General features: G+C 70.0%; 834 protein-coding genes, 4 tRNA genes and 7 pseudogenes (1 of these 845 only partly in view). 407 read left to right on the top strand and 438 right to left on the bottom strand.

Annotated elements, in window-relative coordinates:
- From LQ757_RS04195 to LQ757_RS04165, 7 genes are all read left to right on the top strand, one after another.
- Positions 1-1,586: the 3' portion of an ABC transporter ATP-binding protein gene (locus LQ757_RS04195; protein ID WP_231045940.1), read on the top strand. Its footprint begins 490 nt before the window's first position; 1,586 of the gene's 2,076 nt are visible here — the last part of the coding sequence; its start codon lies off the left edge, out of view; its stop codon occupies positions 1,584-1,586.
- Between the two features lie 107 nt (positions 1,587-1,693).
- Positions 1,694-2,401, top strand: coding sequence for a FadR/GntR family transcriptional regulator (locus LQ757_RS04190; protein ID WP_231045939.1), 708 nt, complete (start codon positions 1,694-1,696; stop codon positions 2,399-2,401).
- A gap of 267 nt (positions 2,402-2,668) precedes the next feature.
- The gene (locus LQ757_RS04185) at positions 2,669-3,547 is read left to right on the top strand and encodes an NAD(P)-dependent oxidoreductase (protein ID WP_231045938.1); all 879 of its coding nucleotides are present in this window, start codon (positions 2,669-2,671) and stop codon (positions 3,545-3,547) included.
- A 71-nt stretch (positions 3,548-3,618) separates the two neighbouring features.
- Positions 3,619-4,920 carry an MFS transporter gene (locus tag LQ757_RS04180; RefSeq protein ID WP_231045937.1) on the top strand — a complete coding sequence of 434 codons (1,302 nt, stop codon included), beginning with the start codon at positions 3,619-3,621 and terminating at the stop codon, positions 4,918-4,920.
- 44 nt (positions 4,921-4,964) lie between these two features.
- On the top strand, positions 4,965-5,840 hold the full coding sequence (locus LQ757_RS04175) for a transketolase (RefSeq protein WP_231045936.1): 876 nt from the start codon (positions 4,965-4,967) through the stop codon (positions 5,838-5,840).
- On the top strand, positions 5,837-6,844 hold the full coding sequence (locus LQ757_RS04170; RefSeq protein WP_231045935.1) for a transketolase family protein: 1,008 nt from the start codon (positions 5,837-5,839) through the stop codon (positions 6,842-6,844). Before LQ757_RS04175 ends, LQ757_RS04170 begins: the two co-directional genes overlap by 4 nt.
- Complete coding sequence (locus LQ757_RS04165) at positions 6,841-8,127, top strand: four-carbon acid sugar kinase family protein (protein WP_231045934.1); 1,287 nt, start codon at positions 6,841-6,843, stop codon at positions 8,125-8,127. Before LQ757_RS04170 ends, LQ757_RS04165 begins: the two co-directional genes overlap by 4 nt.
- 60 nt (positions 8,128-8,187) lie before the next feature.
- On the opposite strand, the gene LQ757_RS04160 is transcribed toward LQ757_RS04165, so the two are convergent.
- The gene (locus LQ757_RS04160; RefSeq protein ID WP_231045933.1) at positions 8,188-9,027 is read right to left on the bottom strand and encodes a class II glutamine amidotransferase; all 840 of its coding nucleotides are present in this window, start codon (positions 9,025-9,027) and stop codon (positions 8,188-8,190) included.
- A gap of 313 nt (positions 9,028-9,340) precedes the next feature.
- Here LQ757_RS04160 and LQ757_RS04155 point away from each other — a divergent pair, with 313 nt between their 5' ends.
- Together LQ757_RS04155 and LQ757_RS04150 are read left to right on the top strand one after the other, a co-directional pair.
- A complete protein-coding gene (locus LQ757_RS04155; protein ID WP_231046310.1) occupies positions 9,341-10,642 on the top strand; it encodes an MFS transporter in 1,302 nt (433 codons plus the stop codon).
- A gap of 127 nt (positions 10,643-10,769) precedes the next feature.
- Positions 10,770-13,928 carry a M14 family metallopeptidase gene (locus tag LQ757_RS04150; protein ID WP_231045932.1) on the top strand — a complete coding sequence of 1,053 codons (3,159 nt, stop codon included), beginning with the start codon at positions 10,770-10,772 and terminating at the stop codon, positions 13,926-13,928.
- A gap of 171 nt (positions 13,929-14,099) precedes the next feature.
- Here LQ757_RS04150 and LQ757_RS04145 read toward each other — a convergent pair whose 3' ends face one another.
- Positions 14,100-14,552: a methyltransferase family protein gene (locus LQ757_RS04145; RefSeq protein WP_231045931.1), complete on the bottom strand. Its 453-nt coding sequence runs from the start codon at positions 14,550-14,552 to the stop codon at positions 14,100-14,102.
- Positions 14,553-14,600: 48 nt separating this feature from the next.
- Complete coding sequence (locus LQ757_RS04140; RefSeq protein WP_231045930.1) at positions 14,601-15,299, bottom strand: hemerythrin domain-containing protein; 699 nt, start codon at positions 15,297-15,299, stop codon at positions 14,601-14,603.
- A 210-nt stretch (positions 15,300-15,509) separates the two neighbouring features.
- On the opposite strand from LQ757_RS04140, the gene LQ757_RS04135 reads away from it, so the two are divergent.
- Together LQ757_RS04135 and LQ757_RS19350 are read left to right on the top strand one after the other, a co-directional pair.
- Positions 15,510-15,797, top strand: a complete 288-nt coding sequence (locus tag LQ757_RS04135) for a DUF1905 domain-containing protein (protein ID WP_231045929.1) — start codon at positions 15,510-15,512, stop codon at positions 15,795-15,797.
- 26 nt (positions 15,798-15,823) lie between these two features.
- A complete protein-coding gene (locus LQ757_RS19350; RefSeq protein ID WP_231045928.1) occupies positions 15,824-16,630 on the top strand; it encodes an MOSC domain-containing protein in 807 nt (268 codons plus the stop codon).
- 120 nt (positions 16,631-16,750) lie between these two features.
- On the opposite strand, the gene LQ757_RS04125 is transcribed toward LQ757_RS19350, so the two are convergent.
- Complete coding sequence (locus LQ757_RS04125; RefSeq protein ID WP_231045927.1) at positions 16,751-18,163, bottom strand: HNH endonuclease signature motif containing protein; 1,413 nt, start codon at positions 18,161-18,163, stop codon at positions 16,751-16,753.
- 215 nt (positions 18,164-18,378) lie between these two features.
- The gene (locus tag LQ757_RS04120) at positions 18,379-18,891 is read right to left on the bottom strand and encodes a methylated-DNA--[protein]-cysteine S-methyltransferase (RefSeq protein ID WP_231045926.1); all 513 of its coding nucleotides are present in this window, start codon (positions 18,889-18,891) and stop codon (positions 18,379-18,381) included.
- Between the two features lie 139 nt (positions 18,892-19,030).
- Here LQ757_RS04120 and LQ757_RS04115 point away from each other — a divergent pair, with 139 nt between their 5' ends.
- Positions 19,031-19,705: an O-methyltransferase gene (locus LQ757_RS04115; RefSeq protein WP_231045925.1), complete on the top strand. Its 675-nt coding sequence runs from the start codon at positions 19,031-19,033 to the stop codon at positions 19,703-19,705.
- Between the two features lie 21 nt (positions 19,706-19,726).
- On the opposite strand, the gene LQ757_RS04110 is transcribed toward LQ757_RS04115, so the two are convergent.
- The 6 genes from LQ757_RS04110 to LQ757_RS04085 all read right to left on the bottom strand — a co-directional run bounded on the left by LQ757_RS04110 (position 19,727) and on the right by LQ757_RS04085 (position 22,280).
- Positions 19,727-20,119 (bottom strand): DUF1801 domain-containing protein, encoded by a 393-nt coding sequence (locus tag LQ757_RS04110; RefSeq protein ID WP_231045924.1) that lies wholly within the window; start codon positions 20,117-20,119, stop codon positions 19,727-19,729.
- 40 nt (positions 20,120-20,159) lie between these two features.
- Positions 20,160-20,525, bottom strand: coding sequence for a PIN domain-containing protein (locus LQ757_RS04105; protein WP_231045923.1), 366 nt, complete (start codon positions 20,523-20,525; stop codon positions 20,160-20,162).
- The gene (locus LQ757_RS04100; RefSeq protein WP_231045922.1) at positions 20,522-20,767 is read right to left on the bottom strand and encodes an AbrB/MazE/SpoVT family DNA-binding domain-containing protein; all 246 of its coding nucleotides are present in this window, start codon (positions 20,765-20,767) and stop codon (positions 20,522-20,524) included. The genes LQ757_RS04105 and LQ757_RS04100 overlap by 4 nt, the downstream gene beginning before the upstream one ends.
- A gap of 32 nt (positions 20,768-20,799) precedes the next feature.
- Positions 20,800-21,456 carry a hypothetical protein gene (locus tag LQ757_RS04095; RefSeq protein WP_231045921.1) on the bottom strand — a complete coding sequence of 219 codons (657 nt, stop codon included), beginning with the start codon at positions 21,454-21,456 and terminating at the stop codon, positions 20,800-20,802.
- A gap of 177 nt (positions 21,457-21,633) precedes the next feature.
- Positions 21,634-22,020, bottom strand: a complete 387-nt coding sequence (locus tag LQ757_RS04090) for a type II toxin-antitoxin system VapC family toxin (RefSeq protein ID WP_231045920.1) — start codon at positions 22,018-22,020, stop codon at positions 21,634-21,636.
- On the bottom strand, positions 22,017-22,280 hold the full coding sequence (locus tag LQ757_RS04085; protein ID WP_231045919.1) for a hypothetical protein: 264 nt from the start codon (positions 22,278-22,280) through the stop codon (positions 22,017-22,019). The genes LQ757_RS04090 and LQ757_RS04085 overlap by 4 nt, the downstream gene beginning before the upstream one ends.
- Positions 22,281-22,461: 181 nt before the next feature.
- Between LQ757_RS04085 and LQ757_RS04080 the strand changes: the two genes are divergently transcribed.
- Together LQ757_RS04080 and LQ757_RS04075 are read left to right on the top strand one after the other, a co-directional pair.
- On the top strand, positions 22,462-22,635 hold the full coding sequence (locus LQ757_RS04080) for a hypothetical protein (protein WP_231045918.1): 174 nt from the start codon (positions 22,462-22,464) through the stop codon (positions 22,633-22,635).
- 135 nt (positions 22,636-22,770) lie between these two features.
- Positions 22,771-23,040 carry a DUF1876 domain-containing protein gene (locus LQ757_RS04075; RefSeq protein ID WP_231045917.1) on the top strand — a complete coding sequence of 90 codons (270 nt, stop codon included), beginning with the start codon at positions 22,771-22,773 and terminating at the stop codon, positions 23,038-23,040.
- A 50-nt stretch (positions 23,041-23,090) separates the two neighbouring features.
- Here the strand turns inward: LQ757_RS04075 and LQ757_RS04070 are convergent, their stop codons facing one another.
- Positions 23,091-23,894, bottom strand: coding sequence for an SDR family oxidoreductase (locus tag LQ757_RS04070; protein ID WP_231045916.1), 804 nt, complete (start codon positions 23,892-23,894; stop codon positions 23,091-23,093).
- Positions 23,891-24,037, bottom strand: a complete 147-nt coding sequence (locus tag LQ757_RS04065; protein WP_231045915.1) for a hypothetical protein — start codon at positions 24,035-24,037, stop codon at positions 23,891-23,893. Before LQ757_RS04065 ends, LQ757_RS04070 begins: the two co-directional genes overlap by 4 nt.
- Positions 24,038-24,135: 98 nt before the next feature.
- Between LQ757_RS04065 and LQ757_RS19515 the strand changes: the two genes are divergently transcribed.
- Genes LQ757_RS19515 through qcrB form a run of 3 tightly spaced genes read left to right on the top strand, consistent with a single transcriptional unit; the run spans position 24,136 to position 26,935 of the window.
- Positions 24,136-24,546, top strand: coding sequence for a sigma factor (locus tag LQ757_RS19515; RefSeq protein WP_372459621.1), 411 nt, complete (start codon positions 24,136-24,138; stop codon positions 24,544-24,546).
- A 13-nt stretch (positions 24,547-24,559) separates the two neighbouring features.
- On the top strand, positions 24,560-25,204 hold the full coding sequence (locus LQ757_RS04060; RefSeq protein WP_372459620.1) for a sigma factor-like helix-turn-helix DNA-binding protein: 645 nt from the start codon (positions 24,560-24,562) through the stop codon (positions 25,202-25,204).
- Positions 25,205-25,225: 21 nt separating this feature from the next.
- A complete protein-coding gene (gene qcrB / locus LQ757_RS04055) occupies positions 25,226-26,935 on the top strand; it encodes a cytochrome bc1 complex cytochrome b subunit (protein WP_231045914.1) in 1,710 nt (569 codons plus the stop codon).
- A 24-nt stretch (positions 26,936-26,959) separates the two neighbouring features.
- On the opposite strand, the gene LQ757_RS04050 is transcribed toward qcrB, so the two are convergent.
- Both LQ757_RS04050 and LQ757_RS04045 read right to left on the bottom strand, forming a co-directional pair.
- Positions 26,960-28,624, bottom strand: a complete 1,665-nt coding sequence (locus tag LQ757_RS04050; RefSeq protein WP_231045913.1) for a S8 family peptidase — start codon at positions 28,622-28,624, stop codon at positions 26,960-26,962.
- Between the two features lie 166 nt (positions 28,625-28,790).
- Positions 28,791-29,270 (bottom strand): Hcp family type VI secretion system effector, encoded by a 480-nt coding sequence (locus tag LQ757_RS04045; protein WP_231045912.1) that lies wholly within the window; start codon positions 29,268-29,270, stop codon positions 28,791-28,793.
- A gap of 315 nt (positions 29,271-29,585) precedes the next feature.
- Here LQ757_RS04045 and LQ757_RS04040 point away from each other — a divergent pair, with 315 nt between their 5' ends.
- Genes LQ757_RS04040 through LQ757_RS04025 form a run of 4 tightly spaced genes read left to right on the top strand, consistent with a single transcriptional unit; the run spans position 29,586 to position 35,720 of the window.
- Positions 29,586-31,205 carry an ATP-binding protein gene (locus LQ757_RS04040; RefSeq protein WP_231045911.1) on the top strand — a complete coding sequence of 540 codons (1,620 nt, stop codon included), beginning with the start codon at positions 29,586-29,588 and terminating at the stop codon, positions 31,203-31,205.
- Positions 31,202-32,185 (top strand): PD-(D/E)XK motif protein, encoded by a 984-nt coding sequence (locus LQ757_RS04035; protein WP_231045910.1) that lies wholly within the window; start codon positions 31,202-31,204, stop codon positions 32,183-32,185. Before LQ757_RS04040 ends, LQ757_RS04035 begins: the two co-directional genes overlap by 4 nt.
- Positions 32,182-35,139, top strand: a complete 2,958-nt coding sequence (locus LQ757_RS04030; protein ID WP_231045909.1) for a Z1 domain-containing protein — start codon at positions 32,182-32,184, stop codon at positions 35,137-35,139. The genes LQ757_RS04035 and LQ757_RS04030 overlap by 4 nt, the downstream gene beginning before the upstream one ends.
- Positions 35,140-35,147: 8 nt before the next feature.
- Positions 35,148-35,720, top strand: a complete 573-nt coding sequence (locus LQ757_RS04025) for a very short patch repair endonuclease (RefSeq protein WP_308195557.1) — start codon at positions 35,148-35,150, stop codon at positions 35,718-35,720.
- Here the strand turns inward: LQ757_RS04025 and LQ757_RS04020 are convergent.
- From LQ757_RS04020 to LQ757_RS04010, 3 genes are all read right to left on the bottom strand, one after another.
- Positions 35,717-36,769: a NaeI family type II restriction endonuclease gene (locus LQ757_RS04020; RefSeq protein WP_231045908.1), complete on the bottom strand. Its 1,053-nt coding sequence runs from the start codon at positions 36,767-36,769 to the stop codon at positions 35,717-35,719. The genes LQ757_RS04025 and LQ757_RS04020 overlap by 4 nt on opposite strands.
- Positions 36,770-36,888: 119 nt before the next feature.
- Positions 36,889-38,049 (bottom strand): DNA cytosine methyltransferase, encoded by a 1,161-nt coding sequence (locus LQ757_RS04015; protein ID WP_231045907.1) that lies wholly within the window; start codon positions 38,047-38,049, stop codon positions 36,889-36,891.
- Positions 38,050-38,389: 340 nt separating this feature from the next.
- On the bottom strand, positions 38,390-39,178 hold the full coding sequence (locus tag LQ757_RS04010) for a DUF429 domain-containing protein (RefSeq protein ID WP_231045906.1): 789 nt from the start codon (positions 39,176-39,178) through the stop codon (positions 38,390-38,392).
- Positions 39,179-39,232: 54 nt separating this feature from the next.
- Here LQ757_RS04010 and LQ757_RS04005 point away from each other — a divergent pair, with 54 nt between their 5' ends.
- Positions 39,233-40,453, top strand: coding sequence for an amidohydrolase family protein (locus LQ757_RS04005; RefSeq protein WP_231045905.1), 1,221 nt, complete (start codon positions 39,233-39,235; stop codon positions 40,451-40,453).
- Between the two features lie 4 nt (positions 40,454-40,457).
- Here LQ757_RS04005 and LQ757_RS04000 read toward each other — a convergent pair whose 3' ends face one another.
- The 3 genes from LQ757_RS04000 to LQ757_RS03990 form a co-directional block, all read right to left on the bottom strand.
- Positions 40,458-41,828 carry a type I glutamate--ammonia ligase gene (locus LQ757_RS04000; protein WP_231045904.1) on the bottom strand — a complete coding sequence of 457 codons (1,371 nt, stop codon included), beginning with the start codon at positions 41,826-41,828 and terminating at the stop codon, positions 40,458-40,460.
- Positions 41,829-41,838: 10 nt separating this feature from the next.
- Positions 41,839-43,086, bottom strand: a complete 1,248-nt coding sequence (locus tag LQ757_RS03995; RefSeq protein WP_231045903.1) for a hypothetical protein — start codon at positions 43,084-43,086, stop codon at positions 41,839-41,841.
- An 83-nt stretch (positions 43,087-43,169) separates the two neighbouring features.
- Positions 43,170-43,601 (bottom strand): DUF1761 domain-containing protein, encoded by a 432-nt coding sequence (locus tag LQ757_RS03990; RefSeq protein WP_231046309.1) that lies wholly within the window; start codon positions 43,599-43,601, stop codon positions 43,170-43,172.
- 212 nt (positions 43,602-43,813) lie between these two features.
- On the opposite strand from LQ757_RS03990, the gene LQ757_RS03985 reads away from it, so the two are divergent.
- On the top strand, positions 43,814-45,238 hold the full coding sequence (locus LQ757_RS03985) for a 4a-hydroxytetrahydrobiopterin dehydratase family protein (protein WP_231045902.1): 1,425 nt from the start codon (positions 43,814-43,816) through the stop codon (positions 45,236-45,238).
- A 7-nt stretch (positions 45,239-45,245) separates the two neighbouring features.
- Here the strand turns inward: LQ757_RS03985 and LQ757_RS03980 are convergent, their stop codons facing one another.
- Positions 45,246-46,595: a hypothetical protein gene (locus tag LQ757_RS03980; RefSeq protein WP_231045901.1), complete on the bottom strand. Its 1,350-nt coding sequence runs from the start codon at positions 46,593-46,595 to the stop codon at positions 45,246-45,248.
- Between the two features lie 116 nt (positions 46,596-46,711).
- Here LQ757_RS03980 and LQ757_RS03975 point away from each other — a divergent pair, with 116 nt between their 5' ends.
- The 3 genes from LQ757_RS03975 to LQ757_RS03965 all read left to right on the top strand — a co-directional run bounded on the left by LQ757_RS03975 (position 46,712) and on the right by LQ757_RS03965 (position 49,686).
- Positions 46,712-47,830, top strand: a complete 1,119-nt coding sequence (locus LQ757_RS03975) for a DUF2510 domain-containing protein (protein ID WP_231045900.1) — start codon at positions 46,712-46,714, stop codon at positions 47,828-47,830.
- 76 nt (positions 47,831-47,906) lie between these two features.
- Positions 47,907-48,470, top strand: coding sequence for an RNA polymerase sigma factor (locus LQ757_RS03970; RefSeq protein WP_231045899.1), 564 nt, complete (start codon positions 47,907-47,909; stop codon positions 48,468-48,470).
- Entirely contained in the window at positions 48,460-49,686 is a 1,227-nt protein-coding gene (locus tag LQ757_RS03965) for a hypothetical protein (RefSeq protein ID WP_231045898.1), read from the top strand. The genes LQ757_RS03970 and LQ757_RS03965 overlap by 11 nt, the downstream gene beginning before the upstream one ends.
- 88 nt (positions 49,687-49,774) lie before the next feature.
- Here the strand turns inward: LQ757_RS03965 and LQ757_RS03960 are convergent, their stop codons facing one another.
- Entirely contained in the window at positions 49,775-51,163 is a 1,389-nt protein-coding gene (locus tag LQ757_RS03960) for a hypothetical protein (RefSeq protein WP_231045897.1), read from the bottom strand.
- Positions 51,164-51,585: 422 nt separating this feature from the next.
- On the opposite strand from LQ757_RS03960, the gene LQ757_RS03955 reads away from it, so the two are divergent.
- The 3 genes from LQ757_RS03955 to LQ757_RS03945 all read left to right on the top strand — a co-directional run bounded on the left by LQ757_RS03955 (position 51,586) and on the right by LQ757_RS03945 (position 55,628).
- A complete protein-coding gene (locus tag LQ757_RS03955) occupies positions 51,586-51,963 on the top strand; it encodes a YciI family protein (protein WP_231045896.1) in 378 nt (125 codons plus the stop codon).
- Between the two features lie 51 nt (positions 51,964-52,014).
- On the top strand, positions 52,015-53,043 hold the full coding sequence (locus LQ757_RS03950; protein ID WP_231045895.1) for an SDR family oxidoreductase: 1,029 nt from the start codon (positions 52,015-52,017) through the stop codon (positions 53,041-53,043).
- Positions 53,044-53,171: 128 nt separating this feature from the next.
- Positions 53,172-55,628, top strand: coding sequence for a hypothetical protein (locus tag LQ757_RS03945; RefSeq protein ID WP_231045894.1), 2,457 nt, complete (start codon positions 53,172-53,174; stop codon positions 55,626-55,628).
- A gap of 187 nt (positions 55,629-55,815) precedes the next feature.
- On the opposite strand, the gene LQ757_RS03940 is transcribed toward LQ757_RS03945, so the two are convergent.
- A complete protein-coding gene (locus tag LQ757_RS03940) occupies positions 55,816-56,982 on the bottom strand; it encodes an RtcB family protein (RefSeq protein WP_231045893.1) in 1,167 nt (388 codons plus the stop codon).
- Positions 56,983-57,114: 132 nt separating this feature from the next.
- The gene (locus LQ757_RS19080) at positions 57,115-57,240 is read right to left on the bottom strand and encodes a hypothetical protein (RefSeq protein ID WP_255681003.1); all 126 of its coding nucleotides are present in this window, start codon (positions 57,238-57,240) and stop codon (positions 57,115-57,117) included.
- A 121-nt stretch (positions 57,241-57,361) separates the two neighbouring features.
- Between LQ757_RS19080 and LQ757_RS03935 the strand changes: the two genes are divergently transcribed.
- The 3 genes from LQ757_RS03935 (at position 57,362) to LQ757_RS03925 (ending at position 58,993) form a co-directional block, all read left to right on the top strand.
- The gene (locus LQ757_RS03935; RefSeq protein ID WP_231045892.1) at positions 57,362-57,823 is read left to right on the top strand and encodes an XRE family transcriptional regulator; all 462 of its coding nucleotides are present in this window, start codon (positions 57,362-57,364) and stop codon (positions 57,821-57,823) included.
- Positions 57,820-58,188 (top strand): HepT-like ribonuclease domain-containing protein, encoded by a 369-nt coding sequence (locus LQ757_RS19345; RefSeq protein WP_231045891.1) that lies wholly within the window; start codon positions 57,820-57,822, stop codon positions 58,186-58,188. Before LQ757_RS03935 ends, LQ757_RS19345 begins: the two co-directional genes overlap by 4 nt.
- A gap of 151 nt (positions 58,189-58,339) precedes the next feature.
- The gene (locus LQ757_RS03925) at positions 58,340-58,993 is read left to right on the top strand and encodes a DUF305 domain-containing protein (protein WP_231045890.1); all 654 of its coding nucleotides are present in this window, start codon (positions 58,340-58,342) and stop codon (positions 58,991-58,993) included.
- 235 nt (positions 58,994-59,228) lie between these two features.
- Here LQ757_RS03925 and LQ757_RS03920 read toward each other — a convergent pair whose 3' ends face one another.
- The 5 genes from LQ757_RS03920 to LQ757_RS03900 all read right to left on the bottom strand — a co-directional run bounded on the left by LQ757_RS03920 (position 59,229) and on the right by LQ757_RS03900 (position 67,326).
- The gene (locus LQ757_RS03920; protein ID WP_231045889.1) at positions 59,229-61,034 is read right to left on the bottom strand and encodes an LVIVD repeat-containing protein; all 1,806 of its coding nucleotides are present in this window, start codon (positions 61,032-61,034) and stop codon (positions 59,229-59,231) included.
- A gap of 179 nt (positions 61,035-61,213) precedes the next feature.
- Entirely contained in the window at positions 61,214-62,950 is a 1,737-nt protein-coding gene (locus LQ757_RS03915; RefSeq protein ID WP_231045888.1) for an aminotransferase class V-fold PLP-dependent enzyme, read from the bottom strand.
- Between the two features lie 43 nt (positions 62,951-62,993).
- Positions 62,994-64,358 carry an MFS transporter gene (locus LQ757_RS03910; RefSeq protein WP_231045887.1) on the bottom strand — a complete coding sequence of 455 codons (1,365 nt, stop codon included), beginning with the start codon at positions 64,356-64,358 and terminating at the stop codon, positions 62,994-62,996.
- A gap of 222 nt (positions 64,359-64,580) precedes the next feature.
- Entirely contained in the window at positions 64,581-65,135 is a 555-nt protein-coding gene (locus LQ757_RS03905; RefSeq protein WP_231045886.1) for a dihydrofolate reductase family protein, read from the bottom strand.
- 154 nt (positions 65,136-65,289) lie between these two features.
- Entirely contained in the window at positions 65,290-67,326 is a 2,037-nt protein-coding gene (locus tag LQ757_RS03900; protein WP_231045885.1) for a M14 family metallopeptidase, read from the bottom strand.
- Positions 67,327-67,521: 195 nt separating this feature from the next.
- Here LQ757_RS03900 and LQ757_RS03895 point away from each other — a divergent pair, with 195 nt between their 5' ends.
- Positions 67,522-68,589 carry an NAD(P)H-dependent flavin oxidoreductase gene (locus tag LQ757_RS03895; RefSeq protein ID WP_231045884.1) on the top strand — a complete coding sequence of 356 codons (1,068 nt, stop codon included), beginning with the start codon at positions 67,522-67,524 and terminating at the stop codon, positions 68,587-68,589.
- A 20-nt stretch (positions 68,590-68,609) separates the two neighbouring features.
- On the opposite strand, the gene LQ757_RS03890 is transcribed toward LQ757_RS03895, so the two are convergent.
- Complete coding sequence (locus LQ757_RS03890) at positions 68,610-69,566, bottom strand: DMT family transporter (protein WP_231045883.1); 957 nt, start codon at positions 69,564-69,566, stop codon at positions 68,610-68,612.
- A gap of 161 nt (positions 69,567-69,727) precedes the next feature.
- Between LQ757_RS03890 and LQ757_RS03885 the strand changes: the two genes are divergently transcribed.
- Positions 69,728-70,114 carry a hypothetical protein gene (locus LQ757_RS03885; RefSeq protein ID WP_231045882.1) on the top strand — a complete coding sequence of 129 codons (387 nt, stop codon included), beginning with the start codon at positions 69,728-69,730 and terminating at the stop codon, positions 70,112-70,114.
- Between the two features lie 447 nt (positions 70,115-70,561).
- Here the strand turns inward: LQ757_RS03885 and LQ757_RS19565 are convergent, their stop codons facing one another.
- The gene (locus tag LQ757_RS19565) at positions 70,562-70,855 is read right to left on the bottom strand and encodes a DUF2510 domain-containing protein (RefSeq protein WP_504751181.1); all 294 of its coding nucleotides are present in this window, start codon (positions 70,853-70,855) and stop codon (positions 70,562-70,564) included.
- A gap of 172 nt (positions 70,856-71,027) precedes the next feature.
- Here LQ757_RS19565 and LQ757_RS03870 point away from each other — a divergent pair, with 172 nt between their 5' ends.
- On the top strand, positions 71,028-72,353 hold the full coding sequence (locus LQ757_RS03870; protein WP_231045881.1) for a hypothetical protein: 1,326 nt from the start codon (positions 71,028-71,030) through the stop codon (positions 72,351-72,353).
- 553 nt (positions 72,354-72,906) lie between these two features.
- On the opposite strand, the gene gap is transcribed toward LQ757_RS03870, so the two are convergent.
- Complete coding sequence (gene gap, locus LQ757_RS03865) at positions 72,907-73,905, bottom strand: type I glyceraldehyde-3-phosphate dehydrogenase (RefSeq protein ID WP_231045880.1); 999 nt, start codon at positions 73,903-73,905, stop codon at positions 72,907-72,909.
- A gap of 106 nt (positions 73,906-74,011) precedes the next feature.
- Complete coding sequence (locus tag LQ757_RS03860) at positions 74,012-74,968, bottom strand: GlxA family transcriptional regulator (RefSeq protein ID WP_231045879.1); 957 nt, start codon at positions 74,966-74,968, stop codon at positions 74,012-74,014.
- A gap of 127 nt (positions 74,969-75,095) precedes the next feature.
- On the opposite strand from LQ757_RS03860, the gene LQ757_RS03855 reads away from it, so the two are divergent.
- Positions 75,096-76,208, top strand: coding sequence for an epoxide hydrolase family protein (locus LQ757_RS03855; RefSeq protein WP_231045878.1), 1,113 nt, complete (start codon positions 75,096-75,098; stop codon positions 76,206-76,208).
- Positions 76,209-76,657: 449 nt separating this feature from the next.
- Here LQ757_RS03855 and LQ757_RS03850 read toward each other — a convergent pair whose 3' ends face one another.
- Positions 76,658-77,365, bottom strand: a complete 708-nt coding sequence (locus LQ757_RS03850) for a M23 family metallopeptidase (protein WP_231045877.1) — start codon at positions 77,363-77,365, stop codon at positions 76,658-76,660.
- Between the two features lie 460 nt (positions 77,366-77,825).
- Here LQ757_RS03850 and LQ757_RS03845 point away from each other — a divergent pair, with 460 nt between their 5' ends.
- Positions 77,826-78,281 carry an Lrp/AsnC family transcriptional regulator gene (locus tag LQ757_RS03845; RefSeq protein WP_231045876.1) on the top strand — a complete coding sequence of 152 codons (456 nt, stop codon included), beginning with the start codon at positions 77,826-77,828 and terminating at the stop codon, positions 78,279-78,281.
- A gap of 32 nt (positions 78,282-78,313) precedes the next feature.
- Here the strand turns inward: LQ757_RS03845 and LQ757_RS03840 are convergent, their stop codons facing one another.
- Complete coding sequence (locus LQ757_RS03840) at positions 78,314-78,676, bottom strand: winged helix-turn-helix transcriptional regulator (RefSeq protein ID WP_231045875.1); 363 nt, start codon at positions 78,674-78,676, stop codon at positions 78,314-78,316.
- Between the two features lie 99 nt (positions 78,677-78,775).
- Here LQ757_RS03840 and LQ757_RS03835 point away from each other — a divergent pair, with 99 nt between their 5' ends.
- The 5 genes from LQ757_RS03835 to LQ757_RS03815 all read left to right on the top strand — a co-directional run bounded on the left by LQ757_RS03835 (position 78,776) and on the right by LQ757_RS03815 (position 83,859).
- Positions 78,776-79,654 carry an SDR family oxidoreductase gene (locus LQ757_RS03835; protein ID WP_231045874.1) on the top strand — a complete coding sequence of 293 codons (879 nt, stop codon included), beginning with the start codon at positions 78,776-78,778 and terminating at the stop codon, positions 79,652-79,654.
- 130 nt (positions 79,655-79,784) lie between these two features.
- Entirely contained in the window at positions 79,785-80,813 is a 1,029-nt protein-coding gene (locus LQ757_RS03830; protein ID WP_231045873.1) for an SDR family oxidoreductase, read from the top strand.
- Between the two features lie 150 nt (positions 80,814-80,963).
- Entirely contained in the window at positions 80,964-82,760 is a 1,797-nt protein-coding gene (locus tag LQ757_RS03825) for an acyl-CoA dehydrogenase family protein (protein ID WP_231045872.1), read from the top strand.
- Positions 82,761-82,854: 94 nt separating this feature from the next.
- Positions 82,855-83,352, top strand: a complete 498-nt coding sequence (locus LQ757_RS03820) for a GNAT family N-acetyltransferase (RefSeq protein WP_231045871.1) — start codon at positions 82,855-82,857, stop codon at positions 83,350-83,352.
- A gap of 66 nt (positions 83,353-83,418) precedes the next feature.
- Positions 83,419-83,859, top strand: coding sequence for a hypothetical protein (locus LQ757_RS03815; protein WP_231045870.1), 441 nt, complete (start codon positions 83,419-83,421; stop codon positions 83,857-83,859).
- A gap of 21 nt (positions 83,860-83,880) precedes the next feature.
- On the opposite strand, the gene LQ757_RS03810 is transcribed toward LQ757_RS03815, so the two are convergent.
- A complete protein-coding gene (locus LQ757_RS03810; RefSeq protein WP_231045869.1) occupies positions 83,881-85,578 on the bottom strand; it encodes a DUF885 family protein in 1,698 nt (565 codons plus the stop codon).
- A 132-nt stretch (positions 85,579-85,710) separates the two neighbouring features.
- A complete protein-coding gene (locus tag LQ757_RS03805; RefSeq protein ID WP_231045868.1) occupies positions 85,711-86,649 on the bottom strand; it encodes a 5'-3' exonuclease in 939 nt (312 codons plus the stop codon).
- Positions 86,650-86,742: 93 nt separating this feature from the next.
- Between LQ757_RS03805 and LQ757_RS03800 the strand changes: the two genes are divergently transcribed.
- Together LQ757_RS03800 and LQ757_RS03795 are read left to right on the top strand one after the other, a co-directional pair.
- Complete coding sequence (locus LQ757_RS03800; RefSeq protein ID WP_231045867.1) at positions 86,743-87,783, top strand: FUSC family protein; 1,041 nt, start codon at positions 86,743-86,745, stop codon at positions 87,781-87,783.
- 17 nt (positions 87,784-87,800) lie between these two features.
- Complete coding sequence (locus LQ757_RS03795) at positions 87,801-90,821, top strand: aminotransferase class III-fold pyridoxal phosphate-dependent enzyme (protein WP_231045866.1); 3,021 nt, start codon at positions 87,801-87,803, stop codon at positions 90,819-90,821.
- A gap of 44 nt (positions 90,822-90,865) precedes the next feature.
- On the opposite strand, the gene LQ757_RS03790 is transcribed toward LQ757_RS03795, so the two are convergent.
- A complete protein-coding gene (locus LQ757_RS03790; protein ID WP_231045865.1) occupies positions 90,866-91,087 on the bottom strand; it encodes a hypothetical protein in 222 nt (73 codons plus the stop codon).
- Positions 91,088-91,197: 110 nt separating this feature from the next.
- Here LQ757_RS03790 and LQ757_RS03785 point away from each other — a divergent pair, with 110 nt between their 5' ends.
- Entirely contained in the window at positions 91,198-92,355 is a 1,158-nt protein-coding gene (locus LQ757_RS03785) for a DUF2207 domain-containing protein (protein ID WP_231045864.1), read from the top strand.
- Between the two features lie 83 nt (positions 92,356-92,438).
- Positions 92,439-93,131: an alpha/beta hydrolase family protein gene (locus tag LQ757_RS03780; RefSeq protein WP_231045863.1), complete on the top strand. Its 693-nt coding sequence runs from the start codon at positions 92,439-92,441 to the stop codon at positions 93,129-93,131.
- A gap of 154 nt (positions 93,132-93,285) precedes the next feature.
- Here LQ757_RS03780 and LQ757_RS03775 read toward each other — a convergent pair whose 3' ends face one another.
- Entirely contained in the window at positions 93,286-94,230 is a 945-nt protein-coding gene (locus tag LQ757_RS03775; protein ID WP_231045862.1) for a quinone oxidoreductase family protein, read from the bottom strand.
- A 94-nt stretch (positions 94,231-94,324) separates the two neighbouring features.
- Between LQ757_RS03775 and LQ757_RS03770 the strand changes: the two genes are divergently transcribed.
- Entirely contained in the window at positions 94,325-95,971 is a 1,647-nt protein-coding gene (locus LQ757_RS03770; protein WP_231045861.1) for a molybdopterin-dependent oxidoreductase, read from the top strand.
- A gap of 15 nt (positions 95,972-95,986) precedes the next feature.
- On the opposite strand, the gene LQ757_RS03765 is transcribed toward LQ757_RS03770, so the two are convergent.
- Positions 95,987-96,610, bottom strand: coding sequence for a hypothetical protein (locus LQ757_RS03765; protein WP_231045860.1), 624 nt, complete (start codon positions 96,608-96,610; stop codon positions 95,987-95,989).
- A 194-nt stretch (positions 96,611-96,804) separates the two neighbouring features.
- Between LQ757_RS03765 and LQ757_RS03760 the strand changes: the two genes are divergently transcribed.
- From LQ757_RS03760 to LQ757_RS03750, 3 genes are all read left to right on the top strand, one after another.
- Complete coding sequence (locus tag LQ757_RS03760) at positions 96,805-98,634, top strand: sensor histidine kinase (protein ID WP_231045859.1); 1,830 nt, start codon at positions 96,805-96,807, stop codon at positions 98,632-98,634.
- Positions 98,631-99,311 (top strand): response regulator, encoded by a 681-nt coding sequence (locus tag LQ757_RS03755; RefSeq protein WP_231045858.1) that lies wholly within the window; start codon positions 98,631-98,633, stop codon positions 99,309-99,311. The genes LQ757_RS03760 and LQ757_RS03755 overlap by 4 nt, the downstream gene beginning before the upstream one ends.
- A gap of 240 nt (positions 99,312-99,551) precedes the next feature.
- Positions 99,552-100,118: a hypothetical protein gene (locus LQ757_RS03750; protein WP_231045857.1), complete on the top strand. Its 567-nt coding sequence runs from the start codon at positions 99,552-99,554 to the stop codon at positions 100,116-100,118.
- A 59-nt stretch (positions 100,119-100,177) separates the two neighbouring features.
- Here LQ757_RS03750 and LQ757_RS03745 read toward each other — a convergent pair whose 3' ends face one another.
- Genes LQ757_RS03745 through LQ757_RS03730 form a run of 4 tightly spaced genes read right to left on the bottom strand, consistent with a single transcriptional unit; the run spans position 100,178 to position 105,001 of the window.
- Positions 100,178-100,549 (bottom strand): HNH endonuclease, encoded by a 372-nt coding sequence (locus LQ757_RS03745; RefSeq protein ID WP_231045856.1) that lies wholly within the window; start codon positions 100,547-100,549, stop codon positions 100,178-100,180.
- 38 nt (positions 100,550-100,587) lie between these two features.
- The gene (locus LQ757_RS03740; RefSeq protein WP_231045855.1) at positions 100,588-102,429 is read right to left on the bottom strand and encodes an amidase; all 1,842 of its coding nucleotides are present in this window, start codon (positions 102,427-102,429) and stop codon (positions 100,588-100,590) included.
- Positions 102,426-103,460 carry an agmatine deiminase family protein gene (locus LQ757_RS03735; protein WP_231045854.1) on the bottom strand — a complete coding sequence of 345 codons (1,035 nt, stop codon included), beginning with the start codon at positions 103,458-103,460 and terminating at the stop codon, positions 102,426-102,428. The genes LQ757_RS03740 and LQ757_RS03735 overlap by 4 nt, the downstream gene beginning before the upstream one ends.
- On the bottom strand, positions 103,457-105,001 hold the full coding sequence (locus tag LQ757_RS03730; protein ID WP_231045853.1) for a purine-cytosine permease family protein: 1,545 nt from the start codon (positions 104,999-105,001) through the stop codon (positions 103,457-103,459). Before LQ757_RS03730 ends, LQ757_RS03735 begins: the two co-directional genes overlap by 4 nt.
- Before the next feature lie 93 nt (positions 105,002-105,094).
- On the opposite strand from LQ757_RS03730, the gene LQ757_RS03725 reads away from it, so the two are divergent.
- The 4 genes from LQ757_RS03725 (at position 105,095) to LQ757_RS03710 (ending at position 110,554) form a co-directional block, all read left to right on the top strand.
- On the top strand, positions 105,095-105,730 hold the full coding sequence (locus LQ757_RS03725) for a TetR/AcrR family transcriptional regulator (protein ID WP_231045852.1): 636 nt from the start codon (positions 105,095-105,097) through the stop codon (positions 105,728-105,730).
- A gap of 162 nt (positions 105,731-105,892) precedes the next feature.
- A complete protein-coding gene (locus LQ757_RS03720) occupies positions 105,893-109,441 on the top strand; it encodes a TM0106 family RecB-like putative nuclease (protein WP_231045851.1) in 3,549 nt (1,182 codons plus the stop codon).
- An 89-nt stretch (positions 109,442-109,530) separates the two neighbouring features.
- Entirely contained in the window at positions 109,531-109,812 is a 282-nt protein-coding gene (locus LQ757_RS03715; protein ID WP_231045850.1) for a glutaredoxin family protein, read from the top strand.
- 175 nt (positions 109,813-109,987) lie between these two features.
- On the top strand, positions 109,988-110,554 hold the full coding sequence (locus LQ757_RS03710) for a hypothetical protein (protein WP_231045849.1): 567 nt from the start codon (positions 109,988-109,990) through the stop codon (positions 110,552-110,554).
- A 55-nt stretch (positions 110,555-110,609) separates the two neighbouring features.
- On the opposite strand, the gene LQ757_RS03705 is transcribed toward LQ757_RS03710, so the two are convergent.
- Positions 110,610-111,614, bottom strand: coding sequence for an LLM class F420-dependent oxidoreductase (locus LQ757_RS03705; protein WP_231045848.1), 1,005 nt, complete (start codon positions 111,612-111,614; stop codon positions 110,610-110,612).
- A gap of 110 nt (positions 111,615-111,724) precedes the next feature.
- Between LQ757_RS03705 and LQ757_RS03700 the strand changes: the two genes are divergently transcribed.
- Positions 111,725-112,063 (top strand): hypothetical protein, encoded by a 339-nt coding sequence (locus tag LQ757_RS03700; protein ID WP_231045847.1) that lies wholly within the window; start codon positions 111,725-111,727, stop codon positions 112,061-112,063.
- 124 nt (positions 112,064-112,187) lie between these two features.
- Here the strand turns inward: LQ757_RS03700 and LQ757_RS03695 are convergent, their stop codons facing one another.
- Both LQ757_RS03695 and LQ757_RS03690 read right to left on the bottom strand, forming a co-directional pair.
- Positions 112,188-113,375: a hypothetical protein gene (locus tag LQ757_RS03695; protein WP_231045846.1), complete on the bottom strand. Its 1,188-nt coding sequence runs from the start codon at positions 113,373-113,375 to the stop codon at positions 112,188-112,190.
- A 75-nt stretch (positions 113,376-113,450) separates the two neighbouring features.
- On the bottom strand, positions 113,451-114,962 hold the full coding sequence (locus LQ757_RS03690; protein ID WP_231045845.1) for an FAD-binding oxidoreductase: 1,512 nt from the start codon (positions 114,960-114,962) through the stop codon (positions 113,451-113,453).
- 268 nt (positions 114,963-115,230) lie between these two features.
- Between LQ757_RS03690 and LQ757_RS03685 the strand changes: the two genes are divergently transcribed.
- From LQ757_RS03685 to LQ757_RS03670, 4 genes are all read left to right on the top strand, one after another.
- Positions 115,231-116,286, top strand: a complete 1,056-nt coding sequence (locus LQ757_RS03685) for an LLM class flavin-dependent oxidoreductase (protein ID WP_231045844.1) — start codon at positions 115,231-115,233, stop codon at positions 116,284-116,286.
- A gap of 224 nt (positions 116,287-116,510) precedes the next feature.
- Positions 116,511-117,188 carry a response regulator transcription factor gene (locus LQ757_RS03680; protein WP_231045843.1) on the top strand — a complete coding sequence of 226 codons (678 nt, stop codon included), beginning with the start codon at positions 116,511-116,513 and terminating at the stop codon, positions 117,186-117,188.
- On the top strand, positions 117,181-118,554 hold the full coding sequence (locus LQ757_RS03675) for an ATP-binding protein (protein ID WP_231045842.1): 1,374 nt from the start codon (positions 117,181-117,183) through the stop codon (positions 118,552-118,554). The genes LQ757_RS03680 and LQ757_RS03675 overlap by 8 nt, the downstream gene beginning before the upstream one ends.
- 111 nt (positions 118,555-118,665) lie before the next feature.
- Complete coding sequence (locus LQ757_RS03670) at positions 118,666-119,040, top strand: PepSY domain-containing protein (RefSeq protein WP_231045841.1); 375 nt, start codon at positions 118,666-118,668, stop codon at positions 119,038-119,040.
- A gap of 94 nt (positions 119,041-119,134) precedes the next feature.
- Here LQ757_RS03670 and LQ757_RS03665 read toward each other — a convergent pair whose 3' ends face one another.
- On the bottom strand, positions 119,135-119,551 hold the full coding sequence (locus tag LQ757_RS03665; RefSeq protein ID WP_231045840.1) for a transferase: 417 nt from the start codon (positions 119,549-119,551) through the stop codon (positions 119,135-119,137).
- Positions 119,552-119,779: 228 nt separating this feature from the next.
- Here LQ757_RS03665 and LQ757_RS03660 point away from each other — a divergent pair, with 228 nt between their 5' ends.
- The 3 genes from LQ757_RS03660 to LQ757_RS03650 all read left to right on the top strand — a co-directional run bounded on the left by LQ757_RS03660 (position 119,780) and on the right by LQ757_RS03650 (position 123,830).
- Positions 119,780-121,093, top strand: coding sequence for a glycosyltransferase (locus tag LQ757_RS03660; RefSeq protein WP_231045839.1), 1,314 nt, complete (start codon positions 119,780-119,782; stop codon positions 121,091-121,093).
- 149 nt (positions 121,094-121,242) lie between these two features.
- On the top strand, positions 121,243-122,949 hold the full coding sequence (locus tag LQ757_RS03655) for an ABC transporter ATP-binding protein (RefSeq protein WP_231045838.1): 1,707 nt from the start codon (positions 121,243-121,245) through the stop codon (positions 122,947-122,949).
- A complete protein-coding gene (locus LQ757_RS03650) occupies positions 122,946-123,830 on the top strand; it encodes an energy-coupling factor transporter transmembrane component T family protein (protein ID WP_231045837.1) in 885 nt (294 codons plus the stop codon). The genes LQ757_RS03655 and LQ757_RS03650 overlap by 4 nt, the downstream gene beginning before the upstream one ends.
- A 189-nt stretch (positions 123,831-124,019) precedes the next feature.
- Here LQ757_RS03650 and LQ757_RS03645 read toward each other — a convergent pair whose 3' ends face one another.
- Complete coding sequence (locus tag LQ757_RS03645) at positions 124,020-124,982, bottom strand: FKBP-type peptidyl-prolyl cis-trans isomerase (RefSeq protein WP_231045836.1); 963 nt, start codon at positions 124,980-124,982, stop codon at positions 124,020-124,022.
- Positions 124,983-125,105: 123 nt separating this feature from the next.
- Between LQ757_RS03645 and LQ757_RS03640 the strand changes: the two genes are divergently transcribed.
- Complete coding sequence (locus LQ757_RS03640; RefSeq protein WP_231045835.1) at positions 125,106-125,933, top strand: class I SAM-dependent methyltransferase; 828 nt, start codon at positions 125,106-125,108, stop codon at positions 125,931-125,933.
- Here the strand turns inward: LQ757_RS03640 and LQ757_RS03635 are convergent.
- The 3 genes from LQ757_RS03635 to LQ757_RS03625 all read right to left on the bottom strand — a co-directional run bounded on the left by LQ757_RS03635 (position 125,930) and on the right by LQ757_RS03625 (position 128,544).
- Positions 125,930-126,769 carry a sulfurtransferase gene (locus LQ757_RS03635; RefSeq protein ID WP_231045834.1) on the bottom strand — a complete coding sequence of 280 codons (840 nt, stop codon included), beginning with the start codon at positions 126,767-126,769 and terminating at the stop codon, positions 125,930-125,932. The two genes, LQ757_RS03640 and LQ757_RS03635, sit on opposite strands and share 4 nt — an antisense overlap.
- Positions 126,770-126,823: 54 nt before the next feature.
- The gene (locus tag LQ757_RS03630; RefSeq protein ID WP_231045833.1) at positions 126,824-127,435 is read right to left on the bottom strand and encodes an ankyrin repeat domain-containing protein; all 612 of its coding nucleotides are present in this window, start codon (positions 127,433-127,435) and stop codon (positions 126,824-126,826) included.
- 128 nt (positions 127,436-127,563) lie between these two features.
- On the bottom strand, positions 127,564-128,544 hold the full coding sequence (locus tag LQ757_RS03625) for an SMP-30/gluconolactonase/LRE family protein (protein ID WP_231045832.1): 981 nt from the start codon (positions 128,542-128,544) through the stop codon (positions 127,564-127,566).
- A 149-nt stretch (positions 128,545-128,693) separates the two neighbouring features.
- Here LQ757_RS03625 and LQ757_RS03620 point away from each other — a divergent pair, with 149 nt between their 5' ends.
- Both LQ757_RS03620 and LQ757_RS03615 read left to right on the top strand, forming a co-directional pair.
- Positions 128,694-129,887 (top strand): sensor histidine kinase, encoded by a 1,194-nt coding sequence (locus LQ757_RS03620; RefSeq protein WP_231045831.1) that lies wholly within the window; start codon positions 128,694-128,696, stop codon positions 129,885-129,887.
- Positions 129,884-130,510 carry a response regulator gene (locus LQ757_RS03615; protein WP_231045830.1) on the top strand — a complete coding sequence of 209 codons (627 nt, stop codon included), beginning with the start codon at positions 129,884-129,886 and terminating at the stop codon, positions 130,508-130,510. The genes LQ757_RS03620 and LQ757_RS03615 overlap by 4 nt, the downstream gene beginning before the upstream one ends.
- Before the next feature lie 54 nt (positions 130,511-130,564).
- Here LQ757_RS03615 and LQ757_RS03610 read toward each other — a convergent pair whose 3' ends face one another.
- Positions 130,565-131,809, bottom strand: coding sequence for an ATP-binding protein (locus LQ757_RS03610; protein WP_231045829.1), 1,245 nt, complete (start codon positions 131,807-131,809; stop codon positions 130,565-130,567).
- 117 nt (positions 131,810-131,926) lie between these two features.
- Between LQ757_RS03610 and LQ757_RS03605 the strand changes: the two genes are divergently transcribed.
- The 6 genes from LQ757_RS03605 to mnhG all read left to right on the top strand — a co-directional run bounded on the left by LQ757_RS03605 (position 131,927) and on the right by mnhG (position 138,441).
- Entirely contained in the window at positions 131,927-134,950 is a 3,024-nt protein-coding gene (locus tag LQ757_RS03605; protein ID WP_231045828.1) for a Na+/H+ antiporter subunit A, read from the top strand.
- Positions 134,947-135,471 carry an NADH-quinone oxidoreductase subunit K gene (locus tag LQ757_RS03600; protein ID WP_231045827.1) on the top strand — a complete coding sequence of 175 codons (525 nt, stop codon included), beginning with the start codon at positions 134,947-134,949 and terminating at the stop codon, positions 135,469-135,471. The genes LQ757_RS03605 and LQ757_RS03600 overlap by 4 nt, the downstream gene beginning before the upstream one ends.
- Positions 135,468-137,054 (top strand): Na+/H+ antiporter subunit D, encoded by a 1,587-nt coding sequence (locus tag LQ757_RS03595; RefSeq protein ID WP_231045826.1) that lies wholly within the window; start codon positions 135,468-135,470, stop codon positions 137,052-137,054. The genes LQ757_RS03600 and LQ757_RS03595 overlap by 4 nt, the downstream gene beginning before the upstream one ends.
- On the top strand, positions 137,051-137,701 hold the full coding sequence (locus LQ757_RS03590; protein WP_231045825.1) for a Na+/H+ antiporter subunit E: 651 nt from the start codon (positions 137,051-137,053) through the stop codon (positions 137,699-137,701). The genes LQ757_RS03595 and LQ757_RS03590 overlap by 4 nt, the downstream gene beginning before the upstream one ends.
- The gene (locus tag LQ757_RS03585) at positions 137,698-137,970 is read left to right on the top strand and encodes a monovalent cation/H+ antiporter complex subunit F (RefSeq protein ID WP_231045824.1); all 273 of its coding nucleotides are present in this window, start codon (positions 137,698-137,700) and stop codon (positions 137,968-137,970) included. Before LQ757_RS03590 ends, LQ757_RS03585 begins: the two co-directional genes overlap by 4 nt.
- Before the next feature lie 108 nt (positions 137,971-138,078).
- Positions 138,079-138,441 carry a monovalent cation/H(+) antiporter subunit G gene (gene mnhG, locus LQ757_RS03580; protein ID WP_231045823.1) on the top strand — a complete coding sequence of 121 codons (363 nt, stop codon included), beginning with the start codon at positions 138,079-138,081 and terminating at the stop codon, positions 138,439-138,441.
- A 46-nt stretch (positions 138,442-138,487) separates the two neighbouring features.
- Here the strand turns inward: mnhG and LQ757_RS03575 are convergent, their stop codons facing one another.
- The 7 genes from LQ757_RS03575 to paaA all read right to left on the bottom strand — a co-directional run bounded on the left by LQ757_RS03575 (position 138,488) and on the right by paaA (position 146,240).
- Positions 138,488-141,094, bottom strand: coding sequence for a cell wall-binding repeat-containing protein (locus LQ757_RS03575; protein WP_231045822.1), 2,607 nt, complete (start codon positions 141,092-141,094; stop codon positions 138,488-138,490).
- Between the two features lie 156 nt (positions 141,095-141,250).
- A complete protein-coding gene (locus tag LQ757_RS03570) occupies positions 141,251-142,036 on the bottom strand; it encodes an enoyl-CoA hydratase/isomerase family protein (RefSeq protein ID WP_231045821.1) in 786 nt (261 codons plus the stop codon).
- Positions 142,037-142,207: 171 nt separating this feature from the next.
- A complete protein-coding gene (gene paaE / locus LQ757_RS03565) occupies positions 142,208-143,410 on the bottom strand; it encodes a 1,2-phenylacetyl-CoA epoxidase subunit PaaE (protein ID WP_231045820.1) in 1,203 nt (400 codons plus the stop codon).
- The gene (paaD, locus tag LQ757_RS03560) at positions 143,410-143,952 is read right to left on the bottom strand and encodes a 1,2-phenylacetyl-CoA epoxidase subunit PaaD (RefSeq protein WP_231045819.1); all 543 of its coding nucleotides are present in this window, start codon (positions 143,950-143,952) and stop codon (positions 143,410-143,412) included. The genes paaE and paaD overlap by 1 nt, the downstream gene beginning before the upstream one ends.
- A complete protein-coding gene (gene paaC, locus LQ757_RS03555) occupies positions 143,946-144,845 on the bottom strand; it encodes a 1,2-phenylacetyl-CoA epoxidase subunit PaaC (RefSeq protein WP_372459629.1) in 900 nt (299 codons plus the stop codon). The genes paaD and paaC overlap by 7 nt, the downstream gene beginning before the upstream one ends.
- Positions 144,846-144,889: 44 nt before the next feature.
- The gene (paaB, locus tag LQ757_RS03550; protein ID WP_231045818.1) at positions 144,890-145,195 is read right to left on the bottom strand and encodes a 1,2-phenylacetyl-CoA epoxidase subunit PaaB; all 306 of its coding nucleotides are present in this window, start codon (positions 145,193-145,195) and stop codon (positions 144,890-144,892) included.
- A 55-nt stretch (positions 145,196-145,250) separates the two neighbouring features.
- Positions 145,251-146,240 (bottom strand): 1,2-phenylacetyl-CoA epoxidase subunit PaaA, encoded by a 990-nt coding sequence (paaA, locus tag LQ757_RS03545; protein ID WP_231045817.1) that lies wholly within the window; start codon positions 146,238-146,240, stop codon positions 145,251-145,253.
- Between the two features lie 125 nt (positions 146,241-146,365).
- Here paaA and paaI point away from each other — a divergent pair, with 125 nt between their 5' ends.
- Together paaI and paaK are read left to right on the top strand one after the other, a co-directional pair.
- On the top strand, positions 146,366-146,818 hold the full coding sequence (gene paaI, locus LQ757_RS03540; RefSeq protein ID WP_231045816.1) for a hydroxyphenylacetyl-CoA thioesterase PaaI: 453 nt from the start codon (positions 146,366-146,368) through the stop codon (positions 146,816-146,818).
- A gap of 132 nt (positions 146,819-146,950) precedes the next feature.
- Complete coding sequence (gene paaK / locus LQ757_RS03535; protein WP_231046307.1) at positions 146,951-148,210, top strand: phenylacetate--CoA ligase PaaK; 1,260 nt, start codon at positions 146,951-146,953, stop codon at positions 148,208-148,210.
- A gap of 165 nt (positions 148,211-148,375) precedes the next feature.
- On the opposite strand, the gene LQ757_RS03530 is transcribed toward paaK, so the two are convergent.
- A complete protein-coding gene (locus LQ757_RS03530) occupies positions 148,376-149,527 on the bottom strand; it encodes a sugar phosphate isomerase/epimerase family protein (RefSeq protein WP_231045815.1) in 1,152 nt (383 codons plus the stop codon).
- A 259-nt stretch (positions 149,528-149,786) separates the two neighbouring features.
- On the opposite strand from LQ757_RS03530, the gene LQ757_RS03525 reads away from it, so the two are divergent.
- From LQ757_RS03525 to LQ757_RS03500, 6 genes are all read left to right on the top strand, one after another.
- Positions 149,787-150,890: a LacI family DNA-binding transcriptional regulator gene (locus tag LQ757_RS03525; protein ID WP_231045814.1), complete on the top strand. Its 1,104-nt coding sequence runs from the start codon at positions 149,787-149,789 to the stop codon at positions 150,888-150,890.
- A 196-nt stretch (positions 150,891-151,086) separates the two neighbouring features.
- On the top strand, positions 151,087-151,992 hold the full coding sequence (locus LQ757_RS03520) for an ABC transporter permease (protein WP_231045813.1): 906 nt from the start codon (positions 151,087-151,089) through the stop codon (positions 151,990-151,992).
- A gap of 67 nt (positions 151,993-152,059) precedes the next feature.
- Positions 152,060-153,076 (top strand): ABC transporter substrate-binding protein, encoded by a 1,017-nt coding sequence (locus LQ757_RS03515; protein WP_231045812.1) that lies wholly within the window; start codon positions 152,060-152,062, stop codon positions 153,074-153,076.
- A complete protein-coding gene (locus tag LQ757_RS03510; protein WP_231045811.1) occupies positions 153,076-153,897 on the top strand; it encodes an ABC transporter ATP-binding protein in 822 nt (273 codons plus the stop codon). The genes LQ757_RS03515 and LQ757_RS03510 overlap by 1 nt, the downstream gene beginning before the upstream one ends.
- A 121-nt stretch (positions 153,898-154,018) precedes the next feature.
- A complete protein-coding gene (locus tag LQ757_RS03505) occupies positions 154,019-154,846 on the top strand; it encodes a sugar phosphate isomerase/epimerase family protein (protein WP_231045810.1) in 828 nt (275 codons plus the stop codon).
- Positions 154,843-155,913 (top strand): Gfo/Idh/MocA family protein, encoded by a 1,071-nt coding sequence (locus LQ757_RS03500; RefSeq protein ID WP_231045809.1) that lies wholly within the window; start codon positions 154,843-154,845, stop codon positions 155,911-155,913. The genes LQ757_RS03505 and LQ757_RS03500 overlap by 4 nt, the downstream gene beginning before the upstream one ends.
- A gap of 22 nt (positions 155,914-155,935) precedes the next feature.
- Here LQ757_RS03500 and idi read toward each other — a convergent pair whose 3' ends face one another.
- The 10 genes from idi to LQ757_RS03450 form a co-directional block, all read right to left on the bottom strand.
- Positions 155,936-156,478, bottom strand: coding sequence for an isopentenyl-diphosphate Delta-isomerase (gene idi / locus LQ757_RS03495; RefSeq protein WP_231045808.1), 543 nt, complete (start codon positions 156,476-156,478; stop codon positions 155,936-155,938).
- Positions 156,475-157,893, bottom strand: a complete 1,419-nt coding sequence (locus tag LQ757_RS03490; protein WP_231045807.1) for an alkaline phosphatase family protein — start codon at positions 157,891-157,893, stop codon at positions 156,475-156,477. The genes idi and LQ757_RS03490 overlap by 4 nt, the downstream gene beginning before the upstream one ends.
- Positions 157,893-159,137, bottom strand: coding sequence for a metabolite traffic protein EboE (gene eboE, locus LQ757_RS03485; protein ID WP_231045806.1), 1,245 nt, complete (start codon positions 159,135-159,137; stop codon positions 157,893-157,895). Before eboE ends, LQ757_RS03490 begins: the two co-directional genes overlap by 1 nt.
- A complete protein-coding gene (locus LQ757_RS03480; RefSeq protein ID WP_231045805.1) occupies positions 159,137-160,015 on the bottom strand; it encodes a TatD family hydrolase in 879 nt (292 codons plus the stop codon). The genes eboE and LQ757_RS03480 overlap by 1 nt, the downstream gene beginning before the upstream one ends.
- Before the next feature lie 2 nt (positions 160,016-160,017).
- Positions 160,018-160,638, bottom strand: a complete 621-nt coding sequence (locus LQ757_RS03475) for an EboA domain-containing protein (RefSeq protein ID WP_231045804.1) — start codon at positions 160,636-160,638, stop codon at positions 160,018-160,020.
- Complete coding sequence (locus LQ757_RS03470) at positions 160,635-161,525, bottom strand: sugar phosphate isomerase/epimerase family protein (RefSeq protein WP_231045803.1); 891 nt, start codon at positions 161,523-161,525, stop codon at positions 160,635-160,637. The genes LQ757_RS03475 and LQ757_RS03470 overlap by 4 nt, the downstream gene beginning before the upstream one ends.
- Positions 161,522-162,427: an SCO3242 family prenyltransferase gene (locus tag LQ757_RS03465; protein WP_231045802.1), complete on the bottom strand. Its 906-nt coding sequence runs from the start codon at positions 162,425-162,427 to the stop codon at positions 161,522-161,524. Before LQ757_RS03465 ends, LQ757_RS03470 begins: the two co-directional genes overlap by 4 nt.
- The gene (locus LQ757_RS03460) at positions 162,424-163,707 is read right to left on the bottom strand and encodes an inositol-3-phosphate synthase (protein WP_231045801.1); all 1,284 of its coding nucleotides are present in this window, start codon (positions 163,705-163,707) and stop codon (positions 162,424-162,426) included. The genes LQ757_RS03465 and LQ757_RS03460 overlap by 4 nt, the downstream gene beginning before the upstream one ends.
- Positions 163,704-164,840, bottom strand: coding sequence for a polyprenyl synthetase family protein (locus LQ757_RS03455; RefSeq protein WP_231045800.1), 1,137 nt, complete (start codon positions 164,838-164,840; stop codon positions 163,704-163,706). The genes LQ757_RS03460 and LQ757_RS03455 overlap by 4 nt, the downstream gene beginning before the upstream one ends.
- A gap of 318 nt (positions 164,841-165,158) precedes the next feature.
- Positions 165,159-167,846 carry a PKD domain-containing protein gene (locus LQ757_RS03450; protein ID WP_231045799.1) on the bottom strand — a complete coding sequence of 896 codons (2,688 nt, stop codon included), beginning with the start codon at positions 167,844-167,846 and terminating at the stop codon, positions 165,159-165,161.
- Positions 167,847-168,101: 255 nt separating this feature from the next.
- On the opposite strand from LQ757_RS03450, the gene LQ757_RS03445 reads away from it, so the two are divergent.
- Both LQ757_RS03445 and LQ757_RS03440 read left to right on the top strand, forming a co-directional pair.
- Complete coding sequence (locus LQ757_RS03445; protein ID WP_231045798.1) at positions 168,102-168,731, top strand: TetR/AcrR family transcriptional regulator; 630 nt, start codon at positions 168,102-168,104, stop codon at positions 168,729-168,731.
- A gap of 62 nt (positions 168,732-168,793) precedes the next feature.
- On the top strand, positions 168,794-169,177 hold the full coding sequence (locus LQ757_RS03440; RefSeq protein WP_231045797.1) for a SpoIIAA family protein: 384 nt from the start codon (positions 168,794-168,796) through the stop codon (positions 169,175-169,177).
- A 65-nt stretch (positions 169,178-169,242) separates the two neighbouring features.
- On the opposite strand, the gene LQ757_RS03435 is transcribed toward LQ757_RS03440, so the two are convergent.
- The 4 genes from LQ757_RS03435 to LQ757_RS03420 all read right to left on the bottom strand — a co-directional run bounded on the left by LQ757_RS03435 (position 169,243) and on the right by LQ757_RS03420 (position 170,999).
- Positions 169,243-169,500 carry a hypothetical protein gene (locus LQ757_RS03435; RefSeq protein WP_231045796.1) on the bottom strand — a complete coding sequence of 86 codons (258 nt, stop codon included), beginning with the start codon at positions 169,498-169,500 and terminating at the stop codon, positions 169,243-169,245.
- A 24-nt stretch (positions 169,501-169,524) separates the two neighbouring features.
- On the bottom strand, positions 169,525-170,076 hold the full coding sequence (locus LQ757_RS03430; protein ID WP_231045795.1) for an SGNH/GDSL hydrolase family protein: 552 nt from the start codon (positions 170,074-170,076) through the stop codon (positions 169,525-169,527).
- Positions 170,077-170,251: 175 nt separating this feature from the next.
- The gene (locus LQ757_RS03425; RefSeq protein WP_231045794.1) at positions 170,252-170,449 is read right to left on the bottom strand and encodes a hypothetical protein; all 198 of its coding nucleotides are present in this window, start codon (positions 170,447-170,449) and stop codon (positions 170,252-170,254) included.
- Between the two features lie 97 nt (positions 170,450-170,546).
- The gene (locus LQ757_RS03420; RefSeq protein WP_231045793.1) at positions 170,547-170,999 is read right to left on the bottom strand and encodes a DUF2871 domain-containing protein; all 453 of its coding nucleotides are present in this window, start codon (positions 170,997-170,999) and stop codon (positions 170,547-170,549) included.
- A gap of 82 nt (positions 171,000-171,081) precedes the next feature.
- On the opposite strand from LQ757_RS03420, the gene LQ757_RS03415 reads away from it, so the two are divergent.
- The 3 genes from LQ757_RS03415 (at position 171,082) to LQ757_RS03405 (ending at position 175,013) form a co-directional block, all read left to right on the top strand.
- Positions 171,082-172,161, top strand: a complete 1,080-nt coding sequence (locus tag LQ757_RS03415; protein ID WP_231045792.1) for an LLM class flavin-dependent oxidoreductase — start codon at positions 171,082-171,084, stop codon at positions 172,159-172,161.
- A gap of 69 nt (positions 172,162-172,230) precedes the next feature.
- Positions 172,231-174,384, top strand: a complete 2,154-nt coding sequence (locus LQ757_RS03410; RefSeq protein ID WP_231045791.1) for a RecQ family ATP-dependent DNA helicase — start codon at positions 172,231-172,233, stop codon at positions 174,382-174,384.
- A gap of 212 nt (positions 174,385-174,596) precedes the next feature.
- Positions 174,597-175,013, top strand: coding sequence for a hypothetical protein (locus LQ757_RS03405; RefSeq protein WP_231045790.1), 417 nt, complete (start codon positions 174,597-174,599; stop codon positions 175,011-175,013).
- A gap of 37 nt (positions 175,014-175,050) precedes the next feature.
- Here LQ757_RS03405 and paaZ read toward each other — a convergent pair whose 3' ends face one another.
- From paaZ to LQ757_RS03375, 6 genes are all read right to left on the bottom strand, one after another.
- Positions 175,051-177,150, bottom strand: coding sequence for a phenylacetic acid degradation bifunctional protein PaaZ (gene paaZ / locus LQ757_RS03400; RefSeq protein WP_231045789.1), 2,100 nt, complete (start codon positions 177,148-177,150; stop codon positions 175,051-175,053).
- 11 nt (positions 177,151-177,161) lie between these two features.
- Entirely contained in the window at positions 177,162-177,974 is an 813-nt protein-coding gene (locus LQ757_RS03395) for a 3-hydroxyacyl-CoA dehydrogenase family protein (RefSeq protein WP_231046306.1), read from the bottom strand.
- A gap of 101 nt (positions 177,975-178,075) precedes the next feature.
- The gene (locus LQ757_RS03390; protein WP_231045788.1) at positions 178,076-178,816 is read right to left on the bottom strand and encodes an enoyl-CoA hydratase/isomerase family protein; all 741 of its coding nucleotides are present in this window, start codon (positions 178,814-178,816) and stop codon (positions 178,076-178,078) included.
- A 76-nt stretch (positions 178,817-178,892) separates the two neighbouring features.
- Positions 178,893-180,089, bottom strand: a complete 1,197-nt coding sequence (locus LQ757_RS03385) for an acetyl-CoA C-acyltransferase (RefSeq protein WP_231045787.1) — start codon at positions 180,087-180,089, stop codon at positions 178,893-178,895.
- A 150-nt stretch (positions 180,090-180,239) separates the two neighbouring features.
- The gene (locus LQ757_RS19340) at positions 180,240-181,919 is read right to left on the bottom strand and encodes a helix-turn-helix domain-containing protein (protein ID WP_231045786.1); all 1,680 of its coding nucleotides are present in this window, start codon (positions 181,917-181,919) and stop codon (positions 180,240-180,242) included.
- A 38-nt stretch (positions 181,920-181,957) separates the two neighbouring features.
- Positions 181,958-182,683, bottom strand: a complete 726-nt coding sequence (locus LQ757_RS03375; RefSeq protein WP_231045785.1) for a hypothetical protein — start codon at positions 182,681-182,683, stop codon at positions 181,958-181,960.
- 217 nt (positions 182,684-182,900) lie between these two features.
- Between LQ757_RS03375 and LQ757_RS03370 the strand changes: the two genes are divergently transcribed.
- Positions 182,901-185,132: a glycoside hydrolase domain-containing protein gene (locus tag LQ757_RS03370; protein ID WP_231045784.1), complete on the top strand. Its 2,232-nt coding sequence runs from the start codon at positions 182,901-182,903 to the stop codon at positions 185,130-185,132.
- Positions 185,133-185,188: 56 nt separating this feature from the next.
- Entirely contained in the window at positions 185,189-186,472 is a 1,284-nt protein-coding gene (locus LQ757_RS03365; RefSeq protein ID WP_231045783.1) for a glycosyltransferase, read from the top strand.
- A 198-nt stretch (positions 186,473-186,670) separates the two neighbouring features.
- Here the strand turns inward: LQ757_RS03365 and LQ757_RS03360 are convergent, their stop codons facing one another.
- Together LQ757_RS03360 and LQ757_RS03355 are read right to left on the bottom strand one after the other, a co-directional pair.
- Positions 186,671-188,164 (bottom strand): HNH endonuclease signature motif containing protein, encoded by a 1,494-nt coding sequence (locus tag LQ757_RS03360; protein WP_231045782.1) that lies wholly within the window; start codon positions 188,162-188,164, stop codon positions 186,671-186,673.
- 298 nt (positions 188,165-188,462) lie between these two features.
- Complete coding sequence (locus tag LQ757_RS03355; RefSeq protein WP_231045781.1) at positions 188,463-190,712, bottom strand: DEAD/DEAH box helicase; 2,250 nt, start codon at positions 190,710-190,712, stop codon at positions 188,463-188,465.
- Positions 190,713-190,984: 272 nt separating this feature from the next.
- Between LQ757_RS03355 and LQ757_RS03350 the strand changes: the two genes are divergently transcribed.
- Complete coding sequence (locus tag LQ757_RS03350; protein WP_231045780.1) at positions 190,985-191,491, top strand: GNAT family N-acetyltransferase; 507 nt, start codon at positions 190,985-190,987, stop codon at positions 191,489-191,491.
- Between the two features lie 47 nt (positions 191,492-191,538).
- Positions 191,539-192,678, top strand: a complete 1,140-nt coding sequence (locus LQ757_RS03345; RefSeq protein ID WP_231045779.1) for a hypothetical protein — start codon at positions 191,539-191,541, stop codon at positions 192,676-192,678.
- A gap of 9 nt (positions 192,679-192,687) precedes the next feature.
- On the opposite strand, the gene LQ757_RS03340 is transcribed toward LQ757_RS03345, so the two are convergent.
- Both LQ757_RS03340 and LQ757_RS03335 read right to left on the bottom strand, forming a co-directional pair.
- Entirely contained in the window at positions 192,688-193,050 is a 363-nt protein-coding gene (locus LQ757_RS03340; protein ID WP_231045778.1) for a type II toxin-antitoxin system PemK/MazF family toxin, read from the bottom strand.
- Positions 193,047-193,319 (bottom strand): DUF8778 family protein, encoded by a 273-nt coding sequence (locus tag LQ757_RS03335; RefSeq protein ID WP_231045777.1) that lies wholly within the window; start codon positions 193,317-193,319, stop codon positions 193,047-193,049. Before LQ757_RS03335 ends, LQ757_RS03340 begins: the two co-directional genes overlap by 4 nt.
- Positions 193,320-193,484: 165 nt before the next feature.
- On the opposite strand from LQ757_RS03335, the gene LQ757_RS03330 reads away from it, so the two are divergent.
- From LQ757_RS03330 to LQ757_RS03310, 5 genes are all read left to right on the top strand, one after another.
- Positions 193,485-194,465, top strand: coding sequence for an alpha/beta hydrolase (locus LQ757_RS03330; RefSeq protein ID WP_231045776.1), 981 nt, complete (start codon positions 193,485-193,487; stop codon positions 194,463-194,465).
- 109 nt (positions 194,466-194,574) lie between these two features.
- On the top strand, positions 194,575-195,609 hold the full coding sequence (locus LQ757_RS03325) for a YihY/virulence factor BrkB family protein (protein WP_231045775.1): 1,035 nt from the start codon (positions 194,575-194,577) through the stop codon (positions 195,607-195,609).
- Positions 195,610-195,759: 150 nt separating this feature from the next.
- Positions 195,760-197,040, top strand: coding sequence for a sensor histidine kinase (locus LQ757_RS03320; RefSeq protein WP_231045774.1), 1,281 nt, complete (start codon positions 195,760-195,762; stop codon positions 197,038-197,040).
- The gene (locus LQ757_RS03315) at positions 197,037-197,708 is read left to right on the top strand and encodes a response regulator (protein ID WP_231045773.1); all 672 of its coding nucleotides are present in this window, start codon (positions 197,037-197,039) and stop codon (positions 197,706-197,708) included. Before LQ757_RS03320 ends, LQ757_RS03315 begins: the two co-directional genes overlap by 4 nt.
- 190 nt (positions 197,709-197,898) lie before the next feature.
- Positions 197,899-199,254 carry an acyltransferase family protein gene (locus LQ757_RS03310; protein WP_231045772.1) on the top strand — a complete coding sequence of 452 codons (1,356 nt, stop codon included), beginning with the start codon at positions 197,899-197,901 and terminating at the stop codon, positions 199,252-199,254.
- A 44-nt stretch (positions 199,255-199,298) separates the two neighbouring features.
- Here LQ757_RS03310 and LQ757_RS03305 read toward each other — a convergent pair whose 3' ends face one another.
- The 3 genes from LQ757_RS03305 to LQ757_RS03295 are packed head-to-tail and all read right to left on the bottom strand — an operon-like array spanning position 199,299 to position 201,014.
- Positions 199,299-199,988, bottom strand: a complete 690-nt coding sequence (locus tag LQ757_RS03305; protein WP_231045771.1) for a DedA family protein — start codon at positions 199,986-199,988, stop codon at positions 199,299-199,301.
- A gap of 44 nt (positions 199,989-200,032) precedes the next feature.
- Positions 200,033-200,593 (bottom strand): hypothetical protein, encoded by a 561-nt coding sequence (locus LQ757_RS03300; protein WP_231045770.1) that lies wholly within the window; start codon positions 200,591-200,593, stop codon positions 200,033-200,035.
- A 10-nt stretch (positions 200,594-200,603) separates the two neighbouring features.
- Positions 200,604-201,014: a DUF4383 domain-containing protein gene (locus LQ757_RS03295; protein ID WP_231045769.1), complete on the bottom strand. Its 411-nt coding sequence runs from the start codon at positions 201,012-201,014 to the stop codon at positions 200,604-200,606.
- Between the two features lie 162 nt (positions 201,015-201,176).
- Between LQ757_RS03295 and LQ757_RS03290 the strand changes: the two genes are divergently transcribed.
- A complete protein-coding gene (locus LQ757_RS03290) occupies positions 201,177-201,425 on the top strand; it encodes a hypothetical protein (RefSeq protein ID WP_231045768.1) in 249 nt (82 codons plus the stop codon).
- Between the two features lie 62 nt (positions 201,426-201,487).
- Complete coding sequence (locus LQ757_RS03285) at positions 201,488-202,084, top strand: antibiotic biosynthesis monooxygenase (protein ID WP_231045767.1); 597 nt, start codon at positions 201,488-201,490, stop codon at positions 202,082-202,084.
- Positions 202,085-202,091: 7 nt separating this feature from the next.
- Here the strand turns inward: LQ757_RS03285 and LQ757_RS03280 are convergent, their stop codons facing one another.
- Positions 202,092-202,871: an IclR family transcriptional regulator gene (locus tag LQ757_RS03280; protein WP_231045766.1), complete on the bottom strand. Its 780-nt coding sequence runs from the start codon at positions 202,869-202,871 to the stop codon at positions 202,092-202,094.
- Between the two features lie 90 nt (positions 202,872-202,961).
- On the opposite strand from LQ757_RS03280, the gene hutH reads away from it, so the two are divergent.
- The 4 genes from hutH (at position 202,962) to hutI (ending at position 209,420) form a co-directional block, all read left to right on the top strand.
- The gene (gene hutH / locus LQ757_RS03275; RefSeq protein ID WP_231045765.1) at positions 202,962-204,611 is read left to right on the top strand and encodes a histidine ammonia-lyase; all 1,650 of its coding nucleotides are present in this window, start codon (positions 202,962-202,964) and stop codon (positions 204,609-204,611) included.
- Positions 204,612-204,870: 259 nt separating this feature from the next.
- Positions 204,871-206,367 carry a M23 family metallopeptidase gene (locus tag LQ757_RS19295; RefSeq protein WP_304504426.1) on the top strand — a complete coding sequence of 499 codons (1,497 nt, stop codon included), beginning with the start codon at positions 204,871-204,873 and terminating at the stop codon, positions 206,365-206,367.
- Between the two features lie 87 nt (positions 206,368-206,454).
- A complete protein-coding gene (gene hutU, locus LQ757_RS03265) occupies positions 206,455-208,125 on the top strand; it encodes a urocanate hydratase (RefSeq protein WP_231045764.1) in 1,671 nt (556 codons plus the stop codon).
- Complete coding sequence (gene hutI, locus LQ757_RS03260; RefSeq protein ID WP_231045763.1) at positions 208,122-209,420, top strand: imidazolonepropionase; 1,299 nt, start codon at positions 208,122-208,124, stop codon at positions 209,418-209,420. The genes hutU and hutI overlap by 4 nt, the downstream gene beginning before the upstream one ends.
- Positions 209,421-209,493: 73 nt before the next feature.
- Here hutI and LQ757_RS03255 read toward each other — a convergent pair whose 3' ends face one another.
- The 5 genes from LQ757_RS03255 to LQ757_RS03235 all read right to left on the bottom strand — a co-directional run bounded on the left by LQ757_RS03255 (position 209,494) and on the right by LQ757_RS03235 (position 211,929).
- Entirely contained in the window at positions 209,494-209,889 is a 396-nt protein-coding gene (locus LQ757_RS03255) for a hypothetical protein (RefSeq protein WP_231045762.1), read from the bottom strand.
- A 70-nt stretch (positions 209,890-209,959) separates the two neighbouring features.
- Positions 209,960-210,256 carry a DUF503 domain-containing protein gene (locus LQ757_RS03250; RefSeq protein WP_231045761.1) on the bottom strand — a complete coding sequence of 99 codons (297 nt, stop codon included), beginning with the start codon at positions 210,254-210,256 and terminating at the stop codon, positions 209,960-209,962.
- A gap of 46 nt (positions 210,257-210,302) precedes the next feature.
- Positions 210,303-210,572, bottom strand: coding sequence for a DUF6510 family protein (locus LQ757_RS03245; protein ID WP_231045760.1), 270 nt, complete (start codon positions 210,570-210,572; stop codon positions 210,303-210,305).
- Entirely contained in the window at positions 210,572-211,342 is a 771-nt protein-coding gene (locus LQ757_RS03240; RefSeq protein WP_231045759.1) for a ferredoxin reductase, read from the bottom strand. The genes LQ757_RS03245 and LQ757_RS03240 overlap by 1 nt, the downstream gene beginning before the upstream one ends.
- On the bottom strand, positions 211,339-211,929 hold the full coding sequence (locus LQ757_RS03235; RefSeq protein ID WP_231045758.1) for a molybdopterin-dependent oxidoreductase: 591 nt from the start codon (positions 211,927-211,929) through the stop codon (positions 211,339-211,341). The genes LQ757_RS03240 and LQ757_RS03235 overlap by 4 nt, the downstream gene beginning before the upstream one ends.
- A gap of 100 nt (positions 211,930-212,029) precedes the next feature.
- Between LQ757_RS03235 and LQ757_RS03230 the strand changes: the two genes are divergently transcribed.
- The gene (locus LQ757_RS03230) at positions 212,030-213,187 is read left to right on the top strand and encodes an epoxide hydrolase family protein (RefSeq protein ID WP_231045757.1); all 1,158 of its coding nucleotides are present in this window, start codon (positions 212,030-212,032) and stop codon (positions 213,185-213,187) included.
- On the opposite strand, the gene LQ757_RS03225 is transcribed toward LQ757_RS03230, so the two are convergent.
- The 3 genes from LQ757_RS03225 to LQ757_RS03215 all read right to left on the bottom strand — a co-directional run bounded on the left by LQ757_RS03225 (position 213,184) and on the right by LQ757_RS03215 (position 215,771).
- Positions 213,184-213,669 carry a SixA phosphatase family protein gene (locus tag LQ757_RS03225; protein ID WP_231045756.1) on the bottom strand — a complete coding sequence of 162 codons (486 nt, stop codon included), beginning with the start codon at positions 213,667-213,669 and terminating at the stop codon, positions 213,184-213,186. The two genes, LQ757_RS03230 and LQ757_RS03225, sit on opposite strands and share 4 nt — an antisense overlap.
- A 51-nt stretch (positions 213,670-213,720) precedes the next feature.
- Positions 213,721-214,677: an arginase family protein gene (locus LQ757_RS03220; RefSeq protein WP_231045755.1), complete on the bottom strand. Its 957-nt coding sequence runs from the start codon at positions 214,675-214,677 to the stop codon at positions 213,721-213,723.
- A 107-nt stretch (positions 214,678-214,784) separates the two neighbouring features.
- Positions 214,785-215,771 (bottom strand): NAD-dependent epimerase/dehydratase family protein, encoded by a 987-nt coding sequence (locus LQ757_RS03215; protein ID WP_231045754.1) that lies wholly within the window; start codon positions 215,769-215,771, stop codon positions 214,785-214,787.
- 119 nt (positions 215,772-215,890) lie between these two features.
- Between LQ757_RS03215 and LQ757_RS03210 the strand changes: the two genes are divergently transcribed.
- The 3 genes from LQ757_RS03210 to LQ757_RS03200 all read left to right on the top strand — a co-directional run bounded on the left by LQ757_RS03210 (position 215,891) and on the right by LQ757_RS03200 (position 220,340).
- Positions 215,891-218,182, top strand: coding sequence for a heavy metal translocating P-type ATPase (locus LQ757_RS03210; protein ID WP_231045753.1), 2,292 nt, complete (start codon positions 215,891-215,893; stop codon positions 218,180-218,182).
- Positions 218,183-218,530: 348 nt separating this feature from the next.
- Entirely contained in the window at positions 218,531-218,965 is a 435-nt protein-coding gene (locus tag LQ757_RS03205) for a YciI family protein (protein ID WP_231045752.1), read from the top strand.
- A gap of 136 nt (positions 218,966-219,101) precedes the next feature.
- Positions 219,102-220,340, top strand: a complete 1,239-nt coding sequence (locus LQ757_RS03200) for an RNA polymerase sigma factor (RefSeq protein WP_231046304.1) — start codon at positions 219,102-219,104, stop codon at positions 220,338-220,340.
- Positions 220,341-220,387: 47 nt separating this feature from the next.
- Here the strand turns inward: LQ757_RS03200 and LQ757_RS03195 are convergent, their stop codons facing one another.
- A complete protein-coding gene (locus LQ757_RS03195) occupies positions 220,388-223,843 on the bottom strand; it encodes an efflux RND transporter permease subunit (RefSeq protein WP_231045751.1) in 3,456 nt (1,151 codons plus the stop codon).
- 174 nt (positions 223,844-224,017) lie between these two features.
- Here LQ757_RS03195 and LQ757_RS03190 point away from each other — a divergent pair, with 174 nt between their 5' ends.
- The 3 genes from LQ757_RS03190 (at position 224,018) to LQ757_RS03180 (ending at position 227,800) form a co-directional block, all read left to right on the top strand.
- Positions 224,018-224,992 (top strand): hypothetical protein, encoded by a 975-nt coding sequence (locus tag LQ757_RS03190; RefSeq protein WP_231045750.1) that lies wholly within the window; start codon positions 224,018-224,020, stop codon positions 224,990-224,992.
- Positions 224,993-225,081: 89 nt separating this feature from the next.
- The gene (locus tag LQ757_RS03185; protein ID WP_231045749.1) at positions 225,082-226,134 is read left to right on the top strand and encodes a chaplin family protein; all 1,053 of its coding nucleotides are present in this window, start codon (positions 225,082-225,084) and stop codon (positions 226,132-226,134) included.
- Positions 226,135-226,378: 244 nt separating this feature from the next.
- Positions 226,379-227,800: an aldo/keto reductase gene (locus tag LQ757_RS03180; RefSeq protein ID WP_231045748.1), complete on the top strand. Its 1,422-nt coding sequence runs from the start codon at positions 226,379-226,381 to the stop codon at positions 227,798-227,800.
- Positions 227,801-227,842: 42 nt separating this feature from the next.
- Here LQ757_RS03180 and yczR read toward each other — a convergent pair whose 3' ends face one another.
- On the bottom strand, positions 227,843-229,354 hold the full coding sequence (gene yczR / locus LQ757_RS03175) for a MocR-like transcription factor YczR (RefSeq protein WP_231045747.1): 1,512 nt from the start codon (positions 229,352-229,354) through the stop codon (positions 227,843-227,845).
- Positions 229,355-229,416: 62 nt separating this feature from the next.
- Between yczR and yczE the strand changes: the two genes are divergently transcribed.
- The gene (gene yczE / locus LQ757_RS03170) at positions 229,417-230,118 is read left to right on the top strand and encodes a membrane protein YczE (RefSeq protein ID WP_231045746.1); all 702 of its coding nucleotides are present in this window, start codon (positions 229,417-229,419) and stop codon (positions 230,116-230,118) included.
- 108 nt (positions 230,119-230,226) lie between these two features.
- Here yczE and LQ757_RS03165 read toward each other — a convergent pair whose 3' ends face one another.
- Positions 230,227-230,985, bottom strand: a complete 759-nt coding sequence (locus LQ757_RS03165; protein WP_231045745.1) for a MerR family transcriptional regulator — start codon at positions 230,983-230,985, stop codon at positions 230,227-230,229.
- A 288-nt stretch (positions 230,986-231,273) separates the two neighbouring features.
- On the opposite strand from LQ757_RS03165, the gene LQ757_RS03160 reads away from it, so the two are divergent.
- From LQ757_RS03160 to crcB, 5 genes are all read left to right on the top strand, one after another.
- Positions 231,274-232,161 (top strand): DUF4097 family beta strand repeat-containing protein, encoded by an 888-nt coding sequence (locus LQ757_RS03160; protein ID WP_231045744.1) that lies wholly within the window; start codon positions 231,274-231,276, stop codon positions 232,159-232,161.
- Complete coding sequence (locus LQ757_RS03155) at positions 232,158-232,808, top strand: PadR family transcriptional regulator (RefSeq protein WP_231045743.1); 651 nt, start codon at positions 232,158-232,160, stop codon at positions 232,806-232,808. Before LQ757_RS03160 ends, LQ757_RS03155 begins: the two co-directional genes overlap by 4 nt.
- Positions 232,809-232,946: 138 nt before the next feature.
- A complete protein-coding gene (locus tag LQ757_RS03150) occupies positions 232,947-233,465 on the top strand; it encodes a GNAT family N-acetyltransferase (RefSeq protein WP_231045742.1) in 519 nt (172 codons plus the stop codon).
- A gap of 50 nt (positions 233,466-233,515) precedes the next feature.
- Complete coding sequence (locus LQ757_RS03145) at positions 233,516-233,935, top strand: fluoride efflux transporter FluC (RefSeq protein WP_231045741.1); 420 nt, start codon at positions 233,516-233,518, stop codon at positions 233,933-233,935.
- A gap of 5 nt (positions 233,936-233,940) precedes the next feature.
- Positions 233,941-234,312, top strand: coding sequence for a fluoride efflux transporter CrcB (gene crcB, locus LQ757_RS03140; RefSeq protein WP_231045740.1), 372 nt, complete (start codon positions 233,941-233,943; stop codon positions 234,310-234,312).
- Here crcB and LQ757_RS03135 read toward each other — a convergent pair.
- Positions 234,298-234,990 (bottom strand): copper resistance CopC family protein, encoded by a 693-nt coding sequence (locus tag LQ757_RS03135; RefSeq protein ID WP_231045739.1) that lies wholly within the window; start codon positions 234,988-234,990, stop codon positions 234,298-234,300. The genes crcB and LQ757_RS03135 overlap by 15 nt on opposite strands.
- 187 nt (positions 234,991-235,177) lie before the next feature.
- Between LQ757_RS03135 and LQ757_RS03130 the strand changes: the two genes are divergently transcribed.
- A complete protein-coding gene (locus tag LQ757_RS03130; RefSeq protein ID WP_231045738.1) occupies positions 235,178-237,304 on the top strand; it encodes an APC family permease in 2,127 nt (708 codons plus the stop codon).
- 211 nt (positions 237,305-237,515) lie between these two features.
- Here the strand turns inward: LQ757_RS03130 and LQ757_RS03125 are convergent, their stop codons facing one another.
- Positions 237,516-238,670 carry an FAD-dependent oxidoreductase gene (locus LQ757_RS03125; protein WP_231045737.1) on the bottom strand — a complete coding sequence of 385 codons (1,155 nt, stop codon included), beginning with the start codon at positions 238,668-238,670 and terminating at the stop codon, positions 237,516-237,518.
- A 207-nt stretch (positions 238,671-238,877) separates the two neighbouring features.
- Between LQ757_RS03125 and LQ757_RS03120 the strand changes: the two genes are divergently transcribed.
- Positions 238,878-239,090, top strand: a complete 213-nt coding sequence (locus tag LQ757_RS03120; protein ID WP_231045736.1) for a DUF3073 domain-containing protein — start codon at positions 238,878-238,880, stop codon at positions 239,088-239,090.
- Positions 239,091-239,255: 165 nt separating this feature from the next.
- On the opposite strand, the gene LQ757_RS03115 is transcribed toward LQ757_RS03120, so the two are convergent.
- On the bottom strand, positions 239,256-240,053 hold the full coding sequence (locus LQ757_RS03115; RefSeq protein WP_231045735.1) for an LLM class flavin-dependent oxidoreductase: 798 nt from the start codon (positions 240,051-240,053) through the stop codon (positions 239,256-239,258).
- A gap of 13 nt (positions 240,054-240,066) precedes the next feature.
- Positions 240,067-241,170 carry a phosphoribosylformylglycinamidine cyclo-ligase gene (purM, locus tag LQ757_RS03110; protein ID WP_231045734.1) on the bottom strand — a complete coding sequence of 368 codons (1,104 nt, stop codon included), beginning with the start codon at positions 241,168-241,170 and terminating at the stop codon, positions 240,067-240,069.
- 72 nt (positions 241,171-241,242) lie between these two features.
- On the opposite strand from purM, the gene LQ757_RS03105 reads away from it, so the two are divergent.
- The gene (locus LQ757_RS03105) at positions 241,243-241,851 is read left to right on the top strand and encodes a zinc-binding alcohol dehydrogenase (protein ID WP_231045733.1); all 609 of its coding nucleotides are present in this window, start codon (positions 241,243-241,245) and stop codon (positions 241,849-241,851) included.
- A gap of 11 nt (positions 241,852-241,862) precedes the next feature.
- Here the strand turns inward: LQ757_RS03105 and LQ757_RS03100 are convergent, their stop codons facing one another.
- Positions 241,863-243,170 (bottom strand): acyltransferase family protein, encoded by a 1,308-nt coding sequence (locus tag LQ757_RS03100; protein WP_231045732.1) that lies wholly within the window; start codon positions 243,168-243,170, stop codon positions 241,863-241,865.
- Positions 243,171-243,231: 61 nt separating this feature from the next.
- Between LQ757_RS03100 and LQ757_RS03095 the strand changes: the two genes are divergently transcribed.
- Both LQ757_RS03095 and purF read left to right on the top strand, forming a co-directional pair.
- Positions 243,232-243,666: a hotdog fold thioesterase gene (locus LQ757_RS03095; protein ID WP_231045731.1), complete on the top strand. Its 435-nt coding sequence runs from the start codon at positions 243,232-243,234 to the stop codon at positions 243,664-243,666.
- Positions 243,667-243,789: 123 nt separating this feature from the next.
- Complete coding sequence (gene purF, locus LQ757_RS03090; RefSeq protein ID WP_231045730.1) at positions 243,790-245,247, top strand: amidophosphoribosyltransferase; 1,458 nt, start codon at positions 243,790-243,792, stop codon at positions 245,245-245,247.
- A gap of 76 nt (positions 245,248-245,323) precedes the next feature.
- Here the strand turns inward: purF and LQ757_RS03085 are convergent, their stop codons facing one another.
- Both LQ757_RS03085 and LQ757_RS03080 read right to left on the bottom strand, forming a co-directional pair.
- A complete protein-coding gene (locus tag LQ757_RS03085) occupies positions 245,324-245,710 on the bottom strand; it encodes a potassium transporter Trk (protein ID WP_231045729.1) in 387 nt (128 codons plus the stop codon).
- 64 nt (positions 245,711-245,774) lie between these two features.
- The gene (locus LQ757_RS03080) at positions 245,775-246,155 is read right to left on the bottom strand and encodes a sterol carrier family protein (RefSeq protein ID WP_231045728.1); all 381 of its coding nucleotides are present in this window, start codon (positions 246,153-246,155) and stop codon (positions 245,775-245,777) included.
- Positions 246,156-246,197: 42 nt separating this feature from the next.
- Between LQ757_RS03080 and purD the strand changes: the two genes are divergently transcribed.
- From purD to LQ757_RS03065, 3 genes are all read left to right on the top strand, one after another.
- The gene (gene purD, locus LQ757_RS03075; RefSeq protein WP_231045727.1) at positions 246,198-247,532 is read left to right on the top strand and encodes a phosphoribosylamine--glycine ligase; all 1,335 of its coding nucleotides are present in this window, start codon (positions 246,198-246,200) and stop codon (positions 247,530-247,532) included.
- Between the two features lie 41 nt (positions 247,533-247,573).
- On the top strand, positions 247,574-248,521 hold the full coding sequence (locus LQ757_RS03070; protein WP_231045726.1) for a phosphoribosylaminoimidazolesuccinocarboxamide synthase: 948 nt from the start codon (positions 247,574-247,576) through the stop codon (positions 248,519-248,521).
- A 228-nt stretch (positions 248,522-248,749) separates the two neighbouring features.
- The gene (locus LQ757_RS03065; RefSeq protein WP_231046303.1) at positions 248,750-249,592 is read left to right on the top strand and encodes a VOC family protein; all 843 of its coding nucleotides are present in this window, start codon (positions 248,750-248,752) and stop codon (positions 249,590-249,592) included.
- 51 nt (positions 249,593-249,643) lie between these two features.
- Here LQ757_RS03065 and LQ757_RS03060 read toward each other — a convergent pair whose 3' ends face one another.
- The 8 genes from LQ757_RS03060 to LQ757_RS03025 all read right to left on the bottom strand — a co-directional run bounded on the left by LQ757_RS03060 (position 249,644) and on the right by LQ757_RS03025 (position 258,641).
- Positions 249,644-250,291, bottom strand: a complete 648-nt coding sequence (locus LQ757_RS03060; protein ID WP_231045725.1) for a TetR/AcrR family transcriptional regulator — start codon at positions 250,289-250,291, stop codon at positions 249,644-249,646.
- A gap of 151 nt (positions 250,292-250,442) precedes the next feature.
- Complete coding sequence (locus LQ757_RS03055; protein WP_231045724.1) at positions 250,443-251,156, bottom strand: N-acetylmannosamine-6-phosphate 2-epimerase; 714 nt, start codon at positions 251,154-251,156, stop codon at positions 250,443-250,445.
- A complete protein-coding gene (locus LQ757_RS03050) occupies positions 251,153-252,103 on the bottom strand; it encodes an ROK family protein (protein ID WP_231045723.1) in 951 nt (316 codons plus the stop codon). The genes LQ757_RS03055 and LQ757_RS03050 overlap by 4 nt, the downstream gene beginning before the upstream one ends.
- Positions 252,103-253,059, bottom strand: a complete 957-nt coding sequence (locus LQ757_RS03045) for a dihydrodipicolinate synthase family protein (protein WP_231045722.1) — start codon at positions 253,057-253,059, stop codon at positions 252,103-252,105. The genes LQ757_RS03050 and LQ757_RS03045 overlap by 1 nt, the downstream gene beginning before the upstream one ends.
- Positions 253,060-253,105: 46 nt before the next feature.
- A complete protein-coding gene (locus tag LQ757_RS03040; protein ID WP_231045721.1) occupies positions 253,106-253,912 on the bottom strand; it encodes an ABC transporter ATP-binding protein in 807 nt (268 codons plus the stop codon).
- Entirely contained in the window at positions 253,909-256,008 is a 2,100-nt protein-coding gene (locus LQ757_RS03035; RefSeq protein ID WP_231045720.1) for a dipeptide/oligopeptide/nickel ABC transporter permease/ATP-binding protein, read from the bottom strand. Before LQ757_RS03035 ends, LQ757_RS03040 begins: the two co-directional genes overlap by 4 nt.
- 1 nt (position 256,009) lies before the next feature.
- Positions 256,010-256,966, bottom strand: a complete 957-nt coding sequence (locus tag LQ757_RS03030; RefSeq protein ID WP_231045719.1) for an ABC transporter permease — start codon at positions 256,964-256,966, stop codon at positions 256,010-256,012.
- Between the two features lie 88 nt (positions 256,967-257,054).
- Positions 257,055-258,641 (bottom strand): ABC transporter substrate-binding protein, encoded by a 1,587-nt coding sequence (locus tag LQ757_RS03025; RefSeq protein ID WP_231045718.1) that lies wholly within the window; start codon positions 258,639-258,641, stop codon positions 257,055-257,057.
- A 467-nt stretch (positions 258,642-259,108) separates the two neighbouring features.
- Here LQ757_RS03025 and LQ757_RS03020 point away from each other — a divergent pair, with 467 nt between their 5' ends.
- A complete protein-coding gene (locus tag LQ757_RS03020; protein WP_231045717.1) occupies positions 259,109-259,783 on the top strand; it encodes a FadR/GntR family transcriptional regulator in 675 nt (224 codons plus the stop codon).
- A 22-nt stretch (positions 259,784-259,805) separates the two neighbouring features.
- Here the strand turns inward: LQ757_RS03020 and LQ757_RS03015 are convergent, their stop codons facing one another.
- Positions 259,806-260,771 (bottom strand): acetylxylan esterase, encoded by a 966-nt coding sequence (locus tag LQ757_RS03015; protein WP_231045716.1) that lies wholly within the window; start codon positions 260,769-260,771, stop codon positions 259,806-259,808.
- Positions 260,772-260,929: 158 nt separating this feature from the next.
- On the opposite strand from LQ757_RS03015, the gene kynA reads away from it, so the two are divergent.
- Genes kynA through LQ757_RS03000 form a run of 3 tightly spaced genes read left to right on the top strand, consistent with a single transcriptional unit; the run spans position 260,930 to position 264,058 of the window.
- Positions 260,930-261,808 carry a tryptophan 2,3-dioxygenase gene (kynA, locus tag LQ757_RS03010; protein ID WP_372459618.1) on the top strand — a complete coding sequence of 293 codons (879 nt, stop codon included), beginning with the start codon at positions 260,930-260,932 and terminating at the stop codon, positions 261,806-261,808.
- 4 nt (positions 261,809-261,812) lie between these two features.
- Positions 261,813-262,802, top strand: a complete 990-nt coding sequence (locus LQ757_RS03005) for an amidohydrolase family protein (protein ID WP_231045715.1) — start codon at positions 261,813-261,815, stop codon at positions 262,800-262,802.
- Positions 262,803-262,834: 32 nt separating this feature from the next.
- Entirely contained in the window at positions 262,835-264,058 is a 1,224-nt protein-coding gene (locus tag LQ757_RS03000) for a kynureninase (protein WP_231046301.1), read from the top strand.
- Positions 264,059-264,090: 32 nt separating this feature from the next.
- Here LQ757_RS03000 and LQ757_RS02995 read toward each other — a convergent pair whose 3' ends face one another.
- Both LQ757_RS02995 and LQ757_RS02990 read right to left on the bottom strand, forming a co-directional pair.
- Positions 264,091-264,939 (bottom strand): ABC transporter permease, encoded by an 849-nt coding sequence (locus LQ757_RS02995; RefSeq protein ID WP_231045714.1) that lies wholly within the window; start codon positions 264,937-264,939, stop codon positions 264,091-264,093.
- Complete coding sequence (locus LQ757_RS02990) at positions 264,936-265,940, bottom strand: ATP-binding cassette domain-containing protein (RefSeq protein ID WP_231045713.1); 1,005 nt, start codon at positions 265,938-265,940, stop codon at positions 264,936-264,938. The genes LQ757_RS02995 and LQ757_RS02990 overlap by 4 nt, the downstream gene beginning before the upstream one ends.
- Positions 265,941-266,099: 159 nt before the next feature.
- Between LQ757_RS02990 and LQ757_RS02985 the strand changes: the two genes are divergently transcribed.
- The 3 genes from LQ757_RS02985 (at position 266,100) to purQ (ending at position 267,599) form a co-directional block, all read left to right on the top strand.
- Positions 266,100-266,462: a hypothetical protein gene (locus LQ757_RS02985; RefSeq protein WP_231045712.1), complete on the top strand. Its 363-nt coding sequence runs from the start codon at positions 266,100-266,102 to the stop codon at positions 266,460-266,462.
- 88 nt (positions 266,463-266,550) lie between these two features.
- Complete coding sequence (gene purS / locus LQ757_RS02980) at positions 266,551-266,883, top strand: phosphoribosylformylglycinamidine synthase subunit PurS (protein WP_231045711.1); 333 nt, start codon at positions 266,551-266,553, stop codon at positions 266,881-266,883.
- 17 nt (positions 266,884-266,900) lie between these two features.
- Entirely contained in the window at positions 266,901-267,599 is a 699-nt protein-coding gene (gene purQ, locus LQ757_RS02975; RefSeq protein WP_231045710.1) for a phosphoribosylformylglycinamidine synthase subunit PurQ, read from the top strand.
- Positions 267,600-267,660: 61 nt separating this feature from the next.
- Here the strand turns inward: purQ and LQ757_RS02970 are convergent, their stop codons facing one another.
- From LQ757_RS02970 to LQ757_RS02960, 3 genes are read right to left on the bottom strand one after another with little or no spacing between them, the layout of a single operon-like run.
- The gene (locus LQ757_RS02970) at positions 267,661-269,307 is read right to left on the bottom strand and encodes a GMC oxidoreductase (protein WP_231045709.1); all 1,647 of its coding nucleotides are present in this window, start codon (positions 269,305-269,307) and stop codon (positions 267,661-267,663) included.
- Positions 269,304-270,254: a diacylglycerol kinase gene (locus LQ757_RS02965; protein ID WP_231045708.1), complete on the bottom strand. Its 951-nt coding sequence runs from the start codon at positions 270,252-270,254 to the stop codon at positions 269,304-269,306. The genes LQ757_RS02970 and LQ757_RS02965 overlap by 4 nt, the downstream gene beginning before the upstream one ends.
- Position 270,255: 1 nt before the next feature.
- Positions 270,256-271,923, bottom strand: coding sequence for an FAD-binding oxidoreductase (locus LQ757_RS02960; RefSeq protein WP_231045707.1), 1,668 nt, complete (start codon positions 271,921-271,923; stop codon positions 270,256-270,258).
- Between the two features lie 20 nt (positions 271,924-271,943).
- Here LQ757_RS02960 and LQ757_RS02955 point away from each other — a divergent pair, with 20 nt between their 5' ends.
- Together LQ757_RS02955 and LQ757_RS02950 are read left to right on the top strand one after the other, a co-directional pair.
- On the top strand, positions 271,944-272,540 hold the full coding sequence (locus tag LQ757_RS02955) for a TetR/AcrR family transcriptional regulator (protein WP_231045706.1): 597 nt from the start codon (positions 271,944-271,946) through the stop codon (positions 272,538-272,540).
- Positions 272,507-274,150 (top strand): glycerol-3-phosphate dehydrogenase/oxidase, encoded by a 1,644-nt coding sequence (locus LQ757_RS02950; RefSeq protein WP_231045705.1) that lies wholly within the window; start codon positions 272,507-272,509, stop codon positions 274,148-274,150. The genes LQ757_RS02955 and LQ757_RS02950 overlap by 34 nt, the downstream gene beginning before the upstream one ends.
- A 163-nt stretch (positions 274,151-274,313) precedes the next feature.
- Here LQ757_RS02950 and LQ757_RS02945 read toward each other — a convergent pair whose 3' ends face one another.
- The 5 genes from LQ757_RS02945 to LQ757_RS02925 all read right to left on the bottom strand — a co-directional run bounded on the left by LQ757_RS02945 (position 274,314) and on the right by LQ757_RS02925 (position 282,862).
- Positions 274,314-279,503: a family 78 glycoside hydrolase catalytic domain gene (locus LQ757_RS02945; RefSeq protein ID WP_231045704.1), complete on the bottom strand. Its 5,190-nt coding sequence runs from the start codon at positions 279,501-279,503 to the stop codon at positions 274,314-274,316.
- Positions 279,504-279,706: 203 nt separating this feature from the next.
- Positions 279,707-281,167 carry a catalase gene (locus LQ757_RS02940; protein WP_231045703.1) on the bottom strand — a complete coding sequence of 487 codons (1,461 nt, stop codon included), beginning with the start codon at positions 281,165-281,167 and terminating at the stop codon, positions 279,707-279,709.
- A 78-nt stretch (positions 281,168-281,245) separates the two neighbouring features.
- Complete coding sequence (locus LQ757_RS02935) at positions 281,246-281,686, bottom strand: Fur family transcriptional regulator (protein WP_231045702.1); 441 nt, start codon at positions 281,684-281,686, stop codon at positions 281,246-281,248.
- 61 nt (positions 281,687-281,747) lie between these two features.
- Positions 281,748-282,122: a DUF1801 domain-containing protein gene (locus LQ757_RS02930; RefSeq protein ID WP_231045701.1), complete on the bottom strand. Its 375-nt coding sequence runs from the start codon at positions 282,120-282,122 to the stop codon at positions 281,748-281,750.
- A 20-nt stretch (positions 282,123-282,142) separates the two neighbouring features.
- Positions 282,143-282,862, bottom strand: a complete 720-nt coding sequence (locus tag LQ757_RS02925; RefSeq protein WP_231045700.1) for a flavodoxin family protein — start codon at positions 282,860-282,862, stop codon at positions 282,143-282,145.
- Positions 282,863-282,999: 137 nt separating this feature from the next.
- On the opposite strand from LQ757_RS02925, the gene LQ757_RS02920 reads away from it, so the two are divergent.
- Positions 283,000-283,485, top strand: a complete 486-nt coding sequence (locus tag LQ757_RS02920) for a DUF3817 domain-containing protein (protein WP_231045699.1) — start codon at positions 283,000-283,002, stop codon at positions 283,483-283,485.
- 99 nt (positions 283,486-283,584) lie between these two features.
- Here the strand turns inward: LQ757_RS02920 and LQ757_RS02915 are convergent, their stop codons facing one another.
- A complete protein-coding gene (locus LQ757_RS02915; RefSeq protein ID WP_231045698.1) occupies positions 283,585-283,725 on the bottom strand; it encodes a cupin domain-containing protein in 141 nt (46 codons plus the stop codon).
- A gap of 430 nt (positions 283,726-284,155) precedes the next feature.
- Here LQ757_RS02915 and LQ757_RS02910 point away from each other — a divergent pair, with 430 nt between their 5' ends.
- The 3 genes from LQ757_RS02910 to LQ757_RS02900 are packed head-to-tail and all read left to right on the top strand — an operon-like array spanning position 284,156 to position 285,632.
- Complete coding sequence (locus LQ757_RS02910) at positions 284,156-285,040, top strand: NAD(P)-binding domain-containing protein (protein WP_231045697.1); 885 nt, start codon at positions 284,156-284,158, stop codon at positions 285,038-285,040.
- Between the two features lie 53 nt (positions 285,041-285,093).
- Positions 285,094-285,294 carry a hypothetical protein gene (locus LQ757_RS02905; protein ID WP_231045696.1) on the top strand — a complete coding sequence of 67 codons (201 nt, stop codon included), beginning with the start codon at positions 285,094-285,096 and terminating at the stop codon, positions 285,292-285,294.
- Positions 285,291-285,632 carry a type II toxin-antitoxin system PemK/MazF family toxin gene (locus LQ757_RS02900; protein ID WP_308195543.1) on the top strand — a complete coding sequence of 114 codons (342 nt, stop codon included), beginning with the start codon at positions 285,291-285,293 and terminating at the stop codon, positions 285,630-285,632. Before LQ757_RS02905 ends, LQ757_RS02900 begins: the two co-directional genes overlap by 4 nt.
- Positions 285,633-285,707: 75 nt before the next feature.
- On the opposite strand, the gene LQ757_RS02895 is transcribed toward LQ757_RS02900, so the two are convergent.
- Entirely contained in the window at positions 285,708-286,928 is a 1,221-nt protein-coding gene (locus LQ757_RS02895) for an MFS transporter (RefSeq protein ID WP_231045695.1), read from the bottom strand.
- 201 nt (positions 286,929-287,129) lie between these two features.
- Between LQ757_RS02895 and LQ757_RS02890 the strand changes: the two genes are divergently transcribed.
- The 4 genes from LQ757_RS02890 (at position 287,130) to LQ757_RS02875 (ending at position 291,358) form a co-directional block, all read left to right on the top strand.
- Positions 287,130-287,960 carry a shikimate 5-dehydrogenase gene (locus tag LQ757_RS02890; RefSeq protein WP_231045694.1) on the top strand — a complete coding sequence of 277 codons (831 nt, stop codon included), beginning with the start codon at positions 287,130-287,132 and terminating at the stop codon, positions 287,958-287,960.
- 119 nt (positions 287,961-288,079) lie between these two features.
- Positions 288,080-290,413, top strand: coding sequence for a phosphoribosylformylglycinamidine synthase subunit PurL (purL, locus tag LQ757_RS02885; protein ID WP_231045693.1), 2,334 nt, complete (start codon positions 288,080-288,082; stop codon positions 290,411-290,413).
- Positions 290,414-290,466: 53 nt separating this feature from the next.
- On the top strand, positions 290,467-290,976 hold the full coding sequence (locus LQ757_RS02880) for an NUDIX hydrolase (RefSeq protein WP_231045692.1): 510 nt from the start codon (positions 290,467-290,469) through the stop codon (positions 290,974-290,976).
- A gap of 1 nt (position 290,977) precedes the next feature.
- Positions 290,978-291,358: a hypothetical protein gene (locus LQ757_RS02875; protein ID WP_231045691.1), complete on the top strand. Its 381-nt coding sequence runs from the start codon at positions 290,978-290,980 to the stop codon at positions 291,356-291,358.
- An 8-nt stretch (positions 291,359-291,366) separates the two neighbouring features.
- On the opposite strand, the gene erm is transcribed toward LQ757_RS02875, so the two are convergent.
- The 11 genes from erm to LQ757_RS02820 all read right to left on the bottom strand — a co-directional run bounded on the left by erm (position 291,367) and on the right by LQ757_RS02820 (position 299,043).
- Positions 291,367-292,203, bottom strand: a complete 837-nt coding sequence (gene erm, locus LQ757_RS02870; protein ID WP_231045690.1) for a 23S ribosomal RNA methyltransferase Erm — start codon at positions 292,201-292,203, stop codon at positions 291,367-291,369.
- Between the two features lie 265 nt (positions 292,204-292,468).
- Positions 292,469-293,014: a hypothetical protein gene (locus tag LQ757_RS02865; protein ID WP_231045689.1), complete on the bottom strand. Its 546-nt coding sequence runs from the start codon at positions 293,012-293,014 to the stop codon at positions 292,469-292,471.
- Complete coding sequence (locus LQ757_RS02860) at positions 293,011-293,430, bottom strand: pilus assembly protein CpaE (protein WP_231045688.1); 420 nt, start codon at positions 293,428-293,430, stop codon at positions 293,011-293,013. The genes LQ757_RS02865 and LQ757_RS02860 overlap by 4 nt, the downstream gene beginning before the upstream one ends.
- Positions 293,431-293,483: 53 nt before the next feature.
- Positions 293,484-294,644, bottom strand: coding sequence for an alcohol dehydrogenase catalytic domain-containing protein (locus LQ757_RS02855; RefSeq protein ID WP_231045687.1), 1,161 nt, complete (start codon positions 294,642-294,644; stop codon positions 293,484-293,486).
- A gap of 9 nt (positions 294,645-294,653) precedes the next feature.
- Positions 294,654-295,319: an HAD family hydrolase gene (locus tag LQ757_RS02850; protein ID WP_231045686.1), complete on the bottom strand. Its 666-nt coding sequence runs from the start codon at positions 295,317-295,319 to the stop codon at positions 294,654-294,656.
- 176 nt (positions 295,320-295,495) lie between these two features.
- Positions 295,496-295,690, bottom strand: a complete 195-nt coding sequence (locus tag LQ757_RS02845) for a hypothetical protein (protein WP_231045685.1) — start codon at positions 295,688-295,690, stop codon at positions 295,496-295,498.
- Positions 295,687-296,586: an SDR family NAD(P)-dependent oxidoreductase gene (locus LQ757_RS02840; RefSeq protein WP_231045684.1), complete on the bottom strand. Its 900-nt coding sequence runs from the start codon at positions 296,584-296,586 to the stop codon at positions 295,687-295,689. The genes LQ757_RS02845 and LQ757_RS02840 overlap by 4 nt, the downstream gene beginning before the upstream one ends.
- Before the next feature lie 17 nt (positions 296,587-296,603).
- Positions 296,604-296,933 carry a chorismate mutase gene (locus LQ757_RS02835; RefSeq protein WP_231045683.1) on the bottom strand — a complete coding sequence of 110 codons (330 nt, stop codon included), beginning with the start codon at positions 296,931-296,933 and terminating at the stop codon, positions 296,604-296,606.
- Between the two features lie 81 nt (positions 296,934-297,014).
- Positions 297,015-297,782: a hypothetical protein gene (locus LQ757_RS02830; protein WP_231045682.1), complete on the bottom strand. Its 768-nt coding sequence runs from the start codon at positions 297,780-297,782 to the stop codon at positions 297,015-297,017.
- On the bottom strand, positions 297,779-298,687 hold the full coding sequence (locus tag LQ757_RS02825) for an ABC transporter ATP-binding protein (RefSeq protein WP_231045681.1): 909 nt from the start codon (positions 298,685-298,687) through the stop codon (positions 297,779-297,781). Before LQ757_RS02825 ends, LQ757_RS02830 begins: the two co-directional genes overlap by 4 nt.
- On the bottom strand, positions 298,684-299,043 hold the full coding sequence (locus LQ757_RS02820; RefSeq protein WP_231045680.1) for a GntR family transcriptional regulator: 360 nt from the start codon (positions 299,041-299,043) through the stop codon (positions 298,684-298,686). Before LQ757_RS02820 ends, LQ757_RS02825 begins: the two co-directional genes overlap by 4 nt.
- A gap of 238 nt (positions 299,044-299,281) precedes the next feature.
- Between LQ757_RS02820 and LQ757_RS02815 the strand changes: the two genes are divergently transcribed.
- Positions 299,282-303,865 carry a glycoside hydrolase domain-containing protein gene (locus LQ757_RS02815; RefSeq protein WP_231045679.1) on the top strand — a complete coding sequence of 1,528 codons (4,584 nt, stop codon included), beginning with the start codon at positions 299,282-299,284 and terminating at the stop codon, positions 303,863-303,865.
- Positions 303,866-303,934: 69 nt separating this feature from the next.
- On the opposite strand, the gene LQ757_RS02810 is transcribed toward LQ757_RS02815, so the two are convergent.
- A complete protein-coding gene (locus tag LQ757_RS02810) occupies positions 303,935-304,957 on the bottom strand; it encodes a DMT family transporter (RefSeq protein WP_308195541.1) in 1,023 nt (340 codons plus the stop codon).
- 144 nt (positions 304,958-305,101) lie between these two features.
- Here LQ757_RS02810 and lpdA point away from each other — a divergent pair, with 144 nt between their 5' ends.
- Positions 305,102-306,502, top strand: coding sequence for a dihydrolipoyl dehydrogenase (lpdA, locus tag LQ757_RS02805; protein ID WP_231045678.1), 1,401 nt, complete (start codon positions 305,102-305,104; stop codon positions 306,500-306,502).
- Between the two features lie 242 nt (positions 306,503-306,744).
- Here the strand turns inward: lpdA and LQ757_RS02800 are convergent, their stop codons facing one another.
- Both LQ757_RS02800 and LQ757_RS02795 read right to left on the bottom strand, forming a co-directional pair.
- Positions 306,745-308,358, bottom strand: coding sequence for a monocarboxylic acid transporter (locus LQ757_RS02800; RefSeq protein WP_231045677.1), 1,614 nt, complete (start codon positions 308,356-308,358; stop codon positions 306,745-306,747).
- Positions 308,358-308,732 carry a DUF485 domain-containing protein gene (locus LQ757_RS02795; RefSeq protein WP_231045676.1) on the bottom strand — a complete coding sequence of 125 codons (375 nt, stop codon included), beginning with the start codon at positions 308,730-308,732 and terminating at the stop codon, positions 308,358-308,360. The genes LQ757_RS02800 and LQ757_RS02795 overlap by 1 nt, the downstream gene beginning before the upstream one ends.
- 200 nt (positions 308,733-308,932) lie before the next feature.
- Here LQ757_RS02795 and LQ757_RS02790 point away from each other — a divergent pair, with 200 nt between their 5' ends.
- The 5 genes from LQ757_RS02790 (at position 308,933) to LQ757_RS02770 (ending at position 313,582) form a co-directional block, all read left to right on the top strand.
- Positions 308,933-310,123 carry a sensor histidine kinase gene (locus tag LQ757_RS02790; RefSeq protein WP_231045675.1) on the top strand — a complete coding sequence of 397 codons (1,191 nt, stop codon included), beginning with the start codon at positions 308,933-308,935 and terminating at the stop codon, positions 310,121-310,123.
- Entirely contained in the window at positions 310,120-310,863 is a 744-nt protein-coding gene (locus LQ757_RS02785) for a LytR/AlgR family response regulator transcription factor (RefSeq protein ID WP_231045674.1), read from the top strand. Before LQ757_RS02790 ends, LQ757_RS02785 begins: the two co-directional genes overlap by 4 nt.
- A 122-nt stretch (positions 310,864-310,985) precedes the next feature.
- Entirely contained in the window at positions 310,986-311,336 is a 351-nt protein-coding gene (locus tag LQ757_RS02780) for a DUF485 domain-containing protein (RefSeq protein WP_231045673.1), read from the top strand.
- On the top strand, positions 311,333-312,796 hold the full coding sequence (locus tag LQ757_RS02775; protein ID WP_231045672.1) for a sodium/solute symporter: 1,464 nt from the start codon (positions 311,333-311,335) through the stop codon (positions 312,794-312,796). Before LQ757_RS02780 ends, LQ757_RS02775 begins: the two co-directional genes overlap by 4 nt.
- A gap of 45 nt (positions 312,797-312,841) precedes the next feature.
- Positions 312,842-313,582 (top strand): sulfite exporter TauE/SafE family protein, encoded by a 741-nt coding sequence (locus tag LQ757_RS02770; protein WP_231045671.1) that lies wholly within the window; start codon positions 312,842-312,844, stop codon positions 313,580-313,582.
- 29 nt (positions 313,583-313,611) lie between these two features.
- Here LQ757_RS02770 and LQ757_RS02765 read toward each other — a convergent pair whose 3' ends face one another.
- Complete coding sequence (locus LQ757_RS02765; RefSeq protein WP_231045670.1) at positions 313,612-314,256, bottom strand: GNAT family N-acetyltransferase; 645 nt, start codon at positions 314,254-314,256, stop codon at positions 313,612-313,614.
- A gap of 116 nt (positions 314,257-314,372) precedes the next feature.
- Between LQ757_RS02765 and LQ757_RS02760 the strand changes: the two genes are divergently transcribed.
- Complete coding sequence (locus LQ757_RS02760) at positions 314,373-314,594, top strand: Rv0909 family putative TA system antitoxin (RefSeq protein ID WP_231045669.1); 222 nt, start codon at positions 314,373-314,375, stop codon at positions 314,592-314,594.
- Between the two features lie 101 nt (positions 314,595-314,695).
- Here LQ757_RS02760 and LQ757_RS02755 read toward each other — a convergent pair whose 3' ends face one another.
- Both LQ757_RS02755 and LQ757_RS02750 read right to left on the bottom strand, forming a co-directional pair.
- Positions 314,696-315,982 (bottom strand): adenylosuccinate synthase, encoded by a 1,287-nt coding sequence (locus LQ757_RS02755; RefSeq protein ID WP_231045668.1) that lies wholly within the window; start codon positions 315,980-315,982, stop codon positions 314,696-314,698.
- 1 nt (position 315,983) lies between these two features.
- The gene (locus LQ757_RS02750; RefSeq protein ID WP_231045667.1) at positions 315,984-316,529 is read right to left on the bottom strand and encodes a DUF3151 family protein; all 546 of its coding nucleotides are present in this window, start codon (positions 316,527-316,529) and stop codon (positions 315,984-315,986) included.
- A 73-nt stretch (positions 316,530-316,602) separates the two neighbouring features.
- Between LQ757_RS02750 and argG the strand changes: the two genes are divergently transcribed.
- From argG to LQ757_RS02715, 7 genes are all read left to right on the top strand, one after another.
- Positions 316,603-318,030 carry an argininosuccinate synthase gene (argG, locus tag LQ757_RS02745; protein ID WP_231045666.1) on the top strand — a complete coding sequence of 476 codons (1,428 nt, stop codon included), beginning with the start codon at positions 316,603-316,605 and terminating at the stop codon, positions 318,028-318,030.
- 126 nt (positions 318,031-318,156) lie between these two features.
- Positions 318,157-318,867 (top strand): ABC transporter ATP-binding protein, encoded by a 711-nt coding sequence (locus LQ757_RS02740; RefSeq protein WP_231045665.1) that lies wholly within the window; start codon positions 318,157-318,159, stop codon positions 318,865-318,867.
- A complete protein-coding gene (locus tag LQ757_RS02735; protein WP_231045664.1) occupies positions 318,864-320,159 on the top strand; it encodes an ABC transporter permease in 1,296 nt (431 codons plus the stop codon). The genes LQ757_RS02740 and LQ757_RS02735 overlap by 4 nt, the downstream gene beginning before the upstream one ends.
- A 43-nt stretch (positions 320,160-320,202) precedes the next feature.
- Positions 320,203-321,417 (top strand): sensor histidine kinase, encoded by a 1,215-nt coding sequence (locus LQ757_RS02730; RefSeq protein ID WP_231045663.1) that lies wholly within the window; start codon positions 320,203-320,205, stop codon positions 321,415-321,417.
- Complete coding sequence (locus LQ757_RS02725; protein WP_231045662.1) at positions 321,414-322,091, top strand: response regulator; 678 nt, start codon at positions 321,414-321,416, stop codon at positions 322,089-322,091. The genes LQ757_RS02730 and LQ757_RS02725 overlap by 4 nt, the downstream gene beginning before the upstream one ends.
- A 218-nt stretch (positions 322,092-322,309) precedes the next feature.
- On the top strand, positions 322,310-323,782 hold the full coding sequence (gene cls, locus LQ757_RS02720; RefSeq protein WP_231045661.1) for a cardiolipin synthase: 1,473 nt from the start codon (positions 322,310-322,312) through the stop codon (positions 323,780-323,782).
- Between the two features lie 15 nt (positions 323,783-323,797).
- Positions 323,798-324,466 carry a GAP family protein gene (locus LQ757_RS02715; protein WP_231045660.1) on the top strand — a complete coding sequence of 223 codons (669 nt, stop codon included), beginning with the start codon at positions 323,798-323,800 and terminating at the stop codon, positions 324,464-324,466.
- 95 nt (positions 324,467-324,561) lie between these two features.
- Here the strand turns inward: LQ757_RS02715 and LQ757_RS02710 are convergent, their stop codons facing one another.
- From LQ757_RS02710 to LQ757_RS02690, 5 genes are all read right to left on the bottom strand, one after another.
- Positions 324,562-325,956: an FAD-binding oxidoreductase gene (locus tag LQ757_RS02710; RefSeq protein WP_231045659.1), complete on the bottom strand. Its 1,395-nt coding sequence runs from the start codon at positions 325,954-325,956 to the stop codon at positions 324,562-324,564.
- A gap of 3 nt (positions 325,957-325,959) precedes the next feature.
- Positions 325,960-326,697 carry a Crp/Fnr family transcriptional regulator gene (locus LQ757_RS02705; protein ID WP_231045658.1) on the bottom strand — a complete coding sequence of 246 codons (738 nt, stop codon included), beginning with the start codon at positions 326,695-326,697 and terminating at the stop codon, positions 325,960-325,962.
- A 148-nt stretch (positions 326,698-326,845) separates the two neighbouring features.
- The gene (locus LQ757_RS02700) at positions 326,846-327,214 is read right to left on the bottom strand and encodes a nuclear transport factor 2 family protein (RefSeq protein WP_231045657.1); all 369 of its coding nucleotides are present in this window, start codon (positions 327,212-327,214) and stop codon (positions 326,846-326,848) included.
- 77 nt (positions 327,215-327,291) lie between these two features.
- On the bottom strand, positions 327,292-328,308 hold the full coding sequence (locus tag LQ757_RS02695; RefSeq protein WP_231045656.1) for a magnesium and cobalt transport protein CorA: 1,017 nt from the start codon (positions 328,306-328,308) through the stop codon (positions 327,292-327,294).
- Between the two features lie 80 nt (positions 328,309-328,388).
- Positions 328,389-329,042 (bottom strand): TetR/AcrR family transcriptional regulator, encoded by a 654-nt coding sequence (locus tag LQ757_RS02690; RefSeq protein WP_231045655.1) that lies wholly within the window; start codon positions 329,040-329,042, stop codon positions 328,389-328,391.
- A gap of 84 nt (positions 329,043-329,126) precedes the next feature.
- On the opposite strand from LQ757_RS02690, the gene LQ757_RS02685 reads away from it, so the two are divergent.
- Positions 329,127-330,464, top strand: coding sequence for an MFS transporter (locus LQ757_RS02685; protein WP_231045654.1), 1,338 nt, complete (start codon positions 329,127-329,129; stop codon positions 330,462-330,464).
- A gap of 9 nt (positions 330,465-330,473) precedes the next feature.
- Here the strand turns inward: LQ757_RS02685 and LQ757_RS02680 are convergent, their stop codons facing one another.
- From LQ757_RS02680 to LQ757_RS02670, 3 genes are read right to left on the bottom strand one after another with little or no spacing between them, the layout of a single operon-like run.
- The gene (locus LQ757_RS02680; RefSeq protein WP_231045653.1) at positions 330,474-331,109 is read right to left on the bottom strand and encodes an MSMEG_1061 family FMN-dependent PPOX-type flavoprotein; all 636 of its coding nucleotides are present in this window, start codon (positions 331,107-331,109) and stop codon (positions 330,474-330,476) included.
- Positions 331,110-331,169: 60 nt separating this feature from the next.
- Positions 331,170-331,793 carry a TrmH family RNA methyltransferase gene (locus LQ757_RS02675; RefSeq protein WP_231046298.1) on the bottom strand — a complete coding sequence of 208 codons (624 nt, stop codon included), beginning with the start codon at positions 331,791-331,793 and terminating at the stop codon, positions 331,170-331,172.
- Positions 331,794-331,848: 55 nt separating this feature from the next.
- The gene (locus LQ757_RS02670) at positions 331,849-332,184 is read right to left on the bottom strand and encodes a hypothetical protein (RefSeq protein WP_231045652.1); all 336 of its coding nucleotides are present in this window, start codon (positions 332,182-332,184) and stop codon (positions 331,849-331,851) included.
- A gap of 73 nt (positions 332,185-332,257) precedes the next feature.
- Between LQ757_RS02670 and LQ757_RS02665 the strand changes: the two genes are divergently transcribed.
- From LQ757_RS02665 to LQ757_RS02650, 4 genes are all read left to right on the top strand, one after another.
- Positions 332,258-333,706 carry an Nramp family divalent metal transporter gene (locus LQ757_RS02665; protein WP_231045651.1) on the top strand — a complete coding sequence of 483 codons (1,449 nt, stop codon included), beginning with the start codon at positions 332,258-332,260 and terminating at the stop codon, positions 333,704-333,706.
- Between the two features lie 37 nt (positions 333,707-333,743).
- Entirely contained in the window at positions 333,744-334,397 is a 654-nt protein-coding gene (locus LQ757_RS02660; protein WP_231045650.1) for a metal-dependent transcriptional regulator, read from the top strand.
- Between the two features lie 118 nt (positions 334,398-334,515).
- Positions 334,516-335,313: an HAD-IIA family hydrolase gene (locus LQ757_RS02655; RefSeq protein WP_231045649.1), complete on the top strand. Its 798-nt coding sequence runs from the start codon at positions 334,516-334,518 to the stop codon at positions 335,311-335,313.
- A gap of 381 nt (positions 335,314-335,694) precedes the next feature.
- On the top strand, positions 335,695-337,434 hold the full coding sequence (locus LQ757_RS02650; protein WP_231045648.1) for an LVIVD repeat-containing protein: 1,740 nt from the start codon (positions 335,695-335,697) through the stop codon (positions 337,432-337,434).
- A gap of 133 nt (positions 337,435-337,567) precedes the next feature.
- On the opposite strand, the gene LQ757_RS02645 is transcribed toward LQ757_RS02650, so the two are convergent.
- The 8 genes from LQ757_RS02645 to LQ757_RS19065 form a co-directional block, all read right to left on the bottom strand.
- Positions 337,568-338,500 carry a nucleoside hydrolase gene (locus LQ757_RS02645; RefSeq protein WP_231045647.1) on the bottom strand — a complete coding sequence of 311 codons (933 nt, stop codon included), beginning with the start codon at positions 338,498-338,500 and terminating at the stop codon, positions 337,568-337,570.
- A gap of 11 nt (positions 338,501-338,511) precedes the next feature.
- Positions 338,512-339,456, bottom strand: coding sequence for a ribokinase (locus LQ757_RS02640; RefSeq protein ID WP_231045646.1), 945 nt, complete (start codon positions 339,454-339,456; stop codon positions 338,512-338,514).
- A gap of 1 nt (position 339,457) precedes the next feature.
- Complete coding sequence (locus LQ757_RS02635) at positions 339,458-342,070, bottom strand: hypothetical protein (protein WP_231045645.1); 2,613 nt, start codon at positions 342,068-342,070, stop codon at positions 339,458-339,460.
- Positions 342,070-342,642 (bottom strand): orotate phosphoribosyltransferase, encoded by a 573-nt coding sequence (gene pyrE / locus LQ757_RS02630; protein ID WP_231045644.1) that lies wholly within the window; start codon positions 342,640-342,642, stop codon positions 342,070-342,072. The genes LQ757_RS02635 and pyrE overlap by 1 nt, the downstream gene beginning before the upstream one ends.
- A 9-nt stretch (positions 342,643-342,651) precedes the next feature.
- The gene (locus tag LQ757_RS02625) at positions 342,652-344,064 is read right to left on the bottom strand and encodes a threonine/serine exporter family protein (RefSeq protein WP_231045643.1); all 1,413 of its coding nucleotides are present in this window, start codon (positions 344,062-344,064) and stop codon (positions 342,652-342,654) included.
- 1 nt (position 344,065) lies between these two features.
- Positions 344,066-345,421 carry an anaerobic C4-dicarboxylate transporter family protein gene (locus tag LQ757_RS02620; protein WP_231045642.1) on the bottom strand — a complete coding sequence of 452 codons (1,356 nt, stop codon included), beginning with the start codon at positions 345,419-345,421 and terminating at the stop codon, positions 344,066-344,068.
- Positions 345,418-346,158, bottom strand: coding sequence for a Type 1 glutamine amidotransferase-like domain-containing protein (locus LQ757_RS02615; protein WP_231045641.1), 741 nt, complete (start codon positions 346,156-346,158; stop codon positions 345,418-345,420). The genes LQ757_RS02620 and LQ757_RS02615 overlap by 4 nt, the downstream gene beginning before the upstream one ends.
- Before the next feature lie 189 nt (positions 346,159-346,347).
- Complete coding sequence (locus tag LQ757_RS19065) at positions 346,348-346,470, bottom strand: hypothetical protein (protein ID WP_255680992.1); 123 nt, start codon at positions 346,468-346,470, stop codon at positions 346,348-346,350.
- A gap of 136 nt (positions 346,471-346,606) precedes the next feature.
- Between LQ757_RS19065 and LQ757_RS02610 the strand changes: the two genes are divergently transcribed.
- Positions 346,607-347,524 (top strand): LysR family transcriptional regulator, encoded by a 918-nt coding sequence (locus tag LQ757_RS02610; protein WP_231045640.1) that lies wholly within the window; start codon positions 346,607-346,609, stop codon positions 347,522-347,524.
- A gap of 111 nt (positions 347,525-347,635) precedes the next feature.
- Positions 347,636-348,409, top strand: a complete 774-nt coding sequence (locus LQ757_RS02605) for an enoyl-CoA hydratase/isomerase family protein (RefSeq protein WP_231045639.1) — start codon at positions 347,636-347,638, stop codon at positions 348,407-348,409.
- A gap of 92 nt (positions 348,410-348,501) precedes the next feature.
- On the opposite strand, the gene LQ757_RS02600 is transcribed toward LQ757_RS02605, so the two are convergent.
- The 9 genes from LQ757_RS02600 to LQ757_RS02560 all read right to left on the bottom strand — a co-directional run bounded on the left by LQ757_RS02600 (position 348,502) and on the right by LQ757_RS02560 (position 358,842).
- Positions 348,502-350,034: a CoA-acylating methylmalonate-semialdehyde dehydrogenase gene (locus LQ757_RS02600; protein ID WP_231045638.1), complete on the bottom strand. Its 1,533-nt coding sequence runs from the start codon at positions 350,032-350,034 to the stop codon at positions 348,502-348,504.
- Between the two features lie 3 nt (positions 350,035-350,037).
- Positions 350,038-351,366 (bottom strand): aspartate aminotransferase family protein, encoded by a 1,329-nt coding sequence (locus tag LQ757_RS02595; protein ID WP_231045637.1) that lies wholly within the window; start codon positions 351,364-351,366, stop codon positions 350,038-350,040.
- A 187-nt stretch (positions 351,367-351,553) separates the two neighbouring features.
- Positions 351,554-352,696, bottom strand: a complete 1,143-nt coding sequence (locus LQ757_RS02590) for an ABC transporter substrate-binding protein (RefSeq protein ID WP_231045636.1) — start codon at positions 352,694-352,696, stop codon at positions 351,554-351,556.
- Positions 352,697-352,797: 101 nt separating this feature from the next.
- Positions 352,798-353,640 (bottom strand): ABC transporter permease, encoded by an 843-nt coding sequence (locus tag LQ757_RS02585; protein WP_231045635.1) that lies wholly within the window; start codon positions 353,638-353,640, stop codon positions 352,798-352,800.
- Entirely contained in the window at positions 353,637-354,509 is an 873-nt protein-coding gene (locus LQ757_RS02580) for an ABC transporter ATP-binding protein (protein WP_231045634.1), read from the bottom strand. The genes LQ757_RS02585 and LQ757_RS02580 overlap by 4 nt, the downstream gene beginning before the upstream one ends.
- Entirely contained in the window at positions 354,506-355,429 is a 924-nt protein-coding gene (locus LQ757_RS02575) for an ABC transporter permease (protein WP_231045633.1), read from the bottom strand. Before LQ757_RS02575 ends, LQ757_RS02580 begins: the two co-directional genes overlap by 4 nt.
- Positions 355,426-356,442, bottom strand: a complete 1,017-nt coding sequence (locus LQ757_RS02570) for a TIGR03842 family LLM class F420-dependent oxidoreductase (protein WP_231045632.1) — start codon at positions 356,440-356,442, stop codon at positions 355,426-355,428. The genes LQ757_RS02575 and LQ757_RS02570 overlap by 4 nt, the downstream gene beginning before the upstream one ends.
- A 15-nt stretch (positions 356,443-356,457) precedes the next feature.
- Positions 356,458-357,894, bottom strand: coding sequence for a dihydropyrimidinase (gene hydA, locus LQ757_RS02565; protein ID WP_231045631.1), 1,437 nt, complete (start codon positions 357,892-357,894; stop codon positions 356,458-356,460).
- A gap of 99 nt (positions 357,895-357,993) precedes the next feature.
- Positions 357,994-358,842: a nitrilase-related carbon-nitrogen hydrolase gene (locus tag LQ757_RS02560; protein ID WP_231045630.1), complete on the bottom strand. Its 849-nt coding sequence runs from the start codon at positions 358,840-358,842 to the stop codon at positions 357,994-357,996.
- A gap of 236 nt (positions 358,843-359,078) precedes the next feature.
- On the opposite strand from LQ757_RS02560, the gene LQ757_RS02555 reads away from it, so the two are divergent.
- On the top strand, positions 359,079-360,476 hold the full coding sequence (locus LQ757_RS02555; RefSeq protein WP_231045629.1) for an aminotransferase-like domain-containing protein: 1,398 nt from the start codon (positions 359,079-359,081) through the stop codon (positions 360,474-360,476).
- A gap of 82 nt (positions 360,477-360,558) precedes the next feature.
- Here LQ757_RS02555 and LQ757_RS02550 read toward each other — a convergent pair whose 3' ends face one another.
- Both LQ757_RS02550 and LQ757_RS19060 read right to left on the bottom strand, forming a co-directional pair.
- Positions 360,559-360,822 (bottom strand): hypothetical protein, encoded by a 264-nt coding sequence (locus LQ757_RS02550; protein WP_231045628.1) that lies wholly within the window; start codon positions 360,820-360,822, stop codon positions 360,559-360,561.
- An 18-nt stretch (positions 360,823-360,840) separates the two neighbouring features.
- Positions 360,841-360,966 carry a hypothetical protein gene (locus LQ757_RS19060; protein ID WP_255680990.1) on the bottom strand — a complete coding sequence of 42 codons (126 nt, stop codon included), beginning with the start codon at positions 360,964-360,966 and terminating at the stop codon, positions 360,841-360,843.
- A 158-nt stretch (positions 360,967-361,124) separates the two neighbouring features.
- Between LQ757_RS19060 and LQ757_RS02545 the strand changes: the two genes are divergently transcribed.
- Entirely contained in the window at positions 361,125-361,841 is a 717-nt protein-coding gene (locus LQ757_RS02545) for an SOS response-associated peptidase (RefSeq protein ID WP_231045627.1), read from the top strand.
- Between the two features lie 110 nt (positions 361,842-361,951).
- On the opposite strand, the gene LQ757_RS02540 is transcribed toward LQ757_RS02545, so the two are convergent.
- Both LQ757_RS02540 and LQ757_RS02535 read right to left on the bottom strand, forming a co-directional pair.
- The gene (locus LQ757_RS02540) at positions 361,952-362,266 is read right to left on the bottom strand and encodes a DUF1905 domain-containing protein (RefSeq protein ID WP_231045626.1); all 315 of its coding nucleotides are present in this window, start codon (positions 362,264-362,266) and stop codon (positions 361,952-361,954) included.
- 130 nt (positions 362,267-362,396) lie between these two features.
- The gene (locus LQ757_RS02535; RefSeq protein ID WP_231045625.1) at positions 362,397-362,693 is read right to left on the bottom strand and encodes a hypothetical protein; all 297 of its coding nucleotides are present in this window, start codon (positions 362,691-362,693) and stop codon (positions 362,397-362,399) included.
- A gap of 496 nt (positions 362,694-363,189) precedes the next feature.
- Here LQ757_RS02535 and LQ757_RS02530 point away from each other — a divergent pair, with 496 nt between their 5' ends.
- Positions 363,190-364,275, top strand: a complete 1,086-nt coding sequence (locus tag LQ757_RS02530; RefSeq protein ID WP_443591070.1) for a DNA polymerase IV — start codon at positions 363,190-363,192, stop codon at positions 364,273-364,275.
- Between the two features lie 56 nt (positions 364,276-364,331).
- Here LQ757_RS02530 and LQ757_RS02525 read toward each other — a convergent pair whose 3' ends face one another.
- The 3 genes from LQ757_RS02525 to LQ757_RS02515 form a co-directional block, all read right to left on the bottom strand.
- The gene (locus tag LQ757_RS02525; protein WP_231045624.1) at positions 364,332-365,066 is read right to left on the bottom strand and encodes an ETX/MTX2 family pore-forming toxin; all 735 of its coding nucleotides are present in this window, start codon (positions 365,064-365,066) and stop codon (positions 364,332-364,334) included.
- A gap of 116 nt (positions 365,067-365,182) precedes the next feature.
- Complete coding sequence (locus LQ757_RS02520; protein WP_308195539.1) at positions 365,183-367,345, bottom strand: elongation factor G; 2,163 nt, start codon at positions 367,343-367,345, stop codon at positions 365,183-365,185.
- 83 nt (positions 367,346-367,428) lie between these two features.
- Positions 367,429-368,085, bottom strand: a complete 657-nt coding sequence (locus LQ757_RS02515; RefSeq protein WP_231045623.1) for a dienelactone hydrolase family protein — start codon at positions 368,083-368,085, stop codon at positions 367,429-367,431.
- A 303-nt stretch (positions 368,086-368,388) separates the two neighbouring features.
- Between LQ757_RS02515 and LQ757_RS02510 the strand changes: the two genes are divergently transcribed.
- From LQ757_RS02510 to LQ757_RS02485, 6 genes and pseudogenes are all read left to right on the top strand, one after another.
- Positions 368,389-369,831 carry an HNH endonuclease signature motif containing protein gene (locus LQ757_RS02510; RefSeq protein WP_231045622.1) on the top strand — a complete coding sequence of 481 codons (1,443 nt, stop codon included), beginning with the start codon at positions 368,389-368,391 and terminating at the stop codon, positions 369,829-369,831.
- A gap of 150 nt (positions 369,832-369,981) precedes the next feature.
- Positions 369,982-371,022, top strand: a complete 1,041-nt coding sequence (gene cofD / locus LQ757_RS02505) for a 2-phospho-L-lactate transferase (RefSeq protein WP_231045621.1) — start codon at positions 369,982-369,984, stop codon at positions 371,020-371,022.
- Between the two features lie 174 nt (positions 371,023-371,196).
- Complete coding sequence (locus LQ757_RS02500) at positions 371,197-372,300, top strand: putative F420-0 ABC transporter substrate-binding protein (RefSeq protein WP_231045620.1); 1,104 nt, start codon at positions 371,197-371,199, stop codon at positions 372,298-372,300.
- Positions 372,301-372,557: 257 nt separating this feature from the next.
- Positions 372,558-373,595: a putative F420-0 ABC transporter permease subunit gene (locus LQ757_RS02495; protein WP_231046295.1), complete on the top strand. Its 1,038-nt coding sequence runs from the start codon at positions 372,558-372,560 to the stop codon at positions 373,593-373,595.
- Positions 373,592-374,203 (top strand): annotated as a pseudogene (locus LQ757_RS02490) (ABC transporter ATP-binding protein); the annotation flags it as partial. The gene LQ757_RS02495 and the pseudogene LQ757_RS02490, both read left to right, overlap by 4 nt.
- Before the next feature lie 222 nt (positions 374,204-374,425).
- Positions 374,426-374,920: a nucleoside/nucleotide kinase family protein gene (locus tag LQ757_RS02485; RefSeq protein ID WP_231045618.1), complete on the top strand. Its 495-nt coding sequence runs from the start codon at positions 374,426-374,428 to the stop codon at positions 374,918-374,920.
- A 3-nt stretch (positions 374,921-374,923) separates the two neighbouring features.
- On the opposite strand, the gene LQ757_RS02480 is transcribed toward LQ757_RS02485, so the two are convergent.
- The 3 genes from LQ757_RS02480 to LQ757_RS02470 all read right to left on the bottom strand — a co-directional run bounded on the left by LQ757_RS02480 (position 374,924) and on the right by LQ757_RS02470 (position 378,136).
- Entirely contained in the window at positions 374,924-375,823 is a 900-nt protein-coding gene (locus LQ757_RS02480; RefSeq protein ID WP_255680987.1) for an ABC transporter permease, read from the bottom strand.
- Positions 375,813-376,739 (bottom strand): ABC transporter ATP-binding protein, encoded by a 927-nt coding sequence (locus LQ757_RS02475; protein ID WP_231046293.1) that lies wholly within the window; start codon positions 376,737-376,739, stop codon positions 375,813-375,815. Before LQ757_RS02475 ends, LQ757_RS02480 begins: the two co-directional genes overlap by 11 nt.
- A gap of 77 nt (positions 376,740-376,816) precedes the next feature.
- Positions 376,817-378,136 carry a LolA family protein gene (locus LQ757_RS02470; protein ID WP_231045617.1) on the bottom strand — a complete coding sequence of 440 codons (1,320 nt, stop codon included), beginning with the start codon at positions 378,134-378,136 and terminating at the stop codon, positions 376,817-376,819.
- 154 nt (positions 378,137-378,290) lie between these two features.
- Here LQ757_RS02470 and ggt point away from each other — a divergent pair, with 154 nt between their 5' ends.
- Positions 378,291-380,120 (top strand): gamma-glutamyltransferase, encoded by a 1,830-nt coding sequence (gene ggt / locus LQ757_RS02465; RefSeq protein WP_231045616.1) that lies wholly within the window; start codon positions 378,291-378,293, stop codon positions 380,118-380,120.
- Positions 380,121-380,391: 271 nt separating this feature from the next.
- Here ggt and LQ757_RS02460 read toward each other — a convergent pair whose 3' ends face one another.
- Both LQ757_RS02460 and LQ757_RS02455 read right to left on the bottom strand, forming a co-directional pair.
- Positions 380,392-380,760: a DUF2200 domain-containing protein gene (locus LQ757_RS02460; protein ID WP_231045615.1), complete on the bottom strand. Its 369-nt coding sequence runs from the start codon at positions 380,758-380,760 to the stop codon at positions 380,392-380,394.
- A 174-nt stretch (positions 380,761-380,934) separates the two neighbouring features.
- Complete coding sequence (locus tag LQ757_RS02455; protein ID WP_231045614.1) at positions 380,935-381,315, bottom strand: hypothetical protein; 381 nt, start codon at positions 381,313-381,315, stop codon at positions 380,935-380,937.
- Between the two features lie 279 nt (positions 381,316-381,594).
- Here LQ757_RS02455 and LQ757_RS02450 point away from each other — a divergent pair, with 279 nt between their 5' ends.
- Positions 381,595-382,152, top strand: coding sequence for a DUF805 domain-containing protein (locus tag LQ757_RS02450; RefSeq protein ID WP_231045613.1), 558 nt, complete (start codon positions 381,595-381,597; stop codon positions 382,150-382,152).
- A gap of 141 nt (positions 382,153-382,293) precedes the next feature.
- Positions 382,294-382,683 carry an MmcQ/YjbR family DNA-binding protein gene (locus tag LQ757_RS02445; RefSeq protein WP_231045612.1) on the top strand — a complete coding sequence of 130 codons (390 nt, stop codon included), beginning with the start codon at positions 382,294-382,296 and terminating at the stop codon, positions 382,681-382,683.
- Positions 382,684-382,700: 17 nt separating this feature from the next.
- On the opposite strand, the gene LQ757_RS02440 is transcribed toward LQ757_RS02445, so the two are convergent.
- The 5 genes from LQ757_RS02440 to cofE all read right to left on the bottom strand — a co-directional run bounded on the left by LQ757_RS02440 (position 382,701) and on the right by cofE (position 386,921).
- Entirely contained in the window at positions 382,701-383,162 is a 462-nt protein-coding gene (locus tag LQ757_RS02440; RefSeq protein WP_231045611.1) for an SRPBCC domain-containing protein, read from the bottom strand.
- Positions 383,163-383,238: 76 nt separating this feature from the next.
- Positions 383,239-384,261 (bottom strand): glucose-6-phosphate dehydrogenase (coenzyme-F420), encoded by a 1,023-nt coding sequence (gene fgd / locus LQ757_RS02435; RefSeq protein WP_231045610.1) that lies wholly within the window; start codon positions 384,259-384,261, stop codon positions 383,239-383,241.
- Positions 384,261-385,025: a CofC family guanylyltransferase gene (locus LQ757_RS02430; RefSeq protein ID WP_231045609.1), complete on the bottom strand. Its 765-nt coding sequence runs from the start codon at positions 385,023-385,025 to the stop codon at positions 384,261-384,263. The genes fgd and LQ757_RS02430 overlap by 1 nt, the downstream gene beginning before the upstream one ends.
- A complete protein-coding gene (locus LQ757_RS02425; RefSeq protein ID WP_308195538.1) occupies positions 385,022-386,020 on the bottom strand; it encodes a TIGR03557 family F420-dependent LLM class oxidoreductase in 999 nt (332 codons plus the stop codon). Before LQ757_RS02425 ends, LQ757_RS02430 begins: the two co-directional genes overlap by 4 nt.
- Positions 386,021-386,141: 121 nt before the next feature.
- Positions 386,142-386,921, bottom strand: coding sequence for a coenzyme F420-0:L-glutamate ligase (gene cofE, locus LQ757_RS02420; RefSeq protein ID WP_231045608.1), 780 nt, complete (start codon positions 386,919-386,921; stop codon positions 386,142-386,144).
- Between the two features lie 119 nt (positions 386,922-387,040).
- Here cofE and LQ757_RS02415 point away from each other — a divergent pair, with 119 nt between their 5' ends.
- The 6 genes from LQ757_RS02415 (at position 387,041) to LQ757_RS02390 (ending at position 392,506) form a co-directional block, all read left to right on the top strand.
- The gene (locus LQ757_RS02415; RefSeq protein ID WP_231045607.1) at positions 387,041-387,436 is read left to right on the top strand and encodes a DUF6264 family protein; all 396 of its coding nucleotides are present in this window, start codon (positions 387,041-387,043) and stop codon (positions 387,434-387,436) included.
- A 57-nt stretch (positions 387,437-387,493) separates the two neighbouring features.
- On the top strand, positions 387,494-388,099 hold the full coding sequence (locus LQ757_RS02410) for a DUF6328 family protein (protein ID WP_231045606.1): 606 nt from the start codon (positions 387,494-387,496) through the stop codon (positions 388,097-388,099).
- Positions 388,100-388,254: 155 nt separating this feature from the next.
- Positions 388,255-389,760, top strand: coding sequence for a cell wall-binding repeat-containing protein (locus LQ757_RS02405; RefSeq protein ID WP_231045605.1), 1,506 nt, complete (start codon positions 388,255-388,257; stop codon positions 389,758-389,760).
- A 93-nt stretch (positions 389,761-389,853) separates the two neighbouring features.
- Entirely contained in the window at positions 389,854-390,696 is an 843-nt protein-coding gene (locus tag LQ757_RS02400) for an exodeoxyribonuclease III (protein WP_231045604.1), read from the top strand.
- Between the two features lie 77 nt (positions 390,697-390,773).
- Positions 390,774-392,072 (top strand): serine/threonine-protein kinase, encoded by a 1,299-nt coding sequence (locus LQ757_RS02395; RefSeq protein WP_231045603.1) that lies wholly within the window; start codon positions 390,774-390,776, stop codon positions 392,070-392,072.
- Positions 392,069-392,506 (top strand): hypothetical protein, encoded by a 438-nt coding sequence (locus LQ757_RS02390; protein ID WP_231045602.1) that lies wholly within the window; start codon positions 392,069-392,071, stop codon positions 392,504-392,506. The genes LQ757_RS02395 and LQ757_RS02390 overlap by 4 nt, the downstream gene beginning before the upstream one ends.
- A gap of 94 nt (positions 392,507-392,600) precedes the next feature.
- Here LQ757_RS02390 and LQ757_RS02385 read toward each other — a convergent pair whose 3' ends face one another.
- Positions 392,601-393,440 carry an SDR family oxidoreductase gene (locus LQ757_RS02385; protein WP_231045601.1) on the bottom strand — a complete coding sequence of 280 codons (840 nt, stop codon included), beginning with the start codon at positions 393,438-393,440 and terminating at the stop codon, positions 392,601-392,603.
- Between the two features lie 49 nt (positions 393,441-393,489).
- Between LQ757_RS02385 and LQ757_RS02380 the strand changes: the two genes are divergently transcribed.
- From LQ757_RS02380 to LQ757_RS02365, 4 genes are all read left to right on the top strand, one after another.
- Positions 393,490-393,984, top strand: a complete 495-nt coding sequence (locus LQ757_RS02380) for a GNAT family N-acetyltransferase (protein WP_231045600.1) — start codon at positions 393,490-393,492, stop codon at positions 393,982-393,984.
- A 159-nt stretch (positions 393,985-394,143) separates the two neighbouring features.
- Positions 394,144-395,028 carry an ABC transporter ATP-binding protein gene (locus LQ757_RS02375; RefSeq protein ID WP_372459616.1) on the top strand — a complete coding sequence of 295 codons (885 nt, stop codon included), beginning with the start codon at positions 394,144-394,146 and terminating at the stop codon, positions 395,026-395,028.
- 109 nt (positions 395,029-395,137) lie between these two features.
- On the top strand, positions 395,138-396,172 hold the full coding sequence (locus LQ757_RS02370) for an aliphatic sulfonate ABC transporter substrate-binding protein (RefSeq protein WP_231045599.1): 1,035 nt from the start codon (positions 395,138-395,140) through the stop codon (positions 396,170-396,172).
- 102 nt (positions 396,173-396,274) lie between these two features.
- Positions 396,275-397,252: an ABC transporter permease gene (locus tag LQ757_RS02365; RefSeq protein WP_231045598.1), complete on the top strand. Its 978-nt coding sequence runs from the start codon at positions 396,275-396,277 to the stop codon at positions 397,250-397,252.
- A 96-nt stretch (positions 397,253-397,348) separates the two neighbouring features.
- Here LQ757_RS02365 and LQ757_RS02360 read toward each other — a convergent pair whose 3' ends face one another.
- Both LQ757_RS02360 and LQ757_RS02355 read right to left on the bottom strand, forming a co-directional pair.
- Positions 397,349-398,947, bottom strand: coding sequence for a polysaccharide deacetylase family protein (locus tag LQ757_RS02360; RefSeq protein ID WP_231045597.1), 1,599 nt, complete (start codon positions 398,945-398,947; stop codon positions 397,349-397,351).
- A gap of 95 nt (positions 398,948-399,042) precedes the next feature.
- Positions 399,043-399,654: a TetR/AcrR family transcriptional regulator gene (locus tag LQ757_RS02355; protein WP_231045596.1), complete on the bottom strand. Its 612-nt coding sequence runs from the start codon at positions 399,652-399,654 to the stop codon at positions 399,043-399,045.
- Between the two features lie 66 nt (positions 399,655-399,720).
- Here LQ757_RS02355 and LQ757_RS02350 point away from each other — a divergent pair, with 66 nt between their 5' ends.
- Positions 399,721-401,208 carry a DHA2 family efflux MFS transporter permease subunit gene (locus tag LQ757_RS02350; protein WP_231045595.1) on the top strand — a complete coding sequence of 496 codons (1,488 nt, stop codon included), beginning with the start codon at positions 399,721-399,723 and terminating at the stop codon, positions 401,206-401,208.
- A 3-nt stretch (positions 401,209-401,211) separates the two neighbouring features.
- Here LQ757_RS02350 and LQ757_RS02345 read toward each other — a convergent pair whose 3' ends face one another.
- Both LQ757_RS02345 and LQ757_RS02340 read right to left on the bottom strand, forming a co-directional pair.
- On the bottom strand, positions 401,212-401,976 hold the full coding sequence (locus tag LQ757_RS02345; RefSeq protein WP_231045594.1) for a DNA alkylation repair protein: 765 nt from the start codon (positions 401,974-401,976) through the stop codon (positions 401,212-401,214).
- 107 nt (positions 401,977-402,083) lie between these two features.
- Positions 402,084-402,635, bottom strand: coding sequence for a hypothetical protein (locus LQ757_RS02340; protein ID WP_231045593.1), 552 nt, complete (start codon positions 402,633-402,635; stop codon positions 402,084-402,086).
- 354 nt (positions 402,636-402,989) lie between these two features.
- Here LQ757_RS02340 and LQ757_RS02335 point away from each other — a divergent pair, with 354 nt between their 5' ends.
- Complete coding sequence (locus tag LQ757_RS02335; RefSeq protein WP_231045592.1) at positions 402,990-404,441, top strand: DUF6421 family protein; 1,452 nt, start codon at positions 402,990-402,992, stop codon at positions 404,439-404,441.
- Between the two features lie 127 nt (positions 404,442-404,568).
- On the top strand, positions 404,569-405,258 hold the full coding sequence (locus LQ757_RS02330) for an SDR family NAD(P)-dependent oxidoreductase (RefSeq protein ID WP_231045591.1): 690 nt from the start codon (positions 404,569-404,571) through the stop codon (positions 405,256-405,258).
- A gap of 39 nt (positions 405,259-405,297) precedes the next feature.
- Here LQ757_RS02330 and LQ757_RS02325 read toward each other — a convergent pair whose 3' ends face one another.
- Together LQ757_RS02325 and LQ757_RS02320 are read right to left on the bottom strand one after the other, a co-directional pair.
- On the bottom strand, positions 405,298-406,005 hold the full coding sequence (locus tag LQ757_RS02325; RefSeq protein ID WP_231045590.1) for a hypothetical protein: 708 nt from the start codon (positions 406,003-406,005) through the stop codon (positions 405,298-405,300).
- 50 nt (positions 406,006-406,055) lie between these two features.
- Entirely contained in the window at positions 406,056-407,354 is a 1,299-nt protein-coding gene (locus LQ757_RS02320) for an MFS transporter (protein ID WP_231046290.1), read from the bottom strand.
- Between the two features lie 291 nt (positions 407,355-407,645).
- Between LQ757_RS02320 and LQ757_RS02315 the strand changes: the two genes are divergently transcribed.
- From LQ757_RS02315 to LQ757_RS02305, 3 genes are all read left to right on the top strand, one after another.
- Complete coding sequence (locus LQ757_RS02315) at positions 407,646-409,097, top strand: Gfo/Idh/MocA family protein (protein WP_231045589.1); 1,452 nt, start codon at positions 407,646-407,648, stop codon at positions 409,095-409,097.
- Between the two features lie 20 nt (positions 409,098-409,117).
- The gene (locus LQ757_RS02310) at positions 409,118-410,323 is read left to right on the top strand and encodes a beta-sandwich domain-containing protein (RefSeq protein ID WP_231045588.1); all 1,206 of its coding nucleotides are present in this window, start codon (positions 409,118-409,120) and stop codon (positions 410,321-410,323) included.
- A gap of 170 nt (positions 410,324-410,493) precedes the next feature.
- On the top strand, positions 410,494-410,886 hold the full coding sequence (locus LQ757_RS02305) for a phage holin family protein (RefSeq protein ID WP_231045587.1): 393 nt from the start codon (positions 410,494-410,496) through the stop codon (positions 410,884-410,886).
- Positions 410,887-410,920: 34 nt separating this feature from the next.
- On the opposite strand, the gene LQ757_RS02300 is transcribed toward LQ757_RS02305, so the two are convergent.
- The 3 genes from LQ757_RS02300 to LQ757_RS02290 are packed head-to-tail and all read right to left on the bottom strand — an operon-like array spanning position 410,921 to position 412,904.
- Entirely contained in the window at positions 410,921-411,787 is an 867-nt protein-coding gene (locus LQ757_RS02300; protein WP_231045586.1) for a hypothetical protein, read from the bottom strand.
- The gene (locus tag LQ757_RS02295) at positions 411,784-412,551 is read right to left on the bottom strand and encodes a hypothetical protein (protein ID WP_231045585.1); all 768 of its coding nucleotides are present in this window, start codon (positions 412,549-412,551) and stop codon (positions 411,784-411,786) included. The genes LQ757_RS02300 and LQ757_RS02295 overlap by 4 nt, the downstream gene beginning before the upstream one ends.
- Positions 412,548-412,904 (bottom strand): PadR family transcriptional regulator, encoded by a 357-nt coding sequence (locus LQ757_RS02290; protein ID WP_231045584.1) that lies wholly within the window; start codon positions 412,902-412,904, stop codon positions 412,548-412,550. Before LQ757_RS02290 ends, LQ757_RS02295 begins: the two co-directional genes overlap by 4 nt.
- A 143-nt stretch (positions 412,905-413,047) precedes the next feature.
- On the opposite strand from LQ757_RS02290, the gene LQ757_RS02285 reads away from it, so the two are divergent.
- On the top strand, positions 413,048-413,893 hold the full coding sequence (locus LQ757_RS02285; RefSeq protein WP_231045583.1) for a PIG-L deacetylase family protein: 846 nt from the start codon (positions 413,048-413,050) through the stop codon (positions 413,891-413,893).
- Between the two features lie 48 nt (positions 413,894-413,941).
- Here the strand turns inward: LQ757_RS02285 and LQ757_RS02280 are convergent, their stop codons facing one another.
- Positions 413,942-415,678, bottom strand: a complete 1,737-nt coding sequence (locus LQ757_RS02280; RefSeq protein ID WP_231045582.1) for a SulP family inorganic anion transporter — start codon at positions 415,676-415,678, stop codon at positions 413,942-413,944.
- 141 nt (positions 415,679-415,819) lie between these two features.
- On the opposite strand from LQ757_RS02280, the gene LQ757_RS02275 reads away from it, so the two are divergent.
- The 5 genes from LQ757_RS02275 to LQ757_RS02255 all read left to right on the top strand — a co-directional run bounded on the left by LQ757_RS02275 (position 415,820) and on the right by LQ757_RS02255 (position 419,597).
- Positions 415,820-417,175, top strand: a complete 1,356-nt coding sequence (locus LQ757_RS02275) for a sensor histidine kinase (RefSeq protein WP_231045581.1) — start codon at positions 415,820-415,822, stop codon at positions 417,173-417,175.
- Positions 417,172-418,011 (top strand): response regulator transcription factor, encoded by an 840-nt coding sequence (locus tag LQ757_RS02270; RefSeq protein ID WP_231045580.1) that lies wholly within the window; start codon positions 417,172-417,174, stop codon positions 418,009-418,011. Before LQ757_RS02275 ends, LQ757_RS02270 begins: the two co-directional genes overlap by 4 nt.
- Positions 418,012-418,232: 221 nt before the next feature.
- Positions 418,233-418,574, top strand: a complete 342-nt coding sequence (locus tag LQ757_RS02265) for an ArsR/SmtB family transcription factor (protein ID WP_231045579.1) — start codon at positions 418,233-418,235, stop codon at positions 418,572-418,574.
- On the top strand, positions 418,567-419,037 hold the full coding sequence (locus LQ757_RS02260; protein WP_231045578.1) for an SRPBCC family protein: 471 nt from the start codon (positions 418,567-418,569) through the stop codon (positions 419,035-419,037). The genes LQ757_RS02265 and LQ757_RS02260 overlap by 8 nt, the downstream gene beginning before the upstream one ends.
- The gene (locus tag LQ757_RS02255) at positions 419,037-419,597 is read left to right on the top strand and encodes a dihydrofolate reductase family protein (RefSeq protein WP_231045577.1); all 561 of its coding nucleotides are present in this window, start codon (positions 419,037-419,039) and stop codon (positions 419,595-419,597) included. Before LQ757_RS02260 ends, LQ757_RS02255 begins: the two co-directional genes overlap by 1 nt.
- Before the next feature lie 27 nt (positions 419,598-419,624).
- Here the strand turns inward: LQ757_RS02255 and LQ757_RS02250 are convergent, their stop codons facing one another.
- Entirely contained in the window at positions 419,625-420,965 is a 1,341-nt protein-coding gene (locus LQ757_RS02250) for an MFS transporter (protein WP_231046289.1), read from the bottom strand.
- A 202-nt stretch (positions 420,966-421,167) separates the two neighbouring features.
- On the opposite strand from LQ757_RS02250, the gene LQ757_RS02245 reads away from it, so the two are divergent.
- The 4 genes from LQ757_RS02245 to LQ757_RS02230 all read left to right on the top strand — a co-directional run bounded on the left by LQ757_RS02245 (position 421,168) and on the right by LQ757_RS02230 (position 426,720).
- The gene (locus LQ757_RS02245; protein WP_231045576.1) at positions 421,168-422,052 is read left to right on the top strand and encodes an ABC transporter ATP-binding protein; all 885 of its coding nucleotides are present in this window, start codon (positions 421,168-421,170) and stop codon (positions 422,050-422,052) included.
- Positions 422,049-423,233, top strand: coding sequence for an ABC transporter permease (locus LQ757_RS02240; protein ID WP_255680982.1), 1,185 nt, complete (start codon positions 422,049-422,051; stop codon positions 423,231-423,233). Before LQ757_RS02245 ends, LQ757_RS02240 begins: the two co-directional genes overlap by 4 nt.
- A 371-nt stretch (positions 423,234-423,604) precedes the next feature.
- The gene (locus LQ757_RS02235) at positions 423,605-425,482 is read left to right on the top strand and encodes an alkaline phosphatase family protein (RefSeq protein WP_231045575.1); all 1,878 of its coding nucleotides are present in this window, start codon (positions 423,605-423,607) and stop codon (positions 425,480-425,482) included.
- A gap of 155 nt (positions 425,483-425,637) precedes the next feature.
- On the top strand, positions 425,638-426,720 hold the full coding sequence (locus LQ757_RS02230) for a threonine aldolase family protein (RefSeq protein ID WP_231045574.1): 1,083 nt from the start codon (positions 425,638-425,640) through the stop codon (positions 426,718-426,720).
- Positions 426,721-426,806: 86 nt separating this feature from the next.
- On the opposite strand, the gene LQ757_RS02225 is transcribed toward LQ757_RS02230, so the two are convergent.
- The 4 genes from LQ757_RS02225 to LQ757_RS02210 all read right to left on the bottom strand — a co-directional run bounded on the left by LQ757_RS02225 (position 426,807) and on the right by LQ757_RS02210 (position 432,106).
- Positions 426,807-428,732: a cell wall-binding repeat-containing protein gene (locus LQ757_RS02225; RefSeq protein ID WP_231045573.1), complete on the bottom strand. Its 1,926-nt coding sequence runs from the start codon at positions 428,730-428,732 to the stop codon at positions 426,807-426,809.
- 125 nt (positions 428,733-428,857) lie between these two features.
- Positions 428,858-429,907, bottom strand: a complete 1,050-nt coding sequence (locus LQ757_RS02220; protein WP_231045572.1) for a zinc-dependent alcohol dehydrogenase family protein — start codon at positions 429,905-429,907, stop codon at positions 428,858-428,860.
- Between the two features lie 110 nt (positions 429,908-430,017).
- A complete protein-coding gene (locus LQ757_RS02215) occupies positions 430,018-431,619 on the bottom strand; it encodes a carboxylesterase/lipase family protein (RefSeq protein WP_231045571.1) in 1,602 nt (533 codons plus the stop codon).
- 4 nt (positions 431,620-431,623) lie between these two features.
- Positions 431,624-432,106: an aromatic ring-opening dioxygenase LigA gene (locus LQ757_RS02210; RefSeq protein WP_308195537.1), complete on the bottom strand. Its 483-nt coding sequence runs from the start codon at positions 432,104-432,106 to the stop codon at positions 431,624-431,626.
- 186 nt (positions 432,107-432,292) lie between these two features.
- On the opposite strand from LQ757_RS02210, the gene LQ757_RS02205 reads away from it, so the two are divergent.
- Positions 432,293-433,555 (top strand): MFS transporter, encoded by a 1,263-nt coding sequence (locus tag LQ757_RS02205; protein WP_231046286.1) that lies wholly within the window; start codon positions 432,293-432,295, stop codon positions 433,553-433,555.
- Between the two features lie 15 nt (positions 433,556-433,570).
- Here the strand turns inward: LQ757_RS02205 and LQ757_RS02200 are convergent, their stop codons facing one another.
- On the bottom strand, positions 433,571-435,793 hold the full coding sequence (locus tag LQ757_RS02200; protein WP_231046285.1) for an ATP-dependent Clp protease ATP-binding subunit: 2,223 nt from the start codon (positions 435,791-435,793) through the stop codon (positions 433,571-433,573).
- A gap of 227 nt (positions 435,794-436,020) precedes the next feature.
- Between LQ757_RS02200 and LQ757_RS02195 the strand changes: the two genes are divergently transcribed.
- Positions 436,021-436,725, top strand: coding sequence for a YceI family protein (locus LQ757_RS02195; protein ID WP_231045570.1), 705 nt, complete (start codon positions 436,021-436,023; stop codon positions 436,723-436,725).
- A 27-nt stretch (positions 436,726-436,752) separates the two neighbouring features.
- On the opposite strand, the gene LQ757_RS02190 is transcribed toward LQ757_RS02195, so the two are convergent.
- The 4 genes from LQ757_RS02190 to LQ757_RS02175 form a co-directional block, all read right to left on the bottom strand.
- Positions 436,753-437,835: an AI-2E family transporter gene (locus LQ757_RS02190; RefSeq protein WP_231045569.1), complete on the bottom strand. Its 1,083-nt coding sequence runs from the start codon at positions 437,833-437,835 to the stop codon at positions 436,753-436,755.
- Between the two features lies 1 nt (position 437,836).
- The gene (locus tag LQ757_RS02185; protein ID WP_231045568.1) at positions 437,837-438,508 is read right to left on the bottom strand and encodes a GAP family protein; all 672 of its coding nucleotides are present in this window, start codon (positions 438,506-438,508) and stop codon (positions 437,837-437,839) included.
- A 111-nt stretch (positions 438,509-438,619) separates the two neighbouring features.
- A complete protein-coding gene (locus tag LQ757_RS02180) occupies positions 438,620-440,983 on the bottom strand; it encodes an arylsulfatase (RefSeq protein WP_231046284.1) in 2,364 nt (787 codons plus the stop codon).
- A gap of 99 nt (positions 440,984-441,082) precedes the next feature.
- A complete protein-coding gene (locus LQ757_RS02175) occupies positions 441,083-442,744 on the bottom strand; it encodes a SulP family inorganic anion transporter (protein ID WP_231045567.1) in 1,662 nt (553 codons plus the stop codon).
- A gap of 156 nt (positions 442,745-442,900) precedes the next feature.
- Here LQ757_RS02175 and LQ757_RS02170 point away from each other — a divergent pair, with 156 nt between their 5' ends.
- Both LQ757_RS02170 and LQ757_RS02165 read left to right on the top strand, forming a co-directional pair.
- Positions 442,901-444,775, top strand: coding sequence for an alkyl/aryl-sulfatase (locus tag LQ757_RS02170; protein WP_231045566.1), 1,875 nt, complete (start codon positions 442,901-442,903; stop codon positions 444,773-444,775).
- Positions 444,776-444,865: 90 nt separating this feature from the next.
- The gene (locus tag LQ757_RS02165) at positions 444,866-445,582 is read left to right on the top strand and encodes a GAP family protein (RefSeq protein WP_231045565.1); all 717 of its coding nucleotides are present in this window, start codon (positions 444,866-444,868) and stop codon (positions 445,580-445,582) included.
- 24 nt (positions 445,583-445,606) lie between these two features.
- On the opposite strand, the gene LQ757_RS02160 is transcribed toward LQ757_RS02165, so the two are convergent.
- The 5 genes from LQ757_RS02160 to LQ757_RS02140 form a co-directional block, all read right to left on the bottom strand.
- Positions 445,607-446,395 carry a mechanosensitive ion channel family protein gene (locus LQ757_RS02160; protein ID WP_231045564.1) on the bottom strand — a complete coding sequence of 263 codons (789 nt, stop codon included), beginning with the start codon at positions 446,393-446,395 and terminating at the stop codon, positions 445,607-445,609.
- Positions 446,396-446,445: 50 nt separating this feature from the next.
- The gene (locus LQ757_RS02155; protein ID WP_231045563.1) at positions 446,446-448,080 is read right to left on the bottom strand and encodes a SulP family inorganic anion transporter; all 1,635 of its coding nucleotides are present in this window, start codon (positions 448,078-448,080) and stop codon (positions 446,446-446,448) included.
- Positions 448,081-448,082: 2 nt separating this feature from the next.
- Positions 448,083-448,442: a hypothetical protein gene (locus tag LQ757_RS02150; protein WP_231045562.1), complete on the bottom strand. Its 360-nt coding sequence runs from the start codon at positions 448,440-448,442 to the stop codon at positions 448,083-448,085.
- Positions 448,435-450,777 carry an arylsulfatase gene (locus LQ757_RS02145; protein ID WP_231045561.1) on the bottom strand — a complete coding sequence of 781 codons (2,343 nt, stop codon included), beginning with the start codon at positions 450,775-450,777 and terminating at the stop codon, positions 448,435-448,437. The genes LQ757_RS02150 and LQ757_RS02145 overlap by 8 nt, the downstream gene beginning before the upstream one ends.
- 138 nt (positions 450,778-450,915) lie before the next feature.
- Complete coding sequence (locus LQ757_RS02140; protein ID WP_231045560.1) at positions 450,916-452,784, bottom strand: alkyl/aryl-sulfatase; 1,869 nt, start codon at positions 452,782-452,784, stop codon at positions 450,916-450,918.
- A 139-nt stretch (positions 452,785-452,923) separates the two neighbouring features.
- Between LQ757_RS02140 and LQ757_RS02135 the strand changes: the two genes are divergently transcribed.
- Positions 452,924-453,364, top strand: a complete 441-nt coding sequence (locus tag LQ757_RS02135) for a nitroreductase family deazaflavin-dependent oxidoreductase (protein WP_231045559.1) — start codon at positions 452,924-452,926, stop codon at positions 453,362-453,364.
- Positions 453,365-453,397: 33 nt separating this feature from the next.
- Here LQ757_RS02135 and LQ757_RS02130 read toward each other — a convergent pair whose 3' ends face one another.
- Genes LQ757_RS02130 through LQ757_RS02105 form a run of 6 tightly spaced genes read right to left on the bottom strand, consistent with a single transcriptional unit; the run spans position 453,398 to position 458,612 of the window.
- Positions 453,398-454,573: an FAD-dependent oxidoreductase gene (locus LQ757_RS02130; RefSeq protein WP_231045558.1), complete on the bottom strand. Its 1,176-nt coding sequence runs from the start codon at positions 454,571-454,573 to the stop codon at positions 453,398-453,400.
- Positions 454,566-455,291 (bottom strand): methyltransferase domain-containing protein, encoded by a 726-nt coding sequence (locus tag LQ757_RS02125; RefSeq protein WP_231045557.1) that lies wholly within the window; start codon positions 455,289-455,291, stop codon positions 454,566-454,568. The genes LQ757_RS02130 and LQ757_RS02125 overlap by 8 nt, the downstream gene beginning before the upstream one ends.
- Position 455,292: 1 nt before the next feature.
- Positions 455,293-456,435 (bottom strand): type III polyketide synthase, encoded by a 1,143-nt coding sequence (locus LQ757_RS02120; RefSeq protein ID WP_231045556.1) that lies wholly within the window; start codon positions 456,433-456,435, stop codon positions 455,293-455,295.
- A gap of 20 nt (positions 456,436-456,455) precedes the next feature.
- Entirely contained in the window at positions 456,456-456,806 is a 351-nt protein-coding gene (locus LQ757_RS02115) for an SHOCT domain-containing protein (RefSeq protein ID WP_231045555.1), read from the bottom strand.
- A gap of 4 nt (positions 456,807-456,810) precedes the next feature.
- A complete protein-coding gene (locus LQ757_RS02110) occupies positions 456,811-457,239 on the bottom strand; it encodes a DUF6325 family protein (protein ID WP_231045554.1) in 429 nt (142 codons plus the stop codon).
- 56 nt (positions 457,240-457,295) lie between these two features.
- Positions 457,296-458,612: an ion channel protein gene (locus LQ757_RS02105; RefSeq protein ID WP_231045553.1), complete on the bottom strand. Its 1,317-nt coding sequence runs from the start codon at positions 458,610-458,612 to the stop codon at positions 457,296-457,298.
- A gap of 197 nt (positions 458,613-458,809) precedes the next feature.
- Here LQ757_RS02105 and LQ757_RS02100 point away from each other — a divergent pair, with 197 nt between their 5' ends.
- Positions 458,810-459,211, top strand: a complete 402-nt coding sequence (locus tag LQ757_RS02100; RefSeq protein ID WP_231045552.1) for an SHOCT domain-containing protein — start codon at positions 458,810-458,812, stop codon at positions 459,209-459,211.
- Positions 459,212-459,279: 68 nt separating this feature from the next.
- Here the strand turns inward: LQ757_RS02100 and LQ757_RS02095 are convergent, their stop codons facing one another.
- From LQ757_RS02095 to LQ757_RS02080, 4 genes are all read right to left on the bottom strand, one after another.
- The gene (locus tag LQ757_RS02095; protein ID WP_231045551.1) at positions 459,280-460,419 is read right to left on the bottom strand and encodes a DUF998 domain-containing protein; all 1,140 of its coding nucleotides are present in this window, start codon (positions 460,417-460,419) and stop codon (positions 459,280-459,282) included.
- 128 nt (positions 460,420-460,547) lie between these two features.
- Positions 460,548-461,042, bottom strand: coding sequence for a DUF2017 family protein (locus LQ757_RS02090; protein ID WP_231045550.1), 495 nt, complete (start codon positions 461,040-461,042; stop codon positions 460,548-460,550).
- Positions 461,039-461,332, bottom strand: coding sequence for an ATP-dependent Clp protease adapter ClpS (gene clpS / locus LQ757_RS02085; protein ID WP_372459614.1), 294 nt, complete (start codon positions 461,330-461,332; stop codon positions 461,039-461,041). Before clpS ends, LQ757_RS02090 begins: the two co-directional genes overlap by 4 nt.
- 43 nt (positions 461,333-461,375) lie before the next feature.
- Positions 461,376-462,641 (bottom strand): class I SAM-dependent methyltransferase, encoded by a 1,266-nt coding sequence (locus tag LQ757_RS02080; protein ID WP_231045549.1) that lies wholly within the window; start codon positions 462,639-462,641, stop codon positions 461,376-461,378.
- A 77-nt stretch (positions 462,642-462,718) separates the two neighbouring features.
- Between LQ757_RS02080 and LQ757_RS02075 the strand changes: the two genes are divergently transcribed.
- Entirely contained in the window at positions 462,719-463,396 is a 678-nt protein-coding gene (locus tag LQ757_RS02075; protein ID WP_231045548.1) for a hypothetical protein, read from the top strand.
- A gap of 154 nt (positions 463,397-463,550) precedes the next feature.
- Here LQ757_RS02075 and LQ757_RS02070 read toward each other — a convergent pair whose 3' ends face one another.
- From LQ757_RS02070 to dnaK, 4 genes are all read right to left on the bottom strand, one after another.
- Positions 463,551-463,964, bottom strand: coding sequence for a heat shock protein transcriptional repressor HspR (locus LQ757_RS02070; RefSeq protein WP_231045547.1), 414 nt, complete (start codon positions 463,962-463,964; stop codon positions 463,551-463,553).
- Positions 463,965-463,973: 9 nt separating this feature from the next.
- Entirely contained in the window at positions 463,974-464,960 is a 987-nt protein-coding gene (locus LQ757_RS02065; protein WP_231045546.1) for a DnaJ C-terminal domain-containing protein, read from the bottom strand.
- A gap of 118 nt (positions 464,961-465,078) precedes the next feature.
- Entirely contained in the window at positions 465,079-465,747 is a 669-nt protein-coding gene (locus LQ757_RS02060) for a nucleotide exchange factor GrpE (RefSeq protein ID WP_231045545.1), read from the bottom strand.
- On the bottom strand, positions 465,744-467,624 hold the full coding sequence (gene dnaK, locus LQ757_RS02055; protein ID WP_231045544.1) for a molecular chaperone DnaK: 1,881 nt from the start codon (positions 467,622-467,624) through the stop codon (positions 465,744-465,746). The genes LQ757_RS02060 and dnaK overlap by 4 nt, the downstream gene beginning before the upstream one ends.
- A 348-nt stretch (positions 467,625-467,972) precedes the next feature.
- Between dnaK and LQ757_RS02050 the strand changes: the two genes are divergently transcribed.
- Positions 467,973-469,511, top strand: a complete 1,539-nt coding sequence (locus LQ757_RS02050; protein WP_231045543.1) for a M1 family metallopeptidase — start codon at positions 467,973-467,975, stop codon at positions 469,509-469,511.
- A 126-nt stretch (positions 469,512-469,637) separates the two neighbouring features.
- Here LQ757_RS02050 and LQ757_RS02045 read toward each other — a convergent pair whose 3' ends face one another.
- Together LQ757_RS02045 and LQ757_RS02040 are read right to left on the bottom strand one after the other, a co-directional pair.
- Positions 469,638-472,016 carry an arylsulfatase gene (locus LQ757_RS02045; protein WP_231045542.1) on the bottom strand — a complete coding sequence of 793 codons (2,379 nt, stop codon included), beginning with the start codon at positions 472,014-472,016 and terminating at the stop codon, positions 469,638-469,640.
- A gap of 98 nt (positions 472,017-472,114) precedes the next feature.
- Positions 472,115-473,521, bottom strand: coding sequence for an MFS transporter (locus tag LQ757_RS02040; protein WP_231045541.1), 1,407 nt, complete (start codon positions 473,519-473,521; stop codon positions 472,115-472,117).
- A 140-nt stretch (positions 473,522-473,661) separates the two neighbouring features.
- Between LQ757_RS02040 and LQ757_RS02035 the strand changes: the two genes are divergently transcribed.
- Positions 473,662-474,168, top strand: a complete 507-nt coding sequence (locus LQ757_RS02035; RefSeq protein WP_231045540.1) for a MarR family winged helix-turn-helix transcriptional regulator — start codon at positions 473,662-473,664, stop codon at positions 474,166-474,168.
- Positions 474,169-474,221: 53 nt separating this feature from the next.
- Here the strand turns inward: LQ757_RS02035 and pdxY are convergent, their stop codons facing one another.
- Complete coding sequence (pdxY, locus tag LQ757_RS02030) at positions 474,222-475,073, bottom strand: pyridoxal kinase PdxY (protein WP_231045539.1); 852 nt, start codon at positions 475,071-475,073, stop codon at positions 474,222-474,224.
- 72 nt (positions 475,074-475,145) lie between these two features.
- Here pdxY and LQ757_RS02025 point away from each other — a divergent pair, with 72 nt between their 5' ends.
- On the top strand, positions 475,146-475,673 hold the full coding sequence (locus tag LQ757_RS02025; protein ID WP_231045538.1) for a hypothetical protein: 528 nt from the start codon (positions 475,146-475,148) through the stop codon (positions 475,671-475,673).
- 67 nt (positions 475,674-475,740) lie between these two features.
- Here the strand turns inward: LQ757_RS02025 and LQ757_RS02020 are convergent, their stop codons facing one another.
- Positions 475,741-476,325, bottom strand: a complete 585-nt coding sequence (locus tag LQ757_RS02020; protein ID WP_231045537.1) for a TOPRIM nucleotidyl transferase/hydrolase domain-containing protein — start codon at positions 476,323-476,325, stop codon at positions 475,741-475,743.
- A 24-nt stretch (positions 476,326-476,349) separates the two neighbouring features.
- Entirely contained in the window at positions 476,350-477,933 is a 1,584-nt protein-coding gene (locus LQ757_RS02015) for an MFS transporter (protein WP_231045536.1), read from the bottom strand.
- A gap of 108 nt (positions 477,934-478,041) precedes the next feature.
- Here LQ757_RS02015 and LQ757_RS02010 point away from each other — a divergent pair, with 108 nt between their 5' ends.
- The 3 genes from LQ757_RS02010 (at position 478,042) to LQ757_RS02000 (ending at position 482,019) form a co-directional block, all read left to right on the top strand.
- On the top strand, positions 478,042-479,268 hold the full coding sequence (locus LQ757_RS02010) for a glycosyltransferase (RefSeq protein WP_231045535.1): 1,227 nt from the start codon (positions 478,042-478,044) through the stop codon (positions 479,266-479,268).
- A gap of 212 nt (positions 479,269-479,480) precedes the next feature.
- A complete protein-coding gene (locus LQ757_RS02005; protein WP_231045534.1) occupies positions 479,481-480,374 on the top strand; it encodes a serine protein kinase RIO in 894 nt (297 codons plus the stop codon).
- Positions 480,375-480,585: 211 nt separating this feature from the next.
- Entirely contained in the window at positions 480,586-482,019 is a 1,434-nt protein-coding gene (locus LQ757_RS02000; RefSeq protein WP_372459613.1) for an MFS transporter, read from the top strand.
- Positions 482,020-482,050: 31 nt separating this feature from the next.
- On the opposite strand, the gene LQ757_RS01995 is transcribed toward LQ757_RS02000, so the two are convergent.
- Complete coding sequence (locus LQ757_RS01995; RefSeq protein ID WP_231045533.1) at positions 482,051-482,704, bottom strand: MarR family winged helix-turn-helix transcriptional regulator; 654 nt, start codon at positions 482,702-482,704, stop codon at positions 482,051-482,053.
- A 97-nt stretch (positions 482,705-482,801) separates the two neighbouring features.
- Between LQ757_RS01995 and LQ757_RS01990 the strand changes: the two genes are divergently transcribed.
- A complete protein-coding gene (locus tag LQ757_RS01990; RefSeq protein WP_231045532.1) occupies positions 482,802-483,530 on the top strand; it encodes a MarR family winged helix-turn-helix transcriptional regulator in 729 nt (242 codons plus the stop codon).
- A 67-nt stretch (positions 483,531-483,597) separates the two neighbouring features.
- Here LQ757_RS01990 and ubiG read toward each other — a convergent pair whose 3' ends face one another.
- Both ubiG and LQ757_RS01980 read right to left on the bottom strand, forming a co-directional pair.
- Positions 483,598-484,368, bottom strand: coding sequence for a bifunctional 2-polyprenyl-6-hydroxyphenol methylase/3-demethylubiquinol 3-O-methyltransferase UbiG (gene ubiG, locus LQ757_RS01985; RefSeq protein ID WP_231045531.1), 771 nt, complete (start codon positions 484,366-484,368; stop codon positions 483,598-483,600).
- Positions 484,369-484,387: 19 nt separating this feature from the next.
- On the bottom strand, positions 484,388-484,993 hold the full coding sequence (locus tag LQ757_RS01980) for a tRNA-specific adenosine deaminase (RefSeq protein ID WP_231045530.1): 606 nt from the start codon (positions 484,991-484,993) through the stop codon (positions 484,388-484,390).
- Positions 484,994-485,101: 108 nt separating this feature from the next.
- Here LQ757_RS01980 and LQ757_RS01975 point away from each other — a divergent pair, with 108 nt between their 5' ends.
- Both LQ757_RS01975 and LQ757_RS01970 read left to right on the top strand, forming a co-directional pair.
- The gene (locus tag LQ757_RS01975) at positions 485,102-485,656 is read left to right on the top strand and encodes a hypothetical protein (protein WP_231045529.1); all 555 of its coding nucleotides are present in this window, start codon (positions 485,102-485,104) and stop codon (positions 485,654-485,656) included.
- Between the two features lie 229 nt (positions 485,657-485,885).
- Positions 485,886-487,799 carry a substrate-binding domain-containing protein gene (locus LQ757_RS01970; protein ID WP_231045528.1) on the top strand — a complete coding sequence of 638 codons (1,914 nt, stop codon included), beginning with the start codon at positions 485,886-485,888 and terminating at the stop codon, positions 487,797-487,799.
- Between the two features lie 131 nt (positions 487,800-487,930).
- Here the strand turns inward: LQ757_RS01970 and LQ757_RS01965 are convergent, their stop codons facing one another.
- A complete protein-coding gene (locus tag LQ757_RS01965; RefSeq protein WP_231045527.1) occupies positions 487,931-491,158 on the bottom strand; it encodes an ExeM/NucH family extracellular endonuclease in 3,228 nt (1,075 codons plus the stop codon).
- 184 nt (positions 491,159-491,342) lie between these two features.
- On the opposite strand from LQ757_RS01965, the gene LQ757_RS01960 reads away from it, so the two are divergent.
- Positions 491,343-492,122 carry a sirohydrochlorin chelatase gene (locus tag LQ757_RS01960; RefSeq protein WP_231045526.1) on the top strand — a complete coding sequence of 260 codons (780 nt, stop codon included), beginning with the start codon at positions 491,343-491,345 and terminating at the stop codon, positions 492,120-492,122.
- A 209-nt stretch (positions 492,123-492,331) separates the two neighbouring features.
- On the opposite strand, the gene LQ757_RS01955 is transcribed toward LQ757_RS01960, so the two are convergent.
- Complete coding sequence (locus LQ757_RS01955) at positions 492,332-493,000, bottom strand: TetR/AcrR family transcriptional regulator (RefSeq protein WP_231045525.1); 669 nt, start codon at positions 492,998-493,000, stop codon at positions 492,332-492,334.
- A gap of 98 nt (positions 493,001-493,098) precedes the next feature.
- Between LQ757_RS01955 and LQ757_RS01950 the strand changes: the two genes are divergently transcribed.
- Positions 493,099-494,022 (top strand): alpha/beta hydrolase family protein, encoded by a 924-nt coding sequence (locus LQ757_RS01950; RefSeq protein ID WP_231045524.1) that lies wholly within the window; start codon positions 493,099-493,101, stop codon positions 494,020-494,022.
- Between the two features lie 68 nt (positions 494,023-494,090).
- On the opposite strand, the pseudogene LQ757_RS19510 reads toward LQ757_RS01950, so the two are convergent.
- Both LQ757_RS19510 and LQ757_RS01940 read right to left on the bottom strand, forming a co-directional pair.
- Positions 494,091-494,534, bottom strand: a pseudogene (locus LQ757_RS19510) (glycosyltransferase); the annotation flags it as partial.
- Positions 494,535-495,229: 695 nt separating this feature from the next.
- The gene (locus LQ757_RS01940; protein WP_231045523.1) at positions 495,230-495,931 is read right to left on the bottom strand and encodes an arsenate reductase/protein-tyrosine-phosphatase family protein; all 702 of its coding nucleotides are present in this window, start codon (positions 495,929-495,931) and stop codon (positions 495,230-495,232) included.
- A gap of 88 nt (positions 495,932-496,019) precedes the next feature.
- Here LQ757_RS01940 and LQ757_RS19335 point away from each other — a divergent pair, with 88 nt between their 5' ends.
- The 6 genes from LQ757_RS19335 to LQ757_RS01910 are packed head-to-tail and all read left to right on the top strand — an operon-like array spanning position 496,020 to position 503,655.
- Positions 496,020-498,107, top strand: coding sequence for a glycosyltransferase (locus LQ757_RS19335; protein ID WP_231045522.1), 2,088 nt, complete (start codon positions 496,020-496,022; stop codon positions 498,105-498,107).
- Positions 498,104-499,312, top strand: coding sequence for a glycosyltransferase family 4 protein (locus LQ757_RS01930; protein ID WP_231045521.1), 1,209 nt, complete (start codon positions 498,104-498,106; stop codon positions 499,310-499,312). Before LQ757_RS19335 ends, LQ757_RS01930 begins: the two co-directional genes overlap by 4 nt.
- Positions 499,309-500,451 carry a glycosyltransferase family 4 protein gene (locus LQ757_RS01925; RefSeq protein WP_231045520.1) on the top strand — a complete coding sequence of 381 codons (1,143 nt, stop codon included), beginning with the start codon at positions 499,309-499,311 and terminating at the stop codon, positions 500,449-500,451. Before LQ757_RS01930 ends, LQ757_RS01925 begins: the two co-directional genes overlap by 4 nt.
- Positions 500,448-501,491: a glycosyltransferase family 4 protein gene (locus tag LQ757_RS01920; protein WP_231045519.1), complete on the top strand. Its 1,044-nt coding sequence runs from the start codon at positions 500,448-500,450 to the stop codon at positions 501,489-501,491. The genes LQ757_RS01925 and LQ757_RS01920 overlap by 4 nt, the downstream gene beginning before the upstream one ends.
- On the top strand, positions 501,488-502,612 hold the full coding sequence (locus LQ757_RS01915; RefSeq protein ID WP_231045518.1) for a glycosyltransferase: 1,125 nt from the start codon (positions 501,488-501,490) through the stop codon (positions 502,610-502,612). Before LQ757_RS01920 ends, LQ757_RS01915 begins: the two co-directional genes overlap by 4 nt.
- A gap of 17 nt (positions 502,613-502,629) precedes the next feature.
- Positions 502,630-503,655 (top strand): glycosyltransferase family 2 protein, encoded by a 1,026-nt coding sequence (locus LQ757_RS01910; RefSeq protein WP_231045517.1) that lies wholly within the window; start codon positions 502,630-502,632, stop codon positions 503,653-503,655.
- 115 nt (positions 503,656-503,770) lie between these two features.
- Here LQ757_RS01910 and LQ757_RS01905 read toward each other — a convergent pair whose 3' ends face one another.
- Positions 503,771-504,319 carry a hypothetical protein gene (locus LQ757_RS01905; RefSeq protein WP_231045516.1) on the bottom strand — a complete coding sequence of 183 codons (549 nt, stop codon included), beginning with the start codon at positions 504,317-504,319 and terminating at the stop codon, positions 503,771-503,773.
- Positions 504,320-504,530: 211 nt separating this feature from the next.
- The gene (locus tag LQ757_RS01900) at positions 504,531-505,679 is read right to left on the bottom strand and encodes a hypothetical protein (RefSeq protein ID WP_231045515.1); all 1,149 of its coding nucleotides are present in this window, start codon (positions 505,677-505,679) and stop codon (positions 504,531-504,533) included.
- Positions 505,680-505,797: 118 nt separating this feature from the next.
- On the opposite strand from LQ757_RS01900, the gene LQ757_RS01895 reads away from it, so the two are divergent.
- Entirely contained in the window at positions 505,798-506,877 is a 1,080-nt protein-coding gene (locus LQ757_RS01895) for a glycosyltransferase (protein ID WP_231045514.1), read from the top strand.
- 6 nt (positions 506,878-506,883) lie between these two features.
- Here LQ757_RS01895 and LQ757_RS01890 read toward each other — a convergent pair whose 3' ends face one another.
- From LQ757_RS01890 to LQ757_RS01880, 3 genes are all read right to left on the bottom strand, one after another.
- Positions 506,884-508,092, bottom strand: a complete 1,209-nt coding sequence (locus LQ757_RS01890; RefSeq protein WP_231045513.1) for a glycosyltransferase family 4 protein — start codon at positions 508,090-508,092, stop codon at positions 506,884-506,886.
- 3 nt (positions 508,093-508,095) lie between these two features.
- Positions 508,096-509,616, bottom strand: a complete 1,521-nt coding sequence (locus LQ757_RS01885; RefSeq protein WP_231045512.1) for a tyrosine-protein kinase domain-containing protein — start codon at positions 509,614-509,616, stop codon at positions 508,096-508,098.
- 99 nt (positions 509,617-509,715) lie between these two features.
- Positions 509,716-511,101 carry an O-antigen ligase family protein gene (locus tag LQ757_RS01880; RefSeq protein WP_231045511.1) on the bottom strand — a complete coding sequence of 462 codons (1,386 nt, stop codon included), beginning with the start codon at positions 511,099-511,101 and terminating at the stop codon, positions 509,716-509,718.
- A gap of 286 nt (positions 511,102-511,387) precedes the next feature.
- On the opposite strand from LQ757_RS01880, the gene LQ757_RS01875 reads away from it, so the two are divergent.
- Genes LQ757_RS01875 through LQ757_RS01865 form a run of 3 tightly spaced genes read left to right on the top strand, consistent with a single transcriptional unit; the run spans position 511,388 to position 514,048 of the window.
- Complete coding sequence (locus LQ757_RS01875) at positions 511,388-512,356, top strand: glycosyltransferase family 2 protein (RefSeq protein WP_231045510.1); 969 nt, start codon at positions 511,388-511,390, stop codon at positions 512,354-512,356.
- The gene (locus LQ757_RS01870) at positions 512,353-513,204 is read left to right on the top strand and encodes a hypothetical protein (RefSeq protein ID WP_231045509.1); all 852 of its coding nucleotides are present in this window, start codon (positions 512,353-512,355) and stop codon (positions 513,202-513,204) included. The genes LQ757_RS01875 and LQ757_RS01870 overlap by 4 nt, the downstream gene beginning before the upstream one ends.
- Before the next feature lie 10 nt (positions 513,205-513,214).
- On the top strand, positions 513,215-514,048 hold the full coding sequence (locus tag LQ757_RS01865; RefSeq protein ID WP_231045508.1) for an alpha-1,2-fucosyltransferase: 834 nt from the start codon (positions 513,215-513,217) through the stop codon (positions 514,046-514,048).
- 15 nt (positions 514,049-514,063) lie between these two features.
- On the opposite strand, the gene LQ757_RS01860 is transcribed toward LQ757_RS01865, so the two are convergent.
- The 3 genes from LQ757_RS01860 to LQ757_RS01850 form a co-directional block, all read right to left on the bottom strand.
- Positions 514,064-515,875 (bottom strand): ABC transporter ATP-binding protein, encoded by a 1,812-nt coding sequence (locus tag LQ757_RS01860; RefSeq protein ID WP_231045507.1) that lies wholly within the window; start codon positions 515,873-515,875, stop codon positions 514,064-514,066.
- 191 nt (positions 515,876-516,066) lie between these two features.
- The gene (locus tag LQ757_RS01855) at positions 516,067-516,321 is read right to left on the bottom strand and encodes a PqqD family protein (protein WP_231045506.1); all 255 of its coding nucleotides are present in this window, start codon (positions 516,319-516,321) and stop codon (positions 516,067-516,069) included.
- Complete coding sequence (locus LQ757_RS01850) at positions 516,318-517,187, bottom strand: nucleotidyltransferase family protein (protein WP_231045505.1); 870 nt, start codon at positions 517,185-517,187, stop codon at positions 516,318-516,320. The genes LQ757_RS01855 and LQ757_RS01850 overlap by 4 nt, the downstream gene beginning before the upstream one ends.
- 160 nt (positions 517,188-517,347) lie before the next feature.
- Here LQ757_RS01850 and LQ757_RS01845 point away from each other — a divergent pair, with 160 nt between their 5' ends.
- Positions 517,348-518,484 carry an acyltransferase family protein gene (locus LQ757_RS01845; protein WP_231045504.1) on the top strand — a complete coding sequence of 379 codons (1,137 nt, stop codon included), beginning with the start codon at positions 517,348-517,350 and terminating at the stop codon, positions 518,482-518,484.
- A 330-nt stretch (positions 518,485-518,814) separates the two neighbouring features.
- Here LQ757_RS01845 and LQ757_RS01840 read toward each other — a convergent pair whose 3' ends face one another.
- Both LQ757_RS01840 and LQ757_RS01835 read right to left on the bottom strand, forming a co-directional pair.
- Positions 518,815-519,627, bottom strand: coding sequence for a glycosyltransferase family 2 protein (locus tag LQ757_RS01840; protein ID WP_231045503.1), 813 nt, complete (start codon positions 519,625-519,627; stop codon positions 518,815-518,817).
- A gap of 56 nt (positions 519,628-519,683) precedes the next feature.
- On the bottom strand, positions 519,684-520,808 hold the full coding sequence (locus LQ757_RS01835) for a polysaccharide pyruvyl transferase family protein (protein WP_231045502.1): 1,125 nt from the start codon (positions 520,806-520,808) through the stop codon (positions 519,684-519,686).
- A gap of 181 nt (positions 520,809-520,989) precedes the next feature.
- Between LQ757_RS01835 and menD the strand changes: the two genes are divergently transcribed.
- Positions 520,990-522,699, top strand: a complete 1,710-nt coding sequence (gene menD / locus LQ757_RS01830) for a 2-succinyl-5-enolpyruvyl-6-hydroxy-3-cyclohexene-1-carboxylic-acid synthase (RefSeq protein ID WP_231045501.1) — start codon at positions 520,990-520,992, stop codon at positions 522,697-522,699.
- A gap of 40 nt (positions 522,700-522,739) precedes the next feature.
- Positions 522,740-523,591 (top strand): SDR family NAD(P)-dependent oxidoreductase, encoded by an 852-nt coding sequence (locus tag LQ757_RS01825; RefSeq protein ID WP_231045500.1) that lies wholly within the window; start codon positions 522,740-522,742, stop codon positions 523,589-523,591.
- 77 nt (positions 523,592-523,668) lie between these two features.
- Here LQ757_RS01825 and LQ757_RS01820 read toward each other — a convergent pair whose 3' ends face one another.
- Complete coding sequence (locus tag LQ757_RS01820; protein ID WP_231045499.1) at positions 523,669-524,736, bottom strand: glycosyltransferase; 1,068 nt, start codon at positions 524,734-524,736, stop codon at positions 523,669-523,671.
- A gap of 342 nt (positions 524,737-525,078) precedes the next feature.
- On the opposite strand from LQ757_RS01820, the gene LQ757_RS01815 reads away from it, so the two are divergent.
- Positions 525,079-525,714: a hypothetical protein gene (locus LQ757_RS01815; RefSeq protein ID WP_231045498.1), complete on the top strand. Its 636-nt coding sequence runs from the start codon at positions 525,079-525,081 to the stop codon at positions 525,712-525,714.
- Between the two features lie 42 nt (positions 525,715-525,756).
- Positions 525,757-529,290, top strand: coding sequence for a PKD domain-containing protein (locus LQ757_RS01810; protein WP_231045497.1), 3,534 nt, complete (start codon positions 525,757-525,759; stop codon positions 529,288-529,290).
- 34 nt (positions 529,291-529,324) lie between these two features.
- Here LQ757_RS01810 and LQ757_RS01805 read toward each other — a convergent pair whose 3' ends face one another.
- A complete protein-coding gene (locus tag LQ757_RS01805) occupies positions 529,325-530,434 on the bottom strand; it encodes a polysaccharide pyruvyl transferase family protein (RefSeq protein WP_231045496.1) in 1,110 nt (369 codons plus the stop codon).
- Positions 530,435-530,521: 87 nt separating this feature from the next.
- On the opposite strand from LQ757_RS01805, the gene LQ757_RS01800 reads away from it, so the two are divergent.
- Genes LQ757_RS01800 through LQ757_RS01790 form a run of 3 tightly spaced genes read left to right on the top strand, consistent with a single transcriptional unit; the run spans position 530,522 to position 534,134 of the window.
- The gene (locus LQ757_RS01800) at positions 530,522-531,838 is read left to right on the top strand and encodes a hypothetical protein (RefSeq protein WP_231045495.1); all 1,317 of its coding nucleotides are present in this window, start codon (positions 530,522-530,524) and stop codon (positions 531,836-531,838) included.
- A 17-nt stretch (positions 531,839-531,855) separates the two neighbouring features.
- Positions 531,856-533,259 carry a tyrosine-protein kinase domain-containing protein gene (locus LQ757_RS01795; protein WP_231045494.1) on the top strand — a complete coding sequence of 468 codons (1,404 nt, stop codon included), beginning with the start codon at positions 531,856-531,858 and terminating at the stop codon, positions 533,257-533,259.
- A gap of 8 nt (positions 533,260-533,267) precedes the next feature.
- Entirely contained in the window at positions 533,268-534,134 is an 867-nt protein-coding gene (locus LQ757_RS01790) for an O-fucosyltransferase family protein (RefSeq protein ID WP_231045493.1), read from the top strand.
- Between the two features lie 22 nt (positions 534,135-534,156).
- Here LQ757_RS01790 and LQ757_RS01785 read toward each other — a convergent pair whose 3' ends face one another.
- Complete coding sequence (locus LQ757_RS01785) at positions 534,157-535,758, bottom strand: right-handed parallel beta-helix repeat-containing protein (protein WP_231045492.1); 1,602 nt, start codon at positions 535,756-535,758, stop codon at positions 534,157-534,159.
- Between the two features lie 243 nt (positions 535,759-536,001).
- Here LQ757_RS01785 and LQ757_RS01780 point away from each other — a divergent pair, with 243 nt between their 5' ends.
- Positions 536,002-537,981, top strand: a complete 1,980-nt coding sequence (locus LQ757_RS01780) for a glycosyltransferase (RefSeq protein ID WP_231045491.1) — start codon at positions 536,002-536,004, stop codon at positions 537,979-537,981.
- 7 nt (positions 537,982-537,988) lie between these two features.
- Here the strand turns inward: LQ757_RS01780 and LQ757_RS01775 are convergent, their stop codons facing one another.
- Positions 537,989-538,930, bottom strand: a complete 942-nt coding sequence (locus tag LQ757_RS01775) for a glycosyltransferase (protein WP_231045490.1) — start codon at positions 538,928-538,930, stop codon at positions 537,989-537,991.
- A complete protein-coding gene (locus tag LQ757_RS01770) occupies positions 538,927-540,174 on the bottom strand; it encodes a Coenzyme F420 hydrogenase/dehydrogenase, beta subunit C-terminal domain (protein ID WP_231045489.1) in 1,248 nt (415 codons plus the stop codon). The genes LQ757_RS01775 and LQ757_RS01770 overlap by 4 nt, the downstream gene beginning before the upstream one ends.
- A 197-nt stretch (positions 540,175-540,371) precedes the next feature.
- Between LQ757_RS01770 and LQ757_RS01765 the strand changes: the two genes are divergently transcribed.
- The gene (locus LQ757_RS01765) at positions 540,372-541,862 is read left to right on the top strand and encodes a lipopolysaccharide biosynthesis protein (protein WP_231045488.1); all 1,491 of its coding nucleotides are present in this window, start codon (positions 540,372-540,374) and stop codon (positions 541,860-541,862) included.
- Positions 541,863-541,868: 6 nt separating this feature from the next.
- Here the strand turns inward: LQ757_RS01765 and LQ757_RS01760 are convergent, their stop codons facing one another.
- The 7 genes from LQ757_RS01760 to dcd form a co-directional block, all read right to left on the bottom strand.
- Complete coding sequence (locus LQ757_RS01760) at positions 541,869-542,597, bottom strand: hypothetical protein (RefSeq protein ID WP_231045487.1); 729 nt, start codon at positions 542,595-542,597, stop codon at positions 541,869-541,871.
- Positions 542,584-543,822 carry a glycosyltransferase family 4 protein gene (locus LQ757_RS01755; RefSeq protein WP_231045486.1) on the bottom strand — a complete coding sequence of 413 codons (1,239 nt, stop codon included), beginning with the start codon at positions 543,820-543,822 and terminating at the stop codon, positions 542,584-542,586. Before LQ757_RS01755 ends, LQ757_RS01760 begins: the two co-directional genes overlap by 14 nt.
- A gap of 4 nt (positions 543,823-543,826) precedes the next feature.
- Complete coding sequence (locus LQ757_RS01750) at positions 543,827-544,570, bottom strand: CDP-alcohol phosphatidyltransferase family protein (RefSeq protein ID WP_231045485.1); 744 nt, start codon at positions 544,568-544,570, stop codon at positions 543,827-543,829.
- A complete protein-coding gene (locus LQ757_RS01745; RefSeq protein WP_231045484.1) occupies positions 544,567-545,025 on the bottom strand; it encodes an FAD synthase family protein in 459 nt (152 codons plus the stop codon). Before LQ757_RS01745 ends, LQ757_RS01750 begins: the two co-directional genes overlap by 4 nt.
- The gene (locus LQ757_RS01740; RefSeq protein WP_231045483.1) at positions 545,022-546,275 is read right to left on the bottom strand and encodes a DUF1972 domain-containing protein; all 1,254 of its coding nucleotides are present in this window, start codon (positions 546,273-546,275) and stop codon (positions 545,022-545,024) included. The genes LQ757_RS01745 and LQ757_RS01740 overlap by 4 nt, the downstream gene beginning before the upstream one ends.
- Positions 546,275-547,804: a sugar transferase gene (locus tag LQ757_RS01735; protein WP_231045482.1), complete on the bottom strand. Its 1,530-nt coding sequence runs from the start codon at positions 547,802-547,804 to the stop codon at positions 546,275-546,277. The genes LQ757_RS01740 and LQ757_RS01735 overlap by 1 nt, the downstream gene beginning before the upstream one ends.
- A 388-nt stretch (positions 547,805-548,192) precedes the next feature.
- On the bottom strand, positions 548,193-548,798 hold the full coding sequence (gene dcd / locus LQ757_RS01730; protein ID WP_231045481.1) for a dCTP deaminase: 606 nt from the start codon (positions 548,796-548,798) through the stop codon (positions 548,193-548,195).
- Positions 548,799-548,934: 136 nt separating this feature from the next.
- Between dcd and LQ757_RS01725 the strand changes: the two genes are divergently transcribed.
- A tRNA-Gly gene (locus LQ757_RS01725) sits at positions 548,935-549,005 on the top strand.
- A gap of 93 nt (positions 549,006-549,098) precedes the next feature.
- On the opposite strand, the gene LQ757_RS01720 is transcribed toward LQ757_RS01725, so the two are convergent.
- Complete coding sequence (locus LQ757_RS01720; protein ID WP_231045480.1) at positions 549,099-549,515, bottom strand: SRPBCC family protein; 417 nt, start codon at positions 549,513-549,515, stop codon at positions 549,099-549,101.
- Positions 549,512-549,814 carry an ArsR/SmtB family transcription factor gene (locus LQ757_RS01715; protein WP_231045479.1) on the bottom strand — a complete coding sequence of 101 codons (303 nt, stop codon included), beginning with the start codon at positions 549,812-549,814 and terminating at the stop codon, positions 549,512-549,514. Before LQ757_RS01715 ends, LQ757_RS01720 begins: the two co-directional genes overlap by 4 nt.
- Before the next feature lie 89 nt (positions 549,815-549,903).
- Between LQ757_RS01715 and LQ757_RS01710 the strand changes: the two genes are divergently transcribed.
- From LQ757_RS01710 to LQ757_RS01700, 4 genes and pseudogenes are all read left to right on the top strand, one after another.
- Positions 549,904-550,263, top strand: a complete 360-nt coding sequence (locus tag LQ757_RS01710) for a nuclear transport factor 2 family protein (protein WP_231045478.1) — start codon at positions 549,904-549,906, stop codon at positions 550,261-550,263.
- Positions 550,264-550,434: 171 nt separating this feature from the next.
- Positions 550,435-550,761 (top strand): annotated as a pseudogene (locus LQ757_RS19505) (DUF6597 domain-containing transcriptional factor); the annotation flags it as partial.
- A gap of 111 nt (positions 550,762-550,872) precedes the next feature.
- The gene (locus tag LQ757_RS01705; RefSeq protein ID WP_231045477.1) at positions 550,873-551,304 is read left to right on the top strand and encodes a helix-turn-helix domain-containing protein; all 432 of its coding nucleotides are present in this window, start codon (positions 550,873-550,875) and stop codon (positions 551,302-551,304) included.
- 35 nt (positions 551,305-551,339) lie between these two features.
- Complete coding sequence (locus LQ757_RS01700; RefSeq protein WP_231045476.1) at positions 551,340-551,810, top strand: SRPBCC domain-containing protein; 471 nt, start codon at positions 551,340-551,342, stop codon at positions 551,808-551,810.
- Positions 551,811-551,843: 33 nt separating this feature from the next.
- Here the strand turns inward: LQ757_RS01700 and LQ757_RS01695 are convergent, their stop codons facing one another.
- The 10 genes from LQ757_RS01695 to LQ757_RS01650 all read right to left on the bottom strand — a co-directional run bounded on the left by LQ757_RS01695 (position 551,844) and on the right by LQ757_RS01650 (position 561,399).
- The gene (locus tag LQ757_RS01695; RefSeq protein ID WP_231045475.1) at positions 551,844-552,290 is read right to left on the bottom strand and encodes an SRPBCC family protein; all 447 of its coding nucleotides are present in this window, start codon (positions 552,288-552,290) and stop codon (positions 551,844-551,846) included.
- A gap of 36 nt (positions 552,291-552,326) precedes the next feature.
- On the bottom strand, positions 552,327-552,773 hold the full coding sequence (locus LQ757_RS01690) for an SRPBCC family protein (protein ID WP_231045474.1): 447 nt from the start codon (positions 552,771-552,773) through the stop codon (positions 552,327-552,329).
- Between the two features lie 3 nt (positions 552,774-552,776).
- The gene (locus LQ757_RS01685) at positions 552,777-553,202 is read right to left on the bottom strand and encodes an ArsR/SmtB family transcription factor (protein ID WP_231045473.1); all 426 of its coding nucleotides are present in this window, start codon (positions 553,200-553,202) and stop codon (positions 552,777-552,779) included.
- A 60-nt stretch (positions 553,203-553,262) separates the two neighbouring features.
- Positions 553,263-554,345, bottom strand: a complete 1,083-nt coding sequence (locus LQ757_RS01680; RefSeq protein ID WP_231045472.1) for a transaldolase family protein — start codon at positions 554,343-554,345, stop codon at positions 553,263-553,265.
- A 77-nt stretch (positions 554,346-554,422) separates the two neighbouring features.
- Positions 554,423-555,433, bottom strand: a complete 1,011-nt coding sequence (gene iolG / locus LQ757_RS01675) for an inositol 2-dehydrogenase (protein ID WP_231045471.1) — start codon at positions 555,431-555,433, stop codon at positions 554,423-554,425.
- A gap of 21 nt (positions 555,434-555,454) precedes the next feature.
- Positions 555,455-556,372, bottom strand: coding sequence for a sugar phosphate isomerase/epimerase family protein (locus LQ757_RS01670; RefSeq protein ID WP_231045470.1), 918 nt, complete (start codon positions 556,370-556,372; stop codon positions 555,455-555,457).
- A complete protein-coding gene (gene iolD / locus LQ757_RS01665; RefSeq protein ID WP_231045469.1) occupies positions 556,369-558,297 on the bottom strand; it encodes a 3D-(3,5/4)-trihydroxycyclohexane-1,2-dione acylhydrolase (decyclizing) in 1,929 nt (642 codons plus the stop codon). The genes LQ757_RS01670 and iolD overlap by 4 nt, the downstream gene beginning before the upstream one ends.
- The gene (iolB, locus tag LQ757_RS01660; protein WP_231045468.1) at positions 558,297-559,205 is read right to left on the bottom strand and encodes a 5-deoxy-glucuronate isomerase; all 909 of its coding nucleotides are present in this window, start codon (positions 559,203-559,205) and stop codon (positions 558,297-558,299) included. The genes iolD and iolB overlap by 1 nt, the downstream gene beginning before the upstream one ends.
- A gap of 119 nt (positions 559,206-559,324) precedes the next feature.
- Positions 559,325-560,653, bottom strand: coding sequence for a 6-phospho-beta-glucosidase (locus tag LQ757_RS01655; protein WP_231045467.1), 1,329 nt, complete (start codon positions 560,651-560,653; stop codon positions 559,325-559,327).
- Positions 560,650-561,399: a DeoR/GlpR family DNA-binding transcription regulator gene (locus LQ757_RS01650; RefSeq protein ID WP_231045466.1), complete on the bottom strand. Its 750-nt coding sequence runs from the start codon at positions 561,397-561,399 to the stop codon at positions 560,650-560,652. Before LQ757_RS01650 ends, LQ757_RS01655 begins: the two co-directional genes overlap by 4 nt.
- Before the next feature lie 117 nt (positions 561,400-561,516).
- Here LQ757_RS01650 and LQ757_RS01645 point away from each other — a divergent pair, with 117 nt between their 5' ends.
- From LQ757_RS01645 to LQ757_RS01615, 7 genes are all read left to right on the top strand, one after another.
- Positions 561,517-562,614, top strand: a complete 1,098-nt coding sequence (locus tag LQ757_RS01645) for a carbohydrate kinase family protein (protein WP_231045465.1) — start codon at positions 561,517-561,519, stop codon at positions 562,612-562,614.
- Positions 562,611-563,969 carry an ABC transporter substrate-binding protein gene (locus LQ757_RS01640; RefSeq protein ID WP_231045464.1) on the top strand — a complete coding sequence of 453 codons (1,359 nt, stop codon included), beginning with the start codon at positions 562,611-562,613 and terminating at the stop codon, positions 563,967-563,969. The genes LQ757_RS01645 and LQ757_RS01640 overlap by 4 nt, the downstream gene beginning before the upstream one ends.
- 10 nt (positions 563,970-563,979) lie before the next feature.
- Entirely contained in the window at positions 563,980-564,867 is an 888-nt protein-coding gene (locus LQ757_RS01635) for a carbohydrate ABC transporter permease (protein WP_231045463.1), read from the top strand.
- The gene (locus LQ757_RS01630; RefSeq protein ID WP_231045462.1) at positions 564,864-565,682 is read left to right on the top strand and encodes a carbohydrate ABC transporter permease; all 819 of its coding nucleotides are present in this window, start codon (positions 564,864-564,866) and stop codon (positions 565,680-565,682) included. The genes LQ757_RS01635 and LQ757_RS01630 overlap by 4 nt, the downstream gene beginning before the upstream one ends.
- Positions 565,679-566,467 carry a glucosamine-6-phosphate deaminase gene (locus LQ757_RS01625; RefSeq protein ID WP_231045461.1) on the top strand — a complete coding sequence of 263 codons (789 nt, stop codon included), beginning with the start codon at positions 565,679-565,681 and terminating at the stop codon, positions 566,465-566,467. Before LQ757_RS01630 ends, LQ757_RS01625 begins: the two co-directional genes overlap by 4 nt.
- A 153-nt stretch (positions 566,468-566,620) precedes the next feature.
- Positions 566,621-569,692: an NEW3 domain-containing protein gene (locus LQ757_RS01620; RefSeq protein WP_231045460.1), complete on the top strand. Its 3,072-nt coding sequence runs from the start codon at positions 566,621-566,623 to the stop codon at positions 569,690-569,692.
- A gap of 610 nt (positions 569,693-570,302) precedes the next feature.
- Positions 570,303-570,530 (top strand): hypothetical protein, encoded by a 228-nt coding sequence (locus LQ757_RS01615; protein WP_231045459.1) that lies wholly within the window; start codon positions 570,303-570,305, stop codon positions 570,528-570,530.
- A gap of 93 nt (positions 570,531-570,623) precedes the next feature.
- On the opposite strand, the gene LQ757_RS01610 is transcribed toward LQ757_RS01615, so the two are convergent.
- Entirely contained in the window at positions 570,624-571,172 is a 549-nt protein-coding gene (locus tag LQ757_RS01610) for a TetR/AcrR family transcriptional regulator (RefSeq protein ID WP_231045458.1), read from the bottom strand.
- A 62-nt stretch (positions 571,173-571,234) separates the two neighbouring features.
- Between LQ757_RS01610 and LQ757_RS01605 the strand changes: the two genes are divergently transcribed.
- The 6 genes from LQ757_RS01605 to LQ757_RS01580 all read left to right on the top strand — a co-directional run bounded on the left by LQ757_RS01605 (position 571,235) and on the right by LQ757_RS01580 (position 575,943).
- Complete coding sequence (locus LQ757_RS01605) at positions 571,235-572,161, top strand: alpha/beta fold hydrolase (RefSeq protein ID WP_231045457.1); 927 nt, start codon at positions 571,235-571,237, stop codon at positions 572,159-572,161.
- 126 nt (positions 572,162-572,287) lie between these two features.
- Complete coding sequence (locus LQ757_RS01600; RefSeq protein ID WP_231045456.1) at positions 572,288-572,710, top strand: DUF1801 domain-containing protein; 423 nt, start codon at positions 572,288-572,290, stop codon at positions 572,708-572,710.
- A gap of 65 nt (positions 572,711-572,775) precedes the next feature.
- The gene (locus tag LQ757_RS01595) at positions 572,776-573,402 is read left to right on the top strand and encodes a GNAT family N-acetyltransferase (RefSeq protein ID WP_231045455.1); all 627 of its coding nucleotides are present in this window, start codon (positions 572,776-572,778) and stop codon (positions 573,400-573,402) included.
- 233 nt (positions 573,403-573,635) lie between these two features.
- Positions 573,636-574,040 (top strand): group I truncated hemoglobin, encoded by a 405-nt coding sequence (locus LQ757_RS01590; RefSeq protein WP_231045454.1) that lies wholly within the window; start codon positions 573,636-573,638, stop codon positions 574,038-574,040.
- Positions 574,041-574,044: 4 nt separating this feature from the next.
- The gene (locus LQ757_RS01585; protein ID WP_231045453.1) at positions 574,045-575,229 is read left to right on the top strand and encodes a globin domain-containing protein; all 1,185 of its coding nucleotides are present in this window, start codon (positions 574,045-574,047) and stop codon (positions 575,227-575,229) included.
- An 18-nt stretch (positions 575,230-575,247) separates the two neighbouring features.
- On the top strand, positions 575,248-575,943 hold the full coding sequence (locus LQ757_RS01580; protein WP_231045452.1) for a DivIVA domain-containing protein: 696 nt from the start codon (positions 575,248-575,250) through the stop codon (positions 575,941-575,943).
- 65 nt (positions 575,944-576,008) lie between these two features.
- Here the strand turns inward: LQ757_RS01580 and LQ757_RS01575 are convergent, their stop codons facing one another.
- The 6 genes from LQ757_RS01575 to LQ757_RS01550 form a co-directional block, all read right to left on the bottom strand.
- Complete coding sequence (locus tag LQ757_RS01575; RefSeq protein ID WP_231045451.1) at positions 576,009-576,326, bottom strand: putative antibiotic biosynthesis monooxygenase; 318 nt, start codon at positions 576,324-576,326, stop codon at positions 576,009-576,011.
- A 187-nt stretch (positions 576,327-576,513) separates the two neighbouring features.
- On the bottom strand, positions 576,514-576,912 hold the full coding sequence (locus LQ757_RS01570; RefSeq protein WP_231045450.1) for a PPOX class F420-dependent oxidoreductase: 399 nt from the start codon (positions 576,910-576,912) through the stop codon (positions 576,514-576,516).
- Between the two features lie 68 nt (positions 576,913-576,980).
- Positions 576,981-577,145: a DUF8730 family Cys-rich protein gene (locus LQ757_RS01565; RefSeq protein WP_231045449.1), complete on the bottom strand. Its 165-nt coding sequence runs from the start codon at positions 577,143-577,145 to the stop codon at positions 576,981-576,983.
- A gap of 116 nt (positions 577,146-577,261) precedes the next feature.
- Positions 577,262-578,926: an FAD-dependent oxidoreductase gene (locus LQ757_RS01560; protein WP_231045448.1), complete on the bottom strand. Its 1,665-nt coding sequence runs from the start codon at positions 578,924-578,926 to the stop codon at positions 577,262-577,264.
- Between the two features lie 106 nt (positions 578,927-579,032).
- The gene (locus LQ757_RS01555; protein ID WP_231045447.1) at positions 579,033-579,320 is read right to left on the bottom strand and encodes a metal-sensitive transcriptional regulator; all 288 of its coding nucleotides are present in this window, start codon (positions 579,318-579,320) and stop codon (positions 579,033-579,035) included.
- Positions 579,321-579,350: 30 nt separating this feature from the next.
- A complete protein-coding gene (locus LQ757_RS01550; RefSeq protein ID WP_231045446.1) occupies positions 579,351-580,247 on the bottom strand; it encodes a LysR family transcriptional regulator in 897 nt (298 codons plus the stop codon).
- An 82-nt stretch (positions 580,248-580,329) separates the two neighbouring features.
- Here LQ757_RS01550 and LQ757_RS01545 point away from each other — a divergent pair, with 82 nt between their 5' ends.
- From LQ757_RS01545 to LQ757_RS01505, 9 genes are all read left to right on the top strand, one after another.
- A complete protein-coding gene (locus tag LQ757_RS01545; RefSeq protein ID WP_231045445.1) occupies positions 580,330-581,649 on the top strand; it encodes a M20 family metallo-hydrolase in 1,320 nt (439 codons plus the stop codon).
- Positions 581,646-582,761 carry a diaminopropionate ammonia-lyase gene (locus LQ757_RS01540; protein WP_231045444.1) on the top strand — a complete coding sequence of 372 codons (1,116 nt, stop codon included), beginning with the start codon at positions 581,646-581,648 and terminating at the stop codon, positions 582,759-582,761. The genes LQ757_RS01545 and LQ757_RS01540 overlap by 4 nt, the downstream gene beginning before the upstream one ends.
- Complete coding sequence (locus LQ757_RS01535; RefSeq protein ID WP_231045443.1) at positions 582,758-583,894, top strand: ArgE/DapE family deacylase; 1,137 nt, start codon at positions 582,758-582,760, stop codon at positions 583,892-583,894. Before LQ757_RS01540 ends, LQ757_RS01535 begins: the two co-directional genes overlap by 4 nt.
- Before the next feature lie 119 nt (positions 583,895-584,013).
- Positions 584,014-585,444 carry an MFS transporter gene (locus LQ757_RS01530; RefSeq protein WP_231045442.1) on the top strand — a complete coding sequence of 477 codons (1,431 nt, stop codon included), beginning with the start codon at positions 584,014-584,016 and terminating at the stop codon, positions 585,442-585,444.
- Positions 585,445-585,642: 198 nt separating this feature from the next.
- A complete protein-coding gene (locus tag LQ757_RS01525; RefSeq protein WP_231045441.1) occupies positions 585,643-585,858 on the top strand; it encodes a heavy-metal-associated domain-containing protein in 216 nt (71 codons plus the stop codon).
- Positions 585,858-586,847: a DUF8832 domain-containing protein gene (locus LQ757_RS01520; protein ID WP_231045440.1), complete on the top strand. Its 990-nt coding sequence runs from the start codon at positions 585,858-585,860 to the stop codon at positions 586,845-586,847. Before LQ757_RS01525 ends, LQ757_RS01520 begins: the two co-directional genes overlap by 1 nt.
- 44 nt (positions 586,848-586,891) lie before the next feature.
- The gene (locus LQ757_RS01515; RefSeq protein WP_231045439.1) at positions 586,892-589,159 is read left to right on the top strand and encodes a heavy metal translocating P-type ATPase; all 2,268 of its coding nucleotides are present in this window, start codon (positions 586,892-586,894) and stop codon (positions 589,157-589,159) included.
- A 103-nt stretch (positions 589,160-589,262) separates the two neighbouring features.
- Positions 589,263-590,387 carry a DUF998 domain-containing protein gene (locus LQ757_RS01510; protein WP_231045438.1) on the top strand — a complete coding sequence of 375 codons (1,125 nt, stop codon included), beginning with the start codon at positions 589,263-589,265 and terminating at the stop codon, positions 590,385-590,387.
- A 59-nt stretch (positions 590,388-590,446) separates the two neighbouring features.
- A complete protein-coding gene (locus tag LQ757_RS01505; protein WP_231045437.1) occupies positions 590,447-591,028 on the top strand; it encodes a YdeI/OmpD-associated family protein in 582 nt (193 codons plus the stop codon).
- 37 nt (positions 591,029-591,065) lie between these two features.
- Here the strand turns inward: LQ757_RS01505 and LQ757_RS01500 are convergent, their stop codons facing one another.
- The 4 genes from LQ757_RS01500 to LQ757_RS01485 all read right to left on the bottom strand — a co-directional run bounded on the left by LQ757_RS01500 (position 591,066) and on the right by LQ757_RS01485 (position 597,077).
- Complete coding sequence (locus tag LQ757_RS01500; protein ID WP_231045436.1) at positions 591,066-592,490, bottom strand: DUF2252 domain-containing protein; 1,425 nt, start codon at positions 592,488-592,490, stop codon at positions 591,066-591,068.
- Entirely contained in the window at positions 592,487-594,139 is a 1,653-nt protein-coding gene (locus tag LQ757_RS01495; RefSeq protein WP_231045435.1) for an MFS transporter, read from the bottom strand. Before LQ757_RS01495 ends, LQ757_RS01500 begins: the two co-directional genes overlap by 4 nt.
- 142 nt (positions 594,140-594,281) lie before the next feature.
- On the bottom strand, positions 594,282-595,613 hold the full coding sequence (locus LQ757_RS01490) for a serine hydrolase domain-containing protein (protein ID WP_231045434.1): 1,332 nt from the start codon (positions 595,611-595,613) through the stop codon (positions 594,282-594,284).
- Between the two features lie 156 nt (positions 595,614-595,769).
- On the bottom strand, positions 595,770-597,077 hold the full coding sequence (locus LQ757_RS01485) for an ATP-dependent DNA helicase (protein ID WP_231045433.1): 1,308 nt from the start codon (positions 597,075-597,077) through the stop codon (positions 595,770-595,772).
- A gap of 216 nt (positions 597,078-597,293) precedes the next feature.
- Here LQ757_RS01485 and LQ757_RS01480 point away from each other — a divergent pair, with 216 nt between their 5' ends.
- Complete coding sequence (locus tag LQ757_RS01480; RefSeq protein ID WP_231045432.1) at positions 597,294-598,340, top strand: hypothetical protein; 1,047 nt, start codon at positions 597,294-597,296, stop codon at positions 598,338-598,340.
- Positions 598,341-598,501: 161 nt separating this feature from the next.
- Here the strand turns inward: LQ757_RS01480 and LQ757_RS01475 are convergent, their stop codons facing one another.
- The 6 genes and pseudogenes from LQ757_RS01475 to LQ757_RS01450 form a co-directional block, all read right to left on the bottom strand.
- Positions 598,502-600,469 carry a bifunctional copper resistance protein CopD/cytochrome c oxidase assembly protein gene (locus LQ757_RS01475; protein WP_231045431.1) on the bottom strand — a complete coding sequence of 656 codons (1,968 nt, stop codon included), beginning with the start codon at positions 600,467-600,469 and terminating at the stop codon, positions 598,502-598,504.
- A 255-nt stretch (positions 600,470-600,724) separates the two neighbouring features.
- Complete coding sequence (locus tag LQ757_RS01470; protein WP_231045430.1) at positions 600,725-601,009, bottom strand: HU family DNA-binding protein; 285 nt, start codon at positions 601,007-601,009, stop codon at positions 600,725-600,727.
- A gap of 305 nt (positions 601,010-601,314) precedes the next feature.
- The gene (gene rpsN / locus LQ757_RS01465) at positions 601,315-601,620 is read right to left on the bottom strand and encodes a 30S ribosomal protein S14 (protein ID WP_231045429.1); all 306 of its coding nucleotides are present in this window, start codon (positions 601,618-601,620) and stop codon (positions 601,315-601,317) included.
- Between the two features lie 3 nt (positions 601,621-601,623).
- A complete protein-coding gene (gene rpmG, locus LQ757_RS01460) occupies positions 601,624-601,791 on the bottom strand; it encodes a 50S ribosomal protein L33 (RefSeq protein ID WP_022892462.1) in 168 nt (55 codons plus the stop codon).
- Positions 601,791-602,027 carry a 50S ribosomal protein L28 gene (gene rpmB / locus LQ757_RS01455; RefSeq protein WP_231045428.1) on the bottom strand — a complete coding sequence of 79 codons (237 nt, stop codon included), beginning with the start codon at positions 602,025-602,027 and terminating at the stop codon, positions 601,791-601,793. The genes rpmG and rpmB overlap by 1 nt, the downstream gene beginning before the upstream one ends.
- A gap of 252 nt (positions 602,028-602,279) precedes the next feature.
- A pseudogene (locus LQ757_RS01450) lies at positions 602,280-602,516 on the bottom strand (glutamate decarboxylase); the annotation flags it as partial.
- A gap of 382 nt (positions 602,517-602,898) precedes the next feature.
- On the opposite strand from LQ757_RS01450, the gene LQ757_RS01445 reads away from it, so the two are divergent.
- Positions 602,899-604,125: an ROK family transcriptional regulator gene (locus tag LQ757_RS01445; protein ID WP_231045426.1), complete on the top strand. Its 1,227-nt coding sequence runs from the start codon at positions 602,899-602,901 to the stop codon at positions 604,123-604,125.
- An 84-nt stretch (positions 604,126-604,209) separates the two neighbouring features.
- Here LQ757_RS01445 and LQ757_RS01440 read toward each other — a convergent pair whose 3' ends face one another.
- From LQ757_RS01440 to LQ757_RS01365, 16 genes are all read right to left on the bottom strand, one after another.
- Positions 604,210-605,211, bottom strand: a complete 1,002-nt coding sequence (locus LQ757_RS01440) for a sugar phosphate isomerase/epimerase family protein (RefSeq protein WP_231045425.1) — start codon at positions 605,209-605,211, stop codon at positions 604,210-604,212.
- A gap of 34 nt (positions 605,212-605,245) precedes the next feature.
- Positions 605,246-606,115: a sugar phosphate isomerase/epimerase family protein gene (locus tag LQ757_RS01435; protein WP_231045424.1), complete on the bottom strand. Its 870-nt coding sequence runs from the start codon at positions 606,113-606,115 to the stop codon at positions 605,246-605,248.
- 132 nt (positions 606,116-606,247) lie between these two features.
- Positions 606,248-607,453: a substrate-binding domain-containing protein gene (locus tag LQ757_RS01430; protein ID WP_231045423.1), complete on the bottom strand. Its 1,206-nt coding sequence runs from the start codon at positions 607,451-607,453 to the stop codon at positions 606,248-606,250.
- Positions 607,453-608,637: an ABC transporter permease gene (locus LQ757_RS01425; protein WP_231045422.1), complete on the bottom strand. Its 1,185-nt coding sequence runs from the start codon at positions 608,635-608,637 to the stop codon at positions 607,453-607,455. Before LQ757_RS01425 ends, LQ757_RS01430 begins: the two co-directional genes overlap by 1 nt.
- Positions 608,634-609,710, bottom strand: coding sequence for an ABC transporter permease (locus LQ757_RS01420; RefSeq protein ID WP_231045421.1), 1,077 nt, complete (start codon positions 609,708-609,710; stop codon positions 608,634-608,636). The genes LQ757_RS01425 and LQ757_RS01420 overlap by 4 nt, the downstream gene beginning before the upstream one ends.
- Positions 609,707-611,215: a sugar ABC transporter ATP-binding protein gene (locus LQ757_RS01415; RefSeq protein ID WP_231045420.1), complete on the bottom strand. Its 1,509-nt coding sequence runs from the start codon at positions 611,213-611,215 to the stop codon at positions 609,707-609,709. The genes LQ757_RS01420 and LQ757_RS01415 overlap by 4 nt, the downstream gene beginning before the upstream one ends.
- A complete protein-coding gene (locus LQ757_RS01410; protein ID WP_231045419.1) occupies positions 611,212-612,318 on the bottom strand; it encodes a Gfo/Idh/MocA family protein in 1,107 nt (368 codons plus the stop codon). Before LQ757_RS01410 ends, LQ757_RS01415 begins: the two co-directional genes overlap by 4 nt.
- Before the next feature lie 267 nt (positions 612,319-612,585).
- Positions 612,586-618,687, bottom strand: a complete 6,102-nt coding sequence (locus LQ757_RS01405; RefSeq protein ID WP_231045418.1) for a ThuA domain-containing protein — start codon at positions 618,685-618,687, stop codon at positions 612,586-612,588.
- Between the two features lie 542 nt (positions 618,688-619,229).
- Positions 619,230-621,998, bottom strand: coding sequence for a PQQ-dependent sugar dehydrogenase (locus tag LQ757_RS01400; protein ID WP_231045417.1), 2,769 nt, complete (start codon positions 621,996-621,998; stop codon positions 619,230-619,232).
- A gap of 82 nt (positions 621,999-622,080) precedes the next feature.
- Complete coding sequence (locus LQ757_RS01395) at positions 622,081-623,235, bottom strand: sugar phosphate isomerase/epimerase family protein (RefSeq protein ID WP_231045416.1); 1,155 nt, start codon at positions 623,233-623,235, stop codon at positions 622,081-622,083.
- 114 nt (positions 623,236-623,349) lie between these two features.
- Positions 623,350-623,589: a twin-arginine translocase TatA/TatE family subunit gene (locus LQ757_RS01390; RefSeq protein WP_231045415.1), complete on the bottom strand. Its 240-nt coding sequence runs from the start codon at positions 623,587-623,589 to the stop codon at positions 623,350-623,352.
- Positions 623,590-623,781: 192 nt separating this feature from the next.
- Positions 623,782-624,180 carry a Fur family transcriptional regulator gene (locus LQ757_RS01385; RefSeq protein ID WP_231045414.1) on the bottom strand — a complete coding sequence of 133 codons (399 nt, stop codon included), beginning with the start codon at positions 624,178-624,180 and terminating at the stop codon, positions 623,782-623,784.
- Positions 624,177-625,019 (bottom strand): metal ABC transporter permease, encoded by an 843-nt coding sequence (locus LQ757_RS01380; protein WP_231045413.1) that lies wholly within the window; start codon positions 625,017-625,019, stop codon positions 624,177-624,179. The genes LQ757_RS01385 and LQ757_RS01380 overlap by 4 nt, the downstream gene beginning before the upstream one ends.
- Positions 625,019-625,975, bottom strand: a complete 957-nt coding sequence (locus LQ757_RS01375) for a metal ABC transporter permease (RefSeq protein ID WP_231045412.1) — start codon at positions 625,973-625,975, stop codon at positions 625,019-625,021. The genes LQ757_RS01380 and LQ757_RS01375 overlap by 1 nt, the downstream gene beginning before the upstream one ends.
- 46 nt (positions 625,976-626,021) lie before the next feature.
- Positions 626,022-626,801, bottom strand: a complete 780-nt coding sequence (locus LQ757_RS01370) for a metal ABC transporter ATP-binding protein (RefSeq protein ID WP_231045411.1) — start codon at positions 626,799-626,801, stop codon at positions 626,022-626,024.
- 4 nt (positions 626,802-626,805) lie between these two features.
- The gene (locus LQ757_RS01365; protein WP_231045410.1) at positions 626,806-627,897 is read right to left on the bottom strand and encodes a metal ABC transporter substrate-binding protein; all 1,092 of its coding nucleotides are present in this window, start codon (positions 627,895-627,897) and stop codon (positions 626,806-626,808) included.
- Between the two features lie 187 nt (positions 627,898-628,084).
- Here LQ757_RS01365 and LQ757_RS01360 point away from each other — a divergent pair, with 187 nt between their 5' ends.
- The gene (locus LQ757_RS01360; RefSeq protein ID WP_231045409.1) at positions 628,085-628,570 is read left to right on the top strand and encodes a GNAT family N-acetyltransferase; all 486 of its coding nucleotides are present in this window, start codon (positions 628,085-628,087) and stop codon (positions 628,568-628,570) included.
- 158 nt (positions 628,571-628,728) lie between these two features.
- On the opposite strand, the gene LQ757_RS01355 is transcribed toward LQ757_RS01360, so the two are convergent.
- The 4 genes from LQ757_RS01355 to LQ757_RS01340 form a co-directional block, all read right to left on the bottom strand.
- Positions 628,729-630,147: a dihydrolipoamide acetyltransferase family protein gene (locus LQ757_RS01355; RefSeq protein WP_231045408.1), complete on the bottom strand. Its 1,419-nt coding sequence runs from the start codon at positions 630,145-630,147 to the stop codon at positions 628,729-628,731.
- A gap of 45 nt (positions 630,148-630,192) precedes the next feature.
- Positions 630,193-631,152, bottom strand: a complete 960-nt coding sequence (locus LQ757_RS01350; RefSeq protein WP_231046281.1) for an alpha-ketoacid dehydrogenase subunit beta — start codon at positions 631,150-631,152, stop codon at positions 630,193-630,195.
- A gap of 158 nt (positions 631,153-631,310) precedes the next feature.
- Positions 631,311-632,444, bottom strand: a complete 1,134-nt coding sequence (locus tag LQ757_RS01345) for a thiamine pyrophosphate-dependent dehydrogenase E1 component subunit alpha (RefSeq protein WP_231045407.1) — start codon at positions 632,442-632,444, stop codon at positions 631,311-631,313.
- A gap of 16 nt (positions 632,445-632,460) precedes the next feature.
- Positions 632,461-633,567 (bottom strand): histidinol-phosphate transaminase, encoded by a 1,107-nt coding sequence (locus tag LQ757_RS01340; protein ID WP_231046280.1) that lies wholly within the window; start codon positions 633,565-633,567, stop codon positions 632,461-632,463.
- Between the two features lie 50 nt (positions 633,568-633,617).
- Between LQ757_RS01340 and LQ757_RS01335 the strand changes: the two genes are divergently transcribed.
- Complete coding sequence (locus LQ757_RS01335) at positions 633,618-634,001, top strand: phage holin family protein (protein WP_231045406.1); 384 nt, start codon at positions 633,618-633,620, stop codon at positions 633,999-634,001.
- Here LQ757_RS01335 and LQ757_RS01330 read toward each other — a convergent pair.
- The 3 genes from LQ757_RS01330 to LQ757_RS01320 form a co-directional block, all read right to left on the bottom strand.
- Positions 633,976-635,439: an alpha/beta hydrolase family protein gene (locus LQ757_RS01330; protein ID WP_231045405.1), complete on the bottom strand. Its 1,464-nt coding sequence runs from the start codon at positions 635,437-635,439 to the stop codon at positions 633,976-633,978. The two genes, LQ757_RS01335 and LQ757_RS01330, sit on opposite strands and share 26 nt — an antisense overlap.
- Entirely contained in the window at positions 635,432-635,767 is a 336-nt protein-coding gene (locus tag LQ757_RS01325; RefSeq protein ID WP_231045404.1) for a hypothetical protein, read from the bottom strand. Before LQ757_RS01325 ends, LQ757_RS01330 begins: the two co-directional genes overlap by 8 nt.
- 106 nt (positions 635,768-635,873) lie before the next feature.
- Positions 635,874-636,764, bottom strand: a complete 891-nt coding sequence (locus tag LQ757_RS01320; RefSeq protein WP_231045403.1) for an aminoglycoside phosphotransferase family protein — start codon at positions 636,762-636,764, stop codon at positions 635,874-635,876.
- Positions 636,765-636,847: 83 nt separating this feature from the next.
- Here LQ757_RS01320 and LQ757_RS01315 point away from each other — a divergent pair, with 83 nt between their 5' ends.
- The 4 genes from LQ757_RS01315 to LQ757_RS01300 all read left to right on the top strand — a co-directional run bounded on the left by LQ757_RS01315 (position 636,848) and on the right by LQ757_RS01300 (position 641,019).
- A complete protein-coding gene (locus LQ757_RS01315; protein ID WP_255680972.1) occupies positions 636,848-637,375 on the top strand; it encodes a low molecular weight protein-tyrosine-phosphatase in 528 nt (175 codons plus the stop codon).
- Positions 637,372-638,751, top strand: a complete 1,380-nt coding sequence (gene purB, locus LQ757_RS01310) for an adenylosuccinate lyase (RefSeq protein WP_231045401.1) — start codon at positions 637,372-637,374, stop codon at positions 638,749-638,751. The genes LQ757_RS01315 and purB overlap by 4 nt, the downstream gene beginning before the upstream one ends.
- 468 nt (positions 638,752-639,219) lie before the next feature.
- Complete coding sequence (locus tag LQ757_RS01305; RefSeq protein ID WP_231045400.1) at positions 639,220-640,125, top strand: META domain-containing protein; 906 nt, start codon at positions 639,220-639,222, stop codon at positions 640,123-640,125.
- A 9-nt stretch (positions 640,126-640,134) separates the two neighbouring features.
- Positions 640,135-641,019, top strand: a complete 885-nt coding sequence (locus LQ757_RS01300) for an META domain-containing protein (protein WP_231045399.1) — start codon at positions 640,135-640,137, stop codon at positions 641,017-641,019.
- 119 nt (positions 641,020-641,138) lie between these two features.
- Here LQ757_RS01300 and LQ757_RS01295 read toward each other — a convergent pair whose 3' ends face one another.
- From LQ757_RS01295 to LQ757_RS01235, 13 genes are all read right to left on the bottom strand, one after another.
- Positions 641,139-641,438, bottom strand: a complete 300-nt coding sequence (locus tag LQ757_RS01295) for a hypothetical protein (RefSeq protein ID WP_231045398.1) — start codon at positions 641,436-641,438, stop codon at positions 641,139-641,141.
- Positions 641,435-642,028, bottom strand: coding sequence for a DUF308 domain-containing protein (locus LQ757_RS01290; RefSeq protein ID WP_231045397.1), 594 nt, complete (start codon positions 642,026-642,028; stop codon positions 641,435-641,437). The genes LQ757_RS01295 and LQ757_RS01290 overlap by 4 nt, the downstream gene beginning before the upstream one ends.
- A gap of 203 nt (positions 642,029-642,231) precedes the next feature.
- The gene (pntB, locus tag LQ757_RS01285; RefSeq protein ID WP_372459607.1) at positions 642,232-643,653 is read right to left on the bottom strand and encodes a Re/Si-specific NAD(P)(+) transhydrogenase subunit beta; all 1,422 of its coding nucleotides are present in this window, start codon (positions 643,651-643,653) and stop codon (positions 642,232-642,234) included.
- Positions 643,646-645,289 (bottom strand): Re/Si-specific NAD(P)(+) transhydrogenase subunit alpha, encoded by a 1,644-nt coding sequence (locus tag LQ757_RS01280; RefSeq protein WP_231045396.1) that lies wholly within the window; start codon positions 645,287-645,289, stop codon positions 643,646-643,648. Before LQ757_RS01280 ends, pntB begins: the two co-directional genes overlap by 8 nt.
- Positions 645,290-645,527: 238 nt before the next feature.
- Entirely contained in the window at positions 645,528-645,821 is a 294-nt protein-coding gene (locus LQ757_RS19500) for a hypothetical protein (protein WP_372459606.1), read from the bottom strand.
- Between the two features lie 28 nt (positions 645,822-645,849).
- On the bottom strand, positions 645,850-646,062 hold the full coding sequence (locus LQ757_RS01270; RefSeq protein ID WP_231045395.1) for a hypothetical protein: 213 nt from the start codon (positions 646,060-646,062) through the stop codon (positions 645,850-645,852).
- Positions 646,059-646,721 carry an ArsR/SmtB family transcription factor gene (locus LQ757_RS01265; protein WP_231045394.1) on the bottom strand — a complete coding sequence of 221 codons (663 nt, stop codon included), beginning with the start codon at positions 646,719-646,721 and terminating at the stop codon, positions 646,059-646,061. Before LQ757_RS01265 ends, LQ757_RS01270 begins: the two co-directional genes overlap by 4 nt.
- Before the next feature lie 120 nt (positions 646,722-646,841).
- Positions 646,842-648,020 carry a mannose-6-phosphate isomerase, class I gene (gene manA / locus LQ757_RS01260; protein WP_231045393.1) on the bottom strand — a complete coding sequence of 393 codons (1,179 nt, stop codon included), beginning with the start codon at positions 648,018-648,020 and terminating at the stop codon, positions 646,842-646,844.
- 152 nt (positions 648,021-648,172) lie between these two features.
- Positions 648,173-649,162, bottom strand: a complete 990-nt coding sequence (locus LQ757_RS01255) for an N-acetylglucosamine kinase (protein ID WP_231045392.1) — start codon at positions 649,160-649,162, stop codon at positions 648,173-648,175.
- A 100-nt stretch (positions 649,163-649,262) separates the two neighbouring features.
- Complete coding sequence (locus LQ757_RS01250; protein ID WP_231046278.1) at positions 649,263-651,749, bottom strand: glycoside hydrolase family 2 protein; 2,487 nt, start codon at positions 651,747-651,749, stop codon at positions 649,263-649,265.
- Between the two features lie 20 nt (positions 651,750-651,769).
- Positions 651,770-652,588 (bottom strand): carbohydrate ABC transporter permease, encoded by an 819-nt coding sequence (locus LQ757_RS01245; RefSeq protein WP_231045391.1) that lies wholly within the window; start codon positions 652,586-652,588, stop codon positions 651,770-651,772.
- Positions 652,585-653,589 carry a carbohydrate ABC transporter permease gene (locus tag LQ757_RS01240; RefSeq protein ID WP_231045390.1) on the bottom strand — a complete coding sequence of 335 codons (1,005 nt, stop codon included), beginning with the start codon at positions 653,587-653,589 and terminating at the stop codon, positions 652,585-652,587. The genes LQ757_RS01245 and LQ757_RS01240 overlap by 4 nt, the downstream gene beginning before the upstream one ends.
- Positions 653,590-653,691: 102 nt before the next feature.
- Positions 653,692-655,011, bottom strand: a complete 1,320-nt coding sequence (locus tag LQ757_RS01235) for an ABC transporter substrate-binding protein (RefSeq protein ID WP_231045389.1) — start codon at positions 655,009-655,011, stop codon at positions 653,692-653,694.
- A 269-nt stretch (positions 655,012-655,280) separates the two neighbouring features.
- On the opposite strand from LQ757_RS01235, the gene LQ757_RS01230 reads away from it, so the two are divergent.
- On the top strand, positions 655,281-656,300 hold the full coding sequence (locus LQ757_RS01230) for a LacI family DNA-binding transcriptional regulator (protein WP_231045388.1): 1,020 nt from the start codon (positions 655,281-655,283) through the stop codon (positions 656,298-656,300).
- Positions 656,301-656,353: 53 nt separating this feature from the next.
- On the opposite strand, the gene LQ757_RS01225 is transcribed toward LQ757_RS01230, so the two are convergent.
- The 6 genes from LQ757_RS01225 to LQ757_RS01200 all read right to left on the bottom strand — a co-directional run bounded on the left by LQ757_RS01225 (position 656,354) and on the right by LQ757_RS01200 (position 661,439).
- Positions 656,354-657,397, bottom strand: coding sequence for a LacI family DNA-binding transcriptional regulator (locus LQ757_RS01225; protein ID WP_231045387.1), 1,044 nt, complete (start codon positions 657,395-657,397; stop codon positions 656,354-656,356).
- An 85-nt stretch (positions 657,398-657,482) separates the two neighbouring features.
- On the bottom strand, positions 657,483-658,874 hold the full coding sequence (locus tag LQ757_RS01220) for an MFS transporter (RefSeq protein WP_231045386.1): 1,392 nt from the start codon (positions 658,872-658,874) through the stop codon (positions 657,483-657,485).
- Positions 658,875-659,133: 259 nt separating this feature from the next.
- Positions 659,134-659,898, bottom strand: coding sequence for an ABC transporter permease (locus LQ757_RS01215; RefSeq protein WP_231045385.1), 765 nt, complete (start codon positions 659,896-659,898; stop codon positions 659,134-659,136).
- Complete coding sequence (locus tag LQ757_RS01210) at positions 659,895-660,731, bottom strand: ABC transporter ATP-binding protein (protein ID WP_231045384.1); 837 nt, start codon at positions 660,729-660,731, stop codon at positions 659,895-659,897. Before LQ757_RS01210 ends, LQ757_RS01215 begins: the two co-directional genes overlap by 4 nt.
- Positions 660,728-661,096 carry a DUF1048 domain-containing protein gene (locus LQ757_RS01205; RefSeq protein ID WP_231045383.1) on the bottom strand — a complete coding sequence of 123 codons (369 nt, stop codon included), beginning with the start codon at positions 661,094-661,096 and terminating at the stop codon, positions 660,728-660,730. The genes LQ757_RS01210 and LQ757_RS01205 overlap by 4 nt, the downstream gene beginning before the upstream one ends.
- A gap of 1 nt (position 661,097) precedes the next feature.
- Positions 661,098-661,439, bottom strand: coding sequence for a PadR family transcriptional regulator (locus LQ757_RS01200; protein WP_231045382.1), 342 nt, complete (start codon positions 661,437-661,439; stop codon positions 661,098-661,100).
- Positions 661,440-661,727: 288 nt separating this feature from the next.
- Between LQ757_RS01200 and LQ757_RS01195 the strand changes: the two genes are divergently transcribed.
- Positions 661,728-662,642: a LysR family transcriptional regulator gene (locus LQ757_RS01195; protein WP_231045381.1), complete on the top strand. Its 915-nt coding sequence runs from the start codon at positions 661,728-661,730 to the stop codon at positions 662,640-662,642.
- Between the two features lie 93 nt (positions 662,643-662,735).
- Here the strand turns inward: LQ757_RS01195 and LQ757_RS01190 are convergent, their stop codons facing one another.
- From LQ757_RS01190 to LQ757_RS01155, 8 genes are all read right to left on the bottom strand, one after another.
- Entirely contained in the window at positions 662,736-663,386 is a 651-nt protein-coding gene (locus LQ757_RS01190; RefSeq protein ID WP_231045380.1) for an HAD family hydrolase, read from the bottom strand.
- 46 nt (positions 663,387-663,432) lie between these two features.
- Positions 663,433-664,806 (bottom strand): replicative DNA helicase, encoded by a 1,374-nt coding sequence (gene dnaB / locus LQ757_RS01185; RefSeq protein WP_231045379.1) that lies wholly within the window; start codon positions 664,804-664,806, stop codon positions 663,433-663,435.
- A gap of 524 nt (positions 664,807-665,330) precedes the next feature.
- Complete coding sequence (gene rplI, locus LQ757_RS01180) at positions 665,331-665,783, bottom strand: 50S ribosomal protein L9 (protein WP_231045378.1); 453 nt, start codon at positions 665,781-665,783, stop codon at positions 665,331-665,333.
- An 11-nt stretch (positions 665,784-665,794) separates the two neighbouring features.
- Positions 665,795-666,055 (bottom strand): 30S ribosomal protein S18, encoded by a 261-nt coding sequence (rpsR, locus tag LQ757_RS01175; protein ID WP_056727560.1) that lies wholly within the window; start codon positions 666,053-666,055, stop codon positions 665,795-665,797.
- 69 nt (positions 666,056-666,124) lie between these two features.
- Positions 666,125-666,643, bottom strand: a complete 519-nt coding sequence (locus LQ757_RS01170) for a single-stranded DNA-binding protein (RefSeq protein WP_231045377.1) — start codon at positions 666,641-666,643, stop codon at positions 666,125-666,127.
- Between the two features lie 5 nt (positions 666,644-666,648).
- On the bottom strand, positions 666,649-667,080 hold the full coding sequence (gene rpsF, locus LQ757_RS01165; protein ID WP_231045376.1) for a 30S ribosomal protein S6: 432 nt from the start codon (positions 667,078-667,080) through the stop codon (positions 666,649-666,651).
- Between the two features lie 397 nt (positions 667,081-667,477).
- A complete protein-coding gene (locus LQ757_RS01160) occupies positions 667,478-668,455 on the bottom strand; it encodes a hypothetical protein (protein WP_231045375.1) in 978 nt (325 codons plus the stop codon).
- A 306-nt stretch (positions 668,456-668,761) separates the two neighbouring features.
- Positions 668,762-670,207 carry a CCA tRNA nucleotidyltransferase gene (locus LQ757_RS01155; RefSeq protein WP_231045374.1) on the bottom strand — a complete coding sequence of 482 codons (1,446 nt, stop codon included), beginning with the start codon at positions 670,205-670,207 and terminating at the stop codon, positions 668,762-668,764.
- Positions 670,208-670,309: 102 nt separating this feature from the next.
- Here LQ757_RS01155 and LQ757_RS01150 point away from each other — a divergent pair, with 102 nt between their 5' ends.
- From LQ757_RS01150 to LQ757_RS01125, 6 genes are all read left to right on the top strand, one after another.
- Positions 670,310-672,814: a DUF6049 family protein gene (locus tag LQ757_RS01150; RefSeq protein WP_231045373.1), complete on the top strand. Its 2,505-nt coding sequence runs from the start codon at positions 670,310-670,312 to the stop codon at positions 672,812-672,814.
- Positions 672,774-674,429, top strand: a complete 1,656-nt coding sequence (murJ, locus tag LQ757_RS01145) for a murein biosynthesis integral membrane protein MurJ (protein ID WP_231045372.1) — start codon at positions 672,774-672,776, stop codon at positions 674,427-674,429. Before LQ757_RS01150 ends, murJ begins: the two co-directional genes overlap by 41 nt.
- A gap of 187 nt (positions 674,430-674,616) precedes the next feature.
- Positions 674,617-675,624: a thioredoxin-disulfide reductase gene (gene trxB, locus LQ757_RS01140; protein WP_231045371.1), complete on the top strand. Its 1,008-nt coding sequence runs from the start codon at positions 674,617-674,619 to the stop codon at positions 675,622-675,624.
- Between the two features lie 64 nt (positions 675,625-675,688).
- A complete protein-coding gene (trxA, locus tag LQ757_RS01135; RefSeq protein ID WP_231045370.1) occupies positions 675,689-676,012 on the top strand; it encodes a thioredoxin in 324 nt (107 codons plus the stop codon).
- A gap of 169 nt (positions 676,013-676,181) precedes the next feature.
- Positions 676,182-677,501, top strand: coding sequence for an aminotransferase-like domain-containing protein (locus LQ757_RS01130; protein WP_231045369.1), 1,320 nt, complete (start codon positions 676,182-676,184; stop codon positions 677,499-677,501).
- A 17-nt stretch (positions 677,502-677,518) separates the two neighbouring features.
- Positions 677,519-678,478: a D-alanine--D-alanine ligase family protein gene (locus LQ757_RS01125; protein WP_231045368.1), complete on the top strand. Its 960-nt coding sequence runs from the start codon at positions 677,519-677,521 to the stop codon at positions 678,476-678,478.
- A 124-nt stretch (positions 678,479-678,602) separates the two neighbouring features.
- Here the strand turns inward: LQ757_RS01125 and LQ757_RS01120 are convergent, their stop codons facing one another.
- From LQ757_RS01120 to rpmH, 9 genes and pseudogenes are all read right to left on the bottom strand, one after another.
- Positions 678,603-679,586 (bottom strand): ParB/RepB/Spo0J family partition protein, encoded by a 984-nt coding sequence (locus tag LQ757_RS01120; RefSeq protein ID WP_231045367.1) that lies wholly within the window; start codon positions 679,584-679,586, stop codon positions 678,603-678,605.
- Positions 679,586-680,482, bottom strand: coding sequence for a ParA family protein (locus LQ757_RS01115; RefSeq protein ID WP_304504425.1), 897 nt, complete (start codon positions 680,480-680,482; stop codon positions 679,586-679,588). Before LQ757_RS01115 ends, LQ757_RS01120 begins: the two co-directional genes overlap by 1 nt.
- Before the next feature lie 2,052 nt (positions 680,483-682,534).
- Positions 682,535-683,095, bottom strand: coding sequence for a hypothetical protein (locus tag LQ757_RS01110; RefSeq protein WP_231045366.1), 561 nt, complete (start codon positions 683,093-683,095; stop codon positions 682,535-682,537).
- A 1,057-nt stretch (positions 683,096-684,152) separates the two neighbouring features.
- Positions 684,153-684,788 (bottom strand): 16S rRNA (guanine(527)-N(7))-methyltransferase RsmG, encoded by a 636-nt coding sequence (rsmG, locus tag LQ757_RS01105; RefSeq protein WP_231045365.1) that lies wholly within the window; start codon positions 684,786-684,788, stop codon positions 684,153-684,155.
- A gap of 16 nt (positions 684,789-684,804) precedes the next feature.
- A complete protein-coding gene (locus LQ757_RS01100; protein WP_231045364.1) occupies positions 684,805-685,302 on the bottom strand; it encodes a Jag family protein in 498 nt (165 codons plus the stop codon).
- Between the two features lie 3 nt (positions 685,303-685,305).
- Positions 685,306-686,265 (bottom strand): membrane protein insertase YidC, encoded by a 960-nt coding sequence (gene yidC, locus LQ757_RS01095; protein WP_231045363.1) that lies wholly within the window; start codon positions 686,263-686,265, stop codon positions 685,306-685,308.
- 186 nt (positions 686,266-686,451) lie between these two features.
- Positions 686,452-686,739 (bottom strand): annotated as a pseudogene (gene yidD, locus LQ757_RS01090) (membrane protein insertion efficiency factor YidD); the annotation flags it as partial.
- Positions 686,740-686,741: 2 nt separating this feature from the next.
- On the bottom strand, positions 686,742-687,137 hold the full coding sequence (rnpA, locus tag LQ757_RS01085) for a ribonuclease P protein component (RefSeq protein WP_231045362.1): 396 nt from the start codon (positions 687,135-687,137) through the stop codon (positions 686,742-686,744).
- A 7-nt stretch (positions 687,138-687,144) separates the two neighbouring features.
- Entirely contained in the window at positions 687,145-687,282 is a 138-nt protein-coding gene (rpmH, locus tag LQ757_RS01080; protein WP_022889115.1) for a 50S ribosomal protein L34, read from the bottom strand.
- 438 nt (positions 687,283-687,720) lie between these two features.
- Here rpmH and dnaA point away from each other — a divergent pair, with 438 nt between their 5' ends.
- The 11 genes from dnaA to LQ757_RS01025 all read left to right on the top strand — a co-directional run bounded on the left by dnaA (position 687,721) and on the right by LQ757_RS01025 (position 699,187).
- Positions 687,721-689,148, top strand: coding sequence for a chromosomal replication initiator protein DnaA (gene dnaA, locus LQ757_RS01075; RefSeq protein ID WP_231045361.1), 1,428 nt, complete (start codon positions 687,721-687,723; stop codon positions 689,146-689,148).
- A gap of 569 nt (positions 689,149-689,717) precedes the next feature.
- Positions 689,718-690,869: a DNA polymerase III subunit beta gene (dnaN, locus tag LQ757_RS01070; protein WP_231045360.1), complete on the top strand. Its 1,152-nt coding sequence runs from the start codon at positions 689,718-689,720 to the stop codon at positions 690,867-690,869.
- Positions 690,870-691,141: 272 nt separating this feature from the next.
- Positions 691,142-692,323, top strand: coding sequence for a DNA replication/repair protein RecF (recF, locus tag LQ757_RS01065; RefSeq protein ID WP_231045359.1), 1,182 nt, complete (start codon positions 691,142-691,144; stop codon positions 692,321-692,323).
- Complete coding sequence (locus tag LQ757_RS01060; protein ID WP_231045358.1) at positions 692,316-692,813, top strand: DciA family protein; 498 nt, start codon at positions 692,316-692,318, stop codon at positions 692,811-692,813. Before recF ends, LQ757_RS01060 begins: the two co-directional genes overlap by 8 nt.
- Positions 692,814-692,936: 123 nt before the next feature.
- Positions 692,937-694,955 (top strand): DNA topoisomerase (ATP-hydrolyzing) subunit B, encoded by a 2,019-nt coding sequence (gene gyrB, locus LQ757_RS01055; RefSeq protein WP_231045357.1) that lies wholly within the window; start codon positions 692,937-692,939, stop codon positions 694,953-694,955.
- Between the two features lie 79 nt (positions 694,956-695,034).
- On the top strand, positions 695,035-697,575 hold the full coding sequence (gene gyrA / locus LQ757_RS01050; protein ID WP_372459628.1) for a DNA gyrase subunit A: 2,541 nt from the start codon (positions 695,035-695,037) through the stop codon (positions 697,573-697,575).
- Positions 697,568-697,972 carry a DUF3566 domain-containing protein gene (locus LQ757_RS01045; protein ID WP_231045355.1) on the top strand — a complete coding sequence of 135 codons (405 nt, stop codon included), beginning with the start codon at positions 697,568-697,570 and terminating at the stop codon, positions 697,970-697,972. The genes gyrA and LQ757_RS01045 overlap by 8 nt, the downstream gene beginning before the upstream one ends.
- 65 nt (positions 697,973-698,037) lie before the next feature.
- A tRNA-Ile gene (locus tag LQ757_RS01040) sits at positions 698,038-698,111 on the top strand.
- 44 nt (positions 698,112-698,155) lie between these two features.
- A tRNA-Ala gene (locus LQ757_RS01035) sits at positions 698,156-698,228 on the top strand.
- 101 nt (positions 698,229-698,329) lie between these two features.
- Positions 698,330-698,716: a PLDc N-terminal domain-containing protein gene (locus tag LQ757_RS01030; RefSeq protein WP_231045354.1), complete on the top strand. Its 387-nt coding sequence runs from the start codon at positions 698,330-698,332 to the stop codon at positions 698,714-698,716.
- A 27-nt stretch (positions 698,717-698,743) separates the two neighbouring features.
- Positions 698,744-699,187, top strand: a complete 444-nt coding sequence (locus LQ757_RS01025; protein ID WP_231045353.1) for an NUDIX hydrolase — start codon at positions 698,744-698,746, stop codon at positions 699,185-699,187.
- Between the two features lie 151 nt (positions 699,188-699,338).
- On the opposite strand, the gene LQ757_RS01020 is transcribed toward LQ757_RS01025, so the two are convergent.
- A complete protein-coding gene (locus LQ757_RS01020; RefSeq protein ID WP_231045352.1) occupies positions 699,339-699,590 on the bottom strand; it encodes a hypothetical protein in 252 nt (83 codons plus the stop codon).
- 620 nt (positions 699,591-700,210) lie between these two features.
- Positions 700,211-700,729 carry a hypothetical protein gene (locus LQ757_RS01015; RefSeq protein WP_231045351.1) on the bottom strand — a complete coding sequence of 173 codons (519 nt, stop codon included), beginning with the start codon at positions 700,727-700,729 and terminating at the stop codon, positions 700,211-700,213.
- Between the two features lie 129 nt (positions 700,730-700,858).
- On the opposite strand from LQ757_RS01015, the gene LQ757_RS01010 reads away from it, so the two are divergent.
- On the top strand, positions 700,859-701,398 hold the full coding sequence (locus LQ757_RS01010) for a peptidylprolyl isomerase (protein WP_231045350.1): 540 nt from the start codon (positions 700,859-700,861) through the stop codon (positions 701,396-701,398).
- Between the two features lie 7 nt (positions 701,399-701,405).
- Positions 701,406-702,263 carry a rhomboid family intramembrane serine protease gene (locus LQ757_RS01005; RefSeq protein ID WP_231045349.1) on the top strand — a complete coding sequence of 286 codons (858 nt, stop codon included), beginning with the start codon at positions 701,406-701,408 and terminating at the stop codon, positions 702,261-702,263.
- Between the two features lie 213 nt (positions 702,264-702,476).
- Here the strand turns inward: LQ757_RS01005 and LQ757_RS01000 are convergent, their stop codons facing one another.
- Positions 702,477-702,716 (bottom strand): cell division protein CrgA, encoded by a 240-nt coding sequence (locus LQ757_RS01000; RefSeq protein ID WP_231045348.1) that lies wholly within the window; start codon positions 702,714-702,716, stop codon positions 702,477-702,479.
- Between the two features lie 235 nt (positions 702,717-702,951).
- On the opposite strand from LQ757_RS01000, the gene LQ757_RS00995 reads away from it, so the two are divergent.
- The 4 genes from LQ757_RS00995 to LQ757_RS00980 are packed head-to-tail and all read left to right on the top strand — an operon-like array spanning position 702,952 to position 705,205.
- Positions 702,952-703,563, top strand: a complete 612-nt coding sequence (locus LQ757_RS00995) for a DUF1345 domain-containing protein (RefSeq protein WP_231045347.1) — start codon at positions 702,952-702,954, stop codon at positions 703,561-703,563.
- Between the two features lie 42 nt (positions 703,564-703,605).
- Positions 703,606-704,403: a class E sortase gene (locus LQ757_RS00990; protein WP_231045346.1), complete on the top strand. Its 798-nt coding sequence runs from the start codon at positions 703,606-703,608 to the stop codon at positions 704,401-704,403.
- Positions 704,400-704,567 (top strand): hypothetical protein, encoded by a 168-nt coding sequence (locus tag LQ757_RS00985; protein WP_231046333.1) that lies wholly within the window; start codon positions 704,400-704,402, stop codon positions 704,565-704,567. Before LQ757_RS00990 ends, LQ757_RS00985 begins: the two co-directional genes overlap by 4 nt.
- Entirely contained in the window at positions 704,564-705,205 is a 642-nt protein-coding gene (locus LQ757_RS00980) for an anthranilate synthase component II (protein ID WP_231045345.1), read from the top strand. Before LQ757_RS00985 ends, LQ757_RS00980 begins: the two co-directional genes overlap by 4 nt.
- Positions 705,206-705,363: 158 nt before the next feature.
- On the opposite strand, the gene pknB is transcribed toward LQ757_RS00980, so the two are convergent.
- The 9 genes from pknB to LQ757_RS00935 all read right to left on the bottom strand — a co-directional run bounded on the left by pknB (position 705,364) and on the right by LQ757_RS00935 (position 717,710).
- A complete protein-coding gene (gene pknB / locus LQ757_RS00975) occupies positions 705,364-707,058 on the bottom strand; it encodes a Stk1 family PASTA domain-containing Ser/Thr kinase (RefSeq protein ID WP_231045344.1) in 1,695 nt (564 codons plus the stop codon).
- Positions 707,059-707,139: 81 nt separating this feature from the next.
- A complete protein-coding gene (locus tag LQ757_RS00970) occupies positions 707,140-708,843 on the bottom strand; it encodes a protein kinase domain-containing protein (protein ID WP_231045343.1) in 1,704 nt (567 codons plus the stop codon).
- Entirely contained in the window at positions 708,840-710,294 is a 1,455-nt protein-coding gene (locus tag LQ757_RS00965; RefSeq protein WP_231045342.1) for a peptidoglycan D,D-transpeptidase FtsI family protein, read from the bottom strand. Before LQ757_RS00965 ends, LQ757_RS00970 begins: the two co-directional genes overlap by 4 nt.
- Complete coding sequence (locus LQ757_RS00960; RefSeq protein ID WP_231046276.1) at positions 710,291-711,625, bottom strand: FtsW/RodA/SpoVE family cell cycle protein; 1,335 nt, start codon at positions 711,623-711,625, stop codon at positions 710,291-710,293. The genes LQ757_RS00965 and LQ757_RS00960 overlap by 4 nt, the downstream gene beginning before the upstream one ends.
- A 58-nt stretch (positions 711,626-711,683) precedes the next feature.
- Positions 711,684-712,916, bottom strand: coding sequence for a PP2C family protein-serine/threonine phosphatase (locus tag LQ757_RS00955; RefSeq protein WP_231045341.1), 1,233 nt, complete (start codon positions 712,914-712,916; stop codon positions 711,684-711,686).
- 3 nt (positions 712,917-712,919) lie between these two features.
- Positions 712,920-713,477 (bottom strand): FHA domain-containing protein FhaB/FipA, encoded by a 558-nt coding sequence (locus tag LQ757_RS00950; protein WP_231045340.1) that lies wholly within the window; start codon positions 713,475-713,477, stop codon positions 712,920-712,922.
- Positions 713,474-714,220, bottom strand: a complete 747-nt coding sequence (locus LQ757_RS00945) for an FHA domain-containing protein (RefSeq protein WP_231045339.1) — start codon at positions 714,218-714,220, stop codon at positions 713,474-713,476. The genes LQ757_RS00950 and LQ757_RS00945 overlap by 4 nt, the downstream gene beginning before the upstream one ends.
- Positions 714,221-714,285: 65 nt before the next feature.
- On the bottom strand, positions 714,286-716,796 hold the full coding sequence (locus LQ757_RS00940) for a glycoside hydrolase family 65 protein (protein ID WP_231045338.1): 2,511 nt from the start codon (positions 716,794-716,796) through the stop codon (positions 714,286-714,288).
- Positions 716,793-717,710: an HAD family hydrolase gene (locus LQ757_RS00935; protein WP_308195532.1), complete on the bottom strand. Its 918-nt coding sequence runs from the start codon at positions 717,708-717,710 to the stop codon at positions 716,793-716,795. The genes LQ757_RS00940 and LQ757_RS00935 overlap by 4 nt, the downstream gene beginning before the upstream one ends.
- 193 nt (positions 717,711-717,903) lie before the next feature.
- On the opposite strand from LQ757_RS00935, the gene LQ757_RS00930 reads away from it, so the two are divergent.
- Positions 717,904-717,990: transfer RNA gene (locus tag LQ757_RS00930), tRNA-Leu, on the top strand.
- 50 nt (positions 717,991-718,040) lie between these two features.
- On the opposite strand, the gene LQ757_RS00925 is transcribed toward LQ757_RS00930, so the two are convergent.
- A complete protein-coding gene (locus LQ757_RS00925) occupies positions 718,041-718,958 on the bottom strand; it encodes a serine hydrolase (protein ID WP_231045337.1) in 918 nt (305 codons plus the stop codon).
- Entirely contained in the window at positions 718,948-719,886 is a 939-nt protein-coding gene (locus tag LQ757_RS00920; RefSeq protein WP_231045336.1) for a LysR family transcriptional regulator, read from the bottom strand. Before LQ757_RS00920 ends, LQ757_RS00925 begins: the two co-directional genes overlap by 11 nt.
- A 73-nt stretch (positions 719,887-719,959) precedes the next feature.
- Here LQ757_RS00920 and bla point away from each other — a divergent pair, with 73 nt between their 5' ends.
- Positions 719,960-720,874, top strand: a complete 915-nt coding sequence (gene bla / locus LQ757_RS00915) for a class A beta-lactamase (protein WP_231045335.1) — start codon at positions 719,960-719,962, stop codon at positions 720,872-720,874.
- A 28-nt stretch (positions 720,875-720,902) separates the two neighbouring features.
- Here the strand turns inward: bla and LQ757_RS00910 are convergent, their stop codons facing one another.
- Together LQ757_RS00910 and LQ757_RS00905 are read right to left on the bottom strand one after the other, a co-directional pair.
- On the bottom strand, positions 720,903-721,937 hold the full coding sequence (locus LQ757_RS00910; protein WP_231046275.1) for a sensor histidine kinase: 1,035 nt from the start codon (positions 721,935-721,937) through the stop codon (positions 720,903-720,905).
- 73 nt (positions 721,938-722,010) lie between these two features.
- On the bottom strand, positions 722,011-722,697 hold the full coding sequence (locus LQ757_RS00905) for a response regulator transcription factor (protein WP_231045334.1): 687 nt from the start codon (positions 722,695-722,697) through the stop codon (positions 722,011-722,013).
- Between the two features lie 149 nt (positions 722,698-722,846).
- Between LQ757_RS00905 and LQ757_RS00900 the strand changes: the two genes are divergently transcribed.
- The 4 genes from LQ757_RS00900 to LQ757_RS00885 all read left to right on the top strand — a co-directional run bounded on the left by LQ757_RS00900 (position 722,847) and on the right by LQ757_RS00885 (position 726,172).
- Complete coding sequence (locus tag LQ757_RS00900) at positions 722,847-723,422, top strand: M15 family metallopeptidase (RefSeq protein ID WP_231045333.1); 576 nt, start codon at positions 722,847-722,849, stop codon at positions 723,420-723,422.
- A gap of 82 nt (positions 723,423-723,504) precedes the next feature.
- Entirely contained in the window at positions 723,505-723,918 is a 414-nt protein-coding gene (gene panD, locus LQ757_RS00895; RefSeq protein WP_231045332.1) for an aspartate 1-decarboxylase, read from the top strand.
- A gap of 164 nt (positions 723,919-724,082) precedes the next feature.
- The gene (locus tag LQ757_RS00890; RefSeq protein ID WP_231045331.1) at positions 724,083-725,051 is read left to right on the top strand and encodes an alpha/beta hydrolase; all 969 of its coding nucleotides are present in this window, start codon (positions 724,083-724,085) and stop codon (positions 725,049-725,051) included.
- Positions 725,052-725,161: 110 nt separating this feature from the next.
- Positions 725,162-726,172 (top strand): helix-turn-helix domain-containing protein, encoded by a 1,011-nt coding sequence (locus LQ757_RS00885; protein WP_231045330.1) that lies wholly within the window; start codon positions 725,162-725,164, stop codon positions 726,170-726,172.
- 8 nt (positions 726,173-726,180) lie between these two features.
- Here LQ757_RS00885 and LQ757_RS00880 read toward each other — a convergent pair whose 3' ends face one another.
- From LQ757_RS00880 to LQ757_RS00870, 3 genes are all read right to left on the bottom strand, one after another.
- Positions 726,181-726,555, bottom strand: coding sequence for a nuclear transport factor 2 family protein (locus LQ757_RS00880; protein ID WP_231045329.1), 375 nt, complete (start codon positions 726,553-726,555; stop codon positions 726,181-726,183).
- Positions 726,556-726,628: 73 nt separating this feature from the next.
- Positions 726,629-727,018: a DUF2255 family protein gene (locus LQ757_RS00875; RefSeq protein WP_231045328.1), complete on the bottom strand. Its 390-nt coding sequence runs from the start codon at positions 727,016-727,018 to the stop codon at positions 726,629-726,631.
- A 105-nt stretch (positions 727,019-727,123) separates the two neighbouring features.
- Positions 727,124-728,161 (bottom strand): zinc-binding dehydrogenase, encoded by a 1,038-nt coding sequence (locus LQ757_RS00870; protein ID WP_231045327.1) that lies wholly within the window; start codon positions 728,159-728,161, stop codon positions 727,124-727,126.
- A 153-nt stretch (positions 728,162-728,314) separates the two neighbouring features.
- On the opposite strand from LQ757_RS00870, the gene LQ757_RS00865 reads away from it, so the two are divergent.
- The 6 genes from LQ757_RS00865 to LQ757_RS00840 all read left to right on the top strand — a co-directional run bounded on the left by LQ757_RS00865 (position 728,315) and on the right by LQ757_RS00840 (position 734,812).
- The gene (locus tag LQ757_RS00865; protein WP_231045326.1) at positions 728,315-729,196 is read left to right on the top strand and encodes a helix-turn-helix transcriptional regulator; all 882 of its coding nucleotides are present in this window, start codon (positions 728,315-728,317) and stop codon (positions 729,194-729,196) included.
- Between the two features lie 140 nt (positions 729,197-729,336).
- Positions 729,337-730,848, top strand: a complete 1,512-nt coding sequence (locus tag LQ757_RS00860) for a (Fe-S)-binding protein (protein ID WP_231045325.1) — start codon at positions 729,337-729,339, stop codon at positions 730,846-730,848.
- 14 nt (positions 730,849-730,862) lie between these two features.
- Positions 730,863-732,368 carry an FAD-binding oxidoreductase gene (locus LQ757_RS00855; RefSeq protein ID WP_231045324.1) on the top strand — a complete coding sequence of 502 codons (1,506 nt, stop codon included), beginning with the start codon at positions 730,863-730,865 and terminating at the stop codon, positions 732,366-732,368.
- A gap of 3 nt (positions 732,369-732,371) precedes the next feature.
- Entirely contained in the window at positions 732,372-732,659 is a 288-nt protein-coding gene (locus LQ757_RS00850) for a YciI family protein (protein ID WP_231045323.1), read from the top strand.
- A gap of 57 nt (positions 732,660-732,716) precedes the next feature.
- Positions 732,717-733,766, top strand: a complete 1,050-nt coding sequence (locus tag LQ757_RS00845; RefSeq protein WP_231045322.1) for an LLM class flavin-dependent oxidoreductase — start codon at positions 732,717-732,719, stop codon at positions 733,764-733,766.
- A 71-nt stretch (positions 733,767-733,837) separates the two neighbouring features.
- Positions 733,838-734,812 (top strand): bile acid:sodium symporter, encoded by a 975-nt coding sequence (locus tag LQ757_RS00840; protein WP_231045321.1) that lies wholly within the window; start codon positions 733,838-733,840, stop codon positions 734,810-734,812.
- Positions 734,813-734,836: 24 nt separating this feature from the next.
- Here the strand turns inward: LQ757_RS00840 and LQ757_RS00835 are convergent, their stop codons facing one another.
- Both LQ757_RS00835 and LQ757_RS00830 read right to left on the bottom strand, forming a co-directional pair.
- Positions 734,837-735,730, bottom strand: a complete 894-nt coding sequence (locus tag LQ757_RS00835) for a metalloregulator ArsR/SmtB family transcription factor (RefSeq protein ID WP_231045320.1) — start codon at positions 735,728-735,730, stop codon at positions 734,837-734,839.
- 91 nt (positions 735,731-735,821) lie between these two features.
- Positions 735,822-737,165 carry an NAD(P)-binding domain-containing protein gene (locus LQ757_RS00830; protein ID WP_231045319.1) on the bottom strand — a complete coding sequence of 448 codons (1,344 nt, stop codon included), beginning with the start codon at positions 737,163-737,165 and terminating at the stop codon, positions 735,822-735,824.
- 91 nt (positions 737,166-737,256) lie between these two features.
- Here LQ757_RS00830 and LQ757_RS00825 point away from each other — a divergent pair, with 91 nt between their 5' ends.
- From LQ757_RS00825 to LQ757_RS00805, 5 genes are all read left to right on the top strand, one after another.
- Entirely contained in the window at positions 737,257-737,631 is a 375-nt protein-coding gene (locus LQ757_RS00825) for an ArsR/SmtB family transcription factor (protein ID WP_231045318.1), read from the top strand.
- 60 nt (positions 737,632-737,691) lie between these two features.
- Positions 737,692-738,876 (top strand): low temperature requirement protein A, encoded by a 1,185-nt coding sequence (locus LQ757_RS00820; RefSeq protein ID WP_231045317.1) that lies wholly within the window; start codon positions 737,692-737,694, stop codon positions 738,874-738,876.
- A 65-nt stretch (positions 738,877-738,941) separates the two neighbouring features.
- Complete coding sequence (locus LQ757_RS00815) at positions 738,942-739,352, top strand: arsenate reductase ArsC (RefSeq protein WP_231045316.1); 411 nt, start codon at positions 738,942-738,944, stop codon at positions 739,350-739,352.
- A 12-nt stretch (positions 739,353-739,364) separates the two neighbouring features.
- Positions 739,365-740,399: a thioredoxin-disulfide reductase gene (gene trxB / locus LQ757_RS00810; protein WP_231045315.1), complete on the top strand. Its 1,035-nt coding sequence runs from the start codon at positions 739,365-739,367 to the stop codon at positions 740,397-740,399.
- Between the two features lie 37 nt (positions 740,400-740,436).
- Positions 740,437-740,784 carry a three-helix bundle dimerization domain-containing protein gene (locus LQ757_RS00805; RefSeq protein ID WP_231045314.1) on the top strand — a complete coding sequence of 116 codons (348 nt, stop codon included), beginning with the start codon at positions 740,437-740,439 and terminating at the stop codon, positions 740,782-740,784.
- A gap of 9 nt (positions 740,785-740,793) precedes the next feature.
- Here LQ757_RS00805 and LQ757_RS00800 read toward each other — a convergent pair whose 3' ends face one another.
- Positions 740,794-741,348 carry a YbaK/EbsC family protein gene (locus tag LQ757_RS00800; RefSeq protein ID WP_231045313.1) on the bottom strand — a complete coding sequence of 185 codons (555 nt, stop codon included), beginning with the start codon at positions 741,346-741,348 and terminating at the stop codon, positions 740,794-740,796.
- 70 nt (positions 741,349-741,418) lie between these two features.
- Positions 741,419-742,168 (bottom strand): GntR family transcriptional regulator, encoded by a 750-nt coding sequence (locus tag LQ757_RS00795; RefSeq protein WP_231045312.1) that lies wholly within the window; start codon positions 742,166-742,168, stop codon positions 741,419-741,421.
- Positions 742,169-742,330: 162 nt separating this feature from the next.
- Between LQ757_RS00795 and LQ757_RS00790 the strand changes: the two genes are divergently transcribed.
- The 7 genes from LQ757_RS00790 to LQ757_RS00760 are packed head-to-tail and all read left to right on the top strand — an operon-like array spanning position 742,331 to position 748,967.
- Positions 742,331-743,260, top strand: coding sequence for a phosphate/phosphite/phosphonate ABC transporter substrate-binding protein (locus LQ757_RS00790; RefSeq protein ID WP_231045311.1), 930 nt, complete (start codon positions 742,331-742,333; stop codon positions 743,258-743,260).
- A 40-nt stretch (positions 743,261-743,300) separates the two neighbouring features.
- A complete protein-coding gene (phnC, locus tag LQ757_RS00785; RefSeq protein WP_231045310.1) occupies positions 743,301-744,125 on the top strand; it encodes a phosphonate ABC transporter ATP-binding protein in 825 nt (274 codons plus the stop codon).
- Entirely contained in the window at positions 744,125-744,394 is a 270-nt protein-coding gene (locus LQ757_RS00780; protein WP_231045309.1) for a hypothetical protein, read from the top strand. The genes phnC and LQ757_RS00780 overlap by 1 nt, the downstream gene beginning before the upstream one ends.
- A gap of 11 nt (positions 744,395-744,405) precedes the next feature.
- Positions 744,406-745,902, top strand: coding sequence for a PhnE/PtxC family ABC transporter permease (locus tag LQ757_RS00775; RefSeq protein WP_231045308.1), 1,497 nt, complete (start codon positions 744,406-744,408; stop codon positions 745,900-745,902).
- Complete coding sequence (locus LQ757_RS00770) at positions 745,899-747,068, top strand: TIGR03364 family FAD-dependent oxidoreductase (protein ID WP_231045307.1); 1,170 nt, start codon at positions 745,899-745,901, stop codon at positions 747,066-747,068. The genes LQ757_RS00775 and LQ757_RS00770 overlap by 4 nt, the downstream gene beginning before the upstream one ends.
- 10 nt (positions 747,069-747,078) lie before the next feature.
- Positions 747,079-747,822, top strand: coding sequence for a phosphonatase-like hydrolase (locus tag LQ757_RS00765; protein WP_255680964.1), 744 nt, complete (start codon positions 747,079-747,081; stop codon positions 747,820-747,822).
- Positions 747,823-747,872: 50 nt separating this feature from the next.
- A complete protein-coding gene (locus LQ757_RS00760; RefSeq protein ID WP_231045306.1) occupies positions 747,873-748,967 on the top strand; it encodes an alcohol dehydrogenase catalytic domain-containing protein in 1,095 nt (364 codons plus the stop codon).
- 45 nt (positions 748,968-749,012) lie between these two features.
- Here the strand turns inward: LQ757_RS00760 and LQ757_RS00755 are convergent, their stop codons facing one another.
- Positions 749,013-750,095 (bottom strand): SDR family NAD(P)-dependent oxidoreductase, encoded by a 1,083-nt coding sequence (locus LQ757_RS00755; RefSeq protein ID WP_231045305.1) that lies wholly within the window; start codon positions 750,093-750,095, stop codon positions 749,013-749,015.
- Between the two features lie 59 nt (positions 750,096-750,154).
- Here LQ757_RS00755 and LQ757_RS00750 point away from each other — a divergent pair, with 59 nt between their 5' ends.
- A complete protein-coding gene (locus tag LQ757_RS00750) occupies positions 750,155-750,733 on the top strand; it encodes a TetR/AcrR family transcriptional regulator (protein WP_231045304.1) in 579 nt (192 codons plus the stop codon).
- A 46-nt stretch (positions 750,734-750,779) separates the two neighbouring features.
- On the opposite strand, the gene LQ757_RS00745 is transcribed toward LQ757_RS00750, so the two are convergent.
- Complete coding sequence (locus LQ757_RS00745; protein WP_231045303.1) at positions 750,780-751,946, bottom strand: ROK family transcriptional regulator; 1,167 nt, start codon at positions 751,944-751,946, stop codon at positions 750,780-750,782.
- A gap of 277 nt (positions 751,947-752,223) precedes the next feature.
- On the opposite strand from LQ757_RS00745, the gene xylA reads away from it, so the two are divergent.
- From xylA to LQ757_RS00720, 5 genes are all read left to right on the top strand, one after another.
- Positions 752,224-753,417 (top strand): xylose isomerase, encoded by a 1,194-nt coding sequence (xylA, locus tag LQ757_RS00740; protein ID WP_231045302.1) that lies wholly within the window; start codon positions 752,224-752,226, stop codon positions 753,415-753,417.
- A 184-nt stretch (positions 753,418-753,601) separates the two neighbouring features.
- Positions 753,602-755,005: a xylulokinase gene (gene xylB, locus LQ757_RS00735; protein WP_231045301.1), complete on the top strand. Its 1,404-nt coding sequence runs from the start codon at positions 753,602-753,604 to the stop codon at positions 755,003-755,005.
- A 54-nt stretch (positions 755,006-755,059) separates the two neighbouring features.
- The gene (locus LQ757_RS00730) at positions 755,060-755,473 is read left to right on the top strand and encodes a pyridoxamine 5'-phosphate oxidase family protein (protein WP_231045300.1); all 414 of its coding nucleotides are present in this window, start codon (positions 755,060-755,062) and stop codon (positions 755,471-755,473) included.
- Positions 755,474-755,522: 49 nt separating this feature from the next.
- A complete protein-coding gene (locus LQ757_RS00725; protein ID WP_231045299.1) occupies positions 755,523-756,440 on the top strand; it encodes a DNA-3-methyladenine glycosylase family protein in 918 nt (305 codons plus the stop codon).
- A gap of 378 nt (positions 756,441-756,818) precedes the next feature.
- The gene (locus tag LQ757_RS00720; RefSeq protein WP_231045298.1) at positions 756,819-757,355 is read left to right on the top strand and encodes a hypothetical protein; all 537 of its coding nucleotides are present in this window, start codon (positions 756,819-756,821) and stop codon (positions 757,353-757,355) included.
- A gap of 6 nt (positions 757,356-757,361) precedes the next feature.
- Here LQ757_RS00720 and LQ757_RS00715 read toward each other — a convergent pair whose 3' ends face one another.
- Together LQ757_RS00715 and LQ757_RS00710 are read right to left on the bottom strand one after the other, a co-directional pair.
- Positions 757,362-758,234, bottom strand: coding sequence for a carbohydrate kinase family protein (locus LQ757_RS00715; protein ID WP_231045297.1), 873 nt, complete (start codon positions 758,232-758,234; stop codon positions 757,362-757,364).
- 26 nt (positions 758,235-758,260) lie between these two features.
- Positions 758,261-758,533 (bottom strand): winged helix-turn-helix transcriptional regulator, encoded by a 273-nt coding sequence (locus LQ757_RS00710; protein WP_231045296.1) that lies wholly within the window; start codon positions 758,531-758,533, stop codon positions 758,261-758,263.
- 23 nt (positions 758,534-758,556) lie between these two features.
- On the opposite strand from LQ757_RS00710, the pseudogene LQ757_RS19330 reads away from it, so the two are divergent.
- The 3 genes and pseudogenes from LQ757_RS19330 to LQ757_RS19320 form a co-directional block, all read left to right on the top strand.
- Positions 758,557-759,000 (top strand): annotated as a pseudogene (locus LQ757_RS19330) (LLM class flavin-dependent oxidoreductase); the annotation flags it as partial.
- 94 nt (positions 759,001-759,094) lie between these two features.
- Positions 759,095-760,031: pseudogene (locus LQ757_RS19325) on the top strand (FAD-binding protein); the annotation flags it as partial.
- A gap of 27 nt (positions 760,032-760,058) precedes the next feature.
- Positions 760,059-760,895: an FAD-binding oxidoreductase gene (locus LQ757_RS19320; protein WP_372459627.1), complete on the top strand. Its 837-nt coding sequence runs from the start codon at positions 760,059-760,061 to the stop codon at positions 760,893-760,895.
- Positions 760,896-760,968: 73 nt separating this feature from the next.
- Here the strand turns inward: LQ757_RS19320 and LQ757_RS00700 are convergent, their stop codons facing one another.
- A complete protein-coding gene (locus LQ757_RS00700; RefSeq protein WP_231045295.1) occupies positions 760,969-761,541 on the bottom strand; it encodes a YceI family protein in 573 nt (190 codons plus the stop codon).
- A 158-nt stretch (positions 761,542-761,699) separates the two neighbouring features.
- On the opposite strand from LQ757_RS00700, the gene LQ757_RS00695 reads away from it, so the two are divergent.
- Entirely contained in the window at positions 761,700-762,806 is a 1,107-nt protein-coding gene (locus LQ757_RS00695) for a phospholipase D-like domain-containing protein (protein WP_231045294.1), read from the top strand.
- A gap of 60 nt (positions 762,807-762,866) precedes the next feature.
- Here LQ757_RS00695 and LQ757_RS00690 read toward each other — a convergent pair whose 3' ends face one another.
- The 6 genes from LQ757_RS00690 to LQ757_RS00665 all read right to left on the bottom strand — a co-directional run bounded on the left by LQ757_RS00690 (position 762,867) and on the right by LQ757_RS00665 (position 769,441).
- Positions 762,867-763,331 (bottom strand): SRPBCC family protein, encoded by a 465-nt coding sequence (locus LQ757_RS00690; protein ID WP_231045293.1) that lies wholly within the window; start codon positions 763,329-763,331, stop codon positions 762,867-762,869.
- Positions 763,328-763,714, bottom strand: coding sequence for an ArsR/SmtB family transcription factor (locus LQ757_RS00685; RefSeq protein WP_231045292.1), 387 nt, complete (start codon positions 763,712-763,714; stop codon positions 763,328-763,330). Before LQ757_RS00685 ends, LQ757_RS00690 begins: the two co-directional genes overlap by 4 nt.
- Before the next feature lie 200 nt (positions 763,715-763,914).
- Entirely contained in the window at positions 763,915-765,363 is a 1,449-nt protein-coding gene (locus tag LQ757_RS00680) for a pyridoxal phosphate-dependent decarboxylase family protein (protein ID WP_231045291.1), read from the bottom strand.
- 209 nt (positions 765,364-765,572) lie between these two features.
- Complete coding sequence (locus tag LQ757_RS00675) at positions 765,573-766,031, bottom strand: DUF805 domain-containing protein (protein ID WP_231045290.1); 459 nt, start codon at positions 766,029-766,031, stop codon at positions 765,573-765,575.
- 87 nt (positions 766,032-766,118) lie between these two features.
- Entirely contained in the window at positions 766,119-767,915 is a 1,797-nt protein-coding gene (locus LQ757_RS00670) for a cation:proton antiporter (protein ID WP_231045289.1), read from the bottom strand.
- Between the two features lie 11 nt (positions 767,916-767,926).
- Positions 767,927-769,441 (bottom strand): amino acid permease, encoded by a 1,515-nt coding sequence (locus tag LQ757_RS00665; RefSeq protein WP_231046273.1) that lies wholly within the window; start codon positions 769,439-769,441, stop codon positions 767,927-767,929.
- Between the two features lie 221 nt (positions 769,442-769,662).
- Here LQ757_RS00665 and LQ757_RS00660 point away from each other — a divergent pair, with 221 nt between their 5' ends.
- Positions 769,663-770,502, top strand: a complete 840-nt coding sequence (locus LQ757_RS00660; protein WP_372459605.1) for a DNA/RNA non-specific endonuclease — start codon at positions 769,663-769,665, stop codon at positions 770,500-770,502.
- A 40-nt stretch (positions 770,503-770,542) separates the two neighbouring features.
- Positions 770,543-770,869: an antibiotic biosynthesis monooxygenase family protein gene (locus tag LQ757_RS00655; RefSeq protein WP_231045288.1), complete on the top strand. Its 327-nt coding sequence runs from the start codon at positions 770,543-770,545 to the stop codon at positions 770,867-770,869.
- Between the two features lie 47 nt (positions 770,870-770,916).
- Here LQ757_RS00655 and LQ757_RS00650 read toward each other — a convergent pair whose 3' ends face one another.
- From LQ757_RS00650 to LQ757_RS00635, 4 genes are all read right to left on the bottom strand, one after another.
- Positions 770,917-771,306 (bottom strand): GntR family transcriptional regulator, encoded by a 390-nt coding sequence (locus LQ757_RS00650; RefSeq protein WP_231045287.1) that lies wholly within the window; start codon positions 771,304-771,306, stop codon positions 770,917-770,919.
- Positions 771,303-772,211, bottom strand: a complete 909-nt coding sequence (locus tag LQ757_RS00645; protein WP_231045286.1) for a hypothetical protein — start codon at positions 772,209-772,211, stop codon at positions 771,303-771,305. The genes LQ757_RS00650 and LQ757_RS00645 overlap by 4 nt, the downstream gene beginning before the upstream one ends.
- A gap of 75 nt (positions 772,212-772,286) precedes the next feature.
- Positions 772,287-772,508, bottom strand: a complete 222-nt coding sequence (locus LQ757_RS00640; protein WP_231045285.1) for a hypothetical protein — start codon at positions 772,506-772,508, stop codon at positions 772,287-772,289.
- A 38-nt stretch (positions 772,509-772,546) separates the two neighbouring features.
- A complete protein-coding gene (locus LQ757_RS00635; protein WP_231045284.1) occupies positions 772,547-773,065 on the bottom strand; it encodes a putative immunity protein in 519 nt (172 codons plus the stop codon).
- A gap of 219 nt (positions 773,066-773,284) precedes the next feature.
- Here LQ757_RS00635 and LQ757_RS00630 point away from each other — a divergent pair, with 219 nt between their 5' ends.
- Both LQ757_RS00630 and LQ757_RS00625 read left to right on the top strand, forming a co-directional pair.
- A complete protein-coding gene (locus LQ757_RS00630) occupies positions 773,285-773,866 on the top strand; it encodes a dihydrofolate reductase family protein (RefSeq protein WP_231045283.1) in 582 nt (193 codons plus the stop codon).
- Between the two features lie 78 nt (positions 773,867-773,944).
- Positions 773,945-774,214: a hypothetical protein gene (locus LQ757_RS00625; protein WP_231045282.1), complete on the top strand. Its 270-nt coding sequence runs from the start codon at positions 773,945-773,947 to the stop codon at positions 774,212-774,214.
- Between the two features lie 29 nt (positions 774,215-774,243).
- On the opposite strand, the gene LQ757_RS00620 is transcribed toward LQ757_RS00625, so the two are convergent.
- Both LQ757_RS00620 and LQ757_RS00615 read right to left on the bottom strand, forming a co-directional pair.
- Positions 774,244-775,032 (bottom strand): peptidase M56 family protein, encoded by a 789-nt coding sequence (locus tag LQ757_RS00620; protein WP_231045281.1) that lies wholly within the window; start codon positions 775,030-775,032, stop codon positions 774,244-774,246.
- 8 nt (positions 775,033-775,040) lie between these two features.
- Positions 775,041-775,628, bottom strand: coding sequence for an RNA polymerase sigma factor (locus tag LQ757_RS00615; RefSeq protein ID WP_231045280.1), 588 nt, complete (start codon positions 775,626-775,628; stop codon positions 775,041-775,043).
- A 135-nt stretch (positions 775,629-775,763) separates the two neighbouring features.
- Here LQ757_RS00615 and LQ757_RS00610 point away from each other — a divergent pair, with 135 nt between their 5' ends.
- The 3 genes from LQ757_RS00610 (at position 775,764) to LQ757_RS00600 (ending at position 777,795) form a co-directional block, all read left to right on the top strand.
- Positions 775,764-776,087, top strand: coding sequence for a YciI family protein (locus tag LQ757_RS00610; protein ID WP_231045279.1), 324 nt, complete (start codon positions 775,764-775,766; stop codon positions 776,085-776,087).
- Positions 776,084-777,316, top strand: coding sequence for an RNA polymerase sigma factor (locus tag LQ757_RS00605; protein ID WP_231045278.1), 1,233 nt, complete (start codon positions 776,084-776,086; stop codon positions 777,314-777,316). The genes LQ757_RS00610 and LQ757_RS00605 overlap by 4 nt, the downstream gene beginning before the upstream one ends.
- A gap of 83 nt (positions 777,317-777,399) precedes the next feature.
- A complete protein-coding gene (locus LQ757_RS00600; RefSeq protein ID WP_231045277.1) occupies positions 777,400-777,795 on the top strand; it encodes an SHOCT domain-containing protein in 396 nt (131 codons plus the stop codon).
- 24 nt (positions 777,796-777,819) lie between these two features.
- On the opposite strand, the gene LQ757_RS00595 is transcribed toward LQ757_RS00600, so the two are convergent.
- Positions 777,820-779,043: an AI-2E family transporter gene (locus LQ757_RS00595; RefSeq protein WP_231045276.1), complete on the bottom strand. Its 1,224-nt coding sequence runs from the start codon at positions 779,041-779,043 to the stop codon at positions 777,820-777,822.
- Positions 779,044-779,165: 122 nt separating this feature from the next.
- On the opposite strand from LQ757_RS00595, the gene LQ757_RS00590 reads away from it, so the two are divergent.
- From LQ757_RS00590 to LQ757_RS00570, 5 genes are all read left to right on the top strand, one after another.
- Positions 779,166-780,716 carry an FAD-dependent monooxygenase gene (locus tag LQ757_RS00590; RefSeq protein WP_231045275.1) on the top strand — a complete coding sequence of 517 codons (1,551 nt, stop codon included), beginning with the start codon at positions 779,166-779,168 and terminating at the stop codon, positions 780,714-780,716.
- A 92-nt stretch (positions 780,717-780,808) separates the two neighbouring features.
- Complete coding sequence (locus LQ757_RS00585) at positions 780,809-781,270, top strand: hypothetical protein (RefSeq protein ID WP_231045274.1); 462 nt, start codon at positions 780,809-780,811, stop codon at positions 781,268-781,270.
- Between the two features lie 77 nt (positions 781,271-781,347).
- Positions 781,348-782,280, top strand: a complete 933-nt coding sequence (locus LQ757_RS00580) for an EamA family transporter (RefSeq protein WP_231045273.1) — start codon at positions 781,348-781,350, stop codon at positions 782,278-782,280.
- Between the two features lie 163 nt (positions 782,281-782,443).
- Positions 782,444-783,823, top strand: coding sequence for an MFS transporter (locus tag LQ757_RS00575; RefSeq protein WP_231045272.1), 1,380 nt, complete (start codon positions 782,444-782,446; stop codon positions 783,821-783,823).
- 135 nt (positions 783,824-783,958) lie between these two features.
- The gene (locus tag LQ757_RS00570; RefSeq protein WP_231045271.1) at positions 783,959-785,341 is read left to right on the top strand and encodes a pyridine nucleotide-disulfide oxidoreductase; all 1,383 of its coding nucleotides are present in this window, start codon (positions 783,959-783,961) and stop codon (positions 785,339-785,341) included.
- 24 nt (positions 785,342-785,365) lie between these two features.
- Here the strand turns inward: LQ757_RS00570 and LQ757_RS00565 are convergent, their stop codons facing one another.
- On the bottom strand, positions 785,366-786,268 hold the full coding sequence (locus LQ757_RS00565) for a LysR family transcriptional regulator (RefSeq protein WP_308195524.1): 903 nt from the start codon (positions 786,266-786,268) through the stop codon (positions 785,366-785,368).
- A gap of 151 nt (positions 786,269-786,419) precedes the next feature.
- On the opposite strand from LQ757_RS00565, the gene mmsB reads away from it, so the two are divergent.
- From mmsB to LQ757_RS00545, 4 genes are all read left to right on the top strand, one after another.
- Positions 786,420-787,346, top strand: a complete 927-nt coding sequence (mmsB, locus tag LQ757_RS00560) for a 3-hydroxyisobutyrate dehydrogenase (RefSeq protein ID WP_231045270.1) — start codon at positions 786,420-786,422, stop codon at positions 787,344-787,346.
- Between the two features lie 100 nt (positions 787,347-787,446).
- Entirely contained in the window at positions 787,447-788,952 is a 1,506-nt protein-coding gene (locus LQ757_RS00555) for a CoA-acylating methylmalonate-semialdehyde dehydrogenase (protein ID WP_231045269.1), read from the top strand.
- A gap of 11 nt (positions 788,953-788,963) precedes the next feature.
- Positions 788,964-790,079: an alcohol dehydrogenase catalytic domain-containing protein gene (locus LQ757_RS00550; protein ID WP_231045268.1), complete on the top strand. Its 1,116-nt coding sequence runs from the start codon at positions 788,964-788,966 to the stop codon at positions 790,077-790,079.
- A 278-nt stretch (positions 790,080-790,357) separates the two neighbouring features.
- Positions 790,358-791,275, top strand: coding sequence for an NAD(P)-dependent oxidoreductase (locus LQ757_RS00545; RefSeq protein WP_231045267.1), 918 nt, complete (start codon positions 790,358-790,360; stop codon positions 791,273-791,275).
- Positions 791,276-791,300: 25 nt separating this feature from the next.
- On the opposite strand, the gene LQ757_RS00540 is transcribed toward LQ757_RS00545, so the two are convergent.
- On the bottom strand, positions 791,301-791,882 hold the full coding sequence (locus LQ757_RS00540) for a GIY-YIG nuclease family protein (RefSeq protein WP_231045266.1): 582 nt from the start codon (positions 791,880-791,882) through the stop codon (positions 791,301-791,303).
- A 68-nt stretch (positions 791,883-791,950) separates the two neighbouring features.
- Between LQ757_RS00540 and LQ757_RS00535 the strand changes: the two genes are divergently transcribed.
- Both LQ757_RS00535 and LQ757_RS00530 read left to right on the top strand, forming a co-directional pair.
- Positions 791,951-792,562, top strand: a complete 612-nt coding sequence (locus LQ757_RS00535) for a dihydrofolate reductase family protein (RefSeq protein ID WP_231045265.1) — start codon at positions 791,951-791,953, stop codon at positions 792,560-792,562.
- Positions 792,563-792,647: 85 nt separating this feature from the next.
- Positions 792,648-793,313, top strand: coding sequence for an asparagine synthase (locus LQ757_RS00530; RefSeq protein ID WP_231045264.1), 666 nt, complete (start codon positions 792,648-792,650; stop codon positions 793,311-793,313).
- Position 793,314: 1 nt separating this feature from the next.
- Here the strand turns inward: LQ757_RS00530 and LQ757_RS00525 are convergent, their stop codons facing one another.
- The 4 genes from LQ757_RS00525 to LQ757_RS00510 form a co-directional block, all read right to left on the bottom strand.
- The gene (locus tag LQ757_RS00525) at positions 793,315-794,292 is read right to left on the bottom strand and encodes an arsenate reductase/protein-tyrosine-phosphatase family protein (RefSeq protein WP_231045263.1); all 978 of its coding nucleotides are present in this window, start codon (positions 794,290-794,292) and stop codon (positions 793,315-793,317) included.
- Positions 794,293-794,317: 25 nt separating this feature from the next.
- On the bottom strand, positions 794,318-795,637 hold the full coding sequence (locus LQ757_RS00520) for an FAD-binding oxidoreductase (RefSeq protein WP_231045262.1): 1,320 nt from the start codon (positions 795,635-795,637) through the stop codon (positions 794,318-794,320).
- A 229-nt stretch (positions 795,638-795,866) separates the two neighbouring features.
- The gene (locus LQ757_RS00515) at positions 795,867-799,343 is read right to left on the bottom strand and encodes a hypothetical protein (RefSeq protein ID WP_231045261.1); all 3,477 of its coding nucleotides are present in this window, start codon (positions 799,341-799,343) and stop codon (positions 795,867-795,869) included.
- A 273-nt stretch (positions 799,344-799,616) separates the two neighbouring features.
- Entirely contained in the window at positions 799,617-801,752 is a 2,136-nt protein-coding gene (locus LQ757_RS00510; RefSeq protein WP_231045260.1) for a S9 family peptidase, read from the bottom strand.
- Between the two features lie 122 nt (positions 801,753-801,874).
- Between LQ757_RS00510 and LQ757_RS00505 the strand changes: the two genes are divergently transcribed.
- Positions 801,875-804,595: an AMP-binding protein gene (locus LQ757_RS00505; protein ID WP_231045259.1), complete on the top strand. Its 2,721-nt coding sequence runs from the start codon at positions 801,875-801,877 to the stop codon at positions 804,593-804,595.
- Here LQ757_RS00505 and LQ757_RS00500 read toward each other — a convergent pair.
- The 5 genes from LQ757_RS00500 to pdxR form a co-directional block, all read right to left on the bottom strand.
- A complete protein-coding gene (locus tag LQ757_RS00500) occupies positions 804,561-805,703 on the bottom strand; it encodes an ABC transporter ATP-binding protein (protein WP_231045258.1) in 1,143 nt (380 codons plus the stop codon). The two genes, LQ757_RS00505 and LQ757_RS00500, sit on opposite strands and share 35 nt — an antisense overlap.
- Positions 805,700-807,157: an ABC transporter permease gene (locus LQ757_RS00495; RefSeq protein WP_255681031.1), complete on the bottom strand. Its 1,458-nt coding sequence runs from the start codon at positions 807,155-807,157 to the stop codon at positions 805,700-805,702. Before LQ757_RS00495 ends, LQ757_RS00500 begins: the two co-directional genes overlap by 4 nt.
- A gap of 107 nt (positions 807,158-807,264) precedes the next feature.
- Complete coding sequence (locus LQ757_RS00490; RefSeq protein ID WP_231045256.1) at positions 807,265-808,299, bottom strand: iron ABC transporter substrate-binding protein; 1,035 nt, start codon at positions 808,297-808,299, stop codon at positions 807,265-807,267.
- A gap of 82 nt (positions 808,300-808,381) precedes the next feature.
- Complete coding sequence (locus LQ757_RS00485; protein WP_231045255.1) at positions 808,382-808,777, bottom strand: hypothetical protein; 396 nt, start codon at positions 808,775-808,777, stop codon at positions 808,382-808,384.
- A 54-nt stretch (positions 808,778-808,831) separates the two neighbouring features.
- The gene (pdxR, locus tag LQ757_RS00480) at positions 808,832-810,358 is read right to left on the bottom strand and encodes a MocR-like pyridoxine biosynthesis transcription factor PdxR (RefSeq protein ID WP_231045254.1); all 1,527 of its coding nucleotides are present in this window, start codon (positions 810,356-810,358) and stop codon (positions 808,832-808,834) included.
- A 127-nt stretch (positions 810,359-810,485) separates the two neighbouring features.
- Here pdxR and LQ757_RS00475 point away from each other — a divergent pair, with 127 nt between their 5' ends.
- From LQ757_RS00475 to LQ757_RS19290, 4 genes are all read left to right on the top strand, one after another.
- Positions 810,486-811,166, top strand: coding sequence for a pyridoxamine 5'-phosphate oxidase family protein (locus tag LQ757_RS00475; RefSeq protein ID WP_231045253.1), 681 nt, complete (start codon positions 810,486-810,488; stop codon positions 811,164-811,166).
- 16 nt (positions 811,167-811,182) lie between these two features.
- Positions 811,183-811,293, top strand: a complete 111-nt coding sequence (locus LQ757_RS19035; protein WP_255680963.1) for a Rax2 family protein — start codon at positions 811,183-811,185, stop codon at positions 811,291-811,293.
- A gap of 146 nt (positions 811,294-811,439) precedes the next feature.
- Positions 811,440-811,631 (top strand): hypothetical protein, encoded by a 192-nt coding sequence (locus tag LQ757_RS00470; RefSeq protein WP_231045252.1) that lies wholly within the window; start codon positions 811,440-811,442, stop codon positions 811,629-811,631.
- A gap of 127 nt (positions 811,632-811,758) precedes the next feature.
- Positions 811,759-814,752: a helix-turn-helix transcriptional regulator gene (locus tag LQ757_RS19290; RefSeq protein WP_308195523.1), complete on the top strand. Its 2,994-nt coding sequence runs from the start codon at positions 811,759-811,761 to the stop codon at positions 814,750-814,752.
- Positions 814,753-815,141: 389 nt separating this feature from the next.
- Here the strand turns inward: LQ757_RS19290 and LQ757_RS00455 are convergent, their stop codons facing one another.
- On the bottom strand, positions 815,142-816,671 hold the full coding sequence (locus tag LQ757_RS00455) for a leucyl aminopeptidase (protein ID WP_231045251.1): 1,530 nt from the start codon (positions 816,669-816,671) through the stop codon (positions 815,142-815,144).
- Between the two features lie 271 nt (positions 816,672-816,942).
- Between LQ757_RS00455 and LQ757_RS00450 the strand changes: the two genes are divergently transcribed.
- A complete protein-coding gene (locus LQ757_RS00450; protein WP_231045250.1) occupies positions 816,943-818,034 on the top strand; it encodes a LacI family DNA-binding transcriptional regulator in 1,092 nt (363 codons plus the stop codon).
- On the opposite strand, the gene LQ757_RS00445 is transcribed toward LQ757_RS00450, so the two are convergent.
- The 3 genes from LQ757_RS00445 to LQ757_RS00435 all read right to left on the bottom strand — a co-directional run bounded on the left by LQ757_RS00445 (position 818,021) and on the right by LQ757_RS00435 (position 822,093).
- Complete coding sequence (locus LQ757_RS00445; RefSeq protein WP_231045249.1) at positions 818,021-818,704, bottom strand: DUF2652 domain-containing protein; 684 nt, start codon at positions 818,702-818,704, stop codon at positions 818,021-818,023. The genes LQ757_RS00450 and LQ757_RS00445 overlap by 14 nt on opposite strands.
- 106 nt (positions 818,705-818,810) lie before the next feature.
- Positions 818,811-820,502: an MFS transporter gene (locus LQ757_RS00440; protein ID WP_231045248.1), complete on the bottom strand. Its 1,692-nt coding sequence runs from the start codon at positions 820,500-820,502 to the stop codon at positions 818,811-818,813.
- Positions 820,503-820,587: 85 nt separating this feature from the next.
- Positions 820,588-822,093, bottom strand: a complete 1,506-nt coding sequence (locus tag LQ757_RS00435; protein WP_231045247.1) for an FAD-dependent oxidoreductase — start codon at positions 822,091-822,093, stop codon at positions 820,588-820,590.
- A gap of 185 nt (positions 822,094-822,278) precedes the next feature.
- On the opposite strand from LQ757_RS00435, the gene LQ757_RS00430 reads away from it, so the two are divergent.
- A complete protein-coding gene (locus tag LQ757_RS00430; protein WP_231045246.1) occupies positions 822,279-823,286 on the top strand; it encodes a LacI family DNA-binding transcriptional regulator in 1,008 nt (335 codons plus the stop codon).
- Between the two features lie 138 nt (positions 823,287-823,424).
- On the opposite strand, the gene LQ757_RS00425 is transcribed toward LQ757_RS00430, so the two are convergent.
- Positions 823,425-825,134, bottom strand: coding sequence for a glycoside hydrolase family 32 protein (locus LQ757_RS00425; protein ID WP_231045245.1), 1,710 nt, complete (start codon positions 825,132-825,134; stop codon positions 823,425-823,427).
- A 675-nt stretch (positions 825,135-825,809) separates the two neighbouring features.
- Here LQ757_RS00425 and LQ757_RS00420 point away from each other — a divergent pair.
- The gene (locus tag LQ757_RS00420; RefSeq protein WP_231045244.1) at positions 825,810-827,399 is read left to right on the top strand and encodes a glycoside hydrolase family 68 protein; all 1,590 of its coding nucleotides are present in this window, start codon (positions 825,810-825,812) and stop codon (positions 827,397-827,399) included.
- 145 nt (positions 827,400-827,544) lie between these two features.
- Here the strand turns inward: LQ757_RS00420 and LQ757_RS00415 are convergent, their stop codons facing one another.
- The 3 genes from LQ757_RS00415 to LQ757_RS00405 form a co-directional block, all read right to left on the bottom strand.
- A complete protein-coding gene (locus LQ757_RS00415; RefSeq protein ID WP_231045243.1) occupies positions 827,545-830,415 on the bottom strand; it encodes a GH32 C-terminal domain-containing protein in 2,871 nt (956 codons plus the stop codon).
- A 603-nt stretch (positions 830,416-831,018) separates the two neighbouring features.
- Positions 831,019-831,948, bottom strand: a complete 930-nt coding sequence (locus LQ757_RS00410; RefSeq protein ID WP_231045242.1) for a carbohydrate kinase family protein — start codon at positions 831,946-831,948, stop codon at positions 831,019-831,021.
- Positions 831,949-831,952: 4 nt separating this feature from the next.
- The gene (locus LQ757_RS00405; RefSeq protein WP_231046270.1) at positions 831,953-832,957 is read right to left on the bottom strand and encodes a LacI family DNA-binding transcriptional regulator; all 1,005 of its coding nucleotides are present in this window, start codon (positions 832,955-832,957) and stop codon (positions 831,953-831,955) included.
- Positions 832,958-833,135: 178 nt separating this feature from the next.
- Here LQ757_RS00405 and LQ757_RS00400 point away from each other — a divergent pair, with 178 nt between their 5' ends.
- The 11 genes from LQ757_RS00400 (at position 833,136) to LQ757_RS00350 (ending at position 844,821) form a co-directional block, all read left to right on the top strand.
- Positions 833,136-834,236, top strand: coding sequence for a substrate-binding domain-containing protein (locus LQ757_RS00400; protein ID WP_372459604.1), 1,101 nt, complete (start codon positions 833,136-833,138; stop codon positions 834,234-834,236).
- Between the two features lie 127 nt (positions 834,237-834,363).
- Positions 834,364-835,404 carry an ABC transporter permease gene (locus tag LQ757_RS00395; protein ID WP_231045241.1) on the top strand — a complete coding sequence of 347 codons (1,041 nt, stop codon included), beginning with the start codon at positions 834,364-834,366 and terminating at the stop codon, positions 835,402-835,404.
- On the top strand, positions 835,401-836,213 hold the full coding sequence (locus LQ757_RS00390) for an ATP-binding cassette domain-containing protein (protein WP_231045240.1): 813 nt from the start codon (positions 835,401-835,403) through the stop codon (positions 836,211-836,213). The genes LQ757_RS00395 and LQ757_RS00390 overlap by 4 nt, the downstream gene beginning before the upstream one ends.
- A 49-nt stretch (positions 836,214-836,262) precedes the next feature.
- Entirely contained in the window at positions 836,263-836,616 is a 354-nt protein-coding gene (locus tag LQ757_RS00385) for a putative quinol monooxygenase (protein WP_231045239.1), read from the top strand.
- A 106-nt stretch (positions 836,617-836,722) separates the two neighbouring features.
- Positions 836,723-837,400, top strand: a complete 678-nt coding sequence (locus LQ757_RS00380; protein WP_231045238.1) for a TetR/AcrR family transcriptional regulator — start codon at positions 836,723-836,725, stop codon at positions 837,398-837,400.
- Positions 837,401-837,578: 178 nt separating this feature from the next.
- Complete coding sequence (locus LQ757_RS00375; protein WP_231045237.1) at positions 837,579-839,033, top strand: MFS transporter; 1,455 nt, start codon at positions 837,579-837,581, stop codon at positions 839,031-839,033.
- Between the two features lie 20 nt (positions 839,034-839,053).
- On the top strand, positions 839,054-840,574 hold the full coding sequence (locus LQ757_RS00370; RefSeq protein WP_231045236.1) for an FGGY family carbohydrate kinase: 1,521 nt from the start codon (positions 839,054-839,056) through the stop codon (positions 840,572-840,574).
- Between the two features lie 12 nt (positions 840,575-840,586).
- Positions 840,587-842,260 carry a glycerol-3-phosphate dehydrogenase/oxidase gene (locus tag LQ757_RS00365; protein WP_231045235.1) on the top strand — a complete coding sequence of 558 codons (1,674 nt, stop codon included), beginning with the start codon at positions 840,587-840,589 and terminating at the stop codon, positions 842,258-842,260.
- Positions 842,257-843,786 (top strand): FAD-binding oxidoreductase, encoded by a 1,530-nt coding sequence (locus LQ757_RS00360; RefSeq protein ID WP_231045234.1) that lies wholly within the window; start codon positions 842,257-842,259, stop codon positions 843,784-843,786. Before LQ757_RS00365 ends, LQ757_RS00360 begins: the two co-directional genes overlap by 4 nt.
- A gap of 7 nt (positions 843,787-843,793) precedes the next feature.
- Positions 843,794-844,414, top strand: a complete 621-nt coding sequence (locus tag LQ757_RS00355; RefSeq protein WP_231045233.1) for a glycerol-3-phosphate responsive antiterminator — start codon at positions 843,794-843,796, stop codon at positions 844,412-844,414.
- A gap of 101 nt (positions 844,415-844,515) precedes the next feature.
- Entirely contained in the window at positions 844,516-844,821 is a 306-nt protein-coding gene (locus LQ757_RS00350; RefSeq protein WP_231045232.1) for a putative quinol monooxygenase, read from the top strand.
- Positions 844,822-844,841: 20 nt separating this feature from the next.
- On the opposite strand, the gene LQ757_RS00345 is transcribed toward LQ757_RS00350, so the two are convergent.
- The 5 genes from LQ757_RS00345 to LQ757_RS00325 form a co-directional block, all read right to left on the bottom strand.
- Complete coding sequence (locus tag LQ757_RS00345; RefSeq protein WP_231045231.1) at positions 844,842-845,891, bottom strand: DUF2804 domain-containing protein; 1,050 nt, start codon at positions 845,889-845,891, stop codon at positions 844,842-844,844.
- 124 nt (positions 845,892-846,015) lie between these two features.
- Positions 846,016-848,832 (bottom strand): immune inhibitor A domain-containing protein, encoded by a 2,817-nt coding sequence (locus LQ757_RS00340; protein ID WP_231045230.1) that lies wholly within the window; start codon positions 848,830-848,832, stop codon positions 846,016-846,018.
- 398 nt (positions 848,833-849,230) lie between these two features.
- Positions 849,231-849,905, bottom strand: a complete 675-nt coding sequence (locus LQ757_RS00335) for an HAD hydrolase-like protein (protein ID WP_231045229.1) — start codon at positions 849,903-849,905, stop codon at positions 849,231-849,233.
- Positions 849,906-849,995: 90 nt separating this feature from the next.
- Positions 849,996-850,691 carry an endonuclease NucS gene (gene nucS, locus LQ757_RS00330; RefSeq protein WP_231045228.1) on the bottom strand — a complete coding sequence of 232 codons (696 nt, stop codon included), beginning with the start codon at positions 850,689-850,691 and terminating at the stop codon, positions 849,996-849,998.
- Between the two features lie 391 nt (positions 850,692-851,082).
- Entirely contained in the window at positions 851,083-852,342 is a 1,260-nt protein-coding gene (locus LQ757_RS00325; RefSeq protein ID WP_231045227.1) for an MFS transporter, read from the bottom strand.
- Between the two features lie 305 nt (positions 852,343-852,647).
- On the opposite strand from LQ757_RS00325, the gene LQ757_RS00320 reads away from it, so the two are divergent.
- From LQ757_RS00320 to LQ757_RS00280, 9 genes are all read left to right on the top strand, one after another.
- A complete protein-coding gene (locus LQ757_RS00320) occupies positions 852,648-853,922 on the top strand; it encodes an ABC transporter substrate-binding protein (protein ID WP_231045226.1) in 1,275 nt (424 codons plus the stop codon).
- A 4-nt stretch (positions 853,923-853,926) separates the two neighbouring features.
- Positions 853,927-854,901 (top strand): carbohydrate ABC transporter permease, encoded by a 975-nt coding sequence (locus LQ757_RS00315; protein WP_231045225.1) that lies wholly within the window; start codon positions 853,927-853,929, stop codon positions 854,899-854,901.
- Positions 854,894-855,796 (top strand): carbohydrate ABC transporter permease, encoded by a 903-nt coding sequence (locus LQ757_RS00310; protein WP_231045224.1) that lies wholly within the window; start codon positions 854,894-854,896, stop codon positions 855,794-855,796. Before LQ757_RS00315 ends, LQ757_RS00310 begins: the two co-directional genes overlap by 8 nt.
- A gap of 4 nt (positions 855,797-855,800) precedes the next feature.
- Positions 855,801-856,898, top strand: coding sequence for a LacI family DNA-binding transcriptional regulator (locus tag LQ757_RS00305; protein WP_231045223.1), 1,098 nt, complete (start codon positions 855,801-855,803; stop codon positions 856,896-856,898).
- Between the two features lie 58 nt (positions 856,899-856,956).
- On the top strand, positions 856,957-858,150 hold the full coding sequence (locus tag LQ757_RS00300; RefSeq protein WP_231045222.1) for a Gfo/Idh/MocA family protein: 1,194 nt from the start codon (positions 856,957-856,959) through the stop codon (positions 858,148-858,150).
- A gap of 135 nt (positions 858,151-858,285) precedes the next feature.
- Positions 858,286-859,329 (top strand): L-threonine 3-dehydrogenase, encoded by a 1,044-nt coding sequence (gene tdh / locus LQ757_RS00295; RefSeq protein WP_231045221.1) that lies wholly within the window; start codon positions 858,286-858,288, stop codon positions 859,327-859,329.
- Positions 859,329-860,519, top strand: coding sequence for a glycine C-acetyltransferase (locus LQ757_RS00290; RefSeq protein ID WP_231045220.1), 1,191 nt, complete (start codon positions 859,329-859,331; stop codon positions 860,517-860,519). Before tdh ends, LQ757_RS00290 begins: the two co-directional genes overlap by 1 nt.
- 234 nt (positions 860,520-860,753) lie before the next feature.
- Positions 860,754-861,845 carry a LacI family DNA-binding transcriptional regulator gene (locus LQ757_RS00285; RefSeq protein WP_231045219.1) on the top strand — a complete coding sequence of 364 codons (1,092 nt, stop codon included), beginning with the start codon at positions 860,754-860,756 and terminating at the stop codon, positions 861,843-861,845.
- Between the two features lie 85 nt (positions 861,846-861,930).
- Positions 861,931-862,710 carry a substrate-binding domain-containing protein gene (locus LQ757_RS00280; RefSeq protein WP_231045218.1) on the top strand — a complete coding sequence of 260 codons (780 nt, stop codon included), beginning with the start codon at positions 861,931-861,933 and terminating at the stop codon, positions 862,708-862,710.
- A 108-nt stretch (positions 862,711-862,818) separates the two neighbouring features.
- Here LQ757_RS00280 and LQ757_RS00275 read toward each other — a convergent pair whose 3' ends face one another.
- Genes LQ757_RS00275 through LQ757_RS00265 form a run of 3 tightly spaced genes read right to left on the bottom strand, consistent with a single transcriptional unit; the run spans position 862,819 to position 865,360 of the window.
- Positions 862,819-863,262: a DUF4345 family protein gene (locus LQ757_RS00275; protein ID WP_231045217.1), complete on the bottom strand. Its 444-nt coding sequence runs from the start codon at positions 863,260-863,262 to the stop codon at positions 862,819-862,821.
- Positions 863,259-864,008 (bottom strand): SDR family oxidoreductase, encoded by a 750-nt coding sequence (locus LQ757_RS00270; RefSeq protein ID WP_231045216.1) that lies wholly within the window; start codon positions 864,006-864,008, stop codon positions 863,259-863,261. The genes LQ757_RS00275 and LQ757_RS00270 overlap by 4 nt, the downstream gene beginning before the upstream one ends.
- A gap of 14 nt (positions 864,009-864,022) precedes the next feature.
- A complete protein-coding gene (locus LQ757_RS00265) occupies positions 864,023-865,360 on the bottom strand; it encodes an MATE family efflux transporter (protein ID WP_231045215.1) in 1,338 nt (445 codons plus the stop codon).
- 146 nt (positions 865,361-865,506) lie between these two features.
- On the opposite strand from LQ757_RS00265, the gene LQ757_RS00260 reads away from it, so the two are divergent.
- The 4 genes from LQ757_RS00260 (at position 865,507) to LQ757_RS00245 (ending at position 870,774) form a co-directional block, all read left to right on the top strand.
- Positions 865,507-866,847 (top strand): TrkH family potassium uptake protein, encoded by a 1,341-nt coding sequence (locus tag LQ757_RS00260; protein ID WP_231045214.1) that lies wholly within the window; start codon positions 865,507-865,509, stop codon positions 866,845-866,847.
- Positions 866,840-867,538 (top strand): potassium channel family protein, encoded by a 699-nt coding sequence (locus LQ757_RS00255; RefSeq protein ID WP_231045213.1) that lies wholly within the window; start codon positions 866,840-866,842, stop codon positions 867,536-867,538. The genes LQ757_RS00260 and LQ757_RS00255 overlap by 8 nt, the downstream gene beginning before the upstream one ends.
- 35 nt (positions 867,539-867,573) lie before the next feature.
- The gene (locus LQ757_RS00250; RefSeq protein WP_231045212.1) at positions 867,574-869,649 is read left to right on the top strand and encodes a M13 family metallopeptidase; all 2,076 of its coding nucleotides are present in this window, start codon (positions 867,574-867,576) and stop codon (positions 869,647-869,649) included.
- Positions 869,650-869,868: 219 nt separating this feature from the next.
- On the top strand, positions 869,869-870,774 hold the full coding sequence (locus tag LQ757_RS00245) for a serine hydrolase (protein WP_231045211.1): 906 nt from the start codon (positions 869,869-869,871) through the stop codon (positions 870,772-870,774).
- 8 nt (positions 870,775-870,782) lie between these two features.
- Here LQ757_RS00245 and LQ757_RS00240 read toward each other — a convergent pair whose 3' ends face one another.
- Positions 870,783-871,535, bottom strand: a complete 753-nt coding sequence (locus LQ757_RS00240; protein WP_231045210.1) for an esterase/lipase family protein — start codon at positions 871,533-871,535, stop codon at positions 870,783-870,785.
- Positions 871,536-871,652: 117 nt separating this feature from the next.
- Complete coding sequence (locus LQ757_RS00235) at positions 871,653-872,060, bottom strand: NUDIX domain-containing protein (protein WP_231045209.1); 408 nt, start codon at positions 872,058-872,060, stop codon at positions 871,653-871,655.
- A gap of 76 nt (positions 872,061-872,136) precedes the next feature.
- Between LQ757_RS00235 and LQ757_RS00230 the strand changes: the two genes are divergently transcribed.
- The 4 genes from LQ757_RS00230 (at position 872,137) to LQ757_RS00215 (ending at position 876,730) form a co-directional block, all read left to right on the top strand.
- The gene (locus LQ757_RS00230; protein WP_231045208.1) at positions 872,137-873,483 is read left to right on the top strand and encodes an alpha-hydroxy-acid oxidizing protein; all 1,347 of its coding nucleotides are present in this window, start codon (positions 872,137-872,139) and stop codon (positions 873,481-873,483) included.
- A gap of 134 nt (positions 873,484-873,617) precedes the next feature.
- Positions 873,618-874,298, top strand: a complete 681-nt coding sequence (locus LQ757_RS00225; RefSeq protein ID WP_231045207.1) for a hypothetical protein — start codon at positions 873,618-873,620, stop codon at positions 874,296-874,298.
- Positions 874,299-874,615: 317 nt separating this feature from the next.
- Positions 874,616-876,001 (top strand): glycine--tRNA ligase, encoded by a 1,386-nt coding sequence (locus tag LQ757_RS00220; protein ID WP_231045206.1) that lies wholly within the window; start codon positions 874,616-874,618, stop codon positions 875,999-876,001.
- An 81-nt stretch (positions 876,002-876,082) separates the two neighbouring features.
- Positions 876,083-876,730 (top strand): hypothetical protein, encoded by a 648-nt coding sequence (locus tag LQ757_RS00215; RefSeq protein ID WP_231045205.1) that lies wholly within the window; start codon positions 876,083-876,085, stop codon positions 876,728-876,730.
- Between the two features lie 129 nt (positions 876,731-876,859).
- On the opposite strand, the gene LQ757_RS00210 is transcribed toward LQ757_RS00215, so the two are convergent.
- The 5 genes from LQ757_RS00210 to LQ757_RS00190 all read right to left on the bottom strand — a co-directional run bounded on the left by LQ757_RS00210 (position 876,860) and on the right by LQ757_RS00190 (position 882,438).
- Positions 876,860-878,362: a DUF222 domain-containing protein gene (locus LQ757_RS00210; RefSeq protein WP_231045204.1), complete on the bottom strand. Its 1,503-nt coding sequence runs from the start codon at positions 878,360-878,362 to the stop codon at positions 876,860-876,862.
- A gap of 246 nt (positions 878,363-878,608) precedes the next feature.
- A complete protein-coding gene (locus LQ757_RS00205) occupies positions 878,609-879,373 on the bottom strand; it encodes a substrate-binding domain-containing protein (RefSeq protein WP_255681024.1) in 765 nt (254 codons plus the stop codon).
- 9 nt (positions 879,374-879,382) lie between these two features.
- Positions 879,383-880,078, bottom strand: coding sequence for a GNAT family N-acetyltransferase (locus tag LQ757_RS00200; RefSeq protein ID WP_231045202.1), 696 nt, complete (start codon positions 880,076-880,078; stop codon positions 879,383-879,385).
- Positions 880,079-880,160: 82 nt separating this feature from the next.
- Positions 880,161-881,615 (bottom strand): glutamyl-tRNA reductase, encoded by a 1,455-nt coding sequence (locus tag LQ757_RS00195; RefSeq protein WP_231045201.1) that lies wholly within the window; start codon positions 881,613-881,615, stop codon positions 880,161-880,163.
- 100 nt (positions 881,616-881,715) lie between these two features.
- Complete coding sequence (locus LQ757_RS00190; protein WP_231045200.1) at positions 881,716-882,438, bottom strand: hypothetical protein; 723 nt, start codon at positions 882,436-882,438, stop codon at positions 881,716-881,718.
- Between the two features lie 258 nt (positions 882,439-882,696).
- Between LQ757_RS00190 and LQ757_RS00185 the strand changes: the two genes are divergently transcribed.
- The 4 genes from LQ757_RS00185 (at position 882,697) to LQ757_RS00170 (ending at position 887,659) form a co-directional block, all read left to right on the top strand.
- A complete protein-coding gene (locus tag LQ757_RS00185) occupies positions 882,697-883,959 on the top strand; it encodes a uroporphyrinogen decarboxylase (RefSeq protein ID WP_231045199.1) in 1,263 nt (420 codons plus the stop codon).
- Positions 883,956-885,617 (top strand): protoporphyrinogen/coproporphyrinogen oxidase, encoded by a 1,662-nt coding sequence (locus LQ757_RS00180; RefSeq protein ID WP_231045198.1) that lies wholly within the window; start codon positions 883,956-883,958, stop codon positions 885,615-885,617. Before LQ757_RS00185 ends, LQ757_RS00180 begins: the two co-directional genes overlap by 4 nt.
- 126 nt (positions 885,618-885,743) lie before the next feature.
- The gene (locus LQ757_RS00175) at positions 885,744-886,583 is read left to right on the top strand and encodes a helix-turn-helix transcriptional regulator (RefSeq protein ID WP_231045197.1); all 840 of its coding nucleotides are present in this window, start codon (positions 885,744-885,746) and stop codon (positions 886,581-886,583) included.
- A 125-nt stretch (positions 886,584-886,708) separates the two neighbouring features.
- Positions 886,709-887,659: an SDR family oxidoreductase gene (locus tag LQ757_RS00170; protein WP_231045196.1), complete on the top strand. Its 951-nt coding sequence runs from the start codon at positions 886,709-886,711 to the stop codon at positions 887,657-887,659.
- Here LQ757_RS00170 and LQ757_RS00165 read toward each other — a convergent pair.
- Genes LQ757_RS00165 through LQ757_RS00155 form a run of 3 tightly spaced genes read right to left on the bottom strand, consistent with a single transcriptional unit; the run spans position 887,634 to position 889,791 of the window.
- Complete coding sequence (locus LQ757_RS00165; protein WP_231045195.1) at positions 887,634-888,197, bottom strand: dihydrofolate reductase family protein; 564 nt, start codon at positions 888,195-888,197, stop codon at positions 887,634-887,636. The genes LQ757_RS00170 and LQ757_RS00165 overlap by 26 nt on opposite strands.
- Before the next feature lie 2 nt (positions 888,198-888,199).
- Positions 888,200-889,015, bottom strand: coding sequence for an alpha/beta fold hydrolase (locus LQ757_RS00160; RefSeq protein WP_231045194.1), 816 nt, complete (start codon positions 889,013-889,015; stop codon positions 888,200-888,202).
- A gap of 53 nt (positions 889,016-889,068) precedes the next feature.
- Positions 889,069-889,791 (bottom strand): helix-turn-helix domain-containing protein, encoded by a 723-nt coding sequence (locus LQ757_RS00155; protein ID WP_231045193.1) that lies wholly within the window; start codon positions 889,789-889,791, stop codon positions 889,069-889,071.
- 216 nt (positions 889,792-890,007) lie between these two features.
- Here LQ757_RS00155 and LQ757_RS00150 point away from each other — a divergent pair, with 216 nt between their 5' ends.
- From LQ757_RS00150 to LQ757_RS00095, 12 genes are all read left to right on the top strand, one after another.
- Positions 890,008-890,469, top strand: a complete 462-nt coding sequence (locus tag LQ757_RS00150; protein WP_231045192.1) for a hypothetical protein — start codon at positions 890,008-890,010, stop codon at positions 890,467-890,469.
- Positions 890,470-890,488: 19 nt separating this feature from the next.
- Positions 890,489-890,896 (top strand): phage holin family protein, encoded by a 408-nt coding sequence (locus LQ757_RS00145; protein WP_231045191.1) that lies wholly within the window; start codon positions 890,489-890,491, stop codon positions 890,894-890,896.
- A complete protein-coding gene (locus LQ757_RS00140; protein WP_231045190.1) occupies positions 890,880-891,194 on the top strand; it encodes a hypothetical protein in 315 nt (104 codons plus the stop codon). The genes LQ757_RS00145 and LQ757_RS00140 overlap by 17 nt, the downstream gene beginning before the upstream one ends.
- A 28-nt stretch (positions 891,195-891,222) precedes the next feature.
- On the top strand, positions 891,223-891,897 hold the full coding sequence (locus LQ757_RS00135; protein ID WP_231045189.1) for a GntR family transcriptional regulator: 675 nt from the start codon (positions 891,223-891,225) through the stop codon (positions 891,895-891,897).
- Between the two features lie 35 nt (positions 891,898-891,932).
- Entirely contained in the window at positions 891,933-893,105 is a 1,173-nt protein-coding gene (locus tag LQ757_RS00130) for a class I SAM-dependent methyltransferase (RefSeq protein WP_231045188.1), read from the top strand.
- A gap of 89 nt (positions 893,106-893,194) precedes the next feature.
- Positions 893,195-893,932: a hydrogen peroxide-dependent heme synthase gene (gene hemQ / locus LQ757_RS00125; protein ID WP_231045187.1), complete on the top strand. Its 738-nt coding sequence runs from the start codon at positions 893,195-893,197 to the stop codon at positions 893,930-893,932.
- The gene (locus tag LQ757_RS00120; RefSeq protein ID WP_231045186.1) at positions 893,932-895,017 is read left to right on the top strand and encodes a ferrochelatase; all 1,086 of its coding nucleotides are present in this window, start codon (positions 893,932-893,934) and stop codon (positions 895,015-895,017) included. Before hemQ ends, LQ757_RS00120 begins: the two co-directional genes overlap by 1 nt.
- A complete protein-coding gene (gene hemC, locus LQ757_RS00115) occupies positions 895,014-895,970 on the top strand; it encodes a hydroxymethylbilane synthase (protein WP_231045185.1) in 957 nt (318 codons plus the stop codon). The genes LQ757_RS00120 and hemC overlap by 4 nt, the downstream gene beginning before the upstream one ends.
- Positions 895,971-895,984: 14 nt before the next feature.
- Positions 895,985-896,782 (top strand): uroporphyrinogen-III synthase, encoded by a 798-nt coding sequence (locus LQ757_RS00110; protein ID WP_231046268.1) that lies wholly within the window; start codon positions 895,985-895,987, stop codon positions 896,780-896,782.
- A gap of 149 nt (positions 896,783-896,931) precedes the next feature.
- Positions 896,932-897,930, top strand: a complete 999-nt coding sequence (hemB, locus tag LQ757_RS00105; RefSeq protein ID WP_231045184.1) for a porphobilinogen synthase — start codon at positions 896,932-896,934, stop codon at positions 897,928-897,930.
- Positions 897,927-899,357, top strand: a complete 1,431-nt coding sequence (hemL, locus tag LQ757_RS00100) for a glutamate-1-semialdehyde 2,1-aminomutase (RefSeq protein ID WP_231045183.1) — start codon at positions 897,927-897,929, stop codon at positions 899,355-899,357. Before hemB ends, hemL begins: the two co-directional genes overlap by 4 nt.
- Before the next feature lie 111 nt (positions 899,358-899,468).
- Positions 899,469-899,852: a hypothetical protein gene (locus LQ757_RS00095; RefSeq protein WP_231045182.1), complete on the top strand. Its 384-nt coding sequence runs from the start codon at positions 899,469-899,471 to the stop codon at positions 899,850-899,852.
- Positions 899,853-899,862: 10 nt separating this feature from the next.
- Here LQ757_RS00095 and LQ757_RS00090 read toward each other — a convergent pair whose 3' ends face one another.
- Both LQ757_RS00090 and LQ757_RS00085 read right to left on the bottom strand, forming a co-directional pair.
- The gene (locus LQ757_RS00090) at positions 899,863-900,246 is read right to left on the bottom strand and encodes a DUF1304 domain-containing protein (RefSeq protein WP_231045181.1); all 384 of its coding nucleotides are present in this window, start codon (positions 900,244-900,246) and stop codon (positions 899,863-899,865) included.
- 66 nt (positions 900,247-900,312) lie between these two features.
- Positions 900,313-902,259, bottom strand: a complete 1,947-nt coding sequence (locus tag LQ757_RS00085) for an FAD-binding monooxygenase (RefSeq protein ID WP_231046267.1) — start codon at positions 902,257-902,259, stop codon at positions 900,313-900,315.
- Between the two features lie 264 nt (positions 902,260-902,523).
- Between LQ757_RS00085 and LQ757_RS00080 the strand changes: the two genes are divergently transcribed.
- Entirely contained in the window at positions 902,524-903,195 is a 672-nt protein-coding gene (locus LQ757_RS00080; protein WP_231046266.1) for an IclR family transcriptional regulator, read from the top strand.
- A 67-nt stretch (positions 903,196-903,262) separates the two neighbouring features.
- Here the strand turns inward: LQ757_RS00080 and LQ757_RS00075 are convergent, their stop codons facing one another.
- From LQ757_RS00075 to LQ757_RS00055, 5 genes are all read right to left on the bottom strand, one after another.
- Positions 903,263-904,444: a winged helix DNA-binding domain-containing protein gene (locus LQ757_RS00075; protein WP_231045180.1), complete on the bottom strand. Its 1,182-nt coding sequence runs from the start codon at positions 904,442-904,444 to the stop codon at positions 903,263-903,265.
- Positions 904,445-904,446: 2 nt separating this feature from the next.
- A complete protein-coding gene (locus LQ757_RS00070) occupies positions 904,447-905,277 on the bottom strand; it encodes an ABC transporter permease (RefSeq protein ID WP_231045179.1) in 831 nt (276 codons plus the stop codon).
- Entirely contained in the window at positions 905,274-906,173 is a 900-nt protein-coding gene (locus LQ757_RS00065; protein WP_231045178.1) for an ATP-binding cassette domain-containing protein, read from the bottom strand. The genes LQ757_RS00070 and LQ757_RS00065 overlap by 4 nt, the downstream gene beginning before the upstream one ends.
- A gap of 173 nt (positions 906,174-906,346) precedes the next feature.
- Positions 906,347-907,120 (bottom strand): isocitrate lyase/PEP mutase family protein, encoded by a 774-nt coding sequence (locus LQ757_RS00060; protein WP_231045177.1) that lies wholly within the window; start codon positions 907,118-907,120, stop codon positions 906,347-906,349.
- 73 nt (positions 907,121-907,193) lie between these two features.
- Entirely contained in the window at positions 907,194-908,420 is a 1,227-nt protein-coding gene (locus LQ757_RS00055; RefSeq protein WP_231045176.1) for a cysteine desulfurase-like protein, read from the bottom strand.
- Positions 908,421-908,665: 245 nt separating this feature from the next.
- Here LQ757_RS00055 and LQ757_RS00050 point away from each other — a divergent pair, with 245 nt between their 5' ends.
- From LQ757_RS00050 to LQ757_RS00040, 3 genes are read left to right on the top strand one after another with little or no spacing between them, the layout of a single operon-like run.
- Positions 908,666-909,175 carry a TetR/AcrR family transcriptional regulator gene (locus LQ757_RS00050; protein WP_231045175.1) on the top strand — a complete coding sequence of 170 codons (510 nt, stop codon included), beginning with the start codon at positions 908,666-908,668 and terminating at the stop codon, positions 909,173-909,175.
- Positions 909,172-909,519: a DMT family transporter gene (locus LQ757_RS00045; RefSeq protein ID WP_231045174.1), complete on the top strand. Its 348-nt coding sequence runs from the start codon at positions 909,172-909,174 to the stop codon at positions 909,517-909,519. Before LQ757_RS00050 ends, LQ757_RS00045 begins: the two co-directional genes overlap by 4 nt.
- Positions 909,516-909,845: a DMT family transporter gene (locus LQ757_RS00040; protein ID WP_231045173.1), complete on the top strand. Its 330-nt coding sequence runs from the start codon at positions 909,516-909,518 to the stop codon at positions 909,843-909,845. The genes LQ757_RS00045 and LQ757_RS00040 overlap by 4 nt, the downstream gene beginning before the upstream one ends.
- Before the next feature lie 291 nt (positions 909,846-910,136).
- On the opposite strand, the gene LQ757_RS00035 is transcribed toward LQ757_RS00040, so the two are convergent.
- The 3 genes from LQ757_RS00035 to LQ757_RS00025 are packed head-to-tail and all read right to left on the bottom strand — an operon-like array spanning position 910,137 to position 911,572.
- Positions 910,137-910,388, bottom strand: a complete 252-nt coding sequence (locus LQ757_RS00035; RefSeq protein ID WP_231045172.1) for a hypothetical protein — start codon at positions 910,386-910,388, stop codon at positions 910,137-910,139.
- 27 nt (positions 910,389-910,415) lie between these two features.
- On the bottom strand, positions 910,416-910,901 hold the full coding sequence (locus tag LQ757_RS00030) for an RNA polymerase sigma factor (RefSeq protein WP_231045171.1): 486 nt from the start codon (positions 910,899-910,901) through the stop codon (positions 910,416-910,418).
- The gene (locus LQ757_RS00025) at positions 910,898-911,572 is read right to left on the bottom strand and encodes a hypothetical protein (protein WP_231045170.1); all 675 of its coding nucleotides are present in this window, start codon (positions 911,570-911,572) and stop codon (positions 910,898-910,900) included. The genes LQ757_RS00030 and LQ757_RS00025 overlap by 4 nt, the downstream gene beginning before the upstream one ends.
- Before the next feature lie 276 nt (positions 911,573-911,848).
- On the opposite strand from LQ757_RS00025, the gene LQ757_RS00020 reads away from it, so the two are divergent.
- From LQ757_RS00020 to lepB, 4 genes are all read left to right on the top strand, one after another.
- Positions 911,849-912,364: a DUF2975 domain-containing protein gene (locus LQ757_RS00020; protein ID WP_231045169.1), complete on the top strand. Its 516-nt coding sequence runs from the start codon at positions 911,849-911,851 to the stop codon at positions 912,362-912,364.
- Positions 912,365-912,531: 167 nt separating this feature from the next.
- Positions 912,532-913,113, top strand: a complete 582-nt coding sequence (locus LQ757_RS00015) for a hypothetical protein (protein ID WP_231045168.1) — start codon at positions 912,532-912,534, stop codon at positions 913,111-913,113.
- Complete coding sequence (locus tag LQ757_RS00010) at positions 913,110-913,685, top strand: RNA polymerase sigma factor (RefSeq protein ID WP_231045167.1); 576 nt, start codon at positions 913,110-913,112, stop codon at positions 913,683-913,685. The genes LQ757_RS00015 and LQ757_RS00010 overlap by 4 nt, the downstream gene beginning before the upstream one ends.
- Positions 913,686-913,733: 48 nt before the next feature.
- A complete protein-coding gene (gene lepB, locus LQ757_RS00005) occupies positions 913,734-914,486 on the top strand; it encodes a signal peptidase I (RefSeq protein ID WP_372459602.1) in 753 nt (250 codons plus the stop codon).
- Positions 914,487-914,658 lie beyond the last annotated feature (172 nt).

Below are 914,658 nucleotides of genomic sequence, written 5' to 3'. Positions count from 1 at the left end.
TCATGGTGAAGACCATGTGGCGCCTCCGCGAGTCGGTCGAGGCGAAGATCAACCGCATGCCGCTCAGCTACTTCGACAAGGTGCAGCGCGGCGAGCTGATCTCGCGGGTCACGAACGACATCGACAACATCACGCAGACGATGCAGCAATCGCTGTCGACGGTGATCACCTCGGTGCTCACCGTGCTCGGCGTGCTCATCATGATGTTCTCGATCTCGTGGCAGCTCGCGCTCGTGGCGCTCGTGTCGCTGCCGCTCATGGCCGTGATCTTCGGCATCATCGGACCGAAGTCGCAGAAGGCGTTCGGCATCCAGTGGCGCAAGGTCGGGCGCCTGAACGCCCGCGTCGAGGAGTCGTTCTCGGGCCACGCGCTCGTCAAGGTGTTCGGTCGCGAGCAGGACTCGCGGGCGAAGTTCCAGGCCGAGAACCAAGAGCTCTACGAGGCGAGCTTCAAGGCGCAGTTCCTGTCGGGCATCATCATGCCGGGCATGATGTTCATCGGAAACCTCACCTACGTGGGCATCGCCGTGCTCGGCGGCCTCATGGTCGCGACCGGCCAGCTGCGACTCGGCGACGTGCAGGCGTTCATCCAGTACTCGCAGCAGTTCACGCAGCCGCTGTCCGAGCTGGGCGGCATGGCCGCCGTCGTGCAGTCGGGCACCGCCTCGGCCGAGCGCGTCTTCGAGTTGCTCGACGCCGACGAGCAGCAGGCAGACGCGGCCGACGCCCCGGCACCGGTCGACGGTGACGGCACGATCGTATTCGACCACGTGTCGTTCTCGTACAACCCCGAGCACCCGCTCATCACCGACCTGTCGTTCCAGGTCGAGCCGGGGCAGACGGTCGCGATCGTCGGCCCGACGGGCGCAGGCAAGACGACGCTCGTGAACCTCATCATGCGGTTCTACGAGCTCGACGGCGGGCGCATCCTGCTCGACGGACAGAACATCGCCGACCTCACCCGCCACGACGTGCGGGCCCGCACCGGCATGGTCTTGCAGGACCCGTGGCTGTTCGCCGGGTCGATCCGCGAGAACATCCGCTACGGCCGCCAGACGGCGACCGACGACGAGGTGCTCGCGGCTGCGAAGGCGACCTACGTCGACCGGTTCGTGCACTCGCTGCCCGAGGGTTACGACACCGTGCTCGACGAAGACGCGTCGAACGTCTCGGCCGGTGAGAAGCAGCTCATCACGATCGCCCGTGCCTTCGTGGCGCAGCCGTCGGTGCTCATCCTCGACGAGGCCACCTCGTCGGTCGACACCCGCACCGAGCTGCTGCTGCAGCACGCCATGGCAGCACTGCGCCAGGGCCGCACGTCGTTCGTGATCGCGCACCGTCTCTCGACGATCCGCGACGCCGACCTCATCCTCGTGATGGAGCACGGCGACATCGTCGAGAAGGGCAACCACGACGAGCTCATCGCCGCGAAGGGTGCGTACTACCGCCTCTACAACTCGCAGTTCGAGCAGGCCGCGACCGACCTCGACGCCGAAGAGGCGCTCGAAGACGGCACCGTGGTCAGGTCCGACTCGCAGAGCCCGCTCGAGGCCGTTGCATCGGCGGCGGGCGAGTCCGAGCTGTAGGCGCACGCTGCTGCGTGTCGGAACGGCCGCCGGGAAAATCCCGGCGGCCGTTCCCGTACCATTGAAGCAAGAATGGTTCAACCAATGACCCGAGGTCTGGAGGCGGCATGGCAGCGGAACTGCTCGAATCCCTCGTGAGCGATCTCCTGCGCCTCGCGACGCCCGAGCCGGGCAAGACTGCGCGACGGCTGCCGCCCGAGCGCGAACTCGGCGAGGCACTCAACATGAGCCGCGGAGCGTTGCGCGAGCAACTCTCCGTACTCGAACGGCTGGGCTTCCTGCACCGCACCCAGGGCCGCGGCACCTACATCGACACCCCCGGTGACGACTTCGTGCGCAGCTACTTCACGATCTCCCGACAGCTCGGCTACCTCAACGACCAGCAGTTCGCCGACGCGCGCGTGCTCCTCGAGGAGTCGATCGCCGAGGCGGCCGCCCGAGTCGTGACCGATGAGCAGGTCGAGGCCCTGCGCGCCGACGTCGACGCCATGATCGCCGCCACCAAGGCAGGCGACCACGAGACCGCCTTCGAGGCCGACGTGCGCTTCCACTCGCGGCTCAACCGCATCGTCGACAACCCGATCTTCCGCCTCATGCACGAAGGGTTCAGCCACGTGCTCCGCGAGACCATCCGCTACCGCCGACTCCAGGCGGTACGGGTCGAGCCGCTCGATGAGAACGGCGTCCGGCGTACGGACTCCGTGCACTACGACGTGGTCGCCGCGCTCGAGGCGCGCGACCCCGACGCCGCACGCGCCGCCATGCGCGAGCACTTCGACAACTGGCTTCAGCTCCACATCGAACCCGTCCGCTGACGCGGTCGCGGCGGCGACCCGCCCGACCTGCGCGGCAGCGCCCTCCGGGGAGTGTGCAACTGGACCCGCAGGTCCGTCCACTCCGACCGGGGCCCCGGGCCCCCGCGCGCGCCGAACCTCGGCACGTTCGAGCCGGTCCCCCGAATTGGTTGAACCAATTGTTGACATCGGCTTCCGATGTGCCTATCATCGATTACGCGATTGGTAGAACCAATCTAACGGACCGCCCGTCGGCCCGCAGGGATGAACCAAAGGAGCTTCCACACCATGACCGAGCACATCGCCTTCGTCGGCATCGGAGCCATCGGCCTCCCGATGGCGGTCCGCCTCGCCGGCGCCGGCGCCGACGTCACTGGTGTCGACCCCTTCCCCGCCACCCACGAGCGCGCGGCCGCCGCCGGCATCCGCGTCGTCAGCGGCATCGCCGACCTCGACGGGGCCACGACGGTGATCGTCATGGTCGCGACCCCCGGCCAGCTCGCCGAGCTCGTCGACGCGGCGCTCGCGGCCGGCACGACCGCCGGCCAGACCTGGGTGATCATGAGCACGGTCGGCCCCGCATCGGCGATCGAGCAGGGTGAACGCCTGCGACGAGCGGACGCCCGCGTGGTCGACGCGCCCGTGACCGGCGGCGTCGCCCGCGCCCGCACGGGCGAGCTCACGATCTTCCTGTCGGGCGACCCTGCCGACGCCGATCGCGTCGTCCCGGTGCTCGCTCCTCTCGGCGACGTCAAGCTCGTGGGCTCGTCGCTCGGCGAGGGTCAGTCGATCAAGGTCGTCAACCAGCACCTCTGCGCTGTCCACATCGTGGCAGCGGCCGAGTCACTCGCACTCGCCGAGTCGCTCGGGCTCGACCCCGCACAGGTGCTACCGCTCGTCGAGGCGGGCGCTGCGGCATCGTGGATGCTCTCGGACCGCGGCCCCCGAATGCTCGGCGACACCGACGTCGAGGTCACCAGCCAGATCAACATCTTCGTCAAGGACTCCGGCCTCGTCGCCGACGCCGCACGAGGCGCCGACGCCGAGACGCCGCTGCTCGATGCCGCTCGTGCTCGCTACCTCGCCGCGGCCGACGCCGGTCTCGGCGCCCGCGACGACTCCCGTGTCATCGAGACCTACGCCCGGGCCACAGCGCACGCGCGATAGCCCGAACGCACCGCAAACCCCACCACCACCGCAACCCCAGATCTGCAACATCCGTTCAAGGAGGAACACCCATGATCAGCACGGCCGAGCGCCCCACCGACGTCACGGTGAAGAGCGACAATCCGGTGAAGGTCTCCGTCGCGTCGATGATCGGCACCGCGGTGGAGAGCTATGACTTCTTCATCTACGGCACCGCGGCGGCGGCGTACTTCGGCACCGCGTTCTTCGCCGCCGAGAACGCGTTCATCGGGGTGCTCGCCTCGTTCGCGACGCTCGCGATCGGCTTCCTGTTCCGACCGCTCGGCGGCTACCTCGCCGGCCACTACGGCGACCGCCTCGGCCGCAAGACGATCCTCATCGCGGCCCTGTCGATCATGGGCGTCGCCACGTTCCTCATCGGCGTGCTGCCCACGTATGCCGCGATCGGCGTGGCCGCCCCGATCATGCTCATCGTGCTGCGTGCCGTGCAGGGAATCGGCTACGGAGCCGAGTGGGGCGGCGCCGTGCTCATGGCAGTCGAGCACGCCCCGATCGCGCGTCGCGGCTTCTTCGGCAGCGTGCCGCAGATCGGCATTCCCGCGGGCCTTCTGCTCGCGAACGGGACGTTCCTGCTCTCCGCTGCGATCTTCGAGGGCGACTGGGTGTGGCGCGTGCCGTTCCTGCTCTCCGTCGTCATGGTGGCGATCGGCCTCTGGATCCGCCTCGGCATCAAGGAGTCGCCCGACTTCGAGAAGATGAAGGCCGCCGGCGAGATCCACAAGCGCCCCGCGATCGAGGTGCTGAAGCGCGACTGGCGCTCCGTGCTGCGCATCATCGCCCTGCGCCTCGCCGAGACGGGCGGTTACTACATCACGGTCAGCTTCACGCTCTCGTACGTCGTGCTCGCGAACATCACCGAGACCCAGTACGTGCTCTACGGCACGATCATCGGCTCGGCACTCGGCCTCGTGAGCCACCTGCTCTACGGTGCACTCAGCGACCGCATCGGGCGCAAGCGCGTCTTCCTCATCGGCTCGATCTTCACGATCGTGTTCGCCTTCCCGATGTTCATGCTCATCAACACCGGCGCCGTCGTGATGGTCATCGTCGCCGTGGCGATCAGCCTGCTGTTCAGCCACGACCCGATCTTCGCCGTCGAGGCGTCGTGGTTCTCGGAGCTGTTCGACCGCAACGTGCGTTCCTCGGGCATCTCGCTCGGCTACAACGGCGCGTCCATCGTGGCCGGCCTCCTGCCCTTCCTCGCCACCGCCCTGTACGGCTGGATCGGCTGGGTCGGCCCGGCGCTCATCTTCATGTCCCTGGGCGTGATCTCGACGGCCGCGGCGCTCATCACGCGAGAGACGGCGCCGATCAAGACCGGCCAGCTCGGCTGACCCGCGACATCGCCACCACCGTCACCACCAGATGGAGCAACACCATGACTGAGAACGCGACCTCCGTGCGCAGCGACCGGGTGAGCGCCGTCCGCGACGCCGCCCAGCGGATCCGCCACCACGTGCTCGACATGGGCGAAGTGCAGGGGCAGGGCTACGTCGGCCAGGCACTGGGCGTGGCCGACCTGCTCGCGGTGAGCTACGCCGACCAGCTCCGTTTCCGGGCGGACGACCCGCACTGGAACGAGCGGGACCGGTTCCTGCTCTCCACCGGTCACTACGCCATCGGGCTCTACGCGGCGCTCGCCGAGGCGGGCGTCATCCCGGTCGAGGAACTCGAGACCTACGGGTCCGACGACTCTCGCCTGCCGATGTCGGGCATGGCGAGCTACACGCCCGGCATGGAGATCTCGGGAGGCTCCCTCGGCCATGGCCTCACGGTGGCAGTCGGGATCGCGCTCGGCCTTCGGCTGCAGGCGAACCCGGCGCGCGTCTTCACCTTCATCTCCGACGGCGAGCTCGACGAGGGGTCGACCTGGGAGGCCGCGATGGGCGCCCACCACCACCGGCTGGGCAACCTCATCGTCATGGTCGACATGAATGCGCTGCAGGCGGACGGCAAGACCGAGTCGGTGCTCGGCATCGAGCCGGCGCATGAGAAGTGGGCATCGTTCGGATGGTTCACGCAGCGCGTCGACGGCAACGACGTTGCGGCGCTGCTCGACGCATTCGACCGTGCGGCTGCCCGGGCCGAGCCCGAGGGCACTCCAGCGGTGATCCTCTGCGACACGAGGATCGGCCGCGGCGTGCCCCTCCTCGAGCAGCGCGAGAAGGCGCACTTCATGCGCATCGACGAGGACGAGTGGCAGGTCTGCCGCGAGCAACTGACCGCCGGCTACGCAGGGAGCGTGAACGCATGACCACCGTGAAGGACGGCGCCGTCCGCGCCCCCCGCCTCAAGACCTCGGCGATGATCGCTTCATTCGCCGATCCTGGGCAGAAGACGGCTCCTGCCCCCTTCGGCCACGCGTTGGCGGCGCTCGCCGAGACCGACCCGCGCATCGTCGGCCTCTCGGCCGACCTGTCGAAGTACACCGACATGCACGTGTTCGCGAAAGCGCACCCTGACCGGTTCTTCCAGATGGGCATGGCCGAGCAGCTGCTGTTCGGCACGGCGGCAGGCATGGCCGAGACGGGCCTCGTGCCGTTCGCGTCGACGTACTCGGTGTTCGCCGCGCGTCGCGCATACGACTTCATCTGCCTCGACATCGCTGAGCCGAACCTCAACGTGAACATCGTCGGCGGGCTGCCGGGCTTGACCACCGGCTACGGCCCGAGCCACCAGGCGACCGAGGATGTGGCGATCTTCCGGGGCATGCCGAACCTCACGATCGTCGACCCCTGCGACTCGCTCGATCTCGAGCAGGCAGTGCCGCAGCTCGCCGCGCACGACGGTCCGACCTACCTGCGCCTGTTGCGCGGCAACGTGCCCACCGTGCTCGACGAGTACGACTACGAGTTCGAGCTCGGAAAGGCCAAGGTGGTGCGACCGGGCAACGACGCCGTGTTCGTCTCGAGCGGACTCATGACGATGCGCGCCCTGCAGGCCGCCGAGGCACTCGCCGCACACAAGGTCGACGTCGCCGTCGTGCACGCGCCGACCCTCAAGCCATTCGACGAGGAGACCGTGCTCGCCGAGCTCGACACCCCGCGACTCGGCGTGACGCTCGAGAACCACACCGTGGTGGGCGGGCTCTTCGAGACGGTCGCCTCCGCCCTGGTGCGCCGTGGCATCACGCGACGGGTCGTGCCGATCGGCCTGCCCGACGCGTTCCTCGACGCCGGCGCCCTGCCCACCCTTCACGACCGCTACGGGCTCTCGAAGGCCGCGATCGTCGACACCGTGCTCGGGGAGCTCCGATGAAACTCATCGTGCTCGACGACGACCCCACCGGCACGCAGTCGGCCACGGGCGTCGAGGTCCTCCTCGACTGGGACGCCGAAGGGCTGGCCCGCGCCCTGCGACGCGCCGACAGCGTCTACCTGCTCACGAATACTCGCGCGATGCATCAGCCCGACGCGGTGGCACTCCTCGAGCGGATCCGGGATGAGCGGGATGCCGCGGCCAGGGCGCTCGGCGAACCGGTGCACGTGGTGCTTCGAGGCGACTCGACGCTGCGCGGGCACGTCTTCCCCGAGACGTCGGTCTTCACCGGGCCCGATGACGTGATCCTGTTCGTGCCCGCCTTCCCCGACGGAGGACGCACGACGGTCGGGGGCACGCATTTCGTGCGAGTGGGCGACCGCGTGATCCCCGCCGACGAGAGCGAGTACGCCGACGACCCGGTGTTCCCCTTCGGCACGGCCGTGCTCACGGAGTACGTCGCCGAGAAGTCGGGCCGCGTGGGCGTACACGTGCCGCTCGGCGACCTCCGTTCGAGCCGCACGAACCTGCGCGCCGCGTTGGCTGACGCCGCACCGGGCGACGTGGTCGTGCCGGACGCCGAGACCGACGACGACATCCGCGCGATCGCGGCGGCGGTGCGCGCCGCGTGGGCGGCCGGGATCGGCGTCGTCGTGCGTTCGGCCTCCCCGCTCGCGGCGGAGCTCGCCGGCGTGGCGAGCACCGGCCTCCTGCCGAGTCCGCTCCGAGACGAGCCCGCGCCGACGCTGCTCGTCTGCGGTTCGCACACGATCGGCGCGACGCGTCAACTCGAGCCGGTCGAGCGCCTCTTCGGCGCGGCGTCCGTGGTCGATACCGAGCACGCACTCGATGACCCGGTCGATGAGGGGGCTCGGGTCGCACGTGCTGCCCAGGCGGCCGCAGCCGCGCACGGGCTCGGCGTCGTGGCATCCGACCGGCATCGCGACCGCCGGCACAACACGCTCGACCACGGCGAGCGCGTGATGACGGCGCTCACGACCGCGACTGAACGCCTGCGCGGCTCCGTCGACGTGGTCGTCTCGAAGGGCGGCATCACGTCGGCCGAGATCGCCCGCGTCGGCCTCGGTGCCTGCACCGCGACCGTGCTCGGCCAAGTGCTGCCGGGTGTCTCCGCCTGGCACGTGCAGACTCCCGAGGGCGAGCAGAAGCTCTACATCGTCGTGCCCGGAAACGTCGGCGACCCGTCCACCCTCGTCGACGTCCTCGAAGCAGTCGGAGTGCGGGCTCCGCACCATGTCTCGGCATCACCCCTGCCTGCCTGAGTCCGGCCGCGCGTGTGTCGCCACCGAACGCACCCCCGGCCGGGCGCCGGACGGCGGCGGCTATTCCCGGGCGAGGAACGGCTCGTGGTGGTATCCGGTCGCGTCGAGGATCGCCACGGTCGACTCGGGGACCTCGAGGAACGCCCCCGGCAGTTCGTTGAGGGGCTCCGAGACGACGACGTGCGCGTGCCGGCCGAAGAGCTTCAGCCGCTCCATCTCGGGGTACAGTTCGCGCAAGGTGTCGATGTCGGCGGAGTGGAAGAGCGTCCGCGACCGGCCCTGGGTCGAGTAGCGGAACGCCCAGATCGTCGCGCCGTCGGAGAGCGCCATCGTGCCCTGCATCGGGAAGCGGATGCCGTGCTCGCGCCCGACCGACTCGACCATCTGCACGGTCTTCATGATGGCGCCGATGGGGTCGTCGCGAAGTCCGAGGGTGAGCGCGAGGTGGAAGATCACCTCGGAGTCGGTGGTGCCGTGGATGTGCGGGTAGAGCGACGGGTCGACCGCGAACACGAGGTCGCGCTTCATCTTCACGAAGTCCCCGAGGAACCCGTTGTGCATGAACATCCAGTTCTCGTAGCGGAACGGATGGCAGTTCGTCTGCTGGATCGGCGGGCCGCCGGCAGCGCGCACGTGGCTGAAGAACAGCGGACTCTCGATGGCCTCGGCGAGCTCGCGCAGGTTCTGGTCGTTCCAGGCGGGCTCGATGCTGTGGAACAGGGCGGGCCTCGTTCCCGCCGCCGAGCCGTCCGGGTACCAGCCGAACCCGAAGCCGTCGCCGTTCACCGTCTCGGCCCCGAGCGGCGAGTTCAGCGACTGCTTCACGAGCGAATGCTCGGCGTCGAGGATCACCGTCGACGGTTGGAGCGGTTCACCCGAATATGCAAGCCAACGGCACATGTCCTCATCCCCCTGCGCATCGTCGCTGATGCAGGCTGCCGGGCGAGCGCCGTCGCAGCCCACGCTGCAGCCACATGGTAGCCGCGTGCGGGCGCGGCGTCACGCGGTTCGGTCCCCCGCGACTCCGACACTGATGCCACAGGGCATCAGTGTCGGAGTCACCCCATCGCGCCGACCGCCATCCGCTCACCCGGTCGCGACCACGCGCCGGGCTACGCTTGAAGGGACCCGGGCCGCCCTGCCCGCACCATCGCCCGCGACATCCGAAGGCCGGCCCGTGATCACGCTGCCCCCGCTCCCGCGCCCGTGGCGCATGTGGCTGCTCTGGGGCGTCGGCGTCACCGCCTACGTGCTGTCGGTCACGAACCGCACGTCGCTCGCGTCGGTCGGCGTCGACGCGGCGGTTCGATTCGATGCGGATGCCTCGACACTGTCGATGTTCGCGGTGATCCAGTTGGCCGTGTACGGGCTCATGCAGATCCCGGCGGGGCTGCTGCTCGACCGCTACGGTGCACGCCCGATCATCACGATCGGCATGGTGCTGATGGCGGCCGGCCAGCTCGTGATGGCGTTCGCGCCGAACGTGGGCGTCGCGATCCTGGCCCGCATGTTGCTCGGCGCGGGCGATGCCGCGGTCTTCCCGAGCGTGCTGCGCGTGATCGCGACGTGGTTCCCCGACCAGAAGGCGCCGGTCATGGTGCAGATGACGGGGGTCATCGGCCAGGCGGGTCAGCTGCTGGCCCTGTTGCCCCTCGCGGCGCTGCTGCACGCGACGACGTGGAGCGTCGCCTTCGGCAGCCTCGCCGGGCTCTGCGTGCTGTTCGCGGTGCTGACGTACGCCGTCATCCGCAATCGTCCGCCGGGCCGCGACGCCGACGTGTCGGTCGACACCTCGACGGGCGTGATCCGTGCCGTCACGTCGGCGGCCGACCTGCGCGAGGGCTTCCGCGAATCGTGGGCGCACCCGGCGACTCGACTCGCGTTCTGGTCGCACTTCACGACGCCGTTCGCGGGGACGGCGTTCGTGATGCTGTGGGGCTTCCCCTTCCTCACCGTCGGCGAGGGGTTGTCGCCCGCGCTCGCGTCGCTCGTGATCACGGTGTTCGTCGTGTTCGGCATGTTCGCAGGCCCCGTGATCGGCGCACTTTCGAGCCGGCACCCGATGCGCCGTTCGCGCATGCTCGTCCTCCCGACCGTGGCCGTGCAGGTCGTCGCGTGGCTCGTCGTCCTCGCCCTTTCCGAGCCGGCGCCGCTGTGGCTGCTGTTCGTTCTCGCGTGCGCGCTCGCGACCGGCGGCCCCGCGTCGATGATCGCGTTCGACCACGCCCGCACCTACAACCCGAGCCACCGGCTGTCGACCGCCACGGGCATCGTCAACGGCGGCGGCTTCCTCGCGGGCCTCATCGCGATCTTCCTCATCGGCCTCGCCATGGACCTGCAGGGCGCCGGCACCCCCGAGACCTACACCCTCGACGCGTTCCGCATCGCGTTCCTCACGCAGGTGCCGCTGTGGCTGCTCGGCTCGGCGTTCATCGTCATCGAGCGCAAGCGCACGCGGCTGCACATCGGCCTCGACGAGCCGCGCCCGCGCCGCCGCGACCGCGACCACGGCTGAAGAGTGGGTTGACGACCTCCTCCGTCGCGGCCAATATGAGGAAGGTTCGGGTGGGGACATCCGCCTCGCTCGAATGATCGTGGACCACCGTCACCGAACGTGCCGATCGGCACAAGGGGGTTATGCCATGCTCCGTCAGCTCGCCGTCGCATCAGCTGCAGCGCTCATCCTTACCGGCCTCGTGGCCGCGCCGAGCGCAGCGAGTCCCGCGCCACCACCGGGCGGCGACGATCCACTCGCCGTGTACACCGGCACCGTCGATCGCGAGGGCCTCGCCGCCATCGTCGACCTCGGCGTCGACCGGCACGAGCTCGTCGCGACACCGACCGCCGAGTCATCCGACCGCGTCGAGGTGCAGGTCATCCTGAGCGGCGACCAGGCCGCCCGACTCAACGCGCAGGGTGCCGAACTCGTCGTGAAGGATCCGGCCGCGCAGCGCCGGTCGCTGCAGGCGACCGACGGGGTGTACCGGCAGTACTACCCCGAGGGCGGGCTGCTCGACGAGCTCATGAGCCAGGCCGCGGCACATCCCGGAATCGCCGAGTTCCGCGTGATCGGGCAGACGGAAAACGGCAACGACATCGGTGCAGTGCGGGTCACCGGCGACGTCGCGAAGCAGAAGAAGGACGGCAAGCGGCCGACCACCCTGTACGTCGGTGCACAGCACGCGCGCGAATGGATCACGCCCGAGATGATCCGGCGCCTGCTCGACCTGTACGTGACGTCGTACGGCAGCGACCAGCGCATCACCGACATTATCGACTCGACCGAGCTGTGGTTCGTGCCGGTCGCGAACCCCGACGGCTACGACTTCTCGTTCGAGCCGGGTCAGCGTTTGTGGCGCAAGAACCTGCACGACAACAACGGCGACGGCGTGATCACCACGGGTGACGGCGTCGACCTGAACCGCAACTGGGCCACCCGTTGGGCCTACGACAACGAGGGCTCGTCGCCGAACCCCGCGAGCGAGACCTACCGCGGCACCGGGCCGAACTCCGAGGCCGAGACGCAGGCGATGGACTCGCTCTTCGCGTCGACGACGCCGCAGTTCCTCGTGAACTACCACTCGGCGGCCGAGCTGCTGCTGCACGGCATCGGCTGGCAGGTGTCGACCCCGTCGCCCGACGACGTGATCTACGAGGCGATGGTCGGCGACGACGCGAACCCCGCGGTCGAGGGCTACGACCCCGACATCTCGGCCGAGCTGTACACGACGAACGGCGACACCGACACGCACGCGCAGGAGGAGTACGGCACGCTCGGCTTCACCCCCGAGATGACCACCTGCGAGACGGTGTCGAACTCGATCCCCGACGACGAATGGCTCGCCGAGGACTGCCAGAGCGGATTCAACTTCCCCGACGACGAGGAACTGATCCAGGCCGAGTTCGAGAAGAACATCCCGTTCGCGCTCGCCGTGGCCGAGTCGGCGCTCGATCCGGATGACCCGGTGTCGGTCGTGGACCGCGAGGCCGAGGACTTCCGCGTCGACAGCTTCGAGGTGTCGTACGGCGACCCGCAGCCCGTCGCGGTGACCGCCAAGCGAAGCCTCAAGGCGAAGTCGATGTACTACTCGATCAACGGCGGCAAGACCACCAAGGCCAAGCTCAGCGAGTGGGCCGGCGGCGAACGCTACGGCTTCGAGAACACCGACTACTACGCCGAGTACCGGGGCGTCGTGACGGGTGCGAGCCCGGGCGACAGCGTCGAGGTGTGGTTCGACGCGCAGGAGACCGCGGCCGATGTCGGGCCGGGCGAGAAGCCGGGCAAGACCGAGAGCGAGCACTTCACGTACGAGCTCGCGCAGGACTCGGGGAGCCCCGTGCTCGTGCTCGCGAACGAGGACTACACGGGCTACAACCCTGAGGATCCGCCGCGCAACGATGGGCTGAAGTACCTCGACGAGCATGTCGCGGCGCTCGAAGCCAACGGCGTGACGCCGGCGACGTGGGATGTCGACGCGCAGGGCGTGCCGCACGACCTCGGGGTGCTCTCGCACTTCGACGGCGTGATCTGGTACCTGGGCGACAACCGGCTCACGATGGATGAGGAGGATGTGCTGACCGACACGTTCCTCTTCGGCGAGCTCCCCGACCTGGCCGTCGCCGAACGGCAGCAGTACCTGACGATGTCGGTGCGCGACTACCTCAACGAGGGTGGCAAGTTGGCGCACGCCGGTGAGACGACGGGGTACTTCGGACTGCTCGGCGACCAGATCGGCGGCATCTACTACGGCCTCGACGGTGCGCCCGAGTCGGAGTGCGTGGTGACCGGGGACTTCTTCTCGGACTGCCTGCTGCTCGCCGACGACTTCACGCAGTACTGGCTGGGCGGGTACGCGCGCGGAGCGGTTGCCGCCGAGGGCGTGAACGGCACGGCGGAGCCGTTCGACGGCTTCGACGGGCTCTTCGGAGGCCCGGCCACGGTCGACAACCCGATCGACGAGGTCGGCTCGTTCACCGTGACGAGCGAGCGGTTGCCCCTCGACCAGTTCCCGCAGTTCGAGAGCTGGCGCGCGGCCGACTACACGGCTGTGACGGGCAGGATCGTCGCGGTCGAGGGCGACTTCGCCGCCGCGGCGACGCATGTCGACGACGGGTACCAGCGCCTGGGTCGGACCTTCGACCTGAGCGGCGTGTCCGCTGGCGATGCGCCGACCTTCGAGGCGCAGATCGCGTTCGCGACGGAACCGGGCTACGACAACGTCATCGTCGAGGCGCGGCCCGTCGGCACGGATGACTGGACGACGCTCCCCGACCTCAACGGCGGCACGTCGACGGCCGTCCCGCCGGACTGCGACCAGGGCTTCTACATCGGAGGCCATCCGCAGCTCGAGCACTACCTGACGCTGGGCGACCCGTGCCTGCCGACCGGCTCGACCGGTGAGTGGAACTCGTTCACCGGTTCCTCGGGCGGCTGGATCCCGGTGGCCTTCGACCTCAGCGCCTACGCGGGCGGGCAGGTCGAGGTGGTCGTGAGCTATGTCACCGACCCGGCATTCGGTGACGACGGCCTCATCGTGGATGACACGCGGCTCGTCGTGGCTGGGTCCCCCTCGCAGGCGGAGGGCTTCGAGGCGGGCTTCGGCGCGTGGTCGGTGCTCGGTCCGCCCGAAGGAAACGCCCCGAACCTGAGCGATTTCGAGATCGCCGACGGCCTCGGCGATGTCGTCGCGGTCACCGCGACGCCCGACTCGCTGCTCTTCGGGTTCGGGCTCGAGCAGCTCGATTCCGATGCGGCACGTGAAGACGTCGTCGCGAGGATCCTGACGCACTTCGCCGGGTAGCGAAGCGCCGATGAACGGATGTCCCGCCGCGGGGTTGCCCGCGGCGGGACATCCGTTTTCGTCGGTCGAGTAGCGCCCCGACGAAGGAGGGACGCGTATCGAGACCCCAGCGGGACATCCCTCTCCGCGGGTTGAGGAGGCGCGAAGCGCGGTCTCGAAACCGTCGCCGCTTCAGCGGATCCCGCGCCGGAACAGCAGCAGCGGAGTGCGCTCGGCGTACTCGCGATACTCGTCGCCGAAGGCGTCGAGCAGCCGGTACTGCTCGACGTGCGCCTTGATCAGGAGCACGAGGGTGAGCAGCAGCCACACCACGCCGAGCTCGGGTCGTGCCCGCCACAGCACCCACCCGGCCGTCGCCAGGATCAGGCCGAGGTAGATCGGGTTGCGGGTGAACCGGAACACACCGGTGGTGCGCAGCGAAGCCCCTTCCTTCGGTGCGACCCACACCACGAGTTCACGGCCGAGGGCCACCGCGCCCGCGATCGCGATCGCGGCACCGAGCAACAGCAGCAGCACGGCGACCGCGGTGATCGGCGGGGAGCTCCACAGCGGCGGCCCGGGAAGCACGAGCAGGCCGAGCAGCACGAACTGCGCCCAGACCAGCCAGTTCGCCCGATCGGCCATCGCTGACCGCCTCCCTACCGGTTGCCCGCGTCAGGCGCTCAGCCCGCGCTACACCGGGCGATCGCCGACGAGTTCGGCGCGGTTCGCCTCGTACTTGGGCTTGCCCATCCATCGCCAGATGAGTCGCACGGGCGGAGGCAGGTGCTTGCGCTGCCACTCGGCGCCCCCGTCGGGCTGCGCGGCGAGGATCGCCCCGAGTTGGAAGAACATGCGTCCCTTCGGCGTGGCCTTGCGGCCGTGCTCGCCGAGCGCATCGACCTCGGTCTGTGTCAGCACCGTCTCCATGACGGGGACGATGTTGTGCTCTTCGTCGCCCAGGTGCTCGTTGAGGGCGGCATTGACGCCGTCGAGCGCGATGCCGAGCCTCGCCGCATCCACGGACCTCGCGTTCGCGCGCCAAGTCGGCATGGCGGAGTCGAGTGCCGTCAGGTGCACGAGCAGTTGCGCGTGCTGTGCCTTCATGCGCTCGACGTGCGGCTGGCACGAGGGCGCCCGCTGTTCGAGCGTGCCCCAGAGCATGCTGTCTTCGCCCTCGTGGTGTGCGTGCAACCCGGTGGAGAGCATCGCGAGGTGGTCGGCGACGATGCTCGCGTGCGCGGTGTCACCCTCACGCACCCCGTCGATGAGGGCCCGTGCTTCGCCGAAGCCCGCGCGGAACATGCGGTGGATCTCGGCCATGCCGCTCGCGTCGCAGATCTTGGGACCGGCGGGCAGGTCGCCGCTTGGAGGCAGGGCGGTCGCGGGCATGACGGCTCCGTTCGTGACGTTGAGTGCCTTCGCGCGAAGGATACGGCGAAGACGGATGTCGCGACAAGACCCCGTCCGGGCCACGGCGGTCGCAGTGCTCGGGGCAGGAGGCGCAGCGTGGCGGCGCGGACACGCGCAGCGTGCGGCCGCGGACACGTGCGGCGTGCTGGCGCGGAGCCGGTGTCGTGCGCGGCGAGTAGCATCGCGCTCATGCGCATCCGCTTCACGGCTTCGATCTACGAATGGACGGCGCGACGCAACTGGTTCTTCGTCGACGTGCCGCCCGAGCCGAGCGCCGACATCGCCGACCAGCCCCGAATGCCGCGCGGCTTCGACTCGGTGCGCGTCACCGCGACCGTAGGTACGACCACGTGGAACACATCGATCTTTCCCGGCGGCGACACGTACGCGCTGCCCCTCAAGGCCGCGGTCTTGAAGGCCGAGGGCATCGGCCGTGGCGACGAGATCACGGTCGACCTCGACGTGCACGACGGGTAGCCAGACGGGTCGGGTAGCGTACTCGAGTGCACGTCACACAGCTTCGGATCTACCCCGTCAAGTCCTTCGCCGGCCTCGATATCGTCTCGGCCGAGGTGCTGCCGTGGGGACTCGCTGGCGATCGTCGCTGGGGCGTCGTCGACCTGAACGGCGTTCCCGTCACCGCCCGCGAGCGCAACTCGATGCTCGGCCTCACCGCCGAACCGCTCGCCGACGGCGGACTGATGCTGGGCGGCGGCACGGGCGGCAGCGGCAGCCCGTTGCGGGTCGACGTGCCGACCGATGCCTCACCCATCGCCGTGGGCCACTCGCGCCAGGGAACTGCGCTCGCGGCGGGCGACGAGGCCGACGAGTGGCTGAGTGCTCGCCTCGGTGGGCCCGTGCGATTGGTGTGGCAACCCGATCCCCGCGCCCGCAGCGTGAACCCGAAGCACGGCGGACTTCCGGGCGAGGCGCTGACGCTCGCCGACGCCGGCCCGCTGCTGCTCACGAGCGAGGCCTCACTCGCACAACTCGATGCGTGGACCGACGATGCGACTCCCCCGCTCGACATGCGACGGTTCCGCCCGAACGTTGTCATCGACGGCGATGAGCCGTTCGCCGAGGAGCGATGGTCGCACGTCGACCTCGGCGGCGTGCGCTTCCGGGTGACGTCGCACTGCGACCGCTGCGTGATGACGACGATCGACCCCGACACGCTCTCCCGCGGCAAGGAGCCGATCCGCACGCTCGCGAAGCACCGCCGTCGCGACGGCAAGACCTGGTTCGGCGTGCGGCTCGTGCCGACGACGCAGGGCGCGATCCGCGTCGGCGACGCGGCGCAGGCCTGTTAGCGCGACCTCCGACCGCGCGGCACGACCTCACGACACGCGTCGCTTCCGCTCGTCACCCACCATGCGTCAGCAAAGGCGTCTCCACCGCCCCTCACCACCGCAGGTCACAACCACGCCAGGTCACGCAGCCGACCCCGATCTTCGCTCGAGCCGGTCTGCCACCCTCGTCGGCGACTTCGTCGAGTCGCGCCACCCGCCGCCCGGGTCGAGCCAGACGGGTGGGCGGATCTGCGGCACCCCGCGCTGCATGCGGATGCCCCACCCCGACGTGTCGATGGAGCGGTGGTGGAACCAGCACAGCAGCACGCCGTTGTCTGGGTGGGTCGGCCCACCGTCGACGTCGGGGATGACATGGTGGATCTCGCACCACGATGCGGGCACGGAGCAGCCGGGGATGAGACATCCGCCATCGCGAAGCGTGATCGCGCGCCGCTGCTGCGGCGTGAAGCAGCGCTCTTGCGAACCGAGCTCGATGATTCGACCGCGATCGTCGAAGACGACCCGCTGCGTGCCGCCGGTGCACATCAACTGACGCACGGCCCTGAGCGACACCGGGATCTCGACCCCGTCGGCGTGGCCCGCCCCGCGACCGGCGGCGAGGTCGGACGCGCGCACGCTCACGATCACGGTGGGAGCGGCACCGCCGATGCTCGGATGCTCGCCCGACCTCGCGGCGGTCTCGATGACCGCCGCCAGCACGTCGTGGCATTGCTGGTCGCTCGTGCGCTGCTCACCGGAGATGTCGAAGTGCGCGGCCTCTTCGTCGGTCACGAACCCGGTGCTCGACCTCGGCGAGAGGTGTGCGTCGAACAGCCGTGTGAGTCCGGCCGCGACTTCGGGCATCAGGTCACCCCGGATCGGGATGAGCCCGTCGCGCGCACGTCCGAGTCGTACGCCGCGGCGCAGCATGGCGCGATCGTCGTCGGGCTCGGGACCGTCTTGATCGAGGAACGCGGCCCACGCCTGCGCCTGTACCCGCACCTCGTCGGCGGCACACCGAACCGTGCTGGCACCCGCGACGCCGCCGTCGCCGGTCGCCGCAGCGACGAGTTCGTGTTCGGCCGCCGCGAACTTGACGGGGTCGGCGATGCGCCGGGGCCGATCGAGTTCGCGCACGATCGTGCTCGCGGGGTCGGCCCCGAGCACGCCGGCCGCGAGGGCGGCGGCGACGCCCGGGAACTCGGCGTCGAGCGGTTCGCCGGTGAAGCCCACACGGGCGCGGGTCGCCGCCCCCAAGGTGATGCGCCGCCGCGCCTCAGCACCCGAGACCTGGGTCACCCGCTCGAGGAGTTCGGATGCCGACCGGCAACCGCGCCGCGCTGAAAGCCGTTCACTGCCCAGCTCGGCGCGGGAGCGCTCGTCGATCTCGCCGGCACACGCGGCCCGGTGCGCGTCGATGACTCGCCCCACCGCCTCGATCGACGCCGTGGCGGCGAGCAGCTCGTCGTCGGACCACCCCGCCGGATCGTCGAACCGCAGCACCTCGAGGAGCATCGAGCGAACCTGCTCGAGTGCTTCGGCGACTGCGGTCATGGCTCCATCCTGCCGCGACCCACTGACATTCAATCGAGCCCGAAATCGCAGGTCAGCCTGTGAATAACTTCCCGTAGCGTGCCCCTGTGGAGGACAAGTCGCACGCCCGCTCACCCCCGCCACAACCGCACGTCACCAGCTGGAACGGCCGCACCTCGAACACCCCCGACCGGTCACCGTCGCCCTCGAGCACCACGCGCGACGCGACATCCCGATCAGAACAGGCGCGCCTGCGCGACGACGGCCGCCCCTTCGAGCTCGAGCAGCAGCCGCTTGCGCTCGAGACCGCCGGCGTACCCGGTGAGCGATCCGTCGGCGCCGACGACGCGGTGGCACGGCACGACGATGCTCAGCGGGTTGCGGCCGACCGCACCGCCGACGCGCCGGGCGAGGTTGCGATCGCCGAGCCGCGCGGCGAGCGTGCCGTACGTCGTCGTCTCACCGAATCGGATGTCCCGCAGCATCGCCCACACCGCCTGCTGGAACTCGTCGCCGGTGGGAGCCAGCGGCAGGTCGAACGTGGTGCGCGTGCCGTCGAGGTACTCGGCGAGCTGCTCGCCGAACCGGGTGATGAGCGCGTCGCCGCGAGCGTCGACCTCGACGCCGATGGTGTCGGCGGCCGGCGGGTGCCAGTGCGCCGGAAAGTAGATGCCCGACAGCGCGCCGCCGTCAGCGACGACGAGCAGCTCGCCGAGCGCCCTCGTGAGGGTCGCGTGGCGGCGGGTCATGACTCCATCATCGCCCGCCTGCCGCGCCGGCGCGTGGAGTTCGGTGGCGGGTATCGGACCTCCACACGGCACTGACGCACGGCCGTGGGGCACGTACGTAGGCATTGACGCACGGCCGCACCGCGATCAGGCTGGCGGCATGGCGGACTCCACCCCCGAGAACTGGCGGCGTGTCGACCGGTATCTCGCGACGACCCTGATCGACGACGACCCGACGCTGAGCGGCGCCGTGGCCGATTCCATCGCCGCGGGCCTTCCCGCGATCGAAGTCACGCCCCTGTCGGGCAAGCTGCTGCACCTGCTCGCACGCATGTCGGGCGCGCGGCGCGTGCTCGAGGTGGGCACGCTCGGCGGCTTCTCGACGATCTGGCTCGCCCGCGGCATCCCGCACGACGGACGTGTCGTGACCCTCGAACTCGAACCGCACCACGCCGCCATCGCCCGCGCCAACCTCGAGCGCGCGGGCGTCTCCGAGAAGGTCGAGATCGTCGTCGGGCGTGCGGCCGACAGCCTGCCGCTCCTCGCCGAGCGCGGCGACGAGCCGTTCGACCTGGTGTTCATCGACGCCGACAAGGAATCGAACACGATCTACATCGACTGGGCCATCCGTCTCGGCCGGCCGGGCACGGTGATCGTCGTCGACAACGTGGTTCGCATGGGCGAGGTCGCCGATGCGAGCACCGACGACGCGATGGTGATCGGAGCCCAGCGCGGGCTCGAGTTGCTGGGATCCGATCCGCGAGTGGATGCCACGGCGTTGCAGACCGTCGGATCGAAGGGGTGGGACGGGGTCGCGGTCGCGATCGTCGTGTAGACGTCGCAGGGCCGTTCGGCGCTACGCCTCGGCCAGCCAGGCTCGGATGACCGAGACGATCGCGTCGCGCTCGCCCGCGAGCTTCGCCGCGTCGGGCAGCGCGAGGCTCGCCCGGATGTTCGAGTGCCACGTGAGCAGGCCGTCGGGGTCACCTGCGAACGTCGGCGCAGCGCCCTTGTCTTCGGCGCGCTCGGTGCCGAAGTGCAGGATGAGCCGCACGGGGCCTGTTCCGGCCGCGTTGATCGTGAGCCGGTCGACGCCGTCGAGCGTGTAGTCGGGCGAGTTCCACTTGACGATCTCGGTCAGCGACGGCTCGGCCTCGTGCACGAGCGCGCGCAGCGACTCCACGTCGGCACGGCGCTGCGGCGGTTGCGCGGCGAGGAACTCATCGACGGTCGCGAAGCGTTCAGGCATGAGGCGATGCTAGGGCACGGGCGCTCGCGCGGCGAGGTTCTCAGCGGATCAGCTCGGCGCGGGGTTCGACCCGCCAGGCCGCGTCGGTGGTCAGCGCCGTGGTGTCACGGCGCTCGGCGAGTGCCAGGCAGAGACGGTCGGCGAGCGAGAGCCCGGTCGCGGCATCCCAGAGCTCGGCGGCACGCTCGGCGTCGTCGATCGTGACCGGTTCGACCGTGAGCGGGTAGCTCAACAGCAGTCCCCGGGCGAGTGCCCAGTCGGCGCCGGCCGCGAGCACCTTCTGGGCGACTTCCGACCAGTTCGCCGCGGCGCATGCCCCGCCCTGCAGCAGTCGTTCGCGAACCAGTGAGGCCCCCGGCTCGTCGCGAAGGTACGCGAGCAGGGCGGAGGCGTCGAAGACGGTCACGAGCCGAGTTCGTCGCGCGCGGCCGCGCGGCGTTCGTCGAGCAACTCGGTGACGACGTCGGTGCCGGCAAGCTGATCGCGAAGCAGCCGTTCGGCCTCGTCGCGCGAGGTCAGCACGATGCCCGTGGGGGTGTCGATCGCGATGAGCGTGGTGCCCTCTGCCCAATTGCGGCGGGCGCGAATGGCGGTGGGCAGGACGACCCGACCCTTGTTTCCCACCGTGACGGTGTAAGTGCCACGCATGCTCAGAGGGTACCACCGCGGCTCGAGGAAGGTCAGCAGAACGGCTCACCCATCCAATCCACGATCGCTTCGATCCGCAGGTGGCGCGGGTCGTCAGGTCGCGAGACCGCGGATGCCGCGAACTCGCGCCGCACGCTGCGGTCGGTGCCGTCGACCGCCGTGTCCTCACGGCAGTAGGCGAAGTGCACGCGCGCGCTGGCGGAGTCTTCGATGCGTCGCAGAACGAACGCCTCGTCCACATCGACTCGCACTTCGACCGGTGTGGGCCCGCGAAGTTCGGCGGCGAGGTGAGCGCGGACCTGGTCATCCATCGCCGGAGTGACGATGTCGCCCAGATCGCCGCCGTACGGATCCCCGGCACGGGTGATCGACTGGTACTCGTCGGTGTACGACTCGAGCGTCGCCACCGCTGCGGCGAGCGCGTCTTCGTCGTCGGCGAAGACGCCGCCGGTGAGTTCGGGGTACGGCCGCTCGTCACCGCGACCACCGCCGGTGACGGTCAAGCCGTCGTCGGGGTCGCCGTCGACCGCTTCACTGAGTGCTGCGGTGGGAGGGTTCGACGGCGCGGCCGGCGGGTTCAGCGGCGGGCCCGACGGCGGGACGCATCCCGTGAGGAACAGGCTGACGAGCAGTATCGCTGCGGCACCCGCACGTGTGCGTCGGATGGCGATCGAGGATTCACGGGGCATGACGCGAAGGTACGCGGCGCCGGCAGCCTCGCCGGAGGTGCTCAGGCGCCCTGTGGTGTACCCGCGATCGGCGCCCGCTGTGGAGGACGAGTTGGCCCCGCACAGGTCCGGCACTCCGGCACTTCGGCACTTCGGCACTCCGGCACTCCGGCACTCCGGCACTAGCACGCTCGCGGTTCAGCCGGCGACGACCGGAACACCCAGTGCGACTGCTGCCTCCGCGAGGCGTGCATCGAACGTCGCGAGCGGATGCCGCGACTCGACGGCGACATCGAGCACGCAGCAGTCGGGCAACTTCAACCCCGAGTCGACCCGCAGCTGCGCGAGCCGCGCAGCACTGCCGGCAGGGGGCGCCCACTCGCCGATGCCGAGCGACGCGAGGGCCCTCGTGGCATCTGCACCGCGCCCGACGCGCATCGGCCCGACGAGGATCTCGGTGAGCGTCAGGGTGTGCACGACGAACTCGTCGCCGGCATGCTCGCGGAAGAACTCGGTCGCTCGCGCATGATGGGCGTCGCCGGCAGCAAGGTGCGCGATCACGACGCTCGCATCGAGCACGATCACTCGCGCCACTCCTCACGCAGGCGCTCGAGATATCCGGGCTCGTACGCCTCATCGAGGAGTCCGGCCGTTTGCATGACCGCCGCGATGCGGCGCGCCCGCTGCTCGACGGCACTGTGCTCGAGTGCGTCGGCCCCGGCCGCCAGCAGGCGCACGACGCGCTCGGCGCGAGTCGCATCGGGCCAGGCCGCCTCGGCGACCTTCAGCGCGCGCTCGACCTCGGGCGTCTCGGTCACCTGGAACCGCGGTCGCGTGGTCGGCATGCGTCGAGTGTACCACCGCGCACAGAGGTGGTACACCTTCGCCAGCCCACGGGCGCGTCAGCGCTCCGGATCGGCCTCTCGGCGGGACATCCGATCGCCGGAGGTCGACGCCGACAACGCGACCGGCGAGAATGGAAGGAGCGAAGATTGCTCGTGTTCCACCCGGGGAGGGAGCGCCGCCATGACTCGACGCGACAAAGACGAGGCCGAGCTGGGCTACGAGGAGATGCAGCGGATCGAGGGCGAGGACGTGCTGCCCGGTCCCTCACGCGCCGACGAAGACGGTCGCAATGCGGCGCGTCGCGCGGCATCCGGCTGGGGCGGCCCCTGGGTCTCGAGCGACGACGAGCGCTGACGTCCCGAGCACCTCGGTGGTCCCACCGCGCTGACTCGCGCGCGGCGTCGGGTTGCGACATCCGACCCCTCGCCGCACTCGCAGCAGGTCGCTACCCTTGGACTAGGAACCAGACCGGGGAGGGTGGCGAGTTCCATGAACGCGACGAAGCAGTGGAGCATCACCGTCGAGATCGACGAACAAGACGACACCACGCTGGCGCACGTCAGCCTGCGCACGCCCGCGGGTCACGATGTGACCGGCGTCGGCCACGCACAGCGCAACCCGCTCGACCCGAGCGTGCCCGAGATCGGCGACGAGCTCGCGGTCTCACGCGCGCTGCGCAACCTCGCCGAGCGACTGCTGCACACGACCGAGAAGGACATCGCGGGCGCCACCGGCGAGCCGGCGCACCTGCACCGGTAGGAGAATCGGGCCGCGGTCGCCAGACTCACGGAGTCCGCGCGATCCACTCGTCACGCCGCGACATCCGCAACTGCCCGCGGCCGCACCGACGTGTGGTCGGCCGACCGCAGCCACTCGTCGAAGGTGATCGCCGCTCGCGTCGCGTCGTCGCCTCCGCGGAGCACGCCCGAAGCCGACGCGCGCCCGTACGCTCCTGGCAGCGGGAACTCGACGACCAGCCGTCCGAGACCGTCGTGCGCGAACATCTGCTGCACCAGGGCGGCGAGTCGCTCGTCGCGCGGACCCGTGAGGTCGCGCGCACGACCGGCCGGCCCGGCCTCGGCGAGCTCGACGAGCCGCGCACCCACGTCGCGCGCCGCGACCGGGCGCATCCGCACGACCGGGATCGCGGTGAGCAGCCGGCCGATCGACGTGCGCGCCGTCATCTGCTCTGCGAACTCGTGGAACTGCGTCGCGCGCAGGATCGTGTGCGGCACCGGGCCCGCCTCGACGAGGCGTTCCTGCACGAGCTTGCCCGCGAAGTACGACGCGTCCACGCCGTCGATGCCGACGATCGAGAGCGCGACATGGTGACCGACACCGGCGGCGCGCTCGGCGCACAGCAGGTGCTCGGTCACCGCGGTGAAGAACGCCCGCGAGCGGCCCGCTGACGTCGTGGTGACGCTCGTCACGTCGATCACCGCGTCGACCCCGTCGAGCGCGGCGGCGAGCGGGGTTCCCGCCGGTCCGGTGCCGCGCTCGAGGTCGTTCCCGGCCCGGCGGGTGAGCGGCAGGATGTCGTGCCCGCGCGCCTCCGCCGCGGCGACGACGTGTCGCCCGACGCGTCCGGTCGCGCCGGCGATGGCGATCCTCATCGGGTCGCCTCCTCGGTGGCGGGAGCGCCGAGCACGCCCGGGAAGGAGTCGTAGAACGAGCGGGGCGCGAACGCCGCCCAGCCGCCGACGAAGAACGCGATGGCCGCCGACAGTGCGAGTGCGGCCGAGTGGATTCTGCTCATGCCCGTCCTGACGACGCGGCGCGGCGATGTGTGAGGCCGCTCGCGAAACCTCACGATTCGGGCCGCGATGTCGTCATGCTTGGAGAAGGGGAGCTGCGATGACGGATGACACTGCTGGGGCCCCGACGGCCGCGGAGGCCGCGCACGAAAGACCCGAGAAGGCCGGCCCCGACGACCTCGCGGACGTGATCGACGAGCGCCGCCGGCTGCTCGCGCTGGCGTACCGCATGCTCGGCACGACCGGCGAGGCAGAGGACGCCGTGCAGGAGACCTACGCGCGCTGGTACCGGATGTCGGATGCCGAGCGCGCCGCGATCGCGAACCCCGCCGGCTGGCTGACCCGCGTCGCCGGCCGCGTGTGCCTCGACCTGCTCGGCACCGCGCGGGCGCGCCGCGAGCGGTACGTGGGCCCGTGGCTGCCCGAGCCGCTGCCGGCGGGCTACTTCGCGCGGCGGGCCGTCGGGGGGCGGGACATCCGGCGCTGCGGCAGCAACCGCCTCAGCCGGTGACGCCGGCGGCTCGGTGACCTCATCGACCGGTGTCGCGCCCGATCCCCTTGACCGGGTCACCCTCGACGAGGCCGTGAGCAGTGCGCTGCTCGTCGTGCTCGAGTCGATGACCCCGCCCGAGCGGGTGTCGTTCGTGCTGCACGACGTGTTCGCCGTGCCGTTCCCCGAGATCGCCGAAATCGTCGGCCGCTCCCCCGCCGCGATTCGTCAGCTCGCGACATCCGCGCGGCGCCGTGTCGCCGCCGAGCGCTCGCGGCGCGTCTCGCGGAGCGAGCACGACGCCGTCGTCGCCGCGTTCGCGGCCGCCGCTCAGGCGGGTGACCTCGCGGCCCTCACCCGCGTGCTCGACCCCGACGTCACCCTGCGGACGGATGGCGGCGGGCTCGTGTCGGCGGCCCGCAAGCCGGTGTTCGGCGCCGACGGCGTCGCACGGTTCATCCTCGGCTTGCTCGCGAAGTACCCGGGCGACCGGGTCGAGCCGCGGGCGACGACGGGTGGCGCGGGGTTCGTGCTCCTCCGCGAAGGCGTGGTGACCGGGGTCGTGAACCTGCATGTGGTCGCGGGCAGCGTCGCCGATGTGTGGGTCATGCGGAACCCCGAGAAGCTCGGGGCGTGGCGGGATGTCACAAACGGGCGTCCTGCGCCGTCGTATGGGTGAGACCACTCGTGAGGAGCCCCGATGCGCACGAACGTCAACCCCACCGCCGAGCACCCCCGCGCCCGCACCGGCACCGGCGCGGGGCCGGGTCGCGACCGTCGGCCGTCGGTCACCGACCGGCTCGCGGCATCCGTCGCCGATCTCACCATCTTCGGCCGGCGGGTTCGCGACATCCTCGGCGACCTGCGCCGGCGGCCGGTGCCCACGCACTGGACGAACCTGTTCGGCGTCGTGACGCTCGCCTGCCTGGTGGTGCTCACCGTCACCGGCCTGTGGCTCATGTTCTTCTACACGCCGTCGGGTGACCCGACGACGTACGACGGCGGGTACGCGCCCCTGCACGGCGCCGAGGTGTCGAAGGCGTTCGCCTCGACGATGCGGATCACGTTCGACATACCCGGCGGGCTGCTCATGCGGCAGGCGCACCACTGGGCGGCGCTGCTGCTGCCGGCGTCGATCATCATGCAGCTGCTCACCACGTTCTTCACGGGCGGGTTCCGGCGGCCGCGGCGCGGCACGTGGGTGCTGCTGTTCCTCATCTTCGTCGCGGCCCTGGCCGGCGGATGGAGCGGCTACGCGCTGCCCGACGACATGCTCTCCGGCACGGGCCTGCGCATCACGGAGGGCGTCGCGCTGGGCATCCCGGTCGTGGGCACGTGGGTCGCGTCGCTGCTCTTCGGTGGACCGTTCCCGGGCGAGATCATCGCGCGGCTGTACCCGCTGCACGTGCTCATCGCACCGGTGACGCTTTTCGGGCTCATCGCGTTGCGCGGGCTGGTGGCGTGGCGGGTCGGGCCGGCGCAGTTCCCCGGGCGCGGGCGCACGCCGTCGAACGTCGTCGGCGTACCGCTCCTGCCGACCGCCGCGGCGCGCGCCGGCGGGCTGCTGCTGATCGTGACGGGCGTGCTGCTCGTCGTTTCGGCGACCGTGACGATCAACCCGATCTGGCTGTACGGTCCCGCCTCGCCGGGCGACGCGGGAGCGGGCAGCCAGCCCGACTGGTACACCGGGTTCCTCGACGGGGCGCTGCGGCTCGTGCCGCCCGGTTGGGAGTTCGTGCTCTTCGACCGCACGTGGACGCTCGCGATCCTGGTGCCGCTCGCGGTCGTGACGGCATTCTTCGTGGTGGTCGCGGTGTACCCCTTCGTCGAGGAGTGGTCGACGGGCGACCACCGCGACCACCACCTGCTCGAGCGCCCGCGCGACGCCGCCACCCGCACCGGGATCGGCGTCGCCGGCATCGTCTTCTACGGCACCCTGTGGGCCGCCGGCAGCGCCGACCTGATCGCGACGCAGTTCAGCGTGACGATCGAGGGCGTCATCGCGACGCTGCAGGTGCTGCTCCTGGCGGGGCCGGTCATCGGCTTCGCGGTGGCGCGGCGCGTGTGCCTGGGGCTGCAACGGCGCGACCGCGACGTGCTCTCGCACGGCTTCGAGACCGGACGCATCGTGCGCCTGCCCGGCGGCGAGTACGTCGAGGTGCACCGGCAGGTCGGCGAGGACCAGCGGGCACGGATGACGCGCCCCGAGCCGCGCCTCGTGCTCGTGCTGCGACCCGACGACCGCGGCAGGCTCACGCTCGCGCGCAGGCTCAAAGTCCGGCTGTCGCGGTGGTATCTCGCCGACACCATCGACTCGGACACGGGCGAGCGCATCATGCCGGCGCCGATTCCGTCGGGCCGCAGCGCGCCGACTGGAGGGGCGTCGCTGCGGCCCACGATGCGGCCCTGACGCGCGTCGTGTCCGGCCCGACCCTCACCCGACGAACGCCTTGAACGCCTTGAACGCCACGCTCGCGATCCGATCCAGTTGCTTCGCCGTCAGCCGCCCGTCGGACTTGCGCGCCTCCCGCGCGATCGCCGCGACCAACTCGCGACGGCCGCGGATCGCGGCATCCCGCCATTCAGGATCGACCGGCACCGGCCCCTTCCCCGGCACCCACACGACACCAGGCGCATCGTCGATGACGCCGAACAGGATGTACACCCAGGCCACGTAGCGGTCGCCGATGCGCCCGAACCGGTCGTTGCGCCCGATCGCCTCGAAGATCGCCCGCAGGTTCGGCATCACCCCGATGCGATCGGTCGCGGGATCGGCGCTCGGCGTGTTGATGCCCGACCGCAGCCACGACCGCACTGCCTCGGGTCCGAGCGGGAACCCCTTGCGCGCCCGCCGCCAGCTCTGCAGCAGCACCGCGGCGCCCGTGACGATCGGGCTCGCACTCGACGTGCCGCCGAACACCCCGGTGTACTGAGTGGTCGATGTGCCGGTCCATCCGTCGCCCGTCGTGTCGACGTTCTGCCCCCACGCGAAGCAATCGATGCGGCTGCCATGATTCGAGAATCCCAAGCGCGAATGCGGGTGGGTGGACGTCGCGGCGCCGACCATGATCGCCCCGGAGTCGCGGTAGTCGGGGTCGCCGATGCGCAGGAGATGCCGGCCCTGGGCGTCGGTCCAGTCATCCAGGTCGTTGCCGCCGTTGCCCGCTGCCTCGACGACCACGATGCCGGCGTCGACGGCGTCGCGGATGGCGTCGAACACGGCCTGCTCGACTTCGACGGGCAGGTACGTCGTCGACGATCCGCCCGCCGTGGTCTGCGCCTCGAGCAGCATCACGTCACCCGGCGACATGGCATCGGCCGCCGAGATGATCGCTGCTGAGGTGCTGTAGGTGAACGTCGTGCGGTACTGCGACACCACCCGGGCGGATGCCCCGGGCGCGATGCCGACGCCGCCGCGCGTGTTGTCGGTCGCGACGACCTCGCCGAGCACCGCCGTGCCGTGCCCGTGGTAGGCCTGGCTCACACCCGAGATGATCGTGACCCCCGCCGCGGTGAGGTCTTCGTGGTTCAGGGTCCAACCCTGCTCGAGGTCGACGAATCCGATGCCCGCCCCATCGGCGGCGCCCCACGCCCACCGCGCGTCGATGCCCCCGGGCGCAGCGTCGAGGTACCCCTGGTTCGTATTGCGCGGGTCGTCGCCCGCGTTCACCGGCGGCGGGCCGGGCGGCGGCGTCGGCCCGCCCTCGACGTAGGCGGTCTCGACGTCGTCGCGCGCATTCAGCTCCTTGACGAGCTGTTCGGCGGATGCCGCATCCGGCACCGTGATCGCCGCGTATCCGTCGAACCGAGCCCGCCTGCCCCGCCCGAGGCTGCGTCGCTCATCGTCGCCGACGAGCGAGTCGAGGTGCGCCTCGCCAGCGACCCGCTTCTGGAAGTCGGCGATCACGTCGCCGAGATACGCGGTGGCCTCGATGAGGGCGACGCCGATGTCGTCTTCCTGCTCACCGGCGCGCTGATGCGGCGGGATGTCGCGCAGCCCGCGCTCACGTCGCGCCTCGTCGGTCACCTTCACCACGACGCGCGGCTGCACGTCGGGCGTTGCGATCGGCTTCGGTTCCTTGCCGTCGATGAGTCCCATGATCTCTGCTCGCTTCCGTTCCGCATGGCGGTCGTGCGTGCACGTGCAGGCGCCGCGCGCGGGCGGCCGGCCATTCCCGATGGTTACGCGTGCATTCTGCGCGGGCGTCGCGAGTGCCGCATCCGTGCGTGCCCCGAGCCCATGGTGAGAGAACTGCTTCGGCAGCTCAGATGTTCTTGTTCGCGCGCACGTCCCACTCGAACACCGACGCCGCCATCGCCGAGCCGTCGGCGTTCTGCCGACGGTACTCGATGCGGATCTTCGTGAAGCTCAGAGCCACGGTCTCGCCGAACCCGCTGCCGTCCTCCGATCCGCCTGTCGACACTGCCGTGACCATGACGTCCTGCAGCTTGATCACGAGGAAGTCCTGCTGATCGGACCCGGCCTTTCGCGCCGAGAAGACCGCCTCGGGAATGTGCGTGCCCGACGCGGAGGCCTTCATGAGATGGGGCGTTGCCGCATCGAGCAGGTGCGTGAACGAGAAGTCCTGCATCGTCACCTTGCCCGCCCCGCCGCCGCCACCTCCACCCGAGGCGGCCGACTGCGACTCGCCCCAAGCCCAACTCAGCACGTCGATCTCGTCGCGATGCCTCGCGTCCTTGCTCTCACCCTTGATCGCGCCGATCTTGATGAACATGTCGATCATGTCGCCCCCTCGCTTCGCCGGCAGGGTCGAGGATGCCGCCCCGCCCCTCTGGGAAGTCGACTCCCCGAAGCTGTGGGCCGCATCAGTGCGGCCACCGACGCGAGCGCCTTCCGCAGAGCGAATGCGCCCGGCTCGAGCGCATCCGTTCAGCTCGCTCAACGTCGTGACATCTCTCTCGATGTCGAGCGTCCTGAGAGGCTCGCGGACGTCGGGAACCGAGGGATCCGGTGTCAGAGGCGGATCGATAGACTCACGAGGGGCCGACCCGAGTCCCAGGCCCAACTGGCATCAGCGGCACTTATTCACTGGAGCACCATGACGGAAACGATCGCCCCGACCTCCGATGCGCTGTCGCGTCAGTATGAATCTCCCCCGGTTCTGGTCGCGGAAGGGGCACCGCTGGCAGAAGACAGCACTTCCGCTGAGGACATCGTCGACGTCATCCGTCTCGCTCCTGATGCTGGTCTGGTCAATAGCCTCGGCACAAATCACACGCTCGAATCAGCCATCGCCGATCTCGTCGATAACAGTATCGATGCCGGTGCACGGCGCGTTTCCGTCCGTCTCTTGACCAGTGATGACCGACTGACTGAAGTTGAGGTTCTCGACGACGGACGGGGCATGGACACCGCTCGAGTCGACGCTGCGATGACGATCGGGTACCAGCGGGACTACCAGCCCGGCGATCTCGGCCATTTCGGGATGGGACTCAAGGCAGCTTCGTTCGGCCACAGCGACATCCTCACTGTCTGGTCCGCACAGGAAGAGGGAGATCCTGTCGGACGTCGCATTCGACGCGCCGACTTCTCGAAGGATTTCTCTTGCGAGGTTCTAGCGAGCGCGCGAGCGCGCGAACGCGCGCAAGCCCGGCTCACCATCCTCGGTTCGGAGCGCGGGACGACTGTCGTCTGGAACGGGATCCGGAACGCCTACCGTGGGTCGAGCTCCTCCGAAGCCCGCAACTGGCTCAGTGCGCGATCCGATGCGCTTCGCGCGCATCTCGGCGTCACCTTTCACCGCCTTCTCGCCGATGGGCGCCTCGAGCTAGACGTACTGGTCGATGAACTCGATGTAGCTCTCGAGGCGCCAGGGATCCCTGTGCTGCCGATCGACCCGTTTAGCTATGCGAGTTCGGGCAACCCCCGCTATCCGAAGAAGCTCATGGCGAGCGGTGCCAACCACACCGTCGAGATGAGTTGTCATATCTGGCCTGCGAAAGCAGACGTCACAGGCTTCCGAATCGGCAGCAAGACCGGCGAGAAGTTCCAGGGCTTCTACATCTACCGTCATGATCGACTTCTGCAGGCCGGTGGATGGTCGGACGCCGCGCACGAAGCTCCTGCACGCCAGCTCGCGAGAGTCTTGATCGATGATGACGGGGCGCTCGGCACTTTCCTCACAATGAATCCGGAGAAGAGCGGCATGAAGTTCGAGCCGTCCTTCCACGACGCGATCTCTGGCGCAACCGCGATCGACGGCACGACCTTCATCGAATTCCTGCAGGATGCTGAATCGACCTACGCCGAGGCGACCAAGCGGAACCGGGGACGTAAGCCTGCCATCCGTCCTGATAAGGGCCTGCCGCCCGGCGTGCGCAAGCGGGTCGGAAGTGAGTTGCCGCTTATCGACGGCGATTCGGTCGACCTGAAATGGAAGACGATGCCTATCGGCGAGTTCTTCGATGTTGACTATCCGGCGAGAACAGTGTGGTTGAACTCACGATATCGCGCGCTGTTCGCCCCCCAGGGAGGAAGCCTCAACGATGCCCCAGTGGTTAAGACGCTCCTCTATTTGCTGAGTCACCACATTTTTGAGGGCAAGCAGCTCGGCAGCCGCGACAAGGACGATATCGCGCTCTGGAAAAGTCTGCTCGGAGCAGCCGTCGTCGCTGAAGACCGCATGCGCGGCGATAGCTCGGGTACTGCTGCACGATGATCGACGGTGAGGGCGAGGAACAGCTGGCACCGGAGACTCTGAGCGCCCTCTGGGCTGGCGCTGCTCCCATCGAAGTTCCTCTGCCGGGCTCCCCGGCTTGCTCACTTCAGATCGACCCGCATAATGGGACTCTTCACCTTCGCACCGCTTATCAAACGCCGGAGCCAAATCTCGCCGCACTCCGGAACGTTGACTTCCACGCATTCGCGATGGGTGGTGAGGACATTGCCGAGATCACTGTGCGGGTGGATGAGGGTGGGCTCCTGATCGGCTATGGTTTCCTCGCCGCAATCGCCGCACAGCTCCAGCAGGAGAGGCTTCCGCTAGGAGATGCCGTGGCGAGAGCGGTCGCGCACTACCGGGATTTGGCAGTATTTCGGTCACCTCTCCCAGTCGAGCGGGAAGTCGGTCTGCTGGGCGAGTTGTTGTTCCTCGAGTTCACGATCGGTGCGCTCGGCGCGTCGCCCGCCATCGATGCTTGGCACGGTCCTCTGGCAGAGGAGCACGACTTCGCGCTGGACGACGTGCACGTCGAGGTGAAGACCACAGCGAGCGAGCGCCGGGTGCATGTCATTCACGGCGTTGATCAGCTCGCACCGCAGCATGGCGTTCCGCTTGTTCTTCTCTCCGTCCAGCTGACACGGAGCTCTCCAGGCACCGGCCGGACACTTCCAGAGGTGATCGCAGGAGTAAGGGCTTCCGCTGGCACTGCCCGAAGTGTCCTTGATGCGAAACTGTCGAAGCTCGGCTGGGCCGACTTTGACGCAGATCTGCATGATTCACCGTGGAGCATCCGATCAGCACCGCTCGCATACATAGTCGACGATGACTTCCCTGCGATCACGAGCAGCCGCCTATCCGAGGTCATTCCGCACCTGGGGCAAGTCGTCGATGTGTCGTACCGAGTTGACCTCACAGACCGAATTCCCTGCCAGCTGCCGGATCCGTTCACAGGATTCACCATATGGAGCGAACAATGACAAGCGTCGATCCCGGACGGCCTGATTGGGCTGACACGATTCGAATCGCGTTCCACGCCCTCGGCAACCAGCAGCCGAAGCCGCTTAGCCGGCTGCTCTCGTCGCTCGGTGATGCCGAGATCACGGATGACGATTTCATCAGCTTCATCAGTAGCGCTGATGCGAACGACCCTGCACGCACGCAAGCGCGGATCTCATTCGGAAAGTGGGACGCCGAAGCAAATTCTCCGTTCGCCGCGGCTCCGCGTTCTGCCCTTCGGCGGGAGCAGATCTACGACGCATTGGAGTTCTCCCAGCCGCTGCGGGACGCATTCACCGAACAGTTCCCGGTGTTCACCGACTCCACCGTGGTCATCTCCAAACAGTTCCAGCCGTGGTACACCGAAGCTCGCAAGCACAGGTCAAACATGTATTGGGACCACTACGAGGCGTACTTGCGCGACATCAAGAAGTGGTCGCCGTCCGCGATCTCGTCACTCGACGTTGCGACAACGGATGTCGTTGAACGTCTGAGCGATCCCACGAGGGACGAGGCGAAGCAGACTAAGGGACTCGTCGTCGGCTACGTGCAGAGCGGAAAGACGGCCAATTTCACAGGGGTGGCCGCCAAAGCGATCGATGCCGGCTACCGTCTCGTGATCGTTCTCACAGGCACGATCGAGATCCTGCGCGCGCAGACACAGCGACGAATGGACATGGAGCTGATCGGGCGCGAGAACATCCTGCGCGGCCTCGACCCATCGGATCCGGTGGTTGCAAAGGAGCTCGACTATCAGTCGGACAGTGATTGGCAGGATGGTAAGTTCGTAAGGCACGGCGCGATGCTCGAGCAGCCCGGTGTCCCTCACATCGATCGCGTGACGACATACAGAAGCGACTACAAGCGTCTTCCTCAAGGTCTCACGAAGCTCCGTTTTTACCGCGCGGACAAACAGAAGCCGCTGAACGATCCCGCCAACCTGTTCAACTCAGACGCGTATGTGGCCGTCATCAAGAAGAACAAGGGATCGCTCGAAAAGCTCATCGCTGATCTCAAACCGCACAAGGGGGACCTGGCACAGCTGCCGGTTCTCATCATTGACGACGAGTCGGACCAGGCGTCGGTCGACACCACGAATCCGACGAAGTGGCGCAAGAACTCAGCGGAGAGCCGCGAGCGCACGACGATCAATCGACTCATCACAGAGATTCTCGGCCTCTGCCCTCGCGCTCAGTACGTCGGTTACACGGCGACTCCGTTTGCGAACGTGTTCGTCGACCCCGACGACGAGAGCGACCTCTTTCCCTCTGACTTCGTCGTTTCCTTGCAACGCCCGCCCGGGTACATGGGCGTGCGCGAGTTCCACGACATCGGCCGACAATGGGATGACGAACCCCAAGACTTCGCTAACTCGAACGAAAGAGCCCATGTCCGTGCGCTCGTCGGAGATGCGGACTCCGAAACGGGAAGGCGCGAAAGCGAGCTCCAAGAGGCGTTGGATGCGTGGGTTCTCTCCGGCGCCATTAAGAAGTTCCGCGAGGCCCGCGGAGCGAGGTCTTACCGGCACCACACAATGCTGGTGCACGAGTCGGTCAAGACTGCTGAGCACGAGGCGACCGCAGATCACGTCCGCGCGCTCTGGCACAGCTCCCGATTCAACTCGACCGAAGGTCTTGCCCGTCTGAAGCACCTGTACGAAGAGGACTTCCATCCGGTCATGCTTGCTCGCGCGAACGGTGCGGCTTTGCCAGCGGACTTCGACGAACTTCGGCCCCACATCGGGCAGGCACTCGCACAGATAACAATCGACGGCGACCCCATTCTGATCGTGAATTCCGATGCGCAGATCAAGGCCCAACAAAAGAAACTGGACTTCGAGGCCGATCAGGTCTGGCGCATCCTCATCGGTGGCACTCAGCTCAGCCGCGGCTTCACGGTCGAGGGGCTGACCGTATCGTATTTCCGTCGGAAGGCAGGTCAGGCGGACACCTTGATGCAGGCGGGACGCTGGTTCGGCTTTCGGCCTGGTTATCAGGATCTCGTCCGGCTCTACATCCGACGCGACGTGGACGTCGACCTCTATGAGGCTTTCGAAGCGCTCCTAATGGACGAAGAAGCATTCCGTAGCGAACTCGAACAGTATGAGGGATTCGACGAGCACGGCATGCCGTTCCTCGAACCTCGCCAGATCCCGCCTCTCGTAAGCCAGCATCTTCCCTGGCTGAAGCCCACCGCCAGGAACAAGATGTGGAACGCGGTCATCGTCGCGAAGGCGCCCGGGGCAGGGTTCCGCGACCTGTTCAGCCCGCCGTCTCGTTCGGATGCGGCGGCGGGTACGAACATGCTCGACGTCGGTATCCCGCTAAACCGCGTCGCCACTCACGAGCTGCTGCTTCCCTTCACCATGGACGACGGCGCCAGCGGGACTCAGCGGTTCCGAGCGGGGCTGATCCCTGGGAACGAGCTCATCGATATCCTCACCGAGTACAAATGGCATCCTGGGTATAGCGATGTCATCACTCCATTCCTCGCGTTCCTGCATGCTGCGACCAGCGACGGCCGGGTCCGGGAGTGGCTCGTGGCACGCCATCAGCCGTCCAAGACCGGTATCACCATCGATCATTTGGGCGAGGAGATCGGACCGATTGTTACCCGTCGTCGGCGGCCGGATCCTCGCATCGACTTCATGGGTTCCGACAGAAAGCACGCACGCGCGCTGGAGCCGATCGCTCGGGGACTCGACGTTGAAGGGCTCCCCGGAGCCACCGGACGCGGCGTCCTTCTCACCTACCTCGTGGATGACAGGCCCGATGACGCGAAGGCGTCCTCGCCTGTGCTCGAAAACCTGGTGCCGCTCCTCTCATTCGCTCCCCCGAAGTCCGCAACATCGACTGGGCGAGAGCTGATCAAGTGGTCCGTCCTCGCACCGGCAAGGCTTGACGAAGCGGCAATCGCGGTGACAGGCGGAGCATAGGCACCGACATGGCGACGACGCGACGTCCGGAAGCATCTTGGGCAAGTTCTGAGGGCGTGGCTCGTTCGATGCGGTCGAACCGCCGACGGGACACGAGTCCCGAGCTCGCCCTACGGCAGCTCCTTCATGCGGCCGGCTGCAGGTATCGGGTCGACTATGCCCCCGGCCTGGATAGACGGCGCCGTGCGGATATTGTCTTCACGAAGCTGCGGATCGCGGTCTTCGTCGACGGGTGCTTTTGGCATTCGTGCCCGGTGCACGGGACGATTCCCAAGACAAATGCCGACTACTGGGTGCCTAAGCTTGAGCGGAACCGAACCCGTGATGAGGAGACCACGCGGCTCCTCGAGTCGGATGGCTGGACGGTTCTAAGGATCTGGGAGCACGAGGCCGCGGACGCCGCGTGCGTTCGCGTGCTGGCGGTCGTGGACTTGAAACGGCGCACGATGGGCACGAATCAAGAGGCGGTGGCCTTTGGGGGCACAAGTACCGACGTCGCCCCGCTTAGACCAGACCGAGGCTCGACCGGCCACCGCCCTCGCATGCGAGGCGAGTGTGGCTGCGGGAACTCCGCCGGCTAGACCGAACCGACCATTGAAGCAAGCTTCACTCCATCTGCAGACCTAGGCAGAATCGGGGCAGACGACGGCGGTTCGGCCTCAAAAGCCGCCGCCCAGTGTTTGCCGTCCAAGACGAACCTGGCCCGTGGGCTGTCGGCCGCGACCGGGGTGACCCGGACTGCGATCCACTCACCCTTTGAAGGAGTCGGCATCCCTAGTGCAGCCGCCACCCGTGCGTGTGAGCGCTCGTGCCCCAGGATGAGGATGCCCTCGGAGCGGAGGTGAATTCGAGCATCGCGAGCTCTCTTTGGAGCATCGTCCTGTTGTGCCACCGTCAGCACCGTTTGCCGCCCAACGATCTGCTCCTGCACCTCACGGAATAGCTGGTTGACTCGATCCTGCCCGGTCGAGAACCCAAAGATGCGATCACGCGACTCCGGATTCAGATGCAACAGCAGATTCCGCGGAAGGTCCACCTGGAGCCCGCCCCACAGCCAGTAGATATCGACGGCGGTGCCGTTTTCGAAGCGACGCTTGTTGTCGCGGTTGTACGCCCGGACCGATTCACCAGTGTCTTTCTTGTGACGCCACCGAAGCCGCGAGTCTGTGACTGAGATCAGGCCAGCGGCCCACTGGCTCCTGTCGTCGTTCAGCCAAGTGAGGAGTGCGGGATGATCAGCCTTGCCCTGTTGTTCGCCATGCGCATCGCAGCGATACATCTCCATCGGAATCTCCCACCCACCGAGATCCTTCGAGAACTTGCAATCGATGTCGATTCCATCAATCTGCCAGTCCAGCCACACACCATTCGCGAACTCGAACTCCTTTGTCAGATTTACTTCGACCGCGGTGCCGAGATGGGTCTTTTCGGTCTTAGAGAGATGCTGGTAGGCCCAACGGCCGGTTCGCTGACCATCGAGCAACTCGTCGAGCGAGTCGCGAAGGGCCCAACGAATTCTCTCTCTGGCGGCATCCTTGCTGTAGAACCAGCGCACGAACGGAGCGAGCTCGTCCGGTACTTCCTGTCGCAGCTCACGTTCCAGTTCCCAACCTTTCGGCACCTTTCCCATTGGTTCTTTCGGCCGCGGGTGCTCTCGGAAAGTGTTCCGCTTCCGGCGGATCGCACGTGCACGTGAGTCCTGGTCCGCGCTCGCTGCAGAGTCGTCAAACGATAAGCCTTCCATTGGACTCACGCGATCAGCCTGTCGTCCGAATCAACCACGGGCACCGTCGAAAGTCGCGCTTCCGCCGCAGCCTCGATGGCCGGTCTGATGTGGCGGGCGATCGCACCGGCGAGTCCAGCGGGTACCGCGTTACCGATCTGCTTCGCGATCGCCACTTTTGTCCCGACCCATCGGTAGTCCTTCGGGAAGTCTTGGATGAGACTCGCCTCGTAGTGCGTGATGACGCGGTTCACCCTACGACTCTCGGTAGGTTCCCACTGCGGATGGAGGTACGCGCCCTTCTCGGGCTTGAAGAACTCGGTCCTGATAGTCAATGAGGGCGCATCCCACCGCATCCGCCCCATCACATCGGTCGTACCGGTCGGCTTCTCCCGCCAACACCGCGGCAGAAGTTCTTCCGGGATGTTGAACCGGCCGCCCCCGGGTGGGACAGCGTCGTACCGCGCGAGCGACAACGGGCGAGGATCGCGTCGGAAGTGAATGTCGAGACCGGTGAATGGACCCTGCATTCGCTCGCCGAAATACTCTGTGCTGACTTCGGGAAGCTCAGTCGAGCCGGGCCGTTCAGGCAGCCCATAGATTGCATCGCGCACAGTCCGCCACCGCAACAAGCCCGTCCCCGGCTGCGGGTTCTTGTCATGTGTAGGTTGCGGAAGCTTGATCAGTCCGATCCGAGAACCGATTACGATTGTGCGCCGTCGGCGCTGGCTCACCCCGTAATCAGCCGCGTTCAAGACTCCGTAGCTGATCTCATATTCCTGAAGCAAGCCGTGATTAACCTCAGCGAGCAGCATCTGAAACTCCGGCGACTTGCTGAATCGGTCGACATTCTCAATGACGAACACCTTGGGTCTTGCCTTAGTGATGAACCGCATGTACTCGCGCCACAACTGGTTCCTCGGGTCATCCAGGCGCTTCAGGCCGAGGTTGGAGAATCCCTGGCATGGGGGCCCGCCGATGATTACATCAGCGGACGGGATGTCGTCGTCGCTGACTTCGGCAATGTCGCCAGCATAAACATGACTCTCGCCAAAATTGGCGGCGTAAGTCGCAGCCGCGGACTTGTCCCACTCGACCGCCATGATCGGTTCAAATCCCTCGTGGGCAAAGCCCACGGTCATGCCGCCGCAGCCAGCAAACAGGTCGATCATCGTCGGTTTGGTCATGTATTGAAGCGTACGGACCACCCCCGACAGTTCTCGAATCATCGCCGGCGTGTGGCGGGCTCGGACCGTCCAACGATCTTGGGCATCCCGTCGCCGCGGCAGCTAGCCGCCATCGATTGCGGTTCGACGGGCTGTCTCCTGCGAACGAGAAGGGGGGACATGTGCTTACGATCATCGCAAGCACCACTCCGGGGCACGGGAAGGACCCGCTACGGCTGCGCCTCGACGTCGTCCTCGCGGGTCTGCAGCTCGAGCTAGGTCATCGGCACGATCACCCGTTCGAAGCCGAGCATGACTTTCACCAACGCGCCGCAGCGGCACACCGTGCCGACGATCGTGATCAGCGGTCAACAAGCGCTTCGAGCGCGACCGACGGAAGCGCGATCCATCCTTCGCGGTCAGCCTGCTCGCGAACTGCCGGCGGCACTGGAAACGTCCCCTCGATCGCGTGCGCGCGAGCGACCAACGCGGCGAAGACCGCATCGAACGCGTCATCCGACTGGATCATCGCAAGCCCGAACGACCCGATATCGAGCCACGGCACGAGGTCCTCGAAGTCTGCGACCAGGCGTGCCCGCACTTCCGCGTCGATCTTGTACCTCGGCCGGCTCAGCGCCCAGAGGCGCAACGCGGCACCCGGGTAGACCTCGACCACGCGACCAGAGCCACTCCGCGAGATCGGGCCGATCCGCCCGGCCAACGCGTCGAGCAATGCCGCGCAGTGCATGGCGGTGAGGCCCAACCGATCGGTTGCGACGCTCAACGGGCTGCGGCCCGTGCGACGCAGCACAAACCGGTCGGTCTCGCGGTATGCGAGGCGCCGGCGCCAGTCCATCCCGTTGTCGCGTGACAGGTCGACTCGGGCGCCCTGCGCGTGGCGGCTCACGAACTCCACGAAGTCGTCGGGCCACCCGAACGCGCAGTCGATGCCGATAACGTCGACGTTCGCTGCGACGTCCACGATGAGCGCGTCGGATGCCCCGAGCTCGACCCGCTCGACGGTGGCTCGCCCCAGCTCCCACCGAATGACGGCGACGGCCGTCTTCTTCGTGTCTGCGGCGAGATCAACTCCGGCGGTGCGCACGCTCGAATGGTAGCGGCCGACGCCGATGCGAGGGATCGCATCCACCGGACATCCAATCCGACCCTCGTCGATCGCGCCGACGCACGAGAGAATCGCCGCATGACCGCGCACGCCGAACCAGCGCACGCCGAGCTCGCCCATGCCATCGACGCGATGCCGCTCGTCGACCATCACGCGCACAGCCTGCTGCGCCCACCGCTCACCGAGGGCGACCTGCTCGACGCGCTCACGCAGGCCGAGCACGCTACCGACCGCGCCGCCGTGTTCGACAGCCAGCTCGGCTTCGCGCTCCGCCGTCACTGCGCCCCGGCGCTGGGCCTTGCGGCGTTCGCGGATGGCGCCGAATACCTGGCCGCCCGCGAGCGGCTCGGGTTCGACGAGGCCACCCGCAGGCTCCTTCAGGCCTCGGGCATCCGCACCTACCTCATCGACGACGGACACGCACCCGAGCGCCTGATGCCCGACGCCGAGTTCGAGCGGGTCGCCGGCGCGGGCGCCGGCGCGCGCACGCATCGCATCGTGCGGCTCGAGGCGCTCGCCGAGTCGGTCATGACGCATGCCGTATCGGGCATGGACTTCATCGAGCGCCTCTCGACCGCGCTCGAGCACGCCGCGGCGAGCGCGGTCGGGTTCAAGACCATCGCCGCCTACCGGGGCGGGCTCGCGCTGCCTGCCACGAAGCCCACGACCTCCGAGCTGACGGATGCGGCGACGGCCTGGTTCGCGGCGAGCGCCAGCCCAGGTACGGCGACGGCGGCGGGCCGGGGAGCCGGCGACCCCGGGGCATCCGCTCGCCTCACCGACCGCGTGATCATCGCCCATCTCGCGTGGTGGGCGATGGAGCGCGGAGCCGTGCTGCAGATGCACGTCGGCTTCGGCGACCCCGACCTGCGGCTCGATCGTGCCGACCCATTCCTGCTGCAGCCGTTCATCGCCGCCACGCAGCACACCGGCGGACGGCTCGCGCTGCTGCACTGCTACCCGTACGTGCGCGAGGCCGGCATGCTCGCGCACCTCTACCCGCACGTGTACCTCGACGCGGGGCTCGCGCTCGCCCAGGTCGGCGCGAACGCCGACACCCTCGTGCGCGAGACCCTCGACCTCGCACCGTTCTCGAAGGTGCTGTTCTCGACCGACGCGTGGGGGGTGCCCGAGCGTGTGCTGCTCGGCGCACGCACGTGGCGCGACGCCACGGCAGGTGTGCTGGCGGCCTACGTCGCCGATCGCGGCTGGCCGGTCGACGAGGCGATCCGTGTCGCCGAGCTCATCGCCTGGCGCAACGCCGAAGCGCTCTACGGTCACACGTTCATCGAGCGCTGAGCGCTCAGTACCGCCAGCGCACGATGTCGGCGACCGCCTCGGGCGGCATCTCGCCGTACGCCTCCCACTCGTGCCGCCGAGTCGCGAGGTAGGCATCGAGCAGCACGTCGCCGAACACGCCGCGGTAGAACCCGCTCGACTCGAGGCGGTGCAGCGCCGAGCCGAGGTCAGTAGGCAGGGAACGGATGCCGGCGGCCTCGCGTTGCTCGTCCGTCAGGGTGCTCGGGTCGACGTGCACGGGTTCCGGCGACGTCAGGTCGCGGGCGACCCCGTCGAGGGCCGCCGCGAGGATCGCGGCCACGGCGAGATACGGATTCGCCGCCCCATCCACCGGCTTGACCTCGATGTTGGCCTGCTCGGTACCGTGGCCGGCCTGGCCACCCACGAACCGGATGGCCGCCTCGCGGTTCGCCGGCCCCCAGCAGATATCGGAGCCCGCCCATGCGTGCGGGCGCAACCGGGTGAACGAGAGCACGCTGCCGCCCAGCAGCGCGACGCCCTCGTCGAGCCGGTTGAGGATGCCCGCGATCATGCGGTCGCCGTCGTGCGCCAGCCCGTGCTGACCCGATGGTTCCGCGCCCGATGGCTCCGCTTCGGCGAACACGTTGCGCCCGTCGCGCACCGCAGACACGTGCACGTGGCATCCGTTCGTCGACCCGCCCACGATCGGAACCGGAGCGAACGAGACCCGCACGCCGTGTGCCCGCGCAACCCTGATGAGCACGATGCGCGCGAGCGCGAAGTCGTCGACCGCTCGCACCGGGTCGCGCGGCGCGAAGGCGAACTCGAGCTGGCCGGCGCCGAACTCGGGGTGCATCTGCTCGACCGTCACGCCCGCCGACTCGAGCGCGTCAAGCGCGGCCATCGCGAACGCCTCGACTTCGAGCAGTGCGCGGGTCGAGTACGCGGGCCCGGATGTCGCGGGCTCGAGCGATGCCGGATCGCTCACGTGCGGCGCGTCGCGGAACACCGTGCACTCGAGCTCGATCCCGACCGTGAACTCGAGACGCTCGGCGAGCGCGTCGTCGACCACTCGACGCAACGCCGAACGGGTGCACGTGGGGTGCACCATGCCGTCGAGCGCGTACAGGTCGGCGGGCGCCCACGCGAGCCCCGACTCGGCGTCGAGCATCGCGGTCGACGAGAGGTCGGCGATGCCGCGCAGGTCGCCCACGACGGGGTCGAGGGCAGCCGTCGCGTTGAGGTGGTCGTCGACCGAGAACAGGAATCCGGCGCTGTTCGAGATCGTCACACCGTGCGTGCTCGCCGAGAGCAGCCGCCGGTGCGGCAGCACCTTCCCTCGCGAGATGCCGGCGTTGTCGATGTGCGAGACGAGCAGCGCGCGGATGTCGTCGAACCCCCCGGGACGATCCATCCGAACGTCCTCACCCCAACCTGGGCGCGAGACGCCCCTGTCGAGACGCGTCGATGTCGCGCCGCGCCAGAAACAGGGCTTCGCTCGCGAGGAATGCGGCACGCTGGGCCATGGCGACCACCTGCGCTTGGTGATCCAGGTCAGTCACCGCGACCGTCACCGCGGGGCTGCCGAGGTGGTGACCGAGGTCGATCCGGATGCGCTCGGACTCGGCCAGCAGCGTCATCGCCTCGGCGCCGATCCAGCCCGGATGGCTGGCGATGGTGTCGCGGGCGACCTCGAGCTTTCGGTCTGCGGCCTCGATCGCGTGGTGCACGTGGCCCACCGGCGGAGCCGGACGGATCGCCCGCTCGCGCCGCGCCGCCATGGCGGATTCCAGCGCCGCGTGCGCCTTGCGCATTCGGCTCAGGTGCGCGAACGGGTCGGTGTTGACACCGGCCGGCGGGAGGATCGCGAGGGCCGCCTGCATCTCGTCGATCGCGCTCGCGACGCCGCGGGAGCTGGGCGCCTCGAGCGCCACGGCGAGGTGCCGACGAGACTCCTCGACGATCGCCGCCAGCGTGGCCTCGGCACGCAACGCCTCGACCTCGAAGGTCTCCACCGCGTCGAGCATCGTCGCCGCTCGACGCACCGATGCAACGGATGCCTCGAGCGCGACACTCGCGTGATCGCGCTGTCCGGCCCCACGCCACCGTTCGGCCACGCCGAGGCTGTGCTCGGCGAACCCGAGCAGCTGCTCGGCCTCCGCCGGAATCGTCTCCACCTCGGCGAGGGCCTCCGGCGCATAGCGGGCGCCGAGCCGCTCGATGGTCTCGCCGGCATCCGGGATGCGCTCGCGCAGCCGCACGGTGGCGGCTTGCAGACCGGCGATGATCTCGGGGGCACGTCGCGCCCGCGTCATCCGCTCGGCGAGGGCCGCGGTCTGCTCATCGAGCACGTCCTCGATCGTCGCGCACAGCTGAACGATGCGCGCGGTGCGCGCCCGCACCTCGTCGGCGGAGCCCGAGGTCGCATCATGATTGAGCCGGTTCAACCGGAACGCGTCGCCCAGGTGCCTGCGCGCGGCGACGAGCGCCTCGCCGAGCTGCGTGGTCGCGTCGGTTCCCAGCTCCGCCTCGGCGTACCCGAGTTCGTCGGCAGTGACACGAATGCGCTCGTCGGCGGCGAACAGGGCCGCCCCGGCCCGCTTCGCCGAGTCGGCGTCGTGGACCTCGAGTTCGTGCGCGCCGCGTCGGCGCCTGACCCGGAACCCGGCCATGCCCCCGATCCTACGGTCGCCGCTCGGAGCCCGCTACGGCGCGATCGTGTTACCCACGCCACCGAGCCCAGCCGCGCTGGGTCTCAGACGGTGCCCGCCGGAGGCCAGACGCCGATGATGACGCCCATGACGAGAAGCGTCACGAGCTCGTGCGCGATGTTGAGCACGGTGAGCGACGACGGGCGGCCCTCGAAGGCGTCGTGGGTGATGAACCGCGCCGCGGTGAGCCCCGCCCAGAGGATCACCGCCGTGAATACCGCCGCCAGCAGGTAGCCGCCGCCGTAGAAGTGCCACGCGATCGTCGAAGCGCCCGCGAGCACCCACGCCGTGACGAAGCTCACGAGCACCGTCACGACGATGGGCATCACCGCGCTCGCACCCGGTCGATCGAGGTCGACGTTCGCGAGCTTCGCCCACCGGGTGCCGAACACGCCACGCGCGTACCAGACCGATCCGACCAGCATGCTCGACGCCGTCGCCAGCAGTACCGCCCAGTAGTTGATCTCGGGAACCATCTCCGCCTCCTCGCCGCGACCGAGGCCGCCGATCGCTGCGCCGCACTCGCCGTGCGGCATGTCGCTGCGCGTGAGCGTACTCCCGCGGCCGTGCCGACGCGTCGAAGCGCGCCGCACCTGCGTGCGGCCCGCGACCTGGCAATCAGTGCCGCCGCGGGCTTCCGCGCCGCGCGGCGCTTCGCTATCGTCGTCGCGTCGGGAAGGGAGCTCCCATGGGCGCGGAGCATCGGTTGGCATTCCATGCCGCGACCGGCGTCGACGACTGGCGGATGCTGTACTGCGGGCCGATCGCGCATTTCACCGTCGACTCGGTGCATTCCGGCGTTGCGTTCGCCGTCGCCGTCGCCGAGCTCGACGAGCTCGCGCAGCATCCACCGCTCATCGACGTGCGGCCCAGTGGCGTGACCGTGCGCCTGCATGACGACATCCTGGACTTCACCGACGACGGCGTCGCCGATCGAGCCCGAGCGGTCTCCGCCGTCGCCCGCGAGCACGGGCTCGCGCCGCGCCCCGACCTCACCCAAGACGTGCAGATCGCGATCGCGACGCAGCTGCCGATCGACGAGGTGCTGCCGTTCTGGCGGGCGGTGCTCGGCTACGTCGATCACGTGGGCGACGACCTCCTCGACCCGCGTGGGCGCGGGCCGTCGGTGTGGTTCCAAGAGCTCGATCCCGAGAAGCCGTTGCGGCATGCGATGCACCTCGACCTCGCGGTGCCTCGTGAGGTCGCGGGTCGACGACTCGACGCGGCGATCGCCGCCGGTGGGCGCGTCGCCTCCGACGCCGCCGCCGTGCGGTACTGGACGTGCGCGGATGCCGCGGGCAACAAGGTCGACCTCGTCGCCTGGCCCGACCTGCCGCTGCCCGAGGACGAGGCGCTGCGGCTCGGCTCCGAGGGCGTCGACGCCGGCGACCTCGCGTTCGGCCGGCCTGCGCCGCCGGCACATCCCGCGGGACCTCCTGCCGTCGTCGCCGGACATGCTGAGCTCGAGCGAGGCGAGGCCATGTTCATGGCGTTCCGCGAGGCATCCGATCTCGTCGACTGGCCGGTGCTCTTCTGGGGGCCGACGGCGTGGTTCCGCACCGCGTCGCTCGCGAGCGGCACCGCGCTCGCCGCTCATCTCGCCGAGCTCGGCGGGGCCGATCGACTGCATGTCGACCTCCGCGCCGACGGCCTCGCGGTGCGGCTCGCCCGTGACGTCACCGAGCTCGTCGATGCCGACCTCGACCTCGCGCGACGCATCTCGGCGACCGCGCACGAGTTCGGCGCCGAATCCGACCCGACGCAGGTGCAGACGGTGCAGATGGCGATCGCCTCGAAGCCCGACGACGACGTGCGCCCCTTCTGGCGCGAACTGTTCGGGTACGCCGAGCACGGCCCAGAGGACCTCGTCGACCTGCAGGCCCGCGGGATGAGCCTGTGGTTCCAGGAGCTCCCCGCCGAGAAGCCGCTGCGGCACGCGTTCCACATCGACGTCTCGGTGCCCCGCGCCGTCGGCCGGGCACGCGTCGAGGCCGCACTCGCGGCCGGCGGGCGCATCGCCGACTCGAACGTGCCGGAGTGGTGGACGCTCGCCGACCCCGCGGGCAACAAGGTCGACATCGCGATCTGGCCCGACCGCGAGCTCGCGGGATGACCGTTGCTCAGTCGAAGATGCCGTCGAGGATGCTGCCGATCACGAGGCCGCCGAGGATGCCGCCCATCATGTCGGAGCCGCCGCCGCGGCGCCCACCGCCGCCCCAGCCTGGGCCGCCCCACTGCCCGGGATCCTGCGGCCGCGACGAGTCGATGTCGCGCCGTGCGAGGTTCAGGGCTTCAGCCGCGAGGTAGGCGACACGCCGGGCCATCGCCATCGCCTGCTCTCGGTGGTCCTCGTCGATCGCGGTGACCGACGCCGCGGACCCGCCGAGGAAGTGATCGAGATCGATGCGGATGCGCTCGGATTCGGCCAGCCGCGTGCGGGCGTCGGCGCCGATCCATCCGCGGTGGCCGGCGATGACGTCGCGTGCGACGGCCAGCTGGCGGTCGGCATCGTCGATGGCATGGTGCACGTGCTCGAGCGGCGGAATCGGGCGCGCCGCGCGCTCACGGGCTGCCGCGATCGCGGCATCCAGCCCCGAGTTCGCCTCGCGCAACCGGTCCAGTTGCGCGAACGGGTCGGTGTTGACGCCGGCCGCAGGGAGCGAGGCGAGAGCAACCTGCAGCTCGGCGATCGCTTTCTCGACTCCCGGCGAGTGCGGCTCCTTGAGCGCGACGACGAGGTCGCCACGGGAGTCCTCGACGATCGCCGCCAGCGTGGACTCGGCGCGTAGCGACTCGACCTCGAAGGTCTCCACCGCGTCGAGGAGGGTCGCCGCCCGGCGCACCGATTCGGTGGATGCCTCGAGCGCGAGGTTGGCCTGCTCGCGCTGCCCGGCCTCACGACGCCGCTCGGCCACACCCGCGCTGTGCTCGGCGAATCCGAGCAGCTGCTCCGCCTCTGCGGGATTCCTCTCCACCTGCGCGAGCGCCTCGGGCGCGTAGCGCACCGCGAGCCGTTCGACGGTGTCGCGGGCGTGCGGGATGCGCTCGCGAAGGAGCTCGGTGTCTCCCCGCACGCCGGCGATGATCTGGGGAGCACGCCGCGCCCGGGCGATCCGGTCCGCGAGGGCGGAGGTGTGCTCGTCGAGCACGTCTTCGGCCCAATCGCACAGCTGCACGATGCGCGCGTTGCGCGCCCGCAGCTCCTCTGCCGTATCGGGGATGTGATCGTGATTGAGCTGGTTCAATCGGAACGCCTCGCCCAGGTGATTGCGCACCGCGGCGAGCGCCTCGCTCAACGCCCTGGTCGAGTCGGAGCCCAGCTCGGCCTCTGCGAAGGCGAGCTCGTCGGTCGTGACCCGGATGCGCTCGTCGGCGGCGACCAGGGCCGCTCCAGCCCGCTTCGCCAGGTCGGCGTCCTGGGCCTGAAGTTCCTGCTGATCGCGCTTGCGCTTGCCCCAGAACCCTGCCATGCCTTCGATCCTAGGGGCGGCGATGTGAGCCTGCTGTGGAGGGAGCGCCAGCCGAATCGCGACCGGCGATGCGATCAACCGGTGCGACGGCACGCCGGCTCTGTCACCATCGAGATATGAGCGACCCGCAGAGGGCGCCCGCCGGATGGTACGTCGACGAGTCCGGCGGACGGCGCTACTGGGACGGCGACGCCTGGACGCAATACCTGGCGCCCGGCGCCGAGACCGTGCCGTCAGCGCAGGTCGGGCCCGAGTCGGCGATCACCGAGGTCCTGCCGTCCGGCGATGACAGTCCGACGATCCCCTTCGTCTGGGGGTCGCAAGCGTCGGATGCCCCGGGGTACGGCTACGGCGACGCCGCGACTTCACCGACCGTGCCGTACGCGGCCGTCGGTGCGTACCGCGAGGCGCCCACCGAGAGCTACGCCGCACCCGTCGCGATGGCGCTGCCGGGACATCCGTTCACCGAACCGTCGAACCCCGGCCCGAGCGTCGTGAGCATCATCGCGCTCGTGGCCGCGGTCGTGGGGCTCGGGTTCGCGTTCATCCCCGCCCTGGCGGGGTCAGCATGGATCGTGGTGGCCGTCGCGTTCGTGCTCTCGCTCATCGGCCTGTTCCTGCGCGGTGCGAAGTGGGCGGCGGTCACGGGACTCATCGTGTCGATCGTCGCCGGGATCGTCGGCATCGTCATGTTCGTCTCCTTCGTGATCGGGTCGATCGGCGGTGCATTCGATGAGATCGTCGGTCCGCTTCCCGACGTGCCGGTGTTCCCGTTCCCGGGCGAGGGCGATCCCGGCACCGACCCCGCGCCCCAGCCCGAGGCGCCCGTCGCGGGCGACCTCAGGTTCGGCGACACGATGACGTGGGACGACGGCGTCTCGCTCACGGTGTCGGTGCCCGAGCCGTACACCCCGAGCGAGTTCGCGGTCGGCGCGACGCAGGCCGAGAACGTCGTCTTCACGCTCACGCTCACCAACAACTCTCCTGAGGAGCTGCAACCCCTGCCGCTTCCGACCCTCTCGTCGGGCGATCAGGAGGTGAGCCAGATCTTCGACATCGGCAGCGACGTCTTCGATCCCGGTGACGATGTCGGCATCCCGCCGACCGCGCCGGTCGCACCGGGCGCATCCATCAGCTGGCGAGCAGCCTGGTCGGTCGACGATCCGAGCTCGCTCACGCTGCAGGCGGCGCCGAGCTTCCGATACCCGAATGCGACCTTCACGAATCTGCCGTAGGCGGGCGAAGAAATCGGGGCCGACTTGTGACCTTTCCTCACACCGAGACATTCCTAGAGTGAAGGGGGGTGTGCACGTGGACGAGAGCGATGGCACCGACGCCGAGCTCCTTGAGCGCTTGGCGGGTGGCGACCAACGGGCGATGGCGGTCGTGTTCGATCGGCATGCCCCGGCGGTGACGCGGTACGCGTGGGCGATCGCGCCGAGCCGGATGGATGTCGAAGAGATCGTGCAGGACACGTTCCTCACGGTCTGGCGCAAGGCGGCGGAGATCATGATCGCGGAGGCATCGCTGCTTCCGTGGCTCCTCGTCACGTGCCGCAACTTCGGAATGAACGCCGTGAGGAAGACGGCCCGCACTCGGGCCGAGCAGTTCGACGACGCCGCCCCGCAGGGCGGGGCCGACGTCGTCCGCGAACATCATGATGCCGAGGCGGCGCGGGACGACCTGCGCTGGGTCCTCGACGAGATCGAACGACTCGAACCGATCGACCGGCAGGTGTGCGAGCTCTGCCTGATCGAAGGCCTGCCCTACGCCGAGGCGGCCGAGCGGCTCGACCTCAGCGTCGGCGCAGTCAAGCAACGCGTGTCCCGAAGCCGGGCCCGATTGAAGAAGGCGGTGACCCTCGATGAAGTCTGAACCTCCCACTGGAGACGAACTGACGCGCCTCCTCGGCTCGATGAAGCGCAACGTGCTCGAACGGGTCGCACAGGAACCGGCGCCCGCGAAGCGGAAGTCCGTGCGCCACATCTTCGGGCTCGGGTTCGGCGTGGCTGCGCTGCTCGGCGTCGGGGCCGGAGCCGCATTCGCGCTCGGCGTGATCACCGCACCCGAGGAGGATGCGGCGACCGTGGCGACGGATGCCCCGACCACCGCGTCGACGGAGCCTGCGACCACGCCGGCGCCGAGCGAGTACGCGGTCACGCCGGGCCAGCCCGCCTCACGCTACGGCCTCGACTGCGGCACCGTGGTGGATCCCGCGCTGGTGTCGGGCCTGTTCGCCACCGAGGTCGCTGCGATCGACCCGATCGTGTCCGAGTCGGGCGTCGGCATCGCCATCCCGAGGCGCGCGGCGATCCTCGCCGTCGGCGGCTTGGTCTGCGAATGGTCGAACGGCGTGCCGATGAACGAGCAGTACGGCGTCGAGCCCGACTACGTGGGGGTCACGATCTCGGTCGTCCCCCGAGCCGCCGCCGGCTGGAGCGAGTACGCAACCCAGCACGGGATGCCCGCCGACGAGAACCAGTGCGCCGACACGTGGTGCTGGGCGAGCGCAGCGGTCGGCGACGCCTGGGTCACGGTCTCGGCGTACGGCGGAGCAGAGCTCGCGACCGACGCGTCGGGCTGGCAGTCGCTCGTCGACGCGGTCATCGGCGCGGTGGGCTCGGCCGGGCCGGCTGCCGCGCCGACCGTCACAGAACGGATGACCCTGCCGGGGCCCGAGGACTGCGACGCGATCATCCCCGTCGACCAGGTGGCATCGATCACGTCGACCCCCGGCGCACAGGTGATGATCGGCTCCGGAGGCTGGAGCGAATGGGCCGAGGCCAGGCTCCACGCGGATGCCGTGGGCTGCGGCTGGGGCGTCGACGACCTCAGCCGGGCGGCGCGGGTCGACTGGCTGCACGAGGGGCGCTGGGCGTACCTGCGGATGCTCCACGCCGAAGCGTCGACGCCGATCGAGCTCGCCGGGCTCGCCTCGGGCGACGTGGCATCCGTTCGCTGCGACGAGCGGTTCGGCACGACGTGCGCCGTCGACCTCGCGGTCGGGCGTGACTGGTACAACGTGACCGCGAACGACGAGGCCACGGCGATCGCGCTCGCCGAGGCGGTGCTCGCCCGGCTCGGGGGGTGATGCAGGGTCGGCACCGACGCGAGATGCCGGTTCCCCTCTTCGAGGAGGGGAACCGGCATTTCGACATGTGTGCAGTGCCGCGACCGGATCAGTCGCCGCCGAGCGCCTCACGCGCGTGCCGGTACTTCGCGGCGAGGCGCTGCTGCGTCTCGTAGTCGAGCTTGCGCATGCGCCAGGCCGCGGAGTTGTCGTCGAGGTCGGCGAGCTTGACGCGCCGGGCGAGCGGGTGGCGGCGGATGCGCGCGAAGTACTCGTCGTCGGCGACATCCGTCGTGCGCGTCAGCAGCACCACGATCTCGACGATCTCGGGCAGCACGCCCGCCTCGAGCAACTCCCGCGCGGTCACCGTGCTGTCTTCGAGCACGTCGTGCAGCCACGCCGCGGCGGTCGGCACGGGTTCCGCGAGCGTGTCGAATCGCTCGGCCACACGCCCGGGGTGATCGATGTACGCCGCACCGACCTTGTCGACCTGGCCGCGGTGCGCCACGAAGGCGATGCCCTTCGCGAGGGCCACCTGCGCGGCCGCGTCGACGGCGGCGCTCGGAGTCGGCTGCGGTCGGGCGGGCGCCGCGATCGGTGGTGCGGATGCCGCTGCCACGGGCACTCCGACCGGGTTCGTCATCATCACCACTGTGCTGGTCTCCTCGTTCGCGTCGGGGTAAGGGGTCGGTGCAGGATCCGGCTCGGGATCCGTCTGGATCGTCTCGGCCCACTGCATGAGCACGGGCACGATCTTGAGCTCGCGCTCCAGCGGCGGTACGGGGTCGGGCTCTGGCTCTGGCTCTGGCTCTGGCTCTGGCTCGACCATCGCCGCGGGCTCGTCGGGCTCGACGGAATCGACGGGCTCCGGGACATCCGTCGCCGTCGTGTTCTCGGGCGTCCGCGCGATCTCGGGTGCCGGCTCGATCTCGGGTGCCGGCTCGATCTCGAGCACCGCCTCGATCTCGAGCACCGCCTCGATCTCGGGTGTCGCGGGCGCCGACGCCTCCTCCGCGAGCTCGGCGAGCGGATCGCGGCCGCGCAGCGACCGCACGAAGTTCAGCTCGGCCTCGAGCTCCGCCAGCTCGCGGGCGTCGAGCTCGAGCATCGAGCGGGCGTCGCCGAGGCTGCGGCGCACGAAGTAGTACTCGTCGACCTCGGTGAGGCGCTCTCCGTCGACCGTCGTGAAGTACCGCTGCCGCGGGCCGTCCGCGACGGCGACGATCACCTCGACGTACTCCCCGCTGGGCACCTCGCTGCAGAGGTAATAGCGCTCCGTGTCGGGCGTGCGGGTGGGCGAGGCCGCCGGCGCCGGCGCGGCTGCGGGGACCGCGGCTGCCGGCGGGACCGCGGCGGGCGGCGTCCAGGCGCTGTCGGGCATGCGGCGCGGCCGCAGGGTTCCGCCGTGCTCGGCGCTACGGCGGGCGGCTCGAGTCTCGAGCTCGGCGGCCGGCGAGACGAACCCGGGCGAGGACTGATCTTCAGCGGGGATCGTCATCGGGCTCCTGGGGGTGGGCGCATGGCGGGCGTTTCGACGGCGGCCGATTCGGGTTCGGCACGCCCTATCGATGGTAGGCGCTTCGCGCGCGATCCCTGCGCGGGCGTGCCGGATCCGGGTAGGGTGCTGGATCCGGCACGGGGGCCGGCGCCGGGCGCGTAAGCGGCTCGAAGGGGGATTGAGCCTGCCGCAGCCCGGGGCGCCGGCCTGGGGACATCCCACCCGGGGGAAAGTGGGTCAAGCGTCCCACTTTTGAAGCTAGTCGCCGTCGCTGGGAGCGAGCACGACGTCCGCTGAACGTCAGCCGAGAGACGTCAGCATATGGACCGAATTCATTCGATCGGATGTCGATCCCCGTGATTCCCGATCGACGCATGAGTGAGGGCGCCCCAACGGCGCCCCAGACGCGAGAGGATCGACCCATGACCCAGTACTTCCTGACCATGCCCCACGACTCCGAGACCGAGCCGACGATGGCGTCGATGCAGGAGTTCGACCCCGCCGAACTCGCGGCCGTGATGGCCGCGGTCGACGAGTTCAACACCGCGTTGAAGGAATCGGGATCGTTCCTCTTCGCGGGCGGCCTCAACCCGCCGTCGACCGCGAAGACCGTCGACGTCTCGACGGGCGAGACCCGGGTGCTCGACGAGCCGTTCACCGAAGCGCCGTCGTACGTCGGCGGCTTCTGGGTGATCGAAGCGACCGACGAGGCCGCCGCCATCGAATGGGCGACGTGGGCGTCGCGCGCCCTGCAGAGCCGCATCGAGGTGCGCGCGCTGCAGGAGCCGCCGACCGAGTAGCTTCGCGAGGCCCGAGCGCCCGCCGGAGTAGAGTCCGGTCGGGAGGCGCACATGGGCGACGAGCTGGTCCTGGTCACCGGGGGAACGGGATTCGTCGGCGTGAACTGCGTCATCCGGCTGCTCGCCGACGGCACGCGGGTGCGCGCGACCGTGCGCGACCTGAACCGCGCCGATGACCTGCGCAACCTCGTGCGCCTGGGCGGCGGCGATCCGGCCCGGCTCGAAATCGCGGCATCCGACCTGCTCGCCGACGACGGATGGCCCGAGGCCGTGCGCGACGTCACGCAGGTGCTGCACGTGGCGTCGCCCTTCCCGACTCGTCAGCCGCGGCGCGCGGACGACCTGATCTCACCCGCTCGAGACGGAACGCTCCGGGTGCTGCGGGCTGCGCGCGACGCGGGTGTGCGGCGTGTGGTGCAGACGTCGTCGTTCGCAGCGATCGGGTACGGCCCGCATCCGGGCCGGCGGTTCACCGAGGACGACTGGACCGATCCCGACGCAACGGGCGTCACCGCCTACGTTCGGTCGAAAACCCTCGCCGAGCGCGCCGCGTGGGAGTTCGTCGAGCGGGAGGGCGGCGACCTCGAACTCTCGGTCGTCAACCCCGTCGGCGTGTTCGGACCGGCGATCGGCACCGACCTGTCGAGCTCGCTCGCGCTGATGCTCGGCCTGCTGAACGGCACGTACCCCGCCGTGCCGCGCGGGTCCCTCAACGCCGTCGACGTGCGCGACGTCGCCGACCTGCACGTGCTCGCGATGCGACATCCGGATGCCGCCGGCGAACGGTTCCTCGCCGTCTCGGGCGATGCATTCACCTACCCCGAGTTCGCGCAACTGCTGCGCGACGGCCTCGGCGACCGTGCGCGACGTGTGACGACCCGTGTCGTGCCCGACTGGATCGTCCGTGCCGGTGCGCCGTTCAACGCAGACCTGCGCGGGATGGTCGCAGAGCTCGGCCACCGCCTCGACGCGTCGCACGAGAAGGCGACCCGCGTGCTCGGCTGGAACCCGCGCCCGCGCGACGAGGCCGTGCTCGCGTCAGCCCGGAGCCTCATCGAGCTCGGCCTCGTCGCGGCGTGAGCCCATGCCTCACCGCCTCGAGGCGGGCTGCATCGTTGTGGAGCGTCGCGCCGCCGGTGTTGGAGGGCGTCACTAGAGTCGTCACCGTCAGCCGCCTTCCATGTGGCGATGAGGAAAGGGCACAACGAATGACGGATGTCCCTGCGCAGGATGCGACGGATGAACCCACGGTGAAGGACTCGCGGCTGGACGAACACCAGCCGAACGTGGGCGAGGCGCAGGCGAGGCCCGCGTCGCTCTCCCCGTGGACCGCCCTCGGCACGGCGGGAGTACTGCGCGGAGCCGCGCTGAACGCCGGGCTGACTCTTGCCGCCGCGGTGGCCGCCGGCGTGCTGATGCTCATCGCTATCGCCGTGGCGTTCACCGCTGCGGCATCGAACGCAGCCCTGCCGCTCGGCTCGGCTCCGACCGTTTCGGTTCCGACCGACCTCGGTTCGATCCTCGGCGCGCTGCTGACGCTCGCGCTCTTCTCACTCGGCGGTGAGTTCGGGGCGACCGTCTCGGGCGGCCCAGCGATGGCGGGCACTGCATCGGCAGCGGCAATGCCGTTGCTGCTCGTCGGGGGCATCGCCGTCGTCGCGGCCTGGTCGGCGTTCCGCGCCGAGCGGCGTGCCCCGCTCACAAGCGCCTGGACCCGGATCGTCGCCTCGGCCGCGACCGCGCTCGCCGTCTCACTCGTGCTGCTCGCCCTTGCCGCCCTCGGCACGCTGCGCTCGTCGGCGTCCGGGGCGACGGTGTCGGTCACCGCGGCGACGCCGCGCAACGTGGTCATCGCCCTGATCGTGCTGACTGCGGCAATCCTTCTCGGCCGGGTCGTCGCCTCGCGAACGCCATCTGGCGCCGGTATCTCTCGCGCGGTGAGCGGAATTCTCGCGGGTGCGCCGCGCGTACTGCGAGAGTCGCTCGCGGTATTCATGTGGGCGGCTGCGGCATTCGTTCCGGCCGCGTTCGTGACATCGGTGATTGTCGCGATCGCGAACGACGGCGCCGCCCTGATTCCGCTCAGTGTGCTGCTCATCGGCAACGGGGCGCTGTTCCTGTTCGCGCTCGGCACGGGGGGTGCGCTCACCACGAGCGTCGCCGCCGGGGCGTTCGGCGGCGACGCTTCGCAGGCCGCCACTCTGTTCGCCCCGTCGCTGGGTGACGGTTGGGGTGCGCTGCTGTACCCGCTCGCCCTTCTTGTGGCGCTGGCGGCCGCACTTTGGATCGGCGTGCGCCGAGGGCGAGCCTCGCGTATCGACTGGCGCCGGGCGTGGCACCTGCCCACGATCGCACTCGGTGCGTGGATCGTCTCGGCGCTCGTGTTCCTCGCCATGTCGGTATCGGCTTCGGGGTCAGTGCTGTTCTTCTCGGGCGCCGTGCAGATGTCATTGCAGCTGGCCTGGTGGACGCCGGTCGTGATCGCCGTCGTCGTCGGCCTCATCGGCGTCGGTGCCGACGTACTGCCCAGATGGGCTGCGGCCGTCTCTCCCGAATTCTTGTCGCTCATCGCAGGGAAGCGAGTGACCCGCGCCTGGGCGTCCGCGACGACGGATGTCGCGAGCGATGGGTCTTCCGCGGATACGATCGCACCGGAACTCGTGCCCACCGAGTCCCCTACTACGGCAGCCACGCTGTCAGGCGCGTCGGCCGGCTCCGGGCTCACGCCCGACCCCAAGGTGCGCAAGCGCGTGCTCATCGGCCTCGCCATCGTCGGCGGCATCGCCGTGCTCGGCGGGGGCGCCGCCATCGCCCTGAACGTCATGAACTCAGGACGCACGGCCGAGGCCGCAGTCGCCCGCTACGTCGAGCTCATCGCCGCCGGTGAGGCCGCGCAGGCGAGCGAGCTCGTCGACCCGGGTATTTCCAATGGCGATCGTGTGCTGCTGACCGACGAGGTGCTCGGCTCGGCGACCGACCGCATCACGGTCGTGCGCGTCGTCACGTCGGGCGAAGAGGCCGGCGTCGCGTACGTCGATGTCGAGTACCGCCTCGATGGCGCAGACTACAACGCCCACCTGCGCGCCGAGCAGCTCCCGAGCGACTTCGGTGTGCTGGCGAACTGGCGCGTCATCGACCCGCTCGTCATCACCGTGCCGGCGTATGCCGAGCTCGTCGACGAAGTCATGATCGGCGGCGTCGGCGTTCGCGTCGAGGAATCGGCCGCCGAGCTCGCGCTCTACCCGGGCATCTACGAACTCGCCCTGCCCGATACGACCTACTTCAGCGCGGATCCGGTGAAGGTGGTCGCAGCGGGCGATCTCGTCGAGTCTCCCGAGCTCATTCCGAGTCCGACCGACGAACTCGCAGGCGAGCTGCAGAGGCGGCTGAACGCACTGATCGACGAGTGCGTCAAGAGTACCGACGCCGACCCCGAAGGCTGCCCGTTCGGCACGTACGCGCCGAGTGACACACCCGTCACCTGGTCGGTCGATGAGTATCCGACCGTCGAGCTCTCCGATAATGGGTACGAGATCACTGGCGAGGTCGCCTACTCGTACACAAGCGAGTTCTTCGGTACGAACACCTTCGACGGCACTGCGAGCGTATGGGAGATCGGTCGAGCGACGCTGGAAGACGGTGAACTCGTCATCGAGGAGTTCTGAGCACAACACGCGCCTCGGCACTTCGGCACTTCGGCACTTCGGCACCCGGCTTGTCGGGGTATCCGACCGATCCGACCGACCGCGGCGTGACGACCCTGAACGGCGGATGCCGCGGCCCGCGCACTCCCCGAGCGCGCGAGCCGCGGCATCCGCTCACTCGTTTCGAATCCGGGCGCGAGCCCGGCCCTCAGTTCCCCTTCACGTTCACGATCTGCCGCAGCGTGTGCCGCACCTTCACGAGCGACGCGGCGTCCTCCATCACCTGGTCGATCGGCTTGTAGGCCTGCGGGATCTCGTCGATGAAGGCGTCGGTGTCACGGAACTCGATGCCCGTCATCGCCTCGCGCAACTGCTCGTGCGTGAACGTGCGCCGAGCCGCCGACCGTGAGAACGAACGCCCCGCTCCGTGCGGCGACGAGTTCAGCGACATCGCGTTGCCGAGCCCCTCGACGACGTACGACGCCGTGCCCATCGACCCGGGGATGAGGCCGAGCCGGCTGACGTCGGCCTGGATGGCGCCCTTGCGCGACACCCACACCCGCTTGCCGAAGTGCACCTCGCTCTCGGTGAAGTTGTGGTGGCAGTTGATGCGCTCCCGCTCCTCGACCGGCGTTCCGACCCACTCGCTCACCTGCCGGATGACGCGGTCCATCATCTCCTCGCGGTTGAGCAGCGCGAAGTGCTGCGCCCACCGGAGCTCGGCGATGTACCGCGTGAACTCGGGCGTGCCCTCGACGAGGTAGGCGAGGTCGGGGTCGGGCAGGTCGATCCACCACTGCTTCGCGAGCCGCCGCGCGACCCCGATGTGGTGCTGTGCGATCTTGTTGCCCACACCCCGGCTTCCCGAGTGCAGGAACAGCCACACCCGGTCGTCCTCGTCGAGCGACACCTCGATGAAGTGGTTGCCGCTGCCGAGCGAGCCGAGCTGCTCGCGCCAGTTGCCGGCGTAGCTCGCCGGGTCGAACCCCTTCGCCTCGGCGAGCGCCTCGAGCTCCGCGATGCGCGGCTCGGCGGTGGCGACGACCTTGCGGTTGTGCCGGCCCGCCGAGAGCGGGATGGCGCGCTCGATCTGCTCGCGCACCTCCCGCCGGTGGGCGGGCAGGTCGGATGCCGCGAACTGCGTCTGCACTGCGATCATGCCGCACCCGATGTCGACGCCGACCGCCGCGGGGATGATCGCCCCGAGGGTCGGGATGACCGACCCCACGGTGGCGCCGAGCCCCAGGTGCGCATCGGGCATGAGCGCGAGGTGCGGGTAGATGAACGGCATCGTCGACGACGTGCGGGCCTGCTCGACGGTCTTCTCGTCGATCAGGCTCGCCCACGAGACGAGCCGGTCTGAGAGCTTCTCCATGTTCCTTTCCTGTCTGATTGCATTGTTGCGCTGATCCGAGGGCCCGAGGGGTCTCGTCGCGCGCAGACAGAGAAACACCCCGGGCCTCGAGCGGCACGGGGTGACGAGATCGCGAGCGGATGCCGCGTGGCGTCAGTGTGCCGGGTCGAGAGCCTGTTCGAGATTGCGATCGAGGTCGCGCAGCATGCGCTGCTCGAGCTGCTCGCTCGCGGGCTCGATGAAGGCGGGCTTGCTCGTGCGCTGCAGATACACGTTCATGGCCGACCTTCCTTCCAGGCTCCGGGGATGCCGCGCGGATTGCGCAGCCTTCGAACACTAGTGGGGCGGATGTCCCGGGGTCAATCGCGATCCCGTGATAGCGCCGCGCTATACTCGCTGAATGGAATCCACGACGTTCGGTGAGACCCTGCGCGCCCGTCGCGTCCGGGCAGGGCTGACGCAGCGCGAACTCTCAGTGCGCGCGCGCATTCCGCAACCGAACATCTCGGCCTACGAACTGGGGCGGCGCGAGCCGAACCCCGAGACGACGGCGCGGCTGAACCGTGCGCTCAGCGCACCATCGCTGTCTCAAGTACGCGGCGCCCGCGTGGCTCTGCTCGAGGCGGCTGCACGGCGCGGCCTCGGCGATATCCGAGTGTTCGGATCCGTCGCCCGCAATGAGGCCGATGCCGACTCCGACGTCGACCTCCTCGTGCATCCGAGCGCGAACACCTCGCTCTTCGACCTGGCAGGCTTCATGGTCGAGGCCGAAGCGGTGCTCGGGACATCCGTCGATGTCGTCTCGGACCGCGGTCAGAGCAAGGTGCTCGACCGCATTCTCGCCGAAGCCGTCCCGCTGTGACGCAACCCGGTCCATCGCGCGGCGACCCGGCGCGTGCCGACGCGATCCTCGCCGACATCCGACGCTTCGGGGCCACCGCAGCACGCGTGGTGGCGCGAGGTCGTACGCGATTCTTCGAACCCGACGATGACGATCAGCGGCGCATCGCGCGCTCGGTCGTCGTCGACCTCTCAACGGCGGCCGACCGACTGCCCGCGGCATTCCGTAATGCGCACCCCTTTATCGACTGGGCGGGCATACGCGCGACGCGAAACTTCATCGCACGCGACTACACCGGTACCGACGACGAGGTGCTGTGGCAGGCGATCGCCGTGCAATTCCCGGCGATTCTCGCTCGGCTGGGGATCGCCGCGCCGGGGCGGTGAGTTCCCGTCGGCTCGTCGGCACTTCAGCACCCCGGTTTCCATCCGCGACCGATTCGAGTTAGATGGAAGCCAACCTGCGGGTCCGACGACGAACAGCACGACGAGGCTCGCTGATGCCCTTCAACGAAGACGAGGTAAGTGGATGACGGCGATGCGGCGATCCTTCGGGGCCGGAACAGTGCTCGTGCTCTCGCTCGGCCTTGCCGCGTGCACGACGTCGGCCCCCGAGCCGCCCGCACCCACCAGTCCGGTCGTGCAACTCGGTGCGCCTGGCGAGCCGAACGAGACGCTGTCGCCCGAAGAGGCGGCTGAGCTCGGCTCGCCGAAGCACGTCGAGGCCGACTCGGAGTTCATGCTCGACATGATCCAGCACCACGACCAGGCCATCGAGATGACCGGCTTCGTCGACGAGAACACCGACGACCGCGACATCCGACTGCTCGCCGAACGCATGAGGGTCAGCCAGGAAGACGAGCTGAAGTCGATGACGCGATGGCTCCAGGATCGCTTCATCCCCGTGAACGAAGCCGGCGCGGGCCACGGGCACGACGGCGACGCGATGCCGGGGATGCTCACCGACGACGAGCTCGCCGCCCTCGAGGCGGCCACCGACGCGGAGTTCGACCGACTGTTCCTCGAGTCGATGATCCGGCACCACCAGGGTGCGCTGCAGATGGTCGGCGAACTCTACGCGGCCGGCGGCGGCAACGAATCCGAGATCGACCAGTTCGCGCGTCACGTCGAATCCGACCAGGGCGTCGAGATCGCCCGCATGCAGCAGATGCTCGCGGAGCGCACACGCTGATAACCCGAGTCCGCTGATCGCCCGAGTCCGCTGATCGAGGAGGCGCGAAGCGCCGTCTCGAGATCGCGTAGCGCGCCCTCTCGAGATCGCGTAGCGTCCTCTCGAGATCGCGAAGCGCCGTCTCGAGATCGCATCGCGCCGCACGAGCCCGCACGCGAAGGTGCCCGGTGGTCGATGACCACCGGGCACCTTCATGTGCGGGGAGGCCGGCAGCTGCCGACCTCCCCGCCTGTGATCAGCCGAACGTCGCGGCGAGCGCGTCGAGCGCCTGCACGAGGTTCGAATCGGCCGGCTTGCCCGACGTGCGAGCCGCGTTGTCGAGGTGCGCTTCGATCGACGCGGCGCTCGCGGGTCCGCCCGAGAGCTTCTCCGCCTGGTCGATCGACTTGTTCACCTGCTTCAGCGCGTTTCCGCTCAGGCTGCCGTCACGCTCGGCCTGGTCGACGAACGACCGCGCGACCGCGAAGCTCGGCGCATGCACGAGCATCGTCTGCAGCTGCGCGTTGAATTCGTCGAGCTGGATCTCGCCGGCTGCGGCGATCTCGTTCACCGACATCTGGTCGCTCGGTGTGAGCCCCAGCGTCTCGAACCCGCGCGCGATCTCACTGCCGTGCACGTTGCCGTTGTACCAGTAGGTCGACCAGTACCCGCCGAGGTTCAGGCCCGTCGGGTTCGGTGTGTTGATCGGACCACGGTCGAGGAACGCGATCTCGGTCGGGTCGGCCGTGTCGGTGAAGTCGATCACCGACAGTCCACCCTGATACCAGGCCTGCACCATGATGTCGCGACCCGGCACCGGCACGATCGAGCCGTTGTGCGCCACGCAGTTCTCCTGCGAGGTCTGCACCGCCGGGAGCTTGTAGTAGCTCGCGAACTCCATCTTGCCGTCGACGATGTCGAAGAGCGCGTTCGCACCCCACTCGGGCTGGTCGGTCACGCGGCATCGTGGCTGCGTGCCGCCGCCCCACTCGTCGGTGAAGATGACCTTGGTGCCGTCGTTGTTGAACGTCGCCGAGTGCCAGTACGAGAAGTTCGGGTCGGAGACCGCGTCGATCCGAACCGGGTTCACCGGATCGGAGATGTCGACGAGGAGGCCGTTGCCCTGGCACGCGCCAGCGAGGAGCCCGATCTCGGGGAACGCCGTGACGTCGTGGCACGTGTTCGTGTTGGGCGTCGGGCTGTACACCGTGCCGCTCGGGTGCAGCGCCGTCCCGGGGAGCGTGTTCTGCAGGCCGTTGAACGCGCCGGTGTCGGGGTTCGTGAAGATCCGCGGCTGGCTCACGACCGCCGCCGTCTGGGGCGCCGCGAGCGGCACCTTGATGACGTCGATGCGCCACTGCGTGGGGTTGCCCGTGGTCACCGGGTCGGTGGTCAGCGCAGCATTCTCACAGCCCGGGAGCTCCAGCGGCGAACGGACTCCCGCCGTACCCGAGTTGTAGATGTAGATGTTGTCGGGGTCCTCGGGGTCGGTCACGAGCGTGTGCGTGTGCGATCCGCGACAGGTCTGCACGCCCGGCAGCTGCACCGGGTTGTCGATGTCGCTGATGTCGAAGATGCGCACGCCGCGGAAGCGCTCGAGGTTGACCGCGCCGGGCGCACCCTGCGAGCCGCAGTCGATGCGTCCGCGCGTCTCTTCGACCGACATGAACAGCAGGTCGCCGAAGACCGACACGTCACCCTGGCCACCCGGACACACGAAGGACGACTGCAGCGTCGGCGCGGCCGGATCGGAGACGTCGTAGACCTGGAAACCGTTGAAGTTGCCGACGATGGCGTTGTCACCGCTGAACGCGAGGTCGGAGTTGACGAACCCGAAGTTGCCGGGAGGCGCGTCGAACGGCGCGACGCGAGGCAGGCTCGCCAGCAGGTCGATGTTGCTCGTGGCGGTCACCGCGCCGAGGTACCCCGGTGGGAGGTTCTCGCGAGGATCGTCTTGGGCGGAGGCCGCGGTGGCGGTCACCAGGGAGGCGCCGAGCACGAGTGCTCCGGCTGCGGCGAGTGCGCGTCGGCGCCATCGCACGGGACGTTGGATGGATCTCATCGGTAGTGCCCTCTCTTCTCGCTTCTTCCGCGATCGATGCCCTCCGACAGGCGAGCGGGCACGACGTCGTGACGCTCGCGGCCCCAGAAGGCCGACCAATGGACCCAACGTATCCACAACGGGGGGTATACCGCAGCAAAAAATTTGAGATGGACTCGACACCTGCGTTGCGGGCGACGTCACCGCGTGAGGCACTCCACGGGCAGGTCGAACCATCGCAGGTGCTCGAAGTCGTCGGAGAGGCCGGGGAGGTCGCCGTCGCCGGAGGGGTCGGCGGCAGGTGCGTCCGCAGCCGCTCGCGCGGCGAACCGCGCCTCGGCCTCAGCCAGGTAGCCTCGCAGCGCCGCCTCTGGCGCACGGTCGTCATGGTGCGGATACGTGAGCCGGCCATCCTCGTCGTACGCGACCTGGCTCAGCCGCAGTGGCGGTTCGGCGGGGCCCCGCCGGTGCCGCCACAGGCCGGTCTCGGGCTCGAAGACGTAGTCGGGAAGCATGCGCCAACCATCACGGGCGACGAGCCGCACCGCCTCGACGAGGTAGTCGAACACGACCGGCGAGATGAAGTAGTTGAAGTTGATGCGCACCCACCCGGGCTTGATGCCCTCGCAGCCGCGCGCGATCTCGCGCTCGAACTCGTGCGAGCGGTCGATGTCGATGCCGAGCAACAGGTGGCCGTACGGCCCCGCGCATGAGCATCCGCCGCGCGATTGGATGCCGAACAGGTCGTTCAGCAGGGCCACGACGAAGTTGTGGTGCAGGTAGCGGCCGCTCGGCGCCCGCACGACGAACGACACGATCGAGAGCCGCTCGGCGTCGAGGTTGCCGAGTACCTCGAGCGTGGGCTCGTCGTGCCAGGCCGAGATCGCGCGGCGAAGGAAGTCGTGCTCGAGGGCTCTGATGGTGTCGACGCCGACCGCGTCCTTCAGCCCGAATACGAGGCCGGAACGTATCGCCTCGACGATCGCGGGTGTGCCGCCCTCCTCGCGCTGCGCGATGTCGTCGAGATAGCGGTGCTCGGTGGGATTCACGTAGAGCACGGTGCCGCCGCCCGGCACGTCGGGCACCCGATTGTGTGCGAGCTCGCGCCGCACCACGAGCACGCCGGGAGTGCTCGGCCCGCCGATGAACTTGTGCGGGCTGAGGAAGATCGCGTCCTTGTACTCCCCCGACGCCAGCGCCGCCTCGACCGGCCCGTGATACATCTCGATGTCGACGTACGGCGCGGCCGCGGCGAAGTCCCAGAACGACAGTGCACCGTGCTCGTGCAGCAGCGCCGAGATTCGAGGGGTGTCGCTCACGATGCCCGTGACGTTGCTCGCCGCCGAGAACGAGCCGATCTTGAGCGGCCGCTCGTCGTGACGGACGAGCTCGGCCTCGAGGATGTCGCAGTCGATGTGCCCGTCGACGTCCTGCGGGATGACGACCACGTCGGCGATCGACTCGCGCCACGGGAGTTCGTTCGAGTGGTGCTCGAACGGCCCGATGAACACCACCGGTCGTTCGGCCGCGGGGATCCCGTCGCCGAGGTGATACCGGTCGGCGAGCTCCGCCGGAACCCGGAGTCCCAGCATCCCGACCAGCTTGTCGATCGCGCCCGTGCTGCCCGACCCGGTGAAGATGACGACCGTGTCGTCATCACCCCCGACCGCGTCCCGGATGATCGCCCTCGCGTCCTCGCGCAGTCGCGTCGTCTGCAACCCGGTGCCGCTCGATTCGGTGTGCGTGTTCGCGTAGCGCGGCAGCACCTCGTCGCGGATGAAATCCTCGATGAAGCTCAGTGCCCGGCCCGACGCCGTGTAGTCGGCATAGGTGACGCGGCGCGGGCCGTATGGGCCCGGCATGACCTGGTCGTCGCCGATCACCGATTCGCGGATGCGCCGGACGAGCGGCGACGTGCGTACGACTTCGATGTCCACACGCGGGAGGGTACTCCTGGTCGTTGCGAGCGGCCACATGGGATCAGGCGACGGCGAACGCCTCGTCGCGCGTGGCGTCGAGCGCTTCCTCGTCAGCGGCCTCGAGCGCTTCCTCGTCGTCCGAGGCGAGCGGGTGGGCGACCTCGTCGCGGGTCATCCGTGCCGCGATGATCGCGACGATCCCGATCACGAGCGGCGCGATGCCCGCGATGAGGAACACGACCGGCAGCCCGAGCGACTCGCCCGCGGGGCCGGCGAACGCCATCGACACGGGCATGAACGCGAGCGACACGAAGAAGTCGAGGCTCGAGACACGACCGAGCATGTGCGCGGGCACCCGGCGCTGCAGCAGCGTTCCCCAGATCACGACGCCCCCGTTGAACGCCGCGCCGACGGCGAAGGCGGCGATCGCCATCACCCAGATCCGGTCGGTCAGTCCGAAGACCGCGAGCGGGAGGCATCCGAACGCCCACAGCAGGTTCATCACGGTCAGGTAGCGACGCGGCAGCTTGAGCGATGCGACGACCATCGATCCGACCGCGCCGCCGATGCCGAACGCCGCGAGGATCAGCGCGTGCTCCTCGGGGCCGCCGCCGGCGGTGTCCTTGATCACGAACGGGACGAGCACCTCGAACGGTCCCATGATGAGCAGGATCAGCAGCGATGCGAACGTCAGGGTGCCGAGCAGCCACGGGGTGCGCACCATGTAGACGAAGCCCTCGCGCACGTCGAGGAGCAGTGCGATGGCCGGATGCCGCTGCCCGACGGTCGCCGACTCGGGGCTGCCCTGCTCGCCGCCTGCCTGCTCGACGCGCGCCGGCGTCTCGGGAACCTTGAGGATGCAGACCGCCGCGACGACACCGGTCAGGGCGGTCACGGCGAGCGCGGCGCCCGGCGACGAGATCGCGATGAGCCCGCTCGCGAGGGCCGGGCCGCCGGCCTGCATGAGCACCGGCCGGGCCATGCCCTCGAAGCCGTTGGCGGCGAGCAACTGGTCCTCGGGCACCACGCTGGGCAGCAGGGCCGAGTACGCCGGGTAGTAGAGCCCGGCCATCACGCCGCCGACGAACGCGACCGCCGTGAGCTGCCACACCGCCAGGCCACCGGTCAGCGACGTCAGTGCGACGAAACCCACGCTCGCCGCGCGGACGACCTCGACCACGAGCAGGATGCGCCGCTGCGAGATGCGGTCGGCCAGTGCACCACCGAGCAACGTGGTCAGCAGCATCCCGATCGCCGAAGCGCCGGCGACCAATGAGAGCTCGGCCGCACCGCCGCCGATCGCGACGATCTGCCAGACCAGCGCGACCATCCAGATGCCGGAACCGACCAGCGACGACACGAGCGCGGCGGCAAGCCACCGGTAGGCCGGGTTGCGTAGCGGCCGGAGTGCCCGGGGTGTTGACATGATTCTGTCTCCTTCGTGGGAGCTGATGCTTCAGAAGCGGGGTGCCTCTACTCATGCGTCGAACGAGATGGGGCGAATTCGACAGGTTGCGCGGAGCGATTTCGAAATACTTCGGCGCATCCGGGGCGCGCGACATCCGTCGCTTCAGACATGACAATTCCCCCTCATTCGATGAGGGGGAACTGTCGTTCGGATTCTGGAAGCGTCCTGCGGACGCGGTGCTCACCGCACGACGTCGTAGACCGTCTTGACGACCCCGTTCGAGTAGGCCTCGTGCTCGACGAGCGCCAGCCTGCCCGCCTCGCGACCGCTGAAGAGGCGCTTGCCCTCGCCGAGCGCGACGGGGAAGACGAGCAGGTGGTATCGGTCGACCAGCCCGGCTTCGCCCAGCGCCTGGGCGAGGGTCGCGCTGCCGTGCACGATGATCGGGCCGCCGTCGCCCTGCTTGAGCTGCGCGACCTCGTCGATCGAGCGGAGCACCGAGGTGTTGTTCCACTCGGGGTCGGAGAGGGTGGTCGACACGACGTACTTCGGCATGGCGTTGTACTCGGCGAACTCTTCCTCCATGGTCGGCCAGACGGGGGCGAACTCGTCGTAGCTGACCCGCCCGATGAGCATGGCCTCGGCCTCGAGCTGCTCGCGCCCCTTGATCGCGTAGGCCTCCTCGACGAAGTCGACCTCCTTGAACGTCCAGCCGGCCCGCGGGTGCGACCCACCGCCGGGCGAGTCGACGATGCCGTCGAGGGTGATGAATTCGGTGACGATGAGCGTGCGCATGACGATCTCCTGTGTTCTCCAGAGCCGGTCTCTCCGCCTCTCATTCTGGACGTCGAACGGGAGTCGGGTCGGATCGACATCGTCGATGAATCCGGCACGAACGACATCGCGCCGGCGGGGATCACCCACCGGCGCGATGCGCTCGTCGGCTCGCTCAGCGCGACGAGCCGCGACCGGCGGCGCCGCTGCCGGCGCTCGTCGCGTAGTAGCCGTCGCCGCTGTACCCTGCGGTCACGACGCCGTCGCCGAGGTGCGCCGGGATCGCCGTGCGCGCCACGCCGTGCTTGACGGGCACGGGAGCACCGACCGGCACGTCGTCGAGCGTGAACTGCACGGTGCCGGCCGTGGCCACCGGGCCGGTGCTGCTCGGCGTCACGGCCGCGGTGAAGGCCCGCCCCGTGTTCGTCACCGTCGTCGTCGTCTCGACGAGGGGTACGGTGGCGCTCTGCCACGGACCCCACTCGCCGCTGCCGTTCTTCGAGCGCACGAAGAGGCTGCGCGCCTCGGCGGTGTCGGCCGTCACCGGGATGCTGCCCGAGAAGCCGACCGTGCTGCCGCTTCCCGCGAGCGTCAGGGGAACCGTCTCGTCGATGCCGGCACGGTCGACGGCGAGGGCCGCCTCGACGGCGACGATGTCGGTGATCGCGGGGCGGCGGATCAGCGAGCTGGGGTTGGCACCGTAGCGGTCATCGCTCGCGACGCCCGTGACCTTCACCGAACCGCCCTCGCCCCGTTCGACGACGAGGTCCTCCACGATGCCGCCGAGTGCCGCGGTGTACGGCTCGTACGATGCCTCCGCCGCGAATCGGATGCCGGGACCGACGCTGTTCCAGAAGGCGTCGACCCGGCTGTACGCGGGGAAGAATCCGCCGGTGCGGGACGTGCCGATCTCGTAGGTGTAGGCGGGCACGCCGAGCTGCGAGTAGATCCAGTCGATGTCGTTGCCCGAGTTGTCGTAGAGGATCTCGCCGGCCTTGCCGGTGTTGAATCCGCTGGCATATGACTGGCGGAACGCGTTCGCCTTGATCGGTGCGAGGTTCGGGACGTTCGCCGCCGCCGAGTACGCGTACGGATAGATGACGTAGTCGGAGTACGAGTGCAGGTTCACGTACGTGCCGGTCCGGTCCGACGGAGCGGGCGACTCAGTCTCGGCCGGGTACTCGCCGAACAGGTCGGTGAGGAGGCCTGAGAGTGCGTCGATCTCGGGCTCGGAGTGCGGCGCCGTACCACGGTAGGTCGCCGAGGTCGGGTTAGCGCTCGACGACGCCTCGCCCCAGTGGAAGCCCCAGTTGCGGTTCAGGTCGACGCCCGGCTGCTGGCTGCTCCAGTTGCCGCTCGTCGGGTTGAACAGCGCATCATCGAGGTTCTTGCGCTGCCACGCCTTCGAGGTGCTCGGCGGCGTCGCGTCGCCGGCGGCGTTCACCGGCGCAGTGGCGAGGGCATCCTCGACGATCTCGATGCCGTCGGGGTTGTTCTGGAAGTTGATCCAGACCTCGGTGCTGTCGAGCAGCGAGGTGATCTGCGGGTCCGTTCCGTACCCGTCGAGCAGTTCGGTCGCATAGCGCCACGCGAGCTCGCTCGTGATCACCTCACGCGCGTGCGCCTGCGCGACGAGTACGAACCGCGGGCGGCCCTCCTGCCCGTCGGTCGGCGCCGGCTGCTCCTCGACGTCGGCCGTGAGTCGCAGGGCGAGCAGGTCGTGACCACCCCGGCCCTGCGTCTTCAACCAGGAGTCGCCGAAGTCGACGAGCTCGGCCACCTCGGGGTACGCACCGGCGAGGTCGTGCGCGAACTGCTCGTATGAGTCGACGGTGCGGTACCCGCCGAAGTACGTCTCGTAGTCCGTTCCGGCGAGCCGTTCGGGCACGGGATACGCGGTCGCCGCGAGTCGGGACGCACGCGACGCGTCGGCGGTGATCGAGTCGCCATAGAGCTCGACCGCGAGCGGCTCGATCCCGCGGTCCTCGAGCGCGTCACCGGTGCTCGCGTCGCCGAGCACGACGATGTCGCCGTCACCCGCTTCGACGACGTCGAGGTCTGAGACCGATGCCGCGTCAGCGGCATCGAGCGTGAAGAGGCGCACTGCATCGTCGTCAGCGGAGTACGCGATGGTCGGGGCTGCGGCGAGGCCGCCGAGGGCGAGTGCCGCGGCGACGGCGACTGCCGCGGTTCGATGGAGTTGACGTGGCATGGAGGCGAGTCCTTTCGTAGGGAAGTTGCGTGAAGCGTTTTCCCGAATGCTAGGAAGCCGTCGGTGGCTGTTGGAGGGCGCCCGAAACACGCCGTAAGTCGGCGTAGCACGGCTCAACATCACGGCTCCCAGACGCGCTCGGATCACCGACCGACGCCGGGCGTATCGTGGAATCTCCGAGCATGGAGGAGCGACATGACCGACCGCACCGACGACCTCACGGCGATGCTCGGCATCGATCGTCCGATCGTGCTCGGGCCGTTCGGCGGGCTCTCGTCGGTCGAACTGACCGCCGGGGTGAGCGAACTCGGCGGGCTCGGCTCGTTCGGACTCTACGGCTACGACGCCGGCCGCATCCTCGAGACGGCGGCCGCGATCCGCGCGGTCACGAGCCGACCGTTCAACCTCAACGTGTGGCTCCCGCTGACGGATGACCCGACCGATGCCCCGCTCGCGCCCGGCGGCTTCGAGGCCGCGCGTGAGGCCTTGCGGCCGTTCTTCGACGAGGTCGGTCTCCCGGTGCCGACCGAGCCGCCTGCGCAGTACCTCCCGTCATTCGCAGAGCAGTGGGATGCGGTGCTCGAGGCGCGGCCCGCGGTGGCGAGCTTCGTGTTCGGCGTGCCGCCGGCCGATGTGGTCGAGGGTGCGAGAGCCCGCGGCATCCGCCTGGTGGCCACGGCGACGTCGGTCGACGAGGCGGCGGCGCTCGACGCGAGTGGCGTGGATGCGATCGTCGCGACCGGGCTCGAGGCCGGCGGGCACCGAGTGTCGTTCCTGCGGCCGCCCGAGCAGTCGCTCGTGGGCTCGATCTCGCTGATCCCGCAGGTCGTCGACGCCGTCTCAGTGCCCGTGATCGCCGCTGGCGGCATCGCCGATCGGCGCGGTGTCGCGGCGGCGTTCGCGCTCGGTGCTGCCGGCGTGCAGGTGGGCACCGCGTTGCTGCGCACGCGGCAATCGGCGACGAACGACGCCCACCGTGAGGCGATCAGCACGACCGCGGCGCACGACACCGTGCTCACTCGCGCGATGAGCGGCCGCCTCGCGCGCGGCGCAGCCAACCGCGCCATCCACGAGATCGAAGACGCCGGCGTCATCGCGCCGTTCCCCGTGCAGAACTGGATGACCGGCAGGTTCCGTACCGAAGCGATCCGGCAGGGGCGCGCCGACCTGCAATCGCTGTGGATGGGGCAGTCGGCGCCGCTCGCGCTGCGCGACGACGTCGGCGACGTGTTCGCAGAGCTCGCGGCCGGCATCCCCGGCTGAACGGGGGATCGGCCGGGCGGCTACGGCGAGTCGACCTCGCTCGACCGAAGCCGCGCCGCCGAGAGCGACGCATCCTGCTCGGCGCACGCCTCTTCGGGACCCTCGGCTGCGACCGGCTCGCGCCGCTTCCGCGTCACCAGGTAGGAACCGGCGAGCACGAACACGAACCCGACGAGGGTCCACACGGTGATGCGCTCGCCGAGCACGGCGACGCCCGCGATGATGGCGACGGCGGGATTGACGTACGTGATCGCCGTCGCCTTGACGGGACCGATCTCAGCCACGAGCGCCACCATGAGCAGGAACGCGAGGGCGCTGCAGACCACGGCGAGCACGACGATCGACACCACGACCGCCTCCGACGGCCACACGGTCGGCCACGCGCCCGTGAAGAGCACGAACGGCACGTAGACGACGGCGGTCGCGGCGAGCGAGACGGCGACGACTCCGACGCCCGGGAGATCGGACATCCACCGGGCGAGGATCGCCGGGCCCAGGGCATAGCCGACGACGACGACCGCCATCTGGGCGACGGCGATCAGGTCGGAGCCCGCGATGTCGAGGCCGACGAGCGCCGCGACGCCCAGCATTCCGATCGCGATGCCGAGCCAGTTCGACCGGGAGAGCCGCTCGGGTCGGCCCATCGCGAACGCGATGCCGACACCGGCGAGCGGCACCGTGGCGAGCAGCAGGCCCGCGGTCGAACTCGGCAGGCGCTGCTCGGCCGCGCTCAGGAAGTACCACGGGAGGATGATCTCGACGATCGTGTAGGCCAGCATCGGCTTCCAGCGGCGCACCACCTGCACCACCTCGCGCCGGAAGAACGCGAGCGGCAGCAGCAGGAGTGCCGCGAGGCCCGACCGTGCGAGCACCACCATCGCCGGCTCAAGCTCGCTGACCGCGACCTTGATGAACAGGTACGGGATGCCCCAGGCGATGCCGAGCGCGACGAAGAGGATCAGCCCACGTCGAGTCACCTGCCCATTCTGCTTCCCGCCACCGACACCCGAGCGTCACGGTGCTGCCGTAACACCGCGAATTCCTGCCGACCGCTGAGGGATGGCTCGCGGCGGGACATCCGCTCGCCTCACGCTGCCGGAGGCAGAGCGAGACAGATCAAGGCCAGATAATCTACATTGTGACGACATCGAGCCCTCTGGCCAAGACCTTCCCAGTCGCTCTGGCGATCATCGCCCTAGCCTTGACCGGCTGCACCGCAGCGGCGGAGCACAAGCCGACGCCGACCGCGCAGCCGACCACCAGCGCCTTCGATACGGCCTGGGAGTGGTGCATTTGGGCGAATCCCGAGCCCTCGGAGGTTTCTGACGGCAACGGCGGGCAGATTCTGCAGACTGCCGAGGTGGCATGCGAACGATGGCTCGACAACGTCGGTGAGCGCACCTTCATCGACCAGTGGGACGAGGAGTACGCCTCCATTAGCCGCTGCGCCTTCTTCGTACTGAAGTACCCCGAGCGATACGCCGACGAAGTGAGCATTTGCTCGGAGGCGGTGAACGATGGCTAAGCACATCAGGGCGGCGATCTACCCGCGCATCTCGCGCGATCGCGAGGGCGCCGGGCTCGGCGCCGATCGTAAGGAGGCCGACTGCCGCGCTGAGATCGTCGGCAAGGCCCGAGGACGAGTGGCGCGCGCTCTACTCGCTGCTCACTGATCCGTCGCGCCGTAGGCAGAACGCGAACGCGCGTCGCGACTGCCTGCCGGTCACCCGTTCTTCACATTCCCGATGTCTCGGCCGGCTTGGAACTGCTGGGCGTTGTCGCCGGCGCGTTGGCGCTGCGATGCCTTGCGCATCGCGAGCTTCCAGCCAACAGCGCAGCCGCCCGCCGCGCCGATGACGAGACCAAAGAGCAGGTTCCAACCCCCTCAAACTGGCACTCCATATGCCCCTCCGTCCACTTGATCGACGGTGTATGCCGCGGCTGACACCCGCCGCTGGCGGACGTGAGGGGATCAGGTGTGCCAGTAGTGGTTTGGGCTCACCGAGATGTAGATGACATTGACCCAGAGGATGAACACGCCGAAGAGCAAGTGGAGGATGATGCTGTGCCCCTTCTGGTGGCGGTTGTAGACGACCTCACGCTTGACGTTGAGTTGGCTGGCCGTCATCGGGCCCGCCGTGTGCGTGGGCTGCGGCGCGGCGACAGGCGCGAAGTGCTCGGTCCACTGAGTTCCATCCCACCATCGCTGACGCCCATGGCCGTCGTTGTACCATCCAGCGGGTGGCGAAGCGGCAGGGTTTGTCATCGGGCGTTCCTCTCGTAGCAAAAGTGCTCCGCGAGAACGCGGAGCACCAATAGCCACGCTATGAGCCGCGAGCAACGGTGGAAATACCCTCGTTCGGGGGAGGACATCTGACGCGCAGTCGCGAGATCTGCCCGATGCACTCATCCGGTAGCGTTCGGCCCGGAGGCCACCCGTGCTGAACAATCGCGAGATCGCGACCCTCATACTCATCGGATTGGGGATCGCCCTGATCCTTGCCATTCCCTCGATGCGGCGAACCGTGCTGCCTGCCGCGGGCGGCGTAGTCCGCGCCGCCGCCTCATCGAAGGTTCTCGCCGTATTCGGCCTCTTTTTGGTGTGGTGTGTCGCGTCGATCTTCATGGCATGGCGCATCGATCTCTGGGACGTCGCACTTTTGAAGGACTCCAGTCTGATCGTACTGACGGTCGGATTCCCAGTCCTGCTTGCGGTCGTCAACGCGAAATCGGGTGGTGCGATCCTTCGCAAGATCGTTCTCGAGACGGTGGCGTTGTCATCACTGCTCGCGTTCTATCTCAACCTTGAGCCACTCGACCTCCTACCCGAACTGGTTCTCCAGTTCGCGCTCTTCGTGGTCGTCATCGTGATCGCTGCGGCCGGCCTCAGTCCGAATAGCAAGATCCTCGCTGGATGCCTCAGCGTGCCGCTAGTCATCGTCGTCGTTGGCCTCTTCATTTGGACTACGACGCGTCTCGTACTAACAGCGAATGAACGCGACTGGGGAGCGACGCAGATGGAGCTCGCGCTGTCTGTCTGGCTGCCTCTTTCGATGTTCGGCTTCTTCTACGGGCTCGCCTTCTTCGCGGCCGTTGAGACGGCAGCGACGCGAATGCGGCGCATATGGAAGCCGCCCGCGCAGAAGCGCGCTGTGCTCGCCGTTGTGGTCGGCCTTCACCTCCGCCTTCGATGGGCGGCTGCGTTCACTGGCCCGTACCAAAAGAAGGTGAGCCGCACGTCGACCGTGCGGGGGGCGCTGGCTGAGATGCGTGCCTTTCGGCATGATGTGCTGAATCGTGAGGCTCGCGAGCGGGAACGGCGGGCGCGGCTCAAGGTGATGGCAGGTGAGCCCGGCGCGGATGGCGACGGGGCGCAGCTCGACCGACGCGAATTCGATGGGACGAAGGGCGCGCTCCGAGGCATGATTTGGACGGCTCAGGAGAACCGCTTCAAGGGACTCGGCAACCGCTACTGGGATGACCTCACCGAGATGGTGATCCAGCCCGCCTCGCGGTGGGGGTTGCCAGACGCGCACGGCATCGTCGTCGAGGTAACCGATGACCACCAGAATTGGCGGGCCTGGCGTCGGCTGCCGAGCGGTTGGGTGCTGGGTGTCGGCGGTAGGGATGGCTCCCGCCGCGAGTATCTGTATTCGAGCGCAGACGCACCCGATGCTTGGCCGGGCGATGCCGACTGGTTCGATACGGCTATCGCTCTTCACTTGCCCGTGGACTGGGAGCGGGACGACGCACCTGTGACGTGAACAGCAGAGCCGAAGTCCCAGGCACCCGCGGCGCGAAAATCCGCGAGCTAAGAGACTTGTGGGGCATCCGGCTAAATCGCGCGCCAGGGCCAAACTCTAAACCCGCAGGATGCCCTCGCATGGCCCTAGGGCGTGGGACTTCACGCTTAGGCCCGTTCCCAAAATTCCCGACAGAATCTAGATAGCGAGGCAGGCACACTGTGCCGCCTCGTCACCACGCGATGCGAGCGCTGGCCCTCTCCCATGAGACGGGCCCGGAAGAGTACGACCGCCGAACTGGGTGCGGTCTCCCGAGGCCGAGCAGACCGTCAGCCGTCCAACAGCGGGCGTGTGGTCCCTTCTCGCGAATCTACCGCCATCATGGCTCGCTACCTGCCCAAGGACCGTGCCACCGAGTATTTCGGCTGCACCGATCACCATCGAGAACCGGATGAGCCGCGGGAGTCAGAGCCTCGATTTGGGCCGAGAATGGCAACATCCCTGATCAAGGCGTAAAATCGTAGACCTTGACACGGCGACGCCGCGCTCACGGTGCGCGCGGCGTCGCCGCCGATCAGCCCTTCGCGAGCAGCTCGAGCGTGTCGATCACGCGGTTCGAGAAGCCCCACTCGTTGTCGTACCAGGCCACGACCTTGACGTGCTTGCCGTCGACGCGGGTGAGCGCGGCGTCGAAGATCGACGAGTGCGGGTTGCCGACGATGTCGCTCGAGACGAGCGGCTCCTCGGAGTACTCGAGCACGCCCGCGAGCCCGTTCGACGCGGCGGTGCGGTACGCCGCGAGCACCTCGTCGCGCGTGACGTCCTTCGCGACGGTCGCGTTGAGCTCGACGATCGAGCCGACCGGAACGGGCACGCGCATCGCATCGCCGTTGAGCTTGCCTTCGAGGTTCGGGAGCACGAGGCCGATGGCCTTCGCGGCTCCGGTCGAGGCGGGCACGATGTTCTCGGCGGCGGCGCGCGCGCGGCGTGCGTCGGAGTGGGGGCCGTCCTGCAGGCTCTGGTCCTGCGTGTAGGCGTGCACGGTGGTCATGAAGCCGTGCTCGATGCCGGCGAGGTCGTCGAGCACCTTCGCGAGCGGCGCGAGGGCGTTCGTGGTGCAGGACGCGTTCGAGACGATCTCGTGCTCGTCGGCGTCGTATGCATCGGTGTTGACGCCGTAGGCGAGGGTCACATCGGCACCGGTCGCCGGGGCGCTCACGAGCACCTTCTTCGCGCCTGCGGCCACGTGGGCGCGCGCGGCCTCGGCGTCGGTGAACCGCCCGGTCGACTCGAGCACGAGGTCGACCCCGAGCTCGCCCCACGGCAGCTTCGCGGGGTCGCGCTCGGCGAGCACCTTGACGCGGCGGCCGTCGATGACGAGCGTGTCGCCGTCGACCGCGACCTCGCGGCCGAAGCGGCCGCCGACCGTGTCGTACTTCAGCAGGCGGGCGAGAGCTGCGGGGTCGGTGAGGTCGTTCACGGCGACGAGTTCGAGGTCGGCGTCGCGCTCGACGAGTGCGCGGACGACGTTGCGGCCAATGCGGCCGAATCCGTTGACGGCGATGCGGGTCATGAAGGTGGTTCCTTTCGTTCCCGTCCACGATCCCCGCTGGCGCACCGACTCGACAGTGGCTGGAACGACAGTGGGCGCAAGCATCACGCCAAGCCGCTGCCCTGGTTCATCCGGCCGGCCGCACGAAGGTATGTCGGTACTCGCTCGGCGACGTGCCGAGGATGCGCTGGAAGTGCAGCCGCAGGTTGGCACCCGTGCCCAGGCCGACGCGGTCCGCGACTTGCTCGACACCCAGGTCGGTGCGCTCGAGCAGCTCACGGCCGAGGTCGACGCGGGCGCGCAGGATCCACTGCATCGGCGTGTAGCCGGTGTCCTCGACGAAGCGACGCGAGAACGTGCGCGGCGAGACGCTCGCGTTCCGCGCGAGGTCGGTGAGCGTGAGCGGTTCCCCGAGCCGGGCGAGCGCCCACTCGCGGGTCGCGGCGAAGCGTTCGCCGAGCGGCTCGGGAACGCTTCGCGGCACGTACTGCGCCTGGCCGCCGCTGCGATAGGGCGCAGCCACGAGTCGGCGAGCGACGTGATTCGACAGGCCGACGCCGTGGTCGCGTCGAACGAGGTGCAGGCACAGGTCGATGCCGGATGCCGCGCCCGCCGACGTCAGCACGTCGCCCTCGTCGACGAAGAGCACGTTCTCGTCGACGCGAACGAGCGGATGCCTCGCCGCGAGCGCCTTCGTATAGTGCCAGTGCGTCGTGGCGCGAAGACCATCGAGCAGTCCGGTCGCGGCGAGCGCGAAGGCGCCTGTCGAGATGGCGGCGAGCCGCGCACCTCGACCGTGCGCGGCGCGGAGTGCGGCGACCACGGCCGACGGCGGGTCCTCCCGATCAGGGTGGCGGTAGCCGGGGATGAAGATCGTCTCAGCCCACTCGAGCGCCTCGAGGCCGTCGGCCACGTGGTACGACAGGCCGTCGCCACCGGTCACAGGACCTGGCGTGGCGCCGCACGCGCGAACCTCGTACGGCATGCTCTGCCGGGTGCTGAACACCTGCGCCGGGATGCCGACGTCGAGGGGCTTCGCACCTTCGAGCACGAGCACGGCGACGCGGTGATTCCTGCGGGTCATCGGGTCTCCTCGGTGCATGGCGCGATCAAGATGATGCGCAAGGTTACCGCCAACGATGTGGAGCGGCATCCGGCTTCGGGCACCGTGCAGCCGACCTCGTGTCGGCGGGCCGTCGTAGTGTCGCGGCATGACCGCGATCGAGCCCTTCGAACTGCACGTCTCCGACGAGGTCCTCGACGACCTGCGCACACGTCTCGCGCGCACGAGGCTGCTGCCCGACTCGCCGCGCAAGCCGGCCTCGGGCATGAGCAGCGGGTACCTGCGCGAGCTCGTCGACTCATGGGTCGATTGGGACTGGCGTGCGCGTGAGGCCTGGCTCAACGGGCATCCGCAGTTCGTCGCTCAGATCGGCGACGCCGCGGTGCACTTCGTGCACCAGCGATCCGAGCGAGCCGACGCACCGGCTCTGCTCGTGATGCACGGCTGGCCCCACACGTTCGCCCTGCAGCTCGACTTCGCCGACCGGCTGCCCGACTTCCACGTCGTCGTGGCGAGCCTGCCGGGGTTCGCGTTCTCGTCGCCGTATGCCGAGGGTGCGATGACCGAGACGCGGCTGGCAGCGACCATGCACGCGCTCATGACCGACGTGCTCGGGTATTCGCGTTACCTCACGTACGGCGAAGACGTCACGGCGAACGTCAGCGATCTCATCGCGGCGCGCTACCCCGACCACGTCGCGGGCATCATCGCGACGCATGCGCACTTCCCCACGGGCGACGAGCGCGACGCGCTGACCGATGTCGCGGAGCGGGCGTTCTTCGACGACCTCGCCGCCCGGGGCGGGCCCGACGGCGCCTACGGGCACGTACAAGGCACCCGGCCAGACACCCTCGCGGTCGGGCTCAACGACTCACCGGTGGGCCTGCTCGCGTGGATCACCGAGAAGCTCGTCGAGTGGAGCGACGTCCCAGCGGGAGACCCCCGCGCGGTCGAGCAGCGCATCTCGCGCGAACAGATCCTCACCGAGGCGATGATCTACTGGGCCACCCAGACGATCGGCTCGTCGTTCCGCCCGTACTACGAGGGTGCCGACCAGCCCGACCCGATCCCGCCCACGTCCGTGCCGGCGGCGGTGTTCATCCAGCGGCACGAGCGCGGGTATCCCGAGTCGCTCGCACGTCGGCATTACCTCGACCTGCGCGTGTTCGATCGTCTCGCCGAGGGCGGGCACTTCACCGTCGCCGAGGTGCCCGACGAGATGGCGGCCCGCGTCCGCGAGTTCGCGGCCTCGCTCGACTGACGTCCGCCCTTCCTGCGCCACGGGGCACCGGGATTCCGGCCTCGACACGCGGTCCTCGCCCCGCGTTCGCCGGCGCCCCGGCACGATGCGCCACGCCCGACCGGACACCGTGCCCACTTCTGGGGTGGGCGACCCTTCCGCCGCGTGATCGCGCGGGTCGCGCCCGGACGACCGTGGAATTACCCGTTCGGGGGCTGCCCGATCGCGTTCGCGTCGACTAGCGTCTGAATCGCGGGATACCGGACACGGGACCAACCGCCCAGGGTTGCAACCGACTGCCGCAGAGACCACCGGGTTGCGGGTGCCGATTGGGGGGCGGCATCCGTACCTCGGTCTCTGCGCCGGCTGAAGGTACCCACGCCGGCCGAAGGCACCCACCGCCGCCTGAAGGCACCCATCGCGGGCTGAGCACGCAGCGAACGCCGACTGAACGCGACGATCTGCTGAACTCAGCGAGCCGGCAGTTCGACCGACCGGATTCGCTCGCGGCGACCGGGCACCCCGTTCGCGACGCGCACCCACGCGCCATCGCGCCGCACCTCGTAGGCGCGGAACGCGCAGGGGATGCCCTTCGCCGTCAGCAGGTCGGGCGAGTCCATCAGTTGGAAGTGCAGGTGCGGTGCGGTGGAGTTGCCGGTGTGTCCGACGTTGCCGAGGAGGTCGCCCGTCGACACGCGCTCGCCCTCGGCCACCGCGACCGTGCCCGGCGCGAGGTGCGCGAAGCCGGCGTAGACGTCGGTCGATTCGAGCGAGCGCAGCACCACGTGGTTGCCGAGGATCGACGGCAGCTTCTCGGGCGTGAACGTCACGGCGTTCTTCACCGCGTGCGCGAGCTCGCGAGCCGGATGGATCCACTCCCGCTCGCCCATCCCATCGGACGCCTTCACGACCTCGGCGTCGAACGGCGCGTGGATCGGCGCGCCCCACGCGTACGACTCCCTCGTGCGCCCGCCGAAGAGCGCGCCGCGCAGGGTGCCGGCCGGGTGGTAGTGCACGCCCTTGCGGGCGTCGACCACGAGCAGGTCGTAGGCGTAGCGCTGGCCGAGCATATCGGTGCCGTGGCTCGGCACGCGGTGGGCGGGCGTCGTGACGGCCATCCATCCTTCGCCGCGCAGCGGGAACTCCACGACGAACGGGTTCTCGAGTGTGTGCTCCATCGTTCGCGAGCGTAGCGGCCGGGGCACGCGGGCGCATGCCCGGTCATCAGCGCCTCGGCGCAACTGAGGAGAATGGCCTCCATCCTCGCCGTGGGACACGGATGACGCCCATTCTCCTGAGCTGCGGTGGGTCGCAGCGGCGAGCGAGGCAAGACAGCAGGCAGGTCGGCAGGAAGAGAAGACGAGCGGATGCCGCAGCCTGGTGCCGCGGCATCCGCTCGAGTCCTGGGCGAACACCGGAGGATCGCCGGTGGGGCGGATCGCGATCCGCCGACGGGGTGCGCCGCCGGATCGGCCTCGGGGTTCGGCAGCTCGTGACCGCCTCACCTGATGTGTACAGTCATTGATAACAAGGCTCTGCAATCGGGACAACCTACGGTGATTCAACTAGTCAGATTGTAAGATTCCGGGGAGAGTTTCGAGCGAGCGGAGGTTCATATTGAGCAAGCTGGATGTCAGGTTGGATGCCACGGACCGGCGCATCCTCGTCGAACTCGACGACGACCCGCGCCTGCCCACGGTGGTCATCGCGCAGCGGCTGGGGCTCGCCCGGGCGACCGTGCAGAGCCGGCTCGACAAGCTCGCGGCATCGGGCCTCCTGCGCGCCAACAGCAGCCGCGTGCGGCCCGACTCGCTCGGCCGGGGCATCGCCGCGTCGGTGCGGGCCGAGCTCGACCAGCACCTCATCCACGACGCGATCGAGGCCCTCAAGCTCATTCCCGAGGTGCTCGAATGCTTCGCGCCGGCCGGCGACGACGACCTGCTGCTGCGCGTCGTGGCCCGCACTCCCGACGACCTGTACCGGGTGAGCGAAGAGATCCGGCTCTGTCCCGGCATCGTGCGCACCTCGACGAGCCTGTTCCTGCGCGAGGTCATTCCCTACCGCATGTCAGCCCTGCTCGCCGCACCCGACTGAACCTCGCACGCCAGGCGAGCTGCCGTGAACGGCTACCGCGCCACGATGCCGTCGGCTTCGCGCGCGACCCACTCGACGAGGGGCAGCATGTGCCGCATGAGATCGTCGCCGCGGTCGGTCAGCGCGTACTCGACCCGCGGCGGAACCTCGGGGTACGACGTGCGGGCGACCAGGCCGTCGGCCTCGAGCGTGCGCAGTGTCGATGCGAGCATCTTCTCGCTGATGCCCTCGACCTCGCGGCGCAGCTCGCCCCAGCGATGCGTGCCGTCGGTCAGCGCGAGGAGGACGAGCACGCCCCACTTGCTCATGATGTGATCGAGCACGACCCGTGTGGGGCAACCTTCGACGAAGACTTCGCCGGATCGCTCCCGTATCTGCGCAAGACTTACCACCATGTAGGTACCTTACCAAGAAGTGGGTACCTTCACGAGGGAAGGTTGGTGAGCGGCGTGGGGTTGGCCTCGGTGAAGGAACCCACCGAAAGGATCTCGCCCATGACCATTCTCGTCACCGCCGCCAGCGGCCAGCTCGGCTCCCTCGTCGTCGAGGCCCTGCTCGAGCGCGGCGCCGCGCCCGCAGACCTCGTCGCAACCGCCCGCGACACCGCCAAGATCGAGCCGCTCGCGGCACGAGGCATCCGCACCGCCGTACTCGACTACGACCGCCCCGAGACCATCGCGGCCGCGCTCGACGGGGTCGACACCGTGCTGCTCATCTCGGGATCCGAACCGGGCAAGCGCGCGGCCGGCCATCAGAACGTGATCGACGCCGCGAAGGCCGCGGGCGTCGCCAAGCTCGTCTACACGAGCGTCGCGAAGGCGAGCACCGCCGACCTCGCGCTCGCGCCCGATCACAAGGCCACCGAAGAGGGCATCGCCGCCTCGGGCGTGCCCGCGGTGATCCTGCGCAACAACTGGTACCTCGAGAACTACGCAGCGGATGTCTCGCGCGCCGCCTCGACCGGAATCATCGCCGCATCCGTGGGCGACGGTCGCGTGGCCGGCGCCACCCGGGCCGACTTCGCTGCGGCCGCCGCGACCGTGCTGCTCGAAGACGGGCACCTGGGGCGGGTCTACGAGCTCGGCGGCGACGCGGCGTTCGACTACGACGAGCTCGCCGCAGCGGCATCCGCGGTTCTCGGCCGTGACGTCGTCTACCAGCGCCTCACTCGCGACGAGCACGTCACCGCGCTCGAGGGTGCGGGCCTCGACGCGGGCATCGCCGGGTTCGTGGCAGCGCTCGACGACGGGATCCGCCGCGGCGTGCTCGCCGACACCGACGGCACCCTGTCGCGCCTCATCGGCCGCCCGACGACGCCGCTCGTCGACGGACTGCGCGCCGTCGTCGAGGTCGAGGAGCGGCCGGCGGCCTGACCCCGACACGGCACGAGCCTCGGGTTGCGCGGCACGAATCTCGCGCAGCCCGGGGCGGGACCCCTCGTCGGCGCCGGCTCCTCCCCCGGTCCCGACGCACTCGGAGTAGAGTCCGACCCCGGGAGGCTTCGTGAGCCGAGAACTCGTACTGGTCACCGGCGGCACGGGATTCATCGCCGCGCACTGCATCGTGCAGCTGCTCGAGGCGGGGCATCGCGTGCGCACCTCAGTGCGCTCGCTCGACCGTGCCGACGAGGTGCGCGAGATGGTGCGCACCGGCGGCGCCGAACCGTCGGCCATCGAGTTCGTCAGGGCCGATCTATTACAGGACGACGGATGGCCCGCGGCCGTCGACGGCGCCTCGTTCGTGCTGCACGTGGCCTCGCCGTTCCCGATGCGCCAGCCGAAGGATCACGACGACCTCGTCGCCCCGGCTCGCGACGGCGTGCTGCGGGTGCTCCGGGCCGCGCGCGATGCGGGAGTCGAGCGGGTCGTGCAGACCTCGTCGTTCGCCGCGATCGGGTACGGCGCCGATCCGGGGCGTCCGTTCACCGAGGACGACTGGACCGACCTGTCGAACCCGAACCTCACCGCCTACGTGAAGTCGAAGACGGTCGCCGAGCGCGCCGCCTGGGAGTTCGTCGGGCGCGACGGCGGCGGCCTCGAACTCGCGGTGGTCAACCCGGTGCCGGTCTTCGGCCCGGCGCTCGGATCCGCGTTGTCGACCTCGGTCGAGCTGCTGCGCTCCCTGCTCAACGGACGGTCACCGGTGGTGCCCCCGGGCACGACCACCGGAGTCGATGTGCGCGATGTCGCCGAACTGCACGTGCGCGCGATGACCCATCCAGATGCCGCAGGCCAGCGGTTCCTCGCGGTCGCGGGAGACCCCATCACCTTCCACGAGCTCGCGACGTTGCTGCATGAACGCCTCGGCGCCGACGCGAGGCGCGTGCCCACGCGGGTGCTCCCCCGCTGGCTCGTGCGTGCGGGTGCGCTCGTCAACGCCGACCTGCGTGCAGTCGTGCCGCAGATCGACCGCCGCCAGGGCGCATCGCACGAGAAGGCGAGGCGACTGCTGCACTGGGACCCGATCCCCACCGAAGACGCCATCATCGCCTCGGCCGAGAGCCTCATCGCGCTCGGCCTCGTCAAGGCGTGACGTCGGCGCGCGGATCGATCACCCGACGGAGCACTGACTCGCGGCGTCGAATTGTGGGATGACACAACGCGCGCCGCCACCGGGGCGCACGCATGAGTCGAACCCGAAGGATCCCACCTCGCGCAAGATTTCCCGGGTTAGGCTGCGAGAATGAGTGAATTCCGTCCTCCCGTCGCCGACCTCGCGTTCGCCCTCGAGCGCGTCGTCGGATACGACCAGATCGCACAGCTCCCGGGCTTCGAACACGCCGACCTCGACACCGTCGTCGAGGTCCTCTCCGAGGCCGGTGACTTCATGGCCGAAGTCGTCGCCCCGACCAACCGCGCAGGCGACCTCGAGGGGTCGCGGCTCAACGCCGACGGCACCGTCACCACGCCGACCGGCTTCAAAGAGGCCTACGCCGCGTTCGTCGACGCCGGCTGGGGCTCGGTTCCCCTGCCCGAGGAGTACGGCGGCGGCGGGTTCCCCCGCACCGTCGGGCTCGCCCTGCAGGAGCTCGAGATGGAGGCCAACATGGCGTTCTCCCTCGCTCCCCTGCTCACCCAGGGCGCGATCGAGGCGCTCCTGGGCTACGGCACCGACGAGCAGAAGCAGCAGTGGCTGCCCAAGATGGTCAGCGGCGAGTGGGCCGGCACCATGAACCTCACCGAGCCTCACGCCGGCTCCGACGTGGGCGCCCTCACCACGAAGGCCGTGAAGCGCGCCGACGGCACCTACGGCATCACCGGGCAGAAGATCTTCATCACGTTCGGCGACCACGACCTGAGCGAGCAGATCGTGCACCTCGTGCTCGCGCGCACCCCCGATGCGCCGGCCGGCACCAAGGGCATCTCGATCTTCATCGTGCCCAAGTTCCTCGTGAACGACGACGGCTCGCTCGGCGAGCGCAACGGTGTGCACACCGTGGGCGTCGAGCACAAGATGGGCATCCACGGCTCCCCGACGTGCGTGCTGTCGTACGAGGACGCCACGGGCTACCTCGTCGGCGACGAGAACATCGGCATGCGCATCATGTTCGTCATGATGAACAGCGCCCGACTCTCGGTCGGCACGCAGGGCCTCGCCGTCGCGGAGCGCGCCTACCAGCAGTCGCTCGAGTACGCGAAGGAGCGCAAGCAGGGTCGCGCGATCGGCGCCACCGAATCCTCGCCCATCATCGACTTCCCCGACGTGCGCCGCATGCTCATGACGCAGAAGGCCTACATCGCCGCCCTGCGTCGCATGATGCTGCTGAACGCCGTGAACGTCGACATCTCGACCCACCACCCCGATGCCGCGACTCGCACCCGCGCCGACGAGATCGTCGGGCTGCTCACGCCCATCTGCAAGTCGTTCGGCACCGACCTCGGCAACGAGCTCACGTCGCTCGCGCTGCAGATCCACGGCGGCATGGGCTTCATCGAGGAGACGGGCGCCGCCCAGCACTACCGTGACGTGCGCATCGCCGCGATCTACGAGGGCACGAACGGCATCCAGGCCGCCGACCTCGTCGGCCGCAAGCTTCCCGTGCGCGATGGCGCCTCGGCCCTCGAGTTCATCGCCTCCATGCGCGAGCTCGACGGCGAGCTGGCCGCCGCCGGCGAGGAGTTCGCGTCGATCCGCACCCAGCTGAACGCGCAGCTCGACACGCTCGAGCAGACGACGAAGTACATGCTGCGCACCGGCCCCACCGACCCCAACTCGGCACTCAGCGGCTCGACCCCCTACCTGCGCATCTGGGGGCTCGTGGTCGGCGGCTGGCTGATGGCGAAGTCGGCGCTCGGCGCGCGCGGACTCGACGCCGACGGCATCGCCGAGGCCCAGCTGCCGCTGGCCCGGTTCTACGCCGAGCAGCTGCTGCCCCAGGCCGCCGGCCTCGTCGGAGCCGTCACCGCCGGGTCGCACGACCTGTTCGCACTCGACGCCGACACCCTGGCCGACCGCGCACCGAGCCGGGCGCGCGTCTGACGAGCGCTCCTCACGAATGGCCGAGCGGATGCCGCGACGCGAGTCGCGGCATCCGCTCGCCGTTTCCACGCCCACCGCAACTGAAAGAGCCCCGATGCCGTACCAGCCGATGCCCTTCTCGTTGGAGACCGAACGACTGACGCTCGCGTTGTGGGACGACGTCGATGCCGCCGGCTACCGCGAACTCGTCGGCGAGCGCGGCGACGAGATGCCGACCCTCGATGGGGCTCGCGACGAGGTCCGCGAGGCACGCGAGAACGCTCCAGGGCGAGGCATCCACTGCATGACGCTCCGCAGGCGCGGCGAAGATGAGTTCCTGGGCTACTGCGGTCTCGTCATCGGCCGCGCCACCATCGAGGAGCCCGAGATCGCCTACGAGTTGCTTCGCAGGGCACACGGCAACGGGTACGCCACCGAGGCGGCCGCAGCCATCGTCGACGCGGCCCGGGCGACCGGCAGGAAGCGACTCTGGTCGACCGTGCGCACGTGGAACACCCCGTCGTTCCGGGTGCTCGAGAAGATCGGCTTCCGCCGCGACCACACGACGACCGATGACCGGGGCGACATCGTCTGGAACGTCCTCGACCTGTAGCCGCGCAGCCGCGACGGCTTTCGCTGCGGCGGGGACGCCCGACCGGAATGCGGCGAGAATGGGTGCATGACGACTCCCCCGCACGATGACGAGCCACCGCGCCTCGGCGAACCGCCGGTGTGGGGCGGCGACGCCATCGACGGGCCCGGCTGGTCGGGGCTGCTCGCGTTCACGGGCCTGGTGCTCGGCACCGGCGCCCTGCTGTTCGCCCTGTTCGCGCCGATCGGCAGCCGCGGGCCGGCCGCCGTCGCCTGGATCGCGATGTTCGGCGCGCTCGCCATCGGCGCCGGCGTGCCGGGTGCGGCACGACACCGTCGACTCGGCGGCGGAAGGCTCGGAGTGCAGGTCGGATGGCTCGGCGCGGTGCTCGGGGCACTCGCGATGCTGCTCATGATCTACGCGTACGTCGCCGTGCTGCTGATGGGCGGCGAGGGACTCCCCGTGCTCCCCGCCTGGGAAGCCCCCGCCGAGCCGCCGTCCGACGACGTGGTCACCGCACTCGCCTGATCAGCGAAACGCGGGCACGGGTCACGGCGCGGTGACGCCACCCCCGACCGGCGCCGATACCCACCACGGCCCTGCCGCGTCGATCAGGTCGACGTCGGATCGGTCTTCCAGCAGTTCCCAGCGCTGCAGTGACATCGGCACGTTGCCATTGCGCCACACGAAGTCGTGCACGTCGCGCAACGAGAACTCGGCCTCGTCGAGCGCGGCCGCGACGGCGGCATCGGCCACGAGCCGCATCACCTCGTGCTTGCCCACGAGATACGACATCGCGAGCCCGGGGGTCGCGACGTAGTACGACGTCTCCTCGGTCGCGGTCTCGACGTCCATCGGCACCATGCGCACGAAGAAGTCGACCGCCTCGGGCAGGCTGAACGCGCCGGTCGCGAGGTTCACGTCGACGACGACCCTGAGCGCGCGCAGCCGCATGAAATTGTGCACGATCGCCTGCGAGTGCGGGGCATCGGCGAAGAGCCCAGCCGTGAGCATGAGCTCCTCGTTGTAGTGCGCGATGCCCTCGTTGGCCACGGAGTCGATGAAGTGCCGGCGCAGCGGGTTCGGCTGTGTCCACGACAGCGCGAGCTGCTGGCTGTGCGCCCCCTCGTGGATGATGCCGAGCCGCGGGTCGCGGGCGTTCGCGGCGTCGAAGTACGGAAGGTCGGGTGCCGGGTCGGGCACGTACGAGGTCGCGTCGTCGGCGACGCGACGGATGCTTGTGAGGTCATCGTTCACGCCGAGGAACGCGATGGGCTCGAGGTACGCAGGCGTCGGCGCGAACCGGTAGCGGCGCAACGAGGCGGGCTGGCTCAGCAGGTCGGCCGATTCGTACAGCGCCCGCACCTCGGCCTCGGCGGTCGCTTCGGCTGCCGACTCGGCCTCGGCCGACGCCGCAAGCGGCACCTCGGGCACGTCGCGGTACCGTGTGCGCGTCGCCGCCTCGGCGACGACGCTGCGCCGGTAGTCCTGCATCGCGGCACGGACGAGCTCTTCGGGTTCGTGGGTGACGAGCGCCACGTGCCGCAGGTACCAAGTGAACGCCTCGCGCCCGACGATGACGTCGGCACCCAGCCCATCGGCGGATGTCGCGAGCCACGCCCGGTATCGCTCGAGCGCCTCGCTCGCCGCGGGCCGGGCGGCCCTGAGCGCGGCAGCCGTCGCGGCATCGGTCAGCGGCACGACGGCGTCGACCGAGCGCCCCAGCCGAGCGCCGATATCGACGAGGTCTGCCGCCGCGACCCGAGCGAGCGTCGCCACGCCGGCGCGCTCGAGGTTCGCGATCGCCTGCCCGACCGCGCCCGGAATCGCCTCGAGCACGCGCACGAGGTCGGACTGCCGCCGCGCGTCGAACGGCAGCGGCGGGAGCAGCAGGTCGAACCACGGCCCGAGCACCTGCGACGTGAGGAACACGGCGTCGCGCTCGCAGTTGCGCAGCACCGCGAGCTCCCAGTGCACGCGGGCCATCGCGGCGCCGAGCAGCCGGTGGTCGACCTGCACCGCAACGGGCAGCGCCTCGAGGCCTGCGGTGTCGATGGCCTTCCAGCGCTCGGTGAATCCGTCGAGGGCGAGGCGGAACTCCTCGACTGCTGCGGGATCGAAGCGCGGCAGCCAGCCGTCGGGCCGTTCGACGCGCGGAATGTCGTCGGAGGTGCGGAACGAGGTGGCGTCACGCCACTCCCAGAACTCTGCGCCGAGTCGATCGAGGTCGGTTGCGAGCGTAGGCATGTCGCCACGTTAGTCCTGACCGCCGACGCGGGCTTCGGGGCCCGGAGTGTCGGGGTCTCGATACGCGTCGCCTTCGGCGGCGCTACTCGACCGGCGACACGGCGGCGCTACTCGACCGGCGACACGGCGGCGCTACTCGGCTCGCGCGACGCCGTCGAGCGCCGCGAGCACTCGGGGCATCGAGCCGCCGAGGTTCCACTGCTCCGCGAACATCTCGGCGGCGGCCCGCCGCTCGCCGGTCACGGGTTCGAGCCGAGCGTCGAACTCGCCGAGCTCGAGGTCGCGGACGACCTCGACGACCGTCGGCGCCACCTCGAGGTACGGGCCCGCCGCCGCGAACTTCGCGCGCATGCCCGCAGCCATCGGCGACGAGACATCGCTCGCGGCCGCGATGATGCCCTCGAGGTCGACGTACTGCTTGAGCAGCGACGCCGCCGTCTTCTCGCCGACGCCCGCGACACCCGGCAACCCGTCGGACGCGTCGCCGCGCATGACCGCGAAGTCGGCATACTGCTGCGGCAGCACGCCGTACTTCGCAACCACCGTCTCGTCGGTGAGCACCTCGAGCCGGCTCATGCCGCGAGCGGTGTAGATGACGCGAACGGATGCCGCATCGTCGACCAGCTGGAACAGGTCGCGGTCGCCCGTCACCACGTCGACGGGCATGCTCGCACCCGTCGCGAGCGTGCCGATCACGTCGTCGGCCTCGTGTTCGGCGGCGCCGACCCGTGCGATGCCGAGCAGTGCCAGCGCCTCGCGGATGAGGGGGACCTGCACGTCGAGGGGGTCGGGCGTCTCTTCGACGTCGACCCCGCCCGGCACGGCCGCCTCGACGCGGTGCGCCTTGTAGCTCGGGATCAGGTCGACGCGCCATTGCGGCCGCCAGTCGTCGTCCCAGCACGCGACGAGATGCGTCGGCTCGAAGTCGGCGACGAGTCGCGCGATGATGTCGAGCAGCCCGCGGACCGCGTTCACGGGTGTGCCGTTCGGCGCCTTGAGCGAGTCGGGCACGCCGTAGAACGCGCGGAAGTAGAGCGAGGCGGTGTCGAGGAGCATCAGTCGGTCGGCCACACCCGATCTTGGCACGACCCGCCGACGACCTCGACCCGCGGCACGGCATCCGCGCGCGCACCGAGATGCGGGCCGACAGCTAGCGTTGAACGCATGGGCTTCATGGGCATGTTCCGCGCGTCCAGGCGCCTGCCGGTGCTGCAGGTGCTCAAAGCGTCGGTCGCAACCATCGCGGCATGGCTCATCACGAGCCTGCTGATGCCGGGCCCCCTGCCGATCTTCGCGGCGATCGCGGCCTTGCTCGTCGTGCAGCCGAGCGTGAACCAGTCGTTCGGCAAGGCCATCGAGCGCTCCATCGGGGTGATCCTCGGCGTGATCGTCGCGACGGGCCTCTCGCTCGCGTTCGGCGAGCACGCCTGGGTGGTGCTCATCGCCATCGTCGCCGCGATGCTCATCGCCTGGGGCCTGAAGATGACGCCCGGCACCTCGAACCAGGTCGCGATCAGCGCGATCCTCGTGCTCGCCTTGGGCGCCGCCTCGCCCGAGTACTCGCTGCAGCGCATCGTCGAGACGCTCATCGGCGCGGCGATCGGGGTCGTGGTGAACGTCCTGATCGTGCCGCCCGTCGCGGTCGCACCCGCGCGACGAGACCTCGCCCTGCTCGGCGGCGAGCTCGCGGCATCGCTCGACCGTCTGGCGAGCGCACTCGAGTCGCCGCAGTCACCGGCACAGGTACACCAACTGCTGCTCGAAGCCAGACTCATGCGTCCGATGCGCGACGCCGCCGACGCGTCGATCGCCGACGGTGAGGAGTCGCTGACCCTGAACCCGCGCCGGTCGGCGCATCGCACCGAGCTGGCCGAGATGCGCGCGCTGCTCGATCGGCTGGGCCCGATCGTCACCCAGGTCATCGGCATGACGCGGGCGTTCTTCGATCACTACGACGATTCGGTCGCCGACGAGCCGGCCGTGCAGGCCATCGCCGAGCAACTGCGCCGCGCGGGCCATGACGTGCGCCTCGCCGTGCACCTGGCCGACGTCGACCCCGAGCCGCCGACGTCGGCCATCCCGGCTCTGACGGCACCCCTCGTGGTGCGCCCGCCGGCGTCGGGCCACTGGATCCTCGTCGGCTCGCTCATGGAGGACCTGCGCCGGATCCGCGCCGAACTCGTGATCGACCAGTCACGGAACTGAGGGAAAGGCGAGTGACGATGACGCAGAGTGCCTCCGGATTCGACTTCTTCGCTGCCGGCGAATTGCCGGCGCCGTCGTTGCCCGCCGCAGAGGTCGCCGCGATCGCCGCAGCCGAGTGGGGACTCGACGTCGCGCTCGAACCGCTCGGCAGCCAGCAGGACCAGAACTTCCTCGCCCGAGCGGGCGACGACCCCGACAGGGTGCTCGGCGTCGTGAAGATCACGAACCCCGCGTTCACCGCCGCAGAACTCGCTGCCCAGGACGCCGCGGCCGCCCGCATCGCGGCGGCCTGGCCCGAGCTGCGCGTTGCGACGACGACGCTCGACGCCAGCGGAGCCCCGCGCCGGGCGACCGTCGAGACGAGCGAGGGCGCGCTCGCCGTGCGGCTGATCGAGTATCTCCCCGGCGGCACGCTCACCGGAAGCCGGTACCTCTCGCCCGCAGCGATCGCCCGCATGGGCGGGCTCGCCGCGCGCACGAGCCTCGCCCTCGCCCGCTTCACGCACGCCGGCCTCGACCGGGTGCTGCAGTGGGATCCGCGCCACGCCGACCGGGTGGTCGAACTGCTCGCTCGCCATCATCCCGATCCGGCGAGGCGCGCGCGGGTGACGGATGCCGCGACATCCGCCTGGGCGACGATCGCGTCGCTCGCACCCGACCTTCCGATGCAGGCCGTGCATCTCGATCTCACCGACGACAACGTCGTCTGCCGCGCTGATCGGGGCATCCGAACGCCCGACGGCGTGATCGACTTCGGCGACGTCACCGAAAGCTGGGCGGTGGCCGAGCTCGCCATCACGATCTCGTCGGTGCTGCACCATGCCGGCGCCGAGCCGGCGTCGGTGCTCCCCGCGGTGCGGGCGTTCCACGAACTGCGTCCGCTCTCTGCGGCCGAGGTCGCGGCCATCTGGCCGCTCGTCGTGTTGCGCGGCGCAGTGCTCGTGGTGAGCGGCGAGCACCAGGTGCAGCTCGACGGTGGGGCGAACGCCTACGCGGCGGCCGGAGTCGAGCGCGAGTGGCGCATGTTCGAGCAGGCCGTCTCGGTCCCGAGCGCGGTGATGATGGGCATCTTCGCCGATGCGCTCGGCGTGGCTCTTGCAGGTCGAGGAGCGCCGATGCGAAGCGGCGACGCGTCTCGAGACCCGGCGACCGAGTCCGAAGTCGTGCGCGCAGGGTTTCGAGACGGTCGCTCCGCTCCCTCCTCAACCCACTCAATCGACGGTCGCTCCGCTCCCTCCTCAACCCACTCAACCGACGGTCGCTCCGCTCCCTCCTCAACCCACTCAGATGCCGTTCGGCTCGACGTGTCGGTGTTCGCCGACGCCGTCGACGCGGGCGCGTGGCTCGACGGCGAGGCCCTCGAGGAGCGGCTCACGCTCGGGGAGCTCGACGCGGGCGCGCCCGCCGCATGGCTCGAACGAGCGACGCCGCGGCTGACCGCAAGCCGCACCCTCGCGCACGTGTCGCCGGCGACCGTGCCCACCGGCATCGACGTCTGGTACGCGCAGGCGCAGCGGCTCGCGGCGTCCGAGCAACTCGTCGTGGAGGGCGCCCCGCGAGACGCCGACGGCGCATGGGTGGCGCCGGCGCGCACCCGCATCCGGGTGCGGCTCGGCCACGCCGAAGCGCCGCACCTCGTGCGTCCCGAGTATGCGGCGGGATGGCTCGCGGCGACCGAGGATCCCACCGAGCTGCTGGGTCTGAGGGCCGGTCTCGAGACGCGTCCGGCTTCGCCGGGCGCTCCTCGACCAACTGACGCCGCCGACCTCATCGCGCGACGCGATGCGACGTTCGCCGAGGTGCAGGAGCACTACTACGACGCACCCCCGCGGATCGAACGCGGCTGGCGCGAGCACCTCGTCGACACGTCGGGCCGCGCATACCTCGACATGGTCAACAACGTCACCCCGCTCGGTCACGGCCACCCCGGTCTCGCCGAAGCGGTAGCAGGGCAGTTGCGACGCCTCAACACCAACTCCCGCTTCAACTACGGGTCGGTCGTCGAGTTCTCCGAGCGCCTTGCCGACCTGCTGCCCGACCCGCTCGACACCGTGTTCCTCGTGAACTCGGGTTCTGAGGCCGTCGACCTCGCCCTTCGCGTCGCCTTCGCCGCGACCGGCCGGCGCGACATCGTCTCGGTCGCCGAGGCCTACCACGGGTGGACCCTCGGCTCCGACGCCGTCTCGACGTCGATCGCCGACAACCCGAGCGCGCTCGAGACACGCCCAGACTGGGTGCACGTGGTCGAGGCGCCGAACTCGTTCCGTGGTCGTCACCGCGGGGCCGAGGCCCGTCGGTACGGGCCCGAGGCCGTGGATCGCATCCGGGAACTGGCTGCCGCCGGCTCACCTCCGGCCGCGTTCATCGCCGAGACGTTCTACGGCAACGCCGGCGGCATCCCACTGCCCGACGGTTACCTCGACGGAATCTACCGTGCGGTGCGCGAAACGGGCGGCCTGGCCATCGCCGACGAGGTGCAGGCCGGCTACGGCCGGCTCGGCGAGTGGTTCTGGGGCTTCGAGCAGCAGGGTGTCGTGCCCGACATCGTCGCCGTTGCGAAGGCGATGGGCAACGGGTATCCGCTCGGCGCGGTCATCACGACCCGTGAGATCGCGACGCGGTTCCGCACGCAGGGATACTTCTTCTCGTCGACCGGAGGAAGCCCGGCATCGAGCGTCGCGGGCCTCACAGTGCTCGATGCGTACCGCGAGCAGGGCCTGCAGCGTCATGCCGCCGAGGTCGGCTCAGCCCTGAAGTCACGGCTGCAGGCGCTCGCGGCGCGGCATTCGATCATCGGCGCCGTGCACGGTCTCGGCCTATACCTCGGCGTCGAGTTCGTGCGCGACCGCGACACCCTCGAGCCCGCCACCGAGGAGACCCGGGCGATCTGCGACCGCCTGCTCGAACTCGGCGTCATCATGCAACCGACCGGCGACCACCAGAACGTGCTCAAGACGAAACCGCCGCTCGTCATCGAGCGCGCCAGTGCCGACTTCTTCGTGGCGATGCTCGATCGGGTGCTCACCGAGGGCTGGTGAGGCGCAGGGTCTCGATACGCTTCGCTACTCGACCACCGGATGTTTCACGCGAGCAGGTCGCGCACGGCCAGGCCCCACTCGAACCCGCACTCGCGGCAGTCGAAGATGGGCCCCTCGTCGAGCGTGAGCGCCCCCGACAGGTCGGCGGCCTCGACCTCGAAGTCGAGCGGGCCGAAGACGATCGCACGGACGGACGAGGAATCGCACCGCGGGCACGGCTCGTCGAGCACCGGAACCGGGGTGTTCTGCTGCATCTGCTTCGTCATGGCACACACGGTACGCTCGGCCTCCGACATCCTCGGCAGCGCGCCCCGCGCGTCTCACGCATGCAAGACAGAGCAGGCGACGGTGGGCCGTCGATCCCTAGACTGGGCGCGTGCTCACCGCAGCAATCGTGTTCGGGCTCGCGCCCGCGGCCGTCATCCTCGTGCTCGGCATCGTCGCGCGCGGTGTCGCGACGCAGCACGTGACACCGCGGGTCGTGCAGTACGCACCCGAGCGCAACTCGACCGTGCTGCGTGACGCCCTGCTCGTCGATGCCGACCGGCGTGCGGCATCCGCTGCCCTCATCGATCTCGCCGTGAAGCGCAAGGTGCGCCTGCTCGCCGGCAGCGGCCGACGCGACCCCATCGGCGTCGAGGTCGAGCGGGGCGCCGTGTTCACCTCCGAAGAGCTGTCGCTGCTCGACGCGCTCTTCGGCCCCGACCACACGAGCACGCGGGTGCGGCGATTCTCGAGCGATCGACGCGCACTGGCGGGCCGACTGAAGATCCTGCTGCTCGGCATCGAGCATGCGCTGGCCCGCGACGGGCTCATCGGCGAACGCCGCGTCGGCTGGCCCGGTGGCGCGCTCAGGCTGCTCGCGTACCTCGGCATGCTCGTCGAGGCGCTCCTGATCGTGTTCGCACTCCTCAACAACTCGTTGCCGGCGCTCATCATCACCCTCATCGCGCTCACGGCCACGATCGCGACGATCTTCGTCACCCCGCCGTGGTGGCGCAAGTACCTGCCGCCCGCGCAGGCGAAGCGCGAGCATCTCGCGGGCCTGCGCCAATACCTCGCGCTCGCCGAGGCCGACCGGCTGCGTGCCCTGCAGTCGCCGAGCGGCGCCGAACTGCGAGCGGATGCCCCGGGCGCGACCGTTCCGGCCGGGCAGGGCTCGGGCGGGGCGGGGGCCGGGAAGCCAGCAGGCCCCGGCGCCGCCGCGGGCTCGGCCGTCCCGGCCCACCCCGCCGACGCGCCGACGCACACCGAGCCCGTCGCACGGTTCCACCTGCACGAGCGGCTGCTCCCCTATGCAGTGCTGTTCGGGCTCGAGCGCGAGTGGATCGCGAAGCTCCGGCTCGAGGCCGCCGCCGCCGACACGCGCGGCGCAGACGCCGGCGACCTCGCAGAGGTGACGGTCGGTATCGCCGACGCCCTCGACGCGGCCGGCGGCGTACTGCAGCTCACGGCCTCGGTCGGCGATCTCTTCGACGGCGCCGGCGAGATCATCGAGGGCGTCGGCGGCCCCTTCGAGGCATTCGGGTCGTAGGCGCCGGCTGAGGACGCCGGCATCTTGCGCCGGCCGGCCGGCCGCAGCGGACACCCGGCGCGCGATTGCGGCAGCATTGACCCATGGGCGCACGCGAGGAACCGATCACGATCGAGATCGACGGCTCACCGGTCTCGGGCGTGTACGCGCGTCCCGACGGCGCATCGGCGACGATCGTCGTCGCACACGGCGCAGGCGCGGGCATGGAGCATCCGTTCCTCTCCGGCTACACGCGTGCGCTGAACGACGACGGGTTCGCAACGCTGCGCTTCAACTTCGCCTACCGCGAGGCGGGACGCCGGTTCCCCGATCGTCCTCCGGCCGCGATCGCAGCCTGGCGAGCGGTGACGGATGTCGCGACCGCGCGTGCCGTCGACGCCGGCAGCACCGACGAGCCGATCTGGGCGACGGGCAAGTCGTTCGGCGGGCGCATGGCGTCGATGGCCGTGGCCGAGGGCATGTCGGCCGCTGGACTCGTGTTCCTCGGCTACCCGCTGCACGCTCCCGGCAAACCCGACAAGCCGCGCGACGAGCACCTGCCCCGGATCTCGGTGCCGATGCTGTTCCTGCAGGGCACCAACGACCCCTTCGCGACCCCCAACGAACAGCTCGACGAGGTCGCGCGGCGCGTCGGTCCGAACGCGGTGGTGCAGTGGTTCGAGGGCGGCGGCCACTCGTTCGAGGTCAAGGGCGTGAAGCGGTCGGCCGCGGAGATCGGCGCGTCGCTCGCCGCGCCGACGGCGGTGTTCGTGCGGGCGCACCCGCCGGCCGAGTAGCGCCGGCCGAGTCGGCGCGCCGGCGCCGTCACCCGTGGGTCGAGGAGGCGCGCCAGCGCCGTGCCCGTCGGTCGAGGAGGCGCGCCAGCGCCGTCTCGAGACCCCAGCACCGGGTCTCGAGACGGTCGCTGCGCGACCTCCTCGACCAACGAGGTCAGGGGATGAGGATGATCTTGCCGCGCAGGCCGCCGGCCTCGCTCTGCCGGTGCGCGTCGGCCGCTTCGGCGAGCGGATAACGGGCGGCGATCTCGACGTCGAACTCGCCGTTCGCGGCGAGCTCGGCGGCCAGCGGCACGGCGTCGATGCGCAACTGCTGCTCTTCAGGCGTGAGCGGGATCGGGTTGCCGCCGCTCCACGCGTGGATGCCGAGCTCGGCGGCACGCCCCCCGAGCACGATCGTGCCGATGCGATCGGGGTCGGCGACGAGTTGCTTCGACACCGCGATCGCCTCGTCGGTGCCGGCCCCGTCGAGCGCCACGTCGACCCCGTTCGGCGCGACCGCGCGCACGCGGTCGGCGAGGCCAGGACCGTAGGAGATCGGGATCGCGCCGAGCTCGCGGACCCGAGCGTGGTTCGACTCGTTCGCGGTCGCGATGATCGTCGCACCGAGCCTGCGCGCGAGTTGGATCGCCGCCTGGCCGACCGCACCCGAGCCGCCGTGGAGCAGGAAGGTGTCACCCTCCTTCACCCCGAGCGAGGTGAGCACCTGGTGCGCCGTGGCGACCGGGATCGGCAGTGCGGCGGCGGTCTCCCAGCCGAGCGCGGCGGGCTTGCGGGCGAGCTTCGCGGCGGGGGCGAGCACCTCGGTCGCATAGGCGCCCTTCGCGCCCGAAACGATCACCTCGTCGCCGACGGCCCAGTCGTCGACACCGTCGCCGACGGCGATGACGACCCCCGCGGCATCCGACCCGATGCGACGCGGACCGGTGATCGGCCCCGACGCGCGACGACCCGAGCGGATCTTCCAGTCGATCGGGTTGACGCCGACGGCACGCACCTCGACGAGCACCTGACCGGTGCCCGGCGTCTCGCGTTCGACCTCGCGGTACTCGAGGACCTCGGGGTCGCCGATGGCGTCGTACTCGATGGCGTAGGGCATGGAGAACCTCTCTCGTCGGGTCATGGCAGGTCATCCCAGCCTCGCACGGCGAAGTTCGAATCCGGTACGCAGGTGACGGTCGTACGCTGAGCGCATGCCCGACACGAGCGGCACGGTGCGCGGCTGGGTGCTGCCCGCGATCGCGGGTGCGGCATCGGTCGCGTTCGGGGCCGGGCTCGGCGAGCTCACGGCGGCCATCGTCGCGCCGGCATCGAGCCCGTTCGTGGTCGTCGGTTCGCTGCTGATCGATCTCGCGCCGTCGTGGGCGAAGGATGCCGCGATCGCACTGTTCGGCACGGCCGACAAGGCCGCGCTGCTCATCGGCATCGGCCTCGTGCTCGTGGCCGTCGCAGGCGCCGCCGGCGTGCTCGAGGCGCGAAGGCCGCCATGGGGTCGCGTGCTCGTCGGACTCATCGGCGTCGTCGGCGCCGTGGCCGCCGCGACCCGCGCGAACGCGACGATGCTCGCCGTCGTGCCGTCAGCGGTCGCCGCGATCGGCGCCGTGCTCGCGTTGCAGTTCCTCGTGCGGCGGCTCCCCGCTGGTCGAGGAGCGCCCGACGAAGGAGGCGTCACCCCCGCTGGTCGAGGAGCGCCCGGCGAAGGAGGACGCGTCTCGAGACCCGACGCTCCGTCAGCGGATCCCGAGGCGCTCGCTCCTCGACCAACGAATGGGATCGACCGACGGCGCTTCCTCGGCTGGGCGGGCGGCGCCGCGGTGCTCGGCGCACTCGCCGCATTCGGCGGCTACGCCCTGCAGGCTGGCACGCGGGCCGTCACGGCGATCCGCGACTCGATCACACTCCCGCGCGCGGCGACGAGCGCGACCGTGCCCGCATCGGCCGAGCTCGGCATCGACGGCCTCACCTCCGTGATCACGCCGAACACGGAGTTCTACCGCATCGACACCGCGCTCGCGGTACCGGCCGTCGACCCCGCGACCTGGAGCCTGCGCATCCACGGCCTCGTCGACCGCGAGGTGACGCTCACCTGGGACGAGCTGCTCGCGCTCCCCCTCGAGGAGAGCGTGACGACCCTCGCGTGCGTCTCGAACGAGGTCGGCGGCGACCTCATCGGCAACGCGGTGTGGCTGGGCTACCCGATCCGCGAACTGCTCGCGCGCGCCACCCCGAGCGCCGACGCCGACATGGTGCTCTCGCGCAGTGTCGACGGCTTCACCGCCTCGACCCCGCTCACCGTGCTGCAGGATGACCGCAACGCGATCCTCGCCGTCGGCATGAACGGCGAGCCGCTCCCCGCCGAGCACGGATTCCCGGTGCGCATGGTCGTGCCGGGACTCTACGGGTACGTCTCGGCCACGAAGTGGGTCGTCGATCTCGAGGTCACCCGTTTCGACGCGGCATCCGCCTACTGGACCGATCGCGGCTGGAGCGAACGCGGCCCGATCAAGCTGCAGTCCCGCATCGACGTGCCGCGGCAGGGCCAGCAGGTCACCGCGGGCGACGTCGTGATCGCGGGCGTCGCCTGGCACCAGCACGTCGGCATCGCCGGGGTCGAGGTGCAACTCGACGACAGCGATTGGCGTGCGGCGACCCTGGCGACGGCGATCTCCGACGACACGTGGGTGCAGTGGCACTACGAATGGGCGGATGCCCCATCCGGGACCCACACCGTGCGAGTGCGCGCCATCAGCGCCGACGGCGAGGTGCAGACCGCCGAGCGCGTCGGCGTCGTGCCCGACGGCGCGACGGGCCTGCACGATCGCACGTTCGACGTGAGCTAGCGGCGCGCCGCGCTCTCAGGCCGCCGCGGTCTCGATGGTCGGAACGGAGTCAGCACGGCCATCGTGGTTCGCGGACGTCGATGCGGCAATGCAGAGCAGCGCCACCCCGAAGTTGACCGCGGTCTCCATGTACCCTGGGTGCCCCCACGTGCCGACCATTCCCAGCACGATCGTCAAGGGCAGCAGGGCGACGGGAGCGATCAGGAGCATCACCGGGAGCCGGAGCTCACGTCGGCGGATCAGGGCGAAGCCCAAGACGACCGGCACGAGCAGGCTGGTGAGGAATGCCCCGTTGACTACCGAACCGAGCAGCCCGTCGGGGGTGTACCCGGGATCGATGATGCCCGTCCAGCCGTACAAGGCGGCGAAGATCGCGTACCCGGCGATGATGATCCAGCGCAGCACGCGCACGAGCACGCGTCCGCCGTCGATCGATCGTCCGGCTTGAATGAGCGCCGCCCCGAGCAGCACGTAGACGCCGCCGTGCGCGAGGCTCACGGCAGATTGCAGGTAGGGATGGGACCCTTCCAGCCATGGCCCGACCGCGTCGGAATTGTGGGCGTTCCAGACGATGTCCGCGGCCATGATCGTGGAGAGCACGGCCGCGGCGGCCAACGCCGCGAGTGGAAGCAGTTTCATGGTGGATCCCCTTCTGCCTCGGCGGTGCCGGCGGCGCCGCGTCGGCCTGATCCTCCGCTGAATGGCGATGGGCGACATCCGCCCGAATGTGCTCTCGGTTGCACCGCACGGATCGACGGCGCTCGCCTGACGTCGGATACGGGGTCCGACGTTCGTCTGATGCGGGCCGACGGGCGCGGCAGTACGCTCTCGCCATGAGGCTGCGCCGCCCCTCAATCGCCGAAACCGTCGTGGCCGCCGCGTGCGGGCTCTGGGTGGGGCTGTTCCTCGTACCGACGACGGCTTGGGCGATTCCGACCGCGGCGGCGGCCGCCGCATCGACCCTCCTGCTGCCCCAACGGCCGCTGACCGCCGGAGCGGGACTGGCGGCCCTGCAGTGGGCGCTCGCGTTCACGCACGTCACCGACGACAATCCGGCCTTCCTCGCGCCGGTCCTCATCGCCGTCTACGCGCTGGGCCGCCACGCCCCGCTCTGGCCGGGCGTCGCCGTGGCGCTGGCCATCCCGCTGAGCTCGATCGTCGAGTCACCGCCGCCCTCGGCCACCCTCGTGTTCGCACTTCTGCTGACCGCCTCGGTGTTCGCGTACGGGCTGATCGTGCAACGTCGTGCGCGCACGGCCGAGCATTCGCGAGCGACGGCCACCCGGCTGCAGTCGACGGATGCCGCATCCGTCGCCGCCAGCATCGTCGCCGACGAACGCGCCCGGCTCGGCGGACAGGCGCTCGCCCTGTTAAGGGACGCGGTGGAGGGAATGCGATCGGATGCCGCGTCGGCGAAGCGCGACCTCGATATCGACCTCATCGAGTCGATCGCCGCGCGCGGGAGGCAGGCCGTGACCGAGCTGCGGTGGCTGCTCGGCCTCCTGCGGGCCGCGCCGGCGCCGACCCCCGCGACGGCTCCGCGGCGGCGCACTCGGTGGGTCGTCGACATCGGCGTCGCAGCGGTGCTGCTCGCCCTCTGCGTCGTCGAGGTCGGGACCTCGGAGGTCGCCAGGTCGTCTCCACTCGCGTGGACCGTTGCCGTCGGTCTGCCGGTGTGCACCCTCGGGCGGAATCGCCTCACGGCACCGGCACTGGGCGGGGCCGCCGTCGTCGTCGGGTTCGCCGCGATCGGGTGGCTGCCGTTCATCGCGACCGCCCTACTGTGCATCGTCCTGCTGGCATGGTCTGCGGGCGTTGCGGGCCGCCCGATCCACTGGGCGTGCCTCTCCCTGCTCGCCGCGGCCACCATCGCGTGGGTCGCAGTCGACGATCCTCAGAACGTGCCGATCACGGTCGCCTTGATCGCGCTGCCGGCCTTCGCGGGACACGAGTGGTCGGCGCACGACCGCTCCGACCGAGCGGCCAGGGCCCGCGCCGACGAGCTCCGGGCGAACCTCGATGCCCGCATCGACGATGCCCGGCGCGAGGAGCGGCTGCGGATCGCCCGCGATCTGCACGACGTCGCAAGCCACGCCGTCGGGGTGATGGTGCTGCAAGCCTCGGCCGTGCGAGCGCTGCGCGATGGCGATCCCGCGGCCGCCCGCCAAGCGCTCAGCACCATCGACACGACGGCGGAGCAGGCGCTCACCGAACTCGCGATGATGTTCGACCTGCTCGACTCGGGTGCGATCGGCAGCCCCGGCCTCGCTGGGGCAGCCCGCGACCCCCTCCCGGCGATGGTCGACCGCCTGCGGAGCACCGGCCTGCAGATCGTGCTCGAAGCGGGTTCCATTCCCTCGGGACTGGAGGACACCGTGTACCGCATCGTCCAGGAGAGCCTCACGAACGTGGTTCGGCACTCCGACGCGATGCATGTACGCATCTCGGTCGAGGTCGAGGAGGGCGTGCTGTCGGTTCGGGTCGTCGACGACGGGCACGCGATAGATCGCCCCGTCGCCACGGACGGCATCGGGGGCGGCTTCGGATTGGCCGGGATGGCCGAGCGCGTCCACGAACTCGGCGGTGCGTTCCGCGCGGGCCGGGAGGCCCGCGGCTTCGCCGTCGAGGCGACGATGCCCGTCGAGCCCATGGTGCGATCATGACTGAGGCCTCAACCGCGCAGATCCGCGTCCTCGTCGCCGATGATCAGCACCTCATCCGTCGCGGCCTGTGCGCGATCATCGACGCAGAGGCCGACCTGCGAGTTGTGGCGGAGGCCACCGACGGGATGTCAGCCGCAAGCGAAGCCGCCTCCCACCGTGCCGACATCGTGCTCATGGACGTGCAGATGCCCGGTGTCGACGGCATCGAGGGGGTCCGGCTCGTACACGAGTCGCGCCCCGAGGCCCGCGTGGTCATGCTCACCATGTTCGACCTCGACGAATACGTCTTCGGCGCGCTGCGCGCGGGCGCGAGCGGGTTCCTGCTCAAGACGGCGACGCCGGCGGAGCTCGCCGCGGCCATCCGGGCGTCGCACAGTGGCGAGCTCCTGTTCGCTCCATCTGTGACGCGCCGACTGGTGGAGTCCTACGTGCGCGAGCCACCGCCGAGTGACGCGGTGCCGCGCCGACTCGCCGAGCTGACCGGCCGCGAACTCGAGGTCCTGCGGGCGCTCGCGCGCGGCCGGTCGAACGCCGAGATCGGCGCCGAGCTGTTCATGGGTGAGGCGACCGTCAAGACGCACGTCACGAGGATCCTTGCGAAGCTCGGCCTGCGCGACCGCGTGCAGGCCGTCGTGCTCGCCTACGAATGCGGGCTTGCGAGGCGATCGGGCTCCTGATGCGTGCGATCCGATCCGGGGACGCGGCGGACTCGTCCTCGACATAGCGAAGTTGCCTTCGTTCTCCCACACCGCCGCCGGAGCCCCATCTCCTCGGTCGCGCGGTGGGGAGCATCGATCCCGAAGCCCGGCACTTCGGCACTTCGGCACTTCGGCACCGGACTTGAAAGGGGAACCCCACCCGGGGGATGCGCGATGCATGAGAAGACGGTGAAAATCGATGAATCCACAAGTCGGCTCGTGGATGACTTGGCCTACTACCTCGACACGACGAAGAAGGCGATTCTCCGCGACGCCGTCGCGGATTTCGCCGATACACACCGACCACGAGGTCGATACGGCGGAGACGTCAACGAGACCGAGCGAAGGAGCGCAGGCGGTGACCCGGGCGAGAACGATGTCCGCGGCGGGAGCCCAGTCTTCAGCGGGGCCGCTCGCGGGCCGAAATTCGAGGATCTCCCGGTTCGCGAGCGGCTCGAGCTTCGTCGCAGCGAACTCATGCGCGCATTCGCACGCCGCGAGGCCGTCGACATCCGGGTGATGAATCCTCGGCCGCTCCTCGATTGGGACGGTGATCACATCGCCGACGAGTTCGCCGGTGGCGACCTAACAGGCGCGGCCTCCCACGGTGTGCTCGAACTGCTGGTGACGACCGAGGTGGCGGGCGGTGGTGCGGAAGCGATGAAACTCGAGGAGATCGCACGCGAGATCATCCGTGCTCCAGTGCATGTCGAGTCGGCGACGAAACTGCGACTCTTCAGCCCTGCTCGCCTCGAGCAGGCGATCGCCGATTCCCGGCCGCTGTAGCGCCTCGCCTCCGGAAGAACAGGGCGGGTCGGCGCCGCGCTCGTCACGGGGTCACGGGGTCACGGGGTCACGGGGTCAGGGTCGGCGAACCCCGCCGAGAGCGCGAGCGCGATCTCGCGGTGCCGAAGCAGGAACGCGCGCTCGTCGAGCTTCTTGCGCCGCATCCACGACGTGACCTCGTCGTTGCTCTTGCTGGCGTTGCACGATCCGCACGCGGGCACGACGTTCTCGAGCGTGTAGCGTCCGCCGTGCGAGATCGGCAGGACGCAGTCGCGCTGCAGCGGCCGGTCGGCGGCGCGGCAGTAGGCGCACCCGCTCCATGCTGCGGTGAGCGCCGACCACTGCCCGTCGGTGAGATCGTGCGCGACGCGCGCCATGCGACGCTTGCGCCGACGTGAGTACACGGCCGAGCGGGTTCGACTGACCGCCATGGCGCCCAGCGTAAACCCGTGCGAGCCTCAGGGTCGGATCACAACGCCGGGGTCCGCGGAGGCGAGGTGCGGCGGGAGCCCGTGGCCTCGAACGCGGCGGCGAGCACGAGCAGCGCGGTGTCGTCATACGCGCGGCCGGCGAAGGTGAGCCCGACCGGCATGCCGATGTCGGCCATCGTGCCCATCGGCACGGTGACCGTCGGGATGCCGAGGTGACGCGGCACGAGGTTGCCATTCGCGACCCACACGCCGTTGCGCCAGCCGAGATCGGCGGATGCCTCGTTCACGTCCATGTCGGAGGGACCGACATCGGCGACCGCGGGGAACACGACGGCGTCGAGGCCGAGGCCGTCCATCCACTGCTCGAGGTCGATCCGGCGGGTCTCCTCGAGCCCGCGCAGGCCCGCCTCGAGCTCGGGGAGGTCGACGAGGGCAGTGCCCGGGTGCTCGCGCACCCAGCCCGGGTACTCGGCGATGTCGTCGTCGAAGTTCAGATAGCGGTCGGGAAGGGCGCCCTCGGGGTGCGGGAAGATGCGCAAGCCGTCGACGCCGGCGAGCGTGTCGAGCGCCGGGTCGCCGTTCGCTCGGAGGAAGTCGTCCCACGACCACGCTGACAGGTCGATGATCTCGCGGTGCAGGTATTGGGGGGTCACCAGGCCGCGGGTCGAAATCGTCGGCGCTCCAGGCCGGTCGCCCTCGTAGTTCGACACCACGGGGAAGTCGACTTCGACCACTTCGGCGCCGGCCGCCTCGAGGTCGCGCCGCGCGGCCTCCCAGAGCTCGATCACCGAGGCGCGCGTCTCGATGCGCTCACCCGTGGGTCCGCCGATGCCGACCGTGCCGCCCGGCGCCGCAGTGCCTGCCTCGGGGTCGGCGTTGATGTACATGCGTGGCACCCCGATGCGCTTGCCCGCAAGCACGGTTTGTTCGTTCCGGGGGTGCATTCCTGCCACAGTCGCCGGTGAATCGGCCCCGATATGGCGCGAAAGCACCCCCGGAGTGAGAGGGGCGGGGGTCGGGGAGGCGGTTGGGGTGGCGGGGGTGGGGGTAGTGGGGAGGAGCGCGGGGTAGGAGGGCGGGCGCACCTCGGAGGCACGCGGGATCTCGACCCACGGCTGCACTCGCCAGAAGTCGCCGCGCGTGTCGGCGTCGTCGGCGACGATGACGTCGAGCACCTCGAGCAGGTCGGCCATGGTGCGGGTGTGCGGCACGACCACGTCCATGGTGGGTACGAGCGGCCAGTTGCCGCGCACCGAGATGACACCCCTCGAGGGGGTGTATGCGCAGAGCGCGTTGTTCGAGGCGGGCGCACGGCCCGACGACCACGTCTCCTCGCCGAGCCCGAACGCGGCGAACGACGCTGCGGTGGCGGTGCCCGAGCCGTTGGACGAGCCCGAGCCGAACGCGGCCGTGAGGTACTCGGCGTTGTACGGGCTCTCGGCGCGGCCGTAGACGCCGCGCTGCATGCCGCCGTTCGCCATCGGCGGCATGTTCGTGAGCCCGATGAGCACGGCCCCGGCGGCCCGCAGCCGCTCGATCGTGAAGGCGTCGCGCTGCGCGACCAGGTGCTCGAACGCGGGCGAACCCGCCGCCGCGGTCAACCCGCGCGCGAGGTAACTGTCCTTGGCGGTGTAGGGGATTCCGTCGAGCGGACCGAGTGTCTCGCCGCGGGCGCGGCGGGCATCGGATGCCTCGGCATCGGCCCGGGCCTCGGGGTTCATCACGACGAGCGCGGTGAGCGCGGTCGCGGTGTGCGGCCGGTCGTAGGCCTCGATCCGGGCGAGGTACGCGTCGAGCAGCTCGACGGCCGAGACCCGGCCCGACTCGAGTGCCGCGCGCAGGTCGGCGATCGAGGCCTCGACCACGTCGAACCCGCTCATCGCGCCACCACCGGCTGCTGCTGCGTGATGCAGTGGATGCCGCCGCCGCGGGCGAAGATCGGCCGCGAATCGACCGTCACCACACGACGCCCCGGGTACACAGAAGCGAGGATCTCGCGCGCCGAGGCATCCGCTCGCTCTTCACCGAACCCGCACGCGATCACGCCGTCGTTCACGACCAGGTGATTGACGTAGCTCCAGTCGACGAAGCCCTCGTGGTCGCGCAGCGTCTCGGGCGCGGGCAGGTCGATGATGTCCCAGGCGCGGCCGGCGGCGTCGGTCGTGTCGGCGAGCAGCTCGCGCAGCTCGCGCGTGACCTCGAAGTCGGGGTGCTCGGCGTTCGGCTGGTGGTGCAGCAGCAGGCGGCCGGGCGACGGGATCGTCGCGACGATGTCGACGTGCCCGTTGGTGCCGAAGTCGTCGTAGTCGCGCGTGAGTCCGCGCGGTAACCACACGGTGTGGTTCGTGCCGATCGTGCGGGCGAGTTCGGCCTCGACGCGGGCTCGGTCGGCGTAGGGGTTGCGGCGCGGGTCGAGCTGCACGGTGTCGGTGACGAGAACGGTGCCCTCGCCGTCGACGTGGATGCCGCCGCCCTCGTTCACGAGCACGCTCGAAACGAGCTCGGCGCCGACCTGCGCCGCGACGAAGCGGGCGATCTCGGCCGACTTGCGCCATTCGGCCCACTCGGGCGCGCCCCAGCCGTTGAAGACCCAGTCGACCGCGCCGAGCACGCCGGGGCGCTCGTCGTCGACCACGAACGTGGGTCCGAAGTCGCGCATCCAGAACTCGTCGAGCGGCGCCTCGAGGATCTCGATCTCACTCGACAGCATGCGCCGGGCGCGCGCCAGCTCGGTTGGGTCGACGACCATCGTGAGCGGTTCGAACTCGGCGACGGCGTGCGCCACCGCGGTCCACGTCGCGTATCCCTCCTCGCGCTCGGCCTCACCCTCGCCGAGGGTCAGCCCCTCGCGCGGGAACGCCATCCACGTGCGCTCGTGGGGGGTGGTCTCTGCGGGCATGCGCCAGCTCATGCGGTTACCTCCTGGGTGCGGGTATCGGATGTCGCGGCATCCGCCGTCGTCTCATCTTGGTCTGCGGATGCCGCGGCCGCGGCGTTCACCGTCGACGCAGGGCGCCTCGCGGGGTCGCGGTACGGCGAGGTCGTCAGCCAGAGCACGGCGTAGATCGCGCCGCCGAGGATAGGGCCGGCGAACGCCGAGAGGTCGGCACCGCCGAGCGCGGTCGCGATCGGCCCGACGTAGAGGGTCGTGTTGGCCATGAGCACGGCCACGGTCGTGGCCACGAGCATGGCGATCATGCCCGGCCAGAACCATCCGCCCGAGTACCAGAACGGGCTCGTGCGCCGCTCGTCGCTGAGCGCGACGCCGTCGTAGCGGTTGCGGCGCAGCACGATGTCGACCGCGTAGACCGCCACGAGCGGGCCGAGCACCGTGACGCTCAGCTCGAGCGAGGCGTTGAGCGTGTCGAGGAAGCTCGGCGCGATGTAGACGAACCAGCCTGCCAGCACCGTCGCGATGACGCCGGTGATCACGACGGTGGTCGCGCGCGAGACGCGGATGCCGAGCCCCTGCGCGTAGAGGCCGGTGGAGTAGGCGACGAGCACGTTGTTCGTGATGCTGCCGAGCACGACGATCGCGAGGAAGATCGGCGTGAACCAGGCGGGCACGATCTCGCCGATCGTGAGCTGCGGGTCAGTCATGTCGATCGCGGTGGCGGCGACCACGCCGAGGCCGCCGATGAGCACGGCGGGGATGAAGCCGCCGAGCGCGGTCCACCAGGCGACCGCTCGCTTCGACGTGTGCTGCGGCAGGTAGCGCGCGTAGTCGGCGCCGGTTCCCCACGAGAGCGGGCCCGAGGCGACGATCGCGTAGCCGAGCAGCACCATCGCCCAGTGGTCGCCGACCGGCATCGGCGCCGGCGTGTATGAGAAGTCGGCGGCACCGAGCACGAACACGGCGAGGACGACGAACGCGACCGCGAGCGCGGCCGAGAAGACCGGCGCGAGCTTCAGGATGGTCGCGTGGCCGTAGACGCTGAGCACGAAGCTGAGTGCCGCTACGACGACGAGCACGGCCCACTCGGCGCCGGCGGGGAGCGGCACGCCGAGCAGTCCCAGCAGCGCGTTCGCGGCGAGGGTCGCGACAGCGATGTTGATGATCTCGTAGAAGAGCCCGATCGCCACCCCGAGTCCGCCGCCGAAGACGCGGTTGCCCCGAACGCCGAACATGGCACGCATGATCGCCACGCTCGGCGTGCCCGATGCGGGACCGCTCACCGCGAGCCATCCGACCGCCGCCCACCAGAGGTTGCCGACGACCGTGATCGCGAGCGCCTCCCAGATCGAGAGGCCGAGCAGCACGAGCACGCCGCCGAGCACGAAGTAGAGGTAGACGACGTTGGCCGACATCCATACCCAGAACAGCTCGCGCGGGCGACCATGGCGGTCGGATGCCGGGATGACGTCGATGCCGTGGCGCTCGACGTGACCGGCGCGGCCGGCGCCTTCGGCGGGCGGCGGCGCGGTCTCGGGGGTGCGTGCGTAGTTGCTCATCGTTGAGGACTCTCTCGACACGATCGGGGACTCGATCTACTATTGATCATACGATCAATAAGATGCAGTGACGTTACCTACACTGAGGTCAACATGTCAAGCCCCACGCGCAAGAAGGCCGCTCGCAAGTCGCCCGCCGAACGTGCCGCCGAGATCTCCGACGCGGCCCACGAGCTCGCCCTCGAGCAAGGGCTCTCGGCCGTGACGCTGCGCGCCGTCGCCGCTCGCGTCGACGTCGCCCCCGCGCTCGTCGCGCACTACGAGCCCGACATGCAGGCGCTCATCGCGTCGACGTTCGCGTCGATCGTGGCGGCCGAGCTCGCCGAGGTCGACGCCCTCGTCGCCGGGCTGCCGACACCGCGCGAGCGCCTCGCCGCCATGCTCGCGACACTGCTCGACGGCAGCCGCGTCGACGTCACCGTCATCTGGGTCGAGGCCTGGGCGATGGGGCGGCGCAACGAGGCGCTCGCCGCGAGCGTCCGCGACGAGATGGACGCGTGGCAGGCGATGATCCGCGGCGTCGTCGAGGCGGGCGTCGCGTCGAATGAATTCGAGACTGATGACCCGGCCGCGGCCGCGTGGCAGCTGCTGGGCATGATCGACGGGCTGAACGCCCAGGCCCTCGTGCGCTGGGGCGACGCCGCCGACCGCGGCTCGCTCATCTCGCATGCCGTCGAGGGCATGCTCGGGCTCGAACGCGGCGCGCTCGCCCCGCCATCCGTGGGTTGAGGAGCGCCCGACGCAGGAGGTCGCGTCTCGAAACCCCTCGCACTCGAATGGGCTTCGAGACGGCGCTGGCGCGCCTCCTCAACCCACGATGCCGCGTCCCCGAAAGCCGGAGATGTCGGCGGCTCCGGTTACGGTGGGAATCCACGACGGAAGGGGTGATGCATGTACCTGCTCGACGGTTCCGTCGTGACCAGCGCGAGCGACCTCAAGAAGGCGTCCGAGTGCGAGTTCGCGTTCCTGCGAGAGCTCGATGTGAAGCTCGGCCGCGACACGCTCTTCGAGGCGGCCGGCGACGCCATGATGGCGCGCGCGGGGCAGCTCGGCAACGAGCACGAGCGCCGCGTGCTCGAGCGCTATCGCGGCGAGTTCGGCGCGGCGGTCGTCGAGATCGAGCAGCCGAGCGTGCGCGACGCCGACGCGGTCGCGGCGGCCGTCGCCGCCACGGTCGCAGCGCTCGAGTCCGGCGCCGCGGTCGTCTATCAGGCGACGTTCGCCGAGGACGGGTTCATCGGCTTCGCCGACTTCATCGTGCGGCAGCCCGACGGCCGCTACCGCGTGCAGGATTCCAAGCTCGCCCGACACGCACGCGTGACCGCGCTGCTGCAGCTCGCGGCCTATGCCGAGCAGCTCGACCGCCTCGGCATCCCGTGCGACCCCGAGGTCGACCTGCTGCTCGGCGACGGCACGACGAGCCGGCATCAGCGCGACGACATCACCCCCGTCTACCTCAACCGCGTCGCGCGCCTGCGCGAGATCATCGACGATCGCGTGGCCGACTCCGCTCCGGTCGCCTGGGGCGATCCGCGCTATCACCACGACGGTCGCTGCCCGACCTGCGAGCTCGAGGTGCAGGCGCACCGCGACGTGCTCATGGTCGGCGGGCTGCGCGTCACGCAGCGCGAACACCTCGCGTCCGCCGGCCTCACGACGATCGACGAGCTGGCGGCATCGGTCGGCCCCGTTCCGCACGTGCTCGACGCCACCCTCGACGGGCTGCGCGAGCAGGCGCGACTGCAGCTTCAGGCCGAGTCCGCGCAGCTCGCCGCAGAGGCCGCGGGCACGCGCACGGCCGACGATCCGCCCCTGCCGCCGCCGGTCTCGATTCGAGAGGCCAGAGCGCTCGCCGCGATCCCCGAGCCGAGCCCCGGCGATCTCTTCTTCGACTTCGAGGGCGACCCGCTCTACACCGAGGGCGACGGCACCCGGTGGAACCTCGACTACCTGTGGGGCATGGTCGACACCGACGAGCACTACACCGCATTCTGGGCGCACTCGTTCGCCGAAGAGCGCGAGGCCCTCCTCAGATTCCTCGAGTTCGTCAAGCTGCGCCGGGCCGTGCACCCCGACCTGCACATCTACCACTACGCGAGCTACGAGCGCACGCACCTCACCTCGATCGCCGCACGCCACGGCGTCGGCGAGGCCGACGTCGACCAACTGCTGGCCGACGGCGTGCTCGTCGATCTCTACCCCATCGTCAAGCGCGCGGTTCGAGTCGGCAGCCGGTCGTACTCGATCAAGAAGCTCGAGCCGCTCTACATGGGCGAGGCCGAACAGCGCGAGGCCGACGTGAAGTCGGGCGGCGACTCGATCACCGAATACGTTCGGGCGCGAGAACTCGCCGATTCAGGCCGCCCCGACGCTGCCGTCGAGGCGCAGGCGATCCTCGACGACCTTGCCGACTACAACGAGTACGACTGCCTCTCGACCCTGCGACTGCGCGACTGGCTCCTCGACCTCGCCCGCCGAGAAGGCGTGCCCTCGGTGCCGATGCAGGCGCTCATCGAACAGGCCGACGGCAAGGTCTACGAGCCATCGCCGCTCGCCGCGCACCTGCGCGAGCTCGCCGGCCCGACCGATCCCGCCCGCGATGCCGACCGCACCGCGCTCGCGCTCGCCGCGGCCGCCATCGACTACCACGCCCGCGAGGCGAAGAGCTTCTGGTGGAGCCACTTCCTGCGAACCGACCAGCCAGTCGAAGCCTGGCACGACCACCGCGACGTGCTCGTCGTCGATCCGCTCACCTCGCGCGAGACCCAGGCGTGGCACAGCGAGCCTCGGTGGAACAACGCCCGCCGCGAGGTGCTGCTCACGGGCGACATCGCACCCGGCTCGCGGTTCTCGCCGGGCAGCGATGTCTTCCTGCTCTACGAGTGGCCGGCGCCGTTCCCGGCGCGATCGCTGCGCCCGGGCCAGCGCGACTCGACCGACGCGGTCATCCTCGAAGTCACCGAGGCCGGCGTCCTGGTCGAAGAGCGGGGCGTCGCCGGTGAGACGTGGTCGGCCCTTCCCATGGCGATCACCCCAGGCCGCCCGCCGAACACCGACGCGCTGCGCGACGCGATCGCGTCGTGGGCCGACCCGATCCCCGGCGCCCAGCCGCGGCTTCCGCAGAACCCCGCCATGGACGTGCTGCGCCGGCTCGCGCCGCGCGCCACGGGCGGGCTCGTGCCGCACGAGCCGGGCGGCGAGTACGTCGACGCGGTCGTCGCCTCGGTGCGCCGGCTCGAGCACTCGTACCTCGCCGTGCAGGGCCCACCGGGCACCGGCAAGACCTACGTCGCCTCGCACGTCATCGCGCGCCTCGTCGCCGACCACGGGTGGCGCATCGGCGTCGTCGCCCAGTCGCACGCGGTCGTCGAGAACGTGCTCGACGCGGTCATCGGCGCGGGTCTCGGCAGAGAGCGGGTCGGCAAGGCCGTCAAAGACGCATCCGACATCGAGCGATTCACGTTCACGGCGCTGGCCAAGAAAGACCACCTGCGCCAGTTCGCCGACGACCACGCCGGCCACGGATACGTCATCGGCGGCACCGCCTGGGACTTCTGCAACACCAAGCGTGTGGCGCGCGGCGAACTCGACCTGCTCGTGATCGACGAGGCGGGCCAGTTCTCTCTCGCGTCGACGATCGCCGTCTCGGTGTCGGCCCGCAACCTGCTGTTGCTCGGCGACCCGCAGCAGTTGCCGCAGGTGAGCCAGGCACTGCACCCCGAGCCCGTCGACACCTCGGCGCTCGGCTGGGTGGCCGACGGGCACGAGGTGCTGCCGCCCGAGTTCGGTTACTTCCTCGCCGAGAGCCGCCGCATGCACCCAGACGTCGCCGCACCGGTGTCACGGCTCTCGTACGAGAACGCACTGCACTCGCATCCGATCGCCTCTGCGCGTCGGCTCGAGGGCGTCGCCGCGGGGCTCACGGCCGTGCCGATCGCGCACGTCGGCAACAGCACGGCGTCGCCCGAAGAGGCCGAGGTCGTCGTCGAGATCGTGCGCTCGCTGCTCGGGCGTCCGTGGTCCGAGGCGGTCGACACGGCCGCCGGGCCCATGCCCGCTTCCGCGCGGCCGCTCGCCCAGACCGACCTCATCGTCGTCACGCCCTACAACGCGCAACTCGCCACCGTGCGCACCGCGCTCGACGGCGCAGGGTTCATCGATGTGCCGGTCGGCACGGTCGACAAGTTCCAGGGCCAGGAGGCCGTCGTCTCGATCGTGTCGCTCGCCGCCTCGTCCGCCGACGACGTTCCGCGCGGGCTCGAGTTCCTGCTGTTGAAGAACCGGCTCAATGTGGCGATCTCGCGCGCCAAGTGGGCGGCCTACCTCGTCTACTCGCCGGCCCTGCTCGACGGGTTGCCGCGCCGGGCCGAGGGCGTCGCCCAGCTGAGCGCCTTCATCCGACTCGTCGGCGCCGAACTGCCCGCCCGCATCGGCGCCTGACACCTCACCAGCCCCGGGCGCCGCCCGCCTCTCCCGCCGTGAACCCGACGCTGGGAATACCGCACAGGGTACCCACGTAGGTTATAGACATGACTTCCTCCCCTGCGGTCTCCGACCTGAACCCTGCCCGCATCACCATGTACGGCGCCGCCTGGTGCAGCGACTGCCGTCGCTCGAAGGCGCTGCTCGACCGAGAGGGCGTCGACTACGACTACGTCGACCTCGAGGTCGTCGTCGACGGCGCCGACCGCGCGAAGGCGATCAGCGGCCGCACGCAGATTCCCGTCGTCGTGTTCCCCGACGGCACGCACTTCACCGAGCCGACCGACGCCGAGCTCTCCGCGAAGCTCCGCGAGGAGCTCGCGGCGTAAGGTCCGCATGAGCATTCGGGTCCGACCCGTTCGGATCTCGTAACAAACGCGTGACGAGGGCGTGGTCGGCGTACAACTGAACCATGCCGCCGATCACCGGGTCCGAAGGATCCCGCGCAACCTGCGCAGGCGTATCCCGCGCAACATGCGCAGGCGTATCCCGCACAGGTCGCGCATGACGCTCACCCGTATCCTGCCGACGCTCCGGCGCACGATCCCCGACCCCATCGCGGTCGATCGGTGGCCGAGGGCCACACGCGCGACCGTCGGCGACATCGAGGTCGGCGGTGTCTCGCTCCTTCGCCTCACGGACCTCTGCGGGACGCCGGCCGTGCACATCGCCCCCGCGTCGGTGCCCGGGTCGAACGGCACCGTCGCGTCGCCGACGATGCAGGTCGGGGTCGTCGTCGTACGCGTGGTCGAGGCATCCGAGCACCTCGACGGCCGCGCGCGCAGCCTCACCCTCGATGCGGACCTCGGCGCCCTCGACCCGGCGTGGTCCGAGGCGCGCCTTATCGGCCGGGCGTCAGTCGCACGCGCGATCCGCACAGAACTCGGCGCCGGCCCCGGCGACCCGACCGCCACCGCGAGCGCAGACCTTCCGGACGACATCGCGAGCGGCGACCTGATCGCGCTCCCCTATGCCGCCCTCGCCGACGACGCAGGCATCGCACGCCCGTCGAGCGGCTGGCGCGCGAACGCCCCGACGGCGTCACCGGTCGACGACATTGCCGGTCGATGAGCGGTCGCCGCACCGGCGGGCATCAGCGCAGCCCACGCATCAGCTGGGCGCGCATTCAGCGAAGCGCGGGCATGACCTCGGCCGCGAACAGCTCGAGGCCCGACCGGTCGTACGCCGCCTCCGGGGTGTAGATCACGGTGTAGCCGAGCCCGAGTTCGCGGCGCTCCTCGAGCAGCGCGACGATCTCGGCGGGTGTGCCGACGAGCGTGTGGGGGCTGTTGTGGCGGTACTCGCCCATGTAGCGCGCCGTCGCCTCGGGACCGAGGTACGGCGCGACCCGCGCCTCGATGCGATCGAGTCGAGCCGCGACATCCGCCGTATCGGTGCCGATCACGGCGCGGAACTCGGTCGATCGCGTGATCGACGAGAAGTCTCGGCCGAGGGTGTCGCAGTGTCCGCGCAGCACCTTGCTCTTGTGGGCGAACTCCTCGGGCGTGCCGCCGAAGTTCGTGTATGCGGCGTACTTCGCGGCGATCTTCAGCGTCACCTTCTCGCCCCCGCCGGCGACCCAGATCGGAATGCCGCCGGCCTGGAGGGGCCGCGGCTGCACGATCGCGCCGTCGACCTGGTAGTACGTGCCGTGGAGGGTGGCCTGCCCGGTCGTCCACGCCTGGTGCATGATCTCGACGCCCTCGCGCAGGCGCCCGAGCCGTTCGGGGATCGGCGGGAAGCCGTAGCCGTAGGCGCGCCACTCGTGCTCGTACCAGCCGCCGCCGATGCCCATGTCGAGCCGGCCGCCCGAGACGACGTCGACGGTCGCGGCGACCTTCGCGAGGTAGGCCGGGTTGCGATAGCTCATGCACGTGCACATCTGGCCGATGCGCACCCGACTGGTCGACGCGGCATAGGCCGCCATGAGCGACCACGCCTCATGCGTCGCCTCGGTGGACGACGGCGTCGGCACCGTGTGGAAGTGGTCGTACACCCAGATCGTGTCCCACCCCGATGCTGGAGCGTCGGCATAGGCGGCGAGCCCGTGCATCACGTTCCAGTGGTCGCCGGTTTCGATGCCGACGAGGTCGTGACGCCAGCCTTGGGGGACGAACATTCCGAAGCGCATGATCGCCAGCCTACGACGCACGGTGCGACTCGAGGGGCGAGCCCTCGGCATGCTGCGGCTCAGCGCTACCCCTGATGACAGCCTCGGCGCCGCCCCGTACCGTCCGGGGAATGACCGAGAACCATTGCGAAGTCAGTCGAGCCGATTTCGATGCCACGGTCGTCGAGACGTCCGATGCGCGCATCGTGCGCGTCATGGGCCGGGGCGTGTGCCCGACCCCGGGTTGGCGTGTCGAGCTCGTCGCCGCCGCAGGTGTCGAGCACCGCCCCGAGACCATCGTGCTCGAACTGCGCGAGACGCCGCCGAGCCCGTCGCGGCCGGCCGTGCGCTCGCGCGTCTCGTTCGAGGCGATGATCGAGGGGCCGCGCGCTCGTGAGGTCGTCGTTCGCTTCGGGTGGCGCGAGGGGATCACCCTCCCGCTGCGGGATCGATCACCCTCGTTCGCGTGAAACGCCGGCGATCCCAGCGGGATCGCCGGCTTCGTGACGCAAGCCCGGCGCACCGTGACGCTGCGCGGGCGCGGGCGCGGGCGCAGGCGCGGGCGCGGGCGCGGGCGCGGGCGCGGGCGCGACGCTACGCCAGCGCGAACCTGAGCTCGGCGATCGCCGGGCCGTCCCACACCTCGCCGTCGAAATCGTCGCTGCGAACCGTCACGACCTTGCCGCCCTTCGAGATGACCAGGAGCGCGAGCTGCGGAAGGAGGTCGCCGGCGTGCGTGCCGTCGGCGAGCGTCTCGCCGGAACCATGGCCGCTCGCGAACTCGATCGCGCCCGATTCGCGGTCGAGGGTGCCGTTGACGCTCGTGGTGAAGTCGAACCAGAATCGCTCGACCGCGCCGTCGGCGGCCTCTCGGGCGATGGCGGCGAGGTCGCGCTCGACCCGCCCGGCAGTTCCTTCGGTGAGGCCGCGCAGTTCGGTCTCGGCCTCGGCGACGTTGAGGGTCGCGAGCTGCTGGCGGATCGCCTCGTCGACCTCGGCGGCACCGAGCTCGTCGGGACTTCCCGGTACGGGGATCACATGGCGCCCGCTCTTGGCGCGCTCCATGAGCTGGCTGAGCAGCGGCTCGGTGGCGAACACGAAGATCGGCACCTTCAAGTCGGGATCGAGCTGCATGAGCTCAGCGCGAACCGTGTCGGCGACGCGCTTGGCGTAGATGTCGGAGAGGGTCTTCTTGCCCTCGTCGCCCGTGAGGCGGCTGCGGTCGCCGCGCAGGCGGCCGCCGCGCGGGCGCACTTCGCCGGGCTCGCGGTGGGTCGCCGCGTCGACGTTCGCGGTGCTCGACCTGTCGATGTCGAGCTTCACCGCGCGGTCGGTGGGGGTCGCGTGCCAGAGCGACCACTCGTTGGCCGAGACGGTGAGGGCGTACGCCTCCTGATCTTGACTCGGTGCGCGAAGCAACTGACCGAGCGTGAAGTGCGAACCCACGTGGACGGCGTCGTCGAGCCGATTGGGCAGGACGAACACCTCGCTGCAGTCGGGGCCGACGAAGATCGCGATCGAGCGCGAGAGCCCCGCCCACAGTCGCTGGTCGCCGACGATCGCGTCGCGTTCGGCGCGGAGCCGGTCGAGCTCGCCGTTCGATGCGCCCGAGGCCTTGACCTGCTCGATCGCGTCGTCGAACGCGCTCTTCACTGCCACGGCTGAGCGTTCACGTTCGCTCACGACGGGCGACGTCGACGCGTAAATGGTGATGGACGGGTGGTGCGTTCCGGCGAGCGTGGCGAAGTCGGCCGCGGTGGGCAATTGGTAGTGGACGGTCATACGTTCCTCCCCCGATCGCGCGACGTCGATGTCGCTGGCCTCCAGCCTACGAAGGCATGGAGGCCAGCGACACCCCTATCGTGCGACGGGGTGGTTCGACCGCATCACACCGGTCGGGTCGACGGCGTGCTTCACCGCGCGGAGCCGCTCGAGCCGGTCGCCGAACATGCGCTCGGCTGCGAGCTCGTGCTCGGCGAAGTTCAGGTAGTCGAGCGGTGCACGCCACGGTTCGATGCGCGAGAGCAGCCGGCCGAGGGATGCCGCGAGCCCGTCTTCGGCGCCCGGCATCGCGATCCCGACGCCGTAGACGAGGTACTCCGCGTCGAATCCGGCGGTCACGCCGGGCAGGGCGGAGCCCGTCGACTCGGCACGCGTCACGGCGGCTTCGGGGCGCAGGCCTGCCCCGATGTGGCGGATCTCGGCGGACAGGAGCGCGGTCGGGACATCCGGACCCACGGCGGCCAGGAAGGCGCGAACCGCAGCCGGCGGCAGCTCGGTGAGCAGCATGCCGTCGCCGTACCCGGGGGTCGGCCCGGGCGGGTCCATGTGCAGCTGCAGCAGCTCCGATGTCGGCTGCGGGTGCACGGTGTCGATCTCGGGGCCGAGGGCGCGCAGCGGCGCGAGCAGCTCGTCGACGCGCTCGGGCGACTCGAGCATCGCGGCTTCGACGACGACGAACGAGCGACCCGAGAGGAACGGGGGCAGGTCGGGCAGCGGAGGGAAGCGAAGCAGCCGGCCGACGGAGGTCACGGAGTCGGGCACGCCGGCGGTCCACGCGGCCCAGGCCCCCAGTACCTCTTCGGCACGCTCGATGGGCCAGAACATCGTGCCGGCGACGATCTCGGGGATGTCGAAGAGACGGAACTCGAGGGCCGTGACGACGCCGAAGTCGCCCCCGCCGCCGCGCAGCGCCCAGAACAGCTCGGGCTCGTGGACGTCGTCGACGCGGCGGCGCACGCCGTCGACCGTGACGAGCTCGATCGCGACGACGTGGTTCGCGGCGACTCCGTACGTGCGGGCGAGCCAGCTGACACCCCCGCCGAGCGTGTACCCGACGACGCCGACGTCGTGCGAGGATCCCGCGAGGGCGGTCAGCCCGTGCGGTGCGACCGCGGCGACCACGTCGCCCCACTGTGCGCCGGGCTCCACCCGGGCGATGCGCCGCTCGACGTCGACCTCGACGCCCCGCAGCTCGTGCGTGCGCAGCAGGATCGCATCGGCGAGGCCGTTGCCCGCAGCGAGCGGGCCCGCGTTGTGACCGGTGCCCTGCGCTGCCACGGCGAGGCCGAGGCGCTTCGCGACACGCACGGTGTGGGCGATGTCGGCGATGCTCGCGGCCACGACGACCGCGGCGGGCCGCTGGTCGACGGCGAGGTTCCAGGCGGCGCGGGCCTCGTCCCAGCCGGGGTCGGAGGGAGTCACCACACGACCGGCGACGGTCGCGCCGAGGTTGGCGAGCGTCTCGCGCAGCGAGAGGTCGGCGTCGCCGTCGTCGTGGTACCGCGGGGCTTCGAGGATGTCCGTGACGACGGCGTCGGAGGAGCGCTGCGCGGTGCGGTGCGCGGCAGCGGGCACAGGGGTGTTCACAGTCAGGTTCCTTTCGGGGATTCGATCGCGGGCCGGCCGGCCGAGGGCCGGTACTCGACGGCCGCGCGGAATCGCACGGCGCTCGCAACGAGATCCCATCCAATGCCCGGCACCGATCCGCCGAATCAGTGGGCCCCCTCCGATCCCGTCAGGGATAACCCGCATCGCTCGCACGGGGGCCTCGGCCGGGCGAGTCGGCCCGAGGCGGCCCGCGTGAGGCGCGAGGCGCGGAGGAATACCGCAACTCCCGCGGCGGTTGCCGACTGCGATGGACACTCAGCTGCGACTCTCGGTACTCGACCTCGTTCCCGTGCGCTCGGGCCAGACGAGCCGGCAGGCGGTCGCGGCATCCGTTCGCCTCGCGAAGCTCGCCGACCGTCTCGGCTACACGCGCTACTGGTTCGCCGAGCATCACAACATGCCGGCCGTCGCCTCGACGACACCGCCCGTGCTGATCGCCTCGATCGCGGCGCAGACCGAACGCATCCGCGTCGGCTCGGGCGGCGTGATGCTGCCCAACCACGCGCCCCTCGTCGTCGCCGAGCAGTTCGCGGCGCTCGAGGCGCTCGCGCCCGGCCGAATCGACCTCGGCATCGGTCGCGCGCCCGGCAGCGACCCGGTGATCACGCAGCTGCTGCGCATCTCCGGGCCGACCGCCGACGTCGACCGCTTCCCCGACCACATCACCGACATCCTGTCGCTGCTCTCGCCCGACGGCGCGACGCTGCGGCTCACGAGCGGGCGCGAGTACCCGATCATGGCGACGCCGGCGGCGACGGATGTCCCGACGCTGTGGCTGCTCGGATCGAGCGACTACTCGGCCCGCCTGGCCGCGTCGCTGGGCCTGCCGTACGTGTTCGCGAACCACTTCTCGGGCGACGGCCTCGAGCGCGCGCTCGAGCTGTACCGCACCGAGTACACGCCGAGCGAGGCGCATCCCGTGCCCGAGACGTTCCTCACCGTCAACGCATCGGTCGCACCGACCGTCGAGGAGGCGCGGGCGCGTGCCCTCCCGCAGCTCCGCTCGATGGCGCGGCTGCGCACCAACCGGCCGATGCGCCCGCTCGAGACCGTCGAGGAGGCGCAGTCCGCGCCGTCCGACTCGATCGGCGACGAGGTCATCGCCGCGATGGAGAAGCGGTGGATCATCGCGGATGCCGCGGAAGCCGTGACCGAGTTGCGGCGCCTCGCCGACCGGCACGGCATCGACGAGGTCATGGTGGCGCCGATCGGCGGGTCGTACGATGCCGAGCCCGGCGACGCAACCCCGGGTCGTGAGCAGACCCTCGAGCTGCTCGCCGGTGAGCTGCCGCCGGTCGAGTAGCGACGAAGTCGCGTATCGAGACCCGTCGCGAGGTCTCGATACGGCCCTGACGGGCCTACTCGACCGACGCGGTCGCGTATCGAGACCCGTTGACCGGCCAAAGGGGATTCGAGACGGGGCTGCGCGCCTCCTCAACCCGCTGAACCGCTTCAGGCTCGCTTCAGCGGAACCCCGCCAAGATGGGCGGCATCGGCCAAGATGGGTTCACCGGAAAGGAGTCCGCGGTGCGCCTGTTGGTCGTCGAAGACGAGGTTCGCCTCGCCGAGGGGCTCAAGCGCGGCCTCGAGGCCGAGGGGTTCGCCGTCGACGTCGCCGCCAACGGCACCGACGGGCTCTGGTTCGCGCGTGAGAACCAGTACGCCGTCGTGCTGCTCGACATCATGCTGCCGGGCATGAGCGGCTACACGGTGTGCCGCACGCTGCGCGACGAGGGAGACTGGACGCCCGTGCTCATGCTGACCGCGAAGAGCGGCGAGTGGGACCAGGTCGAGGCGCTCGACACCGGCGCCGACGACTACCTGACGAAGCCGTTCTCGTTCGCCGTGCTCGTGGCACGGGTTCGGGCGCTCATCCGGCGCGGATCCGCCCCCCGGCCCGCCGTGCTCGAGGCGGGCGACCTCACCCTCGATCCCGCCACCAAGGCGGTGCAACGCGCCGGGGAGCGCATCGACCTCACCACCCGCGAGTTCACGGTGCTCGAGTTCCTCATGCGTCGCGCGGGCGAGGTCGTCTCGAAGGCCGACATCCTCGGCGGGGTCTGGGACTTCGACTTCGACGGCGACCCGAACATCGTCGAGGTCTACATCCGGCACCTGCGGAACAAGGTCGACCGGCCCTTCGGACGTGCGAGCATCGAGACCCTTCGCGGAGCCGGCTACCGACTGGCGGTCGACGGTGGCTGACGCGACTGCCGGCGCCGCCGAATCCCCCCGCCGCCGCCGGTGGCGGCGAGGCGGCGTGCGCACGCGGATCACGCTCGTCGCGACATCCGTCGTGGCCGTCGCCCTCGTGCTCGGCGCCGTCGGGTTCTGGTTCACGCTGCGCACCTCGCTCCACGACGCGCTTCGCAGCGCCGCCGAGCAGGATGCCGCGGTGATCGCGGAGCGGATCGATGCCGACGGGCTCGGCTCGTTCTCGGAACCCGATGAACGTCTGGTGCAGGTCGTCGACGAGGCGGGCACCATCATCTTCGCCACCGACGACGCACCCGCCACACCGGTCGCCGACGACGACGGCGCCCCGCCGGTGCACGTCGACGGCGAGACGTTCATCACGGCGGTCGAGGGCTTCAGCACCGACGGTGTCGACGGCATCGTGATCGTCGGACGCGATACCGAATCGGCCGACGAGACGCTCGCGACCGTCGCGCGGTTGCTCTGGATCGCGGTGCCGCTCATCACCGTGCTCGTCGCGCTGACGGCGTGGGTCATCGTCGGGCGGGCGCTCTCGCCCGTCGAGCGCATGCGACGCCAGGTCGCCGGCGTGACCGCGGCAACGCTCGCCCAGCGCATCGACGAGCCGCCGGCCGACGACGAGATCGGCCGGCTGGCGCACACCCTGAACGGCATGCTCGATCGACTCGAGGCGGCGCAGGCGACCCAGCGGAGGTTCATCTCGGATGCCTCGCACGAGCTCAAGTCGCCGCTCGCCGCCCTTCGGCAGTATGCCGAGGTCGCACGTGCACACCCCGAGCGAATCACCCTCGACGAACTCGGCGACGCGGTGCTCGACGAGGGCGGGCGGCTCGAGCGGCTCGTGCAGGGCATGCTCGTGCTCGCGAACGCCGACGAGGGTGCCCTTCGCATCGAACACAGCGATGTCGACCTCGACGACCTGCTCCTCGACGAGGCCAAGCGCGTGCGCAGCGCCGCCCGGCTCGCGGTCGACACGAGCGGCATCGCAGCCGCGCGCGTGCAGGGCGACCCCGTCCTGCTGCGCCAGCTCGTGCGCAACCTCGTCGACAACGCCGCCCGGCACGCCGCGACCGGAATCACCCTCACCGTCGCACCGGTCGCCGACGCGACATCCGTCGTGCTCACCGTCAGCGACGACGGCGACGGCATCCCGGCCGACGAACGCGAGCGGGTCTTCGAACGGTTCGTCCGGCTCGACGACGCCCGCGCACGCGACACCGGGGGCAGCGGGCTCGGCCTCGCGATCGTGCGCGAGATCGTCGCGGCGCACGGGGGCGCGGTGCGCATCGATGCCGGAGCCGGCGAACCGGGCACGCGCATGGTCGTGACGCTCCCGGCGACCGCGGGTGACTGACGACTGGCCGCCGCGCCGGTTCACAGGATCTTTCTGCACCGCTTCAGGCTGGCTTCAGCGACCGCGGGGCATGCTCGCTTCAGAGACTTCGACCAGTCCGAGGAGGACCCCATGAAGAAGCGCACCGTCTGGATCGGCTCCGCAGCCGGCGCCGCGGCGATCGTGCTCGGTGGCGCGGCCATCGCGTTCGCCACGCCGACACCGTCGCCGTCAGGGAATGACGGCACCGATGCCGACGACCAGGTGCTGGTCGGATCCGACCTCGAGAAGGCGAGCGAGGCCGCACTGGCCGAGACCGGCGGCGGAACGGTCGTCGACTCCGAGGCCGACAGCGACGGCGGCAGCAACGCCTATGAGGTCGAAGTGCTCCTCGACGACGGCACCGTGAAGGAGGTCGTACTCGACGCCGACTTCAACTTCGTGAGCTTCGACGACGAGGGCAGCGGCGACGAGGCCGGCGACGACGACGGGCCCAACGACGACTGACGCGAAGCTGCGGCGGGCGTTCCCCTTTCGTCCCGCCGCACACTACGGATGCCCCGGGGCCGCGCCCGGGGCATCCGTTCGTCTGTGCTCGGCGTCAGGCGGCGAGGCCCAGGCGACGCAGATCCTGCGTCGACGCGTGGAACTCATCGCCCGCGGCGATCTTGGTCTCGCGCGGCACGCGAGCGCCGTTCTGCACGCGCGCACCCTCACCGACCGTCGCATAGGGGCCGATCACGGCGTTGCGGCCGATGACCGCGCGGCGGCCGACGTGCGCATTCACGCCGATGACGGCGCGTTCGGCGACGATGGCGTCGCCTTCGATCCAAGCGCCCGGGCCGATCTGCGCTGCGCGCTGAACCTCGGCACCCGGGTCGACGTAGGCTTTCGGGTCGACGAACGCGGTCGGGTCGACCTTTGCGGTCGTGGCCACGAGGCCGCGGCCGTTGACGTGCTTGCGGTAGCGACGCGTGATCCCGGCTTCGTCTTCGAACTCGACATAGCTGATGCCCACGTGCTCCTCCCTCCAGCGCGGTGACTCCACGCCCGAATACGTATACAACCTCTGGGCTGACCTGCGTATTCCCTTCCTCGCGGCCGGGCGAGCCGTCCGCCCGGCGGTGTGCTCGGGCGGTGTGCTCGGCGGCTTCTCGGTGCCAGCACTGAAACCGGCCGGGGCAGGCACCGAACGGGGCCGGAATCCCTTGTTCGCGGTCGTCGACGGAGGCTAGCTTCGCTTCTCATGTCCACGTACCTGCTCTGCGCGAACCCCATCCAGGGTCACGTCGCACCCCTCATCGCCATCGCCCACGACCTCGTCTCGCGCGGCCACGACGTCACCGTCCTCACCGGCTCGCGGTTCCGCCACGCGGTCCTGGAGGCGGGGGCCGACCACCGCGCCCTCGGCGGCATCGCCGATTACGACGACCGTGTCATGCAGGACCACCTGCCCGAGCGGGACCGCCACCGCGGCGTCGGCAAGCTGCAATACGACATCCAGACGATCTTCGTGAAGACGGTGCCCGACCAGTTCCGTGCCGTCGAGGCGGCCGTGTCCGAGCTCGCGCCCGACGCGATCCTCGTCGACTCGGCCTTCGCGGGCATCCTCCCGCTGCTGCTCGACGACGCGGCGACGCGGCCTGCCGTGCTCGCGGCCGGGGTCATACCGCTCAGCCAGTCGAGCACCGATGTCGCGCCGTACGGCCTCGGCCTTCCGCCGGTGCCGGGCGTCCTCGGCCGGCTGCGCAACCGCACGCTGAACCTCCTGGTGCAGCGGGTGCTGTTCCGCAAGACCCAGAAGCTCGCCGATCGCACGATGCGGTCGCTCGGGCGCCCGGCGCTCGATTCGTTCGTGCTCGACTTCTCGCGGAAGTTCGACCGGTTCCTGCAGCTCTCGCCCGCCGAGTTCGAGTACCCCCGCAGTGATCTCTCGGCGAACGTGCGATTCGTCGGCACCGTGCTGCCGCCGGCGCCGGTCGCCGGCCGGCTTCCCCGCTGGTGGCGCGAGCTCGACGGCCGTCGACCCGTCGTGCACGTCACGCAGGGCACGATCGACAACAAGGACTTCGACCGCCTCGTGCGCCCGACCCTCGAGGCGCTCGCCGACCTCGACGTGCTCGTGGTCGTCGCGACCGGCGGTCGCCCGGTCGAGGAGCTCGGCGAACTGCCGGCGAACGCCCGGGCTGCGCAGTTCCTGCCCTACGACCTGCTGCTGCCCAAGACCGACGTGTTCGTCACGAACGCCGGATTCGGCGGCACGCAGTACGCCCTCAGCCACGGTGTGCCGATCGTTGCCGCCGGCGACACCGAGGACAAGCCCGAGGTGTCGATGCGCGCGGAGTGGGCGGGCGTCGGCGTGAACCTCAGGACGGGGAGCCCGACACCCGACGCGATTCGCGCCGGCGTCGCCCGGGTACTCGCCGACCGCGGATATCGCGAGCGGGCGACGGCGTTCGCTGCGAGCATCCGCGAGTACGACACGTTCGACGTGATCGAGGCCGAGCTCGAGGCGGCGTCGATCGTCGCGGCGCTCCGGCTCGAGTCGCCGGTCGGCTGACGCCCGGCGTCGGCCGACGGGGCACGGGGGATCCGGCCGGCTGACGCCCGGGAACGGTCGACGGGGCGGGTTAGGCTGTCCTAAGAACGGATGCCGCGACGCGGGCCGTCCGCCACCCACGACCCAGGCCAGCCTTGCCCGATTCCCCGTTGCTCGACCTCGACCGCGTGCGCATCCGCCACGACGGCGCGAGCAGGGCGACGCCCGACGGAGTGACGCTGTCGATCGCGGCGGGTGAGGTCGTGCTGGTGCTCGGCCCGTCGGGGTGCGGAAAGTCGACGCTCGCGCTCGCGCTCGACGGACTCATCCCCCACGCCGTGCCGGCCGAGCTCCACGGCAGCGTTCGCATCGCCGGGCTCGACAGCCGCGACCACGGCGTCGGCGCGCTCAGCGAGCACGTCGCGATGGTGTTCCAGGATCCCGACGCGCAGGTGGTCACCGGCACCCTGCTCGACGAGGTCGCCTTCGGCCCTGAGAACCAGTTGGTGCCGGTGGCCGACGTGCTCGTTCGCGCCGAGCGCGCCCTCAAACTCGTCGGCCTGTGGGAGCGCCGCGACGAGAACCCCGACCGGCTGTCGGGCGGTGGGCGGCAGCGCCTCGCCATCGCCTGCGCCCTCGCGATGGCGGCCCCGGTGCTCGTGCTCGACGAGCCCACCGCGAACCTCGACCCGGCCGGCATCGACGAGGTGTACGCCGTGCTGCGCGAGCTCGCGAGCGAGCGCGACCACGCCATCGTGCTCATCGAGCACAATCTCGACGCGGCCGTCGACATCGTCGACCGCGTCGTGGTACTCGACGCCGACGGGCACCTCGTGATCGACGGACCCGCACGACACGTGCTGCGCGAACGCGCCGCCGACCTGCTCGAGCTCGGCGTCTGGCTGCCGGTCTCGACGCTCGCCGCGATGCGGCTGCGCGACGCGGGCATCGCGATCGACCCGCTGCCGCTCACCCCCGCCGAGCTCGCGACCGCGCTCGACGCCCACGCCGCGCTCCCCGCGCCGCGGTCGGCGATCCAGGTCGGCACGCCCGCCGGAGATCCGGCGATCCGGGTGCGCGGGCTCTCGGTGCGGCGGGGCGGCAGGCGCGGGCCCATCGTCGTGCACGATGTCGACCTCGACGTCGCCGCGGGCGAATTCGTCGCGATCATCGGCACGAACGGGGCGGGGAAGACCTCGCTGCTGCAGGCGATCGGCGGCGTCATCCCGCCGCCTGCCGGCGCCGTCGACGTGCTCGGCCTCGATCCGGCACGCGCCGACGCGCGCACGCTCTCGCGCCGCATCGGGTTCGTGTTCCAGAATCCCGAGCACCAGTTCGTCGCGCACAGCGTGTTCGGCGAGCTCGAGCTCGGCCTGCGCGTGCACGGCGTGCCCGAGGCCGATCGCACCGAGGCCGCGCTGCGCATGCTGCGCCGGTTCGGACTCGAACACCTGCGCGAGCAGCATCCGTTCCTGCTCTCGGGCGGTCAGAAGCGCCGCCTCTCGGTCGGCACCGCGCTCATCGCCGGCGCCCCCGTGCTCGCCCTCGACGAGCCCACGTTCGGCCAGGACCGCGAGCGTGCCGCCGAACTGCTCGACATGCTGCGCGAGCTCAACGACGAGGGCACGACGGTCCTGGTCATCACGCATGACCTGCAGCTCGTCGCCGACTATGCCACCCGCGTCGTCGTCATGCAGGACGGTCGCATCCTCGGCACCGGCCCCACGGCCGACGTGCTCGCAGGACCCCTGATCGACGAGGCCGGGCTACGCCACCCGCCGCTCGCGAGGGCGACGCGCGGCCTCCTGAACCACCCCGACTGGCATGGCGTGAGCCGGATGTCCCAGCTCCCGCCCGTCCCCGAGGCCTCAGCATGACCGCGCCGACGGCACGCAAGGTCGCACCGACCGGACCGGTACCGGCACCGCCGCCCACGCAGCCCGACCCGTTCGCCGAGCAGCACCCGGCACGAGGCATCCTTTTCCTGCACGCGCTCAATCCGCTCGCGAAGCTCGCCGGCCCGCTGCCGTTCATGATCGCGCTCGTGTTCACGCGGGGATTCGCGATCCCGATCGCATTCATCGTGCTCGTGATGGCGCTGCTGCTCATCGGAGCCCGACTGCCGGCGCGCGGCGCCCTCGCGCTCGTTGTCGGCACGCCGATCGCCGTGCTCGTGCTCGGAGTGACCTTCGGCGTCTGGGTCGACCCGTCGCGTATCGACGAAGCGAGTGCCGCGGCATCCGTCGTGCTCATGCAGATCGGCGAGTGGCAGTTCACCCTCGCCGCCTACCTCGTGGGGCTCGCCACCTCACTGCGACTCGCGGCGCTGCTCATGCTCTCGCTGGTCGCGGGCCTCACCTCGACGGGGCCCGAGTTCGTGCGCGCGATGGTGCAGAACCTGAGGGTGCCGTACCGCATCGGCTACACGGCGCTCGCGGCACTGCGATTCGTGCCGCGGTTCGGGCACGAGCTCGAGGTCATCCGGGCCGCTCACCGGGTTCGCGGGACCGACACCCGTCGCGGACCCGTCGCGGCGGTGCGCCGCGGCATCGGCTATGCGATTCCGCTGCTCGCGAGTGCGATCCGCCACGCTGAGCGGGTCGCGCTGGCCATGGACGCGCGCGCGTTCGGCGCGCACGCCACCCGCACCGAACGCACCCTGAGCCCGTGGCGTGTGCGCGACACCGTGTTCGTCGCGGCCTTCTGGGCGATCGGCGTCGGCGTGTACTGGTGGGCGCTGGGGTCGGGACTCGGCTGACCTGCCGCGATGGGCGCCCTCCCCCGGCGTTCGCCCGTCGCGGCGACCGCGCCGAGAGTGCGTATCTCGCCCTCCCCGGGGCGAGGAGTGCACGCTCGGCAGCGGCAATGCGAGCGGCGAAGCGCCGAGAGTGCACCTCCCGCCCTCCTGGGGGCGGTGAGTGCACTCTCGGCGGGGACGGGGACCGGGCTACTCGGCGGGCGGCTCGGTGCCCTCGATCTCGACGAGGAACACGAGCGTCTGCCCGCCGAGGTCGTGCGCCGCGGGGTCGGTGCCGTAGGCGTACTCCGGCGGAATCGTGACGATGAGCTTCGTGCCCACCTTCTGGCCGACGAGCGCGGCGCCGAAGCCCTGGATGACGCCGTCGGTCGGGAACGTCGCGGGCTCACCGCGCGCGTAGCTCTCGTCGAACACCTCGCCGCTGTCCCAGCTGATGCCCTTGTACTGCAGGGTGACGCTGTCGCCGGCCTGGACGGTATCGCCGTCGCCCTCTTCGATGACGTGCATCTGCAGCTCGGTCGAGGGCTCGGCGTCGGGGATCGTGACCGTGGGCGACTCGCCCTCGGCGCCGAACTCGACCTCGGGCACGTTCTCGGTCCACTCGGAGGGCTTCAGCGGCTCCTGCACCTCGACGACGTCCATGACGATGACGAGGGTCTCGCCGGGGGCGACCCCGATGGACTCGTTGCCCTGGTCGCCGTAGAGCAACTCGGGGGGAGCGACGGTGACGGTGCGCGAACCCAGCGGCACGCAGTCGACGCCGGCGCGGAACGCCTCGAAGATCTGGTCGTTGCCTGAGTCGATCGTCGTGGGCTGCGAGAAGACCTGCTCGCCCGACGTGCCCGAGTACGCGGTCACGACGACGTTGACGGCGTCGCCTGCGACGGTGTCGTCGCCGTCGCCCTCGATGGCGATCGTGCGCTCGAGGGCGGTGGCCTCAACGGGAGTGGTGAAGGTCGCGGTCGGCGACCCGGCGAACTCGCCCTCGACGGTGACGCCCTCGCTCAGCGCGCCCGAGGCGACGTCCATGCACTCGGCAGCCGGGGTCTCGGATGCCTCGGGAGGGGTGGAGCTGCCGGCGCAGCCGGCGAGGAGGAGGGCTGCGGCTGAGGCGAGCGCGATGGGCGCAGCACGGCGCAGTGCACGATTCATGAGGGTGTGTCTCGATTCGATCGGAAACAAGAATGCTGAAAGCAGGTCGTCCAAGTCTGCCCTGTTCGCCTTTCGATTGCCTGAATTCGGCCGAATCGTTGCCATCGGGGTCACAATGGGCGCATGGGGGATACGACGGGAGAGCCTGATTTCGTCGAGGGGTCCGCGCCTGACGCGACATCCTTCGCCGATCTCGACGAGCTGATCTGGAATCCGATCTCGACGGCCGCGGTGGCGCGAGCCCACCCGCGGTTCGACGAACTCGTGCTCGACGCGTGCGCCCGTGACGGGGCATCCGCCCTTCCGACGGCCGAGCTCGTCGGTGTCGGCGGCCTCGTCGACGCGGTCGACGCGTCTGCCGAGCTCATCGAGATCGCGCGCGAGCGCGCGGGCGAGCGGATGCCCCAGCTGCGATTGCACGTCGCCGACCCGACGACGTGGGAGACGACCGGCTACGACCTCGTGCAGTGCGTGCTCGGGGTGTCGTCGTTCCCCGACCTCGACGCGGGGGTGCAGCACCTGATCGAGCGGGCCCGGCCGGGCGGACGTGTGGCGATCACGGTGTGGGCGCATGGAGCCCTCGAGCCGCTGCCCGAGGTGCTCACCGCCGTTCTGCCCGACGCCGGAGCGGACGTCGAGTCCGATGCGGTGCACGCGCCTGAACTCGACGAACTGCACACTGCAGGCACGCTCGCCCACTGGCTGACCGGTCTGGGCCTCGTCGGAGTGCGTGCCGAGGCCGTGCAGCGGCACGTCGACCTCACCGACGAGATCGCCTGGACGCTCGTGCTCGGCACCGACCTGCGTGCCGGGCTCGGAGACCTCGAGGGCGACGAGGCCGTCGCGGAAATGCGCGAGCGGTACCTGCGAGAGCTCGCTCACCGCGAGGTGACGTCGGTCGACCTCACGACCCTCATCGCCGTCGGGCAGCGACCCGAGGAGTCGGCTTAGCGGGGATCGGGCCCGGTCGCCGCCGGACGCGACGGATCGTTCGACCACTGGCTCCATGACCCGGGGTAGAGCGCGGCGTCGACCCCGGCGATCGCGAGCGACGCGACCGCGTGCGCCGCGGTGACGCCCGAACCGCAATAGGCGGCGACGGGATCGCCGACCTGCACGCCGAGGGCGGCGAATCGTTCGCGGAGGGCATCGGGCGAGCGGAACCGGCCCGCTGCGTCGAGATTGTCGCCGCTCGGCGCCGAGACCGCCCCGGGAATGTGTCCGGCACGCGGGTCGATCGGCTCGGTCTCGCCGCGGTATCGCTCTGCGGCTCGAGCGTCGATCAGCACCCCGCGGCCGGCGACATCGGCGACCTCGTCGATGCCGATCACCGGCATCGCCCCGAACCTCGCCGTCGCGTCGCCACGCTCGGGCACGACATCGCCGGTCTCGAGCGCATGACCCGCCGCGCGCCAGCCGGCGAGGGCGCCGTCGAGCAGTCGCACATCACCGAACCCCGCGTGGCGCAACAGCCACCACGCCCGGGCCGCCGACTGGTTGCCGAGGTCGTCCATGACGACCACGGTGTCGCCGTCGCGCAGCCCCCACCGTCGCATCGCCTCGGTGAAGTCCGCCTCCGCGGGAAGCGGATGCCTCCCCTCGCCGACCGCGTCGTGGTCGGCGAGCTCACGATCGAGATCGACGTAGACGGCACCGGGGACGTGCCCAGCGCGATAGGCCTCGGTGCCGTCGGGCGCGGCGAGCGACCAGCGCACGTCGAGCACGACCGTGCGAACGCCTGCGGCGAGGCGTGCGGCGAGGTCATCGGGCTGGATGAGGATGGGCATGCCCCCATCCTCGCCCACTCCCGGCCTCGCGGTCTCTCGGCCCCGGGCGTGCGCTCAGCCCTCGAGGATCTCGGCGAGCGCGGTGAACCCGCGGGAGCGGGCATGATCGAGCGCGGTGACCCCGTCGTGGTCGGCGATCGACCGGTCGGCACCGGCCGCGAGCAGGATGCGCACGATCTCCTGGTGGCGGGATCCCCCGTCGCCGAGGATGACGGCCTCGAGCAGCGCGGTCCACCCGAGGTCGTTGACGTGGTCCACGTCGATGCCGGTCTGCACGACCCGGCGCACGTAGTCGACGTGCCCCCGCTCGCTCGCCGGGATCACCGAGACGCCGCCGAAGCGGTTGCGGATCGTGAGGTCGGGGTCGGCGGGCAGCAGTGCCTCGAGCATCGCGACGCTGCCCGTGACACCGGTGACGAGCCAGGGGGTGTCGTGGCGGTCGTCGAGCGCGTCGGGATCCGCGCCGGCCGCGACCAGCGCCTTCGCCACGTCGACGTGGTCGCCGGCGACCGCGAGGAGCAGCGCGGTGCGCTCGTGCGAGTCGCGCACCTCGACGTCGGCGCCGGCCCGGATGGCGAGCTCGACGGTCGTGGCGTCACCCGACGCGGCGGCCGTGAGCAGCGTTGCGTCGGGGTCGGGGAGGTGGGGTGCGGGAGTTTCGGTCATGACGGGATCCTCTCGTGTCGTCGCCTGCGTGGGGGCGTGCTCGCCGGGTGCGTCGGCGGCGGCGCAGCCGGAGCAGAGCATCGCCGTCGCGAGGACCGCGACGGCGACGCTCCAGCGTGCTCGAGGTGTCAGCCCCACGGCGACCCGACGACGTCGAACGGTCCGGTCGCGATCTGCTCGTCGAACTTGCTGTCGACCGCCAGCAGGCGCCCGCGCAGCATCTTCGCCGTCGTGTACACCCGGTCGGGGTCGCTCGCCAGCTGCGAGCGCAGCGTCGCCGCCGAGCCATCGGCCGAGAGTCGCAGCGATGCCACCGTCTTCGAGAAGTTGCGGATCACGGTCAGCTGGTTGCCCTGCAGCACGAGTCCGTCGGCGTTGACGAGGTCGGCGCCGCCGGTGGCGACCTCCGAGACCGCACCGTCAGCCGCGGCGAATCGCCAGAACCGGCCGACGTTGCCCTGGGCGACGACGAACGCGCTGCCGTCGGCGCTCAGCACGATGCCCCCGAGATTGAAGCCCGCGAGGCGGGCGATCGTGCCCGAGGCATCCGCCCACAACTCGGCCGTCCAGCCGTCGCCGCCGTCGGCCACCCGGAATACCTGCGGATCGTTCGAGTTCGTGAAGTACGCGGCGCCGTCGGGGCCGATCGCGACGTCGTTGAGGAACGCGTCGGCAGTGCCGGGCACGCGCAGGGCGGCGAGCAGCTCGCCCTCGGGCGAGTACACCCAGAGGTCGGGGCGAGCGGGGTTGCCGATGCCGTTCGGCCCTCCGGCGACGTACACGTTGCCGTCGCCGTCGACCGTGACGCCGCGCGCGGTGAAGCGGCCGTCGGCGCCGTCGCCCGCGAGCCACTGCTCGGCGACGGGATTCTGCACGCTCCCCCGGTGGATCTCGCCGCCGGTCACCTCGCTGACGTAGAACAGACCCCGGCGCTCGTCGGCGCCGATCCCCTCGAACTTCGAGCCGCCCTCGTCGGCGGCGACCGTGTACCGGTCGGGCCGTCCGGCATCGGCGGCGACGGCGGCCCCGGCCCCGCCGACGAGGGCGGTCGTCGTGACGCCCGCGGTCAGCGTCGCCGCGGCGAGCAGGGTGGCGATGGTGCGTTGCATGGAAGCTCCTCATCTCGGACACGGCGGGTGTCGGCCGTGCTGTTCCAGCCTCCCGGTGGATTCGGGCGGGCGCGTCGGGCGAACGGCCACGACTCGATAGCCGATCGGATGATGCCGACCCGAGCATCGATTGCCTAGGCTGGCCGATCATGTCCACCTCAGACCGAACCGGTGTCCGCGGCATCCTCGCACCGGTCGACCGTCTCGACCGCTGGCTGCTCGTCGTCCTGCTCGTGCTCATCGCGACGTGCGCGGTACGCTACCTCGAGCGTCACGGTCTCGGCACCGAGAGCACGCTCGTCCTCGCGGGAGCCGCACTGCTCGCGGTCGCGGCCGTCGTACGCCCGTTGCTGCCCGCCCGACGGTGGTGGCCGACCGCGTGGGTCGTGACCGTCACGGTGCTGTGGGCCCTCCTCACCCTCGCGGCGCCCTCGTTCGCGTGGTGCGCGGTGCCGCTCGGCTTCGCGGTGCTGCAGGTGCTGCCGTTCGGGGGCGCCGTCACCGTCGTCGTCGTGATGACCGGGGTCGTCAGCGTCGCGACGCTGCGGATCGCGGAGGGCATCGACCCGACGGTGATCGTCGGGCCCATCGGCATCGCCGTCGTCACGGTCCTCGTCTACCGGGCGCTCCAGCGCGAGTCGGTCGCACGACAGCAGCTCCTCGACGAGCTCACGGACGCGCAGGACGAGCTGCTGCAGGCGCAGCACCGTGCCGGCGCCCTCGCCGAGCGCGGCCGGATGTCGCGGGAACTGCACGACTCGGTCGGGCAGCGATTCGCGAGCATGACGCTGCTGCTCGCCGCGGCCGAACAGGACTGGGAACGTCAGCCCCGGCTCGCGAGGGACCACGTGCGGGTCGCGGCCGAGGCCGCGCGCGACGGACTCGACGACGTGCGCCGAGTGGTCCACGGCCTGCCGCCCGCCGAGGTGGCCGGCGATGAGACGTCCGAGGCGCTGCCGACGGCGCTGCGCCGGCTCGTCGACGAGACCCGCACGGGGATCGACGTGACGGTGCACGTGCACGGCGACCCGGCACCGCTTCCCGCAGAGGTGGCGGGCGCGGTGCTGCGCTCAGCCCGGGGGGCGCTCGCGAACGCGGTCGAGCACTCGCGTGCGACGCGCATCGCCGTGAGCCTCACGTACCTGGGCGACGAGGTGCGACTCGACGTGCGCGACGACGGCATCGGCTTCAGCACCGACCGGGTGCATCCCGTGAGCGGTCGTGGCCGCGGGCTGGCGGGCATCCGCGACCGTGCCGAGGCCCTCGGGGGCCGCGCGTCGGTCGAGAGCGCGCCCGGCGACGGCACCACGGTCTCGATCGAGCTCCCGTTGGGATCGTCATGACGATCCGCGTCGTACTCGTCGACGACCATCCCGTCGTCCGCGCCGGACTCGCGGCGCTCCTCGCCGGCACCGACGACCTCGAGGTCGTCGGTGAGGCGCACGACCTCGCGAGCGCGCGTTCGATCGTCGGCGCCCTGCGACCCGATGTCGTGCTGATGGACCTCGACCTCGGCGAGGGCGCCGGCGGGGCGGAGGTCACGGTCCGGCTGCGCGCCCTGGCCGACCCGCCGCACGTGCTCGTGCTCACGACGTACGCGACCGACGCCGACATCCTGCGTGCGCTCGACGCCGGCGCGAGCGGCTACCTGCTGAAGGATGCCCCGGCGTCCGAGCTCTTCGCGGGGATCCGGGCCACGGCTCGCGGCGAGACGGTGCTCGCGCCGTCGGTCGCCGCCACCCTCGTGCGCCGCGCCGCATCGCCGGGGCCGGTCATCACCGAACGCGAGGTGGCCGTGCTCGAGCTGCTCGCGCAAGGCCTCGGGAACCGCGAGATGGCGCGCGTCCTGCTCGTGTCGGAGGCGACCGTCAAGTCGCACCTCTCGCACATCTACGCGAAGCTCGGCGTCGACACCCGCGCGGGCGCGGTCGCCGCCGCGATCGAGCGCCGCGTCATCCGTCGCTGAGCCTCGGTGTCCGCTGCGGGCCCCACCCGCGCTCCCGCCCCCACCTCGACGAGGTCACGCGTCCCTGCCGTGCGGAGCGCCATCGGCGTGCCGCTCGCGCTTGCGCACCTCGGGCACCGTGAGCTCGGGCACGGCGCGCTTCATGAACTCGTCGAAGTCGGGCACCGTGAACGCGGCGTAGCCGTGCTCGGGCGTGTAGAGCAGCCCCATGTCGATGAGCTCGGCCCGCGTCGGCCCGACCTGCGTCGACTCGCGACCCAGCACGCGCGCGACGTCGGCGGCCTTCTGCGGCTCGGGGCCGAGCTCGGCCATGGCCCGCAGGTATGCGGTCTGCAGGGGGGTCGCGCGATCGAGACGCACCCTGAAGAACGAGCTGTCGAGCTTCGCCTCATAGGCCTCCCGGGCGATCTCGACGTCGCTGCGGTGCACGCGGCCGGCGGTGGCGACGGCCCAGACCTGGTGCCCGAGCTCTTGAATGAAGTACGGGTAGCCCTGCGTGATCTGCATGGCGAGGTCGACCGCGTCGTCGTCGAAGACGACCCCCTCGACGCGGGCGGGCTCGGTGAGCGCCGCGCGCGCGTCGTCGCCGGCCAGCGAGCCGATCACGGGGAACGTGAAGAGCCGCTCGGCATAGGACTTGGCGTCGCCCGCGAGCTCGGCGATCTGCGGCAGCCCCGACCCGACGAAGACGATCGGCAGCCGGCGCTGCACCGTCTTGTGCACGGCCTGGATGAGGGCCTCGAGCTGGGTTCTGCCGAGGAACTGCACCTCGTCGATGAGAAGTGCGACGCCGCGGTGCTGCTCGTCGGCCGCCTCGCCGAGCGCCACGAAGACGTCGGTGAGGTCCATCGAGAGGTCGCCGTGGTCGCCCTCGCCCTCGGCGGGCGGCACGTCCCACGAGACGCTGAAGGTGCCCTTCTGGTCGACCGAGACCGCGAAGGCGCTGAGCACCTCGGCGGCTCGGCGTCCGCGCTCGGTCCACCGCGCGCGGGGTGACAGGCGCAGCAGCGCCGCCTTCAGCTGCGAGAACATCGTCTGCCGGAACCGGGCGTCGTCGTGCTTGCTCGCCTCGATCTCGACGACCTCCCACCCGGCCGCGCGCGCGATCTCGCCGAACCGGCCGAGCAGCACGGTCTTGCCGACGCCGCGCAGGCCGGTGACGATCATGGACTGCTCGGTCCGGTGTCGTTCGAGGCGGCCGAGCAGCACGGTGAAGGCCTCGATCAGGTCGTCCCGGCCGACGACGACCTCGGGGGCGGCACCCGCGTTCGGCGTGTACGGGTTGCTGATGCTGTCCATGCTCGCGAGTTTAGGAGTATTGGGGGAATTTATCGAGATTTCATAAAGTTGACTAAAAGCGACAACACCCGCCGATAGAATGGCCGGACGGAACACATGCGAACGCTGGGAGGCTGAATGATCGCCAGCCTCGCTGCGTTCGCGGTTCTCGCGCTCGTCACCCCCTACGCCACGAGGTTGCTCGGTCGCCGGGTCTTCGCCGTCATCGCGCTGCTGCCCGCCGCGGTGTTCGTGCTGCTGCTCGCGTGGCTGCCGGGCGTGCTCGCGGGAACACCCGTCGTCGAGACCGTGACGTGGATCCCCGCCCTCGACATCGCCCTGAGCTTCCGGCTCGACGCGCTCGCACTGCTGCTCGCGCTCATCGTCACCGGTATCGGCGCCCTCGTGCTGCTCTACTGCATGCGCTACTTCAGCGACGACGAGCCGGCGCTCGGGCGCTTCGCAGCCCTGCTCCTCGCCTTCGCGGGCGTCATGTTCGGGCTCGTCACCGCCGACGACGTCTACGTCATGTTCACGTTCTGGGAAGCCACGAGCGTGCTCTCGTACCTGCTCATCGGTCACTACACCGGCCGCAAAGAGAGCCGCGGTGCCGCTCTGCAGGCCCTCACCGTGACGACGTTCGGCGGGCTCGCGATGCTCGTCGGCCTCGTCATCCTGTCGGTCGCGGGCGGCACGACGTCGCTCGCCGAGCTCATCGCGAACCCGGTGACCGGCCCGGCGGGCGAGTGGGCGATCGCGCTCATCCTCATCGGGGCGGTGTCGAAGAGCGCCCTCGTGCCGTTCCACTTCTGGCTTCCGGCCGCGATGGCCGCGCCGACCCCGGTGAGCGCCTACCTGCACGCCGCCGCCATGGTCAAGGCGGGCGTCTACCTCGTCGCGCGCCTCGCCCCCGGCTTCGCCGAACTCGAGGTGTGGCATCCGATCGTCATCGGCCTCGGCGCGTTCACCATGCTCGTCGGCGGGTGGCGCGCGCTGCGGCAGTACGACCTCAAGCTGCTGCTCGCCTACGGCACGGTCAGCCAGCTGGGCTTCCTGGTCATGGTCACGGGCTTCGGCACGCGCGACGCGGCGCTCGCGGGCGTCGCGCTGCTGCTCGCGCACGCGCTCTTCAAGGCGGCCCTGTTCCTCGTCGTGGGCGTCGTCGACCATGCCGCCGGCACGCGCGACTGGCGGAAGCTCTCGGGGCTCGGGCGGCGCATGCCCGTCGTCGCGACGATCTCGATCGTCGCCGCCGCATCGATGGCGGGTGTGCCTCCGCTGCTCGGATTCGTCGCGAAGGAGGCGGTGTTCACGGCCGAGCTCGAGGCGGCCGCAGCGGGAGACGCCTGGGGCTGGGTCGCGCTCGCGGGCGCGTTCGTCGGCTCGGTACTCACCGTCGCGTACAGCGCGCGATTCCTGTGGGGCGCGTTCTTCACGCGAGCGGATGTCCCGGCCACGCCCCTGCACCGCGAGGGCGCGCTCATCGCGACCGCGCCGGCGCTGCTCGCCGCGGCGAGCGTCGTGTTCGCGTTCACGGTGCCCCTCATCGAGCCGCTGCTCGCCGCCTACGCCGACACCCTGCCCGGCGCCGACGAGTACCACCTCGCGCTGTGGCACGGGCTCGAACCGGCGCTCGCCCTGTCGGCCGCCGTGTTCGCGATCGCGGCACTGCTGATCTGGGGGCGCCAGCGGGTCGCCCGCATGCAGGCCGCGATGCCGCCCACCATCGACGCGGCACGCGGCTATCTCAGCATCGTCTCGGTCGTCGACCGCATCGCGGCCTGGGTCACGACGGCATTCCAGGTGCGCGGACTCACCGGCTACCTCGCGATCATCATGGCGGTCTTCATCGGCGGCCTCGGCAGCGCGGCGCTCATCAACCAGACCTGGCCCGACGGGGTGCGACTCTGGGACTACCCGGCGCAGCCGTTCATCGCGCTCGTGATGATCATCGCGGCGGTCGTCGCGGCCATCGTTCGTGCGCGGGTCACCTCGGTGCTGCTCGTGAGCGTCACCGGCTACGGGCTCGTGCTGCTGTTCGGCATGTCGGGCGCCCCCGACCTCGCCCTCACCCAGGCCCTCGTCGAGACGATCACCCTCGTCGTGTTCGTGCTCGTGCTGCGCCGCCTGCCGAAGCAGAGCGCCGCGCACCCCACGGCGCTCGGCCGCGTGACCCGCGTCGTCATCGGCGTGCTGGCGGGCCTCGTCATGGGCGTGATCGGCCTCGTGGCGCTCGGTGCCCGCATCGAACCGACCATCGCCGAGGGCCTTCCCGCGCTCGCGATCGAGGCGCACGGCACGAACATCGTGAACGTCATGCTCGTCGACATCCGCGCCTGGGACACCCTCGGGGAGATCTCGGTGCTCGTCGCCGTCGCCACGGGCGTCGCGAGCCTCATCTTCGTGTCGGGCCGCACCGGCGGCGCACCCCGCCTCGACGCGGGTGACGAGGGCGTGAACCGCCGCGACCGCCTGCAGCCGGTGCCCGAGCCGGCGTCGAGCATCCGTGCCGCGAAGCCGCGCCTCGCCGACGTCGAGCACGAGACGGATGCCGCGGCCGAGGCCGCCGGCACGCGCCAGACCTGGCTCCTCGCCGGGCGCACGCTGTCGCCCCGCAACCGCTCGATCCTCATCGAGGTGCTCGTGCGGCTGCTCTTCCACCCGGCGATCATCGTGTCGGTGTACCTGCTCTTCGTGGGCCACAACGCGCCGGGCGGCGGGTTCGCCGGCGGACTCCTCGCGGGCCTCGCGCTCGTGGCCCGCTACCTCGCGGGCGGACGGTACGAGCTCGGCGAGGCCGCCCCGGTCGACGCCGGGCGCCTGCTCGGCACGGGGCTCCTGCTCGCCGCAGGCACGGCGGCGTCGTCGCTCGTGTTCGGCCTCACTGTGTTCGAGTCGACGTGGTTCGAGGCTGACGTGCCGCTCCTCGGCCACCTGTCGATCGGCACCTCGACGCTCTTCGACATCGGCGTGTACCTCGTGGTCGTCGGGCTCGTGCTCGACATCCTCCGCTCGCTCGGCGCCGAGGTCGATCGTCACCAAGAGGAGTCCGAAGAGCCCGTCGGTCGGGTAACGACGGAGGAGCGCATCGAGACCCCGTCACCAGGTCTCGATACGGCGCTGCGCGCCTACTCGACCGACGACGGCGAGGTGCGCGCATGACCGCCTCGCTGACCCTCGTCATCCTCATGGCGGTGCTCTTCGGCGCCGGCATCTCGGTCATGCTCGAACGCAGCCTCACGCGCGTGCTCATCGGGTTCCTGCTCGTCGGCAACGCCGTGAACATCCTCATCTACCTCATGAGCGGCGCCCCCGGCCTCGCGCCGATCCTCTCCCAAGGGGTCGACGAGTCCGAGATCTCCGACGCGCTGCCGCAGGCGTTCGTGCTCACCGCGATCGTCATCAACCTCGGCATCACCGCCTTCATGCTCGCCCTCATCTACCGCTCGTGGTGGCTTGCCCGCCTCGGGCCGAAGGGCGACCTCGTCGACGACGAGGCCGAGCTCGCCGAAGACGCCGAAGAGGCCGCCGACCTCATCCGCTCCTCCGCCGCCGACGACGCCGCGATCCAGTCGATCATCGATGCGAGCGACGAGGAGTTCGACGAGGAGCTCGACGAGATGCTCGAGCGCGAGGCATCCGCTCGCGATGACGAGCACGACGACGAGGGGGCCCCACGATGACCGCCGCCCTCGTTCCCCTCGTGGTGCTGCTGCCGCTGCTCGGCGCCGCCACCACGCTCATCCTCGGCCGGTACCGTCGTGCCCAGATCGCCGTCGCCGTCGGCGTGCTGACCGCGGTCACCGCCATCGCGGCGGTGCTGCTCGTCATGGTCGACACGACCGGGCCGGCCGTCGTCTACATCGGCGGGTGGGAGGCCCCATGGGGCATCACCCTCGTCGTCGACCGGCTCTCGGCGATCATGCTGCTGATCTCGGCGATCATGCTCGTCGTCGTGCTCGTGTACTCCGTGGGCCAGGGCATCGCCGACCAGCATCGCGAGACGCCGGTGTCGATCTTCCACCCGAGCTACCTCATCCTCTCGGCGGGCGTCTTCAACGCGTTCATCGCCGGCGACCTGTTCAACCTCTACGTGGGATTCGAGATCCTGCTCGCCGCGAGTTACGTGCTGCTCACGCTCGGCGGCACCGGCGAGCGCATCCGCGCGGGCGTCACCTACATCATCACGAGCCTCGTGTCGTCGCTGTTCTTCCTCTCGGCGATCGCGCTCATCTACGGGGCGACGGGCACGGCGAACATCGCCCAGCTGTCGGTGCGCCTCGCCGAGCTGCCCGACGACGTACAGCTCATCCTGCACCTGCTGCTGCTCATCGCCTTCGGCATCAAGGCGGCCATTTTCCCGCTGTCGTTCTGGCTGCCCGACTCGTACCCGACCGCTCCCGCACCGGTCACCGCCGTGTTCGCCGGGTTGCTCACGAAGGTCGGTGTGTACGCGATCATCCGCACCGAGACGTCGATCTTCAGCGACAGCGACCTCTCGGGCCTGCTGCTCGTGATCGGCGGGCTCACGATGCTGATCGGCATCCTCGGTGCGCTGACCCAGGCCGACATCAAGCGTCTGCTGTCGTTCACGCTCGTGAGCCACATCGGGTACATGATCTTCGGCATCGGGCTCGCGAGCGTGCTCGGGCTCACCGCGACCATCTACTACGTCGTGCACCACATCACCGTGCAGACGGCGCTGTTCCTCACGACCGGCCTGATCGAGCGGTTCGGTGGGGCGACCTCGATCAACCGGCTCGCCGGCCTGCTCAAGGCCTCCCCGATCCTCGCCGTGCTGTTCTTCATCCCCGCGCTGAACCTCGGCGGCATTCCGCCGTTCTCGGGCTTCCTCGGCAAGGTGGGGCTGTTCGTCGCCGGGGCGCAGGGCACGGCCGCCGACGCCCCGTCGGGACCCGATTGGCTCATCTGGGTCGTCATCGGGGCGGGCGCCGCGACCTCGCTCATCACCCTGTACGCGCTCACCCGGTTCTGGAACATGGCCTTCTGGCGGCGGCGCGACGAGCTCGAGGGCTACGAGTCGGTGCTGCTCGGATCGGTGCTCGAGGCACCCGAAGGCGCCACGGTCACGGCGACGCGCACCACGCCCGTGCTCATGATCGTCGCGACCGCCACGCTCGTGATCGTCACCGTGTGCCTCACCGTGTTCGCGGGCCCGCTGTTCGACCTCGCGGGCCGGGCGGCCGAGGGACTCAGCGACCCGTCGATCTACGTCTCGCTCGTCTTCCCCGGGGGTGTGCGATGAGCGAGGCGACGCGCGAGATCTCGCGCTGGCGGTCGGTATGGCGGCAACTGCCCCTGCTCGTCGGCCTGCTCGTGCTGTGGCTGCTGCTCTGGGACCACATCGACGTGCTCACCGTCGTCACCGGCGTCGTGCTCGCCATCGCCGTGACCCGGGCGCTCTACCTGCCGCCCGTGCTGCTCAGCGGCCGCTTCAACCCGTGGCGCGGCCTGCTGCTCGGGCTGCGCATGATGTTCGACGTCACGATCGCGTCGCTGCAGGTCGCGGCATTCTCGCTCTGGCCCTGGTGGAAGCCGACGAATTCGATCATCGCCGTGCAGCTGCATACGCGCTCCGACCTCGTGACCACCCTCACGGCCGAGGCGATCTCGGTCGTCCCGGGCACGGTCGTCGTCGACATCGATCGCGAGCGCGGCCTGCTCTACCTGCACGCGCTCGGCACCCGAACGCAGGCCGACATCGACCGCACCTACGGCCACGTACTCGGCACCGAGGAACGCATCGTGCTGGCCATCGGCACGCACGAGCAGGCCGAGGTCGTGCGCGCCGAGCGGCGGGCTCGGCGCCTGAGCGGCGAGAAGTACGTCTCGAGAACCCACGACCGCGGCGCCGGGTCATCCGACCGCTCATCGAACGGAGGCGCATCGTGACCTTCCTCACCGTCGTCGGCATCATCGCCGCCGTCATGTTCGGCATCGGCGCCATCGCCGCGGTCTATCGCATCATCCGCGGCCCGTCGATCCTCGACCGGGCGCTCGCCACCGACGTGCTGCTCGCGATCGCGATGTGCGCACTCGGCGCCGAGATGGCGATCAACAAGCACACCGACACGCTCGTCGTGCTGCTCGTGCTCGCGATGTTCGCGGTCGTCGGCTCGATCTCGATCGCGCGGTTCATGGCGAAGCAGGATGCCTCATGAGCGCCGCCGAGATCGCGGATGTGACGCTGCGTGCACTCATCAGGAGCCTGCGATGAGCGCCGCCGAGATCGCGGATGTGACGCCGCGTGCACTCATCAGGAGCCTGCGATGAGCGCCGCCGAGATTGCGGTGGGGTTGCTCATCCTGGTGAGCGCCTTCCTCTCGATGGCGGCCGGCATCGGCATCGTGCGGTTCCCCGACGTGCTCACCCGGCTGCACGCGGCGACGAAGCCGCAGGTGCTCGGTCTCGCGACCGTGCTGCTCGCGATCGTGCTGCAAGTGCCGACGTGGGGCGTGCTGTCGACGACGGTGCTGGTTCTGACGTTCCAGCTGCTCACCCAGCCGATGACCGCGCACATGCTCGGACGCTCCGCCTACCGCACCGACCACGTGCGCCGCGACCTGCTCATCGAGGACGACCTCGGCGACGACATCGCCGCGCACGACCAGCAGGCCGGCACAACGCGCTGAGGGCGGTGTCGCCGGCCGGCCGACGTGGCGAGCGCCACGCGCGTCGTCATCCGGTGACGGGATCGTGCTGCCATTCGGCCGACGGCAGCTCCAGCCACGGAAGCTCGGTGCCCGGTGGGTACGGCGGTACCTGCGTCTGCCACGTGCTGTCGGGGATGTCGGGGTCGTTCGGAGTGAGCGAGCGCCGCTCGAACGCAGGCGTGCCGGTCGACAGCGGCGCGAACAGGCCCCTGACCTGCGAGAGCACCCCATCGGGAATCGCGCCCGCGAGACCGGCGGCGAGCACGAGGCGGGGATCGGCGCGCACGAGCTCCTCGGCGAGCGCGGGCGTCACCGACGCGCCAACGGGCAGGAGCCAGCCGCCCGCGGCGGCGATGGCCGGCCCGGCCGCGAGTGCGTCGGGGAAATCGAGTGACGTGGCGAGTCCGACCGTGTCGGCGGTCGCCGGGGCGCCGAGATCCCTCGCCACCCGCATGGCGGTCTCATACCGATCCACACCGCCCAGCCGGACCGTCTGGGGGGCGAGACCGGCGAGTTGATCGCGGACCCCGGAGGAGACCACGCCGCTCCCCCCGACGACGACGATGCGCTGCGGCCTGAGCCGCGCCAGCTCGGCCCGCGTCGCGGCGGGGAGGACAGTCGAGGCGGTGAGCAGCACGGGACCGCCGAGCTGCGCCGCCGCGGCGCCGGCGGAGAGCGCGTCGGGGAAGTTCGCACCCGTCGCGACGTAGGCGATGGGCACGTTCGCGGCGAACGTCGCCCTCGACAGCGCAGCGGCCGTCGCGTAGCGGTCGGGCCCCGACATCCGCACCGCCGGCACTCCCGCCGCGGCCGAGGCCGAGGCCATGACGGCATCCGACACGATCGCGCTGCCGCCGACGACGACGAGCTTGCTCGGCCGGAGCCTCGCGAGCTCGTCGAGCACTGCCTGTGGACTCGTCGATCGCGGTACGAGCAGCACCGGTCCGGTACCGCCGGTCGCGGCCGCGGCGGCGAGCGCGTCGGGGAAGTTCGCTCCGGTCGCGAGATATGCCGCCGGCACCGCTGCGCCGGACGGGAAGGCGTGCTTCGACAACTCCACCGCGGTGAGGTACCGATTCTGGCCGCCGACTCGCGTCGTCCCGGCATCGAGCGGCATGCCCGTGAATCGTGCGAGCAGGTTCGTGGTCATCGTCCGCACGCTCTGCTGCGCCGCCGGTCCGTCGCCGAGGAGACCGCGCGGGTAGCGCAGGGTGCCGGCGCTGAACACATGCGCGTCCGACGGGGCCTGGTAGAGCGTGGATTCCTGCAGACCGATGTTGTCTCCGCGGCGCGTGACGAACGTCGACCCGGCGAGCACCGCCTGCGTGGTGCCCGCCTTGAGCACCGGCCCCGGGAACTCCGGGAGGCGCCGATCCACCTCGATGCCGACGAGCATCGGGATGCGGGACCCGTTGCGCAGGCCCGTGCCGCGATAGAACCAGTGATCCGCCTGTTCGACGACCCAGGCATCGTCACCGCGTGTCATCCCGGTGGAGTCGTTCGTCGGCCACATCTGCCCGATGAGCGGCTGCTCCGGCCGCGGGATGTCTCGGAACAGCACCGTCCGCGACCCGTCCTTGACGGGATCCAGGTGGGCCTCCCGGTAGGAGACCATGGTGCGGTTCGGAGTCCCCGCCGACGACGGTTCGAGGCGCACCTGCCAGTAGACGTTGTTGGCACCGAGGAAGGCGATGTCGATTCCGGCATCGCGCGCCTGCTCGGCCGCCGTGAACATCTCCCGGGTCCAGTACTCGTCGTGGCCGACCGAGATGAGGGCCTCCTGCCCGGTGAGGAGGCCGGGGTCCGCGTGCAGGTCCATGTCGGTCGCGTAGGTGACGTCGAAGCCGCGCGACTCGGTGTACCGGATCGTGGGGGCGTCGTCGGTCATGACGGCGCCGGCGCCCGAGTCCGCGAACGGCCGGTCGAAGCTCGCCTTGACGGCCGACGGGAATCCGTTGAGGGTGATCGGCCCGAATGAGTTGTACGCGTAGAGGCTCTTGCCCGTCCTCCCGTCGTTCGGGTAGTTGTTGTATGCCTGCATGGTGAGCGTCGACTGCATGTGCACGAGCGCCCCCTGCCGGGCATCATCGCGCACGACGAACGACGCGTACGATTGCACGGTTCCCCGGGTCAGGACCACGACGTAGACACCGCTCGTCCAGTTCTGCTGCGTCTGCACGGTGAAGGCATTGCTCCACGGGCAGGTGATGAGGCCCGTCGGCATCTGGGTCACGCAGTTCGGCTGGGGCGACGCCGTGAACGTGCCCCTGGCCATCTCGCGTGCCCCGGTGCCCTGGTACCAGCCGAGTCGGTAGAGACGATAGCTCGCAGGACCGGCGGATGCCGCGTGGACGCGGATCGCCACTGTCGCGCCGTTGTCCACACTCGCCGCGGATGCATAGCCCTTGATGGCCTTCGTGGTGTCGTTGGCGACACTGTGGCCGGCCCAGGGGATGCGCCACGCGGTCGTGCCCGGGTGCCGGTTCTCGAGGACGATGGGGTTGACCTGCGGCGGCTCCGCTGCCGCAACCGCGGCGTGCACGGCGTTCGACTCTGCGGGGGATGCCGATCCCGACGCCGCGGACATGACGACGAGGACCGCCGCGAGGCCGAAGGCGAGCGGCACGCGCATGATGCCCTCCGAGGTGTCTTCGGTCGACTCGGATGTGCTCGTGCAACGGACGCACGGACACGAGAATTCCTCAATATTGTACGCCCGGGGTTGCTGGATCGCCCGCCGAACTCGGTTCGCGCCGATGGCGGAACCGGGGCCTCGACTCGCGCGGGGTCAGCCGCGGCCGGTGAACTCCGGCTTGCGCTTCTGCTGGAACGCGGCGAAGCCCTCGCGGTAGTCGGCCGTGTCGCAGAGCGCTGCCTGGGCGCGGTTCTCCTCGGCCATCGACGCCCAGAGCCCGAGGCGGTCGTCGCGGAGCGCGGCGACCAGGCGCTTCGACGCCACGAATGCCTGGGTCGCGCCGGTCGCCGCCCCTCGGGCCGCGGCACGGGTGGCATCCAACACCTCGTCGGCGGGGAAGACCTGCGAGAAGAGTCCGGCGGTGACGGCGTCGGCGCCCGACATGAGCCGACCGGTCACGATGAGGTCCATGGTGCGATGCGCGCCGAGACGCTCGACGAACAGGGCGTGCCCGCCCGAGTCGAGTGTCGCGCCGAGGTTCGCGAACGGCGAGCCGATCTTGGCGTTGTCGGCGACGTAGACGATGTCGCTCGCGATGAGCAGCCCGAGTCCGACGCCGAGGCACGCGCCATGCGCGACCGCGAACGTCGGCGCCGGGAACTCGGCCATGCGGTGCAACAGCGGCTCGACGATCCCGCCGAGGTACCCGAGCACGTCGTCGTCACGCGGGTCGACGCCCGAGATGTCGCGGCCTGCGCAGAATGCGCGCCCCTCGCCGCGAAGCACGAGCGAACGGATGTCGCCGGCCTGGGCCATCCGCTCGGCATCGGCATACGCGTCGCCCAACTCGGCGAGCGCCGCCGGATCGAGCGCATTGAGCTTCTCGGGCGCGTTCAGCACGACCTCGGCGACGCCGTCGGACACACTCAGTTCGATCATCGTTGATCCTCTCGTTCGCGACTGTCCCTCGCGCGATTCATGATGCCGAAAGTTTCCGTTCGCGCCGACTGTTTCCGTTGAACTCGTCGCACTCGGTGGAAACGGAAACACTCGGCGGGACGGGCGCGGCGGCGCGGACGCCGGGGAGGCGGGCCGGCACGGGCGGGCGGGTCATACGTCGTAGTCGACCACGACCCGGTCGGACTTGGGGTGCGACTGGCAGGTGAGCACGTATCCGCGCTCGAGCTCGTCGGGCTCGAGCGCGTAGTTCTCGGTCATCGCGACACTGCCCTCGAGGAGCCGCGCCCGGCACGTGCCGCAGACGCCACCGGCGCACGCGAACGGCACGTCGGGCCGGATGCGCAGCGCCGCGTTCAGGATCGACTCGTTCGCCGACACCGGGCTCTCGACGGTCGACGACTGCCCGTCGAGCGTGAACTCGATCGCGACCGTCGGCTCGCCCCGCTCGACCACGATGTGTCGCCCGTGACGCGGTTCGACGCGGTCGGCATCGGTCGTGAACAGCTCGTAGCGCACGTGGACCGGGTCGACGCCCTTCGCCGCGAGGGTGTCGCGGGCGAGCTGCACGAGCTCGAACGGTCCGCACAGGAACCATTCGTCGACCGTCTCGGGACGGATGAGCAGATCGAGCATCGTCTCGAGCTTCGGCGCGTCGATGCGCCCCGACAGCAGCGGCGCCGTGCGCTGCTCCCGCGAGAGCACGTGGTGCACCGCGAGCCGCGACGGGTAGCGGTCCTTCAGGTCGGCGAGCTCCTCGAGGAACATCACGTCGAGCGTCGACCGGTTCGTGTAGACGAGTTCGAACTCGGATGTCGCGGACCGGGCCAGCACCGTGTGGGCGAGCGCCATGAGCGGGGTGATGCCCGAGCCCGCGGCGATCCCGACGACGTGCTTGCCGTCGAGCGCGTCGAGGGTCGAGGTGAACGTGCCCTGCGGGCTCATCACGTCGAGCGTGTCGCCGGCCTTCAACTCGGAGGTGGCCCAGGTGGAGAAGACCCCGCCGAGGTCGCGCTTGATCGCGACCGAGATACGGCCTCGCTCGGGAGGCCGACAGATCGAGTAGCTGCGGCGTCGTTCGTGGCCTTCGAGTTCTGCGCGCAGCGCGACGTACTGGCCGGCCAGGTAGGTGTAATCGTCGGCGAGGGCCTCGGGCACCGCGAAGGTGACCTCGACGGCGTCGGCCGTGAGCGGCCGCACCTCGGCGACCTCGAGGGGGTGGAAGCGGGCGCGGTGGCGTTTGGCGACGTGTTCGCCGCCGACGGTCGACGCGAGGAACGCCTCGGCGACGGACGTGTCCGCCAGCCGGGCCGTCGATGCCGGGGACGCCGTCGACCCCAGGTTGCGCGCCGCCATCAGAGCACCTTGAAGTAGTCGAACGGCTCGAGGCAGTCGCGGCACTCGTAGAGCGCCTTGCACGACGTCGAGCCGAAGCGGGCGAGCTCCCGGGTGTTCAGCGAGTCGCAGCGGGGGCACTTCACCGCGAGCTGCACACGCACCGGCCCCGTGCCGCGTGCCGCAGCGAGTCCCGTCGGCGCCTGGATGCCGTAGCGGCGGAGCTTCTCCTTGCCCGCGTCGCTCATCCAGTCGGTCGTCCACGCGGGCGCGAGCACGAGGTCGACGCGCACGTCGTCGTAGCCGGCGTGCGTGAGGGCGAGCACGACGTCGTCTCGCATCGCCTCGAGCGCGGGACATCCGCTGTACGTGGGCGTCAGCCGCACGCGAACGGCGCCGTCATCGCCGACCTCGACCGAGCGCAACACGCCGAGGTCTTCGATCGTGAGGACCGGGATCTCGGGGTCGGTCACGGTCGCGGCGACCTGCCAGGCACGCAGCGCGGCCGGGTCGTCGGGCAGCGGTCGGGCGACGGATGCCTCTGCCACGGCCGCGGTCACCATGATGCCCCCGGGTGCTGGCGGGCGAGCACCTGCATCTCGGCGAGCAGCGGACCGAGGTGCTCGGTGTGGCTGCCGCGGCGACCGCCGCCCGACGCGATGAACGCCGTGCGGCCGGTCGGCAGTTCGAGCTCGGCCTCGGCGAGCACCGCGTCGATGACCTCGTCGAACGGCTCCCGAAGACGCGACGGCAGCACGGCGACGCCCTCGCTGGCGAGCCGCTCGACGAGTTCGTCGTCGTGGAAGAGCTCGTCGACGTACGGCCACGTGTCGGCAACCGCGGCGATCATGCGGCGGCGCGACTCGTCGGTGCCGCCGGCCAGGCGCAGCACCCACTGCGTCGCGTGGTCGCGATGGTAGTCGACCTCCTTCACGGACTTCGCCGCGATCGCCGCGAGCGTCGGGTCGGTCGACGCGCTGAGCTCGCCGTAGAGCTCGAACAGGTAGGTCGCGATGAAGAGCTGGCGGGCGATGGTGTGCGCGAAGTCGCCGTTGGGCTGCTCGAAGATCCACGCGTTGCGCCACTCGGGCTCGTCGCGCCAGTAGGCGAGGTCGTCTTCGCTGCGGCCGGTCGCGGTGCCGGCGTAGTGCAGCAGCGAGCGCGCATGCCCGATGAGGTCGAGGGCGATGTTGCCGAGCGCGACATCCTCTTCGAGTTCGGGGGCGCGGGCGATCCACATTCCGAGCTGCTGGGCGAGCACGAGGGCGTCGTCGCCGAGGCGCAGCGCGTACTCCGCGACATCCGCCGACGCGACCGCGCCATCGCCGGCCGCGCCGGCGCCCGCGAACTCATCGGCGAGCGCGAGCCGGTCGACCGACACGTCGCCGTGCACGTCCTCCGTCGATCGAGCAGCCGACGAAGGAGGCGTATCGAGATCCTCGTGCGGGGTCTCGATACGCGGCGCCTCCGGCGGCGCTACTCGACCGGCGTGTTGATCGCTCACAGGTGCTTCACCCCTTCGCTCTTCGTGTAGTACACGGCGTGCCGGTAGTTCTTGCCCGCAGGGCTCTCGAAGAAGGCGCCCTTCGCGTCGGGGTCGCTCGTCGTGATCGCATCCGCGGGCACGACCCAGATCGAGACGCCCTCGTTGCGCCGCGTGTACAGGTCGCGGGCGTTGCGCACGGCCATGTCGGAGTCGGGCGCGTGCAGCGACCCGACGTGCACGTGGCTGAGCCCGCGGTTGGCGCGCACGAAGACCTCCCACAGGGGCCAGGACTCGGTTCCCATCTCGCCGGGGGTGCTCATCGGTTCTCCTTGCTCGCGGTTTCGAGACGCTCGCTGCGCTCGCTCCTCAACCCACTCATGCCGCGCTCTTCAGGGCCTGCTTCCGGGCGTATTCGGCGGCGGCCTCGCGCACCCAGGCGCCGTCCTCATGAGCTTCACGGCGACGACGCAGGCGCTCGGCGTTCGCGGGTCCGCGGCCCGCGAGCACCTCGTTGAACTCGGTCCAGTCGATCTCGCTCATGTCGTACTGCCCGGTCGCGTCGTTGAACCGCAGGTTCGGGTCGGGGAGCGTGACGCCGAGCACCTCGGCCTGCGGCACGAGCATGCCGACGAAGCGCTGGCGCAGGTCGTCGTTCGAGAAGCGCTTGATGTTCCACGCCATCGACTGCGCCGAGTTCGGCGACTGGTCGTCGGGCGGGCCGAACATCATGAGGCTCGGCCAGTACCAACGGTCCACGGCGCCCTGCGCCATCTCGCGCTGCGCCTCGGTGCCCTGCATGAGCTCGAGCAGGATCTCGAAGCCCTGCCGCTGGTGGAACGACTCCTCCTTGCAGATGCGCACCATCGCCCGGCCGTAGGGCCCGTACGAGGCACGGCACAGCGGCACCTGGTTGCAGATCGCGGCGCCGTCGACGAGCCAGCCGATGGCACCCATGTCGGCCCACGTGGGCGTCGTGTAGTTGAAGATCGAGGAGTAGCGGGCGCGGCCCTCGATGAGCTGGAGCATCATCTCCTCGCGCGTGATGCCGAGCGTCTGCGCCGCCGAGTAGAGGTAGAGCCCGTGGCCCGCCTCGTCTTGCACCTTGGCCATGAGGATGGCCTTGCGCTTGAGGCTCGGCGCGCGGGTGATCCAGTTCGACTCGGGCTGCATGCCGATGATCTCGGAGTGCGCGTGCTGGCTGATCTGGCGGATCAGCGTCTTGCGGTAGGCCTCGGGCATCCAGTCTCGAGGTTCGATGCGCGAGTCCTTGGCGATGAGGTCGTCGAACAGCGCCTGGGCCGCCTCGTCGCCGGACTGCTCGCCGCGGGCCGCACCGGCCACGCTGAGGTCTGCGGGTGAGGTCATCGTCGACTCCTGTGGTTCGCGGGATACGGCAGTCGGGACATCCGACATTACTAACCGATCGTTCAGTTAGTATATGCTCATTCCGAGTGCTGCAGCAACGGTGCTGTACTCGATGAGGAGCTTCGATGACTGATCCTGCGACCGACGCCGCGACGGCCGACCGCGAGTTGCCCTCGACGCGCCCCATGATGGATCGCGACCGCGCCTCGGCCGCGCTCGGCATGGTCGTCGAACGCGACGAGCCCGGCATCGCCGTCGTCTCGATGCGCGTGCGCGACGAGATGACGAACGGCTTCCACATCACGCACGGCGGGCTCGTGTTCGCCCTCGCCGACACGGCCTTCGCGATCGCCTGCAATGAAGACGACAACGTCACCGTCGCGGCAGGTGCCGACATCACCTTCCTCAAGTCCACGGTCGCCGGCCAGACCCTCACTGCGACTGCGGTTCGCCGCACACGAAGCGGCCGCACCGGACTCTACGACGTCACGGTGGTCGACGACGGCGGCGACGTGGTCGCCGAGTTCCGCGGCCGATCCCTCACCACCAACCGCACCACCTCCAGGCCGGTCGGCTGACGAGCTCATCGAGCGCATCGAGACCGTCCACCGCACACCACAGGAGCACCCGTGTCGACGAAGACCACCTCCCACGGCACCGCGTCGGGCCTCGCACCGGCCGCCTTCGACCAGCTCGACCCGGAAGAGCGGATGACCCGCGCCGAGGTCGAGGCGCTCCAGCTCGAGCGTCTCCAGCAGACCGTGCAGCACGCCTACGACAACGTGCCGCTCTACACCAGGAAGTTCGACGACGCGGGCGTGCACCCCCGCGACATCCGCTCGCTCGGCGACGTCGTGAGGCTCCCCTTCACGACGAAGAACGACCTGCGCGAGACCTACCCGTTCGGCATGTTCGCCGTGCCCATGGAGCAGGTCGCACGCATCCACGCCTCGAGCGGTACGACCGGGCGCCCGACCGTCGTCGGCTACACGAAGGGCGACTTGGAGCGGTGGGCGGCGCTCGTCGCCCGCTCGCTGCGGGCGAGCGGAATCCGCCGCGGGATGAAGGTGCACAACGCCTACGGCTACGGCCTGTTCACGGGTGGCCTTGGCGCGCACGCCGGCATCGAGGCGCTCGGCGCCACCGTCATCCCGATGTCGGGCGGGCAGACCGCGCGCCAGGTGCAGCTCATCCGCGACTTCGAGCCCGACGCCATCCTGTGCACGCCGAGCTACCTGCTCACGATCGCCGACGCCATGGTCGATCAGGGCATCGACCCGCGCTCGACCTCGCTGAAGGTGGCGGTGCTCGGCGCTGAGCCGTGGACGAACGAGATGCGGCACGAGCTCGAACAGCGCCTCGGCCTCGACGCGCTCGACATCTACGGCCTCAGCGAAGTCATGGGCCCCGGCGTCGGCAACGAATGCCTCGAGACGAAGGACGGCCCGCACATCTGGGAGGACCACTTCCTGCCCGAGATCATCGACGGCGACACCGGCGCGGTGCTCGCCGACGGCGAGATGGGCGAACTCGTGTTCACGTCGCTCACGAAAGAAGCGTTCCCGGTCATCCGATACCGCACGCGCGACCTCACGCGGCTGCTGCCGGGCACCGCGCGCCCCGGAATGCGTCGCATCGAGAAGATCACCGGCCGCAACGACGACATGATCATCCTGCGCGGCGTCAACCTCTTCCCGACCCAGATCGAAGAGCTCGTGCTCGGCATCGAGCAGCTCACGCCGTACTTCATCCTCGAGCTCTCGAAGGAGGGCCGGATGGACGCGCTGAAGGTGCGCATCGAGCGCCACCCCGACCTCTCGCGCGAGACCTGCGAGGCGGCCGCCGTCGTGCTCGCCGAGCGCATCAAGGTGCACGTCGGCTCGACGGTCGCCGTGCAGCTCGAAGAGCCCGGCACACTGCCTCGCAGCGAAGGCAAGTACAAGCGTGTCTACGACCTGCGCTCGCAGTGAGCGGATGCCACCGCCGCGGGTGTGCCGTGGCGACGGGCGTGCGCAGCGACCGGGGCGACGACGAAGCACGAGGCGCCGCCCGGGATCACTCCCGGACGGCGCCTCACCCTCTCAGGTGTCGGGGCTACCGGTCCGTCCCTCAGCGGGGCGGACCGGCAGCCTGGCTCAGTACCGCAGCTCGGCGAGGTTGCCGAGGCTGTTGCACGCCGAGGTGACCCCGTCCGGTCGGGGGCTGTCGTTCTCCACGTGCCCGTATTCGACGCCGCCGAGCGAGGCGTTCGCGAAGATCTCGGCGAAGTCGATCGTGCCCTCGCCCACGTCGCTGAAGGACCCGTCAGCGGCGCGGTCCTTCAGGTGCAGCAGCTCGAACCGGCCGGGGTAGGTCTGGAACAGCTCGACCGGGTCGGCCCCCCCGCTTACCGCCCAGTAGACGTCGAGCTCCATCGCGACCAGCTCGGGGTCCGTCTCGCGGACGAGGACTTCGTAGCCGGTGACCCCGTTCTCCTGGGCCCGGAACTCGGTCGCGTGGTTGTGGACGGCGACTTTGATGCCGTAGGGCGCCAGCTGCGCGCCGACCTCATTGAGGAACGCGGCCTCGCGGGAGAAGTCCGCAAGGGTCCAGTTGCCCCCGGGGGAGAAGCGGACGTACTCGGCGCCGTACGCCTGCGCGTCGGAAATGACGCCGGCCAGGTTGGTCTTGAGGTCGTTCAGGCTGATGCCGATGGACGGCACGTCGATCCCGACCGAGCTCGCCAGCTTCGCGAGCGTCTCTGCGGTGTTCCCGTGGTACCGCCCGACAGCCCCCGACATCTCGACGTTCTGGTAGCCGCAGCTCGCGAGGCCGGTGATGGTTCCCGCGGGGTCGGCCTGCATCTGGGTGCGGGTGGTGAAGGACGCGAGCCCGATCTTGCTCAGGTCGACCGAGCGCGTCCCGGTCACCGGGTGCGGCTTGCCCACCTCTGAGGCGGCCGCCGCACTGACGATGTCGGACTTCTCGGCGTTGGTGAGCACGCCCTCGCGGTTGAGCTCGTTGGTGACCCGGTTCACCGTGCTGAGGAACGTGCCGTGGTTCGCGAACGGGGCGCCCGCCATCACCTCGTCCATGATGGTGCAACCGTCGCCGGTGTCGTAGTTTGCGACACCGGAGGCTGCGCTGCCGGCGCCGAAGAAGACCGACGAGCTTGCCGAGTAGCCGTAGGCGCACGCGTCGGATTCCACCGCCACGGCCCCTGCAGGGACCAGCGGGATGGCGAGAGCGCCGATGGCGGCGGCTGCGAGAAGCCACCACCTCTTGCGCGTGGCGGTGCGTGCGGACATGTTGCGCTCCATGAGGTTGCCTCTCCGTCGAGGGGATTGGGATTGAACTGGCACAGACAGCGTGTGAGCGCCTCGATCAGGCGGTCAATGGGTTGCCGCGGGTTGCACGCAAGGGGTGGATGAAACGGTCGTAATGCGGTTAGCATGGCCACTCGATTGCGCAATCGGTTGCCTTCCGTTGCCGCGAACCGCCATGTCTCATGAGGCCGGGAGGTCGGATCAGTTGGAACCCCACAAGCACGACCGTACGATTCGCAGCATGCACTCCGACGATGAAGTCACCAGGGAGGATGCTCGGCGATCACCGACGATCTACGATGTCGCGGCTGCGGCCGGTGTGGCCTCGTCGACGGTCTCGCGTGCATTCTCCCGGCCCGGCCGGGTCCGAGCCGAGACGGCCGCACGAATCCATGAGGTCGCCCGCGAACTCGGCTATCGAACGAATCCGCTCGCGCGCGCGCTCCCGACCGGCCGAACCGCGCTGCTGGCACTGGTCGTCGCCGATCTGACGAATCCGTTCTTCTTCAAGATCATCCGCGGCGCGGAGAAGGCCGCATTGGAAGCGGGCTACACGCTCCTCGTCACCGACGTGCAGGAATCCGCGGAATCGGAGCGTCGTGCCCTCGATCGAGTCCTCCCCCTCGTCGAGGGGCTCGTCCTCGGGACGTCGCGGATGTCCGACACGGCCATCAGGATGGTGGCGAAGCAGCGCCCGACGGTCGTGCTCAACCGAGTCCTCTCCGACGTCCCGAGCATCGTGACCGACAACGCGCGGGGAATGCGCACGGTGGTCGAGCATCTCCATGGGCTCGACCACAAGATCCTCACCTACATCGCGGGGCCCGAAGCATCGTGGGCCGACGGCATGCGCTGGCGCGCGATGCGGGAGGTCGCGAGCGAGTACGGCCTGCGTGCACGCCGGATCGGCCCATTCGCCCCGACGGTCGCCGGCGGCCGCGCAGCGGCTCACGTGTTCGCGCAGCAGCGGACCACGGCCGCCGTCGCCTTCAACGACCTGATCGCGATCGGCATGATGCACGAGATCATGCGCATGGGCGGCCAGGTGCCCCGGGATGTGAGCATCGTGGGCTTCGACGACATCTTCGGCGCCGATTTCTGCGTCCCGCCGCTCACGACCGTCGCGTCGCCGCTGACCGACCTCGGTTGGCATGCCGTGCGCATGCTCACGGATCGGCTGAAGTCAGGGGCACCCGCCACGGCGGCAGCGGCGCGAACCCACCGGGTCAGGCCCGCGCTCCTTCCCGCCACCCTCGAGGTTCGCGACTCGACCCGGGAGCGTCGCGCGAGGCGTCCTGCGCTCTGGAGGTCCGACAAGGACCGGCTCGACACACTCGTCGGCTGACCCGACCCGTCTGGCGGCGGCTCCTCGGACACACAGTGGGCGCGCTGCGTGCACCGCCGTGCCCGCGTGCGCCGAGCCGACGCGCCGAGCCTTGCGGCAACCCGCGGCAACCGATTGCTCAGCGAAGTTCCATCGATCACACTCGGTGCAGCGATCCCCACCCGCATCGCAGGCAAGGCTCAGAGAGGAGCAGACCATGGCAGCGCCGCAGCAGACAGCACCAGGGCGAGCAGGTTCACCACAGGCGCAGGACGGCGCCTCCACCACCGCGATCGAGGCACTCGAGCGGCGCGGCAACCAGAGCAAGGCGCGCAAGTCCGCCCTCGCCCTGCTGTCGGCGAGCTGGCGGCCGGCGCTCGTGCTGGCGGGCCTGTTCGGGGTCTGGTGGCTGGTCACTGCCCTGGGGCTCGTACCGGCCTATCTGATTCCGTCACCCGCGGCCGTGTGGGACGTGTTCGTGGCCGAATGGCCGCAACTGCTCCAGCACACCATGGTCACGCTCCAAGAGACCGTCGTGGGCTTCGTGCTCGCCGCGATCCTGGGTGTCGTGACCGCCGTGATCATGGTGTACTCGCCGACTGCCGAGAAGTCGATCTACCCGTTGATCCTCTTCGCCCAGGTCATTCCGAAGATCGCCATCGCACCGATCCTCGTCGTGTGGTTCGGCTTCGGCATGGCTCCCAAGATCATCCTCGCCGTACTCATCGCCTTCTTCCCGGTCGTCGTTTCGGCCGTGGCAGGGCTTCGATCGGTAGACCCCGAACTCCTGGAGCTCTCGTCGACGATGGGAGCATCGCGCTGGAAGACCTTCCGCAAGATCCGATTCCCCACCTCGCTTCCGCACCTGATGTCGGGCCTGAAGGTGGCCGTCACCCTCGCCGTGACCGGTGCGGTGGTCGGTGAGTTCGTCGGCGCCGACCAAGGTCTCGGCTTCGTGCTGCTCCTCGCGAGCGGCAACCTCAACGCCCCCCTCCTGTTCGCCGTGCTCATCCTGATGTCGATCATCGGCATCGTGCTGTTCCTGCTCGTCGAACTCCTCGAACGCATCGTCATCCCCTGGCATGCGAGCCGGCGGAACAACCTCGTTCTCGCCGGTGGGTGACCCGGATCACCCTTCGTCCACCTGAAACCCACCACCGATCAACGGACAAATGCAGAGAGGCACTGTCATGAAGAACATCGCAAAGGCGATCGCCCCACTCGCGCTCGTCGCACTGGTAGCCACCGGCTGCGCGAGCGGCAACGCGAGCGAACCGCAGGCGGATGACGCGTCGAACGGACCCGGTGAGGTCGTCGACGTCACGCTGACGCTCAACTGGGTACCGTACGGCGAGCACGCTCCCTTCTACTACGGCGTGCAGGAGGGCTTCTTCGAAGACGAGGGCATCAACCTCACGATCCAGCCGGGCAACGGCTCCGGCAACACCATCCAGCAGGTCGCACAGGGAAACACCGACTTCGGCTGGGCCGATACCGCACCCCTGTTGAAGGGCATCGCCACCGGAATGCCGGTCAAGAGCGTGGGGGTCTATCTCCAGGACGGCCCAAGTTCGGTGCAGTTCTTCGCCGACCAGGGCATCTCCGAACCGTCCGACCTCGTCGGCAAGACCGTCGGCGGTACGCCTGGCGACGCGATGTACGGCACCTTCCCCGCCTGGCTCGAGCTGAACGGGGTCGACCCGGCCGACGTGACGGTCGTCAACGTCGACGCTTCTGGCAAGATCGCCGCCCTGATCGAGGGGCGCGTCGATGCGATCCAGGGCTTCTTCCACGACCAGTCGCCGACGATCACCGGGCAGACCGACAAGGAGATGGACAGCCTCAGGTTCGGCGATTTCGGCATGAACATCCTCGGGACCGGCCTGCTGACGCACAATGACACCATCGCCGAGGACCCCGAACTCGTCGCGGCCATGATGCGAGCGCTGGCGAAGTCGTTCACCGAAGCCCAGGCCGACCCCGAGGCTGCCGCCGCCGCCATGTTCCTGCTGGCCGAGCAGTCACCCGCGAGAGATGTCCTGATCGCACAGCAGGAGCTGACGTTCGGCCTGCTGGGCGACGGCACACCGGGCGTGAACACCGAGGAGCAGTGGACCGAGACGATCGAAGCCCTCAAGGAGAACACCGACTTCGCCGGCGAGGTCGACGTGCCGCTGTACTGGGCGTCGGACTTCGGAGCCGAATGATGATCGGCGCATCCGTGCTCGACCGGGAACCGGACGCGCACACCACCACGTCGCCCATCATCGAGGTCGAAGGCCTCACGCGCCGGTTCAGGTCCAAGCGCTCCGAGACCGTCGCGCTGCACGACGTCTCGCTGTCGGTGAACCAGGGCGAGTTCGTGACGATCGCCGGGCCGAGCGGCTGCGGCAAGTCGACGATGCTGAAGATCATCGCGGGGCTCGTGCCCGCCTCGGAGGGTTCCGTGAGCATCATGGGCGAGCCCGTGCGGGGCCCTCAGAAGCAGATCGGGTTCGCGTTCCAGCGGTCCGCCCTCCTCGAATGGCGAGGTGTGCGGAAGAACATCCTCCTCCAGGCCGAGATGCGGGGGATGGATCGCAAGCACGCGGCAGCCCGTGCCGACGAGCTCATCGAACTCACCGGACTCACGGGATTCGAACGGGCTCTGCCGCACGAGCTCTCGGGTGGCATGCAGCAGCGGGTCGCACTGTGCCGCGCGCTCCTGCACGAGCCGCGCATCCTGCTCATGGATGAACCGTTCGGTGCGCTCGACGCCCTGACCCGCGAGCAGATGAACGTCGAGATGAACCGCATCTGGCGTGAGACGGGAACGACGATCCTGCTCGTGACGCACTCGGTCGCCGAGGCCGTCTACCTGGGGAACCGAATCGTCGTGATGAGTCCTCGCCCCGGTCAGATCGTCGAGACGCTCGAACCGGGTCTGCCCGCCGAGCGCGAGTATGGACCCACGATGCAGGATCCGCGGTTCGCAGCAGCATCCGAGCGGATCCGAATCCTCTTGGGTGCGAGCCAGTCACACGACTGAGCAACGAGGCCGGATCCCCCCATCGAGGGGGTCCGGCCTCCGTGTGCCAGCGCGAAGCCGTCGTCCGTCGTGAGCGGACGACGGCCCGCGTGAATGATCAATCGGACGAATGCGAGTAGACATGTGGAAGTTGTCGGGGATCGCCGACGAGATCTCTGACGATCTCGTCGAGCAGTTCCGAGTCAGCCGGAGCCTCGGGTTGAGCTACGTAGAGCTCCGCAGCGCGTGGAACACCAACGTCCTCGACCTGAGCCACGACCAGCTCGCCGTCGTGCGATCCCAGCTGAAGCGTCACGGCCTGCGAGTGTCGAGCGTCGCGTCTCCGGTCGGGAAGATCTCGATCACCGACGAGATGGCGCCGGAGCTCGATCGCCTGCGTCGGGCGATCCACGTCGCGGAGTACCTCGACGCTCCCTACATCCGCATCTTCTCGTTCTCCCTTCCCGACGGATGCGACCCGGCGACGCATCGAGACGAGGTGATCACCCGGATGAAGGCGTTCGCCGAGGTCGGTGAGCAATCGGGAGTCGTCCTCCTGCATGAGAACGACAAGGGTCTCTACGGTGCGACCCCCGAGCGGTGCCTCGACATCATCGAATCGGTGAGGTCGGCCTTCCTCGCCCTCGCTTGGGATTCGGCGAACTTCGTTCGCGTCGGGCTGCGACCGTTCGACGACGGCTACGTGATGCTTCGCCCATATCTCGCCTACGTGCAGATCAAGGACGCCATCTTCGAATCCGGAACGGCCGTGCCGGCCGGTCGTGGTGACGGCCAGTTGCCCGAAACCGTCCGCGCCTTGAGCGACGACGGCTACGACGGCTTCCTGTCGCTCGAGCCGCACCTCGGCACGGCGTACCAGCTCGGAGGCCTCTCCGATCCCGAGCTCTTCGCGGTCGCGCACGGCGCTCTCAGGTCGCTCCTCGAGTCGGAAGGAATCTCGTACCGATGAGTCGTGAAGGTGGCAGCAACGGCAGCAACGGCCGCTCCCCCGAGCGGATCGGAATCGGCCTCATCGGCATGGGCAACATCGCCATCATGCACCTGCGTGCACTGAGCGAACTGCGACCGCACGTCGACGTGGTGGCGTACTCCGGAGGAACGGTGGAGCGCGCAACGGATGCCCTCGCCGAAACCGGCTGGGCACACACTGTTCGGCGATCGCCGAGCGAGCTGCTCCTCGACCCGGCGGTCGACGTCGTGGTGGTCTGCGCGCCGAGCGGCCACCACGGGGAGTTGACGATCCGCGCCCTCGAAGCGGGGAAGCACGTGGTCGTCGAGAAGCCGATGGCGACGTCGCTGCATGAGGCTCGAGCGATCGTCAGGCTCGCGGAGCTCACCGGGCTGGCGGTCTCGGTGATCTCGCAGCGCCGGTTCGAGCCGGAGTATCAACACCTGAAGCGCCTGCTCGACGCCGGCGAGCTCGGGCGGGTGCTGATCGCATCCGCGCACGTGCACTGGTACCGCGATGCGGGGTACTACGAAGCCGCCGCCTGGCGGAACTCCATGTCCGCAGGCGGCGGGTCCCTGATGAACCAGGGCGTTCACAGCGTCGACCTCATGCAGTGGCTCTGCGGGCCTGCCGCCACGGTCACCGCCCAGCTCGGAAACCTCGCTCGGGTGATGGATGCCGAAGACACCACGGTTGCGACCGTGGGGTTCGAGTCGGGTGCGCTCGGCATGATCAGCACGTCGACGGCGACCCGGCCAGGGGATCCGGCCACCATCAGCATTCATCTCAGTTCCGGCGTCGTCGAGCTCGGCCAGGGGGCGGTGCTGCGCTGGGATGTCGATGCGGCACCGCCGAAGTCGGCCGGTTCGATCGCCAGCGGAGCGTCAGACCCCCTGATGATCGGACACACCGGCCATCTTCGGCAGTGGGGGGACATCGTGCGAGCCATCGACGAGTCCCGGCCGCCCACGATCGACAGCGTCGAGGGACTGCGCACGGTTCGCCTGGTCAACGGGATCTACGAGGCCGCGCGGTCGCGACGTCAGGTCGACCTGGGACGCCTCTGATCGGACGGCGCCGCGGCACCCATCACCGGAATGCCCCTGATGCGCGCAGCTCGCCGGCCTGCAGCACGCTCCACGGGCTCAGCGCGAACGGAACGGCATCGGTGGCGCTGAGGAAGTCGGCGACGCTCGTCCAGCGCCACTCCATGACCTCGTCGGGCTCGGGTCGCGGGTCGGATCGCACCTGCGCGAAGTACACCGGGCACACCTCGTTCTCGACGATGCCGTCGGGGGCGACCGCGCGATAGCGGAACTCGGGCAGCACGAGCCGCAGCGACTCGACCTCGACGCCGAGCTCGAACCGCACCCGTCGTCGGATCGCGTCCTCGATGCCCTCGCCTGGGGCCGGATGGCCGCAGCACGAGTTCGTCCACACCCCGGGCCACGTGCGCTTGTCGAGGGAGCGGCGCGTGAGGAGCATCCGCCCCTCGGAATCGAACGCGTAGCACGAGAACGCGAGGTGCAGGGGGGTGTCGGTCGAGTGCACGCGCGACTTGTCCATCGTGCCGATCGGCGTGCCGTCGGGGTCGAGCAGCACGACCTGTTCGTCGGCGAGTGTCGCACTCATCGCGCGTACGCCGCGTCGTCGCGCGAGGGCGCCTCGATGCCGGCCGCCTGCAGCACGAGGTCGCGCACCCGCGCGGCGGGCACCGACTCGCCCACCGACTGCCAGAACGCGAGGTCGGGGTCGGAGCACAGCAGCAGCGGGGCGTCGTCGACCGCTCCGGGCAGGCGCCCGTGGGTGCCGCGAACCCACGACGGATCGAGCGGCACGACGTTCATCGCGTAGCGCAACCCGACCTTCTTCTTCAGCAGGCCGAGGCCGGCCTTCGCTTTCGCGAACCGGTCGGACGGGTCGAGGAACAGCTCGGCCGGGTCGTAGCCGGGCTTCCGGTGGATGTCGACGCCGCGGGCGAACTCGGGCGCGCGATCGTCGTCGAGCCAGTAGTAGTAGGTGAACCAGGCGCCCGGCTCGGCGATGACGACGAGTTCGCCCGATCGTTCGTGGTCGAGGCCGTAGCGTGCCTGCTGCTCGCGGTCGAGCACCTCGTCGACGCCGGGCAGCGCCTCGAGCACCTCGCGCGTGCGCGTGAGGTCGGCCGGGTCGGCGACGTACACGTGCGCGACCTGGTGGTCGGCCACCGCGAACGCTCGCGAGGTCCACGGGTCGAGCTGCTCGCGCCCGTCCTGCGTGTAGACCTCGAGCAGTCCCTCGCGGCGAAGCGTGCGATTGATGTCGACCGGCAGGTTCGCCGTCTCGATACCGTATTCGGCGACCGCGATCACGGTGACCCCGGCGGCGGCCGCATCGTCGAGCAGCGGCGCGAGCGCCGTGTCGAGCTCGGTGGCGGCCCGATCGGCGGCGGGTGACTCGGGCCCGAAGCGCTGCAGGTCGTAGTCGAGGTGCGGCAGGTAGGCCATGACGAGGTCGGAGCCCTGCTCGCGCATGATCCTGCGGGTCGCCTCGATGATCCAGCGGCTCGACGTGATCGAGGCGGTCGGTCCCCAGTACTGGAAGAGCGGGAACTCGCCGAGCGCGCCCGTGAGCTCGTCGTGCAGCGCCGGGGGGCGCACGTAGGCGTCGGGCGACTTGCGGCCGTCGGCGTGGTAGATCGGGCGAGGGGTCACGGTGATGTCGGTGCTCGCGCCCATCGCGTACCACCAGCCGATGTTCGCGGCGGTGAAGCCGGGCTGCGCGCGCCGCGCCGTCTCCCATACCTTCTCGCCCTGCACGAGGGCGTTGTGCTGACGCCAGAGGTGCACCTCGCCCACGTCGCGGAAGTACCAGCCGTTGCCGACGATGCCGTGCTGCGCGGGCGCGAGTCCCGTGAGCATCGTCGACTGCACGCTGCACGTGACGGCCGGGAGCACCGTGTCGAGCCGGGCGCGGGCACCCGACGCCGCGAGCGCCTGCAGGCGGGGCATGTGCGCGAGGGTGCGCGGGGTCAGCCCGACGACGTCGAGCAGCAGGGTCGAGGTCATCACGCCACCTCCGCGGGTTCGGATGTCGCAGCCACGGATGCCGCGGATTCGGATGTCGCAGGCACCGATGCCGCGAGCACAGGTTCGGGCACGGGACCGGCCGCCGCGTCGAGCAGGTGCTCGGACGCCCAGCGGAGCTCGCCCGCGATGCCCGCGACGAGGTCGTCGACGGGTTCGGGCAGCACGCTCCAGGTGTAGGTCTCGACGTCGAGGTGGGCCTCGTCGCCATGGGGCAGCTCGCGGACGGCGTCGAGGGCGGCGGTCAGCACCTCGGTCGTCGCGGTGATCGGCGCTCGAGGCGCGAGGTGCAGGGGCACGTGGAAGTGCACCCGCCACGGGCCATCCGTCGGCAGCGTCTCGAGCGCCTCGGGAAGGTCGTCGGCAGCGCTGACGGAGCCGTCGGGGCGCAACGCCCGCGTCTGGTGCAGGTAGCGCTGCTCGACGAACGCGGCCACCGCATCGCGGCTCGCCGGGTCTGCCGGGTGCTCGACGTGCAGCGCCGCCGATGCCTGTACCTTGACGACGCGCAGGCCCGCCGCGCCGATGCGTCGAACCGCGGCCACCGGGTCGGCGAACGAGACGGCGAGATGGCAGGTGTCGAGGCAGACGCCGACGAACTCGGGATCGATGCGGTCGACGCCGACCGCAGCATCCGCGCCGTCCGCGACGCGTGGTTCGAGCCATCCGACCACGTCCGCGACCGTGTCGAGCACGCAACCCGGCTCGGGCTCGATCGCCAGCCGCACCGTGCGGCCGGTCGCGTCGCGCAGCGCACGCAGCCGGCGCGCGACAGCGGCGAGCGCTTCGGTCGCCAGCCGGTCGTCGTCGGCCGTCCACGGCTCGCGCCACCCGAGCGGCAGCGTCGAGATGCTGCCGGCCCCGCCCTCGGGCAGCAGGTCGGCGAGCACCGCCGCGCAGTCGAGCGTGTGCTGCGCTCGAAGGGGGTCGGTCCAGTCGGGGCGGTAGACGTCGAGCTTCACGACCTCGGCGTGGAAGGCGCGGTAGGGGAAGGCGTTGATCGTGCGCAGCGTGAGCCCGTTGGCGTCGAGGCGCTCGCGCAGGCGCTGCCGGTCGTCGGCGTTCGCCGCGAGGCGCGCCGCGAGGTCGGCGGGCAGCCAGAGCCCCACGCCGAGTTCGTCGAGGCCCGCCGCGCGGCGCACCGGACCGGCGAACGCGTCGAGCTGGGCGAGCACCCCGTCGAGGTCCTCGGCGGGGTGCACGTTGGTGCAGTACGAGAGGAGCATCAGACTCGGGCTCCGCGCAGCACCGAGTTGCCCTCGAACGTGACCCCTGCGGCCGGCGGCTCGTGTTCGGCGAACCCCGGCACGGGGTCGAGGTGCAGCCGGCCGCTCTGCCCGTAGAAGGCGACGGGGTTCTGCCAGAGCACGACGTCGACGTCGTCTTCGGTGAAACCCGCCTCGAGCATCGCCCGCGCGGTCTTGCGGGTCTTCAGCGGGTCGGAGTTGCCCCAGTCGGCGGCCGAGTTCACGAGCACGCGCTCGGTGCCGAACTCCTGCAGGATCGCGACCATGCGCCGCTCGTCCATCTTGGTGTCGGGGTAGATCGAGAAGCCCATCCAGCAGCCGCTGTCGGCGACCGCGGCGACCGTCGTCTCGTTGAGGTGGTCGACCACGACGCGCTCGGGGGCGATGCCCGACTCACGCACGACGTCGAGGGTGCGCACCGTGCCCGCGGCCTTGTCGCGGTGCGGCGTGTGCACCATCGCCGGGAGCTCGAACGTGACGGCCAGGGCGATCTGCGCCGCGAAGACCTCATCCTCTTCGGCCGTCATCGAGTCGTAGCCGAGTTCGCCGACCGCGACGACGCCGTCTTTCGCGAGGTATCGCGGCAGCACGTCGAGCACCTCGCGACAACGGGCGTCGTTGGCCTCCTTCGGGTTGAGGCCGATCGTGCAGTGGTGGCGGATGCCGTACTGCGCCGCGCGGAACCGCTCCCAGCCGATCAGCGCGTCGAAGTAGTCGACGAAACTGCCCACGTTCGTGCGCGGCTGGCCGAGCCAGAACGACGGCTCGACCACGGCGCGAACGCCCGCCTCGTACATCGCGCGGTAGTCGTCGGTCGTGCGCGCGCTCATGTGGATGTGGGGGTCGAAGATTCGCATGGTCAGCCTCCCGGCGTCGGGGTCGTGGTGGTGGAGTGGGCGAGCCGCGTCATGTCGTCGTTGATCTCGCGGCCGGCGGCCCGGCGTTCGGCGACGAGCCCGGCGGCCATGCGGGCCAGCTCGTCGTCGGCACGGTCGTCGAGTCGTGCGACGACGTCGACGGGGATGCCCATGAAGAGCGCCTTCAGCACGCCGTGCCGCCACGCGTGGTCGTCGAGGTGGGCGCCGGCGAAGTCGCCGAGCGCCGCGGCGACGAGCCGGGTGTCGTTGGTGCGCAGGGCGTCGGCGACGAGTTCGAGCCCGGTGCTGACGACCGCCTGCGGCTGCTCGGGCGCGGCGTTCAGCCCGCGCAGCACGCCACGCCGCTCGGCGTCGTCGCCGTAGCGGTAGAGCTCGCCGAGCGCTGCCGCCGCGCCGTCGGGGGGCAGCGCGGCGAGCAGTGCGCCCACGAGCTGCTCGCGGGCGAGGTCGTCGGCCGTGCCGTGCCGAAGCCCGAGCGGGTCGGCCGCCGCATCGACCGGCTCGCGCCCGACCGCGCGCCCGGCGGCCGGGAAGAGCACCGCGATGCGTTGCGGCTCCGCGGCGATGTCGGTCACGGCGTTCGCCGTCCAGGGATGTGTCATCGTTCCTCCCAAGCCGTGCGCAGCGCACGCATGCTGCGCGTGGCGGCGCCCGGCGCGTCGTGCGAGTGGCGGGGCAGTTCGACCGCTGCCACACCGCGGTATCCGATCTCGTGCAGGGTCGTGAGCGCCGCGACCAGGTCGAGTCGTCCGTTGCCGAGTTCGAGGTGCTCGTGCACCCCCGGCAGCATGTCGTCGACCTGCACGTTGACGAGCAGGTCGCCCGCGCTGCGCAGGGCGCCGACGACGCCGTCGGGCTCGACCGCGACGCAATGACCGAGATCGACGGTGATGCCGAGCGCGTCGGGCGCGCCCAGTTCGTCGCGCAGGCGCAGCGCGTCGGCGACCGTCTCGACGAGCATCCCGGGCTCGGGCTCGAAGCCGAGCACGACCCCCGATGCCTCGGCATGGGCGACGACCTCGCGCATGCGATCGACGAGCAACTGCCAGGCATGGCCTCGCGACATCCCGTCGGGCACGACGCCCGACCACAGCGAGACGCAGTCGGCGCGCAGCACGACGGCGAGGTCGATCGCCCGGCGCAGGAACCGCATGCGCGCCCCGGCGTCGACGTCGACGAGGGTCGGGCGGTGCTTGACGAACGGATCGAGCAGGTATCGCGTGCCGGTCTCGACGACGACGCGCCAGCCGAGGTCGTCGAGCCGCTCACGCAGGCGGGCCGCCTGCTCGAAGGCGTCGTCGGCGAACGGGTCGAGGTGCGGATGACCCAGCGTGAGTGCGATCGCCCCGTAACCGGCCACCTCGAGCACCTCGACGGCGCGGTCGAGCGGGTGATCGGCGAATCCGTTGGTGCCGTATCCGAGCGCGAACCCGGCGCCGGGCAGCGGATGCCGCAGCGCGTCGATCGCGGAGGCCAGGGTGTCGCTCACGTGACATCACCCCGCGATCGCCGCGCCGAGAGTGCGCGGCGGGCGACGTCGACCCCGCCGAGCAGGGCGGCAGCACCGAGTGCGCCCGTGCGGGCGGTGAGGGTCGCCTGCAGCGGCACCATGGCGCCGATTCCGGACCGGGTCGCCGTGCGCACGTTCGCCGCCGAAGGATCGCCGAGGGTCTTCGCCTGGCTCGGCAGGGTCGTCGCGAGGTAGGCGGCCGCGCCGGCCACGGTGGCGAGCACCGAGACGATGCGGCGTGCCCGGCCGGACCCGTTCGGGGCGCGCCCGCGCGTGGTGCCGAGGCCGGCGACGGCCGCGACCGCGGTCGCGCCGGTGATCGCGAGGCCGGCTCGCGCAGTGCGCACCGAGCCGCCGTGCACCTCGCCACGCGACTGGGCGGTGACCCCGGCCGTGTGCAGTGCGACGGTCGCCGCCGCCGGCAGCGCCGCGCGCGCACCCCCGCCGCCCATGAGCACGTCGAGTCCGCGGCATGCCGCCATCGACAGGGGACCGGCCGCCGTGTCCTTCGCGACGGTGTTGTAGAGCACGATCGCGCCCACGAGCGGCGCGGCGACGCCGAGCGACCGGCGACCGCCGCCCGCGGCCGCGAGGCCGACGCCCACCGCCATGCACGCCGACGCGATGCCGAGCGCGCGCCGCGACGAGACCCGCCCCGACGGAATGGGCCGCTCGGGCCGCTCCACGGCGTCGAGCTCGCGATCGGCGTAGTCGTTCAGGGCCATCCCGCCGCTGTACAGGAAGACCGACGCGAGCGGCAGCAGCCACCGACGGGCGCCGAACCGGGCGCCGCCCGCGTGGCCGCCCGCGACGGTGTCGCCGAGCACCGTGAGCGCGGCGGGCGCGCGCACGAGCTCGAGGACGTCGCCGACGGTGGTCATCGCCCGAGCGCCTCGGAACGCCGCGCCGCCGTGGCTGCGGCGACGCCCTCGCCCGTCGCGTGCGCCCAGGCGTAGAGCTCGGCCGCCTGCTTCGAGAAGTCGTGCACGTCGCTGCCCCACGGGTCCTTGAAGAAGAAGCCGAGCTCGGGCACGACCCCGCGCACGCCGGCCTCTTCGGCCAGCGCCAGCAAGCGTGCGATGTCGAGGATCAGCGGTGCCGCGAGCATCGAGTCGTACGCGCTCCAGATGGTCTGCATCGTGATGCGCGACCCGAGGAAGCCCTCGGCGTGGATGTGGTCCCACGCGGTCTTGATGTCGCCGAGGTCGGGCACGTTGTCGATGTGCAGGGGTGCGACCACGTGCTCGCCCACGAGGCTGCGCAGACCGCGGGTCTTCGACGCGAGCTTGCTGCGCACCGCCTCGGGGTCGGCGAGGGTCGCGCCATCGCCGCCGCCGAGAAGGTTCGCCCCCGCCCACGAGTGCACGTGCATGCCGCGCGCGACGAACATCGGCGCGATCGCGGTGCGCAGCAGCGTCTCGCCGGTCTTGCCGTCCTGCCCGGCGAACGCGATGCCGCGCTCGTCGGCGAGCGCGTGGATCGCCGGCAGGGTGAGCCCGGCCGACGGCGTGAAGCACGCGTACGCGCTGCCCGACTCGATCGCGGCGAGGGCGGTGATCGCGCTCGCCGGCAGCGGGGCGCCGTCTGCGTCGGCGAGCACGGCCGCGAGCAGGTCGCGATCATGGAACTCGGGCCGATCGTCGGGGAGCGGCTCGGTCGACGTGACGTCGACGACCACGACCGTGCGCAGACCGTGGCGCTCGCGGAACCCGGAGATGTCGGCAGCGAGCCGGCGCACGGCCTCGGCCTGGGGCCCGTGGTGCCCCGCCGGGTCGTAGCCGGGCCGGATCTCGGCCTCGGCCTGCTCGAGACCCGCCCGCGCCGCCGAAACCAGGCGCGGCGGGATCATGCCCGCTTCGGCGAGTTGGTGCGCGCGCGTGGACAACGGGGTGCTGCTGATGTCGTGGCCGCCGAGCACGAGGTCGGCGAAGCGCGGGAGCGGGACGCCGACGAACTCGTCGCCTGCGGTCGTGCAGCCGGTGGGCGCCGCGAGCTCGTTCGCGATCACATGCAGGCCGACGGCGACCGTCGTGCCGATGGAGCCGCGCGCGCCGACGAGCCAGATGCCGACGCGGTCGTCGGACGGGCGGCTCGGAGCCTGCGCTTCGGTCGGTGGGGTGTCGAGCATGGTCACGTCGTTCCTCCAGGTGTCGTCGTTCATCGCCGCCGCCCTCGCATCGAACGAGCGAGGTCGGCCAGGTAGGTTGCCAGCGGCTCGGGCAGCGCCGTGTCGGCGAGTCGGATGCCCCGGCTCATGTACTCGTCGATCGTGCGCGCGACCGATTCGCGTGCGCCCGTGCGCAGCACGACCTCGCGCACGAGGTCGGCGTCGGCGTCGGTCGCGTCGGGCCGGCCGAGCACGGCGTCGAGCGTCGCACGGTCGGCGAAGCCGGCCCGTGCGTACGCGATGCGGATGTGCTCGGTGCGCTTGCCCTGCCGCACGTCCGAGAGCACCGACTTGCCGGTCGACTCGGTGGCGCCGAAGAGCCCGAGATCGTCGTCGGCGAGTTGGTATGCGATGCCGAGCGCGATGCCCACCTGGGTGAGGTTGCGCAGCGTCGCCTCGGATTCGCAGCCGGCCGCGACCGCGCCGAGGCGCAACGGGAGCACCACGCTGTAGGCGGCGGTCTTCAGTTCGGCGACGCGCAGGGGTGCGGCACGGTCGGGCGTGATCGTCTCGGACTGCACGTCGAGCAGCTCGCCGGCGATGGTGCGCTCGAGCTCGGTCGTCGCCTCGACCGCGAGGCGGTGGCGCACCGAGAGCGGGGCGGGCGCGTCGAGCAGCGCGAGCAGGGCCGCGTTGAGGGCGAGGTCGCCGGCGAGCAGGCCGGCGGCGATCGCCTGGCGCTCGGCCGCGGCGCCGTGGGTGCCCGCCGCGAGCGCGGCGTCGTGCGAGCGGCCGATCAGGTTCGGGGTGCCGTGCCGCACGCGATCGCCGTCGATGAGGTCGTCGTGCATGCAGAGGCCGAGGTGCAGCAGTTGCTGGGCGCCGGCGACGTCGGCGAGCAGCTGCCGATCGGCGCCGCCCATTCCGAGGTACGCCGCCGCGACGAGCCGAGGACGCATGTGCTTGCCGCCGTCGGAGGCCTCGGCGTCGTCGATGAGCCGGGTCACCGCGGGCCCGATGTCGGCGCACCGGGCGCGGACGTTCTGCCAGAGCGCCGAGGTCGCCGCGGCCGCGTGCACCGCGAACGCCTCGACGAGCGTCTCGAGACCATCGGGGCTCGCCGCCCGGGGGGCATTCGCCGACGGAACGGGCTCAGCGACCATCGCGATCGCCGGTTCTGGCTTCATGGTGCTCCTCCGTCGACGATGACTGGGCGATCGGCGCAGAAAGTGGAGCGCTGGAGGCCTCGCAATCGAGGCCGGCTCATCCTTCTGTCACTTCAGGTGGTAAAAGTCACGCTATCTCCGACGTAAGTCCTACGCAAGACCCGGCTCTTACGAGCTGCCATCGGTGTAAGCATCTCGGGCACGTCGGCCCGAGTCGGTGCGGCTGTGAGGCGGTGAGGCGGTGAGGCGGTGGTGAGGTCGACCGAAGCCGATCTCACCACCGCCGGTGGTCGCTCCCGGATCAGTCCATCGCGAAGAGCCTGACCACGAGTGTGCCGCCTAGCCCTGCCGGGTCTCGGTGACTTCGACCGACAGCCAGTCGCGCGTGCCCTGCGAGTCCGTCGCGATCAACCGCGCGGTGTAGGAGCCGGGCTGTGCGTAGGTGTGCGTCGCCGCAGCACCCTCAGCCGTCGTCCCATCGCCGAAGTCCCAGACGAGCGAGGTGATCTCGCGACCGTCGGGCGCGATCGCCGACCCGTCGAAGCTGAACGACAGCGGGTTCGCAGCGTCAGCCGTCGCCGACGCGGAGACGACGGGCGCCGTCGCGTTCGCGACCCCTCGACCATCGAAGGTCAGCGTGTCGAGCTCCACCGACGAGTCCGAGCCGTTCGCGTTCGAGAACACGAGGAAGAGCTCGTTGGAACCGGGCGCCGCGTCGAGCTCCAGCGTCGGCGAGACGCGCGTGCCTGCCGCCGCGTCGACGACGACCGATCCCAGCGATGCCCCGGTCGGGCTGCCGACGCGGACGTCGATCGTGGTGGCCACGCTACCCGCGGTCGCACCGAACGTCAGCCGGTCGATGCCGCGGAGGTCGAGCGGACCGTACGACATCCAGTCGCCGTTGCCGATCCCTGTCACGACGCGTCCGCCGCGTGCGTTCGCACGGTCGACGACCTGCACGCCCTGCGAGTTCGTGGTGAACTCCGCGTCCTTGTCGCGTACCTGCAGGCGGATCAGCTGCTGGCCGGCCAACGGGATCGCTCCGAGGTCTTCGTAGCCCGCGCCGAGCGCCGGGTAGACGTTCTGGCCCGGCCCGTGATCGGCGGGATCGAGGAAGATCGCTCCCTCGCAGCCCTCGTAATTGTCGAGCGGGTGGGCGTGGGTGTCATGACCGAGCTGGGTGTTGACGGTGACGCGAGTGCAGTCGATCGTCCCGTCGGCCGTCGACCCGTCCTCGGCGTCGCTCACGTTCACGCGGTAGTCGAGCGTGTCGCCGAGTTCGGCGAACCCGCCGTCGACCGGTGCGTCGAAGCTCACGACCGGGCGCGTGTTGCCCGCCGTCACCTGGAAGGTCGTCACACCGAACGCGCCATCCGGGTCCCGCACGGTCAGCCGGGCACGGAACTGTCCCTCGTTCTCATACGTGAAGGTCGGTTCGGCGTCGGTCGAGTCGACCGTGCCGTCACCGTCGAGGTCCCATTCGTAGGTGAGCGCCAGACCATCGGGGCTGTGGCTCTCCTCGCCCGAGAAGTTCACCACGAGCGGCGTGGACCCCGACTCGACGTCCGCTGAGATCTGCGCCACCGGTCGGCGGCCGTTCTCGGTGTAGTCGATCCGGTAGATTCCGGCATTGGTGTTGGTGCTCCCACGGCCGGCGCCGCGACCCCTGCCGAAGTCGATGACGTACAGCGATCCGTCGGGTCCGAACTCCGCCTCGAATGGGGAGACGAAGGTCTGATCCTCGAGGAACGGGTCGATGTGCGTGACCTTGTTCTTCGGCTCGTCGACGGTGAGCACCTTGTAGAAGTTGCGCGAGTACTCGGAGACGATCCACTTGCCGTCGAACTCCTCGGGGAACTTCGTCTTGGACGGGTTCTCGGGGTCGAATCGGTAGACGGGGCCCGCCATGGGTGCGGCACCGCCCGAGGCCAGCTCGGGCCACTCCGCGGACACGCCGTATCCGTAGGCGACCTGCGGCTTCACGGCCTTCGGGAGCTTCGTCAGACCCGTGTTGTTCGGCGAGTCGTTCACCGGCTTGTCGCAGTCGAACAACGCACCCGACGTCCCGGTCGCGAAGTCGTAGTCGACATAGGGCTCGTTGTAGCCGTGGCAGTAGGGCCAGCCGTGGTTGCCGGGCTTGTCCATGCGGATGTACTCGACCATGCCCACCGGGCCGCGAAGCGGGTTCGCCGTTCGCGCGTCGGGGCCGTAGTCGCCGACCAGGACCGCGTTCGTCTCAGGGTCGACGGTGATCCGGAACGGGTTGCGGAATCCCATGCCGTAGATCTCCGCCCTCGTGCCCGGCCGGCCCTCCCCGAAGAGGTTTCCATCGGGGATCGTGTAGGTGCCGTCATCCTGGGGGGTGATGCGCAGCACCTTGCCGCGCAGGTCGTTGGTGTTGGCCGACGTGGCCTGCGCGTCGAACGCGCGACGACCGTCGCGCTCGTCGATCGGGGTGAACCCGCTCTGCTCGAAGGGGTCGGTGTTGTCTCCGGTGGCGACGTAGAGGTTGCCGTCGGGTCCCATGGCCAGCGAACCGCCCATGTGCGAGTTCGCGCGGCCTTCTCCGCGCCAGATGGTGAAGTCCAGAAGCCGCTTCTCGCTCGCGCGATCGATGGTGTCGTCGGGCCCGACGGTGAACCGTGAGAGATTCATCTTGAACTCGACGGGGTCGCTCCAGAGCAGGTAGATCCAGCCGTTCTCGACGAAGTCGTTGTCGAGCGTCATCCCCAGCAGTCCGTCGGACTGGGTGAGCAGGCTCAGCGGGTAGTCGAGATCGAGCGCCGTCGTGAGCCCGAGCGTCTCCTGGTCGAGGATCTGCACCTCACCGGTGCGCTGGATGTAGATCACCCGGCCGTCGTCGGCGACGTCGAGTTCGAACGGATCGGCGAGACCGTCGGTCTTCAGCGGGACCTTGTCGAAGCTTTCCGCAGCGGGAAGGTCGGAGTGACCCGGGTGCGCGTTGGCGGCGACCGGAGTCAGCCCGAACACCGCGAGACCGGCTACGGCGGCGGTGGCGAGCGTCACCCGCTTGCGCCTGTGTGTATTGCCGTTCAGATACATCAACACTCCCTCGTGTAGCAGCGGAATACAGAAACAACAGCGCCGCCCGGCAGCTCGAAACGAGGCGTCTCGAGGGCTGCCGGCCGACGCCCCTGCACCATAACCGGGGCTTGCTCGACGGCTCCAGAACTTGCCAAGCCTTGCCTCGGATCGCGCTGCGGAGCCCTCCGAGGCCGTGCGCGCACCGCGATTCGGTGAGTGGATGGAAGAATGAAGCCGATGTCCGAGAACGGAACGATGCGGCGGGGCCGCCCCGGCTACGACCAGCAGGGGATCCTCGACGTGGCCGTCGCCGCCTTCAACCAGTTCGGCTACGACGCGACGTCGATGGGGGTGCTCGCCGACCGGCTCGGGCTCTCGAAGTCGGCGATCTACCACCACTTCGCCTCGAAGGACGAGATCCTCGACCGCGCGCTCGACGCGGCGCTCGGCGCCCTCGAAGGCGTGCTGCGCGAAGCGGATGCCGCGACCGGGCCCGCCGCCGACCGCCTCGACCTCGTGCTGCGGGGCGCGGTGCACGTGCTCGTCGACAAGCTGCCCTACGTCACGCTGCTGCTGCGCGTGCGTGGCAACACCGAGGTCGAGCGGCGCGCACTCGCCCGCCGGCGCGCCTTCGACAAGGCCGTGACGGCGCTCGTCTCCGAGGCACAGACCGAGGGGTCGCTGCGCGGCGACATCGACGCGAGCGTCGTGTCGCGCCTCGCCTTCGGCATGATCAACTCGATCGTCGAGTGGTACCGGCCCGGCGGCCGTGAAGACGCCGATCGGCTCGCAGCCGACGTCGTCGCCGTCGCGCTCGACGGGCTGCGCACGCCCGCCTCGAATCGGGTGCAGGAGTTGCTCGGCTGAGACCAGGCGCGGCATCCTCGACTCACGGGTGCCGAGAACGCCCGAGACGAAGGGGGAACGTCATGATCGAACCGCTCGAGTACCTGCCCGCGGGCGTGATCGGATTCAGAGCCGTCGGCACGGTCGAGGCATCCGACTACCGCGACGTGCTCGACCCGGCCATCGACGCCGCGGTCGCCGGCCCTGACAGCGTCAACCTCGTCTTCGTGATGGGCGACGAGTTCGACCACGTCTCCTTCCCGGCGATGCTCGAGGACGCGAAGCTGATCCGCGTCCCCCACGAGGCGTGGGGGCGCGCGGCGTTCGTCACGAACCACGACGTGCTCGGCGCCGTCGCGACCGCGTTCGGCGGCCTCGTGCCGGGCGAGTTCCGCGTGTTCCCGCTCGAGAAGCAGGGCGAGGCGGTCGCCTGGGTCGCCGAGGGCGCCCGGTTGCACACGCGCTGACACCGTCCGCAGTCGGATGACCCGGGGTCCGAGTCATCCGCGGGCGCCCGTCGCGCGGCCGCGTCTCACCCGCCGTACGGCGTCTTCGGCCAGGTGATCTCCGAGAGCTTCGCCTGGCCGGCCACGCTCGGGTGGAAGTAGTCGAGGGTCGAGATGTGACTCGACGTGAAGGCGAAGGTCGCGACGACATTGCCGTCGAAGCGGCAGTTCGCGAAGGCCGCGCAGGCGCGCGCCAGAGCCGCGTTGTACTCGTTCACGCGTTGCTGCACGGCGTCGCGGCGCGTCGTGTCGGCGACTCTCGTGCTGGTGGGGTTGGCGAGCATCGACTGGCAGATCTTCGCCAGGCCCTAGATCAGTCGGGCGCTCGACTTGCCCTTGCTGAGCTCCCACATGCGCTTGAGGTTCGGGATCGACGCGACGAACACCGCAGCCGTCGGCAACCCGGTCGTGAGTTGCGTGAGGGCGGCGTTCACGTTCGCCTCGAACGTCGCGGTGGGGGTCATCTCCGACACCGTGCGCGTGCACGCGTCATTGGCGCCGATCTGCACCGTCACGTAGCCCACGCCCTGGGTCACGGCACGCTGCGCCTGCGCGGCGAGGCCGGCGGACTTCGCGGTCGAGACGGAGTCGTTGTACGTCACGAGCGTCGTCGCCCCGGCCGCTCGCAGGCGGCTCGCGTGCGAGTTCACCGAGGTCGCGGTACCGGTCGACCAGCTGTACTGGGGGCAGTCCCGGTAGCCGCAGGTGTCCATCGCCTGCGTGATCGAGTCGCCGATCGCGGCCATCGATGCGGGTGGCGGGGCGGGGGCGGCCTGCGCGGGAGCGGTGATGCCGAACGTCGCGATCAGTGCGATCGCGACGCCGACGGCGAGGGACATTCGACGGTGCGCGGATTCCACGATGCATCCTTCGATCGAAGCTGCGGTTGTGGGCGTCGGGCACAGGTCGGATGGATCGGGGCTCCTGCATCGGCGAGGCGACATGTCGTGCCGCTCGCCGGCCTGAGCCGCAGGGTACTGCCGGGCCGAGGCCCGGCACAAGGTTCCCGAACGGGGGGTGGGCGCCGGGCGCGGCTCACGCGGGCCGGGCGACCGCGGGGCCCTTCGCCCCGGCCGAGGGGCGCGACATCCGCTCGCTCGACTCACCCCATGCGCGACCCGAACGGGCCTCGGCACGCCGTTCGAGGGCGATGCGGCGCCGCTCGAGCCGCTGCGTCAGGCGCGCCTCATCGGCCGCTCGCAGGTGCGGGAAGGTGACTTCTGAGATCAACATGGCTGCTCCGGTTCGTCTCGTCCTGCACTCGAGACTCCTCCCTAAGGCGGCCGGCCGGCATCGGGCAGATGTCGTATTCCGTGGCGACGCGCGCGACTCAGCCCTCTGTCGCCGCGAGCGCCTCGGCCGGCTGCCCGGTCTTCGCGGCCGTGATGCGGCCGCGAAGCGTCAGCATGAGCAGCACGAACCCGGCCGTGATGATGATGTGGCCGAGGCCTGCGATACCCGCGATCATGCCGCCCGCCTGCTCACCGAGCACCGTGAGCGAACCGTGCCAGACCATCATCGCCGAGGTCAGCAGCACCCCCGCGTTGTAGACCCAGAAGAACCACCCGAACAGCGGGCTCGCCGACAGCGTGAAGACCTTCTCGAGTGCGAGCACGATGAGCAGCACGAGGAATCCGAGGGCGAGCAGATGCGTGTGCGCGACTGCGAGCTGCGTGGACTCCCCGGCAGGGAAGTCGCCTGCCTTCGTGAACTCGCGGTAGAACAGCCCCGCGCCGAGTCCCAGCACGAGATACACGGATGCCGCGGCGAACAGTCGATTCATGACATGATCCTTTCGTCGCGTCGAGCCTGTCTCACGCGCCCGTCGGCCGCATCAACCGAACGTTCGAGATGGGAATGAGCGGATGTCCCAAGCTGCTGTACCTCGTGTGAAGAAGCGCATCGGGTTCCTCTCGTTCGGCCACTGGCATCCGTCGCCCGAATCGGCGACGCGCACGGGCGCCGACGCCCTCGTGCAGTCCATCGAACTCGCGGTCGCCGCCGAGGAGCTCGGCATCGACGGCGCGTTCTACCGCGTGCACCACTTCGCCCGACAGCTCGCCTCGCCGTTCCCGTTGCTCGCCGCGATCGGCGCGCGCACGAGCCGCATCGAGATCGGCACCGGCGTCATCGACATGCGCTACGAGAACCCGCTCTACATGGCCGAAGAGGCCGCTGCGGCCGATCTCATCAGTGCCCACTCGGGCGGCGAGGGGCGTCTGCAGCTCGGCGTGAGCCGGGGCTCACCCGAACCGGCGCTGAACGGTGCGCACACCTTCGGGTTCGTGCCGCCCGAGGGGCAGACCGACGCCGACCTCGCGCGCGCCAAGACCGAGCTGTTCCGCGCCGCGATCACCGGCGCGGGCGTGGCGCCCGCCGATCCGAAGATGACCGGGTCGACCGGGCATCTGCCGATCCAGCCCCAGTCGCCCGGACTCGCCGACCGCATCTGGTGGGGCAGCGGCACGCGGGCGACCGCGCAGTGGACCGCCGAGCAGGGCATGAACCTCATGAGCTCGACCCTGCTCACCGAAGACACGGGCGTGCCGTTCGACGAGCTGCAGGCCGAGCAGATCCAGCTCTACCGCGAGGCATGGTCCGAGGCGGGCTGGGAGCGCACTCCGCGCATCTCGGTATCGCGCAGCGTCATTCCGCTCGTCACCGACCAGGACCGCGAGATCTTCGGCCCGCGTATGGCCGATGACACCAGGGACCAGGTCGGGTTCCTCGACGGAGGGCTCGCCCGCTTCGGCAAGAGCTACATCGGCGAGCCCGATGCGATCGCCGCCGAGCTCGCGCGGGATGCCGCGGTCGCGGCATCCGATACCCTCATCGTCACCGTGCCGAACCAGCTCGGCGTCGACTACAACACGCACCTGCTCGCCTCGATCGCCGAGCACGTGGGCCCGGCGATCGGCTGGGAGCCGGCATCGTCGGTCGAGTAGGCGCGCCGGCGCCGTATCGAGACCCCGTCCGCCCAGCCGCCTGTCGGTGGCGTCGGCAAGGGTAGGGGCATGACGCTCGCCGCACCGCCCGCCGATACCCGCGACGCCGCGCTCGCCGCGCTGCGCGACCTCGTCGGGCGCGACGACGCCGAGTTCCATGATGGGCAGTACGAGGCGATCGCGGCGCTCGTCGACGGGCGCCGCCGTACGCTCGTCGTGCAGCGCACCGGCTGGGGCAAGTCGGCCGTGTACTTCGTGGCGACGCTGCTGCTGCGCCGGCAGGGCGCCGGACCGACCGTGCTCGTCTCGCCGCTGCTCGCCCTCATGCGTGACCAGATCGCGGCCGCCGAGCGTGCGGGAGTGCGGGCCGTGGCGATCAATTCGACGAACCCGCACGAGTGGGCCGACGTGCTGGCACGACTCGACCGCGACGACGTCGACGTGCTGCTCGTCTCGCCCGAGCGCCTCAACAACCCGTCGTTCCGCGAGCAGCAACTGCCCTCGCTCGTGCGTCGCATCGGCATGCTCGTGGTCGACGAGGCGCATTGCATCAGCGATTGGGGCCACGACTTCCGCCCCGACTATCGCCGCCTGCGCGAGCTCATCGCGCGGATGCCGCCCGGGGTGCCGGTGCTCGCGACGACCGCGACGGCGAACAGCAGGGTGGTTGAAGACGTGGCCGAGCAACTCGGCGGCGAGGCATCCGAGGGCGCCGGCAGCGGGGCATCCGATCGCTTCACCGGCGACGCCGGGGTCCTCACGATCCGCGGGGCGCTGGCCCGCACCTCGCTGCGGCTCGGCGTGCTGCGCTTACCCGACTCCAAGGCGCGCCTCGGTTGGCTGCTGAGCCACCTCGGCGACCTGCCGGGTTCGGGCATCATCTATGCGCTGACCGTGTCGGCGGCCGAGAACACCGCCCGCCTGCTCCGCGAAGCGGGGCACGAGGTGCGCGCCTACACCGGCCAGACGCCCACCGAAGAGCGCGAGGAGTCCGAGGGGCTGCTCAAGCGCAACGAGGTCAAGGCACTCGTGGCGACGAGTGCGCTCGGCATGGGGTTCGACAAGCCCGACCTCGGCTTCGTGCTGCACCTCGGCGCCCCCTCGTCGCCGGTGGCCTACTACCAGCAGGTCGGGCGTGCAGGCCGCGCAACCGAGAACGCCGATGTGCTGCTCCTGCCCGGCACCGAGGATCCCGACATCTGGCGGTATTTCGCGACCGCCTCGATGCCCGACCGCGAGCGTGCCGAGCGCGTCATCGACGCACTCGAGCTCGAGCGCCCGACGTCGACCCCCGCGCTCGAGGCCCTCGTCGACATCCGGCGCACGCCCCTCGAGCTGCTGCTCAAGGTGCTCGATGTCGACGGGGCCGTTCGGCGCGTGCAGGGCGGCTGGGTCGCCACCGGCGAGCCGTGGGTCTACGACGCCGAGCGCTATGAGCGCATCGCGGCGGCGCGCATCGCCGAGCAGCAGCACATGATCGACTACGAGCGCACCGACGGCTGCCGCATGGAGTTCCTGCAGCGTTCGCTCGACGACGCGACGGCGGCTCCCTGCGGCCGTTGCGACAACTGCGCAGGTGCCTGGTACCCCACGGATGTCGCGGCCGAAGCCGCCGCAACAGCCTCGGGCGCCCTCGACCGGGTGGGTGCTCCCGTCGAGCCGCGGGCGCAGTGGCCGACCGGCGTCGACCGGCTCGGCGTGAGCGTGAAGGGGCGGATCCCCGCTGACGAGCGACCCGCCGAGGGGCGTGCGCTCGCCCGACTCACCGACCTCGGCTGGGGCAACGCCCTGCGTGAGATCTTCGCGCCCGGCGCCGCCGATGTCCCAGTATCGCCGGCAGTGCTCGCCGCGTGCGTGCGCGTGCTGGCCGACTGGCGCTGGGATGAGCGGCCCGTTGCGATTGTGGCGATGCCGTCGCGCTCGCGGCCCATGCTCGTCGATTCGCTCGCCCGGGGCCTCGCCGACGTCGGGCGACTGCCCTACCTCGGGGCGATGGTGACCGACGACGACAGGCCCCGCGGGGAGCCCGGCGGCAACAGCGCCTACCGCCTCGCCCAGGTGTGGGGCCGGTTCTCGGCCGACGGGCTCGATCTGCCCGACGGTCCGGTGCTGCTCGTCGACGACCTCGCGGACAGCCGCTGGACCCTCACGGTCGCTGCGCGCGAGTTGCGCCGGGCAGGTGCAACCGACGTGCTCCCGTTCGTGCTCGCACTGCGCGGGTGACTTGAGGTTTCCTCGCGATTTGTTCCCGGCGCCGCGCTCCCAGGTGTAACCTGCGGAGTGGCGTGAGAGACCCCTACGGCGCGACGCACGTCCTGCGACGACCCTGACCACGTCGCTGGATGCGCCGAGGATGGAAACCCGATTCCGCCCGTCGCCCCGCAGAGGCCGTCCGGCCACCCGGCCGGACGAAACTGCGAACCCCGGAGGCGAAAATGCCCCACCACACGAAACACTTCGTTGCACGTGCCCTGATTGCCGCAGCCGCGACGCTCGGCATCGTGTTCGTTCAGGCCGCACCGGCATCGGCCACCGTGCACGAGATCGTGGCCCAATGGTGCTCCGGCAAGGGAGAGCTCGCCCCACCCGGGATCACCGGTGGCAGCAAGGCGAACAATTTCGCGAAGCCGCTCTTCGCCTCCGGGTTCATCTCAGAGGACCTCGTCCCGTTCACCGGGGATGCAGGGCCCGGGTTGCTCATCGAGTTCAACTACGACAATCCGAACTCGAAGGTCGTCGGAACCGGCGTATTCGTCGTCATCGACCCCTCCGGCCCGATCTACCTCGAACTGATCGAGCCCGACCCCAACTTCCCGGCCTTCAAGGCCTGCCCGAAGTTGGCGACCGGCTGACTGGTCTGCGCCCGACGCACGTCAACGCCCACGCACGTCAGCGCGAGGCGGTCGCCGGCGCGAGCTCCTTCGCCACGAGCGTGAGCACGTCGTAGGTCGCCACGATCTCGTCGTCCTGGTTCTTCAGCACGGCGTCCCAGCGCACCTCGCCGTACTCGTCGGTCTCGCGAGGGGTGATCTGCTTGGCGGTGAGCTCGACGCGGATCGAGTCGCCGGGCGACACCGGGGTGATGAAGCGCAGGTTCTCGAGGCCGTAGTTCGCGAGGACCGGACCGGGCGCGGCATCGACGAACAAGCCGGCCGCCCACGAGACGAGCAGGTAGCCGTGCGCGACGCGACCGGGGAAGAACGGGTTCGCGGCGGCGGCCTCCTCGTCCATGTGCGCGTAGAACGTGTCGCCCGTGAACCCGGCGAACGTCTCGATGTCGTCGAGGGTCACGGTGCGCGCGGCGCTCACCACCTGGTCACCGAGGCGCAGTTCGGCGAGCGACTTGCGGAACGGGTGCGGCTCGCCCACCGCGGCATGCGGCCGAGCGGATGCCCCGGCGTGCCACACACCGGTGAGCGCCGTGAGCATCTCGGGCGAACCCTGCACGGCGGTGCGCTGCATGTGATGCAGCACCGCGCGGATGCCGCCGAGCTCCTCACCGCCGCCGGCCCGGCCCGGCCCGCCGTGCACGAGGTTCGGCAGCGGCGACCCGTGACCCGTCGAAGAGCGGGCGTCGTCGCGGTCGAGGAAGAGCACGCGGCCGTTGTAGGCGGAGATGCCGGCCGCGAGTTCCACCGCGACCTGCGGGTCGTGCGTCGCCACGCTCGTGACGAGCGATCCTCCGCCGCGCGCGACGAGCGCGGTCGCATCGGCGAGCGAGTCGTACCCGATGATCGACGCGACCGGGCCGAACGCCTCGACCTCGTGCAGGGCGGGGCTCGAGGCGTCGGCGAAGCGCAGCAGCATCGGTGCGACGAACGCGCCGTCGGCGGCGGCGCCGGTCGATCCGTCGGCGAGGGTCACGGCCGGGACATCCGTCGACCCGATCACGAGCTCGCCACCTGCCTGCTGCAGCCGCCCGACCTGGCGCAGCACCTCGTCGCGCTGCACGGTCGAGGCGAGCGGGCCCATCGTGACACCCTCGGCGCGCGGGTCGCCGACGACGACGCGTTCGGCGATGCGGGCGCGCACCGCGTCGATCACGGCGTCGACGGATGCCTCGGGCACGATCGCTCGGCGGATCGCGGTGCACTTCTGGCCGGCCTTGGTGGTCATCTCGACGACGAGCTGCTTCACGTAGGCGTCGAACTCGGGGGTGCCGGCGACCGCATCCGTGCCGAGCACGCTCGCGTTGATCGAGTCGGTCTCACTCGTGAACCGCACCCCGCCGGTCTGCACGGAGTCGTTCGCGCGCAATCTCTCGGCTGTGGAAGCGGAGCCGGTGAACGCCACGAGGTCGCCGAGCCTCAGGTGGTCGAACAGGTCGGGCACACTGCCCGACACGAGCTGCAGCGATCCCTCGGGCAGCAGCCCCGACTCGACGAGGATGCGCACCATCGCCTCGGCGAGGTAGCCCGTCGGCGTCGCGGGCTTCACGACCGTGGGGACGCCGGCGAGGAACGCGGGTGCGAGCTTCTCGAGCGACCCCCACACCGGGAAGTTGAACGCGTTGATCTGCACGGCCACGCCGGGCAGGCGGGTGTAGATATGCCGTCCGAGGAATGAGCCGTCCTTCGAGAGGTTCTCGACGGCGCCGTCGACATAGACCTTGGCATTGGGCATCTCACGGCGGCCCTTGCCCGAGTAGGTGAAGAGCACGCCGATGCCGCCGTCGATGTCGACCCACGAGTCCTGCTTGGTCGCACCGGTGCGGCTCGACAGCTCGTACAGTTCGGCCTTGCGCTCGGTGAGGGCCAGGGCCATCTGCTTGAGCAGCACCGCCCGCTGGTGGAACGTCAGCGCGCCGAGGCTCGCCTGCCCCACCGTGCGGGCGTACTCGAGCGCGGCGCCGAGGTCGAGTCCCTCGGTCGACACCAGGGCGATCACCTCGCCCGTGGACGCGTCGCGCACCTCGGTCGCGCTTGCTGCGGCCGCCGCATCCGGCGCCCACCACTGCCCGTTCACGTAGCTCGGGAGGATCTCGGTCATCTGGGTTCCCTTCATTGCGCGTCCCATGTGTAGAAGCCCTCGCCGGTCTTGCGACCGAGCCTGCCCTCGGCGACCATGCGGCGCAGCAGTGCGGGCGGCGCGAACCGCTCGCCGAGCGTCGAGGCGAGGTACTCGGCGATGCCGAGCCGAACGTCGAGTCCGACGATGTCGGTGAGCCGCAGCGGCCCGACCGGATGCTTGTACCCGAGCGTCATCGCCGCGTCGATGTCCTCGGCCGACGCGACGCCGTCTTCGAGCATGCGGATCGCCTCGAGCCCGAGCGCGACTCCCAGCCGCGACGACGCGAATCCGGGAGCGTCGGCGACGACGATGGGCGTCTTGCCGATCGCCCGCACCCACTCGCGCGCGTCGTCGACGAGCGAAGCGGCGGAAGCCCCGCCCCGCACGATCTCGACGAGCGTCGACGCGGGCACGGGGTTGAAGAAGTGCATCCCGAGGAACCGGTCGGGGCGATCGAGCAGGGCGGCGAGCTGGTCGATCGAGATCGACGAGGTGTTCGAGGCGAGCGCCGCGCCGGGCGCGAGCACCGACTCGACGCGCGTGAGGGCGTCGATCTTCAGCTCGAGGTCTTCGGGCACGGCCTCGACCACGAGGTCGCAGCGGGCGAAGTCGCTGACGGCCGTGCTCGTCGCGAAGCGAGAGGCGAGCGTCACGGCGTCGTCGTCGGCGGTGCCGCGCGCGATCGACGCCTCGACCGACTCCCGTACCCGCGTCGCCGCGGCGCCGGCAGCGGCGGCGTCCCGCTCGACGACGGTGACCCGCGATCCGGCGAGCAGGAACGCGTGCGCGATGCCCGCGCCCATGCGCCCGCCGCCGAGCACGCCGACGTCTGCCGGGGCGCCGGTCGCGGGTCTCGAGACGCGTCCTCCTTCGTCGGGCGCTCCTCGACCGACGGGGTGCTCGCTCACTTCTGCTTCCTCTCGAGGAACTCGGTCATGCGCCGCATCTTCTCGGGGCTCTCGAACAGCACGGCCTGCTCGTCGAGGTCGACGGCGGGGTGCGCGGCTCGCGGCGCCCGCATCACGCGCTTGGTCGCGATCGTCGCGGCGCGGTCGTTGCGGCCGATGCGATCGGCGATGGCGTGCGCGGCGGGCAGCAGTTCGTCGGCGGGGTGCAGTTCGCTCACGAGCCCGATCTCGTGCGCCTCGGCGGCTCCGATGGTGCGCCCGGTGAGCAGCAGTTCGGCCGCGCGGGCCTCGCCGACGATCTCGCGCAGCCGCCAGCTCGCTCCGGCGGCGGCGATGATCCCGAGCCCGGGCTCGGGGTTCCCGATCTTGAGCGCGGGCGTGGCGATGCGGATGTCGGCCGCGTACGCGAGCTCGGCGCCGCCGCCGAGCGCGTATCCGTCGAGGGCGGCGATGACGGGCATCGGCAGTTCGGCCACGCGAATGAACGCCTGTGCGTTGATGCCTCGGCGCGCGTCATCCGCTCGCCGTTCGCGCAACTGGGCGATGTCGGCACCCGACGCGAAGACGCCGCCCGCGCCCGTGAGGATGAGCGTGCGCGGGATCGCCTCGAGTTCGGCGCACAGCACGTGCAGCGCGTCGATCGTGGCCTGGTCGATCGCGTTGCGCACGGCGGGCCGGTTGAGGGTCGCCACGACGCGGTCGTCGCGCCGCTCGACGAGCAGCTGGGTCTCGCCCATCACACGCGCTCCACGATGAGCGCCGTGCCGTGACGAGCGCAGCCCGACGCCGACGCACATGGTCGCTGGCCGCCCATCACACGCGCTCCACGATGAGCGCCGTGCCCTGGCCGACGCCGACGCACATGGTCGCCAGGCCGTAGCGCGACTGCTCGCGTTCCATGCGTCCGAGCAGGGTCACGACGAGTCGCGATCCGGACGAGCCGAGCGGATGTCCCAGCGCGATCGCTCCCCCGTCGGCGTTCACCCGTTCGGGGTCGAGCCCGAGGCGGCGCATCGACGCGATCGATTGGGTGGCGAACGCCTCGTTGAGCTCGACCGAGCCGATGTCGTCGAGGTCGATGCCTGCGCGCTCGAGCGCCTTCTCGCTGGCGGGCACGGGCCCGAGTCCCATGATCTCGGGAGCGAGCCCGGCCGACGAACCGACGACGACGCGGGCGCGCGGTGTGAGCCCGTAGCGCTCGACGGCGGCGGCGCTCGCGACGAGGATCGCCGAGGCGCCGTCGTTCAGTGCGCTCGAGTTGCCGGCGGTGACGACGGATCCGCCGTGCACGACCGGACGCAGCCCGGCGAGCACCTCGAGCGTGGTCTCGGGCCGCGGCCCCTCGTCGACGAGCACCTCGCCGCGATGGGTCGGCACCCCCACGATCTCGGCCTCGAAACGGCCCCCCGCGATCGCGGCGACCGCCTTCTGCTGCGAGCGCAGCGCGAACGCGTCGGCCTCGTCTCGTGTGATGCCGTCGACGCGGGCGACCTCTTCGGCGGTCTCGGGCATCGAGAACGTCGCCTTGTCGCGGGCGACGAGCTTCGGGTTGGGGAACCGCCAGCCGATCGACGTGTCGAACGCCGCACCCGGGCGCCCCCACGCCTTCTCGGGTTTCGCCTGCACCCAGGGGGCACGGGTCATCGACTCGACGCCGCCGGCGATGATGAGGTCGGCGTCACCGGCGCGGATCGCCTGGGCGGCCATCGTGATCGCCGACATGCCCGACGCGCAGAGCCGGTTCACGGTGATGCCGGGCACCTCGTCGGGCAGCCCGGCGAGCAGCACCGACATGCGCGCGACGTTGCGGTTGTCTTCGCCGGCCTGGTTGGCGCCGCCGAGGATGACCTCGTCGATCGCCCCGAGCTCACCGGCCTGGTCGAGCCCGGTGCGCCGCACCAGTTCGCCCACGACGAGGGCGGCGAGGTCGTCGGGCCGCACGCCCGCGAGCGCGCCGCCGTAGCGCCCGACCGGGGTGCGCACTCCGCTCACGAGGTAGGCCTCTGCCATGGTTCTCACTCCTGACCGCACTGTCTGTGGAACGCTGCTCCCAGCGTAGGCAGGAGTCCGCGGCATCCGCACGGTCGAAATTCCTGACCGACCGTTCAGGTAGTAATTATGGCAAACGGATGTCCCGTGCGCCACCCGGCGGCCGCGAGCTCAGCGATCGGGCGCCGCGCCGATGCGGTGCCGGAACGCGTAGGCCGCCGCCTCGGTGCGGGAGTCCGCGCCGATCTTGGCGTAGATGTTCGACAGGTGACGGGCGACCGTCTTCTCGCTCAGCGTGAGCGCACGCGCCACATCACGATTCGACCTCCCGGTGGCCACGAGCGCGAGCACCTCGACTTCGCGTGCGGTGAGGCCATCGGGCGGAAGGTCGAAGGACCGCCACCCCGGTCGGACTGAGGCCGGGATGCCGAGTCGGTCGAACCCCGCAGCGGCGGCCTCGAGCTCGATCGACGCGGCATCGTCATCACCGAGTCCCCGGTAGGCCTCGGCGAGCAGCACGCGCGCCGTGGCGCCATCGTAGACGGCGCCGACCGCGCGCCATCCGGCGCACGCCTCGCGCAGCGACGGGAGCGCTGCGTCGAAGCGGTCGCGTCCGAGCTCGACGCGGCCCCGCGCCGTTCGCGCCTCGTTCACGAATCCCGGCGTTCCGTAGCCTTCGGCCATCGCCTCGAGGAACGCGCACGCTTCGTCGGCCTCGGCGAGCTCACCGGCGGCGAGGGCGATCTGGACGTGCGCCGCCTGCAATGGCACGCAGGCGAGGGGGTCACCCGCTGCGGCGACGATCGCCGCACGGATGCCGGTGAGCGCGAGGTCGTCGCGTCCTTCCGCCAGGCGCAGCAACGCCATGCCCGGTTGGGGGTCCCTGCCCGCGCCGTGCGCTTCGAGGTACGCCGCCCTCGCCGCACGATGGTCGCCGCGCAGGCGAGCGAGGTCGCCGAGTTGGTAGTGACCCTCGGCCGCCGTGTCGGGTGCGATGGCGTCGAGTTCGACACAGACCTGCTGCGCCTCCACTGCGGCCCGGTCCCACGAGCCGAGCGCCTGCAGCACCTGCGAGCGGTGCACGCGGCAGATTCCGCGGAAGAGCACGGCCGACGGGATCGTCTCGAGCCACGATTCCGTCGCCTCGGTCCAACCCTTCGCGCGGTCGAGCTCACCGATCTCGTACCAGGCCGTCATGAGGTGGCAGTACACGTTGCCGGCCCACTCGGGCATCATCTCGTCGTGCAGCACGGTCAGCATCGCCTCGTCGAGCAGCCCCAGGGCCTCACCGACGCGGCCGCGTTTCAGGAGGATGCGCCCCTCGGCCACCGAGCCCGCGGCGACGAGGTTGAAATCACCGAACCGCCGCCCCTGCACGTGGAGGTCGCGAGCCGCGGCGACGAGCGCCTCGAACTCGGCGTCGGCGAGCGCGCCCGCCGTGTCGATACGGGTCTCCACGTCAGCGACGTAGCGCAGGTAGTGGTGTTCCACCGTGTCGGGTCGCTCCTCGACGAGGCGCACGGCGCGTCGCATCCAGCCGGATCCCAGCGTGTCGTCGCCGCGGAGCAGCAGGTTCATCGCCACCCACATGGCCGACATCGCCGCCTTGGTCGCATCGTCGGCCTGGAGGAACCGTCGGTACGCCGCTTCGCCGGCATCGATCGAGCGGTCGACCTCACCGAGCCACCAGGCGGCATTCGCGAGCGTGTACAGGTCGTCGGCCGACAGGTCACCGCCCACGCGGGCCTGCTCGAGCCCGTCGACCGCGGCACGCCAGTCACGGCGTTCGTACGCGCGACGTGCGGACTCGATCCCGCCCTGCTGCGACCCCGATCGGGGTTCGACCGTCACACCACCATGGTTCCACGTTCGCTCGAGCGGCGCGCGGATCAGCCCTCACCGGGCTCCACAGTCGGCATCGACGGAGTGGGAAAGGGGCCGTACAACACCCACGCGCCGGAGCTGCATTGATAGAAGGCCACAGTCGCGGTGTCGATATAGACATCGCCGTCGGCCGTGCAGGTGTCGTTCTGCGGCGCGCCGACACCGAGGTTCAGCTGCGTGCCCGGGGCTCCGGGCGCTCCGGGAGCGCCGGTCTCACCCGTCGCACCGGTCGCACCCGTGGCACCCGTCGCACCGGTCGCACCAGGTGCACCGGCTGCGCCGGTCGCGCCGGTGAGGTTCTCGGCCGCCTCGGCACGGATGTTGCCGGCGAGCGTCCAATCCCCATCCCGGAACAGGTACACGTCGGATGTCGAGATGTCGATGTACACCTCGCCGTCGTACCCCTTGCCAGATTCCGGAACCCCGGTTCCGGCACGAACCGCGGCGCCGGCGGGAAGGATCTCCTCGATCGCCTCCTCGTACGCTGCCCGGTCGTCCTCGTCGATCGTCGGCGCCGGGGCCGGTGTCGCGACGGCGGCACTGGGTTCAGCCGACCCCGCGAGCGTCGAGCCGAGGAACGCCGCGACGAATGACAGCACGACGATCCCGATGCCGAACCAGATGAGCATCGTCCGGCTCACGGTCGCGGGTTGCGCGGCTGCTGCCTCGGCCGCCGATGGCGCCGGCGAAGCCTCGGGCGCTGAGCCTGCCGGGTTGCGATCGTCGCTCATCTCGCGGACCTCCACGTCTCGCGCTCGATTCGAACCGTGACCGCACGGCGATGACGGCGCGTCGCGCTCAGGGTACCCGCACGCACTCGGCCCACCGATACGCCACGCAGCGGTTGCAAACGTCACACCCTCGTAACGCCCCGGTCACGGGCGGCGCATACCGTCCTTGCATGGGGCAGGCGGCACGCACGACCGGCGACGTGGCTGGGGCATCCGTATGATCGGGCGCGTCGACCCGTTCATCGGAACCGCGGTCACCGACCTTCCGTCTCCCACCGGGCTCGCGGCCGGCTGGTGGTGGCCGAAACCGCAGGTGGGAAACACGCACCCCGGTGCGACGCATCCGTTCGGCATGGTGTCGGCGTGTGCGTACTCGGGCGCATATCCCACCGGGTACGGCAGCTATGACCTCTCGACCGAGGGTGTGCCCGAGACGATCCACGACCGACCGCTCGCGTCGGGGTTCACGCACTTCCAGCAGTCGGGCACGGGCGCGATCCGCAAGTACTACAACTACTTCAGGGTGACTCCGATGACGCTGGCGCTCGACGAGCTCGGCCGCACCTGGGACCTCGTCGACGAGGAGGCGAGGCCCGGGTATTACGCCGCGACCCTGCGCGACGACGCCGACCCGGGCATCGGCGACGCGGGCATCCGAGCCGAGATCACGGTCGGGCCGAAGAGCGCGGTGCATCGCTACACGTTCCCCCGTCACCGGAACGCCCGCATCGTGATCGACTTCTCGCTCGGCGGCCTCGCGATCCCGTTCGGGTCGACCATTCCGCTGCGCGCTCACCTGCAGTCGATCTCCCCCGGTGTCGCGCAGGGCGAGATCGTCGTCGAGGGTGCGCCGCTCGCGGTGCACGTGGAGTGCGATGCCCCGCAGTGGCGGCAGATGCTCTGGTACGACCGGCGGCTCATGCCGGGCGGCACCCGCCTCGACTTCGATCACATCCGCCCGACGACGCTGCGGAGCTTCGGGCTCATGTGGGCGGGCCCGGCCGAGCCCGGGCAGTCGATCGAGCTGCGCTTCGGATTCTCGCTGCGCGGCGTCGAGCAGGCGCGCGCGAACCTCGTCGCCGACTGCGGCATCGGCCCGGCGCGGTTCGGCCGGCGCCGCGACCGCACAGCGAAAGCGTGGAAGAAGCACCTGCAGGCGATCCGCGTCGACACGCCGTCGACGGACCGGCAGACCGTGTTCTCGACCGCGCTCTACCACTCGCTCATCAAGCCGTGCCTCGCGCCCGACGAGAGTCCGTTCTGGCCGACCGGCGGGCCGTTCGTGTTCGACCTCTCGACGATGTGGGACATCTACCGCACCCAGCTCCCGCTGCTCACGACGCTCGCGCCCGACCGCGCCGTCGAACTCGCGAACGCCCTGCTCACCATCTGCGAGGAGGAGGGCAACTTTCCGATCGGCTATCGCATGGCGCGTGGCAGCGACCGGTTCTCGCGGCAGGGCAGTGCGCTCGCGCAGACGTTCCTCGCCGATCTCTGCCAGCTCGGCGTCGAGGGCATCGACTGGGACTGGGCGCTCGTGCACATGCACAACGACCTGCGCCGCACCTACGGCGAAGACTTCCTGCTGCACGGCGAGGCGCACCCCATCAGCCACACGCTCGATGTCGCGTTCGGATACTGGTGCACCGCGAAGGTCGCCCGTCGCGTCGGGGACCGTGCGCTCGCAGAAGAGTTCGAGGCGCTGGCGGGGCGTTGGGTGAACGCGTTCGACGGGTCATCCGGGCTGCTCAAGGATTCGACGTTCTACGAGGGCGGCAAGTGGAACTACTCGTTCCGACTGCTGCATGACATGGCCGGGCGCATCGCCCTCGCGGGCGGCGACGACGCGTTCGTCAGCCTGCTCGACCGGTTCTTCGGGTTCGGCGCGCCGCCCGTGCGTCAGCCCGGCGTGCGACCGGATGCCCCGGAGATGGCCGCGGGCTACGCCCTCGGCCGGTTCGAGGGCCTGAACAACGAGCCCGACATGGAGGCGCCCTGGGCGTACTACTACGCGGGCCGACCCGACCGCACCGCCGAGATCGTGCACGCGGCGATCCAGCAGCAGTTCGGCACGGGGCGCGGCGGGCTGCCCGGCAACGACGACTCGGGCGGGCTGAGCTCGTGGTACGTGTGGGCCTCGCTCGGGCTGTTCCCGGTGGCCGGACAGAACCTGTTCCTCATCGGCACGCCCTCGTTCGCCGAGTCGCGCATCCGCGTGCTCGGCGGCGATGCGATCACGATCGAGACCCGCGGCTTCGTCGAACCGCGGCGCGACGGCCCGCCGCAGTTCGTGCAGTCGGTCGAGTTCAACGGTGCCCCGCTCGCACGAACGTGGTTGCGGGGCAACGAGGTGCACCACGGCGGCAGCCTGCTCATCGAGCTCGGGCCCGAACCGAGCGACTGGGGAACGCTCGAGCGACCACCGTCGGCCGGGACATCCGTCACCTGAACCGGCGGCACTCCACGACCGCCTCCCGAAACCGGACCGCACCAAAGGGGGACACCATGAACAGGCCGACCAGACTCGTCATCATCGTGCGAGCCGATCCCGTGATCTGCGGGCACTCGGTCGAGGCGCGCAACCTCGCCGAGACCGCGCTCGAACGCGGCTTCACGGATGTGCGCATCGTCACGTGGCCCGTCGAGCGGCTCGAGACAGCAGGGCTGCCGCTCAAACCGCTCGACCGCGTGCTGCCGTACAGCCCGGGTATCACGGTCGAGCGACCCGAGCCTGTCGGCGACTACAAGGTGCCCGACGGGCGCTACCTCGCGGGCATCGTCGGCCGGCTCGTCGAGCTCTTCACCGACGGAGTCCCCACCGTGTGCCTCTCGCTGTACCTCAGCCCGCACACGGTCGCGGTCGCCGACGCGCTGCGCGTCGCGTGGAGTACCGGGCTACCGGTGAACGTCACGACGATCGCCGAGGCGGTCGGGTCGGATGTCACGAACGTCGTGCGCCAGGCCGTCGCCGAGGGACGATTCGGCGCCGCCGCCCATGTGCTGTCGAGCTACCTCGCGCAGGATCACTGCGTCGCCGTCTCGCAGTACACGCGCGAGCTGATCGTGGAATCGGCCGCCGAGGTCGACGCGCTGCACGGTACGAGCTTCGCCGCGCAGTGCCGCGCCCGAGTGGGCATCTCGTATCCTGCGATCGATTCGACGCCGTACCTCGACCTCGACGAAGCCGAGGTCGATCGGGTGCTCGCGGCGCGCGGGCTCGCACGCGGGTCGTATGTGCTGTTCCTCTCGCGGCTCGCACGGGCGAAGGGCGTCGACGACCTCATCCGCGGGTTCGAGCGCAGCGGCGCACGCGCCGGGCACCGGCTCGTGATCGTCGGCCGCGGGCCTGAGGAGGCCGAATTGCGCGCGCAGGCCGCCGAATCGGATGCCGCATCGCTCATCGATTTCCTCGATGACGTGGGCGACGCCGAGAAGCCCTACCTCATGGCGGGGTGCGCGGCCTTCGTGCTGCCGAGCAAGCCGCGGCCGGAGTTCGTCGAGACGTTCGGCATCGCGATCGCCGAGCAGATGCTCGCGGGCGGTGGGCCCGTGATCACGTGCGACACCGGCGGCATCGGCGAGGCCGCGGGCGGACACGCCAGCATGATCCCGGTCGACGACCCCGATGCGATCGCGCGGGCGATCGACGAGGCCGTGGCGATGCCGGCCGACGAGGTGCGAGCCCTCGCCGAGCGCGCTCGCGCACACGCACTGCAGTTCGATCGGGCCGCCGTGTTCGACCGCATGTTCGCGCGCGTGCTGCCGGAGCCGGCTGTCGTCGGGGGCTGAGGTCTCGGGCGGAGATCCTCGGGGATCGGGCAACCTCGGGGCGCGGCGCCCTCACCCTCGCCCTCGCCGGGCGTTACAGCTGCACCGCTCGTCGGGCGCAGTCGACTCAGACGGCACGATGCGACTCAGTCGGCACGGGTCGGTTCAGACGGCGCGGGCGACTCAGTCGGCGCGCTTGGCTCAGGCGGCGCACATGGCTCAGGCGGCGCGGGTGCCGGCCAGCTCGAACCTCGCTCTTCCGCCCAGGCGGGGCGTGCGGGCGGGATCGATGTGCGGCGGCGGGATGAACCACACCGAATCTCGAGTGGCGCGAATGCCCCAGTTCTCGCGATGCATGCGGTGATGACAGAACGAACAGAGCAGCACCCCGTTGGCGAGGTCGGTCGGGCCGGCGTCGCGCTCCCACCAGCGGATGTGGTGCGCCTCGACATATCCGATGTTCTGGCCGCATGACGCGCACCCGCCGTCGCGCTCGCCGAGTGCGAGACGTTGCGCCTTGGTGAAGAGCCGTGCTGCCCGCCCGAGGTCGAGCGGCATGCGTTCGCCGCCGAGGACGACGGGGATGACTTCGGCGTCGGCGGCCAACCGTCTCGCGGTCGATGCGGCGATCGGCTGGTCGAGACCGTCGATCGCAGCGTGCCCGACGCCGTCGACGAGCGTTTCGAGGTTCATGCGTACGATGACCGTGGTCTTCGCGAGCGGCGTCGAGGTCTGCGTGCAGCCGAGCGCATGCCGTGCCAGTGCAGCGAGCGCGTCGGCCTGGAGCTGGGGGATCGTGCGGTCGTCGTCGATCACGGGCCCAGCACACCCAGAACCATCACGCACGTAACCGTCACGCACGAACGCGTCGAAGGCGTCGCCGGTCTCGGCGCCCGGACTCACGCTCGCCACCGCTGCGTCGGCACCCGGCACCCGTTCGCGACGGCGCAGCACATCGCTCACGAGGGCTTCGATCGCCGCCTTGATCGGGGCACCGGTCTCTGGGTCGAGACGAGCCCGCAGGTGCAGCATGCCGCCGGATTCGAACATCGTCAGCGATCGTTGACCCCTGAGCACGTCTTCTCGTGGTTCAACACCGTCTTGGTCGAGTCGAGCCTCTGCCTCGCGTACTCCGCGGACGACGAGCTCGAGCGGTGCGACGACCGCCAGTTCGACCAACGCGGTCTCGGTGATATCGGCGAGCGCCGGATCTGCGCGGACACCCACGCGGTCGAGCATCGAGGTGATCGCGGCCGCGGCCTCGGTGCTGATCGCAGCGGCTGCGAGCGCGGTAGCGACGTGCGGATGTGCGGACGGTCGATATTCGCCGGTGAACGACTGCCGCTCCGCGGTGGCGGCCCCCACAGCGATGAGCCGGGACGCCTCACCGCGCGACCCACCGGTCGATGCCGCGAGCAGTCGGGCGGCGTTGTGGAACCCCTGCTTCTTCGCCAGGCCGGTGTCGCCGAACTCGGGGCCGGACCGCCGGGCAACCTCGTTGCCGACCCTCACGAGCAGCGCATCGGCGTCGCGACGTACGCGGGCGATCAGGTCGGTCACCGCGACGAGGCCCGAATCGCTCATCTGCTCGAGCTCGACCTGCGCACCGCCGGGAAGCGCGCCGAAGGCGGGCATCGCGTCGCCCCACGCCGCACGCAGCGCGTCGAGATCGCGCTCGAGCGGTTGCAGCGGGTGCGGGGGCGGTTCTTCCATGACTCCATCCTGCACCGACCCACTGACATTGAAGCGCGTCGGAAATCAACCCTGAACAGCCAAAAATTCCTGTGGAGAACTCCGCAGATCAGGCACCTGTGGAGGACGAGTCACCTCGGCATCGAAGGCAGTACTGCCAGAAGGCAGTGCCGGCAGAGGGCGGTACTGGCAACGGGCCGCAACGGCAGACGGCGTACCGGCGGGCAGTGCCGCCAGCAGGCCGTCCCGGCAGGCGATCGAACGGCGAAGGCCCGCGTCCGGGAGGACGCGGGCCTTCGTATTCGAGCGAGCGGATGCCTCAGCTGGCGAGTTCCTCGTCAGCATCGGTGTCGTCAGCGTTGACCTCGACGACCTCGACCTCGGTTGCCTCGACCTCTACCTCAGCGACCTCGGCCTCGACGGCCGCGAGGTCGCCCTCGAGCTCGCCGAGCAGGTCGTCGCCGAGGCGCACGTCGACGAAGTCGACGTCGATCTCGGCACGGTCGAGCAGGTCGTTCATGCGACGCTGACGGTTGCGCGGGATGAGCGTGACGACGCGGCCCTGCTTTCCGGCGCGGCCGGTGCGGCCCGAACGGTGCAGGTAGGTCTTGTACTCGTCGGGTGCGTCTGCCTGGATCACGAGATCGATGTCGTCGACGTGGATGCCGCGCGCTGCGACATCCGTGGCCACCAGAACGTTCACGCGACCCGAGGTCAGCTGCTGCAGGTTGCGCGTCCGGCGCGACTGGTTGAGGTCGCCGTGCAGGGCGACGGCACGGATTCCGTAGTCCTCGAGGTGATCGGTGAGGTCTTCGGCGAACGCGCGGGTGCGGCTGAAGACGAGGGTCTTGCCGTCGCGGTTCGCGAGCTGGGCGACGATGTCGCGCTTGTCGCGGTTCTCGATGACGAACACGCGGTGGTCGATCGTCGACGAAGCCTGGTCTTCACCGGCGACCTCGTGCACGGCCGGGTCGACGAGGAACTCGTCGACGAGCATCGCGACGCCCTGGTCGAGCGTGGCCGAGAAGAGCAGCTTCTGTCCGCCCTCCGAGGTGCGGCGGATGATGCGCTGCACGGGCTCGAGGAATCCGAGGTCGCACATGTGGTCGGCCTCGTCGAGCACGGTCACGACGACCTCGCTGAGGTCGAGGCGGCCCTGCTCGATGAGGTCCTCGATGCGGCCCGGGGTGCCGATCACGATGTCGACGCCGCGCTGCAGCGCGCCGACCTGGCGACCCTGCGGCACGCCACCGTAGATCTGGGTGGTGAAGAGGCCGACGCTCTGCGCGATGGGCTGCACGGTGCGGTCGATCTGCAGGGCGAGCTCGCGCGTCGGGGCGAGGATGAGCGCACGGGGCTTGCGGCCCATCTGGCGCTTGCCGCCGGCCTTGCCGCTCTCGGCCCAGAGCGTCATGAGGCGCTCGACCGTGGGGGCGCCGAAGGCGATGGTCTTGCCCGAACCGGTCTTGCCGCGGCCGAGCACGTCGCGACCCTCGAGCACGACCGGGATGGTCGCGGCCTGGATGGGGAACGGATGCTCCGCACCGAGGTCGCGCAGGGCGCGCACCACGTTCGTGCCGAGCCCGAGGTCGGCGAAGGTCACACCCTCGACCGCGTCGGCCTGGATGGCCTCGGCCTCGAGGCGCTCGAGCACGACGTCGTCGGCCGGCCCGAAGCGCGACTCGGCGCTCTTCGCGGGGTAGAAGCTCGACGGGCGTCGCTCTGAGTCGCGGAAGCCGGGGCGATCGAAGTCGCGACGGGGGGCACGGTCGTCGCGGTCGAACGAACGAGCCGGACGATCGAAACGGTCACTCCGGTCGAACGATCGCGCCGGGCGGTCGTCGCGGTCACGACGAGGGGCACGGTCGTCACGGTCGAACGAACGCGCCGGGCGATCGTTACGGTCGTTGCGATCGAAGGAGCGAGCCGGACGGTCGCTGCGATCGAACGAACGAGCGGGACGGTCGCCGTACTCGCGACGGGGTGCACGATCATCACGGTCGTACGAACGAGCCGGACGGTCATTGCGGTCATACGATCGCGCCGTACGGTCGTCGCGGTCGCGACGGGGTGCGCGATCGTCCCGGTCGTTGGAGCGCGCGGGGCGCTCGTCGCGGTCGAACCGACGCGGGGCACGGGCGTCACGGTCGAACGAACGCGCGGGGCGGTCCTCGCGGTAGTGCGGGCGCGCGGGGCGGTCGCCATACTCGCGGCGAGGGCCACGATCGTCACGGTCGAACGAACGCGATGCCCGATCGTTGCGGTCGCGGTCGCTGCGGTCGAAGGAACGGCCGCCTCGGTCATTGCGGTCGTACGAACGACCGCGCTCGCCACCGTCGCGCTGGGCGCGCTCCTCGCGTCCGGCGCGGTCGGCGCGGTGGGGGCTGCGCCCGGCAGCGACGCGCTCATCGCGCGACCAACGGGTCTTGGCCGGGGCATCCGCCTCTTCGGGGCGGTAGCCGCGGTGGCCGGCGCTGCGCGAACCCGGCTTCTTCGAGCTGCTCTTCGCATACGACGGATCGAAGTTGCGAGCGGGTCTCCCGCCCTGGGGCTTCTTGTTCTTGGGCATGGTGATGACTTCCTGGGTTGTACTTGAGTACATGGCAGCGCGGCTGCGAGCGCAGCACGCTGAGAACCCGGAACATCGTCGACCGGGGCCGTTCACATACGGTGACTATTCGAGGCCGACTGCCCCGAAACCGGCCCTTTGGACTCACAAACCCATCCGCACGACATGTGCGGTGTCCAGAACCGACTCGGCAACGATACCCGAAACGGGCTGGGAAAGCGCCGTGCACGCCGTGTAACTCCCCCGCAACATGCGCGACGTACGCTCGACCGGTGCCCGCGACATCCGTGACCATCTCCATCGAACCGCCCCGGCAACCCGAGGTCGAGCGCCTGCTCGACGGCAGCACCGCCTACGCGCAGAGCCTCTACCCGCCCGAGAGCAACTTCCTGCTCGACATCGCCACGCTCGAGCGCCCCGAGGTCGCCTTCTACGTCGCGCGCGACGGCGAGCGCGCAGTCGGCATCGCGGCCCTCGTGACCGAGACTGCCGCGACCGATTCCGACGAGCGAGCGGATGACCCGACCCCCGCCCGCGGCGAATTGAAGCGCATGTTCGTGGATCCGGCCGCCCGTGGACGGGGCGTCGCCGCATCGCTGCTCACCCGCATCGAGGCCGACGCGGCCGCTCGCGGCATCGGCGAGATCGTGCTCGAGACCGGCGACCTGCACGACGCGGCGCAGGCGCTGTACACCCGACACGGCTACCGCGAGATCCCCCAGTTCGGCCAGTACGTCGGCGAGGCGCACTCGGTGTGCTTCGCGAAGGGCATCGCCTAGCGGGTTTCCTGCTGCGCGAGCGCCTCGCGATGCGGCATGCTCGGAGCGTGCTCGCGTTCCTCTCGGCCATCGCGTTCGGCGTCACCGCCGGTGCCATCGTGGGCGCCATCGCCACGGGTGACCCGCGATACACGATGACGTGGAGCATCGCGCTCCCGGTCGCGTTGCTCGCGGGGATCTTCAGCCTGTTCGGGGGATCCATCGTCGCGCGACGCCGAGGCGCCGCGCCCGAGGCGCCGCCCGTCGGCGAACTCGCCCTCGCCCGCGTCGAGCGCATCTCGCGCACGGGCCTCTCGGTGAACGGGCAGCCGCAGGTCGACCTCCTGCTCACGGTCGCGCCACGGTTCCGCTCGCCGTACACGACCGTGCACCGCCAGATCGTCGACATCGTCGCGGTGCCACAGGTGCAGCCCGGCGCGATCATCGTCGTGCGGCGGCCCGACGACGCGAAGGCGAACGTGGAGCTCGTGCTCGACCCTCCCGAGGACTGGGCAGGCCGGCGCGACGCCGAGCGGCTGCGCACCGGCACGGATCGCACGGTGCCGCTCGCCTCTGAAGCACCGGAGTGGCCGTCGACGCCGCAGTCCCTGCTCGGCGGCGCTCGTGCTCCTGCGCATCCGTGGCGCCGCGTGCTGCTCGCCGGCGCGTTCCTCATCGCGGCGACGCTCGTGCTGATCCCCGCCTACGACTCGATCGGGCGCACGGTGCGGGCGATCGCGGCCGGCGACCCGGCCGCCGCCGGCGTCGTCGAGGGCGACCGTCACGCCGAGATCGTCGACGCGCTCGCCGCCGAGACCGGCGGCACGACGTTCGTTCGCATCGGGTTCTACGACGGCTACGCGCTCGCTGCAGCGCCGTCCGAGCCCGGCGCACTCACGATCGACTCGTACCAGTACCGCTACGACCGCACCGAGCGCCAGGGCCCCGAGCCCATCCAGCCCACCGACCCTGCAGCCGCGCTCTTCGACGTCGACGAGGTCGACTTCACCCGCTTGCGCGAGCACATCGCCACGGCGAAGGAACACGCCGGCATCGCCGACCCCGACTCCGTCATCGTGCTCGTCGCGCGGTCACCCGTCGCGGATGACACCGGAGAGCAGCCGGTGCAGGTGCTCGTGCTGCTCGACGCCGACTACGCCGATGCGAGCGTCACGATCGATCCGCAGACCGGGCGGGTAGTGTCGTGACTGGACCCCCTATAGCGACAGGTGGAACCGGATCGCGGCATCGAGCTCGACGAGCACGACTGCGGGACAATGCCCGATCGCGCCGCTGAGTCGGGCGACGGACACCGCGCGCAGCTGCGACGCCTGCACTTTCGACGGCACTTTGAGCCCCATCGAGGACAACGCGTCGGGCTCGAGAACACCCACCTCGAAGTTCGGATAGACCCTCGACACATTCGAGGTGATCGGCACCACCGTCACGACACCGCGCCCGAGTCGCTCGGGCACGCCGTTCGCTCCGTCGTTGCTGACGAGTACACACGGGCGTAGCTTCGCCGCCTCACCTGGAAGCGCCGGGTCGAGGGATACGAGGACGACGTCACCGCGCCTCACCGGGCACGCCGTTCGCCGCTCGACTCGCCGAATGCTCCAGATCGATTTGCCGGACCGAGTCCGTCGGCGGCCACGGACTCCCACGCCTCGGCGTCGCCCGACGATTCCCAGTCATCGAACGAGGCCGCGTAGTCATCGGATGCCGCGAGCTCGCGCCCGAGCCGCACGAGCTCGTGGATCGCCGCCGAGCGATTGCCGTCGTACCGCACGGCCAACTCGTCGACGTAGGCGAGGTCGACCGGCGAGAGGCTGATGCTCACCTTGGTCATACCCCGATGCTACCCGGCTTCCCGGTGGCGGGGGTATTGCGGAGGAAGCGTTTCCATGTCGCGCCCGCGTGGGTTAACATCACTCCACCCCTGAACCCGGAGCCCGGTGTGAACTCGACCCGAATCACAGGCGGTCGCGGCACCCGGCGACGACGACGGGTCGCCGTGGCCGCCACGGCCGTCGTCGCCGCCATCGCGGGCATCGGCGCGCTCACGGGCTTCCACCTGCAGGTGCGCGAGATCGACCCGCCCGGCTCCAACGCTGTGAGCGAGGTCGTCACCGACGACGTCGTCGGCATCCGCACGTTCACGCCCCCGGCCGGGATCCGCGTCGAGGCCGACCTCGAGTACGGCACCCGAGAAGACGGCACCCTGCTGACGCTCGACGTGTGCCGCCCCGCTGCCGCGACCGCATCCCTTGCGGCGCTCGGCGCCGACGAGGGCCTCCCTGCAGTCATCTCGATCCACGGCGGCAGCTGGGCGCGCGGCGACAAGGCGAACACCGACTGGCGGAACGTGTGCCTGTGGCTCGCGAGCGAGGGGTTCGTCGCGGCATCCGTCAATTACCGGCTCGTGCCCAACGTGATCTTCCCGTCGGCCGTCGACGACGTCGCACTCGCCGTCGAATGGCTGCGCGCACCCGAGCAGGCCGAGCGGTTCGGCATCGACCCCGCACGCATCGGCGCGTTCGGCGGGTCGGCGGGCGGCAATCTCGCCGCCCTGCTCGGCACCCGCGGCGACGGGCCGCTCGATGAGGGATCGCGGGTCGCGGCCGTCGCCGAACTCTCGGGCCCCGTCGGACTCGGCGCGGCCGAGCTGGCCGCCGACGAGGCATCCGTCTGGCTTCGCGGCATCATCGGCGCGTACCTCGGCTGCGAACCGGGTACGAGCGATGCGAACTGCCCGCAGGCGGCGGATGCCTCGCCGGCGACGCATGCTGATCCGAGCGACCCGCCCTTCTTCGTCGGACATGCCGAGACCGAGGTCGTACCGCTCGGACAGTCGCAGCGATTCGCGACGAGCCTCGCGGCCGCAGGTGTACCGGTCGAGCTCGCGATCGTGCCCGGGAGGGAGCACTCGGTCGGCATTCTCGACGAATCGCTGCGCGCCCGCGTCGCGGCGTTCCTCCACGCGCACCTCGGCTGACCCGGCGCCACGCTCTACGCGACCGACGGAGCATCTCGCCGCAACCCCTGCCGCTCGGGACGGCGCGGGCCGTAGGCTCGCATCATCCAGCCCCATCCCGGAGGCAACGATGCCCGAGCACGATTCTCCCGTTCAGCTCTCCCGTGGCGACTGGCGGGTCATCTTCAGCCGAACCCTGCACGAGTACCGCATCCACCAGGTGCAGGACATCGCCGCGTCGCTCACCTTCTACGCGCTGCTCGCGATGCTGCCGGCGCTGCTCGCGACGTTCGCGGCGATCGGCATCTTCGGCCGCGCCGAGACCGCAGCCGAGAACGTGCTGATCGTCATCGAGGACCTCGGTGATGCATCCGTCGCCGACGCCCTGCGCGAGCCGCTCGACCAACTCGTCAACGCCTCGAACGCGGGGCTCGCATTCGGCATCGGGCTGGTCGCGACGCTCTGGGCGACATCGGGGTTCGTCGGCGCGTTCGGGCGCGGCATGAACCGCTTCTACGGGGTGAAGGAGGGGCGTCCGTTCTGGGAGATGCGACCCGTGATGCTCGCGGTTTCAGCCGCCGTGGTCGTGCTGGTCACGATCGCCGGGGTCGCCATCGTCGTGACGGGCCCGGTGGCCGAGGCCGTGGCGCGGGCGTCGGGGCTCGATGAGGGCGTCGCGTTCTGGTGGGACCTCGCCAAGCTGCCCGTGCTCGCCGCGATCGGCATCGCCGTGCTGGCGCTGCTGTACTGGGCGGCGCCCAACGTGAAGCGGCGGCACCTGCGGTGGTTCAGCGTCGGGGCGATCGGCGCGCTCCTCGCATGGCTGATCACGACGGCACTGTTCGGCGCCTACGTGTTGGGGTTCGGCACGTACGAGCGCACCTACGGCGTGCTCGGTGGGCTGATCGCCCTGCTGCTCTGGGTCTGGCTGTCGAACCTGGCGATGCTCTTCGGCGCAGTGCTCGACACCGAGGTCGAGCGCGCCCGCCAGCTGCATGCCGGGGTCGATGCCGCCGAGCAGGTGCAGCTTCCGCTGCGCGACGATCGACGGATCATCGCCAACCGCACGCAGCGCGTCCGCGACATCCACGCGTCGGAGCGCATGCGGGCCGACGCCGTGCTCGACGGGATCACGCCGCCCGCGGGTCGTCGGCCGCACGGGTGACGCTGCGCGTGCGCGATCACACGCGCCGGGACATCCACACGTGCTCGGCGGCGACGCCCCGACCCGGCCGACCCCTACGACGGTACGAGTCGCGAATGGCTCGGCCGGGGGATGTCGCGAGGCGACGGCCGTGCCAGAGTGACTGGCATCATGGACGACCTCCGACAGCCGCAGACCCATTCCGCGCCGGCCGACCCGCCGATGGCGCCGGCTCCGCCGACCCCGCGCCTCGTGCGCTCGATCGACGAGCGCGAGTTCCGGGCGTCGCTGTGGGTGACGACGTCGGTGCTCGCCGTCGCGCTCTTCGCCGTGTCGGTGCCGCTCGCGGCGACGATCTACGAGGTGGAGCTGCTCGCGGCGTTCGCCACGAGCCTCGCGCTCGCGGGCGCGCTGCCGCTCGCGGTGCGGTGGCCGTGGGTCGGGGCAGGACTCATGACGGTCGGCATCCTCGTCTTCCCGTTCCTCTCCGCGTCGTCGGAGGGTGCGCCGTGGCCGTGGCCGGTCACGACGATCATCGGCCAGGGCGCCCTGCTCGTCGTGCTGGGGCTGCTGCGCCTCAACTGGATCGGCGTGCTCGCGGCGTGGTTCGTCCCGGTGGCGGTCACGATGCCGTTCGGGCTCGTCGATGGCGGCGCGCTCGCGAACTGGATCACGGCCGCCGCGGTGACGGCGCTCGCGCTCGCGATCGCCCTGCTCATCGCGCAGCGCCGGCAGATCGGCGCCGAGCTCTTCCGCGAGCGCGCGCATTCACGGGATGAGCAGCAGCGACGCGTGCTCGTCGAGGAACGCACCCGCGTCGCGCGGGAGCTGCACGACGTCGTCGCGCACGGCCTGTCGGTGATCAACGTGCAGGCGACGAGTGCGCCGTACCGCATCGCTGACCTGAGCGACGAGGCGCGCCAGGAGTTCGCCGAGATCGCCGCGACCTCGCGCACCGCGATGACCGAGATGCGCCAGCTGCTCGGAGTTCTGCGCAGCTCGGACTCCGCCGCCGAGACCACACCGCAACCGGGGCTCGACGAGCTGGGTGCGCTCGCGGCATCCGTCGAACGCGCCGGCGTGCCGGTGACCCTCGAGCTCGGAGATCGCCTGCCGATCGACAACCTCGCCTCGACCGCCGCCTACCGCATCGTGCAGGAGGCCCTCTCGAACGTCGTGCGCCATGCGCCGGGCGCGCCGACGCACGTCTCGGTCGAGGTGCTCGCCGGCGACCTCGTGATCAGCGTCGAGAACGATGCGGCGACGGATGCCCCGGGGCCCGACGCGAAGGGCGGCGGCCACGGTCTCGCGGGCATCGACGAGCGGGCCGCGCTGCTCGGCGGGCGCGCCGAGCACGGGGAGCTTCCCGGCGGGGGCTACCGTGTTCTCGCGACGCTGCCGCTCGGCGGCGATGACGGGCGCGACCCCGGCGACGGAGGAAGAACGGTATGACGATCTCGGTGCTCATCGCCGACGACCAGGCGATGGTGCGCGCCGGGTTCGCTGCGGTGCTCGCCGCGCACGACGGCATCGAGGTCGTGGGCCAGGCGGCCGACGGCCTCGAAGCCGTGTCGCTCGCGCACGAGCTGCGACCCGACGTCGTCGTCATGGACGTGCGCATGCCCGGGCGGAACGGCATCGAAGCCACTCGCGCGCTGCAGACGCCGCCGCGCAGCTCGGACTACGTGCCCAAGGTGCTCATGCTCACGACGTTCGACATCGACGAGTACGTGTACGACGCACTGCGCGCGGGCGCGAGCGGGTTCCTGCTGAAGGATGCCACGCCCGAGGAGCTCGTCGCGGCGGTGCGCATCGTCGCGAGCGGCGAGGCGCTGCTCGCGCCGAGCGTCACCCGACGGCTCATCGAGGACTTCGCACGGTCGGGGCCGCCGCCGCGGCCGTCGGGCACCCGTCTGGCCGGCCTCACCGAGCGCGAACTCGAGGTGCTCACCCTCGTGGGGCGCGGGCTCTCGAACTCCGAGATCGCGGCGGCCCTCTTCATCGCCGAGCAGACCGTGAAGACGCACGTGTCGAAGATCCTGCAGAAGCTCGGGCTCCGCGACCGCGTGCACGCCGTCGTGCTCGCGTACGACACAGGGCTCGTGCAGCCGGGCGCGTAGGCCGCCCAGCTCAGGAGAATGGGCACCATCCCAGCTCCACACGCCGGATCGCGCCCATTTTCCTGAGTTGAGCGACCAGCGCCGCACGTGGCGGGCCGATTCGGTCAGCGAGGACCCGTACCCCGGTAGGGGTGCGGAACGGCTCCGCGGGGGGATGTCCCCCCGGGTACCCCGTTCGTAGCGTGCAGGCATGGCTACGACATATACGCTCGACCGTCGGTCCGCGACATCCGTCGCAGGCACGGCGTTCGCCGGGCAGCGCACCCGAGTCGCGCGCGACTCGAGCGTCGACGCGATCCGCATCGTGCTGCTCGTCGTCGTGTTCGCCCTGCACGCCATGATGTGCGGCGTCAGCGTGGGCGCGGCCGGCCCCGTGCTCGAGAACGCGCTCGAGGGTCAGGCCTGGTTCGGACCCGCCAGCTGGGTCGTGCAGATCATGCCGCTGTTCTTCATCGCGGGCGGGTTCTCGAGCTTCCACCACTGGCGTTCGATGCGCGCACGCGGAGCGACGGCGTCCGACTACGTGCGGGCGCGCCTCGAGCGGCTCGTGCGTCCGGCGGTCGCGCTCGTCGTGGTGGTCGCCGCCGGGCTGGCCGCGCTCGCGGTCGCGGGTCTCCCGGCCGAACTCGTCGCCACCGCGGGCTTCCGGATCGGGCAACCGCTCTGGTTCCTCGGCGTCTACATCGCGATCTCGGCGCTCGTGCCGGTCATGCTTCGTGCCCACGAGCGTGCACGGGTACTGACGCCCGTCATGCTGCTGGCCGCGGTCGTAGCGGTCGACGTCACGCGTCTCGCGACCGGAGTCGAAGCGATCGGGTTCCTCAACCTCATGCTCGTGTGGCTGCTCGTGCAACAGCTCGGGTTCCACCTCGCCGACGGCGCCCTCGACCGGCTCAGCCGCGGCACGCTCTGGGCCATCGCCGGCGGTGCGCTCGCGCTGCTCATCACGCTCACCGTCGCCGGCCCGTACTCCCCCGACATGTTCGAGAACCTCAACCCGCCGAACGTCACCCTCGTCGTGCTCGGCGCGGCCCAGCTCGCGCTGTTCCAGCTGGCACGCCCGCGCATCAGCGCCTGGGTCGAGCGAACGGATGCCTCGCGCCGCATCTCGTTCGTCGGCGAGCGGGCCATGACCGTGTACCTGTGGCACATGCCCGTGCTGGTCGCGCTCGCGGGCCTCAGCCTGGTCGCCAACGCGAGCTTCGGGATGCCGCTGCCCGAGCCGCTGACCCTCGAGTGGTGGGCGACGCGCCCCCTGTGGCTCGTCGTCGCCGCCGCGGCGGTCGTGCCGGTCGTGCTCGTGTTCGCGCGGTTCGAGCGGGCGCGTCGGCGCGGGGATACCAGGCGGGCCTCGGTCGCGGCATCCGCTCGCTGGACCGCCGTCGACGCGATCAGCGGCGTGGCGGGCGTCGCGGTGCTGCTCGTCGCCGGCTTCGGGCCGGTGCCGGCGCTGGTCGCGATCGCGCTGCTCGCGGTCGCGCTGGTCGGCAGTGCACGCCTCGCGGCGACGGCCAGGTTCATCGCGGTGCAACGGCTCGCGCCGTGAGCCAGTGAGCCAGCTGAGCCCGTGCGCCAGCTGAGCCCGTGCGCTCAGCGGGCGGCGTCGACCTTGGCGGGCTCCGCGTCGACCCCAGCCGCACCGGCACGACGGTGCTCACGGAGTCGACGCACGACGAGCGTGACGAGCGCGATCGCGATCGCCGCGTAGACCACGAGGTCGACATATCCGAGGTACTGGTCGAGCGCCTCGTGCTGGGTTCCGAGCGCTGCGCCGGCGCCGATGAGGAACGTGTTCCAGATGCCGCTGCCGACCACGGTGTAGACGCAGAACCGCGCGAGGCCCATGCGGGCGGCGCCCGCGGGAATCGAGATGAGGCTGCGAACGCCCGGGATGATGCGGCCGACGAGCACCGACCACGATCCGTGGCGCGTGAACCACTCGGCGCCGCGTTCGAGGTCGGTGCGGCTCACGAGCCGGGTGCGCGCGATGAGGTCGATGGCCCTCGTCATGCCGACGGCGGCGCCGAGCCAGTAGAGCAGGAGCGCTCCCGCGAGCGACGCGGCGGTGCTCCAGACGATGAGCCACCCGAGCTGCAGCTCGCCGGCCTGGCTGAGGTAACCCGCGAACGGCAGGATCACCTCGCTCGGGATCGGCGGCACGAGCACCTCGATGAACACGAGCACGCCGACGCCGAACTCGCCGAGGGCGTTGAGCAGGTCGGCGGCGAACCCGGTGAGTCCGGTGAAACCGTGGTCGGGGGCCGTGGTGAGGGAAGGCATCCCGGGCCACGTTAGGGGCCCGAGATGAACGCAACCTGAAGCCGTCAGTGCCCGTGCCCGCCCGGCAGCTCGAAGCGCTCCCCGTGCTCGCCGTGCGGCACCGCCTGGCCTCCCGCGGGGGTCGCCGCGAGCGCAGGCGACGCCAGGGCGGCCACGAGCGCGGCGCCCGCGACGAGCCCGACGAGCGATCGCCGATCGAATCCCGCGGCGGGCGCCCCTTCGGGTCGGGCCGCCCGCGCGGGCGCGGTCGCCGTCACGCGGGCACGCCGAAGCGCGAGCGCGCAGGATGCTGCGACGACCACGATGAACACGGATGCCGCGACGAGGGGTCCCGCCGCGACATCCGCTCGCCCTGCCCAGCCGGTCGCGACCAACGCCCCCGCCCCCACGAGGAATGCGCTGCATGCAACCAGTGCGACCGTCGGCGCAACGAGCCGTCCGGCGCGGAGCGCGAGGATGCTCCACGCCAGGGCGGCCACGCCGAACACCGCTGCCACGGGCTGGACGATCCCCCCGGCACCGGCGGCGACGGCCATGAGCACGAGCCCGGCGCCGACGGCGGCGAGCATCGGCCAACTGCGCGTCGCCGCCGCCAGTGCACGCATGGCCCGGCCCCTACGCCGTCGCCACGCCGCGCGTGGAGCGCTCGAACCCGAGACCGACTCCGAGCAGCACGATCGCGCTCGCGAGGTGCAGGAAGTGGTCTGCGGTGTTCAGCGCGAGGATGTTCGCCGCGGTGCCCGCCAGGAAGAACCCCACGATGCCGAGCAACAGGTATGTGCCGCCGACGACGATGTTCACGGTCTTCGCCGCGACAGCCGACGCGAGACCCGCGACGAGGAACGCCCCGCCGATGGCGATGTGGACGATGTTGGCAAGGGGATTCACCTGGAAGAGGCCGAGCAGCAGCCCGCCCTCGGTGGCGATGAACCCGACGCCGCTGGTGACGGCGAAGCCGAGCAGGCCGACGAGTACGTACACGGCACCGAAGACGGTCGCGACGATGCGGTTCGGAGAGTTTCGCATGGGGGTAACCTCCCTGTTCAGAGCGCGGCGGTCGCCGTGCTGAACAGGGATTCGGAGCACCGTCGGCGGCGGATTGGTTCTCACATCCCACGGGCCTTCAACCCCATCCGGACGTATCGTGGAACGAGAGCTCGACTGTCGTATCGACGAGAGGAGCACACGATGAATCCACACGAGCCCAGCTCATGGGAGAAGAACGAGAACGAGAGCCCGACCGACGACCTCGAGGGCGAGTACACCGAGACCGACGGTGAAGCGGCGCACGAGCGCACCGTGCACGGCCAGTACACGCGCAGCGACGACGAGGTGCCCGAGGGCGAACGCGAGGGCAGCTACACCGACGCGAACGACGAGGGGCCGACGCATCCGACGAGCGAGCGGCACGGCAAGTTCATCCGGCGCGACCAGTAGGCGCACGCGCGCGTCGCGACATCCGTTACCGGCATGAAACGCCGATGCGGTGAGATGGTGGCATGTCCGAACCGATCACCGTCTCGATCCGGCGCGAGGTCGACCCGGCGCACATCGCCGAGGCGACCGCGTGGGTGCAGACCGGCGTGAACCTCGCGAACAAGTACCCGGGCTTCCTCGGCTCGGGGTGGGTGCGCGCGGGCGAGACCTCGCAGGTGTGGCACATGCTCTACCGCTTCGCGAGCGACGAGGCCCTCGACACCTGGGAGCGCTCGCCCGAACGCGCTTGGTGGCTGTCGATGGGCGAGGGCTTCGTTCGCTCCGAGCGGGTGAAGCGGCGCACGGGCATCGAGGGCTGGTTCGACGACCCCGCGACGGGATCGATTCCGGTGGCGGATGCCTCGGGCGCCGCGATCTCCGAATCGTCGGCGCCGCCCGCTCCCCCGCGCTGGAAGCAGGCCGTGACGATCTGGCTCGGCTTCTTCCCGGTGAACCTGCTGTTCTCCTACCTCGTGGCGCCGGTCCCCGGGTTCGGCGATCTGCCGCTGTGGGTGCGGGTGCTCGTGACGACCCTCGTGCTCACCCCCGTGATGACCTATTGGGTGCTGCCGTGGGTCACCCACTGGCTGCGCCGCTGGCTCGCGCCACGCGCCGCATGAGCACGCGTCAGCGGGTGCCGCGGATGCGGCGCGAGAGGGTCGCGGCGGCCTCGCGCACTCCGGCCACGGCCGACTCGCGCAGCTCGCGCGACGCGTCATCGGGGAACGTCACGGCGATCGCCGCGGCCGGCCATCCGAGGTGGTCGACCACGGGCGCCCCTGCCGAGGCGAGCCCCTGCGTCACCTCGCCCTCTTCGTCGGCCCAACCGCGAGTGCGCACCTCGGCGAGCACGCGCTTCAGGCGGCCGTAGCTCCAGTCCGGGGCATCCGATTCGCCCGGCTTCCGTGATTCGAACGCCGCCCGGTCGGGATACAGCGCCCGCAGCTGCGCCGGCGGCAGCTCGGCGAGCATCGCCCGCCCGGTCGCCGTGAGGTGTGCGGGAAGCCGCACGCCGACATCGGTGACGAGCGACGGGCGGCGCGGGGCGCGCTCCTCGACGAGGTAGAGCACGTCGCGCCCGTGCAGTACGGCGAGATGCCCGGATTCGCCGAGCCGGTCGACGAGCCCCGCGACGAGCGGGCGCCCGAGCCGCGCGAGCGGCTGCTGCCTGCTGAATCCGCTCGACAGCTCGAAGGCGGCGATGCCGAGCCCGTAGCGGCGCTCTTCGGGCAGGTGCACGACGAAGCCACGCTCCTGCATGACGGCGAGCAGGTGGTAGACGGTCGAGCGCGGCAGTTCGAGCGCGACGGCGATCGTCGCGGCCGGCACGGGCCCGCGCTGCGTCGCGAGATGCGCGAGGATCGCGAGCGTCTGGTCGGCCGCGGGCACCTTCGACGGTGTGGTCACGAGTCCAGCGTACGCGCACGTCTGGTATTCCAGACGGATGTCCCCGCCGCGGCATTCCCGCGCGCGCGAGCGCGGTGTGGAATCGGAGGCATGAGCACCATCGCACCTGCACCCAGCCCCGTTGCGACATCCGTCACCGTGGGCACCGGACCCGTCTCGATCGCCGACGTCGTCGCGGTCGCGCGGCACGGCGCATCCGTCGTGCTCGACCCGGCGGCCCTCGACGGCGTCGCCGCGAGCCGCGAGATCATCGAGGCGCTCGCCGCCGACCCCGAGCCGCACTACGGCATCTCGACCGGCTTCGGTGCGCTCGCGACGACGTTCATCGCCGAAGACCGCCGCGCGCAGCTGCAGGCGAGCCTCGTGCGCTCGCACGCCGCCGGCTCGGGCGCCGAGGTCGAGACCGAGGTCGTGCGCGCGCTCATGCTGCTGCGCCTCTCGACGCTCATGACCGGTCGCACGGGCGTGCGGCGCGAGACCGCGGAGACGTACGCGGCGATCCTCAACGCCGGCATCACGCCGGTCGTGCGCGAGTACGGCTCGCTCGGTTGCTCGGGCGATCTCGCGCCGCTCGCGCACTGCGCGCTCGTGGCGATGGGCGAGGGCGAGGTGCGTGTCACTCCGCTGGTTGAGGAGGCGCGCCAGCGCCGTCTCGAAACCCCGGCGCCCGCGCGGGCTGGTTTCGAGACGCGTCCTGCGTCGGGCGCTCCTCAACCCGCGAAGGATGCGCTCGCCGCAGCCGGCATCACCCCCCTGCGCCTCGGCGAGAAAGAGGGCCTCGCCCTCATCAACGGCACCGACGGCATGCTCGGAATGCTCGCACTCGCGATCGATGACCTGCGCCTGCTGCTCACCACCGCCGACATCGCCGCGGCGATGAGCGTCGAGGGCCTCATGGGCACCGACGCCGTGTTCGCCGAAGACCTGCACGCCCTGCGCCCCCAGCGCGGCCAGGCCGTCTCGGCCTCGAACCTGCGGCGCCTGCTCGCCGAATCTCCCATCGTGGCGAGCCACAAGGGCCCTGAGTGCACGCGCGTGCAGGACGCGTACTCGCTGCGCTGCGCCCCGCAGGTGCACGGCGCAGCGCGCGACACGCTCGCCCACGCGGCATCCGTCGCCGAGGCCGAGCTCGCGAGCGCCGTCGACAACCCGGTGCTCACCCTCGACGGACGCGTCGAGTCGAACGGCAACTTCCATGGCGCACCGGTCGCCTACGTGCTCGACTTCCTGGCGATCGCGGTCGCGGATGTCGCGTCGATGAGCGAGCGGCGCACCGACCGCTTCCTCGACCGCGCCCGCAACCAGGGCCTGCCGCCGTTCCTCGCCCACGAGGTCGGCGTGGACTCCGGCCTCATGATCGCGCAGTACACGGCGGCGGGCATCGTGTCGGAGCTGAAGCGGCTCGCGGTGCCGGCGTCGGTCGACTCCATCCCGTCGTCGGCGATGCAGGAAGACCACGTCTCGATGGGCTGGGCGGCCGCACGCAAGCTGCGGCGCGCGATCGACGGGCTCGGGCGCGTGCTCGCGATCGAGGTCATGACGGCCGCGCGCGGGCTCGCACTGCGCGCACCGCTCGAGCCGGGCGCCGCGACCGGCGCGGTCGTCACGCTCGCAGCCGACGCCGGCGCCGTGCCGGGACCCGACCGGTTCCTCTCGCCCGAGATCGAGGCGCTCGCCGAGGCCGTGGCGTCGGGTGAGGTGGCCGCTCGGGCGGCAGCCGTGGTCGGGCCGCTCGACTGACGAGTCTCGCCGCGATGCGGCATCCGTTCGCTCGACGGCGCGTCCGATCGTTGCGCCGAGTGCCCCCCGAACAGGGTTCGGGACCCCCCAGTTGGGTGTTGTGACCCTGCGCGGGCGATGTCAGACTGTTCTGAGTCGAGCGGAGACCCGACCCGTCGAGTGCGACCGACGACCCGAACGGAAGCTTATGAAGTGGAACCTTGAGGCCCCAGAGGGCCACGACTGGTTCCGAGCGCGCCGCGCCCGGCCGCGTGGTGTGATGATCACGGCGGTCGCAGCCGTGATCGTCCTCGGGGTCACAGGGACCACGCCGGCGTACGCCGAGGCGGTCGTCCCGACCGATGCGGCGACGGTCGCGGCTGAGCCGGTACCGGCCGACCCCGCTCCGGCGACCGAACCGCCCGCACCCGCCCCGGTCGAACCGGCTCCGGTCGACCCCGCTCCGGTCGACCCCGCTCCGGTCGACCCCGCCCCGACGCCGACACCCACCCCGACGCCGACGCCGACGCCGACGCCGACACCCACCCCGACGCCGACACCCACCCCGACGCCGACACCGACACCCACCCCCACGCCGACACCGACGCCGACACCCACCCCCACGCCGACACCCACTCCCACTCCCACCCCCACCCCCACGCCGACACCCACCCCGACACCGACCCCGACGCCGACACCGACCCCGGGTACCGGCCCTTCGAAGCCGGGCGGAACGCCGAGCGCGCCGGTCGTGCTCGTCGGCGACGGACCGGTCGCGCGCATCGTGACCCGCTCCTCGACGGGCACGGCCTCCAACGCCGCTTCGCTGAGCAAGGCGCGTGCAGTCCTCGAACGCGCGATCTCCGCGCTCCGCGACGCCGAGGCCGAACTCGAAGGCGCGAAGTCGACGCGTGAGGTCACCCGCGGCATCGCCGAGAACATCCAGGCCATCGCCGACGACGCGCGGCTCGACGCCGACGCCGCGGCACGCGCCTACCTGGCGGCGTCGAAGGGCGGCGACGCCTCGCTGAACTCGATGGCCGCCGCGTTCGGGCAGGGCCGCGATCTGCTCGCGGGCCTCAGTGGCGTCGCCCGGGTGACCGAGATCGCCGGCGATGCCGAGAAGCTGCTCGAGATCACGGCCGAGCGCGACGCCGAGGCCGTGGCGGCCGAGGCGCGCGCGGTCGAGGCATGGGCCGCGGTCGACGAGATCGACATCGAGGCGCTCGAGAAGAAGGTCGACCGCGCCGAACGCGCCGTCACCTCGGCTCGCAAGGCGCTCTCGGGCCTGCAGACGCGTGTCGCGTCGGCGGGTGTCGCGTTCGTGCAGACGCTGCCGCAGGATTCCGGCCTCCTCAGCGACCAGGGCTGGTCGGTCCCCGTCAGCGGCGACCTCACCGATGGCTTCGGTCCCCGCCCCAACAAGCCGCTTCCCGGTGTGAACGAGTTCCACCGCGGGACCGATATCTCCGCCGGATGCCGCGAGCCCGTGTTCGCCGCGACCGCGGGCACGGTCGTGCAGACCGGCCCCAACGGCACCTACGGCAACTGGGTCCTCATCGACCACGGGTCCGGGATCTCCACGGGCTACGCGCACCTGATCGACGGCGGCACGGTCGTCAAGGCCGGGCAGACCGTCAAGGCCGGGCAGCTCATCTCGGCCGTCGGTTCGACCGGCGCCTCGACCGGCTGCCACCTGCACTTCGAGGTGCGCATCGACGGCACCGCCGTCAACGCGATCCCGTTCATGGCCGCCCGCGGCGTCGCACTCGGCTGAGCACGCTCAGCCCATACGTCCGGTATCCCAGACGCGAGGCACGCGACATCCGTTGTCGGGCGCCGTCGCGTGGTGTGTGATCGGAGCATGACCGACGCACCCACCGCCCCCGCACGCACCGTCCGCGCCGCGCGCGGCTCCGAGCTCACCGCGAAGAGCTGGCAGACCGAGGCGCCCCTGCGCATGCTCATGAACAACCTCGACCCCGAGGTCGCCGAGCGGCCCGAAGACCTCATCGTCTACGGCGGCACGGGCAAGGCCGCCCGCAACTGGGAGGCGTTCGACGCGATCGTGCGCACCCTCGAAGACCTCGAGGCCGACGAGACGCTGCTCGTGCAGTCGGGCAAGCCCGTCGGCGTGTTCCGCACCCACGAATGGGCGCCGCGCGTGCTCATCGCGAACTCGAACCTCGTGGGCGACTGGGCGACGTGGCCCGAGTTCCGCCGGCTCGAGCAGCAGGGCCTCACGATGTACGGCCAGATGACGGCCGGCTCGTGGATCTACATCGGAACGCAGGGCATCCTGCAGGGCACCTACGAGACGTTCGGCGCGATCGCCCGCGCCCGGTTCGGCGGCAGCCTCGCCGGAACCCTCACGCTCACCGGCGGCTGCGGCGGCATGGGCGGCGCGCAGCCGCTCGCCGTGACCATGAATGAAGGCGTCGTGCTCATCGTCGACGTCGACGAGACCCGCCTTCAGCGGCGCGTCGACCACGGGTACCTCGACGAGCTGACCGACGACCTCGACGACGCGATCGCCCGTGTGCTCGCGGCGAAGGCGGCCCGAACCCCGCTCAGCGTCGGCCTCGTCGGCAATGCGGCCACGGTCTTCCCCGAGCTGCTCGCCCGCGGCGTCGCGATCGACATCGTCACCGACCAGACGAGTGCGCACGATCCGCTCTCGTACCTGCCCGAGGGCGTGAGCGTCGACGAGTGGCACGAGCTCGCGGCATCCGATCCCGAGGCGTTCACCGAGAAGGCGCGCGCGAGCATGGCCAAGCAGGTGCAGGCGATGGTCGAGTTCCAGGACGCGGGCGCCGAGGTCTTCGACTACGGCAACTCGATCCGCCGCGAGGCCGAACTCGGCGGCTACGACCGCGCGTTCGCGTTCCCGGGGTTCGTGCCCGCCTACATCCGGCCGCTGTTCGCCGAGGGCAAGGGGCCGTTCCGGTGGGCGGCGCTCTCGGGCGACCCCGCCGACATCGCGGCGACCGACCGCGCCATCCTCGAGCTGTTCCCCGAGGATGAGCACCTGCGCCGATGGATCACGCAGGCCGGCGAGAAGGTGCACTTCGAGGGCCTGCCGGCGCGCATCTGCTGGCTCGGCTACCAGGAGCGCCACCTCGCCGGGCTCAAGTTCAACGAGATGGTGGCGTCTGGCGAGCTCAGCGCACCGGTCGTGATCGGCCGCGACCACCTCGACTCGGGTTCGGTCGCCTCGCCGTATCGTGAGACCGAGGCGATGGCCGACGGCTCCGACGCGATCGCCGACTGGCCGCTGCTGAACGCCCTGCTCAACACGGCGTCGGGCGCGACCTGGGTGTCGCTGCACCACGGTGGCGGCGTCGGCATCGGCCGCTCGATCCACGCCGGCCAGGTGATCGTGGCCGACGGCACCGATCTCGCGGCCGAGAAGATCGCGCGAGTGCTCGTGAACGATCCGGGCACCGGTGTCATGCGCCACGTCGACGCGGGCTACGACCGTGCGATCGAGGTCGCTCGCGAGCGCGGGCTGCGCGTGCCTATGCTCGACGCATGAGCGACGGCGCGGCCACACGGCGGATGCTGCTCACCGGCATCGCCGAACTGGTGACGAACGACCCCGCAGGCGACCGCGAAGGAGGGGCGCTCGGCATCGTCCGCGACGCCGCCGTGCTCGTGGAGGACGGACGCGTCACCTGGGTCGGACCCGCCGCGAACGCGCCGTCGCACGCCGAGGAGCTCCGGTACGAGCGCGAGGAGCGACGCGACGGCGAAGAACACCGCACGCTCTGGGACACCGAGGTCGAGGTGGTCGACGCGCGCGGCCGCGCCGTGATCCCGGGGTTCGTCGACAGTCACACGCACCTCGTGTTCGGCGGCGACCGGGCCGACGAGTTCGCGGCCCGCATGGCCGGGCAGCGATATGCCGCGGGCGGCATCCGCTCGACCGTCGCGGCGACGCGCGCGGCCACCGACGACGAGCTGCGCGCCCGCCTCGCCGGATTCGTCGCCGAGCTTCACGCCCAGGGCACGACGACCTTCGAGATCAAGTCGGGCTACGGCTTGAGCGTCGACGATGAACAGCGCCTCGTGCGCCTCGCACGCGAGGTCACCGACGAGGTCACATTCCTCGGCGCGCATGTCGTGCCGGCCGACTTCGCCGACGCCGGCGCCGACGGCAGCCCCGCTCGCGGAGCCGACGCCTACGTCGACCTCGTCATCGGCGAGATGCTCTCCGCGTGCGCACCGCACGCGCGTTGGGTCGATGCCTTCTGCGAGCGCGGTGCGTTCACGCCCGAGCAGTCCCGCCGCGTGCTCGAGGCCGGCCGCGCCCGGGGCCTCGGTGTGCGCGTGCACGGCAACCAGCTCGGTCCCGGTGAGGGCGTGCGGCTCGCGGTCGATCTCGACGCGGCATCCGTCGACCACTGCACCTACCTGAGCGATGCGGATGTCGCGGCCCTCGCGGCATCGAACACGGTGGCCACCCTGCTGCCGGGCGTCGAGTTCTCGACCCGGCAGCCGTATCCCGACGCGCGCCGCCTCATCGACGCGGGCGTCACGGTCGCACTCGCGAGCGACTGCAACCCGGGGTCGAGCTTCACGAGCTCGATGCCGTTCTGCATCGCGGTCGCCGTGCGCGACATGGGCATGACCCCGGCCGAAGCGGTGTGGGCGTCGACCGCGGGCGGCGCGGCGGCGCTGCGACGCACGGATGTCGGCGTGATCCGCCCGGGCGGGCCGGCCGACCTCGTGCTGCTCGATGCACCGAGCCACGTGCACCTCGCGTACCGGCCGGGCGTGCCGCTCGTCGCCGGGGTGTGGAAGGACGGCGAGGCACTCGTCGGCCGCTGAGTCGCGGCATCCGCCCGGCGCGTCGGAAGGTCGGCCCGCGCGAGGCTCACGCCCGGGCCGGCGCTCCGCCGCATCACATCATCGACTGCAGCACCTGCTGCGCCCGCGTGTTGTCGCTCGTGCCGAGCACGACACGGTTCCTGCTGGCCATGTAGCCGAGGGTGACGTTGATCCCGGCGTCGGCGAGCGCTCGCGCCATCGCGCCGAACACGCCCGGCTTGTCGACGTCGGCGTCGGCGATCGGCGGGCTGACGATCACGTCGACCTCGCGCTCGACCGAGAGCCCGGCGCCGGCGATGGCGGCCCGGGCGGCGGCGGCATCCTCGACGAGGACGTGGACGATGCCCCTCCCCTCGTCGACCACCGCGCAGAGCCCCTCGATGTTGATGGACGCGTTGCCGAGCGCCTCGCCCAGCTTCGCCCCCTCACCGGGTGTGTCCTCGAGCGTGATCAAGAGATCCTTCAACATGCGACACCTCCCTTTCCCGGTCTCTGTCTACGCCCGTGGTCATGGCGCGTCAAACCCCCCGTCGCCGCCGTCAGTCGTCATCACTGCGCCGCAGCCGCCGACGCGCCGAAAGCAGGGTGAGCTCGGGACGCCCGGCGACGAGCCGCTCCGCCCGGTCGAGCACTTCGGTCACCCGCTCGGCGCTCGAGGCCACGACGCCGACGCCCACACGGTCGCGCCGGTGCAGGTCCTGGTCGTCGACCTCGGCCACGCTCGCCTCGGTGGTGCGCCGCAGATCGGCCAGCAGGGGACGCAGCACCGCGCGCTTCTCCTTCAGCGAGTGCACCTCGCCGAGGAGCAGGTCGAACTCGATCCAGCCGATCCACATCACGGGGTCTCACCGGAGGTCGAGCCGCCGATCGAAGTGCCGCCCATCAACCCGCCGCCGACGTGCGGGCGACCTCGATGGCACCCATCCCCGTGAACCGGATCCATGCCCGATCCTCCGACTCGACGAGCGTCATGAGCACCTGGCCGCACGAGCCGCAGCGCACCACGGTGCCGGCGTCGCTCGCGTAGACCATCGCCCGTGCGAGCTCCGCGATCGAGCCGCAGCCCTCGCACTTCGCGACCGCCATGGTCACGTCGAACGAGAAGAACTCGGCGAGCGGACCCGCCAGCGCGTTGCCGTCGACGTGCTCCATCACGTGCCTCCGTATCGTTCGGTGCGGATCGAGCGCGGGTCGTGCCCGAACTCGACCAGCCAGTCCGCGATGCGCTCGACGAACCCCGTCGAGCCGCAGACGTAGACGAGGGGATGCTCCGCCGCAGGCACGACGGATGCCTCGAGCAGCTCGCGCGTGATGCGTCGGGGTGGCGTCGGCCAGCCATCGGGGGCGCGCCGCGTGTAGACCAGATCGAGGCGAAGCGGGGCGGATGTCCCGGCCAGAGCCTCGAGCTCACGTGCGAAGTACACGTCGCCGGGCGTGCGCACCGAGTAGAGCAGCCGGAACGGCGTCTCGTCGCCGGCTTGTGCGCGTGCGCCGGCGATCGCGTAGAGCGGCACGACGCCCGATCCGCCCGCGATGAGCTGCACGGGGCGCGGATCGCCCCCGGGCCGCCACACGAAGAACGCGCCGAGCGGACCGTGGACTTCGAGCAGGTCGCCCGCGCGCACCTCGTCGACGAGGAACGGCGACACCTCGCCGTCTGGCAGCTTGTCGACCGCGAGCACCACGCGCGACGCGTCGCCCGACGACGCGATCGAGTACGAGCGGGTTGCCGTGTACCCGTCGGGCGCAGTGAGTCGCACGTCGAGGTGCTGCCCCGGTGCGTTGCCGGGCCATCCGTCGACCTCGATCTCGAGGCGCGTCGCATTCGGCGTCTCGCGGATCGCTGCCGTGACGGTGCCGACGTGCCAGCCTGCACGGGGAACCGCGCGGACGGAGGGCGCGATGCCGACGGTGTCGCTCACCAGTAGCGCTCTTCCTTCCACGGGTCGCCGTGAAGGTGGTAGCCGTTCTGCTCCCAGAAACCGGGCTCGTCGGTCGGCATCATCTCGAGGCCGCGCACCCACTTCGCGCTCTTCCAGAAGTACAGGTGCGGCACGAGCAGTCGCGCAGGGCCGCCGTGCTCGGGCTCGAGCGGCTCGCCGTCGAACTCGAAGGCGACCCAGGCCTTGCCGCCCCGCAGTTCGTCGAGCGGCACGTTCGTCGTGTACCCGCCGTAGCTGTGCGCCATGACGTAGTCGTACCCGGTCTCGACGTGCTCGAAGAGGGTGTCGATCGACACCCCGCGCCAGCTCGTGCCGAGCTTCGACCAGTGCGTGACGCAGTGGATGTCGGTCGAGACCTCGTCGATCTCGAGCGCCATGAACTCGTCCCAGTTCCACGACTGCGACCCCGACTCGGTGCGGATCGTGAACTCCCAATCGGCGGTGTCGATGTCGGGCGTCGGCCCGGCCGAAAGCACCGGGAAGTCGTGCACGAGGGTCTGCCCGGGCGGGAGTCGTTCATCGCGTTCACGACTGCGCCCGCTGAACCCCCTGGTGATGAAGGACATGGCGTCCCCCTCTCGTTGCTCTCACGATAACGTGCCGGAACTCGGGATGAATGGGACAAGCGGACGGAATCCGGCCGCATCGCCTCGTAGCGTGAGGCTCATGAACGAACAGACCACCACCATCAGCCCCTTCACCCTCCACGTCCCCGATGAGTCCCTGACCGCGCTCGCCGACCGGCTCGCGCAGACCCGCTGGCCGTTGGAGGACGCCGGCACTGGCTGGGACCACGGCGTCCCGGTCGACTACGCCAAGTCGCTCGTGCAGTACTGGGCCACCGAGTTCGACTGGCGAGCGCAGGAGCGGCGCATCAACGCCGTCCCGCAGTTCACCACCCCGATCGACGGGCACGACGTGCATTTCTTCCACGTTCGATCCGACCACGGCGGGGCCACGCCGCTGCTCCTGCTCCACGGGTGGCCCGGTGCGCCCACCGAGTTCCTCCCGATGATCGACGCCCTAGTCGACCCCGCCTCGCACAGCGGCACGTCCGAGGATGCGTTCGACGTGGTCATCGCGACCATTCCCGGCTTCGGGATCTCCGGTCCCGCGGTCGGCTGGAACACCGAGCGGGCCGCCGCAGCCATGGCCGCCTTGATGGCCCGGCTGGGCTATGAGCGCTACGCCGTCCACGGGTACGACACCGGCGCGCTCATCGGACGCGCGATGGGCCTGATCGACCGAGAGCACCTGCTCGGCCTGCACCTGACCGACGTGCTCGGCGGCGAGGAGCTCACGCCCGAGACCGCGGACTTCAGCGACCCCCGCGAGGCGCGCGCCGTCGAGCGCTCGATGCGCTACCAGTACGAGCTCGGCGGTTATGCCATGGTCCAGGCCACGCGACCGCAGTCCCTCGGGCTGGCGCTCACCGACTCACCGGTCGGCCTGCTGACCTGGCTCGTCGAGCGGTTCAAGGACTGGTCGGCCGCCGAGGACTCACCAGAGGAGGTCTTCACGAGGGACGACATGCTCACCACCGTCAGCATCTACTGGCACTTCGCCACCATCTGGTCGTCGATGCGGTACTACAAGGAGGGGGCGACGGGCTGGGGCGTCGAACCCGAGAAGTCCGAGACCCCGCTCGCGATCGTCGCCATGCCGCACGACCTCGGCTCCGCGGTGCCCCGCACCGTCGAGGGTGCGAACAACCTCGTGCGCTGGGAGGAGCTGGCCACCGGCGGCCACTTCGCCGGCTGGGAGCAGCCCGACCTGATGGTGCAGGACATCCGTGCGGCGGTCCAGGTGCTGAACGCCGGTTAGCGGGGCGTGTCGAACCAGACGTCGACCGGCTCGGCGTCGACCGCGTCGCGCCAGCTCTCGACGTCGAAGCGGAACTCGGCGATCGCGCAGGTCGGCATGTGCTCGATGGCGCTGTCCGAAAGCGTGTACGCGAGGTCGCTGAGCCCGGGGTCGTGGGCGACGAGCATCACCGTGCCGATCGCGTCGTCGAGCTCGCCCGCGATGTCGAGGATCGTCTCGGGCGAAGCCCCGTACAGGCGCTCGTCGAGCTCGACGTGCTCGTGCATGAGCCCCATCGCACGCGCCATGAGCTGGGCGGTGCTGCGTGCTCGCACGGCGGTGCTCGACCGGATGACGTCGGGAACGGTGCCGCGCTCGGCGAGACGGTGGCCCATCAGCGGCGCGTTGCGCAGCCCTCGTTCGTTGAGTGGGCGCTCATGGTCGTCGAGGCCGGGCTCGTCCCAACTCGACTTCGCGTGACGCACGAGTACGAGCGTCTTCATGGTGCCGAGTCTGCCACCGCTCGCGCCGTCGCGCGAGGGTCGGTGCGCCGGTCAGCCCCGCGCGAGCATTCCCGCGGCGAACTCGAGCACGCACAGTGCCGCGAGCCGAACGGTGCGTCCGTCGGCGGCATCGGCGGTCGCGTCGATCTCGACGAGGTCGGCGCTGCGCACCCGCGCATCGGATGCCGCGGCGCGTACGAGTGCCCGCAACTCCCACGCCGCCAGCCCGCCCGGCACCGAGGCCGGGCATCCGGGCGCGACCGACCGGTCGCACGCGTCGACGTCGACGTCGAGGTGCACGGGTCCGCCGGCCGATCCGGCGATCTCGAGGGCCTCCGCCATGACCTCGGGGAGGTCGCGCCCATGGAGTTCGTCGCGATGGACCACCGTGATGCCGAGGTCGGCGGCGCGCTGCGCATAGGCCGCCGAGTTCGCGAAGTCGGCGATGCCGATCTGCACGATGCGGCGCGGGTCGAGCCCCGCTTCGACGAGGCGGCGCACGGGCGACCCGTTGCTCACGCCGTCGCGCAGGTCGTAGTGCGCGTCGATCGTCACGAGTCCGGCGGTCGCGAGGTCGTCGCCCCAGGCGCCGAGTGCCGTCGCGACGGTCACGGAGTTGTCGCCGCCGAGCGCCAGGAGGGCCGACGCTCGGTCGAGCGCGGACGACACGGCGGCGATCGTGCGAGCCTCGCCCTCGGCCGAGTCGGGGTCGACGATGTCACCCGCGTCGGCGAAGCGCAGTGCGGCGAGATCGCGCGGGCCGGATGCCGCGGCGCCGACGCCGCGGTCGACGGCCGGGCGCCGGTCGGGCATCAGCGCTGGGCTGTACCGCCTCAGCGCATCCCGGATCGCCGCGGGCGTCTCGTGCGCATTCGTCGGCGAGAGCGAGGTGCGCGACGCCGGCACCCCGAGCAGTGCGAGGTCCACGGCAGCGCCGGGGTCGAGCTCGTGGAGCGCGGGCCAGCCGCCCGCGCGGGGCCAGAGGGGATCGTGCGAGAGCGTCGACATGCCTCGAAGCTAGCAATGCGGGATGCCTCGCGCCGAAGCATCCGTCACCGAACGCGTCTGCGATCCCGGACGCTGCCGGGGATCCGCGAGGTCGCGGTGTCGACGGTTCAGCCGAGGAGCGCGGCGAGCAGCGCTCGTTCCCGCGCCGCATCCAACCCGGCGCCGCGCTCGCGGTCGAGCCCCTGGGCTCGCTCCCATTCGAGGGTCTCGGCGAGCAGTTCGTCGATCGGACGCAGGCTCAGTCCGGCGGCGACGGCCGCCGCGTTGGAGCGGTCGAGGAACGCGCTCCATTCGGGATCGATGATCCAGAGCGGCAGCGAGTCGGGCCCCGACCACTCGGCGACGCCCTGCCCGGCCAGCCACGAGGGCGCAGCTGCGATGACCTCTCCGCGATGGCCCGCGATCGTGCGCGAGCGTGCGAGCCAGTCGCCGAACGTGGTTCGATCGCCGACCGCGTTGAAGGCGCCGGTGCGCCGCTGCTCGATGCTGTCCAGCGTGAAGCGAACGAGATCGTCGATGTGGATGGCCTGCACGGCGGCGTCGAGGATGTCGGGCACCAGGATGGGCTGGTCGTCGCGAGCGGCGCGGGCGACCCAATACCCACTGCGCCCCGACGCGTCGCCGGGCCCGGCGATGAGCCCCGGCCGGATCACGAGCAGGCGATCGCCGAGCGCCTCGCGATACGCGAGCTCGATCGCCGACTTCGCCTCGCCGTAGGTGTCGGGCGTGGACTCGTCGGCTTCGAGTGGTGCCATGAGCTCGGCCGACTCGTCTGCGCCGGGTTCGTCGTGCGCCGCGTAGACGTTGCCCGAAGAGATGAAGGTCCAGTGTGCGGCGTGCGGGCCGAGGTCGACCGCGGCTCGTCGGGCGAACCCCGGCTGGCGGGTCACGTCGATGACGGCATCCCATTCGTGGCGTGCGACCTCGTCGTAGGCTCCCGGCTGCGAGCGGTCGGCGCGCACGAGCACCGCGCCGTCGGCGATCGCGCCGGCCTCACCGCGCGCGAGGCAGGTCACACGGTGCCCGCGGGCGCTCGCCTCCTTCGCGAGTTCGCGTCCGAGCCATTGCGTGCCACCGAGGATCAGCAAGTCCATCCCGCCATCACAGCACGATCGGATGCTGCGGTCGCGGGTGTTCTCGCAGCGCGAACCGACGGGAATACCCCTCAGGGGTATATGGTTCAAATGGACGAGACGGAGGACGATCGATGGATATGACCCGCGACACCCACGATACGCATGCCGGACACGGCGCGCACGACCCGCACGCCGGGCATGACGCGCACGCCGAGCACGCCGGCCACGCCGGCCCCGACCAGCACGCCGAGCATGACACTCACACGGCGGCCGACCACGACACCCACGCGGCACACGCCGAGCACGACACCCACGCGGCGCACGTCGAGCACGACACCCACGCGGCACACGCCGAGCACGACACCCACGCGGCGCACGGCGACCACGCCGGTCACGACGCGCATGCGGGGCACGGCGGCCACGGCGACCACGTCGGCCAGTTCCGCCGCCTGTTCTGGATCATGCTCGTCATCGCGGTGCCCACGATCGTGTTCAGCTCGATGTTCGCCGACATCATCGGCTACTCCCTGCCCGACAACCCGCTGATCCCGTGGATCTCCCCCGTGCTCGGCACGGTCCTGTACTTCTGGGGCGGCCGCCCGTTCCTCACCGGCGCCTGGTCGGAGCTCAAGGCGCGCAAGCCCGGCATGATGCTCCTCATCGGCCTCGCCATCACCGTCGCCTACTTCGCATCGCTCGGCGCGACGCTCGGCCTGCTCGACCACCAGCTCGACTTCTGGTGGGAGCTCGCGCTCCTGATCGTGATCATGCTCCTCGGCCACTGGATCGAGATGCGCTCGATCGCGGCGACCTCGTCGGCGCTCGACGCGCTCGCGGCACTCCTGCCCGATGAGGCCGAGCGGGTGACGGATGCCGCGGACGGGACATCCGTCATCGAAGCGGTCGCCCCCTCGGCGCTGCAGGTCGGCGATCTCGTGATCGTGCGTCCCGGCGGACGAGTTCCGGCCGACGGCGAGGTCGTCGACGGAACCGCTGCCGTCGACGAGTCCATGATCACGGGCGAGTCCGTCGCGGTGAGCCGCGGCCCCGGCGACCGGGTCGTCGCGGGCACCGTGGCGACCGACACCGCCCTGCGGGTGCGCGTCGCGGCGGTCGGCGACGACACGGCGCTCGCGGGCATCCAGCGACTCGTGGCGCAGGCCCAGGCCTCGAGCTCGCGCGCGCAACGCCTCGCCGACCGCGCCGCGGGCTGGCTGTTCTGGTTCGCGCTCGGGGTGGGCCTGATCACGGCCGTCGTGTGGACCCTCCTCGGCAGCCCCGACGACGCCGTCATCCGCACGATCACCGTGCTCGTCATCGCCTGCCCCCACGCCCTCGGCCTCGCGATCCCGCTCGTCGTGTCGATCGCGACCGAGCGTGCGGCGCGCGGCGGCGTGCTCATCACCGACCGCCTCGCCCTCGAGACGATGCGCACGGTCGGCGCGGTGCTCTTCGACAAGACCGGCACGCTCACGAAGGGCGAGCCCGCGGTGACGAACGCCGCGGTCGCCCCGGGGCACGCGCTCAGCGTCGACGAGCTGTTCGTGCTCGCGGCATCTGCCGAGGGCGATTCCGAGCACCCGCTCGCCAAGGCGATCGTCGCCGAGGCCGCTCGCCGCGGCGTCGCGCAGCGACCCGCGCAGGACTTCGAGGCGTCGGCCGCGATCGGCGTGCGGGCGCGCGTCGACGGGCGGACCGTGCAGGTCGGCGGGCCGGGCATGCTCGAGCTCGAGGGGCGACCCCCGCTCGAGGCATCCGCCGCCTGGGCGCAGGCCGGGGCGACCGTGCTGCACGTGCTCATCGACGGCGAGGTCGCGGGCGCCATCGCGCTCGCCGACGAGGTGCGCCCCGAGTCGAAGCAGGCCGTCGACGCGCTGCGCTCGCTCGGCGTGCAGGTCGTCATGATCACGGGCGACGCCGAACCCGTCGCGCGAACGGTCGCGGCGCAGCTCGGCATCGACCGGGTCTTCGCCGGGGTTCGCCCCGAAGACAAGGCCGCGAAGGTGCAGGAGTTGCAGGCCGAGGGCCTCTCGGTCGCGATGGTCGGCGACGGGGTGAACGACGCGCCGGCGCTCGCGCAGGCCGATGTCGGCATCGCCATCGGCGCCGGCACGGATGTCGCGATCGCGTCGGCCGGGGTCATCCTCGCGTCATCCGACCCGCGTTCGGTGCTCTCGGTCATCGAGCTGTCGCGCGCGAGCTACCGCAAGATGAAGCAGAACCTGTGGTGGGCCGCGGGCTACAACCTCATCTCGGTGCCGCTCGCCGCGGGCGTGCTCGCGCCGATCGGGTTCGTCCTGCCGATGTCCGTCGGCGCGATCCTGATGTCGCTCTCGACGATCATCGTCGCCGCGAACGCGCAACTGCTGCGTCGCCTCGACCTGCGGCCCGAGGCGTCGACGCGCGCGGTGCTCGCGCGGGCGCGCTGAGCCCTACCGCGGGACATCCACTCGGTTCTTGTTCACAGCTCAGGAGAATGGGCGCGATGCCGCGCTCACCGCGCGGACGGCGCCCATTCTCCTGAGTTGCGGATCACCGTCGCACTTCGTTCGCGCAACGCAGGACCACAGCCGCGCCACCTCGCGCATGCGACGTCCCGACCCGCTCATCCTGCGTTGCGGTCCACGACTGCCGCACTCCGCACCGTGACGGCGGTCGTGCACCATGCCAGCATGGGTCGAAAGAATTTCTCGACCGATGTCGATCGGGCCCTTCGCCGTTCGACGTCGAAGTGAGGCGGGCACTCGCGCCCGCTCCCGGACAAGGAGAGAACGACCATGAAGTACATGCTGATCATGCGGGCCAACGACGAGGGCTACGCGGCGTACGACGAGCTCGACTTCACCGAGATCATCGCCGCGATGGGCGCCTACAACGAGTCGCTCATGAAGGCGGGCGTGCTGCTCGCCGGCGAAGGACTCACCGATGCTGCCGAAGGTTTCGTCGTCGACTTCGACTCGACACCACCCGTGGTCACCGACGGACCCTACGCCGAGGCGAAGGAGCTGTTCAACGGCTTCTGGATCATCCAGGTCTCGAGCAAGGAGGAGGCCGCGGAATGGGCCAAGCGCTGCCCCCTCGGCCCCGGCACGCGCCTCGAGGTGCGTCGCGTCACCGAGCTCGAGGACTTCCCCCAGGACAACGAGTGGATCCAGAAGGAGGCGGGCTGGCGCGAAGAGCTCGAGGGCAAGGCCGCCGGCACGAACAGCTGACCCTCCCCACCTGTCCAACAACCGTTCCGGGGGTGCAATCGTGACAGAAACACCGTCGAAGGTGGGTGCGGATGACGCGAATGCACCCCCCGAACGCGCTGGGAGGGACGACGCCGCCGAGCGCGCCCGGCGCACGATCGCCGCGGTGTGGCGCATCGAGTCGGCACGCATCGTCGCGACCCTCACGCGCTTCGTGGGCGATGTCGGCCAGGCCGAGGACCTCGCGCAGGAGGCCCTCGTCGAGGCGCTCAAGCAGTGGCCCGACGAGGGCGTCCCGCGCAACCCCGGAGCCTGGCTCACCGCGGTTGCGAAGCGCCGCGCCATCGACGGGTGGCGCCGGCGCGAGCGGCTCGACGAACGGTATGCGGCGATGGCCCGCGACCTCGAGCAACAGGGCGGCGAGGCATCCGACACGTTCTGGGACCCCGACACGATCGACGACGACATCCTGCGACTGATCTTCGTCTCGTGCCACCCGGTGCTCTCGCGCGAGGCGCAGATCGCGCTCACGCTGCGCATCGTGGGCGGCCTCTCGAGCGACGAGATCGCGCGGGCGTTCCTCGTGCCGACCGCGACGATCCAGCAGCGCATCGTGCGTGCGAAGAAGACCCTCGCCGCCGCGAAGGTGCCGTTCGAGGTGCCCGAGCCGAACGAATACGCCGAGCGGCTCGGTTCGGTGCTGAGCGTGCTCTACCTGATCTTCAACGAGGGATACCTACCCGCCTCGGGCGAGCAGTGGGTGCGACCGGATGTCTCGGCCGAGGCCCTGCGGCTCGCCCGCGTGGTGGCGGGGCTCATGCCCAAGGAGCCCGAGGCGCAGTCGCTCGTGGCGCTCATGGAGTTCACCGCGTCGCGCTTCGCGGCGCGCACGGCGCGTGACGGAACGCCGATCCCGCTCGACGAGCAGGACCGCTCCCGTTGGGACCGCGCGCAGATCGCCCGCGGCTCGGCCGCACTCGCTCGGGCCGATCGCATCGGGCGGGGCCGGGCGTCGTACGGGCTGCAGGCGGCGATCGCCGAGTGCCATGCGGTCGCGCCCACCGCCGACGAGACCGACTGGGCCCGCATCGCACTGCTCTACGAGGCGCTCGGGCGCCTCGCGCCGTCACCCGTGGTCGAGCTCAATCGGGCGGTCGCGGTGGCGATGTCGACGGGGCCGGCCTCGGCGCTGCGCATCGTCGACGAGCTCGCGGTCGGAGGCAGGCTCGCCGGGTACGCCCCACTGCCCGCCGTGCGCGGCGAACTGCTCGCACGGCTCGGGCGCACCGACGAGGCCCGCGCCGAGCTCGAGCTCGCGGCGCGCCTCACGGGAAACGAGCGCGAGCGCGCCGCGCTGCTCGCCAAGGCCGCGGCGCTGAAGTCGTCGGTCGAGTAGGCGCGAAGCGCCGTATCGAGACCACGCACAGGTCTCGATACGCTTCGCTACTCGACCGGCGTCGCGGCGGCGGCGACCTTCGCCTCGCGCTTGGCTCGCCGCCGCTCGCGCCCGCCCTCGACGAGGTCGTACAGCACCGGGAGCACGACCAGCGTGAGCGCGGTCGACGAGACGAGTCCGCCGATCACGACGAGCGCGAGCGGCTGCGAGATGAACCCGCCGGTGCCGGTGATGCCGAGCGCCATGGGCAGCAGCGCGAAGATCGTCGCGAGCGCGGTCATCAGGATCGGCCGCAGACGTCGGGATGACCCGTGCACGAGCGCGTCGCGCACGTTCATGCCCCGGTCGCGGTACTGGTTCACGAGGTCGACGAGCACGATCGCGTTCGTCACCACGATGCCGACGAGCATGAGCACGCCCACGAGCGACGCGACGCCGAGCGGAATCCCCGTGATGACCTGCAGTACGATCGCACCCGTCGCCGCGAACGGCACCGACACGAGCAGCAGCAGCGGCTGCAGCAGTGAACGGAACGTCGCCACCATGACGATGTACACGATGAGGATCGCCGCGAGCAGCGCGATGCCGAGTTGCGAGAACGACTCGGTCTGGTCGGCGGTGACGCCGCCGAGCGAGGCGGTGGTGCCGGCGGGCAGGTCGACCGTGGCGACGGACGACGACACCTCGGCGCTGGCGGTGCCGAGGTCGTCGCCCGCCGGGGTGGCCGACACGGTCGCGCTGCGCAGCCCCTGGGCGGTCGTGACCGAGGCGGGCCCGTCGACCTCGGCGACCGTCGCGAGCGTGTCGAGCCGCACGACCCCGGTCGGCGTCGGCACCTCGAGAGCCGAGAGCGTTGCGATCGTGGTCGGCGGGTTCTCGGAGGCCAGGTAGATCGTCAGGGTCTTCTCGTCGATCACGACCGAACCGGCCGTCTGGGGCTGCATCGCCGCCGACACGATGCCGCCGAGTGCGACCTCGGAGTAGCCTGCGGCCGCGGCATCCGCCCGGTTCACCTCGACGGCGATGTAGGGACGCGACTCCGAGAGGTTCGACGTCACCTGCGTGACCGAGTCGACCCCGCCGAGCTCGTCGACGACCGCGTCGGTCGCGGTCTGCAGGTCTTCGGCGTTCGAGGCGGTGATGTCGACCTCGATGTCGTTCGACGCGCCGAACCCGCTCGCCGCCGTGAGGGTGACCTCGCCGACGTCGTCGAGCTCGTCGACGGACTCGCGTACCGATGCCTGCAGCGCCTCCTGGTCGGCGTCTTCGTCGGTGGTGACCGAGTAGGTGATGGTCGCCCCGCCGCCGCCGAATGCCGCCGCGAGCGGGCTCGAGCCGGTGCCGATCGACGTCTGCACGATCTCGACGCCCTCGGTGCCGCGGATGGCGTCTTCGACGGGTTCGGATGCCGCATCCATGGCGTCGAGGCTCGTGCCGACGGGAAGCACCTGCGAGACCTGGAACGTGTTCTGCCCCGACGATCCCAGGAAGTTCGTCTTCATGAGCGGCGTGAGTGCGACGGTGCCGGCGAGGATGAGCACCGCCACGATGATCGTCACGACACCGTGCTTCAGCGTCCACTCGATGATCGGCAGGTAGCCGCGCTGCAGGCGCGACGGGTGTTCGAGTTCGTCGACGGTGCCGGCCCGGGCGGGTCGATCGGATGCCCCGCCCGCATGCGGCCCGTCGGCCGTCGCGGTCGCGACAGCGGGCACCGGCGCATCGGCGGGTGCGGCAACCGTCGCATCCGCAGCTGCAGGGCGCGCGGATGCCGCGTCCACGGCGCCGGGACGACCGAGGCCGGTCTCGCCGTCGGGTCCGCGAAGTTCGGGCGCGAGCCACACGTCGTCGACGAACGCGGCCGCCGCGAGCTCGGCCTCGTCTTCGTGCTTGTGCAGTTTGGCCGGCTTGAGGAACCAGTACGCGAGCACGGGCACGATCGTGAGCGACACGAGCAGCGAGGCGACGAGCGCGATCGTCACCGTGAACGCGAAGGGACGGAACAGCTCGCCCGTGACGCCCTCGACCAGCGCGAGCGGAAGGAAGACGGCGACGGTGGTGATCGTCGACGCCGTGATCGCTCCGGCGACCTCGCGTACCGCGTGCACGATGGTGGCGGCCTTGTCGACGCCCTCGACGAGGTGACGCTTGATGTTCTCGATGACGACGATGGAGTCGTCGACGACGCGGCCGATGGCGATCGTGAGCGCGCCGAGCGTGAGGATGTTCAGGGTGTAGTCGGCCGCCTGAAGTCCGATGAACGCGATCAGCACCGACGTCGGGATCGAGATCGCCGTGACGAGCGTCGCCCGCACCGACAGCAGGAACACGAGGATGACGAGCACGGCGAACAGCAGGCCGAGCAGGCCCTCGGTCGCGAGCGATTCGATGGACTGCTCGATGTAGGGCGCCTGGTCGAACACGACGGTGAACGACGCACCGGGGTTGGTGGTGTCGAGCGACGCCTCGAGGTCGGGCAGTAGCGCCGTGACGGCGTTCGACACCTCGACGGTGTTCGCGGCGGGCAGCTTGGTCACCGAGATCGTGAGCGCGGGTTCCCCGTCCACGCGCGAGATGCTCGTCACGGGGTTGTCGGCGAGTTCGACCGTCGCCACGTCGGAGATCGTCGCCGCCACCGGGACGGTGACGGTGGCCGGCACGTCGACGGCACCCTCGACGCCGGGGAATCCGCTGCCGGCATCGGGAACCACTTCGACGCCCTCGCCACCCTCGGCTGCGTCCGGCGCCGGCTGCTGCTCGGTCGCCCCGATCACCGGCAGTTCGGCGATCTCGTCGACGCTGCCGAGCCGCGTGCCCGTCTGCACCGCGAACGTCGAGTCGCCCTCGGTGATCGATCCGGCGGGGACGAGCAGTCCGTTCTGCGCGAGTGCGTCGCGGATGGCCTGCTGGGTGATGCCGAACGCCGCGAGCTGCGCGGGGTCGGGCGTGATCGTGACGCGCTGGCCGATCTCGCCGATGAGCGTCGCGTCGCGGACGCCGTCGACATCGGTGATCTCGGCGAGAGTCGTGCGCTCGATCTCGTCGGAGAGGGAGCTGATGTCGTCGACCCCGGTGACCGCGACCTGCAGCACGGGGAAGTCGTCGAGACTCAGCGCGATGACCTGCGGGTCGACGTCTTCGGGCAGTTGGCCCGCGATGCGGTTCACCGACGAGAGCAGCTTCTGCTCGGCGAATGCGAGGTCGGTGCCGTACGTGAAGCTCGCGGTGACCCGTGAGAGGCCCGTCGAGCTCGTGGTCGACGTCGACTCGAGCCCGGTGATGCCCTGGATCGCGGTCTCGATCGGCGTCGAGACGTCGGTGTTCACGATGTCGGGCGAGGCCCCCGGGTAGCTCGTCACGATCGACAGCTGGGGGAACGCGATCGACGGCGCGAGCTCCTGCTTCAGGCTCGTCAGGGAGATGCCGCCGAAGATCGCGACGACGACCGTGATCAGCGCGATGAGCGCGCGGTTCTTCATGCTGAGCGCGGCGAGCAGGTGCATTGGTCGATTCTCGCAGTCGCGACCACCGCGAATGTCACCGGTTGGAGAATTTCGGGGGTTCTCCCCCGCTGGGAGCGAGATTGTTCATCGATCGGTCACACGACACCCCCGTTCGGGGTAGCCCCGACACCGTCGGAGTCGGTATGTTGCTGATCAACGCGTGAGGTGGGGGCGATGACCAGAGCGGATGCCGCGTGGCGGGGCCGATGGCTTCGCGTTGCGCTGCTCGCCCTCGCCTTCTCGGCCTTCTGGCTCGCGATCAGCCTGTTCTCGAGCACGTCGAGCGCCTCGGCAGACGAGGCGAAGCCGGGCTCCCTCCTCGGCGCCGTCGGCTCGGTGGTCGGCGGGGTCACCCAGACGACGAACTCGCTCGGCGACACGCTCGGCGACGTCGTCGAGACGGTGGTCGAGCCGGTCGACACGGTCGTCGAGCCCGTGCTCGAGCCGGTCACCGCCGTCGTCGAACCGGTCGTCGAGGTCGTGCCCGCACCGGTCGGCGACCTCGTCGAGGCCGTCGTGCCCAGCGCCGTGGGCGACCTCACGACCCCCGTCGTCGACACGGTCGACCACGTCGTGGGCTCGCTGCCGATCGTGGGCGGCATCGTCGGCGACGACACCGTCGGCAGCATCGTCTCGCCCATCACCGGCGTCGTCGACGACACCCTCGGAACGATCATCGGATCGTCGCCGATCGACCTCCCCGGCGGCGAATCCGGTACGACTCCCGAGGTGCCTGGGACGTCGCCCGTGCCCGCGCCCGGCGCTTCTGCAGACCCCGGTGAACCCAGGACGCCCGCTGCGATCACCGCACCCGGCGTCGTTTCCGGCACCGGCGCGGCCGCCGCGACCGCGGCCGACCTCCCCGGTGCACCCAGCTCCGGCTTCATCGGTACCGCCGCGGGCACCGCTGCACCAGCGCACCCCGCGGGGCCGCCCGGCGACGGGCCGCCCGTGCTCGCACCGCCCGGCAGCGGTTCGGCCAGCGCGGGGGCCGGTGCATCCGGGACCGGCTCCGGCGGAGCATCCGCCAGTTCCGACGCGGCGTTCGCCGCCCTCGAACTCGACGCGCTCGCGTCGCTCGTGCTGCACTCGGTCGACGACGCGCTGCCGTCGTCGCCGGTCTACGACACCGACTCCACCCCTGACTGACGGGGGCCGTTCCGCCTGCACGCAGGCGGAAGACGGTCATCGCTCCCTGCCCGGGAGCGACATTTCCCATCAGTCAGGAGGACTGGATCATGAAGAAGTTGGCCTTGAGGGCGCTCTACGCGACCCTCTTCGCCGGGGGGCTCACGCTCCTCGGAGCCGGCGTCGCGCACGCGTCCGAAGCGGGCGGCGACGACGGCATCCTCTCGGGAACGCAGGCCGCGATCTCGATCGAACTCCCGGTGACGGTGAGCGGCAACGCCATCAGCGTCATCGGAGACTCGTCGAGCGAGGACGCGACGACCGAGGTCGAGTCGGGCGACTCCGGCGCTGCCGAAGGCGGCACCGCGACCACCTCGGGCGAGGACTCGATCCTCGGCGGCACGCAGGGACTCGTGGATCTCGACGTCCCGGTGACGGTCGGCGGCAACGCCATCAGCGTCATCGGGGACTCGTCGAGCGAGGACGCGACCACCGAGGTCGAGTCGGGCGACTCCGGCGCTGCCGAAGGCGGCACCGCGACCACGTCGGGCGAGGACTCGATCCTCGGCGGCACCCAGGCGAGCGGGCTCGACCTGCCGATCACGATCGGCGGCAACGCGATCTCGGTGATCGGCGACAGCGAGTCGTCGGATGCGACGACGGTCGTGGTGCCGGGAACCGGGGGCGGTTCCGCAACGACGGACGGATCGGACGGGCTGCTCGGAGGAACACAGCTCATTCCGGGCCTGTCCGTGCCCATCACGATCGGCGGCAACGCGATCTCGGTGATCGGCGACAGTGAGACCGAGGGGTCGACGACCATCGTCGGTCCGACCGATCCGACGGACCCGACCGATCCCACGGACCCGACCGATCCGACGGACCCGACCGATCCCACGGATCCGACGGACCCCACGGACCCGACCGATCCGACCGATCCCACGGACCCGACCGATCCGACCGACCCGACGAACCCCGGTGACCCGGGCGACGACGGGAACGACGACGGCACCACCGTCGCCTCGGGCGGCTTCACCGTGATCGACTCGGCATCGACGCTCGCCTCCACGGGAGCGGACCTCACGGGCCTCTGGCTCGCGATCGGCGCACTGCTCGGCGGGCTCGCCCTCATGGGCTTCCGCCGCATCGCCGCGCGCCGGTAGTCGGGCGCACCCGGCGCCGCCCTACCGGCGCCGGGTCGCCGACCCCGGCCAAACCCCATGGCTTCCGCGCCGCCGATTCGGGCCGGCCGCGCGGATCGCCGCGCCATCAGGGGAACGTGCAGCCACCGATCGCCCTTCGGGTGGGCGTTCGGAAGAGGGCGCACGGCCCGGCGCGGCAATGAACGGGGTGGTGGGCGTCGCTCGACGTCCGCCACCCCGGTCCCTCCGCGGGTAGGGTTCGGCCATGGCCTCCCTCCTGAACGTCCGGGCCGCGCGGGTCGCGGACGCCGCCGCGATGGCGCGCGTGAATGTGCAATCGTGGCAGGAGGCGTATCGCGGGCTGATGCGCGACGAGGTCCTCGACGATCCAGAGCTTCGGGGCAACCGCGAACGGTTCTGGACCGCCGTCCTCACCGACGAGCGCTACCGCGCGAATCGCGTCGCGGTGGCCGAGCGCGACGGCGAGGTGATCGGCATCGCGATGGCGGCGAGTCCACAGGATTCCGATGCGCCGTGGTCGGTGCAGCTCTACGTGCTGTATGTCGTGGAGGTCGAGCATGGGTCGGGCGCGGGCGCCGCCCTGCTCGATGCCGTTCTCGGCTGGCAGGAGTCGGCATTGCTGTGGGTCGCGGATCCGAATCCGCGAGCGCAGGCCTTCTACCGCAAGCACGGGTTCGTCGCCGACGGAACCGTGAGCGTGGAGGAGGGCGTGCGTGTGATCCGAATGGTGCGCAGCCGCCTCGCCCCGATCGGGCTCGGTCTGGCCGCGCTCGGGCGCCCCGCCTACATCACGACCGGCCGGGGGCTCGACTTCGGCGATGACCGCACGGTCGCAAGGATGCGGGAGCACGCGCACGACATGCTCGACGCGGCCTGGGCACGCGGCATCCGTTTCATCGATGCGGCGCGCTCGTACGGTCTCGCTGAAGAATTCCTCGGGTCGTGGCTCGCCGAGCACCCCGAGCGCCGCGCCGAGCTCACGATCGAGTCGAAGTGGGGTTACGAATACGTCGGCGGATGGCGCATGGACGCCGCGGTGCACGAGCGCAAGGAGCACTCGACAGCCATGTTCGAGCGGCAGTGGCCCGAGACGCTCACCGCGCTCGCCGGCGCACCCGACCTGTACCTGATCCACTCGCTCACGCCCGACAGCCCGGCACTCGGCGACACGGCCCTGCTCGACCGCCTGCGCGAGCTCGCGGCATCCGGCGTGCGTGTCGGCATCTCGACGAGCGGGCCGCGGCAGGGCGCCGCGCTCGATGCGGCGCGCCAGCTGCCCGACTCGCCGTTCAGTGCGGTGCAGGCGACGTGGAACCTGCTCGAGCCGTCGGCCGAGCAGGCGCTCGCACGGGCGCACGATGCCGGATGGTTCACCGTGGTCAAGGAGGCTGTCGCCAACGGCCGGCTGAGCCCCGCGGGCGCGCCCGGCGAGCCGGGCGCGGCCGCACTCGCGGCAGCCGACGGGCAGTCGCTCGACGCGTTGGCGATCGGTGCCGCCCGGGCGCGACCGTGGTGCGACATCGTGCTGTCGGGCGCGGCCACCGCCGGCCAGCTCGACTCCAACCTCACGTCGCGAGCCCCGTCGACGAATGCCGCGGCGCTCGCCGCACTCGCCGAGGACCCGGCCGCCTACTGGGCGGCGCGCGGTGCACGCGACTGGACCTGATTCCCGCAGAACGCCCCGCACATGCGGTGATGCGCCGCCGTATCAGACCACCGACGTGAGCAGGCTCTGCTCGGGCACCGGCGTGCGCGAGAGCGAACGCCACGCTCGCGCGAGTGCCTGCACCGCGGCATCCGTCGTCTCGGCCGGATAGCAGAACGGCAACCGCAGGAACCGCTCGAACGCGCCGTCGATGCCGAAGCGCGGTCCCGCCGCGATGATGAGGCCCTGTGCTCTGGCGGCGAGCGCGAGCTGCGAGCTCACGGGTGCGCCGAGGCCGACCCACGTCACGATGCCGCCGTCGACATGCGGCACGTGCCAGTCGGGGAACGCCTCGGCGAGCAGCCCTTCCAACCGGGCACGGCCGGTTCGCAACTGCTCGCGGCGCAGGTCGAGGATGTCGTCCATGCGCTCGAGCAGGCGCGCCACGATGAGCTGCTCGATGATGGGCGTGCCCAGATCGCCCGGCGACCGCACCGCGAGCAGGCGGCGGATGAGCGGCCGGTCGGCACGGATCCACCCCACACGCAGGCCGCCCCACACCGTCTTGCCGACCGAGCCGACCATGACGGCGTCGCCGTACGCGGCGAGGGGCAGGTACGACGTGCCGCGATCGATGTCGAGCTCGGCGATGGTCTCGTCGGCGATGACGACAGTGCCCTGGCGTGCGGCGGCGTCGAGCACGCGCTCGCGCGTGGCGACGCTCATCGAACGGCCGGTGGGGTTCTGGAAGTCGGGCATGAGATAGGCGGCGACCGGGTTCGAATGGCGGATGGCCCGGGTCATGGCCTCGACCTCGTCGCCGAGGTCGTGGGGGTCGGTGCCGAAGGGTTCGGTGTCGAACGTGTCGCTGACGAAGCGCCCGTCGTCGAGGCGGTCGGTCTGGGGGCTCGCTGCGCCCGCCGGCGTCACCGACACCTGAACGAGCCGCGCGCCCGCCGCGCGCAGGGCCTCGTACGCGTGCGGGTAGGTCGGCGCCTCGATGAGGGCGCGGTCGCCTCGCCCCACGAGCGCCCGTGAAAGCAGGGCGATCGCGTGCTGGGCGCCGATGGTCACCATGATCTGCTCGGGCGTGGTCGGCAGTCCGCGCGCGGTGTACCGGTCGGCGATGGCGGCGCGCAGTGCGGGGGTGCCGATGGGGTCGAACCCCGAGTCGGCGAGCTGCGCCGGCAGGTCGTCGAGCGCGGCACGTGCGACGTCGTGCAGCCACGGCAGCGCGGGCGGCGCGGCCTTCGAGAAGTCGATGTACTCGGCGTCGGGCGGCGCCGGCAGGGTCGCGGGGATGCCCGGCAGCCGCGCGACGCTGCCCGAGCCGCGCACGCTCAGCACGAGGCCGTGCTCGCGCAGCTCGCGGTACGCCGCCGTCACGGTCGTTCGGCTGAGGCCGAGCCGCTCCGCGAGGTCGCGCTCGGCGGGCAGCCGGGTGTCGACCGGGATGCGCCCGTCGAGGATGAGCAGGCGCACGCGCTCGGCGAGCGCCTGGTAGGCGCTGCTGCCGCCGCGCCACTCGCCGAGCAGGGTGTCGAGGGCACGGGCACTGAGAGTGGACTCCGCCATGCGAGCCACTTTATCGCAATTGGCTTCTTGTCATAAGGCCAATCATGGAATTGGATTGCAGAATGCCACGCCTGACCCTTCCTCGCTCCACCGATTCCGCACCCGTGCTCGCGCGCCGCTTCGTGCAGCTGTTCGCCGGGCTCTTCCTCTACGGCATCGGCATCGCCCTCATCGTGCGCGGCGAGCTCGGGGTCGCCCCGTGGGACGTGCTCACCCAGGGCATCTCCAAGCAGACCGGCCTCGGCTTCGGCCTCATCACCGTGCTCACGAGCGGCGTCGTGCTGCTGCTCTGGATCCCCCTGCGCCAGCGCCTCGGCTTCGGCACCGTCATGAACGCGCTGCTCGTCGGCCCTTCCGCCGACGTCGGACTCTGGCTGATCCCGTCGGGACTCGACCTCTGGGCTCGCATCGGCCTCCTCGCCGCGGGCATCCTCGTGCTCGGCGCGGCCACCGGCCTCTACATCGGTGCGCACTTCGGCCCGGGCCCGCGCGACGGGCTCATGACGGGCCTGCACCGCGTCACCGGCTGGAAGATCTGGATCGTGCGCACCGGCATCGAGGTCATCGTGCTCGGCGCCGGCTGGCTGCTCGGCGGCAACGTCGGCATCGGCACGGTCGCGTTCGCGTTGCTCATCGGCCCGATCTGCGGGTACGCGATCCCCCTGTTCGCGATCAGGCGCAACGAGCGCAGCACGCGAGCGGATGTCCCGGCCCGGGCACCGCGCGCCGTTCCCACGCCCCGCGCGACCCCGGTCGTCGAGTAGCAGCACCGGTCGAGTAGCCACCGCCGGTCGAGTAGCGAGCGCCAGCGAGCGTATCGAGACCCCGAGGTCTCGATACGGCCCTGGCGGGCCTTCTCGACCGACGCGGCACTACAGGTTGCGGTCGGCGTAGGCCGTCATCGCGTCGCGCACGAACTCCGCGCCGGCCCGGCCGCCGTAGTTGGCGCCGAAGCGCTCATCGGCCACGTACATCTCGGCGAGGCCGACGAAGTACTCCTTCGTCGGGCCCTGCCCGCCACCGCCGGGAGTGCCCGGAATGCCGCGCAGCCACTCGAAGTGCCGCTGCGCGAGTGCCTGCGCCTCGTCGCCCGTCGGGTCGATGCCGCGGTCGTGCGCCGCGATCCAGTCCCGGCCGAGGTCTGACGCGCGTTCCTGCCAGGCGGCCTTCTGCTCTGCGCTCATCGAGCGCCACCACGCGTCGCTCTTCGCGTACGCGTCCTTGCCCCAGCGCTGCTCGACCTCCTCCTTGTACCGGGTGTGGTCGAACCCGTCGAACACGTTCTCTGCCATGAGTCGTTCACCTCCTTCCAATGCCGTGATGGTGTGCTCGACCGACGCGATCTGCCGCGCCAGTCGTTCTTGTTCCTGCCTGAGCCACTCGAGGTGGCTGCGCAGGGCGTGCGGGGCGCTCTCCTCGCGATCGAGCACCTCGCCGATCGCGGGGAGTCCCAGCCCGAGCTCGCGCAGCAGCATGACGCGCTGCAGGCGCACGAGTGCCGGCTCGTCGTAGTACCGGTAGCCGTTCGACCCGATGCGCGCGGGCGCGAGCAGCCCGATGTCGTCGTAGTGACGAAGCGTGCGGCTCGTGGTTCCCGCGAGCCTCGCGATCTCCTGGATCGACCAGTCCACGACGTCCTCCTCTCGTGACCTTCGGGCCGCTCTCGACCCCACGCATGCCACGCTAAAGCTTGACGCAGCGTCAATGTCAAGCGCCGCGGCATCCGCCCGCCCTTTTGTACTCCCGCCCCAGCGCTTGCCCAATTCGCGAGTCGAAGGACCGTCGTCGCGGCGCGCCGTCGCCTGCTCAGCGTGTCGCACGAACCCTCCTTCGACTGAGCACTTGCGCCCGCCGCCAACGCGATATATCGTGTTATTCAGGTCAACGCGATATATCGCGAACGAAGGAGAGAACACGACATGTCCATCGAGAAGTGGGTCATCGCACCGGGCGAGTCCCGGGTCATCGACCTCGAGCTCGTGCGCAAGCTCAAGGTCAGCCTCATCGGCGGCAAGGTCGATGTCATCGCGCACGACGAGCCGGGGGCGCGCATCGAGATCACGGGCGTCACCGGCAAAGACCTGAAGGTCGAGATCGACGGAGACGTGCTCGACATCGACCACCCGCAACTGCGGTGGGACAACTTCATCGAGGTCTTCAAGGGCTGGGCGGGCAGCGCCAAGGCGCAGGTGTCGATCCTCGCGCCGCGCCATGTCGTCATGAAGCTCGGCATGGTCTCGGGCGACACGCTCGTCTCGGGCTTCGCGACCGATGCGAAGCTCAGCACCGTCTCGGGCGACCTCGTGCTCGACACCCACGAGGGCGACGTCGAGCTCTCGAGCGTCTCGGGCGAGATGTCCGCGGGCAACCACGTCGGCCGCATCACCGCGCACTCGGTCTCGGGCGACATCGTCGCCACCGGCGACGTGCGCTCGTTCAACGCCGACACCGTCTCGGGCGACATGGTGCTCGACGCCTACGGCACTCCCGACCGGGTCGACACCAACACCGTCTCGGGCGACCTCACGGTGCGCTTCGACACGGGGTCGGGCGCCCGCTACCGCATCAACACGGTCAGCGGCACGGTGCTGCTCGACGACACGACCATCAAGGGCATGCTCGGCAAGGGCTTCGAGCGCGTCACGGGCGAACTCGCCGGCCGCTGGCTCGACCTCGGCGCGAACAGCGTCTCGGGTTCCATCTCGGTCATGCGCCGCGAGCCGACCGAGCGAGCGGATGCCGCGGGCCGCGCCCACGACGACAGCACGGCAGCAGCGGGGCCGACCGGCGCCGAGGCATCCGCATGACCCCGCCGGTCTTCGCCCACGGGAGCCTGCGCCTCTACCTGCTGGCGCTGCTCGACGAACAGCCGCGCCACGGCTACGAACTCATCCAGGCGCTCAGCGACCGGTTCGGCGGAACGTACAGCCCGAGCGCGGGAACGATCTACCCCCGCCTGTCGAAGCTCGAAGAGGAGGGGCTCGTCTCGAAGACGACCGACGGCCGCAAGACCGTCTACGAGATCACCGAGGCGGGCCGAGCAGAACTCGACGCCCGCCGGCACGAGCTCGACGCGATCGAAGACGAGGTCACCGATTCGGTGCGACGACTCGCCGACGGCGTGCGAGCCGAGGTGAACGACGCGATGCGGTCATTGCGGGCGGAGCTCGCGAGCGCCGCGCGCGAGGCGAAACGTTCGTCGCAGTCGACCTCGGCGAAGTTCGCCGACACGACGGGCAGCGGCGGCGCGGGCGGGACGATCAACCTGCACGCCGAGTCGAATCGTGCGGTGCACGAGGCCGACCTCGTGCTCAACGAGTTCCGTCAGCAGTTGCGCACCGACCTGCGCACGCAGGCGCACCGCGGGCGCGTCTCGACCGAGTCGGTGACGCTGCTGAGGGTGCGACTGGCGCAGGTGCGCGCCGACGTGCTCGCGACGCTCGTCGACCGCTGAGCTGACCCGATCTGCGGGTTGAGGAGCGCCCGACGCTCGAAACCCAGGCCTGCGAGCATTCGGGTTTCGAGACTCGCCTGCGGCGCTCCTCAACCCACATCCCGATCGCGTGTCGGCGGCGAGTGCTTCGATGGGGGCATGACAGACGTGCAACTGGTGCCGTGGGCTGACGACGACCTCGCCACCCTGCAGCGCGGCAACACGCCCGAGATGATGACGCACCTCGGCGGGCCCGAGTCCGACGAGGCGCTCGCGGCGCGTCACGAGCGCTACCTGCGGTACTGGCGCGAGGGCACCGCACGCATGTTCCGCATCGTCATCGAAGGCCATCCCGAGGGGGTCGGCTCCATCGGCTACTGGCAGCGCGAGATCCCCGGCGAAGAGCACGCCCTCGAGTGCGGGTTCTCGGTCGAGTCTGCCTATCAGGGGCGTGGCATCGCCACCCAGGCGCTCCTCGGGCTCATCGCCGACGCACGGGCTCGCGGTGAGACCGGGCGCCTCTGGGCCTACCCCCGGGTCGACAACGTCGGGTCGAACGCGATCTGCGAGAAGGCCGGCTTCCGGCTCGACGGGCAAGAGGAGTTCGAGTATCCGCCGGGCAATTGGCAGACCTCGAACAACTGGGTCTACGACCTCGCCGAGGCGCCGCGGGCGTAACCTCTGGGCGCCGCGGGTACTTCTGGGCGCCGCGGGCGTAGCCTCTGGGGGTGCGCTCGTATCTCGCCGTCGCCCTGGGCGGCCTCGTCGGCACCGGCCTGCGGCTCGCCTGCGACCTCGCGTTCCCGCGCGCCGACGACGCGTTCCCCGTCGAGACCCTCATCGTGAACCTCGGCGGCGCGTTCGCGCTCGGGTGGCTCGTCGGCGGCCTCTGGACCCGGCCGACGACGCCGAGATGGCTGAAGGCCGGCATCGGCCCGGGGGTGCTCGGATCCTTCACGACCCTCTCGGCCGTGACGGCGGCGCTCGTCGTGCTGGGTCGCGAGGGCGAGTGGCTGACAGCGTTCGCGTACCTGCTCGCGTCGATCATCGGTGGTCTCGCGGCCGCGGCGGCCGGGCTGCGCATCGGCTCGCTCATCGCGCACCGCCCCATGCCGACCGACGTCACCGACGCGGGCGAGACGCTGTGACCGGCGTGCTCTCACCCCTCGTCGCCGCCGCCGTGCTCGTCGCCGGCGCCATGGGCGCGGTCATGCGGTACGCGCTCTCGCGCGCGCTGCCGGTGCGACCGGGGCACCTACCGGGCGGCATCCTCATCGTGAACGTCGTCGGCTCGGCGTTCGCCGGCGCACTCATCGGCCTCGCCGAGCGAGCCGCACTCGACGGCGACCTGAGGCTCGTGCTCGTCACCGGCTTCTGCGGGGGGCTCACGACGTTCAGCACGTGGAGCGTCGAGACCATCGAGCTCGTCGACGGCGACCGTTGGCGCGCCGCCGTGTTCAACGTCGTCTTGACGTTCGTGCTCGGCATCGCGGCCGCGGCCGGCGGCTACCTACTGGTCGGCTGAGCCGCCCGGGCCACCCGAGCCCGCACCGGGACCCGAGCCGGCGCCGGGGCCGGCGCTCTTGCGGCGGGCGGCGACGATGAGCGCCGCGGCGAGCGCGAGGATGCCGAGCGCGCCGACGACGAATCCGGCGATGGTCCAGCCGTCGGGGCCGGTCGCGGCGGCGTCTTCGGCATGCTCGGATCCGCCGGCGCTCTCGCTGTCGGCGGGGGCCTCATCGTGCGGCGCCTCTTCGGTCCAGGTACCGGTCGCATCGGCGCCGACACCGAAGTCGATGGTGCCCTCGATCGGGTGGCCGTCGGAGGAGACGACGCGCCAGCGCACCTGGTACTCGCCGCTGAGGTCGGCGGGCAGCCCCGAGGTGACCTCGGATCCGGACACCGCCGGTGCGCCGACCTCGACCTCATCGCCGTGGTGGTCGACGACGACGACCGCCGTTCCCGCCTCGAGCACATCCCCCGAGAACGTGAGGGTCACCTCGGCCGGGGCGGCGTCGAACACCTCGCCGGGCTCGGGGCTCGACGCGATGAGCTCGTCGTGCGCGAAGGCGGGTGAGCCGCCCGCGAGGGTGAGGCAGAGCGCGACGGCGAGCGCCGCGGCAGCGAGCACCACCGCACGCATGCGAGTTGCGGGACTGGTGCGGGTCGCGGCGCGTGCGACGGCGGTGGGTGACGTGGGCATGCGGGAGGCCTCCTGGGGCGCGTAACCGAACGGATGTCCCGTGGCTGAGCCATGGGCGGCGAGTTCGGTGCCCAACCATAGCAATCGCGCCTGAGATGCCGCCGAACCGCGCGGCGATCAGCGCTTCCGGGCGACCGGCCCAGCGGCGGGCTTGACATCCGCCGCCGCGGGAGTAGTGTCATCCGCCGTGACGAATGAAGTCGGCGAGCCGCCGGCAGAACTGAAGTCGCCGAAGAACTGGATTATCGGCGACCCCCTCCCCACCGAGAAGCTCGAGGGGCAACTTCTCAAGAAGCGCTTCGCGCTGCCGATCTTCGCGAGCGACCCGCTCTCGTCGGTGGCGTACGCGCCGCAGGAGCTGCTGATGATCCTCACGATCGGCGGCCTCGCCTTCCTGAGCTTCGCCCCGTGGGTCGCGCTCGCGGTCGTGGTGCTCCTCGTCACCGTCGTGGCGAGCTACCGGCAGCTGATCCGCGCGTACCCCTCGGGCGGCGGCGACTACGAGGTCGCGCACCGCAACCTCGGCGAGAAGTCGGGCCTCGTGGTGGCATCGGCGTTGCTCGTCGACTACGTCATGACGGTGGTGGTCTCGGTCGCCTCGGGCGTCGACAACATCATCTCGGCGATCCCCGAGCTCAACCCGTTCCGCGTCGAGCTCGCGGTGGTGTTCGTGATCATCCTCGCCGCCGTGAACCTCCGCGGCGTCAGCGAGTCGTCGCGGGCGTTCGCGGTGCCGACCTACCTGTTCATCGGCAGCGTGTTCGTGATGGTCGTCGTCGGCCTCACCCGCACCCTGCTCGGCGACGCTCCGGTGGCCTCTTCGGCGGCCTACGGCGTGGAGGCCGAGTCGCTGGGCCAGGCCGCGGTCATCCTGTTGCTGCTGCGATCGTTCGCGAGCGGATGCTCCGCCCTGACGGGCGTCGAGGCCATCTCGAACGGCGTGCCCGCGTTCCGGTTGCCGAAGGTGCGCAACGCCCAGATGACGCTCGTGCTGATGGGCGGCATCGCGATCGTGCTCTTCGCCGGCCTGACGACGCTCGCGCTCGTCTCGCAGGTGCACTACGCCGAGGACCCCTGCCATCTCATCGGCTGGGCCGAGTGCGCCACCGAGCCGCAGCCGAGCCTCATGGCACAGGTCGCGGCGGCGACGTTCGGCGGCAGCAGCGTGTTCTTCTACGTCATCCAGGCGGCGACCGCGCTCGTGCTGCTGCTCGCGGCGAACACGGCGTTCAACGGCTTCCCGCTGCTCGGGTCGGTGCTGGCCCGCGACGGGTACGCACCGAAGTCGCTCTCGACCCGCGGCGACCGGTTGATCTACTCGAACGGCGTCGTGATCCTCGCGCTCGCGGCATCCGTGATCCTCGTGGTCTTCCAGGCGAACCTCACGGTGCTGATCCAGCTCTACATCATCGGCGTCTTCGTGTCGTTCACCCTGGGGCAGACCGGCATGGTGCGGCACTGGCTTCGCGAACTGCGCGGGCTGCGGCATCCGAAACCGAGGTCCGGAACGTCGGCCAGGTCGAAGGCGACGTACCGTGCCGACGCCGACCGCGCTCCGCTCACGCGAGGGGCCATGGTGCGCGCCCTCATCATCAACGCGATCGGCGCCGCGATGACGGCGGTCGTGCTCATCGTCGTGACCGTGACCAAGTTCACGCACGGCGCGTGGATCGTGTTCGTGCTCATGCCCGTGCTTTTCCTGCTGATGATGGGCGTGCACCGCTACTACCGCGACGTCGAGAAGGAGATCGAGGTCGACCCGACGACGACCTTCGGCTCGGCGGGCGACCACGCGATCGTGCTCGTCGGCCGCATGCAGAAGCCGACCCTGAAGGCCCTCGACTACGCGATCGCAGCACGCCACGACTCGCTCGAGGCCGTGCACGTCTCGCTCGACGAAGACGAGACGAAGCGCCTGAAGAAGGCGTGGGCGAAGCAGAACATCCACGTGAAGCTGCGCATCCTGTCGTCGCCGTACCGTGACCTCAGCCACCCGCTCATCCAGTACATCAAGGGGCGTCGCGAGGAATTCGGCTCCGAGGTCGTCACGGTGTACATGCCGCAGTACATCGTCGGGCACTGGTGGGAGAGCCTGCTGCACAACCACAAGGCGCGGCGCATCCGGCAGAAGCTCATGCTCGTGCACGGCGTCACGGTGGCGCTTGTGCCGTGGCTGCTCGACTCCTCCGACCTCTTGTACGGACGGCGGTCGCGGCCGCTGCCCGGCCAGGATCGCCGCGGCGAGCCCGTGCGACCGGTGGCGCGTCGGCCGCTCGAGAGCGCGTCGACGCGGCGCGGCGGCAGCGCTCGGTAGGCGCTCTCCCCGACACCCGCCCCCCGCACCCGCACCCGCACCCGCTCTGAAAACAGGAAGACACGCCGCGGCGGCCTCGGAAACAGGAAGCCGCGCCGCCCGAACCTCGAAGTGTTCCTGTTTTCGGGACACCGAGCGTGGGTGAGGTCGGCGCGGTCGGCGCGGGTCGGCGCGGTCGGCGCGGTCGGCGCGGCTCGGCGCGGCTCGGAGGCTAGAGCATCGCCATGATCTGGCGCGCGATCATGCGGCCGGCGCGGTTCGCGCCGATCGTCGACGCCTGGGGCCCGTAGCCGGCGAGGAAGACGCGGGGGTCGCTCCACGCCGCGCCCTGCCCGACGGTGACCCCGCCGGCCTTCTCACGCAGCCTGAGCGGTGCGAGGTGGCGCAGCTCGGGGCGGAACCCCGTGGCCCAGATGATCGCGTCGGCTCGGGCCATGCCCGATTCGCCGCCGTCCCACACGACCCGGTCTGCTTCGATGCGGTCGAACATGGGGCGCGCGACGAGCAGTCCGCGCTCGATGCCGGCGGCGATGCGGCGGCTCTTCGGCACGCCGGTGCCGCTCACGATCGAGGGCAGGGCCCTGCCCGAGCGCGCCGCCTCGTCCTGCATGGCGACCGCGGCCGACGCGCCCTCGAGGTCGAGCTCCTGCCGGTCGATCCAGTCGACCGGGCGTCGCGACACCCACGTGAGCCCGGCCGCGATGTTCTCGAGCTCGAGCATGAACCCGATGGCCGAGGTGCCGCCGCCGACGATCACGATGTGCTGGTCGCGGAAGTCCTCGGCCTCGATGTAGTCCGAGGTGTGCAGGTGCCTGCCCGCGAATTCGCCCATGCCCGGGTAGAAGGGGACGAACGGCGAGCCCCAGGTGCCGGTGGCGTTCACGAGGAAGCTCGCGACGATCTCGTGCTGCGGCGCGCGCTGGTTCGCGGGCGCCTCGAAGCTCTTGCGACGGCGTCCGAAGAGCCCGCGGGTCTTGAGTTCCTCGACCGGTTTCGGCGAGAGGTCCTCGTATCGCACGACCAGGTCGGCGCCCTCGTTCACGACCGAGCGCACGTCGACCGGCCGGTGCACTCGAAGGTCGTAGTGCTGCTCGAACCTGCCGTAGTAGTCGGCGACGACGTCTTTCGCGGGGAGGTCGCGGTCGGCGGTGTCGAAGCTCAGTCCGAGCTCGGCCATGCCGGGCAGGTCGTTCACGCGGTGGGCGGTTCCGAGTCGCAACGACGACCAGCGGTGCTGCCATGCACCGCCGGCACCGGGCGCGCGGTCGAGCACGACGAAGTCCTCGTCGGCGACGAGCTCGAATCGACGCAGGTAATAGGCCACCGACAGCCCCGCCTGTCCTGCGCCGATCACCACGACCTTCACGCGTTCAGGGGCGGGTATCACCAGACCATCTCAACATGGCTTGCTGTGTGCCCGCAGCACGAGTCCAGCACCTCATCGCGCAGGTGTGGATACCACCGAAGGTGGCGTGGCACGGTGCTAAACTGGCATCCGGACGAAATTTCAACTATCAGATGAGCGCCGGGTGAAGACCATCCCACCCGGCCAGATGTCGTAAGGGGGTCACGCATGGGGCGCGGCCGTCAGAAAGCCAAGCACACCAAGGTCGCTCGCGAGCTGAAGTACTTCAGCCCGAACACCGACTACAACGCGCTTGAGCGCGAGCTCACGGGTTCGCAGCATGACGATTACAGCGACGAGGCGTCGAAATGGGCGGAGTACGCCGCCGAAGACGACGACGCCTACGTCACCGGCGACGAGCAGCGCGAACAGCGCGCGTAGCCCCCGCTGATCGTCGCCGACCTCACCGCACCTCGCCGCACTCAGCTGATCGTCACGATCAGCTGACGACCCCGTCCGGGTCGGTGCGCGGCGAGCACGCGCCTGGCGAGCACGCGCCTGGCGGGCACGCGCTTGCGCGCACGCGCCTGCGGTCGGATTGCGTGGTCAGTTCGTGCCGATCGGGTCACCAGCGGCGCGGGACTTCAGCGCCAGCCAGCGGGCGGCGCCGTCGACGAATTCCTCGAGCTCGGTAATCGAGTTCGAGGGCGTCATCGCGCGCAGCACGATCTCGTCGAGGTCGCCATCGAGGTACTCGGCGAGTGTCGACGCGTCCGCGATCGTCGCGTCGGCGGCACGGAATCCGAGCCGCTCGAAGTTGGCGGCGTAGGCCGGCACCGACTCGTACCGCACGATCTCGCGATCGAGCACGGACCGCGCCGACTCGTCGACGATCGTGCGCACGTAGAGCGTCGACCGCACCGAGCGCTCACCGGCGTCGCGTCGCAACTCGTCAGCGGTGACGGCGCCGGCCGCGGGCGTGAGCCAGTTCAGGAGCACGCCGTCGGCCTGCTCCGCCGCGAGGCGCCGCATGCGAGGGCCGAGTGCGCCGACGACGATCGGCGCGTCGGTGACCGCCCGCAGGCGCGCGAGGCCTTCGCCCACGAAGTCGACGGGGCGGGTCGCCACGCCGCCCGAGCCGATGCCGAGCGCGAGCCGGTCGACGGGCAAGCCGTCGAGGTCGAGCGAGTCGACCGGCCGGCGGTCGAGCGGGATCACGCCCGTGGCCAAGCGGAGCGTCGATGTCGCCTCGGCCGCGACCCGGAGCCCGGCGAGCGAGTCGCCGCCCGGGACGTCGTTGATCCAGAGCCTCGCGAACCCGAGGCGTTCGATGCGCGGTGCGAGTGCGCGGACGACCTCGAGCGGGGTGGTGCCGATGATGCCGATCGAGGCGGCCGCGCTCACGGGGATCGCCCGCTCAGCCGGCGTAGCCGCCGACGAGCCGCACCGCGCCGCCGTCGACGCCCTTGGCCCCCTGCTCGAAGCCGTCGAGATCGCGATCGCCGATCGTGACGGTTCCGGCCTGCCAAGCCGGCAACCCGAGGCTGCCGAGTTCGGTGATCACGGATGCCGCTGCCTCGGCCGCGACGACGGCGAAGAATCCGATACCGAGATTCCAGGTGCCTTCGGTCGACTCCAGCGTCGTGCCGGCGAGGTCGTTGAGCACTCGGAACACCGGTGCCGGCGACCACGTCGACCGGTCGAGTTCGACCCAGGATCCGCGGGGGAGCACGCGGGCGAGGTTCGCCGCGATGCCGCCTCCGGTGACGTGGGAGAGCGAGTGCACGGCGTCGGCATGAGGACCGGCGAGCAGCTGCACGAGCGGCCCGGTGTAGAGCCGCGTCGGCTCGAGCAGCACCTCGCCCCACGTCGTCGAGAGGTCATCAGACCGATCGACGTAGTCGATCTCGGCATGTCGAAGAATACTTCTGACGAGCGAGTAGCCGTTGGAGTGCAGGCCGCTCGACTCGATGGCGATGACGACGTCGCCTTCGGCCACGCGCTCGGCGCCGAGCAGTCGGTCGGCCTCGACGACGCCGACCGCGGCACCCGCGACGTCGTAGTCGTCGGCGCCCATGAGGCCCGGGTGCTCGGCGGTCTCGCCGCCGACGAGGGCGGTGCCCGTGTCGGCGCAGGCGCGCGCGATGCCCGTGACGATCGCGGCGATGCGCTCGGGCACGACCTTGCCGCACGCGATGTAGTCGGTCATGAACAGCGGCGTCGCGCCGACCACGATGATGTCGTCGACGACCATGCCCACGAGGTCTTGGCCGATGGTGTCGTGCTTGTCGAGGGCCTGCGCGATCGCGATCTTGGTGCCGACCCCGTCGGTCGAGGTCGCGAGCAGGGGTTTCGCATAGTCCTTCGCGAACGAGAGGTCGAACAGGCCCGCGAACCCGCCGACCCCGCCGAGCACGTTCGGGCCGTGCGTGGCGGCGACGGCCTCTTTCATGAGTTCGACGGCCAGGTCACCCGCGTGGGTGTCGACTCCGGCGGCAGCATACGACGAGTTCGAGGTCACGCCCCAAGCGTACCCGCGCGCCGCGCGGCGACATCCGCCCGCTCGCCAGACGTGGCGAGTAGAATTCGGGGTATGTCCGGGGGCACGCCGTCGTGGGTGATCCGTGAGAATGCGAGTCGCCCGGTGCTGCTCGCCCTGTATCTGCGCGAGGCGCTCGGCATCGCCTCGCCGGTCGAGTTGCCGAGGCTGCGCGATGTCGGCGTGGTGGGGGCCAAACTCGAGATGGACCAGCACGACCTGCTCGAGCGCCAGTGGCGCGCGTGGTGGGCGATGACCGTCGAGCCGGAGGCGCACCCGTCGCCGGTGCCGCTCGAACTCGTCGAGGCGTACGACACCGAGGTCGCGCTTCCCGTCTCCGATGCCGAGGTGCTCGCCGCCGCGATCGTTCCGCACGCCGAGGCCGCACGCGCGTGGGCCGAGTGGGCGCACGAGGGCTACCGCAACGCGTCGGCCGCGCGCCGCGGCGACTCCTACCGCGCCTACGCCGGCACCATCGCCGAGCACGAACGCGAGGTCGGCCGCCGCGCGCACTCGTTCGAGCTCAACGTCGAGGTCGTCCCGTTCTCGGCGGTCGGCGTGTGGTGGATCGGCGCGATGAGCGTCGCGGTGACCGATTCGCTGCGATCGGATGCCTCGGCGTTCGACGACGCCATCCACCCGATCATCGCCGAACTCGCCTGACCACAGCGCGGTCACGTCGTCTGCGGTGGATTCGTCGGGTTGCGGCGCGCCCGGTCGAGCGCCAGGGACGCCGTGAGCATCGCCGTTCCCGCGACCGCGAGCGCGAGATCGAGCGACCACACGATCTCCGCGAAGGCCGGCAGGAACGCGAGCACGGCGGCCGTGACGACCGCCGCCGACGACGGACGGCGGAAGCCTGCCGGGACGGCGGCGACGAATGACTCGAAGCGTGCGATCGGCAGCGACACGAGCCACACGGTCGCGAGCACGATCACGAGCACGACGGGACGGCTGAACCACCACTCGGGGCTCTCGGGCTCCGGCGACGCGCCGGGCCACAGGAGCGCGACGGCCGAGACCGCGACGATGATCGGCAGGTGCCACAGGTACAGCGTCACCGCCCTGCTCGCCACGAAGTACACACCCGCCCGCAACACCCGGGAGGACATGAGGAGGGACAGCGGGGGATGCAGCAGGCTGAAGATGCACATCTGCGCGATCCCGAGCAGCATGAGCGGCGAAGTCGGCGGCTCGAGGTTCGTCAGCATGTTCGGCGAGTGCCATCCGACCGCGACCCCGGGCCAGATGAGCACGTACGCGGCGACCGCGATGACCAGCAGTTGCAGTCGGGTACGCCGCCTGAACCAGCCGTCGGCGTACCAGAACCCGATCTGCTGCACGAATGCAGCGACGAAGGCGACGTTGAGCATTCCGACCTCGGGGATCCCGGAGCCGATGCGCGCCGCGTCCACGATGACGACGGCGACGGCCAGCGCGACGAGCGTCCGACTCGGCGCCCGTCGGTGCAGTTCGGAGAGCAGCGGCACGAGGCATTGCACGAACAGGTAGGTGGCGAGGAACCACAGCGGAACCCCGATGCCGGCGGCGATCGCGCCCAGGAGCACGGGGTCGACCCCGGCGAGCGCCGCGACCCCGAGGGCGATGGCCACGCAGGCGAAGAGCGGCAGGGCCGGGGTCGCCAGCCGCAGCGTGCGGGCGCGGACGAAGTCGATCGCGCTGCCCCCATGCGCCCGTCGGCGGCGCAGCGACACGACGGCGGTGAACCCGCCGAGCGCGAAGAACAGGGGCATGACCTGGCCGGCCCAGGTCGCGGCGATGAACCACGCCTGCGCGTCGATCGGCCGGGAGAGCACGATCGCACCGGAGGGGTCGACGCCGACACCGACCATGAGGAGGTGGCCCACGACGACGAGCAGGATGCAGGCCACTCTCGCGAGGTCGACGACGAGATCGCGCCGACCGAGTGGCGCGGCACGCGCCCGGTCGCGGAGCGCTTGAGCACCCTTCCGGTCGCCCATAAGACCATCATGGGCGCTCGACGCCCCGGTCGCACGACCTTCGCGTGCGAGACTCGAGGGCATGAGCATCTGGTTCGGCGAGCCCTCCCTCGACTGGGCGAACTCGCGTCGCGACGGCACCCTCCTCAACGAACTCGGCATCGAGATGACCGAGCTCACCGAAGACTCGCTGAAGGGCCGCATGCCCGTCGACGGGCGCACGCGCCAGCCGGGCGGGGTGCTGCACGGCGGAGCATCCGTCGCCCTCGCGGAGACGCTCGCGAGCTGGGGCGCGACGTTCACGGTCGACCCGGCCGCCAATTACTGCGTCGGCATGGAGATCAACGCGAACCACACGCGCCCCGTGGCCGAGGGCTGGGTGTACGGCGAGGCGAAGCCGCTCACGCGCGGACGTACGACGCAGGTGTGGGAGATCAGGATCACCGACGAGGCGGGCAAGCTCGTGTGCATCTCGCGCTGCACGATGGCGGTGCTCGCGAAGCCGTCGGAGTACTGAGTACCGCTCCCGTTGCTCAGCTGAGCATGAGGTTCCGCTCAGGCGGCTCACACGCGCGCGTATGGGAGGATGGAACGTCCAGCTCGGACGCATCACCACACCCCACGAGGAGCCATCGCTCGAATGTGCGGCATCGTCGGCATCGTCTCCACCGAACCCGTCAACCAGCAGATCTACGACAGCCTGCTGCTGCTGCAGCACCGCGGTCAGGACTCGACGGGCATCGCCACGGCCGACGGCCCCGTCTTCCACATGGCGAAGGCCCGCGGCCAGGTGCGTGAGGCGTTCCGCACCCGCGACATGCGCTCGCTCATCGGCAACCTCGGCCTCGGCCATGTGCGCTACACGACCAAGGGTGCGGCCGAGCGTGAAGAAGAGGCGCAGCCGTTCTACGTGAACGCGCCCTACGGCATCATCCTCGTGCACAACGGCAACCTCACGAACACGCGCGAGCTCTCGGGCGACCTGTTCTCGATCGACCGCCGCCACGTGAACTCCACGAGCGACACCGAGATGCTGCTCAACGTGCTCGCCACCGAGCTGCAGGGGCAGATCAAGGGCCTCGAGCTCGACCCCGACCAGGTGTTCGACGCGGTCGCGCAGGTGCACGAGCGGGTCGAGGGCTCGTACGCGGTCATCGCGATGATCGCGGGCTACGGCCTGCTCGCGTTCCGCGATCCGTTCGGCATCCGCCCGCTGATCCTCGGTCGTCGCACGACGGATGCCGGCAAGCACGAGTGGATCGTGGCGTCCGAGTCGCTCGTGCTCGAGAACGGCGACTACGAGATCGTGCGCGATGTCGCGCCCGGTGAGGCGATCTTCATCACGCTCGACGGCGAGATGGTCTCGCGCCAGTGCGCCACCGACCCGCGCCTCGTGCCGTGCTCGTTCGAGTACGTCTACCTCGCCCGCCCCGACTCGGTCATGAACGGCATCTCGGTGTACGAGGCGCGCCTGCGCATGGGCGACCGGCTCGCGACGACCGTCGAGACCCACATGAGCAAGGGCGACATCGACGTCGTCATGCCGATCCCCGACTCGTCACGGCCGTCGGCGATGCAGGTCGCGCAGAAGCTCGGCATCGAGTACCGCGAGGGCTTCTACAAGAATCGCTACGTCGGCCGCACCTTCATCATGCCGGGCCAGGCCGAGCGCAAGCGCTCGGTGCGCCAGAAGCTCAACGCCATGGGCACCGAGTTCAAGGGCAAGAACATCCTCATCGTCGACGATTCCATCGTGCGCGGCACCACGTCGCAGCAGATCGTGCAGATGGCCCGCGACGCCGGCGCCAACAAGGTGACGTTCACCTCGGCGGCTCCCCCGGTGCGGTTCCCGCACGTCTACGGCATCAACATGCCGAGTCGCAAGGAGCTCATCGCCTACGGGCGCAAGATCCCCGAGATCGCCCGCGAACTCGGTGCCGACCACATGATCTACCAAGAGGTCGCCGACCTTCAGGCCGCGATCACCGAGGGCACCTCGATCGAGCAGCTCGACCTCTCGTGCTTCACGGGCGACTACGTCACCGGCACCGTCACCGAGGAGTACCTCGAGTGGGTCGAGCGCACGCAGCTCAGTTGAGCCGTCGATCGCCGGGCGGGGTGCGCCGCACGCCGAGCGCCGCGGGAGGCGCCGCTCCTCGAGACCCGACTCCCGCCTAGCGTTCGATGTGATGCGTGGACGAGTGCTCGGCGATGACCGACTTCGCCCGACGGGCGGTCGCTCGGTCGATGAGCAGCGCCACGACGGCACCGAGCGCCGCGCCGACGACCCCGCACAGCAGCAGCAGGAAGCCGAACACCTGGCCCTTGTCGAAATCGAGCCCGAGCTCGGGCGAGGCCGGCTGCCCCGAGAACGAGAACGTGAGGATGAGCGCGGCGATCGCGCCGACGACGGCGCCGAGCGTGATGAAACGCCCATAGCGGGGGGCGCGCCGCACGGTGACGGTGTCGTTCGCGACGTCGGTCTCGACCTCGTCTTCGCGCACGACGAGGATCTCGTCGTCGTGCTCGGACGGCCGGGCGGGGTTCTGCGGATCGCTCACCCCTCCATTGTCCCGCATCAGCGGGGCGCGGGCACCAGATCCCAGACGATCGGCAGGAGGCCGCTCAGACGATCGGCAGGAGGCCGCTCAGGTCGGCGCGCTGCCCCGAGGCCTGCACCCGGCCGGCGGCGCGCGCGTCGCCCCACGAGATCGCGCCCGTGGCGAGCGCGAGCCAGGTCGAGGCATCCGTCTCGATCACGTTCGGCGGCGTGCCGCGCGTGTGCTTCGGACCCTCGACGCACTGCACGGCCGCGTACGGCGGCACCCGCACCTCGACGGTGCCGCCCGGCGCCTGCTCGGCGAGCAGCTGCAGCGAGTACCGCACGGCGAGCGCGAGCGTCGTGCGATCGACGGATGCCGCGGCGTCGGCACCCCCGTCGGTGACGGCCCGCACTACCCCGAGCGCCGCCCGCCCGACCTCGTCGTTGATCTTCGCGCGTGCCATGACTCCATCATCTCGGATTCTGAAAGGCGGTAGCCTGAGGCGGTGAGAATCCTCGTCCTCGGCTCGGGCGCGCGCGAGCACGCCATCATCCTCGCGCTCCTCGACGAAGAGGCCGGCCACGAGATCATCGCGGCTCCGGGCAATGCCGGCATCGCGGCATCCCACACGTCGTCGGCACGCGGCAGCGTGATCACCATCGCTCTCGACCCGACCGACCCGGTCATCGTCGCCGACTACGCACTCGACAACGACATCGAACTCGTGGTCATCGGTCCTGAAGCGCCCCTTGTGGCCGGCGTCGCCGACGCGCTGCGCACCCGCGGCATCGGCGTGTTCGGACCCGGCAAGGCGGCGGCGGCCCTCGAGGGTTCGAAGACGTTCGCGAAGCGCATCATGGAGGCGGCCGACGTGCCGACCGGTCGTGCGACGCTCGCCGAGACCCTCGACGAGGTCGAGCGCACCCTCGACGAGTTCGGCGACCCGTACGTCGTGAAGGCCGACGGGCTCGCCGCGGGCAAGGGCGTGCTCGTCACCGAAGACCGCGACGCCGCCCTCGCCCACGCCGCCCACTACCTGCAGCAGGGCCCCGTGCTCGTCGAGGAGTTCCTCGACGGCCAAGAGGTGTCGCTCTTCCTGCTCTCCGACGGCACGAACGTGCTGCCACTCTCCCCGGCGCAGGACTACAAGCGCCTGCGCGACGGCGACCAGGGCCCGAACACGGGCGGCATGGGCGCCTACTCGCCGCTGCCGTGGCTCGCCGACGCGGTCGACGGGCGCGGGGGCCGGTTCGGCAGCGAAGAGGCGTTCGTCGACGAGGTCATCGAGACCATCGCGCTGCCCACCGTGCGGCAGCTCGCCCACGAGCAGACGCCGTTCATCGGGCTGCTCTACGCGGGACTCATCCTCACGTCGCGCGGCATCCGCGTGATCGAGTTCAACGCGCGCTTCGGCGACCCCGAGACGCAGGTCGTGCTGCCGCGCCTCGAGACGCCGTTGTCGGGCCTGCTGTTCGCGGCCGCGACGGGCAGGCTGGGCGGGCTGCCGCGGCCGACGTTCCGGTCGGATGCCGCGGTCACGGTCGTGCTCGCGAGCGAAGGGTATCCCGAAGCCCCCGAGACGGGGCGCGCGATCGAGGGGCTCGAGGCCGCGGCATCCGTGCCCGGGGTGCACGTCGCCCACGCGGCGACCGCGATCGGGGCGATGACCGAGCCGCACCCCCACCCGCCGCTGCTCGCCACGGGCGGGCGCGTGCTCAACGTCGTCGCCGTCGGCAAGGACTTCGCCGAGGCCCGGCGGCGTGCCTACGAGGCGCTCGGCCACGTTCGGCTCGACGGCGCGCAGTACCGAACCGACATCGCCGCGCGCGTCGCCGAATAGGTCACGGGCAGCGGCAGACGCCCGCTCGTAGACTGAACGACATGAGCGACAACGGCGAGATGCCCGGCTGGACCCACGTGTACTCGGGCAAGGTGCGCGACCTGTACGTGCCCACCAAGCTGCTCGACGACGACGACTCATGGACCGGCGACCCGCTGCGCCTCTCGCCGGTCGTGCTCGTGGTCGCAAGCGACCGGGTGAGTGCCTACGACGCGGTGCTCGAGCCCACGATCCCCGGCAAGGGCGCGATGCTCACGCGGCTCACGCACTGGTGGTTCGACCAGCTGCCCGACGTGCCGAATCACCTGGCGTACCCGTTGAACGACCGGCTCGATGAGCTCGAGCTGCCCGCGGTGCCCGAGGCGGTCGCCGATCGCGCGACCCTGTGCCGCACGCTCGACATGTTCCCGATCGAGTGCGTCGTGCGCGGCTACCTCACCGGCGGCGGCTGGAAGGAGTACCAGGAGACGGGTGCCATCGGCGGCATCGCGCTGCCCGCCGGGCTCTCGAACGGCGACCAGCTGCCCGAGCCGCTGTACACGCCCGCGTGGAAGGCGCCGCTGGGCGAGCACGACGAGAACGTGTCGTACGAGCGCACCGTCGAACTCGTGGGCGAGGTCGTCGCCTCGCAGTTGCGTGAGCTGTCGATCGAGATCTTCGAGCGCGCCGCGGCGATCGCCGAGGGCCGCGGGCTGATCCTCGCCGACACGAAGTTCGAGTTCGGCGCCGACCGCGCCACCGGCATCGTGACGCTCGCCGACGAGGTGCTCACCTCCGACTCCTCGCGCTTCTGGGATGCCGCAGCCTACGCCACCGGCTCGACCCCCGAGCAGCGCATGGCGAGCTTCGACAAGCAGATCGTGCGCGACTGGCTCGCCGCGAACTGGGACCAGGAGGCGACCGAGGAGCCGCCGACGCTTCCGCACGAGATCGTCGAGCAGACTGCCGCGCGCTACCGCGAGCTGCTCGAGCGCATGACCTCGGCGTAGGGCGGGCTCGCGCCCGCGGGCGGGCGGGCTCGCGCGTGGGCGGGCCGCCGGCGACGCCTCCACCCCATCGATCCGTCAGAAAATACTCTTCCCGCGCCTGGTTGGCGCGCTTTTCGACGGATCGACGATCACGTGGGAATAGGTTCGCGCGGACGTGAGTTATCATTAGTTGTGATTACAACCAATGGCACGCCGCAGGGCGCCGGACTCCTCGCCGCCGACACCGGCATGGGCGCCGTGACCCTGCGCGTCGGCGACCTCGATGGCATGATCCGCTACTACCGCGACGGCGTGACGCTCGAACTGCTGAGCCACGACGGCCCCGTCGCCGTGCTCGGTCGGGGCACGACTCCGATCGTGATCCTGCAGCACGCCCCCGAGCTCAAGCACGCGTCGCCGCGCGATGCGGGCCTGTTCCACACCGCGATCCTCTTCGACACGCGTGAGGCCCTCGCGACCGCGATCGCCTCGGTCGCGACCCGCTATCCCGGCACCTTCACCGGCAGCGCCGACCACCTCGTGAGCGAGGCCTTCTACTTCACCGACCCCGAGGGCAACGGCGTCGAGCTGTACTTCGACCGCGACAGCTCGACGTGGAGCTGGGTGCACGGCACCGTCGAGATGGCGACCATCTACCTCGACCCCAACGGCTACCTGCGCGACCACCTCGGCGAGACCGGCACGGCCGCCGTCGCGAGCGGCGCGAAACTCGGCGACGCAGTCGTCGGGCACGTGCACCTCTCGGTCGGCGACGTCGCGAGCGCGCGCGAGTTCTACGTCGACCGACTCGGCTTCGAGACGACCGCCGAGATGGGCGATCAGGCGCTCTTCGTCTCGGCGGGCGGTTACCACCACCACATGGCGATGAACACGTGGAACAGCCGCGGCGCCGGCCGCCGCGGGCTCGCCCTCGGACTCGGCAAGGTCGAGATCGTCGTGCCGACGCCCGACGACCTCGGCGAGCTGGGCGAACGGATGTCCCACCACCGGGTTCCGACGCGCGACGACGGCCGCACCCTGGCCTTCGACGACCCGTGGTCGAACCTCGTCGAGGTGCGTGCCGCAGGCTGATCCCTGGCAGCCGGCGGGTTTCGAGACGCGTCCGGCTGCGCCGGGCGCTCCTCAACCCGCCGGACGCGGGCCCTTCGCGTGGGACATGTCGTGGAAGGCTGCGAACGCCTGCCCCGCGACGGGCATCGGCGTCGTGCCGGGACGCGCCCGGAGGCCGTCGAGCACGATCGTGAGCTGCCGACGCCAGAACGGCAGGTACTGCCGGCCGTACTGGCCGAGCGACCCCAGCATGTCGACGAGGACGCTGAGATCGACCGCCGTGACATCGGCACGCAGCGATCCCTCGGCCTGTGCGCGTGCGACGAGCCCGTCGATGGCTGCCTCGAACTCGGCGCCCGGTCGGTACGAGGGGTCGAGTTCGGCGACCCGCCGCATCACGGCCGGAAGGAACGGCGAGTCGGCCACCCAGGCGCCGAGGCGCTCGAGGTAGAGCTCCACGGATCGCCATCCGGTCTCGGCACCGAGGATCTCGGGCGCGAACTGGTGAAGTTCGGCGACGGCCGTGTCGTAGAGCTCGCGCACGAGCGCGTCGCGGCTCGCGAAGTGGCGATACACCGTGCCGGCGCCGACGCCGGCGCGGGTGGCGAGTTCGTCGAGCGGCGCGTCGATGCCGCGTTCGGCGAAGAGCCGTCGCGCCTCGCTGAGCAGGCGCGCATGATTGCGCTGTGCGTCACGACGAGGCGACATGGGCGAGCTCACGCTTTCACTGTACGCGTGTCGATACCGTAGGATACGGAGGGTCGCCTCCGTTTACCCGAGAACGGGCGACGTTCCCCTGGGGGAGGGGATCGCGGCGTGGCGGGCACGGAGTCGGTTCGTCCGGCATTGGGGGCGCCCGCCGCGTCCGCCACTACGCAGAGTCTTCCTGCGACGCGTCGGGGCGCGCGTCGAGCGCGGCGACGAACCAGGACGTGATCGACGACGGGTGCGTGATCGCCGTGCCGACGCAGACGGCCGTCGCCCCGGCCTCGATGGCGGCGGCGGCGGCGTCGGGCGTGTGGATGCGGCCCTCCGCGATGATCGGGCGCTCGCAGCGCGCGGCGACCTGTGCGACGAGTTCGAGGTCGGGCCCGTCGGTCTTCGGCCGCTCCCCCGTGTAGCCGGCGAGGGTGGTGCCGAGCAGGTCGGCGCCGGCCGCCTCGGCGGCGATCGCGTCGTCGAGCGATCCGCAGTCGGCCATGACGAGCACATCGTGCGTTTCGCGCAGGGCTGCGATCGTCTCGGCGAGCGTCAGGCCATCGGGGCGCGGGCGGCGTGTTCCGTCGAGGGCGACGACGTCGGCCCCGGCATCCGCCACTGCCCGCGCGTGTTCGAGCGTCGGGGTGATGAAGACGCCGTCGGCGCCGTCCTTCCACAGCCCGATCACCGGTACTTCGAGGTCGGCGGCCGCACGGATGTCACCGATGCCCTGAAGTCGGATGCCGACGGCGCCGCCGTCGACGGCAGCACGTGCGACCTGCGCCATCGTGTTCGGGTCGCGCATCGGCTCACCCGGATACGCCTGGCACGAGACGATCAGCCCGCCCCTGAGCCGGGCCGTGAGGTCCGATGGTTCGACGTTCATGATTCCGCTTCCACTCGTTCCCAGGCGGCCGCAGCCGCGCCGTAAAGTTGTGCATCGCCGCCGAGTTCGCCGCGACGCAGCGGCAGTTCGGCGAGCACGTCGATCAGCTCATCACGGAATGCCCGCTCCATCGGACGCCACCATGCGTCGCCGATCCCCGCGACACCGCCGGTCACGACGATGCACCCGGGGTCCAGGAGCGTTGCGATCCCGGCGAGCGCGCGCCCCACCGAGGCGGCCGACTCGTCGAGGGCACGACCTGCGGTCGCGTCGCCGCCGGCGGCGCGCACGACGATGCCCCGGGCATCCTCGACGGCGGGGTCGCCTCCGAGTGAGAGGTAGTGCCGGTGCATGCCGGTGCCCGAACCGAGCGCCTCGAGGTGCCCTGGCCGACCGCACGGGCAGCACAGATGTGCCGCCCCGGCGATCGGCAGGTGGCCGATCTCGCCGGCGACGTGTCGCGCGCCCCTGATGACGCGGCCGTCGACGATGACGCCGGCGCCGACACCCGTACCCACTGCGACGACGATGACGTCCGACGTGCCACGGGCGGCGCCGTACTTCGCCTCGCCGAGCGCGCACGCGTCGACGTCGTTCTGCACGTGGACGGGAACGGCTCCGACCCCGATGCGAACGAGCTCATCGGCGACTCGTCGGGCCACCGGCGTCCCCGGCCAGCCTGCGAACGTGTCGGTGGCCGAGATGATCGTCCCGCGCGGCACGTCGACGACGCCGGCGGTTCCGACGCCCACCGCGCGAATCCGCGCTCGCCTGGTGCGCCCGAGCAGCGTCGACGCGAGATCGACCATCGTCGCGATCACCGCCTCGGGGCCATCGGCTGCGGGAGTCGGGGCCACGACGGAGTCGAGGATCGTGTGCTCCGCGTCGACGAGCGCCGCGGCGGTCTTGGTGCCTCCGACGTCGAACGCCAGGACGACGTCGACCATCAGGGGGTCGGCGCCCCGACGAGCTCGAGCGAGTCGAGGATGTCACGGATCCGGGCGACCGTCGGCTCGTCGAGCGCCTCGACCGGGTGCGCCATCGTGGCGTGATCGATGATCCCGCGAGCCTGCATCGCCGCCTTGAACGCCCCGACACCGGCGGCGTCGGGCGAGCGGCCCGTCGACTGGAAGACGATCTCGAACAGGCGGTTCAGGCGTTCCTGCTCGGCCCGCGCCGCATCCCAGTCACCTCTCTCAGCGGCATCCCACAGTCGCACGTAACCGGCGGCGTCGACGTTCGCCAGCCCCGGCACGACCCCGTCTGCTCCGGCGAGCGCCATGGCGTCGACGACCACCTCGTGGCCGGTGAGGACGCGCAGCGGCCGACCGGCTTCGGCGTTGGCGGAGATCAGCCGGCGGAACCCGACGTCGTCGCCGGAGGAATCCTTGATGCCCGCGACGACGCCCTCGAGCGCGAGCTCGATGAGCAGGTCGAGCGGCAGCTTCGAGTGCACGCGCACCGGGACGTCGTACGCCCAGAGCGGCACGTCGATGCCGCGAGCGATGGTGCGGAAGTGCTCGGCGGTCTCTGCCCGCGAGTTCAGCGCGTAGAGCGGTGCCGTGACCACGATCGCGTCGACGCCTTCGGCGGTGAGCCGCCGCGCGGACTCGATCACCCGCGCCGCCGTCAGTTCGATCGCCCCGGCGATGATCGGCACCCTTCCGGCGTTCGCGCGCACGATGGCCTGCACGACCTGGACGCGCTGCTGCTCGGTGAGATACGCGGTCTCTCCGGTCGAGCCGAGCGCGAACAGGCCGTTGACGCCGTCGGTGACGAGGCGATCGACGAGGCGCTCGAGCGAGGTGACGTCGATCGAGCCGTCCGGCAGGAACGGCGTCGCGACGGGCGGGACGACCCCGCCGAACTGCGCGGGGGCGGGGGTGGTCGGTGGCGTGCTCATGGGTGGTACTCCGTGGTTCGTGGGTCAGGTGGTGATCCGGTGCGGATCAGGTCGTGAGGTGGGGCTCGAGCAGCGATGGCGCAGCGCCGAGCAGGGAACGCGTGTACTCGTCGGCAGGGTCGTCGAACACCTGCTGCGCCGTGCCGAGCTCCACGACACGGCCCCTGTTCATGACGGCGATCTCGTCGGACAGGTAGCGCACGGTCTGGATGTCGTGGGAGATGAACACCATCCCGAGGCCCAACTCGTTCTTCAGGTCGGTCAGCAGGTTGAGGATCTGCGCGCGCACCGACACATCGAGCGCCGACGTGGGCTCGTCCGCGACGATCACCTGGGGGTCGAGCACGAGGGCGCGCGCGATGGCGACGCGCTGACGCTGTCCGCCCGAGAGCTGGCCGGGAAGCGCGTCGAGGGTGGATGCCGGAAGCCCGACCATTCCGATCAGGTCGCGCACCTTCGCCTCGCGCTGCGCCCGGGTGCCGATGCGGTGGACCTGCATCGGGTCGAGCAGGGCGTCGCGAATCGTCATCCGGGCATTCAGCGCGGTGGCGGGGTCCTGGAACACGACCGAGAGGATGCGGCCGAGGCGGCGGCGCACCGAGGCGGAGAACGAACGCACCGGCTCACCGCCGAACCTCACCTGGCCCGAGGTCGGGCGCTCGAGTCCCACGAGCACCTTCGCGGAGGTCGACTTGCCCGAGCCGGACTCGCCGACGATCCCGAGGGTCTGCCCGCGGCGAACGACCAGCGAGACGCCGTCCAGCGCGTCCACGTACTGGCGGTTCCGGAAGGTCGAGTTGCGCGCCTTGTAGCGGACGTGGACGTCCTTCAGCTCGATGACGGGTTCACTCATCGTCCTGCCCCGATCGGTTCGACCGGAGCATCGTCAGGATGCCCGGCGTAGTAGTGGTCCGTTCCCTCGATCCGGCGTCGTACCGGAATGACACCCGCATTGCGGGCGGGGTCCGACGAGCGCGGTGCGAAGCGATCTCCCAAGGGGAAGTCCCGCGGCGAGGGCACGACCCCGGGCACCTGGTGGAGGCGGTCCGAACCGGATTCGATCGAGAGGACCGCGCCGAGCAGCCCGCGGGTGTACTCGTGCACCGGCTGCGTCAGCAGTTCGGTCGTCGTCGCCTGTTCGACGACCTGGCCCGCGTACATCACGGTGATGCGGTGGGCGAGTTCGGCGACGAGCGCGAGGTCGTGCGACACGAAGAGCATCGCGAAGCCCAGCTCCTCGCGGAGGGTGTTCAGTAGCTCGATCACCTGCGCCTGCACGGTGACGTCGAGCGCCGTCGTGGGCTCGTCGGCGATCACGAGGCGCGGGTCGCGCGTGAGCGCCATGGCGATGAGCACGCGCTGGCGCTGGCCGCCCGAGAGCTCGTGCGGATACGACGCGAGCGTGCGCTTCGGATCGAGGCCGACGAGTTCGAGCAGGTCCTCGGCGGTGCGGGTGCCGCCGCGCGAGGTGAGCTGCTTCATCTGCGAGCGGATGAGCATCGCCGGGTTGAGCGAGCTCAGCGCGTCCTGGTAGATCATCGCGATGTCGTTGCCGCGCAATGCATTGCGCTCGGCCGGCGTCATCGCGAGCAGGTCCTGACCGTCGAACATGATCCGACCGCGGATGTCCGCTCGCGGGTCGAGCAGGCCCATGATCGCGAGCGACGTGATCGACTTGCCGCAGCCCGATTCGCCGACGAGCGCCATGGTCTCGCCGGGGCGAACGGTGAAGCTGACGTGGTCGACGACGTCGACGTCGCCATGACGGGGGAACGAGATGCGCAGGTCCTGGACGTCGAGCAGGGGCGGCGCGTCAGCCGTGTACACGAGCCGATCGCGCCGATCGCGCTCGCGGTCCCTGAGCTGGGCGAGCCGCACGTCGAGCGGGACGACGTTCGTCGTGACGTGCAGCGAGGACGCCTGGGCCGCCCGTTCCTCTGCGAGCGCCGACTCGTCGACCGCCGACGCCTCGAGCACTTCGAGTTCGTCGATCCCCGCGGCGACTTGCTCGGGCGTCGCGCCTTCGTGCAACGGCGCCTGCGCTGCCTCGAGGTCGTGCGTGGACTCCTCGGTCGACGCGGCGTCGGCCGTGAGCTTGCGCGCACGCGGCGAGATCATCGCGTCGGTCATGCCCTCGGAGAGGATGTTGAGGCTCAGCACCGTCAGGAGGATCAGCAGGCCCGGGAAGAAGGTCGCCCACCAGTAGCCGCTCATCACGAGGTTGCGGCCGTCGGCGATGACGTTGCCCCACGACGGCTCGGGCGCGGGCACGCCCGCCTGGAGGAACGACAGGGATGCCTCGAGCACGATCGCGTCGGCGACGAGCACGGTCGCGAACACCAGCACCGGCGCGATGCAGTTGCGCACGACGTGCTTGGTGATGATGCGCGTGGTGGAGGCGCCCATCACGCGCACCGCCGACACGTAGTCCTCACCGTACTGGTCGAGCACGTTGGCGCGCACGACGCGGGTCAGCTGCGGCGTGTAGAGGAAGGCGATCGTCAGGACGAGCACCGGCAGGGACTGCCCGAACACGGTGACGAAGACCGCCGCGAGCGCGATGCCGGGGAACGACATGATGACGTCCATCACCCGCATCACGGTCTCGGAGAGCCACTTGGGCGCCGTCGCGGCGATGGTGCCGAACACGGCCGCCGCGAGGAGTGCGACGACGGTGGCACCGAGGCCGATGGTGAGCGAGTAGCGAGCACCGTACATGAGGCGCGAGAGGATGTCGCGGCCCTGACGGTCGGTGCCGAACCAGTGCTCGGAGCTCGGCGGCTGCACGGGCGCTCCCGAGGCCAGCGGATCGTACGGTGCGATGAAGGGTGCGAACACCGCCACGAGCGCCACCAGCACGAGGAATCCGAGGGCGATCTTGGAGCTGAGCGAAAGCCCTGCCAGTCGCAGCCCGGGAGTGGAGAGTTTCTCTGTCAGTTTGCGTCGCATGTCACACCGACCTGATGCGCGGGTTGATGAGGACGTACAGGAGGTCGACGATGATGTTGATCACGACGAACGCGAGCGCAACGGTCAGCGTGACGCCCTGCACGAGGTTGGGTTCGTTGTTGGTGATGCCCTGGAGGATCAGGGTGCCCATGCCGGGCAGCGCGAAGATGATCTCGATGACCACGGCGCCGCCGAGGAGGTAGCCGACGCGCAGGCCGAGCACCGTGACCGGCGTGATGAGCGCGTTGCGGAAGACGTTGCGGGCGACCACGACGGGCCGCGGAACGCCTGCGCCGACCGCGGTGCGCACGTAGTCGCGGTCGAGTTCCTCGACCATCGCGGTGCGCACGACGCGAGAGAGCTGGCCGATCACGGGAACGGCGAGCGAGATCGCCGGCAACGTCATGCGGGCGAGCCATCCGGCCGGGTCCTCACTGAACGGCGGGAGGGGACCGGATGCCGGGAGGAGGCCGAGCTGCAGGGTGACCACCTGGATCAGCAGCACGGCGAGCCAGAACGACGGCATCGAGAGCGACCCGATCGAGAGGACGCGGATGACCTGGTCGGGCCAGCGGTCACGGTAGAGCGCCGCCGCCACACCGAGGAGCGTCGCTCCGATGATGGCGATGAAGAGGCCGAGGAACGTGAGCTGGAGGGTGACCGGGAACGCTGCCGCGACCGCGTCGCCCACGGGCAGCTGCCGGGCCGTGTACGTGCCGAAGTCGAGTCGCACGAGTCCCGACAGGAAGATGAGATAGCGCACCAGCAGGGGCTCGTTCAGCCCGTGCTCTTCGCGATACTTCTCGCGGTCTTCGATCGACGCACCTTCACCGAGGGCGGTGATGGCGGGGTCGACCTGGGAGAAGGACATCACGAAGAAGACGAGGAACGTGATGCCCAGGATCATCAGGGGCAACTGGATGAGTCTGCGCCCGATCAGTCGGAGCGTGTTCGACACGGTCCGTCCTTCCGGCTCGAAACGGGACCGCTACGGTGCGGTCGGAGGGGAGGACCGGGGCGGGACGTCGTCCCGCCCCGGTCGTGTGTCACTGCGCGACGCCGACGTCCAGGAAGGACAGTCCGGTCGTCGGGACAGGGGCGAAGCCGACCAGCTCGTCCGCGTTCCACGCGGTGGGCAGCTTGCGGTGGAACAGCGGGTACATCGGCACCTGCTCCGAGATGAGGTCGTACGCCTCGTTCCACGACTCCTGCTGCGCATCGCCGGATGCGGCGATCGCGGTGTCGAAGATCTCCGTGAGCTCCGCGAACTCCGGAGTGTCGGCCCAGTTGAAGCGCTGGTTCGGCCACACGTTGTCGCCGAACCACCAGCGCATCAGGATGTCGGGGTCGTTGCCGAACACCGACGGGTCACCGGGGGCGAGCATGACCTGGTAGTCACCGCCGTCGACCTTCGTGTACTGGGCGGGGGTCTGACCGATGTCGAGCGTCGTTTCGATGCCGATGGCGTCGAGCGACTCCTTGACCAGGGGCGCCACCTCGCGGACCCAGCCGGTGTCGGTGGTCAGGAGCGTGATCGACAGGTCGCCGACGCCGGCCTCCTCGAGCAGGCTCTTGGCCTTCTCGGGGTCGTAGGTGTAGACCGTCGATGCCTCGTTGTAGTTCGGGTGCGACTCGGGCAGGAACGACGTGGCCGGCTCGGCGTTGCCGAGCATGCCCGTCTCGATGATCTTGTCCATGTCGAGCGCGTAGAAGAACGCCTGCCGCACGCGCGGGTCGTCGAACGGCTCGAGCTTCGTGTTGAACATCATGAACAGGAGGCCGAACGACTGCACGGTCTCGACGTCTGCGGTCGCCTTGAGTGCGTCGACGTCGATGTACGGAACGTCTTCCATGGCCTGGATCGTGCCGGAGGACATTGCGGTGACGCGCGCCGCGGGGTCGCTCAGCAGGTTCCAGTTCATGCCGGCGGCCAATGCCGGACGGGGACCGTTGTAGTCGTCGTAGCGCTCGAACACGACGGCCTCGTTGGGGGTCGCCGAGACGAGCGAGTAGGGGCCGCTGCCGACGGGCTGCGCACCGAAGGCCTCAGCGTCGGCCTCGACGAGCGCCTTCGGGACGATCTTCACGACGCCGAGGCGCTCGTTGAAGAGCGCGAACGGGTACTCGGTCGTGATGCGCACCGTGTCTTCATCGACGGCCTCGACCGTGTCGATGAAGTCGACGAAGCTGGCGAAGAAGCCACCGGTGTCGGGGTTCATGACCCGCTCGTAGCTGAAGACGACGTCTTCGGCGGTGACGGGGTCGCCGTTCTGGAACGTCGCGCCCTCGCGAAGGTCGACCTCGTACGTGGTCTCGTCGACCTCGGTCGGCAGGTCGGCGGCCAGGGCTGCGTACGGCTCGCGGGTGACCGGGTCGAGGTCGACCAGACCCTCGAAGATGTGCCAGTTCGCTGCGAGCGTGACCGCACCCGATGCGAGCATCGGGTCGAAGCTTCCGCCGAGCGAGTAGGAGATGCCGGCCTCGATCGTGGCCGACGGGTCGACCTCGCCCGAAGGCGCCGACGCCTCGTTCTGCGACGACGGCGTGCACGCGGAGAGCGCGACCGTGACGGCGACGGTGCCGGCCAGCGCGGCGGCCCACTTCGCCCGCCCGCGCCTGGTGGTTCGGATCATGATTGCTCCATCCAATGGTGTTCTTGGGGGAAGACGCCTGGTTTTGGACGTCCGACGTCCGACGTACTATATCCACAGATCACTCGCTTCCACAACGGGCGGCCTCGAATCGGGTCCGAAACGAGTGGTCTGGAAATGCCGGCGAGGGGATGCTGCTGCGGATTCTTCGAAGAGAGAAACACCCGCTCGCACGCATTCCGATTCGCATGCAGAGGACGTACCGTGGGATCGTGCTGACTCCGGCCGGTGACCGAAGGCGCGCCGCGCTGCGACGAGGCGGTCATCGAGCCGGATCACGCGGGACCGACCTCCACTCGGATGAAATCTTGCCGGATATAGGACATCAGACGTCATATCTGGGTACACTGAGTGTGATACCGAGCGAGCGAAAGGTCAAGCCGGGCATGACGATACGCGACCAAACCGCGACCCAGGTCTACTCCGCATCCCCACGCAAGCGGGAGTCGGTGACCGACCAGATCAAGGGCCTGATCCTCGCCGAGGGCCTTCGCCCCGGCGACCTGATGCCCACCGAAGCCGAGATCTGCGCCCGCCTCGAGGTGAGCCGTTCGAGTGTGCGCGAGGCGATGCGCATGCTCGCCGCGCTCGACATCGTCGAGGTGCGCCACGGCCACGGCACGTACGTGGGCCAGCTCTCCCTTGCTCCCCTCGTCGAGGGCCTCGTCTTCCGGGGCGTCGTCGACCAGGACGACAGTCTCGCCGCATTGCGCGAAGTGGTCGAGGTTCGCGAGGCCCTCGACCTGGCGATGGCGGCACAGGTGACGACGGCGCTCGCGGGCGTCGACGACTCGGTGCTGAAGGCGCTCGTCGCGATCATGGCCGAGAAGGGTGCCCGCGGCGAGGCCTTCGCCGAAGAGGACCTCGCATTCCACACGCGGCTGCTCGGATACCTCGACAACACGCTCGTCGGACAGCTCGTCGCGGCATTCTGGGAGGTCAACACCGCGGTCTACCCGATGCTCGGACTCCCGCCCGCGGCCGACATCGCCGACACGGCTCGCGCTCACGGGGCGATGCTCGACGCCGCCGTCGCGGGCGACGCCGAGCGGTATCGCAAGGCCGTCGTCGAGCATTACCTGCCGCTGCGGCGCGCGCTCGACAAAGCCGGCGTCAAGCCCTGACGCTCCCCGCGGCCGACCCGCGTCAGCGGCCGAGCACCTCGCGCAGCGCGCCCAGCGTGAGCAGGTCGTCGTCGACTCCGCCGCCCTCGTGCCCGTTGTACGGCCAGACGGTGACCTGCTTCGGCCCCGCGTAGTTGTTGTACGCCGCGAACACGGTCGACGGCGGGCAGACCGCGTCCATGAGCGCGGCCGTGATCCAGACCGGCGCCTTCGCGCGGCGCGCGAAGTTCACGCCGTCGAAGTACGAGAGCGTGTCGAGCACCTGCTCGGTGCGCTCGCGGTACCAGGCGAGGTACTCGCCGATCTCCTTGTAGGGCTTCGCGTCGGTGATGACCGTCGCCCGCGGGAAGTCGCACAGGAACGGCACGCGTGCGATCGCGCCGGCGAGGTCGGGCACCAGTCCCGCGACCGCGAGCGTCAGTCCCCCACCCTGGCTGATGCCGAAGATCGCGATGCGCCCGGCGTCGACGAGCGGCAGCTCGCGCGCGGCATCCGTCAATCGAACCGCATCGGTGATCAACCGGCGGAAGTAGTATGTCGCCGCGCTCTCGACGCCGCGTGTCATGAAGCCCGGGACCTGCGGGCCCGAGCCGACCTCGTCGGGCGTGGCACCGCGCGAGCCGCTCCAGGCCTGCCCGCGGGTGTCGAGTTCGAGGTGGGCGTACCCCGCCGATGCCCAGAGCAGGTTCTCGACCTCGTCGCCGCGCCCGCGACCGTAGCCGTGGAACTGCACGACGGTGGGAAGGGGGGCCCGGGTGCCGACCGGGAGGCGCAGCCAGGCGCGCACGCGCTGCCCGTTGAATCCCGCGAACGACACGTCGTACACGTCGATGGTCGTGAGCTGCGTCTCGACTCGCTCGACGGTCACCGCGAGGTCGTGGCTGCGAGCCTCGGCGAGTGTGGTCGACCAGAACTCGTCGAAGTCAGCGGGCTCGCGACCGCTTCCGCGATACGCGCGCAGCTCGGCTTCGGGAAGATCGACGTACATGTGCTGAACCTCTCGTCTCGGTCACCGTCACGGTCATCAAATCACAGTTGGATATCTGACGTCAGATGTACCGACACGAACTCCCCGACTCCAATGCCCCGCACTACCGCCGCCCGACCCCGAAGGGCCCGACGGCCCGCGCGACTAGGCTGGAACCCGTGACAGGACACGAGGACGTGGGCGACGGCATCCAGGCGAACACGCGCACGATCGAGGCGTCGGTCGTCACCGACTTCAGCGATCGCATGAGCTACGGCGGGTACCTCGACCTGCCGACGCTGCTCAGCGCGCAGCGCCCCATCTCGCGGCCCGAGCACCACGACGAACTGCTCTTCATCGTTCAGCACCAGACCACCGAGTTGTGGCTGAAGCTCGTGCTGCACGAACTCGAGACCGCCCGCGACCTGCTGCGCGACGACCAGCTCGCCCGGGCGTTGAAGTGCATCGCACGGGTCAAGCACATCCAGAAGACGCTCACCGAGCAGTGGTCGGTGCTCGCGACGCTGACCCCGTCCGAGTACGCCCAGTTCCGCGGGGTGCTCGGCAATGCGAGCGGGTTCCAGTCCTACCAGTACCGGGCGGTCGAGTTCGTGCTCGGCAACAAGCACGCGCGCATGCTGTCGGTGTTCGAGTCCGATCCCGACGCGCACGCCCTGCTCACGCGCGAACTCGAGACGCCGAGCCTCTACGACGAGTTCCTGCGGCTGCTCGCGCGGACCGGTTATCCGATCCCGCAGGCCGTGCTCGACCGCGATGTCACGAAGGCGTGGACCTTCCAGCCCGAGCTCGTTCCCGTGTTCGCGGCGATCTACTCCGACACCGACGCGCACTGGGCGGCCTACGAGACGTGCGAAGAGCTCGTCGACCTCGAGGACAACTTCCAGCTCTGGCGCTTCCGGCACCTGAAGACCGTCGAGCGCATCATCGGCTCGAAGCCCGGCACGGGCGGGTCGAGCGGCGCCCCGTTCCTCAAGCGCGCACTCGAGCTCACGTTCTTCCCCGAGCTGTACGCCGTGCGCACCGAGATCCCGGGGTGATCGGATGACCCGGCCGGCCATCTCCCTCGGACCGCTCGCCACTCCCGTGCGCCGGTCGCTGAACGGCGACCACCCCGGCGAGACCGGCACGATGCTGCCGCCCCTCATCGACCACCACGTGCACCTCATGATCGTCGGCATCGACGCCCTCGCCGACGGCAACCTGGCCGGAGCCGTCGACCTCGGGTCACCCCTCGACCTCGTGTCGGCGGGCCGACGCCGCGACGGGTTCCCCCGCGTCGACTACGCCGGCAACTTCCTCACGGCACGCGGCGGCTATCCGGTGGGGCGCCCGTGGGCGGCGCCCGGCAGCGTGCGCGAACTCGACGCAGAGCCCGGCGACAGCCGCGCCGCCCTGCCCGGAGCCGCCGAGACCGCGGTGCGCGAGCAGCAGGCGTTCGGGGCATCCGTCATCAAGGTCGCCCTCAACTCCGCCGCCGGGCCGGTGTTCGACCGCGCCACGCTCGCGGCAGTCGTCGCCGCCGCGCGCGAACTCGACCTGCCGGTCGTCGCGCATGTCGAGGGCGACGGCATGACGGCCCTCGCGGTCGACGCCGGCGTCGACGCGCTCGCCCACACCCCGTTCACCGAGCGCATCGACGACGCGCTCATCGCGCGCGCGGTGGCCGCCGGGCAGCGGTGGATCTCGACGCTGTTCGTGGCGGGATACGGGTCGACGACGCCCGAGAGCGAACGGGCACTCGACAACCTCACCCGGTTCCGCGCCGCGGGCGGGCACGTGCTCTACGGCACAGATCTCGGCAACGGCGAACAGCCGCTCGGCGTCAACCCCGCCGAGCTCGCACTGCTCATCGAGGCGGGGCTCGGGGCATCCGACCTCATCTCGACCATCACCGATCCCTGGCCGCGCCGATCGCGCGCCGAAGGCATCGCGACCTTCGTACCCGGCCCGCCGCCGGCCGCCCTCGACGAACTTCCCGACTGGCTGGCGACGGCGTGCGTCGTCCCCGCGGAAGACCTGGAGACCCTGTGAGCCTCGACCCGCATCTCGCATTCGCCCGCCGCATGGACCGCGCCGACGGCCTCGCGCACTACCGCAAGCGCTTCGCGGGCGCCGAGACCGACCTCGTCTACTTCGACGGCAACTCGCTCGGGCGACCGCCGGTGTCTGCGATCGAGCGCATGGGGGAATTCATGCGCGACGGGTGGGGCGAGCGGCTCATCCGCGGGTGGGACGAGGCCTGGCTGCAACTGCCCGTCGAGATCGGCGATCGCATCGGGCGCTCGGTCATCGAGGCCAAGGCCGGCCAGACGGTCATCGGCGACTCCACCACCGTGCTGCTCTACAAGCTCGCCCGGGCCGCCGTCGACGCGCAGATCGCGCGCGACCCGCGCCGACGCGAGATCGTCGTCGACACCGACAACTTCCCCACCGATCGGTACGTGCTCGACGGCATCGCGAACGAGCGCGGCCTGAAGCTGCGCTGGATCGACGTCGACACGTCGACGGGCGTGACGCCCGAACAACTCGCCGAGGCCGTCGGCCCCGAGACCGCCCTCGTGGTCATCTCGCACGTCGCCTACCGATCGGCGTACCTCGCCGACGCGCCCGAGCTCACGCGCATCGCGCACGATGCCGGCGCACTTATCATGTGGGACCTCTGCCATTCGGCGGGATCGGTTCCGATTCGAGCGGATGCCTGGGGCTTCGACCTCGCCGTCGGATGCACCTACAAGTACCTGAACGGCGGGCCGGGTTCGCCCGCGTTCGCCTACGTGCGCGACGACCTGCAGGCGGTGATCACGCAGCCGATCCAGGGCTGGTTCGGCACGCGCGACATGTTCGCGATGGGGCCCGACTACGAACCCGAGCCGAGTATTCGCCGGTTCCTCTCGGGCACGTCGCCGATCGTCGCCATGCTGCCGATGGAAGAGACCCTCGCGATGATCGAGGAGGCCGGCATGCCGGCGCTGCGCGCCAAGTCGGTCGCGCTGACGTCGTTCGCGATCGCCCTCGCCGACGACTGGCTCGGCCCCCTCGGCGTCACCCTCGCCTCCCCCGCCGACTCCGAGGAGCGCGGCGGGCACGTCACCCTGCACCATCCCGCGATGCGCGAGGTGACCGCGCGGCTCTGGCAACGCGACGTCATCCCCGACTACCGTGACCCCGGCGGGCTTCGCATCGGCCTCTCGCCATTGTCGACGAGCTTCGAAGAGGTGCACCGCGGGCTCGCGGCCACGCGCGACGTGCTGAAGTCGGTGCTGCTGGAGCGCGCCGGGCTCGCGTAGCGGAGGGCTTCGGTTGCCCGGAATCCGGCGCCTCACGACCTGGTCGACACCCGGCCGAACTTGCGGATCGACAGCGGCACGAAGACGAGCAGCATGAGGGCGATCCCGATGAGCGAGGTGGCGATCGGGTTCTGCAGCGTCCACACGTCGGGTTCGGGATAGCCGGGCGGCACGTTGCCGAACAGTTCGCGCGCCGCGAGCACGAGCGCCGACACCGGGTTGTATTCGGCGAACGTCTGGAGCGGACCCGGCAGGGTCTCGGACGGCACGAACGCGTTCGACAGGAAGGTGAGCGGGAAGAGGATGATGAATGCGGCATTGTTGATGACCTCGGGACTTCGAACGCTCATGCCGAGGAACGCCATCACCCACGAGAACGCGTAGCCGAAGAGCAGCAGGAGCGCGACGCCGGCGAGGCCCTCCCAGACGCTCGTCGTGATGCGCCAGCCGACGATCAGACCGGCGGCGATCATCACCACCATCGAAAGGGAATTGATCACGAGGTCGCCGTTGGTGCGACCGATGAGCACTGCCGAGTGGCTGATCGGCAGGGTGCGGAAGCGGTCGATGATGCCGTTCTTCAGGTCTTGCGCCATCGCCGAGCCCGACCACGTCGAACCGAACACGATGGTCTGCGCGAAGATGCCGGCCATGATGAACTCGGTATAGCTGATGCCCGGAATGTCGATCACGCCCTCGTACACATACGTGAACAGCAGCACGAACATGATCGGCTGCAGGGTCGTGAACACGAGCACGTCGGGCACGCGCTTGATCTTGATGAGGTTGCGCTTCGTCGTCGCCCATCCGTCGGTGTACCAAGTGCTGAGCCCGCTCGGGCGGCGGACAGCGGATGCCCCTGGCTTGGCGATCGTCGTCATGAGCCCGCCCCCGCCCGCTCGTGCGCCGGCTCGTCGGCGGCGGTGTCGGTCTCGGCCATGTGGCCGGTGAGCTTCAGGAACACGTCGTCGAGCGTGGGGCGCCGCATGCCCGCATCATGCATGCGCACCCCGACCGCGTTGAGTTCGGTGAGCGTGGACTCGAGCGCGCGGGGGCCTTCGGTGACGCCGACGGTGAATGTGCGACCGTCGTCGGAGGTGCGAGGTTCGGATGCTCCGTGCCGAGCGAGCACCGCGAGCACGAGTTCGGCGTCGCCCGGGTCGACGACGGTGAGCTCGATCTGCTGGCCGCCGACCTGTGCCTTCAGCTCATCGGCCGTGCCCTCGGCGATGACGCGCCCCCCGTCGATCACGGAGATCGCGTCGGCGAGCCGGTCGGCCTCCTCGAGGTATTGGGTCGTGAGGAACACCGTCGTGCCCTCGCTGACGAGCCCCTGGATGATCTCCCACATCCCCATGCGGCTGCGCGGATCGAGACCCGTCGTCGGCTCGTCGAGGAAGAGCACCTGGGGCTTGGAGAAGATCGCGCCTGCGAGGTCGATGCGGCGGCGCATGCCGCCGGAGAAGCCTTTCACCGGTCGGTTCTGCGCCTCGCTGAGCTCGAACGCGTCGATGAGCTCGTGCGCCCGCCGTCGGGACTCACGGGCCGGGTAGTGGTAGAGGCGGCCCACCATGTCGAGGTTCTCGAGCCCGGTGAGGTCTTCGTCGACGGCGGCGTACTGGCCCGACACCCCGATGATGGGGCGCACCTCGTCGCCGCGCTTCAGCACGTCGATACCGCCGATGGTCGCGGTGCCCTCGTCTGGCACGAGCAGAGTGGTGAACACCTTGACGGCGGTGGTCTTGCCCGCGCCGTTGGGGCCGAGGAGCGCGCGCACCGTGCCCTGCTCGACCGACAGGTCGACGCCGGCGAGCGCTTCTACCGGTGGCGCGTTGCGGACGTGGTAGCGCTTGACGAGCCCCCGGGCCTCGATGAAGGCCATGTGCTCGACCGTAGACGAGGCCACCGACATCGACAAGGCCTCGCCCGCCTCGAATCCCGCTCGGTGCTCCGAACGTTTGTCAACCCCGCCCGCGCACTCGCGCCACGCTCGGGCGACGCGCGTACCATGGCCGCATCTCAACGACGAAGGGCGGGAATCATGACGAAGTCGAACCGCGATATCGCTGAGGCGACGCAGGCGGCGCGTGAGGCTGCTGCTCGTGCCACGTCCGCGACTGCCGACGCCGTCGACGACCTCACCGACGACGCCGAGGACGCTGCGGAACGAGCCACCGCGGTGGTCGGCGACCTGGTCGACGACGTGCGTTCAGCGGCCACCGACGCCGCCGAGGCGATCTCGGAGCAGGCGCACGAGATGTACTCCGACGCCAAGGACGCCGCAGACGAAGGCATCGCGTACGTGCGGGCGAAGTACCGAGAGAACCCGGCGCTCGTCGTCCTCGTCGCCATCGCGGCGATCGTCGCGGTGACGGTCGTCGTTCGGGCGATCTTCCGGCGCTGAGCGCCCGGGCACGTTCGAGACGAGCATGACGCCGCCTCGCGCCCGATAGAATCGAGGTATCCACCCCCTCACCGGACGGAGAACCGCGGTGCCCACCATCGTCGTCGAAGTGATGCCCAAGGCCGAACTGCTCGATCCCCAGGGCAAGGCCGTCGCCGGCGCCCTCGCCCGCACCGGGCACTCCGGATACACGGGCGTGCGGGTCGGCAAGCGGTTCGAGCTCACGGTCGACGGGCCCGTCGACGACGCGCTCCGCGCGAGCGTGAAGCAGATCGCCGAGGAGATCCTCTCGAACCAGGTCATCGAAGACGTCGTGGGCATCCACTACGAGGTGACCAACATCGAGCTCGCCGAAGAGGCCGTCGAAGCGGCATCCGTCACCGATGAGGGCTTCGGAGCCCCCGCGGGCGAGACCCACTGAGCGGGCGGGCCGACCACATGCGCATCGGTGTCATCACCTTCCCCGGCTCGCTCGACGACCGCGACGCGCAGCGCGCGGTGCGACTCGCGGGCGGCGAGCCCGTCGCGCTCTGGCACGGCTCGCACGACCTCGAGGGCGTCGACGCCCTCATCCTGCCCGGCGGCTTCAGCTACGGCGACTACCTGCGCTGCGGCGCGATCGCCTCGCTCAGCCCGATCATGACCGAGGTCGTCGCCGCGGCGAACGCGGGCATGCCCGTGCTCGGCATCTGCAACGGCTTCCAGATGCTGACCGAGGCGGGGCTGCTCGAGGGCGGGCTCATCCGCAACGACCACGGCTCGTTCATCTGCCGCGACCAGGTGCTCAGCGTCGAGAACGCGTCGACCGCGTGGACCGCCGAGTTCGAGGCCGGGCAGCAGATCACGATCCCGCTGAAGAACGGCGAGGGCGGCTTCATCGCGTCCGACGAGACGCTCGACCGGCTCGAGGGCGAGGGTCGCGTCGTGTTCCGCTACGTCGACGTGAACCCCAACGGATCCCTGCGGGACATCGCCGGCATCTCGAACGAACGCGGCAACGTGGTGGGGCTCATGCCGCACCCCGAGCACGCCGTCGAGCCCGGCTTCGGCCCCGACACCCCCGCCGCGATGCGGTCGGGTGTCGATGGGCTCGGGTTCTTCACGAGCGTCGTGAAGCGGGCGCTCGTCGAGGCGTAGACACGCACGGGCCCTGTCCGTCACGCCTCGGCCGCCCGTCCGCACCTGTCGGGTACCGGCTTCAGCCGCGTCTCGCGAGCAGCTCCTCCTGCGTCGGCCGGGCGTCGGCCGCGCTGCGCCGCGGCCAGTACGACAGCGCCCGCTCGGCCATCGCCGTGATCGTGAGTGAGGGGTTGACGCCGGGGTTCGCGGGCATCGCTGCCCCGTCGACGACGTGCAGCCCGGGGTGGCCCCAGACGCGGTGATACGGGTCGACGACCCCGTGCTCGGGCGAGCCCGAGACGACCGCCCCGCCGAGGAAGTGCGCCGTCAACGGGATGCCGAAGACCTCGGGCCACGAACCGCGCGCCTCGGCGGGCACTCCGCCGGCCGACTGCATGCGCGCCGCGATCGCCTGCGCCGCGAGGTGCGCGCCGGGCAGGTGGCTCGGGTTCGGCTCGCCCTCCCCCTGGGCGCTCGTGAGCACACGGCGCCCGAGCCTGTGCTTCAGCGAGAGCGTGAGCGAGTTGTCGGCGGTCTGCATGACGAGGGCGATGATGCCGCGTTCGCTCCATCGCCGGAGCGAGCTCAGTCGCAGGGTCGTGATCGGATGCCGCACCGCACCGCCGACGAGGGCGCCGAGCCGCACGAGCAGCGGGCGGCCCCCGGGCACGAGGCCGGTCGCGAGGGCGCCCATGAGGTTCGACCCCGGCCCGTAGCGCACGTTCTCGACGTGCGTGCGCTCGTCGACGTGGAACGAGGTCGTGATCGCGACGCCGCGCGCGAGGCCGAGCCCCTCGGGCACCGACACCGCGACGGCGCCGTCGAGGGCCTCGGAGTTCGTGCGGGTGAGCCGGCCGAGCGCGTCGGAGAGACCGGGCAGCCCGCCCGAGTCCTTCATGCGGTGCAGCAGCTGCTGGGTACCCCAGGTGCCGGCGGCGAACACAACCTGCTCGGCGGTGACGGTACGACGGTCGCGGCGCACCGTCGCCCCGCTGCGCACGGTCGTCACGGCGTACCCGCCGCCGTCGAGCGCACGCACCTCGGTGACGGTGCGCAGCGGCTCGATCGTCGCGCCGAGCTGTTCCGCGAGCGGCAGGTAGTTCTTCGCGAGCGTGTTCTTCGCGCCGACGCGGCAGCCGACCATGCAGTTGCCGCAGAACGTGCACCCGGTGCGGTCGGGGCCCTCGCCGCCGAAGAACGGGTCGGGCACCGTCTCGCCGGGAGCGCCGAAGTACACCCCGACGGGGGCGCGGCGGAAGGTCTCGCCGACGCCGAGGTCGTTCGCGGCACCGGCCATGATGCGTTCGACCGGCCCGTCGTGGGGGTACTGCGGCACGACGCCGAGCATGCGCTTCGCGGTCGCGTAGTGCGGCGCGAGCTCGTGCTGCCAGTCGGCGAGCGCGCCCCACTGCGGGTCGGCGAAGAAGGCAGGTCCCGGTTCGTAGAGGGTGTTCGCGTAGTTCAGCGATCCGCCGCCGACGCCCGCCCCGGCGAGGATCATGACGTGCGGCAGCTTGTGGATGCGCTGCACGCCGTAGCATCCGATCGCGGGCGCCCAGAGGTACCGCCGGAGGTTCCACGAGGTCTTCGCGAAGTCCTCGTCGGCGAAGCGCCGCCCCGCCTCGTACACGTGCACGCCGTAGCCCTTGGACGCGAGCCGGAGGGCCGCGACCGAGCCGCCGAAGCCCGAGCCGACGATGACGACGTCGTGGTCGAAGGCGGTCATGCGGATGCCTCGCGGCCGGCCTCTGCGGCGACGACGACGCCGCTCGCGGAGGGCACGAGCACGGTGAGCGCCCCCGGCACGACCCTGATCCGCACCCGCCCCGAACCGACGCGCTCGCCGTCGGCGTAGACGACGAGCCCCGGGGCATCCACCTCGACGACGCTCGCCTGCGCGGTCGTGACCTCTGGCCGTTCGACGTGGGCGCCGCGCAGCAGCAGCGGGAAGAGCCGGGCGAGCTTCGCTCGACCGAGCGGGCCGACGTGCGTGACGTCGAGCAGCCCGTCGTCGGGGACCGCCGCCGGGCACACCGGCTTGCCCCCGCCGTAGCTGCGCGTGCTGCCGACGGCGATGAGGGTGCCGGGCGCCGCGCGCAGCGACTGCCCGTCGAGGCGGTACTCGAAGGGCACCGGGCGCAGGCGCGCGAGCTCGATGACGAGGGCCAGGTAGTAGCGTGCCCGCCCGCTGGGCCAGCGCAACCGGTTCGTGCGCTCGCTGACGTGTGCGTCGAAGCCGAGTGCCGCGACGGTGAGGAAGCGCTTCGTGCCCGTCGCCGACTCGACCTCGCCGACGTCGATCGCGCGGGGCGTGCCGTGCACGGCGAGCTCCGCCGCGTCCGCCGCGGCGTCGGCCGCGTCGAAGGGCAGGCCGAGGGCACGGGCGAGGTCGTTGCCGGTGCCGGCGGGGACGAGGGCGATCGGCACCCCCGAGCCGACGACGGCGTCGAGCACCGAGGAGAGCGTGCCGTCGCCGCCGACGACGACGAGCGCGCTGGGTCGGGTCGCGACCGCCTCGCGGGCGAGCCGGCGGGTGTCGTCGACCGACGCGCCCGAGAGCACGCGCAGCTCGGCCCCGAGCTGCTCGAGCCGGGCGACGGCGCGCTGCGCGGCCTCGGCGCCGCGGCCGCGGCCCGAGCTCGGGTTCACGAGCACCACGATGTGCCCGATCATGTCAGCGGCTCCCGGGTTCTGAGCGTCCGCCCGCCGCGACGAGCGCGCCCGGGTTCATGACGCCGGCCGGGTCGAGCTCGGCCTTCACGGCGCGCAGCAGACGCACCCCGACGGGCCCGATCTCGCGTTCGAGCCACGGCGCGTGGTCGCGGCCGACGCCGTGGTGGTGGCTGATCGTGCCGCCGCCCACCATGATCGCGTCGTTCACCGCGGCCTTCACGGGCTCCCACTCGGTGAGCTGCTCGCCCTTCACGCCCGCGAGGATCGTGAAGTAGAGGGCGGCGCCCGTCGGGTACACGTGCGAGACGTGGCACAGCACCAGCGACTTCGCGCCCCGCGCGGCGAAGCCGTCGGAGATCGCGGCGGTGACCTCGCGCTTCAGCCGTTCGAGGTTCGACCAGGTCGTCGCCGTCTCGAGCGTCTCGCAGAACACGCCGTGGTCGAGCAGCGCGTCGCGCAGGTACGGGGCGTTGAAGCGGCCGTGCACCCATTCCTCGGCGGCGGCGGGCCCGGCCGAGGTGCCGCCGGCCTCGCGCAGCACCTGCGCGGTGCGGGCGTGCCGGTCGGCGGCGAGCTCGGCGCCGCCCTCGAACACGGTGATCGCGCTCGCGCCCTTCGCGAGCGCCTTGCCGATGCGGCCGACCTGGGCGAGCGAGACGCCCGTCTCGGCCTCGTCCGAGAGGCGGATGACGGTGGGCCCGGTGCCGAGCTGCGCCACCCGCCGCAGTGCGTCGGCGCCGGTCGCGAAGTCGGGGAAGGTCCACGCCTCGGCGAGGCGCACGGCGGGCACCGGGTGCACGCGCAGCCGCACCTCGGTGATGACGCCGAAGGCGCCCTCGGAGCCGAGGAAGAGGCGCAGGAGGTCGGGGCCCGCGGCCGAGCCCGGCGCCCGGCCGAGTTCGAGCTCACCGGTCGGCGTGGCCACGCGCAGGCCCGTGACCATCGCGTCGAAGCGGCCGTTGCCGGCCGAGTTCTGACCCGAGGAGCGAGCGGCCGCGAACCCGCCGAGGGTCGCGTAGCGGAAGCTCTGCGGGAAGTGGCCGAGCTCGAAGCCGTGGGCGCCGAGCAGGCGTTCGGCCTCGGGGCCGGTCGTGCCAGCGCCGAGCACGGCCTCGCCGCTCGTCTCGTCGAGCGAGACGAGCCCGGTGAGGCGGCCGAGGTCGAGCGCGATCACCGCGTGGTGGTCGCCCCGCTCGGGGTCGAGTCCGCCGACGACACTCGTGCCGCCGCCGAAGGGCACGACCGCGATGCCGCGTTCGCTCGCGAGCCGCAGCACCGCGAGCACCTGCGCGTGATCGGCCGGCGTGACGACGGCGTCCGGGGCATCCTGATGCTGCGCGCGCCGACGCAGGAGGTCGGGCGTCGAGCGGCCGCCCGCGTGGCGGATGCGCGCCTCGTCGTCGACCGCGAGGTGCTCCTGACCGACCACGTCGGCGAGCGCGGCGCGGTCGTCGTCGCCGAGCCGGGAGGCGTCGAGCTCGACCTCGTCGAGCTTCGCCGCGGGAGCCGGCTTCGGCGTGCGGCCGAGCAGCATCGGCAGCAGGGTGCGCACGGCGAGCGGCAGCTCCTTCGCCTTGGCGGGATCCCCCCAGCCGTTCCAGCGCATCGGGGCGGATGTCTCGTCGCCCGGCGTCGTGGCGGTAGGGGCGGTGCCGTCTTCGTCGACCATGCGTTACAGTGTGACACATCATGGAAGATCGTCAAGCAACCGAGCTCGACCGCCCGGCCTGGAGCGATGCCGAGACGCGCATGCTCGACGCCGCCGTCGAACTCATCGCAGCCCGCGGCGTCGGCGGTGTCACCGTCGCCGAGGTCGCCCGCAACGCCGGTGTCAGCCGGCCCACGGTGTACCGTCGCTGGTCGAGCGCCGACGAGATCGTGCGCTCCGCACTGCACCGCGCCACCGTGTCGCTCATCGCGCAGTTTCCCGAGCCCGCGCAGTCGCGCGACGAGATCGTGCGCGACGTGCTGCGCTTCTCCGAGCTGTTCCGCACCGACCCCCTCTACGGGCGGCTGCTCGAACGCGAACCCGAGGTCTTCACCCGCTACACGCTGCAGCGCATCGGCTCGAGCCAGCGGGTGATCCTGCAGTGGCTCGCCGCGGCGATCGCCCTCGCGCAGCGGGGCGGCACCGTGCGCCCCGGCGCCCCGAGCGACCTCGCCGTCATGCTGCTGCTCATCGCGCAGTCGGCGATCCTCTCGCACAACACCGTCTCCACCCTCATCGACGAGCCGCATTGGAGCAGCGAACTTTGGCACGCACTCGACGGGCACCTTCGCCCCTGAACTCCCGCACGACGGCCCCGGCGCACTCCTCCGCCCTGAACGCGGCACGCCGCTCGCGCGAGCTCGACGCCCTCGCCGCCCGCACCGAGCCGGTCGACCTGCTCGTCATCGGCGGCGGCGTCACTGGCGCGGGCTTCGCGCTCGACGCGGCGAGCCGCGGCCTCTCGGTCGTGCTCGCCGAAGCCCACGACCTCGCGTTCGGCACGAGCCGCTGGAGCTCCAAGCTCGTGCACGGCGGGCTGCGCTACCTGGCGACCGGCGACGTCGCCGTCGCACGGGAGAGCGCGGTCGAGCGACACCTGCTCATGACGCGCGTCGCGCCGCACCTCGTGCGGAGCCTGCCGCAGCTGCTGCCCTTCGTGCCCTCGGTGTCGGCGAAGCAGCGGGTCTTCGGCGGCGTCGGCATGGGTCTCGGCGACGGGCTGCGCATGCTCGCCCGCACCCCGGCCTCGGTGCTCGCGCACCCCCGGCGCATCGGCCGCGACGAGGCGCTGCGCCTCGCACCCGCCCTCCGGCGCGAAGGCCTGCGCGGCGGCGTGCTCGCCCACGACGGGCAGCTCGTCGACGACGCCCGGCTCGTCGTCGCCCTGGCGCGCACCGCGGCCGCCCATGGAGCGACGGTGCTGACCCGGATGCGGGTCACGAACGCGGGTGCCGACGAGGCGACCCTCACCGACGCTCTCGGCGGCGGCTCGCTGCGCGTTCGCGCCCGGGTCGTCGTGAACGCCGCCGGCGTCTGGGCGGGCGAACTCGATCCGGGGATCCGGATGCGACCGAGCCGGGGCACCCATCTCGTGCTCGACGCGGCCGCGCTCGGGCACCCGTCCGCCGCGCTCACGGTGCCGCATCCCGGCTCGATCAGCCGCTTCGTCTTCGCGCTGCCGCAGCAGCTCGGTCGGGTGGTCGTCGGCCTCACCGACGAGGATGCACCGGGGCCGGTGCCCGACGTGCCCGAGCCTCAGGACGCCGAGATCGACTTCCTGCTCCGCACCGTCTCGTCGGCGCTCGAACGCCCCCTCGGCCGGGGCGATGTGCTCGGCGCCTTCGCGGGCCTCCGCCCCCTCATCGACACGGGTGGCGATGGTGCGACCGCCGACATCTCGCGCCGGCACCACGTCGCCGTCTCGGGCTCGGGAGTCGTCAACGTGCTCGGCGGCAAGCTCACGACCTATCGGGCGATGGCGCGCGACGCCGTCGATCTCGCCTGCCGGCACGCGGGCCTCGTCGACCCGGGATGCCGCACGGCGGAGCTCGCGCTCGTCGGCGCCCCGGCCTCGGCGGTTCCCGTCGCGTCGCTCGGGGTACCGGGCGGCGAGCAGCCGAGGGCCCGTGCGCCCCACGAATCACCCGCCTGGCTGACGGCCCGCTTCGGCGCCGAGGCATCCGCCGTGCTCGAGCGGGCGCACTGCGACCGCCCGGCCGACCGCATCGCACCGGGCCTCGACATCACCCGTGCGGAGATCGAGTTCGCGGTCCTCGCCGAAGGCGCACTCGACGTCGACGACGTGCTCGACCGCCGCACCCGCATCGGACTCGTCGCCGCCGACCGCGAGCGGGCGAACGCCGCAGTCGCGGAGATCGTCGAAGCAGCGATGGCTCGACTCGGCTGAGGCGCGGCCGCGACGCTCGCGCCCTCAACTCTGCACCACCCGCGCACCTCAGCTCCGGTCCACCCACGCCCCGAAAACAGGAAGGAGCGACCGGAATCAGTCGCTCCTTCCTGTTTTCGTGGCCGAATCGGCGTGTCTTCCTGTTTTCGTGCCGGTTTCGTGGCTACCGCAGCTCGAACGCCTGAACCTCGGCGAGCTGCAGTCGGTAGAAGCCGAGCTGCCCCTCGGCCACGGTCGGCCGGCCGAGCTCGCCGACCTGCACCCGCACGTAGCGCGCCTGCGTCGTGTCGAACCGGTACGCCTGCGGGCGCGGGCCCGGATCCGCCTGGCCGGTCACCGTGTGCACGGTCGCCCAGGTCGTGCCGTCGTCGCTCACCTGCAGCGCGAACGCCTTCGGGAAGTGGGCGCCGTCGGTGCCGTCGCCCGCCGTGTCGTCCGCGGTCGCCGTCCTGGGGTAGAGCACGACCGTGTTCAGGGCTTTCGGGGTACCGCGGTCGAAGGCGACCCACTGGTCGACGCCGGTCGGCGCCCGGTCCGGACCGTTCGAGGTGTACCCCTTCGCCCCGCCGGCGAGGCTTTCGCGCTTGCCGTCGACCAGGTTCGCCGTGCTCCACCCGGGCGCCGCCTGCAGGCTCGTCCGCGCCGTCACGGATGACCCGGCGAGCACGTTCTGCGCCGCGTCGAGCCCGCTCGCCACCGGCAGGATCCACACGTCGGCGATCGACGGGTCGTACCCGCCGTCGACGTCCTGGAACCGGAGGCGCACGGTGCCGTCGGCCGTGATGGCGTCGTCGTCCACGAGGAACTGGTACGTCATCGTGCCGGTGCCGCCCGCGGTGCGGGAGTACCGCTGCTCGAAGACCGGCTCGCCGTCGGCGGAGACGTCGTAGGTCTTCGCCCGCGCTCCGTCGAACGTCTCGACCGCACGGACCACGAACGACTCGCCCTCCGGAACCGCGACGTCGAACTCGAACCATCCGCCCGGGAACGACGTGTGCGTGTACCGGCGGGTCAGCCCCGCCTCCAGCGACGTGCCCGAGTGCTCGGACGCCGTCAGCCCGTGCGACCGCTCGGAGGCGGCCAGGCCGAGGTCGACGTGGTCGACGACAATCGCCGGGGTGGTTGTGAGGCCCACCGCCAGCGTCGCCTCACCGCGCTCCTCGTCGGAGGACCCGACGCTGGCCACGAGGGCGGCGTCTCCCGCTGTGACCGTGTACGGCACGGTTACCTCGACGGTCGACCGGCCGGATGCGCCGGCCGCGAGCGTGAAGGGCAGCTCCGCCGGATCCCATCCGTCGGGCGCGGCCATCTGGACGGTGCCCGAGCGCTCGTCATCGGTGCGGTTGACGAGGTCGACGGCAAGCGCGACGACATCGCCCGGATGGGCAGCCGCCGGCTCCACGGAGACCGCCTGCACAGCCACGGGTGCGGACACGGCGAGCTCGGCATCCACGGGAAGCGTGACGTCGGTCCCGCCATAGCGGTAGGTCAGCGACCCGGTGAGGCCGTGCGGGCCGGGGGTCGCGTCGGCCGGCACCGCGACGTCGAAGGCGAACGTCGTCATCGAGCCGGGCGTGAGCGTCGCCGCGCCGTCCTGCGGGACCGCGGTGACCGTCCAGCCATCGGATGAGGTCACCTCGGCCTCGGCGCGGCTCAGCTTCTTGTCGCCGCTGACGTCGAGCGTGACGTCGACGCGGGCGACGTCACCGGGGAAGACGGCCTCGGTCGGCGTCGTGAGCGAGACCTGCGCCCCGACGAGCGTCGCCGACACCGCCGACAGCTTCTCAGCGGCGGGCTCGAGGATCGCGCGGAGCCCGTCGGCGGTCTCGGCCGCCAGTGCGCCGCGAGCGACCTCGCGGTCGAGGTACGCGGTGATCGACTGGATCGCGCTCAGCGTCTGGTGCACCGCCCCGGCCGTGCGCAGGGCGCGGTCGCGACCGGGCTTGTCGCCGACGAACTCATCCCACGACTTTCCGGCGCGATCGGCGAGCTTGCCCGCGAACTCGACGAGCGATTCGACCTGCGACTCGGAAAGTGCGCCCCCATCGACGAGCGCATCGACCTGGTCGCCGAATTCGGATGCCGCGTCTCGCGCATCGCCGATGCGGCCGAGCGTCGCGTCCTGGGCGAACGCGTACTCGCCCGAACCCACCGTGAACACGGCGACACCGTCGCCGAAGCGGGAGAACTCGATGCCCGGTACCGATTCGACGGGCTTGCCGCCCTCGGTGATCGCCCAACGGCTCGACGTCGGAATGCGGATCTCCGCGGTCGTGTTCGCCGGCACGGTGACGTCGAGCTTCATCGCGCCCGAGGCATCCGATCGCCAGGATGAGGCGACGGCGCCATAGGGCGTGTCGAGCGAGAAGTCGACCCAGTCGATGCCTGCGCCTGCCTGCGGTGCGACGAGCACCTTGCGGTACCCGGGCTCGAGCGCTGAGACGCCCGCCATGGTGCGGTACATCCACTCGCCGACCGCGCCGTACGCGTAGTGGTTGAAGGAGTTCATCTCGACCGGTCCGAACGACCCGTCGGGCATGATCGAGTTCCAGCGCTCCCAGATCGTGGTCGCGCCCTTGCCGATCTCGTAGCCCCACGAGGGGTAGCCGGTGTTCTGCAGCAGCGTGTAGGCGATGTCGGTGCGACCGATCGCCGTCAGCGCGGGCAGCAGTCCGTCGACACCGAGGAAGCCCGTCGAGAGGTGGTTGCCACGACGTTCGAGCGTCTCGACGAACTGCGCTGCGACCTGGTCCTCGAGACCCGCCGGGATGAGGTCGTTCGTGATCGTCAGGATGTACGCCGTCTGCGAGTCACCCCGCACCGTGCCGTCGGCGCTGACGAACGCCGCGCCGAACGCGGCCTTGATCGCCTCATAGCGCTCGAGGTAGGCCTGCGCATCGTCGTCGCGACCGAGCGCCGCAGCCATCTCGGAGAACTCGCGGGTGCCCTTGGCGAGGAACGCCGTGTCGATGACCGTCGCCGGCGTGTCGTCGTCGAGGTTCAGCCAGTCGTTGTATCCGCCGACGTTGCGGATGTGCCCGGGCGCCGTCGAGTCGAGGTAGTCGACGTACCGCTTCATCGAGTCGTAGCTGTCGACCAGGATTTGCGTGTCGCCGTAGGCCTTCCAGATCGAGTACGGCACGTGCACGCCCGCGTCGGCCCAGCCGGCGCTGCCGTACCCACCGTCGAACCGGCCGGGGACCACCGGCGCGACGCCCGGGAACGAGCCTGAGACGTTCTGCGTGTCACGCAGGTCCTGCAGCCACTTCTTCAGGAACAGCTGCGAGTCCATGTTGACGTTCGCCGTGTTGGCGAACACGTTGATGTCGCCGGTCCAGCCCATGCGCTCGTCACGCGCGGGAGTGTCGGTCGGAATCGACAGGAAGTTGCCGCGCTGTCCCCAGACGATGTTGCTCTGCAGCTGGTTCACGAGGGCGGACGAGGTTTCGAGCGATGCGGTCGGCCGGTTGTCGGTGCCGACGACGACGCCCGTGATGGCGTCGGCCGGGGGCGCCTCGTCGACACCGGTGATCTCGACGTAGCGGAAGCCGTGGAACGTGAACTTCGGCTCCCAGGTCTCGGGCTCGTCGGTGGCGAACGTGTAGTAGTCGGTCGCCTTCGCACTGCGGAAGTTCGCCGTGTAGAGCGAGCCGTCGGGGTTCAGCACCTCGGCGACGCGGATGCGCGCGGTCTGGCCGGCCTTGCCGGTGAGCGTCACGCGGGGATGCCCGACCATGTTCTGGCCGAGGTCGTAGACGTGCACGCCGTCGGCCGGGCTCGGGAGCTCCGTCGCGTCGAGCTCCTCGGTGACCCGCACCGGCGGCGCCGTCTGCGGCTCGAGCTGCGGGGTGGCGGTCGGGCGCTCGACGACCGCCGACCACTCGCCGTCGTCGTAGCCGGGTTCCGACCACGCTCCGAGCGCAGCCGCGCGTCGTGCGTCGTACGCCTCGCCGTCGAGCAGGTCGGCGGACGTCGTGGGCCCGTTGGTGGTGCGCCAGCCGTCATCGGTCGCGACGACCTGCTCGGTCCCGTCGGCGTACCGGATGCGCAGCTGTGCGATGAGCGACGTGTCGCTGCCGTAGATCGAGTCGCCGAACATCGCCACGCGACCCGCGTACCAGCCGTCGGCGATCTCGGCCCCGATCGCATTGTCGCCCTCGTCGAGCAGGTCGGTGACGTCGTAGGTCTGGTACTGGATGCGCGTGCGGTAATCGGTCCACCCCGGCGCGAGCTGCTGGTCGCCGACCGGCTCACCGTTGAGCCGGAGCTCGTAGAGGCCGCGTGCCGCGGCGTAGATGCGGGCCGACTCCACCTCCTTGTCGACCTCGAACTCGCTGCGGAGCACCGGCACGTCGGCACCGAATGCGTACCATGGCTCGGTGTTGCCGGCCACGACGAGTTGCCCGCCCTGCACCGCCCCTGCGGTGAAGGTGCGATCGCCCGACGGGAAGGTCGTGTCGAGCAGGACGCTGCCCGACTCGGTGGTGACCTCGACCTCGGAGACGGTGCCGGCCTCGGCGCCGCTCGTGCGGAAGCCGACGAGCCCGGGAGCGGTGTGCGTGCGGTCGGTGCGCGTGTCGAGGACCGCACCGTCGACCTTCGTCACGATCGTGTCGCCGTCGACGGAGATGGAGTACTCGTGCTCGGCCGCGAAGTCGAAGCCGGCGGGGAACGGCGTCGCCGTGAGCACCGCATAGCCGCCGTTCGTCTTCACGTGGGGGCGCAGCGACCGCGCGCTCTGGCTCAGCTGCCACATGTAGGCGTTGCCGCTGTCACGCCCGCGGAAGTAGACGCCGAGCGCACCCGAGATCTTCGAGGCGCGGAAGGTCATCGTGTAGTCGGTCCACGCTGCGGGGATCGACGTGTCTGCGCCGATCCACTCGGCGTCGGCCCACTCGTCGACCGAGGCGAGCGCGGTCTCGAACGTCGCAGGGCTGCTCCACTCCGACGCCTGCCCTTCGCCGTCCCACACTCGGACCTGCCAGGCATAGGCGGTCGCGCCCTCGAGGTCGGGGCCGCCGTACGGCACCTCGATCGAGGCAGCCGATTCGACCTTGCCGCTGTCCCAGACATCGGGGGCTGACAGGCCGTCCTCGCTGGTCGCGACGCGCACCTGGTAGCCGGACTGCACCGTGCCCCGGCCGCTCGAGGCGAGCTGCCAGCTCAAACTCGGCGCCGTCAGCGGAATGCCGATCGGGTCGACGGACGAATTGGTCTCGAGCTCGCCGACCTTCACGGCGGTCGCCTGGGATGTCGCGGCGAAGGCAGGTGGCGGGGGGGCCGAGATGACTGACGCGAATACCGTGCCGGCGACGAGCATGCCGACCGCTGCACTGCGGATATTGGATCGCACGCGTTTCTCCTCATTGATGAAACGTTTCATTTAGGACGCAACAGTCAGGAGCCTAGCGATCGGCTCGTCATGCGGTCAACCCTTGCCGCGTGGATCGGCCCGAATGCGTTCGGACCAGGCGGCAAGGGCGTGCCGCACTCGCCGAGACGCGCGAGCGCCCGGCCTCGCGATGAGACCGGGCGCCCGCGGCATCCGCAGGCCTCCTACGCGGCGGATGCCTCGCCGCCGACCTCGGCGCGCAGCTGGGTGCCGAGTTGCTCGTCGACGTTGGTCCAGTACTGGAAGAAGCGCTCGCGGATCGCGTCGACCGTGATCGCATTGCCCTGGCCGGTGAGGGTCACCAGGAAGCGCGCCTTCGCGTCGGCGTCGAACACGTCGCGGTAGAGCGTGCCGGCCTGCCCGAAGTCATCGTCCTCGGCGTGCAGCGTCGCGGCCGCGCGAGTCAGCGCGCCGTCGGACTCCCAGCTCCCCTCGCTCGCCCGAGCAGGGTCGGCGACCGGACCGCCGAACGAGTTCGGCGCGTAGACCGGCACGTCGGGGTGGTTGAACGCGTGGCGCTGCGCGCCGTCCTGCGAGTAGTTGTGCACCGGCGCGGCGTGCGGCGCGTTCACCGGCAGCTGGTTGTAGTTCGTGCCGACGCGGTAGCGCTGCGCGTCGGGGTACGAGAACACGCGCGCCATGAGCATCTTGTCGGGGCTGATGTCGATGCCCGGCACGATGTTTGCCGGCGAGAAGGCCGCCTGCTCGATCTCGGCGAAGAAGTTCTGCGGGTTGCGGTTCAGCGTGTAGTGGCCGACCTTGATGCGCGGGTAATCCTGCTTCGACCAGGTCTTCGTGAGGTCGAACGGGTTGAAGCGGTAGGTCTTCGCCTCCTCGTACGGCATGACCTGCACGTACACGTCCCACGTGGGGAACTCGCCCCGCTCGATCGCCTCGTGCAGGTCGCGGCGGTAGTAGTCGGCGTCGGCGCCGGCGATCGCCTCGGCCTCCTCGTTGCTCAGGTAGAGGTCGCCCTGGCGCGAGACGAAGTGGTACTGCACCCAGAAGCGCTCGCCCGCGGCGTTGATCCACTGGTAGGTGTGCGAGCCGTAGCCGTTCATCGTGCGCCACGACTTCGGCAGGCCGCGGTCGCCCATGAGGTAGGTCACCTGGTGCGCCGACTCGGGCGAGAGGGTCCAGAAGTCCCACTGCATGTCGGCGTCGCGAAGGCCCGAGCCCGGCAGGCGCTTCTGCGAGTGGATGAAGTCGGGGAACTTGATGGCGTCGCGGATGAAGAAGACCGGGGTGTTGTTGCCGACGATGTCGTAGTTGCCCTCGGTCGTGTAGAACTTCAGCGAGTAGCCGCGCACGTCGCGCCAGGTGTCGGGCGAACCCTGCTCACCCGCGACCGACGAGAAGCGCAGCAGCATCTCGCTCTTCGCGCCCGGCTGGAACACCGCGGCCTTCGTGTACTGCGAGACATCCTCGGTGACGACGAACTCGCCGAATGCGCCGCCGCCCTTCGCGTGCACGATGCGCTCGGGGATGCGCTCGCGGTTGAACTGCGCGAGCTTCTCGACGAGGTAGCGGTCGTGCAGCACGGTCGCGCCGTCGGGTCCGGCCGTCAGCGAGTGCGCGTCGCTCGCGACAGGCGCTCCGGTCTGGGTGGTCGTGAACTCGGTCATCGATTTCCTCTCGTGGTGGGAATCGGCGTGCGGGCACGCCGGACACCGCCCCTGACGGGCGGTCGTCGAATGGGCCGGTTACCCGGCTGCCTGGCAGTCGGGGCACAGGCCCCAGAACGTGACCTCGGCGGTGTGCAGCACGAATCCGTTGGTCGCAGACGGCGTCAGGCAGGGTGGCTCGCCGACGACGCAGTCGACGTCGGCCACCTTGCCGCACGACGAGCACACGAGGTGGTGGTGGTTGTCGCCGATGCGGTTCTCGTAGAGCGCCGGGGAACCGGCAGGCTCGATACGGCGCAGGAGGCCTGCCCCGCCGAGGGCACCGAGCACGCCGTAGACGGCCTGTCGCGAGGTGCTCGGAAGGGTGCGCGAGAGGCGCTGGAAGACCTCGTCGGCGTCGAGGTGCTCGCCGGGCGCGATGGCGTCGAGCACGGCGAGCCGGGGTTCGGTCACCTTGAGTCCGGCGGCGCGCAGGCGAGCGGATGCCTCGTCGCGCGCGGTTCGGATCGAGGTGGCCATGCGTCCACCCTAGTCGGGTTGTTTTGAATAAATCAAAACACCGAGGATGCCTCGGGAGCGGTCAATCCGTTCCGTCGCGCAGCGCGATCCATTGCCTGATGAGGCGCTGGAGCGCGTCCGACTTCGCGGCGAGGTCATCGGCGTCGAGGAAGCGGGCCACCCTCGAGACATCCCCCTCGCCCTCGAGCAGCCCGTCGGGGTCGTCGAGCTCGGCGCCCCGATGGAACATGAGGCTCGCGTGGGTCTTCGTCTTCGGATAGAACGAGGCGATGTTGCCCCGGTAGACGAACGTCGGCGCCTTCCACTTGATCGTCTCGGCGACCCGCTCGTCGGCGTCGAGCACGGCGTCGCGCACGGCCTGCACGAGGTCGCGCTGCGGGTTGTCATAGGCGGCGAACCACTCGTTGACCGCCGGATTCCGGTTGTCCATGCCCATGCTCCGTCCCTTCGACACGTCTAGCGGTGCTCGGGGTTCGACACGAAGCCGTACCGCTCGCCGTCGTTCCATGCGGCACGCGAGTTGCCGATCGCGGGGAACCCGCCGGCGTCCTTCAGCAGCCGCGCCAGGTTCAGCAGGTTGTACGTCATGAACGTCGTGTTGCGGTTGGTGAACTCGTTCTCGGGCCCGCCCGACCCCGGGTCGAGGTAGCTCGGGCCCGGCCCGACCTCGCCGATCCAGCCGGCATCGGCACCGGGCGGAATCGTGTACCCGATGTGCTGCAGGCTGTAGAGGATCGATTTGGCACAGTGCTTCAGGCCGTCCTCGTTGCCCGTGATGAGCGCGCCACCGGTCTTGCCGTAGTACACGTACTGGCCCTGCTCGTTGAGCATGCCGCTCATGGCATACAGCCGTTCGATGAGCTTGCGGGTGATCGAACCGTTGTCGCCCAGCCAGATGGGCCCGCCGATCACGAGGATGTCGGCGGCCTCGACGAGCGGCCAGATCTCATCGGGCCACGCGTCGGCGGGCCATCCGTGCTCTCGCATGTCGGGATAGACCCCGGTGGCGACGTCGTGGTCGACGAACCGGACCGTGTCGACGCTCACGCCGTTGGCGCGCATCAGGGCGATGCTCGCTTCCATGAGGCCCTGCGTGTGGCTGGGCTCGGGACTTCGCTTGAGCGTGCAGTTGATGAAGAGCGCCCTCAGGTCGTCGAACTCCGGCGTCGCTGCCATGAGCCCGATGCTACCCGTGAAGCTTCCTCGCGATCGAGGGCTCGGCCGGGAGTTCCGTCGACGGATCCATCGTTCGTTCGATGCCGGCGCCCAGCGCGGCCTGAGAGCATGGAAGCATCCCGAACTCTGGAGCACCCGTGACCGTCGTGACCCCTGTCGCCACCCCCGTGACCCCCAAGCGCCTCTACCGCGGCCTCGCCCTCGCCGAGGCCGTGACGTGGACCATCCTCATCACCGCAATGATCCTGAAGTACGCCGCGGGCGTCGAATGGGCAGTGCTCGTCGGCGGGTCGATCCACGGGTTCGTGTTCCTCGCATACGCGTTCTCGGCGGTGCTGGTGGGCGTCAACCAGCGCTGGAACCTCGGCCGCATCGCGTTCGCGGTGCTCACCGCGATCGTGCCGTACGCGACCGTGCCGTTCGAGGCGTGGCTCGTGCGCAAGGGTCACCTCGACGGCGCCTGGCGCCTCGAGGCCGGCGATCACCCCGCCGACGAGAACTGGGTGAATCGGATGCTCCGTTGGTTCCTCGCCCGTCCGATCCTGTTGACCGTGGTCGCGGTCGTCGGCATCGCCGCCGTGTTCTCGGCGCTGCTCGTCATCGGCCCGCCCAAGGTGGGTTGAGGAGCGAAGCGTCTCGAAACCGAAATGCGCCCGCAAGTGGATCCTCCACCGGGCTCTTGAGCCCTCGCTCTGCGGTCGAGCGGAGATCCCCGCGATCGCTCAGTTTCGGTCGGAGAGCTGAACGCTCTCGCCGAAGTCGATGAAGACGCACGGCTCATCACCGACGGTCCAGGCATCGTGGCCGGGCTCGATGACCATCACGGCGCCGGGTCCGCCTTCCGCTTCAGTTCCGTCATCCATCAGCACATGCAACCGGCCCGACTCGATATACATCACGTGCCCCGCCGAGCAGAGGTCACCACCCGTCCCCTCCGTGGCCCGCCATCCGGGCTCGGTCACGGCCCTCCAGACGCTGAGGCCACTCACGCTGACCCGCTCAGCGTGTCCCATCTCCTCTTGAAACGACTCGTCTGGCTCGTCGAAGGTTCGGACTCCCACCTTCTCGCGTTGATCAGGCATACCGCACTCCTTCGAATCGAACGACCCGGTCCCCGACTGGAGCGCTGAGGGAACCTCAGCCAATTTTACCCACGGTCCTCCGCCACGAACAGGAGCAGCAACCGGTACACGAGCGCTGACCGACATTCGCTTGGTCGAAGCGAGAGCACTGGCGATCTGCCCGTTCGTCATCGACCATTGAAGGAACCCTTCCGAGTGAGGTGGTAGCCGGATGAGCGACGTGTCTGTCATTGGCGCCGGTGCGATGGGCAGCGCCCTGGTGGAGGTTGTCGCCGGTTCGGGAGCCGAGGTGACCGTCTGGAACCGGACCCGGGAGAAGGCCGAGGCGCTCTCCGGCCCGCGCGTCCGCGTGGCGGAATCGGTCGCCGATACGCTCTCGTCGAGTCCGCTGACGCTCGTGGTCGTGGCAGACCACGAGCTGGCGCGCAACCTCGTCGACGAGGCGGGAGTGGATCTGCGCGGCAAGGTCGTGGCTTCCACATCCCCCGTGACCCCGGATCAGGCCCGGGCCTTCGACGCAGTGGTGAGCGCGGCGGGAGGCCACTACCTGGACCTCGGCATCCTCGCTGGCGCGGGCGAGGTGCGATCCGGGGACGGGGTCTTCTTCGTGTCGGGAGACCGAGCCGCGTATGAAGCGCATCGTGGATGGTTCGAGCGGATCGGGACGTCGACGTACGTCGATGACGTACCCGGGGCCGCATACGTGAGCGGGAGCGCGGTGATCATCGGTTATCTGCCCATGGAGGTCTGCCTCCTCCAGGGGCTGCGCATCTGCAAGCAGCACGAGTTCTCCTCTGAGTGGTTCAAGGATGCCGTCCTCGAGTTCTATCCCCGGCAGATCCGACTGCTCCTTGATCTGCTCGCCGAGACGCCCGACCCCTCGGCAGCGGAGGTAGAGGCATCCGTCGACGTCATGCGCGATTGGGCTGATGAGTTGGCCGTCCTTCTTCGAGGAATGGGCCTCGACTCCGGAATGTACGACGCGCTGCACCGACTGTTCGCGGCGGCCTCCACAGCGGGACACGGTGACGACGCGTGGACACGCATCGCGGAGCACACGACAACCGGGACCGGCGGGCCGTCACCAGACCAATAGCGGGCCGCCCGGGCATGTTCAACATTTGTTCAACATCGCGCTAGGATGGAGCCATGGCCTCCACGATCGGATTCCGCCCCACTCAGGACGACGAGCGCATCCTTCGCGAAGCGGCGCAGCCTGGCGAGAGCACGTCCGACACGCTCCGCCGTGCGCTGCGGCTGCTGGATCACGAGCGTTGGCTGGAACAGTTCCGAGCCGACGCTGACGCGTTGAAGGACGAGAACCTCAACGCGGAGCCTGAGGCCTGGTGATTCGCGGCGCGGTCTACCGAATCGACCTGGGCCGGCCACGCGGACATGATCAGGGCGGAAGACGGCTCGGGCTGGTCGTGTCGCCGTCGGACTCACCATTGTCCGTCGTCACCATTGTTCCCACCTCGACGTCGGCGGGACGGTCCGTTCATCGTCCTGAGTTGGAGATCGATGGCCGTGACACGAGGCTGCTGGTCGATCAGATCCGTTCGATCGATGTCGATTACGTTGTCGGCGATCCGGTCGACTACCTCACCCGAGATCAGCTTGCCGAGGTGGACATGGCCCTGGCCCATTACCTAGGCGTCCAGGACGTGATGCCACTTCGGACACCGTAATGCGGAACCGCTGCGCGCCCCCACACCTCACCGGGTTTCGAGACGGTCGCTTCGTTCCCACCTCAACCCACGAGATCAGCGGTGCACGCGGTTGACGAGCGCCGTCCACACGAGCGCGGTCGTCGAGCACGCGAGCAGCGACACGAACACCCATGGCAGGCCGCCGAGCCCGATGACCCCGTAGAGCACGGCCCCGAGCAGCGCCCCGCCGCCGATGCCGACGTTGAAGGCCGTCGTGTAGAACGACGCCGCGGCGTCGCGGATGCGCGCCGACGCCGAGTGCAGCAGTCGCGTGTTCAGCAGCGGCGGCAGCGCGCCGAACGCGGTGCCCCAGAGCAGGAAGGCCGCGACGCCGACGAGCGGCACCTGCGGGAACAGGGCGAGCAGCGCCACCCCGAGCGCGGTCGAGACGAGCGCCACCGCCAGCCCGATCGTCGGGCGGCGCCCGAGCACCGTGCCGGCGAGCACGAGACCGAGCGCGCCCGCGATGCCGTACGCCAGCAGCATGGGGCTGATCGCACTCGCCGGCATCGCCATGACATCGGTGATGAACGGAGCCACATACGTGTAGAAGGTGTAGGCCCCCACCATCGTGACCGACGTGATGAGGCACACGACGATGACCGAGACGAACGTCGGGTCCGAGCGCAGGTGCACGGGCGCAGCATCCGCTTCACCGGCGTGATGCCGCACCGGCGGCAGGTACCGCTGCACGAGCACGGCACCCACCAGCGTGAGCAGGCCGATGCCGGCGAAGGCGAGGCGCCAGCCGAACGCCTGCCCGAGCGCCGTGCCGAGCGGCACGCCGAGCACGAACGCCAGTGAACCGCCGGCGACGCTGATCGAGACCGCGCGGGCGAGCTGCTCCTTCGGCACGAGGTGGCCCGCGTAGGCGCCGACGACCGACCAGAAGAGTCCGTGCGCGGCGCCGCCGAGGATGCGGGTCGCGACCACGGTGGGATAGTTCGGCGCGATCGCGGTGAGCACGCAGCTGATGGCGAGCACCGCGAGGGTGATCACGATGAGGGTGCGGCGCGGCACGCGCTTCGTGAGCGCTGACAACGGCACGGTCACGACGACGACCGTGGCCGCGAACACCGTCACGAGCAGGCCGATGAGCGGCTCGCCGACCCCGAGCTCGCGACTCATGTCGGGCAGCAGCCCGGTGGGGATCATCTCGATCGTGACCGAGAGGAACACGGCCGCGGCGAGCACGAGCAGGCCGACCCACGGGAACGGCGGTGCCTGCGTGGGGCCTTGCGGAGGAATAGGGGTGACGGGAGTTGACGACGTCATGGGATACCTGAGCGGAAAGGCGTCTCCCGCGGGCGCGGTGCGGGGCTCCGCATGGCGCACGACGGCGGGTCGACTGCGCGCCGATGTGCGCGCCCAGGGCCACCGCGAACCGGCGACCACGGGCCAGTCTACCGGGCGAGCCTGGGTCGCGCCGGGGCATCCGTCGCCCTCCGCGACCGGGGTATCCGGCAGCATGGTCGCATGCCCATCCTCAACAAGGACATGTCGGTCTGCATCTCGCTCGCCGGCCGTCCGTCGAATCTCGGCACGCGATTCCATAACTTCCTCTACGACGAGCTCGGCCTGAACTTCATCTACAAGGCGTTCACGACCGACGACATCGAGGGCGCCGTGCGCGGCATCCGTGCGCTCGGGATCCGTGGATGCAGCGTCTCGATGCCGTTCAAGGAGGCCGTCATCCCCCTCGTCGACGTCGTCGAGGAGTCGGCCGCGGCGATCGAGTCGGTGAACACGATCGTCAACGACGGCGGGGTTCTCACGGCTTCGAACACCGACTACGAGGCGATCGCCGAGCTCATCGCCGTTTCCTCGCTCGACCCGACGTCACGGGTGCTCATGCGCGGGTCGGGAGGCATGGCGAAGGCGGTCGTCGCGGCCTTCCGCGGGGCGGGATTCGACGACGTCACGGTACTGGCCCGCAATGCGGTCGCGGGGCCGGCGCTCGCCGAGAAATACGGGTACGCGTGGGTGGCCGACGAGCCCACGGCGGATGACCCTGCGCGCACGATCGACGTCATCGTGAACGTCACCCCGCTCGGCATGGACGGGCCCGACGCCGAGTCGGTCGCATTCTCGCCAGGGCTCATCGAGCGCGCCGAAACGGTGTTCGACGTCGTCGCGTTCCCCGCGGAGACTCCGCTCATCGTCGCGGGTCGCGCAGCCGGCAAGCGCGTGATCACGGGAGCCGAGGTGATCGCGCTACAGGCGGCGCGGCAGTTCGAGCGGTACACCGGGGTCGCACTCACCCGCGAGCAGGTCGAGCGGGCGTCGGCGTTCTCGCGCGCGGAGTGATTCGAGGGGCGACCCCGTCGGCGCCCGGTCGGGGCGCAGCGCGCGACAAGTAGACTGGCACGGTCAGGCATTCGCCCCGCGGCATCCGCCTCGCCGCCGTCTTCTGGAGCTCGCCACTCGTGACCATCGAAACTCCCGCAAACATCGCTGCACCGACCACCTCGGTGCTCGACACCGTCGAGGTCGCGCAGGCCACGCCCGAGAAGGAGCAGCCGTACGCGGCGTTGGGCCTCAAGCCCGACGAGTACGAGCGCATCCGCAACATCCTCGGCCGCCGCCCGACGAGCGCCGAGCTCGCGATGTACTCCGTCATGTGGAGCGAGCACTGCTCGTACAAGTCGTCGAAGATCTACCTGCGCCAGTTCGGCAAGAAGGTCACGCCCGACATGAAGAAGAACCTCATGGTCGGCATGGGCGAGAACGCCGGCGTGCTCGACATCGGCGAGGGCTGGGCCGTCACCTTCAAGATCGAGTCCCACAACCACCCGAGCTACATCGAGCCGTTCCAGGGCGCCGCAACCGGCGTCGGCGGCATCGTGCGCGACATCATCTCCATGGGCGCCCGTCCGGTCGCCGTCATGGACGCCCTGCGCTTCGGCGCGATCGACCACCCCGACACGGCGCGCGTCGTGCACGGCGTCGTCTCGGGCATCAGCTTCTACGGCAACTGCCTCGGCCTGCCGAACATCGGCGGCGAGACGTGGTTCGACCCGGTGTACCAGGCGAACCCGCTCGTGAACGCCCTCGCGGTGGGCGTGCTGCGCCACGAAGACCTGCACCTCGCGAACGCGAAGGGCGCGGGCAACAAGGTCGTGCTCTTCGGTGCCCGCACCGGCGGCGACGGAATCGGCGGCGCGTCGATCCTCGCGTCCGACACGTTCGCCGAGGGCGGCCCGACGAAGCGCCCCGCGGTGCAGGTCGGCGACCCGTTCGCCGAGAAGGTGCTCATCGAGTGCTGCCTCGAGCTGTTCGCGGGCGATCTCGTCGAGGGCATCCAGGACCTCGGCGCGGCCGGCATCTCGTGCGCGACGAGCGAGCTCGCCTCCAACGGCGACGGCGGCATGTCGATCGTGCTCGACGACGTGCTGCTGCGCGACCCCACGCTGACGCCCGAAGAGATCCTGATGAGCGAGAGCCAGGAGCGCATGATGGCGATCGTGCGTCCCGAGAAGCTCGCCGGCTTCCTCGAGGTCGTGAAGAAGTGGGACGTCGAGACGAGCGTGCTCGGCGAGGTCACCGACACCGGGCGCCTGAGCATCATGTGGCACGGCGAGGAGATCGTGAACGTCGACCCGCGCACGGTCGCCGTCGACGGCCCCGTCTACGAGCGCCCGGTCGCCTACCCCACCTGGATCGACGCGCTCCAGGCCGACACCGCGGCCGGCCTCAAGCGCCCCAGCAAGCCCAAGGCCCTGCGCGAGCAGTTCCTGAAGCTCATCGGCTCTGCCAACCAGGCCGATTCCGCGTGGGTCACGAACCAGTACGACACGTATGTGCTCGGCAACACGGCGCTCAGCCACCCCGACGACGCCGGCATGGTGCGCGTCGACGAAGAGTCGGGCCTCGGCGTCTCGGTCGCGACCGACGCGAACGGCCGCTACTCGCAGCTCGACCCGCGGCAGGGCGCCAAACTCGCCCTCGCCGAGGCGTACCGCAACGTCGCGGTCACCGGCGCGAAGCCGATGGGCGTCAGCGACTGCCTGAACTTCGGCTCCCCCGAGAACCCCGAGGTCATGTGGCAGTTCTCCGAGACCGTCGAGGGCCTGAGCGACGGATGTCTCGAGCTCGGCATCCCCGTCACCGGCGGCAATGTGAGCTTCTACAACCAGACCGGGGACGTGCCGATCCACCCGACCCCCGTGATCGCGGTGCTCGGGGTGATCGACGACGTCGCCCGCCGCATCCCGAGCGGTTGGCAGGACGACGGGCACAACATCTACCTGCTCGGCGACACCAAGGCCGAGCTCGACGGCTCGGCCTGGGCCGGGGTCGTGCACGACCACCTCGGCGGACGCCCGCCGGCCGTCGACCTCGCCGGTGAGCAGCGGCTCGCCGAACTGCTGGGCGCCGCGGCGGTCGAGGGGCTCATCGACTCGGCGCACGACCTCAGCGACGGCGGCCTCGCGATCGCTCTCGCCGAGGCGGTCGGCCGCTTCGGCGTGGGAGCGCGCGTGTTCCTCAGCGAGGTCACGGGCGACGCCGGCATCGACCTCGCGACCGCGCTGTTCTCCGAGTCCACCGGGCGCGTCATCGTGTCGGTGCCGCGCGAAGACGACGTGAAGTTCCGGGGCCTGTGCGAGGGCCGGGGCTACCCGGTGCGGCGCATCGGCGTCACCGACGCGGCATCCGGCGCCCTCGAGGTGCAGGACGCGTTCACCGTCTCGATCGACGAACTGCGCTCGGTGAACCGGGCACCGCTGACCGACGCGTTCGGCCCCGTGCTCGGGCACTGAACGCACGTCGACGAGCGAAGCGTATCGAGACGAAGAAGCACACCGAGACCGTCATGACCGAGAGCACCGAGAGCACCGAGAACCTCGAGTACACCGAGGCCTACGCCGCCGATCACGGGCGTTTCGCGGTGATCCCGGCCGCATACGTGCTGCTTCGTCGCGGCGACGAGGTGCTGCTGCAGCTGCGGCGAGGCACGGGCTACTACGACGGCCATTGGGCGTGCGGGGCAGCCGGACACGTCGAGCGCGGTGAGACGCTCCTCGCCGGCGCCGCCCGCGAGACCCGCGAAGAACTGGGGGTCGAGGTCGACGAGTCCGACCTCGAGGTGCTCACCGTCATGCATCGCACGGGCGCGACCGGCGCCGCCATCGACGAGCGCATCGACGTGTTCTTCCAGGTGACGCGGTGGCAGGGCGATCCCCAGCTCGTCGAAGACAAGGCCGCCGACCTCGGCTGGTTCCCGCTCGACGCGCTGCCCGACCCCGTCGTGCCGCACGAGCTGGCCGTCATCGAAGCACTGCGCGAGCGCCGCCTCGCCCCGATCACCCCGTTCGGATTCTGACATGGGCGATCTCGCGTTCTACGGAATGCTCGCGACCGGGGCGTTGGCGCTCTTCGCCCTCGTCATCGTCATCGGCATCGTCATGCGCTTCGTCAAGGCGCCGAGCGGAGCCCGGTGGCGTCACGCGTTCGGCCCGCTCATGGGCGCGGGCGAGAAGTACCAGGAGCTGCACACCGGGCAGAAAGGCCTGCAGGACTCGGTGATCGAGTCGATCCGTGAGCAGGAGGCCAAGGGCTCCAAGCGCGAGAGCGGCGAGCCCGACAAGACCGCCAAGACCGACGAGACCGGCAAGACCGACGAGACCGGCAACGGCGGCGCGACCGGCGAAGGCGCCGACCGCGACGACGACGACACATCCGACGGCCCGAGCGCGCGACGCTGAGCCTCCCGCTACGCACGCGATCCGCTTCTGCCGCTACGTCCCGTGCGAGAACCTGATCCTGCGCGCCGCGGCGCCGTGTCGCGTACGGCCGACCAGATCTCCGCCCACTGCGGTCCGCTGACCCGGCTCGGCAGCACGTGGTCCGCGAGCCCGAGCGAGCCGAGCAACCGGCGGGCCGGCGCCGATTGCAGCGGGCGCGAGGTGCGGGTGAGGATCTGCGCGAGGCCACGCCCTCGCCCTCGATAGACCTCGGCGACGAACGCCTGGTACGCGCCACGATCGGTCGACGCGACGAGAGGTTGCTCTCGACGCTGGATTGCGAACACGCCGCCGTCGACCGACGGCGCGGGACGGAACGCGCGCGCGGGCACGCGTTCGTGGAGGCGGAACGAGAACCACGGATCCCACTGGGCGGTGAGCAGGCTCGAGCCGCCGACCCCGCACCGGCGTCTCGCGACCTCCCATTGGGTGAGCAGGATCGCATCGGTCCAGTGCCCGCGGGCAAGCAGCGAGCGCAGGATGGCCGTGGTGAGGTGGAACGGCACGTTGCCGACGACCGTGTGCGGCACGCGCGGGTAACGCCACGCGAGGGCATCGGCATGCACGACCGTCACATGGCCGGCGCGCTCGCGGTCGAGATCGCGACGCAGGGCTGCGACTCGGCGGGCGTCGATCTCGAGTGCGGTGAGCGGCCGGCCGAGTCCGGCGAGCTCGCGGGTGAGCGCCCCGCTGCCCGCGCCGAGTTCGATGATCCGGCCGGGCGTCGCTGCGGCCAGCGAGACGATGCGGTCGACGACGCCGCGGTCGACGAGGAAGTTCTGGCCGAGCTCGTGGCGTCCGGCCACGTGCGTCGCCGATCGGGATGGGCGAGAAAGAGAAGAAGCGTGTGTGCGCACTGAAGACTCCGCTGGCGAGGATCGTCAGCCGGGCACGCCGAAGACGCACCGCGGCCAGGGTCATGGCCGAGGCGGAGGAACGCGTGAAGGACCGGTCGCTCCGCCTCAGGCGGTGCGGGGCCGAATGATCATCGCCGAGAAATCGCAGGACACGGTCGTCGACCTTAGCAAAGCCGCCCGAGCGATGCACCGGACATGGCCGGGGAACGCCGTATCACGTCCCCGACGGCGGATTCGCGAGCAGCTCGACGCGATCGGCGAGATACCGCTCGAGCGGTGTGAGCGCGTCGGCCTGCGTCGCGCTCCAGCGAATGAACACCTGATCGTCGCGAAGCACGAGCGGGCCGGATGTCCCGGCGCTCGCGAGCTCGTCGAGATCGATCGGGCGCGCATCGAAGTTCACGGTCTCGCCCTCGGCGATGCCGCCCTTCACCGCGGCCGCACGGTGCGCGCGCTGCTCGGCGACGGCCTCGGCGGTGACGCTCCTCCGCGCGGATCGCTCGGCGCGCACGACCCGCCCGGTTGCCCAGACCGAGCCGGTCTCGTCGAGCAGCACGACGCCCAGGCGCCACACCCGGGCGACGGGCACCATGCGTGCGGCCCTCGGAACGCCGAGGACGCGCCGCTCGGGTACGAACTCGGCGAGCACCTCGCGTCGGGCTCCCGACTCGGCGAGCGCGCTCGCCGCGCGGCTCAGGTGCTCACGGGCACGATCGAGTGCCTCGGCTGCGTCATCGGGCGGTGTCGCGGCATCCGTCATCGCGACCTCCCGATGAGTGCCAGCAATGCGAGCCCGTACGCCTCGGCGGCGTCGGGGTGTTCGAACCGCCGCGTCTCGCCGCCGAGGTCGATCACGACCTCGAACGCGTCGTCGAGCCGCCCGAGCGACCGGAACGCGCCGCGCAGCAGCTCGCGCAGCTGGTCCTCGCGCGGCAGCCACACGGCATCCGCGATCGCGACCGAGTCGAGCGCCCACTCGGTGGTTCCGTTGAAGGCGAGGATCGCGCCGGTCGGGGTGGGCAGCGTGTCGATCGTCATCTCGCTCACGGTGAACACGTCGGCCTCGGCCTCGGCCTCGACGTTCGAGGGCAGGTCGAGTTGGAATCGGTCGCCCGACTCGGGGTTCCAGACGAGTCCCGAGTCGCGGAGGGCGAGCGCGAGCTCGCGTGTGATCATCGATGCACCCCTGCGTCACGGTACACGACGCAAGCGCGCCGACGACTGCCCGCTCAGGGGTGCGGGCGACGCCCCGGCGCGACGCCGACGCGCACGTGCTCGCCGGTGGCGGCCTCGGCGAGCGCCGCATCGAGGTCGGCGAGTGCGTGGGTCGCACCGACGAGTTCGTCGAGCGGCAGGCCGCGCCACGAGCGCTCGAGGAACGCCACGGCGCGAACGAGCTGGTCGGGGGTGTAGTTGTGCACGCCCGTGACCGTGACGAGGCGTCGCACGATCGCCTCGGGATCGACCGGGACCTCGGAGCCGGGGGTCACGGTTCCGAGCAGCACGGCGATGCCGCCGATGCCGAGCGTTCGCACGGCCGTCTGTGCCGCCGCTGCGGAGCCCGACGCTTCGATCGAGATGAGCACTTCGGGGATGCCGCGCGCCGTCAATGCCTCGATCGCCGCGTCGAGCCGTTCGGGTGAGCTGCCCCGGGCGCCCGGGTCGACGGCGATCGCTCCGAGGCGTGCGGCGAAGGCGCGACGGGCGGGGTCGGGCTCCGACACGATCACCGTGGCTCCGGCCTCGATCGCGAGCGCGGTCGCGCTGAGGCCGATCATGCCGGCACCTGTCACGAGCATGCCCGCGCCGCCCAGCCGAACCCGGGTCGATGCCGCGTCGAGCGCGGCCACCGCGGTCGCGGTGGCGCACGAGGCGGGCGCCGCGACGAGGGCAGGCAGCTGTTCCGTCACGCGCACGATCGCCGTTCCCGCGCGCAGCTGCACGTGCGTGGCGAAGCTGCCCGACAGCTCCCAGCCGCGGTGCACGCGTTCATGGCCGTACTTCGCGAGCGACCGGCACTTCTGGGTGAGGCCGCGTCGGCAGCGGTCGCATTCGCCGCAGCTCACGGTGACCGACCAGACGACGCGATCGCCGAGCTCGAGCGCTGAGCCGTCGGAGCGCACCGCGCCCTCGCCCACGGCGACGACCCGACCCACCTGCTCGTGTCCGAGCACGAGCGGGGTCGCCGCCGGCTGCGTGCCGCGCACGGTGTTCACGTCGGACCCGCAGATCGTGGCGAGTTCGACCTCGACGAGGGCTTCACCGGGTGAGAGCCGCACGCCCGGCGCCGCGAGGGCGTCATGCGGGCGACCGGGCTCGTTCCAGACCATCGCGACGGGCGAGGGCCTCAGAATGAGGTCGGGTCCTGCGACGCGCACGACGGTGTGCATCACCACCCCCTACTCGCCGCGCAGGCCGAGCAGTGCGGGCAGGTCGGCGATGCTCTGGATCACCGCGTCTGCGCCGGCGCCCTCGAGCGCCTCGCGGTCGTGCTCGCCGGTGAGCACGCCCACGACGAACCCGGCGCCCGAGTTCACGCCGGTCTCGATGTCGGTGACGGTGTCGCCGACGACGACCATCGCATCGACGGCGCTGGCGCCGGTGCGCAGCAGGGCGGTGAGCGGCAGGTCGGGATAGGGGCGCGCGCGACCCGCCTCGCCCGCGGAGAGCACGATGTCGGCGAGCCCGTGCCAGCAGAGTGCATCGAGTTCGGCGTCGCGCTCGACGGGCGGCAGGTCGGTGATGAGGGCGACGGATGCCCCGGCCTCGCGCAATTCCTCGATCACGGCGACCGCTCCGGGGATCTCGACGCCGTCGACGGTGACGATCGTGCCGGCCATGTCGAGCACGATCAGCTCGATGTCGCCGTCTTCATCATCGTCGTCTTCGTCGTACTCGTCGACGTCCTCGTCTTCGACCTGGTCCTCGAGTTCATCGGCATCGTCTTCGACGTCGTCTCCGAGCTCCGCGAGCTCGTCGAGTTCGGCCAGCTCGTCGTCGCCCAGCGGGGCGATGGTGTCGAGCAGTTCCTCCGCGGATGCGGGGTTCGTCGAGTTCGTGGTCATGACGCGCCTTTCTGCGGCTCACCGGACGGGCCTCATCGCGGGTGCTCCGGCAGCGTCCGCGGTTCCGATGCTTCACCGTATTCAGGGGCCGTCAACGACCGACGGCGGGATGGTTACGAACGGGTGAACCGCGCGAGACGCCTGTCACCGGACACGCGGCGCCGGTGCGCGCCGCCTCAGCGGCGGATGCGCGCCGGCCCGAACGCCGCGCCGATGCCGACCGTGATGATCGCGGCGACGAGCAGGCCCCATCGTGCCGTGAGGATCGAGATGACCGCGAGCACGATGCCGAGCACGACGAGCACGCGGGCGATCACGAGCCGCACCTTGCGGCGCGAGAAGAACCCCGGCTTCGGGGCGGGGGCGCTCATCGCGCCACGGCGAACTCGGTGCCGGTCGCACGCTCGGCGAGAGCCCACACCCGGGCGGCGATCGCGGCATCGGTCGTCGTGCGGGTCGGCCGGTGCAGCACCGGCGAGCCCTTCGTCATGAACCGCGGACCCCAGAACTGGCCGCCGTCGACGCCGGGCGCGGTGAGCGCGTGCAGGATCGGCTCGGCGCCTCGGTGCTTGCCCTGCGCCCACAACGCCTGCGCCGAGTCGGCGAAGCGCTTGCCGGTGCTCGGCTCGTTCACGCCCGGGACGCGCGGCGTTCGCCCTCCGATGGAGTACCCGGGGTGGGCGACGATGCTCGACACCGGGACATCCGCCGCTCGCAGCCTGCGATCGAGCTCGAACGCGACCACCTGCGACGCGATCTTCGACTGCGCATAGGCCCGCCAGGAATCGTAGCCGCGCGTGAGCTGCAGGTCGTCGGTGCGGAACGTCGAGAGCATCGTCGAGAGCGACCCGAGCGTCACGACGCGCGCTCCGGGCGCGAGGTGCCCCAGCAGGCGGGCGAGCAGGGCGAAATGCCCGAGCATGTTCGTGGCGAGCACGAGCTCGTTGCCGTCGACCGATTCGCGACGCTGATCAGGGGCGTGCACCATCCCTGCGTTCGCGACGACGCCGTCGAGTGCGGGGCCGGCGATGAGCGCATCGGCGCCCGCCCGCACCGAGTCGAGCGATGACGTGTCGAAGACGAGGGTCTCGACGGATGTCGCGGGCCGCGCCTCACGGATCGCGGCGACCGCCGCCTCGAGCCGCTCGGGGTTGCGCCCGCTGAGCACGACGTGGGCACCGGCTGCGGCGAGCCGGGCGGCTGTGAAGAACCCGAGTCCCTTGTTCGCGCCCGTGACCAGCACGCGGCGACCGGACTGCGAGGGCACCGGGGTCGGGTACCAGCTCACAGCTCGCCCGAGGCGCCGCCGCCCGCCAGCTCCTCGTGGTGCTGGATGACCTCGGCGACCACGAAGTTGAACCACTTCTCGGCGAACGCGGGGTCGAGGTGCGCGTCGACGGCGAGCGCCCGCAACCTGGCGATCTGGCGCCGCTCACGGTCGGGATCGCTCGGCGGCAGCCCGTGCGCGGCCTTCAGCCGGCCGACCTGCTGGGTGAACTTGAACCGCTCGGCGAGCAGGTGGATGAGGGCGGCGTCGATGTTGTCGATGCTCGAGCGGATGCCGAGCAGCGCGCTCATCGCAGCATCGCGGTCGTCGAAGGCCCCGTCAGTCATGCTTCGAGCGTACTTGGCGAACAGTGCGGCGCGGCATCCGATCCCCCACCGGATGCCGCGCCGCGGTCTGTGTTCTCGGGATCAGCGGGGTGTCGCCCGCCGGATCACGAAGTAGCCGCCGATCGCGAAGAACGCGGCGAGCCCGAGCACGACGGTGAACACGCCGACGATGCCGATGCCGCCGAGCCACTCGAAGATCATCGGCCAGCTCTCGGTGAACGTCGCGATCGCGACCGCGGCGAGCACGAGGGCGATGGCCCCGAACATGAGGATCATCATGCCGCGCATGCGCCACCGCAGGTACACGGTGGTGATGCTCGCCCCGATGAAGAGCACGAGCAGCTGCAGCGCGAGCGTCGTGTAGAAGTCGACCAGCCAGCCGTTCTGCCCGTACCAGAGCGCATCGAACATGGAGATGCCGATCCACCAGCCGCCCGTCGCCTTCTCGAGCTGTACGAGCGTAGCGATGGCGACGGCGTTCAGCAGGGAGACGATCCCGAACATCAGGCTCGTGCCGAGCCAGAAATCACGCCGGGTGGCACCGAAGCCCAGGGCGAACGACAGCGTCATGCCGATGGCCTGCACGCCGACGACGACGAGGTACCACTGGGGCGACAGGACCGCCCAGCTGTAGCGCATGCCCTCGCCCATCTTCGCGACGTCTGCACTCGCGCCGGTGATGATGATCCCGACGACCATCGACACCACCCAGGCGCCGCCCAGGATGACCCAGGGGATCCCGAAGAACACCGAGGGCGTCACGGCGTGCAGACGCACGACGCGCCAGACCTCGTTGAAACGCGTGCGAGGCTCTGTGCGGACCAGTGCCTGGTCGATCACGGCGGTCATGCTGCGACCTCCTGTTCGGTCGGATCGGCCCGGAGGTCGGTGCCGGTCATGTGGACGATGAGCTGCTGGAGCGAGACGGGCGCGAGCTCGAGGCCGTGCTCGGCGGCGCGGATGCGGTCGGCCTGGCCGAGGCGTTCGTCGATCGTGACCGACGCGAGGCCGCCGAGGCTCTCGCGACCGATCACCGCCCGGTCGGCGACGAACGAGTCGACGGCTGCCCGCCCCCCGGCGACGGTGGTGGCCGAGCCGCGCACCTCGTCGGCGTCGCGGTCGAGCAGGATGCGCCCTTGATCGATGACGAGCAGGTGCTCGAGGAGGTTCGCGACCTCGTCGATCAGGTGCGTCGAGAGCACGATCGTGCGCGGGTGCTCGGCGTAGTCCTCGAGCAGGCGATCGTAGAAGATGTGCCGGGCGACGGCGTCGAGTCCCAGGTACGGCTCGTCGAAGAACGTGAGCGGCGCGCGCGAGGCGAGCCCGACGATGACGCCGACCGCCGAGAGCTGACCGCGCGAGAGCTTCTTGACGTACCGGTTGAGCGGAAGCCGGAAGTCGTGGATGAGTCGCTCGGCGAACTCGGCGTCCCAGTGCTCGAAGAACCATGGGGCGGCCTTGAAGACGTGCGAGGGCTTGAAGCTGTCGGGGTAGCGCTGCGACTCGGCGATGAAGCAGATGCGGCGCAGGACGTCGGCGTGCTCGGCGGGTTCGCGACCGAACACGTCGAGCGTTCCACCGTCGGGGAAGATCTGCCCGGTGAGCATCTGCATCACGGTCGTCTTGCCGGCGCCGTTGCGACCCAGCAGGCCGTAGATGCGGTTCTCCTCGAGCGTGAAGTCGACGGCGTCGACGGCGGTGAAGGTGCCGTATCGCTTGGTGAGTCCGCTGGCGCGGACCACGGTGCGGGTCATGAGTTGATCCTTTCGGCACGCAGGAGTCCTGCGAGTTCGTCGATGTCGATGCCGAGCTTCTCGGCCTCGACGATGAGCGGTCGGATGTATTCGGTGGCGAAGTCGGCCCTGCGACGCTCGATGAGCCGTGCCCGTGCGCCCTGGGTCACGAACATGCCGATCCCCCGTCGCTTCTCCACGATTCCGTCGTCGACAAGGCGATTCACCCCTTTCAGTGCGGTGGCCGGGTTGACCCGGAGGAACGCGGCGAACTCGTTCGTCGAGGGGATCTGGCTGCCCTCCGGCAGCGAACCCTCGATGATGTCGTTCTCGACCTGTTCTGCGATCTGGATGAAGATCGGTCGCGATTCGTCCATTCGGGCCTATCTGGTTCGTCATGAACTTCGTTGGTTCATTACTTGTGTAACTAACCAACCATGCTCGGGGTTCGTTGTCAACCCCCGCTGTTTGCTCGTTTCATGCTCGAACGTTGCTTGGTCATGCTCGAAGTCGTCTGTTGTGGGACATCAGACGTCATGCTACGTTCGGCCTCAGTTGTGCCGAAGTCGGCCTCGCCGGGGCCGACACCCACCGATCGAAGGAGATCCATCCCTAATGCCGACCTCACCGACGCTGGCCACCCTGGCCGGCTTGGCGCTCGTGGCGGGGAGCGTGCTCGCCGCTCCACCCGCGCTCGCCGAACCCGCGGCTCCGACAGCGACGACCGCGAGCACTTCGGGTCCCGCAGCCGCGCCCGCCGATGGCCTCGACCCCGACCTCACGCTCGTCGACCTCGCCAGCCGCGGCGAGGGCGACTGGCTGCGATATCGCATCCCGGCACTCACCACGGCGCCCAACGGCGACCTGCTCGCCGTCTTCGACGGGCGGCCGACGATGAACGACCTTCCGTCGAACATCGCCCTGCTCATGCGCCGCTCGACCGACGGCGGCGCGACCTGGGGCCCGCAGGAGGTCATCCGCAAGGACGCCGCGCCGAACGGCTACGGCGACCCGTCCGTGCTCGTCGACCGTGAGACCGACGACATCTTCGTGTTCTACGCCGCCTCGATCAACCAGGGCTTCGCGGGCTCCGGCACGGGCAGCGACCCGAACGACCCCAATGTGCTGCACGCCGACTACTCGGTGTCGCGCGATGACGGCGCGACCTGGGAGCACCACCGCATCACGCGTCAGCTGAAGGGCGATGGCACGAACTGGGCCGGCATGTTCGCCGCGAGCGGCGAGGGCATCCAACTCCGCACCGGCGAGCACGCCGGGCGCCTCATCCAGCAGTACACGGTGCGCATCGCCGGCGGCAACTACGCCGTGTCGGCATACTCCGACGACCATGGCGAGACGTGGAAGGCATCGGAGCCGGTCGGCCCGGGGGCGGATGAGAACAAGGTCGCCGAACTCGCCGACGGCAGCGTGCTGCTCGTCTCGCGGGCGGCGCCGTACCGCCAGACCGCGAAGTCGACCGATGGCGGCCAGACGTACTCGAAGTTCACGCAGGACCGCGAATTGCCGGACCCGGCGAACAACGGCTCGGTCATCCGCGCCTTCCCCGATGCTCAGTCGGATGACCCGCGGGCGCAGGTCCTCCTGCACTCGAACACCGACAACCAGAACGTTCGACGCAACCTCACCGTCCGCATGAGCTGCGACAGCGGGGACAGCTGGCCGATCGAGCACGTGGTGCAGTCCGGGGCATCGGCCTATTCGACCCTCACGCCGCTTCCCGGCGACGACGGCGAACTCGGGGGCTCCTACGGCCTGCTCTACGAGCGCGAGGGCTACCGCCACATCTCGTACACGAGCTTCGACCTCGACTGGGTCGGCGGCGTCTGCGCGTCGCTGCAGCTGGAATCGGCGCCGACGTTCACCGCCGGCGAGGCGGCGACTGCGACGGTCGTGGTCGAGAACCAGAGCGGCGCAGACCTCCCGACCGCTCGTATCGCCCTCTCCGACGACTCCGCCTGGAGCGGCGCCGACGTCGAAGTGCCGCCGCTCGCCGCGGGCGAGGAGACGACGGTCACCGTGCCGTTGACGCCGCCCGCGACCGCAGACACGCGCACCCATACGGTACGACTGGAGTATCGAGCCGAGAACGGCACCTCGTTCATCGACGCCGCCCTCAAGGTCGAGGCATCGAACCTCGTGCCCGCGCCGTCGCTCGACCTCCGGCCGGTGCTCGACGCGATCTACACGGCGGGCGCAGAGGGCCTCCTCGGCGACCGGATCCAGCCCTGGCTCGAGGTGATCAACACCGGCAACGTGCCGCTGACGAACATCAGGCTCCTCGAACCCGCAGGCGGCTCGGCGTGCAACTTCTCGACGCTCGCACCGGGTGCGAGCTACGTGTGCCGCAACAACTCCCCGAACCGCACGATCACGGCGGCAGACCTCGCCGCGGGCGTCTGGTCGACGAACTACCGCGCCAACGCGCAGGCGGTCGGCCGCACGATCGAAGCCAACGCCCGACTGTTCCCGGTCGACCTGGCCGAGGGGATCGCCCTCGAGGGCGCCCCTACCGTGGGGATCCCCTCGGGCGAGTTCGCCACGAGCTCGTTCGTGCGCGTGCCGCGCGTAGGCACGACCGGACCCGACGCAGGCAGTGATCGGCCGCTCGTGCTGCAGGTCCCCGCGAACGGACGGGCCAGCGCCCAGGTGGCCGTCACGGCCGGCGACGAGATCGACGACCTCGCGGTGACCGTCTCCACCCTCACCGAGGTCGACCGCAAGACTCCGGCGGCCCTCGAGGGCGCCGTCGCCGTGCGCTACCCCGAGTACATCGAGAACACCGTGCAGGGCGGGCTCATCGCCGATCCCCTCCGCGAGGTCGACTCGGTTGACGTCCCGGCGGGCCGCAACCAGCCGGTGTGGTTCACCGTCGAGGTGCCCGAGGGCGCCGACCCCGGCGTCTACGAGGCCGCAGTCGAAGTGACGAGCGCCGCCGGCGCGATCTCCGAGCGCACGCTGCGGGTCGTCGTGCCGAACGTCGCCATGCGCCCGGTCGCAGATCGCCCGTTCGTGCTCGACCTCTGGTCGCACCCCGACGCCGTCGCCGATCAGCTCGGCCTCGAACCGTGGAGTGAGGAACACTTCGCCGCACTCGAGCCGTACTGGGCCGACCTCGCCGCCGCCGGCCAGGACGTCGTGAACCTCGCGATCACCGAAGACCCGTGGCTCGTGAACCACCAGGGCCAGATCCGGGCGCAGACCTGGAGCCCGTACCGGTCGACGGTGGACTGGATGTGGGACGGAACGACGTTCGACTTCGACTTCGCCGTCTTCGACCGACTCGTCACCGACGCCCGCGCCGCCGGCGTGGGCACGGACATCCATGCGTTCGCCATGCTGCAATTCCAGCGGCATGATCGCATCACATACACCGACACCCGCACCGGTGAGCGGGTCGACGAGACGGTCGCCGTGGGCGATGCCCGCTACAACGAGGCATGGCAGGCGTTCCTCACGGCGTTCACGGCGCACCTGAAGGACAAGGGCTGGTTCGACGACACCCGTCTCGCGTTCGACGAGCAGCCTCTCGCCCGCATGAACGCCGCGTTCGCGGTGCTCGACGCGGTGAGCCCCGAGTGGCGCGACAAGATCGCGCTCGCGGCGAACTCGCTCGCCGAGGCCGACATCGCCGAGGCGATCTCGTTCAACGTGAGCTTCCTCGACGACGTGCCGCAGTCGCTGATCGACGAACGCCGCGCCGAGGGCAAGCCCACGCTGTTCTACACGTGGAACGAGCCGACGATCCCGAATACCGTCGTGCCGACTCCGCCGTTCAACACGCGCTCGCTCGGCTGGGTGGTCGAGCAGCGCGACCTCGACGGGTACCTGCGGTGGACGTACAACTCGTGGCCCGAGGACGTCTTCGCCGACCCGACCTTCCGGTACGGGCAGGGCGACGAGTACATCGTCTACCCCGGCGACGACGGCCCGGTCTCTTCGACCCGCTGGGAACTGTTCCGCGACGGCCAGGACGACGCCGAGCTGCTCGACCTCGCGAAGGAGCAGCTGGGCGCCGACGACCCCGTCGTCGCGGCCGCCCTCGACGGCATCGACCCGGCCGGCGCCTCGACTCCTGCGGCGTGGGCGTCTATGGTCGATCACCGCGCGGCGCTGATCGCCGCGCTCGCGAACGCCGACAGTGCCGATGTTGCCGCGTCGATCGACGGCGGAGCCGTCGCCGCGGGCGGCGTCGCCACGTTCGAAGTGACGGTCACTGCGGGCGATGACCGGCTGCGCGACGTGACCGTCGACGTTCCCGGCGCGACCAGCGTCACGACACACGGGGGCAACTCGCCGGTCAAGGCCCGAACGAGCCGCTCGTGGACCGTGACGATGCCCGTTCTCGGCGGTCCCGGTGAGCGGTTCACGGCCGACGTCGTCGTCACGTCCCGTGGTGATCGGGTGGTCGAGGCGCTCACTGCGCGCGCCGAGATCGTCGACGCCGTCGCACCGCTCGCTGCGATCGAGGTCGACCGGATCAGTGTCGCGAGCCCGATCGACACCATCACGGCGAGCATCCCCGTGCGGAACATCGGGGCGGAGGCCCGAACCGTCACGCTCGCGGCCACCGGGCTCGAGACCTTCGCCGCCGAACCCATCAGCGTGACGGTCGCCCCCGCGGAGACGCTGGTGGCGGAACTCGTGCTCGACCCGCAGGGTCGCAGCGGCCTCGACGAGGCCCGCATCGAGCTCGCCATGGACGGCACCGTGCTCGCGTCGAAGGACGTCAGCCTCGTGGCGGGCGGGTACTTCCTCTCGGACGCGACATTGACCGGGACGACGAACGGCTGGGGTCCGGTCGAGATCGACATGTCGAACGGCGAGGACCAGGCCGACGACGGCACGACGCTCTCACTCGGCGGCAAGCGCTACGCCAAGGGCTTCGGCGCGCACGCGGCGTCGACGATCTCGATCGTGCTCGACGGTCGATGCGATGCGGTGTCGTTCGACTACGGCATCGACGACGAGATCGCCTCGGGCGGTTCGGTGCTGTTCCTCGTCCGCGGGGATGGCAGTGAACGGTGGCGCTCACCGGCGGTCATGACGGCGGCGACGGCCACCGGCGGTGCGGTCGTCGACGTGACGGGCGTCGACCGGCTCGATCTCGTGCTCGACCCGCAGGGCGGGAACGGGCAGGACCACGGCGACTGGGCGAACGTCTGGGCGAAGTGCTCGTGAGCGATCGATAATCGATGATGGGCCGTGCAGTCACGACGACTGCACGGCCCATCACGTTGCGCGAGACGATCAGGCGACGGATGCCTCGGCGCGACGGCGCGACAGCCGCAGGCGGCCCTGCGTGAGCAGGATGCCGAGCAGCACGAGCACCGCACCCACCGGCTCGTGCCATGAGAAGGTCTCGCCCAGCAGGATGACCCCGAGCGCGACACCCACGACGGGCGTCACGTAGGTGACCGTCGACGAGCCGGTCGGCCCCCATGCGCGCAGCACGTTGATGAGCCAGATGTAGGCGAGTCCAGTGCCGAGCACGCCCAGCGCCAGCAGCGAGCCGACGATCGCCCAGTCGAGGTCGACGGGGGTCAGCGCGAGCCACGGCGTGAGCGCGAGCATGACCACCGCCGAGACGCCGATGGAGAGGAACGCGAACGTCGCGGGCGCGATCGGCCGTTGGCTCAGGAACCGGCGCTGGTAGCCGAAGGTGAAGCCGTAGCAGAGGGTCGCCACGAGGCACGCGAGCTGACCGGCGAGGCTGCCCGTGAGCGCCTGGTACTGCCACGGGCCGATGATGACGAGCACCCCGACGATGCCGACGCCGACGCCCGCCCAGCGGCTGAGCCCGAGCCGTTCGACCCGGAACACGGCCGTCGCCATGAGCGCCGTCATGATCGGCGTCGTCGCGTTGTAGATCGACGCGAGGCTCGACGACACGAACTGCTCGGCCCACGCGAAGCACAGGTACGGGATCACGCAGGTCGTGAGCGACACCACGAGGAAGTGCAGCCACACGGCCCGGTCGCGCGGCAGCACCGGGCCCGGCGTGCCGTCGGCGGCGGGCACACGCGGCCGCGTGATGAGCACGATCACGCCGAGCGCGAGCGCCCCGAGCACCGTGCGCGACCACGCGATCTGCCCGAACGAGACCCCGTCGAGGGCGACCTTCATGAACAGGAAGCTCGCACCCCACACGACGCCCATGGCGAGGAACTGCACCCACGTCGACAGCCGCCCCGAGCGCTTCGGTCCGGCGCCGCCCTGAGCCCGTCGATCGGATGCCGCGGCTGCGGCCTGTTGCGCGGTGCTGGTGCTCACCGGTCGAGCGTAAGCCCGTCCGGTGACGACGGCACCCGTCGGCAGGGGTGCTTGTCCGGAATCCGCCGGAGGTCGGCAGTCGCGGAACGGCGGTCGGGACATCCGCCCTTGCCGTCGCTCCCCCGTCAGGCGATGCTGGGCGACATGACCAGCCATTTCGATGTCGTCGTCCTCGGCGCCGGCCCCGGCGGGTACGTCGCCGCGGTGCGCGCCGCCCAGCTCGGACTCAAGACCGCCGTGATCGAGGAGAAGTACTGGGGCGGTGTGTGCCTGAACGTCGGGTGCATCCCTTCGAAGGCGCTGCTGCGCAACGCCGAGCTCGCCCACATCTTCCACACGCAGGCCGCGCAGTTCGGCATCAGCGGTGAGGCATCCTTCGACTACGGCGTCGCCTTCGATCGCAGCCGCAAGGTGGCCGACGGACGCGTCAAGGGCGTGCATTTCCTCATGAAGAAGAACGGCATCACCGAGATCGACGGGCGCGGCACCTTCCGCGATGCGAACACGATCGACGTGGCGAGGGCCGACGGGTCGACCGAGACCGCCACGTTCGCGAACGCGATCATCGCGACCGGGTCGCGCGTGAAGCTCCTGCCCGGCGTGGCGCTGTCGCAGAACATCGTGACGTACGAGACGCAGATCCTCTCGCGCGAGCTGCCGCGCTCGATCGCGATCGTCGGCGCCGGCGCGATCGGCATGGAGTTCGCATACGTGCTGCGCAACTACGGCGTCGAGGTGACGATCATCGAGTTCCTCGACCGGGCGCTGCCCAATGAAGACGTCGACGTCTCGAAGGAGATCACGAAGCAGTACCGCAAGCTCGGCGTGCCGATCCTCACCTCCACCAAGGTGCAGACGGTCACCGACGACGGGACATCCGTCACCGTCTCGTACCAGGGCGCCGACGGGCAGCCGGGCTCGCTCGAGGTCGACAAGGTGCTCATGGCCGTGGGCTTCGCCCCCAACGTCGAGGGGATCGGCCTCGAGGCCGCGGGCGTCGCCCTCACCGACCGCGGCGCGATCGACATCGACGAGTCCATGCGCACGAACGTGCCGCACATCTTCGCCATCGGCGACGTCACCGCCAAGCTCATGCTCGCGCACGTCGCCGAGGCGCAGGGCGTAGTCGCGGCCGAGACGATCGGCGACGCCGAGACCATGTCGCTCGGTGACTACCGCATGATGCCGCGGGCCACGTTCTGCTCGCCGCAGGTCGCGAGCTTCGGGCTCACCGAGCAGCAGGCGCGCGACGAGGGCTACGACGTGAAGGTCGCCACCTTCCCGTTCACGGCGAACGGCAAGGCGCACGGCCTCGGCGACCCCGTCGGCTTCGTGAAGCTCATCGCCGACGCCACGTATCTCGAGCTGCTCGGCGGCCACCTCATCGGCCCCGATGTCTCGGAGCTGCTGCCCGAACTGACGCTCGCGCAGAAGTGGGACCTCGGCGCGCTCGAACTCGCCCGCAACGTGCACACGCACCCCACGCTCTCCGAGGCGCTGCAGGAGGCGTTCCACGGTCTCGCCGGCCACATGATCAACATGTAGCCCCGCAGGTTGAGGAGGCGCGCCAGCGCCGTCTCGAAACCGCTGCGCGAGCATCCGGGTTTCGAGACGCTCGCTGGCTCGCTCCTCAACCCGCGGACGGCACGGCAACGGGGGCGGATGTCCCGGCACGTGGCCGCGGCATCCGCCCCCGTCTGTTCATTCGACGCGGCACGGGCAGGCATTCCCGCCGAGTCGAAGAGGATCCGGCGACGGGGTCTTCCCGATCACCCGCCGCCGGAACCCTAGTGGTCGACCGCCTTCTCGGCGCCGACGCCCGTCAGCGAGCGCACCTCCATCTCGGACTGCTTGGCCGGGTCTTCCCTGCCCTTGTCGAGCACCGTCCCGAGCCAGCCGAGGAAGAACGCCAGTGGGATCGAGACGATGCCCGGGTTCGACAGCGGGAAGATCGCGAAGTCGATGTCCTCGGTCTTCAGCATCGACGTCACGGAGCCCGAGACGACCGGCGAGAAGATGATGAGGATGATCGCCGAAGCGAGGCCGCCGTACATGCTCCAGAGCGCGCCCTTGGTCGTGAACCGCTTCCAGAACAGCGAGTAGACGATCGTCGGCAGGTTCGCCGACGCCGCCACGGCGAACGCGAGCGCCACGAGGAACGCGACGTTCTGGCCGTTCGCCCCGATGCCGCCGATGATCGCGACGACGCCGATGATCACCACGGTGCGACGGGCGACCTTGACCTCGGCTCCGGCCTCGGGCTTGCCCTTCTTGACGACGCTCGCGTAGATGTCGTGTGCGAACGACGCCGCAGCCGTGATCGTGAGCCCCGCGACGACCGCCAGGATCGTCGCGAACGCGATCGCCGAGATCAGCCCCAGCAGCAGCGGGCCGCCGAGCTCGAACGCGAGCAGGGGAGCCGCCGAGTTCGGGCCGCCGGGCGCCGCGGCGATGACGTCGGCACCCACGAGGGCGGCCGCGCCGTAGCCGAGCACGAGCGTGAACACGTAGAAGATGCCGATGAGCCAGATCGCCCAGACGACCGACTTGCGGGCCTCCTTGGCCGTGGGCACGGTGTAGAAGCGCATGAGCACGTGAGGCAGCGCCGCCGTGCCGAGCACCAGCGCGAGACCGAGCGAGAGGAAGTCCACCTTCGCGACCTCGGACACCCCGTACTTGAGGCCCGGGTTCAGGATCTCGGGGTTGCCCGCCACCGCCACGGCGTTGTCGAGCAGCGTCGAGAAGTTGAACCCATTGAGCGCGAGCACCCAGACCGTCATGACGCCGGCCCCCGCGATGAGCAGGACGGCCTTGATGATCTGCACCCAGGTCGTGCCCTTCATGCCGCCGATGAGCACGTAGAGGATCATGAGCGCGCCGACGACGGTGATGACGAGCGCCTGGCCGACCTGGTCGCCCACGCCGAGCAGGAGTGAGACGAGACCGCCCGCGCCGGCCATCTGCGCCAGCAGGTAGAAGAAGCAGACGACGAGCGTCGTGGTCGCGGCCGCGATGCGCACGGGCTTCTGCCTCAGGCGGAACGAGAGCACGTCGGCCATCGTGAACTTGCCCGTGTTGCGCAGCAGTTCGGCGACGAGCAGCAGGGCCACGAGCCACGCCACGAGGAAGCCGATCGAGTAGAGGAACCCGTCGTACCCCGTGATCGCGATCGCCCCGACGATGCCGAGGAACGAGGCCGCCGACAGGTAGTCGCCGGCGATCGCCGAGCCGTTCTGGCCACCCGTGAACGAGCGTCCGGCGGCGTAGTAGTCGGCCGCGGTCTTGTTGTTGCGACTCGCGCGGAACACGATGATCATCGTGATCGCGACGAAGGCGCCGAAGATGGCGATGTTGAGCCAGGGCTCGCCCGGTGAGGTGCTCGCGGCTTCGAATCGGAACATCAGCGCGTCACCTCCTCAGTGGTGAACGTCGCGCCCGTTTCGATCTCGTCGCGGATCTCCTCGGCGATCGGGTCGAGCTGCCGGTTGGCGTAGCTCACGTACCAGGTCGTCACGGCGAACGTGGTGACCACCTGCGCGAGGCCGAGCAGGATGGCGACGTTGATGCTGCCGAACACGGGCGTCGACATGAAGTCGTGCGCATAGCCGGCGAGCAGCACGTAGGCGAGATACCACACGAGGCACGCCGCGAGCACGGGGAAGACGAATCTCCGGTGCTTCGAACGCAGTCGCTGGAACTCGGGGGATTCTTGCACCGCGCGGTAGGGGACGGGTGGGGCCGTCTCGTCCTGCGCGCTCAGGGCTTCGTTGCCCATTTGCGTTCTCCTTCGTGGGGGATGTCGCGGGCCGTGGCCCGCTCCGCTGCATTGCGGTGCGCCAACTCTCGCGCGATGGCGCGGCGGCCGGGGGCGGCTGCCGCTCGTCGTCGCCCAACGGCGCGAACCGTGCGACGAACGGTTCCCGTGCGACGATGAGCGACGGCGCGGCGCTGCATCGAACGGATACGCTGGCGTGCATGCCCGAGTCGACGCTGCTCGCCGCCGCGCTCGGCGTCGTGGGCGGTGCGCTCGCCGTCGGCCTCGTCGTGTTCCTGCGGCGCATCGTGCTCGCGTCGAAGGAGCTCGGCACCGACGCCGAGCGTGCGACCTACCAGACGCTGCACCTCGCCTCGCGTGCGGCGAAGCACCTGCGCGGAGGCGGCGGCGAGGCCGAGGTCCTGCGGGCCGGCCGGCACCTGCGAGCGCTGCTCGGCTGCGAGAGCCTCGCCATCGTCGACCGCACCGGGCGGGTCACGGTCGACGGCGACGACGCGGTTCGTGCGGTGGCCGCCGAACTCGCGGCAGCGGCGATCGCGAACGCCAGGCCGCAGGTCTCGCGCCACCTCTCGATCGGCGCGAGGGAGACCGATGCCGTTGTCGCACCGGTGCTCGGCAGCGCGGGCCCATTCGGCGCCATCGTCGCGTTCTCGACGCCCGTCCGGGCGGGTCTCGTGCGGGCCACCGGTGAGGTCGCCGACTGGGTCGCGGCGCAGGTCGAGTTGGGCGAGCTGGATGCCTCGCGCGCGGCACTCGCCGAGGCCGAGGTTCGTGCGCTCCGGGCGCAGATCAGCCCGCACTTCATCTACAACTCGCTCAATGCGATCGCGTCGTTCATCAACACCGATCCCGTGAAGGCGCGCGAGCTCGTGCTCGAGTTCGCCGACTTCACGCGCTACTCGTTCCGCCGGCACGGCGACTTCACGACCGTCGCCGAGGAGCTGCGGTCGATCGACAGCTACCTCCGGCTCGAGCGCGCCCGATTCGGCGACCGGCTCACCGTCACGCTGCAGATCGCGCCCGAGGTGCTCTCCACGGTCGTGCCGTTCCTCTCGATCCAGCCGCTCGTCGAGAACGCGGTGCGGCACGGGTTGGAGTCGAAAGAGGGCGGCGGGCGCATCTCGATCACGGCGGCCGACTCGGGTGCGTTCGCAGAACTCACCGTCGAGGACGACGGGGTCGGCATCGACCCCGAGACGCTCGCGCGCTCGCTCGCGGGCGACCCCTCGACCGGCGAGCACGTCGGCCTTCGGAACGTCGACGCCCGCCTTCGGCAGGTGTACGGAGACGAGCACGGACTCGTGGTCGAGACGAACCTCGGTGCGGGTACCCTCGTTCGCATGAGGGTACCGAAGGCGGGCCCGAAACGTGACGGCAGGACCACCCCATGATCTCCGTGCTCATCGCCGACGACGAGCAGCCCGCGATCGACGAACTGGCGTTCCTGCTCGGGCAGGACCCCCGCGTCGGCGTCATCCACCAGGCCTCGTCGGGTTCCGAGGCGATCCGCCTGCTCACGCGCGAGCCCGTCGATGCCGCCTTCCTCGACATCCACATGCCGGGGCTCACGGGCTTCGACCTCGCCCGCGCGTTGGCGCGCTTCGAGCATCGGCCCGTGCTCGTGTTCGTGACGGCCGATGAAGAGGGCGCCCTCGAAGCGTTCGACCTCGCCGCCGTCGACTACCTGCTGAAGCCGGTCCGCGCCGAGCGGCTGCAGCGCTCGATCGGACGCATCGTCGAAGCGCTGAAGGCCGGATCGACGAGCACGACGGCGTCCGAGGCCGCCCAGCCCGAGGTGATCGCCGTGACCCTCGGCGGCACCACCCGCATGATCCGCCGCGACGAAGTGCGCTATGTGCAGGCCCAGGGCGACTACGCACGGCTGCACACCGAAGAGGCGAGCTACCTCGTGCGCGTGCCGATGGCCGACCTCGAACGGCAGTGGGCCGAAGCGGGATTCGTGCGCGTGCACCGCTCGTACCTCGTGGCGCTCGGACATGTGAGCCGCGTGCGCCTCGGTGCCGACCACCCGAGCGTCACGGTCGGCGGCGCCGAGCTGCCCGTGAGCCGCCGCCTGCTGCCGGCGCTGCGCGACCGGCTCGAGAGCGCGATCCTGCGGGCACGACCGTGAGCGACGACGTCGGTCGAGTAGCACCCGACGAAGGAGGGCGCGTATCGAGACCTCCGCGCGGTGAGGGTCTCGATACGCCGCAGGCGGCTACTCGACCGGCGGAGGCTCCCGCGCGGGTGCGCGTGACCGCACCGCGCACGGGCGGCGGCGGGACATCCGCCCGTCCGTTGCGATCGAGCGGTGCGGATGACGCCGCCGGCGACATCGCGGCCGTGTACGTGCGCTCCCTGATCCGGTCGCAGTTGCGCCTCGCCGTCACGGTCGCGATCGGATTCGCCGTCGCGACCGTGCTCTTCGTGCTCGCGATCGCGTTCGTGCCGGGGCTCGACGACGCGTACCTCGCGGGCGTGCCGGTGTCGTGGGTGCTGCTCGGGGCGGGCGTATACCCGCTCGCGATCACAGTGGGCGCACTGTACCTGCGCGCCGCCGGACGCAATGAGGCGCGCTACCGGTCGCTCGCGGAGGACGAGTGAACCCCGCGATCGGGTACACCGCGATCGTCGCCGTGGCGCTCGCGTCGGCGCTCATCGGCTTCTACGGCCTGCGGGTCTCGCGCACGACGAGCGACTTCTACGTGGCGAGCCGCACGGTCCGTCCGTGGTGGAACGCGTCCGCGATCGGCGGCGAGTACCTCTCGGCCGCGTCGTTCCTCGGGGTCGCGGGCCTCATCCTGCTGACCGGCTCGTCGGCCCTGTGGTTCCCGATCGGCTACACGGGCGGCTACCTCATGCTGCTGCTGTTCGTCGCGGCGCCGCTGCGCCGCTCGGGCGCCTATACGATCCCCGACTTCACCGAGGCACGCCTCGAGTCGCAGTGGGCTCGGCGCGTCACGAGCCTGCTGGTCATCGTCATCGGATGGTTCTACATCGTGCCGCAGCTGCAGGGCGCGGCCCTCACCGTGCGGATCACGACCGGGCTCCCCTCGTGGGCGGGGTCGCTCGCCGTGGCCGTGATCGTCGCGGTCGTCGTCGCGGCGGGCGGCATGCGCTCGATCACGTTCGTGCAGGCGTTCCAGTTCTGGCTGAAGCTGACGGCGCTCGCCGTGCCCGTCATCGCCCTGCTGCTCGTCGTCGGCGGCGGCGAACCGCCCGCGCAGCTCACGCCCGCCGAGGCGTTCCCCGCTTCGGCCGGGCCCGGCGAACTCGACGTGTATCGCACCGTGTCGCTCATGGTCGCGCTCCTGCTCGGCACCCTCGGCCTGCCGCACGTGCTCGTGCGGTTCTACACCAACCCCGACGGCGTCGCGGCGCGTCGCACGACCGTCATCGTGCTCGTGCTGCTCTCGGTGTTCTACCTCTTCCCCACCGTCTTCGGGTTCCTCGGGCGGGCGTTCGCTCCCGACCTGGCCGCGTCGGGAGAAGCCGACGCGCTCATCCTGCTGCTGCCCGACCGGCTCGTGCCCGGCCCCCTCGGCGACGTGCTGACGACGCTCGTCATCGCGGGCGCGTTCGCGGCCTTCCTCTCGACATCGTCGGGTCTCGTCATCTCGCTCGCGGGCGTCATCAGCCAAGACCTGCTCGGCGGCAGCGTACGCGGATTCCGCATCGCCGCGATCGTCTCGACGATCGTGCCGCTGATCGTGGCCCTCGCGACCGAGTCGTCGGGCCTCGCCGGCAGCGTCGGGCTCGTGTTCGCGTTCACGGCCTCGACCCTCTGCCCCATCCTGATCCTCGGCATCTGGTGGCGCGGACTCACCTCGCGCGGGGCGATCGCGGGCATGCTCACGGGCGCGGTGCTGTCGGGCGCGGCGATCCTCGGAGGACCGCTCGTCGCGGCATCCGCCCCGCTCATCGCACCGTTCCTCGAACAGCCCGCCGCGTGGACGGTGCCGCTTGCGGTGATCGTGACCGTCACGGTCTCGCGGCTCGACCGCCGCGGAACGCCGCCGGGCACCGACGCGTTCCTCACCCGGCTGCACGTCCCCGAGCGGTGAGCGAGCGGCGCCCAGTCGGCGGCGCCGCGCGATTAGGATGTCCCGATGCTCCTGCCCGTCGCCATCTCAGTGCTCATCGGGGCGACGGCGCAGCGCATCACCGGCATGGGGTTCGCGCTCATCGCGGCGCCCGCACTGGTCATCCTGCTCGGACCGTTCGACGGCGTCGTCATCGTGAACCTGTGCGCTGTGCTCTCGTCGCTGCTCATCCTGCCGCGGGTGTGGCGCGACATCGAATGGCGACGCTTCAGCTGGCTCACGGTCCCCGCGCTCGTCGGCACGGTCGCAGGAGCGCTGCTCGCGACCCATGTGCCGGCGCCGCTGCTGCAGGTCGGCGTGGGCGTGCTGGTCATCGTCGCCCTCACCGTCACCCTCGTCGTCACGCGCACGTCGCACGTCGCGTCGGGTCCTGCGCCGGCGCTGATCGCGGGCGCTGCCTCGGGCGTCATGAACGCCGCCGCGGGCGTGGGCGGGCCGGCGCTCAGCGTGTACGCGGTCGGCACCCGGTGGTCGCAGGTGGGCTTCGCGGCGACGGCGCAGCCGTACTTCGTCGTGATCGGCCTCGCTTCACTCATCGGCAAGCTCGGAGCGACGGGCTGGGCGGTGCCCGCCCTCGACGTCGGCACCTGGCCGGTCGTGATCGGCGCCCTGGTCGTCGGACTCGCGCTCGGCGAGTTCCTGAACCCTCGCATCAGCCACCGGGCGGCCCGCCTCTCCGTCATCGCGATCGCCTACGTCGGCGGCGCCGCCGCACTCGCCGACGGCCTGATCGACCTCGCCGGCTGATCCAGGCGAGCGGATGCCGCGACGCGGCGTCAGCTCGACGGCTCGACGAGCACGGGCTCGTCGCCGCGCGCGGCGAGCCGCGCCTCGAGACCCGACCGCACCGAGGGCCATTCGTCGACGATGACCGAATACACGGCGGAGTCGCGCCACGTGCCGTCGGCGCGGGGCTTGTGCCGGCGCAGCACACCCTCGAAGGTGGCACCGAGGCGCAGGATGGCCGCGCGCGAACGCTCGTTGCGCGCGTCGGCCTGCAGCTTCACGCGCCCGAATCCGTGGCCGAACGCGAGACCGAGCAGCAGCAACTTGGTCTCGACGTTGACGCCGCTGCCCCATACCCGCGGGTCGTAGGCGGTCCAACCGATGTGCGCCGACTCGTTGTCGACGTCGAGGTCGCCGAGCTTCGTTGCGCCGACGACGCGGCCGTCGTCGACACCGCCGTTCAGCCGCACGGTCCACGGCATCGCCGACGGGCCGCCGGAGTAGTAGCTGCGGGCGTACGCGTCGAACGCCGCGGCGTCGGCGGGCAGCCCCGCAGGGCCTCCGCCGTAGCCACCGGCGAACACCTCGGGCCTGCGGATCGCCTGCTCGAGCTCAGGGACGTCATCGGGCGTGAACGGGGTCAGGCGAACGAGTCGGCCGACGAGTTCGGCGTCGGCGGGGCGGGTCGCGGTCACCCGACGAGTCTGCCACGCCGGGCGCGCCGAGGTTCGCGGAAAGGGTTCCGTGCGGGCCATCCGGCCCATAGCATGACGAGAGCACGTGCAGATCCGAACGAAAGGGTGGGGGGCCGATGGGCGCTCTTGACGACATCACGAAGAAGGCACAGGACTTCGTCGAGGAGAACAAGGACAAGATCAACGAGGCGCTCAACAGCGAGCAGGCCGAGGACATCAGCGACAAGATCCTCGACGGCGTCTCCGACGCGGCCAAGAAGGTCGTTCCCGACGAGCACCACGACAAGATCGACGACGTGCGCGGCAACATCGACGGGGCCATCGGCACCGAGCAGTAGCGCACCGACGCGAATGGGGCGGCGGGGGTCATCGACTCCCGCCGCCCCGTTCACGTGTCGGCATGCAGCGGACCGGCACGCCCGCCCAGGTGCTCGAACGCTCAGTCGAGCAGGTCGTGCAGCGTGACGATCTCGTCGCGGCCCGGGCCGACGCCGATCGCCGAGATGCGCGAACCGCTCATCGCCTCGAGCTCGCGCACGTAGCTCTTCGCGTTCGGCGGCAGGTCGTCGAAGTCGCGGGCGCCCGAGATGTCTTCGGTCCAGCCGGGGAACTCCTCGTAGATCGGCTTCGCGTGGTGGAAGTCGCTCTGCGAGACCGGGATCTCGTCGAAGCGCTCGCCGTCGACCTCGTACGCCACCGCGACCGGGATGCGCTCGATGCCGGTGAGCACGTCGAGCTTCGTCAGCACGAAGTCGGTGACGCCGTTGATGCGCGCGGCATAGCGGGCGATGGGCGCGTCGTACCAGCCGGTGCGGCGCTTGCGGCCCGTGGTGGTGCCGAACTCGTGCCCCTGCTCGGTGAGGAAGTCACCCCACTCGTCGAAGAGCTCGGTCGGGAACGGCCCTGCGCCGACACGCGTCGTGTACGCCTTCACGACGGCGATGACCCGGTCGATGCGGTTGGGCGCGATGCCCGAACCGGTGACGGCGCCGCCGCTCGTCGCGTTCGACGACGTGACGAAGGGGTACGTGCCGTGGTCGACGTCGAGCATCGTCGCCTGGCCGCCCTCGAAGAGCACGGTCTCGCCGCGCTCGAGCGCCTGGTGCAGCAGCAGCGACGTGTCGGTGACCATCGGCCGCAGCCGGTCGACGTAGCTGAGCAGGTCGTCGACGACCTCGTCGACGCCGATGGCCCGGCGGTTGTAGACCTTCAGCAGCAGGTGGTTCTTCTGGTCGAGCGCGCCCTCGACCTTCTGCCGCAGGATGTTCTCGTCGAACAGGTCCTGCATGCGGATGCCGACGCGGTTGATCTTGTCGGCGTAGGCCGGGCCGATTCCGCGGCCGGTGGTGCCGATCTGGCGCTTGCCGAGGAAGCGCTCGGTGACCTTGTCGAGGGTGCGGTGGTACTGCGTGATGAGGTGGGCGTTCGCCGAGATACGCAGCTTCGAGACGTCGACCCAGCGGCTCTCGAGCCCCTCGAGCTCTTCGAACAGCACCTCGATGTCGACCACGACGCCGTTCGCGATGACCGGCGTGACGCCGGGCGTCAGGATGCCCGACGGCAGCAGGTGCAGCGCGTACTTCTCGTCGCCGATGACGACGGTGTGGCCGGCGTTGTTGCCGCCGTTGAACTTCACGACGTAGTCGAGGCGCGAGCCGAGCAGGTCGGTCGCCTTGCCCTTGCCCTCGTCTCCCCACTGTGCTCCGATGAGTACGGCGGCGGGCATGTCAGTCCTCTCCTGCCGCGTCGGCCACGGCGGGTTCTGCGAGTGGTTCGCCCTCGGACGCCGAGGTCGACGACGAGGGCGCGAACGCGTCGTCGGACGACACGATCGTGATGAGCTGGGTGGGGGTGAACTCGCTCGCGATGCGGGCGGGCGCCTCGGCATCGGCGCTTGCGAGTTCACGCGCGAGTCGCTGCGCACGTTCGCCGAGCCCGAGTTGCTCTGCGGCGCGCCGCTGCGTGTCGAGGGCTCTGAGGTAGGCGCGGTTCGGCTCGGTGGACCACGGCACCGCGGTGCCCGGCTGCCACCCGCTGCTCGTGAGCTGCTCGCTCGCGAGTTCGACGGCGACGGCGGCGTACGCGAACGCCTCGATGGGCCGACCCTCGGAGTCGGCGAGGTCGGCGAGCTCGGTCCAGGCGAGCGGCGACGTCGGATGACCCGCCACGACCCCGGCGACGGATGAGCGATCGGCATCGGCGAGCGCCTGTCGCACCTGCGGTTCATCGGCGAGCTGCGCGCCGGACGCGGGTGCTGATTCTTCTGGAGTCACACTTCACCCTATCGTGGGGGCCCTTCGCGCCCGCGGAAGCCGAGAGTTCCTCCGCGCAAGTAGGCTGGAGGGCATGTCGAAAGTCCTCTCCAGCCTGCCCGTCGGCGAACGCGTCGGCATCGCCTTCTCCGGTGGTCTCGACACCTCCGTCGCCGTCGCGTGGATGCGCGAGAAGGGCGCGGTTCCCTGCACGTACACGGCCGACATCGGACAGTACGACGAGCCCGACATCGCCGCGGTGCCGGGCCGGGCCAAGGAGTACGGCGCCGAGATCGCCCGCGCCGTCGACGCGAAGGCGGCGCTCGTCGAAGAGGGCCTCGTCGCCCTGCAGTGCGGCGCGTTCCACATCCGCTCGGGCGGCAAGACCTACTTCAACACGACGCCGCTCGGCCGTGCTGTCACGGGCACCCTGCTGGTGCGAGCCATGAGGGAAGACGGCGTCGACATCTGGGGCGACGGCTCCACCTACAAGGGCAACGACATCGAGCGGTTCTACCGCTACGGCCTCATGGCCAACCCGCGCCTGCGCATCTACAAGCCGTGGCTCGACGCCGCGTTCGTCACCGAGCTCGGCGGCCGCAAAGAGATGAGCGAGTGGCTCGTCGCGCGTGGCTTCCCGTACCGCGACTCCACCGAGAAGGCGTACTCGACCGACGCGAACATCTGGGGCGCGACGCACGAGGCGAAGAAGCTCGAGCACCTCGACACCGGTCTCGACATCGTCGAGCCGATCATGGGCGTCGCCGCCTGGCGCGACGACGTCGAGATCGCCACCGAAGAGGTCTCGATCCGCTTCGAGGCGGGCCGGCCCGTCGCGATCAACGGCACCGAGTACGCAGATGCCGTCGCGCTCGTCTACGAGGCGAACTCGATCGGCGGCCGGCACGGGCTCGGGGCATCCGACCAGATCGAGAACCGCATCATCGAGGCGAAGAGCCGCGGCATCTACGAGGCGCCCGGTATGGCGCTGCTGCACATCGCCTACGAGCGGCTGCTGAACGCGATCCACAATGAAGACACGATCGCGAACTACCACGCCGAAGGCCGCCGCCTCGGTCGCCTCATGTACGAGGGCCGCTGGCTCGACCCGCAGTCGCTCATGCTGCGCGAATCGATCCAGCGCTGGGTCGGCTCGGCCGTCACGGGCGAGGTCACCCTGCGCCTCCGTCGCGGCGACGACTACACGATCCTCGACACGCAGGGCCCGGCGCTCAGCTACCACCCCGACAAGCTCTCGATGGAGCGGGTCGGCGATGCAGCATTCGGCCCCGAAGACCGCATCGGCCAGCTCACCATGCGCAACCTCGACATCGCCGACTCGCGAGCCCGCCTCGAGCAGTACGCGGCGCAGGGCGTCGTGGGCGGCGCGACCGCCGAGCTCGTCGGAGCCCTCACCTCGGGTGGGTTCGCCGAGATCTCGGCCGGCGAGACCGAGACCGACCTCGATGCGGCGACGGATGCCGCGAACGAGGCCGCCGCGTTCGACCTCGGCACCGACTGACCGACGCAGCGTACTGCGAACGCAGTACGGGAAGATGCCGCCTCGGGTGGACGCGCCGGAGGCGCGCCCTGACGAGACTCTTCAGGACGGTGCGCGACGTGCGCACCGAACCGGAGAGGACTCGACATGGCGACCCCCATCCTGCAGGTCGACGAGCTGCACAAGACCTACGGGCGCGGCGCGACGCGCTTCGACGCGCTCAAGGGGGTGAACTTCGAGGTGCGCGAGGGCGAGTCGCTCGCGATCGTCGGCAAGTCGGGATCCGGCAAGTCCACGCTCATGCACCTGCTCGCCCTGCTCGACCGGCCCTCGGCGGGCACAGTCCGCGTGGCCGGACGTGACGCCGGCACGCTGCACGGGCGCGAGCTGAACCGCACGCGCAACCGCACGTTCGGGTTCGTGTTCCAGCAGTTCTTCCTCACGCCTGGGGCGACCGTGCTCGAGAACGTGATCCTCCCCCTGAAGATCGCCGGCGTCGGTCGCGCGGAGCGCAAGCGACGCGGGCTCGCCGCCCTCGCGCAGCTCGAGCTCGACGACAAGGCCCGCAACAAGTCCTCCGACCTCTCGGGCGGTCAGAAGCAACGCGTCATCATCGCACGGGCGCTCGTGAACAACCCCCGCGTGATCTTCGCCGACGAGCCGACCGGAAACCTCGATTCCGCGACGGGCGCGGTCGTCGAGGACATCCTGTTCGAGCTGAACCGCGAACAGGGCATCACGCTCATCATCGTCACGCACGACGAGGAGCTGGCGGCTCGCTGCGACCGCCGGATCCACATGCGCGACGGGCTCCTCGTCGAGGAGCGCGACGAACTCCGCGAGGAGGTGGCGGCATGAAGACCGTCGACGTGATCGCGAGCGCGATCTCCAACACCTTCCGGTCGAAGACCCGCACGATCCTCACCATCCTCGCGATCTTCATCGGCGCCTTCACGCTGACCATCACCACCGGGCTCGGCACGGGCATCAACCAGTACATCGACGAGACCGTCGCCGAGATCGGCGCCGACGACGTCATGACCGTGACGCACGCGCCCGCGGAGGACGCGGGCGACGGCCCGCAGGAGTACACCGCCGACCAGGTGACCCAGCAGGCGGTTGGGCCCGAGGGCGAGCAGTCGCTCCAGCCCATCACGCAGGCTGATCTCGACGAGATCGCCGCGATCGACGGCGTGCTGTCGGTCGAGCCCGTGAAGCAGATCGACGCCGACTACATCCAGCACGCCGACGGCGCGCGGTACCGGATCAACGTCGGTTCGTTCGTGCCGGGCATGCAGGTGCAGCTCGGGGCGGGTGAGCAGCCCGACGCGACATCCGACGCGCTTCAGGTCGCCATTCCCGTCGACTACGTCGCACCGCTCGGGTTCGACGACGACGCGGCCGCGATCGGGCAGGAGGTCATCCTCGGGCTGACCGACGGCAACGGTGAGGTGCAGACCGTGACGGCGACGATCGTGGGCGTCTCGGAGGCCGGACTCGGCGGTGCCGGCGCGAGCGCCTCCCCCAACACCGCGTTGACCGATGCGCTGTACGAGGCACAGGCGATCGGTACGCCGGCAGGACAGGCCGACCAGTACGGCTCGGCGACCGTGCGATTCGACCCCGACTCGACGCCCGAGCAGGTCGAGGCGCTCCGCGCGAGCCTGGCCGATGCCGGATTCGAGTCGACGACCCTCGACGACACGCTCGGCACCTTCAAGACGGTCATCGACGGCATCGTGCTGGTGCTGAACGCGTTCGCGATCATCGCCCTGCTCGCCGCGAGCTTCGGCATCGTGAACACGCTCTTCATGTCGGTGCAGGAGCGCACCCGCGAGATCGGCCTGATGAAGGCGATGGGAATGGGCAGCGGCAAGGTGTTCGGGCTCTTCAGCTCCGAGGCGACCTACATCGGCCTCCTCGGCAGCGTGGTCGGCATCGGCGTCGGCATGCTCGCCGGCACGGCCGTGGGCGGCGCGCTCTCGTCCACCCTGCTGGCGGACCTGCCGGGACTGACGCTCATCGCGTTCGATCCGCTCTCGATCCTGACGATCGTGGTGCTCGTCATGGGCATCGCGTTCGTCGCCGGCTCGCTGCCGGCCGCCCGCGCCGCGCGCCTGAATCCGATCGACGCGCTCCGCTACGAGTAGGGCTGCCTCGCCCTGGGTGCCCGGGATGCAGAAGGATGGACGGATGAACGAGTCGGCAGTCGTTCCGGTCGTCCGCCGCATCCCGGCCTGGGCATGGGACCTGGTCGCCGGCGTCCTCGTGATCGCAGCCGCGCTGCTCCCCTCCGTGGGGCGCGGCGGCGACCATGGGCCGGAGGCCATCGCATTCTCTCCGTGGACCATCGCCATCGCGATCGCTGCGGCCCTCGTGCTGCCGTTTCGGCGGCGGTGGCCGATCCCGGTGCTCGGTGCGGCGATCGCCCTGCTGGTCGTCGGAACGCTGGTCGTCGGTTCCGCCTTCCCCTTCGTGCTGCCGGTGGCGATCGCGGCGTTCGGCGTCGCGAACCGACTGGAGCGCCGCCGGTCGGTCCCCATCGTCGCCCTCGCCATCGCCCTGCTCATCGGCATCGAGCTGCTCGCCGGCCCCCCGCAGGGTTTCGACGCTCGCTTGGTCCCGGTGCCCGCCCTCGTCGGCTTCGCTGCCGCGGCCGGCGACGCCACCCGCTCGCGCCGGGCGTATATCAAGGCGATCACCGAACGCGCCGAGCGGGCCGAGCGCACCAAGGAGGCTGAGGCGCGTCGCCGCGTGGCAGAGGAACGACTTCGCATCGCACGAGACCTGCACGACGCGGTCGCCCACCAGATCGCGGTGATCAACCTGCACTCGGGCGTCGCGAGTCGCGCGATCGCCACCGACCACGAGCCCGACCTCCCCGCGGCTCGGACGTCGCTCACGACGATCAGCGGCGCCGCCCGGGCCGTGCTCTCGGAGATCGGGGACCTGCTCTCGGTGCTGCGCGGCGACCCCGCCGTCGGCAGCGACGTGACGCCGACCGCGCCGCAGTCCGGGCTCGGCGGGCTGGACGAACTGCTGGCCGGATTCGGGGCGTCGGGACTCGACACCACCGTTCGCGTGGAAGGCGCGCCCCGCGACATCCCACCGGCCGTCGACCGCGTCGCGTACCAGGTGATCCGCGAGGGGCTCACGAACGCCCACAAGCACGGCGCCGTGCCACGTGCCCACCTGCTGCTCGTCTACGGCGACGATGAGGTCGACATCACCATCACCAATCCCGTCGGGCCCGAGGGCGGTCCCGGATCCCCGGCATCCACGGGACTCGGCCTGATCGGCATCCGGGAACGGGTCGCCGCGGTGCGCGGCACCGTGCGAACGGATGTCGCGGGGTCGGTGCACCGGCTCGTCGCCGTGCTCCCCCTCCGCCGCGAGGAGCACACATGACGACCACGGTCCTCGTCGTCGACGACCAGCCGCTCATCCGGCAGGCGGTCGTGGCCCTCGTGCAGGCCGAACCCGATCTGCGGGTCGTCGGCGAAGCCGCCGACGGTCTCGAGGCACTCGAGCGGGCGCGCGAGCTGCGACCAGACGTGGTGCTCATGGACATCCGGATGCCGCGGCTCGACGGCATCGAGACGACGCGGCGCATCTGCGCCGACCCGGAACTCGGGGCGGTGCGGGTGCTGATCCTCACGACGTTCGAGGACGACGAGAACGTCGCCACGGCGCTGCGCGCCGGGGCGAGCGGGTTCGTCGGCAAGGGGACCGATCCCGATGCCCTCGTCGAGGCGATCCGCACCGTGCACTCGGGCGAGGCGCTCCTCTCGCCTGCCGCGACGAGACTGCTCATCGAACGGTACCTGCGCGCCGCACCGACGGACGTCGCGCCGCGCGCGCCGATGCCCGAGCTCGGCCAGCTCACCGAGCGGGAGCGAGAGGTGCTCGTGCTCGTGGCGCGCGGCCGGTCGAACGCGCAGATCGCCGACGCGCTGGTCATCTCGCCCCACACGGCGAAGACGCACGTGAACCGGATCATGGCGAAACTGCACGCCCACGACCGAGCGCAGCTCGTGGTCGTCGCCTACGAACACGGACTCGTGCGCCCGGGCGTCGACTGACCACGGTTTCGCGGGTCGAGGAGCCCGCGACGCGGACGTCTCGAGACTCGCCGCCACGGTTTCGAGACAGGTCCTCCGGAGCCTCCTCAACCCGCGACCCGCGTGCCATACTCAGTCAATCGCCCGTGCGCGCCGGGATTCCTCGCCGACGGGAAACGCGACCGTATTGGGGAGGACGCGATGACGATCGGCGGCTCGAGCACGACGGCGGCACGCACATGAGCGCCGAATTGGCCAACCTCATCGGCGGCATCCTGATCCTGGCCGACCTGGCCATCCGGATCGCCGCGCTCATCATCGTCCCCCGCGATCGCAAGCCGACCGCGGCGATGTCCTGGCTGCTCGCGATCTTCCTGATCCCGTTCGTCGGGATCATCCTCTACCTGCTCATCGGCAATGTGAAGCTGCCCAAGAAGCGCATGGAACGGCAGCGGGAGATCAACGGGATGATCGAGCAGCGCGCCGAGGGGGTCGACCTCGGCGTCGAGGCCGGGGCGTGGCCGTCGTGGTTCGAGACGATCACCGACCAGAACCGGGTGCTCGGCGCCTTGCCCGCCACCGGCGGCAACCGCGCTGAGCTCATCGGCGACTACCAGTCGTCGATCGACCGCATGGCCGCGGACATCGACACGGCCGAGCGCTTCGTGCACGTCGAGTTCTTCATCGTGGCGTTCGACGACACGACGCGCGGGTTCTTCGCCGCGATGGAGCGCGCGGTGCAGAGGGGCGTCACGGTGCGGCTGCTGATGGACCACATCGCCTCCGCGAAGGTCCCGATCCACAAGCAGACCATCGCCGAGCTCGATCGCATCGGCGTGACGTGGAACTACCTGCTGCCGGTGCAGCCGTTCAAGGGGCGGTACCAGCGACCCGACCTCCGCAACCACCGCAAGCTCGTCGTCGTCGACGGGCTCGTCGGGTACACCGGATCGCAGAACCTGATCGACCGCAGTTACGACTCGCCGAAGAACCTCAAGCGGGGGCTCATGTGGCAGGAGCTCGTCACCCGCGTCACCGGGTCGGCGGTGACGGCGATCAACGCGGTCTTCCTCTCGGACTGGTACTCGGAGACCGACGAGATCCTCCTCACCGAGGAGCACCTGCCCGTCGCCGACGTGCCCCGCGACCCGTCCCCCGACGCGCTGGTGTGCCAGGTCGTGCCGAGCGGCCCCGCCTACGAGCTCGAGAACAACCTCCGGCTCTTCCTCGGCCTCGTGAACGCCGCGCAGGAGCGGGTGATCATCACGAGTCCGTACTTCGTGCCCGACGAGGCGATGCTCTACGCGATCACGTCGGCCCGCTTCCGAGGGCTCGACGTGCAGCTGTTCGTCTCGGAGATCGGCGACCAGGGCATGGTCTGGCACGCGCAGCGATCGTACTACGCCCAACTGCTCAGGGCGGGCGTGCGCATCTGGATGTACCCGGGGCCGTACATCCTGCACTCGAAGCACCTGTCGATCGACGACGACGTCGCCGTGATCGGCTCGAGCAACATGGACATCCGCTCCTTCAACCTGAACTTCGAGATCTCGCTGCTCGTGCGCGGACAGCCGTTCGTCGCCGCCATGCGGGAGGTCGAGGAGGGGTACCGGTCCGTCGGCCGGGAGCTCACCCTCGAGGAGTGGCAACGGGAGCCCGCGTCGGCGACGTTCCTCGACGGGGTGGCGCGGCTGACGTCGGCGCTGCAGTAGCGGAAGGGACGACGGATGCTCCAGGCGATCGGCCACATCCTCCCGATCGCGCTCGCCGTGGCGATCAGCTCGGTGCCGATCATGGCGACGATCGTCATCCTGCTCTCCCCGAAGGGCACGCGGACCGGGCTCCCCTTCCTCATCGGGTGGGTCCTCGGCATGGCCGTGGTCGTGACGCTCTGCACCATCGGCGCACAGGCGATCCCGGCGCCGCGATCGGATCGGCGCGAGGCCACGGCGATCGCCGTCGCCGAGATCCTCGTCGGCATCGCGCTCGTCGTGGTCGCGATCGTGGAGTGGCGACGTGCCCGTCGCCATCCTTCCGACGCCCTCCCGAAGTGGCTGGCCACCGTCGACAAGCTGGGGCCGTGGAGCGCCTTCGGCATCGCCTTCGCCCTCAACATCCGGCCGAAGGGCCTGCTGCTGGCCATCGCGGCGGGGCTCGCGATCCGCGCCGAGAACCTCTCGGCGGGGGAGTCGGCGATCGTGATCGCCATCTACACGATCATCGGCGCCCTGACCGTCGCCGTGCCGGTCATCCTGACATTGGCCGATCGCAAGGGGATGCAGCCGCGGCTCATCGAACTGAAGGGCTGGGTCGCCCACAACAGCGTCACGGTGACCGCGCTCATCCTGCTCCTCATCGGCGTGGTCATCATCGGGGCGGGGCTGGCGAACCTCTGACACCAGGGTGACCGAGGGGTTTTCGCGAATCGGGCGTCAGGGGCCGAGCGCCGTGACGGGCACCACGTGGACTCCGTCCGCACGCTTGGGCCGATTCAGCCGGCTGACGGCCGCACGTTCTGATTGCGGCGGAAGAAGTTCTCGGGGTCGTAGCGGTCCTTGAGCGCCACGAGTCGCTGGTACTTCTTCTCGCCGAATGTGCTGCGCACCCGATCGTCATCCACGTCGGTGAAGAAGTTGAGCGGCATTCCGGTCACAGTCCAGGGTCGCAGCGACGCGGCGGTTTCCCTGACCCAGCCGATGTGCTGAGCATCTTCGCCTTCGGTCCAGATGCCGTAGCAGTGGTAGAACCATGGTGCCGTCCGTCCACTGAGCGGCGTGGCATCCTCGGGCACATCGGCGACCGCACCACCGCTGCGCGCCACGATCATCACGCTCGCAGGCGACGTCGCGGTGTTCGCGCGCTCGACCAGCGCATCGATCGTCTCGTCCGCCAAGTCGGAGAAGAGGTCGGAGTGCCAGTAGTTGCGTCGTCCGGGTGGGTTGCCGGCGTCGGTCAGGGCCTGGAGCTGCTGGTAGGGAATCGGTGCGAGGAGGTCGACGGCAGGCGTGCGGAACTCCCTCAGCGCCGAAAGCGCATCCGGCCCCTCCGCCGGGTCGCCGAACCAGGCCGCGAAGACAGCGAATGCGGGCCTCCCGTGCAGCTCAGGTGGGACGAACGGCGCCGGTGGGGCGGTCAGGAAGACGCACCCGACGGCGATCTCGCGAGGCAGCTCGGCCGAGAAGTCGCGGAGATTCCGGCAGAGCTCCGGTGCCTGCTCGCGGGGATAAAGCAGCATGCCGCCGTAGATCATCGGGCCGATCGGGTGCACCCGCAGCTCGAACTCGGTGACGACGCCGAAGTTGCCGCCTCCGCCCCGCAACCCCCAGAACAGCTCGGGGTTCTCGGATTCGCTCGTCGTGACCACCCTTCCGTCCGCCGTCACGAGGCGGGCGGAGAGGAGGTTGTCGCACGCCCAGCCGTGCAGTCGCTCCAGCCAGCCGCTTCCGCTGCCCAGCACGAAGCCGGCCACTCCGGTGGTCGTCATTCGGCCACCCGTGGTGGCCAGCCCGTGAATCTGGGTCGCGGCGTCGAGTTGGCCCCAGGTGACGCCGGGCCCGACCCGGACGGTCCGCGCGGACGCGTCGAGCTCGATCTTGGCCATGGGACGCAGGTCGAGGAGCAGCCCGTCGTCGATGGTGGAGTAGCCCGCGACGGAGTGGCCTCCGGCGCGCACCGCCATCGGCATGCGTGCGGATTGCGCGACGAGAATGGCGGCGACCACATCACCGTCGCAGCTGGCCCTCGCGATCGCACCGGGCCGGCGGTCGAACATGGCGTTGAAGACGGCCCGGGCCTCGTCGTAGCGCCGGCCGTCGTCTGAGGTCAGGATCTCGCCCGCGAAGCTGGAGCGCAGTGCGCCGATGTCGGTGACGGTGATCTCGGTCATGCGTCAATGGTCGCGCTGCGCCGGGGGTACTGCAGTGCCGTGCGTCACAGATCGCGCCGACTGCGCCGACGCCTCCAAGGCCGCGCGATCGTGGACGAAGAAGTGGCCGTCGCGCTGACTGACCACTCCCGCGGCGACCAGTCCGGCCAGCGCGCGGTTCACGTTCTCCCTGGAGGCGGCCACGTGCGCGGCCAGCTCGCCTTGCGAGAGCCGCGGGGCGATGAGCAGGCCATCCGGCGTCTCCTCGCCATGCTGCTCCGCGAGGAATGCCAGAAGGCTCGCGACTCGATGGCTGATGTCGTCGAACGCCATCACGCTCAAGGAGTTGGCGGCGGAGACAGCGGCCGCACTCAGTTGCTCGAGCATCCGCTGCATCGCGGACGGATGCCGGCCGAGGAAGGCGAGCAATGGTGCTCGCCGGATGGTCAGACACCGCGCCGCGGTCATCGCGCTCAGGTTGAGCCAGCGGACCCCCGCGGGGTGGAACAAGCCCACCTCACCGGTGACTCCCGACGCCGGAATCACCATCAGGATCACCTCGCGGCCATCGGGGCTCACCCGGTGCGCCTTGAGCTGGCCCTCAGCGACCACGACCAGGACGTCCGCGGGATCTCCCTCGAGCCAGATGACCTGCCCGCGCGAGTAGCTCCGCTCGTGCACGTGCGGCAGCAGTTCCTCCACATCCTGGACGGAGAGGTCGCGGAAGATCGAGGTTCGGAGCAGGATCCCTGTCGGGTCCACGCCCGAAGGATCCCACGGACGTTGATCCCGGTCAAGGCTGCGGCTGCCGAGGGGTCTTGACCGGTTTGCAGATGCGGCGGGCATCGACCCCCGCGAGATGGCCGCCCGAGCGGCTACCGCGACACCACGTCGACCAGTCGAACCTGCGTCAGGCCGGGGTCTGCTGGTGCGCGGCCACGTGCCAGGCGCCGTCGTCGTAGAGGTAGGTCGTCGACATGCGCAGGTTCACGGTGTCATCGCCGCGGCGTGCGACGGCGCGGTAGACAACGATGCCGGCGCGATCGCCGAGCCGGATGACGGCGGGCTCGTGCAGTTCGTACGCCTCCCACGGCGGAGTGCTGCGGAACGCGGCCATGACTTCGTCGCGCCCGAGCATCGCGCCGTCGACGACCATGAGGGCGTCGCGGGTCATCGCCCGCTGGTAGTGCTCACCGCCACGACCCTCGACGATCGCCCGCCATCCGGCGTGCTCCTCGTGCAGCAGACGGGCGGGCAGATCGTCGGTGATCTCGGTCATGTGCCAACGCTAACCGCGATCGGATGCCGCGGGAAGGGCGCACGACGAATCCCGGCCGTGTTGCGACATCCGCTCGCTCAGAGCCAGTTGCGGCGCTTGAAGATCAGGTACAGCGTGAGCGCGAAGGCGCCCATGAGCACTAGCGCGCCCGGGTAGCCGATTCCCCACTCGAGTTCGGGCATGTGCGTGAAGTTCATGCCGTAGACCGAGGCCACGAGGGTCGGGGCGAAGATGATGGCCGCCCAGCTCGAGATCTTCTTCGTCTGCTCGCTCTGGGCGAGGCTCGTCTCGGTGAGTCGCTTCATCTCCTCGTTCTGGCGCTGGCCGACGAGGGTCGCGTGCACCTGCAGCGCGTTCTGCAGCAGCTGGCGGAACGACTCGCCGCGCTCGACGATGCGGATGACGTGGTCCTTCACGTCGCGCAGGTAGCGCTGCAGCTCGAGGTCGACGTCGTACTTCTCGAACCCGCGCTCGAGTGCGCCGAACATGTCAACGAGCGGCCGGGTCGCGCGCTGGAAGTCCATGACCTCGCTCGCGAGGTCGTAGATGCGCCGGGTGACCTCGGGGTCGCCCGAGAACAGCTGCTCCTCGATCTCGTCGATGTCGTTCTCGAGCCCCGCGTCGACGGGCGAGTACTCGTCGACGACCTCGTCGAGCACGGCGTAGAGCACCGCCTCGGGGCCCTTGGCGAGCAGCTCGGGCGTGGCCTCGAGGCGGTGGCGCACCCGTGCGAGGTCGGGCGACTCGGCGTGGCGGATGGTGATGGCGAAGCCGGGACCGACGAACACGTGCAGCTCGCCGAACTCGACCTGCTCGACGTCGTCGAGGTACCGCGCCGGCCGCAGGACCACGAAGAGCGTCTCGCCGTATCGTTCGAGCTTCGCCCGCTGGTGCCCCTTGCGGGCGTCCTCGACGGCGAGCGGGTGCAGGCCGAACTCGCTCGCGACGGCGTCGAGTTCCGTGGTCGTCGGGCGGTACAGGCCGATCCACGCGAACCCGCCATGCGCCTCGCGGGTCTCGAAGGTCTCCTCGAGGGTCGACGGCGTGGCGACGCGTGCGCCGCCACGGTAGATCGCGTTGTCGATGACCGGCATCGGCCCAAGTCTCGCCTGCCGGGCGGTGCGCGGCCTGCCGACACGCGGCAGCGCACACCGAGCCTTGTCGAGGTGAGACCTCAGTCGACCGCGCTCCCCGAGGCCGCACCCGCGACCCACTGCCCGCGGGCGGCCGTGGGGCGCGAGTCGGCGAGGGTGCCGTGTTCGATTCCCAGCCGGTCCTCGGCGGCCGTGTACACGATGCGATCGGCGCGCGCCCGGTCGATGAGCCCGATCGCGTGGTGCTGTACGGCGATGCCGTCGACGAGTGCGGTGAGCATCTTGGCGTCCGCCGCGGGGTCGTCGCTCGTGCCACGACCCGATTCGGCGAGTCGCTCGATGATGCGCCCGAGGCGCCGCTCGCAATCGCGGTGGTGACGGCTGAGCGACGCGAGCAGCTCGGGATTGCGCTGCGCCTCGCTCCAGGCGTCCATCCACACGAAGTAGTGGTCGCGCGGCGTCGTGGTGAGCCAGTCGGCGAGCGCCTCGACGGGTTCGACGCGTTCGGCGACCTCCTCGTCGCCCTCGAGCTCGGCGAGCACGGCGGCGTCGAACGCCTCGGCGACGAGCCGCTCGCGGGTGGGGAAGTAGTGGCGGATGAGGCCGTGCACCACGCCGACCTCGGCGGCGACGTCGCGGAGGGTCACCCGCGCGAAGCCGTCGCGGGCGACGAGCCGCAGCGTCGCGTCGAGGATCTGCTCCCGTCGCACCGCAGGATCCAGCCGGGCTGCCATGCCCCCATGGTACCCCTCTTGTCCGAGTGGACAATTGGTTCGGATCCTCTTGTCCACTTGGACAACGCGTGTATCGTACTGTCCATGCGGACAACAATGAAGGGCTCCATCGACGCCCGTGACACCCGCGACACCGAGCGCCGCCGGCTGACCGCGGGCGTCGTGATCGCGACCGTGCTCATGTCATCGGGATCCCTCGTCATCTTCCCGCTGCTGCCGACGCTGCAGGCCGAGCTCGGCATCTCGACCGCCGACATCGGATTCGTCGCCGCAGCCGGATTCGCCGCAGCGCTCATCGCCGAACTCGTCGTCGCGCCGTACGCCGATCGCGGCCGCGCCCGCACGATGGGCGTCGTGGGCGTGCTGTTCATGGCCGCCGCCCTCATCGGCTCCGCGCTCGCCACCGAGACCTGGCACCTCGTCGCCGGCCGGGCGGTCGGCGGATTCGGGTTCGGCGTGTTCATGGCGGCCGCGAGCGCACTTCTCGTGCGGGTCGATCCCACGCGCGCGGGCGAGTCGCTCGGTCGCCTCGGCGCGGCCGAGCTCGCGGGCATCGCGCTCGGCCCGCTCGCGTCGGGACTGACGATCGCGTTCGCCTCACCGGGCGCGATCCTCGCCTGGTCGGGACTGGCGGTCGTGCTCGGCGTCGTGCCGGTCGCGCTGACGTTCCGGGAGCGCACGCCGGCAGCGCCGACGGTGCCGGGGGCTGCGGCATCCACCCGCAGCACGACCCGGCCGCCCCGCGTGAGCTTCGATCTGCTTCGTTCGCCGATGGTCGTGGGAGTCCTGCTGCTGTACGGCGCGATCATGGTGCCCACCGGCGCCTACGACGGCATCTGGCCGCGATTCATGACCGACATCGGCGCGAGCGAATGGCTCACCGCACTCAGCTACGCGCTCTTCGCCGTGCCGTTCGCGCTCATCGCCGGCTGGGCGGGGCGCCTCGCCGACCGGCACGGCGGTGTCTCGGCGTTCGTGCGGGGCGCCGTCGTGCTCGTGCCGATCGTGGCGCTGTACGGCGTGATCGGGAACCCGTGGGTGGCCACCGGCGTCGGGTTCATCGAGTCGAGCGGTCAGGCGCTCGCGTTCATCGGTGCGGCCGCCGCGATGGCGCAGGCGGTGCCCGCGGCGCGCGCGGGCGCGTCGCAGGGCCTCATGCGAGGATTCGGGCTGCTCACGGCGACGATCGCCGCCGCGCTCTCGGGCATCGCGTACGACGCAGGCGGGCCGCTCGCGCTCTTCGGCGGCACGGCGATCGTGGTCGTGCTCATGGCGGTGGCCGGGCTCCTCATCGTACGCGCGGCGCGGACGCGCCCTCGGGCCGACCCACCCGAGCACGCGGCATCCGCCGGGTCGACGCCACCCGCCGCCTTCGCGGGCGAGCTGGTCGACGACACCGTCTGCACGGCCTCGCGGCCGTGACGTGAGTGCTCAACCGTAGATGCGTTCCGCGTACGAGGGCCCGTAGTACTCGTCGAGCACTTCGAGCGAGTCGCCCCGCCGCTCGACCGCCTTCGCGATCACGGCTCGCCGCGGCGCCGCCTCGGGCGCCCACTCATCGGGCTGCCATGCCTTCGACCGCAGGAAGGCCTTCGAACAGTGGAAGAACACCTCGTCGATGTCGACGAGGAGTGCCAGCGACGGCCGGTGACCACGCACGACCATGCCGTCGATGAAGGGCGCGTCGCGCACGATCGTCGCCCGCCCGTTGACGCGCAGGGTGTCGCCTCGACCCGGGATCACGAACACGAGCCCCACGTGCGGGTTGCGAAGCACGTTGTGGAACCCGTCTGCCCGCCGATTGCCGGGGCGCTCGGGGATCGCGATGGTCGTGTCGTCGAGCACGGTGGCGAAACCCGCCGGGTCGCCCTTCGGCGAGACGTCGAGTTCACCGTGCTCGTCGCCGGTCGCGACGAAGGCGAGTGGCGCGGCCGCGAGCCACGCGCGGTCGACCGCGTGCAGGCGGCTTCGCGCCTTGTTCGCGGTGCGCGGCTCGGGGACGCCGATGATCGCCTCGAGTTCGTGGGCGGAGGTGACGGGAATGCCGCGTTCGCGCTGATCGACCATGCGCCCAACGGTACGCCGCCAGTCGGATGTCTCGGGGCGGGCACCCGCGATCGAGCCGCGTCAGCGCGACGCGTACCGGCGCGCCCACTCGTACATGACGACCGCCGCAGCCGCGCTGGCGTTGATCGAGCGGGTCGACCCGTACTGGGTGATCTCGACCACGAGATCGGCGGCGGCGAGCGCCTCGGGGCTGAGGCCGGGGCCCTCCTGGCCGAACAGCAGCACGCATCGCTCGGGAAGGTCGGCCGAATCCACCGCGCGCGAGCCCTCGACGTTGTCGACGGCGACCACGGGCAGTCCTTCGGCACGAGCCCAGACGACGAAGTCCGCGACATCGGGGTGGTAGTGCACGTGCTGGTAGCGGTCGGTGACCATGGCACCGCGCTTGTTCCAGCGGCGGCGGCCGATGATGTGCACGGTGTCGGCGGCGAACGCGTTGGCGCTGCGCACGATCGACCCGATGTTCATGTCGTGCTGCCAGTTCTCGATGGCGACGTGGAACGGGTGCCGGTGCTCGTCGAGGTCGGCGACGATCGCGTCGAGGCGCCAGTACCGGTATCGGTCGATGACGTTGCGGGTGTCGCCGTGCGCGAGCAGGTCGGGATCGTAGTGCGGATCGTCGGGCCACTCGGCCTTGCCGCCGGGCCACGGGCCGACGCCGTGCGTCGCGGGGGGCCGGGGCATCGGTTCGGGTTCCACCCTGCAAGGGTACGGCCCCGCAGGGCACGACCCGCGTGGATCAGCGCCGGCCGAACAGCCGGAACCGGCGCCGGATCGACGCGACCGCCCCGGTCGACGAGCCGAGGGCGTTCACGTGACCCGAGCTCGGCGTCGCGGTGGCCCTGACGCCCGCCGACGTCCCGTCGGCCGGCTCGTCGAGGGCCTCCTCGTCGATCGCGAGCATGTCGGGGTCACCGCGGAGCGCGGCTCCGGCTCCCTGCTCGGAATCGTCCATCGACGGACGCCCCGCCTCGACCCAGCGGAGGTAGAGCGCGTACGGGTCGTCGTCCGCGACCGGCGGTTCTGCCGCCTCGGTTCGCGAACGGGACCGCCGGACCGGTCGACGCAACATCATGTGTGTTTCCCCTCTTCCAACGATACGTGCTTCCGGAGTTTTCGGTGTACCGAAACCTTGCTAAGGTTTCGGCATGCCGAAAACTCTCGAGGGCGAGATCACCGCCGACCACGCCGAGCAACCGACACTTCCCGCGAACCGCCCGGGTGCGACATCCATTCGCCAGGATCGCCGCACGAGCGTGCCGCGCGCCGCCTGGCTGATCGGGCCGGCGCTCGTCGCCGGCGTCGCCTACCTCGATCCCGGCAACGTCGCGAGCAACATGACGGCGGGCGCGCAGTACGGCTACCTGCTCGTCTGGGTCGTCGTGCTCGGAAATGTCATGGCGTGGCTCATCCAGTACCTCTCGGCGAAGCTCGGCATCGTCACCGGCCGCAGCCTGCCCGAGGTGCTCGGCGGGCGCATCCGCAACCGCTGGGGACGCCGCGCGTACTGGCTGCAAGCCGAACTCGTCGCCATGGCGACCGACCTCGCCGAGGTCATCGGCGGCGCCGTCGCCCTCAACCTGCTGTTCGGTGTGCCGCTCATCTGGGGCGGCCTCATCACCGGCACCGTGTCGATCGGGCTGCTCGTGCTGCAGTCGCGGCGAGGGCCGCGCACCTTCGAGTTCGTCATCATCGGCCTGCTCGCGATCATCGCGATCGGCTTCACGGTGGGGGTGTTCGTGGCGCCGCCCAGCCCCGCGGGCATGCTCGGCGGGCTCGTGCCGCGCTTCGCCGACGCCAACTCGGTGCTGCTCGCGGCGTCGATCCTCGGCGCGACGATCATGCCGCACGCCATCTACGCGCACTCGGCGCTCAGCCGCGATCGGTTCGCGGCGCGTGGCGGCGAGCAGGCGGGTCGCTCGGCCTCGGCCGGCTCGAGGGGCTCTGCCGGTTCGGACGGCAGGGTCGCCTGGCACGGGTTCGGCATCAGGCGAGGCACGGATGTCGCTCCCGAGCTCACTCCCGGCACGGCGACCGCCGTGCCCACCGACACGCTCGTGCGCGCCACCAAGTGGGACGTCTCGATCGCCATGGCCATCGCCGGCACCGTGAACCTTTGCATCCTGCTGCTCGCGGCGGTCAACCTCTCGGGCGTCGAGGGCACCGACAGCCTCGAGGGTGCCTATGCGGCGCTCGGCGCCGCGCTCGGCCCGGCGATCGCGACGCTGTTCGCCGTGGGGCTGCTCGCCTCGGGTCTCGCGTCGACCTCGGTCGGCGCATACGCCGGCGCCGAGATCATGTACGGCCTGCTGCACGTGCGCGTGCCGCTCATCCTGCGCCGGCTGGTGACCCTCATCCCCGCGCTCGCGATCCTCGCGCTCGGCTTCGACCCGACGGTGTCGCTCGTGCTCAGCCAGGTGGTGCTCTCGTTCGGCATCCCGTTCGCGCTCATCCCCCTGGTCGCGCTCACCGCGAAGGCGGGCGTGCTCGGGCGTTGGAAGAACCACTGGGCGACGACCGCGGCGGGGGTCGCGGCATCCGTGTTCCTGATCACGCTCAACGGCGTGCTGCTCTGGCTCGTGTTCACGGGGGCCTGACCCCGCCTGCCGCGCGGGTGCCGGTATCCTGAGGCCGATGCCAGCCAACAGCCCCGCCATCGAGGACTACCTGAAGACGGTGTACGCGCACACCGAATGGCAGCCCGACGCCATCACGCCGAAGGTGCTCGCCGACCGGCTCGGCGTCGCGCCGTCGTCGGTCACCGAGATGGTGAAGAAGATGGCCGCTGCCGGGCTCGTGTCGCACGTGCCCTACGGTGCGGTGCGGCTCACCGATGCTGGTCTCTCCCGCGCGCTCGCCGTCGTGCGCCGCCACCGTCTCATCGAGACCTGGCTCGTGCATGAGATGGGGTACGCGTGGGACGAGGTGCACGACGAGGCCGAGGTGCTCGAGCACGCGATCTCCGACCGCCTGCTCGAGGCCATCGACGTGCGGCTCGGCAGGCCGGCGCGCGACCCGCACGGCGACGCGATCCCGGCCGCCGACGGCACGCTGGTGAGCGAGCCGTGGGTGCTGCTTGGCGACGCCACCGCCGGGCACTCCGGCGCCGTCATCCGCATCAGCGACCGCGACCCCGCCGTGCTCCGCCTGCTCCACGAGTGCGGCATCGGCCCGGGAACGGTGGTCACCGTGACGGATGCCTCACCCGAGGCCGTCACCGTCGAGGCCCACGGCACAGCACAGCGGCTGCCCGCAGAGGCCGCGCTCGCCATCTGGGTGGCGGCGTAGCCGGCGGCATCCGCCCGCCGGGCCGCCCATTCGACCGCCCGCACGACCGTCCCGATCGCACCCTCGCGCGAAACCCGCCCGACATCGACGCGTGACATGCGCGCCCTAGGCTTGACCCATGGGACGACGTGAAGAGGTCGAGTGCTGGCTCACCGACATGGACGGCGTGCTCGTGCACGAGAACCACGCCCTGCCCGGGGCCGCCGAGTTGCTGGCGCAGTGGGAGGACTCGGGCACGCCCTACCTCGTGCTCACCAACAACTCGATCTTCACCGCCCGCGACCTGTCGGCACGTCTGCGGGCGTCGGGGCTCAACGTGCCCGAAGACCGCATCTGGACGTCGGCGCTCGCGACCGCCGACTTCCTCAAGCAGCAGCTGCCGGGCGGCTCGGCGTTCGTCATCGGCGAGGCGGGCATCCTCACGGCACTGCACGAGGCCGGCTTCGTGATGACCGAGACCGACCCCGACTTCGTGGTCGTCGGCGAGACCCGCAACTACTCGTTCGAGGCGATCACCAAGGCGATCCGGCTCATCGGCGCAGGCGCCCGGTTCATCGTGACGAACCCCGACGCCACCGGGCCCTCGGCCGACGGACCCCTGCCGGCGACCGGGGCGATCGCCGCCCTCATCACGAAGGCCACGGGCAAGGAGCCCTACGTGGTCGGCAAGCCCAACCCCATGATGTTCCGCTCGGCGCTCAACAAGATCGGCGCGCACTCCGAGAACACCGCGATGATCGGCGACCGCATGGACACCGACATCGTCGCGGGCATCGAGGCCGGCCTGCACACGGTGCTCGTGCTCACGGGCATCAGCGATCAGGCCGAGATCGAGAAGTACCCGTTCCGCCCCGAGGAGATCCTCACGGGCGTGCACGAACTCGTGGCGGCGGTGCCCGCCGAGACGGAGCTCTGACTCCCCCACCTGACCGCGCCTCACGCCCCGAATGCGGTGATGTCGCGCGAATCGTCGCTTCACCTGCGAGATGGCGACCGTTTGCGCGACATCACGGCTGACGACGTAGGGGAGCCGCTTCAGAGTGAGGTCAGGCGTCTTTCGACTGGCGGAACCCGGCTTCGGGCCGACGCAAATCGAACTTTTGGTGGCGCTCCCGCCGAGTATCCCGATAGGTTCGCGCTAACGCGAAGTGCGCGATGCGGCCCAGACGAGCGCACCGAATGCACTTCGGCCTTTGAGTAACAACGCAACACATGGCTGATGAACGTTGGATTCGGAAAGGGCTTTCCCAACATGAACAAACGACCACCTGGACGCCGGCGCTGGAGAGCGCGCACGTTGGCCGCCGTCGGCGCACTCGCGCTCGGACTCTCGCTGGCCACCGCCACGTCGGCCTCCGCCGACACCGACGCGGATCCCCGCGAAGGACTCACGGCCGGCCTGCATGACGCCGGACAGGCGGCGAGCAACATCGCGCTGCTGTCGGCGCAGCAGAAGACCGCACCGTTCACGACGAACTCGGATCTCGCATTCACCGGGAACCACGCGATCGCCGGCAACTACTTCGGCTTCCAGATCTACGACGTCTCCGACCCCGCGGCGCCGACACTGAGCGGGACGTTCGTGTGCCCCGGTGGTCAGGGCGACGTCTCCGTCGCCGGGAACCTCCTCTTCATGTCGGTCGAGTCCGGCCCGGGCCGGCTCGACTGCGGAACGACGCCCGTTCCGGCGACGGACCCGCAGACGTTCCGCGGCGTCCGCGTGTTCGACATCACGGATATCACCAATCCGGTGCAGGTGGCGGCGGTGCAGACCTGCCGCGGCTCGCACACGCACACCGTGGTCGAGGACCCCGATGACACCGAGAACGTGTACGTGTACGTCTCGGGCACCGCGGGCGTCCGCACGACGACCACGACCGTCGACGGCGGCTGCATCAACGTGCCCGGCAACACCGTCGAATCGCAGCTCGACGCCGAGGGCAACCCGATTGCGTCGGCACGCTTCCTCGTCGAGGTCATCAAGGTGCCGCTCGCCGCGCCGCAGGACGCCGCCGTCGTGAACAAGGCTCGCCTGTTCACCGACGCCGACACCGGCAGCGCCGCGGGCCTCTGGCCGGGCGGAAGCCACGGCGAGGGTATGCAGAGCACTTCGGCGACCGATGCCTGCCACGACATCACCGTCTACGCCGAGATCGGTCTCGCGGCCGGCGCGTGCGAGGGCAACGGCATCCTGATCGACATCAGCGACCCGGTCAACCCGGTGCGCCTCGATGCCGTCACCGATCCGCGGTTCGCGTACTGGCACTCGGCGACGTTCAACAACGACGGCACCAAGGTCGTGTTCACCGACGAGTGGGGCGGCGGAAGCTCGCCGCGATGCCGCGCCGAGGACCCGAAGAACTGGGGTGCGAACGCGATCTTCGACATCGTCGACGGCAAGCTCGAGTTCCGCAGCTACTACAAGATGCCCGCGATCCAGACGGCGCAGGAGAACTGCGTCGCGCACAACGGATCGCTCATCCCGGTCCCCGGCCGCGACATCATGGTGCAGGCCTGGTACCAGGGCGGCCTGTCGGTGTTCGACTTCACCGACAGCTCGAACCCCGTGGAGATCGCGTACTTCGACCGCGGCCCGAATGACGCCTCGCGTCTGGTCACCGGCGGCTACTGGTCGACGTACTGGTACAACGGCAACGTCTACGGCAACGAGATCGGACGCGGCTTCGACAGCCTCGCGCTGCAGCCGAGCGAGTTCCTCAGCGCGAACGAGATCGCAGCGGCGGGCGAGTACCAGCTGCCGGCGTTCAACGCGCAGGCCCAGCCGAAGTACGGTCACGCGCCGAGCTTCGCGGTGGTTCGGTCCTTCGTCGATCAGGCCGAGCGCAACGGCACGCTGAGCGGCGCGGCGCTGAGCGAGGTGCGCGAGCACGTCGACAAGGCCGAGACGCTCGCCGCAGGCCCCGCAGCCGGTCGCGCGCTCGTCGCGCAGCTGGACAACGCGGCGCGCAAGTCCGGCGCCGCAGCCGACTCCTCCCTCGTGGAGGCGATCACGGCGCTGGCCGGCACGCTCGACTGATCCAGGCCGGGGAGGTCGGCTCGACCCGCCTCCCCGTCTCGGAATGTGCCCGGCGGCTGCGGCCGCCGGGCACATTCGCGTCCAGAGCCACCAATCGCCCGAGCGTGAGCGCAGCGGCGTTCGAGCCGCGATCTCAGGCGAGACGGGCGACGGATGCCTCGACGAGGGCCCAGAACCGGTCGACGTCGATGCCCGTCGCGACCCAGGCGTTCGGCTCGCGCGACAGCATGCCGTCGAAGTCGACGCTCGTGGCGCCGAGGGTCAGGGTGCCGGTGAGCTCGACGTCGAGCCGCGTGTGCACGACCTCGACGCAGCCGGGATCGGCGAGCACCGCGACCGCGACCGGGTCGTGCAGCGGGCCGTCGGGCATCCCGAACACCTCGGCGTTGGTGCGGCAGAAGAACTCGAGCAGCTCGTCGCCGAACGCCGACGTGCGGTTGCCGATCGCGGCGAGCCGCGCACGCACCTCGGGGGTCACGAGGGCACGGTGCGTGACGTTGAGGCCGACCATCGTGAACCTCACGCCGCTGCGCACCACGAGGTCGAGCGCTTCGGGGTCGACCATCGCGTTGAACTCGGCGAAGGGCGTCGCGTTGCCGCGCTCGGTGGAGCCGCCCATCCAGACGATCTCGCGGATGCGGCCGGCGAGCTCGGGCCGGTCGCGCAGCAGCACGGCGACGTTCGTGATCGGCCCGGTCGCGATGATCGCGACGGGTTCGTCGGCCGCGAGCAGCACGTCGGCCATGAGCTCGGTCGCGGTGCGGGGGTCGAGCGGCACCGTCGGCTCGGGCAGCACCGGCCCGCCGAGGCCGTTCGCGCCGTGGATCCACTCGGCCGTCTCGAGCGTCCGCGCGAGCGGACCCTCAGCCCCGGCCGCGACCGGCACCCCTGCCACGCCCGCGACCGACAGCACGACGCGAGCGTTGCGACTCGTGTGCACGAGCGGCACGTTGCCGCCGACCGTCGTGACCGCGAGCAGGTCGAGCGACGGATGCCCCGCTGCGAACCACAGCGCGAGGGCGTCGTCGTGCCCGGGGTCGCAGTCGAAGATGACGGGGATGCTCATGCTGCTCCGATTCACTCGGCGAGGCCGGCGGCGGCGAGCACCGCGGCGCGTGGGGCGTAGGAGTCGACCGTGCCGCGCGCCTGCACGGCGAGCGAGCCGGCCGCGACGGCGATGCGGACCGCTTCGTCGAGCGTACGACCCTCGGCGAGGAACGCGGCGAGGGTCCCGGTGAACCCGTCACCCGCTCCAGTCGAGTCGACCGCTTCGACCTTCGGGGCCGGCACGGCCCAAGTGCCGTCGGCCGAGGCCGCCACGGCGCCCGCGGCGCCGAGGGTGATCACGACCGAGCGGGCGAGACGGCCCACCGCGTCGGCGGCGAGCGACGACCACGTGTCGAGGGATGCCTCGGCAGGGGCATCCGCGCCGATGCCGACGGCGCGCGCCTCGTGCTCGTTGACCACGAGCGGATCGCAGGCGGCGAGCGTCGACGACGAGACGGGTACGGGCGGCGCGAGGTTGAGGACGAACTGCACGCCCGCGGCCGACGCGAGCTCGGCCAGGCGATCGATGGTGGCAACGGGCAGTTCGCCCTGCGTGAGCACGAGGGCCGCGCCCACGAGTCGCTCGCCCTCGGCATCGACGACCGCGGCGGTGAGCGCGGCGTTCGCACCCGGCGTGACGATCACGGTGTTCTCGCCCGAGTCGGCGACGGTGATCTGGGCGACGCCGGTGGGGACATCCGTGACTCGTTCGATCGCCGCGAGCGGCAGGCCGAACCGACCGAGCGCGCCGAGCGCGAAGTCGCCGCTCGTGTCGTCGCCGATGCGGGCGACGAGCTCGACGGCGGCGCCCGCGACGTGCGCGGCCACGGCCTGGTTCGAGCCCTTGCCTCCGAGGGCGACGACGAAGCCGTGCGCCGTGACCGTCTCGCCGGGCTCGGGGAACCCGGCGACGTAGCTCGTCGAGTCGACGTTCAGCGATCCGACCACGACGAGCTGGCCCGGCTCGACCGCCATATCAGGCGGCGGGCCCGGGGCCGGCGATGCTGGCTGTGAGCGGCTCGCCGCCGGCGCGGTTCGCGAAGCAGTAGTAGTGGCGCTCGCCCTCGGCCCACTGGGCCTCGGTCACGGGGTAGGCGGCCTGCACCTGCAGGTCCTCCATGCCCGCCACCGCGGCGAGGTCGATCACGCCGGTCGCCGTGCACAGCAGGTTCATCTGCGAGGCGAGCTCGGCCTCGCCGGGGAACGGCGCGGCCGCATCGCCGGGGAGCACGCCCCGGTACACGAGCTGAGCGGCATGCGGGGCAGCGCAGTCGACGACCGTGAACTCCTCTTCGAAGGCACCCACGAACGGGTCGATGCACTCGCCGCCGAAGAGCGTGTCCCAGGCGTGCACCCCGACCGGCTGCGCGGCCGTCGGCTCGGGCACCGGGGTGGGCGTGGCGCTCGCGGAGGGCGATTCGGCCGGAGCGGCCGTGCCCCCGCCGAGTTGAGTGCCGAGGAAGAACAGTCCCGCGAGCACGAGCACCGCGGCGAGACCACCGGCGATCCACACGAGGATGCGAACCGGGCTGTTGCTGGGGCCCTGCGTTCCGGAGCCGCCGGTTCCGGAGCCCCCCGACCCGCCGCGGGCGGCGTTCGTGACGTCGTGGGCGCTGCGGGCACCGGCAGCGGGCACCCCCGTCACGCCGGCCGGTGCGCCGGCCGACGCCGCGCCGGCCGCGCCGAACGGTGCGCCGGCTGCCAGGCCCGTGGCCGAAGCGGGGGTGGCACTCGCGGCGGCGGGCAGCGGCGCCAGCTGGGCGAACGGGTCGTTGAGCGGCGCCATCGGCCGCGTCGGTGCCGGCGTCGCCGCGGCACCCCCGAAGAGCGCGGCGAGGGGGTCGTGATCGCCGGACTCGTCGGGTTCGCCGGCGGCTTGGCGGTGGTCGGATGCCTCGTCGTCGAAGGTGGGCCCGGGCGCCGCCTCGGGCTGCTCGATCGCGGGCTGCGGGTACTCGGGCTGGGAGTACTCGGGCTCCCACTCGAACTCGGGCTCGGGCTCGAACCCCGCCTCGGGCTCGGGCTGCCATTCGAAGCCGGGCTCGGGCTCGAACCCCGGTTCGGGTTCGGGCTCGGGCTCGGGCGACGCTGCGCGGAGGCGATTGACCATGGCCGCCGCGCCCGAGACGTCGGCGTTCGGGTCGGCGGCGTTCGGGTCGGGGGTGAGGTTCCAGAAATAGCCGGCCTCGGCGACCTGCCGGGCGATGGACGACTCGGGCTCGTCGGATGCAGCACCCGGTGCCGCGGGAGCGGGCTCGTCGTCGCTCGCCGCATCGTCGGCCCCATCGAATCCGAGTCCCAGAGCGGCCAGTCCGGCGGCCGTGGGCGTGACGCCTGGGGTCGGCGCGGGCGTCGGCCCTGGCGCCGGCGCTACGTCGGCCGTCGGCACTCCTTCGGTCGGCGCGTCAGCGGCGGGCGCATCGGCGGCGGGCGCCCATTGCCCCGCGCGCTCTGCCTCGGCAGCGGCTTCTCGCGCCGCCCAGCGGTTGCCGAGCTCGGCGAGCAGGTCGTCGATCGGAGCGGCATCCTGCGGGTCGCTCGACTGCGCGTCGCCAGCGGAGGCGAATGCGGGGAACGGGGTCGGTGCCGGCGGCGGTGTCGGTTGGACCGGTTCGGGCGTGACCGGCAGGTTCAGCGCCACGCCGGGGTGGGCCTGCGGGGCGGGCGGCGGAACGGGATGGCCCGGAGCAGGATGGCTCGGAGCAGGATGGCTCGGGGAAGCGGTCTCGGGCTCGTTCAGCGCGGCCCAGAGCTCATCGTCGTAGGCTGCGGGCCTCGGCGGCTCGGCGGCGCGTTCATCCCACCCGGGAGGAGCGGAATCGGGCGTGGTCGGATGCCGCGGAGCGTCGTTCTGGACCGGGGTGAACGAGCTGCGGGCGACGGGGGGAGGGGTGAAGCCCGCGAACGGGTCTTCGGATGCGTTCGTCGGCGGCGGGGTCGGCGCGCCACCGGGCGGCAACGGCGGGGCGGGCTCGTCCGCACTGGCTGCGGGCCCGGCCGCAGCGCCGGAGTCGCCGGCCTCGGCCTCGTTCGAGCCCCACTGCAAGGCGAACGGGCCGGTCGGGGTCACGGGCCCGGGCGGCGGCTCGACCGGTTGCGTGGCGTCGCCCACGGGAGGCTCGACGTGGGTCAATCGCACGGCGGGCGGTGGCGGCGGCGAGGCGGCGAACGGGGGCGTCCACGCCGGGAGCCCCGGATGCGGCGGCTCGGCCGGGATTCGCTCGGCCGAGGCCGGACGCTCGGGAGCACCCGGCGGCGCCTCGGGTGCCTCACCTGGTCGGCCGATCACGGGCAATGCGCGCGTGGCGGCATCGTCGGCCGGTGCCGGCGGCTCGGCCAGCGAGAACCAGTCGAGCACCTCTTCGCGGCGCGGAGACGGCGGACGCAAGGGCAGGTCGGGCTGGGTGGGCGCCGCGGTCTCGGGCTCCGGTGCAACCGGCTGCGGCGCAGCAGGCTCGGGCCACGCGGGCTGTGCGGCCTCGGCCGCTGCCTGCGGCGGCTCGGACTCGGGAGCGCGCCCGGTCACGAGCTGCGCGAGCAGCCAGTCAGTGCCGTCGTCTTCGTCGTCGTCGTGCTTCTTGCGAACCATCAGGTCAACCCCAGGTCTTCGAGACCGATCGCGTACAGGTAGGGCACGCCCTCGGCCTCGATCACCTCACGCGCACCGGTCGCCCGGTCGACCACGACGGCGACCGCTGCGACCTCGGCGCCGATCTTGCGCAGCGCTTCGATCGCCTTGAGGGGCGAACCACCCGTGGTCGAGGTGTCTTCGAGCACGATCACGCGCTTGCCCGCGAGGTCGGGGCCCTCGACCTGCTTGCCGCGGCCGTGGTCCTTCGGCTCCTTGCGCACCACGAACGCGTCGTACGCCAGCCCCCGCGCCGCACCCTGGTGCAGGATCGCCGCGGCGATCGGGTCGGCGCCCATCGTCATCCCGCCGACGGCGACGACATCTGGCACGTCGGCGATGAGGTCGATCATGACCAAGCCGATCAGCGGCGCGACCCGGTGGTCGAGGCTGACCTTGCGCAGGTCGACGTAGTAGGTGGCCTTCTTGCCGCTGGTCAGGGTGAAGTCACCGTGGAACACGGCGTCGGCCGAGATGAAGTCGATGAGCTGCCGACGTGCGTCGGCGCTGCGGTCCTGGGGCGCGGGGGTCACCCGAATACTCTACGACTCCCCCGCCTGAGAAGAAGGTCCGGATGTGCTTGCGCCGCCCGTCCGGCCTGCGGCATCCGCACGCCGGGTGCTTCGACGCGCCCAGAACGACCTGGGCGTGCCCGGCACGAGCCGCGCCCAGAACGGCGGTTCATGCTCCTCGACGAGCGCCGCGGGGACCTCGACGTGGAACTGCGCGAGCTCCTCGGCCCCGTGGTGCACCGCACGGTAGAGCGCGGTGCCGATGAGCACGCCGAGCGCGATCGACATCACCGTGACGAGCGCCTCGGCGAAGTCCTCGAGTCCGGCGGTCGTGCCCACGGCCTCGGTGAGACCGACCAGGCCGGCCGCTCCGGGAACGAGGAGCCAGAACGCGGGGAGGAACGTGAGCTGCGACGGCGCGCCCCGCCGCAGCGTCGCGATCCACAGCACCACGGGCGTCATCGCCAGCGCGCCGATGAAACCGCTCACCGACGGTGCGATGAGCACCGTGCCGAGCAGCTGTCCCGCGTAGGCCACCACGAGTGCGAGGAGCACCCACCCGAAGGTCGACGGCGGCGCCGAGAAGTGCAGGTAGTTGCCCGCCGCGAACAACAGCACGCCCACGAGCGGAACCCACCACGGCAGGGAGCCGGGCGCCTCGAGCGGCACGTACGACGAGCTCTCGACCCCGACCACGCTGCCGGCGGCGAGGATGCCGAACGCGAGCAGGGCGAGCTGCACGAGCCCGAAGACGAGCCGGGACGCTCCGGCGAGCATCTGGCCGGCGGCGAGCTCGACGGTCGCCGTCGTCAGCACCCCGCCCGGGAGGAAGGTCGCGAGCGGGGCGATGAGCAGCCGGATCGGGTCGCCGATCTCGACATACGGTGCGAGGAGGAAGACCGAGATCGCGCAGACGAACGCTGCGAAGACGGGGAACACGAGCTGCAGCGTCGGCGAGCGCACGAGTTTCAACGCGCCGATGACGGCGCCGAGGCCGAATGCGACGAGCGCCCCCTGCCAGGTCGGGGCGAGCAGGAGCGCCAGCCCCGTGGTGAGGACCGCGTGCCCGAACGTGCGGACGAGCCATCCGTTCCTCGGTCGCATCGCACCGATCTCGTTGAGCCGGTGTATTCCCTGCATGGGATCGACGGCCCCGCGCTTGGCCTGCTCGACGAGCGTGTACAGGGCCGCGATCTGGTCGAAGCGGAACGACGCGTTCACCGCCGACCGGATCGCGACCCGGCCCTCCTCGCCAGACCCGGTCTCGATGAGGATGACCGTGGGCAGGACGACGAAGTCGGTGTCGTCGCGCCCGTACGCCTTCGACACCGTCGTCATGGTGTCGCGGATGCGGTCGACCGACTCGGCCGCCGCATTCATCCCCTCGGCGAGGCCGAGGAGGAATCGACGGAGTACGGCCCGGTCGGCGGCGGCGTCGGTCATCTCACACGAACACGAACGAGAGCGCGACCCCGACGATGATCGCCACGAACACGTAGGCCAGGTTCGGGAGCTGGAACGAGTGGTCGACGACGAACCTGCCCATCTTGGTGGTGCCGGTCTGGTCGAATGCCACGGTCGCCACCTGGCTGCCGTTGGCGGGCAGCGTGTAGATGCCCATCGCGGCCGGCCAGAGCCCCACGAGCAGCGACGCGGGCAGCCCGATGGTGATGCCGATCGGCACGATGGCGTTCGTCGCGCTCGACTGGCTCGTCGTCAACGCGGCCACGAGGAAGAGCGCGAGCGCGAAGAGCAGTGCGCCGAGGAATGCCGAGGATCCCGAGACGAGGGCGCCGAGGCCGTCGACGATGAGCTGGTTGTTCGCGGCCACGAAGGTGTTGGCGAGCCAGGCGATGCCGAAGAGCGCGATCGCCCCGACCATGCCGGCCGGGAACGTCGACTGCTTCGGGACATCCGCCGCCTTCACCTTGCAGGTCACGAAGATGAGGGCGGCGATGACGCCCATGACGACCTCGATGATGACGGTGACGCTGACGCGCACGGGGTCACCGTCGTCGTCGACGCCGATCACCGGGCGGATTCCCTCGAACAGGCCGAACAGCACGATGACGCCGACGCCGGCGAGGAACAGCGACGCCGAGAGCACGGCCGTGCGCGGCAGCTTCTTGTCGGCGTCCACCTCGACCGGCGGCTTCACGAGGTGCTCGGCGAGGCGCCGCTGGAACTCGGGCTCGTCCTCGAGCTCCTTGCCGTGGCGCACCATGATGATCGAGGCGACGAGCAGGCCGGCGATCGATGCCGGCCACATGATGAGCAGCAGGGTGCCGAGGTCGACCCCCTCGGGCGCGAGCAGGACGACCATCGACGCGGTCGCCGCCGACACCGGCGAGCAGAGGATGCCGACCTGCGAGGCGACCGCCGAGACCGACAGCGCCCGCTCGGGCCGGATCCGCTGCTGGTACGACACGTCGTAGATGACGGGCAGCAACGGATAGAAGATGTTGCCCGTGCCGGCGCCGACCGTGAAGAGGAAGGACATGGCCGGCGCGAGGAACACGACCGACTTCGGTCGTTGCCGGATCACCTTCGCCGCCACGGAGACCATCCAGTCGATGCCCCCGGCAGCCTGCATGACGCTGGCCGCGGTGATCACGGTGATGACGATGAACACCGCGTCGACGGGCGCGTTGCCCGGCGCCTCGCCGAAGACGAACACGAGCACCGCGACGCCGACGAGACCCCAGACACCCAGGCCGATCCCGCTCGTGCGGGTGCCCATGAAGATCGCCAGGATGACGACGAGGAGTTCCGCGACGAGGATCCACACGTTGTCGTTCACGACGACGGACCCTTCGTGATGGGGGCGGTGCTCGCGAGCACCTGCGTCGGGAGCGGGGTCTCGACGATGCTGCCGCCGATCGGCTCGACGCGGAGCGCCAAGGGGTCCTCCACCGGGCTGATCGCGGTCACGAACTCACTGCCCTCGAAGTGCAGCGACTGCAGGTTGCCGACCGCGTAGCCGGTGGCGAGCTCTCCGCTGAGGAGGGATGCGTGGAAGAGGGGCTGGCGCTGGTCCTCGGCGTCGTAGTGCGGGCAGAAGCTGCCGTGCAGGAATCCGAGACCCTCGGGCAGCACTTGGAGCGTGGGCCCGTAGCTGTCGGTGGTGCCGCCCTCGAACCAGCAGATGCCCCCGGCGCTGCCGCCGGTGAAGACGACGTTCGACGTGGGGTCCTCCCACATCTCCCGCATGATCTCGTCGAGGCCCTGCCGCTTCCACACGTCGAGCATGTTTGCGGTGTTGCCGCCGCCGACGTGGATGACGTCGAACCCCTTCACGAATGCGGTCAGGTCGTCGACAGCGCGGTGGAAGAGCGGGAGATGATGCGGCGCGCACCGGTCGGAGTCGTACGTGGTGTAGAAGCTCACGATGTAGGCGGAGTCGTCACCGGTCGCGGTGCCGACGAACAGCACTCGCGGGCGGTCCTTGCCGGTGAGCCTCAGAATGTACTCGTGCGTCGGGTCGTTCCGCCGCTCCATCATGGCCTTGCCGGCCCCCGTCGCCACCACATGAGCCATCGTTCGGTTCCCCCCTCGTCGCGATGCGTCGAGGCACACGCTATCGAGGGTCGGGACAGGTGTCGTGAGCGACGCGCGAGGAGCGCGACCGGTGCGCCGAGGACGATGAAGGGCCGCCCCGCGGGGTGTCCCTCCCCCGCGCAGCGGCCCTGCTCCCGGAGAACGGACCTCCGGGCGTTTCGCGGCGCCTTAGACGGTGCGTGCGAACGTCTCGCGCGGCTGACGGCGGTAGCCGTCGCGCGCGGTGACGACGAAGGAACTGATGATGCCGAGAACCGAGACGGCGGAGAGGAGGAGGATGACGTTGATCACGATGGATCCTTTCGAAGTACGCTGCTGGCTGATCGATGACCGGTGCGCCGTTGCACGTGTTCGACGCTTCAATTGTGCACCTGACAACTTTTCAGCACAAGCTCACAGTTCTACAATGACGATGTAGCATTGCTTCATGGATGTGAACCGACTCGATCTGCTCCGCGAACTCGCCGAGCGGGGCTCGGTGACCGCCGTGGCCGAGGCCACCGGGCGCACGCCGTCAGCGGTCTCGCAGCAGCTCAAGGTGCTCGAGCGTGAGGCGGGCATGCCGCTCACCGAACGCAGCGGGCGCGGCCTCGTGCTCACGAGCGCCGGCCACGCGCTCGCTCGCAGCGCGGCCGACGTCGCCATCGCGCTCGAGCGCGCGACGGCGTTGTGGGACGAGTTCCGCAACGACCCGAGCGGCGAGGTCACCCTGCTCACCTTCCCGACCATCGGCGCGGCCCTGCTCCCGGGCGTGCTCACCGACCTGCAGTCCATCGCGGGCCTCCAGTTGCGCGCGACCGACCTCGATCCCGAACTCGCCGAGTTCGCCGACCTCACGAGCGACTACGACATCGTGCTCGCCCACACGATGCCGGGCGTGCTGCCGTGGGGCGGCCGCGGGCTTCGAGCCGTGCCGTTGCTCACCGAGCCGCTCGACATCGGCCTGCGTGCCGACCACCGGCTCGCCGAGCGTGCATACGTCACCCCCGCGGACCTCGTCGATGAGACCTGGCTCGGCGTGCCCCCCGGGTTCCCGTTCGAGCGCATCCTGCATGCCATCGAGGAACAGGCCGGGCGGCGCACGAACGTCGGCCAGCGCTTCAGTGACATGCGCATCATCGAGGCGTTCATCGAGGCCGGTCTCGGCATCGCCTTCGTGCCCCGCTTCACCTCAGGCGCCGTGCCCGAGTCGATCGTGCTCAAGCCGCTGCGCGGGGTTGCGTCCGCACGCCAGATCGTCGCACTCGTTCGACCCGATGTCGCCGAGCGACTCGCGGTCCGCACCGTGCTCGACGTGCTCGTATCGCACGCAGCGCGTCTCGAGCAGGCGTACTCCGCCGTGTGAGGTCGCGGTTTCGTCGGACTCGCGAAGAACGGGCGCGCTCGTGGAACCGCGTTCGTGGACGATCTCCAATGACGCCGCCGAATGCGACGCGCCGAACTAGACTCCCGCACCATGAGCGATGACGCGATCCTGTTCGACGTGACCGATGGGCTCGCCCACCTCACCTTCAATCGGCCCGCGCGGCTGAATGCCGTCGATCCCGAAGCGATCGCACTCTGGCAGCGCTATGCACACGAGATCGCCGAACGCGACGACATCGCCGCCGTGCTCCTCGATGCGGGCGGCCGCGCCTTCTGCGCCGGCGGCGATGTGCTCGCGATGTCGCAGCTCGCCGGTTCCGAGCCCGACGCGGGGCGGGTCATCCGATCGCTCGCCGACCAGATCCACGACGGGCACCGCACGCTGCGCGAGAGCGCCAAGCCGATCGTCGCGGCCGTGCAGGGCCCGGTCGCCGGAGGCGGACTCGGATTCATGCTCGTCGCCGACATCATCGTCGCGTCCGACCGCGCCACGTTCGCGAGCAGATATGCGGATGTCGCGCTGACGCCCGACTGCGGGGTGAGCACGCTGCTTCCCGAGGCCGTCGGCACCCGGCGCGCACTCGAGCTCACGCTCACCTCGCGTACGTTGTCGGCGGCCGAGGCGCTCGACTGGGGGCTCGTGGCCGAGGTCGTCGCACCCGAGTCGCTCGAGGCCCGCGCGCGCGCGATCGCGGGGTCATGGCTCGACGGTGCGGTGGCGGCCTTCGGCCAGGCCAAGCGGCTCGTACGCTCGGGGCTCGCGCGGCCATTCCAGGAGGCGCTCGACGACGAGGCCCGCACGATCGCCGCCGCCTTCGTCACCCCTGAGGCGCAGGCCCGGATCGCCGCCTTCTCGAAGCGCTGAGCTGGGCTCGCCGGTCGAGCAGCGGAGTGTATCGAGACCACGCCGGTTGGTCTCGATACGGCGCTTCGCGCCTACTCGACCGACGAGACGGCTCAGTCGTGCTGCGGGAACCCGAGGTTGATCCCGCCGTGGCTCGGGTCGAGCCAGCGCGACGTGATCGCCTTCTCCTGCGTGTAGAAGTCGAAGCCGCGCGGGCCGTACGACTTCGCGTGCCCGAACAGCGAATCCTTCCAGCCGCCGAACGAGTGGTACGCGACGGGCACGGGGATCGGCACGTTGATGCCGACCATGCCGACCGTCACCTCGCGCTGGAAGCGCCGGGCGGCCCCGCCGTCGTTCGTGAAGATCGCCGTGCCGTTGCCGTAGCGGCTGTCGTTGATGATCCCGAGGCCCTCCTCGTAGCCCTCGACACGCACGACCGACAGCACGGGCCCGAAGATCTCGTCGCGGTACACCGCCGACGAGACGGGCACCTTGTCGACGAGTGTCGGCCCCATCCAGAAGCCGTCGGCGTCGCCGTCGATCTCGTGTTCGCGTCCGTCGACCACGACGTCGGCGCCGTCCGTTCGGGCGGTGTCGACGTAGCCGGCGACCTTGTCGCGGTGCTCGCGGGTGATGAGCGGACCCATGTCGGTGCCGCGCGTGCCGTCGCCGACCGTGAGACGCGCCATCCGCTCGCGCACCTTTCCGACGAAGGCGTCGGCGACCGAGTCGACCGCGAGCACGACCGAGATCGCCATGCAGCGCTCGCCCGACGAGCCGAAGCCCGCGTTGACCGCGGCATCGGCCGCGAGGTCGAGGTCGGCGTCGGGCAGCACGAGCATGTGGTTCTTCGCGCCGCCGAGCGCCTGGACGCGCTTGCCCGCTGCGGTGCCGTGCTCGTAGATGTACTTCGCGATGGGCGTCGAGCCGACGAACGAGACGGCCCGCACGGTCGGGTGCTCGAGGAGCGCGTCGACCGCGATCTTGTCGCCGTGCACGACGTTGAGCACGCCGTCGGGCAAGCCCGCCTCCTGCAACAGGTGGGCGAGCCAGATCGAGGCCGACGGATCCTTCTCGGAAGGCTTCAGTACCACCGTGTTCCCTGTCGCGATCGCGAGCGGGAAGAACCACAGCGGTACCATCGCCGGGAAGTTGAACGGGCTGATGATTCCGACGACGCCGAGCGGCTGACGCACCGTGTAGACGTCGATGCCCGACGAGGCGTTCTCGGAGTACTCGCCTTTCGTGTACTCGGGCAGCGCGCACGCGAGCTCGACGACCTCCAAGCCGCGCGCGATCTCGCCGAGCGCGTCTGCCGTGACCTTGCCGTGCTCGCTCGTGAGGATCGCGGCGAGCTCCTTACTGCGGCCGGCCAGCAGCTCGCGGAACCGGAACATCACCGCCTGGCGCTTGGCGATCGACGTGTCGCGCCACGCGGGGAACGCCCGGGCCGCGGCCTGCACGGCCGCGTCGACGTCCTCGGTCGACGCGAAGCGCACGCGCTTCTGCTCGACGCCGAGCGCGGGGTTGTAGACGGGCCCGCTGCGGTCGGATGACCCGGCGACGGATGCCCCGTCGATCCAGTGTTCGACCATCGCGGTGGTGGCGCCCGATGCTTGGGATTCAGTCAGTGTCTGGCTCATGAGTCAGCCCTCTCCTTCGAGTGCGGTGCTCAATACTTCATCGTAGATCGCCATCGCGTCGGCGACCTCCTCAGCCGTGACCACGCACGGCGGCACCACGTGGATTCGGTTGTCCATCACGAACGGCAGCAGGCCGCGCCCGACGAGCGCGGACTTGATGCGCCCCATCGCGGCGGCCGGCAGCGGCTCGCGGGTTTTGCGGTCGGTGACGAGCTCGACGGCCCAGAACACGCCCTCGCCGCGCACCTCGCCGATGACCTCGTGCCGTTCGGCGAGGTCTTCGAGCGCGGGCCCGATCGACTCGGCGCCGATCTCGCGGGCGTGCTCGACGATGCCCTCGGACGCCATCGCGTCGACGGTCGCGACGATCGACGCCATCGCGAGCGGATGCCCCGAATAGGTCAGCCCGCCAGGGAACACGCGGTCGTCGAACGTGGCGGCGATCGGGTCGGAGATGACCACGCCGCCGACCGGCACGTACCCCGAGTTCACGCCCTTGGCGAAGGTGATGAGGTCGGGGCGGACGTCGTAGCCGTCGAAGGCGAACCACCGGCCGCTGCGGCCGAACCCGCACATCACCTCGTCGAGGATCAGCATGATCCCGTGCCGGTCGCAGAGCTCGCGCACCCCGGCGAGGTACCCGGGCGGCGGCACGAGCACCCCGGCCGTGCCGGGGATGGTCTCGAGCAGCACGGCCGCGATCGACGACGGCCCTTCGGCCTCGATGACGCGTCGCAGGTGGCGCAGGGCGCGCTCGGACTCCTCTTCGGGGCTCGACGCCCAGAACTCCGAGCGGTAGAGGTAGGGGCCGAAGAAGTGTACGTGCGCCCGCGCGAACTCGTTGGGCACGCGCCGCCAGTCACCCGTCGCGACGACCGCGGCGCCCGTGTTGCCGTGGTACGAGCGGTACGTCGACAGGATCTTGTCGCGACCCGTGTGCAGGCGCGCCATGCGGATCGCGTTCTCGTTCGCGTCGGCGCCGCCGTTGGTGAAGAACACCTTGTGGAATCCGGATGGCGCGCGCGCGACGATGCGCTTCGCGGCTTCGCCGCGCGCGAGATTCACCGTCGACGGCGCGATGGTCGTCAGCAGCTCGGCCTGTTCGCGGATCGCCTGGACGACCGCCGGATGCTGGTGTCCGATGTTGACGTTCACGAGCTGGCTCGAGAAGTCGAGGTACTCGCGCCCGGCGTGGTCCCAGACCCGGGTACCCCTGCCGCTCGCGACGGTGAGCGTCGAGAGCTGCGACTGCGCCGACCAGGAGTGGAAGACGTGGTCCTTGTCGAGCTCGCGCGCGAGTTCGTCGAGACCCTCGGTGAGGCTTTCGGTCATGGCTGCGCTGCCTTTCTGTGTGTCGTCGTGGGTTGAGGAGCGCCGCGCGAAGCGCGACGCGTCTCGAAATCCGACCCGGTGGCGATTGGGTTTCGAGACGCACCCTTCGGGTGCTCCTCAACCCGCTCGACTCCGTCTCGCGGTTTCGAGACGGCGCTGGCGCGCCTCCTCAACCCACGAGCGTTGTTTAGTTGCCGCCCTCTTGGAGTTCGACGTCGACGGGCGCGAAGTCCTCGCCTCTGACGTCGACCCCGTCGGCCTCCAGCGCCTCGAGCGCCTGGTCGACGTAGTCGTTCGTGAACGCCGACGCGGGCGGGTCGGTCGTGATGACCTGTGCCCCGTCTTGATTCTTCGTGGCGAGGGCCATCTCGACGGTGGCGTTCCACTGGTCCTCGTTGATGTGGCCGACGCCGCTCGTCGACGGCCAGATGAGCTTGTTGATCTCATTCGCCATCCAGAGCTGGTGGCTCGTGCCCAGCGTCGAGCCGGCTTCGGTCACCGCATCGGCGGCGGCCTGCGGGTCGTCGCGCTGGTCGATCCACCCGAGGATGGCGCCCTGGATGAGCTTCACCGCGGTGTCGGCGTACGCCTCGTCGGACTCGAGCCGCTCGGTGTTCGCCCAGATCGCGTCCTGGAGCATCGAGGTGCCGACCTCATTCCAGTCGATGACCGAGAAGTCCTCGGGCTGGTAGAGCTCGCCGGTCTCGGGGTTCACGGCCTCGAGCAGCTGCGCGTACTCGTTGTACGTCATCGCCTGGGCGGCATCGATCTCCTTGTTCAGCAGCGCGTTCATGTCGAAGTTCTGCTGCACGATCGTGTAGCCCGACGCGTTCGCCTCGGTGAGGCCCGCGAAGAGCTCCCACTCGTTGCCGAAGCCCCAGCTGCCGACCTGCTTGCCGGAGAGGTCGGCCGGCGTCTCGATGCCGCTGTCGGCCCACGAGACCTGCAGCGTGCCGCTGCGCTCGAAGATCTGCGCGATGTTCGTGATGTTCGCGCCGGCCTCGATCGACGCGAGTGCCTTCGGCACCCAGGCGATCGCGAAGTCGACGTCGCCCGCGGCCAGAACGTCTTGCGGCACGATGTCGACCGCGCCGGGGATGATCTCGACGTCGAGGCCGAGATCCTCCCAGTACCCGTTGGCCTTCGCGAGGTAGTAGCCGCCGAACTGGGCCTGCGTGAGCCACTGCAGCTGGAGGGTCACGGGCGTGAGCTCGCCGCCCCCGCCGTCTGTGGCCTCGCCCCGATCGGTGCCCCCGGCGGTGCACCCGGCGAGCGCGAGCGCGGTCGCGGCGGCTGCCGCCGCGAATGCGGCGATCCTGTTGCGCTTCATCTCTGCGTTCCTCTCTTGGTGGTGGTGCTGTGGTGCGGATCCGACCGGCTGGTGCCGGTGGCTGGGGCCGGCGCGGGCCTGGTCGACCGGCGCGGCGCGGTTCAGCGGTGTCGGGACGCGATCCTCTCGATCAGGCTCGTGAGTGCGAAGAACAGCAGGCCGAGCAGGATGGCGCCGACGACGAACGCCCAGGCTCGGGCATAGGCGCTGGATGCCGCGGCGGTCGTGATGGCCGAGCCGAGGCCCTGCCTCGGGCCGCCGAAGTACTCGGCGACGAGGGCGGAGATCACGGCGAGGGACGAGGCGATGCGCAGACCGGTGAAGAAGTGCGGCAGCGCCGAGGGGATGGTGACGAATCGGGTCTCCTGCGAGCGGGTCGCGGCGTAGGAGCGCATGAGGTCGCGGTGCACCGGGCGGACCTGCCGGAGTCCGCGCAGCGTGTTGAGGAACACGGGCACGAACGCGGCGAGGGAGGCGATGATGATGCGCGCCACCTCGGAGGTCGACCCGAACATCGTGTACAGCACGGGGGCGAGGGCCACGATCGGCACCACCGCGACCGCGGCGACGACCGGCGCCAGCATGCCGTCGATCGCACGGATGAGCGACGCGACGATCGCGAGCAGCACGCCGACGACCGCGCCGATGACGAGCCCGACGAGCGCGTTGAACCCGGTGACGAGCGTCGCCTCGAGCACTTGCGGCGCGTACTGCACGAGCTGGGTCCAGATCGCCGAGGGGCTCGCGAGCACGAACGGCGGGATGCCGAGCGAGACGACCACGAGTTCGGCGAGCAGCACGAGCACGATGAACAGCGCGACCGGCGGCAGCACGAGCCGGGCGAACCGTCGCAGCGGGCGGTCGCCGGTGCGACGGCGGCGGGGTTCCGACGTCGCGGGCGGAGTGAGCTGCGTCGCGATCGCGGTGTCGGGCAGCCCGGTCATCGCACATCCACTCCTCGCGGTGCGGCGGCAGCCGCCGCGGGCCCGTGGAGCGCCTCGCGCACCGCGGTGACGCCCTCGAAGAACGCGGCGTCCTCGCGGAGGTCTTCGCCGCGCTCGCCGGCCTCGCCGAGTCGCACGTCGATCTCTGCGGTGATGCGACCCGGACGCGGCGACATCACCACCACGCGGTCCGAGAGGTACACCGCCTCTGGGATCGAGTGGGTCACGAACACCACAGCCGCGCCGGTCTCCGCGCGGATGCGGAGCAGCTCGGTCTGCATGCGCTCGCGGGTCATCTCATCGAGCGCGCCGAACGGCTCGTCCATGAGCAGGAGTCTCGGCCGCTCGGCGAGCGAGCGGGCGATCGCCACGCGCTGCTGCATGCCGCCCGAGAGCTGGTCGGGGTAGTGCTTCGCGAAGTCGGCGAGGCCGACGAGGTCGAGCAGCTCCGCCACTCGGGCACGGCGATCGGCGGCCCCCATGCCGTGCAGCTGGAGCGGCAACTCGATGTTCGCCGCGACGCTGCGCCAGGGCAGCAGACCCGCCTGCTGGAACGCGATGCCGTACGCCTGCTCGACGCGAGCCTGCCGCGCCGTCTTGCCGAACACCCGGATGTCGCCCGCGGTCGGCTCGTCGAGATCGGCGATCAGCCGCAGCAGCGTGGACTTGCCGCAGCCTGACGGGCCGATGAGCGAGACGAATTCCCCCCCGTGCACCGTGAGCTCGATGCCGGTCAGGGCGGTGACGGTCGCGCCCTTCGCCCCCGGGAAGATGCGCTCGACCTCGCGGACGACCACGGCCTCGGTCGCATCGGCGACCTGCGTCGGCTCGGGGGCGGCAGCGGTCGGCTGGGGCGCGGGGTTGCTCATGCGACGGTCTCCTGACGGCGGAACGGGCTGAGGAAGGCGGCGAGGAGGGCGACGAAGCCGGCGGCGACGAGGCCGAGCAGTACGGCGCCGAGGATCGGTGCCCACGGCTTGGCCGGGTCGCTCGATGCGGCGACCGCGGTCTCGAGGATGAGCCGGCCGATGCCGCCCGTGAACCCGACCGAGATCTCGGCGACGACCGTGCCGACGACGGCATTCGCGGCGGCGAGCCGCAGGGCGGGGATGAGGAACGGGACGCTCGCCGGCAATCGGAGGCGGAACAGCGTGGGCCACCATCCCGCCGCGTAACTGCGCATGAGGTCGAGGTGCGCGGCGTCGGGGCTCTGCAGGCCCCGCAGCGCGCCGACTGCGACCGGGAAGAACGCGAGGTAGCTCGCGATGACCACGACCGACATCCAGCTCTCCCACGAGAACGCGCCGAACTCGAGCCGGGAGCCCCAATTGCGGATGAGGGGTGCGAGTGCGATGAGCGGCACGGTCTGGCTGAGGATCACGAACGGCAGCACGGCCCGCTCGGCGATGCGGAACCCGAGCATGAGCAGCGCGAGCCCGAATCCCACGATGACGCCGACCAGCCACCCGAGCGCGGCGACGCCGAGGCTGACGAGCGCAGCGAGGAGCACGACCGCCCCGAGCGGCAGCGCACCCGGCGCGCGGGTCACGGGCTCGGCGGCACGCGTGAACATCTCCCAGGCGTGGGGCATGGCCTGATCGCTCGTGCGCGGCAGCAGCCGGATGCCGCTGCCGGTCACTCCCTCTTGCGCACCGATCAGCCAACCGTCGGCCGGACCGACGAGCTTGTACAACTCCCACACCGCGGCGAGCGCGATCAGGCCGAGCGCACCCCAGAGCACGACGCGCCAGCGGCGCGCTCGCCGGATCGCCGGAGTCGTCGTCGTCATGCCTTTGCTCTGATGTGCGCGGTCATCGCGGGGATCACCGTCTCGCCGTACACGCGGAGCGTCTCCTCCTTGTTGTCGTGCTGCAGGTAGCCGGCGAACTGGTCGACGCCGAGCTCTGCGAGCTGCTTGAGCTTGTCGAGGTGCTGGTCGGCCGTGCCGAGCAGGCAGAACCGGTCGACGATCTCGTCGGGCACGAACTGGGTGTGCACGTTGCCCGCACGCCCGTGCTCGTTGTAGTCGTAGCCCTCGCGTCCCTTGATGTAGTCGGTGAGCGCGTCGGGCACCGTGCCGTGCATGCCGTACTTCGCGACGATGTCGGCGACGTGATTGCCGACCATGCCGCCGAACCAGCGGCACTGGTCGCGCATGTGCGCCCAGTCGTCGCCGATGTAGAACGGTGCCGCCACGCAGAACTTCACCGACATCGGGTCGCGGCCGGCCGCCTCAGCGGCATCGCGCACCGACTTGATCATCCAGGCTGCGATGTCGACGTCGGCGAGCTGCAGGATGAAGCCGTCGCCCACCTCCCCCGCGAGCTTGAGCGCCATCGGCCCGTACGCCGCCACCCACACCTCGAGTTCCGAGCCGCGACTCCAGGGGAACTGGATCGTCGACCCCTTGTACTCGACCGGCCGCGAATTGCCGAGCTCACGGATGACGTGGATCGACTCGCGCAGCTCGGCGATGGTCACCGGCTTGCCGTTCGTGACGCGCACGGCCGAGTCGCCTCGGCCGATGCCGCACACGGTGCGGTTCCCGAACATCTCGTTGAGCGTCGCGAACACCGAGGCCGTGACCGTCCAGTCGCGGGTCGCGGGGTTGGTTACGAACGGGCCGACCTTGATGCGCTGGGTTTGCGCGAGGATCTGGCTGTAGATCACGTACGGCTCCTGCCAGAGCAGGTGCGAGTCGAACGTCCACACGTGCGTGAAGCCGTGCGTCTCCGCGAGCTTCGCGAGCTGGATGGTGCGCGACGCCGGCGGGTTGGTCTGCAGGACCGCTCCGAATTCCATCCGTTCCTCCGATCCCTAGAGCAGGTACTGGCTGAGGCCGCGCTTGAGGAACTGCCCGTCGCCCTTGGCGCCGAGGTACTCGTCGCCGTCGACGACGACCTTGCCGCGCGAGAGCACGGTGTCGACGTGGCCGTCGATCTCGTAGCCCTCATAGGCCGAGTAGTCCATGTTCATGTGGTGCGTCTTGTCGATGCCGATCGAGGTGTGCCCGTTCGGGTCGTAGACGACGATGTCGGCGTCGGCTCCGGGTTGGATGACGCCCTTTCGGCCGGCGAGCCCGAACATGCGCGCTGGCGTCGTGCTCGTGAGCTCGACCCACCGTTCGAGGGTGATCTCGCCGGTGACGACGCCCTGGTACATGAGGTCCATGCGGTGTTCGATGCCGCCGATGCCGTTCGGGATCTTGCGGAAGTCGGACAAGCCAAGGTCCTTCTGGTCCTTCATGCAGAACGGGCAGTGGTCGGTCGAGACCATCTGCAGGTCGTTCGTGCGCAGCGCCTGCCACATGGCGTGCTGGTGGCCGTCGGCTCGCGAACGCAGGGGCGTCGAGCACACCCACTTCGCGCCCTCGAAGGCACCCCACTGGTCGCTGGATGCACCGAGCTGGTCCTCGAGCGACAGGTAGAGGTATTGCGGGCAGGTCTCGCCGAAGACGTTCCAGCCCTTGTCGCGCGCGGTCGCGAGCTGTTCGACGGCCTGCTTCGCGCTCACGTGCACGACGTACAACGGGGCATCCGCCACCTTCGCGAGCATGATCGCGCGGTGCGTGGCCTCCTCCTCCATCTCCCAGGCGCGGGCGATGCCGTGATAGTACGGATCTGTCTTGCCCTGGTCGACGAGCTGCTGCGCGAGCACGTCGATCGCGGGGCCGTTCTCTGCGTGCATCATCGTGAGCATGCCCGTGTCACGCGAGACCTGCATGGCCTTGAGGACTTGCGCGTCATCGGAGTAGAAGACGCCGGGGTACGCCATGAACAACTTGAAGCTCGAGACGCCCTCGTCAGGCAGCCGGCGCATCGCGGCGAGCGAGGCGTCGTTCACGTCGCCCACGATCTGGTGGAAGCCGTAGTCGATCGCGCAGTTGCCGGCCGCCTTCTCGTGCCACGCCGCCAGCCCGTCTTCGACGCGCTGGCCGTAGGTCTGCACGGCGAAGTCGATGATCGACGTCGTGCCGCCGTGCGCTGCGGCCCGGGTTCCGGTCTCGAAGGTGTCGGATGCCTCGGTGCCGCCGAACGGCAACTGCATGTGCGTGTGCGCGTCGATGCCGCCGGGGATGACGTACTTTCCGCTCGCGTCGATGACGCGGTCGACGGATGCCGCGACATCGGTTCCGAGCAGGTTGCTGCCCGGTTCGAGCACGGCACGGATGGTCTCGCCGTCGATGAGCACGTCGGCGGGCGCGCGGCCGGTGGCGCTGACGACGGTGCCGCCGGTGATGAGGGTCGTGGTCACTGCTGCTCCATTCTCTTCGTCGATCGAGTAGGGCCGCCAGGCCCGTATCGAGATCACTGCACTGGGTCTCGATACGCGCTTCGCGCTACTCGACCGGCGTCACGGCTTCGGGATCGAGGTGTACGACTCGGGCCGGCGGTCTCGGTAGAACTGCCAGGCGTTGCGCACGTCGCGGACCATGTCGAGGTCGAGGTCGCGAACGACGACCTCTTCGTGCTCTCCCGAGCCGTAGTCGCCGACGATGTTGCCCTGCGGGTCGACGAACTGGCTCATGCCGTAGAAGTTCACGGCCAGCTCGCCGTACTCGTTGTCTTCGAGGCCCACCCTGTTCGCCGCACCGATGAAGTAGCCGTTGGCCGCCGCGGCGGCGGGCTGCTCGATCTCCCAGAGCCGGTTCGAGAGGCCCGGCTTCGTCGCGTTGGGGTTGAACACGATCTGGGCGCCGTTGAGGCCGAGCTCGCGCCATCCCTCGGGGAAGTGCCGGTCGTAGCAGATGTACACGCCGATCGGGCCGACCGCGGTGTTGAACACCGGGTAGCCGAGGTTGCCGGGGCGGAAGTAGAACTTCTCCCAGAACTTGTCGAGGTTCGGGATGTGGTGCTTGCGGTACGACCCGAGGATCGTGCCGTCGGAGTCGACCACCACCGCGGTGTTGTAGTAGACGCCCGGCTGCTCCTCTTCGTAGATCGGCAGCACCATGACCATGCCGAGCTCCTTCGCGAGCGCCGCGAAGCGCTGCACGATCGGGCCGTCGGCCGGCTCCGCGTAGTCGTAGTACTTCACGTCTTCGGTGATGCCGAAGTACGGGCCGTAGAAGAGCTCCTGGAAGCAGATCACCTCGGCGCCCTGCGCCTTCGCATCGCGGGCGAACTGCTCGTGCTTGTCGAGCATCGACTGCTTGTCGCCGGTCCAGGTCGTCTGCGTGATGGCCGCTCTGACGATCGTCATGTTGCCTCCTGAGTCGGTCGGCGCCGTTGCCGTCCGTCGGTAGGTGCGAGGTTCTGCCTACCGGGCGGTGGTACAACGCCGAGTGGTGGTGCCGATGGATGCTGCCCGACGGGCCTCGCGACCCGTTCTGTTATTGTTCGGCGTGAACATTTCCTTTATGTTTCACCTTGTGACGTGGTGGTTAATCATCCTGTCGCCTGCGGCGTAAGGAGGCAATGGTGCGATCGAGTATTCGCATGGATGTCTCGAGCCTCACGTCGCTCGCGCCCTTCAGCGACACGACGCCGAAGGGAATCGCCGGCGATCTCGCCCGGCTGGTGACGAGCGGCGAGCTCGAGGCCGGCGCCCGCCTGCCCACGGTGCGCGAGCTCGCGACCGAGCTGGGCGTGAGCCCGGCCACCGTCAGCCAGGCCTGGCAGGCGCTCGCCCGCGCCGGTCTGATCGAATCGCGCGGCCGTGCGGGCAGCTTCGTGCGCGAGGCATCCGCCGGTCGTCTCGCACTGCGCATGCGCGGCATGGCCGCACCCGACGACCCGGTGCGCCTCGACCTCTCGCGCGGCACCCCCGACCCGCTGCTGCTGCCCGCGCTCGCGCCCGCCCTCTCGCGCGTCTCGGCCCGCGCCGAGACCGGCAGCTACCAGTCGGTGCCGGTGATCCCCGGGCTCGCGAGCGTCCTCGCCGATTCGTGGCCGTCGGCGGCGGAGCGCATCATGGTCGTCGACGGCGCGCTCGACGCACTCTCGCGCACGCTCGAACAGGTCGTGCGCTTCGGCGACCGGGTCGTGGTGGAGCATCCCGGGTTCCCGCCGTTCCTCGACCTGCTCGACGTGCTCGGCACCGTCGCCGTGCCGGTCGCACTCGACGACCAGGGCATGGTTCCCGACGCGCTCGCGGTCGCGTTGCGCAGCCGGCCGGTTGCGGCGCTCGTGCAGCCACGGGCCCAGAACCCCACTGGAGCGTCGATGACGACCGACCGTGCCGAGGCGCTCGCGCGGGTCATCCGCTCCGACCAGCACGGCGACGCGCTCATCGTGATCGAAGACGACCACTCGGGCATGATCTCGACCGAGGGCGACGTGACGCTCGGAACCTGGTTGCCTGCGCAGGTCGTGCACGTGCGCAGCTTCTCGAAATCGCACGGCCCAGACCTCAGGATCGCCGCGCTCGGCGGGCCGCGCGAGCTCATCGACCGCATCACCGCGCGTCGCATGCTCGGACCGGGGTGGACGTCGCGCATGCTGCAGACGATCCTGCTCGACCTGCTCACCGACGGGTCGTCGCTCGACGCCGTCGCCGAGGCGCGCCGGCAGTACTTCTCGCGGCAGCGGGCCCTCGGCGATGCGCTGCGGGTGCGGGGGGTGACGGTTGCGCCGGCAGACGGGGTCAACCTGTGGATGCCGGTCGTGAGCGAGCGGTCGGCCCTCGTGCAGCTCGCAGCGGCGGGCATCCGGGTGGCGGCGGGATCGCCGTTCCTCGCGGCGGCCAACGGCGCCGACACGGTCGGCAGCGGCGCGCGGGCCCGGGCTCGGCGCGAGTACGTGCGCGTGACCGTCGGCATGGTGCGCGACGGGGTCGACGAGGTCGCCGACGCCCTCGCGACGGCGGCGCAGCATGTGGTGGCGGGGGGCTACTGAACCGAAACGCCCGCGTCGGCGACGCGGGAAGGTGGCGCGTGGACGAAAACGGCCGGCGTCATGCCGAAGGGTTCACCGCCGTTCACCGCCGGGGCGCGTCCGGAGGGCCGACGCCGTCGAACTCACGTCGTAGATACTTCGGAGCCTGGATGCGCCACGCCTCGGTCACCAGCTCAACGAGGTGGCCGTCGTCGATGGCGGCCATACGGAACGCGACCTTCGGCTCGCTCCAGCTCGTCGTGGTGCGCAGGAACACCTCAGGTGCCATCTCGATGAGTGCGAGTGCGTCGATGCGCTCGGCGACCTTCACCCCGACGACGAGCTCGTCGGCGATCACTTCGCGCATGTCGGCGGGGATGCTCGGCTAGGGATGGCACTCCCACGCGTACAGCTTGCCCCGGACGAACCACGCGGCGCCGCCCATCGTCGCGCGCTCCTCACTGCCGAGCAGCCCATCGGCGGTGCGGCGCAGGTCGTCGAGGGTGGCCATGCGGCGAGCCTATGCCGCACCACCGACCGCCGGCGCGTGCGTCGAGGCCCATGGTCACCGACGACTGGACTCCATGCGTGTCGAACGCATCGGCCCGAACCGCTGGCGTCGGTCGGAGGTGGATGGAATGGTGGTGACAGGAGCGCGAGGGAGTTGTCATGTGCGGAAGGTTCGTCGTCTCGCAGAAGGTCACCGATCTGACCGACGTGTTCGACGCCGAGAACGACTACGAGGACTGGGAGCCTCGCTTCAGCCTCGCGCCGACCGACACGGTTCCGATCGTGCGCGAACGACCCGACTCGAAGACCGGCGAGTTCGTGCGTCGCGTCGAGCCGGCCGTGTGGAACTTCCACCCGGCGTTCATGCGCGACTCGAAGCGGCCGCAGTTCAACAGCCGCATCGAGACCGTCGCCACGAACGGTTTGTGGAAGGGCGCATTCGCGTCAGGTCGGTGCATCGTGCCGATGCACGGGTACTACGAATGGACCGGTGAACCCGGCCACAAGCAGGCGCATTTCCTGCGTGGGCCCGACGAGCTGCTCGCGGCGGCCGGCATCTCCACGGCGCGCAAGCTCGACGACGGCACTTGGGAGGTCTCGACGTCGATCATCACCCGCGAGGCGCGCGACGCGAGTGGAGAGATCCACGATCGCATGCCGGTCTACCTGCCGCTCGACGCGGTCGACCGCTACCTCGACGCCGCGAAGCTCGACGCGGGCGGCATGCAGGCCATGGTCGACTTCCTGATCGAGGCATCCGACAAAGTCGCCCCCACGATCACCGAGTACGAGGTCGACCCGCGCGTGAACAACCAGCGACGCATCGACCCGACCGACCCGACCCTCATCGAGCCCCTCGAGGGAAGCGAGATCTGATCCCCGTCGGGAGCGCCGGCGTCGAGAATCCGGTCACGCTCGAGAGATGGGCCATCCGCTCGGCTCGACGGTGACCGCATGACATCACCGCGGGTCTACACATCCCCGCCTCAGGAACGCCGCTGGGTGAGACGCACGTGCACGGAGTCGCCGGCCCGCTTACGGATGACCCGACGCACGGCCGCTGTGACGGCGAGCTTGTGCCGGCCGTCGCCGAGCGCCATGAAGGAGCCGGTGAACGGCTCACCGTCGACCTCGCCCGACACCTTCACCAGACCATGGGTGCCGAAGAACTCGGGTGAGTCCGGCCAGATCACGTAGGTCCAGCCGCCCGCAGCCGGGCTCCTCTCGAGTACGGCGTCGAACGATGCGTCGATCATCCCGACTCCGGCGCCTGCGCTCCGCGGCCTCGTCACGGTGGTCATGATGCCTCGTTCTGGTGGGGTTCCACCAGTGAGTCGGATCCGGAACGGCGATCTCGACCGGGGGTTGGCCCCAGGTGACGGGTCCGTTCAGCTCACGAGGTACGGATGACGACCTCGGGTGATGCGTCGCTCACTTCCTCCGGCGACGGTCCAGCGTCTCACGGAGGAGGACGGTGTGCTCATCGGGTCGTTTGATCGGCCGCTCGAGCATGCGCGCGAGCGGCGAAACCGCGACGAGCACGAGTCCCAGAGTGAGCAGGATCTGCGCGAGGAGATCGGCGGCCCTCAGCGCGATGAATGGAGGCATCCCATCGGGACCGATCATTCCGTTCGCGAGCTCTGTCGCGAACAAGGACGCGACGACGCCGAGGCATGCGAGCACGAGTCCGGCAACGAACATCTGCAGAGAACTGAGCTTGGGCGCCACGATTCCCTCTCGGTCTGGGTCTCCCTGAGAATAGCCGAGCCGCCACCGCCGTAGACGACCGTCGGGCGAGTACCGACAACGTTCTGGAACGAGCGGGCCGCGTGGGCGTGCCACGGCCTCCGAAGCTCCGGACCATGCGGCGAGCCCACCGGGCGCCAAGGATCCCTCCGTGCCACCAATATGCTCGCGCACATGGAATCACCGGCGTGTTGATGATCGTGCTCATCTACCTGGTGCCGATCGCGATCGGTTGCCTTCTCCTCTACCTGGTCGTCCGGACAGCTGTGCTGAGCGCACTCCGAGCACACGAGCGGGAGCGACAGCCGAACGAGACCGTATAGAGCACGCCCACGTGCCGGAGGCCGAGGTCGGTGAAGAACGCGATCGCTGCTGCGGGGTCACGAACGGCGATGCCAATGTTCTCCGAGTCTGATGGCCGTGCGTTGCATGCCACCGAGCGGAGGCGATCGTCGGCCGCTCGCGGCAGACTGGGCATGTGAGCCAAGGCAGTCGCGCATGGGTGCTGCACGTCGACCTCGACCAGTTCATCGCTGCGGTCGAGGTGCTGCGGCGTCCCGAGCTCGTGGGCAAGCCGGTGATCGTCGGCGGCCGCGGCGATCCGACCGAGCGTGCCGTGGTCTCCACGGCCTCCTACGAGGCGCGCGAGTTCGGCGTCGGGTCGGGCATGCCGTTGCGCATCGCAGCCCGCAGGGCGCCCGACGCGATCATCCTCCCCGTCGACCACGAGGCCTACAACGAGGCATCCGCCGAGGTCATGGCGACCCTCCGCGCGCAGCCTGGCGCGGTCGTACAGGTGCTCGGGTGGGACGAGGCGTTCGTCGGCGTGCAGACCGACGACCCCGAGGCATACGCTCACGCGCTGCAGCGGGCCGTCCTCGAGCGCACCCGGCTGCACTGCAGCGTCGGTATCGGCGACACCCTCGTGCGAGCGAAGGTCGCCACGGGCTTCGGCAAGCCGCAGGGAGTGTTCCGGCTCACGGCCGAGAACTGGCTCCGTGTCATGGGCGCCCGGCCGACCGTCGACCTGTGGGGCGTCGGCTCGAAGATCTCGCGGCGCCTCGCCGCGATCGGCATCTCGACGGTGGCCCAGCTGGCCGCCGCAGACCCCGACGCTGACGGCCTCGTCGCCGAGTTCGGCCCGCGGATGGGCCCCTGGTTCGCGCAGCTCGGCCGGGGCGACGGCGCCCGGGTCGTCGACGACGCCCCGTGGGTGGCCCGCGGCCACAGCCGCGAGACGACGTACCAGCACGATCTGACCGGGGCGTCGCAGATCGATGAGGCGATTCGTGAACTGACCGCCCAAGTGCTCGCGGATGTCGCCGCCGAAGGTCGCCCCGTCGTCGGGCTCGCGCTCAAGGTGCGGTACGCGCCGTTCATCACCAAGACGTTCACGAAGAAGGTGCCCGAGACGTTCGACCGCGCGGAGGTGCTGGCGCGGGTGATGGAACTCGTCGAGCGCATCGAACCCGACCGACCGGTGCGCCTCCTCGGGTTGCGGGCCGAGATGCGCATGCCCGAGGAGGCTCGCGACGGGCACACGCCGACGCGCAGCGGGTGGTGAGCGGACCTACCTCCGGGGTAGCCGGCTGGAGCCCTTCACGAACGCACGGCCTGTGATCAGACTTGCACTCCGGTGAGTATCTCGGAGACCTCGACAGCACTGACATCGTACGGCGATTGCTTGGTTGTCACTTCGGATGAGACGCCTTGCACGCCCTTGAATGCGCCCGAAGCGACGACTACGGCAGCATCCCCATTTTGAACGACCTGCACCCCTGGCAGGCCCTTGAGCAGATCCGCGACGCGCACTGCCTTGACTCCGGGGTATCCAGGGACCGACAGTTCAGTCTTTCCCGACACTTGCAACCGCATGCGCCATCCCGGCGAGTACTCGGCCATGGTGACAATCACAGACGCCACAACCCGGGTGTGCGGTGGAACCGGTACCTGTGCGGAGTAGCTCCAGTTCTGAGACACCGTCGTCGTCCACTCTTGAGTCGACCCGACATTCAATTCGGCGCTCGCTTCGACCTTTCCGTCCGCGACGAATGGCACGCCTACCTTGAAGGTCGTCTTCGCGCCGATCTTCAGCCCCTCCTGCAGTGACCACTTGAACGAACTTGTGGTGCTCTTGCTGTCGGAGAAGGTCTGAGTCGCCTGCGCGTCAGTGCCATTGCTGAAGGTGGAACTCGCAATCAGGTGCGGGGTGTGGGCGGCCTCGACCTTGTCGTACGTGAACTCAAGCATCTCGACGACGACACTGTCATTGTTGACGACGTAGTTCGGATTGCGCTTGTGAAACTGCTGATACCAAAAGTCAGCGATTACCTGGTCAACGTCGAGCACACTCATCGGAAGCCCCCCGCTTCACTATTTGTCGGGCTTCGATGCTGAAACCCGCTTGTAGTGTGACCCAACATTTCCCTCTTGTGCAAGAGAGTCCAAGACATCAGAACCGAATGAGGCCCTCAGGCGCGCGCGCCGTTCGGCACCTTCATGTAGCGGTCGGGGGTGATCGTGAGCTCGGCCTGCCCGCCGGTCATCGAGCGCAGGTCGAGCACGTAGCGGGCGAGCTCGGCCTCGGGCACGCTCGCCACGACGCGAGCCCGGCCGTCGTCGGCCGTCTCGGTCGCGCTCACCCGCCCGCGACGGCCCGACAGGTCGGTGAGCACGGTGCCCTGCAACTCTGCCGGCACCGTGACCGTGACGATCGACACCGGCTCGAGCATGACCGTGCCGGCCTCGGCCAACGCTGCCTTCACCCCGATCGACGCGGCCGTGCGGAACGCCATCTCCGACGAATCCACCGAGTGCGACTTGCCGTCGTACAGCTCGACGCGCACGTCGACGACGGGATGTCCCTGCGGACCGCCGCCCGCGAGGGCATCGCGGGCGCCCTTCTCGACTGCCGGGATGTAGGTGCGTGGAACCGAGCCGCCGACGACCTTGTCGACGAACTCGAACCCGCCCCCGGGGGGCAGGGGCGAGACGCGCAACTGCACCACCGCGAACTGCCCGTGCCCGCCGGACTGCTTCTTGAGCTTGCCCTCGACGTCGGCGCTGCCGGCGATCGTCTCGCGGTACGCCACGGGTGCGGGCGCGGTGGTGACGTGCACGCCGAAGACGCGGGCGAGCCGTTCGACGGCGACCTCGACGTGCATGTCGCCGAGGCCGCGCAGGATGGTCTGGTCGGCCGCACGGTCGATGATGAGGGTCGGGTCCTCGGCGACGAGCCGCCCGAGCGCCGTCGACATCTTCTCGTCGTCGGACTGCGTCGCGGGCGTGAGGCTCACTGCGAACACGGCGGGGCGCGTCGGTAACGGGGCGGGGCGGGCGGTTCCTGTCGGGCGCGACCAGAGCAGCGTGCCCGACGGCGACCCGGTCAGCTTGGCGACCGCGCCGACCTCACCGGCGCGCAGCGCCCCGACCTGCAGGTGCTCGGCCCCGCGCAGCTGGAAGAGGCCGTGGATGCGCTCGTCGGCCCCGGTGGTGGCGTTGTGCAGCCGATCACTCGGGCGCAGCACGCCCGAGAGCACCTTGAGCATCGAGACCTGTCCGACGAACGGGTCGGCGACCGTGCGGAAGACGTGCACGAGCGGTTCGCCGTCTGGGTTCGGGGCGACGCGCAGCTCGGCGCCACCCACGGTCGAGGCCGCGCCGGTGCCGCCACCGCCGGTCCCGGCATCCGTGTCGTTCTTGCTCTTCCCGGCCCCACCGACGACGATGCGCGCCTCGCGCTCGAGCGACGACGGCGACAGCTCGCAGATCAGGTCGAGCACGCGGTCGACGCCCGTGCCGGTCAGCCCCGAGCACACGACGACCGGCACGGCGCCGCCCGACGCGACCTCCCTGGCCAAGGTGCGCTCGAGCTCGGCCGGCGACGGCTCGTTGCCCTCGAGGTAGGCCTCGAGCTGCTCATCGTCGTGCGAGACGATCTCTTCGGTCACGTCGAGGTGCATGCGGTGCTCTTCGGCCTCGGCATCGGCGGGCATCGGCGCTTCGTGATGGCTCCCGTCGGCGTCGTATTCGAGCGCCTGCTCACTGAGCACGTCGGCGATGCCGTGGAAGTCCTGCTCCTCACCGAGCGGCAGCTCGAGCGGCCAGAGCTGCTCGCCGAACGCCGCCCTCAGCTCGCCGAGCACGCGATGGAAGTCGGCGCGCGCCTTGTCCTCCTGCGTGATCACCACGATGCGCGGCACACCGGCCGCCCCCGCGGCGGTCCAGACGAACCTCGTGCCCGCCGTGACGCCGTCGACCGCGCTCACGACCACCACCGCGACATCCGACACCGCCAGCGCGACGTCGACGGAGCCGACGAAGTCCGACCGGCCCGGCGTGTCGGCGAGCGTGAGCGTGCACTCGCCGATGTCGCCCGGGGGCGACCAGGTGAGGTGGGCGAGCGAGAGCCCGAGGGTCGTTCCCCGGGCGATCTCTTCGGGCTCGTGGTCGCAGACCGTCGTGCCCTGCTCGACGCTGCCCGCCCTCGGGATGGCGCCGGCGCGGTGCAGCAGCGCTTCGGCGAGCGTGGTCTTGCCCGCCCCGGCCGCGCCCACGAGGGCGACCGTGCGGTGGGTCGAGGTGGGTACCGAGTTCATGGGGCCTCCCGCGCCGGTGCGGATCCGTTCATCCATCGTGTACCTGTTGCGGCTCGAACACCAGAGCGAGCGGATGCCCCGGCACGCGCCGCGCATCCACTGAGCGCTCAGCGGCGGTCTCAGTGCTCGATGAGCCGGCTCAGGAACCAGTCGCGCGCGACCTCGGCCACGTGCTCGAGCGCCCCCGCCTCCTCGAAGAGGTGAGTCGCGCCGGGCACCACGGTTAGTTCGACCGGACAGCGCAGCTGCGCGAGCGCGACGCGGTTGAGTTCGAGCACCTGCCGGTCGGCGCCGCCGACGATGAGCAGCGTGGGCGCCGTGACGAGTTCGAGGCGGTGACCGGCCAGGTCGGGGCGTCCGCCGCGAGAGACGACCGCGCCGATGCCGGCGCCCGGTTCCGCGGCTGCCCACAGCGCTGCTCCGGCACCCGTGCTCGCGCCGAAGAATCCGACCGGGAGTTCGGCGGCCTCGGGGCGGGTGCGCAGCCAGCGCACCGCGGAGACGAGTCGGCGTCCGAGGAGCGGGATGTCGAAGACGTTCGCACGATCCAGCTCCTCGGCCGGGAGGAGCAGGTCGAGCAGCAGCGTGCCGATTCGCACGTCATGCAACATGTCGGCGACATACCGGTTGCGGCGACTGTGCCGACTGCTGCCGCTGCCGTGGGCGAACACGACGAACGCGCGGGTCTGCGCCGGCACGTGCAGGGTCGCGCCGAGGTGGATGCCCTCGTGCGGCACCTCGACCTCCGACGCCTTCGCTGCCCGTTCGGTGGCCACGCTTCAATGCTCCCGCGCCGGATGCCGCAGGGGAAGGGTTCTGGCATCGGATGCTGCATGCCGGGAACGAGCGCCCGCAGTCGGGTTTCCCCAAGGCAAGCGCCCAACCTTCTGATGTAGACGCCCATTCGACGGTGACGTCCTCTTCGACGGCATACGGATGTCCGGGCCGCGGCTGTCACCTGGTGGTGACTTGTCCTCCACAGGTGGACTTCGCGCCGAGTTTTCCACAGGCTGTTTCCGCCGATCAGCGCTCATTTCTGTCGCGGCCCGAATGTCAGTGGGTGGGTACAGAATCGAAGCATGGAACACCCGCCGCCCCCACTCGCCGTGCTCGAGCGCGACCTCGACGCGCTGCGGGCTGCGTGGGCCGGCAGCCAGCCCGCGTTCGGCGGCGCCGCCGGCGGGCTGCAGGTACAGGTCGAGCAGATGAGCGACGCCGGGCTCGTACAGGTCACCGAGCTGATCGCGAGGGCCCGCCGTGACGCCGACGCCCTCATGGCCCGGGTCGCCGCCGAGATCGCCCGCCGTTCCGACCGTGAGTTCGGTGAGGTCGGGCTCGCAAAGGCGCAGGGGTTCCACAACCCGGTGCGGTTGATCGCGGCGACCACCGGTGCATCCCGGGGCGACGCGGCGAAGCTGATCGCAGTCGGCGTTGCGACCGCCGAACGGGCCTCGTTCACCGGCGGCCGTCTGCCATCGAAGCACCCGCACGTCGCCGACGCCCTCGAACGCGCCGCGATCAGCGTCGACGCAGCCTCCGCGATCACGTCCATGCTCGACCGGGTCGCGCTGCGTGCCGACCCCGAGCACGCACGGCTGACCGAGGCCGCACTGGTCTGCCTCGCCTCGCAGGTGCCGCTCGAGACCCTGCAGCGCGGGGTGCGTGAGGCCGAGGCCCGCCTCGACGCCGACGGCGTCGAACCCCGCGACGAGCTGCTCCGCCAAGAACGTTCCCTCACGATCCGCGAACAGGGCAACGGCATGGTGCACCTGCACGCCCGCCTCGACCCCGAAACCGCCGCGCCCATCAAAGCCGCGATCGAAGCGCTCGTCACCGACGTGCTGCGTCGCCGCGACCCCTCCGGTGAGCGTGACAGCGGACGCGACGGTGCCGGTGCCGATCCCGACAACCCGGCCGGGCCAATTGTCGAAGACCTGCGCACCATCCCGCAGATCCAAGCCGACGCGCTCGCGATGCTCGCGCAGCACACCCTCGGCTGCCGCACCACCCTGCCGCCCCTGGCCAAGACCACCGTCATCGTCCGCATGAACCTCGACGCCCTGATCGACGGGCTCGGGCACGCGAGCATCGACGGGCTCGACCAGTCCATCCCGGCGAGCACGGCCCGCCGGATGGCCGCCGACGCCGAACTCATCCCCGCCGTCCTCGGCGGCGACAGCCTCCCCCTCGATCTCGGTCGCGGCGCCCGCTACTTCACCAGAGCGCAACGCCTCGCCCTCACCGAGCGCGACGGCGGTTGTGCCTCATGCAACCAGAACATCGGCTACGTCGACGCCCACCACATCCGCTGGTGGCACCGCGACACCGGGCCCACCGACCTCAGCAACGGGGTCATGCTCTGCTCGTTCTGCCACCACCGAATACACCGCGAAGGCTGGCAGATCCAGGCCGGCCCAACCAAGGTCTGGTTCATCCCACCTCCACACGTCGATCCCGCCCGAACGCCACGACTCGGCGGGAGGGCCCGATTCGCCCTGCCCGACACGGCGACCGCCGCGTAGGCGCCGAGAGCCGCGACGGGGATGGTGCCGAGGTGGCGGCGGAAACAGGCCCTGTTCAGACTCGACTTCGTGAGAGAGGATGTCGCCGCTCGTTGGCCCGGCGCTCGCATGCCTCGTTGGAAGTCGAAGCGACGCCGGTAGCGTGGCAGGGTGCAGATCACGGTGCTCGCGGGCGGTGTCGGGGGCGCGCGCTTCGTGCGCGGCGTACGCGAAGAGGTGCGACGGCGATGGCCCGACGGAGGTGGCAGGAGTGAGGCATCCTTTCGACGGGCTCAGGACAGCGCCGTCACGGTCGTCGTGAACACCGGCGACGACCTCTGGCTCGCGGGCGTGCGCCTGATGCCCGACTTCGACTCGCTGCTCTACTCGCTCGCCGGGGTGAACGATGCCGAGCGGGGCTGGGGCCGGGCCGGGGAGACCGAGCGTGTCGCCGCCGAGCTGCGCGAATGGGGCGTCGGCTGGCCGTGGTTCACACTCGGCGACCTCGACCTCGGCACCCACCTCGCCCGCACCTCGTGGCTGCGCGAGGGCCTCACCCCGTCGCAGGTCGGCGAGCGCCTGCAGCGTCGTTGGCCGCTCGGCGTCCGGCTGATCCCCGCGACCGACAGCGAGGTCGACACGCACGTGCTCGTCGCCGACCCCGACGCGCCGGGTGGCCGGCGCGAGCTGCACTTCCAGGAGTGGTGGACGCGGCATCGGGCGACGCTCCCCGCACTCGCATTCGAGCAGCGGAACATCGACGATGCCTGCCCGGCACCCGGCGTCGTCGAAGCGATCGCCACTGCCGACCTCGTGCTGTTCGCACCGTCGAACCCGGTCGTCTCGATCGGCACGATCCTCTCGATCCCGGGCATCCGCGATGCCCTCGCCGAGACCCGCGCACCGGTCGTCGGCGTCTCACCCATCATCGCCGGCAAGGTCGTCCGCGGCATGGCCGACGCGTGCCTTCCGGTGATCGGCGTCGAGACGAGCGCCGAGGCGGTCGGGCGCCACTACGGCGCGCGCGCGTCGGGCGGCCTGCTCGACGGGTGGCTCGTCGACGAGACGGATGCCCCGGCGGTGGCGTCGCTCGAAGGGGCCGGCCTCGTCGCGAGATCCGTGCCGCTCTGGATGCGCGATCTCGAGACGTCGGCCGCCCTCGCGGGCGCCGCCATCGACCTCGGCGCGGCGCTCAGGCCAGCCGGTTCCTAGGCGACTCAGCGCGATGCCGCGATGTCGTGCACCCGGGCTCGCCCTCACCCGCCGCGACGGGTCTACGATGGAGACGACCGCCGGTCTGGATCTGACCGGTGTGAGTGGCCCGGGATTGGGTCGCGAGTCGCCGACACCGTCGGAATGTCACTTGCACACCGTCCCGGAGGTTCCATGCCCGCTCGCCCGTCCCGTTCCTCGAACGCCGCCCGTTCGTCGAACGCCGCCCGTTCCTCGAACGCCGCCCGTTCGTCGAACGCCGCCCGTCCCTCGGTTCGTACGACTCGACTTCGCGCGCTCGCCGCGACCGCCGTCCCGATCGCCGCGCTGCTGCTCGCCGGCTGCGCGGGCAACTCCACCGCGTCGCCCGACGGCGCGCGAGCGAGCACCGACACCGGGTCATCCGGTTACCCGCTCACGATCGACAACTGCGGCACCGAGGTGACGTTCGAATCGGCACCCGAGCGCGTCGTCACCGTCAAGTCGTCGACGCTCGAGCTCATGCTCGCGCTCGGACTCGAGGACCGCGTCGTCGGCAGCGCGTTCAGCGACGGTCCCGTCCCCGAGGAACTCGCCGAAGCGGCATCCGGCGTCGACGTGCTCTCCGACAAGGTGCCGTCGCAGGAGGCGACGCTCGCCACCGAACCCGACCTCGTCTTCGCCGGCTGGGAGTCGAACCTGTCGGCCGAGGGCGCGGGCGACCGCGACACGCTCGCGAAGCTCGGCGTCGCAAGCTACGTGGCGCCCGCCGCGTGCAAGGGCGCGGGCTACATGCCGAACCCGCTCACCTTCGACGAGGTCTTCCGCGAGTTCGAGGAGGCCGGTGCGATCTTCGGCGTTCCGGATGCCGCGACCGAGCTCGTCGCACAGCAGCGAACCGAACTCGACGCGATCGAGCCGAACACCGACGGCCTCACGGCGCTCTGGTACAGCTCGGGCGACGACACCCCGTACGTGGGCGCGGGTATCGGGGCACCGCAGATGATCATGCAGGCAGCCGGACTCGAGAACGTCGCCGCCGACGTCGAGGACACCTGGACGGCGATGGGGTGGGAGGCGATCGTGGCGGCGAACCCCGACGTGATCGTGCTGGTCGACGCCGCCTGGAACACCGCGCGGCAGAAGGTCGAGCTCCTCGAGGCGAACGCCGCGACCGCGGCGCTGCCCGCCGTGCAGCAGCAGCGGTACCTCGTGGTCGACTTCCCCGCCACCGAGGCGGGCGTGCGCAACGTCGGCGCAGTGGCGTCGCTCGTCGACCAGTTGGAGGCGCTCGGCTGATGTCGCGCCCCACCCCGCCCGTCACGCCGGTCACGCCCGTCACGCCCGTCACGGCTCGGCGCGTTCCGAAAACAGGAAGACGCGCCGACGCGGCACCGGAAACAGGCGCCAGCGGCCCCTCCGAGCAGCCGCTTCCTGTTTTCGTGACGACGGCGGATGACGCGGGCGCGGGCAGGCGCGGAACGGGAAGCGGCGCGGGGGCGGGCGCGGGAACGGTCAGGCGCGGTGCGGGAACGCCGGCGGGCGCGAAGCGCAGCGTGCCCACGGGAGCGTGGGCCGTGGGGCTCGTCGCCCTGCTCGGGGCATCCATCGTCGTCGCGGTCACGATCGGGCCCGCCGGACTCGCCCCCGCCGACGTGTTCGCGAGCATCGCCGCACACCTCGGCATCGGCGAGCCGACGCTCAGTCCCCTGCGCGACGGGATCGTGTGGGAGCTGCGGATGCCCCGCGTGCTCACCGCAGCGGCGGTCGGCGCGGGCCTCGCGCTGTGCGGCGCCGTGATGCAGGCGCTCACGCGCAACCCCCTCGCCGACCCCTACCTGCTCGGCCTCTCGTCAGGTGCGTCGGTCGGAGCGGTCATCGTGATCGTGCTCGGCGTCGGCCTTCTGCTGCCGTTCGCGGCGTTCGTCGGTGCGCTCGTCGCACTTGCGGCGACGCTCGCACTCGCGGCGGGCGCGGGCGGCGGCCGCGCGGGGAGCCTGGGAGGCGCTGGCGGCTCGCTCACCCCCACTCGCACGGTGCTCGCGGGCCTCGCGGTGGCATCGGTGTTCGGCGCCGTGACGAGCCTCGTCATCTTCTGGAGCGCGACCGGCGACAGCTACCGCGAGATCCTCAACTGGCTGCTCGGCTCGCTCGCGGGCACCGACTGGACCTCGGTCGCGATCGCGGGCGGCGCGGTCCTCGTCATCGGCATCCCGCTGCTCACGAGCGCGAAGACGCTCGACGCCTTCGCGTTCGGCGACACCGCCGCGGCGGCACTCGGGGTGCACGTCGGCCGCAGTCGCGCGCTGCTGCTCACCGCGACCGCGCTGCTCACCGGAGCACTCGTCGCCGTGAGCGGATCGATCGGTTTCGTGGGCCTCATCCTGCCGCACGGGGTGCGGCTCATCGTCGGCTCGCGACATCGAGCCCTGCTGCCCCTCTCGGCCCTGGCCGGGGCGATCTTCCTCCTATGGGTCGACACCGGCGCGCGAACGCTCTTCGACCCGCGCGAACTGCCGGTCGGCATCCTCACTGCCCTCATCGGCGGACCGGTGTTCGCCCTGCTCCTGCTGCGGAACCGGGGGCTGCGATGACCGACGCCCGCAAGGCCGACGCCCTGCATGTCGACCGGGTGCGCTTCACCCGCGGCAACCGCCTCATCATCGACGACCTCGACTGCACCGTTCCCGCCGGCGCGGTCGGTGCATTGCTCGGCCCGAACGGTGCCGGTAAGAGCACGCTGCTGCACCTGATCGCCGGAGTCGAACGGGCCGACGCCGGTGCCGCGCGGTTCGGCGAGCGCGATCTCGCCAAGATGCGCCGACGTGAACGGGCGCGCGTGATCGCGCTCGCAGAGCAGGAAGTGACGGATGCCCCGGGCCTCACGGTCGCCGAGGTCGTCGCCCTCGGGCGCACCCCGCACCTCGGCGCCTTCGCCGGACCGAGCGAGCGTGATCGGGCGATCGTCGCGCGGGGGCTCGAGGACGCCGGGCTGCTCGACCTCGCCCACCGCGACTACGGTTCGCTGTCGGGCGGCGAGCGCCAGCGGGTCAACCTCGCGCGGGCGCTCGCGCAGGAGCCCGAGCTGCTGCTGCTCGACGAGCCGACGAACCACCTCGATATCCGCGCGCAGCTCATGATGCTCGGGCTCGTGCGCGAGCTGGCGCGCGGTGGCCTCACCGTGCTCGCCGCGCTGCACGACCTCTCGCTCGCGGCCGCCTACGCCGACCATGTCGTGGTGCTCGCCGAGGGGCGGGTGGTCGCCGCAGGCGACCCGCACGCGGTGCTGACACCCGAGCTCATCCGCGACGTGTGGCGCGTCGAGGCATCCGTCATCGAGCACCCGGCGACCGGCCGCCCGCTCATCGCGTACGCCGGCATCGCGGCGCCCCTGCCCATGCCCCTGCAGGCGTAGCCTGAAGTCATGCCCCGGCCGTTCCGGATCCAGAACCGCACCGAGATGCTCGACGGCATCGTCGACGAGTTCCTGCACAACTCTCCGCGCGGCAGGCGCCTGATCGCCGTCGACGGCGCCGATGACGCCCGGGCCGCCGGCTTCGCCGACGACCTCGCCGAACGGCTCGAGGCTGCTGGCCAGCATGTCCTGCGCGTGTCGGTCGGCGACGTCGACGAGGCCACCCTGCGCACGACCACGGTCGAGCCGTTCCGCGCCGGCACGCTTCCCGGCGAAGAGCCCGACACGGTCCTCATCATCGACGGCCGCGGTCTGCTCACGGTGTCGGCGCGCGGCATGTGGCACTTCTCGCTCTGGACGCTCGCGGGCGACGAGCTGCCGCACGCCGGGGCATCCGTCATCGTCGACGTCACCGACGACGACGCGCCGACCCGCTACTTCTACGACTACTGCGCGCTGCCGCCGAGCGTCGGCGATCGCACCGTCGCGGCGCGCACGTCGTAACGACTACGACAGCACGTCCTTCGTGACCATGCGGCTCACCGCGAGCGCGCCGAACACCACGAGGTAGCCGGCCTGCAGCAGCGCGTTGTCGGCGAAGTTGTCCCATACCGGCGGCTCACGCAGCACGTCGGCGAATCCGAGCCAGTACTCGGTGAAGAGCCACGGATGCAGCCACTCGAGTTGCGGCAGGGCGCCCAGGATCTGCGCGACCACGGCCAGGATCGCCGTCGCGGCCATCGCCCCCACCGGCACCGTCGTGAGCGTCGAGAGGAACAGGCCGATCGCCGACATGCCGAGCAGCGACACGGTGACGTACGCGGCGATGGCCAGGAATCGCACCAGCCCCTCGCCGACGCTCACCGACGCGCCCGACAGCAGGGTCATGGGACCGACCGGGAACAGCGCCCAGCCGATGAGCGTGCCCACGACGACGACCGTGAGCGTCGCCGCGGCGCAGAACACGGCCGTGGCGGCGTACTTCACGATGAGCAGGCGGATGCGGCCCGCCGGCGCGATGAGCAGGTAGCGCAGGGTGCCGTGACTCGCCTCGCCCGCGATGGTGTCGCCCGCGACGACGCCGATCGTGAGCGGCAGGAACAGGGGGATCGCCACGATCATCGCCGTGACACCGACGAAGAGGCCGTTCTCGGTGATCTGCCCGAGGAACGCGGGGCCGCGCCCGCTCGGCGCATCGCCCGCGATGCGGATGGCCACGGCGATGAGGATCGGGATGAGCGCGAGCGCGCCGAGCAGGGCCCACGTGCGGCGACGCCGGAACAGCGTGAGCAGTTCGGAGGCGAAGAGCGAGAGTGTGCCGCCGGCAGCGGGAGCGCCGGCGGATGCGGGTCTCGATACGCCGGCTTCGCCGTCCACTCGACCGGCGGATGCAGCTTCACTGGACAACGTCGAACCCCTCACCGGTGAGCTCGACGAACCGCTGTTCTAGGCTCGCGCGCTCGACCTCGAACCCGCGCACCCGCACCCCGTCGGCCACGAGCGCCGCGACGATGGCCTCGGGCGCGACATCCGACGACGCGAACCGGGCCGCCACGGCGGCGCCGCCGAGTTCGCCGTCGACGTCCATGCCGAGCCGGACCAGCACGCGTCGCGCCGCAGCCCCGTCGGGCGTCTGCACGAGCACGCGCGCCTCGCCGGCGGCGCGGAACTCCTCGAGCGTGCCCTGCGCCACGAGCCGACCCGCGCTCATGACCCCCACGTGCGAGCACACCTGCTCGACCTCGGCGAGCAGGTGACTCGACACGAACACGGTCGTTCCGTCGTCGGCGAGCGAGCGGATGAGGGCGCGCACCTCGCGGGTGCCCTGGGGGTCGAGCCCGTTCGTGGGTTCGTCGAGCACGAGCAGCTCGCGCCGCATGAGCAGGGCGTTGGCGATGCCGAGCCGCTGCTTCATGCCGAGTGAGTACGCGTGCACCTTCTTGCGACCGGCGTGCGAGAGCCCGACCCGGTCGAGCGCCTCGTCGACCCGGGCCGAGCGCGTGCGGCGGGGCGCGTGCCGGTCGGCGGCGTCGAACCGGTGCAGGTTCGCGACGCCCGAGAGGTAGGGCGAGAAGGCCGGGCCCTCGACGAGGGCACCCACGCGCGGCAGCACCGAGTCGACGTGCCGCGGCATGTCGGCGCCGAGCACCCGCGCGCCGCCGGCGCTCGCCGCGACGAGGCCGAGCAGCATGCGGATGGTGGTCGTCTTGCCCGACCCGTTCGGGCCGAGGAACCCGAAGACGGCACCGCGCGGCACCGCGAGGTCGACGCCGTCGACGGCGACCTGCGAACGGAATCGCTTGGTGAGACCGTGTGTCTCGATCGCGAGGTCGGTGCCGTTCGTGAGGTCGGGTGCGGTGGCGTCACCGACCGTGCCGGCGCCCGCGCGCGACCCGTCGGTCAACGCCCGCTCGCCGCGGCGTCGAGCAGTCGTTCTGCGGTGACGGCTCCGACGAGCACGCGCCCGTCGTCGGTGACGAGCACGGTCACGAGCGAGGTCTGCAGGATGCGCCCGCCGTCGACCGGCTGGGTGAGCGTGCCGAGCAGCGCGGCGCCGTCCTGAGCCTGTCGAAGGGATGCGTCGGGGCCGAGGCCCTGCGCCGCACCGGCACCGGTCACGGCCGTCGGGAGCACGACGACGGTCGACCAGCCCTCGCCGATGACTTCGGGCCGGGACATCCGATCGCTGGGCTCGCCGGTGCCCGCAGCGTGCTCGGCCTTCATCTGCTCGAGCTCGGCGAGCGTCGGGATCGGCACCTCGTGCTCGGTCACGGCGGTGCCCTCAGGGGGCGTGAACGCGAACACCGACGCATCGGGCGCTTCGAAGGAGACCTCGGTGAACGCGACGCTGAACGCGGGCTCGCTCGCCCCGCGCGCCGTCACCGACGCGGCGAGCGCGACGCCCGTCTCGCCGTCGATCGCCACCGTGATCTCGCCGACGAGGGTGTCGGCGTCGCGCGGTTCGAGCACGAGTTCGTACACCTCGCGACCCGCGACGCGGGCGTCGGTGCCGACGCTCACCTCGGTCGTCTCATCGAGCTTCGCGAGCGCCTGGTCGAGCACCTCGTCGGGGGTCGGCAGCGGGGTTCCGAGTTCGGCCTCGAGCCGCTTGCGCGCCTCGTCGGCGTGGGCTTCGGCCTGCGCCGAGGCCTCGGCCTTCAGCGCGTCGAGTGCGGCACGGTCGACCGTGAAGTGCGTGGCCGCCTGCTCGCGGGAGTCGTAGATCCATGCGCCCTCGTCGGTGAGGTAGACGTTGCGTTCGGCGAGGTCGTCGAGCACCTGCAGTCTCGCATTCGAGCCGTCGATGTACACGCGAGCGGTGTGCGTGCCGGTGATGAGCGAGACGAGGTCGTCGAGATCGGTGGCGGATGCCGCGTCACCGGCTGACCCGTCACCGCTCGCGTCGCCCCGGCCACCGGGGCCGCCGTCGGAGCCGAACCCGTCGCTGCCGCCGGCACCGCCGCCCATCGTGCCGGTGAGGCCCGACAGGTCGGGGAGCCCGAGCTCGGAGGTCTGCTCGATGGTGCCCGACAGGGCGTCGACCTCGCTCGCCGCCGCGAACTCGACGAGCTCGGCAGGGGTGAGATCGGGCAGGTCGACGGCGGCATTCGCCTGCATCGGCACGACCACGACGGCGACGCCGATCGCGATCGGCGCGGCGATGGCGGGGATCCAGCGGCTCAGCCGCCGAGACGCCCCGGAGCCGTGGTGGGCGGGCATGCGTTCAGGCTACGCCGCCGCCGGGACATCCGTATCGATCGGCGGCGAACACTCAGGATCGGGGCCGGTCTCGACACGTGACCATTGCCCTCGGCGCGGACGCGGGCTACGGTGAGGGGCATCGTCGCCGTTGTACCCAGTTCGGGGGGTTCTCATGGTCCACGTCACTCATCGCACCGCGTCTCGCGGCCGTCGTTCCGCGTTCCGCGGTCTGAGTCTCGCACTCGGTGCCGCGTTGGCCGTCGGCGCCGTCGCCGTCGGCGCGCCGGCATCTGCAGCGGGGCGTCCCGCGCCGCCGGCACCGTCGACCTCGACCGGGCACGGCGGCGCCGTGTCATCCGTCGACGCCGAAGCGAGCGCGGTCGGCCTCGAGGTGCTGCGCAAGGGCGGCAACGCGGCCGACGCCGCCGTCGCCACGGCTGCGGCGCTCGGCGTCACCGAGCCCTACAGTGCGGGCATCGGCGGCGGCGGGTACTTCGTGTACTTCGACGCCGCCACCGGCGAGGTCACCACGATCGACGGGCGCGAGACGGCGCCCTCCGCCATGCCGACCGACGCGTTCATCAACCCGGCCACCGGTGCGCCCTACCCGTTCGCCGACGCCGTCTCGTCGGGCCTCTCGGTCGGGGTGCCGGGCACCGTCGCGACGTGGGAGGCCGCGCTCGACCGGTTCGGCACCGAGTCGCTGAAGGAGATGCTGAAGCCGTCGATCCTGCTCGCGACGCGCGGGTTCAGGGTCGACTCCACCTTCGCCCAGCAGACTGCCGCCAACCAGGCCCGGTTCGCGGCGTTCCCCGCCACGGCCGACCTGTTCCTCCCGAACGGCGCTCCGCCCGTCGTGGGCTCGACGTTCACGAACCCCGACCTGGCGAAGACGCTGCGTGAGATCGCGCTGCGCGGCACCGACGCGTTCTACGAGGGCGCGATCGCCGACGAGATCGCCGCCATCGCGCAGGACCCGCAGACCGATCCGGCGGCCACCCTTCCCGCGTTCCCGGGGTTCTTGACGGCCGGCGACCTCGCCGACTACACCGTGCTCGAGCAGGATCCGACGCACGTGGAGTACCGCGGGCTCGACGTCTACGGCATGGCACCGTCGTCGTCCGGCGGCACGACCGTCGGCGAGTCGCTGAACATCCTCGAGAACTACGACCTCGCGGGCAGCGACACCGCTCAGAGCCTGCACCTCTACCTTGAGGCCACCGCGCACGCGTTCGCCGATCGCAACGCCTACGTCGGCGACCCGGCCTTCGTCGACGTGCCGACCGACACCCTGCTCAGCCAGGACTTCGCCGACGCGCGCGCCTGCGTGATCGACCCCGATGCCGCATCGGTCAAGCCCGTCGCGCCCGCACCGCTCGACGCGGCCGGCTGCGACGTGGCGGCGCTCGAGGAGCAGGCCGACACCGAGAACATCTCGACCACCCACCTCTCGGTGGTCGACCAGTGGGGCAACGCGGTCGCGTACACGCTCACGATCGAGCAGACCGGCGGCTCCGGCATGACGGTGCCGGGTCGCGGGTTCCTGCTGAACAACGAGTTGACTGACTTCAACTTCGCACCGATCAGGGAGAACGATCCGAACCTCGTCGAGCCCGGCAAGCGCCCGCGGTCGTCGATGTCGCCCACGATCGTGCTCGATGGCGGCGACGTGCGGTTCGTGGTCGGCTCGCCCGGCGGATCGATGATCATCACGACCGTCACGCAGGTGCTGATGAACCGGATCGACCTTGGGATGACCCTGCCCGAGGCGGTGGCGGCGCCCCGCGCGTCGCAGCGGAACACGGCGGCCGTCTCAGCCGAGCAGGCGTTCCGCGACGCCTTCGAGGCCCAGCTGACCCCGTACGGTCACCAGTTCTCGACGGCGGCCGAGATCGGTGCGGTGGCCGCCATCGAGGTCGATGCCGACGGGCTCATGACCGCCGTGGCGGAACCCGTGCGACGGGGCGGTGGCACCGGCCTGGTGCTCGACCCGGCACCCTGACCGTATCCAGGCTCGCTGCGCCCCGATCCGGCTCGCTTCGCCCAGAGCGGTGCTCAGCGATCAGCAGGGCGGCGGGTCGGTCGGGACGCCGATCGGCCGCCCTGCACGCTCGACCTCTGTGCGCGCGAAGCGTTCACGAACGCGGAACTGGTCGCGGAGTCTCGGCGAGGATGTGGATGGTTGGGGATCCCTTGAAGTGTTTGGCCGCAGGTTATCGATGTCCGATGACCGATCTCCATGCGCAAGGGCGCAGCTCGCGGGCTGAGCCCGGTCAGGTCTTCGCGGTCGCCGGTGTGCGCAGGATCGACGTCATCCTCTTGCCCCGCGCGACCTCGTCGACGAGCTTGTCCATCCAGCGGATCTGCTGCATGAGCGGGTCCTCGATGTGCTCGACGCGCATTCCGCAGATGACGCCCGTGATGAGTGACGCGTTCGGGTTCATGCCGGGAGCCTCGGCAAAGAACGTCCGGAGGTCGACATCGTCGGTGATGGCCTTCTCGAGCCCCGCGTCGTCGTAGCCGGTGAGCCACGTGAGGACCTCGTCGAGCTCGGCGCGTGTGTGCTCCTTGCGCTCGACTTTCTCGACGTAGAGCGGATAGATGCCCGCGAACTTCAGCCGGAAGACGCGCTCGCTGTCCATGCCTGCCTCCTACGTCACAACGTGCCGAGACCCATTCTGTCAAAGCGTCGAGGCGCAGCTGGCCGCGACAGAGGGGGTCGGTGCGCAACCGAGCGGTGGCTCGCAGTAACCAAGGCCGCGCTCCCCTCCGAAGCCGACCTCGCTCGAGTCATTCCGGAGACGGATTCCGCCCTTCTAGCGGTTGAGCTTGTCGACCTCCGCGATGATGTCGAGACGCGTGAGAAGGAGGTCGCCCGCGCTGGACATAGCCGAAATCGCGAAGAGCGTGACAGCTGCCGCAATCAGGACGAACGCCGCGATCGGCAGGGGTCTGTATCCTCGCCTGACCGTGAGAACGACCGCGGTGATCGCGCTGAGGATGGCGATCGTCTGACCGGCCACGGTGGCAAAAGCCATTCGGAGCGCACCGTCTACGGTGAGCGCACCATAGCTGTTCAGCAAAACGGTTAGCGCAACTGGGACCACGATGACACCCACGATGAGAATGGCCCCGCGGCTGATACGACGAGAACGATTCGCAACTGCCGGCTGCTCCGTTGCGGCGGGGACGGTCATGCGTCCGACCATATCGTCGTGGGGCGCCCTCATCTCCACTTGATCGCAACGATTTGGGAACCCCGAACGTGTCTCACGGTAGTGGCGCGGTCCCGTGGCTCCGCTCCACCGAGCCGCATCGCCTGCGAAGCTACTCTGGACTCGTCACTGCGCCGTATCGAGACCCGCTTGGCGTATGCTCACGGGCCGCCAACATCAGCGGTGCGGCGGCAATATCGGCTATGGTGCGCGGCGTGTCGTAGATAGACTTCGGCTGCCGATCTGCACGACACCCCGACGATGCCGCGGCCCGCCCTGATCGCCTGGAGTCCGATGCACACGGTCTACGACGCCCCCGCCCATGAACCCGCCACGCTCGACCTCCCGTTCTACGGCGCGTCGTTCGGCGCATCGGTGCGCAGGTTCTTCCGCAAGTACGCCGTGTTCACCGGACGTGCCAGCCGAAGCGAGTTCTGGTGGGCGATGCTGTTCCAGTACATCGTGGGCACGATCGCCGGAGCCGTCCTCACGGTCGTCGTGATCGCCGTGATGGCCTCGGTCATCGTGGGCGCGGACCAGACTGACCCAGCCGCCACGGTGCTCGAAGCAACTGTGGCGTCGACCGTGGTCATGGTCGTCGGGCTGGCAGCGTTCACTCTGCCGCTGCTCCTGCCGTCGATCGCGGTCACGGTGCGCCGGCTCCACGACACGAACCGCTCAGGATGGTGGTACCTGATCTCCCTCATCCCGTTCGGCGGCTACGCACTCTACGTCTTCGCGGCGCTGGAGACCGATGCAGCCGGCAGTCGATTCGACTCGCAACGCTCGCTGCCACAGCTGGAGCACACCGCATCCTGATCTGAGGCGCAGAACCCGTACTTGCTCCGACATGGTTGCGGCCGAGGCCGGGCTGAACAGTACCCAGGGGAGCGACCGACATGAGGGCCGTCAATTGACCCCTCGCGTCTCCCTGTCGGCAGTGCGGCATAGTCTCTATCGGTGGCCACCCTCGATGACTTACGCCGCACCGCGCTCGGGCTGCCCGGTGGCGAGGAGCGCTCGACGACCGGCGGAGCCGCTTGGTTCGTTCGGGGCAAGCTGTTCGCGTGGGAGTGCCATCCTTGGCCGAGCATCCCTGCAGACATGCGCGAGATCATCGCGGCCGAGCTTGTCATCGGGGTGAAGGTCGCCGACCGCATCGATGCGCTCGCTCTTGTCGAGATGGCTCCCGAGGTGTTCCTGCGCACCACGACCACGTGGGGCGAGCCGAAGGTTGCATTCCGCATGGCCGGCATCGACGAGGACCATCTTGCCGAGCTCGTGACGGAGGCGTGGCGCGTACAGGCTCCGAAGTATCTGCGGCGGGAACTCGACGACGTCGGTTCTTAGAGGATCCGATGTGCGTCTTAGGGTTCGAGATAGGCGGCGAGGTTCGACAACGAGGAAGTTAGACCCTCGGCGTGGTCGCGGGCGCGAATCCCCTCCGGCACTTCTCGCGCCTCAAACTCGACCGTTGTCCCTTCGCTATCGCTGTGCAGGCTCCACTCCATTCGCATCGTTCCCTGGAACGCGGGATCGCCCGACTCGAATTCGACCTCCTGCACAACCCGTTCCCCAGGAATGATTCGCGCTATCCGCACCTCGCCCACATCAGAGTCGGATGAAGTCTTACCAGGCGCGCCCGACCCATCGTCATACGTCAGTACCAACCGGTAGGAGCCGCCATCGCGCATGTCGAACCGCTCGAACTGACCGCGCATACCCTTCGGTGGCAACCACTGCACGAGTGCCTCAGGAGTGGTGAGGGCAGAAAACACCCGCTCCTGATCGGAATGAATCAGAAGACTCGCTCGATCCGTTCTGCTCATGTTCTGACACTAGCCACCCCCGTGCCATCCGCCTGGCCCTGCGCGGGACGCCGACCGGCCGCCCTGCACCTCGATTTCAGAGCGCGCGCAGCCGGGGCGCGAGGTCGCGTGCGAACAGCTCTTGGAACCGCAACTGGTCGTGCCCCGGCGCGTGGAACACCAGGTGGTTGAAGCCCCAGTCGACGTACTGCTTGACGCCCGCGACGACCTCGTCGGGGTCGCTGCCGACGATCCAGCGCTTGGCGATCTGCTCGATGGGCAGGGCGTCTGCGGCAGCTTCCATCTCGACCGGGTCGGTGATCGAGTGCTTCTGCTCTGCGGTGAGCGACAGGGGCGACCAGAATCGCGTGTTCTCGAGGGCTGCCGTGGCGTCGGTGTCGTACGAGACCTTGATCTCGATCATGCGGTCGAGCGCGTCGAACGAGCGGTCGTCGCCGCGCGCGGCGAGCCCCTCCTTCACGGCAGGGATCAGCTGGTCGACGTAGAGCTCGGCTCCCTTGCCCGACGTGCAGATGAACCCGTCGCCGGCGCGGCCGGCGTACCTCGCCACGGTCGGCCCGCCCGCTGCGATGTACACCGGCACCGGGGCATCCGGCCGGTCGTAGATCGACGCGTCATGCGTCGAGTAGTACTCGCCCTCGAAGTTGACGCGCTCGTCCTTCCACAGCTCGCGCATCAACCGCACCGACTCGCGCAGCCTGGCGAACCGCTCGCGGAACTCGGGCCAGTCCTGCTCGCCCGCGCCGCGGAATCCGGTCGCGATCTCGTTGAGCGCCTCGCCCGTGCCGAAGCCGGCGATGATGCGCCCGGGGTAGAGCACGCCGAGCGACGCGAACGCCTGCGCGAGCACCGCCGGGTTGTACCGGAACGTCGGCGTCATCACGCTCGTGCCGATCCTGATGCTCGACGTGCGCTCGCCCACGGCCGCCATCCACGCGAGCGAGAACGGGGCGTGGCCGCCCGCGTGCCGCCACGGCTGGAAGTGGTCGCTCGTGAACACCGACTCGAAGCCGTTGGCCTCAGCGGCGACCGCGATCTCGACGAGCTCGCGCGGCGCGAACTGCTCGGCCGAGGCCTTGTATCCGAGGGTGAGCGTCATCAGGTTCCCTTTCGATCGGCGAGGTGCGCGACGACTTCGGCGGTGTGATCGCCGACTCCATGGTGCAGCACGGCTTCGAGCGCGTCGACCGTGTCGACGTCGCGCGTGAGTCCGGTGAGGTCGGATGCCGCGAGCTCGACGAACCCCGCAGCGAGGTGCCGCGCTGCGGAGTCGGGGCCGAAGTGCGGCTCGAACGCGGCGGCTCCGGATGCACCGGCCGGCGCGGCGGTCGCGAGGGTCGTGCCCGTTCCGTCGGCGTCGCGCACGAAGGCGAGCGGATGCCGCGACGCGGCGTCGAGGGCAGCATCGAGCTCCTCGGGGCGAAGGGCGGGCAGGTCGCCCAGCAGCACCGCGATGCCCGGCTGCTGGTCGAGGAGCGAAGCGTCGCGAGACCCCGCCGGAGCTCGCGCCTCAGCCGGGTTTCGAGACGGGCGCTGCGCGCCCTCCTCAACCAGCGGATGTCGTGCGTGGGCGATGCCGTGCGCGATCGCGCGGACGAGGCTGCGCGGCCCTTCCTCGGGCTCGGCGAGGAACTCCGCCTCGCCCGCGAGCGCCGGATCGTCGCCGACCACGATGACCCGCGCGACCGAGCGTGCCGCGAGCGCGGCCGCGATGGTGTCGAGCGCGAACGCCCTCGCGAGCATCGCCCGGGCGTCGTCGGCCACGGCCGGGGCGAGTCGCGTCTTCGCCGTAGGCGCTCCCTTCACGGGGATCACGACCGTCCACGGAATCGGCGCGGCCGCAGCATCCGCCGCCCCGGTCACGAACGCAACCCGGGCAGCACCTCGCGGCCGAACACCTCGAGGAACTCGCGCTGGTCGCGACCGGCGTTGTGCAGGTAGATGCGGTCGAAGCCGAGGTCGAGGTGACGCTGGATCGCCGCGCGGTGCACGTCGGGGTCGGCCGAGACCACCATGCGGTCGGTGAAGTCCTCGGGTCGCACGGTTCGCGCGAACTGCTCGAACTCGAACGGCGAGCGGATGTCGCTGCGCGGGAACCGCATGCCGCCGTTCGGCCACTCGGTGAGCGCGTTGCGCATCGCCACCTCGTCGGTCGCGGCCCACGACAGGTGCAACTGCAGCACCTTCGACATCGTGTCGGCGTTGCGGCCGCTCTCGCGCGCTCCCTCGCGGAACCGGGTGAGCAGCGTCGCGAGCTTCTCGAGCGGAGCGCCCGTGGTGATCATGCCGTCGACCGTGCGACCGGCGCGGCGTGCGGTGATCGGCCCCGATGCGGCGACGAGGATCGGCGGGGCGACGGCCGGCATGGTCCACAGCCGGGCCGCCTCGAGGGTGAAGTGCGGGCCCGAGTGTCGTACGTCGCGGCCGGCGATCGACCCGGCGAAGAGCTTCCTGATGAGGTCGACGGCCTCGAACATGCGGTTGATGCGCTCGGGCGCCTCGGGCCAGTACTCGCCGACGACGTGCTCGTTGAGCGCATCGCCCGAGCCGATGCCGAGCCAGGTTCGCTCGGGATAGAGCGCCGCCTGGGTCGCGGCGGCCTGTGCGACCACAGCGGGATGCATGCGGAACGTCGGCGTCGTCACGCCCGGGCCGAGATCGGCCGTCGTGCGCGCGCCGATGGCCGCGAGCACACTCCAGACGAACGACGACTCGCCCTGCGACGGCACCCACGGCTGGAAGTGGTCGCTTGCCATCGTGCCGCGGAACCCGTGCGCTTCGGCGAGCGCGGCGTATTCGACCGCCTCGGCAGGAGGGAAGCGCTCGAGCATCGCGGCGTATCCGATGTGGGCTGGCACCCCTCCATCCTCGCGCAACCGCCGGTCGAGTAGCGACGGAGGAGCGTATCGAGACCTCGTCGCCGGGTCTCGATACGGCGCTGGCGCGCCTACTCGACCGACGGGGGTATGCGGGTCGGCGCTACTCGGCGAGCGGACCCTCGGCCTGAGCCTCGTCGAAGCCCGCCCGGTAGCCCTCGTCGTAGGCCTCGTCGGCACCCTGCCGGAACAGGTCGCGCTCTGCGGGCCGCTGGATCGACCGTGCGCCGGGCAGGTCGAGGTCGCCGACGAACCGCCCGAGACCGCGCACGACCGCGACGGGCACTCCGGAGGACTTGCCCTTCACGAGCTCGGCCGCGCCTGCGAGCTGGTCGGCGACGCAGGGCATCGTGACGGCGAGGGCCTTGCCCGAGGCATCCGCCTGCCCGCGGAGGTCTTCGAAGACGTACACGCCGGCGGCGCCGATCGCGATGTCGGTCTGCCCCTCGCGCCACGGCCGGCCGAGCGTGTCCGACAGGATCACGCCCACGCGAGCGCCGGTGAGCGCGCGGAGGCCGGTCGCGAGCGCACGCGCAGAGGCGTCGGGGTCGACCGGCAACAGCAGCACGGTGCCCTCGGGGGCGTTCGAGGCGTCGACGCCCGCCGCCGCACCGATGATGCCCTGGCGGTTCTCGACGATGCGCGTGACGCCGCCCTCGTACTGGCGTGTCGCCACGACCCGCACGGTCTCTGCGCTGATCGCCTGCTCGCGGTCGGCAGCCTGCACGACGCGTCCTTCGGCCTTCGAGACGATCTTCGAGGTCACGACGAGTATGTCGCCGTCACCGAGCTCGGTCGCGCCGGCGATGACCGCGGCGAGGTCATCGCCCGGTGCGATCTCGGGAATGCCCTCGACACCCTCGATGCGATATTCCACGGCCACCCGCCCTCCCCTCGTGCTGCCTCGATCCTTGCAGCACCTGACGTGCCGATGCCATTATTCGGCTGGTGGGGCGTTTCTCAAGGGCCGGTCGCGGCTCCGAGGGCGAGAGGGGAGCCGGCATGACCGAGGCGGTCCAGCCGTACGATCCGAATCCTGCCGCAGCGCCGACGAAGCGGTCCGTCGTCGTGTGGGACCTCGTGCTCACCATCGTGCTGCTCGTGCTGATGGTCGGCGCGGCGCTCGTCGCGTCGTTCCTCTCGTTCTTCCTCGCGTTCGCGAGCGACTCATGCGGCGCAAGCGCGGTCTGCGATTACGACCGCATCGCGACCGGCATGCTCGTCGCGATGATCGGGCCGCTCGTCGTGGGGCTGGTCGCACTCATCGCCGCCGCCATCGTGCTCGTCCTGAAACGCATCGCGTTCTGGATCCCGATCGCCGGGATCGTGCTGGTCGCCGCCGTCTTCCTTGCAGGCGTCGCCCTGACCGCCTCGGGCGTCGCCACGGCGAGCGGGTAGCGCCTCGCCCGCGAAAGGGGCTTGATGCGGTGGGTGCCGCCGTGGCTACGATCGAACATGAACGCCCGTCACTCCGGCCCGATCGCACCGGAACCCGATCACGGTCCCGGCCCCGTGCCCGCGCCCTCCGACCAGGAGGTGCGGCCGGGCCTCCATCGCGACATCCGACCCGGTGATGGACGCGATGAGACGCCGAACGAGCGCAGCGATCGCAACTGGAACGACATCCTCCAGGAGCTGCGCGTCGCACTCAACGGCACCCAGCTCATCGGCGGCTTCCTGCTCGCGGTGGCCTTCCAACCGCGATTCGACGAGCTCGACACCTACCAGCTCACGCTGTACCTCGTGCTGGTGTCGCTGGCCGGCCTTGCGACCGTCGTCGGCCTGGCGCCCGTCACGCTGCACCGCACGCTCTTCCGACGACAGGTGAAGGAACGCGTCGTGCGCATCGGCAACAAGCTCCTCATCGGGCACCTGGTCGTCGTCGCACTGCTCGTGATCGGGGTGGCCAGCCTGATCTTCGACTGGGCCCTCTCGCGCACCGCCGGGATCATCGCGCTGGTCGTCGGCGTGATCGTGCTGGTCGCGCTCTGGGTGGTGCTGCCGCGCCTCGAGCTCGTGCGGGGCGGGGAGGACGACCCCGCGGACATCGCGGCGGAATAGCGGAGGAGGCATCCGCGGGCGGGCACGCCTCAACGCCCCGCGCATCGGTTCGGAAACGATACCCGTTCGGGGGGTGGCGCGGGGTACTCAGGAGTCCTTACGATGCCGCCTATGTGCGCCTGAATCGGCGCCCGAACCCTACGAAGGACAATTCAATGACCCGAACCCCTTCCGGCGTGCGCTGGCGGGCGGCAACCGCCGCGCTCGCGCTCTGCGGACTGCTCGCCGCCGGTGCGACCCCGGCATTCGCCGACGACGAAGTGTCGCAGCTGCGACTGCCTGCAGCGTCCGATACGTCGAGCGCATCGGTCGATGCGACCGACGACCCGCTGGACCTGCTCCGCGCGGATCCGCGTGAGGACAGCGCGCCCGTGCGCCTGGACACAGGTGACGGCGGATTCGTCGCCCGATCCGCGACGGCCACGGGTTCGATCTCCGGCACGGTCACGTACACCGACATCACGACCAAGCCGCTGAAGCCGCTCGCCACCGGGTACGTGGAGGTTCAGGACTGGGATGACGCGCGAGAGACCTACGTCTCCGTCGCCAGCGCCAAGACCTCGGCGACCGGCGCCTACACCGTGACCGGTGTCCCGGCGGGCACCTACCTGCTGGCGTTCTTCGACGACGCACCATCGGGCCTCAAGCCCGAGTTCTGGAAGGACGCGCCCGTCTCGGGCTGGGCGACCGAGGTGACCCTCGCCGACGGCGAGGCCGTCACCGGAATCGACGAGCGACTCGAGCCGATGCTCACCGGCTACATCGCGGGCACCGACCGCTACGCCACCTCCGCCGCGATCTCCCGCGAGGGCTTCCCCGCCGACGCACCGTGCGTCTACATCGCGTCGGGCGCGAACTTCCCCGATGCACTGAGCGCCGGGCCGGCCGCAGCCACGTGCGGCGGTCCGCTCCTGCTCGTGGCCCCGAACGCCATCCCGGCCGTCGTGGCCGCCGAACTCGACCGGCTGAACCCGGCCGAGATCGTCATCGCCGGCGGCACGGGCGCCGTCTCGAGTGCAGTCCAGACGAAGCTCAAGGCGTACTCGCCGGTCGTGCGTCGCATCGCCGGCGTCGACCGCTACGACACCTCGCGCAAGATCGTCGCCGACGCCTTCGACGCATCCCAAGTGGTGTGGGTCGCGACGGGGGCGAACTTCCCCGATGCCCTCGCGGCCAGCGCCGCCGCAGCACTCGAGAACTTCCCCGTGATGATCGTGCCGGGCACGGCCTCACGGATCGACGCGGCCTCGAAGGCGGCGCTCACGGCCCTCAACCCGCAGGTGGTGGCCATTGCGGGCGGCACCGGCGTGGTCAGCGCCGGCATCAGGTCGTCGATCTACGAGGTCGCTTCGGTCCAGGCCGTTGCGCGCTTGGGCGGCGTCAGCCGCTATGAGACGGCATCCATCATCAACAGCTTCATCTGGGACCCCGCTCAGAGCTGGTCGGTGTACGCGTGGCTCGTGAACGGCACCAAGTTCCCCGACGCGCTCTCGGGCGCGGCACTCGTGGGCCGCCACGGCGGGCCGATGCACGTCGTGCCTCCCACATGCACGCCCGCCCCCGTCGCGGACCACATCGCGGCCCTCGATGTGTACGAGACCTACCTGCTCGGGTACTTCGGGCAGCTCTCCTCCAACGGCAAGCCGTTCAAGCTGTGCTGATCGAGCGCTCAGCCTGATCGCCGACGGGCGCCGCACGACCGGGAGGTCGGGCGGCGCCCGTTGCTGTCGGACGGCTGCCATACGCTTGAGTCCATGCGCATCGCCACCTGGAACGTCAACTCGATCCGCACCCGCGTCGACCGTGTCGTCGACTGGATGGTGCGCGAAGACGTCGACGTGCTTGCGATGCAGGAGATCAAGTGCAAGGCCGAGCAGTTCCCTGCCGAGGCGTTCGAGGCGGCCGGCTACGAACTGGCCATCCACGGACTCAACCAGTGGAACGGCGTGGCCGTCGCGAGCCGTGCACCCATCACCGACGTCGAGACGACGTTCCCGGGCATGCCGGGCTTCCTGAAGGGCCACGAAGGCCCCGACCTGCCCAAAGAGGCGCGCGCGATGGGTGCGACCGTCGGCGGTGTGCGGCTGTGGAGCCTCTACGTGCCCAACGGGCGATCGCTCGGCGACCCGCACTACACCTACAAGCTCGACTGGCTCGCGGCGCTCACCGAGTACACGCGAGCCGAGACCTCCGCTCGCCCCGACGTGCCGTTCGCGCTCATGGGCGATTTCAACATCGCCCCGTTCGACGTCGACAACGGCGACCCGACCGTCATCGTCGGGCAGACGACCCACGTGTCGCCCGCCGAGCGCGAGGCGTTCTTCGCGCTCGAGCAGGCAGGGGTCACCGACGTGGCCCGCGCCCGGGTGCCCGAGGGCCTGTTCACCTACTGGGACTACAAGCAGCTGCGGTTCCCGCGCAACGAGGGCATGCGCATCGACTTCATCCTCGGCTCGGCGGCGTTCGCCGACGCGGTGACCGACGCGTCGATCCACCGCAACGAGCGCAAGGGCAACGCACCCAGCGATCACGTGCCGGTGCTCGTCGACCTCGCCCTCGGCGACGACGAGGCCGACCTGCCGATGATCTTCGGCTGACCCGGCGATCTTCGGTCGATTCGGCGATCTTGGGCCGATTCGGCGATCGTCCACCGAGTGCAGTTACCCTCGAAAGGGTGACGACCACTCCTGAGCCTGCGACCGTCGACTCCTTCACGGGGGTCGTGTTCGGTGGTCGCTACCGCATCGACGGGCTCATCGGCCGCGGCGGCATGGCGTCGGTGTACCGCGGCACCGACACCGCGCTCGGGCGTTCGGTCGCCGTGAAGGTGTTCGCCGAGGCGGCCGAGGGCATCGACGACGCCGCGCGCCGCCGCTCGGAGGTGGCGCTGCTCGCGAGCGTCGAGCACCGCGCGCTCGTGCGGCTCTACGACGCCGCCCACGACGATCCGACCGGTCGCGAATACCTCGTCATGGAGCTCGTCGACGGTCACGACCTGCGCGAGACCCTTCGATCGGGGCCGGTGGGGGCCGCCGATGCCGCGGGCCTCGCGGCCGACCTCGGTGAGGCGCTGCACGTGATCCACGCACGGGGCATCGTGCACCGCGACGTGAAGCCGGCGAACGTGCTGCTCGAACCTGCGCACCTGCCCACGCGCTCGTGGAACGCGAAGCTCGCCGACTTCGGCATCGCGCGCCTCATCGACGACGCGCGAATCACCCGCACCGGGCTGCTCATCGGCACGCCGGGCTTCCTCAGCCCCGAGCAGGTGAGCGGTGAGGCCGCGGGCAGCGCGACCGATGTCTACGCCCTCGGACTGCTGCTGCTCGAAGCCCGCACCGGTCGCCCCGCATTCCCCGGGTCCGCCGGCGAGGCGGCGAGCGCGCGCCTGGTGCGCGACCCCGACGTCCCCGACGCGTTCGGGCGCGGGTGGGTCGACCTGCTGCGCGCGATGACCGCCCGCGACCCCGGCGCACGGCCGACGGCGCTCGAGGTCGCGGTCGCCGCGGCAGCGCTCGACCACGGGTCATCCGCATCCGCATCCGCATCCGCCGGTGCCGAGTCCGCATCCACCGCCGCGGTCGCCGACGCCGCCACGGTCGCCGTGGGCGCTCCCGATGACGGAACGGCCCCGACGAGACGGCTGACGGCGCCGGCCTCTGCCCCCGTGGCAAGTGCGGCCGACGACGACCCGGTTGCGACCGCGCAGACCCGGGTGATGACGGCGCGCGACGTCGCGCCGCCGGTGCAACCGCCGCCGAGTCGGCGCCCGCGAAAGCGTCGCCGGGCGCCGGTCGTCGCGACCCTCGTCATCGTCGCTGCCGTGGCGATCGCAGGCGCGCTGTTTCTGCCCGGGCTCATCGCCGCGCAGAATCCGGAGCCCGCGGCACCCGAACCCCTGCCGACACTCCCGGCGGAGCTCAACGAACTCGGCGAGCATCTTCGGCAACTCGATGAGGCGGTGACCCCATGACACATCTGAGAATCGCGCTGACGGCGACGGCCATGTCGGCCGCGCTCGCCCTCGGCCTCGGCGGATGCGCTGCGGCGCAGCCCTCGGCATCCGAAGGACTGCGCGACTCGGTCGTGCAGATCGCGCAGCGCGCGAGCGTCGAGGACTTCACCGGAGCGATGGCCGAACTGCTGCTGCTCGAACGGTCCGTCGATGCCGCGGTCGCCGCAGGAGAGCTCGATGGCGCTCGCGAGGCCGAGATCCGAGCGGCGATCGAACTGGTCCGCGCCGACCTCGACGCTGCGGCGACGCCCACGCCGACACCGACCCCCACGCCGACCGATGGCGACAACGACGGCGACGGCGACAACAGCGGTCCGGGCAACAGCGGCGACAACCGCAACGACGGCAACGGCAAGAAGGACAAGGGCGGCGACGGAGACGAGGACGACTGAACCTGCGGTGCCGCTCACGTCGCTCTGACCGCGTTGCGTGCGGTCTGACCGTGCGTTGCGGGCGATGCCGCAATGCGGTCGATCGCCTGACCGGTCAGCCGCGGCCGGTGAACCGCTCCATGGTGCGATAGACGCCGAACCCGTCGCCCACGATGCGATCGAACGCGCGCGTCGGCAGCAGGCCGCGCAGCGCGCGGGAGACCCCGACGCTCCAGGGCAACTGCACGAGCGGGCGACCCGCGAGCATGGCGCGCCACACCCGGTCGACGACGTACTCGGGCTCGAGGATCGGCGCGAGCACCGGCCTGCGGGCACCCGCGAACATGCCTGTGGAGATGTAGCTCGGGGTCACGGTCGTGACCTTCACGTTGCCGTGGTCGGCCTGCTCGAGTTCGAGCCGCAGCGAGTCGCTCCACCCGATGAGCGCGGCCTTCGACGCGGCGTAGACCGCCATGCGCGGGTTGGCGTGGGTGCCGGCCGCCGAGGCGATGTTCACGATGCGGGCCTCGCGGTAGGCGTTCGCGATCATCCCCGGCAGGAATTCGCGCGTGATGTACATGGGCGCGAGCGCGTTGACCTGCATCGTCGGTCGGGTGTCGTCGCCGTTGTCGGTCGCCCAGAAGTAGCGGTTGCCGCGCACGATGCCCGCGTTGTTGATGAGCACGTCGGGGTTGCCGACGTCTTTGCGCACCTTCTGCGCGGTCTTCGCGATGGCGCCGAGGTCGCCCACGTCGACGACGTACGACGAGATGCGGGTGCGGCCCCGCGAGACCGCGCCCAGCGCGTCGACGGTGCGTGCGAGGGTGGCCGAGTCACGATCCCAGAGCGTGACGGATGCCGCACGCTCGGCCACCGCGCGTTCGGCGTACATGCGCCCCATGCCACCGGCCGCACCCGTGATGAGCACTCTCGCGCCACGCACCGTTCTCGTCATCCCTCCATCTTCGCGCAGCCGCACGAGCGGTCGTGGCACGATGGGGGCCATGGCCGCCGAGACTGCTTCCATCACCCTCGCCCCGAAGACCGACGCGCAGCTCGAGCGCTGGCTCGTCGAATCGATGGCCGAGTACGAGAAGGCCCGTGTCGCCGCGGGTGACACCCCCGAACAGGCGATCGCGGCGCGGAAGGAGTCGGAGGCGCGGTTCTTCCCAGGCGGCCGGCCGACCGCGGGCCAGCTCATCTTCACGGTGCTCGTCGACGGCGACGATGCGGGCTGGCTGTGGATCGGGCCCTGGAAGGACACCGACGGCGACGGCGGTGACGGCGACCCGTGGTGGGTGTGGGACATCCGCGTGCACGATGCCTTCCAGCGCCGCGGAATCGGCCGCGCGACGATGATCGAGGCCGAGCGGATCGCCCGTGAACACGGCGCCGCGTCGCTCGGGCTCAATGTCTTCGCCTACAACGTGCCGGCGATCAGGCTCTACGAGAGCCTCGGGTACCTCACGACATCGCTGCACATGTTCAAGGACGTCTGACCCTTCGGGCCGGCCGGCCGTCGGGCGGGCGGGCGGTCGCCCCTCGATCACCCCGAGCCGCCCGCGCCTCTGTTACGTCGCGGGTCGTCGCCGCTCACCGCTGCGCAGCCCCTCGATTAGTTTCGGGACATCCCCCAGTCCCGTCCGCGAGGAGCAGTGGTGACCACGTCATCCGCAGGCAATGAGCCGACCGCCTCGGCGGTCGCGCGCGCAGCCGGCGATGTCGTGACCGCGGCACCGATCTCGTTCCACGGGGTCGGTCGCGCGTTCGGCACGGGCGATTCGGTGCGGCCCGTGTTGCGCGACATCGACCTCGACGTCGCTGCCGGCGAGATCGTCGCGATCCTCGGGCCGAGCGGCTGCGGCAAGTCGACACTGCTGCGCATCGCGGGTGGTCTCGATCGGCCGTCCGACGGTGTCGTCGCGATCGACGGCAGCGTGGTCGCACCGTTCGACGCCCGCTCGGCGGTGGGGTTCCAGGAGCCGCGGCTGCTGCCGTGGCGCACGATCGCCGGAAACATCGCCCTCGGCCTGCCGCGGGGAACGGCACGCGACGCCGGCCGCGCGCACGTCGCCCGCCTGCTCGAACTCGTGGGCCTCGCCGACTTCGCCGAGCACCGGCCGCGCGAGGTCTCGGGCGGCATGGCGCAGCGCACGTCCCTGGCCCGCGCGCTCGCGCGCAACCCCGCGGTGCTGCTGCTCGACGAACCGTTCGGCGCGCTCGACGCCCTGACCCGCCTGAAGATGCAGGACCTCCTGCTCGACGTGCACGCGGCCGAGCCCACCACGGTGCTGCTCGTCACGCACGACGTCGACGAGGCGCTGCAACTCGCCGACCGGGTCATCCTGCTCGGAAACGACGGCGACCGGCCCGGCGCTCGCATCCAGCACACGGTCGTCGTGCCGGGGACCCGCCCGCGCGACCGCGGCTCGGCAGAGCTCGCCGAGCTCCGCGGGCGCCTGCTCGACGGACTCGGCATCGACCGCCACGGCTCCGCCCGCGGCGTGGCGGCGACGACCACCATCCCGCACTACCCGTACTGACCGCCGAACGCCGATCGAGTAGGCCGAAGGCCGTATCGAGATCACCGCACCAGGTCTCGATACGCGCCTCCGGCGCTACTCGACCGGCGAGAACCCGAAGGAGTCCACCTTGTCCCGTACCCCGTTCCTCCGTTCCGCGCTCGTCGCGGGCGCCGCCACCGCGGCGCTGCTGCTCTCGGGCTGCGTCGCCGGCGAGGGGCAGGCGGCCGAACCGGCGCCCGCCGAGTCCGGCGAGGCCGCCTCGCTCGAGGGCCAGACGCTCAACATCGACTTCGCGACGTACAACCCGCTGAGCCTCATCATCAAGGACCAGGGCTGGCTCGAAGACGCCGGCCTCGAGGTCACCTGGGTGCAGTCGGCGGGGTCGAACAAGGCCAACGAGGCGCTGCGCGCAGGCGCGATCGACGTCGGCTCGACGGCCGGCTCGGCCGCCCTGCTCGCACGTTCGAACGGTTCGCCGATCCAGGTCATCGACATCTACTCGCAGCCCGAGTGGGCGGCGCTGGTCGCGCCGGCCGGCTCGTCGATCGACTCGGTCGACGCCCTGAAGGGCAAGCAGGTCGCCGTCACGAAGGGCACCGACCCGTACTTCTTCCTGCTGCAGTCGCTCGAGGCCGAGGGTCTCGCGCCCGAGGACATCACGGTGCAGAACCTGCAGCACGCCGACGGCTGGGCGGCCCTGCAGAACGGGTCGGTCGACGCGTGGTCGGGCCTCGACCCGATCATGGCCGGTGCCGAAGAGACGGGTGCGACGCTCTTCTACCGCAACGTCGACTTCAACAGCTACGGCTTCCTGAACGCGACCGAGGCGTTCATCGCCGAGAAGCCCGAGGTCGCCCAAGCGGTCGTCGACGCCTACGAGACCGCCCGCGCCTGGGCCGAGGAGAACCCCGAGGAGACCGCCGCGATCCTCGCCGAGGTCGCCGGCCTCGACGCAGCCGTCGCGACCAAGGTCATCGACGAGCGCACCAACCTCGACGTCGACCACGTGCCCGGTGAGGCGCAGGTCGCGGTGCTCGAGAAGATCGGGCCGATCTTCGTCGAGCTCGGCGACGTCGCGAATCAGCAGCAGGTCGACGAGGCGCTCGCGAGCCTCATCAACGACACGTTCGCCACGCAGGCCGACGCGGCCCGCTTCCAGTAGCACCGGACGCACTCCGGGGGTCGTTTCGCGCCAATCCGACCGCGATTCGACGCAGGATGTGGCGCGAAAGCACCCCCGGAACGCGGGAAAGGACGCAGAGGAATGAGCAAGGCGGATGCCGCGACCACAGCTGCGCGAGCGTCGGCGTCGGTCGACCGCGAGTTCGCAGCGCCCGTGACGCAGGATGGGCTCGGGGTGGCCGTGGCGGGCCAGCTCGGGCCGTCGGGTGTCGACCGCCCCGAACGGCTGCCGGGCTCCGGCATCGGCGGGCCGGCCGGCGAGGGAACGGCCCTCCCGGCGTCATCCGGCGGCCGTCGCCGTCTCGTCGACCGCCGGTGGTTCCGCATCGTCGGTGGTGCACTCATCCCGGTCGCGCTCCTCGTCGCGTGGCAGCTCGTGTCGACGAGCGGGCTCGTACCGGTGTCGATGCTGCCGACGCCCGAGATGGTGTGGCTCGCCGCCGTCGACCTCGCCGAGCGCGGGCTGCTCGGCCTCTACGTCGCCATCTCGACGCAGCGCGTGTTCCTCGGCTTCGCATTCGGCGCGGCGCTCGGCCTCGCCTTCGGCGCCGTCGTCGGGCTCTCGAAGCTCGGTGACATCCTGCTCGCCCCCACGCTCGGCGCGATCCGCGCGGTGCCGTCGCTCGCGTGGGTGCCGCTGCTGATTCTCTGGTTCAAGATCGGCGAGGACTCGAAGGTCATCCTCATCGCGATCGGCGCGTTCTTCCCCGTCTACACGATCGTGGCGGCAGCCCTGCGACACGTCGATCGGCAGCTGCTCGAGGCTGGCCGGGCGTTCGGGCTGCGCGGCCTCTCGCTGTTCACGACCGTGCAATTGCCCGCGGTCGTGCCGTCGGTCATCTCGGCCCTGCGTCTCGCGCTCGCGCAGGCTTGGCTGTTCCTCGTGGCCGCCGAGCTCATCGCGAGCTCGATGGGCCTCGGGTTCCTGCTCGTCGACTCGGGCAACAACGGTCGCATCGACCGCATCTTCCTGGCCATCATCCTGCTCGCCGTGCTCGGCAAGCTCACCGACTCGCTCGTGGGACTCTTCGAGCGCTGGGCGGTCAGGCGATGGGCGTGAACGGCACACCGTCGAGTCCTGATTGCCAACTCAGGAGAGTTGCACTGATTCCCCGGCACACGAGGGCAGAGAGCCCGATCTCCTGAGTCGCGCCGCTCAGCGCGGCCCGTGCGACACGGTCTGCCCGGCGGCGGGGAGCGTGCCGCCGAACTGTTCGGTCACGGTCGCGAGCGTGAAGCCCCGATCGCGCAGGCCGTCGACGACGTCGGGAACGGCCGCGACGGTGCCCGAATGCGTGTCGTGCATGAGGACGATGCTGCCGCGCGACGACTCCCCCACCGCGCGCTCGGCGACCACCTCACTGCCGGGTTCGGTCCAGTCGAGCGTGTCGACGTCCCACAACACGATCGGCAGGCCGACCACGCCGCGGACCCGCTTGTCGACATCGCCGTAGGGCGGGCGCAGCGATCGGGCCGTGACACCGGTGGCGGCCGCGATCGCGGTCTGCGTGCGCTTGACCTGAGCGCGCACCTCGGGGTCGGGCAGCTTCGTGAGGGCAGGGTGGTTCCAGGTGTGGTTGCCGAGCTCGTGCCCTTCGGCGACGAGTCGCTTCGCAACCTCGGGACGCTTCTCCACGTTCACGCCCTGCAGGTAGAACGTCGCCGGTGCGCGCCACTCGTGCAGCAGGTCGATGAGGCCGTCCGTGAGCGAGGTCGGGCCGTCGTCGAACGTGATCGACGCGCACGCGACGAGGGTGCAGTCGATCGGGTCGGCCGCCGCGGGCGCGTCGGCGACGCGGAACGGCGCGCCCCCGGCTACCGCTGCGTGCACGGCGGCACCGAACGGGCTGAGGAACGGCGCGAGCAGCCGCGCCGGCACGAGCACCGAAACCAGTCGGCGCCCGAGCCCGTCGGGCGTCGGCTCGAGCGGCACCTGCACGACGAAATCGTCGGCGGTGACGACGGTGTCGGCGAGCATCGTTCGAGCCGCCTCGGGCGGGAGTGCGGCGAACGGGTCGGACGTCGTGGGCGCGAATCCGCCATCGCGCAGCCCCTCGGCGAGCAGCGCGAGCACGCGGTGCTCGGCGCCCGGCCGGTACAGGGCCGAGCCGTCGCCGAACTCGCCGGTCGCGACATCCGCGTACCAGGCGGTGCGCTCGAGCGGCGCGGCCGATCGGCCGTCGCGCCGCAGCACGCTGATCCGCTCCCCGACGACCGAGCCGGCCGCCGCGACGATCTGGCAGTCGACGGTGAGGCTCACGCCGGTCGGTGGGGTGAGCGGATGCTGCGCGCACGCCGATCCCACGCCACCCGGTGCGATGTCGACGCCCGGCGTCCAGGCCACGCCGTGCGCGGCGGCCGCACCGCGCGCGAGGTCGGCGAACCGCGCGTCGAGGGCGTCACCGAATGCGGTGACTCCCGCCGGGGTCGCCCAGCGCACCACCACCGCGAAGTCGGGTGCCGCCATCGCCGCAAGCCGGGCCACGAGCCCAGGCGCTGTACCGGGGCCCAGCCGCGGAAGGCGGTAGCCGAGGTCGGCACGCGGCTGCAGGGGCGTCGACGTCGTCGACCCCTCGCCCGGGTCCGACGCGCCAGGGCTCTGCGGCGCGTCGGACTGATCAGACCCTGCCGTCGACGCGGGCGTGCGCCCTGCCTGGTCGTCGATGCCCGGTGGAACGATGCCGCACCCGGCGAGGGCGAGCAGCGCGACGAGTCCGACCCCCGTCCGCCACCGGCTCCGCCGACCGCGCCCCATGCGGCCACCCTAGGCGACGTTTCCTCAGGACTCGGCCGATTCGCCCGGGTCGACGGAATCAGCCGCCCGCCGGGATCAGCCGGCCGAGCGGAGGGTCACCAGGGTTCGCCTACCTGCGGCATCAGCTCGCGCACCCGGGCGACAGCGTCGGGAAAGCACGCGTCGAGCACCTCGGTGACCGATTTCTCGGTGCCGTACGCGCCGACCAGGCGCAGCCCGACGATCGCGTTGATGAGCATGCCGCCGGCCATGAATTCACGGGTCTCCTCCTCGGAGAATCCCGCCTCGTCACGGACGAACCGCCAGATTCCGTTGAAGCCGTCGCGTGCGACCGGCCCGATCTCGGGGTCGCCGCCGAGTGCCGTGGAGTTCGCGATGACCGGCAGCATGCCGCGTTCGGAGAGCAGCCCGGCATAGGCGGCCCCCATGCGCTTCAGCCGTTCGTCGGGTGGGCCCGGCAGCACTCGGCTGAACTCGCTGATGATCCGTTCATACGCCCGCTCGATCACGGCGATGTAGAGCTTCGCCTTCGTGCCGAAGAGCCGCACGACGTAGGGCTGGCTCACGCCGGCGGCGCGCGCGACCTCGTCGGTCGTCGTGCCCACGTAGGAATTCGCGCCGAACACCGCGGTGGCGGCCTCGAGAATGAGCTCGCGGCGCTCGGCCGCCTTCATTCGCGGAGCCGTCTGCACATTCTGCGTCGTCATGCTTGACATGTTATCAGTCGATTACTACTCTCCAAGTAATCATTCGATAACAACTCAGGAGCAACCATGTCCACCGTCCTCGATGCCTCGCCGGCCAGCCCCGCGCGACCGTCGTCCACGCGGCGACCGAGCGCCCTGTGGCTCGTACTCGTCGCCACCGCCGTTCCGACCTTCATGGCCACCCTCGACAACCTCGTGATGACGAACGCCCTGCCCGTGCTGCACGCCGAGTTCGGGGCATCCGTCGAAGAGCTGCAATGGTTCATGAACGCGTACACGCTCGCGTTCGCGAGCACGATCCTCATGGCGGTCGCACTCGGCGACCGCTACGGCCGGCGAACCGTCTTCGTCATCGGCATCGTCGTCTTCACGGTCAGCTCGGCCTTCGCGGCGCTCTCGACCGACTCCGGTCAGCTCATCGCGGCCCGCGCCCTGCAGGGTTTCGGCGCCGCAGCGATCATGCCGCTCTCGCTCACGCTGCTGGCGGGCGCGGTGCCACTCGCCCGCCGTGCGCTCGCCATCGGCATCTGGGGCGGCGTCACCGGCCTCGGCGTCGCCACTGGGCCGCTCATCGGCGGCGCCGTGCTCGAGGGCTGGGCCTGGCAGGCGATCTTCTGGATCAACGTCCCCGTCGGCGTCATCTCGGTCGCGCTCGCGCTCATCGCGCTGCCCAACAGCTTCGGCGCCCGCCTGCGCGCCGACGTCGTCGGCCTCGTGCTCTCGGGTGTCGGCCTGCTCGCACTCGTCTACGGCATCGTGCGCGGCAACGACGCGGGCTGGGACAGCCTCGAGGTCCTCGCCAGCCTGATCGCCGGGGGCATCCTGCTCACCGCATTCGTGGCCTGGGAGGCACGGACCGCCGCGCCCCTGCTGCCGCTGCGCCTCTTCCGCAATCGCAGCTTCACCGTTGCGAACCTCGCGGGCTTCGGCTTCAGCTTCGGCGCGTTCGGCTCGATCTTCATCCTCATCCAGTTCCTGCAGGTCGTGCAGGGCGCGACCCCGCTCGAGGCCGCGCTGCAGACCTCGCCATGGACCCTCGCGCCCATGGTCGTGGCACCCCTCGCCGGGCTCATCGCCCCGCGGGTCGGCACTCGCGCCCTCATCGTGGCGGGCCTGACGCTCCTCGGCGCTTCGCTGTTCTGGCTGAGCGGCCTGCTCGACGCCGACCTCTCGTATGCGAACTACGTGGCGCCGTTCCTCATCGCCGGCGTCGGCATGGGGCTCGTGTTCGCACCGTCGGCGACGGCGGTGCTCGCGGGCATGGCCGCTGACGACCACGCCAAGGCGAGCGGCACGAACTCGATGCTGCGCGAGGTCGGCGTCGCGCTCGGCATCGCCGTGTCGACCGCGGTGTTCACGGGAGCCGGCGGCGCACTCACGCCCGTCGACTACTCGACCGGCGCCCAGCCCGCGGTGCTCGTCGGAGCGGCGGCGCTCATCGCGTCGGCGCTGGTCGCGCTGCTGCTGCCGGCCGGCCGCGGGTCCGACCGGGCCGAGCCGGGTGATCAGCCCGAGCCCGCGACATCCGATGCCGAACTCGCCGTGGCGCGCTGAACGTCAGCGCATCGCGCGATAGGCGGCGCGCTCGGCGGGCGTGAGGTGCTCGGTCGCATAACTCAACATCGTGCGCGGCATGCGCGGGGCGTACTCGTCGAGGAATCCGGTGAGCGCGCCCCGCGCGACGCGCTTGCCGAGCTCGCGAAGCATCCAGCCGACGGCCTTGTGCATGAGGTCTTCGCGATCGTCGAGCAGACGAGGCGCGAGCCGGAGGATGGGCGCGCCGTCGCCCGCCTTGATGAAGGCGAACGTCGCGAGAACGGCAACGCGCCGCTCCCAGAGCGAGTCGGATGCCGCGAGCTCGTCGAGCAGCGCATCGTCGCCCCGCCCCGACTCACGGAGGAACTCACCCACGAGCGAGTCGGCCGACGCGTCGACGAGGTCCCAGTTGTTCACCCGGTCTCGGCGCACCGCGTCGAGGTACGCCAGGTTCAGGCGCTCACGTGCCGCATCGTCGCGAGTGCGAAACGCGCTCGCGACGCGGAACTGCCGCACCATGACGAGCAGCGCGGCCAGCCGGTGCTCGTGCACGGGGCTGTCGAGCAGGGCGGATGCCTCGGCGAGGGGCATCCGCTCGAATCGCCGAACGATCGCACGGGTTGCAGGAACGCGCACGCCGACGAACACATCGCCCTCGCCGTATTGGCCCGGCCCGGTCTTGAAGAAGCGCTGCAGGAATGCGGCGTCGTCGTGATCTCCCGCGGCGTCGATCGCAGCGGCGAGGGCGCGTGCGGTCAGTTCGGGCGATTCGGATGCGGCTGCCACATGCCGCACTCTATCGACGCGCACCGACGGGGCGGCGACCGCAGACGAGAAGCGGGGCCGAGCCATCGGCTCGGCCCCGCTTCTCGTGGTGGCGTCTTGCAGTGGGGTCACCACTGCTGTTCCGGGTGCTGGGCACGGCGCTCTTCGTCGGCGACGCGCTTGAGCGCATCCTCCTCGAGCTGCGCGCGGTACGCCTCGGCCTGCTTGGCGAGGCGGTCGCCCTGTGCTTCGGCGGCAGACACGTCGGGGGTCACGCTCTGCTGCTTGTCGAGGCGCATCGCCTCGGCCTGCTGGGCGAGGCGCTGACCCTGGGCCTGAGCTGCAGACCCGCGGGGGGAAACGCTGGTCTGCTTGTCGAGGCGGATCGCCTCCTGCTTGGCTGCGGCGGCGCCGCCGACCGCGATTCCGACCGACGACTGCTTGTCGGCGCGGATCGCTTCGTTGGCGGCGAGCTTGCCGGCCTCGAGCGGAACCGAGTTCTGGCGAGCGCGGAGCTCCGCCGACTCGCGACGCTGGGTGTCGGCCTGGCTCTGCAGCGAGGTGATGCTCGACTGCCCGGAACCTGCGTCGACCTGTCCGCGTACTCCGGCGCAGCCGCTGACCAGCACGATGAGTGCCACGGCGCTGAGTGCTACTGCGCCGGTCTTCTTGGTGTTCATGGCTCTCTCCTGTTCTATTGGGGGTATGGAGAACTGAACATCGCTCACGTTATGGACGCAGGAATCGTGCGTCATCGGGACCCGCACCGGTATCGCCATCGGGAATGCCACCACTCCGGTACTGGTGCTGGCATGGATGGGCACCCGTGCCAGCGCTGAGCCGACCGGCGCCGAATGGCGCAGTCGGCCCGTTGCGTGCGATGGCGATCTCAGGCGTGGATTCTTGCGTTCACGCAGGAATCCCGCGTCGCACCGCAAGCAATCGCACAGGGATCGCTCGTAGCCTTGAGGTGTGCGGCGAATCGCGCCGCGACCACACCAACGCAGATCCCCTCACGAGGAACGGAGGTTCACATGTCGAACACCACCATCGACGCCGTCGTCGGCGAACCCGAGGTCCTCGAAGACGAGGTCACGGCAGCCCACATCGCGCTCGCCGCAGACGTCGAGACCGACCCCGCGTGGCTCGCGCTCAAGCAGGCGGCCACTGCGCTGCAGTCGCTGCAGGTGAAAGACGGCTCGGTTCCCGACGAGGCCGCCAGGCCCGAGGCATCCGCGCTCGTCGACACCATCGTCGAGTCGGTCGCCGCTCTCGCCCCGAGATTCCCGCACGAGGCGGCGTACCTCGAGGCGCTGCAGGCCGACTTCCGCAAGTGGCAGGGCGAGGGGCTCGGCGTGCCCGACTTCCTCGACTCGCTCGTCGAGTTCCAGCCGCAGCGGCATCGTGTCGACGGCATCCGGCACCTCGTGGTGTTCCCCATGTACACGCAGAACGGCTCGACCGATCGGCACGTCGAGGCGCTCGTCGTCGAGACGATCTGGCCCGAGTTCATCGCCGCGCTCGAGGCAGGCGACTACAGCAACAAGCTGTTCGTCTCGCTCCGGCTCGTGGACTTCACCCCCGGGTACGACACGAACTCTGCGGTGCTGTTCCCCGAGACGGTCGCGATGCGCGAGATTCCGACGTTCACGTGGGGCGCGATCTTCCAGGACCGCGAGGCGGCGCGCTACCGCCGGGTCGTCCGCGCGGCGTCGGAGATCACGAAGCTCGAGCTGCCCGACGACGCGGCGACGCTGCTCGACGACCAGGGGCTCGCCGAGCGCACGTTCGTGATGTGGGACATCATCCACGACCGCACGCACATGCGCGGCGACCTGCCGTTCGACCCGTTCATGATCAAGCAGCGCATGCCGTTCTTCCTGTACTCGCTCGAGGAGCTGCGGTGCGACCTCACCGCGTTCCGCGAGTCGGTGAAGATCGAGCGGGGCCTGAACGCGCGTCTCGCCGCGGGCGAAGAGCTCACCGAGGTCGAGGAGCAGATGCGCTCGACCGGCAAGCTCGTGCAGTACGCCGTGATCTTCGACCGCATCTTCCGGTTCGCAATCACGGGTTCGCGCGTGCGCAACTACGACGGGCTCGGCGGCCAGCTGCTGTTCGCGTGGCTGCACCAGAAGCACGTGCTCGAGTGGACCGACGTCTCGCTCAGCTTCGACTGGGCGGCCGTGCCCGACGCGGTCGTCGAACTCGGCGATGCCATCGACGAGCTGTACTGGAAGTCGATCGACCGGCCGAAGACGGCCCACTGGCTCGCCGCGTACGAACTCGTGCGCAGCGTGCTCACGCCGAACCCGGCGTCGATGTGGGCCGAAGGCCTGCCTCGCGAGGTGCTCGCCGGCCCGCCCAAGGGCTACACCGACCTCGTGATGGACGACGAGTTCCCGCTGTCGATGTTCTTCGAGGCACTCGACAAGAAGATGAAGCCCGTCATCGAGTCGACCGTCGGCATCACGGCCGCCGACGCCTGACCCACTCCCGTCGGTCGAGTAGCGCCGAGCGCGTATCGAGACCACGAGGCCGCGAACACCTCCGGCCCGTAACGTGGTCTCGATACGCTGCGCTACTCGACCGACGAAGCTCGAAGGGGAGCTCAACATGAACGATCTTGCGAACCGCACCGTCCTCATCGCGGGAGCGACGAGCACCTCCGGCCGGGCGGTCGCTCACGCCCTGCTCGACGCCGGGGCCCGCGTGGTCGCCGTCGGCAGCGACGAGGGCCGCATCCGTGAGCTCGAGGCCGAGCTGCCCGGCATTATCGGCGAGCACGCCGACCTGACCGACGGCGACGAGGTGCTGGAGCTGTCGATGCGGGTGCGCGCTCGGACCGGCGACGTCGACGGCGTGATCCACCTCGTCGGCGGTTGGCGCGGCGGCGGCGGCATCATGGGCCAGACCGAAGAGGACTACCGTTTCCTCGAGCGGTCGTTCACGGCGCTCCGGTATGTGAGCCGCGTGTTCTGGCAGGACATGATCACCTCGACTGCCGGTCGCATCGTCATCGTCTCGTCGGTCACCGTCGAGTCGCCGACACCCGGAAACGCGAACTACGCGGCCGTGAAGGCGGCGAGCGAGTCGTGGATGCGATCGCTCGCGCACGGCTTCGCGCCCCGTCCGGTCGACGCCGTCGGCGCACAGATGCCTCGCGAACCCGGCGGGGGAGCCGCCGTCACGTTCCGGGTGAAGTCGCTCGCGGGCCTCGAAGACCGGCTCGCGACATCCGTCGTCGACCTCTGGCGGGCAGAGGCCGCGGAACTGAACGGCGCTGTCATCGAATTGCGCCCCTGACCGCCGCACCCGCGGCCGCCGACGGATCGGGTTGGAACGTCAGTTCGTGCCGCCGGTGAGGTGCACCGCGTAGCCCCAGCAGCCCGCCTTCTGCCAGTCGTAGTCGGCACCGAGGCCGGAGTCGCCGTACAGCGCGAGCTCCCACGCGGAGTACTCGTCGGAGGTCAGGTCGGCGGGCATCGGCGGGAAGCGGTTCGACGACGCCGACTTCGGGTTCCACCACTCCCAGTAGAGGTACTCGTGCCCGGCGGAGACCATGCAGTCGCGCACGATCTCCTGGAACGCGAGCCACTGCCTGCGCTGCTCGGGCGGAGGCGGGGGCGTGGTGCCGTCGGGGTTCGGGTCGACCGAGTCGGGCCCGCCCGGCGCGGGGTGGCCGGCTGCCGGATCGTCGGGGATGGGCGTGGGTGTCGGCGTGTCGCCCGCGGGCGGCTGCACCGACGGCGGGGTCGTGGGCTCGGTCGGCTGTGGCGACGGGGCGGGACTCGGCTCGGCCGGCGGTGGCGCCGGCTCGGGCGGGACGATCGGTTCGTCGACGGCGTCGCCGCCCGTCGCCCCGTCGGTCGGCGACTCGGTCGCCTCGCCCTCGCTCACCTCGAATCCGCCCGAGGAGTTCGGCGCAGGGTGCGTCAACCGGGCGTCGTAGAAGACGGGCGCACCGGTCGTCGCAGCGGCCGCCCCGGCGAACACCGCGGCCAGGAGGGCGAGCGTGACCCCTCCGCTCAAGACCAGCAACTTCTTGCGCATGCCACACCCCCCGTTTCGGTGTCATCGCGTAACCGGCTTATCCGGACATGCTAACCGCGATCGCCCTCACCGGAAAGCGGGATGTCGGCCGGGGACTCCGCCGACGGCTGGAGGTCGGTCGCCACGTCGGCGGCGGGGTGCTGCCGCCGGCTCAGCCACAGGAACGGCGCCGCGAGCACCTGGATGCCGCCGCTCAGGATCAACGAGCCCGGATACCCCCAGATGTCGGCCGAACGGCCGAGCACCGGCTGGATCACGGCACCGCCGGTGCTGCCGAGCAGCGAGTCGAACGACAGCACGGTGGCGCGCTGGGCCGACGGGATCATGTCGTTGAGGTAGGCCCGCTGCACCGGGCCCGAAGCCGCATCGACGAGCCCCCAGATGATGAGCAGGGCGAAGGCGACCCAGAAGTTGCGGTTCACTCCCAACGCGACGAGCATCAGGCTGCTCACGACGACGCTGAGGATGATCGTGGTCGTGCGACGGCGGAATCGGCTGCGCACCCACGGAGCCATCCACCCGCCGATGACCTGCGAACCGGACAGGATCGCCGCGGCGAGCCCGGCGATCGTGTAGGCGCCCGAGTCGCCCCACAGTTCGACGAGATACGGCTGCAGCGCGTAGAACACGTAGAACCCGACGCCGGTCGTGAAGAACGACGCGAACATGACGAAGCGCACCGCGGGTCGGCGCAGCCCGTACTTCACCGACTCCCGCATCACGCGCTTGGTGGCCTGCCACGGATGCGCCCGCCCGGCCGGGGTGAAGCCCATGTCGCGCATCACGAACGCGGCGAGGATGAACATCAGCACGAGGATGACCGCCCTGAGCACGAACGGCACCCCCAGGTCGGTGAGTTGCGCCACGGCGCCGCCGGCGAGCGAGCCGACGAACATCGCCGCACCCGACACCGCCATGCCCCGGCCGAACACGCGCTCGAGGCTGCCCGTGTACCCCGTGGCGGTGAGCGCGTCGACGAGCCACGCCTCGACCGCACCCGAGAAGAACGTGAACCCGAGGCCGAGCAGCACCGACACGACCGCCCATGCCCAGAACGGCGAGTGCATGACCCAGAGCAGGTAGTACAGCGCCGTCGTCACCGCGAGCGTGACGGTGCCGAGGAGGTACGACATGCGCCGCCCGAGCGTGTCGGCCACGACGCCGGTGGGCACCTCGAAGATGACCATGCCGGCCGAGAAGAACGCGTTGGCGGCGAACGCCTCGAGATTCGTGAGACCCGCGTCGAGCAGGAACAGCGTGTTCACGCCCCAGATCAGCGACGCGGCGAGCGTGTTGCCGACGAGCAGCGTGAAGTACACGCCCTGCACCCGTCGCGCTGCGTGGTTCACCGTCGCTGCGTCGCTCACACCCGACCTCGTCGACCAGACACGACCCCCATCTTCCTCCTGAGCACCGACAGCGGGAAGGGCATGTCGTCATCCGACGGAGCCGATCTGCGATCTCGCTCGGTGTCGTCATGACGTCATCCGCGTGACCGAATTACCCCGAAACCTCCGGCGAATTCTGCATTTTCATGATCGAAATAACCAATTTCCAATCATCTATTGACAGAGATCGCTCATCTACGTCAGTGTGCTCAGCAATATCCACACCGTTCTCTGGGGAGTGCAATGACGCGTATGTTCACCAGTCCGCGCGAGAAGGTCGACTCGACGAACGACCTCCATTCCGTGGCATCCGGATTCACCCGCCGCAACCTCATCGGAGGCGCACTGGCCGGGGTCGCACTCGCGGCCACGATGACGTCGGGCGCCGCAACCGCGGCCGCGCCGTTGCGCAGGAACGGCTCCTCCTCGATGGCGAACGAGCCGTTCCAACCGGTCGACATCGTGAAGATCGGCCTGATCGGCCTGGGCAACCGCGGCATGGGCATGCTCGGCAGCTGGGTCAGCGTGCCCGGCGCGCAGGTCGTCGCCGTATGCGATGTCCGAGCCGATCGGGCGACACGCGCCGCCGACCGCGTCGCGAATGCCGGCAAGCCGCGCCCGCGCGAGTACGGCGGCTCCGACCAGTCCTTCCAGAAGATGCTCGACACCGAGGAACTCGACCTCGTGTACATCGCGACGCCGTGGGAGTTCCACTACGCGCAGGGCAAGGCCGCGCTGCGCGCCGGTGCGCACGTCGGCGTCGAACTGCCGATCGCGACCGAGCTCGACGAGCTCTGGGATCTCGTCGACACGAGCGAACAGACGCGCAAGCACCTGTTCCTCATGGAGAACTGCTCGTACGGGCGCAACGAGCTCGCGATGCTCAAGATGGCCCACGACGGCGTGTTCGGCGACATCACGAGCGGACATGGCGGATACCTGCACGACCTGCGCGCCCTGCTCTTCAACGACGGCTACTACACCGACGACTGGCGCCGGCTGTGGCACACCCGGAGCACCGCGAGCTTCTACGCGATGCACGGGCTCGCCCCGATCGCGGCGGCGATGGACATCAACCGCGGCGACCGCTTCACCACCCTCTCGGCGACGGCGACCGCGGCGAAGGGCCTCGCGGACTACCGCGAGCGCTTCGTATCGCGCGATCACCGCTCGTGGAAGGAGGAGTACATCAACGGCGACCTCGTCACCTGCATGATCAGCACCGCCAAGGGGCGCGTGGTGCGCGCCGAGCACAACGTGAGCCAGCCTCGCCCGTACAGTCGGATCAACACGATCGAGGGCAGTCGCGGCATCTTCGAGGACTACGTCGGCGGCGACGCGACGGGGGCTCGGATCTACTCGGAGCCCCGCCACGGCGGGGACACCTGGCGGGGCGCGAGCGCGTTGCGCGCCGAGTTCGACCACTGGCTCTGGAAGGACCTCGAAGGGCCTGCGGCCGGGGGCGGCCACGGCGGAATGGACTACATCCTGCAGTGGCGCATCGTCCAGCAGATGCGCACCGGCCAGGTGCCCGACATCGACGTCTACGACTCGGCGGCCTGGTGCGCGCCGGTTCCGCTCAGCGTGATGTCGCTCGAGAAGGGCGGGCGTCCGGTCGAGGTGCCCGACTTCACCCGTGGCGAGTGGAAGAAGCTCCGCCTCGGCCTCGACTCCGTCCGCAGCACGATGCCCGCCGTCGTCTGAGCAGCGCAGGAAGGAAACCCATGAACACGAAACTCATCCGTCGCGGCGCCATCGCCGGGCTCGTCCTCGCAACGACACTCGCGCTGTCGGCGCAGGCGGCCTTCGGGGCGACCCCCGGCGAACCGGTCCCCACCGATCCTCAGGTCGTCACCGAGACGCCGGCCGCCGCAGAGGATGCCGCTCCCGAACGATCGACGGCTGCCGAGGCGTCGACCGCAGCCGAAGAGTCGACCGCAGCCGAGGAGTCGACCGCCCCCGAAGAGACGGCCGCAGCCGAGGAGTCGACCGCAGCCGAGGAGACGTCCGGCACGGATGCGCCTGAGGATGCCGAGGAGGCACCCGCCCCCGAGATCGCCCTCGACATCAGCGAGATCAGCCTCGACGGCCCGGCGATCGCCGAGGTCGACGTCACCGTGGTCAACGACTCGGCCACCGCGATGCGTTCGGTCGCCGTGACCTTCGAGGGTCCGGTCGGCTGGCAGGTCGCCGTCGTCGAAGACGACCTCGGGAGCATCAAGCCGGGCACGAGTGAGACGGCGACGTTCCAGGTGCGCATCCCCGAGAAGCGGCCGGGCTTCGAACTCCGAGTGTTCACTGCCGAGGCGACCTACAAGGGCGGCGACGGCGCCGGCAGCGCGACCTCGTCGCGTGCGGTGCCCACGGCGGCCCCGCTCGACAACCTCGCGACGGCGTTCAACAACGTCGGCATCACGAGCGAGAGCGCGACGACCGCAGGCGCCTTCGACAACGAGGGCAACAGCTTCTCGGCCGAGAAGCTCGCCGCTGCCGGCGCCGGAAAGGGGGCGGAGCTCGACGTCCTCGGCGCGACGCTTCAGATGCCGTCCGTCGATCCGGGCACCCGCGACAATGTCGCCGCGGCGGGTCAGGCGGTTCGCGTGCAGGGCGCAGGCGAGCGTCTCGTGTTCCTCGGCTCGGGGTCGAGCACGGCCGCGACGGGCACCGTCACGGTGTACTACAGCGACGGCACCGTCGGAACCGGGAGCATCGGGTTCCCGAACTGGTCGTTCCACGCGGCCGACGCGCACGGTGCTCAGCTCGTCGTGTCGACGAACGGTCGCAACCGCCCGAGCGGGTACGGCGACTCGGCGTACCAGTACCGGATGTTCGCGCACTCGGTGCCGCTCGACGCGGGCAAGACAGTCGAGTTCGTCGTGCTGCCGGGCAACTCCTCGATGCACATCTTCGCCATGGGCATCGCACCCTGATCGTCCGAAGAGGGGACGGGGCGGTGCGGGAGCGGATCCCGCACCGCCCATTTTCATGCCCTCATGCCCCGATGCAGTCCGTCGCAGACCGGCGCAGCGCCGAGCGACGCCGATCCGAAGGACCCGTCTTCCTCCTGCGCACCGACCACGTGAAGGGCTAGCCTCAACCCATGGTGCGCTTCCTCATCCGCGCGGCGATCTTCCTCGTCACCGCCGCCCTCGGCCTGCTCGTCGCCTCGTGGCTGCTGCCCGACTTCAACATCGAGTGGGGCGGGTTCCTCGTCGCCACCCTGGTGTTCGCGATCGCGCAGAGCGTGCTGTCGCCGTTCATCTTCAAGATGGCGCATCGGTATGCGCCCGCCGTGATCGGCGGCATCGGCCTCGTCTCGACCTTCGTCGCCCTGCTGATCGCGAGCCTGTTCCCGAGCGGCATCCAGATCTCGGGCGGCGTCGTCACGTGGGTGCTGGCGACGCTCATCGTCTGGCTCGTCACGGCGCTCGGCGCCTGGTTGCTGCCGCTCATCTTCCTGAAGAAGCGCGCCACCGCACGCAGCGAGGCATAGCAACGCGCCGGGCCGGCGCCCCACGGCCCCCAGCTCAGTGCATGTTGTCGTTGCCGGTGACGTGCGTCGCGTACCCCGAGCAGCCGGCGTCCTGCCAACGGTAGGCCGCACCTCCACCGGCGTCGCCGCCCATGGCCGCGCCCCATGCGGCCTGGGCTTCGTCGCCCAGGTCCGCGGGCATGCGTGGGTCGACCCTGGGGTCGGACGGCTGGTGCTCGGGGTTCCACCACTCGAAGTAGCGCACGTCGAAGCCGGCCTCGGCCATGCACTCGCGCACGGCCTCCTCGTACTCCAGTGATCTCTCGCGCGGCGTCGGCTTCGAGGGATCGTCGGGCGGCACCGGGGCGGTGAGCGGTGTTCCCGCCGCGCGAGCGGCCTCGGCGGCAGCGACGCCGACGTCGGCGCACCCTCCTCCGGGGTTGTAGATGTCGGGTCCGTAGAGGGCCTGCGTCCAGAGCACCGAGGTCTCGAAGTCGAGCCCGCTCGGCTGCGGGCCCTCGTCGATCCACCAGAGGTTCGGCAGGTATTCGAATCCCGCGTCGTTCATGCACTGGCGAACGACCGCGTCCTGGCCGAGGTACTCGGCGCGTTCCTCGGGGCTGACGTACTCGGGGTCGCCCGGTTCGAGGTACGGGTTGTAGTCGGCCGCCATCGGCCCGGTGCCGGGGAGGCGCTCGTCGCTCGCCTCGGCGACCGCGGGCGGTGTCGCGACCTCGGGCGCCGGAGGCTGCTCGGTCGGCGCCGAGTCGACGCCGACCGCGCCGTGGTGCGTGGGCTCCGCGGACGTCACCGGCGTGGATTGACCGGCCGCGTAGGCGGCTGCCCCGAGTGCGACGACGGATGCTCCGCCGAGCACGGCACCCGAGATCGCGACGATCGCGGCGATGCGTTGCAGGTTCATGCGCCGACTCCTTCGGTGAAGGGCTCGGTGGCGACATCCGTTCGACGAGGTTTCGATCCCCAGAGCGATCTCGCCGCTGGCAGCCACCACGCGGCCATCGCGACGAAGAAGGTCACGCCGGCGGCGGCGAGGCTGCGATTCACGAGGATGGCCTGGGCGAGGGCCGACGTGTAGAACTCGCCGAGGGTGACGCTCGAGGCGATGAGCGTGTACATGCCGAAGCGGATGAGCACGTAGCTCGCGCCGGCGAGCCAGAGTGCGCCGAACCAGCGCAGCCGGGGGATCGCCGTGAGCACCGCCCCGAGGAGCGCCATCGCGAGCCCGACGATCCCGGCTGCGACGAGGTCCCACGCACCCGCCCAATCGCCCGACCCCATGCTCGCCGACGTGCGCACGACGACGAGCACGCCCCACGCGATGAGCAGCGCCGTGGCAAGATGCGCGAGCGCGGGCAGCGCGAGGGGGAACGTACCGCGAGGGGCCGTGAGCGCAGCCCGCCGGAGGCGGGCATGCCGCCACGCGAGGTCGGCCGGGATGCCGCGAAGCATCCGCCCGACGATCGCCCGGGATGCCCCGGGGCCGCCGGTCTCGGCGGCGAAGGCGCGTTGCTCGTGGAGGTCGGAGGCGAGCTCCGCGATCCGGCCGGTCGCGACCTGCTCAGGCAGGTCGCGCGTGTACCAGCGGCACCACCCGAGCACGGCGGCATCGATGCGGTCGGCCGCCGTGGGCAGCACGACGGCCTGCCCGATCAGCTCGCTGTTCATGCGAACGCCGCCTTCGGCTGCCGAGCTTCGGCCGCGGCACGCGCACCGAGCTCGGCGCGATGGGCGAGCTCGCCCGCGCCCGTCACCCGATACAGCCGTCGTCGCGGTCGGCCCTCGGCCTCGGCGAGCGCGGCGTCCTCCCACGTGGGCTCGAGCAGGCCCGCGTCGGCGAGGCGGGCGAGCGCCTTGTAGAGCGTGCCGTGCGCGGTGAGGGCGCTCGAGTCGCTGTACTCGGCGATGCGCTTCGCGAGCGCGAACCCGTAGAAGTCGCCGTCTTCGCCCTGCAGTTCCATGCCTGCAGCGAGGATGTGCATCTCGAGGTCGAGCAGTCGGCCTTCACGTCTGCGTGCCATGGAGAAAGAATAGGAAGATATCTTCCTATTCGCAAGAGGCACCTGGATGCCGAATGCGATTCGGCGTTCGGCACCTCCCGGGTTACGATGCTCCGCACCCGAAGCCGCCACCCGGCGGCATCCCGAACCCGAAAGCACCCACCATGCGCAAGCGCACCGTCGCGCTCATCGTCGTCGTCGCCGTCGTCCTCGCCCTCGTCGGCGGGGCCTACTGGGCCGGCCGCCACCTGTTCTACGAGCCCACCGCCAAGGGCGTCGACTCGGTCATCGGCGAACTGGGCGGCACCCGGGTGCTCGGCGTCTTCGCCCATCCCGACGACGAGCAGACCGTGAACGGGCTGTTCTTCCGCGCGAAGCAGCACGACGGCGCCTACACCGCGATGATCACCGCGACGCAGGGCGAGGCAGGCCACCAGACGCCCGTGGTCGCGCGGCAGGAGGACCTCGGCGACATCCGCAAGGCCGAAGCGCTGAAGAACAGCTTCAACCTCGGCGTCGACCGCCACGTCGTGTGGGACTACCCCGACGGCGGCGTGCCCGAAGCCGACGACGAGCTCGTCGCCCGCGTCGTCGCCGAGATGCGGCGTGTGCGCCCCGACATCGTCGTCGCCTTCTGGCCCGAGTCCGGCGCGACGGGCCACCCCGACCACATGGAGATGGGACGCATCACCGAACTCGCGATCGCCGAGCTCGAGGCATCCGACGGCTCGTATACCGGTCCCGACCACGTCGTCTACACGATCAGCCCCTCAGGCGCGCTCGCCGCGTTCGGCGGTGAGACCGGCGCGTTCGTCGTCGAGAACCAGCCGAAGCCCGAGTACGCGATGGCCGCCGAGGTGGCGAAGAAGCACGAGGGATGGACCATCCACGCGTCGCAGGCGAACTTCATGCCCGAGGCGTACATCCTGCCCACCTGGCTCGTCTATTCGTTGTGGGACCAGGAGTTCTACCACGTGCGCGACCTCGGGGCCGATCCGCTCTCGCATTAGATCGAGCGGGTCGGATGTCGCGGCGCCGACTCACGACCCGGATGCGAGTCACCGCCGCTGACGCACCCACTCCCCGGCGTCTTCGTGCGCGCGGTGCACGGCCTCGCCGACCCACTCCGAGCTCTCGTAGACGCGATCGGGTCCGAGTCGTTCGAGCAGGCCCCCGGCCTCGAGCTGGCCGCGGATCCGCTCGCCGGCGATCACGAACCACAGCGTCGAGTCGTTCTTCTCGAGGTCGTCGAGGTAGCGGTCGAACACCGCGACGAACGACAGGCCGAGCTCGTCGATGCCGCGAAGCCGCAGGATGACCACCGATCCCCGCGACGCCGGTTCGACCTTCGGCAACTGCGCCTCCAGGACGGGAGCGCTCGCGTAAGCCATGTTGCCGTAGGGCTGGAGGACCACGACCTCGTGCGGCGGCAGGACCGGCACCGGATCGATCTCCCGCAGACGCCCTTCGGGGTGGAACTCGAGCTGGCGCACCCTGAGCCGGTTCGACTGCTGGGCCACGAACAGGATGATGCCGAGCCCCACCCCGACGAGCACGGCGAACTGCAGGGGGATGATGAGCGTGAGCGCGAAGGTGACGGCCATGACCGCCGACTGCAACGGCCCGGTCTTCACGACCGAGAGGATGCGCGCGGGCTTGATCGCCTTCACCCCGACGACGATGAGCAGTCCGGCGAGCGCCGGCATCGCGACGAGTGAGACGATGCCCGATGCCACGAGGATGACCACCGCCATCACCGAGGCCGCGATGAACAGCGCGAGTCGAGTGCGAGCGCCCGCAGCGACGGTCAGCGCCGACGCCGACATCGAGCCGCCGACGGGCATGCCCCGGAACACGCCGGAGACGATGTTGCCGACACCCTGGCCGATGAAGTTGCGCGAGTCATCAGCGGGCTTGCCGTCGGCGTTCGGAACACCGGCGGCGACGGCGGCGCCCTGCACGAGCCCGACGAACGCGAGCGACAGCGCCGGCACCGCCAGGTACGCCAGATCGTCGAGGCTCGGGAGCACCGGGAGCGGCAGCCCCGTCGGCACGTCGGCGACATCGTCGACGGTGAGCACGGGCCAGTCGAACACGTACGTGAAGAGGGCGGCGAGCGCCGACCCGACGATGATCGCGACCACGAGGCCGAGTGAACGCAGCGGTGTCCGCGTGAGCACGACGATGAGCGCGATCGTCACGATCCCGACGATCAGGGTCGGCAGGTCGAACAGCCACACGTGCGCGAACGTGTCGACGGCGCGGAAGAGCCGGTTCGCGCCCCTTCCCGCGTATCCCGTCAGGTTCGTCAGCTGTCCGAGCACGATGTTCACGCCGACCGCGGTGACGAAGCCCACCATGACGGCGGTGGGCACGAAGCGCAGCATCCGACCGCCCTTGAGCAGTCCCGCGATGATCATGAACACTCCCGTGAGCATCGCGAGCGTGAAGAGCGCGCGATCGGGGTCGGGCCGCGTGCCGAGATCGGTGTCCGAGACGATGAGCGCCATCGCCCCGGTCGCCTGCACCGCCATGAACGAACTGCTGGTGGCCAGCGCGGCGCCCGCCAGCCCGAACAGGAAGGCGTAGAGGCCCGCTACCGGGTTGACCCCCGCGAGCAGGCCGATCGCGAGCCCGTCGGGAACGCTCTCGACGCCGAGGATGGTGCCGGCCAGGGCGTCCTTGCCGAGTGTCTCGCGCCGGAACACCCCACGGATGCGGCGCCAGCGTGCGGCGAACCACGATTCGGCCGCGCGCGAGGGCGTGCCCGGCGAATCGTCCGGTGCAACCCCCATCGCGCATCCCTCCGATCGGCGCACGTGCCCTCGGCATCCAGAGCGTATGCCCGGGCGCGGCTCCGGCGCTACCCGGACGCGCCCCGCCGAATCCGCCGCACGACGGATGACCCTTCCCGACCCGCTCGCTAGCGTTGAGGAATGAGCGCAATCCCGGCACCGCCCGTGATCGACGGCGTCGAGTGGGTGCGCCCCCGGCCGGGCCGCGCCGGCCTGCGCAACGACCTCGTGCTCGCCCTGGTGCTGCTCGTCGGGCTCTCGGCGAGCGTCGTGCTCTACCGCATCACGGGATGGGGCGAGGACAGCCCCTGGTGGGCCTCCGTCATCTGGGTGCCCGCGATGTCGCTCCCCCTCGCCGCGCGACGTCTGCAACCCGAGATCGTCGCGCTCGTGGCATCCGTCGCCTTCATCGTCGGCGCGGTGACGATGGCCGGCGAGGCACTCATCAGCAACATCTGCCTGTTCGTCGCGATCTACACCGTCGGCGCCTGGGGCCGCAGTCGCCGGCGCGCGACGATCGTGCGCGGCGTGATCGTCGTGGGCATGTTCGCGTGGCTCTTCTGGGGGCTGATCTTCTACTCGGCCGTGCAGGACTACCTTCCCGACCTGCCGCGCGACGGCGCTCTCTCGCCGTACGTCGCCTACGGACTCATCAACGTGCTCACCAACCTGCTCTACTTCGGCGGCGCGTGGTACTTCGGCGACAACGCGTACCGCTCGGCACGCTCTCGGGCGGAGCTCGAGCAGCGCACCGCCGAGCTCGCGACCGAGCGCGAGCGCACGCGCGTGCAGGCGGTCGCCATCGAGCGGTTGCGCATCGCCCGCGAACTGCACGACGTGGTCGCCCACCATGTCTCGGTGATCGGCGTGCAGGCCGGGGCGGCGCGGCGGGTGCTCGCGAAGGATCCCGATGCGGCGTCGGCGTCGCTCTCGGCGATCGAGTCGAGCGCGCGCGATGCCGTCGACGAACTGCACCGGCTGCTGGGCACGCTGCGCGGCACGGCCGACACGGGTGAGGTCGCGGTCGCGCCGGCGCTCGCCCTGATGGATGAGCCCGCGATCACGAGCACGTCGACCCGTGGCGTCGACCGCATCGACGAACTCGTCGCCGAGTCGACGGCAGGCGGGCTGCCGACGACCCTCGCGATCGTGGGCGAACCGCGGCCGGTGTCGCCGGTGGTCGGGCTCAGCGCCTTCCGCATCGTCCAGGAGGCGCTGACCAACGTGCGCAAGCACGCCGGTGCGGCAGCCACGGCCGACGTCCGCGTGCGCTGGTCCGACGAGACGCTCGAGATCGAGGTGACGAACACGGGCAGCGTCACGCGCGCGGTCGGTCACGGGGTGACGGATGTCCCGGGCAACGGCCTCGGGCAACTCGGAATGCGCGAGCGCGTCGCCGCAGCCGGAGGAACCATCGAACTGGGGCCGCGCGCCCGCGGCGGGTACCTCGTGCGAGCGCGATTCCCGATGCGGCGGGACGAGGAGGTGCCCAAGTGAGCATCCGCGTGCTCGTCGTCGACGACCAGGCGCTCGTGCGCGCCGGGTTCCGCACGATCCTCGACTCCGAGGACGGCATCGAGGTCGTCGCCGAGGCAGCCGATGGCGCCGCCGCGATCGCCGCGGTCATGGAGTTCGCGCCCGACGTGGTGTGCATGGACGTGCAGATGCCCGGCATGGACGGACTCGAGGCCACGCGACGCATCACCGCGGACGCGACATCCGACGCCGCCGTGCTCGTGCTGACGACGTTCAACCGCGAGGACTACCTCTTCGCCGCACTCGAGGCGGGCGCGAGCGGGTTCCTCCTGAAGAACTCGAGCCCCGAGCAGTTGATCGAGGCCGTGCAGGTCGTCGCCCGGGGCGACGCGCTGCTCTCGCCCGATGTCACCCGCCGCGTCATCGAGGCGGTCGCGCGCCGCGGCACGCCGCCCTCGGCTCCCGCTCCCGCCCCGCCCGCCGCGCCCACCGCTCCCACCGCTCCCACCGCTCCCACCGCTCCCACCGCTCCCACCGCTCCGGAAACAGGAAGACACGCCGAGCCGGCACCGAAAACAGGAAGCAGAGACGGCCGCGCCGCCCGAGTTCCTGTTTTCGGAGCGGCAACACTGGCAGGAATGCCGGCGGAGCTCGCCAGCCTCACCGACCGCGAGCGCGAGGTGCTCGCACTGCTCGCCGAGGGTCTCTCGAACGCCGAGATCGCCGGGCGCATCTGGGTCGGCGAGGCGACGGTGAAGACGCACGTCTCGAAGGTGCTCATGAAGCTCGGCCTGCGCGACCGCGTGCACGCCGTCGTCTACGCGTACGAGCACGGGGTGGTGCGGCCGTCGACGTGACCGGCGACGCCATCACCGGCGCGCCGCCACACCGGCTTTCGCCTGCTCGACCACGCCACCCGATGCAGGAACTCGGTGCAACCCGACGCGCCGCGGCCGCGCCACGGCCGCGCCGCCGACGTGTCGGGGGCGGGGGACTTCCTGCTTCGCGGGATCGGGGGTTGACGCAGCATCCGCACCTGCCTACAGTTAAGCACATCATTACATAAGGAGTTGCTTACATGGCAGCTGTGGGCGACGAGCTCAGCCTCGTGTTCCAGGCGCTGGCCGACCCGACGCGGCGCGCGATCATCTCGCGCCTGCGCGGCGGGCCGACGACCGTCGGCGAACTGGCCGAGCCGTTCGCCATGAGCCGACCCGCGATCTCGCAGCACCTCAAGGTGCTCGAGCGTGCGGGCCTCATCGAACGCACTGCCGACGCGCAGTGGCGCAGGTGCACCCTCCGCACCGAACCGCTCGACGAGGCATCCGCTTGGGTCGAACGCCACCGCGACGAGTGGAACGAGCGCTTCGACGCGCTCGACGAGCGACTCCGCGAACTGAAAGGACAGACCGATGCCTGAGCAGACGGCAACCGGCAGCAAGCAGTTCTCCATCACCCGCGTCTTCGACGCGCCCCGCGATCTCGTCTGGCAGGCCTGGACGACCGAGGGCGAGGCCTCCGCATGGTGGCACCCGCGCGGCATCGAGATCAAGCCCGGCAGCATCGCCTTCGACGTCCGCCCCGGCGGCCGCTACGCCTACACGATGGTGAACCCGGCCGACGGTCAGGAATACCCGACGGTCGGCGTGTACCGCGAGGTCTCGCCGCCCGAGCGACTCGTGTTCACCTGGGCGTCACCCGGCGACCCCGACGACGAGGCGCCCGTCATCACGGTGGAACTCAGCGAGCTTCCCGAGGGCCGCACGCAGATGCACTTCCACCTCCTGGGCTGGGACGGCGCGCCCGGTGACGACAACGTCTACGACGGCTGGGACTCCGCATTCGACATGCTCGCCGAGCAGCTGGCCGGCGGAGGCGCGTGATGGGCCGCCTCGCGGTGGAGCAGGTCGTGACCGTCGACGGGTACGCGGCCGAGCCCGACGGGGGCATCGGGTTCTTCGAGGCCTTCGCGCCCGAAGACCTCGTCGACGAGAACCAGCTCGAGTTCATGCAGCACGTCGACGCGATCCTCTTCGGCGCGAACACGTACCGGATGTTCACGGACTACTGGCCGACCGCCGACGCCGACGCCGAGCCCGTCGCCGAGCCCATCAACCGGCTGCCGAAGTTCGTGGTGTCGAACACGCTCGCCGACGCGCCATGGGGCGACGGCTCGATCGAGATCCTCCGTGGCGACGGCGCCGAGGCCGCGGCCGCGCTCAAGCAACGGTTCGAACGCATCGTCGTGTGGGGCAGCCTGACCCTCGCCGACGCGCTGTTCGAGGCGGGCCTCGTCGAAGAGGTGCGCCTGCGCATGGTGCCCGTCCTGATCGGCGACGGCCGGTCGTTCACGCCGTCGGGCCTCGAGCGGCGACGGCTCGCGCTCGACAGCATCACGCCGCATCCGAGCGGATACGTCGGCATGAACTACCGCGTGCGCTGAGCTACCGCGTGCGCTGAGCCGCCGGCGTCACCCCTCGGCGCGCACCGGCTCGTGCCGGTCGGCGGGCTCCGACGGCTCGTTGCCCAGGAACTGCTTCGAGAGCAGTCGGTACGCGCGCGTGCCGAATGCGAGCAGCGCGAGCGCGACGAGGGCGAGTCCGCTGAAGAAGAAGATGAGCGCGATGCCGCGTGCGTCGCCTTCGCCGACGAGCCAGCCCCACGTCGTCTGTCCGCCTGCTGAATTCATGTACGGGATGATCCAGAACTCGGCGATGGGGGCGATGAGGAACGCCGTGATCGGCGCCGCGGCGGCTTCGAACGCCTGCGCGAGACCGAACACGCGGCCCTGGCGTTCGAACGGCACGACCTTCTGGATCACCGTCTGCTCCGACGCCTCGACCGCGGGGATGAGCAGCATGTAGAGCCAGATGCCGGCCGCATAGAGGAGCCACCACTCGCGGATCGTGAACAGCGCTCCGAGCAGTCCCATCGCGACGGCGACGAGGAGCATCGTACGGATCGGGTTGCGCCCGAGTCCCCACTTCGCGATCACGAGTCCGCCGATGATGAAGCCGGTCGAGGCGACCGCGAACACGACACCCCACCCCTCGACCGGGAAGAGCGTGAGGCCGTACGGATCCATCAGCGCGATGTAGATACCGCCGATCAGGTTGTTGAGGGTCGTGAAGAGGATGAGGGCGAAGAGGCCGGGCGCGGCGCGGACCGCGGCGATGCTCCCCCGCAGGTCGACGGCGGGAGGGCGGCCGTCCTCGACGACCGGTTTCTGCTCGGGGATGCGGATGAAGAGCAGGTGCACGAGCGCGATCAGGGTCGCCGCGATGGCGATCGCGAGCGTCCAGCCCATGCCGAGGAGCCCGATCGCGAGTCCGCTGAACACGCTCGTCACGACGAATGCCAGTCCCTGCACGGTGCCCACCATGCCGTTGGCGTTCGCGTGTCGATCGACGGGGACGAGCAGCGTGACGGTGGTGGAGAGCGCGATGTTGCGCATGTGCTCGACGACCGAGCCGAAGAGGATGATGCCCGAGAACACCCAGAACCACGGACCGCCGAGGTCGACGAGGGCGGATTCGGGCTGCGCGAGATACAGCAGTCCGGCCACGACGAAGGCGCCGAGCGTGACGACACTCGCGAGCACCATCACGCGGTACTTCTTATGACGATCGACGATGGTGCCGAAGACGATGCCGAATGCGGCGATGAGCAGCATGTAGGCGCCGCCGATGATGCCCGTCGCAAGCACGGAGCGCGTCTCGAGGTACACCCAGAACGTGAGCGCGAACCAGAGGAAGCTCGTCGTCACGTTCGCGATCATCGTGTTCACGAGAACGTGCACGAACGTGCGCATGCCACCCGGCGGCGGCGTGATCGCCTGCGACGGCGACGACTCCGTCGCCGCTTCCTCCACTTCTGATCCGCTCAACTCCTCGGACACGCAAGCGACGATAATCCCCACCTCCGACATCCGGAACCCCTCCCCCTGACGGCGGACGACGAATACCCGCCACGAGACGGATGTCCCCACCACGCGACATCCGTAGCGTGAAGGCATGCTCGAACTCAGCAACGTCAGCAAACGCTACGGCGACCGCCTCGCGCTCGATCAGGTGAGCTTCACCGTCGGCGACGGCCGCCTCACGGGCTTCGTCGGCGGCAACGGCGCCGGCAAGACCACCACGATGCGCATCATCCTGGGGGTGCTCGCCTCCGACGGCGGCAGTGTCACCCTCGGCGGCGCACCGATCACCGAGGCCGACCGCCGGCGCTTCGGCTACATGCCCGAGGAGCGGGGCCTCTATCCCAAGATGAAGGTGCTCGAGCAGACCGTCTACCTGGCGCGCCTGCACGGTTGGGCACCCGCCGCAGCACACCGCAACGCGCTCGAACTGCTCGAGCGACTGGGCCTCGGCGAGCGCACGAACGACACGATCGAGTCGCTCTCGCTCGGCAACCAGCAGCGGGCCCAGATCGCCGCCGCCCTCGTGCACCAACCCGAGGTGCTCGTGCTCGACGAGCCGTTCTCGGGCCTCGACCCGATGGCGGTCGAGACCGTGCAGGGCGTGCTCGCCGATGTCGCCGCCGCGGGCGCCCCCGTGCTGTTCTCGTCGCACCAGCTCGACATCGTCGAGCGGCTCTGCGACGACCTCGTCATCATCGCCGGGGGGCGCATCGCCGCGGCCGGCCCGGGCGACACACTGCGCACCGAGCACGGCTCCGAGCGCTGGGAGCTGCTGACCGCCGGCGACGCCGGCTGGCTGCGCGAACAGCCCGGCATCCAGGTCGTCGAGTTCGACGGCGGCTGGGCGGTGTTCGAAGCCGAATCGGATGCCGCCCGCCAGGCAGTGCTCGCCGAGGCGGTCGCCCGCGGCGGGGTCGTCAGCTTCACTCGCGAGCACACCACGCTCGCCCAGATCTTCAAGGAGGTCGTGCGATGAGCACGGAACAGGGTCGGTCCGCCGGTCGCGTAGCGAGCGAAGCGAGCGAATCGAGACCAGGCACGGGGTCTCGATACGGCGCTGGCGCGCCTACTCGACCGGCGACCCCGAGCTTCGTCGACAGCGTGTCGCTGATCGCCGGACGCGAGATCACGATGCGGCTGCGCAGCAAGGCGTTCCTCATCTCCACGGGCGTGCTGATGCTCGCGGTGCTCGCGTCGGTCATGCTCGGCAGCATCTTCGGAGGGCAGTCCGAAACGACGAAGGTCGCCGTCATCGGCGGCGCGACCGCGGTGGTCGACGGCAACGACGCCCTCGAGGCGGTTCCGGCCGCCGACGAGACCGCCGCCGAGCAACTGCTGCGCGACGGCGAGGTCGACGCGATCGTCGCGCCCGCGGCATCCGACCCGCTCGGCATCACCGTGATCGGCTTGGACTCGACGCCCGACTCGGTCGTACAGGCGCTGTCGGTGCAGCCGACCGTCGAGCTGCTCGAACCCGCCGCCGTCGACCCGACCCTCGCCTACCTCGTGGCGTTCGGATTCGGCATCGTGTTCTTCATGTCGGCGCTCACCTTCGGCACGACCATCGCCCAGTCGGTCGTCGAGGAGAAGCAGACGCGCGTCGTCGAGATCCTGCTCTCTACCGTCACGGCCCGCGCGCTGCTCACCGGCAAGGTCATCGGCAACAGCGTGCTCGCCTTCGGGCAGATCCTCGCGATCGCCGCGCTCGCGATCCTCGGGCTCATCCTCACCGGGCAGCGGGTGCTGCTCGGCGGGCTCGGCACGTCGGTGATCTGGTTCATCGTGTTCTTCGCGATCGGATTCGTCATGCTCGCGGCGCTGTTCGCGGCGAGCGCGGCCATGGTGTCCCGCGCCGAGGACATCGGCTCGGTGACGACCCCGGTGACGATGCTCGTGATGATCCCCTACTTCCTCGTGATCTTCTTCAACGACAACCCCACGGTGCTCGCGATCATGAGCTACGTGCCGTTCTCGGCGCCCGTCGGCATGCCGATGCGCGTGTTCCTCGGCACCGCCGAGTGGTGGGAGCCGTTCGTGTCGCTCGCGATCCTGCTCGCCACGACGGCGCTCGCGGTGCTGATCGGCGAGCGCATCTACCGCAACACGCTGTTGAAGACCGGCGCGCGGGTGCCGCTCGGCGAGGCGCTGCGCGGGTAGGCGCGAGCGACGCGGGCGAGCGCACCGGCCAGCGCTCGCCGGCCCTTGGCTTACGCAGGAGAATGGGCCCCACACCCCGCTCTCACGGGGGTTTGGGGCCCATTCTCCTGAGTGGGCGAGAGCCCTGTTTCGGTCGACATGGGCAGATCGACGCCGCTGAGGTGTATCGACATGACGTTGCCGCGACAGGAGTTGTTCACCTTCCTTTGCCGCGATCCGACCGAATTCCGGCGCCGATCGCGTGAACCCGCGGCCAACATCTCTAGACAACTCGCGATTCACTTTGAACCAGGCAGCACCGGCTCCGAAGACTGGGACTGCGGCAGGCATCCGCCGCCGCGCATCCCACCCCGATTCGGAGGCCCATCGCCATGCCCTCGCCGAACCGCGCTCCTCGCGTCGTTTCGATCTCGTTCCTCGCCGCCGCCCTCGTCGCGGCGCCCCTCAGCGCCCAGGGCGCGACCGCGGCCCCCGCCGGCTGGCAGTCCGCCGCTCCCGTGACCTCCGACGGTCGCGCCGTGAAGACCCTCGTCGTCGGCATCGACGGCGCGAGCTTCGACTTCCTCGAGGCGGCCGAGATGCCGAACCTCGACGCGTTGCGCACAGCCGGGCTCACCGCCTCGAGCAACCTCTACGCGCAACCGTTGGCCGGCACCGTTTCGGGTCCGGGCTGGTCGAGCATCGCCACGGGCGCATGGCCCGACAAGCACGGGGTCGTCGACAACAGCTTCAGCGCCCCCCGATACGACCAGTACCCCGACTACCTCACCCGCGTCGAGGCGGCCGCGCCCGAGCGCTCGACGCTCGTCATCGGCACCTGGTCGCCCATCCCGCAGACCATCTTCGGCCCGGCCGTCGACGAGCGCATCGCCGGAGGCAACGATGTCGGCACGACCGCGCAGGCCGTCGAGCGTCTGCGCTCGGGCGACCCCGACGACGTGTTCATCCACCTCGACGAAGTCGACGGCGCCGGGCACTCGGTCGGCACGAACGGCACCGCGTACGGCGAGGCGTTGAAGCGCGCCGACGCGCAGCTCGGCGAGATGCTCACCGCCATCGACGCTCGCCCGACCCGGGCGGACGAGGACTGGCTGATCATCGTCACCGCCGACCACGGTCACCGGCCGGCCGGTGGCCACGGCGGCAGCACGCCCGCCGAGCGCAAGACCTTCGTCATCGCCTCAGGCCCGGGCATCGAGGCCGGGTCGGTGCGCAACGACGTGAAGGTCGTCGACATCGCGCCGACGGTGCTCGCCGCCGACGGCATCGCGACGGATGCCTCGTGGGACCTCGACGGCACCGCCATCGGCGAGCTCGAGGCCGACGACTTCGACGCCGTGCGCCCGCTGCTGCAGCCCAGGCTCGACGAGACGCGCCCGGCTGCCGGCGTGCTGGGCTGGACGCACACCGCCCCCGAGGGCTGGACGATCGACAACTCCGCCATGCCGAGCGGCGGGATCGCCGAGTGGACCGGCTGGTCGTTCACGACCGACGAGTTCTGGACGAACGTCGAGCTCGGCCAAGGTCGCGAGACGAGCGTGCGCAACCGCGATGTGTTCGCCGTCGCCGACTCCGATGAGTGGGATGACAAGGCCCATGCCGCTGGTGCGTTCGACTCCACGCTCGTGAGCCCCGCCTACCCGCTCACCGGCGCGAACGATGCGGTGCTCTCGTTCGCCTCGAACTACCGCATCGACGGGCCGCAGTCGGGCGAGGTCTTCGCGAGCTTCGACGGCGGCGAGCCCGTGCTGCTCACCTCGTACGGCTCGAACGTCAATCGAAACGAACGATTCGATCTCGCCGTGCCCGAGGGCGCGCAGTCGGTGCAGTTCCGCTTCCGCTACACCGGCACGAACAGCGCGTTCTGGACGGTCGACCGAGTGCGCTTCGAGCAGGCGCAGCCGACCGCCCCGAGCGCCCCGCGAGCCGTCGCCGTCACCTCGGGCGATGCGCGAGCGGTCGTGACCTGGCAGGCTCCTGAGAGCGACGGGCACTCGGCGATCACCTCGTACACGGTCACTGCGTTGCCCGTCGTCACCGGTGGCAAGTCGAAGCAGGCCGTGCCGGTCGTCGTCGAGACCGTCGAGGCCGAGGCCGCGCTCACCGGGCTGCGCAACGGGGTCGACTACACCGTGACCGTGACGGCGGCGAATGCGTACGGCGCCTCCGAGGCATCCGACGCCGCGACCGCGAGCCCACGCGTCTCGAAGGCGACGCCGGCAACCCCGCCGTCGAAGCCTCGGGGCTGATCGCACCGACGGGGCCGGGTCGCTGCGGTGGCCCGGCCCTTTCGCGTGCGCATCGCAAACCCGGCGCGGGATACGTGCGTCGACCTCATTCGGAACGCTGCTTCCCTGCGCCGTCCGCCACCACGGCGCACGCCCGTGAATGGGAGGATGGTCCGGTGACCCAGCAGCTCCACGACACGTCCTTCCGCGGCTTCGCCTCCGACAACTACTCGGGGGTTCACCCCGCGATCCTCGTCGCGATCAGCGCCGCGAACGACGGCCACCAGGTCGCCTATGGCGAAGACGTCTACACCGACCGCCTGCAGGAGGTGTTCGCCGAACACTTCGGCGCGGGCACCGAGGCGTTCCCGGTGTTCAACGGCACGGGCGCGAACGTCACCGCCCTGCAGTCGATGCTGCCGCGCTGGGGTGCCGTGATCTCGGCGAAGACCGCGCACATCAACTCCGATGAGGGCGGCGCGCCCGAGCGGGTGGGCGGCATCAAGCTGCTCGCGGTCGACGCGCCCGACGGCAAGCTCACCCCTGAGCTCATCGACCGCGAGGCGTGGGGCTGGGGCGACGAGCACCGCGCGCAGCCGCTCGTCGTGTCGATCACGCAGACCACCGAGCTCGGCACGGCGTACACGGTCGACGAGATCCGCGCCATCGCCGACCATGCCCACGGGCACGGCATGAAGCTGCACCTCGACGGCGCGCGGCTCGGCAACGCCGGTGCGTCGGTCGGGCTGCCGCTGCGCGCGTTCACGCGCGACGCGGGCGTCGACTTGTTGAGCGTCGGCGGCACCAAGAACGGATGCCTCGGCGCCGAGGCCGTCGTCGTGCTGAACCCCGAGGCGACCGAGGGCCTGAAGTACCTGCGCAAGCTCAACATGCAGCTCGCGTCGAAGATGCGATTCGTCTCGGCGCAGCTCATCGCGCTGTACGAGGGCGACCTGTGGCTGCGCAACGCTACGCATGCGAACGAGATGGCCTCCCGCCTGCGCGACGCGCTCGACGCGGGCATCGCCGCCGGTGAGCTGCCCGGGCTCGGGTTCTCGCAGCCGACGCAGTCGAACGGCGTCTTCGCGGTGCTGCCCAGTGGCGTGGCCGACCGGCTGCGCGACCGCGGGTTCAAGTTCTACGACTGGGACGCCGCGAAGGGCGAGGTGCGCTGGATGTGCTCGTTCGACACGAGCGAGGCCGACATCGACGCGTTCGTCGCGGGCATCCGCGACGAACTGGCGCGCCCGGCGGAATAGCCCCCCGAACAGCCGAGCGGATGTCCCGGGGCCGCGCCCGGGACATCCGCTCGGTGTCTTGTGCAGTCAGTCGCTCGGCACGGCGCTCACCTCAGGTAACCCTCGAGCGCCGTGAAGAGGTTGCTGCCGACGACGCCCGTTCCACCGAGCACCACGATGCGAGCGGGGTTCAGCCTCGCGAGTTCATCCGCCACGGGCGACGGGATCGTGTTCGTGTGCACGAGCAGCACCGGACCCGCGTTCATGCCGGCGACCGGCGCTCCCGCCAGGGCGTCGGGGAAGTTCATCCCGTTGGCCACGTACACCGTGCCGACGCCCGCCGCGAAGGTCGACGAGATCGACGCCGCGGTGCCGAACCGGTCGGGGCCGGCCTGACGCGTCACCGCGCCCGTCGTGTACTGGTCGAGCGACTGGAACACGGCGTTGCCGACGACGCCTGCGCCACCGAGCACCACGATGCGACCCGGGTTCAGCCGATCGAGCTCGGCCGCGATCCCGGAGGGGATCGAGCCGCGCTGTACGAGCAGCACCGGCCCGCTGTCCTTGCCGGCGACGGGCGCACCAGCCAGTGCGTCGGGGAAGTCCATGCCGTTCGCGACGTACACCACGCCGACGCCGGGGTCGTAGGTGTTCGACGAGATCGCGGCCGCCGTGCCGAACCGGTCGGGGCCGGCCGTGCGCGTCACCGCGCCGGTCGTGTACTGGTCGAGCGACTGGAACACGGCGGCTCCGATGACGGCCGAACCGCCGAGCACCACGATGCGACCCGGGTCCAGCCGATCGAGCTCGCCCGCGATCACCGAGGGGATCGAGCCGCGCTGCACGAGCAGCACCGGCCCGCGGTCCCTGCCGGCCGCCGGCGCACCCGCCAGCGCGTCGGGGAAGTTCATGCCGTTCGCCACGTACACCACGCCGACGCCCGCGTCGAAGTTCGCGTTCGAGATCGCGGCCGCGGTCGCGAACCGGTCGAGTCCGGCCCACCGCTCCACCGTCAGGGTCGGCTCGGGTCCCGGGCCGGGGCCGGGACCGGGACCGGGACCGGGATCAGGATCGGGGTCCGGACCGGGATCGGGGTCCGGGCCGGGATCAGGCGCGGACACGACGGTGAAGTTCAGCCCGCCGATGCCGAACGGGCTTCCCGCCGGGTCGGCGAGGCCGCTGGGCACCTTCCACAGAGCGGCGCCCGCGGCGCTCGCGCCGACCGAGCCGACGGGCCAGAGGTAGTCGAAGCCATTGAACGTCACCGCACCGAGCGGCCAGGTGCCCGCGTCGATCGGCACCGTTGCGGTGCCGACCCGCGAGGCGATGCCGCGGTTGGCGTCGTATGCGTTCCACTCGACGGTGTGCACGCCGCCCGCCGAATCGGTGAACGTGAAGGCGACCTGGTCGACCGGGAGCGAGAAGCGGAATGCGATCTCGAGCACGTCGCCGCCTGCGAGACCCCCTCCCGAGACTCGTCCGACGTTGGTCAGCGCCGGCGGACGCGACAAGTCGACCTCGGTCACGACATCGAACGTGATGCCGCTCAGATCGGGCAACGGGCCGGGGATGCCGGCGCCCTCGGTCTTCCAAACGAGATTGGCGTCGCCGGTGAAGCTCGCGGAGTGCTTCCAGCCGTCCCAGGCGAACGTGAACCCGTCGAGGGCGAAGGTGCCCCGCGGCCATGTCGGGTCGTCCACCTGCCCGACGGCTTCACCCGTCAGTTCGCCGGGGGGCAGGCCCTCGACCGCCTCATCGGCGAGGTTGCCGTTCCAGGTGACCTGCTGCTGACCGCCGAGCGAGTCGCTGAAGTGGAAGCTCACGAAGTCGACCGGGGCATCGAACTCCCAGGCGACGATGATGTCTTCGCCGTCCTGCACGACCGGAGTCGTCACCTGCGCCGACACGAGCGATGGAACCGGCGAGTCCACGGCGACAGCGGGAGGCGGCTGCCACAGTGCGAGCGATGTGCCGACCAGGAGCACGAGTGCGAGGAAGGCATTCGCGGTCAGTCTGCGGCGATTCACAATCATGAGAGATCCTTGATTTGCCTCCTCTCAGGGTACGAACCCGAGGGCACACCGCCGATCCCCAGTTCAGGGCACGCTGGCCGATCGCCGCCCGTCGCGGCCGCGACATCCGCCGGTCTTCCGAGCTTTCAGGGGCGCAGGAGCACCTTGATCGCACGGCGCTCGTCCATGGCTGCGTACGCCTCGGCGGCGTCGCGCAGCGGCAGTTCGAGATCGAACACGCGACCCGGCCGGATCGCTCCGGACCGCACGTCGGGCAGCAACTCCTCGATGTATCCGCGCACCGGTGCGACACCCCCGTTGACGCCGACGTTGCGGTTGAAGAGCGGCCGCACGGGCAGCTCGGGCCCGCCGTTCGGCGCACCGACGTACCCGACCATGCCGCCCGGGCGGGTCGCGCGGATCGCCTGGTCCATCGACTCCTTCGAGCCGACGCACTCGAGCACTCGATCGGCGCCGATGCCCCCGGTGATCTCCTGCACTGCGGTGATGCCGACGTTGCCGCGCTCGGCCACGAGGTGCGTCGCGCCGAAGTCGCGCGCGAGCTCTTGGCGCTGCGGATGCCGCGACATCGCGATGATCGTCGACGCACCGAGCCGTCGCGCCGCGATGATCGCGCAGAGGCCGACCGCGCCGTCGCCCACGACCGCGACCGAGTCGCCCGGGCCGACCCCGGCCGAAACCGCGGCGTGGTGGCCGGTGCCCATCACATCGGAGAGGGTGAGCAGCCCGGGAACCTCGTCATCGGTGACGGGTCCGGGCACCACGACGAGGGTGCCGTCGGCGAGCGGCACGCGCACGCGCTCGCCCTGCCCACCGTCGGCGAAGCCGCCGAACCGGTCGTCGCCGCCCCACCAGCCGCCGTGCAGGCACGACGTCGACACGCCGTTGCGGCAGTTGATGCACGTGTTGTCGCAGACGTAGAACGGGGCGATCACGAAATCGCCCACGGCGACGTGGGCGACCGCATCGCCGACGGCCTCGACCACGCCCACGAACTCGTGCCCGATGCGGTGCGGCGCGTGCGTCGGAGTGACACCGCGGTACGGCCACAGGTCGGAGCCGCACACGCATGACGCGACGACCCGGACGATCGCGTCCCCGCCGGTCGAGAGCACGGGGTCGGGCACGGTCTCGACGCGGATGTCGCGGGCGGCGTGGATGACGGTGGCGAGCATGGTTCGAGCCTAGAGCCGCAGGCGCCGGTCGAGTAGTGAGCGCGGCGAGCGTATCGAGACCCGACGAGTGGTCTCGATACGACCCTGGCGGGCCTACTCGACCGGCGGCATCACACGTGCGGCACGAATGCCTGCCACGCGAGCCGCTTCTCGCGCCGCGGGTCGCGCTCGACGCGGTCGACGCGGTCGAAGATGAGGGTGCGCCGCGTCGCCTCGTCGTACGCCGGCCAGTCGTCGAGCGGTGCTCCGGATGCCGCGAACGAGGTCCAGTGCGCCTGCATGCGCCGCCCGACCTCGCGGAACATGCGCCGCCCGCCGAGCAGCGTCAGCCCGACGCCGGTCGGGTTGTCGAACTTCTCGAAGAGCGCGAAGAGCTCGAGGCCGTGCGTCGCGTCGAGGCCGAGCAGTCGCGGCATGCGCGGGGCGGCGTCGAAGCGGTACATGAACACGGGGGCGTAGCGCGAGTGCCGCTCGGCCACCTTGACGCCCGGGAACCAGAACGTGAAGTCGCCCGCGAAGTCGGCGGCCGGTCGGCGCTCGGGCAGCCCCGGATACTGCCGCTTGATCGCCTTCCGCGCCTTCTTCTTCGTGTTCGCGAAGATCGCGCGGATGCGCGGCTTCGTCGTGGGCAGGATGCTGATGCGCCCCTCGAAGAGCGAGCCCTCGCGATCGTTCGTGCCGATGATGAGCGGCACCCGGTGCGCGAGGCCGTCGCGGAACGCATCGAGCGGACGGTGCGGCAGGAACTCGCCGTCGATCACGGGCGCGAGGCTGATGGTGCCGGGGTTCTCGTCGGGCGTGCGCACGGTGAGCGCGGTGGTCGCCTCGGCGAGCAGCATCGCGTCGGTCGCGCGGAGCATCGCCGCGGCATCCTCGGGTGACTCGCTGTCGAGGTCGTCGTCGTCGACGACGCGACTGAGGTGCTGCACGTACTCGCCGGCCCATTTCGCCGCGACATCCGGCAGGTAGACCGCGTTCGCCGGCGAGCTCTGCGAGATCGCACGCGCGAAGAGCCCTTCCGCGGCGGGCACCGTCAGCAGCGTCGTGACGGCATTCGCACCTGATGATTCCCCGAACAGCGTCACGTTCGAGGGATCGCCGCCGAACGCCCCGATGTTGCGGCGCACCCACTCGAGCGCGGCGACCTGGTCGCGCAGCCCGAGATTGCATTCGAACGGATGCCCCGGCGACGAGTACGCCCGGAAGTCGAGCCAGCCGAGCGCGCCGAGCCGATAGTTGAAGCTCACGTAGACGACCCCGTGCCGGCGCACGAGCCGCTCGCCCTGCTGCGGATACTCGCCCGACGACCCGACGCTGTACGCCCCGCCGTGGATGAACACCATCACGGGCAGACCGGCGGGTGGGTCATCCGAATCGGCCGGAGCGACCACGTTCACGCTGAGGCAGTCCTCGCTGCGCGCAAGGCGCGGCGAGGCACCGATGAACTGGCCATTGCGCTTCTGCGGGGCGACCGGTCCGTACTCGGTGGCGTCGCGCACGACGCTCCAACCGGGCGCGGGGAGCGGCGCCCGGAAGCGCCGATCGCCCGAGGTGTCTGCCGCGTACGGGATGCCCCGCCAGATGCGCACGCCACGTCGGTGCACGCCCCGCACCGGGCCGCGGTCGGTCTCGACGACCGACGCGGCGTCGTGATGCCCGGCGGCCGCAACCGTCGCGGCCGCGGCCGGAGCGTGGTGCAGCCCTCGCGTCATGGGGTCATGCGGTGCGCGTCGGCCTGGTCGCCACGGGCACGAAGATGCGCAGCGCCCATCCGAAGAGCACGAGCACGATGCCGACGCCCGCGGCGAACAGCGCCACGCCGTAGGCGACGACCGAGGTGAACAGCGAGGCGCGCAGGAACGAGGCGTTCATGACGGTCTCCCGCACGGGGTCGTCCTGGTCGAGCTCGGCATAGGTCTTGCCGCCGCTCGCCTCGAGCGCATGCATGTTGATGACGCCCGCCTGCACGAAGGCGTCGATGGGGCCGTCGACGACCTCGCCCGCGAAGATGGGCGCGTCGTCGGGGATGGTGATGTTCTCGGCCCGCAGCTGCGCGGTCACGGCGACCCACGCGACGATCGCGACCACGATCATGAGGATGCCCGCGATGATCCCCGCGAGCCCGATGAGACGGATGAGGCGGCCCTGCCTGCCGCTCAGCACGACCTCGTTCACTTCGTCCGATGTTGTCGCTGACATGGCGCCTCCCCATCCGAACCGATCCCCGTTGTCGCCACCCTAGCGAATCGGATGCCGCGGGCGAACGGCATGATCGCGGAAGTTCCGAGGTGTTCACCTGCCCGGCGGCGAAGGAGTCCCGTCGCGGATCACGGCTTCGGTTCGCGCGATGTCGGGGGTATCCGACAGGATGCTGGAGTGACGGGCATGAGAGGGTTCTGGGGCGCGCTTCCCACCGAAGGGCGATGGCTGCTGTCGACGGTCGCCATCCAGACGCTCGGCCGCGGGCTGACCCTGCCGTTCACGATCATCTACCTGCACGAGGTGCGGGGCTTCGATCTCGGGCTCTCGGGCGGGCTCATGAGCCTGATCGCGATCGTCGGGCTCATCGTGACCGGCCCGGGCGGCACGCTCATCGACCGCTTCGGCGCGCGCACGGTGCTGCTCACCGGGCTCGCGGCGATGATCGCCGGCTGCACCCTGCTCGCGTTCGCTACGCACCCCGCCGTGGCGGCGGTGGCACTCGTGCTGATCGGCGTGAACTTCGGCGTCTCCTGGCCGGGCTTCAACGCCCTGATCGCCGCGGTGGTCGACGGCGACCTCCGTCTGCAGTACTTCGGGGTCAACTTCGCGCTCGTCAACCTCGGCATCGGCGTGGGCGGCATCATCGGCGGGTTCTACGTCGACGTCGACTCGCCAGAGACCTTCACCGCGATCTTCCTCATCGATGCCATCAGCTGCCTCGTGCCGGTCGCACTGCTGCTCGGGCCGCTCCGCCACGTCCGCACCCAGGCCGAGCCCTCCGACGACGCCCCCACGACCGGCGGGTATCGCGAGATCCTCCGGCAGCCCGCGGTGATCTGGGTGACGCTGCTCACCTTCATCGCGATGTTCATCGGCTACGGCCAGATGGAGGCCGGGTTCCCGGCCTACGCGCGCCAAGTGGCCGAGGTCTCGACCCGCGTGATCGGACTGTCGTTCGCCGTCAACACCGCGGTGATCGTGCTGCTGCAGTTCACCGTGCTGAAGTACATCACGGGCCGCCGTCGCACGCGCGTCATGTGGGTGATGGCCCTGGTGTGGGCGTGCTCGTGGTTGATCCTGGGCGCCGCGGGGCTGCTGCCCGATTCGGTTGCGGCGGCGATCGGCGTGCTGGCGTTCATGGGCGTCTTCGCGTTCGGCGAGACCCTGCTGCAGCCCACGGTGCCCGCGGTGTACAACGACCTCGCCTCGGATCACAACCGCGGTCGCTACAACGCCATCAACTCGGCGGCGTTCCAGGGCGGCGCGATCGCGGGGCCGATCGCCGCCGGGCTGCTGCTCGACCAGGGCCTGTCGGCGCTCTACATCGTCATCATGGTCGCCGGCTGCCTCGGCATCGGTGTGCTGGCCACCGTGCTCGAGCGCCGCATACCGGCACGCGCGAACGGCGTGCGCGAGCCCTCGGCCGAGCCCGAGCCCGTCGACTGACGCCGCGGGCGGGCGCTACTGCCCCTCGTCGATGATCTCGGCGTCGATCACGTCGTCATCGAGATCGACTGAGTCGCCGCCGGTGGCGGGTGCCTCGGCACGCGTCACCGCCAGCGCTTCGCCGTCGTCGGCGAGCCCCACCACGACCGTGTCGCCATCGCGCACCGCGCCCGTGAGCAGCGCGCGCGCGAGGCGGTCGTCGATCTCGTGCTGCATGAGCCGGCGCAGCGGGCGCGCCCCGTAGAGCGGGTCGTAGCCGCGCTCGGCGAGCCAGGCCCGCGCATCGGGGGTGACCCCGAGTTCGAGCCGTCGCTCGTGCAGCCGCAGCGACAGACGGTCGATGTAGAGGTTCACGATCTCGGCGAGCTCCTCTTCCGAGAGCGCCGAGAACACGACGATGTCGTCGAGCCGGTTCACGAATTCGGGCTTGAACGCCTGCCGCACGGTCTGCAGCACGGCCTGCTCCTTCTCGTCCCACGCGAGCGACGGATCGATCAGGTACTGCGAGCCGAGGTTCGATGTGAGGATGAGGATCGTGTTGCGGAAGTCGACGGTGCGTCCCTGGCCGTCGGTCAGGCGCCCGTCGTCGAGCACCTGCAGCAGCACGTCGAACACCTCGGGGTGCGCCTTCTCGACCTCGTCGAACAGGATCACCGAGTACGGGCGACGCCGCACGGCCTCGGTGAGCTGGCCGCCCTGGTCGTAGCCGACGTACCCGGGGGGCGCGCCGACGAGCCTCGAGACCGAGAACTTCTCGCCGTACTCCGACATGTCGATGCGCACCATGGCGTGCTCGTCGTCGAACAGGAACTCGGCGAGCGCCTTCGCGAGCTCGGTCTTGCCGACACCCGTCGGGCCGAGGAACAGGAACGAGCCGGTCGGCCGGTTCGGGTCGCTGATGCCCGCGCGCGAGCGGCGCACCGCGTCGGCGACCGAGGCGACGGCGCGCTTCTGCCCGATGAGCCGCTTGCCGAGCTCGGTCTCGAGATGCAGCAGCTTCTCGGTCTCGCCCTGCAGCAGCCGGCCGACGGGGATGCCCGTCCACGCGGCGATGACCTGCGCGATGTCCTCTTCGGTGACCTGCTCGTTGACCATGCGCGGCTCGTCGGGCGCGGCCTCGGCCTGCTCGGCGGCCGTGAGATCACGCTGCAGTTGCGCGATCGTCTCGTACTCGAGCTTCGAGGCGCGCGCGTAGTCGGCCTCGCGCATGGCGCGGTCGCGCTCGGTGATGGCCTCGTCGAGGTGCTTCTTCAGGTCGCCGACGCGATTCAGGGACATCCGTTCGCGTGCCCATCTGGCCTCGAGGTCGGCGAGCTCGCGCTCGTGGTCGACGAGCGTCTCGCGCAGCTTGGCGAGCCGCTCCTTCGACGCGTCGTCCTTCTCTTTCTTGAGCGCGAGCTCCTCGAGCTTCAATCGGTCGACCTGGCGCTTGAGCTGGTCGATCTCGACGGGGCTCGAGTCGATCTCCATCTTGAGGCGGCTCATGGCCTCGTCGACGAGGTCGATTGCCTTGTCGGGCAGCTGCCGGGCCGAGATGTAGCGATTCGAGAGGGATGCCGCGGCCACGAGCGCCGCGTCGGAGATGGTGACCCCGTGGTGCGCCTCGTAGCGGCCCTTGAGTCCGCGCAGGATCGCGACGGTGTCTTCGACCGAGGGCTCGCCGACGTAGACCTGCTGGAAGCGGCGCTCGAGCGCCGCGTCCTTCTCGATGTACTCGCGGTACTCGTTGAGGGTGGTCGCGCCGATGAGCCGCAGCTCGCCGCGGGCGAGCATCGGCTTCAGCATGTTGGATGCCGCGACGGAGCCCTCGCCGCCGCCCGCACCCATGAGCAGGTGCAGCTCGTCGACGAACGTGATGATCTGGCCCTCGGCCTCGTTGATCTCCTTGAGCACGGCCTTCAGCCGCTCCTCGAACTGGCCGCGGTACATCGCACCGGCCACGAGCGCCGAGATGTCGAGGGTGATGAGCTGCTTGTTCTTCAGCGACTCGGCGACGTCGCCCGCGACGATGCGCTGCGCGAGCCCTTCGACGACGGCGGTCTTGCCGACGCCGGGCTCTCCGATGAGCACGGGGTTGTTCTTGGTGCGCCGGGTGAGCACCTGGCTGACCCGGCGGATCTCGGCGTCGCGCCCGATCACCGGGTCGAGCTTTCCCGCCTTCGCGATCTCGGTGAGGTTGATACCGAACTGTTCGAGCGCCGACTTCTGCTCTTCTTGCGAGCTCGGCGCGCCCTGCATGTTGGCCACAGGCACTCCCTTCGTTCAAACTTGAGTCTACTGAACTCAACTTTACGAAGGGGGTCGGTATTCCGAATCGCTCACCGAATCTCCCCCGGCTTTCACGGTAGACGGATGCCCCGGGGCGCGCCAGACCCCACCCACGAAACCGTCGGTCGGCCCACAGCCCGTTCAAGGGAGCGACCGCCATGATTGATCGTGCCCTCCCCCAGCGACAGGACCCCCGCATGCAGAAGCGCACCATCGTGACCCTCTCGGTCATCGCCGGAGCCCTGCTCCTCGGCGGCGCGGCAGCGGTGGCGGGGCCGATCGTGTACCGGGACCTCATCGTCGGCGAGCAGGAGGCGGCGCCCACCGTGACGGTTGCGCCGAGCGCACCGAGCGACGCCGCCGGTTCGATCGACCCGTCCGACCTCTCCGGCGAGTGGGCGGCGACCGACGGCTCGTTCGCGGGGTACCGGGTCGACGAGGTGCTGAACAACACTGATGTCACGGTGGTGGGCCGCACCGAGGAGGTGACCGGGGCGTTCACGGTCGACGGCCTGACGCTCACCGCGGCGGAGATCACGGTCGACGTCGCCTCGATCGAGACGGACTCCACCTCGCGTGACGCGTACTTCCGCGACATGGCGCTCCGCACCTCGGAGCACCCGACGGCGACGTTCGTGCTCACCGGGCCGGTCACGACGTCGTCGGCCCCGGCACTCGGCGAGGTGCAGACGATCACGGCGACGGGCGATCTCACGATCGCCGGCGTGACCCGCCAGATGACCGTCGAGCTCGAGGCGGTGCTCAACGACGGCAGCGGCCAGGTGGCGGGCAGCATCCCGATCACCTTCGCCGACTTCGGCGTGGAGGCCCCGAATCTGGGCTTCGTCTCGGTCGAGCCCGACGGCTTCGTGGAGTTCTCGCTCGTCATCGCCCCGGCCTGACACTGCCGCCACCCGCGGCCGAGCCCTTCAGCGACTCCCGTCACGCATCGGATTCCCCGACAGCCGGCGCAGCGTATCGGCCCGATCGTCGGGTTCCACGAGCAGGGCGCGCACGAGCAAGGTCAGCGGGATCGACAGGATCGCCCCGATGGGCCCGATCACGAAGGCCCAGAAGACGACCGAGAAGAACGACAGGGTGAGGCTGAGGTCGACGGCGTCGCTCACGAACTTCGGCTGCACGAGCACCTGCAGCGTCACGTTGATGGCGCTGTACGCGAGCACGACGACGAGCGCCAACGGCCATCCGCCGATCACGAGGGCGAGCACGGCGGGCGGGATGAGGCCGAGCACGAACCCGATGTTGGGCACGAAGTTCGTGACGAACGCGAGGATCGCCCACACGATGGGGATCGGAATGCCGAGTGCCCACAGCAGCAGGCCGTCGAGCACCGCCACGATCGCGCCGAACGTGGCGTTCACGACGTAGTAGCGGCGCACGCCGCTGAAGTACCGGGTTCCGATCGCGTCGGCGGCGGCGCCGCCGAACATGGTGCCCGCGCGGGCGAAGCGCGCGGCATCCGCGGCCATGAAGATCACGTAGGCGAGCACGAAGAAGAAGGCGGTCGCGAGTCCGAGCACCGCATCGGCGATCGACGTCGCGATGCCGACGAGCGTGCCGGGGTCGAGCAGCGAAGAGGCCGCGTCGGATGCCTCGTCCGAGAGTCCCGCCGACGCCAGCGCGTCGGCGATCGAAGCCGCGGTCGCCTGCAGTTCGTCGGCGTAGTCGGGAAGCATCGCGACGAACTGCGCCGATGCGAACAGCAGGAGCGCAGCGAGGATCGCGAGGATGAGGTACGCGACGATGATGACCGCGGTGGTCGCGACCCAGCGCGGCCAGCCGCGACGCTCGAGCGGATGCCGCACCGGGTGCGCGATGATCACGACCACCGCGGCGACGGCAGCGGGCGCGAGGATGTCGCGGGCGAACCACACACCCGCGAACACGAGCACCGCCGCGGCGAGCGTCACCAGCACGCGCGTACCGCGCGCGAGGCCCACGCGGCCCGGGGCCGCCCCTGCCGGGGCATCCGTCGTCGCCTGCTCGCTCATCTCAGAAGCTGCCGATGCCCTTGCCGATGACCGCGAACCCGATCACGAGCAGCAGAACCGCCATGACGGTCGCGTTGTTGTGCACGAGCCAGTGCCTCAGCGACTCGAGGGGTCCGGCCATGCGCGCGGATGCCACGAGATACGCGATCACGGGGATGGCGACCGAGGCGGCCGCGATGAGCGTGAAGACGAGGATCGCGATCGTCGACTCGCCGACGGCGAGGCCGCCGGTGCCGATCGAGACGCCGGCCGCCGCGCCCAGCAGCAGGTTCTTCGGGTTGACGGCGGCGAGCACGAAGCCGAGGAGGAGACCACGGCCGGCGTTCATGCCGTCGATGGCCGACATCCACTTGGGCATCGGGGGCTCCTCGCCGGCCTTCGGTCGAGAGCGCCACTGCCGCATCGCGAGGAGCAGGAGGAGCACGCCGAGGATGATCTTGATCGTGCCTGCGATGGGCTTCGCAGCATCGGGATCCTGCTCGGGGATGATCGAGCTCAGCAGCGTGAAGACGGTCACCGCGACGACGATGCCGAGCACCCAGCCGATGAGGAACCCGACGCTCGTGCCCTTCGCCTGCGGCGACAGCAGCATCAGGATCGCGGCGATAATCGGGATCGGGCTGATCGCCACGCCGATCGCAAGCGGCAGGATGTCGCCGAGCACGCCTGTCATGCGGTTCCCCCGTTCCACGCGCGGATGTTGATTGCACCCTAGCGGTCGGCAGCCTGCCGGGCCGCGAAGGTCTCGTGTGTGCCCTCGAGCGCCGCGGGATACGGTCGTCGGCTACTGACGGCCCATCGAGACACGGAATCGCTCGTCGGCGCTGATCAGGTGATCGGCGTCCGCGGCGTCCTCGCCGAGGTCGAGCTGCACCCAGCGGACGGTCCCGGTGAACGTGCTCGACGCGCTCGTGTAGTCGGCGCTGACCGGGGATCCGGTGTCGCACCCGAGGTCGACGGTCTCGTCGGCCGAGAAGATGAGCGGCACTGTCGCGTCGACGCGGCCCTCGCCGACGGGCGCGCCGTCGACGTACAGGTGCACGGTGCCGCCCTTGCCCAGTCCGCCACCGTCGTAGTCGAACTCGACCCGGAGTTGACGTACCCCAGGCGCGAGCGGTGCGGAACCCGACGTGACGAATCGCCGTAGGCCCATCAGGTTGTAGCAGTACCTCGGCGTCCCGTCGACGGCATAGAGGGACCACCCGCCGAACGCCCCGCCCTGCGCGACCACGACGCCGTTCGCACCCGCCGGAGGCACCTCGATCTCGGCGGTCACCGCATGGGAGGCGTTCTTGAGGTTCAGCACCGAGCCTTCGCTCAACCTCCGCATCCCCCCGGAGAGCAGCTGCCGCCCGCCCCGGACCAGTTGCGGACGACCCGCCATCCCTGCGTCGAACCGCTCGATCCGTCGATCGTCCAACGGGAGCACGTTGTTCCGCCTGGCCACCTCGAGCCAGAGCGCCTTGAGCTCTTCGAGCTTGTCGGGGCGGGACGCGGCGAGATCCCTCGCCTGGCTCCAGTCGGCGGTGCCGTAGAGCTCCCAGACATCCTCGTCGAGCGCGGGCATCGGCGCGTTCACCCAGGGCGTCGAGTGCCGGGTCACCGCCGTCCAGCCGTCGTGGTAGATGCCCCGGTTGCAGAACATCTCGAAGTATTGGGTCGTCCGACGCTCGGCGGCAGCAGGGTCGTCGAACGCGTAGCGCATGCTCACGCCGTCCATGGGCCGCTGCTCGATCCCGTTGACGGACGTCGGCTCCGGGAGCCCGGCCGCCTCGAGGATCGTCGGCGCGATGTCGATCACGTGGTGGAACTGGCTCCGCACCTCGTCCTCGGCGTCGAACCCGTTCGGCCAGCGCACGATCATGCCGGTGCGCGTTCCGCCCCAGTGCGACGCGACCTGCTTCGTCCACTGGTACGGCGTGTCCATGGCATGCGCCCACCCGACGGCGTAGTGGTTGAACGCCTCGGTGCCGCCGAACTCGTCGATGCGGGCGGCCATGAACTCGGGCGTCTCCAGCTGGAAGGCGCCGTTGAAGACCAGCAGCTCGTTGAACGTGCCGTTCGGCGTGCCCTCGCCGCTCGCCCCGTTGTCGCCGACGATGTAGAACACGAGCGTGTCGTCGAGCACGCCGAGATCGGCGAGATCGTCGATGAGGCGACCGACGTGATGGTCGGTGTGCTCCAGGAACCCCGCGTACACCTCCATCTGGCGGGCGAGCACCGGCCGGAGCGCTTCGGGGGTCGCATCCCATGCCGGGATCTCATCGTGGCGGGCCGTCAGTTCGCAGTCGGGCGGCACGACGCCGAGATCTCGTTGCCGTTCCAGGGTGCGCTCCCGCAGGGCGTCCCAGCCGTCGTCGAACTCGCCGCGGTACGCGTCGGCCCATTCCTTCGGAACGTGGTGAGGCGCGTGGGTCGCACCCGGAGCGAAGTACACGAAGAACGGCTTGTCCGGCATCAACGACTTCTGTTCCCGGATCCATCCGATCGCACGATCAGTGAGATCTTCGGTCAGGTGATATCCCTCGGCCGGGCTCTTTTCGGGCTCCACGGGAGTCGTGCCCTCCCACAGGGCCGGGAACCACTGATTCGTCTCGCCGCCGACGAATCCGAAGAAGTGCTCGAAGCCGCCGCCCGTGGGCCAGTTGTCGAAAGGCCCCACGGGGCTCGACTGCCACACCGGCACCTCATGGCACTTGCCGAACTGCGCGGTGGAGTAGCCGTTCATCCGCAGCGTCTCGGCCACGGGCGCGACCGACTTGGGACGCACGGAACTGTAGCCGGGCGCCGACGTCGCCAGCTCCGGGATCGAACCCATGCCCGCGTTGTGATGATTGCGCCCGGTCAGCAGGGCACTCCGCGTGGGGGCGCACAGCGCCGTCGTGTGGAAGCGGTTGAACCGAAGGCCCTCGCTCGCGAGCCGCTCGGCGGTGGGGGTGCGGCACGGCCCCCCGAACACCGATGACGCACCGAAGCCGACGTCGTCCAGCAGGATCACGAGCACGTTGGGAGCACCCTCGGGGGGCCGCAGCGGCTCGATGGGCGGAAACGCCGCTCGAGGGTCCTTCGCATCGACGACGTCGACGTCGGGCACGGGCGGATCGGGGATCGGGAGCACCCGCCGGTCGACATCCTGGAAACGGCTCATCGCGCCGACCTCCCCCAGCGCCCGCCCCTGCTCATCGTCGAGCATTCCCCAGGACACGGCGATCGGCCACACTCTACTCCCGCGCCGCGACTGTCGCGATCAGGTGCTCTGCGGCTCCGCGAGGGCGGCGATGGCCGCGCGGTTGGTCTCGTAGACCGGACGGTCGCCGAGCAGGCCGAGCTCGGTGAGCCGGGTACGCGCGTCGGGTCGCACCCGACTGAACCCGAGGTCGGCCCCCTTTCCGTCGAGCCAGGCGAGCAGCGCCTCGAATGTCTCGGCGCCCGTGACGTCGACGTCGGTGACCGCCTCCATGTCGACCACGACATGCCGCACCGGGCCGTGGCCCGCGGCATCCGCACCGCGCACCGCGCGCTTGACCGCGTCGCTGAAGACGGTGCTGTTCGCGAAGAAGAGCGGTGCCGCGAGGCGCACGACCACGACACCCGGCGCCGTGACGGCGCCCGACGGTGCCCTTCCGAGCAGCGAATCGGTGGGCTCGCCGCCCGCCTCGAGCACGTCGATGGCCGGGTTGGCTGCGCGCTTGGCGAGGTTGATGAGTGCGAGCACGAAGGCCACGAGGATCCCCGGAATCGCGCCGATGAAGAGCGTGACGAGGAAGCAGGCCGCGCCGACGACGAACTCGAACCGGTCCTGCCGCCACAGGGTCGCGAACTCGCGGATGCCCAGAAGTGGAAGGATGGCGACGCCGACGATCGCCCCGATCGCGGGCGACGGGATGTCGGCGAGCAGGGCGGTGCCGAAGAGCAGCAGCAGCAGCGTGCCGGCCGCGAGAACGAGCGAGGGCAGCTGGGTGCGGGACCCCGACTGGTCCATGGCGGCCGTGCGCGAGGTCGATGAACCCACCGCGAAGCTCGCGCTCGCCCCAGCGGCGATGTTGCCGAGGCCGAACGCGAGCAGGTCCCGGTTCGGGCTGGTGGGGTACCCGCGCTTCTCGCCGTACGACCGTGAGACGAGCAGGCCTTCTGCGGTGGTCACGAGCGTCAGCGCCATCGCCGAAGGGATGAGCACGAGCCACATCGACCAGTCGAGCACCGGCCAGGTGAGCGCGGGCGGCCCGGCCGGTACCTCGCCGAGCACGTCGACGCCGGCGGCGTCGAGGTCCGCGATCATCACCGCGATCGTCGAGAGCACGAGCACGACGAGCGCCCACGGCACGACCGGCAGCAGCCGCCGTCCGCCGAGCAGGATGGCGACCGACACGACCGAGATCACGAGCGAGACGAGGTTGGTCGTGCCGAGGCCGGTCACGAGCCCGACGACCTTGTCGACGAACTCGCCGCCCGAGTCGATCTTCACGCCGAGCATCTTGGCGATCTGGCTCACGAGGATGTCGAGCGCCAGACCGCCGACGAATCCCACGAGGATGGGTTTCGACAGGAAGTTCGCGATGAAGCCGAGCTTCAGCACCGAGAGCAGCACGAACATGATGCCGCAGATGATCGCCTGCGCCATCGCGAGCGTGGCGTAGTCGGCACTGCCGGCGGCTGCGAGCCCGCCGATCGACGACGCCACGAGCGCTGCCGCCGCGGCGTCGGGCGACGCCACGAGTTGCCGGCTCGACACGACGAGGGCGTACACCACGGTGGGCACGATGAGGGCGTACAGGCCCGCCGTCGGCGGCAGCCCCGCGATCTGGGCGTACCCGATGTTGAGCGGGATCGCGATGGCCAGCAGCGTCACGCCGGCCGTGAGCTCGCGGACGAGATTCTTGCGCGTCAGACCCGCGAGCGGCTTCTGCACCGGGTGACCCCCTTTCGCCTGGTACGACGATATCGGGACGTCGCCCTCTGCGAGCCACCTGCCACACCGTTGCCATTGCAGCCGTGAAGGGTCCCACGCCTCTAGCTTGGTGATGATGCTCGCCGTCGAGTGCAGCAGGTGAAGTTGGAGGGGTTCATGGAGCAGAAGGATGCGACTCGGGCGATCCGAGACCAGCAGAAAGAGATCGAACAATCGCTGCCGTTCGCCGATCGGCAGGATTTCGACGACGCTGACCGTGGGTATCTGGGGTCCGTCGGCTCTGGAATGATCAAGGATGCCGACGGTGAGACCGTGTGGGACGCCGACTCGTACGGCTTCATCGCGGGAGATGCGCCGGACACCGTGAACCCGAGTTTGTGGCGGCAGTCGACGCTGGTAGCCAAGCACGGCTTGTTCGAGGTCGTCGAGGGGCTGTACCAGGTGCGGGGATTCGACCTGTCGAACGTCTCGTTCGTCGAGACCGACCACGGCGTGATCGTGATCGACCCGCTGATCTCGAAGGAGACCGCCACCGCGGCGGTGGACCTGTATCGAAAGCACCGCGGCGACCGCCCGGTCGTGGCGGTGATCTTCACGCACAGCCACATCGACCACTTCGGTGGCGTGCTCGGTGTGGTGAGCAAGGACGATGTCGCCTCCGGTCGTGTGCAGATCATCGCTCCCGCAGACTTCACCGCGGAGGCCGTGGCCGAGAACGTGTACGCGGGTACGGCGATGGGACGCCGCGCCGGTTACATGTATGGCGCTGCGCTCGCCCGTGGCCCGAAGGGTCAAGTGGGGGCCGGACTCGGTCAGACCACCTCGACCGGTCAAGCCGGAATCGTTGTCCCAACCCTTTCGATCGAGGCCACTGGCGAGAAGCACACCGTTGACGGGCTGGAGGTCGAGTTCCAGATGGCACCCGGCACCGAGGCTCCGGCAGAGATGCACTTCTACTTCCCGAAGTACCGTGCCGTGTGCATGGCCGAGAACGCCACGCACACCCTGCACAACCTGCTCACGCTGCGCGGTGCCCTGGTGCGCAACCCGCACGTCTGGTCGAAGTACCTCACCGAGGCGATCGAGCGGTTCGGGGGAGAGGCGGACGTGCTGTTCACCTCGCACCATTGGCCCACCTGGGGCAACGCCCGCATCGTCGAATTCCTCGGCCTGCAACGGGATCTGTACGGGTATCTGCACGACCAGACGCTGCGAATGCTCAACCAGGGTCTGACGGGCGCGGAGATCGCCGAGGAGATCCAGCTTCCGCCGGTGCTCGAGAACGCTTGGCACGCGCGCGGCTACTACGGCAGCGTGAGCCACAACGTCAAGGCGATCTATCAGCGATACATGGGCTGGTTCGACGGCAACCCGGCACGGCTGTGGCCGCACCCGCCGAAGGCGTCTGCGGAACGGCACGTGAAGGCGATGGGCGGAATCGACCAGGTCGTCGCGCTGGCGCGAACCGCGTTCGACGAAGGCGACTTCCGGTGGGCGGCCACGCTGCTGGATTACGCGGTGTTCACCGATGACCAGCATGCCGCCGCCCGGTCGCTCTATGCCGACACGCTGGAGCAGCTGGCCTATGGGTCCGAGAACGGTACGTGGCGGAACTTCTTCCTATCCGGTGCCACCGAGCTCCGGGAAGGTAACTTCGGTACCCCGACCACGACCAACGCGCCCGAGATCGTTGCCCAGTTGACCGCCGAGCAACTCCTCGACTCGATCGCCATCGCGGTCGACGGTCCCAGCGCCTGGGACCTGGACCTGGCGCTGGACATCACGTTCAGTGACCTGGACCGCAACTTCCGGGTCACCCTCCGCAACGGCGTCCTCGTCTACGTCGAGAAGGCAGCCGCACCCGACACGGCCGGAGCATCACTGACGCTCACCAAGTCTCGCCTGCTCGGACTGCTCGCCGGAGATGCCGAAAGCGAAGGAATGCAGCTGGCCGGCGATGCGGGTGTGCTGCGCACACTGATGTCGGCGCTTGTCAAGGGCGACCCGAACTTCAACATCGTCACGCCCTGACGTCCCCGACGGTGCGGCACCCTGATGAACCGGGTGCCGCACCGTACGGGTCACTGGAATTCTGGAGCCTACGAAGATTGGGGGCGCTGTGTGGGCGAATTGATCACCGGGTTGATCCCACTGGCACTCGGGATCCTGCTGAGCCCGCTCGCGTACATGGCGCTCGTGGCAGTGTTGCTCTCACGCCTCGCCCGGGTGAACGGGTTCGCGTTCCTCATCGGTTGGTCTTTGGGCGTCGTCGGGGTGCTCACCCTCTCGATCTGGGTCTTCGGCCTGCTGGACGCCAACCCCTTCGGCACACCGCCCCCCTGGGTCTCGATCGTGCGACTCGTGCTGGGCGTGTTTCTCGTCGGCGCTGCCGTGTGGGTGTACCGCCGGGGCGCCGTCCACATGAAGCAGATGTCGCAGGCGGGCTCGCCGCGCGAGGTCGCCGCCGCCGCGCCGCAACTGCCCGGCTGGCTGCAGGCGGTCGACCAGTTCAACCCGGTGCAATCGGTGTTACTCGGCCTCGGCATCTTCGTGCTCAACCCCGTCGACGCGACGTGTGCGGCGATCGCCGGTCTCGACTTCGTGCTGGCCGATCTACCCGACGCCGAGACGGTTGCGATCGCGACGGGCTTTGCGGTGCTCGGCATCCTTCCGATCGCGATCCCCGTCGTGCTGATCCTGCTGCGCGGAGCGAAGGCGCAGCCGTTCCTCGACCGCACCCGTCAGTGGATCGCCTCGCACTCCGGGGTGTTGAACGCTGCGCTGCTGCTCGTCATCGGCGTGCTGCAGTTGCAGAAGGGCGTTTCGGGGCTCATCTGACCGACGCGACGGCGATTCTCGTGGTCAGATCTTGCCCGGTGGGCTGAGTGGAGCCGGCGGCACATCGCTCGTCACGACGGCCTCGATCGAACGTCCGGCGAGCGCCGCGGCGACGGCCTCGACGACCGAGGAGCGCACGGCGACGCCATGCAGAGGGTGGTGCCAGAACTGCACCAGATAGACATCGCGCCCGGGCGCCCTCGTGATCGTCTGCAGAGTGACCGACTCGTGGCGATGCACCCCCGCCGCACCGCCCGCAGCCTCGACGATCGATGCCCGAAGCTCATCGACATCGACATCATGCGTGACGACGCGCACCTCGGCGGCGCTGCGGCGCGCACCGTGAGCCGAATTGTTCACGAGCGTGCCCTGCATCACGTTCGCGTTCGGAAGGTGCACCGTCTGACCGTCTGAGGTGCGCACCACGACCGAGCGCCCGTTGAGTTCGACCACCCGTCCGACGATGCCGTCGCTTTCGATCTCGTCGCCGACGGCGATCGGGCGGCGGGTCTGCAACAACACGCCGGATGTGAAGTTGTCGGCAACCCCGCGGAGCACGAGTACGAGCACGACGCCCACGATGATGGCGACGGCGATCAGCGGCTGGATGGAGGCGCCGAGGAACCCGAGTGCGACGCCGATCCCGATCAACCAGATCGCGTAGCCTGTGATCCGTACGGCCAACAACCGGGCGGTCTCGCCGAGGCCGGGCACGCGCTCGACGACGCGTCGTACGCCCTTCCGTGCGAGCCACGCGATCAGCCAAGTGGCGCCGATCGTGAGCACGATGAAGAGCAGACTCCATCCGCTCACGTCGAGTGATTGCCAGAATTCCGCCACTGTTCCCCCTCCGCGTCCTGTCGCTACCGCGGCGCCCGGCCGGCGGTCGCCTCGCCCAGCGTCGGGTAGACCCGGCCCTCCGCCTCGAGTCCGGCGTACCAGCGAGTGCGCCGGGCGACGGTCGCGCCGGCCTCGGGGACCGCGGCGAGCCGCAGCTCGACGCCACTCCCCTCGAGTTCCCGATCGAGGTCGGCCAGCGTGTCGAGCACGGTCACGGAGGTGACCGACATGCGGGTGAGCTCGAGCGCCACCGCGCGGATGTCCCGGTGCGCGGCCGCCGCGTCGAGCACGGCGTTCTCGTTGGCGAGCACGTTCGCCGTGTACAGCGGGCCGAGGAGCCGGATCGGCAGCACGCCGTCGACGGGCTCGCCGACGTCGATGCGCAGCTTGTCGAGCTCGCGCAGGACGACGACGAGGGTCGCGACGACGCCCACCGCGACGGCGAGGAGCAGCCCGGCGGTGAGTCCGACCGCGGCCGTCGACACGGCGATCCAGAAGTCGGTGCGGCTGATGCGCCAGAACCGCACGAGCGAGGCGATGTCGATGAGGCCGACGACCGCGACGAAGACGAGCGCTGCCAAGGTCGCCTGCGGCAACAGGCTCAGCACCGGGCCGAGGAACGACACGACGAGCACCGCGAGCACGACCGTGACGATGGTCGAGAGCTGCGTGCGTGCGCCCGCGCCCTGGTTGACCGCGCTCTGCGAGAAGCCCCCCGCGGCCGGGAGGACCTGGAAGAACGAGCCGAGCGTATTGGCGGCTCCGGTCGCGAACAGTTCCTGGTTGCTGTCGACCTGCGGTTCGCCCGGCTTGCGGATGCCCCGTGCCACGGCTGCCGACTCGAGGAACGCCATGACCGCGATGCCGAGCGCGCCCGGCAGCAGCGCGCCGACGTTCGCGAACGACGGCAGCGCGGGCGGCGGGAATCCCTGCGGCACGGGCGCGATGAGCTCGACGCCCGCCCCGTCGAGGCCGGCGAACGCGACGAGCAGGATGCCCGCTGCGACGACGATGAGCGGACCCGGCACGCGCGGCGCGAATCGCTTGACGACCAGCAGTACTGCGATCGAGCCTGCCGAGAGCGCGATCGTCGTCCAGTTCGCGCCGGGCAGGGCCTCGGCGACCGCCACGAGCGAGCGGATGAATCCGTGCCCGGAGAAGTTCACCGTCTCCCCGAGCAGCTTCGGCAGCTGGCCGACCGCGACGGTCGCGCCCACACCCACCTGGATGCCGACGATCGTCGCCCGCGAGATGTTCTCGACGAGCGAGCCGAGCTTCGCGAGCCGTGCGACGAGCAGGATCACGCCGACGAGCATCGTGAGTGCCATCAGATCGGGGATCGGGTCGTCACTGCCCGCGGCGACTCCCGCCGAGACGAGCGTCGTCGCCGTGAGGGTCGCGATCGTCGACGTCGTCGACACGCTCATCGCCCGCGAGCCCCCGAGCATCGCGTACACGAGCATCGGCACCATGCACGTGTAGAGGCCGGTCTGCACGGGCAGGTTCGCGATCGTCGCGTACGCCATCGCCTGCGGGATCACGACCGCCCCGGCCGAGAGCCCGGCGAGCACGTCGGGTCCGAGCCATCCGCGTTGATACCCCGTGAGCGTCGGGAACAGGCGGAACCGTCGATCTGCGCTGCGGGTCGCGGTCGTCATCTTCAGGCCGCCGGGAAGACGGTCGACCAGTCGCGCTTGACGCTCACGACCGTGAACCCATGTGCGGATGCCGCGGCGAGCGCCTGCTCGGCCCCCGTGTCGTACGCGGCATCGCCCCGCCCGGTGTCGTCTGCGGCGAGCGACGGATCGGCCTTCGCCGCCGCCGCCCACTGCTGCACGATGAAGTGCAGCTCGGTGAGCATCGGCTTCTCGGTCCACAGTGTGCCGTCGTTGTCGAACACGGCGACTCGATCGGCCTCGGGCGGCGCGTCGGGGCCCGACGAGACCGACTCGACGAACGCGAGGATCGCGTCGCGAGTCGGCCCGTCGGACCACGACGGCAGTGGGCCCGTGTCAGTCACGCGCCATCGCCGCGGCGAGGTGCGCCTCGAGGTCGATGTAGGCGTCGTCGGCGATGTCGAACACCACCTTGGCGATGTCGCCGCCGCTGAAGTCGAAGCCGTAGCCGTACAGCGACGACACCGGGTCGGCGCTGTCGCGACCGATGGTGAGCCCCTCGCCGCAGAGCGAGAAGTGACCGAGTACCGTGCGGATCTGCTGCTCACCGACCTGCTGGTCGTCGATGTACAGCTTCAGCGGTCCGACGCCCTCGCGATACTGGCCCATCCCCTCCTTGGTGAACTCGACGCCGATGATGTGCCTACCCGACGTCGGCACCGGCGCCGAGATGCGATCCTCGGGCGGGATGCCGAGGAAGTTGTACACGTAGTGCACCTGGCCGTCCTTGATCACGAGGGCGTGCCCGCCGAAACGAGACCCGTGCGCGAAGATCACACCCTGGCTGTCGGGCGTGAGCTCGACCTCGGCGGCGATCTTGTACGAGACGCCGTGCGTGTTGGCCGCGCTGCGCTCGGGCACCTCGGACGTCCCGGGGTAGTACACGAACTGGCCCGACGGCGGCGCCGGCTGGTGGAACTCCATGGCGACGAACGTCTCGAAGTCCTTCGGGTTGCCGATGATCTGCAGGTCGTTCAGCGGCAGCACGTTGTTCGCCTTCGCCTCCGTCAGCCAGAGCGCCTTCAGCTCCTCGAGCTTCTCGGGGTGCTCGGCCGCGAGGTTGTTCGCCTCGGAACGGTCGACCTCGGTGTGGTAGAGCTCCCACACGTCGTCGTCGAAGTGTCCCTTGCCGCTCATCGGTCCGTGCACGGCGACGGCCTTCCAGCCCTCGTGCCAGATGCCGCGCTGGCCGAGCATCTCGTAGTACTGCGTCTGCTTGTTCGTCGGCGCGTCGGGCGCCGCGTCGAACGAAGGCACCATCGAGACCCCCGAGAGCGGCGTCTGCTCGACGCCGTTGTAGGTGTCGGGCATCGCCACCCCGCAGGCCTCGAGGATCGTCGGCACGATGTCGGTCGAGTGGTGGTACTGGTGGCGCACCTCGCCGCGGGCCGTGACACCGGCCGGCCAGTGGATCACGAGCGGGTCGGCGACGCCACCCTGGTACGTGTAGCGCTTGAACATCTTGTGCGGGGTCGAGAAGGCCGCCGCCCACCCGGTCGGGTAGTGGTTGTAGGTCTCGGGGCTGCCGAGCTTGTCGACGAGACGCAGGTTCTCGGCCTCGTCATCGGGATAGCCGCCGAAGATCTTGCCCTCGTTGACTGAGCCGTTGGGGCTACCCTCACCCGATGCCCCGTTGTCGGCGCAGTAGATGACGAGGGTGTTCTCGAGCTGGCCCGACTCCTCGAGGTAGTCGATGATACGGCCGACCTGCGCATCGGTGTACTCCGAGAAACCGGCGAACACCTCGGCCATGCGGCTGAACATCGCCTTCTCCTCGTCGTTGAGCGAGGCCCACGGCCGCACCTCGTCGGTCGGCGAGAAGGTGCCGTCGGGCATGGGGTTCAGCTCGGTCAGCACGGTGTCGGCGGGGAGGATGCCGCGCTCGATCATGCGCGGCAGCACCCATTCGCGGTACGCCTCGTAACCGTCGTCGAACTTGCCCTTGTACTTCGCGATGTACTCTTCGGGCGCGTGGTGCGGCGCGTGGTTGGCCCCCGGGCAGAACCACAGGTACCAGGGCTTGTCGGGCTCGGTCTGCTCGACATCGCGGATCATGCGCAACGCCTGATCGGCGAGGTCCTTCGACAGGTGGTAGCCGTCTTCGGGCAGGTACGGCTGGTCGATGTAGTGGTTGTCTTCCGCGAGCGAGGGGTACCAGTTGTTCGTCTCGCCGCCGATGAAGCCGTAGAAGCGGTCGTAGCCCTGGGCGAGCGGCCAGTTCTTCTTCGACGCGCCCGCGGTCCACTCGTCGATCGGAACGTTGTGGTTCTTTCCGACCCAGAACGTCGACCAGCCGGCATCCCGAAGCAGGTGCGCCATCGTCACGTTCGACGGCGGAATGTGCGAGTTGTAACCGGGGAACCCGGTCGACGACTCCGAGATCGTCGCGAACCCGTTCAAGTGGTGGTTGCGACCGGTGAGGAACGTCGAGCGCGTCGGTGAGCAGAGGGCGGTCGTGTGCCACTGCGAGTACGTGAGGCCGTCCTTGGCCAGCCGGTCCATCGTGGGCATCTCGATGCGACCGCCGTAGGGCGACCACGCGGCCATGCCCGTGTCGTCGTACAGCACGACGAGCACGTTCGGCGCGCCCTCAGGCGCCTTGCTCGGCAGGAACGCGTCCCAGTCGGACACGCTGTCGCGCACGTCGAGCTCGATCTTCCCCGCGAATTCCTTCGTCAAAGCGTCTGCCTTCCCCCGCATACCGCCGACCGTCGACGGTCTGGCCCCCACGCTGCCAGAGAACTTCGGGCCGGGCAAGGAAGCGGGGCCGCGGATCACCAGACGTGGTCCGCGGCCCCGTTCGCCGTCCCTGAGAACCTACGGCAGCACGATCTCGAACGACGGGTCGCCCTGGTCGAGCACGCCGAGCAGCGATCGCAGCACGCCGCCGTCGCCGTCGAGTTGGACGCCGGGGCCGTCGGTGTCACCGCCGAGCAGCGCGATCATGCGCGGCTTCGTGAGCCGAATGGTGAGCGCGGCGTCGGCGGCGGCTGGTTTCTCGACGTACACGAGCACGCCGTTGCGCACGGTGACGCGGTAGTTCACGTCGAGGTCGGTGAACGTGAGGTCGAACGCGAGGTCGAGATCCCACGCCTTCGGCCCGTCGACCGTGATCGCGATCGCGTCGAGCAGCTGCGTCGGCGAGAGCTGCGCCACGATCGCCGGAGCGGCAGTCACCGTGGGCGTACCGAAGTTGCCCTCGCGCAGCTCGGTCGCACCCGAGAGGAAGAAGTTGCGCCACGTGCCGTTCTCCGCGCCGTAGCCGAGCTGCTCGAGCGTGTCGGCGTAGAGCGTTCGCGCACCCTGGTGGTCGGGCGAGTCGAACACCGCGTGATCGAGCAGCGTCGCCGCCCAGCGGTAGTCGCCCTCGTCGAACGCGGTGCGGGCGATGCCGACGACCGCGTCGACGCCGCCGAGCGCCTTCACGTACCGCGCCGCGAGCTCGGCGGGCGGGTGGGGCCACAGCCGCGCCGGGTTGCCGTCGAACCAGCCCATGTAGCGCTGGTAGATCGCCTTCACGTTGTGGCTCACCGAGCCGTAATAGCCACGCGCGTTCCACGCCCGTTCGAGCGCCGGCGGCAGCTCGATGACCTCGGCGATCTCGGCGCCGGTGAGGCCCTGGTTCAGCAGGCGCAGCGTCTGGTCGTGCAGGTAGGCGTACAGGTCGCGCTGCGTCGAGAGGAACTCGGCGATGCGGTCGGCACCCCACGTCGGCCAGTGGTGCGAGGCGAAGGCCACGTCGGCACGGCCGGCGAACGTCTCGATCGCCTCGGTGAGGTACGTCGCCCAGATGTGCGGGTCGCGCACGAGCGCGCCGCGCAGCGTCAGCAGGTTGTGCAGTGTGTGGGTCGCGTTCTCGGCCATGCAGAGGGCCCGGTAGCGCGGGAAGTAGAAGTGCATCTCGGCTGGGGCCTCGGTGCCCGGCGCCATCTGGAACTCGATCTCGACGCCGTCGATCGTGTGCGTCTCGCCCGTCTCGCGGATGTACACGGTCGGCACGATGAGACCGGCCTCGCCGATCGAGGTCGTCTGCCCGAGGCCGGCGCCGACCTGACCAGCGGGCCCCTTCGCCAGCGCTGCGCCGTACATGTAGCCCGCCCGCCGCCCCATCGCCGTGCCGGCGTAGACGTTCTCCGAGACGGCGTGCTCGACGAACCCCTCGGGCGCGAGAACGGCGATGCGTCCAGCCTCGACGTCGGCCACGGATGCCACGCCGAAGACACCCCCGAAGTGGTCGACGTGGCTGTGCGAGTAGATCACCGCCACGACGGGGCGCTCACCGCGGTGCTGCCGGTACAGGCCGAGCGCGGCCGCGGCCGTCTCGGTCGAGATGAGCGGGTCGATCACGATCACGCCGGTGTCGCCCTCGACGAACGTCACGTTCGACAGGTCGAACCCGCGCACCTGGTAGATGCCCTCGACGACCTCGTAGAGCCCGTGCTTCGCCACGAGCTGCGACTGCCGCCACAGGCTCGGGTTCACAGTGTCGGGCGCATCGCCGGCGATGAAGCCGTACGCGTCGGCGTCCCACACGACCCGGCCGTCGGCGGCGTGCACCGCTCCCGGCGAGATCGAGCCGAGGTATCCCCGGTCGGTGTCGTCGAAGTCGCGCTGATCGTCGAACGGCAACTGCTCGCGCAGCCCCCGGTTCGCCCCCGTGATCGTTTCGCTCGCTGAGTTCGCCATCGTCCACCCTTCGTACTCACGTGAGTCCGAGCGTGTCGGCTCATCCGGGCGAGCGCAAGACCCCCGCGCGGTGCGCCCCGGGAATTCCCAGTCTTCGCCCCGGGTTACGGTCGAGGAGGACCAGGACAGGGGAGGCCGCATGCCACTCGAGGGCGAATACGCACCGAGCACGTCGGGTTGGGCCCGCAGGCAGGCCGAGGCCTTCGAGGCGTCGGACGGCGCGAAGGCGAACACGCTGCGGGGGATGCCGATCATCGTGCTCACGACGCTCGGCGCCAAGACCGGCAAGTTGCGCAAGACCGCCCTGATGCGGGTCGAGCACGACGGGGAGTACGCCGTCGTCGCGTCGATCGGCGGCGCCCCGAAGCATCCGTTCTGGTACCACAACATCGTCGCCCACCCGCACGTCGAGCTGCAGGACGGCGCCGAGAGGCACGACTACGAGGCCCGCGAGCTCACCGGTGACGAACGCGCCGCCTGGTGGGCACGCGCGGTCGACGCCTACCCGCCCTACGCCGACTACCAGCTGAAGACCGACCGCGTGATCCCGGTGTTCGCGCTCACGCGCATCGTGCTCTGAGCGAGCCGAGCCTGCCGGACCGGCCGAACCGGCTCACAACCACCGCATCGTGAACGCGCGGGCGAGCAGCCCGCGGAACGGCGGCACCGCCAGCACGCGCACGGCGCCGTTGCGCAGCCGAAGCCGCATGCCCGAAGCGGGTGCGCCCATCGCCATGTTGAACGCCGCTTGACGGATGGCCCGTGCCGCGGCTGCGCGTCGCACCTGGTCGTACGCCTCGAACGCCTCGAACGGCGCCCCGACCCTGAGCGCGGTCTCGAGGTCGTGGTCGAGCCGCAGCGCGTCGAGCCAGCCGAGGTTCATGCCCTGCCCGCCGATCGGGCTGATCTCGTGCGCGGCGTCGCCGACGAGCGCGACGCGGCCGTGCGCGAGGCGCGAGGCGAGGTGCTGCCGCGCCTCGAACGCACTGGGCTCCGAGGCCACTGCGGTGTCGAACACGCTCGACGTGCGCGAGCGCACGATCGTCGCGAGCTGCTCGGCCGACGTCTGGGCCGGCGGTCGCCGCACCCAGGCCACCCAGCGTCGCAGCCCGCCGGGCATCGGGAACGACTCCACGACGCCCGAGGGCTCGAAGTGCAGCAGCGCCTGGTCGGGCTCGCCGGTGTCGTCGCGGGTGTCGCCCATCACGTAGTGGGCGTGCCCGGCGTGGGCGTGCCAGTCGATGCCGAGCTGTTCGCGCAGGCCGCTGCGTACGCCGTCGGCGGCGACGGCGTACCGGGCACGCACCGAGACCACCCCGGTCGCACGACCACCGTCGCCGACGTTGACGGCATCGACCACGACGTGGGTTCCCCGGTCGCGCACGTGACGCACCTCGACGCCGCGCCGCAGCGTTCCCGGTCGCAACTCGTCGAGCCGATCCTCGAGCAGCCGTTCGGTCTCGAGCTGCGGCAGCGACAGCACCGCTCCCGCCCGGGCGAACGACATGTCGCCCAGTACCCGGCCCTCGCAGGTCACGCGGCCGCCTGAGATCTCGGTTCCGGCCGCTCGTACCGCCGGTTCGAGGCCGACGTGCGCGAGGGCCCGCAGACCGGGCGGGTGGATGCCGATCGCCCGTGATCGTCCCGACCGCTCGTGGCGCCGTTCGAGCACCACGACGTCGCGCCCGCGCAGTGCGAGCAGGCATGCGAGCAGCATGCCGACGGGGCCGCCGCCCACCACGACCACGTCGTGGATCGGCTGCGGCGCGACGGCCGTCGGTTCAGGCATCCGACCCCCAGGCCACCTCGAGCCGCGAGGGGAACGCCCGCCGCACGCGCCACCCGGGCGGCAGCACGCCGGCGAGCTCGGTGGCCGTGTGGCTGCGACGGATCGACGCGAGCCCGTCGCCACGGCAGTAGGTTCCGGCGAGCAGGTTGCCGGCGAACGGCAGGGTGCCGAACCAGAAGCCCGCGTAGCCCCAGCAGCTGCGCTCGATGTCGCCGAGCACGACGATGCCGCCAGGACCCACGAGGCGCTCGCAGTCGGCGAGCAACGCGCCCGTCTCACGCCCGTCGAGGTGGTGCAGCACGTGGTTCGACAACACGATCTGGAACCGCTCGCCGGCGCTCACGAGGTCTCCCGTCATCGCGCGCCGCGCCGTCAGCCCCCGCACGGGCGGCTGCGCCTCGGCCCAGGCGATCGCCCGCTCGTCGGGGTCGATCGCCGTGATCTCGAGGCGCAGCCCGTCGGCGTGCGCCCACCGCAGCATGCGGCGAGGCAGGTCGGCGCTGCCCGTGCCCACGTCGAGCAGTCGCGTGCCCCACACCGGCGAGAGCCGTGGGCGCACCCACCGTCGATACACGGCGCGCTCCCCCGACACGATCGCGTTCACGAGCCGGAACCGCTCGTAGGTCTTGGCGAGCTTGTGCGGGTCGGCGTCGGGCGTGTCCATCTGCTCGATCGCCCGTTCGTCACGGGTCGCGAGCGCGGTGAACGGATGTCGCACACTAGGCCCGCACGGTGAGCAGGGCCGATTCGACGGTGAGCCCCGGCCCGAACGCCATCGCGGCCACCCGGTCGCCATCGGTCGCCGCCGGCGACTCGAGGATGTTCTTCAGCACGAACAGCACCGTCGCGCTCGACATGTTGCCGAAGTCGCGCAGGGTCTCACGTGCGGGCACGAGTTGCGCCTCGGTGAGCACCAGCCGCGACTCGACCTTGTCGAGGATGCTGCGGCCCCCCGGGTGGATCGCCCAGTGCTCGACCGCGTCCGACGCGGTGTCGGCGGCCAGCGCCGCGGCCAGCGCGGGCTCCGTCGCGAAGAGCGGCTCGAGCGCGCCCGTGATGTGGTCGTCGATGATGGCCGGCACCGCGTTCGAGAGCACCATCTCGAAGCCGTGGTCGCCGATCTTCCAGGCCATGTCGCCCTCGCCGACGGGCGTCACCCGGGTCGCGAACCCGTCGAGGTCGAACGCCTTCTCACCCGCTTCGGCGGGACGCGTCGACACGATGCCCGCGGCAGCGCCGTCGGCGAAGAGCGACGACGCCACGATCGTGTCGGGGTCGTTCGACGATCGCAGGTGCAGCGTGCACAACTCGGCGCTGACGACGAGCACGACCGCCGAGGCATCCGCTTCGCACAGCTGCTTGGCGATGCGCAGGGCCGGAATCGACGCGTAGCAGCCCATGAAACCGAGGTGGTAGCGTTCGACACCCGGGTCGAGTCCGAGATCGCGGGCGAGCATGAAGTCGGGGCCGGGTGCGTAGAACCCGGTGCACGAGACGGTCACCACGTGCGTGATATCGGATGCCTCGACCCCGGGGCACGCCGCAAGCGCGGCCCGGCCCGCCTCGAGGTAGAGGCGGGTGGCCTCGACCGCGTAGATCTCGTTGCGCGCCTTCGTGCCCGGCAGCCGCAACTCACGCGACTCGATGTCGAAGAACACGGGCTCGTCGGGGCGCGCCTCCCAGCTCAGCTCGTCGAGCACCGTGTGGCGCGTCTCGATGCCCGACACGTCGAACGCGGTGCCGATGATGCGCTGCGCAAGCCGATTGAGCCCCGGCTGCGCCGCGAAGACGTCGCGCACCTCGGGCTGTACCAGCACGGTCGGCGGAACGGCGGTCGAGACCGCGCGCAGGGTGACGGCCATGGCGTGGTCGCAGCAGGGCGTCAGCCGAGCAGCTTCGCCTTCGCCGCCGCGAATTCGGCGTCACTGAGGATGCCCTGCTCCTTGAGCGCGGCGAGCTTCTGCAGCTCGGCGACGACGTCGGTGCCGCCGGCCGCGGGCGCTGCAGCGGCCGGAGCGGCCGCCTGCTGCTGCGCGACGGCCTGCTGCGCCGCGGCGTTCATCTGCGCCTGCTGCTGCTGGGCCTCGTACTGCTGCTGCTCGTACTGGTCCTGGGCCTTCTGCTGCTGGTGCCGTTGCACGCTGCCGCTGACCGCGGTGGCCGTGCCGGCGACGACGGCGGTGCGCGCGGCCATTCCGATCAGGCCCGGGCGTCCCATTCTTCTGAGCGGCATGGCGTTACTCCCCTTCGGCTTCTGCCAGTACGGCGTTCACGACCGGGGCGGGAATGCGCTCGGCCGACAGCACGACCCCGCCCGACTGGGCGAAGCGAGAGGCGAGCGTCTTGGCCCAGACGAGCTCGATCGCGAGCAATGCCGCCGATGTGCCCGGCGGGATCTGCTCGGCGAACTCCTCGACGTCCTCGTCGCCGACGAGGCCGATCGTCTCGAGCTCGGTGACGCCGAATCCGTAGTCGTCGGCGATCTCCTCGAACTCCGAGATCTGCACCGAGCCGTCGGGCTCCCTCGAGACGACGAGGAAGTCGATCAGCCTGATCTCACCTCCGGCGACGAGCTCCCTGATCGCCTCGAGCGTGCCCTCATCGGGCCGGTCGCCTTCGAACCCGACGAGATACAGATCAACCGGGCCGTACTCGAACTCCGCCACGTCGTTCCCCCTTCGTGCGTTGTGTGTGCAGACTAATCCCGGAGCGGGCGATGGCGCTATACCTGATTCGCCTTCGGTGCGCCCGGCTCGGGAGCCTCGGGCGCGGGTGCACCCGGATCGGGCGGCGCGATGCGGAATTCGGGTGCCCGGGTGACGAGCAGCCAGGCCGGCAGCACGATCACGCACAGCACCGGGAGCACCGAGATGTCGCCCACGATCGCGACCGCGACGAAGATCGCCATCCAGCCGTCGCGGGTGACGACGAGCACCACCCCGAGCACCGCGGCGCCGATCGCGAGCCCGACCGGCATGGCCGGGATGAGCGCGCCGGCCAGCAGCCCGAGCGCCACGCCGATGAACACCGACGGGAAGACCCGGCCGCCGCGGAACAGCGAACTCGCCGCGACGAGCAGGGCGACGATCTTGATGCCCGCCATCGCCGCGAGCTGGGCGGCGTCGTAGTCTGCTGAGTTCGCGAGCAGGTCGCCCGTCTGCTCGAGCCCCTTGAACATCGTGATCGGACCGCCGAGGAGTCCCAGCAGGCCGAGCAGCAGGCCGCCGGCCGTCGCGATGAGCACCGGGTGGCGCAGCGAGTGCATGATCCGGTACACGACGGGGAACGCGGCCAGCATCGCCAGGGCGATGACCGTCGCGGCGCATGCCACGATCGCGCCGGTCAGCAGGTCGGGAGGCTTCGGGCCGTCGTATCCGGGGACGTCGAATCCGAAGGCCTGCTGGCCCAGCAGATGCATCGTGATCGCGCCCGCACCCGCGGCGACGAGCGGAAGGAAGAGGCGATCCCACAGGGCGCCGCCCGACTTCAGCGCCGCGACGATGCCGGTGAAGAGCAGGGCTGCCGCGACCGGCGTGTCGAAGAGCGCGCCGATCGTCGCCGCGACCGCGAGCGAGCCCGTGAGCTGCGCGGGCACCTTCGGCATGAACCGGGCACCGACGGCGACGAGCATCGCCACGTTGATCGCGATGATCGGGTTCTCAGGGCCGAGGCTGACCCCGCCCGCGAGCGAGAGCATCGTCACGATCGCGAGTCCGGGCAGGTTGCGCAGCGGCTGCGGCGGCTCGGCGAACTCGGTCGTCGCCGAGTCGGGTCCGCCGTGGCCGGGCGCGACGAGCAGCACGAGACCGACGGCGAGGCCGGTCGCGGTGAGCACAAGCACGGTCCACCAGCCTGTCGAGTCGACACCGAGCGCACCCGGCAGCGCGTCCCAGAGCACCGACGACAACGCCTCGGAAGCCGCGGTGAGCGCCCAGAGCACGAGCGCCGAGACCACGCCGATGAGCAGTGCCGGCACAGACAGCACGATCAGGCGTCGCGGCGTGACATCCGCGTCTCTCGGAGGTATCGCGAGCGTCATGCCAGCTCCTGTCTGCCGAACCCGTCAGCGGAACACGCGGTCGAACGGCGAATACCTGGAGCCACTCTCCCGAATGCGTCCTCTCGCGTCGAGGGTAGCGGCGTGGCGGCGTGGAACGTGGACGTGCGGGACCGCCACGCGATAGGTTCGCCCCAGCGGCGCTCATGGGGGGCGCACATCACAGTGAAAGGCTGCACATGAGTTTCTGGGAGAGTTTCTGGGACGTGATCTGGTGGTTCCTCTGGATCTTCGCGTTCACGGCGTACCTCTTCGCCCTGTTCGCGATCATCGGCGACCTGTTCCGCGACCACAAGCTCAACGGCTGGTGGAAGGCGGTGTGGATCCTCTTCCTGATCTTCGTGCCCTTCCTCACGGCGCTGGTCTACCTGATCGCGCGCGGCAACAGCATGGCCGAGCGCTCGCAGAAGGAGGCGAAGCAGTACCAGGCGGCGACCGAGCAGTACATCCGCCAGACCGCGGGCACCTCGGCGAGCCCGTCCGACGAGATCGCGAAGGCCAAGGCGCTCCTCGATTCCGGCACGATCTCGCAGGCCGAGTACGAGCAGCTCAAGACGAAGGCACTCGCGCACAGCGCGTAGTCGCTGAACGACGAACGAGGGGCGGATGTCGCGACATCCGCCCCTCGTTCGTTCCTGCGACGCGGCGCTCAGGCCGCCGGCACGGCCCGCGGCTGCGTGTGCATCGCACCCGAGCTGCGCAGGAACACGATGATCCAGCTGAAGATCAGCACGCCGGCGACGAGTTCGACCGCGGTGAGGTTGTAGTAGCCCGTCGCGAAGAACACCCCGAGCATCGCGATGACCCCGACGTAGACATAGCCGAGCAGGATGAAGACGCGGGGCATCGACGGGATGAACCAGCGCAAGCCGATGACGACGACCGCGAAGACCACGGCCATGCCCGTCGCGACGGTGTTGTGCACGAGGAAGAACCGGTCGACCGGGAAGATGCCGACGCAGGCCAGGAAGATGCCGATGAGGATGAGGCCGACGCGCACGATGTTGCGCCCCCGCACCTCGGCCGCGGTCGTGACCGGAACCGACGCGGTCGCGTAACGCGCGATGGTGGTGACGATCGCACCCGCGATGATCAACGTGACGTTGAACGCGAGCGATGAGATGTCGTCGGTCATGCCGAGTGCGCTGAGGTTCTCCTGCCACCACTGGGGGTCGCTCGCGCTCAGCATGCTCGCCAGCGCGCCGACGACGAGGAACAGCGCGAGCACGAACGAGAGCAGCATCGGCGTGAGGTGGGCCGACGACAGGAACACGGCGTAGGCGGTGACGGCGAACGCGACACCCGCGAGCAGCGCCCCCGGCAGGGTGAACACGACAGCGCCCTGAAAGCTGCGCTCGAGCAGGTCGGAGAGTCCGATCCAGCCGAGCAGTGCGATGACGGCGTGCGCGACGGCGATCGCGGTGAGGTCGAACCAGTGGATCTTCACACCCGGGGTTTCGAGGCCGGGAAGGGCATCCCCGGACGCGTCCGACTCATCGGCACGCCGGCGCAGCGCGATGCGGCCCAGGACGAAGGCGAGGAGCGTCACGGCGACCGAACCGATCGCCACGTACTGCCCGAGCGACCCCTCCCCCGCGATCGCGAGGTCACGACCGAGGAACGAGATCCACGCGATGACGCCGCCGACGACGAACACCGCCGCACCGAGCACGAGGGCCGTCGACTCGAGCGACTCCGCCGTGGCGGCCGGGTTGCGGAGGACGCGCAGGATCGAGGCGGGCTCCCGGACGGTCGCGGCGGTCTCGGTTGCGGTCGCGGTTCGACTCACTGGGCGCTCCTGTCGTCGTGCGGCCCCCGCGCGCGGCGGCGGCCGTTCGGCATCAGCATGCCAGCATGCGGCCGGCGCGCGCGGGCGCGGCGCGCGGGCGGGTGCGGCCCGCGCTGCGCTCGGGGCGCTCAGGGCTTGATCGGGTCGAGCACCTCGAGCATCGACCCCTGCACGAACCCGGCCCACTCGTACGCGGCACGCAGGTAGTCGTCGCGGGTCTCGACGTCGGCGTCGCTCTCGTCGTCGTCGAGGCCGACCCGCTCGGCGAGGATGAGGCGCAGGTCGGTGAGGAACGTCAGCCAACCCCACGCCTGAGCCTGGTCGAGCTCGATCTGCACCACGCCGTCGCCGGGGTGGTCGACCGCGGTCGCGTCGCGCACCGACTGGGCGGCCTGGCGCTTTCCGTCGACGAGGCTCTCGCGGGTGTAGCGGGTGAACTCCTCGGACGCCTCGAGGTCTTCGGGATAGGCGTTCGGCAGTAACCGGCCGAGCGCGGGGTCGTCGGCTTCGCCGAGCAGCAGCACCGAGTCGACCTGATCGGCGAGCTCCGAGAGCAGCATCGCCTCTTCGGTCTCGAGCACGATGCGGATGCCCTCGCCCCCGCCGAGGCCTGCGACGATCACGTCTCGGCCCTCGAGACCGTGGCCTGCAGCCCGTAGCTGTGCATGGCCTGCACGTGGTGCTCCATCTGCTCGCGTCTGCCGCTCGCGACGACGGCCCGGCCCTCGGTGTGCACCTGCATCATGAGGTGCTCGGCCTTCTCTCGCGGGAAGCCGAAGTAGCTGCGGAAGACGTAGGTCACGTAGGTCATCAGGTTCACCGGGTCGTCCCACACGACCGTCTGCCACGGCACGTCGGCCGCGACGTGGTCGCGGAGTTCGGTGTCGTGCTGCTCGAGGGTCGACGGGGTCACACTCCAAGCCTGACACGACCTCGCGCGCGACGGTACTCCCCCGTCACGTGCGCCGCGCCGACGCGGTGACGGTGAACTTCGCGTTGCGCGCGATCTGCCGCGTCGGCCCGACCACGCGCTCGAGCATCGGCCGATACCGCAGGTGCGAGTTCCACACGCACAACAATTCGCCGCCCGGAGCGAGCACCCGCGCGGCGTCGGCGAAGAGGTGTGCGGCGATGCCCGTGTGCAGTGCGGCATCGGAGTGGAACGGCGGATTCAGCACCACGAGTCGTTCGCTCGCGTCAGCGAGCAGCTCGAGCCCGTCGGCCTGCGTCACGTGCACGCGATCGGCGACGCCGTTCGCGTCGGCCGTCAGGCGAGCGGATGCCGCTGCCGAGGCCGAGCGATCGGTCGCGGTCACCCGCAGACCGGCGCGCTCGCGCGCCAGCCAGGTCGCCACGACGCCGGTGCCGCAGGCGAGGTCGACCGCGGTCGCGGCATCCGGAACCGCGTCGGCGAGGTGCGCGAGGAGGAACCGCGTGCCGATGTCGACGCCCGTGCCGGCGAAGACTCCGCCGTGCGCGACCACGGTGAGCCCGAGGTCGTCGTGGCGTTCGCGGCGCGGCCACGTCGCCGGTCGAGGAGCGGCCGACGCCTCCCCAGCCGGTCGAGGAGCCGACGCCTCCCCAGCCGGTCGAGGAGCGGCCGACGAAGGAGGACGCGTCTCGAGACCCGACGCCGTATCGCGACTCGTCGCCGCGGTGGTCTCGATACGCTGCGCTCCTCGACCGACGGGCTCCCGCGCGATGAGCACCCGCGACTTCTGGCGCGCATGCGACACGTCGAGGGCGCCGAAGTGCCGGCGCAGCACGTCGTTCATGGCGAGCGACATGTGCTTGATGCGGCCGCCCGCGACGAGCACGACCTCGGGGTGCGCGTGCGCGGCGACGAGCCCCGCCACCTCGTCGAGCCGGTCGAGCGAGCGCGGCAGGCGCACGAGCACGAGCCGCACATCGGCGACGAGCTCGGCCGTGAACGGCATCGACCGCACGGCGTCGACGAGCCCGGTGCGCGCCGCGTTCTCGGCGAGCGCGCGTTCGCCGGTCACGAGATCCTGATGCACCCGGATGCCGCGTACCCCGGCGTCGGCCGCACCGAGCGCGATCGCGCCGTAGGCGTCGTCGATGACGGCGACGTCGCCCGGGCCGGACGCCGCGATGAGCGCGGCCGCTTCGTCGAGCACGAGCCGGTCAGCGGCATCCGATGCTTCGAGACCCGGCCCCTCGATGTCGGGGCGGCGGCGCAGCACGCCGAAATCGAAGGGCATGCGCCAAGGGTACGCGGCACGTCGCGGCCCGACCCTGAATGCGGCGCCCACTCGACTTTGCTACCCTCGGTGCTCGCATGCGGCGCGCACGGCACGGGGGAGCGGAACGCGGCGAGCGATTCGTTCGCCGCTTCGCCGGCGTGCTCTCGGTCACGGCCGTGCTGGGCCTGATCGCCACGCTCGCGCTCGCTCCGCTTTCGCGTCCCGACTCGGCTTCGCCGGCGTTCGCGGCGTCGGCGGACTCGCCGCACTCCGGTGACACGCAGCAGGTCGAGGTCGCATCGGATGTCGCAGCGCCCGCCGTCTCGCACGAGTCGTACACCGCCGCCACCGGCCCCCAGACCCTCGTCGCCGGCGGGACGAACCACGACTGGGCGAAGCTCGTGCTCGTCTTCGGCGGATTCCCCGTGACCGACGAGAACGTGGCGGTCATCACGCAGTGGATGCGCGAGGAGAACGGCCCCGACAACTGGTGGAACCGCAACAACCCGCTCAACAACGGCAACGGGTCGGGAGGCGGCTCGGGCCTCGGCAGCTACGCCACGCTGCAGGTCGGCGCCGAGTACGCGGCCGACAGCCTGCGGCGCCTTTCGTTCTACGACGCGATCGAGGCCGGGCTCGACGCCGGCACGTCGGCCGCGACGACCGCGGCCGCGATCTGGGCGTCGCCGTGGGCGACGAGCCACTACGGCAACGGCGCGCACTGGACGACCTCTCCGGTTCCCGTGGTGGAGGCGCCCGCGTCGGCGTGGTAGCACCCAGCCGCTCTCCTCGAGAGTGCCCTCCTCGCCCTTGGAACGGCGAGAACTGCACACTCGGGTCGACGCGTCACTCGTACCCCACCGCCGAAAGTGCACTCCGCGCCCTCAGGACGGCGGCGACTGCACTCTCGGCGAGATGCCGGCGCGATCAGCGCTCGAGCGGCCGCCAGACCACGACGGCGTTCTCGCGCCGCACGCGCGTGCCGGCGCGCAGGGTGACGACCTCGCCGGCCGAGCCCGCCGCGAACACGCGACGCCCGGGCCGGTTGAGCATCTCGTCGGCGAGCGCCGCCTCGAGCTCGCGCACGCGGGCACGCAGCGTCGCCACCTCGTCTTCGAGGCCGAGCACTCGGCGGATGCCCTCGAGGCTCACGCCCTCACTCGAGAGCTGCGCGATCTCACGCAGCTGCGCCACATCGCGCATCGAATACCGGCGCGACTTGCCCGCCGTGCGCGTCGGCGACACGAGCCCCATGCGGTCGTACTGCCGCAGCGTCTGCGGGTGCATGCCGGCGAGTTCGGCGGCGACCGAGATGACGAACAGCGGACTCATCTCGTTCATGTCCATCGCCTAGCTCCGCGCCTTCGCGATGAGGTCGTCGCGCGGGTTCTCGTCGGGCAGTTCGGCGGCGAACGCCTTGAGCTTCTCTTCGGCGTCGCTCGACAGGTGCGACGGCACGGCGATCTGCACGACGGCGAGCAGGTCGCCCGTGCCCTTCGACGTCTCGACTCCTCGGCCCTTGACCCGCAGCACGCGCCCGCTGGGCGTGCCGGGCGCGACGCGCAGCTTCACCGGGTCGCCGCCGAGGGTGGGCACCTGGATGGTCGAGCCCAGCGCGGCCTCGGCGAACGTGACGGGAACGGTGACGCGCAGGTTGAGCCCGTCGCGCTCGAACACGGGGTGCTTGCGCACGTTGACGGTGAGGATGATGTCACCGGATTCGCCGCCGTCGGGCGACGGGTGGCCCTTGCCGCGCAGCCGGATCTTCTGCCCGTCGGCCACGCCCGCGGGGATGCGCACGGTGATCGGCTTGCCCTCGGCCGTCTGCAGGGTGATCTGGTCGCCCTTGGTCGCGGTGATGAAGTCGAGCGTCGTCGTCGCAGTGACGTCGCGGCCCTTGGTGGGTCCGCCGAAGCCGCGGTAACCGCCGCTGGGCTGGCCGAACCGGCCGCCGCCGAAGAGCCCGCCGATCAGGTCGTCGTAGTCGCCGCCCTGCTGGAACGTGTACGACTGGCGGCCGCCGCCCTGGCCGAACATGCCGCCGAAGACGTCTTCGAAGCCGCCGGCACCGGCGCCCCCGGGCGCCGTGAACCTCGCGCCGGAGCCCATGGCGCGGATCGCGTCGTACTCCTTGCGCTGCTCGGCGTCGGAGAGCACCGAGTTCGCCTCGCTGATGTCCTTGAACTTCGCCTCGGCTGCGGAGTCGCCCTGGTTCTGGTCGGGGTGATACGTGCGCGCGAGCTTGCGGTACGCCTTCTTGATGTCGGCGCCGCTCGCGTCCTTGGAGACGCCGAGCACCTGGTAGAAGTCCTTGTCGAACCAATCCTGACTGGCCATCGGCACCCCCTCTCTCTGAGTCTGTCTGGTTTCACGTCGGTCGAGTAGCGCGAAGCGCGAATCGAGACCTGGTGAGGGGTCTCGATACGCTCCTTCGTCGCTACTCGACCGACGAAGGCTACGCCTGCGGCGTCTTGACGACGACCTTCGCCGGGCGCAGCTGCACGCTGCCCAGGTTGTAGCCGGTCTCGACGACGTCGGCGACCGTGTCGACCTCGACCTCGTCGCTCGGCTGCTGGAAGATCGCCTCGTGATGCTGCGGGTCGAACGGCTCGCCGACCTCGCCGAACGAGGTGAGCCCGAGCTTCTCGACCTGCGCGCGCAGCTTCGCGGCGATCGTCGCGAAGGGCGTGTCGCCCTCGAGGTCGCCGTGCTTCTCGGCCCGGTCGAGGTCGTCGAGCACGGGCAGCAGCACGGCGACAGCCGCGCCGACCGCACGCTCGCGCTCGAGTTCGCGGTTGGCCTCGGTGCGCTTGCGGTAGTTCGCGTACTCGGCCGTGACCCGCTTGAGGTCGGCGAGGTGCTCGTCGCTCGGCTCCTGGACCTCGGCCTGCGCCGCGTTCAGGATGTCGTCGACCGTGAGCTCGTACTCGTCGTCGGTGAGGTCGGATGCCTCGGCACCCGCTTCGCCCGCCGCCCCGGTTTCGGCGCCGGCCGCCTCGGGGGCGCCCTCGGCGGGCGCCCCTTCAGCGTCGGCGTGGTGCCGAACCTCACCGGTCTCGGGGTCGATGCGCCGCTTGTCGCGGATCACCGGCTCCTCGTGGTTCTGGTTCTGCTCGTCGGTCATGACGTCTTCTTCTCGTCCTCGTCGTCGACCACTTCGGCGTCGACCACGTCTTCATCGGACGACTCGTCAGCGGCCGGGCCCGATGCCGAAGCGTCCTCGCCGCCGGCGGCAGCGGCATCGGCCTGCTGCGAGTGGGCGTAGATCGCCTCGCCGAGCTTGCCCTGCGAAGCATTGAGCTTCTCGAACGCGGACTTCACGGCTGCGTCGTCGTCGCCGGCGAGCGCCGACTTGAGCGCATCGACGTCGCCCTGCACCTCGGACTTGACGTCGGCGGGCAGCTTGTCGTCGTTCTCCTTGATGAGCTTCTCGATCGAGTAGGCGAGCTGCTCGGCCTGGTTGCGGGTCTCGGCCGACTCGCGGCGCGCCTTGTCTTCGGCGGCGTGCTCTTCGGCCTCGCGCACCATGCGCTCGATGTCGTCCTTGGGCAGCGACGAGCCGCCCGAGATCGTCATGCGCTGCTCCTTGCCGGTGCCCTTGTCCTTCGCGGACACGTGCACGATGCCGTTGGCGTCGATGTCGAACGTGACCTCGATCTGCGGGATGCCACGGGGAGCCGGCGCGATGCCGGTGAGCTCGAACGTGCCGAGCGGCTTGTTGTCGCGGGTGAACTCGCGCTCGCCCTGGAAGACCTGGATGGCGACCGACGGCTGGTTGTCGTCGGCGGTCGTGAAGGTCTCGCTGCGCTTGGTGGGGATCGCCGTGTTGCGCTCGATGAGCTTCGTCATGATGCCGCCCTTGGTCTCGATGCCGAGGCTGAGGGGCGTGACGTCGATGAGCAGCACGTCCTTGCGCTCACCCTTGAGGACGCCGGCCTGCAGGGCCGCGCCGACGGCGACGACCTCGTCGGGGTTGACGCCCTTGTTGGGCTCCTGGCCGGTCTCCTGCTTCACGAGGTCGCTGACCGCGGGCATACGGGTCGAGCCGCCGACGAGCACGACGTGCGCGACATCCGACAGCTTGATGCCGGCCTCGCGGATGACGTCTTCGAACGGCTTCTTCGTGCGATCGAGCAGGTCGCTCGTCATGTTCTCGAACTCGGCGCGCGTGAGCGTCTCGTCGAGGTTGGCGGGGCCGTTCTCGGTGAGCGAGAGGTAGGGCAGCTGGATCGAGGCCTTCAGGCCCGACGACAGCTCCTTCTTGGCCTGCTCGGCGGCCTCCTTGAGGCGCTGCAGGGCGATCTTGTCGTTCGAGACATCCACGCCGGTCGAGTCCTTGAAGCGCTTGATGAGCCACTCGACGACGCGCTGGTCCCAGTCGTCGCCGCCGAGGCGGTTGTCTCCCGCGGTCGCCTTGACCTGGATGGTCGAGAAGTCCTCGTCCTTGCCCACCTCGAGGAGGGACACGTCGAACGTGCCGCCGCCGAGGTCGAAGACCAGGATGAGCTCGTCTTCCTTGCCCTTGTCGAGGCCGTACGCGAGCGCTGCAGCCGTGGGTTCGTTGATGATGCGCAGCACGTTGAGGCCCGCGATCTCGCCGGCCTCCTTCGTGGCCTGGCGCTCGGCGTCGTTGAAGTACGCGGGCACGGTGATGACCGCGTCGGTCACGGTGTCGCCGAGGTACTGCTCGGCGTCGCGCTTCAGCTTCTGCAGGATGCGCGCCGAGATCTCCTGCGGCCCGTAGTTCTTGTTGTCGATCTCAGCCGACTTCCAGTCGGTGCCCATGTGGCGCTTGACCGACGCGATGGTGCGGTCGACGTTGGTGACGGCCTGACGCTTCGCGGTCTCGCCGACGAGCACCTCGCCGTCTTTCGTGAACGCGACGACCGACGGGGTCGTGCGAAAGCCCTCGGCGTTGGCGATGACGGTGGGCTCGCCGCCCTCGAGGACCGAGACGACCGAGTTGGTCGTGCCGAGGTCGATTCCTACTGCACGTGACATGTGTGTTTCTCCTTCTGCCAGGCGAGCGAGCGGATGTCGCGCACACGCGTTCTGGCGACCGGTTCGGCCGTTCCGGCCCGCAACCGAAGTACGGGGTTACGAGACTTGAGCCTCGCCGACTCAAGCTTCCCAGTGCCGACTTTTCGTGTCAAGTTGAGCCGGCGAAACTTGAGTGTACTTGACTCAACTCACAGCCTGCGCTCAGTATTCCCCGGGACAGGCGTGGCAGTTCCGAGCTCTCTGCGGCCTGAGTCTCGTCGGCGGTGCTCGCGGGCCATCGGCAATTTTGGGGCTATCGGCCGCGTTCGGCGACGCCTAGAGTCTCGCGCATACGCCTTTTGTTGAACGATGACGGGAGCAGTCGTGAATGGAAAACGGTTGAAGCTGGTCGGCGGCCTGGCGGTCGCCCTGACGGTGATCGGAGGGCTCGGGGCGACCGGGGCCGCTGCTGCCCCGGGAGCACCCGGGCCGCGCTACACGGCCGGCTCGCAAGGCGCGGGCGATGCCTACTTCCCCTACTCGGGCAACGGCGGGTACGACGTGAGTCACTACGACCTCGACGTCACCTACACGCCTCCGGCCGCGGCGCCGGCGCCCCTCGAAGGGCGGTTCGAGGGCGTCGCCACGATCGACCTCGTCGCGACCCAGGACCTCGACCGGTTCAACCTCGACCTGCGCGGCATGGAGGTGAGCTCCCTCACGGTCGATGGCAAGCCGGCGCGCGCCATCGCACCGCCGGCACCTGGAGCCGAGGTCGACGGGGCCGCGTACTGGCACGTGCAGGACGACGAGGAGCGCATCTGGGAGCTCACGGTGCAGCCCCGCCCGAAGATCAAGAAGGGTCAGAGCGTGCAGCTCGTCGTCGAATACGGCGGCACGACCACGCGGCCCCTCGACATCGAGGAAGCGCCCTACGGATGGTGGACGACGCGTGACGGCGCCATGGTCGTCAGCGAGCCCGACGGTTCGATGACGTGGTACCCCGTCAGCGACCACCAGACCGACAAGGCCAGCTACAGCTTCGCGATCACGGTGCCCGAGGGCAAGGTCGCCGTGGCCAACGGCGTGCAGTCCAAGCCCGAGCAGACCGCCGGCGGGTGGACCACCTGGTACTGGGATGCCCCCGACCAGCAGGCCAGCTACCTGACCACGGCGTCGGTCGGCGACTTCGAGCTGCGCCCGACCTATACGTCGACGAGTGGCGTGCCGATCATCGACGCCGTCGACACGAAGATCACGGGCAACGCCTTGACGAACACGAACGCGAGTCTCGGGCTGCAGCCGCAGATGATCGACTTCCTCGAGAGTCGATTCGGACCCTACCCGTTCAACTCGTACGGGTCGATCGTCGACAACGACTCCGTGGGATACGCGCTCGAGACCCAGACCCGTCCGGTCTACTCGGGTTCCGCAGGACAGGGGACCGTACTCCATGAGCTCGCGCACCAGTGGTTCGGCAACGCGGTGAGCCCCGAGCGCTGGGCGGACATCTGGCTCAACGAAGGCTGGGCGACCTATGCCACGTGGCTGTGGACCGAGCACCGCGGCGGCATCACGGCGCAGCAGGCCTACAACAACTGGTACGCACCCGCGCGTACGCCTGCCTACTGGTCATTCCAGATCGGCGATCCAGGCGCGCTCGGGCTGTTCGCGACGCAGGTCTACAACCGCGGCGCGGCCACGCTGCACGCCCTCCGCGTCGAGGTCGGCGACGAGGCGTTCTTCGCCGGCTCCCGACTCTGGCTCGAACGCCACAACGACTCGGCCGGCACGGCCGAGGACTTCCAGGCGGTGTTCGAGGAGGTCTCGGGCGAGGATCTCGACGCCTTCTTCCAGACCTGGCTGTACGACCAGGTGAAGCCGCCGGCCACCTGGACCCTGCCGTAGGCCCGCCGTAGGCGGTCATCCTCATCGATCCCCGTGGGTCGGCACTGCGCCGCCCACGGGGATCGATCGCTGTCGCGGCTCCTTCGTTCGGTGAAAGGAGAATCGGGCGGCGCGACGTCCACGACCTCATTCGCGTCGCTGGGCCGCCTTCACCTCGGTGTGGTGCACCGTATGCAGGTCTTCAGGGCTCAGGTCGAGCGGGGCGAGCTCGATGTCGACCTTCACGATCGACCCGGTGAACCGGAACGGGGGACGATAGTCAGGGGTGACAGGCTGGCCGGTGTCTTCGCCGATGCCGAAGGTGTCGACCCCGAAGCGCGCGAACACCGTCTTCTCTGCCCGCCCACGGGCGGCCTTCACGCCGTCGACGGTGAGCGTGAGCGTCGCCCCCTTGCCGATGCCACCGCCGTCGTAATCGAACTCGACGCCGATGGTGCTGCTCCCTGCCTCGACGGGTGCGTCCGCCCGCACGATGGTGTGGTCGCCGTAGTAGTTGTAGTCGAACGTCGGCACGCCGTCGGACAGGTAGAGCGACATGCCGCCGGCGACGCCGCCGATCGCCATCACGACACCGTTCGTCGCGGGTCCCTCAGTCGCGACACGGGCGACCAACGACCAGCTGCGATTCTTCATCGACGGCGCCGCCGTCTCGGGGAGCCGGGTCGCTCCCTCGTAGAACGTGAACTTCAGCACCTGCGGATCGGCGCCGGGGGCCGAGGGCTTCGCGATGAGCGCGCGGGCGACCCCTCGGTCGTCGAGCGGATAGACATGGTACCTCTCAGCGGCCGCATCGAACTTGCGCTTCATCTCCTCGAGCTTGTCGGGCATCTGCCCGGCGAGGTCGTTCGCCTCCGAGAAGTCTTCATCGAGGTGGTAGAGCTCCCAGCGATCCTGGTCCCAGTTGCCGGGCGCGACATCCTGTCGCCACGGCAGGGTGTGCTGGGCGTTCGCCTTCCAGCCGCTGTCGTAGATCGAGCGGTTGCTGAGGATCTCGAAGTACTGCTCGCTGCGGCCCTCGAATGCCGGGTCGGTGAGGCTCGACAGGAATGACTTCCCGGCGAGCGGCAACTGATCGATGCCGTTGACCGTGTCGGGCATCTCGACCTGGGCCGCCTCGTACAGCGTCGGCGCGATATCCACGAGGTGCAGGAAGGGATCGCGGGGCACCGGATCGTGCCCCACCCGCGATGGCCAACTCACGACCATCGGATTGCGCGAGCCGCCGAGGTGCGAGGCGACCTGCTTCACCCACTGGAATGGGGTGTTGCCCGCCCACGCCCACCCGAGCGGGTAGTGCGGCTCGGTCTCGGGGCCGCCGAGTTTGTCGAGATCGGCGATGATCTCCTCGATCGACGGGAGGATCCCGCCCAGGTTCTTGATCTCGTCGAGCGTGCCATCCGGGCCTCCTTCGGACGATGCGCCGTTGTCGCCGACGATATACATGACGAGGGTGTTCTCGGCGTCGGGCAGTTCCTTGATCGCGTCGAGCAGACGCCCCACCTCGTGGTCGGTGAACGCGAAGTACCCTGCATAGTTCTCGAACAACGCGCAGTACACCATCTTCTGCTGGTCGGTCAGCGAGTCCCACGGCTGCACCCAGTCAGGGCGCGGCGTCAGTTCGGTCTCGGCTGGGATGATGCCCATCATCTTCTGGTTCTCGAACACGACGTCCCGGTACTTCTCCCAGCCCATGTCGAACCGGCCCTTGAACTTGTCACGCCACTCCTTCGTGACGTGATGCGGTGCGTGCATGGCGCCCGGGGCGAAGTACATGAAGAACGGCTTGTTCGGCGCGACCGACTTCGCGTACCTCATCCGATCGATCGCCCGATCGGTCATGTCGGTCATGAAGTGGTAGCCCTCCTCGGGCCCCTTGTCGGGTTCGACCGGCGTCGTATTCTCGAACAGCACGGGGTAGTACTGGTGCGTCTCGCCGGCGTTGAAGCCGTAGAAGTACTCGAAGCCCATGCCGGTGGGCCACCGGTCGTACGGCCCCGCGACGCTCGTCTCCCAGTCGGGGGTGTTGTGGTTCTTTCCGTACCACCAGGTCGAATAGCCATTGTCCTTGAGCACCTCGGCCACGGTCGCGGTCGTCTTCGGGATCATCGTCGTGTAGCTCGGGAACCCGGTCGCCCACTCCATGAGGAACCCGTTGCCCGCGTCGTGGTGGTTGCGGCCGGTCAGCAGCGCCGCCCGCGACGGTCCGCAGATCGCGGTGGTGTGGAACCGGTTGTAGCGCAGTCCCTCGGACGCGAGCTTGTCGAGATTCGGCGTCGGAATCAGCCCGCCGAACGTCGAAGTCTGCCCGAACCCGACGTCGTCGAGCAGGATGACGACGATGTTGGGGGCGCCATCGGTCGCCGTGGGCACCTTCGGCCACGCTGCGGTCGATTCCCGGTAGGTCTTGCCGATCGTTCCCTCGAACGGCGGAGGCGGTGCCGGGATCGCCGACCGTGAATGAATCGATGCGGTGCCGTGCTCCGGATTCGGGGACTCTGCGTTCATGTGGCCCATCCCACCATCGGCCGCCGGTCCGCTCCCATCGGGCTGTCGGTGCGTCGCGATCATCGGGATCGACCTGCCCCAGCGCAGAGGCACGGGGATCAGGTGATCGGCACCGGGGTCGTCGGCGGTTCCTCACGGACGCGCGCCTCCACCGCAGCGTCCCCGGTCGCCTCCGCGGGCACACCGGCCGCATCGGGCTTCGCGAGCGCACGCTTGATGCGCCAGGCGGCGAAGACGGCGAGCGCACTCACGACTACGTGCATGCCGAGGAACACGTCGGTGAGGCCCGCTCCGAGCAGCACGCCTGCGACGAGGGGGCCCGCCGCCGAGAACGCGGTCTGCAGCGCCGCGATCGTGCCGAGCGTCTGCCCGACCATGCCCTTGGGCGCGAGCTGCGCGGTCAGCGGGTTCAGCACGGGGCTGTAGATCGTCTCGCCGACGGCGAAGATGCCGTAGGTCATGACGAACAGCGCCGTGGCGATGCCCGGTGAGAACTGCGCGGCCGACAGGATGAGCCAGGACACGACCCAGATGCTGCCGACCGCCATGAGCAGCGCCGGCGCACTGCGCTCGGCGGTGAGCTTCACGACGATGACCTGCAGCGCCACGATGACGACGCAGTTGATCGCCGCGGCGATGCCGATGGCCGCTGGGTCGACGTCGAGCACGGTGATGCCGTAGGCGGGCAGGCCCGACTCGAACTGGGCGTAGAACCCGAGCGCGAGGGTGATCGTGACGACGGCCGTCCAGCGCATGGCCGGCTGGGCGAAGATCGTGCGCAGGGCGCCGCGCGAGCGCGCCGCACCGTCGGGGCGCCCGTCGCCGTCGAGGTCGACGACCGCGATCGCCCCGGTCGCGGCGTCGACGGCCCCGGATCGTGGGTTGAGGTGCGACGAAGGAGCGTCTCGAAACCCACCCGCGCCCGATTTCGAGACGTCGCTTCGCTCCTCCTCAACCCTCAGCCGCCCGGCGAGCGCGATGATCGCCGACGACAGCACGAACCCGCCCGCGGCCATGATGAAGCCGATGTCGAGCCCGTCGGCCCGGTCGAGGTCGACCACGAGCCCGGCGAGGAAGGCCCCGGCCGCCATGCCGAGCGCCTCGCCGGTGAACTTGTAGGCGAACACCTTGCGACGGTCATCGCTCGACGACCACTGCAGCGCGAGCACCTGCTTGGCGGGCACCGCGGCCGAGAGGCCGAGCCCGAAGACGAGCATTCCGGCGAGGAACAGCCCCGGCGCGTCGGCGAACACCAGCGAGGCGACGCCCGCCGCACCGAGCAGCTGGGCGATGACGGCCACGCGCACGGGATCGAAGCGGTCGGCGAGCCGGCCCGCGAGCGGAGCCGCGACGAGCGCGCCGATCGAGAAGAGCGACGACGCCCCGGCGGCGACGAGCGCGCCCCAGTCGCGGGTGTCGGCAGCGTAGGCGTACTGGTACGGCAGCACGGCTCCCCAGCCGAGCGAGCCGATGGCGCTGGCGAGCACGAGCAGTTTCGCGCGCATGAAGGCGCCCTCCTCTCAGGGTCGTAGAAGGTGCGGATGCTCCGCGCCGACGCCGGCCGCGAGGCATCCGTCACCCTTCGAATGCGAAGTATTCGATATCGAAATATTAGCAACCGAAAGATGCGTGCGAGAATTCCCCTATGGCGAAACGCACCCCGAGCGCCCAGGAGCTCCATCGGCGCGCTGTCGCGACCTACGTCAAGGCCGGCGGCGAGGAGTCGGTGCAGCGGGTGATCACGGCCGTGCAGGGCCTCACGAAGAAGCTCGACCAGTGGTACGCCCGCCAGCTCGTCGACCTCGAGGTGACCGCCGGCGAGTGGGCCGTCGTCACCTCGCTCGCGAAGGCGGGCGAGGCGCTCACGCCCAGCCAGCTCGCCGAGCTCACGAACGTCGCCCCCTCGTCGATGACGCACCGGCTCGACAAGCTCGCCGAACGCGGGCTCGTCGAGCGCACGCCCGACGCCGAGAACCGCACCCGCATCTACGTGAGCCTCACCGACGCGGGCTGGCAGCTGTTCAGCGTCGCCATCCGGGGCTCCGACGTCGTCGAGTCCGACGTGCTGCAAGACCTGAGCGACGCCGAGCGCGGCGAGCTGGCGCGCCTACTCGAGGTCGTCATCGCCCGGCTCGACGACATCGACGCCTGAGCTCGGCTCGCTGCGTCGCCGACACCTCCACCCTGCACTGCGCGGGACGGCGATCAGCGCACGCGCTCGACCTCGAACTGCATCCGAGGGTGCGCGAACGCCTCCTGCGATGCGACGAGCGCGAGCTCTCGGTCGCCCGCGTCGAGCGTCGTCGCGAGCAGGTCGAAGACACTGCTCGCGGTGCGGGCGAGCGCGTCGGCGCTCGACTCGGTTCGGTGCCGGTGCGCGGTGAACAGCGCCGCCGTCACGTCGCCCGAGCCGTTGGCCTTGAGCGGCAGCCGTGGGGTCTGCACGATCCAGGCGCCATCATCGTCGACGGCGAGCATCTCGATCGTGTCGGTCGGCGCGCCGGGTCGCTCGACGCTCGTGACGAGCACCGTCGACGGGCCCATCGCCCTCGCGAGGTCGGCCGACGCAAGGGTCTCGTCGAGCGAATGCGGATCGGTTCCGGTGAGGAACCCGAGCTCGAACTGGTTCGGCGTGATCAGGTCGGCGGCCGGAACCACGCGCTCGCGCAGCAAGGGCGGAATGGCCGGATTCACGAAGCATCCGGATTTCGCATTCCCCATCACCGGATCGCACGTGTACGTGGCCGCCGGATTCGCGGCCTTCACCCGCGCGACCGCGTCGAGGATGACGTCGCCGATGTCCTCGCCGCCCTGGTAGCCCGAGAGCACGGCGTCGACCTCGCCGAGCACGCCGCGCTCCTCGATGCCGGTGATGACGTCGCGCACGTCGTCGGCCGAGAGCAGCGGGCCCCGCCACGCGCCGTAACCCGTGTGGTTCGAGAAGTGCACCGTGAACACCGGCCACACCTCGACGCCGAGGCGCTGCAGGGGGAACACGGCGGCCGAGTTGCCGACATGGCCGTAGGCGACCGACGACTGGATGCTGAGGACCTTCACCCCGGAATCCTCGCACGCGCCACGCCCTCGGTGCGCTGGGATCGCGACCCGGGCGGTCGGTAGGCTGCACCGATGGCCCACCTCGCGCGCACCCTACCTGCACTCGTCGTCCTCGGACTCGCCCTGACGGGGTGCACCGCCCAGCTACAGCCGGAGCCGAGCCCGTCGCCCACCCTGACGACGCCCGCCCCGACGACGCCCGCTGCATCGGTCGGGATCGAGTGCGACCGGGTGCTGGGGTCGGATGGCAACGCAAAGCTCGCCGCCGACGGACTCGAGCCCGTCGAGCCGCAGCTCTTCGACCCGCTCGCGGTGCAGCTCGAGGAGGCCGGCGGCACGGCCTGCGCCTGGGGTCGGCCGCAGACCGACATCGGTCTCACGCTCGTGCAGCTGTCCGTGCCCGACGCGGAGTGGGCAGCCTGGGAGACCGCCCTCGCCGATGCGGGCTATGCGGTCGACAGCGACGCTGCGGACGGCATGTACACCGGGCCGGTCGATCCGGGCACCGGGGTCAGCACTGTCGCGGTCGTCGCCGGAGACCGGATCACCTTCCTGAATACCGCGGTGTTCGCAGACCTGCTCGCGCCGCACGCCATCTGAGCGGCGGGCCGGTCGGCCTCAACCTCCGTCGACGGCGGCATCGGCAAGGCGAGTCACCGGCCCGACCTCATCCTCCGTCGACGGCAGCGGCGAGCAGCGACGCCATGGGCGCCGGGATGCGCCGGGACTCCAGCGAATCGACGAAGATCGGCGCGAACCGCGCCTTGCGGCCGGCGTGCGTGCCCATGAAGCGCCTCAACTGCGCCTCGGTCGACTCTGCCCGCCACGCCGGCTGCTGCTGGAACCCGCGGAAGCGCGCGAGTTCGCCGTGCTGGGCCAGCAGCTCCTCGACCCGCGCGCTGCCGAGCGCCCGGATGAGCTCACCTTCGAGGTCGGGGTCGCACGCGAAGAACCCGAGCGATTCGAGATCGCCGTCGGCCGGGCCGAGGCCCGCCTCCTCGACCGCGCGGCGCACGTGGGCCGCCTCGGGGAGGTCGAATAGGCCGACGGCCCGAGGCCGTACCGGCTCGAGGGCCAGCGCCGCGAGGTGGCTGCGCAGGTTGTTCACGCCGCCCATCGAGACGACCGATGCGCGACCGGCGGCGAGGTCGACGCCGAGGCGGGCGGCGAGCGTCTCGACGGCGAGCCGGTCGCTCTCGCCCTCGACGAGGATCACCGTCGCGACGGCCCCGTCTGATCCACCCTCGCCCATGCGCCGACCCCACCGTCGCGATCTTCAGCCGAGCATCGTTCCCTCGGCCGCCGCCGACGGCTTCGGGTCGGGGAGGCGCCGCATGCGCAGCGCGTTGAGCACCCCGAGGAGCCCCGCAAGGATCGGCACGAGCAATGCCACCTGCAGCGCGATGATGCGCGAGTCGGTGTTGATGCGGATGATCTCGTCCTGCACCTCGGGCGTCTCGTCGGCGAGGAGCTCCTCGAGCCCGGTGTTGGTCATGATCTCGGCGTCCTCCTCGAGCACCGTCGAGACCTGTTGCTGCTGTTCGGGCGAAAGCACTTCGCTCGCGTCGGCGCTCGCGGTGAACGTGAATGCGAGCGTCGCGAGCATGATCGCCCCGGCGAAGGCGAGCCCGAACGAGAGGCCGAACGAGCCCGCCGCCGAGTTCACGCCGGCCGCCTCGCTGACCCGCTCGTCGGAGATCGGGGAGAGGGTGTAGTTGTTCAGCTGCGAGACGAGCAGGCCGAGCCCGCAGCCCGAGATGATGAGCGGCACCAACAGGTACCACCCGGAGTCGGCGATGGGCACGATCGGCACGAGGATCGCGAGTCCGGCCACGACGAGCACGAACCCCCAGAGGATGATGCCCGCAGGCCGACGCTTCAGGCCGCGCCCGGCTAGCAGCGCGACAGCGAACATGCTCAGTGACAACGGTGCGATCGAGAGGCCGGCCTGCAGCGCGTTGTACTCGAACACCATCTGCAGGTAGATCGGGAGCACGATCATGGTGCCGCCGAGTGCGATCTGCTGCAGCATCTGACCGGATGCCCCGGCGCGGAACATCTTGGACTCGAAGAGCGTCGGGTCGAGCAGCGTGGGTTTTCCCCGACGCTTGCGGCTGCGCAGCCAGTACACGAGTGCGCCGAGTGCCATGACGCCGACGCCGATGATGATGCCGACCCAGTTGCCGCCCTCCTGCCACACGAGGATGCCGGTCACGACACCGCCCATGCCGACGATCGACAGCGCAGCACCCACGAGGTCGATCGACCGATCACCGTGGTACGGCACGTCCTTCACGAGCCCGATGCCGATGAGCACGACCGCGATGATCGCGGCCTCGAGCGCGAAGCCGACCCGCCAGGAGAGGAACGTCGTGATGAATCCGCCGAGGAGCGGGCCGACCGCGGCGGCGATGGCTGCGGATGCCCCGACGAGGGCGTAGACGCGCGCCTGGTGCGCGCCCTCGAAGTTGCCGTGGATGAGCGACTGCATCGCCGGGAGCAGCAGGGACGCGCCGATGCCGCCGATGATCGCCCAGAACACGATGATCGCGCCGAGGTCCTGCGCGAACACCATCGCGATCGCGCCGATCGCGTAGCCGAGCAGGCCGAGGACGTACGCGAGCTTGCGTCCGATGAGGTCGCCGGTCTTGCCGCCGATGAGGATGAACGCTGCCGAGACGAGCGCCTCGAGCGCGATCGCGCCCTGCACGCCGCTCACCGTCGTGTCGAGATCTCGCACCACGGCCGAGATCGACACGTTCATCAGCGACGTGTCGACGACCAGCACGAACATGGCCATCGCGAGCAGGATCGCGAGCCGACCGTTGAACGGCGCCGAAGCACCCCTGTCAGCGCTCATGGCTCAGCCAACCACAGCGAGCGCGCCGCCCGCCAGAGCCGAGTTCGAGGGGCGCGCCGGGCTCGGCCTCGTCGGTACAGTCGTCGATGACGCCCGAAAGGAGCCGACATGGCGGTGATCGTGTTCGCCCCGGTGACGTTCAACCTCGCCGAGACGACCCGCATGATCGAGGTGGCCCGCGCGCTCGGCCCAGCCCACCGCGCGGAGTTCATGGGCTACGAGCACGACTTCGTGCACCTCATCCGCGACGCGGGCTTCCCCTACCGTGCGCTGGAGCCCGCCTGGACGGCGGCGCAGCGCAAGCAGGCGCTCGACTTCGACCAGGGCCGGGCGATCCGCAGCCCGTTCACGAAGCAGTCTGTGGCGGCGCGCGTCGACGCGGAGCGCCGCCTCACCCGCGAGCTCGGTGCGTCGGCAGTGGTGATCGGATCGAACATCACCTCGCTGCTGTCGGCTCGGGCGGAAGGCGTCCCGCTCTTCTACCCGGTGCCGTTCGCGCTCACCGGGCCGCAGGTGGCGCAAACCCGGCGCATGAACCTCGTCCACGGCACGGGCGCGCTCGCCCGCGCCGCCGACCGTGTCGCGACGGCCGCGTTCCGATGGCTGTACACCCGCGCGCCGGTCGCCCCGCGCTCGTTCACGTCCGTCGCGCGGGCGAACGGCGTGCCGCCGCTGCGCACCGTCGCCTCGATGCTCGAGGCCGACGTCAACCTGCTCACCGTCATGTCGTGGGAGCTCGACGGCTACGACCTGCCCGACGGCTATCGTCGCGTCGGCCCGATCTTCGCGCGGATCGACGCACCCGTGCCGCCCCTGGTCCGCGAGCTCGCCGCCGCGCCCGAGCCGCTCGTGTACCTCGGGCTCGGGTCCTCGGCAGACCGCCGGCTCGCGCTCGCCGCGACCGAGGTGCTCGGCGACCTGCCGGTGAACGTCGTCGCGCCGATCAAGCACTACCTCGAGCCGACCGACGCGGTGCCGTCGAACGTGCACGTCACCGACCTGCTGCCCGCCCACCGCCTCGGCGGGCTCGTCGACGCGGCCGTGCTGCACGGCGGGCAGGGCACCGTGCAGACCGCCTGCGCCACCGGGGTGCCGTTCGTCGGCCTGGGCCTGCAGCCCGAGCAGGTGTGGAACGTCGAGGTCTGCGTGCGGCAGGGAAACGCTCTCAGGGTGCCGCCGAAGCGCGTCGGGAAGCCAGAGTTCCGTGCGGCGGTCGAGCGCGTGCTGTCCGATCCGGCGATGCGCGAGGCGGCGGCCCGCGTGCAGGGGGAGTTCGCGGGCGAGGACGGCGCGGCGGCGAGCGCACGCATCATCGAGGCCGCGGTCGCGGGTTGACCTGTGGACACGCCGCCCGCGAGCGCGTATGCTCGCGGGCGGACCGCACCACGCGGCATCCGCTCGCACTGAACGCCGAGACCAGAAGGAGGGGCCTGATGAACACCGTCATTGTCGCGCGCATCGCAGACACCCTTCCCTGTGAGGCCGCCCGCCCGTAGCGCATCGGCGCCGGCGTTCGGTGGCCTCCGTGATCTCTCGGAGAAACCACCGTGCATTTCCTCTCGTCACTCGACTCGCTCGACGCGATCGACGACAACTCCGTCGCGCCGTTCGGCGCCGACACCGCCTCCCTCGTCTTCCAGGCCGCAGAGCCAGGCGACGACCAACGCTGGTCGACGTGGCCGGCGACCCTTCCCTCGGAACGCGGCCCGCAGCCGCGACCCGACTGGCTCGTGACCAGCGCCGCGGCCATCGACACCGAACTCGGCGTCGTGAAGACCGGGAAGGAGGCCGACCTGCACCTCATCGAGCGGGCGATTCCGGATGCCCCTGCCGACGTGCCGGGCAACCATGTGCTGCTCGCGGCGAAGCGGTACCGGTCGGGCGACCACTCCGATTTCCACCGGTCGGCGATCTACACCGAGGGCCGCGGCACGCGCCGCAGCCGCGACCAGCGCGCGGTCGACAACCGGTCGACCTTCGGCCGTGCCGTCGCCCGCGTGCAGTGGGCGAGCGCCGAGTTCGAGGCGCTCGCGCGGCTGACCGAACTCGGGGCGTCGGTGCCCTATCCCGTGCAGGTGAGCGAGACCGAGGTGCTCATGGAGTTCATCGGCGACGGTCGCGTTGCCGCGCCTCGCCTCGCGCAGGTGCGCTCGCAGCCCGACGAGCTCCGCGAGCTGTTCGCGCAGATCGTCGAGTTCATGCACACGCTCGCGAACGCCGGACTCGCGCACGGCGACCTCTCGCCCTACAACCTGCTCGTGCACCGCGAGCGCGTCGTGGCGATCGACCTGCCCCAGGTCGTCGACGTGGTGGCGAACCCGCAGGGGTTCGACCTGCTGCACCGCGACTGCGTGAACGTGTGCGAATGGTTCACCAGGCAGCGGCTCGAGTGCGATGCCGAGCAGCTGTTCGGCGAGCTGGTGGGCGCGGTCGGGATCTGAGCGGGGTTCGCGGTCCGTGACCGGGGTTCGCGCGCGTCACAACCTCGAGAGTGCAGTTCGCGCCAGGATCGGCCCGGCGCAGCGGCACGAACTGCACTCTCGATGCGGATTCGGCGCTACAGTGCACCCAGGATCAGCGACGATCGAGCGGATGTCCCGCCCCGGTCGCGCCGGTCACCTTCCGTTCATCCGACCGAACGAGGCTTGCCACATGACCGTTCCCCCTCGGCCGCCCGCCGAAACCTCCGCCGAGGGCAGCGGCGTGCCCACGCCTCCGCCCACCGCCCAGAGCGGCGCCATCAGGGTGATGGGCCTGCAGTTGCAGGAGGGGCGTGTCATCCCCCGACGCCAGGTGTTCTCGTGGGCCCTATGGGACTGGGCGACGCAGCCGTTCAACTCGGTCATCCTCACGTTCGTCTTCACGGCCCTCTACTTGACGAGCGACACGTTCCTCGACCCCGCCGTCGCCGCCCTCGGCGAAGGCGATCCGGCGTACGAACGCGGGCTCGCCGAGCTGGCGAGCGGACTCGGATGGGCGATCACGATCGCGGGCATCCTCATCGCGCTGCTCGCCCCGGTGCTCGGTCAGCGGGCGGATGTCGCTGGGCGGCGCAAGGTCTGGCTCGGCGGCGCGACGGCAGCGCTCGTGCTGTGCATGGTCGCCCTGTTCTTCGTGCAGGGCGCGCCTGCGTACTTCGTGCTCGGCATCTCGCTCATCGCGGCCGGCACGGTGTTCAGCGAGATCGCCGGCGTCAACTACAACGCGATGCTCGTGCAGGTGTCGACGCCGAAGACCGTCGGCAAGGTCTCGGGACTGGGCTGGGGCCTCGGCTACATCGGCGGCATCCTCGCGCTCGTGCTCGTCGTCGTCGCAACCACATTCGACTGGTGGGGGATGCCCACCGACAACGGCCTCGCCTATCGCGTGATCGCACTCGGCTGCGCGGTGTGGACGCTCCTCTTCGCGTGGCCCGTGCTGGTGTACGTGCCCGAGGCACCGCCGGCGCCCGGGCGCGAGCGCGTATCGTTCTGGCGCAACTACGTCGTACTCGTCCAGGACATCATCGCGCTGTGGCGCGACTCGCGACCGACGTTCTGGTTCCTGCTCGCGAGCGCCGTGTTCCGCGATGGGCTGGCGGGCGTGTTCGCATTCGGCGCAGTGATCGCGGCGATCGTGTTCCGCTTCACGTCGAACGAGGTTCTGCTCTTCGGCATCGCCGCGAACCTGCTGGCCGGCCTCTCGACGATCCTCGCCGGACGCTTCGACGATCGATTCGGTGCGCGCGCCGTGATCATCTTCTCGCTCGCGGGCCTGCTCATCGCGGGTCTCGCGGTCTTCTTCTTCCACGACACGGGCAAGCTCGTCTTCTGGGTCTTCGGCCTCGTGCTCACGCTGTTCGTCGGCCCGGCGCAGGCGGCGTCGCGCTCGTTCCTCGCCCGCGTCACACCGGCCGGGCGCGAGAGCGAGATCTTCGGCCTCTATGCGACCACCGGGCGCGCGGCGAGCTTCCTCTCGCCGCTCCTCTGGGCGGCACTCATCGGGGCGTTCGGGGCGACGTACTGGGGCATCCTCGGCATCATGATCGTGCTCGCCGCGGGTCTGGTGCTCATGCTGTTCGTGAAGGTCCCGCCGGCCCTGCGCTGAACCCGCGTTCGGGTTCAGCACTCGCGCCGGCTCAGCCTCGGCGCCAGGCCTCCGCGAAACGGGTGAGCAGTCGCGCGAACTCGGCCCGCTCGTCGGGCGAGAAGTCGGCGAGGGCCTGCTCGATCGCCGTGCGCCGGTGGTCGATCACCGCTGAAAGGGCCGCACGACCCGCGTCGGTGATGACGAGGATGCTGCGCCGGGCGTCGGCGGGGTCGACCTCGCGTCGAACCTGGCCGGCGTCGACCGCAGCCTGAACGAGCCGGCTGGCCCGTGGCTGGTCGACACCGATCGCGATGGCGAGGTCGCTGACGGAACTCGGGCCGTGGTTGGCGAGCACGATGAGCAGCCGTATGGCGGCGTGGCCTCCGCGGCCTCCCGGGCCACCGTGGCCCCCGGGGCGGCCGGGGTCGCCGCGGCGACCGCCGTGGCTGTCGTGACCGTGGCTGTGGTCGGCGTGCGGCTGCTCCGCGTGGCCGTGATCGCTGGGTCGACCGCCATGCCGATCGTGCCCCGTCGGCGGACCACCCCAGCCTCCGGGCCCCCGCCCGAACGGCCCCTGCCCCCACCTCGCGCTGAACGGGCCGCCGGGCCCGCCCCCGCGGAACGCGCCGAGGGCCGCTTCGACCGCGGCGACGGGGTCGGAACCTGAAGATTCACCGAGACCGTCTTGACGAGGGCGTGTCATACATGTCATTGTACATATACATGTCACTTGACATGCAATATCGAACACGCGCAACGCGCGCCGGGCGCCCCGCGGGCGCACCGAGAAAGGCAAGATCATGAACACCGATCAGCACGACCCAGATCAGACCAACCCCGATCAGCCCGAGCGCTCCGACGAGACCGTCGGGCCCGGGGCATCCGCAACCGCCGACCGACCGTTCGGCTTCTGGCTGAAGCTCATCGACCGCCGGCTCTCCGACGAGATGCAGACGCTCTTCGCCGCCGACGGCATCACCCGCCGCGACTGGCGCATGCTGAACCTGCTCGCGGGCGAGGCCCGCGACGAGCGGCTCGCCGAGCGGCTCCACGCCAAGCCCCACGCCCTGCACCGCCTCGCCGAGCGCGGCTGGATCACGGGCGCCCCGCCCGTGCTCACCGACGCCGGCCGTGAGGCTCGCGACCGCCTCGAATCCCAGGTGACCGCACTCCGCGAGCGCGTCGCCGGCGCCGTCTCTGCAGAGGACTTCGCGACGACGCTCCGGAGCCTCGAGGCGATCGCCCGCGAGCTCGGCTGGGACGAGTCCCATCCGATGACCCGCGGCCGCCGCGGCGGTCGTCGCCACGGCTTCGGCGGCCATGGCTTCGGTGGCGGCCATGGCTTCGGCGGCTGGCACGGCGCCGGCGGCTGGCACGGCGCAGGCGAGGGCCGCGGCTTCGGGCATCACCCGGGCCACCAGCCGCAGCCGGGCCACCAGGACGTCCACGTCCACGTGCACCTCCACGACGACGACCGGCGTCAGGGCCACGGCGATCGTCATCACGACCGGCCGCACGCCGAGCGCTGACGAGGGCTTGGTGTGCGGCCGGGAGCGCTCCACCGAGTCGCTCCCGGCTCCGCCGTCCGGCGGCCGCTCACGGTCGCCGGACGGCGAACCCCATGTACGACAGGCTCAGCGACGTCACGCGACCGAATTCGAGCCTGCGGCTCAGCTCGCCGTAGCTGATCCGGCCACGCCGGGTGTCGCCCAGCGCGGCGAGGATCGTGAGCCACCGCGCTCGCGGCGCCAGCCCGACCACCTCGACGATGTCCAGTCCGTGCCGGCCGAGCGTCGCCCCGAGTTCGTCGGGCGTGATGAACATCGACCACTCGTGGATCGCCGTGTCCATGATGCGCGTGAGTCGCCACTCCTGCATGGCCTTGATGGCGAGCATCTTGCTTCGCCACGTGCGGTTGATCGTGTCGAAGAGGTAGAGCCCGCCGGGTCGCATCACCCGCGCCGTCTCTGCGATGACCCGGTCGAGGTCGCGCACGTGTTCCAGCACGTCGCAGCAGAACACCAGGTCGAACGCTGCGTCCGCGAAGGGCAGTTCCTCTCCTACTCCGACCCGGTACTCGATGTCGAGCCCGCCCTCCCCCGCGTGGGCTCGTGCCGTGTCGATGGCGACCCGCGACGGATCGATTCCCGTCACGGTGAATCCGGCCATAGCGAGTTCCTCGGCGATGAATCCGGCACCGCAGCCGATGTCGAGAGCCCGGCCCCCCACCACGCCCCGGTGATCGAGGATCTCGCGGAAGAACCCCATGCGTCCCGGCGTGCAGCTGCCGTGCAGCATGTTCAGCGGGTTGTCCTCGTCCCACCAGCCCGCACCGAGCCGGTCGTAGACGTCGTTGTCGATCGGCATGTCCGGCCCCGGGCTCGACCTACGCCTCGTTCGCGCCCCGCGCGTTGTAGACGACGGCGTCGGACGCGCCGAAGGCCCGGAACACCTCGATGGCGTCATCGTGTCCGAGGCCGATCGAGACGCGGATGCCGCGGCGCTCGAACTCGCCGACCCAGTCGGCCGGCATCGGGCCCTCGTCGAATCCGGTGAGTCGCTCGACCTCGGCGCCCTCGCCCGCGATCGTGAGCGCGCGAACGCCTGACCACATGGTCGCGCCGTAGCACATCACGCACGGCCGCCAGTTCACGACGAGCTCGAGTTCTGCGCCGTCCGCCCCGAGATCCCAGCGGCCGAGCGCACGCTGGGCCAGGCTGAGCGCCATCATCTCGGCGTGCGTCGCGCTGAGTCCGCTCGCGAGCACCACGTTCACGCCGACCGAGATGAGCGCACCGGATGCCGCATCCACGACGATCGCCGCGAACGGGCCCCCGTTGCCCGCACGCCAGTTGCGGTCGGCGAGACGGTTGACGAGCTGGACGCGTTCCTCAGGGGTCGAGATCGGAGACGTGGCGAGCAGCCGCGGGAGCTCATCGATGAGCCAGGGCGGCAGGGTCGCGTCGAAGGCGGAGGCGAGCTCGACATCCATGCGCCCCATTCTGCCCCGGTCCGGACGCTCGCGTCCGATAATGTGACCGGGCGGACCCTGAAATGCATGCACCTGCACACAACCACCGAGAGGCAGACTGGCACCCCTGTGACGACCACGCTCAAGGCGAGACAGCGGCGTAGGCAGCGCCACCGCGCGGTCGCGTACGTGGCGATCGCCGCGGGCTGGGCCGCCGCGATCTGGACCAGCACGCTGCTGGCGGCCCCGCCCTGGCTGCACACGATCGCCCTGTTCGTGCACCTCGCCTCGCTCGTGGTCGGGTTCGGCGCCGTGCTCATGGTCGACTGGTACGCCCTGCTCTGGGTGACCGAGTGGCGCACGGTCCGCGACCTCCGGCAGGTCGATGTCACCCTCAAGGTGCCCATCTGGGTCGGAATCATCGGACTGCTCGCGAGCGGTGCGCTGCTGCAACCCGACCTCAGCGCACCGCTCACGCTCGTCAAGCTCGGCGCCGTGCTGGTGCTCTCGCTCAACGGGGTGGCGATCACGCGGTGGACGATGCACCTCGCGAGATTCCCGCGCAAGACGCGCTTCAGCGCGGTGCCCCGATCAGCCCGCATCCGGTTCATCTCGAGCGCCGTCATCTCGCAGGTCGCGTGGTGGACGGCCGTCGTCATCGGCATGCTGAACTCGACGACCTGAGCCCCCGATCCGGCCCCGGAAGTCGCCGGAACGATGCCGGCGTTGTTTCCATTCAGTACCTCATCATTGGGATCGTCGGTGACATCGGGATATGCTCGCCTCGGCCCTGCACCGCCACCCGAGGACAGACCCCCATGTTCGATTCACTCGTGCTGCGCGCCCCCGACCCGGACGCACCCACTCCCAGCCGCGCCCCGCGCAGCGGTCGAGCGACGACGGGAGTCGCCGAATGAGCACGGGCGGGCCGTCACTTCGTCGCGAGCGTCGCCGCAGTGAACAGCGGGCACGACGTCGCCGTGGCACGCGATGGATCATCATCGGCGCGGCGGCACTCGTGCTGCTCCTCGGGGGTGGCATCGCGACGGCGCTCGTGATGACCGCGCAGAACCCGTCGACCGAGGCCGACGGCGTTGACGAGGCCCCGCAGGCCGCCGAGCCGATCGTCTTCCCCGACGACGAGCCCGCCGCTGCAGCGGGCGCGAGCCCGTGCACCACCGTCCGGGTGCTCTCGTCGTTCGAGAACGCCGAAATGGTGTCACGTCTCGTCGACGGCTACAACGCGCAGCCCCGCGATGTCAACGGCAGCTGCGTGACGGCCGTTGCGACGAAAGACAAGTCCGGGCTCGCGGCCGAAGACGCATCGCACAGCTTCACGAACCTGCCCGAAGATCAACGTCCGACCGTGTGGGTGCCCGACGCCAGTTCCTGGATCGGCATCGCGCGAGCCACCGGCGGCGGCGCGGCGGTTCCCGCCGAGACGACGAGCCTCGGGGCATCCGATATCGTACTGGCGATGCCCGAGGCGCTCGCGGCAGCCATCGGCTGGGACGAGGATTCCCCGACCTGGGCCGAGGTCTACGAGGTCGCCGAAGACGAGAACGCGTGGAGCGACCTCGGCCACCCCGAGTGGGGGGCCTTCAAGCTCGGCAAGACGAGTCCACTCGTCGCGAGCTCCGGCGAGGCGGCGCTCCTGAACTCGTTCAGCTCCGCGGCGGGCACGGGTGCTGAGCTGACGAGGGATGACGTCATCGACCCCGAGGTGACCGAGGAGGTCAGGCGCCACGAACTCGCGACGAGCCACTACATGGCCACACCCGAGCACTTCCTCTGGCACGCGCGCCAGTCCGAAGAGCAGGGGTCGGTCGCGGACTTCCTCTCGGCGGTGATCGTCGACGAGAAGTCGGTCTGGGACTACAACCGCGGCATCACCAGCCGCGACGGCGTCACCCGCGTCGCGAGTGACCCTCCCGCCGAGAAGCTCGTTCCGATCTACCCCTCGGACGGGTTCTACGTGGCCGACAACCCTGCCGTGCTGCTCGAGGGGGTCTGGCTCGATCTTCTCGAGACCGCAGCGGCAGAGGACTTCTTGCGGTTCGCGCTCACCAAGCAGGGTCAGCAAATTGTGCGCGAGACGGGGTACCGCGATGTGAACGGGGCCATCGACCCGCTCGTCGCGGAGGTCGGCCAATTCGCCGCCGACCCGCCGGGGGCCCTCCCCTACCCTCGCGGGAACGTGATCCGGGCGACCCACCTCGCGTTCCCCGACGTGCGCAAGCGCGCCGAGGTGCTGTTCCTCGTCGACGTCTCGGGGTCGATGGAGGAGCCGATCCCAGGAGGCATGACGAAGCTCGCCGGCGCGAAGGCGGCGATCACTGAGGCGCTCGACCACTTCACCCCGGGCGACAACGTGGGCCTCGCCGCGTTCTCGGCGGTCGACATGGACCCGATCTCTCCGGGACTGGTGAGCCCCGTAGCCGACATCGGCGAGACCCGAACCGAGTTCCTCCGGGAACTCGGCGCCCTACGGCCGATCGAGTTCACGCCGCTCTATGCGGCGGTCGACAAGTTCGCGCGAGAGCGCGCCGCCGACTGGCAGCCCGACCGCATCAACGCGATCGTGCTGCTCAGCGACGGCAAGAACGAGTACTTCGGCTCCTCGGTCACCGCAGCGCAGATGATCTCGGGCCTCGAGGAACTGCACCACCACGAGACGCCGGTGCTCATCTTCACGCTGGCGTACGGTGCCAACGCCGACGTCGCGACGCTGCAGTCGATCTCGAGCGCCACGGGCGCCCACTACTACGACGCCACCGACCCGACTAAGGTCAGCGACGTGCTGGGCGACCTCGTCACGAGCTTCTGAGCCCGGGCTGCCCGGCAGACCCGCACCCCGCAAGAACGACGCCGCCCCCGCTCATCGCGGGGGCGGCGTCGTTCGTTGTCATGCCGAGTGTCGCCCGGCCGTCACGAACCCGGCCGTCACGGACCCGGCCGTCACGGGCCGACTCGGATGGTCACCGACTCCGTCGTCGCGTTGCCGGCGTCGTCGGTCGCCGTGTACACCACGGTGTAGACGGCGCCCTGGCGGGCGAGCACCTCGACCTGGGTGTCGGAGATCACGCGGATGTCGGCCTTGTGACCTTCGGCCGTCGCGCTCACGAGTTCGATCGTCACGTCGGCGTCGACGTTGTCGGTCGCCTCCACGTCGATGTCGACCGTGCGCCACTGGGCGTTCGGGGGGAAGATCACATCGGGCGACGCCGTCACCGTCAGCTCGGGTGCGATGACGTCGAGGTCGAGCCCGACGATCACCGGGTCGTGGTCGCTCGAGCGCCACTGGTCGGGAGCGAAGAGCGCGTCCTGGGCGGGGAGCTTGAACGTCATGTCGTAATCGATGATGTTCGGCTCGTCGGAGTTGACGTGCCAGGCCGCGGCCCCGGTCACCCGCTCGGTGAGCCCGGCGCCGGTGAGCGCGTAGTCGAGGTAGCCCAGCTGCCCGTCGAACACGTACGAGTAGGCCTCCTCGCCCTGGTCCTCGAACAGCAGGTCGGTGTAGCCGGCCGCGAGCAGCTCGTCGATCGGGTCCTCCTTGTCGTACGAGTTCAGGTCGCCCATGATGATCTCGTTGCCCGCGCCCTGCCCGGTCGGGTCGCCCGCCAGCCAGTCGGCGAGCGCCTGAGCGGCGAGCGTGCGCGTGACGTTGCAGTTGCCCGCACCGTCGCCGAGGTCGGGATCGCCCGCGCACGGCGAACCCTTCGACTTCAGGTGGTTCACGACCACGGTCACCTCGCCGCCGGCTTCGAGATCCGTGAAGGTCTGCGCCAGGGCGGGGCGGTTGAGGTCGGTGTTGAACCGGGGATCCTCGAGTTCGGTGAGGACCGCGTGGTCGCCAGTCGGCGCCACCTCGGCCGGCTTGTAGATGAGCGCCGTCGTGATGACGTCGGTGCCCAGCACGCCCGTCGAGATGAAGTCGTACGTGCCCGCACCCATCTCGTCGTTGAGCGCTTCGACGAGCGTGCCCACCGCTTCATCCCCATTGTTCTCGATCTCGATGAGTCCGACGACGTCGGCGTCGATCTCGGCGATCGCCGAGACGATCTTCGCCTCCTGGCGCTCGAACTCCTCGGGAGTGTTCGCGCCGCGCGAGTCGAGCGTCGTGAAGTAGTTCAGCACATTGAAGCTCGCCACCTTGGTCGTGCCGCCGACCTCGGGCACGCCGTTGTCGGCGCGCAGGTTCACGGCCTCGAAGTCGGCGCCTTCAGTGGGCTGCACACGCCAGCGGATCGTCGAGTTGTCGGTGCCGTCCCTGCGGTGATCGAGCACACCCGTGACGTTCGACACCAGGTCGCCGCCCCGGAACGAGTTCTCGAGGGTGAACTCGTCGCCGTTCGGGTGGATCGCCGGGTCGGGGTTCTGCGCGAAGCGGCCGTCGTCGATGGTGATGCGCTCGGCGAGGTTCTTCGCCTCGAGCGCATCGAATTCGGGTGAGCCCGGCTCGACGACCGCCGTGGGCGTCATCTGCCGGTCGACGCCGATGTCGATCGTGCCGTAGCGCGCGTACTCGAAGGTCTCGAGGATCGCGAGCGACTGCGGCAGCGTCACGATCATGCCCTCGAGCGACTCGTAGACCTCGGGCGATGAGACCGGCAGGGAGATCTCGGTGGCACCGGGAAGCGCTGCGCCGGCGTCGCAGATCGCGTTGGCCGTCGCGGTGACCTCCGTCATGCCGAAGAACTCGCTCACGGTTCCGGCCACGTGCACAACGTCGCCGGCTGCGACGTCGAGTCCGGTCGGGGCGAAGACGAAGATGCCGTCGGATGTCGCGGCATCCGCATCACCGGCGTCCTGCAGGTAGTAACCGTCGAAGCCGCCGCCGGCCTGGAAGTCGCCGGTGACGACGCCCTCGATCTCGACCTTCGCGCCGATGACCGGCGAGGCGGCCCCTGCACCCTGCACGGAGCCGATCGTCACCGCGGGTGCGTTGCAGTCGGCCGGGGGCAGCGGCACGATGACGACTGTGCGGGAGTTGCGGACCCCGGGGGTGTTCGCGGCCTCACCGTTGACGAGCGTGCCGGTGTTGCCGGGGATGCCTGCGAGGTCGAAGTCATTGCGCACCCAGTCGGCGGTCGAGTCGGTGTCGGTGCCGTCGGGGATGCGGGAGGCAGCGCCGGGGACGAACGCGATGCCGTCGTACCCGTTCGTGAGCACGACGCCGCCGTAGGCCAGGTCTCCCGACCCGCCGTCGTTCACCGCGATCGCGTCGAGCAGGGTGACCCCGGCGGGCAGGTCGAGCGTACCGTCATCGTTCGTGTCGAGGTCGACGCCGGTCGCGCCGGTGTATCCGCTGACGAGCAACAGCGAGACCGTGCCGTTCTCCAGGGCGTTCGCGGGGAGCCAGACCAGGGCACGTCCGTCGGCGTCGGGAGCGTCGAACGAGACGACCTCGTCGACCAGGCCACGCGAGGTGGGCGCTCCAGCACTGAAGTCGCCCTCGATCTCGAGCACGCGGAGGCCGGTCAGGTCGGTGCCGGGCTCGGCGAGCAGTTCGACGAACTCGACATCAGTGCCGGCGGTCGAGGCGGAGAATTCGTTGATCACCGTCGGCTGCGGTCCCACCTCACCGCACGTGTGCGATCCGAGCCCATCGAACGTGTCTTGGGCGAAGCCCTCCCACTCGAGGGCGGGGTCGAACACGTCGGTGGGGTCGGTGTCGCCCACACACACCGAGGCCAGCCGGCGCAACGTGTTGTCGGCGGTCGAGGTCAGACCGGTTCCCCATTCCGTGCCCGGGTCCAACCCGATCTGGCCGAGCGAGTCCACGACGCTGCCGGCCTTGTCGAGCACGATCGCATCGTCGCCGTTCCACAGGCCGAGGTTCGCCGTCAGGTCGGCTGCGGCGAGGATCGCGGCGTTCGCCAGGCTGTGCGCGAAGACGAACGTCTCACCTGCGGCCAGGGTTCCGCTGAGCACCTGATTGACGCTCGTGGTGGTGTTGCCGTTGGAGTACTGGCGCAGCGTGTACTGACTGAGATCGACTGATGCCCCAGTCGGGTTGTAGATCTCGATCGCCTTGTTGTTCGAGGAGCCCTCGACGTACTCGCTGATGAACAGCTCGGTCGGCTCCGCCGCCACCGCGGCAGTCGCCGGAGCGGCCGCCAGCCCCACGGCGAGCAGTGCCCCCGCCGCGATCGTGACCGTGACTCGTTGGACGACGTGTTTCATCAGCACACTCCCCGACTTCACTGCGCGAGAGCCGACCTGACCCCCGGCGACAATTGCCGCCAGACTACGAGGCGCCTGTCTGCACGGGAAGACCCGGTGCGCGAACACTCGGTGAACCGCTCGGATGTGCACGATTCCGGAGATCTCTGCACATCTGCGCACCCACGTTTGCGATGATTGACGGATGACCCGGCTGCAGCCCGCCCTCCTCGGAATCTCGCACGGCACATCGTCGAGCGAAGGGCGCGCCGCGGTGCGGGCTCTGCATGAGGCCGTCGCCACTGCGATCGCCGAGCGCGCCGTCACGGCCGGCGCCGACGCGACCGCCACCGACGCGACCAGCACCGACGACGCGCAGCGCGCGCCGAGCGTGCGGCTCGGACACGTCGATGTCGAGCAGCCCGACGTGCCGGCGACCCTGGCCACGCTCGAGCCGGGCGAACCCGCCGTCGTGGTGCCGCTGCTGCTGTCGGCCGGATACCACGTGCACGTCGATCTCACCGAGGCGGTCGCCGAGGTCACCGACCGGTCGGTCGTGCTCGCGGGGGCACTCGGACCCGACGACCGACTCGCCGCCGTGCTCGCACGCCGCCTCGACGAGGCCGGAGTGCGCGATGACGACTCCGTGGTGCTCTCCGTCGCGGGTTCGAGCGACGGGCGCGCCGTGCGCGACTGCCGCGACATGGCCAAGCGGCTCGCGGCGGCCTGCGGCCGGGACATTCGGCTCGGTTTCCTGTCGGCGGCGTCGCCGCTGCTGATCGACGCGATCGCGCAGGCACGCGAGGATGCCCCGGGCGCACGCGTCGTCGTCGCGAGCTACCTGCTCGCGCCCGGGTACTTCCAGGACTTGGCCGAAGCCGCCGGCGCCGACGTCGTGAGCGCCCCGCTGCTCACGCCCGACCTGCCCGTGCCGGCCGAGCTCGTCGAGATCGTGCTCGACCGCTACGACGCCGCGGCCGGCTGACCCACCCGCCCCCACCCCCGCCCCACCCGATCTCCACCGTCCCGAAAACAGGAAGACACGCCGCGACCGCACCGAAAACAGGAACTCCAGCGGCGTGTCTCGCGCGAGTTCCTGTTTTCGGTACGGGGCGGGGTGACGGGGCCGGGGTGACGGGCGGGCGAAGCAGGTAAGGTGCGGGCTGAGGCAGCGCGGGCTGAGGCAGCGCGAGCTCAGCGAGCGGCGAGCGCCTCGTCGTCGACGTCGGCGAGCGGGCGCAGCACCTCGGGGTCGGCGCCTGCCGCGAGCAGGCGTGCGACCATGGCCCGGCGCGTGAACATGTACGGCTCGTTCGAGTCGTGCAGCAGCGAGCGGGTGTTCGCGCCGTCGAGGAGCGCGATGAACTCGAACGCGAGCTGGGCGGCATCGGTGCCCGGGGGTAGCTGGCCCTGGTCGATCGCGTAGCCGATCGCCACGCGCACGTAGTCGTTCCAGCTCTGGAACGCCTGGGCCACTGCGTCGCGCACCGGCCCCGGCTTGGCATCGAGCTCGACCGCGGCCGAGGCGAAGAAGCATCCGCCCGGGAACACGCGGTCGCGGGAGTAGGCGATCCAGCGATCGAGCAGGACGACGACGCGACGGATGCCCCGGGGCTCGACCCGCGCGGGCTCGAGCACCGCCTCGCGGAATCGCTGCGCCGCCGCGTCGACCGTCGCGAGCTGCAACCGCTGCTTCGTGCCGAACAGGGTGGCGACTCCGCTCTTGCTGACACTCGCCGCCGCGGCCAGCTGGCCGATGGTGAGCCCGTCGAGTCCGTCGATCGAGGCGAGGTCGACGGCGCTCGCGAGCACGAGGCGCCGTGAGGCGTCGCCCCGGGCCTTTCGTCCGTCGATCTCGGTCATGTCTTGTATTTTACGCACGATCGTTCGTATAGTGTCAGTACGACCGTTCGTATTGTTTGATTTCCGCTGTTCGAGCAGCCGATCCCGAGGAGACACCGATGTCCGCAGCATCCGCCATCGCCACCGGCATCCGCACCGCCGGCGCGGTCTCGCCGGCACTCGCCGGCCGCCTCGCCTTCCCGCTCTTCATGCGCGTCGGCCGCCGCACGCCCGTCGCTCGGGCAGACCAGGCCACGCACAGTGCGGCCCGCCGCGGTACCGTGCACATTCCGGGCCTGCGCCGCTCGGGCGTCGACGTCGTGACGTACGAGTGGGGTTCGGGCGCCGACACGGTGGTGCTCGCGCACGGTTGGCAGTCTCGAGCGAGCGTCTTCGCGCCCCTCGTTCGAGAGTTGCGCAGCGAGGGTTTCAGGGTCGTCGCCTTCGACGCGCCGGCGAACGGCGAGACGCCGGGCCGAGGAACCTACCTCGTCGACCACCTCGACATCATCACCGAGCTCCAGCACCGCCACGGCGCCTTCCACGCGATCGTCGGCCACTCCTTCGGAGCCCTCGCCGCACTCGTCGCCGTGCACGACGGCATCGCCGCACGCCGGGTGGTGGGCATTGCAGGGGCGGGGTCACCCGACGTGTTCATCGACGGCTTCGGCGAGGTGCTCGGCCTCGACCGGCCGAGCCGCGAGGCGCTCGCACACCGATTCACCTCCCGGCTCTTCCCCGGCGGCCCCGACCCGTTCGAGCGGTACTCGGCGTTGCGGCATCCGCTGCCCGATGCCACGCGGCTGCTGCTCGTGCACGATCACGGCGACCGGCGGGTGCCGTTCACGCAGTCGCAGCGACTGGCCGAGGTCAACGGCCCGAGCGCGCGCCTCGTCGCCACCGACGGTCTCGGTCACAACCGCATCCTTCGGGCCGACGTCACGCTCGACGAGGTCACCGCGTTCCTGACGGCGGCGGATGTCGCGACCCGTCCGTCGAGCTCGGGTCGGGTGCCTCGCCTCGAGCCCACCACGGCCTCGTAGAACGCCGCGTGCGCCCTGGCGACGGCGGCATCGTCGAGGAGCCCGGGCGTCGCGGCCGCCGCGAGCGCGAGCCGCTCGCGCAGGTCGTCATCGGCGTCGAGGCTGCCGAGCGCTGCGGCGAGCGCGTCGATGTCGCGGGGCGGCACGAGCAGGCCGTTGACGCCGTCGACGACCCACTCGGCCGGTCCGCCCTCATCGGCCGCGACCACGGCCCGCCCGGCGGCGAGGTACTGCAGCACGTTCTGGCCGAGCGGTTCGGGACGTGTCGACGCCTGCACCGCCACATCCCATCCGGCGAGGAGCGTGTCGACATCGTCGACGTGACCGAGGAACTCGACCTGCCCGGCGATGCCGAGCTCCGACGCCCGCCGTCGCAGGTCCTCGAGGTGTCCCCCGTGCCCGAACGGCGCGTCGCCCGCCAACTGCAGCCGCACATCACGGCCGCCGAACACCCGCGCGAAGGCCTCGAGCAGCACGTGCTGGCCTTTCCACGGGTCGATGCGGGCGAGCATCCCCACCGTGCGGATCGGGTCGCGCCCGGGCGCAGTGGCGGCGCCGACGCGCAGCCCCGATGCGCTGGGGATCACCTCGGCGAGCGCGCCGCGGCGCAGGTGCGGACGTGCCGACTCGAGCGTCGCGTGCGAGTTCGCGATCACGCCGTCGGCCCGGGGCAGCACCACTCGCACCATGAGTGCGCACCCGGCCCGGCCGAGGGCCTCGGCGTCGACGAGGTCACGCAGGTGCACGACGAACGGCACGCGCGAGGTGCGTGCGGCGAGCGCACCGAAGGCCGCCGCGCGCGCGGTGTTGGCATCGACGAGGTCGGCGCTGCCGAACACGCGCGACGAGCGCACCGAGATGGCCTGCGCGATGACCCGCGCCCCGACCGAGAGCGCCGCTCCGAGACCGCCGGCGGCGACGCCGGCCGGCTGTCGAACGCCGGCGATCGCGCGCGGTACGCGAGACGGCACCGCGTCGTAGATTCCGAGCGTGCGATCGGATGTCGCGGCGAGCAGCAGGTACGGCGACCACGACGGCTCGGCGCGCAGCATGCGCAGGAGCGCGAACTCGGCGCCGCCGCCCACGTTCGTGTGATCGAGGTGCAGCACCCGCAGCGCTCGGCCGGACCCCGTGTGCGCATGGGGTGCGCCGGCGGGCCCGATCGCCGCTCCGCCAGCGCCTCCGCCGGCGCCCGCGCCCGGGTTCGTCACGCCTGGCGCCGTCCGCGCGGGCGCGACGGGGTCGAGCCCGTGTCGACTGCGGTCTCGCCGCTGAACGAGAACTCGCCCGCCTCGACGGCCGCGTCGTAGGCCGCGACCTCGCCGTGAGGCATCCCGAGCAGCACCTGAGCAAGGCGCGCGAGCGGCGGCACCTGCTGCCGGGCCATCTCGCGGAACGCCTCGTCGTCCTTGCCCTCGGGGTCGACGATGTCGTCGCCGGCCGAACGATCACCCGGCACCGAGCGGTTCTCGGCGAGGGACGCCACCCGCAGTCGGAGGTCTTCGACCGTGCCGGGTGACGGCATCGGCGGCAACGTCGCGGCGATGCGGCCCGCTTCACGCATCGTGAACGTCGAGCGCACGACGCCCGGCACCAGCTCGAGCACGCTGCCGCGCTGACGCGTCGACGAGACGAGCACCAGGTCGGCCGAGCGGATCATCTGCTCGGTGATCTGCGAGGCTCGATGCCCCGAGCCGTCGGCGCCGAGCGCCTCGGCGATGGCGCGCGACCTCGATCCCATCGGGGCGCCCACCGGCGCTCCGAGCCCCGCGCTCGTCACCTCGACCTGGGCTCGCAGGGGCGACGGCAGGTACCAGTCGACCCACCGCTCGAGCAGTGCCGCGCCGAGCGCAGATCGGTTGACGTTGCCCTGGCAGACCACGAGCATCGTGAACGACTCCGCACCCAATGTGGCCCCCCTTTTCGGCACGTGTGACGGACGACCCCGCCCGCCACAGCCCGGCTAGGGTTTCCGTTAGGAGTCTAGAGGGGGTGTGGTGCGCGTACTCAGGGTCTCGCACAGCGCCGTCGTCGACGAGTGGCGCGGGCGCGAGCGCGCGCTCACCGCTCTCGGCGTCGACGTGTCGCTGCTCAGCGCGCGCCGCTGGCATGCGGGCGGCGTGCCGGTCGCACTCGAGGCAAGGCCCGGCGAGCGGGTCGCCGGCGTGCCCACGCTCGGCAGCCACCCCGCGCTGTTCCTCTACGACCCCCGCCCGATCTGGCGTGCGCTCGGAGAAGACCGCGACGTGATCGACGTCCACGAGGAGCCGTTCGCCCTCGCCACCGCCGAGGTGCTGCTGCTGCGAGCGCTGCGCCGGCGGTCGCGCCGCACCCCCGTGGTGCTGTACACCGCGCAGAACCTGCGCAAGCGCTACCCCGTGCCGTTCCGGTGGCTCGAGCGGTGGGCGCTCGGCTCAGCGTCGGGCATCTCGGCCTGCAACGCCGAGGCCGCCCGCATCGTCGAAGACAAGGGCTTCGCCGGGCGAGCACGGGTCATCCCGCTCGGTGTCGACGAGCAGCGACTCCGGCCGGTGGATGTCCCGGCACGGCGGTCGCCCGCAGAGGGTCTCGATACGCCGGCTCCTCGACCGACGAATCGCGTCCCTGCCGGTCGAGTAGGCGCGCCAGCGCCGTATCGAGACCCCGCGACCGACCAACTCACTGTCGGGTTCCTCGGCCGCCTCGTCCCCGAGAAGGGCGTGCTCGTGCTCCTCGACGCGGTCGCACGCGACCCTCGCCTTCGACTGCGCATCGCGGGTTCGGGTCCCCTTGCATCCGAGCTCGACCACCTCGCCGCCGCACGGGGCATCTCCGACCGCGTCGAGCTCGTCGGGCCCGTCGACCCCGATGACATCGTCGGGTTCTACCGAACGCTCGACGTGCTCGCAGTTCCCTCGCTGCCGAGTCCTTCGTGGACCGAGCAGTTCGGCCGCGTCGCCGTCGAGGCTATGGCCTGCGGGGTTCCCGTCGTGTCGAGCGATGCGGGCGCCCTGCCCGACGTGGTCGGCGGCGCCGGTCTGATCGTTCCGGCGGGCGACGTCGCCGCGCTTGCGGCGGCACTCGTCGAAGCGGGCGCCACCCGAGCCGACGACCTCCGTGCGAGCGGTCTCGCGCGCGCCGCGGAGTGCACCTGGAACGCCGTCGCCCGTGACTACCTCGACCTCTACCGGTCGGTCGTGCACGCGGCATCCGATCGGGTCGCCGATCTCGAGATCGTCGTCGTCGCCTACGGGGCGCCGGCGATGCTGCGGCGAGCGCTCGAGCCCGTGGCCCACCTGCCGGTCACCGTCGTCGACAACTCGTCGCTGCCCGAGATCGCCGCGCTGTGCGACGAGCTCGGCGTGCGCTACCTCGACCCCGGTCGCAACGGCGGGTTCGCCGCCGGCGTGAACGTCGCGCTCGCCGACCGCCTGCGCGCCGGCGCCGACGTGCTGCTGCTGAACCCCGACGCCGTGATCTCGGCCGGCGACATCGCGGTTCTGCATCGGTCGCTGCGCGCCGACTCCGGGCTCGCGAGCGTCGGGCCGTCACAGGTCGACGACCACGGCACGCCCGCGCGTGTGGAATGGACGTTCCCATCGCCGGCCGCGGCCTGGCTCGAGGCGGTGGGACTCGGGCGGCTGCAGGGCGGTGCCCGCTTCGTCATCGGCTCGGTACTGCTCCTGCGCGCCGAGGCCCTCGACCAGGTCGGCGGATTCGACGAGCGCTTCTTCCTCTACGCCGAGGAGACCGACTGGGCCTACCGGGCGCACCGGCTCGGCTGGCGCCACGCTCACGTGCCCGAGGCGCAGGCGCTGCACGTCGGCGCGGCCACCAGCAGCGACTCGTCGCGTCGCGAGGCGCACTTCCGCGCCTCGCAGGAACGCTACCTGCGCAAGCACTACGGATGCCTCGGCTGGCAGTCGGCGCGCATCGCGCAGTGGCTCGGGGCGATGGTCCGCTCCGTCGTGCTGCCCGGCGAGCGCGGTCGGCAGGCGCGCAAGCGCGCGGCACTCTACCGGCTCGGCCCGGTGCGCGTCGAGGCGCGCTACCTCGCGCACGAGCCGGCGGCAGCCGATCGCGTCACGAGCGGACGCGTCGCATGACCCGCATCGTGCAGATCGCCAATCGCATCGGCCCCGGCAGCGGCGTCGCCGGCGTCGCGTGGAACCTCGAGCAGCAGTTCCATGCGCTCGGCAGAACCGTCGAGCGCTTCACGTACCAGGATGCGCGCCGCGGCGGAACCGAGCGGCCGTGGCCGACGACTCGGTGGCGGGCACGGCTGGCCGGCGGATGGCGCCAGGTGTGGTTCAGCACCGTCGGCACGAGGCGGGCACGCGAGTTCATCGCCGCACGCCCCGACGCCGTCGTGATCTGCCACAACAGCGTCATGGCGGGCGACATCTTCGTCAACCACGGGGTGCTGCTCGCCCTGATGCGGGCACGGGGCCGCTCGGCGTGGGAGATCTACCGCAATCCGGTACACGACTTCATCTACCTCCGCGACCGCATCAGGTACCGCGGACGCACGCACCGGGCGGTCGTCGCCCTCTCGCAGGCGGCCGCCGCGGAACTGCGTTCGACGTACGGCCGTGTGCGCCCGCGGATCGAGGTGATCCCCAACGGCGTCGACCTCGAGCGATTCCACCCGCCGACCCCGGTCGAGCGTCGTGCGGCACGCGACATGCTGCACCTCGGCGACGACGAACGGGTGGCCATGTTCCTCGGCCACGAGTTCACGAACAAGGGCGTCTCGTTCGCCATCCAAGGACTCCGTCACGCGGAGTCCGTGCTCCTGCTGGTCGTGGGCGGCACCGACGAGATCATCGCAGCCGGCAAGGCCGAAGCCGAGGCGCACGGCGTCGCCGAGCGCGTGCTCTTCCTCGGCCCGAGGGGCGATCCGACGCCGTTCCTCAGGGCGGCCGACCTGTTCGTGCTGCCGAGCGCATCCGAAGAGAACGCCCTCGTCGTACTCGAAGCCCTCGCCTCGGGGCTGCCGGTCATCGCGACGCCGGTCGGTTTCGCGCCCGAGGTCATCGTCGACGGAGTGAACGGGTTCCTCGTCGAACGCACCGCGCGGGCCGTCGGCGAACGCATGCACCAGCTCGCCGCGCTCGACGACACCGAGCTCGCGCAGTGGCGCCACCGTGCACGCGAGTCCGTCGAGGGCTACGGATGGCGCGGGGTCGCCCAGCGCTACCTCGACCTCGCCGACGAACTGCTCGGCGCGCGCGAGCGCGAGCGCAGCGGCTCGAAGGATGAGGGCCATCCGCGTCATCCGCGTCATCCGGTGACGAGGAGCAACGGATGACGCACATCGTGCAGATCGCACCGGCAATCAATCCCGGCAGCGGCGTCGCCGGCGTGGCCCACGCGCTCGAGCGCGAGTTCATCGCCGCCGGCGCGACCGTCGAGCGGTTCACCGCTGCCGAGGCCGGCCGGCCGGCCCGGGGGTTTCGCGGCCCGACTCCGCTCGCCACCCACCTCACCAGGGCGCGCAACGTCGTGTGGTTCAGCACGGTCGGCACGCGGCGAGCACGCCGATTCCTCGCAGAACGACCCGACGCCGTCTCGATCACGCACAACGATGTCATGGCCGGCGACGTGTACGTCAACCACGGACTCCTGCAGGCGGCCATGCGCGCCCGCGGCGACTATGCGTGGCGCATGGTGCGCAACCCGGTGCACCTCTTCACGGCGTTGCGCGACCGCATCCGGTATCGCGGCAGCACGCACCGGGCCGTCGTCGCGCTCACGACGACCGAGGCGGCACTGCTGAGCTCGACGTACGGCCGGGTGCGCGCGCCGATCCACGTGATTCCGAACGGGGTCGACATCGAGCGATTCCGGCCCCCCGACGCCGCAGAGCGCGTGCAGGCCCGTGCCCGGCTCGGCGTCGACGACGACGACGACCGCACGATCGCCGTGTTCATCGGCCACGAGTTCGAACGCAAGGGCCTGCCCCTCGCTCTCGAGGCGCTGCGTACGGCGCCAGACGTACTGCTCCTCGTGATCGGCGGCACGCCCGACATGATCCGCCGGGCGCAGGCACAGGCCCGAACACGAGGTGTCGGCGAGCGCGTGCACTTCGCCGGCACGCACGGCAACCCGATCCCCTTCCTCTGGGCCTCCGACGTGCTCGTGCTGCCGAGCGCCTACGAGGCGAACGCGCTCGTCGTGCTCGAGGCGCTCGCGTGCGGCCTGCCGGTGGTGTCGACGCACGTCGGCTTCGCCCCCGACATCCTCGTCGACGGCGAGAACGGGTTCCTCGTCGATCGCTCGGCGGAAGCCGTCGGCACGCGACTCGACGAACTTTCGAGCCAGCCGCTCGACGAGTGGCGAGTCCGGGCGCGCCAGACGGCGGAGCAGTACGCCTGGCCGAAGATCGCCCGCCGCTACCTCGAGCTCATCGATTCGCTGCGCCGCGATCGCGACGGGGTCGACCGATGACGCGGCCGCTTCGCATTCTCCACGCCATCCGGTCCGACGGGTTCTCGGGTGTCGAGCAGTTCGTCCTGCGCCTCGCCTGCGCGCAGGCCGGCGACGGCCACGCCGTCGCCGTCATCGGCGGCGACCCCGAACGCATGCGGGAGGGCCTCGACGAGGTCGGCGTGCCGCACACACCTGCCGCGAGTACCTCCGACCTGTTCCGGGCGGTGCGGCGGCTCGCCCCCGGCGTCGACGTGGTGAACACCCACATGACCGCGGCCGACGTCGGCACGGTCGGCGCGCTCGGGTTCCGGCGGCGCTCGCGGCGGCCGGCGATCGTCGCCACCCGGCACTTCGCGAAGCCGCGAGGCAGGCTCGGGCCGATCCCGATCGGCGTGCTCGTGCGCCACGCGATCGACGCGCAGATCTCGATCTCGACCGCGGTCGCCAACGCCGTCGACGGTCCGAGCACCGTCGTGCACTCGGGCATCGAGCCTCGGCCACTCGCAGACGCGGCGCAGCGCGAGCACGTGGTGCTCATGGCGCAGCGCCTGCAGCCCGAGAAGCGCACCGACATCGGCATTCGCGCCTTCGCGGCATCCGGACTCGCCGGCGGCGGCTGGATCCTCGAGATCGCCGGCATCGGGCCCGAACGCGACTCGCTCGGTGCCCTCGCGGCATCCCTCGGCCTCGAGGACTCCGCCGTGCGGTTCCTCGGCTATCGCACCGATCTCCCGGCCGTCATGGACCGCGCCGGCCTTCTGATCGCCCCCTGCCCGGTCGAGGGCCTCGGGCTCACCCTGCTCGAGGCGATGGCGGGCGGTCTCCCCGTCGTGGCCGCGGGCGCCGCAGGTCACCTCGACCTCCTAGCGGGCCTCGACCCCCGGGCCGCGTTCGCGCCCGACGATGTCGACGAGGCCGCCGCGCACCTGCGATCGCTCGCCGCTGACGAGGCCGGCCGCACCGCGCTCGCGCTCGCCGCTCGCGGGCGGCAGCAGCGCGACTTCTCGCTGCGTGCGCAGGCCGATGGCACCGACGCGGTCTATCGGAGCGTGCTGTGACCGATCTCGTGGTGATGTCGCTCGAGGCGTGGGACGACGTCTGGCGGCGCAACCAGCACCTGGTCGCGGGACTGCTGCGGGCGGATGCCGCGTTGCGGGTGCTGTTCGTGGAGCCGCCCGCCGACCCCACTCACGACGTGCGGTCGGGCCGCCGCCCGTCGTTCGCGCGCGGGGTTCACGAGATTCCGGATGTCGCGCCCGGCCGGCTGTTCGCGGTGCGCCCCGTGAAGTGGATGCCCCGCCGGTTCGACCCGCGTGCCGACGAGCGCCTCGCGCGCGCGGCGATGCGCAGCGCCGAATCGCTCGGCATGCGGCATCCGCTGCTCTGGATCAACGACCCCGGCGCCGCCCAGCTCGCCGAGCGATCGGGATGGCCGACCCTCTACGACATCACCGACGACTGGCTCTCGGCAGACCGGTCTGCGGCCGAGCTCGCGCGGGCCGCTGCCAACGAGGCGCGACTGTTCGACCTCGCCCGCGAGGTGGTCGTATGCTCTCCCGAGCTGGAGCGCCGCAAGAGCGCGATCAGGCCCGTGACGCTCATCCCGAACGCCGTCGACGTCGCCGCATACCGTCGTCCGACGCCGCGGCCATCCGACCTCCCCGAAGGCCCGGTCGCCCTCTACCTCGGCACCGTGCACCCCGACCGCATCGATGTCGACCTGGGCGAGGCGACCGCGCGCGCCCTGGGCTCGGCCGGAACGCTCGTGCTCGTCGGCCCGAATCTGCTTGCGCCCGATCAGGCAGACCGCTTGCGGAAGGCGGGAGCACAGTTGCTCGGCCCGAGGCCGCGTGACGCCGTGATCGGCTACCTGCAGCACGCCGACGTGCTCGTCGTGCCGCACGTCGTGACGGAGTTCACCGACAGCCTCGACCCCATCAAGCTCTACGAGTACCAGGCGGTCGGCCGGCCCGTGGTGTCGACCCCGGTCGCGGGATTCCGTGACGCGGATGACCCTCGCATCACGATCGACGCGGGCGACGCGTTCGCGGCGGCGGTCGCCGCGGCGGTGCCGGCGGCATCGCGCTTCCCCGAGGGCGCCGAACGGGCAGTCGCCGATTGGAGCGACCGCGTCTCAGCGATGAGCGCGGTCCTCGACCGAGTAGGCGTGCCTCGATGAGCGAGAGGATGGATGACGTGAGCGTGGCACCACTCATGGTCTCCGTGATCGTTCCGCTCTTCAACGGCGGCCCGTACATCGACGAGACCCTCCGTGCAATCCTCGCGCAGACCCATTCGACACTCGAGGTGCTCGTCGTCGACGACGGTTCGTCTGACGACGGCCCCGAGCTCGTGCGGCAGATGCTCGACGATCCGCGACTCTCGTTCATCACGAAGCAGTCTCTGGGCATCGCCGGCACACGCAACGTCGGTCTCGGGATCGCCGACCCGAGAAGCGAGTTCGTGCTCTTCGTCGATCATGACGACGTGATCGAACCCCACCTCGTCGCGCGGCTCCTCGAACTGCTGACCCGTCGGACCGAAGCGACGGCCGCGTACGCGATCGCCGACTTCATCGACGGTCGCGGTGATCCGCTCGACCCCGGAGGGTTCGCGGCGTTCATGCGATCCCGGAGGACGGCGACGCGGAGCGGGATGCGCCCGGTGGCCCCGACTGCCGACATGACGCTCCCGGAGATCTTCCTCGGAAATCGCGTCTACCCTCCGAGCGGCGTCCTCATGCGAATGTCCGCCGTACGGGCAATCGGGGGGTTCGATCCCGCATACCTCGTGGCGGACGATTGGGATGCGCTGGTGAAGCTCGCCCGTCTCGGACCTCTCATCCCGGTTGACGAGGTCATGCTCAGCTATCGCCGACACGGCAACAACGCATCCATGAACACTGGCCTGAATGTTCGCGAGACGCGCGCGGTCTGGGCCAACACCTACTACGCCGACGCGAACTCGCCAGCCGACCGCCGCCGCCTTCGCGCGGCATGGCGAACGTTCCAGACCGACACGAGCCGCCGGAAACTCACGGAAGCGAGGTCGGCGTGGCGGCAGGGGCGACGGTTCGGCTTCTTCCGCCTCGCGACCGATGGCCTCGCTCATCGCGTGCTGTTCGCGCCGCTTCGATCCTGGCGGCTCAGGCCACACGAACCCAGGCGCACCCTTGCTGAGTACGCCGCACTGGCGACAAGGGAGCAACGGGACGCCGTGTAGAAGACCGCATGCCACAGGGCGTTCGGGCTGTGGGACAGCCCCCGGCATCGAGAAGCAGAAACGCAGACGCCCGGCAGACCCATTCGGTCTGCCGGGCGTCTGGTGTCTGAGGTGCTCAGACGGCGAAGCTGTTGATGCAGTCGGCTTCACCCGTCGAGAACACGTTGTTCCGACACTGTGCACCCTGAATCGGGGGCAGGCCAGCCGCCGTCGCGGTCGCCTGATCTGGGACGCCTTCCACGGTGAAGGTCACGAGCAGCGTGCCGTTCTCGCTGTTGGCCGCATTCTGCGTGACGAACGCCACGTTCGAGAGGGTCGTGTTCGCCGGGATGATGAACGTATTCGTGCCCAGGAGCGCGCACGGGCTGAGATTGACGATCGCGACATTGCCGAGGTCGCTCGCACCGAGGTCCATGTCCGTGATCGTCACCGTGACCGGGGCGTTCGTCGTATTGGACAGGACTGCCCTGAAGGCGTAGCCCTTGTAGGTGTCGTTCGAGCCTCCGGGCAGCTTGCAGCCGGCGCCCGTGAGGGTGACGACGCCCGGCGACGCCGCATATGCGGGCGCGGGAACGGCGAGGGCGACCGCGGGAACCGACCACGCCATCGCCTTGGCGACAGTGCGGCGGCTGACACCGGGCTTCTGTTCTTCGAGGTCACTCATGGTCAGGTCTTCCTTTGCGGGTCGTTTTTGGCCTTTTACTTGTTACTCAGGCAATAAAGGCGGTCGCTGTGGCCGCAGGTCGGGTTACCCAGCCAACTCTAAGGGTAGAAAGCCCGATTCGTCGAGCACGAAATCGTGTCGGGGCACCCCTCTTTCGGGGGGCCGAAAATCCACCGTGCTTCGCCCGAGATCCAAGCAAACGGGCGAGGGCTCACGTGTGGACGAGGATCCTCGCCTCCACCATGCCTTCGACGGCATCGGAGATGACCCCGGCGACGTCGACGCCGGCGGGCGGTTCAGGAAGCTGTCGCACTGCGATCTCCTGCAACTCCGCCAGCGTGAGACCATCGGCCGCGAGCCACAGGATCGGGCCGACGCCGGCGAGGACGACCATACTCCCCGACACCAGCACCATCAGGGAGTCGTCGACGATGAGCGCGTCGGCATAGGTCCCTCGCCAGTATGCGCCGGGGCGGTCGACGACTGTAGGATCCGACGATTTCTCGATGATCCCGGAGAAGCAATCGCAGTCGCGCTGGGACATCTTCGCGACATCCGTGAGCACCGGCGTATCTTCTTCGATCTCGCGGAGCACGTCATCGATGAGGGGAGGCAGCGTCGACGCCTCGGAGTAGACGACCCGACGGATCCCGCCGGTCGACACCACTGCCTCGACGAGTGCTCGCAGCGGGTGCTCCAGTGCGGAGAGGTGGCTCGTCTGAGGGACGAGTGCGGCGACCGCCTCGGTGATCGGCACAGGCTCCACGGATGGCCGCTCCACGTCGGGCCGACGGTCGAGCAGGACGATGGCGGCCAGGCGCAGGCCGTCGGCCGGCGCCTCGCGGAGACCCAGCTTCGACGCAGGCTCCGTGGTCTTCACACCGGGCCACGACCCGATCGAGAGGGGCTTGGGATAGGCGACCACCGAGCCATCGACCCGAACCGCGAGCGTTTCGTCGGTCACGTAGCCGTAGGAGCGGCCGAGCGCCTGGGCCGCAGTGGTCTTGCCTCGGCCTGAAGGCCCGACGAATCCGATCACCCGCCCGTCATCGAGGGCCACCGCGCTCGCATGAAGCATGAGCGCCTCGCCGCGGAGCCCGCCGATGGCACCGATCGTGACCTCGGACGTGATGCGCTGGGCGAGTGCCTCAGGCGAGGTCGCGCGGATCACGTGTGCGGCGCCGGATGCCGGGTGGTCACGCAGGCCGGCGCGGATCACGTGATCGGGCTCGCCAGGGCCGTCGTGGGCGAGGTCGACCCAGTGCGCCCTGATCGACGCCTGGTCGGCGCTGCTCAAGGAGTCATCGAGCTCGATGCGCACCGTGCTCGTCAGCGCACGCACGTCGAAAGCTGAAGGCATACCACGGAGCCTACCCGCTTCATGCGCAACGCCATCCGCTGGGCTCTGGACGGCTTCCTCTACTCTGGGAGTCCGACGACTACCGGAACCACCCGTTCGGCCGTCGAACAGGTCGGAGGTGAGCACCATCGGGCTCGGTTCGGCGCACCCCCGATTGACCATCGCGACGATGGCGACGGAGCATCCGATGGGTGCGCAGCTCTACCAGGAACAGGTCGCACGACGCGCCTCGGACGCGCTGCAGTCGGTCGACGATCGCATGTGGAAGGTCCGGCGACTCGTCGTGCGGTCACTGCGATCCAAGCTTGCCGGTGACCGGCGCCTTCCGGTGTCGCGAGTCGCTTCGGCATCCACCGCGATGCGTCGAAGCGCCGGGCGCCTCCTCTACGGCCGCGACCAGGTCGTGCACCGCATGAACCTCGAACTCCCTCCGGCACCCGGCGCCGACGTGATCACGATCCACGACGTCGTCGCCTGGCGGTTCCCCGATGAATCGGCGCCCGTTCCGGCAGCGATGGAAGAGGCACGACGGGCTGCCGCGGTGATCTGCGTCTCGGAGTTCAGCGCCCGCGAGGCAGTCGAACTGCTCGGCATCGCCGAACCGCACATCGTGCACAACGGCGTCGAAGAGCGATTCTTCGACGCCGAACCGCTGCGCGGCGACATCCGTCGGTCATTCGGCATTCCCGATGCGTATGTGCTGCATGCCGGCGGCGCGTCCCGTCGCAAGAATCTCGAGGCCCTGGCAGAGGCGTGGCCGTACGTGCTCCGAGAACGACCGGACCTCAGCCTCGTGCTCGCCGGGCCGCCTCACCGCCGTCGCAACGAGCTGTTCGAGGGGATGCCCGGGGTCGTGCTCGCCGGACGCCTGCCCGACGAGGTCATGCCCGGCCTCGTTGCAGGAGCAAGAGTCGTCGTGGTGCCGTCGCTCTACGAGGGCTTCGGTCTACCCGCCCTCGAGGCGATGGCGGCCAACGTCCCGGTCGTCGCCGCGGCCACGAGCTCGCTGCCCGAGGTGGTGGGTGACACCGGCATCCTCGTCGACCCGACCGGTTCCGGCATCGCGGGCGGCCTGCTCGACGCGACCCGCGGCGACGCGACCCGTGCGCTCGTCCGGGCGGCGCGTGAACGAGCTGCTCGCTTCACGTGGGAACGGTGCGCCGAGGAGCACGCCCGCGTGTGGGCGTCACTGGCCTGATCGCCGTCAGGCCCGCCGTCTCGCTCGGCGATCCAGCCCTCTGTCCCGGTCGGATGCCGCGGCGTAGAGCTCCTCGTACGCGTGCGCCACGCGCGTCCAAGTGAACTCGCCGACCCGCTCGCGACCCGCTGCGGCGAACTGCATCCGCAGGTTCTCGTCGGCGCTCATGCGCTCGATTGCCCGGCAGAGTGCAGCCGTGTCCTCAGGGTCGACGAGGACGGCATCGATGCCGTCGCGCATGAAGTCGGGAGCGCCGCCGCGGTTCGTCATCACGAGCGGTGCGCCGCTGCGCCATGCCTCGAGCGCGACGATCCCGAACGCCTCCACGCGGCTGGGCACCACCACGGCCAGCGCCCCCGACATCGCCTGCGCGACGGCCGCGGCGTCCAGCCGGCCGGCCAGTTCGATGCGATCGGTCAGCCCGAGCCGGGCGACCTGGATGCGCAGGCGGTCGCGCTCGGGTCCGTCGCCCGCGATGACCAGCCGGATGCTGCGATCGAGTTCTGCCCGCGCGAACGCGTCGATCAACAGGTCGAAGCCCTTCATGCGGCCCAGGCGGCCGACGCCGAGCAGATACCGTCCGCCGAGCCCTGACCCGGTGGTCGTTGCCGACGGAGCGGGCTCGACCCCGTTGGGCACGACGACCCCTCCGACCAGCCCGTGGTTGCGCCGCAGATCGTCGATGACGAACTGCGATGGCGCGGTCACGCGAGCGGCAGCGGTGAGTGCGCGTCGCAGCGCAGTCCGCAGCAACGCAGAGCGCGCGAACACTGCGTGATCGTCGGCGATGGTCTCGCCGTGCGAGGTGACGATGAGCGGGATACCGAAGCGCCGGTGCATCGCGAGCGCATAGGCGCCGTTCGGGCCGAAGCAGTGCACATGCACGAGGTCGGGGCGGAACCGGCGTCGCGCGTCCGCCCATCGACGCCACGCGGAGGGCAGCCGCAGCAGGAATCGCAGCGCGGCACCCACCGACGCGGCCGGGAGGGGCGTCGACAGGTAGCGCACGGTGACGCCGTCGACCTCTCGCACGCCCAGCGATTCTCCGCGATCGACCGTCCAGACCTCGACGTCGACGCCGTCGTCGCGCAGTCGACGGGCGACCTGGCGCACGTGCTCCTCGACCCCACCGACGTACGGGTCGTACGAGGAGCTGACGAGTGCGACGCGGGGTGGGCTGCCCGTCGCGGCCGCGGCGGCCGCTCGCTCATCCATGCGTCAGCTGCGACGACCGCCACGGCGCGGAGCACCGGCGGGGGCTTCGTCGACAAGGCCGTTGGAGTCGGCATCGTCGACGTGCGTCGCTGCGGCCGGCGTCAGGAGGTCGGCGGGGACGACCTCGTCGGACGCCGCCGTCGTGGTGTAGTCGCGTCGATACTCGTACGAGTACGCGGCGGAGTCGGCACCACGCAGCGGTGCCTTGTTCAGCACGATGCCGAGGGCCCGGCCCCGCGCCTTCCGCAGCGTGTCGAGGGCCTTGTCGAGCAGGTCGAACGTGGTCTTGCGGAGGGTGACGACGACGAGTGCGCCGTCGGCCTGGTGCGCGAGCACGGCTCCATCGGTCACGGGCAGGAGCGGCGGGGCGTCGATGATCACCGTCGCGTGCTTCGTCAGGTCGTCGATCAGCGTGTGCATCCGCTCCGAGCCGAGCACTTCGCTCGGATTCGGCGGCACGCTGCCGGCCGCGAGGACGAGGAGGTTGTTCGATTTCGGGGTGCGCTGCAGAACGTCGGCCAGCGCGGCACGCCCCGCGAGCACGTCACTGAGGCCCGCTCCACCGGGCAACCCCATGGTCGTCGCGACCATCGACCGGCGAAGGTCGCCGTCGACGAGGACCACCGTGGTGCCCGTCGCCGCGAGCGTGAGCGCGAGGTTGCACGCGACGGTCGACTTTCCATCACCTGGAAGCGGACTCGTGACCACGATCGTCTTCGGCGGGTGGTCGACGTCCATGAACTGGAGGTTCGTTCGAAGGGCCCGCAACGCCTCGGCGACGGCGAAGGTGCCGTTCTTGCCGGTGGACCCCGACGTCGAGGGGTCGACGAGCCTGGTCTCGTCGTCGAGGCCGGGGACGATCGGGATGGTTCCCACGACGGCGACGCCGGTGCGCTGCTCGACGTCCTCCGCAGCGCGGATGCGACGGTCGGAGACGGTTCGGATCATCGCGAACGCGATGCCGAAGCCGAGTCCGAGGATGCCACCGACCATCACCGCGGTCTGCACGTCGGGGAAGCTCGGCGATGAGGGCAGCGACGCCTCGTCGCCCGGGAGGATGGTGACGGGGGCGGAACCAGCGGTGCCGTCGCCCTCCATCTTGTCGACTTCGAGCTTCATCGCGTCGATCCATGCCTCTGCGAGCGCCCGGGCCTCCTGCGGGCTCGAGCCCTGCGCGCTGACCTTGATGAACGTCGTGTTATCGGGGTTCGACACCTCGATGCGCTGCACGAGCGCCTCAGGTGTGGTGCTGAGCCCGAGTTCCTCGATCGCGTGCTCTGCGACCGTGCGGAAGCCGGCGATCTCGAGGTAGGTGGGCACCTTCGACCTGGCCAGCGAATCGCCGAGCGTCGACGTGCCGAGGTCTTCGACCCCGGTCGACGAGACGTAGCCGCTCGCGCCCGCGACATAGACGGGAGTCTGCAGCAGCGTCCAGCCGTATCCGGCGCCTGCGCCGACCAGCGTCATCAGGAGGATGGCGATCCAGTGCCTGCGCAATCCGCGCAGGTAGTCGCGGAGCTCCATGCAACCTCCGTGCTGTCCAGGGCGTCACCGCGGCGCGGCAGACCCTTCCGTGAATTGGCTCCATGGTATGTCAACGGTCTTCCAAGTGCGCGCGCGCACCTATCGACGTTGACCGATGCTCGCGTCGGCTGGACCGAATCCCGCGAGGGGCTCCGGTGTGAGGAGCTCATCGTGCCCCTCCTTCGCTCTTCGCTCGTGATCCATCGCGCCGAGGCAGATGCCCGCCACCACGAATGGCACCGACACCTGCACGGCGACCCAGAACAGGTCGAACTGCGACTGCACGAAACGGCTGAGCAGCACGGCGACCGCGAGGGTGCCGAACCTCGGGTCGACACGCCAGAGCACGACGAACACCCCGAGCCACATCACCCCGAACCCGATGAGTCCGACGACACCCGCCGAGGCGAGCACCTCCAGCTCGGCCTGCGGCGGCTGGTACGGCAGTTCGCCGGGGTTGTACCAGTAGCGCAGTCCATGCCCGAAGATCGGCGACTCCCGCCAGAAGTGGTACACCTCGCGGAACCACTCGACTCGCTGGAAGACCGAGTTGTGACGGTTCTGGGACTCGACCTGTTCGATCACCATCGAGATCACGAGCCACGCCGCGGGGATGAGCAGCAGGAGCACCCATCGAGATCGTCCGGTGGTGCTCCGCCGCAGCACCGCGATGACGATGGCTGCCACAAGCCCGATGAGGGCCTGCCGGGACTGGGCCACCACGATGCCCGCCGCCATCAGCGCGAACGCGAACCGCGACCAGCCCTTCGTCCAGCCCACCCAGTCGGGGTTGAGATACGCGATGATCGCGCCGAACGCGAGCACCGTTCCGATGAAGTTCTTGTGCATCGGGAACGGCCAGCTCGGCGTCGCCGGACCGAAGTCACCGACCGCGTACTGGAATACGGCCTCCACGACGGTGAACGCCGCGAGCACGCATGCAGTGAACACGATGAGCGAGAGGGCGAGTCTCGCGTACCCCGCGGCCCCAAGTGCCCACCCGACGATGAGTGCGCCAGAGACGAGCAGCCACGCGTGGAACCACTCGATCGTGTTGAGTGCGTACGGGTTGACGATGACGGTGAACAGGGTCGCGAACTGGTACACGAGGTTGATCAGCAGCAACTGGCGCAGCGGCTTGCTGTAGGGCCGATGGCCGAGCAGCAGTGCCGTGCCGAACGCGGCGGCGAGCGCGGCGTCCGACACCGAGAGGTCGCCGCCGCCGAGGCCGATGCGCTGGGCGACGAGCAGGGCCGGCATCGCGAAGAGCGCGATGGCGAGCGGCTTCGACGTCGTGAGGGCGGCCGCGATGACCAACCCGCCGATGACGATCGCGAGTGTCGCGCCGCCGACGAAGCCGCGCTCGAGGACAAAGTACGTGGCGGCGACCGCTCCGAAAGCCGCGAGCACCCAGCGCCACGCGTTCGCCCACCAGTCGGCGATCCGCTCGCGCCACAGCTCTCGGCTCGTAGTCGACGAAGTCATGCCCGGTCCTTCGGTGTGATTCGGTAAAGTATCGCACCTCTGCTTTGCAGCTCATCTCCCCCGAGCGGCTCACGCGGCCCGGCGGGGACGCTGTCCATAAGCGGCACGAACCGCTCCTTCGCTCCTCGATGTCGTCGTCCATGAGGCGGCCAGCTTCGCCGGGCATCGCGCACATCGTGTGCTCGCCAGATGCGGCGGTGCGCTGGCGAGCACCGTCGGCGTGGAAGTCGGCGCGACAACCGGCCTCAAGGGACGAACGGTCGCGATCGGCAGGTACGCTGATCCGGTGCGCGCTCCCCTCTCGACTGTCGTCGTCATTGCGACGTTTCAGCGCCCCGAGTACGTGGAGGAATGCCTCGCCCACCTCGAGCGCCAGACCGTGTCACCCGACCGGATCGTGGTCGTCGACGCCTCCCCGAACGACCTGACGCACGAGGTAGTCACGCGGCATCCGGGGGTCGAGTATCGACGCAACCCGCTCGGCGTCGGTCACACGGCGACATCGCGGGCAATCGGCGTCGAGGGCGCCGAGGAACAGATCATCGCCTTCATCGACGATGACGCGTACGCCGACGCTGACTGGCTCGAACGACTGCTCGAGCCGTACGCCGATGCCGGCGTCGCGGCCGTCGGAGGTCGCGCGCGGAATGGTCAGCCAGACGAGGAGCACGACGGCATCGGCCAGATCGGACTCCTGCTGCCTGACGGCCGGCTCACCGGATATTTCGCGGCCGCGCCCGACCGGGCGGTCGAGGTCGACCACATGCTCGGCGCGAACATGTCGGTGCGAGCGAGCGTCGTGCGCGAGCTCGGCGGCATCCGCGACTTCTACCCGGGAACCTGCCTGCGCGAGGAGACGGACATCGCTCTACGCATGCGTCGCCGCGGCCTGCGGATCGTGTACACGCCGTTCGCCGTCGTCGAGCACGTCGGCGGGCGGTACGCGCGCGGACGCCGGTTCGACTCGCGATACCGATACTTCGGCGCGAGGAATCATGTCGTGCTGCTCGCGACCACCCTCGGTTGGCGCGATCCGCACGTGCGCACCTACGGTCGCACCGTACTCCGGATGACCCGCCGCGAGGTGATCGCGGGCTTGCGGGCGCTCAAGCAGCGCGATGGCGCGCGCGCGAAACTGCGAGGCCTCGGCGGCGCCGTGCAACGGGCCTCGCTCGACCTCGTCGGCACTGTCGCCGGGGTGGCGGCCGCCCTGCGAGCGACATCCGGCTCAAGACGACGTGGATCGCCCGCATGAGGCTCAACGCCTACGTGCTGGCCGGCGACCCCGCGTGGATCCCAGAGAGCATCGGCTCCTATTACGGGCTCGTCGATCGGATCGTCGTATCGTACGACCGGCAGGGGCGCTCGTGGTCGGGCGCCCCGCTTTCGGTCGAGGATTCCCTCGCACGCATCCGCGCAGCCGACCCCGACGGCAAGGTCGTGATGCTCCCGGGCGACTACGCCGACGCCGACCGGTTCACGATGCGGCTCGAGACCGAGCAGCGGCAGGCCTCGCTCGACGCCGCCTCCGAGGGCGCCGACTGGGTCATCCAGCTCGATACCGACGAGATCGTGCCGACTCCTTCGGTCTTCGCGAACCTCATCGCGCGTGCCCACGATCGCGCAGCGGAGGCGCTGCATTACCCTGCGCGCGTGCTCTACAACCGCACGGCCGACGGCGTCTTCCTCGAGCAGTGCCGCCGACTCTGGGGATGGCAGGCCGCGTACCCCGGACCGGTCGCGGTACGCGCAGGAACCACGCTTTCATTCGCTCGTCAGGCGGCGACGGCTCCGCTCTACCGCGTCGATCTGGCCCCGTGGAACACCGATCCCGCGCACCCGCGTTGGGCACGTGTCCACGCCGTCGTGCAACCGCGCGATGCGGTGCTGCACATGAGCTGGGTGCGCACCGAGGCGCAGATGGCCGAGAAAGCGATCGTGTCGGGGCACGCGAGCTCACGTGACTGGACGCGCGAGCTGCGCACGTGGCGCAGGCGGGCGAGGCATCCGCTACGCACTACGCTCGCTGCTCCGTTCACGCGCGATCCCGTGCAGCGCTTCCGGATGACGCGACTGCCGGAGTATGCGGACGTCGAGCCGTGAACGAGCGGCGATGAACCGTATCGCCCGACTCGCCAGCCGCGCCGGTCGTCGCACGATGCAGGCGGGAGAGCGCATCGCCGGTTCGACGCTCGACCTGATGCGACGTGGCGAGCGCACCGTGATCACGACTCCGTCGACAGGGTTGCGGCTCGGCAACCTGCTCTATGTGTGGCTTCAGGCCCATCGACGTACCCGGGCGGGCGCACCGACGCTCGCCCGCGAAGCCAGAGCGATGGCGCCCTGGCTCACCGCATTCCCCGAACTCTCAGCGCTCACGATCGCGCCCGGCGGTGTGCGGTTCAGTGATCGAAGAACGTGGGACGACGCCTGGCTCTATCAGCGCTTCGGAGTCGACTTCACCGCCGATGACCTGGCGGCGTTCGTGCGCGAGACACTCGCGTCGCACGTCGTCCCCGACCGCACCGAGACGCTCGTCATCAACGTGCGCCGTGGCGACTACTACGCGGAGTTCGCCAGCAAGTACGCGTTCGACCAAGCGGGGTATCTCGCCGCAACGCTCGACCGGCTGGCGCCCGCCGAGCGCGCCCTCGTCGTCTCGGACGACGCCGACTGGTGTCGCACGAACCTCGACTCCGTCATCCGCATGAGGGCAGACGAGGTGGAGTACGCGCGGCCCGACCCGCTCGCGAACTTCCTCGCCGTTGCCGGTGCCGCTCGCATCATCGGAACGAACTCGACGTTCACGTACTGGGCGGCGTACGTGGCCGGCGTCATCCACGCCAACGCGGAGGTCGTCATGCCGAGGTTCCACGCGCGGATGGCGCATGGCACGGACGCACACCAGCTCGACCCGCGCTGGACGATAATCGACGGCTTCCATTGAGCGGCGGGCGCCGCGTCAGTTGAGCTCGCCGAGCTGCACCAAGCGTGCGAAGTCGGGATTGGTCGCGCGGACGTGTTCGAACGTGCCGACCTCCTCGATGCGGCCGTTCTTCAGGAAGACGAGGGTGTCGGCGTTGCGCACGGTCGACAGCCGGTGCGCGACGATGAGGATCGTGATGCTGCCTTGGAGGGACCGCAGAGTGGTTGCGATCTCGTGCTCGGTCGCATTGTCGAGCGCCGAGGTCGCCTCGTCGAGCACGAGGATCCGCGGCTGTCGGTAGAGTGCGCGGGCCAGCCCGATCCGCTGCCGCTGGCCGCCGGACAGCCGCACTCCACGCTCGCCGACCTCAGTCTGCAGGCCGTGTGGCAGATCGGCGACGACAGCGTCGAGCTGCGCGGTCGTGATCACCTCGGTGACTCGGGCGAGGTCGATATCGGACGCGGGTACGCCGAACGCGATGTTCGCCGCGAGCGTGTCGTTGAGCAGGAAGACGTCTTGCGGCACGACGCCGAGTTCGGCGAACCACGACGGGAGGTCGTCGTGGATCGATCGGCCGCCACACTCGATCGTGCCCGACGTCGGCTCGAGCAGCCCGAGCACGAGGTCGAGCAGCGTGCTCTTGCCCGCGCCACTCGAACCGACGAACGCCGTCGTGCGGTTCTCGGCGATGTCGAGCGAGATCTCGTCGAGCACGGGCCGCTCGGCGTCGGGGTAACGGAACTCGATGTCCTGCAGTGCGATGTCGCCCCCGAAGCGGACGGCGGCCCGCGGTGTTTCGTCGTGCATCCCGCCGTCACGCAGCTCGTCGGCGATGCGCGTCACGATGTCCAGCCCGACGCGTCCGGTACGGATGGTGGCGAGGCTGGAGGCGACGCGGTTCATCGTCGGCAGCGCGCGGACCGACGCCGCCCCGAACACAGCGAGTATCGTGAGCGTCTCGGCTGGCGACGTCGTGGCCGTCAGCACAGCGGAGATGCCGATGATCGCGAGCACGAAGCCGATCTCGAGAAGGTAGCGCGGAGCGTCGGAGATGATCGCCAGCTGGCGCCCCGCGTGGGCGGTCCGGAGCTTCGCCTGTCGGTAGCCGTCTGCGAACGCGTTCGCGCTCGACGTGAGCCGCGCCTCGCGGAATCCGTCGAGCGCCGGGAGAAGGTACTGCCACGACTGCAGCGCGGATGCGGAGACCTCCTCGCCGATGCGCGACTGCCGATTCCGCAGCATCCGCTGGACGCCGAAGACCAGAACGCCGAAGATCACCGCCGTGACGAGCATCACGGTCGGAGAGACGACGGCGATGACGACGGCGAGCGCGACGAGCACGAGACCGTCGGTGAACAGCGCGGTCACGGCGAGCAGGACACTCGTCGACTGCGCGGTGCTGTCGCTCACGCTGCGGTAGATCTCGCTCGTGCGACGCGACCGGTGGTCGGCGTACGGGGCGAGGATGTACATGCGCATCAGCTGGGATGACGCGAGCGCCGAGATGCGCGTGGTCCGTCCGAGGATCCACCACCGGAACAGCAGCGCGAGCACGCTCTTCAGGATGAACAGCGCCGCGACGATGCCCGCGACGATGGGGATGAGGGTCTGCGGCGACGAAGTTCCGAGGAAGGCCGAGACATCCGCGAGGATGCCGGAATCGGCCGATCCGGTTGTGATGAGTTGCATCAGCGGCGCCATCGCGGCGACGCCGAGCGTGTCGAGCAACGCGAGCGCGATCGAGCCGATGACGACGCCGAGGATCCAGCTGCGTGGATTCGCCCCAGCGAGCCCGAGCAGCTGTCCGAGCTGCTGTCGCAGGTTCACCTTGTCGGCTTCGCGTGCCATCATCCTCCGTAGGGGCCGAATCGTAGTATCGCAGGCGGATCTGCAGGTCAGAGACTCCCGTCGACTTCGACGCGATACGTGGGGCGACCATCGTCGGGTTCGACGGTGGGCGATCCGAGGACGATGGTCATGTGGTCCCGTATCTCGAGTGGGTGGAGGGCCGCGGGTGGAGCGAACCTAGGCGGTCGCCGTTACTCGAGCAGCCCCCGGGCCACCAGATCGGCCACGAACGCGTCGACGTGCGCGCGGATCTCGTCGGTCGGGGCATCCGTCGCGGCGGCCACCCGTTCGACGATGGTCTCGCGATCGCCGGCGCAGGCCTCGTCCCAGATGAGCGCGGCGATCCCCTCGAGCACGATGATCGGCCCGCCCGGCAGTGATGCCGCGTACACGGTGCCGTCGACGTCGAGCGTCGCTGTCCCGGGCGCCCGACGCAGCCGCGTCATCGGCTCGCTCCGACGCGACGGAGACCCTGCCAGGCCTCTCGAACGGCACGGGCCGGGCGCCGGAAGAACTCGGCGACGATCTCCGCGCGCGAGGGCCGCCGGCCGAGGCGATGCGCGAGGTGATCGACGTTCACGAGCGGAGCGCGCGCGACGACGCGAATCGCGACGCCGAGACTCGGTGCGGCGCGCACTCGCGCCCACCACTCCGCGGAACGCGAGCCGCCTTGGGAAACGATTCGCCAGAGACCGTAGTCCCGTTCGCGGCGGTAGTGCTCGAGCGCGCCGGTCGCAGCGGCGAACGCCACCGGCGCGTCGAGATCGGCGACCAGCGCCTCCATCTCAGCGCGTCGCTCCAGGGGCGCTTCGTGCCAGGCGATGCGCACATCGGGCTTCGAGCGCACCGACGAGCGGGCCGCGTTGAGCACGAGCAGCACACCTTGCGCGGTCAGGCTCGGCACCTGACATCCCGTTTCTGCGATCTCGATCTCGCGTCGGTCGGCCCAGAGCCGCTCGAACGCACGGTCCGGTGCGATTCGGATGCCGGGGAAGAACCGGTGGACGTCGACGTATCCCCACACGTCGTGAAGGTACGTCTGCGCATGACCGAACGGCGAGCCGTTCTCGAAGCTGCTGTAGAGGCGCCATCCGTGCTGCCGCATCGCCCGGTCGAGCACTGCCACGTGGGCCGGCCGCACGAGCACGTCGACGTCGCTGCCCGCATACCCGCCCGGGCGGAGCAACGGGTCGACGGCGGAACCTTTGATGTGGAGCAGGTCGACGCCGATCTCGCGGGCGAGATGCTGCACGGCGGCATGGCCGAACCGAAGGCGCACCGCAAGCGGCACGCTGACCTCTGATTCGCTCACGCCCGCCTCACCACCCCGTCGATCACTCTAGTGATGTCGAGACGCACTCGACCCCACCAGTGTCGCGCCTGACGGTCCACGCAGGCGGAGGGCACGACCGACACCTGCCCTCCGATTTGGGGCGTTCATTGCGAGCCCGCCTGACCTAGGGTTGGTCCCTGTGACCAGCACGGAGCGGCCGACGCAGCGGATCCAGTCCGTCGACGGACTTCGCGCGGTCGCGTTCCTCGCCGTGTTCGCGTTCCACACCTGGGAGTTCGCGGGCCGACCCGAGATTCCCGTACTGTCGTCGGTCGTCAGCCAGAACATCCGCCCCGACTTCTTCGTGGTGCTGACCGGTTTCGTGCTGTTCCTGCCGTTCGCCCGACGCCCGGAACGGATGGACGAGTTCCGAACTCGCGCATACGTGTGGCGACGCATGCGCCGCATCGTGATCCCGTACTACGTCGCCCTGGCGTACGCCGTGCTCCTACCGCAGCTCCTCGTGGTGATCATGAGACTGTTCGGGCGTGAGGCGTCATGGCAGCCCATGCCGAGCCTGGGTGACTGGCTGAGCCACCTGACCTTCTCGCACCTGTTCTTCGCCGAGCACTGGAGCTCGATGAACGGCAGCCTGTGGACCATGTCCCTCGAGATGCAGCTCTACCTGCTGTTCCCGCTGCTCCTGATCGCCGCGAACCGCTGGGGGGCGAGGGCGTTGATCATCGCGATCGTCGTCTCCGTGGTCTTCCGCATCGCCGTCGCCCTGTTCGTGCCGGGCGAAGCGTTCCCCGACCAGTTCCTGTGGAGCGCATCGGGGCTCGGTCGTCTGATGGAGTTCGCCGCGGGCATGCTGGCCGCGATCGTAGCCTTCAAGGTCGTCGAGCGCATCCGCCGGCCCCACATCTTCCTGCTCTTGGCGGTGATGGTCGTGTCGTACCTCGTCGCAACCGCTCCGCTGTTCCGCGGTACGGTCCTGCCGATCCGGGAACTCGGCCTGAGCGCGCTGTTCGGGAGTCTCATCGTCCTCGTGCTGTCGGTCCCCGCGATCGGGCGAATGTTCGCATGGAAGCCGCTGGTGTTCATCGGCTATCGCTCGTACAGCTTGTTCCTCATCCACCAGCCGACCGCGTGGTACGTCTCGGAGTTCCTGCAGAAGTTCCTCGACGTGCCCGAAGGTCCGCTGCTGCTGCTCCTGCTCTGGACGGTCGGGTTCGGCGTGGTGTTCGCCGTGGGGCAACTGTTGTTCGTCGCCGTCGAACGTCCGTGCATCGACTGGGCGAAGCGCGCTCGCAAGCCGGCTCCTGCTCAAGCCTGAGCGGGCGCTTACGCCCGCTGCACCATTTCGTCCATCACGTGGCTTAGGCGGGGGCATCGCCTCGAGCTCGGCAGGAAGTTGTCGAGGGCGAGGACGACCTCAGGGGCACCCTGCATCCCCTTGCGGTCGCACGCAGCGAGGCACTGAGATTCAGTTGAGTTGACTCAGCATCGGCCGTACCGCGGTATCAGAAGGCCCTATCCTCGGGCATCGGGGACTGCGGCATCGTACGCATTCGCGGAGACAGCGTCATCCTCCAGAAACCGAAAGCTCGAGGGACTCTGCGGGACCTGGCACACCGGGTCTTACTCCGAGTAGGGCGCCCGGATGTCAACGCGGACGCCACACGCGCCGCCAGACGTTTCGAAGGACGTAGTCGGGCCAGAGGGCGAACGCCCAGAACAGATGAGAGGGGCTCCGCGTGACGCGGAACGCGTCGAATGCCTGGGAGCCATAGATCTGCCCGACTCGACGAATACCGGGCAGCGCATCCGCTCCTCGGTGTTGCCAGAGCACGTTCATCGCTCCGCGCCACATGCGGAGATAATCCCTGCTCGCGTTTCGGTCGTGGAGTCTGTAACCGACGAACACGCCGGGAGCGTGCTCCAGCTCGCTACGACGAGCGATTTCCAACCATGTACCCCACTCTTCGCTGTGGGTCAAAGATTCATCGAAACATCCCGCTTCGAGAAGACTCGAGCGGCGAGCGATCGCGCCGGACGTGTGGATGCTGTTCCCGCGCAACAGTTGGCGGTAATTCCCACCATGCCCGCCCCACCCGTCGCGCTTGCCGGTGGCCTCGATCACGTCGAAATCACAGGAGCATAGCCCGACCCCGGGACGCATCAAGGTGGCTTGGGCAGCCAGTTTCCCGGGGTACCAGACGTCGTCGGCGTCGAGGAAGGCGATCAGCTCGCCGCGCGCCTCCCGGATACCGCGGTTGCGGGCAGCGCTCGCCCCGGCGTTGTCCTGCCGGACCACGCGCACGAGCGGATGATTTGGAATGGCGAATGGCTCGGTCGAGCCGTCGTCCACCACAAGCACCTCGAGCGGCGCCGGGACCTGAGACACCGCTGATTCAACCGCCTCGGCCAAGAACGGGCCTGGGTTGTACGCGGGAATCACCACCGACACGGTCTGCATGAGCGGGAGCCTACCCGTCGTCGGGAGTCGCTCGATCCCGGGCGCAGCGCAGGGTGCTACAGGTTCGCCCTGAGATACGAGAGACCCCGAACGCGCTCAGTGTCGAGCACGCGGTTCACCCTTGTCCAGTCGGGGGCGAAGACCCGTTCGTCGATCAGCGGCGAGTCCGCGCCGACCCGATGGTGCTCGAGCCCGAAGACCTCGAGGAGCGAGTCGAAGCGGGTCGCGCCGCGTTCCGCATTGGCATACACCACGAATGGGCGGTTGAACAGGATCGAGTACGCACAGCCGTGGAAGGAGTCCGTCACGACGAAGCCGGCTGAAGCGACGGAGGCCAGCCAGTACGCGATCGACGGCCTCACGAATTCGGCCGGGTTCGACACGTACGCAAGATACGACGGCGGCCAAGGCGCGAGGAGTTCGAGCGAAGGGAGTCCGAGTCGCTCCCCGAGCACCCTTTCAACGCGACTGACGTCGTCATTCGCGTCGAGTCGATAAATCAACAGTCGACCGGCGGCGGGAGTCGCGTCAACGGCCGTGCGCGACACGAGCTCCCGATAGTGCTCTGCGGACAGCAGCATCGTTGGATCGAGGTGGCGCTCTGCGCGCACGCCGAACTCGTCGTGGCAGATGCGAACTCCTGACTCCTCGCGCACCGAGACCGCGTCGAAACGCCGAATCAATGCGGCGGCGCGGGAGCGATCGTCGTCGCTGTATTCGGCGATGTCATCGACGCCGAACGATGCCGCGAACGAAATCCGACGCGGCCGATCTCCCTCGATGGGCTCGAGTACATCGAGGAACTGCGCCGGGATGTCCGCATAGGCAGCGCGCCACACCTGATCGCTTCCGACCACGAAGGTGCGGAACCGCCTCGCCAGCCGCGCCCTGCCACGGCGAGTCCCCGCGGCCTCCATGAATGAACCGGTCTTCATGTTCCGTGCAACGAATACGCGCAGTGGCGCGGTGACGAGCCTCCAGCTCCGCCAGTCCCAGTCGGCTCGGGCCGGCATCGACAGCCGAACCCATCGGTATGGATGCCGCAGCAAACGCCACCGGAGACGCTTCAGCATCGGCTTCGGCCTCGAGGTGTCGGTGACCGGACGGAACCCGAGATCGCGCACGATGCGCTGCAATGCATATGCCTGCAGGACGCCACCGTAATTCGCGTTGAGCGGCAACGTCGTGATCAGTACATTGCGAGACACTGGATCACCGTATCTCGGTATGCTCTCGTTCGTTGCCCGAGGGTATTCGGGAGATCCCAGCCGCTGGTACCGCGGGCAGCAACGGCTCGAACGGGGCCTGCTGTGAACCTCGGACTGAAGTGGGGCCACCATGTATGCGGATGAACCTCTGGTTGTGGAACTGGCCGCGTTGCTCAAGGCACATGGTGTCAAGGACATCGTCATCTCCCCGGGCAGCCGGCACTACGCCTTCACGCGGACGTTCGAAAACGACCAGTACTTCAGGCTCCATTCGGTGGTCGATGAGCGGTCGGCGGCGTTCTTCGCTCTGGGTCTCACTCAGGCGACCGGCGAGCCGACCGCCACGATCTGCACGTCAGGCACCGCCGCGCTCAATTACGGATCGGCCATCGCTGAGGCATCCGCCCAGAAACTGCCCCTGATTGCGATCACGACGGACAGGCTTCCTGATTTCCTCGGCCAGATGGAAGACCAGATGATCGATCAGCGCGAACTGTTCGACGGGTTCGTTCGCTACACGGGAAATCTCCGCCCGATCTCGAACGACCGCGACCGCTGGTATTGCAATCGGGTGATCAACGAAGGCCTCGTCGCCGCTCGCGAGGGCGGCCCGGTCCACCTCAACGTGCCGATCGAGAGCCACAGCGGCGTGGAGTTCACCGTGGCGCAGCTCCCCGACGTGCGCGTGATCGCGCGGCATCGAATCGAGTCCGAGGAACCCGACTGGGCCGAGCTCGCCAAACGCCTAGAACACAAACGGGTCCTCGTCGTCTGGGGTCAAGGAGCGCGTCCCAGCGACCACACCATCGCGAGACTCTCGGCCTTCACGGAATCCTTCGACGCGGTCGTCATCTCCGACCACCTCGCCAACCTGCACATCGACCGGCGCATCGACAATCCCCTGGCATTTCTGCGCATACCCGCGGCGAAGCACCCTGAACTCAAGCCCGAGATCGTGATCTCGTTCGGAGGCAACATCGTGTTCAAGGACGAGCTGAAGGGCTACTTGCACGCGTCGGATCACGAACACTGGCGTGTCGACCCCGATGGTGCGATCGCAGATCCTTTCCGAACACTCACCGACGTCTTCCAATCGGGTCCCCAGGTCTTCCTCGAACGCATTGTCGCAGCACGTGATGCTTCAGCCGATCCGTCGTACCGGCGTCGCATGCTCGAGGTCGCCAACTCGATCCCGGCGCCGTCGATGGAGCACGGCGAATTGGCGGTGATCGGTGCTCTCATGCGGGCACTTCCGCACGACAGTTCTCTTCATATCGCGAACAGCGCTCCGATCCGGATGGCCCAGCTCCACAGGATCGATCCATCGATCGACGTCTTATGCAACCGAGGTGTGAACGGCATCGATGGTTGCCTGTCGACTGCGATCGGCTACGCTGCGGCGACCGCGAAGCCGACGTTCGTGATCATCGGGGATCTCACCTTCTTCTACGACATGAACTCGCTATGGATCCGCGACCTGCCCGACAACCTGCGCATCCTCCTGCTCAACAACGGGGGTGGGGCGGTCATGCACGTGCCGTTGCCCGAGAGCTACTCGGCAACGGTTGCGGGCCGCCATGTCAGCGCGGAGCACGCCATGAGCGCCCGCGGTTGGGTGGAGTCGCTCGGGATCGACTATTCAGCGGCTCACACTCCCGACGCGACGGCCGCCGGGATCAGTTGGCTCACGGACCTGAACGAGCACGGTTCGCGCGTCCTCGAGGTGTTCTCGAACAAGGTCGCGGACATCGCTCAACTGCGCGCCTACCATTCGACCTTGGCGGGGGGCGGAGTCAGGCCAGGCGCCTACATCCGGATCCGACGCCTCGGCGGCAGGGTCCTGCGGCGGCTTGGATTGCGGTAGGACTGGGCTGGGTCTTCTGGCGTCGATGACAGGGGGGAACATGGGCAAGCTGAGAGCACTGACATCTCGGGTCCTGACGAGGCTCGGCAGAATGCCTTCGAGGGTCGAGATGGCCCGCCCCTATGTGGTCAGCGTCGATTCGCCTGCAGAGTTGGATGGTCTCGTAGCGGTCGTCACGGGCGGAAGCGGAGCCATCGGCCGGGCGATTTCGCTCCGGCTCGCCCTGAGTGGAGCCGAGGTGTACGTGCTCGGACGCTCGACCACGAAGCTGGACGCGGTCGTAAGTGAGATCCGTGAACACGGAGGCTCGGCGCATATCGCGCAAGTGGAACTCGAGGAAGAGACGGCCGTGACGAGGTTCTTCGCTTCCCTCCCGACCGTCGACATTCTCGTGAACTGCGCAGGTGGAAGTGCACGAGGTGAGCACGCACCCGTGTGGGATCAATCCCCCGAGGTCATCGACCGCATCCTCGCCATCAACCTGCGGGCCGCCATCTCCTGCGTCCGCGCGGTCACCCCGAAGATGATCGCTCAGCAGTCCGGTCGCATCATCAGCGTCGGATCCGTCATCGGAGGCAGGGGTAAGGCGCGCTTCGCGGACTACGCGGCAGCGAAGGCAGGCCTGTCCGGGTACCTGAAGTCCGCGGCCATCGAGCTCGGCCCATTCGGCATAACGGTCAACGTCGTTTCCCCGGGCATCGTTCCGAGGGGTCAGCCGACACAGGCCGAGTTGGAACGCCTGAAGCGGACCAACGTCCTCGGGGATATCGGTCACGAGGAAGACGTCGCCGAGGCCGTTGGCTTCCTGGCGAGTCCGCGTGCCCGGTTCATCACTGGACAAGAACTCGCAGTTGATGGCGGCCGGTCACTCGGTCTGCGCGGCGACGACTAAGACTCCGCCCCGGGGTTCGTCGGCCGCATGCCCGAATCGCAGGCGCACCGAAAGCGGCACGCTGACCTGGGATTCGCTCACGCCCGCTGCACCACCTCTTCCAACACCTTACCGAGGCGGGCGAGGTGTGCGTCACGACTGAATCTGCGACCCCATTCCCGGCAGGCCTCAGGGTCGAGTGCTTGCGCCTGGAGGATCGCCGTCGCAAGGGCTTCGGGTGTCGCGGATGCCGCGTGGTAGCCGTTGACCCCCGGGCGCACGGTCTCGAGGTACCCGCCCGATGCGATCGTGGCGGCCGGGGTTCCCTCGAGCGACGCCTCGACGATGGTCAGCCCGAAGTCCTCGCGGCCCGCGCCGATGATGACGGCGGCGCGGCGGTACACCCAGCACAGCTCGGCATCGGTCACGCGGCCGAGCCCGTGCACGCCGTTCTCGGGGTCGTCGAGGGCGGCGGACCCGTGGCCGACGATGACGATGGGCACCTGGGCCAGCTTCGCCGCGGCGACGGCGAGGGACAGGTTCTTGTACCCACGATCGCGCGAGACCACGACGACGAAGTCGTCGGGCAGCTGTCGGTTCGGCGGGTGCGCCTCACGGGCGACGGGTTCCACGGGCGGGTTCACGACGACGGAGTCGAGGCCGTAGGCGGATCGCATCCGGTCACGGGTGACGATCGAGTTCGAGACGACCCCGCTGGCGCGACGCATGGCGTCGCGGTCGCCGTGGCGCAGCAGCGGCGCGCTCATCCAGAGACCTGCCCGTCGCAGGGGGCCCAGCTGCAGCCGGTAGTCCTCGGCGGCGTAGAGCCAGCGAGCGGGGCTGTGCGCGTAGACCACGTGCGGCATCTCGAACTGGAATCGATGCGCCCAACCGCTGCTCGAGACGAGCGCGATGTCACCGCCCGACACGCGAGTGCGCGCGGCGATGGAGGGAAGCATCGGCAGCATCCATTCGACGCGATGCGCGAGCGCATGCGGGATGCTCGCCTGCACGTCGAGCTGGCGGAATCCGTCGAACGTCGAGTCGGGCCGATATGCGAGCGTGACGACGGGGCGGGATCCGAACCCGGCCGCCCATTCGGCGACGACCCGCTCGGCACCGCCGAGCTGCAGGAGGTAGTCGTGGGCGAGGATGATCTCGGGCACCGGCACCCCATTCCTGCGGAGTCTCGAGGCGACACGGGAGAGGAGTCGCTTGTGGCATGGTACGCCAGGCCGATCGCCGCGCGGGGAACCGGCTCATCCCTCGGCCCGCGATCTCGCGGGTCTCTGCTCCGGGTGTCCCCTGAACTGGGTGGGCGCCCGATGGTAACATGAGGAATCCTCACCCCATGTTTGGGGTATAGGAGCCAGAAGGTCCGAAGCGTAGGTTTTCACCCAACGAGGATCGGACCGGGTTACCCGACGTCGGCGGAGAGTCGACGGGCCCGGTCGTCGTAAGCGATCGCGCCCCGACTTTTCGCGCGTTCGAGTAAGGCGCAGGGACTCGTGAAACGTACCAGGATCCGCAGGGCAGGCGATGGGCATCCGGTGCGCACGCGCGTGGTCGTCGCCGCCGCCGTCGCCGCGGCCGCCATGACGATCACGGGGACCCTCGCCGGCTGCATCGCGTCCGAGAATCCGACGGATGCGGCATCCGTGCCGACCCCATCCGAAACGCCCCGCACGACCGAGGTCCCCGCGCCCGGAGGCACCACGATCGATGACGTCATCGAGACGGCCCCTCCGGGACCGGTGAAAGACGCAGACCTCGACGACGTCGTGACCCTCGACACCGGGATGCGCATCTCGGTCACGGAGATCACGAGCATCACGGTCGAGGCCGAGACGCCGGGCGAGGTCGCCGGCCCCGCGGTCGCGGCCACGATCGGGTTCGAGAACGAATCGGGCGGCCCGCTCGACGTCGACGGGGCGACCGTATCCCTGCTCGACGCGGATGGAAACCTCGCGGTACCGACGACCTCGGCCCCGGCGGCACCGGTGATGGGCGCCATCGACGACGGTGAGAGCGCCGAAGGCACGTACGTGTTCCGGATCCCCGAGGACACCCGGCACGAGATCACGTTGACGGTCGACTATGCGGCAGGCGCGCCGGTCGTCGTCTTCCACGGATCCATTCCGTGAGAACGAACGCCTGTTGTGCAGGCACGAATGAGGAGAGGCATCATGAAGCTCGAGTCCACCAGGGGGCGGAGGGGTGTCGCCATGCTCGCGGCGGCCGCCGTCGTGGCCGCTGGAATGGTGTTGGGAGGCGCCGCCCCCGCGACGGCCGCGATCGATCCCGACGGCCCCGCCCCGATCGAGCAGCGGAACAGCTCGACCGTGACGGCTGATCCGCTGCCCACGGTGCAGATCGATTCCGGCATCGTGTGGACGCAGGAGGTCGTCGGGAACACCGTGTACGCCGGTGGCAGCTTCACGAACGCCCGGCCCGCGGGAGCCGCGCCGGGAACCAGCCTCATCCCTCGCAGCAACATCCTGGCCTACAACCTCACGACGGGCGTGATCACGTCGTTCGCCCCGCAGATCAACGGCCAGGTGAAGGTCATCAAGGCGTCGCCCGACGGCACGCGCATCTACGTCGGCGGCAGCTTCAACAACGTCAGCGGCCAGACCCGGTGGAACATCGCCGCGTTCGACGTCGCGACCGGGGCGCTGCTGTCGACGTGGCGGCCCGCCGTCGGCGGTTCGTACGTCAACGCGATCGAGGTCACCAGCTCCGCCGTCTACGTCGGCGGCCTCGTCAGCGCCGGCGCGGGCGTCGCCCGCAAGAACCTCATGGCCTTCAGCGTGAGCAATGGTGCACTGCTCGGCTGGGCGCCGACGGCCGACCTGCAGGTCGACAGCATGGTGCTCACGCCCGCGAACAACAAGCTCATCGTCGCCGGTCGCTTCGGCATGATGAACGGTGTCAGCCAGCGAGGACTCGCGGCGCTCGACCTCAGTTCCGGCGCCATCCTGCCGTGGACCGTCACGTCGGTGGTCCTGAACGGCGTCCCCGCCGGCACCACCAGCGCGGGCAAGGCGGGCATCTGGGAGCTCGAGGCCGACGCGAACGCCATCTACGGCACCGGCTGGGTGTATGCGAACAAGACCATCGGCAACCTCGAGGGCCTGTTCGCTGCCGAGCCGGGCAGCGGCGCCGTCCGGTGGATCGCCGACTGCCACGGCGACCACTACGGCGTGTACTCCGACGGCACGAACGTCTACTCGACCGGTCATGAGCACTCGTGCGAGACCATGAACGGCATGCCCCAGCTCAACCCGGCTCCGGGCAACATGCGCAATGCGACGGTCTACACCGCGGCGCCGAAGGGAACCCTCCTGCGCGCGGCCAGCGTCAACGCCACATACGCCGATTGGAGCGGCTGGCCGGCACCCGCGGTCGTGAACTGGTATCCCGACTGGATCACGGGTGGCGTCAACGGAGGCCAGGCCGGCTGGACCGCCACGGGCGCAGGCGACTACCTGCTCATCGGCGGGGAGCAGGCCTTCGTCAACGGCCAGCGGTCGCAGGGGATCACACGGTTCTCGCGAAACCCGTCGACCGGGGAGAACTCCGGTCCGAGGCTCTCGGATACGGACTGGGTGCCGGTCGCGTCATCGACCACCGCCGGCAAGGTGCGGGTGTCGATTCCGGCCAACTGGGATCGCGACGACCTGAACCTCACTTACCGGCTGATCCGGAACGGCGGCGGACAGCCGGTCGCCTCGAGGTCCGTGCAGTCGACGTACTGGAGTCAGCCGCAGGTCGTGCTGACCGACACCGTTGCGGCCGGCTCGACACCGAACTACCGCATCGTCGCGGTGGACGGCGACGGGAACACCGCGAACAGCGCGACCGTCTCGACGACGGTGTCGGGCACGGCCGGTTCGGCCTACGCCGAGACGGTGATGGATGACGGCGCGTCGCTGTACTGGCGACTCGGCGGCACTGCCGCACAGGGCGGGAACGACCTCGTCGGGAACAACGACGGCGTCGTGCGGTCGGGTGTGACCTCGGTGTCGAGCGGCGCGCTGGCGTCGGAGCCCGGACCGGCGTACTCCTTCAATGGGTCGTCGACGAGCGGGTTCGTCAACTCCACGAGCCAGGCCGCTGTGCGCCAGCAGTACTCGCTGGAGCTCTGGTTCAAGACCACGACGTCGAACGGTGGGAAGCTGGTCGGCTACGGCTCCTCCGCGTCGGGCACCTCCTCGAGCTACGACCGCCACGTGTACATGCACAACGACGGAAAGCTGAGCTTCGGCAACTTCCCGGGCATCGCCGCGACAGTCAGCAGTCCGGCCTCGTACCGCGACGGTGCATGGCACCACATGGTGGCGTCCCAGGGCTGGGACGGGATGAAGCTGTACGTCGACGGCGAGCTCGTCGGCTCCCGCGGCGAGGTCACCGCGCAGACCTACAGCGGCTATTGGCGGATCGGCGGCGACAACCTCTCGAGCTGGCCGAACCGTCCGACGAGCAACTTCTTGAACGGCCAGCTGGACGAGTTCGCGGTCTACAACCGCGTGCTGACCGCGCAGGAGGTGTCGGAGCACTACCTGATGGGCACGGGCGTCGCCGCACCGACCGCGGCGTTCACGTTCACGACCGACGACCTCGGCGTCTCGGTGAACGGCTCGAGCTCCTCGGCGCCGCCCGGTCGCACGATCACGTCGTACAGCTGGAACTGGGGAGACGGCACGCCGGCCGGCAGCGGCGCCACCGCGACGCACCAGTACGCGAACGGCGGCACCTTCACGGTCACGCTGACGGTCACCGACAGCATGGGCCTGACGGCGAGCACCTCGAAGCAGGTGACGGTGACGCCGCCGCACGCGAACCCGACGGCGGCCTTCACCACGCAGGTCGACGGGTTGTCGGTGGCCTTCGACGGCACCGGGTCGACCGCGGCGGATGGCGCGACCATCACGTCGTACGACTGGGACTTCGGTGACAACGGGTCGTCGACGGCGTCGCAGCCCACGCACGTGTACGCCGCAGCCGGGTCGTACGACGTGACCCTGACGGTGACCGACAGCCTCGGGGCATCCGATTCGGTCATGCAGACCGTGAACGTCGCCGCGGCGACCGTGCTCGCGGCCGACGAGTTCCAGCGCACCTCGGCGAGCGGCTGGGGTACCGCGAACACGGGCGGGACCTGGAGCGCCGTCTCCGGGTCGTCGGTGGCCGGCGGCGTCGGGCTGCTGAGCCTCATGAACAGCCAGACGCGCGCCACGACGCTCTCGGGCACGCTGCCGTCGGGCACGGATGCGAGGATCAGTGTCTCCATCGACAAGGTCGCCAACGGCGGCGGTGCACACGTCAACCTCGCACCGCGCAAGACGGCGGCGGGCGAGTACCGGGCGAAGCTGCGGTACTCGGCCACGGGCGTCGTGAACGTCGGCGTCGCCCGCCTGGTCGGCACGACCGAGACCCTTGTCGCAAACCGGGTCCTCACCGGGTACACGCACACCGCGGGCGCCACGCTCGACGTACGCGTACGCACGGTGAGCACGGGACCGTCGACGACGGTGCAGGTGAAGGCCTGGCCGCAGGGACAGCCCGAACCCGTCGACTGGTGGGTGAGTGCGACCGACAGCGAGCCGGGCCTGCAGGGCACCGGGCAGTTCGCGATCACGACGTACGTGTCGGGCACCGCGACCAACGGCCCCATCGGCATCGGCTTCGACCACCTGAGCGTGGTGGCGCCGAACTGAGTGCTGCCGAACTGAGATGAGACGACGTGACTGATCAGGACGGAAGGGAGAGCGATCCCAGCGCGGGGAGCATCGGCGCCAAGGAGTCCCGTCCCCGCGCTCGGGTCTCGAGCGCCAGCCGCTCGAGTGACGGGTCGGCGAGCATCCGGATGACCCGTGCCGCGGTCGTGGCGCCGGCGTCGGCGTCGGCGCCGCCGTCGGCGGGCGAAACGGAGTACGGCCATCCGATCGCCTCCAAGAGCGGCGCGAACTTGCGCGAGTACGCCATCGCGACCGCCGGAACCCCGGTCGAGAGCGCATTCAGGCACGCGTGCATGCGCGCGCCGATCAGCACCCGCGAGCCCGCGATGATCGCCCGCGCCTCGTCGAGGTCGCGCGGGGCCACGACCTCGAGGTCGGCGCCGAACTCCGCGGCCAGCGCGTCGACCGCCGGTGCGTCGTTGTCGCGATCGTGCGAGTCGAGCACGTGCGGCAGCACGGCGACCGACCGGGATCGGGTGAGCAGCGTGCGGGTGATCGACGTCACGGCGTCGCGGTACAGACGGGCGTCGACGTGCGGGTTCTCCTGCCAGAGCAGGCCCGACACGTTGAGGATGACGTCGCGCGGTGGAGCGATGCGCTCCGGCGGCGCGATGGCGAAGGTGAGGTCGCTCGTCACCGCGTCGACCGGCCGGCCGAGCCCGGCGGCCTCGGCGGCACTGACCGGGTCGCGTGCGAAGACGAGCGACGACCGGCGCAACGAGCGACGGCCGAGCATTCGACCCGACACCGAACGGAACGGACCGATGGTCTGCGGTGCCATCACGACCGGCCGGCCCGACTGCACCGCGAACTCGTGGACGGTCGACATGACCGAGTGGCGGTGGGAACCGTAGATGTCCGAGAAGCTGTCACCCGAGCGGGTGTCCCAGACCAGGTCGAAACTCTCGAGCCAGCGCTGCATGCCGAGCCGGCCCTGGACGCGCTCCCGCACGAGCGATCGCACGCGACCCCACGGCACCTGGCGCGGCCGAGACGTGAAATCGGCGAACTCGAACTCGGCGTCGGGCCAGACATTGCGCAGGAGATCGCGGCTCCCTCGGGCGAGGACCCGCACCCCGAGGTTCGGGGAGTGCTCATCCGCCCACAAGACGAGTACGCGCACCTGGTTCTCCACTCCGCGCGGCGCCGGCGCTGCCTCCGATCCTATGGACCGCGGCGCGCGATCGCCTAGGGAACCGCGGGCGGCGACATGACGGCCGACCTCGACCTGCGCACGGTGCTGCTGCTCCTGCTGGCGGTCGGCGCCGTCGTCGCGGCCTGGTACGTCGCGCGATCATCACCGCGGCTGGTCGTGGCGGGGTGGGCCGCGGTGTGCTTCCTCGTGCCGATCTGGATCGGGGTGCAGGCGGGGGTCTACTGGTCGGCGCTGACCGGCGTCACGCTCGTCGCGCTCGCCGCATGGTCGACCACGAGCCTGACGTTCTCGTACGTCGACGTGCTCGTGGTCGGATTCGTCGTGCTCGTGCTCGCGGCGTTCCTGCTGGGCGGATCGACGTGGGGCCACGTCCTCATCGTGTCGTTCGGATGGCTCGTCCCGTACGTGTGGGGACGATTCGTCCTCGCGCGGGTCGAGGCCGAATGGCTGTACTCCTGCATCGCGGTCGCGGCGACCGCGGCAGCGGTGCTCGGGATCATCGAGTTCGCGACCGCGTTCAACCCGTTCGTCGAGATCACGACCGGCAACATCGCCTGGCGCACCTGGCACGAACTGCAGCCGCGGGCCGGCTTCATCCGTGCCGAAGGCGCCTTCGGCCACTCGATCGCCTTCGCGAGCTCGTTGGCGGTGAGCTCGGTCTTCGTGCTCGTGACCAAGTGGCCGGCGTGGGTGCGGCTGGCCTGCCTCTCGGTCGTGATCGCCGCGGTCGCAACGAGCTTCAGCCGTATCGGGCTGGTCACGCTCGCGATCACCCTGCTGCTCGCCGTGATCCTGCTCGGCCGGTGGATCACCCGGTCGATGCGCGCGGCCGTCGCCCTCCTGCTCATCGTCGCCGCGGCGACGACGCTTCCGACGCTCGGCGACGTCTTCACCGAGGCGGGCGAGGAGGCGGGCGGCAGTGCGCAGTACCGCTCCGATCTCGTGACGCTCCTGCGGGGCATGCGCGCGATCGGCATCTCGACCAGCTGGACGGTGCTCCCCTCGGGGGAGACGTACTACGGATCGTTCCAGTCGATCGACAGCGAGCTCATGCTCACGGGCCTCCGGTTCGGCATCCTGCCGCTGTTGGCCCTCGTCGTCGCCATCGCCTGCTGCATCCTGAGCCTGGTCCGCGGGCGCGCCACTCCGGCAGCGGTCGCGGTCGCTGCGCAGATCCCCGCGTTCGCGGCGGTCGCGCTCATCACCCAGTACGGCTACCTGGTCTGGTTCGTCGCGGGCGTCGCGGTGACGGCATATCAAGTCGAGAATGCCTCGGATAAACTGGATCGAGCCGACGCCAGCATCTCTCCGCCGCGCCGGGACAGTTCCACGGTCGACGGAGCCCGAAGAGAGCGGGTGCGAAGGCCGTGAGCACGACGACGAGCACCATGAGCGTGGCCCGAGCCGTCGGGGTACTGCGCAAGCGCTGGTACATCGTGCTCGCCGCGACGATCCTCGGCGGTGCCGGCGCCTTCGCGGCCTCCAGCACCGTGACGCCGATCTACCACTCGACCGCGTCGCTGTACTTCTCGCTGCGGACGGCCTCGAGCGGCTCCGACATCAACCAGGGCTCCGCCTACACGCAGGCGCAGATGCTGTCGTTCGCCCAACTCGCGACCTCCGCCCTCGTCCTCGATCCGGCGGCCGCCGAGCTCGACAGGGGCTTCAGCACCATCGAGCTCCGCCGAATGATGAGCGTGACCATTCCGCAGAACACCGTGATCCTCGACATCAACGTCGGAACGACCGACCCCGAGCGCGCCGCGCTCGTCGCGAACACGGTCGCGGCGTCGCTCGTCGCGGCCGTCAACGAGGTCGCGCCCATCGACTCCGACGGCGCCGCGACCGTGTCGGCCCGATCGATCGAGCCCGCGACGCCGGCGATCTTCCAGAGTGCGCCGAACAAGCAGCAGGACGCGTTCCTCGGGGCGGTCATCGGCTTCCTCCTCTCGTCGGTCGCCGTCGTGCTCGCGAGCGCGCTCGACACCCGCGTGCGCTCCGAGACGGCGCTGAAGGCGATCACGGAGCTGCCGCTGCTCGGTTCGATCGAGCAGACGCCGCTCTCGTCCGACCCGAGACCGGTCGCTATCCGCCAGCCGAACGGGAGTGCGGCCGAGTCCTTCCGCCAGGTGCGGTCGGGGCTGCGTTTCGCGTCGGCGAGCCATGAGACACGGAGCCTCGCGATCACGTCGTCGGTCCCGGCCGAGGGCAAGACCTGGCTGGCGGCGAACCTCTCGTTCGTGCTCGCCGAGACCGGGAAGCGCGTGCTGCTCGTCGATGCCGACCTTCGAAAGCCGCGGGTGGCCGACACATTCGGCCTCGTCGGAGCCGTCGGGCTCACCACTGTGCTGATCGACGCCATCCCGTTGCGGAGCGCCGTGCAGGCGTGGCCGCGCTCGTCGCTCGAGATCCTCCCGTCGGGTGCAGTCCCGCCGAACCCGGCCGAGCTGCTGGCATCCGAGCGCATGAAGGAGATCATCCAGCAGCTCGTCGATGCGTACGACCTCGTCGTGATCGACACAGCACCCGTCGAGGCGGTGGCGGATGCGACGATGATCGCGCAGCAGGTCGACTCGGTCCTGATCGTCGCCGACACCAGGCGAGTGCGTCGCGCGCAGCTCGCCTCGACGATCGCCGTGCTCGAGCGCACCGGCGCACACATCTCGGGCGTGGTCCTGAATCGCGTGAAGGCGCGCCCCCGCGACAGCTACTACTACGTGAGCGACGAACCCGCGAAGGGGCCGACGAGCCCGCGGCGCGGTGCCCGGGTCACCAGCTCGGCGATCGACTAGGCAGGGCCGTGAGTCGGGGCGAGGGAATCCTGGTGGCGGTCACCGGCCGCTACCACGGGCTCGGGAACCGGATGCGCGTCGTGCTCGGCGCCCACGTGCTCGCGGGGCTCGAGGGCCGGTCCTTCGCCTACGTCTGGCCGACGGGCCGCGGGTTCGGCGCGCGGCTCGACGAGCTGTGGGCGTTCGACGCGAGCCGGTGGCCGGAGGCCCTGTCGAGGGCCCTCGCTCCGGCGTTCCCGTACCGCGATGCGAGCCTCGAGTGGATCGACGAGACCGCGCGCCGACAGCGCGTCTGGCAGATTCGCACCCCGCATGCGCTGGCCCTGCCCGACGACGCACCCTCATGGCACACGGAACTGCGCGCCCTGCAACCCGTCGAGCGCGTCAGGCGGCGGGTCCTCGACCTGTTCGGGGCATGCGCGAACCGGCCCTACCTGGGTGTCATGATCAGGTCGCATCCGGTTGCGCACGATGCCACCCTGCAGGCGTCGCCGGTGGAGTGGTACCTCGGCCGGATCGAGGAGATCCGCTCGGTGCGACCGGATCTCGGGCTCTACGTCGCGGCCGACACGGATGCCGCGTTCACCCGCGTGGCCCGCCGGTTCCCCGACTGCTTCGGGCAGACCGACAAGGGCGCGTACAACAGCCGTCGGGCGCTGCAGGCCGCCGTCGCCGACCTGTACCTGCTCGCCGCGTCGTGCCACATCCTGGGCCCGCACTATTCGAGCTTCCCCGAGCTCGCCCAGCACCTCGCGGGTCCCGCGGTGGCCCTCGAGACGTCGGCCTCCGCACCGTGGACGCGATTCGAGGCGCAGCCCGAACTCAGTGTCGGGACGCCGCTGCGGCCCGAGCTTCGGAGCCCGGGCCGCAGGTGACGGATGCCTCGTTCCGCAGCGGTTACTTGAGGACCGTCTGCGCGACCGACGCCCCGGTGCTCTCCCAGGTGTTGCCCGACTGCTGCGGCGTGTTCATGGCGGGCGCGAGGATGCCGCACCCCTTGAACTTGCGGTCGGGGCCGAACACGTTGTCGCTCACCGCGAACGTGCCGATCGGTGCCGGCGTCTTCGCGATGTTCACGGTGCAGCCGCCGTCGTTGAAGTAGTTGTCCGAGATCCGGACGCTGCCCAGCGACGACTTGGACGTGTTCTGGGTGATCTGGATCGCCGCGTTGTCGGCGCCCTCCATCCGATTCCCGCTGATCGTGATGTTCTTGCCGGCCTCGATCTGGATCGAGTCATCGTGGCTCGGAGTTCCGCCTCGCGACTCATCCTGCTCGTAGTGGAGGTTGTCGTGGAGCCACGAATCGCGGACCTCGACGTTGTCGCCGATCACGCGGATCGGGTCGATCACTCCGTGGATGTCGACTCGCGTCGCGGTGAAGTTGCTCCCGAAGATGCCGTTCTGCCACGCGGAGGGGCTCGCCGCGGTGATCTCCGAGTCCTGGATCGTGAACGGGGCACCGGAGGCGATGTTGTTGACGAGACCGATGTGGTTGTCGACCGCGCGGCCGAGGATGCGGGAGTTCTTGATCACGACGTTCGGTGCCTTCACGGTGAGCACGCCGCGCACCTCGACACCGTCGATGACCGCGCCGGGGGTGGTGACCGTGAGGTCGCCCTGGTGCACGGTGAGCTTCGTGCCCTCGGGAACACCGGTCGTCGCGGCGCTCGGGTGCTCACCCGGGGCGGGAGACGGGTTGCCCGGCGAGGGGTCGGGCGTCGGCGTCGGCTCGGGCGTGGGCGTCGGCGTCGGCGTCGGTTCGGGCGTGGGCGTCGGCTCAGGGGTCGGCGTCGGCGTGGGGGTCGGCGTCGGCTCAGGGGTCGGCGTCGGCGTGGTCACCGATGCCGGAGTCGAAGTGACCTTCGCGGGGGCGATGGCGATCCGCGGCGTGGACGTCGAGAGGTAGCCCCATCCGGTCGCGGCGCCGGCACGGTCGACCGCCGACGAGCTCGAGTCGGTCGCGGTGAGCACGAGCGGAGTCCCGCTGCCGACCGACACCGTGGCGCGGAGCTTCACGTCGTCGGTACCCGTCGCCTGCAGCTTGATCGCGAGCGCGGATCCGGCCTTGGCCTTCGTGGCGACCGACTTGCGGGTCGAGATGACGGTCTCGGCCGAAGTGCCGTTGGTGTTCACGATGCGGCGGATTGAGGCTTCCACCGTGCCGTCGGGATACGTCCGGGTATGGGCGAGGTAGTAGCTGCCGCTCGATTCCCGGACTCGGACGCCGGTGTACAGGCCACCGCCGCTCGTGGGAACCGCGGCGAACTTGGTCGACAGCGCGGCGGTCCCGTCGGTCCAGGAGCCTGGGGCTCGCGTCACGTACGAGGATCCGGGCTGCAGCGTCTTGGATGCGCTGGAGACGGTCGTCGCCGATGCGGGTGCGATGGCGGTGAGCGCCGCGATCGGCGCGAGTGCGATGGAGGTGGTGAGGAGCGCTACGAGAGCGAACTTCTTCTTCTTGTCGGGTTGCTTCTTGTGCTTCTGCTTCTTGTGCTTCATTCCAGAGTTTCGAATTCACGTCGACGAGCGGCGACCCACGACCGCTGCTCGCCGCCGACCACTGGCGCCACCTCCGTGAGGGGCCTGTCGGCTGACTGGCTGTTCGGGTATCCGATGGATATTAGCCGCCGCAACCTGTGAGAATCGAGTACAGCTCACTTGGGTTGCTGGACCGTCCCGTCAACGGGGCGAGGCGGCCGGCGATCGGATGTCGCGACTGCGCAGGCGCGGACAGGGGGCCCGATGCGAGTGCTGCAGACCTTCGGCGAACCGCGTGACACGACGAATCCGTACATCGTCATGCTGAGGGACGCGCTCGCCGAGGAGCCGACGATCGAGCACGTTCCCTTCTCGTGGCGTGCCGCCCTCACCGAGCGATACGACGTGCTGCACATCCACTGGCCCGACGTCCTGCTGGCCGCGAGTCACTGGTGGACGAAGGCCGGCAAGCGGGCCGCCCTGGCGTGTCTCGTCGCACGAGTGCGCCTGCGCCGGATCGGCGTCGTGCGCACCGTGCACAATGTCACGCCGCCATCGGGCCGGTACCTCGATCGTGCCCTCATCCGAGCGCTGGAACGGCGCACCGATGTGCGCATCCGCATCGCCGCCGCGACCCCCGAGGTCGCAGGCGTGCCGTCGGTGCTGATTCCGCACGGCCACTACCGAACATGGTTCGAACGGATGCCGCGTGCGGAGGCGGTTCCCGGACAGCTCGGGTATGCCGGCCTCATCAAGCCGTACAAGGGGGTCGAGCGTCTCGTCGACGCGTTCGCCGAGGCATCCGCCATCGATCCGACGCTCACGCTCCGCATCTCTGGCAAGCCCGCGAACGACGTCATCGAGCGCCGGCTGCGCGCCGCGACCGAACGGCTCGGTGGGCTCGACACGACGCTGCGCTACGTCAGTGAGCGCGAGTTCGCCGACGTGGTCACGTCGAGCGAACTCGTCGTGCTGCCGTATCGCTTCATGCACAACTCGGGCGCCGCCCTGGCGGCACTCTCGCTCGGTCGCCCTGTGCTCGTACCCGACAACGACCTCAATCGCGCGCTGTCATCGGAAGTGGGTCCGGGATGGGTGCACGTGTTCGCCGGCGAACTCACCGCTCGTGCACTGCTCGAGGCCATTCAGGCACTACGGGCGGAGCCGCCCCGAGCGGCGCCCGATCTCAGCGGTCGCGAATGGCACGACGCCGGCGTCCGCCACGCCCACGCCTACGCCCTGGCCATCGCCCGTCGCCACGGCCGATCGACCCCGGCTTCGGCGACGACGACGATCAGGGGCCGTGCCTCCGAGCTCACCGTCGCGATCCCGACGTTCCGGCGGCCGGACGCGCTCGCCCACGCGCTCAGCACGGTTCGGGAGCAGGTCGACGCCGAGAACGCGCTGCCCGACCCCCCGATGCACTGCTCGATCCTGGTCGTCGACAACGACCCCGCCGGGTCCGGCGAGCGCATCGCCGGCGAGCACGGCGTGCGGTACGTCGTCGAACCGCGGCCCGGCATCGCCGCGGTCCGCAACCGGGCGCTCGACGAGTGCGCGAACGGCCTCATGCTCTTCATCGACGACGACGAGACCCCCGAGCCCGGGTGGCTCCACGCCATGATCGAGATGCACACGACGACACGGCCGACCGCGGTCGCCGGCCGGGTGGTGACGCGGTTCCCCCACGACGTGGAGCCCTGGGTCACCCAGAGCGGCGCGTTCCGGCGCCCGACACGGACCCACGGCCAGCTGATGAGCGAGGCCGCGACGAACAACCTCCTCCTCGATCTCGACGAGGTGCGCCGCCTCGGGCTGACCTTCGACGAGCGATTCGGGCTCACCGGCGGCAGCGACAGTCTGTTCACCCTGCAGCTGACTCAACGAGGTGGCACGATCCGTTGGGCGCAGGACGCCGTCGTGATCGAGCAGGAGGATCCAGGGCGCTTCACGCGCTCGTGGGTACTCACTCGGACCTTCCGGTTCGGCAACACCTCCGCCCGCGTGCGCATCGCGCTCGCGCGATCGGCTGCCCGCGGATTCATCGAGCGGGTGCGTGCATTCGGCCGCGGAGCGACGCGAATCCTCGGCGGAGGCGTGCGCTGGGCCATCGGGGCGGTCTCCGGTTCGCTGCGCCATCGGGCGCACGGACTGCGTACGGCGAGTCGCGGCCTCGGCATGATCGCCGGCGCGCTCGGCTACGCGCATGACGAGTACGGGCGGCGGCGATCGTCGACGACGTGAGACGTCATCAGCGACGTGCCGAGGCGTACCGAGGCGTGAGGCTCCCGAATGCGCCGGCGAGCGTACCCCTGAGCGCCGACCAGAGCAGCAGCGGATGCTTCGCGAGCATCCGCCGGCTTCCGCGCGTTGCGACACTCCAGCCGTAGGCGATGCTGCCCCGCCACCACCTCCTCCCGTAGCGCGAGCCGAACCGCTTGCGTGCGAAGAGCAGACGGTTCCGGCAGTTGAAGTAGACGTACATGGGCGATTTGCCGGCGCCGGCCTGGGTGCCGCCGGCATCATGCACGGCCGTGGCGCTCTCGACCAGGGCCAGCCTCCCGCCGGCTTCGTGCCAACGCCACGAGAGGTCGATGTCCTCCCAGTACATGAAGTAGTCGTCGTCGAACCCGCCGACCTCGTCCCACATCGGGATCGGCGCCAGGAACGCGGCCCCGGTCTGCCAGGTCGTCCGGCCCCCGAGTTCGTCGTCGCGCGCGCGTCGTGTGGTGCCGTTCCGTTGGTCGAGCACGGCGCCCGCGAACCACACCGTCGCATCGGGCCGGACGATCCGCGGAGCGACGAGCGCGCGCGGGTCGGCCCTGCTCGCGGTGAGGAGCGCCCTGACCGAGTCGGCGTCGATCGTCGCGTCGGGATTCAGCGCGAGCACCCGCGTGCACGCGAGTTCGCGAGCACGCGCGACGCCGGCATTCACGCCGGCACCGAACCCCTCGTTGCGCGGGAGCTCGACGAGGATCCAGTCGTTCGTGGCGCACAACTCCCGCACGCGGCGCGTCTCCTCGATCGTGCTCCGATTGTCGACGACCACGATGCATCCGATGACCCCTCGAAGGCGGGGATCGACGAGATTCGCTGCGAGCAGCGATGCCGATGCGAAGTTCACGACGACGAGGGCGAGCCGATCGCCATCGGCACCGGCGCCGGGGTCGTTGCCGTTGCGCGGCGACCTCACGGCGCGGATCCGGTCGTCGCGGTCGATCGCCGGATCCGTGCGCGGGTTCCGCGCGCAGCCCGCAGGTTCAGGCGGGGATGCGCGAGCGCCAGCGCCCAGAGCCGGAATCCTCGGTAGCGGGGGCCGCGTACGCCGGCGAGCCGGCTGCCGAGCAGGCGGCCGAAGAGCGAGAGCCGACGCTTGCGCTGCAGCGGTTGCGCGTTCGCGAGCTCCGACATCCGAATCGACCGCACGACGATCGCGCCCGCGGCCGCGGCGGCGTTGACGGCTTCGAGACCTCGCTGCGTGCGGGCGATGAGCCCGCTCGATCCCGGTCCCTCGGTGAACACCGGGTAGCCGCGGTCGTCGACACTCCACAGGTCGGCGGCGACGACGTCGGCCGACTCGCCCACGCCGTCGGGGCACAGCTTGCAACGCCAATGCGTCGCCGGACCGAGAACGTCACCCCAGGACTCGTCATAGCTCAGGGACGCCTCAGCCCTCGCGGTGCGTACCGTGAAGCGGCCGGGCCATCCTCGACCGCGGTACCAGAGTTCGTCGACCGGCCCGTCGGCCGGCACCTCGAGCCTCGCGAGAAGATCTCCGGTCGCATCCTGCGACGGTGTTCCGGCGCAGAAGAACGAGAGCAGGATCGCGTGCTCCGCGTCCGATGGGCGACCGGATGCGCCGGCCGCCGCCCTGACCGCCGAGATCTCGCACGGCTTGGCGGTGATCGCCTCGCTCGACCACGTGTCGCGATTCGACAGCACGCCGACCGGCGCGTAGCGCGAGCCCGCCGCCGCCAGCGCGGCCTCCTTCGTGGTGATCGTGACGGGTACGGTGCGCCGGGGCTCCGAACCGACCGATGCGGACGCGATCCGGCTGGCGCGCCCGCTCTCGAGGAGCCAGCCGTGCAGCGCGGTGAGGGCGCCGCCGCTGCTGCCGCGATATCGCACCGCCTCGTCGCTCGCCCATGCCTCCCACACGCCGAAATAGGAGCCCATGGTCGGGTGTCGACGGCTTCCCGGCGGACGAACCGCGTCCACGCGACATCCGGGGCACGCCTGTTCGAACGTGCGCGCGGCGTCTTCCGCGACGGTGCCGGCAGCGCCCGTGCGGTGAGGCCTGAGGAACCCGTCGGCGTCGAGACGCAACTCGAGCGAGGGGTCGAGACTCGTGCAGAACCCGCAGCCGATGCACGCGTTGCGCTCGACGACACGTCGGATCGCGGCGTCGAGCTTCTGTCGTTCCCGCGCTGAGGTCACGGAGATCACCTCCGGATCGGCGATCGACAGCGACACCCGGCATGCACGTCCCGGCCGGTGCCCCGTCATTCATCGTACGCGGAAGCCCCGGGGCCCCCAATAGACTGATGCCGCTGGCTTCACAGCGCCGGAGGGGGCATGCACGGCGACCATCCCTGCACATCCGATCCGCACACGCTCGCATCTCGCCCGGCGCGATGAGCGAACGATCCGCGGAGAGCGACGGCCTCGGGCGCCGTGCGATTCGCGGGGCGGCGGTCACCAGTGCGGGCCAGGTGCTCCGCATCCTCATCCAGCTCGCCTCGGTCGTCATCCTGGCACGTCTGCTGTCGCCCGCCGACTTCGGACTCTTCGCCATGGTCATGTCGATCGCCGGCATCGCCGAGGTGTTCCGTGACTTCGGGCTTTCGCAGGCGGCGGTGCAGGCCCCCGTGCTCACCGAGCGGCAGCGGAGCAACCTCTTCTGGATCAACACCGCGATCGGCGCGACGCTGGCGGTCGCGGTGTTCCTCTCGTCATGGGGGATCGCGGCGCTCTACGGTCGCGAGGAACTCGCCCCGCTCGCACAGCTCGCCTCCGTCGCGTTCCTGCTGAACGGGCTCACGACGCAGTACCGGGCGAGCCTCAACCGGGCGCTGCAGTTCAGGTCGCTGGCGATCACCGACGTCGCCGCTGCGGCGGTCGGGCTGGGGGTCGGCATCGCCATGGGGCTGGCGGGCACCGGCCCCTGGGCCCTCGTCGCGCAGCTGCTCGGCGTCTCGGTCGCAACGCTCGCGCTCGTGGTCGTCTTCGGCGGCTGGCTCCCGGGACTGCCGAACCGAGGTGTTCCCGTCGGCGGCTTCATGCGCTTCGGCTGGAACATGGTGGCGACGCAGATGGTGACCTACGTCGGAGGCAACGTCGACTCCGTCGTCATCGGCGTGCGGTTCGGCGCGGCGCAGCTCGGCATCTACAACCGCGCGTTCCACGTCGTGATGAACACCGCGAACCAGTTGCGGGCGCCCATCACCAACGTCGCGGTGCCGATCCTCTCGCGCCTCCAGGCGGAGGGTGCGAGGTACTGGGAGTTCGTGCGTGTCGGGCAGGTCGGCCTCGGGTACACCATCGTCGTGGTGCTCGCCTTCGTCATCGGCGCGGGCGTTCCGCTGACCGACCTGCTGCTCGGTCCGGGCTGGGCTGAAGCGGCCCCGGTGCTGAGCCTGCTCGCCGTCGCCGCCGTGTTCCAGACGCTGAACTCCGCGAGCTACTGGGTGTACGTCTCGAAGGGCATCACCGGCCCGCTGTTCAGGTACAACCTGGTGAGCGTGGCGATCAAGGTCGTGTGCATCCTCATCGGGTCGCAGTGGGGGCTGATCGGTGTCGCGATCGGGTATGCGGTCGCGCCGACCGTGTCGTGGCCCATCTCACTGGCATGGATCTCGCGAGTCATCGAAGGCGTGCCGACCCGCACGCTCGCCTGGGGCATCGTGCGCATGTCTCTCCTCGCCGGGTGGGGCGCCGCGTTCGCCTACGGCGCGGTGACCCTCACCGAGCCGTTGGCGGCCTGGGCCCGAGTTGCCGTGGCGGCGCTCGCAACGGTCGCGGCCTATGGCATCGCCGCGATCCTCCCGGTCGTCCGTCGCGATCTCGGCGAGCTCCGGGCGATGCTCCGCATGCTGCGCCGCGAACGCGGGCGCTTGGGTCGGTGAGCCGGGTCAGCGGGACATCCGTTCGCGGATTCCCCTCGCGACCATCGACCGCAGGTACGCGGCCCGGAATCGCCGGATGAAGCGCCTCGCCTCGGTGCTCGAACGGAACAGCCCATGACCGGCCCAGAAGGCGGCGAGCTCCCGCACGCTCTCGGGACGCAGGCGCACGAGCGCGCGACGATCCACGGCGAGGGTCGTGGTGTCGGAGAAGGCCGCCTGCTCGAGCACGGAGCGGACGTCATCGGGGTCCGAGCGGTCGGCCCAGACCGTCGGACTGACGAGGGAACGGCCCGACACGAGTTCGTCGGGCGTCGCACCCGTCGCGACCCCGCCGTGCGGGGTCCCGATGACCGAGTCGATGTCCGCGCGCGTGGTCGACTCGATGAAGTGGTCCATCGCGGCGAGCACGACATAGTGGTCCGCAGCGACCTGCCTCGCGGCCATCGGCGTCAGCCTCTGCAGCGAGCGCCCTCCCGACACGGACTCCGCAGTGCCGAACCCGTGACGCGAGGTGACAGCCAGGCGGCTGCCGTGTATTCCGAGTGCGGCATGAATACGTCGTCGGGCTCGCGGTGACAACCCGGTGCGGGTGTCGTCGATGACGAGGTACTCGTCGAACACGCCGTCTGCCACGTGCCGCGCGATCGATCTCGCCTGAAGCTCGAGCAGCGGCACCTCCGCCTCGAAGACCACGGTGACCACCGAGAGACTCCCGTCGGACTCAGACACGCGCACGCACCAGTCCTGCGAGGAGTTCGATGATTGACGCACGGTAGCGTTCGGGATCGAACCGGAGCGCGGCGAGACGCGCCGCCGCTCGAGCCTGCTCTCGCTGCATCGGCCACCGTGCCACGATCTCGCGCACCGCCTCCGCGATCGCGGAGGCATCACCGGGCCGCACGCGATGCACGCCGGGCAGGCCGTGCGTCGCTTCGACGAGACCGCTCGACTCGCTCACGATGAGCGGGCGTGCGGCGAGCGCCGCCTCGACCGCCGTGTTGCCGAAGGGCTCGCCGACCCGCGACGGGACCACCACGACATCTGCCGCCTCGAGGGTCGCCCAGACGTCGTCCTGGAATCCGAGGAATCGCACCCGGGAGTCGAGGCCGCGTCGGGCGACGGTCTCCCGCAGCTCGTCGGCGAACCACTCGTAGCCCCGGAACGCCTCGCCGGCCACGTCGAGCTCGACATCCATGCCATCGGCGATGAGCTCGGCGACCGCGGCGATCACGAGGTCCGTGCCCTTCCTCGGCGACAATCGCCCGACATAGGCCAGGCGCACGGGACCGCCCTCGAGGGACATCCGTGCAGGGGTATTCGCGACCGGCCCCGCGACGCCGTTGTAGATCACGCGCGTGCGTCGCGCGAGCGACCGATACGCCCGTCCGATGACCGAGCAGCTGAACTCGCTGTTCGCGATGGTCGCGTCTGCGAAGAGGTGGGGCAGATACAGGGCCCTCAGCAGCAGCCGCGATGTGCCCGACTCCGCCTCATGGATGTGCGTGAGCACGGGGACGGCTCGAATCCGCGCAAGCAACGGCCAGATGGGGAGCGTGATCGTGTTCACGTAGACGAGGTCGGGCCGCCGCCCCAGCAATCGCCCGGATGCACCGAACGCCCGGATCCCCGCGACGACCGTCGCGGGCCAGCGCCGCGGGTGCATCATGCTCTTCCGCAGCACGAGGGCCGGTTCGACGGCGATCGTCGCGCCGGCGCTGCTGAGCTCGTCGATGAGCGGCCCGGTCTCGGGCACGGTGACTTCTACCGCGGCACCGGCACGCACCATGGCGACGACGCTTTCAAGCACCACGCGATCGGACCCGTAGAGCTCGGCGCCCGGGTGCGCGACGAGCACGTGCAGACCCGAGAGCGGGCCGGCATTCCGCGACGACCCGGCAGCCGCGGCGGCCTGCTCGCGATCGGGAGTCGCGTGGGGTGGTCGCGGGTGGGGTGGTCCCATCCCATCACCTCGGGATCCGGCTGATCTCCCGGAACCACTTCGGGAGCGCGACCAGCGCGAACGCCACGTTCGCGACGAACAGGATTCCGTACAGCGGCACGAAGACGGTGGGCACACCGAAGAGGAGGAAGGCGAAGCAGAGGACTCCGTAGTCGGTCGGGAGCACGAGCAGTGAACGGATGCCCCCGCCCGCCGGCTTCCCGCGCCGATCGCTGCGCACCCGGAGGAAGTCGTTGAGGATCGTCGCGAAGAACAGCACGGCCGCGACGATCGCGAAGCCGATCGGAACGAGGAGCAGCAGTTCGCTGGGCAGGTCGACGAATCGCTGCCAGGAGACGAGGACCGCAAGGTGCAGGCTGGAGGTCTTCGCTGCGTCGACGACGTGGTCGAGCCACTCCCCCGCAGGCGAGCCGCCGCCGCGAAGGCGCGCCACCTGCCCGTCGGCGGAGTCCAGGGCGTAACCCACGATCAGCAGGAATCCGATGACGACGCCGATCCACGGGGTCGGTGGCACGACCGCGATGACGACGATCGCCGAGAAGGTGAATGCCGCGCTGATCGCGGTCACAGCGTTCGGGGTGAGCCCGGCGAGATACGCCGCCGCCGCGAGCAGCCTGCCGAACGGGCGGTTCACATAGATCGAGTAGGCCGGTGCTCCCGGCGCGCGAGACTTCTGCGCGGCCGCGAGGCGTGCCACGACCCCGGCGAAGCTCTCCCTCGTCGTCGCATCGGCCGGCGAGCGGGTCATTCCGCTTCCGCCGTTCGACCCGAGGCCGCGCCGCCGCGGTCGAGCGACTGCAGGGCGAGTCGGAGCACGGTGCTCGACGTGTGCACCGTGTACGGGAAGTAGACGACCTCGACGCCGACCTTCGCGAACTCGGCTTCGAGCCGGCGTGCACGTTCGGTTCCGCGCCAGTCATCGCCCTTGAAGAACAGGTCGAACCCGACGGTGCGCCAGGTGTCGAGCTTGTCGGGCACGCATTCGGCATGGACCTCGTCGACGAAGTCGACGTGTCGAACGATCTCGAGTCGTTCGGCGAACGGCACGATCGGCGGGGCACCCTTCGTGAGCTCGAGCATCTCGTCGGTGACGACACCCGCGATCAGGAAGTCGCAGTTGGCCTTGGCGTGCCTCAGGAGGTTGAGGTGGCCGATGTGGAACAGGTCGTAGGCGCCTGCTGCGTACCCGATGCGCGTGCTCAATGGTGGCTCCCTCGGATATGGACGCCGAAGAACGCCGGGTGCGCTGCATGGCCCGTCCGGCGCTCGCCGGAGACCCCTTGTGGCCGGGGCTGCCGGGCTCCCACTCGTGCATCGGCGCCGGCCATCAGGTCGACTGCGAGCGTCTCGTAGGCGACGGCGACGGCATCCCATCGATAATTCGTCCGCACGATCTCGCGCAGCGCCGCGCCGTCGCTCTGGGCGGCCACGGGCGCCGCTTCGACCGCCTCGATCGATGCGGCGAGCGTCGGCGCATCGTCGAAGTAGCGTGCCCGGTTCTGCGCCACGTCCCGGTTGAAGGAGATGTCCCATGCCAGCACGGCCGATCCCGCGCCCATCGCACGGAGCAACGACGGATTCGTGCCGCCGACGGAGTGGCCGTGCACGTAGCAGAGCGCGCCCGCGTACAGCTGATCGAGGAGGTCCTGGTCGTAGACGCTGCCGACGAATCGGACGCGCGGGTTGCCACCGGCGCACGACTGCACACGCTTGGTGTACTCGGCGGCGTACGGAGCCGAGCCGACGACCACGAGCGGGAGCTCCGCCCCCGACCGCACGTATCCGGCGACGGCGACGTCGACGTGGTTCTCGGGCTCGAATCGCGCGACGACGAGGTGGTACTGCTTCCACGACAGGCCCAGCTCGTCGAGGCGATCGCTGATCGGATTCGACTGGACGGGGGCGCCGTAGGAGATCAGCCGGGTCGGCGCTCCGTACGACGACGCGTAGTAGTCGGCGATCCCGCGTGCGTCGGCGATGAGCGCATCGGCATGCCGCACCGCCGACCGCTCGGCCCAGCGATAGTACGCACGGCCGAGGCGGCCCCACTTGTCGCGCTGCCATTCGAGCCCGTCGACATGCACGGCCACCGGGATCCTCCGCACTCGAAGCGGGATCGTCAACGGCGCATTCGCGACGTTGAACACGAAGGCGACATCGGGTCGGGGCCGATGCGTGGTCGCATGGGCGACCGACAGCGCGGTGTGGCTCAGTGTCTCGGCGGCCTTGAGCCTGAGCGCGGGCAGGTGCTCGAGACGCATGCCGGCGTACTCGCGCCGGGACGGATCCTCCGCGCTCCGGCAGTACACCGTCACCTCATGATCGCGGGCGGCGAGGCGGGACCCGATCTCCTCGACGGCGGTCTCGAACCCCCCGTACGACGCGGGGACTCCTCGCGTGCCGATCATCGCGATGCGAAGCGGCGCGGGTCGGCCGTCGTTCAGCTCGGCCATCAGTACGCCCCTCGTGCCTTGATCACCGTCTTGGCGGTGCGCCAGACGATCATGAGGTCACCGGTGAGCGACCAGTTCTCGACGTAGTAGAGGTCGAGCCGTACGCTCTCCTCCCAGCTGAGGTCGGAGCGTCCGCTGATCTGCCAGAGGCCCGTCATGCCGGGCTTGATCATGAGCCGTCGCTTGACCTTGCCCTCGTAGGCCTCGACCTCGCAGACGAGCGGGGGACGTGGGCCGACGACGCTCATGTCGCCGACGAGGATGTTCCAGAACTGCGGCAGTTCGTCGAGCGAGTGCCCGCGCAGCACGCGGCCGACGCGCGTCACACGCGGGTCGTCGCGCATCTTGAAGAGCACGCCTGCCCCCTCATCACGGTCGACGAGGCTCGCGAGATCCTGTTCGGCGGTCTTCACCATGGAGCGGAACTTGATCATCTCGAATCGGTCGCCGTCGCGTCCGCAGCGGGTCTGCCGGAAGAACGCCGGGCCGCCGTCATCGATGCGGATGATGATCGCGATGATCACGAACACCGGCGCGAGCAGTACCAGCGCGGTGCCGGCGAACACGATGTCGAAGGTGCGCTTCACGACGTGCCGCCACCCGTCGAACGTCGGGATCTCGACGTGCAGCAGGGGCAGCCCCTCGACCGGCCTGAAGTGGATGCGGGGCCCCGCCACGTCGGCGAGCCGCGACGTCAGCACCAGTTCCGTCGCGGTTCCCTCGAGGTCCCAGCTCAGTTGGCGGATGGTCTGGCTTCCGCCTCCGAACTGGCCCGCGACGATCACGGAGTCGGCCCGGAACTCGGCCGCGGCGGCGGCCGCGTCTTCGACGCTCCCGACGATCGGGATGCGCGCGCCCTGCACCACGAGGTCGGCGCGGTCGTCGTCGTCGACTGCCGCACCCACGAGGCAGTACTCGGCTCCGGCGTGCCGCGAGATCTGCTCGGCGACGTACAGCACCTCCGCTCTCGTGCCGACCACGATCGCACGGGCGAGGTAATGGCCGAGCCGCCGTTGGGCCATCAGCCACTTGCGCCACAGCCATCGACCGAGCAGGAGACCGACGGCCCCGAGCGGGGCGGCCACCACGAAGTACGACCGGGTGCCGCCCAGTTGCAGCAGCAGCACGATGACGGCGAATGATCCGAATGCGGTCGCGGTCGCGTTCAGCACCCGCTTGTACTCCAGGGCCCCGACACCGACGACGTGGGGATCACGCGTGCGGAATACGGCGAGCGCGGCGAGCCACGCCGCGGCGATGAGCACGGGAAGACCGAGCAGCTCGAGGGTCGTCGCCGCGGTGATGCCCGAGCCGCCGACGAACGGGGCCCTGACTGCCACGGCGGCGAGCATTGCGATGAGGACGATGAGGATATCGGTGGCCCGGAGCCGGTCTCGATACCTCCGCGCGAGCTGCATCCCCGAGGTTCGCGCGGCTTCCGGTCGCGTGACCTCCGCGGTCGGGTCGACCGCCCGCAGCCCAGCGGCCCCGCCCTTGGGCGACTCCACACGGAACGGCGGTCCGGCCATGATTCGTGCCGGGCCCGCAGGCGGTCGGGTGTACGTTTTCGGCCGTTGGGTCGACGGCCGAGTCGGTCGCGCTTTCAAGAATATTCCGTCGTTCAGGAGTTCGGCCCAGGGGCCGCCGCCGGATGAGACCGGGCTGCCAGCCGACCACTACGGGGATGAGCCGACCAGCCTGGGAAGTATTCCCGCCCGGTTGAACCCGACCCTACATGAGAATGTCTCATTTTTTGAGACCCAGTACGGGGGTACCCTCGTGCGCGTATAATGCCCCGCGCGGCTCGGTTCGGATCGGTTCGTGGCAGAAGACCACGTGACGTTCAGGTCGGGCGCTCGGAGCGGGATCCCGGTCTGCGGCGCGACCCGCGGCCCGGGACATCCGCCCGCTTCGGACTCAACCGCCCTGCGAACCCGCCTCGGTCACGCCGACATCGGTGCGGTGGAAGTTCTGGAACGAGCGCGACGCAGTGGGCCCGCGCTGGCCCTGGTAGCGGTTCGCGTACTCGGCCGAGCCGTAGGGACGCTCGCTCGGAGACGACAGCCGGAAGAAGCACATCTGACCGATCTTCATGCCGGGCCACAGCTTGATCGGCAGCGTCGCCACGTTGCTCAGCTCGAGCGTGACGTGGCCGGTGAAGCCCGGGTCGATGAAGCCCGCCGTCGAGTGCGTGAGCAGCCCCAGGCGGCCGAGCGAACTCTTGCCCTCGAGGCGCGCCGCGACATCGTCGGGCAGGGTTACCGACTCGAACGTCGACGCGAGCACGAACTCACCCGGGTGCAGGATGAACGCCTCGTCGGGCCGCACCTCGATGAGGTGCGTGAGCTCGGGCTGGTCTTCGGCGGGATCGATGAACGGGTACTTGTGGTTGTCGAACAACCTGAAGTAGCGGTCGAGTCGCACGTCGATGCTGCTGGGCTGCAGCATGGCCGGCTCGTAGGGTTCGAGCCGAATGCGCTCGCGCTCGAGCTCGGCTCGGATGTCGCGATCTGAGAGCAGCACGTGTGCCAGCCTACCGACCACCGCCGGTCGAGTAGCGAAGCCCTGTCGTTGGTCGAGGAGCGCCGCCGCAGGCGACGCGTCTCGAGACCCGCTTCCTTGCTACGATGGTGAGCGCTGCGTCTCACGGATGCCGCACGCCGATGTAGTTCAATGGTAGAACTTCTGCTTCCCAAGCAGACAGCGCGGGTTCGATTCCCGTCATCGGCTCTCCGGGAAATTCCCTGATCAGCGGTAGCCCCCGATGGCTTTGGCAGATGAATCAGAACCACGTTCGCTTCCTCGGCTCGCCTGACCGCGAAGTCAAGGTACGTGAAGGTCTCGCTCCGCTTGCGTCTTGAGAAGCCCGAAGAAGTGCTCCCAGCCGTGTCGGTGCAGTTCTGCGCTCTCGTCCGGAACGTAGCGATGGGACAGGGCAAGGTGGGTGTCGGATCCGGCGTCCTCGAGCAGGATCTCGACGATGCTCGACTCAGGCGGCAGGCCCATCAGCCCGCCTTCCCACCCGTAGCTGAAGACGATTCGCCGCGGTGGGTCCAGTTCGAGGAAGCGGCCGACGACGGTAGCGCCGTTCTGGTGGGTCCACCGTAGCTCCCCTCCAGGCCACGCTTCGGCGACAGCCTCCACCGCCATCCAGCGCATCAGTCCGTCCGCTTCGGTCAGGAGCCGGAAGACGACGTCGGCCGGGGCGTGGATGGTCAGCCGTTGTTGGACCAGCTTCATCGGTCTGCCTCTTCTTCGGCTGCGGTCTTCAAGGCCGATAGCGATGCGCCCCAGAACCCTTCGAGCTCTGCTTGGAGCCGCCGCAGTCCCGAGAAGTCGACGCGGTAGAGCCGCCGGTTTCCATCGACTCGCACCACGACGAGGCCCGCCTCCCGGAGGACTCTCAGATGTTGGCTCGCCGTGGGTTGGCTCATGCCCGTGCGAGCGGCAAGCTCTGTGGCCGGCAGCTCGTCCTCGAGCACCAGCTGCAACATTGCACGTCGACCGGGATGACCAATGGTCTCGATGAGGCTTGCCACGCCGCCCATTTTAGCACTACCGTATATAAGGAACATCGCAAATAGGTTGCACCCGAAGTGCGACCTCGGGTTTGAGGAGGCTTCTCGAAATGGCTGAGACCGCCACTGAAGACACCCGCCAGTGTGCACGTCGGTACTTCGAGGCGTGGACCACCGGCGACACTGCGACGGCTGGTGCCGCTCTCCATCCGGACTTCCAGTTCTCCGCAGGCGACATGCAGATCGACGGCCGCGACGCATTTCTATCGGCGGGTGCATTTCCCCGGGATGCCGTGGTGACCATGGTCGCCGAAGCATACGAAGGCGGCGTGGCCTTCCAGATGTACGATGCCACGCTCGATGGCAGGACCGCACGTATCGTCGAGCAGCTCGCGGTAAAGGATGGCCTCATCGTCCGATCGACGTTCGTCACGGACATGGCTTCATTCCTCGCCCTGACGGGACGATGACGGACCGAACAGCGCAGCCCGGCGGTGGAGGAGCGGCTGGACGCATCGCCAGCGGCAAGGCTGTGCCCACGAGATCAGTCACAGTGGTCTGATTTAAGCCGCCGACTTTCTGTTCGTTGGTAGTTCGAGTCGGACCGGTACCCGGATTCGCGATCGCCACGATGGAACCTGGTGTGCGATCCTGAGCGCGTGTACCGGTTGCACGCTCCCGCCGAGCCACTTCGCTCGTACATCGAGAACTATTGGTTCGTCACACACAGGCCGGGTGAGGATGTCCGCCTACGGGTCGATGTCTTCGTCGACGCCCGCGCGGATCTGATTTTCAACTTCGAAGCCCCATACCGGCGCGAGGTCATCGGCGGCGGGGGATCAGTCCACCACCGGTCCAACCTGGACGCACAGCGCCTTGTCCCGATCCGGATCCTGCAGCACGGCGCTGTCCGCATCGTCGGCGTGAGGTTCCACCTCGGCGGCATCACCCCGTTCACCCGGGCGAGCGTCGCACCCTGGAGCGGCCTGACCCCGTCACCCGAGCTGGTGTTCGGCGATGGGACACGACGGCTCGAGTCCGACCTTCGAGCTTCCCTCGACGTTGAGGCGAGTGCGCGAATGCTCGACGACTTCTTCCTGAGGCGGTTGCGGTTGGACGGAGCACAGGCCACCTTCGAACATGCGCTGTCGGCACTCATCGCCAGCGACGGCCGGGTGCCGGTGAGCGAGCTCGCCGAAGTCACCGCAGCCTCGCCTCGGCAGGTGGAGCGGCTGTTCGCCCGCGGCCTCGGGTTCCCGCCGAAGACGGTGGGCCGGGTTCTCCGGTTCCAGTCGGCGTTGCGCCAGTTGATGAACGATCCGGGAGTTTCGCTCGGGAAGGTCGCAGCGTCTGCCGGGTACTACGACCAGGCTCACTGCGTCAGGGACTTTCGGCTCTTCAGCGGCGGTGTACCGCGCGGGTACCGCGGCTACTACCCGCCGGAGGTCCCGGATGACTTCGCGCCCAATGTCGTCGTGTTCGTACAAGACGCCGAAGTGCGCGAGCCCTGAGACTGGTCGTGTCCGCACGCTCGGAAGGGGAGAACATGGCTGAGCACCGGTCGGGCGCCGCGAGCGCGACGCGGGAGCGGTCGGCCTTCCGGCAAGCCGTTGAGGTGACCGTCGAAATCAAGGCCCGGCCCGAGACGCTCTGGGACAGGCTCACGGATGCCGCCGGCTTCCCCTCGTGGAATTCGACCGTCCAAAGCATCGACGGCCCGATCGCGCCGGGCCGCAGGCTCGCCATCCGCGTGCCGGCTGCACCCGGACGCACCTTCCGTCCGACGGTGGTGGCGTTCGATCCGCCAAGCCGGATGACCTGGCGCGAGGGCTCGCTGCCCATGTTCCGCGGGATCCGCACATTCACGGTGGAGCGGATCGACGGTGGGGACTCGAGGTTCACGATGCGCGAGGAACTCAGTGGCGTGATGCTGCCACTTATCGGGCGATCGCTTCCCGACTTCGTTCCGGTCTTCAACCGCTACGTCGACGATCTCCGAGCGGCGTGCGAAGGCTGAACATGGCGAGCTCTGAGCCGCAGGCAGCAACGACTACCGGGAAGACTCGAGGATCGTCTTGATCCGCGCGAGGTCCTTACGATTCGCGCGTCGCATGGCGCCCGCCATCGCGGGCCTGGCCACGGCCGAGAACCCGGCAGGCTCGCCGGCGTTACGGAGCGTCATCCGGGTAGACGACGGCGTCTCGGTGGTCCAGGTGTATGTCGTCTCCATCGGGAAGGGACCGTTCTCCGTGCGCATCACCAGCCGGTCGCCTGGCGCATACTCCACGACCTCATAGGTGTAGGCGAGCCGCTGCCCCAGGAAACGCGCGACGAACGCCACCAGACTTCCCTGGCGAAGGGGCGGAGCGGTCTTCCATTCGACGGACTCGATGTTGGCGTACCACGTCGGCGCGTTGTCGGGGTCGGCGGCATACGCCGAGACCTCTCCGATGGGCAACGCGATGACGACCTCCGTAGTGACATCCACTGTCGGCATGACACTCCCTTCTACTACGACTCCGCGCCGGCCGCGTCACGGCGACCAGGCTTGGGTGGGTGGTCTGTAGCCGAGGGCGATGGATTCGAGGCAGCCGATCCAGCCCTCGGCGTGGCGATCGGCGTCTTCCTGGGAGGTCAGGCGGGTGTGTCGGATGGCCACGGTGGTCTTCGCGTCGACCTCGGTGAAGGTGACTTCGACCAGCGACTCCTGGTCGGTGCCGTCCCAGCGCCAGGTGAAGGCCAGTCGCTGCGGCTCGTCGAGCTCGACGATTGTGCCGGTGGTGGTGTGAACTTCCCCGGTGGTGCGGATCATCTCGATGCGGTAGATGCCGCCGACTTGGAGGTCGATGGTGGCGACGGTCGGGCCGAACTGCTCCAGGGAAGGGCGGAACCAGTTCGCTGCGTGAAGCGGGTTCGTCCACAGCGACCACATGGTGGCGATGTCGATATCGTATGTCCGGTCGATGTTGGCCGTGAACAAGGCTCAGTCCTTCTGTAGTCGGGGTTCGTCGGCCTGGTCGCGCAGAGCCTCGACGTACCGGCCGAGGGAGTCGAACTGCGTGTTCCAGTAGGCGGTCATCTCCTCGATCCAGTTCCCTGCATCCTGGAGCATGTCGGGATGCGCAATCGCGCGGGTCTCGCGACCCTGCCGCTCGCGGGTGATCAACCCGGCCCGCTCGAGGGATGCGGCGTGCTTGTTGAGCAGCTGCGGAGAGATCCCGGTGGCGGCCGCGAGTTCATTCATGGCCAGCGGCGCGTCAGCCCGGGCGATCTGCCGGAGAACCGCACGCCGGGCACTGTGCGCCAATGCAGCGAAGACCGCGTCGAGGTCTTGCTCGCTGAGCTTCGCTGATCGAGCCAATTCATAAACCATGTGGTTTATTCTATGGATCGTCAGTCCCTCCGGCAACTCGGCGTCATCCCCGCAGGGCATGGCCAGGTGGGGCGAGAAACAGGTTGCGCGATCGCCTCACGCCGCAGGGACGATGACGTCGCGCACGAGGGCGTCGAGCTGTGCGTCCGCATCGAGGAACTGCCGGAGCGTGTTGCGGGATGCGCCGAAGTGCTCGAACTCGCCGGGGGACATGCCGTCGGGATCGTACGCCCGCCGGAACTCGGAGAGCCCCTTCAGTTCCTCGAGGATCCGGTCCGGAACCGGAGCGTCGATCCGGTGGTCGTCGACCGCGATCGCGTTGGCGTTGATGCGCTGCTGCCACTCGAACGGAGGCGAGATCACCAGGTCCCCGCCGACGAGTTCGGAGAACTGGAGGTGGCTGCGGAACGCGGCAGAGAGCATCCGGCTCCGATACCCCCGCTCGATGAACATCGCATAGGCGCGCTTGAGGGCCGCGATGCCGGCCCAGTCCAGCACACCCGGAGTGGTGAGGATGCCCGCATCGGCTGCCCACCGCTTCAGCCAGTCGTCGAGGCGGCCACCCATGATCGTCACGACGTGGCCGAACTCCCGGTCGGGAAGGCCCTGCGCCTCCCGGCGATCGATGGCGCGCTCGAGCGCAGCACCCACTGCGAGCGCCTGCGGCACCGTGAAGCTCAGCGTCGCGTTGATACTGACGCCGCGATACGCCGCCTCCTCCATTGCTGCGATGCCCGCCGCGGTCGCGGGGATCTTGACGATGATGTTGTCGGCGAGCTGCGAGAACTCCACGGCTTGCTCGACGAGCGCTGCGGTGTCTCGATGCAATCGGGGATCGGTCTGGATCGAGAGTCGGCCGTCGCGCCCGCCGCTCGCCTCGAATGCCGGCTCGAGCAGGCCGGCCGCCTCGATCGACAGTTGCTTGACCGCGGCCCAGCCGAGCTGCGATTCACCCCAGGTCGGGTGCTCGACGGCGAGGTCGCGGATGCGCGGCACCCAGACATCGGGATGCCGTTTGATCGCCGTGTAGGCGATCACCGGGTTGCACGTCGCGCCCACCGCGCCGAAGCCGATGGAGCGCCGGAGCTCGTCGGGGTCCGCGGAGTCGTTCCAGAGGGAGGTCGCGGTCACGGCGGCACGCGCCAGCGGCCCCGCGGTGCGATCAGTGAGGGTGGACATCGGCGTCCTTTCGTGGTTCGGTCGGTTCGCGTAGCCGGGCATCGGTCGGTTCGGCATGCGGCGGAGTGATCGTCGCGTCAGTCGAGGTCGACCCGGACGGCGACGTGCTCGGTGGCGGATCGCTGCGCTGCATCCGCGAGGATGAGCGCGGCACGGCCGTCGTCGAAGGTCGGGCTCGTCGACGATTCGCCCCGCACGAGCCGCACGAACTCATGCAGCTCGGCAGCGTACGCACCGGCGTAGCGCTCGAGGAAGAACTCCTGGTAGGGCGGCTTGGCCTCGACCGCCTCCGCGGTCGACAGGCTCACGAGGCTGCTCGGCGCGTTGGAGACCTGCAGCATCCCGTCGGCGCCGAACGCTTCGAGGCGCTGGTCGTAGCCGACCGCACTGTGTCGCGAGTTCGTGATGGTGACGATGGCGCCGGTTGCCGCGCGCAGCACCGTCACCGCCGTGTCGAAGTCGCCGTGCTCGCGGGCTCCGACGTCGAACGCGGCGGTGGCCACGGCCGACACCTCGACGATGTCAGGCAGGAAGAAGCGGGCCATGTCGAAGTCGTGGATCGTCATGTCACGGAAGATGCCGCCCGAGGCCCCGAGGTACGACGCTGGGGGCGGCGCGGGGTCGCGGCTGATGATCGAGAGTTGCTCGAGCTCGCCGATCTCGCCGGCCGCCACGCGCCGGCGAGCGCTCGCGAACCCTGCGTCGAAGCGACGGTTGAACCCGAGCGCCACGGGGACGTTCGAGGCTGCGACCTTGGGCCGGAGCGCGTCGACCCGTGCGATGTCGAGGTCGATGGGCTTCTCGCAGAGCACGGGGATGCCCGCGTCGACGGCCCGCTCGATGAGATCGACGTGCGTCGGTGTCGGGGATGCCACGAGCACGGCGTCGACCTCGCCGGAGGCGAAGAGCTCCTCGGCCGTGTCGGTGCCGGTGCCGCCGTACCGGGCGGCGACCGTACGCGCCCCGTCGACGACGGGGTCGCACACCCACGCGAGGGTGGCGTCGGGGTCGGCAGCGATGCTCGCCGCGTGGACCTGGCCGATGCGGCCGGCGCCGATGAGTCCGAAGCGCAAGGGGCGCTCAGTCATGTTCCTCTGTTCCCTTCCGGCTCACGCCCAGCGGCGGAGCGCCTCGCGGTTGCGGCGCTGGTCATCCGCGCGCTCCGCCTCGAATGCGGCGAGGGAGACGTCGTCACCGTTGAGCACGTCCTGCTCGACGACGATCCAGCCGTCGTAGCCGTGCTCGTCGATGCCGGCCATCACTGCCGTCAGGTCGATGTCGCCCCTTCCGAATGACACGAACGAGCCCGACTGCCAGACCTCGCGCATCCCGCCGCCCGCGGCGAGCACCCGCCGGAGCTCGGCAAGATCGACGTCCTTCAGGTGCAGGTGGTTGATGCGCGCACCCCATCTGCGCACCGCTTCGACCGGGTCACCGCCGGCGATGAAGAGGTGCCCCGTGTCGAGGGTGAGGTCGATGTCGACATCGGCGAGGAAGCGATCGATCTCCTCCTGCGACTCCACGAACGTCCCGGCATGATGGTGGAACGTCGGCTCGAATCCGGCGGCGCGCACGATCTCGGCGGCGCGCCCCGCGTTGGCGACGAGCCGATCCCAACGGACGGCATCGAGCGGGTCGGCCTCAGCACCACGCCCGGGAGCCGCGCGACGAGCGGCCGAGCCGTCGTCGGCGAGCGTCGGCCGTGGCAGCCTGGTCGGCCCCGACTCCGCGGCCGAGGCGAATGCGCGCAGGGCCTCGTCGAGCGCAGGGAGCGACGCGGCGAACGCCTCGTCGTCGGAGAAGGGCAGCTGCACCCAGCCGCCGGCGAGCTCGAGCCCGAATCGCTCGAGCCGGCGGCGAAGCGCGGCGTCGCGGCCGAGGTAGCCGACGGGGCCGAGGTCCACGCCGCGGTATCCCGTCTCGGCGAGGATCGCGAGCAGGTCATCGGGCGCGACCGTCTCGGCGCCGTCGGGCGTCAGTTCGAAGACGCCGAAGCTCACGGGGGCCCCGGCCACCGTCGCCTTCATTGCGCGCCCTCCGTCCCGAGGAGCGGTCGCTGCGCCTGCCGGAGCCGTTCGTACTCCGCGCGGGCCCGCCGCGTCGATTCGAGCGTCGACACTTCGGGCACCGGGACATCCCACCATCCCTCGCCGTCGGGTGCGTAGATCAGGGGGTCGCTGTGCACCTGGATGAATGTGGCGCGGTCGGACTCCTTCGCGGCGACGACCGCGGCACGCAGCGCCTCGATCGACCCGCGCCCCGGCGCGATCTCGACGACGTCCATGCCGTAGCTGCGTGCGTTCATCGCCAGGTCGACGGGCAGGACCTCGTCGCCCTGGAAGTTCCGCGCCTCGGCGTCGTACTGGCGGTACTTCGTGCCGAACCGCTCCGACCCGACCGTCTCCGAGAGGTGGCCGATCGAAGCGAAGCCGTGGTTCTGGATGAGGATCACGATGACCTTGATCCCCTCGGCCACGGCCGTCAGGAGCTCGGAGTTCAGCATGAGATAGGAACCGTCGCCGACCATGACGATCACGTCGCGATCATCACCCGACGCCATGAGCCCGCGCTTGGCACCGAGCCCGCCCGCGATCTCGTACCCCATGCACGAGTACGCGTACTCGACGTGGTACCCGAGCGGGTCGCGCACGCGCCAGAGCTTGTGAAGGTCGCCCGGGAGCGATCCGGCGGCCTGCACGATGACGTCCTCCGGGGCGGTCGCCGACTGAACGGCGCCGATGATCTCAGGCTGGCCGGGCAGGTCGCGACCGGATGGCGCGAACGCCGCGTCGACCGCGGCATCCCATTCGGCCTTCTCACGCGCGATGCGCTCGGCGTAGGAGCCCTCGACTCGATGCCCGGCGAGTTCGCCGGCCAATGCGACCAGCGTTTCCCTCGCGTCCGCGAGCACCGGCAACTGCGTACCGTGCTTGTACGCGTCGAACGCTGCCACGTTGATGTTGGCGAACTGCACGCCCGGATCTCGGAACGCAGTGCGGGACGCGGTCGTGAAGTCGCTGTACCGCGTACCGATGCCGATGACGACGTCGGCCTCCGAGGCGAGCCTGTTGGCCGCGGTCGTTCCGGTCGCGCCGACCGCGCCGAGGTACAGCGGATGATCCCACACGAGTGAGCCGCCGCCCGCCTGAGTCGTACCGGCTGGGATGCCTGTGGCCTCGACGAGCGTCTTGAGCGCTTCCTCGGCCCCGGAGTAGATCACCCCGCCCCCGGCGACGATGAACGGTCGCTTCGCACGTCGGATCGCGGCGACCGCCCGCGCGAGAGCGCCGGGCTCGGGCAGCGGCCGACGGATGTGCCACTCGCGGTCCTGAAGGAACGCGACGGGCACGTCGAGCATCTCGGCCTGCACGTCCTCGGGGAGCGCGATCGTGACCGCGCCCGTCTCGGCCGGGTCGGTGAGCACGCGCATCGCGCCCAGCGCAATCGAGTAGAGCTGCTCGGGACGCTGCACCCGATCGAAGAACTTCGACAACGGCCGGAACGCGTCGTTCACCGTGAGCCCGATGTCCCACGGCTGCTCGAGCTGCTGAAGCACCGGATCTGCCACACGCGTGGCGAACGTGTCGCTCGGCAGCAGGAGGGCCGGCAGGCGATTGGTGGTGGCGAGCGCCGCCCCGGTGAGCATGTTCGTCGCGCCGGGCCCGACGGATGCCGTCGACGCGAACGTCCCGCGCCGCCGATGCATACGCGCATAGCCGACCGACTGGTGCACCATGGCCTGCTCGTTGCGCGCCTGGTGGTATGGCATGAGGTCGGGCTGGTCCACGTTCAACTGCTTGAGCGCCTGACCCACGCCTGCGACGTTCCCGTGACCGAAGATGCCGAACACGCCGGGGATCGTGCGTTCCCGGATCTCGCCGTCCACGGTCCACTGGTGCGCCAGGAACTCGATGAGCGCCTGGCTGACCGTCATCCTTCGCGTCGCCGCCATCAAAGCTGGCCTTCCTTCCCGTACGGCAGCCGCGGATCCACACGCTGCCCCTTCCAGGTGTCGCGCACCCACGCATGGGCCGGATCGTCGCTGATGAGCCACTCCCGCTCGGGGTCGGGCCCGGCCATCACGTTGAGGTAGTAGAGGTCGTAGCCAGGCGCGGCGACGGCTGGGCCGTGGTAGCCGTACGGCACGAGGGCGATATCGCCGCTGCGCACCATCGCGTCGATCTCGATCTCGCCGGCCGGCGACGAGTACGTGCTGAAGAGCCCGAACGCGCCCGCGGACGTTCCGCCGGTGCCGGCTCGATCCGGCTCGGCCTCGAAGTAGTAGATCTCCTCGAGCCGCGACTCGTGGCCCGGTATGTGCTCGTCGTGCTTGTGCGGCGGGTACGACGACCAGTTCCCGGCGGGCGTGATCACCTCGCACACGATCAGCCGTGCCGCGTCCAGCGCCCGCGGAGTGCCGAAGTTGTGCACCTGGCGGCTGGATGCCCCGACGCCCCGCTGTTCGACCGGCACCTCGGCCACCGGGATGTACCGGCTCGGCCGAACCTCGTCGGTCGGCGAGGTCGCGACGGCGACTCGACCGTTCCCCTCGAGCACGGCGGTCGCGGCCGATGAGAGGTACAGCACGTCAGTGGGCCCCTCGAACACCGAGGCACGGCCGTCGAGCCGCGTCGTGGCGTGCCGCCCGTCCTCAGTGTGCGAGACCGTGAACGAGCCGCGCAGCGGTACCACGATCCGCTCGACGCCGGTCCCGTCGAACGCGAGCGCCTCACCCGGCGTGAGCTCCGCCACGCGGATGCCGGTGTGCCGCCACCCCGGGGTCGTCCGATCGACGACGCTCTCCCATCCATCGCGGGCGAGCTCGCCACGTCGGTGGAACCAGCGCTCGTCGGTCGTCATGCCGTCGCCTTCATGTCACGTCGTCGGTCGATCGGATGCCGCGGAACGATGGCCTGCCGCGACATCCGCCCGGTCACTGGTTCTGCAGGAGCCGAGGCCGATGGCGGAACTCGAATCCTTCATCGCAGGAGAGCGCCGATCTCGGTGAAGGCTTCGCTGTAGCGATCGACGAGCGACCGGGCGACGCCCACCGAGTCGACGAGCGGGTGCGCGGCGAACGCCCGCCAGGCCTGCTCGCGCGAACGCTCGTGCACAGCGCCGATGATGAGCCGCTCGGCCGACTTCACCTGGGTGATCAGCCCGAGCATCTCACCCGTCACCGGCGCGATCGGCCACGGGTGCACGCCGTCGGCGTCGACGACGCAGCCCACTTCGACGACCGCGTCATCGGGCAGCTGCGGCACGAGGCGGTTGTTGCGCACGTTGAGGATCATCGTCGCCGAGCGGCCGCTCGCGAGGGCCGCCATGAGGTCGAGCGCGACCTGGTGGTAGCCGCCGCCGTCGATGTCGGACTCGTGGCGCTGCTCGTCGTCGCTCCGGCTCTCGGCCATGTAGCTCGACTCGCGTTCGTGGCGGGCCTGCATCCACGTCGCGAGCGGGTCGTCGCCCGGTGCCGCGTAGAACGTCGCCTGCTGGCGGTCGATGAACTCGCCCCTGGTCGATGCCGCCGAGCGGATGCGCGCGGTGGCCTCGCGCGTGAAGTAGTAGTAGTACAGGTACTCGTTCGGGAGGGCGCCGATCGCCCGGATCCAGTCGAAGCCCATAAGCCGGGCCTCCTCGATCGTCTCGAGCGAGGCATCTGATTCGATGAGGGGCTGCAGCAGCTCGTCGCCGCCGGCGGTGATCGAGCGCAACCACCCGAGGTGGTTCAGCCCGACATAGTCGAAGGCGATGCCGTCGGCCGAGTTGCCGGTCGCGGCGGCAGCTCGGCGCATCAGCCCGATCGGGGTGTCGCAGATGCCGACGACCCGGTCGCCGAGCACGCGCTGCATCGCCTCGGTGACGATGCCGGCGGGGTTCGTGAAGTTGATCACCCACGCCTCGGGCGCGACGTTGCGGATCGTCTCGGCGAGTAACGTCATGAACGGCACCGTGCGCAGGGCGTAGGCGAGCCCGCCGGGGCCGACCGTCTCCTGGCCGAGTACGCCGAGGTCGAGCGCGGTGCGCTCATCGAGGATGCGGCCATGTGTGCCGCCGATACGCACGGCGCTGAAGATGAAGTCGGCGCCCCGCAGCGCCTCCTCGAGGTCGGTCGTCGTCGTGATCACGGGCACGTGGCGGCGCTCGCGCGCGAGGCGCGACAGGATCGCCCCGATCGTTTCGAGGCGCGACGCGCTCACGTCGTAGAGGGCCAGCTCGTCGATGCGCACGGGCGCGTCGTCGGCGGCGACCGCCTCGAAGACCTGGGGCACCCGGAACCCGCCGCCGCCGATGATGGCGAGCTTCACGCGACCATCACCTCGACTCCCGCCTCGCGGAGCAGGTCGAGCGTGGAGGCATCCGCATCGGCGTTGGTGACGACGGCCGAGATCTGCTCAGGGCCGCACACGCTCAGCACCCCGACGCCGGGGAACTTCGACGCATCGGCGAGCACGACGGTGCGCTGGGATGACTCGATCATCGCCCGTTTGACCGGCACCTCCATGCCGGTGGTGTCGGAGATGGTGCCGTCGGCACGGATGCCGCTCGTGCCGAGGAAGCAGGTCGTCGCTCGGATCTGCGCGAGCGCCTGCTCGGTGAGCGTGCCGATCATCGAGTTGTAGTTCTTGCGCACGGCCCCGCCGAGCACGATGAGTTCCACGTCGTCGTCGTCGCGCAGCTCGTCGACGACCGCGAGGCTCGAGGTGATCACCGTGATGCGCCGGCCGCGCAGCTGCGCCGCGAGCAGCGCGGTCGTCGTGCCGATGTCGATGATGACGACGTCGCCCTCGGACACGAGCTCGGCCGCGCGCTCGGCGACCCGCGCCTTCTCGGGGGCGTGCTGGCGCTCGACGTCGGTGAACGGGATCTGGTCGGGCTCGATGCTGCCGCCGCCGCGCACACGCCGAAGCAGGCCCTCGGCGCTCAACGCGTTGAGGTCGCGGCGGATCGTCGAGAGCGAGACGCCGAACTGCTCGGCGAGCTCTTCGACGGTGACTTCGCCATCGGTGCGCAGGGAGTTCAGGATGTGCGCCTGTCGCGTTGCTGTGAGCATGTGCATCATACTATCAGTCAATTTCGCGCATGAATTGACGCAAGACCATTCATTCGAGAGTATGTTCAGTCAAAGCCGATCGACGATCGCGCACGCGGTCGCAACCAAGGAGGATGCGTGCCAGAACGGGCTGCCGACGACACCGTCGATGTGCTCCTCACCGGGCCGGTCTTCTTCGACCTGGTGTTCACCGATGTGAATGGAGCGCCCCGGCCGGGCACCGAGGTGCACGCCGAAGGGCTCGCATCGAGCCCCGGCGGCGTGGCCAACCTCGCAGTCGCGACCGCCCGCCTCGGCCTCAGCACCTCGCTCGCCGCGACGCTCGGCGACGATGTCTACGGACGCTGGTGCTGGGAGTTCCTCGCCGACCGGGAGGGCATCGACCTTTCCCGCTCACGCCTCGTTCCCGACTGGCCCACCCCGGTCACAGTCTCGATCGCCTCCGGCAGCGACCGCAGCATGGTCACCCGCGAGGCGCCCGCGCCGTTCATCGCCGGTGAGCTCGTCGGCGGGGCCGCCAGCGGACGCGCGACCTTCGTCGACCTCGGCGCGGCGCGCGGCGGTCGCGAAACCGACTCCTGGTGGCGGCTCGCAGCCAACGGCGGCACGAAGGTCTTCGCGGACATCGGCTGGGACTCGAGCGAGCGATGGGACCCGGCCGACCTCGCTCCGCTCGCCGACTGCTTCGCCTTCACTCCGAACGAGTCGGAGGCGATGGCGTACACCCGCACCGACTCCGCCGTCGACGCGGCCCGCGCCCTCGCCGAGAGGGTGCCGCTCGTCGTCGTCACCCGCGGCGAGCGCGGCGCCGTCGCCATCGACGCGGTGGGCGGCGACGAGGTCGTGGTGCCCGCGGTCCCGGCGAACGGCCGGGACGCCACGGGCGCCGGCGATGTCTTCGGCGCGGCCCTCGTGCTCGGCACCCTGCGCGACTGGCCCCTCGAACAGCGGCTGTCGTTCGCGGCACTCTGCGCGGCACTCGCGGTCGAGCATCCCGGCGGTGCGGTCGGCGCCCCCGGCTGGGGCGACGTCGCCGATTGGTGGGGTCGCGCGCGCGACGGCGACGACCGCGAGCTCGCGACGCGATTCGCCTTCCTGAACGACGCCTTCCCCGAGGCATCCGGGCGCCGCAGAGCGGAGCTCACCTTCCCCTTCGCCGACTACGGCACCACAGCGGCCCGGCGATCGATTCCCGAGAAGAGAGGTACATCATGAGACGGAACACCCGACTGACCGCGGTGGCGCTGACCGGCGCCGCCCTCGTCGTCGCCCTCACGAGCTGCGCACCCGGCACCGGCGCGAGCTCGGGCAACACCGACGACACGGGCGACATCAGCACCGACATCTCAGGCGTCGGCGACGTCACCCTCACGGTGTGGGACCAGGAGGTGCGCGGCGGCCAGAACGAGCAGATGGAGCAGCTCAACGCCGCGTTCATGGAGAAGTACCCGAACGTCACGATCGACCGCAACTCGCAGTCGTTCGACGACCTCGCCACGACGCTGCGGCTCGCCCTCACCGACGCCGACGCACCCGACGTCGTGCAGGCGAACAACGGCCGCAACACGATGGGGCAGTTCGTCGCGGCCGAGCAGCTGCGTCCGCTCGACGACTACGCCGAGGCGTACGGCTGGTTCGACCGATACTCGCCGTCGGTGCTGCAGTACTCGACGTACAGCGAGGACGCGAAGGTGTTCGGCGACGGCAACCTCTACGGCCTGCCGCAGGTCGGCGAGGTCGTCGGCGTCTTCTACTCGAAGTCCAAGCTCGAGGGCCTCGGCCTCGAGGTGCCGACCGACTGGACCGAGTTCGACGCGGCTCTGAAGGCCGCGAAGGCCGCAGGGGAGACCCCGATGCTGCTCGGCAACATCGAGAAGTGGCCCGGGCTGCACGTGTTCGGCCCGGTGCAGGGCAACGACGTCGACGCCGAAGTCATCACCGACCTCGGCCTCGGCAACTCGGGCCAGAGCTGGACGACGCCCGAGAACGTCGCGGCCGCCGAGAACCTGCAGGGCTGGATCGACGCCGGCTACTTCAACGACGGCGTGAACGGCACCGACTACGACGCGGCCTGGCAGTCGCTCGCGGCCGGCGACGGCGTGTTCCTCATCGGCGGGTCGTGGCTCGCCGCCGACCTCGCCGACGCCATGGGCGACGACGTCGGGTTCTTCATCCCGAACACCGGCGACGGCACGCCGGCGACCACGGGCGGCACGGGCCTGCCGTTCACGATCACCTCGGCCGCCGAGAACACCGATGTCGCGGCCGCGTACATCGACTTCATCACGAGCGATGAGGCGATGGACGTGCTCGCGGAGACCGGCAACCTGCCCGTCAACCGCACCGCCGAGCTCGCCCCGAGCGAGGGCGTGATGGCCGACGTGTTCACCGTGTTCGGCGACGTCACCGGCGACGGCAGCCTGCTGCCCTACCTCGACTACGCGACGCCGACGTTCGGCGACACGATGGGTCAGGCGCTGCAGGACCTGCTCGCCGGGCAGACGACGCCCGAGCAGTTCACCGAGACCCTCGAAGCCGACTACTCGGAGTTCGTCGCGAGCAATGGCTGACGGTACGACCATGATCGGGCGGAGCGCCACTCGGCGCTCCGCCCGATCGGCGTGGGTTCCCTGGGCCTACCTGGCGCCCGCTCTCGTGCTCTACGGGGCGTTCCTGCTCTTCCCGCTCGTCCGGGCGGCGCAGTTCTCGCTCTTCGAGTGGGACGGGCTCGGAGCCTCCACGTTCGTCGGACTCGACAATTACGTCGAGATCCTCTTCGACGAGCGGCTGCGCGAGGCGTTCTGGCACGCCCTCGTGCTCGTGTTCTTCTACGCGGTGCTGCCGCTCGTGATCGGCCTGCTGCTCGCCAACCTGCTCACCCGCGCCCAGGTGCGCGGGCTCGGGTTCTTCCGCAGCGTCATCTTCCTGCCGCAGGTCATCGCGATGGTCGTCGTCGCCGTCACCTGGCGGCAGATCTACGCACCCGACGGGCCGCTCAACGGATTCCTCCGCATGATCGGGCTCGGGGCGCTCGCGCGACCGTGGCTCGGGGACTACACGTTCACGCTGCCCGCGGTCGGCCTCATCGGCACCTGGGTGTGCACGGGTCTCGTGACCGTGCTGCTCATGGCAGGCATGAGCCGGGTGCCCCGCGAACTGTACGAGGCGGCGCGACTCGACGGCTCGGGACCCGTGCGTGAGTTCTTCGCGATCACGCTGCCGATGGTGCGCGGCGAGATCACGGTCGCACTCACCCTCACGATCGTCGCCGCACTCAAGACCTTCGACCTCGTCTACGTGACGACGAGCGGCGGGCCGGGCACGTCGACGACCGTGCCGAGCTACGAGATCTACCGTCGCGCGTTCGAGCTCGGCGAGGTCGGCGTCGCGACGGCAGTCGGCGTCGTGCTCACCCTCATCGTCTTCGCCATCAACGGCGTCGTGAACATGATCGGAGACCGCAAGTGAAGGTATCCCCGATCGAACGGGGCGCGAACTACGTCGTGCTCGTCGCGTTCGCGCTCATCGTGCTCGGGCCGATCGCCGTCATCGTCTCGCTCGCGTTCGGCCCGCAGAGCGCGTCGGCCGCCCGCGAGGGAGGGCTGTTCCACCCCGAGAACTTCCCCGAGGCGTGGGAGATCGGCCGGTTCGGCCAGTACATGCTGACCTCGGTGGTCGTCGCGGTGATCGTCGTCGTCGTGTCGGTGCTCGCGTCGATCCTCGCCGGGTACGCGCTCGGCACGATGCGGTTCCGCGGGGCGACGCTCATGTTCTACGTGTTCCTGCTCGGCATCATGGTGCCGACCGAGGCGTTCATCGTGCCGCTCTACTTCGACCTGCGGGTCGCCGGTCTCACGAACACCGTCTGGGGCGTCGCCGCGCCGCAGATCGCGATGTCGATCGCGTTCGGCACGTACTGGATGCGGACGTACTTCCGCACCTCGAGCCGGGCGCTCATCGACGCGGCCCGCCTCGACGGCGCCGGGTCGATGCGCATCCTGTGGCAGGTGCTCGTGCCGATCGGGCGCCCGGCGATCCTGACGCTCGTGCTGCTCACGTTCATGTGGACGTGGAACGAGTTCCTCATCCCGCTCGTGATGTCGCCCAACGGGTCGGTGCGCACCGCCCCGCTCGGGCTCGCGTTCTTCCAGGGGCAGTACACGCAGGGCACGGCGTTGCTCGCAGCCGGCGCCGTGATGGTCGCGCTGCCGATCGTGGTGCTCTACATATTCCTCCAGCGCCACTTCATCAAGGGCATGATCGAGGGCGCGGTGCGCGAATGATCGAGATCGCGGTGCTCCCGGATGCCGTAGCCGTCGGCGAACGTGCAGCGGACGTCTTCGATGACGCAGTGCAGTCGGGGGCCCGCACCCTCGGCTTGGCGACGGGGTCGTCGACCGACCCTCTTTACGCGGAGTTGGTGCGGCGTCACGGCGGGCGACACAACCAGTACCGCATGACGCGGCTGTTCCAGCTCGACGAGTACATCGGACTCCCGGTCGAGCACCCTGAACGTTACGCCGAGGTGATCCGCCGGAGCTTCGCCGAGCCGCTCGGCATACCATTCTCACGAGTTCATGCCCCCGACGCCGACGACGCAGATCCAGATCGCGCGGGTGCCGCATTCGAGCTTTCGATCGCAGATGCGGGCGGCATCGACCTGCAGTTGCTCGGCGTGGGTGCCAACGGGCACATCGCGTTCAACGAACCCGGCACGCCCTTTGAGAGCAGAACCCGAGCCGTCGAGCTCGCCGACCAGACTCGACGCGACAACGCTCGCTTCTTCGGCGGCGACCCCGACTCGGTGCCGCGTCGGGCGATGTCGCAGGGAATCTCGACCATCCTGCGCGCTCGACGGATTCTCCTCGTCGCGATCGGACGAGCGAAGGCGGACACGGTGGCGGCTGTCGCGAGGACGCCCCCGACACCTCTCGTCCCCGTATCGGCGCTGCATGACCATCCCGCGGTCACCATGCTGGTCGATCTCGAAGCTGCATCGGGAATCGACCCGGACAACGTGCTCGACACCGTTCGTGTCTCGGCACGGCCGGTCGCGGGGGGCGCGTGAGACGTCGGGCGGTTCATCCGATTCACGAGCAGGTATGTGCAGATTCATGCGCGTTATTGCGTGCACATGCTTGATTAACTGACCGAATCTGCCCTAACTTGAGCGGAGGATCGGGCGGCAGTTCGTCGTCCCGAGCGTCCAACGGAGGAACGCATGAAACGTCATCACGCAGTCCTGCTCACGTCGCTGCTCACTGTCGCCACTCTCATGGGGACGGGGAATGCGGTGGCCGCGACGATGGGCAACACTCAAGGTCCAGCTGGTCCGGCCGTTCAGCTCGAAGCCGGCGACCCCTCGGTCGCGACCGAAACCGATCGCGAGAAGATCGATGTCATGGGCATCTGGGCCCACCCCGATGACGACGCCGGCTTCACCACGCCCTGCGGCGTCTGGCACGATCGCTACGGCGTGCGCTGCGGAATCATCATGGCCACGCGCGGCGAGGGCGGATCGAACTCAGTCGGCCCCGAGGCCGGTCCCGACCTCGGACTGCGTCGCGAGAACGAGGACCGCACCTCGCACATCCGCTCGGGTACCGTCGACATCTTCAACCTCGACCGGGTCGACTTCTTCTACAACACCTCTGCGGCGCTGACCGCCGAAGTGTGGGATGCCGAGGAGACGCTGCGCCGCACTGTGCGGATCATCCGCGAGACCCAGCCCGAGATCCTCGTCGGCAGCACGCCGTCGCTCGCGGCCGGGCACGGCAACCACCAGTACGCACAGGGCCGCATGATCTGGGAGGCCGCCGCCGCAGCCGCCGATCCGAACATGTTCCCCGAGCAACTCACCGGCCTCGGCGCGGTCGAGACGTGGCAGGTCAAGAAGATCCTCGCCGGCGGGCAGACGACCGGCACGGGCGGCACGCTCGCGCCGAACTGCAACACGGGCTTCACTCCCGCGGCGACGAATCCGTTCACCGTTGTCGGCACATGGACCGGCTACGACTCGCCGTACGTCTGGGCCGACGGCAACCTCGCCGGCCAGGAGGCGGGTTCTGCCAAGACGTGGGCGCAGGTCGGCCGCGAGGGCGGACGGGCGCACCCGACGCAGGCGCGCACGATGCAGACCGCGCTCTTCGCGCCGAGCTGCCAGCGATACGGCGTCTCGGAGTCGATCGTGCCCATGCAGCCGAACAGCGCTGCTGCCTCGGCGAACGACGACGCGGTGCTGTACGGCGCCGTCATCGCCGATCCCGGCGGAATGCCCCTCGGCTCGGAATTCTCGCTCACGGCCGACGAGTACTACGAGGCCGCGGGCGAGCCGTTCGACGTCACCGTCGCGGCGCGATCCGGCGAGGGTGACCTCGATGGCGGCACCGTGAGCCTCACGGTGCCCGCCGGCTGGCAGGTCTCCGACCCCGTCGAGGTCGACGGCATCGGCGACGAGGATGCCGCTGAGGCGACCTTCACCGTCACGCCGGCTGCCGGCGCGGCCGTCGGGGTGTACAAGCTCGCCGCTTCGTTCGACGGCGGCGGGATCACTGCGTACAACGACACTCGCATCGCGCTCGTCGCACCGGTCGAAGGTCGCTTCGAGCGCTGGGGCAACATGGCCGAGTATGAGCAATGGACCCGCGACCACGACGCCTACGTGGGCGGCCGCTCGAATGCCGTCGCTCAGGTGGGCGCCGGTGAGACGGTGACCGTGCCGGTCGAGGTGACGAACCGCAGCGCAGGCACCGAGTCGGGCGACGTGACGCTCGCCGTGCCCGCCGGGTTCGTCGTCGATTCGGCGTCGAAGCCGTTCAGTGGACTCGCCGCCGGCGACACGGCGACGGTCGAGTTCGTGGTCACGCACACAGACCCGGCGGATGCCGGCAGCCGCACGGTGACTTTCACCGCGACGACGACCTCGGGCGCGGGTACGTCGATCGAGAACGAAACCGTCTATCTCGTGCCGACGGTCGTCATCCCCCAGCTCGCCTCGGCGCCGACTGTCGACGGCACGGCCGACGGCGTCTACGTCGGCCAACCGCTCGATGTCGGCACCCGATGGGAGGGCTCGGCCTGCGCCGCTGATGGCATCGATTGCGGCGACGGGAGCGTCGCCAAGCTCGGGTGGTACGACGATGCCCTCTACGCGCAGATCCGCGTGACCGACGACGTCGCGAGCGCTGCCGCAACGCCCGACCGGTGCTTCGGCCACTGGCTCGTCGACTCCGTCGAGCTGTTGCTCGACCCGCGTGGCGTCTCGGTCGACACGTCGACCACGTTCAAGCTCGGCATGTTCCCGTTTACCGATGACGCCGAAGGCACGAACGGCAACGGGGCCGACGGCCCCTGCTGGTCGCGTGACGCCGACAACCACCAGGGATTCTCGACGGGCCCGCTCGCCGAGACCGTCGAGGGCGGGCTCAACGCCGAAGGCGTCGAGGTCGCGGTCGAAGTCGCTCGGCAGGCCGACGGCAGCTACGCCGGCGGCGCCTACGACCTCGAGGTGAAGGTGCCGCTCGCGGCGCTGCCCGCGGCGGTCGGTCCGACAAGCGCCGCCCCGAAGGGCGACGCGTCGCTGAACGACGTCGACCCGGCGTATCTCGGGCTCAACGTCACGCCGTACGACTCCGACACGCAGGACTTCATCGGGCAGACCCGCACCGCGTGGTCGGCCTTCGGAAGCCAGCAGTCCGAGCCGTACCGCTGGGGCCACGCCTATCTCGACGGATACGTCCCGCCGGCCGACCGGTCGACCGAGGTGTCGGCGCCGATCATCCCCGACACCGCCCTGCAAGGTGTGCAGTCGCCGCAGACGGTCGCGCAGTCGGCAACCCGCGGTGGCACCATCTCGGGGGTGCAGCCGAGTGAGGCGTTGAGCGTCACCGATGTGAAGATCCAGCAGAAGAACGTTCGGATCTCGTACCGCTCGGAGGAGGCCGGCACTCTGCGCGTCTTCCTCTGGAAGGGCGACACGACGTTCATCCCCGTATGGACCTCGAGTTGCGCCGGCGACGTTTATGGGTTCGAGGCCTGCTCACCGGCGGACGGCGCCGCTCCGCCGTGGGCACCCGACATGAGCGGCCGCCTGCTGGGGTCGTTCGAGCACGAAGTCGCTGCGGGCAAGGGTACTTTGGCGGTACCGATCGATGCGAACGTCCGTTCCGCTCTTGCCGATGATGCGAGGATCCTCATCTCGTACGCGGAGGAACAGCCGAGCGTTGTGGCGTCGGGTGACGGTGTCAATGCGTGGAGCTTCCCGATCGAATCGCGCGTGCCCGGCAGGGACTGAGTCTCAGTCGAAGCGTTGGGGTGCGGGCGGGTCATGACTCGCCCGCACTTCAGCGCGAAGCGCAAGCTCCGGACCGCCGTCAAGTCGGGTGCCCTCGAGGATCGAGGGGATCCTGCGTCTCCCGCGCCGGCTTACGTGAATCGAGGGGGTCGAGCGACCGCTGTAGGTCGTCGAGATCGATGATCGCGGTGTCGTCGTATCGTCCTGACGGTGGGATGTCGCGGACTCGAGACTCGATATCGAGTCCGTGCCAGGTCTCGGACACGGGTTCAGGATCCGGTTCAGGTTCAGGTTCCTGTTCGGAACCGCTCGACTCACGCGTCGGTTCATCAGCCCGATCGGGCGACTGGTCCATCGTGTCGCTCCTCCTGTCCACCCGGAATGCTCCGGTATCCAGTACTCCCGACGATACGCCGAGCCGAGGAAGCGTGGAAGGCGATCGACCATGCGTTCGACTCAGTTGCGCGGTCGATGCCGCTTCGTTCTCCGGTGTCGAATCGGGCCAGTACGCGATCGTTCCCTTCCGTCCCGGACCATGCCCCGTTCGACGCGCCGTCTGAGCTCTCGTCAACCCCTGTGCGGCGCGCGGCAGGCGACGTAGCGTGACTGTATGAGCGACACAAGCAACGACATCCCAGGCGCCAACACGAATCCCGACGACGATCGCACGAGTCCGGGCAGCGAAACCGAGACGGCTGCGAAGCAGGCCGACCCGATGCCCGACCGCGTCGCTGCGGATGTCGACGAGTCCGGCGTGCGCGCCGTGCCGGGCACGGGTGGACCGGACGACGCCGGCGATGTCGATGTCGACCCCGACGAGCTGAACCTGCGTTCCTGACCGTGTTTCAGGAGTCATGCGCTCGACTGAGGCGCGTGAGTCCACGATTCCCCTGCACCCGCGTCGTAACTCGCTCCGGGCTGCTCACCCTGGCTACTGCACCAGCGCCCGGACGGCGCGCTCGATGGGCGGGCGGAGATCGAGCATCGGGTCGATCGTGAGGCGGTGGAACACGAGTCCGTCGCTGAGCGCCATGAGCGCCCGCGCCGACGGCACGGGCTCGGGAACGCCGGCGGCGGTGACGAGCTGCTCAGCGAGGCGCTCGAACTCGCGCCGCTGTCGTCGGTGCAGCTCGCCGAGCTCGGGATCGTCGGCGAGTTCGAGGAAGAGGGCGTAGCGAGCCCGGGTACGCGCGGCGTGCAAGCCGGTCTGCATCTCGAGCAGCGCGGTGAGTCCCACGATGAGCGCTTCGGCATCGGTGGGCATCGGCATGAGCGCCGGGTCGAGCTCGGCCCGTTCGCTCACCGCGATCCATTCGACGATGCCGGCGAGGAGCGACCGGCGGGTACGGAACCAATTCGAGGTAGAGCCGGCGGGAAGCCCGGCTCGCGCGTCGACGCGCGCGTGGCTGAGCGCCCGGATGCCCTCGGTGCCGAGCAACTCGACGGCCGCCTCGAGCGCACGTTCCCTGGTCGCCGCCATGGACACACCCTTTCACGAGGAGTACTATAAACATAGTAGAGCGACATGACGAGGGGGTCATCATGGACACGCCAGAACTCCGGTCCCGCCCCGACGACGCGAGGCCACACGTCGCGAGCGCGGCCACGTGGACGCCGCCACTGCCCGAGGCACCCGGCTTCGCTCATCAGGTCGTCGAGACGCCCGGGCTGCGCACGCACGTGGCGACGATCGGCGACGGTGAACCCGTCGTGCTGCTGCACGGCTTTCCCCAGCACTGGTGGCAGTGGCATCAGGTCGCACCCCGCATCGCCGAGCACGGCTACCGCGTGATCTGCCCCGACCTGCGCGGTGCCGGCTGGACCGCAGCCGACGAACCCGGCATCGAGCGCGAAACCCGACTGCACGACCTGCTCGCCATCCTCGACGCGCTCCACGTCGAACGAGCACACGTCGTCAGCCACGACATGGGGGCGATCACGGCGCTGCAACTCTCGTACACGCACCCCGAACGCGTCGGGCGAGCGGTGCAGCTCTCGATTCCGCCAGGATTCATGTCGTTCAGCCCCAGACTCCTCCCCGCGTTCCGGCACATGCCGAAGCTCATCTGGCATCGTCCAGGCGACCCGCTCCGAGGCGTATGGTCCGATCCGTACTGCGCGAAGGTCACGCCCGAAGCGACCATCGACGCCCACCTCGCGCCCATGCAACGTCCCGAGATCGACGAAGCGATTCGCCCGCTCTATCGCGGCATGGTCATTCCCGAGGCGATGCGACTCGCCCGGGGCGAGTACAAGCGGATGCACTTGACCATCCCGACACTCGTCGCCTTCGGCCGGCACGACACGAGGTTCAACGAGCCGCTCGTGCGTCGCCTCTGCGAGAACCCCGACCGGTACGCCGATCGAATGGAAATCGTCTTCGTCGAGAACGCGGGCAAACTTCTCCCAGACGACGCACCCGACACGGTCGCCGAACTGGCGCTCGGCTGGATCCGGCGAACCGACTGAATCCAGCCCGCAGTGCGTCGTCTCGAGGCCGCCGGTCCGAGATCGGACTGGCAGCGGCATCCGCCTCGCCTCGCACCGCTGCCCCGCAGTACGCTGGGTTCCCCAGCACGATCGCGAGGTGAATCCATGGCAACGAAGCAGCCCGCGATGTCACCGTCCGACCTTCCGGTCGAGGTGGTGCTCGACCGCGCCACAGGCCGTCGGCGTGCCGAGGCCGATGAGCTGCTCGCGATGTTCGGCGAGATCAGCGGTGAGCAGCCGGCCGTGTGGGCGGGCCGCATCATCGGGTTCGGCGAGGTCGAGTACCGCTATGAGAGCGGGCATGGTGGCCGAGAACCCCGGCTCGCCTTCGCGCCGGGGCCGACCCAGCACACGATCTACCTCCCCGAGCACTTCTCGGAGCGCTGGCCCGATCTCATGGCCGAGCTCGGCAAGCACCGTGCGAGCAAGGTCTGCCTTTACCTCACGCGGCTGACCGATGTCGATCGCAGCGTGCTACGCAGGCTGCTGGAGCGCTCGCTCGCCGAGACGCGGACGCAGGAGCGCTGAGCGCCGGCGCGCGCCGGTCGGTATGGTCGACCCGTACGGGTGCATGACGAGCGGAGCGGTCGGGAATGGTCGAGACGATGGTCGTGGTCGAGCGGGGCGACGAGCTCGGGGAGCACTACCGGCGCCGCATCACCGAGGTCTACGTGCGCAGCTTCGCGGAGGACTTCGTCGCGTTCTCGCGCGACACCGACAGGTTGGCCGACGCGTTCGAGCACATGCTGCTGCTCGAGCGGTTCTACGTCGCGCTCGTCGACGGGGAACCGGCCGGTCTCGCTTCGCTCACCGAGGGCGACCAGACGCTGTTCGCGCCGCGATGGCGCGAGATCCGGCGTCATCTCGGGCTGGTGCGCGGGCTGCTCGCCTATGTGGTGATCCGGCGCTGGTTCATGCGCCCCTCCGAGGGCGCCCGGGCAGGGCTGGCCGAGATCGGGTTCGTCGCCACGGAGCCGGCCTATCAGGGTCGCGGCGTCGCCACCGCCTTGCTGCGTCGTCTGCTGGCGCTGCCGGAGTACCGCGAGTACGTGCTCGAGGACATCAAGGACACCAACGAACCCGCCCTCGGCCTCTATGCCAAGCTCGGCTTCACGGTGTACAAGCGTCGCACGGTCCGCTTCGCCCGACGCGCCGGATTCACCGAGCTCGTGTCGATGAAACTCGTGCAGGACTCCGCGTCGCAGCCAGCCGCCGGGTGATCACCCGGAGCCGTCTGACTGCGCCCACCCGATGCCACCGAATCACGCGAAACGCGCAGCGTAGCGAGTCAGCGTGAACCCCGCAAGACCGTGGGTCGACCGTGCGGTGTCAGTTCGTCGCGCCGGCAGAAGACCACGGAGCAGGTCGGGTCGGATTCATTACTCCTGTGCGGTCCGTGTCTGCTAAGAAGGGTAAGTCCGTGCCCTGCCCTGCCAGTGATTGGATCGACCCGATGAACCCCAGCCGTGACGAGCAGCCCGACTCCCAAGCCCGCAGTGACTACGAGGCCGTCGGAGGCGGACCGGCGATCGCCGCAGTCGTCGACCTGTTCTACCAGCTCGTGCTCGACGACGACCGCCTCCGCGGGTATTTCGACGGGGTCGAGATGGTTCGGCTCAAGCGTCACCAGGTGGCGCTGATCTCGCAGGTCATGGGCGGGCCCGTCGCCTACGCGGGGCGCGACCTGCGCGCCGCCCACGAAGGCATGGCCATCTCACGGGAGGACTTCGGCGCAGTGGCCGACCACCTGGTGACCGCGCTGACCGAGGCCGGGGTCGAGCCCGCCATCATCGACCGCGTGGTGACCGTGATCGCCGGCACGGAGCCCGACATCGTCGAGGCCCACCCGGCGGCGTGACGCAGTGGACACCGCCGCGCTGAAGGAGACGTGGGCGCTGGCCGGGAGCCTCGGCGACGAGGTGCCTCAGTTCTTCTACTCGCACCTGTTCCTGGCTCATCCCGAGCTGCGGAGCATGTTCCCCGTCTCGATGGCGACACAGCGCGACCGGCTCGTGGGTGCCCTCGGCCGAATCGTGTCCAGGGTCGACCAGCTCGATGAGGTCACCGCGTTCATCGAGCAGCTCGGCCGCGACCACCGGCGCTTCGAGGTCATCGCGGAGCACTACAACGCCGTCGGCGCCTCCCTGCTCGCCACGCTGAAGCACTTTCTGGGTGAGCGGTGGACCGAAGACGTCGCAGCGGACTGGGCTGAGGCCTATGGGGTCATCGCCACGGTCATGGTGAAGGCAGCCGAAGAGGCTGAAGTGACGAGCCCGGCCTCGTGGGCGGGCCACGTGATCGCGGTGGAGCGGCGGGGCATGGACCTCTCCGTCATCCAAATCCGACCCGAGTCGCACTTCCCCTTCGTGCCGGGCCAGTCGGTGGCGGTGGAAGTGCCGTCCCGGCCGCGGCTGTGGCGCTATCTCAGCCCGGCCAACGCACCACGTGCCGACGGAACCCTCGAGTTCCACGTCCAGATCGTCGCCGGTGGCCAGGTCAGCAGCTCCATGGTTCGCTCCCTCGAGGTCGGTGATACCGTGCGCCTCGGCGCGCCGGTGGGTCAGGAGCTGACCTTGGACGAGAGCGAACGCCGGCGCGACCTGATCATGGTCGCCGGCGGCACCGGCCTCGCTCCGCTCCGGGCCCACCTCGAGCGGTTCGACCGGGACTGGCAGTCGAGCGGGCAGGCTCCGCAGATCCATCTGTTCCACGGGGCTCGGTTGCCGTGGAACCTCTACGAGAATCGGCTGCTCCGCAACCTCTCCGGCCGGCCCTGGTTCACCTACACACCGGTGGTCTCCGACGACCCCAGCTACCCCGGCCGGAAGGGCCTGGTCGGGGACGCCGCGGCCGAGGGCGGGTCGCTGCATGGGCGTCTCGCGCTCGTGTGCGGATCTCCGCGGATGGTGCGGCACACCGTTTCCCGTCTCCGCGCCCGAGGGATCGCGCACGACGACGTCCGCTTCGAGCAGTTCGCGACCACCGACGAGGACCGTCATGACCTGCACGACCACGCCCATGACCTGCAGCCGTCTCGGCTGCCGTAAAGCGAAAGGGGACCACGGATGACGCAGAACGGGACCGACCCCGACAGCCTTGCCGCCTCGCCCGACACCTCGCCCGAGGAAGCCCTGGCCGTCGCCGTGAGCCACCTGCCGGACGCCCACCCTGTGGACTTCACCATGAAGATCCGGGGCGGCGCATACGACCGACTCGAAGTCGACAAGTTCATGGGCGGCCTCGCGGAGGCGATCACCGAGGTCCAGGCAGCCGCGACCATCGCCGAACAGGAGCTCGCTGCACTGCGGGCCGAGAACGCCGAGCTCCGCGCGTCCGACCCAGGGTCCGAAGAGGAGATCACGGCCGGAGCGGTCGGGCTGCTCACCCAGGCCCAACTGATCGCCGACAAGGCGGTCGCTGACGCCGAGCAGTACGCCCGCGACCTGGTGGTCACCGCCCGCAACCAGTACCGGGAGATCCTCGAGCGCGCCGAGATCAGCGCCAACCAGGCGACCGCGACGACCGTTGCGGAGCACGGTCACTCCGTCCCCGAGATCGAGTACGTGCGCACCTACGCCCAGGTCGCACAGATCCAGTTGCGCTCGGTCCTCGATGCACTCACCGAGCAGGTCGACCGCCTCGGCGGCCTGCCCCAGGCCGCACCCGAACCCGTCGCTCAGCCCGACTCCGACGATGGCCCGACGGGCGAACCCGACTGGGACCCCTCGACCTCGAGGTCGCCAGACGCCCAGCCGCGCTGACCGTCGCCCGGTCCGACGTTCGACCGGATGGGTTCAGCGGTGGATGTTGCTCCTCGACATTCCCGCTACGACTTGTGCCTGCCCTGCCGAGCCACTCGGCGCCGTTCGATCGCGGCGTACCACCGGAACATCAGCGGCATGAGCCAGTACGCGGCGATCGGAACGACGATGAGCGTCAGGACGAACGCCCTCAGCACGGGATGCCACTCCACGATCAGCGGGCCGAGCACCACGCTGACGATCGCGACGAGCGGGAAGATCGTGAGCCACACGATGAGCGCGGTGATGTGGATGTTCGGCCTCGGCGGCGTCGGCGGCTCCGGAAGCGCCGACGACTCGGAGTTCGGCACGGGCGAGGTGTGCTCGGGAGGTGTCGCTGTCATGTGTTCGGCTCCGCGATCGGGGGCGAGGCCACGGGCCGTGACGCATGAATGCGCCCGACCAGTCTCCATTGTCCACCCGGGTCGCGCGGTTCGCTAGGACCTTGTTTTGCCCGTCGTTCGGTTCCTTCCCGGAGTTGCGACCACCGGGTGACTCCGGCCGCTGCGAGGGAACGAAGGCGAGCCTCGGCTAGTTGCCGGCCACCTTGTCGACCGACATGATGAGCACGACGCGGTCGGCCTTGTCGGCCGGTGCCTCGGTCTCGGGGTCGCCGTAGCGGCGACCGAGGCGTACGTAGAAGTCGCCGTGGGGGTCGGCCACCGTGTCGACCAGGCGACCGCGCACTTCGACGTACTTGAACGGCGTCTCGGGGTGCAGCGCCGAGAGGGTCATGGTCGGGTTCTGCTGCAGGTTGCGGTACTTCGCACGTTTCGTGGTGTGGGTGAAGCGGATCACCTGCTCGTCGGGGTCGTACTCGAACCACATCGGATTGAGCTGCACCTCGTCGTCGGGTCGAACGGTGGCGAGGTGGCCGTAGACGGGGGCGCTGAGGATGGTGGCGAAGTGTTCGGGGATCTCGACGGTCATGGTTCCAGTCAATCAGGCGATCGGGCCGGCTGGTCGACGTGCTCTCGTCGCGGGAGTGCCGAGCAGGGTCATCCGCGCCCGAAGAGGCGTGCGAACAGGCCGGTCGACGGCTCGTCCTCATGGCCGGCGCAACGCTGGTTGCGCGGCACGCCGCGCATGACCTCGTCGACGTGCTGGCCGCAACCGGCCCAGGTGGTCTTGCCGCATTTCCGGCAGGCGACGGGTCGGCACATGGGGGCTCCTTCGATCGGGGTGGGGTTCGGAAGAGGCGTTCGGGGGTGGGATTCGCTGCGCGCGTCGGGCGCGATTGCGCGCATCCATCGTCGGCGACAGGCCGGCGGATGTCGCGTCAGGCGGCCATGGCGTCGGGCTCGACGGCGGCGCGCGAGGCCATGCCGGCCGCCCAGGTCAGGTAGCCGCCGTCGAGGTTGACGGCGTCGCGGCCGAGCTGCGCGAGCAGCCGAACCGCGGTGTGGCCGCGCTGGCCGACCTTGCAGTGCACGATGAGGCGGCCGGCCGGCAGCTCGCCGGAACGGGACCGGAGCTCGTCGAGCGGGATCCGAAGCGAGCCGGGGATCGCACCGGCCGCCACCTCGTCCGCCGTTCGCACGTCGACGACGGCGGCGCCGGCATCGACCGCGGCCTCGACCTCGTGCCATTGGATCGAGGGGGTGAGTCCCTCGCAGGCGTTCAGCGCGACGTAGCCGAGCATGTTGACCGGGTCCTTCGCCGACGAGTACTGCGGGGCGTACGCCAGTTCGAGGTCGGCGAGCTCCGACGCGGTGATGCCCCCGGCCATGGCGGTCGCGATGACGTCGATGCGCTTGTCGACGCCCTCGCCGCCGACGCCCTGGGCGCCGAGGATTGCGTCGGTCTCGGCGTCGACGAGCAGCTTGAGCGCCATCGTCTGGGCACCCGGGTAGTAGCCGGTGTGCGAGGCGGGGTGGGTATGGATGATCCGGATGTCCCGACCGCGCGAGCGCAGCAGCTTCTCGTTCCATCCGGTGGTCGCGACGCTCATGCCCATGACCCCGACGATCGCGGTGCCGATCGCGTCGCGCACGCGGATGCCGCGACCCACGATCGCGTCGGCCGCGAGCCGGCCGTGGCGGTTGGCGAGACCGGCGAGCGCGACGAGCCGGGGCTCCCCCGCGATCGCGTCGACCTTCTCGACGGCGTCGCCGATGGCCCAGATGTTCGGATCGCTCGTGCGCAGCGACTCGTCCACACGGATGCCGCCACGGGGACCGATCTCGAGGCCGGCGGCCTTCCCGAGGCTCGTGTCGGGCCGCACGCCGATCGAGCCGAGCACGAACTCGGCGCGCACGGTGGTGCCGTCGCTCAAGACGGCGGTGTCGGGCCCGAGCGCGACGACCTGCGTACCGAGCCGCACGTCGATGCCGGCATCGCGAAGGTGATCCGCGACGGGCGCGGCCATCTCGGGGTCGAGCGGCGGCAGCACCTGGTCGCCGAGTTCGACGAGGGTCACGCCGAGCCCGCGGTGGGCGAGGTTCTCGACCATCTCGAGGCCGATGAAGCCCGCGCCGATGACGAGGGCGCTGCGCGGCGCGACCTCGAGGGCCGCCATCGCGGCGTCGACGTCGTCGATGTCGCGGAGGGTCAGCATCCGCTCGCCGCCCTCGATCGGCGGTCGCATGGGCGTGGCGCCGGGCGACAGCACGAGCGCGTCGTAATGCAGCGTCGTCTCCTCGTCGGTGGCGAGGTCGCGGGTGAGCACGGTCTTCGCCTGGCGGTCGATCGCCACCGCCTCGGTGCGCACGCGCACGTCGAGGCCGAACCGGCTGCCGAGCGAGGCGGGCGTCTGCAGGAGCAGGTCGGAGCGCTCTTCGATCACGCCGCCGAGGTAGTACGGGAGCCCGCAGTTTGCGAACGACACGTGACCGCCGCGCTCGAGCACGGTGATCTGCGCGTGCTCGTCGAGCCGGCGCAGCCGCGTCGCGGCGGACATGCCGCCCGCGACGCCGCCGACGATGAGGTACCGCTTTGAAGTCATGGCCTCCATGGTAGGAATACCCCCTGGGTATTGTCAAAATACCCCATGGGTATCTCCCGGCCTGCGCGAGGGGGCTCGGGTGGCACTACGCCCGGGACACGAGTGTCTACGAAAGCGAAAGGAACAGCTTCTCGAGCTCGTCGAAGTCGAGGCGCTCGCCGGAGGTCTCGACAGCGTCATCCGCTCGTGCCTCGTCGGTCGCGCAGTCGCGCATCGCAGTGGAGATGACAGCGAAGCCCGCACGATCGAGCGCGCTCGAGACGGCGGCGAGCTGCGTGACGACCACGCGGCAGTCGGCGCCCGACTCGACCGCCTCGATGACGGCGTTCAGTTGGCCGCGGGCGCGCTTCAGCCGGTTCGCGATACGACGCTGAGCCTCTTGCTTGCTCTCCACGGTCTGATCGTATCAATACCCCACGGGTATCTACCCATCGACCATTGAGGAGCCTGCTCCCGAGACGTGGGCTCGCATGGCACGTCTCGCTGCGGCGAGCGCCGGGTTGGCTTCACTCCCGCTGCGGAACGCAAGGCGGATCGCCCGCCCGTCGCCGGTCGGCTCGAGCACGCACCCGGCCGCGTCAGCGGCGATGAGCGCTGGGAGGAACGCGACCGCCTGGCCACGCGCAACGAGCCGCGCGTGGAGGAGCACGTCGACGGATTCGAACGCGACGGCCGGCTCGAATCCCGCGGCGCGGCATGTGGCGACCGCCCACTCCCGCGAGCGGGTCCCCGGCGGTTCCATGGCCCAGCGCGCATCGGCGAGGTCGGGCAGCCCGCCCACCTCGCGCCCGGCGGGCGTGGCGATCAGCATCGGGTCGTCGAGGAGATGCTCGGTCGTGATGTTGGTGATCGGCGCGGCGGGCGACCCGGGGTACTCCTCGTAGAGCACGAGATCGACGTCGCGGGCGAGCAGTGCCGGGAGCGCCTGCTCGGCATGGACGTGCCGGAAGGTGGCGACGACGCCCGGGTGCTCGTCGGCGAGCAGATCGAGCGCCCCGGGGATGATCGCGTGCGCGGCGGTCTGGAAGGTCGCGATGCGAACCTGTCCCGAGACGGTCGCACGGCTCGCGGCGATGGCCGCCTCTGCCTGCTCGAGTTCGAGCAGCACGCGCTCGGTGTGGGCGACGAGCAGCTCCGCGGCATCGGTCAAGCGCACCCGACGGCCGACCGGCTCGAGGACTGGGGCGCCGACCTCGCGCTCGAGGATCGCGAGCTGGTGCGAGATGGCCGACGCGCTGTATCCGAGCGCCTCGCCGACGGCCGCGAGCGTGCCGCGGTGCTTGAGCTCGCGGAGCAGGCGTAGTCGATGCAGGTCGTACATCCGAGACCATTCGAAATGAATCATGAATACTGTTGAGAATCATGCTATCGATGAATGGATGCCGCGTCCGTAGGTTCGAGACATGACCGACACGCTTTCCACCCGCTCGCCCGGCCGCACACTCGCCATCGACGCCGACCGCCTCTGGTCCTCGCTCATGGAACTCGCCCGCATCGGGGCATACGACGACGCCTCGACTGGCCTCGTCGGTGTCAACCGCCAATCCCTCACCGACGCCGACGCCGAAGGCCGGCGCCTGCTCGTCCGCTGGATGGAAGGGGCGGGACTCGAGGTCACCGTCGACGAGATGGGCACGATCTTCGGCCGACGCGAGGGCAGCGAGCCCGGCCTCGCGCCCGTCATGGCGGGCTCCCACATCGACAGCGTCGCCACCGCGGGCGCCTTCGACGGATGCCTCGGGGTACTCGGCGCGCTCGAGGTCGTGCGCAGCCTGAACGACGCGGGCCTCACGACGCGCCGCCCGATCGTGATCGCCGCGTTCACCGAGGAGGAGGGCGTGCGCTTCGGCACCGACATGCTCGGCTCGGCCGTCGCGGCCGGTCGCCTCACGCTCGAGTACGCGTACGACCTCGTCGACGACGCGGGCCTCCGCTTCGGCGACGAGCTCGAGCGGATCGGATTCAAGGGCGACCGCCCGGTGCGGCTCAACCCGCCGCACGCCTACGTCGAGTGCCATATCGAGCAGGGCCCGGTACTCGCGCAGGAGGGGCACGCGGTCGGCGTGGTCACGGGCGTGCAGGCGATCTCGTGGCAGAAGGTTACGATCCACGGCCGCGCCGCACACGCCGGCACCACGCCGACCGAACTCCGGATCGACGCGGGCCTCGCGGGCGCTCAGATCGTCGTGCACGCGCGCGAGATGGTCGACTCCGGCCGCTACGGCCGGCTCCGCGCGACCGTCGGACACGTCGCGACCTCGCCGGGCCTGCCGAGCGTGGTCCCCGACCGTGCCGAGCTCACGGTCGACCTCCGCAACCCCGACGACGCGCACATGGCCGCGGCCGAGGCCGACCTCGCCGCATTCCTCGAACAGCTCCCGGCGGGTCAGCCGGGGCTCCGGGTCGAGACCAAGCGGATGGCCAAGACCCACCAGGTGCCCTTCGATCCGGCCATCCAGGACGCCATCGCGGCGGCTGCCGCCGACGTCGGCCACACGACGATGCGCCTCATGTCGGGTGCGGGTCACGACGCGCAGGAGATCGCCGCGATCGCGCCGACCGCGATGATCTTCGTACGCGGCCAATACGACGGCATCAGCCACAACCCGCGCGAGTACTCCACGCCCGAAGACTGCGCCGCCGGCATCTCCGTGCTCGGCACGACGCTGCTGCGCCTCGCGAACGAGGCCGCTGACAAGCCTGCGGACGAGGCCGCCGCATGAGCGCGATGTACTGGAATCCCGAGGCGCGGGCCTGGCGCGCAGACCGGCTCACCGGGGTGATCGCGTTCCATCGGAGCCTTCCCGGCTACCAGCCGACGCGCCTCGTCGACGCCCCCGACCTCGCGGCCGAGTTCGGCGTCGGTCGCGTGCTCGTGAAGGAGGAGAGCTCCCGGCTCGGCCTTCCCGCCTTCAAGATCCTCGGCGCCGCGTACGCGATCTCCCGAGCCCTCTCGGCCCGGTACGGCACACCCGATCGCGCCCTCGCTCTCGACGAGCTGCGCGCGGCCGCCGCGGCCGCACCCGGCGCGGCGGTCCGCCTCATCGCCGCCACCGACGGCAACCACGGGCGCGCCGTCGCGCACACCGCCCGGCTGCTCGGCCTGCCCGCCCAGATCTGGTTCCCCGACTCCCTCTCCGCCGAGGCGAAGCAGGCCATCGCCGACGAGGGCGCCGAGACCGTCGAACTCGCGATCCCGTACGACGACGTCGTCGACGCCGCGACGCGTGCGGCGCAAGATGTCTCGCCTGACGCGATGCTCATCCAGGACACCGCGTGGCCGGGGTACGAGCAGGTTCCACAATGGATCGTCGACGGCTACTCGACGCTGTTCGAGGAGGCAGACGCCCAGCTCGCCGAACTCGGTGTGATGCACCTCGACCTCGTCGCCGTGCCCGTCGGCGTCGGCTCACTCGCCCAAGCGGCGGTGCGTCACTACCGTTCCGGGTCCGGCGCGCCGATCGTGCTGAGCGTCGAGGCCGCCGCCGCGCCGCCGATCATCGAATCCCTGCGCGTGGGCGAGCCGGTCAGCGTGCCGACGAGCTTCACCGTGATGTCGGGCCTGAACTGCGGGACGGTCTCGGGCAACGCGTGGCCGATCCTGCAGGCCGGTCTCGACGCGGCGGTCACTGTCGATGACGATGCCGCGATCCGCGCGGTCCACGACCTCGAGGCGCTCGGCATCGACTCGGGCCCGTGCGGGGCCGCGACGCTCGCGGGCGTTCGGTCTCTGCTCACCGACGTTCGGGCCCGCGATGCGATCGGCCCCGACGCGACCGTCCTGCTGCTCTCGACCGAGGGTCGCCTCGCCAACCCGCTTCCGGCCGGCCGATGAACGAGCTCGACCTGCTCCGCCGCCTCATCGAGATCGACTCCGTCAACCCGGCGCTCGTGCCGGGCGGGGCCGGCGAGGCCCGCATCGCCGACGCCGTCGCCGACTGGCTCGGCGAGCGCGGCTTCGACTGCCGACGCCTCGAGGCCGTGCCCGGGCGACCCTCGATCCTCGCCGTCGCCCACGGCACGGGCGGGGGGCGCAGCCTCATGCTCAACGGGCACCTCGACACGGTGTCGCTCGCAAGCTACGACGGCGATGGGCTCGACCCCGTGATCCGCGACGGGCGACTCCATGGTCGCGGCGCGTACGACATGAAGTCCGGCCTCGCCGCGATGATGGTCGCCGCAGCCCGCGCGCACCAAGAGCCGCACCGCGGCGACATCGTGCTCGCCCTCGTCGCCGACGAGGAGCACGGCAGCCTCGGCACCGAGGAGGTGCTCGACGCGATCACCACCGACGCGGCGATCGTCGTCGAACCCACCGGCCTCGACCTCGTCACCGCCCATCGCGGGTTCGCGTGGGCCACCGTCACGGTCCGCGGCCGCGCCGCCCATGGCTCCCGTCCCGAACTCGGCCTCGACGCGATCGCCAAGGCGGGTGCGTTCCTCACCGCGATCGACGAGCTCGGCAGCCGCCTCGCGACCGGCATGGCGCGCCATCCGCTGCTCGGCACCGGCAGCGTGCACGCCGGCACGATCGCAGGCGGTGCCGAGACGTCGAGTTATCCCGACGCGTGCGTCGTCACCGTCGAACGGCGCACGATCCCGGGCGAAGATCACGACACGTTCGAACGCGAGCTCCGGGACATCCGCGAACGCATCGTCCTTGCCGACCCCGGCTTCACCGCCGACATCGAGCTCGCGACCCACCGCGAACCGTTCGAGTCGTCCGCGACATCCGCGATCGCGACCGTCGTCAGCGAGGCGTTCCGCGACATCGCCGGCCGCGAGCCCACGCGTCGCGGCGAGCCGTTCTGGACCGACTGCGCACTCCTGCACGCGAAGGGCATCGACACCGTCATGTTCGGCGTCGACGGCGGAGGTGCGCACGCCGCCGACGAGTGGGTGGAACTCGACTCCCTCCGTGCCGTGACCGACACCCTCGAGCGCGTCATCCGCAACTACATCGGCTGAACGGGCGGCGCGCTGCGCCGCAGCCCGCCGCCGCGTCGAAACTTCATGCACCGTTCGGGAATACCCCATGGGGGTATTCCGTAATACCTCCACAACGGTATTCACGAAAGGAACGGCTCATGTCACCAACCACGACCGGCACACCACGCCGGTGGCTCGGGCTCGCGCTCATCGCAGCAGCGCAGTTCGTCGTCATCATGGACACCTCGATCATCGGGGTCGCCCTCCCCGACATGCAGGCTGCGCTCGGCTTCACGCCCGAGTCGCTGTCCTGGGTGTTCACTGCGTACGTCATCGCGTTCGGCGGGCTGCTGCTGCTCGGCGGGCGACTGTCCGACCTGTTCGGCGCGCGCAGGGTGTTCCTGAGCGGCTGGATCATCCTCGCCGCCGGCTCGCTGCTCGCCGGAGCCGCAGGCAACGTCGCCGTCGAGATCGCCGGCCGCGCCGTCCAGGGCGCGGGCGCGGCCCTCATCGCCCCCGCCGCACTCACCCTGCTGATGGCCCTGTTCGGCGGCACGCCCGAGCTGCCGAAGGCGTTCGCGGTCTACGGAGCGGCCGCACCCATCGGCGGCACCGCCGGCGTGTTCCTCGGTGGAGTGCTCACCGAGTACGCGAGCTGGCCATGGGTGTTCTACGTGACCGTGCCGATCGCCGCGCTCGTGATCGCGCTCACCCCGATGGCGTTGCCAGCCATCGCCGGGCAACGAGGATCCGTCGACCTCGTCGGCGCCGTCACCGGAACGGCCGGGCTCGCCGCTGTCGTCTACGGCATCGTCCGCGCCCCTGAGACCGGGTGGGCTGCCCCCGAGACGCTCATCGCCCTCGGCGCCGGTGCGGTCCTGCTCGCCCTCTTCTTCTTCGCACAGGCACGATCGCGCCAGCCCCTGCTGCGACTCGGCATCTTCCGTGCGCCTCAGCTCGGAGCGGCGAACCTCGCCCAGCTCCTGCTCGGGGCGGCGTGGGTTCCGATGTGGTTCTTCCTGAACCTCTACCTGCAGCAGGTTCTCGGCGCCGGTGCGTTCGCGGCGGGTGCGGCTCTGCTCCCGATGACCCTGCTGATCGTGCTCGGGATGACCCTCGTCGCCCCGCGCCTGCTCGCGAGGTTCGGGGCGAAGGCGCTCATCGTCGCCGGATTCGCGTTCCTGGCCGCGGGCCTCGTGTGGCTCGCGTTCGCCCGGCCCGACGGCAGCTACGCAGTCGACGTGCTGCCGGCGTCGCTGGTCGCGGCATTCGGGATGGCCCTCGCGTTCGTGCCGTCGCTCGGAACGGCGACCGGTGCCGCACGACCCGAGGAGACCGGCGTTGCGTCAGGGCTCGTGAACACGAGCTACCAGATCGGGTCGGCCATCGGGCTCGCCGCCCTGACGGTGCTCAGCTCGGCGATCGCCGCGGGCGGCTCCAGCGCCGAGGCCCTCACCGGCGGATACGCGGCGGCCTTCATCGGCGCTGCCGTCATCGCGGCCGTCGGCGGGATCATCGCCGCCGCGACGCTCCGCGGTCGCCGCGCGGCGAGCACCGAGGACGTCGAGCTCGTGGGCGCCGACGCATAGTCGGGCCGGCGGCGCAGGGGGCGGTCCACCGACCGCCCCCTGCGCCGCGGTGCGCCCTGCCCGGCGCAGCTTCCCCGGCCGCACCGACGGGACATCCCGACGGCCGTTTGTGGAATAGACGGCGACGCGATACGTTAGATACAGATACCCGGTAGGGGTATCCAGCACATGAAGAACGACGAACCAGGAGGATCAGAGATGGGCACGAACACGAACGAGTACCAGGTGACCGGCATGACGTGCGGCCACTGCGAGATGTCGGTCCGTGAAGAAGTCGGCCAGATCGCCGGCGTCGAAGACATCAAGGTGAGCGCGCAGACCGGCAGGCTGGTCGTGACCGGCTCCGGCGCGGTCGGCGACGCACAGGTTCTGGCAGCGGTCGAAGAGGCCGGTTACTCGGCGGTGCGAGTCTGATGAACGCCGGGGCGCGGCTGGGCCTCTTCGGCGGCGGGCTCGCGCTGGCATTCGTGGCCGCGTTCGGGATCGCCGCCCTGGTGGTCCCCGACAGCCTCGTGGCCGCATGGGCGAAGGGAAGCGAAATGGAAGCACACGGCGAGGGTCACACAACGGCGGCACAGCCGACCGAAGACCCGGTGAATGGAGTGTCGCTCTCGGCAGGCGGGTTCGTGCTGACCTCGATCGACGGCCCGGCCCGGCCCGGCGAGACCGGGGAGCTGAGCTTCCGCATCGAGCGGACCGACGGCGAGCCGGTGACCGAGTACACCGAGTCGCATGACAAGCAGTTGCACCTGATCGTCGTGCGATCCGATGGTGCTCGGTTCCGGCACGTGCACCCGACGCTCGATGCGGCCACGGGCACGTGGTCGACACCGTGGGAGTGGGCCGAGGCGGGCACGTATCGCGTGTTCGCCGACTTCACCCCTGCCGGCGACGACGCTGACGGAGTGACGCTGACCCGCACCGTGCAGGTCGCGGGCGAGTACGCACCGGTCACGGCCGAGCCGAGCCGCGTCGACGAGGTCGGCGGATTCACCGCCACCATCGACGGCGACCTGGTCGGCGGCGCCGCCCGCGAGCTGACGATCACGATCAGCCGCGACGGCGAGCCGGTGACCACGCTCGAGCCGTACCTGGGCGCCTTCGGCCACCTCGTCGCGCTGCGCGACGGCGACCTCGCGTACGTCCACGTGCACGCCGAAGGCGACCACGCGGACCCGGGCGACACGGCCGGGCCGGCCATCGAATTCGTCGCGCAGACCCCGACTGCGGGCCGCTACCTGCTGTACCTCGACTTCAAGGTCGACGGCCGGGTCCATACCGCCGAGTTCGTCCTCGATGCCGCCCAGAGCGGCGTCGCCGAAGAAGCCCACGGCGACGCCGAGAAGACCGGCGGCGACGCCGAGAAGACCGGCGGCGGCGAGACGCATTCCGAGGGCCACTGACCACGAGGTCGCGCCTCGTCCGAGACCGACAGAAGGAACCACAGATGAGCACATCAGCGCCCCCGAGCGGGATCACCGGCCTCGAGCTCGAGATCGGCGGGATGACCTGCGCCTCCTGCGCGATGCGCATCGAGAAGAAGCTCAACCGGCTCGACGGCGTCACCGCGACCGTGAACTACGCGACCGAGAAGGCGAAGGTGACGGTCCCCGACGGGTACGACCCGACGCTGCTGATCGCCGAGGTCGAGAAGACCGGATACACCGCCGCCGTGCCGGCGCCGAAGACCGCGGCGGATGACGCGGGCACGACTGGCGCGCACGATGACGCCGATCCCGAACTGCAGTCGCTGCGCACCCGGCTGATCGTGTCGATCGTGCTGACCGTGCCGGTCATCGCCATGGCGATGATCCCGGCCCTGCAGTTCACCTATTGGCAGTGGGCCTCGCTGGCACTCGCGGCCCCGGTGATCGTGTGGGGCGCGCTGCCGTTCCACCGGGCGGCGTGGACCAACCTCAGGCATGGCGCGGCCACGATGGACACGCTCATCTCGATCGGCACCTCTGCGGCGTTCCTGTGGTCGTTGTACGCGCTGTTCTTCGGCACGGCCGGCACCCCGGGGATGACGCACCCGTTCGAGCTGACGCTGGCTCCGTCCGATGGCGCGGCGAACATCTACCTCGAGGTGGGTGCCGGGGTGACGATGTTCATCCTCGCCGGCCGGTACTTCGAGAAGCGGTCCAAGCGGCGGGCCGGCGCTGCGCTGCGTGCGCTGCTCGAGCTCGGCGCGAAAGAGGTCTCGGTCCTCCGCGGCGGCCTCGAGACGAAGATCGCCGTCGACGACCTGCGGGTCGGCGACGAGTTCATCGTCCGCCCGGGCGAGAAGATCGCCACCGACGGTGTCGTGGTCTCGGGCACATCCGCCGTCGACGTGTCGATGCTCACCGGCGAGTCGGTCCCGGTCGAGGTCGGCGAGGGCGACGCCGTCACCGGCGCGACGGTCAACGCAGGCGGACGCCTGGTCGTGCGAGCCACCCGTGTCGGGTCCGACACCCAGCTGGCGCAGATGGCACGGCTCGTCGAGGAGGCGCAGACCGGGAAGGCCGAGGTGCAGCGGCTCGCCGACACGATCTCCGGTGTCTTCGTGCCGATCGTGATCGTGATCGCGATCGCGACGCTGGGCGCGTGGCTCGGCGCCGGGTTCCCGTCGGCCGCCGCGTTCACGGCCGCCGTCGCTGTGCTCGTCATCGCCTGCCCCTGCGCCCTGGGCCTGGCCACGCCGACGGCCCTGCTCGTCGGCACCGGCCGCGGGGCGCAGCTGGGCGTGCTGATCAAGGGTCCCGAGGTGCTGGAGTCCACCCGCACGGTCGACACCGTCGTGCTCGACAAGACCGGCACCGTCACCACGGGCAAGATGACCCTCGTCGAGACGATCGTCGAGCCGGGCATCGACCCCGCGGAGTTCCTGCGGATCGCCGGGGCGTTGGAGGATGCCTCCGAGCACCCGATCGCGCAGGCCATCGCGAAGTCCGCGACCGAGCAGGTCGGACCCCTTCCCGTGCCCGAGAGCTTCGCGAACGTCGAGGGCAAGGGCGTGCAGGGTGTCGTCGAGGGCCACGCCGTCGTCGTGGGCCGCGAGTCGCTGCTCGCCGATTGGTCCCTCGATCTCAGCGACACCCTCGCCGCCGCCAAGGCTCGCGCAGAGGGCGAGGCCAAGACCGTCGTCGCCGTCGGCTGGGACGGTCAGGCCCGGGGCATCCTCGTGGTCGCCGACGTGGTCAAGCCGACCAGCGCCGACGCCGTCGCCGGGCTGAAGGCGCTCGGACTGACCCCGGTGCTGCTCACCGGCGACAACGAGACGGTGGCGAAGCGCATCGCCGCGGAGGTCGGCATCGAGCAGGTCATCGCCGAAGTCCTGCCGAAGGACAAGGTCGACGTCATCGCCCGCCTGCAGCGCGAGGGAAAGGTCGTCGCCATGGTCGGTGACGGCGTCAACGACGCTCCCGCGCTGGCGCAGGCCGACCTCGGTCTCGCGATGGGCACCGGGACCGACGTGGCCATCGAGGCCTCCGACATCACGCTCGTGCGCGGTGACCTGCGCAGCGCGGTCGACGCGATCCGCCTGTCGCGCAAGACGCTCGGCACGATCAAGTCGAACCTGTTCTGGGCGTTCGCCTACAACGTCGCCGCGATCCCGATCGCCGCGCTCGGCCTGCTGAACCCGATGCTCGCCGGCGCGGCCATGGCCCTTTCGAGCGTGTTCGTCGTCGGCAACAGCCTTCGCCTGCGGGGCTTCACCAGCGTCGCGAACTGACGCGGGCCACCCGCCCACAATCACGCGATCCGCGTGATGCGGTGCGGGCGGGGGCGGGCCATCGTGCTGATCATCGAGAGAGAAGGCGACGACGGAGCCCACCATGCTCGCCGCAGATCAGCCACCGGCATCCCGCCCGACCACACGCATCCGGTCGGGCGGGGTGAGCCCTCAGTCCTACGGACTCCGCGTCGAGACCGAGGCCATCGTCGCCGGTCTCGCCGCGGCCGTGCTCTTCGGGCTCGTCGCCGCGATCATCTTCGCGGGTCAGGTCACTCCGCTCTGGGGCGGCCTGTCGGTCGGCGCCGTCGCCGCCATCGGCGCGCTGGTCGCGGGCATCGCCGCCGGCTATACCGGTTACTGGCGCTCGAGACACCGCCCGGGGCAGGAGTGGCGACTGCACATCGCGTCGTGGAAGTTCGTCGTCGACTCGACCACGGTCGCGCTCGTGCACGCGATCATCGCGGCGATCCTCACGACCGCGGTCTTCGTCCTGCTGCAGCGCAGCTTCGAAGGACTCGTGCTCGACGTCTACAGCGGCTCGATCGCGGTCACCGTGTGCGCCGGGGCGGCCGCCTACCTGATCTACCAGTCGGTCTCCGAGATCACGACGCGCAAGATGTCCACGATGCTCGTCGTCTTCATGGCGATCAGCGTGCTGACGAGCATCGCCACCGCACAGGACCCGGCCTGGTGGGAATACCACTTCAGCCAACTGGGCACCGCGGGCGACTTCTCCTCGTCGCTCTTCAACCTCGCGCTCATCGTCGCGGGATTCTTCGTCACGACGTTCGCGCTCTACCTCGACCGCGATCTGACCACCCTCGTCGAGCGGGGCGTGCTGGAGCATCCGACCGCCCCTCGCACCATCTCGGTGACGTTCATCGTCATGGGACTCATGCTCGCGGGCGTCGGCGTGTTCCCGCTGCACGTGAGCATGCCCCTGCACAACCTGTGCGCGTCGGGCATGGCGCTCGCGTTCTCGGTCATGGTGCTCGGTTCTCCGCACATCCTGGCCGGACTCCCCCGCCGCTTCTTCATCTTCTGCATCGGCACCTTCGCGGTGCTGATCGGGGCGTTCCTGCTGTTCGAACCGGTCGGGTACTACAACCTCACCGCGTTCGAGCTGATCGCGTTCAGCATCATCTTCGGCTGGATCTCGGTGTTCATCCGCTTCGTCAACGCACTGGCGGCTCCCGGCGACCCCGAGGCGGCTTCGACGTCGTGAGATCGGATGCCGCGACTCGCGGCACCCGTCATCCCGGTGCCGACCGGTAGCATGCGGGGATGGTCGATCGCGACGCCGCCGAACGTCTCCACGTCGAGTCACGCTCCGAGTGGCGTGCCTGGCTCGCCGACCATCACGAGGCGAGCCCCGGCGTGTGGCTCGTCGTGTGGAAGAGCACCACGGGGCGTCCGCGCCCGACCTATGAGGAGCAGGTGCTCGAGGCGCTCGCCGTCGGGTGGGTCGACGGGCAGGCGAAGTCGGTCGACGACGAGCGAACGATGATGTGGTTCACGAGGCGAACGCCGAAGAGCCCCTGGTCGTCATCGAACAAGCAGCGCGTCGCTCGACTCGAGGCCGAGGGCCTCATGCTGCCCGCCGGTCTGGCTGCCATCGAGGCCGCGAAGGCCAACGGCATGTGGAACGTGTTCGACGACGCCGAGCGGCTCATCGAGCCCGCCGAGCTCGCGATCCTGCTCGACGTCGACCCGGCCGCGCGCGCGAACTGGAACGCCTATCCGCCGTCGGTGCGACGCTCGGCCCTGTCGTGGGTGGCGCTCGCCGCCCGCGACGAGACGAAGTCGCAGCGCATCGCGGCGATCGTGCGCGACGCGGCTGCGGGTCAGCGGCCCGGCCCCCGTTAGCCGGCGAGCGCTCGAGGCACGCGGCCGCAGTCGCCGCTCACGCGGACGCCGCGGCTTCGAGCCGACCCGAGGCCACCGCATCGGCGAACGCCGCGTAGTCCCGTTCGTTCTGGTCGGCGTAGTCCACGGCGAACTCGGCGATCGCCAGGTCGAACCGATCGCTGCGGCCGAGATAGGCGGCGATCGCCACACGGTCGCCCGCGCGAGCATGAGCCCTCGCGAGCACGCCGCCGCAGAGTTCCGCATAGAACCTGGCTCCGGCGGCATCGAAGTTGTCCACGTCGGCCGCGCCCTTCCAGTCGTGCAGCTGGCGCAGGTAGAAGTCGCGCTCGACGCCGTCGAACCCGGTGACCCGTTGCCATCCGAGGAAGATGTCGCTCGCGGCCTGCATGAGGCGTTGTCCGTTGACCACGCGCTCACCGTGATTGTCGAACCTGCTCGCCGGGAGGAACCGTTCGAGCACCGACGACTCGGCCTGCTTCGCCTGCAGCAGCAGTGGATCGCCGTCGTCGCGACCGCGCAGGAGCACGATCCACGCCCGGGTGCCCACGCTGCCGACGCCGACGACCTTGCGCGCCATGTGCACATACTCGAACTCCTGCATCGGGTGGTGGGGCAGGCGAAGCGTGGACTGGTACGAGCGGAGCAGCTGCTTCATCTCGGCGACGTCGTCCTCGCGCGTGCGACCCACCGGGTGCAGCTCCTCGAGCGGAACGATCAATGGCGGGTCGGCTGCGATGCGCATCTCGCCGTCGACCACCTCGACGAGTTTCGCGACGGCGCGCATGCTGTCGCGCGTGCGCGCCTTCTCGATGACGGCACTCGTGCCCTTGAGCTGTCTGCGCGCGATGCGCTTCGCCCTGCGCTCGGCCTCGACCGAGGCCATGAACCGCTCGGCGTCGATGCGGTCGTACCATGCGTCGAGCACATTCGAACGCGCGGCGGCGAGCATGACCTCGCGGTAGCCGCGCACGACCGCGAGGTTCACCTCATGCCGGTCGCCGCGCGGAAGATCGAAGTTGCGTGCGGCGACCTCGAAGCTCGCCGCCAGCCGCTTGATATCCCACTCCCACGGCCCGGGCAGCGTCTCGTCGAAATCGTTGATGTCGAACACCAACCGGCGCTCGGGGGTGCCGAACACGCCGAAGTTCGACAGGTGCGCGTCACCGCAGATCTGTGTCGTGATGCCCGACACCGGCGTGCCCGCGAGATCGGCGGCCATGAGCAGCGCGGCACCACGGTAGAAGGTGAACGGCGAGACCAGCATGCGCGCGTGCCGGATGGGCACGAGCTCGGGCACGCGTGTCGTCGCCTGCTCCTCGAGCAGGGCGACCGGGTCGACGCGGTCGGTGGGCGGGGTCCATCCGGCGTGGCTCGATCGCGGCGTGCGCCGCCTCGCCTCGCGACCGAAATCGGCCCGCCCGGCGAAATCGGTCGGCGACGGGAGCGGCTGCTCGTTCATGGGGTCTCCTTCGTCGAGGCGGGTGGGGCGTCCGCGCGTTCGTCCGGCGCCTCGCCGGGCGGCCGGCCGAGGACTTCGCCGGGGATGCCGCGGGAGAAGAACAACGACACCAGCGCGATCACGATGAGGGCGACGAGCGACACGCGCAGCGACTCGATCTGGGAGTCGGCATAGACGCGCTCGAGTTCGGCGGCCTCGGCATCGTCGAGCCCCGATTCGGCGGCGAGGTCGGAGACGGACGCGGCGGGCACGATCTCGACGCCCCCGCTCGTGGCCTCGGCCACGAGCGCCTGCGTCTCGTCGGGCAGCGAACTCGCGGCCACCCCGCCGGCGAACGACGTCGCGAGCGCACCGATCAGCACCGACCCGATGAGCGCGGTGCCGAGCGAGGAGCCGAGGTTCTGGAACACGCCCTGCAGCCCACCGACCTCGCTCGACTGCTCCTCGCCGACGCTCGACATGTTCACGTTGCCGATCTGCGACGCCAGCAGCCCGAGCGCGGCGCCGGCGGCGAACATGCCCGCACCGAACGCGAGGCTCTTCAGCTCGAGGTCGACCGCGCCGAGCAGCAGGACCGACGCGACCACGAGGATCACCTGGCCGACCCGGATGATGCGGCGGGGCGACCAGAGCAGCGAGAGACGCGTACCGAGGATCGAGAACAGGATCAGGCCGATCGAGAGCGGGAAGATCCGGATGCCGGTCTGCAGCGCGTCGAGGCCGAGGGTCATCTGCAGGTACACGGGCATCATGAAGAACAGGCCCGCGGTCATCGCGTACTGCGCGAGCAGCACCGTGAGCCCGCTGCGCAGTCGCAGGATGCGGAACAGGGCGATGTCCACGAGCGGCGGGCGGCCCGCAGCAGACAGGTGACGTTGCCGGGCGACGAAGGCCCAGATGAGTGCCGACCCGGCCATGATGAACCACGAGGTGGGCGACACGCCGAGCGGCGCCCACTCGACACCGCCGATGAGCGGCGGCTGCAACGGGAGGACCCAGCCCCACGTCTTGCTCTGCAGCATGCCGAACACGACGAACACGAGCCCGGCCGCCGAGAGCAGCACGCTCAGCACATCGATCCGCGACGGCCGCGCGCCGGTTCGGTCCTCGATCCGCCGCGCGAACAGCACCACGCCGGCCATGATGACGACCTCGGCGACGAACACGTACCGCCAGCTCAGGTAGGTCGTCATGAATCCGCCGATGAGCGGGCCCGCCGCGACGGCCGCTCCCGATGCCGCGCCGATGATCGCATAGGCGGTGACCCGGGCGTGGCCGTCGTAGTTGTCGGCGATGAGCGCCGCGATCGCCGGGATCACGAGCACGGCGCCCAAGCCCTCGATGATCGACCAGCCGAGGAAGAGCACCACGATGTTCGGGCTCAGTGCGGTCGTGAGCGAACCGACGGCGTAGACGATCGACCCGATCACGAACGCCCTGCGCCGCCCCCAGACATCGCCGAGCTTCGCCCCGAACAGCATCACGGCCGCCATCGTCAGCGTGTAGAAGGTAATGGCCGCCTGCATGGCGTCGACCGAGGTGTCGAGGTCCTCGACGACGGTGGAGATCGACACGTTCATGACCGTGCCGTCGAGCACCATCACGAACTGCGCGCTGCCGAGGATCGCGATGACCGGCCAGTTCTTCATCTCTCGACCCCGATCTGCCGCATCCCCATGCGGCGAACAGCTGCGACGGCAGACGAACGCCTACGGTGATGCTCCCACCGATCATGCCCTCGCGGGAAGAGCGACACCGGGTCGCCGAGAACCCCGGGCAGCGCGGCGCGCGTCAGCCCTCGGCGGGCGGCGCGGGCGTCTCGGTCGGGGCTTCCTCCGGAGCATCCGCCGGGGTGGGGCACAGGCCGAGCTCCGTCATCTTCGTCGTCGCCTGCTCGAACGACCACGGCAGCTCGACGAGCGGTCGCTGCCGTTCGCCCGCCGCCGCGGCCTTCGAGCCGAGCGACGCGAGCGCGAACGCGGTCTCGCGCACGAAGTCGGCGCCCGACGTGGAGTTGTTGAGCGCCACGACGACGGTCAGCCCCGTCTCGGGATCGGTGAACGCCGCCGTCAACGCGCCGGGCGACTCGCCGAATCCGCCGCGCAGCGGGCCGTACTCGGCACCGCCGATGCCGAACGTCTGCCACGGCGGCGCCGATCCGCCGAGGGGCGACGTCGTCCATTGCGCACGCGCGTGGTGTTCGCCGAGCAGCGACCCCGTCGCGAAGGCCTCACTCAGCTTGCGCACATCGTCGAGGCTCGACACCGCGCCGGCCGCGACGCCGCCCATCGAGCTCGACTGCGCCGAGTCGTCGAGCACGGCATCGCACACCGGCTTGCCGTCGGCTGCGATGCTCGCGGCGTACGCTCCGAGCACTCCGTCGAGGCGAGTGGTGCTCGGACCGGGAAGCGCCGTGTCTTCGAGGCCGAGGGGATCGGCGACGTACTGCTCGACGAGTTCGTTCCAGGTGCGTCCCGTGGCCTCCTCGAGCGCGAGCCCCAGCAGCAGGATGCCGGTGCGCGAGTACGACCACTTCTGGCCCGGAGTTCCGGTGCGGTTGTTCGCGAGGCCCGTCGCGAGCAGCTCGTTGGGCGACCAGACGCGCTCGGGGTTCGCGATGAAGTGCGGCTCGAGACCGGGATAGTAGTCGGCGAGACCCGACGTGTGACGACAGAGCTGCTCGAGCGTGATGCCGTCGAGCCCGGCCACCCGGTCGACGTAGTCGGTCACGGGATCGTCGAGCGAGACGGTTCCGGCCTCGACGAGGCGAAGGAGGACCGTGCAGGTCAGTTCGGCGGTGAGCGGGCCCAGGCGGAATCGGTTCTCGGTCGATGCCGGGCGAGCCGCCTCGCCGAGGCTGACGGCGCCCGAAGCAGCCGACCACGATCCCGCCCATGGTGCCCATACTCCCGCGACCCCGCCGCTGGATCCGCTGAGCGCGATCGCCTGGTCGAGCACCCCCTCGAGCGACGTCACGAGCTCTTCGTCGAACGCGGCGTCGACGGGATCGAACTGCTGCCCCGGGTCGACGGTGCCGCCCGTGCAGCCGGTCAGCGCGAGCGCGGCGGCGGTTGCGAAGGCGGCGACCGCCGATCGCCAGCCCCGCTTACCCCGGTCACCCACCGTGCCCCCTCAAGCCGTGTGTCCGCGAGAATTGTAACCCGCGATGGTGGCGTCGCCCGGACGGGCAAGCCTGGGAGACGTCGATCGGCCCGCATCCGCGAACCGACGACGAACCTTCTACTGGTATATGTCCGCTCGACTTCGAAAGGTTCCCGATCAGTCGCCCGCGGGCCCGATCTCGCGGATCGCACCCGACATGAACCGCTCGACGTTGCGGTCGACGATGATGTCGTTCGGCCGCAACGGCCGCGACAGGTAGAGGCCGTCGAGCGCGGTGAGCCGGCTCAGCGCGACGTACGTCTGGCCGGGGCTGAACACGCGTGAACCCAGGTCGACGATCGCCGTCTCGTAGCTCGCGCCCTGCGACTTGTGGATGGTGACCGCCCACGCGAGCCGCAGCGGGAACTGGGTGAACTCGGCGACGATCTCGCGCTCGAGCTTCTTGCGCACCGGGTCCCACGAGTACTTGAACTTCTCCCAGGTCACCGGCTCGACCTCGTGCTCGTCGCCGTCGATCTCGACCTTCACCTCGCGCTTCAGCGACGTGATCGTGCCGATCGTGCCGTTCACCCAGCGCTGGGCGTCGTGCCCGATCGCCGTGTCGTTGCGCAGGAACATGACCTGCGCACCGACCTTCAGCTCGAGCCGTTCGTCGGCCGGGAACGCGCGCCCGCCGAAGTCGCCGTTGACCTCGGCCTCGTTCGCCTGCGACGTGCCGGGGAGACGATGCAGCTGGGTGGCATTGATGCGATTGACGGTGTCGTTGCGCGTGGCGAGCGTGATGGCGCCATGCTCGGGCAGCGGTCGCCGCGCCCCGACACCGTTGAGCACGCCGGCGATCTCGGCGGTGACCCGACCGTGCCGCACGGCGTTCAGCATGAGCTTGAATTCGTCGTCATGCTGGCGGTGCACCTCGCCGAGCTCGAAGATCTTGAGGTCGGCGTCGCGCCACACCTTCGCGTCGAAGAACCACATCGAGTCGTACGTGTCGGCGAAGTAGGCGCGCTCGTCGCCGTCGCCGGGCACCGGGGCGAGCTGGTACGGGTCGCCGAACAGCACGACCTGGGCGCCGCCGAACGGCTCGAACGGGCGCTGGCGGGCCTGCCGCAGCGACCGGTCCATCGCGTCCATGAGGTCGGCGTTCACCATCGACACCTCGTCGATCACGAGCGTGTCCATCGCGTTCAGGATCTTGCGCACCGCGTCGTTCTGGTCGATGTCGTGGTCGGCGATGACCCCGATCGGCAACCGGAACAAGGAGTGGATGGTCTGCCCGCCCACGTTGAGGGCGGCGACCCCGGTGGGCGCGCAGATCACGATCTGCTTCTGCGTGTGCCAGTTCAGGTGGTTCAGCAATGTCGACTTGCCGGTGCCGGCGCGCCCGGTGACGAACACGTGCTCGCGGGTGCCCTCGATCGCCTGGAACACCGCGGCCTGTTCGCGGGTGAGGGTCACGTTCTGCACGGGGAGTCTTTCGATGAGGCGAGCGGATGTCGCAGCCGGCGCCGAGCGTCGATGCCGGCTGTGGGCACCGCGCGGTCGCCGAGGGTGCGCGCTCCCACTGTAACCGCGTGCGCCTGCGCCGTCGGCGAGACGGCCGAATCCGTGCATTGCGGCAGGAACGGGCGCCGCTGTGGATATCCTCAGGTTGTCGCGATCCCCGCACCTAGACTTGGCCGGGTGGGGAGTTCAGAGGTGCGCCGGGGTCGGGTGTCCGCCATGGCCGTCATCGGCTGGGCCGGCCTCGCATTGCTCGTCGTCGGAGCGTTCCTCGCGGCGCTCGGCGGGCTGAACGCCACCATCTACGGCGCCTCGACGTTCGTCGAGCGCTATCTCGAGGCGATCGCCGACGACGACATCGCCGCGGCGTCATCGACCCCCGGCGTCGCGCTCGACGCGGCCGAGCTCGAGGCCTTCGGCCTGCCGGCCGACATCTCCACGGCCATGCTGCGCTCGGGGGTCGTCGCGGCCGGCCCGCAAGACGTGCGCATCGTGAGCGACGTCGCCAACCCCGACGAGAGCCATTCCGTCACCGCGAGCTATCGTCTCGGCGACGAGATCGCCGAGTCGACGTTCCTCGTGCGCCCGCTCGAGCCGCTCTACGGCGTGCTGCACCGGTGGGAGTTCGCCGACAGCCCCGTCGCGGTCATCGACGTGACCGCCGCACACAATCCGCTCTTCACCGTGGGCGACCTCACGCTCGACACGCGCGCGACCAAGACGGGCGACGAGCTCGAGGCGTTCACGCAGACCGCCCCGTACCTCGCCATCGCACCGGCGGCCTACACCTTCGAGTACGACTCGACGCTGCTCGAGGCGACGCCGGTCTCGGTCATCGCGGGTGCAGCCGAGCAGGTCCCGGTCACGGTCGACGCCCAACCCACGCCCGCATTCGTCGAGCGCGTGCAGCTCAAGGTCGACGAGTACCTCGCCTCGTGCGCCGAACAGCAGGTCCTGCAGCCCGCCGGCTGCCCGTTCGGCATCGAGATCGACGACCGGGTCACGAGCACGCCGGTGTGGACCATCCTCACGACGCCGCAGGTGACGCTCACGCCGGGCGAGAGCTCGTTCGACATGCCGCCCACCGAGGGCGTCGCCCACATCTCGGTCGACGTCCAAGACCTCTTCGACGGTCACTTCTACACGCTTGAAGAAGACCGGCCGTTCACGCTCGCACTCGCGGCCACGATCAACCCCGACGGCTCCATCGCGATCCAGCTGAAGTAGCGCTCGTCGGTCCGTCCGTCCGTCCCACCATCCGTCCGTCCCACCTGTCTCAAGCCGTCCCGAAAACAGGAAGACACGCCGACGACGCATCGAGAACAGGAACCGCCGGACGCGTCGCGTGCCCGATTCCTGTTTTCGGAACAGGATGCAGACGGCGAGCGCTACCCGGCGCTGCGGTCGTGCTCGGCGATGGCCGCGAGGCGCGCGTTGTACTCCTCGAGCTCGGCATCGCCCGTGCGGTCGGCGTGCCGGTCGAGACGCTTCGACTCCTTCTCGTCGCTGCGCGCCCACTGGATCGCGACGGTGATGGCGAGCGCCACGGTCGGGATCTCGCCGACCGACCACGCGATGCCGCCACCGAGCTGTTGATCGACGAGCGCGTCGGTGCCCCAGCCCATCGCGCCGTACCAATCGGCGAGGAACAGGCCGGTGCCGCTCATGATCGCGAGGCCGAAGAACGCGTGCAACGCCATCGTGCCGAGCAGCAGCAGCAGGCGGAACGGGTACGGCAGGCGGTAGGGCACCGGGTCGATGCCGATGAGCGACTGCACGAACAGGTACCCGGTGATGAGGAAGTGCGTGACCATCCACTCGTGGCCGATGTGGTCGAGCATCGACCACCGGAACAGCGGTGTGTAGTAGAACACCCAGAGCGAGCCGGCGAACAGCACCGCGGCGACGATCGGGTTCGCGATGAAGCCCGCGAACTTCGAATGCACGGCGAGCAGGATCCACTCGCGACCGCCGCGACTGCCGTCTTTTCGTGGCCGGATGGCCCGTGCCGCGAGCGTGACGGGAGCACCGGGTACGAGCAGCACCGGCACCGCCATGGTCAGCGCCATATGGCCGAGCATATGCGCCGAGAAGAGGTACTGCTCATAGACGTTGACGCCGCCGCTCGTGACATACGCCAGCAGCAGCAGGCCGGCCACCCACAACACCGCGCGGTATGCGGGCCAATGGTCGCCGCGCCGGCGCAGCCGCAGCACTCCCGCGACGTAGAAGAAGATGCCGAACCCGCACGCGACGATCCAGAGCAGGTCGGGCTTCCACTCGGTGAAGAACCGGAAGTACTCGGGCCACGGCGGCAGCGGCTCGCCGGTGAGGATCTCGGCGGGAGTGCGCGCGAGCGAACCGGCCTCCTCGGTGACGGGCGTTGCAGTGCGGGCGAGCGCGGCCGCAACCCCCGATGCGAGCCCCATGAACACGAGCTCGCCGACGACGAGCCAGGTGAACGGGCCCGGACCCGCACCACGGGTCATCCGCCCGATCAGGAACCGACGCTGCACCGCACCGAAGCAACCGAGCGCGATGAGCGCCGCGACCTTGACGACGACGAGCCCGCCGTATGGCGTGGCGAGCTCGTCCAGCGTGCCGATGCGCAGCGCCGCACTCGCGTAACCCGACAGCGCCACGACGATGAAGCAGACGAGCGCGACCGTCGAGTACCGAGTGAGCACGACGACGAGCCGCTCGGTGCCGAGCGCACGCTTCAGGAGCACGATCGTGAGCAGTCCGCCGAGCCAGGCGGCCGCGAACACGAGGTGCAGTCCGAGGGCCGAGATCGCGGCGTTGTGGCCGGCAGCGCCCGCCGCGTGGCCCTGCTGCGCCATCGGCACGAGCGAGGCGACGGCGAGCACGGTCACGAAGACGAGCGCGGTGTGGTTGCGCACGGCGAAGCAGAGCACCGTCACGGCGGCGGCGACGAGGGTGGTCGTGAGCCACGCCTGGCCGAGCTCGATCGTCGTGACGAACTGGCCGAGCTTCTGCCCGAAGTCGTCGCTCAGTTCGAACGGCACGGCCGTGACCAGCAGGAAGGTGAAGAACGCGGTCGCCGCGCTCGCGACCGTCATCACCGCGGCCGACGCGGCGGCGACATCGAGTGCGAGGTCGAACTCGCGGCGCTTGGGACTCAGCGCCCACACCGCGAGCACGAGCGCACCGATCATGCCGGCCGCGGCGAGGTTCGTCAGCAGCTTCGCGATCGGCACCCCGTAGCGCGTGATCGGGCCCGGATCCTGGATCAGCTGCGCGTCAGCCCCGCCTCCGAACGAGAGTGCGGCGAACGTCGCGACGAGCGCGACGATGGTGAGCACGGCAGGGCCGAGCACGCGGACTGAGCGGGGCACTGAACCAGCCTAATCCGCCCTGCACACGGGCGCCGAAAGTGCACTCCACGCCCCGCAGGAGGCGACGACTGCACTCTCGGCGCGCAGTGCATGGGGCTCGGACACAAGAAGCGGCACCGCAGCCGCCGAGAGTGCACTCCACGCCCCCCTGGAGGGCGACGACTGCACTCTCGGCGTACGAGGGGGCGCCGGGATGCACCCGGGACGACGAAGGGGCGCACGGCTCACGCCGCACGCCCCCTCTGAAGGCACTGCCTACTTGGCGGCAGCCTTGAGCTTCGAACCGGCCGAGACCTTGACCGAGTAGCCGGCCGGGATCTCGATGGTGGCGCCGGTCTGCGGGTTGCGGCCGGTGCGCGCAGCGCGGTGCGTGCGCTCGACGGCGAGCCAGCCGGGGATGGAGACCTTGGTGCCCGAGCCGACGGACTCGGCGAGCGCCTCGAACAGGCCGTTGAGCACGCCGTCGACGGTGGCCTGGCTCTGGCCGGTCGACGAAGCGATCTTCGCGACGAGCTCGGACTTGTTCAGCGTGTCAGCCATTGAATGTCCTCCTCAGGACTTCCGCTGTGAAAAGTACAGCAACTTGATTGGAGTGGGAACGATCGTTCGAACGCCCCCGTGGCCTTCAGGCCGCCTCGAATGTAACAGAGATCCGCGGAATCTCGCGGATTTCCGGCCTTTTTCCGAACCTTCGCACGGCGTGTCGCCGGGTCGGGGCGTGATCGGATGTCCCAGGGACGACGAAAGGGGCGCCCCTTTCGGGCCGCCCCTTTCGGTGAAGCTGCTGCTTACCAGCTCGCGCAGAGCGCGAGTTGATGTGCTCGGCTTTGCCTACTGTCGTCGTGTCACCACGACGACTTCGTGATGCCGGGAAGCTCGCCACGGTGCGCCATGTCGCGGAAGCGCACACGCGAGATGCCGAACTTCGAGAGGTTGCCGCGGGGGCGACCGTCGATGGCGTCACGCGAGCGCACGCGCACCGGCGATGCGTTGCGGGGAAGCTTCTGCAGGCCGACGCGGGCGGCCTCACGCGACTCGTCGGTGCCGTTCGGGTCGACGAGCGCCTTCTTCAGCTCGAGGCGCTTGGCCGCGTAGCGGTCGACGATCACCTTGCGCTGCTCGTTGCGCGCGATCTTGCTCTTCTTCGCCATGTCTTAGCGCTCCTCTCGGAAGTCGACGTGCTTGCGCACCACGGGGTCGTACTTCTTGAGCACGAGACGGTCGGGGTTGTTGCGGCGGTTCTTGCGGGTCACGTAGGTGTACCCGGTGCCGGCGGTCGACCGAAGCTTGATGATCGGCCGGATGTCCTGTGCCTTCGCCATTAGAGCTTCACCCCACGTGCCTGCATGTCCTTGACCACTGCTTCGATGCCACGGGCGTCGATCACCTTGATGCCCTTGGCGGACACGTTGATGGTGATGTTGCGACGCAGCGACGGCACGTAATAGGTCTTCCTCTGCACGTTCGGGTCGAAGCGGCGCTTCGTCCGGCGGTGCGAGTGCGAGATGTTGTGTCCGAAGCCGGGAACGGCTCCGGTCACCTGGCACACTGCTGCCATTGTTCTTTCCTCCAGTACCGAGGGGCGGATGCCCCTCCCAAGGTCTCTTGTCTGCTGACGATTCCGCGCGAACACCCGCGATTGCTCGCGAATTCGTGAGGGATCGTCGACGGTCTGGGCAGTGGAAGTACCCAGCCAACGAGCCAGCTTACCAGAGGCCTGATCGCGAGCCGAATCGAGCGGATGTCCCCCGGGGTCGCTCGGTGCGTCCGCGGGGAACTCATCGCCGCGGCATCCGTGCTCATCGTCGGCTCAGTGGTGGAACCCGGGCCTCTGCCCCTCGGTCGGCATCGGCGAGCTCAGCGCGTCGAGCCACGCGGTCTCGGTGCGGATGTCTTCGAGCAGGTCGTCGGCGAGGTCGCGGCTCAGGCCGTTGCGCACGACGATGCGCTGCACCGTGAGGTCGCTCATGTCGTCGGGCATGGGGTAGGCGGGGACGAGCCAGCCCTTCATGCGCAGGCGATCCGAGAGGTGGTAGAGGTTCCAGTCGTTGCAGAACTTCGCGCCAGACACCACGCCTCGCGTGCCTGACCGCGATACCCCGATTCGAGGGGTGGGCGAGCGCGGAATGGCGGATGCCGCGGGCATGGCGTGGGCGTGACGTGGAACCTATCGCTGATCGGGTGTTCGCCCCGCTCGGCGTGCTCGGCGACGTTCCCGATCCGGCTTCCACCGAGATCACGCTGTAAGGACGAACCCTTGCGCCCCACTTATGCCGAAGATAGCGTGACTTTCATTGCAAGGCGCGACGGAACAGGCGATCCATGGGAAAGCATGGATCGCTCTGCTATCCATCACGGCCACCGAATCGAGTTCGCTCAAACGGCCGAAGCGCGCACCCTTTGACCAGAAGGCATGGAATAATAAGACTATGACCGACATAAGTCGCGAGGGGGGCGACGGGCACGTCACCGCCCTCGGATCCTCAGTAGCGAGCGACCTCTTCCAGATCCTCCGCGACGGCCGCCCACGCACTCGCACGGAACTCTCGACGATGACCGGCCTCGCCCGTTCGACCGTCGCACTTCGCATCGATGCGCTCATGAAGCTCGGCCTCGTCGGCCCCGTCGGCGACGCGGTCTCGACCGGCGGTCGCCCCTCGAGCCAGTTCGCCATCGCGGCGAGCGGCCGGGTCGTCCTCGGCGTCGATGTCGGCGCGTCGCATGTGCGCATCGCGGTGAGCGATCTCACGGGTCGCCTGCAGGCCGAGAGCAACGAGCCCATCCAGGTCGCCGAAGGCCCCGAGGCCGTGCTCAGCTGGGTGTCGAGCGCCGGTCACGATCTGCTCGCCCAGCTCGGTCGCTCACCGAGCGACGTGCTCGCGATCGGCATCGGCCTGCCCGGTCCCGTCGAGTACAGCACCGGCCGCCCCATCAACCCTCCGATCATGCCCGGCTGGGACCGCTTCGACGTGCCCGGCTGGTTCCACGACAGCTGGGACGTGCCGGTGCTCGTCGACAACGACGTCAACATCATGGCCCTCGGCGAGCGCGAGCTCTCGTGGCCCGAGGTCGATCACCTCATGTTCGTCAAAGTCGCCACCGGCATCGGCTCCGGCGTCATCTCGGGCGGCATCCTGCAGCGCGGCGCGCAGGGCACCGCGGGCGACATCGGCCACGTCTACGTGGCGCGCGGCGCCGACGTCCCGTGCAAGTGCGGCAACCGCGGCTGCCTCGAGGCGCTCGCCTCAGGGCCCGCACTCGCCCGTGCCCTCAGTGAGATGGGACTCAGCGCCGAGACCGGCCAAGACGTCGTCGAGCTCGTCAAGCGCGGCAACATCGACGCGATCCAGGCCGTGCGCCAGGCCGGCCGCGACATCGGCGAGGTGCTGAACACCTGCGTGAGCCTCATCAACCCGTCGGTCATCGTCATCGGCGGCTCGGCAGCGCAGGTGGGCGAGCACCTCATCGCGGGCGTGCGCGAGATCGTCTACACGCGCTCCATGCCGCTCGCCACCGAGCACCTGCAGATCACCCAGTCGAAGGCCGGGGCCGACGCCGCTGTGCTCGGCGCCTGCATGCTCGCGATCCACCACGCCCTTTCGCCCGCGAACATCGAGGAGATGGTCATCGGCGCACCGGGCATGGCGAAGGTCTAGCACCGGCCGGTACCAGGCAGAAATACGGATGCCGCGGGGGAACACACACCCCGCGGCATCCGTCGTTCTCAGGCGGCGACGACGCTATTTCGTACTGAACGCCGCGTCGAAGGCCGCGTCGGGCGCGTCGAACGCGAGGCGGCGCACGAACTCGAGGGCCTCGGGCGCGCCCATGAGGCGGTCCATGCCGGCGTCCTCCCACTCGATCGAGATCGGGCCCTGGTAGTCGATCGTGTTGAGCATGCGGAACGCGTCCTCCCAGGGCACGTCGCCGTGGCCCGTCGAGATGAAGTCCCATCCGCGGCGCGGGTCGGCCCACGCGAGGTGCGAGCCGAGGCGGCCGTTGCGGCCGTTCGCCATGCGCTTCCTCGTGTCCTTGCAGTCGACGTGGTAGATGCGGTCGCGGAAGTCCCAGAGGAAGCTGACCGGGTCGAGGTCCTGCCAGACCATGTGGCTCGGGTCCCAGTTCAGGCCGAACGCCGGGCGGTGCCCGATCGCCTCGAGCGTGCGCACGGTGGTCCAGTAGTCGTAGGCGATCTCGGAGGGGTGCACTTCATGGGCGAAGCGCACGCCGACCTCGTCGAACACGTCGAGGATCGGGTTCCAGCGATCGGCGAAGTCCTGGTAGCCGGCGTCGATCATCTCCTGCGAGACGGGCGGGAACATCGCCACGTACTTCCAGATCGCCGAGCCGGTGAAGCCGACGACCGTGTCGACGCCGAGGCGGGCCGCGAGACGCGCGGTGTGCTTCATCTCTTCGGCGGCGCGCTGGCGAACGCCTTCAGGGTCGCCGTCGCCCCACACCTTCGCCGAGAGGATGTCGCGGTGGCGGGCGTCGATCGGGTCGTCGCAGACGGCCTGGCCCTTGAGGTGGTTCGAGATGGCGTAGACCTTGAGACCGTGCCGCTCGAGCAGCGCGAGCCGGTCGGCGATGTAGTCATCGTCGTCCCACCGCCACGGGTCGAGGTGGTCGCCCCAGCAGGCGATCTCGAGGCCGTCGTAGCCCCAGCCGGATGCGAGTCGGGCGACCTCCTCGAGCGGCAGGTCGGCCCATTGGCCGGTGAACAACGTGATCGGTCGGGTCACAGAATCCTCCTTGATGCGGTGCCGGGTCGGTCGGTCATCGTCCGTCCCTCTTATTCTGCAAAGCGTCGAGATAGCGGATGCTCCGCTGCGCGAGGTCGTCCTGCGAGTCGGCGAGCGGACGCCACACCGATGCGGCGACCGCGATCGTGGCGTTCTCGCCGGTGAAGCTCTCGAGGCCGAGCGGTCCGGCGTAGCCGGCGTCGTCGAGCGCGTCGAGGAAGCCCGGCCAGTCGATGTGGTCGTCGCCGACCGCGCCCCGATCGTTGCCGCACACCTGCACGTAGGCGATGTGCTCCCCCGCGGCGCGGATCGCCGCGCCGATGTCCTTCTCCTCGATGTTCAGGTGGTAGCTGTCGAGCGCGAGCCCGAGTCCGGGGCCGAGGAGCGGCCCCAGGGCATCGAGGGCCTGGTCGACCGTGTTCACGAGGCTCGTCTCGTAGCGGTTCAGCGGCTCGATCGCGAGACGGATGCCTCGCTCCTCCGCCTGCCGCACCACGGGCGCGAGACCCGCCCGCAGTTCGTCGTAGCGCGCGGCGCGCTCGGCATCGTCCATGCGCCAGGTGCGTCCGGTCGACGCGGTGAAGGGACCGGCCACGACGCGGGAGCCGAGGCGCTGCGCGACCTTCACGCAGTGCACGAGGTAGTTCTGCGTCGCGACGACCTCGGAGCCCGGTGCCGCCACCAGGTTGCAGCCGGGACCCATCGCCCCGATCACCACGGGAAGCAGACGATGCTCGGCGAGCACGTCGGCCGCGGCATCGGGTGACCAGTCCCCCTCCTGCTCGATCGGGAGTTCGATCGATCCGAAGCCCATGGCGGCCGCCTTCGCCGCGAGATCGGCCAATGAGTCGTCATCCAGCGGTGAGGTCCAGACCCAGGTGTTCACACCGATCGTGCGGCGCATGTTTTGCTCCTTGAATTGCTCCGTCGGTCGAGTAGGGAGCGAAGCGAGCGTATCGAGACCACGATCGAGCGTGTGGTCTCGATACGCGCTTCGCGCTACTCGACCGACGGGGTGTTGGTGATCAGCTGAGGCTTACGGCATCACGCGCTCTTCCCAGACCTGCGGGTAGCCGGGCAGGTCCTCGCCACCGAACTTCGCGTAGTGGCCGTCGGGCATGCCCTCGTTGAGCGCGAGGTACTCGTCGACCTCCTCCGCGGCGATCGGGGACTGGGGCAGCACCCACTCCTTCGGCACCTCTTCGCCGGCGAAGATCTTCTGCACCGCGAGGAGCGGCGTGCGCCACTGGAAGTTGGAGTACACCGGCGCGAGGCCCGTGAGCCCGGTCTCCTTCCACTTGCGGAGGAAGCTCATCTCGTCCTCACCCGTCATCACGGGGTAGTCGACGCCGGCGTCCTCGAACGCCTCGATGGCCGCGACGGCGCCGTCACCGGCATCCATCCACACGCCCTGCACGTCGCCCTTGGCGAGCTCGTCGGAGATGATCTTCTTGATCTCGGCGGGGTCGGCACCCGTGAAGTAGTCGACTGCCTCGATACCGGCCTCGTCGAACAGCTTCTCGGCGGCGGCCCAGCGCTGCTCGAGGACGTCGACGCCGGCCAGGATGCGGAGCGCCACGACCTTGTCGCCTTCCTCGAGCTCGCCGATGAGGAACTCGGCCGTGTCGATGCCCCACGCGAATCCACCGATCGGGTGGATGAACGTGACGGGGCAGTCGGTCTGCACGCCGCGGTCGAACACGATCACGGGCTTGCCCGTGTCGCACGCACGCTCGACGGCCGGCGTCATCGCCGCGGTGGAGTTCGGCGAGATGATGAAGACGTCGCAGTTGCCTTCGTTGATGAAGTAGTCGATGTCGGCGATCTGCGTGTCATCGGAATCCTGCGCGTCGCGCGTCTCCATCTCGGAGATCGCCCCGGCCTCCTGGAGCACCTTCAGCTGCTGGTTCATGGTGATCCAGCCGGTCTGGCGCCACGGGTTGGAGATCGAGGCGTTGGCGAAGCACGCCTTCTTCGCGCCCTCGCTGGCGAACGAGGACGTGTCCACCATCTCCGCGTTGATGTACTGGAGCCACGGCTGGTCCTCCGGGCCCTCGGGCACGACGTCGCGCTCGGCGTCCTGCTTGTCGAAGAGCGCCTGGTCGAACCACTCGACCGCCTCCTCAGTGGTCTCCGCCTCTGCGGACGGGGCGGCCACGTTCGGATCGGTCGTACAACCGGCGAGCGTCATCAGCGCGAGAGCGCCGACCATGGCCGATACCACAGTGAACTTGCGTCGCATCACGAACCTCCTTTGGTTTCGTTGTCAGCCCTCTGCGATGAGGGAATTGCTGCAGGACGAGCGGATGACGGGTCATCCGACTCCTTCGCTCCGGGTGCGGGCGAAGTCTGGTTCGCCGTCTCGGGCGAAGTCTGGGACGCATCGGGTGACGGATGCGAGGCGGGCGCCTCCAGCGCGTGGCCCTTCCGGCGTGCCCGGAAGGTCGTGGCCGCGTAGGCGACGGCGAGGATGATGATCACGCCCTGGACGGCGTCGCGCCAGGTCGACGGGATGCCGGCGAAGTTCAGCAGCGTGAACAGCGCCTCGAGCGCGAACGCTCCCGCCACCGCTGCGACAACCCAGCCGCGCCCGCCTCCGAGCACCACGCCGCCGAGCACGACCGCGGTGATCGCGATGAACTCGTATCCCCTGCCGACGCTGGGGTGGACGCCGGCATAGCCGACGAGCAGCACCCCGGCGACCGTGGCCGAGAGCGACGAGATGACGAACGTCGAGGTCTTCACCCACCAGGTGCGTGCTCCCGCGAAGCCGGTGGTCGTGGCGTTGTCGCCGAGGGCGATGATCGTGCGACCGAACGGCCGGCGCGAGAACCAGATCGCAAGCGCGAGGATGGCCGCGAGCACGACGACCGACCACGGCAGGATTTCGATGACCGGAAGGTCGCGGATGCCGCCCCTGCCGATCTCCCTGAAGTTGTCGGCGGGGTTGCCGGTGGCGGCGCCGCCGGTCCAGTAGAGCACCCCGCCCAGCAGGGCGAGCATCATGCCGAGGGTGACGATGAAGCTCGGCACCTTCAGGAAGGAGACGATCAGCCCGTTCACCAGTCCGATGAGCGCACCGAAGGCGAGCATCAGGAGCAGCACCGGGATCGACTTCGCGTCGTCCTCGCCGATGAGGTTGCCGGCGATGACCACCTGTGCGGTCACGACCGACCCCATCGACAGGTCGAACTCGCCGCCGACGATGACGAAGTACTGTCCGATCGCGACGATCGCGACCGGGGCCACCCGCTGGATGAACCGGATGAACTGGCCGGGTTCTGCGAACGACGGGTTGAGGATCGTGATCGCCACCAACAGCACCGCGAGCAGGAGGAACACGGCCCCACGCGGGCTGATCAGGTTGCGCCCCAGGGCGGCGATGCGCTCGCCGGTCGTGGGCGCGGCTTCCGTGACGGTGGTCATCGCTTCGCTCCTTCCTTCGTGATCGACGGCTTCTCGGCGGTGGGGGCGTCGGTGATCGCTGCGACCGATCCGCCCGGGCCGAAGCGGGGCCGACGACGATCGAGGTTGCGACTCGTGTAGATCGCGACGGCCGCCACGATGACGACGCCTCGCACCACGTCCTTGAGGAACGGGTTCACCTGCATGACGCTCATCACGCTGTCCATGACGGCGAAGATCGCGACGCCGCCGATCGTGCCCCAGATCGAGCCGCGGCCACCCATGAGCAGGGTTCCACCGAGCACGACCGCGGCGATCGAGAGCAGGTCGTAGCCGCCCTGGGTGCCGACGGTCGGGCTCCCGACGCCGAGCCGGCTGGCGAGCAGCAGGCCCGCGAGCGCCGCCGCGATCGAGCAGAGCACGTGTGCGACGATGATCGGCCGGGCGGTGCGGATGCCCGACAGTCGGGCGACCTGCTCGCTGCCGCCGACGGCGAACATCTGATGTCCGATGCGCGTGCGCGAGAGGAACAGTGCGGCGAGGAGCGCCGTCGCGAGCATGAGGAGCGTCGACACCGGGATCGGGCCGAGCCCCGTGGCGCCGATCAGCTGGAACTCCCAAGGGACATTGCCGCTCGTGCCCTTGTAGGTCGAGTCGAGGTAGCCCTTGATGATGAGGCCGGTGCCCAGCGTGGCGATGAAGCCGTTGACCTTGAGCTTGGTGACGATCAGCCCGTTCGCGAGACCGATCACCGCCGCGACGGCGAGGGTGACGAGCACCGCGAACGGGATGTTCGCCGGGTTCCCCTGCATCAGATCGGCTGCGATCAGGCTCGAGAGGCTGATCACGTAGGGAACGGAGAGATCGAGCGACGCGCACAGGATCACGAGGGTCTGGCCGATCGCGACGAAGCCCAGCACGCTCATCCCGGTGAGGATGTCGCGGATGTTGCCCGGGCTGAAGAAGTTGCGACCGACGGTCGAGACGAGGATCGCGCCCACGACGATGACCACGACCAGGGCGACACCGACGATGAAGGTGGCGTCGAGCTGCCGGCGACGGCGACGCTGCTTCGCCGGGGCGATGGTGCTCATTCCGCACCTCCCACGAGGTCGATGGCCGAGACCGAGCCGGTCGCGGCGGTGAGGATGGTGGCCTCGTCGCTGCGCGCCGGCAGCTCCGCCGACGCGCGGCCGTCGTGCATCACGACGATGCGGTCGGACATGCCGATGACCTCGGGCAGTTCCGAGGAGATCATGAGGATCGCAACCCCTTCCTTCGCCAGACGGCGCATGAGCCGGTAGACGGCGACCTTTGCGCCGACATCGATGCCGCGCGTCGGCTCATCGAGCAGCACGACGCGCGGCGCAGTCGCCAGCCACTTCGCGAGGACGACCTTCTGCTGGTTGCCGCCGGAGAGGTACTGCACCTCCTGGTCGACACCGCGGAAGACCACCTCGAGGCTGGACAGCACGCCGGGCAGCTCCCGTCGCACGGTACGGGTGCGGCGGGCGAACACGGAACGGATCACGAGCAGCGCGTTGTCGAGGACCGACTGGTTGAGGGCGAGGCCCTGTGCCTTGCGGTCCTCGGTGATGAGCGCGAAGCCCTTCTGCACCGCGCGCCTCGCGCTCGTGATGGTGATCTCGGCGCCGTCGAGCAGTATCTGCCCGCGGGTGAACGGCGTGATGCCGAACACGCCCTCGACGAGCTCGGTACGGCCGGATCCCTGCAGGCCCGCGACACCGACGATCTCGCCGGCACGCAGCTCGAGATCGACGCCGTCGACGTAGGCGTTGCCGACGCCGCGGAGCACCAGGCGCGGTTCGCCGAGTTCGGTACCCGGCTCGGGGTCGGGGTAGTACGCCTCGATCGGCCGACCGACCATGCGGCGGACCAGCTCGTCGGTGTCGAGCTCGGAGGCCGGACCGGTCGAGACGAGCGCGCCGTCCTTCAGCACCGTGATGGAGTCGCAGAGGTCGAAGATCTCCTTGAGGCGGTGCGACACGTAGATGATCGCGACGCCGCGCTCCTGCAGCCGCCGGACGATCGCGTAGAGGAGCTCGACCTCGTGGTCGGCCAGCGCCGCCGTCGGCTCGTCCATCTGGATCACCCGGGCGTCGGTCGAGAGCGCCTTCACGATCTCCACGATCTGCTGCTCGGCCACGGATAGGCTACGCACCGGAGCATCCGCCTCGATCGAATCGATGCCGAGGTCGGCGAGCAGTTCGCGGGTCTTGCGCACCATCGCCTTGCGGTCGACGAATCCGCCGCGCTTGGGCTCGCGCCCGACGAAGACGTTCTCGGCGACCGTGCGCTCGGGAAGGAGGTTGAACTCCTGGAACACCGTCGCGAGACCCGCGCGAGCGGCCTGCACGGGGTGCTGGAAGTCCACCTCTTCGCCGGCCAGCCGGATCGTGCCGGCGTCGCGCTCGTACACTCCCGCGAGGATCTTCATGAACGTCGACTTGCCGGCGCCGTTCTCACCGATGAGGCCGTGCACCTCGCCGGGGTACAACGTCAGTCCGACGCCCCGGAGCACCTGGACGCCGAAGAAGGACTTCTCGAGCCCCTCGGCGATGAGGATCGGCTCGGTCATGCGGGCACCTCCACCCAGTCTCGTGATGCCGCCGAGGCGAGGACCGCCTCGGTCACCTGAACCGCCCGCAGCCCGTCGGCGAAGGTCGGCAGCCCGTCGGGCGCCTCTCCCCTGATCGCCGCGTAGCTGTCGGCGACGAACGCGTTGAAGGCGTCCTGATAGCCCATCGGATGTCCCGCCGGGACGCGCGACAGCCGGGCGGCATCGGGCGCCAGGGCGGCAGGATCGCGCTCGACGAGCTGCGATCCGCTCACGCGGCCGAGCCAGAGCCGGTCGGGCCGCTCCTGCTCGAACCGCACGGTCGCGTCGGCGCCCGAGAGCTCGATGACGAGCCCGTTCTTGTGCCCGGGCGCGACCTGCGACACCAGCAGGGTGCCGACCGCCCCGCTCGCCAGTTCGACGACGACGGCCGCGAGGTCTTCGGTCGAGATGTCGGCGTGCTTCACGCGGTTCGCGTGAACGGTGCGGGCTGCGGCGCTCAGCCGGACGATGCGGTCGCCCGAGGTGAACTCCACCAGGTCGACGAGGTGGGAGCCGATGTCGGCGAAGGCTCGAGATGGGCCGCCCAGGGCGGTGTCGACGCGCCAGTCGTCGTCGGTCGCGTTCGCGAGCCAGTCCTGGAGGTATTCGCCCTGCACGGTCGCGAGTGCGCCGAGCTCGCCGGATGCGACGCGGGCCCGAGCCTCGCGTGCCATCGGGTGGAACCGGTAGACGAAGGGGACGGATGCGACGAGGCCGCGCTCGGCGGCGAGCGCCGTGAGCTCGGCGGCATCGGCGGAACCGGTCGCGAGCGGCTTCTCGCAGATGACGTGCTTGCCGGCCTCGAGCACGGCGCGGGCGAGGGGGGCGTGGGTGGCGTTGGGCGTGCACACGTGGACCACGTCGATCGAGGGATCGGTGAGGAGCGCGTCGACCGAGTCGAACGAGCCGGCGAGGCCGAGCCGTGCTGCGGCATCGGCCGCACGCTTCGCGGAGGAGGACGCAGCACCCACCAACTCGGCCCCGGCGGCGCGGGCGGCGCGGGAGTGCACTGCGGCCATGAAGCCGCCGCCGATGAATGCCGCCCGCAGTGTTCGGGTCAGTACGCTGACGTCCGTTGTCATGTCGGTAATAGTGGCACACATCCGGCGACTTTTGCTAGTCCTTCGATGAAAGTTGATGGTAACGACTTCGTCTTGTCGTTCGGCGGTCCGAGAAAGCCTATTGCTTTGCCCGATCCGTGGTCGAAGTCGCGGCCCGGCGGAACAGGGCAGGGGCGCGACCGGAGCCGCGCTTCCGCACCGTTTCGACGGCGCGGAGCAGAACTCGCGCACAGCACGCCGCGGCCCCGGCAGTCGAACTGCCGGGGCCGCGGGCATGCGGGTGATCGCCTACTTGCAGTTGACCTGCGCGAACGCCGCCTTCTGAGTGGCGTCGTAGTCGCGGCTGCCGTCCGAGTGGAAGGCCGTGACCGTCGCGGTGCCCTTCTTCACCTTCGCCGATCCGGTGTCGAACAGGTGGTAGACGGTCGCGCCGGGCGCGACCTTCTCGACCTCATGCGTGCCCCACGGGGTGTCGATCCGCATGTCGGCCCAGACATTACCCGCGTTGGTGGCGTAGACCGCGACCTGTGCGATCCTGTCGACGCACTGCGACGCCGCCGCGCTCGTGAGCTTCAGCTCGACGGGACCGGGATCCTCGCCGATCGTCACGGTCGCCGTCTGGTCGACTTCGACATGACCCGCCTTGTCGGTGGACCGGTAGTCCACCGTGTGGTCGCCGGCGCCGGTCACGAGGATCGGTTCGGCATACGCCGCCCACTCCCCGCCGTCGAGACGGTACTGCGTGCCTGCCACGCCCGACGTGTCGTCGACGGCGGCCAGGGTGACGCGGACGCCCCCCTCGACCTCCTCGACCGTGGCCGTTGTGGCGGCGGCGACCGTGTCGACGCTCACCGTGGCAGTGCCCTTCTCCTCGACGTTGCCGGCCTCATCGGTCGAGCGGTACGACACGGAGACCTCGCCCTGCCCGGACAGCTCGACCGGAGCATCGTAGGCCGTCCACGCGCCGTCGCCGATCGCGTACTCGGTCGAGGTCACGCCCGAACCGTCGCCGTCGGTCGCCGCGAGCGTGAACTTCGGCGCCGTGCGGTACCAGCCGTTCTCGCCGTCCGGCGCGTCGGGAGCCCACGTGAGGCTGGTCGTCGGTGCGGTGGTGTCGTCGACTTCCTGCTCGAGGTGGAAGGAGTCGAACTCGACGACGACGGGCTCCTCCTGCTGGGGGCCGATGGCCATCAGCCCGAGGCCGCGCAGCGGCTTGTCGAACGTGATCGCCGACGTGCCGATCGGGGTCCAGTTGACTCCGCCGTCACTCACCTCCGACGTGTACTGGTCGCCGGTCTTCGTGACCCGGATGTACCAGTACCCGCTCTCGCTGGAGTCGGGGATCTCGATGTTGCGGCTCCCGAAGCCCGTGCCGTTCGCCTCGCCGGCCATTTCGGCCTTCAGGTTGAGGGCCGTGCCCGGGTTGTTGGTGGCCACGACATCCGCCTTGACGTAGTTGTCGTCATCGGCCCACATCAGCAGGCCTGCGAGCTGCCAGCGGTGCTTCAGCGGCGCCTTGAACTTCGTCGTCGCCACCCAGTCTCCCTCGGGAGCCTTGGTGAGGATGAAGTTGCGCGGCGAGATGGGGTTGGCACCGTTGATGTCGCCCGGCTGGGTCGTGATCTTCAGGTGTCCGTCGGCGACCTTCGCGTTGTTCGAGTCGTAGCGCACGCTCTGGTCCCAGCGGCAGCCGTCGAGCGCGGTTCCGTCGAACTCGTCGTTCGGACCGACCAGTTCGCCCGGTGCGGGCTCGGGGCTGAAGCGGAACCAGTCCACCTGGGCCGTGACCGGGGTCGTGCCCAGGTCACCGGCCGCCATCACGCCGATGCGCGCGTTCTGCTTGAGCTGCAGCTGGCCGGTGAGTGCCGTCCACGTCTGGCCGTCGGCCGAGTACGCGCCCGTCAGCACAGTGCCGTTGCTCGTCAGCTTGAGGTGGATGGTCGACGGGAAGTCCGTGGCCAATGCCGGGGCAGCCGGGGTGGTCCGGGAGCCCGCGGTCTCGCTCTGGAACTCGATGAACCGTCCACCGCCCTGGCCCCGCACGAACGCGAGCTTGTTGTACTCGTTGTCGTTCTGGTGCACGACCAGTCCGGCCCACTGCCAGTGCGACGTGTGCGCGAGCGTGATCTTCGTGGTCGCCTCCCAGGCGCCGGCGGGCAGCGGCTTGCCCGCGAAGCTCACCGGGCCGGTCGCGGCCTCGTTGATGTCGCCCGTGGTCACCGGCAGGTTCAGCGTTCCACCCGACTGGGTGATCGGCTTCGCCGGGTCGGAGCGCAGCGCCCACGACGGAGCCAGCGCGGGTGCGTCGAACTCGTCGGAGAGCGGTCCGGTCGGGCAGGCCAGCGGCTGGAGGGGCTCGACCGGCTGAGGTCCGGCCGGGTCGGTGTCGATCGCGAAGTCCGCGAAGTCGACCGTTCCCTCGGTCGCCGAGTGCGACACCATGAACATGCCCACGTCCTGGGTTGCCGCAGCCCCGGCGAGCGTGACCGCTCCGCCGACCTGCGTCCACGACGTGCCGTTCTTCGAGAAGTACGCCGTGTAGCCCGACGCATCGCGCTTGAGCTTGACCCACGTGGGGTAGCTCGTCGTGCCGCCTGCCACGGAGGCGTTCAGCTGCCCGTTGCCGTCGGGGTCGGTGAGGAACTCGACCCCGCCGTTCGGGCGGATGCCGACCAGCGCGTAGCCCGGCGACGTACCCGGCAGGGTCACGTCGTTGCGGACGATGAGGCCCGCCTTGGCCGACCCGTTCGTGTTCTCCTGGGCGTCGATCTTCACGACCGCCTCCCAGTTGTCGTCGCCACCGGCCGGCGCGAAGAGCGTCGAGTACTCGTCGGTGCCCTGCCAGGTGTTGTCGCCGGCACCGTTGATGCGGAACTTCCCGTCGCCGATGCGCTCGAAGGTGCCTTCGGCGTTCGTGAACGGCACGAGGTCGCCGAACAGCTCGCCGACCTGAGCCAGGACGATGCGCGAGGTCTTCGACTTGTCACCCGTGTTGGTCGCGACCGCGGTGAGCTCGTACAGGCCCTCCTCGGGAGCGGTCCAGGTCGCCGAGTACGGGGCGGAGTCGTCCGCGCCGATCGACACGCCGTCGACGAAGAACTCGACCTTCGAGACCTCGCCCTGCGTGTCCGCGGCGTCCGCGGCGACGGTGACGTCCTGCCCGGGCTCGAGTTGGACGTCCTGCTGGGGTGCCGTGATCGCGACCGTGGGCGCCGCCACGGGCGAGGCTCCCCGGCCGATCGCCTCGAGGAAGTTGAGCTTGATCTCACCGCCGCGGAAGACGACGTAGAGGTCGAGCGTCTCGTTCGGGAAGGCGCTCACGTCGACGATGACATCGGTGAACCGCATCGAGCCCGTGGCCGGGACGTCCGCGGTGGCGAGCAGCTCGCCGTCGACGGCTCCCTTGCGAAGCTCGATGCTCGATCCCGCGGTGTTCGCCGACACCCGCAGCGCGAGGTCGTCGATCCGGTGGAAGTTCACCGGGTCGTAGTGCGCCCAGGCGCCGTCGCCGCCGGTGATCACGAGGTCGCCGGCGATGCCCTCGACATCACGGCTCGGTCCGGTCTTCATGCCCGCCGAGGCCGAGTCGAAGAACTCCGCCTGCTTGACCTTCGGATACAGGAGCGTCGTCTGCGACCCCGTGAGCGGGTTCGCGCCGCCGGCGCCGCCGCGGTCGGTGTACCGCGCGTCGATCGCGAAGAAGATGTCCTCGTCGGGTGCGTGTCCGCCGAGGCTCGTCGCGGTCGTTCCGGTGAAGCCGCTGAGCGGCGTCAGCGGGTGGGCGTGCTCGTCGTGTCCGAGTGCGGGCTGGATGATGAGGTCGTCACCGTTGATCGTGCCGTCCTCGGGATCCGTCACCTGGGCGGCCCAGGACACATCGTCGCCGAAGTCGAAGAACGCGCCGCTCGGCGGGAGCGAGATCGCGACGTCGGGCCGCGTGTTCCCCACGGTGATCGGCACCGTCGTGGTGCCGGTCTTGCCGTCGGGATCGGTGACCGTCAGCCGCGCGTCGAACACGCCCTCCGACGCGAACGTGTGGCTGGCCTGCGCGGTGGTCGCGTCGACCGTGCCGTCGCCGTCGAAGTCCCAGGCGTACGCGAGTGCCGCGTTCTCGGGGTCGAACGAGGCCGAACCGTCGAATGCCACCGTGAGCGGCGCCTGGCCGGAGTCCTTGTCGGACGTGGCCTTCGCCACCGGGGAGCGCGAGCCCGAGATGTAGTCGATGCGGTGCAGGCCCGAGTTCGGGTTGTCTCGCCCGAATCCACCGCCCCAGTCGAGCACGTAGAGCGAGCCGTCGGGACCGAACCGCGAATCGATCGGTGCGAGGAACTGCTCCTGGGGAAGGAACGCGTTGACCTTCTCCACCTGCGAGCCCGACGAGGCCGCGGGGTCCTTGAGCTGGATGGAGTACATCTTGTTGCGTGCCCACTCGTAGAAGAAGGGCTTGCCGTCGTACGAGGCCGGGAACTTCGTGTCGGACACGAGCGCCGGGTCGTAGTTGTACACCGGGCCGCCCATCGGAGCGAGACCGCCGCCCTGGGGGATGATTCCGGGGACCGACGAGCGCTTGTAGCCGTAGAACATGTCGGCACCACGAGCGGCCGGAAGCTCCGTGAGGCCCGTGTTGCGCGGTGAGTCGTTGATCGGGCTGGCGCAGTCGAAGAACTCTCCGACCGTCACCGGGTTCGTCGTGTAGTCGACATCGCGGAACGGCTCGTTGTCACCCATGCAGAGCGGCCAGCCGTAGTTGCCGGGGCTCGTGATGTAGTTCCACTCGGCGATGCCGGCGGGGCCGCGCGTCGCGGGTGCGTCGGTGCCGTTGTCAGGCGAGTAGTCGGCGAGGCTGATCGCACCGGTCTTCTGGTCGACCGAGAACCGGAACGGGTTGCGGAATCCCATCGCATAGATCTCGGGCAGCGTCTTGTTCGCGGCGTCGGCGGCCTCGTCGAAGAGGTTGCCCTCGGGAATCGTGTAGCCCGGGCCGTCTGCCTTCGGGGTGATGCGCAGCAGCTTGCCGCGCAGGTCGTTCGTGTTCGCCGAGGTCTCGCGCGCGTCGTGGAACGTGCCGGGCCGGGTCGACAGCGGCGCGTAGCCGCCTGAGGGCTCGGAGTGCGGGTTCACGTCGTCGCCGACGCCGAGGTACAGGTTGCCCTGGGCGTCGAAGTCCAGCCCACCGCCGGTGTGGCCAGGCTCATCGGGCAGGCGCCGTGCCGGCACCTCGATGATGAGCTCCTCGGTGGCGGGGTCGATGACGCCGTTCTCCATCGTGAACCGCGAGACGCGGCTGAAGAAGCTCGACGGGTCGGAGTTGTTCGGCGCGTCGGGCGAACGGTACAGGTAGAGTCGGCCGTTCTCGGTGAAGTCGGGGTCGAGGGCGATGCCGAGCAGGCCGTCCTCACCGCCCGAGTAGACGTCGAGCTCGAGCACGGTCGTGACGTCGTTCGTGGCGGGGTCCCACATGCGGACCTGCCCACGCACGAGTTCGGTGTAGAAGACCCGACCGTCGTCGGCGATGTCCATCGCGAACGGTGCCGACGTGTTCTGGTCGAGCGGCACCTTCTCGAAGCTGTCCCAGACCGTGCCGCCGCAGTCGCCTTGCTCGACGCCGGCTGCGTACTTCACGCCGCCCACGATGTGCTGCATGAACGCGGGCTCCTGGTAGTGCGAGCCGAAGTGCCCCATCGCCGTGGCCCACGCACGACCGCCGTCGTACGGCTTGCACCACGAGATCGGGTGGTCGTAGCCCATCTTGTTGCCGCCGGCGTCATACGTCGACTCGTCCATGGACGCGAGCACGTGCGCGGTGCCGCGCACGTTGTTGGAGAAGTTGTACCACTCGTCGGACCGCTCCCAGCGGCTCTCCTCGAAGTGCTCGGTCGACGGGTGCGTGTCGTCTTCGATCCGCACCGTGCCGCGCAGGCCGGGGTCGGTGCCGGTCGCGGCGTGCCCGGGCATCAGCGAGCCGACGAGCTGGTCCCACCAGGGGTAGTTGCCGCGCATGTCGGTCGCGTTGTGGATCGCGACGATGCCGCCGCCGGCCTGCTGGTACCGCTCGAGGGCTGCCTTCTGTTCGGCGTTCCACGGATCGCCCGACGCCTGGAACATGATCACGGCGTCGTACTTCGCGAGCTCGGTGTCGTTGAACAGCGTCGAGTCCTCGGTGTGCGTCGCCTCGATCCCCTCGGCGGCGAGCGCGGCCACGATCAGTGGCGTGCCCTTGTCGATCGCGTCCGTATGCCGGAATTGCGTCGTCTTCGTGAATATCAGGACGTGGGCGCCGGGGTGGGCCTGGGCCGGCACCGCCGCGAACGCGACGGATCCGATGACGAGCACTGCCGCGATCAACCCGGCGACGAGCCGGGCGGCGACGTTGTGCAAGGGGGTGAGCATGAGACCTCCATTGGTTCCAAGTGCCGGGCGCACGTTCGGAATACCTGGGCACGCGCGCGTACGGTCACGAATCTAGGGGTGCCGAACACCGATCGTCAAGCAAAAGTTGCCGCCGTTTCGACCGAATTATGTCGATTCCCGATCAAGTAATGTTCACCGCACGCAGAAATGGGAAAACCCCGCCGGAGCGGGATGCCTGCAACGGCGCGGATGTCGCGCCCTCGCGATTTCGCGTCGCCGTTCACCCCCGTGCTGGGGTGAACCGGAACACCGCCGTGAGGATTAGGATTCTCAGGCTGGCTATTCCTGGAAGAGGGGTGCCGCAGTGTTCTGGGTCGCGCGTTACGGGTGCGGCCCAGAACGCGTTTCTCGGCCTTCGACGGCTGCGAGCGCATCGGCCACGCGCTGCGCGTCGGAACAGGCCCGAAGCCCGCTCGCCCCGGACATGGGGGTCGTCGACCGTGCCGTGAGCGGCATCCGTCAGGCGAAGGTCCCCGGCTCGCTTCGCGAACCGGGGACCCGTCGGGGCGTCTGACGACGCGCTACTGGAGGTCGGCGATCACCGCCTCGATGGCCGTGACGACCAGCGCGCGGGCGTCGGTGTCGCGGATGACGCTGCCGGCGAGGTTCTTCGCGGACTCGAGGTCGGCGACGGCACCGGCCACGTCGTCGGCCGCGAGCTTCGCGATCGCACGGTCGAGGTTGACCTGCAGCGACGTGCGCGCGCCGTTGGTGATGTCACCGGACTCGACGAGCGCGTCGAGCAGTGCACGCACGTCGACCGCGCTCGTCGTGAAGGCGAGCTGGTCGAGGTCGACACCGCCCGTGGACGTCACGTAGAGGCGATCGGTGCCCTCAGGCGCGTCGACCAGTGCGGTCGCGGCGTTCTGCCACTCCGAGCCGGTGCTCGCGACGTCGATCGTGGCGAACGGTTCGGCGTCGACGCTGCCCCAGCGCAGGGCGAGGGTTCCGGCGCCGATGGCGCGAGCCTCGACACCCGTGATCCCGACGAGGTTGACCGGGTCGAAGGCGAGCCAATCACCCGGGTCGAACGACGTGACCTTGCGGAACGCGTGCGCGGTCTCGTCGTCGACGATGGTCGTCTCGCCGCCCTTCGCGTCGGCGTGCTCGGCCTGCAGCTCGCGCGGGTTGAGCAACGTCACGTCGTCACTCGTCAGCGCAGGAGCCGTCGCGCTGCCGCCGTCGGTGTACGAGGCGCCGATCTGGGCGTAGATGTTCTCGGTCTCGCCGTGGCCGGCCTCCTCCTGCATCTCGATCTCCGCGGTGCAGCCGGTGCCGGTGAACAGCGGGTGGGCGTGGGTGTTGTCGTGGCCCAGGGCGTAGCTCCAGTTCACACGCGAGCAGTCGATCTCGGTGTCCTCGGGATCGGTGACCTTCACCTCGAAGGCGACGGCGTCGCCCCAGTCGGCGAACGAGCCGTTCTCGGGAGCCACGATCTCGATCGTCGGTGCGGTGTTGCCCACCGTGATGACGACCGACGCGAGGCTGACGCGTCCACCGGAGTCGGTGACCCGCACACGAGCCGTGTACTGCCCGTCTTCGGTGAACGTGTGGCTCACCTCGGCCTCACCGTCGGTGAACGTGCCGCTCCCCTCGAGGTCCCACGCGTAGCTGAGCGCGAGGCCGTCGGGGTGGGTGCTCTCGGCGGCCGAGAAGTCGACCTCGAGCGGACCCTGGCCCGACGTCACCGACGCGTCGAGCTGGACGCGCGGGCCCTTGGTGCCCTCGACGTAGTCGACCCGGTACAGGCCGGCGTCGGGGTTCGGCCGGAAGAAGCCGTCGCCGTAGTCGAGCACGTAGAGCGAGCCGTCAGGACCGAACTCGAAGTCGATCACGTTGTCCCACGGGGGCATGCCCGCCGCGTTGAGGGCGGAGTTCGGCAGGAAGTCCTCGATCTTCGTGACCTCGCCGTCGGGGTCCTCCTGGCTGAAGGCGAAGAGGCGGTCGCGCGAGAACTCGGCGAGGAACGCCTTGCCGTCCCAGTACTCGGGGAACTTCGTCGTCGCCTCGTTCTCCTCGTCGTACCGGTAGGTGGGGCCGCCCATCGGCGCCTGGCCGCCGGCGCCGAGTTCGGGCCAGGGCTGGTGCGTGGGCTGGTCGCCGTACCAGATCTGCGGCGCGGTTGCCGCGGGCAGCTGGTCGAGGCCCGTGTTGTGGCGCGAGGTGTTGAGCGGACCGGCCGCGCAGTCGAACCAGGGCCCCTGCGTGAGGGTCTCGAAGTCCCAGTCGTTGTAGTTCGCGTTCGGGCCGTGGCAATACGGCCAGCCGCCGTTGATCGGCTTGGTCGTGCTCTGCCACTCGACGTACCCCATCGGGCCGCGCAGATCGCTCGCCGTACCCGCGTCGGGGCCGTAGTCGCCCCACGTGAGTGCACTCGTCTCGGGGTCGTAGTCGATGCGGAACGGGTTGCGGAGGCCCGTGACGTAGATCTCGGGGCGGGTCTTCGCGGTACCCGGGGCGAACAGGTTGCCGGCGGGAATCGTGTACGAGCCGTCGTCCTGCACGTCGATCCTCAGGATCTTGCCGCGGAGGTCGTTCGAGTTGCCCGCGCCGCGACGCGCATCGAGACCGGGGTTGTAGCCGACCCGGTCGTTGTTCGGCGCGTAGCCGTTGGCACCCGGCGTGCCTGCGGGCGTGTTGTCGCCCGTCGAGAGCAGCAGGTTGCCGTCGTTGTCCCAGGCGAGGTCACCCGCGACGTGGCAGCACTGGCCGCGCTGCACCTCGACCTTGATGATCACCTGTTCGCTCGCGAGGTCGAGGGAGTTCGTCTCGGCATCCCACTGGAAGCGGCTGAGCTGGTTGTAGCCCTTCCACTGGTTCCAGTACGACTCGTCGGCACCAGCCGGCAGGGTGTTCGGCGCCGAGCCGGTCGGCGTGGTCGCCGGGTACGGCGCCGTCATCGTTTTGGGCGCGTAGTAGAGGTAGACCCAGTTGTTCTCTTCGAAGCCGGGGTCGAGGGCGATCGTCTGCAGCCCGTCCTCGGAGTTCGCGTAGACGTCGATCGTGTTGACGACCGTCGTCGTGCCCTGGGCCGGATCGGTGAGGCGCACCTGGCCGCCACGGGTCGTGTGCAGCACGCGCGAGTCGGGCAGCACGGCGAGGTCGATCGGCTCGCCGACATCACGCGACAGGGTCACGCGCTCGTAGTTCGCCCACGTGGTGGCGCTGACCTCGTCGCCGTGATCGTGCCCTTCATGGGCAGAGGCGGCACCGGCGCTCAGGGTGAGCGAGGTGACCGCCAGGAGTCCGCTGAGCACGAGTGCGCCCAGGCGGAACCGGGGTGTTGACATGAGTGTCTCCTTGGAAGAGGGGTGTCATGAGATGAACGGATGCCCCGGGCCGGCGTTACGGGCACGGCCCGGGGCAGATGCACTAACCGCGCAGGGCGGCCATGTTGCTGTAGGAGGTCTGCGCGAACGCGAGGGACTGGCCGGGGTTGGCTGCGCCGCCCGGAGCCGAGTCCTGCTCCCACATGGGGTTGTGATAGCCCTTGGCCCCGATGCGCTGGAAGAACGTCGTGTAGTCGATGTCTCCAGTGCCGAACGGAACCATGTCGTAGCCGTTCGCCGTGTTCGGGTTGCTCTTGCCGTCCTTGGCGTGGAACAGCGGGAACCGGGTGGTCTGGGCTGCGACGACGGCGGCCGGGTCGAAGATGCTCTCGACCGAGCTGCCGTCGGGGGCGGTGAACACCTTGTGCTTGTACTGCGCGACGTGCGCCCAGTAGATGTCCATCTCGAGGTACACGTAGTTCGGATCGGTGTTCGCCAGGAAGTGCTCGAGACGCCGGATGCCACTCGACCGGGTCGGGCGACCCAGCGCGTCGAGCGGGCCGCTGTCGAGCAGGAAGCTGTACGCGGCGTCGTGATTGTGCGTGTACAGCTTCAGCCCGTGCCCTGCGGCGCGCTCACCCAGGATGTTCCATCGCTCGGCCGCCGCCTCCCAGTCGGCGACGTAGGCGCTGCCGGTGGGGTCGCCGCCCGTGCCGATGTGGCCGAACCCGAGGATGTTCGCGATCTCGCACTGCGCGTCGAACGCTGCGAGCGTCGCGTCGGTGATCGTCGACGGGATGGAGCCGTGGTTGCCCTCGGCCTCGAGTCCGTTGTCGTCGAGCCACGTACGCAGCAGGTGGGCGCCGGCGACGTTGTTGACGTTGCCGCCCTCGGCGTTCGCGTGCTGACCGTAGCCCGCGAACTCGATCTGCTTGTACCCGATGCGCGACAGCTCTTCGAAGACCGCGCGGAACCCGGATGCCAACGGGGTGGTGCCGGGGTCGCGCGAGATGGCGTCGCGGACGGTGTAGAGGATGATGCCCCGCTTGCCGGGCGGGATCAGCACTCCGTTGGCGCCGGGCGCGGTGCGCGCCGCGGCGGCCGTTGCGGCGTGGGCCGGGCCCGCGCCGAATGCGGCGGCACCGAGTGCGGCGGCTGCGGCCATGCCCGTCGTCGCCGCGAGCAGCTGGCGTCGGGTGAGGCCGAGGCTGCGCCCCAGCTGCGGATCGTCGCTGCGATCGATGAGATCGTCGTTCATGATGCTCCTTTGCACGTGAAGAGGGGTGTACACAGCTCGCAGTGGAATCACCTGCTCGCTTTTCGGAACTCTATGCATTTGAAACGAGTCGGTCAAGCAAAAGTTGGCGGACTCTCAGAGAGCTTTAGTCGATGCACCGTCATAAGTAGCGGCTGCCGGCTCAGCCACGTCCGGAACCGGCGACACCGTTGCCCCGGGCATCGCGACGCCCGGTTCCTCGCGGATCTCGGTCTTCAGGATGCGCATCGACTGTCCGAGCGACCGCGCCAGCTGCGGGATCTTGGGGGCGCCGAACAGCAGCAGGATGACGGCGATGACGATGACGGCGTGCCAGCCGTTGAGGTTCGCGAACATGATTCCTCCAGTCGAAGGCCTGTTCGGCACCGGCGGCGCCGCAGGCGAGGACAGACTAATCACAGATTCCGATGAAAGTCGATCGATGCACGCTGGAAATGGCCTCCGACCAGACCGCGGAGGCGGCGAATGCACGTCGGGCTGCGACTCCCCCGCTGCGACCCTCTGCGACTCCCCCGCTGCGAGCTTCTGCTACTCCCCCGCTGCGAGCCTCGTGCAGTTCTCGCACAGGCCGAAGACATCGACCACGTGCGCCGCCTGCGTGAAGCCGTGGCGCGCGGCGACGCGCTTCGCCCACGCCTCGACCTCGTCGGCCGCGATCTCGACCGTCAGCCCGCAGTTGCGGCAGATGAGGTGATGGTGGTGTCCGGTCGTGGTGCACGCGCGGTAGAGCGACTCGCCGTCGGGCGACTGCAGCGAGTCGGCCTCACCGCTCGTGGCGAGATCGCCGAGCGCCCGGTAGACGGTGGCGAGGCCGATCGGCGATCCGGTCGCGTGCAGCGTGGAGTGAAGTGCCTGCGCGCTGATGAACCCCTCGGTCGCGTCGAGCGCCTCGCGCACGGCCTCGCGTTGCCACGTGTTGCGTTTCATGCGATTCGTGCGTCCTCTGCGGTCTCGACGGGGATGTCGACTCTCTTCAACGGTAGCCCCCGCAGCTTGGAGATCCCCAAGGCGAGCAGGAAGAATCCGGTGGCGGCCAGCGCGATCGCGGGCCCCGCCGCGATCGCGAACGCCCGCGAAGCGAGCACGCCGAGCACTCCCGCAGCGGCACCGATCACCGGTGCCGCCAGCAGCACGCCGCGGAACGAGCCGACGACCAGTCGCGCCGCGGCGGCCGGTGCGGCGATGAGCGCGATGGCGAGGATCGCGCCGACCGCGGGCAACGAACTCACGACCGATGCGGCGGTGAGCACGAGCACGAGCAGTTCGATCGGCCACTCTCGATAGCCCGCGGCGCGGAAGCCGGCGGGATCGAACGTCGAGAAGGCGATCTCCTTGCCTGCGAGCGCGACCGCAGCGACGGCGATGAGCGCGACGCAGGCCGCCAGCACGATGTCGGCGTCGGTCACTGTGAGGATCGATCCGACGAGCAGCGACTCCGCCTGCACGGGCAGCCCGGGGATCATCGCCTGCAGCAGCGCACCGGCGGCGAACCCGCCCGTGAGCACGATGCCGGCGGCCACCTGCGCTCCCTGCCGGCGGATGCGTGCGATGCCGGCCATCACCGCGACGAGTGCGACGGATGCCACTGCCGCACCGACGGGCACGCTCGCGCCGAGCGCCGCGGCGACCACTGCGCCCGGGTAGGTGCCGTGCGTGAGCGCCTGGGCGAAGAACGTACGCCGACGCAGCACCACCAGGGCACCCACGAATCCCGCGCCGATGCCGATGACCACCGCGGCGAGGAGGGCCCGCTCGAAGTACCCCATCAGCGCCCCTCCCCCGCACCCTCTGCGGGTTGAGGAGCGAGCGGAGCGAGCGTCTCGAAACCCTCCGCCGGTCGAGTAGCGCCCGACGAAGGAGCACGCGTATCGAGACCCCCACGCCCGAGAAGGAACCGCCCCAGCAGCACCACCGCATACCCGAGCACGAACACGCCGACGATCGTCGCGCCGGCCGGCAGGTCGACACCCGCACCGACCGAGATCGCGAAGCCTGTCGCCAGGCCGAGCCACGAGCCGACGGCGGCGAAGAGTGCCGCGACCGGGAACAGCCACCAGAGACGCCGGGTGACGAGGCGCGCCACGGCGCCGGGCACGATGAGCAGGGCGAGCACGAGCAGCGTGCCGATCGTGCTCGCTGCGGCGACCACCACGAGGGCGATCGCCGCGTTCAGCACGAGGTCGAGCGCGAGGGCCGAGTTGCCGGCGGCCCGGCTTCCCGGTGCGTCGAACGCCCGGAAGAGCTGCTGCTTGAGCGTCAGGCCGGTCGCTGCGAGCGCGATGAGGCTCACCAGCACGAGCGGCAGCACCTCGTCGGGCGGGATCGTGAGCACGCGCCCGAACAGCAGCGCCTCGAGCGCCCCAGCGTAGTCGTCGCTCATCGATACGACGATGACGCCGATGCTGAACGTCGCGGTCAGCACGATGGCGATCGCGGCGTCGGCCGTGATGCCGGCCCGGTCGAGCCAGGTCAGTGCGAGCGCACCCGCGAGTGCCGCGATCGTCGCCCCGGGCACGAGTCCCGCCGTGCCGCCCATGACGAGTCCGATGGCAAGGCCGGGGAAGACGGCGTGCGTGAGACCGTCGCTGATGAACTCGAGGCCGCGCAGGTTCACGAGCACGCCGACGACTCCGGCGACGACCGCGAGCACGAGCATCACGAGCAGCGCCCGGCCCATGAACGGGATCGAGAAGGCGGCGAAGAGTGCGTCGGTCAGGGACATCCGCTCCCCCTCCCCCGCGCGATCGAGCAGTATGCCGGCAACGGCATCAACGCCCCTCGTGCCCGGGAACGACGACCGTGTGCTCGTCGATCTCGACCTCGACGCCCTCGAAGCACTCCTGGATGTTGCCGAGGGTGAACACCTCGTCGACCGGACCGCACGAGACTTGGGTGCGGTTCACGAGCACGACGGAGTCGCACACGAGCCGAGCGAGCTCGAGGTCGTGGGTCGAGACCAGCACCGCGACGCCGTCGCGCTTGAGTGAGCGGAGCGTGTCGACGAGTGCATCGCGGTTCGGCTGGTCGAGTCCGTTGAACGGCTCGTCGAGCAGCAGCAGTCGGGGCTCCGATGCGAGCGCGCGCGCGAGCAGTCCGCGCTGTCGCTGGCCGCCCGAGAGCTCGCCGAACGGGCGCGCGGCGAGCGAGTCGAGGCCGACCGTCTCGAGTGCGTGCCGAACGGCGGCACGGTCGACGCGGCCGGGCCATCGGAACAGCCCCAGCCCGCGGTAGCGCCCCTGCATGACGACTTGCTCGAGACTGATCGGGAAGTCGGGGTCGAGGTCGGCGGACTGCGGCAGGAACGAGACTATGCCGTGTCGGGCATGCGCTTGGGCGTCACCGGGAACGCCGCCGATCTCGATCGTGCCCGCGGTCCGCGGCACGAGACCGAGGATCCCCTTCAGCAGCGTCGACTTGCCCGCCCCGTTCGGTCCGATCAGTGCCACGGCCTCGCCCGGCGCGATGTCGAGGCGGAGCCCTTCGACACCCGCACCACCGGGATGGGTGAATGCGGCATCCACGAGGCGCAGCACGGGCGAGTCGGTCATGGCGTCATCCTTGCAGGGCGGCGGGGAGCGCGGAAGGCTCGACGCCCCACGACTCGAGGATCAGCCGGGCGTTGTGCACCTGGCTGCCGAGATAGGTCTCCCCCTCGGTGCCCGCCGGGCCGAGCGAGTCGCCGTAGAGCGCGTCATCGCCCGAGTACACGGTGGCGCCCGACTCGGCCGCGATCGTCTCGGCGGCCTTCGGCGAGATCGACGCCTCTGAGAACACGGCCCGCACGCCCGTGTCGCGGATCTTCGCGACGAGGTCGTCGATCTCGGCGGCGCTCGGCTCTGCGTTGTCGTCGAAGCTCGGGATGATGCTGCCGATGAACGTGACGTCGTACGCGTCGACGAAGTAGGTGAACGCGTCGTGGTTGGTCACGAGCAGGCGGTGCTCGACCGGCACCGTGGCCACGTTCTCGGTGACCCACTCGTCGAGCGCGTGGAGCTCTGCCGTGTAGTCGGACTCGTTCGCCTCGATCTCGTCGGCATCGACACCCGGCACCTCGGCGAGACCGTGGGCGATGTTCTCGACCATGCGCTCGGCGAGCGCCGGGTCGGTCCAGATGTGCGGGTTGCCGTCGCCGTGGTCGTGGCCCGCGTGGTCGTCGGTCGCCTCGGCTGCAGCGTCGGGGGCATGGGCGTCGCTCGCGTGGCCGTCGTGGCCGGCCTCGCCTGCCGCCTCGTCTCCGTGGTCGCCGGTGCCGTACAGCTCGATGCCCTCGCTCGCGTCGATGAGCACCCCGCTGAAGCCCGACGCCGCGATGGCGTCGTCGAGCCAGCTCTCGAGCCCGCCGCCGTTGACGACGAGCGCATCGGCACTCGCCAGGGCGAGCAGCTGCCCGGCCGACGGGTCGAACCCGTGCGCACCCTGCCCGGGCGAGAGCAACTGGGTGACGTCGGCCGATGAGCCCGCGAGCTCGCGCGTGAAGTCGCCGACCTGCGTCGTCGTCGCCACGATCGACGGCCCTTCTGACGAGTCGCCGGATGCCCCGGGGCTCGCGCAGCCCGCGAGCACCAGCACCCCCGCGGCGATGACGCCGCCTGCCGCGAGCAGGCGGGTCGATCGGGATGCGGTGTCTCGCGGTGGGCGGGTCATGCTTCGAACCTACGCTTATTGATAATGATTGTCAAAACCAGTAACGTCCTGCCGGGCGGGGAGCGCGCGACGATGGAGCACGCGTCTCGAGACCCCTCGAACAGGAACGCACGGCCGCTCGTGACATTCCCCGTCATCCTGTGGAGAACTCTGGCGAGTGTCGGACCGACGTGCGAGAGTGAAGTACGTGGATACGACGACGACTCCCCTCACGTTGCATCCGTTCACCCTCGACGACGCCGAGCGCATGCTGGCCGGCGAGGTCGACCCCCACGACGGGTGGGAGGGCGCGTACGCGTTCACCGACGAACCCGAACTGCTCTCGGAGTACGTGCGTGCGGTGCGAGAGAACGGCGACCCGGCCCCGTTCGGCCCCTACCTCGTGCGCCGCGGCGACGACGGCGCGGCCATCGGGGGAGTGAACCTGTTCGGCCCGCCCGACGTCGACGGCGTCGTCGAGTTCGTGTTCGGGCTCGTGCCCGCGGTGCGCGGCGAGGGCCTGTCGCAGCACACGGTCGCCGCGACGGTCGCGCTCGCGCGGTCGGCGGGCGCTCGCGTGGCCCGCGCCGAAGCCGAGATCTCGAACCTCCCCGCGCGCCGCGTGCTCGAGGGCGAGGGCTTCGCCGAAGCGTCCCGTACGCCCGACTCGATCACCTACGAGCTCCGCCTCTAGGGCTGCGCCGGTCGAGTAGCGACGAAGGCGATGGGTCGAGGAGGCGCGAAGCGCCGTCTCGAGACCAGCGTATCGAGCCCCGGAGCTCCGGGGCTCGCACCAGTTGCCCACCTGGTCTCGATACGGCGCTGGCGAGCCTACTCGACCGGCAGAACAAGCTACTCCAGCAGTAGCGCGGGCTCCTCGATGATCGAGGCGACGTCGGCGACGAACCGCGACACCACGTCCCCGTCGACGACGCGGTGGTCGAACGATCCGCCGATCGTCGTCACGTACCGCGGGCGCACCTCGCCGTCGACGACCCACGGCTTCTGCTTGATCGTGCCGAGCGCGACGATGCCGACCTCACCGGGATTGAGGATGGGCGTGCCCGTGTCCATGCCGAAGACGCCGATGTTGGTGATCGTGATCGTGCCGCCCTGCATCTCGGCAGGCTGCGTCTTGCCCTCGCGGGCAGTCAGCGTCAGCTGCTCGAGCGCCGCGGCGAGCTCGACCATCGACATCGCCTGCGCGTCCTTCACGTTCGGCACGATGAGCCCGCGCGGCGTGGCCGCGGCGATGCCGAGGTTCACGTAGTGCTTGACGATGATCTCGTCGTCGGTCCACTGCGCGTTGACGGTGGGGTTGCGGCGCACCGCCCAGATCATCGCCTTGGCCATGATGAGCAGCGGCGAGATCTTGATGCCGGCGTAGTCGGGCGAGGCCTTCAGCCGCTTGAGGTATTCCATGGTGCGCGTCGCGTCGACGTCGACGAAGACCGATACATGCGGCGCTTGGAATGCACTCTGCACCATCGCGCCGGCGATCGCCTTGCGCACGCCCTTGACGGGAATGCGGGTCTCGCGGTCGGCCGGCGCCTCGGGCGTCTGGATATTGCGGAACACGCTCGCCTGGCTCGCCTCGCGAATGACGTCTTCGCGCGTGATGTCGCCGATCGGGCCGGTCGCGGTGACCCGCGACAGGTCGACGCCGAGGTCTTTCGCGAGCTTGCGGATTGGCGGCTTCGCGATCACCGGCACGTGCGGCTCAGGCGCCGCTTCGGTGCGAGTGGCGGATGTCGCGGCCTGCGTCGCGGCGGCCGGGGCGGCTGGCACGACCGGCGCGGCCGGCGCTGCGGCGGGCGCGGGCGGCGCGGCCAGGGTCGTGTGCGCACCGGCGGGGGACGGGTGACGGCGGCGGCGAGTGTTCACGGGGCCTGATGCTCCGTGCCCGACGAGTACGGCGCCGCCCTCGTCGGCAGCGGGTGCCGGTGCCGCGGCGGTCGCCGTCGTCGCTGCATCGGGTGCACCAGCGGTGGCGGGCGCACCCGGCTCCGACGAGTCGGCGGCGGCAGGGACATCCGTCTGGATCACGAGGATCGGCGTGCCGACGCCGACCGTCTTGCCCTCGTCGACGAGGAGTTCCGACACGATGCCCTCGTAGGCGCTGGGCAGCTCGACGAGCGACTTCGCCGTCTCGATCTCGACGAAGACCTGGTCGAGCGCGATGCGGTCGCCGGGCGCGACGCGCCACTGCACGATCTCGGCCTCGGTGAGGCCTTCACCGACATCTGGAAGGGGGAATCGGATCTCGCTCATAGGTGTCTTCTACCCTCGCAGTCGAGTTATGCCGTGATCGGAATGTCAGTAGGCCAAGGATCGGTCGACCGCCTCGAGCACCCGATCGGGACTCGGGAGGTACTCGGTCTCGAGGGCCGCGGGAGGGAACGGGGTGTCGAAGCCCGAGACGCGCAGCACCGGCGCCTCGAGCGAGTAGAACGCGCGCTCGGCGACCGTCGCCGCGATCTCGGATCCGATCGAGACGTTGCCGTACGCCTCCTGGGCGACGACGAGCCGGCCGGTGCGGTTGACGGAGTCGAGCAGCGGACCGTAGTCGATGGGCGAGAGCGAGCGAAGGTCGACGACCTCGACGCTGCGGCCCTCTTCGGCGGCGATGTCGGCCGCCTGCAGCAACGTCGCGACCATCGCACCGTGACCGACGAGCGTCACATCGGTGCCCTGCCGCACGACGCGGCTCGCGTGCAGCGGCAGCCCCGAGTGGTCGAGGTCGACCGGCCCCTTGGGCCAGTAGCGGCTCTTGGGCTCGAAGAACAGCACCGGGTCGTTCGAGGCGATCGCCTCTTGGATCATCCAGTACGCGTCGTGCGGGCTCGACGGGCTGACCACCCGAAGGCCCGGAGTGTGCGCGAAGTACGCCTCGGGGCTCTCTTGATGATGTTCGATCGAGCCGATGTGCCCGCCGTAGGGCACGCGGATGACGATCGGCATCGAGAGCGTGCCGTCGTGGCGCAGGGTCTGACGTGAGAGCTGGGTGGTGATCTGGTCGAACGCGGGGAAGATGAACCCGTCGAACTGGATCTCGATGACCGGCCGGTAACCGCGCATGGCGAGGCCGATCGCAGTGCCGACGATGCCCGACTCGGCGAGCGGGGTATCGAGCACGCGCTTGTCGCCGAACTCGGCCGACAGGCCCTCGGTGACGCGGAACACGCCGCCGAGCGGCCCGATGTCCTCACCCATGAGCAGCACCTTGTCGTCGCCGAGCAGCGCCTCGCGAAGGCCCGCGTTGATGGCCTTCGCCATCGAGAGCGTCTGCACGCCCCGCACCGCGGGCGCAGGCGAGTCGACCGGGGGAGCGGCCGCGGCGGGCGCCTCCGCCGGTCGAGTAGCCGAAGGTGTATCGAGACCCGAAGCCCCGTTCGCGACATCCGTCACACGGACCTCCTCATCGATTCGCGCGCTCATTCCGCGTCTCCGTCGAACGAGTTCTCGAACGCGTCGAGCCACGCCGCCTGTTCGGCCATGAGCGGGTGCGGCTCGCTGTAGACGTGGGCGAACATCTTCTCGCGCGTCGGCACGGCGATCTCGAGCGCCCGACGGCGCACATCGGCCGCGATGTCGGATGCCTCTTCATCGACCTCGTCGAAGAACGCGGCCGATGCGCCCTTGCCCCCGAGCCAGGTGCGATACCGCGAGATCGGGTCGCGCTGCTGCCAGTACTCGACCTCGGCGTCGGTGCGGTACTTCGTCGGGTCGTCAGCGGTGGTGTGCGCGCCCATGCGGTAGGTCAGCGCCTCGATGAGGCTCGGCCCGTCGCCGGCCCGCGCCTCTTCGAGCGCCCGGCGGGTGACGGCGTAGCTCACGAGCACGTCGTTGCCGTCGATGCGGATGCCGGGCATGCCGAAGCCGCCGCCGCGCAGCGAGAGCGGGCTTCGCGACTGGCGCGAGACCGGCACCGAGATCGCCCACTGGTTGTTCTGGATGAAGAAGACCTGCGGCGTCTGGTAGCTGGACGCGAAGACGAGCGCCTCGTTGGCGTCGCCCTGCGAGGTCGAGCCGTCGCCGTAATAGACGAGCACGGCCTGGTCGACGTCGGGGTCGCCGGTCGCCGTCGCGCCGTCGAACTGGAGGCCCATGGCGTATCCGGTGGAGTGCAGGGTCTGCGACGCGAGCACCAGGGTGTAGAGGTGGAAGTTGCCGTTCTCCTCGGGGTTCCACCCGCCGAGGGTCACGCCACGCAGCAGCGAGAGGATGCGTACGGGATCGAGGCCGCGGATCATGCCGACGATGTGCTCGCGGTACGACGGGAAGATGTGGTCTTGAGGGCGGGCGGCATGCGCCGACCCGACCTGGGCCGCCTCTTGCCCGAGGCTCGGCACCCAGAGGGCCAGCTGCCCCTGCCGCTGCAGGTTGGCCCCGGCGACGTCGAGTCGCCGTGACACCGTCATGTCGCGGTAGAACCGCTGCAGAGTTGCGTCGTCGAGCGCTTCGACGAGGGGGAGATACGCCTCGGCCTCGGGCGTCGCGCGCAGCTCGCCCTCGGGGGTCAGCAGCTGGACCGTCGGCGCGGTGAAGTCTCTCTCGCGGGCTGGCACCGTTCCACGCTACCCGCTAGACGGCGGCCCCTTCTTGTGAGGCCGGTACAAGCTCACCCAGAATCCGGAGGAGGATCTCGACAGATTCTTCTTCGCCCACCGACACCCGGATGCCCTCGGGCGGGAACGCCCGAGTCACGAGCCCTGCATCGAACAGACGCTCGGCGACGGCTGACGTGGCGTCGCCCGTGGGCAGCCAGACGAAGTTGCCCTGGGCCTGCGGAATGGGCCAGCCCTGCGCGATGAGCGCGGCACGCACGCGGTCGCGGCGCTCGACGATGACGTCGACGCGTGCCAGCAGCTCCGCCTCGGCGTCGAGCGAGGCGATCGCGCCGGCCGACGACGCCGCCGTCACGCTGAGGGGGATCGCCGTCGAGCGCGCCGCGTCGAGGATCGCGACGGGTCCGATCGCATAGCCGACGCGCAGGCCCGCGAGCCCGTAGGCCTTCGAGAAGGTGCGCAGCACGATGAGGTTCGGGTAGCGGCCGATGAGGGTGCGGCCGTCGACGGATGCCTCATCGCGGACGAACTCGATGTACGCCTCGTCGAGCAGCACGAGCAGATCGCCGGGCACGGCGGCCATGAATCGCTCGAACTCGTCGGCCGTGACGACCGTGCCGGTGGGGTTGTTCGGCGAGCAGACGATGACGACTCGCGTGCGGTCGGTGATCGCCGCCGCCATGGCCTCGAGGTCGTGGCTGTGGTCGGCCCGGTTGGGCACGCGCACGCTCGTTGCACCTGCGACGGTGACGAGTCCCGGGTAGGCCTCGAACGAGCGCCACGAGTAGACGACCTCGTCGCCCGCCGCTGCCGCGGCGCTGATGAACTGGGCGATGAGCGACACCGAGCCGGCGCCGACGATCACCTCGTCGGCGGTGACGCCGAAGCGACCGGCGATGCGCTCACGCACGGCGAGTGCCGTGGCGTCTGGGTAGCGGTGGATCTCGTGGGCGCTCGCGGCGACGGCGGCCTCGACGCCCGGCAACGGCTCGTGCGGATTCTCGTTGCTCGAGAGCTTGAAGCCGTCGGCTGGCGCAGGGCGCCCCTGGCGGTAGGCGGGAAGGGCTGCGATCTCGGGGCGGAGTCGAACACTCGCGCCTGGCTGCTCCGGTGCGGTCACGATTTCCACCGTACCCCTTCGCCCCGCCGCGCCTCTCTGCCAGAGTTGAACCCATGCGGTTCATCGTCAAGGTCATCGTCGTCGCATTCGCCCTCTGGCTCACGACGTTCATCGTGTCGGGCGTGCGTGTGGTGCCCTACGAGAACACGCAGCTCGCCACGGTGCTCACCTACCTGCTCGTCGCCCTCATCTTCGGCCTCGTGAACGCGATCGTCGGCACGTTCATCAGGATCGTCGCGTTCCCCATCTACGTGCTGACGCTGGGGCTCATCTCGTTCATCGTGAACGGCCTGCTGCTGCTGCTCGTCGACTGGATCAGCGACCTGCTGGGCTTCGGCCTCGTGGTCGAGAGCTTCTGGTGGGGCGTGCTCGGTGCCCTCGTGCTCGGCCTGATCAGCTGGCTCATCGGACTCATCGTGCGCCCGTCGAAGAGCTGAAGCCGTCGCGCCTCGCGGTCCACTCGCTCACCTCGCCCGGGCCGCCGCCCGTGAACCCGATGAGTTCGACGAATGCGACGAGGCGCGCCTCCTCGGACTCGTCGACCAGCGCCGCCGTCTCGCGATAGCGCGCCAACTCGTGGGCGGGCAGGGCGGAGTCGTACTCGCGCCCTTCCTCGAGCACGCTGCGGGAGACCGTGAGGCGTTCGGGCGACGGTTGTCCGAACCCACCGACCGCCGGAACGATGTCTTCATCGTGCTCGATCGAGAGCACGGGCACGCCCTCGCTCGTCGGTGCCGACGCAGTGGGGCCGCCGAGGTTCACGGCACCCACGACATTGAGCTCGGGATCGGCCGCGACCTTCGCGGCGATGATGCCGCCGCCCGAGTGGCCGACGGGCATGACGGGGTCGCCGGGCGCGACCCCTGCCTCCTCCATCGCCTGCCGCACCGCCCGCTCGCCGGCGCCCGACTCCGCACCGGCCATGCGCAGGGCGTCGATGACCGAGTCGTCGGCGATGCCGAAGACGTTCGACGAGTGGTCGAATGGTTCTTCGCCCGCCACGAGCGATGACTCGACGGTGCCGCTGACGTAGACCACCCAGCGCGGGTCGTCGGGCTGCCCGTAGCGTTCGATGCGGATCTGCGGGCCTTCGCCTGATGGCACGCGGTCGGCGAGATCGGAAACCCCGGTCGGCGCGGCCACGAAGCGAACGGGCGCGGCCGCGGGATGTCCCGGCGGTGCGCCCTGTCCTGGATTCGCCCTCGTCACCGACACCGGACCGTCCACGAGCGACTTCGAACCGAGCAGCGCGGTCAGCGCGAGGAGCACCGACGCACTTTCGGGCGCGCCCACGAACTGACCGATCGCATGGGAACCGGGTGCCCCCCGAACGCCTGCGAGGAACTCGTCGACCGAGTCGGCGGCTGCCCGCACAACGCGAACGAACGTGGGATCGGAGAGCAGCCCCCTATTGGACGTGATCCACTGGTCGAGCGGTGTCGGACCGATCAGACCGCGCCATGCCGAGTTCGCCGCGAGACCGACGCCGAGACCGATGCCGACCGGCGCCGCAACCCAGCCGAGCAGCCCCGCGATGAGCCCGCCCCCGGCCTTCCAGAACCCGTCGATCGTGCGCTCGGCCCACCCGTAGCGTTCTGCGCTCGCGATGAGGGCGGAGCGCAACTCCTCGGCCGTGTCGCCGCAGCGGCCCAGCTCCCGCTCGACCCGTCGCATCGCATCGGCCGGCGCCGGTTCCGCCCAGCCGGTGCCGCCGTCGAGGCCGGCGTCGTCGAGTTCGGCGTGCAGCGCCGCCGCGCTCGACATCCACCTGTCGATCACCCCGGCCGCGGCGCCCAGGCGAGCGGCATCGACGAACAGCTCGTCGGTCGCGACCGTGGTCTCGCCGCCGCCCGAGATCGTCAGCCCGTCACCCACGCCGGGCCTCCTCGGTGAGCGCCGCGAGTTGCGCGTCGAGCTGGTCTCGCAAGCGCCGGATCCGCTCGTCGAGCTGCACCTCGGCCGCGCCGAAGGCGGCCTGCACCTCGACGAACAGCGCCTGCAACTCGTCGAGCCGTTCCGCGTACCGGTCGGCCGCCGTCGACCGCCACCCACCGGCGGCGCGCGGCGCGAGCCCCGGCACCGTCTGCTCCACCTCGTCGCGAAGTGCGCGCAGCCGCCCGCGCAGCCGCACCGCTGCATCGACCTGATCGGCCGTCACGGCGCGGCCAGTGACCAGCGCGACGAACCGGTCTGCTTCATCCATGCCGCCGAGTCTGCTGCGACACCGGCGCGCCGGACCGCGCGCGCCCATCGTCGTGGAGAGCTCGCAGCCGGAACCGCCTGTCGAGGGTGAGTCGGCGGAGCCGTGGTCAGTCGGCGATGAGCTGCTCGAGCACGTACGCCGCGACCTGCCCGAGCGGGCTCGTCGTTCCGGTCGCCTCGACCACGGCGCTCGCGATGACGAGCGCCCAGCCTCGCGCCCGCCCCCACGTCGCGTCGTCGACACTCGTGCGTGCCTCCACCTCTTCCCTGAACACCCGTCGGCCCTCCGGGCCGAACGTCAGCCACGCCGTCGCGAGATCCGTCGCCGGGTCGCCGGCAGTGAGGTCGCCGAAGTCGATGACCGCGGCAAGGTGACCGGATGTCCCGAGCAGCAGGTTCGCCGGGTGCAGGTCGCCGTGCACCCAGAGCCTCGGCCCCGACCACTCCGGCGCGGCGAGCGCCCGCTCCCAGAGGGGCACCAGCCGCGAGGCATCCGTCAGTCGTCCACCCGCGAAGCGCGCGCGCATCGTGTCATCACGCTGTGCCAGCGGCACTCCGCGATACGCGTTCCGCGGCGCATCGGGTGGCGCAGGGCGGGCGAGCGCCGCCACGAACTCCGCGAGCGCGTGAGCCGCGACATCACGCTGCGGCGTCGCGAACTCGGTCGCGACGCGTCCCGGCAGCCACGGCACGATGCTCCACGGCACGTCGTACCCGAGCTGAGGCGCTGGCCGGCCGATGCGCACCGGCGCCGGCACCGCCACCGGCAGTCGTGGCGCGAGACGCGGCAGCCACCGCTGCTCGTGCTCGACGAGGCGCACTGCGAGCTCGCGACGGGGGAGTCGCACCGCGAGTTCGTCGCCGAGGCGGAAGATCGCGTTGTCCCATCCGTTGGCGACGGGCGTCAGCGGGCCCGCGAGGTCGGGATGTTGCGATGACACGAGCCGCGCCGCGAGCTCTGCGTCGACGTGGAAGTCGGGCGGCGGAGCATCCGACATCACAATGCGACCTCCCTCAACACGGGTTCACCGCGCCCGAAAGGGGGCTGTGCGAACCGCCGATCTCGTCCACAATGGAACCCATGACGCGAGGGGTGCCCAGGGGTCACGCCGCGCAACAATTCAGTGTCTCATTCGTGTGCACAGGCAATATCTGCCGCTCACCGATGGCCGAGGTGGTGTTGCGCACGCTCGCCGACGACGCCGGGCTCGGAGCGCGCATCGCCATCGAGTCGGCCGCGACCGGCGACTGGCACGTCGGCGAGCCCGCCGACCAGCGCACGATCGACGCGCTCGCGCGCGCCGGATACGACGGCACCCACCACCGTGCCCGGCAGTTCGACGCGTCCGACTTTCCGAATCTCGACCTCGTCGTCGCCTTCGACCGCGGCCAGGCCCGCATCCTGCGCAACTGGGCGGGCTCGACGACCGAGCAGCAAAAGGTGCGGTTGCTGCTCGAGTTCGCTGGCGATCCGAGCGGGCAGCAGGACGTGCCCGACCCCTATTACTCGGACGCGGCGATGTTCGATCGAGTTCTTGGCATGATTGAACGGTCGACTCAGGCGCTCTTCCGCCAGCTCGCCCCCGCACTCAGACAAGGAATCCGATGACTTCGCTGCCTCCCCAGCCGCTCAGCCCCCTTGACGGCCGGTACCGTTCGGCGGTCGGCGGGCTCGGCGAGCACCTCTCCGAGGCGGGTCTCAACCGGGCGCGCGTGCACGTCGAGGTCGAGTGGCTCATCGCCCAGACCGACCGCGGTTTCTTCGGCACTTCGCCGCTCGACGCGTCGCAGAAGGCTGCGCTGCGGCAGGTCGTCACCGACTTCGGCCAGGCCGACATCGACGAGCTCGCCACGCTCGAGGCCACCACCCGCCACGACGTGAAGGCCGTCGAGTACTACGTGCGCCGGCGCCTCGACGACCTCGGACTCGCGCACATCGCCGAGCTCACCCACTTCGCGTGCACGAGCGAAGACATCAACAACCTCTCCTACGCCATCACCGTGCGCGACGCCGTGCGCGACGTGTGGCTGCCGAAATTCCGCCTCGTCATCGACGGGCTCGCCGCCCTCGCCGTCGAGCATCGCGACGCCGCAATGCTCTCGCGCACGCACGGGCAGCCGGCGACCCCGTCGACCATGGGCAAGGAGCTCGCGGTCTTCGTCTACCGCCTGTCTCGCATCGCCTCGCAGGTCGAGGCGAGCGAGTACCTCGGCAAGTTCTCGGGCGCCACGGGCACGTTCTCGGCACACGTCGTCGCCGCACCGGATGTCGCGTGGCCCGATGTCTCTCGCGAGTTCGTCGAGTCGCTCGGTCTCACCTGGAACCCGCTGACCACGCAGATCGAGTCGCACGACTGGCAGGCCGAGCTCTATGGGCGCATCTCGCACGCGAACCGGGTGCTGCACAACCTCGCGACCGACATCTGGACCTACATCTCGCTGGGCGTGTTCCGCCAGATCCCGGCGCCGGGTGCGACGGGCTCGTCGACGATGCCGCACAAGGTCAACCCCATCCGCTTCGAGAACGCCGAGGCGAACCTCGAGCTGTCGTCCGCGGTACTCGACTCGCTCGCCGCGACGCTGGTCACGTCGCGCCTGCAGCGAGACCTCACCGACTCTTCGGCGCAGCGCAACATCGGCGTCGGCTTCGGGCACTCGCTACTCGCGCTCGACAACATCCAGCGCGGCCTCGGCGAGATCGACCTCGACCTCGCCGTGCTGGCGGCCGACCTCGACGCGAACTGGGAGGTGCTCGGCGAGGCCATCCAGACGGTCATCCGCGCCGAGGTCGTCGCCGGTCGCTCGACGATCGCCGACCCGTACGCGATGCTCAAGGAGCTCACTCGCGGCAAGCGCGTCGGCGCGGTCGAGCTGGCCGAGTTCGTGAACGGCCTCGAGATCGGCGACGAGGCCAAGCAACGCCTGCTCGCGCTCACGCCGGGGACGTACACCGGGATCGCGTCGCAACTCGTCGACCGGCTCTAGTCCCTTCGCCGAGAGTGCACACGCCGCCCACCAAGGGGCGTGAGGTGCACTCTCGAAACTCCCCGCGCGGCGCACCCGGGCCGACAGTGCAGTCCCCGCCCGTCACGAGGCGTGAGATGCACTCTCGAGAACGCCGGCACGGCGATGCGTCTAGGAGTGATCCTCGAGCGTGCCGCCGACGGGCGGACCCCAGTCGGAAGTCCCCATTTTCCCGCACCGCGCGCACTCGTGGAATGCGCCGTTCTCAGTGCTGCTCCGCAGCACCCACTTGTGCATGCCGAGACGGCATCGCAGCGCCTTCGCAGCCATGACCCCTCCCTCAGTCGACCGATGGTGGAGATCTGCTCAGGATACGCCCGAGACGCGGCCACGCGCAGGGCTCATCGACGCGCCGAATTCCGCCGAGTGATGCAAGAACGGTCTGCAGCCGAACACATCCTATGTGTGAACGCGCGGAGGGGATCGAAAGTGGCGAACGCCGGCGAGCGGACCGCGGACAGGCCGGCGAGGATCGGCCGACTCGCATGGCTCGCGCTTGCGCTCGTCGCGGCATCCATCACGCCCGGCTGCGCAACCTCGTCGGCGCCACCAGGTCCTTCGACGGCACCCTCGACTCCGACGCCGACTGCCGCGGCAGCCGACCCGATCGGGCTCGTCGGCCTGTGGCGAGTATCGGGTGCCGCAGGCGAAAGCGACGAAACCTGGCTTCGCCTCGGCGGCGGCGAACTCGCGCTCTGGCGCGAGTGCGGAACGCTCGGCGGCTCGTGGATCGCCGGCGAGCGGGCCTTCCTCGCGCAGATCTGGTCCGCGAGCAGGGATTGCGGGGTGGCGTTCGCCGACGTCGGGTGGCTCGATGCGGCGGCCTCGTACCGGGCGACCGCCGACGGATGGCAGCTGCTCGACGCCGGAGGCGAGCCCGTCGCCTCGCTCGCGATCGACGGGGCGCCCGAGCCGATCAACGGCGTGGAAGCGTCCTTCGCCGAGGCGCCGGTGACCGACGACCTGGCGCGTGCGCTCTTCGCCGACGCACCGCCATTGCCGGAATCGCTCGCACCGGCCTCGACCGACGACCTGATCGGTCGATGGGATCCGGTCGGGCTCTCCGTCATGACGGATCCGCACGTGGTGTTCCTGGCGTTCGGCGACTGGAACGGGTCCGACGGCTGCAACGGCCAACGCGGCAGGTGGGCATTCGAGGACGACGGTGGACTGCTCACGACCACTGGCGGGTCGTCGGACATGTGGTGCGAGGGCGCCCCCGTGTCGAGTTGGGTGACAGGCGCGCGCCTCGCCGGACTCGACGGGCAGGAGCTCGTGCTCCTCGACCGCGACGGCGTGGAACTCGGACGCCTCCAGCGGCCCGACGGTCTCTAGGCTGGGGTCATGCGCCGACGACCGTTCGCACTTGCAGTCGCACTGCTGTTGGTCGCGCTCGGCGCGGGATGCGCATCCGACCCCGTAGGCGAGTCGCAACCTTCCGTCGCTCAACCCAGTGCCGCTCCGAGCGCCACTGGGGCGGTCACCCCGGGCGGCTCGGAGCCGATCGAGTTGATCGGCCTCTGGCGCGTGTCGGGCGCAGCCGGTGAAAGCGACCAGACCTGGCTTCGGCTCGAGGCAGGGCAATTCCAGTTGTGGCGCGAGTGCGGCATGCTCGACGGCGCGTGGCGCGCCGGAGAACGGGCCTTCGTCGCGAGCGTCCATGGAGGATCGGGGGAATGCATCGATGGCTCGCTGCCCGAGATCCCATGGCTCGATTCGGTGACGTCGTACGAGCCCGCCGAGACCGGGTGGCGGCTCGTCGACGACACGGGCGCGGTGATGGCGTCGCTCGCGATCGACGGCGCGCCCGAGCCGATCCCGACCGCGGCCGAGTTCTACACCGAGCCCCCAGTGATCGACGAGGGCGTTCGAGCGGCATTCCGCGATGCCGCCCCGCTGCCGGAGACGCTCGAACCGGCGACCGCCACCGAGCTGCATGGTCGCTGGACTCCAGTCGACGCCCCGGGTGCGAACGATGCCCATGTGGAGTTCCAACGGTCCGGAGTCTGGGCCGGGTCCGACGGCTGCAATGGCAGCGGCGGTCGATGGACGATCGCGGACGAGGGCGACCTCCTTGCGACATCCGGGCCTTCGACGTTGATCGGATGCGACAACATCCAAGTTCCCGGCTGGATCGGGTCCGCCCACCTCGCGGGCTTCGACGGTGATGAGCTCGTGCTGCTCGATGTCACCGGATCCGAGCTCGGTCGTCTACAGCGGGCCGACTGAGGCATGGCGCAGGTGCGTTGAATGCGCCGCTGCCGAAGAACGACTGGGGCGCCGAGTCGCAGGGCGGCTCGGGCGGCACTCCGCACCGAGCCGGCGTGTCGGGCAGATGTTCCTTCGACTCAGTGCGCCGAGCCGGGACCGCCCCGGTCTCCGGGATCGGCGTCGCCCGGGTCATCCGTGCCGTCGATCTCAGCCGTCTCGTCGGCGTTGGGTTTCATGGCCATCGCGAGCAGGGCGAGCACGACGAGCACGGCGATGAACGCGATGCCGGCGATGATGAGCGTCAGCGTGAGGTCGCGAGTGGTGAAGAGCACGACCACACCCGTGAAGACCGCAGCGATCGCCGCACCGCCGACATACTCGACGGGGCGCAGCACGTCGCGCCGGCTCGGCTTGAACTCACCGGGGGACTGGCTCACGACTGCTGCTCCGTTCCAGCCGCCGGGCCCGGTTCGGCCGGGGCGGCGGCCCACTTCAACGAGAGACCGCCGATGATGAGGTACACACCGACGATCACGAGGTATCCACCGAGCAGGCCGACCGCGGTGACGGCGTCGGGGGGAAGCAGCAGGAAGACGATCGCGAGGATCGCGGTGAGCGCGCCGACGGCGATCCAGTCGCGTGCGGCGGCCTCGCGGCCACGGGCGCGCAGACCCGCGAAGAGCTCGACGAAGCCCGTGACGGCTGCCCAGACACTGACGAGGTAGAGCAGGAACGGCAGGCCGCCGCCGGGCACCGTCAACGCGAGCAGGCCGGCGACGACGGTGACGACGGCCGTGATGGCGAAGAGCGATCGGATGCCCCGTGCCGTGACGAGTCGCAACGACAGGGCCCCGACGACGAGGCCCGAGACGACGGCCCACACGCCGAAGACGAGCGAGCCGAACTCGGGCGAGTGGTCCTGCGAGAACGTGATGACGACGGCGGCCACCGCGGCGAAGAGGCCGCGGACGACCGGGACGACCCAGTACTGGGCGCGCTCCGGAGCAGTATCGCGGGCGGTGGCCACGGCGACCTCTTTCACATCGGGGTTACCGATCCATCCTACGTGCCGTCTCGGAGCGCCTCCTTCGCCGGCGCCTCCTGACGGGGCCCGGTCGCCGAATGTTTCCGTTCGCGCCGAATGTGGCCGTCGCAACGGAAACAGGGCGCGCGAACGGAAACGCTCGCGGCGAGCGACCGAGGAACAGCCGCGATCGACCGGCGCAGGCCTCAGATCGCGCGCAGGATGTCCTCGACGCGCTGCTTGGCGTCGCCGAACAGCATCTGCGCGTTGTCGCGGTAGAACAGCGGGTTCGGAACACCGGCATACCCCGACGCCATGGACCGCTTGAACACGATCACGTTGTCGGCCTCCCACACGCGCAGCACGGGCATGCCGGCGATCGGACTGCCCGGGTCTTCGGCCGCAGCCGGATTCACCGTGTCGTTCGCTCCGATCACGAGCACGACGGAGGTGTCGGCGAGGTCGTCGTTGATCTCGTCCATCTCCTCCACGATGTCGTACGGCACCTTCGCCTCGGCGAGCAGCACGTTCATGTGTCCCGGCAGGCGACCGGCGACGGGGTGGATGCCGAAGCGCACCTCGATGCCCCGCTCGCGCAGCTTCTGCGTGAGTTCGGCGACGGGGTACTGCGCCTGCGCCACCGCCATGCCGTACCCGGGCGTGATGACCACGCTCGAGGCGTTCTTCAGCATCTCCGCGGCATCCTCGACCTCGATCTCGCGGTGCTCGCCCACCTCCGCGTCGCCTTTCGAGGGCGCCGCGATGCCGAAGCCGCCCGCGATCACCGAGATGAACGAGCGGTTCATCGCCTTGCACATGATGTACGACAGGTACGCACCCGAAGAGCCGACGAGCGCACCCGTGACGATCAGCAGGTCGTTGTTCAGCAGGAAGCCCGCCGCTGCCGCCGCCCAGCCCGAGTAGCTGTTCAGCATCGAGATGACGACCGGCATGTCACCACCGCCGATCGACGCCACGAGGTGCCAGCCGAGGGCGAGGGCGAGTGCCGTGACCACGACGAGCAGCCAGAGCTCGGGGGTGATCACGTACCAGACGGTGAGCACCACGAACGCGACGAGCGCGCCGAGATTGAGCGCGTTCTTGCCGGGGAGCATGAGCGGTGCCGACGACATGCGCGCTGAGAGCTTGAGGAACGCCACGATCGACCCGGTGAAGGTGACGGCGCCGATGAAGACGCCGATGAAGACCTCTGCGTGGTGGATGTCGAGCAGCGCACCGGTCATGCCGGTTTCCTCGAGCGCGCCGTTCCAGCCCACGAGCACGGCGGCGAGTCCCACGAAGCTGTGCAGCAGGGCGATGAGCTCGGGCATGCCGGTCATGGGGACGAGACGTGCCCGCCAGAGGCCGATCGCCGCGCCGACGACGACGGCCACCACGAGGAGGATCAGTCCGGTCGTCGCCTGCGGCGAGCCCCAGGCGCCCGCGAACGTCAGCCACACGGTGGCGACGAGCGCGATGGCCATGCCGGCGATGCCGTAGTTGACACCGGCCTTGGCGGTTTCATGGCGGCTGAGCCCGGCGAGGCTCATGATGAACAACAGCGCCGCGACGATGTACGCGGCTCCGGCGATCGACGCCGGGGTCAGCAGGGCTGCGGTCTCAGGCACGCTCGGCTCCAGTCTTGACGTTCACAGCAGGGGTGCCCTTCGCGGATGCCGACGTCGACGGCGCGCTCGTGGATGCAGCAGCCGCAGGCGCTGCACCCTTCGCGAACATCGCGAGCATGCGTCGGGTGACGGCGAATCCGCCGAAGATGTTGATGCTGGCCAGCAGCACGGCCACGGCCGCGAGCACCTGGACCACGGGCACCTCGCTCGTGATCTGCACCATCGCGCCGACCACGATGATGCCCGAGATCGCGTTCGTCACGCTCATGAGCGGCGTGTGCAGGGCGTGCGCGACCTTGCCGATCACGTAGAACCCGACGACGATCGCGAGCACGAGCACGGTGAAGTGCTGCGGCAGCGGCGGGGGAGCGATCGCGTTCACGGCGAACAGCGCCGCGACGCCGACCGCGATGAGCGCCACCTTCTTCACGGGCGACATCGGCTTCTTCTGCGTGGGCGCGGCGGCCGCGCCGGCTGTCGATGGGGCGGATGCCGCTGCCGCAGGTGCGGCGGAGACCTGCACGGGTGGCGGCGGCCAGGTCACCTGGCCGTCGCGCGCGACCGTGACCGAACGCTGCACGACGTCGTCGAAGTCGAGCACGAGAACCCCGTCCTTGGCGGGCGTCAGCAGCTTCACGAGGTTCACGACGTTCGTGCCGTACAGCTGCGAGGCCTGGGTCGGGAGGCGCGACGCGAGATCGGTGTAGCCGAGGATGATCACGCCGTTCGGCGTCACGATGCGCTCGCCCGCGACCGAGCCCGCGACGTTTCCGCCCTGCCCTGCAGCCATGTCGACGATCACGCTGCCCGACTTCATGCTCGCGACATCCGCCGCCGTGATGAGCTTGGGCGCGGGCCGTCCGGGGATGAGCGCGGTCGTGATGATGATGTCGACGTCGCGCGCCTGCTCGGCGTAGATCTCGGCGGCACGTCGGTCGTAGGCTTCGCTCGTCGCCTTGGCGTAGCCGTCGGTCGACTGCTCGACCTCGACCTCGACCTTCAGGTACTCGCCGCCGATCGACTTGACCTGGTCGGCGACCTCGGGCCGCGGGTCGGTCGCCCGCACGATCGCGCCGAGGCTCGACGCCGCGCCGATCGCGGCGAGTCCGGCGACGCCGGCACCGGCGACGAGCACCTTCGCCGGCGGCACCTTGCCGGCCGCCGTGACCTGACCGGTGAAGAAGCGACCGAACTCGTGGGCGGCCTCGACGACCGCGCGATAGCCCGAGATGTTCGCCATCGAGCTGAGCACGTCCATCGACTGCGCGCGTGAGATGCGCGGTACTGCGTCCATCGCGAGCGCGGTAACACCCCGCGCGGCGAGCGCCTCGAGCAACTCGGGCTTGAAGGCGGGCGCCAGCAGGCCGATGAGCATCGCACCGGGAGTGACCTGTGCGATCTCAGCCTCGGTGGGGGCGTTGACCTTGAGCACGATATCGCTCGCGAGCGCCTCGGCCGCCGTCGTGATGCGCGCGCCCGCCTCGAGGTACGACGCATCGAGGAATGCCGAGGCGGAGCCGGCGCCGGCTTCGACGACGACCTCGTGGCCGAGCGCCGTCAACTGCTTCACCGTCGCCGGTGTGGCCGCGACGCGGGCCTCCGGACTCTGCTCGGTCACGATGCCGATACGAGACATGCAGCTTCTCCTCCTCGATGAGCGGACGCCGCCGACGGCGTCACTGCAGCATGTCGATCAGCGTAAGCGGCGCAATGCCGGAGTCGCGCCGAATGACCCCAATTCGATACTTAAGAATCGGGAATCTTTCGTTCCGGGGACATCATCCCGGAGTTCCGCCACGCGTCCGACTTCGAAGACCCCGCGCCTTCGCGTCCGGCCGAGGCCGGGACATCCGCTCGATGCCCGCCGCTCATTCTCAGCGGTAGTCGGCCCAGACCCGCTGCGCTGCACCGTCGAGCGTGATCTCGCCGCCGTGCGGCACGATCCACTGCGGACGCGTGTGGCCGAACGGCACCCCCACGCAGACGACCGCCCCGGGGTTGTACCGCCCGATCGCTTCGATGGCGGCGTCGCGGCTGTGCTCGGTGAGCTCGGCGAGCCGCCGCATCGCCTGCTCGTGGACGGCCGGGCCGGCGGCGGGAGCGGCGAATGAGGCGGGGACGACGGCGACCCGGTCGCCGGGGCGGGCCTTCGGCGGATGGACGAGCATGCGGTTATTCCACCATGGGCTCCCGCCGTCAGAGCGCGCGATAACCGGCGCTGCGGTACAGCGCGTCTCGTTCTGCGAGCGCTGCTTCGGCCGCGGCGCGTGCCTCGAGGCGACTCAGCTGACGGTCGCGGTCGGTGCGGCGCGTCGCGCGCTGGAGACCCCAGCTCGCGACGGAGAGGCCACCGCGCACGGCCCAGCTTGCGAGTACGCCGGATCCGGGGGAGAGGGTTGCGGTGTTCATCGGTGCTCCTTCGGGATGGATTCGTCTGTGGGTTCCCCGCGTACGAGGGGGAACGCGTTGAGGTGGATCTGCACCGGACGCGAGCCCGGTGACGGGGTGCGCTTGTACGCGTCGATGAACTTCATGAAGACGACGTCGAGGTCGGCGACCAGAGCGCTCAGCTGCTCGGGCGTGAGGCGCAGGTTGATCGTGTCGCTCGTGGCGATGTCGAGCCACTCTGGGCCGAACACCGCCTCACCCTCGGCCACGAACTCGCGGAAGTTCTGCTCGCGCGAGCGGAACCACTCGTCTTCGACGAGTTTGACCGCGAGGCGCTCGGCGCTGCCCGCCGGCAGCGAGCGCGCATCGGGGATCGCGATCGAGCCCGGTACTCGCTCCCACCAGCGTTCACGGCCCTTGCCGCGCGCCGTGTCCTCGCGAATGAGCCCCGCGCGCTCGAGCTGGCGCAGGTGGTAGCTCGTCGCCCCGCTCGACTCGCCGAGCCGCTCTGCGAGGCCGCTCGCGGTGAGCGGACCGTAGGCCGAGAGCTCGTCGTAGATGCGCACGCGCAGCGGATGGGCGAGGGACTTCAGGCTCGCGCTCGGCAGCACATGGTCGACGCCGGGGTGGCGCAAGCTGCTCGGCTGGGCCTCGAGGTCGTCTGGGTTCATCGTTGCCATGTTGCAAAGATACTGCTGCAAAGAAATCTTTGCAAGAGAATCTTTGCAGGTCGATACCGAGGATGCCAGCGTCCCGGCAGCTCCCGCCCCGTTCCGGCCGGCGCAACCCTCAGCGCCGGTTCACCCCCGCGTGGTCGGCGCCGTCGCGACGAACAGCCGGCCTCGGCCGGTGACCGTCACCGTCGATGCGCGGGCGACGAACACCGCGGTGCCGCGCGGCGCCGCGATCACCTCACCGTCGCCCGCGAACGCGAACGAGCCGTCGGTGACGACGGCGATCGATGCGCCCTGCAGCGCGAGTTCGGCGTCGGAGTCGACCGCGAGCAGTTCGAACGGCACGTCGCTGCCCGACTCGACCGCGCGCGGCCGGTAGGCCAGCACCCCGTCGTCGAGCCGCGCCGAGGCGAGCAACGAGGCGGCTCCGGTCGAGAAGTCGAGGACTCGTGCGAGCTCGGCCGTGTCGATGTGCTTCGGAGTCAGGCCGCCGCGCAGCACGTTGTCGCTCGGGCCCATCAGCTCGACGCCATCGCCGCGAAGGTAGGCGTGCACGTTGCCCGCCGGCAGCCAGATCGCCTCGCCGGCCGCGAGGACGACGTGATTCATCATGAGCGCGACGAGGATGCCGGCGTCGCCGGGGCAGGCAGCCGCGAGCCGGGCGACGAGTCCGCCTCGTGGCCCGCGCGCGGCGACGACCCCGACGGCCGCGACGAGTTCCGCGACGACGGGAAGGCCCGACAGGAGCCAGTCGAAGGCCCGGCTCGGGTCGGGCTCGCCGCTCAGGCGTTCGCGCCACGGGGCGAGCAGGGTCTCTGCGACCCCTGACGCGGCGAGCTCGTCGATCGCGTCGATCGTCTCGACGACCGGTCGGAACCCGCAGAGTGCCTCGAAGCCGTCGCGGAGCGCGACGATCAGCTCGGGCTTCGCGTACGGGTCCTTGTAGTTGCGGTGGCGGGCGTCGAGGGGAATCCCGAACGCCTCCTCGCGGTCGAATCCGGCTCGCGCCTGCTCGAGCGTCGGGTGCGCCTGGATCGACAACGGGGCCGCCGCGCAGAGGATCTTCAGGAGGTAGGGCAGCCGTTCGCCCGAGGCCGCCTCCCACTCGGCGAGGTCTGCCCAGGACCCCTGCCCGGACACCGCAGCGCGGCTCGCCCCCGAGGCGTGTGCACCGAACCAGAGCTCGGCCTCGCGCCTGCCGCTGCCGGGGCGGCCCAGCACGGTCGCGATCCCGTCGATCGCCCCCCAGGCGTAATCCTTCGGCTCGTTCGTGATCGCGGTGAAGAGGGCGGGGTGTTCGGTCATCGGTGCTCCTCTGGACAGGGCGGCGGGAGAGATGGAGAGGTCGGAAGGGGCAGGAAGGTGGGCGGGCGCCGGTTCGGGCGAACGCCGGCCGACTCGCCCACGCTCGATCTGTCGACCCGCTCGTCGCTCGAGTTCGACCTCACGACCGCGTGTCACCCGTCGGATGACGCCACGGCGACGTGTGCACGCAATGGATGCCCTTCAGGGAGGGTCGCGAGGGTCGCCGCCCCATCGAGGCCGGTGCCGTGGGGGGCGTGCGGTCGCATCGCCGGGTACCGCTCGCGCAGCAGCGCGTCGAAGCGGTCGCGGATCAGCGCCGAACCGAAGACACCGCCGATCGCGCTGACGTCGGGCCCGTCATCGGGCCGCTCGCCAGACCCGTCAGCAGCCCCGTCACCGGGCCGCCCCTGGCCGGGTCCCGCAACGCGGCGCAGGGCCGCGTCGACCGAGTGCGCCAGCTCGCGGGCGGCGCTGAGGCAGATGCGGCGCGCGACCGCGTCGCCCTCGGCCGCGAGGTACGCAGTCGGGCCGGCGAACGAGGCGACGGTGCGCACCCGGTCCGGGTCGCCCTGCAGCTGGATGTACGCCTCCTCGGCGTTGGGCCATCGATCGCGGAGCAGCCCGAGCAGGCCGGTCTCGGGCCCCCGCCCGTCGTAGGCGCGCATAGCGGCGTCGAGTGCCTCGCGCCCGATCCAGTGGCCACTCCCGGCGTCGCCCATGATGTTGCCCCACCCGTCGACCCGCGCCACCAGTTCACGGCCGACCGCGAGGGTGACGACGCCGGTGCCCGAGGCGACGACCGCGCCGCGCCGGTCGCCGAGGGTGCCGAGGAACGAGGTGATCGAGTCGTGCGCGAGCAGCACTCGATGCGCACCGAGCGACCCGACGAGCGAGAGCAGGGCCGAGGCATCCGCCCCCTCCTCGGTGAGTCCGGACACGCCGCTCGCGACCGTCGCGACGGGGGTTCCCGAGACGTCGTGCACGTGCCGGACCGCCGCCGCCAGCTGCGGCAACAGCGGTTCGTGGGTGCGCACGCCCGGCAGCACCTCCTCGACGGGGGATACGCCGGGTCGCTCGAAGCGAAGCTTGATGCCGGTCTGGCCGGCGTCGAGCGCGAGCCGCGCGCCGTTCGGGTCGGTCACGTCGTCACCGCTGCACGCCACGCGCGGTACTGCTCGGTGAGGTACGCGCCCGCGGGCCTCCCGTGCGGAGAGCAATGCGTCTCGAGCAAGCCGGCCGCGTTCACGCGGCCACCAACTGGTTGCCGTGGCGCAGCACCGTGGGCGCGAGCACGTCGATCGTGTCGAGCTCGGCGAGCCCGGCGACGCGGAACGTCGCCTGCTCGCCCGGCAGCAGCGTGACCAGACCCGAGTCGACCGTGGCGTCGGGGGCGATCTTGTCGACGAGCAGCGTGAGGTCGCGTACGAGCGCGTCGCTCGCGACCGTCACCACGAACGCGTCGCCCTCTCGGCGCACGTCTGCGGTGAGCGTCGGCGCGACGAGCGCGCTGTCGCGCGGCTCGGCGAAGAACCAGAAGCCTCGTACACCGCCGACGCTCGCGAGCAGAAGCTCGGATGCCGCGTCGCCGGCCGTCGCGATGCGTGCAGGCACCCCAACCGCGGCGGACCCGTGGGAAGCCGTGTCGACCGTGACCGTCTCTGTCGCGAGTACGGTGCCATCGAACCCGCGGCGCTCGAGCACGAGGTCGGCGACCCAAGCCTCGGCGGTGTCGTTGGCGACCACCGCGACGAGCCCGTCACCGCGCGGCTGGATCGTCACGACCCGCGGCGCGAAAGCATTGCGGACGGCGTGGTAGAGGGGCTTCTCACGACCGTCGCCGTCGATCGCGGCCCACGAGGTGACCGGCCAGCAGTCGTTCAACTGCCACATCACCGCGCCCGAGGTGTGCGGGGCGTTCGAGCGGAACCAGTCGAGCGCGCAGCTGATCGCGTTCGCCTGGTTGAGCTGCATCGCCCAGTGCCAGGTCTCCATATCGCGCGGTACGCGGTAGTGACGCACGAGGCCGTTCGTGAGCTTGACGTTGCCCTCCATGGCCTTCTGGTGCACGATCATGCCCGGCGACTCGGGGGTGAGCGGTCGGTCGGAGATCGAGCGCGTCAGCGTCGACCAGGCCGGCGGGCCCTGCCAGCCGAACTCCGCGACGAGGCGCGGTGCGTAGTCGCGGTAGTGCGACCAGTCCTTCTGGTTCCAGAGGTCCCAGATGTGCATCGTGCCGTGGTGCTCGGCGTTCGGGTGCTCGCTGCCCGGGCTGAACGGGCTGCCGGGGGAATAGGGCACGTGCGGTGCGAGCTCGCGGACGACCGCGGGCAGCAGCTCGTAGTAGTAGAGCTCGCCCCACGTCTTGCCGTCGAGGCGCTCCTTCCAGCCCCAGTCCTCGTAGCCCCAGAGGTTCTCGTTGTTGCCCGTCAGCAGCACGAGCGAGGCGTGGTGCGCGAGGCGGGCGACGTTGTCGCGGGCCTCGGCCTCGACCTCGGAGCGGATCGGCTCCTCCTCGGGATAGGCGGCGCACGCGAACAGGAAGTCCTGCCAGGTGAGCAGGCCGAGCTCGTCGCAGAGCTCGTAGAAGTCGTCCGTCTCGTAGATGCCGCCGCCCCACACACGGATGAGGTTGAGGTTCGCCGCCTTCGCCTGACGCAGCCTGCGGGAGTAGCGCCCGCGGTCGACGCGCACGGGAAGGGCGTCGTCGGGGATCCAGTTGGCGCCCTTCACGAATACGGGCACCTCGTTCACGACGAGCTGGAACGGGGTACCGTCGGCGTCGGGCGTCGTGTTCCAGCGCACCGTGCGGAAGCCGACCCGGCGCGTCGCCTCGTCGAGCACCCTGCCGGCGGCGCCGAGCCGCACCCGCACGTCGTACAGCGGCTGCTCGCCGTAGCCCGCCGGCCACCAGCGCTCGACCGAGTCGAGTTCCACCCGCACCCGCGCCTCGCTGTCGCCTGCCGGGATCACGGACTCGACCCGGACGCCCGCGACCTCGACGTCGAGGTGCAGGTCCTCCTCGCCGGTGCGGGCCACGCGCACGGTGGCCTCGACGAAACCGCGGTCGCCCTCAGCGTCGCTCTCACTGTCGCCCGTGACGCCGGGCGCGGCGTGCACGAGGAGCTGGGCGATGCGCGCGGTCGACCACGACTCCAGCCGCGCGGGCCGCCAGAGCCCGCTCGTGAACGTCGCGATGCCCCAATCCCAGCCGAAGTTGCAGGCCGACTTGCGGATCGCCTCGTACGGCAACGGGTAGGGGCGCTCGCGCGCACCGAGCTCGAGGCTCTGCGCGTTGGCGTACCGCACCGGGCTGCGGAAGGCGACGACGAGCACGTTCTCGCCGGCGCCGAGCAGCTCGGTCACGTCGAAGCGATACGTACGATGCTGGTTCGCAACCTCGGCGAGCGCGACGCCGTTGAGCGTGATCGTCGCGACGGTGTCGATGCCGTCGAAGGCGAGTTCGTGCCGCTCGGCCGCGGCGAGATCCTCGGCCGAGACCTCGAGCGTCGTCTCGTAGGTCCAGTCGACGAGCCCGATCCAAGCGAGCAGCGACTCGTTGTCGTCGAGGTACGGGTCGGGGATGAGACCGGCCGCGAGCAGGTCGGTGTGCACCACGCCGGGCACGGTCGCAGGCACCACGACGCCGCGCAGCGACTCGGGCACGGGCCCATCGGCGGCGCTGAGCCGCCATCCGCCTTGCAGTGCTCGCCGGACCACCGGTACCGCCATCGCCTGCTCCTCCACGTCGCTCACTTGACTGCTCCCGCCACGAGTCCCTTGTATATCCAGCGTTGCAGGAATACGAACGCGATGACCGTCGGGATGATCACGACGAGCGTCGCGGCCGCGATCAGCTCCCATTGCGCGCCGTACGGCCCCTTGAAGTCGAAGAGTGCGGTCGAGATCATCGGCTCCGATTTCAGGTAGAGGAACGGCAGGTAGAACTCGTTGTAGATCGCGATGCCCTTGATGATGACCACGGTCGCGATCGCAGGCTTCAGGTTGGGCAGGATGATCCGCCAGTAGATCGTCCACGCGTTGGCGCCATCAAGCTTGGCGGCCTCGTCGAGCGAGACCGGAATGGACGAGATGAACTGCAGGAAGATGTAGATCGCGATGATGTCGGTGCCTGCGAAGAGCAGTACCAGTGCGGCCTTGGTGTTGTAGAGGCCGAGACCGGTGATGATCTGGAACGTTGCGACCTGGCTCGTGACGCTGGGGATCAGCGTGGCCAGCAGGAACATCCCCATGACGAGACTGCGGCCGCGGAAGGCGAAGCGGTCGACGGCGTAGGCGGCCATGGTGCCCACGAGAATCGTGATGACGAGGGAGATCGCAAGCACGACAGTGGTGTTGACGAGGCCCGCGACCATGTCGGCCTCGTCGATCGCCGTGGCGAAGTTCGCCCAGTTGAACCAGTTCGCGGGCGGATCGAGCGGCCCGGTCGTCGCGTATTCCTCACTCGTCTTCAAGCTCGCGAAGAGGATGACCGAGAGGGGCAGCAGTACGACGATGACGGCGAGCATCAGGCTCGCGTACTTGGCGAGTGGGGCGATGAGGCGGCTCATGCGAGGTCCACTTTCTCGTCGGGGAAGAACTTGCGCTGCACCCAGGTGACGAGGAGCACGATGGCGAGCAGCACCACCGCCATCGCGGAGGCGAGCCCGACGTTGTGGTAGTTGAACGCGGTCTGCATCGTCTGGATCACGAAGGTCGTCGTTCCGTTGGCGCCCGAGGTCATGATGTAGGGGATCTCGAAGACCGAGAGGCTGCCGGCGACGGCGAGGATGAATGAGAGGCCGATGATCCGGCGGATTCCGGGGAAGATGATGTAGCGGAACTGCTTCCACCGATTCGCGCCGTCGAGTTCTGCGGCTTCGTAGAGCTCCGGCGAGATCGACTGGATCGCCCCGAGGAAGAGCACGAAGTTCAGGCCCGTGTACCGCCACACCGAGGTGCCGGCGAGTGAGAAGTTCGCGATGTCGGCGTCGCCGAGCCATTGCGGCGGGTCGCTCATGCCGAACCACCCGAGCACCGTGTCGAGGGTGCCGCCCGGCTGGAAGAGGTAGAGGAAGACGAAGCCGATGGCGACGCCGTTCAAGAGGTACGGGAAGAAGATGACGCCGCGGAAGAAGTTCGAGAACCGGGTGCTGAAGCTGAGCAGCGTCGCGAAATAGAGGGCGATCGCCATCTGCACGAACGTCGCCGCGAAGTAGTAGAGGCTGACGAAGAAGACCCGGAAGATCGTCGGGTCGGTGAAGACGCGGACGTAGTTGTCGAGGCCGACGAAATCCTCGGGTTTCACCGGCCCGAACCCGCGCCACGAGGTCAGGCTGTACCAGAGCATGTTGACCGCGGGCGCGTACGTCAGCAGGAGCAGGAGTCCCACCGCAACCGCGACGAACAGGTAGGGCGTGGCCTTGCCGAGCAGCCGCCGCCCGGCGGCGCCGGTGTGCCGCTCGCGCGATCGCGGCGAGCGGCCGGGGAGCTTGCCGGTTTCCTCGGCCACCGCGACGCCGGGAAGGACGCCGGATGCACCGCTGGGTGCAGGACCCGCTGTGACGGACATGATGGTTCTCCTGTGGGGGCGTTGCCCCGTTGCACTACTCGGGGGAGCTCATGCGGTGGCGGCGCGTTCGCCGCCACCGCACGATCCGGGGGTGGTTGGGGATCAGCCGAGCTGGTCGACCGCCGCACTCCACGTCGAGTTCAGTTCGGCGAAGAACGAGGCCTTGTCACCGGCCGCCTGGCCGCGTGCGATGTCGACGAGCCTCATGCGGTAGAGGTTGCCCCAGACGTCGACCTGCGACGCATCGGCGACCTTGTTGAGCAAGCCCTCCTTGCCCTCGGGGGCGCGCTCGTTCTCGAAGAACTCGACATTCGCCTCCTGCAGGGCGGCGAGGTTCTCGGGGAGCTCCTCGATCTTCTTGGAGGACGAGATCATGCCCGAGATCGCAGCGAAGTCGGAGTCGTTCACGAGGAACTCGAGCCACGCCTTCGCGGCAGCCTTGTTCTCGGAGTTGACGTTGATGGCGAGGCGACGGTCGCCGCCGATCTTCGCGAACTGCTGGCCGTCGATGTTGGACGGGAACGCCATGAAGCCGACGTCGGCCGGGTCGGCGCCCGCCTTGGTCGCGGCCTCCTGGAACTGCGACACCGACCACGAGCCGAGTACCATCGAGGCGATCTTGCCGGTCGCGAAGTCGTCCTTCGACTGCTCCCAGTTGGTGGTCAGCGGGTCGGCTTCGTTCAGACCCTGCTTCACGATGTCGAAGAGCAGGCCGTCGACGATCTCGGCGGGCTCGCCCTCGGTCCACGGCTCCGGGGTCTCGGCCAAGGTGTTCTCGACGTCGCCGTTGCCGCCGGTGCCGGCGAAGTTGTCGGTCCACTGTCCGGCGAGCGGCCAGCCGTCCTTGTAGTTCGTGTAGTACGGGGTGGCGTCGGTGTCGTCCTTGATCTGCTGGAGCGCGTCGAGGAACTCCTCGGGCGAGGTCGGGATCTCGGCGACGCCGGCTTCGTCCCAGACGGCCTTGTTGTAGAGCACGCCGAAGGTGGTGCCGCCGATGGCGAGCGCGTAGACCTGGCCGTCGAGCGCCTTGTCGGCGATGAAGCGGTAGTCCGCGCTGAGGTCATCGATTGACCCGAGCGGCTCGAAGAAGTCGGGGAACTGGTCGACGCCGACGGCGTCGGGAACGAGCAGCACGTCGCCGTATCCGTTCGGGGTACTCATGCGAGTGCGGACGTCGTCCTCGTAGTTGGTGATCGCCTCGACGTTCACCGTGACGTCGGGGTACGTCTCGTTGAACTCCTCCGTGTACCGCTCGAAGGTGCCGTCCTTCTCGAGGTCGGTGCGGTTGGTGAGGAAGGTGATCTCACCCGACGGCTCGCCGTCGGAGTTCGTGTCGCCACCGCCCGCCGAGCACGACGAGAGGAGGAGCGCCGTCGTGGCTGCAACTGCGACAAGGCCAGCCATTGCCTTGCGTGATGCCATGTGATTTCTCCCTTGAATGTGGACATCCCTCGGTCAGAGCGGGATGCCCTCACCGTCGGGTGCTGGATGGCAGCGTAGGACAGTTCGGACGATTAGTAAAGCGCTTTAGTTTTGCGCTGTTGATTGATTCGTCATGAATATCGCCTTGACCTGCAATTCTTGAGGGCAGATTTGCCGGAGCATCCGATCGCCGCGCAATGTCCATCGTTGACATTGCCGACATGGGGATATGATCCTGACGTTCCAATACATCTCGGAGGACGAGGGGCATGACGGTTCAGCAGCGCGCGACCCTCGATGACGTCGCACGCCTCGCGGGCGTGAGCGCGAAGACCGTGTCGCGGGTCTTCAACCAGCGAGAGCTCGTCGGCGCCGACACCGTCGAGCGCGTGCTCGCCTCGGCGAAACGGCTCCGTTTTCGCCCGAACACGCTCGCCCAGGGACTCCGACGTGGCGGCAAGACCAATACGGTCGGGTTCATCATGGGCGAGTTCGGCAACCCGTTCTACTACAAGGTCGCTTCGGGCATCGAGCGTGAACTCGCCGCCCAGGGGCACCGGCTCGTCGTCGCGACGACCGATGACACGTCGGACGGCGAGGCGCGCGTCGCCGACGCCCTCCTCTCCCAGCGCATCGACGCGCTCCTCATCATCCCCGCCTCGCACGACCAGTCCTACCTCGAGGGCGAGCGCCAACTCGGCACCCCCGTCATCGCGATCGACCGCCCGGCCCTCAACCTCGCCGCCGACTCGGTCGTGCTCGAGAACCGCGAGACCGTGCACGAGGCGACCCGCCGTCTGCTCGCGCTCGGGCACCGCCGCATCGGCTACATCTGCAACCCGGCCGACGTATGGAGCCAGACCGAGCGCATCGCCGGCTACCGCGCCGCCATGGCTGAAGCGGGGATCACCGACACCACGGCGTGGGCCCGTCTCGAAGACGACCGCTCGGTGCGCCCCGAGCGGCTCATCCGGGCCCTGCTCGAGCAACGGGACGCACCCACCGCCATCATCGCGGGCAACAACCGGATGACCATCGCGGCGCTGCGCGTCATGCGCGAGCTCGGCGACGGGCATACCGCGCTCCTCGGCTTCGACGACTTCGACACGGCCGATGTGCTCGATGTCTCCGTCATCACCTACGACCCGATCGAACTCGGCCGCCGCGCGGCCCGCCTCGCACTCGCGCGCATGGGCAAGGCGAACGGCCCCACGAAGCAGCTCGTGCTCCCCAGCTGGATCGTCGAGCGCGGTTCCGGCGAACGGGCGCCCGCCGAACCGGGTCGCTGAGGGCCGGGCGTCGCCCCGCACCGTGCGGAGACCACGCCCCCGGCCGACTGCTTTCAGGCGCCGTCCGGCGCCCGCGACGTCGAGCCGCGCACCCGCAGCTCCGGCGTCGAGTCGAGGAACGCCGCGGGCTCGGCACCGCCGACGACGTCGAACAGGCGCCGGGCGACGTGCGCCCCGAAGTTCACGACATCGTGGCTGAGCGCCGTGAGCGGCGGTACCGTGTGCCGACACAGCACAGAGTCGTCCCACGCGATGAGCGAGACGTCATCGGGCACTCGAAGGCCGAGGTTGGCGGCCACACCGATGCCGGCGACCGCCATGATGTCGTTGTCGTAGATGAACGCCGTCGGCGCCTCGGGCCCCGAGAGCGCCTCACGGGTGACGACGGCGCCCTGCTCGGGGGTGTAGTCGGTGCGCAGCACGACGGACGTGCAGCCCAGTGCCGCAGTCTCATCGAGGAACGCGTCGTCACGAATGCGGGTGTGCGCGAGCTCAGCTGGGCCCGAGACGCGGCCGATGCGTCGGTGCCCGAGTTCGGCGAGGTGCCGCACCGCGCGGCGGGCGGCGGCCGCGTCATCCGTCCAGACCGACGACAGTGCTCCGGCGACGGCCGGATCGCCGACCACGACCGTGGGCAGCCCAGGCGTCTTGCCGAGGTACGCGATCCGCGGGTCTTCGATGCGCACGTCGACGAGGATCACGCCGTCGACGCGACGCGTATTGCGCCACGCGCGGAGCGTCTCGAGCTCGGTCTCGACGTCGGGAACGACCTGCAGCAGGAGGCCGTAGTTGCGCAGCACCAGCTCGGACTCGATGCCCGCGAGGAACTGCATGTAGAACGACTCGACGCCGAGGTTCTTCGCGTCGCGCGCGAGTACGAGGCCGAACGTGGCGGTCTTCGCCTCGGCGAGCGAACGCGCGGCACTCGCAGGCGCCCAACCGAGTTCGTCGGCGACGCGCAGGATGCGGGCGCGGGTCTCGTCGGAGACGCCCTTGCGGCCGTTGAGCGCGAAGGAGACCGCCCCGATCGACACTCCGGCGCGCGCCGCGATATCGGCGATGGTCACCCTGCCGGGCGGGCGCGACGTGTTCTCCACGGTTGCACCCTACCGCCGGGACGCCGACGCCCAGTCGGGCGGCGAACCCGCCGGTGTCTGCGCGGGTGGCCAGGATTCAACGGCCTCACTGCGGAGGCCGTCGACCCGGGATGAGGAGCGACGCGACGACAGCGGCCACTGCGGCCGTGATGGCGGCGAATGCGAAGCCCTGCGCGAACCCCGCATCGGTCGTGCCGGCGAAGCTCGCGGCCGCGATGCTCGAGATGACGGCGGCACCGATGGCGGCGCCGAACTCGTGGAACGTGCTCACGATGCCCGACGCCAGCCCGGCCTCGCGCGGGTCGATGCGCCCGAGGGCAGTCGCAGACGCCACCACGAATGCGGCACCGATGCCGATGGCGGCGACACTCATCCCTGCGACCGTTGCAACCGGGTTCTGCCAGATCGCGGGGATCGCCAGGCCCACCGCGGCCATCCCGAGCCCGAGCAATGCGAGCGGACGCGCACCCACCCTGGCGATGATCATCCCGGCGACGTGCGCGCCGGCCATGGTGGCGATGGCCACCGGCAGGAACAGGAGCCCGGTCACGATGGCGCCGAACCCGTGCAGGCGCTGGAACGTGAACGAACCGAGGAGGAACACGGCGATCATCAGCGCAGTGGCGATGAGGATCACGAACGTCCCGGCGGCAACCGTTCGACGGGTCAGGATGGCGAGGTCCATGAGCGGCGAGCGGGTGGTGCGCTGCCACCACGCGAACAGTGCGTAGATCACGATCGCCGCCCCGAGCGGGATGAGCGTCGCGCCCGACACCCAGCCGTATTCACCGGCGTTGATGAGGCCGTAGATCACGGCGCCGGTTGCAGAAGTGACCAGCAATGCGCCGAGCAGATCGAGCCGCGGCCGTTCCGGCACGGCCGTCGATGCGGGAAGCAACCGCACGAGCGCGACCAGGAGGACGATACCGACCGGCACGTTGATGTAGAAGATCCACGGCCAACCGGGCCCACCGGTGAGCAGGCCGCCGAGGAGTACGCCCAGCGCGGCGCCTCCTCCACCGAGCGCAGACCAGACGCCGAGCGCACGGTTGCGTTCCTCACCCTCGAAGGTCGTCACGACTGCGGACAATGCCGCCGGCGAGAGCATGGCCGCACCCACGCCCTGCGCGATCCGGGCGCCGATCAGCATCTCCGCCCCGGTCGAGGATCCGGCGACGAACGAGGCTGCGGTGAAGATCACGAGCCCGGCGAGGATGAGCCGCTTGGCGCCGAAGTGGTCTGCCGCCCGGCCACCGAGGAGCATCAGGCCGCCGAACACCAGGGTGTAGGCGCTGACCACCCAGGTCAGCGCACCGCGATCCAGTCCCAGGTCGGTGCCGATGTTCGGCAACGCGATCGTCACGACGGTGATGTCGAGGATCAGCATCAGTTGCGCGATACCGACCGTCGCCAGCATTCGCCATCGTTTCGGATCGGGTACGACGGCCCCGCGAAGTTCGACACGCTCGCTCGACATGACACTCCTCCTAAGTTGAACACGAATATTCGAGTTGGTGCCCCAAGAGCATAACCCGAACAAACCTGTTCGACAACGGGTGCGGTCCAGCTCACCGATCTCCCGCTCGTCTCGGTGGCGGTCGCCCTCACGGTTCGAAGCCACTGCGGCCCGAAGCATCCGCGGATCGAACCCGACCGAGGTGGAGACGACGACGCCCGCCTCCCCAGTGGGGAAGCGGGCGGCATCCGTCGAACGGTCGAGCACTCCGCGGTGCGATTCAGCTCATCTTGCGACGGTAGATCGCGATCGCGAAGCCGTAGGCGACGACGAGGATACCGACGAGCCACGCGAGAGCGATCCAGATGTCACTGCCGACCGGTTCGCCCGCGAACAGCGCTCGCATGCTGTTCACGATCGAGGTCACAGGCTGGTTCTCGGCGAACCATGCGACCGGCGCGGGCATCGACTCGGTCGGCACGAACGCCGAGCTGATGAACGGCAGGAAGATCAGCGGGTAGCTGAACGCGCTGGCGCCGTCGACGGTCTTCGCCGAGAGGCCGGCGATCACGGCGAGCCAGGTCAGGGCGAGGGTGAACAGGATCAGGATGCCGGCGACCGCGAGCCACGCGCCGACGGATGCCCCGGTGCGGAAGCCCATGAGCAGGGCGACGCCGATGACGATCGCGACCGAGACGAGGTTCGCTACGAGCGAGGTGAGCACGTGGGCCCAGAGCACGCTCGACCTCGCGATCGGCATCGACTGGAAGCGCTCGAAGATGCCGCCCTGCAAGTCGAGGAACAGCCGGTACGCGGTGTAGGCGATGCCCGACGCGATGGTGATCAGCAGGATGCCGGGGAGCATGTAGTTGATGTACGACTCGTCGGATCCGGTGTTGATCGCGCCGCCGAGCACGTACACGAACAGCAGCATCAGTGCGATCGGGGTGACCGCGGTGGTGATGATCGTGTCGGGACTGCGGAGGATGTGGGTCAGTGATCGGCCGGTGAGGACCCGGGTGTCACTGAGGACGTGGGTGGTCATCGGGATTCCTTTCCTGCAGGGACGGTGCCGCCGCTGCGGTCGCCGTCGGGGTTTTCGGTCTCGCCGGTGTCGCCGACGAGGGTGAGGAAGACGTCCTCGAGGGAGGGCTGCTTCTCGACGTACTCGACTTTGGCGGCCGGGAGCAGCTGCTTGAGTTCGGCGAGGGTGCCGTTCTGGATGATCGTGCCCTTGTGCAGGATCGCGATCCTGTCGGCGAGCTGCTCGGCCTCGTCGAGGTACTGCGTGGTCAGCAGCACGGTCGTACCGTTGTCGGCGAGCTGCTTGACCGTCTGCCACACCTCGATGCGCGCCTGGGGGTCGAGTCCCGTCGTCGGCTCGTCGAGGAAGATGATCGGCGGGTTGCCGATCAGGCTCATCGCGATGTCGAGCCGGCGGCGCATGCCGCCCGAGTAGGTCGAGGCCTTGCGGTTGCCCGCTTCGGTGAGCGAGAAGCGATCGAGCAGGTCGTCGGCGATCGCACCCGGGTTCTTGAGGTGACGGAGCTTCGCGATCAGCACGAGGTTCTCGCGGCCGCTGAGCACTTCATCGACGGCGGCGAACTGGCCGGTCAGGCTGATCGAATTACGCACGTCGCCGGGCTTTCCGGCCACGTCGAAGCCGTGCACCGTGGCGGTGCCCGCGTCGGCCTTCAGCAGCGTCGAGAGGATGCGCACGAGCGTGGTCTTGCCTGCGCCGTTCGAGCCGAGCAGCGCGAAGATGCTCCCCGCCGCCACGTCGAAGTCGACGCCCCGCAGCACGTGCAGGTCCTTGAAGGACTTCTCGATGCCCTGGACTCGGATGGCTGGTTCCCTGGTCGGTGCTGACGTGGTCATTTCCGCTCCTCTCGCTCTGCGTCCTCGATCGCCTTGGTCAGGCGGGCGCGCTCCTTGTCGATCCACTTCGTGCCGGTGTAGGCCTGAGCGAAGGTCTCGGCGAATTCGACCGGGTCTTCGCCGACGATCTCGCGCACCGGGGTGCCGTCGGCGGCGGCGCGCTCCCACAGGTCGGCCAGGTCGCCGAACATCACCATGAGGGTGTCGCCGTCGGTGATGCCTCCGTAGTACATGAAGTACCGGTGCATGGCCTTCGCCGCGGTGGCGTACGGCTCGGGGAGCCCGTCGATACGGGCCTTGTCCTGCTTGTACTGCTTCTTCTGCTCGAGGGACCCGGTGAGGGTCTCGATCCATTTCGCGACCATTTCAGTGCTCTCCTTCTGCGCGTTCGCTGTGGAGCTGTTCGATCCGTTCTGCGAGGAAGCTCCAGGTCCTCCAGAACTCTTCGAGGTACTCGCCGCCTAGTGCGTTCAGCGAGTAGACCTTGCGCGGCGGCCCCTTCTCGGACGGGACCTTCTCGACGTCGACGAGGCCCCGCTGTTCGATCCTGACCAGCAGGGCGTAGACGGTGCCCTCGACGATGTCGGAGAAGCCCCGATCGCGCAGCCCGGCCGTGATCTCATAGCCGTACGCCGGGCGTGCGGCCAGGATCGTGAGGACGATGCCCTCGAGCGTGCCCTTGAGCATTTCGGTCATCTGCTTGCCCATGGAACCTCTCCTCCTTTCACTACTTGGTGTTGATGAGTACTAGTACTCTGTGTTGCTGACTACCACTACATAGTAAGCACAAGTACCGGTAGATAGCAACACTGAATAGCGGATCAGTCGACACGTCGCGCTCACGTCCTGGTCTGCCCGAGTAGCGCCCTCGTTCTCGCGCGTCTCCCGACTGACCGGTGCCTCCCACGGCCAACGATCGTGGCCGACGGACGGCCGATCAAGCAGCAAATCGGGCGGTCAGCGATAACCTGACGGTTATCGCCTGGAGGTACGGACGTGGACCTGCGAGACATCGAGATCTTCCTCACGTTGGCCGAGGTGCTGCACTTCGGCCGCACGGCCGAGCGTCTGCACGTATCTCAGGCGCGGGTCAGCCAGGCGATCCGGAACCAAGAGCGCCAGCTCGGCGGCCTGCTGTTCGAGCGCACCAGTCGCCATGTGAGGCTCACCGCGCTCGGCGCCCAGCTCCGCGACGACCTCAGCGCCGGCTACGAGGCGATCCTCGACGGGCTCGCGAAGGCGAGGGAATCGGCGAGCGGCGTGGTCGGCACGCTCCGCCTCGGCGTGATGGGCAACGATGGCTCCGTCTTCATCGCGCTGATCGAGAACTTCCGGCGACGCCATACCGGGTGCGAGATCGAGATTCGCGAGATCCACTTCAGTGACGTGTTCGGTGAGCTCCGCCGCGGCGAGGTGGACGCCGTCGTCGCGTGGCGCCCGGTTCGCGAACCCGACCTCACCGAGGGACCGAGCGTCTTCACGGTCGGTCGCGTGCTCGCGCTCTGGGAAGGACATCCGCTGGGCGAGCGTGAGTCCATCTCACTCGAGGACCTGCCCGAGCACGTGCACGTCGACCCCGGCGACCTCCCCGAGCACTGGATCGGAGCCATGCTCCCCGCCCGAACCCCCAGCGGGCGGAAGATCCCCCGCGTCGGCCCGAGGCCGAAGACCTTCCACGAGGTCCTGACGCTCGTGTCGGCGCGTCAGTGCGTCACTCCGGCCGGCGCTCAGGCTGCGTTCTACGGCGGCTTCCCGGGCGTGGTGTTCGTGCCGATCCACGACGCCCCGCCGCTGCACTGGGCGCTGATCTGGCGCACGGCAAACGAGACGCCTCTTGTCAGGGCGTTCGCAGAAGTCTGCCGTGACGCCGGACCCGTCGGCCTCGCAGCCGACGGCGTCCTCGCCGAATGAGCGTTGGCTTCGGCAGGCGTTGCTCCGCCGACGACACGCCGGGTCGGACTCGAGGCACGGCTGGCGGAGCTGCCCGCGATCACCGTGCCGGGGTCACGCCCCCTCGACGACCTCGGGCGTGAGCTCGCCGATCGAAGGGAGCACGACGTCGGCGAGCGCGAGCGCGTCAGCCGCCGGCGGGTAGTCGCGGTTGGGCACGGCCACCACCCGCATGCCCGCGGCGTGTGCTGATCGCAGCCCGTTCGACGAGTCCTCCACCGCCGCGCAACGCTCGGGCGCGATGCCGAGGCGCGATGCCGCCTCGAAGTAGACGTCGGGTGCGGGCTTGCCCCGTTCGACCTCCTCGCTGGAGACGACCGCACTGAACGCGTCGGCCAGGTCCGCCAGCTCGAGCGCCAACTCGATCAGTTCGCGGTTGGACGATGAGGCGACCGCAAGCGGGTACCGTGCGGCGAGGGCGCGGATCGCCTCGGCCGCACCGGAGATCAACGGCAGGTCGTCGCGGTACGATTCCGCGATCCGGGCGACCACCCGGCGGCCGATCTCCGCCGGCGAGCCGGGTACCCCCAAATGCTCGTGCAGGTAGGCCTCCCACTCGGGAGCGCTCATGCCCTGCATCATCCGCGTCGCCTCATCGGGATAGGGGCGACCGGAGCCGATGACGAGCTGTCGACGGACGGCCTCCCAGCGCTGCTCGCTGTCGACGATCACGCCGTCCATGTCGAACACGACTGCCTCGACCATGTCATGCAGCCTACCGACGTCGAGCGGGGGGCGACGCGCGCGGGCCCTACACCTGCACCATGTCGGCGAACCGGGAGAAGTGCCCGTGGAACGCGACCGTGATGGTGCGGGTCGGACCGTTTCGGTGTTTCGCGACGATGAGATCGGCCTCGCCCGCTCGGGGGCTGTCGCGCTCGTAGGCCGCCTCGCGGTGCAACAGGATGACCATGTCGGCGTCCTGCTCGATCGAGCCCGACTCGCGCAGGTCGCTGAGCGCGGGCATCTTGTCGGCGCGCTGCTCGGGACCGCGGTTCAGCTGCGACAAGGCGATGACGGGCACCTGCAGCTCTTTCGCGAGCAGCTTGAGCGCTCGCGAGAACTCCGACACCTCTTGCTGGCGGCTCTCGACGCGCTTGCCGCTCGTCATGAGCTGCAGGTAGTCGATGACGACCATCTTGAGGCCTACGCGCTGCTTCAGCCGGCGGCACTTGGCGCGGATCTCGACGAGCGTCATGTTGGGGGAGTCGTCGATATAGAGCGGCGCCTCGTTGATGCGACCGCGCGTCGAGGCGATCGTGGTCCAGTCGCGCGAGTCGACGGTGCCCTTGCGCATGTTCTGGAGCGGCACGGATGACTCGGCCGAGAGCAGGCGCATCGCGATCTCGCTCTTGCCCATCTCGAGCGAGAAGAAGACCGACGGCAGGTCGTTGGTGATCGACGCGGCTCGCGCGAAGTCGAGGGCGAGCGTCGACTTTCCCATGGCGGGTCGAGCGGCGACGATGATCATCTGGCCGGGGTGGAACCCGTTGGTTAGGTCGTCGAGGTCGGCGAAGCCCGTCGGCACGCCCGTGAACTTGCCGTCGGTATGCTTGGCCGCCTCGATCTCGTCGATCGCGACGCTGACCGCGTCGGAGAGCGGCACGTAGTCTTCGGTCTCGACCGAGCCCGTGACGGAGTAGATCTCGGCCTGCGCGTTGTTGACGAGATCGGTGACCTCGCCTTCGCCCGCGTAACCCATCTGCACGATTCGGGTGCCCGCCTCGACCAGGCGCCGCAGCAGCGCTCGCTCGGCCACGATCGATGCGTAGAAGCCGGCGTTCGCCGCGGTCGGCACCAGGCTCGTGAGGTTGTGCAGGTACTCGACACCGCCGGCGCGCTGGAGCTCGCCGGTCTTGGTGAGCTCGTCGGTGACGGCGATGACGTCGGTAGGCTCACCGTGCGAGTAGAGCGTGAGGATCGCGTTGAAGACGACCTCGTGCTTGGGCACGTAGAAGTCGATGCCCCGGATGGTCTCGATGACGTCGGCGACGGCGTCTTTCGAGAGCATCATGCCGCCGAGTGCGCTCTGCTCCGCGAGGAGGTCGTGCGGGGGTACGCGCTCGCCTCGTCGGGACTCACCGTCTTCGATCGGTTCTGCGAGCCCGATGTGCGCGATCGACAACTGGATGACCTCCGAATTCGGCTCCGAAGAGCAAGTTCCCCCGCCCGCTCTTCAGTGTGATCGGAGCCACTGACATGGACTCTCCGACCCGTTGCCAACCGCTGATCGAGGGACGCTGCTTCACGATATGGAAGCCTCGTCCACAGCACAACCCGGCCTGTGGATAACTCTGTGGACAGACTGCGCGAAACGCCGCGCTACATGTGCACTCGGCCTGTGGAAAACTGTGGAAATAGTGTGAATTACACCGATGCAATTTTAGGTTGACCGGGTATTTTCGGTTTCCACACCTGTGGGGAAAAACTTCTTCAGAATCCCACCCCCGAGAACCGCACACCTGTGCACAACCCTCCAAGTGAATCCACAAGGAACTTGCGCTCGGCGCTGCTCAGGGTGTATCCGGACAGCAGGATCCGCCCGGTCCGTCGAGGCGCCCCGATGCACGCGAGAACCCGTGCGCGTGAACGACGAAAACGGCGGTCGGAACCGAGGTTCCGACCGCCGCCTGCGTCGTGCTGAGCGAGTTACTTCGCCGCGACCACCTGGAGGGTGATCGTCGCCGAGAGCTCGTCGTGGAGGCGAACCGTCGCCTCGTGGTCACCGATCGCCTTGATGGGCGTGGTGATCTGGATCTTGCGCTTGTCGAGGTCGCCGAGGCCGGCCGCCGCGACCGCAGCCGCGACATCCGCCACCTTCACCGAACCGAACAGGCGGCCACCGAGGCCCGCCTTCACGGCCAGCTTGACCTTGCCCGACTCGAGCTTGGCCTTGAGGGCCTGCGCGTCTTCGAGCGAGTGCAGCTCGCGAGCGGCACGAGCCGCCTTGATCTGCTCGACCTGCTTCTGGCCACCGCGGGTCCACGGCGTGGCGAAGCCCTGGGGAACCAGGTAGTTGCGCGCATAGCCGTTCTTGACCTCGACGACATCGCCGGGCGTGCCGAGGCCGGTGACCTCGTGCGTGAGAATTACCTTTGCCATTGTCGTGCTCCTTAGCGGCCGGAGCCCGAGTAGGGCAGGAGTGCCATCTCGCGCGCGTTCTTCACGGCGCGGGCGATGAGGCGCTGCTCCTGCACGGAGACACCGGTGATGCGACGGGCGCGGATCTTTCCACGCTCCGAGATGAACTTGCGAAGGGTCGCGACGTCCTTGTAGTCGATGACACCGACCTTGATGGACTTCGCCGGGGCGGCGTTCTTCGCGCCCTTCCCGCGGCTCGGCTTGCGGCGATCGCCGCTCGACTTTCCAGCCATTGTCTTTCCTGTCTTGAGGTTCGCGGGTTGAGGAGCGGCGGAGCCGCGCCGAGAAACCCGCAGTGAGTATTAGAAGGGGGTCTCGTCGCCGTAGTTGGTGCCGGGCGTGTTCCAGACATCGCCGCCGCCGCCCTGCTGGGCTGCTGCGGGCGTGCTGGGTGCCCATGCGTCGTCGGACTGGCCGCCCCCGAAGGAGCCGCCGCCGCCGACCGCACCGCGGTTGGACTGGGCGCGCGTCACGGACGCGGTGGCGTAGCGCAGGCTCGGACCGATCTCGTCGATCTCGAGCTCGATGGTGGTGCGCTTCTCGCCTTCCTTCGTCTCGTAGGAACGCTGCTTGAGACGCCCGGAAGCGATGACCCGGGAACCCTTGGTGAGTGAACCGGCGACGTGCTCGGCGAATTCACGCCAGCAGCTCGCGCGCAGGAACAGCGCTTCACCGTCCTTCCACTCGTTCGCCTGACGGTCGAACGTGCGGGGAGTGGACGCGATGGTGAAGTTGGCAACCGCGAGGCCGTTCTGCGTGTAACGCAGCTCGGGATCTGCAGTGAGGTTGCCCACCACGGTGATGATGGTCTCGCCGGCCATGAGGACTAGGCGTCCTTCTTGGCCGAGGCAGGTGCGGCGGCGACTGCGGCAGCGGGAGCTGCGGCCTTCGCGCCGGCCTTTGCAGAGGCGGCGGCCTTCTTCGCGGCCTTCTCCTCCTGCGCCTTGGCGTGGGCGGCCACCTGAGCGATCGCCTCTTCGGCGCGGAGCACCTTGGTGCGCATGACGGCCTCGCTGAGGTTCAGCTGGCGGTCGAGCTCATCGGTGGTCTTCGACTCGGCGGTGAAGTCGACGACGGCGTAGATGCCCTCGGACTTCTTGTTGATCTCGTAGGCCAGGCGACGACGTCCCCAGATGTCGACCTTGTCGACGGTGCCGCCATCGTTACGGATGACGTTGAGGAACTTGTCAAGGCTGGGAGCAACGGTGCGCTCATCGATCTCGGGATCGAGGATTACCATCAGCTCGTACTGGTGCATGACTAACCCACCTCCTTCGGACTCAAACGGCTACAGGATCTCTGCAGCAGGAGGGTTGTGCATACGTCGCGTCGTGGAGGCCGCACAATCGCGGCACACGGGCAACCGGTACAGCCTAGCGGATGTCCCTCCCCGGCGCCATTCGCGGGCGCTCCGCGCCCCCGCCCTCCCGCCCTCCCGCGCCCCCGCACGCCCGCGGGCACGCGCACACCCGCGCCCCCGCACACCCGCGCCTCCGCCCTCCCGCACGCCCGCCGGCACTCCCGCGCCCCTCGCGCCGCGCGCCCCGCGCGCCCCTCGCGCCCCGCGCTCCCAAGCCCATCGCTTCCCGGGGTGCTTTCGTGCCAGAATCCACCGGAAGATGCCCGTTTGCGGCACGAAAGCACCCTCGGAGTACTCATGGACGAGCACGACGGTGCAGACCGAGGTCATCGAGCACCCCGGCCAAACTCCGCGGACGCATCGCGACCTTCCAGTCCCAATGGGCCGAACGACGGCGGTGCCGAGTGCCGATCCGTTGATCGCGCTTCTTTTCGTCCAGGATGACCTGCTCGAGGGTTCGCCCGCCTCGATACCTCGGATCGAGGTACTTGAGGTCGCCGTCGAACTCGCCGAAGGCACCGAACTCGGGCCAGTCAAAGTCCACCCGATCAATGCCCCCATCTGCTCGATCGAAGACGACCTGCAGCTCCGGCGGCGGATACCCGAGCAAGTGCATCTGGGCCCGACTCAAGGACTCGCCAGGCGACTCCGCGCGATGGTCGGCGAACTCGATCGCCCGGAGCGCTGCGCGGGCGCCCGTGCGACGCCCGAACTCCCGGAGTCTTTGCGTAACCCGCTCGATGGGAACCCCGCGGGCGACCACGAAGGCCCCCGACCGCAGGAACGCCCCGGTCGAGGCATCCAATGCGACAACCGCATTGACGAAGTCGCGGTCGCAGACGAGGTCGGTGAGGGTCTGGAGGAGCCCGGTGACCAGGAAACCATTGCGCTCCACGACCTCGGCGGCGTCGAATGGCGTGCGACGCCAACGAACTCCGTTCATCGACCGCGGACGAGTCGACCGAGCGTCGACCAGTTCAACCGCGTCGGGTGCCGGACCGATGCGGGGAATACCCCACACGACCGCCGCAGCCTCATGCGAGAGCACGACTCGAGAGCGTCGGGTGCCGACGACCGCCTCGATTCGTGCGAGCTCGCCCCGGCGGGCGTTCGCCGCGGCGAGCTCTTCGGGGACTGCGTATGCTCCGGCTCGCACTCGGACGAGCGTTCCCGCGTTCACGCGGCGATGAGTGGTGCGCCGCGACGTGTGCAGGGAGGTTGGGTTCGCGCGGAATCGAAGCTCGACGGGGTGGTCGTCGTTCTGAACGCTCATCAGCCGATGGTGCCTCGTTCGTCGTGCCGACCCGCCCGCCCGAAGCCGGCCTGTGAGCGTTCTGGCCCGCGCCAATCCTTGTGGAGGACCACTCCTCCGTCACTCCACTGCCTGCGTCCGACCTGCACACCCACGCTCCGGGGGTGCATTCGCGCCAGAATCCGCCCGAATCGCCCGGAGTTTGGCACGAAAGCACCCCGCAACGGGTTGTGGTAGCGGGGGCGGGGTAGGGCTAAGGCTAAGGCGGGGTCCGGCGGGGCGGGCGGGGGCGAGGGCGGGCGGGGGCGAGGGCAGGGCCGTGCGGGCTCAGGCGCCGGCGCCGGCGCCCCCGCGCGCGGCCCACCAGGCGCGCAGGCGCTCGGTCGCGGCATCCGGGCCGATGGGTCCCTCGTCGAGCCGCACCTCGAGCAGGTACCGGTACGCCTCACCGACGATCGGTCCAGGCGCGATACCCAGCAGCGCCATGATCTGCTGTCCGTCGAGCTCGGGGCGCACGGCCGCGAGCTCCTCCTCCTCGGCGAGCACGGCGATGCGCTCCTCGAGGTCGTCGTACGCGAACCCGAGCTGGTCGGCCTTGCGTCGGTTGCGCGTGGTGACATCGGCCCGCGAGACGATGTGCAGGCGCTCGAGCTGCTCACCCGCGTCGCGCACGTAGCGCCGCACGGCCGAGTCGCTCCACGCGCCGTCGGTGTAGCCGAAGAACCGCAGGTGCAGCTCGATGATGCGCGACACCGCCGCGATCGTGTCGTTGTCGAACCGCAGCGCGCGCAGGCGCTTGCGGGCGAGCTTCGCGCCGACGACGTCGTGATGGTGGAAACTCACCGAGCCGCCCGGTTCGTACCGCCTCGTGGCGGGCTTGCCGATGTCGTGCAGCAGCGCCGCCAGGCGCACGACGAGGTCGGGGGAGTCGAGCACGCCGCGCGACTTCTCGTAGTCGATCGCCTGCTCGAGCACGGTGATGGAGTGCTCGTAGACGTCCTTGTGGCGGTGGTGCTCGTCGCGTTCGAGGCGCAGCGCGGGCACCTCGGGAAGCACGAGGTCGGCGAGCCCCGAGTCGACGAGCAGTCGGATGCCCCGGCGCGGCGCATCGGTCAGCAGCAGCTTCGACAGCTCGTCGCGAACCCGCTCGGCCGAGATGCGCTCGATCGCGGGGGCGAGGTCGTCGATGGCCATGCGCGTGGCGTCTTCGACCTCGAAACCCAGCTGCGACGCGAAGCGTGCCGCGCGCAGCATGCGCAGCGGGTCGTCCCCGAACGACTGCTCGGGTGCGGCGGGGGTTCGCAGCACCCCGGCCACGAGGTCTTCGACACCGCCCGACGGGTCGACGAGTTCGAGTTTCGGCAGCCGCAGCGCGAGCGAGTTCACGGTGAAGTCTCGGCGCGTGAGGTCGTCTTCGAGCGACGAGCCGAACACCACATCGGGCTTGCGCGAATCTCCGTCGTAGGCGTCGGCCCGGTAGGTGGTGATCTCGGCGGTCTCGCCCGCGACCTTCGCGCCGATCGTGCCGAACGCACGGCCGATGTCCCAGTGCGCCTCGGCGATGGGCTTCACGATCGCGAGGATCTCGTCGGGAGTGGCATCCGTCGTGAAATCGAGGTCGCTGACCGGTCGGCCGAGGAAGGCGTCGCGCACCGGACCGCCGACGAGCGCCAGTTCGTGGCCCGCAGCGTCGAATGCGACGGCGAGCTTCGCCACGGTCGGAGAAGCCGCCAGCTCGCCCAGCCGGTCGAGGGCTGCCGCGACACTCTGCATGCCCACCATGTTAAGTGGAGCCGTCCGGCGTCGACCTCCCGGCCCCGCTCCGCCTGTGGACATCGAGCGGATGCACGGGGCCCAACCCGTAGAATCGCGTGCATGTCCGACGAGTCGATTCCTGCGCGCGCGCCCGCAGAACGACTCCAGGCGACCGACGACCCGATTGCGGATGTCTCGTCCGCCGGTTCGGCCACGATCGCAGGGCCCGAGACCGAGGCTGGTCCGCGCCGCCGGCGCGGTGTCGCCGTCGGCATCGCGGCCGCCGCGATCGTGGCGGTCATCGCGGCACCGCTCGGGGCCCTCGCCGTCTCCGACGCCAGTGGCACCGCCGAAGCCTCGCTCGACGCCGTCGGCGGCCCGGTCGACTCCGCCCGCCTCACCGAACCCACCGCCGACGTCGAAGGCGTCGATCTGCACATCGCGCCCACGGTCGACACCACGGTCACGCCCGGTGCGCCGCTGACCGTCAACGTCGAGATCGAGAACACGACCGCGGAGGCGCTCGCGTCGGGAACCGTGCGCCTCACCCGTGCAGAAGGCCCGATCGACGGCACCGATGAGCTCGACGCGTGGCTGGGCACCGCGGGCGATGACGCCGGTGAGCCGGCTGGCGACGGCGTGCTGATGCTCGAGGCCGAATCGCGCGCGGTCGCGGCGGGCTCGACCGCGGTCGTGTCGTTCACGGTGCCGGCGAACGCCCTCGGCGACGCCGACGACGGGCCGGTACTCGGCCTCGGCGCCGAGATCGTGGTCGACGGCATGCTCGTCGCCTCAGCGGGCGAGGCGTTCGCGACCTCGACCGCGCCGGCTCCGAATCCGACCTCGCTCGCGATCGTGTATCCGCTGACGGTTCCCGCCGAACCGGTCGGACTCTTCACGGCCGCGCAGCTCGAGGAGTGGACCGCCCCGCTCGGCCTGCTCGATCGACAGCTCGACGCGGTCGCGGGCAAGCGGGTCGCGGTCGGCATCGACCCCCGCATCATCGCCTCGATCCGGGTGCTGGGAACGGCCGCTCCCGCCTCGGCGACGCAGTGGCTGGCCCGGCTCGCCGCCCTCACGAACGAGACGTTCCCCCTCTCCTACGCCGATGCCGATGTGGCGTTGCAGGCGCAGCTCGACCTTCCCGCGCTCTTGGCGCCTACGACGTTCTACGACGTGCTCGATCCCGACGCCTTCACCGACGTCGAGCCGCCCGTCGACGGCGCCGAGACCCCCACCCCGACCCCGACCGCCCCAGAGACCGGTGAGGCGACGCCCGAACCGACCGACCCCGCCGATCCCACCGGCGTCCTCCCGACGACCGAAGAGCTCCTCGACTGGCCGTACACGCGCACCGATATCGCGTGGCCCGCCGACGACACGATCGCCACCGGCGACCTCGGCTACCTCGACGCCGCCGGACTCACGACCGCGATCGTCGCCCCCGGCAACGTCGCTCCGCTCGACGGCCGCCTCGATGCCGCATCGGCGATCGAGGGCTCCACGGCGGTCGTCGCCGATGAGCGACTGACGGCGTCGCTGCGCGACGCTTCGACGGCGTCGACCGAGACGGAGTGGCGCTCCGCCGCCGGCAGGCTGCTCGCCGGACTCGCCATCGACGCCGACTCCGGCCGCCCGGCGACGATGCTCGCGACCTTCGATCGCGGTGCGTACGCCAACGTCGACCGTGTCGCCGACACGATCGACGAGGCGATGGGAAACGCGTGGGTGCGCCCGGCCGGCCTCTCCGACGCGATCGGCGCGCCGCCCGTCGCGCGCACGCTCGTCGACGAGCCGGAAGCCAACGAGCGCCGCCTCGCCGCCGAGCGCATGATCGCCGTCGAGGCCGAGGTCGCCGAGTTCGCGACCGTGCTCGAAGATCCGCGGCTGCTCACGGGACCCGTGCGGCGCGACCTGCTCGCCCTGCTCGACGTCGCGTGGCTCGGCGACACCGGCGCGTGGAATACCGCGGTCAACACGTGGCTCATCGATCGGCGAGCGACCCTCGATTCCGTCTCGGTGGTGCCGAGCAGCAGCGTGCTGGTCGTCGCCCGCGAGTCGCCGTTGCCGACGACCGTGCTCAACGCGCTGCCGTACCCCGCCACGGTCATCGTCTCGGCCGACCCCTCCAACGGCCGGCTCATCGTCGAAGACAGCGTCGAGGTCACCGTCGGGGCCGAGTCGCGAAGCACGGTCCAGGTGCCGATCGCGGCGGGCGTCGGCCGTGGCGAGGTCACGATCGCCGTCTCGCTCACCTCGCCCACGGGTGTGCCGATCGGCGGCACGGTGAACGTCGAAGCGAACGTGCAGGCCGACTGGGAGGGCCTCGGCGCCGCGATCCTCGCGACCGCCGTCGCCCTGTTCTTCGGCTTCGGCATCTGGCGCAACATCCGCCGTCGCCGCCGGCAGCGTGCCGAGGCGGCCGCCGGCGCCGACCAGGCGACCGCAACGACCGAGATCACGGATGACCCGGCTCCGGCGGATTCCGAGCAACCCGAGGCCGAGGCATCCAATTCGACGTCGGCCGATCCCGCGGATGCCGATACGGATTCCGCCGGCCCCGAGACACCCGAAGGCGCAACCGATGGATCCCGCACCGACGACCCCGAGCCGCGGAATGACTGACGGCATCGGCCGCGCGAGCGCCTTCCTCGCATCGGGCACCATCGTCTCGCGCATCCTCGGTTTCGTGAAGGCGATCGTGCTCGCCTCGACCATCGGTGCTGCCGGGGCCGGCGCCAACGCCTTCGCCGTCGCGAACCAACTGCCGAACACCATCTACGTCGTGGTCGCCGGTGGCGTGCTCAGCGCGGTCATCGTCCCGCTCATCGTGCGCGCTGCAACGCACGAGGACGGCGGCGCCGCCTACATCAACAAGCTCATCACGCTCGGAATCGTGGTGCTCGGGGCTGCCACCGTGCTCGCGACGGCGCTCGCCCCGGTGCTCACCTTCCTCGTGGGCGGCACGCGGATGTCGCAGAGCACCCTGGCTCTCGCAATCGGTTTCGCCTGGTGGTGCCTGCCCCAGATCTTCTTCTACGGGCTCTACTCACTGCTCGGTGAGGTGTTGAACGCGCGCCGCGTCTTCGGCCCGTTCACCTGGGTTCCGGTGCTGAACAACGTCGTGGCCCTGCTCGGGCTCGTCGCGATGATCCTCGCGTACGGTGCCGATCCCGGCGGAACGCGGGCCGCGTCGGACTGGACATCTGGCATGATCGCCCTGCTCGCGGGCACCGCGACGCTCGGCGTCGCTTCTCAGGCGTTGATCCTCTTCGTCTTCTGGCGTCGTGCGGGCCTTCGCTACCGGCCCGACTTCGCCTGGCGGGGAATCGGGCTGCGTCATACCGGCAAGCTCGCCGGCTGGACCTTCGGGATGCTGCTGCTCACCACGTTCGCGGGCATCGTCGAGACGAACGTCACGGGCGTCTCGGCCGATCAGAGCGACCAGGCCTCCGTCGCTGTGCTGCAGAACGCATGGCTGATATTCATGCTGCCGCACTCGGTGATCACCGTCTCGATCGCGACGGCCTACTTCACCCGCATGAGCGAGCACGCCGCACTCGGCGAGATCGATCGGGTGAGGTACGACATGTCGAGCGCCGTTCGCGGTGTAAGCCTCATCATCATGATCGCTGCGGCAGGACTCATGGTCGTCGCGTACCCCTTCGCCTCGTTCTTCACCGACGACTTCACCCTGACGTCTGCAATGGGCAACGTGATCATCGCCTATGTCGCCGGTCTGGTCGGCTTCAGCGTCCTGTTCATCGCGCAACGCACCTTCTACGCCCTCCACGACACCCGAACGCCGTTCGTGTTCACCCTCGTGCAGGTCGTGCTCTTCACATTGGGCGCACTCGCATGCCTCACCCTGCCGAGCGAATGGACCGCGTTCGGCATCGCCGTGGTCACGACACTGGCGGGCACCGTGCAGCTCATCGTTGCACTCGCCCTCCTTCGCCGCCGCATCGAGCGACTCGACGGACGCGCCATCCTCGCCTCATTCGGCCGCTCGCTCGCGGCACTCGTGCTCCCCGTCGCAGCCGGTGTCGCGCTCCTCATCGCCTTCGGTGGAACCACCCCCGGCGGTTACGCGATCTCGAGCATCGTCGGCGCGATCGTCTCGATGACGGTGATCGGCGTCGTGATGTCGGCGCTGTACTTCGCCGGCCTCTGGCTCCTCCGGTCGCCCGAGCTGCGCGGGTTCGCCGAGCCGCTCGTGAGCCGGCTGCGCCGAGGCTGATCACCGGGCTGATCACCGGCCGAGCGTTTCGGCCTGTCGTCCCGGGCAGACACGCGGCACGAGTCATCCGTCACACTCGCGACGCACAGCAGGGCGCCGGAATAGCCGCCGCCTAGACTGTGTTGACCATGGCGTGACATCCGGATGATTCGGATGCCACACCTACGAGAGCACAGGGAGCATACCGTTGCGCGACATCATCATCATCGGCTCCGGCCCGGCCGGCTTCACGGCCGCGATCTATGCCGCTCGTGCTGAGCTCAAGCCGCTGCTCATCGCGAGCTCGGTCGAGATCGGCGGCGAGCTGATGAACACGACTGAGGTCGAGAACTTCCCCGGGTTCCCCGATGGCATCATGGGACCCGACCTGATGGCGAAGCTGCAGGCCCAAGCCGAGCGCTTCGGCACCGAGGTCGTCTACGACGATGTCGTCGAGCTCGAGCTCGACGGACCGGTCAAGCGCGTGAAGCTCGGCAACGGGGAGACCCACGAGGCCGCGGCGCTGATCTACGCGACGGGTTCGGCCTACCGCAAGCTCGGCCTCCCCGAGGAGGAAGTCCTTTCGGGCCACGGTCTCTCGTGGTGCGCCACGTGCGACGGCTTCTTCTTCCGCCAGAAGACGATCGCCGTCGTCGGCGGCGGCGACTCGGCCATGGAGGAGGCGACGTTCCTCACCCGCTTCGCCGACAAGGTCTACGTCATCCACCGTCGCGACTCGCTCAAGGCGTCGAAGATCATGCAGCAGCGCGCATTCGACAACGAGAAGATCGAGTTCATCTGGAACGCCGAGATCGCGGCGATCCACGGCAGCACCGCGGTGACCGGTGTCACCCTGCGCGACACCGTCACGGGCGATGAGCGCGGTCTCGACCTCGACGGCCTGTTCGTCGCGATCGGCAACGACCCGCGCACGCATCTCGTGCACGGCAAGCTCGAGCTCACCCCTGAGGGCACCATCGCCGTCGAGGGCCGCACGTCGAAGACGAGCGTCCCGGGCGTGTTCGCGGCCGGCGACGTCACCGACCCGCATTACCGCCAGGCGGTCACCGCCGCGGGCTCGGGCACCGTCGCCGCGCTCGACGCCGAACAATACCTGGCTGCGCTCCCAAAAGCGCCTGAGGACGAGGTCGTTGCCGACGCGGCATCCGTCGCCGCGACTGAAGCCGCCGAAGCCGAGTTCGCCGTCGCGAACTGACGGAACGCGACAACCGACCACCGGAAATCGCCGGTCACCCGAATTCCACCCAAAGGAGAACGCAATGACTGCACGTGCAGTGACCGAGGCCACCTTCGAGCAGGAGGTCCTCAACAATGACCGGGCTGTGCTCGTGGACTTCTGGGCTGAGTGGTGCGGCCCCTGTCGCGCCGTCAGCCCGATCCTCGACCAGATCGCGACCGAGCACTCCGAGAAGCTCGACATCGTGAAGCTCAACGTCGACGAGAACCCCGGGCTCGCCATGAAGTACCAGATCACCGCGATCCCGGCGTTCAAGGTGTTCGAGAAGGGCGAGGTCGTCAAGACCGTCATCGGCGCCAAGCCGAAGCCCGCCCTCGAGGCCGACCTCGCCGCCTACATCTCGTAGTCGGCGGTCTCGCTTCACCCCAGACCCGTCCGGCACCCGCCGGGCGGGTCTTTCGCGTCTCCGCGGCTCGGTCATCGAAGAATCGGCGGATGTCGCAGCACGACGGCCCCGAACCGTCGTCGTCCACCCAGCAACTAGCATGGAAACTCACCACAGAACGGAAATCGCAGTGACTTCTGACGGCGTCCCGCAGCGCACCGGCAACAATCTCGACCCTTGGTACGCGAACTACGCCGAGCGAGCCGCCGGGCTCTCCGCCTCCGAAGTCCGAGCCCTTTTCGCCGTCGCCTCGCGGCCCGAAGTGGTCTCACTCGCCGGCGGAATGCCGTTCGTCTCGGCGCTGCCGCAAGACCTGGTGGTCTCGTCGATGCAGCGCGTGATGAGCGAGCAGGGGCCGACAGCGTTGCAATACGGCTCTGGTCAGGGGATTCCCGCCCTTCGCGAGCAGATCCTCGACGTCATGGCCCTCGAGGGCATCCGGGGGACGGTCGACAACGTGGTCACGGCGACCGGGTCGCAGCAGGCGCTCGACCTCGTGGCGAAACTCTTCCTCGACCCGGGTGACGTGGTGCTCGCCGAAGCGCCCTCCTACGTCGGTGCCATGGGGGTCTTCCGCTCGTATCAGGCGAATGTCGTGCACGTCGCGATGGACGAGCACGGGCTGATCCCCGAGGCGCTGCGGCAGACCATCGCGCACCTGCGCGGACAGGGCCGACGCATCAAGTTCCTGTACACGATCCCGAACTTCCACAACCCCGCCGGCGTGACGCTCTCGGCCGAGCGACGGCCCGAGATCCTCGAGATCTGCCGGTCGAACGAGATCCTCGTGCTCGAAGACAACCCCTACGGGCTGCTGCACTTCGACGAACCCGCGCCCGACGCGCTGCGGGCGCTCGACCCCGAGGGCGTCATCTACCTCGGATCGTTCTCGAAGACGCTCGCCCCGGGATTCCGCGTGGGGTGGGCGCTCGCCCCGCATGCGATCCGCGAGAAGCTCATCCTCGCCGCCGAGTCGGCGATCCTCTCGCCCAGTTCGTTCAGCCAGCTCGTCGTGTCCGAGTACCTGGCGAATGCCGACTGGAAGGGCCAGATCGACACGTTCCGCGGGGTGTACCGCGAGCGCAAGGACGCGATGATCGAGGCGTTGGGGGAGCACCTGCCCCAACTCAGCTGGACGAACCCGAACGGCGGATTCTACGTCTGGGTCACCATGCCCGACGTGCTCGATTCGAAGCAGATGCTTCCGCGCGCCGTGAAGGAGCTCGTCGCCTACACCCCCGGAACGGCCTTCTTCGCCGACGGTCGCGGTCGCCACGCGATGCGGCTCTCATTCTGCTATCCGACGCCCGACGCGATCCGCCTCGGCGTTCGGCGCCTCGCGACCGTCGTGAACGGTGAGCTCGATCTGCTCGACACGTTCGCCGGCACGGGAACGCTGCAGCTCCCGCCGACCTCCGGCTACGAATCCGCGCCATCCGACCTGAAGTAGTGGAGAAACCCCTGATCATGAGCGAATCAAACGCGCTGTCCGTCGTTGTTCTCGCTGGCGGGATCTCGCACGAGCGCGATGTGTCATTGCGTTCCGGCCGCCGCGTCGCCGACGCGCTGAGCGCGGCCGGGCATCGGGTCGTGCTGCGCGATCCCGATGCCTCGCTCCTGCCGTTCCTTGCCTCGGAGCGTCCCGACGTCGTGTTCCCGGCGCTGCACGGCTCGAGCGGTGAAGACGGATCGCTGCTCGAGCTGCTCGCGGCCCTGCAGATTCCGACCGTCGGTTCGACGGCCGAGGCCGCCCGCTGTGCTTGGTCGAAGCCCGTGGCCAGTTCGCTCGTCGCCGTTGCCGGCCTCGAGGTGCCGGAGTCGATCGTGCTCTCGCACGAATCGTTCCGTGAACTCGGGGCGGCCAGCGTGCTCACGGTCGTCCGCGAGCGGCTCGAGGGCGACCTGGTGGTGAAGCCTGCGTCGGGTGGCTCGGCGCAGGGCGTCAGCATCGTCGAGAGCCCCGACGGGCTTCCGCGGGCCATGGTCGAAGCGTTCACCTACGCCGACGTCGCGATCGTCGAGCGGCGCATCTTCGGAACCGAGATCGCGGTGACCGTCATCGACGCAGGCGACGGTCCTCGGGCCCTGCCCGCAGTCGAGATCGAGCCGACGGCAGGGGTCTACAGCTTCCAGGCTCGGTACAACGCCGGTGAGACCACGTTCTACGCGCCGTCGCGACTCGACGATTCCGTGATCGCCGCCGCTTCCGACGCGGCGGTTCTCGCCCACCGCACGCTCGGGCTGCGCGACCTGTCGCGCGTCGACTTCATCGTCGATCGAGATGGGCGACCGTGGTTCCTCGAGGCGAACGTGCTTCCTGGACTGACCGAGACGTCGCTCGTTCCGCTCGCCATCGAGGCGTCGGGTTCGACGGCGTCGGCACTCTACGACCAGCTCGTTCGGGGCGCTGTTTCACGAGCGGCGTAGTCGGCGGGGAACGAGAATGCGGGGGCGACGTCGTCGCCCCCGCATTCTCGTATCCCGGCGTTCTCGTCTGGTCGGAACTCGCGTATTTCAGTTCGTCAGGAACGATCCTGTGCGCAGTTCGCGCTCACACGCCCTCGAGCTCCTCGCCCATGTCCGTCAGGATGCGCCGCAGATCCTGAACCGTCGCGAAATCAATGCTGATCTGGCCTTTCCGAGCACCGAGAGCGATCTTCACCCGGGTGTTGAGGCGGTCTCCCAATCGAGTGGCCAGGTCATCGAGGAAGTCTTGCCGCTTGCCCGCGGCGGGCCTCACTCGCGTCGACTTCGGTTCCTTCGTCGCGAGCGACTCCGCCGCACGCACCGAGAGTTCCTCGTTCACGATCTTGTCGGCGAACCGCTGCATCTCGTCGGGGTCGCCGACTGTGAGGATGGCGCGTGCATGACCGGCTGAAAGCACGCCTGCCGCGACGCGGAGCTGCACGGGCTCGGGCAGTTTGAGCAAACGCAACGTGTTCGAGATCTGCGGCCGTGATCGCCCGATGCGGCTCGCCAGCTCCTCCTGCGTGATGCCGAAGTCGGCGAGCAGTTGCTGGTAGGCGGAGGCCTCTTCAAGGGGGTTCAGCTGCGAGCGATGCAGGTTCTCGAGCAGCGCGTCGCGCAGCATGTCTTCGTTCGCCGTGTCCTTGATGACGGCGGGAATCGACCCGAGGCCGGCCTCCTTGGTCGCGCGCAGGCGTCGCTCACCCATGACGAGTTCGTACTTGCCGGGGAGGTCGGGGTGTGGTCGGACGACAATCGGCTGGAGGACCCCGAACTCGCGAACGCTGTGCACGAGTTCCGCGAGGTCTTCAGGGTCGAACACACTGCGCGGCTGCTGCGCATTCGGCAGGATGTCGTGCGGGTTGAGCCTTGCGAGATGCGCGCCTGGAACGGTGACCAGTCCGCCTTCGGCGGCGGCAGCCTGCTCAACGGCAGCGATCGCTGTCGCGGGCGTCGAGTCGGCGTCGGGGAAGAAGACATCGACGGGGCGCGATGACCGAGTGGTGTCGTCGCCGCTCGGGATCAGCGCGCCGATACCTCGGCCGAGTCCGGTTCGCTTGGTTGCCATCAGTTCGACTCCTGGGGTTCTGCAGCGCCGCGGTGTGCGATCTCGGCTGCTGCCTCTCGATAAGACAGGGATCCGCTCGACGCGAAGTCGTAGCTGATCACGCTCTGGCCGTAGCTAGGCGCTTCCGACACTCGTACGGAGCGGGGGATGATCGTCGACAGCGTCTGGGTGGGGAAGTGGTCGCGCACTTCCTGTGCAACCTGTTGTGCGAGGTTGGTGCGCGAGTCGTACATCGTCAGCAGGATCGTCGAGAGGCGCAGCTCGGGGTTGAGGTGCTTCTCGATGAGCTCGATGTTGCTCAGCAGCTGCGAGAGACCCTCGAGCGCGTAATACTCGCACTGGATGGGGATGAGCACCTCGCGTGCGGCGACGAACGCGTTGATCGTGAGCAGGCCGAGCGAGGGCGGACAATCGATGAAGACGTAGTCGTACGGGTGATCCATCGTCGCGAGGTGGGCGTCGAGGGCTCGGCGAAGGCGTTGTTCGCGCGCCACGAGCGAGACCAACTCGATCTCAGCGCCGGCAAGGTGAATCGTGGCCGGCACGCAGTCGAGCCGCTCGTGTTCGGCAGACAACTGCACGACGTCGGCGAGCGGCAGATCCGCGACGAGCACCTCGTAGACACTCTGCTTCTCGGACCGGTGATCGACACCGAGCGCGGTCGATGCGTTTCCCTGCGGGTCGAGGTCGATGACGAGGACTCTTGCACCCGATCGAGCGAGCGCGGCCGCGAGATTGACGGCGGTCGTCGTCTTGCCGACGCCGCCCTTCTGGTTCGAGATCGTGAGCACCCGAGTCGCCGGGGGGAGTGGGAGTTCCGCCTCCTCGAGCGCGATGCGCCGACGGGTCTCATCGGCAAGTTCGTAGGCCAGGGGAGTTCCTCCGTGGTCGAGCAATGTTTCACGTGAAACATCGATGGTGGTGGGTGCTGCCGAGCCTTGGGCGGCTTCGGCGGTTGTGGATTCAGTCAAGTCTGGTGACGGTGCCGGCTGGTTCACCGCGGGCGTGGGCGCAGGCGTCGGCGGCGCGGGCGTCGGCGCAGGCGTGGGCGCAGGCGTCGGCGGCGCGGGCGTGGGCACCGGCGCCGCGTCCACGAGGGGCGCTTCGCTCGGAGTACGGGTGACAGTTGCCGCTGGTCCCGTCGTGTGAGGAACGGACTCCGCAGAACGGTCCGGCCTCGCATCAACGGTCGGGGAACTCGCGTCGTTGTGAGCCGTGCCCACCGAGGTCTCCTGCTCGAGCGGCGCTGACGGTTCGAGTGGCGCAGATGGCCGGGGCGCGGGCGCGACGGTGGTCTGCGGTGATTCATCACGAGGATGCTCGACATTCACCGATTCGGCACCGGGGGAGTGGGCAACACGAGCGCCGTCGTCGATGTTCGTCGGACGAGGCGAGTTCAACGAGGACGCCGTGTCGACGGCAGCGTCACCGACGATCTCGCGGATGAGATCTTCGAGCAGTTGGTCGGGAGCCGCGTGTGCGTCGAGTGCACCCTGCCCGCTGGGGCGACTGATGATGTCGCCGTCACCGCGCAGCGCTGCTGCGGTCTCGGCATCCCAGTCGATTCCCGGATTCGGCGCATGCGACCCATGCGGACGGTCGACGGCCGCATTCGCTGGCGAGACTTCGGGGGAGAACGCGGGGCGGCGAGGATCGGAGGTGTCGGCGGACCCCGGATCTGGCGCGACCGCCGGAGATGAAGAAGGAGCGTCTATGAAACCGTTGGGGCCTTGGAGCTCCGGCGTGGATGCGGGCTCGCCTGCGGGGGCCACTGGCCGCTCGCCGTGAAGCGGAGTGGGAACAAGCGAGTTCCCTGCCGAAGGGCGTGCCGGGGTTGGCTGTTCCGGGTCCACGCCTGCATCTGGGCTGCTCGCAACTTCGTGCACCGGCGGGTCGACAGGATGTGAGCGCTTCCGGTGGAACCAGCCACGCCCCCCACCTGGTGCCATGCCGTTCGCTCCTTCTCGCCCTGCGTCGATGGCCGCAGTTGGCGGGTCGACCCGAGTGTCAAGCTTAACCGGCTCCTCCGACGGGAGCCTCGGATTCGGCGCATTCGTAGAGAATTGCACCGATTGCTTGGCTCGCGGATCGGAATCGTGCGATGTTTCACGTGAAACATGCTTGCCGACGTTGCACGTCGGTCCACTGATGCAGTTGACTGCCCCGTGCGCCAGCGTGGTCCGGAGAGCTCCATCCGGAGCGGATTGCACATGATGATGCGCGAGGCGGCTCGCTGTATTTCAGGCTCACCACCTCGGATGCGCGCTGGCGCCGCTCGTACTGATCCTCCCGGAAGCACCCGCGCGCCCCGGACGCGGCTCGGTCGAGACCACGGCCGAATGCGGCCGCACGGCGTCAGGCTCGCCGCTTCAGTTATCGCACGGACCAGGTCGCGCTGATTCCGCAAAAGGAACCCCGTTGGAGGATGTCGCCGTCTTTCCCCCATGGTCGAGCAGAGGGCCAGGTGCGCGGCAACCCGTCGTGACTCGACGGAGATCAGTCCCGGCTCGACCTCAGTGGACGTCATCGAGTCGCGCCATCGCCGACCCAGAGCACCACGACTGGACCGGCCGATAGGCCCGGGCGGAAGGCCGGTGTGCTGTTGCTGCGATTCGCAGTCTGGTGTCCTACCTGGAATGGCATGTCCCAACACGGAACTCGACAGGCGCCCGGTGGGAGGCCGGCACTCAGCCGACCGCCGTGGCATTCGGCCCGGTGGGGTGACGTACTCTGCATGGCGTTCTGCCCAACGGGATGTGGTTCAGGTACGGGCCGGCGAACGGGCGACCGCTGGGGCGGCGGCACGTTTCACGTGAAACATTCGCTGAACAAGGGTGGGGCCCGCAACGCACACGCACACACCCCAAGGCCCGTCGAGCCCGGGTCGCGACTGCTCGGCGAACGAGCAGTTCGAATATCGTCTCGGCGGCGGTGCAGCGATGACGGGGTCAGAGGAACTGGCGCCAACTACGCTCGGAACCGTCGGGGGCCTCCCAGCGGAACTCAACCGTGAGGATCGCGGGTCCGCCCGCAACATGGTGCACGTAGAACTCATAGCCCTCGCCCGGCTGAACGGTGAGCGGCATGCTGAAAGGGATGACGATGTGGCCGGCCGTGTCGAAGCCGGTCAGAGTGGTCGGCCTTTCGGACGCATTCCGTAGGATGTAGTGGCCGCGTCGCAGAGTGTGGATCTCCCAGGGGTTCACGTCGCGGCTTGTCGACCTGCTGGCCTGTGTCGCGGTCGGGGTCTCGTCCTTCGCCTCCTCGCGAGCAGCAGCTGCCGTGGCGGCGCCGAGATTCTGGATCGCTCGCGGTGGGCCGCTGACGGCAGCGGCGCGGTTCGCATCGCGCGCAACCTCGGCCAGGCCTTTCCGTGTTCCAACCTCCCTGATGAGCGCCCAGGCAGCGACACCGCCCGAGATGATTGCGCCGGCGGCGCCGAGGTAGGCGGGAAAGACGACGCCCCAGAAGTCGGTCGGTTGAGGAACTCCGGCGCTGAATTCGATCACTCGGGCACTCTATCGGCGGTGATCCCGTGAGTGCCCGGTTCACCCGCCCGTCCGACCACAAGCATGCCGAGACGCCCACGTTCTCCGCGACGCATAAGTGCCGTGCGCCCCGATGCCGGGCGGAGAACACTGCACGCGAGCGGCGCCGGAAAGCGGCTGAGGGCAATAGGGTCGCCGCCACCACGGCGTCGGCGTCGGGCGGTCCGGTGCGTGAGCCCGTCACGGACCTCCGGGCTGCTGGCCTCGGGCACATGCGCGTAGCGATACTTGCGAACGTCCAGCCGCGCGCCATGTCCGCGCTGATCCACGGGCGGCAGGAGCGAAGTTCTCGGCACGCTGAGTAGATCAACCGGATGAAGCGGGAAAGGGCTGAGACGATCCTCGCCGTCGAAGCCTCGCTGGACATGCTGGAGACCGGGCACTTGTGAAGGCGATGCCGTACGTGCGTCGTTGCAGTCGCTCGGGCGGCTGGCTGGTCGCGGTCGGCGATCGCACGGCACCTCGGGGGTGGGCCGTCAGACCCCAAGGCTGCTGTCGGAGAGCGAAGCGGTGGCGTCGCATCTGGGCCTGATGCGGATCCGAGCTTCGACGCTGAGGCGGCTCCCCAGAAAGCAAGGTCTCCCACCGAGTCCTCCGCCGACCTACCCGCTCACATCGCCGATCGCAGTCGACCGGAGTAGCGCGGGCGTCGCGCGCGCCGGGCAGCGCAAGCGAACCGCCAAGTGTTCGCAGAGCGCTAAGCGGAGCCTGGCCGAAGCACGGACTGGCGGGGCACGGTGGCATGCCCCGAGGTCCGCAAGTACGACCTCGACGACACCAGCCGACCCTCGACTCTTACCCAGCGCCAGATCCCGGCCGTAAATGTTTCACGTGAAACGTGTGAGACGCCGGTGCGAGTTGACGTGGGAGGCGCCGGTGCAGGTTCGGTGTGAGACGCCGGTGCGAGTTCCGCGTGAGACGCGAACCGGGCCATCGTTCTGAACACACGTCACCCACGTCCGCCGAGCGCATCATCTGCCACGAGCGAGAGGTCACTCGCAAGCCAGGCGCCGACAGGTCAGTCGACCGTGGCCCGGAACACCCGTGTGACCTCGCTCGCCGGCACGAGACCCTCGCCGAGCACCAGCACCTCGACATCGCGCAGCTTGTACTTGCGGATCGCCTTCTCGGCCGCGCCGATCTCGCCGTCGACGCCGGCGCCCTTCATGAGCACGAGTTCGCCGCCGGCGCGGAGCAGGGGAGCGGTGACGGGGATCAACGTGCGCAGCGCACTGACGGCACGGGCAGTCACCTGGTCGAGCGAATCGAACAGCTTCGACTCCTCAGCACGAGCGCGCACCACCGACACATTCGAAAGTTCGAGCTCGTTCACCTGTCGCTCGAGCCACGCAACCCGACGTTCCATCGGCTCGATGAGCGTGAACGAGACGTCTGGTCGGATGATCGCGAGCACCAACCCCGGCAGGCCGGCGCCGGATCCGACATCACCGACGCGCCCCGGTCGCATGAGCGGTGCCACGAGTGCGCTGTTGAGGATGTGCCTGGTCCACAAGCGGGGGAGTTCGAGTGGACCGATCAGCCCCAACTCCTCCCCGTAGCGCGCGAGCGCCGTCGTGAATGCCCTGCCGGCTTCGAGATGGTTGCCGAAGAGTTCGGCGGCCGCGGCCGGCTCGGGCTCGAGTCCGTCGATCATCGTTTCACGTGAAACGTCAGCCGACGCGAGTGATGACCGTGTGCCGGTCGGCGCCCTCGCCGTTCGACTCCGAGTGGAAGCCGCGCTCGGCGACGAGGTCGTGCACGAGCTTGCGCTCGTACGACGACATCGGCGGGAGCGCAGCAGAGGCGGCACCGCCCTCGATGCGTTCGATCGCACGGGACACGAGCTTCGCCAACTCCTCGCGGCGCGCGTCACGCGAGCCGCCGATGTCGAGGATCAGCCTCGAGAACACGCCGGTCTTCGTCTGCACCGCGAGGCGGGTGAGTTCCTGCAACGCGCTGACGGTCTCGGGCTTCGAAAGCATGCTCAGGTTGGCGCCCTCGCCGGCATTCACCGAAATATACGCCCGACCGTTGCGCGCATCGATGTCGATGTCGCCGTCGAGGTCGGTGATGTCGAGGAGCTCCTCGATGTAGTCGGCGGCGATATCGCCTTCTTCTTCGAGCTGCGCGGTCGATCGGTGCTCGGCGTCGTGCTGAACGTCGGTCATGGTCTACTTTCCTTGCTTCTTCGCGCGCGACTTGCTCATCGGCTGCTGGCGTTGAGTCTTCTTGGGCTCCTCGACGACGATCACGTCGCCTGAGGCATCGTCGACGACGAGCTTGCCCTTCTTCGCGAGGCGCGCCTCACGGGCCTTCGCCGCCTCACTGCCGGGCGTCGGCATGTTGCGGATGACGACGAACTGCTGGCCCATCGTCCAGAAGTTCGAGACGAGCCAGTAGAACATGACGCCGATGGGGAAGGCGACACCCGAGAACGCGAAGACGAGGGGGAGCAGGTACAAGAGGATGCGCTGCTGCCGGAACATGGGGCTCGCCTTGGTCTCGGGCGACATGTTCTTCGAGACGATCTGCAGCTGCGTGATGAACTGCGAGGCGGTCATCAGCACGATCATGACCGAGGCCACGACCATGACCTGCCAGGGCTGGAAGTTGTTGTTCCATGCGTTGATGAACGTGTCGCTCAGAGGCGCCCCGAGGAACTCGGCGTTCGAGAACGACTCGGCCAGCGTCGGAGTCAGCACGCCGACGCCGCCACGGGCCGCGTGGATCGACGCGTCGTTGAGCACCGAGAAGAGGCCGAAGAAGATCGGCATCTGCAGCAGCAACGGAAGGCACGACGAGAGCGGGTTGGTGCCCGTCTTCTTGTAGAGCTCCATCGTCTCGCGCGACATCGCCTCGCGCGAGAACTGGTCCTTCTTGCCCTTGTACTTGTCCTGGATCTTCTTCAGCTGCGGCGCGACCTCGAGCATGCGCCGCTGGCTCTTGATCTGGCGGACGAAGATCGGAATCAGCGCGGCCCGCACGACGATGACGAGGCCGACGATCGACAGCACCCAGGTGACACCGGCGTTCGGATCGAGGCCGAGGAACGTCCACAGGGAGTGGAACGCGACGAGGATCAGCTCGATGACCCATTTGATGGGCCAGAGGATGATGCTGATGATATCCATGGAGCTGGATCAGTCCTTTCGGGACACTGCGGCGTTGGAGGTGGCGAGCACCGCATCGCGGCGAGGCGCGACCGGTGCGGCGTTCAGGTAGTCGGATGCCCCGTGCTCGGTGTGATCGTGCGAGTGGGCCTGACCGTGGACATGTGCGTCGGCAGGGACATCCGTCATGGAAACGGCGCCGGCAGGAACGACCCAGCCGAAGGGGGTGACACGGTAGCGACCGTGCCGCGCGACGCGGACGTCGTCGATGCCGCCGGCCGACCAGGGGTTGCACCGCACGATGCGCCAGGCGGTGAGCAGCGAACCGACGACGAGCCCGCGTTGTTGGACCGAGCCGAGCCCGTAGGCCGAGCATGAGGGGTAGTACCTGCAGACATCCCCGTAGAGCGGGGAGATGACGGCTCGGTAGCCGCGGATCAGCAGCACCCCGAGGTTGCGGGGGATGAGCAGTACGAACAGGGCCGCGGTGCGCATCGTCACACACCCTTCGAAGGCACGGGTGAGGCGCCCGCAGCGCGCTCGCGTGCGCGGCGGTTCGACACTGCGGCGAACACCTCGGACCGCAGGGATGCCCAGTCGGCCGCCGACGCCGAGGGCAGAGCACGCACCACCACATCGACACCGGCGATGTCGGCGCCCGCCACGTCGTCGCAGAGTGCCTCGTAGCACGCGGCCTTCAGCCGCCGACGCACGAGGTTGCGGCGCACAGCGCCCCCGACCTTCTTCGAGACGATGAAGCCGAAGCGTGCGTCGGTGCCCGACTCCCGTGGGCGCAGGTAGCTCACGGTGTGGGCACCCGCGACCTTCGCACCTCGGCGCACGATGACTCGATAGTCGTCGGCGCTCGTGATGCGATTGGCTTTGGCGAGCACCGAAAGACTACGCGGAGAGTTCGGTGCGGCCCTTGGCGCGGCGTGCCGAGAGGATGGCACGACCGGCGCGGGTGCGCATGCGAAGGCGGAAGCCGTGCTTCTTGGCGCGACGACGGTTGTTCGGCTGGAACGTACGCTTGCTCATTCTTCTTCTCCGGCTGTTGGATCTCCTCGCCGGGAAGCAGCTGCGACAGGTGGTGCAGCGCGATGGCGGGAAAACTGGGTGCCCAAAGGGCTGGGGTCAACTGATTAAAACTACGGCCTCCGTGGCTCAGGGTCAAACCGAGGGGCCGCGTCCGAGGCGCAGATCGAACCCCACAGTATCCCCCCAACCTCGATGATGCCTGTGGAGCGACACGCGCGGGCGATCGAATCCTCCAATCGGCATTTGTCCACAGGGCCTGTTTTGGATAGCGTTTGACACCAGTTATCCCCAGCCTTGCGCGCGGAATCTCGGGCGACTTCCCGAAACTGCCCACAGGACGTGGATAACCTGTGAACACGCGCCTCGCGCCGCTTTGCTTCATCGATCGGGGGATCGATCAGGCGGCGTACCGGGCACCCAGACCGATTGCGGGGAACGATGACAGAGCAGCCCATTTCCGACACATGGGCGACGATCCTCGATCGGCTGTCAGACGACGATGCGATCACGCCGATGCTGCAGGGATTCCTGAACCTCGTCGAGCCGAAGGGCATCGCGGCCGGCACCTTCTACCTCGAGGTTCCCAACGACTTCACGGCGAGCATGCTCAACCAGCGCATGCGGGTCTCGCTGCTCTCCGCGATGAGCGAGGTCGACGCGCCGGCGCCCGTGACCTCCTTCTATGTCGTCGTCAACCCCGAGCTCGAGGAGCTGCGTGCACCGGCGCCCGAGCCCCAAGCCGCCTTCGTCGACGACCTGAGCGACCCGGTCGAGCTCCCGGCATCGCCGCAGTCGGTCTTCGAGAACACGACCCCGGGTTCCACCCGCGATACGCGCCTCAACCCGAAGTACGCGTTCGACAGCTTCGTCATCGGCCAGTCCAACCGATTCGCGCACGCGGCGGCCGTCGCGGTGGCCGAGGCACCCGCGAAGGCATACAACCCGCTGTTCATCTACGGCGACTCGGGTCTCGGCAAGACGCACCTCCTGCACGCGATCGGCCATTACGCGATGAGCCTGTACCCGGGCATCCGCGTGCGGTACGTGTCGTCCGAGGAATTCACGAACGACTTCATCAACTCGATCGCCAACAACCGCGGCTCGCTCTTCCAGCAGCGCTACCGCAACATCGACATCCTGCTGATCGACGACATCCAGTTCCTGCAGGGCAAGGCGGAGACGCAGGAGGCGTTCTTCCACACCTTCAACACCCTGCACGACCACAACAAGCAGGTCGTGATCACGAGCGACGTGCCGCCGAAGCATCTCACGGGCTTCGAAGACCGCATGCGCAGCCGGTTCGAGTGGGGCCTCATCACCGACGTGCAGGCGCCCGACCTCGAGACGCGTATCGCGATCCTTCGCAAGAAGGCGCAGTCCGAACGCCTCCAGGTGCCCGACGAGATCCTCGAGTACATGGCGTCGAAGGTATCGAGCAACATCCGCGAGCTCGAGGGCACGCTCATCCGCGTCACGGCGTTCGCGAGCCTCAACCGCACGCCGGTCGACATGCCCCTCGTGCAGACGGTCCTGAAGGACCTGATCACCGATGACTCCGACAACGTCGTCGCGCCGGTCGACATCATCACCGCCACGGCCGAGTACTTCAAGCTCACCGTCGACGATCTCTATGGCTCGAGCCGATCGCAGGCGGTGGCGACGGCACGGCAGATCGCGATGTACCTCTGCCGCGAACTCACGAACCTGTCGTTGCCGAAGATCGGCCAGCTGTTCGGCAACCGCGACCACACCACCGTCATGTACGCGAACAAGAAGATCTCGGAGCTCATGAAGGAGCGCCGGTCGATCTACAACCAGGTCACCGAGCTCACCGCACGCATCAAGCAGACGAGCCGCTACCGCTGAGGCAGGCGTGGGGTTGAGGAGCGCCCGACGCAGGAGGACGCGTCTCGGAGCCACCTCCCCGAAGCCGGGGTTTCGAGACGCTCGCTGCGCTCGCTCCTCAACCGACCGAACTCGGGGCGCTCGCTGCGCTCGCTCCTCAACCCACTGAAACGGCGACGAAACGGGGTCTGCAGGCGCCATGCAGACCCTCCCGGACGCGAATCCCACAGTTGTGGAGAACCTGTGGATAGTTAACGAGCAACCATGTCGTGCCTGTTCAGTTCATCGGCTCCCCTGTGAAGAACACTGATCGGCGTTCGACGTACACGAGCGGCATCCGTTCGTGAATCCACACACTGTTCACAGATCGGATGGCCCGGGATCGGTGTGATTCCGTGGCCGGCGCTTCGTCATCCACAGTTTCCACAGCGGTTAACACTGTTAAGAGATAGAGGGTTAAGGCGAACTTCCCACAACCTCGACGTCGGAGTGCCGACTCGCGGGCACGGCTCGGGCGAATCGCCCGGCACCGGGAAGGGCTCTGCGGCTAGCATGGGAGCCACTATTGCGACATCCACGACGGGAGAACCGTGAAGTTCCAGGTCAATCGCGACGTCTTCAGTGAGGCCGTTTCCTTCGCCGTCAAGCTGCTCCCACAGCGCACGACCCTGCCGATCCTCTCGGGTGTGCTCATCCAGGCGAGCGCCGACGGCCTCGTGCTCTCCTCCTTCGACTACGAGGTGTCGTCGCAGACCGAGATCCAGGCCGACGTCGAAGAGCCCGGCACCGTGCTCGTCTCGGGCAGGCTGCTCGCCGAGATCGCCGGCCGTCTGCCGAACGCCCCCGTCCGCGTCGCGACCGAAGAGAGCCGCATCTCGGTGAGTTGCGGCTCGGCGAGCTTCACCCTGCTTTCGATGCCGGTCGAGGAGTACCCGTCGATCCCCGAGATCGGCGAGCAGTCGGGCGTCGTTCCGGCAGAGGAGTTCTCGGCCGCGGTCGCGCAGGTGGCCGTCGCCGCCTCCCGCGACGACGTGACGCCGGTGATCACGGGCGTGCAACTCGAGGTGCGCGAGAACAGCCTCGGCCTGGTCGCCACCGACCGCTATCGGGTCGCGGTTCGCGAGATCGACTGGGACGGCGGCACGGTCGCGGGCGAGTCCGAGGCGGTCACCGCCCTCGTGCCGGCGCGCACCCTGCAGGAGGTGGGCAAGACCTTCGGTCACTCGGGCACGATCTCGGTCGCGATCACGAGCCGCGACGACCGCGAGCTCATCGCGTTCAGCGCCGACAAGAAGACGGTGACGTCGCTGCTCATCAAGGGCAACTTCCCGCCCGTGCGCCGGCTCTTCCCCGAGACCGTCGACAACTACGCGGTCATGAACACGGCCGACCTCATCGAGGCCACCCGACGCGTCGCCCTCGTGCTCGAGCGCGAGGCCGCGTTGCGCTACAGCTTCAGCGCCGACGGGCTCACCCTCGAGGCGATCGGCTCCGAGCAGGCGCAGGCGTCCGAATCGATCGACGCGATCCTCACCGGCGACGACACGGTCGTGTCGCTGAAGCCCCAGTTCCTCCTCGACGGGCTGGGCGCGGTGCACTCCGAGTACGTTCGCATCTCGTTCACCAAGACCGAGAACCCCAACAAGCCGGGTCCCGTGCTCATCACGAGCCAATCCTCGCGCGAGCAGGCCGGCGCCGACAGCTACCGCTACCTGCTGCAGCCGAACCTGCTGCTGCGCTGACGCCGCAGCTGCATCGCGGGTTGAGACGCAAGTCAGCGCCGTCTCGAAAGCGTGAGACGAACGTCGAGTGGGTTGAGGAGCGACGAAGGAGCGTCTCGAAACCCGGCCTCCTGCAAAGCCACGTTCCGGGACGCTCGCTTCGCTCGCTCCTCAACTCACGAGGACGCGGGCTCCGCGTCGGCGGTGCGGGGTAGCGTGGAGATCCGCGATCGAATGCCCCGGAACATCCGCCGATCGCGATCCGGATGCCGCGTCGTCGAAGGGAGTCCAGCGTGCATGTCGCTCGACTCTCGCTGACCGACTACCGCAACTACGCCCGCGCCGACCTGACGCTCGGCCCAGGCGCCACGGTGCTGGTCGGCCGCAACGGGCAGGGCAAGACCAACCTCGTCGAGTCGATCGGCTATCTCGCGACGCTCGGGTCGCACCGCGTCTCGGGCGACCAGGCGCTCATCAGGGCCGGCGCCGACGCCGCGGTCGTTCGTGCCCTGCTCGCCCACGGCGACCGCGAACTGCTCGTCGAACTCCAGTTGAACCGCCAGGGCGCGAATCGGGCCCAGCTCAATCGCTCGCCGGTGAAGACGCGCGAGCTGCCACGATACGCACACAGCGTGCTGTTCGCACCCGAAGACCTGGCCATCGTTCGAGGCGAGCCGGGAGTCCGCCGTCGACTGCTCGACGAGCTGCTCGTGCAGCGCACCCCACGGCTCTCGGGAGTCATGGCCGACTACGACCGCGCGCTCAAGCAACGCAACTCGCTGCTCAAGAGCGCCCGCATGCGCGGGCTCCCGGCCGACCGGTTGCCCACCCTCGACATCTGGGACGAGCGGCTCGTGGCGCTCGGTTCCGAGATCATCGACCAACGGCTCGCGCTCGTCGCCGAGCTCGCCGGACCGCTCGCCGATGCGTATCGAGCGATCGTCCACGCCGACCACTCGCCGAGCCTGCGGCCGGTGCTGTCGATCGATGGGGCTGATGTCGATGACGACGGGTCGGGTTTCGAGACGGCTCCTTCGTCGCCTCCTCAACCCGCTGAGGTCACGACGACCGCCGAGCGGTTCGCGGCAACCCTGCGGGCGCTTCGGACGAAAGAGCTCGAGCGCGGCGTCACCCTCGCCGGCCCCCACCGAGACGACCTGCTGCTGCTGCTCAACGGCCTCCCCGCCAAGGGGTACGCGAGTCACGGTGAGTCGTGGTCGTTCGCCCTCGCGCTGCGGCTCGCATCGGCTGAACTGCTGCGCCGCGACTCCACGACGGGCGACCCCGTGCTGGTGCTCGACGATGTGTTCGCCGAGCTCGACCGGCTGCGCCGGCAGCGATTGGCCGAGGCCATCGGGGGCTTCGAGCAGGTGCTCGTCACCGCCGCGGTGCTCGAAGACGTTCCCGAGCCGCTGACGGCGCGCATCGTGCACATCGATGCCGGGCGAATCGTCGAGGAGGGCGCCGATGCCTGACCCCATGAATTCCGAGGCCGCTCGCGTCTACCAGCACTTCCGCGAGATCTTCGGGGGCGAGCCGCGCGGGCGCGTGGGCCGCGCGGGCAGGGTGCGCTCCCGCGAGACGCCGGGGAGCCAGCCGTTCACGTCGGGCCGCGACCCGAAGGCGCTCGGCGCCACCCTCGACGGACTGAGTTCGCAGCTCGGGTGGACGGGGCCGCTCTCGCAGCACGAGGTGCTCGCGTCGTGGGCCGAGATCGTCGGCGAGGAGACCGCCCGTCACTCCGAGGCGATCGCGATCGAGGGCGGTGTGCTGCAGGTCCGTTGCGAGTCGACGGCGTGGGCGACGCAGCTCCGGCTCATGCGAACGCAGCTCGTCACCGAGATCGGTTCGAGGTTCCCCGGAGCGGCAGTCGAGACGATCCGCTTCCAAGGGCCCGATGCCCCCACCTGGAAAAGGGGTCCCAGATCGGTTCCAGGGCGTGGTCCGCGCGATACCTACGGCTGAGAAGGCGAAAACGGTCACTGCGCCTGGTTCATCGCCTGAGATCGGCGCTTCCGGCCTGCGGCGGAGGGTCTGTTTGATAGGGTTAAGGGTCGCCAGAATGACGGTCAGGAGCCCGATTCACACATGACAGCCGAACCCACGAAGGCCCAGCAGACGCCGGCATACGGTGCTGATGACATCCAGGTTCTCGAGGGCCTCGAAGCGGTTCGCAAGCGGCCGGGTATGTACATCGGCTCCACCGGTCCGCGAGGCCTGCACCATCTCGTCTCCGAGATCGTCGACAACTCGGTCGACGAGGCGCTCGCCGGCCATGCCGCGAACATCGACGTGACCATCTTGCCCGACGGGGGGGTGCGCGTCATCGACGACGGCCGCGGCATTCCGGTCGACATCCACAAGACCGAGGGCCGTTCCACGGTCGAGGTCGTGCTCACGGTGCTCCACGCCGGTGGCAAGTTCGGCGGCGGCGGATACGCGGTCTCCGGCGGATTGCACGGCGTCGGGTCATCCGTCGTCAATGCGCTCTCGACCAGGCTCGAGGTCGAAGTGCGCCGCCAGGGTCATGTGTGGCGGCAGTCGTTCACGGTGGGCGTGCCCGACGCGCCCCTCTCGAAAGACGAGGCGAGCGACGTGACCGGCACGACCATCACGTTCTGGCCGAGTCCCGACATCTTCGAGACGGTGGAGTTCGATTACGAGACGCTGCGCAGCCGCTTCCAGCAGATGGCCTTCCTCAACAAGGGGCTGCGCATCACGCTCACCGATGAGCGCAGCGGCCATGTCGAGATCGACCCCGAAGACACGGCAGCGAGCGAAGCCGACGACGCGGCTCCCGGCCAGCGCTCCGACACCTTCCTCTACGAGCGCGGACTCGTCGACTACGTCGAGTACCTCAACCGCTCGAAGAAGTCCGATGTCGTCAACGACGAGATCATCTCGTTCGAGACCGAAGACGGCGATCGCAAGATCGCGCTCGAGGTCGCCATGCAGTGGACGACGGCGTACACCGAGTCGGTGCACACCTACGCGAACACCATCAACACGCACGAGGGCGGCACGCACGAAGAGGGCTTCCGAGCGGCGCTCACGACCCTCGTGAACCGGTACGCCCGCGAGAAGGGCATCCTCAAGGAGAAGGACGACAACCTCTCGGGCGACGATGTGCGCGAAGGCCTCACCGCGGTGATCTCGGTCAAGCTCTCCGAACCGCAGTTCGAGGGCCAGACGAAGACCAAGCTCGGCAACACCGAGGCGAAGTCGTTCGTGCAGAAGGTCACAGGCGACCAGCTCGGCGACTGGTTCGAGCGCAACCCCACACAGGCCCGCGACATCATCCGCAAGGCGATCCAGGCGGCCACCGCCCGCATCGCGGCCCGCAAGGCACGCGAGGCGACCCGGCGCAAGGGCCTGCTCGAGTCCGGCGGCATGCCGGGCAAGCTCAAGGACTGCACGTCGAAGGACCCGTCCATCTCCGAGATCTTCATCGTCGAGGGCGACTCGGCCGGTGGCTCGGCCGTGCAGGGTCGCAACCCCGAGACCCAGGCCATCCTGCCGCTGCGCGGCAAGATCCTGAACGTCGAGAAGGCCCGCCTCGACCGTGCGCTCGCGAACGCCGAGGTGCAGGCGATGATCACGGCGTTCGGCGCCGGCATCGGCGAGGACTTCAACACCGACAAGGCCAGGTATCACAAGATCGTGCTCATGGCCGACGCCGACGTCGACGGCCAGCACATCACCACCCTGCTGCTCACGCTGCTGTTCCGCTACATGCGACCGCTCATCGAGCTCGGCTACGTCTATCTCGCGCAGCCGCCGCTCTACCGGCTCAAGTGGACCAACGCCGACCACGAATACGTGTACTCCGACCGCGAGCGCGATGCGCTGCTCGACGCGGGCGCCGCGGCCGGCAAGCGCATCCCGAAGGACAACGGCGTGCAGCGCTACAAGGGTCTCGGCGAGATGAACCACCAGGAGCTGTGGGAGACCACGATGAACCCCGAGACCCGCACGCTGCTGCAGGTCACCATGGACGACGCGGCCGCCGCCGACGAGATCTTCTCGACCCTGATGGGCGAAGACGTCGAGAGCCGCCGCAACTTCATCCAGAAGAACGCGAAGGACGTGCGTTTCCTTGACATCTGATGTGATCAACCCCGGCGCAGCAGACGACGAGGGCCACGGCATCCACGGCAAGATCGACCAGGTCGACCTGCAGCTCGAGATGCAGCGGTCGTACCTCGACTACGCCATGAGCGTGATCGTCGGCCGAGCACTGCCCGACGTGCGCGACGGGCTCAAGCCCGTGCACCGCCGCGTGATCTACGCGATGTACGACGGCGGGTACCGCCCCGACAAGGCGTTCTCGAAGTGCGCCCGCGTCGTCGGCGACGTCATGGGGCAGTTCCACCCGCACGGCGACACGGCGATCTACGACGCGCTCGTGCGCCTGGTGCAGCCGTGGAGCATGCGCTACCCGCTCGCGCTCGGCCAGGGCAACTTCGGTTCGCCCGGCAACGACGGTGCTGCGGCGCCGCGGTACACCGAGACGAAGATGGCGCCCCTCGCCCTCGAGATGGTGCGCGACATCGACGAAGAGACCGTCGACTTCCAAGACAACTACGACGGTCGCACGCAGGAGCCGTCGATCCTGCCGTCGCGGTTCCCGAACCTGCTCGTCAACGGCTCGGTCGGCATCGCCGTCGGCATGGCGACGAATATCCCGCCGCACAACCTGCGTGAGGTCGCCTCCGGTGCCCAGTGGTACCTCGAGCACCCCGAGGCCACACGCGAAGAGCTGCAAGAGGCGCTCATGCAGCGCATCAAGGGACCCGATTTCCCGACCGGGGCGCAGATCCTCGGTGTCAAGGGCATCAACGACGCCTACCGCACGGGGCGCGGCTCGATCACGATGCGCGCCGTCGTCTCGGTCGAAGAGCTCCAGGGGCGCACCTGCCTCGTTGTCACCGAACTGCCCTACCAGGTGAACCCCGACAACCTGGCCATCAAGATCGCCGACCTCGTGAAAGACGGCCGCATCAGCGGCATCGCCGACATCCGCGACGAGACCTCGGGCCGCACGGGTCAGCGCCTCGTCATCGTGCTGAAGCGCGACGCGGTGGCCAAGGTCGTGCTCAACAACCTCTACAAGCACACCCAGCTCCAGGAGAACTTCGGCGCGAACATGCTCGCGATCGTCGACGGCGTGCCCCGCACCCTGTCGATCGACGGGTTCATCGCGCACTGGGTCGACCACCAGGTCGACGTCATCGTGCGGCGCACGCAGTACCGCCTGCGCAAGGCGGAAGAGCGCATGCACATCCTGCGCGGCTACCTCAAGGCGCTCGACGCGCTCGACGAGGTCATCGCGCTCATCCGCGCCTCGGCCACGGTCGACGACGCACGCGACGGGCTGAAGCGACTCCTCGACATCGACGACCTGCAGGCCGATGCGATCCTCGCCATGCAGCTGCGCCGCCTCGCCGCGCTCGAGCGCCAGAAGATCATCGACGAGGCCGACGCCCTCGAGTCCGAGATCACCGACTTCCGCGACATCCTCGCCCGCCCCGAGCGCCAGCGCACGATCATCTCCGACGAGCTCGCCGAGATCGTGGCGAAGTACGGCGACGAGCGCCGCACGCACATCCTCCCGGGGTTCGACGGCGACATGTCGGTCGAAGACCTCATCCCCGAGGAAGAGATGGTGGTCACCGTCACGCGCGGCGGGTACGTCAAGCGCACTCGCAGCGACAACTACCGGTCGCAGCACCGTGGCGGCAAGGGCGTCAAGGGCGCGCAGCTGCGCGCCGACGACGTCGTCGACCACTTCTTCGTCACCACGACGCATCACTGGCTGCTGTTCTTCACGAACATGGGCCGCGTCTACCGTGCGAAGGCCTATGAGATCCAAGAGGCCGGGCGCGACGCCAAGGGCCAGCACGTCGCGAACCTGCTCGAGATGCAGCCCGATGAGGAGATCGCCGAGATCCTCGACATCCGCGACTACGAGGTCGCCACGTATCTCGTGCTCGCGACCCGCGAGGGACTGGTCAAGAAGACCGCCCTCGACGAGTACGACACCAATCGCTCGCGAGGCGTCATCGCCATCAAGCTGCGCGACGGCGACGAACTCGCCTCCGCCATGCTCGTCGATGAGCACGACGAGATCCTCCTCGTCTCCCGCAAGGGCATGTCGCTGCGCTTCGAGGCGACCGACGAGGCGCTGCGCCCCATGGGTCGGTCGACGTCGGGCGTGAAGGGCATGAGCTTCCGCGGCGGCGACAGCCTCCTCGAGGCATCCGTCGTGCCCGGATCGAACGGCGACGGCGACATGGAAGCCGCGGAGTCGGCGCCCGAAGACAACGGGCAGAAGCTCAGCGTCAGCGACACCTACGTCTTCGTGGTGACCGAGGGCGGCTACGCCAAGCGCACCCGCGTCGAGGACTACCGCAAGCAGCAGCGCGGCGGCCTGGGCATCAAGGTGGCGAAGCTCAGCGAAGATCGCGGCGATCTCGTCGGCGCGCTCATCGCCTCCCGAGACGACGAGGTGCTTGTGGTTCTTGCCAGCGGCAAGGTGGTACGCTCTGACGTCGCCGAGGTTCCCGCCAAGGGCAGGGACACGATGGGCGTCGTGTTCGCGAAGTTCGCGGACGACGATCGCATCATCGCCATCGCGAAGAATTCCGAACGGAATCTCGTGGAGGAGGAGGCCGCAGAATCCGAAGCGGCCGAGCCCGCGAGAGAAGGAGTAACCGACAATGAGTAGCGTCGCCGAGAAGCTGGCCCGAAAGTCGAGCAAGCGCGCGCCCGCGAAGCAGGTGCGCCTGCGGCTCGTGTACATCGACTTCTGGTCGGCCGTGAAGCTGTCATTCCTGGTCGCGGTGTGCCTCGCCGTCGTGAGCATCGTCGCGACCTTCCTGATCTGGACAGTGCTGAACTCCACCGACATCTTCAACAAGCTCAACGAGCTCGTGCAAGACGTCGCCGGCACGGGCGGCGACCTCTCGTCGGTGCTCTCGCTCGGCAACGTCATGGGCTTCGCGGTCGTCGCCGCGCTGCTCAACCTCGTCGTGACGACCGCGCTCGGCGCCATCCTGGCGGTGCTCTACAACCTGAGCGTCAAGATCACGGGCGGAATCCTCGTCGGCTTCACCAACAACTGACGCCGACATCGGCCCGATTTCAAGATTCCCGCGGTGTCGGGTAGTCTTTCCTCTGGCCGAAATTCGGGGATATAGCTCAGGCGGTTAGAGCGCTTCGCTGATAACGAAGAGGTCCGAGGTTCAAGTCCTCGTATCCCCACCGAACAATTCCATACTCCGGTCGCCCTTTCGGGCCGGCCACTCGGGGCCTTAGCTCAGTTGGTAGAGCGCCTGCTTTGCAAGCAGGATGTCAGGAGTTCGAATCTCCTAGGCTCCACAGTTTCCACCCCGTGGTTTCCACTCCACCGCGTTTCCCTCCACTAGTGTTGGCGTCAGCAGCGCGGGCGTCGCCCGCGTGACCTGGCGGAAGGAGCGGCGATGCTCACCGAGTACGGTTTCTGGGACATCTTCAGTGGGCTCTTCGGCGTCTTCGTGTTCGTCGCCTATCTCGTGGTGCTGTTCACGATCATCGCCGACCTCTTCCGCGATACCGAACTCAACGGCTGGGCGAAGGCCGTGTGGCTGATCTTCCTCGTGTTCGTGCCGTTCCTCACGGCACTCGTCTACGTGATCGCCCGCGGCAAGCAGTTGGCGGCCCGCCAGCGTGAGCGGCGCGCCATCGCCAACGAGTACGTCGACGATCGCGGCGGCGTGTCGACGTACAACCCGAACGACGAGATCGCGAAGGCCCAGGGCTTGCTGCGCGACGGCACGATCAGCCAGGCCGAGTACGACCGGATCCAGGCCGACACGTACAGCCAGTGAGGTGGGCACGCCCGCTACAGTGACGTGATGGACATCCGCATCGCTGCGTATGGCGTGATCATCCGCGACGAACAGATCCTGCTCTCGCACTGGAACGAGCACGGCCGTTCTGGGTGGACGCTGCCGGGCGGTGGCGTCGAGGGCTCCGAGCATCCGGTTGAGGCGGCTCGGCGCGAGATTCGCGAAGAGACCGGGTACGAGGCATCCGTCGATCGCCTGCTCGGCATCGACACGATGGTGATCCCCGCGTCCAAGCGGCACACGGCCACGTCGCCGCTCTACGCGATGCGGGTCATCTACCGCGCGAGCGTGGTCGGCGGCGCGCTGCACAGCGAGGTCGACGGATCGAGCGACGAGGCGCGCTGGTTTCCGCTGGGCGAGGTCTCACGGCTCAAGCGCGTCAGCCTGCTCGACATCGCGCTCCGCCTGAATGCGGCAGAGCCGGCCGACGGCCGACCGCCGGCACCGTAGCGAACGCGCGGCCCCGACGTGGGCGTTCCGACCGGATGAGGTCGAACCGCTCGCGACGAGGCCGCGCGCTGCCGAACTCCCGGGGGCGACGCCGTCGCGTGGGCGACGGCGCCGTCCATCGGGAACTCGGTGTTGGTGGTGTCCATGTCGGTCACCGCAGCGTCGGCGCGATCAGCGCGTTCTGCTGGAAGTTGGCGTCGAGCACGCGGTGCGCGAGCTGCGTACGCTGTCGACGCAGCAGCACGGCTTCGGTGCTGACCCGCTCGCTCCGGTGACGGCTGTACGCGATGAGCGCGAGGCCGACGCGCAGGGCGATCCGTTCGTTCAGGCCGCGCGATTGCGCGCGGGCGGTGATGGTCTGTCCGGAGTTGGAGCGACCGAGGGTGAGAGAACTGGCGTTCACTTCGATTCCTTCGTTTCATGGTGGGATGCACCGGATGGTGCGGGGTGCGCCAGGTCGGCGGATGCCGGCGAGGCGTCGTCAAGAGATGCACGGTGTGCAGGGAAGGTGCGCTGCGTGGCAGCGGGCACCGGGAGTCACGGCTGGGCCGTGGGCCGAGGGTGTGGGGCGGGACATCCGCTCGCTGTTCGCGAATCGCTGACGAGGAACGTCGTCGGATGTCGCGGGGCGGAGCCGCGGATCACACCACGAGGGCGGCGGGCGACGAGGGCAGACCTCTGCCCTGGCCGCCGAGGCGGCGAACTAGCAGGCCGGCTGGGGGAGGAGGATCTCCGAGCGGGCCGCAGTGAATGCTGGCGTAAAGATGTGGTTCATCATCGGGATCAACTCCTCTCAGGGCTCTGGCGCGTTCGCACCGGTAACAGACACTAGCGGGGATTTCACGTCGAACGCAAGGGGAACTCTCAGATCCGTTCGAGATTCAGTGCCAGCCCTGAGTCGTGGGCGGGCGCAGCGGCGCGAATGGGCGCGGGCATGGCGGTGCGGATCGGCCCGGGCACTCGCGCACAACGACGAGTGGACCCGCCGGCACAGGCCGACGGGTCCACTCGGAAGTCGCGGCGTCAGGCGCCGGAGGTCGTGCCCACATCGGGCTCGTCGTCGGCGACCCACAGTTCGTCGTCGGCGCGGAACGTCTGCCAGACCGCGTAGGCGACGCCGACCGCGGCGACGATGCCCGCGCCGATGGCGAGGTAGGTGCCGATGCCGCGACCCTTCTTCTTGTCGACGACGGCGATCGCACGGGGTGAGATGCGCTCGACGGCGCGACGCGCGCGTGCGTCGTTGGCGATGTCGCCGATGGCGAGCACCGAGCCGAGGGCGTTGCCGAGGCTGCGCTCGACGGTGTCGCCCGCGACGCGGGCGTAGCCCCTCGCCTGGTCGACGCCGGGGCGCACATAGCTCTCGTAGCCGGTGCGCACACGCGGTACGACCTCTTCGCGCGTCAGGTGACCGAGTTGGCGACTGGCCTCGCGAGCGACGGCATTTGCGTGCTCGAGCACGTTCTGCTGGTTCCCCCAGAGTTCCTCGGCGCTGCTGCGCAGCCGCTTGAGTTCCTTCCGGCGCTTGCGTGACAGGCTCATCTCGACCTCCATCGTTGTGCAGCGAACTCCTCCATCTTGCCACCGAACTGGCTGGAAGCGGGGTGGGAGTCGCAATCCTTCATTCCGATCCGCGAATCCACGTGGGGGCCACCGTGACAGAATGTGAACATGCCGATTCCCACCGCAGTCGCGACGCTGAACACCAACCACGGCCCCATCAAGGTCGACCTCTACGGCGACCACGCCCCGAAGACCGTCAAGAACTTCGTCGGCCTCGCCACCGGTGAGATCGAGTGGACCCACCCCGCCACCGGCGAGAAGTCCACCAAGCCCCTCTACGACGGGGTCGTCTTCCACCGCATCATCCCCGGCTTCATGATCCAGGGCGGCGACCCGCTCGGTCAGGGCGTCGGCGGCCCCGGCTACCAGTTCGACGACGAGATCAACTCCGAGCTCGACTTCACCGAGCCCTACGTCCTCGCCATGGCCAACGCCGGCATCCAGATGGGCCGGGGTACCAACGGCTCGCAGTTCTTCATCACCGTCGGCCCGACCACCTGGCTGCAGGGCAAGCACAGCATCTTCGGCAAGGTCACCGACGCCGACAGCCAGGCCGTCGTCGACAAGCTCGCCTCGGTCGCCACCGACGGTCGCGATCGTCCGCTCGAAGACGTCGTGATCGAGAGCATCACCGTCGAACAGGTCTGATCACGAGGTGAGCGACGCGGCGCCCGATCGCACCGGCACCTGCTACCGGCACCCCGACCGGCCGAGCTACGTGCTCTGCCAGCGCTGCGGTCGAACCATCTGCGGTGAATGTCAGACACCGGCCCCGGTCGGCGTGATCTGCCCCGAGTGCATGCGCGAGCAGCGTGCCTCGGCTCCTCGAACGAAGCCGGCGGTGCTCACGCGCGCGCGTGCTGCCGCCGGGCGCGGCGCCCCGGTGGTGACGTATACCCTCATCGGCATCACGCTCGCGGTGTTCCTGCTGCAGCTCGTGCCGGGGCTCGCGCTCACCGATCGGCTGCTGTACGCGGGCGTGTACTCGATTCCGGGCAACCTCGAGCCGTGGCGCATGCTCACGTCGGTGTTCGTGCACTCCACCGGCCTGATCTTCCACGTGCTGCTCAACATGTACACCCTGTGGATCTTCGGGCAGCTGCTCGAAGGGCTCCTCGGCCGATGGCGCTTCCTCGCCCTCTACCTGATCTCGGGGCTCGGAGGTTCGATCGGCGTGCTCTGGCTCTCCGATCCGCGGGTCGGCGTGGTCGGGGCATCCGGTGCCATCTTCGGGCTCATGGGTGCGTTCCTCGTGATCCAGCGCCGACTCGGCGGGCAGACGACGCAGCTGTTCGTGCTGCTCGGCATCAACCTCGTCATCGGGTTCATCCCGGGGTTCAACGTCGCGTGGCAGGCCCACCTCGGCGGCCTCGTCGTCGGGGCGCTCCTGGGGTTCATCTTCGTCGAGACCCGCCAGCGCTCACGGCAGGCGCTGCAGGTGTGGCTGCTCGCCGCCGTGGTCGTGGTGTTGCTGCTGCTCGGCCTGCGCTTCTTCGTGTTCCCGGTGTTCTGACCAATCCTCACTTATCCACAGTTCCCGAGTTATCCACAGGGGTTTCCACAGTTGGGGAGAGTTACACGGCTGTAATTGTGGCCATTTCGGGGGACGCGGGCGCCTTCGGCTTCTCCACAGTTGTGGATAACTCCGGGTGAGATGCCCGCGTAGGCATGCAGACGGGCGGATGCCGCAGCACCCGCCCGTCGCGCGAATCGCCGGCCGACGAAGTCAGCGCCAGCGTGTGGTCATGAGGAAGCCGATGAAGGCGATGCCGAAGCCGATCAGGATGTTCCACGAGCCGAGGTCGGGAATCGGGAAGCGCCCCTGGCTCACGTAGAAGACGATGATCCAGGCGAGCCCGATCAGCATGAAGCCGAACATGACGGGCTTGAACCAGACCGGGTTCGGAGCCTCTTCGCCACTCGTCGCTTCAGCGCGCTCGGGCTTCGATGATTTTGCACGTGCCATGGGGGCGATTCTATCTGAGGGAACCGCGCGGACGCAGCGCGGGCTTCGCCGCCCGAGGCGGAGCTTCGAAGTGGGTCGGGGGCTTCCGGCGCGTCGGGAATGGGATCGCTTCGGGCATCGCTTGGATGGCCTTGTGTCGGGAACGCGGATGACGGCGGGGGAGCCGGGGCGGCGACCCCACGAGCGACCCCCTCGCCCGCCCGTGCACTGGTTCGTCGGGTACATCGGGAGCCTGATGGTCCAACTCCTGCTCCTGCTGCTCGGGCTGGGCTTCCTCACGGCGTCCGATGAGGCGTCGTCGGTGGTCCTGCTGCTCGGGTGGTGCGTGCTCGGGACGGTGTACGGTTCGGTCGTCGCGATCGCTCTCGGCCTCCGACGGCACTGGAAGCCGGCTCGGCGTCCGACGCGCTTCGAGCTCAATCCCGTCACCCATCTCTTCTCGCTCGTGGCCGCGATCCTCGCCAGCCTGGTCGGCGTCGGCGCCGCGCTGCAGCACGTCTTCCTCGACCCCAGCGACGAGTTCGGGCCGCTGATCGACATCATCGGGGTGTGGGCGATGATCCTCGCCTGGGGATTGCTGCACTGGGGGTACGCGCAGTCGTACCATCCGTTGTACTACCGTGAGGACCAGCCTGCGATGCGGTTCCCGGAGACACCGGTGCCAGGGATCACCGACTTCGTCTACTTCGCGTTCACTATCGGCACGACCTTCGCCACCTCTGACGTCGAGGTGAACAGTTCCCGGATCCGATGGCGGGTCGTCGGGCACTCCATCCTGAGCTTCTTCTTCAACGGACTGATCATCGTCCTCGCGCTGGGAATCATCACCGGCGCCGGGACCCGGTGACCGCCGGGCGTCGTCACAACGTCGCAGAATAGAATCGCTCCCATGTCCGTGTCGCAGCCTGCCGAGCGTGGGCCCGTGGACGAATCCCCACGACGCCCGAGACGACGGCGCGGCGTCAGCGCCGTCGGCGTCCTCGGCGAGTTGCTGCTCACGGCCGGCGCGGTCATCCTGCTGTTCCTCGCGTGGCAGCTGTGGTGGAACGACGCGATCATGGCCGGGGAGCAGTCGAGCGCGGCGGCGCAGCTCAGCTCGCAGTGGGACGAGCAGCGCCGCGCGGCCGGTGCCGGCGGCGCGGTCGCAGCACAGCAGTACGGTGAGCCGATCGTCGACACCACGAAGCACGCGAACGCCGAGGCCTTCGCCGTGATGTACGTGCCGCGGTTCGGCGAAGACTCGCAGCGAACGATCGCCGAGGGCACCGGCCTCGACGTGCTCAACAGCATCGAACTCGGGGTCGGGCACTACCCCGGAACACAGGCTCCCGGCGAGATCGGGAACTTCGCGATCGCCTCGCACCGCAGCGCCTACGGCGGAGGCATGCACGAGATCGACCAGCTGCAGCTCGGCGACGCGATCTACGTGCAGACGAAGGACGGTTGGTACACCTACCGCTTCCGCGACCTCGAGTACGTGACACCCGAGACGGTCGAGGTGCTCGCCCCCGTGCCGCACCACCCCGAGTCGACGCCCACCGACCGCATCATCACGCTCACGAGCTGCAACCCGCTCTACTCGACCGACGAGCGCGTCATCGCCTACGGAGTGCTCGAGTCGTGGCAACCCGCCGAGGCCGGCGCGCCGGCCGAGATCGCCGACGTCGTCGCGAGTTGGGGGGCATGACCGTGTACGGTGCCCTCTGGCGCATCCTTCCCGGGCCGACCTGGCTCCGGGTCATCCTGCTGCTCGTGCTCGCGGCGGCCGTCGTCTTCGCGCTCTTCACGTGGGCGTTCCCGTGGGCCGACGCGATCCTCAACCCCGTCAACGTCACCGTGGAGGGACCATGACCAGAATCCTCGTCATCGACAACTACGACAGCTTCGTCTACACGCTGAACGGCTACCTGCAGGAGCTCGGCGCCGAGACCGAGGTCGTGCGCAACGACGATATCGACGTCGCGGACGTGCCCGCGAAGATCGCCGAATACGACGGCGTGCTCATCTCGCCGGGTCCCGGCAAGCCGGCCGACGCGGGGGTCTCGATCCCCGTGGTCGAGGCCGCGCTCGCGACCGGGCAGCCGATCCTCGGCGTGTGCCTCGGGCACCAGGCGATCGCCGAGGCGTTCGGCGCCGTCGTCACGAACGCCGAGGAGCTCATGCACGGCAAGACCTCGCGCATCGAGCACGACTCCAGCCCGTTCTACGAGGGCGTGCCGCACCCGTTCACGGCGACGCGCTACCACTCGCTCGCCATCGTCGACGGCACCATGCCGGCCGAGCTCGTCGTGACGAGCCGCACTCAGGGCGGCGTCATCATGGGATTGCGGCACGTGACCGCGCCGATCTACGGCGTGCAGTTCCACCCCGAGTCGGTGCTCACCGAGGGCGGCTACCGCATGCTCGGCAACTGGCTCGCCGTGGCCGGGCTGCCCGAGGCGCGTGAGCGCGCGGTGGACCTGAACCCGCTGGTGCGCCCGACGGCGTAGGCGCTTCCGCGGGCGCTTCGGTGCGCCGAGAGTGCGGTCGATGCCCGTGGCGGGGGCGTTGAGTGCACTCTCGGCGCGCTCCCGACAAGGCGGCGCTCCCGACGAGGCGCGCGCCCAGGAGGCGCGCGCCCAGGAGGCGCGCGACGAGGCGCCGCCGCTCAGCCGGCGCAGTAGGTGAGCTGCACGTCGGAATGCTGCGGAACGTCGCCGGGGGCCAGCGACTGGTGCGTGATCGGCGATCCGGGCGCGGTCGGGCACGCCGCGTCGGGAACCGGAACCGGGTTCAGCTGCAGGTTGTCGGCCATCAGGTAGTCGGATGCCGCAGCGAGCGTCTGCCCGGTGAGGTCGGGGAGCAGCACCATCCCGTTGGAGAGCACGAACTGCACCGTCGAGCCCATCTCGACCGACGCGCCGGCCTCGGGCGAGGTCGACAGCACCGTGTCTGCGGCGACGGTGGGCGAGTACTCGCGCGTCTCTTGTCCGGCGACCAGGCCCGCGGCCTCGAGCGCCGCCTTCGCGTCGGCGAGGGTCATGTTCGTCATCTCGGGCACGGCGACCGCCTCACGGCCGGTCGAGACGTGCACCGTGATGACCGCACCGGCATCGACGATCTCGTCGGCGGCGGGGACGGTGCCGATGACCTCGCCCGCGGGCACGGTATCGTTCGTCTCGTCGACTCTCGTCGCGGGCAGCCCCACGGCGGCGAGCTGTTCGACGGCCGCCTCGTAGGTCATGCCGGTCAGCACGGGTACCTTGCGGGCGTTCGAGGGAAGGTCGTCTGCCGGTTGCAGGTTGAACGCCCAGTACATGACGGCGATGACGATGACGACGACGCCGATGATGCCCGACCAGATCCAGATCGCCGGGGGGCGCCGCTGCGTGCGCGCCATCGTCTCGTCTTCGGTGAGCTGTCGCAGTGCCAGCTCGGAGCTCGAGAGCGACGCGGTGGGCGCCCCGAACAGCAATTGCGACTCGCTCGGCTTCTGGTGCACGGGCACGCGGCCGGCGGCCGCGGTGTCGACGTCGGTGCGGAACTCGACGGCGGTCTGGTAGCGCTCGTCGCGGTTCTTGGCGAGTGCATGCAACACCACCGAGTCGAGCGCCGGTGACACCTTCGGGTTGATCACGCTGGGCTTGACGGGTCGCTCGCTGACGTGCTGGTACGCGACGGCGACGGGTGTGTCGCCTCGGAACGGCGGGCGGCCGGTGAGCATCTCGAACAGGACGACACCGGTCGAGTACAGGTCGGTACGCGCGTCGACCGTCTCGCCCTTGGCCTGCTCGGGCGAGAAGTACGACGCGGTGCCGAGGATCGCGGTGGTCTGCGCGACCGTGGTCGCCGAGTCGGAGACGGCGCGTGCGATGCCGAAGTCCATGACCTTCACCTGGCCGGTGGTGGTGATCATGATGTTGCCCGGCTTGATGTCGCGGTGCACGACGCCGGCGCGGTGCGAGTACTCGAGCGCGGTGAGCACGCCGTCGATGACGCGCACCGCCGCCGCGGGCTCGAGCGGGCCGTCGTGGATGATGTCCTTGAGCAGGCGGCCCTCGACGAACTCCATGATGATGAACGGCAGCTGCACCTCGTGCCCCGAGGCGTCGACGACCGTCTCTTCGCCGGCATCGAAGACGCGCACGATGGTGGGGTGCGCCATGCGCGCCGCCGACTGTGCCTCTTGGCGGAACCGCATGCGGAACGCCGGGTCGGTCGCGAGCTGCGGCTTCAGCAGCTTGATGGCGACCTGGCGGCCCAGGCGGGTGTCGGTGCCGACATGCACGTCGGCCATTCCGCCGCGCCCGATGAGCGAGCCCACGCGATATCGCCCGGCGAGGACTCGTCCTTCATCACTCACGGTGCGCGGCTCCTTTCATGGCTCCTCGTGGTCGTCGTGTCGGTGTCGGGCCGCCATATGACGGCCCGCGATGCGTTCGGTCTACTCGCTGCTGGTGTCGGGCCCGGCGATCACGTTCACCGCGGTGGCGGGCGACGATGGGGAGCTGAGCTGGCCGCAGAAGTACTGGTAGGTCACGTTGACCGTGCCCTCACCGGTCGTGCTGATCGTGACGTCCCTCGCTTCGGCTCCGAGCGGCGGAGCGGCGTCGGCCGGACCGTCGATGGCGACCTGGTAGCCCGAGAGCGTCTGGCCGGCCGGGCAGGTCGCTGCGGGCCACGAGACCCGGAACGATTCGCCGTTGCGAACCTCGGTCGGGTCGACGGTCGGGGCCGCCGAGGGAGCCGCGGGCGTCTCGGGAGCGGCGTAGTAGGTAATGGTGACCTCGCTGCCGATGGTCACGGGGCCGGTGGGGTTCACCGCGTAGACGATGCCCGCCTGGTCGGGCGACGTGGCTGCGTTGCCCTCGACGGCGTTCGCGACCATGCCGAGATCGCGAAGCTTCTGGCTCGCCTCGTCGGCCGAGAGTCCGACGAAGTCGCCGGGGTTGATCTGCGCGGTCGTGGGTGCCTCCTCGGTCGGGGTGGGTGTCGGAGTCGGAGTGGGCGTGTCGGTCGCCGTCGGCGGAGGCGTCGACGGCGCCGTCGTGCGGGGCGTGTCGTTGCCCGCGTTCAACGCGAACGCGATGATCGTGCCGATGAGCACGATTGCGAGCAGGGCGATGAGCACGATCAGCGGCCAGGTCCAGGGGCTGCGCTTCTTCTTCTCGCCCTCGCCCTCTTCGAGGGGCTCGCCATCGGGCGGAACAGCGGAGGGAAGCACGGTCGTGGCCGCGGTTGCGGCCCCCTGCTGCGGCATGAGCATCGTCGCAGCGGTGACGCCGGCGGCACCGAGCACGGCGGGCACGGCCGCCGCGGCGGCCTGCACGTCGCCGCGGCGAAGCGCCGTGGCGGCACGGGCGAGGTGCGCCGCCGACTGCGGGCGGTCGGCGGGGTTCTTCGCGATGCACGAGTAGACGAGGTTGCGCACCGGCTCGGAGACCGTGACCGGAAGGTCGGGCGGCGTCTCGTTGATCTGCGCCATGGCGATCGCGACCTGCGACTCGCCCGTGAACGGCCGACGGCCCGCGAGGGCCTCGTACGCCACGATGCCGAGCGAGTAGATGTCGGTGGTGGGCGACGCGGGGTGACCCGATGCCTGCTCGGGCGACAGGTACTGCACAGTGCCCATGACCTGGCCGGTCGCGGTGAGCGGCACCTGGTCGGCGATGCGCGCGATGCCGAAGTCGGTGATCTTCACCCGGCCGTCGGGGGTGATGAGCAGGTTGCCGGGCTTGATGTCGCGGTGCACCAGCCCCGCCGCGTGGGCGGCCTGCAGGGCCGACGCCGTCTGGGCGACGATGTCGAGCACCTTGTCGGTGGAGAGCACGTGCTCGCGCTCGAGGATCGTGGAGAGCGCCTCACCGGGGACGAGCTCCATGACGAGGTAGGCGCTGCCCTCTTCCTCGCCGTAGTCGAAGACGTTCGCGATGCCCTCGTGGTTGACGAGCGCCGCGTGGCGCGCCTCGGCGCGGAACCGCTCGAGGAACCCAGGGTCGCCCAGGTACTCGTCTTTCAGGATCTTGATGGCGACCTGTCGACCGATCACGAGGTCGGTGGCTTGCCACACCTCGCCCATGCCGCCGATCGCGATCCGCGACTGGAGTTCGTAGCGCCCCCCGAAGGTGAGCCCTGCGCTCGGTCTCATTTGTTCAGCACCGCCTCTAGTACCTGCTTTGCGATGGGTGCGGCGATGAGATTGCCGTACCCCTCCTGACCCAGTCCTCCGCCGTCCTCCACGAGCACAGTGATTGCATACTGAGGATTGTCTGCGGGGGCAAAACCTGTGAACCAGAGAGTGTACGGGTCACTCTCGCCGTTCTCCGCTGTTCCTGTCTTACCGGCCACACTGACGCCGTCTATTCTTGCATTACTCGCAGCCCCGTTTTCGACGCCGTTGACCATCATCTGCACCATGGTGTTCGCCGTCTGCTCGCTGATCGCGCGGCCGTACTCACTGGGCTCGAACGACTCCAGCGGGCTGAAGTCGGGCGCGGTGATCTGGTCGACGAGGTCGGGGTTCATCACGATGCCGCCGTTCGCGATCGCGGCCGACACGAGCGCCATCTGCAGCGGGGTCGCCCGGACGTCGCCCTGGCCGAAGGCGCTGAGCGCGGTCTGCGGGTCGTCGAGACCGCTCGGATAGGTGCTGACCTCGGTCGCGGTGGGGATGAGGAACTCGCTGTTGAAGCCGAACTTCTCGGCCTGCTCGCGGATGGCGTTGTCGCCGAGTTCCATGCCGAGCTCGGCGAACGGGATGTTGCACGAGAGCCGCAGGGCGTCGGCCAGGGTAACCGTGGAGCCGCCGCCGCAGGTTCCGCCGCCCGAGTTCCGCACCACGGCGTCGGTGCCGGGCAGGGTGAGCTCGGGGGGGTTGGGGAACGTCGACTCTGGGGTGTACCGCCCCGATTCGAGCGCGGCGGCGGTGACGACCAGCTTGAAGACCGACCCAGGGGGGTTCATGTCACCGCCCGTGGCGCGGTTGAAGAGCGGATCCATGGGATCGGCGAGCAGGCCGTCATAGGTGGCCTGCACCTGCGCGCTGTCGTGCACCGCGAGCGTGTTCGGGTCGAAGGTGGGCTTGGTCACCATCGCGAGGATGCGCCCCGTCGACGGCTCGGTGACGATGACGGCTCCGGTGTAGTCGCCGAGGGCGTCCCACGCGGCCTGCTGCGCCACCGGGTCGATGGCGACCTCGACGGATGCACCCATCGGGTCCTGACCCGAGATGAGGCGGTTGAGCGAGTCGAAGAACTGGCTCGACGACTGGCCGCTCAGGTAGTCGTTGAGCGATCGCTCGAGCCCCGTGGCCTCGCCGTTCACCGGGATATAGCCCGTGATCGGCACATACAGCGGGCCACTGGCGTAGACGCGCTGGAACTTGTAGTCGTCGTCGCTCGGCTGCGAGAACGCGATCGGCGTGCCGTCGACGAGGATCGGGCCGCGCTCGACCGAGTAGCTCTCGTAGAGCGTGCGGGCGTTGCGCGGGTCGGCCGCGAGGGCGCTGGCCTGCACGTACTGGATGATCGTCGACGACACCAGCAGCGTGACGAACATGAGCAGCGCGATGATCGAGACGCGCTTGAGTTCCCGGTTCATCCGTCGATCACCAGCCTCGGATGGTTGCGGACCGTGTCGGAGAGCCGCAGCAGCAGCGCGACGATGATCCAGTTCGCGACGAGCGACGAACCACCGGCCGCGAGGAACGGCGTCGTCAGGCCGGTGAGCGGGATGACCCGGGTCACGCCGCCGACGACGATGAAGACCTGCAGCGCCACGACGAAGGCGAGGCCCACGCCGAGCAGCTTGCCGAAGTCGTCCTGACCGGCGAAGCCGATGCGGAATCCGCGTGCGACGAACAGCAGGTAGAGGGCGAGGATCGCGAACACGCCGGCGAGGCCGAGCTCCTCACCGAGGCTCGCGATGATGTAGTCGCTCTGCGGCACCGGCGTGAGGTCGGGTCGCCCCTGGCCCCAGCCCGTGCCGATGAGCCCGCCGTTGGCGAGGCCGAAGAGCCCCTGCACGAGTTGGTAGCTGCCGCCGAACTCCTGCTCGTAGCGCTCGGGGTTGAGCGGGTCGAGCCAGTTCGCGAACCGGTTGCCCACGTAGTCGAGCGTCTGGCTCGCGATGAGGGCGCCGCCGACGAACAGCGTGAGTCCGAGCACGACCCACGAGATGCGGCTCGTGGCGACGTAGAGCATCACGAGGAACAGGCCGAAGTACAGGAGCGCGGTGCCGAGGTCGCGCTGGAACACGATGACCGACATCGACAGCGCCCAGACGACGAGCAGCGGCCCGAGGTCGCGGGCTCGGGGGAACTTCATGCCGAGGAACTTGGTGCCCACCATCGACAGGGAGTCGCGGTTGCGCACGAGGTATCCGGCGAAGAACACGGCGAGGGCGATCTTCGCGATCTCGCCGGGCTGGAAGGTGGCGATGTCGCCGAACCCGATCCACACGCGCGCGCCGCTCACCTCGCGCCCCAGCCCGGGGACGAGCGGCAGCAGGAGCAGCACGATCGCGACGAGCCCGGCGAGGTAGGTGTACCGGAACAGCACGCGGTGGTTGCGGATGACGAGGATCGTCGCGATCGCGGCGATGATCGCGATCGCGCTCCACGCGATCTGGCGCACGGCGGCCGACTCCCAGCCGCCCTCGCCGTTGGCGATGTCGATGCGGTAGATCATGGCGATCCCGAGCCCGTTGAGCACGGTCGCGATCGGCAAGAGGAACGGGTCGGCGTCGCGGGCGACGAAGCGCATCGCGATGTGCAGTCCGAAGACGAGCGCCGAGAGACCGGCGCCGAGCAGCACCAATTGCGTGTCGATGCGCCGCATCGCACCCAGCTGCACCAGCACGATGGCGGCGGCGTTGATGAAGCAGGCCACGAGCAGCAGCCAGAATTCGAGATTGCGCAGCTTCTGGGGCATCCGGATTCTTCGGACGCCGGTCGGCGGAGTGCCGGTGGCGACCGGCGTGCCGGTCACGTCACTCAAGGGAATCCTCCAATCGCTGGACGATCAGCATCGCCTCGGAGAACGAGCCGGCGCTGATGGTCTGCTCGACGCGCTGTTGATCGTACGTGCGCAATTCGGAGACGTCGATGGTCGTCTCGGTGTGCAGGTCGTGCAGCGAGATCGGCCCGAGGTTCTGCTGGATGCCCTGGAACACGGCGACCCGGCCATTGGACTCGCCCACGTAGTAGCGGGTCTGCGTCCACTGGTAGCCGAGCACGAAGGCGGCGACGATCGCCCCCACGAGCAGCACGATCCAGAAGCCCCACACCCACCGTCGCCGTCGCCGGCGCCGGGCGTCCTCTTCGATGAGCTCGTCGAAGAAGTCGGCCGAGTCGGGTTCGAAGTGCGTCTCTTGGACCGGGTGCGGCCGGAACGGCGTGAGACGGATGCCGCGAGGCCGGACCGGTTCGGGTGCGGCGCCGAACGCGAGCGGGGCGGCGGCGGATCCGACGATCAGCGGTGGGGTCGCGGGCGCGGCCGGCTCGCCGATGTCGACGACGACGACGGTGACGTTGTCGGGCGCGCCGCCGTCGAGCGATGCCTTCACGAGGCGGTCGGCGATCTGCTTCGCCCCGGCGTCGGCCGACATGATCTCGTGGATCTGATCGAACGACGCGACGCCCGAGAGACCGTCGGAGCAGAGCAGCCACCGGTCGCCGTCTCGGGTGTCGAGCACCATCTGGTCGATCTCGGGTGAGGCCTCGACGTCGCCGAGCACGCGCATCAGCACCGAACGGCGCGGGTGCACCATGGCCTCGTCGGCGGTGATGCGACCGGCGTCGACGAGACGCTGCACGAAGGTGTGATCGGTCGAGATCTGGCTCAGCTCATCGGAACGCAGCAGGTAGATGCGGGAGTCGCCGATGTGCGAGATGACGACCTGGTCGCCGAGGTGCAGCAGCGAGCTCACCGTCGTGCCCATGCCGGTGAGCTCGGCGTGGTCGGCGACGGTCTCGGCGATCTGCCGGTTCGCGGCGATCAGTGCGCCTTCGAGCTCGGCCCCGGCATCGACGGAGTTGTCGTAGTCGAGGTCGGCCTCGGCGATGCGGCGGGTCGCGATGGCGCTCGCGACGTCACCGCCCGCGTGGCCGCCCATGCCGTCGGCGACGAGGAACAACCGGCGCCCGGCGTAGCCGGAGTCCTGGTTGTTCGAGCGGACCCGCCCGACGTGCGAGACCGCTGCGCTCGCCTTGACCGTCGCCATGGGCTACCGTCGCAGCTCGAACGTCGTCGCTCCGACCTTGACGGTGGCTCCGAGCGGGATCGGCACGGGCACGGTCACTCGGGAGCCGTTGAGGAAGGTGCCGTTCGTGGAGTCGAGGTCTTGGATCATCCATCGCCCGTTCCACAGCATGATGCGGGCGTGGTGGGTCGACGTGTAGTCGTCGCGGATGATGATGGCCGAGTCGCTCGACCGCCCGATCGTGATCTCGTCGCGACCGAGCGGGAACTCGGCGCCCGCCTTGGTGCCGCTCGTGATCACGAGGCGGGTCGCGTTCTCGCTCGACGCGAGTTCGCCATCGTGGCCGGATGTCGCGACCGGCGCCGCGACGGGAGCGCCGAGCGCTGCGGGGGCAGGGGTCACCGGCGAGCTGGGGAACGACGAGGCCGCGGGGGCCGGCGCCGAGCTCGCCGGCTCGGATTGCAGCTTGCGCACGCGCTGGCCGAACAGGTCGCTGCGCAGGGCGTACACGATGGCGAAGATGAACACCCACAGCAGCAGCAGGAAGCCCAGTTGCAGGACGAGAAGGGTGAGTTCACTCATTCGCCGGGCCCCCAGAACCCGCCCATGTCGTGGCGCTGGGTCGCGGGGTCGGCGCGTCGCGGGTCGCCCGGGGCGCCCGACGCCTGCGCGAGCACGCGGAAGACGATGCGCGACCGGCCGATGGTGATGACCGAGTCGGGTTCGAGGATGGCCTCTTTGACCGGGCCGCCGTTGAGTTGGGTGCCGTTGGTCGAACCGAGGTCGCGCACGCGCGCCCGGCTGCCGTCCCACTGCACCTCGGCGTGCCGGCGCGACGCCCCCGAGTCGTCGAGGGTGATGTCGGCCTCGCTGCCGCGGCCGATGACGGTGCGGCCCTTCAAGATCGGGTAGCGCTTGCCGTTGACGTCGAGCACCGGGGTCCAGGCGACCTGGCCCTTGACGTTGAGCGAGTCGACCTGCACCATGCCGACGCTCAGGCCGGAGTCGCGCTCGAGTCCGATGGTGATCCCGCCCGCGAACTGGAAGCGCTGGCTCGCGGCGTGCTTCTGGACGAGGTCGACGAGCTCGTCGATGAGGGCGGGGCCGAGGCCCGTCATGCGGTCGTAGTCGGCCGGAGCCAGGCGGACCGTGAAGTTGTTGGGCACGAGCACGCGGTCGCGCGAGACCACGGCCGCCTTCGTGTCGATCTCTCGCTTGAGGGCAGACGTGATCTCGACGGGTTGCAGCCCCGACCGGAAGGTCTTCGCGAACGCGCCGTTGACGGCACGCTCGAGACCCTTCTCGAAGTTGTCCAGTAGGCCCACAGGTCTCCCGCTCCGGTTTCTGACTGTGTGACATGGTAGCCCGAAGGCCTGTGCAGACGCCGATTTCAGTCGATCGGAATCACGGTCTCGTAATCGTCGGCGTCGAGCGAGAGCGTCGGGATCGACGCCGTCAGCAGGGTACCGTCGGCGCGGCGCGAGCCCGTGACATCCTGCATCGTCGGCGAGCCGTACAACCGCGGACCCTGGCCGTCGAGCGGCACCGTCACGGGTGAGTGGGGCGTCACGGTGACCTGGGCGCCCCGCACCCTGACCGTCGCCTCGTCGCCGACCTCGACGGTGAACGTGATCGACTCGGGCTCGAGGTCGGCGCGCAGCCGGGTGCCCCGCAGGGTGATGCGGAACGTGAGGCGCTCCCAGGCGTCGGGCAGGCGCGGGTCGAACGTGAAGACGCCGTTGTGATCGCGGAATCCGCCGAACCCCGACACGAGAGCCGACCACACGCCGCCGGTCGAGGCGACATGCACCCCGTCGGCCGCGTTGTGGTGCAGGTCGGCGAGGTCGACGAAGAGGGCTGCCCGGAAATACCGCACCGCGAGCTCGTGGTAGCCCACCTCGGCCGCGATGATCGACTGCACGACGGCCGAGAGGGTGGAGTCGCCGGTGGTCAGCGGGTCGTAGTACTCGAAGTTCGCTCGCTTCTCGGCGGCGGTGAACCGGTCGCCCTGCAGGTACAGGGCGAGCACGACGTCGGCCTGCTTGAGCACCTGGAACCGGTAGATGACGAGCGGATGGTAGTGCAGCAGCAGGGGGCGGCGGTCTTCGGGCGTGTGCTCGAGGTCCCACAGTTCCTTCTGCAGGAACGCGCTGTCCTGCGGGTGGATGCCGAGCTGCTCGTCGAACGGGATGTGCATATGCGCCGCCGCGCGACGCCAGCTGGCGACCTCGGCCGGCGTGACGCCGAGCCGCTGGACGAGCTGGTGGTACGCGATCGCGTCGTCGACCTGCAGGTTGTCGATGGCGAATGCCGCCGCGGCGAGGTTCGCCCGGGCCATGACGTTCGTGTACAGGTTGTCGTTGACGACGGTCGTGTACTCGTCGGGGCCGGTGACGCCGTGGATGTGGAAGACGTCGTCGGCGTTCGACCGCCAGAAACCCAGGTCCTCCCACATGCGCGCCGTCTCGACGAGGATGTCGATCGCGCCGCGCCCCAGGAAGTCGGTGTCGCCGGTCGCCGCGACGTACTGGCAGAGCGCATAGGAGATGTCGGCGTCGATGTGGTACTGCGCCGTGCCGGCCGCGTAGTAGGCCGACGACTCCTGGCCGTTGATGGTGCGCCACGGGAACAGTGCACCCATCTGGTTGAGCTCGAGGGCGCGGGCCCGGGCGGAGTCGAGCATGCGCTGCCGGAATCTCAGGACGTTGCGCGCGACGATCGGCGCCGTGTAGCTGAGGAAGGGCAGCACGTAGATCTCGCTGTCCCAGAAGTAGTGGCCGCCGTAGCCCGAGCCGCTCACGCCCTTGGCGGCGACGCCGCCGCCGTCGGTGCGCGCGGTGGCCTGGGCGAGCTGGAAGAGGTTCCACCTGGTCGCCTGCTGCAGCGCCGGTTGCGCGGCGATCTCGACGTCGGAACGCTCCCAGTAGTCGTCGAGCCAGGAGCGCTGCTGGGTGAAGATCTCGCTGACCCCGAGTTCGGCCGCCCGGTCGAGGGTGCGGTCGCACCGGTCGACGAGCTCGCGCGCCGGCACCTTGCGGGCCGTGTGGTAGCTCACGGTCTTGGTGATGCGGATGGGCATGCCCTGCTTGGCGTGCACGCGATACACGTGCTTCGCGAGATCGTCGCCGATGGTGCCCGTCTCGGAGAAGAAGTTGTCGGTCGCGATCGTGTGCTCGACGCCGACGGCGAGGGTCATTCCCGAGTTCGTGCACTGGTAGCCGAGAATGTACCGCCCGTCGTTGTCGCGCTTCACCCGCGGCTGCAGCACCCGCTCGATGAACTGCTCGGCCTTGCGCGGGTCGAACGCGCCGGGCGCCTCGAGCACCCCGCCGCGGTACTCGTCGCGCCCGTCTTGCCGGTTGAGCACCTGGCTCGAGATGGTGACCGCGGCGTCGGCGTCGAGCAACTCGACCTCGTAGTCGATGACGGCGAGATGCCGGTCGGTGAAGCTCGCCATGCGGCGGCTCGTGATGAGCACCCGCTTGCCGGCGGGGGTGCGCCACTCGATCGACCGGCTGAGCGCGCCGAGGCGGAAGTCGAGGCGGCGCTCATAGGAGAGGAGCTCGGCCTCGGTGAGCACGAGCGGCTCGTCGTCGACGTACAGGCGGATGATCTTCGCGTCGGGCACGTTCACGATCGTCTGCCCGACCCGCGCGAAGCCGAACGCCTCTTCGGCGTGCCTGATGGGCCAGGTCTCGTGGAACCCGTTCACGAATGTGCCGTGCATGTGCCCGTCACGGCCCTCTTCGACGTTGCCGCGAAGGCCGACGTAGCCGTTGCCCACGCCGAACAGGGTCTCGGTGCGACCCATGTCTTCGGTGCCGAACTCGGTCTCGATGAGCGACCATTCGTCGACGGGGAAGCGGTTGCGGTTCAGTGGATCGTCGTCGGCGAACCTCATGCGCGCCCCTCTTCTCGAGTGGGTTGAGGAGCGCCCGACGTAGGAGGACGCGTCTCGAAATCAGTGGGTTGAGGAGCGCCCGACGTAGGAGGACGCGTCTCGAAACCGGGCGTGGGTTTCGAGACGTCGCTTCGCTCCTCCTCAACCCGCTGAAGCGCGGGGATGAGCTCGTCGAGCTCGTCGACCACGACGTCGGCGCCCAGTTCGACGAGCGCGTCGCGGCCGACTCCGCGGTCGACGCCGATGACGATGCCGAAGTCGCCGGCCGCGCCGGCCTTGACGCCCGACTCGGCATCTTCGACGATCGCGCAGGCCGCGGTCGGCAGGCCGAGCAGTGCGGCCGCACGCTCGAACGTGTCGGGCGCGGGCTTGCCAGGCAGCCCCTCGCGCGCGGCGACCGCGCCGTCGACGACGACCTCGAACCGGTCGGCGAGCCCGGCGGCCTCGAGCACGGCGGGCGCGTTCTTCGAGCTCGAGACGACGGCCACGAGGCATCCGCTCGCCTGTACCGCATCGAGGAACGCGACGCTCGTCGCGTACGGGGCGACGCCCTCGTCGGCCAGCGTCTCGTTGAAGGCCTCGTTCTTGCGATTGCCGAGCCCGTGCACGGTGTCTTGCGTGGGCGCGTCGGTCACGTCGCCCTCGGGAATGCGGATGTCGCGGCTCGCGAGCAGGCTGCGCACCCCGTCGTAGCGGGGCTTGCCGTCGATGTGGGCGAAGTAGTCGGCCTCGCGATAGGGCGCCGCGCCGTGCTGCTCGAGGTAGGGCGTGAACAGCCGGGCCCACGCGTGCATGTGCACGATCGCCGTGGGCGTCAGCACGCCGTCGAGGTCGAACAGGTAGCCGCGGATGCCGCTGAGATCGGTGTCGGCGGGAGCCCTCGGTGTCGTGGGGGACGAGGGGGAAGGGGACACGGGGGCGGTCCTTTCGGTCGCAATGGTCGTGGGCGCCAGAACCCGTACGTTCGATGCTATTGCGGCCTGGCGCGGGAGCGCGAGGTCAGGCCGAGACTCTGAGGGAGTGCCAAGGGATGGTGGCTCGAATGGTGTTGCCGCCCCGGAGATGTTAGTCTCTCGTGGTTGGACGCACCAAGGTGCGACCACACGTGCGCGAGTGGCGGAATTGGCAGACGCGCTGGCTTCAGGTGCCAGTACTCGCAAGGGTGTGGGGGTTCAAGTCCCCCCTCGCGCACCATGACCCCTCGGCCCTCATCGGGCCTCTTGCTCGGCGCCGTCGAATCGCGCTCAACCCATGACGGGAGCCTGGTCCGACCGCAACCGGTCGTGCAGCAGCTTCGCCGCGTGGCCGAGCGCCTGCTCGGCGGCCGGCTGCCGCCACGCCGGAACGGATGACTCGCTGAGCACTGCGATCGCGAAGACGCCGCCGTCGACGTGCTCGAGCACGCCCACCTCGTGCCGGAGGTGCAGGAAGCTCCCGGTCTTGGAGTGCCACACCGCATCGTCGGATTCGAGGTCGGGCGCGAGCCGCTGACGCATGAGGTTCATGCCGAGCAGGTCGCGGAGCAGCGCCCGGTGCCGGCGCAGCGCGGGGTCGCACCAGATCCGGTCGAGGAGCGTCGACAGCGACCGTGCGGTTCCGGCGTTCGCGCTCGTGACGTCGAGTTGCGGAATCAGGTGACCGCCGCCCTGGGTCGAGGCTCGGACGGCGAGCGTCAGCGCCTGCGGCATCTCCTCGGGCGAGAGCCTGCTCGCGAGGGTTCGGTGGAGCTCGCGGATCGAGTGGCGCACGGTGATGTCGGCGATACCCAGCTCGCGGAGCAGGTCGGTGACCGCGACGGGCGGGCAGAGGGCGAACAGTGCGTCGGCGGCGGTGTCGTCGCTGACGGCGACGGCCATGTAGAGCAGGTCCTCCACGGCGACGCTCGTCGGGTGCCGGAAACGGCTGTATCCCGTGAGCCCGGGCGTGCGATCCGCATCGGAGAGCTCCACCCTCCGGGCGAGGTCGAGCTCGCCGACGGCCGCCCGATCGAGCACGGCGAGGGCGAGCGGGAGCTTGACGACGGAGGCGAGTGGATACGGTTCGTCGGGTTCGATCGAGATCTCCCGCCCGCTGCGCAGGTCGCGGACGACGATGGAGGCGCTGAGCCCCGCGTCGGCGAGCACTGCCGCGGCCTCGCGCACCGCTCGGTGGTCACCCAGCATGGGCGAATCGCCCCTTCCTCGCCCGCGTCGTGGGGGCCGGCACGTTCTCGGTCGCCCGGAGCAGTGCTGCGAGGTGCGCGCCGGTCGCCTCGGTGAAGCGCGCCGCGAGGTCGCCGTCTCGGGAGGCGAGAGCGTAGCCACGAACAAGGCGGAGGTCGCCGAGCGGCCGCCATCCAAGCCCGAACCCATCGGCCTCCGCGTGGGTGCAGAGCACCCGATCGCCACCGCCGATCGCCTCGGCCATCGCGGTGATGATCGATGGTGCGATGCGCAGCTGGCCTGGTACCAGACCGGCACCGTTCCGCACCCGTTCGAGCCGGTCTCGCACGTGGGGCACGTCGTCTTCGGGCTGCAACCAGAGCCGTCGTGCGCGCACGGCGCCGCGTTTCGGCCTCAGCTCGGCGAAGAAGAACGGCGCGTCGGGGTGGCCGGCCCGAGCACTGCCGACGCCGAGCGGACTCGACCACCGGGCGCGGTCGGGTTCCACGTGTTCCAGCACCAGCCGCATGCGACCGGCGCTGAACGCCTCCGCGCGCTCGGCCGGATGCCCCGGCACGAGCTCCACCGTCATCGATCGGGCCGCGGCCGCAGCGCACAGTCGCGCCGCGGCGGACTCGTCGATATGGTGCGGCACGCCGACCACGACGGGGAGAAGGAGGGCACGGCCCGCGTCATCCGAGAGTCGGTGCGCGGCCGTGACGAGCGTGATCGCCGTCGGCAGCACGCGGCGCCCGAACTCGGTCAGTTCGACGCGACGCGAGGATCGGTCGAAGAGCCTCGCGCCGAGGTGCTCCTCCAGGGCGGCGATGCGCCGGCTCGCGACAGACTGCGTCACGCCCGCGCCCGCGGCGCCCGCAGTGAAACTCTCGCGTTCCGCCACTGCGACGAACACCTCGCAGGCGGCCTTGAGATCGAGCTGTCGAGGCATGCATGCGATTCTTGCATCGATAGCGACCTTCAGTGCTTTGCCTGCATCGATGATGGGCGGCGAGACTGCCGCCATGACCTCACGATCGAACTCCACGCCGATGACCCGCCGCTCGTTGCTCGCGTTCAGCGGCCTCTCCACCGCCGGCGTCGCCGCCGCCATCATGGCCGGCCCGCCTGCGTTCGCCGCTCCAGCCGGGAACCCCGAGCGGATGACCCGCGCACTGCGCGAACTCGAGCTCGCGGCATCCGTCACCATCGGCGTCACCGCCGTCGCGCACGGCTCGCACCGGGCGTTCCGGTACCGCGGCGAAGAGCGGTTCCCGATGTGCTCGCTCTTCAAGACCATCGCAGTGGGCGCGCTGGTGCAGTCGCGCGGCTACGACGAGGTGTACTGGAACACGCCGATTCCGTTCACACGCGACGATCTCGTCGAGAACTCGCGGGTCCTCGAGAAGACGACGACGTGGCAGGCGACACCCGAGGAGCTCGCCGACGCAGCCTTGCGCTTCAGCGACAACACCGCGGGCAACCTCCTCCTGCGCGAGCTCGGTGGGCCCGCGGCGATCACCGCGTTCGCGAACTCGCTGGGCGCTGGGCACACCCGGCTCGATCGGTGGGAGCCCGAGCTGAACGATGCGATCCCCGGCGACGAACGAGACACGTCGACGCCGGACGACATCGCGCGGATCTACGAAGCGCTCCTGCTCGACGAAGACGCCGGGGTACTCGCATCGTCCCGGCTGAAGGAGTGGATGCTGCGCAATACGACGTCGGGCAACCGAATGCGTGCAGGGCTGACGCCGCCGTACGAGCTCGCGGACAAGACCGGCGGAGGCGACTACGGCGTCGTGAACGACGCGGGCGTGCTCTGGCGCCCGAGCGAGACGCCGGTCACCATCGCCATCATGACCCGCACCGATCGCGTGGACGCCGTGTACGACAACGAGGCCGTCGCCGAGGCGACCCGCATCGTCGTCGCCGGCTGAAATGCAGGCCGATCAGCCACGCGATGGATCATCTGCCGGTGTCGGGCGACGGCGCGACCGGCAATCGCACCGCGACACGGAGCCCGCCGTCGGGACGGGGCGCGACGGCCAGGGTTCCGTCGTGGGCGTGAACGATGCTCGTGACGATCGTCAGGCCGAGGCCGACACCGGGGTGGTCGCTGCGGATGCGCTCGGTGCCGCGGTGGAACGGCTCGGTGAGTGTCGAGACCAACTGCGGGCTGAGCGTCTTGCCCGTGTTCTCGACGGTGAGCGTGACGGAATCGGGAGCGGTGGCGGTGTCGACCTGCACTGTCCCGCCCTGCGGGAGGTTGTGGACGATCGCGTTGTGCACGAGGTTCGTCGTCAGCTGGAGCAGGAGCGCCGGGGACCCGACGGTGAGCGCGACGGCGCCGGTCGTCTCGATGTCGACGCCGCGGGCTTCGGCGATGGGGAGGAGGGTCTCAGTGGCTTCCTCCGCGAGGAGGGACAGGTCGACCTGCTCACGCGTGAAGGATCGTCGGTCGGCACGGGTGAGCAGGAGCAGCGCCTCCGTGAGTTCGATCGCCCGGGAGTTCACGAGACGGAGGCGCTCGACGAGCCGGCCGTTGTCGGCGTTCGGATCGTCGCGGGCGACCTCGAGCAGGGTCTGGGTGATCGCGAGCGGGGTGCGCAGCTCGTGGGAGGCGTTGGCTGCGAATCGCTGCTGTTCGGCGAGATGCGCCTCGAGGCGGGCGAGCATGGCGTCGAAGCTGTCGGCGAGTTCGCGGAACTCGTCTCGACGTCCCTCCAACTCGATCCGGTGGGAGAGCGAACCGCTCGCGGCCTTGCGCGTCGCCCTCGTGATGCGCGTCAACGGGGCGAGCATGCGGCCGGCGAGGAGCCACCCTCCCAGCAGCCCGAACACCAGCAGGAAGAGCAGCGCCCACGCCGCAGCCGGGGCGAAGGCGCGCACGAGGTCGTCGCGGCCGGGCACGAATCCATCGATGGTCTGGATCGCAGTTGCGGGCACGTAGCGCAGGAGGAACGCCCAGACGACCGCGAGCAGCAGGGCCACGGCGACCATGAGGAAACCGGCGTAGCTCAAGGTGAGCTTGACGCGAACGCTCCACCCTGGCGCCCTCGCCGCGCTCGGCTCTCTAGCCACGCTCGCCCCCGGCGGAGGGTCCTGTGTCGATTCGATACCCCACGCCGGGCACCGTGGCGATCAGCCACGGCTCGCCGAGTCGCTTGCGCAGCGCCGAGACTGTGATGCGCACGGCGTTCGTGAACGGGTCGGCGTTCTCATCCCAGGCCCCCTCCAGCAGGTCTTCAGCGCTCACGACACCGCCCTCGGCGGCGACGAGGACCTCGAGCACGGCGAACTGCTTCCTGGTCAGCGCCACGTATCGGCCGTTGCGGTAGACCTCGCGCCGGAACGGGTCGAGGCGAAGTCCCGCGATCTCGCGGATGGGCGGCCTGATCTGCGCACGCCTGCGGTCGAGCGCCCTGAGCCTGAGCACGAGTTCGCGCAACTCGAACGGCTTGGTGAGGTAGTCGTCGGCACCGAGCTCGAACCCGGTGGCCTTGTCGTCGAGCCGGTCGGCCGCGGTGAGCATCAGGATCGGCATGCCGCTTCCGGAGGCGACGATGCCCTCGGCGATCTCGTCACCGGAGGGTCCGGGGATGTCACGGTCGAGCACCGCGATGTCGTACCTATTGATGCTCAGCAACTCGAGCGCGGTGTCGCCGTCACCGGCGATGTCGGCCGCGATCGCCTCGCGGCGCAGGCCGTCACGGATCGCCTCGGCCATGAAGGGCTCATCTTCGACGACCAGTACCCGCATGCCCCAATGCTAGGAGCGGGCGCATATCGTCGGCGTATCGGAAACCTCAGACGCTGCGGCAACATCCGACTGCCTTGGCTGGCAGTATGCATCACGAGCGATCAGCGCGAATCCGGCGCCGAAGAGCGTTCCTGGCGACGACGGTCGTCGTGGCGATCGCCATCGCTGCGATCACCGGCGCCCTCGCCGCGCAGTCGGCGCCGTCATCGGCGAGAGCGTTCAGCCACGAACCGCCGGGCGATCCAGGCCGGGCCACCACCGAGGTCACCGACGCCGTGGCGGATGGCGCGATGCCCGACGGGGTGACCGCATTCGACGACGGATATCCCGGGGTTGGAAATCTCGAGCCGGCGTTGCTGCAGGCTCTGCGGGAGGCGGCGGCTGATGCCGAACTCGACGGGGTCGATTTCTTCGTCACCAGTGGATGGCGCTCGCCGGGATATCAGGATCAGCTTCTACAGGAGGCGGTCTCGGAGTACGGATCCGAGGCGGAGGCTGCACGATGGGTCGCCACTCCCGAGACGTCCGCTCATGTGTCGGGCGACGCGGTCGACATCGGGGACGCCGATGCCATGGCGTGGCTGTTCGAGCGCGGCGCCGAGTACGGACTGTGCCGGATCTACGACAACGAGCCGTGGCACTTCGAGTTGCGCCCCGAGGCGTCCATCGACGGCTGCCCCTCGATGTACGCCGATGCATCGCAGGATCCGAGGATGGGGCAGTGACGGTCATCTGGCGACCCACCTGCGTGGCGCCGGGGGATACTCGGATGCGACCTCCTCTGCCGGCGATAGGACGACACCCCTCATGCTCCGCACCATGCTCAAATCCAAGATCCACCGTGCGACCGTGACGCATGCCGACCTGCACTACGTCGGGTCGCTGACGGTCGACCGCGACCTGCTGGACGCCGCCGACCTCGTGCCCGGCGAACAGGTGGCCGTCGTCGACGTGACCAACGGTGCACGGCTCGAGACCTACGTGATCGAGGGGGAGCGCGGGTCGGGCGTGATCGGGATCAACGGTGCGGCGGCGCACCTGGTCGGCGTCGGCGACCTCGTGATCGTCATCTCCTATGCCCACGTCGACGATGTCGAGATCGCCGAATGGGCTCCGACGGTCGTGCACGTCGACGACGCGAATCGCGTCGTCGAGATCGGGGCGGATGCCGCATCGCCGACGTACTCGACGACGACGCCGCCCCACGCGGTTCGGCGCTGACGGGGTCAGTCCGGGCGGCTCGAGGAGGGTGAGGCCTCGGTCGTCCGCCGATCGGCTGACCCTGCCCTCGAATCGCGCCTCGATCGGCGGTGCCGGGCATCCACGAGCCCGCTGAGACTGGATGCACGCGCCACGACGATGTGGCCCGAGACGATGGAGTTGACATGACCGACGTACTTTCCCGACCGCCGTTCGACCCCGAGCTCGAAGCGGCGCTGGAACTGGTCCGCGAGCAGATGCCGGTGACGTTCACACCCGAGCTCATCGAGGTGATCCGACAGACACCGTTGCTCGCAGTCGACCTCGAGGCCCTGTTCGCCGAGCGGGGCATCTCGCGGCGAGACGTGACCATCCCCGGGTTCCGCGGCGACGACATCGTCGTGTCGGTGCTGGCGAAGGAGGGCAGCGCGGGGGCGCGCCCGGGCATCTACCACACGCATGGGGGCGGAATGATCATCGGTGATCGATGGGCCGGTGTCGCCGCACTCGTCGACTGGGTCGACCGGTACGACGCCGTCGCCGTCACCGTCGAGTACCGGCTTGCGCCGGAGTTCCCGGACCCGTACCCCGTCGAGGACTGCTATGCGGGCCTCGTCTGGATGGCCGACCACGCCGACGAGCTCGGGGTGGATCCGTCGCGGATCCTCATCGGTGGCGCGAGTGCGGGGGGTGGGCTTGCCGCGGGCACCGCCCTGCTCGCCCGCGACCGGAAGGGTCCGGCGCTCATGGGCCAGCTGCTCATCTGCCCGATGATCGACGACCGCGATGACACCCCCTCGACCCTGCAGATCGACGGCGTCGGCGTCTGGGACCGCGGGTCGAACCTGACGGGTTGGGGTGCCCTGCTCGGTGAACGCCGCGGCACGGACGACGTCTCGATCTACGCCGCGCCGGCGCGAGCCACCGACCTCAGTGGGCTTCCGGCCGCCTACATCGACTGCGGGAGCGCAGAGGTGTTCCGCGACGAGGATGTCGCATACGCGACGGCGCTCTGGGCGGCCGGCGTGCAGGCTGAGCTCCACGTGTGGGCGGGCGGTTTTCACGGCTTCGACATGATGGCACCGCAGACGGCAGTCTCGCAGGCCTCGATCGCGGCGCGTGACAGCTGGCTGGATCGGATGCTCGGGGCGTGACGACGGTTCACCACTGACTCCGTGGCTGCGGGCGGTTCGCCCGCCTGCCCGCCGCCCGCGGTCGCGGAACGTGGACGACTAGAATCGGGTCCAGCGATGGAGCTCGGATCATGAAGGAACTCGTCGGTCGCCTGACCGCCCTCGACCCCGAGGCGAGCGAGACACTCAAGGTGGTCTCGTACTTCGATCTCCTCGTCGCCGGGGGCGCCGGCGTCGAGGCGATCCTCCGCGGGGCTGCGACCCTGACCGGCGTCCCTGCAGGGGCCCGGTTCGGCGACCGGGTCACCCGAGTCGGGGCCGACGGCCGCCGGATGATCGGCGGCGACCCGGCCGGGTGGCTCGCCCACGAAGTCGGTCCCGATTCGGTCGCCTGGATCGAGCGCGCCGGCGAGCGGCACGTGAACGATGTCATGGTGGTCGAACGGCTCGCGATCGCCCTTGCGATCACGTCGGCCCGCCGTGCCGCGAGCCCGGAGGGCGCAGTCGAGGTGGCGGTGAGCTCCGCCGCGTCCGCGGAGGAGCGGGGCACGGCGATCGCCCGGCTTCGGCTGGACGGCGAGCGGACGCTCCGGGCCGTCGCGTTCCGGGCGAGCGAGCGGGTGACGATGACCGGGCCGAACTCCGTCGTGGCGACACCGCGAGGCCTTGCCCGCGTGCTCATCGCTCGGGACATCGCGACGATGACCGCGGCGATGCAGGGCGAATCGAGCACCCGCGTGGGCATCGGGCTGCCGGTCACGCCCGACCGGTTGCCCGAGTCGTGGGACTCCGCCCTCATCGCGTTGCGTCTCTCCGACGACCGTGAGCCCGTCGTGGATGCCGCGGATCTGGGGGCGGTGCTGCTCCTCGCGGCCGCGGCCGATGCCGGCGCCGCCCTCCACCCCGACGCGGCTGATCTCAGCGCGCTCGACGCGCGCGCCCGTGCGACGCTCGATGCCCTCGAGGAGACCGGCAGCCTCCGGGCGGCCGCGGCCCGCCTCGGCATGCACCACTCGACGATCCAGGCTCGGGTGGCTGCCCTCGCCGAAGAGCTCGGCTACGACCCGAGATCCCCGCGCGGTCGCACGCGATACGCCCTTGCACGGGCGCTGCTCGCGCTCTCGCGACCCGGGCTCGGCTGAAGGCCGCGTCAGAACGACTCGACCCATTCCGCGCGCCACTCGGGCGGCTCGAAGGCCTCGCTCCAGTAGGCCGTCTCGGTGCGGATCCGGCCGTCGCTGAACTCGAAGATGAAGACGGTCTCGTACTTCGGCCCGGCGTAGTCGAGTGTCGCCTCGAGGATGACGAGGTCGCCGGCGCTGAGCATGCGACGCGGCGTGATCGTCGGCAACTGGGGGAAGGCGCCGTAGATGGCCCGCCGGTTCGCCGCCCCGCGAACGCGCTCGCGCGACTGGGGCCAGTCCATCGTGGCGTCGTCGTGGAACAGCTCGTCCATGACCTCGATGCGCCGGTCGTTGATGCAGGCGATCAACCGCTCGACCACGGCTTCGTTGGGAGTCGTCATGTCGCACCTCGGTCACAGGATAGACCCGTGAGGCAGGTGCGAGTAGCCCCAGTGCGAGGACCCCCACCCCCGGTTACGTTCCGGTCGGAACCAACCGGAACGTCGTCTCGATCACCTCGTCGCCCACGACCGTGCCCACGATGCGCGGCCCGTGCCGGTCGTACTTCGCGTGGTACGCGGCGTCGATCGCGGCATGCGCGGCAGGGCCGTCGGAGGCGGCATCCGCGAACTCGACGTCGCGTTCGACGCCGCCGGCACGGATCCGTCCGCGGCCGCTCGCCTTCGCCCGCCGGTACCAGCCGTTGTCGGGGCCGTAGGCCGACCGGATGACCAGGTCGTCGCCGACGCGCACGACCCAGATGATCACGTACGGCCGCAACGAGCCGTCGCGGCGGTACGACGCGACCCTCAGTTCCTCGGCGTCGCCGACGCGGCGCAGTTCATCCTCGGTCCACGTGCTCACTTCGACTCCTTCTCATAATGGTCGGTTCCAGTCTGCCCGCCATGTGGCCGTCGAGGGCGGATGTCCCGGCTCGGCGAAGATCGAGAGGCGGGACATCCGATCGCATCACGGCTCGACGATCACCTTGAGGGCCTCGCGCGCGTCCATTGCCCGGTAGCCCTCGGGCGTGTCGTCGAGGGCGACGGTGCGGTCGAACACGCGGCCGGGGTTCACGGTTCCGTCGAGCACGGCGGGCAGCAGCCGGTCGATGTAGGCGCGCACGGGCGCGGGGCCGCCGGTGACGGTGATGTTGGGGCCGAAGAGGCTGCCGAACCCGACGGGGGCGTTCTCGTACTGCGGAACGCCCACGCGGCTGATGACGCCGCCGGGGCGCACGACGCCGACGGCCTGGTCGTATGCGGGCATGTGGCCGACCGCCTCGAGCACGACGTGCGTGCCGTCGCCGCCCGTGAGGTCGCGCACCGCGGCGATGCCCTCGGCACCGCGTTCGGCGACGACGTCGGTGGCGCCGAACTCGCGCCCGAGGTCGGTGCGGGCCGAGTGGCGTCCCATGAGGATGATGCGCTCGGCGCCGAGCTGCTTCGCCGAGAGCACGGCGAGCAGTCCGACGGCGCCGTCGCCGATGACCGTGACGGTCGTCTCGGCCGAGACGCCGCCCATGAATGCGGCGTGGTAGCCGGTGCCGTAGACGTCGCTCAGGGTCAGCAGTGACGGGTAGAGCGCCGGGTCGACCTCGCCGGGCATCTTCACGAGCGTGCCGTCGGCGAGCGGTACGCGCACCGCCTCGGCCTGGCCGCCGCCGGCACCGCCGGTGTTCCAGAAGCCGCCGTGGCGGCACGAGGTGTGCAGCCCCTCGCGGCAGAAGTCGCAGGTGCCGTCGGACCACGCGAACGGCGCGATCACGAAGTCGCCGACGGCGAGGGTCGCGACCTCGGCACCGATCGCGTCGATGACACCGATGAACTCGTGGCCCATCGAGATGCCGTCGGGTGTGTGCGGCAGGCTGTGGAACGGGTGCAGGTCGCTGCCGCACACGCACGCGCGCACGACACGCACGATCGCGTCGGTCGGATGGACGATGATGGGGTCGGGCACGGTCTCGACGCGAACGTCGCCGGCGCCGTAGATGAATGCGGCTCGCATGGGTCTCCAGGGGATCGGGGGTCGCAATAGATCGGATGTCGCGACTTCGGGTTCATCCATCGAATCTCGCCGCGCGCGATCGAGGGAGTGCCGGGTCTTCCGGGTACCGGCAGTACCTCCTTTAAGAGCGTGACCCGGCGTAGCGTCGAGGACATGGACCACAAGACCGAGGTGCGCGAGTTCCTCGCGACTCGGCGCGCCCGGATCACGCCCGACCGCGCGGGCCTGCCCGCCTACGGCGGGAACCGGCGGGTGCCCGGCCTGCGCCGGGAAGAGGTCGCGATGCTCGCCGGCATGAGCGTCGACTACTACACGCGCCTCGAGCGCGGCAATCTCGCCGGGGTCTCCGAGAGCGTGCTCGAATCCCTCGCGCGCGCCCTGCAGCTCGACGAGGCCGAACACGCCCACCTCTTCGATCTGGCCCGAACCGCGAACACCGGCACGAAGCCGCGCGCTCGCCGGAACGCGGCGCCGACGGTGCGGCCCGCAGTGCAGCGCATCCTCGACTCCATGCAGGGCGTGCCGGCGTTCATCCGCAACGGCCGCCTCGACGTGCTCGCCGCGAACACCCTCGGCGAGGCGCTGTACTCCGAGCTCTACGCGAACCCCGCCCGGCCCGTGAACCACGCGCGGTTCGCGTTCCTCGACCCACGCGCCACGCGGTTCTGGGCCGACTGGGACCGTGCCGCCCGAGACACCGTCGCGATCCTGCGCTCGGAGGCCGGCCGACACCCCTACGACCGCGCGCTCACCGACCTCGTCGGCGAGCTCTCGACGCGCAGCGACGCGTTCCGCACCCTGTGGGCCTCGCACGACGTGAAGTTCCACCGCACGGGAGCCAAGACCTTCAACCACCCGGTGGTCGGGCCGATCCTGCTCGACTTCGAGGCGTTCGAGCTGCCCGCCGATGACGGCCTCACGATCCTCGCCTACAGTGCCGAGCCCGGCACGGCCGCGTCCGACTCGCTCGCACTGCTGGCCAGCTGGGCGGCGACCCGCCACGAGATCGTCGACCCCGCAAGCGATCGCAGCTGACGGGACATCCGATCGCATCACCGGATGTGACCCTTGATTCGGGATGTCATGTCCGCGAGGATGACTCATGTCGCAGTCCGACGTCGCTTGCTCGTTCCGGACCACACGCCGGAGCGGGTTCTACTCGCCGAGGAGTTGCCGTGACCGACCTCGACCACGACGCGCAGGCGTCCGCCGATCCGCTCCTGGCGCCGTTCACGCCCGGAATGCACGGCAATCCGCCCGAACTCGCCGAGCTGACGCGGAACGACGAGATCGTGCCGCAGGTCGTCATCCCGCTCGCTGATGTGAAGACTCGCGAGTTCGTCGAGGAGTGGCACAACGCCTCGTACAACTGCTACTCGTCGGGCCACAAGTTCTGCCGCGAGGTCTGCCCCGTCGTGACCGAGACCCGCAACGAGTCGTGGAGCCCGACGGCGTTCCACGCGAACGTCGTCGCGATGGAGCGCGGCGAGCTGACCATCGAGGACGTGGCCGCCGACTACGTGAACTGCACGGGGTGCGGCGCTTGTGAGCTGCGGTGCCCGAACACCCTGTACACAGGCGACTTCTACCGGTTCCGCACGCGAACGGTCGACGTCGTCAAGGCGGCGCGGGCGCTCGCGGTCGAGTCCGGTGTCCACCAGGAGGGCTATCGGTCGTGGAACGCCCGCACGGCCGAGCGCAGTCACGAGCCGGTGCTCGGCGAGGTGCCGGTGGGCCAGGACACCGTGCGCGACTGGGCCGACGGCCTCGGCATCCCCGTCGGCGGCGAGACGATCCTCTTCGTGGACTGCGAGGCGGCCTTCTACCGCACGTCGGTGCCGCGCGCCGTGGCGCAAGTGCTGCAGAAGGCCGGATACGAGTTCGGGCTCATGGGGGAGCAGTGGTGCTGCGGCGGCCCGGCCGCAGAGATGGGCTACGTCGACCAGGCCCGCACGTTCGCCGAGCACAACCTGGCGTCGTGGCGGGCCACCGGGACGAGGCGGCTCCTCGTGCTCGACCCGCACGACTACATCAGCTTCACCGAGGACTACCCGAAGTTCTTCGGGGCGGACTTCGACCTCGAGGTGGTGCTCGTCGTCGAGTTGTTCGCCGAGATGATCCGCGACGGCCGACTCGTGCCCGACGTCGCCGTCGACCGCGCGATCACCTACCACGACCCGTGTCGGCTCAACAAGCGCAAGGGCATCTGGAAGGAGCCGCGCGAGGTGCTCCGCTCGATCCCCGGGCTGCGGTTCGAAGACGTCGACCGGGTCACCCAGTGGTCGTACTGCTCGGGCGCCGGCGGGGGACTCGCGGTCGAGAAGCCCGAGCTCACGGCCGCGATCAGCGCACGGCGCCTCGACCACGCCGGCCGGCTCGACGTCGACACACTCGTCAGCGCGTGTCCGTGGTCGGAGCGCCCGCTCACCGAGGCGGGCGACGACGTCGACATCGACGTGCTCGACATCCACGAGCTGCTCGCGACGTCGCTCGGCATCGAGGTCGGCGGATCGCGCGGCGAGACCGGCGACCGCCGCCTCGCCCAAGCGCGCACCGGCGCCATGGGGCGCGTGCGCCGCACCAAGGGCGCTCGCGGTCCGGGTGATGCGCCGAGCGGTGCCGGTTCGGGTGATGCGCCGGGCGGTGCCGGTTCGGATGCCGCGGGCTCGGGTGCGGGCGACCGCTGAAGGGGAGCGTACCGATGACGATCATGCTCGAGGACGTCGACGAGGTCGTCCGCGCCCTGCGCACCGTGCTCGCCGATGAACAGATACTCACGGGTCGCGCCGACCGCTTCAACCGGGCGAGGGTGCCGGCGCCGTTCCCGGTGCACCGCTGGGCCGAGCGGGTCCCCGACCTCGTGGTGCTGCCGACCTCGACCGAGCAGGTGGCCGCGATCGTGAAGATCGCCCACGACCTGCGGGTGCCGGTGGTTCCCCGCGACGGGGGCACGGGACTCACCGACGGTGCGGTGCCGCTGCGCGGCGGCATCCTGATCGACGTCAAGCGCATGAACCAGGTCCATGAACTCGACCTCGTGAACCGCACCGTCACGGTCGGCACGGGTATCAACATGCTCAAGCTCAACGAGTACCTCGCCCCGTACGGCCTCTTCTACCCCGACGACCCCGCGTCGTACCCGTGCTCGCTCGTGGGCGGACGAATCGGCACGAGCGGCTGGTCGCTCATCGGTGCACGCTACGGCCACACCCGCGACCTCGTGATGAGCTTCGACCACGTGCTGCCGACGGGCGAGGTCATCCACGTCGGCGACGGCATCGGGCACAAGGTGTCGAAGTCTTCGAGCGGCTACCAGCTCAAGCACCTCTTCATGGGCCACCAGGGCACGCTCGGGATCGCGACACGTGCGACGCTCAAGCTCTTCCCGAAGCCCGAGGCCGAGCTCTCGCCGTTCTGGGCGTTCTACAACTACGACGACGCGTACGCGTGCACGGGCGCGCTCGCGCGGGCCGGCGTGGCGACGTTCGCGGGGGCGGTGCTCTTCGATGAGCACAAGGTGGCCTACCTGCGGCGCGACGACGAGGCGTACATCCCGCAGCCCAACGACGTGCGGGCGCTCGTGTGCGCCGTGATGTACGGCTGGGACGACGAGGTGCGCGCGGGCGGCAGACGTCTGTTCCGGATCGCGAAGGAGCACGGCGCGCGCTATCTCGGCGACGAGATCTCCGAGGGCGACTGGGCGGCGCGCCACGACCGCTATGCGACCCCGCTGCACGGCCGCACGAAAGACGGCCAGGTCGTGCCCATGAGCTGGCACTGCGAGGACGCGGCCATCAACTATTCGCAACTGCCGTCGGTCACCAGGGCGTGGCACGAGATCGTCGCCGACCTGCGACGTCGCACCGACGTCTTCGACGACTGGGGGATGTTCGCGTACACCCAGGGGAGCACCGGCGTGGACTACCTCACCGAGATCGACGTGGGCATCTGGGAGCAGCAGCTCGACGATCGCGCGTGGGCCATGTGGGTCGACGCGAAACGCAGGATCGCCCGCGTCACGCTCGACCACGGCGGCTCGATCAGCGCTTGCCACGGCTCGTGCCGCGAGGGCGAGGTCGACCTCGTGCCCGAGGAGCTCGGCCGAGGGTTCGACCTCATGCTCGACATCAAGCGCACTCTCGACCCGCACAACATCATGAACCCCGGCAAGTACCTGCTCGACCGGGCGTACCCCGAGGAGGGCTGAGCAATGGCGTTCCGGTACGAGGAGCAGATGCAGCCGCCTCCCCCGCAGCGGGTGACGGACGTTGCGATCACGACGCACGAGCACGTCTACGAAGTCGATCCGCGGCTCATGGAGCGCTGGGTCCTGCAGCAGGCGTTCCCGAACTGGGATTCGCTGCGCATCATGAACGCGCGCGGAGACCATCTCGCCTGGATGCACGCGCACTTCGCGAAGGGCGTCGTGACGGGGTCGGAGCTGCTCGCCGAGGTCGACGCCGAGGATGCGGCCGAGTCCTCGGAGCGGCATCCCTGACCGAATTCGCCTGTTCGAGATCCGCCCACCGCCCACCGCCCACCGAAGGAGATCATCATGAAGTTCAGCTACGTCATGCTGCCCGACTATCCGTTGGACCAGTCGCTGCGCTCGATCGAAGTCGCCGACGAGCTCGGCTTCCACGCCGTGTACGCCGCGGACGAGACGTGGCACAAGGACCTCTGGCTCCTATTCGCCGCAGCCGCCGACAGGACGAAGAACGTGCGGTTCGGGCCGAGCGCCTCCGGCGTCACCCTGCGCGAGCCGACGCTGATCGCCCAGGCGGCGGCGACCCTCGACGAACTCACGAACGGCCGTGCCGAGGTCGTGCTGTCGAGCGGCAACTTCGGCCTGCTGGCGGAGTACAAGATCGACTGGACCAACACGAAGGCGCTCTCGCGGGTGCTGGAGGGCGTGAAGGTCGTGCGGACGTTCCTCGACGACGGCACCATCACGATGGATGGGGAGTTCTTCTCGTACGCCGGCCTGTTCACGTTCGCGCGACCCGTGCAGAAGCGGGTGCCCGTCATGATGGGTGCGATGCGCGGGCCCAAGTCGTTCGAGGCGAGCGCGGAGTTCTCCGACGGCTGCCATCACGCACTGAGCTACACGCGTGAAGCATACGAGTACATGATGGAGCACTGCAGGATCGGTGCCGAACGGGCGGGCAAGAACCTGCAGGACCTCGATCTGGGCGCCTGGGTCGTGTTCTCGGTCGGCGAGGAGTCCGGGCCGGCCAAGGATGCGGCGCGCTCCATGGTCGGACTCTACGCGTCGTCGATGCCGCACGAGCAACTGCGCCGCAACGGCGTCGAGCCCGAGGAGGTCGCCCCGATCATCGAGGCGATCGGCGCCGGCGACCTCGCCCGCGGGATCGAGCTCACGTCGCCCGAGCTCGCCGAGAAGCTCTCGATCGCCGGCACCCCCGAGGAGTGCCTCGAGAAGATCCAGCGCGAGATCGCGCCGACGGGGATCAACCACATGATCCTCGCCATCACCGACGCCGCCCTCGTCAAGTCGCTCATGGGCCGAGAGGTCGAGGGCGTCGCCGACGTCGACACGCAGCTGCGGCTGGTGCACGACCGGATCATGCCCGCGTTCGCGTAGGCGTTCACCGGCCCGATCAGTGCTGGGCGCGCATCGAGGTCGCAGGGTCGCCCGCTCCCTAGGCTGAGGGGATGCGGCGGCTGACGGAATGGTGGGACCGGCACCAGGTCGCGCTCTACATCGCCGCGATCCTCGTCGGTGGTGCGTTCGGGACGCTCGTTCCTTCGGCGGCGCCGGCGCTCGCGGCAGCGACGAATCCCGTGCTCGGGCTGCTGCTGTTCGCCACGTTCCTCGGAGTGCCGTTGATCGAGGTGGGGCGCTCGTTCCGCGACATCCGATTCCTCACGACGGTGCTCGTCGTCAACTTCGTCGTCGTTCCCATCGTCGCCTACGCGCTCTCGCGCTTCGTCGCCGACGATCGAGGCCTGCTCATCGGGGTGCTGCTCGTACTGCTGACCCCGTGCGTGGACTACGTGATCGTGTTCACGGGACTCGCGGGCGGCGCCCGGGCGCGGCTGCTCGCGGCGACGCCGCTGCTGATGCTGCTGCAGATCGTGCTGCTGCCGGCGTACCTGTGGCTCTTCGCGAGCGGCGACGGGGTCGAGGGCATCGACGTCGGGCCGTTCGTCGAGGCGTTCGTCTTCCTCATCGCCCTGCCGCTCCTGGCGGCCGGTGCCCTGCAGCTCGTCGCACGCCGGCACCAGTGGGGGCGATCGGTCGAGCGCGTGATGGCCGGTGCGATGGTGCCACTCATGATGCTCACCCTGGCGATCGTGGTCGGCTCGCAGATCGCCGGCGTGGGCGGTGCAGCGCTCACCCTCGTCCGCGTCATCCCGATCTACATCGCATTCCTGGCCGTCATGCTGTTCGCCGGCCTCGCAGCCGGGCGCGTCGCCCGCCTCGACGTCGCCCGGACCCGGGCGGTGGTCTTCAGCGGTGCGACCCGCAATTCGCTCGTCATCCTGCCGCTCGCGCTCGCCCTGCCGGCCGAGCTCGCGCTCGCTCCACTCGCGGTCGTGACGCAGACCCTCGTCGAGCTGATCGGCATGGTCGTGTTCGTGCGAGTCGTTCCGGTACTCGTGGCCGACGTGCGTTCGCGCCGTTGAGCGAACCGACGTGCCGTCGCGCCGTTAGGCGGACTCGAGCTCGGCGAGCAGCGATCGCACGCGCGCCTCGATGTCGTCACGGATGCGGCGCACCTGGGTGTGCGGCTTGCCGACCGGGTCGTCGAGGTCCCAGTCGAGATAGCGGCGCCCGGGGTAGACCGGGCACGCGTCGCCGCAGCCCATCGTGATGACGACGTCGGCGGCACGCACGACCTCGTCGGTCAACGGCTTCGGGTACTCGCCGGCGACCGGCACGCCGATCTCGTCGAGTGCGGTGACGATCGAGCTGCGCAGCTGACCCGCGGGCTCGGATCCGGCGGTGCGGACGTGCACGCGGTCGCCGCCCAGGTGGCGGAGGATGGCCGAGGCCATCTGCGATCGCCCGGCGTTCTGCACGCACACGAACAGCACCTCGGGGACCCCCGACGCCGGATGTGCGGAGTTGCGGGCGAGCGCGTCGAGGCGGTCGGCGGCGAACTGGGCGGCGAGCGACGGCAGGTACCGGTCGGTTCCGGGCCGTGCGGACAGGAGGTCGTAGCTCTCGCGCACGTAGCGCTCGACGGTCTCCTTTCCGAACGTGCCCCGATAGCGCTCGCTCAGGTCGGCCGAGACCCGCTCGATGACCGCATCGTCAGGGACGGAGCGCACCTGCTGCCCGAGCATCTCGCCGACGCGGTCGGCGTGCTCGGGGGCGAGCGAATACCAGGCCTTGCGCCCGTCGGGGATGCGCTCAACGAGACCCTCGTCGAGCAGGGTCTTCATATGGTGGCTCACGGTCGGCTGCCGCAGCCCGAGCTCGTCGGCCATCGACCCGACCTGCACGCGCCCGTCGGGGCTCTCGAGGATCTGCTTCAGGATCTTCGCGCGCGTCGGATCGGCGAGCACCCGGAGCCGGGTGGCGTCAGTCGCGACATCCATAGATCGAAGTCTATGCGCTGCAGGGCTGCGTGGTGCCGGGTCTCGCGGCGCGCTGGGTGCGCGCCGCGCGGCGCCGCGCGGCCCGCCGCCGTCAGCAGCAGCCCGATGCGCCCGACGCCTCGGGGCCGCACGAGGAACCGTCGGCCGCGAGGCTGGTCGAGCACACGCCGGTGGCGGGGAGGACGAGTGCGACCTGGCTGGCTGCGGCGACATCGCCCGCGAGCCATGCCGTGATCGAGCGGACCTGCTCGTAGCCGGTGGCGAGCAGGAACGTCGGTGCGCGGCCGTAGCTCTTCATGCCGGCGAGGAAGAATCCGGACTCGGGATGCTGCAGTTCGGCGAATCCGTGCGGCTCGACGGTGCCGCAGGTGTGCACGTTCGGGTCGATCAGCGGTGCGAGGCGTTTGGGGGCCTCGACGATCTCGTCGAGCTCGAGGCGGATCTCGCGGAGCATGTCGAGGTTCGGGCGGAACCCAGTGGCGTTGACGACGACGTCGGTGTCGTGCTCGACGAGTTCGCCGCTGCGGGCGCCGATGAGGCGAACGCCGTCGCCGGCGGGTGCGAGGCGGACGATCTCGAACCGGTCGACGACGGTGATGCGCCCTGCGTCCACGAGGGCGTCGACGCGGCGCCCGATGTCGGCGCGCGCGGCGAGTTCGTCGTCGTCGGAGGTCGTGACGCGGACGGCGCCGGCGTTGCGGATGAGCCACGTGATGCGGGTGCCGGCGTGCTGCTCGGCGAGCTCGGCGAGGGCGAGCAGCGTGTTCGCTGCCGAGTGGCCGGCGCCGACGACGGTGGTGTGCCGGCCGGCGAACGTGGCCCGGTCGCGGCCGAGCACGTCGGGCAGAGCGTGGCTGACCCGGTCGGCGACGTCGGCGAGGCCGAGCGGCTCGAGCCCGCTCGACGCGAGGCTGTTCGGACGCTCATAGGTGCCCGACGCGTCGATGACCGCTCGGGCGGTGAGCTCCTCGACGCCGTCGTCGGTGCGCGCGCGGAGCAGGAACGGGGTCTGTGCGCGGCGGGCGGTGCGGGTGCGGTCCATGCCCTGGCGGGTTACGGCGTCGATCGTGACGCGGGTGCGGATGCGCGAGGCGATCGGTTCGAGTCGCGCGAGCGGTTCGAGGTATTGCTCGACGAGGTCGGTGCCTGTCGGGAGCCGGTCGGGGGAGGGCAGCTGCCACCCGGTCGCCTCGAGCAGGCGCTGCGAGGCCGGGTCGACGACGTGCTTCCACGGGGAGAACAGGCGCGTGTGACCCCACTGCCGGATGCTCGACCCAACTTCGTCGCCAGACTCGTAGATCACGAAGTCGATGCCCCGCTCGACGAGGTTCGCGGCGGCGGCGAGACCGATCGGGCCGGCGCCGATGATCGCCACAGGCAGGGTATCGAGGCTGCGCTGCTGCAGGCTCGGAACGGTGAGGTCGATCAGCGTCATAATAGGTGCGCCTCCAAGGGCATCGATGTTCTTCGATATTGAGTGTGGCGACTATATCGAAGGTTGTCAATATTCGGCTAGCATGGGTCGCATGAGCACGACGATGCTGCAGGTCACCGATGTCACCGACGTCGCAGCCGACGCCGACTGCTGCACCCCGTTGACGCGCGAGACGATCGACGCCGACCGCGCCGAAGACCTCGCCCGCAAGCTCAAGGCCCTCGCCGACCCGACGCGGCTCCGGCTCGTCTCGATCGTCGCCGCGTCAGAGGGCGAAGAGGCCTGCGTGTGCGACCTCATCGAGCCGGTCGGGCTCAGCCAGCCCACGGTGTCGCACCACCTGCGCATCCTCATGGAGGCCGGTTTCCTCAGCCGCAGCAAGCGCGGCACGTGGGCGTACTACAAGCTCGTGCCCGGCGCACTGGGGCAGCTGTCGCAGCTCCTCGACGTGACCGCATCGCGCTGACCCCTCCGCCACCGGCGCGACCTCAGGGGCCGCGCGCCGCCCGGGTGCCAAGATGACCACATGACGTTCGGCCTGCGACGTGACGTGCTGCGGCCCCATGAGACCCCGCGCGACGATCGGGTCACGTACGTCGAGCTGTTCTTCGACCTCGTGTTCGTGTTCGCGCTCACCCAGCTCGGCGCCTACCTGTACGAGCACCAGACGCCGCTTGGTGCGCTCGAGGGCGCCACGCTGCTGTGCGCGCTCTGGTGGGCCTGGGTGTCGACGACCTGGGTGACGAACTGGCTCGATCCGGTGCGCCTGCCGGTGCGGGCCGTCGTCATCGTGCTCGCGTTCATCGCCTACGTCATGAGCGTGTCCATCGCCGAGGCCTACGGCGACCGGGCGTGGGCGTTCGCGATCGCCTACGTGGTCTTGCAGGTCGGTCGAACCGGGTTCCTCGTGTGGGCGATGGCTCGCCACGACGGGCCGGCGGCCCGCGACTTCGCACACGTGTTCGCCTGGGCATCGGCCGGCGCCGTGCTCTGGATCGTCGGCGCGCTGCTGCCCATCTCGCTGCAGCTGCCACTGTGGATGGCCGCGGTCGCGCTCGAACTCCTCGGCAGCGCACTCGGGTACCCGATGCCCGGCCGGGGTCGCGTCTCGATCAGTGCGTGGGATGTCTCGGGGCCCCACATCGCCGAACGCACGGCGCTCTTCGTGCTCATCGCGCTCGGTGAGGGGCTGCTCGTCACCGGATTCGCCTTCGTCGCCACGGAGTCGTCGGTCGAGGCGGTCGTCGCGATCGGCACCGCGCTCGTGGCTGCCGCCGCGTGCTGGTGGATCTACTTCGACCACGGCGAACGCATCGGTTCCGACGTGATCGAGGCGTCGGAGTCGCCGGGCCGGCTGGCGCGTACCGCGTACACCTGGGTGCACCTCGCCGTCGTCGGCGGCATCGTGATGCTCGGCGTCGGCGACAAGGAGGTGCTCGCGCATCCGCACGAGCAGAGCCTCCCCGCCGTGGTGACGGTGCTCGGTGGGCCGTTGCTGTTCCTCGTCGGCACGTTGCTGTTCCGGCGTGTGCTCGAGCGACGCTGGGCGCGCGCCCAGCTCGGCGGGCTGCTCGTGCTCGCCGTGGTGGCCGCGTTCACGCCCCTCATCGACCCGCTCACGACCGGGGTGCTCGCCGCAGCCGTGCTGGTGCTGACGGCGGCGGGCGAGACGGTCGAGCGAGTGCGTCGCGGGCGCCCGCGAGGCGGGTGACCGGCCTCGGGTTCCCATTGCATAGATGGTGGTCTATCATTTGAGGAACGAGCGAAGGAGTCCCGATGACCGACAAGCCCACCGTGCTGTTCGTGTGCGTGCACAACGCCGGACGTTCCCAGATGGCCGCGGGGTACCTGCGTGAACTGGCGGGCGACCGCGTCGAGGTGCTGTCGGCCGGCTCCGAACCGAAAGACCGGATCAACCCCGTGGCCATCGAGGCGATGGCCGAAGAGGGCATCGACATCGCCGGCAACAGCCCGAAGATCCTCACGGTCGAGGCCGTCAAGGAGTCCGACGTCGTCATCACGATGGGCTGCGGCGACGCCTGCCCGATCTTCCCCGGCAAGCGCTACGAAGACTGGGAGCTCGACGACCCGGCCGGGCAACAGCTCGAGATGGTGCGTCGGGTGCGCGACGACATCAAGGGCCGCGTCGAGGCGCTGCTCGCCGAGATCGCGCCCGCGGCGGCATAGGGCGCGCCGGCCATGAGCATCGCGCACGGTGCGGTCGCCACCGACTCGGCGGTGGCGAAGAGCGTCGACAGGGCCGTCGAGAACGTCGTCGTGATCGGGTCGGGCCCGTCGGGCTACACGGCCGCGCTCTACCTCGCCCGGGCGGGCCTCGCGCCCGTCGTGCTCGCCAGCTCGGTCGAGGCCGGCGGCGCGCTCGTCACGACGACCGAGGTCGAGAACTACCCCGGGTTCGCCGACGGGGTCATGGGGCCCGACCTCATGGAGCAGATGCGCGCGCAGGCCGAGCGATTCGGCGCCCGCATCGTCTACGACGACGCGACCGAGGTCGAGCTCACGGGCGCTGTCAAGTCGATCCGCACGATCAACGGCGTCGAATACCGCGCTCACGCCGTGGTGCTCGCTATGGGCTCGGCCTACCGCAAGCTCGGCATCGAGGGCGAAGAGCGGCTCACCGGTCGCGGCGTCTCGTGGTGCGCCACGTGCGACGGGTTCTTCTTCAAGGGCAAGGACATCGCCGTGGTCGGCGGCGGCGACTCGGCGCTCGAAGAGGCGATGTTCCTCACCCGGTTCGCCGACTCGGTCACCCTCGTGCACCGTCGCGACTCGTTGCGCGCCTCGCGCATCATGCAGGAGCGCGCGTTCGCCAACCCGAAGATCAGGCCGCAGTGGAACTCCGAGGTCGTCGCCGTTGAAGGTGCCGACGGGCTCGAGCACCTGCAGTTGCGCGACACGCGCACGGGCGAGCGCGAGAGCCTCGCTGCGACCGGGCTGTTCATCGCGATCGGCCACGATCCGCGCAGTGAGCTCGTCGCCGGGCAGGTCGAGGTCGACGACGAGGGCTACGTCGTGGTGGAGCATCCGTCGACCAGGACGAATCTCGACGGCGTCTTCGCCTGCGGCGATCTCGTCGACAAGCGGTACCGCCAGGCCATCACCGCCGCAGGAACCGGATGCGCCGCGGCGCTCGACGCCGAACACTACCTGGCCGAGAACGGGCTCGCCGACCCGGTCGAGGAGCAACCTGCGATCGTGCTCGAGACGAGCTGACCCTGAACCGTCTGCACACGTCGGAAGGACCTGACCGATGAGCGAACGCGACGAAGAGCACGCGATCGACGACCTCGTCGCTCGCCTCTCGCAGAAGTTCCCGACCATGGCTCACGACCGCATCGCGACCGTCGTGCGCGAGGAGCAGCATCGACTCGATGAGGGCCGCGTGCGCGGCTTCGTGCCGGTGCTCGTCGAGCACGCCGCGCGCGACCGGCTGCGCGGCGAGGCCGAACCCGCCGACTCGCCGACCGATGACGTGGCCGCGCCCGGGGCCGTGCCGGCGCGCGGCCGCCAGCCCGTCGATCTCGATCCCATGGAGATCGAACGCAACTCGCGGCGCGGCGGGTTCCTGTTCGGCGATATCGGCGGCGGAAACGTCTGACGTCGCGCTTCAGGCGATCGCGATCGAGAGGGTCTCGGCGTTCGGCAGGCCTGCGAGGAGCGAGCCGGTCACGAGCAGTTTGGACCCGCGGATGCCGCTGCCGATGATCAGGCGCTCGTGCGCGGCGACCGACTCGTCGATGAGCAGCGGCCAGTCGTCGGGCAGCCCGATCGGTGTGATGCCGCCGTACTCCATGCCGCTGAGCTCGACCGCCTGGTCCATCGGCGCGAACGACAGCTTGCGCGCGCCGAGATATCGCCGCACCGCGCCGTTCACGTCGAGCCGGTCGGACCCGCGCACCATGCACGCCGCGTACCACGTGCGCTCGCCGCGGCGCGCCTGCACGATCACGCAGTTCGCGCCGTCGGCGGGGTCGATCTCGTAGTGTGCGCAGAAAGCGGCGGTGTCGGCGAGTTCCGGGTCGATGGCGGCCACGAGCGCCTCATCGGATGTGGCGACCGCCGCTTGCGCGACTGCCACCGCTCGTAGCGCTTCCGCCGTCGGCGCTGCGAGCAGGTCGGGGGAGTCGAGGGCGGCGGTGAAGTCGAGCGTTCCGAAGCGCATGAAGCGAGCGTACGATGCCTCGATCGCAGGGGTCGCGCTGCCGGACCCGCGCGCCGGCACTCGAGCGCGTTCAGCCGCCCAAGGGCCGCAGGAAGTGCTCACCCGAATTCGCGCGACCCGACGCCGCGACCGTGAACCGCACGATGTCGCTGCGATAGCGGTCGTCGGATGATTCGAAGACCCGCCCGTCGGCATCGCGGGTGATGCGCTTCAGGCGCAGGATCGGCGATCCGGGCTCGACCTCGAGCAGCGCGCTGTCGACGTCGTCGGCGGCGACGGCGTCGATCTCGTGCTCGACCTCGGCGGAGTGGAAACCTCGCTCGGCGAGATACTCGGTGATCGAGACGGTGTCGAGGTCGACGTCGAACAGCACGCGGCCGACCGCTTCGGTGTACGTGAGGCGCTCGAGCATGGTCGGCCGGCCGTCGAGCAGCCGGAGGCGCACGACGTGCACCGCGAGATCGCCGCGTTGCACGTGGAGATCGGCGGCCAGCTCCTCGTCGACGCGTCGCAGCGAGAGCTCCTGCGTGATCGCGCCGGGTGTGGTGCCGAGCTCGCGGGCCCAGCGCGTGAACGGGATGGAGACGTCGACGGCCTGGTGCGCCTTGCGTTCCAGGACTCGACTCGGGCGGCCGCGGGTGGTCTCGATGAGTCCCTCGGCGCGCAGTTCGGCGAGGGCGTTGCGGATGGGGCCGCGCGAGGTGTGCCACCGCAAGGCCAGCTCGCCCTCGGTCGGAACTTCGTCGCCGGGTGCGAGTTGTCCGTTCACGATGCGCTGTCGAAGGTCGTCGGCGATCTGCTTGTACACACTGGAGGCCACATAGGAATACTACATTGGGTGCTCCCGCCGAGAAAGCGGGGCAGGCGTTGTTCACATAGACATACATATTGTGAACAACACGTGAATCCCAGCAGAGATGGGCATACATCGTGGCAGGCTGGCAGCCGTCCACTCCGGCACACCCCTGCTCGAAAGGCTGCCATGTACACCCGCACCCTCACCTCCGCGCTCGCCCTGCTCGGGGCCGGCGCGCTCGCCCTCGGCCTCGCCGGTTGCTCGGCACCCGCCGATGCGAACGACGGCGGGGTCGCCGACGCCGGCTCCTCGTTCGCCGTCGACGAGAACACCCTCGTCTTCGGCGTCGTGCCCGACTCGGTCGACACCGAGACCAACTACCAGCCGCTCATGGACTACCTCGCCCAGGAGACCGGCAAGAACGTCGAGTACCACGAGTCCACGGACTATGCCGCCCTCATCGAGGCCGCCGTCGCCGGCAAGATCGACGTCGCCTCGTTCTCGGGTTTCACCTACGTGACCGCCACCAACAACGGCGCCGAGATCACCCCGATCTCATCGATCGTGACGGCAGAGGGCCAGGAGCCCGGCTACTTCTCACAGGCGATCGTGCCGGCCGGGAGCGATATCACCGACCTCGCCGGCTTCGAGGGAAAGAAAGTCTGCTTCGTCGACCCGTCGTCCACGTCGGGGTACCTGTTCCCGAGCTACAACCTGCTGAACGAAGGCATCGACCCCGAAGCCGACGTCACCCCGGTGTTCGCGGGCAAGCACGACGTGAGCGTCACGAAGGTCGGCGAGGGCGTCGAGTGCGAGGCGGGCTTCGCAGAGGACAGCGAGGTCGCCAAGAGCGACAGGGTCGAGATCGTCGCCGAGACCATGGTCCCGGGCGCCCCGATCGTCGTCTCGAACACCCTGCCCGAGGAGCTCGCGGCGCAGATCACCGACGTCCTCGGCGAGGTGACCATCGACGACATCATCGCCGCGGGCATCACGAGCGCCGACAGCGACGGATTCCGCTCCGTGTTCTTCGAGACCAAGCCGGTCGATGACGCGTACTACGACACCATCCGCGACATCTGCGAGAAGACCGACGCGGAGCAGTGCCAGGGCTGACCCCGGCACTGACGAACACCTACAGGAAACCGGAAGTGACATGAGCGACACATCCGTCATCGAAGTCAGCGGGCTCACGAAGGCGTTCGGCCGCACCGTCGCCCTGCGTCAGGCCGCGTTCAGCGTCGAGAAGGGCGAGATCGTCGTGCTGCTCGGACTCTCGGGCTCCGGAAAATCGACCCTGCTCCGGCACCTCGACGGGCTCGAGACGCCGACTTCCGGTTCCGTGCGCGTGCTGGGCAAGGAGGTGCCGTCGCTGAGCGGGCGGCACCTCCGCGCCCTGCGCAGTCGCGTCGGGTTCGTCTTCCAGCAGTTCGACCTCGTACCGTCGCTCACCGTGCTCGAGAACGTCGTCACGGGTGCGCTCGCCGGATTGCGGGGCCCCCGCGTGGGCCTGTGGAGCTACCCGAAGCGGTTGAAGCTCGCCGCGCTCGGCCACCTCGACCGGGTCGGCCTGCTCGATCGCGCGTACCAGCGCGCCGATACGCTCTCGGGCGGCCAACAGCAGCGGGTGGCCATCGCCCGTGCCCTCATGCAGGACCCCGAGATCCTGCTCGCCGACGAGCCCGTCGCCTCGCTGGACCCCGAGTCGAGCGAACAGGTCATGTCGCTCATCCGGGAGATCGCGATGGACGCCGGCCTCACCGTCGTCTGCAGCCTGCACCAGGTCGACCTCGCCATGTCATGGGCCGACCGCATCATCGGACTGCGTCACGGCGACGTCGTGCTCGACACCCACGTCGAGGGGCTCGGCAAAGCCGAGGTCATTGAGATCTACGGTCGCGTCGCGACGTCGACCGGTGAGCTCGAGGCGATCGAGCGCGAACTCACGGATGTCCCGTCCGGATCGGAATCCGTGCGTTGATGTCGACGCTCACCGCCCCCGTGCCGCGCCGCGCCGCGCCCCCCGCATCGGTCGCCGAGCGCGCGCCGCGACGCCCCATCTCGCCCGAGCGCATCGCCGCCGGGCTGACGCTCGTCACGATCGTCATCGTGGCCGCCGTCGCACTCGCCGACACGGGTATCTCGATCCCGAGCATGATCGAGAGCTGGGCAACGCCGAGCGGTTCTTCGCGCGCGTCGGACCCATCGAGTTCCCCGAAGCCGGCGAACTCCTGCACCTCACCGCGCTGACCGTCGGTCTCGTGCTGTGCGGCACGGTGCTCGCGGCGGTCGTCTCGGTCCCCGTCGCGTACATCGCCGCGGCCAACACCACCCCCGGGCGAGGTTGGCAGGCGTTGGGCCGCTTCGTCACCGTGCTCACGCGTGCAATCCCCGACGTCGTCCTCGCGATGGTGTTCGTTCTCATTTTCTCGCTCGGCACCCTGCCCGGCATCCTCGCGATCGGCATCCACTCCATCGGCATGATCTCCAAGCTCTTCGCCGACGCGATCGAACAGATCGACGAAGGGCCGCGTCGCGCCATCCGCGCCGCAGGTGGATCAAGGCTCCAGGAGTTCGCGAGCGGCATCCTGCCGCAAGTCCTGCCCTCGTGGGTCGCGACCGTGCTGCATCGCAACGACATCAACCTGCGCGGCTCGGTGATCCTCGGCTACGTCGGCGTCGCAGGGCTCGGGCTCGAGATGTCGTTCGCCTTCAAGTCGCTCGACTACGGGCTCGGCCTCGGCATCGCGCTCGTCATGTTCGCCCTGTGCGTGATCATGGAGGTCGTCTCGAGCGTGGTGCGCGCGGCGATGCTCGGCATCCAGCCGACCGGTCGAGGGCTCGGCGACCGTGTCGCGCGGCTGGCCGGTCGAGCGACCGCCGGTCGAGTAGCGATCGCCGGCGATCGCATCGGGACCTCAGTGGGTCTCGATACGCCTCCTTCGTCGGCTACTCGACCGGCGGCGCTCGCGGCAGCGCTGCATCGCCCGTGGGATGCGGTGCGCATCCGCAACACGGTGTGGGCGTGGATGGCGCTCGCGATCCTGGTGGGCAGCGTGATCGTCTGCGACATCCAGTGGGGCGACCTGATCACGGTCTGGGCGAAGATTCCCGAGATCGCCGTGCTGTTCTGGCCACCGGACTTCGGCAGCTACGACGCCGCAACGATGTTCGGGGCGATGGCGCAGACGATCGGCATCGCGCTCGCCGCCACCCTGCTCTCGCTCGTGTTCTCGATCGTGATCGGGTCGCTCGCGGCCCGGAACGTTGCGCCGAACGGCGCCACGCGCACATCGATGCGGCTCCTGCTGGTGACCATCCGCGGCATTCCGGAGGTGATCCTTGCGATCGTGCTCATCGTGATCACCGGTCTCGGCACGCAGGCGGGCACGATCGCGCTCGCCTTCGGTGGGGTCGGCCTGCTCGGCAAGCTGATCGCCGACTCCTTCGAAGAGGTGAAGTCGGGGCCCGAGCGCGCGTTGCGTGCGGCGGGTGCGTCGCGGAGCCAGGTCTACGCTTCGGCGACCCTCGCGCAGGGGACGCCCGCGCTGATCGGCCACGGTTTCTACCTGCTCGACACGAACATCCGGGCGGCGACGATCCTCGGCATCGTCGGCGGCGGCGGGATCGGCTACTACCTGCTCAACGCCGGTCAGGGTTCGAATTACCAGATGGTGACGGCGATCGTGCTCATGATCCTCGCCACCGTGCTTCTCGTGGAGGGAATCGCCGTGTGGATGCGGAGGGTGTTCCGATGAGCGCGACGATCGGGACGCGATTCGACGTCGCCGTGGTCGGCTCGGGGATCATCGGACTCGGAGCGGCACTCGCCGCGGTGCGCCGCGGACTGCGTGTCGTCGTCGTCGAGCGGGGCAGCGAGCCCAGCGGCGCTTCGATCCGCAATTTCGGGCATCTCTGCATCACGCCGCAGACCGGCATCGCGCTGCGGCACGGAGTCTCCGCACGCGAGATCTGGCTCGGGCTGGCGCGAGACGCGGGCGTCTGGCTGCGCGAGGCGGGCACGCTCGTCGTCGCTCGGTCCGATGACGAGCTCGCGGTGCTGCAGGCGCTCGCCGACGAGCGCGACCGCGCGCTCGCACCGGGCGAACGCGCCTCGGTCGAACTGCTCGGCGCCGCGGAGGCGAGCCAGCGGATACCGGTCGATCCCCGTGCCGTGATCGGCGGAGCGTGCCTCCCTGCCGATCTGCAGGTCGATCCCCGGCAGGCGCTCGGCGCGATCCGTGCATTCCTGGCCCGACGCGGGGTCGAGTTCCGCACCCGCACGACCGTCGGCGACGTCGGGCCGGGCCGCCTCTCGACGAGCCGAGGGCCGCTCCGTGCCGATCGGATCGTCGTCGCGGTGAACCACGACATCGACCAGCTGTACCCGGAAGTCGCCGAACAGCTCGGCATCGTCCGTTGCGGGCTCGACATGCTGCGGGTTCGGGCGAACCTGCGAGGACCGCTCGAGGCGCCGCTGCTCACCGGCTGGTCGTTGCTGCGGTACGGCGCCTTCAACGCCGTGCGCGAGGCATCCGTGCTTCGGGAACGGCTGCATGCCGAGCGGCCCGACCTCGCCGCGCTCGACCTCAATCAGATGTACACGCAACTGCCCGACGGCAGCATCATCGTCGGCGACACGCACTACCGCGGGGCGACCGTGACGCCGTTCCAGTCCGAGGCGGCCGCCCAGGCGCTGCTCGAGGAGTTCAGCGCGCTGTTCGGTGTCGGCACGCCCGCCGTCGTCGAGCGATGGCAGGGCGTGTACGCGAGCGGCCCGAACGACTTCCTCGACATCGAGATCGAGCCGGGCGTGCACCTCGCCGCCGCGACCACCGGCATCGGCATGACGACCGGGCTCGGCCTCGCCGAACATGTCGTCGCCGGCTTCGCCGACGTCGCCGTCGCCACCACCACCCCATGAAAGGCATCCCATGACCACGATTGATCGGACCCCCGCGCACGCCCCCGTCGACCTCGGGACCGAGCCCACGGATGCTCGCACGGTCGAGCTCGTCGTGCTCGACATGGCCGGTACCACCGTCACCGACGGCGGACTCGTCGAGCGGGCCTTCGCGCTCGCCGCCGAGCGCGCGGGGTTCGCGCCCGAGGGTGACGAACGCGACCGCGCAGTGCAATACGTTCGCGACACCATGGGGCAGTCGAAGATCGAGGTGTTCCTCGCGCTCACCGGCGACACCGACCAGGCCGCCCGGGCGAATGCCGAGTTCGAAGGCGCCTACGCCGAGCTCGTGGCGACGATGGGTGTCGAGCCGATCCCCGGGGCGGCCGAGGCGATCACGCGAATGCGCGACGCCGGGGCATCCGTCGTGCTCACCACCGGATTCGCCCCGGCGACGCGCGACGCCCTGCTCGACGCACTCGGCTGGCGCGACCTCGCCGACGGCGCGCTCGCGCCGGCCGACGCGGGCCGAGGGCGACCCGCCCCCGACATGGCCCTCACCGCGCTGGTTCGAACCGCGGCGAGCTCCGTGCGCTCGATGGTCGTCGTCGGCGACACGCGCAGCGACATGGAATCGGGCGTCAACGCCGGCGCCGGACTCGTCGTCGGCGTGCTCACGGGAACCCACGCCCGCGCCGAACTCGAGGCCGCCGGTGCCGACGTCGTCATCGAGTCGATCGCCGACCTGCCCGACCTGCTCGGTCTCGGCGAGTGAGCGCGCCGAGACTCGCCCTGCCCGCCGTCGGCGCCGACCACGGAATACGGATGAGGCCCGCGCCTGTCGCGATGGTGTGGCGTGAACCCGGTGCGCCGCACCAGGCGATCGCCGTTCCAGGGGTGGACCTGCGCGACGGCGAGGCGCTCGTCGAGGTCGAGCTCGCGACGGTCTGCGGTTCCGACGTGCACACCGTGCGCGGCGACCGGCCCGCACCGACCCCGCTCGTGCTCGGGCATGAACAGGTCGGGCGCATCGTCGCACTCGGACCGGGCGGCATCACCGCGGTCGACGGCACGGTCATGGGGATCGGCGACCGCATCGTGTGGGGCGTCACCGCGAGCTGTGGAACCTGCGACCGATGTCGCAGCGGCCTGCCGCAGAAGTGCCGCCACGTCGCCAAGTACGGACACGAGCGGCTCGCACGCGGCTGGGAGCTCTCGGGCGGGTTCGCCACCCACGTGCAACTGCGGGCGGGGACGGCGATCGTGCGGGTGCCCGAGTCGATGGCGGCCGCGCTCGCCGCGCCCGCGGCCTGTTCGACCGCGACCGCGGTCGCCGCGCTCGAGGCGGCGTCGAGGGTGCCGCTCGACGGAACCACCGTGCTCGTCGCCGGTGCCGGGATGATCGGCCTCGCCGCAACGGCGATGGCCGCCGACGCCGGGGCGAACGTCATCGTCGTCGACCCCGATGCCGCCCGTCGCCGGACCGCGGAATCGTTCGGTGCCGAACTGACTCTCGACCCCGCGGCGGGGCCGCTCGACGATCGGGTGCGTCAGCGCGGACTCCCCGCGCCGCTCGCAGCCATCGAAGCGTCGGGATCCGCCGCCGCGGTCCAGGCGGCACTGCGTTCGGTCGACATCGGCGGCGTCGTGGTGCTCGTCGGCAGCGTGTCGCCCGGCCCCGGGGTCCAGCTCGACCCCGAGGCCGTCGTGCGCGGGCTGCTCACGGTGACCGGCGTGCACAACTACGCCCCGCGGCACCTGCAGCGTGCGATCGACTACCTCGCCTCGAGCCCGCGCGCAGCGGCCTTCGGCGCCCTCGTCGGAACGACGTACCCCCTCGCCGAACTCGACCGCGCGCTCGCAGCCGCGGCGAACGGGGCGCACGTGCGAGTCGGCATCGATCCGCGAAGGGTGCCCTGATCCTCGGGACGCCGCGCCACGTCGGCATCGCCCCGAGGTCTGCGCCTACGCCGCCGACCAGCCGCCGTCGCTTGCGAGCACGACGCCGTTGATGTTGACGCCGTCATCGCTGAGCAGGAACGTGATCGATGCCGCGAGAGCCTCGGCCTCGGCGGCGTCGGGGAGGATCGTCATCGCAAGGCGCACCCGTTCGGCGCCGAGCGGCGATGCGAAGCTCGCCTCGATGTTCGTGATGGTCGGGCCGGGCGCCACGGCGTTCACCCGCAGTCCGCTCGGGCCGTACATGAACGCGGTCGACTTCGTGAGCCCGACGACCGCGTGCTTCGACGCGGTGTAGGCGACGCCCGCGGCAGAGCCGCGCAGCGCGGCCTCGCTCGCCGTGTTCACGATCGAGCCCGTGCCCTGTGCGAGCATCGTCGGCACCACGGCGCGCATGAGCTTCATGGTGCCGTCGACGTTCACCGAGAACACGCGCTTCCACACGGCGTCGGTGAGCTCGCCGATCGGGGTCATGTCGTCCATGATCCCGGCGATGTTCGCGAGGCCGTCGATGCGGTCGCCCGCGGCCGCGACGATCTCGCCGACCTTGGCGTCGTCGGTGATGTCGGCGACGAGGGTGACGATGTCGGCGCCGGAGTGCTCGCCGGCGAACTCGTCGAGGCGCTCCTGGGAGACGTCGACGGCGACGACACGGCCGCCCTCGCGCGCGATGCGCGACGCCGTCGCGCGGCCGATGCCCGAGCCGGCGCCGGTGACGATGACGGTCTTCCCGGTGAAGCGGCCCCGGTCGATGCGCTCGACCCACTCGGGACGCTCGACCTCGGGCGCCGAACCCGCTGCGGCATCGGCCGTGCCGGTCTCGCCCGCCGCGTCGGCCGCGGCAGGGACATCCGAACCCGAAAGAACGTCGCCGGCTGCCGCGCGCGCCACCAGGTCGTCGACCATCTGCTGGCTGAACCGGCCTTTGCTCAACTTGATGAGGCGCTTGATCGCGAGGCGCTGCACGGGCTTCAGCACCTCGGGGTCCTGGCCGGACTGCGCGAGGAGGTCGCGGATGATCGGGCCGCCGACGGGGTGCTCGAGCCAGGTCTTGATGGAGTCGTCGCCGGTGAGGGTCTTGGGGGTCATGGTGGTGCTTCCTTCGCTCGAGTTACCGGACATCGGTGTCCGGTAGTACGCTAACACCCGTGACTGAGAGTGGGAAGCGCATCTCAGGGACTCGTAAGGTCAACCGCGGACCGAGCGCCGGCCCCGAGAATCGGCGTGCCCTCATCGCGGCGGCGCGTGAGGTGTTCGCCGCCGACGGGCTGAATGCGCCGTTCAACGCCGTGGCGAAGAAGGCGGGTGTCGGCCAGGGCAGCCTCTACCGGCACTTCCCCGACCGCGTCGCGCTGGCCATCGCCGTCTTCGATGAGAACCTCGACGAGCTCGAGGCGGCGGTCGCCGCGCCCGACGCGACGCTCAGCGACCTGATGGACGACATCATCGAACAGGCGCTCGTCTCCACGGCGTTCATCGACCTGATCTGGAACAACCAGCACGACGAACGCGTCGCGCACATCGGCGCCCGGCTCACCTCGCTCGCCGAGCGCCTGCTCGTACGCGAACACGCTGCCGGTCGCATCGGCGAGCACGTCGAGGCCGCCGACGTGCTGCTGGCGATCTCGATGCTCGCCGACGTGCTCGCGCGCTCCGCCGCCGACGAGCGCAAGGCGGTCGCCGAGCGGGCCCGCACGATGTTCCGCAACGCCTTCGCGCCGCGCTGAGTGCGGGGCGGCGAGCCGGGCGGCGCGCTCGCGACAGGCGCCCGGGTCAGCGACCGAGCGGGTCGGCGAGCAGGTCGGCGAAGGCGATCTCGGCGGCGCCGATGAGCAGTCGGTTCTCCCCGAGCGCGGCGACGCGGATCGAGAGGCCCTCGGATGCCGCGGGCATCGCCTGCGCCGCGACCGCGGCCTCGAGCGCGCCGAGGTCGCGTTCGGCGAGCGTCGCGAGGAATCCGCCGAGCACGATGAGCGAGGGGTTCAGCACGTTGACGGCGTTGCAGAGCGCCGTCGCGAGGATGCGCGACTGCCGCCCGACCTCGTCGGCGACAGCGGGTGAGTCGGCCGCGGCGAGGGCGTCGGCCAGGGTGGGCTCGTCACCGTGGTCGAGTCCGACGACCTCGAGCAGGCGCGCTCGGCTCACCTCGTCCTCGAGTACGCCCTCTGCGGCGCGTCGATCGTCGGGGGCGGCGATGCCCGGCCGGTTCTGGCCGAACTCGCCGGCGTACCCGGCCGATCCGCCCACGGGTCGCCCGTGCACGATGAGCCCGCCGCCGATGCCGCTCGCGCCGCCGTTGAGGTAGACCATGTCGTCGACGCCGCGTCCGGCGCCGAACAGGTGCTCGGCGATCGCGCCGAGGCTCGCGTCGTTGCCGACCGCGGTCGGCAGACCCGTGGATTCTTCGACGAGGGCGCGGATCGGGACATCCGACCACAACAGGTGCGGCGCGAACCGAACGAGGCCGTCGCTCGCGCGCACGAGACCCGGCACGGCCAGGCCGACGCCGACGAACCGCGCGTCGCGCAGGTCGGCGGCGCGCCAGCGGTCGAGGGCGGATGCCACGAGCTCGGCGGTCTCGTCGGGTGAGGGCAGGTGGTCGACCTCGATGCGCTCGCGCGCCGGGATGCCGCCGTCGATGCCGACCGCGGCGATCGTGACGGCGTCGACCTCGGGGTTCACGGCGATCGCGAGGACGCGCGGATCGGGCGCGACGACGGGGGAGGGTCGGCCGACGCGGTTGGTGGGGTCGGGCGCCTGCTCGATCACGAGGCCGCGCGCGGTGAGCTCGGCGACGAGCGACGCGACCGTGGAGCGGTTGAGGCCCGTCATGGCCGTGAGGCGGGCGCGCGAGAGCGGTCCGTCGAGGTGCACATGGCCGAGCACTTTCGAGAGGTTTCGGCGGTGGACGCCGTCGAACGTTCCTGCCCGGTCTGTCACGCGTCAACTCTAGGGCGGTCACCGGTTGATGGCGTTCGGGCGCCTCGTCGTCACCGAGTGTTTCCGTTCCGACCGGATGTTGCCGGTGGCGCGGGCACGGTCGGTGGAAACGGAAACGCTCGGCGGGCGCAGGCGGGGTGCGGGCGCGGGTGCGGGCGCGGGTGCGGGGCGCCGCGGGTGCCCGCCGGGCACCGCACCGGACTTGCGGGCATGGGCGGGATTGCTTTATGTTGTATCTCACAACAAATCATCGATGACGCTGAAAGGCGGATCCTCCATGGCTCCCGCGCCCACTCGCGACGACAAGTTCTCCTTCGGCCTGTGGACCGTCGGCTACAACGGCACCGACCCGTTCGGCGGGCCGACCCGCAACGCACTCGACGTCGTGCACGTCGTCGAGAAGCTCGACGAGCTCGGCGCCTACGGCCTCACGTTCCACGACGACGACCTGTTCGCGTTCGGGTCGACCGATGCCGAGCGCCAAGCGCAGATCGACCGCCTGAAGGGCGCCCTCGAGGCGACCGGCCTCGTCGTGCCGATGGTCACGACCAACCTCTTCAGCGCTCCGGTGTTCAAGGACGGCGGCTTCACGTCGAACGACCGCCAGGTGCGCCGCTTCGCACTGCGCAAGGTGCTGCGCAACATCGACCTCGCCGCCGAGCTCGGCGCCAAGACGTTCGTCATGTGGGGCGGTCGTGAGGGCGCCGAGTACGATGCCGCGAAGGACATCCGCCAGGCGCTCGAGCGCTACCGCGAGGCCGTGAACCTGCTCGGCGACTACGTCACCGACAAGGGCTACGACCTCAGGTTCGCGATCGAGCCGAAGCCCAACGAGCCCCGCGGCGACATCCTGCTGCCGACGGTCGGCCATGCCCTCGCCTTCATCGACTCGCTCGAGCGCCCCGAGCTCGTCGGCCTCAACCCCGAGGTCGGCCACGAGCAGATGGCCGGGCTCAACTTCGCCGCAGGCATCGCGCAGGCGCTCTACCACGGCAAGCTCTTCCACATCGACCTCAACGGCCAGCGCGGTATCAAGTACGACCAGGACCTCGTGTTCGGCCACGGCGACCTGCACAACGCGTTCGCGCTCGTCGACCTGCTCGAGAACGGCGGCCCCGGTGGTGCGCCCGCCTACGAGGGTCCGCGTCACTTCGACTACAAGCCGAGCCGCACCGAAGACGAGACCGGCGTGTGGGAGTCGGCCGCCGCGAACATGCGCACCTACCTGCTGCTCAAGGAGCGGGCCGCGGCGTTCCGCGCCGACCCCGAGGTGCACGAGGCGCTCGAGGCCGCGAAGGTGCTCGAGCTCGCGCAGCCGACGCTCGGCGAGGGCGAGACCTACGACGACCTGCTCGCCGACCGCTCGGCCTTCGAGGACTTCGACACGAACGCCTACCTCGGCGGTCGCGGGTTCGGGTTCGTGCGGCTGCAGCAGCTCGCCACCGAGCACGTGCTCGGCGCCCGCGGCTGACCGTCCGCCCTCCCACCCCACCGCGACCCACCCGCCTCGAACCCGTCCCGCCTCAACCCATCCCGGCGTCGAGTGTTTCCGTTTCGACCGAGTGTTGCCATTTCGGCGGAAACACTCGGCGCAAACGGAAACACTCGACGACTGCACCCCCAGGAGGAAACCCCGTGACACCCCAGAGGCGACCATGACGCTCGTCGCCGGCGTCGACTCGTCGACGCAGTCGTGCAAGGTCGTGATCCGCGATGCCGCGACCGGCGTGCTCGTGCGCCAGGGCCGGGCGTCGCACCCCGACGGCACCGAGGTCGACCCGCAGCACTGGTGGGACGCCCTGCAGTCGGCGGTCGCCGCCGCGGGCGGGCTCGACGACGTCGCCGCGATCTCGATCGCGGGGCAGCAGCACGGCATGGTCGTGCTCGACGGCGAGGGCCGGGTCATCCGCCCCGCCCTGCTCTGGAACGACACGCGCTCGGCGCAGGCGGCGCGCGACCTGATCGGCGAGGTCGGCGCCGAGGCGTACGCCGAGCGCACAGGCGTCGTGCCGGTCGCCTCGTTCACGGCGACGAAGCTGCGCTGGCTGCGCGACGCCGAGCCGGCGAACGCCGAGCGCGTCGCCGCGGTCGCGCTGCCGCATGACTGGCTGACGTGGCGGCTTCGCGGGTACGGCCCGATCGGTGCGACGGATGCCCCGCTGGGGCCCCTGCTCGACGAGCTCGTCACCGATCGTTCCGATGCGAGCGGCACAGCCTACTGGGGCGCCGCGGGATACGATCGCGAGCTGCTCGAGCGTGCGCTGGGTCACGACGCGATCCTGCCGCGAGTGCTCGGGCCGGCGGATGTCGCGGGTCGGACGCAGGCCGCCGCGCTCGTCGGCCCCGGGGCCGGCGACAACGCGGCCGCAGCCCTCGGCCTCGACGCGGCGCCGGGCGACGTCGTCGTGTCGATCGGCACGAGCGGCACGGTGTTCGCCGTCACCGAGGCCCCGGTCGCCGATGCCTCGGGCACGGTCGCGGGCTTCGCCGACGCGACGGGCAACTTCCTCCCGCTCATCGCGACGCTGAACGCCGCGAGGGTGCTCGACTCGACGGCGGGCCTGCTCGGCGTCGACCACGAGCAGCTCGGGCGGCTCGCGCTCGAGGCGGAGCCCGGGGCATCCGGTGCCGTGCTCGTGCCGTACTTCGAGGGCGAGCGCACCCCGAACCTACCCGACGCGACCGCCTCGTTCTCGGGGCTGACGCTCGCGAATACCACCCGTCCCTCCATCGCTCGCGCCGCAGTCGAGGGGCTGCTGTGCGGACTCGCGGACGGGCTCGACGCCGTGCGCGGACTGGGAGTCGACGCCGAACGCGTGCTGCTCATCGGCGGCGCCGCGCAGAACCCGGCGGTGCGCGCGATCGCGGCGCAGGTGTTCGACGTGCCGGTCGTGGTGCCCGAGCCGGGGGAGTACGTCGCCGACGGCGCCGCAAGGCAGGCGGCGTGGGCGCTGACGGGCGCCCGTCCGGCGTGGCCCGTCGCGATCGACGAGGAGCTCGCGGTCGACACCCGCCCCCTGATCCGGCAGCAGTACGCCGCCGCATCCGCCCGGGCCTGAGGCCGCTTGGCGATGCCTCTGGCCGCGACCGAACGGCGGTGGCAGACTCGAGGCATGAGCGAGCACGTCGACGACCGAACGCCCACCCGACACCTGTCCGAGGAGGAGTGCTGGCAGCGCCTCGAGCAAGCACCGTATGGTCGCATCGCGATGAGCGCGGCAGGCGAGGTCGACGTGTTCCCCGTGAACCACGCGGTCGACAACGGCACGATCGTGTTCCGCACGTCCGCGGGCACCAAGCTGCTCGAGCTCACCATCCGCAACAACGTGGCGTTCCAGGTCGACGGCTACAGCGATACCGAGGCGTTCAGCGTCGTCGTCAAGGGCGTCGCCGCGGAGTTCGACCGCCAGGGCGAGGTCTACCAGGCCGAGAAGCTCGGCGTCACCCCGTGGGCACCCGAAGAGAAGGACCGGTGGGTGCGCATCAAGCCCACCGAGGTGCACGGGCGCATCTTCGCGCGGGCCTGAGCCGGGCATCCGGCGGGCGGCTGTCAGCCGGGTGCGGCACACTAGACGCGTGATCGCGGACGAGGCCCTGAGTTGGCGGCCGCGGCATCCGACCGACCTGCTGCAGACGGTGGGCGTGCTGCGTCGCGGCGGCGGCGATCCCGCTTCCGCGCGCGACGCGAGCGGCGCGGTCTGGCGCGCGACCCGAACGGCCGACGGCGTCGCGACGATCCGGTTGAGCCAGCCGGCGTTCGACGAGCTGCGATGCGAGGCGTGGGGCCCCGGCGCGGCGGCGGCCGTCGCCCAGGCGCCTGAACTGCTCGGCGAACGCGACGACCCGAGCGGGTTCGAGCCTCAGCTGCCGTTGCTCGATGACGCGCATCGCCGCAATCCCGGTCTGCGCATCGCCCGCTCGGCGCAGGTGTTCGAGGCGCTCGCCGCTGCGATCCTCGAGCAGAAGGTCATCACCCTGCAGGCGCACGACTCGTGGCGACGCCTGGTGACGAAGTTCGGCACGCCGGCGCCCGGCCCGACGCCGCGCCCCATGCGCGTCGTGCCCTCGGCCGATGAGTGGCGGGCGATCCCGAGCTGGGAGTGGCACCGCGCCGGCGTCGACCCGCGCCGGGCGAGCACCCTGCAGAACGCGGCGCGCTACGCGGGTCGCCTCGAGGAGGCGGTCTCGATGAGCGCGGCGGATGCCGCAGCTCGCCTCACCCTCATGCCCGGCATCGGGGCGTGGACGGCAGCCGAGGTCGCGCAACGCGCGCTCGGCGACGCCGATGCGCTCTCGGTGGGCGACTACCACCTGGCGAACTACGTCGGCCACGCGCTCGCAGGTCGTGACATGTCCGACGACGAGATGCTCGAGACCCTCGCGCCCTGGGCCGGCCACCGCTACCGCGTCGTGCGCCTGCTCGGGGCGGCAGGCGTGCGCGGCCGGCCGCGGCGCGGGCCCAGGATGTCGTTCGTCGACCACCGCGCGATCTGACGCGCGGGCCGCGCTGCGGCATCCGGCGACTCTGTTCCTCTCTCGTGCGTCGAGAGTGCAGTGGTCGCCCGTGAGGTGGGCCCCGAGTGCACTTTCGGCGGGGAGCGGGCGTTCTTGGTGCGTTCAGCTGCGTCGAGAGTGCAGTGGTCGCCCGTGAGGTGGGCCCCGAGTGCACTTTCGGCGGGGAGCGGGCGTTCTTGGTGCGTGCAGCTGCGTCGAGAGTGCTGTCGTTGCCCCGAGGATGGGCGCGAATTGCACTCTCGGCAGGGAGTGACATCCGGCGATCACTCACCGCGAAGGCATAGCCAACACATACCTTTCTCGCGTACCGTCGCTCACGCGGCCCGAATTCCGCCGCGCTCCCGACCGAAGGACGTCATGACCTCCACCACGCCCCGCAAGCTCAACCTTCCGCTCATCGGCCTCTGGGTCGCCTCGGTCGCGATCGTCGTCCTCGGCGTCGTGCTGACGTTCACCGCGAACGCAGCGCAGGTGGCGTACTACACCGAACAGGTCGCCGATCCCGCGCCGATTCTCGCGGCGCAGTCGAACACGACGCTCGGTGGCCTGCTCATCGCGGTCGGTGTGCTCGGTCTCGTCATCTCGCTCGCCACGCAGGCGATCATCGGCGCGGCCGACCGCCGTCACGCCGAGTCGGTGCTCGCCGTCGACGAGTTCTTCGACCTCGACGAGGAAGACGGCCTCGACGTGCTCGAGGCCGAGCGCGCGCCGGCCGCTGCACCGGGTGTCGCCGCCGCACCGGCCCTCGTCGACGAAGCGGCGCCCGAAGCCGCACCCGCGACCGCAGCCGCACCTGCACCGGCCGTCGAGACCGAAGCCGCCCCGGCCGTCGAGCCCGAAGCCGCCCCGGCCGCCGAGCCCGCGAAGGCCCCCGAGGCGCCGACCGAGAAGTAGCTCGCGTCAGCCTCCGAGCGCGGCGTCGAGACTCGGGTGCAGATGCCGTGTGCCCAGCACGGTTGCCGCGTGCTCGGCGCCCGCCCGCAACGCGTCGGGCACCTCGGCGCGGGCCAGCGTGGCATCGAGCACGCCGGTCATGAACGCGTCGCCCGCGCCGTTCGTGTCGAGCACGTCGACCGGCACTGCCGCGACCTCGTGGCGCGACATCCGCCCGCTCGCATCTCGGGCGACGGCGATCGCGCCGCGCTCGCCGAGGGTGCACACCACGAGTGACGCGCCGGCCTCGACCCGCGACTGCATGAACGGCAGCGGGTCGGGGCCGATGCGGTCGGCGTTCATGAAGATCACGTCGGCGGCGTCGATGAACGGCCGGTGGAACTCCGCCGTGCCGTCGTAGTCGTGGATGTCGGTCCAGATGGGGCGGCGCGTCGCGGTTGCGAGCGGGATCAGCTGCTGGGCGACTGGGGCGAGGTCGAGCACGATCGCGGACGCCCCGGCCATCGCCGTCGCGACGGGCTCGCTCGGGGGATGCGATGCGGTCGGGATGGCGAGGTAGAGCGAAACCCGTTCACCAGCGGGAGTCATGAGGTTGAGATGGCGCTCGGTCGCGCCGCCCGCGCCGGCGATGACCGTGACGCCCGCCGATTCGAGCAGGCCGCGCACCCGCTCGCCGTCGACGTCACCGCCGAAGAGCGCGTGCAGCACGACCGGCCGGCCGAGTCCCGCGAGGCCGAGGGCCTTGCCCGCCGAGGTGCCGCCGACGGTCTCGTACTCGTCGAGTGCGAACTGCATGTGCGGCACCGGCTCGGGCAGGTGGTCGAGGTAGACGATGCGGTTCCACGAGGCGGCGCCCGCGATGAAGACGTGTTCGGTCACGTCGACCATTCTGGCGGGTCGAGGAGCTACCCGGTGGGGCGCGCGACGTCGTGGCCGAAGGCCGCGTCCCACTCGACGAGCGGCTGCAGCACCTCGATGAGGCGCAGGCCCGCCGCGCTCGGGGTGTAGCTGATCGTCACCGGCGTCGTGGGGCGCACGTGCCGCTCGATGAGCCCCTCGACCTCGAGTTCGCGCAAGCGCGCGGTGAGCAGCCGGTCGGAGATGCCCGTCACCACCGCGCGGTACTCCGAGAAGCGTCGGGCCCCGCGCAGCCCGGCGACCCGCGCAACCGGCGACATCGCACTCGACCGATCGGAGCAGAATGCACTACGGCCACGAGCTGCAGTTCGGCACTTTCATCACCCCCACGAACGACCCGCCGCAGGCACCCGTTCGGCTTGCCGAGCTCAGCGAAGCGGTCGGCTACGACCTCGTCACGTTCCAAGACCACCCCTACCAGCCGCGCTTCCACGACACGTCGACACTGCTCACCTGGGTCGCGGCCCGTACCGAGCGCGTCCACCTCGCCGCCAACGTCGCCAATCTGCCGCTGCGACCGCCCGCCGTGCTCGCTCGTGCGGCGGCGAGCCTCGACCTGCTCTCCGGCGGCCGATTCGAGCTCGGGCTCGGCGCGGGCGGATTCTGGGACGCGATCGAGGCGATGGGCGGGCGGCGGCTCACGCCGGGCCAGGCGGTCGACGCGCTGTCGGAGGCGATCGACATCATCCGCGGCATCTGGGATCAGGGCGAGCGATCGCGGTTCGAGGTCGACGGGGCGTACTACCGCGTGAGCGGGGCGAAGCGGGGACCGGGCGCCGGCGCACAACATCCCGATCCTGATCGGCGCGTACAAGCCGCGCATGCTGCGCCTGACGGGCCGCAAGGGCGACGGCTGGGTGCCCTCACTCGCCTACATGAAGCCGGGCGAGTTCGCCGAGAAGAACGGCATCATCGACGAGGCGGCGACCGCGGCGGGTCGCGATCCACGCGAGATCCGGCGCATCGCGAACATCGGCGGGCGATTCTCGGCGGGCGGCGGCGCAGGCAGGGGCGGGCCTGGCGGCTTCCTCGACGGGCCCGCCGAGCAGTGGGTCGAGCAACTGCTGCCCTACGTCGTCGACGATGGCGTCGGCACGTTCGTGCTCTCGAGCGACGACCCCCGCACGATCCAGCACTTCGCCGAGCAGGTCGCGCCCGCGCTGCGGGAGGCGGTCGCCGGCGAACTGCGCGCGCGTCGCGCCGGCGAGGCGGGCGAGTCGGGTGGGTTCCGCGGGTCGGATGCCTCGCTCCTCGCACCCACGTACACCTCGCGGAGCACGGCGGTGCGGGCGAAGCGCCGCGACGGCATCGACTACGACGCGGTGCCCGAGCAACTCGCCGCGAAGGCGATCGAGCCGGGCGACGCCGGGTTCGCGCGCGTGAAGTCGACCTACATGCGAGGCGGCTCGCCGGGTCTCGTGCTGCAGCCGGGAAACGTCGACGAGGTCGCCGCCGCCGTCGCGTTCGTGCGCGAGAACCCGACGGTGCCCTTCGGCGTGCGCAGCGGCGGCCACGGCATCAGCGGCCGCTCGACGAACGACGGCGGAATCGTCATCGATCTCTCGCGCATGCGCGAGTTGCAGGTGCTCGACGCGGCGGGGCGCCTCGTGCGCATCGAGGCCGGTGCGCTGGAAGGACGTCGCGGCGTTCCTCGCGCCGCACGGATGGGCGCTCTTGTCGGGTGACTACGGCGGGGTCGGCGTCGGCGGCCTCGCGACCGCGGGCGGCATCGGCTGGCTCGTGCGCGAGCACGGGTTGACGATCGACCACGTGCGCGCCGTCGAAATGGTGCTCGCCGACGGTTCGATCGTGCGAGCGGATGCCTCGCACCACGCCGACCTCTTCTGGGCCGTGCGTGGGGCGGGCGCGAACTTCGGCATCGTGACCGCCTTCGAGTTCGAGGTCGACGAGGTCGGCCCCGTCGGCTTCGCGCAGTTGTCATTCGACGCGAGCGACCTCGCCGGATTCCTGCAGGCGTGGGGCGACTGGGTCGTCGGCTCGCCGCGCGACCTCACGAGCTTCCTCATCGTGAGCGCCGGTCGCGCGGGTCAGCCGCCGATGGCGCACGCGATGGCGATGGTCGACTCCGATGACCCCGACACGGTGCTCGCGCGGCTGCAGCCGCTCGCCGATGCCGCGCCGCTCGTCGGGCAGGACGTGCGGATCACGGACTACCTGTCCGTGATCTCGAACGCGGGCGACGCGAGTCACAGCGCCGAGGGCGAGCCGACCGCGCGGTCGGGGCTCATCGGCCGGGTGACGCCGTCGTTCGCGGCAGAGGCCGCACGGTTCATCGAGAGCGGCGCGACGTACTTCTTCCAGCTCCGCGCCGTCGGCGGCGCCGTGCACGACGTGCCATCCGATGCCACGGCGTTCGCACACCGCTCGGCGGAGTTCTCGGTCGTGGCGTTCGGCTCGAACCGCCGCCATACGAACGACCGCTGGAACGAGCTCATCGCCCCGCACTCGAGCGGTGCCTACCTGAGCTTCGACACCGAACAGGGCGATGACGCCGTCGAGGCGGCGTTCCCACCGGCGACGCTCGCGCGGCTGCGCGGGCTGAAGCGGCGGTTCGACCCCGAGAACGTGTTCCGCGACAACGCGAACATCACGCCCGCGTAGCGGGCGCGCACGCGGCATCCATTCGCACCGCGGAGTTCATCGAGCGTTCAGCGGCCTGCGGGCGCTCCCGGAGTCAGGCGAGCTGCTCGGGGGCGGTGCCGCGCTTGATCGCGGAGAGCTCGAACTCGAGGGTGATCTTCTCGGAGACGAGCCAGCCGCCCGAGTCGAGCGCCATGTTCCACTCGAGGCCGTACTCGCGGCGATCGATGCGCCGCGTGCCCTCGAAGCCGGCACGGAGTGCGCCGTAGGCGTCGGTCTGCACGCCGGTGAACTCGATCGGAATCGTGATCGGCTTCGTGACGTCGCGGATCGTCAGGTCACCGGACACCACGAGGGCGTTCTCGCCGACCTCCTCGATGCGGGTGCTGCGGAAGACGATCTCGGGCCATTTCTCCGCGTTGAAGAAGTCGGCGCTGCGCAGGTGGTCGTCGCGCTGCGTGTTGCGGCTGTCGATGCTGGCGACGTCGAGCACGATCTCGGCGGTCGACTTGGTCGTGTCGTCGAAGTCGACGTGCAGGCTGCCGGTGATCTCGTTGAAGGCGCCGCGGACGGTGGCCACCATGGCGTGCTTCGCCGAGAAGCCGATGCGGGTGTGGGCCGGATCGAGGTCCCAGTCGCCGCTCAGGTCGGGTTCGTTGTCGGTCATTCTCTCTCCATGGATCATTGCAAACCCGCTCAGTCTTTCATCCGATGGCTGATCGAATCCTCCACATGTCGTTCGGCGGCCTCCGGGCACGCCCTGATTCCCGATGTGGTCCACGGGCGGACACTTGGCATGAGGAACACTCATGAAAGAGGTGTGCCATGTCAGTGACCATCGGCGGTGTCGAGCTCTACATGGGACCGAAGTCGGTCGGCGGCCCCGACGATCTCGACCTTGCGATCCGCGACTTCATCGGCGAGGCCGAGCACAGCCTCGCGATCGCCGTGCAGGAGATCGACTCGCGGCCGATCGCCGAGGCGATCCTCGCGGCGAAACGCCGCGGCGTGCGGGTGCGCGTCATCCTCGAGGGCGACTACCTCACTGAGGAGAAGGCGCTCGCCGACCCGTGGAACAGCAAGGGCGCGCACGAGGAGAACCGTCTGATCCAGGGCGCGCTGCTCAAGGCCAGGGTCGACGTCGTCAGCGACCTGAACCGCAAGATCTTCCACCAGAAGTTCATCGTGCGCGACTCGCGCAAACCGAAGGCGGCCGTGCTCACCGGTTCGACGAACTTCACCCTCACCGACACGGGCACGAACGCGACCGCGGGGATCGGTTCCGGCCAGAACCTCAACCACGTCGTCGTGCTGCACGGCCAGCGCGCGGCGACCGAGTACCTGCGCGAGTTCGAGCGCATGCGGTCGGGCACCTTCGGCGACATGCACGAACGCGTCGAGCCGAAGCCCAAGGAGTTCGACCTGCCCGCCGTGCGGATCAAGCCGCTCTTCGCACCGCGGCACGGTCCCGAGATGGAGATCATGAAGCAGATGCTGAAGGCGAAGGACTCGATCGACTTCGCGATGTTCACCTTCTCGCAATCGTCGGGCATCGACGACGCCATGATCCGGATCCGCCCGCTCGTCGGCCGCATCCGCGGCGTGCTCGACCGCGACCAGGGGGCCGCGAAGTGGGCGGCGACGAGCGACCTCGGGAACGGCGACGTGCAGCTGTTCGCCAACAAGCGCAACACCGGGGTGCGCAAGCTGCATCACAAGCTCATGGTCATCGACGAGCGGATGCTGATCGTCGGCAGCTTCAACTACACCGAGCCGGCGAACACGCTGAACGACGAGAACATCATCGTGATCGGAGATCTCGAGGAGGAGGATCCCGCCGCCGAGGCCGCGCAACGCGAGCTCGCCGCCTACGCGCTCACCGAGATCGAGCGCATCATCGCCGACCTGTCGTCGCCGATCCCGGTCGCGTGAACTGCGGATGTCCCGCCGCCGACGAGCGCGTCGAGGCGGGACATCCGCAACCTGAACCGATCAGACCCGCGTGAGGTAGGCCTCGATGCGGTCGAACGCGCCGTTCCAGGCCTCGGTCTCGAAGAAGTCGCGGATCTCGGGCGTCGGGAACCCGGTCTGCACGACGGTCATGAGGGTGCCGCCGTCGACCGGCTCGAAGGTGACCTCGACGTGCGTGGTCATCTCTTGGCCGCTCGGGTCGCTGCCGGTCGATTCGGTCACGAGCCGGTGCGGGCGGTCGATCTCGAGGAAGGTCTGCACCTCGGTGAACAGCGTGTCGCGGTCGGGACCCCACACCGCCTTCTGCGTGCCGCCGACTCGAAGGTCGACCTCGATCTCGACGATGCCCGGCTCTTCATCGAGGATCGAGAACCAGATCTTCTGCTTCTCGGCGTCGGTGTAGGCGTCGAAGACCGCCTCGGGACTCGCCGGCAACTGCCGCGACATGCGCAGGCCGATCGTCTCGTTCGTCTGGGTGTCGCTCATGATTCCGTTCCCTTCGTTTCGTGCTTCGTGTCGTGTTCTTCGTGGTTCGGATCGTGCGTTCCGTCGTGCAGGGTGAAGTACGCCTCGAGGCCGTCGAGCCGGCGCTCCCAGAGGCGCTGGTAGAAGCTGATCCACGCCATGGCGTCGTCCAATCGCTCGGTTCCGAGCCGGCACTGGCGCACACGGCCGACCTTCTCGGTCGTCACGAGACCGGCGACCTCGAGCACGTCGACGTGCTTGCGGATGCCGGTGAGCGTCATGCCCGCCGGCATCGCGAGCTCGGTGATCGTGGCCGGGCCGTCGCCGAGACGGGTGAGGATGCCCCGCCTCGTCTCGTCGGCGAGGGCCGCGAATGCCCGATCCAACTCCTGTTGCTGAACCATGTGGTTCAGTGTACAACACTGAACCGAAAAGTTCAATATCTTCGCGGCGGATGTCGCAACTCAGGAGAATTGCGCTGAGCGACCTCCTGAGCGGGGATGGGGACCAATTTCCTGAGCTGCGGAAGAGATATGGGGGCCGCTCGGGCGGGCAAGCGGATGTCGCCACGCGAAGCGCGCGGCACGGGACATCCGCCCGCCGCCTACATGGTGTCGAGGATCGCGACCAGCTGTTCGAACGTGGTGTTGGGGTTGACGATCGCGAAGCGCGTGTTGGGACGGCCCGCGTGCGAGCTCGGCGTCACGAACGCCTTCTGCTCGTCGAGCAGCCGTGCCGACCAGGCGTTGTAGTCGGCCTTGGTCCAGCCGTCGCGCTCGAACACGACGACCGAGAGCTGCGGGTCGCGCACCAGCGAGAAGCCCTCGCGCGAGGTGATCTCATGGGCGATGTCGGCCGCGACGGTGATCGAGTGGCTGATCGCCTCGCGGTACGCCGCCCCGCCGTAGGTCGCGAGCGAGAACCAGAACGGCAGGCCGCGGGCGCGCCGGGTGAGGTGTGCGGCGTAGTCCGACGGACTCCACTCGCTCGTCTCGGTGAGGGTGTCGAGGTACTCGGCGTGCTGGGTGTGCGCGCGGCGCCCGGCCTCGGGGTCGCGGTAGATGAGCGCGCACGCGTCGAACGGCGCGAACAGCCACTTGTGCGGGTCGACGATCACCGAGTCGGCATGCTCGACGCCCGCGAACCGGTCGCGGGCGAGCGGCGAGAGCATCGCGGCGAGTCCGTAGGCACCGTCGACGTGCAGCCAGAAGTCGAAGTCCGACTTGAGCGCGGCGATCGAGGCGACGTCATCGACGATGCCGAAGTTGGTCGAGCCCGCGGTCGCCACGACGGCGAAGACGGACGTCCCGTGCTCGAGCAGCGCAGCCCGCACATCGTCGCCCCGCAACATGCCGTCGGCGGCGGGCTTCACGGGAATCACGTCGACGTCCATGACGCGCGCGGCCGAGGCGATCGAGGAGTGCGCCTCAGCGCTGCAGACGACCTTCCAGCGGCCCCCGGGCGGAATCGGAGTCGGGGCATCCGAACCGCCGCCAGTGTCTGCACCGGCTGTCGCAGTGTCGCGGGCCGCCTCGGCCAACGCGTGCCGCGCGTGGTCGCGGGCCGCGACGAGCGCCGACAGGTTGCCGAGGGTGCCGCCCTGCACGAACACGCCGCCGGCCGTCGCGGGCAGGCCGAACTCGCGGGCGAGCCACGAGAGCACCTCGTTCTCGGCGTACACGGCGCCCGCGCCCTCGAGCCACGAGCCGCCGTAGAGCGCGCTCGCCGAGACGACGAGGTCGAACGCCGTCGCCGCCTTGGTCGGTGCGGTCGGGATGAACGAGAGGTACTGCGGGTGGTCGGTCGTGATGCACGCCGGCGCGAGCACGTGCTCGAAGACCGAGAGGGCCTTCGTGGCGCCGATGCCGCGCTCGGTGATCGTGGGCCCGGCGAGGCGGGTGAGCTCGGCCTCGGTGCTCGGCTTGTCGAGCGGGGTGTCGTCGTTGAGGATGCGGCGGCGCGAGTAGTCGAGCACGAGGTCGACGATCTGCTCGGTCTCGCCGGAGACGGTGTGCATGCGGGTCGGCGCTGCGGGCTCGTGTCGTGCGTTCATGGGTGGATCCTCTCAACTGCCCGGCCCGGGGCTGGCCGCGGGCCCGGAGAAGGTTCGCACATCAGCGGGTGAATCCGCAAAAAGGCGCTACGGAATCAGCGCAGCACGCATAATCGCTGTGCTGTCCACCAAATCCACGCATGTTGTGTGCGTCAGCTCCCGGATGTCGCAACACGAAGCTGCGACATCCGCGAGCCGAAGCGACGACCTTACGCGCGGTCGAAGCGCGCGCCCGCCGGATTCGACTCGAGCAGCATGAACACGAGCAGGATGATGCTGCCGACGAACGGGATGAAGGCGAGGAAGAAGAATCCGCCCGAGCGGTTGGTGTCGTGCAGCCGGCGCCAGACGAGTGCGAGACCGGGCACGAGAACGACAAGCGCCCAGATGCCGTAGAGCGCCACGCCGAGACCGAACAGCGGGCCGGGAACCATGGCGCCGGTCTCGCTCGTGGTCGCGCCCGAGAAGATGAGCGTCATCATCACTCCGTACAGCACGCTCGTGATGATCACGTTCGCGAGCGCCCACCACCAGTACTCGCTGCGGCTCGCGCGGCCAGAGAACGTCGCGTACTTCGTGAAGAACCGCGAGACGGCCTGGCCGAAGCTCGCCCCGTACAGCGGTGCTGAGAGCGGAACCTGGGTGGTCGAGACGGTGGTCGTGGTCATGGAACTCCTCTGTGATCGGGTGACGGCGGTGCTCGCCGCGCCAATACTGTCGGACCGCGGACACCGAGCGATAGGGGGAGCGGTGCCCTATTCCGCTCCCGGCCCCTTCAGTTCGATGCTTATCTGCTCGGCGTCGAGCTCCTCGAGGGCGGCACCGAGCGCGGCCGCGCTGAAGAGTCCCTCGTCGCGTGCGTCGAGCAGGGCCTCGCGCTCCGCGTGGATCATGCGCAGTCGCAGCTGCCGCACCTGCTCGGCATCGATCACGCGATCGGATGTCCCGTGGCCGCGGTCTGCGGCATCCGCACCGATCTTCGCATCGGTGGCCGGCGTCGGCTGCTCGGCGCCACCCGGCTCGGCGGCATCCCGCTCCTCGCCGGTGTCGTCGTCGGCGCCCTCGTCGGCCGACGTCAACCAGGCCGCCCGCATGCGCTCGGCGGTGGCACGCAGGCGCGGGTCGAGGGAGTCGTCATCGTCGAGTTCGTCGAACGCGGCCGCGCGCATGACCTGCTTCAGCTCGCGCCGCTCGGCGAGGGTGTCGCCGGGGTCGCGGACCGGCAGGAGCCACCGCACGAGCCACGGCAGCGTGCCGCCCTGCACGAGCAGCGATCCGACGGCGACGACGAACGCGATGAGGACGAGCATCGCGCGGCTGGGCGTGTCGGCCGGCAGGGTCTGCGCGGCGGCGAGCGTGACGACCCCGCGCATGCCGGCCCAGACCACGATCGTTCCCTCGCGCCAGCCGAGCGCCTCGTCGAGGTAGTAGTCGATGTCGGCGACGCGTCGGCGCACCAGGGTGCGGAAGCGCTCGGACTGCGCGGGCGAGGGCGCGCGGGGGCCGGTGGGCGAACGCCCGGCCCGGTCGACCAGCATCTGCTTGAACTCGCCGCCTCGCCGCGCGCGTCGTCCGAGCGCCGCGAGCAACGGCGCGACGTACGCCGCGCGAATGAGGATGACGGCGACGAACGCGATCGCCGCGATGCGGATCGCCGCCCACACGCCCTCGTGGGCGCGCTCGACCTCGTCGACGATGGCGGCCAGCTCGAGTCCCATGACGAGGAATACCGCACCCTCGAGCACGAGCTCGACCGTGCGCCAGCTCTGCACGTCCGAGAGCCGGTGCTGCGGCGTGAGGAACCGCGCCGCGCCCCGCCCCGTGATGAGGCCGGCGACGACGGCGGCGACGAGCCCCGAGGCGCCCAGCTGCTCGGCCGGGATCGACGCGATGAACGGCATCGTGAACGAGATCACGGTGTTCACGGTCGGGTTCGACACGCGTGCGCGAAGGCGCAGGTTGAGCCATCCGACGATCGCGCCGATCACGATCGCGACCGCCACCGAATACGCGAACGTGCCGACGACGCCCCAGAGCGTGACGGATGCCGCTGCGCCCGCGATCGCCGTGCGCAGCAGCACGAGCGCGCTCGCGTCGTTGAGCAGGCTCTCGCCGTCGAGCATCGCAGAGACCCGGGGTGACACTCCGAGACGTTTGACGATCGACGTCGCGACCGCGTCGGTGGGGCTGAGGATCGCGCCGAGTGCGATGCCCATCGCCAGCCCGAGGCCGGGGATGAGCCAGGCGAAGAGCACCCCGAGCAGTACCGAGGTGATCACGACGAGCACGACCGAGAGCCCGCTGATCGCGGTGAAGTCGCGACGGAACTCCATCGTCGGCATCGAGACCGCGGCCGAGTACAGCAGCGGGGGCAGCACGCCGGCGATGATCCATTCGGGGTCGACCTCGAACGGCGGTACTTCGGGGAGCAGGCTCACCCCGATGCCCAGGAGCACGAGCAGCAGTGGCGATGCGACGCCGAGCTTCGGGCCGATCGCGGCCGCGCCGGCGATCGCCAGCAGGGCGAGTACCGCGATGACGAGGAGTTCCATCGAGCCCGAGGCTACTCGTCGCCGTCGTCGCGGGGGCGGGGCGGGGGCGGGTTGTCGATCGCCGGCCGCTCTGCGACGACGGGGAACGCGCCGGTGTGACCCTCACGCTCGGCCGCCGCGGCCGCGATGCGCTTGCGCATCACGAACCAGCCGAGGATGAGCAGCGGGATGAGGATGACGGTCGACGCGAGCACCCAGCGGCCCGTCGGCGAGAACGCCATCGTCACGAGCACGAAGGCGAGGAACGCCAGGGTCAGGTAGCCCGTGAACGGCGCGCCCCACAATCGGAACGACGGTCGCTCGAGGATGCCCTGCTTCGCCCACGACACGAGCTTCATCTGGCAGATGATGATGGTCGCCCACCCGCCGATGATGCCGAGCGCCGAGACCTCGAGCACGATCTCGAACGCCTCGTCGGGCACGAACGCGTTGAGCCCGACGCCGAACAGCGTGATCACGCCGGTGAGCAGGATCCCGCCGTAGGGCACGCCGTTGCGGCTCATCACCTCGGTGAACTTCGGGGCCGACCCGTTCACGGCCATCGACCGCAGGATGCGCCCGGTCGAGTAGAGCCCGGCGTTCAGGCTCGACAGCGCGGCCGTGAGTACGACGAAGTTCATGACCGACGCCGAGATCGCCGCGGCCTCGGGCGAGCCGAGGTGCGAGAAGAAGGTCACGAACGGCGACTCGCCGGCCTCGTAGCTCGTGTACGGCAGCAGGAGCGAGAGCAGCAGCACCGAGCCGACGTAGAACACCGCGATGCGCAGCACGACGGTGTTGACGGCCTTGGGCATGACCTCGCGCGGCTTCTCGGTCTCGCCGGCGGCCGTGCCGACGAGCTCGATCGCCGCGTAGGCGAAGACGACGCCGCTGATCGCGAGGATCGGCGCGATGGCACCCGTCGGGAAGACGCCGCCGTTGTCGGCGATGACCGAGAAGCCCGTGGGCCCGACGTCGGTCTGGCCGTTGAAGACGATGAACACGATACCGACGATGAGGAAGATCACGAGCGCGGCGACCTTGATCGCCGCGAACCAGAACTCCATCTCGCCGAACACCTTCACCGAGACGAGGTTGAGCGAGAGCACGACGACGAGTGCGACGAGCGCGATCACCCACTGCGGGATCGCCTGCAGCGGCTCCCAGTACTGCGCCCAGAACTTCACGTACAGCGCGGCGGCCGTGACGTCGACGATCGACGTGAACGCCCAGTTGAGGAAGTACATCCAGCCGGCTGCGTACGCCAGCTTCTCGCCGTAGAACTCGCGCGCGTACGAGACGAACGAGCCCGACGACGGACGGTGCAGCACGAGCTCGCCGAGGGCGCGCAGGATGAGGAACGCGAAGAACCCGCACACCGCGTAGACGAGGATGAGCGCGGGCCCCGAACTCTCGAGCCGCCCGCCGGCGCCCATGAAGAGGCCCGTGCCGATCGCCCCGCCGATGGCGATCATCTGGATCTGCCGGGGCTTCAGCGTCTTGTGGTAGCCGTGCTCTTCACTTGAGAAGTCCTGCACGGCGAGCATCTCGTCGCCGACGCGTTCGCGATAGTTCTCGAGGTCGTCGACCGGGTCGTGGTCGGGCAGGTGTTGCGTCGTCATCGGCTTCCCCTTCCACCGATCTCGGAACCCAGCGCAGTAACCACGCGTGCCCCGTGGTCGGCAGGATGGCACGGCGAGGGCTCGTCCGCAACGGTCGCGTCCGCTCACGCCCGCGCGATGTGGGCGGGTCGTGGTCGAGTGGTCGCATGGCCTTCGATGCGCGGTTCCTGGGGGTGCGAGCGGCGATGCCGCGATTCGAGACGACGGATGTCTCGACCGGCGTCGTCCGCGAGGCCACGGTCGAGCTCGACTACATGCACTTCGCGGTGGTGCTCGACACGGCACGCCGCTTCGCGCGCGCGACGGGCGTCAACATCGACGGGGCGGCGCTCGTCGATCTCGACCGCGGCGGCGACGAGTGGCGGCTCGACGAGCGCATCCCCGCCGACTGGCAGGCCGGCCCCGAGGTGTATGCCCGCAACGACCTCGACCGTGGGCACCTCGTGCGCCGCCGCGACCCGGTGTGGGGCGACCCGGCCGTCGCCAAGAGGGCGAACGCCGACACGTTCCACTACACGAACGCCGCGCCGCAGGCATCGGGCTTCAACCAGTCGAAAGAGCTCTGGCTCGGCCTCGAAGACCACGTGCTCGAGCACGCCGCCGCGCACCGCCAGCGCCTCAGCGTGTTCACCGCTCCCGTGCTCGGCGAGGCCGATCCGCCGTACCGGGGCATCCGGGTGCCGCTGCGGTTCTGGAAGATCGCGGCGTGGAACGCCGGGGGCGACGCCGGCGACGACGGGGTGCTCGCCGCCGTCGGCTTCATCCTCGATCAGTCCCCACTCGTCGACACGAGGGACCTGCGCCGGCCCGCGCCCGGCGAGGCGCCCGCGGTCGGCCCGTTCCGCACCTTCCAGGTGCCCATCGGCGACATCGCCGTCATCACAGGGCTCCTCATGCACGACCTCGTCGCCGCCGACCGCCTGCCTGCGACCATCGCCGCAGCGGGATGGCGTGAGCTCGAGACATCCGCCCAGATCTTGCTCTGACGACCAAATATCGCAGCAATGATCCATCTAGCATGTGGTCATGTCGATTGCGCGTACGCCCGAGCCGCCCTATACGGCCGTCATCTTCACTTCGTTTCGCACCGGTGGTGACAACGGCTATGGCGTGATGTCGCAGCGGATGGTCGACCTGGCCTCGAAGCAGCCGGGATTCCTCGGGATCGAATCTGCGCGCGAAGGCCTGGGGATCACGGTCTCCTATTGGACCGACGACGCTTCGGCAGCAGCGTGGAAACAGGTGACCGAGCATGTGATCGCCCAGCAACGCGGTCGCGCGGTCTGGTACGAGGACTACCAGGTGAGGGTCGCCACCGTCAGCCGCTCGTACGGCCCCGACGGCCCTCGCTGAGGCTGGATCCTTCAGACACCCATCGGTGACATCGAGGGGACCGCGCTTCAGGTGCGGTTCGGTTTCGCAGTGTCGGCCGTGATTCGCTGCTCGGGCCAGATCGCGCGGAGGACGCGGATGGTGTCGTCGAGCCCGGTGCCGGCGCGAGCGCTGGTCTCAGCGAGGCGGCGGGCGGCTTCAAGCACGGGCCGGGGCGTAGTGGTCGCATTCTTGCTCACGCGGGTGCCGCCGGCGCGGGCTGTGAGACACCCCTCTGCTTCGAGTGCCTTGTATGCCTTCGCCACGGTGCCGGGGGCGACGCCGAGGTCCTTCGCGAGCTGACGCACCGACGGGAGGCGCTCGTCAGCGGCGAGCCGGCCCGACGCGACCAGCCCGCGGATCTGATCGCGGATCTGATCCGTCGGCGCGGCCGACCCCGACAGGCTGATCGTGATCATCGCGCCGGAACCGGGGCAGGACGGCGGGTCGGGATCGCCGAGAGCAGCACGGTGGCCCACAGCGCATATCCGAGCGCGGCGACGGCATAGGACGCACCGGTGAACACGGGCTGGAGTGCCGCGAAGGAAGTCCAGAACGTCATGCTCCCGCCGTCGACAGGGAAAGAGGCTCGCGCCGACGCGGTCCCGGCCAGCGAGCTGAAGATGAGCCCGAGATGCAGCAGCAGTGTCCCGGTTGCGACCGCGAGGACGTTGCGGGTGCGGGTTTTGCGCTCACGCACATCCCGAACCATGTCTTCCGCCAGCGCGGGGCGGGCGATGAGCGTCAGGTCGGTGACGGTGACCCCGATGACGACCGCGGTGAGGATCAGGCAGGGCACGGAGTAGAACCAACCGTAAATACTGGCGCCCATGCCTCCGGTGCCCAGCTCCACGTAGTACATCGAGTAGCGGCCCTCGGGGTCGGGCTGCGACGCGAACCCAGCGATCACGGTTGTCACGAGAATGATTGTGAGGACAACCAGGGGGCTGATGAACCACCACCGTCGCCCGAAACTCAGCGGCGTTCGAGGGGCGAGTTCAGCCGCTCCGTGTCCGCCCCGGCCGCGGACCGGAATCGCGAGGATCACCAGCGTGAGGACTCCTAGCAGCAGAGGAAACGTGAAGCGGTAGTCCGCGTACCAGCCCCAGAACCCACTCAGCAAGTCGAACGGCAAGAGCGGCACCGAGATCAGGCGGAGCGCTACGTCGCCCGACAGGGCAGTCAGCCCCGCCACCAGGGAGAACGCGGCGACCAAGCCGGTCGGAAGTCCATCTCGGCGACCCCTGATCAACCACCACACGATCGCGAGAACGAGTCCCGCCGCCATGGAACCGAAGACCAGGCTCCAGAAGATCCATGTCATCTCTCACCACCTCGCAGATGTGTCATCTGCACCATACCCGGTGTGTATCACCCAGTTGATACACACCGCCACACGTCAGCCGTTGACGAGCTGAGGGACGAAGATCACCGCGAGCACGACGAGCGGGATGAGTGCGAGCAACAGAAGCGCACGGTTGATTCGTCGGCGGCTCACCGTGCCTTTGGCGAACGATGAGCGAGTGACCTTGTCGAGGTTCGGAAGCAGCGCCTGGTAGGGCGGTTCAGATCCACGCGGGATCCGCTCAGCGCTCGGCGCGGAGGCATCTTCGTCTCCCATGACCTTCACCATAGCCCGGCCACGGGCGCCGCGAGCGGTCAGTCGTCGAATGCGTTCCAGCAGATCCCGCTGCGACGCCGCTGGTCGTCGAGCACCAGATCACGAACCTCGGCGGGAATCCGCTCTCGCTGCCAGTCGCGTTCCCGGACGCGTGCGGACTCGGTCTCGCCTTCCGGGGCCGAGGCGGCCGCCGCCCTGATCGCATAGGCAGCAGCTCCGAGGTCGTGGGCGGCGACGTGGGCGACGGCCACGGCTTGCCCGGCCGCAAGTGCGGCGAACTTCGCCGCATCAGGCAGTCCGCGAGCGGCGGCATTCGCGACGAACGCCGCCCGGTGCGCATCCCGCATGTGCACCTCGCCGCGGATCCAGGCCCGACCGACGCCGATGGCATCGCGTGGACGGGTGTCGCGCGGCTGCACCTCCTCGAACCGGGGAAGGACGTGCTCGGCGCAGAGCGCGGCCCACTCCGCGAGCAGCCGGTGATGCTCATCCGACAAGATTCCACCTCGTCGCACGGTGATCAGTTGAGGGTCGCGCTCGGCGGGCAGGATCGGCATTGCTCCATCCTGCCGCCCCGGTCGGTTCCGTTGCCGGCGTGCGCCGCCACGGCGCCCCAGATCCGCGGCCACGCGGCTTCCCGGGTCGTTCGCTCGGCGGCGGTGATCGTCGTCTCGCTCGCAGCTGGAGTTCCACCCGGGATGTCGATCTGCGCCACTCTCAGACGACGTCAGAGCAGAGGCGTCATCCTCGCCTCACCAACAGGAGGAACGAACATCATGAGCAAAGTGATCGCAGCGATCTCGATGTCGCTGGACGGATTCATTACCGGGCCGAACGTCACACGCGAGCATCAGCTGGGCGACGGCGGCGACGTGCTGCATCGATGGCTGGAGACCCCGGATCCGCGTGACATCGCCCTGCTGGAGGGGATGGCGGGCGGGGTCGGGGCCGTCCTCATGGGCCGCCGCTCCTACGACCTGGCCGAAGGCGACGGCGGATGGGGCGATGCGGGCCCGGTGGGCCCGGCACCGTGCTTCGTACTCACGCACGAAGCCCCGGCACCGGAGACCGTTCGTGCGCCCGGTGTGTTCACCTTCGTCACCGACGGCATCCGCAGCGCCGTGCGTCGAGCGAGCACAGCCGCGGGAACGAAGGTCGTCGCAGTGCACGGTGGCAGCGCCGCCCAGCAATGTCTCGCCGCCGGACTCATGGACGAGTTGCAGATCCACCTCGCGCCCGTCCTGCTCGGAGAGGGCACCCGCCTCTTCGAGCACCTCGGCGGTCGCATCGCTCTCGAGCGCACCGAGGTGGTCGCGACCCCGAACGCGACGCACCTTCGATTCAGGGTCGTCCGCTGACGTATCACGAGAGCGGTGGCCGTCGCGCGTGATGCATCGGGCCGGCCGAGGCTGAGCAGATATGCTGTTGTGGCGTCCGTGCAGATCGCGCGAGCCGGCGTCGTGCCGACGCCGTGGAACTGGGCGCCGTGTTGGGCGCTGATCGCGGTCATCGTGCCCTCGCTGCTGCAGATGCTGATGGTCGCGGCGGGAACGGCATCGACCAGTCATGACGTCGTGAGCGCGCTGGTCGGCCTCGACATGTTGCTGCGGTCGACCGCCGGGGTCTTCCTCGGGATCGTTGCGGTGGTGCTCGCCACCCGACCCGCCCGCGCTCGAACCGTGAGCATCATCTCGCCCGCGGATTGACCGCGGTGACAGGTCGTGGGCGGACGGGTTCACCCCTGCGGCGCATCGGCTGGCGGGCCGCTGGATGGTCCGATGGTGAACTCCCCGATCGGGGTCGTGCCGTCGGCTTCGTAGACCTGGATGGTGAAGCTCTTGCCGGCTCGTTCCTCCTGCCATCGCAGTGCGTCCTCGGGGGAAGTGAACCCTCGCGCTGCGGCAGTGCCATCGGCTTCCTCGAGGTCGGCTCGGTGGACGTAGCCTTCTCGCCCGTTGGTGGCGATGACGGCGATCAGGTCGGGACTGCCGTTGCCGTTCCCGATGCCGTAGGTCTGACCGGACTCATTCATCGCCCAGTCGGTGGACTGCTCGTTCACGTAGGCGAGCGTGAGTTCCCACGCCGCATCCGGTCCGGTGGCCAACGTGAACGCGTCATCCCGCAGCACGCTCAACGGGAACGGACCGAAGGCGCGTCCGGTCTCGGTGCCCGCGTCGTCTGCCGTGCAGGTCAGCGCCGCGCCGCCGGCACCGAGCTCATAGGTGGCGGCGGTCAGGCAGGTGACATCGACCCAGACACTGGTGGCCGATTCAGGTGCCGGGCCGAGGTCGATCGTTCGGGTCCCGGTACCGGTGACCGTGATCTCGTCGGCGACGGTGGAGGTGACTGGACCACCGGGCTGGCTGAACAGGTCGGCTGCGGCGAACGTCGCCCCGCCGGCGAGCAGCACGCCGAGCGTGCCACCGCCGATCCACTGCCACCGTCGGCGCCAACGCCGCACCCGCGCGTGTTCCGCCCGGTGCACGAGCTCTGTGCGTAGCGCCTGACGGAACTCGTCTGACATGCCCGGTGTCATCCTCCGACCTCCTCACCGATCGGCGCGGGTACGGACGCGGCCGGGGTTCGAAGTCGCGCCTTCACCCGTGACAGGCGTGTGCGTGCCGCCGATGCCGAGATGCCGACCGCCGTGGCGGCCTCGCTCGTGGAGTAGCCCTCGACCGCCGTGAGCATGACCAGCAGATAGTCGGTGCGAGGCAAGGCCCTCAGCTGCGTTCCGAGCTCGCCGTCGACGATGTCGAGCACCGGCATTCCGGCGACGGCTTCTCGCTCAGCCGATTCGGCATGCTCGCCGCGGGGCAGCGAGTCCAGCAGCGCCCGGTAGCGGCGCCTCGACCGGGCGACGTTCCGGGCACAGTTGGCCGCGGTCACCAACAGCCACGGCAGCACCGACCCGTCGATCACCCGAACCGAGCTCCGACGCCGCCAGAGTTCGAGGAACGCGGTCGCCGTCGCATCCTCCGCATCATGCACGTCCCGCAGGACCGCATACGCATGCCGGAAGACCCGATCGCTGTGCAGGTCGAACACCGCCCCAAGCGCCGCACCGTCACCACCGAGCGCACGAGACCACGACTCGGCCTCCGTCACTTGGCGCTCCATACCCTGAAGTGTCCAGCACGGACCGAAATGTTGCACCGGAACTTCGAAGCGGTGTCGTATTCGGGCAGCGGCGTTCGTAGAAGGAGTGAGAGGCTTCCCAAGAGCGGTGGCCACGAGCAGAGGAGATGATCTGAGATGCAGTACCTGATTTCCGTGATCGACGACAAGACCGCCTCCGGCACCCCCGATGAGATGGTTGCGATCGACGCGTTCAACGACCGGCTCGTGGCAGAGGGCCACTGGGTCTTCGCCGGGGGCCTCGCCGCACCGAGCTCGGCGACCGTGATCGACAACCGGGGCGAGGAGGCGATCATCACCGACGGGCCCTTCCTGGAGTCGAAAGAGTACCTCGCCGGCTTCTGGATTCTCGAGGCCGCCGACCTCGACGTGGCGCTCGAGCTCGCTACGGAGGGGTCGAAGGTCTGCAATCGCAGGGTCGAGGTGCGGCCGATCCTGTGAGCACCGTCGACGCGCGGGAGGCGATCACGCGGGCACACCGCGAGGAATGGGCGCGGGTGGTCGCCTCTCTCACCCGGCGGTTCGGTGACCTCGACATCGCCGAGGATGCGGCGGCCGAGGCGTTCGTGACCGCTGTCGAGCGGTGGCCGGCCGAGGGAGTACCCCCGAATCCCGGAGCCTGGCTGACCACCACCGCCAACCACAAGGCGATCGACCGCATCCGGCGCGAGAACAAGCGCGGCGAGAAGCAGAAGGAGGCTCGGATGTTGTACGACGACGACCCGCCCGAGCCCCTCGGCGCCATCGACGACGACCGGCTGCGGCTGATCTTCACCTGCTGTCACCCGGCGCTCGCGATGGAGGCGCGGGTGGCGCTGACGCTTCGCATGGTCGGCGGCCTCACGGTGCCCGAGATCGCCCATGCCTTCCTCGTGCAGGAGGCCACCATGGGTCAGCGCATCACCCGCGCGAAGGCCAAGATCAAGGCGGCCCACATCCCGTATCGCGTGCCGTCGGCTGAAGACCTCCCGGCACGCGTCTCGGGCGCGCTCGCCGTGCTCTTCCTCGTGTTCAACGAGGGCTACCTCGCGACGGGCGACGGCACCGATCCAGTCCGTCCCGACCTCACGGCCGAGGCGATTCGGCTCACCCGCATGATCCGTGCTCTCCTGCCGGAGAACGGAGAGGTGGCCGGGCTGCTGGCGCTGATGCTCCTCACCGAGGCACGCCGCACCGCCCGCGTCTCGGCGAGCGGCGAACTGGTGACCCTCGACGAGCAGGACCGCGGCGCCTGGGACGCGAAGCTGATCGCCGAGGGGCACGGGTTGGTGCGCGAGCGCCTCGCTACCGGCGATGCTCCGGGCCGCTACCAGATCCTCGCCGCGATCAACGCCGTGCACACCTCTGCCCGCGACATCCGCGACACCGACTGGTCGCAGGTCGTCGCCCTCTACGACCAGCTCGTGCGACTCGACGCCTCGCCCATCATCGCCCTCAACCGGGCCATCGCGGTCGCCGAGCTCGACGGCCCCGAGGTCGCGCTGGCCGCGGTCGAGCAACTCCAGGACGCGTTGGCCGGCTATCACGCCTACCACGCCACCCGCGCCGATCTGCTGCGTCGTCTGGGCCGAAGCCAGGAGTCACGCGCGGCATACGACCAAGCCATCGAGCTGGCGGGCAACACTGCCGAGACCGCCTACCTCACCCGCCGCCGCGACCAGCTGGGATAGCAGAGCTCTGGTGCCGGGTCGTGCCCGAGCGCTACTGTGACGAACACAGCACGGGCTCCGGCCCCGTGGGATTGGGGCAGGCCATGGGCTTCTGGAACAGTTTCTGGGACATCATCTGGTGGTTCTTCTGGATCTTCGCGTTCACGGCGTACCTGTTCGTGCTGTTCGCGATCGTCGCCGACCTGTTCCGCGACCACAAGCTCAACGGCTGGTGGAAGGCGGTGTGGATCGTCTTCCTGGTCTTCATGCCCTTCCTGACGGCGCTCGTCTACCTCATCGCGCGCGGCAGCGGCATGGCCGAGCGCAGTGCCGCGCGACAGCAGCAGGTGCAGGAGGACTCGGCCGAGTACATCCGGTCGGTGTCGTTCGCCAACCCGGCCGACGAGATCACGAAGGCCAAGGCATTGCTCGATCAGGGCACGATCTCGCAGGGCGAGTTCGACGCGCTGAAGGCGAAGGCGCTCGGCGACAGGTTCTGAGGTCCACGCCCGGTCGCGGGCACGTCAGCCGGCGGCAGCCTCGGGGTTCGGGGCCGCAGCAGGCTGGCCCGCCTTGCGGGCCTTGCGCGCGGCCTTCGCGTCGGCGTCGAACTTCGCCATGATCGCCTTGGTCTCGTCGAGTTCACCGAGCATCGGGCGGACCCACGACATCGACGGATTCGTGTCGACGAGCAGCAGACGCACGAGCAGGGTCAGCGGGATCGCGAGGATCGCGCCGATCGGGCCGATCACGACGGCCCAGAACAGCACCGAGAAGAACGTGATGGTCTGGCTCAGGTTCACGGCCTTGCCCACGACGCGCGGCTGGATCACCGACTGGATGACGCCGTTGATGACGCCGTAGACCACGATTACGGCGATCACCGTGGGCCAGCCGCCGACCAGCCCTCCGAAGATGATCGGCGGGATGATCGCGATGAAGTAGCCGATGTTCGGGATGAACGAGCAGACGAACGCGAGCAGGCCCCAGATGAAGGCGCCGGGGACCCCGATGATGAGCAGCGCGATCCAGTTGATGAAGCCCTGCGCCAGCCCGAGCACCGTCGTGACCACCATGTAGCGCCGCACGTTCGAGCCGTAGCTCACGAGTGAGACCGCGACGATCGGCCGCACAGGGTAGAGCTGCTGCAGCAGCGTCGGCACGAATCCCGCGTCCATGGCCATGAGCAGCAGCATCGTGAAGACGATGACGAGGATCGAGACCCAGCCCGTCAGTCCGCCGACGAGCCCCCCGAGGAACCCGATGAGCGAGGAGGGGTCGAAGCTCGAGGCGATGTCGTGCAGCTCGTCGGCGTTGATGCCGATCGACGACAGCCAGTCCGCCGCCGATTGGCCCCATGCGATGATCTGGTCCTTGAACTGCGGCAACAGCTCGGCGAACTGCGTGATGGCCACGAGCACGGCGTAGCCGAACGCGATCAGCAGCAGGGTCACTGCCGCGATCACCGACCCGGTGGCGAGGCCGCGCGGCACGCCGCGCTTCTCGAGCGCGATGCGCAGCGGGTGCACGCAGATGGTGAGCACCAGGGCGAAGAAGACCGGGGCGAAGATCCCCCCGATCGCGGCGATGCCGAACGCGGTCACGACACCACCGGCGAGTCCCAACAGGATGTACGCGTTGCGGTGCTGGCTCACGTGCACGCCGGCGGCCGCGCGGGCCGCAGTCGCTTCTGCGTCAGCCTCGGCTTCGTCTGCGTCGCTCTTCGACCGCTTCCTGGTCCACCACATCGAGGGACTCCGATCCGCGGGCGGCACAGACCCGCGCTCGTGCTCACACTAGCGAGCCGGTGCGGTCGCGGTCATCATCCAGTTCGCGTGACGTCGACGCGCCCCGGTGGCACAGTGGAGGCATGGCGGCCGCTCGCGAGGAGCTCCACGCCGACGTGCTGGTCGTCGGCGTCGGCCCCAGTGGGCTCATGACCGCCGTGTGTCTCGCGAAGCTCGGCGTCGACGTGCTGATCGTCGACGGAAAGCAGGGTCCCACGCGCGAGTCGCGCGCGCTCGGCGTGCAGGCGCGCTCGATGGAGATCTACGACCAGCTCGGCCTCGTCGATCGCGTGCTCGCCGAGCGTGCTCCGGCGCCGGCGGTCGTGCCGGGTGCCGGGCGCCACGCGTTCGGCCGCGTCGAGTTCACGGGGCTCGGCGAGGGAGTCTCGCCGTACACCGAGATCACCGTGTTCGAGCAGAGCCGCAACGAACGGCTGCTCGTCGATGCCCTCGGCGACCTGGGGCGGGAGGTGCAGTGGGGGCACACGCTCGAGCGGCTCGAGGTCGCCGACGCCGGGCCCGGCCGGGAACCCGACGATGAACGCCGCGGAGGGACATCCGTCATCGCGACGCTCTCGGGGCCCGACGGCGAGGTGATCGTGCGCGCCCGCTACTGCGTCGGCGCCGACGGGTCGCACTCGCGCGTGCGCGAGTCGCTCGGCATCGCGTTCGAGGGGGTGACGAACGCCTACACGTACTACATCGCCGACGCCGGCGAGGTGACCGGGCTCGTCGACGACGCGGTCAACCTGCGGTTCACGGTCGAGCACTTCCTGCTCGCGTTCCCGATGGGCGAGCGACGCATGCGCCTGCTCGGCATCGTGCGCGACTCCGATCTCGATGCCGAGGGGCACGTGCCTGAGGCGAACGTGCGGGTGCTCATCGGGCGCGAGTTCGGGGTGGAGTACGCCCACACGTCGTGGTTCACGACCTACCGGGTGCACCATCGGCTGGCGGGGAGGTTCCGTGAGGGACCGTGCTTCATTATCGGCGACGCCGCGCACATCCACTCGCCGGTCGGCGCGCAGGGCATGAACACGGGACTGCAGGAGGCGCACAACCTCGCCTGCGCGCTCGCCGATGTGCTCGTCGGCGGCATGCCCGAACGCCGTCTCGACCGGTTCGAGGCCGAGCGCCGTCCGGTCGGCGCCACCCTGGTCGCGACCACCGATCGCCTCTTCGCGAATGTCACGTCGGAGTCGCGCTTCGTCCGGTTCGTACGCGGCCGGGCACTGCCGTTCTTCGGTCCGCTCGGCGTGCGGCTCGTGCCACGGCTGGTCGGCGGCCGGATCTTCGGGTACCTCTCGCAGACGCGGATCCACTATCGGATGTCCCCGCACGACGTACGGCGCGACCACGTCGTGGGGCGCCGACTGCCGTGGACGGGCGACAACTTCGACGTGCTCCGCTCGATGACGTGGCAGGTGCACGGCTACGGCGTCTACGCACCCGAGGTGCACGCGATCGCCGCGTCGGTCGGCCTCGAGGGGCACGCGTTCGGGCCCGACCCGCACGGGCGGCTCGATCCCACTCTCGTGTACCTCGTGCGGCGCGACGGGTTCGTCGCGGCCGCGGCACCCGCTCGCGCCGTTCCCGGCGGGCCGCCCGCGTTCCGCGAGCAGCTCGCGGGCTGACCGAGCGGCGTGACAGAGTGGGCGACGATGCCCGGGTGCGCGATCCTGACGCCGGGCCGGCCAACGGGCGTGAGGCCCGAGAGAGGCACGGCATGATCATCGACATCGTTCCCCCGGAGGGCGTCGGCCCGGTCCGGATCGGTATGACCATGGACGAGGCGCAGCTCGCGCTCGCGGCCATCGACGGCTACCGCCCGCCGTCCGGGTCGATCGAACCGTCCGCGACCTACGACAGCGGGATGTCGATCGAGCTGGAATCCGCCCTCGATGGAACCGTGGGCGCGATTCAGGTGTACCGCCCTCACAGCCCGGTCCGCATCGAGTACCGCGGCATCGACCTGCTGCGAACGCCGGCCGCGCGGGTCGTGGAACAGCTCGCAGAGATCACCGAGCTGGAGGAGGACGAGGGCGGCCGCAGCTTTGTGGCTCCATCGCTCCTCCTGTCGTTGTGGCGGCCGTTCGTGGAGGACCAGAACGCCGACGAGGAACAGGGCCATTTCTTCCAGTCGGTTCTCGTCGCGCAGCCCGGCTACTATGACGGGCCGATGGGCTGAGCGCCGAGGGCGCCCGGCGTGCCGGCCGGCGATCGGCGCCTTCTCCTGAGGTGCCGCGCGCGGCGTATCGTCGAACGGTGACCCCCGATCCCGCCCAGCCGCAGACGACGGATGCCTCGCTCCGGCGCCGTCGCTTCGCCGGCGCCGCGACGCAGCTCGGCACCGAGGTGTCGATCAACTTCGGCTCGTCGCTCGCGGGCCTCGTCATCCCCGTGGTCGGGTCGTTCGTCGTCGTCGCCGTGCGCCAGATCGTGATGGTCGCGGCCGTGCTGCCGTTCTACCGGCCCAAGCGCACCGAGCTCACGTGGCAGCGGTTGTGGCCGGCGCTCGCGCTCGGCGTCGTGCTCGCCATCATGAACCTCGCGTTCTACGAGTCGGTGCATCTGCTCGGGCTCGGCATCGCCGCGACGATCGAGTTCCTCGGCCCGCTCGCGATCGCTCTGCTGACCTCGCGACGACTGCTCGACGTCGTGTGCGCGCTCGCCGCGGGCGCCGGCGTGGTGCTGCTCATCGGGCCAGGGGCCTCGGACGCCTCGGCGATAGATCCGTGGGGCGTGGCGCTCGCTCTCACCGCGGCGGCGGCATGGGCCGGGTACATCGTGCTCACCCGGCGGGTTGCCATCGGGTTGCCAGGGCTCCAGGGACTCACGGTCGCGAGCATCGTGAGCCTCGCGCTCCTGCTGCCGTTCGCGATCGCGACGTTCGACGCCGGTGTCATCGACTGGCGCATCGTGGGCCTGCTCGTCGGGGTCGGCGTGCTCTCGTCGGCGCTGCCCTACAGCCTCGACACGTACATCCTGCGGCGCATCAGCCCGCGCCTCTACGCGATCATCACGAGCTTCGCCCCCGTGATCGCGGCGATCTTCGGGTGGCTCGTGCTCGGCGAGACGTTCACGCTCACCGAGGCCATCGCGATCGGCGTCGTGTGCGGCGCTGCCGGCACGGCCATCGCGACGCAGCGCGATCGCCCGAAGTCCGACCTCGAGCAGACCGCCGAGGGCATGGCCTGACGGGCGAACCCGGACACCGGGACATCCGCTCGCCCGCTCGCAAATGTGCATTCCTGCACATCGGGTGTGCGAGATGCGTCCTTGCAAGCGCTTCCGTGACTGGCAGAATCACCTGAGCGCGGTCCCCATCACTCGCGCGCAGACTACAAGGAGGTAGTTCCCCATGACAGCCGGCGTTTCGGTCCCATCAAGCGGATCCAAAGGTTCATCAGCCCCCAGCGGGCTACGCAAGGTCGTTGGCGCCTCGATGGCAGGCACCATCGTCGAGTGGTACGAGTTCTTCCTCTACGCCACTGCGGCGACCCTGGTCTTCAACGTCATCTTCTTCCCGCCGAGCGAGAACCCGCTCGACAACATCATCAAGGCGTTCCTGACCTACGCCGTCGGATTCGTCGCGCGCCCGCTCGGCGGCATCGTCTTCGGCCACTTCGGTGACAAGTACGGCCGCAAGAAGCTGCTGCAGGTCGCGATCATCCTGGTCGGCGTCACGACGTTCCTCATGGGCTGCCTGCCCACCTTCGACGCCATCGGCTACGCCGCGCCCATCCTGCTCATCGTGCTGCGCTTCTTCCAGGGCTTCGCGGTCGGCGGCGAATGGGGCGGCGCGGTGCTGCTCGTCGCCGAGCACTCGCCCGACAAGCAGCGCGGTTTCTGGGCGAGCTGGCCGCAGGCCGCGGTGCCCGCCGGCAACCTGCTCGCGACCGTCGTGCTCCTCACGCTCTCGTGGACCCTCTCCGAAGAGGCGTTCCTCAGCTGGGGCTGGCGTGTCGGCTTCTGGCTCTCGGTCGTGATCGTGGCCGTCGGCTACTACATCCGCACGAAGGTCACCGACGCCCCGATCTTCCTCGAGGCGCAGGCCGAGGTCGAGGCCGCCAAGAAGACGAACTACGGCGTCATCGAGGTGCTCAAGCGCTACCCCCGCGGCGTCTTCACCGCCATGGGCCTGCGGTTCGGCGAGAACATCATGTACTACCTCGTCGTGACCTTCTCGATCACGTACATGTCGGCGCACCTCGGCATGGACACCTCGACGATCCTCACGCTCGTGCTCTTCGCCCACGTCGTGCACTTCTGCGTCATCCCGGTCGTCGGCCGGTTCAGCGACAAGCTGGGCCGCAAGCCGGTCTACGCGGCCGGTGCCGTGCTCGCGGCCGTGTGGGGCTTCGTGGCGTTCCCGCTGTTCGACACGCAGAACGATTGGCTCATCGTCGGCGTGCTCATCCTGGGTCTCGTCATCCACGCCCTCATGTACGCCAGCCAGCCGGCGATCATGGCCGAGATGTTCCCGACCCGCATGCGCTACTCGGGCGTCTCGCTCGGCTACCAGGTCACGTCGATCGTCGCGGGCTCGCTCGCCCCGATCATCGCGACCATGCTGCTGTCGACGTACGGCAGCTGGGTGCCGGTGGCGATCTACCTCGCGCTCGCCGCGGGTGTCACGCTCGTCGCCGTCGCGGCGCTGCGTGAGACCGTCGGATCGTCGCTCCGTGCGATCGATGAGGCCGACCGCGCGAAGCTCGCCGAGGAGAAGGTCGGCGCGTAAGCGGGATTCACCCGTCGGATGCCGCGGGCGGCCGGTTCTTCGGAGTCGGTCGTGCCGCGGCATCCGCGTGTTCGGGGTGGCGGCGCGGCGAAGCGCACCGTAGACGCGCCGGAGCCGACATGCTTCAGTGGTCACGTGACCCGAGTGGTCGAAGCCGATTATCTCGTAGTGGGGGCCGGCGCCACGGGGATGGCGTTCACCGATACCCTGATCGACCACGCCGATGTCGGCGTGGCGATGGTCGACCGTCGCCACGGCGTCGGCGGGCACTGGCTCGAGGCGTACCCGTTCGTTCGCCTGCACCAGGCCTCCGCCTTCTACGGCGTCGCATCGACACTCCTCGGCCGCGGACGCGTGCAGCGGCAGGGACCGGAGGCGGGCCTACAGGAGCGGGCCACGCGATCGGAGATCTGCGCCTACTACGAGCGGCTGCTGGCTCGGCTACAGGAGTCGGGTGGGGTCGAGTTCTTCGGCAGCTGCGAGTACGTGGGTGACCGCACCTTCGTCTCGCGCATCTCCGGTGAGTGGTTCGCCGTGCCCCAACACTGCCGGATCGTCGACGCCAATTACCTGTCGCCCCGCATCCCGGCCGAGAAGCCGCCGCCGTTCGACGTCGCCGATGACGCCCGGGTGATCCCGGTGAACGAGCTTGCGCGGTTGCAAGCGGCTCCCAGCCAGTACGTGATCGTCGGGTCGGGCAAGACCGCGACCGACACGTGCGTCTGGCTGCTGGCGCACGGTGTGGACCCCGATGCGATCTGCTGGGTGCGGCCACGTGAGCCGTGGATGCTGAACCGGGCTGTGGTCCAGCCCGATCCCGTCGTCTTCATCGGCATGGTCGCCGACACGATGCAGGCGGCGGAGGAGGCGGCGTCGCTGGAGGACCTGTTCCTCCGACTGGAGGATGCCGGCATCATGCTGCGCATCGACCCGTCGGTCGTACCGACGATGGCGAAGACGCCCACCCTGGCCGAATGGGAGCTCGAGGTTCTGCGCACGATCGAGCATGTCGTACGCCTCGGGCACATCGACCGGGTGCAGCGAGGGCGGGTCGACCTCGCGGGCGGGTCGATCGCGATCGCCGACGACGCGATCGTGGTGCACTGCGCCGGGGAAGGATTGAGGTACCCGCCGCTCGTGCCGGTCTGGGGACCGGAGGCGATCACGCTCCAGCCGATCAGGGCCGGCTTCCCGTGCTTCGGGGCAGCGTTGATCGGCTACGTCGAGGCGACCCGCGACCACGACGACGAGAAGAATCGGCTGTGCCCGCCATCACCGTTGCCCGATTCCATGGCCGGCTGGGCGCGGATGAGCGTCCTCGGCGCACGTGCCGCCGCGGCGTTCGGATCCGAGCCCGACATCAAGGCCTGGGCTGATCGTGTCGCCCTCAACCCGGCGCGCATCCCGCCAGAGCGTGCCGGATCCGCCGAGCTGCGCGCCACGCTCGATCGCGTGCATGCCCACACGCGACCTGGGCTGGCCAGGCTGGCCGAGCTCGGCGGGGTCGAGCCGAGCTGAGCAGAGCGGCCTGGCCGCGCCTGTTCAGGCGGGTGACGTCGCCACAGCGAACGCCTGCGCGTCGTGCTCGACGAGCGCGCGGAACGCCGCGGCGACCGCCGGGTTGCGCAGGCTCTCTTCACGGGTGACCGCCCAGTACGCGATCGGGTGGTGGTACTCGTCGGCGAGGATGCGGCGCAGCCTGGGGGCGAGGCCGGCGACGTAGTCGGGCATCAGTCCGATGCCCGCACCCGCGACGGTTGCGGCGAGGTGCGCGAACACGTTCGTCGAGCGCATGCTCGGCAGCATCGGGGGCAGCTCGTCGACGGCGAGGTCGAGCTCGTCGATCTGCAGGGCGGACTCGATGTAGTAGTTCAGCCGGTGGCCGCGCATCTCGGCGATCGTGCGCGGCTCGCCCTGCTCGGCGAGGTAGGCCTCGCTCGCGTAGAGCGCGAGAGCGTACTCGAACACCGGGGTCGCGAGCGCCTTGCGCACATCGGGGCGGCCTACCGCCACCTCGATGTCGACGCCCGACCTGGTCTGCCGCACGCGCTGCGTCGCGCTGAGCAGCTCGAACGAGAGCCCGGGATTCGCCACCTGCAGTGGAGCGAGCGCCGGAACGGCGTAGAGCGCGGTGAACGCGTCGGGCGCGGCGATGCGCACGAGACCGGTGAGGCCGGGCTGGTCGACCTCGACGAGCGAGCGCAGGTCGGCCTCGATTCGCTCGGCGGTCGCCATCGCCCGAGCGCCGAGCGCCGTCGTCTCCCAGCCGCCGGCGCCACGGGTGAGCACATGCCCGCCCATCGCCGCCTCGAGCGCGGCGATGCGTCGCGAGACCGTGGAGTGGTTCACGCCGAGCACCTGCGCGGCGGCGGTGTAGCGGCCGAGGCGGGCGACCGCGAGGAACGTCATGAGCCATTCGGGGTTCGGGTCGCGCGTTGAGATCACCCGACCATCGTGCATGAATGCACAGGCGGGGTGCAAGATTCGAGGGTTTGCGCCTTTGGCTGTGCGTTGATCATCACCGTATGGTGAGTCTGCGCGGAGCCGTCGGGGGAGGGCGCCGCGTCACGAACATCACGATGTCAAGGAGGACACGATGGCGGCGATCGCATGGATCGGTTTGGGCAACATGGGCGGTCCGATGACCGCGAACCTGGTCGGAGCGGGCCACGACGTCGTCGGGTTCGACCTCGACGCCCGGGCGAACGAGGCTGCCGCCGCGAACGGGGTGCGCATCGCGACCTCGGTCGCCGACGCCGTGCGCGGCGCCGACGCGGTGTTCACGATGCTGCCGAAGGGCGAGCACGTGCGGGCCGTCTACGAGGGCGAGGGCGGCGTGTGGGCGAACGCGCCCGCGACGGCGCTGCTGCTCGACAGCTCGACAGTCGACATCGAGACCTCGCGGTACTGCCACGAGGCCTCGGCCGAGCGAGGATTCCGGTTCGTCGACGCGCCGGTCTCGGGCGGCATCTCGGGGGCTGCCGCAGGCACCCTGACGTTCATGCTCGGCGGCGCCGAGGCCGACGTCGCCGAGGCGAAGTCACTCGTCGACCCGATGGCCGGCAACGTCTTCGCCGTCGGCGGCGCCACCCAGGGCATCGCCGCGAAGCTCGCCAACAACATGATGCTCTTCATCTCGCTCGTCGCCGCGGCCGAGGGCTCGCAGCTGGCATCGAGCCTCGGCATCGACCCGCAGACGTTCTGGGACATCGCGCGCGTCTCGTCGGCCGACTCGTGGGCGATGCGCACGTGGTACCCCGTGCCCGGCATCGTCGAGTCGTCCGCGGCGAACCGCAACTTCGACGCGACGTTCGCCACGACTCTCGCGCTCAAGGACGTGGCGCTCGCGCTGGGCGCCGGCGACGCCGCAGGGCTCAGCCTGCCGGCCGCGCAGCTCGCGCGCGAGCAGTTCGAGCAGCTCATCGCCGAGGGCCTCGGCGGCAAGGACTGCAGCCTCATCGCCAAGCTCGTGCACCCCGACGGCGCGGTCGCCGGCTACGAGACGGCACCTGCCGTGGGTTGAGGAGCGACGAAGGAGCGTCTCGAAACCGCCCGCCTTCCGGGTTTCGAGACGTCGCTTCGCTCCTCCTCAACCCGCCGATTCTTCGAAAGGAACCACAGAAATGACCGACACCCTCACCGCCGTGAAGACCACCATCCCGCACGTGATCGCGGGCGCCCGCGTCGACGACGACGCGCGCCGCGGCCCCGTGTACAACCCGGCCACGGGTGAGCAGACCGCCGAGGTCGTGCTCGCCGACGCCGCACGCATCGACGAGGCCGTGGCCGCGGCATCCGCTGCGCAGATCGCCTGGCGCAACACCGGACTCGGGCGCCGCTCGCACGTCATGTTCAAGCTGCGCGAGATCATCGAGCAGCGCAGCACCGAACTCGCCCGCCTGATCACGGCCGAGCACGGCAAGACCGTCGACGACGCCCTCGGCGAGGTCGCCCGCGGGCTCGAGAACGTCGAGTTCTGCGCGGGCCTCATGCACCACCTCAAGGGCGACTACTCCGAGCAGGTCGCGCGCGGCATCGACGTGCACCAGGTGCGCCAGCCGCTCGGCGTCGTCGCGTGCATCACGCCGTTCAACTTCCCGGCAATGGTGCCGCTCTGGATGGTGACGACGGCGATCGCCGCAGGCAATGCGGTCATCCTGAAGCCGTCCGAGCGCGACCCTTCGGCGGCGGTGTGGCTCGCCGACGCGTTCCGCGAGGCGGGGCTTCCCGACGGCATCCTGAACGTCGTGCACGGCGACAAGGTCGCGGTCGACGCGATCCTCGACCACCCCGTCATCAAGGCCGTCTCGTTCGTCGGATCGACGCCGATCGCGAAGTACATCTACACGCGCTCGGCCGAGCAGGGCAAGCGCGTGCAGGCCCTCGGCGGAGCCAAGAACCACATGGTCGTCATGCCCGACGCCGACCTCGACGCCGCAGCCGACGCCGCCGTTTCGGCCGCCTACGGCTCGGCGGGCGAGCGCTGCATGGCCGTCTCGGTGCTCGTCACGGTCGGCGAGGTCGCCGATCCGTTGATCGAGAAGATCAGCGAGCGGATGTCGCGACTCGTCATCGGCGACGGCACCGACCCCGCCTCGGAGATGGGCCCGCTGATCACCCGCGAGGCGCGCGAGCGTGTCGCCGGGTTCGTCGACGGGGCCGCCGACGAGGGCGCCACGGTCGTCGTCGACGGACGGTCGAAGGAATTCGAAGGCGACGGGTTCTTCATCGGCGCGTCGCTCGTCGACCGGGTGCAGCCCGGCATGCGGGTCTACGACGAGGAGATCTTCGGCCCGGTGCTGTCGGTCGTGCGCGTCGACACCTACGACGAGGCCGTCGAGCTGATCAACGCGAGCCGCTACGCGAACGGCGTGGCCGTGTTCACGCGCGACGGCAAGACCGCCCGCAGCTTCGAGTTCGACATCGAGGTCGGCATGGTCGGCGTGAACGTGCCGATCCCCGTGCCCGTCGGCGCATTCTCGTTCGGCGGCTGGAAAGACTCGCTCTTCGGCGACACCCACATGTACGGGCCCGAGAGCTTCAAATTCTACACGCGGCGCAAGGTCGTGACGACCCGCTGGCCCGAGCCGAGCGAGTCGCAGATCGACCTCGGCTTCCCGACCCACTGAGGGCTTCGAGCGTGACCAGGAGAATCACCGGAGCGGTGCTCGAAGAGGTCGGGCGCGCCCGGCCCTTCGCGCAGTCGCGGCCGATCGGGGTCGTCGAGCTCGACCTCGACGGCCCTGGTCCTGATGAGCTGCTCGTGCGTATCGAGGCGGCCGGCATCTGCCACTCCGACCTCTCGGTGGTCGACGGCAACCGTCCGCGCCCGGTGCCGATGCTGCTCGGCCACGAGGCCGCGGGCATCGTCGAAGAGGTCGGGGCCGGGGCATCCGCTGCGGGGTTCTCGGTCGGCGACCGCGTGGTGATGGCGTTCCTGCCGCGTTGCGGTGAGTGCGACGGATGCCGCACCGGCGGCGTCATGCCGTGCGTGCCGGGCACCGCGTCGAACACGGCCGGCACGCTCTTCGACGGGAGCACCCGGCTGACGCGCGACGGCGATCGCGTGCACCACCACCTGGGCGTCTCGGGGTTCGCGTCGCACGCGGTCGTCGATCACCGCTCGGCGGTCGTCGTGGGGCCCGACATTCCGCCCGAGGTGGCGGCGGTGCTCGGCTGCGCGGTGCTCACGGGCGGCGGTGCGGTCGCCAACGCGGGCGCGGCGAAGCCGGGCGACGACATCATCGTGGTCGGACTCGGCGGGGTCGGCATGGCGGCGCTCATCACGGCGGTCTCACTCGGGTACGGGCGGGTCATCGGCGTCGATGCGGTGGGTTCGAAGCTTCATCGGGCGGGTGAGCTCGGCGCCGACGCGGTGTACACGCCCGACGAGGCCGCCGAGGCCGGGGTGCGGGCCGCGCTCGTGGTCGAGGCGGCCGGGCATCCCCGGGCGTTCGAGACCGCCTTCGCGCTCACCGCCCCGGGCGGGCGCACCGTGACCGTGGGCCTGCCATCCCCGTCGGCTGTCTCGAACGTCTCGCCGCTCGCGATCACGGCCGAGGCGCGCACGATCGTGGGCAGCTACCTCGGATCGGCGGTGCCCTCGCGCGACATCCCGCGCTACGCCGAGCTGTGGCGACAGGGCCGCCTCCCCGTCGAGGCGCTCATCTCGTCGTACGTCACGCTCGACGACATCAACGAGGCCATGGACACCCTCGCGGAGGGGCAGGCGATCCGCCAGGTCATCCGCTTCTGACGCGCGCCGCGCGCCGAGCGCCGCGCGGTACGCGCGACGCGCGGTGTGCGCGGGCTCGAGCGATCTTCGCCGAGTGTTTCCGTTTCGACCGGGGGTTCCACTTCCAGCGGCAACACTCGGCGAGAACGGAAACACTCGGCGGGAATGTCCGCGCACCGAGCCCGGCATGTCGAGTGCACTCGGCGGGAATGTCCTGCACCGAGCCCGGCCCACCCGTCGTATCGTGGAGGCGGCGGCCGAGTGCGGCGGCCGCACCGTCGACGAGGTCGGGAGGGGTCATGGCTGCCATCGCATGGATCGGGTTGGGGCACATGGGCGCCCCGATGGCCGGGCACCTCGTCGCCGCGGGGCATGACGTGCGGGGCGTCGATCCCGTGCCCGAGGCGAGGGCGGCCGCGGCCGCGCGCGGCGTGCACGTGGTCGACACGGTCGCCGAGGCGGTCGACGGCGCCGACGCGGTGTTCACGTCGCTCCCGCGCAACGAGCACGTGCGCGAGGTCTACGGCGGCGAGGCCGGCATCTGGGCCACCGCGCCCGCCACTGCGCTGCTGCTCGATACGTCGACGGTGGATGTCGCGACGTCGAGGTTCTGCCACGAGACATCCGCAGCTCGTGGGTTCGCCTTCGTGGACTCGCCCATCTCGGGCGGCATCGCCGGCGCCGAGGCCGGGAGCCTGACCTTCATGCTCGGCGGCGAGGACGATGCCGTACGACGGGCGGTGCCGCTCGTCGAGCCGATGGCCGGACACGTCTTCGAGCTCGGCGGCCCCACCATGGGCATCGCGGCGAAGCTCGCGAACAACCTCATGCTGTTCGTGTCGCTCGTCGGCCTCGCCGAGGGGTCGCAGCTCGCCGAGCAGCTCGGGCTCGATGCGGCGACGTTCTTCGAGGTCGCGTCGGTCTCGTCGGGGGAGTCGTGGCCGCTTCGCACCTGGTATCCGGTGCCGGGCGTCGTGCCGACGAGTCCCGCGAACCGCAACTTCGATGCGACCTTCTCGACCGTGCTCGCCGAGAAGGACCTGTCGTTCGCGGTCGCGGCAGGCGATCACGCCGGGTTGCACCTGCCCGCCGCGCATCTCGCCCTCGACCAGTTCGAGCGGCTCATCGACGAGGGCTTCGGCGGCAAGGACTGCAGCCTCATCGTGAAGTACGCCTCGGCCGACGGGTCGCTCGCGTGGTTCGACCCCGAGGCCTGAAGCCCGCTCGGGGGCAGAGAGGCGATCACCCGTGCAGCGCGAGGTGGCGGCTCACCCACCGATCGAACTGCGCCCACGGGTCGTCGACACCCTCGCTGAGCTCGGCCACGTGGGCGACGAGGGCCTCGTGCGACTCGAACCACTCGGTGCCGGCGATGCGATGCTCGGCGAACTGGGCGTGCCGGCGTTGCTCGAGCAGCCGCCCGCCGCGCTCGAAGGCGAGCACCTCGTCATGCGGCAGGCTCGCGACGCGCTGCCGAGGGTTGGCCGAGGTGCCGATCTTGATGCGATCGCCGTAGCGCAGGTAGTAGATGACGTCGACCCGGCCATCGGCGATCGGGCCGTCGGGCAGCTCGCCCACGCGCCACTCGCACACCGCGCAGAGCCAGCCCGACGGGTACCGCACCCCGAGCCGAGATCCGCATGCCAGGCACGGACCGGGCAGCACGTCGGTCACCCCGAACTCGCGGTCGACCCAGTCGTGAGCTTCGAGGAGGTGCGTGAGGCACAGGCCGAGCGGTGCCGCGGCCTCGACGGGTGTCGCGCACGGGCCCTCGCCGTCGACGAGCGCGCGGCAGCGGCATCCGTCGCTCGGTGTTCGCCCCATGCGCGCACGGTACCCCCGCCCTCCGACATCACTCGCCGACGTCGGAGGGCAGGCGTAGTGTGCAGCCCATGACGTTCAACGACGGCCTCGTCACGGCGAACCTGTCCATCTCCCTCGACGGCTTCGTCGCCGGGCCGAACCAGACGCTCGAGGACCCGCTCGGCGAGGGTGGTGAGCGGCTGCACGACTGGATGTTCCAGCAGCCAGAGGCGAACCAGGCCATCGTCGACCAGATCCTCGCGCCGCGCGCCTACATCATGGGGCGCAACATGTTCGGGCCCATCCGCGGCGACTGGCCCGACGACGAGTGGAAGGGGTGGTGGGGGGACGAGCCGCCGTACCACGGGCCCGTGTTCGTGCTCACCCACCACCCGCGCCCCTCCGTCGAGATGGCGGGCGGCACCACGTTCCACTTCATCACGACGGGAATCGACGACGCCCTCGCCCAGGCGAGAGCGGCCGCTGGCGACGGTCGGGTCTCGATCGCGGGCGGCGCGAGCACCGTGCGCCAGTACCTCGCCGCCGGCCACATCGACCGCATCATCCTCAGCGTCGCGCCGATCACGCTCGGCGCGGGCGAGCGACCCTTCGACGGGCTCCACGACCTCAAGCTCAAGCCCGTCGACGTGCTGGCCAACGAGCTCGCGACCCACATCACGTACGAACGGCCGCGTTCCTAGCGGCACGGCTCGATCACACGACCCCGCGATAAGCTCGATTCGGCCGCCGAACGGGCGGCGGATCCGTGGTCGAAGGGCGAGCGCGATGGCCTTCTGGCGCAAGCGGTCGAAGCGCCGATTCCGTGCGTTCGACCGCAGTGAGCTGCCCGAAGCGCCCCAGCCCACCTTCGACGACATGCTTGCGGAAGGCCTGATGGTCGCCGAGGCAGCCGGCCGCATGGCCCTGCGCAACCGATTCATCATGCTCGCGTTGCGCGGCGACGAGCCGTTCGAGCCCGAGCGGGCATCGGCCGCGGCCCGCGAGGTGCTCTACGAACTCGTGCAAGAGGCCGAAGAGGTGGCCGAACGCACCGCCGACGAGCGCGAGGCGGCGGCGCGACGCGAGGGTCGCAGCTCGCACGAGCACGACTACCGTCGCGCCGACGGCCCGAACCTGAGGCGGCGCGAGAAGGTCTACGCCGCGGTCTCGACCGAGCTCTGGAAGCGCCGCAGCGATCCCGAGTACCTCGCCGCGCTTGCCGAGCGCGCACGCGAGGAGGCGTGGGAGGAAGTGGCCGGCGCGATCGACGCCCGCCTCGCGCGCGAGTGGGGCGAGTGGCCGCAGATCGAGGTCGACGAGACCTACGAGGCCGAGCGCGAGGTTCGCGTGCACGACCTGCTGCTCGACCTCGACCGCGACGTTCAGGCGGCCGAGGCGGCGCGTGCGCGGCGTGCCGAGGCGGCCGACCCGTTCCGCGGGTACGTCGGCTGAGCTACGCCAGGCCGTAGCTCGGTTCGCGGAGGATGCCGAGCTCGTCGAGCAGCGCGCGCACGCGCTGCTCGACGTCATCGCGGATGGTGCGGACACGAGCGAGTGACTGGCCGTCGGGATCGTCGAGCTCCCAGTCGAGGTAGCGCCGACCCGGGTACACAGGGCACGCGTCGCCGCAACCCATGGTGATGACGAGGTCGGCTGCACGGACGACCTCGTCGGTCAGAGGCTTCGGGAACTCGCTGCCGACCGGCGCACCGATCTCGTCGAGCGCCTCGATGATCGTCGAGCGCACGGCGCCCGCCGGCCGGGAGCCGGCGCTGCGCACATGCACGCGGTCGCCGGCGAGGTGCTTGAGGATCGCCGCGCCGAGCTGCGATCGCCCCGAGTTCTGCACGCAGACGAACAGCACCTCGATGGGGGCATCGGCCGCTCGCTCGGAACGGGCCGTCGCGACCGCGACCAGCCGGTCGGCTGCCCACTGCGCAGTCTGGGCGGCGAGGTCGCGCACGCTGTGGCCGCGTGCGAGATCGCCGCGCTGACCGCGGTCGTGTGCGACATCGACGACCGCGTCGTCGCGTGCGGCGAGCAGGTCGTGGCTCTCGCGCACGTATCGGCCGACGGTTTCGGGGGCGAACACGCCCTCGAACCGGTCGGCGAGCTCGGATGCCACCCGCGCGAGCACCTCGTCGGGCGCGTGCGCCGGGACATCCGCCTGCAGCAGTTCATCGACCCGACCGCTGGCGGACGGTGCGATCGAGCACCAGACGCGCCCGCCCTCGGTCGAGCATTCGATGACGCCGTCGGAGACGAGCGCGCTGATGTGCCCGCTCACGGTGGGCTGTGCCACGCCGACCTCGTCCACGAGTCGACCCACGTGGGTGCGACCGTCGGTGCTGTCGCGGATGACGCCGAGCATGCGCAGCCGAATCGGATCGGTGAGCAGTCGGATGCGTCGGGCCTCGGTCGATCGATCCATCGCGGTGAGTCTAGCCCTGCACCGTTCAGTCTCGAGGTGGGATGTTGTGGTTCTGCCGGAAGACGTTGTCGGGGTCGACCTGCGCCTTCACCCGACGCAGGCGGTCGAACGTCGCCGGCGGATAGATCGACCGTGTGACGTCGTCGCTGCGCTCGGGAGAGAAGCCGCCGTATGCCCCGCGCGTGAACGCCAGGGCGGCGTCGCTGCCCGCCTTCAGCGCGGCGATCTGCTCGGGCGCCGCATCGGGAGCGACGATGGCGTTGACGATGAGCAACGCCTCGGCCTCGCGGTATGCGAGGGCGGTGGCGTCGGGTGCGATTCGCGAGAACGCACCGCCGAGCGCGCGCAGCAGCACCATGGTCGGGACCTCGCGTGCGAACTGCGCGGCGATGACGTCGATCGCCTCGTCGGTGAGCTCGGGCACGAAGCCGTTGCCGCCGACGAAGTCGAACGGCGGCTTGCCGGGAGGAGCGTCTTCGAGCAGGTCGCCGAGCGTGACCGGGCTGAGTGACACCGACGTCACCGACGGCAACGACAACAGCGGCGCGAGCAGGCTGCGCAGCTCGTCTTCCGAACCGCGCGTGGCGACGGCGAGCTGCGGGCCCGACGGCATCTCGGGGGCGAACGGCGGCATGAGCAGGAGCGTCGAATTGAGCTCGTCGGGCCCGGCGCGCATGACGTCGCGCCAGGCGCGGATCACCGCGGTCACGTCACTCGTGTCGAACGCGATGTGGCCGCCGACCAGACCGTCGGCCGGAACCGCCTGGAAGGTGAACCGGGTGACGACGCCGAAGTTGCCACCGCCGCCGCGCACGGCCCAGAAGAGGTCGGGGTGCGATCGGGCGTTGACCGTGAGCACCTCGCCAGCGGCGGTGACGAGCTCGACCTCGCGCAGCGCGTCGACCGCGAGACCGTGCGCACGCACGAGCCATCCGATGCCGCCGCCGAGCGTGAGCCCGCCCACGCCGACGTCACGTGTGTCGCCCGAGCTGATGCCGAGGCCGCGCGGCGCGAGTGCGTTGGCGATATCGCCCCAGTGCGCACCGCCGCCGACCGTGACGAGACCGTCGTCACCGACGTCGATCGAGGTGAACTCGGCGAGGTCGACGACAAGACCGTCTTCGACAGGCACGAGGCCGTGGCCGCCGCTGCGGACGGCGATCGCCTGACCGGCGGCTGCGGCCCTCGCGACCGCTTCGGCGACCTCGTCGACGGTGTGCGGCCGAACGACCGCGTCAGGTTCGCCGACGCCGGCGAAGACGGTTCGCCCGGCGTCGAACTCGGAGTCGCCGGGACCGAAGGCCCGGCTCGGAACACTTTCTCTCAGGTCAGTGAGCAACGACATTTCGACAGTCTGTCAGCGGGCACCGACATGCGGAACCGTGCTCGCTCAGCGCGGAACCCATCCGTATGCATGGGCCATCCGGCCGCCGTGTCGCGCGACGCCCTTCCGCGGTTCCCGAGTGGCACGGACTCAGGAGAATGGGCCCCATTCCCCGCTCAGGGGCAGGATGGGGCCCATTCTCCTCAGTTGCGAACGGGCGGCCACGCGGGCGTGCGCGCGGAGCCGGGCGTTACGGCTTCGGCGGTTTCGGCGGCTTCGTCGGCTTCACCTTCGGATCCTTCGCGACGTCGAAGGCGAACTCGGCGCTCGTGTAGTTGCCCGCGGCATCCGTTACCGAGAGTCCAAAGGTGTGCGCTCCCGCGGCGAGCGTCGCGCCCGACCACGTGCCCGTCGCGGCATCGGGACACGCCACCGGCGAGCCATCTAACCGGCATGCGAACCCGGTGATGGCGGCTGCCGCGCTGAACGGCGTCGTGGTGAAGCGCACGACGCGGTTCTTCTTGTCCCACGCGAACCCGTCGACGACGGGCGGTCCGCTGAGCAGACGGAACGACACGGTGAACGGGGTCTCATCCGACCGCTCGCCGGCGGGGATCCACGCGGTCACCTCGTATCGACCGGTGTCGAGGCCGTCGGGATCGAACTCGGGGAACGCGAGCGGCTCCAGCTTGCCGTTCTCATCCAGGAGGTCGGCGACCGGGCCGCAGCGTTCGACCGGCGGGGTCGGGAAATCAGTGAACTCGACGCTCACGCAGAGGTCACCGGCGTAGTCTCCCCACTCGTCGCGCCCGCCCATGACGTAGGGCACGAGTTCGGGGACTGTGTCGACCGCGATGGCGAGCGGATCGATCTCGTTCGCGACCGCGCCGCGGAATCGCTCACCCGAAGACGGCACGAGATCGATGCTGAGCGGCAGCGTCGTACGTGTCGGCCCGGGTACCTGCTGCACCACGACCGGCACGGTGAAGCTGCCGAGGTCATCGAGGCCGGCCGTCACCCTGAGGTCGAGCACCCATTCGTCGTTCGCGCTGTCGTAGTTGGCTGTGATGCGGACTGCGTCATTCGCGTACGCGACGCTCGTCTTCGGGAGCCCGTCGGCCGGGTCGATGAGGCCGAAGCTCATCGGCCCGGTCCCGTCGCCGCCCGGCACGATCCGCGCCAGCTCGTAATTCGGGTTCGCGGCGACCTGCACCGGCACCTGAACGGCGGACAGTTCGGGGTCGAACACGACGATGCCCGGCTGGTCGGGGGCGGGCGCGGTGCGCGGCGGCGCCAGGGTCGGGCGTGCCGGATCGTCGATCGCGAAGGTTCGGGTCAAGCCGGCGCCGAACCGGTCGGCGATCGTGACCTGCACGCCCTGCGTGAGGTCGGCATCGAGCGGCAGGCTGTGCGCCAACGCGCTCTTCAGCGCGGGGAAGTTGTCGGTGTCGACGGTCGAGCAGCTGAGCGGGTCGACCGTGTGGCACGTCAGGTCCACCGAGCTCGTCGGGCCGGGTGCACCCGTCACCGTGCCCGGCCACTGCACGGTCAGCGTGTAGTCGTTCGACGGGACCTGGGCGCCGAGCTGGGCCGACAGCTGCAGTTGCTCGCTGCCGTCGTCGGCGAGTTCGAGGCTCAGGACGTCGACGGCCGGCGGAACCACGTCGAACTCCACGAGTCCCCACACGTCATCGTCGATGCCGTCGAGCGGATCGATGTCGTGCATGCGCACGCTTGCCCGATAGCTCCCCATCTCGGTCGGAATGAAGCGCGTGTCGTACGACGTGGCCGGCGGAACCGCCTCCACCCACATGCCCGCCTCCGCGTCGTACCGCTGGATCTCCCAGATGTAGTCGTAGCCGGTCACGTACCGTTCGAGGTCGAAGTTGCCGTCGACGTCGACGGGGTTGGGGCGCAGGATCACGGTGCGGCCAGGCGTGAGCGGTCCGACCGCGCTCGGCAGCGGGCCGCCGAGCTCCGACGTCGACTGCGGCACGAGCCGTGCGCTCACGAGTTCGCCGTTGCGGTCGAGGAACTCGATTTCAGTGCGCGATTCGGATGTCGCGGTGCCGGTCGTCGGTACCGCTGTCACCGTGAATCCGCCCACACTGGCGGGCGCGCGCGTGGCGAGCGACTTGCGGCCATCGGGGTCGACGAAGCCGAACTCGAGCGCTGCCCTCTCACCCTCGCCGGCATCCACGACCATCCAGCCCTTGCTGAACCGCACGGTGGTGTCGACGTCGTCGACCGGGATCGTGAGCACGTCGCTGACGCGGGTTCCCGCCGAGTCGGTGATGAGGAAGCGGAAGTCCTCGGCGGTCGTCGCGTTGTCGGCCCACAGGGTGGTCGGGTCTGGTAGGTACACGCCCGCGAATACATTCGTCGTCGCCGCGGTGATGATCTCGACGATCCGCGCAACCGAGGCGGCGGTCCGATACGACGGGAGGTTCGCGGCTGTCAGGCCTTCGCGCAGGTCGAGGTCGGCGAACTCGGCGCGGATCTCATCGAGCCCGAACGGTTCGGCGGCCTTGTCCGCATCGGCCACGCGTTCGCGCAGCTTGACGCCGACCTCCTCATGCTCGACGAGCTGCCAGATCGCGACGGCGGTGATGATCACGCCGATGACGACGATCGCGACGATACTCGCGGCGGCGATGGTGCCCACGGTGGTCACGGCCGCAGCCATGGATGAGAGGCTCGCACCGAAGGTCGTCGTCACGGCGGCCGAACCGATCGCGCCCGCGACGAAGCTCGAGGCGGCCACCGACGATCCGATCGCCGCCCCCGCCAGGACGGCGCCGCCCGCAGCGGCAGCGATCCCGCTGAGCCCGATCACCGCGCGGTAGGTCTCGGCCATCGACTCCTGCATCTCGGGCGTGGTGAATCGCTCGAGACCGAGTTCTGCCACATGACGGTAGAGGCCCCATGCCTGGAAGTGCTCGGCCGAGGGAATCGGCGGGGCGAAGACGAACGCGCTCTCGAGCACCGTGTGCCGCCGCGAACACCAGTCGATCACGGTCTGCGGCAGCCCGACCGGCTCCGTGATGAACGACGGGGCGGCCGGTGGCGTGTACCCGCACTCACCGGCCAGATACGCGTCGTGCTCCTCGAGCGCCCAACGGGCGATCTTCTGGTCGCTGGTGAGGAACTCCTTGTTGATGTACTCGAGGGTCTTCTGCTCGTCGGCGGTGAGTGGTTCGCCGTAGAGCGACTTGTCGAGGATGTCGAGGATCCGGCTGACCACGTACGCGCGGATCTGGTCGGCCGCGTACACCGAGACGCGGCCGTCGTACGGCAGGTCGTAGAGCGCGGTGACGGCGTCGACGGCTTCCTTCGTGATCCAGCCGAGTGCCGAGAAGTGGTCCTTGCGGGTCGATGCCATGAACTCGCTGAGGCCACCGACGTTGAGCGGCGCCTGCGTCGGATCGATCGCGGACTGCTGCCCGAGGCAGAGGGTATTTCCGCCCGAGCCCTCGCTCAGCACGCATTGCGGCTTCAGGTCGGTCTGCATCACCGTGAACTGCGAGAGGTCGATCGAGCCGTCGGCCTTGAGCTCGATGTAGTCGACCACCGGCGTCGTCGGGTTCTCGACGATGTACGGGATCGTCGACGGGACGATGACGACGTCGTCTGCCGCGGCCGAGGTCGCCGCGATCGGGGCGATCAGCACTCCGACTCCGACGGCGATCAGGAAGGTGCGGAGAACGGCGGGGATCCGAGCGCGCATGACGGCCTCCAGGGCGAAGCGGACTCCAACGTCCGCATCCGATGCACAGTATGGCCCTCGGTTCGCCCGCCCGCCGCCCCGTATTCGGGTGACACCGGCCCGGCGGGTTACCCGCCGGTGGGCTCATCCAGCGGTCCCGGTCCCGTTCGTAGGTCAGGAGATTGGGACCCATGGTCGGCTCAGGAGCAGGATGGGGCCCTTTCTCCTGAGTAGCGCACGACCAACGAACAGCGGATGCCGCGACAGCGCGCTCACCATAGGCTGCGAGCCGGCTCACTCGCCCGACGGATGCGCTCCCGCCGCATCGATCACCCACGCGTACGCGAACGCCCGCTCGCGCCACGCCGAGTACCGCCCCGAGACCCCGCCGTGCCCGGCCGCCATCTCGATCTTGAGCAGCGGGTCGGCGCCGACGTCGCGCAGCCGCGCGACCCACTTCGCGGGCTCGACGTAGAGGACGCGGGTGTCGTTGAGCGACGTCACGGCGAGGATGCGCGGGTAGTGGTTGACGTGCACGTTCTCGAGCGGCGAGTACGACCGCATGTACGAGTAGACCTCTTCGTCGTCGAGCGGATTGCCCCACTCGTCCCACTCGATCACGGTGAGCGGCAGTGACGGGTCGAGGATCGAGGTCAGCGGGTCGACGAACGGCACCTCGGCGAGGAACCCCGAGAAGTACTTCGGCGCAAGGTTCGCGACCGCCCCGATGAGCAGGCCGCCGGCGCTGCCGCCCTGGGCGACGAGCCGGTCGGGCGCGGTGAAGTCCTCGTCGATGAGGTGCCTCGCGGCGGCGATGAAGTCGGTGAAGGTGTTGCGCTTCTCGAGCTTCTTGCCGTGCTCGTACCAGAGCCGGCCCATCTCGCCGCCGCCGCGCACGTGCGCGACCGCGAAGATCATGCCGCGGTCGAGCAGAGACAGCCGCGGGATGCCGAAGCCGGGGTCGATCGAGTGCTCGTACGACCCGTAACCGTACAAGAGGGTCGGCGCGGGTTCGCCGAGGGTGACGAGGTCGTGTCGGTAGACAAGCGAGATCGGCACTCGGGTGCCGTCGGAGGCGGTCGCCCATTCGCGGCGCTGCGCGTAGCGGGTGGCGTCGTAGTCACCGAGCACGGGCTGCCGCTTGCGCAGCATGCGCTCGCCCGTCGCGACGACGACGTCGTACACGGTCGACGGCGTCACGAAGCTCGTGTAACCGATGCGCAGGGTCGGCTGCTCCCACGAGGGGTTGCCGCCGACGCCGACCGAGAAGAGCGCCTCGTCGAACTCGAGCTCGTGCAGGGTGTCGTCGGGCGTGGCATCGGCGGGCAGCCCCTGCGGCGGCACCTTCGCGATCGCCACGCGCGGCAGTCCCTCGCGCCGATACTCGACCGAGACGAAGTCGCGGAACGCGTCGACACCCTCGATCCGCACCGCGGGATCGTGCGGCAGCAGCATCCGTCGTGGTCCTTGCGGGTCGGATGCCGCAACGCTGACCAACTCGAAATTCACGGCGTCGTCGTTGTGCACGATGAGCAGTCGGTCGCGCCCGCCGGCGACGACGTGCTCGACGTCGTACTCGACACCGTCTTTGCGAGGCCACACGACCGCGAACTCGCCGGTGGGGTCGGCGGCGTCGAGCAGCCACGACTCGCTCGTGACGTTCGACCCGGCCTCGATCATGAGGAACCGGCGGCTGCGGGTGAGGCCGACGCCGAGCCAGAAGCGCTCGTCGGGTTCGTGGAAGACCGAGACGTCGTCGGATGCCTCGGTGCCGACCTCGTGGCGCCAGATCGTGTCGGGACGCCACGACTCGTCGACGGTCGCGTAGAAGAGGTAGCGGCCGCTCGCGTCGAAGACCGCGCCCGCCGCGGTGCCCTCGATGACGTCGGTGTAGGCGCGGTCGGTGCCGTCGACGGCCCTCAGTCGGACGGTGTAGCGCTCGTCGCCCTCGACGTCGACGCCGTAGAGCATGGTCGACCCGTCGGCGGTGACGTCGAAGCTGCCGAGCGCATAGAACTCGTGACCGGCGGCTTCGGCGTTGTCGTCGAGGAGCACCTGCTCGCCGGGTAGCGGTGCCCCCGAGTCATCCGTCACCGGGGGTTCCCAGTCGTCGGGAGAGGCGACCGGAACGCGGCAGTGGATGCCGTACTGCCGCCCCTCGACGGTGCGCGTGTAATACCACCAGTCGCCCTCGCGGGTCGGCACGCTGAGGTCGGTCTCCTTCGTGCGCGCCTTGATCTCGTCGAAGAGCTGCTCCTGCAGGATCGCGAGGTGCTCGGTCTTCGCGTTCGTGTACGCGTTCTCCTCGTGCAGATGCGCGACGACCTCGGGATCGTCCTTCGCGCGCAGCCACTCGTAATCGTCGACGTAGACGTCGCCATGGTGCACGCGTTCGATCGGTCGCTTGGCAGTCTTCGGCGGAGTGAGCACGAGTCCACGCTACTCGCCGGTGTGGGGATGGGTGCAGGACGATGTGACGTGACGATTCGGCGCAGAGCTTTGGTGAGGCTAAGCTAACTTGTCCTCACCTTCGACCTCGCAGGAGCATCTTCGTGCCCATTCGATCCGAGCTCGCCGGGCTGGCGCTCGCGCGCGGCCGCGTTCACGATGCCGCGCTCCTGACCGACGACGGCGAGCTCACCTTCGCCGCGCTGCGCGATCGCATCGACGCGCGACGCCATGAGTTGGGCGCGACCCGCCGGCTCGTGATGATCGAGGGCGCCAACGCGCTCGAACCGGTCGTCACGTACCTCGCGGCGCTCGAGGCGGGACATCCCGTGCTCTTCGTCGACGGCGATCCGCAGCGGTCGGCGCACCGCGAAGCGCTCGTGCAGCGCTTCGATCCTGACGTCATCGCGTCTGCCGACGGCGAAGCCGACGCCGGGGCGTGGCGGCTCGACGAGCGCCGCTTCGGCACTCGGCACGCCCTGCATCCCGACCTCGCCATGCTCGCGAGCACGTCGGGATCGACCGGCTCGCCCAAGCTCGTGCGACTCTCGCACGAGAACCTGCTGAGCAACGCCGTCGCCATCGGCGACTACCTGAACCTCGGCACCGCCGACCGGGCGATCACGACCCTGCCGCTGCACTACTGCTACGGGCTCTCGGTCGTGAACAGCCACCTCGTCGCGGGCGCTTCGCTGCGCCTCACCGAGCGGTCTGTGGTCGACGACGGGTTCTGGAACGAGTTCGCCGACGCCGGGGCGACGTCGTTCGCCGGTGTGCCGTACACCTTCGAGATGCTCGATGCGGCGGGCTTCGCTGAGCGCGACCTGCCGACGCTGCGCTACATCACCCAGGCGGGCGGGCGTCTCGACCCCGAGCGCACGCGACGCTTCGCCCGGCTCGGACGCGATCGCGGGTTCGACTTCGTCGTCATGTACGGCCAGACCGAGGCGACCGCCCGCATGGCGTACCTGCCGCCGCGGCTCGCCGAGAGCGCGGCGGGCTCGATCGGCATCCCGATCCCCGGCGGCCGGTTCCGTATCGACGTGCCCGGCGGCACGACGACGGATGCCGCGCCCGGTGCGCAGCCCGCGGCTCCGCCCGCCGACGGGGCCGTCGGCGAACTCGTCTACCAGGGCCCCAACGTCATGATGGGCTACGCCGAGGAGCCCGCCGACTTCGCGATGGGCCGCACGATCACCGAGCTGCGGACGGGCGACCTCGCCCGCCGACGCGACGACGGCATGTACGAGGTCGTCGGGCGCAACAACCGCTTCGCGAAGATCTTCGGGCTGCGCATCGACCTCGACCGGGTCGAGCGGCTGTTCGCCGACGAGGGCCTCGCCGTGCGTGCGGTGAGCGCCGATGAGCAGCTGCTGCTGTTCGTGCTCGCCGACCGGTTCCTCCATCGCGTGCATGCGCGGGCGGGTTCGCTGTTCGGCCTCCCGCTGCACGCGATCCGCGTGCACGCCATCGCGGAGTTCCCGCGCACGTCGAACGGCAAGCCCGACAACGCCGCACTCGTGCGTCACGCCGAACTGCTCGCGCACGCGGCATCCGCAACCGGCGCCGTCGATGCCGCCGGCGCTACCGCCGCCGACACGACGCCCGAGACGATCCGCTCGCTCTTCGCCGAACTGCTCGGGCGACCCGATGCGTCACGCGACGACTCGTTCGCCGGACTCGGCGGCGACTCGCTCAGCTACGTCGAGGTGTCGCTGCGGCTCGAGCAGCTGCTCGGTGCGCTGCCGCGTGCCTGGCCGACGATGACGGTGAGCGATCTCGCGGGGCTCGCCGCCGCACCGGCGGCACCAGCGGCGTCGATCGATGCGCCAGGCGCGCAGGCCGGCGGCGCTCACATCGCGTCGGCATCTGCGCGCGCCACCGCTCGCGGCAGTCGACCGCGGCGACGGATGCCGCGGCTCGAGACCCCCGCGGTGCTTCGCTCGATCGCCATCGTGCTCGTCGTCGGCACGCACGCCAACCTGTTCACCGTGCCGGGCGGTGCGCACCTGCTGCTGGCGGTCGCGGGCTACAACCTCGCCCGGTTCCAGCTCGCCGACGTGCCCGGCCGCGGCCGCGTGGCCGGACTGCTGAAGAGCGGTGCACAGGTCGTCGCGCCCGCCGCGCTGTGGATCGGTGCGGTCGGGCTCATCACCGGGGGATATGCGGCGACGACCGCCCTGTTCGTGAACAACTTCGCCGGCGGGGCGCCCTGGAGCGACCAGTGGCAGTTCTGGTTCCTCGAGGCGATCGTGTGGTCGATGATCGCGCTCGCCGCGGTGTTCGCGGTGCCGCAGGTCGACCGGCTCGAGCGGCGACATCCGTTCGCCTTCGCGCTCGGCGTGCTCGCACTCGCGATGGCCGCGCGCGTGCTGCTGCTCGGCGGCGTTCGGGCCGAGGGAACCGAGCGGTACGCGATCGAGACCGTCGTGTGGTGCATCGCACTCGGCTGGGTCGTCGCGCGGGCGTCGACCCGCATGCAGCGCATCCTCGTGTCGGCGCTCGCACTCGTCAGCGTGCCGGGCTTCTTCGGCGACCCGGCGCGCGAGGCGATCGTCGTCGTCGGCGTGCTGCTGCTCGTGTGGGTGCCGCGCATTCCCGTGACACGCCTGCTCGTGCCGGTCATCGGCGCGCTCGCGAGCGCCTCGATGTTCATCTACCTGACGCACTGGCAGGTGTATCCGCCGCTCGAGAACGACTTCCCCGCGCTCGCGACCGTGTTGTCGCTCGTCGTCGGCGTCGTGGTGTGGAAGGGCTACACCCTCGTGGTCGCCCGCGGCGGCGCGTGGCTCAGGCGACGGCGGGCTGCGACTCGTCGCCGGTGATGTCGCCGGTGACCTCGTCGACGGCGTCGGCCTCGTCGGACGGGTAGAGCACCGCGCCGCCGTCGACGCGGATCGCGACTCGTGAGCCCGGCCGCAGGTCGCCGAGCTGGTGCGGCGGCACCCGGAGCGTGATCACCGCGGGATGGGCAGAGCCGGCGGCCCCACCGGCCGCGCCGCCGTCGACCGAGCCCGCGAGCAGCGACACCTCGGCGAGCGATCCCATGGGACGCACCTCGTGGACGACGGCGTTCAGCCCCGGGGCATCCGTCACCAGGTCGATCTGCGCGGGGCGCACCATGGCGACCGCCGCCCTCGATCCGTTGCTGCGGTCGTGCCGCACGGGGATCGTGCCGAGCGCGCACTCGGCACAGCCGTCGCCACGCCTGGCGGGAAGCAGCACGGCCGGGCCGAGGAACGACGCGATCTCGGGCGTCTCTGGGTCGTCGAACACCGCCGACGGCGAGCCGGCCTGTGCGAGGCGTCCGTCGACCATGACGCCGATGCCGTGGCCGAACGAGAGCGCTTCGTCTTGGTCGTGCGTGACGAGCACGGCGGTCGTGCGCGTGCGCTCGAGCGCGTCGATGACGGCACGGCGGGTCTGCTCGCGCAGGCCGGTGTCGAGGGCGCTGAACGGCTCGTCGAGCAGGATGATGCCGGGGCGCGGGGCGAGCGCGCGGGCGAGCGCGACGCGCTGCTGCTGCCCGCCCGAGATCTGGTGCGGGTAGCGTCCCGCGAGCGCCGGGTCGAGCGCCGTGAGCTCCATGACCTCGCGGACCCTGGCCGCGCGGCCGGCGCGCGGCAGGCCGAACGCGATGTTGCCGGCGACGGTGAGGTGCGGGAAGAGGGCGCCGTCCTGTGCGACGTAGCCGATGCCGCGCCGGTGCGCCGGCACCGACGTGCCCGGAGCGGCGAGCGGCCGGTCGCCGAGGGCGATGTGCCCCGTGTCGGGTTCGGCGAAGCCCGCGATGAGGCGCAGCAGGGTGCTCTTGCCGCTGCCCGATGCGCCGACGATCGCGGTGCGCGAGCCCTGCGCGACGTCGAGCGAGATGTCGTCGAGCACTCGGGTGGCGCCGAAGGCCTTCGAGACGCCGAGTACGGTGAGGTTCATCTTGCACGTCCTCGGATCTGGGTGAACATGAGGGCCACGGCGGGGACCGAGAGCAGGATCAGCAGCAGCGCATACGGCGCGGCGCCCGCGTAGTCGATCGACGAGGCGGCCGACCAGAACTGCGTGGCGAGCGTGCGCGTGCCGGTCGGAGCGAGCAGCAGCGTCGCGGTGAGCTCGTTCGCCGCACCGAGCGCGACGAGGGCGCCACCGGCCGCGATCGCGGGCACGAGCAGCGGCACCGTCACACGGACGCGCGCGACGATGGGGTGCGAGCCGAGCGAGCGCGCGGCCTCTTCGAGCGACTCGGGCACCTGCGCGATACCAGCGCGCAACGACACGAGCGCCCGCGGCAGGAACACGATGACGTAGGCCGCGATCACGGTCGCGGGCGTCTGGTAGAGCCCCGGCACGAGGCGCAGCGTGACCGTGACGAGCGCGAGGGCGACGATGATGGCCGGCAGGCTGCTCGCGACATAGTAGGGGCCCTCGAGCGCCTTGCTCAGGCGCCCCGGATACCGGGCCGTCAGCCACGCCACCGGCAGCGCAACGAGGATGGCGCCGATCGCGCCGCCGCCGGCGAGCAGCATGGTCTGCACGAGGGCGCCGGGCATCTCGCCGAACGCACTCGCATCGGATGCCGCGAGCCACCGCACGACGCTGGCGAGGGGCACGACCGTGGCGGCGGTGCCGAGCGCCACCAGCGCCGTGAGCGCGAGCGGCGTCGCGCGCCCGAGCCTCGTTCGCTCGGCCGGCTGCGGGCTGCCGCTGCCGACGCGGGCGTAGCGGCTGCGCCCGCGTGCGCCCGCCTCGATGACGAGCAGCACGAGGCAGAGCGTGGCGAGCACGACGCCGAGTGCGGCGGCCGACGAGCCCGCGAAGGTCGACTGGTAGGCGACGACGATCGCGGTCGTGAACGTGTCGAACCTGATGAAGGCGAATGCGCCGTACTCGGCGAGCAGGTGCAGCGCGACGATGAGGCCGCCGCCGAGGATGGCGAGGCGGAGCTGGGGCAGGATCACCCGGCCGAACACCGCCCACGATCCGAGGCCGAGCGACCGGGCCGACTCCTCGAGAGCGGGGTCGAGGCCGCGCATCGTCGCCAGGGCGGGCAGGTAGACGAGCGGGTAGTACGCGAGGGTCGCCACGAGCAGTCCGCCCCAGAGGCCTTGGATGGACGGGATCGCGCTGGCCCAGCCGTAACTGCTGACGAACGCGGGGATCGCGAGCGGGGCGACCAGCAGCACGGCGAAGAAGCGCCGGCCCGGCAGGTCGGTGCGTTCGACGAGCCAGGCGCCGCCGACGCCGAGCACGATCGTGGCGGGCACGCCGAGCACGAGCAGCAGCACCGTGTTCGCGAGCAGCTCGCCGACTCGGGGCCGGAAGATGAGCGGCGCCAGGGCGTCCCAGCCGATCTCGAGCACGGTCGCCACGACGTAGCCGACCGGGATGAGCATGCCGACGGCGAGCACCACCACGATCGCGATGAGCGATGCGGGCGGCCGGGGGGTACCGGCGCCCGCCCGGCCCGCGTCGCGGGTCGGGGCGGTGATCGCCGTGACGGTCAGAGCAGCCCCGCCTCCGTCATGAGGTCGATGACCTCGGGTCCGTTGAGGGTCGACGGGTCGATTGCGGGGGCGTCGAGGGTATCGAGCGCGGGCAGGGGCGGCCTCGCCGGAACGTCGCTGGCGACCGGGTACTCGAAGCTGTAGCCCTCGCCGAGGATCTGCTGGCCGGCCTCGCCCGCGAGGAACGCGAGGAACTGCTGCGCCTCGTCCTGATGAGCGCTCGACTTCAGCACACCGCCGCCCGAGACGCTCACGAACGCGCCCGGGTCCTGGTTGCCGAAGTAGTGCAACTCGGTGTTCGCGCTGTTCTCCTGCGTGCCGTCCTGGTCGCGGTACCAGTAATAGTGGTAGATCACACCGCCGGGCACCTCGCCGGCGTTGACGGCCTTCATCGTCGCGATGTTGTTCTGGTAGACGGTGGCGTTCTGCTTCATGCCGTCGAGCCACGCCGAGGTCGCCTCGGCGCCCTCGAGTTCGAGCACCGCCGAGACGATCGCCTGGAAGTCGGCGCCGCCGGGCGCGGCACCCCAGCGACCCTTCCAGTCCTCGTTCTGCAGGTCCATGAGCGACGCCGGCAGCTCGGACTCGTCGAGCAGCTCGGGGTTGTACACGAACACGGTCGAACGGGCGGCGATGCCGGTCCACAGCCCGCTCGCCGGCCGGTACTGCTCGGGCACGAGGTCGAGCGTCGCCTGGTCGACCGGAGCGAGCAGGCCCGCGTTCTCGACGAGCGACATGGCGGGGGAGTTCTCGGTGAGGAACACGTCTGCGCGCGAGGCCTCACCCTCTTCGACGAGCTGGTTGCCGAGCTCGCTGTCGTTGCCGTTGCGCAGCACCACCTCGATGCCGGTCTCTTCGGTGAAGGCGGCGACCCATTCCTCGGTCAGCTGCTCGTGCTGCGCGTTGTAGATCACCAGTGCGTCTTCGGAGGGGGCCTCTTCACCGGGAGTCGCAGCTCCCGCGCACCCGGTCAGCGCGAGCGCTGCGATGGCCAGGGGCGCGATGGACAGGACGATTCGACGGGATCTCATCGAGCTCTTTCAGATCACGGGGCAGGAAAGGCTATCCTAACCTGCTATCGCCCGCGCCACCACGGCCACCGTCACGGCGACGTCACGGCTCGACTTCGATCTCCTCGACCTCCCACTGGTCGCCTCCGAGGCTCTTGATGACGCCGCGCACCCGCTTGCCGTCGCGCTCGGCCTGGAACGCGGTCACGCCGGCCTCTCCCGCCGCCTGCACGACCTCGGCCGAGAACGTCGGCGAGGTGTAGCCGATCGATTCGAGCGCCTTGCGCCGTTCACCCTGGTCCCATGCGCCGGGCATGATCGCGAACATGCCCGCACCCGCGAGCACGGCGAGCAGGAAGAGCGACGTGCCGAGTTCGCGCACGCCCTTCTGGTGGTGCCGCGTGCCGCGGCTCGAGATCACGATGCCGGCGACGGCGATGACCGCGGGAATGATGAGCGGCCACGCGTTCCAGGGAGTGATCGTCACGGTTTCGTTCATGGCTCAGCAGCCTTCTTCGCAGTGGGCGCGCTACGGCGCGCCGTCGGCCACATCCTATTGCGAGCCGCCGACACGGTCGAGGATCGCCGCATGCATCAGGGCGAGCGACTCGGCGAGCAGTGAGTCGCTCGGGCTGGCGTAGCCGAAGACGACGCCCTCGCGCTCGTCGCCGGGTACGACCGAGTAGTCGGCGAGGCGAGCGACCGCCACGCCGTCGCGGGCGAGGCGAGAGACCACGGCATCGGATGTCCCGGCCGCGTCGAACTCGATGACCGCGTGCAGCCCGCCGTCGAGCCCCGACAGCCGCGCGGCGGGCAGGTCGCCGAGCGCGGCCTGCACGAGTCGGCGCCGGTGCGCGTAGTCGCGACTCGTGACCGCGATGTGCCGCCGCACGGCGCCGCTCGCGAGCAGCGCGGCCGCGGCCTCTTGGGCGACGCCCGGGACGGGGCAGTTCTCGTCGGCACGCATCGCGGCGATCGCCGCGCGCAGTTCGGGGTTCGGCGGCAGCACGAGGTAGCCGAGCCGCAGTGCCGGCGTCAGCACCTTCGAGAAGCTGCCCAGGAGCACCACCCGGCCCTCGTCGTCGAGCGACGCGAGCGCGGGCAGCGGTGGTCCGAGATGGCGGAACTCGCTGTCGTAGTCGTCTTCGATCACGAGGGCGTCGGCCTCGCGTGCCCAGTCGATGAGCGCGAGACGGTCGGCGACCGGCAGTCGACCGCCGAGCGGGTACTGGTGGCTCGGCGTGACCATGACGGCGTCGACGGGTTGCGACATCCGGCGCAGGTGCTCGATCGAGATGCCGTCGCCGTCGACCGGCACGGCGACCGTGCGCACCCTGCGGTGCTCGATGATGCGCCGCGCCGACGGATACCCCGGGTGCTCGACCGCGACGGTCGGCGGCCCGCCCGCACGCGTCGGCAGGCTCGCGGCGATGAGCCCGACCGCTTCGCCGGTGCCGGCCGTCACGACGATGTCGTCGGCCGAGCAGATCACGCCGCGCGCGTGCCTCAGGTGGTCGGCGATCTCGGCGCGCAGTCGCGGCACGCCGAAGCGGGGCGGCGAGTCGGAGGGGACCTCGAGGGCGGCCGCGTGGCGCCACGCCGCCCGCCACGCACGGGTGTCGAGTCGCGCGGTCGAGGGGCGCCCGGGTCGCAGGTCGATGCGGGGTGCCGACGTCCCCTCACCATCCCCCTGGGCCGACGAGTCACCCGAAATCGTCGACTCGAGTGCGATCGCGTGATGACTCGGGGTGACGCGCGGGGAGATCGGCGATGATGCGCGGGCGGACGCCACGTGACGCACGCCGTTGCGTGCGGCCCGGGCGCCCTGGCGCGCGAGGTGCGCGACGCGCGTGGGTGCGCCCTGGCGCATCTCGAGGTAGCCCTCGCCCGCGAGCTGTTCATAGGCGGCGACGACGGCGCTGCGCGAGACCCCGAGCTCGGCTGCGAAGGACCTCGTCGAGGGCATGGGATCGCCGGGCCGCAGGAGTCCGCCGAGGATGCCCCGGCGCACGCCCTCGACGAGCTGCACGCCGATGGGAATGTCGGCGGCGCGGTCGATCACGAGCAATGGGCCGTCCATGTGCCTCCTGTCGGGACATCCGATCGCCGGGACATCCGATCGCCGGGACATCCGATCCTGAACTGGACTGGTCGTTCATGCGCGAACTGGACTGTTCGCAAGACCAGTGTACGGGGACACTCGTTTCGTGACCACTCTCGAAACCACCGCCCCACGCCGCATCCGCCGCCTCGCCGAGCGTCAGACCACCGATCGCCCCGCGCTCTTCGAGCTGCTCGACACCGAACTCGTCGGCCACCTCGCCGTGGTCGCCGACGGCACGCCGCTCGTGGTGCCGATGGGGTTCGCCCGCGACGGCGAGCACCTGCTCGTGCACGGCTCGACAGGCGGCGGCTTCGCCCTGCGCGCGGCCGCCGAGCAGGCGACCGTGGCCTTCGCCGTGACCGCGCTCGACGGCCTCGTGTTCGCCCGCTCGCTCTACGACAGCTCGATGAACTACCGCAGCGCCGTGGTGTACGGCGTGCTCGAACCGGTCGCCGAAGGCGAGACCGATGCCGCCCTGCTCGCGCTCACCGAACGGCTGATGCCCGGGCGCTCGGCGGAGGTGCGCGCGACGACCCGCAAGGAGAAGGCCTCGACGCGCGTGCTGCGGCTGGCGCTCGACGACGTCGTGATGAAGGTACGCGCCGCCGGTGCCGGCGAGGCCGTCGACGACGGCGAGGACCACTCGGTCTGGGCCGGCGTCGTGCCGCTCGGCCGCGCCTGGGGAGAACCCGTGGCCTCAGTGCTGACCCCGGCGGAAACGCCAGTGCCCGACTCGGTGATCGCCCTGACGACGGGCGCCCGCGGGCCGCGCAGGATCTCGTGATGGAAGGAGGTGCGTCATGTTCGCAACCATGCTCGTGATCGGACTGATCTCGGCGTCGGCGATCGTCGCCGCGTTCGTGCAGTTCCGCCGCGACGGCTACCACCGCACGCCCACCCGGCTGGCGTGAACCCGGCCACCCGCCCGCGCATCTGAGGCGCCTGCGGCGCGGGCTCGTGAAGAAATAGGGCGATCGCCCGATGAGCCTCAGACGCCTTAGCGAGCACGCTGTAGGCATCCCGATCGCAATGGTCGGGGAACAACCAGGAGGACATCGTGCAGTACTCAGCAGACTTCGTCGCCCTGCACACGCATGAGGCGAACGTGCGGGTCGCCGAGCGGCGGATGGCGTTCCGGCGCGCCGCCGAAGAGCGCGACTCGATCGACGCAGGGGCGTCGGACGGTGGCGTGACGGCCAGCCGCCGGCACCACCACGTGCGTCGCGCGCCACGACTCGCGCTGCGGTGACCGCGAGCGTGGGACATCCGCAGATCCCGGCGAACATCGTGAGCGTCACGCCGTGACGATTCCGCTGCCGGCGATCGCGGATGTCCCTTCCGGCGCCGCTGTCGGTGGGACATGGCACGATGAGATCGTGACCACGTCAGCACCGGCGATGATCGGTCGAGACGCAGACCTCGCTCGCCTCGACGAGCGCCTCGACGAGGTGCGTGCCGGCGCGCCGTTCACCGTCATCGTCGGCGGTGAGGCGGGCATCGGCAAGACGCGCATCATCCGCGAGTTCACGCGCGGCCTGGCGGCCGACGTGCTGCTGCTCACCGGCCAGTGCGTCGACCTCGGCAGCGTCGCGGCGCCCTACGCGCCCGTCAAGACGGCACTGCGCACGCTCGTGTCAGAGGTCGGCGCCGAACGCGTGCTCGAGGCCGTCGGGCCGGGGCGCGCGGCGCTCGTGGCCCTCCTGCCCGAACTCGCCGAGGCCGAGACCGGCGAGATCGGCGCCCCGGGCAAGGGCATCGAAAGCAGCCAGCTGCACGAGGGCATCGCCGTGCTGCTCGAGACCTTCTCGCGCGAGCGGCCCATCGTGTTCATCATCGAAGACCTGCACTGGGTCGACGCGGCGAGCCTCGCGCTGCTGCGGTTCCTCATGCGTGCGCTCGGCTCGAGCCGGGTGCTCACCGTGCTCACCTACCGCACCGACGACGTCACGCGCGGCCACCCGATGCGCGGGTTCCTCGCCGAAGCCGACCGCGACCGCTGGGTCGAGCGGCGCGAGCTTTCCAGGCTCACGAGGCCCCAGGTGCGAAAGCTCGTGCGGTCGATGATCGTCGACGAGGCCCCGAGCGAACGGGTGCTCGACACCGTGTTCCGCCGCAGCGACGGCGTGCCCTTCTTCGTCGAAGAGCTCGTCGGCATCGACGGATGCCGCGACGAGGGCTTCGTGCCAGACACCCTCCGCGAGCTCCTCCTCGCCCGCTACGAGCGACTGCCCGATGCGGCGCAAGAGCTGCTGCGGCTCATCTCGACCGGTGGTGTGCGCGTCTCGCACGCGCTGCTGTCCGAGGTCTACACCGGCTCGGCCGACGAGCTCGACGCCGCGGCGCGCCAGTGCGTGCACTACGGCGTGATCACAATCGACGGCGACGACTACGCATTCCGGCACGCGCTCGTGCGCGAGGCGATCCTCTCCGACCTGCTCCCCGGCGAACGGGCGCGATTCCACGCGCGCTACGCCGAGGCCTACGAGGCGGCGGCGGCGGCAGGCACCCGTCGTCTCGCCGCCGAGATCTCGTTCCACTGGCTCGGAGCCCACGACGCCGCCCGGGCCTTCCCCGCGACGATGCAGGCCATGCGCGAGGCCCGCGCCGCCGCCGCCTACGCCACGGCGGCCCAGCTCGGCGAACGTGCCTTGGGCCTCTGGGACGTCGTGCCCGACGCCGCCGCTGCCGCGGGCATGGGCAAGCTCGAACTCATGGGGCGCACCGCGTCGCACCTGCGCAACGCCGGCGAGGGCGAGCGCAGCCTCGCGCTCATCCGTGCCGCGCTCGCCGAATGCCCCCGTGACGACCCCAACTACCCCCGCCTCCTGCGCGACAAGGCGCTCTACCTCGGCAATGTCGGCAAGGGCGGCTCGATCGAGGTGCTCGAAGAGGCGCTCGAAGCGCTCGACCGGCTCGGCGACGCCGTGCCGAGCGAGTTGCGCCCCACGGTGCTCAGCGCACTCGCGGGCAGGCTCATGATCGACGGCCGGCTCGACGATGCCGCCGAGATCGCCGACCGCGCCCTCGCAGCGGCGACCGAGCTCGGTTCGCCGCGCTACGCGTCGATCGCGACGAACCTGGCAGCCATCAGCCGCTCCGACCGCGGCGAGGTCGAGACGGGGCTCGCCATGCTCGAGCACGCCCGAGAGCTCGCCGAGGGCGACGGCGCCGCCATGCTGCGCTACTGGGTCAACGCCTCCGACCTGCACTACCTCATCGGCCGGTATCCCGAGGCCGTGCGTCTCGCCGAAGACGGTCTCGCGCGCGCCCGTGCCCAGGGGGTCGAGCGCAGTACGGGCGTCATCCTCGCGTCGAACGCGGTCGACCCGCTCTTCGCGCTCGGCGAGTGGCAGAGGGCCGACGAGCTCATCGACCGCGCCCTCGCCCTCGACCCGCCGGTCCCGTTCACCGCCTACCTGCAGCGGGCCCGCATCTGGGCGGCGCTCTGGCGCGGCGACGTCACCGGGGCGACCGACATGCTGCGTCGAGCCAAGCCCGCGATGGCGTCGGTCATGGAGGTCGAGATGCAGACCCGCCTCTCCGTCGGCCGCGTGGCCGCAGAGGTGGCGCTCGCCAACGACGACCTCGGCGCGGCGTGGCGCGAGGCGAAGGTGCTGCTGCACGAGCAGTACCTTCCGCTGCCCGGGTACGCGTTGCCGTTCGTCTGGGTCGCCGCGCGGGTGATCGCCGCGGTGCGAGCGCGTCCCGGCGCGGTCTCACCCGCCGTCGCCGACGAGGTCGATGCCGCCGAGCCGGCCTTCCGAGAGCTGCTCGAACGGCTGTCGTCGTGGCCGACGCACGCGCTCTGGGCCGCCCTCTTCGAGGCCGAACTCGCGACGGTCGACCACGGCAGCGGTGCCGACGTGCCCGGCACCGACGCATCGGTGTGGCGCCGGGCCGTCGAGGCTGCTGCCGCTCCCGAGGCGCCGGGCTTCCTCGCGCCCTACGCCCTGCTCCGACAGGGCGAGGCCGAGCTCGCCGACGCCGACCGCGCCGCGGCCCGGGCCACGCTGCAGCAGGCGTTCGACCTCGCCGAGGCGGGCGGCGTCGGCGCCGTGCGCGAGCGCATCGAGCGCGTCGCGGGTACCGCCGCCATCGCCCTCGAGGGGGCCGCCCGCCCGCGCGGCGCCGAGGCCGCGGGCATCGCCGGCGCCGCGACATCCGACGCCGACGCGCTCGCGGCAGCCGAGCTCACTGCACGTGAGCGGCAGGTGCTCGAGCTGATCGCCGAGGGGCTCAGCAACCGCCAGATCGGCGAGCGACTCTTCATCAGTGCCAAGACGGCGAGCGTGCACGTCTCGGCGATCCTGCGCAAGCTCGGCGCGGCCACCCGTGCCGAGGCGGCGTACCGCGCCGGCGCTTTGCGCTGAGCCGCCTCGGGTCCGCAGACCGCACCAAGCCCCCCACCTCTCCCTCGAGAGTGCAATCGTCGCCCTCATTCGGGCGACGTGTGCACTCTCGGCGTGTCCTGTGTCGTTCCCACGCCGGACCCCTTGCTCGAGAGTGCACTCGTCGGCCTCGTTCGGGCGACGTGTGCACTCTCGGCGTTCCTGTGCCGTTCCCACCCCGCCCCTCTTCCCCGAAACCGCACTCGTCGGCCTCGTTCGGGCGACGTGTGCACTCTCGGCGGGTCCTGTGCCGTTCCCACGCCGGACCCCTTCCTCGAGAGTGCCGTTCCCACCCCGCCCCCGAGAGTGCACTCGTCGGCCTCGTTCGGGCGACCTGTGCACTCTCGGTGTGCGCCCACGGGCGCCCGTCGTCACTTCGTCGGGCGGAACTCCCGGGCGACCTCGATGAGGATGCGCGCGCCGAAGCCGGTGGCGCCCTTCGACCGCCACGAGTCGTCGGCGTCGGACTGCATCGTCCCCGCGATGTCGAGATGCGCCCACGGCGTCTCACCCACGAAGTGGTCGAGGAACAGCGCCGCGGTCGTCGCCCCGGCGTAGGGGCCGCCGAGGTTCGCGATGTCCGCGACATCCGAATCGAGCTGCTTGCGGTACGTGCGCTCGAGCGGCAGGCGCCAGACCTTCTCGTCGGTCGCCGCGGCCGCCTGCTCGACGAGGCGCGTCAGGGTGTCGTCGTTGCCGAACAGCGCCGCCATGGCGGGCCCGAGCGCCATGAGGGCCGCGCCCGTGAGGGTCGCGATGTCGACGATCGCGTCGACGCCGTCTTCGTTGGCGAGCACGATGGCGTCCATCATCACGAGGCGCCCTTCGGCGTCGGTGTTCTTCACCTCGACCGTCGTTCCGCCGCGTGCGGTGAGCACGTCGCCGAGCTTGTAGGCCGAGCCCGACGGCATGTTGTCGGTGCACATCAGCCAGCCGCTCACCGTCGCCGTCGAGTGCAGCGCCCGCAACGCGGTGAACGTCGCGAGCACCGAGGCCGCGCCGCCCATGTCCATCTTCATGAGCAGATGCATCGGGTCGGAGGGCTTCAGGCTGATTCCGCCCGAGTCGTACATGATGCCCTTGCCGACCAGCCCGAGATGCCCGGTGGAGTCGCCGGGGGGCGTGTACCGCAGCTTGATCATGCGCGGCTCTTCGGCGCTGCCCGAGTTGACGCCGAGCAGGCCGCCGCAGCCGAGGTCGATGAGCTGCTGCCTGTCGAACACCTCGACGCCGAACCCGAACCGCCGGCCGAGCTCGACCGCGACCTCGGCCATCTCGGTCGCGGTGAGGTGGCCGGGCGGCGAGTTCGCGAGGTCGCGCGCGATGTTCGCTGCGCGAGCGGTGACCGCACCGGTCGCGGCACCGGCCGACGCTCGCCCGCGCTCGGCGTCGTCGATGCGCAGCTCGACCCGGGTGAGCGGAACGTCCTTCGGCTCGGCCTTGAGCGCATCGAACCGATACCGGGCGAGCAGGACCCCCTCGGTGAGCGCCTGCCCGGCTGCGGCTGCGGCCGCGTCGGCGTCGCCCGTCACGGGCACGCGCAGGCCGATGCGGGCGAACCTGGCGGTGGCGCGAGTGAAGGCGGCGGCGGCGTTTCGCAGGCCCGAGGTCGTCAACTCGCCCGCGGGGCCGGCACCGACGACCACGAGCAGCGGGCCCGAGCCGGAGGGGAGCACGAGTGTCGAACCGGGCTCGGCGTCGAAGCCCGCGCGCTCGAGCGCCGCGCGGTCGAGGTCGAGGCCATCGGGCAGGTCGCCGTCGGTCGTGACGATGACGCCGACGGCGTCGAGGCGCGACTCGTCGAGCTCGGCGACGACGGCGACCGTGACCTCGCGCGACCGTTCGAGCGACGGGATGGCCGTGAAGTCCTCGGGGATCAGCTTGTTCGGGCTGCGGCTCATGCGACGACTCCCCTCGGATCGCGGTGCGAAGCGACGCAGTCGCGAAGCGACGCCGGCGCGAAGACCGCAGCGTCGCGACATCCGCTCGCCATCACTGTATTGCCGCCGATTGCCGATCGCCATGGGTCCGGTCGTCGTGACGTTCGTGATCCTCGGGTTCGCGGTCATCGCGTTCCTCCCGCGCACAACGGCGAGCCGCGTCATCCGCTCGTTCACTGAAATCCCCACTTGCCGTGTCGCACCTCGCCCCTGCACCCTAGGCTCCATGCACATGGGCGATGAACCGGGGAGTCGACGCGAGCCGGGCACCCGCATCGGGAGGACGGCCCTCGCCGATGTCGCCGCCGAGGCGGGGGTGTCGACATCCACCGTGTCGCACGCCCTGAACGGAACGCGCGCCGTGCGTGCCGAGACCCGAGAACGCGTCGTGCGGGCGGCCGAGCGGCTCGGGTACTCGCGGAACCGCGTCGCGCGGCGGCAGCCGAAGCGCCGTACGACGGTCGTCGGCCTCGTCATCGACTGCATCGCGACGACGCCGTTCGCCGGCCGCATCATCCGAGGGGCGCAGGAGGCGGCGCGCGAGCACGGCGCGCACCTCACCGTCGTCGACTGCGGCGGCGACCCGGAGGTCGAAGACGTCCACGTGCGCTCGCTCGCCGACCGCGGAGTCGACGGGATCCTGATCGCGGGCGGCTCCCACCGGGAGATCGAGCGCCCCGGCGCCATCGGCGACCTCCCGGTCGTGCTCGTCGACGCCGTGCCCGCGCCCGGCTGGGACGTTCCGGCGGTCGCACCCGACGAGCACGGCATCGCGGCGACCGCCATCGCTCACCTGCTCGCAGCGGGTCATCGACGCCTCGCATTCATCACCTCTTCCGAAGACACGCCGGCCACCCGCGGTCGGCATGCGGGATTCCGGTCCGCGGTCGAGTGGGCAGGACTCTACGACAGGCACGCTCCCGTCGAACGCGCCAGTCCCGATGCGGCAGGGGGGCGCCGCATGGGGCGCCGCCTGCTCGACCACCCCACCGGTGACCGCCCGACGGCGATCCTCTGCTTCAACGACCAGATGGCGATGGGCGTCTACCAGGCCGCGGAGGCACTCGGGCTCGAGGTGCCCCGCGACTGCTCGGTCGTGGGTGTCGACGACCTCGAGATCGTGGCCGCAGGGCTCGACCCCGGCCTCACGACGGTGGCGCTGCCGCACCGCGAGATGGGGCGGTGGGGGATGAGCGCGCTGCTCGAACGCATCGCGGGCCGTGCGGTGGATGCCACCGGGCCGGTCCTGCTCGCGGGCGAACTCGTCGAGCGGCGCTCGGTCGGGCCGCCGCGCCGGCTGCTGGGCTGGTTCAACCGCGGGTGACTGCGCGATCCGCAGGGTCACCGCGCTCGGCGCGGGGTCGTCGCAGGCCGAGCAGGTACGGCATGCCCAGGCCGGCCGCCGCGAACGTCCTGCCGAGGCGCCCACGCCACGACGGTCCGGGAAGCGGCGGGAGCGTTCCGTCGAGGTCGCCGACGTCGACGAAGTACGCGCGGACGGTGCCGATGCCCTCGAGCTCGGGCGAGATCTCGTGCACGTCGCCGGGAAGGGATGCCTCGCCGGTCGCGTAGAGCTCCTCGGAGAGCAGGACGTACTCGGGGATCGGCACCGGATTCTTCAGCAGCCGATGCACGAGGATGACGTCGATGCCGACGAGCTTGTGCCGCTTGTGGATGGTCTGGGTGGCCACGTCGCCGACGTGCGCCACGAACTTCAGCTTGAGATTGCCCGCCTCCTTGCAGCCCGAGCACGGACAGAGGTTCGTCGCGACGTTCTGGCGCTCGAGGTGGAACGCCCGATGCATGGCGACGGCGGCTTGGAGGATCTCGGTGACGATCGCGTCGTCGCCGCGGGAATCGGCCTTGCGCGAGAGGAACGCCGCGTCGCCCTCGATCTCGATGAGTTCGTAGCCGGGAGCGGCATCGATCATCTTGTCGAGCATGCGCGCGGTGTTGACCTCGGCATGCGAGAGGCTGAACCGATGGGTGCTCATGTAGTCGGTGTAGCCACCGATGTCCGCGATCAGAAGGACTGCACGTCCGGACTCCATGCGGCTCAGGCTCCCACCAAAGCCAGAGGTGCACAACCACTGAATGTGGTTACAACGACCCCGGCGGCTCCTCGAACGGCTCCTTCGGTTCGTAGCGGTGCAGCATGTCATCGACGACCGACGCGGCCTGTCGAGCACTCGGCGTGTACCCGAGCACGACGGGAAGGAACCGGTCGGAGCTGAGTGCCCGCAGCCGCAGCTCGCTTCTGGCCACCACGGTGGCCGTTCGCCGCGTGCGCCGCAGCAGCGCGATCTCGCCGAAGCCCTCGCCCGGGCCGAGCGTCGCCACGACCTGCCCGTCGCCCACGACGTCGACCTCGCCCGACTCGATCAGGTAGTACCGGTCGCCGACGTCGCCCTGCGTGAACACCACCCGGCCGGCGGGCACGGCGACCGGTTCCAGGCCGCGGGCGAGCTGCTCGACGGCGGGCAGCGGCAGGGTGCCGAACATGGGCACCTGCTGGAGCAGCCCGACGTCGACGTCGAGGTCGCCGACCGAGCGGTCGAGCCGTCGCAATCGGCGCAATGAGAGCGCCGCGAGAACCGGGCACAACAGCCCGATCGCCACGAGCGCGCCCTGGACGCCGATCCACTCGACCATCAGCGACGCGACGATGGCTCCGATTCCGATGAAGACCGTGACCAGGCTCTCGAGGACGCCGAAGACGCGTGCCAGCACCTCGTCGGGGGCCATCCGGCCGATCAGCGTGAACCCGGCGACATCGATGAGGGCGTTGCCGACGCCGATGAATGCCAGCAGTGGAAGGGCCGCGGACTCCTGCGGGATGAGGCCGACGAGGGTGAGCGGAAGGCCCCACAGGGCGACCCCGACGGCGAACCATGCGCCCAGTCGACCGGTGCCGACCAGCAGCGACGCCGCGAGCGACCCGAGGACCGCACCCACGCCGACCGCGGTCATCAGCGCGCCGACGCCGGGCTCGCCGGTGCCGAGCAGCTCGATCGCGACGACCACCGAGAGCACGGTGAGCGCACCCCGGGTGAGGGCCTGTGCCGCCGCGAGGCCGAGGATGAGCGTCAGGCCACGACTCTGCGCGACCGCCCGCACACCGTCGGCCGCCTCCGTGGCCAGGTTGCGGCGCGTCGGCGCCGGCGGGCGCGGAGGTGCGTCGTACTTGAGCCGCACGAACAGCGCGGCCGCCCAGAACGACGCGGCCGCCGCGACCGCGAACACGATGTCCACACCGGTGAACTGCAGCAGCACCGCCGCGAGCAGCGGGCCGACGAGCGTGGCCGCGGAGTCGAGCAGGCCGCGGACGACGTTCGCACTCGCGAGCTCGTAGCCGGTGCGGCACAGCGACGGCAGGAGCGCGGAGTGCGCCGGGCGGTAGAGGGTGGCGGCGATGGTCGACAGCACCGCGAGCGCGTAGATGACCACCGTCGGACCGGACAGCGCGACGACGAGGGCGGCCGCGGCGGTCGCGACGCCGCGCACGATCGACACGAGGACGAGCACGCGCTCTCGGCGCCCTCGGTCGGCGATGGGGGAGAGCAGCGGCGCGAGGATCGCGGACGGCAGCATGCGCAACAGGCCGACGAGGCCGACGGCAGCCGCGCCGCCGTCGCGATAGGCGACGATTCCGAGGGCAACAGTGAACGCCCACTCGGCGGTCCAGGCCCCGAGGAAGCTGAGCTGGGCCCGCCGAAGGTTGGGGTTGCGCCAGTTGCTCGTGAAGGCAGCGGCAGCCTGGCCGAGCCTGTTGCGGCCGCCGTCGACACCCATAGGGCGACTCTAGGGTCGTGTCTTGACGCCGACCAGCCCCAGAGTGGTCACAACCTCCGTCGGCTCGCGCTCGAGGTGAGTGCGCTCATTCGCCGCGATGCGGGACATCCGAATGCGTTCGCAAGCCCTCACGCGCGGGCCCCTCGATACGTGCGCCGTCGAATCGGAACCGGGATCCATGGAGCGGGCAGTCCCAGGAGTGCTCCGCATCGTTCCACCGCAGGGTTCCACCGAGGTGGGTGCACACGGCCGACACGCGGTGGGTCTCGCCATCGATGCGACAGACTCCCGTGAGACGGCCGTGCTCGAAACCGACCGCGCCCTGGCCTTCGGCAGGTTCGTCGGGCGACCCTTCCATGGTCGCGTGCGCGGCCCCCGAGACCAGCTGCGCGACGACCTCTGCATTCCGGGCGACGAGGCGACCGGCGTCGCCGCGGCCCTTGCCCGCCTGCATCTGCTTCACCCAGCTCGGTGCGTCGTCGCGCACGGACTCGGCGAGCGCGATCCCGGCGGCGACGCTGGCGGCGAGACCCCATTTCGCGAAGCCGGTTGCGACGAGGATGCCGTTCTCTCCGAGGTGGATCGGACCCACATAGGGAGCGGCATCCGTCGACTCGTAGTCCTGCGCGGCCCAGGTGTGCGTCAGTCGGAGTCCCGGGAACTGCGCGCTCGCCCATTCGTGCAGGGCCGCGACACGTTGTGCCGGGGAGTCGGATCGTCCGACCAGGTGGTGGCCGCCGGAGACGATGAGGTGGTCGGCGCCGTGTGCATGGGCGGGACGGAGGGATTTCGTATCGTCGGCGACCGAGAGGTACATGCCGCGGAGGGGCGCGGTCTCACCGCGGAACGCGGCGACGAACGAGCGGGATGCCTCGAGGCGTGCGAAGTGCATGCCGCGATTGAGGAACGGGGTGCCGGTGGCGACGATCACCGCACCCGCCCGGATCGGGCCGAGACCGGTCTCGATGTCGTAGCCGTCGTCGCTCGCGTGGACCGCGGTCGCCGTGCAACCCGAGATGATGCGGGCGCCATGCTGTCGTGCGGATGAGACCAGTCGGCCGACGAGGACTCCCGGGTCGATCATGAACTGATCGTCGAGGCGGAGCGCGGCGCTGACGTCGAACGGCAACTCCGGCGTGGAGGTGTCGACCACGGGGAGGCCGAGGTCGTTCGCGACCTGTCGCTCCGCCGCCAGCGCGTCGACGCCCGGCTCGGTGGTCGCGTAGCTGTACGCCGGTGCGACCTCGTAGCCTGGCCCGTCCGCGCAGAGTGCACGGATGCGTTCCGCGCCGATCCTGGTGGCGTCGAGGTACGCGGCGGCGACCTCCATCGAGGTTCGATCCCGGATCGTCGAGAGCCGGACGCCCTGCAGGAACGTGATCTTCCCGGTGGAGCGCCCGCTGGTCAGCGCTCCGGGATGATGAGCGTCGACGACGATCACGTCGGCGTGGTGCTCGGCTGCGGAGGCCGCGGCGGCCAGGCCGGTTGCGCCGGCACCCACCACGAGCACATCGCAGTGCGCGTCGGGAACGAAGGCGTCACGCCGGTCGTCCGGTGCGACCGCCCACAGGGGCGCATTGGCGGTGGTCATGTCATGCCCCCGATCGAATCGGGATGTCCGTTCACCCCACGCTCGCACCGCCGCGTCGGCTGCTCAAGGGGCTTGACATCATTGCCGGCGGTCGCAGGCTGCGATCACGCGTGCGCGTATGCTCGGTGCCCGTGGGGGAGCGGCGATCGGATGACGCGACGGAACGTCGCCCGAGCATCCGCGCGGTGGCCGCGCTCGCCGGCGTCTCTCCGACGACCGTGTCGCACGCCCTGAGCGGCACGCGCACCGTGCGGGCCGAGACGCGCGACCGGGTGGTGCGGGCGGCCGCCCAGCTGGGGTACACGCCGAATCGCGTCGCGAGCGGCCTGCGCCTGCGGCGCACCGGGGTCGTCGGGCTCGCGAGCGACCGCATCGCCACGACGCCCTTCGCCGGGCAGATCGTGCAGGGCGCCCAGGAGGCCGCACGGGAGCGCGGGATCGTGCTGATGACCGTCGACGCCGAGGGCGACCCGGGGCTCGAGGACGCGCAGCTGCGCGCACTGCTCGACCACAGGGTCGACGGGATCCTCCTCGCGCGCATGTCGCACCAGGAGGTCGCCCGCCCGATCGCGCTCGGGGAGATCCCCACGGTGCTCGTCGACGCCGTTCCGATCGGCGGATGGCGCGTGCCCGCGGTGGCTCCCGACGAGCACGGCATCGCCGTGACCGCGGTCACCCGCCTCGTGGCGGCGGGGCACCGCCGTATCGCGTTCGCCACGACGACCGATGAGGGCCCGGCGAGCCGGGGTCGCGAGGCGGGGTTCCGCAGCGCACTCGCGGAGGCGGGCCTCGACGGCGGCCGAGCCCCCGTCGAGCGAGCCTCGTCGGACGCACCGGGCGGTCGCGCCGCCGGACTCCGACTGCTCGACGTGCCGGCGGCAGAACGCCCGACCGCCGTGTTCTGCTTCAACGACCAGGTCGCGATGGGCGTGATGCAGGCGGCATTCGCGCTCGGGCTGACGGTGCCGCGCGACTGCTCGATCGTCGGGGTCGATGACCTCGAGATCGTGGCCGCCGCCCTCGAACCCGGGCTCACGACGGTGGCGCTGCCGCACCGCGAGATGGGACGTTGGGGTATGTCGACGCTGCTCGACCGCATCGACGGCGCGGTGACGGATGTCGCGGAGCCGGTGCTGCTCGCGTGCGCCATCGTCGAGCGCGGGTCGGTCGGCCCACCGGCGTCCGCGGGTTGAGGAGCGCCCGGCGGAGCCGGATGTGGGTTGAGGAGCGCCCGGCGGAGCCGGACGCGTCTCGAAACCCGACAGCGCGAACCGGTTTCGAGACGCCCGCTGCGCGGGCTCCTCAACCCACGGGCTCCTCAACCCGAATGCTCACCCGAGCCGTTCGACCGGTGCGACCGCGAGCGGTGCGAGCCGAAGGCTGCGCACGTCGGTGGTGCCGCCGACCGACTCGACCGCGAGGCCGTTCGCGCCGGGCGCGCCGAACACGAGGCTCGAGAGCGCGGCCTCGCCGTCGTTCACGAACACCTCCACCGAGGACGCGTCGACGATGACGTCGAGGGTGACGACGCCGTCGCGCACCTTCGCCGGCGCGGTGCGCACCTCGCGGTATTCCGTGGGAAGACCCGCAGCCGCGGCATCCGCATCGCGCGCGATGAACGCGACCTCCGACGCGAAGTCGACGCCGACGGTGGCGAAGGCGCCCTCGCCGTCCTTCACGCGGAAGCGGACCTCTGAGGCGGGCTCGCGCGGGTCGGGCGAGACCTCGACGCGCAGGCGGTACGCGTCGGCGGTCGGCTGCGGGAGCTCCGAGTCGGCGCCGTGCACCGTGAGGTTCTGCTCGGTCTGCGCCTCGCCCTCGAGTTCGGCCAGCGCGGCGACCGGGTTGGAGACGAGCGTCGGCCGCCCGTCGACCGTGCGGAGCGCGAGCTCACGGACGACCGAGTCGCTGCCGCCATGCCAGTCCTTCGTCGGCAGGTCGCCGGCGTAGGCCCAGTTGTTCAGCCAGCCGATCGAGTACCGCTTCGCGAGGCGCTCGGATTCGGGTAGCCGTGGATCGTCCCACGTGACCGAGGCGTAGAAGTCGGCGCCGTGGTCCAGCCAGGCGGCGTCGGCGGAATCCGCGGTGAACTGCTCGCCGTCCCAGTCGCCGGTCCAGTAGGCGGTGCCGGTGGTCATGCCGTGCTCGGCGCCGTTCACCCCGGCGGCGAGTACCCAGGTGGTCTTCGCAGGGTCGCCGTCGAGCGAAATGCGGAACAGGTCGGGGCATTCGAGGATGCCCAGGTCGCCGCGTTCGAAGCCCGAGCGATAGGTCCAGTCCTTCAGGTCGGGCGAGGTGTAGAAGCCGAGCTTGTGGCCCTCGGCGAGCACCATGAGCCACTCGTCGCGTGCGTCGTCCCACACGATCTTCGGGTCGCGCCAGTGCGCCTCGCCCGGGTTGTCCATCACGGGATTGCCGTCGAACGGCTCGAAGCGGTAGCCGCCGTCGGTCGAGACGAACAGCGACTGGCGCTGCACGCCTTCGTGCTGCTGGGTCATGATCGCGATCACGGCGCCGGGGCCGAAGCCCGCGGTGTTCTCGGTGTCGATCACTGCACTGCCGGTCTCGATGTCGCCGAGCCCGTTCTCGTACTTCTCGATGGCGACGCCCTCGTCGCGCCAGTGCACGAGGTCGGTGGACGTCGCGTGGTACCACTCGGTGCCGTTCCCCTCTGGGTAATCGGCGTTGTAGAGGTAGTAGTAGTGCCAGCGGCCGTCGAGCCAGAACGGGCGCTGCGGGTCGTTCATCCACCGCTCGGCCGGCGTGAGGTGCACGGCCGGTCGGTAGGTCGACCAGTCCGAGGGCCGCGTGTACTCGCGGCTGCTTTCGGGGGTACCGGATGCCTCGGCCGTCGCCGGTGCGTCTCCGCCGGGTGTCGCCGCAGGAGCCAGCATCACGGCGACGATCGCGACGATCGCGACGATCGCGACGGCCGCGACTGCGGCGCCCGTCGTCCAGGCGACCGGTCGTCGCCACCACGGTCGGCGGTCGGCAGGCGCGACGCTGCCGGGCGGCGCGCCGGGTCGGTGTGTTCGGTTCATGATCCTCCGTCGTGGATTCGCACACCGCACGACCTCCCGTGGCGCCGGTGAGGCGATCCGGTCGGAATCGACGGTGCGCCTTCGCAGCAGTTCTGTGGGAGGAGCGCAAGCGCCACTCGAGGAATCGGGGTCACGCTACCCCGAACCAAATCGATTTGCAAACGATGCGGTGATCGACGATTGCGTGAAAGCGCGACCATCCGCAGTAGGCCGCTGATCGGGGAATCTCCATGCGAATGCACGGGCCACTGAAGTTGCGCTTGCCGCTTGACAACGTTGTCAGGGCGCGCATAGCGTTCTGTGCCGGGGGAAGCACAACGCCACGTTCTCGAGGACCGATCAGGCTCCGGCCGACGATCCCACGACGAAAGCGAAGAACGTGAAGGCACCAGATCACGCACCGTGCACGCACCGTGCACGCGGTCGCGCCGTCCGTGAGCGGTTGATCCGCTCGCGGGGCGCCGGTGGTCGCGTCATCCGACGGCGCGTCGAGCCTGTCCGAGCCGACGCTTCGAACCAGGACTCCCGACCGCTCGGCTGACGCCGACGGATCGGGCCGGTTCGGATGCCACGACCGCGACCATCACCGCGACACACGCACATGCCGCGTTGCTGCATCCGAACCGCCATCGCCGCCATCCCGGCGGCACCGTTCACCCTACGAAAGGCGACACCATGTCGACACCCACCCGGCGCTTCAGGCGCCCGATCATCGGAGGCATCGTCACGTCCGGCGCCGTGGTCGCGACCCTCCTCACCGGGACGGCGGGGGCGGTCGCCGCCCCCGGCGACCTGCAACCGGGGCCGGAGCCCACCGTGCACACGCAGGAGGCCTACGCGCCCGAGGACGACTTCACCGCGAAGTGGACCCGGGCCGACGCCAAGCAGCTGAAGCGTCTCTCGGACCCCGACGCGCCCTCGCGTGCCAACTCGATGCCGGCGTCGCTCACGATGCCCGAGGTGCCGCAGGACTTCCCCGACATGTCGAACGGCGAGGTCTGGGTCTGGGACACCTGGCCGCTGACCGACGAGGACGGCAACCAGTACAGCGTCAACGGCCAGGAGATCATCTTCTCGCTCGTCGCCGACCGCAGCCTCGGCTTCGACGAGCGGCACCACTACGCGAAGATCGGGTACTTCTTCCGGCCGGCGGGAATCGCGGCCGACGAGCGACCCGAGAACGGCGGCTGGACCTACGGCGGTCTCGTCTTCGAGGAAGGCGTGACGGGCAAGATCTTCGAGGACCAGTCGTTCAGCCACCAGACCCAGTGGTCGGGCTCGGCGCGCATCTTCAAGGGCGGCGAGATCAAGCTGTTCTTCACCGATGTCGCGTTCTACCGCAACGCCGACGGCTCGAACATCAAGCCGTACGACCCGCGCATCGCGCTGAGCGTCGGCAAGGTGCACGCCAACAAGCAGGGCGTGCGCTTCACCGGATTCGACAAGGTCACCGACCTGCTGAAGGCCGACGGCACGTACTACCAGACCGGCGAGCAGAACGAGTTCTTCAACTTCCGCGACCCGTTCACCTTCGAGGACCCGGCGCACCCCGGTGAGACCTACATGGTCTTCGAGGGCAATTCGGCCATGCCGCGGAACGAGGCGACCTGTACCACGGAGGACCTCGGCTACCGTGAGGGCGACCCGTACGCCGAGACGGTCGAGCAGGTGAACGCGTCGGGCGCGACCTACCAGATCGGCAACGTCGGCCTCGCGAAGGCGAAGAACAAGGAGCTCACCGAGTGGGAGTTCCTGCCGCCCATCCTGTCGGCGAACTGCGTGACCGACCAGACCGAGCGCCCGCAGTTCGTGTTCGAGGACGGCAAGGCCTACCTGTTCACGATCAGCCACCGCGGCACCTTCGCGGCCGGCCTCGATGGTCCTGAGGGCGTGTACGGCTTCGTCGGCGACGGCATCCGCAGCGACTTCCAGCCGTTGAACGGCGGCTCGGGCCTCGCGCTCGGCAACCCGACGAACCTCAACTTCGCCGGCGGACAGCCGTTCGCTCCCGACTACAACCAGCACCCGGGCCATTTCCAGGCGTACTCGCACTACGTGATGCCCGGTGGTCTGGTGCAGTCGTTCATCGACACCATCGGAACGCACGACGACTTCGTGCGCGGCGGCACGCTCGCCCCGACCGTGAAGATCGACCTCGATGGCGTGAACTCGGCGGTCGATTACTCGTACGGCGACGGCGGGCTCGGCGGCTGGGCCGACATCCCCGCGAACCTCGACGTCAACTCCGGCGGCAAGGTGCAGTAGCGACTCGCTGCGAGAACGACGGATGCCCCGGGGCACGGTTCCCCGGGGCATCCGCTCGGTGCGTCGCCGGGCCGCAGACCAGCGGGACGCACCGACAGCGGTGCGGGACGCGGCGGTCAGCAGCGCCGCGTCCCGCCCGCGCGGCTCAGCCGGCGACCCGCACGAGGAGCTCGCTCCCGGGGGTCGTTCCGGCCGAGTTCTCGAGCTCGACCGTGTAGCGGTGGTCGCCGGGCGCGGCATCCGTGATCGGGAACTCGACGACCCGCTCGCTGTCGGCCGAGCGGTAGACGCGGCCGATCACCGAGCCGTCCTCCACGAGCCGAACGACGGTCGTCGGCTCGCCCTTTCCGACCTTGACCTTCACGACGAAGTCGCCGTCGGCGTCGGGCCCGTTGCGCGGGCCCGTGAGCGCCGAGACCTCGGCGGCGGGCGGCGCGGCGGTGGCGTCATCGACGCCCGCCTCCTTGTACATCGCGCCGTGCAGCGGCGTCACCGTGAGCGACTCGAGCGTCGCGCCGTCACCCTCGGCCCAGAGGCCGATCGCGCGGGCGCCCGCGTTCGGGAACACCTGGTCGGTGATCGTCGTGCGCCCGTCGGCGGTGAACACCTCGACCGAGGACCGGTCGACGTACGCGGTGATCGCGATGCGGCCGTCGACGAGCGACACCGGAGCGTCGTCGAGCGATGCGAACGCCGCGTGGAACGCGGTGCTGCCCGAGTCCCGTCGGTCGACGAAGAGGCGACCGGTCGTCGCGTCGTACCCGATGCGCGTCGACGCCTCCTCGTCACCGAGCACGCTGAGACCCACCGCCTCGGCATCGCCCGGCGCGAAGACCGCGTCGATGCGGACGACGTCGCCCGACACGGGCAGCGTCTCGGAGCCGTCCGCGATCGGCCGGGCGGCTTCCGTGTACGCCCGATCGGCCTGCTCGAGCTCGGCGAACTCGGGCGCGACGCGCTGCACGAGCCGCGGCCCGCGCTCGGTGGTCGCGAGCGTCACGTCGCGCGGCAGCGCCATGGCGCTACGCCACGACCCGGTCGGGATGTCGTTCGCGTAATCCCAGTTGTTCATCCAGCCGAGCATCACCCGCCGCCCGTCGGGCGCATTCGAGAACGACACCGTGGCGTAGTAGTCGCGGCCCCAGTCGAGCCAGTCGTAGCCCTCGATGCGAGGCGCGGCCGGGGTATCGGCGAACATCACCTGGTCGACGAGGATATGGCCCCAGCCGAAGCGGTTGTTGTCGACGATGCGAACGGATGCCTCGCGCCCGGCATACTCCGCGACGTCCCAGCTCACCCAGTCGAGGTTCTCGCTGTTGCGGCCGGTGGCGGTGCGCACGACCTCGCCGTCGACGACGAGGCTGACGGAGGTCTCGTCGGAACGCGGCTGCGCCGGCTCGGCGCCGAGCACGAGGTGGTCGACCGTGAGGTGGCCCCAGCCGCCGGTGGCGTCGTCGTGCACCTGGAAGCGCGCCTCGCGGCCGGCGAACTCCGACACGTCCCACGACTGCCAGTTGAGCTGGCCGGCCTCGGGGCCGGTCGCGGTGCGCACGACCTCGCCATCGACGACGAGCCGCACCTCGAGCGTGCCGTTGAACCGCTTGCCGCCGCCGATGAGGAAGCTCAGGTGATCTTCGCCCGGCTCGATCGCGAACGCCGGCGAGGTGAGGTCGCCCAGGTTGTCGTCGCCCTTCGGGCCGCCCTCCCACGTGTTCAGGCGCTTCTGGCCGAGGTAGTAGTCCCCGCCGCTGGTCGATGGGTTGCGCCACCGCTCGGTCGCGAAGTCGCCCGTGACGTCCCAGCCCGCGTCGGCGAGCGTCGTGCCGTCGGCGAACTCGAACCCGTCGAACAGCAGTCGCCCCGCGGGCGGTTCGTTGCCGAACTGCGTGCCGTCGACGTGCGGGTGGTTGCCGCCGCCGACGAGGAGGTTCACGTGGTCCTGCTCGACGGTGAACGTCGGCGATTCCATGCTTCCGACGGGCCAGTCGTGGTCGGCGAAGCCGTTCACGAGGCCGGCGCCGACGAAGCCCGACACCGTGTTCTGGCCGGGCAACGTGCCGGCGGCCGGAGTATCCGTCCACGGGCCGTTCGCCTGGTTGCCGGGCTCGTTGCGCACGGTCCAGCCCTCGTAGTCGCCGCCGTCGAACCCGGCGAAGAGTTCACCGGCGGGCAGCGCGTCCTCGGCTACGGTGCTCTCCGAGGTGAACGTCGTGCCGTCGAACTCGCCGACGAAGTACTGGCCGCCCGAGCCGCCCGCGACGCTCCCCGGATTGAGGTTCACGACGAGCACCCACTTGGTGTTCGCCGGATCGCCGTCGACCGCCAGCGGGAACAGGTCGGGGCACTCCCAGATGCCGCCCGTGGCGTTGGCCGGGCCGAAGTCGCTGAGGTGCGTCCACGTCTTCAGGTCATCGCTGCGGTAGAGCACGACCTTGTACTGCAGGGCCTCGACGGCGACCATCACCCAGTACGACTCCCCGGTCCCGGGGTCGGTGTAGCGGATGACCTTCGGGTCGCGGAAGTTCGCCGAGTCCCGGTCGAGCACCGGGTTGCCCTCGTACTTCGTCCAGGTCTGCCCGTGGTCGGTGCTGTAGGCGAGTGACTGCGCCTGCTTCCCGGCGTGGGTCGGGTGCGCCGGGGTGTACGCGCTGGTGTAGATCGCGACCATCGGCGGCTCCTCGGCCGTGCCGAAGCCACTGCTGTTCGTCTCGTCGACGACGACGGAGCCCGAGAAGATGTCCTCGATCGCCCGACCCTCGTCGTCGAACGTCTGCGGAATCGCGACCGGCTGCTCCTCCCAGTGCACGAGGTCGTCGCTCGTCGCGTGGCCCCAGCTCATGTTGCCCCAGCGGGTGCCCGAGGGGTTGTGCTGGAAGAACAGGTGCCAGGTGCCGTCCTCGTAGACGAGCCCGTTCGGGTCGTTCATCCAGTTCCGCTCGGGCGAGAAGTGCAGGTACGGCCGGTACTGCTCCTCCGCCGGGTCGGGCCCTCCGTTGTCGGCAGCCATGGCGGGCATGATACCCGCCAAGCCGGTTACCAGCCCGGCGACGGCTACTGCGGCCACCGCCGAGCGCCATCGTGATTTCGTCGTCATCGTCTGTTTCGCCCTTCATTGCGCGAGTCACGGGTTCAGCGTGACATCGTTGTCAGTCGGCGGCGATGCTACGCACTGTCCGCCGGACAATGCAAGGGGTTCGGATGCCGCGGTGTTCGCTTCACCGACAGGTGTACCGAAGCAGGAGCACGCCGCCCCGGCACGCCCCCGCACGTGTACCGAAAACAGGAACACACCGCCCCGAGCATGCTCCCGCATGTGTACCGAAAACAGGAACACGCCTCCGACACGCCGTGGTTTATGCCGGTTTTCGCGGCCGGGTCGGTGTGTCTTCCTGTTTTGGCGACGGGCCCGGTGGCGACGGCGGGCCCGCCACCAGAACAGGAACACACCGCCCCGAGCATGCTCCCGCATGTGTACCGAAAACAGGAACACGCCTCCGACACGCCGTGGTTTATGCCGGTATTCGAGGCCGGATCGGCGTGTCTTCCTGTTTTGGCGACGGGCCCGGTGGCGACGGCGGGCTCGGCGGCGACGGCGACGCGCGACGCCGCGGGCGCGACGTCAGCTCGGGTAGACGGTGTCGTGCGCCGGCACGCGCAGCAGCGCGCCCTCGTGGCGCACCGTGGCCGCGGCGATCGTCATCGCCTCGCGCAGGGTCGCAGACCAGGCGTCGGTCGATCGGGGCACGCCGTGCACGGCGATGTGGTGCACCACGGCCGAGAGCGTCGCGTCGCCGGCGCCCATCGTGTCGATGATCGGTCCGGGAAGCTCGACGATGTCCTCGCGTACGACCTCGTCGCCGACGTGCACCGCAGCGCCGTGGCGGCCGGCGGTCGCGAGGATGGCCCCCGGTGCCTCCCGGCCTGACTGCAACCGCCGCACGAAGGTGTCGAGCGAGTCGCCGAGAAGCAGCTCGGCGTCGTCGTCGCCCACCTTCACGAGCAGCGACCGCGTGGCGAAGTCCTCGAGGTTCGCGAGGAACGCACCGCGGTCGGACAGCATGCCCGACCGCGGGTTGCCGTCGACGACGAGTCGTTCGCGGGGCAGCTCGATCGCCTCGACGAGCGAGGCGTACTGCTCGGAATCGTCGAACGGGTAGCAGCTCACCACCACGAGGTCGGCCTCGTCGAGTGCGGCGCGCGTCGCATCGTCGAAGCGGATGCTGCGCCGTCGTGCCGCCTCGTTGAACTCGTAGCGCGGCTCCCCGCCTTCGGAGCGGTCGGAGACCGCCCGCGACGTGCCGTGCAGCGACGGGCTCTCGACGAGCCGCACCCCGTAGTCGCGCAGGTAGGCGCGGATGTGCGCGGCGGGCTCGTCGTCGCCGAGCATCGCGACGAGCGTCGCATCGTGGCCGAGCACGGCGAGCCCGACCGCCACGTTCAGGGCGGCGCCGCCGACGAACTCGCGCGACCCGTGCGGATCGCGCAGCTCGTCGATGAGGGCGTCGCCGACGACAGTGAGCCGTCGCGGGGTTGGAGTGGCGTCGGTCATGCGATCAGCCTTCCTGGCGCGGCGGGATCTCGCCCGAGCCGCGGTCGATCAGTCGGGTCGGCACGATCGTGCGGGCCGCGGGGGAGTGGTCGCCGTCGAGTCGCGCGAAGATGCGCTCGGCCGCGGCTCGGCCGATCCCCTGCGGGTCCTGCGCGACGACGGTGACGCCGGGGTCGAGAAGGTCGCCGAGTGGCACGTCGTCGAAGCCGACGAGCGCGGTGTCGTGGTGCCGCCCGAGCTCGCGGAGGGCGCGGATGACGCCGATCGTCACGAGGTTCTGCGCGCTGAAGATCGCGGTCGGCGGGTTCGGCGAGTCGAAGAGCGCGATCGTCGCGGCGCGGGCCGACTCCTCGTCGTGGAGGCCCTCGACGACCGGGACGTCCCGCGTCGCCACGCCGGCGCGACCGAGCTCCTCGAGGAACCCGCGACGCCGCTCGCGCGCCGTCTGGATCACGGGCCGGTCACCGAGGTGGGCGAGCCGCCGATGGCCGCGCTCGAGCAGGTGACGGGTGGCGAGCGCGGCGCCGTCGGCGTTGTCGCTGACCACGGCGTCGGACGTGATGCCGGCCGGCTCGCGGTCGACGAACACGACGGGCGTGCCGCGACGCAGCTCGGGCGCGAGGTAGGCCTGGCTCTCGGAGACCGTCGTGAGGATGAGCCCGTCGACGCGGCGCCGCAGGAACGCGTCGACCGCTTCCTGCTCGCGGTCGGGGTCGTCGTCGAGGCTCGAGGCGAAGACGGCCACGCCATGCTGGAGCGCCACGTCTTCGACCGCGCGGTGCACGGCCCCGGCGAACGGGTTGTCGACGCTGCCGACGAGCAGGCCGAGGGTGCGGGTGCGCCCGTCGGCTCGGCGCAGGTTTCCGGCGTGCAGGTCGGGCTGGTAGTCGAGGGTGCGCGCGGCGGCCATGACCTTCGCGATCGTGGTCGCCGACACGTTCGGTTCGCCGTTGATCACGCGCGAGACGGTCTTCACCCCGACCCCTGCGAGCGCGGCGACATGCCGCATGGTCGGGCGGGAGCGCGGGTTCGCCGAAGCCGACGACGTTGCATCTGACAACGATGTCACGATCTGATCTCCAATTTGAAAGTTCGACTTGACTATACACATGGCAATGGTCTAGACCTAACATGACATCGTTGTCAGGGAGACAACGGTCGCCCTAACACCCGGAGGAGATTCATCGATGAATCGCACAGCACCCGCGGCCTTCCGTCGCCGCATGATCATGGCCGGTTCGCTCACCGCGGTCGCCGCACTCGCCTTCACCGGATGCGCTTCGGCCGGATCCGGCGGCTCGCCCGACGCCGCAGGCGACGGGCCCATCGGCGTCTCGCTGATCGTCAAGACCACCACCAACCCGTTCTTCGTCGCGATGCAGGAGGGCGCCGAGACCGCCGCCGAGGATCTCGGCGTCGAACTGACCTTCGCCGCGGGCAAGGAGGACGGCGACGAGGACACCCAGATCCAGGCCGTCGAGAACGCCATCTCGAAGGGCGACGCGGGCATCCTCATCACGCCGAACGGCCCCGCCGTCGAAGACGCGCTCGTGAAAGCCCGCGACGCCGGCCTCTACGTGATCGCGCTCGACACCCCGCCCGCCGACCCGGAGTCGGTCGACATCACCTTCGCGACCGACAACTTCCTCGCTGGCCAGGAGATCGGCAGGTGGACCGCGGCGAAGCTCGGCGGCGAGAAGGCCACGATCGCGCTCGTCGACCTGTTCGACGACAAGGTCGTCTCGGTCGACGTCAACCGCGACCAGGGATTCCTCGACGGCATGGGCATCGACCTCGCCGACCCCGCCGCGAACGGCGACGAGGAACCGACCGGCAGCTACAGCGGCGGCGACTACGAGATCGTCGGCAACGAGGCATCCCAGGGCGCCGAAGACGGCGGTCGCACCGCCGCCGAGACGCTCCTCTCCAAGAACCCCGACATCAACGTCGTCTACACGATCAACGAGCCCGCCGCGTACGGCGCCTATGAGGCGTTCAAGGCCGCGGGCGCGACCGACGACCTCATCGTGGTCTCGGTCGACGGCGGCTGCGCCGGCGTCGACGCCGTCGCCGAGGGCATCATCGGGGCGACGAGCCAGCAGTACCCGGTGAAGATGGCCGAACTCGGCGTGCAGGCGATCTTCGACCTCGTCGAGACCGGCGAGGTTCCCGAGAACAGCGAGGGCCTCGACTTCTTCAACACCGGCGTCGCGCTGGTGACCGACGACGCGCAGGACGGCGTCGAGTCCATCGACACCGCCGAGGGCGGCGAGATCTGCTGGGGCTGATCCCCGGCACCGCACCGTGAGCGGTGCGGATCGGGCGGGCGGATGTCGCGTGGGCGAACCATCGCCGCGGCATCCGCCATCCCACCCGATCCGCTCCGCCCACCCCCAGACATCGGAGAAACCAAACGTGAGTCAGCACACGACCGAACCGCCGACATCGGCGCTCGACCTGGCCGAGGAGTTCCTCGACCGCACCACCCCGCTCAGCCGCATCCGCAACACCCTGCACCGCTACCCGGCGATCAGCCCGGCGATCGTGCTCGTGCTCGCCGTCATCGTGTTCGGGCTGCTCAACGAGCGGTTCCTGCACCCCGCGAACCTCTCGCTCATCACCCAGCAGGTCGCCGTGGTCGGCACGCTCGCCGTAGCCCAGACCCTCATCATCCTGACGGCGGGCATCGACCTCTCGGTCGGCGCCGTCATGGTGCTGAGCTCGATGGTGATGGCGCAGACCACCGTGCACCTCGGCATCCCGGCCGTGCTGGGGCTGTTCCTCGGCCTCGTCGTCGGACTCGCGGCGGGCGCCTTCAACGGCTTCCTCGTCACTCGGCTGAAACTGCCGCCGTTCATCGTCACCCTCGGCACGTTGAGCATCTTCGTCGCGCTCACCCTGCTCTACTCGGGCGGTGCGACCGTGCGCGGCGGCGAGATGCCCGAGCTCCTCACCGCGATGGGGGCGACGTTCGACATCGGCGGCGTCAACTTCACGGTCGGCGTGCTCATGATGCTGCTGCTGTACGTGGTCGTCGCGCTCATCCTGCAGAAGACCGCCTGGGGCCGGCACGTCTACGCCGTCGGCGACGACCCCGAGTCGGCGCGCCTCGCCGGCATCAGCGTGAACCGGGTGCTCATGAGCGTCTACCTCGCGGCGGGTGCGATCCTCGCGCTCGGCGCGTGGATCCAGATCGGGCGCACCAACGCGGCCTCGCCGAACGCGGGCGCCGAGCTCAACCTCGACTCGATCACCGCCGTCGTCATCGGCGGCACGAGCCTCTTCGGCGGTCGCGGCACGGTCTGGGGCACCTTGCTCGGCGCGCTCATCGTGGGCGTCTTCCGCAACGGGCTCTCGCTCGCGGGGCTCGACGTGCTCTGGCAGACGTTCGCCGTCGGCGTCCTCATCATCGTCGCGGTCGCCGTCGACCAGTGGATTCGAAAGGTACGCAAATGATCATCGCAACGGATGCCGCGGGGCAGGCCCCTGCGGCCGGCTCCGCCGAGACCCGCACCCCGATCCTCCGCGCCCGGCGCCTCGTGAAGACGTTCGGCCGGGTCGTCGGGCTCGACGGGGTGAGCCTCGAGCTCTACCCGGGCGAGGTGCTCGCCGTGATCGGCGACAACGGTGCCGGCAAGTCGACGCTCATCAAGTGCCTCACGGGCGCCGAGATCCCCGACGAGGGCGAGATCTTCCTCGACGGGAAGCCGGTGCACTTCAAGCGCCCCCAGGACGCCCGCGCCGCCGGCATCGAGACGGTCTACCAGAACCTCGCGGTCTCGCCCGCGCTCGACGTCGCGGCGAACCTGTTCCTCGGCCGAGAGGAGCGCAAGAAGGGCATCCTCGGCTCGGTCTTCCGGGTCGTCGACCAGAAGGGCATGCGGCAGAAGGCGAGGGATGAACTGACTGCGCTCGGCATCTCGACCCTGCAGGACGTCACGGTCGCCGTCGAGAACCTCTCGGGCGGCCAGCGCCAGGCGGTCGCGGTCGCTCGGGCCGCCGCCTTCGGATCGAAGGTCGTCGTGCTCGACGAGCCGACCGCCGCCCTCGGTGTGCGCGAGTCGAACCAGGTGCTCGAGCTCATCCGCAACCTGCGCGAGCGCGGCATTCCCGTTATCCTCATCTCGCACAACATGCCGCACGTGTTCGACGTGGCAGACCGCATCCACATCCAGCGCCTCGGCAAGCGCGCGGCGACGATCACCCCCGAGACGCATTCGATGACCGATGCGGTCGCGATCATGACGGGTGCGGCGCGCGAATGAGCCCTCGGCAGAACCGGGCGGGCTCGACGCTCCGCGGCGGGAGCCGCGGGTGAGTTGGTCGAGCGACGAGGGCCGGGTCGAGCTCACCGCCCGGTTCACCGCGCTCCCCGGGCGCGAGGAGGAGGTCGCACACCTCCTCCTCGCGCTCACGGCGAAGGTGCGTGCGGAACCCGGATGCCTCGCCTTCGAGCCGTACCGCGTCGAGCCGGCCCCGCCGGGATCGGGTGCGACGGCAGGGCCCGAACCGGCCGGTGCCGGCTTCGTCGTGCAGGAGGCCTACCGCAGCCACGAGGCGTTCGCCGAGCACCTCGCAGCGGAGTACGGCGCCGAGTTCAACGCGGCGCTGGGCCCGCTCATCGTGGAGGACGGCTCGGTGCTCACCTTCATCGCGCCGATCGGCTGAGCGGAGTCCGAGCGGGGTCTGAGCGGACTCCGACCGATGACGATGGTCGGCGTGATCCTGCGCGGGCCATAGGCTCGAGGGACATGAACCACGAGCACGCCCGAGCATGAGACCCGGCCCCCGACGCAGCCTCACCCACGCTGAGATCCTCGACGCCGCCTTCGACCTGCTCGAGGCCAAGGGCTTCGCGGCGGTCTCGGTGCGCGGCGTGGCGGGCTCACTCGGCATCACGCCGACCGCGCTCTACACCTACTATCCGAGCAAGAACGCGCTGCTGCGCGGCATGGTCGAGCACCTGCTCGCCCGCCTCGACGTCGAGGGTCTCGTCGCATCCGACGAGGCCGCGGGCGGGGTCGCCGCGGTGCGCGCCCGCCTCGTTCGGATCGCCCTCTCCCTGCGCGAACGCCTCGCCGGGCACGCGGGCGCCCTGGGGCTCATCATGAGCGGCCCGCTCGACGGGCCGAACGCGATGCGGCTCAACGAGACGATCCTCGAGCAGTTCTGCAAGGCGGGGCTGACACTCGACGACGCGGCTCGCGCGGCATACGCGTTGCAGGTCTACGCGCTCGGCTCGATCGCGCTCGAATCGGCCGAGGTCGACGTCGAACCCGACGCTGCGACATCCGACCCGATGATCGTGACGGATGCCTCGGGCGCGGCACTCTGGACCGACCTGGCGAGCTTCCCGCTCAGTGAGCGGACGACGGCCGTCGTCGCCGAGCGCAATTCGACCGCGCAGTTCGTCTGGGGCGTCGAGCGGCTGCTCGCCGGCCTGATCGGCTGAGCGGCGCTCGCCCGCCTGATGGCCACAGCCGGCCGATGTCGTTTGACAGGAGCCCGGGCGAGCAGTTAGTCTCGCCGCTAATAGGGTAAGAATGGAGACCTCCTGTTGGAGGTTTTCGTCTGCCCTTTTCTGGTTTGCGCGCGTCTCTGACAAGGTCTCCCGACAGAGAGGTCGGACCGTGGCAAACCATGTTCTGAGAGGCGTGCACAGCGTCATCTCCTATATCGACGCGCGACCGCGCATCAGCGGCCGGGCGGGCCTGATCTGGTGGCTCGCTCTGAGCGGCCTGTTCTTGGACGCATTCTCGAACTCGGCGCTCTCCGCGGGGCTCGGGCCGATGACTCGAGACATGGAACTCAGCGCGACGCAGGTGGCGATCCTCACGTCGCTCGCCTCCTGGGTCGCGATCGCGTTCAACCCGATCGGCGGATGGCTCGCCGACAAGTGGGGGCGCATCCCGCCGCTGCTCGTCGCGAAGGTGCTGGCGCTCGCCGGCGCCATGCTGGCCGCGTTCGCGCCGAGCTTCGAGATGGTCCTCGCGGGTCGCTTCTTCGTCGGCGCCGCATACGGAATCGACTTCGCGATCGCGATGGCGCTGCTCGCCGAGTTCACGCCGGCCCGCTTCAAGGCCCGCCTCAACACGTGGCAGGGCATCTGGTACGTCGCGGTCTGCTCGAACCTCCTGCTCGCGATCCTCTTCTACAACCTGAACGTCGGCGACTCGATCTGGCGCTACGCCGTCGGAACCGCGGGCCTCGTGGCGCTCGTGCTCTTCGTGCTGCAGGCGACCTTCATGGTCGAGAGCCCCACCTGGCTCGCTCGCAAGGAGAAGCTCGGCCGGGCAGCCTCGTCGATGACGAAGATCTACGGCGAGACCTTCACCGCAGCGCCCGTCGAGGACCGGATCCCCGTGACCAACCAGGCCACGAAGGGCTTCGCGAACATCGCGCTCATCTTCCGGGGCATCTACCTTCCGCGCACGGTGCTCGCGGCGACCGTGCAGATGGCGCAGTCGATCCAGTACTTCGCCGTCGGCTGGTACCTGCCGATCATCAGCATCGCCCTGTTCGGTGAGGACTTCGTCGTCGCCACCCTCGGAGCGCTCGTCTTCAACCTGTTCGGCATCCTCGGCGGCTTCATGTCGCCCGTCATCGGCAAGCGCTTCGGCCTGCGGCGGGCCTCGGCGCTCGGCTTCGGCGCGGTCTTCCTGATGCTCGTCGTGCTCGGCTTCTTCTACGAGTCGATGCCCCTCTGGCTGGCGTTCGTCGTGCCGTCGCTGTTCATCCTGTTCCACTCGGGCGGCCCCGGGGCGAACGGGAAGAGCCTGTCGACCCTCTCGTTCCGCAGCGAGCTGCGTGCCGGCGCCAACGGCATCATCGGCGCCATCGGCAGCGCGGGTGCGGCCCTCGGCCTGCTCGTGTTCCCTCTGCTGAAGGAGGGCATCGGCCTCGGCCCGACGTTCCTCATCCTCTCGCTCGTGCCGCTGGTCGCGTTCATCATCTGCTCGGTCATCAAGTGGGACCCGACCCGCACGCAGATCAGCCCCGACGAGGAGCAGAACGCCCCGCAGTTCAAGAGCGACGCCGCGGCGCAGGCGGCTGCCGCCGAGGCATCCGTCCTCTCCCTCAAGTAACACCGAAGCGAAGCACCGACATGACGACTCCCGCGATCCTCGCGATCGACGAAGGAACGACCGGCACGCGTGCGGCATGGGTCACGGCCGACGCACTCGTGCACGCGCTCGAGTACCGCCCGCTGCGGGTCAGCACGCCCGTCGCGGGGGTGGTCGAACAGGATGCGAACGCGATCCTCGAGAAGACCATCGACGCCTGCCGCGCGGTCATCAGCCGCGCGGCAGGCGAAGGGGTGACCCTCGTGGGTCTCGGGATCGCGACCCAGCGCGCGACCACCGTGCTCTGGGACACGGTCACCGGGCGGGCCCTCGTGCCCGCCATGGTGTGGCAGGACAGTCGCTACGCCGACGAACTCGCGGCCCTCGGGCCCGAATGGAACGAACGGCTGATCCGGGCCGTCGGCCGCCCGACGGGGGTGCGCTCGCCCTACCTCTGGGCGGCGCACCACCTGCGGGAGACCCCCGAGGTCGTCGCGGCGCACCGGGCGGGCCGACTCGGCTTCGGCACGATCGAGACGTGGCTGCTCTGGAGCCTCTCGCGCGACCGCACGTACGCGGCGACGTCGACCAATGCCACCTCGGCGGGCGGCTACGTGCTCGCCCGCCACGAGTACGAGCACGAGTGGATCGAAGCGCTCGGCTTCCCCGCCGAGCTCCTGCCCGGGCTGTTCCAGGATGCCGACGACTTCGGCGTCACGGATGCCTCGGTGCTCGGCATCGAGGTGCCGATCCTGGCCGCCGCGGGCGACCAGCACGCCGGCACGGTCGGGCTCGGCTGCCTCCGTAAGGGCCAGGCGATGTGCGTGCACGGCACGGGCAGCTTCGTCGACCTCGTCATCGGCAACGAGGCGCCCGCGAACCCCGGACTCTACGAGGGGGCGCTCACCCTCACGGCCTGGCGGCGGCACGGGACATCCGTCTTCGCGATCGAGACCTTCACCGCGACGACCGGCTCCGCCCTCGACTGGGTGTGCAACACCCTCGGATGGTTCGAGTCATCGAAACGGATCAGCGAACTCGCCGCGACGGTGTCGTCGGCGAAGGGCGTCATGTTCGTGCCCGCGCTCACCGGCCTTCGGATGCCGGTCATGGAGCCGCGCGCGAAGGCCTCGCTCACGGGCTTCTCGATGTCCACGACGCTGCCCGAGATCGCGTACGCCGTGCTCGAGGGGATCGCCCACTCGGTCGCCTCGAGCGCCGAGGCCGACGAGCAGGTCGCCGGCACGCCCATCACCGAGATCGTCGTCGGCGGCGGGATGTCGGCGAGCGACCCCCTCATTCAGATGCAGGCCGACCTCGTCGGCGTGCCGATGCGGCGGCTGCCCGCATCCGAGGGGGCGAGCCTGCGTGGCGCCGCCTTCCTCGCCGGCGCCGACGGGCTGCTCTGGGACTCGCTCGAGGAGGCCGTCGGGTCGCTCGGCGAGGGCGACGTCTTCGAACCGGTCATCAGCGACGAGACGCGCGCCGAGCGCCGGGCCGCCTGGAACGACCGCATCGACAACGAACTCCGACTCACGCAGAGTCGCGCAACACGGAAGTAAGAGAGAAGCACCATGGTAGGACTCCCAGCCCGCAAGACCGACACCGCCCGAGAGCAGATGACGAGGGTCGAACCGCTGCACCTCAGCCGCGCTGAGCAGGTGGCGAGCGTCGAGGGCGGTCGATTCGACATGATCATCGTCGGCGGCGGCGTGACCGGGGCATATGCCGCGATGGACGCCGCGCTGCGCGGCTACCGCGTTGCGCTGCTCGAGAAGGAGGACTTCGCGTCGGGCACCTCGTCGAAGTCGTCGAAGATGATCCACGGCGGGCTCCGCTACATCGAACAGGGCAACCTGCCGCTCGTGCGTCACTCGCTGCTCGAGCGGCAGCGCCTGCGCAAGAACGCCAAGCACCTCGTGCAGCGCCTACCGTTCCTGTTCCCCGTGCTCTCGCACGACGGCGTCTTCGACCGCCGCCTCGCAGCCGGGTTCGAGAGCCTGCTCTGGACCTACGACCTCGCCGGCGGCTGGCGCGAGGGCGTGCTGCACCAGAAGCTCTCGAAGAACGAGGTGCTGGCGCACTGCTCGACCTTCAAGGCCGACAACCTCGACGGCGGCTTCATGTACTACGACGCCCGGGCCGACGACGCCCGCCTCACGCTCACCCTCGCCCGCACCGCCGCCCACCACGGCGCGACCATCCTGAACGGGGCGAAGGTCACCGAGGTCACCCGCAGCGGCGGCAAGGTGAACGGCATCATCGCCGAGGTCGACGGGCGCGAGATCGCCGCACGAGCCGGCGTGGTCGTCATCGCGACGGGCGCCTGGCTGCGCGACTGGAACGGCGCGGGCAAGGATGCGGATGCCCCGAACATCCGCCCGGCGAAGGGCGTGCACATCGCCGTGCCGTGGGCCAAGATCCGCAACAACTGCACGGTCACCATCCCCGTTCCCGGCCGCAACCGCCGTGCCACGATCACGCGCTGGGGCGACACCGCCTACCTCGGCACGACCGACGAGGACTACACGGGCGACCTCGACGACGTGAACTGCACGCGCGAGGAGATGGACTTCCTCATCTCAGGTGCCCGAACCGCACTGGACACCGACCTCGAGGCATCCGATGTCATCGGCAGCATCGGCGGCTGCCGACCCCTCGTCGCGCCGCCCGGCGGAAAGACCATCGACGTCAAGCGCAAGCACGAGATCCGCACCGACAGCGACGGTCTCGTCACCGTGGTCGGCGGAAAGCTCACGACGTCGCGCCACATGGCCCAGCAGACCATCGACGCCGCGCAGAAGGTATTCGGGGAGCGACGCCGGTGCGCCACGAAGGACGCCTACCTCCTCGGTGCAGCGGGCTACGACACCGAGGCGGTCACCGCCTCGGGCGGGCTCGCCGCGCACCTCGGTGAGCGGTACGGCAACGAAGCCCCGTTCGTCATGGACATCCTCGGCAATGCCCCCGAACTCGGCAAGCCGATCGTCGAGGGCCTGCCGTACCTCGAGGCCGAGGTCGTCTACTCGGCCCGCTACGAGATGGCCCGCAGCGTCGACGACGTGCTGAGCCGCCGCACGCGTGCCCGCCTCATGGCACGCGATGCATCCGCCGCCGCCGCGCCGCGCGTGGGGCAGCTGCTGCAGGCCGAGCTCGGCCTCAGCGACGCAGCGGTCACCGCGCAGGTGACCGCGTACCAGACCGCCACGGCGCACGAACGCGCCATCCTGATGGGAGAGTCCGAATGATCAGCAAGGAAGCCGTCAAGCGCGGTTACAACCGCGGCAACTACGTGGTGGGTGCCCCCACCCAGCCGCACTACGCCGCGAGCATCGAGACGATCGGCGAGGAGGCGTACTTCCAGCGGAACGCCGTGGGCGTCTCGGAGGCGACCGTCGCACGACTCGAATCGGCGGCCGATCGGGTTATCACCGATGCGGCATCCGTCGTCGAAGGCACCCGCGACTGGTGGGCCGGCTCGATGATCGGCGAGACCGCTGGCAAGCCCGCGACTCCGAACGCCGTGATCGTCAAGGTGTCGACGACCGAGCAGGTGCAGGCCGTCATGCGCATCGCAACCGCCGACGACGTGCCCGTGACCGTCTCGGCCGGTCGCAGCAACGTGACGGGCGCCGCCCTGCCCGTGCGCGGCGGCATCGTGCTCGACGTCTGCGAGCTCAACCGGTTCGTGAGCTTCGACGAGGAGAGCCAGATCGTCGAGGTCGAAGCCGGGATGTTCGGCGACGTCTTCGAGGAGCTCATCCAGTCGGAGTACGGCATGACGATGGGCCACTGGCCCTCGTCGTTCGGTATCTCGACGGTCGGCGGCTGGGTCGCCTGCCGCGGGGCCGGCCAGCTGTCGACGCGCTACGGCAAGATCGAGGACATGGTCTACGGCATGGACGTCGTCCTGGCCGACGGTTCCCTCATCACGGTGGGCGAGAGCGCCCGGGCCGCCGTGGGTCCCGACCTGCTGCAGCTCGTCATCGGCTCCGAGGGAACGCTCGGCGTCATCACGACGATCCGCTTCAAGCTGCATCGGCTGCCGTCATACGGCCGGGCGATCGCCTACGGCTTCCCGACGTTCGCCGCCGGGCTCGAGGCCTGCCGTCAGATCATGCAGGAGGGGGCGAACCCCGCCGCACTGCGTCTGTACGACAACCTCGAGAGCGGCGTGCAGTTCGACCTGCCCGAGCAGAACGTGCTCCTGATCGCCGACGAGGGCACCCAGGAACTCGTCGACGCGGGCCTCGTCATCAGCGAGCGCATCTGCGCCCAGACGGGCGTGAAGCTCGACGACGAGGCGATCTTCGAACGCTGGCTCGACACGCGCTACCTCACCGGGAAGAGCGCCGAGGGCTTCAAGCGCAGCCCCGGCTTCGTCGCCGACACCCTCGAGATGATCGGCCGCTGGCGCGACCTGCCTGCGATCTACGACGAGGTCGTCGCCGCGATCAACGCGGTACCCGGCACGCTCGCCGGCTCGGCCCACCAGTCGCACGCATACGTCGACGGCGCCTGCCTCTACTTCTCGCTGCGCGGCGACGTCGAGGTGGACAAGCGCTCGGAGTGGTATCGCGCCGCGTGGGACGCCGCGAACGCGGTCATCCTGAAGCACGACGCGACCCTCAGCCACCACCACGGCGTGGGCCTGCTGCGCGCGCCGTACATGCAGGAATCCCTCGGCGCGGGCTTCGAGGTGCTGCGCGCCGTCAAGGCGGCGCTCGACCCGAAGAACCTGCTCAACCCCGGTAAACTGGGGCTCGACGCCTGATGCTGCGATGAGCATGTCCGCAGATGAGGGCAGGAATGCGGTGAACGTGCTGGAGTTTCCGCGCTCGCTCGACGAGCGCCTCTACCGGAACCCCGTCATCGCCTCGCTCTACGGCACCGAGTCCGTCGAGGCGTTCCTCGCCGGTCCGTGCCAGGTCGCGATCGCCGCGAACGTGGCGCTGCCCGACCTCGAGGGCATCGTCTCCACGCTCTCATCTGCGGGCAAGTTCGTCTTCGTCAACATCGACAACAGCGATGGCCTTGCTCAAGACCGCGGGGGAGTCGACTACCTCCGCAAGATCGGCACCCCGGGCATGGTCACGACGCGCACCATGCTCATCCAGAAGGCCAACCAGCTCGGCATGGTCACGATGCAGAAGGTCTTCGTGACCGACCGATCCACGTTGCCGCGCAGCACGAACGCCGTGCGGCAGAACCGACCCCACCTCGTACAGCTCATGCCATGGCCGGTCATCCCGTACCTCGGTCAGCAGGACCTCGCCGAGCTCACGCCCTACGTCGCCGCCGGCTTCGTGCGAAGCCGGGACGACGTGATCGCCGCGCTGAAGAGCGGCGCGAAGGCCGTGTCGACGAGCGACGTCGAGCTGTGGTCGATCACCCGTCGTTGAGCGAGCGGATGCCGCAGCCGGAGGCCGCGGCTGCGGCATCCCCTCACTGATCGCACGTTCTCCCCGCTTCCCTTCCGCAACCGACCCGTCTGGAGACCCTGATGCCCGCGCCCTGCTTCCAGGTCATCGCTCGCTACCACCCGCTCGAGGGAAGGACCGATGCCGTGCTCGAGCTCCTCGGCGAGCTCGCCGCTGCGAGCCGCGCCGAGCCCGCCAACCAGGCCTACGAGTTCTACCGGGGCGTCGAACGGCCCGACGAGATCGTCATCCTCGAGCGCTACGACGATGAAGCCGGCTTCGCGGCACACCGCGAGTCCGAGCACTTCCAGCGGATCGGGGTCGGCCGGATCATCCCGATGCTGGCCGACCGGGTGATCGAGCGATACGTCGCCGCGCCCGGCGCGTAGTCCTACCAGCGCTGGCAGGCCTACCAGCGCTGGCGCACGTACTCGGCCCACCCGGTGAGCGCCTCGATGGCGATCACCTCGCCCGAGTCGTCGGTCACCACGCCGCGGTACGTGCCGAAGCACTGGTGCGTCTCGGAGTGGATGACCCCGAGCGCGGTCTTCGAGGAGCGGTCGTGGAACGGCTCGAACCGCAGGTCGACGCGTTCACCGGTGATCGACCACGGGCGGAGCCAGTCGGCGGCGTCGTAGCGCCACTCGAGTTCGCCGCCGAGCTTGTGCAGGCGCCCGTCGATCGAGAGGGCGTTCTCGGTCGAGCCCGTGCCGACGGTCCACAGGCCGCCGAGCTGCAGGCCGACGGCCCGCCCGTGCTCGCGGCCCGACGCGGCGCCCCAGTGCCAGTTCATGCGGTACGGCCAGCGACCCCGGCCGTGGTCGAGCACCGCCCAGCTCTCACCGGCGGGCAGTTCGTGCTCGACCCCGTCGATCGTGATCGTGCCACGGGCCGGGCGCGCGACATCCTTCACCGTGTATTGGAAGCGGCGGTCGTTCCAGGGGACGACGACGCCCATCGCCTCGTGCCCGGCAGGTCGTTCGGCGACGACGTCGATCTTCACCCGCGCGGTCGTCGCGCGGATGCGCGTGCCGTCGGCCGCAGCGTCAGCCGGGCCGGGTTCCTCGGCGATCACCACCTCGATGCCCGGCACCGTCGCGGTCGCCGGCCCCTCGCCGAGCGACCCGGGCAGCGTGACGCCGCGCGAGAGCGGCGTGATGGCGACCTGATCGACGTCGGCGAGCGATCGCCGATCGAGCACCCAGACCTGGCTGAGCGTCGCGTAGTCGAGCGTCGCTACCGTGACGGCGGCGATGACGTCGGGGGTCGTGATGCCCCAGTACTCCCATCGCTTGTTGCGGCCGCGCCCGGTGCGCCCGCGCCCGATGCCCGAGGTGTTGAGCAGCGCCCGGCGCATCCACCCGACGGCGTCGGGGTTCAGCGTTCCGTCGGGGCGGGTCAGCGAGACAGGTTCGGTGATCTCGCGCTCGTGCGTGAGCCGGGTCGTGGCGTCGTTCACGCACACCTCGCTTCCTGTCGCCCCGACGCCAGTGTAGGGGGGGGGAGCGGGCAGGCGACGAGGCGCCGACCCCCGGAGGGGCCGACGCCTCGTCGGTGGTGGTGCTGGTTGCGTTGCTCGGCGATCAGCCCGCGGCGGGCGGGGTGATGCTGATCAACGCGGCGGTGTTGCCCTTGAAGGCCTTCTTCACCTGGATGACGGTGCCGTAGCCCACGCCGGAGTCGGCGGGGTTGCCGGTGCCGAGCACGGTGTTGAGGCCGGCGACCCGCGTGCCGAACAGGTCGGTGACGAGGTTGCCCTCGGTGTCGACGATGCGGGTGGTGTACGGCGCGTTGCCGACCGACGGCACGACGGCCGAGCCGTCGCGGAAGCGTCGGGCCAGGCGGCCGTCGGGCAGCTCCTCGAGTCCGGCGGTCCAGCCGAGGTCGTCGGTGAAGGTGCTCACCGCGTCGCGGGCGGGGATGTCGGTGCAGAGCTCGTCGGTCAGCTCGGCCCCGGTCCTGCACTCCGTGAAGGGGTACGTCGACTGGAGGCCGAACGCGACATCGGAGGACTGCGCGCGACCCGGCAGGTTGTTCAGCGCAGGGACACCCTCGACGGCCGCGTCACCGGTGCGGCGCAGCGGGTCGAAGTGGCTGTCGACGAGCAGCAGGCCGCCCTTGGCGCCGTAGCTCGGCAGTGCCGCCTCGTTCGTGCGCACGTGGTTCGTGCTGCCGTACGTCGTGTCGCGGTACCAGATGAGGGCGCCGGGAGCGTTGTACTTTACCTTGTCGACCTTCCACGCACCGGCGCTGTAGACCGTGTCGTAGCCGTACTTCAGGCCCTCGTCGAAGCCGTCGAAGTTGCGCCACTCGACGAGGTAGTACTGCGCGTTCTCGGACGTGCCGGTGTCGATGCGCCAGCCGGGGCCGGTCGTGTCGACGAAGGTGTCGACCTCGGCGGTCCAGCCGTTGTCGCCCGTCTCGACGTCGTCGCTCCAGACCGTCGTGGCTCCGCTCGTGAGGGCGAAGTCATCGGCGAACCATCCGCGCTCCTGGAAGGCGGCGTCGCTGGCCATGCGCAGACGCAGTCCGACCGTCTGGCCGGCGTAGGCCGACAGGTCGACGTACTGGTGCTTCCACCCGCCCGAAGTGCCCGTCAGCCCGTACTTGCGGTCACCGAAGGTGTGCAGGTTGCCGTTGGGGTCGGGGTAGCCGTCGCGCGTGGTCGCCTCGGAGCCGTCCTCGTTGTAGACCTTCTGGTCGGTCCAGGTGGTGCCGCCGTCGGTCGAGACCTCGACGAAACCGTAGTCCCAGTCCTCCTCGATGACGTAGTTGTTCTGCATCCAGAACTTGGCGTCGGCGGGCACGTCGACGTTGCGCACGATGCGGATGTCGCCCCAGTCCTGGTCTGCGCCGGTGTACCACATGTTCTCGCCGCTCGTCGGTTCGGCGAGCGTGATCACCTTGGCGGGCAGGTTGACCTTGACGCCGTCCTGCGAGCCCTTGGCCGGGCGCGAGCTCTGGCCGACCTTGATCTCGGTCGTGTCGTCACCCGGGTTCACCACGACGGGGTCGGCCCAGCCGAGCACCCACTTGTCCCAGAGGCCCATGTGCGTCGGCATCGACTGGAAGATCGGGCCCGCGTGCGAGCCGGAGCTCATGAGGTCCCAGAAGTCGACGTCGGAGTTGCCCTGGTTCGAGGTGTCGTACAGGTCGGGCAGGCCGAGGTCGTGGCCGTACTCGTGCGCGAACACGCCGACACCCGAGTCTTCGGGCTGCACGATGTAGTTCGACAGCTTGAGGTCGGTGCCGGGGATCGACGCGCCGCCGGCGACCGCCGACGAGTGCGCCCAGAGCGCGTAGGTGCCCTGCTCGCCGCCGCCGCCCGACTTGTCTTCACCGGCGTGCACGAGCACGACGTGGTCGATGACGCCGTCGGGCTCGTCGATGATGCCGTCGCCGTCGCGGTCGCCCTGGTCTTCGATGTCGTAGTCGGACCAGGGGAAGTCCGGCTGCTGCTCGGCGAGCACCGTCACGGCGTCGATGGGCAGCTGACCCGGACCCTTGGGGTTGTCCGGGTGGCCCTGCTGGTCCTGGATGGCGCCGGCCTCGTACACGCCCTCGTCGTTCTGGAAGCAGACGCTCGCGCCGTACCAGGCCTCGGAGTGCGGCACGGTGATCCACGGGGTGGCCTCACCGGTGACGGTGTAGGCGCCGCGCGACATCTCTTCGTACATCGACTTCATCGTGTAGCCCGAGATGTCGAAGCCGGGCTTGCCGTCGGGGCCCGTGAGGTCGGTGCGCACGCGCTCGGTGATGCCCTCGTCGGAGAAGAGCATCTTGTTGAAGTGCTCGCTCGAGAAGTCGGGAACCCACATCGAGTTGTTGTCTTCGAGCTCGTAGTCGGCGGGGTTGGGGATGCCGTTGTGGAGCGGGCCGTTCTGTACGTTGCCGGGCTTGCACTCGGTCGAGCCGAACTCGGTCGGCACGTAGGTGCCCGTGAAGTCGTCGTCCGCCTCTTCGTTGAACTCGACGAGGATCGTGAGGAGCTTGGCCTCCTGCGTCGTCTTGGAGCCCTTCAGCTGCTGCTGGCGAAGCTGTTTCGGGCTCTTGCCCGTCTTGATCGACTTCGCCTCGCGCTTGGCCAGCTGGCCCGCGGCGACGGGGTTGCCCTGGGCGTACTTGCGGTCGACCTCGGCGGCGGCGGCCATGGCGCGCTCGGCGCGGGGGGCGGCGTCGGGGTCGATCAGCAGATCTTCCTCGGTGACCAGCTCGCCCTCGACGCGCGGGGCGACGAGGTTCATGTAGTACTCCGAGTCGCTGATCACCGGCGGCGATACCGGCGAATCAGCTGCGGCTGCGGTGCTCACGCTGAACGACACCATTCCGGTGGCGACGAGTGCGAGCACCGGAATCGCCGCGACCGCGCGCTTGCGCGCGCGGGGCGTGAATCCAGTCATGCTTCTCCCTTCGAGTGCCTCGCGGAGGTGACCGCGGGACACGCACGGCGCCCGTCGGTAGACGGACGTAAACGGCATCCTGCCCCGAACGGGGGGTCAAGGGGAAGCCCAGATGGAGAAATCTTGCGTGAGGAAGTCTCAGTTCACTGCGAGACGCCGCAGATCATGCCAGAACATGGCGGGAAACGCCGGAATCTGCGAATCCAGCGGCGAGAACGTGCGTCGGGCGGCGAAGGGTGCGGGCGCGCGGGATCGCAGCGGTGCGCAGGATCGCGCGGGCGTGAAGGCGTGTGGATGGCCCGGCACGCGCCGCCGGCGCGGGGCGCGGGCGCGTTCGATCGCACCGCATGAAGACCCTGAGGATGACCCGGCGCACGCGCCCCGGGACATCCGCTCGCTCAGCGCAGCAGCAGGTTGCGCAGCTGGTCGGCCGAGTGCACGACGGCGAACGAGTCGCCGACCTCGGCGGGGGAGCCGTAGCCCCACTCGACGAGGATCGTCGGCACGCCGTTGGCGAGCGCACCGAGGGTGTCGTACCCGCGGTCGCCGACCATCACCGAGTTGCCGGTGTCGATGCCGGCGGCCTGCAGGCCGCGCAGCGCGTGGGCGACGACGTCGGCCTTCGTGCTGCGCTCCTCGTCTTCGCTGGCTCCGGCGATCACCGTGAAGTACTTGGTGAGGTCGTTGTGATCGAGCACCGCGCGCGCCATCGACTCGGGCTTCGAGGTCGCGAGGGCGATGGGGACTCCGGCGGCGTGCAGCCGGTTCAGCACACCCGCGACGCCGGGGAAGACGGGTGACGAGAGCAGGTGCTCGCCGTAGTGGTCGCGGTAGACGCCCAGCGCCTCCCATGCCTCGGCGTCGGTGAAGCCGGCGGTCATGCGCAGGCTGTCGAGCAGGGGCGGGCCGACGTACGAGCGCAGGACGTCATCGGTGGGGACGGGGAGGCCCATCTCGGTGAACGTGTGCGCGAGCGAAGCCATGATGTCGGCGGCGGAGTCGACGATCGTGCCGTCGAGGTCGAAGAGCACGGCCGACCACGTACGGGTGGGGGTGAGCGTCGGGGAAGTCACCGTGACATCATAGGGGTCGCCTCCGCGCGATGGCTGTGCGTCGAGTGTGCGGCTTCTGCACGCGACCGGACACCTATGCGTGCGCCGTCGTCAGAAGAGTCGCGAGTGGCCGTCGTCGACGCCCCGCATCGCGTCGTAGTCGAGCACGAGGCAGCGGATGCCCCGGTCCTCGGCCAGGGTGCGAGCCTGGGGCTTGATCTCCTGAGCCGCGAACACGCCCGTCACGGGCGCGATGCGCGGGTCGCGGTTCATGAGCTCGAGGTAGCGCGTGAGCTGCTCGACACCGTCGATGTCGCCGCGGCGCTTGAGCTCGACGGCGACGCTCGATCCGGACGGGTCGGTCGCGAGGATGTCGACCGGACCGATCGCCGTCATGTACTCGCGCCGCACGAGCCGGTGACCCTCGCCGAGGAGCTCGATCTGCTCGGCGAGCAGCTTCTGCAGATGCGCCTCGACACCGTCCTTGACGAGCCCCGGGTCGATGCCGAGTTCGTGCGACGAGTCGTGCAGCACCTCGTGGATCGACACGATGAGCTGGTCGGCGGTCTTCTGGTGCGTCACGTTCCAGACCTCGGTGATGCCGGCCGCCACCTGGTCGTCGTCGGGTTCGGCAGTCGTGAGGGTGCACGGCGGGCTCATCCAGTTGAGCGGCTTGTAGCTGCCGCCGTCGGAGTGCACGAGCAGGCTGCCGTCGCCCTTGACCATGAGCAGCCGCGTCGCGAGCGGCAGGTGGGCGGAGAGGCGCCCCGCGTAGTCGACGGAGCAGCGGGCGATGACGAGGCGCACCCGGTGAGTCTACTTGCGCTCGTCCTCCCCGCGCCCAGCCACTCTCCTGCCGCGCCCGTCCCGCCTCGCTCGGCGCTGCGCCCCGCCCGCCTCTCTCTGCGCTGCGCCCCGCCCGCCTCTCTCTGCTGCCGCGCCCGTCGCGCCTCGCTCGGCGCCGCGCCCCGCCCGCCTCCTGGCGCCCGCACCCACCCCCGGCGATGCCGACCGTTTCCGTTTGCGCCGAACGTTCCCTCTGGAGTGGACGCATTCGGCGGGAATGGAAACGTTCGATGAAACGACGGGCGGATGACGCGAGGTGGGCGGATGCCGCGAGACGGGCGGATGACGCGGGCGGGCGGGTGCCGCGGGGCGGGCGGATGGCGCGGGGTGGGCGGATGCGGCGGGGCGAGCGTCAGGCTCCGGAGCGCGCCCGCGGGCCCGAGCGTTCGCGAGCCGCTGGCGCCGCGAGTCCCGCCAGCGCCATGAGTCCGAGCAGCAGGATGAGTCCGTTGAGGATCCCGAACATCTCGCCGAGGAACCCGATGAGGGGCGGGCCTACCAGGAACGCGCAGTACCCGATCATGGCGACCGCGCTGACGCGAGCCGCGGCATCCGCTCGGTCTGGAACATCGGCAGCAGCCGACATGCCGACCGGGAACGCGAGCGAGCAGCCGATACCCCAGAGCACCGTGCCCACGACGATCAGCCACGGCTCGCTCGAGAAGATGAACAGCGCGAGGCCGACGACGCCGATGATCGACATGCTCCGCAGCATCGCGACGCGACCGAATCGGTCGATGAACGGTCCTCCGGCGACGCGGGCGCTCGTGATGGCGATCGTGAACACCGTGAACATGGCCGCGCCGGCGGTCTGGTCGAGGCCGTGCCCGTCGACGGCGGCGATGGCCAGCCAATCGTTGGCGCTGCCCTCGGCGAACGACATGCCGAGCATGACGACGCCGATGAGCAGCAGTCGCGGGTCGGCCCAGACGCGCAGGCTGCGCCGCAGTCGAACACTCCACGGCTCGCGCACCGTGTCGGTGTGCGGGTCGTCGCCCAGCTCCTCACGCACCGGCACGAACCGCACGGCGATGATCGCCGTCACCGCGATGAGCGCGGCGATGATCGCGAGGTGCGCCCACACCGGCAGTGCGATCGCGGATGCCGCGACCGCGAGCGCTGCGCCGGCGACGGTGCCGAAGCTGAAGAACGCGTGCATGAGCGGCATCACGGTCTTGCCGAGCTCGCGTTCGGCCTCGGCCCCCTCGACGTTCATCATGACGTCGACCGATCCGTTGCCGAATCCGAACAACGCGAGGCCGACCACGACGAGCGGCACCGACGGCGCGATGGAGCCGCCGATGCCGATCAGCACGAGTCCCGCCGCGACGAGCAGGAGCACACCCGACATGCCGAGCCGGGCACCGAAGCGGGCCATGATCCAGGGTGCGCCGATGAGCCCGAGGACCGAGCTGATCGACATCGCGAGGATCACGAGGCCCACGCCCTGCGTGCTGACACCGATCTCGTCGCGAATCGCCGGGAGACGCGCGACCCAGCTCGCGAGACTCAGTCCCGACAGGAAGAAGATCGTGAAGATCGCGTTGCGCCACGCGACGAGTTCGCGGGTCGGGCGCGCGGCTGCGGCCGTCGGCTGCGGGGTTTCGGTCATGCTGGCTGCTTCTGGGTCGGATTCTTCGGCGTGGGGGTGCGGCATCGGCGCCCGGTGGCGGCGGATGTCGAGGTATCGAATCGATTCGATTCCGTTCGAGCACTTTATCGACGTGGGGATTCGCCCGCAAGCCGCTGCCTGGGTCGGGCGAGCTCGTGCGGGCCAATCGTCCCCCATCCGCCCGCGGCGCTTGCGTGCGCAGGACCACCCCGCTACTGTCCTGTTAATCGTTTAGCTAAACGATTAACACCGCGGGCCAGCACCGCGAAACCCCCTCACCAGAGACAGATCCAAAGGAGGATCGGATGCTTCGAAGCGCAATCGCCCGACGGGGTGCTGCGGCACTGGCTGTAGCCGCGACGGCAGCGCTCGCCATGAGTGCCTGCAGCAGCTCGGGTTCCAGCGGAGGAGGCGGCGAAGACGTCACCATCACGTATGGAATCTGGGACGAGAACCAGCAGCCTGCGATGGAGGACATCGCCGCCGCGTTCACCGCCGAGCACCCGAACGTGACGGTCGACATCCAGCTGACTCCGTACAAGGAGTACTTCACCAAGCTGCAGACCTCGGTGTCGGGCGGTGCCGCACCCGACGTCTTCTGGATGAACGGCCCGAACTTCCAGCTGTACGCCTCGAACGGCGTGATCGCCCCGCTCGACGACCAGGGCATCGAGACAGCCGACTACCCGCAGGGCCTCATCGACCTGTACACGTTCGACGGCAAGCTGTACGGCGCCCCGAAGGACTTCGACACGGTCGCTCTCTGGTACAACAAGGAACTCTTCGACGCGGCCGGCGTCGCCTACCCCGAGGCCGGGTGGACCTGGGAAGACCTGAAGGCGGCCGCAGCGAAGCTCACCGACCCGGCGAAGGGTCAGTTCGGCATCGCGGCGAGCCAGTACGGCCAGGAGAACTTCTACAACTCGATCGCACAGTCCGGCGGCGAGGTCATCTCGGCCGACGGCGCCCAGACCGGGTACGACACCCCGGAGGCACTCGAGGGCATCGAGCTCTGGACCGACCTCATCGCGGCCGGCGCCTCCCCGACCGCGCAGCAGATGACCGACACCAACCCCGAGGACTTCTTCCTCTCGGGCAAGGTCGCGATGTTCCAGAACGGGTCGTGGGCGGCTGTCGCGTATGCCGACAACGCCGACATCGCCGAGAAGGTCGATGTTGCTCCGCTCCCGGCGGGCGAGGACGGCAACCAGAGCGTCATCCACGGCATCGGCAACGTGGCGAACGCGAAGAGCGACAACCTCGACATCGCGAAGCAGTTCGCCGCGTTCGCGAGCTCCGAGCAGGCCGCCGAGATCCAGGCCGAGACGGGAACCGTGATCCCCGCGTTCACGGGAACCCAGCAGGCCTGGGTCGACGCGCTCCCGCAGTACGACCTGCAGGTCTACATCGACGCGCTCGAGACCGCAGTCGCGTACCCGATCTCGAAGAACACCTCCGCGTGGACGTCGATCGAGAGCGAGGTCCTCTCGCAGGTGTGGGCCGGCAGCGTCTCGCCGAAGGACGGCCTGCAGCAGCTCGCCGAGCAGATGCAGGCTGCGCTGGACGCGGAGTCGGAGTAGCGCCATGACCGAACTGATCGCGCAGCGCACGGGCGCGCCGATCTCCGAGCTCGACCGGGGGCGGCCCGAGGCCGCCCCCGGGCGGGGCCGTCGCCGAGGGCGCGGACCGGGCCAGTCTCCGTGGTGGGCGCTGCTGTTCATCGGCCCGACCGCGGCCGGCCTCCTGGCCTTCTACCTCTGGCCGACCGTGCGCACCTTCCTGATGTCGTTCACCGAGTCCGGCCCCTTCGGCGGCTCCGAGTTCGTCGGCATCGACAATTACGTTCGGCTCTTCCAGGACCCCGAGCTGATCGGCGCCCTGCGCAACACCGCGGTGTACACCGTGATCGCCCTCATCGGCATCCCCGTCGCGGTCGCCATCGCCGCCCTGCTCAACACCGCCGGCCTGCGCGGGCGCGGGGTGTACCGCACGCTCTACTTCATCCCCGTCGTCACGATGCCGGCCGCGATCGCGCTCGTCTGGCGCATGATCTACAACGGCGACTACGGCGTGCTCAACGAGGTGCTCGGCGTCTTCGGCATCGACGGAAAGAGCTGGCTCACCGACCCGAACACCGCGCTCGCCGCCATCGCCGTCGTCGGCATCTGGGCCGGTCTCGGCACCAACATCGTCATCTTCCTCGCCGGCCTGCAGGGCATCCCCGACACCGTGATCGAGGCGGCCGATCTCGACGGCGCGGGCCCGGTGCGCAAGTTCTTCTCGATCACGATCCCGCTGCTCAGCCCGAGCATCTTCTTCGTGAGCGTGATCAGCGTCATCGGCGCGCTGCAGGTGTTCGACCTCATCTACATGATGCTCGGCCAGTCGAACCCGGCGATGCCGAACACCCGCACGATCGTCTACCTCTTCTACGAGGCGGGCTTCCTCGACAACGAGCAGGGCTACGCCGCGGCGATCGCGTTCCTGCTCCTCATCATCATCCTCGTGCTGACGGTCGTGCAGTTCCGTCTGCAGAAGAAGTGGGTGCACTATGAGTGATCTCTCCCTCGACACCCGGGCGATGACCGGGGCCCCGTCCGAGGCATCCGAATCTCGAACGGCTGAGCCGGATCGCCGGCGCAACCGCGGCCACTGGCTCGTGCACGTGCTGCTGGCCGGCGGTGCCGTCCTCATGGTCTTCCCGTTCGTCTGGCAGACGCTGACCGCGTTCAAGACGTTCCAGGACTCGGTGCAGGTGCCGCCGATCATCCTGCCCGACCCCTGGGTGTTCACGAACTTCGCCGAGGTCTTCGAGTCGATGCCCTTCGGCCAGATGTTCCTGAACTCGGTGCTGCTCACGATCGGCCGCACCGTGGGGCAGGTCATCCTGTGCACGATGGCGGGCTACGCGTTCGCCCGCATCCCGTTCAAGGGGCGCAACGTCGTGTTCGTGGTGTTCCTCTCGGTGCTCATGGTGCCGTCGCAGCTGTACCTGCTGCCGCAGTACGAGATCATCCAGTCGCTCGGCTGGCTGAACACGCTGCAGGCGCTCATCGTGCCGGGCATCTTCAGCGCGTTCGGCACGTTCCTCATGCGGCAGTTCTTCATGTCGATGCCGGCCGAGCTCGAGGAGGCGGCGCGCATCGACGGGGCGAATCCGTGGCAGACCTTCGTCAGGGTCATGGTGCCCTTGGCGAAGCCCGGAATCATCGCGCTCACGGTCTTCACCGTGCTGTGGTCGTGGAACGACCTCCTGTGGCCGCTCGTCGTCACGACCGACCCCGAGAAGATGCCGCTGTCGGTCGGCCTGTCGCAGCTCGTCGGCCTCCACGGCACTGACTACCCTGTGCTGATGGCGGGCGCACTGCTGGCAACACTGCCCATGCTGATCACCTTCATGATCCTGCAGAAGCAGTTCATCCAGGGCATCGCCTTCTCGGGTACGAAGGGGTGAGCTGATGGTGCAGGACAACGCGTCGGGCCAGGGCGGTACCGGCACATTCCGGCCGGGCAGCGGAACGGCAGCGCGCCGCCGCCCGACGCTGCGCATGGTCGCCGAGCTCGCCGGAGTCTCGACGGCGACCGTGTCGTACGTGTTCTCGGGTCGCAACGGCGGCGGTTCGGGCGTCGCCGAGCCCACCGCGAAGCGCGTGCTCGAGGCCGCCGAGCAGCTGAACTACCGGCCCAACCGAGCCGCCCGAACCATCCGCACGGGTCGCAGCGACACCGTGCAGCTGTCACTGCACATGCTGAGCGACCCGTGGTCGCTCGCCGTCGCCGCGGCCGTCAACGAGGAGGCGAACCGCCACGGCCTCACGACGCTGATCCTCGCGGACGGCGACTGGTACGCCGCACTCGACCGGGTCGAGAGCGACGTCGCCTACCTCGACGCCGCGGTCGGCAGCGACGAGGCCCGGCGCAAGCTGCAGGCGCTCGCCGAGCGCGGCCAGCGCCTCGTCGTCTTCAGCGAGACCCTCGAGCCCGACGGGTACGACGTGATCCGCTCCGACGCGATTCCCGGCTGCTACCTCGCGATGGATCACCTGCTCGAACGGCACACCGCGATCGGATGCCTCGTGGCGGAGGGTGCGGTGCGCACGCCCGAGCACTCCCGGTACACCCCGTACCTCGTGCGGATGCGCGAGCGCGGACTGCCGATCGTGCCCGAGCACACCGCGACGTACGCCGACACGCAGGCGAGCGCGTTCACCGCGGCGGTCGCGTTGCTCTCGCGCGAGGACCGCCCCACGGCGATCTACGCGACGACCGACTTCGCGGCCATCGCGGCGATCAACGCCGCGCACATGCTCGGCCTGCGGGTGCCGCACGACGTGGCCGTGATCGGCATCGGCAACACGCCCGACGCGCAGTCGATCGCGCCGACCCTGACCACCGTCGGCCCGACCGACTTCTACCGCAGGCAGGCCGAGATCATCGTCGCCCGAGCGCTCGACTCGGGCGACGGCGAGCCCGGTCTGCACGAGTTCCCCTGGTCGCTCGTCCCGGGCGGCTCGACCGACCTCGACGCGCCGCCGCGACCGGCGCGCACGAACTGAACCCCGCGCCGGCAGGCGACACCTGTACGCGGCAAACACCCTGAAGGAGCACCACCCCGTGGATCTGAACATCGGCATCGTCGGCTTCGGCGCGCGCGCCTCACTCTGGACCGAGGCGCACAAGCCCGGCCGGGGATCGCGCGTGACCGCCGTCTGCGATCTCGCCGAGCGCTCGCGCGCAGAGGCGCGCGCAGCGCTGCCCGAGGCATCCGTCACCGAATCGCTCGACGAGCTGCTGGCCAGCGGTGTCGACGCGGTGATGGTGCTGACCCCCGACCACCAGCACGCGCCGGTCGCGATCGCGGCACTCGAGGCGGGAGTGCCCGTGTTCTGCGAGAAGCCGCTCGCCGTCACGGTGGAGGATGCCGACGCCATCCTCGAGACGGCGCGCCGCACCGGCACCCGGCTGTACGTCGGCCACAACATGCGGCACATGTCGGTCGTGCTGCTCATGCGCCGGCTCATCCTCGAGGGACGCATCGGCGAGGTGAAGGCCGTGTGGTGCCGCCACTTCGTCGGCAACGGCGGCGACTACTACTTCAAGGACTGGCACGCCGAACGCGAGAAGACCACCGGCCTGCTGCTGCAGAAGGGCGCGCACGACCTCGACGTCATCCACTGGCTCGCGGGCGCGTACACGACCGAGGTGCAGGCGATGGGGTCGCTGAGCGTCTACGGCGACGTCGACGACCGGCGCGACCGGTCGGGCGAGCGCATGCGCGACTGGTTCAGCCTCGACAACTGGCCGCCGGCCTCGCAGACCGGGCTCAACCCCGTGATCGACGTCGAGGACATCTCGATGGTGAACCTGCGGCTCGGCAACGGCGTGCTCGCTTCGTACCAGCAGTGCCACTTCACGCCCGACTACTGGCGCAACTACACGGTGATCGGCACCGAGGGCCGCATCGAGAACTTCGGGGATGTCTCGGGGTCGGAGGTTCGGCTCTGGAACCGGCGTCACAACGGGGCGGCGCCCGCCGACGAGACCTTCATCGTGCCCGAATCGCCCGAGGACGTCGGTCACGACGGCGCCGATGCGCTGCTCGTCGCCGAGTTCCTGCGGTTCGTGCGCGACGGCGGGCTCACCGAGACCTCGCCCGTGGCCGCGCGTGAGGCGGTCGCCGTCGGCATCCGCGCCACCGAGTCGCTGCGCGGTGACGGGGGAACCCTCGCCGTGCCGCCGCTCGAGCCCGACCTCGTCGAGTACTTCGAGGCGGGGCAGGTCGAGACGGCGGGCGCGGCCCGGCCCTGAGGCATCCGCGCCTCGCCCGGCCCTGAGACATCCGCGCCGATACGATGGCTGAGTCATCCGGCGCACCCACCGGACCACCCGCATGAACCGCCGCACCCAGCGGTTCGTGCGCCGAAACAACGGAGTTCCGAGCACATGAAGGCCCTCTACAAACCCGCCCCCGGCGCCGGACTGGAATACGTCGACCGGCCCGAGCCCGAACCGGGGCCCGCCGACGTGAAGATCCGGGTGCTGCGCACCGGTATCTGCGGCACCGACCTGCACATCGAGAAGTGGGACGACTGGGCCGCGTCCACGATCGCCGCACCGCTCGTGCCCGGGCACGAGTTCTACGGCGAGGTCGTCGAGGTCGGCGAGCTCGTGCACGACGTCGCCGTCGGCGACCACGTGTCGGGCGAGGGACACGTCGTGTGCGGCATGTGCCGCAACTGCCGCGCGGGGCGGCGACAGATGTGCATCCGCACCCAGGGTCTCGGCCTGCACCGCGACGGCGCCTTCGCCGAGTACGTGGTGCTGCCCGGCGAGAACGTGTGGGTGCACCACTCGCCCGTCGAGCCCGAGGTCGGTGCGATCTTCGACCCGTTCGGCAACGCCGTGCACACCGCCCTCGCGTTCTCGGTCGTCGGCGAAGACGTGCTGGTCACGGGCTGCGGCCCGATCGGCCTGATGTCGATCGCCGTCGCGCGCCACGTCGGCGCCCGCTTCATCGTCGCCTCCGACGTGTCGCCCGCGCGGCTCGAGCTCGCGCTCGCCATGGGCGCCGACGCCGCCGTCGACGTCTCGACGGAGCGCGTGCGCTCCGCGCAGGAGCAGTTGGGCATGCGCGAGGGCTTCGACGTCGGCTTCGAGATGAGCGGGTCGCCTCGCGCGCTGCCCGAGATGATCGAGAACATGAATCACGGCGGTCGGATGGCCCTGCTCGGCCTTCCCGCCGAGCCGTACGCCGTCGACTGGGGCAAGGTGGTCACCCACATGCTCACGCTCAAGGGCATCTACGGACGCGAGATGTTCGAGACGTGGAACTCGATGAGCGCCATGCTGCAGACGAGCGAGCAGCTGCGGTCGCGTGTGGCGTCGATCATCAGTGATCGATACCCCGCGCGCGAGTGGCGCACGGCATTCGACGCTGCCGCGTCCGGCGGCGTGGGCAAGGTCATCCTCGACTGGACGGAGCTCTGATGTACACGACGGTCCGCGACCAGCTTCGCGCCGAACTCGACGAGATCGAGGCGGCCGGCCTCACCAAGCGCGAGCGCGGCATCCACGGCCCGCAGTCCTCGCAGATCGAGGTCGGCGGGCGCGAGGTGCTGAACTTCTGCGCCAACAACTACCTCGGGCTCGCCAACGACCCGCGCATCGTCGAGGCGGCGCACCGCGGCCTCGACGAGTGGGGCTACGGACTCGCGAGCGTGCGATTCATCTGCGGAACGCAGGAACTGCACCTCGAACTCGAGGGCCGCGTGTCGGCGTTCCTGGGCTATGACGACACGATCCTGTTCTCGTCGTGCTTCGACGCGAACGGGGGCGTGTTCGAGGTGCTCTTCGGAGCCGACGACGCGATCATCAGCGACGAGCTCAACCACGCGTCGATCATCGACGGCATCAGGCTGTCGAAGGCGCAGCGGTTCCGCTACAAGAACCGGGACATGGCCGACCTCGAGGCGCAGCTCGTGGCGGCCGCAGGCGCGCGCCGCCGCGTGATCGTCACCGACGGGGTCTTCTCGATGGACGGCTACATCGCCCCGCTCGCCGAGATCTGCGATCTGGCCGACAGGTACGACGCCCTCGTCTTCGTAGACGACTCGCATGCCGTGGGCTTCGTGGGCTCGCACGGGCGCGGTACGCCCGAGTACTGCGGTGTCGAGGGCCGGGTCGACATCACGACCGGCACGTTCGGCAAGGCCCTCGGCGGAGCATCCGGCGGGTACGTGGCCGCGCGCGCCGAGATCGTGGCGCTGCTGCGCCAGCGCGCCCGGCCGTACCTCTTCTCGAACACGCTCGCGCCGGCGATCGTCGCCGGCACGCTGCAGGCGCTCGAACTGCTCGAGTCGTCGGGGTCGCTGCGCGAACGGCTGCAGGCGAACGCGGCGCTGTTCCGCTCGCTCATGGAGGCCGAGGGTTTCGACCTGCTGCCCGGCGAGCACCCGATCGTGCCCGTCATGTTCGGCGACGCGGCGCTCACGGCGCGCATCGCCGACGCCCTGCAGGCGCGGGGCGTGTACGTGACGGCGTTCAGCTTCCCGGTGGTGCCGCGCGGTGCGGCGCGCATCCGGGTGCAGCTGTCGGCAGCGCACTCCGAGGAGGAGATCCGCCGCTGCGTCGAGGCGTTCGCGGCCGCGCGCGACGAGGTCGCCGCACCCGTGGGTTGAGGAGGCGCGCCAGCGCCGCACTGTGGTGGGTGAGGAGGCGCGCCAGCGCCGCTCACCCTGGCACGCCCCTCGCGCAACTGAGGAAAAGAGGACCCATCCCCGCCCCAGCCGGAGGACTGCGCCCATTCTCCTGAGCTGCGGCATCCGGAGTGAGGGCGCGGCAGCGCGCTCGGTGCGCATCGGTCGGAGAGTTTTCCCGGCCCCCTCGAATCGATTCGGCCTAGAATCGGGCGCATGCAGTCCGAACCTGCCCCGCGTGAGGGCACGCTCGCACGACCCACGCTCGCCGATGTCGCGGCCCGCGCCGGCGTGTCGGCATCGACCGCCTCGCTCGCGTTCAGCGGCTCCGGCCCGGTGTCGGATGCCACGAAGGAGCGCGTCCTCGCCGCCGCCGCCGAACTCGGCTACGCGGGACCCGACCCGCGCGCGCGGTCGCTGCGCCGCGGACGCTCGGGCATCGTCGGCGTCGTGCTCGAGGAGCGGGTGCGGGCGGCGTTCCTCGACCCGGTGAAGATCCAGATGCTCGACGGCATCACCGAGGGCATCGCGCCGCTCGGTGCGGGCCTGCTGCTGCTCACCGATACCGGCGAGGCGGGCGGCAACGCGGTCGGCATCGAGAGCGCACCGGTCGACGCGGTCGTGCTCGTCGGCTGCAGCCCACGGCTCGGCGACGCGGTCGAGGTGCTGCGCCGCCGTGGCATCCCGGCGGTCGCGATCGAGGGCGCGGCGGGAGAGGGCGTGCCCCAGATCTCGATCGACAATCGTGAGGCCACGAGGCGTGGCGCCGAGTACCTGCGTGAACTCGGGCACACGGATGTCGCGCTCGTGACACTCCCGTTCGACGCCGACCGCACGCGTGGTCCGCTGACGCCCGAGCTCATCGCCGCGAGCACCGCCGACACCGCGAGCGAGCGGCTCGCCGGCGCCCGGCTGGTGTTCCCCGATGCCAACGGACGCGCCGCCGCCGCGAGCTCGATCGAAGAGGGCCGCGAGGCCGGCCTCGCCCTGCTGGCAGACCCGGCGACCCGCCCCAGCGCGATCATCGCCCAGAGCGACCTGCTGGCCGCCGGGGTCATCAATGCCGCCGAGGAGCTCGGCATCGCCGTGCCCGCCGAGCTCAGTGTGCTCGGGTTCGACGGCATCCGCGTCGACGGGTTGCAGCACGACCTCACGACCCTCGCCCAGCCTTCGGTGGCGAAGGGGCGAGCGGCGGGCGAAGCGGTCGTGCAGTTGCTCGCCGGGGAGCCGGGCGAGTCGGTGTGCTTCACGAGCACCCTGCACGTCGGCGACACCACGGCGCCGCACCCGGCTCGCGCGGCGCGCTGAGCCCGGACGCCGCACCCGGCCGCGGCGTCCGGACCGCTCCGCATCGGCCGCGGCGCCCGGACCGCTTCGGAATGCTCGCGAACGCGTGAGTCAGGCGTATCGTCGCGCTCAGTCGCGTGATACCGGCGAGGCGGGCGGCAACGCGGTCGGCATCGAGAGCGCACCGGTCGACGCGGTCGTGCTCGTCGGCTGCAGCCCACGGCTCGGCGACGCGGTCGAGGTGCTGCGCCGCCGTGGCATCCCGGCGGTCGCGATCGAGGGCGCGGCGGGAGAGGGCGTGCCCCAGATCTCGATCGACAATCGTGAGGCCACGAGGCGTGGCGCCGAGTACCTGCGTGAACTCGGGCACACGGATGTCGCGCTCGTGACACTCCCGTTCGACGCCGACCGCACGCGTGGTCCGCTGACGCCCGAGCTCATCGCCGCGAGCACCGCCGACACCGCGAGCGAGCGGCTCGCCGGCGCCCGGCTGGTGTTCCCCGATGCCAACGGACGCGCCGCCGCCGCGAGCTCGATCGAAGAGGGCCGCGAGGCCGGCCTCGCCCTGCTGGCAGACCCGGCGACCCGCCCCAGCGCGATCATCGCCCAGAGCGACCTGCTGGCCGCCGGGGTCATCAATGCCGCCGAGGAGCTCGGCATCGCCGTGCCCGCCGAGCTCAGTGTGCTCGGGTTCGACGGCATCCGCGTCGACGGGTTGCAGCACGACCTCACGACCCTCGCCCAGCCTTCGGTGGCGAAGGGGCGAGCGGCGGGCGAAGCGGTCGTGCAGTTGCTCGCCGGGGAGCCGGGCGAGTCGGTGTGCTTCACGAGCACCCTGCACGTCGGCGACACCACGGCGCCGCACCCGGCTCGCGCGGCGCGCTGAGCCCGGACGCCGCACCCGGCCGCGGCGTCCGGACCGCTCCGCATCGGCCGCGGCGCCCGAACCGCTTCGGAATGCTCGCGAACGCGTGAGTCAGGCGTATCGTCGCGCTCAGTCGCGTGCTGGTTTCGGCGATCCGGTGCCGCGCGGCACGCGGCCTCCGCGCCGCATGCGCACGAGCGCGACTCCGATGAGCGCCAGAGGCAGCACCACGAGCACCCAGAGCCCGATCGTGAGGATCGCCGCCTCGACATCGGAGGCGTCGTGCAGGTGCCCGAGGTGGAACACCAGGTGCGGTACCGCGAAGGCGAGGTACGCGAGGAGCGCGACGATCACCCACTTCGTCTGGGGCCAGATGGCCGCGGCACCGAGGACGATGGCCAGCCCGAGCGTCGCCCCGCCGAAATCGCGGAACAGGTGTTCGCTGTAGGGAGGCGTGAGGTTCACGGTCGACACGTCGTCGTAGAAGCTCTCGGGAAAGAGCAGTGTCCAGAGTCCGAGCGTCATTTCGATGAGCGCGAGCGCGGCGAGCCCGATGCGCAGTGCAAGTGTCATGGGCGCACTCCGTGGCGTTCCGCCAGGAAGTCCGCGAACGTCTGCGTTCCGTAGGCGGGGCCAGGCACGAGGTTGTGGCCGGCCGCGTAGCCGGCGAAGATCCGGCCGGGGAGTGAGATCGGCGTGATCTTGCGCCGCACGGATGCCGCCTGCTCCCACTGCCGTGCGAGGTCGGACGCCGGCAGTTGTTCGGGCCCACCGATGTCGGGAACGCGACCTGCGGCTTCCGCGACGGCGAGCTCGGCCAAGCGGGTTGCGATGTCCCCGGTCGCGATCGGCTGGAATGAGAACTTCGGTGCGAACACGACCGGCAGGTGGCGCTGCACGCTGAACAGCCGCTCGACGAGTTCGTGGAACTGCGTCGCACGCAGGATCGTGTGCGGCAAGCCCGACGACGCGAGCAGCTGCTCGATCGCGAGCTTCTCGCGGTAGTAGCCGAGCGGAATTCGGTCGACGCCCACGATCGACGTGTAGATCAGGTGACGGATGCCGGCGACCCGACACTCGTCGAGCAGGGTGCGCGCCAGCGCGACATCACCCCGCCCGTTGCGCGTGGCGAGGTGCAGCACGGTGTCGACCCCGTCGACCGCATCCCGGATTCCGACGCCGGTACGAAGGTCACCGAAGACGTGGCCTTCGCCCTCGCGGCGGCTCAGCACCCGCACGTCGTGCCCTGCAGAGCGAAGCGTCGCTACGGTCGGGCGGCCGAGCTTGCCCGTGCCGCCGGTGACGAGGAGCGTGGTCATGGTGCGATCCTCTCTCAGCCGGGCGCGCCGGTGATCATCCACGCCGATCCGCGCGCTCGCAGCCACAGGGTGACAGCGCGCGCCGCGAGGTACCCGATCGCGAACGCCGCCATGAGCCACGCGGGCCCGGCCGCGCCGGCCGGTGCGACCGCGACGACGGCGACGGCGAGCGGCACGAACACCGCGAGGTTGACGAGGCCGGTCCAGGCGAGGTAGCGCGCGTCGCCCGCGCCGATGAGCACGCCGTCGAGCACGAACACGAGTCCGCCGAGCGGCGCAGAGAGCCCGAGCACGACGAGCGTCGGCGGCAGCAGCGCCTGGACCTCGGGAGAGCTCGTGAAGAGCGCGGGCAGCACCCACGCCGTCGCGATGACGAGTGCCCCGACGACCACGCCGCCGCCGATGCCCCACTGCAGGCAGCGTCGCAGCACTGCGCGCACCCGGGCGACGTCGCCCGCGCCGAGTCCGAGCCCGACGAGGGCCTGCGCGGCGATCGCGAGGGCGTCGAGCGCGAACCCGATGGTGAAGTAGAGGGTGATCGCGACCTGGAACGCGGCGAGCTCGTTCGACCCGAGCGAGGTCGCCGCCCAGGTCGCCAGCAGCAGCGCCGCCCGCAGGCTCGCGGTGCGCAGGAACAGCCACCCGCCCGACCGTGCCCCACGCAGCACGCCGGCGTGGTGCGGCCACGGGCTCGCCCCTTCGCGCGCGGCATGGCGACCGACGACCACGAGATACACGAGCACCATGCCCCACTGCGCGACGACCGTGCCCCACGCCGACCCGGCGATGCCCCAGCCGAGCACGTAGATGAACACGTAGTTGAGCGCGATGTTGACGGTGAACCCGATGCCGGCGACCCACAGCGGCGTGCGCGTGTCCTGCAGGCCCCGCAGCAGTCCGGTGGCCGCGAAGACGACGAGCATGGCGGGCAGCCCGGCCATCGAGATCGACAGGTACACGGATGCCTCGGCGGCGACGTCGCCCGCGGCCCCGAACAGGCCCACCAGCAGGGGAGTGGCGAACCACCCCGCGACGGCGAGCACCGCGCCGAGGCCGAGCGCCAGCCAGAGCCCGTCGATGCCCGCCGCGACCGCGCCACGGCGATCGCCCGTGCCGACGCGCCGCGCCACCGCGGGCGTCGTCGCGTAGGCGAGGAACACCATCAGCCCGATGATCGTCTGCAGGATCGCGCTCGCGAGCCCGAGCCCCGCGAGCGGCGTCGCCCCGAGGTGGCCGATCATGGCGGTGTCGGCGAGCAGGAAGAGCGGCTCGGCGATGAGCGCGCCGAGCGCGGGCACCGCGAGCCGCAGGATGTCGCGGTCGACGGAACGGCGTTCAACGGTCTTGCTCATGGCGTCTCGAGCCTAAGCGCGGCCACCGACCCGGGCCTCGCTCGCGCCCACGGCACTCGATGGGTCATCCGCTCGCCCATCGGCGAGCCGAGCGGAATAGTGTTGCGTGCGTGAGTACTGGTGCGAGGCTGCGACCGGCGCGACGGATGTCGCGTCGCAGGGCATTCCGCCTGCACCCCGCGCAGGTCGTGGTGGTCGGCTTCGGCGGCGCCGTGCTGGTCGGCACGGTTCTGCTCATGTTGCCGATCTCGGCGACCGAGGGCGTGCCCCCGTCGTTCGTCGATGCGCTGTTCACGGCGACCTCGGCCGTCTGCGTGACGGGCCTCACCGTGCTCGACACCCCCACGTTCTGGAGCCCCTTCGGGCAGGTCGTCATCATGCTGCTCATCCAGCTGGGCGGGCTCGGCATCATGATCTTCGCCGCCCTGATCGGGCTGCTGCTCGCGCGCCGCATGTCGGTGAGGTCGCGCCTGAACACGGCGAGCGAGGCGAAGGCGATCGGGTTCGACGACGTGCGCGGGCTCGTACGGGGCATCGTGCTGATCTCGCTCACGATCGAGGTCGCCGTCTTCGTGCTGCTGTTCCCGCGGTTCATGCTGGGGTACGGCTACGGGGTCGGTGAGGCGGCGTGGCACGCCGCGTTCCACTCGGTGTCGTCGTTCAACAACGCCGGGTTCGCCCTCTACAGCGACAACCTCATCGGGTTCGTGAGCGACCCTTGGATCTGCCTGTCGCTCGCGGGCGCCATCATCCTCGGCGGGCTCGGATTCCCCGTGATCATGCAGCTCCGCAAGGAGTTCACCCGGCCGCTGCACTGGACGATGAACACCAAGCTCGTGCTGACGGGCACCGTGACGCTGCTCGTCGCAGGCACCGCGTACATCACCGTGATCGAGTGGAACAACCCCGAGACGTTCGGCGCGCTCGACCCCGCCGCGCGGGTGTTGGCGGGGTTCTTCCAGTCGGTGCAGACCCGCACCGCGGGCTTCAACTCGGTCGACATCGGCCTGATGCGCGACGAGACCTGGCTCGGCATGGACGTGCTGATGTTCATCGGCGGCGGGCCCGCCGGCACCGCGGGCGGCATCAAGGTGACGACGTTCGCCGTGCTGTTCTTCATCATGATGACCGAGCTGCGCGGCGAGGGCGCGGTGAACATCTTCGGCAAGCGGCTCTCGCGCGCGGTGCATCGGCAGGCGATCACCGTCGTGCTGATCGCCGTGGCGGCCGTGGTCATCGCGACGGCCCTGCTCATGCTCATCACCGGAATGGACCTCGACCGGTTGCTCTTCGAGGCCGTGTCGGCGTTCGCGACGGTGGGGCTGTCGACGGGGATCACGGCCGGCCTGCCCGATGCGGCGAAGGTCATCCTGGTGCTGCTCATGTTCCTCGGCCGGCTCGGGCCGCTGACCCTGGGCTCGGCGATCGCGCTCCGCGAGCGCCGGATCCTGTACGAATACCCGAAGGAGAGGCCCGCTATTGGCTAGATTCGCGATCTTCGCCGCCGACACGTCGCGGCGCATCGCCGAAGCCGACTCGGTCGCCGTCATCGGCCTCGGCCGGTTCGGCAGTTCGCTCGCGCTCGAGCTCATGGCCGGCGGCACCGAGGTGCTCGGCATCGACGTCGACGAAGACCTCGTGCAGGCGCTGAACGGCCAGCTCACGCAGGTCGTCCGCGCGGACTCCACGAAGGAGGAGGCGCTGCGCCAGCTCGCCGTCCACGAGTTCGACCGCGTGGTCGTTGCGATCGGCGACGACATCTCGGCCTCGATCCTCACGTGCTCGGTGCTGCTGAGCCTCAAGATCCCCGTCATCTGGGCGAAGGTCGGCGACGAGCGGCACGGCCTGATCCTCGAGCAACTCGGGGTGCACCACGTCATCTACCCCGAGCAGGAGATGGGCCGCAAAGTGGCGCACCTCGTGCGTGGCGCCGCGCAGGACTACGTCGAGGTCGAGCGCGGCTACGTGGTCGTGAAGTCGTCGCCGCCCGCCCGACTCTGCGGCATTCCGCTCGGCAAGACCGGCCTTCGCAAGGAGTTCGGCGTGACCGTGGCGGCCTACAAGAAGCCCGGAGCCGAGTGGACGAACGCAGATGCCGACACCGTGCTGGGCGTCGACGACACGATCCTCATCGTGGGGCCGACACGAAAGGCCGAGGGCTTCGCACAGCTGCGCTGACCCCACTCGCCGGGCCTCCCGCATAGGCTGGTCGAATGACCGACGTCGCACTGCCCTCCGGAATCCAGCACGACGAGCTCGACGAGACCGTGCGCCCACAGGACGACCTGTTCCGCCACGTCAACGGCCGGTGGATCGAACGCACCGAGATCCCCGCCGACAAGGCCAGGTACGGCTCGTTCCTCGTGCTGCACGAAGAGGCCGAGCAGGCCGTGCGCGAGATCATCGAAGAGGCGCAGCAGGCCGAGGCCGGCACCGAGGCCCGCAAGGTCGGCGACCTGTACGCGAGCTTCATGAACGAAGAGCACGTCGAGCTGCTGGGCGCGACCCCGATCGCCGCGCAGCTCGTCGACGTCGCACTCGTGAACTCCGTCGAGTCGCTGCTCGAGATCCTCGGTCGCCTCGAGCGTCAGGGTGTCACGGGCTTCGCCCAGCTCTTCGTGGACAACGACCCGGGCGACCCCGAGCGCTACCTCGTGTTCGTCGAGCAGGGCGGCATCGGCCTGCCCGACGAGAGCTACTTCCGCGAGGAGCGGTTCGCCGGCATCCGCACCGCGTACAACGCCCACCTCGAGCGCATGTTCGGGCTCGCCCAGCTCGACGACCCGGCCGACCGGGCCGTGCGCGTCTTCGACCTCGAGACCGCCATCGCCGAGGCCCACTGGGACAACGTGGCATCCCGCGACAGCGAGAAGACGTACAACCTCACCGGTTGGAGCGAGGTCCTCGCAGCGGCATCCGTCGACCTGAACCTCTGGCGCGACGCGATGGGCGTGCCCGGCGGCGCGTTCGACGAGGTCGTCGTGCGCCAGCCCTCCTTCGTCGCCGGCCTCGGCGCCCTCCTCACCGAAGACCGGCTTCCGGCGTGGAAGGACTGGCTCGCCTGGCAGGTGATCCGCTCGAGCGCCGCCTACCTCTCGAACGACTTCGTCGAGGCGAACTTCGACTTCTACGGCCGCACGCTCACGGGCACCCCGCAGATGCGCGAGCGCTGGAAGCGAGGCGTCTCGCTCGTCGAGGGCGCCATGGGCGAGGCGGTGGGCCGCATCTACGTCGAGCGGCACTTCCCGCCCGCGGCGAAGGAGGCGATGGACGAGCTGGTCGCCAACCTCGTCGAGGCGTACCGCCAGTCGATCACGGGGCTCGACTGGATGGGCGCGAAGACCCGCGAACGCGCGCTCGACAAGCTCGCGAAGTTCACGCCCAAGATCGGCTTCCCGGTGAAGTGGCGCGACTACTCCTCGCTGCAGGTCAGCGCCGACGACCTCGTCGGCAACGTGCGCGCGACGGCCGAGTACGAGTTCAACCGCGAGCTCGGCAAGATCGGCAAGCCGATCGACCGCGACGAGTGGTTCATGACGCCGCAGACCATCAACGCCTACTACAACCCGGGCTTCAACGAGATCGTGTTCCCGGCGGCCATCCTGCAGTACCCGTTCTTCACGCCCGAGCGTGACGCCGCGGCCAACTACGGCGCGATCGGCGCGGTCATCGGCCACGAGATCGGCCACGGCTTCGACGACCAGGGCTCGAAGTACGACGGCGACGGCCGCCTCACCGATTGGTGGACCGAAGACGACCGCGCGGCGTTCGAGGAGCGCACGAAGGCGCTCATTGCCCAGTACGACGCGCTGGTGCCCGAGCAGCTGGCCGACGGCGACGCCGATGCCGATACCGATAACGATGCCGACGCCGTTGCCGACGCCGCCTCGGTCGTCGAAGGCGAGCAAACCGAGTCGGATGACCCGTCCGCGACATCCGCTCATCGCGTGAACGGTGCCCTCACGATCGGCGAGAACATCGGCGACCTCGGCGGTCTCGCGATCGCCTGGAAGGCGTACGTGCTCTCGCTCGGCGGTTCGGTCGACGATGCCCCGGCCATCGATGGGCTCACGGCCGCGCAGCGCTTCTTCCTCTCGTGGGCGCAGGCCTGGCAGATGAAGGGTCGCGACGAGGAGGTCATCCGCCTGCTCGCGATCGACCCGCACTCGCCCAACGAGTTCCGCTGCAACCAGATCGTGCGCAACATCGACGAGTTCTACGCGGCGTTCGACGTGAACGATGGTGACGCGCTCTGGCTCGACCCCGCCGAGCGCGTCACCATCTGGTAGGGGTTCTCCCGCCGCGCCGGTCGTGCGCAAGCCGTGTCGCCGACGCGTCATACACTGGCTGGGGAGTGATTCCCGATCCCGCCCTCCAGACGGTTCCATGCGAGCAGCGACGATCCGGGAATCGACCGCAGCAAGAGTCCAGTCCATCCTTCTCGAGCGCGCCGCGGACCGCGGTGGGGGAGCGCCGAGCCCCCAGAGGAAGAGCGTGCAATCACCGTGGTGACGTCGTCGCAGGGTTCAGAGCGCCGCGCACGACACGCCAGCTTCCGCCACGGCCGTCACCGCACCGAAGAGGCGAACGAGGACTTCACGCGAGGGTTCAACGCCCTCGGTGAGCTCGCGCTCGCGGGTGTGCAGGTGTCGGCTCGCGCGACCGACCTCGCGACCGGCAAGGTGCTCTTCTCGGTCGACGACCACGTGGTCATGCCCACCGCGTCGATCGGCAAGGTGCTGCTGCTCGTCGAGGTCGCGTCGCGTCTCGTGCAGACGGGGGCCGAGGCGTTCACGGTGCTCGACCGCGACCCGCGCGACGCGGTCGGCGACTCGGGCATCTGGCAGCACCTGCAATCCCCGTCGCTGCCCATCGGCGATCTCGCCGCGCTCGTCGGCGCAACGAGCGACAACCTCGCCACGAATGTGCTCATCCGCTACATCGGCCTCGAATCCGTGCGCGCCCGCACCGAGGCGCTCGGGCTCACGCGCACGGCGCTGCTCGATCTCGTGCGCGACCACCGCGGCCCCGACGACGCCCCGCAGCTCTCGATCGGGTCGGCGAAGGAGCTCACGTGGCTCTTCGCGTCGCTCGCCCGCGGCGAGATCGTCTCGCCCGAGGTCTCGAAGCGCGTCGTCGGCTGGCTCTCGCTCAACGCCGACCTGTCGATGGTGGCCTCGGCGTTCGGACTCGATCCGCTCGCGCACCGTACGCCCGACCACAACGTGCTGCTCATGAACAAGACCGGCACCGACGCCGGCGTGCGCAGCGAGGTCGGCGTGCTGCGCGGGCCGCGGGCGAGTGTGTCGTACGCCGTGTCGATGTACTACGCCGACACGATGCTCTCGTCGCGGCTCGCGGTGCTCGACGGCATGCGCCAGGTCGGCAGCGACCTGCTCGAGTTCGTGCACTGACTCGCGGCTCACCCGACGTTTGTCGACACCGACAGCCGCTCGACTCCGTCGACCACGGCGTCGAGCGTCTCGGGGGCGGCGAGTATGCGGAAATGGCCTGCGACGGGCACCTGCACGTTCGTGGCGCCGTCGAGCGCGCTGCCCTCGGGTACGTGCGGATCGAACGTTCCGAACACCGACACGATGTGCGCGTTGACGGATGCCCCGTTCGCGAGTTCCACGATCGTCGGGCTTCCGGGGTCGAACTCTCGCAGCACGGGGTCGAGCACGAACCGTGCGAGACGCGAGCCGCCGAACGGCGTCGCAATGGCGACGACCCCGCGCAACCTCACCCGCTGGGCGGCCTCGGCGAGGAGCATCCGCTTGCCGACCAGCCCGCCCTTCGAGTGGGCGACGATGATCCAGCCGGCCGCCGGGACCTGTGCCCGTTCGAGCGCCCGCAGGGCACGCCGGGCGGTCTCGCCGATGTCGAGCAGGTTGGCGCCGAGGCCGTGCACCACGCGCACCCGATGCCCGCGCGCGGCCAGCGCGTCGCCGATCGGCCGCAGGAACGACCAGTGCTCGTACACGCCGGCGAGCAGCAGCAGCGTCGGGCGCTCCGGGTCGCCGCGGCTCCAGGCGGCAGGGGGCTTCGGCCGCACGATCCGGCCCAGCGTCGCGAGCTGCCGAACGGCCGCGTACACGTAGTCGAGCGTCCACCATCGCGCGACGTCGCGGCGGGACATCCGCTCGGCGCCGCCGCGATCGCGCTCGGTCGGCATCCTCGCAGTCTATGCACCGGATCGATGCTGGGGTGGGGCTTCCTTCGACTCGATCCGTCAGAAACGGCACCGACCTCGGCCCGTTGGTGCTCTGACGGATCGGATAGGGGGGTGCGATCAGTCGATGATTCCGGATGCCGCGAGCCGGGCCAGCACCTCGACGCCGGCGGGAGGGCACCTGCGCGCGTCGGCGGTCGTCACCCAGTGCAGCGCGTCGACCTCGGTCGAGGCGAACGGCGCGGCGTCGGTCTCGGCGCGGAACACGCGCATGCGCACGAGCCGGCCGTCGGGTTCCCCGTGCGCCTGCACGACCACCTCGAAGAGCTCGTCGAGCTCGGCGGGGTCGAGCACGAGCGCGACCTCTTCGAGCGCCTCGCGCGCGGCGGCCTCGGCGGCGGTCTCGCCCTGGTCGATCTTGCCGCCGGGCATGTAGTACACCTCGCGGTCACGTGCCGTGACCATGAGCACCCGGCGGTCGCGGACGAGCGCGATCGCGGCGACGAGCAGGTCGGGCATCTGGGACATCCGTTCCACCCTAGGCGGCGTCGCCGCTACGCTGGCTCGCACGTGCCGAGCACCACCCTTCGCGAAGGAGCGACCAATGGCCGATGACGACCGCGGATACGGGCGCGCCACGCAGTCCGAGGTGTATCGAGCGGGGCTCTCGGGCACTCGGCCCGCGGTACCGGTCGACGTCGATGCGCTCGAGCGCGCCGCGCGCAAGGCCGTGTCGGCCGAGGCGTTCGTCTACCTCGCGGGAGGCGCCGGCGCCGAGGCGACCATGGCGGCGAACCGTGCCGCGTTCGCGCGTCGGCAGATCTGGCCGCGGGTCCTGCGCGATGTCTCGTCGCGCGACCTGTCGATCGAACTGCTCGGGCGGCGCCGGGCAACGCCGTTCGTGCTCTCGCCGATCGGGGTCGCCGAGATGGCGCACGCCGACGCGGATGTCGCGGTCGGCCGGGCGGCGGCAGCCCTCGACGTGCCGTACGTGCTCTCGAACCAGGCGTCGCGCCCGATGGAGGAGGTCGCCGCGGCGATGGGCTCGCGCTCGCGGTGGTTCCAGCTGTACTGGAGCGCCTCCGACGACCTGAACGCGTCGTTCGTGCGTCGCGCAGAAGCGGTCGGCTGCGAGGCGATCGTGGTCACGCTCGACACGCACCTGCTCGGCTGGCGCACCCGCGACCTCGATGCCGCCTACCTTCCGTTCACGCGCGGGCAGGGCATCGCGCAGTACACGAGCGATCCGGTGTTCGCCGAGCTCGTGCGCGAGCGGGTGGCGCGCTCCGGCGCGGGCGGTGCCGCGGACGGCATCGGGGGCAGTGTTGGGGGCGGTTCATCGGCGTCCCGCCCGAAGGTCACCCCGACCCTGCTCGCCTCGGCGTTCGCGATCGCCCGCTCGGGTGCGCACACCCGCCTCGTCGACGGCGGCGTCCGTGAGGCGTTGCGTTCGCCGCTGCCCCGCGCGGCCGTCGAGACGTTCCTCGACGTGTTCAGCGACCCCTCGCTCACGTGGGACTCGCTCGCGAAGCTGCGCGAGTGGACGTCGCTTCCGGTGGTGTTGAAGGGCATCCTGCATCCGGATGACGCAGCGCGAGCCCTCGACCACGGTGTCGACGGCCTCGTGGTGTCGAACCACGGCGGTCGCCAGATCGACGGATCCGTCGCGACGCTAGACGCGCTGCCCGGCGTCGTCGAGCGGGTCGGCGGGCGTATTCCCGTGATCCTCGACAGCGGCGTGCGGGGCGGCGCCGACGCGTTCAAGGCGCTCGCTCTCGGTGCGACGGCCGTCGGCATCGGTCGCCCGTACGCCTACGGGCTCGCGGTCGCGGGCTCCGCCGGTGTGCGCGAGGTGGTTCGCAACCACATCGCCGAACTCGACCTCACGATGGGGCTCGCGGGGCACCGTTCGGTCGCCGAGATCGGGCCGGACTCGCTGCAGGCGGCCTGAGCCGGGACATCCGCTCGCCTCCGGGGTAAGGGCGGGGCGCACCCGTCATTCGTCGTCGTGCCGGTGCCGTAGAGTCATCGCACGCCCTCCGATGGGCGGCCCGAATCGAACCCCGAACGAAAGCCCGATCCTCCTTGACCACCCTGAACTTCCCCCGTCGTGCCGGTGTCGTCGCGGCATTCGCCGGCCTCGCCCTCGTCGCGTTCGCGGCGTCCCCTGCAGCTGCCGAAGAGGTCACCGTGCCCGCCGAGTCCGTTGTGACCGAAGAGGTGCCCGGGGGTACCGAAGCGACTCCTGCGCCGGTCGCACCGAGCATCCAGGTCGACAAGACGACCTTTCCCGAAGGCGACTGGCTCGGAGGCTTCACGGTCACGGGATCGGGCTTCGACCCGAGCGTGTCGACCGCATGGGTCGCAGTTCGTGCCGGTGAGGGCACGCTCGCGGGCACGCAGGCCGACGTCACCCCCGACGGCACGTTCAGTGTGCTGATCACGCCCGTCGACACGGTCGCTGCCGACAGCGAAGGGCGCCCGCGGTTCACCGTCTCCGCTTCGCAGACGCTCGGCGATGGATCGGTGCTCGTGTCGAACGAGGTCCTGCTGACCATCACCGCGCCGCCGGCGCCGACCACCCCGGGCACTCCCTCGCCTGCAGCGCCCACGGCTGCCCCGGCGGTCGACTCCGATGCGACGGCGGATGGTCCGCGCCTGGCCGCGACCGGTATCGACGGCGGCATCGGCATCGCCGCTCTCGCGCTGATCGTGCTCGGCGGTGCGGCGATCGCGTGGCGCGGCCGTGCATCGAGGACGCGCTGATCGGCTGACCGCGAAGGCGGGGGGCGGCGGTCGTGCCCGATGCACTCCGCCGATCTCCGCCGATCACCGCCGACTCGGCAGCGCCGGCGACCGGGGATCGGGATGCCGACCTCGGCCGAGTCGGCACCGATCGCGACCGGCCACCGGAACACCCACGCTCGCGACCGGGTACCGGAACACCCACGCTCGCGACCGGGTACCGGAACATCCACTATCGCGACCGGGTACCGGAACATCCGCTCTCGTGACCGCCCGTAGGATGGTGGAACCGTGTCGTTTCCGGGAATCCCCCGATCTCAAGGACCATTGGAGCCACCGTGGCCGCACCCACCCGTCTCGAATCCGTCATCGCCCTCGCCCAGCACCGGGGCTTCGTCTTCCAGGCGGGCGAGATCTACGGCGGATCCCGCTCAGCGTGGGACTACGGACCCCTCGGCGTCGAGCTCAAAGAGAACATCAAGCGGCAGTGGTGGCGGCACATGGTCACGAGCCGTGACGACGTCGTCGGACTCGACTCGAGCGTGATCCTGCCCAAGCAGGTGTGGGTGGCCTCGGGTCACGTCGGCGTCTTCACCGACCCGCTCGTCGAGTGCCTGCACTGCCACAAGCGCTTCCGCGAAGACCACCTGCTCGAGGCGTACGAAGACAAGAAGGGCCGCGCACCCGAGAACGGCATGGCCGACATCGCCTGCCCGAACTGCGGCACTCGCGGCCAGTGGACGCCGCCGCGCGACTTCAACATGATGCTCGAGACCTACCTCGGTCCGGTTCAGGATGCCTCGGGGCTGCACTATCTGCGTCCCGAGACGGCTCAGGGCATCTTCACGAACTTCGCGAACGTGCTGCAGGCTGCTCGCATGAAGCCGCCGTTCGGCATCGGCCAGATCGGCAAGTCGTTCCGCAACGAGATCACGCCGGGCAACTTCATCTTCCGTACACGCGAGTTCGAGCAGATGGAGCTCGAGTTCTTCGTCGAGCCCGGCTCCGACGACCAGTGGTTCGACTACTGGCTCGACAACCGGTGGAACTGGTACGTCGATCTCGGCATCGACCCCGAGAACCTGCGGCGCTTCGAGCACCCCGACGACAAGCTCTCGCATTACTCGAAGCGAACGGTCGACATCGAGTACCGTTTCGGATTCACCGGTGGCGAGTGGGGTGAGCTCGAGGGTGTGGCGAATCGCACCGACTTCGACCTCACCACCCACTCGGAGCACTCGGGCAAGGAGCTGTCGTACTTCGACCAGTCGAAGAACGAGCGGTGGATTCCCTACGTCATCGAGCCGGCGGCCGGTCTCACGCGCTCGCTCATGGCGTTCCTCGTCGACGCGTACGACGTCGAGGAGGTGCCGAACGCGAAGGGCGGCGTCGACACCCGCACGGTGCTGCGGCTCGACCCGCGACTCGCTCCGGTGAAGGCTGCGGTGCTGCCGTTGTCGCGCAACGAGCGTCTCTCGCCGCTCGCGCGTGAGGTCGCCGCGTCGCTGCGCAAGCACTGGAACGTCGACTTCGACGATGCGGGCGCCATCGGTCGCCGTTACCGGCGTCAGGACGAGATCGGCACGCCGTTCTGCATCACGGTCGACTTCGACTCGCTCGACGACAATGCCGTGACGGTGCGCGATCGCGACTCCATGGAGCAGCAGCGCGTACCGCTCGCGGAGCTCGAGGGGTACATGGCGGCGCGGCTCGTCGGCGCGTAGGCGCGCAACCCTCTCTGCGCTCACTGGCGCATCACACGTCTGCCGGACCCTCACGAGCGATCGAGAGCGTTCGATAGGGTCATGCTCGTGCAGGTGACTTGGAGCTCGAGTGGGTTCTTCGACGATGAGGATGCCGCGGCGACTGCCCGGCCCGAACCCGAGGAGTTCCGAGCGCCGGCGTGGATGCAGGCGCCTGACGACGAACTACCGGTGCGACTTCTGCTGGATAGGGTGATCGCCCGCAACGACGCCGCGGCTGTCGTGTTGCGCGAAGTGCGCGCGTTCAGCGTGGGCTTCGAAGTGCACCTCGACTGGGTGTTGCGTCGGCGGGGCGAGGACGCCTGGGAGTGGCGGCGACTCGCGGAGTCGGCGACGGCCGGCGGGTGGTCACGCGAACCCGAGGGCGGCGACTCGAGTCTGCGGTTCGGCCTGGGGTTGGCCGATGGAAGCAAGGTGCGCAAGGCCGAGTTCGGGTTCGCGATGCCGGGAGGCGGATCGCCCGAGCCGCCCACGGCAATGCCGCGACACGGTGGGAGTAGTGGTGGTGACCGGTCGGTGTCGGGCTCGACCGGACTGTGGGTGTGGTCGCCCGAGCCGTTGCGTGGCGAACTCCGGCTCGTTCTCGAGTGGACGCAGGTCGGCATCCCGATCTGTTCTGTCCCACTTGACGGAGACGCGATCGCCGGCGCCACCCTCGGCGTGCGCCCGCTGTGGGACGAGGCCGAGTAGCGAAGGCGCCTTGCCGCCGCCCATCCACTAGCCTCCAGCCTCGACAGCAGCCATGGCCCGCACGAGGCAGGTCTGTCGATGGCCCGGGTCGAGGGGTCCGTTCGCTGCGGAGGGCAGATTTCTAACTCTCTACCCCGCAGCGTGTTCGTGTTCTCGATTTTGCGCGGTCGCACCCGGTGGTGGAACGGCGGGCGGTGGGAGCGGTGCCGGGTCGATGGGGTTGATGATGTCGGCCGGGGTCTTCGGTCGCATCAGGCGGGGTGTCTGCTGTGAGTCGACGCCGGGTGGCGGGATGAGCCAGTAGGTCGCCCCTTCGCGGCGGATCTCCCAGCCTTCGTTGTGGTACCTGAGGTGGTCGCGTCGGCAGAGCAGGACGCCGTCGGCGATATCGGTGCGGCCGTCGTCGCGCAGCCAGTGGGAGATGTGGTGCGCTTCGCACCAGGACGGTGGACGGGTGCAGTCGGGATCCATGCAACCCCCGTCACGGATCGCGAGCACCGTCTTCTGTTTCGCAGTGAAGAGGCGTTCGTCGCGGCCCAGGTCGAGGGACGCCCCGTGCTTGTCGAACCGGACCGGGAGGTGGCCTTCGCAGAGGCCGGCGTGGATCGCGGCGACCGGGATGCGGTCGGGGTGGCCCTCGATCATGCCCGACCCGTGCCCGGTGGCGAGGGCGCGTTCGTTGACGACGATGCGCACCGACGGCTTCTGCACGTTGAGCAGCCGGCCCGGGTCGACACTCGCGCCGGCGTGCAGGAGCTGGGTCAGTCCGTCGGCGGCGTGGCGCTCGCGGATCGCACGGGCGTCGGCGAACGCTTGATCGCCGTGCACAGGGTCGCCGAACCCGCGACGCACCTTCGGCTCGATGAGCCGGGGGTGGGTGAGCTGGTCGAACACGGCCTTCACATACATGCCGGCTTCGGGTTCGAGTTCGAACTCGCCACGGACCATGCCGTCGGGCTTGACCCACACCCGCCAGAACTGCTGCTCATGCTGCGCGGCGGCACGCGCTTCGACTCCGGCGGCGTCGATGCGGTCACGGGCCTGCCGCGCGACCCGGCGGGCCGCATCGGCGTGCACATCGGCGCACAGCGGGATCAGGGCGTCGAGTTCAGCGCGAAGCCCGGCCTCGTCGGCGTCATCTCCGGGTTCGCCGAGCCCCGAGCGGATCGCGTCGGCGACCGCGACGGTGAGCTCGCCAGCGACCACGGCCGCGCTGAGCGGCGAGAACCACGGCGTGACCACCTCGGGCAGCACGGCCGCCATGTCGGGGTCAGCATGTCGCATGCGTTCGAACTCGGCCGCGGCCTCGACCTCGGCAACCATCTCGCCCACGATCACCAGCGCCGCGGCGTCTCGTTTGGACGCCCGGGTGATGGACTGCAGCATCGCCCCCGTCGAGGCGTGCCCGTCACGGCGGGCGAGGCCCTGCTGACCGAACCCGGCCCGCGACCGGCGCGACACCTCGGCCGCCGCGAGCGCCTGATGCCGCTCGACCTCGTGCCGCAACACCGAGATCGCCTCGAGCGCCGCCACCAACCCGGCATCATCGGCGGCATGGAAACTCGCCGGGGACAACCCGAGCGCCCGCAGCGCACCGGTGAAACCGGTGAAGTCGGGCAGCGTCTCAGGCATGACTCCATCCTCCCGGCACCCTCCGACACTCGAAGAGAGTTTCGAACAGGGTGTGGATAACCCTGTGGACAACGCACCTCGCCCAGCGAAATCACGCGTCGGCCGCCCTCTGTCCCGCTCGGCATGCCGCTCATGGGCACGATGCTGGAGGCGGTCCTCGAGGATGACGGCTGGCAGGACAACGAACACGACCGTCCTGCTCCGCGAAATGGATGTCCCGGGGCTGACCCCGCGCCCGTCGACCGGTCAGCCCGCGTACGGCGCCGTGCTCGAGCGGATCACGAGTTGCGCGGCGACCTCGGTCGAGGCCGGTGGGGCGCTGGGGTCGTCGATGCGGCGCAGCAGGTGCTCGACCGCGAGGGCGGCGATGTCGCCGAACGGCTGCGCGACCGTCGTGAGCGCGGGGCTGCAATAGGCGGAGAGTGGGATGTCGTCGACGCCGACCACAGAGAGGTCTTCGGGCACGCGCCGGCCGAGTTCGTGCAGGGCGCGGATCACGCCGAAGGCCATCTCGTCGCTCGCGACGAACACGGCCGACGCCTCGGGGATGCGCCCGAGCAGGAGCCCTGCCTGGTAGCCGGACTCGGGCGACCAGTCGCCGTGCAGCAGCGGCGGCACCTCGCGGCCCTCCGACTCGAGGGCGGCGCGCCAGCCGGCGGCTCGGCCGGTCGAGTCGAGCCATTCGTCGGGACCGGCGATGTGCCAGACGGTGGGGTGCTCGAGCTCCAGCAGGTGCTCGGTCGCGAGTCGGCCGACCTCGAACTGATCGATCGCGACGATCTCGCTCGACAGGGTGCGCGAGCCGTCGATCGTGACGGTCGGGATGCGCCGGGCGATCGCCTCGACGGCGTCGGTCCCGGTCGGCACGGGCACCACGAGCACGATGCCCTCGACCGACTGGTGGTCGAGGCGGGTCATCGCGGCCGCGATCGCGGCAGGGTCGAGCGAGCTCGCGGTCGAGATGTTCACGGCGTAGCCCGCGCGGCGCGCGGCGGACTGGGCGGCCCGCAGCCCGCAAAACTACGCCCGCGCCGCCGCCCACTCGCGGCGAAGGATCCCGTACACGGCGGTGTCCTGCCACTCACCGTCGTTGAACTCCTCTTCGAGAAGGGTCGCCTCGCGACGCATGCCCAGGCGTTCGCAGAGGGCCGCGGATGCCTCGTTGCGCGCGTCGAGGAACGCCTGGACCCGGTGCGGATTCAGCATCGAGAAGGCGAAGTCGACGAGGGCGCCGGCTGCCTCGCTCGCGTAGCCGCGCCGCTGGAAGTCGGGATGCACCACCCAGCCGACTTCGAGTTGCGCGTGCTGCGCGTTCGAGACGCGCACCATCACATCGCCGATGACCCGTCCCACGGACGTCCCGCGGGAACCTTCGTCACCGACCGACCGTTCACCGGGCCGCACCATCGCGAGCACGACGAAGTCCCCATCGGCCTCGAGCACGCGCCCGGCCGAGCGCTTCGCCGTGTGCGCGTATGCCTGCTCGCGGTCGCGCTCGGGCCATGGCAGATATCGGATGACGTCGGCCAACCGCTGGTACTCGAACACGTCGGCGGCGTCGGAAGCCTCGAGGGGTCGCAGAACGAGTCGCTCGGTGCGGAGCGGCTCATCGACGAGCACGGCCGCGTCGTAGGGGAAGCGGAGCGCCGGTGGCCCGTCGGCCACCGCGAGTGCGGTGCGTTCGGCGTCGGTCACGGCACTGGCGGAGTCATGCATATCGGGAAGCGTACTGCGACCCTACGACGACGAACCCCGAGTCGCGCCCGACGGCGTCGAACCCCGAACCGCGGAACGAAGCTCAGTGCCGCAGTTCGGCCGGATGCTCCGGCTCCGCGACATCCGTCGACCGCGCGCCATCCGCCGGCTCCGCGACATCCGTCGACCCGGGGACATCCGTCGACCCAGCGACATCCGTCGCCCCCGCGGCATCCGCCACTGGTTCGGCGACCACGCCGAAGACGGCAGCGACCCCGTCGATCCAGCCGCGCTGCTCGCCCGCCCGCGCGTGCTCGCGCGAACGCACCATGGGGGCGTGCAGCAGCACCCCGGCCATGTGGCGCAGGGCGGCCTCGGTGCGTCCGTCGTCGTCGCCGCGCGATCGAGCGCGTGCGATCTCGGCGTCGAGGATGTCGGTGACGTGCTGCCGCAGGGCGACGACGGTCGGGGTGACGTCGTCGGCGTCGCGGGCCTCGCGGAAGCTGCGCGCCGCCTGGCCGACGAGTTCGCGGGCGGCGTCGGTTGCGCCGAGCTCTTCGAGGGGGGCGTGGATGCGGATGGTCTCGAGGTCGAGCAGCTCCACGCCGGGCACCTCGACGACGTCGGGGGCGACGTTGCGCGGCATGCCGAGGTCGATCACGAGCTGCTGTGCGTCGGCGGCGGCCGACGGCGTCGGGCACCATGCCCGGAACGACGCCAGCACCGATCCGGTGCGCTCGGCATCGATGAGCATCGCGCGCCCGCCTTCGAGCAGCACGCGATCGACGACCTGGTGGTCGGCCGTGGTGCAGGTGACGATGACGTCGGCGGCAGCGGCCGCGAACGCGTAGTCGGCGTCGGAGACGGCTTCGATGCCATGGCTCGCCGCGAAGCCGGCGGCCCGCCCCGAGGGCGAGTACACGCGCACTTCGGTGACGCCGCGGTCGCGCAGCGCGGCGAGGGACGCGCCGGCGAAGTTGCCGGTGCCGACGAGCAGCACCCGGGCGGACGACCAGTCGTTCACCCGGCTCGACGCGAGGTCGAGCGCGAGGCGCACGAGCGAGCGTCCGGCGCTGCCGATGCCCGTCTCGTTCTTCACCTTGCGAGACGTCTGCGACGCACGCTGGAAGAGTCGCTCGAGGTCGGGTGTCGTGGTGCCCTCGGCGCGCGCCTGTTCGAGCGCGCGGCGCACCTGGCCGGCGATCTCGCCTTCGCCGACGACGACGGATTCGAGGCCGGATGCCACGGAGAAGAGGTGCCCTGCGACGGCGTTGCCGTGCACGAAGCCGAACGTGGCGCGCAGCTCGTCGGCCTCGAGGCCCGCGACGTCTCCGACCGCGCGGATCGCCTCGTGGACCGCGGCAACGGGCGACGCACCCTCGGGAGTGCTCAGGTCGAGATATGCCTCGAACCGGTTGCAGGTGGCGACGACGACCGCGCCCTGGAGCGTCTCGTGACGGTCGAGGATGCGGGGGGCGGCGAGTTCGGCGTGCGCCGAAAGACGCTCGAGTGTGTCGAACCCGGCGTTCTTGTGGCTCGCGGTGAGGCAGATGAGCACGCAGCGATTCTACCCGGGGTCAAAGGTGAGGAAACCCCGGGTCAGCACTGAGGCCCCGATCTGGGGGTTCCCGCGCCGGAATACCGCGCGCCGCGAGCCGTCACCGCACTGCCGCGTACGCCTGCCCGGTCCTGATGATCGGGATCGCTCCCGTGATCGGCGGCGGCTCGATACCCTCGGCCTTCAGGGCGTCGCGATGCATCGACTTCCAGCTGCGCACGACGGCGAAGAACGGGGCATCCGACAGCGCATAGGATCCGGCCCGCGACGCGCCGAGGATGATCGGCAACTCGACGCTCGTGCCGCCGCGCCGCACCCGCAGCACGAGCACCGACACGACCGCGCCGCCGACGATCATCGAGTCGGCCCGGATGTTGCGCACCTCGCGCCACGGGAAGTGCATCGCGCGCTGCGGGCGCCGCCCACCGTTCCAGAACGCGACGCCGAGTTCGTCGGCGACGATCGAGTAGCGCGCGGCGAGCTTGATCTCGTGCCGCTCGCTGACGCGCAGCTCGTTGAGGCGTGCGACGAGCATGCGGGTTCGGATGCCGCTGCTCACGTCTCCTCGAACGCTCGCCTCGAGGGCACGCCGGCGCGAGCGGGCACGTGCGGCATGGCCCATGCGCACGAGGGCCCACACCGCGCAGCCGAGCGCGACCGCGGCGATGACGCCGATCGCCGCGTCGGGACCGGGGTCGCCCGGCAGGAGCGCCATGAGCCGCTCGAGCCGGCCGCTCTCGAGGACGAGACCGGCGATGACGAGTGCAGCGAGCACGGCGACGAGCAGGATGAGCTTGACGCGGTGCGGCGTCGCCGCGTTCATCGGACGGCTCGCTCGGGGAGCGCGAGCAGGGGGACAAACGACGATGTTCGGTTCATGAGTTCTCCGTGGGGTGCGGAGGCGCGCCGAATCGGGAAGTTGCACAGCGCGTCGTCGTGCTCGGGGGCGCACGACGACTCCGACCCTAGCGCCGATCGCGTGTGGAATGTAAGTGCTCCGTACGAATGTCGTGAAACACGGTCGGCGCCTCCCGGCCGAACACCGGTACCGACGCGCCGTCGCCCAGCCCGATACGAGAGAATGTCATGCGTGATCCTCTCCCCGCAGCATCCGCTCTCCTCAGGCCTCACCTCCGACTCGCGACTCGTGCGCGCGTATCGCGGCGAGCGCTCCGACACGACACCGGTGTGGTTCATGCGACAGGCGGGCCGGTCGCTGCCCGAGTACCGCGACCTGCGGGTCGGCACGCGCATGCTCGACGCCTGCCTCGACCCGGCGATGGCGAGCGAGATCACGCTGCAGCCGGTGCGTCGCCACCGGGTCGACGCGGGCATCTTCTTCAGCGACATCGTGGTGCCGCTGAAGCTCGTCGGCGTCGACGTCGAGATCCAGCCTGGTCGCGGACCCGTCTTCTCGAAGGGCTATGCGGATGCCGCTGCCGTCGCCGAACTGACCGCGATCGACCCGGCGCACCTCGACGAGACATCCGGCCCGATCACCGAAGCCGTGCAGCGCACGATCGCCGAACTGAACACGACCGCGCCCGCCGGGTCTCGAGACGCGTCCGACTCCGTCGGGCGCTCCTCGACCAGCGACGGAAGCACGCCGCTCATCGGCTTCGCGGGCGCCCCGTTCACCCTCGCGGCGTACCTCACCGAGGGCGGCCCCTCGAAGGATCACCTCGCCGCCCGCACCCTCATGCACGCCGACCCCGGCGCGTGGCGTGCGCTCATGCAGTGGACGGCCGAGCTCACCGGGCGCTTCCTGCGCACCCAGGTGCTGGCCGGGGCATCCGCCGCGCAGCTGTTCGACTCGTGGGCCGGCGCGCTCTCGCTCGCCGACTACGAGGCGCACGTCGCACCCGCGTCGGCACGCGCGCTGAGCTTCGTGCACGACCTCGAATACGAGACTGCCGGCGGTCGAGTAGGCGCGCAAGCGCCGTATCGAGACCCGGCGAGTGGTCTCGATACGCTCGCTGCGCTCGCTACTCGACCGACGGCCGAGACGCGAGCCGTGCCGGTCGTGCACTTCGGCGTGGGCACGGGAGAGCTGCTCGCCGCCATGGGCGGCATCGGCGTCGACACCGTCGGCGTCGACTACCGGGTGCCGCTCGATGTCGCGTCGGCGCGCGTCGGCGCGGGCGTTCCGCTGCAGGGCAACCTCGACCCGGCGCTGCTGGCAGCCCCGTGGCCCGTGCTCGAGGCGGCGGTGCGCGAGGTGCTGCGTCGTGGCGCCGTCGCGCCCGCGCACGTGTTCAACCTCGGGCACGGCGTGCCGCCCGAGACCGACCCGACTGTGCTCACCCGCGTGGTCGAACTCGTGCACGAAGCGGGCGCCGCGTGAGCGATTCATCCGCTGGTCGAGGAGCGCCCGACGGAGTCGGACGCGTCTCGAGACCCGACGTCGTGGTGGTGGGCGGCGGCGTCGCCGGCCTCGTCGCCGCGCTCGAGTGCGCGAGGGTCGGCCTGCGCGTCACCGTGCTCGAACGACGCGACGAACTCGGCGGGTGCGTCGGCCGCATCGAGCTCGACGGCCTCACCCTCGACAGCGGCGCGGAGTCGTTCGCGATGCGCGGCGGCTCGGTCGCCGAACTGCTCGAGCGGCTCGGGCTCGCCGACGACATCGTCGATCCGAACCCGGCGGGCGCGTGGCTGGTGTGGGGGCGTGAGCGCGGTCTCGAGACGCGTCCGACTCCGTCGGGCGCTCCTCGAGCAACACAGGTGAATGCCGCGCCGCTGCCGAAGACCGGCATGCTCGGCATCCCCGCGAACCCGCTCGGCGACGACGTGCGCCGCATCATCGGGTGGGGCGGCGCGTGGCGCGCCTACCTCGACCGCATCATGCCCATCCTGACGATCGGCCGCTCGCACAGCCTCGGCAAGCTCGTCCGCTCGCGCATGGGCACCGCCGTGCTCGACAAGCTGGTCACCCCGATCTCGGCGGGCGTGTACTCGACCGACCCCGACGACCTCGACCTCGACGTCGTGGCGCCCGGCCTCAACCAGGCGATGACGCGCATGGGCTCGCTCTCGGGCGGCGTCGCCGACCTCGTCGAGGGACGCAGGGCCGGTGCAGCGGTCCGCGGCATCCGCGGCGGCATGCACCGCCTGGTCGACACGCTCGTCGCCGAACTCGCGCGTTTCGACGTCACGGTGATGACGGGTGCCGAGGTCACCGGGCTGACCCGCGTGCAGGTCGAGGCTCCCGTCGGCGAAGCGAACGGCGGCGAGGTCGAGGCCTGGCGGGTGACCGCTGTCCGCCGTGGTGCCGAGGCAGACGCCGGCGAAACTGCCGAGGGCGACGTCGGTGCCGTGCCAGGTGCGGCACTCGGCGCAGACGACGTCGTGGGCGGCGCCGACGCGGCCACCATCGAGTTCACCGCACTCGACGTCGTGCTCGCCGCGCCGGCCCACACCTCGCTCGGCCTGGTCGGCGAGGCCGTCGAAGGCTGGCGATCGGCCGACGAATGGCCGGCAGCGGCATCCGTCGAACTCGTGACCCTCGTGCTCGACGCGCCCGCGCTCGCCGCCGCGCCGCGCGGAACCGGCGTGCTCGTCGCCGCCGGCACGCCCGGCGTCACCGCGAAGGCGCTCACCCACTCGAGTGCGAAATGGGCGTGGCTCGGGGAGGCCGCCGAGGGCCGCCAGGTCATCCGCCTCTCGTATGGTCGTCTGGGAACGTCGAACCCGCTCGACGGCCGCCCCGACGACGACGTCGCGGCGCTCGCGCTCGCCGACGCGAGTACGATCCTCGGCGTCGACCTCGATGCACGGATGCTCCGTGCCGCAGGCCGCAGCGCGTGGCGCGACGCCCTCTCGCACGCCGCGCTCGGGCAGCGCGACCGCGTGCGCGCCCTCGAAGACGTCGTCGCCGCACAACCCGGCCTCGAGGTCACCGGGTCGTGGGTCGCGGGCACCGGGCTCGCGTCGGTGGTGCCGCACGCGCTCGAGGTCGCGCACCGCATCAGGCATCGACGGGTGTCCGTCGCCGGCGACGCGTAGTCACGGCGGTCCCCGACGCCCGAACTCCCCGGGGCGGACCCACGGGCCGTGGCAGGCATCCGCCTGCGGTGGTAGGAACGATGAGGCGATGGCGACCGGCGGTGAGACGGAATGGGCGGGGAACCGATGATCGATCGGGAAGGGCTGGCTGCGTTCCTGCGCCACCGGCGGGAGTCGTTGCAGCCGGAAGATGTCGGGCTGGCGCGCGGGCTGCGTCGGCGCACCGCCGGTCTTCGCCGTGAAGAAGTGGCCGCGTTGTGTCACATGTCGACCGACTACTACGCCCGTCTCGAACGTGCGACCGGCCCCCACCCGTCGGAACAGATGATCGCTGCGATCGCACAGGGGCTTCATCTGTCGCTCGGCGAGCGAGATCATGTCTTCCGTCTGGCCGGCCACAATCCGCCCGCCCGCGGGCCATCCAGCGAGCACATCAGCCCGGGGATGCTACGGATCTTCGACCGACTGCAGGACACCCCCGCCGAGATCGTCACCGAACTCGGTGAGACGCTGCGACAGACCCCGATGGGGGTCGCGCTCACGGGTGACGCATCCAAACGTCAGGGGCCCGACCGGAGCGTCGGGTATCGATGGTTCACCGACCCGGCCGCACGCGAACCGTATCCGCCGGAGGAGCAGACGGTGCTCTCACGCGTCTACGGCTCAGGGCTGCGTGAACTCGTCGCGCTCCGCGGACCCGAGTCGTGGGCCGCGCACCTCGCAGACCTCCTGCTCGCTGGGAGCGCCGAGTTCCGTGAGATCTGGGCCGCTCACGAGGTCGGGGTACGACCCCCCGATCTCAAGCGCTTCCTCCATCCGGAAGTCGGGCCACTGGAACTGAGCTGTCAGACGCTCCTCGACCCCGAGCAGTCGCATCACCTCCTCGTCTACACGGCGGAGCCCGGGAGCGAGAGCTACGAGAAGCTGCGACTGCTCGCGGTGATCGGCGCGCAGCGACTCGCGTAGAGCGCTTCACCGGAGGGGTGGATCCGCAGTCAGTGGATCGACGGGCACTGAATGACTCCGCGAACGGGAGCGAGCATGGTCACGTACGAACCAGACCACTCGTCCCAGCCTGGAGGACTCGTCTCATGCCTCGCACCCCTGCATTCCAGATTCCCGACCTCACCGGCAAGCTCGCCGTCGTCACCGGTGCGAGTGACGGTATCGGTCGCGTGATCGCGACTCGCCTCGCGCAGGCCGGAGCCGACGTGGTGATGCCCGTGCGGACGCCCCCCAAGGGCGAGAAGGTCGCCGAGCAGATCCGCGACGAGGCGCGGGGCGCCGCCGTGTCGACCCGTCTCGTCGACCTGTCCTCGCTGGCCTCGGTGTCGGCGCTGGTCGAAACGCTCGTCACCGAGGGGCGCCCCATCGACATCCTCGTCAACAACGCCGGCGTCATGACGCCACCCGACCGGCAGACCACGAACGACGGGTTCGAACTGCAGTTCGGTACCAATCACCTCGGGCATTTCGCCCTGACGCTCGGGCTGCTCCCCCTGCTGCGCGAGGGCGGGGCCCGGGTTACGCACCAGACGAGCGTCGCCGCGCGCCGCGGCGGCATCAACTGGGCCGACCTGAACTGGGAGGAGGACTACGTGGGCATGAAGGCGTATGCCCAGTCGAAGATCGCCGTCGGGCTGTTCGCGCGCGGGCTCGACGCCCGCAGCCGGCGCGAGGGCTGGGGTGTGAGCAGCAACATGTCGCACCCCGGCGTGTCGCCGACCAGCCTGCTCGCCGCCCGACCCGAGATGGGGCGCACGAAGGACCGCGGCGGTCGCCGCATCATCCGCCTCCTGTCCCGTCTGGGCATCACCGGGACCGTCGACAGCGCGGCACTGCCCGCGTTGATGGCGGCGACCGACCCGCGGGCGCGAGGAGACCGGTTCTACGGGCCGAGGCACGTCGTCGGCGGCGCGCCCGTACTGCAGGAGCCGTGGGCGCCGCTGACCGACGTGGACGATGCACACCGGCTGTGGCTCGAGTCGGAGCGCCTCGTCGGTGTGCGCCCCGCCGTCAGCCGGCCCGCCGGTACGCCGTGACCAGCACGCCGTCTCCATAGGTCGTCGCGTCGACGAGCTCCCACGCGCTCTTGTCGGGCGTGTCGCTCCACAGCCGTCGCCCGTGGCCGAGGATCACCGGGAACGACATGAGGCGGATCTCGTCGACGAGGTCGTGCGCGATGAGCGACTGCGCGAGGCGGATGCTGCCGGGCACCGAGATCTCGCCGTCGATGTCCCGCTTGAGGCGGGTGACCTCGTCGACGAGGTCGCCCGAGAGCACCGTCGTGTTGTTCCAGGTGGGCGTGGTGAGGGTGCTCGAGACCACGTACTTCGGCATCCCGTTGTACTTGTCGGCGAGTTCGCCCTCGTACTGCGGCCACGCCTCGGCGAACCCTTCGTACGTCGCCCGGCCCAGCAGCAGGGCGGCGGCCCCGAGCGCCTCCTCCTCCTTGAAGCGTTCTCCGTCGGGTCCGCGATCGAACGCGAAGCTCCAGTTCGGGTACTTGAAGTCCTCGCCGCCGGGAGCCTCGACGACTCCGTCGAGCGAGATGAACTCGGTGACCACGAGGCGCCCCATGGTCAGGCCGCCTCGATGAACGCGCTGAGCTCGGGAGCGAGCACGTCGGCCGTGGTGCCGTGGTTCTCGCCCGGCACCGCGCGCAGGGTGGCGGTCGGCAGCGCCTCGGCGACCGCCTGGGCGCCCGTCGCGAGGAACGGCCAGGTTCCGGTGCCGTGCATGACCAGTACGGGCACGTCGACCCGGTCCCAGCGGTCGGTGTCCAGCGGCTCGCCCGACATGGCGTCGCCGATGTTCCGCCCGTCGTAGGCGATCGTGTGCGCGACCGCCTCGAGTCCCGGCCACATCTCGCTCGAGCGCATGCCGGCGACGAACTCGTCGGGCATCAACACCGCGGCGGTGAGGAACAGTTCCGCGGCGTCCCCGGGGCGTCCGGCGGCGATCGCCGCGTCGAGCAGTTCGACGTAGTCGTCGGGCAGCGGCGGACGCGAGTCGTCGACGACGGCGGGCGGCTCGAACAGGGCGAGGCGCGCGATCGGCACGCCGGCCTGCGCCGCGTTCAGCGCGAGGAACCCGCCCGACGACCAGGCGAACACCGTCGCCGGGCGTCCGCCGGCCGGGCCGGCGATGATCGCCGCGAGGTCTTCGAGCTCGCGTTCCACCGCGTAGGGCGCGGTGTCGCCGCTCTCGCCCCGGCCCCGCCGGTCGTAATTGATCACCCGGAATCGCTCGGCGAGGAGTTCCGCGGTCGCCGCGTTCTCGGGGGTGGTGGCGCGGTATGCGGTCGCGCCGTCGATGATGACGATCGGTTCGCCGTCGCCCCACGCCGTGTAGGCGATGGTGGTGCCGTCGGCCGACGTGACAGTGCCGTGTTCCATGTGAGTGTTCCGTTCGTCTCAGGTGCGGTGGCCATCACCGCGACGGCTTCAGGTTATGAAGCCGCGGGGTCCTCGGGCTTGTACAGAAGCGACAGGGGATCGGACGACGGCTGCGGTCGCTGCAGTTGGGTCGCCGTACGACCGATGAACCGTTGCAGGGCCCTCGCCAGATGGGGTTGGTCGTAGAAGCCGAGCCGATGCACGACGTCGAGCGGGGCGAGTCCCTCGGCGAGCAGCAGGGCGGCCTGACGGGCGCGGTCGATCTGCCGGATCGCCCCCTGCGTCAGGCCGGTCGCGGTCGCCACGCGCCGTTGCACCGAACGGGAGCCGACTCGAGCGGCACCGCCCCAGACGACATCGTCGACCAGGGGGTCGCGCGTGAGCACGCCCGCTCGAACGAGCTTCTGCACGAACTGCTCGGCGTTGTCGAAGTCGGGGATCTCCCAGTCCTCGCCGCGCAGCATGAAGGTGCGGCCTGACACGTGCGCACTCTCGACCCCGCCGTCGACGATCCCCGCGATCGGCAGGTGCGGCATCGAAGCACCGTGGGCGAACGTGATTCCGAATGAGGCGGACTCGCCGTCGACCTCGGCGCGAGAGGCGGCCGTCTCGGGCCCGCGGGCCCCGGCGTGCACGACGCCGTCCTCCTCCCAGAACACCAGTTCCCAGTTCGAGGTTGCGACTGACGTCATCGTCTCGGCGCCCGAGGCGCGACCTCGCCAGATGCGAGTCACGTAGGGCGAGTCCGAGCCGCGATGCTCACTCTCGATCGTCATGTCGCGCTTCATCCTCGGTCGGCGGGTTGCCCACGGCCACATCCTGTCACGACTGGTCGGAATCCACGTCGGAAGCAGGCCGGATGATCCGTGCCACCCGGCCGTACCCGTCGCATGGCCGAAACGGAATATTTCGCCGCAACCCCCTTGCGCCCCTTCGCCCGGGGTCTACGCTGGAACAGTCGTTGTGATGAGCACAGGGGAGATGGGGTGCACATGAAGGGCAAGATCCTCTTCGTCGTCGGACTCGGCGTCGGGTACGTGCTCGGCACTCGTGCCGGTCGCGAGCGCTACGAGCAGATCAAGCGGGCGGCCGAGGGCGTGTGGAACACGCCGACCGTTCAGCAGGGCGTGGGCACGGTGAAGGAGTTCGCCGCGAGCAAGGTCGGCGATCTCTCCGACACCGTGCTCGACGGTGTCAAGACGCTCATCGGCAACACCGTTCGCGGCAGCGGCGCCACGAAGACCGACGTGAGCAGCGCCGCGAAGTCGGCGAAGCAGGGAGTTGCCAAGAGTGCTCGCGCCGCGAAGTCCGCAGTCGACACCGCCGCCGACGCGCTCGACGACGTGATCGACCAGACCGCCGAGACCGCGGCGAACGCGGCGAGACCCGCGGCGAAGCCGGCCGCGAAGCCGGCCGCGAAGCGCGGCTCGAAGCCCGCGGCATCCGACTCCTGAGAACCGAGGTGATCACGCGATGGCCGCACCGACGAACGACGAGCGTTCGCTCTTCACGCTGATCGGCGAATTGCCCGACACCGTCTCGAACCTCGTTCGCGCAGAGATCGACCAGATCAAGGCCGAGCTCAGCTACAAGGTCAAGCACTTCGGCATCGGCGCCGGCCTCGCCGCCGGCGCCGCGGTCGTGGGCGTGTTCCTGCTCTTCACCCTCATCGTCGCGGCGATCTTCGCGCTCGCACTCGTGATGCCGGGCTGGGCGGCCGCGCTCACCGTGTCGGGCGTCCTGCTGCTCATCATCGTCGTGCTGCTGTGGATCGCCTTCGTCAACTTCAAGCACGGCGCCGAGCCGCTCGAATCGATCGACAGCATCAAGGCCGACCTCGACGCCCTGAAGGGAACGGGTGACTATGACCGCCGCTACTGACGCCACCGCCCCCCGACCCACGGGGCGGAACGCCAAGGCGCGCGAGCGCAACCTCACCCGGGTGCAGGCTCGGGTCGCGTCCCAGCAGGCGCGCGCCGAGTTCGCCGGCACCCTGAACGCCCTCGAAGACAAGCTCAACGTGCCCAAGCAGGTCGGCATCCGCGTCGACAGGGCGAAGACGTCGCTGCGCGCGTTCTACGACGAGCGGCCGGGCGCCGCGATCGCCGCCGCGGTCGGCGTCGTCGCCGCCGTCGGCGTGGGCGTGTGGCTCATCGTGCGGGCGACCGTCAAGGATTGATCCCGGTTCCACCAGAGCGGATGTCCCGATGCCCACGTCTCGCACCGCCGAGGCCGCCGCGACCGCGGTCGACCGGGTCGCGGCGGCGGTGCGCGCCGACATCCTGAGCGGGGTGCTCGCCCCCGGCGAGCCCTTGCGCGAGGAGGCCGCCGCCATTCGGTACGACGTGTCGCGCCACACCGTGCGCGCGGCGTTCCAGCGGCTCGTCGGCGAACGTCTCGCGGTCGCCGAGACGTTCCGGGGCGTGCGCGTCGCGAGCTTCGGGCGCGACGAGGTGATCGCGCTGCAGCAACTGCGCGCGGCGCTCGAGGTCGAGGCCGTGCGCATCGCGGGCGAGCGCTTCGGCCACGACTGGCCCGACGCCGCCCTCGCGCCCGCCCGCGCCGCGATCGATCGGCTCGATGCGCTCGCCGTCGACAGCGCAGCGACCCGCGCCGACGACGTCGACTGGCTCGAGGTCGAGCGCGTGCACGCCGACTTCCACCGGGCGCTGGTCGCGACATCCGACAGTCCTCGCATCATCGAGGCGCATGCCGCGCTGGGCAGTGAACTGCTGCTGTTCCTGCTGCACGTGCGCCCGCACTACACGCTCGACACCCTCATCGAGGAGCACCGCGCCCTGCTCGACGCGTTGCCCACGCGCGGCGGCGACGCCGTGCGCGAGCACCTCGAGCACTCCACGAGACTCCTCATCGACGCCTGACGCGCGAGCGCCGGGCCGCATGGAAGGAGCCGTCGATGACGACGGATCAGCACGACGGCACAGGCTCGCCCGACACGGGGCGCGACCACGACACCGGGCGCGACCCCGACACCGGGCGCGACCCCGACACCGACACCGACGCCGCGACCACGGCCTTCGCGGATCGCGTATTCGGCGCGACCCTCGGCGCCTTCGAGATGATGAGCATCTACCTCGGCGACCGGCTCGGCTGGTACCGCGCGCTCGCCGACGAGGGGCCGCTCGATGCGCCCACCCTCGCCGAGCGCACCGGCACCCAGGAGCGCTACGCCCGCGAGTGGCTCGAGCAGCAGGCGGTGTACGGCATCCTCACGGTCGACGATGCCGAGGCTGCGGCATCCGCCCGCCGATTCGCGCTGCCGCCGGCGCACGCCGATCCCCTCGTGAACCCCGACTCGCTCGACTACGTCTCCCCGCTCGGCCGCTTCGTCGCCGCGGCCGGCGCGCAGCTCGGCGCGCTGCTCGACGCATACCGCTCGGGCGGCGGCGTCTCGTGGGCGCAGCTCGGCGACGAGGCCCGATGGGGGCAGGGCGACATCAACCGGCCGTGGTTCCTGCAGCGGCTCGGCGACGCGCTCGCGAGCGTCGCTCCGTTGCACGACGTGCTCTCGCGGCCCGGAGCACGCCTCGCCGACATCGGCATGGGGCACGGCTGGTCGTCGATCGCGCTCGCCAGGGCGTATCCGTCGGCGCGCGTCGAGGGCTTCGACGTCGACGCTGAATCGGTCGTCGCCGCGCGCCGCCACGCCGAGCAGGCGGGCGTCGCCGACCGGGTGCGGTTCCACCACGTCGCGGGCGAGGGGCTGCCGCAGGAGGCCGTCTTCGACGCGGCGTTCGTGTTCGAGGCGCTGCACGACATGCCGTTCCCGGTCGAGGTGCTCAGGTCGGTCAGGCGGGCCGTGAAGCCCGACGGCGAGGTCGTGATCATGGACGAGGCGGTCGCCGAGGCGTTCGCTCCCGACGGCGACGACGTCGAGCGCGTCATGTACGGGTACAGCATCCTGATGTGCCTGCCCGACGGTCTCTCGACGCCCGGTTCGGTCGGCACGGGAACCGTGATGCGGCCGTCGACGCTCGACCGCTATGCGCGCGATGCCGGGTTCTCGGGCACCGAGATCCTGCCGATCGAGGGCTTCGCCGCGTTCCGATTCACGCGCCTCGTGCATTGATCGGATGACCCGTGCCGGCGCCCGGGGCCGGCCACGGGTCATCCGCGATCGCTTTTGGCCGTTCGGCGGGAAAGGGGGAGACTGGAGACATGTCTACCCCCGCTGCCGAAGCGGCAGCCGACGCGCACCGCCCAGAATCCGAATCCGGCGAGTCACCCGAGGGGTTCACGGTCTTCGCCGTGCTCCGACGTGATCCGTCCCGACCCGACGACCTCGACGGGCACGACGTGCCCCGCTTCGTGCGCGAGCTCGACGACATCATCGTCCTCGTCGAGAACGAGGGGGTCACCCTCCGCGGCATCTACGACGTCTCGGGGCTGCGCGCCGACGCCGACGTGATGCTGTGGCTGCACGGGCCCACGGCCGAGGGGCTGCAGTGGGCCATCCGCGAGCTGCGCCGTTCGCGCCTGTTCCGTGCGCTGCTGCCCACCTGGAACGCGATGGGCGTGCACCGCGACGCCGAGTTCAACAAGCAGCACGTGCCCGGCTTCCTGCGCGGCATCGAGCCCAAGCAGTGGCTCACCGTCTACCCCTTCGTGCGCAGCTACGAGTGGTACCTGCTGGCGCCCGAAGAGCGCGGGCGCATGCTCGCCGAGCACGGACGGGCCGGTGCGGCGTTCAAGGGCGTCATCGCGAACACCGTCGCGTCGTTCTCGCTCGGCGACTACGAGTGGCTGCTGCCGCTCGAGGCCGACGAGCTCACCGACCTCGTCGACCTCATGCGCGACCTGCGCGCCACCGACGCGCGACGCCACGTGCGCGAAGAGGTGCCGTTCTACACCGGCCGGCGCGTCACCACCGCCGAGCTCGTGGAGGTGCTGCAGTGATGGCGCACTACGACGCGATCCTGCTGTCGTCGTTCGGCGGGCCCGAGGGCCAGGACGATGTCATCCCGTTCCTGCGCAACGTCACCGCGGGGCGCGGCATCCCCGACGAGCGCCTCGAAGAGGTCGCCCACCACTACCGCCACTTCGGCGGCGTGAGCCCGATCAACGAGCAGAACCGGCAGCTGAAGGCCGCGCTCGAGGCCGAGCTCGCCGCGCGCGGCATCGACCTGCCGGTGTACTGGGGCAACCGCAACTGGGCGCCGTACTTCGGCGACGTCGTGCGCGAAGCCGAAGCGGCGGGGCACACCACGCTGCTCGGGCTCGTCACGAGCGCGTACACGTCGTACTCGGGTGTCGGCCAGTACCGCGAAGACTACGAGAAGGCGACGGCCGGCACCGGCGTCGCGATCGACCGGGTGCGCGAGTACTTCGATCACCCCGGTTTCGTGCAGCCGTTCATCGAGGGCGTGACGGATGCCGCTGCCTCGCTCGCGGCCGAGGGCGTCGCCCCCGGGCGCACGCACATCATGTACGTCACCCACTCGATCCCGATCACGGCGGCCACCGCCTCGGCCGAGGGATTCGAAGAGCGCGTCGGCACCGGTGAGGGCGGCGCATACGTCGCACAGCACCTGGCCGTGGCATCCGTCATCAATGAAGCGGCCGCGCCCGAATCGCCCTGGTCGCTCGTCTACCAGTCGCGCTCGGGCGACCCGCGCACGCCGTGGCTCGAGCCCGACATCAACGACGCGATCGCCGAGCTCGCAACGGGCGGCCTGACCGACGCGGTCGTCATCGTGCCGTTCGGCTTCGTGTCCGACCACATGGAGGTCATGTGGGACCTCGACAACGAGGCCGTCGAGACGGCCGGCGAGCACGGCCTGAAGGTGCGTCGCGTGCCGACGCCGGGCGTGCACCCGGCCTACGTCTCGGGCCTCGTCGACCTCGTGCTCGAGCGAGTGAACGACGTGCCTGACGCCGAACGCCCGCACCTGACGGGGCTCGGCCCGTGGCCCGACCACCGCCGCATCGCCGGCGGCGCGGTCGTCGATACGGCAGGCGCTGCGGAGGCGACACCGCGATGACCGCGGCCGTCATCAGGGTCGGCACGCGGGGCAGCGCACTCGCGATGGCGCAGACGCGTCAGATCGCCGACCGCATCGCCAAGGCCGCGAAGGCCGAGATCGAACTCGTGCCGATCACGACGCACGGCGACACGTCGCGGGCATCGCTCGCCGAGATCGGCGGCACGGGCGTGTTCGCTGCGGCACTGCGCGAAGCGCTGCTCGCCGGCGAGTGCGACGTCGTCGTGCACTCCCTGAAAGACCTGCCCACCGCCGAGCACCCGGGCCTGCGGCTCGGCGCCGTGCCCAAGCGCGTCGACGCGCGCGACGTGCTCTGCGCCCGCGACGGCCTGACCCTCGCGGCGCTGCCCGAGGGTGCCCGGGTCGGCACGGGCTCGCCGCGCCGCATCGCGCAGCTCGGTGCGGCCCGGCCCGACGTCGTCGCCGTCGACATCCGCGGCAACGTCGACACCCGGCTCGGCAAGGTCGAATCGGGTGAGCTCGACGCCGTGATCCTCGCCGCCGCCGGCCTCAGCCGTCTGGGCCGGCTCGACGCCGCGACCGACCACCTCGAGCTCTCCGACTGGCCGACCGCGCCCGGCCAGGGGGCACTCGCCATCGAGGTGCGGCGCGAGCGTGGCGATCGCGATCTCGAGCGGGCGCTCGAGGCGATCGACCACGGCATCACGCGCGCGACCGTGCTCGCCGAACGCCTCGTGCTCTCGGGGCTCGAGGCAGGGTGCTCTGCGCCGGTGGGGGCGACCGCCTTCATCGACGACGAACTTCTGTTCCTGACGGCGAGCGTGTACAGTGCCGACGGGAGCCGCCGACTCACCAGTTCGCACGCGGCCACCCCCGACAGCCGCTCGGCCGCCGATCTGGCAGACGCGGCACGCGACGTCGCCGACCGCGCCGTCGCCGAACTCCTCGGCAACGGTGCCGCCGACCTCGTGCCCCCTGAGGAGCAGCCGTGACTGAATTCGAACCGATGACGGGTGCCATCAACTTGCCCGCTTCGGGCGGCGGCAAGCCGCTCGCCGGATGGCGGGTGCTCGTGCCCCGCGGCGGGCCCTGGGGCGACGGCGTCGCGGCAGCGCTGCGCGCCCGTGGTGCATCGCCCGTGATCGCGCCGATGATCAACTTCGCTCCCGCCGACGACCAGCCCGCGCTCGTCGCCGCACTCGAGAAGCTCGCGGCCGGCGGCTTCGACTGGCTGACGGTGACGAGTGCGACGACCGTCGACGTGCTCGCGTCGTACGGCGCCGTGATCCCCGAGACGACGAAGGTCGCAGCGGTGGGCGAGACCACCGCTGCCGCCCTCGTGGCCGCCGGGTACCACGCCGACATCGTGCCCGCCGAAGAGAACTCCGCCCGCGGCATGCTCGAGGAGTGGGAGGCCGCGACCGACGGCGTGCGCGGACTGCGCGTGCTCGCCCTGCGCTCGGCGATCGCGAAGCAGGTGCTCTCCGTCGGACTCGAGCGCATGGGGCACCACGTCGAGGCGGTCGTCGCGTACCGCACCGTCGGCGTACCCGTGTCGGCGAAGGTCGCCGACGACGTGCGTGCCGGCAACGTGCGCGCCGTGCTCGTCACGTCGGGCAGCGTCGCCGAGCAGGTACAGCAGCAGCTCGGCCCGATCCCCGAGACCATCCTGGTGGCAGCCATCGGGCCGCAGACCCGCAGCGATGCCGCGAAGGTCGGCCTGCGCGTCGACGTGATCGCGCGCGAGCGCACGGCCGAGTCGCTCATCGACGCGGTCGTCGACGCCGCGACCGCCCTGGCCTGACCCTGTTTTGCGTGCGCAACTCAGGAAAATGGGCGCCATGGGCCCGTCACAGGCCGTGTCGACGCAATTCTCCTGAGCTGCGCGGGCTCTGTCCGCGGCCCGACCCGCACCCGAGGACGCACTCAGCGAGAGCCACGTAGGCTTGCCGGGTGAGTTCCACGCCCCTTCCCCGTGTCCGTCCGCGTCGACTCCGTGAGACACCCGCGTTGCGCCGGCTCGTCTCCGAGACCCGCCTGCACCCCGCCGACCTCGTGCTGCCGGTGTTCGTGCGCGAGGGCGTGAGCGCCCCGGTGCCGATCACGTCGATGCCGGGCGTCGTGCAGCACTCGCTCGAGAGCCTGCCCGACGCCGTCGGTGCGGCCGCGGCCGCCGGCCTGGGCGGCGTGATGCTGTTCGGCGTCCCGGAGGTGCGCGACGCGCGCGGCTCGGGGGCCACCGACCCCGACGGCATCCTCAACGTCGCGACGAGGGTCGCCGTCGAGGCATCCGCCGGCCGTCTCGTCGTGCAGACCGACCTCTGCCTCGACGAGTTCACCGACCACGGACACTGCGGCGTGCTCGACGACCGCGGCCGCGTCGACAACGACGCCACCCTCGAGCGGTACCGGGCGATGGCGCTCGAGCAGTCGCGCGCCGGCTCCGAGTTGCTCGGCCTGAGCGGCATGATGGACGGCCAGGTGGCCGCCGTGCGCGACGCCCTCGACGACGCCGGGTTCTCGGACACGGCGATCCTCGCGTACTCGGCGAAATACGCCTCCGCCTACTACGGGCCGTTCCGCGACGCGGTCGAGTCGACCCTCGAGGGCGATCGTCGTTCGTACCAGCTCGACCCCGGTAACCGGCGCGAGGGGTTGCGCGAGGCGATGATCGACATCGACGAGGGCGCCGACGTCGTCATGGTGAAGCCGGCCGGCAGCTACCTCGACGTGCTCGCCGACGTCGCCGCCGCAAGCGAGGTCCCCGTCTGGGCGTACCAGGTCTCGGGGGAGTACTCGATGATCGAGGCGGCCGCCGCGCACGGCTGGATCGACCGCAAGCGCGCGGTCATCGAATCCATGCGGGGCATTCGCCGTGCCGGCGCCGACGCCGTGCTCACCTACTGGGCCGCGGAGCTCGCCGAATGGATCCGGAACGGAGACACGGAATGACCGAGACGCCGGGTTTCGAGACGGCTCCTTCGTCGCCTCCTCAACCCACTCGACCGTCGTCTCGTGGTTTCGAGACGGCTCCTTCGTCGCCTCCTCAACCCACCAACGCCGACCTGTTCGCCCGCGCCCAGGCCGCGATCCCGGGCGGGGTGAACTCGCCCGTGCGCGCCTTCCGCTCGGTGGGCGGCACACCGCGCTTCCTCGTCTCGGCGCGCGGCCCGTACGTGACCGACGCCGAGGGGCGCGAGTACGTCGACCTCGTCGCCGGGTGGGGGCCTGCGATCCTGGGTCACGCCGATCCGCGCGTGATCGAAGCGGTGACGGATGCCGCGAGCCGCGGCCTCTCGTTCGGCTCGTCGACCCCGGCCGAGACCGAGCTCGCCGAGCTCGTCGAAGCCCGCGTCGCCCCGGTCGAGCAGCTGCGACTCGTCTCGACGGGCACCGAGGCGACCATGAGCGCGATCCGCCTCGCGCGCGGGTTCACCGGCCGTGACCTCCTCGTGAAGTTCGCCGGGCACTACCACGGCCACTCCGACGGGCTGCTCGCCGAGGCCGGCTCGGGCCTCGCGACGTTCGCGCTGCCCGGCTCGGCCGGAGTGCCCGCCGACATCGCCGCCCTGACCCTCGTCGTGCCCTACAACGACCTCGACGCGCTCGCCGCAGTGTTCGCCGAGCACGGCGACCGCATCGCGGCCGTCATCGTCGAGGCCGCGGCGGCGAACATGGGCGTCGTGCCGCCGGCTCCCGGGTTCAACCGCGCGCTCGTCGAGCTCGCGCACGACCACGGCGCGCTCGTCATCAGCGACGAGGTGCTCACCGGCTTCCGCGTCTCGGCGGCCGGATGGTGGGGGCTCGAGGCCCGCAACGAGGCATCCGCCTACACGCCCGACCTCATGACGTTCGGCAAGGTCATCGGCGGCGGCATGCCGGTCGCCGCGCTCGGCGGGCGCGCCGAGATCATGCAGCGCCTCGCGCCGCTCGGCCCCGTGTACCAGGCCGGCACGCTCTCGGGGAACCCGGTCGCGGTCGCCGCCGGCATCGCGACGCTGCGGGCGGCCGACGACTCGGTGTACGACCGCCTCGACGCCACCGCGGCGACCATCAGCGCGGCCGTGTCCGACGCGCTCGGCGCCGAGGGCGTCGCGCACCGCGTGCAGCACGCCGGCAACCTGTTCAGCTTCGTGTTCGGCGCCGAGGCGGCGGCCGGCGAGGTGCGCGACTACGCGACCGTGCAGCGACAGGAGTCGTGGCGCTACGCCCCGTTCTTCCACGCGATGCTCGACGCGGGCGTCTCCCTGCCTCCGTCGGTGTTCGAGGCCTGGTTCGTCACGGCCGCGCACGATGAGGCGGCCATCGGCCGCGTCATCGACGCCCTGCCCGCCGCGGCGCGGGCTGCGGCATCCGCCACACCGCCGTCGGTCGAGTAGCGAGCGCAGCGTCCTCCTTCGTCGGGCGCTACTCGACCGACGAACGGATCGTTACGCCTTTGTGGGGTGGCGACACGGCGCGCCGCGGCCACCTCAGGCAGGATGGAACGTATGGCCCAGCTTCGCGTGCACAACGACCGGATCGAGGTTCACCTCACCCCGGCCGAGAAGGCGCTCGCGCTGCGCGGCGACGATCTCGTGGTGCAGCGCGACGACATCCGCTCGGCGACCATCACCGACGACCCGTGGATCTGGATCCGCGGCATCCGCCGGCGCGGCACCGAGGTGCCGCTCGTCGTCGCCGTCGGCATGTGGAAGTACCACGGCGGCAGCGACTTCGTCATCGTCAAGGGCAAGCGGCAGGCGGTCGTGCTCGAGCTCGCCGACGGCGAGTTCACGCGCATCATCCTGAGCACCAATCACGCGGCCAAGCTCATCAACCGACTGAAGCTCTCGGTCGAGCCCGACACCGACGCGCAGACCCCTCCCGACTGAGCGCCGTCGGTCAGGCGGTCATCGCGAAGAGCACGAACCCGATCAGCGGCAGCGTGCCCTGGATGAGCGCCGCGCGCACGTATCCCCGCCCCGTCGTCGTGAGCACGAGGGCGGCGAGCACCATGCACGCGGTCGTGAAGAGCACGAGCGCCTTGCCCGCGTCGATCGCGCCCGACCAGTACAGCACGAGCCCGAGCGCCGCACCGATGCCGAGGAACAGGTTGTAGAACCCCTGGTTGTACGCCATCGGCCGGGTCGTGTCGGCGGCGGCCTGGTCGGCGACGCCGAAGCGCTTCCACGTCGCCGGGCGGGTCCACCAGACGCTCTCCATGAGGAAGATGTAGCCGTGCAGGAGCGCGGCGAGGGCGACGACGATACTCGCGATCACGGCCATGCCGCGATCGTACCGGTCGGCAACAGTCGCGCGCGTCGCGAGGACGGGCGCGCGCGACGTTGCCGGCTAGACGGAGGGCGCCAAGGCGTCGGCTGTGTGCGACGCGGCGGCGGACTCGGGATGCTGCGACAGCATGTTGCCCGCGAAGAACTCGGTGAGCTCCTCCCTCGCCGTGAGCGGCAGCACGTGGGCGACGTACTGGTCGGGCCGGACGACGACGATGCAGCCGCCGCGGTCGATGCCGCGCGCCTCGAAGAAGTCGTCGGTCTTCGGGTCGATGGCGTAGACCTTCTCGTAGTCGATGAGCTCGAACGGGCCGACGCGCGGGAGGAAGATGTCTGGCACGAGCCCGAGGTCGACGCCTTCGTAGGGCTGCTGATACACGACCTTGACGTCGAAGACGCGGTCGACGTCGGCACCCGCCGGCGTGAACCGTGCGACGGGGGAGTCCGCCGACGTCGTGAGCCACTCCGCCCAGTCGGTGAGGGCCGACGGCTCGCCTGCGGCCGGGGTGTCGGCGAAGGCGTAGATGCGCCAGCGTCCGTCGGCTCGATGGTGGTGACCGAGGTGCATCTCGACCGCATCGGCGACGCGGGTGACGCCGGCCGACCTGAAACGCTTGCCGATCGGGAAGCCGGCCGCGAGCTCCTGATGCGTCGCCTCGCCCGTGATGGTCGACGGGGTGTACTGGGTCATGAACCCCGCCGGGAACTCGGCGGTGGCCGTGTAGAACTCGGCGAGTGCCGTTGGGCTGTCGAACTCCTCGGGCTTCTTGGCCATCAGCGTCGACCACTCGCGATCGAAGTCGATGAGGTTCTGCGCGATGACCTGCCGCTCGCCGGAGTACGTGGCGAGCAGGGATGCGGGGCTGCGGCCCTCGAGCACCTGGCCGAGCTTCCAGCCGAGGTTGAAGCCGTCTTGCATCGACACGTTCATGCCCTGGCCGGCCTTGGCGCTGTGCGTGTGGCACGCGTCGCCGGCGATGAACACGCGCGGGTCGCGCTGCCCGATGAGCTCGACCGGAACGTCGTCGAACCGGTCGGTGACGCGGTGCCCGACCTCGTAGACGCTGTGCCATGCGACGTTGCGGACGTCGAGCGTGTAGGGGCTGAGGATGCGGTTCGCCTGCGCGATGACGTCGTCGAGCGGGGTCTGGCGGATCTTGCCGTGGTCGTCTGCGGGCACTTCGCCGAGGTCGACGTACATGCGGAAGAGGTAGCCGCCCTCGCGGGGGATGAGGAGGATGCTGCCGTCTTCGTGCGACTGGATCGCGCACTTGGTGCGGATGTCGGGGAAGTCGGTGACGGCGAGCACGTCCATGACGCCCCACGCGTGGGCCGAGATGCCGCCGACGTGCTTGCAGCCGATCGACTCGCGCACGGCGCTGCGGGCGCCGTCGCAGCCGACGACGTACTTCGCGCGCACGACGCGCTCTTCGCCCTCGTCGTCGCCGGCGCTGCGCTTCAGCGTCACGCGCACCGGGAACTCGCCCTCGTCATCGACCTCGAGGGTGACGAACTGCCAGCCGTAGTCGGGCGTGATGCGAGCGGGGCCGTTCGCGGCGGCCTCGGCGAAGTAGTCGAGCACACGGGCCTGGTTCACGATCATGTGCGGGAACTCGCTCACGTGGTGCGGGTCGTCTTCGGCGCGCGAGGTGCGGACGATCTTCGAGGGGTCGTCTGCATCGGGGGCCCAGAAGTGCATCGCGCGCAGCTGGAACGCCTCGGCCACGATGCGCTCGGCGAAGCCGAAGGCCTGGAACGTCTCGACGCTGCGCGCCTGGATGCCGTCGGCCTGGCCGATGGCGAGCCGGCCGGGCCGCCGCTCGACGATGCGCGTCGAGACCGAAGGGTACTGCGACAGCTGCGCCGCGAGGAGCATGCCCGCAGGCCCCGAGCCGACGATGAGCACGTCGATCTCGTCGGGGAGGTCGGCCGGACGATCGAGACCGAGGCCCTCCGCCGGGAGCACTCGAGGGTCTCCGGACACGTAGCCGTGGTGGTGGAACTGCATCGTCATCGATCCCTTCCTCGGACTGCGATGTCGAGGTCTTGTGCTGTGGTCGCTGGGGTTCTATATTAGAACTCTGATCTCCATTATGGAGTGATGAAATCGTAATGCATCACCTCGGACAGTGCAACGCACGGTGACGATCATGGGAGGGCGACGTTGGTCTCCACTACTCGACCCGCGACCGCGACCTCGACCGCGACCTCGACCTCTCCGTCGGCGCCGCCCAAGACCGCGCCGACAACCGCTGCTCCCGCGTCGCAGACCCTGAGTCGCGGCATCCGCATCCTCGAGCTCCTCGCCGACGCTCCCGCGCCGCTCACGACCGACGAGGTCGCGCAGTCGCTCGGCGTGCACCGGTCGATCGCCTACCGCCTCGTGCGCACGCTCGAGGATCACGGTCTCGTCGTGCGCGACTCGGCGAGCCGAATCACGCTCGGCGCACGCATGGCGGCGCTCGCCTCGGGCGTTTCGCGCGACCTGCAGGCCGAGGCGCTCCCCGAGCTGACCGACATCGCGAACGAACTCGGCATCACGAGCTTCGTCGTCGTGCTCGACCAGGCGGAGTGCATCACGCTCGCGAGCGTCGAACCGCGCCACGCCGTCGCGTCGATGGTGCAGCGCCCCGGCTCGCGGCACGCCGTGACGGTCGGTGCGCCCGGCAAGGTGATCCTCTCGATGCTGCCCGAGGCGGAGTGGCCCGAGGACGTCTCCGACGGTCTCCGGGCCGACGTGGCCGAGGTGCTGGTCCGCGGGTACGCGACGAGTCACGATGAGGTGATTCCGAGCGTGCAATCCGTCGCGGTGCCGCTCAGTCTGCGGGGCCGGCGCCCCGCCGCGATCGCGGTCGTGTACATCGGGCCCCGCGACGATCACGCCGAGATCGCAGGCCGGCTGCAGCGCTCCGCGGCGACCATCCGCGGCGCGCTCGGCGGCTGATCGCGGCCGGGCCTCGATACGCGTCCTTCTTCGTCGGGCGCTAGATCTCGATACGGCGCTGGCGCGCCTACTCGATCCGGCGCTCGACCGACGTGACGGCCTCGCGCTCGATCGCGGCGGGCAGGCCGAAGAACGCCTCGAGATCGGCGACGGATGCCTCGAGCCCGCGTTCCTCTCGTGCCGTGAATCCGCGCCACGGCACGAGCCGGACCCGCACGCGCTTGGTGTCGGCGACGGGAGCCCAGCGTCCGCACATGACGCCGTCGATCATGAGCGCGTGCAGCGGGAACTCCGCGTGCAGCGCGTCGATGCCGTCGGGCAGGAGGTAGGCCCGCGGGGCGGCGTACCCCATGATGTACTCGTCATACGCCTGCAGCAGGTCGACGATGCCGTGGTCGCCGTCGCCGTCGTCACGGTGGCCGGCGTCGCGCGCGCCGTCGGAGCGAGCGGATGCCGCGGCCACGGCCTCGGCATCGAGCAGGTGCGTCACCCCGTCGACGTCGACCTGCTCGATGCGCCCGCCGTGTGCGCCCGCCCGGTCGGCGGCATCGGCGAACGCCTGCCGGGTGTCGCCGAGCGTGAACCCCGACCAGGACGCGAAGTCCCGATCGGTCACCGGCCCCCGCGACGCGATGAACCGCGCCGCGAGTTCGGCGAGGGCTTCGTCGCGCGGCTTCGGCGCCGCCGCGGGCACACGTTCGTCGAAGGCCGCGTAGGTGCGCTGCCTGCCGACGTTGGCTCCGCTGATCGCGACGCGTTCGAGCTCGGCGTGCATCATGACGTAGGTGAAGCCGAGCCCGGCCTTCGGCATGCCGTCGGCCTCGAGCGCAGCGATGATCTCGGCCCGTGTGCGGTGCCCGCCGTCGAGCGCGGCGGCGACGAGATCCATCGCGCGCGCGACATCCGCTCCTTCGAGGCCGGTGCGCCGGTAGTACGTCGCGTTCGCCCGGTGCACCCGCTCGGCCGACAGGTCGAGCACCCAACGCGCGTCGTCGCGATGCAGGAAGTGCCAGGTCGGGCGCAGCACGTGCGTGCGCAGGATCTCGCCGTCGTCGATCGCCGCGGCGACGGATGCCACGTCGGGGCGCTGCTCGCGCGGCACGCGCGCGGCGAGTCCCCATTGTGCGGGCACGAACTCCTGCGCCTGCACGGCGACGAACCTCCGAACCACCTCGGGTGCCGACAGGTCGAACGGCGCGCGCAGCCCCTGCACCCGCAGGCGCAGCTCGCGCAGCGTCGCGACATCCACCGCTACGACACGTCCCGCCGCCAGGTCGTGGCGCCGCCGATGACCGTCGCCACGACGCCGATGGTCAGCAGCGCGAGCCCGCCTTGCCACCATTCCAGCGCCTCCGGCGATCCGACCGCGGCGATGTTGTAGAAGGATGCCCCGACGAGGGCATCGCTCGCCGCCCCGGGCAGGAACTGCCCGATCTGCGCGGTGACCTCGTTGAGCGACGCCGCGAGGCGCAGGATCGGCTCGATGAACTGGGTGAACGCGATCACGATGACGATCGCGGCGACCTGGTTCGGTACGAGCGCGCCGAGGCCGACGCCGATCGCGCCCCAGAGCGCCATCGCCAGCACGCCGCGGCCGATGAGCGCCCACGTGTCGCTCGTGTCGAGCTCGGTGTCGAGTCCGAACGCCGCCAGCGCGGCGGCGCCCGTGCCCACCGAGGTGGCGAACGCGACCACGCCGAGCCCGGCGCCCACGACGAGCTGCGACCCGAACTTCGCCGAGAGCACGGTGGTTCGGCGCGGCTCGGCCAGGAAGGTCGGCGTGAGCGTCTTGTGCCGGAACTCGCCGGTCACCGCGAGCGCCCCGAGCAGCACGGGGAACACGTAGCCCACCGATGACGCGAAGCTGTAGAGCAGTGGTGCGAGCTGCATGCCCGGCGGCAGCTGGGTGTTGTTGCCGCTGGTCTGGGCCGCATCGGGGTTCTCGATCGTCCAGCCGAGGAAGGCGCCGAAGCCGCCCGCGAGGAATGCGACGTAGGCCACGAGGAGGATTGCGATGAGCCACCACATGCGGGTCGTGAAGACCTTCTGGAACTCGGAGCCGAGTGCACGCACCGCCCTCATGCCTGCTCACCCCCGCTCACGAGCGAGAGGAACGAGTCCTCGAGTCCCGACGTCAGGCGGTGCAGGGAGCTGAGCTCGACCCCGGCGACGAACGCGGCGTGGCCGACGCGCCCCGGGTCGGGTTCGTCGACGACGAACCCCTCGCCGTCCTCGGTGTACTCGAGGCCAGCCTGGTCGAGCGCCCCCGCGAGCCGCAGCCGGTCGGGGGAGTCGACGACGGTGCGCGGCGCGGCCTCGAGCTCGAGGCCCGACAGCGGTCCGCTCTTCACGAGCCGTCCGCGCGAGATGATCACGATGTCGTCGACGCTCTGCTGCACCTCGCTCAGCAAGTGCGAGCTCACGAGCACAGTGCGGCCCTCGTGGGCGAGGCTCTGCAGGAAGCCGCGGATCCACCTGATGCCCTCGGGGTCGAGCCCGTTGACCGGCTCGTCGAGCACGAGCACGCCCGGGTCGCCGAGCAGCGTGTACGCGAGCGAGAGGCGCTGGCGCATGCCGAGCGAGAACCCGCCCACACGACGGCCGGCGAACTCCGACAACCCGACGGTTTCGAGCACCGCGGGCACGCGCGATTTCGACAGGCCCGCGGCGGTCGCGTAGACCGCCAAGTGCTGCTTGGCGCTGCGCCCGGGGTGGAAGTTCGCGTCGAGCGAGGCGCCGACGGTCTCGAGCGGTCGGGCCAGATCGCGATACCGGGTGCCCCCGAACGTCGCCGTGCCGGCCGTCGCGCGCTCGAGGCCGAGCAGCACGCGCAAGGTGGTGGTCTTGCCCGCCCCGTTGGGGCCCAGGAACCCGGTCACGCGTCCGGGCGCGACCGTGAAACTGAGATCGTCCACTGCGGTCACCGGTCCGAATCGCTTGCTGAGCCCCGTGATCTCGATGGGCATTCCAGCCGCCATGCATGCTCCTCTCATCGTGAGGACGCACCCGACCGCCGGGGCCGCGCCCCCACGCGTCCCGACCGGTCGAGCCGCCTCACGGCAACCCTAACGACGCAGGTGCGGCCGGGTCATCCGCCGCTCGGGGGATTCGCTGCCCGCCGTGCGGCGGACTTCCCCGATTCACGGTGGGCTCAGTTGAGCGCGCGGATGCCGCTGGGCAGCACGCCCCCGTCGTGCAGGTCGCTCGCGAGGTCCTGCAGGGCGCCGAGCACGACCCGCTGAGTGTACGGGCCGTACGAGAGACGTGCGACTCCGAGCTCCTCGAGCCGAGTCGGCGAAGGGACGTCAGGCAGCCCGATGAGGCTCACCCGGCGCTCGCCGATGCCGTCGACGAGTTCGGCGACGACGTCCTCGCCGAAGTTCCCCGGCACGAACACGCACGTCGCGCCGGCATCGAGGTACGCCCGGCCGCGCTCGATGGCGTCGGCGACCCAGACCTCGCGAGGCCGCTCCTTGCCGCGCAGCCACGCGTCGGTGCGGGCATTGAGGGCGAACGGCACGCCCTCGCCCTCGGCGGCGGAGACGGCGGCGGAGACCGCGGCGACCGAGTCGGCGAGCGGCTTCAGCTGGTCCTCGAGGTTCGCGCCGGCGATGCCCTCGCCGATCGCACGGCGGATCGTCTCGCCCGCATCGCCGTAGCCGGCCTCGAGGTCCGCGGTCACGGGCACCTCGACGGCTCGCGCGATGCGACCGCACATGTCGAGCATGAGATCGGCCGGGATGTGCTCGCCGTCTGCATAGCCGAACGACGCGGCGATCGAGTGGCTCGCGGTCGCGATCGCCCGGGTGCCGGGGAGGCCGGCGACGGCCGTCGCGCTGACGACGTCCCACACATTCACCACCTGGAGGAGCTCGGGTGCGGTGTGCAGGTGGCGGAGTCGGGCGGCGGTCTGAGCGACGATCATGGTTCCAACGTAGGGGGCGCCGGCGACACCGCATGCGCTCGCCGCCGGGTGAGGTCCGAAACCCGCGGGGCGCTCATGCGAGCGCGGCCGCGAGCCCGTCGAGCAGGCGGTCGACGTCGTCGGCGTCGGTGTAGGGCGCGAGCCCGATGCGCAACCCGCCCTCGTCGCCGAGTCCGAGCCGGCGCGACGCCTCGAGCGCGTAGAAGTTGTGCGAAGGCGCGAGCACCTTGCCCTGCGCCAGGGCGTTCGTGATGTCGGATGCCGCGTGGTCGGCGAAGGTCATGAGCAGCGTCGGTGTTCGGCGCGAGGCGCGTGACCAGAGGGTCAGGCCCGGAAGGTCGGTGAGGCCCGCCTCGATGCGCGAGCGCAGCACTTCCTCGTGCTCGTGCAGCGCCGCGTAGGAGGCCGTGAGCCGCGCGCGGCGCGAGCCCGGGGCATCCGACTCATGCGACCCGTCGCCTGACGTCGCGAGCCCGGCGAGCACGTCGACCGCCGCGGTGGCGCCGGCGAGCAGTTCGTAGGGCAGCGTGCCGAACTCGAACCGCTCGGGCACGGCATTCGTGGCCGGCAGCAGCTTGTCGGGCATCAACATCTCGAGCAGCTCGGGTTGCGCGGCGAGCACGCCGCAGTGCGGGCCGAGGAACTTGTATGGCGAGCACGTGAAGAAGTCGGCGCCGAGCGCATCAACGTCGGGCAACTCGTGCGCGGTGTAGTGCACGCCGTCGACGTAGAGCAATGCGCCGACCGCGTGCACGGCCGCCGCGATCGCGGGGATGTCGGGCATCGTGCCGATGAGGTTCGACGCCGCCGTCACGGCGACGAGCCGGGTGCGGTCGGTGAGTGCTGCCTCGACGGCTTCGGTCGCGAGCTCGCCGGTCTCGGGGTCGAAGTCGACCCACCGCACGGTCGCGCCGACGCGCTCGGCGGCCTGCACCCACGGCCGCACGTTCGAGTCGTGGTCGAGCCGTGTGACGACGACCTCGTCGCGCTCGCCCCAGCCTCGCGACAGCATGCGCGAGAAGTCGTATGCGAGCTGCGTGGCGCTGCGCCCGTGCACGATGCCGCGCGGGTGCCCGTTGACCAGGTCGGCCATCGCGAGGCGGAACCCGTGCACCGCCGCCTCGGCACGCTCTTCGGATTCGCCGGTCGTGCCGCGATTCGAGAGCGGACCGGTGAGCACGGATGCCACGGCGTCGCCCACGGCTCGCGGCGTCTGCGTTCCCCCGGGGCCGTCGAACTGAGCCCACCCGCTCTCGAGCGAGGGGAACATCGATCGGATGCGTGCGACGTCGTAGGCCATGTCGAGCAGCCTAGTGTCGGCCTCCGGGCCAGGACTCGCCTGTAGCGAATAGCCCCCCGTCACCGGGCAATTCATCGGGCGGGTCATACGGGAATCTGGCCCTCAGTGGCGACGCTGATCCTCGCGGGAGGGGTGCCGCACGTCGGGTGTCCGGCGCTGGACCGGTTTGCGGGCGCCAAAAAGTTGATACTCCCATGGCTGACATAGGCCCCGCGCACCTACCATACGTATGGTAGGCTCTGCTTGTGGCAACCAAACCAGAAATCCTTGACTCAGCTCTCGACGTTCTCCGCGCAGGCGATGCACTGACGATTGACGCTGTGGCGCGCGTATCGGGGCTCACCAAGCCCGGTGTTGTGCACCACTTCGCAACAAAAGAAGGCTTAACCCTCGCGGTGCTGGATCACCTGCTCTTGAAATGGGAAGCCGAACTGAGCCGGCGCGCAGGGGCCGGCGCGGACGCGATGGGGCGGCTGCGCGCCTACATCGAGTACACGCTGATGGGTGACATGGACCCCGCCGACCTCGCACTCTTGGCCGATCCGCGGCTGCGCGTCAAGCTCTCGGTGCGGTGGGCGGAGCGGATGAATGCCTGGTTCGGCGAATCAGATCACCCGCAGGTCGTGGCCGCACGCCTGATTGCGGATGGTGCCTGGATCGACCGCTGCCTGGGGATGCTCCCACTCGACGATCCGCAACGCGCCGCCGTCGTCGACGTCGCCCTCTCCCTCCTCCCGAAGGACTCGAACTCATGAAGAAGTGGCTGTTCCTCGCGATCGCGATCGCGCTGGAAGTGACCGGCTCCCTGTCCCTGAAAGCCGCCCTCGACTCACCCGGCTTCTACGCCCTTGTCGTCGTCGGTTACCTCGGCTCAATCCTCGCGCTGTTCATGTCGCTTCGTAACGGCATGAGCCTCGGCGTGGGCTACGGCATCTGGGGCGCAAGCGGCGTCGCCCTCACGGCGATCATGTCCCTCATCATCTTCTGGGAACCGATCACTCTACTCATGGGCATCGGCATCGCCGTCGTCATGGCCGGCGTGCTCCTCGTCGAACTCGGCTCACAAGCTGCTCACAAGAACACGGAGGTCGCACAGTGACGGCCCTCGCCCTCATCTGCCTCATTGCAGCGATCATCGCGGAGGTTACCGCCACCATCTCGCTCCGCATGGCAACGTCCGGAAGCAAACTGTGGTGGTTCGCCGTCGGCGGCGGCTACCTCCTCGCCTTCATCATGCTCTCCGTCGTCCTCGCGGAGGGCGTGGCGCTTGGCGTTGCCTACGGCATCTGGGCGGCAGCCGGCGTCGCCATCACCGCCATCCTCAGCCGCATGTTCTTCAAAGAACCATTGACCTGGATCATGAGCCTCGGGCTCATCCTCATAGTCGGCGGCGTACTCCTCATCGAATTCGGAGCCGCGCACTAGGTGTTGACGCGTCTCGATAGGTTCGGGGCATGAGCAATGGCTACCCGGACGGCGCAGTCGAGACAGAGCGCCTGCTGACTCTCTGGGAACAGCTCAGCTCGCGCCGACAGATTCGAAAGCGGCTAGCGAGGGCATCGCGGCCCCTGGAGAACCTCCGCGATCCGGCGCCGCTGCGCTGATGTCCGAATTGGAGGTGACTCCGCGCCGCCCTCGATGCGTGGAGTGGGCGCCTCAGTCTCCTGGCGGCTCCCCGACGGTTGTGGGCTCACGTCAGATAATCACCGTCGGCGTTCAGCGGCGGCGGCTAAGCAGGACCAGCAAACCACCGAGGCCTAGGAAGACCAAAGCTGCCACCCAGGTGAACAGCCCGATGACGATGTTCCATGACCCGATGCCGGCCAGGGGCGCTTCTCCCTGAGTGACGTAGAAGGTGAAGATCAACGCCGGCCCGCCAACGAAGGCGACCGCGCCCAGAACCAGAAACACGAGCCCCCAAGCGAAGAGCTGCCCGTTTCGTGTCTGATCAAGCACGGCAGAATTCATGGGCTGAGCATATCGATCGGGAAGGGCTCAGCCACCCACTGCGCGTCTGTTGACGATGGGGAAGCGCCTCGTCCACGAAGACAATTGAGCGACGCTCCCGCATGCCGGTAGCGGATCCCAGAGGACGAGACGAACGAGCTCGGATTGGTCGTCCGGGAGGGCGTCGAGCGCGGCGCGGATGTCGAGGGTTTCCGCATCGACCTGCTCGGTCGGGAGCGCCTCGAGATGTGCGCGCAGCTTGTCCGTGAGGTCGGAATGGCGGGCGCCGCCGCGGGCGGCGTTCGCGAGGACCCGCCTGGCGACGCCGAACAGCCACATCCGTGCTTGCTCGGGCTCGACGGGCATTCGATCGCCGCGCCGCCACGCCACGATGAACGTCTCGCTGAGCAGATCTGCCGCGTCGGCCGGGATCTGCACTCGCCGGCCGAAGTAGCTCAGCAGGTCGGCCGCGTTGGCCACGTACACGTGCTCGAAGCGCGCTTCACGCGTCGACCGACGCCGCCGGTTCATCATTGCGTCGGACCTTCGGTCGCACCGGCGCACGGCCCTGCCGCCCCTTCGAGGCCGACTCCCTGACGAAGGTGACCCGCCCGACTGAACTCATCGGAGATGCGATCTTTCATGACCTGGATGGCAGCACCTGAATACGTTGCGGGAGGCGGGGTGGCACCGGATGCGATGCTGTCCGGGTCGGTGTACGCCACGCTTTGTTCGACCTCGAGTTCGTACGCGGCCTGGATCTCGTCCGTGGTGATGGACGCGATGAGCGGTTCCCAGTCGTGCTCGGTGAGGAATCGCCGTGCCTCCTCGGTTCGCTTGTCTACTTCGGCGTCCGAAAGGTCATGCTGGCGATATTCGGGGGCCACACGAATGAAGACCTCGCAGAGCCCGAGGTCGGATCCGTCCTGCAACTCGAAGCTGCGTTGCGCGACGATGTCGGGGGTCCAGCCCAGCCAGTCGATCACAGCAGGCGCGGCCGCGGCCGCGGTGACACCTAGGCCGAGAATTCCGATCCCGAGTGCGGCGCCGCCGAGAAACCTTCGGAGGCGCGAAGTGCGCGAACGCTCGCGGGTTTCGGCAGCAACGACTGCTCGCGCAACGGCTTCGGCCTGTTCCGCAGCAGCTAACTCAGCGCCCAGCGCCCGCGGCGCAGCACGCCGCACCACCTCGTCCACCGAATCCATCTGCCTGCCCTTCGTAGAGTGCCTTCACATAGGACATGTCCGGAAAGGCGCCGTCCTTAACTCGTATCGCGAAGTTTGTTTCGGGCCGGGCGGTGTTCGAGAAGTAGCAGACAGCGAGCTGAGCCCTATATACCGCGTGGGTGGAGCCCGTGATGGGCACTCCGGATCCGTAAGCGGACCAACCCGCAGAACTTCCAGCTGGCACAACATTGCCGCGCGGCGCGCGCGGTCCAGATTCTGTCCCGCACGGCTAACCTCATCGTCACTATCGTGTGAATGACGAAGGCGAGCGAGACGATTCTGATGATCATGTCCAAGCAGAACGTTCCAGCGGTTCGCATTGCGTTGAGCGCAGTGTTCTTCGTCGCCCTGCTGATGCAGTTCTGGCTCGTTCCGACCGCTGCGGCAGAGTATGCAGCCCGATATCCCGAATATGCGGACCTGGCGCGTCCCTACGTCATCGCTATCGGGGTCGCGATCGGACTGTTTGAGCTGGCCCTGCTGGCCGCGTGGCAGGTGCTCTCGGCCGCGGCCACGAACACCCGCACCCAGCGAAAGAGGTGGTGGGCGATCGCCCTACTTGTGGCTCTCGGTTCGTCGGCCGCACTCTTCGCCGGGGTCTTCGTACATGCCGGATCCGTCGCAGGCGTCGGCGGACCACCGATGCTCTTCGGCCTCCTGGTCTCCCTCGCAGTCGTCATCTGCACGATCGTGCTGAGACGCAAGGCGCTGGAATTCACACTTGAAGATGGCAACGATTGGGCGCCGCGACCTGCCAATGCTCGGCAATAGCCCGGCGCTCTCAAGCTCGCCCAATAGCCGGTGGTTGAGTGCGCCGCCGCCTGAGCGGCGTCCTAGCGGCCGGCGCATGCAACTATTCAAGGTCAGCGTGTGCAGATCGTCACCAAGCCGGACATGTCCTAGTGAACGGCAGATCAACTGCCGGCAGGAGGCGAGACGTGAGTATCGATGACCGTTTGATCCAAGCGGATCCGGCGAAGCACACTGTGGACGTCGCGATGGACGAAAATGCCCGGCAACTCGCGCGGAGAATCGCGGCATCCAGATCCAAGCAAGCGCGCTTCACCCCGCTCATGATTGCAGGCGTCCTCGGGTGCATCGGCCTTGCGGGCGGCGCCGCTGCCATTGCCGCGCCCGACCTCATGCCGTGGGCACGCCCCTATCAGGGTGACCTGAGCTACGAGCGTGTCATCCCGATCGAAACGGGTGCTCTGAAATGCACAATCAGCATCGGTGCCGAGCCCGATGCAATGAATCGGGACGACACGACCGTTGCGCGTTTCGAGGAGGCTCAGCAGTTCCTTGCCTCGATCGACATCGAGGAGCTCGACCGCAACACGAACGAGAGCGACAGCACGTGGGCCAGGGCCCGCCTCAATGAGTCCCAGAAACCGGACCCCGACGAGAGCTATATCAACTCGACGTTCGTCGGGCAGATTCAAGAAGAGTTCGAGGCTCGCGGGTTCCTCGGCGCAGGCATCGCTCTGCAGGCCCAGTACGGCTGCGAGGAGCAGCAGTGAGGCGCGACCGGCCGGGCGACGATGCGCGGCGCCTGACCCTTCTTCACGAGAACCTTGCCCCCGAATTGCTCCGATACTTCCTCCGTCGCACCAGCGAACCAGCAGATGCTGCCGATCTCCTCGCGGATGCGTTCTTGGTTGCCTGGCGGCGGATGCGACATCTCCCAGCCGACGATCACGAGGCAAAGCTCTGGATGTACGGCGTCGCCAGCCGAGTGCACAGCAACTGGCTTCGAGGGCGGCACCGAGCGGCACGGCTGGCAGGGCCACTCCGTGCACAGCTGGAGCAAGCAGCAGCGGGTCCCGTCGATGACGACCTCCTCGACGTCAGGAGAGCAGTCGCGGCGCTGCCTTCCGACCAGCGCGAGCTGATCATGCTGATCTACTGGGACGGCTTGCCAGTCCCAGACGCGGCCCTCGCTCTCGGGATCCCGCTCACAACCGCGCGCGGCCGCGTGCACCGAGCCAAGCAGGCCCTTCGCGGCGCACTGGCCGAGCGGGACGACGACGACCTACTCGACGACGCTCCCGCCGGGACGGCACTCGCACCCGCCAATCACGAACGATTCTGAGCGCCCGTGTGACCGGGCAATCCGTACGCCAACAGTGAGAATGTCCCCGTGAGTGTTATCAAAGCGACCGCCTCTGACACGGGTGAGCCGAGTGGAGAATCCGTCACGCGAAGGAAGCACCCAGGTCTGCTGTTCCTGCGCGACGTGCTCGTCATCTTCGTGGTCGCGGTACTCGTCTCGTTTCTGATCAAGACCTTCCTGATCCGATCGTTCTTCATCCCCTCCGAGTCGATGGCGGACACGCTCGAGATCGACGATCGCATCATCGTGAACGAGCTCGTGCCCGACGTCGTGCCGATCGAGCGTGGCGACGTCGTCGTCTTCAAGGATCCAGGCGGCTGGCTCACCGCGCGCCCTGAGGAACCGCAGCCGCCCCTCGTTGCCGCCGCCGACTGGTTCCTCGCGTTCGTCGGCCTCACGGCCCCCGACTCCAACGATCATCTCGTCAAGCGGGTGATCGGGCTGCCCAGAGATCACGTCACCTGTTGCAACGCGCTCGGACAGTTGAGCATCAACGGCGTGCCGCTCGAAGAGCCGTACATCACCCTTCCGCCAGGCGACAGCAAGGCATCTCGCGACGACTTCGATACAACCGTGCCCGAGGACTCGCTCTGGGTGATGGGCGACAACCGCTACAACTCGCAAGACTCCCGATACCAGACCGACACGCCACGTGAGGGCTTCGTTCCCATCGAGAACGTGGTCGGACGTGCCTTCGTCGTGAGCTGGCCGATCGAGAACTGGGCGTGGCTCGACAACTACCCCGCAGTGTTCGACGGCGTCGACGGCGGTGGCGACTGAAGAGCGTCGCCGACTGGCGACCACCATCCGGACCTGATTAGACCGATCGTTCAGTGTGCAGGTGCCCGCAGAGGGATCGGCTATCGGGCATCCACCCGACACTGCGATGAAGATTCGCGGGCCTCCCCTCAGGGATGCACCGGTGTCCAAGACGCTTGATGAACATGAGGCG

The organism is Agromyces cavernae (assembly GCF_021044935.1).
GTDB classification, from domain to species: Bacteria; Actinomycetota; Actinomycetes; order Actinomycetales; family Microbacteriaceae; genus Agromyces; species Agromyces cavernae.
The sequence above is the reverse complement of the archived record's forward strand: the minus strand, read 5'-3'. Positions and strand labels throughout refer to the sequence as shown.

Excerpts from the sequence above, each read along its gene's own strand:
- LQ757_RS00230 (WP_231045208.1), top strand. The coding sequence starts at position 872,137 with ATGGCCGATGACGACCGCGGATACGGGCGCGCCACGCAGTCCGAGGTG.
- LQ757_RS03965 (WP_231045898.1), top strand. The coding sequence starts at position 48,460 with ATGAAGTCTGAACCTCCCACTGGAGACGAACTGACGCGCCTCCTCGGC.
- LQ757_RS00190 (WP_231045200.1), bottom strand. The coding sequence starts at position 882,438 with ATGAACGCGGCGACGCCGCACCGCGTCAAGCTCATCCTGCTCGTCGCC.
- idi (WP_231045808.1), bottom strand. The coding sequence starts at position 156,478 with ATGAGTGCGACACTCGCCGACGAACAGGTCGTGCTGCTCGACCCCGAC.
- LQ757_RS02060 (WP_231045545.1), bottom strand. The coding sequence starts at position 465,747 with ATGACCGACGAGCAGAACCAGAACCACGAGGAGCCGGTGATCCGCGAC.
- LQ757_RS02770 (WP_231045671.1), top strand. The coding sequence starts at position 312,842 with ATGCTCCTGCCCGTCGCCATCTCAGTGCTCATCGGGGCGACGGCGCAG.
- LQ757_RS02080 (WP_231045549.1), bottom strand. The coding sequence starts at position 462,641 with ATGCCCTTCGATTTCGGCGTGCTGCGCCGCCGCCCCGACATCGAGGGG.
- LQ757_RS02155 (WP_231045563.1), bottom strand. The coding sequence starts at position 448,080 with ATGACGACCGCGACCCGCAGCGCAGATCGACGGTTCCGCCTGTTCCCG.
- LQ757_RS02205 (WP_231046286.1), top strand. The coding sequence starts at position 432,293 with ATGAGAGGGTTCTGGGGCGCGCTTCCCACCGAAGGGCGATGGCTGCTG.
- LQ757_RS19565 (WP_504751181.1), bottom strand. The coding sequence starts at position 70,855 with ATGACAAACCCTGCCGCTTCGCCACCCGCTGGATGGTACAACGACGGC.
- LQ757_RS02180 (WP_231046284.1), bottom strand. The coding sequence starts at position 440,983 with ATGAGCCGTTTCCAGGATGTCGACCGGCGGGTGCTCCCGATCCCCGAT.
- LQ757_RS00685 (WP_231045292.1), bottom strand. The coding sequence starts at position 763,714 with ATGGTTCAGCAACAGGAGTTGGATCGGGCATTCGCGGCCCTCGCCGAC.
- LQ757_RS01625 (WP_231045461.1), top strand. The coding sequence starts at position 565,679 with ATGATCGAGATCGCGGTGCTCCCGGATGCCGTAGCCGTCGGCGAACGT.
- LQ757_RS02190 (WP_231045569.1), bottom strand. The coding sequence starts at position 437,835 with ATGAGCGAGCAGGCGACGACGGATGCCCCGGCAGGGGCGGCCCCGGGC.
- LQ757_RS02740 (WP_231045665.1), top strand. The coding sequence starts at position 318,157 with ATGGCGACCCCCATCCTGCAGGTCGACGAGCTGCACAAGACCTACGGG.
- LQ757_RS03895 (WP_231045884.1), top strand. The coding sequence starts at position 67,522 with ATGACCGACCGCACCGACGACCTCACGGCGATGCTCGGCATCGATCGT.
- LQ757_RS03630 (WP_231045833.1), bottom strand. The coding sequence starts at position 127,435 with ATGACCGAAACTCCCGCACCCCACCTCCCCGACCCCGACGCAACGCTG.
- LQ757_RS00260 (WP_231045214.1), top strand. The coding sequence starts at position 865,507 with ATGTCGCGTCGCAGGGCATTCCGCCTGCACCCCGCGCAGGTCGTGGTG.
- LQ757_RS01025 (WP_231045353.1), top strand. The coding sequence starts at position 698,744 with ATGGACATCCGCATCGCTGCGTATGGCGTGATCATCCGCGACGAACAG.
- LQ757_RS04045 (WP_231045912.1), bottom strand. The coding sequence starts at position 29,270 with ATGATCGACATGTTCATCAAGATCGGCGCGATCAAGGGTGAGAGCAAG.
- LQ757_RS04050 (WP_231045913.1), bottom strand. The coding sequence starts at position 28,624 with ATGGGACTCATCGACGGCAAGGAACCGAAGCCGATCGCAACGCCCGAC.
- LQ757_RS03725 (WP_231045852.1), top strand. The coding sequence starts at position 105,095 with ATGTCAAGCCCCACGCGCAAGAAGGCCGCTCGCAAGTCGCCCGCCGAA.
- LQ757_RS02330 (WP_231045591.1), top strand. The coding sequence starts at position 404,569 with ATGAACGATCTTGCGAACCGCACCGTCCTCATCGCGGGAGCGACGAGC.
- hemC (WP_231045185.1), top strand. The coding sequence starts at position 895,014 with ATGACCGCGGCCGTCATCAGGGTCGGCACGCGGGGCAGCGCACTCGCG.
- LQ757_RS00960 (WP_231046276.1), bottom strand. The coding sequence starts at position 711,625 with ATGCCCCAGAAGCTGCGCAATCTCGAATTCTGGCTGCTGCTCGTGGCC.
- LQ757_RS03575 (WP_231045822.1), bottom strand. The coding sequence starts at position 141,094 with ATGCGCGTGCCGCTCGCCTTCGGCCTCGCGGCGGTCCTCGTCGTCATG.
- LQ757_RS03770 (WP_231045861.1), top strand. The coding sequence starts at position 94,325 with ATGCCCGACACGAGCGGCACGGTGCGCGGCTGGGTGCTGCCCGCGATC.
- LQ757_RS01600 (WP_231045456.1), top strand. The coding sequence starts at position 572,288 with ATGGCAACGAAGCAGCCCGCGATGTCACCGTCCGACCTTCCGGTCGAG.
- rpmH (WP_022889115.1), bottom strand. The coding sequence starts at position 687,282 with ATGAGCAAGCGTACGTTCCAGCCGAACAACCGTCGTCGCGCCAAGAAG.
- LQ757_RS01755 (WP_231045486.1), bottom strand. The coding sequence starts at position 543,822 with ATGGGACCACCCCACCCGCGACCACCCCACGCGACTCCCGATCGCGAG.
- LQ757_RS02835 (WP_231045683.1), bottom strand. The coding sequence starts at position 296,933 with ATGACTGACGGGGCCTTCGACGACCGCGATGCTGCGATGAGCGCGCTG.
- LQ757_RS01920 (WP_231045519.1), top strand. The coding sequence starts at position 500,448 with ATGACGCGGCCGCTTCGCATTCTCCACGCCATCCGGTCCGACGGGTTC.
- LQ757_RS00600 (WP_231045277.1), top strand. The coding sequence starts at position 777,400 with ATGGGCTTCTGGAACAGTTTCTGGGACATCATCTGGTGGTTCTTCTGG.
- LQ757_RS00155 (WP_231045193.1), bottom strand. The coding sequence starts at position 889,791 with ATGACGATCGAGAGTGAGCATCGCGGCTCGGACTCGCCCTACGTGACT.
- LQ757_RS02025 (WP_231045538.1), top strand. The coding sequence starts at position 475,146 with ATGGCCCACCTCGCGCGCACCCTACCTGCACTCGTCGTCCTCGGACTC.
- LQ757_RS00290 (WP_231045220.1), top strand. The coding sequence starts at position 859,329 with ATGTACACGACGGTCCGCGACCAGCTTCGCGCCGAACTCGACGAGATC.
- manA (WP_231045393.1), bottom strand. The coding sequence starts at position 648,020 with ATGACCGAACACCCCGCCCTCTTCACCGCGATCACGAACGAGCCGAAG.
- LQ757_RS03355 (WP_231045781.1), bottom strand. The coding sequence starts at position 190,712 with ATGCCCAAGAACAAGAAGCCCCAGGGCGGGAGACCCGCTCGCAACTTC.
- LQ757_RS03780 (WP_231045863.1), top strand. The coding sequence starts at position 92,439 with ATGGGCGCACGCGAGGAACCGATCACGATCGAGATCGACGGCTCACCG.
- LQ757_RS01550 (WP_231045446.1), bottom strand. The coding sequence starts at position 580,247 with ATGTACGACCTGCATCGACTACGCCTGCTCCGCGAGCTCAAGCACCGC.
- tdh (WP_231045221.1), top strand. The coding sequence starts at position 858,286 with ATGAAGGCCCTCTACAAACCCGCCCCCGGCGCCGGACTGGAATACGTC.
- paaB (WP_231045818.1), bottom strand. The coding sequence starts at position 145,195 with ATGAGCACCCCCGGCGAGATGGGAACCGAGTCCTGGCCCCTGTGGGAG.
- LQ757_RS02520 (WP_308195539.1), bottom strand. The coding sequence starts at position 367,345 with ATGGATGAACGGATCCGCACCGGCGCGGGAGGCCCCATGAACTCGGTA.
- LQ757_RS02985 (WP_231045712.1), top strand. The coding sequence starts at position 266,100 with ATGACGAAGTCGAACCGCGATATCGCTGAGGCGACGCAGGCGGCGCGT.
- LQ757_RS01265 (WP_231045394.1), bottom strand. The coding sequence starts at position 646,721 with ATGGCAACGATGAACCCAGACGACCTCGAGGCCCAGCCGAGCAGCTTG.
- LQ757_RS04095 (WP_231045921.1), bottom strand. The coding sequence starts at position 21,456 with ATGCCCCGTGAATCCTCGATCGCCATCCGACGCACACGTGCGGGTGCC.
- LQ757_RS01965 (WP_231045527.1), bottom strand. The coding sequence starts at position 491,158 with ATGAAACACGTCGTCCAACGAGTCACGGTCACGATCGCGGCGGGGGCA.
- LQ757_RS01870 (WP_231045509.1), top strand. The coding sequence starts at position 512,353 with ATGAGGCTCAACGCCTACGTGCTGGCCGGCGACCCCGCGTGGATCCCA.
- LQ757_RS03095 (WP_231045731.1), top strand. The coding sequence starts at position 243,232 with ATGAGCATCTGGTTCGGCGAGCCCTCCCTCGACTGGGCGAACTCGCGT.
- LQ757_RS00655 (WP_231045288.1), top strand. The coding sequence starts at position 770,543 with ATGTCGATTGCGCGTACGCCCGAGCCGCCCTATACGGCCGTCATCTTC.
- LQ757_RS02240 (WP_255680982.1), top strand. The coding sequence starts at position 422,049 with ATGAGCACGGAACAGGGTCGGTCCGCCGGTCGCGTAGCGAGCGAAGCG.
- LQ757_RS03570 (WP_231045821.1), bottom strand. The coding sequence starts at position 142,036 with ATGATCGAACTGAGTGTGTCCGACGGCGTCGCCGAGGTCGTGCTGAAC.
- LQ757_RS02010 (WP_231045535.1), top strand. The coding sequence starts at position 478,042 with ATGGCGGTGATCGTGTTCGCCCCGGTGACGTTCAACCTCGCCGAGACG.
- LQ757_RS03700 (WP_231045847.1), top strand. The coding sequence starts at position 111,725 with ATGACCGAGAACCATTGCGAAGTCAGTCGAGCCGATTTCGATGCCACG.
- LQ757_RS00340 (WP_231045230.1), bottom strand. The coding sequence starts at position 848,832 with ATGACTGGATTCACGCCCCGCGCGCGCAAGCGCGCGGTCGCGGCGATT.
- LQ757_RS02905 (WP_231045696.1), top strand. The coding sequence starts at position 285,094 with ATGGCCTCCACGATCGGATTCCGCCCCACTCAGGACGACGAGCGCATC.
- LQ757_RS00370 (WP_231045236.1), top strand. The coding sequence starts at position 839,054 with ATGACGACTCCCGCGATCCTCGCGATCGACGAAGGAACGACCGGCACG.
- LQ757_RS03775 (WP_231045862.1), bottom strand. The coding sequence starts at position 94,230 with ATGCCCTACGCCATCGAGTACGACGCCATCGGCGACCCCGAGGTCCTC.
- LQ757_RS01615 (WP_231045459.1), top strand. The coding sequence starts at position 570,303 with ATGAGCGACACAAGCAACGACATCCCAGGCGCCAACACGAATCCCGAC.
- LQ757_RS00980 (WP_231045345.1), top strand. The coding sequence starts at position 704,564 with ATGACCAGAATCCTCGTCATCGACAACTACGACAGCTTCGTCTACACG.
- LQ757_RS00700 (WP_231045295.1), bottom strand. The coding sequence starts at position 761,541 with ATGACCGACAACGAACCCGACCTGAGCGGCGACTGGGACCTCGATCCG.
- LQ757_RS02570 (WP_231045632.1), bottom strand. The coding sequence starts at position 356,442 with ATGGAATTCGGAGCGGTCCTGCAGACCAACCCGCCGGCGTCGCGCACC.
- rplI (WP_231045378.1), bottom strand. The coding sequence starts at position 665,783 with ATGGCAAAGGTAATTCTCACGCACGAGGTCACCGGCCTCGGCACGCCC.
- LQ757_RS01505 (WP_231045437.1), top strand. The coding sequence starts at position 590,447 with ATGGTCGATCGCGACGCCGCCGAACGTCTCCACGTCGAGTCACGCTCC.
- LQ757_RS04135 (WP_231045929.1), top strand. The coding sequence starts at position 15,510 with ATGCGCATCCGCTTCACGGCTTCGATCTACGAATGGACGGCGCGACGC.
- LQ757_RS03445 (WP_231045798.1), top strand. The coding sequence starts at position 168,102 with ATGTCCGAGAACGGAACGATGCGGCGGGGCCGCCCCGGCTACGACCAG.
- LQ757_RS01620 (WP_231045460.1), top strand. The coding sequence starts at position 566,621 with ATGAAACGTCATCACGCAGTCCTGCTCACGTCGCTGCTCACTGTCGCC.
- LQ757_RS01420 (WP_231045421.1), bottom strand. The coding sequence starts at position 609,710 with ATGAGCACCATCGCCCCGGCGAAGCAGCGTCGCCGTCGCCGGCAGCTC.
- LQ757_RS01535 (WP_231045443.1), top strand. The coding sequence starts at position 582,758 with ATGAACGAGCTCGACCTGCTCCGCCGCCTCATCGAGATCGACTCCGTC.
- LQ757_RS02725 (WP_231045662.1), top strand. The coding sequence starts at position 321,414 with ATGACGACCACGGTCCTCGTCGTCGACGACCAGCCGCTCATCCGGCAG.
- LQ757_RS04000 (WP_231045904.1), bottom strand. The coding sequence starts at position 41,828 with ATGGATCGTCCCGGGGGGTTCGACGACATCCGCGCGCTGCTCGTCTCG.
- yczE (WP_231045746.1), top strand. The coding sequence starts at position 229,417 with ATGCCACGCCTGACCCTTCCTCGCTCCACCGATTCCGCACCCGTGCTC.
- LQ757_RS03250 (WP_231045761.1), bottom strand. The coding sequence starts at position 210,256 with ATGTGGATCGGCTGGATCGAGTTCGACCTGCTCCTCGGCGAGGTGCAC.
- LQ757_RS03640 (WP_231045835.1), top strand. The coding sequence starts at position 125,106 with ATGGGGGATACGACGGGAGAGCCTGATTTCGTCGAGGGGTCCGCGCCT.
- LQ757_RS01955 (WP_231045525.1), bottom strand. The coding sequence starts at position 493,000 with ATGACCGAGATCGACGGACGAAAGGCCCGGGGCGACGCCTCACGGCGC.
- LQ757_RS03980 (WP_231045901.1), bottom strand. The coding sequence starts at position 46,595 with ATGGCAGGGTTCTGGGGCAAGCGCAAGCGCGATCAGCAGGAACTTCAG.
- LQ757_RS02300 (WP_231045586.1), bottom strand. The coding sequence starts at position 411,787 with ATGAACCTGCAACGCATCGCCGCGATCGTCGCGATCTCGGGTGCCGTG.
- LQ757_RS01425 (WP_231045422.1), bottom strand. The coding sequence starts at position 608,637 with ATGACCACCGTCACGGAAGCCGCGCCCACGACCGGCGAGCGCATCGCC.
- LQ757_RS04065 (WP_231045915.1), bottom strand. The coding sequence starts at position 24,037 with ATGAGCAGAATCCACTCGGCCGCACTCGCACTGTCGGCGGCCATCGCG.
- murJ (WP_231045372.1), top strand. The coding sequence starts at position 672,774 with ATGGATCCCGCACCGACGACCCCGAGCCGCGGAATGACTGACGGCATC.
- LQ757_RS02935 (WP_231045702.1), bottom strand. The coding sequence starts at position 281,686 with ATGGCCACCTCGATCCGAACCGCGCGCGACGAGGCATCCGCTCGCCTG.
- LQ757_RS03230 (WP_231045757.1), top strand. The coding sequence starts at position 212,030 with ATGAACGAACAGACCACCACCATCAGCCCCTTCACCCTCCACGTCCCC.
- LQ757_RS01695 (WP_231045475.1), bottom strand. The coding sequence starts at position 552,290 with ATGCCGACAGTGGATGTCACTACGGAGGTCGTCATCGCGTTGCCCATC.
- LQ757_RS01710 (WP_231045478.1), top strand. The coding sequence starts at position 549,904 with ATGGCTGAGACCGCCACTGAAGACACCCGCCAGTGTGCACGTCGGTAC.
- fgd (WP_231045610.1), bottom strand. The coding sequence starts at position 384,261 with ATGACGCTCACCCTCGGATACAAGGCCTCGGCCGAGCAGTTCGCGCCG.
- LQ757_RS19035 (WP_255680963.1), top strand. The coding sequence starts at position 811,183 with ATGTTCGCAACCATGCTCGTGATCGGACTGATCTCGGCGTCGGCGATC.
- LQ757_RS02755 (WP_231045668.1), bottom strand. The coding sequence starts at position 315,982 with ATGCCCGCCGCCGTACTCATCGGAGCACAGTGGGGAGACGAGGGCAAG.
- LQ757_RS02050 (WP_231045543.1), top strand. The coding sequence starts at position 467,973 with ATGACGGGAGCAGTCGTGAATGGAAAACGGTTGAAGCTGGTCGGCGGC.
- LQ757_RS03950 (WP_231045895.1), top strand. The coding sequence starts at position 52,015 with ATGGGCGACGAGCTGGTCCTGGTCACCGGGGGAACGGGATTCGTCGGC.
- LQ757_RS03305 (WP_231045771.1), bottom strand. The coding sequence starts at position 199,988 with ATGCCTTCCCTCACCACGGCCCCCGACCACGGTTTCACCGGACTCACC.
- iolG (WP_231045471.1), bottom strand. The coding sequence starts at position 555,433 with ATGACTGAGCGCCCCTTGCGCTTCGGACTCATCGGCGCCGGCCGCATC.
- LQ757_RS03055 (WP_231045724.1), bottom strand. The coding sequence starts at position 251,156 with ATGAACGTCGAACCATCGGACCTCACGGCCCGGCTCAGGGGCGGGCTG.
- LQ757_RS03300 (WP_231045770.1), bottom strand. The coding sequence starts at position 200,593 with ATGCGTGCACTGGCGGCGGCGACGCGCAGTTGGCCGATGCTCGCCGCC.
- LQ757_RS01155 (WP_231045374.1), bottom strand. The coding sequence starts at position 670,207 with ATGCAGAGTGTCGCGGCAGCCCTCGACCGGCTGGGCGAGCTGGCGGCT.
- trxA (WP_231045370.1), top strand. The coding sequence starts at position 675,689 with ATGACTGCACGTGCAGTGACCGAGGCCACCTTCGAGCAGGAGGTCCTC.
- LQ757_RS00130 (WP_231045188.1), top strand. The coding sequence starts at position 891,933 with ATGACGACGGATCAGCACGACGGCACAGGCTCGCCCGACACGGGGCGC.
- LQ757_RS01525 (WP_231045441.1), top strand. The coding sequence starts at position 585,643 with ATGGGCACGAACACGAACGAGTACCAGGTGACCGGCATGACGTGCGGC.
- LQ757_RS03650 (WP_231045837.1), top strand. The coding sequence starts at position 122,946 with ATGACCGCGCCGACGGCACGCAAGGTCGCACCGACCGGACCGGTACCG.
- LQ757_RS03590 (WP_231045825.1), top strand. The coding sequence starts at position 137,051 with ATGAGCGAGGCGACGCGCGAGATCTCGCGCTGGCGGTCGGTATGGCGG.
- LQ757_RS02615 (WP_231045641.1), bottom strand. The coding sequence starts at position 346,158 with ATGGCTCATGTGGTGGCGACGGGGGCCGGCAAGGCCATGATGGAGCGG.
- LQ757_RS01635 (WP_231045463.1), top strand. The coding sequence starts at position 563,980 with ATGATCGGGCGGAGCGCCACTCGGCGCTCCGCCCGATCGGCGTGGGTT.
- LQ757_RS02325 (WP_231045590.1), bottom strand. The coding sequence starts at position 406,005 with ATGCGCAAGAAGTTGCTGGTCTTGAGCGGAGGGGTCACGCTCGCCCTC.
- LQ757_RS02500 (WP_231045620.1), top strand. The coding sequence starts at position 371,197 with ATGCCCGCTCGCCCGTCCCGTTCCTCGAACGCCGCCCGTTCGTCGAAC.
- gap (WP_231045880.1), bottom strand. The coding sequence starts at position 73,905 with ATGACCCGCATCGCCGTCAACGGATTCGGCCGCATTGGCCGCAACGTC.
- LQ757_RS02635 (WP_231045645.1), bottom strand. The coding sequence starts at position 342,070 with ATGGTTCGCAAGAAGCACGACGACGACGAAGACGACGGCACTGACTGG.
- LQ757_RS00235 (WP_231045209.1), bottom strand. The coding sequence starts at position 872,060 with ATGTCCCAGATGCCCGACCTGCTCGTCGCCGCGATCGCGCTCGTCCGC.
- argG (WP_231045666.1), top strand. The coding sequence starts at position 316,603 with ATGTCGAAAGTCCTCTCCAGCCTGCCCGTCGGCGAACGCGTCGGCATC.
- LQ757_RS19500 (WP_372459606.1), bottom strand. The coding sequence starts at position 645,821 with ATGCTCGTCCATCCGCCGAAGGCCCGCCCCGGCGACCGGGTCGCCGTC.
- LQ757_RS02955 (WP_231045706.1), top strand. The coding sequence starts at position 271,944 with ATGGAAGATCGTCAAGCAACCGAGCTCGACCGCCCGGCCTGGAGCGAT.
- LQ757_RS03905 (WP_231045886.1), bottom strand. The coding sequence starts at position 65,135 with ATGCGCACGCTCATCGTCACCGAATTCATCACCCTCGACGGCATCGTC.
- LQ757_RS01740 (WP_231045483.1), bottom strand. The coding sequence starts at position 546,275 with ATGGCCGAGCTGAACGACGGCCGACCCGCGCCGCTTCGCATCGCGATG.
- LQ757_RS04180 (WP_231045937.1), top strand. The coding sequence starts at position 3,619 with ATGATCAGCACGGCCGAGCGCCCCACCGACGTCACGGTGAAGAGCGAC.
- LQ757_RS19320 (WP_372459627.1), top strand. The coding sequence starts at position 760,059 with ATGGTGCTCGCCGACGGTTCGATCGTGCGAGCGGATGCCTCGCACCAC.
- LQ757_RS02405 (WP_231045605.1), top strand. The coding sequence starts at position 388,255 with ATGACCCGAACCCCTTCCGGCGTGCGCTGGCGGGCGGCAACCGCCGCG.
- LQ757_RS02200 (WP_231046285.1), bottom strand. The coding sequence starts at position 435,793 with ATGCAGGGCGCGCCGAGCTCGCAAGAAGAGCAGAAGTCGGCGCTCGAA.
- LQ757_RS01410 (WP_231045419.1), bottom strand. The coding sequence starts at position 612,318 with ATGACAACGGACGTCAGCGTACTGACCCGAACACTGCGGGCGGCATTC.
- LQ757_RS01565 (WP_231045449.1), bottom strand. The coding sequence starts at position 577,145 with ATGTGCCGACCCGTCGCCTGCCGGAAATGCGGCAAGACCACCTGGGCC.
- LQ757_RS00240 (WP_231045210.1), bottom strand. The coding sequence starts at position 871,535 with ATGCCGACCGAGCGCGATCGCGGCGGCGCCGAGCGGATGTCCCGCCGC.
- LQ757_RS03190 (WP_231045750.1), top strand. The coding sequence starts at position 224,018 with ATGACCAGAGCGGATGCCGCGTGGCGGGGCCGATGGCTTCGCGTTGCG.
- LQ757_RS00520 (WP_231045262.1), bottom strand. The coding sequence starts at position 795,637 with ATGTCGTTGCTCACTGACCTGAGAGAAAGTGTTCCGAGCCGGGCCTTC.
- LQ757_RS01680 (WP_231045472.1), bottom strand. The coding sequence starts at position 554,345 with ATGTCCACCCTCACTGATCGCACCGCGGGGCCGCTGGCGCGTGCCGCC.
- LQ757_RS00500 (WP_231045258.1), bottom strand. The coding sequence starts at position 805,703 with ATGAACCTCACCGTACTCGGCGTCTCGAAGGCCTTCGGCGCCACCCGA.
- LQ757_RS03335 (WP_231045777.1), bottom strand. The coding sequence starts at position 193,319 with ATGACCAAGGTGAGCATCAGCCTCTCGCCGGTCGACCTCGCCTACGTC.
- LQ757_RS02525 (WP_231045624.1), bottom strand. The coding sequence starts at position 365,066 with ATGAGTGTGCTCGACGTTGACCAGGTAATCGCTGACTTTTGGTATCAG.
- LQ757_RS03160 (WP_231045744.1), top strand. The coding sequence starts at position 231,274 with ATGTCCATCGAGAAGTGGGTCATCGCACCGGGCGAGTCCCGGGTCATC.
- LQ757_RS19515 (WP_372459621.1), top strand. The coding sequence starts at position 24,136 with ATGACGGATGACACTGCTGGGGCCCCGACGGCCGCGGAGGCCGCGCAC.
- LQ757_RS04155 (WP_231046310.1), top strand. The coding sequence starts at position 9,341 with ATGTGGCTGCTCTGGGGCGTCGGCGTCACCGCCTACGTGCTGTCGGTC.
- LQ757_RS03015 (WP_231045716.1), bottom strand. The coding sequence starts at position 260,771 with ATGTACGTCGATCTTCCCGAAGCCGAGCTGCGCGCGTATCGCGGAAGC.
- LQ757_RS00925 (WP_231045337.1), bottom strand. The coding sequence starts at position 718,958 with ATGCTGGGTGACCACCGAGCGGTGCGCGAGGCCGCGGCAGTGCTCGCC.
- LQ757_RS03360 (WP_231045782.1), bottom strand. The coding sequence starts at position 188,164 with ATGGAAGAACCGCCCCCGCACCCGCTGCAACCGCTCGAGCGCGATCTC.
- LQ757_RS00845 (WP_231045322.1), top strand. The coding sequence starts at position 732,717 with ATGAAGTTCAGCTACGTCATGCTGCCCGACTATCCGTTGGACCAGTCG.
- LQ757_RS01370 (WP_231045411.1), bottom strand. The coding sequence starts at position 626,801 with ATGACCGACTCGCCCGTGCTGCGCCTCGTGGATGCCGCATTCACCCAT.
- LQ757_RS03460 (WP_231045801.1), bottom strand. The coding sequence starts at position 163,707 with ATGAACGACGACACCTGGAGGAACGACGTGACCATGCTCGACACCCCA.
- LQ757_RS02365 (WP_231045598.1), top strand. The coding sequence starts at position 396,275 with ATGAGCAAGGCGGATGCCGCGACCACAGCTGCGCGAGCGTCGGCGTCG.
- ggt (WP_231045616.1), top strand. The coding sequence starts at position 378,291 with ATGGTCCACGTCACTCATCGCACCGCGTCTCGCGGCCGTCGTTCCGCG.
- LQ757_RS02510 (WP_231045622.1), top strand. The coding sequence starts at position 368,389 with ATGGAACACCCGCCGCCCCCACTCGCCGTGCTCGAGCGCGACCTCGAC.
- LQ757_RS00090 (WP_231045181.1), bottom strand. The coding sequence starts at position 900,246 with ATGGCCGTGATCGCGAGTATCGTCGTCGCCCTCGCCGCGCTCCTGCAC.
- LQ757_RS00670 (WP_231045289.1), bottom strand. The coding sequence starts at position 767,915 with ATGGAACTCCTCGTCATCGCGGTACTCGCCCTGCTGGCGATCGCCGGC.
- LQ757_RS02360 (WP_231045597.1), bottom strand. The coding sequence starts at position 398,947 with ATGGGGCGCGGTCGGCGGAGCCGGTGGCGGACGGGGGTCGGACTCGTC.
- LQ757_RS03935 (WP_231045892.1), top strand. The coding sequence starts at position 57,362 with ATGGAATCCACGACGTTCGGTGAGACCCTGCGCGCCCGTCGCGTCCGG.
- yidC (WP_231045363.1), bottom strand. The coding sequence starts at position 686,265 with ATGGATATCATCAGCATCATCCTCTGGCCCATCAAATGGGTCATCGAG.
- LQ757_RS02875 (WP_231045691.1), top strand. The coding sequence starts at position 290,978 with ATGGGCGATCTCGCGTTCTACGGAATGCTCGCGACCGGGGCGTTGGCG.
- LQ757_RS02960 (WP_231045707.1), bottom strand. The coding sequence starts at position 271,923 with ATGGTCGACGAAGACGGCACCGCCCCTACCGCCACGACGCCGGGCGAC.
- LQ757_RS02040 (WP_231045541.1), bottom strand. The coding sequence starts at position 473,521 with ATGCGCGCGAAACTGCTCGTGCTCGCCAGCGCCATCGGCTCGCTCGGC.
- LQ757_RS04085 (WP_231045919.1), bottom strand. The coding sequence starts at position 22,280 with ATGCCGACCACGCGACCGCGGTTCCAGGTGACCGAGACGCCCGAGGTC.
- LQ757_RS02890 (WP_231045694.1), top strand. The coding sequence starts at position 287,130 with ATGCCCATCCTCAACAAGGACATGTCGGTCTGCATCTCGCTCGCCGGC.
- LQ757_RS01300 (WP_231045399.1), top strand. The coding sequence starts at position 640,135 with ATGCGCCGACGACCGTTCGCACTTGCAGTCGCACTGCTGTTGGTCGCG.
- LQ757_RS00780 (WP_231045309.1), top strand. The coding sequence starts at position 744,125 with ATGTCGACGCTCACCGCCCCCGTGCCGCGCCGCGCCGCGCCCCCCGCA.
- LQ757_RS03285 (WP_231045767.1), top strand. The coding sequence starts at position 201,488 with ATGTCCGAACCGATCACCGTCTCGATCCGGCGCGAGGTCGACCCGGCG.
- LQ757_RS02580 (WP_231045634.1), bottom strand. The coding sequence starts at position 354,509 with ATGAGCAACCCCGCGCCCCAGCCGACCGCTGCCGCCCCCGAGCCGACG.
- LQ757_RS01950 (WP_231045524.1), top strand. The coding sequence starts at position 493,099 with ATGTCCGCAGCATCCGCCATCGCCACCGGCATCCGCACCGCCGGCGCG.
- LQ757_RS01735 (WP_231045482.1), bottom strand. The coding sequence starts at position 547,804 with ATGGCCGGACCGCCGTTCCGTGTGGAGTCGCCCAAGGGCGGGGCCGCT.
- LQ757_RS03720 (WP_231045851.1), top strand. The coding sequence starts at position 105,893 with ATGTACCTGCTCGACGGTTCCGTCGTGACCAGCGCGAGCGACCTCAAG.
- LQ757_RS03595 (WP_231045826.1), top strand. The coding sequence starts at position 135,468 with ATGACCGCCGCCCTCGTTCCCCTCGTGGTGCTGCTGCCGCTGCTCGGC.
- LQ757_RS02470 (WP_231045617.1), bottom strand. The coding sequence starts at position 378,136 with ATGCCCGCCCACCACGGCTCCGGGGCGTCTCGGCGGCTGAGCCGCTGG.
- LQ757_RS03100 (WP_231045732.1), bottom strand. The coding sequence starts at position 243,170 with ATGGGCGACCGGAAGGGTGCTCAAGCGCTCCGCGACCGGGCGCGTGCC.
- LQ757_RS02415 (WP_231045607.1), top strand. The coding sequence starts at position 387,041 with ATGACCGAGGCGGTCCAGCCGTACGATCCGAATCCTGCCGCAGCGCCG.
- LQ757_RS02850 (WP_231045686.1), bottom strand. The coding sequence starts at position 295,319 with ATGACCACGAACTCGACGAACCCCGCATCCGCGGAGGAACTGCTCGAC.
- LQ757_RS01765 (WP_231045488.1), top strand. The coding sequence starts at position 540,372 with ATGAGCGAACGATCCGCGGAGAGCGACGGCCTCGGGCGCCGTGCGATT.
- LQ757_RS03815 (WP_231045870.1), top strand. The coding sequence starts at position 83,419 with ATGACGACTCCCCCGCACGATGACGAGCCACCGCGCCTCGGCGAACCG.
- LQ757_RS02390 (WP_231045602.1), top strand. The coding sequence starts at position 392,069 with ATGACACATCTGAGAATCGCGCTGACGGCGACGGCCATGTCGGCCGCG.
- LQ757_RS02600 (WP_231045638.1), bottom strand. The coding sequence starts at position 350,034 with ATGAGCCAGACACTGACTGAATCCCAAGCATCGGGCGCCACCACCGCG.
- LQ757_RS01530 (WP_231045442.1), top strand. The coding sequence starts at position 584,014 with ATGTCACCAACCACGACCGGCACACCACGCCGGTGGCTCGGGCTCGCG.
- LQ757_RS02815 (WP_231045679.1), top strand. The coding sequence starts at position 299,282 with ATGCCGACCTCACCGACGCTGGCCACCCTGGCCGGCTTGGCGCTCGTG.
- LQ757_RS02670 (WP_231045652.1), bottom strand. The coding sequence starts at position 332,184 with ATGATGTTGCGTCGACCGGTCCGGCGGTCCCGTTCGCGAACCGAGGCG.
- LQ757_RS02135 (WP_231045559.1), top strand. The coding sequence starts at position 452,924 with ATGCCACTCGAGGGCGAATACGCACCGAGCACGTCGGGTTGGGCCCGC.
- LQ757_RS03600 (WP_231045827.1), top strand. The coding sequence starts at position 134,947 with ATGACCGCCTCGCTGACCCTCGTCATCCTCATGGCGGTGCTCTTCGGC.
- rpsN (WP_231045429.1), bottom strand. The coding sequence starts at position 601,620 with ATGGCGAAGAAGAGCAAGATCGCGCGCAACGAGCAGCGCAAGGTGATC.
- LQ757_RS02455 (WP_231045614.1), bottom strand. The coding sequence starts at position 381,315 with ATGACCGTCCCCGCCGCAACGGAGCAGCCGGCAGTTGCGAATCGTTCT.
- LQ757_RS02610 (WP_231045640.1), top strand. The coding sequence starts at position 346,607 with ATGGATGTGAACCGACTCGATCTGCTCCGCGAACTCGCCGAGCGGGGC.
- LQ757_RS03035 (WP_231045720.1), bottom strand. The coding sequence starts at position 256,008 with ATGCGACGCAAACTGACAGAGAAACTCTCCACTCCCGGGCTGCGACTG.
- LQ757_RS04015 (WP_231045907.1), bottom strand. The coding sequence starts at position 38,049 with ATGACCAAACCGACGATGATCGACCTGTTTGCTGGCTGCGGCGGCATG.
- LQ757_RS01900 (WP_231045515.1), bottom strand. The coding sequence starts at position 505,679 with ATGCCTTCAGCTTTCGACGTGCGTGCGCTGACGAGCACGGTGCGCATC.
- LQ757_RS01925 (WP_231045520.1), top strand. The coding sequence starts at position 499,309 with ATGACGCACATCGTGCAGATCGCACCGGCAATCAATCCCGGCAGCGGC.
- LQ757_RS01320 (WP_231045403.1), bottom strand. The coding sequence starts at position 636,764 with ATGTCGGATGCTCCGCCGCCCGACTTCCACGTCGACGCAGAGCTCGCG.
- LQ757_RS00575 (WP_231045272.1), top strand. The coding sequence starts at position 782,444 with ATGACAGCCGGCGTTTCGGTCCCATCAAGCGGATCCAAAGGTTCATCA.
- mnhG (WP_231045823.1), top strand. The coding sequence starts at position 138,079 with ATGAGCGCCGCCGAGATTGCGGTGGGGTTGCTCATCCTGGTGAGCGCC.
- LQ757_RS00055 (WP_231045176.1), bottom strand. The coding sequence starts at position 908,420 with ATGGCCTACGACGTCGCACGCATCCGATCGATGTTCCCCTCGCTCGAG.
- LQ757_RS00380 (WP_231045238.1), top strand. The coding sequence starts at position 836,723 with ATGAGACCCGGCCCCCGACGCAGCCTCACCCACGCTGAGATCCTCGAC.
- LQ757_RS00070 (WP_231045179.1), bottom strand. The coding sequence starts at position 905,277 with ATGAGGGCGGTGCGTGCACTCGGCTCCGAGTTCCAGAAGGTCTTCACG.
- LQ757_RS01780 (WP_231045491.1), top strand. The coding sequence starts at position 536,002 with ATGCGAGTGCTGCAGACCTTCGGCGAACCGCGTGACACGACGAATCCG.
- LQ757_RS02065 (WP_231045546.1), bottom strand. The coding sequence starts at position 464,960 with ATGGCCAGTCAGGATTGGTTCGACAAGGACTTCTACCAGGTGCTCGGC.
- LQ757_RS04170 (WP_231045935.1), top strand. The coding sequence starts at position 5,837 with ATGACCACCGTGAAGGACGGCGCCGTCCGCGCCCCCCGCCTCAAGACC.
- LQ757_RS00175 (WP_231045197.1), top strand. The coding sequence starts at position 885,744 with ATGATCGATCGGGAAGGGCTGGCTGCGTTCCTGCGCCACCGGCGGGAG.
- LQ757_RS02695 (WP_231045656.1), bottom strand. The coding sequence starts at position 328,308 with ATGCCGGTCATCGACAACGCGATCTACCGTGGCGGCGCACGCGTCGCC.
- LQ757_RS03310 (WP_231045772.1), top strand. The coding sequence starts at position 197,899 with ATGGCTACGACATATACGCTCGACCGTCGGTCCGCGACATCCGTCGCA.
- LQ757_RS04165 (WP_231045934.1), top strand. The coding sequence starts at position 6,841 with ATGAAACTCATCGTGCTCGACGACGACCCCACCGGCACGCAGTCGGCC.
- LQ757_RS03150 (WP_231045742.1), top strand. The coding sequence starts at position 232,947 with ATGACAGACGTGCAACTGGTGCCGTGGGCTGACGACGACCTCGCCACC.
- LQ757_RS03365 (WP_231045783.1), top strand. The coding sequence starts at position 185,189 with ATGAACAGGCCGACCAGACTCGTCATCATCGTGCGAGCCGATCCCGTG.
- LQ757_RS00265 (WP_231045215.1), bottom strand. The coding sequence starts at position 865,360 with ATGAGCAAGACCGTTGAACGCCGTTCCGTCGACCGCGACATCCTGCGG.
- LQ757_RS02280 (WP_231045582.1), bottom strand. The coding sequence starts at position 415,678 with ATGGGGGTTGCACCGGACGATTCGCCGGGCACGCCCTCGCGCGCGGCC.
- LQ757_RS02385 (WP_231045601.1), bottom strand. The coding sequence starts at position 393,440 with ATGACGAGAACGGTGCGTGGCGCGAGAGTGCTCATCACGGGTGCGGCC.
- paaD (WP_231045819.1), bottom strand. The coding sequence starts at position 143,952 with ATGGTGACCGCGGCCGTGGCAGAGGCATCCGTCGCCCGACCGCTGCCC.
- LQ757_RS02710 (WP_231045659.1), bottom strand. The coding sequence starts at position 325,956 with ATGACCGAGATCACCGTCACCGACATCGGCGCACTGCGCTCCAGCTTC.
- LQ757_RS02410 (WP_231045606.1), top strand. The coding sequence starts at position 387,494 with ATGAACGCCCGTCACTCCGGCCCGATCGCACCGGAACCCGATCACGGT.
- LQ757_RS01560 (WP_231045448.1), bottom strand. The coding sequence starts at position 578,926 with ATGACTTCAAAGCGGTACCTCATCGTCGGCGGCGTCGCGGGCGGCATG.
- LQ757_RS00690 (WP_231045293.1), bottom strand. The coding sequence starts at position 763,331 with ATGAGCGACACCCAGACGAACGAGACGATCGGCCTGCGCATGTCGCGG.
- LQ757_RS00495 (WP_255681031.1), bottom strand. The coding sequence starts at position 807,157 with ATGCTCATCCCGGTCGGCTACGTCGTGGCGACCGTGCTCGAGATCGGC.
- LQ757_RS04020 (WP_231045908.1), bottom strand. The coding sequence starts at position 36,769 with ATGGGAAAGGTGCCGAAAGGTTGGGAACTGGAACGTGAGCTGCGACAG.
- hemL (WP_231045183.1), top strand. The coding sequence starts at position 897,927 with ATGACCGAGACGCCGGGTTTCGAGACGGCTCCTTCGTCGCCTCCTCAA.
- LQ757_RS00770 (WP_231045307.1), top strand. The coding sequence starts at position 745,899 with ATGAGCGCGACGATCGGGACGCGATTCGACGTCGCCGTGGTCGGCTCG.
- LQ757_RS03385 (WP_231045787.1), bottom strand. The coding sequence starts at position 180,089 with ATGGCAGAGGCCTACCTCGTGAGCGGAGTGCGCACCCCGGTCGGGCGC.
- LQ757_RS03645 (WP_231045836.1), bottom strand. The coding sequence starts at position 124,982 with ATGAATCGTGCACTGCGCCGTGCTGCGCCCATCGCGCTCGCCTCAGCC.
- LQ757_RS03940 (WP_231045893.1), bottom strand. The coding sequence starts at position 56,982 with ATGGAGAAGCTCTCAGACCGGCTCGTCTCGTGGGCGAGCCTGATCGAC.
- LQ757_RS03765 (WP_231045860.1), bottom strand. The coding sequence starts at position 96,610 with ATGAAACTGCTTCCACTCGCGGCGTTGGCCGCCGCGGCCGTGCTCTCC.
- LQ757_RS02220 (WP_231045572.1), bottom strand. The coding sequence starts at position 429,907 with ATGCTCGCCACCGTCATCCACGCCGCCCGCGACATCCGCGTCGAGACC.
- LQ757_RS03320 (WP_231045774.1), top strand. The coding sequence starts at position 195,760 with ATGGACGACCTCCGACAGCCGCAGACCCATTCCGCGCCGGCCGACCCG.
- LQ757_RS03610 (WP_231045829.1), bottom strand. The coding sequence starts at position 131,809 with ATGGACAGCATCAGCAACCCGTACACGCCGAACGCGGGTGCCGCCCCC.
- LQ757_RS03735 (WP_231045854.1), bottom strand. The coding sequence starts at position 103,460 with ATGAGCTGGCGCATGCCCGCAGAGACCACCCCCCACGAGCGCACGTGG.
- LQ757_RS03415 (WP_231045792.1), top strand. The coding sequence starts at position 171,082 with ATGTCCCAAGCTGCTGTACCTCGTGTGAAGAAGCGCATCGGGTTCCTC.
- dnaA (WP_231045361.1), top strand. The coding sequence starts at position 687,721 with ATGACAGAGCAGCCCATTTCCGACACATGGGCGACGATCCTCGATCGG.
- LQ757_RS01520 (WP_231045440.1), top strand. The coding sequence starts at position 585,858 with ATGAACGCCGGGGCGCGGCTGGGCCTCTTCGGCGGCGGGCTCGCGCTG.
- LQ757_RS02075 (WP_231045548.1), top strand. The coding sequence starts at position 462,719 with ATGCGGCGCGCACGGCACGGGGGAGCGGAACGCGGCGAGCGATTCGTT.
- LQ757_RS00955 (WP_231045341.1), bottom strand. The coding sequence starts at position 712,916 with ATGGCGACGGTCAAGGCGAGCGCAGCGGTCTCGCACGTCGGGCGGGTC.
- LQ757_RS00595 (WP_231045276.1), bottom strand. The coding sequence starts at position 779,043 with ATGTGGTGGACCAGGAAGCGGTCGAAGAGCGACGCAGACGAAGCCGAG.
- LQ757_RS00940 (WP_231045338.1), bottom strand. The coding sequence starts at position 716,796 with ATGAGGTTCGCCGACGACGATCCACTGAACCGCAACCGCTTCCCCGTC.
- LQ757_RS00325 (WP_231045227.1), bottom strand. The coding sequence starts at position 852,342 with ATGACCGAAACCCCGCAGCCGACGGCCGCAGCCGCGCGCCCGACCCGC.
- LQ757_RS00665 (WP_231046273.1), bottom strand. The coding sequence starts at position 769,441 with ATGCTCGCCGTGCAGGACTTCTCAAGTGAAGAGCACGGCTACCACAAG.
- rsmG (WP_231045365.1), bottom strand. The coding sequence starts at position 684,788 with ATGATCGACGGACTCGAGCCCGAGCCGGCCGCGGCCGCCGAACTCTTC.
- LQ757_RS00360 (WP_231045234.1), top strand. The coding sequence starts at position 842,257 with ATGATCAGCAAGGAAGCCGTCAAGCGCGGTTACAACCGCGGCAACTAC.
- LQ757_RS03375 (WP_231045785.1), bottom strand. The coding sequence starts at position 182,683 with ATGAGCGACGATCGCAACCCGGCAGGCTCAGCGCCCGAGGCTTCGCCG.
- LQ757_RS01000 (WP_231045348.1), bottom strand. The coding sequence starts at position 702,716 with ATGGCACGTGCAAAATCATCGAAGCCCGAGCGCGCTGAAGCGACGAGT.
- LQ757_RS01380 (WP_231045413.1), bottom strand. The coding sequence starts at position 625,019 with ATGGGGTACTTCGAGCGGGCCCTCCTCGCCGCGGTGGTCATCGGCATC.
- LQ757_RS01610 (WP_231045458.1), bottom strand. The coding sequence starts at position 571,172 with ATGGCGGCGACCAGGGAACGTGCGCTCGAGGCGGCCGTCGAGTTGCTC.
- LQ757_RS02440 (WP_231045611.1), bottom strand. The coding sequence starts at position 383,162 with ATGAGCAGAACGGATCGAGCGAGTCTTCTGATTCATTCCGATCAGGAG.
- LQ757_RS04005 (WP_231045905.1), top strand. The coding sequence starts at position 39,233 with ATGACCGCGCACGCCGAACCAGCGCACGCCGAGCTCGCCCATGCCATC.
- LQ757_RS00660 (WP_372459605.1), top strand. The coding sequence starts at position 769,663 with ATGGCCTTCGATGCGCGGTTCCTGGGGGTGCGAGCGGCGATGCCGCGA.
- LQ757_RS19060 (WP_255680990.1), bottom strand. The coding sequence starts at position 360,966 with ATGGCCACCCTCGACGACCTGCGCCGCACCGCCGATGGGCTGCTCGGC.
- paaA (WP_231045817.1), bottom strand. The coding sequence starts at position 146,240 with ATGACCTCACCCGCAGACCTCAGCGTGGCCGGTGCGGCCCGCGGCGAG.
- LQ757_RS01595 (WP_231045455.1), top strand. The coding sequence starts at position 572,776 with ATGGTCGAGACGATGGTCGTGGTCGAGCGGGGCGACGAGCTCGGGGAG.
- gyrB (WP_231045357.1), top strand. The coding sequence starts at position 692,937 with ATGACAGCCGAACCCACGAAGGCCCAGCAGACGCCGGCATACGGTGCT.
- LQ757_RS04110 (WP_231045924.1), bottom strand. The coding sequence starts at position 20,119 with ATGCCTGAACGCTTCGCGACCGTCGATGAGTTCCTCGCCGCGCAACCG.
- LQ757_RS00485 (WP_231045255.1), bottom strand. The coding sequence starts at position 808,777 with ATGAACGAAACCGTGACGATCACTCCCTGGAACGCGTGGCCGCTCATC.
- LQ757_RS02215 (WP_231045571.1), bottom strand. The coding sequence starts at position 431,619 with ATGACGCGAGGGCTGCACCACGCTCCGGCCGCGGCCGCGACGGTTGCG.
- LQ757_RS02915 (WP_231045698.1), bottom strand. The coding sequence starts at position 283,725 with ATGGATGACGGAACTGAAGCGGAAGGCGGACCCGGCGCCGTGATGGTC.
- LQ757_RS03315 (WP_231045773.1), top strand. The coding sequence starts at position 197,037 with ATGACGATCTCGGTGCTCATCGCCGACGACCAGGCGATGGTGCGCGCC.
- LQ757_RS02485 (WP_231045618.1), top strand. The coding sequence starts at position 374,426 with ATGCCCCGGCCGTTCCGGATCCAGAACCGCACCGAGATGCTCGACGGC.
- LQ757_RS00545 (WP_231045267.1), top strand. The coding sequence starts at position 790,358 with ATGGCTGCCATCGCATGGATCGGGTTGGGGCACATGGGCGCCCCGATG.
- LQ757_RS03120 (WP_231045736.1), top strand. The coding sequence starts at position 238,878 with ATGGGGCGCGGCCGTCAGAAAGCCAAGCACACCAAGGTCGCTCGCGAG.
- LQ757_RS00585 (WP_231045274.1), top strand. The coding sequence starts at position 780,809 with ATGATCATCGACATCGTTCCCCCGGAGGGCGTCGGCCCGGTCCGGATC.
- LQ757_RS02925 (WP_231045700.1), bottom strand. The coding sequence starts at position 282,862 with ATGGCAGCGACGCCGGAGTTCGACGACCTGAGGGCGCTCTTCATCAAC.
- LQ757_RS03945 (WP_231045894.1), top strand. The coding sequence starts at position 53,172 with ATGACGGATGTCCCTGCGCAGGATGCGACGGATGAACCCACGGTGAAG.
- LQ757_RS01495 (WP_231045435.1), bottom strand. The coding sequence starts at position 594,139 with ATGAAGAACTGGCCGGTCATCGCGATCCTCGGCAGCGCGCAGTTCGTG.
- LQ757_RS02795 (WP_231045676.1), bottom strand. The coding sequence starts at position 308,732 with ATGGGCAACGAAGCCCTGAGCGCGCAGGACGAGACGGCCCCACCCGTC.
- LQ757_RS02225 (WP_231045573.1), bottom strand. The coding sequence starts at position 428,732 with ATGATTGTGAATCGCCGCAGACTGACCGCGAATGCCTTCCTCGCACTC.
- LQ757_RS03155 (WP_231045743.1), top strand. The coding sequence starts at position 232,158 with ATGACCCCGCCGGTCTTCGCCCACGGGAGCCTGCGCCTCTACCTGCTG.
- LQ757_RS02295 (WP_231045585.1), bottom strand. The coding sequence starts at position 412,551 with ATGAACAGCGAGCTGATCGGGCAGGCCGTCGTGCTGCCCACGGCGGCC.
- LQ757_RS00110 (WP_231046268.1), top strand. The coding sequence starts at position 895,985 with ATGACGGGTGCCATCAACTTGCCCGCTTCGGGCGGCGGCAAGCCGCTC.
- LQ757_RS01415 (WP_231045420.1), bottom strand. The coding sequence starts at position 611,215 with ATGACCGAGCCGATCCTCATCGCCGAGGGGCTCGAGAAGTCCTTCTTC.
- LQ757_RS02105 (WP_231045553.1), bottom strand. The coding sequence starts at position 458,612 with ATGACGCTCGCGATACCTCCGAGAGACGCGGATGTCACGCCGCGACGC.
- LQ757_RS19295 (WP_304504426.1), top strand. The coding sequence starts at position 204,871 with ATGATCACGGCGGTCGCAGCCGTGATCGTCCTCGGGGTCACAGGGACC.
- LQ757_RS02690 (WP_231045655.1), bottom strand. The coding sequence starts at position 329,042 with ATGGCAGCCCGGCTGGATCCTGCGGTGCGACGGGAGCAGATCCTCGAC.
- LQ757_RS00435 (WP_231045247.1), bottom strand. The coding sequence starts at position 822,093 with ATGACCACCGCCAATGCGCCCCTGTGGGCGGTCGCACCGGACGACCGG.
- LQ757_RS02965 (WP_231045708.1), bottom strand. The coding sequence starts at position 270,254 with ATGATCGGGCACATCGTGGTGCTCGTGAACCCGAGCTCGGGCCGCGGC.
- LQ757_RS01245 (WP_231045391.1), bottom strand. The coding sequence starts at position 652,588 with ATGAGCCGCCTCATCGCCCCACTCGCCAAGTACGCGAGCCTGATGCTC.
- LQ757_RS00030 (WP_231045171.1), bottom strand. The coding sequence starts at position 910,901 with ATGATGAACCGGCGGCGTCGGTCGACGCGTGAAGCGCGCTTCGAGCAC.
- LQ757_RS03790 (WP_231045865.1), bottom strand. The coding sequence starts at position 91,087 with ATGACGAAGCAGATGCAGCAGAACACCCCGGTTCCGGTGCTCGACGAG.
- LQ757_RS03730 (WP_231045853.1), bottom strand. The coding sequence starts at position 105,001 with ATGAGCAACTACGCACGCACCCCCGAGACCGCGCCGCCGCCCGCCGAA.
- LQ757_RS00890 (WP_231045331.1), top strand. The coding sequence starts at position 724,083 with ATGACCGACGTACTTTCCCGACCGCCGTTCGACCCCGAGCTCGAAGCG.
- LQ757_RS00870 (WP_231045327.1), bottom strand. The coding sequence starts at position 728,161 with ATGCGAGCCGCATTCATCTACGGCGCCGGCGACGTTCGCGTCGAGACC.
- LQ757_RS00530 (WP_231045264.1), top strand. The coding sequence starts at position 792,648 with ATGGCCTTCTGGCGCAAGCGGTCGAAGCGCCGATTCCGTGCGTTCGAC.
- LQ757_RS03620 (WP_231045831.1), top strand. The coding sequence starts at position 128,694 with ATGTCCACCTCAGACCGAACCGGTGTCCGCGGCATCCTCGCACCGGTC.
- LQ757_RS00285 (WP_231045219.1), top strand. The coding sequence starts at position 860,754 with ATGCAGTCCGAACCTGCCCCGCGTGAGGGCACGCTCGCACGACCCACG.
- LQ757_RS03000 (WP_231046301.1), top strand. The coding sequence starts at position 262,835 with ATGGACCGCGCCGACGGCCTCGCGCACTACCGCAAGCGCTTCGCGGGC.
- LQ757_RS01405 (WP_231045418.1), bottom strand. The coding sequence starts at position 618,687 with ATGCTCACCCCCTTGCACAACGTCGCCGCCCGGCTCGTCGCCGGGTTG.
- LQ757_RS03855 (WP_231045878.1), top strand. The coding sequence starts at position 75,096 with ATGACCGCGATCGAGCCCTTCGAACTGCACGTCTCCGACGAGGTCCTC.
- LQ757_RS00405 (WP_231046270.1), bottom strand. The coding sequence starts at position 832,957 with ATGCGGCATGTCGCCGCGCTCGCAGGGGTCGGGGTGAAGACCGTCTCG.
- LQ757_RS03960 (WP_231045897.1), bottom strand. The coding sequence starts at position 51,163 with ATGACGATCCCCGCTGAAGATCAGTCCTCGCCCGGGTTCGTCTCGCCG.
- paaI (WP_231045816.1), top strand. The coding sequence starts at position 146,366 with ATGACTGATCCTGCGACCGACGCCGCGACGGCCGACCGCGAGTTGCCC.
- LQ757_RS00320 (WP_231045226.1), top strand. The coding sequence starts at position 852,648 with ATGCTTCGAAGCGCAATCGCCCGACGGGGTGCTGCGGCACTGGCTGTA.
- LQ757_RS02675 (WP_231046298.1), bottom strand. The coding sequence starts at position 331,793 with ATGCCCCGGCCCCCCGCGACGCACGGCGTCGGCCCGTGGCCCGGCGGC.
- LQ757_RS00410 (WP_231045242.1), bottom strand. The coding sequence starts at position 831,948 with ATGACCGACGCCACTCCAACCCCGCGACGGCTCACTGTCGTCGGCGAC.
- LQ757_RS03475 (WP_231045804.1), bottom strand. The coding sequence starts at position 160,638 with ATGACACATCCCTGGACGGCGAACGCCGTGACCGACATCGCCGCGGAG.
- LQ757_RS00350 (WP_231045232.1), top strand. The coding sequence starts at position 844,516 with ATGCCCGCGCCCTGCTTCCAGGTCATCGCTCGCTACCACCCGCTCGAG.
- LQ757_RS03530 (WP_231045815.1), bottom strand. The coding sequence starts at position 149,527 with ATGTCCGCACGCACCGCCACGCGCAAGAGGTGGTGGCTTCTCGCAGCC.
- LQ757_RS00800 (WP_231045313.1), bottom strand. The coding sequence starts at position 741,348 with ATGCGCTTCGGAACGCTCGACTTCACCGCCGCCCTCGACTCCCCCGAC.
- LQ757_RS02130 (WP_231045558.1), bottom strand. The coding sequence starts at position 454,573 with ATGCCTGAACCGACGGCCGTCGCGCCGCAGCCGATCCACGACGTGGTC.
- LQ757_RS00755 (WP_231045305.1), bottom strand. The coding sequence starts at position 750,095 with ATGACCCCCAAGACCCTCACCGGCGACGACTCCATCAAGACCTGGCTC.
- LQ757_RS01545 (WP_231045445.1), top strand. The coding sequence starts at position 580,330 with ATGACCGACACGCTTTCCACCCGCTCGCCCGGCCGCACACTCGCCATC.
- LQ757_RS00590 (WP_231045275.1), top strand. The coding sequence starts at position 779,166 with ATGGCGGCCGCTCGCGAGGAGCTCCACGCCGACGTGCTGGTCGTCGGC.
- LQ757_RS03670 (WP_231045841.1), top strand. The coding sequence starts at position 118,666 with ATGAAGAAGCGCACCGTCTGGATCGGCTCCGCAGCCGGCGCCGCGGCG.
- LQ757_RS00365 (WP_231045235.1), top strand. The coding sequence starts at position 840,587 with ATGGTAGGACTCCCAGCCCGCAAGACCGACACCGCCCGAGAGCAGATG.
- LQ757_RS01365 (WP_231045410.1), bottom strand. The coding sequence starts at position 627,897 with ATGACCCGCCCACCGCGAGACACCGCATCCCGATCGACCCGCCTGCTC.
- LQ757_RS02665 (WP_231045651.1), top strand. The coding sequence starts at position 332,258 with ATGCCGAAAACTCTCGAGGGCGAGATCACCGCCGACCACGCCGAGCAA.
- LQ757_RS00630 (WP_231045283.1), top strand. The coding sequence starts at position 773,285 with ATGAGCAAAGTGATCGCAGCGATCTCGATGTCGCTGGACGGATTCATT.
- eboE (WP_231045806.1), bottom strand. The coding sequence starts at position 159,137 with ATGCTCCTCTCGTACTGCACCAACGTGCACCCCGCCGAGGACCTCGAC.
- LQ757_RS02855 (WP_231045687.1), bottom strand. The coding sequence starts at position 294,644 with ATGCACACCGTCGTGCGCGTCGCAGGACCCGACCTCATTCTGAGGCCC.
- LQ757_RS01590 (WP_231045454.1), top strand. The coding sequence starts at position 573,636 with ATGAACCCCAGCCGTGACGAGCAGCCCGACTCCCAAGCCCGCAGTGAC.
- LQ757_RS03860 (WP_231045879.1), bottom strand. The coding sequence starts at position 74,968 with ATGACCCGCAGGAATCACCGCGTCGCCGTGCTCGTGCTCGAAGGTGCG.
- LQ757_RS02555 (WP_231045629.1), top strand. The coding sequence starts at position 359,079 with ATGGATGTCTCGAGCCTCACGTCGCTCGCGCCCTTCAGCGACACGACG.
- ubiG (WP_231045531.1), bottom strand. The coding sequence starts at position 484,368 with ATGCCGATCGACAACGACGTCTACGACCGGCTCGGTGCGGGCTGGTGG.
- LQ757_RS01785 (WP_231045492.1), bottom strand. The coding sequence starts at position 535,758 with ATGAAGCACAAGAAGCAGAAGCACAAGAAGCAACCCGACAAGAAGAAG.
- LQ757_RS00820 (WP_231045317.1), top strand. The coding sequence starts at position 737,692 with ATGACGTTCGGCCTGCGACGTGACGTGCTGCGGCCCCATGAGACCCCG.
- LQ757_RS01885 (WP_231045512.1), bottom strand. The coding sequence starts at position 509,616 with ATGGAGCTCCGCGACTACCTGCGCGGATTGCGCAGGCACTGGATCGCC.
- LQ757_RS02460 (WP_231045615.1), bottom strand. The coding sequence starts at position 380,760 with ATGGACAGCGAGCGCGTCTTCCGGCTGAAGTTCGCGGGCATCTATCCG.
- LQ757_RS01960 (WP_231045526.1), top strand. The coding sequence starts at position 491,343 with ATGACCCGGCTGCAGCCCGCCCTCCTCGGAATCTCGCACGGCACATCG.
- LQ757_RS03925 (WP_231045890.1), top strand. The coding sequence starts at position 58,340 with ATGCGGCGATCCTTCGGGGCCGGAACAGTGCTCGTGCTCTCGCTCGGC.
- LQ757_RS19080 (WP_255681003.1), bottom strand. The coding sequence starts at position 57,240 with ATGAACGTGTATCTGCAGCGCACGAGCAAGCCCGCCTTCATCGAGCCC.
- LQ757_RS01880 (WP_231045511.1), bottom strand. The coding sequence starts at position 511,101 with ATGACTTCGTCGACTACGAGCCGAGAGCTGTGGCGCGAGCGGATCGCC.
- iolD (WP_231045469.1), bottom strand. The coding sequence starts at position 558,297 with ATGGCGGCGACGCGAAGGATGACGGTCAGCCAGGCGCTCATCGAGTTC.
- LQ757_RS01210 (WP_231045384.1), bottom strand. The coding sequence starts at position 660,731 with ATGACCACGTCAGCACCGACCAGGGAACCAGCCATCCGAGTCCAGGGC.
- LQ757_RS00060 (WP_231045177.1), bottom strand. The coding sequence starts at position 907,120 with ATGATCGTCGCTCAGACCGCCGCCCGACTCCGCCACCTGCACACCGCA.
- purF (WP_231045730.1), top strand. The coding sequence starts at position 243,790 with ATGTGCGGCATCGTCGGCATCGTCTCCACCGAACCCGTCAACCAGCAG.
- LQ757_RS01810 (WP_231045497.1), top strand. The coding sequence starts at position 525,757 with ATGAAGCTCGAGTCCACCAGGGGGCGGAGGGGTGTCGCCATGCTCGCG.
- LQ757_RS03975 (WP_231045900.1), top strand. The coding sequence starts at position 46,712 with ATGAGCGACCCGCAGAGGGCGCCCGCCGGATGGTACGTCGACGAGTCC.
- dnaK (WP_231045544.1), bottom strand. The coding sequence starts at position 467,624 with ATGTCACGTGCAGTAGGAATCGACCTCGGCACGACCAACTCGGTCGTC.
- LQ757_RS02655 (WP_231045649.1), top strand. The coding sequence starts at position 334,516 with ATGGGACGACGTGAAGAGGTCGAGTGCTGGCTCACCGACATGGACGGC.
- LQ757_RS00920 (WP_231045336.1), bottom strand. The coding sequence starts at position 719,886 with ATGCCTCGACAGCTCGATCTCAAGGCCGCCTGCGAGGTGTTCGTCGCA.
- LQ757_RS02940 (WP_231045703.1), bottom strand. The coding sequence starts at position 281,167 with ATGACCGAGTTCACGACCACCCAGACCGGAGCGCCTGTCGCGAGCGAC.
- yczR (WP_231045747.1), bottom strand. The coding sequence starts at position 229,354 with ATGGCGGAGTCCACTCTCAGTGCCCGTGCCCTCGACACCCTGCTCGGC.
- LQ757_RS01575 (WP_231045451.1), bottom strand. The coding sequence starts at position 576,326 with ATGACAGCGACACCTCCCGAGCACACCTCGCCCGTGCCGAACTCCGAG.
- LQ757_RS00025 (WP_231045170.1), bottom strand. The coding sequence starts at position 911,572 with ATGGATTCGGTGGACGAGGTGGTGCGGCGTGCTGCGCCGCGGGCGCTG.
- LQ757_RS01150 (WP_231045373.1), top strand. The coding sequence starts at position 670,310 with ATGTCCGACGAGTCGATTCCTGCGCGCGCGCCCGCAGAACGACTCCAG.
- LQ757_RS00065 (WP_231045178.1), bottom strand. The coding sequence starts at position 906,173 with ATGGCGGCTGGAATGCCCATCGAGATCACGGGGCTCAGCAAGCGATTC.
- LQ757_RS02035 (WP_231045540.1), top strand. The coding sequence starts at position 473,662 with ATGGCGAAACGCACCCCGAGCGCCCAGGAGCTCCATCGGCGCGCTGTC.
- LQ757_RS01430 (WP_231045423.1), bottom strand. The coding sequence starts at position 607,453 with ATGCGACGCAAGTTCACTGTGGTATCGGCCATGGTCGGCGCTCTCGCG.
- LQ757_RS02660 (WP_231045650.1), top strand. The coding sequence starts at position 333,744 with ATGCCAGCCAACAGCCCCGCCATCGAGGACTACCTGAAGACGGTGTAC.
- LQ757_RS00615 (WP_231045280.1), bottom strand. The coding sequence starts at position 775,628 with ATGGAGCGCCAAGTGACGGAGGCCGAGTCGTGGTCTCGTGCGCTCGGT.
- LQ757_RS00310 (WP_231045224.1), top strand. The coding sequence starts at position 854,894 with ATGAGTGATCTCTCCCTCGACACCCGGGCGATGACCGGGGCCCCGTCC.
- rpmB (WP_231045428.1), bottom strand. The coding sequence starts at position 602,027 with ATGGCAGCAGTGTGCCAGGTGACCGGAGCCGTTCCCGGCTTCGGACAC.
- LQ757_RS01395 (WP_231045416.1), bottom strand. The coding sequence starts at position 623,235 with ATGAACGACGATCTCATCGATCGCAGCGACGATCCGCAGCTGGGGCGC.
- lpdA (WP_231045678.1), top strand. The coding sequence starts at position 305,102 with ATGACCAGCCATTTCGATGTCGTCGTCCTCGGCGCCGGCCCCGGCGGG.
- LQ757_RS02255 (WP_231045577.1), top strand. The coding sequence starts at position 419,037 with ATGGGCCGCCTCGCGGTGGAGCAGGTCGTGACCGTCGACGGGTACGCG.
- LQ757_RS00150 (WP_231045192.1), top strand. The coding sequence starts at position 890,008 with ATGAAGGGCAAGATCCTCTTCGTCGTCGGACTCGGCGTCGGGTACGTG.
- LQ757_RS01215 (WP_231045385.1), bottom strand. The coding sequence starts at position 659,898 with ATGACCACCCACGTCCTCAGTGACACCCGGGTCCTCACCGGCCGATCA.
- bla (WP_231045335.1), top strand. The coding sequence starts at position 719,960 with ATGACCTCACGATCGAACTCCACGCCGATGACCCGCCGCTCGTTGCTC.
- LQ757_RS00490 (WP_231045256.1), bottom strand. The coding sequence starts at position 808,299 with ATGAGATCCCGTCGAATCGTCCTGTCCATCGCGCCCCTGGCCATCGCA.
- purB (WP_231045401.1), top strand. The coding sequence starts at position 637,372 with ATGACTTCGCTGCCTCCCCAGCCGCTCAGCCCCCTTGACGGCCGGTAC.
- LQ757_RS01350 (WP_231046281.1), bottom strand. The coding sequence starts at position 631,152 with ATGGCGAAGGCCATCAACGCGGGCCTTCGCGAGGCGCTGCTCGGCGAC.
- LQ757_RS01500 (WP_231045436.1), bottom strand. The coding sequence starts at position 592,490 with ATGAACGAGCAGCCGCTCCCGTCGCCGACCGATTTCGCCGGGCGGGCC.
- LQ757_RS04115 (WP_231045925.1), top strand. The coding sequence starts at position 19,031 with ATGGCGGACTCCACCCCCGAGAACTGGCGGCGTGTCGACCGGTATCTC.
- LQ757_RS01220 (WP_231045386.1), bottom strand. The coding sequence starts at position 658,874 with ATGTCGAGCGAGCGTGTCGAACTTCGCGGGGCCGTCGTACCCGATCCG.
- LQ757_RS03195 (WP_231045751.1), bottom strand. The coding sequence starts at position 223,843 with ATGCACCTGCTCGCCGCGCTCAGCATGAAGAACCGCGCGCTCATCGCG.
- LQ757_RS03635 (WP_231045834.1), bottom strand. The coding sequence starts at position 126,769 with ATGCCCATCCTCATCCAGCCCGATGACCTCGCCGCACGCCTCGCCGCA.
- LQ757_RS03025 (WP_231045718.1), bottom strand. The coding sequence starts at position 258,641 with ATGATCCGAACCACCAGGCGCGGGCGGGCGAAGTGGGCCGCCGCGCTG.
- LQ757_RS01825 (WP_231045500.1), top strand. The coding sequence starts at position 522,740 with ATGGGCAAGCTGAGAGCACTGACATCTCGGGTCCTGACGAGGCTCGGC.
- LQ757_RS03045 (WP_231045722.1), bottom strand. The coding sequence starts at position 253,059 with ATGAGCACGCCACCGACCACCCCCGCCCCCGCGCAGTTCGGCGGGGTC.
- LQ757_RS02260 (WP_231045578.1), top strand. The coding sequence starts at position 418,567 with ATGCCTGAGCAGACGGCAACCGGCAGCAAGCAGTTCTCCATCACCCGC.
- LQ757_RS03105 (WP_231045733.1), top strand. The coding sequence starts at position 241,243 with ATGTCCGGGGGCACGCCGTCGTGGGTGATCCGTGAGAATGCGAGTCGC.
- gyrA (WP_372459628.1), top strand. The coding sequence starts at position 695,035 with ATGCAGCGGTCGTACCTCGACTACGCCATGAGCGTGATCGTCGGCCGA.
- LQ757_RS00200 (WP_231045202.1), bottom strand. The coding sequence starts at position 880,078 with ATGCATGACTCCGCCAGTGCCGTGACCGACGCCGAACGCACCGCACTC.
- LQ757_RS00965 (WP_231045342.1), bottom strand. The coding sequence starts at position 710,294 with ATGAACCGGGAACTCAAGCGCGTCTCGATCATCGCGCTGCTCATGTTC.
- LQ757_RS04160 (WP_231045933.1), bottom strand. The coding sequence starts at position 9,027 with ATGTGCCGTTGGCTTGCATATTCGGGTGAACCGCTCCAACCGTCGACG.
- LQ757_RS00790 (WP_231045311.1), top strand. The coding sequence starts at position 742,331 with ATGTACACCCGCACCCTCACCTCCGCGCTCGCCCTGCTCGGGGCCGGC.
- LQ757_RS02000 (WP_372459613.1), top strand. The coding sequence starts at position 480,586 with ATGACCGTTCCCCCTCGGCCGCCCGCCGAAACCTCCGCCGAGGGCAGC.
- LQ757_RS03255 (WP_231045762.1), bottom strand. The coding sequence starts at position 209,889 with ATGTTGAAGGATCTCTTGATCACGCTCGAGGACACACCCGGTGAGGGG.
- LQ757_RS04035 (WP_231045910.1), top strand. The coding sequence starts at position 31,202 with ATGATCGACGGTGAGGGCGAGGAACAGCTGGCACCGGAGACTCTGAGC.
- LQ757_RS00420 (WP_231045244.1), top strand. The coding sequence starts at position 825,810 with ATGTCGACACCCACCCGGCGCTTCAGGCGCCCGATCATCGGAGGCATC.
- LQ757_RS03660 (WP_231045839.1), top strand. The coding sequence starts at position 119,780 with ATGTCCACGTACCTGCTCTGCGCGAACCCCATCCAGGGTCACGTCGCA.
- LQ757_RS02735 (WP_231045664.1), top strand. The coding sequence starts at position 318,864 with ATGAAGACCGTCGACGTGATCGCGAGCGCGATCTCCAACACCTTCCGG.
- LQ757_RS01840 (WP_231045503.1), bottom strand. The coding sequence starts at position 519,627 with ATGCAGACCGTGTCGGTGGTGATTCCCGCGTACAACCCAGGCCCGTTC.
- rpsR (WP_056727560.1), bottom strand. The coding sequence starts at position 666,055 with ATGGCTGGAAAGTCGAGCGGCGATCGCCGCAAGCCGAGCCGCGGGAAG.
- LQ757_RS00425 (WP_231045245.1), bottom strand. The coding sequence starts at position 825,134 with ATGAACCGAACACACCGACCCGGCGCGCCGCCCGGCAGCGTCGCGCCT.
- LQ757_RS01205 (WP_231045383.1), bottom strand. The coding sequence starts at position 661,096 with ATGGTCGCGAAATGGATCGAGACCCTCACCGGGTCCCTCGAGCAGAAG.
- LQ757_RS01390 (WP_231045415.1), bottom strand. The coding sequence starts at position 623,589 with ATGTTCGCGAACCTCAACGGCTGGCACGCCGTCATCGTCATCGCCGTC.
- LQ757_RS01670 (WP_231045470.1), bottom strand. The coding sequence starts at position 556,372 with ATGAAGGCGACGGTGGCCGGGGCCCCCGTGAGCTTCGGCGTCTTCGAA.
- LQ757_RS00540 (WP_231045266.1), bottom strand. The coding sequence starts at position 791,882 with ATGGGGCGAACACCGAGCGACGGATGCCGCTGCCGCGCGCTCGTCGAC.
- qcrB (WP_231045914.1), top strand. The coding sequence starts at position 25,226 with ATGCGCACGAACGTCAACCCCACCGCCGAGCACCCCCGCGCCCGCACC.
- LQ757_RS00760 (WP_231045306.1), top strand. The coding sequence starts at position 747,873 with ATGAGGCCCGCGCCTGTCGCGATGGTGTGGCGTGAACCCGGTGCGCCG.
- LQ757_RS03510 (WP_231045811.1), top strand. The coding sequence starts at position 153,076 with ATGATCGGCGCATCCGTGCTCGACCGGGAACCGGACGCGCACACCACC.
- LQ757_RS00035 (WP_231045172.1), bottom strand. The coding sequence starts at position 910,388 with ATGAATTCTGCCGTGCTTGATCAGACACGAAACGGGCAGCTCTTCGCT.
- LQ757_RS00815 (WP_231045316.1), top strand. The coding sequence starts at position 738,942 with ATGACCGACAAGCCCACCGTGCTGTTCGTGTGCGTGCACAACGCCGGA.
- LQ757_RS02545 (WP_231045627.1), top strand. The coding sequence starts at position 361,125 with ATGTGCGGAAGGTTCGTCGTCTCGCAGAAGGTCACCGATCTGACCGAC.
- LQ757_RS02560 (WP_231045630.1), bottom strand. The coding sequence starts at position 358,842 with ATGACGATCGTCAGAGCGGCCATCACGCAGACGACCTGGACCGGCGAC.
- LQ757_RS04030 (WP_231045909.1), top strand. The coding sequence starts at position 32,182 with ATGACAAGCGTCGATCCCGGACGGCCTGATTGGGCTGACACGATTCGA.
- LQ757_RS03910 (WP_231045887.1), bottom strand. The coding sequence starts at position 64,358 with ATGTCAACACCCCGGGCACTCCGGCCGCTACGCAACCCGGCCTACCGG.
- LQ757_RS02785 (WP_231045674.1), top strand. The coding sequence starts at position 310,120 with ATGATCTCCGTGCTCATCGCCGACGACGAGCAGCCCGCGATCGACGAA.
- LQ757_RS00885 (WP_231045330.1), top strand. The coding sequence starts at position 725,162 with ATGAAGGAACTCGTCGGTCGCCTGACCGCCCTCGACCCCGAGGCGAGC.
- LQ757_RS00535 (WP_231045265.1), top strand. The coding sequence starts at position 791,951 with ATGACGTTCAACGACGGCCTCGTCACGGCGAACCTGTCCATCTCCCTC.
- LQ757_RS00640 (WP_231045285.1), bottom strand. The coding sequence starts at position 772,508 with ATGGGAGACGAAGATGCCTCCGCGCCGAGCGCTGAGCGGATCCCGCGT.
- LQ757_RS03920 (WP_231045889.1), bottom strand. The coding sequence starts at position 61,034 with ATGAGATCCATCCAACGTCCCGTGCGATGGCGCCGACGCGCACTCGCC.
- LQ757_RS01030 (WP_231045354.1), top strand. The coding sequence starts at position 698,330 with ATGCTCACCGAGTACGGTTTCTGGGACATCTTCAGTGGGCTCTTCGGC.
- LQ757_RS00160 (WP_231045194.1), bottom strand. The coding sequence starts at position 889,015 with ATGGAACACGGCACTGTCACGTCGGCCGACGGCACCACCATCGCCTAC.
- LQ757_RS03710 (WP_231045849.1), top strand. The coding sequence starts at position 109,988 with ATGACGCTCACCCGTATCCTGCCGACGCTCCGGCGCACGATCCCCGAC.
- LQ757_RS02970 (WP_231045709.1), bottom strand. The coding sequence starts at position 269,307 with ATGACCGCCTTCGACCACGACGTCGTCATCGTCGGCTCGGGCTTCGGC.
- LQ757_RS03225 (WP_231045756.1), bottom strand. The coding sequence starts at position 213,669 with ATGAAGACGCTCGTACTCGTGCGTCACGCGAAGTCGAGTTGGGACGAG.
- LQ757_RS00765 (WP_255680964.1), top strand. The coding sequence starts at position 747,079 with ATGACCACGATTGATCGGACCCCCGCGCACGCCCCCGTCGACCTCGGG.
- LQ757_RS02995 (WP_231045714.1), bottom strand. The coding sequence starts at position 264,939 with ATGACGACGATCGCCAAGCCAGGGGCATCCGCTGTCCGCCGCCCGAGC.
- LQ757_RS03695 (WP_231045846.1), bottom strand. The coding sequence starts at position 113,375 with ATGACCGTCCACTACCAATTGCCCACCGCGGCCGACTTCGCCACGCTC.
- LQ757_RS02605 (WP_231045639.1), top strand. The coding sequence starts at position 347,636 with ATGAGCGATGACGCGATCCTGTTCGACGTGACCGATGGGCTCGCCCAC.
- LQ757_RS00835 (WP_231045320.1), bottom strand. The coding sequence starts at position 735,730 with ATGGATGTCGCGACTGACGCCACCCGGCTCCGGGTGCTCGCCGATCCG.
- LQ757_RS03500 (WP_231045809.1), top strand. The coding sequence starts at position 154,843 with ATGAGTCGTGAAGGTGGCAGCAACGGCAGCAACGGCCGCTCCCCCGAG.
- LQ757_RS02865 (WP_231045689.1), bottom strand. The coding sequence starts at position 293,014 with ATGACGGATGCCGCGACACCGCCCGATGACGCAGCCGAGGCACTCGAT.
- LQ757_RS02115 (WP_231045555.1), bottom strand. The coding sequence starts at position 456,806 with ATGCCGCTCAGAAGAATGGGACGCCCGGGCCTGATCGGAATGGCCGCG.
- hutU (WP_231045764.1), top strand. The coding sequence starts at position 206,455 with ATGACCGACGCACCCACCGCCCCCGCACGCACCGTCCGCGCCGCGCGC.
- LQ757_RS02595 (WP_231045637.1), bottom strand. The coding sequence starts at position 351,366 with ATGACCGAAAGCCTCACCGAGGGTCTCGACGAACTCGCGCGCGAGCTC.
- LQ757_RS01280 (WP_231045396.1), bottom strand. The coding sequence starts at position 645,289 with ATGTCTCGTATCGGCATCGTGACCGAGCAGAGTCCGGAGGCCCGCGTC.
- LQ757_RS02120 (WP_231045556.1), bottom strand. The coding sequence starts at position 456,435 with ATGGCCGTCACCCTGCGCGCGGTCTCGACCGCCGTTCCGCCGACCGTG.
- LQ757_RS01980 (WP_231045530.1), bottom strand. The coding sequence starts at position 484,993 with ATGGATGTCGAGCTCGCCTCCGCCTTCGACGCGACCCTGCCGCCCTGG.
- LQ757_RS03995 (WP_231045903.1), bottom strand. The coding sequence starts at position 43,086 with ATGGCCGGGTTCCGGGTCAGGCGCCGACGCGGCGCGCACGAACTCGAG.
- LQ757_RS03040 (WP_231045721.1), bottom strand. The coding sequence starts at position 253,912 with ATGAGTGAACCCGTCATCGAGCTGAAGGACGTCCACGTCCGCTACAAG.
- LQ757_RS00165 (WP_231045195.1), bottom strand. The coding sequence starts at position 888,197 with ATGGGGCGCCTCGTGGTCACCGAGTTCATCTCGCTCGACGGAGTCGTC.
- LQ757_RS02290 (WP_231045584.1), bottom strand. The coding sequence starts at position 412,904 with ATGGCACGCAGACGTGAAGGCCGACTGCTCGACCTCGAGATGCACATC.
- LQ757_RS00995 (WP_231045347.1), top strand. The coding sequence starts at position 702,952 with ATGGTCCAACTCCTGCTCCTGCTGCTCGGGCTGGGCTTCCTCACGGCG.
- LQ757_RS02700 (WP_231045657.1), bottom strand. The coding sequence starts at position 327,214 with ATGACCGAGATCACCGACGATCTGCCCGCCCGTCTGCTGCACGAGGAG.
- LQ757_RS03050 (WP_231045723.1), bottom strand. The coding sequence starts at position 252,103 with ATGGTCGACGTCGTCCTGGCGTTCGACGTCGGAGGCACCAAGACCGCC.
- LQ757_RS02910 (WP_231045697.1), top strand. The coding sequence starts at position 284,156 with ATGAGCGACGTGTCTGTCATTGGCGCCGGTGCGATGGGCAGCGCCCTG.
- LQ757_RS02170 (WP_231045566.1), top strand. The coding sequence starts at position 442,901 with ATGGAGCAGAAGGATGCGACTCGGGCGATCCGAGACCAGCAGAAAGAG.
- LQ757_RS00555 (WP_231045269.1), top strand. The coding sequence starts at position 787,447 with ATGACCGACACCCTCACCGCCGTGAAGACCACCATCCCGCACGTGATC.
- LQ757_RS00880 (WP_231045329.1), bottom strand. The coding sequence starts at position 726,555 with ATGACGACTCCCAACGAAGCCGTGGTCGAGCGGTTGATCGCCTGCATC.
- paaZ (WP_231045789.1), bottom strand. The coding sequence starts at position 177,150 with ATGACCGAGATCCTCCCGAGCTACGTGAACGGGCAGTGGTGGGCGCCG.
- LQ757_RS03405 (WP_231045790.1), top strand. The coding sequence starts at position 174,597 with ATGCCCCACCACACGAAACACTTCGTTGCACGTGCCCTGATTGCCGCA.
- LQ757_RS03425 (WP_231045794.1), bottom strand. The coding sequence starts at position 170,449 with ATGTTGATCTCAGAAGTCACCTTCCCGCACCTGCGAGCGGCCGATGAG.
- LQ757_RS01250 (WP_231046278.1), bottom strand. The coding sequence starts at position 651,749 with ATGGCGGTACCGGTGGTCCGGCGAGCACTGCAAGGCGGATGGCGGCTC.
- LQ757_RS01515 (WP_231045439.1), top strand. The coding sequence starts at position 586,892 with ATGAGCACATCAGCGCCCCCGAGCGGGATCACCGGCCTCGAGCTCGAG.
- LQ757_RS01240 (WP_231045390.1), bottom strand. The coding sequence starts at position 653,589 with ATGTCCGTCACAGCGGGTCCTGCACCCAGCGGTGCATCCGGCGTCCTT.
- LQ757_RS00250 (WP_231045212.1), top strand. The coding sequence starts at position 867,574 with ATGACCGACGTCGCACTGCCCTCCGGAATCCAGCACGACGAGCTCGAC.
- LQ757_RS00210 (WP_231045204.1), bottom strand. The coding sequence starts at position 878,362 with ATGCCTGAGACGCTGCCCGACTTCACCGGTTTCACCGGTGCGCTGCGG.
- LQ757_RS02895 (WP_231045695.1), bottom strand. The coding sequence starts at position 286,928 with ATGACGTCGTCAACTCCCGTCACCCCTATTCCTCCGCAAGGCCCCACG.
- LQ757_RS03455 (WP_231045800.1), bottom strand. The coding sequence starts at position 164,840 with ATGAAGCCAGAACCGGCGATCGCGATGGTCGCTGAGCCCGTTCCGTCG.
- LQ757_RS01100 (WP_231045364.1), bottom strand. The coding sequence starts at position 685,302 with ATGACCGACGTTCAGCACGACGCCGAGCACCGATCGACCGCGCAGCTC.
- LQ757_RS00620 (WP_231045281.1), bottom strand. The coding sequence starts at position 775,032 with ATGTCAGACGAGTTCCGTCAGGCGCTACGCACAGAGCTCGTGCACCGG.
- LQ757_RS00970 (WP_231045343.1), bottom strand. The coding sequence starts at position 708,843 with ATGAGACCGAGCGCAGGGCTCACCTTCGGGGGGCGCTACGAACTCCAG.
- LQ757_RS00305 (WP_231045223.1), top strand. The coding sequence starts at position 855,801 with ATGGTGCAGGACAACGCGTCGGGCCAGGGCGGTACCGGCACATTCCGG.
- LQ757_RS02100 (WP_231045552.1), top strand. The coding sequence starts at position 458,810 with ATGAGTTTCTGGGAGAGTTTCTGGGACGTGATCTGGTGGTTCCTCTGG.
- LQ757_RS02195 (WP_231045570.1), top strand. The coding sequence starts at position 436,021 with ATGCAGAAGCGCACCATCGTGACCCTCTCGGTCATCGCCGGAGCCCTG.
- LQ757_RS02930 (WP_231045701.1), bottom strand. The coding sequence starts at position 282,122 with ATGGGCATGGACAACCGGAATCCGGCGGTCAACGAGTGGTTCGCCGCC.
- LQ757_RS01190 (WP_231045380.1), bottom strand. The coding sequence starts at position 663,386 with ATGGTCGAGGCAGTCGTGTTCGACATGGACGGCGTGATCGTCGACAGC.
- LQ757_RS04125 (WP_231045927.1), bottom strand. The coding sequence starts at position 18,163 with ATGACCGCAGTCGCCGAAGCACTCGAGCAGGTTCGCTCGATGCTCCTC.
- LQ757_RS02585 (WP_231045635.1), bottom strand. The coding sequence starts at position 353,640 with ATGACCGGGCTGCCCGACACCGCGATCGCGACGCAGCTCACTCCGCCC.
- LQ757_RS01700 (WP_231045476.1), top strand. The coding sequence starts at position 551,340 with ATGGCTGAGCACCGGTCGGGCGCCGCGAGCGCGACGCGGGAGCGGTCG.
- LQ757_RS02730 (WP_231045663.1), top strand. The coding sequence starts at position 320,203 with ATGAACGAGTCGGCAGTCGTTCCGGTCGTCCGCCGCATCCCGGCCTGG.
- LQ757_RS02800 (WP_231045677.1), bottom strand. The coding sequence starts at position 308,358 with ATGTTCCGATTCGAAGCCGCGAGCACCTCACCGGGCGAGCCCTGGCTC.
- LQ757_RS01315 (WP_255680972.1), top strand. The coding sequence starts at position 636,848 with ATGACGCGAGGGGTGCCCAGGGGTCACGCCGCGCAACAATTCAGTGTC.
- LQ757_RS02310 (WP_231045588.1), top strand. The coding sequence starts at position 409,118 with ATGAACACGAAACTCATCCGTCGCGGCGCCATCGCCGGGCTCGTCCTC.
- LQ757_RS03835 (WP_231045874.1), top strand. The coding sequence starts at position 78,776 with ATGACCATTCTCGTCACCGCCGCCAGCGGCCAGCTCGGCTCCCTCGTC.
- LQ757_RS01890 (WP_231045513.1), bottom strand. The coding sequence starts at position 508,092 with ATGGATGAGCGAGCGGCCGCCGCGGCCGCGACGGGCAGCCCACCCCGC.
- LQ757_RS02020 (WP_231045537.1), bottom strand. The coding sequence starts at position 476,325 with ATGGGCGAGGGTGGATCAGACGGGGCCGTCGCGACGGTGATCCTCGTC.
- LQ757_RS03740 (WP_231045855.1), bottom strand. The coding sequence starts at position 102,429 with ATGAGCGGGTTCGACGTGGTCGAGGCCTCGATCGCCGACCTGCGCGCG.
- LQ757_RS02400 (WP_231045604.1), top strand. The coding sequence starts at position 389,854 with ATGCGCATCGCCACCTGGAACGTCAACTCGATCCGCACCCGCGTCGAC.
- LQ757_RS03435 (WP_231045796.1), bottom strand. The coding sequence starts at position 169,500 with ATGCTCGCCAACCCCACCAGCACGAGAGTCGCCGACACGACGCGCCGC.
- LQ757_RS03070 (WP_231045726.1), top strand. The coding sequence starts at position 247,574 with ATGAGCGACAACGGCGAGATGCCCGGCTGGACCCACGTGTACTCGGGC.
- LQ757_RS03685 (WP_231045844.1), top strand. The coding sequence starts at position 115,231 with ATGGACACTCAGCTGCGACTCTCGGTACTCGACCTCGTTCCCGTGCGC.
- LQ757_RS01470 (WP_231045430.1), bottom strand. The coding sequence starts at position 601,009 with ATGGCTGACACGCTGAACAAGTCCGAGCTCGTCGCGAAGATCGCTTCG.
- LQ757_RS01170 (WP_231045377.1), bottom strand. The coding sequence starts at position 666,643 with ATGGCCGGCGAGACCATCATCACCGTGGTGGGCAACCTCACTGCAGAT.
- LQ757_RS00865 (WP_231045326.1), top strand. The coding sequence starts at position 728,315 with ATGGACCACAAGACCGAGGTGCGCGAGTTCCTCGCGACTCGGCGCGCC.
- LQ757_RS00635 (WP_231045284.1), bottom strand. The coding sequence starts at position 773,065 with ATGCCGATCCTGCCCGCCGAGCGCGACCCTCAACTGATCACCGTGCGA.
- LQ757_RS01385 (WP_231045414.1), bottom strand. The coding sequence starts at position 624,180 with ATGAAACGCAACACGTGGCAACGCGAGGCCGTGCGCGAGGCGCTCGAC.
- LQ757_RS00185 (WP_231045199.1), top strand. The coding sequence starts at position 882,697 with ATGTCATGCGTGATCCTCTCCCCGCAGCATCCGCTCTCCTCAGGCCTC.
- LQ757_RS01580 (WP_231045452.1), top strand. The coding sequence starts at position 575,248 with ATGACGCAGAACGGGACCGACCCCGACAGCCTTGCCGCCTCGCCCGAC.
- LQ757_RS02575 (WP_231045633.1), bottom strand. The coding sequence starts at position 355,429 with ATGACGACGACGACTCCGGCGATCCGGCGAGCGCGCCGCTGGCGCGTC.
- LQ757_RS02590 (WP_231045636.1), bottom strand. The coding sequence starts at position 352,696 with ATGAAGCGCAACAGGATCGCCGCATTCGCGGCGGCAGCCGCCGCGACC.
- LQ757_RS01200 (WP_231045382.1), bottom strand. The coding sequence starts at position 661,439 with ATGGGCAAGCAGATGACCGAAATGCTCAAGGGCACGCTCGAGGGCATC.
- LQ757_RS01230 (WP_231045388.1), top strand. The coding sequence starts at position 655,281 with ATGACGGTTCAGCAGCGCGCGACCCTCGATGACGTCGCACGCCTCGCG.
- rpsF (WP_231045376.1), bottom strand. The coding sequence starts at position 667,080 with ATGCACCAGTACGAGCTGATGGTAATCCTCGATCCCGAGATCGATGAG.
- LQ757_RS00270 (WP_231045216.1), bottom strand. The coding sequence starts at position 864,008 with ATGACCACGCTCCTCGTCACCGGCGGCACGGGCAAGCTCGGCCGCCCG.
- LQ757_RS00445 (WP_231045249.1), bottom strand. The coding sequence starts at position 818,704 with ATGAGCACCCATCGGTTCAGCCTCTCGCATGCCGAGGTCAACACCGCG.
- LQ757_RS02265 (WP_231045579.1), top strand. The coding sequence starts at position 418,233 with ATGGCAGCTGTGGGCGACGAGCTCAGCCTCGTGTTCCAGGCGCTGGCC.
- hutI (WP_231045763.1), top strand. The coding sequence starts at position 208,122 with ATGAGCGACGGCGCGGCCACACGGCGGATGCTGCTCACCGGCATCGCC.
- LQ757_RS00315 (WP_231045225.1), top strand. The coding sequence starts at position 853,927 with ATGACCGAACTGATCGCGCAGCGCACGGGCGCGCCGATCTCCGAGCTC.
- LQ757_RS00120 (WP_231045186.1), top strand. The coding sequence starts at position 893,932 with ATGGCGCACTACGACGCGATCCTGCTGTCGTCGTTCGGCGGGCCCGAG.
- LQ757_RS01045 (WP_231045355.1), top strand. The coding sequence starts at position 697,568 with ATGAGTAGCGTCGCCGAGAAGCTGGCCCGAAAGTCGAGCAAGCGCGCG.
- LQ757_RS03185 (WP_231045749.1), top strand. The coding sequence starts at position 225,082 with ATGAAGAAGTTGGCCTTGAGGGCGCTCTACGCGACCCTCTTCGCCGGG.
- purQ (WP_231045710.1), top strand. The coding sequence starts at position 266,901 with ATGCGCATCGGTGTCATCACCTTCCCCGGCTCGCTCGACGACCGCGAC.
- LQ757_RS03490 (WP_231045807.1), bottom strand. The coding sequence starts at position 157,893 with ATGACCTCGACCCTGCTGCTCGACGTCGTCGGGCTGACCCCGCGCACC.
- LQ757_RS00515 (WP_231045261.1), bottom strand. The coding sequence starts at position 799,343 with ATGCGCGCTCGGATCCCCGCCGTTCTCCGCACCTTCCTGATCGCCGTC.
- LQ757_RS03065 (WP_231046303.1), top strand. The coding sequence starts at position 248,750 with ATGGGCGCCGTGACCCTGCGCGTCGGCGACCTCGATGGCATGATCCGC.
- LQ757_RS03420 (WP_231045793.1), bottom strand. The coding sequence starts at position 170,999 with ATGAATCGACTGTTCGCCGCGGCATCCGTGTATCTCGTGCTGGGACTC.
- LQ757_RS02715 (WP_231045660.1), top strand. The coding sequence starts at position 323,798 with ATGCTCCAGGCGATCGGCCACATCCTCCCGATCGCGCTCGCCGTGGCG.
- trxB (WP_231045315.1), top strand. The coding sequence starts at position 739,365 with ATGAGCATCGCGCACGGTGCGGTCGCCACCGACTCGGCGGTGGCGAAG.
- LQ757_RS00985 (WP_231046333.1), top strand. The coding sequence starts at position 704,400 with ATGACCGTGTACGGTGCCCTCTGGCGCATCCTTCCCGGGCCGACCTGG.
- LQ757_RS02450 (WP_231045613.1), top strand. The coding sequence starts at position 381,595 with ATGCCGCGGCCCGCCCTGATCGCCTGGAGTCCGATGCACACGGTCTAC.
- LQ757_RS03205 (WP_231045752.1), top strand. The coding sequence starts at position 218,531 with ATGAAGTACATGCTGATCATGCGGGCCAACGACGAGGGCTACGCGGCG.
- LQ757_RS02790 (WP_231045675.1), top strand. The coding sequence starts at position 308,933 with ATGCCCGAGTCGACGCTGCTCGCCGCCGCGCTCGGCGTCGTGGGCGGT.
- LQ757_RS04140 (WP_231045930.1), bottom strand. The coding sequence starts at position 15,299 with ATGCCCGCGACCGCCCTGCCTCCAAGCGGCGACCTGCCCGCCGGTCCC.
- LQ757_RS01570 (WP_231045450.1), bottom strand. The coding sequence starts at position 576,912 with ATGACCGTCGAGATCCCCGAACACTTCGCCACCATCCTCAGCGCCCCC.
- LQ757_RS03290 (WP_231045768.1), top strand. The coding sequence starts at position 201,177 with ATGAATCCACACGAGCCCAGCTCATGGGAGAAGAACGAGAACGAGAGC.
- LQ757_RS03395 (WP_231046306.1), bottom strand. The coding sequence starts at position 177,974 with ATGGGCGCGGGCATCGCGCACGCGTTCCTGCTCGCCGGATCGCGGGTC.
- LQ757_RS01325 (WP_231045404.1), bottom strand. The coding sequence starts at position 635,767 with ATGGATGAAGCAGACCGGTTCGTCGCGCTGGTCACTGGCCGCGCCGTG.
- LQ757_RS02540 (WP_231045626.1), bottom strand. The coding sequence starts at position 362,266 with ATGACCACCGTGACGAGGCCGCGGAGCGCAGGCGCCGGAGTCGGGATG.
- LQ757_RS02685 (WP_231045654.1), top strand. The coding sequence starts at position 329,127 with ATGCGGACAACAATGAAGGGCTCCATCGACGCCCGTGACACCCGCGAC.
- LQ757_RS02880 (WP_231045692.1), top strand. The coding sequence starts at position 290,467 with ATGACCGAGAGCACCGAGAGCACCGAGAACCTCGAGTACACCGAGGCC.
- LQ757_RS00355 (WP_231045233.1), top strand. The coding sequence starts at position 843,794 with ATGAGCATGTCCGCAGATGAGGGCAGGAATGCGGTGAACGTGCTGGAG.
- LQ757_RS02210 (WP_308195537.1), bottom strand. The coding sequence starts at position 432,106 with ATGTCAGCGACAACATCGGACGAAGTGAACGAGGTCGTGCTGAGCGGC.
- LQ757_RS00720 (WP_231045298.1), top strand. The coding sequence starts at position 756,819 with ATGACCTCCACCACGCCCCGCAAGCTCAACCTTCCGCTCATCGGCCTC.
- LQ757_RS02335 (WP_231045592.1), top strand. The coding sequence starts at position 402,990 with ATGTCGAACACCACCATCGACGCCGTCGTCGGCGAACCCGAGGTCCTC.
- LQ757_RS00830 (WP_231045319.1), bottom strand. The coding sequence starts at position 737,165 with ATGACGCTGATCGACCTCACCGTTCCGAGCCTGCAGCAGCGCAGCCTC.
- LQ757_RS01060 (WP_231045358.1), top strand. The coding sequence starts at position 692,316 with ATGCCTGACCCCATGAATTCCGAGGCCGCTCGCGTCTACCAGCACTTC.
- LQ757_RS00840 (WP_231045321.1), top strand. The coding sequence starts at position 733,838 with ATGCGGCGGCTGACGGAATGGTGGGACCGGCACCAGGTCGCGCTCTAC.
- LQ757_RS03955 (WP_231045896.1), top strand. The coding sequence starts at position 51,586 with ATGACCCAGTACTTCCTGACCATGCCCCACGACTCCGAGACCGAGCCG.
- LQ757_RS03210 (WP_231045753.1), top strand. The coding sequence starts at position 215,891 with ATGACCCGCGACACCCACGATACGCATGCCGGACACGGCGCGCACGAC.
- LQ757_RS02015 (WP_231045536.1), bottom strand. The coding sequence starts at position 477,933 with ATGAGCGCTGACAGGGGTGCTTCGGCGCCGTTCAACGGTCGGCTCGCG.
- LQ757_RS01125 (WP_231045368.1), top strand. The coding sequence starts at position 677,519 with ATGAGCGAATCAAACGCGCTGTCCGTCGTTGTTCTCGCTGGCGGGATC.
- LQ757_RS04100 (WP_231045922.1), bottom strand. The coding sequence starts at position 20,767 with ATGCGTGGCACTTACACCGTCACGGTGGGAAACAAGGGTCGGGTCGTC.
- LQ757_RS02825 (WP_231045681.1), bottom strand. The coding sequence starts at position 298,687 with ATGACCCGCACCGTGGTCCGCGCCAGCGGACTCACCAAGCGATACGGC.
- LQ757_RS03440 (WP_231045797.1), top strand. The coding sequence starts at position 168,794 with ATGATCGAACCGCTCGAGTACCTGCCCGCGGGCGTGATCGGATTCAGA.
- LQ757_RS01540 (WP_231045444.1), top strand. The coding sequence starts at position 581,646 with ATGAGCGCGATGTACTGGAATCCCGAGGCGCGGGCCTGGCGCGCAGAC.
- LQ757_RS00805 (WP_231045314.1), top strand. The coding sequence starts at position 740,437 with ATGAGCGAACGCGACGAAGAGCACGCGATCGACGACCTCGTCGCTCGC.
- LQ757_RS03525 (WP_231045814.1), top strand. The coding sequence starts at position 149,787 with ATGCACTCCGACGATGAAGTCACCAGGGAGGATGCTCGGCGATCACCG.
- LQ757_RS04190 (WP_231045939.1), top strand. The coding sequence starts at position 1,694 with ATGGCAGCGGAACTGCTCGAATCCCTCGTGAGCGATCTCCTGCGCCTC.
- LQ757_RS03755 (WP_231045858.1), top strand. The coding sequence starts at position 98,631 with ATGACTGAGGCCTCAACCGCGCAGATCCGCGTCCTCGTCGCCGATGAT.
- LQ757_RS01605 (WP_231045457.1), top strand. The coding sequence starts at position 571,235 with ATGGACACGCCAGAACTCCGGTCCCGCCCCGACGACGCGAGGCCACAC.
- LQ757_RS03760 (WP_231045859.1), top strand. The coding sequence starts at position 96,805 with ATGAGGCTGCGCCGCCCCTCAATCGCCGAAACCGTCGTGGCCGCCGCG.
- LQ757_RS03410 (WP_231045791.1), top strand. The coding sequence starts at position 172,231 with ATGACGCTCGCCGCACCGCCCGCCGATACCCGCGACGCCGCGCTCGCC.
- LQ757_RS01860 (WP_231045507.1), bottom strand. The coding sequence starts at position 515,875 with ATGGCACGCGAAGCCGACAAGGTGAACCTGCGACAGCAGCTCGGACAG.
- phnC (WP_231045310.1), top strand. The coding sequence starts at position 743,301 with ATGAGCGACACATCCGTCATCGAAGTCAGCGGGCTCACGAAGGCGTTC.
- LQ757_RS02355 (WP_231045596.1), bottom strand. The coding sequence starts at position 399,654 with ATGACGACGCAGAATGTGCAGACGGCTCCGCGAATGAAGGCGGCCGAG.
- LQ757_RS04175 (WP_231045936.1), top strand. The coding sequence starts at position 4,965 with ATGACTGAGAACGCGACCTCCGTGCGCAGCGACCGGGTGAGCGCCGTC.
- LQ757_RS00950 (WP_231045340.1), bottom strand. The coding sequence starts at position 713,477 with ATGAGTGAACTCACCCTTCTCGTCCTGCAACTGGGCTTCCTGCTGCTG.
- LQ757_RS00675 (WP_231045290.1), bottom strand. The coding sequence starts at position 766,031 with ATGACCACGACCACCGTCTCGACCACCCAGGTTCCGCTCTCAGCACCG.
- LQ757_RS03325 (WP_231045775.1), top strand. The coding sequence starts at position 194,575 with ATGCCCGAGCACGATTCTCCCGTTCAGCTCTCCCGTGGCGACTGGCGG.
- LQ757_RS01865 (WP_231045508.1), top strand. The coding sequence starts at position 513,215 with ATGAACCGTATCGCCCGACTCGCCAGCCGCGCCGGTCGTCGCACGATG.
- LQ757_RS04040 (WP_231045911.1), top strand. The coding sequence starts at position 29,586 with ATGACGGAAACGATCGCCCCGACCTCCGATGCGCTGTCGCGTCAGTAT.
- LQ757_RS00020 (WP_231045169.1), top strand. The coding sequence starts at position 911,849 with ATGACGAAGGCGAGCGAGACGATTCTGATGATCATGTCCAAGCAGAAC.
- LQ757_RS00680 (WP_231045291.1), bottom strand. The coding sequence starts at position 765,363 with ATGAACGCACGACACGAGCCCGCAGCGCCGACCCGCATGCACACCGTC.
- LQ757_RS00730 (WP_231045300.1), top strand. The coding sequence starts at position 755,060 with ATGAGCGAGCACGTCGACGACCGAACGCCCACCCGACACCTGTCCGAG.
- LQ757_RS00990 (WP_231045346.1), top strand. The coding sequence starts at position 703,606 with ATGTCCGTGTCGCAGCCTGCCGAGCGTGGGCCCGTGGACGAATCCCCA.
- LQ757_RS02645 (WP_231045647.1), bottom strand. The coding sequence starts at position 338,500 with ATGAGCATCCCCGTCATCTTCGACTGCGACCCCGGGCACGACGACGCC.
- LQ757_RS02350 (WP_231045595.1), top strand. The coding sequence starts at position 399,721 with ATGTCCACCGTCCTCGATGCCTCGCCGGCCAGCCCCGCGCGACCGTCG.
- LQ757_RS00085 (WP_231046267.1), bottom strand. The coding sequence starts at position 902,259 with ATGCAGTTCCACCACCACGGCTACGTGTCCGGAGACCCTCGAGTGCTC.
- xylB (WP_231045301.1), top strand. The coding sequence starts at position 753,602 with ATGACGCTCGTCGCCGGCGTCGACTCGTCGACGCAGTCGTGCAAGGTC.
- LQ757_RS00525 (WP_231045263.1), bottom strand. The coding sequence starts at position 794,292 with ATGGATCGATCGACCGAGGCCCGACGCATCCGACTGCTCACCGATCCG.
- LQ757_RS03480 (WP_231045805.1), bottom strand. The coding sequence starts at position 160,015 with ATGCGAATCTTCGACCCCCACATCCACATGAGCGCGCGCACGACCGAC.
- LQ757_RS03180 (WP_231045748.1), top strand. The coding sequence starts at position 226,379 with ATGGCCTCCCTCCTGAACGTCCGGGCCGCGCGGGTCGCGGACGCCGCC.
- LQ757_RS03615 (WP_231045830.1), top strand. The coding sequence starts at position 129,884 with ATGACGATCCGCGTCGTACTCGTCGACGACCATCCCGTCGTCCGCGCC.
- LQ757_RS03135 (WP_231045739.1), bottom strand. The coding sequence starts at position 234,990 with ATGCCCACGTCACCCACCGCCGTCGCACGCGCCGCGACCCGCACCAGT.
- LQ757_RS03820 (WP_231045871.1), top strand. The coding sequence starts at position 82,855 with ATGCCGTACCAGCCGATGCCCTTCTCGTTGGAGACCGAACGACTGACG.
- LQ757_RS00710 (WP_231045296.1), bottom strand. The coding sequence starts at position 758,533 with ATGTCGCCGGTTGCGCGGGTCGCCGGGCTGCGCGGGGCCCGACGCTTC.
- LQ757_RS03990 (WP_231046309.1), bottom strand. The coding sequence starts at position 43,601 with ATGGTTCCCGAGATCAACTACTGGGCGGTACTGCTGGCGACGGCGTCG.
- LQ757_RS03850 (WP_231045877.1), bottom strand. The coding sequence starts at position 77,365 with ATGGAGCACACACTCGAGAACCCGTTCGTCGTGGAGTTCCCGCTGCGC.
- LQ757_RS03390 (WP_231045788.1), bottom strand. The coding sequence starts at position 178,816 with ATGGGCGAGACCCAGCTGCTCGTCGAGCGGCGCGACGACCGCGTCGTG.
- paaK (WP_231046307.1), top strand. The coding sequence starts at position 146,951 with ATGACCCGCGCCGAGGTCGAGGCGCTCCAGCTCGAGCGTCTCCAGCAG.
- LQ757_RS02860 (WP_231045688.1), bottom strand. The coding sequence starts at position 293,430 with ATGATCACACGCGAGCTCGCGCTCGCCCTCCGCGACTCGGGACTCGTC.
- LQ757_RS03465 (WP_231045802.1), bottom strand. The coding sequence starts at position 162,427 with ATGACCACCGTCGGCGACGTCCTCGAGCTCGTGCGCGCGCCCGCCGCG.
- LQ757_RS01640 (WP_231045464.1), top strand. The coding sequence starts at position 562,611 with ATGAGACGGAACACCCGACTGACCGCGGTGGCGCTGACCGGCGCCGCC.
- LQ757_RS03515 (WP_231045812.1), top strand. The coding sequence starts at position 152,060 with ATGAAGAACATCGCAAAGGCGATCGCCCCACTCGCGCTCGTCGCACTG.
- pdxR (WP_231045254.1), bottom strand. The coding sequence starts at position 810,358 with ATGGACGGCCCATTGCTCGTGATCGACCGCGCCGCCGACATTCCCATC.
- LQ757_RS04150 (WP_231045932.1), top strand. The coding sequence starts at position 10,770 with ATGCTCCGTCAGCTCGCCGTCGCATCAGCTGCAGCGCTCATCCTTACC.
- LQ757_RS01015 (WP_231045351.1), bottom strand. The coding sequence starts at position 700,729 with ATGAGCCTGTCACGCAAGCGCCGGAAGGAACTCAAGCGGCTGCGCAGC.
- LQ757_RS00045 (WP_231045174.1), top strand. The coding sequence starts at position 909,172 with ATGAAGAAGTGGCTGTTCCTCGCGATCGCGATCGCGCTGGAAGTGACC.
- LQ757_RS01235 (WP_231045389.1), bottom strand. The coding sequence starts at position 655,011 with ATGGCATCACGCAAGGCAATGGCTGGCCTTGTCGCAGTTGCAGCCACG.
- LQ757_RS03705 (WP_231045848.1), bottom strand. The coding sequence starts at position 111,614 with ATGCGCTTCGGAATGTTCGTCCCCCAAGGCTGGCGTCACGACCTCGTC.
- LQ757_RS01355 (WP_231045408.1), bottom strand. The coding sequence starts at position 630,147 with ATGAGCGAGATCCGATTCCCCCTTCCAGATGTCGGTGAAGGCCTCACC.
- cls (WP_231045661.1), top strand. The coding sequence starts at position 322,310 with ATGAGCGCCGAATTGGCCAACCTCATCGGCGGCATCCTGATCCTGGCC.
- LQ757_RS03505 (WP_231045810.1), top strand. The coding sequence starts at position 154,019 with ATGTGGAAGTTGTCGGGGATCGCCGACGAGATCTCTGACGATCTCGTC.
- LQ757_RS02640 (WP_231045646.1), bottom strand. The coding sequence starts at position 339,456 with ATGGCGGTCGAGCCGGGCCAGCTCGTCGTGGTCGGATCGCTGAACGTC.
- hutH (WP_231045765.1), top strand. The coding sequence starts at position 202,962 with ATGAGCACCATCGCACCTGCACCCAGCCCCGTTGCGACATCCGTCACC.
- LQ757_RS00095 (WP_231045182.1), top strand. The coding sequence starts at position 899,469 with ATGGCCCAGCTTCGCGTGCACAACGACCGGATCGAGGTTCACCTCACC.
- LQ757_RS00415 (WP_231045243.1), bottom strand. The coding sequence starts at position 830,415 with ATGCCCGCCATGGCTGCCGACAACGGAGGGCCCGACCCGGCGGAGGAG.
- LQ757_RS04025 (WP_308195557.1), top strand. The coding sequence starts at position 35,148 with ATGGCGACGACGCGACGTCCGGAAGCATCTTGGGCAAGTTCTGAGGGC.
- LQ757_RS04075 (WP_231045917.1), top strand. The coding sequence starts at position 22,771 with ATGAACGCGACGAAGCAGTGGAGCATCACCGTCGAGATCGACGAACAA.
- LQ757_RS00135 (WP_231045189.1), top strand. The coding sequence starts at position 891,223 with ATGCCCACGTCTCGCACCGCCGAGGCCGCCGCGACCGCGGTCGACCGG.
- LQ757_RS01010 (WP_231045350.1), top strand. The coding sequence starts at position 700,859 with ATGCCGATTCCCACCGCAGTCGCGACGCTGAACACCAACCACGGCCCC.
- LQ757_RS03825 (WP_231045872.1), top strand. The coding sequence starts at position 80,964 with ATGAGTGAATTCCGTCCTCCCGTCGCCGACCTCGCGTTCGCCCTCGAG.
- LQ757_RS03840 (WP_231045875.1), bottom strand. The coding sequence starts at position 78,676 with ATGGTGGTAAGTCTTGCGCAGATACGGGAGCGATCCGGCGAAGTCTTC.
- LQ757_RS00145 (WP_231045191.1), top strand. The coding sequence starts at position 890,489 with ATGGCCGCACCGACGAACGACGAGCGTTCGCTCTTCACGCTGATCGGC.
- mmsB (WP_231045270.1), top strand. The coding sequence starts at position 786,420 with ATGGCGGCGATCGCATGGATCGGTTTGGGCAACATGGGCGGTCCGATG.
- LQ757_RS00645 (WP_231045286.1), bottom strand. The coding sequence starts at position 772,211 with ATGACATGGATCTTCTGGAGCCTGGTCTTCGGTTCCATGGCGGCGGGA.
- LQ757_RS01160 (WP_231045375.1), bottom strand. The coding sequence starts at position 668,455 with ATGAGCGTTCAGAACGACGACCACCCCGTCGAGCTTCGATTCCGCGCG.
- LQ757_RS02235 (WP_231045575.1), top strand. The coding sequence starts at position 423,605 with ATGCCCTCGCCGAACCGCGCTCCTCGCGTCGTTTCGATCTCGTTCCTC.
- LQ757_RS03080 (WP_231045728.1), bottom strand. The coding sequence starts at position 246,155 with ATGGCACGCGCGAAGATCAACGACGAGGTCGGGCGGGCGGCGCTCGGG.
- LQ757_RS01400 (WP_231045417.1), bottom strand. The coding sequence starts at position 621,998 with ATGTCAACACCCCGGTTCCGCCTGGGCGCACTCGTGCTCAGCGGACTC.
- LQ757_RS01375 (WP_231045412.1), bottom strand. The coding sequence starts at position 625,975 with ATGTCCCTGACCGACGCACTCTTCGCCGCCTTCTCGATCCCGTTCATG.
- LQ757_RS01995 (WP_231045533.1), bottom strand. The coding sequence starts at position 482,704 with ATGACACGCCCTCGTCAAGACGGTCTCGGTGAATCTTCAGGTTCCGAC.
- LQ757_RS02820 (WP_231045680.1), bottom strand. The coding sequence starts at position 299,043 with ATGGACGAATCGCGACCGATCTTCATCCAGATCGCAGAACAGGTCGAG.
- LQ757_RS02680 (WP_231045653.1), bottom strand. The coding sequence starts at position 331,109 with ATGGTCGATCAGCGCGAACGCGGCATTCCCGTCACCTCCGCCCACGAA.
- LQ757_RS00170 (WP_231045196.1), top strand. The coding sequence starts at position 886,709 with ATGCCTCGCACCCCTGCATTCCAGATTCCCGACCTCACCGGCAAGCTC.
- LQ757_RS01705 (WP_231045477.1), top strand. The coding sequence starts at position 550,873 with ATGCTCGACGACTTCTTCCTGAGGCGGTTGCGGTTGGACGGAGCACAG.
- LQ757_RS03900 (WP_231045885.1), bottom strand. The coding sequence starts at position 67,326 with ATGCCACGTCAACTCCATCGAACCGCGGCAGTCGCCGTCGCCGCGGCA.
- LQ757_RS03715 (WP_231045850.1), top strand. The coding sequence starts at position 109,531 with ATGACTTCCTCCCCTGCGGTCTCCGACCTGAACCCTGCCCGCATCACC.
- LQ757_RS02275 (WP_231045581.1), top strand. The coding sequence starts at position 415,820 with ATGAGCGCAATCCCGGCACCGCCCGTGATCGACGGCGTCGAGTGGGTG.
- LQ757_RS01970 (WP_231045528.1), top strand. The coding sequence starts at position 485,886 with ATGAGCACGGGCGGGCCGTCACTTCGTCGCGAGCGTCGCCGCAGTGAA.
- LQ757_RS02140 (WP_231045560.1), bottom strand. The coding sequence starts at position 452,784 with ATGGCGAACTCAGCGAGCGAAACGATCACGGGGGCGAACCGGGGGCTG.
- LQ757_RS01795 (WP_231045494.1), top strand. The coding sequence starts at position 531,856 with ATGAGCGTGGCCCGAGCCGTCGGGGTACTGCGCAAGCGCTGGTACATC.
- LQ757_RS03235 (WP_231045758.1), bottom strand. The coding sequence starts at position 211,929 with ATGTCCTTCATCACCAGGGGGTTCAGCGGGCGCAGTCGTGAACGCGAT.
- LQ757_RS02045 (WP_231045542.1), bottom strand. The coding sequence starts at position 472,016 with ATGAACGCAGAGTCCCCGAATCCGGAGCACGGCACCGCATCGATTCAT.
- LQ757_RS04185 (WP_231045938.1), top strand. The coding sequence starts at position 2,669 with ATGACCGAGCACATCGCCTTCGTCGGCATCGGAGCCATCGGCCTCCCG.
- LQ757_RS02285 (WP_231045583.1), top strand. The coding sequence starts at position 413,048 with ATGCGCAAGCGCACCGTCGCGCTCATCGTCGTCGTCGCCGTCGTCCTC.
- LQ757_RS03795 (WP_231045866.1), top strand. The coding sequence starts at position 87,801 with ATGACGCAGAGTGCCTCCGGATTCGACTTCTTCGCTGCCGGCGAATTG.
- LQ757_RS03985 (WP_231045902.1), top strand. The coding sequence starts at position 43,814 with ATGGGCGCGGAGCATCGGTTGGCATTCCATGCCGCGACCGGCGTCGAC.
- LQ757_RS01650 (WP_231045466.1), bottom strand. The coding sequence starts at position 561,399 with ATGCTCACAGCAACGCGACAGGCGCACATCCTGAACTCCCTGCGCACC.
- xylA (WP_231045302.1), top strand. The coding sequence starts at position 752,224 with ATGGCTCCCGCGCCCACTCGCGACGACAAGTTCTCCTTCGGCCTGTGG.
- LQ757_RS00455 (WP_231045251.1), bottom strand. The coding sequence starts at position 816,671 with ATGAGCCGCAGCCCGAACAAGCTGATCCCCGAGGACTTCACGGCCATC.
- LQ757_RS04080 (WP_231045918.1), top strand. The coding sequence starts at position 22,462 with ATGACTCGACGCGACAAAGACGAGGCCGAGCTGGGCTACGAGGAGATG.
- LQ757_RS01930 (WP_231045521.1), top strand. The coding sequence starts at position 498,104 with ATGACCCGCATCGTGCAGATCGCCAATCGCATCGGCCCCGGCAGCGGC.
- LQ757_RS02990 (WP_231045713.1), bottom strand. The coding sequence starts at position 265,940 with ATGGCCTTCATCGAGGCCCGGGGGCTCGTCAAGCGCTACCACGTCCGC.
- LQ757_RS03745 (WP_231045856.1), bottom strand. The coding sequence starts at position 100,549 with ATGGCGGTCAGTCGAACCCGCTCGGCCGTGTACTCACGTCGGCGCAAG.
- LQ757_RS03220 (WP_231045755.1), bottom strand. The coding sequence starts at position 214,677 with ATGTCGACGCTCTCGCACGATCCCCTCTGGCCCCGCGCGGGCGGCTGG.
- LQ757_RS01120 (WP_231045367.1), bottom strand. The coding sequence starts at position 679,586 with ATGGCAACCAAGCGAACCGGACTCGGCCGAGGTATCGGCGCGCTGATC.
- LQ757_RS00855 (WP_231045324.1), top strand. The coding sequence starts at position 730,863 with ATGACGATCATGCTCGAGGACGTCGACGAGGTCGTCCGCGCCCTGCGC.
- LQ757_RS01990 (WP_231045532.1), top strand. The coding sequence starts at position 482,802 with ATGAACACCGATCAGCACGACCCAGATCAGACCAACCCCGATCAGCCC.
- LQ757_RS01800 (WP_231045495.1), top strand. The coding sequence starts at position 530,522 with ATGACGGCCGACCTCGACCTGCGCACGGTGCTGCTGCTCCTGCTGGCG.
- LQ757_RS02550 (WP_231045628.1), bottom strand. The coding sequence starts at position 360,822 with ATGCGCGAAGTGATCGCCGACGAGCTCGTCGTCGGGGTGAAGGTCGCC.
- LQ757_RS00440 (WP_231045248.1), bottom strand. The coding sequence starts at position 820,502 with ATGGGTGTCGACGGCGGCCGCAACAGGCTCGGCCAGGCTGCCGCTGCC.
- LQ757_RS02250 (WP_231046289.1), bottom strand. The coding sequence starts at position 420,965 with ATGCGCACGTTCGTGCACGTTCTCGTGAACACGATGATCGCGAACGTG.
- LQ757_RS03625 (WP_231045832.1), bottom strand. The coding sequence starts at position 128,544 with ATGCAACGCACCATCGCCACCCTGCTCGCCGCGGCGACGCTGACCGCG.
- LQ757_RS03370 (WP_231045784.1), top strand. The coding sequence starts at position 182,901 with ATGATCGGGCGCGTCGACCCGTTCATCGGAACCGCGGTCACCGACCTT.
- LQ757_RS00450 (WP_231045250.1), top strand. The coding sequence starts at position 816,943 with ATGGGCGATGAACCGGGGAGTCGACGCGAGCCGGGCACCCGCATCGGG.
- LQ757_RS02340 (WP_231045593.1), bottom strand. The coding sequence starts at position 402,635 with ATGAACACCAAGAAGACCGGCGCAGTAGCACTCAGCGCCGTGGCACTC.
- LQ757_RS00400 (WP_372459604.1), top strand. The coding sequence starts at position 833,136 with ATGAATCGCACAGCACCCGCGGCCTTCCGTCGCCGCATGATCATGGCC.
- LQ757_RS01445 (WP_231045426.1), top strand. The coding sequence starts at position 602,899 with ATGACCGACATAAGTCGCGAGGGGGGCGACGGGCACGTCACCGCCCTC.
- LQ757_RS00905 (WP_231045334.1), bottom strand. The coding sequence starts at position 722,697 with ATGCGGGTACTGGTCGTCGAAGATGAGCCCTTCATGGCCGAGGCGATC.
- LQ757_RS00850 (WP_231045323.1), top strand. The coding sequence starts at position 732,372 with ATGGCGTTCCGGTACGAGGAGCAGATGCAGCCGCCTCCCCCGCAGCGG.
- LQ757_RS02245 (WP_231045576.1), top strand. The coding sequence starts at position 421,168 with ATGCTCGAACTCAGCAACGTCAGCAAACGCTACGGCGACCGCCTCGCG.
- panD (WP_231045332.1), top strand. The coding sequence starts at position 723,505 with ATGCTCCGCACCATGCTCAAATCCAAGATCCACCGTGCGACCGTGACG.
- LQ757_RS02760 (WP_231045669.1), top strand. The coding sequence starts at position 314,373 with ATGGGCGCTCTTGACGACATCACGAAGAAGGCACAGGACTTCGTCGAG.
- LQ757_RS00140 (WP_231045190.1), top strand. The coding sequence starts at position 890,880 with ATGACCGCCGCTACTGACGCCACCGCCCCCCGACCCACGGGGCGGAAC.
- LQ757_RS00215 (WP_231045205.1), top strand. The coding sequence starts at position 876,083 with ATGCTCGTGCAGGTGACTTGGAGCTCGAGTGGGTTCTTCGACGATGAG.
- LQ757_RS00910 (WP_231046275.1), bottom strand. The coding sequence starts at position 721,937 with ATGGTCGCCGTGGCCCTGCTGCTCGCGGTCGTCTGGGCGTTCCTCCTG.
- LQ757_RS04120 (WP_231045926.1), bottom strand. The coding sequence starts at position 18,891 with ATGACCCGCCGCCACGCGACCCTCACGAGGGCGCTCGGCGAGCTGCTC.
- LQ757_RS03810 (WP_231045869.1), bottom strand. The coding sequence starts at position 85,578 with ATGCCTACGCTCGCAACCGACCTCGATCGACTCGGCGCAGAGTTCTGG.
- LQ757_RS03800 (WP_231045867.1), top strand. The coding sequence starts at position 86,743 with ATGGGCTTCATGGGCATGTTCCGCGCGTCCAGGCGCCTGCCGGTGCTG.
- LQ757_RS02380 (WP_231045600.1), top strand. The coding sequence starts at position 393,490 with ATGGCCGCCGAGACTGCTTCCATCACCCTCGCCCCGAAGACCGACGCG.
- LQ757_RS01720 (WP_231045480.1), bottom strand. The coding sequence starts at position 549,515 with ATGAAGCTGGTCCAACAACGGCTGACCATCCACGCCCCGGCCGACGTC.
- LQ757_RS00650 (WP_231045287.1), bottom strand. The coding sequence starts at position 771,306 with ATGATCACGATCAGCCTGTCGGGGTCGGCCGCGCCGACGGATCAGATC.
- LQ757_RS02625 (WP_231045643.1), bottom strand. The coding sequence starts at position 344,064 with ATGACCGACGCCGCCGCCGACCGGGCCGTACTCCGTCGATTCCTCCTC.
- LQ757_RS00390 (WP_231045240.1), top strand. The coding sequence starts at position 835,401 with ATGATCATCGCAACGGATGCCGCGGGGCAGGCCCCTGCGGCCGGCTCC.
- LQ757_RS01335 (WP_231045406.1), top strand. The coding sequence starts at position 633,618 with ATGCGGTTCATCGTCAAGGTCATCGTCGTCGCATTCGCCCTCTGGCTC.
- LQ757_RS03005 (WP_231045715.1), top strand. The coding sequence starts at position 261,813 with ATGACCCGGCCGGCCATCTCCCTCGGACCGCTCGCCACTCCCGTGCGC.
- LQ757_RS03605 (WP_231045828.1), top strand. The coding sequence starts at position 131,927 with ATGATCGCCAGCCTCGCTGCGTTCGCGGTTCTCGCGCTCGTCACCCCC.
- LQ757_RS02315 (WP_231045589.1), top strand. The coding sequence starts at position 407,646 with ATGTTCACCAGTCCGCGCGAGAAGGTCGACTCGACGAACGACCTCCAT.
- LQ757_RS00275 (WP_231045217.1), bottom strand. The coding sequence starts at position 863,262 with ATGACACTTGCACTGCGCATCGGGCTCGCCGCGCTCGCGCTCATCGAA.
- LQ757_RS01510 (WP_231045438.1), top strand. The coding sequence starts at position 589,263 with ATGCTCGCCGCAGATCAGCCACCGGCATCCCGCCCGACCACACGCATC.
- LQ757_RS01855 (WP_231045506.1), bottom strand. The coding sequence starts at position 516,321 with ATGACGCGGCTGCGTCGGGCGCCCGGGACAGCGACGCTCGACGTCGAC.
- LQ757_RS00610 (WP_231045279.1), top strand. The coding sequence starts at position 775,764 with ATGCAGTACCTGATTTCCGTGATCGACGACAAGACCGCCTCCGGCACC.
- LQ757_RS04145 (WP_231045931.1), bottom strand. The coding sequence starts at position 14,552 with ATGGCCGATCGGGCGAACTGGCTGGTCTGGGCGCAGTTCGTGCTGCTC.
- LQ757_RS02845 (WP_231045685.1), bottom strand. The coding sequence starts at position 295,690 with ATGAGCGCCCCCGCCCCGAAGCCGGGGTTCTTCTCGCGCCGCAAGGTG.
- LQ757_RS03215 (WP_231045754.1), bottom strand. The coding sequence starts at position 215,771 with ATGGACTTGCTGATCCTCGGTGGCACGCAATGGCTCGGACGCGAACTC.
- LQ757_RS01905 (WP_231045516.1), bottom strand. The coding sequence starts at position 504,319 with ATGAGTGACCTCGAAGAACAGAAGCCCGGTGTCAGCCGCCGCACTGTC.
- LQ757_RS00825 (WP_231045318.1), top strand. The coding sequence starts at position 737,257 with ATGAGCACGACGATGCTGCAGGTCACCGATGTCACCGACGTCGCAGCC.
- iolB (WP_231045468.1), bottom strand. The coding sequence starts at position 559,205 with ATGACGACCGACGAGCGCTGGTTCCACCGACGTGGCGAGCTCGCCCGC.
- LQ757_RS04070 (WP_231045916.1), bottom strand. The coding sequence starts at position 23,894 with ATGAGGATCGCCATCGCCGGCGCGACCGGACGCGTCGGGCGACACGTC.
- LQ757_RS02830 (WP_231045682.1), bottom strand. The coding sequence starts at position 297,782 with ATGACCGCCGTGATCGACCAGGCACTGGTCCGCACAGAGCCTCGCACG.
- LQ757_RS02305 (WP_231045587.1), top strand. The coding sequence starts at position 410,494 with ATGGTGCGCTTCCTCATCCGCGCGGCGATCTTCCTCGTCACCGCCGCC.
- LQ757_RS03295 (WP_231045769.1), bottom strand. The coding sequence starts at position 201,014 with ATGCGAAACTCTCCGAACCGCATCGTCGCGACCGTCTTCGGTGCCGTG.
- LQ757_RS00695 (WP_231045294.1), top strand. The coding sequence starts at position 761,700 with ATGTCAGTGACCATCGGCGGTGTCGAGCTCTACATGGGACCGAAGTCG.
- paaE (WP_231045820.1), bottom strand. The coding sequence starts at position 143,410 with ATGGCGGCGCGCAACCTGGGGTCGACGGCGTCCCCGGCATCGACGGCC.
- LQ757_RS02070 (WP_231045547.1), bottom strand. The coding sequence starts at position 463,964 with ATGAACGAGATGAGTCCGCTGTTCGTCATCTCGGTCGCCGCCGAACTC.
- LQ757_RS03520 (WP_231045813.1), top strand. The coding sequence starts at position 151,087 with ATGGCAGCGCCGCAGCAGACAGCACCAGGGCGAGCAGGTTCACCACAG.
- LQ757_RS01270 (WP_231045395.1), bottom strand. The coding sequence starts at position 646,062 with ATGAACACCGCAACCCTCTCCCCCGGATCCGGCGTACTCGCAAGCTGG.
- LQ757_RS02185 (WP_231045568.1), bottom strand. The coding sequence starts at position 438,508 with ATGACAGGCGTGCTCGGCGACATCCTGCCGCTTGCGATCGGCGTGGCG.
- hemQ (WP_231045187.1), top strand. The coding sequence starts at position 893,195 with ATGTCTACCCCCGCTGCCGAAGCGGCAGCCGACGCGCACCGCCCAGAA.
- LQ757_RS01750 (WP_231045485.1), bottom strand. The coding sequence starts at position 544,570 with ATGACCCGCTCGCCGGCCGATGCGACGACGAGGGAGAGCTTCGCCGGG.
- rpmG (WP_022892462.1), bottom strand. The coding sequence starts at position 601,791 with ATGGCGAAGGCACAGGACATCCGGCCGATCATCAAGCTTCGGTCGACC.
- LQ757_RS01435 (WP_231045424.1), bottom strand. The coding sequence starts at position 606,115 with ATGCGCCGCACGATCGGTGTGAACACCTGGGTCTGGACCTCACCGCTG.
- LQ757_RS03245 (WP_231045760.1), bottom strand. The coding sequence starts at position 210,572 with ATGGAGCACGTCGACGGCAACGCGCTGGCGGGTCCGCTCGCCGAGTTC.